Annotated in this window: 836 protein-coding genes, 1 tRNA gene, 4 pseudogenes, 3 riboswitches and 3 other annotated features (2 of these 847 only partly in view); of the genes and pseudogenes, 165 read left to right on the forward strand and 676 right to left on the reverse strand. The window is 43.4% G+C overall.

Annotation, left to right across the window (positions count from 1 at the left end; genetic code table 11):
* The 5 genes from MHH89_RS08725 to MHH89_RS08745 all read left to right on the forward strand — a co-directional run.
* Window positions 1–386, forward strand: the 3' portion of a protein-coding gene (locus MHH89_RS08725) for a MogA/MoaB family molybdenum cofactor biosynthesis protein (protein ID WP_076128304.1). Its footprint begins 133 nt before the window's first position; the window shows 386 of its 519 coding nt (coding positions 134–519); the start codon falls outside the window, past its left edge; it ends in the stop codon at window positions 384–386.
* A gap of 503 nt (window positions 387–889) precedes the next feature.
* The gene (locus MHH89_RS08730; RefSeq protein WP_341086855.1) at window positions 890–1,927 is read left to right on the forward strand and encodes an ArsR/SmtB family transcription factor; all 1,038 of its coding nucleotides are present in this window, start codon (window positions 890–892) and stop codon (window positions 1,925–1,927) included.
* 24 nt (window positions 1,928–1,951) lie between these two features.
* Window positions 1,952–2,749 (forward strand): ABC transporter permease, encoded by a 798-nt coding sequence (locus MHH89_RS08735; RefSeq protein ID WP_076219893.1) that lies wholly within the window; start codon window positions 1,952–1,954, stop codon window positions 2,747–2,749.
* Between the two features lie 31 nt (window positions 2,750–2,780).
* Window positions 2,781–3,791: an ABC transporter ATP-binding protein gene (locus MHH89_RS08740; protein ID WP_076219896.1), complete on the forward strand. Its 1,011-nt coding sequence runs from the start codon at window positions 2,781–2,783 to the stop codon at window positions 3,789–3,791.
* The gene (locus MHH89_RS08745) at window positions 3,788–4,606 is read left to right on the forward strand and encodes an ABC transporter permease (protein WP_076304069.1); all 819 of its coding nucleotides are present in this window, start codon (window positions 3,788–3,790) and stop codon (window positions 4,604–4,606) included. Before MHH89_RS08740 ends, MHH89_RS08745 begins: the two co-directional genes overlap by 4 nt.
* Before the next feature lie 249 nt (window positions 4,607–4,855).
* Here MHH89_RS08745 and MHH89_RS08750 read toward each other — a convergent pair whose 3' ends face one another.
* Both MHH89_RS08750 and MHH89_RS08755 read right to left on the reverse strand, forming a co-directional pair.
* Window positions 4,856–7,162, reverse strand: a complete 2,307-nt coding sequence (locus tag MHH89_RS08750; RefSeq protein ID WP_076128294.1) for a thiamine pyrophosphate-dependent enzyme — start codon at window positions 7,160–7,162, stop codon at window positions 4,856–4,858.
* 25 nt (window positions 7,163–7,187) lie between these two features.
* Window positions 7,188–8,198, reverse strand: coding sequence for a 2-oxoacid:acceptor oxidoreductase family protein (locus MHH89_RS08755; RefSeq protein WP_076309777.1), 1,011 nt, complete (start codon window positions 8,196–8,198; stop codon window positions 7,188–7,190).
* 322 nt (window positions 8,199–8,520) lie between these two features.
* On the opposite strand from MHH89_RS08755, the gene MHH89_RS08760 reads away from it, so the two are divergent.
* The 3 genes from MHH89_RS08760 to MHH89_RS08770 are packed head-to-tail and all read left to right on the forward strand — an operon-like array spanning window position 8,521 to window position 10,829.
* Window positions 8,521–9,864 carry an amino acid permease gene (locus MHH89_RS08760; RefSeq protein WP_036688050.1) on the forward strand — a complete coding sequence of 448 codons (1,344 nt, stop codon included), beginning with the start codon at window positions 8,521–8,523 and terminating at the stop codon, window positions 9,862–9,864.
* 20 nt (window positions 9,865–9,884) lie between these two features.
* Window positions 9,885–10,502, forward strand: coding sequence for a hypothetical protein (locus MHH89_RS08765; RefSeq protein ID WP_341086858.1), 618 nt, complete (start codon window positions 9,885–9,887; stop codon window positions 10,500–10,502).
* A gap of 18 nt (window positions 10,503–10,520) precedes the next feature.
* Window positions 10,521–10,829: a hypothetical protein gene (locus MHH89_RS08770; RefSeq protein ID WP_341086859.1), complete on the forward strand. Its 309-nt coding sequence runs from the start codon at window positions 10,521–10,523 to the stop codon at window positions 10,827–10,829.
* 228 nt (window positions 10,830–11,057) lie between these two features.
* Here MHH89_RS08770 and MHH89_RS08775 read toward each other — a convergent pair whose 3' ends face one another.
* The 10 genes from MHH89_RS08775 to MHH89_RS08820 all read right to left on the reverse strand — a co-directional run bounded on the left by MHH89_RS08775 (window position 11,058) and on the right by MHH89_RS08820 (window position 22,550).
* On the reverse strand, window positions 11,058–12,509 hold the full coding sequence (locus tag MHH89_RS08775) for a nicotinate phosphoribosyltransferase (RefSeq protein WP_076194691.1): 1,452 nt from the start codon (window positions 12,507–12,509) through the stop codon (window positions 11,058–11,060).
* 51 nt (window positions 12,510–12,560) lie between these two features.
* Entirely contained in the window at window positions 12,561–13,100 is a 540-nt protein-coding gene (locus tag MHH89_RS08780) for a cysteine hydrolase family protein (RefSeq protein WP_076194688.1), read from the reverse strand.
* 29 nt (window positions 13,101–13,129) lie between these two features.
* On the reverse strand, window positions 13,130–13,900 hold the full coding sequence (locus MHH89_RS08785) for an NUDIX domain-containing protein (protein ID WP_036688055.1): 771 nt from the start codon (window positions 13,898–13,900) through the stop codon (window positions 13,130–13,132).
* 242 nt (window positions 13,901–14,142) lie between these two features.
* Window positions 14,143–14,592 carry a RicAFT regulatory complex protein RicA family protein gene (locus MHH89_RS08790; protein ID WP_076128288.1) on the reverse strand — a complete coding sequence of 150 codons (450 nt, stop codon included), beginning with the start codon at window positions 14,590–14,592 and terminating at the stop codon, window positions 14,143–14,145.
* Between the two features lie 25 nt (window positions 14,593–14,617).
* Window positions 14,618–16,204: a tRNA (N6-isopentenyl adenosine(37)-C2)-methylthiotransferase MiaB gene (gene miaB, locus MHH89_RS08795; RefSeq protein WP_038571650.1), complete on the reverse strand. Its 1,587-nt coding sequence runs from the start codon at window positions 16,202–16,204 to the stop codon at window positions 14,618–14,620.
* Between the two features lie 273 nt (window positions 16,205–16,477).
* Complete coding sequence (locus MHH89_RS08800; protein ID WP_280753103.1) at window positions 16,478–17,572, reverse strand: NADH:flavin oxidoreductase; 1,095 nt, start codon at window positions 17,570–17,572, stop codon at window positions 16,478–16,480.
* Between the two features lie 148 nt (window positions 17,573–17,720).
* A complete protein-coding gene (gene rhaD, locus MHH89_RS08805; RefSeq protein WP_036688060.1) occupies window positions 17,721–18,566 on the reverse strand; it encodes a rhamnulose-1-phosphate aldolase in 846 nt (281 codons plus the stop codon).
* Window positions 18,567–18,609: 43 nt separating this feature from the next.
* Entirely contained in the window at window positions 18,610–19,866 is a 1,257-nt protein-coding gene (gene rhaA, locus MHH89_RS08810) for an L-rhamnose isomerase (RefSeq protein ID WP_076128282.1), read from the reverse strand.
* Window positions 19,867–19,904: 38 nt separating this feature from the next.
* The gene (gene rhaB / locus MHH89_RS08815; RefSeq protein WP_076304065.1) at window positions 19,905–21,371 is read right to left on the reverse strand and encodes a rhamnulokinase; all 1,467 of its coding nucleotides are present in this window, start codon (window positions 21,369–21,371) and stop codon (window positions 19,905–19,907) included.
* 27 nt (window positions 21,372–21,398) lie between these two features.
* Window positions 21,399–22,550: an iron-containing alcohol dehydrogenase gene (locus MHH89_RS08820; protein ID WP_076194676.1), complete on the reverse strand. Its 1,152-nt coding sequence runs from the start codon at window positions 22,548–22,550 to the stop codon at window positions 21,399–21,401.
* A 357-nt stretch (window positions 22,551–22,907) separates the two neighbouring features.
* On the opposite strand from MHH89_RS08820, the gene MHH89_RS08825 reads away from it, so the two are divergent.
* The gene (locus MHH89_RS08825) at window positions 22,908–23,663 is read left to right on the forward strand and encodes a DeoR/GlpR family DNA-binding transcription regulator (protein WP_076100077.1); all 756 of its coding nucleotides are present in this window, start codon (window positions 22,908–22,910) and stop codon (window positions 23,661–23,663) included.
* An 84-nt stretch (window positions 23,664–23,747) separates the two neighbouring features.
* On the opposite strand, the gene MHH89_RS08830 is transcribed toward MHH89_RS08825, so the two are convergent.
* From MHH89_RS08830 to zwf, 3 genes are all read right to left on the reverse strand, one after another.
* Window positions 23,748–24,389, reverse strand: coding sequence for a class I SAM-dependent methyltransferase (locus MHH89_RS08830; RefSeq protein WP_076194673.1), 642 nt, complete (start codon window positions 24,387–24,389; stop codon window positions 23,748–23,750).
* Window positions 24,390–24,572: 183 nt separating this feature from the next.
* Window positions 24,573–25,466: a phosphogluconate dehydrogenase (NAD(+)-dependent, decarboxylating) gene (gene gnd / locus MHH89_RS08835; RefSeq protein ID WP_036688068.1), complete on the reverse strand. Its 894-nt coding sequence runs from the start codon at window positions 25,464–25,466 to the stop codon at window positions 24,573–24,575.
* A gap of 71 nt (window positions 25,467–25,537) precedes the next feature.
* Window positions 25,538–27,073: a glucose-6-phosphate dehydrogenase gene (zwf, locus tag MHH89_RS08840; protein WP_076278115.1), complete on the reverse strand. Its 1,536-nt coding sequence runs from the start codon at window positions 27,071–27,073 to the stop codon at window positions 25,538–25,540.
* A 2,670-nt stretch (window positions 27,074–29,743) separates the two neighbouring features.
* Between zwf and MHH89_RS08845 the strand changes: the two are divergent.
* Window positions 29,744–30,630, forward strand: a pseudogene (locus MHH89_RS08845) (fructose bisphosphate aldolase).
* Between the two features lie 380 nt (window positions 30,631–31,010).
* On the opposite strand, the gene MHH89_RS08850 reads toward MHH89_RS08845, so the two are convergent.
* From MHH89_RS08850 to MHH89_RS08860, 3 genes are all read right to left on the reverse strand, one after another.
* On the reverse strand, window positions 31,011–31,373 hold the full coding sequence (locus MHH89_RS08850; RefSeq protein WP_076128270.1) for a DUF1304 domain-containing protein: 363 nt from the start codon (window positions 31,371–31,373) through the stop codon (window positions 31,011–31,013).
* 162 nt (window positions 31,374–31,535) lie between these two features.
* On the reverse strand, window positions 31,536–32,369 hold the full coding sequence (locus MHH89_RS08855) for a hypothetical protein (RefSeq protein ID WP_248548765.1): 834 nt from the start codon (window positions 32,367–32,369) through the stop codon (window positions 31,536–31,538).
* Between the two features lie 92 nt (window positions 32,370–32,461).
* The gene (locus MHH89_RS08860; protein ID WP_076281682.1) at window positions 32,462–34,045 is read right to left on the reverse strand and encodes a glycoside hydrolase family 43 protein; all 1,584 of its coding nucleotides are present in this window, start codon (window positions 34,043–34,045) and stop codon (window positions 32,462–32,464) included.
* A 121-nt stretch (window positions 34,046–34,166) separates the two neighbouring features.
* Here MHH89_RS08860 and MHH89_RS08865 point away from each other — a divergent pair, with 121 nt between their 5' ends.
* On the forward strand, window positions 34,167–35,024 hold the full coding sequence (locus MHH89_RS08865; protein WP_076128265.1) for an AraC family transcriptional regulator: 858 nt from the start codon (window positions 34,167–34,169) through the stop codon (window positions 35,022–35,024).
* Window positions 35,025–35,031: 7 nt separating this feature from the next.
* Here the strand turns inward: MHH89_RS08865 and MHH89_RS08870 are convergent, their stop codons facing one another.
* On the reverse strand, window positions 35,032–36,486 hold the full coding sequence (locus MHH89_RS08870) for a glycosyl hydrolase family 28 protein (RefSeq protein ID WP_076194660.1): 1,455 nt from the start codon (window positions 36,484–36,486) through the stop codon (window positions 35,032–35,034).
* Window positions 36,487–36,698: 212 nt separating this feature from the next.
* Between MHH89_RS08870 and MHH89_RS08875 the strand changes: the two genes are divergently transcribed.
* Window positions 36,699–37,805, forward strand: a complete 1,107-nt coding sequence (locus MHH89_RS08875) for a glycoside hydrolase family 88 protein (protein ID WP_341086863.1) — start codon at window positions 36,699–36,701, stop codon at window positions 37,803–37,805.
* A gap of 64 nt (window positions 37,806–37,869) precedes the next feature.
* Here MHH89_RS08875 and MHH89_RS08880 read toward each other — a convergent pair whose 3' ends face one another.
* The 7 genes from MHH89_RS08880 to MHH89_RS08910 form a co-directional block, all read right to left on the reverse strand.
* On the reverse strand, window positions 37,870–38,931 hold the full coding sequence (locus MHH89_RS08880; protein ID WP_076128258.1) for a glycoside hydrolase family 76 protein: 1,062 nt from the start codon (window positions 38,929–38,931) through the stop codon (window positions 37,870–37,872).
* A gap of 12 nt (window positions 38,932–38,943) precedes the next feature.
* The gene (locus MHH89_RS08885) at window positions 38,944–39,999 is read right to left on the reverse strand and encodes a glycoside hydrolase family 76 protein (RefSeq protein ID WP_341086864.1); all 1,056 of its coding nucleotides are present in this window, start codon (window positions 39,997–39,999) and stop codon (window positions 38,944–38,946) included.
* Between the two features lie 33 nt (window positions 40,000–40,032).
* Window positions 40,033–40,920 carry a carbohydrate ABC transporter permease gene (locus tag MHH89_RS08890; RefSeq protein ID WP_076142466.1) on the reverse strand — a complete coding sequence of 296 codons (888 nt, stop codon included), beginning with the start codon at window positions 40,918–40,920 and terminating at the stop codon, window positions 40,033–40,035.
* A 33-nt stretch (window positions 40,921–40,953) separates the two neighbouring features.
* Entirely contained in the window at window positions 40,954–41,841 is an 888-nt protein-coding gene (locus tag MHH89_RS08895; protein ID WP_036688088.1) for a carbohydrate ABC transporter permease, read from the reverse strand.
* A gap of 64 nt (window positions 41,842–41,905) precedes the next feature.
* A complete protein-coding gene (locus MHH89_RS08900) occupies window positions 41,906–43,210 on the reverse strand; it encodes an ABC transporter substrate-binding protein (protein WP_076280054.1) in 1,305 nt (434 codons plus the stop codon).
* Window positions 43,211–43,254: 44 nt separating this feature from the next.
* Window positions 43,255–44,520 (reverse strand): glycoside hydrolase family 125 protein, encoded by a 1,266-nt coding sequence (locus MHH89_RS08905; RefSeq protein WP_076280055.1) that lies wholly within the window; start codon window positions 44,518–44,520, stop codon window positions 43,255–43,257.
* Window positions 44,521–44,766: 246 nt separating this feature from the next.
* Window positions 44,767–45,951 carry a GntR family transcriptional regulator gene (locus MHH89_RS08910; protein WP_076280056.1) on the reverse strand — a complete coding sequence of 395 codons (1,185 nt, stop codon included), beginning with the start codon at window positions 45,949–45,951 and terminating at the stop codon, window positions 44,767–44,769.
* 383 nt (window positions 45,952–46,334) lie between these two features.
* Here MHH89_RS08910 and MHH89_RS08915 point away from each other — a divergent pair, with 383 nt between their 5' ends.
* Window positions 46,335–48,029 carry a M3 family oligoendopeptidase gene (locus MHH89_RS08915; protein ID WP_341086866.1) on the forward strand — a complete coding sequence of 565 codons (1,695 nt, stop codon included), beginning with the start codon at window positions 46,335–46,337 and terminating at the stop codon, window positions 48,027–48,029.
* 76 nt (window positions 48,030–48,105) lie between these two features.
* Here the strand turns inward: MHH89_RS08915 and MHH89_RS08920 are convergent, their stop codons facing one another.
* Window positions 48,106–50,859 (reverse strand): glycoside hydrolase family 2 protein, encoded by a 2,754-nt coding sequence (locus MHH89_RS08920; RefSeq protein ID WP_076306118.1) that lies wholly within the window; start codon window positions 50,857–50,859, stop codon window positions 48,106–48,108.
* Window positions 50,860–51,002: 143 nt separating this feature from the next.
* On the opposite strand from MHH89_RS08920, the gene MHH89_RS08925 reads away from it, so the two are divergent.
* Entirely contained in the window at window positions 51,003–51,935 is a 933-nt protein-coding gene (locus tag MHH89_RS08925) for an ArsR/SmtB family transcription factor (protein ID WP_254857042.1), read from the forward strand.
* 127 nt (window positions 51,936–52,062) lie between these two features.
* On the opposite strand, the gene MHH89_RS08930 is transcribed toward MHH89_RS08925, so the two are convergent.
* From MHH89_RS08930 to MHH89_RS08955, 6 genes are all read right to left on the reverse strand, one after another.
* On the reverse strand, window positions 52,063–52,437 hold the full coding sequence (locus MHH89_RS08930; protein WP_076304056.1) for an iron chaperone: 375 nt from the start codon (window positions 52,435–52,437) through the stop codon (window positions 52,063–52,065).
* 19 nt (window positions 52,438–52,456) lie between these two features.
* Window positions 52,457–52,831 carry a DUF4180 domain-containing protein gene (locus MHH89_RS08935; RefSeq protein WP_076128242.1) on the reverse strand — a complete coding sequence of 125 codons (375 nt, stop codon included), beginning with the start codon at window positions 52,829–52,831 and terminating at the stop codon, window positions 52,457–52,459.
* A gap of 399 nt (window positions 52,832–53,230) precedes the next feature.
* Window positions 53,231–57,625, reverse strand: a complete 4,395-nt coding sequence (locus MHH89_RS08940) for an Ig-like domain-containing protein (RefSeq protein ID WP_341086870.1) — start codon at window positions 57,623–57,625, stop codon at window positions 53,231–53,233.
* A gap of 133 nt (window positions 57,626–57,758) precedes the next feature.
* Window positions 57,759–58,850, reverse strand: coding sequence for a response regulator (locus tag MHH89_RS08945; RefSeq protein ID WP_076309250.1), 1,092 nt, complete (start codon window positions 58,848–58,850; stop codon window positions 57,759–57,761).
* A 3-nt stretch (window positions 58,851–58,853) separates the two neighbouring features.
* Window positions 58,854–61,964: an ATP-binding protein gene (locus MHH89_RS08950; protein ID WP_139330226.1), complete on the reverse strand. Its 3,111-nt coding sequence runs from the start codon at window positions 61,962–61,964 to the stop codon at window positions 58,854–58,856.
* 449 nt (window positions 61,965–62,413) lie between these two features.
* A complete protein-coding gene (locus MHH89_RS08955; protein ID WP_248548775.1) occupies window positions 62,414–62,644 on the reverse strand; it encodes a hypothetical protein in 231 nt (76 codons plus the stop codon).
* Between the two features lie 184 nt (window positions 62,645–62,828).
* On the opposite strand from MHH89_RS08955, the gene MHH89_RS08960 reads away from it, so the two are divergent.
* From MHH89_RS08960 to MHH89_RS08980, 5 genes are all read left to right on the forward strand, one after another.
* Entirely contained in the window at window positions 62,829–63,476 is a 648-nt protein-coding gene (locus MHH89_RS08960; RefSeq protein ID WP_341088801.1) for a transcriptional regulator, read from the forward strand.
* A gap of 502 nt (window positions 63,477–63,978) precedes the next feature.
* Window positions 63,979–64,767, forward strand: a complete 789-nt coding sequence (locus MHH89_RS08965; RefSeq protein WP_076305730.1) for a MerR family transcriptional regulator — start codon at window positions 63,979–63,981, stop codon at window positions 64,765–64,767.
* Window positions 64,764–65,441, forward strand: a complete 678-nt coding sequence (locus MHH89_RS08970; protein WP_341086874.1) for a GNAT family N-acetyltransferase — start codon at window positions 64,764–64,766, stop codon at window positions 65,439–65,441. Before MHH89_RS08965 ends, MHH89_RS08970 begins: the two co-directional genes overlap by 4 nt.
* Window positions 65,425–66,432 carry an alpha/beta hydrolase family protein gene (locus MHH89_RS08975; protein WP_076305728.1) on the forward strand — a complete coding sequence of 336 codons (1,008 nt, stop codon included), beginning with the start codon at window positions 65,425–65,427 and terminating at the stop codon, window positions 66,430–66,432. The genes MHH89_RS08970 and MHH89_RS08975 overlap by 17 nt, the downstream gene beginning before the upstream one ends.
* A gap of 1,576 nt (window positions 66,433–68,008) precedes the next feature.
* Window positions 68,009–73,870 (forward strand): bacterial Ig-like domain-containing protein, encoded by a 5,862-nt coding sequence (locus tag MHH89_RS08980; RefSeq protein ID WP_341086876.1) that lies wholly within the window; start codon window positions 68,009–68,011, stop codon window positions 73,868–73,870.
* 74 nt (window positions 73,871–73,944) lie between these two features.
* Here the strand turns inward: MHH89_RS08980 and MHH89_RS08985 are convergent, their stop codons facing one another.
* A complete protein-coding gene (locus tag MHH89_RS08985) occupies window positions 73,945–74,724 on the reverse strand; it encodes a helix-turn-helix transcriptional regulator (protein WP_076129714.1) in 780 nt (259 codons plus the stop codon).
* Window positions 74,725–74,844: 120 nt separating this feature from the next.
* Here MHH89_RS08985 and MHH89_RS08990 point away from each other — a divergent pair, with 120 nt between their 5' ends.
* Window positions 74,845–76,761, forward strand: a complete 1,917-nt coding sequence (locus tag MHH89_RS08990; protein WP_076280210.1) for a right-handed parallel beta-helix repeat-containing protein — start codon at window positions 74,845–74,847, stop codon at window positions 76,759–76,761.
* Window positions 76,762–77,008: 247 nt separating this feature from the next.
* Here MHH89_RS08990 and MHH89_RS08995 read toward each other — a convergent pair whose 3' ends face one another.
* The gene (locus MHH89_RS08995) at window positions 77,009–78,175 is read right to left on the reverse strand and encodes a hypothetical protein (RefSeq protein ID WP_076280211.1); all 1,167 of its coding nucleotides are present in this window, start codon (window positions 78,173–78,175) and stop codon (window positions 77,009–77,011) included.
* The gene (locus MHH89_RS09000; RefSeq protein ID WP_081386240.1) at window positions 78,172–78,696 is read right to left on the reverse strand and encodes an RNA polymerase sigma factor; all 525 of its coding nucleotides are present in this window, start codon (window positions 78,694–78,696) and stop codon (window positions 78,172–78,174) included. Before MHH89_RS09000 ends, MHH89_RS08995 begins: the two co-directional genes overlap by 4 nt.
* A 173-nt stretch (window positions 78,697–78,869) precedes the next feature.
* On the opposite strand from MHH89_RS09000, the gene MHH89_RS09005 reads away from it, so the two are divergent.
* A complete protein-coding gene (locus MHH89_RS09005; protein WP_341086882.1) occupies window positions 78,870–79,700 on the forward strand; it encodes a MerR family transcriptional regulator in 831 nt (276 codons plus the stop codon).
* A 13-nt stretch (window positions 79,701–79,713) separates the two neighbouring features.
* Window positions 79,714–80,739 (forward strand): serine hydrolase domain-containing protein, encoded by a 1,026-nt coding sequence (locus MHH89_RS09010; protein ID WP_341086883.1) that lies wholly within the window; start codon window positions 79,714–79,716, stop codon window positions 80,737–80,739.
* A gap of 84 nt (window positions 80,740–80,823) precedes the next feature.
* Here MHH89_RS09010 and MHH89_RS09015 read toward each other — a convergent pair whose 3' ends face one another.
* Window positions 80,824–81,213, reverse strand: coding sequence for a hypothetical protein (locus tag MHH89_RS09015; protein WP_076141900.1), 390 nt, complete (start codon window positions 81,211–81,213; stop codon window positions 80,824–80,826).
* Window positions 81,214–81,344: 131 nt separating this feature from the next.
* Window positions 81,345–83,090: a glycoside hydrolase family 35 protein gene (locus tag MHH89_RS09020; protein ID WP_076306128.1), complete on the reverse strand. Its 1,746-nt coding sequence runs from the start codon at window positions 83,088–83,090 to the stop codon at window positions 81,345–81,347.
* A 154-nt stretch (window positions 83,091–83,244) separates the two neighbouring features.
* Between MHH89_RS09020 and MHH89_RS09025 the strand changes: the two genes are divergently transcribed.
* Window positions 83,245–84,699: a sulfatase family protein gene (locus tag MHH89_RS09025; RefSeq protein WP_341086885.1), complete on the forward strand. Its 1,455-nt coding sequence runs from the start codon at window positions 83,245–83,247 to the stop codon at window positions 84,697–84,699.
* A gap of 72 nt (window positions 84,700–84,771) precedes the next feature.
* Here the strand turns inward: MHH89_RS09025 and MHH89_RS09030 are convergent, their stop codons facing one another.
* The 5 genes from MHH89_RS09030 to MHH89_RS09050 all read right to left on the reverse strand — a co-directional run bounded on the left by MHH89_RS09030 (window position 84,772) and on the right by MHH89_RS09050 (window position 91,885).
* Window positions 84,772–86,271, reverse strand: a complete 1,500-nt coding sequence (locus tag MHH89_RS09030) for an arylsulfatase (protein ID WP_341086886.1) — start codon at window positions 86,269–86,271, stop codon at window positions 84,772–84,774.
* A 15-nt stretch (window positions 86,272–86,286) separates the two neighbouring features.
* Window positions 86,287–88,182 carry a family 20 glycosylhydrolase gene (locus tag MHH89_RS09035; protein WP_076182352.1) on the reverse strand — a complete coding sequence of 632 codons (1,896 nt, stop codon included), beginning with the start codon at window positions 88,180–88,182 and terminating at the stop codon, window positions 86,287–86,289.
* A 121-nt stretch (window positions 88,183–88,303) separates the two neighbouring features.
* Window positions 88,304–89,935 carry an extracellular solute-binding protein gene (locus MHH89_RS09040; RefSeq protein WP_341086888.1) on the reverse strand — a complete coding sequence of 544 codons (1,632 nt, stop codon included), beginning with the start codon at window positions 89,933–89,935 and terminating at the stop codon, window positions 88,304–88,306.
* Window positions 89,936–89,992: 57 nt separating this feature from the next.
* On the reverse strand, window positions 89,993–90,892 hold the full coding sequence (locus MHH89_RS09045) for a carbohydrate ABC transporter permease (RefSeq protein ID WP_076129726.1): 900 nt from the start codon (window positions 90,890–90,892) through the stop codon (window positions 89,993–89,995).
* 24 nt (window positions 90,893–90,916) lie between these two features.
* On the reverse strand, window positions 90,917–91,885 hold the full coding sequence (locus tag MHH89_RS09050; RefSeq protein WP_076129727.1) for an ABC transporter permease: 969 nt from the start codon (window positions 91,883–91,885) through the stop codon (window positions 90,917–90,919).
* A gap of 249 nt (window positions 91,886–92,134) precedes the next feature.
* Between MHH89_RS09050 and MHH89_RS09055 the strand changes: the two genes are divergently transcribed.
* Both MHH89_RS09055 and MHH89_RS09060 read left to right on the forward strand, forming a co-directional pair.
* Complete coding sequence (locus tag MHH89_RS09055; protein WP_076182358.1) at window positions 92,135–93,574, forward strand: response regulator; 1,440 nt, start codon at window positions 92,135–92,137, stop codon at window positions 93,572–93,574.
* A complete protein-coding gene (locus MHH89_RS09060) occupies window positions 93,561–95,339 on the forward strand; it encodes a cache domain-containing sensor histidine kinase (protein ID WP_341086889.1) in 1,779 nt (592 codons plus the stop codon). Before MHH89_RS09055 ends, MHH89_RS09060 begins: the two co-directional genes overlap by 14 nt.
* Before the next feature lie 81 nt (window positions 95,340–95,420).
* On the opposite strand, the gene MHH89_RS09065 is transcribed toward MHH89_RS09060, so the two are convergent.
* The 5 genes from MHH89_RS09065 to MHH89_RS09085 all read right to left on the reverse strand — a co-directional run bounded on the left by MHH89_RS09065 (window position 95,421) and on the right by MHH89_RS09085 (window position 100,009).
* Window positions 95,421–96,809, reverse strand: coding sequence for a sulfatase (locus tag MHH89_RS09065; RefSeq protein ID WP_341086891.1), 1,389 nt, complete (start codon window positions 96,807–96,809; stop codon window positions 95,421–95,423).
* A 106-nt stretch (window positions 96,810–96,915) separates the two neighbouring features.
* Entirely contained in the window at window positions 96,916–97,749 is an 834-nt protein-coding gene (locus MHH89_RS09070) for a helix-turn-helix domain-containing protein (RefSeq protein ID WP_076305392.1), read from the reverse strand.
* Between the two features lie 39 nt (window positions 97,750–97,788).
* Window positions 97,789–98,766: a formylglycine-generating enzyme family protein gene (locus MHH89_RS09075; protein ID WP_341086892.1), complete on the reverse strand. Its 978-nt coding sequence runs from the start codon at window positions 98,764–98,766 to the stop codon at window positions 97,789–97,791.
* Between the two features lie 35 nt (window positions 98,767–98,801).
* On the reverse strand, window positions 98,802–99,335 hold the full coding sequence (locus MHH89_RS09080) for a chromate transporter (RefSeq protein ID WP_076280220.1): 534 nt from the start codon (window positions 99,333–99,335) through the stop codon (window positions 98,802–98,804).
* A gap of 11 nt (window positions 99,336–99,346) precedes the next feature.
* Window positions 99,347–100,009, reverse strand: a complete 663-nt coding sequence (locus MHH89_RS09085) for a chromate transporter (RefSeq protein ID WP_254848924.1) — start codon at window positions 100,007–100,009, stop codon at window positions 99,347–99,349.
* A 186-nt stretch (window positions 100,010–100,195) separates the two neighbouring features.
* On the opposite strand from MHH89_RS09085, the gene MHH89_RS09090 reads away from it, so the two are divergent.
* The gene (locus MHH89_RS09090; RefSeq protein WP_076129734.1) at window positions 100,196–101,395 is read left to right on the forward strand and encodes an ROK family protein; all 1,200 of its coding nucleotides are present in this window, start codon (window positions 100,196–100,198) and stop codon (window positions 101,393–101,395) included.
* Window positions 101,396–101,468: 73 nt separating this feature from the next.
* Here MHH89_RS09090 and MHH89_RS09095 read toward each other — a convergent pair whose 3' ends face one another.
* The 3 genes from MHH89_RS09095 to tyrS all read right to left on the reverse strand — a co-directional run bounded on the left by MHH89_RS09095 (window position 101,469) and on the right by tyrS (window position 104,676).
* A complete protein-coding gene (locus MHH89_RS09095) occupies window positions 101,469–102,704 on the reverse strand; it encodes an anaerobic sulfatase maturase (RefSeq protein ID WP_076309751.1) in 1,236 nt (411 codons plus the stop codon).
* A 219-nt stretch (window positions 102,705–102,923) separates the two neighbouring features.
* On the reverse strand, window positions 102,924–103,211 hold the full coding sequence (locus tag MHH89_RS09100) for a hypothetical protein (RefSeq protein ID WP_042189061.1): 288 nt from the start codon (window positions 103,209–103,211) through the stop codon (window positions 102,924–102,926).
* Window positions 103,212–103,416: 205 nt separating this feature from the next.
* The gene (gene tyrS / locus MHH89_RS09105; RefSeq protein ID WP_076129736.1) at window positions 103,417–104,676 is read right to left on the reverse strand and encodes a tyrosine--tRNA ligase; all 1,260 of its coding nucleotides are present in this window, start codon (window positions 104,674–104,676) and stop codon (window positions 103,417–103,419) included.
* Between the two features lie 187 nt (window positions 104,677–104,863).
* Window positions 104,864–105,094 (reverse strand) — a binding site (T-box leader).
* Window positions 105,095–105,246: 152 nt separating this feature from the next.
* On the opposite strand from tyrS, the gene MHH89_RS09110 reads away from it, so the two are divergent.
* Window positions 105,247–105,693, forward strand: coding sequence for an Lrp/AsnC family transcriptional regulator (locus MHH89_RS09110; RefSeq protein WP_038571749.1), 447 nt, complete (start codon window positions 105,247–105,249; stop codon window positions 105,691–105,693).
* Between the two features lie 77 nt (window positions 105,694–105,770).
* On the opposite strand, the gene MHH89_RS09115 is transcribed toward MHH89_RS09110, so the two are convergent.
* The 6 genes from MHH89_RS09115 to MHH89_RS09140 all read right to left on the reverse strand — a co-directional run bounded on the left by MHH89_RS09115 (window position 105,771) and on the right by MHH89_RS09140 (window position 112,966).
* On the reverse strand, window positions 105,771–107,321 hold the full coding sequence (locus MHH89_RS09115) for an acetamidase/formamidase family protein (protein ID WP_256717477.1): 1,551 nt from the start codon (window positions 107,319–107,321) through the stop codon (window positions 105,771–105,773).
* A gap of 240 nt (window positions 107,322–107,561) precedes the next feature.
* Window positions 107,562–108,374 (reverse strand): DNA alkylation repair protein, encoded by an 813-nt coding sequence (locus MHH89_RS09120; protein ID WP_076309750.1) that lies wholly within the window; start codon window positions 108,372–108,374, stop codon window positions 107,562–107,564.
* A 138-nt stretch (window positions 108,375–108,512) separates the two neighbouring features.
* The gene (locus tag MHH89_RS09125; RefSeq protein ID WP_341086894.1) at window positions 108,513–109,166 is read right to left on the reverse strand and encodes a Crp/Fnr family transcriptional regulator; all 654 of its coding nucleotides are present in this window, start codon (window positions 109,164–109,166) and stop codon (window positions 108,513–108,515) included.
* Window positions 109,167–109,248: 82 nt separating this feature from the next.
* The gene (locus MHH89_RS09130) at window positions 109,249–110,304 is read right to left on the reverse strand and encodes an LLM class flavin-dependent oxidoreductase (protein WP_076129739.1); all 1,056 of its coding nucleotides are present in this window, start codon (window positions 110,302–110,304) and stop codon (window positions 109,249–109,251) included.
* Window positions 110,305–110,875: 571 nt separating this feature from the next.
* Window positions 110,876–111,994 (reverse strand): acyltransferase family protein, encoded by a 1,119-nt coding sequence (locus MHH89_RS09135; protein WP_341086895.1) that lies wholly within the window; start codon window positions 111,992–111,994, stop codon window positions 110,876–110,878.
* Between the two features lie 27 nt (window positions 111,995–112,021).
* Window positions 112,022–112,966 (reverse strand): NAD-dependent epimerase/dehydratase family protein, encoded by a 945-nt coding sequence (locus MHH89_RS09140; protein WP_340393872.1) that lies wholly within the window; start codon window positions 112,964–112,966, stop codon window positions 112,022–112,024.
* A gap of 101 nt (window positions 112,967–113,067) precedes the next feature.
* Here MHH89_RS09140 and MHH89_RS09145 point away from each other — a divergent pair, with 101 nt between their 5' ends.
* A complete protein-coding gene (locus MHH89_RS09145; protein WP_341086896.1) occupies window positions 113,068–114,714 on the forward strand; it encodes a glycosyl hydrolase family 28-related protein in 1,647 nt (548 codons plus the stop codon).
* 6 nt (window positions 114,715–114,720) lie between these two features.
* Here MHH89_RS09145 and MHH89_RS09150 read toward each other — a convergent pair whose 3' ends face one another.
* From MHH89_RS09150 to MHH89_RS09210, 13 genes are all read right to left on the reverse strand, one after another.
* A complete protein-coding gene (locus tag MHH89_RS09150; protein WP_076306137.1) occupies window positions 114,721–115,887 on the reverse strand; it encodes a DegT/DnrJ/EryC1/StrS family aminotransferase in 1,167 nt (388 codons plus the stop codon).
* Window positions 115,884–117,017: a GNAT family N-acetyltransferase gene (locus MHH89_RS09155; protein WP_341086897.1), complete on the reverse strand. Its 1,134-nt coding sequence runs from the start codon at window positions 117,015–117,017 to the stop codon at window positions 115,884–115,886. The genes MHH89_RS09150 and MHH89_RS09155 overlap by 4 nt, the downstream gene beginning before the upstream one ends.
* On the reverse strand, window positions 117,010–117,807 hold the full coding sequence (locus MHH89_RS09160) for a GNAT family N-acetyltransferase (protein ID WP_076129745.1): 798 nt from the start codon (window positions 117,805–117,807) through the stop codon (window positions 117,010–117,012). Before MHH89_RS09160 ends, MHH89_RS09155 begins: the two co-directional genes overlap by 8 nt.
* Entirely contained in the window at window positions 117,804–118,430 is a 627-nt protein-coding gene (locus MHH89_RS09165) for a sugar transferase (RefSeq protein ID WP_076129746.1), read from the reverse strand. Before MHH89_RS09165 ends, MHH89_RS09160 begins: the two co-directional genes overlap by 4 nt.
* Window positions 118,431–118,454: 24 nt before the next feature.
* Window positions 118,455–119,573, reverse strand: coding sequence for an LCP family protein (locus MHH89_RS09170; protein WP_312150732.1), 1,119 nt, complete (start codon window positions 119,571–119,573; stop codon window positions 118,455–118,457).
* 3 nt (window positions 119,574–119,576) lie between these two features.
* Window positions 119,577–121,487, reverse strand: a complete 1,911-nt coding sequence (locus tag MHH89_RS09175; RefSeq protein ID WP_076280229.1) for a polysaccharide biosynthesis protein — start codon at window positions 121,485–121,487, stop codon at window positions 119,577–119,579.
* An 82-nt stretch (window positions 121,488–121,569) separates the two neighbouring features.
* Window positions 121,570–122,880, reverse strand: coding sequence for a glycosyltransferase family 4 protein (locus MHH89_RS09180; RefSeq protein WP_341086900.1), 1,311 nt, complete (start codon window positions 122,878–122,880; stop codon window positions 121,570–121,572).
* Window positions 122,828–124,054 (reverse strand): O-antigen ligase family protein, encoded by a 1,227-nt coding sequence (locus tag MHH89_RS09185; RefSeq protein ID WP_076280230.1) that lies wholly within the window; start codon window positions 124,052–124,054, stop codon window positions 122,828–122,830. Before MHH89_RS09185 ends, MHH89_RS09180 begins: the two co-directional genes overlap by 53 nt.
* An 84-nt stretch (window positions 124,055–124,138) precedes the next feature.
* Window positions 124,139–125,374: an oligosaccharide flippase family protein gene (locus tag MHH89_RS09190; RefSeq protein WP_076281651.1), complete on the reverse strand. Its 1,236-nt coding sequence runs from the start codon at window positions 125,372–125,374 to the stop codon at window positions 124,139–124,141.
* Window positions 125,375–125,379: 5 nt separating this feature from the next.
* Window positions 125,380–126,087 (reverse strand): CpsD/CapB family tyrosine-protein kinase, encoded by a 708-nt coding sequence (locus tag MHH89_RS09195; RefSeq protein ID WP_076280232.1) that lies wholly within the window; start codon window positions 126,085–126,087, stop codon window positions 125,380–125,382.
* Window positions 126,035–126,793: a YveK family protein gene (locus MHH89_RS09200; protein WP_341086902.1), complete on the reverse strand. Its 759-nt coding sequence runs from the start codon at window positions 126,791–126,793 to the stop codon at window positions 126,035–126,037. Before MHH89_RS09200 ends, MHH89_RS09195 begins: the two co-directional genes overlap by 53 nt.
* 251 nt (window positions 126,794–127,044) lie before the next feature.
* The gene (locus tag MHH89_RS09205; protein ID WP_076129752.1) at window positions 127,045–128,007 is read right to left on the reverse strand and encodes a permease prefix domain 1-containing protein; all 963 of its coding nucleotides are present in this window, start codon (window positions 128,005–128,007) and stop codon (window positions 127,045–127,047) included.
* A gap of 6 nt (window positions 128,008–128,013) precedes the next feature.
* Window positions 128,014–128,340 carry a PadR family transcriptional regulator gene (locus MHH89_RS09210; RefSeq protein WP_076129753.1) on the reverse strand — a complete coding sequence of 109 codons (327 nt, stop codon included), beginning with the start codon at window positions 128,338–128,340 and terminating at the stop codon, window positions 128,014–128,016.
* Between the two features lie 625 nt (window positions 128,341–128,965).
* On the opposite strand from MHH89_RS09210, the gene MHH89_RS09215 reads away from it, so the two are divergent.
* Complete coding sequence (locus tag MHH89_RS09215; RefSeq protein ID WP_341086903.1) at window positions 128,966–129,172, forward strand: hypothetical protein; 207 nt, start codon at window positions 128,966–128,968, stop codon at window positions 129,170–129,172.
* A gap of 55 nt (window positions 129,173–129,227) precedes the next feature.
* Here MHH89_RS09215 and MHH89_RS09220 read toward each other — a convergent pair whose 3' ends face one another.
* The gene (locus MHH89_RS09220) at window positions 129,228–130,013 is read right to left on the reverse strand and encodes an SDR family NAD(P)-dependent oxidoreductase (RefSeq protein WP_076280118.1); all 786 of its coding nucleotides are present in this window, start codon (window positions 130,011–130,013) and stop codon (window positions 129,228–129,230) included.
* A gap of 199 nt (window positions 130,014–130,212) precedes the next feature.
* On the opposite strand from MHH89_RS09220, the gene MHH89_RS09225 reads away from it, so the two are divergent.
* Window positions 130,213–130,866 carry a TetR/AcrR family transcriptional regulator gene (locus MHH89_RS09225; RefSeq protein WP_076220107.1) on the forward strand — a complete coding sequence of 218 codons (654 nt, stop codon included), beginning with the start codon at window positions 130,213–130,215 and terminating at the stop codon, window positions 130,864–130,866.
* 138 nt (window positions 130,867–131,004) lie between these two features.
* Here MHH89_RS09225 and MHH89_RS09230 read toward each other — a convergent pair whose 3' ends face one another.
* The 23 genes from MHH89_RS09230 to MHH89_RS09340 all read right to left on the reverse strand — a co-directional run bounded on the left by MHH89_RS09230 (window position 131,005) and on the right by MHH89_RS09340 (window position 161,524).
* Complete coding sequence (locus MHH89_RS09230; RefSeq protein WP_076129863.1) at window positions 131,005–131,820, reverse strand: ABC transporter permease; 816 nt, start codon at window positions 131,818–131,820, stop codon at window positions 131,005–131,007.
* A gap of 20 nt (window positions 131,821–131,840) precedes the next feature.
* Window positions 131,841–132,854 (reverse strand): ATP-binding cassette domain-containing protein, encoded by a 1,014-nt coding sequence (locus tag MHH89_RS09235; protein WP_341086906.1) that lies wholly within the window; start codon window positions 132,852–132,854, stop codon window positions 131,841–131,843.
* Between the two features lie 109 nt (window positions 132,855–132,963).
* Window positions 132,964–133,296, reverse strand: coding sequence for an ArsR/SmtB family transcription factor (locus tag MHH89_RS09240; RefSeq protein ID WP_038571799.1), 333 nt, complete (start codon window positions 133,294–133,296; stop codon window positions 132,964–132,966).
* Between the two features lies 1 nt (window position 133,297).
* Window positions 133,298–133,720: an SRPBCC family protein gene (locus MHH89_RS09245; protein WP_076129854.1), complete on the reverse strand. Its 423-nt coding sequence runs from the start codon at window positions 133,718–133,720 to the stop codon at window positions 133,298–133,300.
* Window positions 133,721–133,933: 213 nt separating this feature from the next.
* The gene (locus tag MHH89_RS09250; protein ID WP_341086908.1) at window positions 133,934–139,453 is read right to left on the reverse strand and encodes a discoidin domain-containing protein; all 5,520 of its coding nucleotides are present in this window, start codon (window positions 139,451–139,453) and stop codon (window positions 133,934–133,936) included.
* A 31-nt stretch (window positions 139,454–139,484) separates the two neighbouring features.
* On the reverse strand, window positions 139,485–140,921 hold the full coding sequence (locus MHH89_RS09255; protein ID WP_341086910.1) for a glycosyl hydrolase family 28 protein: 1,437 nt from the start codon (window positions 140,919–140,921) through the stop codon (window positions 139,485–139,487).
* 104 nt (window positions 140,922–141,025) lie between these two features.
* Window positions 141,026–142,612 (reverse strand): extracellular solute-binding protein, encoded by a 1,587-nt coding sequence (locus tag MHH89_RS09260; RefSeq protein WP_076277781.1) that lies wholly within the window; start codon window positions 142,610–142,612, stop codon window positions 141,026–141,028.
* An 87-nt stretch (window positions 142,613–142,699) separates the two neighbouring features.
* Complete coding sequence (locus tag MHH89_RS09265) at window positions 142,700–143,563, reverse strand: carbohydrate ABC transporter permease (protein WP_076129850.1); 864 nt, start codon at window positions 143,561–143,563, stop codon at window positions 142,700–142,702.
* A 30-nt stretch (window positions 143,564–143,593) separates the two neighbouring features.
* Entirely contained in the window at window positions 143,594–144,568 is a 975-nt protein-coding gene (locus MHH89_RS09270; protein WP_076217808.1) for an ABC transporter permease, read from the reverse strand.
* A 195-nt stretch (window positions 144,569–144,763) separates the two neighbouring features.
* Window positions 144,764–146,995 carry an AraC family transcriptional regulator gene (locus MHH89_RS09275; protein ID WP_341086912.1) on the reverse strand — a complete coding sequence of 744 codons (2,232 nt, stop codon included), beginning with the start codon at window positions 146,993–146,995 and terminating at the stop codon, window positions 144,764–144,766.
* A gap of 224 nt (window positions 146,996–147,219) precedes the next feature.
* Complete coding sequence (locus MHH89_RS09280) at window positions 147,220–147,837, reverse strand: glycerol-3-phosphate acyltransferase (protein ID WP_076280112.1); 618 nt, start codon at window positions 147,835–147,837, stop codon at window positions 147,220–147,222.
* Window positions 147,837–148,928: a glycosyltransferase gene (locus MHH89_RS09285; RefSeq protein WP_341086914.1), complete on the reverse strand. Its 1,092-nt coding sequence runs from the start codon at window positions 148,926–148,928 to the stop codon at window positions 147,837–147,839. The genes MHH89_RS09280 and MHH89_RS09285 overlap by 1 nt, the downstream gene beginning before the upstream one ends.
* Before the next feature lie 65 nt (window positions 148,929–148,993).
* The gene (locus MHH89_RS09290; protein ID WP_341086915.1) at window positions 148,994–150,196 is read right to left on the reverse strand and encodes an MFS transporter; all 1,203 of its coding nucleotides are present in this window, start codon (window positions 150,194–150,196) and stop codon (window positions 148,994–148,996) included.
* A gap of 10 nt (window positions 150,197–150,206) precedes the next feature.
* Window positions 150,207–151,244 carry an ROK family transcriptional regulator gene (locus tag MHH89_RS09295; RefSeq protein ID WP_076309735.1) on the reverse strand — a complete coding sequence of 346 codons (1,038 nt, stop codon included), beginning with the start codon at window positions 151,242–151,244 and terminating at the stop codon, window positions 150,207–150,209.
* Window positions 151,245–151,431: 187 nt separating this feature from the next.
* On the reverse strand, window positions 151,432–151,947 hold the full coding sequence (locus tag MHH89_RS09300) for a GNAT family N-acetyltransferase (protein WP_341088802.1): 516 nt from the start codon (window positions 151,945–151,947) through the stop codon (window positions 151,432–151,434).
* Window positions 151,948–151,949: 2 nt separating this feature from the next.
* A complete protein-coding gene (locus MHH89_RS09305) occupies window positions 151,950–153,152 on the reverse strand; it encodes a Gfo/Idh/MocA family protein (RefSeq protein ID WP_341086917.1) in 1,203 nt (400 codons plus the stop codon).
* Window positions 153,149–154,009: a metallophosphoesterase family protein gene (locus MHH89_RS09310; protein WP_076217815.1), complete on the reverse strand. Its 861-nt coding sequence runs from the start codon at window positions 154,007–154,009 to the stop codon at window positions 153,149–153,151. Before MHH89_RS09310 ends, MHH89_RS09305 begins: the two co-directional genes overlap by 4 nt.
* 12 nt (window positions 154,010–154,021) lie before the next feature.
* Entirely contained in the window at window positions 154,022–154,858 is an 837-nt protein-coding gene (locus MHH89_RS09315; RefSeq protein WP_081390506.1) for a carbohydrate ABC transporter permease, read from the reverse strand.
* 84 nt (window positions 154,859–154,942) lie between these two features.
* Complete coding sequence (locus MHH89_RS09320; protein WP_076309732.1) at window positions 154,943–155,833, reverse strand: carbohydrate ABC transporter permease; 891 nt, start codon at window positions 155,831–155,833, stop codon at window positions 154,943–154,945.
* A 104-nt stretch (window positions 155,834–155,937) separates the two neighbouring features.
* A complete protein-coding gene (locus MHH89_RS09325; protein WP_076280106.1) occupies window positions 155,938–157,314 on the reverse strand; it encodes an ABC transporter substrate-binding protein in 1,377 nt (458 codons plus the stop codon).
* Window positions 157,315–157,347: 33 nt separating this feature from the next.
* Complete coding sequence (locus MHH89_RS09330; protein WP_341086922.1) at window positions 157,348–158,235, reverse strand: DUF6923 family protein; 888 nt, start codon at window positions 158,233–158,235, stop codon at window positions 157,348–157,350.
* Window positions 158,236–158,373: 138 nt separating this feature from the next.
* Window positions 158,374–159,228 carry an AraC family transcriptional regulator gene (locus tag MHH89_RS09335; RefSeq protein ID WP_081387288.1) on the reverse strand — a complete coding sequence of 285 codons (855 nt, stop codon included), beginning with the start codon at window positions 159,226–159,228 and terminating at the stop codon, window positions 158,374–158,376.
* 184 nt (window positions 159,229–159,412) lie between these two features.
* Entirely contained in the window at window positions 159,413–161,524 is a 2,112-nt protein-coding gene (locus MHH89_RS09340; RefSeq protein WP_076129861.1) for a glycoside hydrolase family 52 protein, read from the reverse strand.
* 173 nt (window positions 161,525–161,697) lie between these two features.
* On the opposite strand from MHH89_RS09340, the gene MHH89_RS09345 reads away from it, so the two are divergent.
* Entirely contained in the window at window positions 161,698–162,612 is a 915-nt protein-coding gene (locus MHH89_RS09345; protein ID WP_076129835.1) for a helix-turn-helix domain-containing protein, read from the forward strand.
* Between the two features lie 78 nt (window positions 162,613–162,690).
* Here the strand turns inward: MHH89_RS09345 and MHH89_RS09350 are convergent, their stop codons facing one another.
* From MHH89_RS09350 to MHH89_RS09370, 5 genes are all read right to left on the reverse strand, one after another.
* On the reverse strand, window positions 162,691–163,527 hold the full coding sequence (locus MHH89_RS09350; RefSeq protein WP_175619013.1) for a carbohydrate ABC transporter permease: 837 nt from the start codon (window positions 163,525–163,527) through the stop codon (window positions 162,691–162,693).
* 1 nt (window position 163,528) lies between these two features.
* Window positions 163,529–164,467 carry a carbohydrate ABC transporter permease gene (locus MHH89_RS09355; protein ID WP_076129834.1) on the reverse strand — a complete coding sequence of 313 codons (939 nt, stop codon included), beginning with the start codon at window positions 164,465–164,467 and terminating at the stop codon, window positions 163,529–163,531.
* A gap of 83 nt (window positions 164,468–164,550) precedes the next feature.
* Complete coding sequence (locus tag MHH89_RS09360) at window positions 164,551–165,900, reverse strand: ABC transporter substrate-binding protein (protein ID WP_341086924.1); 1,350 nt, start codon at window positions 165,898–165,900, stop codon at window positions 164,551–164,553.
* A 202-nt stretch (window positions 165,901–166,102) separates the two neighbouring features.
* Entirely contained in the window at window positions 166,103–167,884 is a 1,782-nt protein-coding gene (locus tag MHH89_RS09365) for a cache domain-containing sensor histidine kinase (RefSeq protein WP_341086927.1), read from the reverse strand.
* Between the two features lie 32 nt (window positions 167,885–167,916).
* Window positions 167,917–169,518 carry a response regulator gene (locus tag MHH89_RS09370; protein ID WP_341086930.1) on the reverse strand — a complete coding sequence of 534 codons (1,602 nt, stop codon included), beginning with the start codon at window positions 169,516–169,518 and terminating at the stop codon, window positions 167,917–167,919.
* A 279-nt stretch (window positions 169,519–169,797) separates the two neighbouring features.
* Between MHH89_RS09370 and MHH89_RS09375 the strand changes: the two genes are divergently transcribed.
* The 3 genes from MHH89_RS09375 (at window position 169,798) to MHH89_RS09385 (ending at window position 172,486) form a co-directional block, all read left to right on the forward strand.
* The gene (locus MHH89_RS09375) at window positions 169,798–170,280 is read left to right on the forward strand and encodes a MarR family transcriptional regulator (RefSeq protein ID WP_076182515.1); all 483 of its coding nucleotides are present in this window, start codon (window positions 169,798–169,800) and stop codon (window positions 170,278–170,280) included.
* 156 nt (window positions 170,281–170,436) lie between these two features.
* On the forward strand, window positions 170,437–171,672 hold the full coding sequence (locus MHH89_RS09380) for an MFS transporter (RefSeq protein ID WP_341003059.1): 1,236 nt from the start codon (window positions 170,437–170,439) through the stop codon (window positions 171,670–171,672).
* Window positions 171,673–171,733: 61 nt separating this feature from the next.
* Window positions 171,734–172,486 carry a YdcF family protein gene (locus tag MHH89_RS09385; protein ID WP_076309727.1) on the forward strand — a complete coding sequence of 251 codons (753 nt, stop codon included), beginning with the start codon at window positions 171,734–171,736 and terminating at the stop codon, window positions 172,484–172,486.
* Here the strand turns inward: MHH89_RS09385 and ybaK are convergent.
* The 5 genes from ybaK to MHH89_RS09410 all read right to left on the reverse strand — a co-directional run bounded on the left by ybaK (window position 172,475) and on the right by MHH89_RS09410 (window position 175,344).
* Complete coding sequence (ybaK, locus tag MHH89_RS09390) at window positions 172,475–172,948, reverse strand: Cys-tRNA(Pro) deacylase (RefSeq protein WP_076129827.1); 474 nt, start codon at window positions 172,946–172,948, stop codon at window positions 172,475–172,477. The two genes, MHH89_RS09385 and ybaK, sit on opposite strands and share 12 nt — an antisense overlap.
* Window positions 172,949–173,048: 100 nt before the next feature.
* On the reverse strand, window positions 173,049–173,300 hold the full coding sequence (locus MHH89_RS09395) for a YolD-like family protein (RefSeq protein WP_036688306.1): 252 nt from the start codon (window positions 173,298–173,300) through the stop codon (window positions 173,049–173,051).
* 85 nt (window positions 173,301–173,385) lie between these two features.
* Window positions 173,386–174,204: an SPL family radical SAM protein gene (locus MHH89_RS09400; protein ID WP_076304455.1), complete on the reverse strand. Its 819-nt coding sequence runs from the start codon at window positions 174,202–174,204 to the stop codon at window positions 173,386–173,388.
* A complete protein-coding gene (locus tag MHH89_RS09405; RefSeq protein WP_312149806.1) occupies window positions 174,201–174,734 on the reverse strand; it encodes a methylated-DNA--[protein]-cysteine S-methyltransferase in 534 nt (177 codons plus the stop codon). The genes MHH89_RS09400 and MHH89_RS09405 overlap by 4 nt, the downstream gene beginning before the upstream one ends.
* Entirely contained in the window at window positions 174,724–175,344 is a 621-nt protein-coding gene (locus tag MHH89_RS09410) for a bifunctional transcriptional activator/DNA repair enzyme AdaA (RefSeq protein ID WP_076281633.1), read from the reverse strand. Before MHH89_RS09410 ends, MHH89_RS09405 begins: the two co-directional genes overlap by 11 nt.
* A 213-nt stretch (window positions 175,345–175,557) precedes the next feature.
* On the opposite strand from MHH89_RS09410, the gene MHH89_RS09415 reads away from it, so the two are divergent.
* Window positions 175,558–176,100 carry a MerR family transcriptional regulator gene (locus MHH89_RS09415; protein WP_076182537.1) on the forward strand — a complete coding sequence of 181 codons (543 nt, stop codon included), beginning with the start codon at window positions 175,558–175,560 and terminating at the stop codon, window positions 176,098–176,100.
* A gap of 148 nt (window positions 176,101–176,248) precedes the next feature.
* Here MHH89_RS09415 and aspA read toward each other — a convergent pair whose 3' ends face one another.
* Entirely contained in the window at window positions 176,249–177,673 is a 1,425-nt protein-coding gene (aspA, locus tag MHH89_RS09420; RefSeq protein WP_036689072.1) for an aspartate ammonia-lyase, read from the reverse strand.
* A gap of 398 nt (window positions 177,674–178,071) precedes the next feature.
* On the reverse strand, window positions 178,072–179,748 hold the full coding sequence (locus MHH89_RS09425) for a hypothetical protein (protein WP_076190952.1): 1,677 nt from the start codon (window positions 179,746–179,748) through the stop codon (window positions 178,072–178,074).
* A gap of 229 nt (window positions 179,749–179,977) precedes the next feature.
* Between MHH89_RS09425 and kduI the strand changes: the two genes are divergently transcribed.
* The 3 genes from kduI to kduD are packed head-to-tail and all read left to right on the forward strand — an operon-like array spanning window position 179,978 to window position 182,400.
* Window positions 179,978–180,811 carry a 5-dehydro-4-deoxy-D-glucuronate isomerase gene (kduI, locus tag MHH89_RS09430; RefSeq protein ID WP_036688322.1) on the forward strand — a complete coding sequence of 278 codons (834 nt, stop codon included), beginning with the start codon at window positions 179,978–179,980 and terminating at the stop codon, window positions 180,809–180,811.
* Between the two features lie 34 nt (window positions 180,812–180,845).
* A complete protein-coding gene (locus tag MHH89_RS09435) occupies window positions 180,846–181,601 on the forward strand; it encodes a DeoR/GlpR family DNA-binding transcription regulator (RefSeq protein ID WP_076129821.1) in 756 nt (251 codons plus the stop codon).
* A gap of 43 nt (window positions 181,602–181,644) precedes the next feature.
* Window positions 181,645–182,400, forward strand: coding sequence for a 2-dehydro-3-deoxy-D-gluconate 5-dehydrogenase KduD (gene kduD / locus MHH89_RS09440; RefSeq protein WP_036688326.1), 756 nt, complete (start codon window positions 181,645–181,647; stop codon window positions 182,398–182,400).
* Between the two features lie 422 nt (window positions 182,401–182,822).
* Here kduD and MHH89_RS09445 read toward each other — a convergent pair whose 3' ends face one another.
* Window positions 182,823–183,263: a hypothetical protein gene (locus MHH89_RS09445; RefSeq protein ID WP_036688330.1), complete on the reverse strand. Its 441-nt coding sequence runs from the start codon at window positions 183,261–183,263 to the stop codon at window positions 182,823–182,825.
* Window positions 183,264–183,265: 2 nt separating this feature from the next.
* Window positions 183,266–183,790: a hypothetical protein gene (locus tag MHH89_RS09450; protein ID WP_341086933.1), complete on the reverse strand. Its 525-nt coding sequence runs from the start codon at window positions 183,788–183,790 to the stop codon at window positions 183,266–183,268.
* Window positions 183,791–183,932: 142 nt separating this feature from the next.
* Here MHH89_RS09450 and MHH89_RS09455 point away from each other — a divergent pair, with 142 nt between their 5' ends.
* Together MHH89_RS09455 and MHH89_RS09460 are read left to right on the forward strand one after the other, a co-directional pair.
* Window positions 183,933–184,583 carry an NUDIX hydrolase gene (locus MHH89_RS09455; protein WP_076190947.1) on the forward strand — a complete coding sequence of 217 codons (651 nt, stop codon included), beginning with the start codon at window positions 183,933–183,935 and terminating at the stop codon, window positions 184,581–184,583.
* Window positions 184,580–185,125, forward strand: coding sequence for a GNAT family N-acetyltransferase (locus tag MHH89_RS09460; RefSeq protein ID WP_076129818.1), 546 nt, complete (start codon window positions 184,580–184,582; stop codon window positions 185,123–185,125). Before MHH89_RS09455 ends, MHH89_RS09460 begins: the two co-directional genes overlap by 4 nt.
* Window positions 185,126–185,179: 54 nt before the next feature.
* Here the strand turns inward: MHH89_RS09460 and MHH89_RS09465 are convergent, their stop codons facing one another.
* Window positions 185,180–187,249, reverse strand: coding sequence for a beta-galactosidase (locus MHH89_RS09465; protein WP_341086935.1), 2,070 nt, complete (start codon window positions 187,247–187,249; stop codon window positions 185,180–185,182).
* Window positions 187,250–187,404: 155 nt separating this feature from the next.
* Here MHH89_RS09465 and MHH89_RS09470 point away from each other — a divergent pair, with 155 nt between their 5' ends.
* The 5 genes from MHH89_RS09470 to MHH89_RS09490 all read left to right on the forward strand — a co-directional run bounded on the left by MHH89_RS09470 (window position 187,405) and on the right by MHH89_RS09490 (window position 191,896).
* On the forward strand, window positions 187,405–188,310 hold the full coding sequence (locus MHH89_RS09470) for a helix-turn-helix transcriptional regulator (RefSeq protein WP_341086936.1): 906 nt from the start codon (window positions 187,405–187,407) through the stop codon (window positions 188,308–188,310).
* 68 nt (window positions 188,311–188,378) lie between these two features.
* Complete coding sequence (locus MHH89_RS09475) at window positions 188,379–189,251, forward strand: glycoside hydrolase family 43 protein (RefSeq protein ID WP_341086938.1); 873 nt, start codon at window positions 188,379–188,381, stop codon at window positions 189,249–189,251.
* Window positions 189,252–189,271: 20 nt separating this feature from the next.
* Window positions 189,272–190,258 carry a phosphotransferase enzyme family protein gene (locus tag MHH89_RS09480; protein WP_341086939.1) on the forward strand — a complete coding sequence of 329 codons (987 nt, stop codon included), beginning with the start codon at window positions 189,272–189,274 and terminating at the stop codon, window positions 190,256–190,258.
* A 187-nt stretch (window positions 190,259–190,445) separates the two neighbouring features.
* Window positions 190,446–191,183: a glycosyltransferase gene (locus MHH89_RS09485; protein WP_076280093.1), complete on the forward strand. Its 738-nt coding sequence runs from the start codon at window positions 190,446–190,448 to the stop codon at window positions 191,181–191,183.
* Complete coding sequence (locus MHH89_RS09490; protein ID WP_076190933.1) at window positions 191,180–191,896, forward strand: glycosyltransferase family 2 protein; 717 nt, start codon at window positions 191,180–191,182, stop codon at window positions 191,894–191,896. The genes MHH89_RS09485 and MHH89_RS09490 overlap by 4 nt, the downstream gene beginning before the upstream one ends.
* A 100-nt stretch (window positions 191,897–191,996) precedes the next feature.
* Here the strand turns inward: MHH89_RS09490 and MHH89_RS09495 are convergent, their stop codons facing one another.
* On the reverse strand, window positions 191,997–193,607 hold the full coding sequence (locus MHH89_RS09495) for an S-layer homology domain-containing protein (RefSeq protein ID WP_341086940.1): 1,611 nt from the start codon (window positions 193,605–193,607) through the stop codon (window positions 191,997–191,999).
* 94 nt (window positions 193,608–193,701) lie between these two features.
* The gene (locus MHH89_RS09500) at window positions 193,702–195,135 is read right to left on the reverse strand and encodes an MDR family MFS transporter (protein ID WP_341086941.1); all 1,434 of its coding nucleotides are present in this window, start codon (window positions 195,133–195,135) and stop codon (window positions 193,702–193,704) included.
* A 230-nt stretch (window positions 195,136–195,365) separates the two neighbouring features.
* Between MHH89_RS09500 and MHH89_RS09505 the strand changes: the two genes are divergently transcribed.
* Window positions 195,366–196,070 carry a TetR/AcrR family transcriptional regulator gene (locus MHH89_RS09505; RefSeq protein ID WP_076129811.1) on the forward strand — a complete coding sequence of 235 codons (705 nt, stop codon included), beginning with the start codon at window positions 195,366–195,368 and terminating at the stop codon, window positions 196,068–196,070.
* 85 nt (window positions 196,071–196,155) lie between these two features.
* Here MHH89_RS09505 and MHH89_RS09510 read toward each other — a convergent pair whose 3' ends face one another.
* The 4 genes from MHH89_RS09510 to MHH89_RS09525 all read right to left on the reverse strand — a co-directional run bounded on the left by MHH89_RS09510 (window position 196,156) and on the right by MHH89_RS09525 (window position 203,799).
* Window positions 196,156–197,757 (reverse strand): hypothetical protein, encoded by a 1,602-nt coding sequence (locus tag MHH89_RS09510; RefSeq protein WP_340033255.1) that lies wholly within the window; start codon window positions 197,755–197,757, stop codon window positions 196,156–196,158.
* Complete coding sequence (locus MHH89_RS09515; protein ID WP_036688363.1) at window positions 197,750–198,463, reverse strand: ABC transporter ATP-binding protein; 714 nt, start codon at window positions 198,461–198,463, stop codon at window positions 197,750–197,752. Before MHH89_RS09515 ends, MHH89_RS09510 begins: the two co-directional genes overlap by 8 nt.
* Window positions 198,464–200,326: 1,863 nt before the next feature.
* The gene (locus MHH89_RS09520) at window positions 200,327–202,066 is read right to left on the reverse strand and encodes an ABC transporter ATP-binding protein (RefSeq protein WP_312148480.1); all 1,740 of its coding nucleotides are present in this window, start codon (window positions 202,064–202,066) and stop codon (window positions 200,327–200,329) included.
* Window positions 202,063–203,799, reverse strand: coding sequence for an ABC transporter ATP-binding protein (locus MHH89_RS09525; protein WP_341086942.1), 1,737 nt, complete (start codon window positions 203,797–203,799; stop codon window positions 202,063–202,065). The genes MHH89_RS09520 and MHH89_RS09525 overlap by 4 nt, the downstream gene beginning before the upstream one ends.
* 150 nt (window positions 203,800–203,949) lie before the next feature.
* Here MHH89_RS09525 and MHH89_RS09530 point away from each other — a divergent pair, with 150 nt between their 5' ends.
* Window positions 203,950–204,819, forward strand: coding sequence for a LysR family transcriptional regulator (locus MHH89_RS09530; protein WP_076179895.1), 870 nt, complete (start codon window positions 203,950–203,952; stop codon window positions 204,817–204,819).
* Between the two features lie 9 nt (window positions 204,820–204,828).
* Here MHH89_RS09530 and metG read toward each other — a convergent pair whose 3' ends face one another.
* Complete coding sequence (gene metG, locus MHH89_RS09535; RefSeq protein ID WP_076304466.1) at window positions 204,829–206,475, reverse strand: methionine--tRNA ligase; 1,647 nt, start codon at window positions 206,473–206,475, stop codon at window positions 204,829–204,831.
* Between the two features lie 43 nt (window positions 206,476–206,518).
* Window positions 206,519–206,780: a binding site (T-box leader), on the reverse strand.
* Between the two features lie 125 nt (window positions 206,781–206,905).
* On the opposite strand from metG, the gene MHH89_RS09540 reads away from it, so the two are divergent.
* Window positions 206,906–207,370, forward strand: coding sequence for a DUF4362 domain-containing protein (locus MHH89_RS09540; protein ID WP_076301612.1), 465 nt, complete (start codon window positions 206,906–206,908; stop codon window positions 207,368–207,370).
* A gap of 61 nt (window positions 207,371–207,431) precedes the next feature.
* On the opposite strand, the gene htpG is transcribed toward MHH89_RS09540, so the two are convergent.
* Window positions 207,432–209,312: a molecular chaperone HtpG gene (htpG, locus tag MHH89_RS09545; RefSeq protein WP_076127889.1), complete on the reverse strand. Its 1,881-nt coding sequence runs from the start codon at window positions 209,310–209,312 to the stop codon at window positions 207,432–207,434.
* 280 nt (window positions 209,313–209,592) lie between these two features.
* Here htpG and MHH89_RS09550 point away from each other — a divergent pair, with 280 nt between their 5' ends.
* The gene (locus MHH89_RS09550; protein WP_076279622.1) at window positions 209,593–210,015 is read left to right on the forward strand and encodes a VOC family protein; all 423 of its coding nucleotides are present in this window, start codon (window positions 209,593–209,595) and stop codon (window positions 210,013–210,015) included.
* On the opposite strand, the gene MHH89_RS09555 is transcribed toward MHH89_RS09550, so the two are convergent.
* Window positions 209,986–210,861: a LysR family transcriptional regulator gene (locus MHH89_RS09555; protein ID WP_076127886.1), complete on the reverse strand. Its 876-nt coding sequence runs from the start codon at window positions 210,859–210,861 to the stop codon at window positions 209,986–209,988. The genes MHH89_RS09550 and MHH89_RS09555 overlap by 30 nt on opposite strands.
* Window positions 210,862–210,982: 121 nt before the next feature.
* On the opposite strand from MHH89_RS09555, the gene dapA (MHH89_RS09560) reads away from it, so the two are divergent.
* Window positions 210,983–211,879 (forward strand): 4-hydroxy-tetrahydrodipicolinate synthase, encoded by an 897-nt coding sequence (dapA, locus tag MHH89_RS09560; protein ID WP_076179900.1) that lies wholly within the window; start codon window positions 210,983–210,985, stop codon window positions 211,877–211,879.
* Between the two features lie 149 nt (window positions 211,880–212,028).
* Here dapA (MHH89_RS09560) and MHH89_RS09565 read toward each other — a convergent pair whose 3' ends face one another.
* From MHH89_RS09565 to sleB, 19 genes are all read right to left on the reverse strand, one after another.
* A complete protein-coding gene (locus tag MHH89_RS09565; RefSeq protein ID WP_081386340.1) occupies window positions 212,029–213,432 on the reverse strand; it encodes a DEAD/DEAH box helicase in 1,404 nt (467 codons plus the stop codon).
* A gap of 909 nt (window positions 213,433–214,341) precedes the next feature.
* On the reverse strand, window positions 214,342–214,914 hold the full coding sequence (pduL, locus tag MHH89_RS09570; RefSeq protein ID WP_036688383.1) for a phosphate propanoyltransferase: 573 nt from the start codon (window positions 214,912–214,914) through the stop codon (window positions 214,342–214,344).
* Window positions 214,915–215,052: 138 nt separating this feature from the next.
* Window positions 215,053–216,018, reverse strand: a complete 966-nt coding sequence (locus MHH89_RS09575) for a dipeptidase (RefSeq protein ID WP_341086944.1) — start codon at window positions 216,016–216,018, stop codon at window positions 215,053–215,055.
* 121 nt (window positions 216,019–216,139) lie between these two features.
* A complete protein-coding gene (locus MHH89_RS09580) occupies window positions 216,140–216,400 on the reverse strand; it encodes a stage V sporulation protein S (RefSeq protein ID WP_019910496.1) in 261 nt (86 codons plus the stop codon).
* 199 nt (window positions 216,401–216,599) lie between these two features.
* Complete coding sequence (locus MHH89_RS09585; RefSeq protein ID WP_076218617.1) at window positions 216,600–217,394, reverse strand: TIGR00282 family metallophosphoesterase; 795 nt, start codon at window positions 217,392–217,394, stop codon at window positions 216,600–216,602.
* A 211-nt stretch (window positions 217,395–217,605) separates the two neighbouring features.
* On the reverse strand, window positions 217,606–219,150 hold the full coding sequence (gene rny, locus MHH89_RS09590) for a ribonuclease Y (protein WP_370510565.1): 1,545 nt from the start codon (window positions 219,148–219,150) through the stop codon (window positions 217,606–217,608).
* A gap of 316 nt (window positions 219,151–219,466) precedes the next feature.
* Window positions 219,467–220,192, reverse strand: a complete 726-nt coding sequence (locus tag MHH89_RS09595) for a regulatory protein RecX (RefSeq protein ID WP_341086946.1) — start codon at window positions 220,190–220,192, stop codon at window positions 219,467–219,469.
* Between the two features lie 110 nt (window positions 220,193–220,302).
* Window positions 220,303–221,367, reverse strand: a complete 1,065-nt coding sequence (gene recA / locus MHH89_RS09600) for a recombinase RecA (protein ID WP_076127879.1) — start codon at window positions 221,365–221,367, stop codon at window positions 220,303–220,305.
* Window positions 221,368–221,667: 300 nt separating this feature from the next.
* Complete coding sequence (locus MHH89_RS09605) at window positions 221,668–222,954, reverse strand: competence/damage-inducible protein A (RefSeq protein WP_341086948.1); 1,287 nt, start codon at window positions 222,952–222,954, stop codon at window positions 221,668–221,670.
* Window positions 222,955–223,062: 108 nt separating this feature from the next.
* Window positions 223,063–223,650, reverse strand: coding sequence for a CDP-diacylglycerol--glycerol-3-phosphate 3-phosphatidyltransferase (gene pgsA / locus MHH89_RS09610; protein ID WP_036688397.1), 588 nt, complete (start codon window positions 223,648–223,650; stop codon window positions 223,063–223,065).
* Between the two features lie 155 nt (window positions 223,651–223,805).
* A complete protein-coding gene (locus MHH89_RS09615) occupies window positions 223,806–224,297 on the reverse strand; it encodes a YajQ family cyclic di-GMP-binding protein (protein WP_076127877.1) in 492 nt (163 codons plus the stop codon).
* Between the two features lie 210 nt (window positions 224,298–224,507).
* Window positions 224,508–224,669, reverse strand: coding sequence for a hypothetical protein (locus MHH89_RS09620; protein WP_169744781.1), 162 nt, complete (start codon window positions 224,667–224,669; stop codon window positions 224,508–224,510).
* 79 nt (window positions 224,670–224,748) lie between these two features.
* Window positions 224,749–225,681: a helix-turn-helix domain-containing protein gene (locus MHH89_RS09625; protein ID WP_076281616.1), complete on the reverse strand. Its 933-nt coding sequence runs from the start codon at window positions 225,679–225,681 to the stop codon at window positions 224,749–224,751.
* Window positions 225,682–225,774: 93 nt separating this feature from the next.
* The gene (locus tag MHH89_RS09630; RefSeq protein WP_036688406.1) at window positions 225,775–226,542 is read right to left on the reverse strand and encodes a DUF3388 domain-containing protein; all 768 of its coding nucleotides are present in this window, start codon (window positions 226,540–226,542) and stop codon (window positions 225,775–225,777) included.
* 177 nt (window positions 226,543–226,719) lie between these two features.
* On the reverse strand, window positions 226,720–226,983 hold the full coding sequence (locus MHH89_RS09635; RefSeq protein ID WP_036688409.1) for a DUF3243 domain-containing protein: 264 nt from the start codon (window positions 226,981–226,983) through the stop codon (window positions 226,720–226,722).
* Between the two features lie 137 nt (window positions 226,984–227,120).
* Window positions 227,121–227,888: an elongation factor P 5-aminopentanone reductase gene (ymfI, locus tag MHH89_RS09640; RefSeq protein ID WP_036688412.1), complete on the reverse strand. Its 768-nt coding sequence runs from the start codon at window positions 227,886–227,888 to the stop codon at window positions 227,121–227,123.
* Window positions 227,889–229,169 (reverse strand): EF-P 5-aminopentanol modification-associated protein YfmH, encoded by a 1,281-nt coding sequence (gene yfmH / locus MHH89_RS09645; RefSeq protein ID WP_076281615.1) that lies wholly within the window; start codon window positions 229,167–229,169, stop codon window positions 227,889–227,891.
* Between the two features lie 2 nt (window positions 229,170–229,171).
* Window positions 229,172–230,410, reverse strand: coding sequence for an EF-P 5-aminopentanol modification-associated protein YfmF (yfmF, locus tag MHH89_RS09650; protein WP_254847695.1), 1,239 nt, complete (start codon window positions 230,408–230,410; stop codon window positions 229,172–229,174).
* A gap of 176 nt (window positions 230,411–230,586) precedes the next feature.
* Window positions 230,587–231,453 (reverse strand): spore cortex-lytic enzyme, encoded by an 867-nt coding sequence (gene sleB, locus MHH89_RS09655; protein WP_036688421.1) that lies wholly within the window; start codon window positions 231,451–231,453, stop codon window positions 230,587–230,589.
* A gap of 172 nt (window positions 231,454–231,625) precedes the next feature.
* Here sleB and MHH89_RS09660 point away from each other — a divergent pair, with 172 nt between their 5' ends.
* The gene (locus MHH89_RS09660) at window positions 231,626–233,590 is read left to right on the forward strand and encodes an ABC transporter substrate-binding protein (RefSeq protein WP_076281613.1); all 1,965 of its coding nucleotides are present in this window, start codon (window positions 231,626–231,628) and stop codon (window positions 233,588–233,590) included.
* A gap of 89 nt (window positions 233,591–233,679) precedes the next feature.
* On the opposite strand, the gene MHH89_RS09665 is transcribed toward MHH89_RS09660, so the two are convergent.
* The 77 genes from MHH89_RS09665 to MHH89_RS10045 form a co-directional block, all read right to left on the reverse strand.
* Window positions 233,680–236,340: an FtsK/SpoIIIE family DNA translocase gene (locus tag MHH89_RS09665; protein WP_076179908.1), complete on the reverse strand. Its 2,661-nt coding sequence runs from the start codon at window positions 236,338–236,340 to the stop codon at window positions 233,680–233,682.
* A 78-nt stretch (window positions 236,341–236,418) separates the two neighbouring features.
* The gene (locus MHH89_RS09670; protein ID WP_076127863.1) at window positions 236,419–236,631 is read right to left on the reverse strand and encodes a YlzJ-like family protein; all 213 of its coding nucleotides are present in this window, start codon (window positions 236,629–236,631) and stop codon (window positions 236,419–236,421) included.
* Entirely contained in the window at window positions 236,628–237,395 is a 768-nt protein-coding gene (locus MHH89_RS09675; RefSeq protein ID WP_076136428.1) for a ClpP family protease, read from the reverse strand. Before MHH89_RS09675 ends, MHH89_RS09670 begins: the two co-directional genes overlap by 4 nt.
* Before the next feature lie 203 nt (window positions 237,396–237,598).
* On the reverse strand, window positions 237,599–239,278 hold the full coding sequence (locus MHH89_RS09680) for a ribonuclease J (RefSeq protein WP_076127859.1): 1,680 nt from the start codon (window positions 239,276–239,278) through the stop codon (window positions 237,599–237,601).
* Window positions 239,279–239,788: 510 nt separating this feature from the next.
* Window positions 239,789–240,664: a 4-hydroxy-tetrahydrodipicolinate synthase gene (gene dapA / locus MHH89_RS09685; protein WP_076201735.1), complete on the reverse strand. Its 876-nt coding sequence runs from the start codon at window positions 240,662–240,664 to the stop codon at window positions 239,789–239,791.
* Window positions 240,665–240,680: 16 nt separating this feature from the next.
* Window positions 240,681–241,904: an aspartate kinase gene (dapG, locus tag MHH89_RS09690; protein ID WP_036688442.1), complete on the reverse strand. Its 1,224-nt coding sequence runs from the start codon at window positions 241,902–241,904 to the stop codon at window positions 240,681–240,683.
* Window positions 241,905–242,164: 260 nt separating this feature from the next.
* Window positions 242,165–242,761, reverse strand: coding sequence for a dipicolinate synthase subunit B (locus tag MHH89_RS09695; protein ID WP_036688443.1), 597 nt, complete (start codon window positions 242,759–242,761; stop codon window positions 242,165–242,167).
* Window position 242,762: 1 nt separating this feature from the next.
* The gene (gene dpsA / locus MHH89_RS09700) at window positions 242,763–243,659 is read right to left on the reverse strand and encodes a dipicolinate synthase subunit DpsA (RefSeq protein ID WP_076127855.1); all 897 of its coding nucleotides are present in this window, start codon (window positions 243,657–243,659) and stop codon (window positions 242,763–242,765) included.
* Window positions 243,660–244,195: 536 nt separating this feature from the next.
* Window positions 244,196–244,642 (reverse strand): dUTP diphosphatase, encoded by a 447-nt coding sequence (gene dut, locus MHH89_RS09705; protein WP_172628834.1) that lies wholly within the window; start codon window positions 244,640–244,642, stop codon window positions 244,196–244,198.
* Window positions 244,617–245,885 carry a M16 family metallopeptidase gene (locus tag MHH89_RS09710; RefSeq protein WP_341086952.1) on the reverse strand — a complete coding sequence of 423 codons (1,269 nt, stop codon included), beginning with the start codon at window positions 245,883–245,885 and terminating at the stop codon, window positions 244,617–244,619. Before MHH89_RS09710 ends, dut begins: the two co-directional genes overlap by 26 nt.
* 78 nt (window positions 245,886–245,963) lie before the next feature.
* Entirely contained in the window at window positions 245,964–246,947 is a 984-nt protein-coding gene (locus MHH89_RS09715; RefSeq protein WP_076182607.1) for a polysaccharide deacetylase family protein, read from the reverse strand.
* Between the two features lie 235 nt (window positions 246,948–247,182).
* Entirely contained in the window at window positions 247,183–249,285 is a 2,103-nt protein-coding gene (pnp, locus tag MHH89_RS09720; RefSeq protein ID WP_076127850.1) for a polyribonucleotide nucleotidyltransferase, read from the reverse strand.
* A gap of 292 nt (window positions 249,286–249,577) precedes the next feature.
* Window positions 249,578–249,847 carry a 30S ribosomal protein S15 gene (gene rpsO, locus MHH89_RS09725; RefSeq protein ID WP_036656390.1) on the reverse strand — a complete coding sequence of 90 codons (270 nt, stop codon included), beginning with the start codon at window positions 249,845–249,847 and terminating at the stop codon, window positions 249,578–249,580.
* A gap of 148 nt (window positions 249,848–249,995) precedes the next feature.
* The gene (locus tag MHH89_RS09730; protein WP_076127848.1) at window positions 249,996–250,943 is read right to left on the reverse strand and encodes a bifunctional riboflavin kinase/FAD synthetase; all 948 of its coding nucleotides are present in this window, start codon (window positions 250,941–250,943) and stop codon (window positions 249,996–249,998) included.
* A gap of 37 nt (window positions 250,944–250,980) precedes the next feature.
* A complete protein-coding gene (gene truB / locus MHH89_RS09735; protein ID WP_076127847.1) occupies window positions 250,981–251,895 on the reverse strand; it encodes a tRNA pseudouridine(55) synthase TruB in 915 nt (304 codons plus the stop codon).
* A complete protein-coding gene (locus tag MHH89_RS09740) occupies window positions 251,892–252,869 on the reverse strand; it encodes a DHH family phosphoesterase (protein WP_076106341.1) in 978 nt (325 codons plus the stop codon). The genes truB and MHH89_RS09740 overlap by 4 nt, the downstream gene beginning before the upstream one ends.
* 72 nt (window positions 252,870–252,941) lie before the next feature.
* Window positions 252,942–253,289, reverse strand: coding sequence for a 30S ribosome-binding factor RbfA (rbfA, locus tag MHH89_RS09745; protein WP_076127845.1), 348 nt, complete (start codon window positions 253,287–253,289; stop codon window positions 252,942–252,944).
* Between the two features lie 18 nt (window positions 253,290–253,307).
* Window positions 253,308–255,968: a translation initiation factor IF-2 gene (gene infB, locus MHH89_RS09750; RefSeq protein ID WP_341086955.1), complete on the reverse strand. Its 2,661-nt coding sequence runs from the start codon at window positions 255,966–255,968 to the stop codon at window positions 253,308–253,310.
* Window positions 255,961–256,284 carry a YlxQ family RNA-binding protein gene (locus tag MHH89_RS09755; protein WP_036688466.1) on the reverse strand — a complete coding sequence of 108 codons (324 nt, stop codon included), beginning with the start codon at window positions 256,282–256,284 and terminating at the stop codon, window positions 255,961–255,963. Before MHH89_RS09755 ends, infB begins: the two co-directional genes overlap by 8 nt.
* Window positions 256,277–256,585 (reverse strand): RNase P modulator RnpM, encoded by a 309-nt coding sequence (rnpM, locus tag MHH89_RS09760; protein WP_036688467.1) that lies wholly within the window; start codon window positions 256,583–256,585, stop codon window positions 256,277–256,279. The genes MHH89_RS09755 and rnpM overlap by 8 nt, the downstream gene beginning before the upstream one ends.
* A 28-nt stretch (window positions 256,586–256,613) precedes the next feature.
* Entirely contained in the window at window positions 256,614–257,711 is a 1,098-nt protein-coding gene (nusA, locus tag MHH89_RS09765) for a transcription termination factor NusA (protein WP_036688470.1), read from the reverse strand.
* 26 nt (window positions 257,712–257,737) lie between these two features.
* Complete coding sequence (gene rimP / locus MHH89_RS09770) at window positions 257,738–258,205, reverse strand: ribosome maturation factor RimP (RefSeq protein ID WP_076127842.1); 468 nt, start codon at window positions 258,203–258,205, stop codon at window positions 257,738–257,740.
* 199 nt (window positions 258,206–258,404) lie between these two features.
* Complete coding sequence (locus MHH89_RS09775; protein WP_076127841.1) at window positions 258,405–262,733, reverse strand: PolC-type DNA polymerase III; 4,329 nt, start codon at window positions 262,731–262,733, stop codon at window positions 258,405–258,407.
* A gap of 266 nt (window positions 262,734–262,999) precedes the next feature.
* Window positions 263,000–264,448: a proline--tRNA ligase gene (gene proS, locus MHH89_RS09780; protein WP_036688477.1), complete on the reverse strand. Its 1,449-nt coding sequence runs from the start codon at window positions 264,446–264,448 to the stop codon at window positions 263,000–263,002.
* Between the two features lie 25 nt (window positions 264,449–264,473).
* A complete protein-coding gene (gene rseP, locus MHH89_RS09785) occupies window positions 264,474–265,748 on the reverse strand; it encodes an RIP metalloprotease RseP (RefSeq protein ID WP_076127839.1) in 1,275 nt (424 codons plus the stop codon).
* A gap of 247 nt (window positions 265,749–265,995) precedes the next feature.
* Window positions 265,996–267,135 carry a 1-deoxy-D-xylulose-5-phosphate reductoisomerase gene (locus MHH89_RS09790; protein ID WP_076127837.1) on the reverse strand — a complete coding sequence of 380 codons (1,140 nt, stop codon included), beginning with the start codon at window positions 267,133–267,135 and terminating at the stop codon, window positions 265,996–265,998.
* Between the two features lie 23 nt (window positions 267,136–267,158).
* On the reverse strand, window positions 267,159–267,962 hold the full coding sequence (locus MHH89_RS09795) for a phosphatidate cytidylyltransferase (protein WP_076127836.1): 804 nt from the start codon (window positions 267,960–267,962) through the stop codon (window positions 267,159–267,161).
* A gap of 20 nt (window positions 267,963–267,982) precedes the next feature.
* Window positions 267,983–268,750, reverse strand: coding sequence for an isoprenyl transferase (locus MHH89_RS09800; RefSeq protein ID WP_076127834.1), 768 nt, complete (start codon window positions 268,748–268,750; stop codon window positions 267,983–267,985).
* A gap of 78 nt (window positions 268,751–268,828) precedes the next feature.
* Window positions 268,829–269,383, reverse strand: coding sequence for a ribosome recycling factor (gene frr, locus MHH89_RS09805; RefSeq protein ID WP_076127832.1), 555 nt, complete (start codon window positions 269,381–269,383; stop codon window positions 268,829–268,831).
* Window positions 269,383–270,111, reverse strand: a complete 729-nt coding sequence (pyrH, locus tag MHH89_RS09810) for a UMP kinase (protein ID WP_036688491.1) — start codon at window positions 270,109–270,111, stop codon at window positions 269,383–269,385. Before pyrH ends, frr begins: the two co-directional genes overlap by 1 nt.
* Before the next feature lie 102 nt (window positions 270,112–270,213).
* Window positions 270,214–270,864, reverse strand: coding sequence for a translation elongation factor Ts (gene tsf, locus MHH89_RS09815; RefSeq protein ID WP_036688492.1), 651 nt, complete (start codon window positions 270,862–270,864; stop codon window positions 270,214–270,216).
* Window positions 270,865–270,996: 132 nt separating this feature from the next.
* Window positions 270,997–271,698, reverse strand: coding sequence for a 30S ribosomal protein S2 (rpsB, locus tag MHH89_RS09820; RefSeq protein ID WP_036688493.1), 702 nt, complete (start codon window positions 271,696–271,698; stop codon window positions 270,997–270,999).
* 161 nt (window positions 271,699–271,859) lie between these two features.
* Window positions 271,860–272,516 carry an endolytic transglycosylase MltG gene (locus tag MHH89_RS09825; protein ID WP_076127830.1) on the reverse strand — a complete coding sequence of 219 codons (657 nt, stop codon included), beginning with the start codon at window positions 272,514–272,516 and terminating at the stop codon, window positions 271,860–271,862.
* Complete coding sequence (locus tag MHH89_RS09830) at window positions 272,513–273,091, reverse strand: hypothetical protein (RefSeq protein ID WP_076127828.1); 579 nt, start codon at window positions 273,089–273,091, stop codon at window positions 272,513–272,515. The genes MHH89_RS09825 and MHH89_RS09830 overlap by 4 nt, the downstream gene beginning before the upstream one ends.
* Window positions 273,092–273,140: 49 nt before the next feature.
* Window positions 273,141–273,455, reverse strand: a complete 315-nt coding sequence (locus tag MHH89_RS09835) for a hypothetical protein (protein ID WP_076127826.1) — start codon at window positions 273,453–273,455, stop codon at window positions 273,141–273,143.
* 51 nt (window positions 273,456–273,506) lie between these two features.
* Entirely contained in the window at window positions 273,507–274,910 is a 1,404-nt protein-coding gene (locus tag MHH89_RS09840) for a DUF342 domain-containing protein (RefSeq protein ID WP_036688497.1), read from the reverse strand.
* Window positions 274,911–274,939: 29 nt separating this feature from the next.
* Window positions 274,940–275,728 (reverse strand): FliA/WhiG family RNA polymerase sigma factor, encoded by a 789-nt coding sequence (locus MHH89_RS09845; protein ID WP_076127824.1) that lies wholly within the window; start codon window positions 275,726–275,728, stop codon window positions 274,940–274,942.
* Window positions 275,729–275,818: 90 nt separating this feature from the next.
* Window positions 275,819–276,229: a hypothetical protein gene (locus MHH89_RS09850; RefSeq protein ID WP_370510671.1), complete on the reverse strand. Its 411-nt coding sequence runs from the start codon at window positions 276,227–276,229 to the stop codon at window positions 275,819–275,821.
* Between the two features lie 2 nt (window positions 276,230–276,231).
* A complete protein-coding gene (locus MHH89_RS09855) occupies window positions 276,232–276,729 on the reverse strand; it encodes a chemotaxis protein CheD (protein WP_036688499.1) in 498 nt (165 codons plus the stop codon).
* Window positions 276,722–277,315 (reverse strand): chemotaxis protein CheC, encoded by a 594-nt coding sequence (locus tag MHH89_RS09860; RefSeq protein WP_282579874.1) that lies wholly within the window; start codon window positions 277,313–277,315, stop codon window positions 276,722–276,724. Before MHH89_RS09860 ends, MHH89_RS09855 begins: the two co-directional genes overlap by 8 nt.
* 36 nt (window positions 277,316–277,351) lie before the next feature.
* Entirely contained in the window at window positions 277,352–277,813 is a 462-nt protein-coding gene (locus MHH89_RS09865) for a chemotaxis protein CheW (RefSeq protein ID WP_036688501.1), read from the reverse strand.
* Between the two features lie 27 nt (window positions 277,814–277,840).
* Window positions 277,841–279,916, reverse strand: a complete 2,076-nt coding sequence (locus MHH89_RS09870) for a chemotaxis protein CheA (RefSeq protein ID WP_076281609.1) — start codon at window positions 279,914–279,916, stop codon at window positions 277,841–277,843.
* Between the two features lie 34 nt (window positions 279,917–279,950).
* The gene (locus tag MHH89_RS09875) at window positions 279,951–281,282 is read right to left on the reverse strand and encodes a protein-glutamate methylesterase/protein-glutamine glutaminase (protein ID WP_076127819.1); all 1,332 of its coding nucleotides are present in this window, start codon (window positions 281,280–281,282) and stop codon (window positions 279,951–279,953) included.
* 33 nt (window positions 281,283–281,315) lie between these two features.
* Entirely contained in the window at window positions 281,316–282,197 is an 882-nt protein-coding gene (locus MHH89_RS09880) for a MinD/ParA family protein (RefSeq protein WP_341086966.1), read from the reverse strand.
* Window positions 282,194–283,579, reverse strand: a complete 1,386-nt coding sequence (gene flhF / locus MHH89_RS09885) for a flagellar biosynthesis protein FlhF (protein ID WP_341086968.1) — start codon at window positions 283,577–283,579, stop codon at window positions 282,194–282,196. The genes MHH89_RS09880 and flhF overlap by 4 nt, the downstream gene beginning before the upstream one ends.
* Complete coding sequence (gene flhA, locus MHH89_RS09890) at window positions 283,576–285,609, reverse strand: flagellar biosynthesis protein FlhA (protein WP_036688509.1); 2,034 nt, start codon at window positions 285,607–285,609, stop codon at window positions 283,576–283,578. Before flhA ends, flhF begins: the two co-directional genes overlap by 4 nt.
* An 18-nt stretch (window positions 285,610–285,627) precedes the next feature.
* Complete coding sequence (gene flhB, locus MHH89_RS09895; protein ID WP_076281607.1) at window positions 285,628–286,722, reverse strand: flagellar biosynthesis protein FlhB; 1,095 nt, start codon at window positions 286,720–286,722, stop codon at window positions 285,628–285,630.
* A gap of 22 nt (window positions 286,723–286,744) precedes the next feature.
* Window positions 286,745–287,530: a flagellar biosynthetic protein FliR gene (fliR, locus tag MHH89_RS09900; RefSeq protein WP_076220245.1), complete on the reverse strand. Its 786-nt coding sequence runs from the start codon at window positions 287,528–287,530 to the stop codon at window positions 286,745–286,747.
* A 9-nt stretch (window positions 287,531–287,539) separates the two neighbouring features.
* Entirely contained in the window at window positions 287,540–287,809 is a 270-nt protein-coding gene (gene fliQ / locus MHH89_RS09905) for a flagellar biosynthesis protein FliQ (protein ID WP_076220246.1), read from the reverse strand.
* Window positions 287,810–287,830: 21 nt separating this feature from the next.
* Window positions 287,831–288,592 (reverse strand): flagellar type III secretion system pore protein FliP, encoded by a 762-nt coding sequence (gene fliP / locus MHH89_RS09910; protein ID WP_076220247.1) that lies wholly within the window; start codon window positions 288,590–288,592, stop codon window positions 287,831–287,833.
* A complete protein-coding gene (locus MHH89_RS09915; RefSeq protein WP_076127813.1) occupies window positions 288,589–289,113 on the reverse strand; it encodes a flagellar biosynthetic protein FliO in 525 nt (174 codons plus the stop codon). The genes fliP and MHH89_RS09915 overlap by 4 nt, the downstream gene beginning before the upstream one ends.
* A gap of 9 nt (window positions 289,114–289,122) precedes the next feature.
* The gene (locus MHH89_RS09920) at window positions 289,123–289,488 is read right to left on the reverse strand and encodes a response regulator (RefSeq protein ID WP_076127811.1); all 366 of its coding nucleotides are present in this window, start codon (window positions 289,486–289,488) and stop codon (window positions 289,123–289,125) included.
* A 26-nt stretch (window positions 289,489–289,514) separates the two neighbouring features.
* A complete protein-coding gene (gene fliY / locus MHH89_RS09925) occupies window positions 289,515–290,819 on the reverse strand; it encodes a flagellar motor switch phosphatase FliY (RefSeq protein ID WP_076281606.1) in 1,305 nt (434 codons plus the stop codon).
* Window positions 290,809–291,807, reverse strand: coding sequence for a flagellar motor switch protein FliM (gene fliM, locus MHH89_RS09930; RefSeq protein WP_036688529.1), 999 nt, complete (start codon window positions 291,805–291,807; stop codon window positions 290,809–290,811). The genes fliY and fliM overlap by 11 nt, the downstream gene beginning before the upstream one ends.
* Window positions 291,808–291,846: 39 nt before the next feature.
* Window positions 291,847–292,314 (reverse strand): flagellar basal body-associated FliL family protein, encoded by a 468-nt coding sequence (locus MHH89_RS09935; RefSeq protein WP_076100380.1) that lies wholly within the window; start codon window positions 292,312–292,314, stop codon window positions 291,847–291,849.
* Window positions 292,311–292,535: a flagellar FlbD family protein gene (locus tag MHH89_RS09940; protein ID WP_036688535.1), complete on the reverse strand. Its 225-nt coding sequence runs from the start codon at window positions 292,533–292,535 to the stop codon at window positions 292,311–292,313. Before MHH89_RS09940 ends, MHH89_RS09935 begins: the two co-directional genes overlap by 4 nt.
* A gap of 89 nt (window positions 292,536–292,624) precedes the next feature.
* A complete protein-coding gene (gene flgG / locus MHH89_RS09945; RefSeq protein ID WP_076127808.1) occupies window positions 292,625–293,443 on the reverse strand; it encodes a flagellar basal body rod protein FlgG in 819 nt (272 codons plus the stop codon).
* Between the two features lie 104 nt (window positions 293,444–293,547).
* Window positions 293,548–293,931 carry a TIGR02530 family flagellar biosynthesis protein gene (locus MHH89_RS09950; protein ID WP_036688541.1) on the reverse strand — a complete coding sequence of 128 codons (384 nt, stop codon included), beginning with the start codon at window positions 293,929–293,931 and terminating at the stop codon, window positions 293,548–293,550.
* Entirely contained in the window at window positions 293,928–294,425 is a 498-nt protein-coding gene (locus MHH89_RS09955) for a flagellar hook capping FlgD N-terminal domain-containing protein (protein WP_341086972.1), read from the reverse strand. Before MHH89_RS09955 ends, MHH89_RS09950 begins: the two co-directional genes overlap by 4 nt.
* 33 nt (window positions 294,426–294,458) lie before the next feature.
* Window positions 294,459–295,940 (reverse strand): flagellar hook-length control protein FliK, encoded by a 1,482-nt coding sequence (locus MHH89_RS09960; protein WP_076281605.1) that lies wholly within the window; start codon window positions 295,938–295,940, stop codon window positions 294,459–294,461.
* Window positions 295,941–295,964: 24 nt separating this feature from the next.
* The gene (locus tag MHH89_RS09965; protein WP_076127908.1) at window positions 295,965–296,882 is read right to left on the reverse strand and encodes a MotE family protein; all 918 of its coding nucleotides are present in this window, start codon (window positions 296,880–296,882) and stop codon (window positions 295,965–295,967) included.
* Between the two features lie 39 nt (window positions 296,883–296,921).
* Window positions 296,922–297,365, reverse strand: a complete 444-nt coding sequence (fliJ, locus tag MHH89_RS09970; RefSeq protein WP_036688544.1) for a flagellar export protein FliJ — start codon at window positions 297,363–297,365, stop codon at window positions 296,922–296,924.
* Between the two features lie 9 nt (window positions 297,366–297,374).
* Window positions 297,375–298,688 carry a flagellar protein export ATPase FliI gene (gene fliI / locus MHH89_RS09975; RefSeq protein ID WP_036688546.1) on the reverse strand — a complete coding sequence of 438 codons (1,314 nt, stop codon included), beginning with the start codon at window positions 298,686–298,688 and terminating at the stop codon, window positions 297,375–297,377.
* A complete protein-coding gene (locus MHH89_RS09980; protein WP_036688548.1) occupies window positions 298,681–299,529 on the reverse strand; it encodes a FliH/SctL family protein in 849 nt (282 codons plus the stop codon). The genes fliI and MHH89_RS09980 overlap by 8 nt, the downstream gene beginning before the upstream one ends.
* The gene (gene fliG / locus MHH89_RS09985; protein ID WP_036688550.1) at window positions 299,522–300,538 is read right to left on the reverse strand and encodes a flagellar motor switch protein FliG; all 1,017 of its coding nucleotides are present in this window, start codon (window positions 300,536–300,538) and stop codon (window positions 299,522–299,524) included. Before fliG ends, MHH89_RS09980 begins: the two co-directional genes overlap by 8 nt.
* Window positions 300,539–300,542: 4 nt before the next feature.
* Window positions 300,543–302,129 (reverse strand): flagellar basal-body MS-ring/collar protein FliF, encoded by a 1,587-nt coding sequence (fliF, locus tag MHH89_RS09990; RefSeq protein ID WP_076127802.1) that lies wholly within the window; start codon window positions 302,127–302,129, stop codon window positions 300,543–300,545.
* A 34-nt stretch (window positions 302,130–302,163) separates the two neighbouring features.
* Window positions 302,164–302,475, reverse strand: a complete 312-nt coding sequence (gene fliE / locus MHH89_RS09995; protein ID WP_036688553.1) for a flagellar hook-basal body complex protein FliE — start codon at window positions 302,473–302,475, stop codon at window positions 302,164–302,166.
* A 33-nt stretch (window positions 302,476–302,508) separates the two neighbouring features.
* Window positions 302,509–302,955 carry a flagellar basal body rod protein FlgC gene (gene flgC, locus MHH89_RS10000; protein WP_076127801.1) on the reverse strand — a complete coding sequence of 149 codons (447 nt, stop codon included), beginning with the start codon at window positions 302,953–302,955 and terminating at the stop codon, window positions 302,509–302,511.
* Window positions 302,956–302,961: 6 nt separating this feature from the next.
* Entirely contained in the window at window positions 302,962–303,369 is a 408-nt protein-coding gene (flgB, locus tag MHH89_RS10005; protein WP_036688558.1) for a flagellar basal body rod protein FlgB, read from the reverse strand.
* Between the two features lie 388 nt (window positions 303,370–303,757).
* Window positions 303,758–305,158: an ATP-dependent protease ATPase subunit HslU gene (gene hslU / locus MHH89_RS10010; protein WP_036688559.1), complete on the reverse strand. Its 1,401-nt coding sequence runs from the start codon at window positions 305,156–305,158 to the stop codon at window positions 303,758–303,760.
* A 33-nt stretch (window positions 305,159–305,191) separates the two neighbouring features.
* Window positions 305,192–305,734, reverse strand: coding sequence for an ATP-dependent protease subunit HslV (gene hslV / locus MHH89_RS10015; RefSeq protein WP_036688562.1), 543 nt, complete (start codon window positions 305,732–305,734; stop codon window positions 305,192–305,194).
* A 17-nt stretch (window positions 305,735–305,751) separates the two neighbouring features.
* Window positions 305,752–307,134 (reverse strand): FADH(2)-oxidizing methylenetetrahydrofolate--tRNA-(uracil(54)-C(5))-methyltransferase TrmFO, encoded by a 1,383-nt coding sequence (trmFO, locus tag MHH89_RS10020; RefSeq protein ID WP_076100371.1) that lies wholly within the window; start codon window positions 307,132–307,134, stop codon window positions 305,752–305,754.
* An 8-nt stretch (window positions 307,135–307,142) separates the two neighbouring features.
* Window positions 307,143–309,242 carry a type I DNA topoisomerase gene (topA, locus tag MHH89_RS10025; RefSeq protein WP_341086974.1) on the reverse strand — a complete coding sequence of 700 codons (2,100 nt, stop codon included), beginning with the start codon at window positions 309,240–309,242 and terminating at the stop codon, window positions 307,143–307,145.
* A gap of 36 nt (window positions 309,243–309,278) precedes the next feature.
* Complete coding sequence (gene dprA / locus MHH89_RS10030; RefSeq protein ID WP_076309713.1) at window positions 309,279–310,397, reverse strand: DNA-processing protein DprA; 1,119 nt, start codon at window positions 310,395–310,397, stop codon at window positions 309,279–309,281.
* A gap of 224 nt (window positions 310,398–310,621) precedes the next feature.
* Window positions 310,622–311,551, reverse strand: coding sequence for a succinate--CoA ligase subunit alpha (gene sucD / locus MHH89_RS10035; protein ID WP_036688571.1), 930 nt, complete (start codon window positions 311,549–311,551; stop codon window positions 310,622–310,624).
* Window positions 311,552–311,613: 62 nt separating this feature from the next.
* A complete protein-coding gene (gene sucC / locus MHH89_RS10040) occupies window positions 311,614–312,774 on the reverse strand; it encodes an ADP-forming succinate--CoA ligase subunit beta (RefSeq protein ID WP_038571984.1) in 1,161 nt (386 codons plus the stop codon).
* A 352-nt stretch (window positions 312,775–313,126) separates the two neighbouring features.
* A complete protein-coding gene (locus MHH89_RS10045; RefSeq protein ID WP_235219564.1) occupies window positions 313,127–313,615 on the reverse strand; it encodes a MarR family winged helix-turn-helix transcriptional regulator in 489 nt (162 codons plus the stop codon).
* Between the two features lie 142 nt (window positions 313,616–313,757).
* Here MHH89_RS10045 and MHH89_RS10050 point away from each other — a divergent pair, with 142 nt between their 5' ends.
* A complete protein-coding gene (locus MHH89_RS10050) occupies window positions 313,758–314,186 on the forward strand; it encodes an organic hydroperoxide resistance protein (RefSeq protein ID WP_036688575.1) in 429 nt (142 codons plus the stop codon).
* Window positions 314,187–314,542: 356 nt separating this feature from the next.
* Here the strand turns inward: MHH89_RS10050 and MHH89_RS10055 are convergent, their stop codons facing one another.
* The 12 genes from MHH89_RS10055 to MHH89_RS10110 all read right to left on the reverse strand — a co-directional run bounded on the left by MHH89_RS10055 (window position 314,543) and on the right by MHH89_RS10110 (window position 324,033).
* Window positions 314,543–316,222 carry a YifB family Mg chelatase-like AAA ATPase gene (locus MHH89_RS10055; protein WP_341086975.1) on the reverse strand — a complete coding sequence of 560 codons (1,680 nt, stop codon included), beginning with the start codon at window positions 316,220–316,222 and terminating at the stop codon, window positions 314,543–314,545.
* A gap of 207 nt (window positions 316,223–316,429) precedes the next feature.
* Window positions 316,430–316,939 (reverse strand): phosphoesterase, encoded by a 510-nt coding sequence (locus tag MHH89_RS10060; RefSeq protein WP_341086976.1) that lies wholly within the window; start codon window positions 316,937–316,939, stop codon window positions 316,430–316,432.
* A gap of 174 nt (window positions 316,940–317,113) precedes the next feature.
* The gene (locus MHH89_RS10065) at window positions 317,114–317,530 is read right to left on the reverse strand and encodes a hypothetical protein (protein WP_081383206.1); all 417 of its coding nucleotides are present in this window, start codon (window positions 317,528–317,530) and stop codon (window positions 317,114–317,116) included.
* 154 nt (window positions 317,531–317,684) lie between these two features.
* On the reverse strand, window positions 317,685–318,071 hold the full coding sequence (locus tag MHH89_RS10070; protein WP_341086977.1) for a YraN family protein: 387 nt from the start codon (window positions 318,069–318,071) through the stop codon (window positions 317,685–317,687).
* Window positions 318,068–318,370: an EscU/YscU/HrcU family type III secretion system export apparatus switch protein gene (locus tag MHH89_RS10075; RefSeq protein WP_038571992.1), complete on the reverse strand. Its 303-nt coding sequence runs from the start codon at window positions 318,368–318,370 to the stop codon at window positions 318,068–318,070. The genes MHH89_RS10070 and MHH89_RS10075 overlap by 4 nt, the downstream gene beginning before the upstream one ends.
* On the reverse strand, window positions 318,367–318,681 hold the full coding sequence (locus MHH89_RS10080) for a hypothetical protein (protein ID WP_341086979.1): 315 nt from the start codon (window positions 318,679–318,681) through the stop codon (window positions 318,367–318,369). The genes MHH89_RS10075 and MHH89_RS10080 overlap by 4 nt, the downstream gene beginning before the upstream one ends.
* The gene (locus tag MHH89_RS10085) at window positions 318,668–320,536 is read right to left on the reverse strand and encodes a hypothetical protein (protein ID WP_341086980.1); all 1,869 of its coding nucleotides are present in this window, start codon (window positions 320,534–320,536) and stop codon (window positions 318,668–318,670) included. The genes MHH89_RS10080 and MHH89_RS10085 overlap by 14 nt, the downstream gene beginning before the upstream one ends.
* A 118-nt stretch (window positions 320,537–320,654) precedes the next feature.
* Window positions 320,655–321,266: a ribonuclease HII gene (locus MHH89_RS10090; RefSeq protein WP_341088804.1), complete on the reverse strand. Its 612-nt coding sequence runs from the start codon at window positions 321,264–321,266 to the stop codon at window positions 320,655–320,657.
* Window positions 321,267–321,453: 187 nt separating this feature from the next.
* Complete coding sequence (ylqF, locus tag MHH89_RS10095; RefSeq protein WP_036688587.1) at window positions 321,454–322,314, reverse strand: ribosome biogenesis GTPase YlqF; 861 nt, start codon at window positions 322,312–322,314, stop codon at window positions 321,454–321,456.
* Window positions 322,315–322,343: 29 nt separating this feature from the next.
* A complete protein-coding gene (gene lepB / locus MHH89_RS10100) occupies window positions 322,344–322,952 on the reverse strand; it encodes a signal peptidase I (RefSeq protein ID WP_341086982.1) in 609 nt (202 codons plus the stop codon).
* A 298-nt stretch (window positions 322,953–323,250) separates the two neighbouring features.
* The gene (rplS, locus tag MHH89_RS10105; protein WP_036688590.1) at window positions 323,251–323,595 is read right to left on the reverse strand and encodes a 50S ribosomal protein L19; all 345 of its coding nucleotides are present in this window, start codon (window positions 323,593–323,595) and stop codon (window positions 323,251–323,253) included.
* Between the two features lie 147 nt (window positions 323,596–323,742).
* Window positions 323,743–324,033, reverse strand: a complete 291-nt coding sequence (locus MHH89_RS10110) for a hypothetical protein (protein ID WP_051491579.1) — start codon at window positions 324,031–324,033, stop codon at window positions 323,743–323,745.
* A 412-nt stretch (window positions 324,034–324,445) separates the two neighbouring features.
* Here MHH89_RS10110 and MHH89_RS10115 point away from each other — a divergent pair, with 412 nt between their 5' ends.
* Window positions 324,446–325,396: a hypothetical protein gene (locus tag MHH89_RS10115; protein ID WP_076143833.1), complete on the forward strand. Its 951-nt coding sequence runs from the start codon at window positions 324,446–324,448 to the stop codon at window positions 325,394–325,396.
* A gap of 59 nt (window positions 325,397–325,455) precedes the next feature.
* Here the strand turns inward: MHH89_RS10115 and MHH89_RS10120 are convergent, their stop codons facing one another.
* A complete protein-coding gene (locus MHH89_RS10120; RefSeq protein ID WP_036688596.1) occupies window positions 325,456–325,686 on the reverse strand; it encodes a hypothetical protein in 231 nt (76 codons plus the stop codon).
* A gap of 205 nt (window positions 325,687–325,891) precedes the next feature.
* Here MHH89_RS10120 and MHH89_RS10125 point away from each other — a divergent pair, with 205 nt between their 5' ends.
* Window positions 325,892–326,068, forward strand: coding sequence for a hypothetical protein (locus MHH89_RS10125; protein ID WP_155288145.1), 177 nt, complete (start codon window positions 325,892–325,894; stop codon window positions 326,066–326,068).
* A 602-nt stretch (window positions 326,069–326,670) separates the two neighbouring features.
* Here the strand turns inward: MHH89_RS10125 and trmD are convergent.
* The 8 genes from trmD to MHH89_RS10165 all read right to left on the reverse strand — a co-directional run bounded on the left by trmD (window position 326,671) and on the right by MHH89_RS10165 (window position 332,793).
* Entirely contained in the window at window positions 326,671–327,462 is a 792-nt protein-coding gene (trmD, locus tag MHH89_RS10130; RefSeq protein ID WP_341088805.1) for a tRNA (guanosine(37)-N1)-methyltransferase TrmD, read from the reverse strand.
* Window positions 327,462–327,986 (reverse strand): ribosome maturation factor RimM, encoded by a 525-nt coding sequence (rimM, locus tag MHH89_RS10135; RefSeq protein WP_036688599.1) that lies wholly within the window; start codon window positions 327,984–327,986, stop codon window positions 327,462–327,464. The genes trmD and rimM overlap by 1 nt, the downstream gene beginning before the upstream one ends.
* Window positions 327,987–328,075: 89 nt before the next feature.
* Entirely contained in the window at window positions 328,076–328,306 is a 231-nt protein-coding gene (locus MHH89_RS10140) for a KH domain-containing protein (protein WP_036688600.1), read from the reverse strand.
* A gap of 22 nt (window positions 328,307–328,328) precedes the next feature.
* Window positions 328,329–328,601, reverse strand: a complete 273-nt coding sequence (gene rpsP / locus MHH89_RS10145) for a 30S ribosomal protein S16 (protein WP_036688604.1) — start codon at window positions 328,599–328,601, stop codon at window positions 328,329–328,331.
* A 54-nt stretch (window positions 328,602–328,655) separates the two neighbouring features.
* Window positions 328,656–330,044 carry a signal recognition particle protein gene (gene ffh, locus MHH89_RS10150; protein ID WP_036688607.1) on the reverse strand — a complete coding sequence of 463 codons (1,389 nt, stop codon included), beginning with the start codon at window positions 330,042–330,044 and terminating at the stop codon, window positions 328,656–328,658.
* Window positions 330,045–330,065: 21 nt separating this feature from the next.
* Entirely contained in the window at window positions 330,066–330,422 is a 357-nt protein-coding gene (ylxM, locus tag MHH89_RS10155) for a YlxM family DNA-binding protein (protein ID WP_036688609.1), read from the reverse strand.
* Window positions 330,423–330,571: 149 nt separating this feature from the next.
* Complete coding sequence (trhA, locus tag MHH89_RS10160) at window positions 330,572–331,219, reverse strand: PAQR family membrane homeostasis protein TrhA (protein ID WP_036688612.1); 648 nt, start codon at window positions 331,217–331,219, stop codon at window positions 330,572–330,574.
* 56 nt (window positions 331,220–331,275) lie between these two features.
* Complete coding sequence (locus MHH89_RS10165) at window positions 331,276–332,793, reverse strand: carboxypeptidase M32 (RefSeq protein ID WP_341086985.1); 1,518 nt, start codon at window positions 332,791–332,793, stop codon at window positions 331,276–331,278.
* 163 nt (window positions 332,794–332,956) lie between these two features.
* On the opposite strand from MHH89_RS10165, the gene MHH89_RS10170 reads away from it, so the two are divergent.
* The 4 genes from MHH89_RS10170 (at window position 332,957) to MHH89_RS10185 (ending at window position 334,772) form a co-directional block, all read left to right on the forward strand.
* Window positions 332,957–333,298 (forward strand): iron-sulfur cluster biosynthesis family protein, encoded by a 342-nt coding sequence (locus tag MHH89_RS10170; RefSeq protein WP_076127099.1) that lies wholly within the window; start codon window positions 332,957–332,959, stop codon window positions 333,296–333,298.
* A 14-nt stretch (window positions 333,299–333,312) separates the two neighbouring features.
* Window positions 333,313–333,873 (forward strand): beta-class carbonic anhydrase, encoded by a 561-nt coding sequence (locus MHH89_RS10175; RefSeq protein ID WP_036688619.1) that lies wholly within the window; start codon window positions 333,313–333,315, stop codon window positions 333,871–333,873.
* A gap of 174 nt (window positions 333,874–334,047) precedes the next feature.
* Window positions 334,048–334,479 carry a hypothetical protein gene (locus MHH89_RS10180; protein WP_081383222.1) on the forward strand — a complete coding sequence of 144 codons (432 nt, stop codon included), beginning with the start codon at window positions 334,048–334,050 and terminating at the stop codon, window positions 334,477–334,479.
* Between the two features lie 8 nt (window positions 334,480–334,487).
* Window positions 334,488–334,772, forward strand: coding sequence for a YxcD family protein (locus MHH89_RS10185; protein WP_036689115.1), 285 nt, complete (start codon window positions 334,488–334,490; stop codon window positions 334,770–334,772).
* Window positions 334,773–334,820: 48 nt separating this feature from the next.
* Here the strand turns inward: MHH89_RS10185 and MHH89_RS10190 are convergent, their stop codons facing one another.
* From MHH89_RS10190 to MHH89_RS10220, 7 genes are all read right to left on the reverse strand, one after another.
* Entirely contained in the window at window positions 334,821–335,837 is a 1,017-nt protein-coding gene (locus MHH89_RS10190; protein WP_341086986.1) for a S66 family peptidase, read from the reverse strand.
* Between the two features lie 160 nt (window positions 335,838–335,997).
* Entirely contained in the window at window positions 335,998–336,375 is a 378-nt protein-coding gene (locus tag MHH89_RS10195; RefSeq protein ID WP_036688624.1) for a hypothetical protein, read from the reverse strand.
* 80 nt (window positions 336,376–336,455) lie between these two features.
* Window positions 336,456–336,806 (reverse strand): Asp23/Gls24 family envelope stress response protein, encoded by a 351-nt coding sequence (locus tag MHH89_RS10200; RefSeq protein WP_076127105.1) that lies wholly within the window; start codon window positions 336,804–336,806, stop codon window positions 336,456–336,458.
* Window positions 336,807–336,834: 28 nt separating this feature from the next.
* On the reverse strand, window positions 336,835–337,941 hold the full coding sequence (locus tag MHH89_RS10205; protein ID WP_036688627.1) for an AI-2E family transporter: 1,107 nt from the start codon (window positions 337,939–337,941) through the stop codon (window positions 336,835–336,837).
* Window positions 337,942–337,982: 41 nt separating this feature from the next.
* Complete coding sequence (locus MHH89_RS10210) at window positions 337,983–339,401, reverse strand: sensor histidine kinase (protein WP_076182735.1); 1,419 nt, start codon at window positions 339,399–339,401, stop codon at window positions 337,983–337,985.
* Entirely contained in the window at window positions 339,379–340,086 is a 708-nt protein-coding gene (locus MHH89_RS10215) for a response regulator transcription factor (protein ID WP_170914177.1), read from the reverse strand. The genes MHH89_RS10210 and MHH89_RS10215 overlap by 23 nt, the downstream gene beginning before the upstream one ends.
* Before the next feature lie 155 nt (window positions 340,087–340,241).
* The gene (locus MHH89_RS10220; RefSeq protein WP_036688632.1) at window positions 340,242–341,081 is read right to left on the reverse strand and encodes a DegV family protein; all 840 of its coding nucleotides are present in this window, start codon (window positions 341,079–341,081) and stop codon (window positions 340,242–340,244) included.
* A gap of 170 nt (window positions 341,082–341,251) precedes the next feature.
* Here MHH89_RS10220 and MHH89_RS10225 point away from each other — a divergent pair, with 170 nt between their 5' ends.
* Window positions 341,252–341,476, forward strand: coding sequence for a hypothetical protein (locus tag MHH89_RS10225; protein WP_076190853.1), 225 nt, complete (start codon window positions 341,252–341,254; stop codon window positions 341,474–341,476).
* Between the two features lie 308 nt (window positions 341,477–341,784).
* On the opposite strand, the gene MHH89_RS10230 is transcribed toward MHH89_RS10225, so the two are convergent.
* From MHH89_RS10230 to MHH89_RS10245, 4 genes are read right to left on the reverse strand one after another with little or no spacing between them, the layout of a single operon-like run.
* Window positions 341,785–342,582 (reverse strand): PHP domain-containing protein, encoded by a 798-nt coding sequence (locus tag MHH89_RS10230; protein WP_305953529.1) that lies wholly within the window; start codon window positions 342,580–342,582, stop codon window positions 341,785–341,787.
* A 34-nt stretch (window positions 342,583–342,616) separates the two neighbouring features.
* The gene (locus MHH89_RS10235) at window positions 342,617–343,450 is read right to left on the reverse strand and encodes an energy-coupling factor transporter transmembrane component T family protein (RefSeq protein WP_341086988.1); all 834 of its coding nucleotides are present in this window, start codon (window positions 343,448–343,450) and stop codon (window positions 342,617–342,619) included.
* Window positions 343,437–345,179: an ABC transporter ATP-binding protein gene (locus tag MHH89_RS10240; protein ID WP_341086989.1), complete on the reverse strand. Its 1,743-nt coding sequence runs from the start codon at window positions 345,177–345,179 to the stop codon at window positions 343,437–343,439. Before MHH89_RS10240 ends, MHH89_RS10235 begins: the two co-directional genes overlap by 14 nt.
* A complete protein-coding gene (locus tag MHH89_RS10245) occupies window positions 345,172–346,050 on the reverse strand; it encodes a cell division protein FtsQ (RefSeq protein WP_076127114.1) in 879 nt (292 codons plus the stop codon). The genes MHH89_RS10240 and MHH89_RS10245 overlap by 8 nt, the downstream gene beginning before the upstream one ends.
* Before the next feature lie 181 nt (window positions 346,051–346,231).
* Between MHH89_RS10245 and MHH89_RS10250 the strand changes: the two genes are divergently transcribed.
* A complete protein-coding gene (locus tag MHH89_RS10250; protein WP_076127116.1) occupies window positions 346,232–347,065 on the forward strand; it encodes a MurR/RpiR family transcriptional regulator in 834 nt (277 codons plus the stop codon).
* Window positions 347,066–347,096: 31 nt separating this feature from the next.
* Here MHH89_RS10250 and MHH89_RS10255 read toward each other — a convergent pair whose 3' ends face one another.
* The 3 genes from MHH89_RS10255 to MHH89_RS31305 form a co-directional block, all read right to left on the reverse strand.
* Entirely contained in the window at window positions 347,097–347,357 is a 261-nt protein-coding gene (locus MHH89_RS10255) for a helix-turn-helix domain-containing protein (RefSeq protein WP_036688642.1), read from the reverse strand.
* Window positions 347,350–348,366 (reverse strand): hypothetical protein, encoded by a 1,017-nt coding sequence (locus MHH89_RS10260; RefSeq protein WP_341086990.1) that lies wholly within the window; start codon window positions 348,364–348,366, stop codon window positions 347,350–347,352. The genes MHH89_RS10255 and MHH89_RS10260 overlap by 8 nt, the downstream gene beginning before the upstream one ends.
* 1,163 nt (window positions 348,367–349,529) lie before the next feature.
* Window positions 349,530–349,679 carry a DUF6809 family protein gene (locus tag MHH89_RS31305; RefSeq protein WP_445739125.1) on the reverse strand — a complete coding sequence of 50 codons (150 nt, stop codon included), beginning with the start codon at window positions 349,677–349,679 and terminating at the stop codon, window positions 349,530–349,532.
* A 105-nt stretch (window positions 349,680–349,784) separates the two neighbouring features.
* Between MHH89_RS31305 and MHH89_RS10265 the strand changes: the two genes are divergently transcribed.
* Together MHH89_RS10265 and MHH89_RS10270 are read left to right on the forward strand one after the other, a co-directional pair.
* Window positions 349,785–350,003 (forward strand): helix-turn-helix domain-containing protein, encoded by a 219-nt coding sequence (locus tag MHH89_RS10265; protein WP_076304586.1) that lies wholly within the window; start codon window positions 349,785–349,787, stop codon window positions 350,001–350,003.
* Window positions 350,004–350,063: 60 nt separating this feature from the next.
* Window positions 350,064–350,285, forward strand: a complete 222-nt coding sequence (locus MHH89_RS10270; protein WP_076182746.1) for a helix-turn-helix domain-containing protein — start codon at window positions 350,064–350,066, stop codon at window positions 350,283–350,285.
* A 93-nt stretch (window positions 350,286–350,378) separates the two neighbouring features.
* Here MHH89_RS10270 and MHH89_RS10275 read toward each other — a convergent pair whose 3' ends face one another.
* From MHH89_RS10275 to MHH89_RS10315, 9 genes and pseudogenes are all read right to left on the reverse strand, one after another.
* Complete coding sequence (locus MHH89_RS10275; RefSeq protein ID WP_076304585.1) at window positions 350,379–352,100, reverse strand: helix-turn-helix domain-containing protein; 1,722 nt, start codon at window positions 352,098–352,100, stop codon at window positions 350,379–350,381.
* 108 nt (window positions 352,101–352,208) lie between these two features.
* Window positions 352,209–352,985: an IucA/IucC family C-terminal-domain containing protein gene (locus MHH89_RS10280; protein ID WP_076304584.1), complete on the reverse strand. Its 777-nt coding sequence runs from the start codon at window positions 352,983–352,985 to the stop codon at window positions 352,209–352,211.
* Window position 352,986: 1 nt separating this feature from the next.
* Window positions 352,987–354,036 (reverse strand): ABC transporter substrate-binding protein, encoded by a 1,050-nt coding sequence (locus MHH89_RS10285; RefSeq protein WP_341086993.1) that lies wholly within the window; start codon window positions 354,034–354,036, stop codon window positions 352,987–352,989.
* A 404-nt stretch (window positions 354,037–354,440) separates the two neighbouring features.
* Entirely contained in the window at window positions 354,441–357,017 is a 2,577-nt protein-coding gene (locus tag MHH89_RS10290; RefSeq protein ID WP_341086995.1) for a glycosyl hydrolase, read from the reverse strand.
* Window positions 357,018–357,245: 228 nt separating this feature from the next.
* Window positions 357,246–357,404 (reverse strand): annotated as a pseudogene (locus MHH89_RS10295) (DUF255 domain-containing protein); the annotation flags it as partial.
* A gap of 127 nt (window positions 357,405–357,531) precedes the next feature.
* The gene (locus tag MHH89_RS10300; RefSeq protein WP_341086997.1) at window positions 357,532–359,085 is read right to left on the reverse strand and encodes a hypothetical protein; all 1,554 of its coding nucleotides are present in this window, start codon (window positions 359,083–359,085) and stop codon (window positions 357,532–357,534) included.
* Between the two features lie 422 nt (window positions 359,086–359,507).
* Window positions 359,508–360,611, reverse strand: a complete 1,104-nt coding sequence (locus MHH89_RS10305) for a hypothetical protein (RefSeq protein ID WP_341086999.1) — start codon at window positions 360,609–360,611, stop codon at window positions 359,508–359,510.
* The gene (locus MHH89_RS10310) at window positions 360,604–362,070 is read right to left on the reverse strand and encodes a DUF5677 domain-containing protein (protein ID WP_341087000.1); all 1,467 of its coding nucleotides are present in this window, start codon (window positions 362,068–362,070) and stop codon (window positions 360,604–360,606) included. The genes MHH89_RS10305 and MHH89_RS10310 overlap by 8 nt, the downstream gene beginning before the upstream one ends.
* Window positions 362,071–362,389: 319 nt before the next feature.
* Window positions 362,390–363,898, reverse strand: coding sequence for a recombinase family protein (locus tag MHH89_RS10315; RefSeq protein ID WP_341087003.1), 1,509 nt, complete (start codon window positions 363,896–363,898; stop codon window positions 362,390–362,392).
* Between the two features lie 114 nt (window positions 363,899–364,012).
* Here MHH89_RS10315 and MHH89_RS10320 point away from each other — a divergent pair, with 114 nt between their 5' ends.
* Window positions 364,013–364,186, forward strand: coding sequence for a hypothetical protein (locus MHH89_RS10320; RefSeq protein WP_341087004.1), 174 nt, complete (start codon window positions 364,013–364,015; stop codon window positions 364,184–364,186).
* Between the two features lie 50 nt (window positions 364,187–364,236).
* On the opposite strand, the gene MHH89_RS10325 is transcribed toward MHH89_RS10320, so the two are convergent.
* The 12 genes from MHH89_RS10325 to MHH89_RS10380 all read right to left on the reverse strand — a co-directional run bounded on the left by MHH89_RS10325 (window position 364,237) and on the right by MHH89_RS10380 (window position 373,440).
* Window positions 364,237–364,827, reverse strand: a complete 591-nt coding sequence (locus MHH89_RS10325; RefSeq protein WP_341087007.1) for a hypothetical protein — start codon at window positions 364,825–364,827, stop codon at window positions 364,237–364,239.
* 196 nt (window positions 364,828–365,023) lie between these two features.
* The gene (locus tag MHH89_RS10330) at window positions 365,024–365,350 is read right to left on the reverse strand and encodes a hypothetical protein (protein ID WP_341087008.1); all 327 of its coding nucleotides are present in this window, start codon (window positions 365,348–365,350) and stop codon (window positions 365,024–365,026) included.
* A gap of 212 nt (window positions 365,351–365,562) precedes the next feature.
* Complete coding sequence (locus tag MHH89_RS10335) at window positions 365,563–365,871, reverse strand: DUF960 family protein (protein ID WP_241933478.1); 309 nt, start codon at window positions 365,869–365,871, stop codon at window positions 365,563–365,565.
* Window positions 365,872–365,905: 34 nt separating this feature from the next.
* Window positions 365,906–366,166 carry a hypothetical protein gene (locus MHH89_RS10340; RefSeq protein ID WP_341087013.1) on the reverse strand — a complete coding sequence of 87 codons (261 nt, stop codon included), beginning with the start codon at window positions 366,164–366,166 and terminating at the stop codon, window positions 365,906–365,908.
* Window positions 366,167–366,241: 75 nt separating this feature from the next.
* Window positions 366,242–366,790, reverse strand: coding sequence for a site-specific integrase (locus MHH89_RS10345; protein ID WP_341087014.1), 549 nt, complete (start codon window positions 366,788–366,790; stop codon window positions 366,242–366,244).
* 425 nt (window positions 366,791–367,215) lie between these two features.
* Window positions 367,216–367,761 carry a hypothetical protein gene (locus MHH89_RS10350; protein ID WP_341087015.1) on the reverse strand — a complete coding sequence of 182 codons (546 nt, stop codon included), beginning with the start codon at window positions 367,759–367,761 and terminating at the stop codon, window positions 367,216–367,218.
* A gap of 172 nt (window positions 367,762–367,933) precedes the next feature.
* Window positions 367,934–368,383: a hypothetical protein gene (locus tag MHH89_RS10355; protein WP_341087017.1), complete on the reverse strand. Its 450-nt coding sequence runs from the start codon at window positions 368,381–368,383 to the stop codon at window positions 367,934–367,936.
* A 105-nt stretch (window positions 368,384–368,488) separates the two neighbouring features.
* Window positions 368,489–368,848, reverse strand: coding sequence for a hypothetical protein (locus MHH89_RS10360; protein ID WP_341087019.1), 360 nt, complete (start codon window positions 368,846–368,848; stop codon window positions 368,489–368,491).
* A 49-nt stretch (window positions 368,849–368,897) separates the two neighbouring features.
* On the reverse strand, window positions 368,898–369,632 hold the full coding sequence (locus MHH89_RS10365) for a DNA cytosine methyltransferase (RefSeq protein WP_341087021.1): 735 nt from the start codon (window positions 369,630–369,632) through the stop codon (window positions 368,898–368,900).
* Entirely contained in the window at window positions 369,629–370,726 is a 1,098-nt protein-coding gene (locus MHH89_RS10370) for a hypothetical protein (RefSeq protein ID WP_341087023.1), read from the reverse strand. Before MHH89_RS10370 ends, MHH89_RS10365 begins: the two co-directional genes overlap by 4 nt.
* 265 nt (window positions 370,727–370,991) lie before the next feature.
* Window positions 370,992–372,746, reverse strand: a complete 1,755-nt coding sequence (locus MHH89_RS10375) for a copper amine oxidase N-terminal domain-containing protein (protein ID WP_341087025.1) — start codon at window positions 372,744–372,746, stop codon at window positions 370,992–370,994.
* Window positions 372,747–372,792: 46 nt separating this feature from the next.
* Complete coding sequence (locus tag MHH89_RS10380) at window positions 372,793–373,440, reverse strand: hypothetical protein (protein ID WP_341087026.1); 648 nt, start codon at window positions 373,438–373,440, stop codon at window positions 372,793–372,795.
* 333 nt (window positions 373,441–373,773) lie between these two features.
* On the opposite strand from MHH89_RS10380, the gene MHH89_RS10385 reads away from it, so the two are divergent.
* From MHH89_RS10385 to MHH89_RS10395, 3 genes are all read left to right on the forward strand, one after another.
* Complete coding sequence (locus tag MHH89_RS10385; RefSeq protein WP_341087027.1) at window positions 373,774–374,016, forward strand: helix-turn-helix domain-containing protein; 243 nt, start codon at window positions 373,774–373,776, stop codon at window positions 374,014–374,016.
* Window positions 374,017–374,226: 210 nt separating this feature from the next.
* The gene (locus tag MHH89_RS10390) at window positions 374,227–375,129 is read left to right on the forward strand and encodes an alpha/beta fold hydrolase (protein ID WP_341087029.1); all 903 of its coding nucleotides are present in this window, start codon (window positions 374,227–374,229) and stop codon (window positions 375,127–375,129) included.
* Between the two features lie 11 nt (window positions 375,130–375,140).
* A complete protein-coding gene (locus MHH89_RS10395; protein WP_341087031.1) occupies window positions 375,141–375,761 on the forward strand; it encodes an AfsR/SARP family transcriptional regulator in 621 nt (206 codons plus the stop codon).
* 206 nt (window positions 375,762–375,967) lie between these two features.
* Here the strand turns inward: MHH89_RS10395 and MHH89_RS10400 are convergent, their stop codons facing one another.
* From MHH89_RS10400 to MHH89_RS10430, 7 genes are all read right to left on the reverse strand, one after another.
* Window positions 375,968–376,855: a hypothetical protein gene (locus MHH89_RS10400; protein ID WP_341087032.1), complete on the reverse strand. Its 888-nt coding sequence runs from the start codon at window positions 376,853–376,855 to the stop codon at window positions 375,968–375,970.
* 152 nt (window positions 376,856–377,007) lie between these two features.
* Entirely contained in the window at window positions 377,008–378,015 is a 1,008-nt protein-coding gene (locus tag MHH89_RS10405; RefSeq protein WP_341087034.1) for a hypothetical protein, read from the reverse strand.
* A gap of 176 nt (window positions 378,016–378,191) precedes the next feature.
* A complete protein-coding gene (locus MHH89_RS10410) occupies window positions 378,192–378,869 on the reverse strand; it encodes a hypothetical protein (RefSeq protein ID WP_341087037.1) in 678 nt (225 codons plus the stop codon).
* 453 nt (window positions 378,870–379,322) lie between these two features.
* Window positions 379,323–379,943: a hypothetical protein gene (locus tag MHH89_RS10415; protein ID WP_341087040.1), complete on the reverse strand. Its 621-nt coding sequence runs from the start codon at window positions 379,941–379,943 to the stop codon at window positions 379,323–379,325.
* 591 nt (window positions 379,944–380,534) lie between these two features.
* On the reverse strand, window positions 380,535–381,557 hold the full coding sequence (locus MHH89_RS10420; protein ID WP_341087042.1) for a retron St85 family RNA-directed DNA polymerase: 1,023 nt from the start codon (window positions 381,555–381,557) through the stop codon (window positions 380,535–380,537).
* 213 nt (window positions 381,558–381,770) lie between these two features.
* Window positions 381,771–382,109: a hypothetical protein gene (locus MHH89_RS10425; protein WP_340010549.1), complete on the reverse strand. Its 339-nt coding sequence runs from the start codon at window positions 382,107–382,109 to the stop codon at window positions 381,771–381,773.
* A gap of 15 nt (window positions 382,110–382,124) precedes the next feature.
* Window positions 382,125–383,081 carry a phosphoribosyltransferase-like protein gene (locus MHH89_RS10430; protein ID WP_143766405.1) on the reverse strand — a complete coding sequence of 319 codons (957 nt, stop codon included), beginning with the start codon at window positions 383,079–383,081 and terminating at the stop codon, window positions 382,125–382,127.
* A gap of 304 nt (window positions 383,082–383,385) precedes the next feature.
* On the opposite strand from MHH89_RS10430, the gene MHH89_RS10435 reads away from it, so the two are divergent.
* The gene (locus tag MHH89_RS10435) at window positions 383,386–383,634 is read left to right on the forward strand and encodes a helix-turn-helix domain-containing protein (RefSeq protein ID WP_076301647.1); all 249 of its coding nucleotides are present in this window, start codon (window positions 383,386–383,388) and stop codon (window positions 383,632–383,634) included.
* A 112-nt stretch (window positions 383,635–383,746) separates the two neighbouring features.
* On the opposite strand, the gene MHH89_RS10440 is transcribed toward MHH89_RS10435, so the two are convergent.
* The 10 genes from MHH89_RS10440 to MHH89_RS10480 all read right to left on the reverse strand — a co-directional run bounded on the left by MHH89_RS10440 (window position 383,747) and on the right by MHH89_RS10480 (window position 393,599).
* Entirely contained in the window at window positions 383,747–384,715 is a 969-nt protein-coding gene (locus MHH89_RS10440) for a hypothetical protein (RefSeq protein ID WP_076301648.1), read from the reverse strand.
* A 256-nt stretch (window positions 384,716–384,971) separates the two neighbouring features.
* Window positions 384,972–385,139 carry a DUF255 domain-containing protein gene (locus MHH89_RS31310; protein WP_445254878.1) on the reverse strand — a complete coding sequence of 56 codons (168 nt, stop codon included), beginning with the start codon at window positions 385,137–385,139 and terminating at the stop codon, window positions 384,972–384,974.
* Between the two features lie 160 nt (window positions 385,140–385,299).
* Window positions 385,300–387,174 (reverse strand): serine/threonine-protein kinase, encoded by a 1,875-nt coding sequence (locus tag MHH89_RS10445; RefSeq protein WP_341087046.1) that lies wholly within the window; start codon window positions 387,172–387,174, stop codon window positions 385,300–385,302.
* Window positions 387,175–387,176: 2 nt separating this feature from the next.
* Window positions 387,177–387,611, reverse strand: a complete 435-nt coding sequence (locus tag MHH89_RS10450) for an ATP-binding cassette domain-containing protein (RefSeq protein WP_341087049.1) — start codon at window positions 387,609–387,611, stop codon at window positions 387,177–387,179.
* Window positions 387,611–390,055 (reverse strand): ATP-binding protein, encoded by a 2,445-nt coding sequence (locus MHH89_RS10455; protein WP_341087052.1) that lies wholly within the window; start codon window positions 390,053–390,055, stop codon window positions 387,611–387,613. Before MHH89_RS10455 ends, MHH89_RS10450 begins: the two co-directional genes overlap by 1 nt.
* Before the next feature lie 18 nt (window positions 390,056–390,073).
* On the reverse strand, window positions 390,074–390,670 hold the full coding sequence (locus MHH89_RS10460; RefSeq protein WP_280753075.1) for a hypothetical protein: 597 nt from the start codon (window positions 390,668–390,670) through the stop codon (window positions 390,074–390,076).
* 21 nt (window positions 390,671–390,691) lie between these two features.
* Window positions 390,692–391,921 (reverse strand): hypothetical protein, encoded by a 1,230-nt coding sequence (locus tag MHH89_RS10465; RefSeq protein WP_076301652.1) that lies wholly within the window; start codon window positions 391,919–391,921, stop codon window positions 390,692–390,694.
* A 174-nt stretch (window positions 391,922–392,095) separates the two neighbouring features.
* Window positions 392,096–392,974 carry a recombinase family protein gene (locus MHH89_RS10470; RefSeq protein ID WP_340010553.1) on the reverse strand — a complete coding sequence of 293 codons (879 nt, stop codon included), beginning with the start codon at window positions 392,972–392,974 and terminating at the stop codon, window positions 392,096–392,098.
* Between the two features lie 21 nt (window positions 392,975–392,995).
* Window positions 392,996–393,178: a hypothetical protein gene (locus MHH89_RS10475; protein WP_340033279.1), complete on the reverse strand. Its 183-nt coding sequence runs from the start codon at window positions 393,176–393,178 to the stop codon at window positions 392,996–392,998.
* A gap of 136 nt (window positions 393,179–393,314) precedes the next feature.
* A complete protein-coding gene (locus MHH89_RS10480) occupies window positions 393,315–393,599 on the reverse strand; it encodes a recombinase family protein (RefSeq protein WP_341087058.1) in 285 nt (94 codons plus the stop codon).
* Between the two features lie 114 nt (window positions 393,600–393,713).
* On the opposite strand from MHH89_RS10480, the gene MHH89_RS10485 reads away from it, so the two are divergent.
* Window positions 393,714–393,914: a hypothetical protein gene (locus tag MHH89_RS10485; RefSeq protein WP_341087061.1), complete on the forward strand. Its 201-nt coding sequence runs from the start codon at window positions 393,714–393,716 to the stop codon at window positions 393,912–393,914.
* 446 nt (window positions 393,915–394,360) lie between these two features.
* On the opposite strand, the gene MHH89_RS10490 is transcribed toward MHH89_RS10485, so the two are convergent.
* The 14 genes from MHH89_RS10490 to MHH89_RS10555 all read right to left on the reverse strand — a co-directional run bounded on the left by MHH89_RS10490 (window position 394,361) and on the right by MHH89_RS10555 (window position 408,555).
* On the reverse strand, window positions 394,361–395,509 hold the full coding sequence (locus MHH89_RS10490) for a DUF3626 domain-containing protein (protein WP_076304581.1): 1,149 nt from the start codon (window positions 395,507–395,509) through the stop codon (window positions 394,361–394,363).
* Between the two features lie 310 nt (window positions 395,510–395,819).
* On the reverse strand, window positions 395,820–396,464 hold the full coding sequence (locus MHH89_RS10495) for a Type 1 glutamine amidotransferase-like domain-containing protein (RefSeq protein WP_340394008.1): 645 nt from the start codon (window positions 396,462–396,464) through the stop codon (window positions 395,820–395,822).
* Window positions 396,465–396,841: 377 nt separating this feature from the next.
* Window positions 396,842–397,606 (reverse strand): VOC family protein, encoded by a 765-nt coding sequence (locus tag MHH89_RS10500; protein WP_341087065.1) that lies wholly within the window; start codon window positions 397,604–397,606, stop codon window positions 396,842–396,844.
* 2 nt (window positions 397,607–397,608) lie between these two features.
* Window positions 397,609–398,415, reverse strand: a complete 807-nt coding sequence (gene proC / locus MHH89_RS10505; RefSeq protein WP_076281585.1) for a pyrroline-5-carboxylate reductase — start codon at window positions 398,413–398,415, stop codon at window positions 397,609–397,611.
* A 17-nt stretch (window positions 398,416–398,432) separates the two neighbouring features.
* A complete protein-coding gene (locus tag MHH89_RS10510) occupies window positions 398,433–399,260 on the reverse strand; it encodes a MetQ/NlpA family ABC transporter substrate-binding protein (RefSeq protein WP_076141012.1) in 828 nt (275 codons plus the stop codon).
* 11 nt (window positions 399,261–399,271) lie between these two features.
* Window positions 399,272–400,291, reverse strand: coding sequence for a uroporphyrinogen decarboxylase family protein (locus MHH89_RS10515; protein ID WP_076281584.1), 1,020 nt, complete (start codon window positions 400,289–400,291; stop codon window positions 399,272–399,274).
* 30 nt (window positions 400,292–400,321) lie between these two features.
* The gene (locus MHH89_RS10520; RefSeq protein WP_036688669.1) at window positions 400,322–400,981 is read right to left on the reverse strand and encodes a methionine ABC transporter permease; all 660 of its coding nucleotides are present in this window, start codon (window positions 400,979–400,981) and stop codon (window positions 400,322–400,324) included.
* The gene (locus MHH89_RS10525) at window positions 400,956–401,999 is read right to left on the reverse strand and encodes a methionine ABC transporter ATP-binding protein (protein ID WP_076281583.1); all 1,044 of its coding nucleotides are present in this window, start codon (window positions 401,997–401,999) and stop codon (window positions 400,956–400,958) included. The genes MHH89_RS10520 and MHH89_RS10525 overlap by 26 nt, the downstream gene beginning before the upstream one ends.
* A 27-nt stretch (window positions 402,000–402,026) precedes the next feature.
* Window positions 402,027–403,187, reverse strand: a complete 1,161-nt coding sequence (locus MHH89_RS10530; protein ID WP_341087068.1) for an amidohydrolase — start codon at window positions 403,185–403,187, stop codon at window positions 402,027–402,029.
* 21 nt (window positions 403,188–403,208) lie between these two features.
* Window positions 403,209–403,880, reverse strand: a complete 672-nt coding sequence (locus MHH89_RS10535) for a GntR family transcriptional regulator (RefSeq protein WP_052097124.1) — start codon at window positions 403,878–403,880, stop codon at window positions 403,209–403,211.
* A 261-nt stretch (window positions 403,881–404,141) separates the two neighbouring features.
* Window positions 404,142–405,494: a sodium-dependent transporter gene (locus MHH89_RS10540; protein ID WP_076127152.1), complete on the reverse strand. Its 1,353-nt coding sequence runs from the start codon at window positions 405,492–405,494 to the stop codon at window positions 404,142–404,144.
* 250 nt (window positions 405,495–405,744) lie between these two features.
* Window positions 405,745–406,392, reverse strand: coding sequence for a FusB/FusC family EF-G-binding protein (locus tag MHH89_RS10545; RefSeq protein WP_076278668.1), 648 nt, complete (start codon window positions 406,390–406,392; stop codon window positions 405,745–405,747).
* Window positions 406,393–406,710: 318 nt separating this feature from the next.
* Complete coding sequence (locus MHH89_RS10550) at window positions 406,711–407,583, reverse strand: carbohydrate ABC transporter permease (protein ID WP_036688680.1); 873 nt, start codon at window positions 407,581–407,583, stop codon at window positions 406,711–406,713.
* 15 nt (window positions 407,584–407,598) lie between these two features.
* The gene (locus MHH89_RS10555) at window positions 407,599–408,555 is read right to left on the reverse strand and encodes an ABC transporter permease (RefSeq protein ID WP_036688682.1); all 957 of its coding nucleotides are present in this window, start codon (window positions 408,553–408,555) and stop codon (window positions 407,599–407,601) included.
* Between the two features lie 144 nt (window positions 408,556–408,699).
* On the opposite strand from MHH89_RS10555, the gene MHH89_RS10560 reads away from it, so the two are divergent.
* From MHH89_RS10560 to MHH89_RS10570, 3 genes are all read left to right on the forward strand, one after another.
* Complete coding sequence (locus tag MHH89_RS10560; RefSeq protein ID WP_076278669.1) at window positions 408,700–410,511, forward strand: sensor histidine kinase; 1,812 nt, start codon at window positions 408,700–408,702, stop codon at window positions 410,509–410,511.
* 4 nt (window positions 410,512–410,515) lie between these two features.
* Window positions 410,516–412,126 (forward strand): response regulator transcription factor, encoded by a 1,611-nt coding sequence (locus tag MHH89_RS10565; RefSeq protein WP_076278670.1) that lies wholly within the window; start codon window positions 410,516–410,518, stop codon window positions 412,124–412,126.
* Between the two features lie 105 nt (window positions 412,127–412,231).
* A complete protein-coding gene (locus MHH89_RS10570; RefSeq protein WP_076190804.1) occupies window positions 412,232–413,917 on the forward strand; it encodes an ABC transporter substrate-binding protein in 1,686 nt (561 codons plus the stop codon).
* A 69-nt stretch (window positions 413,918–413,986) separates the two neighbouring features.
* Here the strand turns inward: MHH89_RS10570 and MHH89_RS10575 are convergent, their stop codons facing one another.
* Entirely contained in the window at window positions 413,987–415,120 is a 1,134-nt protein-coding gene (locus MHH89_RS10575) for an SGNH/GDSL hydrolase family protein (RefSeq protein ID WP_076281580.1), read from the reverse strand.
* A 152-nt stretch (window positions 415,121–415,272) separates the two neighbouring features.
* Here MHH89_RS10575 and MHH89_RS10580 point away from each other — a divergent pair, with 152 nt between their 5' ends.
* Window positions 415,273–415,821, forward strand: coding sequence for a CDP-alcohol phosphatidyltransferase family protein (locus MHH89_RS10580; protein WP_076218725.1), 549 nt, complete (start codon window positions 415,273–415,275; stop codon window positions 415,819–415,821).
* Here MHH89_RS10580 and MHH89_RS10585 read toward each other — a convergent pair.
* The 4 genes from MHH89_RS10585 to MHH89_RS10600 all read right to left on the reverse strand — a co-directional run bounded on the left by MHH89_RS10585 (window position 415,805) and on the right by MHH89_RS10600 (window position 421,071).
* Entirely contained in the window at window positions 415,805–418,921 is a 3,117-nt protein-coding gene (locus MHH89_RS10585) for an ATP-binding response regulator (protein ID WP_341087076.1), read from the reverse strand. The genes MHH89_RS10580 and MHH89_RS10585 overlap by 17 nt on opposite strands.
* 292 nt (window positions 418,922–419,213) lie before the next feature.
* On the reverse strand, window positions 419,214–420,047 hold the full coding sequence (locus MHH89_RS10590) for a sugar phosphate isomerase/epimerase family protein (protein ID WP_076127166.1): 834 nt from the start codon (window positions 420,045–420,047) through the stop codon (window positions 419,214–419,216).
* A gap of 15 nt (window positions 420,048–420,062) precedes the next feature.
* Window positions 420,063–420,239 (reverse strand): hypothetical protein, encoded by a 177-nt coding sequence (locus tag MHH89_RS10595; protein ID WP_254847676.1) that lies wholly within the window; start codon window positions 420,237–420,239, stop codon window positions 420,063–420,065.
* A gap of 43 nt (window positions 420,240–420,282) precedes the next feature.
* Window positions 420,283–421,071 carry a zinc-dependent alcohol dehydrogenase gene (locus MHH89_RS10600; protein ID WP_254847675.1) on the reverse strand — a complete coding sequence of 263 codons (789 nt, stop codon included), beginning with the start codon at window positions 421,069–421,071 and terminating at the stop codon, window positions 420,283–420,285.
* Window positions 421,072–421,276: 205 nt separating this feature from the next.
* Between MHH89_RS10600 and MHH89_RS10605 the strand changes: the two genes are divergently transcribed.
* A complete protein-coding gene (locus MHH89_RS10605; protein ID WP_076127169.1) occupies window positions 421,277–422,176 on the forward strand; it encodes a LysR family transcriptional regulator in 900 nt (299 codons plus the stop codon).
* A gap of 8 nt (window positions 422,177–422,184) precedes the next feature.
* On the opposite strand, the gene MHH89_RS10610 is transcribed toward MHH89_RS10605, so the two are convergent.
* From MHH89_RS10610 to MHH89_RS31315, 3 genes and pseudogenes are all read right to left on the reverse strand, one after another.
* Complete coding sequence (locus tag MHH89_RS10610) at window positions 422,185–423,174, reverse strand: aldo/keto reductase family protein (RefSeq protein ID WP_076281577.1); 990 nt, start codon at window positions 423,172–423,174, stop codon at window positions 422,185–422,187.
* 210 nt (window positions 423,175–423,384) lie between these two features.
* Window positions 423,385–424,473, reverse strand: coding sequence for a DUF1648 domain-containing protein (locus MHH89_RS10615; protein WP_341087083.1), 1,089 nt, complete (start codon window positions 424,471–424,473; stop codon window positions 423,385–423,387).
* A gap of 358 nt (window positions 424,474–424,831) precedes the next feature.
* A pseudogene (locus MHH89_RS31315) lies at window positions 424,832–424,984 on the reverse strand (PTS transporter subunit EIIC); the annotation flags it as partial.
* Between the two features lie 193 nt (window positions 424,985–425,177).
* Here MHH89_RS31315 and MHH89_RS10620 point away from each other — a divergent pair.
* On the forward strand, window positions 425,178–426,386 hold the full coding sequence (locus tag MHH89_RS10620) for a GNAT family N-acetyltransferase (protein ID WP_076278678.1): 1,209 nt from the start codon (window positions 425,178–425,180) through the stop codon (window positions 426,384–426,386).
* Between the two features lie 96 nt (window positions 426,387–426,482).
* Here the strand turns inward: MHH89_RS10620 and MHH89_RS10625 are convergent, their stop codons facing one another.
* The 13 genes and pseudogenes from MHH89_RS10625 to MHH89_RS10685 form a co-directional block, all read right to left on the reverse strand.
* Window positions 426,483–427,400 (reverse strand): N-acetylglucosamine kinase, encoded by a 918-nt coding sequence (locus MHH89_RS10625; protein WP_248548596.1) that lies wholly within the window; start codon window positions 427,398–427,400, stop codon window positions 426,483–426,485.
* Window positions 427,401–427,428: 28 nt separating this feature from the next.
* Window positions 427,429–428,991, reverse strand: coding sequence for a glycoside hydrolase family 3 protein (locus tag MHH89_RS10630; protein ID WP_341087087.1), 1,563 nt, complete (start codon window positions 428,989–428,991; stop codon window positions 427,429–427,431).
* 17 nt (window positions 428,992–429,008) lie between these two features.
* On the reverse strand, window positions 429,009–430,151 hold the full coding sequence (locus MHH89_RS10635) for an exo-beta-N-acetylmuramidase NamZ family protein (protein WP_340396847.1): 1,143 nt from the start codon (window positions 430,149–430,151) through the stop codon (window positions 429,009–429,011).
* A gap of 98 nt (window positions 430,152–430,249) precedes the next feature.
* Entirely contained in the window at window positions 430,250–430,957 is a 708-nt protein-coding gene (locus tag MHH89_RS10640) for a PIG-L deacetylase family protein (protein ID WP_076307689.1), read from the reverse strand.
* 2 nt (window positions 430,958–430,959) lie between these two features.
* Window positions 430,960–431,931: a GNAT family N-acetyltransferase gene (locus MHH89_RS10645; protein WP_340010570.1), complete on the reverse strand. Its 972-nt coding sequence runs from the start codon at window positions 431,929–431,931 to the stop codon at window positions 430,960–430,962.
* Window positions 431,932–433,152 carry an anhydro-N-acetylmuramic acid kinase gene (locus MHH89_RS10650; RefSeq protein ID WP_341087088.1) on the reverse strand — a complete coding sequence of 407 codons (1,221 nt, stop codon included), beginning with the start codon at window positions 433,150–433,152 and terminating at the stop codon, window positions 431,932–431,934. It abuts the gene before it with no gap.
* Window positions 433,152–434,012: a carbohydrate ABC transporter permease gene (locus MHH89_RS10655; RefSeq protein WP_076281571.1), complete on the reverse strand. Its 861-nt coding sequence runs from the start codon at window positions 434,010–434,012 to the stop codon at window positions 433,152–433,154. Before MHH89_RS10655 ends, MHH89_RS10650 begins: the two co-directional genes overlap by 1 nt.
* Before the next feature lie 18 nt (window positions 434,013–434,030).
* Entirely contained in the window at window positions 434,031–434,933 is a 903-nt protein-coding gene (locus MHH89_RS10660; RefSeq protein WP_060622964.1) for a carbohydrate ABC transporter permease, read from the reverse strand.
* Between the two features lie 104 nt (window positions 434,934–435,037).
* Window positions 435,038–436,492 carry an ABC transporter substrate-binding protein gene (locus MHH89_RS10665; RefSeq protein ID WP_076190768.1) on the reverse strand — a complete coding sequence of 485 codons (1,455 nt, stop codon included), beginning with the start codon at window positions 436,490–436,492 and terminating at the stop codon, window positions 435,038–435,040.
* 57 nt (window positions 436,493–436,549) lie between these two features.
* On the reverse strand, window positions 436,550–437,455 hold the full coding sequence (gene murQ / locus MHH89_RS10670; protein ID WP_076182833.1) for an N-acetylmuramic acid 6-phosphate etherase: 906 nt from the start codon (window positions 437,453–437,455) through the stop codon (window positions 436,550–436,552).
* Window positions 437,456–438,028: 573 nt separating this feature from the next.
* Window positions 438,029–438,892, reverse strand: coding sequence for a MurR/RpiR family transcriptional regulator (locus MHH89_RS10675; protein ID WP_042129113.1), 864 nt, complete (start codon window positions 438,890–438,892; stop codon window positions 438,029–438,031).
* 327 nt (window positions 438,893–439,219) lie between these two features.
* Window positions 439,220–439,468 (reverse strand): annotated as a pseudogene (locus MHH89_RS10680) (hypothetical protein); the annotation flags it as partial.
* A complete protein-coding gene (locus MHH89_RS10685; protein WP_341087092.1) occupies window positions 439,446–439,838 on the reverse strand; it encodes a hypothetical protein in 393 nt (130 codons plus the stop codon). The pseudogene MHH89_RS10680 and the gene MHH89_RS10685, both read right to left, overlap by 23 nt.
* Here MHH89_RS10685 and MHH89_RS10690 point away from each other — a divergent pair.
* The gene (locus MHH89_RS10690; RefSeq protein WP_076127196.1) at window positions 439,810–440,511 is read left to right on the forward strand and encodes a response regulator transcription factor; all 702 of its coding nucleotides are present in this window, start codon (window positions 439,810–439,812) and stop codon (window positions 440,509–440,511) included. The two genes, MHH89_RS10685 and MHH89_RS10690, sit on opposite strands and share 29 nt — an antisense overlap.
* A gap of 6 nt (window positions 440,512–440,517) precedes the next feature.
* On the forward strand, window positions 440,518–441,909 hold the full coding sequence (locus MHH89_RS10695; RefSeq protein WP_341087094.1) for a sensor histidine kinase: 1,392 nt from the start codon (window positions 440,518–440,520) through the stop codon (window positions 441,907–441,909).
* A gap of 82 nt (window positions 441,910–441,991) precedes the next feature.
* Here the strand turns inward: MHH89_RS10695 and MHH89_RS10700 are convergent, their stop codons facing one another.
* From MHH89_RS10700 to MHH89_RS10715, 4 genes are all read right to left on the reverse strand, one after another.
* A complete protein-coding gene (locus tag MHH89_RS10700) occupies window positions 441,992–442,345 on the reverse strand; it encodes a YxeA family protein (RefSeq protein WP_076278684.1) in 354 nt (117 codons plus the stop codon).
* A gap of 5 nt (window positions 442,346–442,350) precedes the next feature.
* The gene (locus MHH89_RS10705) at window positions 442,351–444,270 is read right to left on the reverse strand and encodes an ABC transporter permease (RefSeq protein ID WP_341087095.1); all 1,920 of its coding nucleotides are present in this window, start codon (window positions 444,268–444,270) and stop codon (window positions 442,351–442,353) included.
* Window positions 444,257–445,024, reverse strand: a complete 768-nt coding sequence (locus MHH89_RS10710) for an ABC transporter ATP-binding protein (RefSeq protein ID WP_038572078.1) — start codon at window positions 445,022–445,024, stop codon at window positions 444,257–444,259. The genes MHH89_RS10705 and MHH89_RS10710 overlap by 14 nt, the downstream gene beginning before the upstream one ends.
* A 153-nt stretch (window positions 445,025–445,177) precedes the next feature.
* Window positions 445,178–446,326: a VanZ family protein gene (locus tag MHH89_RS10715; protein WP_076190757.1), complete on the reverse strand. Its 1,149-nt coding sequence runs from the start codon at window positions 446,324–446,326 to the stop codon at window positions 445,178–445,180.
* Between the two features lie 184 nt (window positions 446,327–446,510).
* Here MHH89_RS10715 and MHH89_RS10720 point away from each other — a divergent pair, with 184 nt between their 5' ends.
* The gene (locus MHH89_RS10720) at window positions 446,511–447,557 is read left to right on the forward strand and encodes a DUF418 domain-containing protein (protein WP_312148234.1); all 1,047 of its coding nucleotides are present in this window, start codon (window positions 446,511–446,513) and stop codon (window positions 447,555–447,557) included.
* A 131-nt stretch (window positions 447,558–447,688) separates the two neighbouring features.
* Here MHH89_RS10720 and MHH89_RS10725 read toward each other — a convergent pair whose 3' ends face one another.
* The 3 genes from MHH89_RS10725 to MHH89_RS10735 form a co-directional block, all read right to left on the reverse strand.
* Entirely contained in the window at window positions 447,689–449,320 is a 1,632-nt protein-coding gene (locus tag MHH89_RS10725; RefSeq protein ID WP_341087097.1) for an alkaline phosphatase, read from the reverse strand.
* A 1,076-nt stretch (window positions 449,321–450,396) separates the two neighbouring features.
* Window positions 450,397–452,985: a metallophosphoesterase gene (locus MHH89_RS10730; RefSeq protein WP_341087100.1), complete on the reverse strand. Its 2,589-nt coding sequence runs from the start codon at window positions 452,983–452,985 to the stop codon at window positions 450,397–450,399.
* An 85-nt stretch (window positions 452,986–453,070) separates the two neighbouring features.
* The gene (locus MHH89_RS10735; protein WP_076127377.1) at window positions 453,071–453,943 is read right to left on the reverse strand and encodes a chitosanase; all 873 of its coding nucleotides are present in this window, start codon (window positions 453,941–453,943) and stop codon (window positions 453,071–453,073) included.
* Between the two features lie 271 nt (window positions 453,944–454,214).
* Here MHH89_RS10735 and MHH89_RS10740 point away from each other — a divergent pair, with 271 nt between their 5' ends.
* Window positions 454,215–455,054: an AraC family transcriptional regulator gene (locus MHH89_RS10740; RefSeq protein WP_076190747.1), complete on the forward strand. Its 840-nt coding sequence runs from the start codon at window positions 454,215–454,217 to the stop codon at window positions 455,052–455,054.
* A gap of 20 nt (window positions 455,055–455,074) precedes the next feature.
* Here MHH89_RS10740 and MHH89_RS10745 read toward each other — a convergent pair whose 3' ends face one another.
* The 3 genes from MHH89_RS10745 to MHH89_RS10755 form a co-directional block, all read right to left on the reverse strand.
* A complete protein-coding gene (locus MHH89_RS10745) occupies window positions 455,075–455,725 on the reverse strand; it encodes a polysaccharide deacetylase family protein (RefSeq protein ID WP_175618995.1) in 651 nt (216 codons plus the stop codon).
* Between the two features lie 78 nt (window positions 455,726–455,803).
* Window positions 455,804–456,409 (reverse strand): YkoP family protein, encoded by a 606-nt coding sequence (locus MHH89_RS10750; protein ID WP_256716011.1) that lies wholly within the window; start codon window positions 456,407–456,409, stop codon window positions 455,804–455,806.
* Between the two features lie 289 nt (window positions 456,410–456,698).
* A complete protein-coding gene (locus MHH89_RS10755; RefSeq protein ID WP_076281564.1) occupies window positions 456,699–457,967 on the reverse strand; it encodes a hypothetical protein in 1,269 nt (422 codons plus the stop codon).
* A 267-nt stretch (window positions 457,968–458,234) separates the two neighbouring features.
* On the opposite strand from MHH89_RS10755, the gene MHH89_RS10760 reads away from it, so the two are divergent.
* Complete coding sequence (locus MHH89_RS10760) at window positions 458,235–458,708, forward strand: hypothetical protein (protein ID WP_076281563.1); 474 nt, start codon at window positions 458,235–458,237, stop codon at window positions 458,706–458,708.
* 102 nt (window positions 458,709–458,810) lie between these two features.
* On the opposite strand, the gene MHH89_RS10765 is transcribed toward MHH89_RS10760, so the two are convergent.
* The 9 genes from MHH89_RS10765 to MHH89_RS10805 all read right to left on the reverse strand — a co-directional run bounded on the left by MHH89_RS10765 (window position 458,811) and on the right by MHH89_RS10805 (window position 467,917).
* The gene (locus tag MHH89_RS10765) at window positions 458,811–460,019 is read right to left on the reverse strand and encodes a hypothetical protein (RefSeq protein ID WP_076281562.1); all 1,209 of its coding nucleotides are present in this window, start codon (window positions 460,017–460,019) and stop codon (window positions 458,811–458,813) included.
* A gap of 34 nt (window positions 460,020–460,053) precedes the next feature.
* Entirely contained in the window at window positions 460,054–461,448 is a 1,395-nt protein-coding gene (locus MHH89_RS10770; RefSeq protein ID WP_076281561.1) for a hypothetical protein, read from the reverse strand.
* Window positions 461,449–461,509: 61 nt separating this feature from the next.
* Window positions 461,510–462,061, reverse strand: a complete 552-nt coding sequence (locus tag MHH89_RS10775; RefSeq protein WP_076301694.1) for a DUF4303 domain-containing protein — start codon at window positions 462,059–462,061, stop codon at window positions 461,510–461,512.
* Window positions 462,062–462,124: 63 nt separating this feature from the next.
* Window positions 462,125–462,691: a hypothetical protein gene (locus tag MHH89_RS10780; RefSeq protein WP_076281559.1), complete on the reverse strand. Its 567-nt coding sequence runs from the start codon at window positions 462,689–462,691 to the stop codon at window positions 462,125–462,127.
* A gap of 37 nt (window positions 462,692–462,728) precedes the next feature.
* Window positions 462,729–463,478: a hypothetical protein gene (locus MHH89_RS10785; protein WP_076190734.1), complete on the reverse strand. Its 750-nt coding sequence runs from the start codon at window positions 463,476–463,478 to the stop codon at window positions 462,729–462,731.
* 180 nt (window positions 463,479–463,658) lie between these two features.
* Window positions 463,659–464,276 carry a hypothetical protein gene (locus MHH89_RS10790; RefSeq protein ID WP_341087101.1) on the reverse strand — a complete coding sequence of 206 codons (618 nt, stop codon included), beginning with the start codon at window positions 464,274–464,276 and terminating at the stop codon, window positions 463,659–463,661.
* A gap of 68 nt (window positions 464,277–464,344) precedes the next feature.
* On the reverse strand, window positions 464,345–464,917 hold the full coding sequence (locus MHH89_RS10795) for a hypothetical protein (protein WP_339168545.1): 573 nt from the start codon (window positions 464,915–464,917) through the stop codon (window positions 464,345–464,347).
* Window positions 464,918–465,326: 409 nt separating this feature from the next.
* Window positions 465,327–467,258, reverse strand: a complete 1,932-nt coding sequence (locus MHH89_RS10800) for an AraC family transcriptional regulator (RefSeq protein ID WP_341087103.1) — start codon at window positions 467,256–467,258, stop codon at window positions 465,327–465,329.
* Window positions 467,259–467,545: 287 nt separating this feature from the next.
* Window positions 467,546–467,917 carry a MerR family transcriptional regulator gene (locus MHH89_RS10805; protein ID WP_076182898.1) on the reverse strand — a complete coding sequence of 124 codons (372 nt, stop codon included), beginning with the start codon at window positions 467,915–467,917 and terminating at the stop codon, window positions 467,546–467,548.
* Between the two features lie 135 nt (window positions 467,918–468,052).
* On the opposite strand from MHH89_RS10805, the gene MHH89_RS10810 reads away from it, so the two are divergent.
* A complete protein-coding gene (locus tag MHH89_RS10810; RefSeq protein WP_341087104.1) occupies window positions 468,053–468,811 on the forward strand; it encodes an SDR family NAD(P)-dependent oxidoreductase in 759 nt (252 codons plus the stop codon).
* A 137-nt stretch (window positions 468,812–468,948) separates the two neighbouring features.
* Here the strand turns inward: MHH89_RS10810 and hcp are convergent, their stop codons facing one another.
* The 7 genes from hcp to MHH89_RS10845 all read right to left on the reverse strand — a co-directional run bounded on the left by hcp (window position 468,949) and on the right by MHH89_RS10845 (window position 476,791).
* On the reverse strand, window positions 468,949–470,241 hold the full coding sequence (hcp, locus tag MHH89_RS10815; RefSeq protein WP_036688774.1) for a hydroxylamine reductase: 1,293 nt from the start codon (window positions 470,239–470,241) through the stop codon (window positions 468,949–468,951).
* Window positions 470,242–470,333: 92 nt separating this feature from the next.
* Window positions 470,334–471,734, reverse strand: a complete 1,401-nt coding sequence (locus MHH89_RS10820) for an MFS transporter (RefSeq protein WP_341087106.1) — start codon at window positions 471,732–471,734, stop codon at window positions 470,334–470,336.
* A 188-nt stretch (window positions 471,735–471,922) separates the two neighbouring features.
* Window positions 471,923–472,480 carry a cysteine hydrolase family protein gene (locus tag MHH89_RS10825; RefSeq protein WP_076127240.1) on the reverse strand — a complete coding sequence of 186 codons (558 nt, stop codon included), beginning with the start codon at window positions 472,478–472,480 and terminating at the stop codon, window positions 471,923–471,925.
* Window positions 472,481–472,679: 199 nt separating this feature from the next.
* Window positions 472,680–473,288: a CPBP family intramembrane glutamic endopeptidase gene (locus MHH89_RS10830; RefSeq protein ID WP_339281169.1), complete on the reverse strand. Its 609-nt coding sequence runs from the start codon at window positions 473,286–473,288 to the stop codon at window positions 472,680–472,682.
* A 110-nt stretch (window positions 473,289–473,398) separates the two neighbouring features.
* Window positions 473,399–474,721, reverse strand: coding sequence for an ATP-binding protein (locus MHH89_RS10835; protein ID WP_076309690.1), 1,323 nt, complete (start codon window positions 474,719–474,721; stop codon window positions 473,399–473,401).
* A complete protein-coding gene (locus MHH89_RS10840; RefSeq protein WP_341087111.1) occupies window positions 474,722–475,447 on the reverse strand; it encodes a LytR/AlgR family response regulator transcription factor in 726 nt (241 codons plus the stop codon).
* A gap of 129 nt (window positions 475,448–475,576) precedes the next feature.
* On the reverse strand, window positions 475,577–476,791 hold the full coding sequence (locus MHH89_RS10845) for an MFS transporter (RefSeq protein WP_341087113.1): 1,215 nt from the start codon (window positions 476,789–476,791) through the stop codon (window positions 475,577–475,579).
* 335 nt (window positions 476,792–477,126) lie between these two features.
* Between MHH89_RS10845 and MHH89_RS10850 the strand changes: the two genes are divergently transcribed.
* From MHH89_RS10850 to MHH89_RS10865, 4 genes are read left to right on the forward strand one after another with little or no spacing between them, the layout of a single operon-like run.
* Window positions 477,127–478,707, forward strand: coding sequence for a spore germination protein (locus tag MHH89_RS10850; protein ID WP_341087114.1), 1,581 nt, complete (start codon window positions 477,127–477,129; stop codon window positions 478,705–478,707).
* 5 nt (window positions 478,708–478,712) lie between these two features.
* Window positions 478,713–479,882 (forward strand): Ger(x)C family spore germination protein, encoded by a 1,170-nt coding sequence (locus tag MHH89_RS10855; protein ID WP_175623572.1) that lies wholly within the window; start codon window positions 478,713–478,715, stop codon window positions 479,880–479,882.
* A 2-nt stretch (window positions 479,883–479,884) separates the two neighbouring features.
* Window positions 479,885–480,127 carry a hypothetical protein gene (locus MHH89_RS10860; protein WP_076217873.1) on the forward strand — a complete coding sequence of 81 codons (243 nt, stop codon included), beginning with the start codon at window positions 479,885–479,887 and terminating at the stop codon, window positions 480,125–480,127.
* A gap of 23 nt (window positions 480,128–480,150) precedes the next feature.
* Window positions 480,151–481,257, forward strand: coding sequence for a GerAB/ArcD/ProY family transporter (locus tag MHH89_RS10865; protein WP_341087115.1), 1,107 nt, complete (start codon window positions 480,151–480,153; stop codon window positions 481,255–481,257).
* 425 nt (window positions 481,258–481,682) lie between these two features.
* Here MHH89_RS10865 and MHH89_RS10870 read toward each other — a convergent pair whose 3' ends face one another.
* A complete protein-coding gene (locus MHH89_RS10870; RefSeq protein ID WP_081387123.1) occupies window positions 481,683–482,348 on the reverse strand; it encodes a CAP domain-containing protein in 666 nt (221 codons plus the stop codon).
* A gap of 435 nt (window positions 482,349–482,783) precedes the next feature.
* Here MHH89_RS10870 and MHH89_RS10875 point away from each other — a divergent pair, with 435 nt between their 5' ends.
* Window positions 482,784–483,773: a ketoacyl-ACP synthase III gene (locus MHH89_RS10875; RefSeq protein ID WP_076127253.1), complete on the forward strand. Its 990-nt coding sequence runs from the start codon at window positions 482,784–482,786 to the stop codon at window positions 483,771–483,773.
* A 17-nt stretch (window positions 483,774–483,790) separates the two neighbouring features.
* Here the strand turns inward: MHH89_RS10875 and MHH89_RS10880 are convergent, their stop codons facing one another.
* Complete coding sequence (locus tag MHH89_RS10880) at window positions 483,791–484,372, reverse strand: LysE family transporter (RefSeq protein ID WP_341087117.1); 582 nt, start codon at window positions 484,370–484,372, stop codon at window positions 483,791–483,793.
* Window positions 484,373–484,486: 114 nt separating this feature from the next.
* On the opposite strand from MHH89_RS10880, the gene MHH89_RS10885 reads away from it, so the two are divergent.
* Complete coding sequence (locus tag MHH89_RS10885) at window positions 484,487–485,041, forward strand: helix-turn-helix domain-containing protein (protein WP_341087118.1); 555 nt, start codon at window positions 484,487–484,489, stop codon at window positions 485,039–485,041.
* Window positions 485,042–485,118: 77 nt separating this feature from the next.
* Here MHH89_RS10885 and MHH89_RS10890 read toward each other — a convergent pair whose 3' ends face one another.
* Complete coding sequence (locus MHH89_RS10890; RefSeq protein WP_341087119.1) at window positions 485,119–485,949, reverse strand: stalk domain-containing protein; 831 nt, start codon at window positions 485,947–485,949, stop codon at window positions 485,119–485,121.
* A 22-nt stretch (window positions 485,950–485,971) separates the two neighbouring features.
* On the reverse strand, window positions 485,972–486,238 hold the full coding sequence (locus tag MHH89_RS10895) for a hypothetical protein (RefSeq protein WP_341087120.1): 267 nt from the start codon (window positions 486,236–486,238) through the stop codon (window positions 485,972–485,974).
* A 255-nt stretch (window positions 486,239–486,493) separates the two neighbouring features.
* Here MHH89_RS10895 and MHH89_RS10900 point away from each other — a divergent pair, with 255 nt between their 5' ends.
* Complete coding sequence (locus MHH89_RS10900; protein WP_076190697.1) at window positions 486,494–487,120, forward strand: glycoside hydrolase domain-containing protein; 627 nt, start codon at window positions 486,494–486,496, stop codon at window positions 487,118–487,120.
* 645 nt (window positions 487,121–487,765) lie between these two features.
* Here MHH89_RS10900 and MHH89_RS10905 read toward each other — a convergent pair.
* A complete protein-coding gene (locus MHH89_RS10905; RefSeq protein ID WP_341087122.1) occupies window positions 487,766–489,592 on the reverse strand; it encodes a M56 family metallopeptidase in 1,827 nt (608 codons plus the stop codon).
* On the reverse strand, window positions 489,592–489,981 hold the full coding sequence (locus MHH89_RS10910) for a BlaI/MecI/CopY family transcriptional regulator (RefSeq protein ID WP_076143756.1): 390 nt from the start codon (window positions 489,979–489,981) through the stop codon (window positions 489,592–489,594). Before MHH89_RS10910 ends, MHH89_RS10905 begins: the two co-directional genes overlap by 1 nt.
* A 275-nt stretch (window positions 489,982–490,256) precedes the next feature.
* On the opposite strand from MHH89_RS10910, the gene MHH89_RS10915 reads away from it, so the two are divergent.
* Window positions 490,257–490,646 carry a hypothetical protein gene (locus MHH89_RS10915; protein ID WP_076278702.1) on the forward strand — a complete coding sequence of 130 codons (390 nt, stop codon included), beginning with the start codon at window positions 490,257–490,259 and terminating at the stop codon, window positions 490,644–490,646.
* A 137-nt stretch (window positions 490,647–490,783) separates the two neighbouring features.
* Here the strand turns inward: MHH89_RS10915 and MHH89_RS10920 are convergent, their stop codons facing one another.
* The 14 genes from MHH89_RS10920 to MHH89_RS10985 form a co-directional block, all read right to left on the reverse strand.
* Entirely contained in the window at window positions 490,784–491,659 is an 876-nt protein-coding gene (locus tag MHH89_RS10920) for an amidohydrolase family protein (RefSeq protein WP_076104960.1), read from the reverse strand.
* Window positions 491,646–494,816, reverse strand: a complete 3,171-nt coding sequence (locus tag MHH89_RS10925) for a GNAT family N-acetyltransferase (RefSeq protein ID WP_341087123.1) — start codon at window positions 494,814–494,816, stop codon at window positions 491,646–491,648. The genes MHH89_RS10920 and MHH89_RS10925 overlap by 14 nt, the downstream gene beginning before the upstream one ends.
* Window positions 494,817–495,068: 252 nt before the next feature.
* Complete coding sequence (locus MHH89_RS10930; protein ID WP_076201547.1) at window positions 495,069–496,244, reverse strand: MFS transporter; 1,176 nt, start codon at window positions 496,242–496,244, stop codon at window positions 495,069–495,071.
* Window positions 496,245–496,423: 179 nt separating this feature from the next.
* On the reverse strand, window positions 496,424–497,443 hold the full coding sequence (locus MHH89_RS10935; RefSeq protein ID WP_076127268.1) for an LCP family protein: 1,020 nt from the start codon (window positions 497,441–497,443) through the stop codon (window positions 496,424–496,426).
* Window positions 497,444–497,473: 30 nt separating this feature from the next.
* Window positions 497,474–498,595 (reverse strand): FtsW/RodA/SpoVE family cell cycle protein, encoded by a 1,122-nt coding sequence (locus MHH89_RS10940; protein WP_076127270.1) that lies wholly within the window; start codon window positions 498,593–498,595, stop codon window positions 497,474–497,476.
* Between the two features lie 138 nt (window positions 498,596–498,733).
* Window positions 498,734–499,267 carry a hypothetical protein gene (locus MHH89_RS10945; protein WP_340010596.1) on the reverse strand — a complete coding sequence of 178 codons (534 nt, stop codon included), beginning with the start codon at window positions 499,265–499,267 and terminating at the stop codon, window positions 498,734–498,736.
* A 90-nt stretch (window positions 499,268–499,357) separates the two neighbouring features.
* Window positions 499,358–500,743 (reverse strand): sensor histidine kinase, encoded by a 1,386-nt coding sequence (locus MHH89_RS10950; RefSeq protein WP_076301712.1) that lies wholly within the window; start codon window positions 500,741–500,743, stop codon window positions 499,358–499,360.
* Window positions 500,744–500,746: 3 nt separating this feature from the next.
* Window positions 500,747–501,451: a response regulator transcription factor gene (locus MHH89_RS10955; RefSeq protein ID WP_076278708.1), complete on the reverse strand. Its 705-nt coding sequence runs from the start codon at window positions 501,449–501,451 to the stop codon at window positions 500,747–500,749.
* Window positions 501,452–501,588: 137 nt separating this feature from the next.
* Window positions 501,589–502,671 carry a Gfo/Idh/MocA family protein gene (locus MHH89_RS10960; protein WP_076190679.1) on the reverse strand — a complete coding sequence of 361 codons (1,083 nt, stop codon included), beginning with the start codon at window positions 502,669–502,671 and terminating at the stop codon, window positions 501,589–501,591.
* 17 nt (window positions 502,672–502,688) lie between these two features.
* Window positions 502,689–503,606 (reverse strand): AraC family transcriptional regulator, encoded by a 918-nt coding sequence (locus MHH89_RS10965; RefSeq protein ID WP_248548564.1) that lies wholly within the window; start codon window positions 503,604–503,606, stop codon window positions 502,689–502,691.
* A gap of 2 nt (window positions 503,607–503,608) precedes the next feature.
* A complete protein-coding gene (locus MHH89_RS10970; RefSeq protein WP_076190676.1) occupies window positions 503,609–504,607 on the reverse strand; it encodes a Gfo/Idh/MocA family protein in 999 nt (332 codons plus the stop codon).
* Window positions 504,608–504,796: 189 nt separating this feature from the next.
* The gene (locus tag MHH89_RS10975) at window positions 504,797–505,156 is read right to left on the reverse strand and encodes a GIY-YIG nuclease family protein (protein WP_076218420.1); all 360 of its coding nucleotides are present in this window, start codon (window positions 505,154–505,156) and stop codon (window positions 504,797–504,799) included.
* Window positions 505,157–505,198: 42 nt separating this feature from the next.
* Window positions 505,199–505,678 carry a DUF6530 family protein gene (locus tag MHH89_RS10980; RefSeq protein ID WP_038572158.1) on the reverse strand — a complete coding sequence of 160 codons (480 nt, stop codon included), beginning with the start codon at window positions 505,676–505,678 and terminating at the stop codon, window positions 505,199–505,201.
* Window positions 505,679–505,876: 198 nt separating this feature from the next.
* Complete coding sequence (locus MHH89_RS10985; RefSeq protein WP_076276130.1) at window positions 505,877–506,431, reverse strand: GNAT family N-acetyltransferase; 555 nt, start codon at window positions 506,429–506,431, stop codon at window positions 505,877–505,879.
* Between the two features lie 116 nt (window positions 506,432–506,547).
* Between MHH89_RS10985 and MHH89_RS10990 the strand changes: the two genes are divergently transcribed.
* On the forward strand, window positions 506,548–507,129 hold the full coding sequence (locus tag MHH89_RS10990; protein WP_076278710.1) for a LysE family translocator: 582 nt from the start codon (window positions 506,548–506,550) through the stop codon (window positions 507,127–507,129).
* Window positions 507,130–507,148: 19 nt separating this feature from the next.
* On the forward strand, window positions 507,149–507,919 hold the full coding sequence (locus tag MHH89_RS10995) for an AraC family transcriptional regulator (protein ID WP_076127284.1): 771 nt from the start codon (window positions 507,149–507,151) through the stop codon (window positions 507,917–507,919).
* Here MHH89_RS10995 and nagA read toward each other — a convergent pair.
* The 5 genes from nagA to MHH89_RS11020 form a co-directional block, all read right to left on the reverse strand.
* Window positions 507,908–509,056 (reverse strand): N-acetylglucosamine-6-phosphate deacetylase, encoded by a 1,149-nt coding sequence (gene nagA, locus MHH89_RS11000; protein WP_076127285.1) that lies wholly within the window; start codon window positions 509,054–509,056, stop codon window positions 507,908–507,910. The two genes, MHH89_RS10995 and nagA, sit on opposite strands and share 12 nt — an antisense overlap.
* A 22-nt stretch (window positions 509,057–509,078) precedes the next feature.
* Window positions 509,079–509,864 carry a DeoR/GlpR family DNA-binding transcription regulator gene (locus MHH89_RS11005; protein WP_076218423.1) on the reverse strand — a complete coding sequence of 262 codons (786 nt, stop codon included), beginning with the start codon at window positions 509,862–509,864 and terminating at the stop codon, window positions 509,079–509,081.
* Window positions 509,865–510,039: 175 nt separating this feature from the next.
* Window positions 510,040–510,522: a DinB family protein gene (locus tag MHH89_RS11010; protein WP_076190662.1), complete on the reverse strand. Its 483-nt coding sequence runs from the start codon at window positions 510,520–510,522 to the stop codon at window positions 510,040–510,042.
* Between the two features lie 38 nt (window positions 510,523–510,560).
* The gene (locus tag MHH89_RS11015; RefSeq protein ID WP_341087125.1) at window positions 510,561–512,027 is read right to left on the reverse strand and encodes a protein adenylyltransferase SelO; all 1,467 of its coding nucleotides are present in this window, start codon (window positions 512,025–512,027) and stop codon (window positions 510,561–510,563) included.
* Between the two features lie 199 nt (window positions 512,028–512,226).
* Window positions 512,227–513,516 carry an L-cysteine desulfidase family protein gene (locus MHH89_RS11020; RefSeq protein WP_076218429.1) on the reverse strand — a complete coding sequence of 430 codons (1,290 nt, stop codon included), beginning with the start codon at window positions 513,514–513,516 and terminating at the stop codon, window positions 512,227–512,229.
* A gap of 133 nt (window positions 513,517–513,649) precedes the next feature.
* Between MHH89_RS11020 and MHH89_RS11025 the strand changes: the two genes are divergently transcribed.
* The gene (locus MHH89_RS11025; RefSeq protein WP_076127292.1) at window positions 513,650–514,459 is read left to right on the forward strand and encodes a lipase family protein; all 810 of its coding nucleotides are present in this window, start codon (window positions 513,650–513,652) and stop codon (window positions 514,457–514,459) included.
* A gap of 301 nt (window positions 514,460–514,760) precedes the next feature.
* Here the strand turns inward: MHH89_RS11025 and MHH89_RS11030 are convergent, their stop codons facing one another.
* Window positions 514,761–515,102 carry a DUF4181 domain-containing protein gene (locus MHH89_RS11030; RefSeq protein ID WP_076127294.1) on the reverse strand — a complete coding sequence of 114 codons (342 nt, stop codon included), beginning with the start codon at window positions 515,100–515,102 and terminating at the stop codon, window positions 514,761–514,763.
* 426 nt (window positions 515,103–515,528) lie between these two features.
* Here MHH89_RS11030 and MHH89_RS11035 point away from each other — a divergent pair, with 426 nt between their 5' ends.
* The gene (locus MHH89_RS11035; protein WP_076310445.1) at window positions 515,529–515,960 is read left to right on the forward strand and encodes a flavodoxin domain-containing protein; all 432 of its coding nucleotides are present in this window, start codon (window positions 515,529–515,531) and stop codon (window positions 515,958–515,960) included.
* A 56-nt stretch (window positions 515,961–516,016) separates the two neighbouring features.
* On the opposite strand, the gene MHH89_RS11040 is transcribed toward MHH89_RS11035, so the two are convergent.
* Both MHH89_RS11040 and MHH89_RS11045 read right to left on the reverse strand, forming a co-directional pair.
* On the reverse strand, window positions 516,017–518,089 hold the full coding sequence (locus MHH89_RS11040) for a serine hydrolase domain-containing protein (RefSeq protein ID WP_340396912.1): 2,073 nt from the start codon (window positions 518,087–518,089) through the stop codon (window positions 516,017–516,019).
* A 92-nt stretch (window positions 518,090–518,181) separates the two neighbouring features.
* Window positions 518,182–518,904, reverse strand: coding sequence for an MOSC domain-containing protein (locus MHH89_RS11045; RefSeq protein ID WP_076276121.1), 723 nt, complete (start codon window positions 518,902–518,904; stop codon window positions 518,182–518,184).
* Window positions 518,905–519,101: 197 nt separating this feature from the next.
* Between MHH89_RS11045 and MHH89_RS11050 the strand changes: the two genes are divergently transcribed.
* From MHH89_RS11050 to MHH89_RS11060, 3 genes are all read left to right on the forward strand, one after another.
* Complete coding sequence (locus MHH89_RS11050) at window positions 519,102–520,565, forward strand: ATP-binding protein (protein ID WP_256716561.1); 1,464 nt, start codon at window positions 519,102–519,104, stop codon at window positions 520,563–520,565.
* An 86-nt stretch (window positions 520,566–520,651) separates the two neighbouring features.
* Window positions 520,652–521,503, forward strand: a complete 852-nt coding sequence (locus tag MHH89_RS11055; RefSeq protein ID WP_341087127.1) for an AraC family transcriptional regulator — start codon at window positions 520,652–520,654, stop codon at window positions 521,501–521,503.
* Entirely contained in the window at window positions 521,503–522,387 is an 885-nt protein-coding gene (locus MHH89_RS11060; protein ID WP_341088806.1) for a DMT family transporter, read from the forward strand. Before MHH89_RS11055 ends, MHH89_RS11060 begins: the two co-directional genes overlap by 1 nt.
* An 81-nt stretch (window positions 522,388–522,468) precedes the next feature.
* Here MHH89_RS11060 and MHH89_RS11065 read toward each other — a convergent pair whose 3' ends face one another.
* The 5 genes from MHH89_RS11065 to MHH89_RS11085 all read right to left on the reverse strand — a co-directional run bounded on the left by MHH89_RS11065 (window position 522,469) and on the right by MHH89_RS11085 (window position 531,177).
* Window positions 522,469–526,950 (reverse strand): hypothetical protein, encoded by a 4,482-nt coding sequence (locus tag MHH89_RS11065; protein ID WP_341087128.1) that lies wholly within the window; start codon window positions 526,948–526,950, stop codon window positions 522,469–522,471.
* Window positions 526,937–527,695 (reverse strand): DUF6063 family protein, encoded by a 759-nt coding sequence (locus tag MHH89_RS11070; RefSeq protein ID WP_076190642.1) that lies wholly within the window; start codon window positions 527,693–527,695, stop codon window positions 526,937–526,939. The genes MHH89_RS11065 and MHH89_RS11070 overlap by 14 nt, the downstream gene beginning before the upstream one ends.
* Window positions 527,696–527,707: 12 nt before the next feature.
* Window positions 527,708–529,216 carry a hypothetical protein gene (locus MHH89_RS11075; protein ID WP_312148359.1) on the reverse strand — a complete coding sequence of 503 codons (1,509 nt, stop codon included), beginning with the start codon at window positions 529,214–529,216 and terminating at the stop codon, window positions 527,708–527,710.
* Window positions 529,213–530,286, reverse strand: coding sequence for a Wadjet anti-phage system protein JetD domain-containing protein (locus MHH89_RS11080; RefSeq protein WP_076304886.1), 1,074 nt, complete (start codon window positions 530,284–530,286; stop codon window positions 529,213–529,215). Before MHH89_RS11080 ends, MHH89_RS11075 begins: the two co-directional genes overlap by 4 nt.
* Before the next feature lie 510 nt (window positions 530,287–530,796).
* Complete coding sequence (locus MHH89_RS11085; protein ID WP_341087129.1) at window positions 530,797–531,177, reverse strand: GNAT family N-acetyltransferase; 381 nt, start codon at window positions 531,175–531,177, stop codon at window positions 530,797–530,799.
* Window positions 531,178–531,581: 404 nt separating this feature from the next.
* Here MHH89_RS11085 and MHH89_RS11090 point away from each other — a divergent pair, with 404 nt between their 5' ends.
* Window positions 531,582–532,394: an undecaprenyl-diphosphate phosphatase gene (locus tag MHH89_RS11090; protein ID WP_036688882.1), complete on the forward strand. Its 813-nt coding sequence runs from the start codon at window positions 531,582–531,584 to the stop codon at window positions 532,392–532,394.
* Window positions 532,395–532,464: 70 nt separating this feature from the next.
* On the opposite strand, the gene MHH89_RS11095 is transcribed toward MHH89_RS11090, so the two are convergent.
* Genes MHH89_RS11095 through MHH89_RS11105 form a run of 3 tightly spaced genes read right to left on the reverse strand, consistent with a single transcriptional unit; the run spans window position 532,465 to window position 534,390 of the window.
* Window positions 532,465–533,058 (reverse strand): hydrolase, encoded by a 594-nt coding sequence (locus MHH89_RS11095; protein ID WP_076127313.1) that lies wholly within the window; start codon window positions 533,056–533,058, stop codon window positions 532,465–532,467.
* A gap of 50 nt (window positions 533,059–533,108) precedes the next feature.
* Entirely contained in the window at window positions 533,109–533,441 is a 333-nt protein-coding gene (gene csaA / locus MHH89_RS11100) for a chaperone CsaA (protein ID WP_076127315.1), read from the reverse strand.
* A gap of 43 nt (window positions 533,442–533,484) precedes the next feature.
* Window positions 533,485–534,390, reverse strand: a complete 906-nt coding sequence (locus MHH89_RS11105) for a DMT family transporter (protein WP_076276115.1) — start codon at window positions 534,388–534,390, stop codon at window positions 533,485–533,487.
* Between the two features lie 148 nt (window positions 534,391–534,538).
* Here MHH89_RS11105 and MHH89_RS11110 point away from each other — a divergent pair, with 148 nt between their 5' ends.
* Window positions 534,539–535,429, forward strand: a complete 891-nt coding sequence (locus MHH89_RS11110; protein ID WP_076276114.1) for an AraC family transcriptional regulator — start codon at window positions 534,539–534,541, stop codon at window positions 535,427–535,429.
* Between the two features lie 294 nt (window positions 535,430–535,723).
* Window positions 535,724–536,779, forward strand: a complete 1,056-nt coding sequence (locus MHH89_RS11115) for an ankyrin repeat domain-containing protein (RefSeq protein ID WP_340033297.1) — start codon at window positions 535,724–535,726, stop codon at window positions 536,777–536,779.
* 96 nt (window positions 536,780–536,875) lie between these two features.
* Here MHH89_RS11115 and MHH89_RS11120 read toward each other — a convergent pair whose 3' ends face one another.
* The gene (locus tag MHH89_RS11120) at window positions 536,876–536,956 is read right to left on the reverse strand and encodes a YjcZ family sporulation protein (RefSeq protein ID WP_232061537.1); all 81 of its coding nucleotides are present in this window, start codon (window positions 536,954–536,956) and stop codon (window positions 536,876–536,878) included.
* 271 nt (window positions 536,957–537,227) lie between these two features.
* Here MHH89_RS11120 and MHH89_RS11125 point away from each other — a divergent pair, with 271 nt between their 5' ends.
* Window positions 537,228–537,653: a MarR family winged helix-turn-helix transcriptional regulator gene (locus MHH89_RS11125; RefSeq protein WP_076127321.1), complete on the forward strand. Its 426-nt coding sequence runs from the start codon at window positions 537,228–537,230 to the stop codon at window positions 537,651–537,653.
* 79 nt (window positions 537,654–537,732) lie between these two features.
* Complete coding sequence (locus MHH89_RS11130; RefSeq protein WP_445739140.1) at window positions 537,733–539,151, forward strand: MDR family MFS transporter; 1,419 nt, start codon at window positions 537,733–537,735, stop codon at window positions 539,149–539,151.
* Window positions 539,152–539,219: 68 nt separating this feature from the next.
* Here MHH89_RS11130 and MHH89_RS11135 read toward each other — a convergent pair whose 3' ends face one another.
* From MHH89_RS11135 to MHH89_RS11150, 4 genes are all read right to left on the reverse strand, one after another.
* The gene (locus MHH89_RS11135; RefSeq protein WP_076127325.1) at window positions 539,220–539,693 is read right to left on the reverse strand and encodes a GNAT family N-acetyltransferase; all 474 of its coding nucleotides are present in this window, start codon (window positions 539,691–539,693) and stop codon (window positions 539,220–539,222) included.
* A gap of 40 nt (window positions 539,694–539,733) precedes the next feature.
* Complete coding sequence (locus MHH89_RS11140; protein ID WP_076127327.1) at window positions 539,734–540,003, reverse strand: hypothetical protein; 270 nt, start codon at window positions 540,001–540,003, stop codon at window positions 539,734–539,736.
* Between the two features lie 94 nt (window positions 540,004–540,097).
* Complete coding sequence (locus tag MHH89_RS11145; RefSeq protein ID WP_076190621.1) at window positions 540,098–540,751, reverse strand: DUF421 domain-containing protein; 654 nt, start codon at window positions 540,749–540,751, stop codon at window positions 540,098–540,100.
* Window positions 540,752–540,873: 122 nt separating this feature from the next.
* A complete protein-coding gene (locus MHH89_RS11150; protein ID WP_076127331.1) occupies window positions 540,874–542,112 on the reverse strand; it encodes an ATP-binding protein in 1,239 nt (412 codons plus the stop codon).
* A 325-nt stretch (window positions 542,113–542,437) separates the two neighbouring features.
* Between MHH89_RS11150 and MHH89_RS11155 the strand changes: the two genes are divergently transcribed.
* Window positions 542,438–542,857 (forward strand): hypothetical protein, encoded by a 420-nt coding sequence (locus MHH89_RS11155; protein ID WP_076127333.1) that lies wholly within the window; start codon window positions 542,438–542,440, stop codon window positions 542,855–542,857.
* A gap of 171 nt (window positions 542,858–543,028) precedes the next feature.
* Here MHH89_RS11155 and MHH89_RS11160 read toward each other — a convergent pair whose 3' ends face one another.
* The 4 genes from MHH89_RS11160 to MHH89_RS11175 all read right to left on the reverse strand — a co-directional run bounded on the left by MHH89_RS11160 (window position 543,029) and on the right by MHH89_RS11175 (window position 545,210).
* The gene (locus tag MHH89_RS11160) at window positions 543,029–543,628 is read right to left on the reverse strand and encodes a chorismate mutase (RefSeq protein WP_076127335.1); all 600 of its coding nucleotides are present in this window, start codon (window positions 543,626–543,628) and stop codon (window positions 543,029–543,031) included.
* The gene (gene fabZ / locus MHH89_RS11165) at window positions 543,625–544,065 is read right to left on the reverse strand and encodes a 3-hydroxyacyl-ACP dehydratase FabZ (protein WP_076127337.1); all 441 of its coding nucleotides are present in this window, start codon (window positions 544,063–544,065) and stop codon (window positions 543,625–543,627) included. The genes MHH89_RS11160 and fabZ overlap by 4 nt, the downstream gene beginning before the upstream one ends.
* Before the next feature lie 191 nt (window positions 544,066–544,256).
* Window positions 544,257–544,742, reverse strand: coding sequence for a GNAT family N-acetyltransferase (locus tag MHH89_RS11170; RefSeq protein WP_076127339.1), 486 nt, complete (start codon window positions 544,740–544,742; stop codon window positions 544,257–544,259).
* Window positions 544,743–544,898: 156 nt separating this feature from the next.
* On the reverse strand, window positions 544,899–545,210 hold the full coding sequence (locus MHH89_RS11175; protein WP_340010623.1) for an antibiotic biosynthesis monooxygenase family protein: 312 nt from the start codon (window positions 545,208–545,210) through the stop codon (window positions 544,899–544,901).
* 136 nt (window positions 545,211–545,346) lie between these two features.
* Here MHH89_RS11175 and MHH89_RS11180 point away from each other — a divergent pair, with 136 nt between their 5' ends.
* On the forward strand, window positions 545,347–546,246 hold the full coding sequence (locus MHH89_RS11180; RefSeq protein ID WP_076218169.1) for a LysR family transcriptional regulator: 900 nt from the start codon (window positions 545,347–545,349) through the stop codon (window positions 546,244–546,246).
* Window positions 546,247–546,449: 203 nt separating this feature from the next.
* Here MHH89_RS11180 and MHH89_RS11185 read toward each other — a convergent pair whose 3' ends face one another.
* From MHH89_RS11185 to MHH89_RS11195, 3 genes are all read right to left on the reverse strand, one after another.
* Window positions 546,450–546,839, reverse strand: coding sequence for a collagen-like protein (locus MHH89_RS11185; protein WP_341087134.1), 390 nt, complete (start codon window positions 546,837–546,839; stop codon window positions 546,450–546,452).
* A 259-nt stretch (window positions 546,840–547,098) separates the two neighbouring features.
* Window positions 547,099–547,587 (reverse strand): LURP-one-related/scramblase family protein, encoded by a 489-nt coding sequence (locus tag MHH89_RS11190; RefSeq protein WP_341087135.1) that lies wholly within the window; start codon window positions 547,585–547,587, stop codon window positions 547,099–547,101.
* A gap of 48 nt (window positions 547,588–547,635) precedes the next feature.
* A complete protein-coding gene (locus MHH89_RS11195; protein WP_076183033.1) occupies window positions 547,636–548,151 on the reverse strand; it encodes a GNAT family N-acetyltransferase in 516 nt (171 codons plus the stop codon).
* A 490-nt stretch (window positions 548,152–548,641) separates the two neighbouring features.
* Here MHH89_RS11195 and MHH89_RS11200 point away from each other — a divergent pair, with 490 nt between their 5' ends.
* Window positions 548,642–548,881 (forward strand): hypothetical protein, encoded by a 240-nt coding sequence (locus MHH89_RS11200; RefSeq protein WP_076218173.1) that lies wholly within the window; start codon window positions 548,642–548,644, stop codon window positions 548,879–548,881.
* Between the two features lie 640 nt (window positions 548,882–549,521).
* Here MHH89_RS11200 and MHH89_RS11205 read toward each other — a convergent pair.
* The 3 genes from MHH89_RS11205 to MHH89_RS11215 form a co-directional block, all read right to left on the reverse strand.
* Window positions 549,522–549,983: a hypothetical protein gene (locus MHH89_RS11205; protein WP_339244127.1), complete on the reverse strand. Its 462-nt coding sequence runs from the start codon at window positions 549,981–549,983 to the stop codon at window positions 549,522–549,524.
* A 68-nt stretch (window positions 549,984–550,051) separates the two neighbouring features.
* A complete protein-coding gene (locus MHH89_RS11210; RefSeq protein ID WP_341087136.1) occupies window positions 550,052–551,344 on the reverse strand; it encodes a DUF4179 domain-containing protein in 1,293 nt (430 codons plus the stop codon).
* The gene (locus MHH89_RS11215; protein ID WP_341087138.1) at window positions 551,334–551,882 is read right to left on the reverse strand and encodes an RNA polymerase sigma factor; all 549 of its coding nucleotides are present in this window, start codon (window positions 551,880–551,882) and stop codon (window positions 551,334–551,336) included. Before MHH89_RS11215 ends, MHH89_RS11210 begins: the two co-directional genes overlap by 11 nt.
* Before the next feature lie 206 nt (window positions 551,883–552,088).
* On the opposite strand from MHH89_RS11215, the gene MHH89_RS11220 reads away from it, so the two are divergent.
* On the forward strand, window positions 552,089–553,954 hold the full coding sequence (locus tag MHH89_RS11220) for an LTA synthase family protein (RefSeq protein WP_076310458.1): 1,866 nt from the start codon (window positions 552,089–552,091) through the stop codon (window positions 553,952–553,954).
* Window positions 553,955–554,023: 69 nt separating this feature from the next.
* Here the strand turns inward: MHH89_RS11220 and rbsB are convergent, their stop codons facing one another.
* From rbsB to MHH89_RS11260, 8 genes are all read right to left on the reverse strand, one after another.
* Complete coding sequence (rbsB, locus tag MHH89_RS11225; RefSeq protein WP_076218178.1) at window positions 554,024–554,947, reverse strand: ribose ABC transporter substrate-binding protein RbsB; 924 nt, start codon at window positions 554,945–554,947, stop codon at window positions 554,024–554,026.
* A 13-nt stretch (window positions 554,948–554,960) separates the two neighbouring features.
* Window positions 554,961–555,929 carry an ABC transporter permease subunit gene (locus tag MHH89_RS11230; RefSeq protein ID WP_076127362.1) on the reverse strand — a complete coding sequence of 323 codons (969 nt, stop codon included), beginning with the start codon at window positions 555,927–555,929 and terminating at the stop codon, window positions 554,961–554,963.
* Window positions 555,930–555,931: 2 nt separating this feature from the next.
* Complete coding sequence (locus MHH89_RS11235) at window positions 555,932–557,413, reverse strand: sugar ABC transporter ATP-binding protein (RefSeq protein ID WP_076218180.1); 1,482 nt, start codon at window positions 557,411–557,413, stop codon at window positions 555,932–555,934.
* Window positions 557,414–557,434: 21 nt separating this feature from the next.
* Window positions 557,435–557,830: a D-ribose pyranase gene (rbsD, locus tag MHH89_RS11240; RefSeq protein ID WP_341087139.1), complete on the reverse strand. Its 396-nt coding sequence runs from the start codon at window positions 557,828–557,830 to the stop codon at window positions 557,435–557,437.
* Between the two features lie 2 nt (window positions 557,831–557,832).
* Window positions 557,833–558,711, reverse strand: a complete 879-nt coding sequence (gene rbsK / locus MHH89_RS11245) for a ribokinase (protein ID WP_340976461.1) — start codon at window positions 558,709–558,711, stop codon at window positions 557,833–557,835.
* A gap of 27 nt (window positions 558,712–558,738) precedes the next feature.
* Complete coding sequence (locus MHH89_RS11250) at window positions 558,739–559,719, reverse strand: LacI family DNA-binding transcriptional regulator (RefSeq protein WP_341087141.1); 981 nt, start codon at window positions 559,717–559,719, stop codon at window positions 558,739–558,741.
* A 147-nt stretch (window positions 559,720–559,866) separates the two neighbouring features.
* Complete coding sequence (locus tag MHH89_RS11255) at window positions 559,867–560,334, reverse strand: DinB family protein (protein WP_076127369.1); 468 nt, start codon at window positions 560,332–560,334, stop codon at window positions 559,867–559,869.
* 62 nt (window positions 560,335–560,396) lie between these two features.
* A complete protein-coding gene (locus tag MHH89_RS11260; protein WP_312148331.1) occupies window positions 560,397–561,299 on the reverse strand; it encodes a LysR family transcriptional regulator in 903 nt (300 codons plus the stop codon).
* 158 nt (window positions 561,300–561,457) lie between these two features.
* Between MHH89_RS11260 and MHH89_RS11265 the strand changes: the two genes are divergently transcribed.
* Complete coding sequence (locus tag MHH89_RS11265; RefSeq protein WP_340394094.1) at window positions 561,458–562,075, forward strand: histidine phosphatase family protein; 618 nt, start codon at window positions 561,458–561,460, stop codon at window positions 562,073–562,075.
* A gap of 62 nt (window positions 562,076–562,137) precedes the next feature.
* Here the strand turns inward: MHH89_RS11265 and MHH89_RS11270 are convergent, their stop codons facing one another.
* A complete protein-coding gene (locus tag MHH89_RS11270) occupies window positions 562,138–562,383 on the reverse strand; it encodes a hypothetical protein (protein ID WP_036688955.1) in 246 nt (81 codons plus the stop codon).
* A gap of 620 nt (window positions 562,384–563,003) precedes the next feature.
* Window positions 563,004–563,555 (reverse strand): polymer-forming cytoskeletal protein, encoded by a 552-nt coding sequence (locus MHH89_RS11275; protein ID WP_076183054.1) that lies wholly within the window; start codon window positions 563,553–563,555, stop codon window positions 563,004–563,006.
* Window positions 563,556–564,196: 641 nt separating this feature from the next.
* Here MHH89_RS11275 and MHH89_RS11280 point away from each other — a divergent pair.
* Window positions 564,197–565,108, forward strand: coding sequence for a LacI family DNA-binding transcriptional regulator (locus MHH89_RS11280; protein ID WP_340033308.1), 912 nt, complete (start codon window positions 564,197–564,199; stop codon window positions 565,106–565,108).
* Between the two features lie 48 nt (window positions 565,109–565,156).
* Entirely contained in the window at window positions 565,157–566,422 is a 1,266-nt protein-coding gene (locus tag MHH89_RS11285) for an MFS transporter (protein ID WP_340033309.1), read from the forward strand.
* 23 nt (window positions 566,423–566,445) lie between these two features.
* Here MHH89_RS11285 and MHH89_RS11290 read toward each other — a convergent pair whose 3' ends face one another.
* Complete coding sequence (locus MHH89_RS11290) at window positions 566,446–567,198, reverse strand: hypothetical protein (protein ID WP_280753048.1); 753 nt, start codon at window positions 567,196–567,198, stop codon at window positions 566,446–566,448.
* Window positions 567,199–567,334: 136 nt separating this feature from the next.
* A complete protein-coding gene (locus MHH89_RS11295; RefSeq protein WP_076278733.1) occupies window positions 567,335–568,378 on the reverse strand; it encodes a phosphotransferase in 1,044 nt (347 codons plus the stop codon).
* Between the two features lie 156 nt (window positions 568,379–568,534).
* On the opposite strand from MHH89_RS11295, the gene MHH89_RS11300 reads away from it, so the two are divergent.
* Complete coding sequence (locus MHH89_RS11300) at window positions 568,535–570,397, forward strand: rhamnogalacturonan lyase (protein WP_179086269.1); 1,863 nt, start codon at window positions 568,535–568,537, stop codon at window positions 570,395–570,397.
* A 243-nt stretch (window positions 570,398–570,640) separates the two neighbouring features.
* On the opposite strand, the gene MHH89_RS11305 is transcribed toward MHH89_RS11300, so the two are convergent.
* From MHH89_RS11305 to MHH89_RS11345, 9 genes are all read right to left on the reverse strand, one after another.
* Window positions 570,641–571,405, reverse strand: coding sequence for an ABC transporter ATP-binding protein (locus MHH89_RS11305; RefSeq protein WP_076218186.1), 765 nt, complete (start codon window positions 571,403–571,405; stop codon window positions 570,641–570,643).
* A 14-nt stretch (window positions 571,406–571,419) separates the two neighbouring features.
* The gene (locus MHH89_RS11310; protein WP_341087146.1) at window positions 571,420–573,759 is read right to left on the reverse strand and encodes an ABC transporter permease; all 2,340 of its coding nucleotides are present in this window, start codon (window positions 573,757–573,759) and stop codon (window positions 571,420–571,422) included.
* Between the two features lie 34 nt (window positions 573,760–573,793).
* Window positions 573,794–575,071 carry an MFS transporter gene (locus MHH89_RS11315; protein ID WP_175619928.1) on the reverse strand — a complete coding sequence of 426 codons (1,278 nt, stop codon included), beginning with the start codon at window positions 575,069–575,071 and terminating at the stop codon, window positions 573,794–573,796.
* A gap of 12 nt (window positions 575,072–575,083) precedes the next feature.
* Window positions 575,084–575,707, reverse strand: a complete 624-nt coding sequence (locus MHH89_RS11320) for a TetR/AcrR family transcriptional regulator (protein WP_076278735.1) — start codon at window positions 575,705–575,707, stop codon at window positions 575,084–575,086.
* 609 nt (window positions 575,708–576,316) lie between these two features.
* Window positions 576,317–576,994, reverse strand: coding sequence for a DUF1266 domain-containing protein (locus tag MHH89_RS11325; RefSeq protein WP_051491590.1), 678 nt, complete (start codon window positions 576,992–576,994; stop codon window positions 576,317–576,319).
* 16 nt (window positions 576,995–577,010) lie between these two features.
* A complete protein-coding gene (locus tag MHH89_RS11330) occupies window positions 577,011–578,495 on the reverse strand; it encodes a J domain-containing protein (protein WP_076278736.1) in 1,485 nt (494 codons plus the stop codon).
* Window positions 578,492–580,192 (reverse strand): molecular chaperone HscC, encoded by a 1,701-nt coding sequence (locus MHH89_RS11335; RefSeq protein WP_076278737.1) that lies wholly within the window; start codon window positions 580,190–580,192, stop codon window positions 578,492–578,494. The genes MHH89_RS11330 and MHH89_RS11335 overlap by 4 nt, the downstream gene beginning before the upstream one ends.
* Before the next feature lie 219 nt (window positions 580,193–580,411).
* Window positions 580,412–580,981, reverse strand: a complete 570-nt coding sequence (locus MHH89_RS11340; RefSeq protein WP_076129874.1) for a 5' nucleotidase, NT5C type — start codon at window positions 580,979–580,981, stop codon at window positions 580,412–580,414.
* An 85-nt stretch (window positions 580,982–581,066) separates the two neighbouring features.
* Window positions 581,067–581,258: a cysteine-rich CWC family protein gene (locus MHH89_RS11345; protein WP_076129911.1), complete on the reverse strand. Its 192-nt coding sequence runs from the start codon at window positions 581,256–581,258 to the stop codon at window positions 581,067–581,069.
* 164 nt (window positions 581,259–581,422) lie between these two features.
* On the opposite strand from MHH89_RS11345, the gene MHH89_RS11350 reads away from it, so the two are divergent.
* Window positions 581,423–581,971, forward strand: coding sequence for a MepB family protein (locus tag MHH89_RS11350; protein ID WP_076129875.1), 549 nt, complete (start codon window positions 581,423–581,425; stop codon window positions 581,969–581,971).
* Here the strand turns inward: MHH89_RS11350 and MHH89_RS11355 are convergent.
* Window positions 581,941–582,471, reverse strand: coding sequence for a hypothetical protein (locus MHH89_RS11355; protein WP_076129876.1), 531 nt, complete (start codon window positions 582,469–582,471; stop codon window positions 581,941–581,943). The genes MHH89_RS11350 and MHH89_RS11355 overlap by 31 nt on opposite strands.
* 107 nt (window positions 582,472–582,578) lie before the next feature.
* On the opposite strand from MHH89_RS11355, the gene MHH89_RS11360 reads away from it, so the two are divergent.
* On the forward strand, window positions 582,579–583,187 hold the full coding sequence (locus MHH89_RS11360) for a methyltransferase family protein (protein ID WP_076278738.1): 609 nt from the start codon (window positions 582,579–582,581) through the stop codon (window positions 583,185–583,187).
* 128 nt (window positions 583,188–583,315) lie between these two features.
* Window positions 583,316–584,584 (forward strand): alkaline phosphatase, encoded by a 1,269-nt coding sequence (locus tag MHH89_RS11365; protein ID WP_076219598.1) that lies wholly within the window; start codon window positions 583,316–583,318, stop codon window positions 584,582–584,584.
* Window positions 584,585–584,650: 66 nt separating this feature from the next.
* Here MHH89_RS11365 and MHH89_RS11370 read toward each other — a convergent pair whose 3' ends face one another.
* Together MHH89_RS11370 and MHH89_RS11375 are read right to left on the reverse strand one after the other, a co-directional pair.
* Window positions 584,651–584,929, reverse strand: a complete 279-nt coding sequence (locus tag MHH89_RS11370; protein ID WP_341087151.1) for a hypothetical protein — start codon at window positions 584,927–584,929, stop codon at window positions 584,651–584,653.
* A gap of 212 nt (window positions 584,930–585,141) precedes the next feature.
* Window positions 585,142–585,663, reverse strand: a complete 522-nt coding sequence (locus MHH89_RS11375) for a PadR family transcriptional regulator (RefSeq protein WP_036688994.1) — start codon at window positions 585,661–585,663, stop codon at window positions 585,142–585,144.
* A gap of 181 nt (window positions 585,664–585,844) precedes the next feature.
* On the opposite strand from MHH89_RS11375, the gene baiCD reads away from it, so the two are divergent.
* The gene (baiCD, locus tag MHH89_RS11380) at window positions 585,845–587,770 is read left to right on the forward strand and encodes a bile acid Fe-S flavoenzyme BaiCD (RefSeq protein ID WP_341087152.1); all 1,926 of its coding nucleotides are present in this window, start codon (window positions 585,845–585,847) and stop codon (window positions 587,768–587,770) included.
* Window positions 587,771–588,219: 449 nt separating this feature from the next.
* Here baiCD and MHH89_RS11385 read toward each other — a convergent pair whose 3' ends face one another.
* From MHH89_RS11385 to MHH89_RS11420, 8 genes are all read right to left on the reverse strand, one after another.
* The gene (locus tag MHH89_RS11385; RefSeq protein WP_341087153.1) at window positions 588,220–589,308 is read right to left on the reverse strand and encodes a winged helix DNA-binding domain-containing protein; all 1,089 of its coding nucleotides are present in this window, start codon (window positions 589,306–589,308) and stop codon (window positions 588,220–588,222) included.
* A 90-nt stretch (window positions 589,309–589,398) separates the two neighbouring features.
* Window positions 589,399–590,460 carry an LLM class flavin-dependent oxidoreductase gene (locus MHH89_RS11390; protein ID WP_341087154.1) on the reverse strand — a complete coding sequence of 354 codons (1,062 nt, stop codon included), beginning with the start codon at window positions 590,458–590,460 and terminating at the stop codon, window positions 589,399–589,401.
* A 26-nt stretch (window positions 590,461–590,486) separates the two neighbouring features.
* Window positions 590,487–591,458, reverse strand: coding sequence for a ring-cleaving dioxygenase (locus tag MHH89_RS11395; protein ID WP_076281476.1), 972 nt, complete (start codon window positions 591,456–591,458; stop codon window positions 590,487–590,489).
* A gap of 87 nt (window positions 591,459–591,545) precedes the next feature.
* The gene (locus MHH89_RS11400) at window positions 591,546–592,013 is read right to left on the reverse strand and encodes a MarR family winged helix-turn-helix transcriptional regulator (RefSeq protein ID WP_076219998.1); all 468 of its coding nucleotides are present in this window, start codon (window positions 592,011–592,013) and stop codon (window positions 591,546–591,548) included.
* An 80-nt stretch (window positions 592,014–592,093) separates the two neighbouring features.
* Window positions 592,094–592,807, reverse strand: coding sequence for a CPBP family intramembrane glutamic endopeptidase (locus tag MHH89_RS11405; protein WP_339187737.1), 714 nt, complete (start codon window positions 592,805–592,807; stop codon window positions 592,094–592,096).
* A gap of 98 nt (window positions 592,808–592,905) precedes the next feature.
* Window positions 592,906–594,246: a sensor histidine kinase gene (locus MHH89_RS11410; protein WP_339187739.1), complete on the reverse strand. Its 1,341-nt coding sequence runs from the start codon at window positions 594,244–594,246 to the stop codon at window positions 592,906–592,908.
* Between the two features lies 1 nt (window position 594,247).
* Window positions 594,248–594,943 (reverse strand): response regulator transcription factor, encoded by a 696-nt coding sequence (locus tag MHH89_RS11415; RefSeq protein ID WP_076281473.1) that lies wholly within the window; start codon window positions 594,941–594,943, stop codon window positions 594,248–594,250.
* Between the two features lie 109 nt (window positions 594,944–595,052).
* Window positions 595,053–595,256, reverse strand: coding sequence for a hypothetical protein (locus tag MHH89_RS11420; RefSeq protein ID WP_339187741.1), 204 nt, complete (start codon window positions 595,254–595,256; stop codon window positions 595,053–595,055).
* A gap of 258 nt (window positions 595,257–595,514) precedes the next feature.
* On the opposite strand from MHH89_RS11420, the gene MHH89_RS11425 reads away from it, so the two are divergent.
* Window positions 595,515–595,862 carry a PadR family transcriptional regulator gene (locus tag MHH89_RS11425; RefSeq protein WP_076129886.1) on the forward strand — a complete coding sequence of 116 codons (348 nt, stop codon included), beginning with the start codon at window positions 595,515–595,517 and terminating at the stop codon, window positions 595,860–595,862.
* Complete coding sequence (locus MHH89_RS11430; RefSeq protein WP_340396929.1) at window positions 595,849–596,844, forward strand: HAAS signaling domain-containing protein; 996 nt, start codon at window positions 595,849–595,851, stop codon at window positions 596,842–596,844. The genes MHH89_RS11425 and MHH89_RS11430 overlap by 14 nt, the downstream gene beginning before the upstream one ends.
* Window positions 596,845–597,236: 392 nt before the next feature.
* Here the strand turns inward: MHH89_RS11430 and MHH89_RS11435 are convergent, their stop codons facing one another.
* From MHH89_RS11435 to MHH89_RS11495, 13 genes are all read right to left on the reverse strand, one after another.
* The gene (locus MHH89_RS11435) at window positions 597,237–598,514 is read right to left on the reverse strand and encodes an alpha-L-fucosidase (RefSeq protein ID WP_341087156.1); all 1,278 of its coding nucleotides are present in this window, start codon (window positions 598,512–598,514) and stop codon (window positions 597,237–597,239) included.
* Between the two features lie 50 nt (window positions 598,515–598,564).
* Complete coding sequence (locus MHH89_RS11440; protein ID WP_076129889.1) at window positions 598,565–599,515, reverse strand: ROK family protein; 951 nt, start codon at window positions 599,513–599,515, stop codon at window positions 598,565–598,567.
* Window positions 599,516–599,543: 28 nt separating this feature from the next.
* Complete coding sequence (locus MHH89_RS11445; RefSeq protein WP_076129890.1) at window positions 599,544–600,236, reverse strand: copper homeostasis protein CutC; 693 nt, start codon at window positions 600,234–600,236, stop codon at window positions 599,544–599,546.
* 24 nt (window positions 600,237–600,260) lie between these two features.
* A complete protein-coding gene (locus tag MHH89_RS11450) occupies window positions 600,261–601,700 on the reverse strand; it encodes a leucyl aminopeptidase family protein (protein ID WP_076129891.1) in 1,440 nt (479 codons plus the stop codon).
* Window positions 601,701–601,741: 41 nt separating this feature from the next.
* Window positions 601,742–602,734 carry an ABC transporter ATP-binding protein gene (locus MHH89_RS11455; RefSeq protein ID WP_139332068.1) on the reverse strand — a complete coding sequence of 331 codons (993 nt, stop codon included), beginning with the start codon at window positions 602,732–602,734 and terminating at the stop codon, window positions 601,742–601,744.
* The gene (locus MHH89_RS11460) at window positions 602,731–603,732 is read right to left on the reverse strand and encodes an ABC transporter ATP-binding protein (RefSeq protein ID WP_076129893.1); all 1,002 of its coding nucleotides are present in this window, start codon (window positions 603,730–603,732) and stop codon (window positions 602,731–602,733) included. The genes MHH89_RS11455 and MHH89_RS11460 overlap by 4 nt, the downstream gene beginning before the upstream one ends.
* A gap of 13 nt (window positions 603,733–603,745) precedes the next feature.
* Window positions 603,746–604,576, reverse strand: coding sequence for an ABC transporter permease (locus MHH89_RS11465; RefSeq protein WP_370510612.1), 831 nt, complete (start codon window positions 604,574–604,576; stop codon window positions 603,746–603,748).
* Window positions 604,577–604,723: 147 nt separating this feature from the next.
* Entirely contained in the window at window positions 604,724–605,647 is a 924-nt protein-coding gene (locus MHH89_RS11470) for an ABC transporter permease subunit (protein WP_340392369.1), read from the reverse strand.
* Between the two features lie 112 nt (window positions 605,648–605,759).
* Window positions 605,760–607,364, reverse strand: a complete 1,605-nt coding sequence (locus tag MHH89_RS11475) for a glutathione ABC transporter substrate-binding protein (RefSeq protein ID WP_076141089.1) — start codon at window positions 607,362–607,364, stop codon at window positions 605,760–605,762.
* Window positions 607,365–607,453: 89 nt separating this feature from the next.
* On the reverse strand, window positions 607,454–608,458 hold the full coding sequence (locus MHH89_RS11480) for an asparaginase (protein ID WP_076281469.1): 1,005 nt from the start codon (window positions 608,456–608,458) through the stop codon (window positions 607,454–607,456).
* A 28-nt stretch (window positions 608,459–608,486) separates the two neighbouring features.
* A complete protein-coding gene (locus tag MHH89_RS11485) occupies window positions 608,487–609,644 on the reverse strand; it encodes an ROK family transcriptional regulator (RefSeq protein ID WP_076218480.1) in 1,158 nt (385 codons plus the stop codon).
* 465 nt (window positions 609,645–610,109) lie between these two features.
* The gene (locus tag MHH89_RS11490) at window positions 610,110–610,772 is read right to left on the reverse strand and encodes an MgtC/SapB family protein (protein WP_094903188.1); all 663 of its coding nucleotides are present in this window, start codon (window positions 610,770–610,772) and stop codon (window positions 610,110–610,112) included.
* Between the two features lie 146 nt (window positions 610,773–610,918).
* Window positions 610,919–611,473, reverse strand: coding sequence for a GNAT family N-acetyltransferase (locus tag MHH89_RS11495; RefSeq protein ID WP_341087159.1), 555 nt, complete (start codon window positions 611,471–611,473; stop codon window positions 610,919–610,921).
* 128 nt (window positions 611,474–611,601) lie between these two features.
* Here MHH89_RS11495 and MHH89_RS11500 point away from each other — a divergent pair, with 128 nt between their 5' ends.
* Window positions 611,602–611,997: a DUF2871 domain-containing protein gene (locus tag MHH89_RS11500; protein ID WP_076278752.1), complete on the forward strand. Its 396-nt coding sequence runs from the start codon at window positions 611,602–611,604 to the stop codon at window positions 611,995–611,997.
* Between the two features lie 58 nt (window positions 611,998–612,055).
* On the opposite strand, the gene MHH89_RS11505 is transcribed toward MHH89_RS11500, so the two are convergent.
* Complete coding sequence (locus MHH89_RS11505) at window positions 612,056–614,749, reverse strand: glycoside hydrolase family 6 protein (RefSeq protein WP_445739126.1); 2,694 nt, start codon at window positions 614,747–614,749, stop codon at window positions 612,056–612,058.
* Window positions 614,750–615,157: 408 nt separating this feature from the next.
* Between MHH89_RS11505 and MHH89_RS11510 the strand changes: the two genes are divergently transcribed.
* Window positions 615,158–615,586: a VOC family protein gene (locus tag MHH89_RS11510; protein ID WP_076183122.1), complete on the forward strand. Its 429-nt coding sequence runs from the start codon at window positions 615,158–615,160 to the stop codon at window positions 615,584–615,586.
* Between the two features lie 64 nt (window positions 615,587–615,650).
* Here MHH89_RS11510 and MHH89_RS11515 read toward each other — a convergent pair whose 3' ends face one another.
* The 4 genes from MHH89_RS11515 to MHH89_RS11530 all read right to left on the reverse strand — a co-directional run bounded on the left by MHH89_RS11515 (window position 615,651) and on the right by MHH89_RS11530 (window position 620,889).
* The gene (locus MHH89_RS11515) at window positions 615,651–617,993 is read right to left on the reverse strand and encodes an ABC transporter permease (RefSeq protein ID WP_341087160.1); all 2,343 of its coding nucleotides are present in this window, start codon (window positions 617,991–617,993) and stop codon (window positions 615,651–615,653) included.
* 2 nt (window positions 617,994–617,995) lie between these two features.
* Entirely contained in the window at window positions 617,996–618,769 is a 774-nt protein-coding gene (locus MHH89_RS11520) for an ABC transporter ATP-binding protein (RefSeq protein ID WP_076129901.1), read from the reverse strand.
* Between the two features lie 159 nt (window positions 618,770–618,928).
* Window positions 618,929–620,203, reverse strand: coding sequence for a HAMP domain-containing sensor histidine kinase (locus MHH89_RS11525; protein WP_341087162.1), 1,275 nt, complete (start codon window positions 620,201–620,203; stop codon window positions 618,929–618,931).
* A gap of 2 nt (window positions 620,204–620,205) precedes the next feature.
* The gene (locus MHH89_RS11530) at window positions 620,206–620,889 is read right to left on the reverse strand and encodes a response regulator transcription factor (protein WP_076129903.1); all 684 of its coding nucleotides are present in this window, start codon (window positions 620,887–620,889) and stop codon (window positions 620,206–620,208) included.
* 66 nt (window positions 620,890–620,955) lie between these two features.
* Between MHH89_RS11530 and MHH89_RS11535 the strand changes: the two genes are divergently transcribed.
* The gene (locus tag MHH89_RS11535; protein WP_076306965.1) at window positions 620,956–622,221 is read left to right on the forward strand and encodes a serine hydrolase domain-containing protein; all 1,266 of its coding nucleotides are present in this window, start codon (window positions 620,956–620,958) and stop codon (window positions 622,219–622,221) included.
* A 43-nt stretch (window positions 622,222–622,264) separates the two neighbouring features.
* Here the strand turns inward: MHH89_RS11535 and MHH89_RS11540 are convergent, their stop codons facing one another.
* On the reverse strand, window positions 622,265–622,624 hold the full coding sequence (locus MHH89_RS11540; RefSeq protein WP_036685802.1) for a hypothetical protein: 360 nt from the start codon (window positions 622,622–622,624) through the stop codon (window positions 622,265–622,267).
* Window positions 622,625–622,903: 279 nt separating this feature from the next.
* On the opposite strand from MHH89_RS11540, the gene MHH89_RS11545 reads away from it, so the two are divergent.
* The gene (locus MHH89_RS11545; RefSeq protein WP_076100132.1) at window positions 622,904–623,113 is read left to right on the forward strand and encodes a hypothetical protein; all 210 of its coding nucleotides are present in this window, start codon (window positions 622,904–622,906) and stop codon (window positions 623,111–623,113) included.
* Here MHH89_RS11545 and MHH89_RS11550 read toward each other — a convergent pair.
* The 6 genes from MHH89_RS11550 to MHH89_RS11575 form a co-directional block, all read right to left on the reverse strand.
* Complete coding sequence (locus MHH89_RS11550; RefSeq protein WP_179086268.1) at window positions 623,110–623,592, reverse strand: DinB family protein; 483 nt, start codon at window positions 623,590–623,592, stop codon at window positions 623,110–623,112. The two genes, MHH89_RS11545 and MHH89_RS11550, sit on opposite strands and share 4 nt — an antisense overlap.
* A gap of 37 nt (window positions 623,593–623,629) precedes the next feature.
* A complete protein-coding gene (locus tag MHH89_RS11555; RefSeq protein WP_341087165.1) occupies window positions 623,630–624,733 on the reverse strand; it encodes an LCP family protein in 1,104 nt (367 codons plus the stop codon).
* 8 nt (window positions 624,734–624,741) lie between these two features.
* Window positions 624,742–625,551 (reverse strand): GNAT family N-acetyltransferase, encoded by an 810-nt coding sequence (locus tag MHH89_RS11560; RefSeq protein WP_341087166.1) that lies wholly within the window; start codon window positions 625,549–625,551, stop codon window positions 624,742–624,744.
* Between the two features lie 207 nt (window positions 625,552–625,758).
* Window positions 625,759–625,986, reverse strand: coding sequence for a hypothetical protein (locus MHH89_RS11565; RefSeq protein ID WP_038572358.1), 228 nt, complete (start codon window positions 625,984–625,986; stop codon window positions 625,759–625,761).
* A gap of 64 nt (window positions 625,987–626,050) precedes the next feature.
* Window positions 626,051–626,251, reverse strand: a complete 201-nt coding sequence (locus tag MHH89_RS11570) for a cold-shock protein (RefSeq protein ID WP_036685790.1) — start codon at window positions 626,249–626,251, stop codon at window positions 626,051–626,053.
* A gap of 684 nt (window positions 626,252–626,935) precedes the next feature.
* On the reverse strand, window positions 626,936–629,044 hold the full coding sequence (locus MHH89_RS11575; protein ID WP_076218469.1) for a methyl-accepting chemotaxis protein: 2,109 nt from the start codon (window positions 629,042–629,044) through the stop codon (window positions 626,936–626,938).
* A gap of 178 nt (window positions 629,045–629,222) precedes the next feature.
* Here MHH89_RS11575 and MHH89_RS11580 point away from each other — a divergent pair, with 178 nt between their 5' ends.
* The gene (locus MHH89_RS11580) at window positions 629,223–629,627 is read left to right on the forward strand and encodes a CBS domain-containing protein (RefSeq protein ID WP_038572361.1); all 405 of its coding nucleotides are present in this window, start codon (window positions 629,223–629,225) and stop codon (window positions 629,625–629,627) included.
* Between the two features lie 54 nt (window positions 629,628–629,681).
* On the opposite strand, the gene map is transcribed toward MHH89_RS11580, so the two are convergent.
* Complete coding sequence (gene map / locus MHH89_RS11585; protein WP_036685786.1) at window positions 629,682–630,428, reverse strand: type I methionyl aminopeptidase; 747 nt, start codon at window positions 630,426–630,428, stop codon at window positions 629,682–629,684.
* Window positions 630,429–630,827: 399 nt separating this feature from the next.
* Here map and MHH89_RS11590 point away from each other — a divergent pair, with 399 nt between their 5' ends.
* The 3 genes from MHH89_RS11590 to MHH89_RS31325 all read left to right on the forward strand — a co-directional run bounded on the left by MHH89_RS11590 (window position 630,828) and on the right by MHH89_RS31325 (window position 632,555).
* The gene (locus MHH89_RS11590; RefSeq protein ID WP_445739127.1) at window positions 630,828–632,111 is read left to right on the forward strand and encodes a glycoside hydrolase family 5 protein; all 1,284 of its coding nucleotides are present in this window, start codon (window positions 630,828–630,830) and stop codon (window positions 632,109–632,111) included.
* 67 nt (window positions 632,112–632,178) lie between these two features.
* A complete protein-coding gene (locus tag MHH89_RS31320; RefSeq protein ID WP_445739141.1) occupies window positions 632,179–632,391 on the forward strand; it encodes a cellulose binding domain-containing protein in 213 nt (70 codons plus the stop codon).
* 29 nt (window positions 632,392–632,420) lie between these two features.
* Window positions 632,421–632,555, forward strand: a complete 135-nt coding sequence (locus MHH89_RS31325; RefSeq protein WP_256721836.1) for a hypothetical protein — start codon at window positions 632,421–632,423, stop codon at window positions 632,553–632,555.
* A gap of 543 nt (window positions 632,556–633,098) precedes the next feature.
* On the opposite strand, the gene MHH89_RS11595 is transcribed toward MHH89_RS31325, so the two are convergent.
* From MHH89_RS11595 to MHH89_RS11635, 9 genes are all read right to left on the reverse strand, one after another.
* Complete coding sequence (locus MHH89_RS11595; protein WP_341087167.1) at window positions 633,099–633,719, reverse strand: IS3 family transposase; 621 nt, start codon at window positions 633,717–633,719, stop codon at window positions 633,099–633,101.
* Between the two features lie 8 nt (window positions 633,720–633,727).
* Window positions 633,728–633,919, reverse strand: coding sequence for a hypothetical protein (locus MHH89_RS11600; RefSeq protein WP_341087169.1), 192 nt, complete (start codon window positions 633,917–633,919; stop codon window positions 633,728–633,730).
* Between the two features lie 53 nt (window positions 633,920–633,972).
* The gene (locus tag MHH89_RS11605; protein ID WP_341087170.1) at window positions 633,973–634,134 is read right to left on the reverse strand and encodes a hypothetical protein; all 162 of its coding nucleotides are present in this window, start codon (window positions 634,132–634,134) and stop codon (window positions 633,973–633,975) included.
* Entirely contained in the window at window positions 634,118–634,291 is a 174-nt protein-coding gene (locus tag MHH89_RS11610; protein WP_341087172.1) for a transposase, read from the reverse strand. Before MHH89_RS11610 ends, MHH89_RS11605 begins: the two co-directional genes overlap by 17 nt.
* Before the next feature lie 843 nt (window positions 634,292–635,134).
* Entirely contained in the window at window positions 635,135–636,859 is a 1,725-nt protein-coding gene (gene cysI, locus MHH89_RS11615) for an assimilatory sulfite reductase (NADPH) hemoprotein subunit (protein ID WP_076281461.1), read from the reverse strand.
* Between the two features lie 46 nt (window positions 636,860–636,905).
* Window positions 636,906–638,762 carry an assimilatory sulfite reductase (NADPH) flavoprotein subunit gene (locus MHH89_RS11620; protein WP_076281536.1) on the reverse strand — a complete coding sequence of 619 codons (1,857 nt, stop codon included), beginning with the start codon at window positions 638,760–638,762 and terminating at the stop codon, window positions 636,906–636,908.
* Window positions 638,763–638,996: 234 nt separating this feature from the next.
* Complete coding sequence (locus tag MHH89_RS11625; RefSeq protein ID WP_341087173.1) at window positions 638,997–642,257, reverse strand: ATP-binding protein; 3,261 nt, start codon at window positions 642,255–642,257, stop codon at window positions 638,997–638,999.
* The gene (locus tag MHH89_RS11630) at window positions 642,244–642,615 is read right to left on the reverse strand and encodes a response regulator (RefSeq protein ID WP_076130763.1); all 372 of its coding nucleotides are present in this window, start codon (window positions 642,613–642,615) and stop codon (window positions 642,244–642,246) included. Before MHH89_RS11630 ends, MHH89_RS11625 begins: the two co-directional genes overlap by 14 nt.
* A 61-nt stretch (window positions 642,616–642,676) precedes the next feature.
* Entirely contained in the window at window positions 642,677–644,308 is a 1,632-nt protein-coding gene (locus MHH89_RS11635) for a diguanylate cyclase (RefSeq protein WP_076130764.1), read from the reverse strand.
* Between the two features lie 217 nt (window positions 644,309–644,525).
* Between MHH89_RS11635 and MHH89_RS11640 the strand changes: the two genes are divergently transcribed.
* Window positions 644,526–644,795 (forward strand): ACT domain-containing protein, encoded by a 270-nt coding sequence (locus tag MHH89_RS11640; protein ID WP_036685776.1) that lies wholly within the window; start codon window positions 644,526–644,528, stop codon window positions 644,793–644,795.
* A 17-nt stretch (window positions 644,796–644,812) separates the two neighbouring features.
* Window positions 644,813–646,168, forward strand: a complete 1,356-nt coding sequence (locus tag MHH89_RS11645; protein ID WP_248548616.1) for a PFL family protein — start codon at window positions 644,813–644,815, stop codon at window positions 646,166–646,168.
* A gap of 89 nt (window positions 646,169–646,257) precedes the next feature.
* Here MHH89_RS11645 and MHH89_RS11650 read toward each other — a convergent pair whose 3' ends face one another.
* Window positions 646,258–646,668: a hypothetical protein gene (locus tag MHH89_RS11650; protein ID WP_248548519.1), complete on the reverse strand. Its 411-nt coding sequence runs from the start codon at window positions 646,666–646,668 to the stop codon at window positions 646,258–646,260.
* Window positions 646,669–646,875: 207 nt separating this feature from the next.
* Between MHH89_RS11650 and MHH89_RS11655 the strand changes: the two genes are divergently transcribed.
* Together MHH89_RS11655 and MHH89_RS11660 are read left to right on the forward strand one after the other, a co-directional pair.
* Window positions 646,876–647,913: a glycosyltransferase family protein gene (locus MHH89_RS11655; RefSeq protein ID WP_341087174.1), complete on the forward strand. Its 1,038-nt coding sequence runs from the start codon at window positions 646,876–646,878 to the stop codon at window positions 647,911–647,913.
* Window positions 647,914–647,926: 13 nt separating this feature from the next.
* Window positions 647,927–648,994 carry a glycosyltransferase WbsX family protein gene (locus tag MHH89_RS11660; RefSeq protein WP_076278764.1) on the forward strand — a complete coding sequence of 356 codons (1,068 nt, stop codon included), beginning with the start codon at window positions 647,927–647,929 and terminating at the stop codon, window positions 648,992–648,994.
* Window positions 648,995–649,027: 33 nt separating this feature from the next.
* On the opposite strand, the gene MHH89_RS11665 is transcribed toward MHH89_RS11660, so the two are convergent.
* Window positions 649,028–650,488 carry an MFS transporter gene (locus tag MHH89_RS11665; RefSeq protein WP_076278765.1) on the reverse strand — a complete coding sequence of 487 codons (1,461 nt, stop codon included), beginning with the start codon at window positions 650,486–650,488 and terminating at the stop codon, window positions 649,028–649,030.
* A 164-nt stretch (window positions 650,489–650,652) separates the two neighbouring features.
* On the opposite strand from MHH89_RS11665, the gene MHH89_RS11670 reads away from it, so the two are divergent.
* A complete protein-coding gene (locus tag MHH89_RS11670; protein WP_076309285.1) occupies window positions 650,653–651,072 on the forward strand; it encodes a MarR family winged helix-turn-helix transcriptional regulator in 420 nt (139 codons plus the stop codon).
* Between the two features lie 53 nt (window positions 651,073–651,125).
* Here MHH89_RS11670 and MHH89_RS11675 read toward each other — a convergent pair whose 3' ends face one another.
* The 18 genes from MHH89_RS11675 to MHH89_RS11760 form a co-directional block, all read right to left on the reverse strand.
* Window positions 651,126–652,793, reverse strand: a complete 1,668-nt coding sequence (locus MHH89_RS11675; protein ID WP_340010676.1) for an extracellular solute-binding protein — start codon at window positions 652,791–652,793, stop codon at window positions 651,126–651,128.
* Entirely contained in the window at window positions 652,790–654,196 is a 1,407-nt protein-coding gene (locus MHH89_RS11680; protein ID WP_340033317.1) for a response regulator transcription factor, read from the reverse strand. Before MHH89_RS11680 ends, MHH89_RS11675 begins: the two co-directional genes overlap by 4 nt.
* Window positions 654,189–655,934 carry a sensor histidine kinase gene (locus MHH89_RS11685; RefSeq protein WP_076130772.1) on the reverse strand — a complete coding sequence of 582 codons (1,746 nt, stop codon included), beginning with the start codon at window positions 655,932–655,934 and terminating at the stop codon, window positions 654,189–654,191. The genes MHH89_RS11680 and MHH89_RS11685 overlap by 8 nt, the downstream gene beginning before the upstream one ends.
* Before the next feature lie 134 nt (window positions 655,935–656,068).
* Window positions 656,069–657,904: an extracellular solute-binding protein gene (locus MHH89_RS11690; RefSeq protein WP_076187499.1), complete on the reverse strand. Its 1,836-nt coding sequence runs from the start codon at window positions 657,902–657,904 to the stop codon at window positions 656,069–656,071.
* 91 nt (window positions 657,905–657,995) lie between these two features.
* The gene (locus tag MHH89_RS11695; protein ID WP_036685756.1) at window positions 657,996–658,892 is read right to left on the reverse strand and encodes a carbohydrate ABC transporter permease; all 897 of its coding nucleotides are present in this window, start codon (window positions 658,890–658,892) and stop codon (window positions 657,996–657,998) included.
* Between the two features lie 17 nt (window positions 658,893–658,909).
* Window positions 658,910–659,869, reverse strand: a complete 960-nt coding sequence (locus tag MHH89_RS11700; protein ID WP_076130774.1) for an ABC transporter permease — start codon at window positions 659,867–659,869, stop codon at window positions 658,910–658,912.
* Window positions 659,870–662,941: 3,072 nt separating this feature from the next.
* Window positions 662,942–664,489 (reverse strand): MDR family MFS transporter, encoded by a 1,548-nt coding sequence (locus MHH89_RS11705; RefSeq protein WP_076278179.1) that lies wholly within the window; start codon window positions 664,487–664,489, stop codon window positions 662,942–662,944.
* 40 nt (window positions 664,490–664,529) lie between these two features.
* Window positions 664,530–665,201: a hypothetical protein gene (locus MHH89_RS11710; protein WP_076187581.1), complete on the reverse strand. Its 672-nt coding sequence runs from the start codon at window positions 665,199–665,201 to the stop codon at window positions 664,530–664,532.
* On the reverse strand, window positions 665,194–665,880 hold the full coding sequence (locus tag MHH89_RS11715) for a hypothetical protein (protein WP_341087178.1): 687 nt from the start codon (window positions 665,878–665,880) through the stop codon (window positions 665,194–665,196). Before MHH89_RS11715 ends, MHH89_RS11710 begins: the two co-directional genes overlap by 8 nt.
* 13 nt (window positions 665,881–665,893) lie before the next feature.
* A complete protein-coding gene (locus MHH89_RS11720) occupies window positions 665,894–666,538 on the reverse strand; it encodes a YhbD family protein (RefSeq protein ID WP_076187585.1) in 645 nt (214 codons plus the stop codon).
* A 269-nt stretch (window positions 666,539–666,807) separates the two neighbouring features.
* Window positions 666,808–668,655, reverse strand: coding sequence for a fibronectin type III domain-containing protein (locus tag MHH89_RS11725; RefSeq protein WP_341087179.1), 1,848 nt, complete (start codon window positions 668,653–668,655; stop codon window positions 666,808–666,810).
* Window positions 668,656–668,979: 324 nt separating this feature from the next.
* The gene (locus MHH89_RS11730) at window positions 668,980–669,588 is read right to left on the reverse strand and encodes a 50S ribosomal protein L25 (RefSeq protein ID WP_076130800.1); all 609 of its coding nucleotides are present in this window, start codon (window positions 669,586–669,588) and stop codon (window positions 668,980–668,982) included.
* A gap of 210 nt (window positions 669,589–669,798) precedes the next feature.
* The gene (locus tag MHH89_RS11735) at window positions 669,799–670,764 is read right to left on the reverse strand and encodes an ABC transporter ATP-binding protein (RefSeq protein WP_341087180.1); all 966 of its coding nucleotides are present in this window, start codon (window positions 670,762–670,764) and stop codon (window positions 669,799–669,801) included.
* A complete protein-coding gene (locus tag MHH89_RS11740; RefSeq protein WP_076130798.1) occupies window positions 670,757–671,740 on the reverse strand; it encodes an ABC transporter ATP-binding protein in 984 nt (327 codons plus the stop codon). Before MHH89_RS11740 ends, MHH89_RS11735 begins: the two co-directional genes overlap by 8 nt.
* Before the next feature lie 11 nt (window positions 671,741–671,751).
* The gene (gene opp4C / locus MHH89_RS11745) at window positions 671,752–672,675 is read right to left on the reverse strand and encodes an oligopeptide ABC transporter permease (RefSeq protein ID WP_036685740.1); all 924 of its coding nucleotides are present in this window, start codon (window positions 672,673–672,675) and stop codon (window positions 671,752–671,754) included.
* Between the two features lie 16 nt (window positions 672,676–672,691).
* Window positions 672,692–673,645 carry an ABC transporter permease gene (locus MHH89_RS11750; protein WP_076130810.1) on the reverse strand — a complete coding sequence of 318 codons (954 nt, stop codon included), beginning with the start codon at window positions 673,643–673,645 and terminating at the stop codon, window positions 672,692–672,694.
* 64 nt (window positions 673,646–673,709) lie between these two features.
* Window positions 673,710–675,458, reverse strand: a complete 1,749-nt coding sequence (locus MHH89_RS11755; protein ID WP_312151065.1) for an ABC transporter substrate-binding protein — start codon at window positions 675,456–675,458, stop codon at window positions 673,710–673,712.
* 234 nt (window positions 675,459–675,692) lie between these two features.
* Window positions 675,693–676,595 (reverse strand): ArsR/SmtB family transcription factor, encoded by a 903-nt coding sequence (locus MHH89_RS11760; protein ID WP_340394149.1) that lies wholly within the window; start codon window positions 676,593–676,595, stop codon window positions 675,693–675,695.
* A gap of 1,290 nt (window positions 676,596–677,885) precedes the next feature.
* On the opposite strand from MHH89_RS11760, the gene MHH89_RS11765 reads away from it, so the two are divergent.
* Window positions 677,886–678,179 (forward strand): GNAT family N-acetyltransferase, encoded by a 294-nt coding sequence (locus tag MHH89_RS11765; protein WP_036685732.1) that lies wholly within the window; start codon window positions 677,886–677,888, stop codon window positions 678,177–678,179.
* Between the two features lie 81 nt (window positions 678,180–678,260).
* On the forward strand, window positions 678,261–679,106 hold the full coding sequence (locus MHH89_RS11770) for a GNAT family N-acetyltransferase (RefSeq protein WP_076127613.1): 846 nt from the start codon (window positions 678,261–678,263) through the stop codon (window positions 679,104–679,106).
* A 94-nt stretch (window positions 679,107–679,200) separates the two neighbouring features.
* Here MHH89_RS11770 and MHH89_RS11775 read toward each other — a convergent pair whose 3' ends face one another.
* From MHH89_RS11775 to MHH89_RS11790, 4 genes are all read right to left on the reverse strand, one after another.
* Window positions 679,201–679,968, reverse strand: a complete 768-nt coding sequence (locus tag MHH89_RS11775; RefSeq protein ID WP_076281448.1) for a hypothetical protein — start codon at window positions 679,966–679,968, stop codon at window positions 679,201–679,203.
* Between the two features lies 1 nt (window position 679,969).
* The gene (locus MHH89_RS11780) at window positions 679,970–680,422 is read right to left on the reverse strand and encodes a flavodoxin (protein WP_341087183.1); all 453 of its coding nucleotides are present in this window, start codon (window positions 680,420–680,422) and stop codon (window positions 679,970–679,972) included.
* 170 nt (window positions 680,423–680,592) lie between these two features.
* Window positions 680,593–680,958, reverse strand: a complete 366-nt coding sequence (locus MHH89_RS11785) for a VOC family protein (RefSeq protein WP_076306207.1) — start codon at window positions 680,956–680,958, stop codon at window positions 680,593–680,595.
* 85 nt (window positions 680,959–681,043) lie between these two features.
* Window positions 681,044–681,874, reverse strand: coding sequence for an AraC family transcriptional regulator (locus tag MHH89_RS11790; protein WP_076278319.1), 831 nt, complete (start codon window positions 681,872–681,874; stop codon window positions 681,044–681,046).
* Between the two features lie 231 nt (window positions 681,875–682,105).
* Here MHH89_RS11790 and MHH89_RS11795 point away from each other — a divergent pair, with 231 nt between their 5' ends.
* Window positions 682,106–682,969 carry a class I SAM-dependent methyltransferase gene (locus MHH89_RS11795; protein ID WP_036685718.1) on the forward strand — a complete coding sequence of 288 codons (864 nt, stop codon included), beginning with the start codon at window positions 682,106–682,108 and terminating at the stop codon, window positions 682,967–682,969.
* Window positions 682,970–682,972: 3 nt separating this feature from the next.
* Window positions 682,973–683,719, forward strand: a complete 747-nt coding sequence (locus tag MHH89_RS11800; protein ID WP_076219226.1) for an RluA family pseudouridine synthase — start codon at window positions 682,973–682,975, stop codon at window positions 683,717–683,719.
* Between the two features lie 737 nt (window positions 683,720–684,456).
* Here the strand turns inward: MHH89_RS11800 and MHH89_RS11805 are convergent.
* The 6 genes from MHH89_RS11805 to MHH89_RS11830 all read right to left on the reverse strand — a co-directional run bounded on the left by MHH89_RS11805 (window position 684,457) and on the right by MHH89_RS11830 (window position 692,756).
* Entirely contained in the window at window positions 684,457–684,888 is a 432-nt protein-coding gene (locus tag MHH89_RS11805) for a MarR family winged helix-turn-helix transcriptional regulator (RefSeq protein WP_076127601.1), read from the reverse strand.
* Between the two features lie 192 nt (window positions 684,889–685,080).
* On the reverse strand, window positions 685,081–687,522 hold the full coding sequence (gene gyrA, locus MHH89_RS11810) for a DNA gyrase subunit A (RefSeq protein ID WP_076127599.1): 2,442 nt from the start codon (window positions 687,520–687,522) through the stop codon (window positions 685,081–685,083).
* A 177-nt stretch (window positions 687,523–687,699) separates the two neighbouring features.
* On the reverse strand, window positions 687,700–689,682 hold the full coding sequence (gene parE, locus MHH89_RS11815) for a DNA topoisomerase IV subunit B (protein WP_076127597.1): 1,983 nt from the start codon (window positions 689,680–689,682) through the stop codon (window positions 687,700–687,702).
* 169 nt (window positions 689,683–689,851) lie between these two features.
* Complete coding sequence (locus tag MHH89_RS11820) at window positions 689,852–690,841, reverse strand: ABC transporter permease (protein WP_036685819.1); 990 nt, start codon at window positions 690,839–690,841, stop codon at window positions 689,852–689,854.
* The gene (locus MHH89_RS11825) at window positions 690,834–691,814 is read right to left on the reverse strand and encodes an ABC transporter ATP-binding protein (protein WP_341087185.1); all 981 of its coding nucleotides are present in this window, start codon (window positions 691,812–691,814) and stop codon (window positions 690,834–690,836) included. Before MHH89_RS11825 ends, MHH89_RS11820 begins: the two co-directional genes overlap by 8 nt.
* A gap of 102 nt (window positions 691,815–691,916) precedes the next feature.
* Entirely contained in the window at window positions 691,917–692,756 is an 840-nt protein-coding gene (locus tag MHH89_RS11830; RefSeq protein WP_076281445.1) for a GDSL-type esterase/lipase family protein, read from the reverse strand.
* Window positions 692,757–692,995: 239 nt separating this feature from the next.
* On the opposite strand from MHH89_RS11830, the gene MHH89_RS11835 reads away from it, so the two are divergent.
* A tRNA-Lys gene (locus tag MHH89_RS11835) sits at window positions 692,996–693,068 on the forward strand.
* A 133-nt stretch (window positions 693,069–693,201) separates the two neighbouring features.
* Here MHH89_RS11835 and MHH89_RS11840 read toward each other — a convergent pair.
* The 3 genes from MHH89_RS11840 to MHH89_RS11850 all read right to left on the reverse strand — a co-directional run bounded on the left by MHH89_RS11840 (window position 693,202) and on the right by MHH89_RS11850 (window position 696,722).
* Window positions 693,202–693,918 carry a CAP domain-containing protein gene (locus MHH89_RS11840; RefSeq protein ID WP_341087186.1) on the reverse strand — a complete coding sequence of 239 codons (717 nt, stop codon included), beginning with the start codon at window positions 693,916–693,918 and terminating at the stop codon, window positions 693,202–693,204.
* Between the two features lie 312 nt (window positions 693,919–694,230).
* On the reverse strand, window positions 694,231–696,195 hold the full coding sequence (locus tag MHH89_RS11845) for a WG repeat-containing protein (protein ID WP_341087188.1): 1,965 nt from the start codon (window positions 696,193–696,195) through the stop codon (window positions 694,231–694,233).
* Between the two features lie 80 nt (window positions 696,196–696,275).
* Window positions 696,276–696,722, reverse strand: a complete 447-nt coding sequence (locus MHH89_RS11850; RefSeq protein ID WP_341087190.1) for a hypothetical protein — start codon at window positions 696,720–696,722, stop codon at window positions 696,276–696,278.
* A 176-nt stretch (window positions 696,723–696,898) separates the two neighbouring features.
* Here MHH89_RS11850 and MHH89_RS11855 point away from each other — a divergent pair, with 176 nt between their 5' ends.
* The gene (locus tag MHH89_RS11855) at window positions 696,899–697,141 is read left to right on the forward strand and encodes a hypothetical protein (RefSeq protein WP_341087192.1); all 243 of its coding nucleotides are present in this window, start codon (window positions 696,899–696,901) and stop codon (window positions 697,139–697,141) included.
* 182 nt (window positions 697,142–697,323) lie between these two features.
* Window positions 697,324–697,539: a hypothetical protein gene (locus MHH89_RS11860; protein ID WP_341087194.1), complete on the forward strand. Its 216-nt coding sequence runs from the start codon at window positions 697,324–697,326 to the stop codon at window positions 697,537–697,539.
* A gap of 335 nt (window positions 697,540–697,874) precedes the next feature.
* On the opposite strand, the gene mglC is transcribed toward MHH89_RS11860, so the two are convergent.
* The 18 genes from mglC to leuC form a co-directional block, all read right to left on the reverse strand.
* On the reverse strand, window positions 697,875–698,882 hold the full coding sequence (mglC, locus tag MHH89_RS11865; protein WP_076127586.1) for a galactose/methyl galactoside ABC transporter permease MglC: 1,008 nt from the start codon (window positions 698,880–698,882) through the stop codon (window positions 697,875–697,877).
* A gap of 93 nt (window positions 698,883–698,975) precedes the next feature.
* Window positions 698,976–700,487, reverse strand: coding sequence for a sugar ABC transporter ATP-binding protein (locus MHH89_RS11870; RefSeq protein ID WP_076101437.1), 1,512 nt, complete (start codon window positions 700,485–700,487; stop codon window positions 698,976–698,978).
* A 146-nt stretch (window positions 700,488–700,633) separates the two neighbouring features.
* Window positions 700,634–701,704: a galactose ABC transporter substrate-binding protein gene (locus MHH89_RS11875; RefSeq protein WP_094903385.1), complete on the reverse strand. Its 1,071-nt coding sequence runs from the start codon at window positions 701,702–701,704 to the stop codon at window positions 700,634–700,636.
* 198 nt (window positions 701,705–701,902) lie between these two features.
* On the reverse strand, window positions 701,903–702,925 hold the full coding sequence (locus tag MHH89_RS11880; RefSeq protein ID WP_076127584.1) for a substrate-binding domain-containing protein: 1,023 nt from the start codon (window positions 702,923–702,925) through the stop codon (window positions 701,903–701,905).
* Window positions 702,922–704,751: a sensor histidine kinase gene (locus MHH89_RS11885; protein WP_081386264.1), complete on the reverse strand. Its 1,830-nt coding sequence runs from the start codon at window positions 704,749–704,751 to the stop codon at window positions 702,922–702,924. The genes MHH89_RS11880 and MHH89_RS11885 overlap by 4 nt, the downstream gene beginning before the upstream one ends.
* A 2-nt stretch (window positions 704,752–704,753) precedes the next feature.
* Window positions 704,754–706,406, reverse strand: coding sequence for a response regulator (locus MHH89_RS11890; protein WP_341087196.1), 1,653 nt, complete (start codon window positions 706,404–706,406; stop codon window positions 704,754–704,756).
* Window positions 706,407–706,600: 194 nt separating this feature from the next.
* A complete protein-coding gene (locus tag MHH89_RS11895) occupies window positions 706,601–707,065 on the reverse strand; it encodes a GNAT family N-acetyltransferase (protein ID WP_232061416.1) in 465 nt (154 codons plus the stop codon).
* Window positions 707,055–708,245, reverse strand: a complete 1,191-nt coding sequence (gene purT / locus MHH89_RS11900) for a formate-dependent phosphoribosylglycinamide formyltransferase (RefSeq protein WP_076192169.1) — start codon at window positions 708,243–708,245, stop codon at window positions 707,055–707,057. Before purT ends, MHH89_RS11895 begins: the two co-directional genes overlap by 11 nt.
* Window positions 708,246–708,394: 149 nt before the next feature.
* Window positions 708,395–710,119, reverse strand: a complete 1,725-nt coding sequence (locus MHH89_RS11905; RefSeq protein ID WP_341087197.1) for a dynamin family protein — start codon at window positions 710,117–710,119, stop codon at window positions 708,395–708,397.
* 158 nt (window positions 710,120–710,277) lie between these two features.
* On the reverse strand, window positions 710,278–712,083 hold the full coding sequence (locus MHH89_RS11910) for a dynamin family protein (protein WP_341087199.1): 1,806 nt from the start codon (window positions 712,081–712,083) through the stop codon (window positions 710,278–710,280).
* A 344-nt stretch (window positions 712,084–712,427) separates the two neighbouring features.
* Window positions 712,428–712,694: a hypothetical protein gene (locus MHH89_RS11915; protein ID WP_036676334.1), complete on the reverse strand. Its 267-nt coding sequence runs from the start codon at window positions 712,692–712,694 to the stop codon at window positions 712,428–712,430.
* A gap of 32 nt (window positions 712,695–712,726) precedes the next feature.
* A complete protein-coding gene (nth, locus tag MHH89_RS11920) occupies window positions 712,727–713,407 on the reverse strand; it encodes an endonuclease III (protein WP_036676333.1) in 681 nt (226 codons plus the stop codon).
* Between the two features lie 313 nt (window positions 713,408–713,720).
* Entirely contained in the window at window positions 713,721–716,453 is a 2,733-nt protein-coding gene (locus MHH89_RS11925; RefSeq protein WP_341087200.1) for an S-layer homology domain-containing protein, read from the reverse strand.
* Window positions 716,454–716,540: 87 nt separating this feature from the next.
* On the reverse strand, window positions 716,541–717,200 hold the full coding sequence (locus MHH89_RS11930) for a GerMN domain-containing protein (protein ID WP_076281440.1): 660 nt from the start codon (window positions 717,198–717,200) through the stop codon (window positions 716,541–716,543).
* A gap of 116 nt (window positions 717,201–717,316) precedes the next feature.
* Entirely contained in the window at window positions 717,317–718,759 is a 1,443-nt protein-coding gene (locus tag MHH89_RS11935) for an N-acetylmuramoyl-L-alanine amidase family protein (RefSeq protein WP_076127574.1), read from the reverse strand.
* A 150-nt stretch (window positions 718,760–718,909) separates the two neighbouring features.
* Window positions 718,910–720,502, reverse strand: a complete 1,593-nt coding sequence (locus tag MHH89_RS11940; RefSeq protein ID WP_341087201.1) for an N-acetylmuramoyl-L-alanine amidase family protein — start codon at window positions 720,500–720,502, stop codon at window positions 718,910–718,912.
* A 186-nt stretch (window positions 720,503–720,688) separates the two neighbouring features.
* Complete coding sequence (gene leuD, locus MHH89_RS11945) at window positions 720,689–721,291, reverse strand: 3-isopropylmalate dehydratase small subunit (protein WP_076127570.1); 603 nt, start codon at window positions 721,289–721,291, stop codon at window positions 720,689–720,691.
* A 29-nt stretch (window positions 721,292–721,320) separates the two neighbouring features.
* Entirely contained in the window at window positions 721,321–722,745 is a 1,425-nt protein-coding gene (gene leuC / locus MHH89_RS11950) for a 3-isopropylmalate dehydratase large subunit (protein ID WP_341087202.1), read from the reverse strand.
* A gap of 617 nt (window positions 722,746–723,362) precedes the next feature.
* Between leuC and MHH89_RS11955 the strand changes: the two genes are divergently transcribed.
* Complete coding sequence (locus tag MHH89_RS11955) at window positions 723,363–724,274, forward strand: LysR family transcriptional regulator (protein WP_076101451.1); 912 nt, start codon at window positions 723,363–723,365, stop codon at window positions 724,272–724,274.
* An 85-nt stretch (window positions 724,275–724,359) separates the two neighbouring features.
* Here the strand turns inward: MHH89_RS11955 and MHH89_RS11960 are convergent, their stop codons facing one another.
* Complete coding sequence (locus tag MHH89_RS11960) at window positions 724,360–724,557, reverse strand: hypothetical protein (protein ID WP_076192175.1); 198 nt, start codon at window positions 724,555–724,557, stop codon at window positions 724,360–724,362.
* 432 nt (window positions 724,558–724,989) lie between these two features.
* Here MHH89_RS11960 and proB point away from each other — a divergent pair, with 432 nt between their 5' ends.
* The 3 genes from proB to proC (MHH89_RS11975) are packed head-to-tail and all read left to right on the forward strand — an operon-like array spanning window position 724,990 to window position 728,296.
* On the forward strand, window positions 724,990–726,093 hold the full coding sequence (proB, locus tag MHH89_RS11965; protein WP_312150969.1) for a glutamate 5-kinase: 1,104 nt from the start codon (window positions 724,990–724,992) through the stop codon (window positions 726,091–726,093).
* Between the two features lie 36 nt (window positions 726,094–726,129).
* Complete coding sequence (locus tag MHH89_RS11970) at window positions 726,130–727,377, forward strand: glutamate-5-semialdehyde dehydrogenase (protein WP_076127561.1); 1,248 nt, start codon at window positions 726,130–726,132, stop codon at window positions 727,375–727,377.
* 49 nt (window positions 727,378–727,426) lie between these two features.
* Complete coding sequence (proC, locus tag MHH89_RS11975) at window positions 727,427–728,296, forward strand: pyrroline-5-carboxylate reductase (protein ID WP_076134661.1); 870 nt, start codon at window positions 727,427–727,429, stop codon at window positions 728,294–728,296.
* A 51-nt stretch (window positions 728,297–728,347) separates the two neighbouring features.
* Here the strand turns inward: proC (MHH89_RS11975) and MHH89_RS11980 are convergent, their stop codons facing one another.
* The 26 genes from MHH89_RS11980 to MHH89_RS12105 all read right to left on the reverse strand — a co-directional run bounded on the left by MHH89_RS11980 (window position 728,348) and on the right by MHH89_RS12105 (window position 753,513).
* A complete protein-coding gene (locus MHH89_RS11980) occupies window positions 728,348–729,073 on the reverse strand; it encodes a hypothetical protein (protein ID WP_081387077.1) in 726 nt (241 codons plus the stop codon).
* Window positions 729,070–730,176 (reverse strand): hypothetical protein, encoded by a 1,107-nt coding sequence (locus tag MHH89_RS11985; protein WP_076127557.1) that lies wholly within the window; start codon window positions 730,174–730,176, stop codon window positions 729,070–729,072. The genes MHH89_RS11980 and MHH89_RS11985 overlap by 4 nt, the downstream gene beginning before the upstream one ends.
* Before the next feature lie 15 nt (window positions 730,177–730,191).
* The gene (locus MHH89_RS11990) at window positions 730,192–730,689 is read right to left on the reverse strand and encodes a hypothetical protein (protein WP_139330026.1); all 498 of its coding nucleotides are present in this window, start codon (window positions 730,687–730,689) and stop codon (window positions 730,192–730,194) included.
* Entirely contained in the window at window positions 730,680–731,288 is a 609-nt protein-coding gene (locus MHH89_RS11995) for an RNA polymerase sigma factor (RefSeq protein WP_341088808.1), read from the reverse strand. Before MHH89_RS11995 ends, MHH89_RS11990 begins: the two co-directional genes overlap by 10 nt.
* A 71-nt stretch (window positions 731,289–731,359) precedes the next feature.
* A complete protein-coding gene (locus MHH89_RS12000) occupies window positions 731,360–732,112 on the reverse strand; it encodes a DnaD domain-containing protein (protein WP_076278331.1) in 753 nt (250 codons plus the stop codon).
* A 31-nt stretch (window positions 732,113–732,143) separates the two neighbouring features.
* Entirely contained in the window at window positions 732,144–733,442 is a 1,299-nt protein-coding gene (gene asnS, locus MHH89_RS12005; protein WP_036676308.1) for an asparagine--tRNA ligase, read from the reverse strand.
* 21 nt (window positions 733,443–733,463) lie between these two features.
* The gene (locus tag MHH89_RS12010) at window positions 733,464–734,672 is read right to left on the reverse strand and encodes an acetate/propionate family kinase (protein WP_036676305.1); all 1,209 of its coding nucleotides are present in this window, start codon (window positions 734,670–734,672) and stop codon (window positions 733,464–733,466) included.
* The gene (locus MHH89_RS12015; protein WP_036676304.1) at window positions 734,669–735,541 is read right to left on the reverse strand and encodes a 3-hydroxyacyl-CoA dehydrogenase family protein; all 873 of its coding nucleotides are present in this window, start codon (window positions 735,539–735,541) and stop codon (window positions 734,669–734,671) included. Before MHH89_RS12015 ends, MHH89_RS12010 begins: the two co-directional genes overlap by 4 nt.
* Before the next feature lie 133 nt (window positions 735,542–735,674).
* A complete protein-coding gene (locus MHH89_RS12020; RefSeq protein ID WP_076127550.1) occupies window positions 735,675–737,177 on the reverse strand; it encodes an AAA family ATPase in 1,503 nt (500 codons plus the stop codon).
* A complete protein-coding gene (locus MHH89_RS12025; RefSeq protein WP_076127549.1) occupies window positions 737,170–737,712 on the reverse strand; it encodes a hypothetical protein in 543 nt (180 codons plus the stop codon). Before MHH89_RS12025 ends, MHH89_RS12020 begins: the two co-directional genes overlap by 8 nt.
* Window positions 737,713–738,122: 410 nt before the next feature.
* Window positions 738,123–738,641 (reverse strand): cell wall elongation regulator TseB-like domain-containing protein, encoded by a 519-nt coding sequence (locus MHH89_RS12030; RefSeq protein WP_340033336.1) that lies wholly within the window; start codon window positions 738,639–738,641, stop codon window positions 738,123–738,125.
* Between the two features lie 172 nt (window positions 738,642–738,813).
* Complete coding sequence (locus MHH89_RS12035) at window positions 738,814–740,115, reverse strand: amidohydrolase (protein WP_341087207.1); 1,302 nt, start codon at window positions 740,113–740,115, stop codon at window positions 738,814–738,816.
* The gene (locus MHH89_RS12040) at window positions 740,102–740,755 is read right to left on the reverse strand and encodes a redox-sensing transcriptional repressor Rex (protein ID WP_036676294.1); all 654 of its coding nucleotides are present in this window, start codon (window positions 740,753–740,755) and stop codon (window positions 740,102–740,104) included. The genes MHH89_RS12035 and MHH89_RS12040 overlap by 14 nt, the downstream gene beginning before the upstream one ends.
* A 130-nt stretch (window positions 740,756–740,885) precedes the next feature.
* Window positions 740,886–743,747 carry an ATP-dependent DNA helicase DinG gene (gene dinG, locus MHH89_RS12045; RefSeq protein ID WP_076127545.1) on the reverse strand — a complete coding sequence of 954 codons (2,862 nt, stop codon included), beginning with the start codon at window positions 743,745–743,747 and terminating at the stop codon, window positions 740,886–740,888.
* 126 nt (window positions 743,748–743,873) lie between these two features.
* Complete coding sequence (locus MHH89_RS12050) at window positions 743,874–744,515, reverse strand: tetratricopeptide repeat protein (RefSeq protein WP_076127543.1); 642 nt, start codon at window positions 744,513–744,515, stop codon at window positions 743,874–743,876.
* A 110-nt stretch (window positions 744,516–744,625) separates the two neighbouring features.
* On the reverse strand, window positions 744,626–745,009 hold the full coding sequence (panD, locus tag MHH89_RS12055) for an aspartate 1-decarboxylase (RefSeq protein ID WP_341087208.1): 384 nt from the start codon (window positions 745,007–745,009) through the stop codon (window positions 744,626–744,628).
* Window positions 745,002–745,892, reverse strand: a complete 891-nt coding sequence (gene panC / locus MHH89_RS12060) for a pantoate--beta-alanine ligase (RefSeq protein WP_076192191.1) — start codon at window positions 745,890–745,892, stop codon at window positions 745,002–745,004. Before panC ends, panD begins: the two co-directional genes overlap by 8 nt.
* Window positions 745,893–746,759, reverse strand: coding sequence for a 3-methyl-2-oxobutanoate hydroxymethyltransferase (gene panB, locus MHH89_RS12065; RefSeq protein ID WP_076127540.1), 867 nt, complete (start codon window positions 746,757–746,759; stop codon window positions 745,893–745,895).
* A gap of 336 nt (window positions 746,760–747,095) precedes the next feature.
* Entirely contained in the window at window positions 747,096–747,896 is an 801-nt protein-coding gene (locus tag MHH89_RS12070) for a biotin--[acetyl-CoA-carboxylase] ligase (protein WP_341087209.1), read from the reverse strand.
* Window positions 747,886–749,235, reverse strand: a complete 1,350-nt coding sequence (locus MHH89_RS12075; RefSeq protein WP_341087210.1) for a CCA tRNA nucleotidyltransferase — start codon at window positions 749,233–749,235, stop codon at window positions 747,886–747,888. Before MHH89_RS12075 ends, MHH89_RS12070 begins: the two co-directional genes overlap by 11 nt.
* 10 nt (window positions 749,236–749,245) lie before the next feature.
* The gene (bshA, locus tag MHH89_RS12080; protein WP_036676278.1) at window positions 749,246–750,406 is read right to left on the reverse strand and encodes an N-acetyl-alpha-D-glucosaminyl L-malate synthase BshA; all 1,161 of its coding nucleotides are present in this window, start codon (window positions 750,404–750,406) and stop codon (window positions 749,246–749,248) included.
* Window positions 750,407–750,637: 231 nt separating this feature from the next.
* Complete coding sequence (bshB1, locus tag MHH89_RS12085) at window positions 750,638–751,330, reverse strand: bacillithiol biosynthesis deacetylase BshB1 (protein ID WP_076127533.1); 693 nt, start codon at window positions 751,328–751,330, stop codon at window positions 750,638–750,640.
* A complete protein-coding gene (mgsA, locus tag MHH89_RS12090) occupies window positions 751,327–751,749 on the reverse strand; it encodes a methylglyoxal synthase (protein ID WP_036676275.1) in 423 nt (140 codons plus the stop codon). Before mgsA ends, bshB1 begins: the two co-directional genes overlap by 4 nt.
* A gap of 15 nt (window positions 751,750–751,764) precedes the next feature.
* The gene (gene dapB, locus MHH89_RS12095; RefSeq protein WP_036676273.1) at window positions 751,765–752,568 is read right to left on the reverse strand and encodes a 4-hydroxy-tetrahydrodipicolinate reductase; all 804 of its coding nucleotides are present in this window, start codon (window positions 752,566–752,568) and stop codon (window positions 751,765–751,767) included.
* Between the two features lie 34 nt (window positions 752,569–752,602).
* On the reverse strand, window positions 752,603–753,124 hold the full coding sequence (locus tag MHH89_RS12100) for a tetratricopeptide repeat protein (protein WP_036676272.1): 522 nt from the start codon (window positions 753,122–753,124) through the stop codon (window positions 752,603–752,605).
* A gap of 59 nt (window positions 753,125–753,183) precedes the next feature.
* A complete protein-coding gene (locus MHH89_RS12105) occupies window positions 753,184–753,513 on the reverse strand; it encodes a nucleotide pyrophosphohydrolase (protein ID WP_036676271.1) in 330 nt (109 codons plus the stop codon).
* A gap of 167 nt (window positions 753,514–753,680) precedes the next feature.
* Between MHH89_RS12105 and MHH89_RS12110 the strand changes: the two genes are divergently transcribed.
* Window positions 753,681–754,550, forward strand: a complete 870-nt coding sequence (locus MHH89_RS12110; protein WP_076127532.1) for a YitT family protein — start codon at window positions 753,681–753,683, stop codon at window positions 754,548–754,550.
* Window positions 754,551–754,610: 60 nt separating this feature from the next.
* Here the strand turns inward: MHH89_RS12110 and MHH89_RS12115 are convergent, their stop codons facing one another.
* The 12 genes from MHH89_RS12115 to MHH89_RS12170 form a co-directional block, all read right to left on the reverse strand.
* The gene (locus MHH89_RS12115; protein ID WP_341087211.1) at window positions 754,611–755,513 is read right to left on the reverse strand and encodes a sporulation protein YpjB; all 903 of its coding nucleotides are present in this window, start codon (window positions 755,511–755,513) and stop codon (window positions 754,611–754,613) included.
* A 155-nt stretch (window positions 755,514–755,668) separates the two neighbouring features.
* Window positions 755,669–756,316, reverse strand: coding sequence for a DUF1405 domain-containing protein (locus MHH89_RS12120; RefSeq protein WP_076141308.1), 648 nt, complete (start codon window positions 756,314–756,316; stop codon window positions 755,669–755,671).
* 91 nt (window positions 756,317–756,407) lie between these two features.
* Window positions 756,408–757,280, reverse strand: coding sequence for a menaquinol-cytochrome c reductase cytochrome b/c subunit (locus MHH89_RS12125; RefSeq protein ID WP_076134674.1), 873 nt, complete (start codon window positions 757,278–757,280; stop codon window positions 756,408–756,410).
* A gap of 26 nt (window positions 757,281–757,306) precedes the next feature.
* A complete protein-coding gene (gene qcrB / locus MHH89_RS12130) occupies window positions 757,307–757,978 on the reverse strand; it encodes a menaquinol-cytochrome c reductase cytochrome b subunit (RefSeq protein WP_036676266.1) in 672 nt (223 codons plus the stop codon).
* A 5-nt stretch (window positions 757,979–757,983) separates the two neighbouring features.
* Window positions 757,984–758,538: a QcrA and Rieske domain-containing protein gene (locus MHH89_RS12135; RefSeq protein WP_076127525.1), complete on the reverse strand. Its 555-nt coding sequence runs from the start codon at window positions 758,536–758,538 to the stop codon at window positions 757,984–757,986.
* Window positions 758,539–758,777: 239 nt separating this feature from the next.
* Window positions 758,778–759,197, reverse strand: a complete 420-nt coding sequence (locus MHH89_RS12140; protein ID WP_076192197.1) for a DUF2487 family protein — start codon at window positions 759,195–759,197, stop codon at window positions 758,778–758,780.
* Between the two features lie 184 nt (window positions 759,198–759,381).
* On the reverse strand, window positions 759,382–759,561 hold the full coding sequence (locus tag MHH89_RS12145; protein ID WP_036676261.1) for an IDEAL domain-containing protein: 180 nt from the start codon (window positions 759,559–759,561) through the stop codon (window positions 759,382–759,384).
* Window positions 759,562–759,806: 245 nt separating this feature from the next.
* A complete protein-coding gene (locus tag MHH89_RS12150) occupies window positions 759,807–760,892 on the reverse strand; it encodes a hypothetical protein (protein ID WP_076101463.1) in 1,086 nt (361 codons plus the stop codon).
* A gap of 89 nt (window positions 760,893–760,981) precedes the next feature.
* On the reverse strand, window positions 760,982–761,569 hold the full coding sequence (locus MHH89_RS12155; protein ID WP_076127520.1) for a histidine phosphatase family protein: 588 nt from the start codon (window positions 761,567–761,569) through the stop codon (window positions 760,982–760,984).
* Window positions 761,570–761,747: 178 nt separating this feature from the next.
* On the reverse strand, window positions 761,748–762,194 hold the full coding sequence (locus tag MHH89_RS12160) for a hypothetical protein (RefSeq protein ID WP_051490909.1): 447 nt from the start codon (window positions 762,192–762,194) through the stop codon (window positions 761,748–761,750).
* A 152-nt stretch (window positions 762,195–762,346) separates the two neighbouring features.
* Window positions 762,347–762,934 carry an RNA polymerase sigma factor gene (locus MHH89_RS12165; protein ID WP_036676255.1) on the reverse strand — a complete coding sequence of 196 codons (588 nt, stop codon included), beginning with the start codon at window positions 762,932–762,934 and terminating at the stop codon, window positions 762,347–762,349.
* Between the two features lie 554 nt (window positions 762,935–763,488).
* On the reverse strand, window positions 763,489–763,665 hold the full coding sequence (locus tag MHH89_RS12170; protein WP_175618937.1) for a hypothetical protein: 177 nt from the start codon (window positions 763,663–763,665) through the stop codon (window positions 763,489–763,491).
* A 193-nt stretch (window positions 763,666–763,858) separates the two neighbouring features.
* Between MHH89_RS12170 and MHH89_RS12175 the strand changes: the two genes are divergently transcribed.
* Together MHH89_RS12175 and MHH89_RS12180 are read left to right on the forward strand one after the other, a co-directional pair.
* Window positions 763,859–764,425: a helix-turn-helix domain-containing protein gene (locus MHH89_RS12175; RefSeq protein ID WP_038572428.1), complete on the forward strand. Its 567-nt coding sequence runs from the start codon at window positions 763,859–763,861 to the stop codon at window positions 764,423–764,425.
* A gap of 217 nt (window positions 764,426–764,642) precedes the next feature.
* Window positions 764,643–765,947 carry a CynX/NimT family MFS transporter gene (locus tag MHH89_RS12180; RefSeq protein ID WP_341087214.1) on the forward strand — a complete coding sequence of 435 codons (1,305 nt, stop codon included), beginning with the start codon at window positions 764,643–764,645 and terminating at the stop codon, window positions 765,945–765,947.
* 479 nt (window positions 765,948–766,426) lie between these two features.
* Here MHH89_RS12180 and MHH89_RS12185 read toward each other — a convergent pair whose 3' ends face one another.
* From MHH89_RS12185 to MHH89_RS12375, 39 genes are all read right to left on the reverse strand, one after another.
* Window positions 766,427–767,521 carry a prephenate dehydrogenase gene (locus MHH89_RS12185; RefSeq protein WP_036676253.1) on the reverse strand — a complete coding sequence of 365 codons (1,095 nt, stop codon included), beginning with the start codon at window positions 767,519–767,521 and terminating at the stop codon, window positions 766,427–766,429.
* A 46-nt stretch (window positions 767,522–767,567) separates the two neighbouring features.
* On the reverse strand, window positions 767,568–768,665 hold the full coding sequence (gene hisC, locus MHH89_RS12190; protein WP_076127634.1) for a histidinol-phosphate transaminase: 1,098 nt from the start codon (window positions 768,663–768,665) through the stop codon (window positions 767,568–767,570).
* A gap of 60 nt (window positions 768,666–768,725) precedes the next feature.
* On the reverse strand, window positions 768,726–769,550 hold the full coding sequence (gene trpA / locus MHH89_RS12195) for a tryptophan synthase subunit alpha (protein WP_076127517.1): 825 nt from the start codon (window positions 769,548–769,550) through the stop codon (window positions 768,726–768,728).
* Window positions 769,547–770,746, reverse strand: coding sequence for a tryptophan synthase subunit beta (gene trpB / locus MHH89_RS12200; protein WP_076127515.1), 1,200 nt, complete (start codon window positions 770,744–770,746; stop codon window positions 769,547–769,549). Before trpB ends, trpA begins: the two co-directional genes overlap by 4 nt.
* A complete protein-coding gene (locus MHH89_RS12205; RefSeq protein WP_076281431.1) occupies window positions 770,743–771,420 on the reverse strand; it encodes a phosphoribosylanthranilate isomerase in 678 nt (225 codons plus the stop codon). Before MHH89_RS12205 ends, trpB begins: the two co-directional genes overlap by 4 nt.
* Complete coding sequence (trpC, locus tag MHH89_RS12210; RefSeq protein WP_036676246.1) at window positions 771,413–772,243, reverse strand: indole-3-glycerol phosphate synthase TrpC; 831 nt, start codon at window positions 772,241–772,243, stop codon at window positions 771,413–771,415. Before trpC ends, MHH89_RS12205 begins: the two co-directional genes overlap by 8 nt.
* Complete coding sequence (gene trpD / locus MHH89_RS12215) at window positions 772,233–773,273, reverse strand: anthranilate phosphoribosyltransferase (RefSeq protein WP_175618936.1); 1,041 nt, start codon at window positions 773,271–773,273, stop codon at window positions 772,233–772,235. Before trpD ends, trpC begins: the two co-directional genes overlap by 11 nt.
* Before the next feature lie 41 nt (window positions 773,274–773,314).
* Window positions 773,315–774,880, reverse strand: a complete 1,566-nt coding sequence (gene trpE, locus MHH89_RS12220; protein ID WP_076127509.1) for an anthranilate synthase component I — start codon at window positions 774,878–774,880, stop codon at window positions 773,315–773,317.
* Window positions 774,881–775,312: 432 nt separating this feature from the next.
* Complete coding sequence (aroH, locus tag MHH89_RS12225; protein WP_076127508.1) at window positions 775,313–775,687, reverse strand: chorismate mutase; 375 nt, start codon at window positions 775,685–775,687, stop codon at window positions 775,313–775,315.
* Complete coding sequence (aroB, locus tag MHH89_RS12230) at window positions 775,681–776,784, reverse strand: 3-dehydroquinate synthase (protein ID WP_076184012.1); 1,104 nt, start codon at window positions 776,782–776,784, stop codon at window positions 775,681–775,683. The genes aroH and aroB overlap by 7 nt, the downstream gene beginning before the upstream one ends.
* A gap of 2 nt (window positions 776,785–776,786) precedes the next feature.
* Window positions 776,787–777,956: a chorismate synthase gene (gene aroC, locus MHH89_RS12235; protein WP_076302762.1), complete on the reverse strand. Its 1,170-nt coding sequence runs from the start codon at window positions 777,954–777,956 to the stop codon at window positions 776,787–776,789.
* 192 nt (window positions 777,957–778,148) lie between these two features.
* The gene (locus tag MHH89_RS12240; RefSeq protein ID WP_312148616.1) at window positions 778,149–778,337 is read right to left on the reverse strand and encodes a hypothetical protein; all 189 of its coding nucleotides are present in this window, start codon (window positions 778,335–778,337) and stop codon (window positions 778,149–778,151) included.
* A gap of 78 nt (window positions 778,338–778,415) precedes the next feature.
* Window positions 778,416–779,219, reverse strand: a complete 804-nt coding sequence (locus MHH89_RS12245) for a CheR family methyltransferase (RefSeq protein ID WP_036676236.1) — start codon at window positions 779,217–779,219, stop codon at window positions 778,416–778,418.
* Between the two features lie 27 nt (window positions 779,220–779,246).
* Window positions 779,247–779,690, reverse strand: coding sequence for a nucleoside-diphosphate kinase (gene ndk, locus MHH89_RS12250; protein ID WP_076127503.1), 444 nt, complete (start codon window positions 779,688–779,690; stop codon window positions 779,247–779,249).
* Window positions 779,691–779,789: 99 nt separating this feature from the next.
* Window positions 779,790–780,758: a polyprenyl synthetase family protein gene (locus tag MHH89_RS12255; RefSeq protein ID WP_076127501.1), complete on the reverse strand. Its 969-nt coding sequence runs from the start codon at window positions 780,756–780,758 to the stop codon at window positions 779,790–779,792.
* Window positions 780,755–781,615 carry a menaquinone biosynthetic enzyme MqnA/MqnD family protein gene (locus MHH89_RS12260; RefSeq protein WP_076101474.1) on the reverse strand — a complete coding sequence of 287 codons (861 nt, stop codon included), beginning with the start codon at window positions 781,613–781,615 and terminating at the stop codon, window positions 780,755–780,757. Before MHH89_RS12260 ends, MHH89_RS12255 begins: the two co-directional genes overlap by 4 nt.
* A gap of 4 nt (window positions 781,616–781,619) precedes the next feature.
* A complete protein-coding gene (locus MHH89_RS12265; protein ID WP_076278344.1) occupies window positions 781,620–782,222 on the reverse strand; it encodes a UbiX family flavin prenyltransferase in 603 nt (200 codons plus the stop codon).
* On the reverse strand, window positions 782,222–783,094 hold the full coding sequence (locus MHH89_RS12270) for a UbiA-like polyprenyltransferase (protein ID WP_076127498.1): 873 nt from the start codon (window positions 783,092–783,094) through the stop codon (window positions 782,222–782,224). Before MHH89_RS12270 ends, MHH89_RS12265 begins: the two co-directional genes overlap by 1 nt.
* The gene (locus MHH89_RS12275; RefSeq protein WP_076127632.1) at window positions 783,087–783,833 is read right to left on the reverse strand and encodes a demethylmenaquinone methyltransferase; all 747 of its coding nucleotides are present in this window, start codon (window positions 783,831–783,833) and stop codon (window positions 783,087–783,089) included. Before MHH89_RS12275 ends, MHH89_RS12270 begins: the two co-directional genes overlap by 8 nt.
* Before the next feature lie 9 nt (window positions 783,834–783,842).
* Window positions 783,843–784,736 (reverse strand): heptaprenyl diphosphate synthase component 1, encoded by an 894-nt coding sequence (locus tag MHH89_RS12280; RefSeq protein WP_232061419.1) that lies wholly within the window; start codon window positions 784,734–784,736, stop codon window positions 783,843–783,845.
* Between the two features lie 91 nt (window positions 784,737–784,827).
* A complete protein-coding gene (locus tag MHH89_RS12285; protein WP_076184017.1) occupies window positions 784,828–785,370 on the reverse strand; it encodes a hypothetical protein in 543 nt (180 codons plus the stop codon).
* 93 nt (window positions 785,371–785,463) lie between these two features.
* On the reverse strand, window positions 785,464–785,712 hold the full coding sequence (gene mtrB / locus MHH89_RS12290; protein WP_051490908.1) for a trp RNA-binding attenuation protein MtrB: 249 nt from the start codon (window positions 785,710–785,712) through the stop codon (window positions 785,464–785,466).
* A 116-nt stretch (window positions 785,713–785,828) separates the two neighbouring features.
* Window positions 785,829–786,101 carry an HU family DNA-binding protein gene (locus MHH89_RS12295; RefSeq protein WP_036676223.1) on the reverse strand — a complete coding sequence of 91 codons (273 nt, stop codon included), beginning with the start codon at window positions 786,099–786,101 and terminating at the stop codon, window positions 785,829–785,831.
* 378 nt (window positions 786,102–786,479) lie between these two features.
* The gene (gene spoIVA, locus MHH89_RS12300) at window positions 786,480–787,958 is read right to left on the reverse strand and encodes a stage IV sporulation protein A (protein ID WP_036676222.1); all 1,479 of its coding nucleotides are present in this window, start codon (window positions 787,956–787,958) and stop codon (window positions 786,480–786,482) included.
* Window positions 787,959–788,395: 437 nt separating this feature from the next.
* Window positions 788,396–789,142: a DUF3939 domain-containing protein gene (locus tag MHH89_RS12305; protein WP_254847661.1), complete on the reverse strand. Its 747-nt coding sequence runs from the start codon at window positions 789,140–789,142 to the stop codon at window positions 788,396–788,398.
* Window positions 789,143–789,172: 30 nt separating this feature from the next.
* Window positions 789,173–789,541 (reverse strand): 2Fe-2S iron-sulfur cluster-binding protein, encoded by a 369-nt coding sequence (locus MHH89_RS12310; RefSeq protein ID WP_076218703.1) that lies wholly within the window; start codon window positions 789,539–789,541, stop codon window positions 789,173–789,175.
* Between the two features lie 34 nt (window positions 789,542–789,575).
* A complete protein-coding gene (locus MHH89_RS12315; protein ID WP_036676218.1) occupies window positions 789,576–789,755 on the reverse strand; it encodes a DUF2768 family protein in 180 nt (59 codons plus the stop codon).
* A gap of 197 nt (window positions 789,756–789,952) precedes the next feature.
* Window positions 789,953–790,228: a stage VI sporulation protein F gene (locus MHH89_RS12320; RefSeq protein WP_038572437.1), complete on the reverse strand. Its 276-nt coding sequence runs from the start codon at window positions 790,226–790,228 to the stop codon at window positions 789,953–789,955.
* Between the two features lie 66 nt (window positions 790,229–790,294).
* A complete protein-coding gene (locus MHH89_RS12325) occupies window positions 790,295–791,335 on the reverse strand; it encodes an NAD(P)H-dependent glycerol-3-phosphate dehydrogenase (protein WP_076218702.1) in 1,041 nt (346 codons plus the stop codon).
* Window positions 791,328–791,945 (reverse strand): glycerol-3-phosphate 1-O-acyltransferase PlsY, encoded by a 618-nt coding sequence (plsY, locus tag MHH89_RS12330; protein WP_036676213.1) that lies wholly within the window; start codon window positions 791,943–791,945, stop codon window positions 791,328–791,330. The genes MHH89_RS12325 and plsY overlap by 8 nt, the downstream gene beginning before the upstream one ends.
* 12 nt (window positions 791,946–791,957) lie before the next feature.
* Entirely contained in the window at window positions 791,958–793,283 is a 1,326-nt protein-coding gene (gene der, locus MHH89_RS12335; protein WP_036676212.1) for a ribosome biogenesis GTPase Der, read from the reverse strand.
* A 176-nt stretch (window positions 793,284–793,459) separates the two neighbouring features.
* Entirely contained in the window at window positions 793,460–794,782 is a 1,323-nt protein-coding gene (gene rpsA / locus MHH89_RS12340; protein WP_170914203.1) for a 30S ribosomal protein S1, read from the reverse strand.
* 174 nt (window positions 794,783–794,956) lie between these two features.
* Window positions 794,957–795,544: a lysophospholipid acyltransferase family protein gene (locus MHH89_RS12345; RefSeq protein WP_036676211.1), complete on the reverse strand. Its 588-nt coding sequence runs from the start codon at window positions 795,542–795,544 to the stop codon at window positions 794,957–794,959.
* Window positions 795,541–796,251 (reverse strand): (d)CMP kinase, encoded by a 711-nt coding sequence (gene cmk / locus MHH89_RS12350; RefSeq protein ID WP_254848699.1) that lies wholly within the window; start codon window positions 796,249–796,251, stop codon window positions 795,541–795,543. The genes MHH89_RS12345 and cmk overlap by 4 nt, the downstream gene beginning before the upstream one ends.
* A 207-nt stretch (window positions 796,252–796,458) precedes the next feature.
* The gene (locus MHH89_RS12355; RefSeq protein WP_036676209.1) at window positions 796,459–797,112 is read right to left on the reverse strand and encodes a flagellar brake protein; all 654 of its coding nucleotides are present in this window, start codon (window positions 797,110–797,112) and stop codon (window positions 796,459–796,461) included.
* A gap of 133 nt (window positions 797,113–797,245) precedes the next feature.
* Complete coding sequence (gene ypeB / locus MHH89_RS12360; RefSeq protein ID WP_076127490.1) at window positions 797,246–798,604, reverse strand: germination protein YpeB; 1,359 nt, start codon at window positions 798,602–798,604, stop codon at window positions 797,246–797,248.
* Window positions 798,605–798,926: 322 nt separating this feature from the next.
* The gene (prsW, locus tag MHH89_RS12365) at window positions 798,927–799,622 is read right to left on the reverse strand and encodes a glutamic-type intramembrane protease PrsW (protein WP_076134692.1); all 696 of its coding nucleotides are present in this window, start codon (window positions 799,620–799,622) and stop codon (window positions 798,927–798,929) included.
* A gap of 152 nt (window positions 799,623–799,774) precedes the next feature.
* Window positions 799,775–800,389 (reverse strand): genetic competence negative regulator, encoded by a 615-nt coding sequence (locus MHH89_RS12370; protein WP_036676203.1) that lies wholly within the window; start codon window positions 800,387–800,389, stop codon window positions 799,775–799,777.
* A 234-nt stretch (window positions 800,390–800,623) separates the two neighbouring features.
* Window positions 800,624–800,995 (reverse strand): hypothetical protein, encoded by a 372-nt coding sequence (locus MHH89_RS12375; RefSeq protein ID WP_076127486.1) that lies wholly within the window; start codon window positions 800,993–800,995, stop codon window positions 800,624–800,626.
* 103 nt (window positions 800,996–801,098) lie between these two features.
* Here MHH89_RS12375 and MHH89_RS12380 point away from each other — a divergent pair, with 103 nt between their 5' ends.
* Complete coding sequence (locus MHH89_RS12380) at window positions 801,099–801,986, forward strand: polysaccharide deacetylase family protein (protein ID WP_282579788.1); 888 nt, start codon at window positions 801,099–801,101, stop codon at window positions 801,984–801,986.
* A 149-nt stretch (window positions 801,987–802,135) separates the two neighbouring features.
* Here MHH89_RS12380 and MHH89_RS12385 read toward each other — a convergent pair whose 3' ends face one another.
* From MHH89_RS12385 to MHH89_RS12395, 3 genes are read right to left on the reverse strand one after another with little or no spacing between them, the layout of a single operon-like run.
* Window positions 802,136–802,954 (reverse strand): metallophosphoesterase, encoded by an 819-nt coding sequence (locus tag MHH89_RS12385; RefSeq protein WP_175623561.1) that lies wholly within the window; start codon window positions 802,952–802,954, stop codon window positions 802,136–802,138.
* A 17-nt stretch (window positions 802,955–802,971) separates the two neighbouring features.
* The gene (locus MHH89_RS12390) at window positions 802,972–803,376 is read right to left on the reverse strand and encodes a hypothetical protein (protein ID WP_076184021.1); all 405 of its coding nucleotides are present in this window, start codon (window positions 803,374–803,376) and stop codon (window positions 802,972–802,974) included.
* Window positions 803,373–803,966 (reverse strand): CPBP family intramembrane glutamic endopeptidase, encoded by a 594-nt coding sequence (locus MHH89_RS12395; RefSeq protein ID WP_036676197.1) that lies wholly within the window; start codon window positions 803,964–803,966, stop codon window positions 803,373–803,375. The genes MHH89_RS12390 and MHH89_RS12395 overlap by 4 nt, the downstream gene beginning before the upstream one ends.
* Before the next feature lie 115 nt (window positions 803,967–804,081).
* Between MHH89_RS12395 and MHH89_RS12400 the strand changes: the two genes are divergently transcribed.
* Complete coding sequence (locus tag MHH89_RS12400; protein WP_076127483.1) at window positions 804,082–804,987, forward strand: hypothetical protein; 906 nt, start codon at window positions 804,082–804,084, stop codon at window positions 804,985–804,987.
* Between the two features lie 110 nt (window positions 804,988–805,097).
* Window positions 805,098–805,328 (forward strand) — a binding site (T-box leader).
* Window positions 805,329–805,571: 243 nt separating this feature from the next.
* Window positions 805,572–807,164 (forward strand): phosphoglycerate dehydrogenase, encoded by a 1,593-nt coding sequence (gene serA / locus MHH89_RS12405; protein ID WP_076281428.1) that lies wholly within the window; start codon window positions 805,572–805,574, stop codon window positions 807,162–807,164.
* Between the two features lie 374 nt (window positions 807,165–807,538).
* Here the strand turns inward: serA and MHH89_RS12410 are convergent, their stop codons facing one another.
* Complete coding sequence (locus MHH89_RS12410) at window positions 807,539–808,372, reverse strand: SDR family NAD(P)-dependent oxidoreductase (RefSeq protein ID WP_076127482.1); 834 nt, start codon at window positions 808,370–808,372, stop codon at window positions 807,539–807,541.
* 157 nt (window positions 808,373–808,529) lie between these two features.
* On the opposite strand from MHH89_RS12410, the gene MHH89_RS12415 reads away from it, so the two are divergent.
* From MHH89_RS12415 to MHH89_RS12440, 6 genes are all read left to right on the forward strand, one after another.
* Window positions 808,530–809,486 carry a helix-turn-helix transcriptional regulator gene (locus tag MHH89_RS12415; RefSeq protein WP_076281427.1) on the forward strand — a complete coding sequence of 319 codons (957 nt, stop codon included), beginning with the start codon at window positions 808,530–808,532 and terminating at the stop codon, window positions 809,484–809,486.
* A gap of 121 nt (window positions 809,487–809,607) precedes the next feature.
* Window positions 809,608–810,858: a methyl-accepting chemotaxis protein gene (locus MHH89_RS12420; RefSeq protein ID WP_036676188.1), complete on the forward strand. Its 1,251-nt coding sequence runs from the start codon at window positions 809,608–809,610 to the stop codon at window positions 810,856–810,858.
* Between the two features lie 174 nt (window positions 810,859–811,032).
* Window positions 811,033–811,129, forward strand: a riboswitch (cyclic di-GMP riboswitch).
* Between the two features lie 155 nt (window positions 811,130–811,284).
* Window positions 811,285–812,925: a thiamine pyrophosphate-binding protein gene (locus MHH89_RS12425; protein WP_139329858.1), complete on the forward strand. Its 1,641-nt coding sequence runs from the start codon at window positions 811,285–811,287 to the stop codon at window positions 812,923–812,925.
* A gap of 10 nt (window positions 812,926–812,935) precedes the next feature.
* On the forward strand, window positions 812,936–813,304 hold the full coding sequence (locus MHH89_RS12430; RefSeq protein WP_036676184.1) for a carboxymuconolactone decarboxylase family protein: 369 nt from the start codon (window positions 812,936–812,938) through the stop codon (window positions 813,302–813,304).
* 205 nt (window positions 813,305–813,509) lie between these two features.
* On the forward strand, window positions 813,510–813,860 hold the full coding sequence (locus tag MHH89_RS12435; protein ID WP_076127478.1) for a hypothetical protein: 351 nt from the start codon (window positions 813,510–813,512) through the stop codon (window positions 813,858–813,860).
* A 54-nt stretch (window positions 813,861–813,914) separates the two neighbouring features.
* Window positions 813,915–814,907 (forward strand): ketoacyl-ACP synthase III, encoded by a 993-nt coding sequence (locus MHH89_RS12440; RefSeq protein ID WP_076278351.1) that lies wholly within the window; start codon window positions 813,915–813,917, stop codon window positions 814,905–814,907.
* A gap of 76 nt (window positions 814,908–814,983) precedes the next feature.
* Here the strand turns inward: MHH89_RS12440 and MHH89_RS12445 are convergent, their stop codons facing one another.
* From MHH89_RS12445 to mscL, 21 genes are all read right to left on the reverse strand, one after another.
* Window positions 814,984–815,193 carry a DNA-binding protein gene (locus tag MHH89_RS12445; protein WP_076127474.1) on the reverse strand — a complete coding sequence of 70 codons (210 nt, stop codon included), beginning with the start codon at window positions 815,191–815,193 and terminating at the stop codon, window positions 814,984–814,986.
* Window positions 815,194–815,213: 20 nt separating this feature from the next.
* A complete protein-coding gene (gene glpK / locus MHH89_RS12450) occupies window positions 815,214–816,707 on the reverse strand; it encodes a glycerol kinase GlpK (protein WP_076127473.1) in 1,494 nt (497 codons plus the stop codon).
* Between the two features lie 118 nt (window positions 816,708–816,825).
* Window positions 816,826–818,262, reverse strand: coding sequence for an ATP-binding protein (locus tag MHH89_RS12455; protein ID WP_076127471.1), 1,437 nt, complete (start codon window positions 818,260–818,262; stop codon window positions 816,826–816,828).
* A complete protein-coding gene (locus MHH89_RS12460) occupies window positions 818,263–818,979 on the reverse strand; it encodes a response regulator transcription factor (protein WP_036676174.1) in 717 nt (238 codons plus the stop codon).
* 76 nt (window positions 818,980–819,055) lie between these two features.
* Complete coding sequence (ccsA, locus tag MHH89_RS12465) at window positions 819,056–820,318, reverse strand: cytochrome c biogenesis protein CcsA (protein ID WP_076127469.1); 1,263 nt, start codon at window positions 820,316–820,318, stop codon at window positions 819,056–819,058.
* Complete coding sequence (gene resB, locus MHH89_RS12470) at window positions 820,315–822,000, reverse strand: cytochrome c biogenesis protein ResB (protein ID WP_076127467.1); 1,686 nt, start codon at window positions 821,998–822,000, stop codon at window positions 820,315–820,317. The genes ccsA and resB overlap by 4 nt, the downstream gene beginning before the upstream one ends.
* The gene (locus MHH89_RS12475) at window positions 822,000–822,521 is read right to left on the reverse strand and encodes a redoxin domain-containing protein (protein ID WP_038572444.1); all 522 of its coding nucleotides are present in this window, start codon (window positions 822,519–822,521) and stop codon (window positions 822,000–822,002) included. The genes resB and MHH89_RS12475 overlap by 1 nt, the downstream gene beginning before the upstream one ends.
* A gap of 120 nt (window positions 822,522–822,641) precedes the next feature.
* Complete coding sequence (locus tag MHH89_RS12480; protein WP_036676166.1) at window positions 822,642–823,400, reverse strand: pseudouridine synthase; 759 nt, start codon at window positions 823,398–823,400, stop codon at window positions 822,642–822,644.
* A gap of 20 nt (window positions 823,401–823,420) precedes the next feature.
* Complete coding sequence (locus MHH89_RS12485; RefSeq protein ID WP_038572446.1) at window positions 823,421–823,765, reverse strand: N-acetylmuramoyl-L-alanine amidase; 345 nt, start codon at window positions 823,763–823,765, stop codon at window positions 823,421–823,423.
* Window positions 823,766–823,825: 60 nt separating this feature from the next.
* Window positions 823,826–824,359, reverse strand: coding sequence for a spore maturation protein (locus MHH89_RS12490; RefSeq protein ID WP_036676158.1), 534 nt, complete (start codon window positions 824,357–824,359; stop codon window positions 823,826–823,828).
* 7 nt (window positions 824,360–824,366) lie between these two features.
* The gene (locus tag MHH89_RS12495; protein WP_076127464.1) at window positions 824,367–825,032 is read right to left on the reverse strand and encodes a nucleoside recognition domain-containing protein; all 666 of its coding nucleotides are present in this window, start codon (window positions 825,030–825,032) and stop codon (window positions 824,367–824,369) included.
* Window positions 825,033–825,068: 36 nt separating this feature from the next.
* Window positions 825,069–826,274 carry a D-alanyl-D-alanine carboxypeptidase family protein gene (locus MHH89_RS12500; protein ID WP_076192224.1) on the reverse strand — a complete coding sequence of 402 codons (1,206 nt, stop codon included), beginning with the start codon at window positions 826,272–826,274 and terminating at the stop codon, window positions 825,069–825,071.
* 241 nt (window positions 826,275–826,515) lie between these two features.
* Window positions 826,516–827,004: a GerW family sporulation protein gene (ytfJ, locus tag MHH89_RS12505; RefSeq protein ID WP_076127461.1), complete on the reverse strand. Its 489-nt coding sequence runs from the start codon at window positions 827,002–827,004 to the stop codon at window positions 826,516–826,518.
* A gap of 89 nt (window positions 827,005–827,093) precedes the next feature.
* Window positions 827,094–827,801 carry a DUF2953 domain-containing protein gene (locus tag MHH89_RS12510; protein ID WP_076127459.1) on the reverse strand — a complete coding sequence of 236 codons (708 nt, stop codon included), beginning with the start codon at window positions 827,799–827,801 and terminating at the stop codon, window positions 827,094–827,096.
* 180 nt (window positions 827,802–827,981) lie between these two features.
* The gene (scpB, locus tag MHH89_RS12515) at window positions 827,982–828,584 is read right to left on the reverse strand and encodes an SMC-Scp complex subunit ScpB (protein WP_036676149.1); all 603 of its coding nucleotides are present in this window, start codon (window positions 828,582–828,584) and stop codon (window positions 827,982–827,984) included.
* Window positions 828,553–829,344, reverse strand: coding sequence for a segregation and condensation protein A (locus MHH89_RS12520; protein WP_036676147.1), 792 nt, complete (start codon window positions 829,342–829,344; stop codon window positions 828,553–828,555). The genes scpB and MHH89_RS12520 overlap by 32 nt, the downstream gene beginning before the upstream one ends.
* A gap of 136 nt (window positions 829,345–829,480) precedes the next feature.
* On the reverse strand, window positions 829,481–829,948 hold the full coding sequence (gene ribH / locus MHH89_RS12525; protein WP_036676377.1) for a 6,7-dimethyl-8-ribityllumazine synthase: 468 nt from the start codon (window positions 829,946–829,948) through the stop codon (window positions 829,481–829,483).
* Window positions 829,949–829,984: 36 nt separating this feature from the next.
* A complete protein-coding gene (locus tag MHH89_RS12530) occupies window positions 829,985–831,238 on the reverse strand; it encodes a bifunctional 3,4-dihydroxy-2-butanone-4-phosphate synthase/GTP cyclohydrolase II (protein WP_076127453.1) in 1,254 nt (417 codons plus the stop codon).
* Window positions 831,239–831,300: 62 nt separating this feature from the next.
* Complete coding sequence (gene ribE / locus MHH89_RS12535; RefSeq protein WP_076127451.1) at window positions 831,301–831,969, reverse strand: riboflavin synthase; 669 nt, start codon at window positions 831,967–831,969, stop codon at window positions 831,301–831,303.
* A 55-nt stretch (window positions 831,970–832,024) separates the two neighbouring features.
* On the reverse strand, window positions 832,025–833,125 hold the full coding sequence (gene ribD / locus MHH89_RS12540) for a bifunctional diaminohydroxyphosphoribosylaminopyrimidine deaminase/5-amino-6-(5-phosphoribosylamino)uracil reductase RibD (protein ID WP_076127449.1): 1,101 nt from the start codon (window positions 833,123–833,125) through the stop codon (window positions 832,025–832,027).
* Between the two features lie 219 nt (window positions 833,126–833,344).
* Window positions 833,345–833,518, reverse strand: a riboswitch (FMN riboswitch).
* A 192-nt stretch (window positions 833,519–833,710) separates the two neighbouring features.
* Window positions 833,711–834,106, reverse strand: coding sequence for a large-conductance mechanosensitive channel protein MscL (gene mscL, locus MHH89_RS12545; RefSeq protein ID WP_076127447.1), 396 nt, complete (start codon window positions 834,104–834,106; stop codon window positions 833,711–833,713).
* Between the two features lie 416 nt (window positions 834,107–834,522).
* Here mscL and MHH89_RS12550 point away from each other — a divergent pair, with 416 nt between their 5' ends.
* The 4 genes from MHH89_RS12550 to MHH89_RS12565 all read left to right on the forward strand — a co-directional run bounded on the left by MHH89_RS12550 (window position 834,523) and on the right by MHH89_RS12565 (window position 839,366).
* Window positions 834,523–835,236 (forward strand): response regulator transcription factor, encoded by a 714-nt coding sequence (locus tag MHH89_RS12550; protein ID WP_076304025.1) that lies wholly within the window; start codon window positions 834,523–834,525, stop codon window positions 835,234–835,236.
* Window positions 835,233–836,336 carry a sensor histidine kinase gene (locus MHH89_RS12555; protein WP_076192231.1) on the forward strand — a complete coding sequence of 368 codons (1,104 nt, stop codon included), beginning with the start codon at window positions 835,233–835,235 and terminating at the stop codon, window positions 836,334–836,336. The genes MHH89_RS12550 and MHH89_RS12555 overlap by 4 nt, the downstream gene beginning before the upstream one ends.
* Window positions 836,337–836,463: 127 nt before the next feature.
* Complete coding sequence (locus MHH89_RS12560) at window positions 836,464–837,843, forward strand: MBOAT family O-acyltransferase (RefSeq protein ID WP_341087224.1); 1,380 nt, start codon at window positions 836,464–836,466, stop codon at window positions 837,841–837,843.
* Window positions 837,844–837,863: 20 nt separating this feature from the next.
* Window positions 837,864–839,366, forward strand: coding sequence for a stalk domain-containing protein (locus MHH89_RS12565; RefSeq protein ID WP_341087226.1), 1,503 nt, complete (start codon window positions 837,864–837,866; stop codon window positions 839,364–839,366).
* Between the two features lie 86 nt (window positions 839,367–839,452).
* On the opposite strand, the gene MHH89_RS12570 is transcribed toward MHH89_RS12565, so the two are convergent.
* Entirely contained in the window at window positions 839,453–842,920 is a 3,468-nt protein-coding gene (locus MHH89_RS12570) for a collagen binding domain-containing protein (protein WP_341087229.1), read from the reverse strand.
* Window positions 842,921–843,163: 243 nt separating this feature from the next.
* Here MHH89_RS12570 and MHH89_RS12575 point away from each other — a divergent pair, with 243 nt between their 5' ends.
* The gene (locus MHH89_RS12575) at window positions 843,164–843,919 is read left to right on the forward strand and encodes a YwaF family protein (protein WP_076127434.1); all 756 of its coding nucleotides are present in this window, start codon (window positions 843,164–843,166) and stop codon (window positions 843,917–843,919) included.
* Window positions 843,920–843,973: 54 nt separating this feature from the next.
* Here the strand turns inward: MHH89_RS12575 and MHH89_RS12580 are convergent, their stop codons facing one another.
* The 13 genes from MHH89_RS12580 to MHH89_RS12640 all read right to left on the reverse strand — a co-directional run bounded on the left by MHH89_RS12580 (window position 843,974) and on the right by MHH89_RS12640 (window position 862,879).
* A complete protein-coding gene (locus MHH89_RS12580) occupies window positions 843,974–844,405 on the reverse strand; it encodes a peptidylprolyl isomerase (protein WP_036676135.1) in 432 nt (143 codons plus the stop codon).
* A gap of 145 nt (window positions 844,406–844,550) precedes the next feature.
* Window positions 844,551–845,885 (reverse strand): diaminopimelate decarboxylase, encoded by a 1,335-nt coding sequence (lysA, locus tag MHH89_RS12585; protein WP_036676133.1) that lies wholly within the window; start codon window positions 845,883–845,885, stop codon window positions 844,551–844,553.
* Between the two features lie 126 nt (window positions 845,886–846,011).
* Window positions 846,012–847,712, reverse strand: a complete 1,701-nt coding sequence (locus MHH89_RS12590) for a spore germination protein (protein WP_076184240.1) — start codon at window positions 847,710–847,712, stop codon at window positions 846,012–846,014.
* A gap of 684 nt (window positions 847,713–848,396) precedes the next feature.
* Entirely contained in the window at window positions 848,397–848,822 is a 426-nt protein-coding gene (locus tag MHH89_RS12595; RefSeq protein ID WP_036676132.1) for a stage V sporulation protein AB, read from the reverse strand.
* Window positions 848,823–848,824: 2 nt separating this feature from the next.
* A complete protein-coding gene (locus tag MHH89_RS12600; RefSeq protein ID WP_036676129.1) occupies window positions 848,825–849,481 on the reverse strand; it encodes a stage V sporulation protein AA in 657 nt (218 codons plus the stop codon).
* A 225-nt stretch (window positions 849,482–849,706) separates the two neighbouring features.
* Window positions 849,707–850,753, reverse strand: a complete 1,047-nt coding sequence (locus MHH89_RS12605) for a glycoside hydrolase family 53 protein (protein ID WP_305954090.1) — start codon at window positions 850,751–850,753, stop codon at window positions 849,707–849,709.
* Between the two features lie 2 nt (window positions 850,754–850,755).
* Window positions 850,756–851,634, reverse strand: a complete 879-nt coding sequence (locus MHH89_RS12610) for a carbohydrate ABC transporter permease (RefSeq protein WP_036676128.1) — start codon at window positions 851,632–851,634, stop codon at window positions 850,756–850,758.
* Window positions 851,635–851,661: 27 nt separating this feature from the next.
* Window positions 851,662–852,552 (reverse strand): ABC transporter permease, encoded by an 891-nt coding sequence (locus MHH89_RS12615; protein ID WP_036676126.1) that lies wholly within the window; start codon window positions 852,550–852,552, stop codon window positions 851,662–851,664.
* Between the two features lie 234 nt (window positions 852,553–852,786).
* Window positions 852,787–854,505 (reverse strand): extracellular solute-binding protein, encoded by a 1,719-nt coding sequence (locus tag MHH89_RS12620; protein WP_038572454.1) that lies wholly within the window; start codon window positions 854,503–854,505, stop codon window positions 852,787–852,789.
* 107 nt (window positions 854,506–854,612) lie between these two features.
* Window positions 854,613–856,253: a response regulator gene (locus MHH89_RS12625; protein ID WP_076127424.1), complete on the reverse strand. Its 1,641-nt coding sequence runs from the start codon at window positions 856,251–856,253 to the stop codon at window positions 854,613–854,615.
* An 18-nt stretch (window positions 856,254–856,271) separates the two neighbouring features.
* Window positions 856,272–858,017 carry a sensor histidine kinase gene (locus MHH89_RS12630; protein ID WP_076127421.1) on the reverse strand — a complete coding sequence of 582 codons (1,746 nt, stop codon included), beginning with the start codon at window positions 858,015–858,017 and terminating at the stop codon, window positions 856,272–856,274.
* 139 nt (window positions 858,018–858,156) lie between these two features.
* Window positions 858,157–861,678 (reverse strand): glycosyl hydrolase 53 family protein, encoded by a 3,522-nt coding sequence (locus tag MHH89_RS12635; protein WP_076310287.1) that lies wholly within the window; start codon window positions 861,676–861,678, stop codon window positions 858,157–858,159.
* A 244-nt stretch (window positions 861,679–861,922) separates the two neighbouring features.
* Complete coding sequence (locus MHH89_RS12640) at window positions 861,923–862,879, reverse strand: DMT family transporter (RefSeq protein ID WP_076104422.1); 957 nt, start codon at window positions 862,877–862,879, stop codon at window positions 861,923–861,925.
* Between the two features lie 126 nt (window positions 862,880–863,005).
* A riboswitch (FMN riboswitch) is annotated at window positions 863,006–863,154 on the reverse strand.
* Between the two features lie 209 nt (window positions 863,155–863,363).
* Between MHH89_RS12640 and MHH89_RS12645 the strand changes: the two genes are divergently transcribed.
* On the forward strand, window positions 863,364–864,536 hold the full coding sequence (locus MHH89_RS12645) for a substrate-binding domain-containing protein (protein ID WP_076310286.1): 1,173 nt from the start codon (window positions 863,364–863,366) through the stop codon (window positions 864,534–864,536).
* 207 nt (window positions 864,537–864,743) lie between these two features.
* The gene (locus MHH89_RS12650) at window positions 864,744–866,246 is read left to right on the forward strand and encodes an N-acetylmuramoyl-L-alanine amidase family protein (RefSeq protein ID WP_076310302.1); all 1,503 of its coding nucleotides are present in this window, start codon (window positions 864,744–864,746) and stop codon (window positions 866,244–866,246) included.
* Window positions 866,247–866,293: 47 nt separating this feature from the next.
* Here the strand turns inward: MHH89_RS12650 and MHH89_RS12655 are convergent, their stop codons facing one another.
* The 4 genes from MHH89_RS12655 to MHH89_RS12670 form a co-directional block, all read right to left on the reverse strand.
* Complete coding sequence (locus MHH89_RS12655; RefSeq protein WP_076184069.1) at window positions 866,294–866,698, reverse strand: VOC family protein; 405 nt, start codon at window positions 866,696–866,698, stop codon at window positions 866,294–866,296.
* A gap of 23 nt (window positions 866,699–866,721) precedes the next feature.
* Window positions 866,722–868,194 (reverse strand): carboxylesterase/lipase family protein, encoded by a 1,473-nt coding sequence (locus tag MHH89_RS12660; RefSeq protein ID WP_076310285.1) that lies wholly within the window; start codon window positions 868,192–868,194, stop codon window positions 866,722–866,724.
* A gap of 19 nt (window positions 868,195–868,213) precedes the next feature.
* Window positions 868,214–869,368 carry an AI-2E family transporter gene (locus MHH89_RS12665; protein ID WP_076127413.1) on the reverse strand — a complete coding sequence of 385 codons (1,155 nt, stop codon included), beginning with the start codon at window positions 869,366–869,368 and terminating at the stop codon, window positions 868,214–868,216.
* Between the two features lie 243 nt (window positions 869,369–869,611).
* Window positions 869,612–869,971, reverse strand: a complete 360-nt coding sequence (locus MHH89_RS12670; protein ID WP_076184074.1) for a (2Fe-2S) ferredoxin domain-containing protein — start codon at window positions 869,969–869,971, stop codon at window positions 869,612–869,614.
* Between the two features lie 149 nt (window positions 869,972–870,120).
* Between MHH89_RS12670 and MHH89_RS12675 the strand changes: the two genes are divergently transcribed.
* The 3 genes from MHH89_RS12675 (at window position 870,121) to MHH89_RS12685 (ending at window position 873,200) form a co-directional block, all read left to right on the forward strand.
* Window positions 870,121–871,707 (forward strand): AraC family transcriptional regulator, encoded by a 1,587-nt coding sequence (locus MHH89_RS12675; RefSeq protein ID WP_076281416.1) that lies wholly within the window; start codon window positions 870,121–870,123, stop codon window positions 871,705–871,707.
* 160 nt (window positions 871,708–871,867) lie between these two features.
* On the forward strand, window positions 871,868–872,827 hold the full coding sequence (locus MHH89_RS12680) for an ABC transporter substrate-binding protein (protein ID WP_076281533.1): 960 nt from the start codon (window positions 871,868–871,870) through the stop codon (window positions 872,825–872,827).
* A 142-nt stretch (window positions 872,828–872,969) separates the two neighbouring features.
* Window positions 872,970–873,200: a hypothetical protein gene (locus MHH89_RS12685; RefSeq protein ID WP_076127617.1), complete on the forward strand. Its 231-nt coding sequence runs from the start codon at window positions 872,970–872,972 to the stop codon at window positions 873,198–873,200.
* 6 nt (window positions 873,201–873,206) lie between these two features.
* Here the strand turns inward: MHH89_RS12685 and MHH89_RS12690 are convergent, their stop codons facing one another.
* The 9 genes from MHH89_RS12690 to MHH89_RS12730 form a co-directional block, all read right to left on the reverse strand.
* A complete protein-coding gene (locus tag MHH89_RS12690) occupies window positions 873,207–874,304 on the reverse strand; it encodes a GerAB/ArcD/ProY family transporter (protein ID WP_076281415.1) in 1,098 nt (365 codons plus the stop codon).
* Window positions 874,305–874,341: 37 nt separating this feature from the next.
* A complete protein-coding gene (locus MHH89_RS12695) occupies window positions 874,342–875,547 on the reverse strand; it encodes a Ger(x)C family spore germination protein (protein ID WP_076281414.1) in 1,206 nt (401 codons plus the stop codon).
* The gene (locus MHH89_RS12700) at window positions 875,544–877,055 is read right to left on the reverse strand and encodes a spore germination protein (protein ID WP_076310284.1); all 1,512 of its coding nucleotides are present in this window, start codon (window positions 877,053–877,055) and stop codon (window positions 875,544–875,546) included. The genes MHH89_RS12695 and MHH89_RS12700 overlap by 4 nt, the downstream gene beginning before the upstream one ends.
* A gap of 159 nt (window positions 877,056–877,214) precedes the next feature.
* Complete coding sequence (locus MHH89_RS12705) at window positions 877,215–878,240, reverse strand: iron-hydroxamate ABC transporter substrate-binding protein (RefSeq protein ID WP_254847660.1); 1,026 nt, start codon at window positions 878,238–878,240, stop codon at window positions 877,215–877,217.
* Between the two features lie 132 nt (window positions 878,241–878,372).
* Entirely contained in the window at window positions 878,373–879,998 is a 1,626-nt protein-coding gene (locus tag MHH89_RS12710) for a helix-turn-helix domain-containing protein (protein WP_076220103.1), read from the reverse strand.
* A gap of 144 nt (window positions 879,999–880,142) precedes the next feature.
* Window positions 880,143–881,183, reverse strand: coding sequence for an NAD(P)/FAD-dependent oxidoreductase (locus tag MHH89_RS12715; protein WP_076129508.1), 1,041 nt, complete (start codon window positions 881,181–881,183; stop codon window positions 880,143–880,145).
* A 42-nt stretch (window positions 881,184–881,225) separates the two neighbouring features.
* On the reverse strand, window positions 881,226–882,941 hold the full coding sequence (locus tag MHH89_RS12720; protein WP_076179717.1) for an ABC transporter ATP-binding protein: 1,716 nt from the start codon (window positions 882,939–882,941) through the stop codon (window positions 881,226–881,228).
* Window positions 882,942–882,983: 42 nt separating this feature from the next.
* Window positions 882,984–883,958 carry a FecCD family ABC transporter permease gene (locus tag MHH89_RS12725; RefSeq protein ID WP_370510750.1) on the reverse strand — a complete coding sequence of 325 codons (975 nt, stop codon included), beginning with the start codon at window positions 883,956–883,958 and terminating at the stop codon, window positions 882,984–882,986.
* 62 nt (window positions 883,959–884,020) lie between these two features.
* Window positions 884,021–885,079, reverse strand: a complete 1,059-nt coding sequence (locus MHH89_RS12730) for a FecCD family ABC transporter permease (RefSeq protein WP_076129506.1) — start codon at window positions 885,077–885,079, stop codon at window positions 884,021–884,023.
* Window positions 885,080–885,292: 213 nt separating this feature from the next.
* Between MHH89_RS12730 and MHH89_RS12735 the strand changes: the two genes are divergently transcribed.
* Window positions 885,293–886,291, forward strand: coding sequence for an ABC transporter substrate-binding protein (locus tag MHH89_RS12735; protein WP_076281412.1), 999 nt, complete (start codon window positions 885,293–885,295; stop codon window positions 886,289–886,291).
* 88 nt (window positions 886,292–886,379) lie between these two features.
* On the opposite strand, the gene MHH89_RS12740 is transcribed toward MHH89_RS12735, so the two are convergent.
* From MHH89_RS12740 to MHH89_RS12800, 13 genes are all read right to left on the reverse strand, one after another.
* On the reverse strand, window positions 886,380–886,601 hold the full coding sequence (locus MHH89_RS12740; RefSeq protein WP_076129504.1) for a hypothetical protein: 222 nt from the start codon (window positions 886,599–886,601) through the stop codon (window positions 886,380–886,382).
* Between the two features lie 46 nt (window positions 886,602–886,647).
* Entirely contained in the window at window positions 886,648–888,624 is a 1,977-nt protein-coding gene (locus tag MHH89_RS12745; protein ID WP_076281411.1) for an FtsX-like permease family protein, read from the reverse strand.
* Entirely contained in the window at window positions 888,614–889,375 is a 762-nt protein-coding gene (locus MHH89_RS12750) for an ABC transporter ATP-binding protein (protein WP_076220073.1), read from the reverse strand. The genes MHH89_RS12745 and MHH89_RS12750 overlap by 11 nt, the downstream gene beginning before the upstream one ends.
* Window positions 889,376–889,509: 134 nt before the next feature.
* Window positions 889,510–890,925 carry an MFS transporter gene (locus tag MHH89_RS12755; RefSeq protein ID WP_076281410.1) on the reverse strand — a complete coding sequence of 472 codons (1,416 nt, stop codon included), beginning with the start codon at window positions 890,923–890,925 and terminating at the stop codon, window positions 889,510–889,512.
* A gap of 199 nt (window positions 890,926–891,124) precedes the next feature.
* The gene (locus tag MHH89_RS12760) at window positions 891,125–892,129 is read right to left on the reverse strand and encodes an AraC family transcriptional regulator (protein WP_076129500.1); all 1,005 of its coding nucleotides are present in this window, start codon (window positions 892,127–892,129) and stop codon (window positions 891,125–891,127) included.
* Between the two features lie 165 nt (window positions 892,130–892,294).
* Window positions 892,295–893,398, reverse strand: coding sequence for a chemotaxis-specific protein-glutamate methyltransferase CheB (cheB, locus tag MHH89_RS12765; RefSeq protein WP_076220075.1), 1,104 nt, complete (start codon window positions 893,396–893,398; stop codon window positions 892,295–892,297).
* 40 nt (window positions 893,399–893,438) lie between these two features.
* On the reverse strand, window positions 893,439–895,037 hold the full coding sequence (locus MHH89_RS12770) for a methyl-accepting chemotaxis protein (protein ID WP_076129498.1): 1,599 nt from the start codon (window positions 895,035–895,037) through the stop codon (window positions 893,439–893,441).
* Window positions 895,038–895,245: 208 nt separating this feature from the next.
* Window positions 895,246–895,908 (reverse strand): response regulator transcription factor, encoded by a 663-nt coding sequence (locus MHH89_RS12775; RefSeq protein WP_341087243.1) that lies wholly within the window; start codon window positions 895,906–895,908, stop codon window positions 895,246–895,248.
* A 37-nt stretch (window positions 895,909–895,945) separates the two neighbouring features.
* On the reverse strand, window positions 895,946–898,876 hold the full coding sequence (locus MHH89_RS12780) for a sensor histidine kinase (protein WP_076281408.1): 2,931 nt from the start codon (window positions 898,874–898,876) through the stop codon (window positions 895,946–895,948).
* A 96-nt stretch (window positions 898,877–898,972) separates the two neighbouring features.
* Complete coding sequence (sigF, locus tag MHH89_RS12785) at window positions 898,973–899,728, reverse strand: RNA polymerase sporulation sigma factor SigF (protein ID WP_036676059.1); 756 nt, start codon at window positions 899,726–899,728, stop codon at window positions 898,973–898,975.
* 11 nt (window positions 899,729–899,739) lie between these two features.
* Entirely contained in the window at window positions 899,740–900,195 is a 456-nt protein-coding gene (gene spoIIAB, locus MHH89_RS12790) for an anti-sigma F factor (protein ID WP_036676058.1), read from the reverse strand.
* Window positions 900,192–900,545 (reverse strand): anti-sigma F factor antagonist, encoded by a 354-nt coding sequence (spoIIAA, locus tag MHH89_RS12795; RefSeq protein ID WP_036676057.1) that lies wholly within the window; start codon window positions 900,543–900,545, stop codon window positions 900,192–900,194. The genes spoIIAB and spoIIAA overlap by 4 nt, the downstream gene beginning before the upstream one ends.
* Before the next feature lie 175 nt (window positions 900,546–900,720).
* Window positions 900,721–901,857, reverse strand: a complete 1,137-nt coding sequence (locus MHH89_RS12800) for a D-alanyl-D-alanine carboxypeptidase family protein (RefSeq protein ID WP_235219379.1) — start codon at window positions 901,855–901,857, stop codon at window positions 900,721–900,723.
* 373 nt (window positions 901,858–902,230) lie between these two features.
* Between MHH89_RS12800 and MHH89_RS12805 the strand changes: the two genes are divergently transcribed.
* Window positions 902,231–903,244, forward strand: a complete 1,014-nt coding sequence (locus tag MHH89_RS12805; RefSeq protein ID WP_076281407.1) for a serine hydrolase domain-containing protein — start codon at window positions 902,231–902,233, stop codon at window positions 903,242–903,244.
* Window positions 903,245–903,354: 110 nt separating this feature from the next.
* On the opposite strand, the gene MHH89_RS12810 is transcribed toward MHH89_RS12805, so the two are convergent.
* From MHH89_RS12810 to MHH89_RS12850, 9 genes are all read right to left on the reverse strand, one after another.
* Window positions 903,355–904,686 carry a pyrimidine-nucleoside phosphorylase gene (locus MHH89_RS12810; RefSeq protein WP_036676056.1) on the reverse strand — a complete coding sequence of 444 codons (1,332 nt, stop codon included), beginning with the start codon at window positions 904,684–904,686 and terminating at the stop codon, window positions 903,355–903,357.
* Between the two features lie 161 nt (window positions 904,687–904,847).
* Complete coding sequence (locus MHH89_RS12815; protein WP_036676055.1) at window positions 904,848–905,666, reverse strand: purine-nucleoside phosphorylase; 819 nt, start codon at window positions 905,664–905,666, stop codon at window positions 904,848–904,850.
* 49 nt (window positions 905,667–905,715) lie between these two features.
* Entirely contained in the window at window positions 905,716–906,894 is a 1,179-nt protein-coding gene (gene deoB / locus MHH89_RS12820; protein ID WP_076129494.1) for a phosphopentomutase, read from the reverse strand.
* 242 nt (window positions 906,895–907,136) lie between these two features.
* Complete coding sequence (gene xerD, locus MHH89_RS12825) at window positions 907,137–908,030, reverse strand: site-specific tyrosine recombinase XerD (RefSeq protein WP_076281406.1); 894 nt, start codon at window positions 908,028–908,030, stop codon at window positions 907,137–907,139.
* Window positions 908,031–908,189: 159 nt separating this feature from the next.
* Entirely contained in the window at window positions 908,190–908,423 is a 234-nt protein-coding gene (locus tag MHH89_RS12830) for a DUF4227 family protein (protein ID WP_036676052.1), read from the reverse strand.
* A gap of 163 nt (window positions 908,424–908,586) precedes the next feature.
* Window positions 908,587–909,051 carry a ferric iron uptake transcriptional regulator gene (gene fur / locus MHH89_RS12835; protein ID WP_036676051.1) on the reverse strand — a complete coding sequence of 155 codons (465 nt, stop codon included), beginning with the start codon at window positions 909,049–909,051 and terminating at the stop codon, window positions 908,587–908,589.
* Window positions 909,052–909,141: 90 nt separating this feature from the next.
* Entirely contained in the window at window positions 909,142–909,792 is a 651-nt protein-coding gene (spoIIM, locus tag MHH89_RS12840; protein ID WP_036676050.1) for a stage II sporulation protein M, read from the reverse strand.
* An 82-nt stretch (window positions 909,793–909,874) separates the two neighbouring features.
* Window positions 909,875–911,074, reverse strand: coding sequence for an endonuclease Q family protein (locus MHH89_RS12845; protein ID WP_076281405.1), 1,200 nt, complete (start codon window positions 911,072–911,074; stop codon window positions 909,875–909,877).
* On the reverse strand, window positions 911,065–911,637 hold the full coding sequence (locus MHH89_RS12850; protein ID WP_036676048.1) for an NUDIX hydrolase: 573 nt from the start codon (window positions 911,635–911,637) through the stop codon (window positions 911,065–911,067). Before MHH89_RS12850 ends, MHH89_RS12845 begins: the two co-directional genes overlap by 10 nt.
* A 77-nt stretch (window positions 911,638–911,714) precedes the next feature.
* Between MHH89_RS12850 and MHH89_RS12855 the strand changes: the two genes are divergently transcribed.
* Window positions 911,715–911,888 carry a hypothetical protein gene (locus MHH89_RS12855; protein WP_162636775.1) on the forward strand — a complete coding sequence of 58 codons (174 nt, stop codon included), beginning with the start codon at window positions 911,715–911,717 and terminating at the stop codon, window positions 911,886–911,888.
* Window positions 911,889–913,403: 1,515 nt separating this feature from the next.
* Here the strand turns inward: MHH89_RS12855 and MHH89_RS12860 are convergent.
* On the reverse strand, window positions 913,404–914,531 hold the full coding sequence (locus MHH89_RS12860) for a tripeptidase T (protein WP_076304002.1): 1,128 nt from the start codon (window positions 914,529–914,531) through the stop codon (window positions 913,404–913,406).
* Window positions 914,532–914,625: 94 nt separating this feature from the next.
* Here MHH89_RS12860 and prli42 point away from each other — a divergent pair, with 94 nt between their 5' ends.
* Window positions 914,626–914,727 (forward strand): stressosome-associated protein Prli42, encoded by a 102-nt coding sequence (gene prli42, locus MHH89_RS12865; RefSeq protein WP_094872112.1) that lies wholly within the window; start codon window positions 914,626–914,628, stop codon window positions 914,725–914,727.
* 70 nt (window positions 914,728–914,797) lie between these two features.
* Here the strand turns inward: prli42 and lipB are convergent, their stop codons facing one another.
* The 5 genes from lipB to lpdA form a co-directional block, all read right to left on the reverse strand.
* Entirely contained in the window at window positions 914,798–915,517 is a 720-nt protein-coding gene (gene lipB / locus MHH89_RS12870) for a lipoyl(octanoyl) transferase LipB (RefSeq protein ID WP_076304001.1), read from the reverse strand.
* A 55-nt stretch (window positions 915,518–915,572) separates the two neighbouring features.
* Window positions 915,573–916,943, reverse strand: coding sequence for a dihydrolipoamide acetyltransferase family protein (locus MHH89_RS12875; RefSeq protein ID WP_076184130.1), 1,371 nt, complete (start codon window positions 916,941–916,943; stop codon window positions 915,573–915,575).
* A gap of 145 nt (window positions 916,944–917,088) precedes the next feature.
* On the reverse strand, window positions 917,089–918,075 hold the full coding sequence (locus MHH89_RS12880) for an alpha-ketoacid dehydrogenase subunit beta (protein WP_036676034.1): 987 nt from the start codon (window positions 918,073–918,075) through the stop codon (window positions 917,089–917,091).
* Window positions 918,076–918,078: 3 nt separating this feature from the next.
* Window positions 918,079–919,110 (reverse strand): thiamine pyrophosphate-dependent dehydrogenase E1 component subunit alpha, encoded by a 1,032-nt coding sequence (locus MHH89_RS12885; RefSeq protein WP_036676031.1) that lies wholly within the window; start codon window positions 919,108–919,110, stop codon window positions 918,079–918,081.
* Window positions 919,111–919,251: 141 nt separating this feature from the next.
* Window positions 919,252–920,673, reverse strand: coding sequence for a dihydrolipoyl dehydrogenase (gene lpdA, locus MHH89_RS12890; RefSeq protein ID WP_340033364.1), 1,422 nt, complete (start codon window positions 920,671–920,673; stop codon window positions 919,252–919,254).
* A gap of 167 nt (window positions 920,674–920,840) precedes the next feature.
* Between lpdA and MHH89_RS12895 the strand changes: the two genes are divergently transcribed.
* Window positions 920,841–921,146, forward strand: coding sequence for a DUF2627 domain-containing protein (locus MHH89_RS12895; protein WP_076129486.1), 306 nt, complete (start codon window positions 920,841–920,843; stop codon window positions 921,144–921,146).
* A 243-nt stretch (window positions 921,147–921,389) separates the two neighbouring features.
* Here MHH89_RS12895 and MHH89_RS12900 read toward each other — a convergent pair whose 3' ends face one another.
* Window positions 921,390–922,746 carry the 3' portion of an ABC transporter ATP-binding protein gene (locus MHH89_RS12900; RefSeq protein WP_341087250.1) on the reverse strand. Its footprint extends 503 nt past the window's final position, so only the last 1,357 of its 1,860 coding nucleotides appear in the window; its start codon lies off the right edge, out of view; it ends in the stop codon at window positions 921,390–921,392.

Consider the following 922,746-nt stretch of genomic DNA (forward strand, 5'->3'; position numbering starts at 1 on the left):
CTGCCGGTTATGAAGTTATAGGCCGTACCATTATCAAAGACAACTATCAAGACATTCGTGAACTACTCTATAAAAACGCTGATCACACTGGAGTTGAAGCCGTACTGCTCACGGGTGGAACAGGAATTTCTCCCCGTGATACCACCTACGAAGCAGTTTCATCCTTGCTGGATAAAACGCTGCCGGGCTTCGGTGAGATTTTTCGAATGTTAAGCTACACAGAAGATATAGGTTCGGCGGCAATCCTTAGTCGAGCAATTGCAGGTACGATTGGCAACACAGCTATTTTTTCTATGCCCGGCTCCACTGGAGCCGTTAAATTGGCTATGGAACGGCTAATTATCCCGGAGCTTCGTCATGTAATGCGAGAGATATACAAACAATAATCCCACCCATTTTTTTATAAACTAGACAAATAACCAAGCATACCTTTGTTCTGTGCGTATAATACGGTAAGTTCACACACAAAGGAGCTGAAGGAAATGTCAGAAGAATGTCCAAAATGTCCGGCCCAAACTGTCACTGACCCACCTAAGGTGGTTTATCAAGATTATTACCACCCTCAAGTTGTGAATGTTATTCACCCGGTAGAAATCGTTAGACGCCATCACTGTGTCCCAGTTCCTCGCCATTGCTACACCTATTCTGTTAAAGATATCATGTGCGATAACTCCATGATGCCTAGAGGCAGAAGATAAAACTCTACTTCATAACTCTATTAAAAGTATCCTATAAGTGAGAGAAACATCCATGTCCAACACATGGAGATGTGCTCTCGCTTTTTTCTGCATAAAAGATTTGACAATCCTGACCATTCCCCCTATAATTTTGAACACTTTACGCGAAAGTGGTTTTTGATTAACCAAACAGTTAATCGGAAAGGAAAGAGATGAGCTCACTCCAAACTTTAAATCGAAAGATCAAAACGGTCGTCAGTCCTTTTCATGAGTTATTATGCAGTCTGCATGTCTTCCATCAACCAGAACACCATCCAACAAGATTACAATGGGCTTTGGAGCTCAAGAAAAGAATGCCTCTTGCTCTACAGGAGAACATCCACACACTTGGGCAGTTGTCAGAACGTTGGATCGCTCTGCTAGATTTACCGGACCGTATGGGTGTCCCTATTTCTTGCAATCAAGGAATCACCCTACTCAAAAAACTTCCGGATGCAGAGCTAGTGTATCTATTTATGAATCAAGAAATTGCACTAAGTACCATAGTCGAATGGCTGAATGAATCGGAAAGCAAACGTTCGCTGATGAAGTTGAGTGGAAACGTGAAGTACCTGATAAACAATCTGGCTAGTGTTCGCAAGCTCTTAATCTCAACATTAATTACATACGAACATGATTATTTCGGGCAGGAATGGGACTATATTGAACCATTTATGAACATCTCAGCCGCTCAGTTTCAAGACTTAGCCAGTCGTTCCCCGGAAAAGGCATTAAATACGCTCCACCCACGCCTCCTCTCAGAGAACGGGACTCTGACAGTACAAAAGGCTGTAACGTATTACTTTCCTTATGACCAGCTTGGACAAGTGTACGTTTTTCCTTCTACATTCATATTTCCGCATCTGCTTGTTGGCTGGTTCGAGGACACTTTATTTTTGCCTCTCACGGTGGATGTTCCCGGTCTTGCCTTTAGTGAGGGACCGCCGAGTGACCTGTTGCGCCAACTCAAAGCTTTAAGTGATGATACGCGGATGCGAATTCTGAAACTGCTGTGGAAAGGGGCGCATTGTACCAAGCAGCTTGCGCCAATATTGGGTATTTCTGAAGCTGCGGTCTCTAAACAGCTAAAACAACTAAATGAAGCAGGATTTACCCAATCACAGCGAAAAGGGAACTATTTATTTTATTCAGTGAACAAAGAAGTCTTTGATAATCTGCTCATCCTGCAAAGGCAGTACCTTGAACAATGAGGTTAATGAAAGGTGTGAGTACATATGTGGCATATCGCTATCGCAACCCTAAAAAGAAACCAAAAATCTAATCTTAGAGCCTTTCCCTGGACCTTTACATTCGGGCACATTATTGATGGAGTTTATCTAGTCATCATCTCTTATTTTTCTTATGTGTATCTAATCAAAGGGGATATAGATTCAAAATTTGCTATCTATAGTGGCAGTGAGGACTATCTGACCTATGTAATTATTGGAGGTATGCTCAGTATATTTTCCGTCAGTATGATGATGAATGTATCCAGGGCACTTATTACCGAATGGAGGGAAGGTACACTTGAGGCACTGTTGCTCTCTCCTTCAAGCCGGAGCGGTTATTTTCTAGGAAACGCTGTCCAGCAGTTGTATCGAAGTGGGGCGGAATTGCTGGTGGTTCTCTTCTTTGGCCTTTTGGCAGGACTTCGACTCCCCTCTGTTCACTTCATATCTGTCCTCGTGGGAATTTTGCTATTTTTACTATCGTGTTATGCGATGGCGCTGGTGCTAGGAAGCATTATGCTATATACAAGGGACACCTTCATTGTGCAAAATACTCTATTTACGCTAACTGCTCTACTGTGTGGATTTCAGTTTCCAAGGCAATACTTGCCTGACTACTTGCAGGCTATAGGTGAGATTTTCCCATTGACCTATGCGCTACAACTCCTTCGAGGCTCGCTGCAAACTGGAGAAGCAATACGATTACCTGACATATGGCCAATCATACTGCTTAGTGTTGTATACATAACGGTTGGTCAATGGACAAACCGGCGCATAGAGCGCGGGTTGTTCGAACGATTCTAAAACCTTGGAGGGGTGAAAACCATTGATTAATATGCATGAAGTTACTAAGATTTACGAGAGCAAACATAAACTGAGCTGGTTCCGTTCGGAAAAAAGATCAGTGACAGCAGTGAAATCACTATCTTTAGATATCGCTGCGGGGGAAATCGTAGGTCTTCTCGGTCTAAATGGCGCTGGAAAAACCACTACAATACGTATGCTTTCTACTCTCCTAGAGCCAACCTCCGGCAGTATTGAAGTCGATGGAATGTCACTACACAAGAATCGACAGGCCATTCAGCAAAAAGTAAATATGATCGCCGGAGGAGAACGAATGTTGTACTGGCGGCTCACTGGTAGAGAGAATCTTGAATACTTCGGTAAACTCTATGGAATGAACAGCCCTCACATCGCTAGAGAAGCAGGACGTCTTCTGGAGGAAGTAGGTTTGACCCAAGCTGCTGACCAACCCGTTGAACAATATTCTAAAGGGATGAAGCAACGGCTGCAAATCGCCCGCGGACTTATCAACGACCCACAATACTTATTTCTAGATGAGCCCACACTTGGCCTTGATGCCCCTATTGCCAGGCAGCTTCGCAGTACGATAAGAAAGCTTGCACTGGACAGTGGAAAGGGTATCCTTCTGACCAGCCATTATTTACAGGAGGTCGAAGAACTATGTGACCGAGTTTATGTACTGAATCGAGGCGAGCTTCTGCTCTGTGACAAACCTGAACGGATTGTCCATCAGGTTGCAGGCTCGCAAACTGCTCATTTAGAGGTTACAGGCTGGCATGAATCACTTCGTCCCAAGCTACTAGAGCATCTACGAACATTTACTCAGCCTGCGGAATTAATGGGTGTCTGCGCAACAGAAAAACTAGAACTTCAAAATGATGGACTGCAGCGCATTTCTGTAAAGACACCTTCGGCTGATAGAATCATTACAGAGCTCCTGCCATGGACTACTGAGCAGGGGCTTAGCATTAAAAGCTTCGCATCCGAAAAACCTACTTTGGAGGATGCGATTATCCTCCTTTCGGAAGGAAGGGTATCATGAACTTACATAGCTTATGGTTTACCCTTAGCGCGGAGATCACTAAGCAGCATCGAAATAGAGTTAAGGGACGCGCAGTGTTTTTTTCACTTCTACTCTGGCCGGCGCTCACCTTTTTAACCACCTACTTTACTATGCAGCCCTTTAGAACCGGAGCAGGATCAGCACTCTCAACAGTAATACCAGATGGACGGATTCCCCTTTTTCTGCTGAGCGGATATCTCGTCTTTCAGTTATACTGGACGGTTGTGCAAGCCGCATGGTTATTCGAACAAGAACGCAAAGGGGGCACACTTGAGGTAGTGTTCCTAACGCCAGCGTCAAAAATGGCCTTCCTGTATGGACGTTCCGTATATTCACTATTTCACGGAATATGGATGTTCGCTTGCTTCTCCATTCTGACTTTCATTTTTCTTGCGGACGTAACGACTGTTAACTGGGGCGCCTTATTACCTGTATTAATACTTATCATGATATCAGCGGTTATATGGGGAGCTTTGCTGTGTGCGATATCTCTATTCTCAAGGGATTCAGGGCTACTCTATTACATCTTTCAAGCACCAATGGAGCTGTTTGGCGGGGTTCGTATTCCACCAGCAGTATTCCCAGCATGGGCAACGGGTTTATCCCTTCTGTTTCCACTCACATATAGTCTGGTTCTTGTGCGCGGGGCGTTATACGATAATATCGGTACTAGCTGGTGGTGGGCTCTCGGCGCTTTAATCGTAGGTAGTGCTTGTCTTGTCATTTGTACCCGCTATCTTCTGGTTAGAGCAGAACAACATGCAAGAGTAAAAGGAAACTGGACTTTATTCTAACTGTAAATGACCAAGTCTTTAACACATAGGACCTAAGAGACGTTATTTGCTGGTTTTTAGCTTTTACAGAAGTTTCGCGGACTCCAGTGACACTATTCCTTCAAAAAGGGTTCATTTTGGGAGTTTTAGGGCCGATAACTGCTATGGAGTCCGTTAGAATTACGCGCAAATGCTCCCTAACCACAAAATAACCCGGCAGACAAATCTGCCGGGTTATTTCATATTTTATATACTGGAGATAGACACAGCTTATAAGTCAGGATGTTCGTGTTTTGCCTTGAGACGATTCCAACGGCGCTCAACTTCTTCTTCGAAGCTGTGTAAAGCTGGCTCATTCTCAGGTTTCAACAAATGACGAGTTTTACCCATTGTCTTCAGCCATGCTGAGAGCTCAACACGTTTGCCCTTATCTTCAGGATTATATGTGATATTCGTAGAACCATGCTCTACTTCATATAACGGGAAGAAGCAAGACTCAACAGCTAATGATACGATGTTCGTGCCTTCCTTATCATCAGACATCCAGTTTAGCGGACATGCGATCAGGATTTTACCATACACCAAACCTTCGTTTTGTGCGTACCACTGTGCTTTTGCCGCTTTTTTCACCAGATCCTGCGGATAAGCCTCCGAACCCGTGAAGACATAAGGAATGTTAGTAGCCGCCATAATTTGTGCTGTATCTTTATGCTGAGTAACTTTACCTTGCTGCTGCTTGCCGATACTGGAGGTTGAAGTACGGTGACCCAGTGGTGTCGAATAGGACTGCTGTGCTCCAGTATTCATGTAACCCTCGTTATCGTACTCTACAATAATCATTTTGTGACCACGCAGTGCAGCTCCAATTGCCGGTCCCATCCCGATGTCCATACCGCCATCTCCGGTTACCATAACAAACGTAAAGTCCTCTTTAAGCCCTAGTCCATCCAGCTCACCGCGACGTTTGCGTTCCCAGAACATCTCTACGACACCGGACAAGGTAGCCGCTCCATTTTGGAAAAGATTATGGATAAACGTTGATTTATGGGAGGAATACGGATACCCCGTAGTCGTTACCATGGCACAGCCTGTATGATAAAGTGCGACGATATCCCCTTCAATCCCTTTGAAGAAAGTCTCCAGTCCTGAGAAAATCCCGCAACCTGGACACGCACCATGCCCTGGGGAGAGCCGTTTAGGTTTCTTCGTCAAGCTGCGCAGTGGCGGAATCCGTACGCTTAATTTGCCTGTTGCTTCATCCTGTTTCACAGTGATTAACCCTGTCTTCAGTGAGTCAAAGTCCATTGGCTTCAGAAGACGTTGCGGAGCTTTATCTGGTGTACCCGGATTGTGGCCATAATAATCAAATGGTATGTCTACTCGATCTGCAGCAACAGCATCTATTGCTAATTGGAAAAAGGCATGACCATCTTCTGCGTAGAAGTCCTTACCACCCAAACCGTAGATACGGCTAATTACTTTAGTCGTAGTGTTGCCATATGTGAACAGGGCTGCCTTGATTTCATTGACCATGTTACCACCATGTCCGCCAACAGAATCTGCACGGTCACCAACGGTGATTGCTTTAACATTTTTCAGCGCTTCAGCAATTTGCTTCTGCGGGAAAGGACGGATCATATTCGGCGAGATTGCACCGGCTTTGATCCCTTGCAACCGAAGCTGATCCACAACATCCTTAATAATCTCAGAGGCAGAATTCATCAAGAATACGGCTACTTCAGCATCTTCCATCCGATATTCCTCGATCATTGGATAATGACGTCCGGTTAACTCAGCAAATTCCTTCGCAATTTCTTCAAAAACTTCACCCGCATTGTACATAGCTACGGACTGCTGATAGCGGTTGTTAATATAGTCAGGTTCGTTCATATAAGGACCAACCGTTACCGGATTATTGCGGTCTAAAGTATCGGTAAAGCCTGTTGGAGGTTGTGGTCCAACAAATTTATGAACATCCTCCCTATGAGTAAAAGCTTGAACGCGGCGTTTCTGGTGGGAGGTGAAATATCCATCTGAAGCCACCATTACCGGAAGACGAACTTTAGCATGTTCCGCAAGCTTCAATGCCATTAGGTTCATATCATAAACAGATTGTGGATCCCGGCACATTAAAATAGGCCAACCTGTATTCAAAGCAAAATACAAATCTGAATGGTCCCCATGAATATTCAGCGGTCCAGAGATCGAACGGCAGATTAGATTCATAACCATAGGCATACGCGTACCAGCTTGTACAGGCAATTGCTCAAGCATGAACATATAACCTTGGGCACTGGTAGCATTAAATACACGTCCGCCAGCCGTTGAAGCGCCATAACAGATACCAGCAGAGCTATGCTCGCCATCTGACGGAATCAGCATAATATCATGCTGGCCATTCGCTTTCATCGTATCAAGAAATTGTGCTACTTCTGTCGATGGAGAAATCGGAAAATACCCCATTACATGATAATTAATCTGATGAGCAGCATAAGCCGCCATTTCATTGCCGGATTCATATAGGAATTTCTGCTCTACTTTAGCAGAGCCTACTTCTTTTTCATAATCTATAGCCACGTGTATTCCACCTTTCCTCCGTTAATTAGGCCTCAGTAACGAGATCAAAAATATGCCGGACCGTATGACTCTCTGCGTAGCCCTCTTCCTCACGTTCGCCAGACAAGGCACTTGTAGGACAAGCTTCTACACATTTTAAACAGCCTTTGCAGTATTGATAATCAATACCTTGCAGGAACATTTGTGGACGCCCCTTCTTATCAGGCTGCTCATCCCAAACAAAACACAGATCAGGACACACCGTATCGCACTGCGCACAATGAATACAATCCTCCTGCTTAAAATGAGGCAGCAAACCGGAGCGAGAAATGCTCAAGTTCTTTAAAAAGCTGCTGCCAGGATTCGTAATGGTACCGCCGATAGGCTGTGTTTCATAACCCAATGCGGAAATATCAGACCGCACGAACTCAGGCATTGTCACGCCCGCAGGCAGTGGAAAATGCATAAACTTAACTTCATTAAATCCACGGTCGAAAGTAGTCAGTGCTGACTGTACTGCCTGTGGATATTTTTTGCCTAGTGATTTCTCTATAACGCCTTTCATAATTTCAGGGTCCAAGAAATCACACATCCGGAACAACGCGCCTAGCATCGCCATATTAACGCGGTTTTTCTCATCTAAGGCGATCGTTGTAGCATCAACGACTGCAATAGTTCCTGCCATCATATTCAGGGAGGATTTCAATTCCTCCGGCGATTTTGCTGAGTTCACCAATACTGTGCTATGTTCATAAATTCCGCTAATTACGTTAACTGTCTTTGCTAATGCTTCGTGAAATACCCCAACAACATGCGGACGCTCAACCGGAGACGTGTCACGAATAGGCGTATTCAAATCACAAAACCGGATATGCGCTTTTACCGCTGATCCCTTCTTCTCCGAACCATATGACGAAAAGCTGACCCCATTCATTCCAGCACCGACAACACCTGCTTCTGCAAGCATTTTACCAGCCAGGTTCGCACCCAACCCTCCAATTGACTCCAGACGAATCTCAAAAAATCCGAGCTCGTTCACTTTTGGTAACTGTACCACCGACATAGCCCCTTTCAGAATGTTATCTAGTATAATATCCTTTTGACTTTTTCAACGATTGTAACTTGATTTTGCAAGACGCGAAGTGACAAATCTTGCATTTTCCAAGTGTTGCCTAAGCTTATTTATCTACTTTCATTTAGCAATAAAATTAAAAATTAAGATGTTAAATTCATCACATTCTTCATGATAAATATCACACACCGATGAAAAATCACCTCTATTTCTACAAATGTGTATCATTTATACTTTTCAACTAGTCCATTTCAGGATAAACTGATTCTTGGTGTAATTTTTTGAACCTACTTAGGAGGCATTAAATGTGAAGTCAAACGAAGCATCATTACAGAAAAAATTGCTTCCACGGCATATCAGCTTTATGGCGATGGGCGGCGTAATCGGTACGGGGATTTTTAAAGGAAGCTCTGAGACGATAAGCATTGCTGGACCAGGGGTTGTTCTCTCCTATGTATTGGCAGGCTTGCTGCTACTAGTCGTTATGGGTGCAATTGCCGAAATGGCCACGGTATACCCGAACAAAAATATGAAGGAATTCATTCGCGAGGCTTTTGGAGAACGGCTCTCCTTTATCGTGGGTTGGCTATATTGCTTCATGTGGTTGACTGTCTGCGTGATCGAAGTGCTGGCGGCAGGAAGCTTCTTGCAATACTGGTTACCGGATGTTCCATTATGGCTACTGAGTCTAGCAAGTGGTGCTTTAATTATTGGCATCAATATGATGAGTGTAAGCGGTTATGGAGAGACGGAGTTTTGGTTAGCAGGAATCAAAATAGCTATGATTATCATCTTTATTATTCTGGGAGCTGCATTATTGTTTGGGCTATTGCCTATGTCTGAAGGGACTCCCTATTTAAGTAATTTTACGGATTATGGCGGATTATTCCCACAAGGCTGGACACCTATCTTCTCTGCCCTTCTGGTCGTCATGTTCTCCTACGGCGGATCTGAGCTGATTGGACTGACTTTAACAGAAACTCAAGATGCAGAAAAAGTGTTGCCTAGAGTTGTCAAAAGCTTCATTTTACGTGTTATTTTGTTCTACACCATTCCAATTCTGATCATCTGTGGGTTAATTCCTTGGAATCAGCTTAACGAGCATACCAGCCCCTTTGTGCAGGTATTAGCAGCTACAGGACTTAAGGGTGCTGACCATGTTATGAACTTCATACTGATTACGGCTGTGCTCTCTGCTGCTAACTCTGGTATCTACGGCGCCACACGGATGTTGCACTCTTTGGCTTCACAGGGTGAAGCTCCACGTAGCTTAGCAAAGACCTCAGCAAAAGGTGTGCCGATCAACAGTCTTAAACTTTGCGCTATAGTTCTTTTTGTTGGTTCTATGTTAGCGTACTTCGCACAGGATGGACTTTTCCGGCTGCTGATGGCTGTTCCCGGCTTCGTAGTAAGCTTGGTATGGATCAGCATCTGCCTATCACAGCTTAAGCTGCGGAAAACCTATCCTAAAGAGCCAAGCTTTAAAGTGTGGGGTTTCCCTTATATTACGATTTTGACGCTTATCTGTTTGTCGGTTATCACGATTTCCTTCCTTTTCGACACTCAGAACCGGATCAGCATAGGCACATGTCTGGGCTTCCTGCTGATGCTTACCATCTGGTCATTCGCTAAATTCCGAAAGAAGAACTAAACTATATATCTCGCACTTACATGAGAAAAGGTGTATCCATTATTCTTCGCGATCGCGTAGAACGGGGATACACCTTTTCTTATGGGACCGTTGATTCGCTCACTCACACCGGATGCGCCTCATTCTGCGGGTTTTATACCGCTGATTTGCCTACTCGCACCGGATTCGCCTCATTCTGCGGGATTTATACCGTTGATTTGCTCACTCACACCAGATGCGCCTCATTCTACGGGATTTATACCGTTGATTTGCCTACTCGCACCGGATGCGCCTCATTCTGCGGGTTTTATACCGCTGATTTGCCTACTCGCACCGGATGCGCCTCATTCTGCGGGATTTATACCGTTGATTTACCCACTAGCACTGGATTCGCCTCATTCTGCGGGATTTATACCGTTGATTTGCCTACTCGAACCGGATTCGCCTCATTCTGCGGTATATATACCGTTGATTTACCTACTCACACCGGATTCGCCTCATTCTGCGGGATTTATACCGTTGATTTACCTACTCGTACCGGATGCGCCTCATTCTGCGGGATTTATACCGTTGATTTGCCTACTCACACCGGATGCGCCTCATTCTGCGGGATTTATACCGTTGATTTACCTACTCACACCGGATTCGCCTCATTCTAAGGGATTTATACCGTTGATTTGCCTCCTCGTACTGGATTCGCCTCATTCTGCGGGATTTATACCGTTGATTTACCTACTCGCACCGGATGCGCCTCATTCTACGGGATTTATACCGCTGATTTTCCTACTCGTACCGGATGCACCTCATTCTACGGGATTTATACCGTTGATTTGCTCACTCGCACCGGATGTGCCTCATTCTACGGGATTTATACCGTTGATTTGCCTCCTCGTACTGGATTCGCCTCATTCTGCGGGATTTATACCGTTGATTTACCTACTCGCATCGAATTCGCCCTATTCTACCGGATGTACTTATTCTTTTAGGTGTATGGTAATTTGTCGATATACTTTAACTAGTGTTCTGTTGCACAAAATGCAACAAAAGCCAAATCAGATATACGCGGACAAACTAGCTTAATATACTTTCAGAAAATAAACTCACGGCTTTCGAAGTTAACAAACGCAAGCTTCACCCAACGCAAGCTTCACCCAAACGCAAAAAAGCACGGGAATCTAATCTTCCCGTGCTTCTTTCCATCGAAACTACAAAACCTACTCAATCTCCGGCTGAATATGCTCCGCGATCAATTGCTGCTTGCTGGTCCAGACCTTCTCACTCAGATTCACCCGGTACACCTCTGGATTGAGCTTACGCAGATATTCCGGCCAGAACAGATCCTTCTGCTCCCGATGGTAACGGCGAACTTCATTCAGATCCGGCAAAGTATAGACCTGAAAGCCGTTCACGTAAATCGGCTCAAGCATAGGCAGCGCTTCATAACGCTCCACATACTTGTGCATGTATGGATGCAGCGGATTAAACAGCTTCACCCGACCGCCGTTACGTGGAGATTCCTCTTCCGGGAAGCAGATATAATCTGCTAGCGCTTTGCCATTTTTCCCGATAATCCGGAATACGTCCTTGCTGCCTGGTGTGGATACTTTTTCAGGGTTAGAAGAAATCTTGATTGTCGGTACCATTTCTCCAGTTGCGGACTCAATTTCTACCAGCTTATAAACTCCACCCAAAGAGGGTTGATCCGAAGCCGTAATCAATTGTGTGCCTACACCCCATGTGTCGATGGCTGCACCTTGCAGCTTCAGATCCATGATTGTATTCTCATCCAGATCGTTGGACGCCACAATCTTCACATAATCGAGCCCCGCTTCATCCAGCATATTCCGTGCCTGCCGGGATAGATAGGCCAAGTCACCGCTGTCTAAACGGATACCGATCATCTTTTTACCTTGAGCTTCAAGCTTTTTGGCGGTTCTAATCGCATTCGGCACACCACTGCGCAACGTATCGAAGGTATCAACTAATAGTGTAACTTCATCCGGCATCACCTTGGCATAAGCATCAAAAGCTTCCTGCTCACTGCTGAAGCTCTGAACCCAAGAATGAGCATGTGTACCTTTGGTAGGGATGCCAAACATTTTACCTGCCAGCATGTTGGAGGTTGCATCAAAGCCGCCGATATAGGCCGCTCTAGCGCCCCAGACCGCCGCATCCGCTTCTTGTGCCCGACGGGTACCAAACTCCAGGAGTATATCATTCGGAGCTACCTGCTTGATTCGGGAAGCCTTCGTAGCGATCAGCGTCTGGTAGTTCATGAAGTTCAGAATAGCGGTCTCCACCAGCTGCGCTTCCATGATCGTCCCTTCCACACGGATTAGCGGTTCATCCGGGAAAATCAACGCCCCTTCTTTCATCGAATAAACGTTGCCCTGAAAATGAAATTGCAGCAATTCTTCCAAAAAAGCAGGAGCGTAATTTTCTTCTTGCTCCGACAAGTAACGGATATCATCTTCGGTGAAACGCAAGCCGCCGATGTACCCCACGATACGCTCTAATCCTGCGAACACGGCATAGCCGTTTCCGAAAGGCAATTTGCGGAAATAAGCTTCAAATACAGCTTTTCGCTTATGGCTTCCATTCACCCAGTGAGCATACATCATATTGATCTGATATTTATCTGTATGTAGCGCAAGTTCTCTCTTCAAGTCCTCATCTCCTAATATCCACGTTGCTGTATGTGTATGTTTTTTATAGTATTATGCCTTAACAACGTCTGCTCCTAAACTTCCCCGGAAATGATTTAGTGCCCATTTATGTCCATCCGCGTTGAAGCTGGCGACCGCATCTTCGTGCACAGTAATAGTAAAACCTTTGTTATATGCATCCACCGCAGTGTGCAAAACACATATATCTGTACATACGCCAATCAAATGAAGGTCAGTAATGCCACGTTCCCGCAGCTTAATCTCCAGATCAGTTCCACTAAAAGCGCTATATCGAGTTTTGTCCATCCAATAGATGGAATCCTGGTCAGCTTCATAAACAGTTTTCAAACTTCCATAAAGCTCCCGCCCTCTAGTCCCTCGTACATTGTGAGGTGGAAACAGTTTACTCTCGGGATGATAAGGATCATTGTCTTCATGTAAATCCACAGCCATTACAACATAATCGCCATTTTGGACAAACTCAGACGTTAATTGGCTGATTCTTGGCTCGATATCGATTGCAGGCTGCCCAACCGGTAAATTCCCATCGACAAAATCATTGGTAAAGTCAATTACTATTAGTGCTCTCATGAGAATCGTCCCTCCCCTGATTTAAGACACTACGTATAAATGGACAACAATGGCTCGTGATCTGTAAACATATACAACTGAGCCGGGCGTTGTGAGTATTGATTGGAGCTGAGTGCATTGCCCTCTTCATCTCTCACTTCTTTTAATATACCCTGACGGCTGCGTGTTGACGTGATTTTACGAATAAAATTTGGTTCTTTAAATTCTGGCACTACTGTCTGAATTACCTGATAAAGCTCACTTAGCGTAAAATGCCTAGGCAAAAACTGTCTTGCTATCGTTGTCTGCAGCATTTGCTGTTGGATACGTACGTATGCATCCTTGATGATTTCATGGTGGTCAAAAGCGAGCTCCAGTTCTTCTAACGCTTCCTGCAACGTAAATAAACCCACTTCACCCGCATCGTCGGAAGCTTGTCTTTGCTCCAGCATCCACTCTTCTACTAAAGCGAAAAAGGCATGACTGATAATCCATCCCCGAGGGTCGCGGCCAGGTGTACTATAAACCCCAAGATATTCTAAGTGACCTCCATCGACACCGGTCTCTTCTTTCAGCTCACGAGTTGCAGCATCATATATAGACTCATCTTCCTGACAGAATCCGCCTGGTAGAGCCCACATGCCTGCACATGGCCATTTTTTCCGTCTAATTAACATTACCTTCAACTCACGTAAAGGCAGCGTCTTGGTGACCGTCTTCCGCTCGCGTTTGGTCAGTGTAAACATTACAATGTCGGCCGGAACACCATCCGGTGTACGATATTTTTTGGCGTTATAGGTTAATTCCCCATTGTCGCTCATAATTGCCCCATCCTTTTCCGAAGCTGTAGTTTTACTTATTCGTATCTTTAAATGTACCAAACATGTTCTTCATAAATCAACAGATGAATTCCATTATTTTACATTATCCTACAAAAAAGACTATATGAGAAACGACGTTGTCGTTGAATTATAAGGATTATGTATATTCATGTACTTTACTTCTACCTCTTATATTGAAATAAAGGGACGGATCTGCATCCGCCCCCTGAACTGAGTGTGGGTTATCCGCATGTGGTCGGAGGCGCTTCAGTGCCGGCTTCCACATTTATTTTTTCCGAAACGGTATCTCTAATCACGGAAATTACCAGCTGAAGCAAATAATTAATGTCGCTCTGGCTTTGCTGAAATTCGTTCACGACTGGAATACCGTCGATCTCATCTTGCAGCACTTCAATTTCACGTTCAATTTTGGCGACCATATCTTTATTATTGAAGCTTTCGAAGGCCACGATTTCTTTTTGTTTTTTCTTAATGGTCGCAATCAGTCCTTGCACACGCTCGTGATTAAGAATTTTTTGCTCAGCCTGCTGAAAATGGCGTACCTCTTCACTGGTTGAGATTAATGATGCTAGTTCTTTAGCTTTGCCCATAATATCCTCGCGAACGATCAGATCACGGGTATTATAAGTTTTCATTCCATATTTATTCAACTGTTGTTCTTCTGTACTCATTAGTCATCTCCCCATTCGTATGTGATTAATGAACAGCTGCGGCCTCGACCACAATATCCCCTTTAATGTACCATGTTTTGGTATCTGTAATTCTCACGTTTACAAATGTGCCGATAAGCTCCTTAGGACCTTCAAAATGGACCAGCTTGTTAGCGCGGGAACGGCCGGAAAGGACTTCGGAGTTATTCTTACTCTCCCCTTCAACCAGCACCTCTACAACTTCACCCAGCATCCGGTCATTAATGATCCGGCTGTTCTCTTTGATGAGATCATTTAATCTTTGCAGACGTTCACTCTTCACCGACATCGGTACATTATCTTCCATCGCCGCTGCTGGTGTGCCCTCACGTGGAGAATAAATGAACGTATATGCCATATCATACCCAACCTCACGCACAAGCGATAGGGTATCTTCAAATTGCTCATCAGTCTCCCCAGGGAAACCAACGATAATATCGGTACTTAATACAGCATTCGGCACACTTATCTTAATCTTGCGTACTAATTCCAGATAAGCTTCCCGGGTATATTTACGGCTCATTTTCTTAAGAACGGCAGTACTTCCCGATTGAACCGGCAGATGGATATGCTCCACCAAGTTGCCGCCTTTGCCCAAAACCTCAATCAATTTATCGTCAAAATCTCGTGGATGCGATGTCATGAAGCGAATGCGCGGAATATCAATCAGACGCATATCATCCATCAGGTTCCCGAAGGTGTAATCAATATCCGTAAAATCTTTACCGTAAGCATTTACATTCTGCCCCAATAGCGTTACTTCCTTGAAGCCTTGGCGCGCAAGCTCTCTCACCTCAGCGATAACGTCCTCTGGACGACGACTGCGTTCTTTACCGCGTGTAAACGGTACGATGCAATACGTGCAGAACTTATCACAACCATACATAATGTTCACCCAAGCGCGCATGCCTTCCCGCTTCTTCGGCAAGTTCTCAATAATGTCGCCTTCTTTGGACCATACCTCAACCACAAGCTCTTTACTAAATACCGCTTCTTTAATGAGGTGTGGCAACCTGTGAATATTATGCGTACCGAAGATCATATCCACGAAGCCATGCTTTGACATAATCCGGTTGACTACGCCTTCCTCTTGGGACATGCAACCGCATACCCCTAACAACAGACCCGGCTTCTCGATCTTCAGGTTCTTAAGATGTCCTAGCTCTCCAAATACCTTATCCTCGGCGTTCTCCCGAATCGCACAAGTATTCAGCAAAATGAGATCCGCGTCATTCCGGTCAGCGACACTGCGGTAGCCCATCTGTTCCAATAGGCCCTTCATCGTTTCCGTGTCATGCTCATTCATTTGGCAGCCATAAGTCGTTATATGATAATATTTGCCCACTCCGAAATTCTGCATCTCTTCAGGAATCTCGAAATCATAATGCACTTCTATTTCTTCCTTGCCGCGCCGTTTTCCTTCTTTATAGTCAGGCTGGCTATTAATTTGCACATTTCTTCCTTTAATCCGGTAAGTAACCTTACCTTCCTCTTCACTAATTACCTTTGCATCACTAAAATCAAAATATTTCGAATAATCCTTAGAACCCTTGCCGGATTTTAAGTCCGGTGAGTTATGGTTCCCCTTTGTCATGCTGTTTTCACGTCCTCTATTGTTCAACAATTATTTTTATACTTTGCTAATTTAAAATTATAACATAATGCTGGCCTAACATAGAAGTGCCCGGTCTATTAATGATGTAATGAAGCGTTGCATATCGACAAAAAAATACCCCGCCAACGTTTGGCAGGGTCAAGTTCTATCATATTAAGGGGGGTATGCTACTATTATAAGCAGATACACTCCTCTTGAAACAGTTACACAACCTCTTACCTAAAAAAATAGTCATTGTATATTCTGCTAGTTTTAGTAAAGCGTATTCGTCGCTTCAGGAGTAAATGGGATGATTTCGTCTATCGCTCCACTTTGTACTTTGGCAGGCCAAGCCGGATCGCTAATAAGCGCTCTGCCCACTGCAACCAAATCAAACTCCTCCCGATCGAACCTTTCAGTTAACTCATCAATATTATCCTCAGGCTTCTGAGCTTTATCTTCCTCGAAGAAATCGCTTTGCAGGCCAATAGAGCCTACTGTAATACACGGCTTCCCGGTAAGCTTCTTAGTCCACCCAGCTAAATTAAGATCAGAGCCAGCAAATTCAGGTTGACTGAAGCGTCGGGTCGAGCAATGAAAGATATCTACACCCGCTTCGCTAAGCGGTGCCAGGAAACTCGCAAGTTCTTCTGAAGTCTTCGCCAGCTTCTCATCATACGCCCCCAGCTTCCACTGGGAAAAGCGCAGCACAATTGGGAAGTCTGGTCCAACCGCTTGACGGCATGCTTTAATGATCTCGACAGCGAATGTTGTTCTTCCTACCAAATCGCCACCGTAACGATCGGTACGTTTATTCGTTCTATTCCAGAAGAACTGGTCTATCAGATACCCGTGAGCGCCATGCAGCTCGATGCCATCAAAGCCAACGCTTTTGGCATTTGCCGCCGCTTGAGCGAAGGCTGTTACTAAACTTTCAACCTCTTCTGTGGTCAGCGGCTCTGTCACCGGCTCACCTGCTAAATTAAGACCCGAAGGGCCTACAGGAAGGGCTTCAACGTTAGGATACTCGCCGATTGTACGCGCCATCCCCACATGCCAAAGCTGCGGGATGATCTTGCCGCCAGCTGCGTGAACCTCTTCCACAACCTTCTTCCAGCCTTCTAAAGATGCTTCTTCATGTATATTAGGAATATCTTGGTGACTGACAGCCGCTGGATGATTTATCGCAGTACCCTCAGTAACAATTAATCCCACTCCACCCTCTGCACGTCTACGATAATAAGCGGCAACATTGCTTCCCGGCACACCCTTCGGAGACTGCGCGCGTGTCATCGGCGCCATTACAAATCGGTTCGACAGCGAAAGATTCCCCACTTGAAAAGGTAAAAATAGTTGCTCTGTATTCATATGTTACCTCCAATTTATTAATTGATTACTTTAAGTAAGCTTATTATCTACCCAAAAGATGGGAAATGCAAATTTTAAGAAAAAGACAACAAAAACCGGACCTCGCAGAATCTACGATTGCCCGGTTTCACCAAATTATAATGACTCTCTAGACTTCAAGAATCCCCGCTTTAGGTGTAACTCCAAATGCTTTAGCTAAATCCCATAGCTGTTGGTCTGTGATCTTTTGTTTGATTTCTCTACCGCCAATCAGGTTGTAGATCGTCGCAGCCTTTTCAACCGTTTCTACTAGACCAAAGGTAGCATCCATGGTGGAGCCAGTGCCAAAAATCCCATGCTGCGGCCAGATGACTAAACGGTGATCCTTCATTTTTTTGGCAGTCTCACGGCCGATTTCACTGCTGCCCGGAACAATCCACGGAATAACACTGACCCCATCAGGGAAAACAACAAGGCACTCTGTGCACATTTCCCATAACGTTTTGGTAAACTTCAGTTCGTCCAGATCATGCGTGAAGGTCATCGCGATAACATTTGTAGCATGTGTATGCAGCACGATACGGTGTGTGGGATCTACTTTCAAACGTTCAATATGACTCATAAAATGCGAAGCGAGCTCACTCGTAGGAACTGCACCATTCCGCAATCCCCACAATACTTCCACACTTTCGCCATTGCCGCTAACCCTTAACACACCCAAATTCGCTTCAGGGTCTTTAATCACATTTCTGAAATATTTGCCCGAACCTGTTACGATAAAATACTTGCCTGCTAATTCTTTTACCGGAAAGGTGAGTTTGATCGTACGCAAAGGCTCCAGTACATTAATATACTTAGCCACCTCGTTCTCATCCAGCAAATAGCTGACATTCCCACCATTCAGTTCATCCCAGCCAAGCTCCCACATATGACGGGTGATCTCTGACATTTCCTGAATAAATGGAGCTTCACTGCTGGCAATATAACCTTTTGATTCTAACAAGGATGTACTCATAGTCTATTCTCTCCTTTGTATTTGCTGCTCTCCGTATCCACTTCTATCTTAAAGACAAAACGTCTTGTTCATAATTTTTCACTTCAGTAAGCCATTGCTCACGCACCGGTGTACCTTGTGATGCACAGTAGTAATCCCAGACCGCTCCAAACGGATACGATTTGAACTCTTCTACCAGAGCAAGACGTGAAGTATAATCCCCGGACCGCTCGATTTGCTTAAGTTCTTCCACTGGTTCCAGCATCGCACGCAGCAACGCCTTAATAGTGTTGCGGGTGCCAATGACCCATGCCGCGAGATGATTGATACTGCCATCAAAGAAATCCAATCCAATATTCGTACGAGGAAGTAAATCCCCGCGAACCAATTCACGGGCGATTTCCAGCAGCTCATCATCCATTGTTACCACATGGTCACTGTCCCAGCGGACAGGTCTGCTGACATGCAGCAGCAGCTGCTCACTGAACATCAGAATCGAAGATAATTTATTCGAAATCACTTCTGTAGGATGAAAATGTCCCGCATCCAAACAGATCGCTTTTCCATTTGTTAAACCATAACCCATATAGAATTCATGAGAGCCAACCACATAGCTTTCAGAACCAATTCCAAACAGTTTACTTTCCAAGGCATCCATATTATAAAGCGGATCTATTTCCTGACTAAAAATCTCATCCAGCGACTCTTTTAAACGTACTCTCGGAGCTAGCCGATCTACTGGCGTATCCTTATATCCGTCTGGAATCCAAAAGTTCGTCACACAAGGCTGACCCAGCTCCCGCCCAAAATGCTCAGCGATCGTACGTGAAGCTTTACAGTGTCTGATCCAGAAATTCCGAATCTCCGCGTCCGAATGACTGAGAGTGAATCCATCGGCTGCTTTCGGATGTGAGAAACAAGTAGGGTTAAAATCAAGCCCTAAGCCCTGCTCCTTCGCCCAATCCACCCAGGATTGAAAATGTCGTGGCTCTAGTTCATCCAAATCTACAGGTTCATCTGTATCTGCGTAAATAGCATGCAGGTTAACCTTATGTTTACCAGGAATAAGAGACAACGCCTTTTCTAAATCTTGACGTAGTTCATCTGGTGTACCCGCCCGGCCCGGATAACTTCCCGTTACCGCAATGCCCCCGCTTAGTTCTTTTTCCTTAAAAAGAAAACCTTTTACATCATCACCCTGCCAGCAATGTATGGAAATTTTAATTTGCGCGAGTCGCTCCAGCACTTTATCCACATCAATACCGTGGGCTGCGTATAGTTTTTTGGCTTCGTTATAACTAGTGATAATGCTCTGATCCATGCTGTTTATCCTCCTAAATTAGTGCAAGTCTGTTTCGCTTAGATAAGCTCATTCACCTTGGACAGATGAAGGCTTCTCCAGCGATTTAGAATGTTATTAAAATGCTTGATCGGCTGCGGAATGTATGATGTTATTTCAAAAGATTGTTCGATAATAGCTCTTGCCTCAGTTATGTCTGCAATGGAATCTGTGCTAATCATCTGCACTACTATATTTCCTAGAGCAGTCGCTTCCGTTGGTCCAGCCTTTACTTCCCTGCCGATAACGTCAGCGGTTAGTTGGCATAAAAGCCGATTGTTCGCCCCGCCGCCGACAATTTGCAATCCCTCGATCCGACGTTCTGTCAGCTCCTCCAACTCTTCCAAATAAGTTAGATAGGATAACGCCAAGCTGTCAAAAACACAACGTGCTAACTGTCCAGGTGTCTCCGGAACGGGCTGCCCACTCTCCATACAGGCACTGCGGATTTCTTCTATCATGTTCGATGGATTAAGAAACCTTGGTGCATTACAAGGGATCAGGCTGCGAAACCCCTCTTCTCCCTGTGCAAGCTCTGCAAGCTCCGCAAAACTATAACAATTGTTCAGTAATCTGCGAACCTCTTGAATAAGCCATAAGCCCATTACATTTTTGAGGAATCTATAAGTTCCGTAGGCTCCCCACTCATTGGTGTAGTTAGCCTGCATGGCTTTTAGAGAATTTAGAGGCTCCGTTCTTTCTACACCGAGTAAAGACCAAGTTCCACTGCTGATATAAGCTGAGCCTTCTTGAAGTGGAGCACCTAGCACTGCTGAGGCTGTATCATGGGATGCCACACAGATCAGCTGGCATTCAGGCAGGTCATATTGTTGGATTAAAGCTTCGTCAAGAGGACCAACCACTACACCAGGCTCAGTTAATTTTGCAAATTGATCTTTCCTGATATTCAAAAATTCTAATAGGTCATCGTCAAAATCCCGGCTTTCCAGATTCAACAGCTGTGTTGTAGATGCAATCGTAACCTCGTTGATTTTGCGGCCAGTCAGTCGGTAATATAGATAATCTGGTACAAGTAAAATCTGATCCGCTTGCGCTAGCTCTTCTTCTTTATGAACATATAACTGATTCAAGGTATTGATGGATAACTGCTGGATTCCTGTCTTTTCATAGACGGTTTGTGGTGAAAGCTGCTGTGCCACCTGATCCACAGCCAGATCCGTTCTGCGGTCCCGGTAGGCGTATACTTCCTGAACACGATTCCCGTCCGCATCTACCAGCACATAATCTACACCCCATGTATCAATACCGAGCGTACAGGTAGTAATTCCATCGGTTTTAGCCTTCCGAAGCCCGATCATAATCTGCTCTACTAAATAATCAATGTCCCAGAAACAGGAACCCTCTTGTTCGGTAAAGCTATTGCTAAAGCGATGAAGCTCTTCTAAGGAAAGAATACCTTCTTGCAATATTCCGCGCACCAGCCGCCCACTTGAGGCACCGATGTCAACGGCGATGTGATTATTCATAAACAATCTCCTATGATAAGGGGTGATTTATAATATTTTTTTGAACAGTGTAATAACTTCTTCTTTAGTAGGAATAAAAGGGTTCCCTGGTGCACAAGCATCCTTCATCGAATTTTCAGCCAAAAGATCAAGATCTACTTCTTCTACACCAAGCTCGGATAATTTGGCTGGAATCCCTACTTCTTTAGACAACGCCTTGATCGACTCAATTACGAAATCTGCGCATTGTTTATCCGTTTGGTTCTCTACATTAAGTCCAATCGCTTTAGCAATGGATCTGAATTTCTCAGGCACATATTTGGCATTTTCTTCTTCCACAAAAGGCAGCAGCATCGCGTTACATACGCCGTGCGGCAGATCGTATACGCCGCCCAGCTGATGCGCCATCGCATGCACATAACCAAGCCCCGCATTATTGAAAGCCAATCCGCCAAGGAATATCGCGTATACCATCTGTTCACGCGCTTCGATATCATGGCCATTCTTCACAGTACGAGCCAGATTAGCAAAAATAAGCTCCACTGCGGCTAGTGCCGTAGCATCGGTTACCGGATATGCTCCCGGCGTCACCAGCGCTTCAATCGCATGAGTCAATGCATCCATACCCGTGGCCGCGGTAAGTGCAGCGGGTTTATCAACCATAAGCTCAGGATCGTTGACTGAAATCGTCGCAAGGCTGTTCTTATCTACCATAACCATCTTCACTTTGCGTTCTTCGTCTGTGATTACATAGTTAATGGTCACTTCAGCCGAAGTACCAGCAGTGGTATTCACGGCGACAATCGGCAGTGATTTATGCTTAGACTTGTGTACACCTTCATATTCTTTGATATGACCGCCATTTGTGGCAATGATACCAATGGCTTTGGCAGTATCCTGTGGTGATCCACCGCCAATGGAAATCAGATAATCACAATTCTGCGCTTTGAGATAATCAACGCCATCGTGGACATTTTTACAGGTCGGATTGGGTTTCACTTCATCATAGATGGCATATTCAATCTCCGCTTCGTCCAATACCGTCAGCAATTTACCAGCAATGCCACTTTTCATAAGGAATTTGTCCGTAACAACAAGCGCCTTTTTTAATTTAAGCTCTTGGATGTATGGACCAATCTCCTGCAAGCATCCCTTGCCCATAATATTGATCGATGGAACATAATACACATGCGTGCTCATGCTTGACCAGCCTCCTAAAGTTAATTTATCAACACCAAAGTTTTACACACAACTCTGCAAGCTAGAGCGTAGTATTCCGGCTGCAGCGCCTCAGGCTGGCCTCTAAATCGCAACTGGGCCGGCTCTGGTATCTTTCAAATCTAATTACCACTACAGGACTTATTTTCTCCTTCATCGTATGCCCGCAAATCTTTGTTGTCAACATTTTAAATATTATTTATGTTGTTTTTATTTGTTTTATATCCGTTTTGTGAATATTATTGGAAAACAAACATGATTTTACGTTGATTTTATTGCAAAACACAGATATTTGGAGCTATGATTAAGGAATATACAGATTTCGGAAAGGTGATCCCTATGCTTGCAGCTGAAAGACGCAAAAAAATAATAGATCTTGTTCATCAGGATAAACGAGTATTAGTCTCTGATCTAAGCCGGATGTTTGAAGTTACAGAAGAGACGATACGCAGAGACTTGGAGAAGCTGGAGAAGGATGGAATTCTAAGCCGAACCTATGGCGGGGCCATGCTGAATCGTCACACGAACGAGGATTTGCCTTTTGTTACACGCAATGCGCTGAATACAGATATCAAACGGGGAATCGCCCTTAAGGCGCTAGATTTAATCAATGATGGAGATACGTTAATGGTGGATCCTAGCTCCACAGCCTTTGAGTTTCTAAAACTGCTTGGCAATAAAAACAATCTGACCATTATTACGAACTCGATTAATATTTTGCATGAGTTCTCGAATTCTGGGATGGATATCATCTCTACCGGAGGTTCTTTACGTTACCGATCCATGTCACTCGTGGGTCCTGTAGCACATGACACCATTCAAAGATACAATGTGGACACTGCGGTTATCAGTTGTAAAGGAATAGATATGGAGCGAGGCATCACAGATTCTAATGAACCGGAGTGTGAGCTCAAGAAATATATGCTACGTCAAGCTAACAAGGTCATACTCCTGGCCGATCACACCAAATTCGATAAGACCGCCTTTACGAAGCTGATCGAGCTTGGCCAAATCGACTTTTTGATCACAGACCGCCAGCCTTCTGAGGTTTGGTTGAAGCGCCTGAACAAAGAGAATATTGAGCTTCTCTATTAATCGGGCTCAAACGCCTTCGCAGCCCATTTAAAAATGCCGTTCCCCAATGAGTAATGGGTGACGGCATTTGTTGTATGGAGATGATTATCTTTTTGTATAAACCTGAGAGATTGGGACTACGTTGACTGTTGATTTGGGATTTTCGCGTTGCACTTGCGTTGTAGTTTTTTTCCTGCAAATATATATAAGCGCTGGTGGAAAATTCAGCAGCACCCACTTCGTGTGTAGGATCTCAAAATGCTGGCTCAACTCTGTTTTCATCCGCGGAAAATATTCATAGGTTATAAACCACCCTCCTTCTTTTAAAGAAGAAATGATCTGTTCCATAAACCTAGTGCGGTCTGGCTTCGAGAAATTCATCAAAGACAAACTACTCACGATACAATCCAGCTTCTCCAGACTGCTGTTATGAAGCGCAAGACGCAGCCGGAGACAATCGTTGTTGCAGAAACATCCGGGGAATTCCTCTCTTAACTGACTGCGAAAATCAGGATCTATTTCAAATAGAAGAACATTCATACCGGTCTTTTCTCCACGCGGAATAAACCTTGTGATTGCACCAGTCCCCGCACCCAACTCAGCCATAGAATGCACTTGGTTCCAAGGCACTGGATCAAGCAACGTCTGGGCCAGCCAATGTGAACTGGGAGTTACACTACCATATTGTCGGGGCGCATGCAGAAATTTATTTAGAAAATGAAGTCGCTCACGAATTCCACTTTGCATGAAATCTCCCCCTTGCTTCCTAACTTACCCTTCTACCCCTAAAATATGTAAACTGCATTAAATTCGTACTCCATCTATACTTCCCATTATCTATTCCCCTTAAAATAAAAAGCCCAAATTTCTCCGCAATATAAATTGCGGGAAATTCGAGCTTGTAAACACTCAATTCAGAGTCGGCCAATCTTATTTAGTTTCCACAGCGTGTCCGCCGAACTCGTTCCGCAGTGCAGCAACTACTTTTCCAGTGAATGTGTCGGTCTCAAGGGAACGGTAACGCATCAATAACGCCATTGCGATGACCGGAGTCGCCGCTTGTAAATCAAAGGCGGTTTCAAGCGTCCATCTGCCTTCACCAGACGAATGCATAATGCCCTTAATCTCATCTAGTTTAGCGTCCTTCGAGAAGGCGCGTTCCACAAGTTCCATCAGCCACGAACGGATTACAGAGCCGTGATTCCACACCCGAGCTACTTCCTCAAAGTTGTAGTCAAATTCACTCTTTTCCAGAACCTCAAAACCTTCACCGATAGCAGCCATCATGCCGTATTCGATACCGTTATGCACCATTTTTAGAAAATGGCCGCTACCTGCTTTACCAGCATATAAAAAGCCGCTTTCTACAGCTGTATCACGGAAAATAGGCTCCACAACTTCCCAAGCTTCGGGATCTCCGCCAACCATGTAACAAGCGCCATTACGCGCCCCTTCCATACCGCCAGAGGTACCTGCATCCATAAAGTGAATTCCGTGCTCCTTCAATTCCTCATACCGACGAATCGATTCCTTATAATGCGAGTTTCCTGCTTCAATAACGATATCACCTTTAGACAACTGTGGAGTAAGTTCAGCGATTACAGAATCAACGACCTGATGCGGAACCATGATCCAAATGATTCTTGGTGTTTCCAATTGCTGTACCAATTCTGGAAGCGTTACTGCTCCACTAGCGCCTTTAGCTTTCATTTCTTCTACAGCAGGTGCATTCAGATCAAAAGCAACAACCTCATGTCCATGATCCAGCAAATTTTGACCCAAATTAAAACCCATTTTTCCTAACCCAACTAATCCTACTTTCATGTAAATTCCCTCCGATTTATAGATTCTTGTGATGTATTTTAGCTAAATTGGCAAAAAAAACAGGCAGGGGCTTAAGCCCCTGGCCGTATAGATTCCTGCGCTGCTGCAACTTCTGCTTGAGCGTCGAGAAGATCTGACTCCTGATCTGTATCATCAAACCACCAGCGGTCTTCACCCAAAAGCTCCATAGCCGCATCTGGACCATAAGAACCTGAAGCATAGGTATGAAGTGGCATTAGCCCCTCTTCCATAGCTTCCTGGATTGGTGTAACCCATTGCCATGACAGCTCGACTTCTTTCCAATGAGCGAAGAAAGTGGCGTCACCACGAAGTGCATCAAAGATTAGATTTTCGTAAGCTTCTGGTACGTCTGAAGTTCCGGCTTCATAAGTAGCGAGGACAGGTTCAAGTTTCCCTTTTTGCAGCTGATCCTTCGTATTCAACTGAAGCGTAATGGCTTCATTCGGACCGATCTCGATGATGAGTAGATTTGGAACGTCATTTCCTTTATTTTTGTTATTGTTATCATTAAACGGTTCTTTAAATTCTATAACAATTCTTGTTGATTTCTCTTTCATTCTCTTGCCGGTACGGATATAGAACGGAACTTCATTCCACAATGGATCATCTATAAACAAACGCGCTGCAATAAACGTCTCATTTTGTGAGGATTGGCTAATTCCTGGTTCATCTAAGTAGCCTGCAACAGATTTACCTTTAATTTCACCTTCAGCATATTGTCCGCGGACAACATATTGATTAACTTCGTCTTTACTTAGCGGAATGAGACGCTCCATGACATATCTTTTCTTCCCACGGATCTCTTCAGGTGTACTGCCTTTTGGAAGCTGCATCGCCATCATCATGAGCAATTGCAGCATATGGTTCTGGAACATATCACGAAGTGCCCCAGCTTTATCATAATAGCCTGCCCGTTCTTCAACGCCAACAATCTCACTCGCCGTAATTTGCACATTTGCGATATACCGATTTTTCCACAGTGCTCTAAGCACAGGATTTGAATATTTTAGAACTTCCAGATTCTGAACCATCGGTTTACCCAAGAAGTGGTCAATTCGGAAAATCTCCTCTTCAGTAAATACGGCATTCAAGCTGTCATTTAACTCTCTTGCTGTTTGCAAGTCTGTACCAAAAGGCTTTTCAATTATCAGACGCTTCCAGCCCTTCGTAGATCCCAGACCACTGGAGTGAATATTGGCGGCAATTTCCTTGAAAAACTCAGGACCCACCGATAAATAGAACATCCGATTCTCCGGAATGTTAAAAAATTGCTCACGACGTTTAACATGCTCCAGGAGCTTCAAATAATCCTCTGTATTACCTACATCTAGAACGCTATATTCAAAAGCTTCCAAGAAAACCTGCAACTGTGGAGATTCTACTGCCGGCTGTCTAGAAAATGTCTGCAAAGATTGCAGGACTTGCTTACGGAAAGCTTCAGTTGAAACTTCTCTTCTTCCTAATCCAATCACTGAGAGAGGACCTGAAATTTGACCATCTAAAAAGAGGTTATATAGTGCAGGATAGATTTTACGTTTTGCTAAATCTCCTGTAGCGCCAAAAAGCACAAATGTTGATGATTCCACTTTCATTCCTCCCGCTATTATATATTATTTATTAACTTACTTTTAATTACTAGCATACTCAGTAGAATCAATCATACGACTGATATTTTTATTCGTCAACCTCATTTCGACATTTACGAAAAGTTATTATTTTCACAAAGCTTCGAATTGGTAATTATGATTAATGTCACACCAATTATCTTATTGGATTATTCGTATTAATTTACTAGGAAATAATCCGCAAATAAGATAACAACCCGCTCCCAGCATGGCTTTTGGCGTTCTGACTTTACACACTCTGATTTAAAATTCTTCATCCAAAGCTGTTTACAACATAAACAAAATTCCCAGTCGCTTAAATAAGCTCATCCTTCCCCTGTGTTTCAAACTAACTTTAAGTAATAGAGTGGTTTGGTCTCGCGCGCCTTGATGAAGACTATGCGATTTGATTCCAAGTTTGGGAATTAAGCATAAAAAGTGACTGCTTCGAGGAATATTACTTGAGAATACTTCGAAGGAATTTTCGCTGAGCACATTGGAGTGATTTGGAGTCTGTGAAGAGAACGATTGGGGATGAGATGACGTTTGCAGAGAGTACCATTGGGGATAGGTTAAGGTTTGCTAGGTGAACCATTGGGATTGTCCTGAAGTTTGCTAGGTGTACCCTGTGAATGTCTTGAAGTTTGCTAGGTGTCCCCTGTGAATGTCTTGAAGTTTGCTAAGTGAACCATTGGGATTGTCCTTAAGTTTGCTAGGTGTGCGCTTTGGGGGATCACTTTAAAGTTCGCATAGAGCGTCTTTAGTTTCTGCTTGGAGTAACATTATGTTTACCCGCATCTCCGATGCGGCGATATCGGACCTTGGAGACCTTATACGTCGATTCGTACTCGTCTGCGGAGGCTGTATGACCACACCGTGGAGAAAACGGACTCAGGTGCCCTCAAACGTCGATTCGTTCTCGTCTGCCGATGCTTTATGTCCACACTAACTATGGGTTCGGACTCAGGTGACATTCTACTTCGATACTTACTCGTCTGCCGAGGCTTTATGTCCACACCATGTATGGTCCGGACTCAGGAGATGCTATTTCGCAGATTTAGCCCATTTCGCCATGCTATCGGACCCAGATGCAGCTATTAAACCTAATTCGCTCTTCTCTGGAGCAAAAACTTGGCAATAAGAGCTATGCAGTCCGATACTTCTGAAAAATGCTCCAAAAACACCAAATAGCTGCAATACAGTCCGAACGATGATGTAGATCTTCAATCTTGGTTAGTCCGGACTCAGGAGATCTTACACGTAACTTCACACTCGTCTGACGAGATTGGATGTCCACACTAACTATGGGTCCGGACTCAGGAGATGCTATTTCGCAGATTTAGCCCATTTCGCCATGCTATCGGACTCAGATGCAGCTATTGAACCAAATCCACCCCTCTTTGGAGCAAATACTTGGCAATAAGAGCTATGCGGTCCGATACTTCTAAATAATGCTCCAAAAACTGTAAATAGCTGTAATACAGTCCGAACGGTAATGTAGTATCTTCAATCTTGCTAGTCCGGACTCAGATGACCTCAGACGTCAATTCGTTCTCGTCAGTTGAGGCTACATGTTTTCACTAACTATGGGTTTGGACTCAGGTGACGCTATACGTCGATTCTTACTCGTCTGCGGTGGCTACACGTCCTCGCCATCGACGGTCCGGACTCAGGAGACGCTATTTCACAGATTTTGGTCATTTCGCCATGCTATCGGATTCAGATGCAGCTATTGAACCAAATCCACCCCTCTTTGGAGCAAATACTTGGTAATAAGAGCTATGCGGTCCGATACTTCTGAATAATGCTCCAAAAACACCAAATAGCTGCAATACAGTCCGAACGATGCTGTAGTATCTTCAATCTTGCTAGTCCGGACTCAGCTGACATTATACGACGATGCTTACTCGTCAACCTAGGCTATATGTCCACACTAACTATGGGTTCGGACTCAGGAGACGCTATTTCACAGATTTTGATCATTTCGCCATGCTATCGGACTCAGATGCAGCTATTGAACCAAATCCACCCCTCTTTGGAGCAAATACTTGGCAATAAGAGCTATGCAGTCCGATACTTCTGAATAATACTCCAAAAAATCTAAATAGCTGCAATACAGTCCGAACGATGCTGTAGTTTCATCAATCTTGGCTAGTCCGGACTCAGGTGACCTCAAACGTCGATTCGTACTCGTCAGTTGAGGCTGCATGTCTTCACTAACTATGGGTTTGGACTCAGATGACGCTATTCGTCGATTCGTTCTCGTCTGCGGACGCTGCAAGTACTCGCCATCGATAGTCCGGACTCAGGAGACGCTATTTCGCAGATTTAGCCCATTTCGCCATGCTATTGGACTCAGATGCAGCTACTCGACCAAAAAGTGACCTCAAACGTCGATTCGTTCTCGTATGCTTAGATTGCAAGTCTGCACCATCTTGAGATCGGACTCAGGAGACCTTACACGTAGATACCTCGTCATCCCCATGGATCAATTAGATCCGGAAGTCCTTATAACGCAGATTCAAACCACCTCACAATAGACTAGTTACCAGCCAAGTTTACAATGCCATTTGTTTAGAGCCGGTACATTAAGTGTTATAGTTAATGAACATAAGATTTTTCATTCAGTTCACGAAAGGAAGGAGTATTTTCATGAATATGGAGCAATGGGAAAGAATTCGGACGGGACAGGGATTTATAGCTGCCTTGGATCAAGTGGTGGCAGTACACCAAAAGCGCTGCTGCAATATGGTGTTGCAGAGGACAGTTACTCTAATGAAGATCAAATGTATGGGTTGGTTCACGAGATGAGAACGCGCATTATCAAGAGCCCTGCATTTGATTCAAAGCATATACTGGGTGCAATCTTATTTGAGAACACAATGGATCGTTCCATAGACGGGCAATATACTGCCGATTTTCTATGGGAGAAAAAAGGGATTGTGCCTTTCCTGAAAATCGATAAAGGTCTTGCCGACCCTGAAGACGGAGTACAACTAATGAAGCCTATTCCCGGCTTGAGTGATCTTCTGAAGCGGGCCAACGAACGTAACATCTTTGGTACAAAAATGCGCTCGGTGATTAAAGAGGCTAATCCTTCCGGTATCAAAAAGGTGGTTGAACAGCAGTTTGAAATCGGTAAGCAGATTTTAGCAGCGGGACTCGTACCTATTATAGAACCGGAAGTTGATATCCACAGTGCTGATAAAACGGCTTCAGAGAAGCTGCTAAAAGAAGAACTATCGGCCCAATTGTCTACGCTGGGCAAAGACGTGAAGGTCATGCTTAAGCTCTCCATCCCAACGGAGAATAATTTCTACCGCGAATTAGTGGATGATCCTCATGTTTTGCGAATTGTCGCTTTGTCCGGCGGTTACACACAAGCGGAGGCCAACGATAAGCTCGCCCATAATCAAGGACTGATCGCCAGCTTCTCACGTGCGTTATCACAGGGACTAAGTGCTGGGCAGTCAGAAGAAGAGTTTAACGCGCTCCTCTCCAAATCTGTAGAAGCAATTTATGCAGCCTCTATTAAATAAGATCCTCATTTAAACCAGACACATAAAAAGAGCTGTTTCCCTGACAGGTGTTCCCTGCTGGGTAGCAGCTCTTTTTTTATGATGAGAATTTACTTTAAAAGTCTAGAACTTTCAGATTAAACGCCATTTCATCTACTCATTCAGCCCACACAAGCATGCAATGGGTTTGTTAAAGTCCCTTACATCTTATCTAAGGACCACACCTGTACCTAAAACACATTAATCAACCAATTCTCTGTTGTTTCTTGGTACACCATCCATAATTCCTGTTTTTAATCCAGCGCATTTCATTACCCAATAATTTCTTGATCTTACGCAAAAAAGGCTTCCACCACGCAAGTACGCGAGGTAGAAACCTAATCGATTACTTCTATGTTATCTTAAATCGAAACCACGAGGATTAATGCAATTAAAGCTGGCAGTCCTTGCATAAATAAAATAGACTTTTTCACCGTCAGTCCGCCATATAACGCTGCCACTATAACAGTTGATAAGAAGAAGATTTCAATTTGATGACCGAAATTTACATTCGGATGAACCAATCCCCAAATTAAACCTGCCGCCAAAAATCCATTGTATAACCCTTGGTTCGCTGCCAGTGTTTTAGAAGCATCCGCAACTTCCTGTGTCATTCCAAAGACTCGAAGCCCTTTTGGCTTTGACCAAGCGAACATTTCTAAATAAACAATATAGATATGTATTAACGCAACAACACCGACCATAATATTAGCTACCCATACCATCAAAATAACCACCTTATTTTAATTTGTGTACAATTTAATTGTATCACATTAAAACTCAAAAGTGTATACAACATCTCATAAACAATTCGACACTAAAAAAGAATAGCCATAATCTTCAAAAAAAAGACTATCGCTATTCCATACGTAATGTTTTATGAAATTCTAAAATACTTTTGCAGCAATATAAACGGTTACGCTATTGTAAAAACCATAAAGAGAGCCATTGCTCCAGACGAAATTGCTAGGATCTGAAATTCCCGTATTTTGAGACGCTTGATGTCCATGTTTCTCTGACCATAGACCTGAGCTATTTTGAAGCATGAAGTGGTAATCAACGTTATCCTCAGGAATATCGACTTTACCATTACCATTTGAGTCGATCCATCCCACTCTTAGTGCAATTCGATGTTCATCGGAATTAATCGCTGCAGTTCGGCCCGGAAGTATCCGCCAACCCGGCTTAAAGTATAAAGGATTCGTATTGCCATCTTGAACCACAAGACCAGCAGTATAATACACGTTAGTAAAATAGGCAGGATCTCTGACATTTGAGACCCCGTCTCCATCACCAGGGTTGATTGCCCCTGGAAATCTTAAGGCATAACCATAACAGTTAATCCCATAACTATTTTCGGCTGTATAGGGCCACGCATGACCATAAGCGGAAGCTAGAGTTGCTTGCGGAGAATCAGGTTCAAAAGTAGGTGTTATTAGCTCCGGTGCTAACAATTCATTATTAATAAGATTGTCATCTGCCGGGGGTACAAAGCTTGATGACTCTTTGAGTTCTCCAACTGTAGTAACATTTCCTTGTGTGTCCACAATAATCGTATCGTCGCCCTTCCATTCTCCAACCCAAACCTTTTCCGGTCCAGAAGTTTGGACTTCTTTCAAATTACTCACGTCGACGTCGATGGGTGCGGCCATTGCAGCAGAGGACAGGGCCAGATTCAGCAAGAGCGTGCAGGTTAGTGCAACTTTAAAAGTCTTTTTCAAAATCACAAACATCCCTTTCTATGTAAGATAAGTAAAAATTAACATTTTATCCTAAAATAGACTATGAAGAATGTTATGGTTTTTCCGAACACCTATAAAGCTTTATATTCAAAATAGTCAAAATAAGCCGGCTTCGCTTGCTGATCCAAATCCTGAGCACATACCCCGACATAGGAACCGGTAAAGCCAAGCTTGCCGCCATATTCATCCGAAAGCGTACCAAAATCTAAGGGAGTACAGACAGCTGTCCAATTCACCCCGTCTGATGAAGCATAAAACAACAGATCACGTCCATGAATTTCCGCCTTTAGATAATAACGATCCCAATCTTTCACAGATAGCTGCATAGAGGAAATCTCATCGTATTTGCCACCTCTACACAGCACAACGCCCAAACTAGTTCCACGAATCTCATCTGCGGTAACACGCAAATAATAGTAATCACTGTCATCATAATAGAGGACTAACCCAGCCATTTGCAGGAAGCTATCCGGCTCGAATTCCAGACAGGTTGTAGCTAAGCATTCAAAATGTTGAATCGGCCGGGCAATTAAACTCTGATCATGCAGTGAAGCTAATGACTCTCTGCCGCGCAGACGAAGAAAACCCGGACGTTCCTTCAAGCTAACCCAAGATTCATCAAAAGGTACACGCAAGCTTTGGTATGGAAATCCAAGAACCTCTCCATCAAATTCATCTCTGTTTGGCAGCTCCTCAAAAGTGAATATCGGCAGGTCAGGAGCCACGGTCTCCAATGCAGGCAGCTTCCCTCCGTGGGCCAATCGCAACCAGCCATCCTCTGTCCATTCACAACGTTGAATCGCAGTTTCCCGGCCTAACGGATTCATCGTTGACGTTCCCGGAATCGGACGTGTGCATAAATGCGCCATGTACCAGTCCCCATTCTGAGTCTCAACGAGCGATCCGTGCCCTGCTTGCTGAAACGGGTAGGTCAGATCATGTGCCGTGGTCATAATCGGGAAATCCGGATCCGTCTCATAAGGACCTGTGAGGCTTCGGCTTCTAGCTAAGGTGACCATATGGTTGATGCCGGTGCCCCCTTCTGCTGTCAGCAAATAATAGTACCCATCCTTCTGGTACAATTGCGGACCTTCGGTCACTCCGATAGGTGTCCCTTTATAAATTTCATGGATAGGTCCCGTTAATTTGCCAGTCTCCGGGTCATATTGCTGCATAACGATGCCAGAGAAGTTATTGTGATTTTTACGGAAATCCCAACGCATATTAAGCAGCCATTTGGTCCCTTCCAGATCATGGAACAAAAATGGATCAAATCCGCTGCCATTAAGTCTAACCGGCTCACTCCACGGGCCCATGATTTCCGTCGCTGTAATTAAATAATTATGCAGATCTTTATATACACTTTTGCGAGATTTCACATCTGTAAATAGCAGATAAAATACGCCTTGATCATAAGAAAGCGCGGGTGCCCAAATGGAACCAGAGCTTACGTTACCACGCAGATCTACTTGTGAGGCTTCTGTCAGCACACGTGAAATGGAATGCCAATGAACTAGATCCTTGGAATGATGAATTTCTACACCTGGAAACCATTCAAAAGTAGAGGTTGCGATATAATAATCATCCCCTACTCTAATAAAAGACGGATCTGGATGAAAACCTGCCAACACCGGATTAACAATTTTTTGCGTCATAATGTTACCCTCCACTACCGGATTTTTCATAGTTTAACGTATTTATTGTATCGCTTTCATAACGATTAAAGTTATAATGAGATATAAGAAAATGTTTGTATTTTGTCATCTTGGAGGGCCTATGAAGCAGCTGTTCGAACCTGTTGTTTTTGAAGAACATAAGACCTTGATTTGGGATTATAAAATATATACCGACGACTATTACAAAGGTTATTATCACTGGCATCAATGCTGTGAAGTCATGTTCGTGTATGGCGGACAGGGAAACGTTGTTGTGAATCAGCAGATGTACGATATCCGCAGGGGAATGTTATTCTTTTTCCAGCCCTATCAGCTGCACCGGATCTATTCTGAGGTTTCTCCCGAGTGTCCTTTTGAACGAACCATCTTCTACATTGATCCACATGTTGCTGAACACCTGCTGGAGGGTTTTGCGAAAAGGAAGGCTTTATTCACAGCGCTTTGGCAAGGGAAAAATACACATTGTGCCTTTGATCTTAAGGATCACGTTGAGTCTGTGGAGTGGATTCTGGAGCAATATAATCACAATAAAAAAGTCAGTCTGACTGAGGATACCGAAGACATTTCACTGTTAATTCTTCAATTATTGAGCAATATAGGAACTGAAGATCAGCATGTATTCCAATCAGGAGAACGGCGAACCTTGCGCTATTCTGAGAAAATCATGAGTTTTATCGAAGAGCATTATCATGAGGAGGTTAATCTGGATCAGTTAGCTGAGGAGATTCACTTGTCCAAATCCTATATCTCCAGAATCTTTCATCAGGAAACCGGAGGAAGGCTTGTTGATTATCTGACTGCCCGCCGGATCAAACAGGCCTGCCGCTTGTTAGGAACGACAGACCTGCCTGTGGAGCAAATCGGAATCACTGTTGGTTTTCCAAATGCCTCATATTTCAATCAACTGTTCAAAAGAGTCCTAGGGACGACGCCATTAAAATATAGAAAAAGTAATTAGATCCAATCTACACAACCGTATTTTTTTCAGTAACGAAGAGTATATTTTTAGCAAAATGATTAATATCTATCAGCTCTGGGCGGGGGGCGTCCACCAGTTCACCATTGATCCTTAAATTGACAAAGGTCACATTTTCAACAGCTCTCTCTTCGTCATATCCATAAATTCGTGAAGGGTTGGCCGTCCCGCTATAGCTGATGTCGCGAAATGTAATGTCCCGGATGCTTGTCCCCGGCTCTGGATTGTAATCCTTGTTATAGACCACCCGCACATCAATTAGCTGCCCCCGCTCAATACGCTCTACACGTATATTTTCATATAGAACATTACATACCCTATTTCGATCCCCGGCATTAATCGCCAGTGCCCCCCAATAGTTCTCTTGCGGTTCGTGATGATTCAAGATATCAATATTTGCAAAAACAATAGACTCAATGGTGTCCCCGTTCCGTTCATGGTCCCCATGTGTACCAATCATTAATGGATGAGCGACATCCGCCCACAGAATGGAATCACGAACGCTAATATTACGGGTATCCCCATAAAAATCCCATCTCGAGCCGTAAATAGCAATACAATCATCCGAATTACGCATAAAAACATCCCGGATTCTAACCTCGGAACTAGACATAATATCAATGCCATCAGACCACCCCCGAGTGCTAAACGATTTGAAATTATCAATCACAATCTGCTCAGACTGCCCGATGAAAATGCTGTAATGTGGCGGATCAATCACGGTAATACCTTCCACATTTATGGATCGCGAAAAAATAATTCGTATCCCTCGAAAGGCCGAGAATCGATGAAAATCCGCAAGATAAATTATACCGCGACCACGAATGGATACATCATGAACTCCCTCGCATACCAAGGAACCTACAAGCACTGAACCTCCGGCAAGATACACCGTGGTTTCCGAAGGGACCGGCAATACTGTTTCTTCTATATAATGTGTGCCTGGAGCGAAATAAAGCACCTTCCTTTTTTCACGAGGATCAGCAGCGGCATTATCCAGCAGCCGTAAAAGATCAGGTTTCCGGTGTATACCCGGTTGGACTACTAGAACATTAGCATCCTCTGGTTGAGGGGCATCCTTCTCCTTAGGGTTAGCAAATAAATGCAGATTTCGAAAAATATCACCGTTGATCTCAATCGATAACTTTTGCGGACCTGTTAGCTTAAACAAAATGGTATTTCCATGATATTCGTAAGAGATCCCTCGCGAAGCCGGAGCAATGTTCACACAATCAATCTCCGTATAAAGACAGGTGACTTCAACTTCTACTGTACCTTCCAGATCAAAATAAGCCATGGATGCAGGACGCACCTCATGCATATCTACCTTAACCTCGTAAATAAACAAGCTATGCCATTCTCCTTCAGGCTGCCGTACTCTAACCTTATAATCCTCACGTCCCGGGATATCTTTAGGTGCTTTATATACTTGTAAATCATCCACTTTACCATCCTCCTGTTCATTTCGATTGTATCGCTTCCAACACCGATAAAGTTTTAATGTGTTATGCAGAAATGTTTGTATTTTGTCAGTTTTAAATTATAAGCCAACTTCAACATGACAATAATCAAACATTTCCTTATATCAAAACACAACTTTCCTGAGCTTTAGAAAGCTATACTCATAACATCCTAATTACACTGGAGGCAATAATAATGACACACCCTTATTGGCAGGAAATCATGGGTAGACTTGATACAAAAGTGGAACGTATGGTAGAGCAGATCGGTGACAAGTGCCCGCATTTCGCCGGGAAAGATGGCAAATTTGATGATATCGGTTCAGACTGGTGGACTACAGGGTTCTGGCCTGGACTCCTCTGGATCATGCATGATATGACCGGAAAAGATCTTTACAAGGAGGCTGCTTGGCATTGGGACGGTACCTTGGAGGAATGGTTTGTTAAACCAACGGTTGAGATGCATCACGATGTGGGATTCCAATTCCTTCCGACCGCTGTAATCAAACATACAATTACAGGTGACGAAGATGCCCTGCGCAGAGGAACTGAAGCTGCGAATTTCCTCGCTGCCCGCTATAATCCTGTAGGCAAATTCATCCGCGCATGGAATGAAGATAAATACGGCTGGGTAATTATCGACTGTATGTTAAATATCTCCCTGCTGTTCTGGGCCAGCAAAGTGACAGGTGATCCCCGCTATAAGCATATTGCAATTAGCCACGCCGAAACGACAATGCAATTTGGCATACGTGAGGATGGATCCACCAAACATATTATTTCTTTTGACGCAGAGACAGGTGCTTATCTTGAGAATTTTGGCGGTCAAGGCTACTCGGCTGAATCCTCTTGGAGCCGAGGAACAGCTTGGGGATTGTACGGCTTTATCAATACTTATCGCCACACTGGTGATGAACGTTTCCTGAACACGGCTAAGCGGATCGCACATTATTTCATCTCTGCTTTGCCTGAGGATCAAGTCCCTTATTGGGATTTCCGCCTAGAGGATGATACCCGGATGTTCCGAGATAGCTCCGCAGCCTCTATAGCCGCTTCAGGATTATTAGAGCTTGCAGATATCGTACCCTTAGGCGAAAAAAGTCTATATGCAAATGCAGCGGAGCGAATTCTGCGCTCACTGACGGAAAATTACGCAACCTGGGAGCTGCCGGAGCATGAAGCGATTTTATTGCACGGAACTGGCAGTGGCAATTCCTTCATTGATGTATCCCTGATCTATGGAGACTACTATTATATTGAGGCTATCGCTAAATTAAATGGCTGGAAACATCGGATTTTCTAATTGCAGATAGTTAATTTAAACAACAAAAAGACACCTCTCTTGAGGTGTCTTTATATATTTCAGGCTATTCGTTCACCAGTGCCGCAGCACCCTCCAGAAGCATCAAGCCGCTGAGTTGAATACTCAGCTGAACCGGAAGCTCCGGTTTCACTTCCCACGATGAACTGCACAGACCCAGTTGTTTATCCAGACCTTTTTCCCACAACTGCATTGCATTGGCCAATATAACCTCGCGAATACGGATATTTACAGGAGATATTTTACAGAGCTGAACCAAATAACGAATCAGAATGCCCTTGAACAATCCAGTATCATCAATGCCTTCATCAGGCAACATCAGATTAATTGGATCGCATAACCGATCAATACATGTATTAGCCGTTCGAATCGCATCTTCTAAGTAATGAACATCACCCGTATTCTTGTAAAGCTCTAGGCCAGCGCCTAGAAACACTCCCTGACAGTAAGTAAACTCCCAGTCGTAATCGATCTGGCCATCCCCAAGTCTATTCATCCCATCCCACACAAAACCAGTCGTAGAATCCATCAAATATGTCTTGTTCCATTCATAGATACGGAGCGCCCACTCCAGATCCTCTTGCTTATGAAAAAGTTCATATAACCGGGCTGCAAGAATGACGGCAGGTGCATTGGCAGGTGTGTTTTTATAATCTAGCTGATCCTTCTTCCACGCCAGACCTCCACCCAACTGTTCATTCCAAGCCGTCTTAATATCCTCCCATAGATCAAGCACAGCATTTAAATAGGCTTCATGTCCTGTTACCCGATAAGCACGCAGCAACGCCAATGCTGTCCATTCCATATCATCATAGTAATTATGCCTGAAAGTCCCCCCGTTATAAGCTTGCAGACTCTGACTTAGCTCCTTAATTTTCAAGGAATACACAGGATCTCCACTACGCTCATAACCATCTACTAAAATATCAATGACATGAGCCTGCCACCAATAATAAAAGTTTTCCCCCGCAACGTTGTACGCTCTGGGATACCATTGGTTCATGATCCCCGTCTCAGCATTATAATAATTACGTAGTAGACATTGTTGGAACCACTCGGACTTTTCCTGCCAACTGACTGCTTCTATGGCTTCCTTTGCTTGTGTCATTAAGAACTCACCTCAACCCTGTTCCTTAGTTAATTCAGCCATCTTCTCCAGCAGCTTAATCGCACTAAGCTGGGAGCTGAGCTGAATTACACCAGCAGAGGACGAAGTCCAATCTGTGCCAAACAACACTTTATCCTCTGACTTTCCTTGTTCCCAGAGACATTCTGCATTCGCTCGCAGGAAATCTACAGCTTTAACTGCTGCGGAATCAGCTTTGACCCATTCAGCTGTATAGCGAATCAGGATTCCTTTAAACAGTCCCGCATCACCATTTCCTTCATCTGGCAGCACACCTCCCTCAGAGTCAGCAATTTCATGGGCTGCGGCAGCAAAGGTTAGACGAGCATCCTCTAAATATTCCTGCTCTTTAGTGATACGATACAGTTCAACTGCTGCGCCAATGAAAACACCTTGGTTGTAGGAGTATTTCCAATCTTTATCGATCTTTCCATCGCCAGTGCGATTCATGCCATCCCATACAAAACCCGTTGCCGGATCTACTAGATGCTCTTTTTGCCATCTGTATATTTTTAACGCCCATTCAAGATTGCCAGCTTCACCAAAAGCTTGATACAAGCGTGCCGCAAGTATAGCTGCCGGTGCGTTGGCTGGTGTATTTTTATAATCCAACTGTGATTTCTGCCAAGCAATTCCACCGCCCATATGCTCGTTCCAACCTGTCTGAATGTCGTTCCATAAAAGAAGGGCTGTATCTTTATAACCTTCCACTCCTGTTGCTTGATAAGCACGAAGCCACGCGAGAGCCATCCATTCCATATCATCATACAACTCATTTGGCCACATACCACCATTTCGTTGTAGCAGACCTTCATGAAGTGCGGAAAGCCTTTTGGCATACCAGTTCTCTCCAGTCCGCTGTAGTCCATCTACCAATACATCCACAGCATGGGCCATCCACCAATAATGAAAAATCGTGTTGCATTCTCCATTTGGACAAGGTGTTTCTATATTGTACATTTTGATCGCTTCATTCCAGAAGAATGAATCCAATGCAGCTTGTGCTTGATTCGCCCGTTCCTCCCAAATCCCTATCTCCAATTGATTCATATAGACTCTCTCCCTGGTTCGATTTTTATTGCATTAACCCTTAATACCACTGAAGGCTATCCCCTGTACAAAATAACGCTGAAGAGCTAAAAACAACACCAATATCGGCAAGATTGCTACTAGCGCTCCAGCCATCATTGGACCGTAGTCTGTTTGAAAATTATAAGAAAAAGCTTGAAGTCCCATCTGAATCGTTGCTTTGTCGGGATCATTCAGCACAATCATTGGCCACAAGAAACTGTTCCAGCCCGCTTGGAAGGTAAAGATACTTAAAGTAGCCAGCGCTGGTTTAGTCAACGGCAAATATATCCGCCAAAATATTTTAAACTCTCCACAGCCTTCGATCCGGGCCATTTCCATCATGTCACTAGGCAAGGTGAGAAAGAATTGCCGCATAAAGAACACAGCAAAGGTTCCAGAAGCGCCCGGAAGAATAATCCCCCAGAAGGAGTTCATCAGCCCGTTACCCCCGCTACCAAAAATATCATTTCCTCCAAAAAGAGGAATATGGCGCATGACATAAACCGTGGGGATCATCGTCACAATGCCTGGTATCATCATCGCCGCAAGCAGCACGCGGAATATCGGCTTATTGAGCTTAAAATTCAATTTTGCGAACGCATAACCACTGATAGAACCAAAGAACAGATTCGCCAATACACCCGCCACTGCAAGTACAAGCGAATTCCAGAAATAGAGCGCAAACGGAACCGTAGTAAATGCCTTACGATAGTGTTCTAAGGTCAAATGTGAAGGAAACCACCGGATGGGCATGGCGAAGATCTCTTCGTCAGGCTTCAAGGATGTAAGAACACTCCAATAAAAAGGTAGAAACATTACGATAGCAATAACTATGCACACTATATAATAGATAGATTTGCTTAAGCTTCTTTTTAATAACGAACTTCCGCTAGTATCCATACCTCTATCCCCCTTCTGCATGGCAAGCCCGGCTTATACAATGGACTCCTCCGCCTTTGTGATCCGCATGTTTATTAGTGAGAAAATGAGAATCGCCACAGCAAGCACAAATGCTTGTGCAGACGCATAGCCCATTTGCAATTGATTAAAGCCCTGCTGATAGATCAGATAAACTGGAGTCTTTGTCATATTCGCCGGACCACCCTGCGTCAGCACAAAAGCTTGGTCGAACAACTGCAACGCACCAATGATTGACATCGTACTGACAAGAAAGGTTGTTGGTCGCAGCTGCGGCCAAGTAATAAACCGGAAACAAGCCAGCTTATTAGCACCGTCCAGCCGTGCAGATTCATACAAATAGTCGGGCACGCCCTGCAGACCTGCCAAGTAGATAATCATATTAGAACCTACCGATTGCCAGAGGGTAAGCATAATAATGGATAACATCGCCGTTCGGGTCTCGGATAACCAAGCTGGACCCGTAATCCCAACATAAGACAACAATCCGTTAACCAAACCAAATTCAGGATGCAAAAGCCAGATCCAAACGGTAGCAGCAGCAACGGCGGATGTAAGGGTAGGCAGATAATTCAATGTGCGGAACAACTTTACCCCACGCCAGGATCGACTAAGCAGAATCCCGAGGAGAAGCGAAATCAGAATATTAAATGGAACGAAAATGATGGAATACAGAAATACATTTCGGAATGTTTTCCATAACAAACTGTCCTCTATCAAACGGCGATAGTTATCAAAACCGATCCAATCGTTTCTACTAAGTACATCGTAGTTGGTAAAGCTTAAATATAGCGCCATTACCACAGGGATGACTGTGAATACTGTAAACAGCAATACCGTGGGTGTAATAAACAGATAAGCCGTCCGCGCCTGATGTTTCTCTAGTTTTCTGATGGAAGCCATTTCAGCTACCCCCTCCTAAGCAAAAGGGAGGCGAAACCTCCCTTCACTTCAAATGTCTTACTTATTATTTCACTACTTCATTATCCTTCAGCATTTTGTCGCCCTCTTCTTGCGATTTCCTCAAGGTCTCATCAATGCTCATCTTGTTTTGCTGGTTAAGCTGCAAATTAGGGGCCAAAGCATCAGTCTCCATCACGGAATATCCAGGATGGTTCGGACGAACCTTGGCGAACTCCAACGTTTCCAGAAACGGCTGCCACTTTGGATCATCCTTGAAAAATGGATCTTCCATCGATGGCTTATAACCCGGCAGGTTTAGACTCGTCTTTGCCCAGAGCAACGCGTTATCCTTGTTCGCTGTCCACCATTTGATGAACTCCCATGCTTCTTCCTTATGTTTGGAGCCTTCTGGAATCACTAGCCCAAATCCACCCATGACACTACCTTTATCACCATTTGGTCCGGCCGGAGGAGGAACGATTCCATAATCCAGGTCTTTACCATATTTGTTATAGGTGCTGAGCATCCACGGACCGGAATACAGCATAGCCACTTTACCTGTGACAAAAGCATCTTGCCCTTCACCAAGTCCAAGTTCGAACCCTACTTTATACACTTTGTCCTTGTTCATTAGGCGATCCCAGAACTCAAGCACCTGCTTGCCCTGCTCATTATTAAAATTGGTCTTTCCATCCTCTGTAAGCATGGTGCCGCCAGCCTGTTGGAGATACATATTAAAAAGTCCCAAATCTCCCATAGAAAAACCTGCAGTCTCCAATTTATTTCCATTCCATTTCGTTAGCTTCGTAGCCGCTGCCTCTAACTCATCCCAAGTTGTTGGAGGCTGAAGTCCTGCTTCTGCGAGCAGCTTCTTATTATAGAAAAGAGCACGGGCATCTACTGTAAGCGGCAGCCCATATAATTTGTCATCGTATGAAAGCTCCCGTAGGGATTCACTGTAGAAATCATCTTCGGAAATACCGTCACGCGTTAAGTATTCATCCACCGGATGCAGTACATTTTTCGGGGCATACAGCGAAGTTCTCCAACGGTCCCAAAACAGTACATCAGGAGTGCCGCCATTGGTCGCAGAAGTTAGGAATTTCGTGATCATATCCTGTTGCAGCACATATTTTACGTGAATTTTATCCTGCGATTTATTAAAAGCATCCACCATGGTCTCGAATTGCTTCTGCCCCTCACCGCCCCAATCTCCCCAGAAGGTAAGCTCTGTCTTTTTCCCGGTACTGCTCCCAGCTTTGCTTGTGTTTCCGGTCTCTTTGTCCGCAGATCCGTTATTGCCACCGCAGCCCGCAGCAAGTGCAGTAGTCATTACCAAAACAATTGAGGTAACCAGCCATTTTTTCATGTTCTCTATCCCCTTTAGAGTCGATTATTCAAACCTTGTTGGTCTCAACCGCGCTTAATCTGCTTACCACAGCGCATGAGTACAAGCTCACAGAACATCATGTTTGCCCAAGAGAACCATGGACGTGTAAATTCATCAGGATTATCCACATGAAACCCTTCATGCATAAATCCAGTTCCTGCATCCGTCTTCTCCAGCAGATGAAGTAAGGCTTCCTGTTCCTCAAAGCGGGTAGATGTCATTCCCTGCATCGCTAAAGCTATGGGCCAGATATACCGATTTGGCGTATGCGGACTTCCAATGCCAGCAGCCGCTTTTCCTGCGAAAAAATAAGGATTAGTGCTACTTAAAATAAGTTCACGGGTATTTTTATAAATAGGATCATCAGCAGTCACATAACCCAAATAAGGGATAGAGAGTAGACTAGGTACATTTGCATCATCCATAAAATTCACCTGTCCCAGACCATCTACTTCATAAGCATAGACCGCTCCAAACTCTGGATGTTCTACAATTCCATACTCACTTATTCCCTTATTAAGCTGGTCAGATAGTTTTCTAGCTTTCTTTTCCAGCTCCTGATCACCTAAAATCTTACGGGCAATTTCACACACATATCGTAAAACAACCACCGCGAACATATTGGCCGGAACCAAATACCCATATTCACAGGCATCGTCACTAGGACGAAATCCAGACCAAGTCATTCCGGTATAAGCCGTCAACGTCCCTTTGCCTTCTCGAGCTAACGTATCCGTGGGCGGACAGTTCATCCGTTGAAAAAGATATTTTGAATCGCGCTCATGGTTCTGTTCGGTAGTCCATAATGTTATGATTCTTTCTACGCCTGTTACAAACGACTCATTAAACTGACTAGTACGGCCCGAATTCTTCCAGAGCAGATAACTCAGTTGGATTGGATAACATAACGAATCAATTTCATATTTTCTTTCCCAGACTCCCGGGCTCATCTCCGTCAGATCCTCTTGGTGGCCATGCCCACTTTCTTCTTCATTGAATGCGTTAGCATACGGATCAAGCTGGATGTAAGTAAATTGTCTACGTACAAGTCCCTCAATCATGTCTGCAATTTCTTCATCTTCGGAGGCAAGGATTAGGAAAGGTCTGACCTGTGCGGCGGAATCCCGTAGCCACATCGCTGGAATATCTCCGGTAATAACAAAAGTGCTTCCGTTTGGCATTCGTTTTAAGGTTGTGTTCCAGGTGTTGGCCATACATTTCTCGAACATTTCGGCTAATTTCGGGCGATCACTCAGCTGTGCTTTTACGCTAGATGCCAGTTTATGCATTGACTCGGGTATTTCTCTAGTTGCTTTCAGTTATAATACCCCCTTTTTCTTTTTAAATTTGAAGCGCTTTCATTGATTAGTATATTGTCATGTAATTAGTATGTCAATATGTTTATTTTATTATAATGATATATCAATACATCTATAATGATAAATATATATCTAAAACAAATAAAAAAACCCATCCAAAAGGATAGGTTTTTATAACAACTAATATATGTTTAATTTGGAGAATAAGCCAAAATTCTATTTAGAGATAGATTGTTTAGCGGAGCTTGTGGATTCACCAGAAATCAACTGAGCTTCCAGCATTATCTTATTGGACACACTCTGCCCGTTCATAATTCGCAATACATTTTCTACTGCAAGCCGCCCCATCTCTTCTTCATTTTGCCGTAAATGGGTAAATGCATAACCCGAACCAAGTGGAGTTGGCGGACTATCAAAGCAAATGATCGAAATATCTTCTGGAATTCGTAGCCCAAGTCGTTGGACCGCAGTTCTAGCCAGCAGCGCAATATTATATTCCACAGCAAAAAGCGCCGTTATTGTTGGATTCTTTTGCATATGAGAAATTAGCCGCGAAATGTCATGTTCAATATTCTCATCGTTGAAGGAATCCGGTAGTGTTGAGGTCAAATCGCTGACCCACAATCCCTTGTCTACAGCTATTCCCCGTTCCGCATGCGCTTGAATAAATCCCTCTACCCGCTCTTCAAGAGCTGTGGTATCCGCTGGAGGTGGAGAGAGAAAGGAGATATGAGTATGCCCGAGATCAAATAAATACTCCGTACCTTTGAGTGCAGCCTGCATATTATCAGTACTGATCGATGCTGCTGCCACTCCTTTTAAATGGCGATCTACCAGAACTAGCGGGAACCGCCCTATCACCAATTTTAGAATCTCCGCATTAAAAAATTCGCCTTGAGCCGGAAAAATGATCAGACCATCTACACCTAAGCTGAGCAACTTCTGAATAGATTTCTCTTCGTTCTCCGGCACCCCAAACGTTCTTCTTAAAACCAGAAAACAATCATTATCACGTGAAGCCTGCTCCATGCCATAAATTAAGCCTGTGCCATAGCTGTTGCCAAAGTCGGTAATAACCAGACCGATCGTCTTTTCCTCATGGTTAAAGGAATTGAAAACAGTTCCGTCGGAGACCGTCCCCGGAGATATCGCTGATTCCATGTAATCGACTGCTGGATCTGCCACAAATGAACCTCTCCCCGGTTTTCTCACAATTAATTGTTCCGCGGCGAGCATTTCCAGAGCTTTTTTACTCGTAATCCGACTAACATTATAGGCTTCAGCCAGTTCTTTCTCAGAGGGAACCCGTTCCCCTTGTCCATAGGATTTATTAACGATAAGCTGCTTCACTTCATCAAATATTTTTTCATACATCGGTTTGGATGATGTTGTCTCACTCATGACTTTCGTTATCTCCTGACTCTAATTTTTTCATCTTATACATAATAATATATCATGATATATTAAGTTTGTCGACAGTTGTGCGGCTACAGCAAAAAAAGAGGGAGGAAGGATGTAAAGTGGAAAAATACAAAACTTCGTATATAAACAGAGATAACCCGTATGCAGTGAATGCTGGTTAAATAAAGGCTAAGTAATCGCTATAAATATCATTTCTACTATATTCTTAGATAATATCAAACCGTATTTCATCTAACAAGTTTTTACACTTTTGTCCATTTGTTCTTTTTTTATTCAAAAACAGCTAACACAGGTCTATCGTAAATTGCTGTTCAGAATATATAATAGAGACTATCTGGTATAGAAAGGAAGTTGAATAGTTAATGAAATTTAATGATTATCGCTATGAGCGCCCGGATGTAGAGAAGTTCAAACAGGATTTTAACAACCTGCTTAAAGATCTCAATGACACCGAGCCATTAGAAGTGCAAAAGGCTTCCGTTACCGCTATTAACAAGCTTCGCAATGAGTTTGACACCCTGCAGACATTGGTTAGCGTTCGCCATTCGATCAATACAACAGATGAATTCTACAAGGCTGAACAGGAATTCATGGACGAGATTGGCCCTATCGTTCAGGAATACATAACGGACTACTACAAAGCACTCGTCAATTCCAAATACAGAGCCGAATTCGAACAAGAATGGGGCACGCAGCTGCTTCAGCTTGCAGAAGTAGCTCTGCGTACTTTTAGTCCAGAAATCATCGAAGATTTACAATTGGAGAACAAACTCTCTACAGAATACGCTCAGCTTATCGCGTCCGCCAAGATTCCATTCGAAGGCGAAGAACGGACACTGACTCAGCTTACTCCTTTTGAATTGTCCACGGACCGCGATATGCGCAAACGTGCTTCACAAGCCAGATATGATTTTATGTCTGAACATGAGAGTGACTTTGATCGAATCTATGACGAGCTAGTTAAAGTCCGTGACCGCATTGCTAAAAAGCTTGGTTACAGCAACTTTGTTGAGCTAGGTTATGACCGGATGATGCGTACCGATTATAACGCCGACATGGTAGCCAACTTCCGGAAACAAGTTCTGGAGCATATCGTACCCGTCTCCCAACAGCTTAAGAAACGGCAGACTGAACGCCTAGGTCTGGATGCCTTGAAGTTTTATGACGAGAACTTCAGCTTCAAGACTGGCAATGCCACTCCTAAAGGAGATCCTGACTGGATTGTAGCTAACGGATCCAAGATGTACAAAGAGCTCTCTCCGGAAACTGATGAATTTTTTACTTTTATGTTGGATAACAATCTAGTGGATTTAGTAAGTAAAAAAGGTAAGCAAGGCGGTGGCTATTGTACTTACTTCAGCCAATACCAAGCACCTTTTATCTTCTCAAATTTCAATGGAACCTCAGGGGATATTGATGTCTTGACCCATGAAGTGGGGCATGCCTTCCAGGTGTATGAAAGCCGAAATATTAATGTACCTGAATATGCTTTTCCTACTTATGAAGCCTGTGAGATCCATTCCATGAGCATGGAGTTTTTTGCTTGGCCATGGATGGAATTGTTCTTTGAAGAGGATGCAGACAAATACCGTTTCAATCATTTGGCAGATAGCCTTCAGTTTATTCCTTACGGAGTTACTGTAGATGAATTCCAGCATTTTGTTTACAGCAATCCTGAAGCAACCCCTGCTGAACGTAAGCAAGCATGGCGAGAAATCGAGAAAAAATATTTGCCGCACCGCAATTATGAAGGTAATGCTTATCTGGAACAAGGTGGATTTTGGCATAAGCAAGGCCATATCATCGCCTCCCCGTTCTATTACATTGACTATACACTAGCACAGCTATGTGCCTTCCAGTTCTGGAAACGTTCAAATGAAGATTTTAAATCCGCTTGGAGTGATTATTTAGAGTTATGTCAAGCTGGAGGAAGCAAATCCTTTATCAAGCTGGTTGAACTTGCGGGCCTGACTTCACCTTTTGAAGATGGCTGCATTAGTTCGGTCATTGGAGAGATTGAAAGCTGGTTAAACAGCATTAATGATAAAGAACTTTAATAATACCTTGCAGTACCGATAAAAAAGCAATCCCTGCTTCTTAGCTGGGATTGCTTTATTTTCATATTAAGGTTATTTAGCGATAACGAATCAACAAGTCCAGTGGATAACGACCTGCATTACGGCCATACAAAGCTAGCCCGCCGTCCTCTGCTTGCAGTTCCAAACGGAAAACACGATTGCGATCCAGCTTCGCTGCTAACTGCCCCGGTACACTTGCCTTGCATAGGTAGCCATAAGATCCAGCCTCATCCAGCTTATTCGCTATTGGCTGATAATGCCAAGACAAAATCCCTCTGCTATCAGCTGGATCATCCGGTAAATAGAAAGAACCAATCCGCTGCCCATCCACCAGAACGTTCACTCGGGAAGGATGCCGCTCTTCATCCGTCATATAATACGTATTCGGATTATATTCCACCCTCGCATCTGCCCCATGCATAAGATCAAGGCCCATATCATTAAGCTTCGTACCTTCAACATGCCGCGCCAGCAATCGTTTAGCACTTGCTTCGAACATGATTTCGATCTCACCAATCATTGATTTATCTGCTGCATCTGGCAGTGTAACCTCGTATACATACTGACCTTGCCCAGCACCATTGATCTTAGATCCTTGGATAGCATCCCATTGATGCTTAAAGTTATGATCGGTATAAGCTCCCACTGGAATTTGAATAAATTCTCCTTCACCTTTAAACAATACAGTGTTATTACCGCCTCTTACATCAAAAGTAATGAAATTCCGCGTGATCGCTTCACCCTTCTCATTAATCAGAGAAACAGCAAGTATTGCAGCCGCCTCCTGACCAGGCATTGTAATGTTCAAAGAAGGAAGTATAGTGTTTCCAAAGTTATCCCATTTCACAGACATATGTCCACTTTGCGCAGTGACCCGAGTCCCCAAATTGTCGTACCACAGTTCCCATTTCAGCTTCAAATTATGACCGTGATAGCTGTCCGCGAAGCTGGAACCTAGCAAAGGTACTTTAACACTCTGCCCTGCTTCTACTGTCTGGCATGGAGGAGCATCTAACACGATAAAATCTGGGGAATGCAGATCCGCAATCGTCATCCCGGGAACAAAATCCCCATATCCAAAATCTTTATCGCTCCCGTCTAGCCGGTAATAACCATTAAACTCATTCGTAACATCACGGAATTCAGTAAATACGAATCCACATAGCTTATCATGCCGCCGGAATTCATTCATCATATAGCGGTAATGCCATGCCAAATCACTGTCCCCTGCACCACCTTCTATCCCCCACACGTTACCGCATTCGCTGTTCATTAGAGGGGCATCAGACTGTACGTTGCCGCCAATACAGTTAAACTCCGATCCCGGGAATGTTTTATCTACAACCTCATTTAAGTGGGCTTGCAGCTGCTCGTAACCATTAATGTAAAAGTGCCATGTATTAATATCCGATTCCACATGATCATAATTACACGGCGAGTTATCCTCAACAATTCTAGTCGGATCAAGCTGCTTCGCCCAGCGATATTTCTCCCGCACCCATTCCTGTGTCTCTTTAAGATAACTACTCTGCTGCTGTACATCACTTGTGAGGCTAGCCTCCTGAGCATCTGTCTTCAAACCCCAGGTCTCGTTGAACATAACCCACGAAAAAATAGATGGATGATTATAATCTCGTTCAATCACCTCAAGGGCTTCTCTCTCATAGGAGGCTCTGGCCTTGTCATCCGGATTACCCCAGAAACAAGGCATATCTTCCATAACAAGAATGCCAAGCTTATCCGCCCAATACAGCTTACGGGGTTCTTCGGGCTTGATATGAATTCGCACCATGTTTAGCCCTAAACGTTTCATTAGATATATTTCATCCCGCATGTCTTCATCCGTTGGATAGGTGAAAAACCCTGTCTTGTGATAGGACTGATCAAGAGTACCGTTCAAATATATCGGTTTACCATTTAAGGTGATCCACCGATAATCACGATCTTCAAAGCGGGCAGTCTGAATTTCGCGAATTCCGAAATAAGTGCTGACTGTATCTGTACCAAACGATCCACTAAGCTGCAATTCACCTTCATATAAATAAGGATTTTCTGGACTCCACAAATGCGGATTGGGAACATCGATAGACAGCTTACATTCGTTCACCCCTGCTATAAGCTGCAGCTTCTCTGTATGAACAACAGAATGATCAGCGAATTGCAGCGTAAACTCTGCCGAACCCGTTTCATGCGCAATTATTCTTGTAGTTACCTTCACCTGTCCATCTATACGGGTCACAAACTTTGCATCTTTCATATAAGTTTCGGGACGTGCTTCAAGCCATACAGGCTGCCAAATTCCACGGATTTCTCCATATCCTTGTTTGCCCCGCGCTTGATAAGCATGATCGAAATCCTCAGCTCTTACGACAATATTATTCTCACAATTAGCTGCCCAGTAAGGTGTAATATCAAATTCAAATGAACCATATCCACCTTGATGTGAACCTACATGTTCTCCATTTATCCACACATCACATGAATAATCTACTGCCCCAAAACGTAAAAACAATCGTGTTTGTTGGTCAACAGCCTGCCCATTCACGGTGCGGCGATACCAGCCTATTCCTTGTTGATCGCAGCCAATTCCGGATAAGGGACTTACCCAAGAAAAAGGTACAGTGATCATTGAGTCGTAAGCGATTTCAGGATTGGAGTACCATAACGCCTTCATACCTTCATTGTTCGGATCAAACTTAAATGACCATTGCCCATTCAAATTCATCCATTCATGACGTTGCCAATGTGGATGAGGGTGTTCAGAACGAGGAATCGCAAGTGTCTCAGAAGCTAATATAGAAGTTGTCATATGGCGAGCACAGCCTTTCAAAATAAGAAGTTGAGCCCATTTTAGCACCAGTATATGTTTTTCGCAATGTTTATTATGATTTTACAATACTCGTTCTTCATTGTACAATAACCTCAACCCATCCTATACGAAAAGGAACAAATATGATGAATGATATTTCACAAGAAACGATACGTTATCCCGCGTCACGCATTTTAGATGTAGCTAAAGCACTGTCTGGTGACGTTCGCGTCCGCATTCTTGAAGCCCTTGGAGAGAAGCCTATGAGTGTCAGTCAATTAGCTGAGACGTTAGGTGTAGCTCAGCCAACGATATCTATCAATGTGCAGACGTTAGAACAGGTTAATCTTATCTCATCTACACAAGGAGCAAATCGCGAAAAAATCTGTGCGGTCACCTGTCGCTCTATTCAACTCGATCTCCCTTCAAAGCTAGGGGATGGGCTGCATCAAACTGAGGAAATACATATGCCCATCGGAATGTTCTCCCACTGCTCCATACAACCGTCCTGCGGGATGGCCGGAAAAGATGGTGGTGTCATTGGCTCCCAAGATGATCCAAGAGCATTCTACATGCCTGAACGAGTCGATGCCTCTCTCTTATGGTTCGCAGAAGCCGGTTATGTCGAATACTATTTTGCCAACCCCCTGCCTCCAGGCGTCGAGTTGGACGAAATCCGCATTTCGGCAGAAGTATGCTCAGAAGCCCCTTCATTTCGAGAGGATTGGGCCAGTGATATCAGCTTATCCATCAATGACCAGTTAGTCGGGACTTGGACCTGTCCCTCCGATTTCGGGAACCGCAAAGGGAAACTGACCCCTGAACGTTGGAGAAGTGGAACTGAATATGGAGCTCTTACTACATGGAGTGTCTCGGAATCGGGCAGCAGCTGTAATGGTTCTTTCTCATCTTCCACTACAATCAGCTCTTTAAAGCTGGCGTTTAATGAACCTATTCGTGTACGTTTTGAAATTCGGGAGGATGCACTCAATAAACGAGGACTAAATCTGTTCGGAAGTGGGTTCGGGGACTATGCCCAGGATATCATACTGGCGTTTGTACGACGTCCGAAATGAGGAAAAAGAGGCAGGAGTGCCTCGGAAGTGGATCCAATGTTCACCAGCATCAAGAAGAACATCCACAATGGATGCACACTTCCAGCCCTGACCAGATGGACCTCTCTATTTCATACCAGTAGAGACCTTATTTTGCTTCAACTTTTTTTAGATTCTCAGCGACTCTGAAGGTTACAATCTTGCTAATTAATTCATAAGGCATAGGCTTATCAATAGGGAATTGAACGGAACCTTTAGCACCTTTATAGCCTGATAATTCATCTTTAAAAGCATTAATTCCACTTGGAGTTGGATAGAATCCAATATGCTTGGGATAAGCAGCGAAATGCACCAAATTTCCGTGTAATGCAAAAGTAGGCATCTGATAGCTTATTTTTTCCTCTGCTTCCGGTGCCGCCTCTTTTATCACCTTTCTTAACGTATTAAGGATTTCCTGAACCTCAAGCGAAAACCCGGAAATATAGGCATCGATCGATTCATATGTGATTTTACTTTCATCCATGATATAACTCCTCTCTGGATCATCTCCACGATTTGCATAAATGTAGGGCCGCTAAAGCCTCAGCTTCAGTACTTTTGAACAACATTTTATCGCCTTGATTGCATTCGTAAATAAAATCATTCAGACTTTTGCTGTTATAGCTTGTAAATTCTCCTACGATAGCAACTCTCATCTGATAGTTTGTATATTTTTGTGCAATCTCACCAGCAACTCCAGACTTTAGCTCGAAAAAATCATCCGTAATCTGTTCCTTCCTCAGAAGCATTTTATCGCATCCTTGGTATTTCACATTCATCATTAAGTCTAAGGCATCCCTTACATTATTGATTATGATCTCCTCACCAGAGATTATAGCTACCGTTGAATCATTCTTATCATCCACTGTGATTTTCATTCAAGACTACTCCTTTTCCGCGAAGAATTTCTGCAACATTATGATTACTCTGCTTAATCGCAACCGACCATGCAGATTCACCACTTTTTATTTTAGCAGAAATGTCGGCGCCATGTTCGATTTACAACTCTATTAGTTCTACATTATCCGTATGAAAAGCAGCAGAATGTAAGGAAGTATAACCATCACTATCGAATATATTATTCTCCATATTCGCAAGGTGCGGATGAGCTTTCAGGATTTCTTTCAGCCGTTCTGCATGGCCTGATTGTGCTGTCTGAAATACATCATTAATGATTAATTATCGTATAAACGAGCTAAGCCATAAAAAGAAAAGAGGATTCGTTCAATGTTCTTTGAACGAATCCTCTAATGATCACAATTCTGGAGCTCAGTAGATTAGATTAAATCCGACTTTTCAAGTAGCCGCTTCACGATCTCTGCAACCTCAGCTCTGGTCATATCATCTTTCGGAGCAAGCCCTTTACTGCTTCTTCCCATGATAATGCCTGCCTGCAAAGTGTCAGTAACTCCACTGATTGCCCAGTTAGAAACCTCACTACTATCTGTAAATGGAGCTAACAAAACGTCAGCCGATTGAACAGAAAGCTTAGTCTGTAGCGCTGTAATTTTCATCGCTTTAGCAATAATTAACATCGCTTGTTCACGGGTAATATGTTCATCAGGGCGGAACATGCCATCTTCAAAACCATTGATTAATTGATAAGTAAATGCCGTGTTGATCGCACTGTTATACCAATCCGTGGTCTTTACATCTGAGAATGGTGTTGCAGCTTGTTTCATCTCAAGTCCCAGACCGCGTACAACAATCGCCGCAAACTCTGCACGGGTAATGGCTTGATCCGGAGTAAATTGACCACTACCTGTTCCCTCAATGACTAATCGGGAGCCCATATCGTTCACTGCCTCTTTTGCCCAGTGATTAGCTACATCACTAAATTCAAGCGGATGCCAGATTACGGAGTAAGTACCTCCGCTTAGGCTGTTGATAGTAGCAAAATATTTGCCATCAATTACAACCACTTTAGTAGGAACATGCTGTACCGAACCTTCGGAATCAACGTACACTCCCGTTGTAATCTTGTTCGGGTCCATCCCTTCAGGAATGGCTATGGTACGTTTAACATACGTATTGAATTGGGAAAGTTCAATACTCTTATCTCCGTAGATACCTCTAGCCGTAAAATTAACTGGCGCGGAAACTAATGAGAAGGATCCTTTTTGCGCAGCTGCTTCTAAAGCTTTAACTTTATCGGCTGTAGGAGCACTAATTTCAATCTGTATCTTAATATCTTGCAAAGCTACCGACTTGCCGATTTGCTCGTTCAAAGCGTCAATATTAATTTGTTGAGCAGGCAGTGTAAATGTCGCATTTCCCGCTTTAATCTCAAGAATCGCTTGATTACCCTGCATATTTTTAACCATTTGTCCATTTAATTCGCTAACTATAACATCAGATTTACTATTTGCACCGATAGAAACTACTGTACCTTTACCTTCAGTGGCGAGCTTGTCCTCTAGCTTCTTCTGATCTAACACAATAGTGGTTAACGTTTGCTCATTCCGTTTACCATTCGTTGCGGTTCCCACTGTTTCAGCTTTACCATTGATTAGAATGGAAGCAGCATTTACCACAGGTGCCGGAGTTGGTGATGGGGTTGGTTGCGACGGAACAACAACATCACCACCAGATGGAGTGCTAGGAACAACTGCATTGGACTCAGCAGAGAATTCGCTGATGCCAGCTTTATTGATTGCCTGTACCGTGAAGGTATAGCTTGTTCCATTCGTCAAACCACTGATTGTCAGAGGACTTCCAGTTCCTGTAACCGTCAAACCTCCCGGATTAGCAGTTACAATATATCCTGTGATTTCGCTGCCTCCATCGTTCACCGGCGGGATAAAGGTGATGATTGCTTGACCATTCTCTGCAGTTGCAGTTACGGATGTTGGAATTCCAGGTGCTGTAACTGGTTTAACAGGTGCCTTCACAGTAACGGTTGTAGAAGCCGTATAACTACCATCTTTCGTCGTTACCGTTATGATGGCTGTTCCTTCACCAATCGGCGTTACTACTCCATAAACAACCTTAGCTACTGTCTCATCGCTCGAGCTCCAGATCATACCTTTATTTGTTGCATTAGCAGGTGCTACTGTCGCTTGTAGAGTTCCCTCGCCTTCACCCACCGTTAAGTTAAGTTCTGTCTGGTCTAAAGTCACCCCAGTTACGATAACGTCAGGTGGCTTAGGAGCGGCTACATTAACTGTGGTTGTAGCTGTAAAACTTCCATCTTTGGTCGTTACCTTGATAACTGCTGTCCCCTCTCCAACCGGAGTTACTACTCCGTTCACTACGGTCGCGACTGTTTCATCGCTCGAGCTCCAGATCACGTCTTTATCCGTTGCATTGGCAGGCTCTATTGTTGCTTTGAGGAGTCCATCAGCTTCACCAGCTGTTAAATTCAGTGTCTCCTGATCTAGCTTCACTCCAGTTACGTCCACAACGGGCGGGATTGGGGCACTCACATTTACTACAGACGAAGCTGTAAAACTTCCATCAGTAGTCGTTACCGTGATAACTGCTGTCCCCTCTCCAACCGGAGTTACTACTCCGTTCACAACGGTCGCGACTGTTTCATCGCTCGAGCTCCAGATCACGTCTTTATCCGTTGCATTGGCAGGCTCTATTGTTGCTTTTAGGAGTCCATCAGCTTCACCAGCTGTTAAATTCAGTGTCTCCTGATCTAGCTTCACTCCAGTTACGTCCACAACGGGCGGGATTGGGGCACTCACATTTACTACAGACGAAGCTGTAAAACTTCCATCTTTGGTCGTTACCGTAATAACTGCTGTCCCCTCTCCAACCGGAGTTACTATTCCGTTCACAACGGTCGCGACTGTTTCATCGCTCGAGCTCCAGATCACGTCTTTATCCGTTGCATTGGCAGGCTCTATTGTTGCTTTGAGGAGTCCATCAGCTTCACCAGCTGTTAAATTCAGTGTCTCCTGATCTAGCTTCACTCCAGTTACATCCACAACCGGCGGGATTGGAGCACTCACATTTACTACAGACGAAGCTGTAAAACTTCCATCAGTAGTCGTTACCGTGATGATCGCTGTTCCAACGCCAACTGGAGTTACCACCCCGTTTACAACGGTTGCAACAGTCTCATCACTTGAGCTCCAATTTACTGTTTTGTTCGTGGCATTAATAGGTGCTATTACGGCACTAAGCGTGTCTCCTGCTTCTCCTTCCGTTAAACTGAGTGTTGGTTTATCCAGGGTCACTCCGGTTACGATTACATCCCCCGTATTGTTCACGGTCACATTAAAAGTGTAGGTGTTGCTTAATGCTCCATCACTTACCTTAACAGAAATCACACTGGTGCCAAAAGCATTCGCTGCGGGTGTTATTTCTAAAGTTCGTTGCTCACCACTTCCACTTATTTTCAGTCCATTATTCGGAATTAAGAGCGTATTCGAGGAAGTAGCTGATACTTGTAGGTCATCTCCATCCACATCGAGGACCTTAAAGGATCGTGAGACCGACTTGTTTTTATCGGTTGTAGTATTCCCCATAAAACCTGTGTCCTGCTTCCAGGTTGCCCCAGTAATTGTACCGTTCTTAAGGGGAAGACCAGAGGTATTAATAGCTACATTCCCATCATTGCTATTCGCTAATTTATAGTTTAAAGCCAGATTAGGCTCCGAGCCTGTCAAGTCGACATTCATTTCTCGAACAATATCACTTTGGGTCTTGGCTTTACTCCAGAACCTAACGTCTCTCATTCCGCCGTTATAATCTCCGTCCTGTCTCCACGTGCTTTTTCCAAGCCAGTTATTCGGACGTGCAACGTTTCCTACTGTACTTAAATCCATGGCCCCTTCTGCCTTAAGTACACCATCCCAATAAATCCGTCCCTTTTTCTGACTGTGATCATAAACAATTGCGACATGAACCCATTTAGAAATCGGGAAATCCTCAGTGACATTAATATCTCCCTTATTAGTGTAGGCAGTGAAATTCATCCGTTTACCGTTAAAACCTACAAAAATATTGTGGTTCTGCTCTGCGATCGATGATTCAAAAAATCTCATCCATGTCTGAAAAGCATCTACCTTCAAAAATCCTTCAACTGTAAAAGAATTCCCATAAATCCGTTGATCCGGGAACGTCACATAATCCCCGTTACCGTCAAAACTAAGATAGTCCCCACCATTTAGTTCTGTCAGATAAGGTGCATCATTCACTGGATTTACAGTAATTACGGCTATACCCGGATCTGAGCTGAACGCGGCAGATACTGTGGTATTCGCATTTTTTTGATAATTTTGATAACCGGATGCTGTTGTATCCCATAGCTTAAAGCTAATGGATGCCGTTCCGTTCCAGTCTTTCGCCGGGACAAAACGGATTTTCTCCGATTTCAGCAGCAGAAAAGCATTACTGTTTGACACCGGCTCGATATTATACCAAATTCGTCCCACCGTGTTGTAATACTGCCAGGCCCCTTTGGTATTATCTAAAGCTACTACAGCAATCCCTGTTGACGCTGGATCCGATACTTTTCCTGTCAAAAAGCTGGCTACCTCAACTCCTGCGTTGGAATAGTCATCTTCATTAATCGACGTTATTATAGCTGGGCTATTCTCGAGCCAACCGAAACTAGCTTTTGCACTTATGATTGGAGTTTGCATAGGACCCACCCCCTGCACCACAAGTCCAGTACATAACGAAATACTAATGCCTATTTTCATAAATGATGGCTTCAAACTCTATTTCCCCCTCTAGCATAAATCATGTCCTTAATTCGACAATAATCGAGAGTATTATACAAAATTAAGATAAACAAAAAATAAACAAAAAAAGAACCCTCGATAGCCATCCTTTCGAAGGTTCCTTCCATTACAATAACTTCTGTTTCATTAACGCTTTGAGTTTAGGATCGGGTGTTGTTCCGAGCTCTTGCTGCAGCATCTCTTCCAATTGACCAAATTTCCGCTGTGCTTCATTCATTCGCCCTAATTCAATTAATAAGTTAATGATTTCATGATAGATGTCCTCTCGCAAGGAATCTAATTTTATTATTTCTCCAAAATAATGCAGTGCTTGCTGCTGCTGATTCTGCTCCAAATGAAATCTTGCAGCCAGCTCTAGCAATCCTATATATTCATGCTCGAGTCTGCGCGTCCTGCCACTGGCCCATTCATAGGCTTTTCCTTTGAGTAATGCTCCTGTGTATAAAACTTCTGCTTGAATCATCCATTCAACATGTCTTTCAGAGGTTTGCCTGATTTGCTTTAACAATCGCTCAAATTCATACAGATCACAATAAATGCTGCTTTCTACTACATGAATTTCATTCCTGCTAGCTTTTATATAATTGGCGCCGATTGCTTTTCGAATATAATACAGCGTCGAGTTCAGATTCTTCCATGCTTTTTCAGGCTCCAATCCGCTCCACAACGTGTCGATAATTTCCTCCCGGCTAACCGTCCCTTTACTAACCAGAAAAGCAAATAATTCTTCTGTTTTTGGACTTCTCAGCTTGATTAGCTCTCTGTTCTGCGTTCTGCGGTACACTTTTAAACCATTAAATAAAAAAACTTCTAACGTAGGCTCAGCCGTTGTATTTCGATTTATTTTTTTGAGTTTCTCTAACGTCTTAGACAACCGCTCCGCAGTTACAGGCTTCAAAAGATAATCCACTGCACTTAGGTCAAAAGCCTGCAGCGCATACTCATCAAATCCGGTTACAAAAACCACATCTATCGATTCATCCAATTCATGCAAAAGGCTAGAAAGCTTCATCCCATTCGTCTCAGGCATAGAAATATCCAAAAAAGCTACATCTATCGGATTGGCCTTCGCAAAAGCATAGGCTTCCGCAGGATTCAAAAACGTCTCATAGACATCAATCTCTCCGCTCTGCGATAAGATCCGCTTCAGGCGTTTTACCGATAACTCCTCATCATCTACAATAATCGCTCGCAGCATGCCTCAACCTCCCATCCGCTTAAGCTGCTGTATTGGAATTTCAAAAGATACCGTTGTGCCTAATCCTTCAGCACTTTGAATATGAATATTTTTTCCATATAATAGCTTGATGCGCTGACTGATATTCCACAGCCCCACCCCTCTTTTATCTACATCTGACTGCATTACTTCTTTCAATTTATGCTCACTCATTCCAGATCCATTATCCTCCACAATAAAGCTAATCACAGAATTCTCTAATTCTTTTACAGATATAATTACCGTGCCACCCCGCAAATTGGACATTAGGCCATGCCTTATTGCATTTTCGACCAAAGGCTGTAGAATCAGCGGAGGAATCCGGTAATCCGTATTCACTCTCACATCATATTCCACATTTAATCTGGCACCGAAGCGTGCTTTTTCAATATTGATATAAGCCTCTACCAGCTCAAGCTCATTCTCCAGACTCGTTAGTGAATCCAGTTGTTTGAAATCAAAGCTGCTTCGCAAATACTGGGACAGCTGCAGTGTCAACTCTTCGGCCTTCTCAGGTTCCTCCACACATAGTTCAGCAATTGAATTCAGAGCATTGTATAAGAAATGAGGTTTGATCTGGGATCGTAAAAAAGCAATTTCGGCGTCTTTGGCAGTCTTCACGGAAGCTCTCAATCGGGTCAGACTTTTAACACGTGCCATTAGCTCTTCAGCTTCAAAAGGTTTTCCCACATAGTCATTTGCACCGTTATCCATGGACATCTTCATATCGCTCACCCTGTTCTTGGCCGTCAACATTAACACAGGCAGTTCAAAAGGAGTAAATCTCTCTCTAATCTTTTGCAGAACCTCGTAACCCGAAATGTCCGGCATGGTAATATCCAGTACCACCAGAAAAAAGTCTGTGTTTTTCGCTAGCTCCTCAAGTGCCATCTGCCCGCGATTGACAACCACAATAGAATATTTCTCTAGCTTAAACAGATTGATCATAGATTGCAGATTGGCAAAATCATCGTCCACTACTAAAATGGGCTCATCGATCTCGCCTTTGATATAAAGGGGATAACTACCATGGGAGAAACTTAATTCTTTATAAGAATGTGCCGCCTTAAGGGTTGGCCTCGAGATTGGCTTAACCGCTTTATCCCACCGTGGAAGTGTAAAAATAAACACCGAACCTTTTTCCACTGTAGATTCCACAGCTATGTTCCCACCATGCAGTTCTACTAGCTTCTTAGTAATACTTAATCCGAGCCCTGTTCCACCATGACTATGAATCTCCGCCTCATCCACCTGCTCAAAAGCTTTGAAAATACGCTCCTGCATATCCGGTGAGATACCCAAACCTGTGTCTGCCACACGTACTTCCACCCACTCCTGAATAACTCTGGCACTAATCTCTATTTCACCCTGTTCCGTAAATTTAATCGCATTATCAACCAAGTTGTGGAAAATTTGAATCAGACGATTGCCATCTGCATTCACCATAGGGAAATTCGAAGCGACTCTGTTAACGAGCAGGATCGACTTTTCTCCGAGCAAAAAAGAATGAATACCCATGACGGAATCAACAACGGCTTTCAAATCCAGGTTGCTTTTGTATAATGTGATGTCTCCATACTTCATTTTGGAATAATCAAGTAGTTCATTTACCATATGTGTTAATCTTCTGCCGCTCCCTATTACGATCGCTAGATTCTGCGCTTGTTTTTCATTAACTGGACCCTCAACCCCATCCAGCAGCGTAGCTGTAATGTTCACTATGGCATTTAGAGGTGTTTTTAGTTCATGTGAGGTGTTGGAAAGGAATTCATCTTTAATTTTATCCAGCCCGATCAGCTGGTTTTTCATCTCGTCTATGGTATGGTAGGCTTCAAAAAAACGTAGAACAATCAGCACGATCATGATGATATTAAAAGCCACAATGTAAAACTGCCCGAGCCAAAGGTTCTCTTTTATAGAAAGAGCAAACAAAATAATGTCTATGGAATATAAATTAATAGCTAGAATCGCCATAAACATCAGCAGCAATTTGATTCTATTTACTTCTGCGCTTCTGATATATAGGGTAGCCACTCTGCATAACATCCAAATTAACATCAGCTCATATAAAATAATCACATACGGATAAATGACCGTGTAAGAACGAATCGGCAGGATGGCGACCAGAATTATAAAGCTGCCTAAAACAATCGTTATGGCTTGAGTAAATTTTAAAGATATTATGCTTTTGTGCATTTGGTAAAAAAATATTGCGAGCACAATAAAGCAGGAGATGGAGCTTATATCCTTTACTTTGTAGAGCACTATGAACGAAAGTTTAGGGAAAAAGAGTAAGAGTGAACGCTCGCCGATCAACCCATGATATATCGCAAACAGCAAACAAATAGTAGCAAATACAAGTAAAGAGTAATCCTGCTTACGGTATAAGGACGCTGCCCCAAAGCAGATAAAAAAGATAAGGGCAAGTGTGCCTAAAATAGCAACGGTGCTAAATTCACGGGCCGTACTCTTCTGCTGAACCTCCATCATTGCTGCTTCCTCACCAAAGGATAAAGAAACCGGAATGCCCCCATTTACATAATCGAAGTTAGAGACTTGAATTATGATTTCTACATCTCCCTTATCAGACGAAAAAAGCCCAATCAGCGGGATATTCCCTGACCGATAATCAGCTTCATTAGCAGCAGGATTACCATCCTCAATAACTGACTGTCCATTAACAAAAATCCTGCTTGAAAAGCGGATATTTGTTTTTTTCAAGGCGAATACCCCACTTACAGGCAGGTTTTTTAGAACCATCCGATAGGTGGCGGAACCGAAGGCGGGTAAAGGGCTTCCATTAACGATGTTGCCGTTCCACCGGGAGGGCACCTCCATCCAAGCTGTAGAATCAGGTATATCTGCGCTACCCGCCCTAAAATGCTCAGAAGTTAATAGCTGGTTCCAATAAAACTCCCATTCACCGTCTAACTTGATAATCTTATCCTGTTCATAATCCCAAGCCGCGAGATCCATGACTCCATGCTGCACTTGCAGGTGACTTCCTTGTTTATCGTGACCCATAAGAATGGATAGAGGAATCGCAGATAATAAAATTAAACCAATCAAATAGATAAGTAATGTCCTTTTGAGCATCGTATCGGCCCCTTTTATGGAAGAGTAAAGCTGCAGCAATCACCAGGGCCATCCTGCAACACGTGATGTAGAGTAAAAAGTTTAGATGAACATAGATAATTCTATAAAATTTTCTAATTTCCTTCACAATTCGACAAAGTAATAGGCCTTTATTAGGATTTTTTTCGGAAAAAGCGGGACTTGTATGAAAAGAGGGTCTGATATGACCATGATGAGTAGGATGACGGTATGAGCACGATGAGTAGGACGACGAAATGAGCATGATGAGTTTAATGATGAAATGAATGGACCAGTTGGGCGACTTGTGCTACTTTGGCGACTCGAACGCATCTGCCCGGCACTTGCGGACTCAGGAGACCTTATTTGCTGAAAAACGAAGGTTTTGACACGCTATCGGACTCAGTTGCAACTATTCGCACATAACTGCCCCATTTTGAGTCGATTTGCGGCTAATAAGAGCTATGCAGTCCGTAACTTTTGGAATACGAGCGAAAATGTACGAATAGCTGCAATACGGTCCGCAACGTTCGAAAATGAATAATGATATTGCGCAGAGCACGTAATCCATTTTTGCGGATCAGTAAGCATATGATGATCGTCCTAGAAAAGCCATGCGGCCGCGCGGGGGAAGAATCCGCTTTTAGAGTAACTATTAACTTCAGCAAATTCAGCTCGTTCACCCTGCTAGCTTCCTTCCTTTAAAACCTACTAGAATTCGTCATCTTTATACACAGTAACTCATTGAAGAAATCCCCAGCACTCGTTATAATAGCAACTATAGGTCGTGAAGAACACGCCGCTTTTATACAATCTCTATCCTGGGTTAAGCTCAGGAGGAATTGTATGGGAGCGGCTTTTTACAAAATGTCCAGATTCGAACAGCAACTAGAGGAATGGTTACAGATCAACTTGGATAAGGAGAACAATCCCCGCAGACAGGAGCTTCTTGCAAAAGGGTTGGGCTATGGAACAGTCGAATTTCTGCGTGCGGTATGGTTTCCTGCTGTAGGAAACTTCAACTACTTGTTCCCCGAATGGGAAGTGCGCGATTTCAACAATGGTTATCGTTATCTTGATCTGGCCTATATGCCAGGTGGAGCAAAGGGTGGAATTGAGATTCAAGGCTACGGTCCGCATGCTAGAGATCTTGATGTACGACGATTCAAAGATTTATGTAGACGCCATTCCTTATTATCGCTAGACGGTTGGACCTTCCTATCCATCGCCTATCCCTCAATCACGGACGAGCCTCAGCTATGTCAACAACTAGTACTCGCATTCATCGGCAAATTCATGGCTTCAGACGCGCCCTCTTCATTAACTTGGTTAGAAGCTGAAACACTTCGTTTCGCAAGACGTCTTCTGCGTCCGTTCACACCTGTAGAGCTCACCCACCATCTTAGAGTCACTAATCGCCATGCCCGACGTGTTTTATATGAGTTAGTTGAACAGCAGCTACTAGAGATCGTCGGTGGAAAAGTACGCAATCGAACCTATCAGCTTAGAATGTGATGATTTGATTAGTTTGTTTTGATTAGTTTGGTTTGATTAGTATGGTTTGATTAACAAAGTTACGTTCGGACCGTATAGCTCTTATTTCCCAATTATCTTCGTTTTCGCCACGCTATCGGACTCAGTTGCAGCTATTTACTCAAAAACACTGCTCTGACCCAATTCTTCAGCTCATTAAGAGCTATGCAGTCCGAAACTCACGGAAAATGAGCGAATTAGCTAAAATAGCTGCATTACGGTCCGTAATGGCAACTCTAGGGTCATACCAGCAAGGCTCATACAAAAAAATGATCCTGAATCTAATCCGTTGCACCCCCGCATTGTCCTTCCAAAATCTAAGTCTTTTTCATTACCATCTATTACTATTACTATTACTATTACTAATCATTATTCAGAAAAAAAGTGCTCTGCTTAGTCCGTATTTTAATCAACACTTGACCTTAGGTCTGACCTAAGGTTTATAGTTATTTTATCAAATAACTTACAGTTAGGAGCACCGCCCTTGAATCCGTACCTTACAATTGGCGAACTATCAAAACTTATGAATGTATCTATCCACCAGATTCGATATTTTGAAGAAAAAGAAATCCTGTTTCCATCCTATATAGACAATAATCAGTACCGGATGTACGGCATCGATGAGATCTATCAATTGGCACATATCCTGTTGCTCCGCAAATTAAACATCCCTGTCAGCACCATTAACCAAAGTATGAATAAATCCGCAACGAATGACTACCAACTGCTGTTAGAGAAATCGTTAAACAAAATCAACTCAGAAATAAACCAATTAATAATGCTGCAACAATTTATACAAAAGGTACTAAAAGAGCATGCAGATTATGGCAACATGAAGGGGGATTATCAAATTAAACATGTGGACAATCGTTATCTGAAAAAGTGGTTGGTGCTAGAGGATAACGAAACAATAACTGCACGAAGTTTATATGAAAAAAGACCGCAGTACCATCATTTATTTGAAACAGATTTGCATTATGTATACGATTCTGAACAAGTAACCTTATGCTTTGAAACCATTGAAACCACTCCCGCCCCTGACATTGTTTTAGAAAAAGGGTGTTATCTCTATAAAGCATTTTTTGTAACAGACGATCAGGATGTAGATCATGAGATTGCCAAGCTGGAACACTTTTTAAATGGGCATCACTACATGGTATTGGGACCAATCATCATTTTGGAGAAATCGTACCTATCCATGTTTAACAACGACAAGCTTCATTATGAGCTTCAAATTCAAATCGAGCATGCCTTAGATGATACCACTAAATGAGTACAAACGAGGTTATCATCGCCCATTACCAGGAACAAGATCGTGAGGCTGTAAGCAGGCTTTTGGTAGATGCATTTCACGGGAAATTCCACTCTCTTCTCTCTCTCGAGGACAATGAAATTGCTGATCTACTTATAAGACTTTGGGAACAAGATTCTACTTCTTTATCATCCAAACAAATAATCGCTTATGAAAACGGAGAAGTGGTTGGCACTATCTACTTAAAATGGCAGGATACGCTCTCCCTTAAAAAAGGATCAATGAAACCACTGAATCTGACTCCCTTTTTGCAGCTATTCAAGAAATTTGGTTGCTTAAATGTTTGTAAGTTAATCCTTGGGTTATATTTTTTGGATTATCAACCTAGAGCAAAAGAGTGTTATGTGGCTCATTTGGCTGTTCGGTCCAGTCACCGTAATAAGGGAATTGGCAAAGAGTTGCTGGATTGGGCGGCGGATTTTGTCAACAGTCATTCTGAGGTTGAAAGATTAACGCTACATGTTGCTAACAATAATAAACGAGCCATTAATATGTACCAGCAGTTGAACTTTGAGATCCATAAATCTGACTATAGCGCGGTAAGACATTTACTTTTTAAAGAGCCTGTTTGGCATTACATGATAAGAAAAACATCGCTACAATCTGGGGGATCAATGAATGAAAAAGAAAAATAAGCTAACTGTCTGGATGATTACCATTTCGTTGTTGATTGCAGCGGTCCTGTTCGTACTACAGCAACATTCTTTTTCAATGACTGAGCAAAAAATTGAAATAGATACACCTCAAGGTCAACTAACAGGAACCTTAGTTCTGCCCGAAAGTTACTCTGGAACCGTCGGACTGGTAGTTTTTGTTCATGGGGATGGCCCAGTTAATGATACTTACGATGATGGATATAAACCTTTGTGGGAAAAGCTCGCCTCTGCCGGATATGCTTCCTTATCTCTTAACAAACCGGGTATTGGGGGTTCCTCAGGGAACTGGCTAGAACAAAGCATGGAGGATAGAGCGCAAGAAACTATTTATGCGATTAACTGGGCTAAAGCCTTACCTATGATTGATGCTCAAGCTATTGGTTTGTGGGGAGCAAGTCAGGCGGGCTGGGTGATTCCTAAGATTGTTAAAAAAGTGCCTGATCTCGCCTTCAGTATTCTTGTATCCCCCGCCATTCAATGGATTTCTCAAGGACAATACAATACCCGACAAGAGATGATTTTAGAAGGTTTTTCAGAACAGGAGATAAAAAAGAGAGAAGATTATAACGCGCAAATCCTACTGCTACTTAAAGAACAGGCGTCGTATGAAAAGTACTTGCGAATTGCACAATCGGACGAATTAATTTCCAAAGAAAAATGGGGTTTTTTCGCTAAAAATTATCAGTCAGATGCGAGCGGGGATTTAAAAAACTTCACTACACCTGTCCACTTAGTTCTTGGCGGGCAAGATATAAATGTAGATGTTGAGGAAACCGAACGTGTTTACCGTGAAAAAATTCCTGAAAACCTACTCTCCGTCTTCTATATTCCTGATGCTGATCACTCTATGCTCTCAAAAAAGAATGCCTTATCACCATTAAGAACATATTTGACCGCTGTCTTTTTTCCACGACATATTGTTGTTGAGCCATATTTAGATGATTTGGTTCACTTTGTAAGCCAGTTTTAATCTGTTTGCCATTCATTATGCACTCTCGCCAGCTGAACTCCCTACGTTCGGACTGTATAGCTCTTATTTGCCAATTATCTTCGTTTTCGCCACGTTATCGGACTCAGTTGCAGTTATTTACTCAAAAACACTCCTCAGTTCCACTTTTTCAGCTCATTAAGAGCTATGCAGTCCGAAACTCAGGGAAAATGAGCGAATTAGCTGAAATAGCTGCACTACGGTCCGCAACCACCACGCGGAAGTACTTAACAACAGCACAAGCCCATGTAAAGGCTTTGATTTTTTCAGAAACTACGCATTTTATAGAATGCCTACGTCTATCACCAATGATCTCCCTACGTTCGGACCGTACAGCCCTTATTTGCTGAATTTCCTCGTTTTCGCCACCTTATCGGACTCAGTTGCAGCTATTTACTCAAAAACACTGCTCTGATCCACTTTTTCTGCTCATTAAGAGCTATGCAGTCCGAAACTCAGGGAAAATGAGCGAATTAGCTGAAATAGCTGCGTTACGGTCCGCAACAACAACCGCGGAAGTAATGACTGCCCAAGCCCGTGTATTGGCTATGATTTCCCCAGAATCTACGTATCTTATAGAATACCTACGACTATCACCAATGCACTCCATACGTTCGGATCGTACAGCCCTTATTTGCTGAATTTCCTCGTTTTCGCCACGTTATCGGACTCAGTTGCAGCTATTTACTCAAAAACACTGCTCTGATCCACTTTTTCTGCTCATTAAGAGCTATGCAGTCCGAAACTCAGGGAAAATGAGCGAATTAGCTGAAATAGCTGCGTTACGGTCCGTAACCACCATGCGGAAAGTACTTAACAACAGCTCAAACCCATATGTTGGCTTTAATCTCCCCAGAATCTACGCATTTTACAGAACATCTACGACTATCACCAATGCACTCCCTACGTTCGGACTATATAGTCCTTATTTGCTGAATTTCCTCGTTTTCGCCACCTTATCGGACTCAGTTGCAGCTATTTACTCAAAAGCACCCCTCAGATCCACTTTTTCGGCTCATTAAGAGCTATGCAGTCCGAAACTCAGGGTAAATGAGCGAAATAGCTGCACTACGGTCCGTAACGACAACCGCGGGCGTAATTTTGGCTCAAACGGTCGCGGACTTCCACTGCAAGCGTTCTTACCGGCAGCTTAGGTTCACTAACGACAACCGAGTATGTAATTATTGCTCAAACGGTCGCGGACTTCCACTGCGAACGTACTTATCGGCAGCTTAGGTTCACTAACGACAACCGAGTATGTAATTTTGACTCAAACGGTCGCGGACTTCCACTGCGAGCATACTTATCGACAACTTCGGCACCCGTAACCACCACGCAGCGTACTAACCACCAGCAACAGACTCCGAAAACTCCACGTAAATAGCAGAAGCAAAGGCATAAACCGGGTGTCATTAACTCAGATTCTCCCTCTCCTGCTGCATAAACAGCGTTATATGGCGTATTGATTATAGCTGTACGCTTTAGTGATAACGTATAATTTCGGATGATCAAGCTTAGCTTTGGTCAAAATCGATCATATAAGGAGAGGTTTTAATCATTGAGAAAACAACAACGTTTGTTAGCCATGCTCGTAACCTTCCTGCTTTTGTGTTCCTCTTTTCCGTTATCGATGTTTGCAGAGGAAGCACCTGATCCTTATGAAGGAATGATTAACATTCAAAGTGAATGGCAAGGCAGCGTATTTGGTGATGTTGGGGGGCAAGACAAGATTACTGCGGCCAACTTTGGCATTACGGAGAACACGGATGGATCAGCAACACTGCGAAGCTCGAACGATAGAGGTAAAGTATCGGGCAGCACGGAAGGTATCGCTTATTACTTTAAAGAAATTGATCCAAGCGTTAATTTTGAATTGAAGGCAACGGCTCACGTGGATGCTTGGACAGCCAATAACCAAGTTTCCTTCGGAATAATGCTGCGCGGCAATGTGTGGGATAACCAATTCGGAGCCTACTCTGGAGATTATGTCGCCGTGGGTGCTTTGGATCAAGAAATGAAAGCGTTTCATAAATTGCAAAATACAAGCCTACAGAAACTTGGGTACGTGTTTGATAACGCTAATCGCCCTGCCCAAGGAGAGAATTACGAATTAAGCATCAAAAAGACCGGAAATCTGTATATTGTCCGCATCGGCAATGAAACCAAAACGATCGAAAGCTTTGACGGCTCCATTCAATATGCGGGCCTTTATACTGCTAGAAATACTACGGTTACGTTCCGAAACATTCAATTCAGTCAAGAAGGCCAAATCGAGCTAGGACCTTGGGGCTTCAGCGCCTTCGGAGGCAATACTAGTCCAGCTAAGAACCCCGAACCTATAATTGAAAGTCCAACCTCTGTAACGATGACGACTTACGGCGGCAAAATCTCTAGCAGCGATGAGGGATTATCTTTTTATTCGAAAGAGATTCCTGTGGATGCGAACTTTGAACTGAAAGCGACCGCTTCAGTGATTGCTTTTAATAACAATAGTACTGTCAGCACACCTAACCAGAAATCCTTCGGTCTTATGCTCCGCGACAGTGTTGGAACAAACGGAGATGCAAGCACAAGCACTTCTAACTACGCGGCGGTCGGTGCTTTGGATCAAGTAATGAAAGGTTTTTATAAAAAAGATACCCAAGTGAAGTTAAATCCTTTTAGCGATATCCAGGCCCCGTCCGCAGGAGCTGTATATTCGCTAAGTATTAAAAAATCAGGAGATACTTATCGATTAAGTGTGGGTGATCAGACCGAAATCATAACACTGGACGATACGTTCACAGATACTCTTTTTGCCGGAATTTATGTAGCTAGAGATGCAACTGTTACTTTCAGTGACATAGACATCCAGCTTGAATCCAAAATCGTAACCAGCTTAACCGCTGATACGAGCGCAATGATGAAAACCACTTATCTGGTTGGTGAGCCCCTTGATTTGACTGGATTAGTCGTTAAGGCTATTTTTTCTGATGAGAGCGAGGCAGTTTTATCTTCTACGGATTATATTGTTACAGGCTTTGATAGCAGCAAGGTTGGAGAAAATATCATAACCATTAACTACAACGGTGCTTTCGTGAGCATTCCTTTGCAAATCGTTCCATTATCTATGACCTCATTATCAGTGAAGTATTATCCAGCTAAAACCGTATATTACCCAGGGGATACCTTCGATCCAGAAGGTCTTGTTCTTGTTGCCAATTATAACGACGGCTTCCTGACCAAAGAACTGACCAGTGATCTTTATTCCCTCTCCATTAACGGACAACCGATCAGCGATTTATTACCGTATCTATTTACGCAATCAGGCTCCACAGCGGTATCCGTTACTTCAACAGAGGCGCCGGCAATCACATCGACCTTTAATGTGGAAGTAAAAGCAGCGACGTTATCCGCTTTAGAAATTCGAAATGAACCTAAACAAACACTCTACTATATCGGGGACTCCCTCAAACTAGAAGGACTTGTGGTTTATGCTCATTACAGTGATGGTACACAGATTCGGCTGTTGAACAATGAATACAAAGTCTCTCCTCTCGACACCACGACATCTGGGGATAAAAAAATCACAATTACGCATAAAGGCTTAACAACCTCTTTTCAAGTTAAGGTCAACGTTAAAAAACTAGTAGGCATCGAAGTCACCAGCTATCCTAAAACTACCTTTTTTATTAACGAAAACTTTGACAGCAAAGATCTCTTCGTATCCAAAGTGTATGATAATTCAGATAGAGAGAAGCTAAACAGCTATACGCTCGACACTTCCAAGTTCAACAATCAGGCAGCTGGAGTGTATGAAATTGGCATACTCCCTACCGATTCTTCTATTATGCCCATTACGTATTCCGTTACAGTAAAAGAAAAGATGGATCCCGTTTGGAAAAGCATTCAATTCGGTCAGTCCACTTCAGCTACTAACAATCAGACGATTGTCAACGAGGATGGATCCGCCCAACTGATCGCTTTGGAAGGCGGCGGTAAAGTCACCGAAGATCATGACGGCATTACCTTCTATTACACCGAGCTAGATGCTGCGGAAGATAATTTCGTGCTGTCTGCGGATATCCAAGTGTTGGCTTTTGCAAAAAATCCATATGACGGGCAAGAATCTTTTGGCATTATGGCACGTGACGTCATCGGCACACAAGGAAATTCTAGCGTCTTTGCATCCAATATAGCTGCCCTCGGTGGTTATAGCGGCGGGACGAAAAGCGATCTGGGCACACAGCTTTTTGTCCGTACGGGAGTTGAAAAAACGGATGGGACTGGCAGTAAAGGGATTCAAACCATCATGCTTCAAAAAGAACGTCCTGCACCTGCCAATACTGTTCCAGCAGCACCTTACCATTTAACCTTAGCAAAGACGAATAGTGGTTTTACAGGACAGCTCAATAATGGCCAGCAAGCTATTCATTTCACACCAGACATTCTAAGCGTACAGGATTCAAAAATGTATGTCGGATTCTATGCTGCTCGTTTAGCCACAATTAATGTAAGCAATATTCAATTAACAGTCACTTCAGCAGCTACAGATTCTCCTAAAATAGAACCACCTGCGACTCCCGTCACACCTAGCTTAAATATACTTTCACTAAGTAAAACCTCAGATCCAGCTTACCAAATGATTGTGCGCTCTAATGTCAACGGAACGGTGACGTTGAAGCAAGGTTCTACGATCATCGCTCAGGATATCGAGGCAATAGCTGGTAAACGTCTTTCTATTCCCACGAGACTTCTTGATCAAGGAGATACGAACTTCAGCATTACTTTTTTATCAGATGATACTCAGTATTTGACCTCTTATGAGAAGATCATCAGCAACTTTACCGTCACCCTAAAAAGTTATAACGAAGATGATGATATCTACGTATCCCCCACCGGATCAAGCTCCGGAGATGGAACAATCAATCTCCCACTTGATATCGATACTGCGATTGATTTCGTTAAACCAGGTCAGCATATTATTGTGCTTGAGGGTCGTTATGTGCGGAAATCACCACTTGAGATTAAAAAGTACAATGATGGCAAAGCCTCCGCCAAAAAGTATATAGAAGCAGCACCAGGAGCAAGACCTATCTTTGATTTTGACAAAAAAACAGAAGGCGTTCTCTTGAGCGGAAACTATTGGCATGTGAAAGGACTTGATTTCACTCGCTCAGCAGGGAATACCAAGGGCTTTACGGTGGGAGGCAATTATAACATCGTTGAAAATAGCCGTTTCTATGCGAATGGTGACACTGGTCTACAAATCAGCCGAACAGATGGTACCGCGATAGAACTCAGTGAATGGCCTTCCTACAACTTAATTCTCAACAGTACCTCCTTCGACAACCGTGATCCATCTGACAATAATGCCGATGGCTTTGCGGCAAAATTGACTGCGGGTGTTGGTAATATTTTTAGAGGTTGTCTGGCGCATAACAATATCGACGATGGCTGGGACTTATATACGAAAGCAGGCTCAGGTGCAATAGGTTCAGTGCTGATTGAGCACAGCGCCGCCTTCAACAATGGGTTCTTAACAGACGGAACCGTAGGTGCCGGTGATAAAAATGGCTTCAAGCTTGGTGGCGAAGGCATTCATGTCACACATACCATCCGCGATTCCATCGCTTTTGGTAATGGCGCTTATGGTTTTACAAGCAATAGTAATCCAGGTGTGATCGCCATCAACAACATCGGATTTAACAATACGCGTGGTAATATAAGCTTCACCACTTATGATCACATTACTGCAGACTTTACGATTGACGGTTTCTTATCTTACCGAACTGCCAACATTGCAAAAGACCAATATCCAGCTTCTTTAGCTGCGGACAATAATTTCATGTTTGACGGTACGCGATCGGCGAATAAATCAGGTTTAGAACTGAGTGATTCTAACTTTGTCAGCTTAAATCCTGTAGTCAATTACTCTCGGGATACTGACGGGAATATAATCTGGGGCGATTTCTTGAAGTTCATTCCTTTGGATGGGCCGGAACCAAGTCCGACGGCTTCTCCGAGTCCAACGGCTTCTCCAAGTCCGACGGCTTCTCCGAGTCCGACGGCTTCTCCGAGCCCAACGGTTTCTCCGAGCCCAACGGCTTCTCCAAGTCCGACCGCTTCTCCAAGTCCGACGGCCTCACCGAGTCCGACTGTTTCTCCGAGTCCGACCGCTTCTCCAAGTCCGACGGCTGCCGCGAGCTCAGGCAGTTCCGGATCATCGGTTGGAGATTCGACCACTACTATACTCCATTTGGACGGTAGCGTAAGGATTGAGATACCTACTACTATGAATGGAGAAAAAGCTAGCGTAATATTGACTGAATCTTCCTTACAAAAGATTATGGCTTTAGCCAAACCTAATTCCGCAGGCCACAAAATCCTAAGAATTCAGCTCGCAGAGGAACAATCGTCAAATGTTGGCTCATTTGAAGTCACTCTCCCTGCCGCAGCATTTCTTGTTGGAGCATCCACATTGCAGCTGGAGATCAATACATCACTAGCTACCTTTGTACTTCCGGATAATCTATTCCCGGCGAAGACACTGGACAATGTGAAGACGGTTACCTTGCTCCTCAAGCCTGTCGATACAACAGGAAGTTTAAAGAAGCAATTGGGTGAAAGTTTGCTTATTGATTACGAGTTACTTTTGGATGGTACAACAGTTCAATTAGAGAGTTTAAATTCGGCCATACAAATTGGGCTTCCTTATCCAGCAGCTGTACCTCCATTGAACAACGCCTTTATTGTAGTTTGGAACGTCAATGAGCACGGAGTCATCCAACCGGTAGTAGGCGGGAATTATGATTCAGATAAGAAGCAAGCTATTTTCTCAACAACAAATTCATCTGGACAATACGCCGCCGTTTACAATCACAAAACGTTCAGGGACATAACTGATTCTCATTGGGCGAAGTTTATTGTAGAAGTACTAACATCAAAAGGTGTCATTAATGGTGTAACAGAAACAGAGTTTAGGCCCGACCAGACTGTTACACGTGCAGATTTCGCACTTTTATTGGTTAGAGCTTTAGGTCTATCCGCAGCAGAAGGAAATAGCTTTGCTGATGTGTCACCTAACGATTACTTTTATGAGGGACTTATGACAGCTCAGAAATTAGGGGTCGTTACGGGCCAAACCGACGGCCTTTACCACCCTCATGACTCCATCTCCAGACAAGAAATGTTTGTTATGGCAGCTAGGGCATTGAAGGCTGCTGAGGTATGGGAATCGAATACGACCGCTTCCTCCCCCTCTGCATTAGACAGCTACACCGACCATAATCAAATTTCTAATTATGCGGCAAATGATATTGCAACGCTGGTATCAGCAGGTCTTATTAAAGGAGACTCTCAGCAGCAGCTTACACCAACTGCCCATTCCACACGTGCCGAAGCCGCCATGCTGATTTACAGAATTATGATGCAAAAATAAAAAAAGAACTCCAAGACCACTATACTCGTGGTTTTGGAGTTCTTTTTATCCTCTTCCCTCCCCCCTTAAGTCTTCTAGTTCATTTCCTTATCAGGCGGATTGGAAACCCGATACCCTTTCGGTGATTGATGGGTGATTTTCTGGAAATTCCGATGAAATGACCGTAAGTTACTATAGCCGCAAAGGTTGGCAACTTCACCAATAGTCAGATTCGAGTTTTTTAATATATAACATGCTTGTGAGATCCGATAGTGATTCAAGTAATCTGTGAAGGGCATTTTCATCAGCTGGACAAATAGCTTTGATAAATACGGGTAATCATATTGCAGATGTTTTGCTACAGCTTTTAATGTGCAATCGGCAGAATAATTTTGTTCTACAAAAAGCAGGATTTTATAGAGCACCTTTGTTTGCGGGGACTGTTTGACCGGAGCAAATGATGTCTGACAGATCAACTGCGCACATACACCATACAGGAAACTTTTCTGGCTATAAATCGAATCCAGCTTTGTACAATCAGGTTCATTCACAGCATGGAGAACATTGTCAGTTGGAATAAAGCTTTTATAATTCATGTGAAAATCACCTATCAATTCTGTGGAGAAGAGGATTACCATAATCTCCGAAAAATCAATCGTCTCAAATTCATGCATCTGATTAGGAAAAATAAAAACCAGATCATTTTTCTGTACCTGATAGCTTTTCCCATCAATGGTGATAGATAACTGCCCTTCTTTGACATAAATAATCTCAAATGCCCGATGAAAATGAAGTGGAAAATGATAGTTTTTCAATGGAATGAGTTTAAAGTAATCTTTTTCGCTGACACCATGTTTTTCAAAAAAGGGCCACAAGTAGATTCTCCTTCACGAAAACACTAATTTTGTCTTAAAGTGTACTATATAAAGTATAGAACTAACAACGTTATTTCCTATAATATTGGATAAAGTCAACCAAGCGGAGGTTATAGGACAATGGAATATCACATATCAAAAACCGGTTCAGATCAAGGTCAAGGCACTCAGGTGGATCCCTTTTTAACCATCAATAAAGCGGCTTCAGTAGCTGTGGCTGGGGATAAGGTTATCGTTCATGAAGGGATATATCGCGAGTGGGTAAAACCGAGATACAAAGGATTAAGCGAACAAAGAAGAATTATTTATCAAGCCGCTGAAGACGAGCAGGTTGTCATAAAAGGCTCTGAGCATATACAAGATTGGCAGCAGGTTGAGAACCAAATATGGAAAGTGATCTTGCCGAACACGTTTTTTGGCAGCTTTAATCCGTATGTTGAGGAAGTGTCTGGCGATTGGCTCGTCACTATAGAGGAGACAAGACACTTAGGGGATGTATATCTAAATGGCATGTCTTTTTACGAGGTCAGTCAGTATGATCAACTGGCAGCTCCTGTCGAAAAGCTGGAGTTCAAGGATCTCTGGACACAAGAGATGGTTCCGGTCCAAAATCCAAAACAGACGACCTACGTTTGGTTTGCCGAAGTAAGCCCTGACCACACCACGATTTACGCTAATTTCCAAGGTGCCAACCCGAACAAAGAACTGGTAGAAATCAATGTACGCAGATCTTGTTTCTACCCTGAAGAAACCGGAATTGATTATATTACTGTAAAAGGTTTTGAAATGGCGCATGCGGCAACACCTTGGGCACCTCCAACGGCAGACCAGCCCGGACTGCTAGGCACTAACTGGAGCAAAGGCTGGATTATTGAAAATAATATCATTCACGATGCCAAATGCAGCGCTATCAGTATCGGCAAAGAAGCTTCCACAGGCCATAATTACCGCACCCTTCGAAAAGACAAACCCGGATATCAATATCAGCTTGAATCCGTCTTTACTGCTGAGCGTCAGGGCTGGAGCAAAGAATCGATCGGTTCACATCTTATCCGCCATAATACCATTTATGATTGCGGCCAAAATGCCATCGTCGGCCACTTAGGTTGTATTTTCAGCGAAATTCATCATAACCATATTTACAACATTGCGACAAAACGGGAATTCTGGGGCCACGAAATTGCCGGGATCAAGCTTCACGCACCGATCGATACTCACATCCACCATAACCGGATTCACGATTGTACTTTAGGTTTATGGCTGGATTGGCAGACCCAAGGGACAAGAATCAGCAAAAATCTGTTCTATCAAAATCATCGGGATTTGTTTATAGAAGTAAGCCATGGCCCTTACATTGTTGACCATAATATCTTGACAGCTAAACATGCTTTAGAGAATGTAGCCCAAGGTGGAGCCTATATCAACAATCTGATCGGCGGCAGGATGGTTCATCGAAAGGTACTAAACCGGTCCACGCAATATCATCTTCCGCATAGTACAAAAATTGCCGGTTTCTCACTTATTTATGGTGGGGACGATCGGTTCTATAACAATATCATTGTTGGAAAAGACGGATGGACAGGCGTGGGAACATCACATTTCAATCACTACACCACCTCTTTGGCGGAGTATATCGAGAATGTCCATAAGTTACACGGTGATCTTGAGGAGTTTGAACTCGTTGAACAGCCTATGTTCATTAATAACAACGCTTACTTAAACAGTGCAGAGCCTTTCGAAAAAGAGAATGTAAAGCTGGTTGAGGAAAGCTTTGATCCAGACTTCTTTATTGTAGATCAAGGAGATGAGGGATTCCTTTCCATTGATCTGCCTGATAGCTTCGTTAACTTCTTAGGTGAAGTACATTCAACTGAAACTTTGCCGCGGGTGCGCATCGTGGATGCCGAGTTTGAGAATCCGGATGGCAGCAATATAATCCTGGATACAGATTTTCTGGATAACAAGAAAGAGAATAAAAGCACTTTAGGACCTCTTACACTTTTGAATAAGGGCAAAAATTATATTAAAGTGTGGTGATCGGTAAAGCAGGTGGCTAGTCCACCTGCTTTTTTCATTGCAATCATTGAGTCTGCTACTTATTGGCCTTAATCTTTTGAATAGATACTTCGTTTTGTTCTATTATGATTTGATATTCAACAATCTCTCCTGCTTTAAATTCTTCGTTAAATTCTTTACTGACCGATCAAAGAATTGATCTGAAGGTCATGGACGATAAATAAAACGAATATAGATAAGTCTTGTGAAAAGTTATCTGAATGATACTCTAATTCAAAATAATAATCCTGCCCGTGATTACACCCTTTTCATCTCTGGAAAATTGAAGTGCCCTAGTTTCTTTATCGTCCGCACTGAAGCTTACGGAATCCGAGTAACCGATTTGCCCTTCCTCAAACATATTTTGGACAAAAAGCTTGACACTCCAGTTATCGTATTCATAATTGAAAGCCCCTTGTTCATCAACACGCACTTCCTTTACAGATTCAGGGATAATCGTGCCGGTGGAGATTTTTTTCTTCATATCCTCTATTTTTTTAATTAGTTCCTTCTCATCATCATCAATAGAGGCAGCTGCATCTGTTGAAACCGCTGAATCAACTTTGCTGTCGGCAGAGGGTTCTTTCAACAGCTCCTGTAAATAGCTCTCAGCTTTGACAGGGTCAGCTTTGGTTGGATCCAGCGGAAGTTCAAATAGAATAGCGGTCCCCTTGTAATCGTTATTAGCGCTAATTTCCCCTGTACTTTCATTATAAGCAAACGCATCTTTGCTGAAAAAAGAACTACCATTACTGACAGCTAGATATACCCCTCGGTCAGCGAACATCTCCACTCCATCACATTCAATCAGCCGGTACATAATTCCATCTATAACAGCCTCGCTATAGCCACCATTCATTGTTGTGATATTAACCTGCCATGGTTTTAGTCCCTTTATAAGCGGTGACACAAAGAATGGATCCTGGCCATACTCCGGTTCACTTGTAGCAGGCATGGGGCCACCGTCTATTCTGGCGATGGATACAACGGCATAGGATCTGTTTGGGTTAATATTCTGATCAGACTTACTCAGTTCTGAAAGACCTTCCCCCGAGACTATTCCATTCAACGTCACGTTATAATCACCAGATATAACCGATTGGTTGATTTCAACAGCATCCCTGCTTTCGAATGCTTTTGCCAGCAGTTGCTGGCCCAGATGCTCAGCAACCTGCTTGGGGCTAAATAGCTGTGTAGCTGCATAAGCCGTTAAAGACATTACAAGCGTGAATATAGTAACCATTAGTCCAATCGAAACTCTTTTTTTATAGGCTGGTTTCATTGGTTTAGTCTCCTTAAACTGTTGGATGATTCTTTCGTTTAATTCCTCTGTCGGCTCTGCTGTAGAAGCTAGCGCTTGCTTTAGCAGTTGATCCAACTTTTCGGAGTCATTCATTGGGATTCAACCTCCAAAATCTTTTTCATCGCCTTGCGGGCTTGGAAAAGTCTGCTTTTAACTGTGCCCGGTGGAATCCTTAGCGCTGAAGCAATCTCATCAACGGTCATTTCTGCGGTATAGTACAGATAGAGCGGTATTTTCAGTTTCTCATTCAGCCGGTCTGCGGCAGCATGAATCATGTGCCGAAGCTCCTGGGACAGCAATGCATCCTCTGGCATAACCTCTCCATCGGAAGTACACGCCAGATCGACCGCTTCATTATAATCTGCTGTAGGTGCAATTCTTTGCCGCCATGCCCATTTTCTGCGTTTGTTTTTGCGTAATGAGATAGCAATCGAGATAAGGAACGCTTTCGGATTTTGGTTCAGGTCCATTTTATGCCGCATTTCCATAGCTTTTAAAAAAGTCTCCTGATAGAGATCGTCCGTATCCACCCTATTCCCCGCAAGCGTAAAACAAAATGCGTAAATTGCTTTGCCATGTAATTTTATTAGGTCACTCAACTCTTCAATTTCCAAGTAGGCTACTCCTTTCTGAATGGCCATTCACCTATATATTGTCGTAACCTTGGAATCGGTTCACTATTTTGCTGTTGACTTTGACCTTAGGGTAAGGTGTTAAGTAGAGCTAGAACCAAACATCGATGTTTTGGCTTGGAAGCTTAATTAAAACGAAAAAAGGAGATGACTTTTTGCTGTCGATTGGAGAATTCTCGAAGATATGCGAAGTTTCTACGAAGACGCTTCGATATTATGATGAGATCGGATTAATTCATCCCGATGAGATTAACCCTGAGAACGGTTATAGGTATTACTCCATTAAACAACTTAAAAAAATGCTTTTTATCAATCGTCTGAAAGGTTATTGTTTCTCGCTGGAAGAAATCAAAGACATTTTACAATGGGAACAGAATCATTCAGAAGAGAAGCTCTACTCAGCCCTTAATCTCAAGAAAAAAGAAATACAGGAGAAAATAAGCGCTTATGAATACACCTTACAACAAATCAATAGTGATGTTTTAAATTTGGAGAAAGGTATTCCCATGATGTCTTACCTGAATGAGATAAAAGTAGAGCTTGTTGAAACTCAGCCTATGAATATTCTTTTTATGCGTCAGATGTTGAGCAGTGATGACTATGCGTTAGGTTATGGACATTATTTTAGCAGGCTATATGAAAAAATCGCCACGGAAAAACTCACTTTGCTCGGTACGCCAATAACGATATATCACAGCCATGAATATAATCCAGCCGGAAATGATACAGAGTTTGCCCTCCCTATAAAAGAGAGTGTAAAAGGTACAAGAGATTTGCCTGATGCTCTTTGTGCGAGATCTGTTCTTAAAGGCGCCTATTCAGAATTGACCTCGGTCTATGCTCAGCTGAGAGAATGGATAGAAAATGAAGGTTATCAATGGGTGAACTCACCTTATGAAATCTACTTAACGGACCCGACACAGGTTGCTGTGCCTGAGGATCTGGTTACCGAGGTCTATTTTCCAGTAAAGAAAAAAAATTCATAAAGGAGTAACTTTCATGCTCAAAAACAATTATCCAACTTCAGATTGGCAAATCTCAGCCCCCGCAAACTTAGGAATGGATGCTGATATGCTTTCAGAACTAGAATCGAAGATCAAATCCGAGTATAGCAATATCAATGGGATTGTTGTGGTAAGAAGTGGAACTATCGCTTATGAAAAATATTATAATGGCGCTAGCCCGAATGACACACATCATGTGGCCTCTGTAACAAAAAGTATCATATCCGCGCTCATAGGCATTGCCTTAGAGGCTGGCTTTATTAACAATGCAGATCAAAAGGTACTGGAGTTTTTCCCGGACTATGTTCCAAACGCTGCTCAAGATCCGCAAAAACAAGAAATCACCTTACGCCATCTCCTGACGATGACCGCACCTTATGCTTTTGCAGATTGGCACGAACCGCTGGAGCAAATGTGTATGCAGCCTGACTGGGTAAAATATACGCTGGATATGCTAGGCCAACAAGGAACAATTGGGGATTTCAAATATTCTACCGCTGGAGCACATCTGCTTTCTGCCATCATCACGCGCAGCACTGGACAAAGTGCCCGTGAGTTCGCCAACGAACGTTTATTTAAACCTATCGGAATGAATGAAATCCCGGATTATGAGATGAGCTCATTTGGGTTCGATGATTTGTTTGGGGTTAAGGTGAAGGGGTGGGTGGAAGACCCCAATCGTATCACCACAGGAGGATGGGGACTTATGTTGTCTCCACGCGATATGGCGCGTTTTGGTTTATTATATTTGAACCGTGGACAATGGGGGCATAATCAGATCATTTCGGAGACATGGATTGAGGAATCAACAGCGATGAACCCTAATCATTACGGTTACTTGTGGTGGCTACGCGAAGAAGGCGGGGTTTACACCTACTCTGCGTTAGGTGATGGTGGTAATGTCATTTGCTGCATTCCAGAAAAAAAACTTGTCGTAGCCATCGCCTCAGAATTTACACTTCAGCCTCGTGACCGGTGGCCTCTGATTAAGGATTGTATTATTCCGTCTGTTGTAGAGTAAAGAAGATAGAAAACATGCTGGTTGCCACTACTTTATTAACAACTAGTAGAGCAACCAGCTGTCTACACTCTAAATCATTTTGCTTCATGGAAAAATAATATCGCCTTCGTTGCTGCTTACATCAAAAAATCCTACTTTGTATTTTATAGCCAACTCCCGCATCGCCATATAAGCTTCCTCAGCTACAGAATAAGCGAAAGCTGCATAGATGACGGATGAGCCAAGTGAGTAGTCAGTCAACCGGTTATCCGTTCCGGCTTCCTCCATCGCCTCAAAAATCTCGTCCTCTACATTCATATTAGGAAATTGCTCAGACAACTCACTATAAAAGCGTTGCAACGCCTCCGATAAAACTGATGGATCATTATAGGCATGGTCTTCCGACCACTGCACTTGCTGCTCATACCACTCCATAAACGCTGCTCTCTCTTGCGGCGCTTTAGACGTCTCGAATGCCATCAAATCATAGCTCATTTAAAATCCTCCTCTAACCCACCCTAATCGTGCATTTTCAGTTCCTATAAATTGTTGGGCTGTTTTGATTATATATTAAAAATCATCAGACCCATACTATAGAATCATGATACTTCCTCACCCGTTAAATATCATGTGAGCTCCGGTGTATCCACAAAAGTAACCACTGGCTCCATTACGCCATGTAGTTCGAATAAGATTAGCTCGTTATCACCTTGACGCAGAAGCGGCGCTGGTAAGTACAGTGTTTTAGTGGGACCTTGCTCCCAGTAGCGCCCTAAATTAAAGCCGTTTATAAAAACCTGACCTTTACTCCATCCATCCAGCTGCAAAAAAGTATCCTCAGGCTTACTGACTTGAAAGCTCCCCCGGTAAAAAGTGGGCTGCTGACGTTGCTCGCAATCTATCGGTGTGAATGATAATCCCTTAAGATGGGTTAAAGGCAAAGAACGAATCGTCCAATCATGCAGGAATTGATAGCCGAGTCTAACGCCACAGGTTATGCCTTTTGGATCACGAAGCAGCGGGCCATAATTTACACGCCCCATATTCTCCACAAGGATGTCGATCTGCAGTCCCTCCGTTGGAACCTCTAATGGAATTCCTCGCGGATCCCAGCGTTCAACTGTACCGACAAAGGCCCCATTCGCGAATACAAGCGCACGATCACGTACTTCTTGAAGGAAGAGCTCCGTACTGCTGCGGGGTCCACTGATCTTCGTCGAATACAAAATGAACCCATAATTCTGATTCAGTTTCTCCATTGGCTCGGGACATGCTCTATGTACTGGGTGAGACAAAACGTCTAACTGAGTGAACAGTGGTGCTGCTTCTGTCATCAACACTTTACCATAAGCTTGTGACTTTATTAACGGCGGTAATTCCAGGGGCGGCAACGTTACGTATTTCTCAATTATTGTCCGAGCTGCATAGAATTTTGCAGTTGGCTTACCGGATTCGTCCAGCAGCGTATCATAATCGTAGCTGGTTACGATGGGCTCATATTTGTCAAAAAGATTTGCCCCATTCATAAATCCAAAATTCGTCCCCCCATGGAACATATAGAAGTTAACAGAGGCTCCTAAAGCCAGCATTTCATCCAAAGTCTCCGCTACTTCAGATTCGGGGCGTGTATTATGCGGTTTCATCCAGTGGTCAAACCATCCATTCCAGAATTCCATACACATCAACGGTCCCGTAGGCTGATATTCACGTAGTTTAGCAAAGGCATCCTTTGCCCGTGAACCGAAATTCACCGTGGCGAACACTCCGTCAATCATGCCCCCTTGGAGCATATGATCTTCAGCTCCATCTGAAGTAAACAGCAGAACGTCCATGCCGCGGGCGATCATTCCTGCTTTTAGATCATTCAGGTAAGTCTTATCACTACCAAAGCTTCCATATTCGTTCTCTACCTGAAGAGCAAGCACAGGCCCACCGTTAGTGCTTAACAAAGGCCGCAGACGTGGAAGCAACTCATCGAAATAGGCACCCAACTTAGATAAATAGACGTTATCATTACAACGCAGCTGTATGTTATTGTCCGCAAGTAACCAAGCTGGCAATCCACCGAATTCCCATTCCGCACAAATATAAGGACTTGGCCGCAAAATCACGTGCAAACCAAGCTCTCCTGCAAGTCTGACGAAAGCCTCGATGTCAGCAAATCCAGCAAAATTGAAGCTCCCCTCCTCTGGTTCGTGTAAATTCCAAGGAATATAGGTTTCAACAGTATTCAATCCACAAGCCTTCAGCTTCAGCAAACGATCCTGCCAATATTCCGGAACGATCCGGAAATAATGAAGCGCACCAGAAAGCAACCGGATGGGTTGTTCGTCTAATATAAAATGATCCCCTGATATGGATAACTTCCGCATATAATTTCTCCTCCAACATTGAGATAGACTATTTAATTATAGGTAATAAAAATATCAACCCATATGGACGATTCTAATGAAATATATGGAGAATTCATTGGTTGCTAGAGGCTTTTGTGATGCTATACACTATATTCATAGGGGGTTGTTACGGATGTCAAAAAGAACTCATATTTGGTTAATTACCACAGATCAAATGCGTGCGGACGCACTAGGTATCGAAAACGCTTCCGTACTGACACCTGAGCTTGACAAGCTTGCTTCGGAAGGCACACTCTTCACTGGTGCTTACTGCGCTAGTCCTGTTTGCACGCCTTCACGTTCTTCCATTTTTACAGGCAGGTATCCGCATGTTCACGGTGCCTGGAACATCGGTACCACACTCAGAGAAGACGAACTTACCTTATGCGATCATTTAAAGAAAGCGGATTATAAAACCATCGGTATAGGAAAGATGCATTTCCGCCCTCAGATGAAGGGGGACTTTTCACAAGAATATGAAGAGCCTGCTTATCGTGACCGCGGAAGAGCTTCCGATGGAACGTACTACGGATTTGATGAACATCATATTACGGAAGATAATTGTATCGGGGAATATATGGAGTGGCTTAGAGAGCGCAACCCTGAAACGGCAGAACGTTTCAGCAAGGACCGTTACAGAGCTTCTAATGCTCAAAACGATGTGTGGGAGAGCGAAATCCCTCCAGAGCTACACCAGTCATACTGGATTGCTGAACGGAGCATCGATGTGATCCTCTCTCACAAAACCGAGCAACCGCTATTTTTATGGACCAGTTTCGTCGATCCACATCACCCTTTTGACCCTCCAAAAGCTTACGCGGATATGTACGCTGACACTGACATTCCATCCCCAGCCAGCGAAGCAGACGACGTGCATCTTCGTCCTCCACATCTGCTGCGTCAAAGTCAGGGAGGATATTGGCCTGGTGGCGGTGAGGAGCATTCTCTTAATGAAGCGCATATGAAACGGCTCACCCGAAATTATTATGCGATGATTACTTTCATTGATGAGCAGATCGGACGTATTATAAAAGCTTGGCGTCAAAAAGAAATGTACGATGATGTAGTCATCCTCTTCACCAGCGACCACGGAGAACTGCTCGGTGACCATGGGCTGATTTACAAAGGGCCGTGGTTTTATGAAGGGTTAACACGAATCCCGATGATCGTACGCGGTCCTGGGATTGCTTCCGGGCAACGGGTCCCTGCTTTAATGGAACATGTTGATATTGTCCCCACACTGCTTGCAGCCGCAGGTCTCAAAACTCCCTACGGAATTCAAGGTGTGTCACAGATGGAGGTGCTGGCTGGAAGAGAGTCCCATGTGCGTAATTCTGCCCTAACCGCTTATATTGCTCATGATCGCGGCATTAACGCTAAGTGTTTGCGTACAACACGCTATAAGCTGGTAATCTTCGCAGGTGAGACCTACGGTGAATTGTATGATTTGAAAGAGGATCCTCATGAGAACTCCAATCGTTTTAAAGATCCCGATTATAGAGATATTCGCCATTCGATGGTTGAATTGCTCGTCCATCGAATGATTCAAGATCAGGACCCTTTGCCTGAACGCCGGAGTAGCTGGTAAATTCACTAACCTTTCTTTCTATCCTTAACAGACTTAGGGCAACCTGAAAGTTCAGGTTGCCCTAAGTTATGATTATTTCCCCAATTGGGATGCCTTTAGAATATGAGAAATTGGGCGTCCGGCAATCCATTCGCCGTTGTTTACAAACCCTTCCTCTCGTCCCTCCAGCTCGTGAATAAGACGCTCTCTCCATTCTTTTATGCGCTCGAATTTATCAATACAGCCTATCGCATTAATCTTCTCTGAGGGGTCTGCCGCTAAATCAAAATACTGCTCTTCCCCTGTCTGAGAATACCAAATAAATTTCTCTCTTCCATCCGTTAAGAAGTGGTGGGACTTTTCTCCATAGGCTTGTTCCCCATGAATATAAGATCGCCACAATGTCTGATCTCCCCTGCACAGCGGCAACACACTTTGCCCTTCTACTGTAAATGGTATTTGGACGCCAGCAGCTTCAAGAAATGTGGGCATAATATCGCGAAGCTCTACAATGGAATCAAGCCGGGAGCCGGCAAGAAGTCCAAGCGTTTCTCCCGGATCAAACACTATGAAAGGAATCTTAGCACTTCCTTCATAAGGAAGAGATTTCCGGAAATAATGGTGATCCCCCATCATTTCACCATGATCAGAAGTAAATAGAATCAAAGTTTCATTTAAAACTCCATACTCCTGCAGCCCATTGATCAACCTCCCAATTTGGTCGTCAAGATGCGTAATTAGCGCGTAATACGCGGCACGGGCACGATCCAATCTGCGCTTTGGCAAATTAGTGAACGAAGAAGTTGGATCCTTAGCTCCGTTTAAGGCAGCACTCTCGTCCACCCAGTCTCCGATTGGAGGATCAGGAAATTCCAAGTCCTTGTACATATCTAGATAACATTGTGGCGGATCCAAGGGGGAATGGGGGCGAACGAAGGAAGACCATAGGAAAAATGGTTTCCCAGGATCTCTTCTTCGCAAAAAGTCTAGCGACTCGGTTACGCACCAATTCGTTGGATGCATCGCTTCCGGCAAGTGCCAGGGGCGGGCAACCGTTGAGGCGTTGCAATCGAGGCCTAAGTCAGTGATATCCGAATTGGTATCAGTTTGTCTTCGCAGCCACTGCAAATAATCGTCCACTTGATCATAGTGTTCATCATGGAACGTTTGGTTCTTATCCCGATTGTAGTGAAGATATCCATCATGAAGCACCACATTATGGAATCCACATAGATTACGTGCAGGATACACATGCATCTTGCCAACACACTGCGTATGATAACCAGCTTGAGCAAGCTCTCCGGCAATCGTATGGGCGTAATTCCATTCAACCTTATCCCGATAACCAACCCGGCCATGTGATCTTTGCCCCATTCCTGTCATGATAGCAGCCCTGGCGGGAATACAACTGGGGGTAGCCGAATACGCGTGCTCAAATAAGATCCCCCTTGATGCCAGAGCGTCCAGGTTGGGTGTCTCAACGACGGGATGTCCCATAATGCTCAGGCAATCAAAACGCATCTGATCTACGGTGATAAGCAGAAGGTTAGGCTGCTTTGTGCCCTTTTGATTGTCCAGATTAGTATCAATCATAACCTCACCCCCTTCTTAAACCCCAGCGATCACAGATGGTGTTGCAATCGTGTGCCATAAATTCGCACTTATCGCCCTGGGGTTGCCCTCGTCAACAAGGCCGTCGAACGTCAGAAGCTCCTCTTCTAATTCAGCAATCTGTTCCACGTTCCCTTCGACATAACGATTGATTCGATGAATCGCCGTTCTGATTCTCTGAAGCAATCCTCCCATACGAAGATCAAAGACATCAAGACCAAACACCTTATTTTCCTGCTCCCATTGCACTCGATAGTCGTCCATGAATTGTCTGGCCAAATCAGATAATTGTGGCAAAGTCACCTTGGCAAAGTGAGCCAATTCCTCTAAATCTCCACGATGATAAGCTTCGCGTATAGAAATCCCGATTTCGCTCTTTATTTCGAGCAAGCGACACAAGCTGGCTTGTACAGAGAATAAGGATTGCCAAGGCGAATTGCGAGTGATCGCCTGTTCGAGCTTTTCTGCACTTTGCTGATAATGCTTCGAATACGCGCTAGGAATAACATGTCGATCGAACAAACCACATAAAATATCTTGATAAAGCAAGTATTTAGCCGGATTGATAGAACATCCCCCCGGTGCCGAATTACCCGGAACCAAGTTGGCCGCATCGAGTGCCATAAAGTCATCATAATTGCCTTGCACGCAGCTACTGAATCTTTCTTTGACATGGTTCTCTACGAAACATCTCGTGTAGCAGAGCTCCGCCCAAAGTTGAAGGGTAGGAAGAACCGAGAAAACGGAAGCTTCAGCGCCATTATCTCCCCATGCGGTAATCAACACTTCTTGAATTCCATACTTAACACAGCTATCATGAGCCAGCAGACTGACATGGCGACTGAATTCATTGTTTGGAGCGAAGCCCATCCATTTCCAAGCACCACCTGCAAATCCAATATGATCATTCAACTGCTTATGTTTGCTTAACATCCCGTCGTATTTCTCCTGCGTTTCCGAATAATAATCCCAGTAGATCAAGGTAACATCTTCAGGAATCAGCTTTACAATATCAGGGCTAATTGGACTTTCAGCATCGTAATATTCTCCGGAACTGGCCAGACGGAAAAACATGTCGCTCCACATCATCGTCTGGAAACCATATTTTCTGGCGATCTCTATAACAGTGCTAAAGTGTTTTAACATTAATGAGGTTCGATCCTGATACCCATGCTTATCCAGGTATTTACCAAGTCCCATCATATGAGCTTCGTCCATCCCGATATTTATGCGGCGACTGCTTACATTAGCCGACATAAAAGCAAACATTCGATCAATTAACTCATAAGTTCTGGGATCATCAATAAGGAGAATATCCTGGAAATCCACAAGCGGTGCATGTGCCTGCCATTTCAACGCTTGGCCGAGATGGGCCAGGGTCTGAATACAAGGAACCAGTTCTATGCCAAATAACGCAGCATACTGATCCAGCTCCCGAATTTGATCTCCTGTATATCGGCCTCGCAAATAGCCGAAATAAGGGTATCCCTCCAGTTCGTAGGTGTCTTCTGTATACAACTGAACCGTTGAATATCCCATAAGCGCTAAACGCCGGATCAATTCCTTGTATCCTTCATAGTTAAGAACCGCATTTCGCGAACAGTCTACCATGAAGCCTAACTGTTCATAAACCGGCCGTTCATTAATTTCAACTCGTTCTCCACGGCGTACGTTCTCAAGAAATCGGCTGAGTGCCCGGAACAATTGATGTTCCTGTTCATACGCAATGGTGACCTGAGCCTCATCGTAAGATATTTGAATGCCCTTCCCTTGCTTCTTACAAATCACTGGTATCCCTGAGCGTTCCATTCGAATACTCAATATTCCCGCTACTTCTGAAACAGCTGCTAACTGTTTCTCGGTTAACCCTGTCAAATGAATGCTAAGGTTCATAGACTTTACCCTCCCAATCTTATAAGTATGCGGTCTGTAGCGCCGCACAGTCTAAGCCATACTTCAAATAATTAAACGGAAGATCCGGGCTACTTCCGCCCGGATCTTCTCTATTCATCCATTATTCAATACCTTGTTCCTTGGCCTTCTCATTTACTTCCTCTATCATTTTATCAAGACCTTTAGCCTTATAATCGTTCACAATGCTATTCCAGTAACTCTCAACGGGTTCTTTGGAAAGCATGATCTTAAGCAAATCATCATGGTCAAGCACAGTAAATTTATCCTTTGTTGGGGTGGACATATAAGTTAACCGAATGTCGTATTCTGGCACCTTTGTATTGTTCTGAATCCAGTCGATGTAATCGACAGCTTCTTTGCGGATTCCTTCATTAGCAATCGTCGGGTTATCCATGTTATAGCTATCTGAAGTTTCATAAGCCACCAAATTCTTCAGAAATCTGCTAGCTGGATACTTCTCATTTAATGAACCCTTTTCAATGACAACCTTCTGCCCATTTTCGAGCTTATAATCTACACCTTCGATGCCATAAGTCAACAGATCCTTGCCTTCAGGAGACAACACATAATCATAGAGTGCCATGATGCGATCCATCTTTTTATCGTCAATCTTATTGCTGAAATAGCTTTCTGACCAGTATGTTTTAAAGATGGCATGTGAGCGTTCACCATCAGGACCGATAAGCGGCTTGAGCGCCTTCACGCTCTCCGTCATATCCTTATCCGGATAAGCTGTTTTCCAGCGTTTTTCATACATATCGCTATTTAAATTTATGAAACCTCCACCGCTTAGAAGAGCAGCTGCTTTGCCTGCTACGAAATTGTCATAGGACTCTGCTGGTTTGACGAGCGCGATGTCTGGATCGATCAATCCTTTTTCGTACATATTCTTCATGTTTTGCAGCGCTGGCAGCGCATTTTTAGAGAATACAGCAGGGATAAACTTTCCATCCTCTTTGATCCATTTAAAATCACTGCCGCTTCCATCACTAGTAGCAACCGGGTTGCCATACAACCAGAAGAATCCGCCCAGCATCTTGGTAGTTGTCGTCGTAAGACCAGTAACATGCTTGCCTTCCGGATCCGACTTTACGATTGCATCAAGCATGGCTTCAAACTCTTCCCATGTCTCTGGCTCTTTGGTGATCCCAGCCTTTTGAGCAAGATCCCAACGATAGAAGACCATACGATCCAGTGCGCTCCAATCAACACTCGGGAACATCCGGCGAGGCACAGTATAATACTTTCCATCTACTCCTAATCCTTTAATATCTGGCGATTCGAAGTATTTTGCAAGGTTTGGATACTTTGAAAGATCCGGGAGCGCTTTGACAACGCCTTGATTCACCCATTTGCGCTGATATTGCGTGCCGACGGCGTCGATCGCGAAAATGTCTGGCAATTGGCCGGAAGCGGCCCACATTTGAATCTTCTGGGTATAGTCATCCCAAGACAAATTGACAGGTTTTAGTGTGATGTTGAATTTCTCCAATACTTGTTTAGCGATCGGGTCCTTTTCGATGTTTGCAATCTCGGCATCCGCATCCCAAAACCCAAGAGAAATAGTCATTGGATCCTTGTAAGGATTATCTGTGGAGTTAGAAGAATTCGGAGCTGTTTCACCGTTTGAACCAGCCTGCCCTTTGCCGTTATTGCCTCCACCGCAAGCCGTGAGTACTGAAGCCAACAAAGTTATACATAATGCCAATGTCATTATTTTCTTTCTATGCATGCTTGAAACCTCCCTTTATACTATTTTAGGATAGAATCAATCTATTTAAAATCTTTCTTATCCTTTTATTGAACCCACCATAATCCCTTTATTAAAATGCTTCTGCAGGAACGGATAAACAACAATAATCGGAATACTCGAAACTACAATCGCTGCCATTTGAAGTGCAGGTGTGTAGACCTTCCCCGTCTGCTCCTGCTCGGCCATCGTTTGTGCCATTTGGCTTAGCAAGGAATTCGAAGTAATGAGTGTCTCCCGCAGATAAATCTGAAGTGGTGCTTTTGCAGCGTCACTGATAAAAATCAGCGCATACCACCATTCATTCCATCTTTCCACAGCATAGAACAAAGCAAAAGTCGCCATGAATGGAGCAGAGATCGGAATAATGATTTTGAAAAGAATGTACAGATCATTCGCCCCGTCCAGCTTAGCCGATTCTTCCAAGCTTTCTGGAATGGTATTGAAATAGTTTTTCATAATGATTAGATAAAACGTATTGAGACCCGCGGGGATGATCATGACGAGTATATTGTTTACGAATCCTAGATCCTTAACGACTAAGTAAAAAGGAATTAAACCGCCATTGAAAAACATAGTGAACAAGATCAAGCTGAGCATTATGTTTCTGCCGGGCATACCCCGCTTGGATAATGCGTAAGCTCCCGCCACAGAGATTGTCATACTGAACAACACGCCAACCACAGTTACGATGACAGAATTAAAGATGGAAGTCCAAAACTTCATATCCTGAAGCAAAAGCTTGTAAGCGGACAGGTCAAACGAAAGCGGAAAAATATAAAAGTCACTTTTACTAATCGCTTCGAACTTTGCCACAGAGATAATAAGAACATTATAGAAAGGAAAAAATGTTACTATTGCTAGGAGCCCCAGAACCACGAATGCGACGATATCGAAGACACTCCACTTTTTTCTCTTTTTAACCGTTGTGTCGGTCACTTGCTTCTCCCCTTTTCCTGCAGATTAATACAGCCCTTCCTCGCCCATCTTCTTAGCGAACGTATTGGCCGCCCATAAAAGGATTAGGCTGATAATGGACTTGACGACACCCACGGCGGTCATATATCCAAAGTCTCCTCCAATCGTGAAGGAAGTCCGATAAATGTAAGTATCGATCGTGTCGGCAACCGAATATACCGGCGAACTATACAGGTTGAAAATTTGCTCGAAGCTCGAACCTTGGGTTAGTAGTTGTCCAACTTGAAGGATTAACAGAACTGCGACTGTACTCTTCAAACCCGGCCATGCGATGTTTAGCAAACGGCGAAACCGGTTCGCTCCGTCCACTTCAGCCGCTTCAAACAGCTCAGGATTGATCCCTGCCAGAGCCGCCAGGTAAATGATTGAATCCCAACCGATCTCTCGCCACACATGCGTGATATACAGAACGGGTCTGAATGCACTTTCATCGACAAGAGGAGAATTCGGATCTCCACCAAACAGCATGATGATCTGGTTATAAATCCCGTCCTTGCTTAAAATATTGATAATAATCCCCGACAGTACAACCCACGATATAAAATGCGGGAACGTCAGGATCGTCTGAAAAAACCGCTTCATTTTTGTCCTGGAAAACTCATATAAAACAATCGCCAGGATAATGGGCATCGGGAAATGAGTGACCAGCTTCATCAAGCTGATAATGACCGTATTCCAAAACGCCTTGCGAAAATCGGGGTCGGTCAGCAGCGTTTGAAAATTCTCCAACCCAACCCAAGGACTTCCCAGAATCCCCTCACTGTAATTAAATGTTTTGAACGCTAGCGTTACACCGTACATGGGAGCATAGCTGAAGAGGGCATACCAGATTAACACCGGTAGAACCATGAGGTAAAAATACTTGTACTGTAAAATCGTTTTTCCTAAACTTTGCTTTGGAGCACGAGTTTTTAAGCTTCGTTTAGGCGTACGAGCGGTTACAGAATCAGCCAATCTTCTCCCCACCTTTCTGTATGAGTTTGTTATGCTTGTAAGCGATTTATATGGTAAATTATATCGGGAGTGTAAATTCTCTTGTATAGAGAATACAACTCCGATCATGTGGATTTTTCACACCTTTGCGGGAGACCTTCCTGTGGCACGTAATATCGGACATAGTGAGCGTAAGATCGTCCATACCCCCCTTGGTCCACAATCGCTAGGATAAATCTAAGAGCTCTATAAAGAGAGGGGGATTCACTTATGCGTTCAGTAATTATTGCAGATGATGAGAAGTGGATTGTAGAAGGAATTAAAGCAGGAGTGAATTGGAAGAAATACGGCTTTGAAGTGATCGACGATGCCGAAAACGGGCAAGAAGCCCTTCAATTAATTCAATCGCTTCGCCCCACCCTTGTTCTAACAGATATCAAGATGCCTGTTATGAATGGACTAGAGCTCATTCAACGTGGCAAGGCCATCGCGCCGGATACGATCTTTATCGTACTCAGCGGACATGCCGAGTTCGCTTATGCACAAAAAGCAATGAATTATGGTACTTTCGGATATTGTCTCAAACCCTTTGAAATCGAAGAAATTGAAGGAATGCTCAACCGAATAGCCCAGCAACACGATTCCAAGACAGTTAAAGAACAACCTATCCACGACTTCGAACTTTATGAAGCGGTTTGTTCCGGAGATCTTGAACGAATTAACTTATGGTTGGATGAGAAGAAAATACCCTTGTCGAAAGATACCCCTCATATCCCCATTGTTATCCAAGGGTTAAGTTCACCTGTAGATGTCAGGCAGTTCTCTTCCCTGGTCTTCCCAATGAGCCGCCGTCGGTATGGTTACTTATTGGAAGAGTGCCAATACGAAGTCTTCCTCCAGGGGTTTAAACAAACAGAAGTTGTACAAGAGTGCGGAGTCGGGATCGGTCCTCCTATTTCGGATATACACCAATTGGATGCGTCTTTAGAGTCCGCCTCTCATGCTGCTTTCAGTATGTTCACAACGGGGATGCCCGGATGTTACCGGGTGAATCCACAACAGGAAATACCGATCGACGAGAAGCTCAAAGAGATTTCCCGGATTCTTCATAATAAAGACCGGCTCGGTTTCATAGCAGCCATGGAATCGATAAAGAAATTATTCAAAGAGGGAACGTTCACCATTAAAGAAGCCTATTTGCTCTATACATCGATCCTCTACTTATTTCCTCGGGAAGGGACTCGGGTTAGCGGCCGTTTTTTTGAAGGATATGAACAGCTCTATTATCGGTACGGCACGGCTGAAGCTATGATTGATGATCTGATTCTTATGACACTTGATATTTTTATGAACAGAAACGAATCTGATATTTCACGAATCTCAAACCACAAAGTCAAAGAAATCATGTTATACATCCGCAACCATTTCAATCAAGAAATTTCGATCCAGCAATTAGCCAATCAGTTTTTTTTAAGCCCAAATTACTTATGCCAATTATTCAAAAAAGAGGTCGGCGAGACCATCATCGAACATATCAGTCGTTTACGAATTGAATACGCCTGTAAAATGCTAATCGAAACCAACCTTTCCATTTACCAAATCGGTGAGAAATGCGGTTTTCAGGATTATTTCTATTTCACACGAATTTTTAAGCGGCATCTCAAAATGACACCTACACAATATAGGGAACAAAACAATGAAGACATTTAAGAGACTATCCATCCGTACTCAGGTTTTGCTATTCGGGTTATTTATTGTTGCCATTATCCCAATCATCGTTTCACGAGTCTACCAACTATCAAGCGAGACTATCATTAATCAAAATACGCAATACAATACGGAGCTAGTCTCCCTCCTCAAACAACGGATTTCTGACAACTATGCCAACGTCTCTTCCATGATGATGAATGTGGGTTACGATTCGACCGTCCAAAAGTTCCTAGTCGAGAATGATAAGCTTCGAGTCTACGATCTATCCCAAAAAGTTGAAGGATTGTTGAGCATCGCCCGAAATATGAACACGGATATCTTAGATATTATTGTTATCGGTAGCTCAAACACACGTATTTCCTTAGCAGGAAGAACAAAATATGCTATCGATCTTATGAAAACAGCTGAGGAGGATGGAATCGTTCATTATCGCGGATACAGTCCTCCAGACAAAGTCATCGACAAGAGAAAACTGCTTTTCGGGATGAACATCTTCGCTTCAGGTGACACGTCCCTATATGGTGAAAAAATTGGCTATCTCGCAGTTATTGTAGATATGAAAGCCATTCAAACTGAAATTTCTGAGTATCCCCGATTGGTCGGAACCAGCTTTTTTATGATGGATGATAAAGGCATGATCTACTCTAATAGCAATGAGCCGGAGGATATGCTCCAGCAGTTTCAAACTCGGGCAACTGGAAGGGATGGAGAGTCCATCGTCGAGACGGTTCATGGAAAGAAATATGCAATTCAGTCCTTTAGCTTACCGGAGATCTCTGGAAAAATCATAACTGCTGTTCCTGTCCATAATTTAATGAAAGAACTGGAGAAATTGAAGAAGGTCAGCTATGCTCTTCTAGCCTTAATCTTGCTGGTCGTCTCTATTCCCTATTCTGTACTTATGATGAATCTCTTAAGACCGTTGTCTAGGCTTATGCGCTATATGAATCAATTAAAGGGTGGAAGTCTGGGGATATTGAACAACAAGGTCGATTTAAAGGGCTATGCTGAGATTGAAATCATCTCTCGACAGTTCAACGATATGACCACACGAATCCACGATTTGACGGACCAATTAATCGATGCTTCAACTCAACTTTATCTGACCGATCTGGAAAAGCAGCGGGCGGAATATTCGTATTTACAAAGTCAAATTAATCCGCATTTCTTAAGCAATACTTTAGATACAATCAAGGGCGTTGCGATCGTAAAAGGAAATCGGGATATCTTCGAGATGACTACCGCCTTAAGCACAATGCTCAAGTACAGCATCAAAGGCAAAGAGGAGGTAACTCTTGGGGAAGAGCTGAAAATCGCGGAATCTTGTGTGAGGATTTACCAAGGCCGTTTCCCGGACAAATTTACTTACAAGCTGTTCTGTCCACAGGAATGGCTACACATTCCCGTGCCTAAAATGATCCTTCAACCTATTGTTGAAAATGCGCTTGGTCATGGGCTTGAGGCACAAGGACAAGGAATTCTGCTGATCTCCGTAGAGAAAAACGAAGCGGGGCTGCTTGAAATCGTGGTTGAAGATAATGGTGTAGGTATCGATACGACAAGACTGGAACAACTTACGGAGTTGCTGGCTGGTAAGAATATAGAATCAGGAGATCATATCGGTCTCCTAAATGTCAATAATCGTCTAAATCTTAAGTATGGCGATCCTTGCGGCGTTCTGCTGTACAGTAAGGAGGGTAGCGGGACGAAGACCGTTTTGAGGCTTCCCGGATCTTTAATAGATCCACAAAAAGCGAGAACATAAATAGGGAGGTTGCCCATTCAGGGCAACCTCCCTTTCATATGTCTTTCATTCGCCGCATTTATTAGGATATTATTAAGCATCCTATAAGGATGCGCTCAGATACTCTTTGGCATGGTAGGGTCCACCTTCCATAAGTACCGTCCATAATGGATCGATATCACAATCCATGGAGCCCATCATATGATCATGCCATTCATTCAACAGATAGACAGCCTCCATACAAACGTCTTTACGTACTTCGGCAAGATTATGTTGTTCATAAGGATCATGCTTCAAATCAAACAGCATTTCTTGCGGGAATCCATGGTGTCCGTCATGATAGGTACGTATATATAACCAATCCGCAAACCGGACGCTGCGTTGACACACATGCGCGCATTGTGAGATTACGAGATACTCACGCCCTCCCAAATTCCCCTCCAAAATAGCACCTGCATAACTTTCACCATCCCAAGAAGCAGCCGCTTTCAAATTCAAAAGGCTCGCTAATGTAGGTCCTAGATCAAGGTGATAATGTAGCCCCTCCTCCACGATTCCCTTCTTGCCCCCTGGCCAGCGAACAATCATCGGAATACGGCAAGTCGCCTCGTCTGCTGTGCCATGTTCGGAGTAAATTCCTAGTTCACCCAGACTCTCTCCATGATCCGCAGAGATCAAGATAGCCGTATCTTCCATCACGCCAAGTTCTCTCAGCTTAGAAAAAACTTTCCCGAGATGCTCGTCCAGATACTTAACTCCAGCATCATAGTTGTCAAAGATAACACGCAGGTCATCACGGTTCTCTATCTCCTGCTGATGCCTGAAATGCTGCTGATAATGCGATTTCGCGAGCGCATTCATATCTTCAATACTATGCTGCCCCTTCTTATTTCGGTGAAGCTCAAACACTTCTTCCGTGATCCAATCGGGTAAAGGCTCCTTCTCGAACGGATTACCGTAGCTCTCGGGTGTACGATAAGGTGTATGCGGATCCCAGAAATTCAGGTGCAGAAACCAATTTTCGGACTCCCCGTTATCCTCAATCCATTTAAGTGCCACTGGAAGCACCTGCTCTGCCGTCTCATGCCCTCTGCCACCAACATTAAACACTTCTTGGAACCCGGCGTTAAAGGTCCACGCCGAGTGTCGTTCGGAGAAGGTGCTGATCGATGCGGTTTTCATCGCCGCTTGCCTTAATATAGCCGGAAGGCTCTCCATCCCCAGACGGTCATTGAATTCACGTTTGGCTCCTTCTCTACGCATATCAGCAGCGGTTCCGCCATGCCCTACAATCCCATTATGAATGCCAAATCGCCCCGACATTAAGGCGGAACGAGACGGCAGGCAAGGAGCATCTGAACAATAGTAGTTGGTAAAGGTGACACCTTCTTTAGCGATTGAATCGATATTCGGGGAGGTATTCCGATGATAGCCATAACATCCCAGATGGTCCGGGCGAAGCGAATCCAAATCCAAATACAAGATTCTCATGAGTTATTCCCTGCCTTTCCTTTTCATCGAAATGGTTACGCTCGATTCGGGCAGCTTAGAATGATCTGCTCATGCTTATAAGAGTAAATGAATATGGAAAACTCCGCTATGGAGCAGCGATGTTTGTTTTTGTAAATTCGATACTTTTCCGGTACTCTGCCGGCCCCTTGCCGTATTCGCCACGAAATACCTTGCTGAAGTGTGAAGCATCATAATAACCACATCTCTGGGAGATATGCTCGATTGTATAATCCGTATATTCCAGCATTTGTTTAGCTTGCTGCAGCCGCAATTTTCGCAGCATTTGCATGGGTGTCAGTTTATATATTTTCTGAAATGCCCGGCTAAAATAAACAGGATTCATATGATAGAGCTTGGAAAGCTCCTCTCTACTAATCTCCTGATCAAGCCTCTCCTCCATATATTGCAACGCTTCGTTAAAGCGGTCCGTGATAAAGGGATCTCGTGAAGAGCGGCGCCCGCCAAGCTTGGTACTCTCCATAATTTCATAAAGAAGAAAAAATGCCAATGAACCGACCTGAACATTCCTGAAATCATCTTCCTCCTGCAACCACAGGCTCCGCAATTCGTCAAATCTTCGCTCATATTCGCTTCGATCCCGGACCCGAATCACCTTGCCTAGAGGGAATAACTTAAAGAAGTCATCTCCGTCTTTAACTTTAGCGTTAATATTAAACAGATAATGTATGCCATCCGTTTTGGAGATCACATTAAAAGGCTCGTTAGGACGGTGGATCATCACATCTCCGGCAGAAGCAACATATTCTCCTTCGGAGGATGTCGTCAATACCTCACCTTTTTGGATATAAGAGACGGTATAACAAGACTGGACGTAATCGAACAGGATCCGCTTCTGATATTGAATCTTTAGGACGTCCAGCACGCTGATGTCAAACTGACTATGGATGATAGAGGACAAGGAAGTTCCTCCTTCTTATGTAGTAGTCGTAAAAGTGCTCTAACCTGTATAATCAGCCGCACATCGAAAGCCAATATTTCCGGCAGAGCTGTCTGGAGTATTTTTGCTTCTAGCCGCCACCCGATAACGGTTGCAGTAAGATTTATGGCACAAATACGATCCTCCGCGCATTGATCTTGCGACACCACTTATTGGACCTTTCGGATTCACGGCTTCGGAAGATAAATGATAATCCTTAGTAAACCAATCCGCGCACCATTCCCACACGTTTCCTGACATATTATAAAGACCATAGCCGTTAGGCAGATAGGAATTTACAGGTGCGGTACCTGCAAATCCATCGCTGGCATGATTTTTATCGGGAAACTTTCCCTGCCATACATTACAGCGATGCTCTCCGCCTGGTTTTAATTCGTCCCCCCAAGGATACCGTTTCTGAACCAGTCCTCCTCGTGCGGCATACTCCCACTCCGCTTCCGTAGGCAGACGTTTACCAGCCCAGCGACAATATGCATCCGCATCATGCCATGATAGGTGAATAGCCGGATGATCAAGTCGTTCATCTACATGGGAATCCGGACCTTCAGGATGACACCAATCCGCTCCCTCCACCACCCACCACCAGGGGGTTTGAGTGGCTACTTGGGTCACCTTTTTCCCAGTCTCCATGGAAACAAAAGAATGAAACACGTAAGACCATCCAAATCGTTCCGCATCTGTAACATAGTTTGTTTCCTTGATAAAAGCAGCAAACTGCTTGTTCGTAACCGCCGTTGCATCCATCAAAAAGGAAGATAAGGTAACCTTCCTAGTCGGCCCTTCTCCATCTGCAGGGAACCCTTCCTTATCATCCGTCCCCATAAGAAAAGTGCCTCCAGGGATAAGGATCATGTCCGAGAAATCTTTATCCCCTGTTACTCCTTGAACCGTTGTGTTCTCCTTACAAACATCAATAGATTCTTGTTTCGCGACTTGATTTCGACTAGCTGAACAACAAGCCCGTATGTTCTCTGACATGATTTACCTCCAATCTGGGATTGTCCCGGCTCTGTCTAAAAAAAAGCTACCCCAAGAATGCCAGAAGCAACGATAATGGTGAGCGGATGCAGCTTATATTTCATTAAACCATAAAGTGCAGCGAATACAATGATCAACATGCCAAGGGTCTGCCAAGTAATAAAAGCATGTTCCACGCTATTTAAGCCAAAACGAATCGCAGCATAGGCAATCAAGCCTGTAATCACTGGCCGCAAACCATAAAATAACGTTTTAATCCATTGACTGTCCCTCACCCGATAAAAGAAGACGGAAATAACGATGATGATTAAAAATGAGGGCAGAACCATGCCTAATGTTGACACAATCGCTCCTTCGATTCCGGCTATACGATATCCGATCAAGGTTGCACTGTTCGTTGCAACAGGCCCGGGTGACATCCCTGCGATGGAAACTACCTCTTGGAACTCCCCTTCGGATAACCACCCCCCAGCCATGGCTTCATGCTGAATCATCGGAATGATGGCGTACCCTCCTCCAAAAGAAAGAAAGCCAATTTTTATAAAAGTGAAAAACAAACTCCAAATCACATCGCTTCCCCCTAGATGTAATACTCCGGATAATTCGATTCTTCATCAGAAGCTTTCAAGGACTCCTTCTCCGTTCGAACTTGGAGCCCTAAGAGCTGTTTAATTTGCAGATATACAAACCCAATACATAAACCAATTGCAATCACGTAAATGGGATTAATTCCGAAAACCAGTAAAACAACCGGTATAACTAACGCCGTAACAGCGGTAGTCTTGTCAATTATAGCGTTCTTGGCCATTCGATATGCAGCTACTAGGATCAAGGCAATAACAGCACCATTTATCCCTTTCATAGCGGCAATGACTTTTGGCTGGTCTGCCAGTTGGGAGTATACGGCGCTAAGCAAACAAACAATGATAAAGGTCGGAATCGTTATCCCTGCGATTGCAGCAATCGCACCCTTCACACCAGCAAGACGATAACCAATGAATGCTGCTGCATTTACACCTACACCCCCAGGTGCAGCACCAGCTAAAGATAGAATTTCATCCATCTCCTCTTCAGCCAGCCATTTTCGTTTAGCGGAAATTTCCCGTTCGATCATAGGGATCATCGCATAACCTCCCCCGAAGGTTACAGGACCAATTCGAACAAATACCCAAAACAACTGAAACAATAGACTTATCCTCAGGTCTGTATTCGGTATCATATTTGTTTTCATAGTTGTTCTCATGGAATCCACCCTTATATAATCTGTCGTAATTTCATTATATCACTTTTTCCCAAAATGGAATTAAGTTTTTTGAACGGTAAAATACAACCAAGGGTTTATGAGTTATACTATATTCATGTTAATAAATACAAACTATATAAAAAACGATCTTACAAGTTCATCCTATATATAGCTTGGAGGTATATCGTGGAAAAGCGCTCGACACATATTCCATCACCAAAAAAACTCCTATACGACCGAATCGCCGAACAAGGCACTGTTTCCAAGTTGGATCTTTTACAGACATTTTCGCTTACCAAAAGCACAATGACCCGGATATTAGATGAGATGACGGAAGAAGGCTTGCTGATAGAAAGCGGATTTGGAGAATCTAGCGGAGGCAGAAGACCTATTTTATACCAGATCAATCCTTCCTACGGTTATATAATCGGTTTAGAGATTTCCAGGGTGTATTCTTCCCTTGGTTTATTTGATATGCAAATGAACCCAAAATCAATAGTTCACTGGCGAATGGATCAGGCATTCACACCTGAAAGATTTATAGATCATATCAGTATTCAAATACGCGCTTTCCTTAGGGACCATCAGTTAGTGGACAGTCAAATCATCGGGATAGGAATAGGGGCTGTGGGGCCACTTGATCGGGAACAAGGCTTGATCCTAAAACCGCTGCACTTCCCTTCTTCAGGCTGGAACAATCTGCCGATTTGCAAACTGGTAGAGGAACGGACGGGGTTCAAGGCATGGTTGGACAACGGTGCCAATTCTGCACTGCTTGGGGAACGATGGTCTATCCGTCACGCAAACATTCAGCATATGCTTTATGTACATGCTGGAGCAGGACTCCGCTATGCGATGATGTCTCATGGAAGTATTGTTCATGGCACAATGGATATGGAAGATGCAATTGGTCAAATGATCATCCAGACAGATGGACCCCGATTAAATCATGACGGGAACTACGGGGCTCTGGAAGCATTCGTATCTGTGCAGGCACTAGAACAAAGTGCGCGCTCAGAGGCGAAAATGGACAACGATCTGATCCTCCAAAGATATAAAGTGGCGCCTGAGAAGCTGACTTATGATGTATTGGTACAAGCCTTTAGAGACGGTAATCCACACGCGCGTGAATTATTTACCCAAGCTGCCAGCCTCTTCGGGATCGGGCTCGCCAACGTTATCAACCTGTTTCATCCAGAGACCATCATTCTAGGTGGTGCACTCATTCACTCTCACGAGTTGTTTTTCCAAACAGCGGTGGAGGTGGCACAGAGAAACACTTACCGTTATCCTGAATACCAACCTCACTTCTCCCTAGGTATATTAAAAGAAGAAGCTGTGGTGACGGGTGCGGCAATAATGGTGAGAAATCATATGGTTCTATAGCATAACAAAAAGGTTGTTCCCAATCCTTTGCATGACTGTTGGGACAACCTTCTGTAGTCAAAGCTTATAATGCCTAACAGCAATTTTTGAATTTCTTCCCGCTTCCGCAGAAACATGGATCATTTCGACCCGGAAGTGGTTTTGCACTTTTCCTGTACTCCAGCATCCGCTCCGATCTAAGTCGGTTCGCCAGTAATAACATGCGTTCATAGGCGTATGAGTAGAACATTTTGTAGCTGTGGCAGAAATAATCAACCTCAGTCCGATCATTAACATCAAGCCAATTCCGGTTGCGCGGACATCCCCCATTGCAAAAGCTAAGGTACTCACACTTATAGCATGATTCATTCATATTGGGCTTCATTAACAAAAAATCATCATATACTGGGCTGGTTAGCAGCGCTTCCAGGTCAGTTTGGCCGATATTTCCTAGCCTATGCTCTTCATCGATAAAGAAATCGCAAGGGTAGGCATCCCCGTTCGTTTCAAGCACCATCATCTTCGGGCAACATGAGTTGTGAACGCATAACTCTGCCTCACGATGCATGAATACAAGAAGCATATTCTCAAAAATACGAATAGGAAGCTCTGGGTACCCCTCATTGTACCAAAGGTCAAATGTACGGCATAAAAAGACTCCGTATTGTTCGGGTGTAATTCGGAAACGTCCCGCTACATCACTTTTCTGAGAAACAAAATCCATGCAGGGGATAAACTGAATATTAGGAAATTTATGTTCTTGGTAAAATGCCATCAACTCATCTGGTTTCGTCACGTTATCTTCTTGAATCACTGTCAGAATACTATACTCCACACCCTCATTCTGTAAATGACGAATCCCACGCATAACTAGATCGTAACTGCCTTTCCCCGAACCCGTTACACGATGAGCATCATGAATAGGCTCTGGGCCATCCAGACTAATCCCGACCAAAAAGTTATACCGTTTAAAAAATTTCGCCCATTTCTCATGGATAAGCGTTCCATTGGTCTGCAGTGCATTACTGATCATCGTATGAGGCGGAGCGTACTTAGCTTGAAATGAAATCACTTGTTCAAAATACGGAAGTCCGGCCAATAATGGCTCCCCACCCTGCCAAGAGAAAGTCGCTATCCCTGATGATCTTTTCATGTACTGAGCGATAAATCGCTCCAGAAGCTCCGTATCCATCACTCGGATCGGTTGCTGAGGATGTCCCCCGGCAGTACTGTAATAGCAATAATCACAGGCTAGATTACAATCCTCTGAGACGGTTTTCCACATGACATGAAGGGTCTTCTGCTTAGAGGTTTGTATACATGCAGTCATACGATTCTGCCCCTCCTATGTAATACTATCTTTGTAAAACCTAATTCCTATTTGTTCAATTAAATCATAGATCTGCAAGTCAACGATGAGTAAAACATCATAGCTGGTCAAATAACTGGGCACAAAAAAACTGCACTCCCCATTGTCCGTTGGGACAAAGCAATAAGGGTGTGCAGTTTCTTTGTGGATGAGTCTAACGGTAGTTAGAGACTAGTCTTATTAATTACGGACGTATTCTTTATTTGCTGTTTCTAACATGGATTTCCAATCCGCAAACTTCGTCTCCCTAACAACATGACGATCAAACAGTTCATCAGGTATGTCAGCAACATCTTCTTCTGTCTTTACTTGAAAGTTCCCTTTGGTTACAAACTCATCGAAACTTTTGTAATTGGAATACTTACTCATAAACGCTTCATTAAACAATTTCTCGAAAGAGATGTGATTGGGATCTTCTTGATACGTTTTCTGTCCTTGTAACTCATTCATTAATTCTTCCATGGTCATTGGTTTTTGTCTTCTCAAATTACCACTCCTAATTTTCTGTTATAGTTGTAGAATATCATGTTAATCCATAAATCACACGAATCCTAAGCTTACCATAATTTTGACGATTTCACCTTTCAAATTTCACTTAATATGCAAATAGTCGGCCTCTATACTTAAAATACAACAAAAAACCTTCCTTATTCATAAGGAAGGCTTCTTATTATTAGGACAATTTCACCAGGCTGTAGTTTTTCTTACCCTTACGGATAATGATAAAACGTCCGCCGATGGCTTCGCTGGCTGTAACTTCAAATGCTACATCGCTAACTTTTTCACCGTTCATGGAAATTGCGCCTTTGGTGATGTCTTCACGCGCTTGACGTTTGGATGGCTCAATTCCTAGATCTACCAGCCACTCCACAATATTTTTGGACTCCAATGTCGTTTCGTAGGTCGGCATTTCCTTGAAGCCTTGCTCGATCTCGTCAGCGGTCAGAGATTTAATATCTCCACTGAACAGAGCGGCAGTAATACGTTTAGCCTGCTCCAGCAATTCCTCACCATGCACGAATCTGGTCATTTCTTCAGCCAGTGTTATTTGCGCTTCACGTTTATGCGGTTCGGTCTGCACCTTTTCTGCAAGTGCATCAATTTGTTCTTTAGAGAGGAATGTAAAGTACTTGAGGTATTTCACAACATCACGGTCATCTGTATTCGCCCAGAACTGGTAGAATTCAAAAGCTGTCGTTTTGTTCGGATCCAGCCAAATGGCTCCGCCAGCTGTTTTACCGAATTTTGTACCATCGGCTTTCAGCATAAGCGGGATGGTAAGTCCGAATGCTACCGCCTCAGAACCTTCTTTTTTACGGATCAGATCTAAGCCACTTGTGATGTTCCCCCATTGGTCAGAACCACCGATTTGCAGCTGCACATCTTCATGCTGGAACAGGTGCAGATAGTCCAGGGATTGCAGGATTTGGTAGGAGAATTCCGTAAAGGAAATTCCACTGTCCAATCTGCTCGCTACAACATCCTTGGCAAGCATCGAATTGATGCTGAAGTTTTTACCATAGTCACGCAAAAATTCGATAACATTGATTTTATGCGTCCAATCGTAGTTGTTCACCATGCGGATTTGATTGTCGCCATCAGTCACGAACAGTTTTTTCATCTGTGCTGTAAGTGCGTCAACGTTGGCTTGGATTTGCTCCAGCGTTTGCAAAGAGCGTTCGGATTGACGTCCACTTGGATCACCAATCGTTCCCGTAGCCCCACCAATAAGAATCACCGGACGATGTCCTGCCAGTTGAAATCTTTTGAGCACCATGAATGGAATCAAGTGGCCAATATGCATACTGTCACCTGTTGGATCTACACCGCAGTACAGGGATACCGATTTTTGATTGGTCAGTTCTCTAAGCCCTTCGGCATCTGTTTGTTGATTGATGGCATCGCGCCATTCTAGTTCGTCGATAATATTCATTGCCTTACACCCCTCAAAATTAGTAGTTATCCTATAAATGAAACATCAGTCCGCCAAGCGGAAACGGTTCGCCCTCCTGATTAGGACGGGACCGTTTCAGCGAGAAATATAAGGAGTATTGATGAAGTGAACCCTATAAATCCTTATATTTAAAAACAAAAAAAATCGTCCCCTTGTCTATTGTAGACATAGGGACGATTGAATAACCGTGTTACCACCCAGATTGCACCCATGAAACGCTTATGCTCAAGCATACCATTGATACCACTCTTGACGAGATATCGTTCGCCATTCCGCTCGGTATTACCCGAGATACTCCAAAGTGTAATTCGCAAGCTTAGTGTGTACCGGGTTTCATCAACCCCCGGCTTTCTGAAACAGGGACTAAGTTACTACTGGGCTCCTTCAACGTATATCGTATATAAGATTACAGCCAGTATAGTGAAATAATTCTTTTATGTCAACTATCTTCAGGAGAGAATGCCGTCACACACTTCTACTGTAAAGCGCTACTAGGCATTTCCACTTTTTTTCTGATACAATTACGAAAAAAGAGGTGAACGAATCCGCATGTTAGATCCTATCGATAACCATATTTTGATGCGGCTGGCCCAAAACAGCAGAATTTCCTATACTGATCTAGCTAAAGAAGTCAGTTTATCAAGTGTCGCGGTGAAAGATCGTATTGATCGGCTAGTCAATCAAGGGATTATTGAACAGTTCTCGATTGTCATCAGTGCTGAAAAGCTAGGAAAGAAAATCTCCGCCTACCTGGAACTTGAAGTAGAACCTGCTCATTTAAATCATATCGTCGATGTATTAAAGGAAAACGAACGCGTAGCTGTATTATACGAAATGACGGGACCATGTATTCTGCATATTCACATCTTGGTAGAGAATCTTGAAGAGATGGAACGGTTTATGCATGAATCAATCTACTGTCTGGATGGACTGGTACGTGTAGAAAACCAAATCTTATTAAAACGCCACAAAAATCAGGACGGATTGAATATATAAGAAAAAGAACCGCCTATAAAAACGGTTCTTTTCTCATATGGATTTTTTTAGGATTATCGAATAATTGCTATTTCGTCCTACTCTGTCTTAGCCAGCTTAGCTTTATAAAAGTTCACGAAATATTCGCTGACCACGATCTTCCCGTTCACAACACTTATTGGGGCTGCAAGCTTCACTGTCTCTCCGTTGTAAATCCCCGTTGTCGCTCCAACCTTCATCTCCAGAACATTGCCATTGTAGCTTAGCGTAACTGTCTTAGTGGCTGGCTGCCAGCCAACCTTTGCTCCAAAGTTCTCAAAGCTGCTCCGTAAAACCACGGGCTTGCGCTCGGAATCGCCGAATTGACCTTTATCAATTAAGGCGTGTACGCCCCAGTTTCCATCCACCACTTGTGTAATTCCAAAATCAGCTGACACAGACATCAGAGAGTATGCTTCATCTTCGCTCAATTCCATTCCAGCCATTAAAAAATCTTTTGTTTTATGAGCGGCATCCTTCATCGCTTTGTCGATGGACGAGTTTTTGAAGATATCCGTCTGAGCACTAGCCCCCAGCTCCTCCAAATAATTGGCGTAGCTGAATCCATGCACAACCCACTCGTTCTCATTTTCAAGTAATGGGAAGTTTAAACCTTTCAGCTTGTTGTTAAGCGATGCTTTTTTATGAAGAATGACTTGTATATCCCCAGTGACCGATGTCTCGATCGCAGTTCCGTTAATCTCCGAATCGCCTTGACCGGCATGCGGGTCACCGATCGACAGTAGTGCACCAGCTACGGATACAGGATAATACATTGTTGCACCTTCGGTAATCCGCCAATCATCTACATTACCGCCGTTGTAAGAAGGTGGAACGGAGTCAACAACATCCGCTTCTTTCGGCGCCACACCCATTGTACCAAAGTGGAGACGAACCGGAATTTTCACACCTTTTAGCACATCGAAGTTTTTATCAATCGTATTATGGTCAACGATAACACCCGGGTAGTCAATTGTCGGGTGCACTTGACCATCTGGATCGGTTTGCACAGACCATTTGTAGTTATATACAGCTGTTGCATAATCTGTTCCACCCTCCGTATCCATCTCGTAGATGGTTACTACCTCACGCTTTTTCGGCTCCTCCACCATATCTCCATATAGATAACCCCAGTTCGCTGCGGCATTCACGCCATATGTTTTGCCAGCGTATTGGTCATTCCCATTTGGTCTCAGCTTCATGTCCAGAATCTTAACTTCCAGCACATCTCCTGGTTCAGCACCTTCAACAGCGATGGGACCAGTCATAATATGTACGCCTGGCCCGCGGAGCGCTTCGTTCTTCTCCCCCTCAATCCAGTGGAAAATATCCTCTACTCCCGCATCTCCTTTAATCATCCGCTCGTAATCATCACCAGAGTGATGTGTAATGGCCTCAACCGTTACGATGTCTCCCGAATGCACAGTTAGAGCTGGATCTCCCTTACCTATATTCCCCCATCGAACAGTCTCCGAATTCGCCTTCAGAACATGGGTTTTTGGTTTATACGCATCGTTTGTTGTGTTAGCATACATAACACAAGATAACGAATTCGCCCCTAAAAATAGGGATAACGTGACACCTACATTACGAATTATTTGTTTTTTCATACGAAAATCCTCCATTCCTTTAATAAGTGTTAGTTTTTATAACATTTGGTGTTTCTGAGTATAACAGATGACTTAAGGATTAACAATATAAATATTTTCATGAATTTCGGTTTAAATAATAAACACGAAGGAGTCTTTCTCTTGAATTATCCAAGTTAACTCCACAATAAAAAAACGCCAACACTTATTAGCTCATAGTGTTTGGCGTTGGATTATCCAGTCTAAAGTAATGCACTAATTTTATTTTTGATCAGTAATACTTCTTGTTGCCCGGGTTACAATCCGCTTTGTTTCCTTGGTACCTGATAGGTTCAACCATTCATCACAAATTTGCTGTACCCATGCCGGATGGCTTTTGCTAGCATCATTTAACCAATTGCTTACAGAATCCTGAACGTATTTTGCCGGATCAGAGTTAAGCGGTTCTAATAGCGGAAGGGCAATCGCTGGATTTTCTTTGAGTGCTGTAATATGCTTTGCCCATATCCCATGTGGACGCGTCAATTCGATCGCAAATCTCCTAATATTTGCGTCCTGATCATGAACCCAAGCCTTTAATAATTCAATGGAAGCATCCAGCTCGGCAATGACTGATTCCCTTAAAGCCATCCATGAAATCTCACGCACCCCAAAATGACCATCCGCTGCAAAAGGACGGATTGCTGTTAGTTTTTGAACTAGACTCCATTGATGATTCTGGCCCACGATATAAGCAGCCCAGCAGCGAACACTATCGGATTTATGATGAGCTAACACAGCAAATAGCCGGGAACGTTCCAGCTCTGATTTACAGTCAAATAGAAGCTGCCACTCACGTGAAATCACCGGGATGAGCTTCATGATTTTCTTTTCCGATAACGCATTCAGCCTTTGTAAAATTGGTTTAGCTTCCTGTTCAAAACCTAGCTCATTCAGTACATTTTCCAACAAGACAAGATGATCCACAGCAAGCCATTCCGTTAAATTCACGCTCTGTAAATATCCTTTATTCAGCAGTTCTACAATCTCAACGGGGATTTCAGTAACCCTCCGAGCGCCCTTCCTGTGTTCCATGGAAATCGTCCCTTCACTATGATTTGAAAGCTTAAATCACCTTCATGTCATAGCTAGGATACCGTTGTTTCTAAAAATGAAGCTGTAATCTCGTTTACAACTCGATATCTATGTTATATTTCTTTCCAAAATCTTGTCTCACTGGATATAGATAGTTCTGAACCCTGTCTGAATAACCTCCGCTTTCACCAATTCTTGCAATGCCACTGTTACAGCTTCTCTGCTGGCTCCAATTAAATTAGCGATTTCTTGATGCGATAGAGGAACATTAATTTTGTAACAATTATCCTTATGCTCAACCCCATGCTGATCCGCTAGCTTTAAAAGAACGCACAATATTTTATCATGCAGATTTCCGATGGCTAGATTTTGAGTTAACTGACTCATACTTTTTATGCGGTCGCTCAATACTTGCAATAATGACATCATAAACCTAGGCCGGTGAGAGATGAATTCTTCAAACCTTGCAGGATCAATTGTGCAGATATGGCTTTCCTCAATCGTTTCAATATAATGTTCCTTCGTTCCAAAAGAAATCATACCCATTTCACCAAAAACATTACCCTCACTGAGGATATCCGATGTAAATTGCTTACCGTTTGCGTTTAATTGGTATAAGCGAACCTTTCCTTTTTTCACAAAAAACAGTCCTTCAGAAAAGGTTGACGGTGTTTGGATATATGTATTTTTGGGGACTACTGTTATTCGCGTTAATTCTTCCATTTCAATAAGATCTTCCAGTCCTAACGATTGAAGCAAATTGAATTGAGATAAATAATGATTTTTTTCCATTGCCCCTCCTGTATAAAACGCTATTCATTTCTTCAGTATACCTTACAAAAAAAGCCACGTCCTAAGGACGCAGCTTACTAAATTACCGGTTACTTGCTTCCCAGCGCGCTACTTCTTCCCGCACACGTGGGGCCACTTCGGTGCCCAGCAGTCTAATCGCCTGCATAACATCCTCATGAGGCATCGTGCCGTGCGGCACATGTAAAAAGAATCGCGTAATTCCCACATGCTTGCGCAGATGAATGATTTTATTAGCGACAGTTTCTGGATCACCTACGTAAAGGGCGCCCTCTAAGCTGCACGCTGCATCATAATCTGCACGATGGTACGGAGGTGTTCCTTTTTCTTTCGCCCGCACATTGGTCCGGGCATGCGTTGAAGGAAAAAATTTCTCCAGCGCTAACTGATTAGTCTCCGCTATGAACCCGTGTGAATGCGAAGCGATTGGAAATTTTGAAATATCATGCCCGGCTTCAGCTGCTGCTTTTTTGTAAAGCTGTACATGTGACGCATAATCCAGTGGTAGAACATTCCCTATAATCGCTAAAACAAAAGGCAAACCTAGTGATCCTGTGCGGATCGCAGACTCTGGACTTCCTGCACTCCCGATCCAAATCGGTAAAGGATCTTGAACCGGACGCGGGTAAATCCCCAAATTTTCTATAGCTGCTCGGTGTTTGCCTTTCCAGGTCACTTTTTCTGACTTTTGGATGGCTAATAACAATTCCAGCTTCTCATTAAACAGTTCTTCATAATCCTTCAGATCATATCCGAATAGAGGAAAAGACTCTGTAAACGAACCCCGGCCGATCATAATCTCCGCACGTCCGTTCGAAATTCCGTCCAGCGTTGCAAAGTCCTGAAACACACGCACCGGATCAGCTGAAGACAGGATCATTACAGCACTGCTCAGCCGGATCTTAGTAGTCAACGAAGCAGCCGCAGCCAGTACAACCGCAGGTGAAGACGCCGCATAATCATGCCGATGATGCTCACCTACTCCGTATACATCTAATCCCACCTCTTCGGCAAGTACAATTTCCTCCACTACTTCACGTAGTCGTTCTGCATGACTTATTGTCTCACCCGTTTGGACATCAGGTGTGGTCTCGACAAATGTGCTTACTCCAAGTTCCACTATTCATTTCCTCCTAATATTCTGCACGATGCATTATTCTCTGGATGTAAAAAACCATAAAGGGACTACCTAATTATACTAACTAATTTAGGTCCCTTCGACTATAATCGAAGTTCATCTAATTAGATCCCCCTCACTATAGATCGGACTGAGGAGCCGTTAATTTAATAATTTCATTCATTTTGCTAAATTATCGGACTTAGATGCAGCTATTCGTGCAAAGTAGCTTCCATAATGTTAGTTTAATTGCATTTTGTGCAACTATATACGCTTTGAAGGTAGCCTTTGTGGATTTAGTTGCACTCTGTACACTTAAATACGAGCACTTGCGTCAATATGGCGGGATTCTAGAATAATAGTTGTAAAATATGCAATTAAACTGCCCCAAAGCTGCGAGCATAAGAGCTTAAATGTACTTTTTACAACTATTTTGCTTTTTTAATGAGAATTGTGAGGGTGCTGCTAGTGAGATGTAATCGCGATGTAATAGCGAAGTAATCGCAATAATACAAAAACAAAAAAGACCACTAATCACCTAAACACAGACGATTAGCGGCCGGTCAAATCCAAGCTAGTTTGCATTCCCAATATTCGGAGTTATCGGCTTATCCAGCGATTTCGGTGGTTTGCTTGGGTTTATCCCAACGCCGATCCGACCGAATACATACGCTCCGCCAGGAATTCGATTCGCTAAATTCATTATAAGTGCCGAGCCTACCACACAACCGACAAATTGCAGCAGAACACTAAATAGTCCAAGGTTTTGCAACCCAAATGAAGCTGGAAGCTTAACGAATATAGCCAATAGCAAAGGATGAAGCAAGTATATGCCAAAAGAATATCTGCTGCTCCATTCCAGCACACGTGGCACTTTCTTCATTTTCGATGCCACGGAGAAGAGCAGCAAAATCATGCTTAAGGCGAATAGAAGCATATCAATTCTTTTGGAGCTATGCGCCGTTATCCAGCCTTGACTATTCACGAACAGCACTAGCGCACCTGTCAGAACCGGGAGCGTGTATACGGCTATGCGGAACTTTTTTAATTTTTCCCGGAACCACAGCTCATTTCGTCCCAGGTAATAGGCTACTGTAAAGTAAAAAATCCAACCAGGTGCGAAAATCCAGTACATTTTATCCCAGAAATAATGGGCGGCTGCCGTATCTGCGGGCGTAGTAAAGTTGAAGAAACCCAAATAGATAACGTTAATAAGGAACGATACGATTAGAATATTGCGGGGGTTAAGCCGCTTCGCATACGTCTGAAACCAGAGGAATAAAGCATAAAACTGAAAGATAATCAGTATAAAATAGCCATGGAAATCTCCAATCAGCAAATGACGCCAGAGGTAATACCAAAAAGCCTGCAGCAAAGGAATGCCGTCACTACTCGACAGCTCCAATCCTTTTAGTCCTGCATACAAGGTCCCGAAAAAAAAGTAAGGCAATAAAATATACTTGATTCTTTTCTCCCAAAATCTCGCTGGAATTTCATTGGGATAGGCAAATGACAACACGAATTGGGAGATAAATACGAATACAGGTGTGCCAAACGTTAGCAGTAAACCCACCGACTCTACCCAAGATGTATTTCCATCGTCATAAACCCGATAAAGAGCATGCAGCAGGGCTATACTTAAGCAGGCTACACTACGAAGAACGAACATTTCCGAGTTCATTTTGCGTTCCATGCGGAGTGCCCCTTTCAATGGGTGCTTTTAATGATCTACTGCGCTTCCTACACTTAAGCGGTCAGTAATTGTTTTTTCCAGCCCGGTATGAAAGTTATGGTTAGGGAACCAAGACAATAATTCCTGGGCTTTTTGATTGTTTAAATAGCTATGGAGAATATCCCCCGGACGGGGCTCCGCATAGGTTGTCAGGAAATCACCACCCGTGATGTCGCTTAACATCCGAACCATCGTATTTATCGAGGTTGGTATTCCGCAGCTAATATTCATCGTCTCATTATTCACCCTGCCTTCGGTCTGAACCGCGTCAACGAACGCTTGCGCCACATCCTCCACATAGACGAAATCTCTAGTCTGCTCACCGTCCCCATAGATTACGAGATCCTTCCCTTGCTTTATACGATCCAGAAAAACGGAAACAACGCCAGCTTCTCCATGCGAACTTTGCCTTGGCCCATATACATTAGCGAGACGCAGAATCGTATATTTCAGCCCATGTAAGCTGGCAAACATCCGAATATATGACTCTGGTACACTTTTGGATACACCATAGCAGGACTCGGGATTTAAGGGATGCTGCTCATCAATGCTCAAATATTCCGGGTTCCCATAAACCGCTGCCGACGAGGCATAAACTAGCTTTTGAACCTGATGGATCTCGCACATGCGCAGTACATTCAGCGTGCCAACAATATTCACATTCGCATCAAATAACGGGTTCCGCTGTGATTCTCTGACGTCGATCTGTGCAGCCAGATGAATGACTGCATTTGGCTTTTCAAGGTTAAACACCTCATGCAAAGTCTCATCCCGAATATCGTACTTATACAGAACCGCAGCAGGATTCATATAAGTCAGACCGGAGGCTCCGGATACATTATCTACAATCACAGTTTCTATGCCCTTTTTTATTAGCCGATCAACCACATGGGATCCAATAAAGCCTAACCCCCCAGTTACCAATACCTTCAAAATAAAAAACTCCTTTCGCCCGCTAAGAGTGATCTTTGTACCGTGCATTCCCCGAAAAATTCACATAAAATACAAAATCAAAGGATAAAGGAGTGAAGTATATGGCTACTGCCCCTATTCCAGACAGCTCGGTGACTACGTCCATCCTTTCTGATGGTGCGGTCACATCTATTAAATTAGACCCTGAGACTAACGGTTATGTGAACGTCCGATCGTACGGCGCTGTAGGAAACGGTATCAAGGACGATACAGTAGCGATTCAAAATGCTATCAATGCGGGAAACGCCAAAAACAAAGTAGTAATCTTTCCTCCAGGTGTATATAAGGTATCTTCGGGACGCATGCGTAACCCCTCCGTCCTCGACTGGTGGTGTCTTCGAATTCCGTCCAAAACGAATTTAAGCTTTGAAGCCGGCTCCAAACTTGTGCTTGCCCCGAACCCACCCTCAGACACTAGGGTTCTAGTAATCTTAAATGCCTCAAATATCACAATCGCGGGCACCCTTGAAATTGATGGAAGTGCATCGACTGTTAAAACAGCCGTCAACGATCAGCTTCACGGCTTGTTCATTTCTTCTTCGCAAAATATAACGATAGAGTCAGTGTACTCTCACGATTGCTATGGGGATAATATCTTCATTGGGGGGACAGAAGAAATCCCCTCCGTTAATGTGCACATCGGATATGCACGCTGTGAGACTGCTGGACGAAAGAACTTTGTGGTCCATTTTGTAGACCAGCTTCATGTCAACAGAGCGGTTCTGAATAATAGCCGCGGTGGCGCGCCTAGTTTTACTGGTGCTAACTCTCTCGATCTTGAACCCGATGTCTTTAAAGGAACGCGCAGCTTTTATCAGCGATTCGACTCCTTGACAACCATAGGTTTCGGTAACGACCTATCAGCAGGGCTTACAGATGCTATCGCTAGACTCTGGACACTCGACATCGGTTCACTAGATATGCGTGTAAGCGGATCGGTAAGTCCAGCCTTACTGTCCTATGGACTGACGCTGAAAATCAATCATTTGGCTATCCGTTCCACCGATCATAAAGCTAACTTCGGTCTACAGACGATCTATTCACAATTTATTGATATCGCTAGCGCCAAGTTCGATGGCATCGGGGGCCCTGCGATCTATGCAGCGTTTAATGCTGCCGGAGGTAAACCAAGGTTGCACATCGGTTCTTTAGGAATGTACGGTTCGGGTTCCACCTTAGCAAGTGGTGTCCGAATCGACGGAGGAGATCTTTATGTGGGGACGATAGATGCACAGGATTTAACGGGCAATACCTTGCATTTATTCACAACGGAGTCTGACGCGATGGCTACTGTCGACAATATGATCGTCCGCAATAGCGGAACCAATCAGGTAGTGCTAGTCTCTTCTTACGGTGCAGCTAAACCGTCTCTGCGCCTCAATAATGTAGCGGTGTTTGATACCCGAGCAGTGAAGGTAAAGCGAATTCTAGAATTCGAAACACTAATCGGCATGCAAGGCACATCACTAGGAACCTTGTATAATCCATATTCGCTCCCTGAATGGTTCTCGACCTACGGTAACTTCAAACGGGCCATTCGCCTCACTGGCGGGGCAGTATTGCCCGCGGTGTTCATAGTAGAGGGTTCGCCCGAGGGAGTCGTAACCGCCCCAGTTGGCAGTCTGGCCATGCGAACGGATGGCACGGCACAAGCCACTTTGTATGTGAAGGAAAGCGGATCAGCTGCCAGCGGATGGAAGGCTAAATAAGATGAATCAACGGTATTGGTTACATGTCTCTATCGCATAAACGACACGTTCCAAATCCTCATCCGATAAAGAGCTTCCAGAAGGCAGGCAGACACCTGTTGAAAATAATTTATCCGATACACTGTATTCCTCACTGTAAGGATAGTAGTAATTGCTCTCGAACAAGGGTTGTAAATGCAGCGGTTTCCATACAGGTCTAGCTTCGATATTGTGCTGTTCCAGACATGACAGGAGTTGTTGTGAAGAGAACCCCGCCACTTCTTCATCGATGGTCAGCGCACTCAACCAGTGCGTGCTGCGACAATTGCGCGCTTCCGGCATAAAATGAAGACCCGGTATGGAACCTAACCGTTCCCTATATCGCCGGCCAATAGATCTGCGACGCTCTACTCGCTCTTCAAGCAGTTCTAATTGACCGCGTCCTATGGCTGCCAACAGGTTGCTTAACCGATAGTTGTATCCCATTTCGGAATGTTGATAATGAGGGGCAGTGTCTCGGGCTTGCGTAGACCAGAAGCGCGCTTGATCTAAGGCTTCGGTATCGTCGGATACGAGCATGCCCCCACCTGACGTCGTAATAATCTTATTTCCGTTGAAAGAATAGATTCCGAATTGGCCCCACGTTCCGCTGGCCTTGCCTTGGTAGAAAGCGCCCAGTGATTCGGCAGCATCCTCAATCAAGGTAATTCCATATCGGTTAGCTATTTCTACAATGGGCGCCATGTCTGCACTTTGTCCGTATAAATTGACGACAACAGCCGCTTTTGGCAGCAGCCCTTTGTCATTCAAAGCTTGGCAGGCCCGCTGAAAAGCTAGCGGACACATGTTCCAGGTCTCAGGCTCTGAATCGACAAATACGGGGGTGGCCCCCAAATATAAAATAGGATTGGCGCTAGCAACGAACGTGAGCGTAGAACAGATCACGTAATCTCCTTGTGTGACACCGGCTAGACGAAGTGCGAGATGAATCGCCGCCGTGCCAGAGCTTAACGCTAGTGCACCCTTTGATCCTGTGTAGGCGGCCATCTCCCGCTCGAACGCATCAACTTGCGGACCAATAGGAGCAATCCAACCAGAGTGTATCGCCTCCTCCATGTAGACCTGCTCACGTCCACTAATATGCGGCGGGGATAACAAGATTCGTGGCAGAATGCTCGTTTGACTAATGCTCATGCGAAGCTCCTTTCTCCATTTGGACCGATTTCTTCAGATGGAATACATATCATATCGAGATCTGGATGCCGATAGAGCGGAAAGTAATTTCCTGATATTCTGGTGTCACAAAAGGATATGATCCGCTCATACAACTCTGGGAAAAAAATTCGTTTACCTAAGTAATAGTCAAGGGGTTCCAGTTGTGTCGCGAATCTATGCTTGAATTGAAATAAGTCGTCATTCCCCTTATATCCCCCGCCAAGATGAAAACATTCAAAGCCATTTTCCATCCCCCACTTGGCTGCTGCGTGTATTAGCAATTTGGTAGGTGACCACTGCAGATAGGCGCGATCCCAACCACATAGGTGATAATGCATCCACGGTCGTTCATGTAACACGATGCTGGTCGCCACCGTTTTCTCCCCATCCATAGCTTCGAATAGCTCTACTCTCCCCTCAAGTAGATGACTAGTATCTTCTATAAATTTTTTGGGAAAATAATAAAAAGAATCCGCCTGTAAATCGTTTAGTGTTCCGTAATACAATTCACTGAAGGACTCAATACGATCCTTCAGATTCGAATTTCGAATCGTAAAGGGTGCGGACTTTAATTTATGAATATTCCGTTTATGATTGCTGCCATAATGCCGGATAAGCTCTGACTCCGAACCCACAGTCAAATCAATATAAATTGTATTCCTATTCCATTCGGTGGTCAGACCGCTTTGATATTCCGTAGCGTTGCCAATCAAGGGATGAAATCTTACAAACTCGGTCATGATCTTTTTCTCTCTACAGTAATCCGTGAACGTTTCACTGAATTGCTGGTACAGCTCACTTCGTTCGGCTCCCGGAGGGAGATTCGATATCGGTCCCCCGTATCCATAGGGTGTACTAATGTCGTACCAATCGCCTTCAAGCCCCAGTTGGATTACGGCAGGAAGATGGCTTATGGAGCGAAGTAAGTAAGGATAAACTATGAGCTGGTCTCCCTGCTTAAAAACAAACAGCTCTGCCTGCTGATGCTCTCCATCCTCAAACAGCCGAAAAAACGCTGAGGAGAAATAGATATCCTTCGTCTCTAGCTGGTTCAAATAGACATCCCATTCCGCTGAACTAGAGCTGTCTAACACGATGAAGTTACTCATACAACACCTCTTGATTCTCCAATAGTTTGATCATACGTATACTTTCAGTGCTTAAGATTAGCCCGGGGTCTCGCTCACGCAAATAAGCATCTGAAGAAAGCAACAGCAGCCTTTTCTCCCGGTCTAAATCCATTAATACGTCTGTCAAAAGATTGCAGCCACTCCACCCTCCACTTTGCAGTTGGATACGATAATACTGTTCACCTAACCGGCCCACTACTGAAGTCTCTTCCTTCGTTCTAATCTTAAGAGAAGAGAATCCATACTTTTGATGATGTGCCTCTGCCATCGGATAATCATCTATGATGTAAGCCAATGCTTCTCTATCCCTATCAATCGATGGAGCCAAATCTCTTACATACCAGTAAGTCCGGCCTTCCTCTGCAAAACCAAGCCGCAAATACCAAGCATGAGCTTGCTCATTCCACGAAAATACATCAAGTGCCAGCTTCGAAATGCCATCCTTTTGGGCTAACGTCTCCCCGTACGCCATAAGCTTGCCGCCGATGCCGTCTTTTCGATAAGCTGCGTCCACATTCAAGTTATTCAGAACCAGCATCTGCTCCATTCTTCGCCATTCAGCGAATCCAATAAGATGATCTTCAGTATAGGCACCAATCAGCAGTGTTGCTGAATGGCTTCCGCATTTACATGCTGCTTTCAAATATTCGGGATAACCGCCACAGGCGAATATGGTTTGATTGTAGACCGACTCTGGCAAGTTGCTCTGTAAGAGCCGGCATGCAAGGTGAATATCATCTTCCTGAAGCGGACTAAACCGCAAATTCATGCCGACCCCTCCTTTTGGTTCATTCTGTACTCATCGAGCGGCAAACTATGCTCACCCGGATTGGCCACAACGTCATCTTGGCGGATCACCTTCAGCACAGTTTTGCATAAGATCAACGCATCTAATCTAAAGCTCAGCTTCTCAACATAGGTAACGTCATAGGAGAGCCGCTGTTTCCACTCCGAAGTATTACGTCCAGATACCTGCGCCAATCCCGTTATTCCGGGTCTTACAGTAAATCGCAGCCGCTCCCGTTCAGAGTAATGCGGGCTGTAACGGATGAGCAAAGGTCTTGGTCCGATCAGACTCATTTCTCCCTTCACAACATTTACTAATTGCGGGAGCTCATCCAGACTCAGCTTTCGAATCAATCCGCCGAATTTGATATAACGCCGAGCATCCGATAACGGCTGGCCCTGCGCATCATACATTTCAGCCATGGTTCGGAACTTGTAGATGTAGAAGGGTCTTTCTCCCATTCCCGGCCGTTGCTGCTTGAACAAAATAGGACTTCCCAGCTTTATCCGAAGCAGCAACGCCACCACAGCCATGACCGGACTAAACACACCTAACATAACGATCGCTCCCACCAAATCGAAGCCCCGCTTCATATGGCGATACATGGTAGTCTTTCCCCCGCCTTTCTCTTATTCCGTAAAAAGACGTTCTGTAAGTGACTTTACCTCTTCCGGATTTGCACTCCAATAATACACTTTGGTTCGGACGAGCGGATCTAGAGCAGAGCTGTTATGGCCAGGAATCTGTTCGTAAGCAAAATCTGCGGAATCCATTCCTTTGAATAGCCAAGCTAAGCTCATCAAATCACTGTCACTAAAACTCGTATCAATAATGTCTTTCTTTTCACGCAGTAGCAGTCCCGCTAGATCAGGAATATGCTCCGGACTTAATAGCTTTTTGGCTACAGCCCGAACGATATTGAATTGCTCCCGTTGGCGGCTAAAGTCACCCTCCGGAGTCGAGTAGCGCTCCCTTGCTAAATAAAGCGTGTGGGCACCATCCAGATGCTGCTCACCTTTCTTGATGGTGATCTCCGGAGTGATGGTCACATCCTGATCAATCAGCATATCGATCCCGCCGATCGAATCGATGAAATCACGAACACCGGAGAAGTTCGTCTTGATGTAGTAATGAATAGGAATATTCATAAAATCACTAACGGCTTGAATCAGTGTCAGCGTACCCTGCTGATTCCCACCCTTTGTTTCACCAACGATATGTGCATGATTGATCTTGGTATAACCGATGTTCTGCACATAAACCCGCGTGTCCCGCGGCACAGATACGATATTCACCTTCCGTTGATCCGGCATCACATGGGCAACCATGATCGTATCTGCCCGCGAGCTTTCTCCGCCCCAAGTGTCTGTTCCAATTAGCACTACATTAAAGGATGAGCTTTTCTTGTCTGTTGGAGATGTCACCGCAGTTGGAGTCTGTGTAGACGTTGTAAGGGTAAGCTCATCCGTTTGCGCTTGTGGGGCTGGTGTGCTGAGCGATTGCACCATCGTTTCATTGTCCGTAACCACATTAGAGCTAGGGATCGTCATGGGGTTAAGAATCGCCTTATTAAAACGATGCTCTGGATTCAATATCCCTCCAATCCAGATCCCCCCAACTACAACCACAACAAGAATAACAATCAGGCTGTATCGTCCCACCCGCCGCATGCGTGAACGTTTACCAGTAATTGCCTTGTCGCGCTTGCCCCATAATCTTGTCATCCATGAATGCTTAGTCGACTTCATAGGTCAGATTCCCGCATGAACTTCGGATTTAATGCGTTCAAGATCATGTGTGCCCACCTGCGGTTCTTCCTGAAAACCCGAATAGCTTGGAATTAGCTGCTTTAGCAGTTTTTTGATCTGATGACTGCTTGGCATCAGTTCATACCGTTTGCACAGGTTCTCCAGAACCCCCAACACCAAATTCAGTTCAGATCTGGAGACACTTTGCGGGCGGCTAATCATAATACGGTAGTTGTTAGTGACCAATAACCCTTCTTCTTCAGTCAAAAGCTCCTCAAACAATTTTTCTCCAGGACGAATGCCAGTGACCACAATGGGAATATCTTTGTCAGGCTCGAGACCCGACAAGCGGATTAAATCCCTCGCTAGATCGTATATACGAACTGGCTTACCCATATCCAGCACAAACACTTCTCCCCCTTGTGCCAGCACACTTGCTTGAATAACCAACTGTACCGCTTCGGGTATCGTCATGAAGTAACGCACCATATCCATATGTGTAACCGTCACCGGGCCGCCGTTTTCGATTTGTCTTTTGAATAACGGAATGACACTGCCCCGACTGCCCAGCACATTACCAAAACGTACAGCGGCAAAAACCGTCTTACTTAAGGAATTCTGATCATTAATGATCATTTCCGCGGCTCGTTTCGTGGCCCCCATAACACTGGTAGGATTAACCGCCTTATCCGATGAGATGAGGATGAACCGTTTAGCGCCATATTTAGCACTCGCTTCCGCTACATTCCTTGTGCCGATCACATTATTTTTAACTGCCTCTACTGGATTCATCTCCATAAGAGGAACATGCTTGTGAGCAGCGGCATGATACACAATGGAGGGGCGGAACTTTTGAAAAACGTTATCGATCCGCGATACATCCTGAATGTCCGCTATAATGGGATGAATGATCTGATCGGGATATAACTGCCGCAACTCTTGTTCAATAAGATAAATGCTATTTTCTCCATGCCCCAAAAGCAGCATTTCCTTCGGACGATACGCAGCCAATTGCCGGCATAATTCCGAACCAATTGAACCGCCTGCACCCGTGATGAGAATACACTCGCTTCCCAGATTCTCACGAATCTCTTCCGTATTAATTTCTACGGGACTTCTCCCCAGCAAATCATTTACGGATACTTCACGGATCATGTTAATGGCCATTTTCCCGTCCAAAATATCGGTCATACTAGGCATTAACTTGATCTGAGCTTTGGTAGATTTGCAGATTTCGATGATCTCCAGTAATTCCTTTTGAGGAGCCGTAGGCAAAGCGATGATAATGAACGAAATGTCCAGCTCCTCGACTGCCTGGGGAATGAAGTTACGGTTACCGACTATCGGCAACCCCATAAGCTCCAGCTTGCGCTTTGAGATATCATCATCTATGAAGGCAACTGGGTTCATGAATTTAAATCTTGAATGCTTGATATCTTTGGTAACGAGGATGCCTGCTTTTCCCGCCCCAACAATTAGCAGATTGCCTTCGGATGAACCCTTTGTTCCCAGTGTTTCGAATCTATCGTTGATGAGGCGGTTAACTAAACGTAAGCCGGCAATGCCGAGAAATACGTAACCCGCTGCAAAATAAATCGAAATCGGCAATCGATAGGAAGGGACGAATACATGCGCAGATACATTGACAGCGACCACTCCGCAGAGTGTTAAAGCACTCACTTTTAGCAGCTGCAATAACTCACCTATACCGGTGTATCGCCAAATATTGTTATACACCTTGAATCCAAACGAGAACGCTGCGTACACCATTATGTGAATGAGTATCGCCCACGGAAGCATCCACATGTACTGCTCAGGGATTTGAAAATCAAACCGAAGTAAAAACACAAGCCACACTGAAGCCGCTATAATTCCTGCATCCAACATGACTAAACGTACGATCCGCATTTTCATCACTTCTTTCTCCCTAATTAACTAATTATTCGTTTATTCGTTTATTCGTTTATTCGTTTGTTGTCGTATATGCGAGAATGAATTATCTATCTGCTGTCAGACCCGGTTGTAATTCAGACGGAAAAGGCTTTATCCCTGGTTCTTTCAGCGCTTCTATATAAATCGAGTCCATTTCACGAAGCACCGCTGGCAATCCATAGCGAATAATCCTGTCCTTGTTCGCCTTACCCATTGCTGCGGTCAAAGCTGCGTCCGCTCGCAGTTGAACCAGTGCTTTTGCCGTAGCGGCAATATCATCCACTGGAACCAACATGCCCGTTGACTCATGCTCAATCAAATCGCGAATGCCCCGAATATGTGTGCCGATCACGGGTTTGCCTGCTGCCATCGCCTCCATAATCGCCCGGGGTAACCCCTCACGATAGGACACAAGTGCCGCAACATCACACGCTTGTAGCAAATCCGGTATATCTCTTCGGAACCCCAGAAAATGCACCTGATCCCTAACCTCTAACCGAATAGCAAGTTCTATAAGGGTTTGCTCGAAAGGACCTGTACCTGCGAATGCTAGATGAATATCGCTTGCTTGATCACCCAAATGATGTAGTGCTTCGATCAACTGTTTTTGGTTCTTGTTAGCATTTAACTCAGCGACGCAGAGAACAACGAATGAAGGATTATCATTGTCACTCTTAGGTAAATCAAATAGCTGGTGACGACTTACCCCCTTCATTTTTGCAATTTCATCATCCCCCTCACCGCTACCGTATACCTGAAGATCAAGCCCGACTCCGCTCACATAAGTTACTCTTTTTCGCACAGGGAATTTCAGAGCACGCTCATAATCTTCACTATTAATGGTGATCAGTACATCCGTCCAACGTGCCATCAAATACTCCAACGGATAATAAAGCATCCAATTCAGAAAAGGAGCACCTTTAAAAAAATGAAAACCATGAGCTGTATACAATACGCTAGGGACACCTGCTCTATGGGCTGCAATCCGTCCGAGAATCGAAGCCACTGGTGTATGTACATGGACGAACTGAAATTTTTCCGCTTGGAAGCTTTTCGTTAAGATCCGCAGAGCCGTCCAATTCTTCAACTGTAAAGGACTTCGTTGTATAGGTACGTCGTGACATACAATTCCCCGCTGTTCCAAGCGCTGTCTGGCTTCGCCCGGCTGAGCGTAAGCATGGACTTCACACCCTTTTTGCAGCAATAACACCATGTAAGGTAAATGAAAACTCTCGAAATGCCCATAAATGGAGGCTACAAAAGCAACCTTTGCTTGTAAGCTACCCTCAGCTGGAATACTCCCGATGTCCTTACTTGAGCTTTTATTGAGGTTGCTCTGCTCGTTGTCGAAGCTTGCGCCCAGTTGACCGTTCAACGTGTTGGGTTCGATAGGGCATCTCTCCTTTCAGGTTTTTGTCTGTTAACCGGATGCAAGCTCCGTTCATCGCCATCATGAACCACCAATACCGCTGGAATAACGCCTCAATACCCATCGATAAACCAATCATCGCCGCATGGGACAACAGCAATGCCATAATAATTGGCCTATGAATGGGATCTGCTGCACGATAAGAACGGATACCCACAATGAAGAACCAAATCATAAATCCGCCATATACAATCAAGCCCAATAAGCCGAATTCAGTCAAAAACCATATTGGCGTGTTGTGGATAATAATGCGCAGTTCGTAATTATAGGAACCAAGCCCAATGCCTAATAATGGACTTTGTGCGATCCAATCCACCGCTTTGTCAATGATGTCAAGACGCGACTGGATCTGGGAAGGTCTGCTGGACATAGACTCCAGCACATTTAGATAAGCGGTGCCTTTATACAGCAGCAGAGCTATAAAAGCCACACCAAACCCCATTCCGATCTTGATCAGTCTGGAAGGTTTGGTAATCAAAAGTGTAAGTAATACAAGGAAGAGACCAATCCATGACGAGCGCGAGAAGGTCATCATAATGCCCCCGGCTAAGCTTATCGTCGCTAGTATGCTGACCCATCCCCGCAGCAGCTTTATCTTCTCCCCACTCGTCATGATATGAATGGCAAAAGCCGTCACCAGCAATCCCCCGTATGCATTGGGATCAATTAACATGCCGGACAACCGCCCGTCTTGCACCATAAACGGAACCTTTACTCCGCTGAAAAAAGCGAATAGGGCAACACCATTTAAGAGCAGCACACTGATCAGGAAAAATCGGAGCATCTTATATAACCGTTCCCAGCTATCTACGGCTTGCACAAGCATGATGTAGGTCAACAATAGGAGTATGAATCCAATATCTTTTTGCAGTAAGGCGTATTGGGTTATGAAGCCGTTGCGCCAAATGGATACAAAGGAAGCTAGAACAAAAATGAACAACATGCCCCAATGCCATGAACTGAATATCCTCCGGTCCAATTTGAGATGGAATCCAGCGGCAAACAAACCTAACATTAAGAAGAGATCCGACGGGGCGATACGGAAGGCTCCACCAAAATCAAACTGTGCCGGAAGGCATATGATATACCCCATGACCGCAAACAGAAATAAATTATGCATGGTGTAGGGCTTCCCTACAACAGATACAGATGTCATACAAGTTCCTACTTTCCTACTTTCCTACTTTCCTATAAAACAAAGAACTTATGCTGCCGCTTCCGACTGTTCCCGATTTCTTACCTTTCCGATGACACGATACAGCACAACTACACTGCCAATCATCTGTACAAATAACGACGAACTAGCTCCCATCGCAGCACCTACTACCCCGTAATGAGGTACGAAGATCAGACAACATAAGCCATTAGTGAATGCTGTGCACAGAAACAATGGAATCTGGGCTTTGTACCTTCCGGTAGCCGTTATGGCGTACCACAGGTAGGATGAAATAAATACCAGCATGGTGGACGCCAGCAGCCAATGAAACAACCCTAACTCTCCTGCCACGTCTGAACTGAATAATAAGGTTAACAGCTTGTGTCCAAACAACCACCCTATCAAACAAGCGACCGCACTAAAACCCAAACCCATCGCTATCATTCGGCTGAGTAAAGTGACAAACTCCTTGTGTCTCCCGGCTGAATGCCACCTGGCAAGACGCGGTGTTATGGCTTCACCAAGTGCGGTGACGACAACATTACAGGCAACAATCATATATGAGAGTGAAGCATAAATACCTAAGTCATGCTCCCCTTTAAAATAGGAAATCGCGTATAATGGGATATTCGTATTTAACGACATCAACGCCAACACCACGCCTAGCGGTGAACTGACGATCAGTAAACTCCATAGGCTTCTTTTGTTGAAGAGTGGCCTGAGAGAAGTGTATATTCTCGCTTTACGAGCATCATATCCAATCGTTATCGCTAACCATCCGATAATCATGACTAACAAGGCAAGAATAAGGCTCTGTGTAGGGATAAATACGAGGATGAAGATTAGAATGGAGAATAACCCTTTTGCCATTCTGGAGATTGAGATTTGATCTAATCTCTCCTCCTTTTGAACGATGCCTAATAAAATATCACTGATTGATTCAACGATTCTATACAGACCGATGAAGAAAATAACCAATGCTGTATTCCAATCCAAACCACTCATTATGCAAAAGCCTGCGGTAATCGTAAACGCAAGGGCGGTTGTTATCAGCCGTAAGCCCAGAAAGTCTCCAAAACTGTATTTCCCCGATGAATCAACGATTAATACGGAACGAAGATGTAGATGCGACAGCATAAAGATCGGAGCAGTAACTGCAAGCCCTAGCGAATATTGCCCCACGATTGCCGATGACCCGAATTTATTCAGCAGGATCACAATCACAAACTGAGCACCAGCGTAAGTGATATTCCCGAGCAAATAACGAAGAGAAGCAAATGACATAGACGTCAGACCATTCCTGAAGAAGAGGCCCACTCGGCAAAATCTTCACCGCGAATCTTGGAACGCCTGCTCTTTTTCCGATAATTCAATACGGCTCCCAGCAAATGTGCTCCCTGCTGCTCTAGCAAGTGCTTGGCAGAACTCGTGTGCTTTAAGAGTACTTTTCCGGATTTCACAACTAGCAATACCCCCTCAGTCATCGTTGCCAAAATAAGGGCATCCGAAAATGGCATTAATACAGAGGATGAGTCGATGACAATCGTATCAAAACGCACGCTCAGCTCTGTAAATAATCGCTTCATTCCTTCAGAGCCTAGTAATTCAGCGGGATTTGGTGAAATCGGACCAGAGGTCAATACAGACAAACCTTCTGCTTCCTCAATAGAAATAATGCAATCCTCTAAGCGGGTATGATCCACTAAGATACTGCTAAGCCCGATCCAATTAGGCAGATCAAATGCCTTATGCACCGTTGGCGTACGTAGATCCCCATCAATGAGTAGAACTGTCTTACCAGCTTCTGCCATGGCAATCGCCAGGTTTATCGCTACCGTTGATTTCCCTTCATCCGGAAGCGAGCTTGTGACTAATAAAGAGCGGATCTCTCCACCAACGCGGGTATAACGAATATTGGAGCGTATGGTTCGGAATTGATCTCCGTTAGATGACTTCGGTTGTTCCAGGCAATATAATTTTGGCGTTTTCTTCTTCATAACTTGTGGCTCCTTCTGCTGATTTGGTTTTCGCTTTATTCCGCCGTTTATGTGGCTTCAATTTGCCCACGGTTCCCAGAAGCGGAAGCTGCAAATCAAGCTGAATATCTTTGGCACTTCTCACGGGTTTCTCCATCATTTCCCGGAGGATAGAGATTGCGATCCCGGTAATCAGCGCCAATCCGAAGGCAACAGCCATATTGAAGACCGGCTTAGGTGAGACAGGATCAGAAGGAACCTTGGCACGGTCGAGAAATACAACATTCTCCACTCCCATAATCGATTGAATATTCGCATTAAAGGCTTCTCCGAAGCCATTCGCGATATCTGTTGCCCGTTGAGCTTTTGAATTGGTCACAATTACCGTTGTTACGAGTGATTCACTATTGGTTCTTGTCTTCACATTTTTGAGTAACTCTTCCGCTGTCATTTTTAGCTGCAGCTTTCTGACAACCTCTTCCGCTATCCTGCTGCTTCGAATGATCTCCCCGTAAGTGGTTACCAGTTTTTGTCCGGCCATAATGTCATTAATTGCTTTCTGCTGCCTGTCTCCTTGAATAAGTATAGAAGCTGTCGCCTCGTATTTCGGCTGTAAAACATAATAGCTAACACTACCAGCGAGCCCGACTGCAGCGATACATAATACAATAATGAACAGCAGCCTACGTTTTACTAGTTTCAAAATGCTGCCCAGTTCGAATTCCATCGATCATTTCTCCTAACTAGTTAATGTATTGTCGCCTCTTTAACAAGATTATTGTTGTATATTCATATTCTCTTTCTCTCAACATATGTCCAAGTCCGTACTTAAAATTTAAATGTCAAAATATTAAAGGGCTCATTTAGCTCACCTGTTAAAATCCAACAAAAAAAGGCATTCTTCCAGCAAAATCAACTGGTAGAATACCTTACATATAATCTATCTAGTTCAGGAATGTACAAGTGCAGTTAACACCATCAGGAGATATCTTTACGTTTCAGAACATGATGAACATTGCTTAACATGCCGGATAGAACTCCAGCAATTGGGAATACTGCCCAATTGACGTCCCAGCGCCCATAGACAAAACCCGTGAACAGAAAAATCGCCGTCGCCAAAGGCCATAATACAGCCCCAACAACTCCAACAAATCGGTTCTCTTCCTGCTTCTCTGCAGTGATATTCGGCTCCTCCAGCAACTTCGTATAAGTACCCTGGATATTCCCGTAATAGATGAACAAAAACACCGCCACAGCTGCAATAAACAGAAAAGCAGCGACTCCATAGGGAGCATAGTCATCGTTGACATAGCTAGTGGTAAAGATAAAAGCCGGCGACAGCACGCATAGGCAGACTCCTGTAATCAGAGAAAGACGGTAAGTCGGAGCATAAAGACTTTGGCTGCGTTGAAGCGCCATTTTTAGAGCATAAGGCAGCTGAAAGCCTTGCTCCAGACTCTTAAAGCGATCCAGCTTCATTCCGCTGTGTATAAACATCCCGACCGCGATAGCGACCAGCACGAACATTCCGACCAGCCCCAGCATCGAACCTTTATCACTCATAACAGCCTTATTTTCAAATATTGTATCCAGGGTGATCAAAAACGCCACTCCGCATGCGCAGAGAAAAACGCCGATCCCCGTCCATAATCCAGCGCTTCGTCTGGCCGCCGCATAAGCGTAAACCTCTTCTTCCGTCAGCACCGGAATAGCCTGTTCTGGCGCAACTGGATCGATGCCAAGCTCCGCTGTCAGCTCTTCAATATTGCCGAATTCCGATATGACGATACCAATCGCCTCATTCTCCGACTTGCCAGCAAGCTTCAGCTCCAGGTACTTCTCCTCCATCCCTGATAGCAGCTCTTGCTTCAGATGTTCCAGTTCCGGAGTCTTTGGCAGACCCGCAAACATATTATCCAGATATACTATGATCGTCTCCATGCTCTATCACCACTCCTTGATAAATTGGTTTACAACTTGCTGTGTAACCTTCCATTCCTCACATTTTTCTCGGTAATAGGCGAGACCCAAAGGGGTAATCCGGTAATACGTACGCCGCTTGCCAAGACTCTCATCCAGATAAAAGGATTCTATGTACCCGTTTTTCTCCAGTCGGGTGAAGGCAGAATATAATGTTGTCTCTTTCATAACATATTTCTCCTGTGTTAACTGCCTGATATTTTTGGAAATCTCGTACCCGTAAGATTCCCCGTCCAGCAGCATGTAGAGGATCATCGTATCATTGTAGCCACGTATAACATCACTGCTGATCAAAAATATCCCCCCATGATTACTTCATCTGTCGTAGTAGTTGCAGTATAACATAATTACTACGACAGATGAAGTAGTTAATGGAAAAATAGGCCAACATAATTTGAGGACCGAACCTTCCTTGATTAAATCACAATTGCTGTCTGCGCATGACGTAGCTTCCAATATGAGGTTAGGTATACGAAGGTGCAGGCCAGTAGTGTTTGCGGGGACGATGGTGTTTACTAGTAGGCTGTTTGCGAGGGCGGGGGTGTTTACCAATTGGTTGTTTGCAGGACGATTTACTAGTAGGCTGTGTGCGAAGTCGATGGTGTTCTCCAATTGGCTGTTTGCAGGACGATGGTGTTTACTAGTAGGCTGTGTGCATAGACGGTGACGTTTACCTACTCTTAGTTTGGCGGATGAGGTACTATCGGACTCAGTTGGCGTTATTCGAGGCATTTTACTACTTTTCAGGTTCTATCGGACCCCAATGCACCTATTGGCGCACAAAACATCATATTTAGGGCCCTTTCTAGGGAATAGCTGCACTGGAGTCCGAAACTACGCTAGAACTGCGAAAAACATGCTAATAACATCATCTGGGTCCGTACCACGGTGGATGATTATGAGTCGGCGATGTGATTAGATGTATATTGTTGATGTTGGTGATGATGATGTTGGTGATGGTGGTGATGGTGGTGATGGTGGTGATGGTGGTGATGGTGACGTTGATGTTGATGTTGATGTTGTTGATGTAAATCCAAGCGAAACTGAGTCAAAGTCAGCAAGTCAAAACACAAAACAGCGGTTCTCCCATATTGGGGAGAACCGCTGTTTTGTTGTTTTTTTATAATTAATAAATAGTTAATCATTGCTAAGGAATACACCAACTTGAATACGTTGACCTATTAATGTCGTGTACGGAGCATACGTCCAACAAAATAAAGCATTTGTTTACGTGTAAAAAAACGTGACATTTGAGCAGAAATATAGTTTGTAAATCCTGGGACAGCAAATACTTTTTTAGCCTGAAGCGACCGAAGAGCCACTTGAACGACATTTTCTGGCGTGTCTCGTTTGCCTACCGAAGCCTCATCGGCTCCCACGACATTAAAAAATTCTGTTTCCGTAGACCCCGGACATAACGCAAGAAATTGTACGCCCCGTTTCCGATTTTCCTCCCATAGCGCTTGAGTAAATGATAATACAAAAGCTTTTGTCGCTCCATATACAGCCATATTAGGGAGAGGTTGAAATGCAGCTGTTGATGCAACGTTTATGATCACTCCACTTTTTCTATTTAACATCTCTGGCAAAAACAAATGGGTCAGATCTACAACCGCCAAAACATTTAGCATCACTTCTTCATGTTGTCTCGAACCAGATAGTTGTTCAAAAAGCCCATGCGTAGCAAAACCTGCATTATTAATAAGAATATCAACGTTCAAGCCACGTTCTACACATTGTTGATAGAGCCTGTCAGGGGAACCTTCTTGAGATAAATCAGCAACTAGAACCTCCGCTTGAATTTGAAATTCTCGTTTTAATTTTTCCGCTAAAGCAATCAGTTTATCTTCAGAACGGGCGACTAAAATTAAGTGACTTCCTTTGGCTGCAAGTTCTCGAGCAAACGCTTCACCTATACCCGAAGAAGCTCCGGTAATCAACGTCCATTTATTTTGAATTGTAATCATTGTTATCCTCTCTCCCTTTAACGACCATTTAGAAACAGTGTTTCAATAAGAATCATTGTATCCAAGTGAGGTTGTGTTGTCAAATAAAGTTCTACACATTTAATTATTGGCTATTTCTCTTCTACATCAGTAAAATAAGGGTTAGAAATAACGGCTATCTAAAAAAAGCTAAAGTAAAGTTCTAAGGAAGTGAAACTACATGCAAAAATCGTCCAAAATATCTTCTATAGATGCTGAATCCGTTACAACCTACCCAAAAGCAAAGCAACGGCATGCGGAAATATTAAGACTGAACATTATCGAAGCCGCTGCGGCCATTATGCATGAATCCGGACCCGAAGGTGTAACCATCCGTAAGGTTGCTGAAAAAATGGAATGTCCCACAAAAATCATTTATAACTTGTTTGGAAACAAGGAAGGTTTAGCGAAGGAGCTTTTTCTGCAAGGGTGTAAATTGTTGGCTGCTGCCTTTCAAGCGGTTCCAAAACAAGACAATCTAAATTTATATCTTCGCGAGCTTGGACAAGCTTATTGGGATTTCTCACGGAATCATACTAGCTATTATATGGTTATGTTCGGAGGAGCCTTTAGCGAATTCAAACCGGAGGAGGAAAGCTTACATGCTATCTTTACGGCACTACAACAAGTGATAGCCCTTATTACAGAAGCCATCGAACAAGGATTTATTAACGAAAAAGACCCTCTGCTTGTTGTGAACCTGGTGTGGGCGTCATTGCATGGCGTCATTCATCTGCATTTAGGGGGACATATTCAAAATGAGGAAACGGCTAAAATATTGTATGATAGATCGGTCTCCAATTTAATTCATACCTTCTTTAAAAAAGATAATTAATTCTAAAAAGGCCTCTTTGCAAGTCCCTACTCAATAAATTCAAGCCGTAATCTTGGGATATCCTTAGATCACGGCTTTTTTAACATGCTAAAAAAACACAAAAAAAACGGCATTTCTGCCGCTTCTTCATCTCTCTAATTATGTCCGGCGCATATATGCACGCACAGTGATAGGTGCAAAAACCGCAACAATCACAGCAGCTCCGATAAGTGAGATAGCGAAATCCCAGCCTACGGTTCCAGAGTTAGCAAGCTCACGGACAGCTGACACAAGATGCGAGATTGGATTGACTTTGACAAACCATTGCAGCCAGTTAGGCATCGTATCTACAGGCACGAAGGCGTTGGATAGAAACGTGAGTGGGAACAACACAATCATTGATATCCCTTGTACGCTGGAAGCGGTTCGCGCAATCACACCAAAGAAAGCGAAAATCCAGCTAATCGACCAGGAGCAGACAATAACCAAAAGCGCAGCAATTGCGACATGCTCCAGACCGCCATCAGGTCGGTAACCCATAATATAGCCCATGACAAAAGTAAGCACAGTAGCGATCGTATATCGAATCGTATCTGCCAACAAAGCTCCGGCTAATGGGGCTATACGGGCAATCGGCAATGACTTAAAGCGGTCAAACACCCCTTTATCCATGTCTTCCCGCAGTTGGACACCAGTGACGATGGAGGTCGTGATTACAGTCTGCACTAGAATACCAGGAATAATAACGGGCAAATAGCTCACTACATCTCCTGATATGGCTCCACCAAAAATATAAGTAAACATTAGTGTGAAAATAATTGGCTGCAGCGTTACGTCGAACAATTGCTCGGGTGTGCGACGGATTTTCAATATCCCGCGATAAGCCATCGTTAACGAGTTACGAACAGATTGTTTGAAGCTCGTATGGTTTTTCAATTGTCGGGTCGCACCTGGACTAATAGTAGAAGTTCTCATACTCATGCTCTTGCTGCCTCCTAATTCATTGATTCTTGTGACGCTTGGGACGCCTCATCCGTAACTCCATGGCCAGTGATCGTTAAAAACACTTCATCAAGCGTCGGTTTCTGCACACTCATCTCTGCGAGTGGAATCCCCGCTTCGCGGAGTGCAATAAGCAAATCAGTGACTAAATCAGCGTTCGCCATCGGTGCAGTAATTTTTCCAGCCTCATTCGGCACAATAGACTGGATATGCAGCACATGTTCCACAATCCGGCGCGCTTGAGCGATATCTTTAAGATTTTGGACTTTTAAGTGCAGCGAGGTAGTGCCCACTGAAGCTTTTAGCTCATCCACGGTGCCTTCTGCAACGACATGGCCATGATCAATAACTGCAATACGATCTGCCAGCTGATCGGCCTCTTCAAGATACTGTGTAGTTAACAGCACTGTTGATCCTGTGTTCACCAACCGACGAATGGTATCCCACATTTGCGAACGTGTCCGTGGGTCCAGACCTGTTGTTGGTTCATCCAAAAAGATAAGCGGGGGCTGGGCAATCAGACTCGCTGCAAGATCCAGACGTCGGCGCATACCGCCAGAGAAATTTCGAAGCGGCCGTTTCGCCGCCTCCGTCAGACCAAACTCTTCTAACAACTCCGCTGCCTTTTGCCGCGCCTCTGCCCGCCCTAACCCTAAAAGACGTGAAAAGATAATTAGATTCTCTGTAGCACTAAGTGACTCATCCACAGAAGCATATTGTCCCGTAACCCCTATCAATTGCCGGACAATCTGCGACTCCTTTACCACATCATGCCCGAAGATTCGCGCCGCCCCCGCATCCGGACGAAGTAACGTAGCCAGCATCCGAATTACCGTCGTCTTTCCTGCCCCATTGGGACCAAGAACGCCGTAAATCGTGCCTGCCTTAACGTTCAGATTTACTCCATCAACTGCGCGATTGTCACCAAACGTTTTGACGAGCCCACGCGCTTCGACGGCCCAATCTCCAGGGTTGGGCTCAATTATTTTTTTGCGTTCATTTACCATTACAATTCCTCCAACGTTTTAGTTTGTATTGTGATGGTAACTCCCTTTTATAAACTGAATTTAAACAACACAAAAAACCGGGGAGCGCGATCTCACGCCACCCGGTTTATCACTTCTCATCTGAGTCAGCCTCAACATATTCTTTAAGCGCAAACAATTTATTAGCCCAGTAACCTTCAAAAAAGGCAAGCCAATCTTGCAGCTCCAGCAAAGGTTCTGGCTGAAGCTTATACCGGGTCTCCCGTCCGACTTTCTGACTGCTAACAAGCTGCGCATCGGACAATACCTGTAAATGCTTATTAACAGCGGTTCGGCTGATCGGGTAGCAATCCGTAATAGATGCTATAGACATTTCCTTATTAGCGAGCAGCTTTAGCAGACTGCGTCGGGTAGGATCTGCTATCGCTTGAAATACATCATGTCCTGCTTCAGCAACCGGCATATTAAGCCTCGATATAAGCAGGAAGTTTTTCTTGGACGATTTTTTCCCAGCCGCTATTCATAAAGCCGCGTACGATTGGATGTGGTTGGCCAAATTCAGTAACTTTTTCAGGGTCCCATCCAGAATGAATCAAGGTAAATTCCGTTTTCCCTTCGATTTCTTTCAGTTCAAAAGCAAGATGCCAATCCTTCCCCCAATTAAAACCAACACGATTCGGAGGATCAACTTCAGTTACTTTACAAGGAGAATCTCCGAATTGTCCAGCATGCAGGATGAATTCATGCCCAACAACAGGCTCAAATGTACTAGGCATCCACCAGGCTGCCATTCCTTCTGCCGTGGCAACAGCTTTCCAAACCTTTTCTATTGGCGCATTTAGTAAAATCGTTTGACGAATTTCTTGTAAGGGTTCTTGAGTTTGCATAATAAATAGCCTCCAGCATTCATTTAATATAACACCTTTTGGGTTCGCTTTTCATTATAACACCTATAGGTGTTATGTCAATTTACAGATTTCCCTAATTCTCCGTTCGTTATTCAACGTCTCAATCCCTCAATAGTATCCTTTAACTGCTATAAAAAAAACCCTCCCTCGTTCATCCCGAAGAAGGGGCCTTCTATTACATCAGCTCTATGGTCAGTTTCTTGGCTTGACAGTTACTGTGATTTTCTCGCTAGATGTCTCGCCTGATGCATTGACTAATACCGCGTAGTATTCATATACACCTGGTGTCTTATCTTTAAGTTTCGTAACTGTCATCTGAGCCGCAGGGGTAGCCGTGCTTAGTGTCTGTGTGTCGACTACTTCTCCATTCTCATACAAACGGTACTCAGTACCATTGGTTCCCCACCACATATTCATCACAACGTCGTAAGTTCCATCCCCACTCCAGTTGTCGTGGGATACTATAGGCTTGCCCGGCGCTGCATCTGTAACAGTAAGGATTAGCGGATCGCAGGCAGTCGAACCGAAGCTGTTGACTAGCTCGCACGTGTACGTGTAGGTTCCATTTGATTTGCCCACAATATCCGTACTCATGGCTTGTGCATTCGGTGAGCTGTCCGTCAGCATCTGGGTACTGATCAGTACATCGTTTTCATAGAGCTTAAACTCGGTACCGTTGTTCCCCCACCAAAGATTCATCGTGACGGCATAGCTGCCATCTCGAAGCCCGGTGTCGTGCCCATTATTGTCAGATAACACTGGCTTTCCAGGGGCTCCACCAGCAAGCGGAGTTGTACTCTGGAGCCATTGTGACCAACGGACTAGAACCTCTGCCTGCTCAGAAGTGAACACCTGATTGCTCTGGAGATTCACTTCACTATTAAAAGCTTCCAGCAAGCTGTGAACTTCTGCGCCAGCATGCTGCTGAGCTTTTTCTTTGGCGTTAGCCAGCTGCTGCTTAAGTGAATTGGTTACGTTTTCTAAATCTGGAGCACCCGTCTCAGCTGCAAAATTTTCGGTTAATGCCGACAAGCTGTCAAATGTCGCATATACACTATACGAATGCTCTGCCAGCCCGACATTGCCCGCCGCATCCTCGGCTTTCGCAGTTACACTATGATTTCCCGCTTCCAGCGTATACGCTTTAACATCTGCGAGCGTTGAATCACATGGCGAATAAGTGATGCCTGATACAGTATCAGCTGCACTACAGGTGATGTTTAATGTCTGCTCTATGGTATAGGAACTCTCTCCTTTAATTACCACCTGTGGTGCGGTCCGATCAATCTTCATCACAGCAGTCTTCTGCGGCTGTTCCACATTACCCTCTCTATCAACGCTCCAATAAACTAACTTATGTGTTCCTTCATTGGACAAAATAACTGAATTCCCGGTTTGCTGCTCGCCATCGTTTACTGTGAAATAGGTTGCCGCAACACCAGAGCCCGCATCTGTAGCTGTGAAGGTTACCAACGTATCCTTGTTGGTCCAACCTTGTGGCGCATCATCCGTTGTCACCGGAGCTGTTGAGTCCGCCCCTTTCACTACGCCATAAAAGCGTAATTCCGCCATGTTTCCAAACCAATTACTACTATTATAGATCCGGATATAACGATAGGCTTCTGCGTTACTAATACTTAAGGTCTGCCAATCCATCGTTTTTCCTGCAGGAGAGGAGATTGTCGTCCAGCTTGTATGATCATTCGAACCCTGAACCACAGTCCCATTGATTCGTGTAAAATAATTATCTTGCCTGGAAAGCACCTCTGCCTTGGACAGTTGGACCCTATTCCCTTCTTTAAAATCAAACGTTATAAATCCTCCATATCCACTACCATTTACCCGAAAATCCGTAATTGTGCCTGCATTTCCATCGAATAATGATCCCGCAACATTCCTGAGATCGGTGGGTGTTCTCCCACTGGAATCACTTAAATTAGTAATCGCAAGCAAATTACTAATCAACTCGGTCTCATCGGGAATGTACAGAGAGGAACCATCTGTAGTTGATGTTTTTTCCGGCCCCTCGATTCCCTCCTTTGACTTGTATTTAATACTAAAGTTCACAGGTCCAGGTTGTGCGTTATTGCCCATGACCGCTTCAGCCGTCCAATTGATCTTATCGACAGTAGCAACGGTTGCGGCTTGATCCTGAATATTGACATTCACTTGGTTAATTGCATCGCTTGCTTTAAAAGACAATTTCACCGTGTCCCCAGGCACAATTCGTTTCTGGATACTTTGGTCAGAGCTAATGGACACCGCATCAAGCTTTGAATTGATTGTAACATCACCATACAAACGTAGTTCAGCCATGTTTCCATACCAGTTGTTTCCATTGGTGATGCGGATATAACGATAGGGTTCTGTGCTGTTAATCGTCAACGTCTGCCATTCCGGCGTATTTCCTGCTACATTAGAGATCGTGATCCACGTCACATTGTCGTTGGAGCCTTGCACCACTGTTCCATTAATTCTGCCCGCATAATTATCTTGCCTTCCGATTACTTCTACCCTAGACAGCAATGCCTGGCCGCCTTCTTTAAAGTCAAAGGTTAGATATGCACCATAACCACTGCCATTTAAACGAAAATCAGTGATGGAACCTAAATGATTATCAAATAAAACTTTTGCTGTTGCCAAAAGATCAGCCGGATTTCTTCCACTGGAATCGATTAGGTTTGCTATCTCAAGCACATTAGCGACAAGTCCCGTCTGATCTGCAATGAATAAAGTAGAACCATCTGTTGTAAAAATAGTCTCTACTGCATCCGCTCCAGCTGCCGTTTTATAATTGATCTTAAATTTCACAATACCTGATGGAACATTTTCATTCACCACAAGCTTAGCTGTCCAGTTGATATTGTCCACAGAACTGACTGCAACAGGTTGACCCTGTATATGGGCCGTGGCATTATGGATCATTTCTGTAGACTTAAAGGATAATTGAATCGTATCCCCTGGTATAATTCGATTTCTTAAGCTTTGATCCGAGTGAATGGACACGGACTCTAATTGATTTACTGTCTCATACCGCTGGCCAAAGATTCTAAATTCAGCAATTTCCAGCATAGTACTCGAAGGCTTTATCATTTCCATTTTCAAAAATCGGAATTTTTCATGCTCCAGGCCTGCTTGAACCTCAAGTCTCTGCATCTCTTCAGTAACTGTTGTCAAGCCGGGGGTTAAGCGGGTCCAATTTTCTTTGTCATTCGATCCGAACATTGCAACGCCGCCAATTCTCTCCGGAAAACTAGCTCTTACCTGAAGCTCAAAGCTTTCTGCTGATATTTGAAAATCCGGTCCTAAATCCATGTAATGCGCCCGATCCTGCGCTGTATAATACCCCACAAAACTATCATTTGTGTTGTCCAGCAGGTTCGGGACAGCGTTACCAAAGGTTGAGCTAACAAACATATTCGTAAAATTAACACTTCCATCTTTCATTAATGGCGTCAATTCTTTAAGACTTTGCACTGCGAGATTCAGGTCAAATAACTTCTGATAGAAGACCTCGTCAGTGGCAGTAGTGATTACATCCATTACCTCAGCGTGCACTTGCTTATAGTGAGCTAACGTTGCCGAAATGTAAGGCACATCAACATGATAAGGAGAAATGACGGCGTTGACGGCAGATTGCCGATCATTCGCTACTACAACACTAACATCCTTGGCTGTAACCGAAGTTCCATCTGCGGCACTCACTACAAAGGAGTAGGTTCCCGCATGTGCTCCAGACCAAGAGAAAACACCTGAAGTCTCATTGAACACTGCACCCTCAGGTAACTGATCCGCTTGATAGATAACAACATCCGTTGCACCTGCGTCTGTCGCAGAGAAATCAAATTGAATTGCAGCTGTAGATCCCTCATAGGTAAATAAAGATACTGGTTCCTTTCCTGATGTAAATACTGGAGGGGTAAGCTGTGCCCCAGCTTTTAAATTAATATGGTCAATATCGACTGTTGTTCCATTTCCTTTTACATTAAAATAGACAAGATCGCTGAAGCCTTGGAACTCATTGAACTCATACTGAATATACCTCCATTGCCCCTTTGTATCAGGCAGCGTAACGGTATCGCCAAACACCTCCATGGTTGCTATGCCATTAGTCCGAATCTTAAAAGCAATGATTCGTTCGCCACTGCTTGCACCCACAAAAGCAATTTTACTGCCCTCATCTGTTGCGGTAATTTCAACGTAAGTAGTGTCTCCTTCTTGTTTTGTGGTGGAGTGACCATCAAGCTTCGTGTACCGGTCTTCTAGTTCTCTCAAATCTGGATTCGTTATCACCTTCGGCAAATTGAGCGTACCCTCGCCCTCTGCTTCTTTAGGAATGTACAGCCAATAATCCCCGCCTCCATCCGGAGACTCCCAATAGAAAGGCAATCGCTTAGCAAACATCTCGCTAAAATAAGGAGCTTCAACCTCCATATTTATTCCAGCTGTATATTTATAATAATAATAAAGGTCATAGACATTACCGCCAATTCTCCCCCTGTAACCGCCAGCCAAGTGTTTATAGATAATCGTTGGATTTAAATTTACATCTGTATGTGCCGCCACTGGAATCCAGGGTGTATCATGGCCAATCATATACTGAGCAAAGTAGTCGGCAGCTTTTAAAATCCGTTGATCTAGAAATTCATACGGACCCACCGCATTTGGCGCACTAGAAACAGTCCCCTCTACCGGATCTACCTTTGTTTCCTGAGCCAATAATAAACGTGATAAAATCTCTACATTCGTTATATCCCCAGCGCCATGCGCCTGATCTCTGCCCATTTCAACATGCTGAACTACGGGTGGATTAACTTTTTCCCCTGTTACAATATTTGTATCAACCCATCTGAATAAAGCTTTTATCGCGCCATTTTGCCCCTGATCGACAGCGGTTTTATTGACGGTAAACCATTCAACTCCCTCATTGTACCTCTCTGTATTTCCTGTAAAAATATAACCTGACATAGCTCCAAGCAGCGGATAAAGATGCTGGTTCATAAAACGATCATTTGTGTGTTGGAACGTTTCAATAACCGGATTAATAAGATTATTCGTAAAATCAGCGACATCTTTTTCCGTCCATTTCAGCTCTTCAGTTTGAGCACTTGTGTACCTTAAGATTTCCGCCGCAGTAACCATTCGATTAAGTGGAATTCCTGTATGAATATGTGCATCATTAAAATACACGTATTTCTCAGGGTCCATCTGTGACCAAATCCGGATAATATGCATGGCATTGGCTCTGTAAACCTCATCACCCGATATTACATACAATAGAGCTTGTGTATAAGCCTTCAAACCATCCGCTATAAATCTTGAATTAAAGCCCTGGCTATTAAAAGCATCGCTCGCTGGTTTCAACGGATCCGCACCACTTTGATTGTTGGAAGTGACCGTCCTTGAAGCTGCCGGAGAGAGAAGCATCTGATTATAGTAAGTGATCCAGGGTTCTTTTTGCGCCCGTACCTGTGTCCTAATATTCTCAAGAATATCCTTGGTCAGGCCAACACCCGGATGTTTGAATCCGCTTTCATCTATAACCTCATTAATGGTAGGTTGGTAATCCGTAATTATCGACAGCTCTGTCGATTCTACTGCGGCTCCTTCTGCCGATAAAGGCACTAGCGTTATCAACAAACTTAAGGAAACTGTGATCCTAACAATACGTTTAAGCGATTTTCCAAAGAGTAGCTCTTTAAATGAATTCATTGTTCTCCTCCATTCATTTACAGACTCTGATTTAATGCAAATAAATACCGCTGGCAAATTCATTCACTACAAAATGTTTGTTATTCAGGTCGACAATAACCTCTCCATTAATCTGAAGATTATAAAAATAAATATCCTTCACACCTCTTTCCTCGTCATAGCCGAATATACGGGAAGGATTGATATTCTTCCCATTGTAAGTGATATCGCTAAACTCTATATTTTCGATACATCGTCCTGGCACCGGATTATAGGTTTTATTCCACACCACGCGGACATCAAACAGCTGCCCCAGTTCAAAATCCTCCACCCGGATATTTTTGAAAGTAACCTTACGAACGGTATTGTTGTCCCCTGCACAGATTGCCATAACCCCCCAATAATTTTCCTGCGGCTCGTGATGCTCAAGCACATCGATATTTTCAAACCAAATATTTTCTATAATATCGCCATTATGTTGGTGATCACCATGAATACCGACATGCATGGCATGAGCAACGTCCGCCCAGAGTATGGAATCTTTAACCGTGATATGGCGTGAGTCTCCATAATACTCTCCACGGCTGCCGTAAATGGCAATGCAATCATCAGAAGTTCTCAAGAACACATCTTTAATATCCACATTTGAGCTAGCCATCATATCAATTCCATCACACCAGCCGCGTGTACTGAAAGCTTTGAAGTTATGAATGCGGATATGCTTAGACGCTCCGATATATATACTGTAATGCGGAGGATCAAGCGTGATGATCCCTTCGATCTCAATCTGTTCAGAATGCTGGATTTGAACGCCTCTTAAATAAGTGGTTTTCTCCATATCCGCTAAATACAGAACACCTCTGCCGCGAACAACAACATTCTCAGCATGGTCAATCATTATGGATCCGCAAAGGATCGCGCCTCCGGCAATATAAACTGTGGTCCCAGAAGGGATATGCAGCATTGGATTCTCGAATTGATGAAGCCCGGGCATAAAATATATCGTCTGACGCTCCCCATTAGCCCTTTCTGACAAATGCTGAACTTGTTCTGCGATAGCCGCAAATTGATGTATTCCTGGTTGGACAAGCACTACATTATCATCGTCAAGTTTAGGTGGGGCTGTCTCCAAGGGGTTGGCAAAAAGATGCAAGTTACTAAAACGTTCTCCATTGATTTCAATGGAAAGCTTACACGGGTGCTCCAATGTGAACAAAAGGGTATTCTCTTCGATTTGAATGGGGATATGGGTTGCCAAAGGGCGAATAACCGCTTGTTCAATCTGCCGGTTATTACAACGAACAGAGACCTCCACCGTGCCTTCCATATCAAAATAAACCATCGATGTCGATCGAACCTGATGCATATCCACCTTTGCTTCAAAAACAAACAGTGCTTGCCATACCCCACCAGGCTCTCGTACACTCACTGTAAAATCGTCTTTCCCAAGGGCTTCATTCGGCTGCTCATAAATAATTAATTCGCTCATTTCTACCTCCGTTATCTTAGAATCAACTCACTTAAGGGTTTAATAAATAGGCTGGAGCAAGCTTTTGCTCCAGCCTATCATCCAGTACTAATCAGCGAACCCTGCTATTTACGATCTGCCAGCACTTTATTTACCTCATCCGTTACTTCCTGACCTCCGGCCTTTAGCCAGCTATCCTTGAAATTATCAAAATCTTTACCCGTGTTCGCTTCTCCTGTAACTGCTTTGATAACAAACGTATCTTGCAACGTCTTCAGATTGCCCCAATACTTGGGTTTGCTTGTTAATACCGCTGGTCCCAGTACATCTAGCAATGGTGTAACACCTGGAGTGATCTTGTCTCTCAAATCTAGCAATTCTTGTTTTACCGTATGTTTTTCCATTGAAGTGTCTGTGGAGCTAAGTGGATTATAGAAATTACCTGCTCCCATCTTCGGAGCACTAACCTCTTCATCCGCTTTTGGAATGGCAAGGTCCCCTTCCATATCATAGCTCACACCCAATTGACCGAAACCTGTCAGCAGAAAACCTTCGGAATCCGTAGACACATATTCGAGAATTTCCATAATCTTATGACGTTTCTTCTCATCCTTTTCGAGTTGAACACCGAACAATACCGGTGCTTGTCTTGCACCATACGCGAAAGAATAAGCAACGCCATCTGGGGCTGTAAACGGCTTGCCAGGCACGAATATTTGACCTTTCTCTAGACCAGGTTTTGCGACAAACCCAGATTCTTTATAAAAATTTCCCCACTTCCCGTTATCAACCATACCCACTTTTTGATCAGCAAATTTAATATTGATTTCGTTATTATCACTAGTTATGAATTCAGGATCAATCAGACCTGCTTTGTACCATTTGCTCAATAACGCCAATGCTGATCGCGTCTCTTCTGTAATGCCTCCATAAACTACGTTCCCGGAAGCATCCTTCTTGAACTGATAAGGGGAAACAGCAAATGCTGAGAATACACTTGTGAACAATTGCTCTGGAAGCTTGCCGCGGCCGATTAAGCCGTAAGTATCCTTCTTCCCATTTTTGTCCGGATCTTCATTAACAAATTTGGTGAGTACATCCTCAAGCTCTTCCAGGGTCTTTGGAGGTTCTGAGTAGCCAATATTTTTCAGCCAGGCTTCATTATAGCCCGGAATAAATCCATCAAGACCACCTGGCCAAATTTTCGGGATCCCCCAGTTTTTTTCGTTGTATAAGCCTACGCCCCATGCCCCGGAATCAACCGAATCCAATGCTGCTGCATATTTCGGCATCAGGGATTCAATTTCAGCCTTATCAATCGTCGCAATAATCCCTTGATCTGCCCATTGCACCATATCCGTTTCGTTTGCATCGACCGGGAAGATATCAGGAATATCTCCAGAAGCTAGAAGCACTGAAAATTGTTCTTTCCAAGTTCCACGTTCCAATTTAATATTTTTGATTTTTACATTAAATTTCTTCTCGAGCTCGGTTTGCACATAGTTACCGTCTTCTTCTGGCGTATTAAAGTTGTTCGCCCAAATAATTTCAATCGGAGCTTCAGCTGCTGATGCCCCCCCTTGACCTTGATTCGTCGCCTTCGCTTCGTTAGTGCTATTATTCGCCGCATTCCCGCCGCAACCACTCATGACAAGTGAAGCCGATAGGGCTATCGCAGCAATTTCCAACCATTTCTTGGATGTATGCCTCATATTCTTTTATTTCCTCCCTTTTTTTGTTCATCTATATATTTAGACAGCCCGCGGATATAGCGGACTGTTTAAACCGTTCTAAGCCTTCTAACCCTTAAGTGATCCAACCATAATTCCTTTGACGAAGAAACGTTGCAGGAATGGATAGATCATTAATATAGGCAGCGCTGTAAACATAATAATAGCCGCTTTGACCATTTCAGGAGCCTGCTCATTGGTAGGAAGTGGTAACATCGGATCTCCTTCGGCTGAAATAACAAGCCGTCTTAAGAAAAGCTGCAGTACAATCTTTGATTGATCCTGCATATACAACATTGCATCAAACCAAGCGTTCCAGTGCCCTACTGCAGTCCATAGGGCTAATGTTGCTAGAACAGGCTTCGACAGCGGAATAACAATCGTAAATAAGATCCGCATATCATTAGCCCCATCTATTTTAGCTGAATCCTCCAGTTCCTCCGGTATACCCATAAAGAAATTTCGCAGGAGCAGAAGATTAAACGTGCTGAGCAGGCCGGGGACAATATAAACCCATAACGAATTTATAAGTCCCAGACTTTTGATTAGCAGATAGGTAGGGATAAGCCCGCCGCCAAAAAACATCGTTACGACAATGAACATTGTATAAAATCCCCGGTGCGGCAAATATTTACGAGATAGCGGATATGCTCCCAGTGACAGAAACACGAGTGTCAGAACTGTTCCTACAACTGTGCGGAAAACCGTATTCCCCATCGTTTGCCAGACCGTATCTGTTGTCAGTACACGCTTCCAAGCAAAGAAGGAAACTTCTTTGGGATAGAAATGAATTCCCGGCCGTAGTGCTTCCGCAGGGGTGCTAAACGATATAGAGAGCACATGCAAGAAGGGATAAATCATCGTAATACAAAGAATGATTACAAATAGGATTAGAAAGACTTGGAATACTTTTTCACCAGTGGATAGCTTCAATTGTAGTTACTCCTTCCTTACATTCATTCATTAATAAAGACCTTCCTGCCCCATTTTTTTCGTTATGAAGTTAGCAAATAACACCAGGATAAGACCCACCACATTTTTAAATAATCCAACAGCCGTCGTTAGACTGAACTGAAAGTTTTGCAGACCTATCCGGTACACATAAGTATCTAACGTATCCGCCACCCCATATACAGCTGGTGAATAAAGTGTTAAGACTTGATCGAAGCCAGCATCCAGCACACTCCCTACCCGAAGAATAAGCAGAATAGCAATCACCGGCAGGATCGAAGGAATGGTGATAAATAACGTTTGTTTCCAGCGATTGGCTCCGTCCAGAACTGCAGCTTCGTACATTTGGGAATCGATGCTTGCTAATGCTGCTAAGTATATAATCGTTCCCCAGCCGATTTCCTTCCATATTCCTGACATAACGAGCGTAAAGCGGAAATATTTCTCGCTGCCTAAAAAGTAAATGGGATCAAAGCCGAGCCACTGAATAATATAATTGACCACACCGGAATTCGGAGATAACAAAGCGATCAATATCCCCCCAATAACGATCCAGGATAAGAAATGGGGTAAATAGGATATCGTCTGTGCAACCTTCTTGAAGAAGGAAAACCTAAGTTCGTTAAATAACAGAGCCAATATGATCGGTGCAGGAAAACCAAAAATGATATGGTAAAAACTGATAATAAGTGTGTTCTTAATGATTTTCAAAAAGTCGGGTGAAGCTGTGAACAAATATTCGAAATGCTTTAAGCCGACCCAAGGACTTCCCCAAATTCCATCACGAATAAAATAATCTTTAAAAGCCAGTTGAATGCCATACATCGGGCCATAAGCAAATACGGTATACCAGATGATCACGGGAGCTAGTAATAAGAATAAATATTTGTTTTTTTTGTATTGGCGCCAAGTATGTGTCCACCTCGAGACTTTCGGCTTAAGATTCTCTCCCTGTTTTTGAATGCCAGCAGTGCTTGCCGGGTTCATAGTTGTTTTCTCCTTCCGAATACGATTTTGCGTTAAGACTGTGTCTGAACACCCCTTACGTTAGGGCATTGTAAGCGCTTTTTCTATTGTAAATTCATTAAAATCAGTAAATTATCTTCGTATTGGGGCTATAATTTTTCGAACAAAAGAAAAGACAATCGCGAGACGATTGCCTTTTCCACATGGATTGGAGAATTATGCACTTGAATGGTTCGAATGGTTTGCATTGCCTGCGTTCCTATACTGGACCGGTGTAACTCCGTAACGTGTTTTGAATTTGTTGTGAAAATATTGCGGGTTACGATAACCCACCTGAGCAGAAATCTCAGCCACCGACAGCTGCTTTTTTTCTCTTAATAAATCAGCCGCCTTCTCCAACCGCACTCGGGTTACATATTCAGTGAACGATTCATTCATAACGGTTCCGAACAAGGTAGAAATATACGATGGCGCCAACGAAGCAACCTCAGATAATTTATTTAGCGATAAATCCTCTTGAATATTATCATCGATAAAGATTTTTAATTTATGAATGATCTCTGTATGTGCGTGATTTCCTGACTCTTGAATATAAGCTGTAATTTGTGCCGATAAATCACGAATGGAATCAAGGGTTTCGGCCAATGTCTCCTTTTTGAACTCATCGAACAGACTGGAAGGCGAAACGATTTGTTGCAGATCAAGCTCAATAATGGTCTGATACAGGACCGTAACCAACTGAAGCAGGCCTAACTCAACCGTCTCCAATTGGACATCACCTTTCTCCATGACCCTTTGGAAATCGTCCATAAACCTGTTCATCGTAACGTCATTGCCCGCCTTTAAGGCATTTTTATAAAGATCAAAAGAGAATAAGTGTGGCGTAACATCGTTAAGCGGGATATGTGAATACCGCGCAATAGCTTCCGAACCATAGATAAACCGATATCGATAGGCATGTAAGGCATTTTGATACGAAAAGGGGATTTCTTCAGGTGCCTGAACCTTCGATCCAAGCGCTGCTCCAAAGTGTAGTTGCTCAGGCAACACATTTTTTATAAGCTCCAGTTCCTTCAATAATAAAAGCTCCAGCTCTTCGTGATCCTTATTCAACTCACTGAAATAGATAAGCGCCGCTTCCTGGGTATTTAAGCTGATAAATTTATAAAAGCTATAGGCAGCATGCTGTTCATAAAAAGCCCTGAATTCCTCGCAATCTCCCTTAGTTATACGAATATAGCTAGTCATGTAATGACATTGCAAAGGTAAATAATCGTAGTAATCCGAGCCAACGCCTGCACCTAATACCAGATTTTTTAGATCATTCACTTTAGCTTTAGATTCTAAGGTTTCGATTTTTTGACCTAGCTTTGAGATTGTACTACCAATAATAGCGAATTCATTTTGCGAATAGTTTACGGTGCCTGGATGATAAAAGCTGCGAACATTGTTAACAAGCTTCTTCATCGGAACATATACACGTTTGGAAATCAAATAAGCGAATAGAAGCCCAATTAACAATACCAGGATACAGCTGACAAATATTTGGCTCTTCAGCTGCTTTGATGAGGATACAAATGAATTCATAGGCCGTATTAATACGTATTTCCATTGATTATTCGAGGTTTGGTCATTTTTAAAAGACAACACATATTTGTCGCGTTTATTATAATGAATTTCCTTATTATTCCTTGCTGACTCCATCCATTGCTTAGCAGTCTTAAGCCCCTCTTCGACGTTCGAGCCCGTATGGATAATAGGGCTGCCCTTTTCATCAAAAGCATATAGCTTTTCCATCGGCGAGCTCATCGTGCTGGAAATCATTTTATTGATGTATTCTAAGCTAACGTCAATGTACATGGTGCCTGTTGATGTTTTTGATAAAGCACCATAGGGAAGGGCGATTGCGTAAGTCAACACCTCTTCTTCATCCGATAACGTTCTATATGTCCAGCGGTTTAAGGCTGGTGTCACTGAAGTTTTCAAGAAGGAAGCATCTGGAGAATTGTCCAGCTTCGAATAAAATTGGCTGTTATCGATGATATAATTTCCTTTCTCGAAGTATGTAGATATTTTGTAAACGCCTTCATTAGTAAGCTTGAAAATTTCGAGATCCTTGCGAAAAGCTAATATTCTGCTCGTATTCCCTTCCCATTCACTATCCAGTAAATAATTCAGCATAGATTGATTTTCTAACGACAAGGTAGACACTGCTCGGTTGCGGATACTGTTTTCGTATTTTTGCAGCAGCGTATTCTCCACAAAATCACTTGAAGTCATCAGTCGTTGCTTACTGTCTCTGGCAATCTCATCCACCATTAAGCGATTAGCCTGAACATACAGATAACTGCCCACAAGTCCGATTAAAACAACGGCTAATAATGTGAATGAAAAAATCAGATGGGTAAACCATGTGCCTCCATTTCTTACTCTGCCGCCGATCTTCATCACAAGCCCCCCTTTAGTTCATAACCCTATCTCTGTAACTTTCTAAATTGAAAGCATTTATAATTAAAGATACTAAAATACACCAACTTTAGCTATTATAAAATCTTCTGTTTAAAGATAACGCATCTTATAAAACCGAAAAAAAACAGGCTTCCCCGAAATTATTCGCTGGAAACCTGTTTATTAACCTATACAAAACATCTATCGCGACAAAGAAAGTAACTTCAATGCCCCCGCTCCCTTTTTGAATATGCCTTCACCCATGCAATCCATTCTAACCTGTGCGTATACATAAGGATCACAAAGCTCCCAAACCATACCCACAGGATAAGAGCAGACCACTTACTGATGCACAAATAAACACAAAGGAGCAGCATTCCGCTAACCACTTGCACACCATCCGAGACAGGTGAATTTCCTCTGCTTTTGTATCCGCTGCCGAGCACTTTCAACACTGCCAGGATAACTGCTAACGCTAAAGAGGCCTTGAATCCTGTCAACGCGCTCCATACCCCAAAGGTTACGGCAATCGCCTTCCCTCCTTTTCCTTTAAGAAATGGAGAGAAGGCATGACCGGCAATAGGAGCTAAGGCTAGCGGAATAATGAAATAACCCTGACTATAATGACTTTCCATTACCCATAAAAGAGGCAGATATCCTTTTAAAAAATCCAACAACACCCCAAAAATTCCGAATTTATAGCCAGATGACTTCCATAGATTCAAAGCCCCCGGATTACCGTCGCCAATGTCTTTCAAGTTCTTTTTACGCGCAAGACCAAGCCAATAGGAAAACATAAGAGATCCCGACAAAAATAAACCCGCGACCCACAATATGATCATTAGTCCCTAGGGCCTCCCACCTGGATCTGCCTTCCTTTCCAGCTTACATGCCTCAGAAAAACGACCTGATATATCGAATAAAGCATAATCAAGATAAAGAATAGAGTTGCCACCACGTGAAATACAGGAATAACGATGCCAAATACACCTACATATTTTATAAAATAAAAGAGTTGGAACATATAAAGGAGATAACCGATCAATAAAGGCATAAACCAGGTAGTATTCGCAAAAATAAACACAGTTTCTGAGATGATGAGTCCGATCACCCAAAGCGCGATTGGAATAATTGTCCGCGGACTTAACGTTGAGGTGCTTAAGACAGCCCCTTTACTGAAGCCTTCAATCTCACTTTTTATCCCCTTCGGATACATACGAAAAGATACTAAGCCATAACCGATAAAATTTCTAATGGGAACACCTGCAGCGATAAACTTCTCTCCTAAAGACAAATCATCCAGCACTTCAGATCTAATACTTTGATGGCCATTAACTTTTTCATAATCCTGCCTTAAAGCTAAAATACACGAACCGTATAATCCTTTTTTAGCGTTATTCTTTTCAAAAACAGAGGTGAATGTGAAGATCCCCAGCATATTCATGATTAAGGCAAGTTTCTCAAACAGCTTTTCTGTATGATGAAAAGGAACTACCGAAATGACACCTTTCGATAGCTCCCTTGCTTTTAATAATGAGGCCAGAGCGTTAGGCTTTAACCGGATATCTGCATCCAAGAAAGCAAAAATATCGCCCGAGGCTTGTAAATATCCATTCCAGACTGCCCAGCTCTTGCCCGTCCATCCCTCAGGGAGACTGCTGTTGGCAATAACCTTAACTCCATAGCTTTCGGCAATTCCCTTGGTCCGATCCTCCGAGAAATCATCCACAACAATAATTTCATAGGGGGTAATGGTTTGGAGCTGGAGTGAGTCGAGCAGAAAACGCAAATTGTATTCTTCATTTCTTGCTGGGATGATGATGGACAATTTCTCCGGTCCTTGAAAATGTTCGGGATCGGCGGCCAATATATTCTTTCTAAACAATATAAAACCGGAGAGACATCCAACACCTATAATAATTAACAACCACATTTACAGCTCCCCCCTCCTATAGCTATATATATGAAGGGTTAGTCCGTAATATATTCAATTCAAATTTAACCGACATTTACTTTTGCTGAGTATTGATTTAGCTTTTCTGTACACAAGAGCATAACGATGGCGAAAAAAACGATCATCGCAGGAAAAATACCCAGCGTGAATTTCGAAGCTAATAAGCCGATAAAAGGCGGCATCAGCGTGGTGCCGGTATAAGCTGTTGCCATCTGAAAGCCCATAATCGACTGAGCATGTTTCTTCCCGAATCGTACAGGGGTTTCATGAAGCATACACGGAAAAATGGGGGCTAACCCTAAACCTATAATCATAAATCCTACAAGTGAAACTATAGTTGGAAGCGGCAATACTAACAGCACCGTACCGATTAAAGCAATGAGCTGGCCATATCGAATTAGCTGTTTATTACTCATTTTAAAAGTAATGAAACCCGTCACCATTCTACCAAAGGTAATCCCTAGATAAAAAAATGATACCCATGTTGCTGCAGTTGATGCAGGAATGTCTTTAATGTTTACAAGAAAGCTGCTCCCCCATAAGCCCATTCTCGTTTCGATGGCAGAATAAAATAAAAAGGTTAACATTGCTAGCTTTACCCCTCTTAATTTCCATGGTTTTGTGTTCTCTGCGGCATGCTCTAGCTCCGGATGGTTGAACTCAGGATCACTTTCAGCATTCGGGTGGTTATTGCTCCCAGCCACTCTATCCCATAAGGGCAGTGTAACGAATAGAATAATGACTAAGCTCAATTGTATGTAAGCAACCGTAAGATAACCTTGCCGCCATAGACCTTCTCCAGAGATAAAAGAGCCCATAATAATAGGACCCAGCGTGGCGCCCACTCCCCAGAAACAGTGTAACCAACTCATATGATGGGCTTTATAATGCGTAGCCACATAACTATTTAATCCGGCATCTACAGATCCCGCACCTAAACCAAGTGGAATTGCAGCAATAATTAACCAGACTAACGAAGGTGACCCTGCAAAACCAAGCAACGCTACAGCAGTCATGATACAGCTAATAAGAGTCACTTTCCCTGTACCAAAACGTTTAAGGATAACACCACTCATTAAACTGGACACAATTGTCCCTACTGCAATAACCATCGAAAGAATTCCAGCAGTACCTAATGAAGCATTTAAGTCCATTCTCATCACTGGCCATGCGGAGCCAAGCAATGAATCCGGCAAGCCTAAACTAATAAATGCTAAATAAATAATAATAAGAAAAAAAGTTGCCATAGTTATCTCCTTAATTGTTCTCATCTATTTGTTGTGAAACTAATAAGCCTAATCCAAGACTTTGTAATCCATTCAGATAATCACTTTTCAAGTTACTTACCGCTAACGCTGGAAGATGCTCCTTCGGAACGTATGTTGCACTCCGTTCATAGATTTGATTAAGCATGGCTGGAGCTAATTCATCCTCACAAAAAATAATATAATGCGGATTCAAAATAGAAGTCATAGTAGCCACTAATCGACTAATGGCATCCACACTATGAATCGATTGCATACTTTGTCCAACAGGATCACCAGTTAATGCCTCTATGAAATTTTTATGATCATACTGTGGCAAAAATTGAACTTCTCCTGAAAAAAACGTCTTTCCTCGCACGATTTCACCATTAACCGCGATCCCAGCCCCCGGACCATTTTTCCCTAAATACAGATACATTAGAGATATATTCTCTTTCAAATTTCGTTGCGTCATATAGCCGATTACAGCGGCATTCATATCATTTTCCACGATTGTCGGAATAGATAGTTGATCTTCTATGTGTCTTTTCAAATCTAAATTCTGATATTTCTCATAACCCGGAATCAGAAAAATCTGCCCATGATTCACCGCACCTGGAACTCCAATAGCCACAGAATGGATTTTAGGATTGGCCTTTTTTTCATCTTCAATAAGCATGACCAGTTTACTAACATCTTCCTCAAGAATACTGGGCAAACTCCCTTCTTTGATTACCTCGCCAATGCAATTATAGATGGTATAATTGGTTTCATTTTTTTCCAAAAAAACAGCCATCCCTAACCGATAATTCGGATTATAGGTGTATCTTATTGCCCTTCTTCCCCCACTTGACTCATCCAGACCGCTGACCGTTATTTCCCCTGCCTCTTCCATCTGCATTAGAAATTTACTTATCGTTGGGAAACTGTATTGCAATTTATGGCTTAACTCTGCCTTCGTTGCTTTTCCTAGTTCTAATAATGCTGTTCGAATACTTCGGATAATTTCAGATTTCATTTGCTGTGAAGGAAGTCGTTTCTCACTCGCCATGGCTCTCCCACCCTCTCACCTATAGTCATACTTACTTATTAAACGCGTTTAATAAGTAAGTATGACTATAGCAGCAATTAAACCTAACGACAAGTTAATTCTTGAATCAAGCTCCTTCAGTAGGTGCAAGAATGAAATAAGGAGGCGTATAGCCCCCCTTATTTCGTAGCATTTATCATCGTCAAAATCAAAGGCTTTGCAGGATTCGTTCCCACCTTCCAGGATGACTATCGTCTAAGTACACCGGCTGAAATCCTAATTTCAAATAAATACGGATGGCGGGCAATCTGAAATCATCGGTTTCTAAAGAGGCTGCCGCTCCACCTGATTCTCTTATTTTGTGCAAAACAGCAAGACTTACAGCATAACCGAGGCCTTTACCAGAATATTCCGGAAGCACTCCAACCATATGCAAGTACCAGCTCTTAGGGTCTCCACTGCCTAATTCCCAGGCCGTAGCTGTCGCTACAGGCTGATCCCCGCGGCAAATGAACAACAAGCGATCCGAATACAAGGGTACATGAGCACTGATTTTATCTACGAATTTAACTTCCCTTGTAAAAGAATGGCGGATAAGATCCTCCCAATTTCGCTCGTCCTCCGGCTGGAAGGACGTAAGCCGATACCCAGCGGGGCAATGAAAAGCAGGCAAGTCGGACAGTATATCTTTTTTCATTACAAGTTTGGAAAGCGCCTGTTCCACCGTCAAATTCTCACCTTCGATCTAAAATCAGGAAAAGCTATAACTTTCCCACCCATCTCTACAGATTCCATAGACAATGTAAACACAGAGCTCCAAGTAACGGCATCATATACGTCCACCGAAGGGGTTCGATCCTCCTGAATGGCAGAAATAAATTCTTCAAGCACCATAAAATCGCCTCCGCCATGTTTCGTCCCAGCGGCATATTCGCCCCATTTCATCCATGTCGGGTGATCATAGAGTGGTTGATAGCTGCTTAAAGGTTCCCACAATTCCTCTCCATCCTCTATATTTTTGGGCGAAAGATTCCTGAACCAGATCAAATCTTCTTCTTGCTGATGGCGGCCCGTAATATACGCCCCTTCAGTTCCTTGCAGCAAATAATGAGTTTTATTATGAGGTCGTACAGAGCTCCAATCTACACGCAGCTCAATCAGTACACCCTTTTCCGTTTGGATGACCGCAACCGCACTGTCGCCTTGCCGCCAGAAACCTTCACGCGCTGCCGGATGATCTTTTCCATAATGCTCTCCAAAATAATATTGTAAGGATCTTGATTTAGAAACAAAAGTCGAGATGCTTTTTAATCGATCTCCATCAGGCTTATTGAGATTAATCCATTGGGCAACTGGACCTATAGAATGCGTCGGATAATTGATCCCGTTATACTGCTGATGTAATTGCCCCCGCCAAGTCAGAGATCCATCCGGATGATGAGTCAAGTGACGTAAATCATGGATGTATCCGCCTTCCAGATAAGTAATTTCACCGAACATGCCTTGATCCGCCATATGTTTAATCGTCAGATTGGAGCGCGAGAAGCAGTAATTTTCAGACATCATATATTTAAGTCCAGTTTGTTCAACAGTTTCGATAAGCTCCCAAGCTTCCTCTAAAGATTGGATCGAAATCACTTCGCTTAGGACATGCTTACCCGCTTTTAAAGCATCAATAGATTGTCTGGCATGCAAATGCATGGGGCTTAAGATAAACACCGCATCAATTGCCGAATCTTTTAACATTTCATGATAATCCCGATACGTTCGGATGTCCGGAAATTTCTCTTTCCATTGATTAAGAACCCACTCATTCAAGTCACAAGTGGCGGTCAGATGTATCCGATCCGATAGAGAGTATAGTGCATTCATAAAACTGGCCCCGCGATTCCCGCCTACGATGGCTAATCTTACTGGCTGGCGATTCATTGCTGGTCCACCTGCTTTCTGTCCCTTTGAAGTCGATTGATGATTAGTTCCTGATCTCCCGCCTCCCCTTCAGCCTGCGGATATTTTTCATAATCAAAAATGCTGAGGGTAAATAATGAAGACCATTTACTTAATTGCTCGCTCGCCAGACTCACCATCTCTAACCGGATCTCATCTTCAAGCACAGTGAGAATTCGAGCAGCAGGAATATCCAGAATGGAGGCCGTTTGAATGAAATGCCAGTTTTCTTGTCTAACGATGGAATGTACATGATTATGGCCGTTAAAATAAAAACCCACACCTTGCCACTGCTTCAATATCGGCCAAATATCCAAGCTGGGATCCAGTGACATCATCGGTTCGGTTGATCTAGCCGTCGTATTATACAAGGGATGATGGCCAAAAACGAATAGTGGCTTATCTGTAGTCCGCTTCATTTGTGCTTCGAGCCAGGCTAACTGTTCATCATCAAGCGTTCCGCTCCAATCGTCACGATTTTCCCGTGCGGTATCCAGCAATATAATGATCGCATGGGTCTCTTCAATCACACTGTATCGCTGCTGCCGGGTGACGGAAAGGATTTCTTGCTTAGGATAAGTGTACGTATCATGATTGCCAAGAACATGTAGAAAACGCCTGGAATGCTTGCTGTCCTTAATCTTACCCATGATATAATTAAATTCGCTAAATTCTCCTGCATGCACCATATCTCCCACAGAAATATGATAATCGGCTGGGATGGACAAAAATAGATTCATAAATTGCTCGTAAAAAGCATCTCGTGCCTCTTTAATCAAAACCTTGTTGTTTAACAATTCGTCCGGATAATGTAAGTCTCCGATAATCGCCAGCCTCATAAATGCCTCCTCCTAACCTTTAATGCCAGAGCTCATAAAACTACCTATCACTTGCCGTTGGAACAATAAAAATCCAATCATTAAGGGTGCCGAGACAATCAGCGTAGCCGCGCAGACATCAGACCACTGTGCGCCTGATTCCGTGGCTTTTGCGAACATGGCCAATCCTACAGTTAACAAGCGATTTTCCTCTGAATTGGTTACAATTAACGGCCACAAGAAATCATTCCAATGAAAGCTGACCGACACGATGGCAAAGGACACATAAATCGGGCGTGACAGTGGGACATAGATTCTGGAAAGAATATGCAGCCGTGAGGCGCCTTCCACCCGGGCAGCTTCATCGAGCTCATAGGGTAATTGCTTAAAGGATTGTCTTAAGAGAAACACTCCAAAAGAGGAGGCAAAGTAAGGCAGCATAATCCCCAGCTTGGTATCCAGCAGACCCATTTCGTTCAACACCTGATAGTTGGAAAAGATAAGAACATCCGGAGGCACCATAATTTGCACCAAAAATAACAGGAATAGCAGCTCTTTTCCAAAGAAACGTACCCGTGCGAACGCATAAGCAGCCATTGTCATCGTAACGAGTTGCACAGCTAGCACAACACCGCACACCAGCAATGTATTCATTAAAAATCGTCCAAAAGGCGCTCCATTCCAGACATGAATCAAATTCTCGAACGTAAAGCCCCAAGACCAGCCCGAATCGATAGCGACGTCTTTGGGTAAAAAAGCCGTTCTGACCACCCATAGGAAGGGAATGATCCAGACCGCGGCAAAAGTAAATCCAACCACATGCCACAGTATCTGCTGGATTCGGCGCTTCGTTTTTTCTGAGTTCAACATGCGCTCCTCTTCTAAAGCTTTACGTGTATTCTGCCTTAATACTAAGGGCAGCTTTAATGGATTATCCTCCACGGATTCCACCTCCTATTCATAATGAATTTTCCGATCCCAGCCAAAAAACTGCAAAGAGGAAATCAGGAGCAGCAACACGATCATGACCACCGTCATCGATGCGGCCATTCCTTGATCGTAGAAATTAAAAGTGGACTCGTAGATATAATAAAGCAGCAGGTTGCTTGCATTGTTCGGGCCGCCTTTGGTCATAATCCAGAGATGGTCAACCAGCTTAAAGGAATTCGTTATCGCCACAACAGCCACGAACAATGTTGTTGGCATCGTGAGTGGAATTGTGATTCTACGAATGGAAGTGAACGTACTGACTCCGCTTACTGCAGCCGCTTCATATAAATCCTTAGGAATCTGCTGCATTCCTGCTAAATAAAAAATCATAAAATATCCGGCTTCTTTCCAAATCATCATGATGACTAATGCGCCCATCACCGTATTAGGTGTTCCCAACAAATTCACAGGCTGATCTGCGATCCAAGAAGCCAGTCTGGCGAAAAGCCCAAAATGAGGGGTATACAGAAACAACCAAATGTTCGCCACCGCGATCATTGGGATCATATTCGGATAGAAAAAAGAAAGACGTGCCAGTCCCCGCCCTTTTATCGCCTTGTCGGCAAACAGTGCCATCAAGAAAGCCAAAACTATTGAGGTTGGTACTGTACCAAGGGCGAACCATATATTGTTACTGAACACCTTCAAAAAAACAGGGTCATGCAATAGATTAGCGTAATTCTCAAATCCTACGAACAAAGGCTCAGGAGTTGCTAAGTTTTTCTCATAAAAGCTGAGCCAAAGCGATTTAAACATAGGGTAATAAGTAAACAAGCAAAGAAAAAGCAGCGAAGGTAACACAAGTCCCCAGCCGAATCCGTTTCGTCTAAGCCTCTCACTCCATCCGGCATTCATACCATTCAATCCTTCCCTGTTAAAGGTTTCTACGATTATTGAATAATGGAATGACGCCAGAACATGCTACCAAGGCTGTCCTGGCGTAACCCATACCTTAATAATTACTTATTGAAGGGAGCTAGTGCCTGATCTGCTTCTGCTTGCGCTTTTTTGAGCGCACCTGCGGCATCAATCTCTCCTGCCAATGCCGCTTGAATCTGATTCGTTATTGCCGTCGATACTTTACCATGATTATGAGTGGATAATTCCCGGAACGCATATTCCAGCTGGTCTCTTGCAACCAATGCTTGCGGGAAATCCGCCGTATATTTCTTCATTGCATCTGTATCATAAGCGGACTTTCTTACGCCAACATAACCGGATGAGCTGCTGAAGAGGGCCGCCTGTTCCGAAGCCGTCATGTATTTGGCGAATTCCCAAGCTGCAGCTTGTTTTTCAGGAGATGTGTCCTTGAAAATATACAGATTGCCGCCACCAGTGGGTGATCCAAATTGCTTTTGTGCAGGTGGGAACGCTACACCGAATTCGAATTTCGCATTATTTTTTACATTGGTCAAGTTGCCGCTTGTATGCATCATCATGGCTGTTTTACCTTGAATGAAATCCGTTGGAACCGTAGCCCAATCAATAACACCTTCCGGCATCGCCTTATATTTATGGGATAAATCCAACCAGAATTGCAATGCCTCCACATTCTCCGGTGTATCAAACATCGCTTTTTTGCCATCGGAAGACATTATGTTTTGCTTCGGATCAGAAGCATTTTGCCGAGCAAGCATTTGAAACATCCAATACGAATCATCATTGCCCGGAATTTCCAGCCCAACGTGACCGTCTTTGTTCAGCTTCTTAGCATAGGTTACAAGCTCATCCCATGTAGTGGGTGGCTTCTCTGGATCAAGTCCTGCGGCTTTGAACATTTCTTTGTTGTAATACATAACAATCGTACTTCGCTGAAAGGGCAGGCTATACGTTTTACCTTCAGACTGAGTATCCTCCACAAAGGCGGGATAAAAGTCTTCCATTTGAATGTCCTTGTCCTTCGCAATATAATCATCCAGCGGAACAATCGCATTCATATCGAGCATGCTGTATAGCTCTGTTGACATCATGACCGCGACATCCGGTGGCTGCTTGGCTTGTACACCCGCTTGGATTTTTACGGTATTATCTCCGTAATTGCCTGTATACACGGGATTAACTTTAATCTCTGGGTGCTGTTCCATGAATGTATTAGCCATCCCATCGATTACTTTAGTAAGAGGACCCCCCACATTAACCGGATAATAAAAGGTAATCTCCACCGGCTTAGTAGCTGGAGTCTCTGTGGATTCAGGAGTTGCTGCGATTGCTGTAGGCTGAGCGTTAATAGCTTTCGCTTTGGCTTCAACTGTACTGTTATTGGCTTGACCGCAGCCCGCTACTGCCAACATCGAAATGGATAATAACGTTAGAATGGTTTTGGATTGCTTTAGCATTTCTGTTAGCCCCTTTTTTCGCTTGGATTAGAATTAGAATGCATAATGGCGAAAGTTCACACTAATACGATTTGAGCCTACATCAAGAATATGAAGCTGGGCACCATCAGCGGTGGGCAATACAGCAATTCCTTGAGCTTCTGTACCACTAGGCAGATTGCGATCAAAGGCCACAGATACGTTTCCAGTCTCCGGATCAATCTGGTAAACCGTTTGGGTCGCGTTATCCGTAGAGGCATATAGAATACCGTTGTACACTTCGGCACCTTGAATTCGATCAATGCTTTGGGAAAGTGGAACGGTTGTAATTACATGCATATCGTCGAGGCTAAGGACATTCAAGACGCTTGCATTACTCCACTGAGCAGTATAAACCTGACCGCGAGCGGCATCCACCGCTACCCATGGTACACCGCCAATATGCAAATTCAGCGGCAAAGCATAGGATGTGCCTGTATATTTCAAAGTGTTCACATCATAAAGGGCGATGTAAGGATGCTGATAGTTTTTGCCGTCTTCAATAGGAGCGTATATTTTACCGTTATAGTAGGAAATATCACCAATATGGTCTCCACCTTGGGAGGCAATCTCCAGTGGAATAGCCAATTCATTCCGTGCTTTTACGGATTTTCCATCAAATCCAGTCCGTAAGAGCCCATACGAGGAATTAAAGATCCATGAATTCCCGTCTGTAGCCACCCCTTGTCCTCTTTCAAGAGCATCTAGTACCCAAAAGGTTTGCTTGGATACTTCATGCCATCCAGCAGTGATCATTGAAGCTGAAGTTGACTCTGCGCTGGACTCTACCTCGGTGTTTACTAGGTTATCCGGTCCGACAGGTGTGGCAGATGCTACTAAAGATAAAGAACTGGTCGTAAGTACCCCCGCGCAAATCAGACTGAATAATCTTTTTAATCTCATGTTTTCTCTCCTCCTAATAAGGTTGTAGTTCGGCATTTGTACGCCTTACTTCAACCTTATTATAGGAGCTGGCTGCAGCTCTCTAATTGAACAAAACACTTCATTTCTTGAATAAAACTCTCATTTACAAGAATAAAATTAATAAACCATATGATTAGGCTTGGAGGCGCTTTGATTCGCATACAGCTTTGGGGTTAGGCCGGTTTCTCGTTTGAACAATCTAGTAAAATGTCCTTGATCGGCGAAACCCACCTGAGACGCAATTTCCTTCAACCCAATTTTCCCGGAACGAATAAGAAATTTAGAACGTTCGATTCGCAGCCGGATTAAATAGTTATGGGGGGTATACCCTGTCTGTTGTTTAAAAATCCGAATAAAATGTGATTGGCTCATATTAGCCATGGTTGCGAGATCAGTCAGTTGAATCTCATCTTCCAGCCGCTCACGCATAAATTGAATGACCTGAAATATCTCTTGGTTGGCGGGCGTTTTACTGTTTGAGTGCTGGGGGATCACAGAAGAATAGTGTTGTAACAAATGAATAATTAACATATTCGATAAAGAGTCGCTGTATATTTTCCCTTTGGCACCGCCATTCTGCAATTCCTCCAGCATCCAAAGCCCTAATTGCAGCAGCTTGGAATCCTTGACATGAAATTTGCGGTCCAATTGGATATGGCCTTCCTTCAGATAACCTGATTCACGAGCAATCTCTTCGATGACCGCTGGTGTAATTTCAATTTTCAAAAAATAGAGCGAGGTTCTGCCCCAAGGACAAAGAAGGCTCTCATTACAAGGGGTAATATGAATGGTGTAATAGTTTTCGTAGTAGGCTGTGCAGTGAATCCCAATTAAATATTTTGACTCCGAGGATGGGGTGAAAGCTTGCTGCGGGCTATACCATTGTGAAACCTGAAGCTTATCCCAACCATAAGTATCGCTTGCAAGAACAGGCTGGGTAGTGATAAAGGACGATTCTTCCATTTCTCTCATATTCCATCCCCCTTTTCCCCTCAATATAACAAGCCTATATACGCTCCGCGTCAATGAGCTGTAAAAGCTATATTAATTTCCTCTCAGCTTCGAAAGGTGTATACTTCGAAACAGCAAAAAAGAGGGGTAGCCCCCTCTTAGTATTTTTGCATATTCCGTTTCTACTTATTGAAACTATCTATTCTTATTTCTCATCCAACCACAAAATCGCTGTAACGCCACGCGGATAATATTTACTGCCCGTGATCTCACCGGAAATAATCTGATCGCTCCAGCTCCAGATGGAAAGCTCCGGATGGGTAAGCCAAGCTACGTGAGCACGATCCGCTGCCGCTCCCCGTTCCTCCCATTCCAGTCCCAGAATGCTGCGGGCGATGAATTGGGAGAGATAGATTTTACTGAGCCAGCTATTATTGCTGGTTGAAGAGATTTTCCAGCCTCCGTCTTCGAATAAGCATACTCCCGGCTGTAACACCGCATGCAGATGCTTGTCGAGTGCGCCAATATAGGCGGCGAACCGTCCATTACGATCAAGAGCTTCTTTGCAGCCTGTAAAGTAAGGGAAGACAAGGCCTTCGATAGCCGGAATGATCTTGGAGTCATTGCCTTCTCCAATGACAGCCGGAATATACCCGTCTGCTGTAACACTTGCCACCATTGTTGCGGCGCATTTTTCAGCCTGATCCCCTGCTGTTTTGGACTGTTCCGCACGCCCATGCTCTGCAAATATTTTCTCCATAGCCAAGTAAGCAGCCCAGCATTTTCCTGCCAGATAAATATTGTTACGAGCCTGACCTAAAGACACATCCAGACTGTCATACGTAGTAATTTCGGCTCCGCCCATCGTACGTGAGCTATCAAGCCCCATGACACCATTTCTTTGTTCAGGATCTGGATGATCGCGATTTACCATGCTATCCAGGCATTTCTCCATAATACTCAGATTACGTTCCATCCAGCCGCGGTCGCCTGTATGCTCTGCATAAGTTGCTGCACTCAGCACCCAGTTAACCAATTGTTCATGTGTCATATGTGAGAAACAACCATCAATGCCATAGACCTCATAAGCAGAATATCCCGGACGTGAAACTACGTTGGCTACACCCATATCATGTGTGAAGCTAATTCCACCTGGATACTCTGTATCCTCACCCGGGAAACGCACCGTATCTTCGTAACTGAATCTTTCCACGAACATATCTAGTTCATTACGTACAGTCCAAGGATTCAAACGCAGCTCATAAAATAACTGATCGACGGTAAGATCAAAGGTATTCATCATCCGGTATTCGCCTTCGTTGACGATCCAAAATGGCTTATTCTTGTAGTCCAGCAATTGCGTGGAGCCATAATAACTACGAATCGCATGCGCTAACATAAAGGTTTGATCTGCGGATAGGTCATCATGAGTAAATCTATCGTTAGCTTGCTCCGCTTCTTGCTTAAGGATATCAAATCTAGCTAATGCATATTCAGCCACTGCCTCTATATTGTTGAAATAATGATTGTAGTAATAAGAAGCATCAATTCCTGAGGTGATATAACCTGAACGGTGAAAACAAATAGCAAAGCGGTAAATTTCTTTTACTCCGGCTGGAACATCCATGATCAAAGCGCCGACTCGTCCCAGTCCAAAGGTCCAATTCTCCTGCAGCTCCTCCGTTAGAATATCCTCCATCGTGAAATGCAGTGCGGACTTTGCAGTTCCTTTTTCCGCAGCAATCGCAATAAATCTTCCTTGGCCAACGCCTGTAATCTCCGATGATACATCATCCAGTCTTCTCATTCCGCTATACACATCTGTTCCCTGAAAACCAAAGAATGCACGGCGCGAGGTGGCGGATGAGGAGTTGTCCACTTCGAGTTCAACCAGCACTGCAGGCAGCAGCACATCCTTCATTTCTTCTATAGAGGCAGTTTCTGGATCCGGTACAGAACGAACGGGGGACAGAATCCGGAAGGTCAAATCACCCGCACTCCAGCTGTCTGTGGCTACATGAAAATCTCTGGAAATCTCATTCTCTTGAAAAGGGAACAGAATATTCTCCTTATCAGGATTAGGATCCGGATTCTCAATATCATAACGTTTGCTTTCGTCCTCACCCCCGATTTCATGAAATGGCAGTGTATCATATCCCTTCCCGTCAGCACGTTCTAATCCTATGAATATATTTTGTCTAGGTGGTTTTCCAATCTCCAGATCGAAACCTCCACTAGCTCCTTTGAATCCTAAAGTGAAACTCGCAAATGCACCAATCGGTGAATGATGGGCATTAAAAAATTGATTATGCGCCATAAATAATAACACTCCTTCCAGCATGGTCCCGGATACCTCCGGGCTATATCTCCATGTTATCGATCTTTCCGGAAGTACAACAGGGTTAAAGCCTTCTTTTATTTGGGCAAATCAAACATCGATAAAAACCTATGTTATAATGAAGCCAAACTTTACAGTAAAAGAGGATTGAAATGATCTCGAATGATCCCGCTTTTCATAATTCTATTGATGGCCAGATGTCTCCAGACATCCAAGCGGCTTTCCATATCTTCGCCGCGCATTGGAGAAAAGTAAATCCGGATTGGCAATATCCCGTACACACTCATCCTATGTTTGAGATTAACGTTGTACTGCAGGGTGAGCAACATATGACGGTCGGCAATAAATCTTTTATCCAGCAAAGCGGTGATATTTTGTTCATTCGTCCCGGTGTAGAACATAGCAGCCTCGGTTCGAATGCTAGTCGTGACATGACTTATTACTGCCTACATTTTGATATTGATGATCTGATTTTACGGCGAGCTTTATTAACAGCAGACGCTGTTAGTCTAAGTGGGAATACCCCGGAGCTGCGAGCCATTCGTTCCGCTCTAGATGTCATCATAAATTCTTCCATCCTGTCAGAGTCAAAGGACACACACAGAAATCGCCTGATTACATTGCATGCTTCGCTGCAACTTCTAACCGCGCTCAGCGGCTGGGTACTTTCGGAGATGCCCCTCCTGGCAGATACAGAAGCTACGGAAAATACCGTCGCCTTAGCTAACGCCATCGAAGGATTGCTGCAAGGATCTGTCTCCTCTGCTGCAAGCACAGGCGAAAGAGGCGGCGGTATTGAGCACATTGCGGCAAAACTCGGATACAGTACAACTCACTGCAATCGTGTTTTCCACCAAATTTATGGCATGTCGCCAAGACAATATTTATCCCGCTTGATCATTCGTCACGCCAAACTGCTGCTAATGGATAATAGTCTATCTGTCGAATCGGTTGCCCACCGGCTAGGATACCGGGATGTGTCCCATTTCAGCAAGCAATTCAAACGCTGGACAGGTCTCCCGCCAATGGGCTACCGCCGTTTAACCGCGAATCCAAATACACTTTAGTGATTGTTTTCCATACAAAAAAAAGGGATGTACCCCGCAGCCCACAAAGTGGTTACAGGATATATCCCTTTTTATGAATTAACCCTTCGTTGCACCAGACGCAATCCCCTTAACAAAATACTTCTGCAAGGCGATAAACACAATCAGCACAGGCACAACCGACATTGCTGTTCCTGCAAAAATCATATCCCAACGTGAGGAGAATTCTCCGATATAACGGTAAATTTCCACGACCATAGTTTTAGCCTGTCCTGAAGGCAATACCAGCATCGGCATCAGGAAATCATTCCAGATTCCAAGTCCGTTTAAGACCACCATACTGGCTGTGACGGGTCCTAGCAGCGGGAAAACAATTTTCCAAAATATCGCATAACGAGAACATCCGTCGATCTCTGCCGCTTCTTCAATTTCTCTAGGAATGCCTTTGACAAAGCTTGTATACAGCAGGCACCCAAAGCCCACCGCACCGGCTACATAAATTAGAATTGGACCGGCAAGGCTGCCGTATAACCCCAGCATTCTAAGCTCTTTAAACAGAGGAATCATATACGCCTGAAAAGGGATCATCATTCCTGCTAAAAAGTAAACGAACATGAACCGGGTCCATCTGGCATTTCTGCGTTCAATTGCGTAGCCCGCCATCGGAATAATCAAGACCTGTGCCGCAATAGAAAATGCTGTCAAAATCAGACTATTCAGAATAGCCCGTGGAAACTCTGTTTCGGTTAACAGATATTTAAAGCTGTCCAGATAAAGGGTTTTCGGAAAAGCAATGGCATCCTTCATAATCTCTGCATTACTCTTGAAGGCTGACATCAAATTAAAGAAAATAGGAAAGAAAAAGATAATAGCCACTAATAATGTAACAATGAAAAGTGCGATTTGCCCAACTCTTTTGCGTGTCTGCATCGTCATCTTAGAGCTGCACCTCCCGCTTCTGGAGAACCTTCACTTGGAAGACTGTAATGATAAGTATGATTAAGAACAAGACCATCGCCAGCGCAGTACCAAAACCTTGTCTTAATTCACCAAACCCAACCTTATAAATAATATAAGTTAATGTCTCCGTCTCAAAGCCCGGACCACCATCCGTCATGACGGCAATCTGATCAAAAATCTTCAAGGCGCTGATCATCGATAATACCATACATACAGTCATTGACCCCGCAAGCAGCGGAAAGGTAATATGCCGGAACTGTTGCCAGCCCCCTGCTCCATCAATACTGGCCGCCTCATTCAATTCCTGCGGAATACCTTGCAATCCAGCGAGATAAATGATCATATAATACCCCGCGCCTTTCCAAACGGTAGACAAAATAATCGACAGCATCGCATATTTAGGATTGCCCAACCAATCCACAATCCAGGTTCCAAGCCCAACAGACTCCAGAATCTGATTAAATACACCAAAGTTGTAATTCAGGATCATCGCCCAGACGAAACCCATTACGATCCCACTAAGCAACGTAGGGAAATAAAATACACTTCTGAATAAATTCCGGAACCAGCGTACCTTATCGACCATCATAGCCATTGCAATTGCTGCAATATTCTCTAGAACAACAAGTGAAATAGTCATGATCATCGTATTTTTCAGTGCGTTATGCACCCTTGGACTATTCCAAATTTCCACAAAGTTAGCGAAGCCGATATACCTTACGTTGTCGCTAATGCCATCCCATGAGGTGAAGCTTAAATAGACACTGCCTACCGTAGGGACGATAACGAACAAGGTGTACAAAATAAATGATGGTAATATGAACAGCAGAGCGTAGGACTGCCATTTTTTCTTTTTCTTTTTGTGCTGCACAGTGCCTATCAATGACTTGTCAGCATTTACTGCGGATGTAGCCATGGCTACTCTCCCTCCCTTAAAGACCGCGCTTGTTAAAAAGAGAACCTCTGCAGCAGCAGAGGTTGCTCGATCAGGCGCTGCTCTTACATCTGATTAGCTTTCACTTGGTTGTCATACTCTGTATCCGCATCTTTCATGTACTTCGCTACATCTCCATCTTTTACCACGAGATCCTGCAACAGCTTGTAGTACCAGTTACGGAATTGTGGAGGGATTAGATTGTCTCCCCACCAGTTATTGATCGCCAACGATTTCACTACATTCGGGTCAGCAATAAGATCCAAAGCCACCTGCATTTGTTCACTTGTGTCATAGGTTACTTTCTCTTTTGTTGAAGGAATCGCATTTATCGTTGCTAAATAGTTCGAATACTGTTCTGGGGCGAAGAAGAAACGGATAAAGTCTTTGATGGCTTCTGTTTTGTCTGCATCCTTAGCGGCTTCAGCCGATAAAGACCAGCCTGCAGGTGACGGAAGACCTATGACATTGATTTTCCCTTCACGGTCAGGAAGAGCATAGAAGCCAAATTCAAAGTTCGGGTCTGCTTCAGCGATTTGTGTAAACATCCACGTACCGGAGTACAATTGTGCTGCTTTGCCAGAAACAAGAATCGAAGCGGTCTGATTGTCGCCCGTGCTGAGCCAACCTTTATCGACATAATTCTCGAACAATTCTTTGAAGTCCGTTATGCCTTGAACTACATTAGCATCAGTGAAGCTGACCGTTTTAGCGGTACGTTTGGAGTTCCAATCTGCATCTTTCGAGTAGACCTCATCAATCAGGAATTTGTTAACCCAAAAGCCCATATGGAAAATATCTTTTCCGCCTACTACAATCGGAGTAATGCCCGATGTTTTCAATTTTTCTTGGATGGCGATGAATTCGTCATAGGTTTTTGGAAGCTCGGTGATCCCTGCATCCGCATAGGCTTTTTTGCTGTAGATAATCCCTTGGGGAGCGTTCACTTGCAGCGGTGCGTTCCACACCTTACCATCCACTTGTGGAGGGGCTTCGAACAAATCTAGCAGATCGGAAGGCAGCTCTACAATCTTACCCGCATCGGCAAAAACTTCTGTATCCCGCATTTCCACCAGGTCCGGGAATTCACCCACAGCATCCTTGGTTTTCAGCCAGTCAAGATAGGCAGCGGATGAAGTTTCGCTCAAATCTTTAATAGTGACATTCGGATTAGCTGCAGTAAACTTTTTGACCGTATCTGAGATAGCTTTTTTGGTGGCCGGATCTCCGGAGGCGTAACCTATCGTAAAGCTAACCTCTTTTTTGGTCTCTTGCGGTGTATTTGAAGGCGTCTCGGATGCTGGCGTATTAGTTGCCTTACTTCCTGCATTATTATTATTTCCACCGCAAGCAGTCAAAACTGTTGTTGTGGCAAGTAACAATACGGATAGTTTCATCATTGTTTTTTTGTACATATCATAATAGCCTCCCCTTTTAGTGAACCGTGGAAACTGAAGCAAGATGTGCGCATCATCTCTCGAAAGCGTTTCCGTTGCTAATAGAATAGCATTCCTTATAAATAGTTAGAATGAACTTTTTTAAGCGGGATATGCGGTGAATTTAAGAATAAGTAAAAAAAGAACGAAAGACCGCAGTCTTCCGTTCATCGTCTATCCTTTACGCATTCTCCGAATCCGAGATTTTATACGGATCCACTACAATCGGAAGCAACAATAGAATTGATGTCCCAATATGCTCCCGGCTGCTGATAGATACCCCGTATTCTGCACCGTACACTGTACGAATTCGTTCATGTACATTTTTTAGTCCAACATTTTTGCTAGGCGAACTAGGCTCTTCCAAGGTTTCAGCCAACTGCTGTACCTTTTCCTTGCTCATACCGATTCCATCATCATAGATCGTAACCAACAGCATTTCATCTTTCTTTTCGATCGTCAATCCAACTGTCCCTCTGCCTTGACTGCGCAAGCCATGCTGGATAGCATTTTCAACTATCGGCTGAAGTGACAATTTCAGAATGTACCAGTTCAGATCCACTTCGGGTGAGAGATCGACTACAAGCTCAAACTTATTCTCATACCGCACAGAGATAATATAGAAATAATCCCGTAGATGCTCCAGCTCCTGTCGTATGCTTACCCTATCCTCTCCATAGTCGATTACATATTTCAACTGGTTAGAGAGTGATAAAATCATATCTGCGACCTCATCATTATCTTTATCCACCGCATTCATTCGAATGACTTCCAGGGTGTTGTATAAATAATGCGGACGAATCTGACTCTTCAGAGCATTTAACTCCGTTTGCTTCTGCTTGATCTGGGCAACGTAAGCTTCATCGATATAGGCTTGTAAACGCTCGACCATTCGGTTAAAACCATGGCTAAGTCTACCCATTTCATCATTGCTGTTCACGACCATCTGGGTATCCAAATTACCGGATTCTACGATAGCCATTTGCTTAATTAAGTTCCGAATCGGAGCAGCCAGCCGCCTAGAGAACCAGACACCCATGATGATCATTGCAATCGCACAAATAAACATCGCTATAAACACCGTCGTACGGGCTGAAAAAAGCTGATCGAATAAATTCGCTCGATGAATTCTGGCAGTCACCGTGCCTTTAAGAAAAGGAATCTCTTCACTGAGAACGATCATCTCCTCGTCCTTTTTAGCCCGAAAAGCCTCTCCATTCGCCGACCTTGTCTCATTCGTGAAATATACATTTCCGTCGCCATCCAGCAGAAATAATTCATCCTGTCCCCCCAGATTTAATTCTCTGAAGAACTGATTAAATAACGAAACATCCACATCCATAAACAAGGTCCCTACTATCTTGGGATCTTTGGTGACACGCCCGGAAATATCAATTAAAGTACGGCCGATGGTGAACACACTGCGCTTTGAACCTGTATAATATTCTTCGGAATGGGTAGGGAAAATTGCCACTTGTGAAGGATTTGGAGCCATTTTAGTTAACCACTCTTGATAAGGCAGCAAATCAAAATTGACCCCTCTGTTTTCTTTTTCCTGATAGTAGAGCTTATCGTCTGACTCCCTATGAAAATAAACACTGGTGATGTAGGAATCACTGTAGAGAACTGTTTTTAGAAAGGTTTCAATAGGAATCGTATTGATCTGCTCCAGCTCATTTACATTATAGGTTTGATTCTGCGAATAACTCTCGATAAAACCTTCATATCGTCCCGTATACATCAGCTTAGAGACCTCATTGTACTGATTAAAGGCTGAATTCAGGTTATAGCTCATATATAGCACCATTTGCTGCAAATTGCTTGTTGTGTAACGCTCGACATATCCGGAAAACGTCTGCACAGAAATGTAGCTAAGTGCAAAAAGCGGAATTAGGCCGACTAATAAAAAGGAAGCGGAGAATTTAACAAATATACTTTTGGATCTTCGGCCCCAGATAAACATGAATGAAGGCATCCCCTTTGCTATCCATCTGACTATTGGCTTTTGAAGGATTGCTTATATTCTTGTGGCAGCTTGCCATATTTCTTCTTAAACATATCGCTAAAATGCCGGGCATTGTTGTAGCCTACACTATCAGCAATCTCATAAACCATCATATCGCTTTGCAGCAATAAACGAAGGGCATGATTCATCCTCACCTCAGTGACATAATTCTTAAAGTTCTGTCCGGTATGTTTTTTGAAAAAGCTGCTGAAATAATAGGAATTCATAAACATCATCCCTGCCATAGATTCCAGTGTAATATTTTCTGGATAATGCTCCTCAATATAAGTCTTCACCTGGGAAAGCTGCTTCAGTTCCTTACTGCCCATGCGACTGCCAATTTGCCCGGACATTTTGTTCAAAAGCACACGGAAATCTTCCTCCACCTCTTGGAAGGTAGAATAATTAGCCAATCGTTCAAGAATCGGATTTGTATCCTGAAGTGATGGACCTGCCTCCACACCGAATTGAATAAGCTCCTGTTCAAGCTGCAAGAATGTATTGTATACGGTAGAAACGGCTTGGTTTCTATTCCCGCCTGCCGTCTGCCGGATCGTCTGAAATAATCGCAGGCACTCTTGCTCAATTTGTTCTTTGTGTTGTGATTTCATGGCAATCCCAAGGGCGGACTGGATTTCATGCAGCGGAGCTTGAATCAATGATTCACTCTCATACCTGCTCTCTTTAACAGGAATCACACGATTAGGCCCTGTAAAATATTTATAATTTAGCGCTTTCAAAGCTTGGCGATAAGATTCATCAGCATCATCCATACCGTCAACAGGATTGCCTACCCCAAGGGTCACCTTTAATTTCAGAAAACTTGTAATTTTGTCATGGAGGTCTAAGGCAATTCTCGCTGGTTCCTCAGCATATTCATGCTGGAGCAGGATACAAAAACGTTCCCCTTTACGGAACATATAGCTATTATCGCTTTGCTCCACGGTTTCTTTAATAATGTTAGACAGTGCAAAATCAATTAGCTTACGTTCGCGTTCTTCCCATCTGGAAGGCTGCCCCGACGACTCGTCCGTCTCTACCAAACAAATACTGACGTAGCGACTTAACGCTATAATTCCCATATCAAGCAAGGTGTCTGCTGTTCCCTTATTGCCGTCCGTCAGCTTGTCGAGCAATTCTTCGATCGTTAATCTGCGGTTTCTCTGTTCATAATGGTTCAGCTTCTCTTTGTTGCGCTCGCCTTCTGTTTCTTGACGAATAAGGGAAACGGCTTTGCTCACAACCTGTTCCAGCTGATTTTTGTTCACGGGCTTCACCAAATAATCCAGCGCACCATATTGCAGTGCTTGACGGGCATACGTAAACTCCTGATAAGCGCTTATAAAAATAACCTTCACCGCTCTGCCAGCTTCATGAATTTCGCGGATGATATCAATCCCTGTATATCCTGGCATGCTTATATCACTAATAATCAGATCAGGATCACAATCCTCGATCTGTTGTTTCAGCTCAATTCCATCACTGGCCTCTCCAACAATGGTGAGTCCAAGCTTCTCCCATGAAATCAGTTTTTTTAGGCCTCGCAAAATCACCGGTTCATCATCTGCGAGCAGTACCCGAATACTCTTCATTATGCAGTCCTCCTACCTTAGAGAAATCATCCCACAGCTGTCCAATCATCTTAATCTTATGATAACAGACAAACAATCTTTGGTGCAGCTTCAAGCGGATGAACTTTCTTAAGAAGAAACCGCAGTTTCTTAAGAATATTATATCTACGCTTGTTACTACTCACCTGTTATTTTTATCTAAAGTTCAATGAAACAAACTATCCTCAACTTTAATATTGTTGAAATAGAATCAAAAAATCAATATAATTTGTTAATGTAAGAGCGCTGGGAGGACAGGCCATGAACAAAGAAGATCAGGTCATGATGGGTTTCAGGGACGTATATAACAAGATGGTTTGGCTTAATAAGGATAAGATGGAAGACAGTCTTAAGGGTTATAAACCTTCTGAAGTACATTGCATCGAATACATTGAAAAAAATGCAGATTCCAACGTCACAAAACTTGCAGAGTCCTTTTATATGACTCGCGGTGCCATAAGTAAATTAACTAAGAAGCTCATCCAAAAGGGCCTCATCGAAAGCTACCAAAAATCGGATAACAAAAAAGAAATCTATTTTAGGCTTACTGAGCAAGGGAAAGTAATTTATAAAATCCATGAGGACCTGCACAAAGAGTTCCAAGAGCGGGATAAAGCCGTATTTGAGCAGGTAACTGAGGAGCAATTTGACAGTATGCTTAGCTTCGTAGAAAAGTATAGTAGGCATTTGGATGCAGAAATAAAGAAACAGGGTATAGATTTTAATCCGAATAAATTCGAATAATGAAAATGAAACTCCATGCAGCCGGGCTCTTATGAGAAAGGCTGCATTTTTATGGTCATGATTTTGTTGACACGGAAACAAAATAGTGATAAAAATGGTGATGTACCAGATTTGTTTCCAAGGAATCAAAACATCAACTTTTGAGGAGAGAATTTAATGCTCAAATTCAGATCACATAATGAACAGAACACAGAGCAAACCGTAGATAAACACGCTCTAATCTTCGGTTTGATCTCTGTGTTTCTGTGCGGAATAGGCTTCAGTATCATCATGCCCGTTGTCCCATTTTTAGTGCAGCCTTATATAAGCAATCCGGGAGAACAGGCTATAGTTGTCACGCTGCTGACGTCTGTTTATGCAGTCTGCGTATTTTTTGCAGCCCCTGCACTTGGAGCTTTGAGTGACAAATACGGGCGTCGTCCATTACTTTTGGTATGCCTTTTGGGTTCCGCGATTGGATACTTAGTTTTTGGGATAGGAGGAGCGTTATGGGTACTTTTTGTTGGACGTATAATAGAAGGTATAACTGGCGGAAGCATAGGTACTATCTTCGCCTATTTTGCTGACATCATTCCTCCAGAACAGAGAACCAAATACTTTGGCTGGGTGAGTGCGGTTGTAGGAGTAGGCACCGTCATTGGTCCAACGCTAGGCGGTTTACTTGCCAAGTTTGGTTATTCTGTACCTATGTATTTCGGAGCAATAATAACCTTATTAAATGTTGTTTACGGATTCTTTTTTATGCCTGAGAGCCTTGACAAGAACAATAGACTAAAAGAAATTACCTTGGTAAGACTGAATCCATTTACACAGCTTGCAAGCATATTGTCCATAAAAAACTTAAAAAGGCTACTGGTCTCAGCATTCTTACTTTGGATACCCAACGGATCTTTACAGGCTGTTTTTTCACAATTCACAATGGATACTTTCAGCTGGAAGCCTGCACTAATCGGACTGATGTTTTCAATTATGGGCTTCCAAGACATCATTTCACAGGGTTTCATCATGCCTAAGCTTTTGCTGAAATTTAGGGATAAACAGATCGCAATTCTTGGAATGGTTTCAGAGATTATAGGCTACAGTCTTATTGCACTATCTGCTTTGTTCTCATACTATCCGCTTTTTATCGCTGGAATGTTTATATTTGGTTTTGGGGATTCGATCTTTGGGCCTTCATTCAATGGGATGCTTTCCAAGTCTGTCGATTCTAGTGAACAAGGGAGGATTCAAGGCGGTAGCCAATCTATTCAGGCTTTAGCAAGAATGATCGGGCCTGTCATTGGAGGTCAAATATATGTATCACTTGGCCATGCTGCACCCGCTTTTATGGGGATGATCCTGATAGCTGCGGCAATATCCGTTTTGTATAAGGATACGCATGTAAATATGTAATCTTGCAATCTCATGTTACAATACAACCTGAACTTATATTTTTAGAAGGCGGTTGATACTGTTGATTTACATCATCAAATTTGTATACAGCTTTGTGCTTCCTCCCGGCCTGTTTATCGTGCTTCTGCTAGGTTTAGTCATTTGGTTATGGAAAAAAAACCGCCGGCCAGCACTAGTTCTACTCGGGGTTACACTATTAATGTATTTCTCCATGACACCCTTAGTCAGCGATGCGCTGATCGGCAGTCTAGAACGGAAATATCCGCAGCCGGAAACTTTGCAAGGAGATGTCATCGTCGTACTCGGCGGGGGCGCCAGCTCTGGCACACCGGATATAGACGGCGAGGGCAATTTATACGGATCAGCGGCAAATCGCCTGCTTACTGCTGTTCGCCTCCATCGGCAGACAGGTCTGCCAATCTTATTTTCTGGCGGACAAGTATTCTCCGACAGTGGTAATGAAGCGGATATCGCGCAAAGACAACTACTGGGTCTCGGCATACCCGAAGAGGACATCCTGATCGAAAATCAATCCCTCAACACGGAGCAAAACGCTGTAAATACCGCAGCCATCCTGCAACAAACCGGACTTATAAAACCTATACTAGTTACTTCAGGTTTTCATATGTCCCGAGCGATGTTGCACTTTAAGAATGCAAGGCTAACAGCGCAAGCCTATCCTACGGATTATATCGCCAGCGCTGATATTGCACTGCAGCCCGCCAAGTTCAGTCCATCCCCGGGAGCGATCTCCACAACAGGGTTAGCATTGAAGGAATATTTAGGCCAGCTTGCTGCTCGGCTATTTGATTAGTTCTGTAAATTTCGCATGTACAACCTCAGCGAGTAACTGTGGGGCTACATCCATTTGCTGGCCAATCTTCCCAGCGCTGACAGCCATTGTTTCCAGCCCTTCTGCGCTGCTCTCAATGAACGTGGGGTACAGCTTTTTCATTCCAACAGGTGAACAACCACCGCGGATATACCCTGTCCATTTCTGCAGATCCTTCACTGGCAGCATCTCAATTTTTTTCTCTCCGGCGGCTTTGGCCGCCTTTTTGAGATCCAGCTCTTCGGCAACAGGGATAACAAATACATAAAGATTTGCACCGCTATGAGCGACCAACGTTTTAAAAACCGTCTCTGCCGCCTTTCCAATCTTCTCAGCCACAGCCGTGCCATGGATTAGTCCATCTTCATTGTCATAGGCGAACACTTCATAGCCGATTTTTTTGGCATCCAGCATTCGCATCGCGTTGGTTTTGGTTACTTGCATTGTTGACCTCCCTTTCTATATCCTCTATTCCTTACCTTTATGATCAAAGAGGCCCCAAAGCTATGATAGCTTTCAGGACCTCCTGTTGCTGCCGTGCCCATTAATCTCTGGGATAATTAACCTGCATGATATCCATAAAAGGAACTTTTATGATTTCTTCATGGTTACTGAGGTGTACTTTCCCGGTTCGCGAATCCATTTCCACGATCATACCGCGTACCTCTTCTTCTTTTCCCCATACGGTCAATAAAATCTCAGAACCTTCTTGCTTAGCTTCAACTAACTGATTACCTAACTCCTCAAGCACAAATTCATCTCTTGTGGGCCGCTTGGCCACCTTTGCTTTTGCCACACTAATCCTCCAATAAGCTATTACGGATATTAAGTATATTAAATACTAAGTATGAATGCTCTCATTTATTATACCATGTTTCAGATTAAGGCTCGAACCCCTTCTGGCTCAAGAATAGCTCCTCTTCGGAAAAAACTTGCTGAAGTCCTTCATACACTCTGCGATATGCTGCAGGATCATACCAATCTTCCAGTTGCAGCTCTTCATATAGGGAATAAATCCCTAATCTCCGTGTGCGTTTGCCGCCGCTGCCGTCGCCCATAAAATAGTCATCCACACAGACTCTATCCACCAAAGCCCTTAAGGTTGCTGGAAAAGTTGGACTGCTTGGCAGTACTGGCGCTATAGTAGCTTGAATGGGGATGCCAGCTTCACGTAAAAGCTGTAACGTCTTCAGTCTTGCAGCAATGGGAGGAGCGCTTGGTGTGAATTTTTGGCGAATATCTTCTCGGTCTGTTTCTACAGTTATACTTACACGAACCTTATCCTGTAAACGTAATAATAAATCTATATCTCTGCGAACCAGCGGACTACGCGTCTGCACGAATAGGAAATCGGGCGGATCTTGAACCATAACCTCCAGTAAAGATCTCGTCACCTCTTCCTTGTGCTCTACCGGTTGATAGGGATCTGTGCTTGACGACATAAAAATAGAGACGGGACCTTTCGCCTTCGCTTTGTGTAGTTCTTTTTGTAATATTGCAGCCGCTTCTTGTTTAACATCTACCCACGTCCCCCACTCTTCTTTGCGGAACAGCGAGACAGGCATCTGACGTACATAACAATAGGAACAGCCATAAGTGCAGCCCGTATATGGATTTAAGGAATGACTGTAGCCTGACAGATAACCTGTTCCTTTATTCAGCAAGGTTTTTGGGGAGGTGTAATTGGACTCTATTTTCATATATCTGCTGTATACTCTCCTCTCTCCAACTGAAGTAGCTTGGTCTTCATATCCAAACCACCCCGGTATCCTGTTAATGTCCCATTCTTACCAATAACCCGGTGGCAGGGCACCGTAATCAGAATCGGATTCGCGCCAATGGCAGTCCCTACCGCGCGTACCGCAGCTGGTTTTTGAATATGTGTAGCAATATCTGAATAGGACCAGGTTTGCCCATATGGAATTTCACATAACGCCTTCCACACCGCAAGCTGAAATGGAGTTCCCTGATAATCAAAAGGAATGCCGAAGCTCTGCCGGTTCCCTTGCAAATATTCACTAAGCTCCCTCACATAAGGCGCCATCTTCTCATCGTTCTGCACCAGTTCACTCCCCGGAAAACGACGTCTAACCCATTCGCTTAATTCCTCAAAGGGTTGCTGCTGCGAACCCACATAACTTAAACCCTTCTCTGTGGCTGCAATATAAAAACTCCAGTCCTTATCGGTTAATAATGTCCAGTATAGAATAGCATTTTTTTTATTCTCCATGATTCGGTCCCTCCAAAATAAAATCAGAAGCCAACGTTACTTTCTGTTTGTTAAGCTGACGAAACTGTGTGGGTGTATACCCCGTTTTTTTCTTATATAAAGTAATAAAATATGATGTATTGGGCAGACCCACACGTAATGCAATCTCAGCAACTGCCTGCTCTGTAGTAAGCAAATACTCAGATGCCTTAGCGATTCTCTTTTGCTGTATATAATCCACGGGAGTGATTCCTGTTACTTTCTTAAAGGTTCGATGTAAATGATAAGGACTGCCATGACATACCTCAGCTAATGTTTCAAGGGTGAGGGGGGCCATATAATTATGATCAATGTACTCCGTCATCACAGCTACCCATTCCTTATCAGGAAGACGCTCACCTGTCGGTTTACATCTTTTGCAAGGACGAAATCCGGCTGCCAGCGCTTGTTCAGCATTCTGAAAAACACACGCATTCTCCCGATTGGGTGCTTTGGATTTGCAGGAGGGTCGACAAAAAATTCCTGTAGTCTTCACCGCATAAAAAAATATGTCGTTATAAGCAACATTGTTTTGCAAAATAGCCTGCCATTGCTCCTCAGTCATTTGTTCCTCATCTTCAATCCTGTTCATCGCCTTCACCTCTAATGCAATTATACCCCTGAGCAGGCTCATCTGTACTCAATTTGGAATGAAAAAGCAAGATAGTGAAATCCAAAAGGGTGAGATTGCTCGTAATTACACTTTGTTTAGCGAATACGCACTACCTTTGTCAACCGTGCAGGGAGCCGCTGCTGGACAACGAATATTACTCATAACATGACTACGTGAACTGGAGGAATCGAAATGGATATTCTAAAAACAAAAGATGCCGCAGAGCTGCTGTCAGTTAGTCTAACCACAATTAAACGTTGGGCTGCCATGTTCCCTGATTTTTTTCCAAAAGACCGATTTGGCCATTATGTTTTCTCGGAGCAGCAAATCGACCTGCTCAATCATATTAAAGACCGTATTAATCACGGAGAGGCCTTGGAATGTATACAACTCACACTCACGAATGAGCAGCAAATTTCCACATCACAACAGGAAAATCCACTACAGCACACAGATGCTGAGCCTATGAAGGATATCTTGTCTCGCATCAACAATGTTGAACGTGCACTCGATCAAAAAGCCGATGAAGTAGTATTGATCCAACTGCTCCAGCAGCGTGAGGAGCTTGAGGACCTACGAATAATGATCAAGCAAATCGCGGCATCCATAGAACCGTTGCAAGTGTCTAACGGCAAACCGCTCACCTCTTATGAAAATTCCCAGTCCACTGCCACTACCAGACTAACGGCTCCGCCAAGAAAACGCGGCCTGTTACGTTCTTTATTTTTCTTTTAAGCCTGAAATGTAAAAAAAGAACCTACTTCAGACAATCGCGAAGTAGATTCATATAAATTAAAAACATATTTAAGCTCTCCCCCTGTCACCCTAAACGGTGGCGGGGGTTTGCTTTTTCCAAACAAAAAGCTCGATCCTCCGGAACATTCTACTCTTTATGCAATAAAGCTGCTCCTGCAATTCCCGGGTGTGTCATTTCGTATGGGTCCAGAATCAGATTAAGCTCTTCTTCGGTCAGCACATTATATTTAATGCACAATTCCCGTACAGATTCCCCAGTCAAAATCGCCTCTCTAGCGATCCGCGATACCACTTCATACCCCAGATGCGGGTTCACAGCCGTAATGATTCCGACACTCCGCTCCACATCCCGCTCAAGCTTTTCCTTATTGGCTTCAATCCCAGCCAGACAGAAGTCTGTGAAGACTTGGAAGGAATTGTTCATGATGCTGATGGACTGAATGAGATTGAACACAAGCACTGGCTCCATAACATTCAGCTCCAGTTGACCCGCTTGGGAAGCCAGACAGATCGTATGATCGTTCCCTATGACTTGAAAAGCCACCTGATTAATGACCTCTGCCATAACCGGATTAACTTTGCCCGGCATAATTGAAGATCCAGGCTGGCGTGCAGGCAATGAAATCTCATTAAACCCAGTCCGCGGACCGGAGGCCATCAACCGCAGATCATTAGCGATCTTGGACATGTTCATCATGCACACTTTTAGGGCAGCAGACACTTCTGTATAGGCATCCGTATTTTGGGTGGCATCGACGAGATGATCTGCCGTTACGAGCGGCAATTCACTGATCTCAGCTAAGTGCTCTACCACCAATTCAATATAACGAGGATCAGCATTTAATCCTGTACCCACTGCTGTTGCTCCCATATTGACTTCATACAAATGATGGCGTGTATGCTCAATACGTTTGATATCTCTTTCAAGCACTCTGCGATAAGCCTCGAATTCTTGACCCAGACGAATCGGCACTGCATCTTGAAGATGTGTCCGACCCATTTTTATCACAGGATCGAATTCATCCGCTTTTACCGCAAACACATCATGCATTCTGTGCATCGTTACAAGTAGCTGCTCCAGCAGTGAAAGTGTGGCAATATGAATTGCTGTCGGAAACGCATCATTTGTAGACTGCGCCATATTTACATGTGAATTGGGACTTAAGTGACGATAGTCTCCCTTTTCATGGCCAAGCAGTTCTAAGGCACGGTTAGCAATAACCTCATTCGCATTCATATTTAACGAGGTACCCGCACCACCCTGAATAGGATCTACAATAAATTGCTCATGCCACTGACCCTCGATGATTTCTTCTGCTGCTTTCACTACAACTTCTCCAAGCCCTCGATAGAGACGGCCAACTTCCATATTTGCAAGCGCAGCGGCTTTTTTTACAATCCCCATCGCTTTGATTAACTCTTTGTGAACCCGATAGCCCGTAATAGGAAAGTTCTCGACTGCGCGTAGTGTCTGAATCCCATAATAAGCGTTCTTATCTACCTGTTTACTGCCTAGAAAGTCATTTTCTACACGAAATTCAGTTTCAATCACTGTTATATCCCTCGCATTCATTATGATTAGGTTTATTAGAAAATAAGTAAGCGCAATCATTTCTATCTCACTTAGATATTAACCTTTATTGTGACAAATGTCTCTCAGAAAAATAGGGTTTAATGTAATTAATTACTATTTAGTAACCTAACACCGCTATTCTAAAGGGAAATGTGCTTAGGAAGGATTGAATTACCAAATCGTTAGGTCTAGTTTATCCAGATAAATCGTCGCTCACCCCAATTATAAGTATTTTGGACAAAATCACGTTTACGGATACTTAGGTATCTATTGCGGGCTGTGCAATGGGGCATCACATCCTTTCATGTAGCTCCTTATTAAAGAAGCCGGCCAAAAAGGCCGACTCGGATTACTATTTATCACAGTAATTGTGTTTTTTATACTGAATAATGATCTAATGAGATCTGAATTCCATTAAGCTGAGCTTGCGGTAATTCTAACTCCCTACTAATACTCAAAACTAAGCTTTCACCATCCATGTTGGTATAATTCGCTGCTAATACCTCTCCCACTTCGAAATTCCTTTCTTTATGAGCCATAGCTGCGGCAAAAGCCTCTAAACCAATAATACCACATTCGGCAGCTTTCTTAATGCCCAATGCTTCAACGATCACACCGCCCGGCATCCCTGCGACGGATACCTCTATGAATCTGGACCGTTCCTGCAGCTGATAAGGGTGAGATAAATAAATAACAAAATACGTCTCACCAACTTGCCCGTACAATGTATACGGCTCTTGTTTCCATTCCCCTTGGGGAAGTACACCGATGATCGTATTCTTCTCACCCTGGGGGATTGGGAATAAAGAAATGATGACATTCTTGTGATAGAGAACCTCCATATAACGGCTTTGATGGCGGGGATCTCCCTCATTGTAGCCTTGTCCCGGATGGAAGAAATACAGCTGATTTGCGCTTCCCTCTCCACTCACAGGTAACGAAAAAGCCCAGCGAAGCTGCTCATTATCGAATTCCTCAACCCGCTCCCACATCCCGCCTGCTGCAAACTCCTCTGTAATATAAGCATAGGAATGAAGCAAAGGCTGCGGCTGTGGATCCGTTGGGACAACCTTCTGAGTAATCTTCCCTACTTCCATTGGTATCTGGCGATTCATAGCTGCGGCTAATATTTCATCGGATGCTTGATAGAATAATAAACCGGCATACTCAGTGCGCGGCATCCTCTCAGGCAGCTGGAAATCTCCAAACTGAACATAATCATGAAGTACATTAGCATCGCCGGGAACATCATGCGGCCAGCCTCTAGAATGCGCACCAACCCAAGCGCCACGCAGATAGAATTCAGCTCGTACATTCCATAAATGGTCAAGCATTTCTTTAAGGCTCGTAGTAAGCTCCGTATCCTCAGGCGGGACAAGTTCCAACGCGCAGGTGAATGCCTGCACCCAATGCCAAAACCACGGTAGACTGCCGTATTCCGGCATCCCTTTAGTACGAATATAAGCCAGCGTATCCTTCAGACTCTGCCGGCCATCCTCAAGCAATATTTCATCCGCAAACAGGGTGCCAAAAATCAGCTTAGCAGCTGTATATTTAGCTTCATGATGCCCAAAAGTAACCACCGGCTTACGGTAGAAATCACTGCGATAAATATGTCCAAACGCTGTATTCAGAACTATGCGAAGTTGAGCATTTAATGCTCCTCCGTATCTTTTGCAAAAATACGCCAGCAGGTTGCCCATAAGCTCCACTGGTAACTCATGCGGTGACGCATCTCGCGGAACCGGATTCAAACCGAGCGGCCAATGACCATATAACTCCGTGCCGGGCTGCCGGTTCTGAAGCATTAAGATCTCCAGCAGCACATCCTGTGCTTTCTGTTTCGCTTGCTCACGATCAAAAGGCAGCTCAAAAGAATCATCAACAGCCGCTGCAAAAAGATACGAAGCATAATAAAAGTTATTTCGCACATCATCATGGAACCAGAGTCCACTTTCCAATAAAGGGCGTTGCTCTGCTTCCAGTGCTATATTAAAAATAATTTCTTGCTGACGTTCCTTAAAAGTACTCTGGATATTTTTCAACCCCGGCATTACTTTTCAACCTCCATCATTTCAGTTTTATATCATCTTCCGTCATTCATGAAAATCGAGCATAATAGCTCTATTGTGCACACTTTCCGTTCATTTTGCAATTGGAAAAACCAATAAATAAACATAAATAAACGAAATAAAAAAGATTAGTACTTGTAAAATGAACATAAATGGACTAAAGTGTACCTATACGAACGATAATATGTACACAAAGGAGATTGAACATTCAATGGAAAGACGTTTCGCATCCCATCCTAATGAAGTAAAACAATTTGACACTGAGCGCCTCCGTAAGGAATTCCACATTCCCGTTATTTTTGCTCCTGATGAGCTAAAGCTTGTCCTAACCCATGAAGATCGTATGATCGTTGGTGGAGCTAATCCTGTAAAAGAAGAGGTTGCGCTAACTACTGACCTTAAAGAACTTGGGGTTACTTATTTCTTGGAACGCCGTGAACTGGGCATCATCAATGTCGGTGGTAAAGGCTCCGTGGTTGTAGATGGCACAGAATATGAAGTGGATTTCAAAGAATGTCTTTATGTAGGTCAAGGCTCTAAAGATGTAGTCTTCAAAAGTGCAGACGCTTCCAAGCCTGCTAAATTCTATTTGAATTCTGCTCCTGCCCATCAGTCCTACCCTACTACCAAAACCACACTGGCCGATTCTGAATCCGGTGCGATGGGTGGTCTGGAGAACTCTAACGAGCGGACAATCCACCGCTTCATTCACACAAATGGTGTGCAAAGTGCCCAACTGGTTATGGGTATGACCCAACTGAAACCAGGCAGCATGTGGAACACAATGCCAGCACATACCCATCCACGCCGGATGGAAGCCTATTTCTATTTTGATCTTCCGGACGATTCCGTTGTGTTCCACCTGATGGGAGAACCAGACGAAACCCGCCATATCGTAATGCATAACGAACAAGCCGTTATTTCTCCAAGCTGGTCCATCCACAGTGGTGTCGGCACTCATAACTATACTTTTATCTGGAGTATGGCTGGCGATAATAAAAGATATGATGATATGGACCCCGTATCCATGAAAGAATTACAATAGAGATAAATCAACTACGGAAAGATGAGGCAGGCGGATGAACCCGATACGACGACACGAGATGATTATGGAAGTTATGCTGAACCAAAAAGATGTAACGGTGAATGAACTGAGCGATAAGCTTCAGGTTACTGGAAAAACAATACGCGAGGATTTAAGCAGGCTGGAGGAACAAGGGCTGATCGTACGTGTACATGGCGGAGCTGTGCTGGCACAAAGCGACCAGTTTGGTATTTTGCCCTCCAAGGACCCGCTGGATAAATACTCTGACGAGAAGACGGAGATTGCCTTGCGTGCGCTTGCTCATATTGAACCGGACGATATTATCGCTCTTGACGGCGGTAGCACTACGCTTGAAATTGCTCGGCGTCTGGACAATATGCCACTAACGGTAGTCACCAATGATGTATACATCATCAGCGAACTGGTTCCCAAAGATAACATCCGTCTGGTCGTTCCCGGTGGTTATCGTGTCCGTAATATGTTGGCTGGTCCTGAAGCCGTCTCCTATGTACAAAAGCTTAATATTCAAAAAGCATTCCTTTCATCGACTGCTATTCATATAGAGCATGGGCTCTCCATTTATACCGGAGATTTAATTGAGTTCAAGCAAGCCCTTGTATCTACAGCCCGTAAGGTATTCGCGGTTGTAGATCATCATAAATTCGGCCATACTGCACTGCGTACCTTTGCTTCCCTACAAGAAGTTGACGTGATTCTGACGGACAAAGGGCTCTCCCCCGAAACGGCAGATCAGTTCCGCAGTGCAGGCGTTACCATTGAATGCGGGTAAACCCGGAATAACAATCCATTTACAATAAAGGGGCGTAATTTATATGTCATCATTATTCAGCTTGGCAGGTAAAACAGCTATTGTAACAGGCGCAGCTCAAGGTCTTGGACAAGGAATCGCGCTTGCATTTGCAGAAGCCGGTGCAGACGTTGCATCTGTCTCCCTTAATTCGAGTGAAGAAACTGTAAATGCAGCAAAAGCTTTTGGAGTAAAAGCAGTTAGTATCGAATCTGACTTAAGTGATCACAGCAAGCTGCAAAGCACTTTTGACCAAGCGCTAGAGCTGACCGGACATGTTGACATTCTCGTAAACTGCGCAGGAATGATCCGCCGTGCACCGGCAAAAGATCATAGTGAAAAAGACTGGTTTGATGTCATCAATTTGAACCTGAACACAGTTTTCCTTCTGTCGCAAATCGCAGGCCGCCACTTCCTGGAAAGAGGATCCGGCAAAATCATTAACATCGCCTCCATGCTCTCCTATCAAGGCGGAATCAATGTCCCTGGTTACACTGCGAGTAAACACGGGGTTGCGGGTCTTACTAAAGCTTTTGCCAATGAATGGGCAGGCTCCGGTCTGAACATCAATGCAATTGCACCAGGCTATATGGCTACTGAAAATACCGCTCCAATCCGTGCCGACCAAAGTCGTTCGGACTCTATCTTAGACCGTATCCCTGCAGCACGTTGGGGAACGCCTGATGACGTTAAAGGCCCTGCTGTATTCTTGGCTTCCGCAGCATCTGACTACTTGAACGGTCACGTTCTTAATGTGGATGGCGGATGGATGGCTAGATAATCCATACAAAAATGGGTGTCCCATAGGGGCACCCATTTTTTGTGTGGATATGAAGCACTATCAGACTCAACTGAACAATCTGCACACGCAGCAGCTAAAGAACTCAACTGAACAATCTGCACATGCAGCACCTAAAGGACTCAGCTGACCGATCTGCACACGCAGCAGCTATCAGACTCAGCTGACCGATCTGCACACGCAGCAGCTAAAGGACTCAGCTGACCTTATACACCGTTTTATCCGCTATTTGGATAGCTATCGGACCTCATAGCCGCTATTGGTGCAAAAAACACCAATTATAAGCTCTTTCATGAGCAATAGCGACGCTGGAGTCCGAAAACCTGCTCAAAAGACGATAAATTCGCAAATAGGGGCATCTGGGTCCGAAAATCTCAGTATCAGTGGTTGTGGATCGTTCTACATCATTTAAATAAGCTTGCAATGGAATTCACATCAAAATCACTAGTCATTCTAAAGTTTCCCGAACTGTATTTGTCCTTCTTATCAAGATCTGTCACATACAGGAAGTTAGTATCCGTAAGATTCATGCCAAACCTCAAGCTGTTATTTACAATAATACTTATCCAGTAGGTCTCCGTAGATTTGTCCAAAGCACTACTTCTTCTCAATTTTACATCTGAAAAAGCATAAATGATCTTTTCAATTTCCTTCGGATCTTCAATCACTACCTTTTCATCCACTAAAGATTTCTCAATCTCGATTGAGGTGATTTCAGTTTCATCGATTTGATCCAACACTAAATTCTCAAATGAATTATAACTATGGTAGAGATTAATGATTACAGGGATTTCGATTAATAAAAAAATGAGTACGAGAAATACATAACGTTTCTTCATATTCATAATTATGAACACCCTATTTCTACAAACTCCTCTGGATGAGTGCGAATATAATTGCCGATAATTCTATGCGTATTTGGTGTCAGGTTCTTATATCGTTCGAATAACTCACTAATTACTTCTAACAGCTGAGGGTCTCGATCCAAATCCGTGATGGCCGCATCCGCCCACTCTTTACCCAGTCGATGATTTCTTTCCTCGAGAAATGTCTTTGTTTCCTGAAGCAAAAGAATCATGGGTGAATCGTCAAAAAATCGTATGCCTCCTATCACCCCTGTCCAATACCCTGGCAGGTCTTGCATGTAGGAAATCCAAGCATAATATTCCCCTTCGGAATTACAGCTGTGACCATATAGCACTCTGAACATACATAAGGCTTGTTGCCCCTCTGTGAGCTTCGAGATCACTTCTGATTTGGTCGATGGAGATTTTCCGCGAATCAGCTGAAAGGTAGGCTCCATACAGGCCCATCCTAACCTTTCATCACTTAAAGTGTCCAAGTCATCCTGCTTCATGGCTACTAAATTCATTTAACTCCTCCTTTGATTAACATCCAAAAATATACATATATTTCTTAACGATGTCAATAAAAATCACTTGGGGACATTAAGCAATTCGATCGTTTTTATGATAGGCTTTAAGCAGTAGATATTTTCACAAAGGAGCTTTTCTATGCATAATGAGATACTTACTATATTTGATGAAGCGGGTCACCGAATCGGTACAGCTCCACGGGCAGAAGTACATCGGTTAGGACATTGGCACGAGACCTTCCACTGCTGGTTTATAAGCAAAACCCAAGAAATCCCCTATATTTATTTACAGCTTCGTAGTGAACAGAAACAAGATTATGCAGGATTGCTGGACATCACGGCCGCTGGACATTTGCTGACACACGAAACGGTAGAGGACGGGATTCGCGAGGTTCAAGAAGAACTCGGTTTGGAGCTAGCTTTTGATGAACTGATTCCCTTAGGTACGATTCCTTACAGTATGATCAAAGAAAATCTTATCGATAAAGAACGAGCGCATGTTTTTGTTTATAACAATCCTTATCCTCTGGACGATTTTAAGCTGCAAGAAGAAGAGGTCGCAGGAATAGTTATCACAAAGTTTGCCGACTTCCGAAGCTTTTGGCAAGGAGAAATACATAGTCTACAAATCAATGGTTTCAAAGTGGATTCAAACGGACAAAAAATCAACATTCAACAAAGTGTGGATCGGACTCATTTTGTGCCTCATGAAGCAGCCTATTTCACTCGGATCATTGAGGGCATCGAAGCAATAATTCTAACATCACCCATCGTCACGGAGGACATATGATCATTAATCCTCAAACATTTACAGTGAATGGAATCCAATACAGCATTAGATCTGCGGCCTCTCATGATGCTAAAGTGTTATCTGAATTAAGGGTGCGGATCGATGGAGAAACCGAGAATTTAGATCGGGAACCAGGTGAAGCCTTTATTGACGAAAAAGGGTTTGAACAGCTTATTCAAGCCGATTCTGAGAAAAATAATAACCTTTTTCTAGTCGCAGTAGTTGATAATCAAATCGTTGCGTTCTCCAGATGCGAAGGTTATCCCTTAAAAAGATTTGCTCATAAAGTAGAATTTGGAGTATGTGTGCTGCAGGATTATTGGGGATATGGTATTGGAAAAAATCTTCTCGCCGAATCGATTGCCTGGGCTGACACTAATGGTATTCAAAAGATCACCCTAAATGTGCTGGAAACGAACACCAACGCTATTAAGCTATATCAAAAGCTTGGCTTTGAAATTGAAGGGATTTTAAAGAAAGATAAACTTCTATCGGACGGCAAATTGTATAACACCATTATGATGGGAAGAGTTAAGAACTGATTCTATTCAAAAAAAAGGCAGAACCTGAAACTCAGGTCCTGCCTTTTTATTATACTATGCTTTACGCTTCAACATCGCAAGTCCATTCACCGCTAGATTCAATAGGGCCGGAGCTGAAAGACCTGTTTCCAAGTCTGTGTATTCCGCTCCATCCAGCTCTACCGTTTGCGGACTGCCGCTGAAATTTTGCACAAAAACATAATCACTTTCGCCATCTGTGCGAAGTTGTGCAGTCACACCTGCTGGAAGCTCACTATCCATCGCACGGGTAATTCCTGCCTTAGATGTGATCGCTGCGTATAGCTCAACATAGAACGAAGTGTCTTTCACACGGGTAGCAAGATGGTACGCATTTCCTTCACCAAAACGATTGACTGTAAGCGCTGGACGGCCCGCATAGAAATCGTTGCGATAATGCCCCAAAGCCTCTGCACCTTCCAAATGAATCAGCTCGGCTATCTCATGCGCATCGTAGTCACCGCTTAGCTTAAGTTTATTACCTACCTCCATTACTAACCCGTTCAGATCACGGCTGTGCAGCCCTTCTGTCTCCTCTGCCCAAATCCCCAGTGTTCTGCGCAGTGGACCAGGGAATCCTCCCAGATGACATAAATCCGTTTCGTTAACTACTCCTGACCAATAGGTTGCGAGGAAAGTGCCGCCTTGCTCCACATATTTCTCAATGCGCTTTCCATTCTCTTCACTAATCAGATATAACATAGGGGCAACAACCAGCTTGTAGGCAGTCAGATCATCTCCAGAGCCTATAATATCAACTGGAATGCCCAGCTCCCAAAGTGCACGATAATGCTGTAGCACCGTCTCCTCATAACGTAATCCGGAATTACGGATGCCTTGCGCATCCTTTATCGCCCAGCGGTTGTCCCAATCGAAAATAATCGCCGTCTGCGCCGGAGTGGACGTACCCACTACTTCCGTCATTCCCGCCAGCGTCTTTCCTACTTCCGCTACATCTTGGAATACTCGAGTCTCGGAGTGGCCACTGTGGTCTACAACTGCGCCGTGGAACTTCTCACTTGATCCGCGGCTTTTGCGCCATTGGAAATACTGCACAGAATCCGAACCATGCGCTACCGCTTGCAAGGAAGACAGCTTGTGCATTCCGGGACGTTTCAGCTTACTGACCGATTGCCAGTTCGTAAGGGATGGCGTGCTTTCCATCAGCAGAAACGGTTTCTTTTTAAAAGAACGCATTAAGTCGTAGTGCATCGCCGTCCATGCTGCCAATCTAGTATCGTCACCGTCTTCGGTATAATGCCAGTCTGGATAAGCGTCCCATGAGACCACATCCAGGATTTTGGCCAACTCGCGGTAATCAATGCCATCGATCATATGCATATTCGTCGTGATTGGCAGCTCTGGATTATAAGGACGAACGGTATTGATCTCGTGCTGGCAGAAATCAATCGTCCGTTCACTAACAAAACGCCGCCAGTCAAGATTCAAGCCGTGTACTTGTGTCTCACCATGTGGAGCTGGGGATTCAATCTGTGACCATGAAGTGTAGGTATGACTCCAAAAAGTAGCCCACCAAGCATGATTCACCTCATCCAAACTGTTATTATATTTCACCTTCAACCATTCTCTAAAAGCATCCTGGCAGAGCTCGCAGTGACACTCCCCACCGAACTCATTCGAAATATGCCAACCGATAATGGCTGGATGCTGGCTGTACCGTTCCGCTAGCTTTGCATTCAGAATTGCAGTTTTCTCCCGGTACACTGGTGAGGTAAAGCAATGGTTATGACGGAAGCCATGCAAATTGTGAACACGGTTACGCTCCACTCTTAAGACTTCTGGATATTTTTGCGACATCCATGCTGGGCGGGCACCACTTGGCGTTGCCAAGATAGCGTAAATCCCATTCTCTGCAAAAGAATCAAGTACACCATCCAACCATTCGAAAGTGAACACACCCTCTTCAGGTTCAAGAGATACCCACGAAAAAATGCCTACGGACATGACATTGCAGCCCGCCAGCTTCATTAATCGGATATCCTCACGCAATACTTCCGGATATTTCAGCCATTGTTCAGGATTATAATCAGCACCGTGCAGCATGACACCAGCTTTACTGCTTATCGGGGAATGTTTTTTATTCATTGTGTACGATCATCCTCTCAATTCTGCCCATTTATAGAATGGGACTATTCTCTGATGATAGGCTAGAAGCGTAAGCTATCTTATTCAGGAATCATCATTTATACTATTTATAATATAAGAAAAGTCATTTCAATCAGTAGGAATATAGTCTCGAAGTGATAGCACAAAATGAAGATGAGGTGATAAACCTGCTACCTTTTTCTCTGATTGAATTACCGCGCGACTCTGGAACGTTGCCCCTATCCCCCTACTCTGTAGGTCGCCATATCCAATTCCATCATGTGCGCCCAGCAGGATTTCCTGTGTATCAAATCTTTTTAATCCGGACCGGAACCGGGTTATTTCGTGATCTGGAAAGTGGCACAGAAATCATACTGGAACCGGGGATGGCATTTGCCTTCCCGCCCGATCGTGGTCATGAATATTATCCTACCTCTCATGAACCGTGGCATGTTGGCTTTATCGGCTTTCAAGGCAGTCAAGCTCATGGATTGTTGGAAGCGCTTGAACTGCTCCCTTCTGTTCCTTATCGAACGGATCGTTTTGAACAATGCTGGGAAGAAATCGGCCAAATCTGGCATACGGTAAATTCTCCTGCCCCCAATCGGCAGGACGAGATGTGGATGCAAGAGTTGTCTATCACACTCTATAGACTGCTCTTAATGCTGCGCCCTGCCAAGAGTTCAGAAGGCTCCGGTAATCGTATAGCCTTCGAGTCGGTCCGAAATGAAGCCCTAACTACAGCCGTCGGGCTGATCAACGAACATTACACAGAACCGCTTCTGATCTCCAATCTTGCAGCAGCAGTCGGCTACTCTGTGCAGCATTTCCAGCGTTTATTCGTGCAGGAATATGGGGTCACTCCGCATAAATATTTGCAGAATCTGCGGCTGGAGCGGGCGCTGCAATTAATGACGGAGGATATGGAGATTCCCGTTCAAGATATAGCGCTTCAGCTGGGCATGGAGACTAATTATTTTATACGTGTCTTCCGAAAAAACTACGGCTGTACACCCGGAGTAATGAAAATACGTTTGCTACAAGACGAGCAAATGAAGTAACGCTTCCAAGCCTAAAGAAGATATTGTAAAATTAAGCAGATGATAGCTTGTAAATTGGGGGCACCTTAATGAAAACATTATCTGATATTAACTTTAGAGATCCCTATATCCTATCTGTGCCTGAACTTGAACAATACTATTTATTTGGCACAGATGGCCTAACAGCTTGGAGTGGCGCACCTCACGGCTTCGATGTATATATCAGCTCAGATCTTCAGGAATGGTCCGGGCCCATTGCTGCTTTTCGTCCAGATGCTGATTTTTGGGCTGATCATCATTTCTGGGCACCAGAGGTTCACCGCTACAACGGAAAATATTATATGTTCGCTTCTTTTAAAGGACATAGCGTTCCACGGGGGACACAAATATTAAGCGCGGAAACACCTGAGGGTCCTTATCTCCCTATCAGTAATCATCCGATTACCCCGGCTTCTTGGGAGTGCCTTGACGGAACGTTATATGTAGATAAAGAAGACAAACCTTGGATGATCTTTTGCCGTGAATGGATTGAAGTGACGGATGGAGAAATGTATGCCGTTCGGCTGAAGGAGGATTTAAGTGCTACTATTGGCGAACCTATGCTGCTTTTCCAGGCTTCACAAGCTCCTTGGACGGTAGGCGGCAAAGAAGGGCAATACGTAACTGACGGTCCTTTTATGCATCAGACTAGCAGTGGTGAGCTGCTTATGTTGTGGTCTAGCAGTGGAGCTAGTGGTTATGCCATGGGTATAACCCGATCCGTCAGCGGTGACATTAGTGGACCTTGGCAACATGATCCTGAGCCTCTTTATGCCAAAGATGGCGGACATGGAATGTTGTTTCGTGATTTGACGGGCAGACTTATGCTAGCCATTCATGCCCCAAATCTCAACCCACAAGAACGGCCGCTGCTTATTGAGGTCCAGGAAAGCTCCAGAACGATTTCGATAAAATCATTGTAGTGTAGAACGGAGTAGAACCCTTGGAACAAAAGATTAAGTCTTTATTTAATGACCAGATTGTAAGTGCTGCCTGCACGAAATACGGTATCCCCATAGATGAGCTAAGCTTCATTGGCGGATTTCAAAATTTTGTTTATGAATATCAACTTAGCAATCATCAATATATTCTAAGATTTACTCATAGCTCGCTGCGCAGTATGGAATTGTTAACGGCTGAACTTGAATGGATTCTATACCTAGCAGATCATGGCGTTTCCGTATCAAGACCCGTAGGTTCTCTTCTGGGTAATCTAGTTGAGCAAATAGAGATTGGTGATTCATACTTTATGGCATCTTTCTTTGAAAAAGCACAAGGGAAACGAATAGGTTACCCAGACTGCCTGAAGGATCTAGACCTCTATGAGCAGTGTGGCATGATCACTGGACAAATGCACAGATTAGCAAAATCTTATAAACCACAGTCCAAAAGACATGCGTGGCATCAGAACTACTACCTGCAGAATGTAACCAGGTTTATTCCTCCATCCCAAAGTGGCGTTTTGGAAAGCTGTAAGGCGCTTATGGATCAGCTAAAGCATCTCGACGCTGATATAAATACCTATGGTCTCATCCATGGGAATATCAATGTAGGCAACTTTTTGGTCGACAATGGCAAGCTGACCTTGTTTGATTTTGATGAAGCTCAGTACAGCTGGTTTGTAGAAGATATCGCCATTCAACTGTATTATCTAGTCTACGTTTACGGGGATGATAGTATGGAGGACAGGCAGCTTCAATGTCAGCGTTTTATGGAGCATTTTCTAAAAGGCTACGTTAAAGAGAACAGTATTTCAGAAAATGAGCTGAAGCTAATTCCTCTTTTTCTTCGATTAAGAGAGATTATTGTTTATACAGGGATGTACCGGAGTTTTGATATGTCTAACCTAGATGATTGGACCAAAGATTATTTAACGCAGAGTAAGGCGAGAATCGAGAATAGCGTATCCATCATTGAATCTTATTTCTGAACAAACATCCAAAGCGTTTCATATGAATTGTCTCTCTTACAAAACCCACAGCTATCACTGTGGGTTTTGTGTTCTTTAAACAAGTCCATTTTTGCTTTTAAGAGGTTGATATGCCGTTACTCTATCCTAACTTGGACATATCGTATTATGAGACTTTTCCCAAAAATGCATATGAGGGGTTGGTTAAATGAGTGCTGTACCTCACAACAAAGCGAAGCAACAAGGTGTTTCCATTATTACCTGTACCAATCGCCATAATTATTTAAACAACCTACTCCAAAATTTCAGCAGACAAAGATATGCAAATAAAGAACTTATCATTATTATCAATAATAATAAAATTCCACTATCCCCCTACCAAACCTTAGCTAAAAAATACAAAAATATTAAGATATATCGTAAACCTGAACAGCAATCTCTCGGTTCATGCTTAAACTATGCCGTAACAAAATGCAAATATCATACCATCGCCAAATTTGATGACGACGATTACTATGCCCCTCATTATTTGACGGAAAGTATTCTGACCTTAAAAAGAACTAAAGCTGATATCCTTGGAAAACGGGCTCACTATATGTATTTACTAGGTTCAAAGACTTTGATTCTTCGTTTCGCAAATGATGAACACCGAATGGTTACCCATCTCCCTGGCGCTACGCTCGTCTTCAACCGAAAAGTATTCGATCATGTAAAATTTCCTAATAAAAACGTAGGTGAGGATGATCTCTTTTGCAGCAGAAGCAAAAAGAAAGGTTATAAGGTTTATTCTGCTAGTAAAAATAACTTCGTTGCCATACGTAGAAAAAACTCTTCAAAACATACATGGATCATCAGTGATAGTACACTAATAGCTAACCATAAGATCATCCGGAATATTAAAAACTACAGGAATTTTGTTGGACGCCGTCCAAAGATTTCGTTATGAAATTAACTGCTGAATCTACTTCATCTGCCGTGTCTATTCTAACTTGTACAAAACGAATGGATTGTATTAAAACAATATTTGATAACTATCAACGACAGAATTTCAAATCTAAAGAGCTTATCGTGATCATTAATAATGATAGCTTGAAAATAGAAGACTATATACATGCTGCAAAAAAACATAAAAATGTACGGATCTATAAACTACCTGAATATCGTTCACTGGGGTTTTGTCTGAATTTTGGTGTGCACTTAGCGAATTATAGTTGTATCGCTAAATTTGATGACGACGATTATTATTCTGCCAACTATTTAACGGATAGTATGAACATCCTCCATAAAACTAAAGCTGATATCGTTGGAAAACGAGCTCACTATATGTATTTAACTGATAAGAAGCTACTTTTGCTTCGTTATCTTCATATGGAAAATAAACAGGTAACCAATGTTCAGGGTGCGACCCTACTCGTAAAACGAAATGTCTTCCAGCAGATTTCCTTTCCAGATTGGAATAAAGGTGAATGCGTTAAGTTTTGTGCTGATTGTGCTGCACAGGGCTTTAAGATCTATGCAGGAAATAAGTATAACTTCGCTGCGATTCGTAGAAAAAACTCCAAAGATCACACTTGGGTCGTTAGCGACAAGAAACTTCTAGCTCAAAATGTTAAAGTTCTAAACGTGAAAAACTTCAAAAAATACGTAACGCGAGGCTGATTTAATCAATCTAATCCTACCAGCTATGCCTTAGTAACCCAATAAAAAGACTGGACAGCAATATAGCTAAGCGGCTATTCGCATCCAGTCTTTCATATTTTTAAAAAGTATAATCGTAAAATTTCTCTGCATTCCTTAAGCTGGACCATACATCAGAGCTTTCTCCGCCTATATACCAATAAGCTACTCCAGCTAGTTTTTTAGTAACCGCTAAGTTGTATTTTGTTATTAATGAACGCCCATCCTCAATCCAGATCGTATGTTTTATAGCTTGTTTCGAGTAGCCCGCGACATATTGTCCCAGCGAAGGATTCCACACGGGTCTCGATGCATAGCTGCTGATAATCTGATTTTGCTCCGGAAGCGTAATATATTGAGAGGATAAAACCGTCCCCTTCTGGTTCAATGTCCAATCCCGATTATATAAGGGCAATGCCAATATAACTTTTTGACTAGGTACAACTTTTAGGATTGTATTCACAGCCTTTTGATCATAAGAAAGCGAGGCATTGGACCCCGGAACTTGACTCCCGTCATAATGCTCATCATAACCCATCATCACCATATAATTCACTTGCTTGCCTAGGGCAGCATAGTCAAAAGCTTCTGTCCAATCCGTTCCAAGATCAGGAGATACATCCATCGACAGGATAACATCGAGCGAATGCATTTTCTCGGCTAATAAAGTAATAAACGAAGTCAAATACACACGATCTTCGGCCGCTACATTTTCAAAATCTATATTTAGTCCATCTAATCCATATTTACTCACTAAAGCAGCTAACTGATTAACTGCCGTATTCCTTGTGGTTGTACTCAACAGCATCTGATGCGTCGCTTCTTGATCCGATCGATTGCCAACCATCGCCCAGACTTGCTTCTTATTCTTTTTTGCCCAAGTCACCAGCGAGGCGTCTGTCGAATCCGTTACTGCCCCTGTTTTCCCAACATAATACCAACGTGGTGATAATGTGTTGACGTTCGATTGCAGAACATGATTCTCAAATTGTGCCGTCGTGAGACCATACTGCCAGCCTATAACAATACGTTTGTCCGGATTACTTTCCAGCTCTGCCGCCCAGCTTGTATGTTGCAGCACCCGATCCATCAGCACTGCCGTCTCTTGCCTTGTTATCGGGTCCGTGGGCCGAAAATTTCCGCTATTATCGCCTTTCATTAATCCGCGATCATTAACCTTAGCTACAGCAGCACTTGCCCAGCTAGCAATTTGTTGCCGATCCTTAAAATTAGTTTGTGCGGCAGTTGCAGTGTTTGTTTGCTTTAGAGCTTTGGCTATCCACACAGCCGCTTCCTGCCGAGTGACTGCTTTTGCGGGTGCAAAAGTAGTTGCCGAAGTGCCGTTCGCCAGTTCAAGCTGAACCGCAGCCTGAATCCAGCCGTAATACCAAGCGCTTTTGGCTACGTCGGTATAAGGAGATACCGGACTCAACGCTGGATCAAGCTTCAACAGTCGATCAAGTACTGTTATAAATTCAGCTCTAGTAATCGATTGAGTAGGTGAAAATTTAGTATTCGAGGTGCCAGTTAATATATTCCGGTTATATAAATCTATGATTTCTTTTTTTGCATAACTAGTGTTTATATCCTCAAAAGGAACCCCGTTATCGGCCGATATATGCTGAATAAATACTCCGGCGGCTAGCACGACAGCGAGGGTTATTATAGTAAATCTAGCAAATATATTTTTCACGGGTTAAGAGATTCCCCCTTGGTTATCAATCTTTGAATTATACCAAGGATACAATCAATAAACATCGCTAAAATATTGGTAGAGTACGATAGGATCAGCTCTTCGGATTACGCAAAAAGAGACTAAGAACCACACCACACAGCGCCAAGACCAATGAAACTAGGAACGTGTCGTGGAATCCTGCAACCATAGCCGCTGAGGGTAGTTTCTGATTCCCTTGACCCATATGTGTAGCTATATTGGAAGTCAATAAGCCCGACATTATAGCGACAGCAAAGGAACCCACAATTTGTTGCGCAGAGGCAGTAAGTGGGGTAACACGGCTGATCAGATCCTTCGGAGCGGCCTTAAGCACATGTGTACCGAGCTGCATAGTAGTTAATCCTTGGCCAAGTCCCATAATGGCAAAATAACTGATCATAACGTATACACTTGTATCATTTTGTAAACGTGACAAGAGAAAGAGTCCGGTGGACAGCAGCACAAGTCCAGAGAACACAACGGGCCGAGCTCCAAACTTATCAAATAACTTTCCTCCAATAATCATGCCAGCAAAGGATATTAATGCTTGGGGAATAACTAAAAGCCCCGATTCAAAGGAAGAAAAACCTCTGACCTGCTGCAAAAAAATTGGAATTAACAGAATCGAACCAAATAAGGCGAACTGATTAATCCAGGTCAAAATCATACCTTTACTAAATTCTAGAGATCGAAAAGAGCGAAGTTCCAATAACGGTTCTTTTTGGCGCAATTCCACGAAAATAAACAAGGCTAAAGCAATGAAGCTGAACGCAAGAGATATAATCGTTATACGATCCCCCCAGCCATCTACTCCCCCTCTATGCACCCCAAATACCAAGCTGGAGAAGGCGAGCGGTGATAAAATCACACCCCAAATATCCAATTTAGCTTTATTCCCCTTCTCTATTACCGGAAGAAATTTCACTCCAACAATCATTGCAATAATGCCAATGGGAACATTAATCAGAAAAATCCAATGCCAGCTGGCATATTCCAACAGCCATCCTGACAGTACAGGGCCAAGAACAGGCGCAATTAACATCGGTAGTCCAAGCAATCCCATGATTGAACCTCTTTTATCGGGAGGTGCGATTTTGAATGACATAGCCATACCAATTGGAGCAATCATCCCTCCGCCTAATCCCTGCAAAATACGAAAGATTATCAGCTCTGTTGTGGATTGTGCCATAGAGCATAATAAAGAACCTATGGTAAACAATACGATCGAAGCTAAAAAAACACGTTTGGCAGTAAACTTATCCGAGAACCAACCGGCCAATGGGATAATTACGGATAAAGCCAGCGTATAACCCGTAATGGCCCACTGTATTGTTTTTAGGCTGGCATCAAAGGTTTTTTCAAGCTGCGGGATCGCTACATTCATAATTGTACTGTCGAGCATAACCAGCAGCATTCCTGTTATAAGTGCCAGTATTACGGGAAGTATTGCTTTTATAGAAAATTCTTTGGTGACTGATTGGGATTGTTCCACTTGAAGATTACTCATGGGTCTATACACATCCTTTTTAATTTTTACTAATAAAATTGCTAACTGCTGCCTCCTTTTTTTAAAAATCGCACCTTTAAACTAACAGTGTAAGATTAATATAGCACCCGTTTATTTGCTTGTAAATAAAAATATCTAACAGTGTAAGATAAAGCAGTAATCTAACGATGGTAGACCAGCCATTCATCTTCGCTTATGATAAAGAAAGACAGTAACAGGAGGTCGTTTCGATGAGAATCAAAAATCTGCAAATCACTGAACAAGATATAATAAAAGCTTCTTGGGTGCTGTTGGATGATATCGGCATAGAGGCATTTAGTATGCGTAAATTAGCAGAACTACTAAAAATACAAGCCGCCTCTCTGTATTGGCATTTTAAGAGTAAACAGAGCATTTTCCAGACGCTTGCTAATGAGGTCGCCAAAGAAGCCCTCGAAACTGCGAATCTCGAAGGTGCTTGGCAAGAACAGTTATTTAATTTTGTAGACCGAATTCGTGGGGTTTTACATAAGTATCCTTGCTCGGCTCAGCTGATGATGAGAACCTTGCCTTCTGAACCTAATTATCTATCTTTACTGAATACTTTGCTTCAGATCGTGGATCATCTTCCTTTAAGCGATAGTGATAAATTCTCCTTGATTGCATGCGTGTTAAACTATGTAATCTCATTCGAATTGGACAAATATGAGCAGGATCGAATAGACTTAGCCATGAAAAATGAACCTAATGGAGATGCTAGAGTGGTTTTTAAACAATCGCTTGAGCACTTATCCGGGGATGGACCTAATGTTATAAAACGAATGTACGAAAACAATATTTTTAATGAAATTGGCTCCGATAAGATGTTCTATACAGGTCTAAAAATAATGGTGGGCGGAATTGAACAGTTAGCTAATGAGCGACAAGAACAACAAGAACAACAAGAGCGACGGTAGAACTTAGGGATTTTTCACGAAAATAAATCTTGCACAAAAAAAGGGCATCCCAGCAGCCAATTTCGGCTTTTGGAATGCCCTTTTTTTAAAGAGCCCGAAATAAAAATTCTCCTGTGGACTGGATGTATCTATACATCACTCCACACGCCACTAATATCACCACACCAATCCCTAACATAACGAGATTACCATTTAGATCAGATAAAAGAAAACTCAAACCAAATGGAATCAGCAAGCTGATAAATCCTATAATCATCGCTACAAGGACTGAAGCACTTTGTTTAATTACAGAGACTTCATTGGTCCACTCTAGTTTAGGAAGCTTCAAGTTTACGATCACACCTACCATTGCGGTAAGACAAGCGTATAGGACGGGGATTATTAGCAATAACAAGCTCTCCATCCAGCCAGTGCCCAGAGAAATCATAAGAAGCACACTACTAACAATCACAATCGGCACAGTAATGGTGAGATTCACTGCGATTTTACTTAATAATATAGTTTTTGTCGGAACGGGAGCGCTTTTTAAAATCCAAATATGGTTACCTTCAAGCGAAATCGAACTCGAGGTCGTACAGCTTAATGCTACAAAGAAGGAAACAAATAGTGGCGCCAATCTGCTTAGATAATTAGAGAGTTCTGGTATCTCAATAATCTTTCCTAATTGCTCTGAGCTAACAAACAGTAAGGTGATCGCCATGACAAGTAGCATTACCATACCAATACTTGTATTTAGCACATATATAGAAGAACTGAAATAGCGGCGCAGCTCTTTTTTATACAATGTGTAAAGCGGTGAAGAGACTGCAAGTGACCTCATTTGATACTTATTCTTTGAGTAAGAAGTCGTAAGGCCTGTGTGTATTGCTTTATATTTGCTGCCAAGAATAAGGGTAAACAGCATAAAAGAAAGTAATGAAATTCCTATAAATAATAGTAATGGAGCTACCTGATACGAGCAGACAGCATCTACATACATGACCGTCAAAGGATATAAGTTAAAGATTTGATCGGCAATTTGTGTGCTCATATCCGCAATTAACTGCGGGTCATTCCCATTCATTTGGCCTGAACCTAAAATAATAACAATGATTACGGCAAAAGTCAGAATGAGACTTATTAAACGACTTCCTTTAAACCGTGAGGAGATCCAACTAATCAATGCCCCAATAATCGTTGCAGCAATGATCGGCACTAATGGGATAAATAGCAGCGTTATCATGAAAAATAAATAATACACTACTGCCGGATTTACCTTTATAGCATAAACTACACCTGCTGGCACCATCACCATCAATGAGAACAGTATATTCAGCACGTAGAGCTGAACTACACGGCTTGCTACGATATGGCTCGTTTTGATAGGCAGCGACATTACGAGATCGTAATCTTTGGAGCCAAATAATACCCCACTCGCCTTATAGATCGTTGTAAAAAATCCAATCAAGCATGTAACAGCCATCATAATCGCAAGCAGCAGCTCTGGACGGCCTATCTGTTCAAGGGTCTCTGCTATCATGAAGCTATATCCAAACGAAACCACTGCCATCATGACTATCCCTATTAAGATACCGATGCTCAGCAAAAGCATTTTTCGTCTTTCTTTCATATCTCGTGTATGCAAAGCTTTATTTAACCCAAAGGATGAGATCAGCTGAATTTTCGTCAATCTCCAGATATTAATCATGTTTTATCAACTCCAAAAACACATCTTCAAGGCTGCTGTCACCCTTCACCTCTTCTGTTTTCCCATGAGTGATCAATTCACCCGCTTTGATAATGGCGATCTTATTGCAGAGCTTCTCGGCCACGTCCAGTACATGCGTCGAAAAAAAGATCGCACTGCCCTGGCTGCAAATCTCCGCCATAATTCTCTTGAGCGTGTGTGCCGCTTTTGGATCAAGTCCCACAAAGGGTTCATCCAGAACTAGCAGCTTCGGTTTATGAATAAGCGCAGAGATAATCGCGAGTTTCTGTTTCATACCATGAGAATACGCGGAGATCAAATCCCCCAGATTAGAGGTAATCTCAAATTCATCGCTATATTTCTTTATCAGTAACTCCCGATCCGCTTTCGATACGCTAAAAAGATCACCAATAAAATTCAAGTACTGAATGCCCGTCAGATGATCGTATAAATCCGGATTATCTGGAATATACGCAGTAATCGCTTTGCAGGCTAAGGGATCTTTTTTAATGGAGTACCCACCAATCTCGATATCCCCCTCCTCAAAATCTAAAACTCCGACCACTGCTCGGATAGTCGTTGTTTTCCCTGCACCGTTATGACCGATAAAGCCGTAGATGTCACCTTTTTCGACCACCAAATTCAGATCATTTACTGCCTTCTTGCCACCCTTATAGCTTTTGGTAAAATGTTTGATTGTCAACATCTTGCCACTCCCCTTCCAATCTCATAACACTCTCAATATGCCATATTTACTGTAGCTTCGTCGTGTTCAATATACGTTTCTTATAATACGTTTAGCCCGTCCAGATAGTTCATTCGTTTGCAAATATTTTATTTTGAGATTTTCACCTCTAACGGGTGGGATAAAATTACGATTAAGTGCAACACGGTCCGTAAGGACAAACAAACTACTTTGGGGACGGTGAGATAGCTACTTGGGTGACGATGAGATAGTTAACTTTGGAACGCTAAGCGAACTACTTTCTAATCATTCTACTCCGGATCAGAAGCAATCTACCTTTGGTGGTGGCTGACATTGCTACGTATCGGACCGAGGCGCCCTTATTTCGCAAAATCACGCACTTTTCCACTCCGTTCGGACTCAGATGCAGCTATTGTGCCATATCCGCTCCTTTTTGCTGCAAATTCAGCCGAATAAGTGCTATGCAGTCCGTTACTTTGAAAAAAGGCGTCAAAAACACCATTTAGCTGCAATACGGTCCGTAAGGGGAAACAAACTATTTTGGAACGGTAAGCAAATTACTTTGGGGACGATGAGATAACTACTTTTGAACGCTAAGCTAACTCCATTCTACTCTGGAACAGTAGCAATCTACCTTTGATGGTGGCAGCCATTGCTACGTATCGGACCGAGGCGCCCTTATTTCGCAAATTCACGCTCTTTTCCACCCATTTCGGACTCAGATGCAGCTATTGTGCCATATCCGCTCCTTTTTGCTGCAAAATCAGGCGAATAAGTGCTATGCAGTCCGTTACTTTGAAAAAAGGCACCAAAAACACCATTTAGCTGCAATACGGTCCGAAAAGGTAAACAAATTACTTTTGAACGCTAAGCAAACGACTTTGGGGACGATGAGACAACTACTTTGGAACGCTAAGCAGACTGACGATGATTTAACTACATTGGAACACTGAGCAAACTACTTTCTAAGCATTCTACTCCGGATCAGAAGCAATCTACCTTTGGTGGTGGCTGCCATTGCTACGTATCGGACCGAGGCGCCCTTATTTCGCAAAATCACGCACTTTTCCACTCCGTTCGGACTCAGATGCAGCTATTGTGCCATATCCACTCCTTTTTCCTGCAAATTCAGCCGAATAAGTGCTATGCAGTCCGTTACTTTGGGAAAAGTCGCCAAAAACACCATTTAGCTGCAATACGGTCCGTAACGGTAAACAAAATACTTGGGTGACGATGAGATAGTTAACTTTGGAACGCTAAGCGAACTACTTTGGGGACGGTTGGCTGACAGCTTTGGAACGCTAAGCAGACTGACGATGAGCCAACTACATTGGAACACTGAGCAGACTGACGATGAGCCAACTAAATTGGAACACTGAGCAAACGACTTTCTAAGCAATCTACTCCGGATCAGAAGCAATCTACCTTTGGTGGTGGCTGCCATTACTATGTATCGGACCGAGGCGCCCTTATTTCAAAATTCATGCCCTTTTCCACATCGTTCGGACTCAGATGCAGCTATTGTGCCATATCCGCTCCTTTTTGCTGCAAAATCAGACGAATAAGTGCTATGCAGTCCGTTACTTTGAAAAAAGGCACCAAAAACACCATTTAGCTGCAATACGGTCCGTAACGGTAAACAAATACTTTGGAATGATAAGCAAATTACTTTGGTGACGATGTGATAGCTATTTTGGAACGGTAAGCAAATTACTTTGGTGACGATGTGATAGCTACTTTGGAACGTTAAGCAAACTACTTTGGTGACGGCGGGCTACACCCAAACCAAACAAAACTAACTCAACCAAAAAAAGCATTCACCCCCAATTTAGGGATTGAATGCTCTTTTTCTTAATGCAAAGTCTAAGCTGATGCGAACTGACTGTTATATAATCTGGCGTAATATCCACCGCTGGCTAGGAGTTGGTCATGCGTGCCACTTTCGACAATGTCTCCGTCCTTCATGAAAAGAATGAGATCCGATTCTCGAATCGTTGACAAACGGTGAGCAATTACAAAGCTGGTCCGACCAGCGATCATTTTTAGAAAAGCCTTCTGAATCCGTACCTCAGTCAGCGTATCAATACTGCTGGTGGCTTCATCCAAAATGAGCATAGGCGGATCTACGAGCATCACTCGTGCTATGGTAAGCAGCTGCTTTTGTCCTTGCGACAAATTATCTCCTGAGCCACTGATCTTTGTATCATATCCCTCAGGCAGGCGTTTAATGAAGCTATGAGCATTTGCAGCCTTAGCAGCAGCGATGACCTCTTCTTCGGTAGCCTCAGGTTTGCCGTAGGCAATGTTTTCTCTAATTGTGCCGCCAAAAAGCCAGGTGTCCTGCAACACCATCCCGAAATTACGCCGCAGACTGTCACGGGTAATCGTCTTGATATCCACGCCGTCAATCTTGATGGAACCCTTATCCACATCATAAAAACGCATAAGCAGATTAACCAGTGTGGTCTTCCCCGCTCCCGTCTGCCCTACAATTGCAACCCGGGTACCTGGTTTCACTTCCAGACTGAAATCATTAATCAGAGGACGTTCAGGATTATAAGCAAAGGATACTTTTTCAAAGGTAATCGTCCCTTGGCTTGTATTCATAATTTTGGCGTCTGTTGCATCCGCTGGTTCAGGCGAGAGGTCTAGAATGGCGAAGATCCGCTGCGCTGATGCCGTTGCCGATTGAAGCTGCGTAATCACACCTGTAATTTCATTAAACGGCTTAGCGAACAAGTTGGAGAAGATCAAAAAGCTGGACAAATCCCCTACCGTCACAAGCCCGCGAATCACCATAACACTACCGATCATCGCGATAACAGAGAAGGTAATATTATTTACTAACCGTGTTGTCGGATTGGACAAGGAACCGTAAAATTGTGATTTCACGCCAGTCTGGTACAAAGTCTCGTTTCGTTCTTCAAACTGGGTCAGTGCACGGTCTTCATAATGATAAGCTGTGACCACTTTTTGTCCGCCAATCATTTCCTCCACGTATCCGTTGAGACCGCCCAGAATTTTAGCCTGCTCCTTAAACATCTTCTGAGAGCGCATCGTAATGAATCTTGCCACAAAAAATGTAACGGGTGCTGACAGAAGAACAACTAGGGTCATTAAAGGACTAATGTACAACATAAGTACAATTGCCCCCACGATAGTGATGATCCCCGTGAGCAGTGTTGAGAAGCCTTGCAGCAGTCCATCAGAGACCGCATCCATGTCATTAACAAACCGGCTGATGCTGTCCCCTTGCGGGTGGTTATCGTGAAATTTTAACGGCAAAACATTTAATTTATCAAAAAGCTCCCGCCGTAAGTCATATACAGTCCGATAGGCAATTCGATTAGTCAGGTAGGTAAGAAGCCATCCGAAAAAGCTGCCGACAATATACACCCCTGCCAGAATCAAAAGCAGTCTAAGTACGGCGTCAAAATCAACCTCTCCCGGCCCGATCATAAAATCGATGGCGCTGCCGATGAACAGCGGGCCAATTAGACTGGCAATCACACTGAGTATTGCGCAGATTACTGCACCTATAGCTATTTTTTTATAATGCCCTGTGTATACAATAAGTCTTTTCCAAATGTTATTTTTGTTCATTGGCCCGACTCCTCACTTGATAGCTGGGACAGGCAGATTTCTTTATACTCTTCACAACCACGCATCAGCTCCTCATGGGTTCCGACACCGGCGATCCGCCCTTCCTCAAATACCATTATTTTATCCGCTTGCCTTACAGTGCTTACCCTCTGCGAGACAAGGAGTACGGTCATTTCCTGGCTGCTCTCTTTGAGAGCCTTTCGAAGTGCCGCATCTGTGGAGAAATCCAGCGCACTGGAGGAGTCATCCAAAATAAGAATCGATGGCTTTCCTACTACTGCACGAGCTATGGTTAAGCGCTGCTTTTGTCCACCGGATAAATTTAATCCCCCACGAGATACTTGCGTATTCAACCCTTCGGGTAATTTACGTATAAACTCCTCCGCTTGAGCAATAGAGGCTGCCTGCATGATTTCTTCCTCAGTTGCATCTTCCTTGCCCCAACGTATATTCTCAGCAATCGTTCCTGTAAACAGCACAGCTTTCTGCGGTACAATCCCGATCTTCTCACGAAGCTGCTGCAGCTTATAATCTCGGACATTCACACCATCCACTTTTACTTCACCTTGCACCGCATCATAAAAACGAGGGATCAAATTCACAAAAGTAGACTTACCTGAACCCGTACTGCCAATCAGGCCCACGGTCTCTCCGCGATTAATTACTAGAGATATATCCTCTAATGCCGATTCACCTGTCGTATTATACCCAAAGGATACGTGATCGAATTGTATAGCAGGGGCAGCATGGTCAGGTTCAGCAATCACAGCATTTCCTTCCTCAGACACGGAGACCTTAACACCCAGCACTTCATTTACACGATTAGCTGAGGATGAGGCTTTGGTAAAAATAATGACCAAGTTGGAGACCACTATCAGCGCCAGCAAGATTTGAGTGATGTAATTGATGAAGGCAATGATCTCCCCTTGAGACAATCGGCCCCCATCGATATGAATTCCGCCTACCCACAAAATAGCAATGATCGCCGCATTTACTACAAGTGTAGTCATCGGCCCAAGCAAAGCAGATATCCGCGAAACCCGGATCGCTGTAGTAGTCAAATCATCGGATGAAGCATCAAAACGTTCTTTTTCTGTACGTCTTTTGGCAAAAGCACGAATCACTCGAATCCCCGATAAATTCTCACTCAGTACGAGCGCAAGGGCATCCAGCTTCTGCTGGTATTTTCGGTACAAAGGAGCACTACGGGTGATAATAAAATATAAAATAATGCCAAAAATCGGTGTTGCCGCAATTAGAATCAGCGATAATCTAAAATCCAAAATCATGGACATTAGGATAGCCCCGATACAGATAAACGGTGCACGAATAACTAGACGAATTAGCATAGCCACAGCAATTTGCAGCTGGTTTACGTCATTGGTAATCCGATTAATCAGTGTAGGTGTACCTAAGGTATCCAGCTCAGCATACGACAAAGAGGTGATATGTCTAAACATCTTATTGCGTAGTGTCGTACCGAATCCCTGTGAAGCCCGGGCTGCATAGTATTGGCATACCATGGAGCAGCCGAAGCCAAGCAGTGACATCAGCACCATTAGACCACCCATGCGGTAAACATAGGCGCTGTCATGATTGCCAACCCCGTTGTTGATGATCAATGCGACAATGGTAGGCAAAATCAGCTCCAGAATCGCTTCCATCAGTTTGAAGATCGGTCCAATGATCGCTTCTTTTTTGTACGGCTTTAAATATAATGCAATTTTGAACAAATTCATCCACACCCAACATAAGAAGTATTTAACCACTTGAAATATGTATAAGAACAGTTATGATTATGGCATATCTACTCACATATTAATAATATTGGATTCGTATCGCTCCCATACGATTAGCATATCTCAAGTTCGGAGGATTTTTATATGGATATTAGACAACTTAAATATTTTATGGCGATAGCTGAGGAAGGACAGATTACATCTGCAGCCAAAAAACTGCAAATGGCCCAGCCTCCGCTGAGCCAGCAGCTAAAGCTCCTAGAGGAAGAACTCGGTGTAAAGCTAGTGGAACGGGGTCCACGCAGCGTGCAGCTCACTGAAGCTGGAGCCATATTGCGGGACCGTGCCCAACAAATCCTGGAGCTGGCAGATTCCACTGCCCGTGAGCTCACTGATTTTGTCAAAGGTTTAAAAGGAACCCTAGCCATTGGTACAGTTTCCTCCTCTGGAGCTACGTTGCTTCAAGATCGGCTATGTGAGTTCCACAAAACGTATAAAGGTGTGAAGTTTGAGATTCATGAAGGAAATACCTTTAGAATCATTGACCTCCTGAATAAAGGTATTGTCGAAGTCGGGATTGTTAGGACACCCTTTAATGGTACAAATTTAGAATGTCTTTACACACAAGCTGAACCTATGATTGCCGTAATGACACCTGAGTATGACTGGAAAACGGATGAAACCTTTATTGAGATCGGTGAGCTAAAGGATAAGCCGCTTATTATCTACCGCCGTTTTGAGCAGCTTATCCGGGAAACATGTCTTGAGAACGGCTTTGATCCGCTGATTTTCTGTATGAATGATGATGCTAGAACAACACTGCTCTGGGCAAACGCTGGTCTTGGCATTGGAATCATCCCCAAATCCGCTTTCGAATTAACGAGTAACCGTAATTTGGTCTATAAAGAAATCAGTAGTGAATCACTACGCACGCGGGTCGCCGCCGTCTGGATTAAGGATAAATACTTATCATCATTGGCTTCCAAGTTTATTGAAAGCTTCAGGAATGGATAAATACCAGCTCTATTTATTCACTTGCTGTTGATCTAGCCTATCCTCTTCTTCTTTAATACGGCTAATATCAATTCGTTCAAACAATAATTGTAAATCAGTAACCTGTTGGTAAGGGGGCACCGAGCAAGGCTGCCAATTCGGTAGTTCTAACGACAGGAACCCCCTGATCTTGTCACAAGAGAACGGTAGAAACGGATGCAACAAATTCGCTAAGTTCGCAATAATCTGCACACATGTGTATATTGCAGAATCACAAGAAACCTGATCCTCTTTTATCTGTATCCATGGTTTTTGCAGATCGAAATACTGGTTTGCCTTGCGCACATAAGAAAAAATAAACTCCAGCGCATCTTTTAGATTCCCAGCCTCAATAAGCCGTCCTGATTCCAGATACAAGAGGTCAATATTGTCCTTCCACCCCTTATCTAATTGCCCATTTGGCACTTTCCCTTCATAAAACTTATCTATAAAAGCCAATGAACGGTTCACAAAGTTACCAAATGCTCCAAGCAGCTCTCCATTATGGCTATAAATAAACTCTCTCCAGGAAAAATCCGTGTCCCGCTTCTCAGGTCCATTGGCAATTAAGAAATAACGAATAGAATCTGGCTGATACCGCTCTAAAATATCAGGTACCCAGACCGCCCAATTTCGGCTAGTGGAGAATTTCTGCCCTTCAAGGGTTAAATATTCGCTAGATATAATCCTGTCCGGTAAATGCAGACCTCCTGCTCCTAATAACACAGCCGGCCATATTAAAGTGTGAAATGGAATATTGTCTTTACCATGCACATAATAAGCGGTAATCGCCCCTTTTTCCTCTAACCAAAAATCCTCCCAGTTTCCTCCGGACTGTGCAGCCCACTGCTTACTGGCTGATAAATAACCACTTACCGCCTCAATCCAAACATAAATTTTTTTATCTTCAAATCCAGCCACAGGAACATCTACACCCCAAGACAAGTCTCTTGTTACCGCGCGGTCCTGCAGCTCTTCTTGTAAATAACGTTTGGTCAGTTTTATAGCGTTTTCTCTCCAAAATTGTGCTTCCTCTACATATTCCGTTAATTCAGACTGAAAATTAGATAAGCTAAGATAATAATGTTCTGTCGGCCTTTCTGTTGGTGTATTCCCACATAATTTGCAGACTCTGTCTAACAAATCGGCAGGATCTAGAATCGTAGAACAATAATCACATTGATCCCCTCGCGCCCGCTCACCACATACCGGACAAGTCCCTTCCACATATCTGTCTGGCAAAAAGCGCTGATCCACCTCGCAGTAACATTGAGCAATGGTTTTTTTATATAAATGACCATTCTCTAGCAGCTTTGTAAACAACGCTTGCACAACCTTATGATGCTGCTGTTGATCCGTTCGAGTATATAGATCATAACTAAATCCCAGCTGTTCAAAACACTTCAGAAACTCTTCATGATATCTGCTTGCAAAAGCTCCCGGCGTAATCCCTTCATTCGCAGCCTGAACTGCTACGGGTGTGCCATGGCAATCACTGCCTGATACATATAATACGTTATCCCCTTTGGAGCGAAAATATCGTGCCAGCACATCCCCAGGCAACACACTTGATAATCTCCCCAGATGTAAAGATCCATTCGCATACGGCCAAGCGCCACCTATAAACACATTACTCATTAACCTTCTCCTCCTTTTTTTAGACAACAAAAAACTCCCATCCACAAAGGACGAGAGTTCTACTCACGTGTTACCACCTAATTTTATAAATGCCTCATGACATTTACCTCTTCAGGTACGACGTTAATTAACGTTTATACCCTAGCACTGTAACGGATGCAGGTTCCGGCGCAGCCTACAACCCATAAGGTTTCGATGCGCAGCTCTGAGACCATATTCCCAAGGGTTTTCTTTACTCCTTTTCAGCGACCGGAGCTCTCTGTTGAAAGAATTGCCGTGGTACTCTTTCTCTTCTTTGCTTTTACATATTCAAGTTAGAGAAAATAATACTCAATTTGTTGTTTATTGTCAATGTGAAACATCAAGCTCTCTGTAACTTTTCCAGTTAATCTCCGTCTTTTATATAAATACGATACAAGGAGGTCCCTCAGTGAAAAAAGTAAATTTGCTTACACTCTCTGTTCTTTTACTAGCAGGAGTATGGGGTTGTTCCGATAATAAAGTTAATTCTGTTCCCAAAAGTGAACCCTATACTTCCAAAGAAGCCATCAGTAGAGGGGATATTGTTTCTTTTGAAAAAGTGTACAACCTCGATAAATTCGAGAAATTTATAACTAATCTCTCCAGCAAAAAAGCAGACAATATACGCGTTACAAGTTACACAGATGAAGGCGATCCCATATTTAAGGATTTAAAATTTGACGGTAACGTGATTAATTACAGCTATGATACTTCTAATGATGCATTTGGTGGAAGCAACACAGGAGTCAGAACCGATACCTGCTCCGAAGTGACGAGTAAAAAAAGCACACAAGGTGAAATTATCTATTCGATCAGCGGTTGCACAAATAATGACTCTGAAATTGATTACTACCTTTTTCGCACAACAAAATGAAATACTGAAATAAAAAAGACCACCCAATCATAATACAATTGGATGGTCTCTGTACTTCATATTATTTCATGATTTTGCAAATATCATTGGTGAACTGAACAGGATCACTAACCTGTAGACCTTCGATCAACAGGGCTTGGTTGTACAGCAGGTTCGTGTATAAACCGAGCTTTTCTTTGTCGTTCTCTGCTGCCGCCTTCAAGGACTGGAACACTTCGTGATGGATGTTGATTTCGAGTACCTTATCCGCTTGCACCTCTTGGCCATTCGGCATCGATTTCAGGATTTTTTCCATCTCGATTGTCAGTTCACCTTCAGCAGAGAGACATACCGGATGAGTCTTTAAACGTTTGGAAGCTTTGACATTTTTCACTTTGCCGGACAGGATGTCCTTCATCGCTTCAAAAAGCTCCTTGTTTTCGTTCTCTTCCGCTTCCGTTGGCTTGTCCGCTTCGTCGGCTTCGATCCCCAGATCTCCGCTGGATACGGATTTAAATTCTTTTTCCTTATAAGACTGAATCATCTTGATCGCAAATTCATCAATATCATCAGTGAAGTAGAGAATTTCATACCCTTTATCCGATACAAGCTCGGTTTGCGGGAGCTTCTCGATTCTGTCGATCGACTCTCCGGAAGCATAGTAGATATATTTCTGATCTTCTGGCATTCTTGAGACGTATTCGTCCAGCGTAACCAGCTTCTTCTCCTTAGAGGAGTAGAACATCAACAAATCTTGAAGGGTGTCTTTGTGCATCCCATAATCGTTATAGACACCAAACTTAAGCTGTCTGCCAAAAGCATTATAGAACTGCTCATATTTCTCTCTTTCATCCTTCAGCAGGCTTTGCAGTTGGCTTTTCACTTTATTCTTAATGTTCTTAGCGATCAGAGTCAGCTGACGGTCATGCTGGAGCATCTCTCTGGAAATGTTCAAGGAAAGATCCTCTGAGTCCACCATACCTTTTACAAAGCTGAAGTAATCAGGCAGCAGATCCGCACATTTGTTCATAATCAGCACACCATTGGAATAGAGCTCAAGACCTTTTTCATATTCCTTTGTGTAATAGTCAAACGGCGTATTTTCTGGAATGAACAGGATTGCATTGTACACTACAGCACCATCAGCACTGATATGAATATGTTTAAGCGGCTTATCGAAGCCGTAACGTTTCTCTGCATAGAAGTTATCATAGTCTTCTGTAGTCAGCTCGCTTTTGTTCTTGCGCCAGATAGGCACCATGCTGTTTACGGTTTGTTCTTGAATAACTTCTTCGAACTCGTTCTCCGTGCCTTCTTTTGGCTTTTGCTCCTTCACGTCCATTTTAATTGGGAAACGAATGAAGTCGGAGTATTTTTTAATGATGGATTTCAGGCGGTATTCTTCCAAATATTCATCATATTGATCTTCTTCCGTATTCTCTTTAATCTTCAAAATCACATCAGTGCCGACAGAATCCTTCTCGACAGTCTCGATGGTATAGCCGTCAGCGCCCTTAGACTCCCATTTAAAGGCCTCGTCACTGCCTAATGCCTTACTGATCACTATAACGTCATCAGCCACCATAAACGCAGCGTAGAAGCCCACCCCGAACTGCCCGATGATGTTGTGGCCATCTTTAGCTTCGTTCTCTTTCTTAAAAGCAAGAGATCCACTCTTCGCGATTGTACCTAAGTTATTCTCCAGCTCCTCTTGTGTCATCCCGATACCTGTATCGGAAATCGTCAAGGTTCTGTTCGCCTTATCGGCGGTCACTTTAATATAATAATCCTCTTTATTGAAGACCAGGCCTTCATCAGCTAATGCTTTGTAATAGATCTTATCAATCGCATCACTTGCATTGGAAATCAGCTCACGCAGGAATATTTCCCGTTGTGTATAAATGGAGTTAATCATCATTTCCAGCAATCTTTTCGATTCGGCTTTAAACTCTTTTTTGGCCATGAATAAATAAATCTCCTTTCAAAATAACCTTCTTATCCAGCACATCGTGATTAGCACTCTTCTTAGATGAGTGCTAATTCTTCTTTTTATATAACATAAACTCATTTTCAATGTCAATATTTACAGCGACTTTCATTAAATAAAGCTGTATTTTGCATACAAATTTAGGATTTGATCGATAAATAACATTCAACTTGCACATAGGATGATTCTATGTTTTAAATAGATTAGATACATAAATTACAAATAAAGGTCTAGCATCTTCTCTGGAGGGATTCAAATGCATGAACAAGTACAGTCCATTGTAAATTCTTCAGCAACAAGTCCCATTAAGAATTTGATTGGCAGTGTATTTATCCCCGTACACGATATTGAAAAAGCCCGTAACTGGTATTGCCAAGTCCTAGGACTCCAAGAAGCAGATCATTCGATTATAAACGGTCATTTATGTCCGTTAACTATGCAAGGAAGCACTGGGATCATTCTGGACACCATGCCCATGTGGGGAGGTTTAGAGCCTGAAGGGGCTCCTCCAATTACAACACCTGCTCTTATGCTTATAACCGATGATCTGCAAGCCTCTTTCAACTATATAAAGGAGCTCGGTGTAGATATAGTAACCGAAATTCAAGATCAAAAATGGTTTGTAGTAAAAGACCCTGATGGGAATAAACTAATGATTTGCAAACAGCATTTGGATTAAAAATTGCAGTGGTTGTGATTTCCACTTCTTAGGGTGCATCAGAAGCTGCAGATCAAAATGAATTTCGGGATGAACAAAGGACAGCTCAGCCAAGCTTCCCCGTTCAATTTCTTCCTCTGCCACGATTTTGGGTAACAAAGCAATTCCAAGACCATTCATTACACAACGTTTAATGGCCTCCAGATTCGAAAGCTCAAAACCTATGCGGAATATGATCCCGTGCTCTTTTAACAAATTCTCGAACAAACTCCGGTAAATACAGCTTTCCTCCGAGACTATTAGCTCACAGTTATTCAGATCCTGTAGGGTTACCGTATCCATCTGGGCAAGCGGATGATGAATGGGAGCTATCAAAACAAGTGGCTCATCTCTGACGATCGTACGCTCAAGGATGGAATCCGCAGTGGTGCGATCCAACATTAAGCCTAGATCTACTTCGCCATCTTTTATTTTGGCAAGAAGATTAGCTTCCTGCATCGTTTGCAGATGAATATCCAGCTTCGGAAATTTAGTCCTTAGCTGCTGCAGGTAAGGAGGTAAATAAAAGGCCGCTAAAGAATCTATCGTCCCAATAGTTAGCGTACCTCCGATTTGCTGGGCGATGGTTTCTTTTGAACGATCATATAAATCCAAAATCTCCACGAACAGCTTCAATAACTCTTCTCCTGGCGGGGTAAGCCGCAGCTGACGGCCATGCCTCTCTATTAGAGGTACTCCATATTCCTTTTCTATCTTCTGTATCTGCATCGTCACACTTGATTGTGCATATCCCAATTCTTCAGCAGCTCGCGTAAAGCTCTGACGTTTAGCCACCTCGCGGAAGGTTCGTAAATAGGTTAAATCCATTACCTCACCCTAACATCAATATTTTTGATGATCCATATCATTTATTATAGCTAACGACGATGCTACTTTCCATGGTAAAGTGTATGTAGAGGAATTAAAATATTTTGGAGGCCGATAATTTATGCTTACAGAACAACAGATTTATGGAGTTTATGTCCCCGTGGTCACCCCGTTCAATGCTGCTGGTGAAGTTGATTTGGATTCGTATCAGCGTTATGTAAAGAACATTATTAACAACAGCATACAAGGTCTGGTCGTTAATGGAACCACCGGAGAATCGCCCACTGTAACCGTAAATGAAATGCAGCTTCTAGTAAACACTTCCCGTGAGCTTCTACAATCCACATCAATCCCCTTAGTAGTTGGTACAGGTACCAATGATACAGCCTCTACGGTTGCACGCACGGAAATTGCTGCAAACCTTGGTGCTGATTGTGCACTAGTAGTCGTACCTTATTATAGTCGTCCTTCACAAGAGGGTATCATTGCCCATTTCCGCAAAGCAGCAGAAGTAGGCATACCAATCATGGCTTATGATATTCCAAGTCGTACAGGTACGGCCATGACGGTAGATACTGCACGTACAATCCTAGAAATGAATAATGTTGTCGGTTTAAAAGACTGCTCAGGCAGTACAAAAATGGTTACAGAGTTAGTCCGTACAGGTGCTAAACCTGTGCTTGGCGGTGATGATTCCCTCTTTTATGAAATGCTTAGCTGCGGAGCAGCTGGGGGGATGCTCGCTACTGCCAACGTTTTCCCGGCAGAATGCCTTCGTATCTTTGAAGCCTTTACATCTGGTCAAGTGGACTTCGCTAAAGAAAGCTTTGAACAACTACTGCCGATCATCCGCCTATTGTTCAAGGAATCGAATCCCGCTCCAATTAAATGGATGCTTAGCCAAAACGGCCTACTGTCCTCGGATACGCTTCGCCTCCCTATGACTTCCATCAGCGCAGGACTTCAGCAAGAACTGAGCCCCTATGTTCAGGACAATACAATTGAAGCAACCGCATAAATGATATAACAACAGCCGTTGTACAGTGAGGAACTGTTTAGCGGCTGTTTTTTGTTGTAAATTATCAGGAAATAAAACATAAAAAACCATCAGATTTACTCTGACGGTTTTTTTATTTTGCTATAGAAACGATACGCATTCAAACTAACTTATCTGCTGCTCGTTTTTTGTCTTCCTTTTGTGAACCACTCGGACTTTGGCTTCAATGGAGGGTTAGACTTAGGTTTTGCTTTAGCTGGTTTAGATGCCGCTGATTTTGTTGCTGCCGGTTTTGTTGCTGCCGGTTTTGTTGCCGCAGGTTTAGCAGTTGCTGGTTTGGAATTCGACGGTCTGGAAGACGATGGTCTGGAAGCTGCTGCTTTCGAACCTGACGGTTTCGCCGAACGATCTGTCTTCATTTGCGTTTTACGAGACATCGGATAAGGATGGTCCTTAACTTCCGGAATCGATTTTCCAATCAATTTTTCAATATCTTTAAGGAAAGGAAGCTCTTCAGCTTCGCAAAAAGAAATTGCCGTTCCGCTCAATCCCGCTCTGCCTGTACGACCGATCCGGTGCACATAGGTTTCCGGAATGTTCGGTAAGTTGAAGTTGATTACGTGAGACAGCTCATCAATATCAATTCCCCGGGCAGCTATATCCGTAGCTACGAGAACACGAGTCGCACCGCTTTTAAAATTCCGCAAGGCGTTCTGGCGATCATTTTGAGATTTATTGCCGTGTATGGCTTGAGCAGCAATGTTCACTTTAGCCAGATCGCGGGTAACACGGTCTGCACCACGTTTGGTACGAGTAAACACCAAAGCTGAGACGATGGATTTATCCTGTAACAGCAGGTTCAATTGGTTTTGCTTATTTCCGTTCTCTAATAAATAGATCGATTGATTGATTCTATCCGCAGTAGATGACACGGGTGTGATTTCTACCTTCACTGGATTCACAAGCAATGTTTTGATCAATTTAGAAATCTCAGTTGGCATCGTTGCCGAGAAAAACAGAGTCTGCTTCTTCGTAGGCATTTTGGCGATGATTCGTTTCACATCATGAATAAAGCCCATATCCAGCATCCGGTCAGCTTCATCCAGAACTAAAATTTGTACATATTGCAGATCTACACGTTTCTGATTGATCAGGTCGATAAGTCTACCAGGTGTAGCAATAAGAATATCGGCACCTTGATTCAGTGCGCGCTCTTGCACTTTCTGTGACACACCGCCAACAATGGCAGCTGAGCGGATATCTGTATATTGGCTATACGCTTTTATGTTATCAGCAATTTGAATCGCTAGTTCTCTTGTCGGTGTTAAAATCAACGAGCGAATGCGTCGCACATTATTGGATTTGTTTGGGCTCGATTGTTCGCTTAGCAATTGAATAATAGGCACGGAAAATGCAGCTGTTTTTCCTGTTCCCGTTTGCGCGCATCCAAGTAAATCTCTACCCGCTAATACAGCTGGAATCGACTGCTCCTGTATTGGTGTAGGTGATGTATAGTTTTCTTTGCTTAAAGCCTTCAAAATTGCAGGCACAATATTCAGTTCATTAAATGTCATTGGGTCTCCTTAATTTCTAATACATATATTCTTAACAATAAATCCTTTTGTCACGTCATAAACCATAATCATAACACAATAAGTTACATAATAATAGATTTTCTTTATCATCACACCAATTTTCATTAAAAATCCATTTCAGGATACTATCCGTTCTGCTCTTACAGAAATATTTTTACTAACCGTAAAATACTCCTCCTCAATTTATCCTGCGGCGTATCTTTTGTTGAGCCTGCTGAGACTATTGAGACTGCTGAGACTATTGAGACTGCTGAGTCTGCTGAGTCTGCTGAGTCTGCTGAGACTGCTGAGTCTGCTGAGCCTGTTGAGCCTGTTGAGCCTGGAGACTGCTGAGCCATCGGACTCAGACGCCCTTATTTTGAAAATTCGTGGATTTTGGACATGCTATCGGACTCAGATGCAGTTATTCACACCTTCGAAGCCCAATTCAGTACAAATATAAGGCAATAAGAGCTATGCAGTCCGAAACCTTGGCAAAATAGATCAAAATGCTGAAATAGCTGCAATACAGTCCGATAAGTACAAGCCGTCGGGTAAGCCACACAATCCTTACAGCACGCCGATCAACCACACAATCCTTACAGCACGCCGATCAGACACACAATCCTTACAGCACGCCGAGCAGCCACACAATCCTTACAGCACGCCGAGCAGACACGTAATCCTTATAGCACGCCGATCAGACACGCATTCCTTAAAGCACACAGATCAGCCACACAATCCTTACAGCACGCCGATCAACCACACAATCCTTACAGCACGCCGATCAGACACACAATCCCTACAGCACGCCGATCAGCCACGCAATCTTTACAGCACGCAGATCAGACACGCAAAAAAAGCGGAGGATTTCTCCCCCGCTTCTTATCTTTGCTATAACTATGATGACTATTCTACGATTTCAGCAGTATCGCCGTTGTTGGCACCTGCAGCGTTAGCTTCGTCAGTGTCAATATGCATATCCAGTTTAAAGCTGTCTGATACGCGTGCAATTACGTTCTCCAATACGAGACCACGGTCGCCTCCGAGGCGAACTTTAAGCAATTGCTTATCAGCAATGCCCCAAGCTTCAGCTTCAGAAGTATGGAAGTGAATGTGACGAGCGGCGATGATAACGCCTTGTTCCAATTCTACTTCGCCAGCAGGTCCTTTAAGCGTAATGCCAGGTGTTCCATCAATATTTCCAGATTCGCGAACTGGAGCTTTCACGCCAAGTGCGAAGGAGTCAGTACGGGAAATTTCTAATTGGGAAGCCGGACGAGCAGGTCCCAAAATTCTTACTTTGTCAAATTTACCTTTGCTGCCGATAACTGCTACTTGCTCATTTGCTGCAAACTGTCCTGGTTGAGAGAGGGGTTTGAACTCCGTTAGTTGATATCCTGGGCCAAACAAAGCCTCCACATGCTCTTGCGTAAGGTGAATATGTCTAGCCGACACACCTACGGGTACAGTCTTACTCATAGTAAAGTCACTCCTTGTATTTTCTCTAGTATCTGTACAAGCCATTAACCATTATACATCTTCTTAACCAAAAATAAAAAGCCCCACATCATAACGAGGGCCTTTTTTTCGACAATTCATACTTTTAGAGCAGGATTGTCATGATTTAGACACCTGAGAAGGTAAGTTTGTGCGCAGGTAGGAGACCGCATTCTCATATAACCAACCTTTTACGGAAGCTTCTGGATAGTAACGAAGCAGGTGCTCCGCGAGCTCAGGGTATTTTCCCGGATGCTCCATGTTCTCTACCCAATTGTCAATGCCGTCAAAATCCGAACCAAACATCATATGTTTCTCGCCACCTAGACTACATACATGATCAATATGCTTTAATAAATCATCCATACGAGCTTTTCCATCATCACATACAAACCACGGATAAAAGGTCAGGCCCATTCTTCCGTCCATTGCAATCAAAGCTTTAATCTGTTCATCATTTAAATTTCTAACATGCCCACAGATTGCTGCGGCGTTCGAATGGGAAGCTATAAACGGACGTGTGCTTAAGTCGGCTAGCTCCCAAAAACCTGCCTGAGACAAATGCGACACATCAAGCAGCATTCCACTGTCGTTGCACCATTCGATCAGCATTCGCCCTTTTTCCGTAAATCCGCCGTTGCGCTGCTCCAGAACACCGTCCGCTGCCCAATTGGCATAATTCCAAGTGATTCCCAAAAACCGCACGCCAAGCTCAAAGCAGAGCTGTGCATAAAACAAGTTCCCTTCTAGACCGTCTACACCCTCCAGAGAGAGCATTCCCCATGGGGATGCTCCAGCTGTTCGTTTTCCTACCTCCTCCTTCCAACGCAGCCACTGAAGGCTCTCTGCGCCTATTATTTTTTGCCGGAACAAATCAATTTGTCCTAAAACATTCTCAAAGCTAGGTCTTCCTCTACTTGCCGAAAGGTATATTGCAAAAATCTGCAATTCCACACCGCCCGCTACCAGCCGCTCTCCGGTAACATCCAGCCGAGGATCATTCTTAAAATCCATATCTGGTGATGCTTGCATTTTACTCAGCACATCACAATGAAAATCCGCAACCTGTAGCTTATCGGTTCTCATCCCAAGCCCTCGCTTTCATGCAGCCCTATTCCAGATTCTATGCTTAAAAACGCCAGACTATATACGAAAAGCAAAAAACCTGTTTACATAAGTAAACAGGTTCATCCGTTCTATGCTTCTATTATCTGGGTTCTACAATCAATTTAATCGCGGTTCGATCCTCTCCATCAATCACAATGTCTGTAAATGCCGGAATGCAGATCAAATCTACTCCGCTTGGTGCAACAAATCCCCGGGCAATGGCAACTGCTTTGACTGCTTGATTCAGTGCTCCAGCTCCAATAGCTTGTAATTCGGCCGATCCACGTTCACGAAGAACACCTGCTAAAGCGCCGGCGACGGAATTTGGATTGGATTTAGCTGATACTTTTAATACATCCATAGTAAGTACCTCCCCTGGGAAAATAATGGTGTTCTTCCACTACTTTAGATGTTATTCGCGAGAGAAGAAATAATTCCTTCTTTTTGCGGACTACTCTGGAGAAAATGGTACAATAGATACTCTTTTTCGATATAATAAATATCACACTTTACCCTTATTCGGCGAAATTACCCGGAAAATCACTTATCTTATCCTACTACTAGCTCATTACCCATTCATCTTCACGTAGCCGTATTTTCTCCAGACGGATAGCCGCGCCAGTATTCTCATCTAACTCTGCAAATAAACCGTGAAGCTGCCATTTGCCTTCATCAACAACAAATCGTGCTGGAAGCTGTGTAGTGAACTTATAAAGTACTGCATCTCTTTCCATACCCAGAATCCCTTCGCTTGAACCAACCATGCCCGCATCGGTCAAGTAAGCCGTTCCACCCGGCAAAATCACATCATCATTCGTCTGAACGTGAGTATGGGTCCCTACTACAATTGATGCGCGACCATCCATGAAATAGCCCATGGCGATTTTCTCAGAGGTAACCTCTGCATGGAAATCAACGAGAATGCATTTATGATCTCTACGTAGCTCTTCCACAATTTCTTCACCCACACGGAAAGGACAATCAATCGCAGGCAAAAATGTACGGCCTTGCAAGTTAACTATTGCCAGCTCTTTGCCGTTACCTTTAACAACTGTATATCCTCTTCCCGGTGTTCCTGGAGGAAAATTAGCAGGACGGATAATCCGGGCCTCGTCGTCGATAAACTCGAAGATATCCTTGTTGTCCCATGTGTGATTGCCCATGGTGATTCCGTGAACACCCCAGTTAAAAAATTCATTTGCGATCGCTTTAGTAATACCTCTACCGGCAGCAGAATTTTCACCGTTAACTATGATTATATGTGGTTGATATTTGCTTTTTAATGAGGGCAACATCTCCCGAAGTGCCTTCCTGCCTACACTACCTACGATATCTCCAATGAATAGTACTTTAATGTTTCTCTCCTCCTAATCTTAACCTCTTCATCTAGCGGAAAAGTCTTCATATTTAAAAGAAAAAAGGCCCCGCTTAGGGGCCAATTTTCATCAAATATAAGAAAGTATAAGTTATATCTTATCCTTTAACCTTATATTCCTAGCAGAAACATATACCAGGAAACGATCATAAATATCGTTATTTCCAAAGCGTATGTTATCTACTTATTGCCTATTTAGCGTATTCAACAGCCCGTGTCTCACGAATAACGGTAACCTTGATATGTCCTGGATAATCCAGTTCACTTTCAATCATCTTCGTAATATCGCGAGCAAGACGGAATGCCTCTGCATCGTCAATCTTCTCTGGCTGTACCATCACGCGCACCTCACGGCCCGCTTGAATAGCAAATGATTTCTCAACGCCTTCGAATGACTCTGAGATTTCTTCCAGTTTCTCTAGACGTTTAATATACGTTTCCAGTGTTTCACGGCGAGCACCAGGTCTAGCAGCCGACAATGCGTCAGCGGCACCAACCAACATAGCAATAACCGAGGTAGCTTCGCAGTCTCCATGATGAGATGCGATACTGTTGATAACAACCGGATGTTCTTTATATTTCTTCGCTAGTTCAACGCCGATCTCAACATGCGAACCTTCCACTTCATGATCCAGCGCTTTGCCGATATCATGGAGTAATCCTGCACGTTTTGCAAGCACGATGTCTTCCCCAAGCTCACCGGCCATCAGTCCTGTTAAATAAGCAACCTCCATGGAGTGCTTCAATACATTTTGACCATAGCTTGTACGGAATTTCAGACGCCCCAGAATCTTGATCAAATCTGGATGCAAACCGTGAACGCCCACTTCGAAAGTAGCTTGTTCACCATATTCCCGAATCCGTTCGTCCACTTCTTTGCGGGATTTCTCCACCATCTCTTCAATACGAGCGGGGTGAATACGTCCATCAGCCACCAATTTCTCAAGTGCCGTACGGGCCACTTCACGGCGGATTGGATCAAATCCTGACAAAATAACTGCTTCCGGCGTATCATCAATAATGAGGTCGATACCTGTAAGAGTTTCCAAAGCACGAATATTACGGCCTTCACGACCGATAATCCGACCTTTCATCTCTTCATTCGGCAACGTAACAACTGAAACCGTTGTTTCCGCTACGTGATCAGCTGCACAGCGTTGGATAGCGAGTGTGATGATTTCACGGGATTTCTTATCCGCTTCTTCTTTCGCCTGCTGTTCAATTTCTTTGATCATTTGTGCCGTTTCATGGCGAACTTCTTGCTCAACATTGCTAAGAATGATACTTCTTGCATCTTCGATGCTTAAATTGGAGATACGTTCCAATTCAGTGACTTGGTTTTTGTAAATAACATCAATTTGCTGTTGGGTTTCATCAATTCGTTTCTCTTTGTTAGCTACTTGTTCTTCTTTTCTTTCAAGCGATTCCATTTTTTTATCCAGAGATTCTTCCTTTTGCAGCAAACGTCTCTCTTGCCGTTGGATTTCATTCCGACGTTCACGAGTTTCTTTCTCAGCTTCAGTACGGATTCTATGGACTTCGTCCTTAGCTTCCAATACTGTTTCTTTCTTCAGCGCCTCAGCGTCCTTCTTCGCATTCTCAACGATGACAACGGCTTCTCTTTCTGCGCTTTGGATTTTAGCTTCTGCAAGGGATTTACGAATAAAATAACCGAACCCAAAGAATATTGCAGCTACAACGAGAACGATAATGACCCAGATCCATGATTCCAGCATCTGTTCACCTCCTCGTTGGTTCCTCTCCAAGGTATATCCCTGGGAATTGTGCAGTTGTTTAACTATCCGTTCATCACCATACAAAAAACCGGTAAACAACCGATTGCCATACTGCACATGCTGCACATGCACACTGCCCGCCTTATCCGGCGATTACATTTCATATGAGTTGTACGTGAACCGTTTAAAACAGTCTCCTTTTTGGGAAGGAAAAAGGATTCTAATTTTATGCCGATTCATGTTATATTTTATTATTTATAAAAAGACATTGTCAAGAGAGTCGATATACGCATTAATGTCAAGAGAATCAGTGATTCTAGTAAAACTCCTCATCTTCACCTTCATAATTGTCTTCCGCAAGTAAAGTATTGATCACTTGGCGAACCATATCGCCCGAAAATCCACGGCGCATAAGGAAGGCTCCAGTCTTTCTTCGCTTATCTGAAGCTTCTCCACGGATGAGATTCCATTTCTTGCGCCCAGTTTCGAGTGCGCTCTCCAGCTCTTGTTCAGGAGTAATATTCTCCAAAGCTTCCGATATAAGGGTTTTGTCAATCCCTTTCTCACGTAGCTCTTGTCGAATCCACATCTTCCCTTTCCGCTGGTTCGCTATTCGTTGCTCTGCCCATTGCTTAGCATATAAAGGGTCATCAAGAAGTCTTTCCTCCTGCAGCCGCTGCACCACTTCCGCAATAATAGTCTCTCCTATTTCCTTCTGGCGTAAACGGCGAGTCATTTCTATAGCGGTGCGTGGTTTACGTTCTAGATAACGGAGGCCTTCTACATAAGCTCGTTGACGCTCATCAGCTACAACAATTTCAACCAAATCAGCCTTCATAAAAGAATTACCAGTAATCATTCGATATTTAATCATGACGTCCTCGTGCACAGTCATGTTATATGCTCCGAAATGTATGATATAACGGTGGTCAGATTTCTTTTGACGTTCTACTTTAGTGATCTCTAAGAGTTCTCCTTCAGGAAAATCAGATAACACCTGCTCATCTTGTTCTTCTGCTTCAAAATCCAGTTGTATTACCATAGTTGTTTGTCACCTCGTAGCAATAGATCGGTTATCGTCTTACTTTCGTTACTTGTTAAGAAAAGACACCCTGCAACAATCAATCACAGGGCGTCCTATTGCTTAATATACTATTCGATTTCGAGAAGCAATTTCTCTTCTTCTTCTTGCTCTGCAATAATATCTTCATTCTTCGGCGCAGCAACAATAGTGGATAAATTACTTGCTTCACGGATCTTATTCTCAATAATAAGGGCAATATCCTGATGTTCCTTCAAAAACTGTTTAGCATTCTCACGGCCTTGACCGAGACGCTCGCCTTCGTAGGAATACCATGCACCACTCTTATTCACGATATCCATTTCAGTACCGATATCTACAAGACTTCCCTCTTTGGAAATCCCTTCACCATACATAATATCAACATCAGCCTGTTTAAATGGAGGAGCTACTTTATTCTTCACAATCTTGATCTTAGTACGGTTACCAACCACATCGTTCCCCATCTTGATGCTCTCTACGCGACGTACATCTAAACGTACAGAAGAGTAGAATTTCAATGCACGACCACCCGGAGTTGTCTCAGGGTTACCGAACATAACACCGATCTTCTCACGAAGCTGGTTGATAAAGATAGCGATCGTATTGGATTTGCTAATGGCACCAGAAAGCTTACGAAGTGCTTGAGACATCAAGCGAGCCTGCAATCCGACGTGGGAATCACCCATATCGCCTTCAATTTCAGCCTTAGGTACCAAAGCAGCAACGGAGTCAACGACAATAATATCAACGGCTCCACTACGAACAAGTGCTTCGGCGATTTCCAGCGCTTGTTCACCCGTGTCTGGCTGAGAAAGCAGCAATTCATCGATATTTACGCCCAAGTTACGTGCATATTTCGGATCAAGCGCATGCTCGGCATCGATAAATGCAGCTTGTCCGCCTTGTCTTTGCACTTCTGCAATAGCATGAAGAGCAACTGTTGTTTTACCTGAAGATTCCGGTCCATATACTTCAATAATACGTCCCTTTGGAAGTCCGCCTATACCTAACGCAATATCAAGTGCCAAAGATCCGCTAGGTACAACTTCCACTTGCATATGCGTGGATTCTCCCAGTTTCATTACCGAACCTTTACCAAATTGTTTTTCTATTTGACGAAGCGCCATATCAAGCGCTGCACGACGATCTGACAATCAGACCACTTCCTTCACTGTTTATAGTAATATAATAACGTGTTTTTAAGGTCTTGCCAAGCTTTTTTTCGAACATACATTCGTTTTTTTTGTCTTGGGCGTTATTTATCCCTTTTATTGTAAGCCTCCCTCCGGAGATAGAAGTTAATTAAATTCCCCACTTCACCGGACATCAACGACTTATGATCATGAGTAGTCATCGTGATCAAAATCTCTGCAAATATACAAAAAACCGCAGCAAAGAAATCTCAGTGCCACGGTTCTTCCGTATGTGTTTATTATAACTGGGCTAATCTCCCATTACAAGTCTGAACCCTCAAGAGGTGTCTCCACCTTGCGTTCCTCAAGTCTCCGCCACAGACGATACAGCAGAGCCTTTACAGTACGCAACCGGATATTTTCCCGTGTACCTTTAAGATTAAGCTCATAGACCTCTGTCTTACGTCCCCGTTCAGCCAAGCCGATAAATACAAGTCCAACAGGCTTGCGCTCAGAATAACCCGGTCCAGCCACACCCGTAACAGATAAGCCGAAATCGCTGTCTGCAATCATTCTCACTTGGTCAGCCAACACCTCGGCAACTTCTCGACTTACGGCTCCAGGAGCATTGGGTCCCTCCAAATAAGCACTTGGCGCATTCAGTAGCTTTTTCTTTAGGTCATTCGAATAGCAGACGATTCCGCCGGCAAACATCGATGCACTGCCTGGAATATTTGTTATGCTCTCCATCAGCAAACCTCCGGTGCAGCTCTCTGCCGCACTTAAGGTCAGACCGGCATCCGCCATCCAATCCACAATCAATTGCTCCAGCGGCACATCAATGTTCGCATACAAATGTTCCGGCAAAATCTCCTTGATTTGTTGTTCCAGTATCTCCAGCTTTTTTGTAGCTTCATGCTCAGAAGGGGCCTTTGTCGAAATACGAACAGTTACCTCTCCCTCTTTGGCATACGGAGCAATCGTTGGATCAGTCTGACTGCGAATCAGTTCGATGAGCTTGTCCTCCAGCAGTGATTCTCCGATGCCGGCAAATTTGAGCATTTTTGAATAAAGCGGTGTTTCGTTCGTCAAGGCGTGCTGCTGTAGCCACGGTACTGCTTTATCTACGAACATCGGTTTCATCTCACGAGGTGGACCTGGAAGCACAATATAATATTTCTTCTCATGCTCAAAAGCAATCCCAACCGCAAGACCGATTTCATTCGGCAACGGTGTAGTTCCTTCAATTATAAGTGCCTGTTTGCGGTTATTTTCGGTCATAACGATCTTACGATCATCAAAGAAACGTTGTACATGATCCATCGCCAAACGATCAATATGGAGCGTTCTACCTAGCGATGCAGCCAGTGCATCTTTAGTCAGATCATCCTCAGTGGGGCCAATTCCGCCCGTAAAGATAATAACGTCGGCCCGACTCTGAGCGATCTCGATGGCTTGCTGCAGACGGCTGCTGTTATCACCGACAACGGTTTGAAAGTATACATCGATTCCGATGGCAGCTAGCTCGATAGACAAAAACTGGGCATTACTATTCACGATTTGACCGAGCAAAAGCTCTGTCCCTACTGCAATAATCTCCGCTCTCATACCTGGCTTTCGCCTCCTCGTTATAATGTAGGTACACTGCTTTTGGATTTCAAAAAAGGTAATAGGTGCTTCACCTATTACCTTTCCTTGTATATCCAGCTTACATGCTTACGCATTATGCAGCTGTAGCAGATCCTTATTCTTCACAAAATAATCAATTCCAGAATAAATAGTGATCAGCGCTGCGGCCCAAATAGCAATATCGTCTACAGGAATACTGACAAATTGAAATGGGAAATTATTCAACAACAGCAGTGAGATCGCAACAATTTGTACAACCGTCTTTATCTTGCCCCATTTGCTGGCGGCAACCACTTTTCCCTCTAGCAATGCAATCTGGCGAAGTCCGGTGACTGCAAACTCACGACTGATGATTACAATAGCAATCCATGAATCGCATCTGCCCAGCTCCACAAGTGAAATCAGAACTGCAGATACCAGCAGTTTGTCCGCAAGTGGATCAAGGAGTTTACCGAGATTGGTGACCATATTATATTTCCTAGCAATGTAGCCGTCTATTCCATCCGTGCTGGCCGCAAGCAAAAAGATTACAGCTGCTACCAAATGATTAACAGATAGCTGAAACGAGCCCCAATGTATCGGTTCTGGATAAAAACTGAAATCCACCAGTAAAAAAAACATCATAATCGGGATCAGGCAAATACGAGCTAGCGTGATGCGGTTGGGCAAATTCACTGAAGTTTTCCTCCCCTAAATCGTTCATACAAATTGCCTAAATCAGGCTAATCCATTTCTACTTAAGCAAGTATATTATAGCAATAAATAGGTGTCAAAAAAACAGAAAGCACCCCGCGTTGTTAGTACTAATAAGCACTGCGGGGCACAAAATTCTATTTCATGTTCATGAATTGTAGATCCAGCGGCAAATCAGCTTTACGCAAGATCTGAATAATCTGCTGCAAATCGTCGCGGCTCTTACCGGTCACACGAATTTGATCCCCTTGGATCTGGCTCTTCACCTTTAATTTTGAATCACGGATCAGAATATTAATCTTTTTCGCATTCTCCTGATCAATGCCTTGCTTAAGCCCTAAACGTTGACGTACAGATCCCAGGGAAGCCGGTTCTACTTTACCGAAATCCAGATTTTTTAGGGTAATGCCTCTTTTCACCATCTTTGATTGTAAAATATCAATAACAGCGTTGAGCTTATATTCGTCTTCAGAGGCGATTATAAGTGCGTCTTTCTCCAGCTTCAGACTGCTTTTGCTGTTCTTAAAATCAAAGCGGTTATCGATCTCTTTCTCTGTTTGGTGAATAGCATTCGTTAACTCCTGCATATCCATTTTGGATACAATATCAAATGAACATTCTGAACTCATTAAACTCCACGTCCTTTATACAATTAGTCTGCTACTATTATAAGAGAATGGTACTATTAAGTCTAATTTTGGATAAATCATTATGTAGCTCACCCGACATAGAAAACAGCCCCACTAAGTGGAGCTTTTCCTTCGAGTGAGTTTGGTTCAAAGGGTAGAAACACGTCTCCACCGGAAGTACGCCGTTGGAGACGTTCATTTCTACAGCTTCTATCTGCTTCGGACCGGATTACGAAACATATCCAGAATTCCTAGCACAATATGTGCAATACCGAATCCGAGAATTCCGTATCCCCAAGCACCTGGTGTCAAATAGTATCCGATGAGACTGACAACAACCCCAAGGCCAGCTACAATCCAGCTAACTGTCATAAGATGTACACCTCACTTTGGCTAAAACTGAAAACAGTCTTATGTTCTCCCTAAAGCCAAAGTCTATACATCCTATTTGTTATTCGCCTGTCCCGTCACTTTGGGTACCTTCACTTCCAGAACCGTCGTCAAGATTAAGCAGGAGACGTGAGGACGTCTTCTCATCCGTGATTACTTGACCATTTACGGTAATTTCAGTTGCTGGGGAATACCCAGACTTAATATACATGCCCTCACTACCAAGAACGAAGCTCATAGTTTCTCCTGCTGCAGTATTTCCGAAGGAGAGTTTTTCACCTTTAGAGTTTTCGCCTTTGTAAACTTCAAGCCAGCTTACTCCGGATGCAACAATCTCAACCTTAACTTCGCTTCCGGCAGGAGCTGTAACCTTAAATTTCGTTGTTTTGCCTGACTTCCCATCTGGTGTAACTGTGATCGATTGAGGAGACGGCGTTGGTGTCGGTGTTGGCGTAGGCGCCGTAGTTGGCTCAGTAGTTGCTTCTGCACCTGCCGAGGAAGTAGGCGCTACTACACCGCCTCCTGATGCGGGTGGAGATGTTTGTGCTGTATTAGGATCCTGCACATTATTGGTGATATTTGTTTGATCAACTTGATCAGGGTCTGCTTTGTTTAAACTAGAAGCATAAATGTAAATCACCACAATAATCAATATAGGGAATGTCCACATCAGCACCGTTGGCAGCCATTTTGCATTCCGTTCGGTTTCGGGTCTACGGCTGCGCTTTTGAATCACCGTCTCCATGGTCGTGTCTGCGGGTGGTGCAGGTACGTTCCCATGCTCCTCGAGCAGTTCGTCAGGACTCATGCCTACTGCTTCTGCATACGTTTTGATAAACGCCCTCACATAAAAACTTCCTGGAAGCACCTTGTAGTCTCCAGACTCGATGGCTTCCAAATACTTTTTGCGAATTTTTGTTACTTCCTGGACATCGTCAAGACTCATCCCTTTTTGCAGACGTGCCTCTTTCAATTGCCGGCCCAGTTCCGACATACCATCACCTCCTGTAAGTTCTATGAATGTAAACTTCCTTAACCAGCTTTATAAAAAAACATGCTCGGAAGTGTATTCTTCATCGTTTGTGTTCTATAAATCATCACTGTAGCTCGTCGTAAATGACTCGTACAAGATTTCTTCCGTTGGATTATTCCGCAGCTCAATAATAATATCAAAGTCATCGTAACTATACTCAGATTCGCGTACGAAAATATCTGGATGCTCAATAACCTTTGTGCTTGGCATGCTCATAACATTTTGCAATAAATTATAATGTTTCTCATTAGAGCGGATCGTACTAACTATACCATCAATTATAAATACATTATGTGGGTTCATCTCATCTTCAGCCAATTGACTGCGCACCGTCTGCCGCAATAATGTGGAGGAGACAAATGTCCAGCGTTTCATAGCACAGACACTGCCAGCTATAATGGATTCCGTCTTTCCTACACGGGGCATACCACGAAGTCCTATAACCTGATTCCCATCTTTTTTAAACAGTTCACCGAGAAAATCAACCAATAGACCTAGCTCATCGCGGGTGAAACGAAACGTCTTCCGATCATCTGAATCCCGTTCAATATATCGCCCATGGCGTACAGCCAGCTTGTCCACGAGCCTTGGAGACCGCAGAGCTGAAACTGTAATATTATCAACTTTTTTGAGCATTTCGCCCATCAGCATAATTTTCTCATCATCATTGGTCTCCAGCAACATTCCGCGAGTTTTTCCTTCAACTCCATTAATCGTCAGAATGTTAACTTCCAGCATCCCTAACATTGAAGCGATATCACCAAGCAGACCGGGTCTGTTCTTGTGAATCTTGTATTCCATATACCACTGTTTATATTCCACTTGTACACCTCATAGATTCCTTTTCCCTACCCTTTGCCAATACAGCAAAAAAAGCTGCCCCGGCAAAGCGGTCTTTTACACGGGTCATGTTAATGATATATAAAATAAAAATGAAAGGCAAGGTCAGTCCTGTAATAATTGCAGAAAAGCTCCCACAGGGGGAGCTTTTCCGCAAACTTAGGCGTTGTCTTTCGCCAACTTGACCATGAGTTTAGCAATCGTTTGCTTTTCTTCATCGTTGCCGACATCCCATAGCTCTTTGATCGCACGGTTTTGAGTGTTTGCTGGATCCACTTTTTCATCAAGGAATTCCCCGATTTCAAAAGCCAGCTTTGAGATTGTGTCTTGACTCATCCCAAGTTTCTCCGCCTGTACAACCCGTTTACCTAGGAATTTCTTCCAGGTGTCAAAATTTTTGATTACGCTATCGTCTTGTGTCATCTTAAATCCTCCTTCATGTTTACGGTCAAACACCTGCATACAGGCTGTAAGCCGCCTTACGAGAGATTAAAAAACAACACTTATAATATGTCTCAGACGATAGATTCTTATGCTGGAGCTTTTCTCCAAGTTAAGCATTACGTAATCCAGCCACCGTTAGGGCTAATGATCTGCCCAGTAATATACCCGGATTCAGGCAGTGCTAAAAAGTAAATCAGTGAGGAGATCTCGTTCGGTGTAGCCAAACGTCCCGCCGGAATCTCATCCTCCAGCATCCGGACCTCATCCTCCTGTAGGTTAGACAACATATTCGTATTAACCGCTCCTGGAGCTACCGCGTTCACAGTTACGCCAGAAGGTGCTAATTCCTTGGCTAACGCCTTAGTAAAAGCATTTACTCCGCCTTTACTGGCTGAATAAGCGACCTCGCAAGAGGCTCCCGATATTCCCCACACGGAAGAAACGTTGATGATTCGACCATAACGCTGGGATACCATGTACGGCATAAAAATCTGGCTGCACATAAAGGTACCTTTCAAGTTAATGGCCATAATATCGTCCCATTCCTCTTCACTCACATCAGCCAGCATCCCATAATGAGATTTACCGGCATTGTTGACAAGAATATCCGGCTGCATTCCATTACTTTCAAGCTTCTCCGCCATTCGTACAATCTGACTGCGATCCTTCATATCCGCATTTACAGTCATTACCTTTGCTCCAAGGGCCATACAACGCCGAGCGACATCATTAGCAGCTTCATGTGAGTGCTTGTAGTGAATAACAATATTCATGCCTACAGAGGCAAACCGTTCTGCAATGGCGCCACCGATTCCCCCGCTGCCCCCTGTCACCAGAACTGTCATTTCTCCTAATGGTTTGTTGCTCTCTCCCAAAAGCGCCATTTAAGGACTCACCACTAGTGAAACAGCGAGCTGCTCCCAATTTACATGGACATGTAAACGCTCATTCACTTCAGCTAAAGTAATCGATTCGTAAATAGGCAGAACTTCAAACAGGTCACCACCGCGGAATTGGTAACGTGTAAATTCATGTGCGATACTTTCAGGGGAGTTCAGCATGCGCAAATATCCGCCTATTTTCTTTTTCCGTGCCCGCTCGAAATCCTTCTCAGCAAAGCCAGACTTTAAGATCTGATCCACTTCTTCTTTAATTCGTTTTAGCAGCAAATCCGGGTCTTTGGTATCTCCACCCATAGCTGAAAAAGCATATTGTTCTGAACTATTAAATTCATGGCCAAAGCTGTCTGAGATCAGTTCTTCATCATAGAGTTTTTGGTACAACGCTGTGCTGCTGCCAACCAGCAAATCAAGCATAAGCTTAGTGGCGAGATCACGCTTAAGCGCAGCTTCACCTGTAAGACCATCAACTTTTTCCTTAAATCCAAACATAATCTTAGGCATCGAAACAGCGAGTTTGCTTTCTAAGCGCTTCGTAGCGACTTGTTCCGGCTCCTCTTCAAAAATACGCTTAATCTCACCTTGTTTACCATAAGATTTCCCCTGCTGATTGCTGCGAATCAAGGAGAATACCTTCTCCGGATCCACACCACCCACTACGAACAACAGCATATTGCTGGGATGATAAAAAGAGTTGTAACAAGTGTACAGTGTTTCTTTCGTAATCGTACTAATCGACTCTATAGTTCCGGCAATATCAATCCGAACCGGATGTTTCGAATACATCGCCTCAATAAGGCCAAAGTACACGCGCCAGTCTGGATTATCTGCATACATATTGATTTCTTGACCAATGATCCCTTTTTCCTTTTCTACATTTTCATCCGTAAAATAAGGTCGTTGTACAAAATCAACGAGTGTACTAAGGTTGGTCTCTATGTTCTCTGTTGCCGAGAAAAGATAAACCGTCTGATCAAAACTTGTAAAGGCGTTAGCTGAAGCTCCATTTGAGGCAAAAGTGGCAAAAATATCGCCTTCTGGCTCTTCAAACATTTTGTGCTCCAAAAAGTGAGCTATACCATCAGGAACAGTGGTCTCTTCTCCACCTGCGACATGAAAATGGTTATCTACAGAACCATATTTAGTTGCAAATGTGGCGTAAGTTTTTTTGAATGTTGGTTTTGGCAATACATAAACCTGAAGCCCATTCTCCATCACCTCATGATAAAGGGTCTCTTGAAGTCTGTCGTATTGAATCTGTTCCATCTCTATTCCTCCTTCCCTGTCAAGAAATAAATCGTATCCAGCTGAAAGGTCTCCGCTGCAGCTTTTACTTCCCCTGCACCGATTTGTTCCACCTCTTCTAGCAGCTGATCCGCTGTCCGTTCTTTTCCTGACAACTGGCGGTTGAAGTCGTAAGAGATCATCTCAAAAGCAGAATCCGGAATCTCGGAAAGCTGATTGCGGATCATGGCTTTGGTCTGGTTTAACTCCAGATCACTGATATTGCCAGCTTTCATCTCTTCCAGTTGTTTCTCTATAATTTCAACAGCTTTGTTGTAATTTTGAGTTTCAATACCTGATTGTATCGTTCCAATCCCCTTGTGACCGTCATAGCGTGAAGAAGCATAGTATGCAAGACTGGCCTTTTCCCGTACATTGACAAAGAGTTTGGAGTGTGGATACCCTCCTAATATTCCGTTGTACATAAGTGCGGACGCATATGTATCGTCCTTATACGTAATTGATGTGCGCAGACCCATGTTCAACTTGCCCTGACTGACATCCAGCTTCTCCTCTACCGTCCGTACCTCGCTGACGGATACTGGGACAAACTTGGAGCTATATAAGCCCACCTCCGACTGAATGCGTCCGAAGTGATGCTGCACAAGCTTTTCAACTTCCTCAGTAGTCGTATCTCCCACAACATAGAGATCCAAAATAGCTCCATCCAGCCATGAGTTATAAGATTCGTACAAACTTTTTGGGGTAATCCGATCCAAATCTGCTCTTTGACCCAGTGGATGAAGACGATAGGGCTCGTTACGGCACATTTCTTCGATACAGCGTTCCGCAGCATAACGAATCTTATCATTTACGATAGATTCCAGCTTCTTGCGCACTGTTTCACGCTCTGTTGCAACATAGGAAGGACGGAAGCTTCCCTCCTCCACCAACGGACGGGTCAGGACTTCTCCTAGGAAAGCAAAGGATTGTTCAAGTAAGCTCTCCTGACTCTGCACGAAGGAGTCATTAATGGTGTCCATGCGAAACTGAACAATCTGATAATCGCCTCTTTTATAAATATCAAAACCAAATCCAGCGCCATACAGCTCCTCCAAACGCTCACGGAATTGAGTAGTCTCTGGATAAGAAGCGGTACCTCTGCGGAGCACAAATGGAGCAAGTGCTGTAGGTGTGACCGTATCCTCATTAAGTGGGACGCCGGCATAAAGTGAGATGGCGTAGGTCTTGAACGCCTTGGTAGGCATCACGTGAATACGCATACCTGCAACGTTGCCATGCTGAAATACATTATTAGTCAAGTCCAAAACTCCTTTACCGCGTGGATAGTTGCTCATTAACATGTTTATGAATTAATAACCATTCTAAACCATTCCAAAGTAAGGAAGCAACCGGATGCCTCTTCCCGGTTGCTCTCTGGATTTACTTCTTTACTTATCTACATACAGAAAATATGCTGGCCTATAGTCTTGACCTGTGGACGAGTCCAAATCCATTTGGAGGTCGCCGTTTTAGGGTTGAAATAATACAAACATCCACCCGAAGGATCCCAGCCATTCAGCGCTTGCTGCACTGCTTTTCGTGCCTGCTCATTTGGCTCCAAATAAATCTGCCCGTCAGCTACAGCTGTAAAAGCTCCCGGCTGAAAAATAACGCCAGACGGCGTATTTGGAAAACTCGGAGATTTTACCCGGTTCAAGATTACTGCAGCAACAGCAACTTGTCCTTCGAAAGGTTCACCTCTTGACTCACCATAGACGGCATTAGCCATAATTTTGAGATCATTTTCTGATAATCCCATCGTATTCCCTGAAGACAGAGACGCTGAATCCGAATTATTGGTTGTATTTGTTTTGTTACCGGTGTTGTTGTTTGCTGTATTATTTCCGGTTGCTGAAGCCGACTCTGTTGGCTTCCAGTTCTTAGTTGCGTTATACAATTTCAGCTTAGTCTTAGCGCCTACGATGCCATCAGACTTCATTCCAAACTTCCATTGAAACCACGTTACTGAATTTTTCGTTTTCGGACCAAACTGACTGTCTATTTTCCCTTCATAAAAGCCCAGATGTTTTAAACGTCCTTGCAACTCATAAACATCCTGACCAGAAGAACCGAGTTTAATCGGAGTCGTGCTGAAGGCAGGCAAGGCCTCTTCTTCAGGATGATTTAGTTCATGGACAAATGACGCAGCAGCACTTTGCTTGGTCTGTACTATGCCATTACCCTGGAGCAGCATTCCTGCAAACGGCGCGGCAGCAAGTGCAAGGGTTAAAGAAGCAAAGATCCACAACTTATGTTTCTTCATAGGGGTTCGCTCTACCTTTCTTTTGTGAGTTCTGCATGGATGGCTAAAGTTATTATGACGACTGTCAGGACATCCTATGCATTACTAAAAAAGAAGTAATAGCATTTCATTGTAATTGAGAATAATTATCAACTATAATCGAAATAAGAAAACGTTGGAGTTGATATTAATCATGAATTTAAAGGACCACATTTTATTGTGGAACCACGCATTAATAGAAATTATTGATATACGCCATACTTTTCAACGATCTAGTGATCTGAATTCACAATATCAGCTGCCCTCAAGCGCATTCTTGTTGATCATAAACGGCAAAGCCGAAATACTGATTGACGAGATCCCGCATGAGATCGGCAACTTTCATATCCTTCATGGTGGAAAAGGAATGAACATTCAATTTTTACGCACGGAGGAACTACTGGAGTATTACTTAATTTTATATAAAGCAAACCTCTCACTCGCCTCACGCAACAATCTAAAAGCAATTATGGAACACAATAATCCCTTCAATCTCCAATATGGATTTACGCCTACTAGTCCACTGCCCTTATTTGATAAGATGGAGAACATGTTTACTGATTGGGGCAAAACAGGTCTTTTGGATCGGCTGCATGTTAAAACACTGTTTTATCAATGGATTTATGAGATGCTTAGGCAGCTGCATACGCTGGAAACACAGTTAATCCAACCTGATCCGCTAGATCAAGCAATTCGCTATATGCAGACTTATTATAAGGAAACCTTCTCTCTTGAAAAATTAGCTAAAGCGGTAAACAGCAGCCCTAGAACATTATCCAGATTATTCAGAACACGGCTGCAGACTAGCCCTGCTCAGTACTTAATCAGCTTCCGCATGGAAAAATCGAAAATACTGCTCCTGAACACTGAGGCGAGCTTGCATGACATCGCAATTGCAGTAGGTTATCCTGATGGCTATTATCTAGGAAAAATGTTCAAAAAATATTACGGAACCTCCCCTGTCCGATACAAAAATAAATTGATCACCCAACCCAGTTGGCGTGATATGCCATCCCAAGGTGCACAAATTGACATTGCCCGAACACAACCTCTCCGTTATATTGATTATGATAATCATTATCAATATAACGGAGAAGGGGAATTACCAATGTTTAGAAATGCCAAACCATCATTACTGCTCACCCTGTTATTATGCTTTACCATAGTGTTAAGCGCTTGTTCCACGGGAACCACAAATTCAAATGCGTCAAGCAATGGGACACCAACCCCCTCAGCAGAAACAAGTACAGGAGCAAATACAGACAAAGCTGCTGTCGAAGCACAAACCCGGATAATTTCCACAGTTAAAGGAGACATTGCCGTTCCCACTAGTCCACAAAGAGTCGTAGTTCTTTATTTGCTCGGTGATGTACTGGCTCTAGGCATTAAACCTATAGGTGTATCCGATGTATCCGAGGGTGCTGCATTTGAAGATGAGCTAAAAGATGTGCAAAAGCTTGGCACCTGGTTTGAGGTTAGCCCTGAAGCAATCCTTGCTCTAAATCCTGATCTTATCATCGTGCCGTCAGAGGAAACTTATGAAGCCCTCCACCAAATTGCACCAACAGTGTTAGTTCCGTATGAAAAAATGTCAACAGAAGAACGGGTGTCCTTTATTGGACAAGTCGTAGGCAAAGAAGATCAAGCAAAAGAATTATTTACTGATTTCCATAAAAAAGTTGAAGACAGCAAACAAAAGCTGCAAGAAGCTGGTATTCTGGATCACACAATATCCATCATGGAAGGTGGAAAAGACAACAGTATGGCTGTTGTGGCAAGCAAACAATTCGGACGTGGTTCGCAAATCATTTATGAATATTTAGGCATGAAGGCGCCGGAAATCATTCAACAGAAAATAGATACGGCGACTGGTGCGGATGGCGAATCCGTATCCTTTGAAGTCCTTGGCAAATACAGCGGTGATTATATCTTCCGCTCCTCTTATGATGGTATGGCTGATCTGACCCAAAACCCAATTTGGAACAATATCCCTGCCGTGAAAGAAGGCCGTTTGATGGAAATTGATTTTGGATTAGGTTATTACAGTGATATCTATTCTCTAAATGTGCAACTGGATTATATTGTTGAAGCTTTGCTTGCTGCACCAAGAGTCAAATAAGTACTCAGGATACAAAAAAGAGATGGTCCGCTTCATAAAGTGGCCATCTCTTTTACTGTCTGTTGAAGGTTTCGAAGGGCTTGTCCAGCTTAGGAGCTGATCTTGTTATGCTGATATTGCTCAAGTGACACCAGCACCTCACGCGGCTTGCTGCCCTCGTAAGGACCGATGACTCCACGAGCCTCCATAGAGTCAATCAACCGGGCTGCACGGGTATATCCGACACGCATACGACGCTGTAGCAGAGACACTGAAGCCTGCTTAGCCTCCAGCACAATTTGTACGGCCTGCTCGTATAATTCATCCTGTGGCTCCTGATCCTCAGTGATTGTATCATCCACTTCAGGAACGATGGACTCATCGTATTCGGCTTCACCTTGACTGCTGACATATTGAACAATAGTCTCTACTTCTTGGTCGCTCATAAAAGCTCCCTGTACACGAATAGGTTTAGATGCGCCCATTGGCAAGAACAACATATCACCTCGGCCTAACAGCTTCTCTGCACCGGGCATATCCAAAATGGTACGTGAATCCACATTGGACGATACGCCAAAAGCGATCCGGGATGGAATATTAGCTTTAATTAAACCTGTGATTACATCTACTGAAGGGCGTTGTGTAGCGATAATTAAATGAATTCCAGCCGCCCGCGCCATTTGTGCAAGTCGGCAAATTGCATCCTCGACATCATTGGCTGCAACCATCATCAAATCCGCAAGCTCGTCCACAATAACAACGATATACGGGAGAATTGCCGCTGGATTCTCAGCCATTAGCTTATTATAACCTTCCATATTCCGTGTTCCCGATTTGGAGAATAGCTCGTAACGCTTCTCCATTTCCACAACAATCTTCTTCAAAGCAAGACTTGCCCGCTTGGGATCTGTGACAACCGGAGCCAGAAGATGGGGAATTCCGTTATACACATTCAGCTCTACCATCTTAGGATCGACCATGAGGAATTTAACTTCATCAGGTTTAGCTTTGTATAAGATGCTTGTTATAATCCCGTTGATGCAGACAGATTTACCGGAGCCTGTTGCACCGGCCACCAATAAATGGGGCATCTTAGCCAGATTGCCAATAATGGTCTGGCCGGAAATATCACGGCCAAAAGCAATCGATAATCTGGATTCAGCCTCCTGAAAAATCTGTGTTTCCATAACTTCGCGCATGGTAACAATAGACACCTCAGAGTTCGGAACTTCTATCCCAATTGCAGATTTACCCGGAATCGGCGCTTCCATCCGAATGTCTTTGGCTGCAAGTGCAAGGGCAATGTCATCCGTCAGATTTACAATACGGCTAACCTTAACCCCAATATCCGGTTGTATCTCATACCTCGTAACCGCTGGGCCTCTTACTACCTCCAGCACCTTAGCCCGTACCCCAAAGCTTTCAAGTGTTGCTTCTAACTTACGGGCTGTCTGCATATAATCATTCTGATCTCCAGCTTTGCCACCATTGTTAGGTTTGGCTAGAAGACGGAACGATGGCAGCTTATATGGCTTCGGTGGAGGTGGTGCTGGAGGAGCAGGAATAATCTCTCCATCTGGAGAAGCACCTAGCAGGCCTTCCAAGTCTATGCTTACATTCTCCTCAGACTCATCCGTAGGCTGCTGCTTAACGGCATTAGGTCCGGCTACAGCAGGTTTAGCTGCTTCACCACGAGCTGCGGGTGAGAATTCACTCCACTCTTCCCGGTCTTCTTCGTTTAACCCTTCTGAACGGATATGTTCAAAGAAGTCACGAATAATAGGCGTCACAGGTTCAATATCCAGATCCGCATCATCAAAATCATGATCGATATCGTCTAATGGAATTACATGACTATCTGGAGTTAATCCCGAAATAATCGGACCGGTTGAAGCACTTGCCACAATTGGACCCTGATCGTCATCCTCAGAATCTGCTTCCACCTGTGAACGCGTGGAGCCTGAGAACCAGCCAGATATTTTTTTCAAAAGGACAGGTTGTTTGCGATTAGGCAAATACCGATCGTCTTCGTCTTCTTCCTCCTCGTCATCATAGACAGGCTGCTTCACCTGCCGAGCCTTAGCTGGAGCAGCGGCTCTAGAAGGTCTGGCCGCTACGGGAACCGCCTTCGGACGGTTTGCAGCATGGAGACGAATCCCCTCCACAAACTTAACCAAGCGCACTCGCAAAAGCGTAAAAATCTCCACATAGGACAAGTTGGTAATTAGCATAAAGCTGATCGCCAGCATGACGATCATAAGCAGCTTAGCGCCCAGACTACCAAAAAGCCATAACAGCGCTGCATACTCCAACCCGCCGATGTACCCTCCGCTTATATCCTTACCCAGCATATAGACATTGCTTTCGTTCGAGCCAGGTGAAAGTGATCCCGAAAGATCATTATGTATTTGTGTCATTACATTGCCAGGATGTAACAAAGACAACGGGCCAAGCTTCTGCTCCATTGCAGATATTGTGCTCATAAGGCACATAGACAATAGAAGCAGAAGCACGCCAGTATGCCTGCTGTTCCACGAGGAAGGCCATCTTCGATGGATCATCACCATAAGTCCATAAAAAATGCCGATAAGCGGCAACACAAAATAAAATCTCCCTAATAAGTAACCCGCCATACTTGAAAGTGAGCGCCCTACGGCTGCTTCACCAGACAGTGCAATGACGGAAATAGTTATTAATAAAATTCCATATATTTCATATTTTAAAACGCTGCCGAGCAGCGCTTTTTTCTTCTTCTTTTTTCGTTTAGCCACGCCAGCCACCCCCGGAACAACATTATACCATATAATGGCGTGGCGTACCTATGTTCTCTTTTGTCAGAAAATGAATCTTTATGTTAATGTAATTATCGAACCTGGAGAGAACGCCGGATCTAGATAACGGTTCAGCGGACAATCCAATAATCTCACAATCCGCGCACGTCCTTCCTCCATCGGTTCAACCTGCATCAGCATGCCCTGCACACTAACTTCTCGGGTTGCGGCATAATTGTTAAATGCCCCCTCCCACACCTGTTCCATTGCAACTACTGTGTACAGTGTCATTGCGTAATCCCTCCTGGAGTCGATGCTGAGAAATCCCCGCCGATCATTCGGTTAAGATGCGCAAGTGCCGCTCCGATCCCGCCGACCTCATCCATCAGACCATATTTAACGGCATCCAAGCCCCCCACAGCCGTCCCGATATCACGATTGAGCTCACCTGTCTTAAACATGAGATCACGGAACTGTTCTTCAGAAATGCGCGAATGGGAAGTCACAAATTTAACGACACGTTCCTGCATTTTCTCCATATACTCGAAAGTTTGCGGCACTCCGATCACTAAACCATTCATTCGAATCGGATGAATCGTCATCGTTGCACTTTCAGCAATAATCGAATAAGTGGAGGAAACTGCAATCGGCACCCCGATGCTGTGCCCGCCTCCAATGACTACGGTTACCGTTGGCTTGGAGAGGGATGCAATCATTTCCGCAATTGCTAATCCCGCTTCTACATCTCCACCTACCGTATTTAAAATGATAAGCAGGCCTTTGATGTTTTTATTCTGCTCAGCTGCCACCAGCTGCGGAATGATATGCTCATACTTTGTTGTTTTGTTCTGTGGAGGCATAACAATATGTCCTTCAATCTGACCAATAATCGTTAAGCAAAAAATATCAGGCTCTCCACTTGGGACTACTGTTTGTCCTAGCTCCTTAATCGCTCCCATTGTAGTGGGCGGCATATTTTCATTAGGATTCGGATTAGTTTCTCCTGGGACAACTTCCTCATTTTTTGCTCCATTTGATCCTTCGATGTAGTTCATCTTCGCAGCTCTCCCTTGTTATATGCAGCTCTAGTCTGCTGTTGCCTTACTAACAATCCTTAGTATGACGTTTCAGGGTGCTGCATTATGCAATTTTCAGCTTATCAACATACAAAAACCCCTTCTCCCGTGGAAACCGTCCAATATTTCCGGGGAAAAGGGGCTCAGCCCTAGCTATATATTCATTGAAGGAGAAACTCTCCTTACACTTCCATGATAATTGGCAAAATCATCGGTCTGCGGCGCGTTTGTTCATATAAGAAACGGCCCAGCGAATCTTTTACGCTTGTTTTAAGGGAAGCCCACTCATTTACTTTTTCACTCATCAGGCGTTGCAATGTACTGGATACAATTCGGTTAGCTTCGTCGAGCAGCCCTTCGGACTCCCGAACATAAACAAAACCACGTGAAATGATGTCAGGTCCAGAAACAATTGCACCATTCTGCTTGCTAAGTGTAACCACGACAACCAAGATACCATCTTGAGACAGCAACTTACGGTCACGCAATACAATGTTACCAACATCGCCTACACCTAGTCCGTCAATCAATACGTTACCAGCTGTTACTTTACCAGCCTTACGAGCGGCACCGCCCTGGATTTCAACAATTTCACCGATTTCAGTGATAAAAATGTTCTGTGGCTCTACGCCAACCGATTCTGCCAGTAAAGCATGTTTGCGCTGCATGCGGTATTCACCGTGGATCGGAATGAAGAATTTCGGTTTCATCAGGTTAAGCATAAGCTTAAGTTCTTCTTGACTACCGTGACCGGATACGTGAACGCCGGAGTTGGAACCGCTGTAAATCACATTAGCACCAAGACGGAACAATTCATCGATAGTACGGCCTACATACTTCTCATTACCTGGCACAGGTGTTGCCGCAATAATAACGGTATCGCCTGGCAGGATATCTACTTTACGATGACTAGAACGTGCCATACGTGTCAATGCAGACATTGGCTCGCCTTGGCTGCCTGTGCAAAGAACAACTACACGATTTGCTGCCATTCTATTCATTTCTTCCGGTTCGATCAGCATTCCGTCAGGTACGTTCAAATATCCAAGCTCTGAAGCGATGGATACAACGTTGACCATACTGCGGCCAATTACTGTAATCTTACGACCCGTAGATTCTGCTGCATTAACCACTTGTTGAATACGGTGCACATTGGAAGCAAAAGTTGCTACAACGACACGTTGCTCAGCCTTGCGGAAAATATCTTCCAGCACAATACCGACATTCTTCTCAGATGGGGTAAAGCCTGGTTTCTCAGCATTCGTACTATCCGACAAAAGAGCAAGTACGCCCTTTTGGCCAATCTCTGCCATCCGATGCAGATTTGCAAATTGACCGTTGACTGGGGTGTGGTCAAATTTGAAATCGCCCGTATGAACAACATTTCCTTCCGGAGTCTCAATGCATACACCCACGGAATCAGGAATACTGTGGTTGGTTCTAAAGAAAGTTACCTTAAGTGAGTTCCCCAATTGAATTTCTGAATCTTCGTTGATCAGAATCCGTTTGGTGTCCCCCAGCAGGTTCGCTTCCTTCAATTTGTTCTCTACAAGACCTAAAGTCAATCTTGTTCCATAGACTGGAACATTCAAATTCTTCAGGACATAAGGTAGACCACCGATGTGATCCTCGTGTCCGTGAGTAAGCACAATACCTCTTACCTTGTCACGGTTCTCTGTCAAATACGAGATATCAGGAATTACGATGTCAATACCGAGCATATCCTCTTCCGGAAACTTGAGTCCCGAATCCACGACTACAATGTCAGCTCCGTATTGAATAACATACATGTTTTTCCCGATTTCTCCGACTCCGCCCAATGCGAAAATCGTCAATTTATCGTTGTTGTTTTTTTTGGACAAATGAATCTAACCCTCCTATGATGTTGGACGTCATACTTTTATTGGTAAATATCGAACTTCGATTATTTCAGCGGCGCTGAACACATTTCTTTCAAACAGCCAATAACTTCCAATCGACGAGGAAATTCCTGAAATCTGTAAAATGCGCAATGCGAAAGCTCCCGATTCCGGGCAGTAAAGTTCATATTGAAGCGGACAAACGCCGTCAAAATTCACCGTCGCGCCCCTCGCGCGAAGACATGTCATTTATTTAAACAGACTCATCTTGGGACCTATCCTGTCTCACAATGTATTACATTGACGGAAGATTACCGCATATTTAATTTTAACCGCACCCAGTCACTTAAGATCATTATACATGATTTTTTTGGCAAAAGACAAGTCATCCGCCTCGTATCCAAATTCTTTCCTTAAATTCGCCTCAATATTTCAGAAAAAAAATATAAATGCAAAAACCGGCTCCCTCAATAGAGTAGCCGGTTTAGAACGTACATCAGCAATGATTAATTCTTAGTGAAAAAGTGCTTCAATAAAAGCCGCTTCCGCTTCCGTTGGCGAAATAAGCGGCAATCTGACTCCGCCCACAGGGATCCCCTTGAGTCCTAAAGCATATTTTACAGCTGAAGGATTGGGCAGCGGTTGTGGGCATTCAAACATTCCTTTAAAAATCGGGAACAGCTGGCGATGAATCTCTCCAGCAAGCTGAACATTGCCGGAGGTATAAGCGTAAATCATTTCTGACATCTGCGCACCAACCACATGGCTAGATACACTTATAATTCCGTATCCACCGACAGCCAGACTGGCAAGACCTGAGGCATCATCACCCGTATATACACGGAAATCATCTGAACAAGCAGAGGCAATAAGTGTTACCTGATCTACAGACGCGCATTCTTTCGTAGCAACGATGTTCGGAATCTCAGCAAGCCGCAGGGTAGTGGCCACGCTCATACTTACACCTGTTCTACCTGGAACATTATATAGAATCACTGGTAATGAAGTCTCTGAAGCAATCGTGGAAAAATGCTGATAAAGACCTTCCTGATTCGGTTTATTATAATAAGGAACGACCAAAAGCACTCCATCTACGCCTATTTTCTCCGCTTCCTTCGTCAGATGAATGGAATGTTTCGTGTTATTGCTGCCAGTTCCAGCAATAACTTTACAACGTCCATTCGCCTTTTCCAGCACAAAAGAAAACAGCTGCAGCTTTTCCTCATCGCTTAACGTAGGCGATTCCCCTGTCGTTCCGCAGACAACCAAAGCCTCTGATTTCTGTACCTCAATTAAATAATCGACAAGCTGTGAAGTTACATCCCAGTTGATTTCTCCATCCCCATCAAAAGGGGTTACCATGGCTGTTATTAATCTTCCGAAATCCACTTTGAATTCCTCCTTGTCAGCGGTGCAATTCAAACATAGCATGCAGCGAACGCAGGGACTGCACCATATCTTCTTTTTTCACAAGCACCCATATCGTTGTATTCGAATCCGCGGATTGTAGAATTTGAATGTTTTGCGAGCTAAGCGCCTCAACAATGCGCGCCATAATACCAGGCACACCATTAATTCCGCCCCCGATAACAGAAACTTTGGCACAACCCGACAAACTCTTAGGTCGCAAACCCAGCTGCTGTAGAGCAGAAATAGCCTTCTCTGATTTGTCATCAAAAACCGTATAAAGAGCTTCCGTAGGTGTTACATTAATAAAATCAACGCTTATCCCGTTATCTGCCATACTCTTAAAGATTTGCAGCTGCACTCCGGTTCCGTTACCGTCCGGGCATTCCACAGAAATCTGTGTAACATTGCTGACATAAGCAATCCCTGTAACGAATCGATCCACAATTCCCCCTGCTTGGATATCGTTAAATCCTTCTGGATTCGTAACCAACGTACCTTCAGCTTCTGAAAAGGTTGAACGAACACGAACTGGGATCTGTGCCTGCATAGCAATCTCAACCGCACGTGGATGAATGACTTTTGCTCCCTGATGAGCCATATTGCAAATTTCAGTATAACTAACGTAAGTTAATGGCTTAGCATCTTCAACGATCCGTGGATCTGCTGTAAGAATTCCGTTCACATCCGTATAAATATCCACCATATCAGCATGAAGAGCAGCACCCAGTGCTGTAGCAGAGGTATCACTGCCGCCACGGCCTAAAGTTGTCAAATCACCCGCTTCAGTCTGGCCCTGGAACCCGGTAACAATAACTACCTTATCCTCACGCAGCTCACGGAGAATGCGTTCCGGACGTACATCCAGAATTCTGGCATTACCGTAGTTGCTGTCTGTCAGAAATCCTGCCTGAGCTCCCGTTAATACTGTAGAAGCGATGCCTTCATTCTCCAGCAGCCCACATAGAGTAGTAGCTGAAATAATTTCACCACAGCACATCAAGAGATCTTTTTCCCGGTCTGGAAGTGCATCTCCGTTCTGCACGGCCCAATCCAGCAAAGTGTCAGTTGCGTAAGGTTCTCCGCGACGGCCCATAGCCGATACAACAATTACAAGACTATAGCCACTTGCCAGCTCCCTTTTGACATTGCGGATTACGTGTTCTCTAGCTTGCGGTGTGGATAGCGATGTTCCTCCGAATTTTTGTACCAGAATACCCATGTATAATTCCCCCATTATTATCAAAGCAAACACACTAATCATTCGTGAAAAGATTACGGTACGTGAGCTTATTCGTTAAGTAAGTTGTTAAATGGCTGTACCGCCCTCGAACCTGAGGACGGTAGCAATACTGCTTATATTTTTTTGATAGCAATGAACTTAGCTGGTTCCACTACGTTATCTTGGCACTTCTCATTGCTCATTTGGTGCATCTCCCCTTTTATTGTCCACAACAAAATCAGCCGAGCTCTGTCAATTTTCTATGCTGAATGAAACCGTTCGATGATCATCGGCTGTAGTTGTTTACCTTGCAAAGCGGCATAGCAAGCTTCCGGGATAAGATCCATGCGTGCCACGAGCGAGTTAGGTTTACCCTCAGGGTTATCTTGACCGAATGGTACAAAATAAATATGTTTAGCCACCAGAAGCTTAGCAATATTCGCGGCATTTAGGCCCAATCCATCATTTGTAGATATCGCTAGAACTAGTGGACGTCCGTTGCGCATCTGCGATTTAGCTGCCATTAGCACGGGACTATCCGTCATGGCATTAGCCAGTTTACTCGTTGTATTTCCTGTGCAAGGTGCTATTGTCAGCACATCCAGCAGCTTGGAAGGACCCAGCGGCTCCGCTTCAACAATTGTAGAAATGATATCATTCCCTGTTATATCTTTCAACTGTTTTAACCAATTTTGCGATGTCCCAAAGCGGGTGTCTGTTCCTAGTACAGAGGCAGAAACTATAGGTACTACGTTTGCTCCCCCGTCTACGAAGCGCTGAATTTGTGGCATTACCTCAGCAAAAGTGCAATGAGATCCAGTGATCGCATACCCTACTGTTTTTCCGTGCCAATCCATTTTATTCGTCCCCCTTGATTAAAGCCTCGTCCGAAATCGACTGTACCAGCGCATTTGCCATAATAATCCCAGCGCTTTTTGGAGCTACAATGCCAGGGAGTCCTGGAGCCAGCATCGCCTTAATCCCACGTTTCTCAGCATAACGAAAGTCACAGCCGCCTGGTGCAGATGCCAGATCAATAATTACGCAATGCGGCGCAAGCCGCGAGAGCACCTGCGCGGTGATGATCATACTTGGTATCGTGTTAAATATAAGATCCACATCCGGTACGTGAAGCAGCAGCTCATTGGTCATAAAAGGCTTCCAGCCCATTTCCTCAGCACGTGCATAATGTTCTTGTTTTCTGACACCAACCTTTACACTGGCCCCCAGTCCCTGTAGACTTCGAGCCATTGTAAATCCAGTTCTACCTAAACCAAGCACCATTGATTTCGAGCTGTGAATCGTAAAATCCGTGTTCTGAATGGCCATTACCAGCGCTCCCTCCGCTGTCGGGATAGAGTTGTAAATAGCCACATCATCACGATTAAGCAGTTCGATTAACTTCAGTGAGTGCTTGGTACACATCCCGCGCAAGTAACTTTTAGCCATACCGGTATACACTAAACAATCGGATGGCAGCGCAGTGAAATGCTCCTCCAGAATCGTTAAACGCTCAGAAGAAAATAGAGCACTAATATTTCCTTCATCATCACAGCCTACCGTAGGCAACACTAATACATCTGCATTACTCAGCAGCTCTACCGTCAATTGTTCCAGGCTCACCCCTGGGCTAGGGGTCTCCCACTTATCGAACCCGGCAGCGCTTACCGTCGCATCCAATTCCACACATTTCCGAATCACTTCAAGCTGTCTCGCGTCCCCGCCCAGGAACACGATCCTGACGCCAGTAAGCATAGGGATGACGCTCCTTTCAACATACACTATCGACTATAAAGCATCTTATGCTGGGCATAGTTAATGGGTGAAGAGCGGAAATGAAATCCCCGGCACGCATGGCTGATGATGAACTAATGGGTTACGGGTTACGGCTGATGAGTTAAGGACCGAGATGCAACTATTTGTGTATTTTTTGCCTTTTAGGAGGAGTTTCGGACTGGAGAGCTCTAATTCGATGTAAATAGGTTCGATAACAGGTGTTATTGATCAAATAGTGACACTGGGGTCCGAAAACAGCCGAATTAAGCAGAATTGTTGTAAATAAGAGCACTGGGGTCCGATAGGGGCTTCGTCTTTACTTTGACGGTAGGGTTAGAGTAGTGGCAGAGCGCCAATGAAAATGCTGAGTTTATTCGATGGGGAAGTCGGGGTTAGTTGTATAACAATCGAAGAATTAAAACTTTGGATAATTAACTCTGCATATCAAAAAAAGCTCACGAATCATACCTTGGGCATGAATTCGTAAGCTTTTTAAATGAATTGTAACAACAATCTTACTTGCCAGTATGGCCAAAGCCTCCGGCTCCGCGTTGGGTTTCGGATAACTCTTCCACTTCCACCAAATTAACCACTGGAACGGCTTGAAATACCATTTGGGCAATCCGCTCATTGCGAGCGATAGCAAAAGGCTCCTGCCCCAGATTGATCAAGAGCACTTTGATCTCTCCGCGGTAATCGGCGTCTATAGTTCCAGGTGTATTCAAGCAGGTAATCCCGTGCTTCAAGGCCAGTCCACTACGCGGACGGATCTGCGCTTCAAGCCCCTCTGGCATAGCCAGTGAAATCCCTGTTGGAATTAATGCCCGCTCTCCTGGTGCAAGTACAATTTCACCCGCAACGGCAGCATAAAGATCATAACCGGAAGCTTGCTCCGACATTTTACAAGGAAGATTTACATCCTCGTTTCCAGCAAGTTTATTGATTTGTACGTAATAAGACAAGATCATCTCTCCTAACATTTGCAATAGCTTTATCTGATGAGCCTACCATCGCTAAAGAAAGCGGCTCCGCGAACATATGGTCCAGCACACTGTTGATATTGTCCATCGTCACTAGCTGAATTTTGGCGATCATATCGTCCAATGTATTATGTCTTCCGAGCATAAGTTCATTTTTTCCGATACGGTTCATTCGGCTGCTAGTGCTTTCGAGACTAAGGATGAGGCTGCCTTTAAGCTGCTCCTTACCTTTTCTCAGCTCATCTTCACTGAGGCCGTTGGTAGCAAGTTCGTACATCATTTCCTTGATTAACTCCATGACATCCTTTGTTTGCTTGGGCGCTGTTCCAGCATAGACCGTAAACAGACCAGAATCTGCCTGGGAGCTGTGATAGGAATACACCGAATAAGCTAATCCGCGCTTTTCACGAATTTCCTGGAACATGCGGGAGCTCATCCCTCCGCCTACGGCATTATTAATCAGCACCATAGCATACTGCAGGGGATCGCCAGAACGGACACCTGGTAAGGAAAGACAGATGTGATTCTGCTCTGTTTTCTTGCGGTGAAATAAGAGCTCTCCATAGTAATCTGGTGGAGTCAGCGGCGCACTTGTACCATGATTATCAAAAGAACCAAAATGCTGTTCCAGCAGTTCAATCAATCCATCACTGATGTTGCCGGCAACGCTTATAACCGTATTCTCAATCGTGTATTGTTCCTTCATATACGCCCGAAGATCATCCGGCTTCATCTCCATTAGCCGTTCCTTCAAGCCGAGGATGGAATACGCAAGCGGATGGTCCTTGTAGGCAGCAGCACACATCAAATCATGCACAAGATCATCCGGCGTGTCCTCGCACATGGAAATTTCCTCAAGGATGACATTCTTTTCTTTCTCCAGCTCTTCAGCGTCCACCCGTGAACGGAAGAACATATCCGCTAACACATCTACAGCGATAGGCAGATGCTCATCCAATACTTTAGCATAATAACATGTATATTCCTTTGAGGTAAACGCATTTACATTGCCGCCGATGGCGTCAAACTGCTCAGCAATATCCTTGGCGCTGTACCGATCCGTACCTTTAAAAAGCATATGTTCTACAAAATGGGATATCCCGTTGTTTCCAGGATGTTCATTCCGAGAGCCTGTCTTTACCCAGATTCCGAAAGAAACGGACCGGCCGGTCGGGATTTTCTCCATTACCACTCGTAAACCATTGGATAACACTATTTTTTCCACTTCAAGTCCTCCTGGCTAATAGCCATGTTCTATCTAATTTAATTACACGTGCCTATAATCCTACCAGAAATACATCTCTCACTCAACATTAGAGGGGATTAGCCGCTCTGCTGAGAGCGTTTGACTTACTGTGCCTAGCTGTAACCCTTTTGCTTTGATTCCACGTATCATGGCCTTCAGAGCTTTGGAGGATGCGGCTGTGGGATGCATTAGGACTAGAGTGCCGGGTTCCGCTTTGCTTGTGATTTTGGCAACCACAGATTCAGGAGACGGATTTCGCCAATCTACGGTATCTACGGTCCATAGTACGGTTTTGAGCCCTAAGCTGCCTGCAATTTCTACCGTCTCCTGATCGAAATCACCAGAAGGGGGGGCGAACCATTTATTAGTGACTCCAAGCGATTCCTTTAACAGCTTTTGTGTCTTCTCAATTTCTACAGTAGCTCGTGCACGACTTAAAGTACTCATATTAGGGTGGGTATAAGCGTGATTCTCCATCTCATGACCGCGTTTTAGCATTTCTTTAGCCAGTTCCGGGTTTTTACTCAGCCAGCTCCCATCCAGAAAAAACGTAACTTTAACGTTCTCTTCATCCAAAACATCCAACATTGGCACAATGTACTCATTTCCCCACGCCACATTAATCATCAGCGATACCATCGGCTTAGCCGGATTCCCACGATATATGGGTTCAGCCCCCAGTTGATTCAGGGATATCTGTGGTTCGATCTGCCGATACACAAATTTTATAGGTTCTTTTGGTGCCAAAAGAGCATTCCGATATGTACTCTCTACATCAATTTCAAGCCCGTTATAACCCGGAATCGCCTTCCATACCCGATCAACCACAGCATTCACTGGAGGGGCATTAAGCTTGGCTGCGGCGGTCTCAATCCGTGCCCGAAGATCATTGTTCTCCGCCTTAGAAATATCCTTCCACACAGCTAGGTCATCCTGCGGCTTCAATTGCGCAAGCATGTCCTTTACCGGTCCCTGAGTGCTGCCAATTCCTATCACGATCGCAATACAAGCAACCACTAAAGCCACTTTTTCCGTCTTCATGACGACTTCCTCCCCGGTAGAAACGACTTGTAGTCCGTTCCACACGAATACAAAGACACTTTGTCCCAATCTATGAGACAAGAGAGGAATTTATGTCATAAGAACAGAGGCCAGAGGCGTGATAGTGATGCACATTACTTTATTTCATATAAAAAAAGAGCCAGAACGCAATCGCTTCTGTCTCCTTTTATTATGCTATTAGGTACTTTAGAAAAGGTACCTCTACAATCGAAACTTAAGCTTTAGCTCCAGTTTCCGAAGTCAATACCGCTTTACGCGACAGGTTAACCCGGCCTTGTTGGTCGATTTCGGTAACTTTAACGGTAATTGTATCCCCGACAGCTACAACATCTTCAACCTTAGCTACGCGCTCAGTAGACAATTGGGAAATGTGTACCAATCCGTCTTTACCCGGAATTAGTTCAACAAATGCTCCAAATTTCTCAATACGTCTAACTGTACCCACATAGATTTCTCCAACTTGTACTTCACGCACAAGTCCTTCGATAATCGAACGCGCCTTTTGGATCATTTCTTCATCTGAAGAACCGATAAAGACACGGCCATCTTGTTCGATGTCGATTTTTACGCCGGTTTCTTCAATAATTTTATTGATAATCTTACCACCAGCACCGATAACATCACGGATTTTGTCCGGATTGATGTTGATAATAATGATTTTTGGAGCATATTTGGACAGATTAGGTCTTGGCGCAGAGATCGCTTCATTCATTTTGTCCAAGATGAACAGACGGCCTTCTTTAGCCTGCTGAAGTGCATCCTGAAGAATTTTGCGATCGATACCGGCAATCTTAATGTCCATTTGAATAGCTGTAACACCTTCTGCTGTACCAGCTACCTTGAAGTCCATATCTCCGAGATGATCTTCCATACCTTGAATATCCGTCAGGATGGAGACATGCTCTCCGTCTTTGATCAGACCCATTGCTACGCCGGCTACAGGTGCTTTGATTGGCACACCAGCGTCCATCATAGCCAGAATGCTGGCACAGATACTTGCCTGGGAAGTAGAACCGTTAGATTCAATCGCTTCTGATACTAGACGAATCGTGTACGGGAATTCAGTTTCACTAGGAATAACCTTGGATAATGCACGTTCTCCAAGTGCTCCATGACCGATTTCACGGCGTCCTGGTGCTCTAAGCGGACGAGCTTCCCCTACGCTGAACGGCGGGAAGTTGTAATGGTGCATGAAACGTTTCGTTTCAGTAGGATCGATTCCGTCAAGAATTTGCACATCACCTAGTGCTCCAAGAGTACAAACGCTAAGGATTTGTGTTTGTCCACGTGTAAACAGACCGGAACCGTGTGTACGCGGTAACAGACTTGTATCACATTCAATCGGACGGATTTCATCAAGTTTACGTCCATCTGGACGAACCTTATCATGTGTGATTAGACGTCTTACTTCATCCTTCACGATATCATGTAGGACTTCTTTAACATCTTTCAGAAGCTCCGGTGCTTCTATGTACTTCTCTACGAAATACGCAACCGCTTCATCATTAACGACATCAATCGCTTCCTGACGCGCATGTTTTTCAGCTATTTTAACGGCTTCCACCAGACGAGCCTCAGCAAATGCACGGACCTCAGTATTCACGTCAGCATTCACTGTATGCAGCTTCACAGCCATTTTTTCTTTACCAGCCACTTTAACCAGTTCTTCAATGGTTGCAACGATCTTGCGGATTTCATCATGACCGAACATAATCGCTTCGAGCATCACATCTTCCGTCACTTCGTTCGCTTCTGCTTCAACCATCATGATTGCATCCTTCGTTCCAGCAACCACCACATAAACATCACTGATTGCTTGCTGAGACATATCCGGATTGATCACAAACTCTCCATTAATCCGACCTACAGCAACGCCGCCGATGGGTCCATCAAAAGGCACATCGGAAATACTAAGTGCAGCTGAAGTACCGATCATAGCAGCAATATCTGGTGCGCAGTCCTGATCCACACTCATTACCATATTCAATACCTGAACATCGTTACGGAATCCTTCAGGGAATAGTGGTCTGATTGGACGGTCTGTCAAACGGCTTGACAGAATCGCTTTCTCACTCGGTCTACCTTCCCGTTTAATAAATCCGCCAGGAATTTTACCTACCGCATATAATCTTTCCTCATAGTTAACTGTAAGCGGGAAAAAATCCAGATCCTTAGGCTCTTTTGAAGCCGTAACGGTACATAATACCGAAGTATCCCCGTAACGCACCATAACGGCTGCGTTTGCTTGTTTAGCCAGGCGGCCCGTTTCCAGCACAAGGCGTCTTCCACCCAGCTGCATTTCTACACGTTTTTCCATAAATACCTCCTTGAATAGTAGTAGACCCGCAGTCTAAAATAGCAGGTTCACATATCGATCTAAATGAATTGGAAAGGCTTGTCCCAAAGGAGGCTGCCTATTCTGTATGCATATAAGAAGAAACGGCTGGGCCTTACTGAAAAGTAAAGTCGCCGTTTTTGCGAATAATCTCATCGATCCTAATATTAAGTTTTCCCTAAATTTTCAAAAAGCAACCCAGCTGTCCCGCTGTCGCTCCGAGAAGGACATACGGTATACAACCAGGCTGCTTTAAGAGTAATCTTATGGAAAATTAACGACGCAATCCCAGTCTTTCGATCAGGGCGCTGTAACGTCTGATGTCTTTGTTTTTCAAATACGCCAGAAGTTTACGACGTTGTCCAACCATTTTCAACAATCCACGACGGGAGTGATGATCTTTCTTGTGCGTACGCAAGTGGTCAGTCAAATTAACGATGTTCTCCGTTAGGATAGCAACTTGCACCTCAGGGGATCCAGTATCGGATTCGTGAGTTTTGTGCTCGTCGATCAATTGATGTTTACGTTCTTGAGTTAATGCCATCCTGTTCACCTCCTTCAATATAATCGCCACTAGCCTCGTCACCGTCGGTGAGAACGTGCAACCAAGCTAAGGTTATGATGCTGTAAGCCAGCAACGTTACTTAGTATAGCATCTCCATTAACAAAAGTAAACGGCTTGTCCGGGATGACTATAAATTATACTCCAGAATCTTCTTCGCGGTTTCTGCATCCTCGCCAATCTGAGTAATCAATGCTCCAATGGAGTCAAACTTCCGTTCTGGACGAATGTAAGCTACCAATTCTACCTTAAGCTCTTGATCATACAGGTCACCCTCGAAGTCAAAAAGATGAACCTCAAAGCTCGGAGTTAACACACCCTCATGAAAGGTTGGTTTAACACCCACATTCATAACCCCGTACAGAACTTTATCCTTATAAAAGACTCGGACCGCATATACACCTTTGGTCGGAATGACAAAATGATCACTGAGCTTCAAATTGGCAGTTGGAAAACCAATTGTGCGGCCTCTCTTCTCACCATGCCCCACTTCACCACGCAGATGATAGCAACGTCCGAACCAGGAGTTTGCCAGCCCCAGATCTCCATTTTGGAGACTTTTACGAATGCCGGAGCTGCTAACCTTTTCACCTTCAAGCAGAAAAGGAGGAGCAACTTCCACATTCATAACACCTTCACCCAGTTTGCGAAGCATCTCAACATCGCCTTCACCTTGGTAGCCAAAGCGAAAGTCAAAGCCAACAACTGCTGTTACAATATGTAGCGGTAAAAGCATAACAGAGACAAAATTCTGTGGACTAACCCGGGAAAGCTGCTCATTAAATTCAACAACATACAGGATATCGACACCCATGCTGGCAAGAATCTCTTGCTTTTCAAAGGGTGGCGTCAAGTACCCTTCATAATCTCCCTTACCCATAACATCTTTGGGATGAGGATGAAATGTAAGGACTGCAGCCGGCACACCTTGTTTACGGGCTAAGGCTACAGCGGATGTAATGACGCTGGCATGTCCACGATGCAGGCCGTCAAACTGCCCTAGAGCAGCCACTTGAGGTTGTGCCCATTCGGCAGCAGTCTCCGGCGACATCGGATAGGTTAACGTTACGGTTCTCACGCTGTTTCTCACCTACAATTCACTTGGTAAAATTGATTTAAGCTTGTGCAAACACCTTTACTGGGGCAATAGCACCTGTCTCTTCCAGCTCATAAATGCCAAGAAACAATCCCTGAAGATCGTATAGCCGAATTTGACCTGTTGTCTTCACTTCTGGAGCAATGAACCGCGAAGACAAACGTTGCCCTTGCAGTGCTGCCTTCTTCTTCTCATCCATAACGGTATGCTTAGGCAAATGCGAAATTGCCTCATCAGCAGCGATTAAATGATCTTCCAATGTTCCGGCTTCCTTGTGCGCGGCAATATCCTCAAGGGATAAACAATGGCTGGCAGAAATTCCTGCCGACATTGTTCTCTCCAGCTTCACCATTACACCCGGCAGTCCAAGCGCACGACCGATATCTACACAAAGTGTACGAATATACGTGCCTTTGGAGCATAATACCCGGAAAGTGATGTCGGGATGATTACCTTCCCAAGTCATATCCGTCATTTCGATTTCATAAATCTCTACTTCGCGACTTTTCCGTTCAACGGTTTTGCCTTCTCTAGCCAATTCATAAAGACGTTTGCCGTCGACTTTCACCGCAGAGTACATGGGAGGAACCTGAGAAATTACGCCTTTGAAAGAGGCAAGTACTGCAAGAATCTCTTCCTCAGTTACATGAACCTCATCAACAGTTTCCGTAATGGTTCCAGTTAAGTCTTCAGTATCACTGGACATCCCCAGTCTCAGTGTTGCCACATATTCTTTGGGCAGCTCCTGAATATACTCCACAACGCGAGTCGCACGTCCCAGACAAAGCGGCAATACACCAGTCACTTGGGGATCTAGTGTCCCCGTATGACCAATTCGTTTCATGCCGAGAATCCGACGTGCCTTGGCTACAACATCATGTGAAGTGAAGCCTGCCGGTTTATAAACCGCCAGAACACCTTCTAATTCACTCATAAATGACGTCTTACCTCCTCAAGCACCTGAGCTATTGCCTCTTCAAGCGTAGCTTCTATACGCGCACCTGCAGCACGGGTATGACCGCCGCCTCCAAACGTTTGCGCCAATGCAGCCACGTCAACTTTACCGGCAGAACGCAGGCTAACCTTGACCGCATGTTCGTGAATAACTTTAAAAAGAATGCCTACTTCCACGCCCCGAATATTACGAGGGTAGTTTACGATTCCTTCCAAATCTTCATTAGCAGCAGCACATTCGATCATATGCTCGGGTGTAACATATAGCCAGGCAATATCTCCTTCAGGAGATAATTCCAGCGTATTTAAGGCTTTATTTAATATTTTAACCTGTGGCAGCGTCATTTCTTCAAGCAATGTCTCAGCGAGTTCAGGACCGTTAACCCCAAGGGATAATAGCTCAGATACAGCTGCCATTACTTTTGGTGATGTGTTGGTATAACGAAAACCACCGGTATCTGTTAACAGACCCGTATATATAGCTGTGGCGATATCAATATCCCATTCGATCTCGAATGTCTTCAGCAGGTCGAACAAAATTTCCGCTGTCGCAGCTGCATCCGGTTTGATTAAATTAACGAATCCATAACCGTTATTTGTTGGATGGTGATCAATGTTCAGGATAAGAGCCTCATTCGCAAAATAGCGATTTGTCAGCCCTACTCGCTGAAAATCCGCACAATCCACACAGATGACGTTGCTGTATTGACGGGGCGGTTCACTAGAGGCCATATTGATGATTTCATCCGAATGCCATAGGTATTCCATTCGCTTCGGGATCGGTCCTTCATTCAGCATAGTATATTTTTTGCCCAGACATGAGAGAAGCCAGCCCACCGCAAGGGTGGAGCTGACTGCATCTCCGTCCGGCTGAACATGCGACACTACAAGGTAATCGTCGTGTTCCAGCAGAAACTCACGGGTCTGCTGGAGACTTTGTTCATAGCTCTGCATTCGCCGTCTCCTTTTTAAAGGTTGTTCAAAATAGCATAACGCTATTTTGAACCCCACTTTAATCACTTATTTCTAATCGTTCTTATGAAGCTCTCCAAGAAGCTTCTCAATATGACTGCCATAAGCGACAGATTCGTCGAACTTGAAGATCAGCTCCGGTGTATGCCGAAGGCGAATGGCCTTGCCAAGCTCTGAGCGAAGAAAACCATTGGCTTTCTCAATCGCTTTAAGCGAGTCTGACTTCTGCTCTTCATCCCCGAACACGCTTAGGTATACCTTGGCTTGCGATAGATCGTTAGTCACGTCTACGCCAGTTACAGTTACAAAACCGATTCGAGGGTCTTTCAGACCGCTTTGGATAAGTTGACTAAGCTCTTTCTTGATCTGCTCGCCCACTCGTCCTGCTCTAATTTTAGACATCTATATTCACCTCTTCGCTTAGCGCTCTACAGTTTCCATAAGAAACGCTTCGATAATGTCGCCCTCTTGGACGTCATTATAGCGTTCCAAAGTTATGCCACATTCATAACCTTGCGCCACTTCTTTGGCATCATCTTTGAAACGTTTCAAAGTATCAACCTTACCTGTGAACACTACGATTCCGCTACGGATCAAGCGCATTTCAGCATTACGGGTAATTTTACCGGAAGTAACCATACATCCTGCAATGGTACCCACTTTGCTGATTTTGAACACGCTGCGAACTTCCGCGTGACCGATAACATTCTCTTTATAGATAGGATCGAGCATACCTTTCATGGCACTTTCGATTTCTTCAATTACGTTGTAGATAATGTTGTGCAGACGAACATCTACTTTTTCTTGCTCAGCAGCTGCTTTGGTCTGTGCGTCTGGACGAACGTTAAAGCCGATAACGATAGCATTCGATGCTGCTGCAAGCGTAATATCAGATTCAGTAATCGCACCAGCACCGCTGTGAATGATCTTCACGCGCACGCCTTCCACTTCGATCTTAGCCAAGGATCCTTTAAGGGCCTCGACTGAACCTTGTACGTCAGCTTTGATAATCACGTTAAGGTCTTTGATCTCGCCATCTTTAATGTGCTGGAACAGATCATCCAAAGTTACACGGGTGTTCGTATTCAGCTCAGATTGACGTTGGGAAGTAGAACGTCTATCAGCAATCGCACGCGCTTTACGCTCGTCTTCAAAAGCCATAAACGGATCGCCAGCTTGTGGCACCTCAGTCAAACCAGTAATTTCTACTGGAGTAGATGGTCCAGCTTCTTTGATCTTACGACCTTTATCATTGACCATCGCACGTACACGTCCGAAGCAGTTACCTGCTACAAAGGCATCGCCGACTTTCAACGTACCGTTCTGAACGAGTATACGAGCAACTGGTCCACGGGATTTATCAAGCTCAGCTTCTATAACAGTACCGCGTGCCCGTTTGTCAGGGTTCGCTTTGTACTCATTAACTTCAGCTACGAGCAGGATCATTTCCAGCAGTTCTTCCAAGTTAATACGTTGTTTCGCAGAGAGGTTAACGAAGATGGTATCTCCACCCCACTCTTCAGGAACAAGTTCATAACTTGTAAGCTCTTGCTTCACCTTATCAGGATCTGCACCCGGTTTGTCGATTTTATTAACAGCGACAATAATCGGAAGTCCAGCAGCCTTAGCGTGTGCAATAGCTTCAACGGTCTGAGGCATAACACCGTCATCAGCAGCTACTACGATAATTGTCATATCCGTAACCTGTGCACCACGAGCACGCATAGCAGTAAATGCTTCGTGACCAGGTGTATCAAGGAACGTGATTTTCTTTTGGTTGATTTCGACTTGATAAGCACCGATGTGCTGAGTGATTCCGCCGGCTTCGCCTAGCGTCACATTGGTCGAACGAATAGCATCAAGTAGTGTAGTTTTACCATGGTCAACGTGACCCATAATAGTAACTACTGGAGGACGAGTCTGAAGATCCTCTTCATTGTCATTCTCTTCCACTGTTTCGAAGCTGTCCTCGTCAACAGGAATCTTCACTTCTACTTCTACGCCAAATTCAGCAGCGAGTAGCAAAATGGTGTCGATATCAAGTTCTTGGTTGATGGTAGCCATAACACCCATCGAAATCAGCTTTTTGATTACTTCAGAAGCATCCTTGTGAAGCAATTTCGCTGTTTCACCAACGGTCATGCTGCCACGAACGATGATTTTCTTAGGTGTGTTATCGATCTTCTCGCGGTGTACCATTGGCTGGTTCTTGCCACGGCCGTTCTTACCACCACGACCGCGGTAGTTACCACCTTTACCATCATCGAAACGTCTTTGATTATTATTCGGTCTGCCACCAGTTGTGTTCTTTTTAGGACCTCTGTCATCACCGCGTGTGAAACCTCCGCCTGTGCCAGATTGACCTTGTGGACGGCTGTCAGTGCGTGGTGCACTGCTTTGTCCTTGCGGACGGCTGCCACTTGTGTTGCTGCCTTGTGGACGGCTTCCACCAGTGTTGCTGCCTTGTGGGCGGCTACCACCAGTAGTGCTGCCTTGCGGACGGCTGCCACCGGTATTGCTACCTTGTGGACGGTTGCTGCTAGTATTACTGCTTTGCGGACGGCTGCCACCGGTATTGCTACCTTGTGGGCGATTGCCGCCAGTAGTGCTGCCTTGCGGGCGGCTGCTGCTAGTACTGCTAGTACTGTTAGTACGTGGAGCACCGCTTTGTTGCGGACGTGCATTCTGCGTTGAACCTGTTTGTGTTCTGCGGGAATCTTGTCCGCTTTGGGGCCTTGGGGACGTCGTCGATTGGTTGTTGTTTTGGTTACTGTTCATACCTACCTGCTTTTCCTGTTGATTTTTGTTGGCATTCTGAGCACTTTGAGGTTCGGCTGTTACCGCACCGGTTGTTACCGGCCGGCTGCTGGTGCCGGTATCCCGCTTGGCTGCAGCGTTTGATTTGATATCCTTAAAGAACTGTTCAACTTTGTTCACGGATCCATTCTCCATGACACTCATATGATTATTCACAGGGACATTCAAACGCTTCAGAATAGTAATAATTTCTTTACTGCTCATGTTTAGTGACTTGGCGTATTCGTACACGCGCAATTTATCTTTGTTCTCTTCTTTAGTCAATAAATCCACCTCCGACAGTATCTCCGAGTTGCTTGGAGATCATTTCCGCGAATCCTTTATCCGTAATGGCCAGTACTACACGCTGGTCTTTACCAATACTTGCACCGAGTTCATCCCGGTGAAATGCGATTACTAGTGGAATATCGTAAGTTCCGCATTTATCACGGAACTTTTTTTGGGTATTATCTGAAGCGTCACCTGCCAGAACGACCAGCTTCGCCTCTGAAGACCGTACAGCTTTGAGTACAGCCTCGTCACCGGTGACTATCTTGCCTGCTCTCATGGCAAGCCCTAAATAAGAAAGCGCCTTACTCATTATCCTCACTATCCTTTGCTGCTAGAAACTGCTCTTCCACGGAAGTAAACTCCCGGGCTAGCTGGGCGTAGATTTCAGGACTCACTTGACATTTCAATGCACGGTCAAGTGCTTTGTTCTTTTGTGCCAGCTGAAAGCATTCAAGCTTGCCGCATATGTAAGCACCACGGCCTGACTTCTTGCCCGTCAGATCAATCAGCACTTCACCTTCAGGCGTTCTTACCACACGAATCAGCTCTTTTTTAGGCATCATCTCTTGGGTAGCAACGCATTTACGCAGCGGCACCTTTTTTTGTTTCATAACAAACGCCTCCCGTCAAGCAGGTTAATTAATCTATGGAGACGGAATCCTGATGCATTTCATCAATAGAAGATTTCGGTCTGCCGTATTCCTGCTCCGCTTGAGTTTCACTCTTGATATCAATCTTCCAGCCGGTAAGTTTAGCGGCAAGACGTGCATTTTGCCCTTTAATACCGATAGCCAGTGACAATTGATAATCAGGAACGATAACTCTCGCCATCTTCTCCGCTTCAAAGACTTGAACTTCAAGAACCTTTGAAGGGCTAAGTGCATTCGCAACATATTCCTGCACCAGATCAGAATAACGGACGATATCGATCTTCTCACCGCGAAGCTCAGTAACGATGGTCTGAACGCGTGTGCCTCTTGGACCTACGCAAGAACCAACGGGATCTACTTCTGGATTGCGGGAATACACAGCAATCTTCGAGCGGAAGCCAGCTTCACGGGCTACAGAACGAATCTCAACTACACCATCAAATATTTCAGGAACTTCAAGCTCGAACAGACGCTTCAGTAATCCAGGATGACTGCGGGAGAGCATAATCTGCGGACCTTTTGTTGTATTCTCAACTTTTGTGATATAAGCCTTGATGCGTTCGCTTTGTTTGAACTTTTCACCTGGCATCAATTCGCTAAGCGGAAGAACCGCTTCGATTTTACCAAGATCAATGTAAATGTTCCGCATATCTTGACGTTGAACTAGTCCAGTAACGATATCATCTTCTTTGTCGATAAAAGCATTATAGATAAGTCCACGCTCTGCCTCGCGAATTCGTTGAGTTACAACCTGCTTAGCAGTCTGTGCGGCAATACGTCCAAAATCACGCGGTGTCACTTCAAGCTCAGCGATATCTTCCAGCTGGAAATGCGGGTTAATTTCTCTGGCTGCCGGCAATGAGATTTCAGTCCTTGTATCCAGGACCTCCTCAACAATTAACTTGCGGGCAAACACTTTAATGACACCTGTATTGCGATTCATGTCAACACGCACGTTCTGTGCTGCATTGAAATTACGTTTATAACTAGAGATCAGCGCCGCTTCAATCGCTTCAAACAGCACATCTTTACTGATGCCTCTCTCCCTCTCCAGCTCATTCATTGCTTCAATAAACTCCATACTCATGAATTTCCGGCCCCCCTTTCAAGACGTTAAAAAATAATGGCCAATCTCGCACTTGCGACCTTGGCGTACGGTACTACATGTTCTTTTTTGCCCGCGGAGATGAGCAGTTCCTCGTTCTCGAACGAGAGCAAACGACCTTCAAATTCTTTGAGTCCTTGAATCGGCTCATAAACAGTCACATACACGTCCTTACCTACCGCTTTAGCTACATCCGCAGCTTTTTTGAGAGGACGCTCTGCTCCCGGCGAGGAAACCTCAAGGAAATATGCCTCAGGAATAGGATCATTCTCATCTAACTTCTGACTGAAATATTCGCTAATGATCCCGCAGTCATCAATATCAATGCCGCCTTCTTTATCTACGAATATACGCAGAAACCAATTGGAGCCTTCCTTCACGTATTCAACGTCCACCAGTTCGAAACCATTGTCGTCGAGATAGGGCCCGAGCATCTGCTCTACCGTTTGTTTAATTTTAGATTTGGGTGTGCTCAAAAGAAAATTACCTCCACGAACTTGTCTTTTGCTATATACCAAAGATAAAGAGTGGGTTTCCCCACTCTTTACACAACGGACTTATCTCATTATTACCAAAGAAATTATACCATAGGGAAACTGGACTGACAAGTGCTAGCCCTTGACTCCCCCTTTGGAGCACTCTTTTCTAGCCATGAAATAAGTGTTGATAAAGCCTTTAAAATAGGGAAAGTTGATTACTTTCCGGTAAGCCGCGGAAGCAGCCCATGCCGGTCAGCAGCTCTATAACCGTCTTACTTGCCTTTGATTTCTGCTGGAAATCTTCAATTGACAGGAACTCGCCAGCATCTTTCGCAGCAGCTATGTTGATAGCAGCATTCTCACCAATTCCCGCTAAAGCAGAAAACGGAGGAATCAAACTCTTGTCATCAACAATAAACTTATTCGCTTCTGAGCGGTAAAGATCAATGTTTTTGAATGTAAACCCACGTGCCGTCATCTCCAAAGCCATCTCAAGGACAGGCAACATAGCCTTTTCCTTAGGCAAAGCTTGAAATCCTTTTTGCTCAATCTCTACGATCTGACGGCTGATGGCTTCATACCCCTTACAGCACAATTCAATATCAAAATCTGCTGCACGTACAGAGAAATAAGTCGCATAATATTCAATAGGATGATACAGCTTGAAGTAGGCGGTACGTACTGCAGAAATTACGTATGCAGCAGCATGCGCCTTCGGGAACATGTATTGAATCTTTAGACAAGAATCAATATACCATTGTGGGACCTTGCACTTTTTCATTTCCTCGATCCATTCGTCAGACAAACCTTTACCTTTACGAACACTCTCGGTAATTTTAAAGGCCAAGCTCGCATCCATTCCCGCTTTATAAATTAAGAAGAGCATGATGTCATCACGACAACCGATAACGGTCTTAATGTTACAAGTGTTATTCTTTATAAGCTCTTGAGCGTTACCAAGCCAAACACCAGTACCATGAGACAAACCTGATATTTGCAGTAAGTCAGCAAAGCTGGACGGCTTCGACTCAATAAGCATTTGACGTACGAACTTGGTACCCATTTCGGGCACACCATAGGTCGCAACCGGTGATCTGATTTCGTCAGGTCTTACTCCAAGTGCATCTGTAGAGTTAAACATGCTCATTACTTTCGGATCATTCATCGGGATAGAAGTTGGATCAACACCTGTCAAATCCTGAAGCATCCGCATCATCGTCGGATCATCATGACCCAGAATATCAAGCTTCAGCAAATTCGCGTCAAAAGCGTGATAATCAAAGTGTGTGGTCTTCCATTCAGCATTGACATCATCCGCCGGGAATTGTACTGGCGTAATATCTTCTACCTCCATATAGTCTGGAACAACGACTATACCACCCGGATGCTGTCCCGTACTACGTTTAACGCCTGTACAGCCAGCCGCCAGACGGCCAACTTCAGCTCCACGCCAACGTTTCTGGTGAAGTTCTTCGTATTTTTTTGCAAATCCGAAGGCTGTCTTCTCAGCTACGGTACCAATCGTTCCGGCACGGAATACATTTTTCTCACCAAACATTTCTTTGGTAAAGTTATGTGCATTCGGCTGATATTCCCCTGAGAAGTTCAAGTCGATATCGGGGACTTTATCCCCTTTAAATCCAAGGAAGGTCTCGAACGGAATATCCTGGCCTTCACCTTTGAGCTTCTGACCGCAATCCGGGCAGACTTTATCTGGTAAATCGAATCCGCTCCGCACACTACCGTCCAGGAACCATTCATTATGGCGACACTCGGGGTTTAGGCAAATATAATGCGCAGGCAAAGGATTAACTTCTGAAATTCCTAGAAATGTAGCTACTACAGAAGAACCTACGGAACCCCGTGAGCCTACGAGATACCCATCCTGATTTGACTTTTTAACGAGACGTTCAGAAATCAAATAGTTGGCAGAGAACCCGTATTTAATAATCGGTGCAAGCTCTTTCTCCAAACGGGCAATAACTACCTCAGGCAGCTCTTCACCGTAAATGGATTTGGCAGTATTGTAGCAGGTCTCGCGAATTTCTTCGTCCGCCCCGTCAATAATTGGTGTAAATAGCTTATCTGGAAATAGCTCCAGTTCTTCAAAACGCTCCGCCAGCTCAACTGTATTTGTGACAACGACTTCCATCGCTTTTTCAGCACCGAGAAATTCGAATTCAGACAGCATTTCATCTGTTGTGCGGAAGTGTGCATCCGGTTTGCGTTGGTCTTTAAGCGGACTAAAGCCCGTGATCCCATTAATCGTAATATCACGATACAGCTTGTCCCGGGGTTCAAGATAATGTACATTCCCCGTTGCGATAACAGGTTTATTCAACTGTTCCCCTATTTCGCAAACCTTCCGGACTACATCGCGAAGCTCATCAGGCCCTGCTACAAAACCCTTGTCCACCAAGTGCATGTACATGGTCAATGGCTGAATCTCCAGCACATCATAAAAATGAGCAACCTCCATGGCTTCCTCAGTCGTTTTGTTGAGTACTGCTTCAAAAAACTCTCCACGTTCACAACCGGAAATCACTAGCAGTCCATCTCTATGCTCTTCCAGCTTGGATTTTGGAATACAAGGTACACGTTTGAAATATTCCGTATGTGACATGGAAATGAGCTTATAGAGATTTTTTTTGCCTATTTGATTAAGTGCATAAATATTACAGTGGAACGGTCTTGTGTTCGAAAGATCATTACCCACATAATCGTTTAGTCGATCAAGGCGGGTCATGCCCTTCATCTTTTCAGCATCTGCGAGCAATCCTGTTAATATACCGCCAAGTGCTATGGTATCATCAATCGCACGGTGATGGCTTTCCAGAAGAACTTTATATTTATCGGCTAATGTGTTCAGCCTGTGATTCTTCATGCTTGGATATAGTAACCGCGCGAGCTCAAGCGTATCAAGAGATGGATTCGGAAGCACAGGTTCACCTATTTTACGTAACGAGGCCTGAATAAAACCCATATCAAATCTGGCGTTATGAGCTACAAGGATACTGTCACCCACAAATTCAACAAACTTACGCAGTACTGGCTCAAGATCAGGAGCATCCTTAACCATTTCATCCGTAATATTGGTCAATTGCTGAATATGATAAGGGATTTTCTCATGCGGATTAACAAAAGTAGAATAACGGTCTACTTCTTTGCCTTCGCACATTTTAATGGCCGCCAGCTCCGTAATATTATTGCGGGTAATCGATAAACCCGTGGTTTCTATATCAAACACTACATAGGTAGCTGTCTTCAAGTCCAAAGGCTGAGCGTTCTCGACAATATTCACAGAGTCATTTACAACATTAGCTTCCACGCCATAAATCATTTTTATCTTATGCTTATGAGCTGCATGGTTTGCATCAGGAAAAGCCTGAACGCCGCCATGATCAGAAATCGCAATCGCAGGATGCCCCCACTGGGCAGCTGTTTTGACATAGGTAGTGATCGGAGTGACCGCATCCATCGTACTCATCGTAGTGTGAAGGTGGAATTCCACCCGTTTCTTAGGAGCTGTATCTTTACGCGCAGGCGGTGCCTTAACTTCCGTTAAATCCGAAGGGATCATCACGAGCTCAGGAATCTGCATAAAACGGTCATATTCTACTTTCCCGCGTGCTCTTACCCATTTGCCATTAGCTAGCTGACTCATAACCTTCAGATCATCTTTAGTCTTCGCGAACATCTTCATTTGTAGAGAATCCGTAAAATCGGTCAGACTGAAAGTGAACAAGGTACTGCCATTGCGAAGCTCCTTACGATCCAGACCAAAAATGGTACCCTGAATTGTAATTTTCTTCTCTTCATCTTGAATTTCAAGAATCGGCACGGCCTGTTCCTTAATTTCATACCCCACTTGAAGCTTAATTACTTCATTAGGATCGCTATCATCAGCAGGAGCTTCTGTTTCCACAGCAGTCATCATCTGCTCAACGATCTCGCGTTGTTCTTGCTGAAGCTTTTGCTGAAATTCTTCGAATGCTTCAACATTATTATTTTCGTTCTCCGCCATTAGTAATTTAACCTTTAAGGAGAGACCGAAATACTTATCATAAAATTTAATAATTGCTCCATCGATGCTTTTTTTGCGAGCTAACTCCATCGAAGTGGAATCACTCATCGTTAACATTAAAGTATCCTCTTTAAGCTCCTGTGAGGAGCGGGTCAGCCAGCCGTTTACCGATGGAATCTCCCGATGTACCCACTCCAGAAACAGTCCCCAATATTCCTGGACAAGCTCCGCTCTGCTAACCTTCTCATCATATAGGAACAAAAAGCTTACTTTAGCTATATGCTGTAGCTTCTCCCGCATTCTAAGGCAAAATGTCCGATATACCTGTGCTGGAACCAGACTATCTTTCGCTATAACGATTTGCCAGTCCCGGTTGCCACGACTGATCTCAACACGTTCTATATACCCATCCAAAAAGTAGGGGTCCATGATTGCAGGTGGAATTTCACCCTGCTTCATCAAGAGCTCGAACCTTTTTCTTCTCTCCTGGTTTTGTTCCATGCTTTCCTCCCACCTTTAATAACCCAGTTAAAACTATCCATGATATACAGTGAAAGTACAATATGATAAGAAGAAACGATGTAGTCGACTTTTAAAGACGACAACTGTTTCTCGTAAAAATATAAGAATTTATAGTGAAAACCTATAAATTCTTATATTTTAAAAAGCTTCTGGGTTCAAAAAGCATTGGGTTCTTACGGCCCGCCGACTCCTCTCGCCAGAAGCTAAATTAAAATACTACAAGACTGTTGATCGGTGCCTAAAGATTAATATGCCTTTGCAAAAACCACAGTATGCTTGGCTGGTTGGCCACAGCATATGCAGACTTGCTTAGTCTCCGCTGGATCAAAAGGAATATTGCGGCTACCCGCACCTGTCTCTTCCTTAACTTTGGACTCGCATTCTTCGGAACCACACCATCCCGCTAGAGCAAATCCACGTTTTTCGTCCATCGAAGCTTTCATTTCCTCCAAGGAATCTACAGAATAGAAATGGTCCTCACGGAATTTCAGCGCACGTTCGAACATTTCATTGTGAACCTGTTCAAGCATTGTTTGAACCTCTTCTACGAGGTTTTCCTGTTGAATAACCTTCTTCTCACCAGTGACACGTGAGACGAGAACGCAGACGCCATTCTCCATATCGCGTGGTCCAAGCTCCAAACGTACTGGCACTCCACGCATTTCATATTCATTAAACTTCCAGCCTGGGGTAACATCTGAACGATCATCTACACGTACACGAACGCCAGCATTCTTCAATTCCTTAAACAGCTCGTCCGTCCGCCCAATCACAGCTTCGCGGGTCTTAGGAGGTCCGATAGGAATCATAATAACTTGCGTTGGAGCTACCTTAGGCGGCAGAACAAGACCGCGGTCATCTCCATGTACCATAATCAAGGAGCCAATCAAGCGAGTGGTTGAGCCCCATGAAGTAGTGTGTACATACTCCAAATTATTGTCACGGCTTAAATATTGAATCTCAAAAGCTGTGGCAAACTTGGTGCCAAGGTAATGTGAAGTAGCAGCCTGAACAGCGCGTCCATCCTTCATCATCGCTTCAATAGAATACGTATCTACCGCACCGGCAAAACGCTCGGAAGGTGTCTTTTGTCCGGTAATAACCGGAATGGCAAGATAGGTCTCGACAAAATCACGGTAGTTATCCAGCATCCGCATAGTTTCTTCACGAGCTTCCGCTTCATTCTCATGCGCGGTATGCCCTTCTTGCCAAAGAAACTCAGTAGTGCGGATAAATGGCAATGTACGTTTCTCCCAACGAACCACGTTCGCCCATTGATTGATAAGTACAGGAAGGTCACGATAAGATTGAATCCATTTGGAGTACATGTGGCCGAACATGGTCTCTGAAGTAGGACGAACTGCGAGACGTTCCTCAAGTACGTCACCACCCGCTTCTGTTACCCATGGCAGCTCTGGATTAAAGCCTTCAATGTGATCCTTTTCCTTCTGAAAGAAACTCTCTGGAATGAACACTGGAAAATAAGCGTTTCGATGCCCAGTTTCCTTGAGTCGACGGTTCATTTCCTCCTGAATATGCTCCCATATTTCATAGCCTTCTGGCTTAAATACAATACAGCCACGAACAGGAGAGTAATCCATCAAGTCTCCTTTTTTAATAACATCAATATACCAGCGTGAGAAATCCTCGCTTTGCGGCGTGATTTCCGTAACGAATTGTTTATCTTTTGCCATGTAATGGAATGCCTCCCGAAGAAAATTAGCCGCTGATCAAACGTAAAATATCATTATACGTAACAGCAATCATTAATAAAAATAGCAGTGCAAAACCTACAAAGTGAACCATGCCTTCATGACCCGGATCCACAGGTTTGCCACGCAGTGCCTCTACACCTAGGAATGCCAGACGGCTTCCATCGAGTGCCGGAATCGGCAAGAGGTTAAATATCCCCAGATATAGACTCAAAATAGCGGCCCAGTATGTAAGATACTGAATACCTTGTTGAGCAATTTGACCGGTTACTTCAAACGTACGAACCGGACCTCCAATATCATCCATATTGAATTTATTGATCAATTGTTTAAAGCCCAAAAAGATAGCTTCTGTCGTATCGACCATAGCTTTTCCTGAACCTGTTATCGTCTCGCCAAAACCAGCTTTACGAGTAGGCAGCTCAGGAGTGATGCCTATTTTACCGCCTTCTTGCCCTTCCATACTACGAGGAACTAGCGTAACGTTAAGGGTTTCCTCTCCCCGCTGCAGCGTCCAGTTCATTTCTTTCCCTTTGGACTCCGAGGTCAAGCTAATCATTTTTTGGTAATCAGCACCGATCTTCTCACCATTGATGGAGACAATGATGTCGCCCTTTTGGAGTCCTGCTTCTTGCGCAGGCATTCCTTCGGAGACGTCGCCAATCTTAACAAAAGTAGGATTTTCAACTTGAATACCGACCATTTGCAAATGGATGGCGAAGAGTACAAAGGCTAACAGAAAGTTCATCACAGGACCCGCAACAATAGCCAACGCACGCTGACCCACGGTCTTGCTGCCGAATTGACGATCTTTAGGTGCAATTTGTGTCTGTTGCGTTCCTTTAATCATCATCGCTTGCGGATGAACATCATAAGTAGTAACTTCTCCGTCCACATCTAAGGTAATCTGCAATTTATCCTCGAGATCGGTATTCAACGCCTCACCACGGATAACATTTCTACGGGTGTCTAGTGCATCCAGATAAATGTTTTTAACTTTATTGTCTTGTCCGAGCCTTACCGCAATGGTCTGTCCAGAACCAATCTCGACAATCTCAGGATCTTCACCAGCCATACGGGCATAACCGCCAAAAGGCAGTAAGCGAAGAGTGAACTGAGTCTCATTCCGTTTATAAGAAAACAGTTTCGGACCGAAACCGATAGCAAATTCCCTCACGAGAATACCGGCGCGTTTGGCAAAATAATAGTGACCCCATTCGTGTACAGTCACAAGTACAAAAAACATGAGCACCGTTAAAAAAACGACCTGAACCATTTCCAAACGTATCATCCCCCTTTAGGTGTAAGACCGAAGTATGTCCTCTTAATTTATCATTATTCTCCGATCAGGCACAAGAGAATCAACTGTCCCAACCTATTTTTAGGGCAAAGTAAGTATTTCCAGTCAAGCAATAACACCATCGGTGTCCCTTAAGGAGTCGGTACGCGTTTACGCGAGAAATATAAGGATACTGTATAAAGTGAAACTTATACTTTCTTATATTTCTAAAAGGAGATCTTTCAACGTTCTACAGCGTAGCTGCCAGTTCTCGAACACGTCTATCACAGGATTCAATTTGTTCCAGATTCGGATTATGCTCGTTATTATGACGATCTAGCACTTCTCCGATAATCTCCTCAATACGCAGGAACGAGATCTCATGACTCAAGAATCGAGCAACAGCTATTTCGTTCGCAGCATTAAAAGCCGTAGTCGCTGTTCCACCAGCTTTTCCACAATCTATCGCTAGCTTCAGTGCAGGGTAACGTTCAAAGTCCATTTCACGGAAGGTCAAACGTCCTATCTCTGCTAACGACAAACGCTGTGCCGGAGATTCCCAACGAGCTGGATAAGTAAGTGCATATTGAATCGGGACACGCATATCGGGATTGCCAAGCTGGGCAATAATACTGCTATCACGGAATTCAACATAAGAGTGAATGATGCTCTCCGGGTGCAGCAGCACATTCACTTGTTCATACGGAAGACCGAATAACCAATGCGCTTCAATAACCTCTAGGCCCTTGTTCACCATTGTAGCAGAATCTATCGTTATTTTCGCGCCCATGCTCCAATTCGGATGACGAAGCGCATCTTCTACCGTCACATCCTTAAGCTGATCACGCGTAAAGTCACGGAATGAGCCGCCGGATGCTGTTAAAGTAATATAGGCAATATCTGAGATGTTCTCGCCATTGAGACATTGATAAATAGCTGAATGCTCACTATCAATCGGCAACAGCTTAACTCCCTTACGATTAGCAAGATCAGTGACCAAATGTCCGGCCGTTACTAATGTCTCCTTATTGGCGAGTCCAATATGTTTGCCAGCTTCAATTGCCGCTAGTGTTGATTGAAGCCCTACGCTTCCCATAACAGCCGTTACGACCATTTCGGCATCGCCGCCAGCCGCCACTTCAACAAGCCCTTCATTCCCGCTGTAAAGCTCTATACCAGAAGGTAGGCTGGATCTAATCTCATCTGCCAGCTCTTTCGTTGCCACAGAGACTCTACGCGGGTTAAAACGACGAACTTGCTCCAGTAATAATGCTGTATTTGTTCCGGCCGCCAAGCCATCTACTTCAAAAGAGTCTGGGTGCATTGCGATGACATCTAGAGTCTGAGTGCCGATCGAACCCGTCGAACCTAGAACACTTATTTTTTTCATAGTTATACTCTCTCTCCCTTCGTTTAATAGTAAGGCATAAGCATTACAATATGTACGAATGGAAATACGATAATCCAGCTGTCACATCGATCAAGAATACCGCCATGCCCTGGCAAAAGTGTACCTGAGTCTTTAATGCCATACGCACGTTTATAAGCTGACTGCACAAGATCTCCAAGCTGTCCTAATATCGCACAAGAAAGCCCAATAAGCAATGCTCGTCCTATCGTCAAGTGTTCAGGAGCAAGCAGCGCAAACACGATAGAAATAAGCATCGAGATCAGTACCCCGCCAACAGCACCTTCCACCGTTTTGTTAGGACTGATGGCCGGCCAGAGCTTATTCTTGCCAAAGCTTCTGCCTACAAAATATGCCCCCGCATCACTGCCCCAAATGCAGAACAGGAGCAAAAAAGTCCAGAACAAACCATGTCCGTCATCCGATGCACGAGCCACGGCCATATAAGAGAAGCCCATTCCAATGTATACAATGCCAGTAAACAGCAAGGCTGTTACTCGAATATCTAATTTATTTTTAGTAAAAACGGTGACCAGAAGGAACAATAACAGCAGAATCCAAATCCCTTGCTCCCAGGACAACGGCTCATTAACACCAAGCAAATTCCATGGGATCATGAAGCTTAGAATAGCTGCGTAACCCAGAACAGTAGTACCGGAAAGCGTAGGAATACCTATCATTTTGACAAATTCATAAAAACCTATAAGAGCCATAGCAATAAGCAGAACCTGATACGGCCAGTTTCCCAGTACACATAACCCTAAAAATAATACTCCGGCAACAATTCCGGTAATCAATCGCTGCTTCAAAGGTTCCATCTCCTAACAAGCTACTTCAGTCCACCATAACGGCGTGTTCGTCGTTGATATTCAGCAACGGCCTGATGCAAATGCTCTTTGTCGAACTCAGGCCAGTACACATCAGTAAACCACAGTTCACTATAGGCAACCTGCCATAACATAAAATTGCTAAGCCGAATTTCTCCGCTTGTACGTATCAGCAAATCAGGATCGGGTAAACCAGCAGTTAATAGTCTGTTGTTAATCAACTCTGATGTAATTTCTTCTGGCGACAATATACCAGCTTGGATATCTTTCCCTAAACTGCGCATACAGCCTTCTATTTCATTGCGTCCACCATAGTTAAGAGCAAAATTTAAGATCAATCCAGTATTCTCTTTTGTTCGAGCTACCGCCTCTTCCATAGCCTTACGGGTATATGAAGGTAAAGCGTCAGCGTCACCCATCATGCGTACTTGAACATTCTTCTCGATTAGCTCATCAAGCTCAATCGCCAGAAACTCCCCAGGCAAACGCATCAAGTAATCGACTTCTTCTTTCGGGCGTATCCAGTTTTCTGTCGAGAACGCATACATCGTTAAGTATTTAATACCTAATTCGTCTGCAGCGATCGTAGCACGTTTGACAGCCTTCATGCCGTTCTGATGACCCATAACGCGCGGTAAGCCGCGCCGTTTAGCCCAGCGTCCATTACCATCCATTATCACAGCCACATGCCGGGGAATGTTATCCGGTGAAATCTCGACTGACTGTTGCCTGTCTTTACGGCTCAGCCACGCTTGAATCCGTTTGATCATTTCCGTTTCCTCCAAGCTCTTATCAGAAAGAGACAAACCCCACCATTAACGGAGGGGCCTTAAGTCTCTTGAATATCATTAAACTTCCATAATCTCTTTTTCTTTGGAAACAAGCACTTTGTCAACTTCGGCTATGAACTTATCCGTTGTTTTTTGAATGTCTTCCTGATGGCCACGGGACTCATCTTCAGAGATACCGTTTTTCTCCATCTTTTTAATATCATCGTTGGCATCACGGCGAATGTTGCGGATCGCAACTTTCGCTTCTTCACCAAACTTTTTAGTCAGCTTAACCAAGTCCGTCCGACGCTCTTCAGTCAGCGGAGGGATAGAAAGACGAATAATGGTGCCGTCATTGGCAGGTGTCAATCCGATATCGGATTTCATGATCGCCCGTTCAATATCAGACATCGATGTTTTGTCCCACGGCTGAATCAACAGTGTCCGGGAATCCGGAGTACTAATGTTGGCCAGCTGATTAATTGGAGTAGGTGCCCCGTAATATTCAACTTGAATACGATCGAGAAGCGATGTTGTTGCACGTCCTGCACGTAATGTCGCCAAGTCACGTTTCAGCGATGAAATCGCTTTTTCCATACGCTCTTCAGCATTTTTTTTGACCGATTGTGGCATTAATCTACACTCCCTTTAACAATCGTTCCGATCTTCTCACCGAGAACGACACGTTTGATATTGCCTTGTTCTGTAATGGCAAATACAATGAGCGGTATATTGTTATCCATGCATAAAGATGAAGCTGTTGAATCCATAACACCGAGGTTTTTGTTCAGAACATCCATATAAGTAAGCTGTTCGAATTTCTCAGCGGTACTATCTTTGAACGGATCAGCAGAATATACTCCATCAACCTTATTTTTCGCCATCAGAATAACTTCTGCTTCGATCTCTGCCGCTCTAAGTGCTGCAGTAGTATCTGTTGAGAAGAATGGGTTACCTGTGCCTGCTGCAAAAATAACAACACGGCCCTTCTCCAAGTGGCGAATCGCACGACGACGAATGTATGGTTCAGCAATTTGCTGCATCGAGATTGAAGTCTGTACTCTTGTTGGCACATCGATTTGCTCCAATGCATCCTGCAGTGCAAGTGAGTTCATTACTGTTGCCAGCATGCCCATATAATCTGCAGTAGCGCGATCTATGCCGCTTGCGCTGCCCGCGATCCCGCGCCAAATGTTCCCCCCGCCACAAACAATCGCAACCTGAACGCCAAGTTCTACAACTTCCTTGATCTGTTCAGCGATGGAAATAATCATGTCGGCATCAATACCATATCCGTTTTGTCCTGCCAAAGACTCTCCACTTACCTTAAGGACTACTCTCTTAAATACCGGCTGTTCCAAATGTATACCCTCACTTTCTGCAAAAGACGGAACACTACGTGTACGTGTTCCGCTCTTCTGATACTTGCCTTTATTCAATTCTTCACATTTATGATGAAACTATTATTGATTAACTTGTGCCATAACTTCTTCAACAAAGTTATCCACTTTCTTTTCCAAACCTTCGCCTAGTTCAAAACGAGCAAAACGACGGATCGAGATGTTTTCTCCGATGGTGCTGATTTTTTCATTCAACAATTGGGAGATTGTTTTGTCAGGGTCTTTAACGAAAGTTTGCTCAAGCAAGCAATATTCTTCGTAATATTTACCAATACGTCCTTCAACCATTTTTTCAATGATTTTCTCAGGCTTACCTTCGTTCAAAGCTTGAGCTTTCAGGATTTCTTTTTCTTTTTCAACATCTTCTTGTGGAACTTCTTCACGACGAACATAACGCGGGTTTGCTGCAGCGATTTGCATAGCGATATCGCGAGCAAATTCCTTGAAGGAATCTGTTTTACCAACAAAGTCAGTTTCGCAGTTGATTTCTACAAGTACACCAATACGGCCGCCAGCGTGGATGTAAGATTCTACAACGCCTTCAGTAGCAATACGTCCTGCTTTGTTCGCTGCTGCGGACAGACCTTTTTCACGAAGCAATTCTGCTGCTTTAGTGATATCGTTATTAGCTTCTTCAAGCGCTTTTTTACAATCAAGCATACCAGCGCCTGTTCTTTCACGAAGTTCTTTTACTGCTTTTGCATCAACTGCCATTGTTTATTCCCTCCAGGTAATTGTCGTTTTCTTACATTATTCAAGGCCTTTATCCTAAAAAAAGGGCAGTGAGAGGTTATCCACCTGCCAACCACCCTTTTCATTTAAGTTCTTGTATGTGTTAGTCGCTACTTAAGCAGTAGTTGTGTCTTCGCCTTGGTGAGCTTCAACAACAGCGTCTGCCATTTTACCAGTCAACAATTTAACAGCGCGGATAGCGTCGTCGTTACCTGGAATTACGTAGTCGATTTCGTCTGGATCACAGTTAGTATCAACGATAGCTACGATTGGAATACCCAATTTGCGAGCTTCTGCAACTGCAATACGCTCTTTACGCGGGTCAATGATGAACAGCGCGCTTGGAAGACCTTTCATGTTCTTGATACCGCCCAAGAATTTTTCAAGACGATCTTTCTCTTTGCGAAGAAGGATAACTTCTTTCTTAGGTAGTACTTCAAAAGTACCGTCTTCTTCCCAAGATTCCAATTTCTTCAAGCGATCAATACGCTTTTGGATAGTTTGGAAGTTGGTAAGAGTTCCGCCCAACCAACGTTGGTTAATGAAGAACATACCGGAACGTTCTGCTTCTTCTTTTACGGAATCTTGAGCTTGTTTCTTTGTTCCTACGAATAGGATTGTGCCGTTGTCACCAGCGACGCTTTTTACAAAGTTGTAAGCTTCCTCTACCTTTTTGACTGTTTTTTGCAAGTCAATAATGTAAATTCCGTTTCTTTCAGTGAAGATATAACGATCCATCTTTGGGTTCCAACGACGAGTCTGGTGACCGAAGTGTACCCCAGCTTCTAGAAGCTGTTTCATGGAGATTACTGCCATCTTCACACACCTCCTAAGTTTGGTTTATTGTGTGTCTCCTCCGCCATGCGTCATCTTTCAGCAAGACTTTCTTCAGAAGAAAGCACCCCTTGTCGAAATCAACCGGCGTGTGTTTTAACACCGTCAATTACTATACCATATTATCTCAGTGTATGCAACGATCACTTTAAAGTTATTAATTTCTCTATTATCGAGTCAATACTTTCTCCCTTATTAAAGCTATAAGAACCGGATTGAATTTTGGTATTAATCTTACGTTTGTTTGCAGCCTCTAGAAAAGTAGACTTATCTTTAATGACGCCAGCCTTCGCTAAAATATCTGTTGTTGCGGTCAATGTGCTGCCAGATGGAATTCGAACAGAAACACTAGCATTTGCTGTGACTTTAGGCGTTACAGGAGCTACAGCGGTTGGAGCGGCACTGGCCTTTGGAGTGACCTTTGGCTGCTCAACCTTGCCGTTAGTAGGCGTAGATGGCTTGTTCGGCGCAATGGCTTTATCAGAGCTCTCAGGCGTTGTAGGTGACACTGCCGGCGTGGGGGAGGCTGCAGCAGCCGGCGCAGAGGGGCTGACGTTCTCCTTGCTTTCTGCTGTCGCCCCCCCGGTCTCTGTGACTTCCTCTTTATTATCATTCTCAGTTTCCCCTGAGGAAGGTACTGCAGCTTCATCGATGACTTTCATATTCAGTTTCTCCGCACCCTGTAGAACTTGTTCTTTGGTAAGTGGAGCCGCTCCACCGGAGATCATTAATTGAAGTAATAAAGCGCCAGTAATTAGTCCTGTGCCTAGCCCGAACAAGAATGAACGGTTCTTAATCATACCGATTCCTCCTGTTTGGCAAGTTGCAGAATCAGTTGCACTTCCCCTCGCTGAAGTCCAGCTGTCTTGGCAATGGAGTCTATCGATTTGCCCTGCTCATGCAGTTCAAACAATCTTGGGTAACGTAATTTTATCGAACTAATAGGTTTCGCTTTCACATCTGGCGACACTGAACTCATCTCTGCTGGGAGAGACGGATCTTCGTTTACACCAACTTTAACCTTCGAACCTTGTTCAACCGACACTGCAAGTTCTTTCAAACTCTTTTCTTCCTCGGCCACTCGTGCTTCTAGCTTTAAAGAGCTGTTCTGCAACTCTACCACTTGACTCTGTAATTCATTAACCTGTCCCTGCAGTACATTATGATTAGTTTGCGATTGTTGTTTAATACTACTAACTAATTGTACCAGTTCCTCATTCTCGCGCTCTATGTCTGCCATATATAGCTCAAGCGCAGCCTCTGTATCTTTGAGGCTTTGCTGATTAGCTTTTCCTTCCTTTACACGTGCGGGAAGTAAAAGGGCATAAAGAATAGCGGCGACACCTACTAGCACAATATAAACCCATGGTTGCAAGTGCCTTATCTCCTTTTACATATCAGATGTAGATTCGTGTAGATTCTTATTAAAGACTTAGATCAATGCGTTGGCCTTTGTAAGGATGCTCAGCATCACGGGTTGCAGGCGGGTTCGAATGTTTATCTGACGAAGAATTGCCACCTGAATGCTGATTGCCTTTTCCACCGCCATCCCGTAAAGCTGATTCAGAAGACTCATCCACTTCAGTGCTCCGCATGGCCAATTCCTGACTTTGTTTTACATTTTGCCCAGCCAATTGATGTTGGTCGATAGCAGGACGTTGCTGAGATTCATTCTGAAGCTTACCCGCCTCCGTGGTGCGAGGCAAAGCAATTTGCAGTTCCACCGGTTTTAGGCTCATCTTAACCCTTCTCTCACAAGTAATGGCCGGCCGCAAATGCTGCCCGCCCGATTAATTGTACGGCGTTAAAGATATATCCCCATCACTGTAAATAAACACAACCCGCTCCGTAGCATCCTTAACAAATCGGGTATATCTGCCGATCATGATCTTTGAACCGCCATAAATGGTTTTGATAACCTCAACTCTCGCTCTACCTGTATCTTCTAACATTCTTTCTATCTCTAGCACTCGTTCTTTAATTCTTTTTTCTTCACGTTGATGGGATTGTTTAGTAGCATTTAATTTGACGCGAAGCGCCACTTTATCCGCAGGGAGCTGACCGTTAGTAGCCAATTGATTTAATAGATACAAAGCTTTAGAGGTTTTATCCTCGTTCTCCAGCAGCTGCCGCAGCTCTTGACGAAGTTCGTTAATCTCATTTCTAAGCTCTGGAACCACGCCTACCTCAATCACAGTCGCAGTGGACATGGTGTTACCTATAGTTCTTGCTACAACTCTTTCTCCAGACTGAACGATTCCACCCACTATCAAACCTTTAGAGCCGTTACAGATAACATCTCTACCAGCACGTATATTGGAGTGCATAATACTCTGAGAAACAATTACATCTTCACCAGCGGTTACGTTTCCATCTTGAATGAAAGAAACCTTCACACTTTTTCCAGCGGTAACTTGGCCTTTGTTATATCCGATAATTCCACCAGTAATTTCAATGGAGCCCCCAGAGATTAACTCTGCACCTTCAACGCCGCCTACAACCCGAATATCACCGGCAGACTTTACAGTGAAGCCTGAAAGGACATTCCCACGTATGACGACTGTACCTACAAAATCAATATTTCCAGTGCCGTAATCGACATCACCATTCACTTCATATACAGGAAACACATTGATTTTCCCGTTATCAGTTAACGTGACCAGTCCATCAATCGCTGCGTACATCGAAGTGCCATCGTTATCAATGAGTACATTTTTCCCGATTTTAAAATGAGCTTCCTTTCCAGCCTTGAAAGCAAGCTCATCACCAGTTACAGTCATCCCTAACTTTCCAGGCTGGGCAGGGATAATTTTAGCTATTAACTTTCCTTTAAGCACATTACGAAGCCGGACCAAGTCCTTGTAGTCGACCTTACCATCCGCTTTCTCAAGCGGTTTGCGGTCCTCTTCCAGATCAACTGTAAGCATAACTCGTCCATCCGTGCCATGCACAGCAGGATAACCTGCAGCAATCGGAACTTTACTCCAAAAAAACTCCTCAGGATGACTACTAATACGTTCGACAACATCACTCTTGATACCGTAGCGAATATTGTGACTGTGCAGGAAGGCTTCCAGTTCTGTAGATGAGCAGGAAAAATTCTCATCCTTTTTGGAGAACTGCAAATACGCGATTCCTTTGTCCTCCGAAAAAGTTATACTCAAGTACTGATTCAAAGCATATTGACCGATCAAATTTTGCTCCCCCTTGTCACCGCTAACGGTTAATCGTTCTGCATAAGGAGATCACGGTTCTTCTCGAGCGTTCCCCTCAGCCGCAAAATAGCTTTGGAATGCAACTGCGAAATTCTTGAAGGAGATAACGACATGACCTCAGCAATCTCACTTAAAGATAAATCTTCATAATATAAAAGGGACACAACGGTCCTTTCTTTCACCGTTAATTTCTCAATACCTTTGGTGAGCGCTTCGCGCAAGTAGAATTCATTTACCTTGCTATCCGGATTCTTAGCTTTATCGTCCACCAGTATGGACATTCGGGTCTCTGATTCCTCTTCACGAATCGGGTCTTCCAGTGAACAAAGTGACATCACAGCCACATCCTGCAACATATTTTGAAATTCCAGTTCACTAATATTAAGGTATTGGCTCATTTCCTCGTCACTAACTGACCTTAAGTGCTTCTGCTCCAGCTGCTGATAAGCGTCCTCAATTTTTTTAGCTTTTTCCCTAACGGATCTAGGTACCCAATCACTTTGGCGTAATGAATCTAATATCGCACCACGCACACGCCAGGACGCATAGGTCTGAAATTGCAATCCTCGTTTGTAGTCGAATTTCTCAATCGCATCAATTAGTCCCATAACCCCATTACTGGCTAAATCATCTTTGGATACATTTTTGGGTAATCCCACAGCCAAACGACTGGATACATAATCAACAATATGGAGATAACTCTCTATCAGCTTCTTTTTGGCATCAGGGTCTCTGTGTTCTTTCCACTGTTCCCATAGCTCGTCAGTTTCCAATTGAGAAGCTTTACGCTCGTTCAATAGCTTTCACCCTTCCCAAAGTTTAGTCAGCGAGCATTCGCGGCGAAATGTACCTTCCAATAAGATCACCGATTCCGCCTCAGCCCTCACTTATTCTTCTTTCAGGTGACGAACGGCCTTGGCCAATTCTTCAGGATCCTTCATCGAAACTAGCTTAGGAGGTGTAAGAGGCTTAAATCCCTCGCTATTTTCGTTTCCTTGTCCTGGCTTCGGTTTTAGTAGATTGATTAATTCTTCATCCTCATTAGGCGTGCTGATATCCAGCTTCGCCCCAAGTTCTTCACCACCAGTATCCACTTCATCCGGAGGCGATGTTTGAATCATAATAAAACCCAATACCCATCTTACGAGGAAAGCAAGCAGAAACCAGATGATAAATGCAATTAGGCTTCTTAATAAACTAGTACCCAATACATTGTTACTGTAGGTTACAAAAAAGGTAAATATGAAACCTACCAAACCCGACACCAAGTTTATCAAAATGTTTCCAATCATATTCATAATTATAGTTCCTTAGCGCCTTTTTGCACACTGCGAATAAACAATATACCAGTGTTGCAGGCTATTTCTATCGTACGGCCATAATTGCCGCCTGTGTCTTCTGCGATTAACGGAATTTTTAAATTTTCAAGTGCTAGTTTACAAGATTCAACATTACGAGGCCCGATCCTCATGGTGTCGCTCCCCCCGGCAAAGGCAAACATTTGTGAACCTCCGGCCATCTTGGCTACGATCCGGCTCCGAACCGCCCCAAGCTCTAGCAGACGGGATAAGAGCTCCGGCACTGCAGTATCTGCAAACTTAGCGATGTTTAACTGCCCTTCCCTAGCAATCTCAGATGATGGGAGCATTACATGCGCCATCCCTGCAAGCTTTTTTCCAGGGTCAAACAATGTTAATCCCACGCAGGAGCCAAGACCTGTGGTACGAATTAAACTGTCTTGGCTACCCACGTTAAGATCCGCCATCCCTACTTTAATAATGCTTTGTTCTTCAATCATTTTCAAAAGGAACTCCTAGCGATTTGAAGATTTTCGGGAATGATTCCGGATCGGGAATAAGGAAAAATTGCCCTTCAATTTCGTTTTTCCCTTCGAAGAAGGTAGTGTCGATCAACAATGCATCGTCCCCCATCTGCCCGAATTGCAGCAGACCGTAGCTAAGGATAGCGCCAGCCATGTCCATAGCAAGGGCCGGCACCGTTGGATACATAGAAAGTGCGGTGAAATCTGCTAGAGAAGAAAGATACGATCCTGCCAAAATATTGCCAATTTCGCTTAGTGCAGAGAGCTCCATTTCTCCAAGCTCTTCATTACTCGATAGCTCAATGCCCGCAATACGACTAAGTAAGTTCATAGCCGCTTCTGGTGACAGAATGAAAAACAGGTTACCTGGAGCTTCACCCTCCACACGTAGAAACACCGCATATACAAGTTCTTCGGCTCCGCCAACTTTATCTGTTATTTCTTCAAAGTTAAGGAGCTGTACCTTAGGAACAGCCATATCTATCGGCTTATTCAAGAGCTGTGATAATGCGGTGGCTGCATTTCCAGCTCCAATGTTCCCAACTTCCTTAAGCACATCCATTTTGAAATCTTTATAGTGCTTAAATAGTTCCACAGGTTAGCCCTCTAGGCTTTCTAATTGAACGATTTCGCTTTTGTTAAGCACTTCTGACAAGTTAAGCATAATCAGTAAGCGCTCGTCTCCAATCTTGGCCACCCCATCCAAATACTTTGCCTTGATGCCGCCAACAACATCAGGAGGTGTATCAATAGAATCTCTGTTCAAATCTATAACATCATTTGCAGAGTCTACAATGAAGCCTACTTCCATTTCATTAACAGACACGATGATGATTCTTGTCTGATCGGTGTGTTCAGCCTCTTCGATGCCGAAACGGCCCCGTAGATCAATTACAGGAATAACAACCCCACGTAAATTAATTACACCTTTGATAAATGAATAGGTCTTAGGTACACGAGTAATGGGCATCATGCGCTCAATAGTTTGTACCTTTTCAACTTCAATTCCATATTCCTCTACGCCTAATTTAAACACTATCACTTTAATATCTTCAGCCATGGAATGAACCTCCCTGTTCTATCCTAGTTATTTAATAAAAGCGTTCGGATCAATAATAAGTGCTACTTGACCATCACCAAGAATGGTTGCGCCAGATATTCCTTGTACATCAGGCAAATATTTACCCAGATTCTTAATCACAACCTCGTTCTGGCCAATAAAATCCTGTACTGCTAAGGCAACTAATCTTTCTCCCTTGCGCACCACTACGATTTCTGTTTCTTCTTCGGTACTCTCATCATAATCTGGTACTGAAAAGAGACGACTTAGCGAAACCAGAGGAATATGCGAATCACGGAATTCTACCATTTTATTGCCATGGATTGTACGGATCTGAGATTGCTTCACGATTCCGGTTTCCACTATAGAGGTCAAAGGAATGGCATACTTCTCGGAACCTAATCGGATAAGCATTGCAGCAATGATTGATAGAGTTAAAGGCAGCTGCACTGAGAAATTTGTTCCTTTACCTGGAGCAGAATAAATCGTTACATTGCCGCCTAAAGAAGAAATCTTAGATTTCACTACATCCAGCCCTACCCCGCGGCCTGAAACATCAGAAATGACCTCTGCTGTACTGAAGCCTGGGGCAAATAACAACTGAAAAGCTTCATCGTCCGACATACTGGCTGCCTGCTCTTGTGTTATAACACCCTTCTTCACAGCAGATTTCAGAACCTTCTCCGGATAAATCCCTGTTCCATCTTCTTCGATCTCAATGAAGACGTGATTACCACTGTGGAAAGCCCGCAAATAGACCGTTCCGGTCTCAGGCTTACCAGCAGCAACACGATCCGCAATGGATTCGATACCATGGTCAACTGCATTACGCAATAAATGCACCAGCGGATCCCCGATTTCGTCAATGACCGTTCGGTCCAGCTCAGTTTCTGCTCCTGTGATGATAAGATCTACTTTTTTGTCTAGTGACTTGGCTAGATCACGAATCATACGTGGGAATCGGTTAAATACTGTATCTACTGGAACCATCCGCAGCTTCATTACAATATTCTGGAGATCTCCGCTTACCCGGCCCATATGCTCAACCGTTTCTGTAAGATCACCATTTTGAACCTCAGAAGCCAGCTGTTCCAATCGGACACGGTCGATAAGAAGTTCACTGAATAAATTCATCAACACGTCCAAACGTTCAATATCTACACGAATGGTACGTGATGGTGCCCCACCTGTTTTGTGAGCTGCCGGTTTGTTCCCTTCTTCTTTGGTTGGCAGGGGTTTAGCGGCAGAAGCCGCAGGTGTAGCTGCTGCTGGAGCCTCAGTAGTCGTGGCAGCCACTTCAGAGGCTGCTGCTGCTGTTTCTTGACCCAGCTGTTGCAGAGAGTCTTGATCCAATGCTACTGCCGATACCTTATCAATCTCAGACAGATTTAGTATCATAGCCTGAATTTGATCAGCACTTTTTTGAGTTATGTAATAGAGAGAGAAGCTTTGATCAAATTTCTCTTGTTCAATATCCTGAACGGATGGGAAGGATTTAACCACTTCACCTGAACGCTCCAAAAGATCAAACACCATATATGCACGTACTGCCTTAAGCTGACAATCCTTGCGAATGGTTACGTCCACATATAATACTTGATGTCCTTCTTGAATCGACTGTTCTAGAACAGAAAATTGAAACTCATCTAAATGAATCGGGGTTTCAACCGCTTGTGCAGCAGGTCCTGAGACAGAAGCTGCCTCACCACCCGCAACAGGAATCTCTCCCCGGACTATAGCCTGTAAGGAGGAGACGATAGACGAAACATCCGCTTTACCCTCGCCTCCTCCCGTAATATCCTCAACCATAGACTCCAAGGCATCCAAACTTTTGAACAACGTATCAAAAATGAAATCCTGCATGCGCAGTTTGTTGTTGCGTACCAAATCAAGAACATTTTCCATTTGGTGTGTGAGTGAAGCCAAATCTTCAAAGCCCATAGTTGCTGCCATACCTTTTAAGGTATGCGCAGAGCGGAATATTACCTGTACAATACTAATGTCCTCAGGATTCGCTTCCAGCCCCATCATGCTCTCGTTCAATGACTGCAGATGATCGTTCGACTCATCAATAAACATGGATAAATATTGGTTCATGTCCATCAGTGAGCACCTCCCCTTTGAGTTCGCTTTTCTGTTATTTAACAGCTTGCACCAGCCTTGGAGCAATTTCTTGCAAAGGCAGTACGTGCTGGACGCACTGTAATTCCACCGCAGATCGCGGCATTCCATATACGACACAAGTTTCTTCGCTTTCAGCAAAGGTTGAGGTTACCCCAGAGTCGTATAAGGATTTCATCATTCTTGCCCCATCACTACCCATCCCTGTCATTAGTAACAAATGACGTTCTAACGATGTGAGCGGCAGCAATGATTCAAATAAAACATCCACAGAAGGTCGATGGCCATTACGTGCCTCCTCCTTTGTGAGTACAACCGCATATTGCCCTCTAGAGGATGGGACAACTTGTAAATGATAGCCTCCAGGTGCTATATAAGCAGTTCCTTTTTGCAATATCATCCCCTGCTCAGCTTCAATCACTTCTAGCGGGCTGAAGGTATTCAGTCGCTGGGCTAGTGATTTGGTAAAGTTAGGCGGCATATGCTGCACAATAACAATAGGCGCTGGAAAATCTGCAGGAATCTTCTCCAGAAATACCTTTAGAGCACGTGGTCCACCTGTAGAGCACCCCACGGCAACCAACTTTTGCAGATCATTACTCCCATACTTCCGGACCTGAGGATTTGCAGGAGCGTCAGAAGACACTTCCACTTTAGGTTTAGGCAACGGTTTTGGTGGGGTAGCGTTATTCTCTACTCTTGACCTTGCATTACTCTTTTCTGATAAAGGTGGTGGAGTAGAGATTAATGGTTTTGCTGCTCTTTTAGGAACAGTATGATCTAACGGCTGCTTCACCCGCGGTTTTTTGGTCACTTCATTTTTGAGTGAAGCTTTAGGTTCTACCTTGGGTTTGCCGGGCATCACTCTCGGTACAGTTGGCGGTGCGACTTCTACTGGCGGTATGTCTGGCAACTTAAATGCAGAAGCACGTGCTTCGCGCTGCTCCCGGGCCATCATAGCCTCTTTCATTTGTTCCCTTAAGGATTCTCCCACTCCCATGATATCCTGAGAGTTGGTAATCGAAGGTTTACGAATAAAGTCAAAAGCGCCCCATTCCAGTGCAAGAATGGTTTCCTTCATGCCCTCTTCATTGATCCCTGACAGCATAATCACTGGCAGAGGGTCTGAGGCCATTATTATTTTCAGCGCTTCCAGGCCGTTCATTTCTGGCATTTCTACATCCATAGTAACCAGATCTGGACGAAGCTCATTGATTTTTTCGATAGCCTCACGACCGTTTTTTGCTGTTGCCGTCACCTGAAAGTCAGCGTCATTTTCAATTAAATCGGAAATGATCTTGCGCATAAATGCCGAATCATCAACAACCAATACTTTATATGGCTTCATATCATTTCCACCTCTGTCCCAAATTCAGAACAACTATTTACTTCGCTTTAACCATTTATGGATAAAGCCTTTAATCCCTTGGACTTTTGTGGTCTTTTTAGAATCAATGGTCAAATAACTTAGGGCAAGCCGATGTATATCCTTTGCAGCAATACAGTTTGGAAAAGCCAATGTGAATGGCGTTTGCCTTTTGACAGCCTGCACTACATGGGCATCTGAGCTTATATGACCAAGATAAGAAATATCTAATTGCAAAAAACGACTGGCGGCCATTCGGATCTTGTCGCTTGTCGCTATGGCTTCCCTTTCATCACCTGCCTGGTTCACAATCAATTTAAAGGAAGTCTCAGGATAGGTACGATTCACAACCTTCATTAATGCGTATGCATCTGTGATAGCTGTTGGTTCTGGTGTAGTAACGACTAAGCAATCGTCGGCAGAAGTTATAAACTTCATCGTTTCCTTAGATAATCCAGCACCTGTATCGAATAAAATATAATCCATGCTGTCCGCGATAAGTGCTATCTGATTTGTGAAATAATCAAGATCAGACTCTGAAAGAGTAAATAGCTCATCCATTCCAGAGCCACCAGCTATAAAAGGGAGCGAATTCGGACCGTATTGAATAGTCTGCTCGATATCCGCTTCTCTTTTTAACAAATGATAAAGATTATATCTCGCCGATACGCCCATCAACACATCTATATTAGCCATGCCGATATCTGCATCGAACAGCAAAACCCGTTTGCCCATAGCCTTTAAAGTTAGAGCGAAGTTAAGTGTAAAATTCGACTTACCAACGCCCCCTTTACCACTACACACCGTAATGATCCTGGCGGATGATCCCCCTCTTACAGCTACTTTAGAATCCTGACTGGATACAAGCTGTCTTAAGGATTGTGCCTGATCCATCATGTTTCACCTGTTCCAAGAAGCAACTCACTAAGCTGTCCTTTGGTAGCCATAAGCAGATCATCAGGTACATTTTGACCATCAGTCATATAAGACAAGGTAAGTGGGAAGTCATTCAGGACATTAAAGAGCGGGCCGTAACTCCCCGTCTCATCCAGCTTTGTGAAAATAACCTTATCCAGTCTATATCTGCCGAAATGCTCTGCAATAAGTTTCATATCACGGCTTTTGGAGGTCAGGCTAAGCACAAGATAGGTTTCACTTCTCAATTCCTTCGCAAGCAAGCTTTGCAGTTCTGCTACTAGTATATCATTGCGATAATTTCGGCCAGCTGTATCCATTAATACTAGATCACAACTCTCCAAGCGAAAGAGTGCTCTTTGCAAATCTCCTGGCGATTGGACAACCTCCAGTGGAACATTGAGGATAGCAGCATAGGTTCGCAACTGTTCAACAGCTGAGATTCTATACGTATCGGAGGTGATAAAACCTACCTTGCGTCCGTGCTTAAATAGCTGTTCTGCCGCAAGCTTAGCTATGGTTGTGGTCTTTCCAACTCCAGTGGGTCCGGCAATATATACAATTTGAGTATCCCGGGCAATTCCATCAGCAATTCGTCCCGTCAGGAAACCATCAATCTGTTCTTTAAGAGATCCCATAAATTTCTCTGGTCCCCAAGTACGCCCTTCATCTACCCAACGTTCCGAGATGTTACTGATCCATTCCTCAACAAGCACAGCATCCATTTCTTGCTCTAATAAAAGATCCCGTAGCTCCTGCAGACTGTCTGGAAGTTCTCTTCCACCTGAGGATTGTCTGGCAATTCGCTCCATCCAGAGCTTCATATCTCTAATCTCACGAAGAACATCATTTTCGAGAGCAGTGGCAACCTCTGGCGATTGTTCTAATCCTAATGATTCATACAACGCTGATACAGAAGGTGCATCTTCCAGATTTAATTCAGGAAGTTTTTGCTCAGGTACTGGCTCCGGATGCTTGGCTATCGATTCTTGTACATTGATAGCTTCCGATAAGGCTGCGGCAATCTCAGCAAACGTCCGTGACTCTTCTGGCTTTTCTAATGAAACAGAAGGTACGGAAGGGATAGAAGGTGTAGTGGAAGCAGATGACGCTTTTTGATAAGCCTGTGGTACTGCACTCCGTGGAATGTTCATCGCTGGCGCAGCCGGCTTTTTTAGAACATTATTCTTCTCTGCCTTTTCTACTGCAGCTACAACTTCTATTTTTTTCTTCTTAAATAACCCTAAAAATCCGCCGATTTTGATTTCCTTTGTACTTAAAATGACGGCCTCGCTCCCAAGCTCGTTGCGAATGGAGAGCATGGCGTCAGGCATCGAATCGACCACGTAACGCTTCACTCTCATAAATTCACCACTCCGACGCTTTGTATTTCAATGTTAGGCTCTAGCTCGCTATAAGACAGTACAGGAATGTCCTGCATCGTTCGTTCAATCACCTGCCGCAAATACATACGAATGGTTGGTGATGTGAGCACTATTGGCTGTTGCCCTGTCTGCAGCAATCGATTGATCTGTTCACTTAACCGCTGATAGATCGTTTGTGTCGAAGTTGGATCTAGGGCCAAATAACTTCCCTGTTCAGATTGCTGCACACTCTCAGAAATTTTCTTTTCAAGATTAGGTCCAACCGTGATGACTTTCAGTGTCTCTCCTACTTGTGAGAATTGCTGAGTAATCTGTCTGGACAAGGACTGACGAACATATTCAGTGAGTATATCCGGATCCTTGGTGTATGTCCCATAATCCGCCAATGTCTCAAAAATCGTAACCAAATCTCTGATCGATATCTTTTCACGAAGCAGCTTAGCAAGAACTTTCTGCACATCCCCAATCGCCAATACGGAAGGAATAAGATCGTCGACGAGCACTGGATAATTATCCCTAAGGTTGTCCACCAGCATCTTAGTTTCCTGTCTTCCTATCAGCTCATGTCCATGACGTTTGATTAACTCCGTCAGATGTGTTGCGACAACAGATGGAGGGTCGACTACAGTATAGCCGGACAATTCAGCCCGCTCTTTAACCGATTCATCAATCCATAATGCTGGAAGCCCAAAGGATGGTTCGATGGTCTCAATACCGTTTATAGATTCATCATCATATCCTGGACTCATTGCAAGGTAATGATTAAGTAATAATTCACCACCACCGACTGTATTTCCTTTAATTTTTATGACATATTCATTCGGTTTTAGTTGAATATTGTCGCGAATGCGAATAACAGGTACTACAAGACCCATTTCTAGGGCACATTGCCGTCGAATCATGATGATACGATCTAACAGATCGCCTCCCTGACCTGTATCCGCCAAAGGAATAAGACCATAACCAAACTCGAATTCAATGGGATCAACCGACAGCAAATTAATGACACTTTCCGGACTTCGTACCTCTTCAATCTGCTTCTCTTCAACAAGTTGCTCTTCGGCAATCTGTTTCTTATTTAAATTTTGTCCCATACGGTAGGCTGCAAAAGCCAGCAAACCGGCCAATGGGAGCGTTGTAATCATATGTATGGGTGTAAAGAGTCCAAGAAAAGCTACCGTAACTGCGACAATATACAACAATTTCGGATAGGACAATAACTGTCCTGTCAGCTCTTCTGCAAGATTACCTTCCGAAGAAGCTCTAGTAACAATCAAGCCGGCTGCTGTCGAAATCAGCAAAGCTGGAATTTGACTGACGAGACCGTCCCCGATGGTCAATACAGAATAAGTGGATAACGCAGTAGCAAAGTCCATCCCGTGAACCATCATACCGATGATAAATCCACCGATGAGATTGATCAGCAAGATGATAATACTCGCAATCGCGTCTCCTTTAACGAATTTACTCGCACCGTCCATGGCTCCGAAAAAATCCGCTTCGCGTTCTACGTTACGACGACGCTCACGTGCCTGGGTTTCGTTAATCATGCCTGCGTTAAGATCGGCATCAATACTCATTTGCTTACCGGGCATCGCATCCAAGGTAAATCTAGCGCCTACCTCAGCTACGCGCTCTGAACCTTTGGTGATAACAATAAACTGAACTACTACCAAGATCAGAAACACGATAAATCCAACAGCAATTTGTCCGCCAGCGATCCAGCTACCGAAAGTAGATACCACTGAACCGGCATCTCCATAAGTCAGGATCAGTTTTGTAGTCGAGATGTTAAGTGACAGACGAAACAGTGTGGTTACTAGGAGCAATGAAGGGAAAATTGAAAATTCGAGTGCATTTTTCGTATTCATAGCAACCAGAATGATAATTAATGCGATTGAGATGTTAATAACAAGCAAAACGTCCAATAGCCAGGACGGGATAGGCAGAATCATCATAAGCACGATCCCGATGATGCCTAGCAAAACTGTTAAATCTTTAGCTTTCAATGTCCTAACCCCCCCGCCTTATCTCCTCTTACCTTTAAGCTTATATACATATGCCAGCACTTCAGCCACAGCCTGGAACAGATCATTTGGAACGACATCTCCAATCTCTGCCCTTTGGAATAATGCCCGTGCCAGCGGTTTGTTTTCCATAGTCACGACGCCGTGCTCTTTAGCCAGCTCCCGGATGCGAAGTGCTACATAATCCTGCCCTTTTGCTATAATCTGCGGCGCTTCCATCTTGGTACCGTCATATTTAAGCGCAACAGCAAAGTGCGTAGGATTCGTAATGATTACATCCGCATTTGGAACTTCCTGCATCATACGCTGCATGGCCATTCTACGTTGGCGTTCCCTGATCTTACCTTTGATTAGAGGGTCACCCTCCATTTTTTTGTATTCATCCTTGATATCCTGCTTGGACATTTTCAGGCTTTTTTCATGCTCGTATTTCTGATACATGTAGTCCAGAAAAGCCATAACCAATAGGGCAGCCCCGATTTTCAAACCAAGACTCATCGTCAGCTTGGCCGCAAATTTAAAAATCCCCTCCGCACTGATATGCGACAGGGATGCAAAGTTCTTCTTTTCTCCCCATAAAGTGCTATATACCAGATAAGCGATAATTAGAAGCTTAAATATGGATTTCAGGAACTCGACAAACGAACGCATGGAGAAAATATTTTTGAACCCTTTTATCGGATTAATCTTGCTGAATTTAGGGGTGATCCCCTCTCCTGTGGTCATAAATCCCACCTGCGCCAAATTGCTTACCAGCGCCATAACAAAAACTATTCCAAGTAATGGAGCTAGCAAAATCAGTATTTGTAGTCCATATTGATTAAATAGCAGCGTTATATTCTCAGGAGTAACCTCCAGTGTCATTTGATTCTGAAATACGTCCATATATAGCTTCATGAAACGCTCTTTCATAAAACCACCAAACATCATCAAGCTAACTATTGCTGATAACAATACAACTGCACCGGATAGCTCAGCACTTTTGGCTACTTGACCCTTCTTACGAGCATCTTGCCGTTTCTTCGGGGTTGCTTTTTCCGTCTTTTCACCGGCGAATTGTTGAAGATCCAGTCTATACCGCTTCGTCTTAGGCATAATACGCTCCCCTTACGGTCACCTACGGACTCTTCCCCATGAGACTCAATAAATTCTCCATGGATTCGAACATGATATCGAAGAGATTCTGAAACAGCACAGCCAGACCAGGCATGAGCACTAAAAGCAGTGCAAGACCTATAATGATTTTGAGCGGAACCCCAATAACAAATACATTATATTGCGGAGCCGTTCTCGCCAAGAAAGCAAGGCCAACATCAGTCAGAAACAGCGCAGTTACTAAAGGAGCCGACATTTGAAAAGCGAGTACAAAGGACTGCACAAATGTTCGAACCAGAAACTCTGATAAACTACCGTCAATCATGCCTAGAAATAAATCATTATTCATAGGAACCCATTTATAACTGTACACAATAGCATCTAGCAGATGGTGATGACCATTCATGCTCAGAAACATTAGCAGGGCAATCATATATTTGAAATTACCGATAACAGGTGCAGATGTTCCAGTCATAGGATCAATGACATTAGCAATACCGAAGCCAATCTGAATATCTATAAACGAACCTGCTGTCTGAATCGCCATAAACATCAAATATCCAATGAAACCTAGCAATAAACCTATTAATACCTCTCTGGCAATCAGCAAAATATAACTGAAATCCTGCGGGATTGTAAGTCCTGTTCCGTTAGCACTAAAGACAACCAATGCTACAAAAAAAGAAATGCCAATCTTAAAGGTTGTCGGGACCCCTTGTGAAGAAAATACAGGAACGACAACAAAAAAAGCGGTTATTCGACAAAAAATAAGCAAAAAGACGGGTAAACTTTGCAGTATGGTCTCCATGTTCATTGTTTAACCAATATACATGTAGAGATTACCTAAAATTTGGCTTGTAAAGTCAATCAGCTTCGTGACGATCCACGGACCAAATAGCAATAAAGCCAGTAGCACTGCGACGATTTTGGGAACAAACGCTAGCGTCTGTTCCTGAATCTGTGTCGTAGCCTGAAAAATACTGATTATTAGCCCTACCACCAGACCAAGAATCAGCATGGGTGCGCTGACTTCCAGCACTAAATATACGGCTTGGCTTGCTAGCCCGATTATAAACTCCGTACTCATCCCTCATGCCTCCTCTTTAGGTCAGGTGTTAAAACTAAGAAGTAGTGATTTAATGACTAAGTACCAGCCGTCTACCAGTACAAAGAGCATTATTTTAAAAGGTAATGAAATCATAACCGGGGGAAGCATCATCATCCCCATGGCCATCAGTGTGCTCGCCACAACAATATCAATAATCAGGAATGGTATGAAAATTAAGAAGCCCATTGTAAAAGCTTTTTTCAATTCACCAATTGCGAAAGCTGGCACCATCACCGTCAGTGGAATATCACTGTATGTAGCCGGCTTAGTAGATCCGGTATAACCGGTGTATTTCATAAATAACAGAAGATCTTTGGTGTTCGTCTGTTTAAACATAAATTCTTTCATCGGATCAGCAGCTTTATCGAAAGCCTCGGTCTGGGTAATTGTCCCCTTCATATACGGCTGCAACGCGTTTTCATTCACTGTGGCCAGCGTTGGTGACATAATGAACAGGGTCAGAAACAGAGCAAGTCCTACCAGCACCTGGTTCGGAGGCATATTCTGAGTACCCAGCGAGGTTCTCACAAAACCTAATACGATTACAATTCTAGTAAAGCTAGTCATAAGAACCAGAAACGCCGGAGCAATACTCAGAACCGTAACAAGAAGAAGAATTGATATGGAACTGGTACCACTGCTTGAACCTTCATTACCGACCTGAATATTAACATTAGGTATAGGATCAGCATGTATCGGCGTCATCATAACCACACTGATAATACCGAACAGCAGAATAGCAAGAATTAGCTTCTTTTTCATATATTCCTCGACTCATCCTTAGTAACATCATCCCGAAGCAGCTCTTCCATTTTCTCTTTACGCTCTGGTGCAGAACGAAGCTTGGATTGCAAAGTCTCGTAAAAAGATGATGTTTCACTAAGTTCAATTTCCTGAGATGGAACCTCCCCACGCAGCTTTACCTTTACCTTGGCAATAAGCGGTGCGAGGAAATTATTCTGGTTAGAGGACTGATCCTCAAATGCCGCAATGATCAATGCTACCTCATCCGGATCGGTGACTTTATCCAAAATGGATATATTCTCACCAATCCCGATTAAGTAAAGACTGCTTCCCAGTTCGATAACCTGCATCGACTTATTAGGTCCAAGCCCTATTGCACCAAGCGTTCTTATGGAACGGTTGCTCATAAAGGTCTGATTACGTCGTCCAAGAAAACGAATTAGTACCACTATAAGTACAATGATTATCGCCAGGACAATAATAACTTTAAACAAATTCAGCAGGGTGTTACTGCTTCCGAACGCTTCGGAATATAACATGACTTTATCCTAAGCGCCCAACGTTTTGTTAATAGCTTCGATAACCCGGTCAGCTTGGAAAGGCTTCACAATAAAGTCTTTAGCTCCTGCTTGGATTGCATCGATAACCATAGCCTGCTGGCCCATGGCTGAACACATAATAACCTTTGCAGCCGGATCTACTTTTTTGATTTCTTTCAGGGCGGCGATTCCGTCCATCTCAGGCATAGTAATATCCATCGTGATGAGGTCCGGACGCAGTTCCTTGAATTTTTCTATCGCTTGAGAACCGTCCTGAGCTTCGCCCACTACTTCAAATCCGTTTTTCGACAAAATGTCACGGATCATCATTCTCATAAATGCTGCATCGTCCACGATTAGAATTCGGTTAGCCATTTTTACAAAATCCTCCCTAAGTATGCTTATTGTAATTTCTGAATTCGGTCCCACTGGCTGACGATATCCGTAACGCGTACGCCAAAGTTTTCGTCGATAACAACGACTTCACCTTTGGCAATAAGCTTGTTGTTAACCAAAATATCTACAGGCTCACCTGCGAGCTTGTCCAGCTCAATAATCGAGCCTTGTGACATTTCTAAAATATCTTTGATCTGCTTCTGGGTCCTTCCTAATTCTACGGTTACTCTAAGCGGTATGTCCATCAATAAATTTAAATTATTTTCATCAATATGACCAAAGGCCCCACCATTCAGATTTGCAAATTGCACAGGCTGTACATTTACATTGCGATTTGCCTCAGAATTAAGCGGTGGTGTCTGTCCATATGGCATCCCTTGCGGTGGCATACCGTATGGTGGCATCCCAGGCATTCCGTATGCTGGCATACCCGCTGGAGGATAATAATACCCGCCTTCTGGCATCCCTGGATACGGTGGCATACCCTGCGGTGGATATGGTGGTTGCGTTCCTCCTGCGGGCTGTGAGGGCGCCTGTTGCACCGGAGGTGCTGGAGGTGGTGTCTCAGCAGAATTCGTTATGGCAGGTGTTTCAGCCATTGTGACCGCTGCCTCCTCCTCTGCAGGACTAACATCACCAAGAAGCATGGACACCATATCTTTTGCGAACTGAACAGGCAAGAGCTGCATAATAGTAGAATCTATCAAATCACCAATTTTAAGCCGGAACGAAATACGAATTAGGGTCTCATCGTCTGGCAGACTGCCTACTCCTTCTCCGCTGGACATATTCAAAATGTCGATACCCGGAGGCGAGATATTAACAAAACGATTAAAAATCGTAGACATCGATGTAGCAGAAGAACCCATCATTTGATTCATAGCTTCTTGCACAGCGCTAATATGAATTTCATTCAACTCTTCATCCTTAGGTTCGCCAGCACCGCCAAGCATCAGATCGGCAATGACCTGCGCATCCCTAATCTTAATAACAAGTGAGTTAATGCCTTGAAACCCATCCACATATTGAACGTGAACAGCTACATGCGGTTTAGGAAAAGCGATTTCAAACTCCCCGCGTGTAATGATCGAAACTTGAGGGGTTGTAATATCTACTTTTTTCCCTAATAAAGTGGAAAGTGCTGTTGCTGCACTGCCAAACGTTATATTACCAATTTCGCCCAAAGCATCCTGTTCAAACGGTGTTAGATAGTCATCTACCGTTTTCTCCGTAGGAGCTAATGAGCCCTCCGCAGATTGTCTCAGAAGGGCGTCGATTTCTTCTTGGGATAAATAATCTTTACTCGTCAAATTCTTCAACTCCTTCATTGACAATTTCGTCTATTTGCACGGCTACCCGATCTTTAACCATTCCGGGACTTCCGATGAACTTAAGCTTCTCCCCTACCTTAATCGACAGTCCAGAATCTACGTTTCTGTTGAGAGAAATCACGTCACCGACGCTAAGCCCTAGGAATTCAGATATGGATAAGCTCGATTCTCCAAGTTCAGCAACAATCGGCAGCTTCGCTTTATGAACTCTAGCTCTAATGGCCAGAAGCTCATCTTCATCCCGCGTCTTCTTCTCTGTCACAAACCATTGGTGAACAGAAAGTCTGGACATGATAGGCTCTAGAACGACATGCGGTATACAAAGATTGATCATGCCTGTTGTGTCTCCAATTTTGGTACTTAGAGAGATTAATGCAATGGTCTCATTGGGCGATACAATCTGCATGAACTGCGGATTCGTCTCAAGAGCTTCCATCCGCGGATGAATATCCAGCACCGTTTTCCAAGCCTCCTGCAGACTCTCAAAACATCTACTAAAGATGCGCTCCATAATTGTTGTTTCGATCTCAGTAAGAGCATTAATCTTAGAAGGTGCAGTTCCAAAGCCTCCAAGCAACCTGTCCAGCATAGCAAAAGCAATGTTAGGATGAACTTCCATTACCATGCGGCCCTCTAAAGGTTCTGCTTCAAAAATGTTCAATATCGTCATTTTCGGTATGGAGCGAATAAATTCATCATAAGGGAGCTGCTCTACTTGAACGACATTAATCTGAACGAAGGTGCGCAATTGGGCTGAAAAATACGTTGTAAGATAACGGGCGAAATTGTCATGTATCCGTGTAAGACTGCGGATATGATCTTTGGAAAAGCGGACAGCCCGTTTAAAGTCATAAGAGCGGATTTTCTTCTGAGTTTCTTCCTTTTTAAGTTCATCGGCGTCCATCTCACCTGAAGAAAGTGCAGCAAGTAGAGCATCAATTTCGTTTTGTGATAGTACATCAACCAATTCAATCACCCCCCCATCAAAGAATTATCAGGAATAAAGCTACACAGAAGCCAAAAGGAATTTGGTGATTTCGATCTGAGTAATTTGGCCCTCAGTCAATGTCTTATTGATCAGATTAATAAGCTTACTGCTAAGCTGATCTTTTCCATTCGCTCCATTAAGGTCCTCAGGTTTGGTATCTGCAAGCGTCTTGATAATTATTGGTTTGATTTTGATCTCTTTTATTTTTTCGAATTCTTCCTTTGATTTCGCAGAACTCAGTTGGAAGGCGAAATCTACTTGAAGGATAAAATCGGGATCAGCAAGATTTGTTTTGATATCAATGATTTCTGCCGTCAATTCGACGATTTCATCTGCAGTTAAATGTTTTGTTTCCACATTTTGAACAGCAGCACTTACCTCGTTCGTATCTTTCGGAAAGATCCTGTCCATTAGTAAAAATGCGGCGACCACGATCAGAGTAATCGCTAGTAATATCGTGATGAGCCACGGCATCATCTTTTTCATGTTAGCTCCTCCATTGACTGGATTTTAATGGTGGCAGCATATGTGCCTATGTCCCTGTTATAATCCCGGATCTTCGTAATAACCTCATCGGCTTTTTCGAGAACGATCAGTCTTTTTCCGGTTACGAGCGTAATATATGTATCCGGGCTTTCTTCTACCATTTCGACCAGTAGGGCATTGATCCACATCGGTGTTCCATTTAATCTTGTTACCGATATCATAACAGGCCTCCTAACAAAATAGGGGGAGGAGTAACTCCCCCACGACTCCGCATGAACCATTTAAGAAAATATAGAATTTATTGATTAAATTAACGCTTCAGGTTTACTACTTCCTGCAGCACTTCATCAGAAGTTGTGATGATACGGGAATTCGCCTGGAATCCACGCTGTGATACGATCATTTCTGTAAATTCATTGGTAAGATCCACATTGGACATTTCCAGCTGTCCAGAGATGATTGCCCCGGTGCCATCTTCTGTATTGTTCGCTGTAGTCGGAACTAGTTCGCCTTCTGCATTCGCATTAAGTGTCATACGATACAGATTGCCTCCGATTTTCTCCAGACCAGATGGGTTAGTAACCTTGGCTACACCAATCTTTACCCCAGCTTCAGTCGTTCCATCCGCCATGGTCTGTACAATTGTTCCATCATTAGAGATAGAAAACGCCGTTACATCGTCACCTAATTGAATGAGCCCGCCGTCGGAATCTAAAACATGAAGTCCGTCAGCAGTAACCAGATTACGTGCAGCGTCAATGTGGAAATCTCCGGCGCGGGTCAAAAACGCAGTTTCTTGATCCTCAGTAAGCTTAACCAGGAAAAAACCATCTCCATCGATACGTAAATCTGTTGGGTTGTTGGTGGTTTGAGCACTGCCAGCCAAATGTAGGGTATCTATAGAAGCAATACTAACACCTAGTCCAACTTGTTTCGCATTTACCCCACCTTGACCATCCTCACCCGGTGCAGTAACACCAGAAACGGTTTGGCTCATAATATCCTTGAACATAACACGTCCGGATTTAAATCCGATAGTGTTTACGTTAGCAATATTATTACCGATTACATCAAGCTTAGTTTGAAAGCCTCTCATTCCTGAAACCCCTGAATACATTGATCTTAACATGTTTAATGTCCTCCCAGATTATAGAGTCCTAATAACTTTCCAAGTGAATTGGGACCGCGTCAGTCGGTCAGCGGCCGCCTCGGCTTTCCGTTAGGACCAGCCTATTATGAAATCACTATTGCACTATCGATTTGTGTAAATACATTATCTTTGATCGAGTTACCATCCATAGCAGTAACTACTGTGCGATTAGGAACGCTAACGATAAACGCCAAATCCTTCATTAATATCAAGGATTCTTTACTTCCCTTAGCAGCAGCTTTGTCCACAGCAGATGAAATTTGATCCAACTGACCGCTTCCAAGCTCTATCCCTCTTTGTTCTAGGCGCTTAGCAGCATGATTGCTGAATTTTAATAGTTTCTGTTGCAGTAAACTCTCAAAAGAAGCTTCCCCCGCCACAGACTGCTTAGGCAGCGAAGATCGTTGTAACGTTGTAGAATGCAGGGACGCAGGATACAGTTGGCCTATAGTAAGCCTGTCACTCATATGCTCGCCCCGCTTCCTCCGCTATTCTCCGGAGTATTACTATCTGTACCAGAACCGCTTTCTGGTGTTGCTGCGGCATTCTGAATTTGTGTAATATCGGTTAAAGCAATTCTGTCTTTTCCCACAACCGCATATTGAATACCATTGCTAACAACGATAGATTCAACATTACCTGTCTTAGGCAGCTTTGTGGCGTTGTCTGTCCAAGTAATATCTTTACCAATCAACCCGGATACAGATCCAAGGGACTGATTCATAGCATTAAGCTGAGTAGAGATATTCATCAATTGCTCCACGGATGTAAACTGGGCCATTTGCGCAATAAATTCTTTATCTTCCATCGGTTGCATCGGATCTTGATTTTGCAGCTGAGTAATCAAAATCTTCAAAAACTGATCCTTACCTAAAGTAGAATTACCCGTTGTCCGTGCACTAGAGTCGGGAGTTGTATAATTCCACTGATCTTTAGTAGAGACCGGAACTGTTGTCGCCATAACCACTCACCTCTCTTTCCTTTGTTATTAAAGTTAAGCCTTAGCAGAAAAAGATCCACCTTGGGACTGATCTTCTTGTCCCGCATTTGAAACCCAGTCCTTCCATTCACCATTCAGCTCTGCGGCTAGAACAGCATCACTGGCTTCCTCTCTGCTTTCTTTGGAACGTCTACCCTGCTGTCCACTTCCGGAATTAGGTTGGCGTCCTTCCTGCCCCCATTGCGAATTGAGTGGGGTATTATTTTGCGTAACTTCCAGCTTCTCCACTTGAAGACCTTGAGATTGCAATGCAGCGCGAAGCTGGTTCATTTGTTGTTCCAGCATATCTTTAGCGCCGGTATGTTCAGTCATGAACTGGGCAACTAAATGACCATTTTGCATGGTGATCTTAACATCAACTTGTCCGAGATTTTCTGGAAAAAGGGATATAGTCGCTTCAGCGATCCCACCTTTTTGCACAATCTCTAATTTGCCTGTAATGAAACCTGTCATTTCTTGAGCAAATTGCTGAACCGGAACAGGCGCTGCTGGCACTTCAGCCTTCAGCGGTGCTGTAATTCCTCCGCGCAGAGATAACTGCCCCGCAGTAACAACCTCATGATCCCCTTCGTTAGCTGTAATTCCTAGCGGGGAATCTTGAGCAGATTCTGTTGTCTTCGTTTCCCCGGTTACGCCTGTCTTGATTAACGGTGTGTTCGCAGTCTCTGCTTCAGCTTCTTGCACAGTTCCTGATGTCACAGGCGAGCTTACAACCGTATCATTTTTCACTACAACAGCTTCTCCGGAACGACTGCTCACATTCTGAATTGTTTTATCCGTTGGGTTATTTTTGCTTTCAGTAATAACGGGCTGTTGTAAGGAAGAATCAGAATTAATACTCACATTGCTGGTCTTTCCCTTCCCCTTATTAGTGTTAGAGGAGGACTCTTCTAAAAGCGCTGTGAAATTATTCAATAAACTGATTCCCTTAGTTGCAACTTCCTCATTGCCACTTACTGCAGCTTCTTGAATCATAGAAACTAAACTTTGCAAGTCATCTTGAACTGCAAATCTTAATGTATCAGCATTCTGTGCCAATGGTGACAAGCTTCCAGCCACTTCTGCTTCCGTTGTAGTAGTACCATTCTCTGGAGCATGGCTTCCAGATAGAAGTGCAGATACCTGAAGAATCCAAGCTTGCAAGGCTACCAACAGAGCTGGATCACTACTGATACTTTCATCCAGCTTCTCAACATCAGCAGCAAGTTTTTCAAGGAGCTCACCCTTCTGAGTGTCTTGCCCTGCTTGCTCTTCTCCAGTCGGCTGCACTTCCTTTAACAGGCCTTGCAGCAAAGAAGCTAGATTTCCCAATAGGGGTTCAGCTGGAGTCGACGAGGTGTTGGTATTGCCTCCCATGGTTTGTACCAGGGTTTGAGCAAATGGTGCAGCCGTCGTTGTTGTGCCAGTTGTAGTCGATGAACTCCCGTTTACTGCAGTTGTGTTTGCACTGACAAGCGATTGAACGACTAAACTCATTTATTTTTCACCTCCTTTCCCTATCTATTTAGCACCCATCAGACGATTAACAATTTTCGCAGTTTGCGCGCTATCATTTTTAGTCATTTCTCCCAAAATAGATGAACGAACACTATCACTTACGGTATTCATAATCGTCACGACCTTATCAGGGCTAATCTTGTACATTTCTCCTAGTAACGATGCTGCATTAGCAGGAGTCATTGAGCTGAAGGTCTGATTCAACTTTTCCTTATCCAAATTCTTACTGGTTGTTGCTGTTGCTGTTGTGCCGGCATCTTTCTTCAATCTAGATTGAAGGGCTGCGATCGCCATGTCACTCGAAGATGTGGTTTCTTTTAACTTAATCGTTACATCTGCAGCCTTTTGCGGATCCATTTTTTCCAAAATCGCAGTTTTACTCGCTTTATTCATGACACTGAAGATCTGTACCATTTCTTCTGTAGTTAAATTCTCCATGATCGGTGCAGCCTTCGAAGCTTTCATGCCCGCATACAGCTTAGCCAAATCAGAAACCTGTTTCTGATAAGGATCTTCAGTTTCTTCTGTGCTTGCCTCTGCGGTTTCAGCTTCCTTCTTCATACCCTCAATCTGTGACTCTAGCGCCTGAACCTTGGTATCCTGGGCTGTTTTTTCATCTGTAACCTTCTTCAGGTTTTCTTCCTGCTGGGCGAGCTGAGCTTTAAGCTCCTTAATCGTTGTCGCTGAGCTCACTTCCTGCTTTTTGCTTTCTTCCTTCGGTTTAGAAGGATCTGCAGGCGGATCAGGAACCCATTTTTCCAGGATAGGAATTTTATTCGCAACTTCAAGCACATTATTACGAATGTCCATATTAAAAAGCGTCAACAGTACTCCAAGCAGTACTAGCGTGAAGATAATCGGTATCATTAAGAATAAGAACCGCTCAAATTTCCCCGCTGACCCTTCATTTTCAAGTTCCATATCATTATCAATATTAGCCACTAGCGGAAACCTCCCGGGTTAGAGGGATTTCATCGCGAAGCGGACGGTTGCCATCTCATCCAGTTCGTTTTGTTCCCGTAAAATCATACTTTGCTGAAACAGTGTCTCAGCCTTGTCTTTTGCCTTCAACCATACTTTTTCATCTAAAACCTTAGTGCTTAACTGATCTTGTTTCTTCTGGACTTCTTGATGTGCACGGCTAATGTCCGTATGCTTACGGGCAATGCATTTATCCAGATATTCCACATACTCCTGCATTTCACGAATCTTAATCATAGGTGTCTTTTGTTCTGCGGCATTTTGTAAGGATAGCATGATAGCACTCCGCTGAAAGATGAGTTCATCCAGGCTTCTTTCCTGTGCCTGCAATTCTCCAAGCGCGCTTGAGAGCATCCATTCTGCCTGTGTCTTCTCATTGCCCTTCAAGTCAACGACTTTTTGAAAAGTATAATGAAACCTCATAATACCGAATCAACTCCTTGAGAACTGTGAAATTAAAGACTGTTGAACTTCAGCCAGCGTAACTTTTTCATTCACCTTTTGTTTGGTGAAATCCCATATACTGTCGATAAATTCCATCGACTCGTCAATTTGAGCATTAGAGCCTCTTTGATAAGCTCCAATATTAATCAAATCCTCTGAATCCTTATAAACGGCCATAAGGCGCTTCACATTCTCCGCTGCTGCAATCTGTTCTTCTGGAGCAATATCCTTCATTACTCGACTTATGCTGGAAAGAACATCTATTGCTGGAAAGTGTCCTTTGTTAGCAATATTTCGATTGAGTACAATATGTCCGTCAAGTATTCCTCTTACTGCATCTGCGATCGGCTCGTTCATGTCATCACCATCAACCAGTACCGTGTAAAAGGCTGTTATAGAGCCTGTAGGACCTGTACCGGCACGTTCCAGCAGTTTGGGTAAGCTGGCAAACACCGAAGGTGTATATCCCCGCATGGCTGGCGGTTCTCCAACTGCAAGTCCAACTTCACGTTGGGCCATGGCATAACGGGTGACCGAATCCATCATCAGCATTACATTAAGGCCACGATCGCGGAAATACTCGGCAATCGTTGTAGCGATAAGCGCACCTTTTATGCGAATCAATGCAGGTTGGTCTGAGGTAGCAACAATTACTACGGATCGCTGCAAGCCCTCTGGTCCCAAATCCCGTTCAATGAAATCCAATACTTCTCTGCCACGCTCACCAATCAGAGCAATAACATTTACGTCAGCCGATGTATTCCGGGCAATCATCCCCATCAAAGTACTCTTGCCGACCCCCGAGCCAGCAAAAATACCGACCCGCTGTCCCTTGCCAATCGTTAGCAAACCGTCAATCGCTCTCACACCAATACTGATGGGTTCCTGCACCCGCGGTCTATTAAGTGGATTGGAAGGAATATTAAAGGTAGAGCTATGTGGCATTCGTGCTGGAATGAGAGAGCCATCAAGCGGCTGCCCCAGACCATCCAGTACTTTTCCTAACAATTCAGAACCTACTTGCACGCTAAGCGGCTTACCAGTGCCCACTACATCACAACCAGGTCCAATCGCCTGCAGTTCACCAAGTGGCATCAATAGTACCTTGTTATCACGGAAACCAACGACCTCAGCTTGCAGCGGTTTGTTTCCTTTAGAAGGGTAGATGTAGCATACATCACCTATACTTGCGTCAGGACCTTCCGATTCAACCATTAGACCGATTACCTGCGTCACTTTCCCATTGATCCTCACCGGATCGAGATTACGAAGTTGCTCCTTATAACGGTTGCTATTAAGCATCGTCTTCCCCATTTCTCTGCTCATCGGTGTCCAGCGCAATTCTTACCAGCTCTTTCTTGATCTCTGCGAGCTGTGTGTCGATTCGAGCATCAATGCTGCCAAAGGAAGAGCGGATAACACATCCTTGGTCTTTTACCGTTGAGTCGGGTAAGATTTGCAGTTCGGCCTGTGAATCAACAGCTAGTGATAATTCTTCCCGAGCAGCATTCACAAAAGCGAACTGCGCTGGGGATACACAAAGTGAGATCAAACCCTGTTCTCGCTTACGAGCCAGATTTTTGCGAATTAAGTCCATTGCGAATTGTGGTTCTACCGTTAACTGCTTGTCCACAATTTTCTCTGCAATATCACAGCTTAACTCTACTAAAAAAGGCTCTGCTTCCTGAATAATCACTTCTCTTGCTTTATACGCCTCAGTCAAAACAGCACGCGCTTCTTCCATCATCTCTGCGATCTTATGCTTCATCTCTTCCTCAGCCTGAGAAACACCTTCCTCATAACCTTGCTGATGAGCTTCAGCTTTGATAGCTTCGATCAGATGTTCATCCTGCTCACGCCGTTGTTTCCACCACTCTTCAGCCTCCGCTTTCGAGGACTCTACAATCTGTTCCGCTTCAAGAGATGCATTCCGAACCTGCTCTTCAGCAAAATCCTGAGCGTCCTTAAGCATTTGCTTACGCGTCTCTTCTGCCTCTTCACGTGCGGGATCATGATAGTCAGTCTCGCTTAAAGTCTCCTCGGGAACGGGCTCCTCAGTTAGGCCCGCATATTGCCGGGCCTGTTCCAGTCTCTTAAAGACATCAACCGGAACATACTGGGAGTGTTTGATCAGCTTAGACAATGATGTCATCTCCTCCGCCACGAGCGATGATAATTTCACCAGACTCTTCGAGTCTGCGGATCGTGCCTACAATACGAGTCTGTGCTTCTTCAACATCACGCAGCCGCACAGGACCCATGTATTCCATTTCTTCTCGGAACGTTTCTGCCATACGCTTGGACATATTTCTGAAAATAACATCCCGTACTTCTTCGCTGGCAACCTTGAGTGCAAGCTGTAAATCCGCATTATCGATATCACGAACAATGCGCTGTATTGAACGATTGTCAACATTAACAATATCTTCGAATACGAACATCCGTTTTTTGATCTCTTCGGCAAGCTCTGGATCTTGAATTTCGAGAGAATCCAGAATCGTACGTTCTGTCCCCCGGTCAACCCCATTCAAGATTTGTACAATTGATTCGATACCACCGGCATTTGTATAATCCTGGGTTACTGTAGCGGAAAGCTTCTGCTCCAGCACACGTTCAATTTGCGTAATTACCTCTGGAGAGGTACTGTCCATCACAGCAATTCTTCTAGCCACCTCTGCCTGCTTCTCTTGAGGAAGCGAGGAAAGGATTGCAGCAGCTTGTTCAAATTGCAGATAAGACAATACAAGTGCAATAGTCTGTACATTTTCATTCTGGATAAAGTTGAGAATCTGATTAGGATCCGCTTTTCGTGCAAAATCGAAAGGTCTTACTTGCAATGTTGCAGTCAGACGATTAATGACCTCCATTGCTTTTGTTGACCCAAGCGCTTTCTCCAGAATTTCTTTAGCGTAGTTAATACCGCCTTGTGATATATATTCCTGGGCGAGGCATATCTGATGGAATTCAGACATGATCGACTCTTTTTCACCGCTGTCCACTTTGCGAACATTAGCAATTTCAAGAGTCAGCTGTTCAATCTCCTCGTCTCTTAAATGTTTGAAAATTTGCGCCGATACCTCGGGCCCTAGTGTGATAAGCAGGATCGCAGCTTTTTGACGGCCACTAAGTCCCTGCTGGCTAGCCTTTGCCATTAGTTCACCTCTGTTCGTCTGCAAGCCATGTACGCAGCAGATTTACGAATTCGTCTGGCTTCTTCTTGGCCAAACTTTCCAATTGCTTACGAACTTGACTTTCATTCGTCACGCTCTCCAAGTTAATAGAAGGAAATTCAGTAGGAACCTGCAATGGAATGTCTTCATCTTCCTCTTCCACAGTCTGTTTACGACTCCGGTAGATTAGATATCCTCCACCTGCTCCAACCAGCAATGCTGCTGCTCCGATAGCCCATATCATCCAAGAAGCGAGACCACCTTTAACGGTGTTGGCATCGGTGCCACCAAATTGTTGCGAGTAGACCGAAACCTTTTTGGTCAAATCAGCGTCTGTATATGTAGTACCTGAATCTGCAAGAGAAGCGCGAACAATATTCACCAAAATATTTTGGATTGCAGCTGATGTTGCATCATCTAAACTTTTTTCTCCTGAAGGTGGTTCAACTGCAACATTTATGGTTAAGTCTTTAACAGTATACGGACTAGCAATAACATCTTTAGTAATTCGGTTAACTTCGAAGTTCCTCGTTTCCGAAGATTCCTCCGAGGTAGAAGTATCCGCACCCGCATTAGAAGGATAGCCCGTAACATCTTGAGAACCAGTGCCAGCCACTCCGCCAGTCGTGTTACCTTGACCCGAATACGAATTACTAATTATTTGTGAACTGATCTCAATCCCCTTCATGTTCTCTGTATCCACAGGGGTAACAAGATCTTCCTTCCGGTTTTCCTTGTCAAAGTTCAACTTTGAGAACACAAGAACATCCACTTTATCAGGACCGGTAAGAGTGCTAAGGAATTGTTTCACATTTTTCTTTACTTCTTCTTCGAATTTCTTCTGAAGAGCGAAGTTTTCTTCAACTTGGTTTGTGACACCAGCCTGTCCACCTTTAGCTGTTGGCATTAATTCAATTTCATTATTTGCAATAGTAATGTTGTCAATTGGTAAATTAGGCACAGCAGTTTTCACAAGATTGAAATACCCGTCAATATTGTCTTGGGTAGGTCTAAATCCTGGATCAAATGAAAGCACAACGGATGCAGACGCCTGCTCCTGATCAGCCTGTGAGGCAAAAACTGTCTCTTTAGGCAAATTAATCAGCACTTTTGCATCTTTAATCCCTTGCATACGTCTCATTAACTGTTCAACTTCACCGTTTAATGCATTATTGTACTTCACGTTAAACTCGCTATCTGTTGTACCTATCATTGACGAATTTTCGTCAAAGACTTTATATCCGATAGAGCCACCTTGAACAATCCCCTGAGAACCGATATCCACCTTGACCCGAGCTGCTTCTGTACTTGGTACAGAAATACTCTTTCCATCTTGACTTAATCGGTATGAAACACCTGCTGAATCTAAGGCTTTCATTACTCCAGCCGAATCCGTACTGTCCAAATCTTGAAATGCTACTTCATATTCTGTTTTTGAAAGCTGCATGGTCATAACTACGATTATTATTAGAATGATAAACAATGTTGAAAAGAATAAAATCTTCTGTTTACCACTAAATCTGTTCCAATACAAGAGAACCTTCTCCCGATATTGGGCAAATCTTTCATTCACAGTGTCACCCCATCCGAAACTAAGCTAGGATTTATTATATTTGAGTTCTCATAATTTCTTGATAGGCTTCAATCACTTTGTTCCGGACTTGTGTAGTCAACTGTAAACTCAGTAGAGCCTGTTGGGAAGAAATCATCACTTCGTCAATGTTCACTTCTCCCAATACAAATTTATTACTCATATCCTTAGCTTGTTGTTCCTGATCAGCCACTTTATTGAGCGCATCCTCAAGATAAGAGCCAAAGCTCTCCATCGAATTAGCAGGAGTGGATGAAACTTCGGAAGATGTCGGTTTCATTGCAAGCTGCTGTACAGCCTGAACCCCATTAGATATATTCTGTATCAACTGTTTCCCCCCCTTAAGTTAATTAACATTCATTTATCTACCAATTTCGAGTGCCTTGCTTACCATAGCTTTGGATGCATTAAGCATCGTAACATTGGCATCATAAGAGCGAGATGCAGATAACATATCAACCATTTCTTTGGTAATGTCTACGTTTGGCATATAGACATATCCTTCAGCATCCGCATCGGGATGGCTTGGATTGTACACCGGCTTCAATGGTGAAGAGTCTTCTATGATCGACTGCACCTTAACCCCTTCATTGCTATTATTCATTTTCGAATTTAGTATATTCGAGAATTTATTACTTTCGTTCGTTTCCAAAACAACCAACTTACGTCGGTAAGGAACAGCCTTGCCATCCACCACGGATGCTCTTGTAGTTTCAGCATTGGCTACGTTGGAAGAAATTACATCCATCCGCAACCGTTGAGCCGTTAATGCAGATGCGCTGATCCCAAAACTACTACCAAAGTTCATACTCTCTTATCCTCCTTGAATTACGGCTCGCATCATCGAAATCTGACTGTTAATCTGTTCAACATAAGAACTATACCTAAGCTGGTTCTCTGCGCTTAACGCCATTTCGCGATCTACATCCACATTGTTGTCGTTATTGTTCATAGAGGTAGTTTCATCAGTATTTTCAACAGCAGCGGGAACAATTGTGTTGCTGCCAAATTGATAATGCCGGGTATCCGAAACTTTCGCTCTAAGTGTAGATTGGATTCCACTTTCCTGTTGTTGCAGGATACTTTCGAATGAAACATCAGAACGTTTGAAATTGGGCGTATCTTGATTAGCCACATTATTTGCTAGAGCATTTTGTCGTTTATAGGCAGCATCAATGCCTCCCTGCAATCGTTGAAAACTGACACTATTCAGCAATCCCAAGACAATTCCTCCTTTCAAAGCTATCATAATGAAAAGAATTCCACAACTTCCATCAAAAAACCTGCTTGCTTTCGACAAATAAAGAAAAAAATACTCTAAATTTACGGTATTCCGTCGAACGCTGTCGCAATGAATAACACTTAGCATTTTCACATACATTGATTTTCATTTAATTTGTATATTATTACAATAAGAAATAAGCCCTATCTTTTTAGAAAAGACAGGGCTTTTAGCACTTTATTACTATTTATTTACATTTTCAACTCATTTTTTTCTTTTTAATTGCATGTTTTGACATAATTTTACGTTTTCACGACACCAATTTGTAATTTATCTAATCCGTTATGCCCAAATTCAAAATACATAGATTTTTTGTTTTTTTGTCGCTTTAAAGAATATACTGACTTAAATCACGATCCTGAGCTATACTTGCCAATTTCTCGCGCACATACTCCGGGGTAATAACCATTTTTTCTAAAGTCAGCTCAGGTGCTTCAAAAGAAAGATCCTCTAACAGCTTCTCCAAAATAGTATGAAGACGCCGTGCACCTATATTCTCCATATTTTGATTCACTGAAGCCGCTATTTTGGCGATCTCATGTATAGCATCCTTCTGGAATTCCACTTCTAAATTTTCTGTTTTAAGCAGATTCACATATTGTTTAGTTAAAGCATTCTCTGGTTCCGTCAAAATAGAAACGAAATCCTCTAACGTTAGACTACTCAGCTCTACGCGAATCGGAAAACGACCTTGAAGTTCTGGAATCAAATCTGAAGGCTTAGCAATATGGAAAGCTCCGGCAGCCATAAAGAGTACATAGTCAGTCTTCACAGGACCGTATTTCGTCATAATGGTCGAGCCCTCTACAATCGGCAAAATATCCCGTTGCACGCCTTCACGCGACACATCCGGTCCAGACCCTTTTCCCTGACTTGCTACTTTATCGATTTCATCAATAAAAATAATGCCTGATTGTTCAGCCCGAGTCACGGATTCCTGGATCACATCATCCATATCTATCAGCTTGGCCGCCTCATCCTGAATGAGTACCTTGCGCGCTTCGCGAATAGGAAGCTTACGTTTCTTCGTCCGCTTAGGCAGCAAACTGCCGAACATCTCTTGCATATTCATACCCATCTGGTCATTTCCTTGACCTGCAAACATATCCATCATAGTTGGAGCTGTATCCTCAACATCAATTTCAATGATGTCATCTTCCAGCTGACCAGCTAACAGCTTAAATCTAACCCCACGGCGGCGTTCACTTAGGCTTCCATCCTGCTCAGCGTCTTCTTTAGAGTCCTCTTGGGCAGAATTCCCTCCAAAAATCATCTCGAAAGGATTCTTTTGTGATTTATTTTTGGAAGAGGAAGGGACCAATATAGAAACAATCCGCTCATTAGCCAGTTCTTCCGCACGATCCTTAACCTTCTCCGTACGCTCAAGCTTCACCATACGAATAGAAGTCTCTACCAGATCACGAACCATAGATTCCACATCTCGACCTACATAACCGACTTCAGTAAATTTAGTGGCCTCCACTTTGATGAACGGTGCATTAACAAGCTTTGCTAGACGCCGGGCGATTTCTGTCTTTCCCACACCTGTAGGTCCGATCATCAAGATGTTCTTAGGAACGACTTCATCACGCAGTTCCTCTGCTAGCAGACTGCGCCGATACCGGTTACGAAGCGCAACGGCTACCGATTTCTTGGCTTGCTTCTGACCTACGATATATTTATCCAATTCGGCTACAATTTGACGGGGTGTAAGCGATTGATTCACCATCGTGAATTCCTCCTTGTCTCTATGGCACTGAGTCTATAATTGTTCAACAATAATGTTGGAATTAGTGTACACACAAATTTCAGATGCTACCTGAAGCGATTCTCTAGCAATATCCGCAGCGGAGAGATTGGGTGCATGACGTTTGAGTGCTCGACCTGAAGCCAGCGCAAAATTACCACCGGAACCAATCGCAAGAACGTCATCATCCGGTTCGATAATTTCACCATTTCCGGAGATCAGGAGCATTCCTTCCTTATCCATAACAATCATCAAAGCTTCAAGCTTCCGAAGAATACGATCTTGACGCCAATCCTTCGCTAATTCAACTGCAGCCCGCTGCAGGTTCCCATGATGCTCCTCCAGCTTGCCCTCGAATTTTTCGAATAGGGTAATAGCATCCGCAACGGACCCCGCAAAGCCTGCTATTACTTGTCCTCTGTACAGGCGACGGACTTTTCTGGCCGTCGTCTTCATAATAACACTCTCTCCGAATGTAACCTGTCCATCACCTGCTATAGCTGCCTGTCCGTTATGTCTTACAGCACAAATTGTAGTCGCATGAAAGCTGGGTACCATGATTGTAAGTTACCTCCTTAAGATGGGCTTTGTTCGCTATCGACAACCTCCGGCTCCGAATAAGCGAGTCCTGTACGGTTGGCATACTCGGCAAGACTGTCCAGAGCGCGATGAGCTAACATTTCATTCTTTTCCTTCTTATTGCGGATCTTCTTCTCTACCTTCGGCAACAAACCGAAATTGGCATTCATAGGCTGAAAATGCTCTGGATCGGCAGAAGTAATATAAGCTGGCATGCTGCCTAGAACAGTATCCTGCGGGAAGATCAGTCCTTCCTGTCCGAGTGCTGCCCGTGCAGCATTAATGCCAGCAATGAGCCCGGAAGCAGCTGATTCCACATAACCTTCTACACCTGTCATCTGTCCAGCAAAAAAGAGTCTTTCCTTGCCTTTCATCTGATAGGTTGGGTGCAGAAGCTTAGGAGAATTAATAAATGTATTTCTGTGCATCACACCATAACGAACATATTCAGCATTCTCAAGACCAGGGATCAGCGAGAATACACGCTTCTGCTCGCCCCATTTCAAATGGGTCTGAAAACCAACAAGATTGTAAAGTGTGCCAGCAGCGTTATCCTGACGGAGTTGCACAACCGCGTAAGGAAGTTTACCTGTATGCGGATTGATAAGTCCTACTGGCTTCATTGGGCCAAATAACGCTGTTTGCTTGCCGCGTTTCATCATGATTTCAATAGGCATACAGCCCTCAAAGTATATCTCTTTCTCAAAATCCTTGAGTGCTGCTGTCTCAGCAGAAATCAACGCATCATAAAACACGTCGAACTCCTCTTCTGTCATCGGACAATTCAGATAAGCCGCTTCTCCCTTATCATAACGGGAAGCCAAATACACCTTGTTCATATCAATGGTGTCTTTCTCAACAATCGGTGCTGCTGCATCATAGAAGTAGAAATACTCTTCACCCAGGAGCCCTTTTATTTCAGCAGATAATGCCGGTGAAGTTAGTGGGCCCGTTGCAATAACAACAATCCCTTCCTCCGGTATATGCGTAAGTTCTTCATTTATGACTTCAACGAGCGGATGATTATGCAAAGTATGGGTGATCTCACCTGAGAATCCGTCACGATCTACGGCGAGTGCTCCTCCTGCGGGTACCGCGTGTCGGTCAGCAGCACCTAATACAAGAGAGTTCAAACGCCGCATTTCTTCCTTCAATACACCTACAGCATTTCCTAATCCATTCGCACGCAAGGAGTTGCTGCATACCAGTTCAGCAAATTGATTCGTGTGATGGGCTGGTGTCTTTACTACGGGTCTCATCTCATATAATCTTACCGGTACTCCTAGTGATGCTATTTGCCAAGCGGCTTCGCTTCCTGCGAGACCCGCTCCAATTACTGTTACTTTTGCTGTATCTGACACTGTCTTTTTTCCTCCCATAGAGACTATTAATCTGCTAATTCTTCTTCGTTGTCTAGAACCGCCTCTGTATGATCACAAGACGTACATTGTAGCTTGGTTCCTTGCTTATTACGTTTCTCAATCATCCAAGATCCACATGATGGACATGGTTTTATAGAAGGTCTATCCCATGAAACAAAATCACAACCAGGGTACTGGTCGCAGCCATAGAAAACTCGCCCTTTTTTGCTGCGTCGCTCCACAACCTTACCTTCATGACATTTAGGGCAAGTTACGCCAATATCCTTGATAATCGGTTTCGTGTTTCGGCAATCCGGAAAGCCAGAGCATGCTAGGAATTTCCCAAAGCGACCCAGCTTATACACGAGAGGTTTGCCGCATTTCTCACAGATCTCATCAGAGACTTCATCTTCAATCTCAATTTCTTTCATCTCTTCTTCCGCGAATACCAAACGCTTCTCAAACGATTCGTAAAACTCTGCAAGAACCTTTACCCAGTCTTCTGAGCCCTCTTCCACATGGTCAAGATCCCCTTCCATGTTCGCGGTGAATTCAACGTTTAGGATTTCCGGGAAAAATTGCTCCATCTGCTCTATAACAAGCTCGCCAAGTTCGGTTGGCATGAATTTTTTCTCTTCAATAGCCACATAACCACGCTTCTGGATGGTTTCCAGCGTTGGGGCATATGTACTTGGACGGCCTATACCCAGCTCCTCAAGCGTCTTTACAAGTCTTGCTTCCGTATATCGTGGAGGCGGTTGTGTAAAGTGTTGCTTAGGCTCGATCTCCTGCTTATTTAAAGCATCTCCCGCTTGAAGCGGCGGCAAATACTTGTCTTCATCTGTAGTTCCGTCATCGTTGCCTTCTACGTAAACCTTCATGAACCCGGGGAATGAAACCTTCGAACCAACAGCTCTGAATGTAGCAGTACCTGCAGCAATATCGACCGAAAGCGTATCCAGCAGGGCAGAAGACATCTGACTTGATACGAATCGCTCCCACACTAGCTTGTAGAGACGGAATTGATCACGACTCAAGAACTCTTTGACCATTTCAGGTTCGCGTAATGCCGAAGTAGGACGAATCGCTTCATGCGCTTCCTGTGCTCCAGCTGCCTTTTTAGAATACTGCCGTGGGGATTCTGGCAAGAACTTCTCACCATACTTAGCTGTTATAAGCTCTTTAGCTTCTTCCTGAGCGGTGACAGAGAGACGCGTGGAGTCAGTACGCATATAAGTGATCAAACCTACAGTACCTTCTTTACCGAGTTCCACACCTTCGTATAGCTGCTGTGCAACAGACATTGTCTTAGCGGCACGGAATCCAAGCTTACGGGCTGCTTCCTGTTGTAGGGAGCTGGTGGTAAAAGGAGCCGAAGGATGACGTTGTCTTTCCTTCTCCTTCACATCACTCACCTTAAAAGATGCGTTCTTAATGGCTTCAAGAACTTCCTGAACATCACTTTCCTGGTTCAGTTCTTTTTTCACACCATTCAGCTTATGAAACTTAGCTTCAAAGACGGAATCCCGGATTCCAAGCTTCGCTGTTATGCTCCAATATTCGGTGGGTACAAAAGCGGAGATTTCATTCTCACGATCCATAATGATCTTCACGGCAACGGATTGTACACGTCCAGCAGATAAACCTTTTTTGACTTTCTTCCATAATAGAGGGCTAATCTTGTACCCTACCAGTCGATCCAGAATACGTCTAGCCTGCTGTGCATTCACGAGATCCATATTAATCTTACGCGGTGTCTTAAAAGCATCTTTTACCGCTTGTTTGGTGATCTCATTAAAAACAACTCTGCATTCTTGTGTATTATCTAAATCCAGCGCATGCGCCAAATGCCAAGCAATTGCTTCCCCTTCGCGGTCGGGGTCAGCTGCGAGATAAACTTTTTTAACTTTTTTACTAGCGTCTTTCAATTCCTTCAATATAGATCCCTTACCGCGGATAGTAATATATTTGGGACTAAAATCATTCTCCACCTCAACACCAATTTGACTCTTCGGTAGATCTCTAATATGTCCCATTGATGCCTTTACAATATATTTACTACCTAGATATTTGCCAATTGTCTTCGCTTTTGCAGGCGACTCGACAATAACTAATGCATCTGCCATAGACTCTTCCTCCTCGTTAACACTCGCACCTCTATATTAAATTACCTTATAAATAGCTCCTGGTAATTGTGTTACCGCTTTTTTTATGATTAAAGATAACAGAACTGAATGCAAATGTCCAAAATCCCATCCTGTTCTTACAAGCAGATCGTCCAATATAAAAGGGCCTTGATGCAGTATATGGTATAGGTGAGACTCCTCATTTGTCAATTTCTTTTCAATCATAAAGTCGTCTGCTGTCTGTTCGGTAGTGCTATTATTCCCTGTTTTTATTACGTTTGTCGGCAAATAAGAAGTGTATTCTTCTATAATATCTAATCCACTGGTTACCAGCTTTGCACCCTGTTTGATAAGCTCTAACGCCCCTCTGCTCTTAGGTGATGTAATAGGTCCGGGAACTGCGAAGACATCCCTTCCAGCTTCCAAGGCAGCATCGGCTGTAATAAGTGATCCACTGCGACTGTCAGCCTCCACTACCACTGTCCCCCGTGATAAACCTGCTATGATCCGATTACGCTGTGGAAATAATCCAGGATGACTTTTAGTTCCAAGAGGATACTCTGTAATGACAAGCCCATCCTGAGAGATACGCCGCTCCAGTTCAATATTCTCAGTTGGATAGACTTTGTCCAACCCTGTTGCCACTACCGCTATGGTCCCTCCACCGCTTCTTAGCGCCGCTTCATGACAAATGCTATCGATCCCCCTCGCAAGTCCGCTAACCACCGTTAGACCTGCTGCACTAAGCTCCTCCGCGAGAATCTCCCCTACCTTTCGTCCATAAGCTGTTGGCACACGAGTGCCAACCATCGCCACACTAGGAGTTGATAACAGTTCCAAACGCCCTCGATAATAAAGGATCCACGGTGGCTGTGCCGTCTCCTTCAACAAAACAGGATAAGCCGCATCAAACACAGTGACCATCTTCACTGCACATTCTTCCATTAATAAGCGCCTTTTGGCGATCCATTCTAATGTATATATGGAAGCAAGATAATTCGACAGCTTTCCGTTCAATCCGATCGTTTCCCAATCTTTTGCACTACAGGAAAATGCTCGTTCTGACATTAAGCCGGCTCTGCGAATCTTGTCGATACTCTTCCAGCCAATCCCCTCCACTTCATTAAAACCAAACAGCAGATCTTTTTCTTCCATATAAGCTTACTCTCCTTTAATGGAAGGGTTAGCCTTCCCTATTTTGTAACATGAATTAGAGGAATGCAATATTTTCTTGTAATTCAATATTTTTCTATGTTAAAAAACAAAAAAAGCAACCTTTTATCCCTTGGATAGGAACAAAAGGTTGCTTACCTCTGAAATAATTATACACGAAAGAAGCCCACTCGCGTAGAGTGAATTCCTTCAAGTAAATAAAATAATTAATGCGTTGTAAAAGCGCTAAGAATACCGCGTTCTTCAAGCACACTTACTAGCGTTGAGCCCATTTCGGCAGGTGTAGGAGCAACCTTGATTCCGCACGATTCAAGTACGGCAATTTTCTCACTCGCTGTGCCTTTGCCTCCGGAAATAATAGCACCCGCATGCCCCATACGTTTGCCAGGAGGTGCAGTAGCGCCGCCAATAAACCCTACTACCGGCTTAGTCATATGCTCACGAATCCACTCTGCTGCTTCTTCCTCTGCGGTTCCGCCAATTTCACCAATCATGATGACTGCCTTTGTACCCGGATCCTCATTAAAAAGCTTCAGAATATCAATAAACTCTGAGCCTTTAACAGGGTCTCCGCCAATACCTACAGCTGAAGATTGCCCGATTCCACGCGTGGTCAGCTGATGAACAGCCTCATAGGTTAGAGTTCCGCTGCGCGAGACAACACCTACGTACCCTGGCATATGAATATAACCCGGCATAATTCCTATTTTGCACTCACCAGGAGTGATAACTCCCGGACAGTTGGGTCCGATCAATACAGTAGAGCGCCCCTCCATATAACGGGACACTTTTACCATATCAAGTACTGGAATCCCTTCGGTAATACAAATCACCAGGTCGAGTTCTGCGTCCACGGCTTCCATTATGGAGTCTGCTGCAAATGCTGGCGGTACATAGATTACACTAGCGGTTGCGCCTGTAGCCGCCTTAGCAGCTACAACAGTATCGAATACCGGAAGGCTAACCTCACTGCCATTTTCAAGCGTGATGTTGACAGATGTTCCACCTTTACCCGGTGTTACCCCTCCAACCATCTGTGTTCCATAATCCAGCGCACCTTTAGTATGGAACAAACCCGTTGATCCTGTAATTCCCTGCGTGATAACTTTCGTATTTTTATCTACAAGAATGCTCATGCCTTAAGTCACATCCCTACTTATATTGTCAAATACGATAACTGGCTTCCTAAATCAGGCCATTATTGCACAAGAGACACAATCTTACGGGCACCGTCCGCCATAGAATCAGCAGCAACAATATTCAGTCCCGATCCAGCCAAAATCTGCTTGCCCAATCCAACATTTGTTCCCTCAAGACGCACAACCAGCGGTTTGGTCAAACCCAGTTGACTAGCCGCTTCTACAACACCGTTAGCGATAACATCACAGCGCATAATACCACCGAAAATGTTAACAAAAATTCCGTTCACCTTTTCATCGGATAAAATGATTTTAAAGGCTTCTGTTACCTTCTCGGTCGTTGCACCGCCCCCTACATCCAGGAAGTTGGCGGGTTCGCCCCCATAATACTTAATAATATCCATAGTCGCCATCGCGAGACCTGCACCGTTTACCATGCACCCAATATTGCCATCAAGTGCAATGTAACTAAGGTCATACTTCGAGGCTTCGATTTCCTTTAAATCCTCTTCATCCAAATCCCGCAGCTCTAGAATATCCTTATGACGGAACAAGGCGTTGGAATCAAAATTCAGTTTGGCATCCAGTGCCATCACATTCCCATCCGCAGTCACTACCAATGGGTTAATTTCGGCAATAGAGCAATCTTTATCCACGAAAGCTAAATATAGCGCTTGCATGAATTTCACAGTTTTGCCTACCAGCTCATTAGGAATAGAGATACTGTAAGCCAGCTTACGCGCCTGGAAAGTCTGCAAACCCACTGCCGGATCAATGATCTCTTTAAAAATTTTCTCCGGATGTGTTGCAGCTACTTCTTCAATCTCAGTACCGCCTTCTTCAGAAGCCATCATGACCACTCGGCCAGTACCTCTGTCAACTACGATACCAATGTAATACTCCTTAACAATTTGACAACCCTCTTCAATGAGCAGTCTTTTTACTACCTTACCCTCCGGTCCAGTCTGGTGAGTTACTAGAGTCTTGCCCAGAATCTCAGTTGCGTAACTACGCACCTCATCGATATTCTTAGCAACCTTTACTCCTCCAGCTTTACCGCGTCCACCTGCGTGAATCTGAGCTTTAACTACAACAACCGGTGTGCTCAGTGACTCTGCGGCTTCTACCGCTTCCTCCACTGTATAAGCTACTTTTCCATTCGGTACGGCTACACCGTACTTCTTAAGCACTTCTTTTCCCTGATACTCGTGGATATTCATAGCGGTAGCCTCCTAAAGTAGCGTGGTGACTAAACAGGCAGCCTGTTGTCATCTCGCTTTCCGTTTTGATTGCCGCGGGGTTAGGGATAGGCTGATGTTATACATGCAGCACTATTCCGGAACCAGCAGAAAATGATCTACCACTCGTAAAAAGAATGGCATTATTTCTGCAAGAGACATTGTGTAAATCTATAAGACTAAGCTTATATTTACCTATATGCCATACAAAGGAACCCAGAATAGTGTAACATGTTTTTAAAACGCTTACCTTAAATATATTCATGATTTGTACACATTTTTTCGCTTGATTTCATGCCGGAATGCGAACGATCGCATTGACTCCTTACTACGCTTACTTTTTACTATCTTGGATATTAGCTTCGTGAACACGATTCAGTAAGTCTTTAAACTGATCAAGTAGCTCTATGGATTCATTATTTGTCAGTGTCGTTTCTTCCATCATTTTGCCGGGAATACACACGGCATCACTTTGAAGTGCCCAGCCTTGTTTCGTTAGTGAGATTAATACCTTTCGCTCATCCTGCATCGAGCGTTCACGTATAATTAGGCCTGCAGCTTGCAAGCGTTTCAATAGCGGAGTCAGCGTGCCTGAATCCAAAAATAACGCCTCACCAATCTCTTTCACTGTACATTGCTGCCGTTCCCATAACACAAGCATTACTAAGTATTGGGAGTAAGTTAAACCAATCTTATCCAAATACGGTTGGTACAGCTTTGTAATCTCACGCGAGCAAGCATAAATGGTAAAACAGAGCTGATTCTCGATCAGCAGCTCTGGGGTTGTAGTCATTTTCTGCATATCTTCTTCACTCATTTTCATATTTATTCACCCGCCTTATCTCTTTATTTTATCATAATTCCCTCATATATCATAATAATAGCAAAAAATTAATTTGACTTTTATATTAATTGTGATAAATTAGATTGTACACAAACTAATTAATGAATAGGAGAGATTTATTATGATGACAATTCAACAAAAGATGTATGAAACCACAGTTAAAGCCGTTGGGGGAAGAAACGGTTATATAGAATCAGAAAGCCCTAAACTCAACCTTACGATCAGTACACCACGTGAAATGGGGGGTGCCGGTGGTGAAGGCACTAATCCTGAACAATTATTCGCAGCTGGCTACTCCGCTTGTTTTGACAGTGCTCTAAACATGGTTGCTCGTCTTGGAAAAGTGAAGATTGAAGGCAGTGAAGTTACGGCTACTGTAAGCTTTGGTAAAGTTGAAGATGGCGGATTCGGCATTGCGGTTAAGCTTGACGTGCTGGTTAAAGGCGTTGACAGAGAAACCGCAGCATCTTTGGTAGAAGCTGCCCATGGCGCATGTCCTTACTCCCGTGCCACTCGTGGCAATATCGAAGTAGAACTGAATGTACTGTAAGAAATTATAGAGAAAAATGTATGTGAAATTTGCTAAACGATCTAACCTTCGTTTGAATACGTGGCATTTCACATTCGAAGTCGCTAACGGACACAGTTGATCTTAAACGCAACTTAATCCCATATTTGGGATGCTATCGGACCTCATAGCAGCTATAGGAATGAAAACCACTCAATCGAAGGAATAGCGTCTCCAGAGTCCGAATCTACGCTCCAAGGGCTAAAAACTTGCAAACAACGTCCTCTAGGTCCGTTCCATAAGCATCAGAGCATAATAATGGTTCGGCGGTGCTCGTCACTACCGGTCCATAGTAAGAGCAGCGATTCTCATTAACGGGAATCGCTGCTCTTTTATCTTTATTCCTCCGCTAATACCTGTCGATCCAGATTACGGTATTGCACAGCTTCCGCGAGATGTGCAGAAGAAATATCCTGTGCACCCTCCAGATCAGCTATGGTACGGGATAGCTTAATAATCCGATCATGCGCTCGCATGCTTAGACCTAAATTCTCCAAAATATCATACAGCATTTGAGCACTCTCTCGGTTTAGGCTTGCATATTTCCGAAGGGAAGCACCGGAAAGTTCACTGTTCCATGAAATCGCCAGTCGTTTGTAACGTTTAGCTTGGATGGCCTGAGCAGCCAACACCTCCGCACGCATATCTGCTGACGATAAAACATGCCCCTGCCGATTCCATTCCTTCGGGCGGGGAACATCAACCTGTAAGTCGATCCGATCCAATAATGGACCGGATATTTTGGCTCGATATTGGGCAATCCTTGATGGACTACAGGTACAATTTTGCTGGGAGATACCGCTTCCAAAAAAGCCGCAGCTGCACGGATTCATCGATGCAGCGAGCATGAATTTGGCAGGAAAAGTAAAGGAAGCCCGGGCACGACTTATAGTAACCACCCCATCTTCGAGTGGCTGTCGCAGCACTTCAAGCACATTCCGGGAGAATTCAGGCAATTCATCCAGAAACAGAATACCTCGATGCGCAAGACTTACCTCACCTGGCTTGGGAATACCGCCCCCTCCAATTAATCCGGCAGAAGATATCGTGTGGTGTGGAGAACGAAATGGACGACTTCGCAGCAAACCGTTGTGTGCATCCTTCAAATTTCCAGCCGCACTAAAAATTTTGGTTACCTCAAGTGCCTCACTGTCCGACAATTGCGGAAGGATACTGGGAAGGCGTTTGATCAGCATCGTTTTGCCTGTGCCAGGTGGGCCGATGAGCATAATATTATGCATCCCTGCAGCCGCGATAGTTAGTGCTCTTTTCACATGTTGCTGTCCAAGCACATCACTGTAATCATCCATTATTTCATTCGCTTCGGAAGAAGCAGCCTCAGAATCAGAATATTTAGGGTTATATTTGAGATGCTCTACAGAAAGAACAAGCACCGGAGGTTGTTCTTTTGCCCCCGTCCCCATACTCACGGATACAGGAAAAGGAAGTAGTGATCCTTCAGATTCTTCTAGAGGAACTAGCTTATCTATAATCGGACCAAAGCTAGCCACAGCTTCAGCAGCATTCGCTAACGTTTGCAAATGGTCGATGGTATAAACATTTATGCCACTGATTAAAGCGGCTTCTGCCGCATTGCCCTGCGGGAGCAGAACGGCTTTAAACCCGCTTTTACGCGCTGCTTCAACCATCGGCAGCACACCCGAAACCGGACGCAGACTGCCGTCGAGCGCAAGCTCTCCAATCAAAAGCATCTCTTGAGCTGAAGGCATAATCAACTGGCCACTAGTTATCAGTATCCCTAAAGCAATCGCTAGATCAAAAGCGGAACCTTCTTTACGGAGGTCAGCTGGAGCAAGATTGATCGTAATACGCTGCTGTGGATAGCGGTAACCGCAATTTTTAACGGCAGCCCTAACTCGTTCAACAGCCTCGCGAATCGCTGAATCTGGTAAGCCAATGATATTCGTCTGCGGCAGTCCATTTGCAAGATCGATTTCCACACCAATCATTACCCCTTCAATCCCATACAGACACGCGCTAAACATTTTCCCATACATAATAAAAACACCTCATCTCCTGAATTACACCCTAATTTGGGGTGTCATAGCTTCAAGAAAAAAGGTGCTTCCTTATTTTCCAAATATATATTAGCTGTTAAGTACATTATAGAAGTTGTGTCCTAACGCAATCTGTGAGCAATTTATCTTTAGAATAAGAAATTCAAGTTTTACATAAAAGCGAAAGCACATCTCTAAAGACCTACATCAATCTCCTTCTTTAACTACGACCGAGTCCCTAATCTGCTCAAAAGTCAACGGTTTATAGTTCCAATGCTCTACACAAATGTTAAAATGATTGTTTCCCTCATATTTTTGCCCATGAATATGGCCGTGCACATTTACGTAAGGCATATGTTTATTCATGTACATAGGCTCATGTGAGAGGAAAAAGAAATCCTTATAAATCAAAGGATATTCACTAACCTCATCAAAACCTACCTCAAGCCACCAACTTCGGCTGCGGCCGCGATCATGATTGCCAAGGATCAGGATTTTGTATCCATGCAGCCTGGCCACAATCGCACGAGTTGCCTCCTTATTCAGAAAAGAAAAGTCTCCCAAATGAAATACTTTGTCGTCCGGATTCACTACCGAATTCCAACTTTCAATCATAACTTCATTCATTTGCTCTACATCGTTGAAGGGTCTGGATTCAAAATCAATGATCAACTTATGCCCAAAATGATGATCAGATGTGAAAAAAACCTTAGCCATGTGCACCCTCCTTTTGTTTCTATTCTAATGACAGTATGTATGAAAAAAGCTCCGACTACCCATAAACCCTAGGAAGTTCGGAGCCCCGAGGACTTTTCCGCCTAATTTCTCACGAAATTATACGTATCATTCTATGTCATGAGGCGATGACGGAATACCTCTTTATTGTTAATGTTACTTTTCCCAGTCGCGCCGCTTACTCGAACGTTTATTAACATCACTCTGAATCAGTTCAGCTAAAGGAGGCGCCTCCTCATTGTCAATGAGCCAGCCACGCATCTCCTTGATCGCTTCCACCTGTCCATTGCCTTTGTCACGCCATGTAAGCAGTTCAATAACTCTAATTACAAGCGCTAAGAGACTGCTATTGCTGTTTTGCGACTTTTCAGCCCGGATTTTTTGAAATAACGCTTCATTTTCCCAATCTATTAATATTTCCTCCGCTATAGTGGGCCGCATTACCGTGAAGGTCTTATTGCAATTATCGCAACAGACGACAGATATTGGCTCTGCTTTAAATTCCACTTCAATCTTCTGCTGGCAATATTGGCATGTAAAACTAACCTGCATTTCAGAAGGTTTATTCTTCACTAGACAGCCCTCCTCATGATGACATTAAAAAGTTACTCCTAATGTTTACCCATTTCTTTTGAGAAATGACCCACAGTGCGGAAGGTATGTAAAGACTTTTTTATCAGAACAGCAGCAAATTCATAAAGAATCGCATGAGAAAATAGAGTTACTCTTAAAACGCCTCGCGAATATGACTAAGTGAAGCTAGGCTAAGATCGTCATTTAACAAGACGCTAATTACATCAAAAGAAACCCGCCGTTCCTCATAACCCTTCATATGCAAATAAACCTGTGTTGTACTCCGAACCTGGTTTATTTTGCGAGCATTTACCGATTCTTCTGGAGTTCCCTGAAGCAGCTCTCCACTGCGGCTACGAACTTCGACAACAACAATACAGTCTTCACGCTCCGCAATGATATCAAGCTCTCCAGTACGACAACGCCAATTCCGTTCCAATATCATATACCCGCTAGAAGATAGGTACTGCACAGCTCCGTTCTCTGCAGCAGCTCCTTTCTCTTTGCGGTTATAGTACTTTCTTACATAGGGCTCTTTCATTCTTGTCCCCGTTCACCAGCGGAACGATCGCTCTGATACACAAAGCTGAGGATTTCCGCCACCAGCTGATAGAGCTCAGACGGAATCTGTTGGTCCAGATCAAGCTTTGAAAGCACCTCCACGAGGGCTGCATCTTCCTGAACAGCAACCCCGCTCTCCTTAGCCTTTTGCAGAATAAGGTCTGCTATCGCGCCTTGTCCCTTGGCTACTACGACAGGAGCCTCGTTTTGTCCGGGACTATATTTGAGAGCGACCGCTTTTTTGAGCCCTTGTGAAATTGGCTGTACAGGCTCATTCATATACGGTAATCCACTCCTTTGTAAGCCTCAGGAACATAATCAACAAACTTATTAGTATTGGAGCCAGCAAGCTCTTTAGGCAAATTCAATTCTGGCAAGGGTTCGGTTCTTAAACCTGATAATTGATAACCGATGGATTCTACTGCAGTTTTTATATCTTCACGCCGCGTCTCCAGCAGCTCAAGCACCCACGGATGATCATTATGAAGCTTAAGACTAACGATTCGATCGACAACCTGCACATCTACCAATGTCTGCCCTAGCTGCTTCATGTCCAAATCGAACCATAATCGACAGTTAGCTGCATCCAACTCCCCTTTGCGGCCCCGCCTGGACTGGATATGAACCGATGCGGTTTCCTGCCCATCTGGACCTTGCAGCGGCAAGAACAATGTAACCTGCGCGAAGGGAGCAGTCCGATCTGTATTCAGCAGCAGCTGTTGGCCTGTCAGCTGCTGCACTAGCCCGCTCGCGGCATCTTTTACCGCGGGCGGCACCTCGCTGCTGCTCATAAGCTGCAGCAGCACGCCCTTCAACGTGTCGGCAGCTTGCTCCCCGCCGACACTGCCTAGCGCGGCTGCAGCTGTCCCCGCTGCCGCTCGCGCCGTCTCCGCGGTAAGCAAAGCGCCGCCGCGCACGGCCTGCTGCTCGTGCTCCGCACCGAGCAGCTTCAACACCCGCCCTACCCACGACTCCGCATCCGCGGGTGGGGCGGTGTCTGGCTGCCGGCGAAGCCGCAGCAGCCGTGGTCTCCCCGCGCGCGGCGCTTGGCGCGGGGGCAGGATCTTGTCCCGCCGCCTCAGCGGGCGGGACGTTCGCGAGCTGCGGCATGCTGCCGCGCAGCTCGGTGAGCACGCCCTGCAGCTTCGCGAGCAGGGCAGCCCCGCTAGGCGCAGCAGCTTGGCTTGCTGCAGCAGCTTGGCTATCTGCACCAGCTGATCCAGTGGCGCTTGTAATCGCGCCACTGACACTACCCTGCGCTCTATCTTTATTTAGACTCATTTCATTGCCATGAGTTTCGCTCTGATTAGAACTATTTTGATTGCTTACAATTCCGTCCCCTTGCGTGTTAGCAGCACTACTCTGAGTTCCTGAAGCAAGCGTAGAAGTTATTTTCCCAGTCAAAGGTTCACCAGTATTTCCACTCTTCAAGAGCTGAACTACCTCACCAGCCTCTTCGGGGACCACTGGCTTGGCAGTTACAATACCGGTTTCATTCTCAGGAGTTTCAGCTGTACTTGCAGCTGCACTTCCTGATATTTCTGATTTCACTGAATTCAAAGGAATTATTGGTTCATCAGAAATAACTCCGGCTCCCGTTGCCCCTCCTGTTGCAGCAGCACTTCCGCTTGTAGTAGTAGCACCACCACTACCCTCAGCAGGTTTACTTACAGGTTGTCCAGTTCCTTTAACCGCCACCTGGTCCATTTCCGCATCAGCATCACCTGCTGATACCGCTTCCGCGTTAATCACAGCGCCCGTACCTGTCGTTACAGGAGCATTCAGCTTTCCGGTTGGGGTACCCATTCCAGTTTTAGCTTCGGCTGTTGTTGTTTCTTCACCGGCGACTTGACCTGCCCAAATCGTAATCTGTTCTTCGAGCGCTGACAAAAGCTGATGAAGCTGCGGACCAAAAACCGCCTGCTGCAATCCTTTCACACTTTCAGGGGTAACCGGCAAGCCCCGCTTTACAGAAATGACAGCTGCATCAAGCCACTCTGAGGTCGGCACGCCCGCAGGTTTCGCACTCATTACAGCATCCAGAATCGCCGCTGTCTCTTTGGTAAGCGGAATACCACCCGACTGCATCGCCAACACAATTTCCCGACCCGCTTTGGAGTCAGTAAGCCCAAGCGATTCCAATGCCTCGCCCATGTTTTGCGGGGTGGCTAACACCGTTTCGCCGAGGGAGACCGGCTTCAATACGGGCAATCCGCCTTCTCCGGGTGCTCCAACCTGTAAGTTCAGGGTCTCTCCTGGCAGTAGTGGTGTTTCCAACTCCGCACGAACAGGTGTACCTTGAATCTGCACAACGGCTTCTTTTCCCGAATCCGAGACAGACAATACAACACCACGTACAACCTGCCCTTCCTTCAATTCCAAAGACTTGGCTGCTCCCGGTTTATTATCCCCGAGCAATCCACGGATCAATGTTCCGATATTCATACCGTTTCTCCTCCCTCCATTTTCTCTCTTCTTACTATATCGGTATTAATCCGACTTTTTTGAGCGGTGAATTCATCCAAGCTTAAACGCCTTTGGCGTCTTTTATATTCTGATATTTCTAAAAAAGGGTTTGCTGTTCAGCAAGAATCTTCCCAATAAAGCTGCGCCGATGCATAGGTGTCGGACCTAACGCCGTAATTTGTTCCCTGTGAAGCTTGGTCGCATAACCTTTATGTATCGCAATCCCATAATCAGGGTATAATTCCTCCCACACCCCTTCACACAGTCTATCTCTTGTTACTTTAGCTATAATCGAAGCTGCCGCAATAGACTGGCTGTTAGCATCCCCTTTTATGATCGCCTGCTGCGGCAACGGAAGATCAACTTTTTCAGCATCGATTAACATATAGTCCGGAGTATGACTAAGACCTTCTACCGCTTTTTTCATCGCCAGACGAGAAGCCTCTTTAATATTAATTTCATCAATCATGCGGGAATCCACATAACCTACACCAATAGCTATCGCCTGCTCCATAATAATCTCGAATAAGGCATCTCTTTTTTTCGCTGTAAGCTTCTTAGAGTCGTTGACGCCATCAATAATAAGCCCTTCCGGCAAAATCACCGCTGCTGCAACAACATCCCCAAACAAACAACCTCTGCCTACTTCATCTACGCCGGCTATACGGCGATAAGACTGTTCCCAGCCCTCTTTTTCATAACTCAACATATCTATCGTACTCACGATCTGTCACCGCCAATTATAAATTATTCTATAAACTACATAAGTCAGCTTACCATAGTAAAGCTCACATGGTCATGTACAAATAACCACTCCAATTTGATCCAAATCGGCAAAAAAAAGAGCCCCCGAAAATTTCCGGATGGCTCTTCCATACCCATTCATTTAAACGCCTTTAAGGTGTTTCCAGCGTAAAACGACCAAGCTTACCTGCCCGCAGCTCATGCAGCAAAGCACGTGAAGCTTTTTCCAGATCAACACGTCCACCGCTAATCAGACAACCGCGTTTGCGGCCCACGGCTTCCATAACTGCAACGATCTCATCAGGGTTCTCAAGATCCTCAGGAAGCTTCTCAATACCAAAGCGTTCTTGAAATCTGGAACCATAATCCTTGACCAAATACTTCACTGCATAAAAAGCAATGTCCTCAATGTTCAGGATTTCTTCTTTGATCGCACCCGTCACGGCCAAGCGGTAACCCACGTCTTGATCCTCAAACTTCGGCCATAAGATACCAGGAGTATCCAGAAGCTCCAGATTACCTCCTGTTTTAATCCACTGCTGGCCCTTAGTAACCCCTGGGCGATCACCCGTAGCAGCGATACTCTTACCAGCCATTCGATTAATCAGCGTTGATTTACCGACGTTAGGAATACCGACGATCAATGCGCGCATAGCCCGTGGGTTCATTCCCCTTGCGATCTGCCGATCAATTTTTTCCTTCAACAGCAGCTTGACCTGCTCCGGAATCTCCTTAACGCCTGTTCCAGTAGATGCGTCCACAGGATGGGCAACATGCCCTTGTTCCTTAAAGTACGCCAGCCACTTCCGAGTAATTTCCGGATCCGCCAGATCCGCTTTGTTCAAAATAATTAATCTCGGCTTGTCCCGCAAAATATCGTCAATCATCGGATTGCGGCTGGAAAGCGGCAGACGGGAATCGAGCAACTCTATAACAACATCAATCAGCTTCAGCTTATCCTCGATTTGCCGCCTAGCCTTCGTCATATGACCAGGAAACCAATGAATGGCCATTGCCGTCACCTCCTTTGACTTCTGTCAACTTAATGGTTAATCAGTGTAATATCTTTTATCGGCCAGAAGATTAAATCTGCACGACCCACAATATCACCCAGCGGCACATAGCCAATCATCCGGCTGTCTGTACTATCCGAGCGATTATCCCCCATAACGAAAATATGTCCTTCTGGTACAGTACCATCCGTGAATTTTTCATTTGGGAAATCTTTATTATTATACAGAGCGTTGTTACTATGCGCAGCATCAATAGCGCCTTGGATGTAAGTCTCGTTAACAACCTCACCGTTAACTGTAACTACATCTCCTTCTACTTTCACAGTATCTCCAGCCACACCAATTACACGTTTAATAAAATCTCTGCCTTCAGATGGCACGTGGAATACAATAACCTCACCCCGCTGCGGAGATCTTATATCGTATAAAATTTCATTAACGATAACACGTTCTCCCGTATGGAAATTAGGCTGCATGGAAGGTCCATCTACAATAAAAGGCTTGAATAAAAGCCAGCGAATCAGTATAACCAGAACTAAAGCAATCGCAATGGCCTTGACCCATTCCAGCACTTCATTTTTCAGTTTACGTGGGTTCTGCTCGCTTGATTCCAAAGTTTCGCTTTGTTCCTGCTGCATAGTTCACCGTCCTCTCTTAATACTACTCTTACTATACAACACAAAAAAACTCCTGCCAAAAACCCCTCCACAGATACTCCTTCAGGAGGCCTTTTCGGAGAAGCTTATCCCCAAGCGTATATGTCACACGCATTGTATACCAAGCTAAAACGCCCTCAGCGTCCTTTTAAGGACGGTATGCGTTTATGCGAGAAATATAAGAATAATGTATAACGTAAAACTTATGCTTTTCTTATATTTCCAAAAAAAAATAAAGCGAAAGGGGCTTGAACTCAAGCCCCTCTCCTCTGTCACTATTCTAGCGACGAATTTCTTTAATTCTCGCTGCTTTACCACGTAGTTCACGAAGGTAATAAAGCTTAGCACGACGCACTTTACCACGACGAGCCACTTCGATTTTTTCGAGTTTAGGCGAGTTGATTGGGAATGTTCTTTCCACACCAACACCGTAAGAAATTTTACGAACCGTAAAAGTCTCACTGATTCCACCGCCACGACGTTTGATTACAACGCCTTCGAACAACTGGATACGCTCACGAGTTCCCTCGATAACTTTTACATGCACCTTCAAAGTGTCACCCGGACGAAAACTAGGGATATCTTTACGAAGTTGCTCTTGCGTAATAGCTTGTAGGATATTCATTAAGGACTTCCTCCTTCCGTACAGGTGTTCTTGCCTCTTCCGGAGAGATCTGAGCTCTCCCTCATTATCCGCAGCGGACCACCGTATTCCACACAACAGAGTTAATAATATCATAAAGGACGGGCTAATACAACTTATTTTTCTATTTTATAACGGTAACATATCTCTTTTTTTTGCCTTAGACTGGCAGTCTTTACACAAGCCGACCACGGTTCCATTGTCTTGAGCGTAGAAGATCAACTTCCCATTCTTCTTCTTGCAAGAAGAGCAAGGTTGCTCCCCTGGACTCTGTTTGGCTTTGCGATGACTATCCATTGAGATCACATTACTGCTAGTCGTGCGCAAAGGATCGCTTGAGCTACTTGTTTTCTTTTTCTGAACGATATAATACCCAACACCCAGCGCTAGCAAGACAAGCAAAATAACTACATATTTCATCTGGCTCCCTCCGCTCTTCATGATTTACTTGAGGTAAGAAAATAAAAAGACCGCCCTGTGATGCAAGTAAGGCAACGGTCTATATCGTATTCGCAAACTAGCCTTAGCACATCTCACTATAAAAAGCGCTTTTCAGTAGCTGCTGAAGATTATATATGAGAGCATCTTCGCTCTTTTTATATGTACCCTTACCCATTTTAATGTGAGCGTAAGATCTATATTTCATTTTAGCACAATTGAAATTTGAAGTGTAGTGAACACTTTTTAAATACCTAGTCTTTGGTCCAGTATATTAACCCGCCTACAGCCGTTTTTACAATAAATCCCCATAGGCTATACTTACAGAAGTACGTACATAACGTAGCGCTTAGGGAAGAACACATATACCCAAAAATAAGGAGGATTTTATTCAATGAAAAAGAGTAATACAACTAGCGTAATGGCAGCTGTAGCCGTCTTGTCCATCGTACTTCTGGCAGGATGCACAGAGTTACCGGGTAGGCAATCCGCTAATAATGAACTAGGAAAGAATATTACTGAAGATGTGCAGCAAAATATTGGTGAGGCTGTGAAGCAAGAGCTGGGTAAAGCCGCTGCAAGCGTGGAACAGGCCGTTCAGGATACAGCTACCAAGGTGGTCGACGAAGTTAAAGCAAACAGCATTAGCAAAGAACTATCCTTATCTAAAGAGATCGGCTCTGCTTCAGTGCTTAGCATGAACAATGCAGTGGGAGAAATAGAAGTTACATCAACTACGGGTGATCAAATTAATGTGAGTGCGACAATCTTAGCCCATAACGGCTCCGCTCATAAAGCTGACCGCCAGAAAATTTTGGATGACGCTGAGATTTCAATAGACGTTAGTGGCGATACTCTGAAGGTATCTACAAATTCCAAATCAAATCCGAAGAAGGATTTATGGACTTGGGCTCAAGACAAATACGGTTATTCAGATTTTAGCATTAACTATACCATTGAGATCCCCACCCGTATGGATGAATATCAAATCACCAATAATGTCGGGCAAATTCGTCTCCGCAATCTGGACGGAAATTACCGCATCGTCAGCAACGTTGGAGCTATTGATATCGAAGGAGCTAACATCACCGGTAAGTCCACTCTAGAGTCTAATACAGGAAGCATACGTATGGATATAGCCGGAATGAAGAGTGATAGCCGTCTTAAAGCGACAACAAATGTAGGTAGCCTCAATGCTGTTCTAGCCGATGGCGTGAAATGTAGCTTGGTGGCTAAAAGTGATCTAGGCCAGATCACCGGGGTTGAGGGTGGCAAACGTGATGTTAACGGAGGAGGTCCTTTGTTGTCCTTAAGCTCTGATATAGGTGCAATTACAGTAGAGTAACCAACCACTAAAAAACAGACCGTCCGGATTAGCGGACGGTCTGTTTTTGCATCATCATATCAGATTAATGCAATAGCCAACAGCGTGAACAAGCTGAGAGTTAAAATATTGTCAGCAGCATAAGGGTAACCAAAAAATGCAGAAGTCTGCACAGGTCCATTGGACCCTGTTCTTAAGTAAACATTATATCTGTCCACATCTGTAATCACACCTTCATGCTGTCTGCCATCAGTAGTCAGGATACGTACCCTTCTATTCTTACAACGTAAGCAATTATAATAAGCCTCCACTAGTGTACTCCTCCTCATTCGTAATGATATACTCTATGGTGAGGAGTACAGGTCGGTAACGGCTAAGTTACATAGGTCATTTGTTTGGATCGATATTTACTTTCCGTTCTCTGCATTTTTTGTATTCCCAAAGGTTATATATAAGGAAAGACATATTCTCGGCTTGTTAGCCGTACCATCCTATCCATTCAAGGAGGCCAATCGAATGAATGTAGCACGTAAACAGTTTATTAAGGAAGGCGTACTGCGTATTACCATCTTTATTATTTTATCATCGCTTACCTATACCGTTCGCAACTATGCATGGGCAGTTACTGTTCTCGTATGTTTTGCGCTTTACGCTCTACTTACAGGAGTATATCGCCTCTTTCGCAAAGAGTAGAATGCGCCTCCACGAATTTTTATAGTTAACCAAACGCCCCCTTTCCAAAGAGTTTTTAATTCTCCTTGAAGAGTGGGCGTTTACATTCTGATCAGAATCACAGGGTTTGACCTCTTAGTAGAGCACAATAAAACCATTAGATGTAGTGAACTTTCGTTCGCTATACTCTAATGGTTTTATTGGACTTGCTTATTCATACTTAATTATTAATCTTATATGTTCAAGCTTTAAAGGGCGAATGGGAATTACGATTTGCGATTTGTATAATAATCGATAATATCATTCACGGTGCGGAGCGGCTCCGCATCTTTGTGGATCGTGTCCACGCTAGGCTTGAATTCTTCACGCGTCTTCGTAGTCACTTCAGTTCATTCCTTTCAATAGTTAAGCTTGCTGCATCGTAAGCTGCATATAGTATTACGCCACCTCTATCTATTACCCCAAATAGAAGAGTTCAACGCACCTATGCTCATTTGTTTTGGAAATTACGCAAAAAAATACGAGATTATAGCCCTTCTTATACTTAAGTAAACATAACAAAAACGCCTCCTTAACGTAAGATACGTTAAAAAGACGTAAAATATGCCTGTTTTATTAAAATTTTACTCCGGCTTGATTTCATTTTTCAGACGTTCCAGTGTTTTCTTGTCTTTCAATGTTAGTTCTGCACTTTCGAGCAAATCAGGTCTACGTTCAAGTGTACGCTGTAACGCTTTCTCTCTCCGCCATACTTCGATGTTGGCGTGATGGCCACTCAGCAACATATCTGGTACCTTCCAGCCGCGAAATTCAGCGGGTCGAGTGTAGTGAGGATATTCCAACAGCCCTGTACTGAACGAATCCGTGATCGCAGAGGTTTCATTTCCAAGCGCCCCTGGCTGTAGCCGAACTACTGAATCAATAACCGTCAGTGCTGGTAGTTCTCCACCCGTTAGCACATAATCGCCAATCGACAGTTCATCTGTAACCAGATGCTCCCGTATCCGCTCATCGTAGCCCTCATAATGACCACATATAAAGATTAGATGCTGCTCTTGTGCCAGTTCCTCAGCAATCTTCTGATTATAGGTCTTTCCTTGTGGGCACATAAGAATGATGCGTGGCTTCACAGAGGAAGGCGACGGGACTGCAGATTCAGAACCATTCTCCAAAGGACTAGCCTCGATCCCCAATACATGTTCTACCGCTGCAAAGATCGGGTCAGGCTTTAGTACCATCCCCCCGCCCCCGCCATACGGTGTATCATCCACACTGTTGTGCTTATTTCCTGAGAAATCACGAAAGTTCACAGCATTCAAAGATACAATCCCTTTTTCGCGTGCCTTACCAAGAATACTTGTGCTAAATACGCCTTCGCACATCTCCGGAAAGAGCGTTAGCACATCAATTCTGATCATGGCAATAGTCCTTCCATTAAGTGAACCGTAATTCGTTTGGCCTCAATGTCCACGTTCAGCACTACATCGTTAATTACAGGGATAAGGATGTCTTGACCTTTAGCAGGCTTAACAACCCACACGTCATTTGCACCTGGCTGTAAAATTTCCGTAATTGTGCCAAGCGGTTCACTTCCAGCATCATCCGTATAAACTTCACAGCCAACGATTTGGTGGAAGTAATATTCGTTCTCTGGCAGATCAACCAGATCATTACTTGGCACCTTAAGCAAACTTCCCTTATACTTTTCCACTTCGTTAATATTGGTATATCCCTTAAGCTTAACGATAAACATACCCTTATGCTCTCGAGCGGATTCTACAGTCACTTCGAATTTTGCACTGCCATCCGCAGGGATGACGAACAGCTTCTTATCTTTAGCGAAACGAACCTCAGGAAAATCGGTATGGGATAATACTTTAATCTCCCCGCGAATTCCATGTGTATTCACAAGCCGGCCTACGGTTAATTCTTCCGTCATATAACCCTCTCCTCTACAAGCTTCATCTATATATTTGAACAAAAAGGAGCCGGGATATACTATCCCTAGCCCCTCATTGTACGCATTATTTAAGATAAAATATCTACAGTTACGCGTTTATCGCTCTTGACTGCTGCAGATGTGACTACTGTACGGAGCGCCTTGGCGATCCTGCCTTGCTTGCCGATGACCTTTCCTACATCATCTGGATGTACGGACAGCTCATAGACAATCAAATGCTCTTTCTCCACAGCCCGTACCGTCACATCTTCTGGATGATCCACTAAAGCCTTAGCAATTACTCCAACTAATTCTTCCATAGAGGACCCTCGCAATCAGTCATTATTTCTGTTGCTTAAGCTCATGAAACTTCTTCATCACGCCTGCTTTGGAAAGCAAGTTGCGGACGGTATCAGATGCTTGCGCACCTGTTTGAAGCCATTTAAGAGCTTTTTCCTCATCGATCTTAACTACTGCCGGTTGTTCAATCGGATTATAATAACCGATTTCCTCGATAAAACGACCGTCACGAGGGGACCGGGAATCGGAAACCACTACACGATAGAAAGGCGCTTTATGCGCTCCCATTCTTTTCAGACGAATACGTACTGCCACGAAAAATCACCTCCTTATAATAGTTTCCAACATTAGTTGGTCAGACATTCAAGATCATTTAAAAGGGAATTTCAGCCCTTTTCCACCACCAAGACCTTTAAGCTGCTTCATGGCATTTTTCTTGGAGGCTTTGCCGCCTCCGCCCATCATGCCGGAGAATTGCTTCATCATCTTACGCATCTCATCAAATTGTTTGATGAGGCGGTTGACCTCAGCGACTGAGGTTCCGCTGCCGGTTGCAATACGCTTGCGGCGGTTATGGTTAATGATCTCAGGCTGTTGCTTCTCCGCCTTAGTCATAGAATGAACTATGGCTTCAACGCGTCCCATTTGCTTATCGTCGACCTTTAAATCTTTAATGCCCTTGGCTTTGTTCATACCCGGAAGCATATCAAGAATTTGATCTATAGGGCCTAGCTTCTTCACCTGATCCATTTGCTCTAGGAAATCGTCGAACGTAAACTCTGCATTACGCATCTTACGTTCCATTTCTTTAGCCTTGTCAGTATCAATGTTCGCCTGGGCTTTCTCAATCAGCGACAGCATGTCGCCCATACCCAGAATCCGCGAAGCCATACGTTCCGGATGGAACGGCTCCAGCGCGTCGATCTTCTCCCCTAAAGCGGCGAATTTAATCGGGCAACCGGTAACAGCTTTTACTGACAGTGCAGCACCACCACGGCTATCGCCGTCGAGTTTCGTCAATACGACCCCTGTAAGCTCAAGCTGCTTATTAAAGCTCTCGGCTACATTCACGGCGTCTTGACCCGTCATAGCATCTACTACAAGAAGTACTTCATCAGGATTTACAACATTGTGAATCTGCTTGAGTTCTTCCATTAGTTCTTCATCAATATGCAGGCGGCCTGCAGTATCGATAATAACATAATCAAGTCCGTTATCCTTCGCATGTTGTACAGCTTGTCTGGCAATTTCTACCGGACTAGTCTGATCACCAAGTGAGAATACAGGAACCTTAATCTGTTCTCCCAGCACTTGCAGCTGCTTGATAGCAGCAGGCCGGTAAATATCTCCCGCAACCAGGAGCGGACGATGATTGCCCTTCTGTAACAGCTTAGCTAGCTTACCCGAAGTGGTTGTCTTACCAGCCCCTTGTAGACCCGCCATCATAATGACGGTCGGCGGCTTGTTCGACTTGGCCAGCTTCGCTTGGCTTCCGCCCATCAGCTCGGTTAGTTCCTTGTTGACGATGTCGATAATTACCATGCCAGGCGTAAAGCTGTCCATGACTTCCTTGCCGATGGACTTTTCTTTCACCTTAGCCACGAATTCTTTAACTACCTTGAAGTTAACATCGGCTTCCAGAAGGGCTAACCGCACTTCACGCATAGCTTCGTTTACGTCTTCTTCGGATACTTTACCTTTACCGCGTAGCTTGCTGAACACATTCTGCAATCTTCCGGTTAAACCTTCAAACGCCATATGCAGATTTCTCCCTTCATGCTACTCTAACCTCTGCAAGCGATCCACGATCTCCGCGAACCGAAGTTTATATTGCTCAGGCAGCATCCCATTCTCCGGCAGTCTGCGCAGCTCTTCTAAATATTTAGTACGACTCTCATGTTTCACTAATAGTCCAAGTTTTTCTTCATAATTCTCAAGGACTTGCTCAGCCCGCTTAATATGCTCATAAACAGCTTGGCGGCTGATTTCAAATTCAGCGGCAATCTCTCCCAAGGAAAAATCATCGTGAAAATAATATTTAAGAAACGTTTGCTGCTTATCTGTAAGCAGTCGTTCATAGAAGGCAAAAAGCAAATTGATACGATTCGTTTTCTCGAGCCTATTCTCCTGACTCATTAAGGACAACCCCTTCGTCAAGGAAAAACACTTTACACCTTCACAACGTCCCTTATGATACCTAAAAGAAAGAGAGATGTCAAGCACTTTTGCTTGTCATCTCTTTCTTTATTAAAAATCCATATTTTCCGCTATAAATCCGCTTGAAATTATTGGATTGGCAGTACATAAATCAATATGGCGAAGAAATGTGTGACACTGCCTGCAAGAACAAATACATGCCAGATCGCATGATGGAACGGAAACCCTCTCCATACATAAAAAACTGTGCCTAGAGTATAAAGCACTCCGCCAGCCATCAGCAGAATCATACCACCGTCCGCTACCACTGCCGAAAGAGGATTCCAGGCGATAACAATCAGCCAACCCATAGCAATGTAGAATACCGTAGACATGAACAAAAACTTTTTAACAAAAAACGCTTTGAAGAAAACGCCAAATACTGCGATTCCCCATATAACACCAAATAAACTCCAGCCAAGTGTTCCCCGAATAGCTACTAGCAAAAAGGGTGTATACGTGCCTGCGATAAACAGATAAATAGAGGAGTGATCGAAAAATTCGAACAAATCCTTCGCCTTGCCCTCTTTGAGACTATGCACAAGTGTTGAATTGAGATACAGAAGCAGCATTGTCGTTCCATAAATGGAGAAGCTGACTACATGCCATGCCGTTCCTTTCAGACTTGCAAAAACAACAAGCAGGACAAGTGCAGCGACGCTTAATACAGCTCCGATCCCGTGCGTAATCGCATTCGCGACTTCTTCTCTCCGGGTGTAGGTGTGAGTATTTGCCATATCCATATCCTTCCGTCTAAGCTTTCTTTCTATTATACCACGCGGACCTCACTGGATTACAGTTTGTAAATCTCCGTGTATTTCTCCTCCAAATAATCAGCCAGATAATCTGGACTGAGCGGCTCACCTGTTACTTGTTCGATAATTTGCGAAGGGGTCAGGCTTTTTCCGAAACGGTAGATTTTTTCTGTTAACCATTCTTTAATTGGCAAAAGATTTCCCGCAGCAATCCATTCATCGTAGTTCGGCAGCTCCTTGCGGAGTGTATTCAAGATTTGGGCAGCATACATATTTCCCAGAGAGTAGGATGCAAAATATCCGAAGTCTCCACCGGACCAGTGCACGTCCTGCAATACACCAAGCGCATCATTAGGCGGTGTAATACCTAAATATTCTTGATATTTAGCATTCCATACCCGAGGCAGATCTTTGACAGATAGTCCTTCATTAAAAATAAGCTTTTCGATCTCGTAACGCACAATAATGTGCAGATTGTATGTAAGCTCATCTGCTTCAATTCGGATGAATGAATTTTCCACACTGTTAATAGCCCGGTAGAAATCCTCTACATCTACATTAGCAAGCTGCTCTGGGAAATGCTGCTGCAGATCACCGTAATAACGTTGCCAGAACGCACGGCTGCGGCCGATCATATTCTCCCATAGTCTCGACTGAGATTCATGAATCCCCATCGATGCGCCTTGAGCCAGTGGTGTTCCCACTAAATCTTGGCTGATATTTTGTTCGTAAAGCGCATGTCCACCTTCATGCAGTGAGCTGAAGACGGCGCTAGTCACGTTATCAAGTAAATAAGCGGTCGTAATACGAACGTCACCTGGATTCAGGCCTGTAGCAAAAGGATGCACACTCTCATCCAAGCGGCCTGCGTCGAAGTCATAGCCCATTTGCTTCAGAATAAAGTTACCAAACTTTTGTTGCTGCTCTTTAGGGAAAATCTGCTGCAAGAAGCTGGTATCTGGTTTATTAGGTGAAGCAGCGATAGCTTCCACTAACGGAACCAAGCGGCTGCGGAGGCGACTGAACACTTCATCCACCTTTTCTACTGTGAGATCAGGCTCATACATATCTAGTAGCGTATCGTAACGTGTGCCATTTACACCCCAATAATCGATGAACTCTTGTTTCAGAGCTACGATTTTACTCAAATAAGGTTCAAATGTAGCAAAGTCATTGTTCTCCTTAGCTTCTTCCCAGATTGTTTGGGAATGAGCAGACAGGACAGCGTACTCTTCAAATCTTTTGGAAGGAATACTCTTACTGCGCTCATACTCTTTGCGGCAATCGTTGACGATCTTTTGTTGATTAGCTGTAAGCTGGCTCAACACTTCTGGACGGCTGAAAAATGCTGTGAAGTCACCCATCTCCTGTGAAATCTCAAGTCTGAACAATTCTCCACTCAGCATCCCAATCGTACCGGAACGTACTTCTACTCCCTTACGTGGTGCACCTGTGCGCAAATCCCAGTGCATTAATTCTATGGCCTCTGAATATCCACTAATTTTTGCTAATAACTCGCTGAATTGTTCCCATCGTTCCTTTACTTGTTGTTCCATTCTACTCCACCTGCTTTCTCTGTTTTACAGACTCCTCTTGATGATACTTTTTTGAATGAGTATAATCAACTTCAGAGATTACATCTCTAATTTTAAATATTTAATGAGTTACATAAGAAGCAGAGCATGCTTCGAACAAAAATCAAGGAGCGTGAACAGGGCTATGATGATTCAAGTTACACCTCTCGCAGAAAGGAAGTTGAAGGAAAGGCTTGGAGATCAGCCAGGATTTTTCAAGCTCTTTTATGATACGGTAGGCTGCGGGTGTGACGGAATTAATGTGTTACTGATTGTTTCAGAAGTGGAGCAAGGCGATTCTAGGATAGAGACGAATTCTCTTCCCTTTATCGTAAGCCGGCAACAGGAAATCTTTTATGAAGACAAGATGCGACTCGATGCAGAGGAACGTTTCTCTTCCTATAAGCTGGTCAGTGATTCTCAGATTTATGGCAACAATATCATGGTAAGAGATATGCGCAACGTAAGTACAATTCAAGGAATTTAAGGGAGGAAGCTAATATGAGCCACGTATCAGAAATTATTAACTTTAATAAAAGTTTTGTAGAGAATAAGGACTATGAAGCTTATTTAACCAGTCGTTATCCTGACAAAAAAATGCTGATCATCACCTGTATGGACACTAGACTCGTTGAATTATTGCCGAAAGCCATGAATTTCAAAAATGGTGATGTCAAAATCATCAAAAATGCTGGTGCGGTTATTTCTCAGCCTTTTGGTAGTGTTATGCGTAGTGTAATGGTAGCTCTATACGAACTAGATGCTGAAGAAGTAATCGTGGTTGGACACTATGAATGCGGTATGGCCTCCCTCAATGCGGACCATATGATCAATTCCATTAAAGAACGTGGAGTATCTGAAGAAGTGCTGTCTACACTGGAGAATTCCGGAATCAAACTTACAAAATGGCTGCGTGGGTTTGACAATGTCGAAGAAGGGGTAATTCAGACTGTGGACCTGATTAAACGTCATCCACTGCTTCCCCCTAATGTACCTATCCATGGCATGATCATCGATCCGGCAACCGGAGCGCTTGAGCTTGTCGCTGATGGGTATAAGTAACGAATGACGACTCTCTAACTGCTGTTTGCGTGGATCCTGGATCTACGCTTTTTTTGTGTATAAAAGTATAAATTATGATAAATAAAATTGAAACCTTGTGGGGCATGTCTGCGTATTACCGACCATACACAAAAATTCATGCTCACAGGAGGGTTTTCGTACTAAATGAAACCAATGAAACGCGTAATGATGATTCTAATGGCCTTCACTCTGTTTTTTGCAGTGGTTGCTCCAGACTTTGCCGATGCACGTCGAGGTGGCGGCGGATTCAAATCCGGCACTCGCAGCTATTCAACAACTCCAAAAAAATCAACAACAACAAATAACATCAAAAAAAGTGACAGCACTAAAAGTTCCACAGCAGGATCTGCTGCAAATACAAAACGTGGCTTCTTCAGCGGCGGCAGCTTAATGAAAGGCATGATGATCGGTGGTTTGGCCGGATTATTATTCGGTGGAATGTTTGGTGGAATGGGAGCTTTTGGTGACTTCCTAGGCTTTGCCGTTAATATGCTAGCTATCTATGTATTGGTTATGCTCGTGATGTCCTTCTTCCGTCGTAGAAAAGAACGTCGCCGCTTAGAAGAACAGGATGGTCGTTACTAATGTCTACAATTGTTCTAAGCATGGATGAGATCATCAATGCCCTCTGTCTGCACATGGCGGAACGAAAGGCTGTTCGTCCAGAGGATGTTCAGGTAGAACTGAGCTGGGAAGAAGATACCGGTTACTCTGCAGAGGTTTGGGTACAGGGCCGCAGTCAATTTCTAGTGGAGTCCAATATGATTGAAGCGATCCTGCGTTACATGCTCAGCGAATATGGTGTTCGCGCCTATCGTGAAGATGTAAGACTGGACCTGGATGAGGAAATCACAGCGATTGTAAATACAGGGAACTAATGATAGTAAAAGGGACAACCCGAGGGGTTGTCCTTTTTTGATATAACGCTATTCATAAAAATATTGCTTTACCGTCCCTACTCCGTCTGCCACTTCAATTTCTGCATAAGCTCCATTAATAAAAGTAACCTGCGGCGGGACATGACCACAATCGATATCATAAACGATCGGTACCTTAAGCTCTTCAAATAGTTCAGCATAGATATCCTCGGCAGTATAGTTATCCACAGGCCGATTAGCTGGACTTCTGCCAAACATAATCCCCGAACAATTCTCAAACCACCCTGCCAGCTTCATCTGCACTAAAGATCTGCGTAAATCCGCTGTGTTCAATTCACAATTTTCCAAATACCAAACTATAGGTTCGTCATGAATCATTTCTTGCTGAAAATGCTGGAGCTTTCCATAAGGTGTGCCGATCAAATGCCTAATTACATCTATACAACCACCCAACAGACGTCCTTTCATCGTTACAGCATCTGTAGTTAGAGACTTCCAATAAGTCTCCTCTGTCAAATGAAAAACGCATGGCGAAGGCACATCATGTTGCCATTCCCGCTGATATTTAAGAGATGAATGCTGCACAATGGACTCACCCACTGGTGTCTCTAGAACCGCATGCCAGAGGGCTGTAGTATCATCCGAATACTCTCCCCGTAAATCAATGAGATTCGCTCCGTGGGCAGTAGCCAACCCGGTTGTCAGCGTGACCGCAAGCAGTAAGACGCTTATATCTGAATATCCCACGATCCATTTGTCCTGCAAAGCATCAAAATCAATAAATTCCAGAGCTTCAATTAACAATTCCCCGCCCCAAGGCGGAATAAGGACATCGATTCCATCATCTTTGATCATCTCATTAAACTCATGACCACGAACATTGGCTGGTGCAGATTTAGCCTTATCTTGCTTCCATGCCGTTTCGCCGATAATGACATTAAATCCTTGCGACTCCAACCGGCTGGAGGCCAGTGTTAGTAGTTCTGCATTTTGAATTCCTACTCCAGATGAAGGTGCTGTAACGCCTATAGTCGCATTTTTTTTCAAAAAAGGGTATCTAATCATATGCCACCTCCCAGAGTTTGTACCCATTATATCCCTAAAGTGATAATGAGAACACCTTCTTCTAACACATACTTTACGCCTACAAAAAAAGGACCTGGCGGGATGCGTCAACGTATGACCGCAAATCCTGCACATGTCCTTCTTCAATTAAACCCAAACACTAGATTAAAGAGATAGCAAGCAGTTCAAACAACACAAGCGGTAAAATCACATTATTATTGTATGGGGGACCTGGATAAGGTCCTGGATATGGGCCAGGTCCCGGGCCCGGATGAGGATGATACGGCTGATGAGGGTTGTAAAACCCGCGGGGCATTTGCCCATTAGCTGCAACGTTCAGATACAAGTGTTTATTATCTACTCCGGCTATAACGCCTTCATGTACAAAGCCATCTATTGTCTGTACGTTCACCTTATGGTTAAGGTATGGCTTGCATGATTGATGTAGGGAATCACGGACACCGTGCAGGTGCCGGATCACAGCAGGATCGGCCTGATAAATCACATTCTGTTGCTGCCCAGTGTTAAATGTCGACATGGATGTTCTGACCTCCGTAAATGGATTTGCTCCATTCTATGCAGAAGCCTAGATTACGGTGCCTATTAAATGGGCTATTCTTAGAATGGCAGAGCGACCTTCTCAACCTTAACATTTACAGAAACTAGAGACAGTCCCATCATATTTTCAACAGCATTTCTTACATTTTGCTGCAGTATATAGCAGACCTCTTGAATCACGCATCCGTAATTAACTATGACCTGAAGATCGATGGCAACATCCACTTCTTTTACTTCAACGGACATTCCTTTTTTTACATTTTTACCGCTTAGACGTTTAGCCCAGTTGTCCGAGATACTGCTTCCTGACATGCCGGCAATACCCGGTGTGTCCAGAACCACTTGCCCGACGATCGAAGTCACCACATCATCTGAAATATGAATTAGTCCTTGCTCCGTTCCTTCATTCATAGAAATCCCTCCATAATGTTTTATTAACTTAAGAGATATCAGGACTCTCCTCTACCTCTATCTCTACCCGGCGTTGCTTGACAAACAAATAATAGGCCTTGGTCAAGACGATTTTAACAATCATATACAGCGGAATGATCAGCAATATCGCAATGATCCCGCCTAAATCACCGCCAACTAATACCAGGATAATCGTTGTCAGTGGATGAATATCGAGCTTTTTCCCAAAGATGTAGGGAGCGATTAAATTATCCTGTATCTGCTGCGCTACCAGAACAATGATGATGGACCAGACGGCTATAGACGGCGATTGAATGAATCCGATGATGAAAATAGGGATACTAGACAGTATCGCACCAATAAAAGGCACGAAGTTCATCACAACTGCGATTACAGTCAACAGCAATGCATATTGCAGGCCGATAATAAGGAAACCAATATACATCAGAACGCCTAAGGCTAAATTAACAAGCACCCGGCCCACGATAAAGCCACTAAGCGCACTGTCGATTTCAGTCATCATTGTAGTTCCTTCTTCACGATACTTCTTTGGAAAGAAACTTACAATCTTACGTCCGAATTTCCCACCTTCCTTAAGCATGTAGAATAACATAATCGGAAAGGTGAATAAAATGATCGCGAAATTCGAAACAAAAGAGAACAATCCTGATACGTAATTCGTTAACAGCGTAAACCCTTTATTCAAATAATCCGTCAATGTGGAGGCTGGATTCGCATCAGCAGGGATCAACGCAGACAGAAATTCATTATCTTCTAGTTTCAATAGCTGTTGATTCAAGGAGGCAATGAGATTCGGCATATTATCGACGAAATTAACTAATTGTGTGCGAAGTGAAGGCCAAACGCCGATAATAAAAGCAAACAGAAGCACTAAAATAACTACATATACGATGATAATCGCCAAAGAACGATTCAGCTTATATTTCTCCAAGGTATCGATCAGTGGCCGCAGCAGGTAATAAAAGAAACCCGCCAGCATTAAAGGCACTATAATGACACTGAACAAAGACAGGATCGGTGTGAATAAAAAATCTACGCGTGAGCCTAAAAATACAATGCCTAACACTAAAAGGATCGCTAGACAAACTCTGATGAAATTGTTCAGTTTAGCCATAGTTTCTCTCCCGTCTTCTGATTTGGATGTCTTCCAGCTCGTTATTTTGGAATCCGGATGGTGAATACCGTAGGTTCCTTCTTTCGGCGACTGAGATGAAGCGTCCCCCCCATTTTCTCTGTATTTTTCATAGCTATCGAGAGACCTAGCCCTGTTCCTCCCGAAGCTGTCCGCGCTTTATCTCCCCGAACAAACGGATCAAACATTGTGGACCACAGCTCTTCTGGAATACCCACACCAGTATCAGCGATTTCAATCGTGACTTCTTTCTCCAAAGGGATCACCTCCACACGCAAATGTGTACCTGGAGGATTATAGATCAGTGCATTGGAGATCAAATTATGAACCACACTCGAGAGCAGCTCCGCATCAAAGTTCAAGAACACATCCTCTTCGGGAACATTTAGATGCAAAACAAAGTTCTTTTGTTCAATCTCTCCGTACGTATCTGCAATGATTTCACGAATAAATTCGCCCAGTTCTTGATGCTCCATTCGTAGCAAGAAATCCGGTGAATCTATTTTTAACAGCTCCAGCATGTTCTGAATCAGCTTAGTAACTTGTGAGGATTTATTATAAATATAGCTTAAATATCTTTTTTGGCGTTCTTCATCCTCGCCTCTACCCTCTACAAGCGCCTGGGCAAAGCCCTGTATACTCGTTATCGGCGTCTTCAGATCGTGGGATAGATCAACCATCATCCGTTTCTTACTTTCCTCTGCCTGGCGTTTTTCTTTGGTCGTCTTTTCAATTACGTCTGCCATATAATTAAAAGTCTCTCCAATTTGCGAAAATTCCTTCTCTGCATATAAAGCGATTCGAGTATCATAATTCCCCTGAATCATCTGCTTCAATCCAAGCGTGATGATACGCAGTGGTTTCCTGATTCGCCGCGCCACCCAATAGCTGTACACGATAATTAGCAAAAGAATCATTCCCACACCCAAAAAGACGTAGTATGAGAGCGAATGATTAAAGTAGGCCACGAAGGGATCACTATTAATGGTGATGGTGATAGCTTCCCGCGGCAGCTTCAAGAGCAGCCACTCCGATTCGCTCTGAGCATTTAGCGTGGTCAACGAATAAAAGTAAGCTTGATCTTCTCCATTTTCCAAACTTTTTAAAAGCTGGTTACTGGTATATTGGGTTACACCGTCTTTTTTTTCTCCAACAACCTTGGTGACCTTCATGTCTTGATCCAAGACCTCGATCCATCCCCCGCTACGCAGAAGACGTTTGGTTTCTATCCCATGCTCCAGATTATCTCGATAAGCACTAGCTTCCACCTTCAAATCAGGATCAGCGATTTTATTTTTTTCAAAAATATGGGTCACATCAAGATTAATAAACAAATAATATACAATCACGAGAAAAAACAAAATACAGATAAACAACAAAAAATCCAGCGTCAGCGATGATTGTAAAGGTCGTTGATCTCTATTGCTCCATAGGCGCTTCAATTTTGTATCCCAGCCCTCTAATAGTCTTTAAATATACTGGCTTTTTGGAATCTTCCTCAATTTTTTCCCGGATATTGCTGATATGTACCATGATACTATTATCTTCGTACACATAGAAATCTTCCCACACGGCCTCATAGATTTTTTTGCGTGTAAAGACTCGTCCAGGCTGCTTCATCATTAGTTCCAAAATTTTGTACTCGGTAGAAGTAAGCACCACAGGTTCACCTGAACGATATAGCAGACACTGGCTTTGATCCAGCATTAATTCACCTAATACAATCTGTTCAGCTTCTTTTTCCTCAACGACTTGCGCATCGAAATGATGTACACGACGCAGCAGTGCTCCAACACGGGCTACTATTTCTAATGGATTAAACGGTTTGGAAATATAATCGTCGGCTCCTAGTTCAAGACCCAGAATTTTGTCATGATGTTCGCTTTTGGCGGATAAAAATAACACTGGAAAATGATGCACCTCGCGGATCTTTTTCAATAATTGCAGTCCATCCAGACCCGGCATCATAATATCCAGAATTGCCAAATCAACTTTATGGTTCTGTACCTGCGTTAAGGCTTCAGTACCACTGTTTGCTTCCAAAATGTTGTACTCTTTCTCTAAATATAATCTTAGCAATTCCACAATTTCTGCTTCATCATCAGCGATCAATATTGTATACATGATAATCCCCCCATCTAACTATATTCTGTGATTATTAACAGAGCCTAAACACAATCTAAAGAATAGCTAAATTATCACATAGTAATAAAATAAAAATCGCACACGGGAAACCGTCCCATGTACGATCGTAATTTGTCTGGATTGTGAGGATCACTACTTTAAAAAGCTACGCCAATTCCGCCTTCCCCAGCATAGGTTCCCATAACCGGACCCATACTTGAGAGTAAGACTTCTTTGAAGGGATGCTTTAGTAAAATGCGTTCTTTAATCTCGAGTGCCAGCTTCTCACAATTACTGTGCACAATAGCGATAACCGCTTTCTCGTAATCATGCTGCTTCTCATCCAAATGCGCTAGCAGACGATTCAGTGCTTTTGGAAGACCCCGGGTCTTCTCCACTACTTCGACAGTGCCTTCTTCGCTGATTTTGAGCAGCAACTTTATATTGAGTACAGACGCTACGGCTCCCGAGAGCCGACTTAGACGTCCGCCTTTCATTACATTCTCCAGAGTGTCCAGCGTAAAATAAGCGTTAACTTCCTCTATCTGCTGAAGTACCTTTTCCTTGAGCTCTTGCAAGCTTGAACAAGTTAAAGACCACTGCGCCGCCAGTCCGACAATCAATGACAGCCCGCCTGAGAAGTTTTTGGAATCTATAACCTCTATTGCATTGGTATGTCCTTCATCCTTATACATTTCCATAGCAATCATAGCCGTCTGATAAGTGCTACTAATATTAGAGGACATACAAATGACCATAATGTCAGTTCCCTCCTCCACTTGCTTGAACTTCTCAAGGAATTCGTTGGGACTTGGACTAGCTGTGGTAGGCAGCTCCTTGGATTCGCGCATTTGAGCATAAAAGCTTTTCGTGTCCGTATCTGCCGGCATTAACTCATGCCCAAAATGAACCGGTAGGTGGATCACGGAAACATTATACTTCTCCATGTAGTCAAGGGGTAGGTCTGAACCGCTGTCTGTTATGATCTTGATTGCCATAATATAAGTACTCTCCTTTCAATATCAGTACTATTATAGCCACCATAAAATGAAATCTCCAGTAACCTTTATAACTTGAAAAATTCTTCGATCTGTGCTATGTCTTTCTTCCTTAACTTGTCCTTATATGATATGGTTTATGAATAAGCGTATAGAAATGGAGTGTATGTATGAGTAAGGGTAGAGTATGGAACAGAGGCAAACATGATGGTACAGGACTATCGAGGAAAAAAACCGTAGATCAAGAGGGTGCAGCTTCTACTGAAACTGAATCCACAGAACCTTCGAATGAACCTTCCAATTCAAGAATTGATACCGTAAAACCGATGAATCGCACGAATTGGGTGACCAGACCCACCCGTGTCAGCAATAAAGATTCGAAAGACAAACGATAATTCATACATTCTAAGATTTGAGGACCTAGATGACGTTATTGGCAAATTTCCAGCCTTTTGAGCAGAGTTTCGGACTCCAGAGCCGTTATTCCGTAGAATGAGGTTCATATATGGTGTTTTCCGTGCCAATAGTGGCTATGGAGTCCGTTAGCATCCCAAATGCGGAGTAAAACTGCGTTTAAGGTCATCTGTGTCCGATAGTTATCTTTGTACATGCAAAAGTAATAAAATCCAGCGAACAACAAAAAGGGTTGTCCCAGTAGCCATTTCATCATTTCATGGCTTATGGAACAACCCTCTTCTATTTTCTACGCCATATATCCTAACTCCGCTTCATCTCTGGAGGGGGCTTCGCCAATTAACTGCTTCAATAGTTTCTTCATCATTACCGAAGCCTTTACTTTGGTATGAAGACACGGAGAAACCTCTATTTCATAGTTCCCTTGTTTGATAGCTTCCTTCAATTCTTCCACAGTTGAGCAGGAGTCTTGCAGACGATTCACAACACTGCCATATTGCAAACACTGATGACTGTCACTGCCAGCAATCACAGGCACACCCAACTTCTCAGCAAAGGGCGTGATCAGGTTCTTATAAGTCTCCACTCCCTGCATGTAAATATCCTTAGCGTTGAAATCAAAAGCGTCTAATCGCTGAAGCAATGCCGGATCCAGTTGATGTAAAGGCGTAGAAGTTCGGAAGGGGTGGGCTCCGATTTTCCAAAGATTATGTTCATCGGCCATATCAAGCAACTGCTTAAACGGTATGAAATTCCCCTCCTGCGTATGCTCATCTAGTAAAGCGCGGACAGCTAGAACATTCTCCTTCAGTCCGATCAACAGGATATGACCTGTCTCCGCGATATCCACTTCCATGCCTGGAAACAGTTTAAGTCCGTTCACATCGTAATAATGCCCGTTATAGGGATAAGTCTGATCCAGCGCATCATACATCGCAAAGAAATTAGAAGTATTAAAATGCTCGGTCAATGCTACAGCCTGTAATCCATTTGCCTTGGCTTCGAACATCATCTCCGCAAAATATTCGGGGGAAAACGTAGATTTTTTAGATAATTTACCATGGGTATGCAGATCAATATTCATCATGTCTAATTCGTCTCCTTTGAGCTTGTAAGTTATGTTAATACACCAGTTCAGGGTAGAGATAACCAATACAGAATATCAAGATGACATAAGCTGTGGATCCGGATAAAAAGTACCAGTCGGACCGCTTCATTTTCAAATAAGATAACTTGATCTTCTTCACTTTCTTATTATTAAGGCCGTAGCTAAATCCCCGAGTCTCAAGTGCTTCAATCGTTGTTCGAGAACGTTTAGCTGTGTTCAACATGAGCGGGTAAAATGCCAGAATGACGATTCGCAAATAATACGTTATTGTTCGCCAGTAGAAAATTCCATGTTGAAGCGGTCGTTGCCCTCTCAATCTAAAGGAAAGTAGGATCTGATGGAATTCCTCTAGTAAAGTAGGCAAAATACGATAGCCATAAGATAAGCTGAATGCAAAAGTATCAGGGATTCCTAAGGACAGTAAGCCGTCACTAAGTCGTTCCGGATCAAGACTAGAGAAAACCGTAATACTCGCCAGCGAAATCACCGAAAGCTTAAGCGTCAGTGTCAGCATAGGCAGCAAGGATTCAATCCCCCCGCCGAAAAAGAGCGACAATATAAACATCCAGCCAATCTGGCTGATTAAGCCGAGACATAATATAAAAATAATATAGGGGCTGACCCGGGAGAGGACGGTTGTTAAAACCATAAGCGCGAACATCCCTAACAGGATTGTCCGGTTATGTACAAACCAAGGCACGATGGCAAAAAAGAGATACCAGAGCAGCAGGGTTCGCGGGTCCAGCCTGCCCAGAAAAGTGCTGCTGCTGTTATATGCGGTCCCGAGCAACTCCAATTTGATTTGTTCTACAGATATACGGTCAAGTGCCCGTTTAACGGCTTCCATGGATTGCAGCTACCTCCTTCTTTTCCACTAAACTCACAAACTCTTCTAAGCTACTGCAAATTCTAGGGAGACCGAGCATACGACTTAGCTCCATCAATTGGGTCTGAGCCAGACCCGCACGCCGTAAAAGAAGGCCGTCAGCGAAAATTTCATCCTTCGTCCCATCCGCAATTACCCGCCCTTGATGCATTACAATTATTCTGCTGGCCCATTCAGAGACAAGCTGCATATCATGAGTTGCGATGACGACCGTCTTCACATGATTACGAAGCGTCTCCAGCACATGTACCATTTCTTGTTTGGTCGAAATGTCCAGATTAGCTGTCGGTTCATCAAGCAACATGATAGCAGGCCTAACCGCGGCACCAATCGCCAAGGATACCCGGCGCTGCTGCCCTCCACTTAGCAGTCGGGCATCCCGTTCAGCCAGCTCGCTTAAGCGAAATGCCTTTAGCATCTCATCCACTCTTCCATCCGTATCTGGTAGTTTCCGCGCCTTCAGATAATAAGCAATTTCCTTACGCACAGAATCCTCGATAAACATTTCCTCCGGATTCTGGAATACGTAAGCTACCGTACCGGAGAGACGTTCAGGCGGTAGCCCGTTCACCGTCATTTCTTTAACCTTTACGGTTCCAGCTGTAGGTCTGACAATACCAGCAATCAGCTTCATTAATGAAGATTTACCTGCTCCGTTGTTGCCAATAAGAGCAATGGACTCTTCCTGCCCCAGTTCTAGCTGAATTCCATTCAGTACAGGATGCAGCACCTTATGAATCGTACGGTAAGAGAGGTGAACATTCTCCAGCTGAACGATAGAATTTTCTTCTTTTGCAGCTATGGGGAGCTGCTCTTGCATACGTCCGATTGGAAGTGTCTCCTTGGCATCCTGACGAAGCGTCATGCGGGTACTGCCTTCCTCAGCATTTAAGGGAAGCAGCTTTGGCTTCTGATCATCAGGCTGTAGCAGCCAAGCCGCCCGGGTCACATCCGGTGGGTATATGCCCAGCTCTAGCAATTCTTGTACAGATGACAAAGCTTCACGCACAGGCTTCTGCCAGCACATTTTACCCTGATCCATCAGGACAACATTTTTGCAATAATCCGCAATAAATTCCGCATGATGCTCAATCACTACAATGGTCTTTCCATGCTCCTCATTCAAACGCTGCAAAATATCATAGATATGACGGGCATGCTGCGGATCCAGCTGGGCTACGGGTTCGTCGATCACCAGAATTTCCGGATCCATAGCTAGGGCTCCGGCCAGAGCGAGCAGATGTTTTTGCCCACCACTTAACTGCCAAATAAATTCATGCCTCAAGTCACTAAGTCCGGTTAACGCCAGCGCACGCTCTCCCCGTTCCTTGTAATCCGTAAACCCATAATTTAGAGGTGTAAAAGACACATCATCAAGCACAGTCGGTCGTACCAATTGATTCTCGAAATCCTGATAAACATAACCGATACGTTTGGACAGCTCTGCTACACTTTTTCCATCCGCAGATTGGCCGCAAACTGTCACCTCTCCACTGAAATCACCAGTGTAATAATGAGGAATTAAGCCGTTAAAGCATTTGCAGAGAGTAGATTTCCCGGAGCCATTACTGCCGATGATCGCAATAAAATCTCCTTCTCCCAGTCGTAAGTCTACGTCTTGCAGTACTGGTTGTTCAGCTCCCGGATACGTAAAGTTAATTTTGTTCAATTCAAGAATTGTATTACGCATCTGCTTGACCCGCTTCCTGTCTTTTTCGTGCCGAACGCCGAAGCAGTGCAATAATCGCCGTTGCCGCTACTACAGCCGCCACCAACATACTGAGCCAAATCAAGGTCTTTTCATTCGATTCCGCCCCTGCAAGCTCAAAATCACCGAAGTTCCAGCCCGATTCCGATAACAATTCCGAACCCACTGCTACCATCACTAGAAAGGTTCCGGCAATGACCAGCTTAGGAGATAGCCACGCTCCTGTTGCATATTTCATATTCCGCTCACGTGGCTTCATGCCGAGCAAAGGTTCAATTTTTCCATATAAACGCGGAACCAGATACATGGTAGGAATCAGCGCGAACAAAATGCCGGAGAAAAGGACATCATTCAGGAACCCTACTCCCTCAATTACAACGATACTTTCTGCCAGCCCTTTAACAGCCTCTAGCTCTTCTACCCCTACCCATACCTTCACAATATCTATAACGGAGCTAAAAAACTGGTGAATCGCCACGCCGGTAATCGCAGCCACTCCAACTTGTCTTCGATTTTTCGGATCAGACACCATGCGGCCTGCGGTATACATCGCCAGTGAGAAGGTAATGAATTTCTCTAGCTCCCCTAAACCTCCAAATTGGCCTAACATCAATTCCCCGAAGATTACCTCACCAACAGCTGCTCCGACCGCCGCATATAAGGGGTGAAACAACATACATAATGTCAAAGGAATGAAGGCGAAATATTCAATGGATAATTCAATCGGGCCCAGTTTGATCCCAGGCACTAGCTCGGTAAACATATTGGACAACCCGTAAAGCGACATCGACAGTACAAAAATCATCATTTTTTGTGACTGAGTCAGTGTGTAACGCGTTTTTATCGTGCTCATGAAATATTTGGCCTCCCAATAAGAATTTATCTTCATTATAAGAAGGCCATGTCATCACAGCTTTTTTCATTTGTTAAATGAGAGTAATATTTTTTTCAATATTTTTAACGTTGTAAAAATATTTACAACATATTCACACGTTATATTCTATCTATCGCATCATCATAGGAGGATTGAGAGATTGTATAAAGATTGGAACCACCGCGCTTTTTCGCCTAATCAACGGATAATTGCCGACTTTATTCAAAAAAATGAGCAACGTGTGGTCTACATGACCGAACAAGAAATGGCAGACGAGCTGCATTTGAGCATCGCCTCCGTTTCACGGTTCTGGAAAGCTGCGGGATACAAACATGCCAAAGATTTTAAAAACCGGCTCCGTTTCCGCTTTGAATCCACACCTTCTGTAAAAATGCGTGATGCCATGCAGCGATCAGACGATACCTCACTCCCTCAACTGCTGCTGGACAATTGCTCACATCATTTGCAAGAAACACGCCGCTATTTAAGCGACGATGTACTAAAGCGTGCAGTAGATGCAATATCTACAGCTCGGATTATTTATGTATACAGCCCTGGACCTTGCGCCGGATTAGCAGAGCTAATGATCTATCGAATGGCGCGTTTTGGTCTTCAAATGAAAAAAATGGCCCCCAGCGGCCATGAGCTGCTAGAGACCTTAATGCATGCTGACAAACAAGATGTCTTGCTTGTCTTTGGATTTGTGCAAATACTGCCTGAGATTGAAGTCATACTGAACCATGCACGTGAAGCAAATTACCAGGTCATCCTGATCACAGATAGACTTGTCTACCCGCGATCCCAAGATGCAGATATCGTGCTTTATGCGGGGAGAGGTGAGGTTTGGGAGTTCCATTCCATGGTTGGCCCCACCTATATTATTGAGAATCTGATCCTTGGAGTGGGATTAGCGAATAGGGACAGTAGTCTAAGCAAGCTGGATAAATTGCAGCAATTGCGCGCGCAGTATGGGGGGAAGCTCCCACGGAGTTAGGTTTAGATTTGACTGCAAGGATAAGGGGAATTTAATTCATTCCTAAAGCTTCTTTAATTTGTGGGATAGATAAACCGTTTGCTTTCATTTCTTTGATCCAAAGAATGCGCGCGACGGTTTCTTCTCTTTTATATCTGCGTGTTAAATTCTCCTCTGCCTGTTCAAAGGGCAGCATGCCTTCTTCTGTATAATGTTTGAGTGTACTATAACGAGCATTTGTGATTCTTACTAATTCCCCTATCGATACATATTCTGACGCCATAATATTCTCCATGGATCGTTGTCTAGACATTGATAACCAACTCCTTTACAGCGGGCGCTTCGGAATAAGACGCACACCTTGAATTGGCACTTTCATCATTACAAAATGTGGGATCGCATCGTAGTAGCAAATTATCAATTTTAAGAGTCGCAATCGATCCTCTCTCCAGCACCTTAACTTCATGTCCATAGGACATTAATCTTGTAATAACTGCGTCTAACCTTTGATTAGAATTATCAAACCAGGACTCTGTTTCTATAAAGACAGCTCGTGATCGCTCTAGGGCAGGGAAGATAAGATTGAGACTACTGCCGATAAAGGTCTTCGCAAACTTTGTCTTCAATGCTAAAAAACGTTTGATACCTAACTCAACTCCCTGGCGAATTTGTATAGGAAACAGCGCCTTTGCCCATAAGTTACTTTGGTATAGATCATGTAATTTGATATTCACCTCTTCTAATTCGTTCAGCGAGAAGAAATCATGCATACATCCACATTCACGAAGTAGCCATAGCATACAAATGACCTGATCTGTTACTGGGCCCTCTTCCAAAATCTCTGCCCGCATATTCTCTGTAATGCTCGTGTACGCCTCCATATTACTGCGATAGGCTCTAATTTCAACTTCAGCAGAATCAAAATACATGTCGCTCCCTATCAGGCTTGGTATATCTTCAAGCAAATTCATTGCTTGAAGATAATCTGAAATCGCGGTTTCGAACTTTTTTAATTGATGGTTAGACTTCCTCGAAGCCTTCTTTAACCACCAATTTAGATCACCCTTCACCTCAGCACTATTATGAAGTAAGGATTGTAGAACAGTTTCTCTATAGAGTGTTGAATGAGATTGATCAAGTGCTTCCATGTGCAAAGTTAACTTGTTCTCAGATTGTGTGAAACATCCCTCTAAGTAAAGCTCCAATATAACCGCTGCTGCCATGCAGCGCAAAGACACTTTCTTGACAGTAGTCATCTGAAGACTTCTCTGTGCATTAAGCGCGATCAATGAAAAACTTGGTGCTAATTTAAGATCCATCATAACCATCCACCCCTATCCATTAATTCCTATTAACAGGATGATATTTATTCCGTATGGTGAGCGTTTGACTAACTTACTACTTACTACTTACTACTTATCACTTACAATACACCATCTTTACAATAATTGTCAATGGTCTGGAATAACGTAAAGAAGGCCCTGCCCTTAATGGTCAAGCCCCGATTTTACAGACACCAAAAAAAGACTCTAGGCTATAAGCTGCTTCCGGTAATCAACCAGGGTATCTTAGAAACAGGAGGATCAGTTCTAACGGGAATTTATGCAGCCAATGAAGCAATTGGAGCATCCGGCTGGTCACAAAAAAGAAGTCGCCTTGTAAAGCTAAATAAAGAAGGCTGGCCATGTGAGCCTGCCTTCTTTATTCACTCAGATCAATAAGTAATTTGGTTAACTCTAGATTTTCAACCTTGTCTTCTTTGACGACAAAGGCAAGGGAAGGATGATAGAATCCTTCGTCAAGCTTGATAACGTTCACCCAATAGTTAACAACACCATCTACTTTCTTTTCGCTGCGGGATGCCTCAGGGATAGCTGCAATGATATCCTTTTCACTGCTTCTGATACCGATATTTTTATCCGTCCTAAGCGAAGAAAGAGAGTTAATCGGTATATCAACTACGTCTCCGACTGGCTTAGTTTCTCACTACGGTAAAACTGATCGTCAAATTATCTTTTTCATATAACCAGCGCATGTTAAGAGGTTCCCCCACTTCCGTCATCCGTTTCGAATGAATTCCCGCTCCGCTTTTTTCAAATGCTTTAATGAATTTTCGAAAGAATATGGAAACTTAGTCCTAAGTTTAGAGAGTTTTTCAACCTCTCCCATAGCGATAGCTTCCTTAATAGCAGGAACCAACTTCGCTTGAATAATGCCCCAACTTTCTGCCTGAAGAAGTTCGTCTATCAACATATGCGGTTTGGAATGATATTGTTCAATTTTTGTTCTCCTCTTCTCGATTTCTACCCTCTAATAGCTCTATCTTTATTTTTTCAAGACATAGCTTCTCCCTTAGAGTGTATAAGTTCATCCTTATGTTCTAATACTTCTATTATCATAGCAGCCCCCGTTCTGAATCCGAGAGTATAGGCGGAAGCGGATGAGATAGAGTTCTGCATGCCACTCAGATCCAAGGCTTGTTCAATCATAGTAAAGTTTCTATAGATAACTTTGCTTTTAGGATGTCCATAAACTCTGAGATTAGCTTGGAGTTCTGTATATACTCGGGATCGCGTAAACACAAAAGTTCACTTGGACAGATTTTCCCGTAATATAAATCCTCCAAAAGACTCACCAGTCATCCCTCCCAAATCATCTCTTCAATCATCTTAGCGAATTTATCGCTAAAAATCAATAGCGAATAATTCGCTAAGATATGCTTGCCTTGGAGGTGTTTAGTATGTATCAACGTATCCGAGATTTGCGTGAAGATAAAGATTTAACTCAAACCCAAATGGCAGAGTTTTTGCAATGCAGCCAGAGGATTTATAGTAATTATGAACGCGGTGATGTTGATATTCCCACGGCCATTCTGATTAAGCTAGCAGATTATCATAAGACGAGTACTGACTATTTACTAAACAGAACGAACCAAAAAACTCCTTACTCTAAAAGTTAAATTAAAAGAATGAGTAGATATCGCAGTTTTCAAAGAATTTCATTCTTATGCTGATGAGCATTGTACACAGGAATCCGTGATTTACGCGAAGACAAAGATCTGACACAGCAACAAATAGAGGAGCTTTTACATATTACACAAGCCACCTACTCCCGCTATGAAAATGGAAATTTGGATGTTCCGAGCGCCGTTTTAATTACGCTAGCTAATTTCTATAAAGTAAGCATCGACTATATTTTAGGTCAGACAGATAATTCTAAATGCTTTCCCAACAAAAAATAATCCACAGCACAAACAAGCTCCTGTGATAATCACAGGAGCTGTTCACGTTTAGGCTAAAAATAGCCTGAAATTAGGGGATTCTCTTAGATACGCTCAGGCCAGCAAGGTACGGGCTACCTGATCCACAATGTAATTGATACCTGTCGGTCCGTAGCAGCCGATCCATGTAGCGGCATCTACCGGGTATATATACGGCCGCTCATCGGAATCCAACATCCCTCGGACGCTTTGCTCTGTCGCAGATATCCCCTCCTGCATCATCTCGTTACTAAGTAAAAAATAATGGCTGGCATGCACAGCCGGCAGTCTATCAACTGTAATATGATAAGCCGTGTCGGAAGTGTCTGCGACAAATAGAGGAGCTGGCAGACCAAGATCCCGGTACAGCACGGCACCTGTGCGATGGGAGGCAGTATGCACCCGTACCAGCGACTCACGCGGACGGATCAAGGCCACGCTCTGACCCGCCAGCGCCGTTGCAAGCTGCTCAGACAGCAATGCTGTTCGGCGCAGGTAATCCGCAATAATACGCTCCACCTCTGTCCGCTTGTCCGTCAATTCACCGAACAGGCCCAGAATCGTCTGCCAGCTCTCATTCCGTTGAAACATTAGGGTTGGCGCAATCCGGCTTAACCGTTCATAATGCTGAGCATGCACCTCAGTACAGACAATCAAATCCGGCCGCAGCCGTTCAACAGCTTGCAGGTCCGGGTACTCATAAGTTCCGAGCATTTCCGTTGTCTTAAGCCTTTCCCTGATATATTGGGGGAATCTTAACGCTGCACTGCCCGTTCCTACACTCCCTGCCGGGGATATCCCAAGCGCAAGCAAATGGTCTGCATATTGAACGTCGAGTACGGCGATACGCCTCGGAGAAGCGGTGACGCAATATTCGCCTCGCATATGACAAATTACCGGGCCTTGCAGCGACTCGTACGATGAGGCCAGGCGATCCGGCAGCCCAGAATATGCTGAGAGAGCACGGATCCCTGAAGCGGCAGTGCGCCTGTAGATCTGCGGGGGAACTCCATGATATTTCTTAAATGCCCTGCTAAAGTAATACATGTCGCGATAGCCCGTTTTTTCTGCAATTTCGCCGATGGGAGCATCCGTATGACGCAACATCCGCTCGGCACTCTCCATCCGCAGCTGGATTACATATTCCATCGGTCCTAGTAACTTCTCCTGTTTGAATCGCCGCTGTAACTGTCTTGTACTGCATCCGGCAAGCGCTGCCAGCTCCTTAAGCTCCAGCTCCTGACGATAATGCCCCGCTATATAGGCAGCGACAACATCCACCATATCCGCCTCTGTGCCTTTCTGACCACATTCATACTCCATAATAAGCTCGTAAAGCATTCCTTGCAGTAGCGCATTCGCATGGAAACGCTCCAGCCCTTCGCCCCGGCTCCATTTGGCTTCGATTTGTTCCGCAGTCTGATGCAGTTCAGCCAGGAGCACAGGACGGTGAACAAATGAAGTTCGTAATGGGTGATTGCGCTGCGGAAACAGAACATGGGCAGCCCCCAACATTGGAAAAGCCTTGTACATAATAACGGTATAATGAATGGTTTCTGATCCAGCAGTCAAAGTAAATGCTGATCCCTTGACTGCGTGACAAGCGAAATAGGCCTGGATATGGCAAATTTCGCCATTCATCACAAGCCTACCTTCCCCGCCGCCTGCCAGCAGCAACACATTGGCTGTTAATCCGGTTTCGCTCATAACGCCGCCGGGTGGCAAAGTACCGCTACGCACATCAAGCATCTTGATCGTTGTATCACTCCATAAACTTGCCTGTTCTTTCAGCGGCATTTCTCTCATCTCCTGACAATAGCATCCTCTGTTAAACGGGCGCACTCGAATAGGATTACATACTTTAGTGAAAGCGCGTCCGCAACATAAGTGAGTGCGTTGCTGTTGTCATTTTAATTGAGATTCATTCTCATTGTCAATTTTCGGACATTTCCCGCAATATTCCGCCGACATCCTGTAATAAAAACAGCAGGTGATACGTTTCTTTTTTGCATCCGGAGCTAGGTCATTGTTCTCTGTGAACCGGGTAAACGGATTGCGTCTTGCGCCGAACAATTGTCCGGGAGCTATCCGGGTCAGGAAGGCAAAATCTGCTTGTATTTGTTGCCTTTCTTGCCCTAATTCACCTGTTCCAGGAGAATACAGCGGAGCAATACGTACCATAATATTCTCCCAAAGTACTGCCATGGAGACGGGACCAATTGCAGCAAGCGTATGCAGCAGCGGCGCAAGACGTACCGCGAAAATTTCCTCTACGATCTCTTCTCGCCACGCTTCCCTGTCTTCCGGTGCCGCCGTCGCTCGAAGCCCGTTCAGCGCAAGGAAAGGAAAACGCGTATCCCCTTTAAAAGCTGGGGAAGCCGGATGATAGAGGAAGCAGTTCTCCAGCGGGATGGAGACTTCCCGGTTATGAAGGGTCATAGCGGTCAGCATCGGCGCGATCCACAGATAACCGATCCGCTTGGCCAGCATGGAAGCGGCAACCTGCATATCAGGCGCACCGATATAACCCTTAAGCCAGCTTACATACTCGCGGCATGCAGCTTCTTCGTGCAACTGGCTAAGGGCAATTGTCCGAACGTTGCCTTCAGGCGGTTCACCTACCCACAGACGGTATTCCTCCGCCATTTGCTTCCAGGTGGCAGACGACAGATAGTTATCCATTTTAATGCGATCCCAACAGCGCTTCCGCGGTTTGATCTACAATAATGTTGAGGGCAATTGGCCCATAATAAGCGATCCATAACGTTGAATTCACATTGTATACACGGTTATTTTTAACGGCATCATGAGATTTCCAGACCGGACTGTTCGCCATTGCCTCTGCCTCTTTGGCAAACAATTCATCCGATAACAGGAAATAGTGATCTGCTCCGATATCAGCGATGGTCTCCATCGAAATTTCAACGGAGGTATCATCTTTGATCTCCTGAACGAATGCAGGGATATTCAATCCCAAATCCTCATAAAGAATGCTTCCGGTCCGATGTTCGGGACTGTGTACGCGAATACCTTCCGGTCTTGGGCGAATCAGAGCTACCGTTTCGTCGCCCAGCTTCGCCGATAGCTGCTCCCGCAGTCCAACGATTTTGTCCTCGTAGGCTTGACGCACTACCTTCGCCTCCGCCTGCTTGCCCGTTATCATACCGATGGTAGCCGATGTATCCCGCCAATCTTCATAGAAGTCGAGTACTATTGTGGGCGCTATTTTACTGACGCTGTCATACACCTGCTCCTGAAAGTCGGTCATCAATATAAGATCCGGATTCATCGCTACAATAGCTTCAAGATTGGGCTCATCGCGTGTGCCCAGGACCTTCACATCACCCAATTGTTCACTTAAATATTCTGGAAACTTTGCATCTTTCGCTCCAGCCACAACGCTGCCTGCCGGATGCTCGCCTATCGCTAACAATTGATCGACGAATTTCACATCAAGCGCGGCGATGACCTTCGGCTTCTCAGTCAGCGTATATTCACCCTTCATATGCGAGATGGTAACCGGGAAGGCTGTAGTCTGAGCCTGTGTCTCAGATGTAGGTGACGGCTCGGCTGAAGCAGATGGCAGTGCGGCAGTGCCCGCATTTGCTCCACCTCCAGTACCGCAAGCCGTTAACACAAGTACCAGTGCCATCATCCATATCATTAATAGTCCTGCTTTTTGGGCAGCATCTACCTTTCTACTGGTTGCTTGCCTCTTCTTTGTTCTTTTCATGCTGACTCCCCCTTATGTATGATAATGATTTTCATTATCAGATCAATAAAGCGAGTATAATCTATCTTCATACTCTATTTCCATGTACTTTTGCGACATTGCAGCCGGATTAATGCGACATTGCACACCATAGGAACGGCTCAGGAGAATCGCGACTGACTACAAAAATTCCACAGAAGCACCTAAATCCCTAATTTTAACAAAAATTTCTTTGCTCCTGTTCTGAAAATAGCCAACACAGTCGATGGTAATCTCGCTCAATTCAAGCTTTTCCTTCTCCAGAAACTGATCATCGAGCAATCTGGCTACTTCAGAAATGGTTCTTCCATTGCACTCCCTGCTTCTTCCCAAAATGAAAAAAGGTATCTTTGTATTACACAAAGATACCTTTTTTCATTAAAAGCTTACGGCTCAATCCCCCACACAAGCTGACCATTCATATACCCGGTGACCTGTTCATTGTTGATGAACTGACTGCTGGATGCCTTGAACGAATAATCATTAGCCTGGTTGTAATTGGACCAGTCGGTTTTGGAGAAACGGGTTTGAATTTCTGCGCTCTGACCTGGATTAAGTGTTCCAGCCGAACTCGTGAAACCAATTTCCAAAACATAATCGGCACTGGCAACAGGAGTCGCCAGCTTAACGAAATTGCCGGTTACATTCGCATTTCCGATGCTGGCCCAGTCGATCCAGAAACTCTGATCTTTCTCGCTATCAATCGTATAGTAATACCGGACCTTCACATCACTTAGTTGAATCGCTGAATCACCGGTATTGACTACTTTGATTTTGGGTGAAATCCCGTTGGTGGAGGCACTTGTGTTGCCATTAAAAGCTTGGACCGTCAAATCTCCAGTGGGTACTGGAACACTGCTATCCGCTACGTTCACTGTAAGAACAGCATTATTTCCTCCATTAAAATGAAAGGTTAGGGTATTCTGTCCCAGCGGCAGCGTGGAAAGATAGGATTTTTTCAGAACAACAGCAGCGCTTGATGCCGTATAATCCTGACTCGCTAAAAGTGTGGAATTTCCATTTGTGATACTTGCAAGCTGGTGTCCATTTAAGGTAAGGGCTACGGAAATATCCTGGGCTAGATTCGCCGCTTTATCAAATGCAGCGCTCACGGGCGCAATGGATGCGCTTGGCGTGGAATCGACAATTTTCACTTTTAATACGGGATCTTGTCCTTTATTGAAATCAAAGATGATCGAATGCTCACCAACCGGCAGTGTCGCCAGAAATGCTTTTTTGAGCAGCAGCGTATTTCCACTCAAGGTATAATCCTGAGTCTCTATTAATGTATTTGCGCCTGCTCGGAGAGCGGTTAACGTATTGCCGTTTGAATTCACGGTGATGGCTTTGTCATTCTGATTGGAGGCATTTTTATCAAATTCGACGTTTGCAGGTGTGATAGACGCACTTGGAATTGGATTGTTAACCTTCAAATCAGGCAGCTCATCGAGCGTGATTACATAATTGCTTTGGTACAGCGTTGTTAAGGTGGCCGGATAATTAAAGGCGGAACTCATGAGATGCTCACCATACCACGGTAAGAAATAGAGCCAGCCCGATTTTTCCTCTGTCAGATTCTGAACACTTGGAACGGTGTCGTTCTCCGTCATGGCTACCATTTTCGTACCGCCGGTTAAATCAACAAGCTGATAGAAAATCGAGGTAATTGCGTCCTCATTGGGGACACCAGACAAACCGTCATAGCGGTTATAGATCGTATTGTATTTATCATAGCCTACAATATCCACCTGATCATCGCCGGGATACCATGCGGGAGAAGTGCTGTACACGTAGCTGTTGTAGGTCCAGATCAAATTGTGCAGGCCATACGTTTCTGTAAGTTCGGTATAGAGCAGATCCCATAATTGCTTGTACACCTCCGAGCCAGCGGAAGCCCACCAGAACCATGCACCTTCCCCATTCAATCCGCCGTTGCCCTCCGCCTCATGGAAGGGTCTGAAGATAACCGGCACATTGTTATTTTGCAGAATCTGCAGTTGCTCCGCCAAATCCTCAATAGCCAGTTGTACATATTGGTATTCTTTCGTACCTGGAACTACCGCATTAGCAGTATTAAAATTGGTTTCTGTCGGCTTATAGGTGGCTTTCTTCCAATCCACAAATTCCCCGAGCTGATAGGCGGTGAAATCTTTGGGTACAGTGATATGCCAGCTATTTGTCGCAATCCCGCCCCGGTTATTCACCCAATCGATCATCCGGGCGGTTGTACCATCCTCCCAGCCGTAAAGCGGATTGTAATTCATCAAATCAAATCCGCGGATGGCCGGATACTTTCCGGTCAAATTGTGAATCCAATCAAACTCCAGCTCGGAATTGCCGTCATTTCCGCCTCCGTAAATCTCCTGCTGGCCGGAGATCATATGATTGCCGTAAACCTCCGTTAAATAATTCATCAGAAGCTGAGTTTCCGGAGTCGCTTGAGTATCGCTAAGGACAGGTTGCACATCCAGGGGATCAAGATCGGCATAATCCACAGTGAAGGTATCAAAATAAGCGAAACCCCAGCCAGCCTTCAGTTGAATAGTGTTGCTGCCTTGATTCAGCTTGTGATAGCCAAAATCGAAATTCGACCATGTGGTCGTATAGGGCAACATATACGACCCCTTCGTAACGCCGTTAACGGCTAAAGATTGAAGCCTGCCGTCAGCACTGAGCTCCTGCATATAACGTGTGGAGATCGTATACATGCCAGTTTCCGGAACAGTCACTGTGAAGGAAATTGTACCGGAATTCTGCATCCAGACAAATCCGCTTCCAGAGTATCCGGGTTTGGGCTGTCCGTAAATTTGGGTCGTCACTTGAAGATCGGAGGTGAGCTGAGCGTTTTCGCTTTCAATTGTGAAAAGTGCGTTGTCTGCATGAACGGGCGGCGCTGTCATCAATCCAAGTAGCAGAGTAAATGCCAGCATCATTGTGATTGCCTTCTTGAGCAAATTTTTCATTTCCACCTTTCCTCCCTATGTTAAATATGGTAAATAAAAGTTCAATATACCATCTCTTGGATGCGCTTTCATAGATAAAATAGCATATATTCCATATTTTGTAAATCTATCAAATCGAGAAAATTTCCACATGCAAAAAAACTCCCACCAATTCCTTTGGCAGAAGCTTCTTACTATTGATTCACCCAAACATCCCATCAATGACAGGTACGTGTGAATCAACAACTAGCTATATCCAATAGATAAGAAGACAGGCTTGTTGTCGCGCTTGGCGATTTCAAAAGCATCTTCCGACCAAGGAAACCAGTTCACTGGGTTATGAACGTGTTGCAGCAGATATGGTGACTTTTCTTTGGCTAATCTATTGGGTCCTTTTTGAGGTGTTATAGGGCATTACTTCTTTTTGTGTTGGATTTGGGTAAAGTATTGTTTAGGGTTAGTTTGTCCAAAAAGGTGGGAGTAAGCTCAAAAAAGAAAAATACTCTAAGAAGAATAGACTAAAATAAAGGGCTTACTAACTTATGTTAAAAAATAGAAAAATTATGTTTATTTGTTGGGCCAGTCTTTTAGCCAATTCAGGGTATAATATAAAAATAAATGTCGCTCCAGAAATCACTAGCATAACTAAGTTTAGCCTATAATTCTTGTATGAATTAATATAGTCATTAATATGCCCTGTAATAGTTAGCTTTTGTTCTAATATATTTTCAATATCTAAACGAACTTTTTCAACTCTCTCTTGGACCACTAAAGGGAACTCGGTTAATACTTTATATTTTTTATGAACTAAGGATTCATCGGCATCATCAGGAAATATCTCTACTGCATTAGCTTTTTCCTTTTCCCAGTCAATTTCCCCATTTATTCGCCTAAACAATATAAAATCAGATTCAAATTCGAATCTTAACTTTAGTAATTTTTTCAAAAATCTTCTCTTCATTCTTATTTTATTCACTTTATTCCTGTATTCAGCTCCTAATGAAATGTAAAAATCATTTAATGTATTTATTATAATCAATTTAAATAATCCGGATGTTTTTTCAGAAATATCTAAAGTTACTTGATAATCAAAACTATAATACCCCTCTTGCATTGGATAATTTTCTTCATTAATAACCAATAAAATGTCATTTTTTTGGAGGTCACTGGCTCTTGAACTGACATTTGGCTCAAAAAATATAGTTTCTGTAGGAGAAAGTAACTGCCCTTTATGCCAACTTCCCCCTATAGAATCCCAGAACTCTTGATCTTCTTTTGGTTTGTTCACTAAATTAGTCTTATATAAGTTCAGGCTTGGCGGTATAATGCCATGTTTATGTAAAATAAATGGAAAAAATTTCGAAAGTTCATTATATAAGTACCATTTTGATTCAACAATTAAATCACTTAACAGTTCGCTTTTCAAAAAACTATTGTTATATCGCTTAATACTAACAGATTTTTTCGCACCGCTTACTTTTGCATTTCGAGAATAATGTTCGTAAACAACCCCTCTATCTTCTCGATAGTTTTGATTGACTATATCTACAATTTGTTTTTTTCTATTATCTGCTAAATAAATATGAATCTCAACTGCAACGTATGATGTGCTAAAGTTTATTAGTTTTAGGTCAAAGTAGTCAATATGATTACTGAGTTTTTTATTTTGAGCAAAGTCAAATCGCCCGCATTCTAACCACGCATTATTAGAAAAGAGGTTTTCATCAAATAAATTATCTATGGAGTCATTAATGTCTTTCCAAGATTGCACACCCCCCATGAATTTATGGGATGTGTTTTTTAGAATCAACCGTTTGATCCCACTTTTTAATTGCTTTATATCTTCTTTAGCTATTAGTTCGATTGTAATAATAGAAACAGGAACAAAGTAACCTTCTGGAGGAATCGAATTACTTATATCCATTCTAAATCTATTTTGTATTTGAAATATCCGATTATACCATTCCTTCTTAAGATCTCTTTTATCTTTATTGACTTCGAAGTAAGGCATTAGAAATGAATAAAATTTTGCTTTTTCATAATATATTCTCTCGATTAACTTTTCTCGCTTAATCCCATAGAACTTCATAGACAATCCCTCCCTATACTTTCAATTTAAATGTTTCAGTCATTGGATTTTCGACTCGCTTGGTAATAACCAGTTGAACATTAAATGCTATAAAGAGACTCATTCAGTATCACAATTATACTGCTAAAACATATAATTAACGATATGTGGAAGAAATTCACCCTAATAAAAAACTCCCGCCAAAATAGCAAGAGTTACAAAAATTGTGGTGAAATATCAACTGATTAATGCAAATCCTAATTGTTAATTTTGTTATAGAACTAAATTTGTTGAGGTTCATTAAAAGCAGATAAATATGGCTCCCAGAACTTTTTAACCAACAACACACTGCTCTTCACATGTGTTAAGTAGACAGTGTTAAACAAATGTATATGTTGTGCCTATCACCTAGCCACTATTAGTGGCTCTTTTTGTTTTCTTTATTATGCAGGTAAAAGTGATGAACACTCCTGTTGTATTAGTGAAGCAATTTCACTGACTTGCAAATCAAAAACGCTGTTCCCCTTACTCCGAGACTTTTCAATCACAGAATCGATAATACGATTCTCAGAAACATAGGGATGATAATCAGAAAATGTGATGGAGGAAAAATCATAATTTCCATACATCTTTTGAAATATATAAGCTATGGTAGTCTGTTCTAAGAGAGTAACAGCTACTTTATCTTCCGATATCATAGGATACGTAAGTAATAAATAATTAAATACTACATCTGATCTAACAAATGGTATTAATTTGTATGAAATGGCTATTAGAATAATATCCATTATTTGCATGAAAAATTGCCCTATTGCCATTAAAAAAATCTCTGCATCCCCCATCCTTTGTCTTAAAACATCAATAGACAGAGTATCATTTAAATTCATTTCAATTCGCTCTTGCAGAGAAATTGAGACATCACTCTTATCATTGAGGATTAATTTATCAAGTAAATCTGCTCTGATATCTTGTTCTATCTCCATAAGGGAATGATATTTATCTAAAAATTCTTCCTCTGTTACACAGGGGTTAACAAAAAGGCTAGAGATAAACGAGTATGAGCTCTTCTTCAAAAAAGCCATACGATCTTCTTGATCTTCCGAAAAGATATCATCCAAGGGTAGAACTATGAAATAGTTCGAGTACTCTGATAGGACATTTATGCAATCATTTACAACCTTGACTAAGTAATCCCTTACTCTCTTTTGTTTAATTGCAGTACTTTCGGTTAAAAAGAAAGTTCTCATTTTCGAGACAGGATCTGTAAATATACGATATTTCCCACAAGGTGCGAATTCATAGTGCCCATCATTTCTCAGATCAATATACATTGCTCCAGCAAGAAAACTACACTTATCATCTGTACATATCTTCTTTAGAAAAAAGTCAATTATCTCATATTTTCTACGCCAAAAAAGTGATACTTCCTCAAAGAAATATGCCAGTTCATTGTTTGTGGTTTCTTCATCCATTAAGCAATCGACATATTTACTTATTAGGTCTAAATATTCCTTTTGAATCTTAACGATCGGCTTCAATTCAATCATCTAGACCACCATACTTATCTATGAAGAAGTCTGGAAATTCATAAAATGAAGATAACTGATTAAATAGTTTCTTTAGAACATACTCACAGTCATGTTCCACGTTTCTAAGTTTCTGCTCAAAAGTAATGTCGGGGACAGTATGATATTTATGAGAAGGATTATCACAAAAAATCATCGCGCTTTCTCTAATAGCACCCCAAAATCCATGAGTGAAGTTAGTATCATATTCATAATAAAGATCGTAAAGATCATTTTCACCAATGGCTTCAAATTTCTTTCTTACATTTTGATTATCAAATAGCCTTGTGTCCATATTAGTGAATTCTTCACCTTTATCTTCGTTAAGCAATGCTTCTAGTACAGGAAGTGCAAAGTGGTGTTTTTCGAGGTCTGGTTCAACTTCTCTAGCTTTGAGAATTACATATTTATACTTACCTATTCCGTATTCCTTAAAAGCTTTCCAAATGTCTGGTTGGTCTTGTTCTTTCAACGACATGTATTTTAAAGTCACATACACTTCCGTAATAGTCCTTAAGGCATTTCTACCTAAGATTCCATCTCCAATTTGACTTTCAATCACTTCTTTATAAATTTTCAGTCCATAAGTTGCTATACCCAAGCAGACAGAAAATTTCTCGTCCGTAAGTAGCGATTCTTTATTATTAGCCATTAAGTAATCGATAGTATTAACGGCATCCTCTAAAAAAGACATACTTCCACCTGCCTGTTCACCATAATCAATAATAAAAGTTCTACACTTTGTTAATAACCCCAGACTATGCCAAAATCGTTTTACAAAATCTCCGTTATCTTCTCTAAATCTTAAAGCCATTTCAGATGATCTAATTAGCGGGCGATACAATCTCATTTCTGGATGGTCATGAGATAGTTTAGGATACTCAACTAATGCCTTTGTTATTTCCATTCCTCTAGCAAAATGAATACGATCAGCGAAAACGTTAAACCATAAAATTAGAAACCTAATATCTGTAGCTTCATTTGTTTGATGAAATAAATTTTTTTTAATTACATTTTGTAGGGTAATAGTTTTTTCATCTATTGATGTTTCGCAGTCTGAAAAATACTCATAAAAAAGAGCATATTTATCTGTACGGTATATTATTGTTAGAGGGGATAATACATCTCTAGTAGCCCATTTACATATTACTTCGTAGTAAGTCCTCTGCTTTTTAGGTTCTAGCTCAAAAATCTTCGATAGAACAGGATTGCTCAATTCCTTATCAATCTTCGATAATTCCCCTGCAATCCTGCCAACTAAATTTAGTCCATCTTCCCTGCCGTAATGCTCTAGAATCAATGCCAACCATAAATATTCTGGTAACCACTCAACAGCCCATGGAGATAATGAAAGTTGATCTCCTAAATTGCTATTAAATGGTGTATATAACACACCTTTTTTGAATGAATGATCAGAGAGTTTGCTGAATTGCTTCCCCATACCTATCACATCACAATCGTATTAATTTAAGTAACTTTCAACTAAATCTCTCGAATGCCATTTCAACATCCCACGACATAATATTTCGACATATAATTCTAATATCCTCCACGATAATAGGATATCTAAACCAAATCCAGATTGAAATGTTATGTTTGCTAATAAATCTTATTATAAAACGAAAAGCCCTCTCACAAAGGATTGGGCTTTTGATATAGGTAAATGTGGCTCTAAGTCTAAAGTACTGTGTTCTTACGAGCGACACACAGCACTCCACATGTGTAGAGTCAGTGAAAATGACCTTCAAAAGTACTTGATCTTATTTATAACAAACCGTCAACTCCACCCGATTCCCTTCCCGATCATACACAATCCGCTCCACTAACTTCTTCAACGCCCGATTCTTCTCTTCACTCGTCACCGAAGCGCTCCACAACTCCCTAAACTCACCTATCCGATCATATATCTGCTCTACAGTCGGATAATTCCCTTCATCTACTACAACCTTCCGTAAATCCTTCAACTCTTCCTCCAACTTCTGTATCTGCCTTGATCGAACAGCTTTACGCTCCAAAAATACCTGCTTCGTTATCATGTCCTCTTCATACGATTCATGCAGCTTGTCCAGCGCCCGCTTCTGCTTCTTCAATTCCTGCTCTTTGACCTCGATTATCACCTGAGTATCATTATATCGGTTGCCATGCATTTCAATCTCTCGCAAAATGTTTGGGTCTACATGAATAATTCGGTCATACAGAGCATTGAAAAAATCAACATCCATTACCTTGCCGCGCTGCTCACATTTGCTGCCATCTTTATACTGGTGATAGCACAATGCACTCCAGTGCTGCCCTTGCTTCTTATTCTCACCTACTCTAAATCTCATCCGTGAACCGCATTTTTCACAATAAAGCAAGCCTGATAAAGGAAAAATATTACGTCTTGAATTGGGATTCAACATGCGATTCTTAAGCAGCCGCTCCATAATCGCTTCATGTTCTTCCGGCGTTTTCAGCTTTTCATGTGTTCCCATGACTTTAATCCGCTCTTCTTCGGGTACAAGCTCTACCTGTCCACGTTTGGAACGGGTTTTTCCATAAGTAATGTAACCCAAATGAATTTCGCTTGCCAGCAACCGTTGAACCGTAATGTTCGACCAGCCCTTGTTCTTTCCATCCGGCTTAATGTTGTATGGCGTGGGTATCTTGTTATCCGTCAACCAAATGGCAATATGACCAAGGTTTGTTCCATTAAGATATTTCTCTACAATCGCTCGATAAATCGGACGCTTCGTTTCATCGACCAGTACCGACCTTGTGTTTTTATCATAATAGTATGGAAACGGTGGCTTTCCGTTTGTCCACATTCCTTTCTTCGCTCCAGCCTCTTTGCCCTGCTTCATTCTTCGCTTAATCGTTTTGTACTCTATTCGGGCAAAAATTGACATGAAGTCAAAGGATACATCGTCATTATCTATTTCCAGATCGTATATCTTGTTCGGTGTAATGATTACCGTCTCTGAGTTCAAAAACGTATCTTTTATGAGTGCCCAATCCTTATTTTCTCCACGCCCTAAACGGTCAATATCCATGACCACTACCCCATCATAAAGCTGGTCTTCAACATATCGAAGTAACTTCTGCATTTCCTTACGGGACTCGATCTTTTCACCAGAGGCCACTTCTTCATATAGCCTATAGGTCCAATTTCGATTCTCGACCAAGGCAAGAAGGGTATCCCTATGCTTCGAGAGAACGTCTTCGAATTCGCCATCATCCCGTGATTTTCTTAAATAGACGGCTACGTGCTTAATTGTTTTGCTTTCCATAAGTTCCTCTACTCCAAACGTGTTAATATTTTGCCGCCTTCCAAATAGAATGTTGAGCATTTTTGATGACACATCATCGAATATGACAACTGTAAAATTTTGGAGGTGAAATTTATGAAGAAATGTGAATATGTAATCAAAGAAGTAAATCAGCCATCCGGCAAAGCGTTGCGGCAATTTCATGAGCATGTGGTTGAGATATTGAGCCAAACTGTCCAAGCGGAGGCCGAGATAGACATACCTCTCCCCAAAGTGCATCATTCTACGCAAGACAATCAGAAAACTTAACAAAATAAAAACAAGCCGGAGCGCATGACCCATTCACGCTCCGGCTTGTTCTATTTCAGATTATTTTGAATGAATTCTCGCTCCGACTTCTTCAGATACCTTAGTGAATTTTCGAAGGAATACAGGTACATGGAACGAAGCATCCTCAGCTTTTCGACTGAGCCATCCATAATCGTTTGCTTAATGGCTGGAATCATTTGGCTGTTCGTTACTCCGAATTTTCCCGGCTTTACAATATCTTCAATGGCAAGTGGCCGCTCTTCATTGCCATCATTTAGTTCTTGCTGCAACTCTTGTGTGTTTTCTTCATTTAATATTGCTTCCTGCTGTGACGTATCTTCTTGCTGATGTTTGCCATCCCCTTGTTCAGGGACGATCTCCTGTTCTTCTTGAATAATCGACTTTTCCTCTAAATTCTCATTAGCTACCTCAGTTGGAGTTGATTCTTCCTGGGCCGAGACTGGCTCTTCTTGTTGGGCTTGTTCTTGCCCTGTCTCTTCATGAACTTGAATTTTTTCTGCCTCAATACTTGTCTGCTCATTTTCACTTTGAAGCTGTTCTGACATCGTTTGTTCACCTTCCAGTCTAACCTGATTACTTCCACGGTTGTTTCTGCTTGAAACCCTATTCTTATTTGCCATTGCTCAAACTCCTATAAAATGGTATTTTCCTTGAGTCGATCTTATCAACATGCTTGACCCTAGTACACCGTTTCTTTCGCTTAAATAGTAACTATTTTGCTATGTATCTTCATTTAAAAGGCAAAACAAAGCCCGTAGTGAATTTCTACACTACAGGCTCATAAAGCTTGATTAAAATATAGTTTTCCTGAATATTTTATGACAGGTTGCCCCAATCTCTAACGATCGTCCAAGAATTCTTCCTTGTCCAGGTTACAATCTGCTCGGGTATAAATGGCTGTATGGTTATTTCAATCTGGATGATTTGCTCTGGACTCAAACTGAGTAAATGTGGTTTAGGCTGGCTATCCAAGTCCCACATATGATATTTGTAGAATTTAATCTTCGCTCGTTCACTGGGTGCTAAATCCAGCGGTGCACAACGTCTAATACGTTCCTGTCCACTTTTCGTTAAAAAGGTAACGCTTATCAGCATTCTTCGCTGAATGGCATCTGCAAATAGCAATAACATCTGATTATCCATATTGACACTTCCTAAACACTTTATTTCCACTTTCGCGGTTTCATATGAACATACATCTTGTAGGTCAGAACATAACCCAATAGATTTGTTCAATATTGAAGTGTAAATCATCACCAGATGAAGAATTTACAGTTTATCCACTATGCCTCCATTCTCGCTCAAAAAAAGCCCTTGTCCATTGGCAAAGGCATGTTCATCTGAAAAATATTAAATTAGTACTCTTCTGCCAGCATCATCGTCACGTATTGCTCTTCGTCGATAACAAAAATCTTTTTCTGGATAAGAGACTGGATAGGCATATCAACCAAATAGTGTGCTTGACGATAGAAAGGCTGTTCCATGGAATGTGTTACTACCTGTATACCGCTTGGCAAAATTTTTAAATCAAATATCTGAAGATAGTCCATAGTCATTTGTTCTTTTAATCGATCAATGCATTCCCATAAATACATCTGCACAAGCTGTCCAATTTCATATTGAACTCGTTCTGTTATCATTTTCTGACCTATGAATTCAGCCAATTGTTCTTCCTCCTACGCTCCTGTATCCTGTACCTTAATCTTCATCAAAGTCTGTTGCCGCCCACACCTGTTCCCGACTAATCATCTGATCTCCTTTAAAATAATGCTGTCCTTTTTTCTGTAAGCGTTTTCCACATTGTTTGCAGGAAAAACGTTCTTTACCAACATACATCTTCAAACCAGATTCCTTCATTGCTCGTACAAGCTTATTCCCACAAGAGCAAGTTGCAACCCATACGAGCTTTACTTGTCCCGGATAAATGTTCGTTCCTTTAGTATTGATAACCTGCTTCACTAATAATGCACCTCCTTCATGTACTGCTGAAAATGAAAAAGACGTTAACCAGATATATAACATCCGTTAACGTCTTCATAGGTTAAGATTGAAATAAACATTATCCAACTCTTGTCGAGTGATTCCTATGTACGCCAGAGTGACACTCGGAGCTGAATGGTTGAGCAGCTTTTGAATACGGGTAATATCTACACCACTTTGGTAAGCATGAAAAGCGAATGACTTTCTCAAGGTATGCGTTCCAACGGCTTCTTTAATGCCAACACGGCTTGCCCCTTCATTCAGTATCCGGTAAGCATGTACTCGGCTAATCGGGTTCCCACCTTTGCGGCTGGCGAAGAGCGCCCCTGACTTATGTCCTGTTGCTTTTACATATTCCAGAATTGCCTTTTTACAGGTATCCGACAAGGGAAAATCTTTTCTCTTGCCCGTCTTCTGCTCTCGAATGCTGATCCGATCTTGATTGTATACCTCTTCCACCTGAAGTTTAAGCAAATCAGATATTCGCAACCCTGAATTGATGCCAAGCACGAACAATAGATAGTCTCGAATATTCTGCCCGCGCAGATACTTCTTCAAAGCATCAATCTGTTTCTTACTTCTGATAGGTTCAACAAATTCCATTCCAATCACCTCAATAACTTAATGTAATTAACTATATAATAATTATATACTGTGTTACTTTTGACGTAAACGGCAAAGCTCCAGAGAGCCGAAAAGAACCCAGATGTCTTACCCCGCCTACCCTCGTGGACATTTGGCCTATGTAACACTATTTAGTTGTGTTACATTGGGTTTACATCACATTTTCAAGTGACTTATAATCACCTTTTCACATCGTAATAATTCCTAATTGCACTTTAAATAATCCCATATTGCACACAATTCTATATATCTTATTCTATATATCTACTATTTCTCGCAGTGCTCAAAATAGTAGCAGCGAGCTGAAGCTCGCTGCATCCATTGTGACTCTTCTTCCCTTATTCTATCCATACTGGTTAACCAATCAATTCTTTAGGATTCCCCCGCTTTATTCGGCTCTGCCGTTATTCAGCGTTTAAATCCCGTTCAAATATTAAGACTATTTCCTTGCTGTTATGGGTATAGTTGATGAATCCAGCCTTCCGCAAGCGTGCTTTAATTTTATCCACCTGATTAGGTGAACATTTTAACATCACCGATAATTGCTTTTTACTCAAATAGCTGGTGTAGTTACCCTTGTTTAAATCGGTGTATCTCTTTATCACACAGTAAGCGATCTTATCATAGGCGGTTAATTGCTCATGCCATGCAATGGGGTATGGAAGTTGTGCAAACTTACTTTCATCACACACAATTCGATAGATATTGCACCCATAATGACCTTCATAATTAATTTGTTTCTTGGAAATGACATTATGGCGGCATAACGTAGCAATATGTGTACTTGTCTGTCGGTTTTGTAGCCCGGCATTTTTGGCGATAGTATCCATTTTAACTTTGATCTGCTTCCTTCTGCCGCTACGTACTTTCATAAGAGCCATATAAACCATCTTACATTGAATGGATACATCCAAGTCCAACAAAGCATAAGGTACTTTAATGTGCTGCATTTAATAACTTCATCTCTTCTTTCGTTGGTATTTAAGAAAACAGCTTGAAAAACTCCCGCGATGTGAGAGACATCTATCGGGCTGCCGGGGCATTTCCGTGTTTTTTAAAATGATTTTTAAGCCATTTCAGTACCGTTACCTTCAGGGTTAATATTATAGATAACTATTTCATTTATTGATTGAATTCATCTGGGATTGATTTGGGATCATCTTTCCACGGATTTATCATATCCTCAAACTCTTGCTTAGTTTTTTCAGGAATCAAACCAGTCTCAAGACAAAGTTCAACAATTACTTTAATATCAGGAGTCGTCATCTTATCCAGAAAACAAGCATTTCTAAACCAAACGAGCAGACCGGAGAAATGCTTGGAATCCCTAACCCATGGATTGGTTTTTCTAGACCGAACATTGCGATAAAACAATTCCCCTTCCACATAACAAAGTCTGGAGTTAAACATCTCTTTACAGACTGTTATCATTCCTATACCCAGAGTAACTATTTCACCCAAATATTCTTCTAACTGAGGAACATTGGATATATATTGATTTACAAGATCCAGAACATCATTATTTGGCGCTGTTAACAGTGATGCATTTTTAAATGGAGTTAGCAGTTTCATTATTTCAACCTCACTTTAGTTATGGGATGCCCCTACTTGAGGCATCCTTTGATTATATTTTTAAAAACAGATTGATATTTACAGCCAGATCGCAAGTAGCTCCCCTTATTCCTTACCTGCCAACTCTATAAACTTTAAGATGGATTTAACTGAATTGGGCATAGAATAAAAGCGAATATGCTGGACACCAGCAAAATCAAACATCACTTCTACTCTCTTAAAGTCTATTTCAAACTCCTGGCCCCGACTTTCTTCACATAGGAAAGAAGCTGATAGTTCCATATCATGGGATAGTGAAGACATATGAATTTGAACCTCACGAATACTTGGCGAGTTTTGAAGAATGGTAAAACTATAAGGCATTTTTAATAGTTCGGCATAAGACAATAAAGCGTTTATTTGCGCTTCATCCGCTTTGAAGTCTCCTTGAGTTGGATGGATGTTATGATTTGCATTTTTTTTCATTCTGTTTTGATCTCCTCTATTTCGTGCAGAACATGTTCCACATCGATGGTTATTTTTTCAAAATTGCATCAATAGCTTTTATCAAATGAAAGATGGGTTCTATTTGCTGAGGAACAACGGCGTTTCCAAGCGCTTTAAGACGGGACTTGGTAAGACTGTCCAGTCTGGTGGGAACCCCATTAACCACTCTTGGTAATCCGGGTTTAACCAGCAATCTCCCGTTCCAAGTTCCGGGATACGATGTAGGCCACCAAATTTCCCGACATACATCATGGTTCCATTCGAAGCCAGAGGCGTTGGTTCCAAGGATAAATATTCGATATCTTCTGTGCGGGGCCGAGACGCCACAAGCTGGGATAATGAACGCCCTTGCGGAGTAACCGATGTTCTCCATTTCAGCGAGCAATGCATCGAGTCCCAAATCTTTGAATCCCATAACATTTTCTCCAACAACCCAAGTGGGCTGGAATTCGCTAACAATTCGTAGCATGGCAGGGAACAGTGAACGTTCATCACTAAGTCCGCGTCTGTGAGGATTTGCGGTTGAAAATGGTTGACAGGGAAATCCTCCAGATATGATATTGAGTTTGGGTATATTGGCACGTTGTAAAAGCTCCTTATTTATATGATGGACATCAGAAATAATCGGTACATTAGGCCAGTGCATACTAAGTACTTTCTGACAAAATGGCTCTTGCTCGCAAAAAGCTACGGTTTTGATTCCAGCATTCTTGGCGGCAAGATCAATGCCGCCGATGCCAGAGAAAAGGGATAGCATGTTCATTCATATGTTCCTTCCACAATTAGCTCATCGATTGGTTTTGGGGCTGAAAATGGACTCACTTCATAAGTAATTACATTTGAAGGATCGTATAATGTCTCCATCGTTTCTTGGATCTCCTTAGTTTTACTGGTTACCCATATGGTATAAGGTGTGTCTGCATATTGATTGTGATCTAATATTTCAACAATCTTGTTTAGCAACTCTTCATTCACAGGCCGTGGAAAAATGATTCCTACATTGGGCTGACTGGAAGAAAGATCGTCTCTTGAAAAACTAAGATGTTCAAGACGAACAACACGTGATGAATGTTGTGATGTTTTTTTTGAGTTCTTCGGCTTGAACTTTCCATTATCAAACGAGCCTTTACCATTTTTACCATCAGTTAAAGAAGCGTCTTCATTGACCTTTAAGCCGCAAGCGTCTGAATGCAGTTTATAAAATTCCTCGTCTGCTCTTTTGAAACTCTTACCTTCGCTTAAAAATTCAACGTAAAATTTCTGCTGTTCCAGATTCATTGCAATCAATTTGAGTCCTTCCTGTAGCTTCATTTTTGATTGTAGGACATATTCCAAATAGGCTGGATTATAATCATTGATCTGGCAAGCATGTTGAACATACTTTTCATTCGTTCCCACTTGCCGGGCTGCGAGATAATTGGCATTGCCTTTTTGAGCCTCTGGAATATTTTCCAGAGCTATCTTTTTGTGCATTCTGTCCGTGGCTTCCTTTTTAAGCGTTGGAAGCAGATGAATAACAGCGTAGGCAGCAAGCTGGTGCTTGGTGTAATGATTTCGATGTATGTTCAAGCTTTGAACAACTCTATCGAAATCTGAGATAGCATTTGTCCATACCTTGATCATCTCCGGTTCGAAATGTAACTCATTGCTTTGTGCCATCATACGAAGAGCTGCATATCGAGCCCGACCATCCAGTATCTGGTTATTTATAGTCCAGATAGGATTATGCATTCCATTAAGCAAAATATCTGCCTTAAGCACTTCAAGTTTCTCTGCTTCCATCATAGGAAGTTTTTTTGCAGCCGGGTGAATCTCCAACTCAGGTAGTTCTGTAATGATTTGATTGATTGTGTACATGTCGTACCTCCATGAGTATTATTAGTGCGGGGATAAATTTGTAAAATTATGGAAATTGGTATATCTATCCTCCAAACAACACCCATATGGTATATACTTCTTCGAAATTCTTTAACGAAAAATTTTTCTTTTGATAATTTTTATGAATGGCAGAGCCTGTGGAAAAACTTCCACAGGCTCTGCCCCAAAGCAAAGAAGCCGACTCTTTTACTGAGTCGGCTTCTTTCAACAACAATGAATATGAGGGTTTTCAACATTAAAATAATTAAGGGTACTCGATAACCCCAAGATTATGAAGTGAAGCAATATTTGTAATCCCAAACTCAAAATTGGGGTCCCACTTCAAATCTTGATGATTCAATAGTTCAGTTACAAATGCTTTTGAAGCATTGAAATAACTATCCGTTCTATTTAAACCTTCACTTTGATTTTTGTAAAAATTGTATGTGAAGTAATATAAAGTTGGTTTCATATCTTCCAAGGGAGCAATATTATTTAATCCACCTGGTAAAACCTTATTACTTCCTGCAAATACGCTAATAGCTTTACCATTTGCCATCATTTCATGGACTAAACTCTTGTTGCTGAGATTTTTAGCGTCTTCTGCTTGCATCATAATCATAGTGTAATAGTTCTTTGATAGCACTTTGTTTACAGTATCAGGTGTCATAATCTTTTCTGATGAATCTGAACCAATAGAAGGCGCTTCGTCCCCTCTTTCTACTACCTTGAATTTTGTCTTAGTGAAATTACCTGCTCCGTTAAAGAAAAAGTCAACAATTCCAGTTCCATTTTCTTTAGCAACGTTATCCTTTGTGTAGTCTCCAGATACATTTGTTTTGACTTTAATGTCGCCTTGTTGGTTGCCATACAAACGATAATTCTTTAAAATGTTAAATTCTTTATCCAGACGTTGAAGGACATAGCTGTAATCATCTTTTTGGTAAAGAAGTCTACGTTCATCATTTGGATCTCGGAAATCTTCTCCATCCTCAGGCGTTCCAGGGATATTCCCATAAGTTGGACTTGAGAAGTTTACAACTGGAATAGATTTTTGAGCGTTACGTTTTGTAGTGTATTCATCAAATCGTTTGAAGTAACCTTCAATTTCACCCTTAGAAAGGGGAAGCCTAACTACTTTCCACTGAGGTTCAAAATCAATTTTAACTGTCTTTTCATCAAATACCGCATAAGGGCTTATTTCTTTTTTTAGCTGAGCAGAATCATTGTTGAAATTTGAATAGAAATAATCTGTAAGGAACGGCTCTCCATTTAAAACTAAATCAAATCTGCTCATACTCCGATCTGGAAAAATGGTGGCTGTTTTACTCAAATAATTGAATGCCGGAACATCTTCAGAAGCTCCAAAGATTTGAATGCCCAGTAGCTTACCAGATTGTTTGACAGAATCGGACTGGAGCCTTTTGTAGATTTCAACTGCATCCTTTGCCTCTGTCACATCCAGTAATATGTTGTTTGTGCTGCGAAACTTTCCAATGTAGCTTTTAATCGCCGTCAAGTCAGCAGCAGAAACACTTTTACTATTATATAGGAAGTAATAGTAATCGCTTGCCGTAACTTCCCCTTCCAAAATAATCACCGTGCTAGTCGAAGCATCCCATTGCACATCAGCTCCAAGACTTTCTGCAATAAAACGTACAGGAACCAAAGTACTGCCTTTGACGATTGTAGCCGGAGCATCCAAATTAACCATTTTGCCGTTTATGTATGCTTGCTTTTGATTTATCGTTAACTTAACCGTCGTTGCCCCTTTAGAGCCTGTAACAGTCTGTGTCTTCCCATCCCATTTAATGTCTGCGCCAAGAGCTTCAAAGATACCTCTCATAGGAACGAATATCCTACCATCAATAAATTGCGGGTTTACATCGAAATATAGCTGTTTGCCGTTGATTGTAACTTTGATTTCATTGCTGGCTGCAAATGCTCCTAGCGGTATAGCAGTTACCGCTAATATTAGGACCAATACTAGCATTATCATTTTATTTATTCTTTTCCACATTTTTTGTTGTCTCCTTCATTTAAACATCACATCGTAAGATACCTATTTAATAGTGTTTCACTGCAAATAGCATATCTGAAATCGATATAGATACAAGTTTTCCATTTTCCCTTTGAAATGAAATTTGATAAACCGTTAAATCCTGATTTTCTGCATATGCATTTTCATTTAATTTTTTGAAGCTGTTATTTATTTTTTCAAACAAGTATGTATCCCAATCTTCACTTGATACAGTCGGTTTAAGTCCATATACCACCAGATGATCATTGGGGCCATTGCTGAGTCCAATGTTCCTCATAGTTACATATCTATTCAATCCATCAGCAGACACGATTATTTCCACGACTCGGTCAAGCCTGTAGACGATCTGTAATCCATCTGGATATACCAGTGATTCGAGCGGATGCGATGCTGGAAATTCCATACCTTTGTCTATAGGTTTTCCAATAATTCTCTCTACCTCGGGCTTTTCCATTCCATAGCCGATTTGCTTTTTCTTTTTAGTATCAAAGATAGATAAGTCCATTGCTGTAAATTGATCTGGTGTGTAGTCATAATTAGGTGTTGTAGAAACACTACTTATCCAATTGTATTTGTCATTTAAAAAATAACCTACGACACCAGCAAGCAAGATAAGGCCAACCAATGACATTATGAACCATTTACCTCGCATTTTCTTCTTTGTCTGTTCCATATCAGTTCTTCTCCACTCTAATTGAATTAGTCTGTAACAATTTCTAAGGTAACTCCACCGCTACCACATTGTGGGCAGCTATTGTTGCCACAACGAGAACAATATACCTTAAAACAATTCGTACATTTGTACAAAGAATCCAGATGTTGCTTTTGATCTCCACAATTAGGACAACTTTTCATTTCATTCATGCTCCTCTTCGATTGGTATATGTTACTACTTCCAGTCAGATCATATCACAAAAAAATAGATGTTTACATCATTTTGTAGAGTATACTCCGTGGAAATGTAGTTATAAACACAAGGATAATGAGTTCAAAAAGAGGTATCCCTTTGAACTCAGAAGCTATTTTTGGACAGATATTAAAAAGTATTCGCAAGAAGCAGAAGGTGAGCCAAGAAGAATTGGCATTCCGTAGTAATCTTGATAGAACATACATATCCATGCTGGAAAGAGGAATCCACCAGCCTACATTAAACTCATTACTTGCTATTGCTACGGCGCTGGGTATGAAGGCTGCTGAGTTAGTAGGATTGGTTGAAGATGAACTCAACAATTTAAAACCTAATAACTAAGTTCAAAAAAACGATCATGCATACTTAGCATGGTCGCTTTTATTTTTTGACAATAACTATTCTTATTCTACAAAATGCAGCGTTACGCTAGCGCCACACTAAAAGATAGTCCTATAGTCATGAATCTGTATGTATTTTCCTTTAAACCTGTTATAAGATGTAATAGCGATTAATCTTATGATTTGATGCTGAGAGGAAACTAAACAGCATATGCCTTACATTGATCGAAATGGTATGAACATTTATTATGAATATCTTCACTCTAATTCTCTTAACCAACAAATAGACACTATCCTGATTATCCATGGAGCGGGTATGAATTTACGTTCATGGGATTTGATTGTTCCTTATTTGCAGCAACACTATCATATTCTTCGTTATGATTTGCGTGGACATGGGTTAAGCGATAAAGGACCAGATAAATTGACTTGGAGACTTCTATTCGAGGACACACTTTTTCTTGTAGAACATCTCAATATTTCTTCTTTTTTCGCTGTTGGTCATGGAGCAGGAAGCATATGTGCCGTACTCCTTGGAATTTTTAAACCGGAAATGGTTTTAGGTTGCAGCCTGCACTCTATTCCATTATTTTCCCCAAAAAGCACAGCAGCTAAATTCACAGAGCATCGAAGATCGTTAGTCCAAAATAACTCAATAGAGCTACTAGCCGATCATGTCATTCCAAACATCACTCTTTATACATCAGACAGTCCTGAGATTTCACAATTATATGAAGGATTCTATAAGGTTTCACTTGAAACCTATTTTGAGCTTTGGGAAGCTTTTGTAGACATTCATGATGAAATTTTTGTTGATCTTAAACGAAATACCAAGCCTGTAGTTATCATTTCAGGTGATCTTGACCCCATTTATCCGACCTATTTATCCGGTTTACAAACCGCTTATATTCCGAATTCGCAATGTATGACGATTCTCAATTCATCGAATATGACGTTTTATGACCAACCTGAAGAAACTTACAAGCAGATTCATCACTTTTTTCAGAATGGCAATGCATCTCCCAAAAGTGAGGATGCATTTTTCAAGCACTACATAGTGAACTATTTGAAAGGCTGGAAGAACAAAACCAAGTTGCATCTGAGACCATATTAAGAGTCGATTTATTGAATCATTTTCAAGTATATGCCAATGGAGAGCTGATTGTTGAAGGCTGGAATCAACGCTACGCCAAGCAAATTCTCATCTATTTGGTCATGAATCCCTCTGTTACAAGAGAACAACTATGTGATGATCTATGGGGTGATGTTGCAGCAGGAAAAGCACGGCATAATTTACGGATGTACTTAACTCATCTGCGTAAGCTCATTAAGAATGATGAATATAACTTTCTAAGGTTGGATAAGGATCATATTTACTTAAGCGGAAATATTGAATGTGACTTAACCGCATTTATCAAGCTGCTAGATGAAACTTGGATTAAACAGGATTCCATACATAAACAGCAACTTTGTACGCAACTGTTTGAGCAGCTTCATAAGAACTCATTAAGAACTTTGTCCGATGATTGGATATTGAGTTTGTGTAATAAATGGGAAGAAAAACTTTTTACGCTTAGTCAGTTCATGTCTGAGGTCTGCTTGGAGTCAGAGGAATTAACTAAAGCGATTGAATATATGGAATGGACGGTTCACTTTCAACCAGATAATGAAGAGATGTTGAAGCGAATTGGGGATTTGTATTTGAGCTATAGTAAATTAGAACGTTGTAATGAATTAAGTAATTGAGGTAACAAAGTATCATTAGAAGGATTGTAAAACTCCCACTCATATAGCTGTGGGAGTTAATTTATGTAAAAGATCTAATTCACTTTCCTCAAATCGAGACGTTAGTTCGCAGCGTGAATATTGTGTTATCGGAAGTGGTAATATCCTTTAAATTCAGTTAAACATTTTCCTTGATAAAAGGAATAATGCTATCTTAAAACAGTATATTACAAAAACTCGTTAATAATGAGTGGCATGAAAATTTCATCACGGTTCTCCTCTAAGCTTGTTCCTAGCTCGCACCTTATATTCACATAATATCTCATATCAACAAATCTAACTTGAGTTATTGAATCTGTTACTGGTTCAATAAGTTTAAAGAGGGCTTCATCTGGAATTTTACCCTTCATATTCAAAAACGTATTATGATTAAAATCAAAAGAAACACAGTATTCATCTTCTTGTTTGATGGTCGTTGCAAATGTATACAAATCATTATTTAATTTTGTTAGAGATATAACAGGAACTTGTAAAAAATGAAGTCCTTTAAAAGATTCAAATCCTAATCTTTTTAAATGCAAGCCAAAGTCTTTATTTAATTTATTATACTTATCACAATTACTTAACAGTTGATCAGGAGATAAAAGTCGCTTTAAATCTGCCCAATAAAACGGTAAATGTTCCATTTTAAAATGTAGTAGAGGTTTATATTCACTTACATGATATAAAACAAATTCTTTCCCGTTGCATAAAGCATAATACAAAGCTTTAACTTCGCTATGCATAGCATATGAATATGCTTGCTCTAAATATTTAGGATCTAATATGTTTTTTTTCGGTCCCTTTGCTTCCAGTATCCAACTTGGTCGACTGTCAATCTCCATTATATAGTCGGGAATAATATTAATTTTTTTTTGTTTGCTTCCAATCGAAACAAATGGATGAGTTAAACTGCGACTTCTAATTATCTTATTACCTCCATACGAATTATAGCCAAGTGACTTAATAATAGGAAAAATAATTTCTTCACGAACTGAATCTTCACCAAATTCAGCATCATTGAGTACTTCATAGTTAAAGTATTTAAGTGGGTTGAAGACTTCTTCCTTATCCATAATTTTTCCACCTTTAATTCATTTTATTTGAAGCATCAGTTTTAATATGCACTATAATTTCCGATAACGTTCCCGTATTCACGACCCGGCGCATGCCCGATGCGTGAATATTATGTTATGCGATGTCATTTGCTCTTCTTGAATAACACTCATTATTTATCCTGATGATCGTCAACCGGTCTTCTTTCTTTATCAAAGTTCAAAGAGAATTGTTCATGTACATCATCTGGTAATACACTGTACTCTGTAATGCGATCTAAACTTACTAGCTCACTGACAGATATGTATCTAAAAGAAACCATTGTTATTCCCTTCCCACAGTTATATTCTAATTGAAAATTCACCTCAACTATATCTTCAGGCAATGAGAATCTTTCAATTTCGTACCAATACAAGGGACTCCCTAACCACCATGTAGCTTTGCTTGAATCAATAACAATCCAATTATCAGGATCAGTACCATTAATAAATTTTGAATTCCAATAATCTTTACTCTCATCTACACCAGTTATAATTGGCTTCACTAAAAAGTTGGTGAATGGAACCGGGAAACCTACTGAGATAGAATACAAATTTTTCTTTTCTCTAGTTATCTTTAAGTGAGACGATATGCCTGCAAGAGTAGGTGTAGGTATATCACATGAAGTATTACCAGCATTGAATATTTCTTCAACTGAAAATAAACCTGCAACTTTTTGTACATTTTTTAATGTGCTTAAATATCTAATGAAATATAAGATCAATCCTATGACCAAAATAGTTGAAATAAATATAAGTGTATACTCCATAATATGTAATCTTGATGCTAGAATAAACACAAACGTTATCCAAATAATGGATACAGTGAATAATGAGTATCTAATCCAATCAATTGTTTTAGTTGTACTATTATCAATAGGCGTAATAATGTTGTTGTACAAATTAACTTTTTGAAATATAAGTTTACTTATATTCTCATCTTTAAAATTAGAGTAAGAATACGGCAATGAAGCTAGTTCCCAATAGGTTTCTCTTGCTTTTTGTGCTTTATGTTGGCTATTAATAGACACGAAAATCGCAGCAAAGCCAACTAATGTTAATATACCTGAAGTTATTCCAAACAAATAAGCAATTACATCACTTTGATGCGCCAAAGTAAAAAAATCTTGTATTTCTTTCATGTTTTCCTCCTTGTATAGCAAATGATTTCGCATAACGTTGTTATATTTCATGACGTCCGATGAAGTCGGTTGTGTCTGCTGAAATACTTCTTGGAATTTCATCCAGCAGACCAAGGCTCAAAAGGAGCCGAAGCTTGAATATTATGTTATAGGAAGTGATCATCTCCCTGAAACTACTAATTGTTATTTACTCTCTTCAACAGAAAACGATATTTTTCTACAAATTCATTAATAGTATTTATAAGTGGCTTCAAATCGTCATTAACTGTCACTACTAAGTAGTGTCCAGGATTCCTTTCACCATTTTTATGAACTATTAGATTCCTGATTTTTTGGAAGCGTTTAATTTTTTTGTACCAATTGTTCACATTTACATTGTTATACTTAAAAGCATCTTTTACACTTTTAAGTAAATTATTGAAGGTTTCCTCTTTGTTTAAAATTTTTTTTAGGTAATCTTCAAAAACTACAATAATATAAGTAAACAACGAGTAAATGTGTATCCTTGTCTCAGCATAAGCATTTTCGCTAGATAACTTAAATAATTCAGTAGCTTTATTCAACTCCTTTCGTAGATCTTTAATAAATAAAGTGGGGGAGTTCATTTCTATAGTAATCTCAATTTCTTTCTGATCTAAATAACCCTCATTACTTTGCTCCTCCGGTTTAATTTGGTTTAATGCTCCTGAAAACAAATTCTCAAATGGCAGAGCATTATTAATGCTTTCAAAAGTAGTATCATATGCTCTATCTAAATCTCCCTTAATGCTATCTATGAACCTTCTCATATATCTCTCAATGGATTCTAAATTTCTGTTTAAATTTTCTGTATGAGTTTCAAACGAGTTATTCATATACTCTCCTAAATACTTGTAATTTTCTGATCATTTCCTATAACGTAATATTCACGAAGTTCGTCAATCTACAGAATACAATTAAATAAACGAACTACCGAGACTCAAATTATACCTATAGACTATGCTCTTATTATACAATGAAATGGAAAAATATGACGAACTGTATTCTTTCATTTCCAAGCAAAAAGCCTCCGCCAAACATCAGCAGAAGCTTCACACAATAATTGATTCACGCGAACCTCTCATCAATGACAGGTACGTGTGGGTCAATAAGTAGTTATACCCAAAAAAGAAGACAGTTTTGTTGTCGCTCTTCACGATAACAAAACTGTCTTCAGATCAAGATCGATTCACCAGATTATGTGTGTTTTGCAGCCAAGCATGACTTTTCTTGAGCTACTCTGTGGTTACGGCTCCTTCTCCTAGGATATTTTCCCATTGAAGAATAAACTATCCACAATCAACAGAGTTATAAACTTCTAAAAAGGCATTTATAATATGTGCAACAAAAATATCATCTAAATCTTGACTCTTAAAATCTTCAATTTCATCAATAATATCAAATATATGATTAAAGTAAGAATTATGCTCCAACTCAGCCTTATTAGCGAATATTGTATACAATGAAATTTTCTCATCAGTAGTGTCTACTTCTTCAATACTCATCGCCATTTTACGAACACTTATTCTTGTAACCGAATTAAACCTTGCACCTCCTGTTTGACGAAAAAACTCAAATACCTCTGGACCTGCCCCTATCTCTTCACAATCTTCCGGTAGGTTTTTCCCGAAATACTCATCCAACAAGTGTTGATTTCTCATTACGTAAATGTACTCAATAGTTTGTTCACACATATTTCGAATTAACGCGTCTACATATCTTTTGGGATAATCCAGCTTCTTAAATTTTATCACATATTTTATATCTTCAACTAGACATTCAGATACTAGTATAGACAATGTTTCTATGGACACCATTACAGGGTTACTAGCATTGAACATCACGTTCGAAGTACGAATATTTTCAGCAAAAATTTCATACAATTCAGTTAGATATTTGTAGTAACTCATCGGAATTCTCCTTAATAATTTTAAAAACACTATTGAAAAAACGAAATATAATTTACAACTCAAAAGATGGCTCAAAGCCATAATCAGTGCTTAACGAAGTAAACAAAGGTTAAACACAGAAAAATATCTGCTAATCCTATAGTGTTGTAAGTCCTACCAAACAACCCACAAAGAATAGAGCAGATGCAAAACCGTTAAACGTCATCGTAAAAGGAATATCAGCATTCTGAGATTAAGAAATTTGCCAATGTTTGAGAAAAAAACCTTTCTGCATGTGCCTTCTATTCGATTGTTTTGCAAAACGTGTGAAGTCGGATTTAGATGGGCCTACTAATTTGTTAAGCCCAGGCAACACTACAGCTGGCTTTTCGTTTTCATACCGTTGAACTAGCACTGGGGCTGATAAATATGTAGATATACTTACTTACCATGACCTAGAAAATCATCTAGCAAATAACTTCCAGTATTATACTGATGGAATATAGATTCTATTCTTCTTAAAAGATTCATCAAATAAATTCATTGTTTTTCTTCATATCGATATCTTAGAGTAGCATTTAACAAAGATGCATTGATCCACTGTACTTCAACTTAATAATCCCATTCAATTTCATTTAATTGTTCCAAAAATTTTTCTCCTAATTCTAGCTCAACCATTTTAATAAAAAATGCTATGCCGTATAAATGTTCTTTATAATTGGATTTTTGTATATTTATCTTTCTCAAATGACTATTAACGCCATATTTCTTACAATAAAATATTTGTTGTCGAAGATATTTTTTCGTTTCTTTTGGAACTGATATCTTTTCATTCACTATTAGGCCAGTGACCTCTTGACGATTATTCGGATATTGTATGCGGGTTTTACTTTCATTTATCTGAAATCCTTCTTCAACGATGATGTCACTAAAAAGATTCAAGTAACCAACAATATATCGTGGGCCTGAGATAGTTAAGTCATCAGCGTACCTACTATAGTCAGCTCCAATTTTATTGCAAAGTTTAATAAAACGAATATCTAGCTTATAGCACACAATGTTAGAGATAAAAGGACTTGTTGGAGCACCTTGTGGTAATACATCACGGAAAGTGCATAACTTTGACAAGATGAATGCTATTTCATTAGTATAACCATAATATTTAAGAAGGCGAAATACAGAATCATATGTAATAGTTGGAAAAAAATCTTTTAAATCCATATTTATTACACATTCTTTTCTCACATGTTTTTTTGCATTATCAACGATAGATTTACCTTTTACAAAGCCAGTTGTAGCTTCTGACACCCTTATATTATATAGAACATTATCGAGTATCCATCTTTGAACGTATTTTAATACCTCAGTTGGAACTGAAATGTTTCTAAATTGACCTAATTTCTTTTTGGGTATTTGAACTTCCTTATAAAAGCCATCAGCCATCATAAACAATTGAAAAAAATATCTCTCTTCTAAACCAAGTAACCGAGAAAGATGTTCTTTATCGAAAATAACAGGTAAAGAGTTTTCAAGTAGTCTATAGCTATAATCATTACACAATTTGATATAATCATCATCATAATTCTCTTGAATTAGCGCTGCTTTTAAACGACTGATATACTCATATTCCTTCATATCATTACCTCATATTTTGGGGATAATAACTCGTTACTTTATTATCTTTAATTGAAAATATCATCGTGATTTCCGATGATGCCTTTTTGTCTTTTTAAAAAGGCATCCATAAATAGCGCACTTTGCTATTTATGGATATCTATTTAGTAACTTTGCTAAATGAACCACGACTCGCAGTTCCGTTTCTAACGAGTTATATCCTCCAATTTTATATTAATAGCCCTTAAACTTTTCGTCAAAGTTTTTAGGAATATAAATATCATTTATCTCTAATTGTTTAGATATTTTTCCATTAACTAACTCTTTTCCATCGTATAAATCAAATATATTGATATCCAAAAATCTTTTTTCAGAAAGTATTTCTATACCTTTCCGCCCTACTTCAATAATCTTTCTTTCATTGACAATCAAGTACTCCTGTTCAATGAGATAATCAATTTTGTCAATAACATAAGTGTAAGTAAGTCCTAGCAACTCAACTAAATCAGCATAAATGTAATCTTCCTTTACTGAGTTCATGTAAAATATGATCAATATATCTCTATAGTCCATTTAACTCACTCTTCTTTACAAGGATCTTGCAATATAATTTGATTTTTTTTGAAGATCTTGTTTTTCAGACAACTTTTTCCTTTTTGAAAAGGGATTATCGTGTCTTGATCTTGGAAATAGCGGTTGCCACCCTATCGATTCATTTTCTTGCCAGAAAGAACTAAGCGTGTTGTTTGGTATATTGTGATAGAAAGACATCAATGCCTCAGACTCTTCATAACCTAAAACATTCCGAGGATTATTATTATTTATTTTCATTTCTAATTCATAAACAATTTTTCTTGAGGTCTCAAGTTCTTCGGCCACAAATAGGTGATTTTCTGAGAAGGCTTTTTTATGTAATTTTGAGTAAACTAAAGACAAATTAATGCCTGTCTCATTCTTGTAATTCTCTATTGTATCAACACCATGGGAGCATGCCTCAAGTACAATCAGAAAAAACTTTTTAGAGAGAAGATCAAACTTGTCTCCATATAGACGTAAGATACTCTTTAGGAATTTCACCATAGAGTTTCCAGTTCCAACCATGTCATCAATAAAAACTATATTATCTATCTGATCAAAAGGAAAGTCTTTATCTTCTAATATCAATGATAATTCCGTTTTAAAGCAATGTTTAGAAAGATTGTTTGAATGTCGGTAACTTCCATGCATATCGAATGAACTTGTTCTGGTACCATCTCTTTTATATACGGGAAAAAAGAGAGTATTGGAGTACCCATTGGTTTGATATCGATGGAGAACATCTTCATACTGTTCGGATAGGGAAGTATGAAGTTCAACAAAAACCGCATTGACTCTTTTTAAGGTATAGTACTCAAAATTCTTCAATAGATTTAGAAGAATTATCTGTTCTCTTTCCTCCGCTTGATTTATCCAATTGAGAACTTTACCTTCCAAGTCTTTTAAACTGTCATCAATTCCCCACTTTAATTCACAATGTTTAATAACTTCTTTCAGATCAAACTCCATAATTCCCACATCCATTAATAGCAATACTTTCTTCTCAGATTATATCATATACTGTAATAATATATAACTTCTCTTAATAGAGGTTTCTCATATATGCTATCACTCCTACTCACATTACCAACTACAACTTATCTCACATAATTTAAGCAGAATAAATCCCATTCACATATAACGTAGATGGGTTATGACACCGAATACCTTTTACCTTATCTTTCTCACAAGGAGAAACACTCTTAATACTTAGTACATCTATATACGATTCTTAAGCTCTACTGTCACATCTCAATTATTACGAACCATCGCTTTGAACTCAGAAGAAATTTTTGGACAAGTATTAAAATCCATTCGTAAAGAAAAAAAGCTGAATCAGGAAGAACTGGCCTTTCGAAGCAACCTTGATTGGACATACATATCCATGCTAGAACGTGGTATTCATCAGCCTACATTGAATTCATTGCTTGCTATTGCCGCGGCGCTGGATATGAAGGCTGCTAAGTTAGTTCAATTTGTTGAAGAACAACTAAATAAACAAAATCTATACAACATTTTCTGATTCAAACACGGGTTAGTCTACAAATGTAACTCCCTCATTAGTAGACCAATGGGTGTTAGGCTCGCCACCGTAATCACTGCATATGTAAAGGTGCATACATTTATGAGTAATCTTACAATTTATTATTATTAAAAATATTTAAATTCCCAAAATATCCTATTCTCGGTTTTTCTCCCCCCATAGTGCTTTCTAAAATATCAATATACATCTTTTGAATGTTAGAAGGAATTTTCGCCCACTTTTCGGGAGAAATAAAAAAATTTTCAACATTCATAGCAAGTAAATTAGATATTAACATTTGTTGTTCAAATGTTTCAGTATTGACTATTTGTTGCTTTAAAAATTTATATCGATTCTTATCTTTTGTTAAATAACTCATTAAAACAAAAGTCTTATTCTCTTGCGGGATAATTGTAAAGAAAAAAGGAGAGATATAATATTGGGGGTCATTTATTATCCTTCCAAATTTATCTTTATTTACAAAAAACATCGAAGTTGCCGCTATCCCATAATTATGAGGCCAAACTATAATTTCTGTACTAATTCTATCGAATCTCTTGTTATCCAGATTATTATTCATACTATTTTTTAACTGCTCAATAAATGTTAAATGCTTTTTATAGAAATTAACTTTTTGCTCATATTCTTTAGTGTTTTCTCCTTTTTTTTTCTTAATTTCAAGATGCTCCTTCATAAATCCAAATGAACTGTGCCTTTCATAATAGGCTAAAGCAAATGCTCTATAAGCAAATAAATAATTTTGTTCAGTGTCATTTAATTTATAATCGTATTTTTCAATTGGCAAGAATATCTCTTTATCATGATGATTACAGAATCCAGTAAAAATAGAAGCTTTACCTCTTCCAACAGATTCTAAACTAAGTTTTTTCCTCAAACCCAACTTACCGAAATCAATACATAAGACTTCGCCATTGTCTGAAAGTTTATTCAAGTATCTATTATTTTGTATTGAATGTGCTTTTGACGTTATTCCGTTACAGTAATTATCTTTATGTATACAACCCTTAAACATTGTGGAATTTCTTATCCTATTAGCTTCATTGTTAAGCGAAATATTCATTATTTATCAACCACTTTTTTAAAAGAATTCATCCTTACTTTCACATAACGTAATATTTAAAAAGCACATTAAATAACAGAACACAAATAAACACTATGAATTAATTTTATTGTGATATTCAAAATATTTTGACCCTAATCATACCATAAAATGGGGCCCAATTATGAAAACAAACGCTATGATTTCAACAAAAAAACTCCCACCAACATCGGTGAAAGCTTACTAATAATTGATTCACTTGACAGGTACGTGTGGGTCAATAAATAACTATATTCAATAGAAACGGAGATATGTTTGTTGTCACCCTTGGCGATTTCATAAACCTCGTCCGACCAAGGAACCAGTTCACTGGGTTGTGTGCGTGTTGCAGCAGGTACGTCGACTTTTCCTTGGCTAATCTATTGGGTACTTTTGGAGTTGTCATGGGACATCGCCGCTTTTCAGTGGATTTGGGTAAAGTATTGCTTAGGGTTAGTTTACCCAAATTAGTGAGGGAAGGCGTACATAGAGCTACAAAAAAGTAATTTAGCAAGTCTTAATTATAATTTTACTATTTATGAGCCAAAATGAATTTATTATGATAGTTATATAAATTCGGCATAGAATTCAGATAAATCCTCTTCAAACTCTGATACCGTTTGATAACGACTCTTCCTTATATCCATAGCCTTTGTTATTACTTTTTGGCATTTTACTCTGACGTACTTTCTCTTTTTAGGAGGCTTATTACTTAGCAAGTTATATAGTAATGCCCCAAGTGAATAAATATCTGATAAATTTGAAGAATCAGCCAGGCTATTTAATTGTTCAGGATCAGTATAATCTTCATGTCCATAATCACGCTTTGATTTACCAGTGAAAAGTGAAAGAGATTCGGGATCTTTTGCTAATCCGAAATCAGCGATCCTCACATTTAAATTGTTCTCTGTCTGATAAAGCAAAATATTTTTCGGAGCTAAATCTCGATGGAATTTCCCTTTTCCATGTAGATATTTTACTCCTGACATTATTTGTTTGAATATTTCAATCCTTTCTTCCTCTGATGCATCACGGTTGTTTTTCAACCAATCATGCAATGAACATGTAGCTAATGGCATAGTGAACCAGAAAGGTGAACTCTCCATATGAATTGTATCTACATTAACGATATTGTTGTGCTTCAATTCTTTAGTTAGCAATCGAACTTCTCTTTTAAACCGTTGTATGTATTCGTCTCCATCGTTACCATACACCTGTATAAAATAGCTTCTTGGAAAAAGCACTTTACAAGCTAGAAATTCATTTACTTGGGGATCAAATACTTTAAAAACTCGTGAAAATGCTCCTCCACCTATTATTTCCAAAACAATCAACTCAAATTTAAATTTTATACTATCTATCCTTAGTAAGTAATTTTTTATGGTGCTAAGTGTTTGTTTAATTTCCTTTATGGTTATTAGCTTTAAATTTAAAAATTCTCCTCCTTCAAGTTCTTTTTTCAGAGAGTTATATAATACTAAAAATTCTTGAAGCAATGTAGAATCATCAAATAAACTTCCTATTTGTTCCATGAGAGAGTCTTTACATCTTTCTATCTCTTCTAAGCTACTTAATACTAAACTCTCTTTTTTTTCAAAATCTATAAACTTTGATAATTGAATAAATTCTTGGTTTAATTCTTCTATCGATGAAATAGCTATTAAAGAATAATTCAAACTATAGTTGATGTCTGGAAGAAGAATCAAATCCAACTCTTCCAATGTAATAGATGATAAAAGTGCGATTTCATTTTTATATTTAGCTAATACTTTAGGCTGATGCCAAATTTGAATTGATATATAGCGTAATGGAACTGTTTCTCCTTTCTCTTTAAAACTAAAATAATATGAAACACCCAGAATAATTGATTTGAATTTTTCTAATGATGTATGATCAGCAATAAGTGTGCCTAAATCATCTGTAATAGCTCCATTATCAAGAAAACCAATAATGGTTGATCTTATAGGAGCAGATGAATTAGATAATAACTGGTTCACTAAACTCCTTATCAAATCAAGCTCAAATGTAATATCAGGCTTGTTCTTTGAAAGGAAATCAATTGCTCTGGGGTCAAGATGAACATAAGATGGCAACCACTCGTTACCTTTTCTCGGACGTTGGTTTCTAAAAGTAACTTGTATGATTCCATCCACTAAAAGAATTTCTAAAGCATCGCTTATTTCAGGCCACGTGAATTTTTTCAAAATATTATTACTAAAAGATTTATATTGTTTCTGGCCTTTAGAAAGAATATTCACTATATTTTCCATCAATTTTTTTTTACCATGCGGCTTGTTGAGAGTCTCCTCTATTCCATAAAAAAAACGACCAAATGCCATCATTTTCACAGGAAAAGGATATTCCTTAAAAGTTTTTTCTATTTGTATGCCCGGATGACTTTCATCAATTTTGAAAAAAAGATTCAATTCACTTTTGTCCATCCTTAATTCTCCCTTCTTGATTCGAAAATAGGATTATCAGCAAATTTCTGTCCAGACCTCAGTTTTGAAGTAACAAATGCATGGTTAATCCAGTCAATTGACTTTAAGCTCTCAGATACTTGATGTGTAATAAAATATTGAATATTTGATTTTTGTAGTATAGTGCCGATTTCATTTGCTCGGGCATCATCTACGCGTGAAGTAGGCTCATCCAGAAACATAAGACTATTTTGGGTTCCTTCTTTTTGATTACTAACTGCGGCAAGAAGTAACATAATACTAATTGCTGCTCGTTGACCTGAAGAAAACTCAGGGTCATCATAATCTACTAACTCTTTCCCATCAAACCCTATCTTCATTTGGATTTTCCAGTTCAAATAACTTGGCCCTTCTTGTTGGAACTTCCCTTCGCCTTTTGCACCTAATAATTCAGCCATTACTTAAACTCATCTATATACTGAGACATTGTTTCTTGAACGTGATTTTTCAAAGCTATCTCTGCTAATGCTAATTGTGTCTCCCACTTTTCGCGATCTTCTTTAGCTAAATCATAAGTTTTAATTAAAGAATCCACTCTCCTTTTTTGTGGTTCAACCATCGCAATAATTCCCGGATCGATTTTATTATTTTTTTCAAAATGTTCTATATCTTCAGTAATAATCTTTACCGTTTTCTCTAATTCTTCAAAATTCCATTCAGTCCCATCATCTCTTAAAAAAATATTTTCTTGAATTATCTCGACATCAATGAAAGATATTGCATGATCATCTAAACCTAAATCTTGCAAATCAATAATCGACTTAATTAAAATATTTTTACAAACTCCAATACTTCCTCTATATCCATTGATTGATCCACTTGCATCAATAATCTCTTTTTTAAGAGCTACATTTTCCGACTCTTTTTGAACGAGTTCTTTTTCTAATTCAGTAATCAAATTTAATATTTTGTCTCTAAGTTCATTTGCATCTTGAAAATTTTTACTGGCTGCTTCTAATTCTATTTTAATTTTAGCAAGATTTTCTTCTATAACTTCATATTCATTTTTCAATTGAGGCAACTTACGTAAAAGCACTTGATCTTCTATCCGCTTGGAATATTCTTTTTTCTGTTGCTCTAGTCTTATTTTTTCATTATGTATAGAAGTTAACTGAGTAGATAAACTCTCGATTTCTTCTTCAATCAACTTTCTATATTTTTCCCTAGCAAAATGTCCACAAACCATTTCTCTAGCTTTTAAAAACAACCCACCATCTTGGTCTTGAAGCAACCCTTTTTGAGTCAGGCTTTTATATCCGTCTTGTGAGAGTTGATGTCCTTCTTCCACACTTTCAACTAAGTAAATATCATTTAAATAATCTAAATATCCGCCAATCTCATCCTCATTTGTTATTTCAATTGCATTTCTTAGAGCAATAAAATTCCCGTGCGGTTTTCGGTTTTTTATTGACTGCTTGCTAGACCGGTGTTTAGAGACACGAGCCCCATATTCACTTTTCTCTTGAATTTTTTTAGCTTGAAGATGGAATTCCTCTGAAGTCACTATTCTGTATCTTTCACGCCCTAAATATGCCTCAATTGCAGAAATCCATTTTTTAAACTCAGGTTTTATTGAAATATTATCTGCTAAAATTAAATAGGGTACTTTTTTATCTTCTAATGCATGTTTAAATTGTGTGACCCATGTAGGAAATGCACTATCACCTTTTTTTAGTGGTTCAAGCTCGTTTACTAATTCCTTTATATTTTTCTCAAGCGTCCTACAATTGAAATTCACACTCTGCAAACTAACTTCAACCACATCAAGCTTGGATTTTAATAACCCCATATCCTCCCATGCTATACATTCTGTGTGCTTAATTTCAGTAGAAAGTTTTTTGAGAGAATGCTCTAAACTTCCATTCTCGCTTTCTTTAATCCTAACATTTTCATATGCGAAATTTATTATATCTTTTATTTTCAGTTCCTCTTGTTTCTCTTGTAATAGTTTGTTTTGCAGAGATACTATTCTTTCATTTAAATCAACTTTACTAGTCTCTAAATTTTTTAGTTTCAACTCTTCTTCAATCATTAGTTTTTGTTGTCGCTCAAGCTCATTTTTATTATTCCAATACTTTTTTTTCGAAAATAACAATTTCATTTTTTCAAAATTAAGTTTACGAGTTTCATTTTCTTCAAATTTATTCTTTTGACTTTCATATTCATCAAGCGTTTTTTTTGCATTAGATAAGTCCTCAAAACTTTGAAGTTCTAAGTTTTTTACTTCTTTTAATTTTTCTGAAGTAAGATCATGATCTGCCTGTATACTCTTTTGTCCTTTAATATCAAATATAAGTTGAAATAAACGATTAGAATCCATCCCAACAACATTTTGTACATCTTCAGGCTTCATTAACATTAATTTTCTAAACGAATATGTTAATCCTATAGTATCTAATTTTTGTAAATATTCTCCATACTTAACTTTATTCAATAGATACGCTTTAGGATTTTGTCCTAAGTTAGTAATATCATAAAAGGAACCATCGAACATATAATACTCACGTTTACAGTCCCCTGAAGAACGATCTAGTCTAACACAAACAGTAACTACAGGTTCAGTAAATCCTAAAGCTAGAAATGGTCTTCCTTGAACCTCACTATTCCAAAATGAAACTTGAACAACAGACCAATTTGAATTTTTATTTATATAATGGTCCATTGCACGATTATATTCAAATTTGGCATCTCCTAGCGCAATTCGAAGCGCATCCATCAAAGTAGTTTTTCCGCTTCCAGAAGCACCAACAAAAGCATTTACTTTATTATGAAATTGATAAGGAGTAGCAACTGTTCCAATGCGCCCCCAATAAGCTGTATTAAATTCTTTTATCGTTATCAAGGCAGTGCCCCCAATAATTTATTTTATAGTTTTATCTTTATTTTCATTAAATCCGAATAATGTTTCTAAACTAGCCTTGGCTAAATCCGATAATAAATCATCATGTAACATAAACATTGATGGCCCAGCCAAGTAAACATTTTCAGCCCGCTTTTTAATCAAATACCCTTGATTAACTAGTACACTAAGAATATTTTCCATTCTTTGTTTAGAAGTTGGTATTTTGAGCGAACGAGCAAATTTATACCCAAACTTTTCATATATTTCTTCAAATGAGATATCAAGCGTTTGACTTAGATTCACCTGCCCTACTCTTTTTGGGAGAAGCAATTTAGCATACAATATAAGAATTAAAGCTAAATGAGAGCCCTTTAATGATTGGTTTCGTTTCCTGAATTGTGTAAAACTATCATATTCCTGTTTAACTCTTATTACATACCATGGACATTCTGGTCGATCGATAAGATCAAAACCTATCCAAGCAAGTTTATCCTGAACTGTTCTATACAATAAAGAATCGTTTGCCAAACTCGGTAGTTCTTGCTTATCCACCCAACCGTAATATAAACGCGTACAGATTGCTTTAGCTTCATCTTCTATATCAATAATAGTCATTCAAATTTCTCCTCTCTGAACTTAAAGTTTATTTTTAAGTCTAATATCCCCTTCCGTTATATTTCTTATAAATCCTTCATTAATTTCAAGTATGTAATCTTTCAAATTTATATCAAATAAGTCCTCACTGGTGCCACTTAAATCATTTTTCAAAGTAGTTAATAAACCAGTGCGAAATACAGTTTCACCGTAGTTATTTTTTATTACGACATCATGTAATGGAATTACGGAATCCGACATTAATTTAGACATTATTTCTTTATGAAACAAATTACTAGCACCTTCAAAGTTTGTTTCTTCATAACGTCTTTCTACAATCTCAGTTATAGGAGGTGGTGGAGATAGTTCCTGTTTCTCAGATTTGTTCTCTAAGTAGTTCACAGCTTTTCTGTTTAATTCTTCACGGCTTAAGAAACTTGGTTTACGCGGGGAAGAATAGTTCTTTTGAATTAATCCTGCTAACAAATCTAAAGGAGCTTCATGAAGAAATTCTTCTACCTGTTCTGGAGTTAAATATTGTCCAAAAGAACGAGCATTAGCCTGTATATCTTGCTGGATGAATTCGTGTAACTCTTGGCTTAATCTCATTATCTCTGCCAAAAGTCCTCTTACTTCTGTGGTTTGAGTATAATGATACGAGTTCTTATTTATTTTTTTTAATCTATCCTCTATCTTCCCTATAGTTTCATGAAAGTCTTTTCCTTTGATAAGTAAATTTCTCCCTTCCACTGGTGAGCGTTGCTCCAGACAATTAATAAATTCAGTTTTAATTCTTCTCAATGTACCAAAAGCTATTTGTAAGCTTTCTGCGGATGTTTCTTCGTCAACTCCTACAATCTCATCCAAGTCGTTTACTGCTAAAGAAAGAGCAATTTCACGATTAAAGCTGTCTACTTCTCCAACAAATACCGTAAATAAAAACATTAACATATAACGTGTTCTTTCAGGAAATTGATATCTTACTCCATTGCTAATGATCCAACCATATTTAACAATTGTTTTTATGACTTGGTTGCGAGTATCAGTATTCAGATAACCTAATACTTGATCCATTTCTTCTTTAGAGAATATTCCATCTGTTTCTCTAGCTAAAGTCCGCACTGCTGCTAAGCACAATGTTATTTTTTCTTTATCACGAGTTATAAATAGTCGAAATAATTCATGATATTTTTCTATTTCTTTTGCTTTAATAATATCTGTATGAGGTAGATTGTAGTCCTTCTCTGAATTTGAAGTAATTAATTCGTTCATACTAATTCTCCCTACTTAATGGTCTATATGAGTTATATTTGAGAATAATCTTTAAAAGTAATAATTCGACAAGATTTTCCACTCCCCTGCGAAAAGAACTAAATTTCTCCATATAAAAACCCTCTGATTTTTTCAGAGGGTTAATTGCTTTCTTATATTTGCTTCAATAGATTTCTACCTATAACAAACCGTCAACTCCACCCGATTCCCTTCCCGATCATACACAATCCGCTCCACCAGCTTCTTCAAAGCTCGATTCTTCTCTTCACTCGTCACTGAAGTGCTCCACAACTCCCTAAACTCACCTATCCGCTCATATATCTGCTCCACAGTCGGATAATTACCTTCATCTACTACTACCTTCCGCAAATCCTTCAACTCTTCCTCCAGCTTCTGTATCTGCCTTGACCGGATAGCTTTACGCTCCAAAAAAACTTGCTTCGTTATCATGTCCTCTTCATACGATTCATGCAGCTTGTCCAACGCTCGTTTCTGCTTCTTCAATTCCTGCGCTTTGACCTCGATGATCACTTGAGTATCATTATACCGACTGCCATGCATTTCAATTTCCCGCAAAATGTTTGGATCAACATGGATAATCCGATCATACAGAGCATTGAAAAAATCAGCATCCATTACCTTGCCACGCTGTTCACATTTGCTGCCATCTTTGTACTGGTGATAGCACAATGCACTCCAATGTTGCCCCTGCTTCTTGTTCTCTCCCACCCGGAACCTCATCCGCGAACCGCATTTCTCACAATAAAGCAAGCCTGACAAAGGAAAAATATTACGTCTTGAATTGGGATTCAACATACGATTTTTAAGCAGCCGCTCCATAATCGCTTCATGTTCTTCCGGCGTTTTCATCTTTTCATGTGTTCCCATGACTTTAATCCGCTCTTCTACGGGTACAAGTTCCACCTGACCACGCTTGGAACGGGTTTTGCCATAAGTGATATAACCCAAATGGATCTCGCTTGCCAGCAATCTTTGAACCGTAATATTTGACCATCCCTTGTTCTTTCCATCGGGCTTAATGTTGTATGGCATAGGTATCTTGTTATCCGTCAATCAAATGGCGATATGACCAAGGTTTGTTCCATTCAAATACTTTTCAACAATCGCTCGATAAATCGGACGCTTGGTTTCATCCACCAATACCGACCTTATGTTCTTATCGTAGTAGTAAGGAAACGGTGGCTTTCCGTTTGTCCACATGCCTTTCTTCGCTCCGGCCTCCTTGCCCTGCTTCATTCTTCACTTAATCGTTTTGTATTCTATTCGGGCAAAAATAGACATGAAATCAAAGGATACATCGTCATTGTCTATTTCTAGATCGTATATCTTGTTTGGTGTGATAATGACCGTTTCTGAGTTTAAGAATGTATCTTTAATGCCAATCCTTGTTTTCTCCACGCCCTAAACGGTCAATATCCATGACTACTACCCCATCATAGAGCTGGTCTTCAACATGTCGAAGAAACTTCTGCATTTCCTTACGGGACTCGATCTTTTCACCTGAGGCCACTTTTTCATATAGCCTATAAGTCCAATTTCGATTATCGACCAAGGTCAGAAGGGTATCCCTATGCTTCGAGAGAACGTCTTCAAACTCACCATCATCCCGTGATTTTCTTAAATAAACGGCTACGTGTTTAATTGTTTTACTTTCCATAATAGTTTCTACTCCAAACCTGTTAAATTTTTGCTGCCTTTCAAGTAGAATGTTGAGCATTTTTGATGACAAATCATCGAATATGACAACTGTAAAATTTCGGAGGCGTAGTTCATGAAGAAATGTGAATATGTAATCAAGGAAAGTAATCAGCCATCCGACAAAGCGTTGCGGCAATTTCATGAACATGTGGCCCGGATATTGAGCCAAACTGTCCAAGCCGAGGCCGAGTTAGACATACCTCTCCCCAAGTGCATCATTCTACGCAAGACAGTCAGAAAAATTAACAAAATAAAAACAAGCCAGAGCACATGACAAATCCATGCTCCGACTTGTTCTATTTCAGGCTATTTTGAATGAATTCCCGTTTCGACTTTTTCAGATACCTTAGCGAATTCTCGAAGGAATACAGGTACATAGAGCAAAGCATCTTCAGCTTTTCGACTGAGCCATCCGCAATCACTTGCATAATGGCTGGGTGCAGAATCTTACTAAACATAATGTTTTATTTTTATAATCTAGGTCTTATAAACCACAGTCCCATTGTACTGTAACATGGTAGAAGATGTAGCGCGATATTTCCATGATTCAACGCAAAAAACTTCTAATCAACACTGAGCCGCAAAAGCTTCTTTGAAAAATTGATTCACCCAAACATCCCATCAATGACAAGTCAAATATCCCATACGGAGGGAAATTCGCTTATTTATTTATTTGTTTGTTTACTTAAATGCCCATAACTTCAAGCGTACCAAGGCTTCTTACAACTTAAAGTTTCGGAGCGGCTTTCCGTACCGTACCAAAACATGCCATAAGAGTTTTAATTCTTGAAGTACTTCTTTTTCGGTTCCTCGGTCCCGCCATGCTGAAGGATCATGCTTTAAGTGCATAGCAGCAGATCCAATCATGCTCGCATCAATATAACCGTGATGAGCAATACGCTTAGCCAAGGAGGGCATCGAAGGCCCTCTAAAATCTGAAGGCACTTCGTCTACCCACATCGCGAATCCCATGTGCCAATAGAGTTGGATGGCATACTGTAAACATATTTGCTCCAGGACTCGCCCTGTTGGAGTACCCTTGAATGAAGGATCGGCAACTAAAATTTCCACATCTTCCTTTAGACGAATGTTTCCATGAACTTGCGCCTCAATATAGTGGTTAAGATTACGTTTAGCTTCACCCTTTGAAGGGTCTGTAAACGGCATTGTGAGGTTGACCCGAAGATGGTCAACTAATTTTTGTGATCGAAGATTTTTTTCCCCTAGAGCGGAATCTCTTAAGAAAATCTCCTCTAGTAATGCCGCCATCATATCATCAAATTCTGCATATGTCCCTTTCTGTACAGGGTTTTGATGCGAATCCATATAGGTGTATGTACTGCGATAAGAAACCTCAGGGGATAGGAGGAAATAGCAGGAGCCAAAGCGCGGAGCTGGCCCATCCGAATGACGCATCAAATCAAGAGCGCCATATTTAGGGCGTTCGCTATTCGAAGCACCCTCTTGTTGGTATGCCCCTCCAAATAGTCTTTCCTCCCACAAATCACGTGGACCGCCAGAATAGGCTGATACACTACCACTGGATAACAAGGTCTCAAATTGGCTCTTGTACACGCCTTGCTCCAATAGCGCCTCTGCAACACTTTTCTTTACCGGATCTAGTCGATCTGGATGGAAATGTAGAGCAATCTTCGCATGTGACTTTATTTTGACCACAGCATCTTCAAACTCTTCCCGATCCACATTAGACATTTGAAGAATTTCATGGATGGTCTGAACTGCTTCACTTTTTCGAGTTCGCGCGTAATTCGTAACATATTCTAAAGCCGATAATTGTGACTCCGATAGTTCCTCAGTGAACTGAGACTCTCTTTTTTTATTGGCATTTGCATCGCCTTTCCACTCCATTGCTTATTCACTCCTTTCTAGACCCAGTACATAAGAAAAGAGACTTGATTTCTCCTCTCACTGTATCAAACGCTTCTTCACTTAAAACTTCATATCCTTACCATCGCAGATTCCGATAACTTTACATGGATCTCGAATGATATAAATTCAAGATCGAATGTTGCTGGCTTGAACATCGTATGCGCGTTATGCGTAATCTTCCTTTTTCGCAGGAGTAATCAACTCGATTTGCTCGTAAGGTGCTGTCAAATAGGGACTCAAAACAAATACCATTTAGTTAACCGTCAGTGTCACAACCACTCAACCATAATTAGAGCGTCTCAGCCAATTTCTGAATCTTTGAGTGGGAAATTAAATATACATTGCCTATAATGTCGATTTTGCTGCCCTTCACACGTACAGCACCATCTTTGTCTGCCGCCACATAAATATCCATTTTATTCGATAAAGGAAAACGCCCCTCAATTAGCGCGGTGTTATCATGATCAAAATGAGCTTCAAAAGAAAAGTGATTAAGAGCCATACCTTCACAAACAGTGCATTCATCCACATATTCATCAGACATGTTCATCCCACCAGCACTTGTTCCCATTACAACAGCATTGCTTTTTTTAATCAAATCCGATAATTCATATTCCGTCAAAAGGTGCTTTTGGTCCCGAGCGGTTCCACCACATAAAAAAACGACAGAGGCGTTTTGAATTAATCGCTGGGCATCTTCCTTCTGCGTGCGGTCATCAATGAAATGATATTCATCAAAAAAAATGTTAGCCTGATTAAACCATGTCCTTTCAAAAACACTATCAATATTAACTTGTTCATCACTAAAATCAGACGATTCAGCGCTAATCATAACCAGCGATTTTCTGTCTGTTATATCCTCATGCAACACATTGACTAGCTTCTCAGAAAAGCCCTTATCATAAAACCAATCTAAGTAATAGTGAGTTTTCATCCGTAATTACCTCCATATGTAATATCTAAATTTATCCATTATGTTTATCAAAATTCATAGCGCCAGGCAAGAGAAAAATGTCTATAGTAATATAAATTTAGAGGCATAATCAAGGTTTTTTATCTGCGCTAGATCCACATTAAGCCTATCCGGCGAGGAAATGGGCCACGTATTTTTGTTCTGCACCGATTATCTTCACCTCCTTTTATATCATGGACATCGTACCATATAATGAAATTCAATAAATCTTACAAATTGATTAAAACAAAAAAATGCCAGCATCATTAGTACCTTCGGTGAATAGCAAAAAGACTTACTCGAGGTATCGATCCCTTCAAGTAAGTCTTTATTTCTAAAGTTATAAAGATACTAGTCCCTTAAACGAAAACATACTCCCCATCACCAATCGAAATCGTCTTCCCTTTCAGCTCTAACGAATCCGTTTCAAAAACCACCTGCTTGAATTGGTTCTCGTCTCCTTGCACGAAAGCAAATGATCTATCGCCAATCTTAAGGCTGAAGGTATCATCCTCTGACTTCGTAACAGGCAGTCCGAATATGGTTCCCCAATGGTTGGCTGCAGCTTCAGGATCGGAGACATGGAATACAGCACGCACGATTTCGACTTCTCCCGCAGGATGAGGCTTAATGACTCCAGATGATGTTAATCTTTCCACTCGCTCTGTATCCGTTCCGCTCCATTGAATGATGAACGGATAGACCAGTCCCCCAAAGTCACCAGCAATGGTCATCATCCGCCACTCTATTAATCTGCCCTCGTTATCTAGACGTTTACCATCGATAATTGAAGATAATGATAAGCCTGCTGCTTTCAGGGAAGCCGCTACTTCTTCAATATCATCCGTCCGGATGACTACTCTACTTAGAACTTCATGTTCTGGTAGAAGTTTTACTGCATCTTTCACCACTAAATTATGTTCAGTTGCCTTTGCCAGCTCAAGATTCTCAATGCCCAGAAACTCGAGATAGGTTAGCCCAAAGTAACTTAAGGCATTATAGGTTCCCCAATCTTTATGAGAGCCTCCCTTAAAAGCAACCAATCCATGAGCTCCAAAGATCTCAACCGGTTTGGCCAAATCATTGACATAGTGAACTAAATGATCCCATTTCATCGTTGCCATGATTACTTCACTCCCAGCTCAGTAGTACGTTTTACGGCTGCCAGAACACTTCTTTGCAGACCCGCTGCGAAATCACTGTTGTTTAATTCGTACAAGCCATGCATTCCGACACCGCCAGGTGAATTATTAATATCCAGCAGCTGTCGTGGATGCAGCCCTGTCTGTTGCAGCATTGCTACCGAGCCCATCATATTCTCCAGTGCAACCTTCCAGGCTTGCTCACGCGGCAGTCCGGCAAGTACACCTGCATCCACGAGAGATTCAATGAAATAATAGATATAGTTAGGACCCGCCACACCAAATCCAGTGAAAACATCCATTAACGCCTCATCCAGATATTGTACTTTTCCAAAGCCGAGTAGGAAATGCTCCACTTGATCACGAGTAGCATAAGCATTTAACGCTACACCACTATAGCCATATCCTGTATCGGTTAAAGTATTGGGGATAACCCGGATAATGGACCGTTCAACTCCAAAATACCCAGCTAACTGATCATTTGTCACACCCGCCACAATCGATACGATTGCGGCAGAAGCTGTAGCGAATTGTTGTACGTTTTGACCAAGGGTAGTTAAATCATCCTGTGGGCGAACTGCCACTACAATCACATCTGCTGTAGACAGGTTATGCTCTTGCGAACTCTCCGTATCTACACCGTATTTGGTATTCAAAAACTGCAGACGCGTTTCATTAATATCCGATACACTAATTTGATTTACAGACAAGGTGTTATTCGCTATACATGCGCGGATGATCGCTTCCGCCATCTGTCCGCCACCAATAAAATGAATCTTTTCTTTGGTCACTCCGTTCACTTCCTTAATTAATTGTTGTCCCAAGCTTCAGGTAAAATGAAACCATCATATTTTTCTAATCCAAGAATATATTCTTCAAACTCTTTGGATTCATAAGCAGCTTTCAAATCTTTAGCCCACTGAGAATTTTCATCCTTTTTATTAACCGATACGATAATTCTGTGTTCCATAGGTGTGTTTTCTATTTTCAAAGCATCCGTAATCTTTCTGTCCGAATTAGCAATATAATTACCATTTACAACGCCATAATCAACATCTTGAAGGGAGACAAGGATTTGAGCGGGGTCCAATATTTTAATATCAATATTATATTTATCCGGTTCCATACTATTAATATTAAAATCCGCTACGCCTGCCCCTTCTTTAATTTTGACCCAACCCAATTCTTCCAGAATACGCAGTGCACGCTCTTGGTTTACCGGATCGTTCGGAACAGCTACGGTTGTACCGTCTTTAACATCGTCTAGCGTGGTATGATTTACAGAATAAAGACCTTGTGGAGCACCTGGAACATAAGCAATTCCGACCATATCTGCATTGATTTCTTCGTTAATGGCCTCCATATAAGCTGTACTTTGGAATATGCTTGCGTCAATGGAGCCTTCCTTCATTGCTGGATTGACCTGCATGTTTTGCGAGAAGGTTTTAATGTCAACGGAATACCCTTGTTTCTCTAGAATCGGTAGAATCGATTGGCGGAATTGTTCCTCATAGGTTCCGACACCAAATCCAACGGTAAGTTTTTTCTTATCTCCAGAATCCCCCGCCTCTTTATTGCCACAAGCCGTCAACACTGCAAGAACACCTATCATCATCACTAACATTAACTTTTTCATACTTACTTCCCCTATTCCAATATAGATTTTTTAAATTGTGCCAACGCCTCATCCGTCACATTGAGTGGGATTGCGCAATTTGGAGATAGAATAAACGGCTGGTCTTTCATTAACTTTAATGCATCTTCAGCCTGCTGCTTGATTTGGGCAATATCGTTTACCGCAAACAACCCATGATCGACTCCACCCACTTTAGTAGCTTTGAGATTTGCCTCTAACCCTGGATTCCCCTCGGCTACCGTATCCCAACTGATCCCGTCAATCCGATAATCGTTAAACTTCTCAGGCTGGGCGTAGGCTCCACAAGTATGAAGAATGTTTTTACCATAGCTTGCTGCTTCTAACACAATAGAATCATAAGGTCTGGACAGTTCGTCAAACATAGCTTCATCAAATAATCCTGGGTGAGCTGTGCCCGTCACTGCGTAGAACAAACCGTCAGAACCCGCTTGCTGTAACTCTTGTACATAATCGGCTAAGGTTAAGGAAATCGCATGTAGCGCATGATGTGCTGCCGCTCGATGTTCTTTAAACAAGGATTCCAAAGTTACCGGGTGCTCAATACCAAACACCGTTTTAGTAACGTAAGCAGAACGCCCTACAATAAATAGCAATACTGTTAATGGTGAAAATACCGTTTGGATTAGCGGGGTGTCTGGTAACCCTTGACGAATTCTTCTAACCGCATCTAAATGCTCTGCCAAAGGGGCTGACTGGACTGCCTTTTTGACGTCGATATCCCACAGACTAGCCGCTGTTGGAATAGCCGTCGTTTGCTGTCTCGGAAATACGGTCTGATAATCCGTAAAATCGTATTGATTCCCCCAAGCTTCCGCCAGATAAGTCGCTCTTGGATTAATCTTGACCCAATCCCAATCATATTTTTTCGTAAAAGAAATCGTAGTTTCTGCTAAATCATCTGCAGTTTGTTCTTTGTCGATAAAATGGCGCCAACCACTTCCGATTGGACGATCCGCCCGTTCTCCAGATAATAATGCTTTAAAACGATCTTGCTTACTCCATTCACTCATCTGTCGAGTCCCTCCCAGAATATGTAGTAACTAGTAACGGCGAATTTTTCTTGCTAGCGTGTTGCCTAAAGACTGAATACCTTGCACTAAAATAATGAGGATAATCACGGTGGCTACTACGACAACAGTGTCAAAGCGTTGGTATCCATATACAATCGCCAAGTCTCCCACGCCGCCTCCCCCTACCGTTCCAGCCATTGCAGTTGCACCTATCAAACCAATCGTCGCTGTAGTAAGAGACAGGATTAAGGATCCAACCGCCTCTGGCAATAAAAAGTACCAAATGACTTGAAAAGGAGTGGCTCCCATCGCCTCAGCGGCTTCAAGGATTCCCGGATTCACTTCAAGCAGTGAGTTCTCTACCAACCGCCCGATATAAGGTGCGATATAGATAATCAAGGGTACGATCGCTGCGCTTGTCCCAATTGAAGTATGAACAATCAATCGTGTGAAAGGCACAATCGCAACCAGTAAAATAATAAAAGGCAATGAGCGAATGATGTTGATAATTGGATTTAGTACGGCGTAAAGCGCTTTGTTCTCCAAAACCCCACCCGGACGAGTGATGACAAGCAATATCCCAAATGGGATCCCAATCAGGGAACCAACAAACAAGGAGAACCCTACCATTTGAATTGTTTCTATAATCGCCTGCAGAAATTGATCACCTGTTACTGTGGTCGAAAACATTAGATTCTACCTCCTCTACACCGACTCCATTTCTTGTTAAGAAAGATAATGCATTGTTAATCTCTGCTGCCTCACCATCGAATTGAATGATCACTGTTCCCAGTGTTGTTTCTTGAATCTCCGTCGTATTCGCAAATAAAATATTGACCTTTATATCGCAGGAGCGAATCATTTCAAACAGGATAGGCTCAGAGGCACTTGCTCCCACATAATTAAGCTTGTACAGCTGACTTCCGGGTTCTGTTTTGATAGATTTCCGCACGCTTGAGGTCATGCTATTTTGAATAACCGTCTTCACGAAATTTTGCGTGGTCAGATGTTTTGGACTTCCGAATACATCCAGAACACTTCCTTGCTCAATAATCCGGCCTTCTTCCATGACCGCTACCTTGTTACAAATTTCTTGAATCACGGACATTTCATGTGTAATGATCATCACGGTAATGTTGTATTCAGCATTGATTTTTTTTAATAGCTGTAAGATAGAATGTGTGGTCTGTGGATCTAAGGCAGAGGTCGCTTCGTCACATAAAAGGATAGACGGATTCGAGGCAAGCGCTCTGGCAATCCCGACACGTTGCTTCTGACCACCTGATAGCTCACTCGGGTAACTCCCCGCTTTGTCACTTAATCCAACAAACTCTAGCAGCTCCGTTACCCGCTGGCGGATTTCATTTTTATTCTTTTTTAGGAGAACTAGAGGGATCGCCACATTATCAAATACTTTTTTAGACTCTAATAGATTAAAATGTTGAAAAATCATTCCGATATTTTTCTTAGCGGTACGCAACTCTTTATCGTTGTATGTTCCCAAATCACGTCCAGCGACCATAACTTGTCCTTTGGTGGGTCTTTCCAAATAATTGACTAAACGAATTAATGTACTTTTCCCAGCACCGCTATAGCCGATAACCCCGAATATATCGCCTTTTTCGACCTTTAAATCGATTCCTTTAAGAGCATCAATAGTGGTCCCTTTCCGAGTGAACGATTTGTAAACATTCTTTAATTCAATCATTTCCATTCCCCTCAATCATCTTTAGGATTAAGCTTCCTCTTGCAGCTTCACCAGCGCTTGTTCTGCCAATAAAGCGAAGTACTTAGCAGCTGGCAATATCGCAGCTTCATCAACATCGAAACGAGGGTGATGTAAGGGATAGGCTGGACCCGATCCTATATTCACAAAAGCACCCGGTATCTGTTGTAAATAAAAAGAGAAATCTTCTCCACCCATCTGTGGAGGAATATCATGTACTTCATAGCCGAAATCTGAGGCGATCTCTTTGGTAAAGTCCGCCCATTCCCCATGATTTATCGTTGCGGGTGGACCTGGATACCAGTGTAACTGGGCCTCTGCCCCAGCTCCCGCAGCAATCCCTTCGATAAGACGAGTCATTTGTATTGGAATATTGCGGCGAATCTCTTCATTGTAAGTTCTTACTGTACCTTCTAATTCGACTTTTTCCGGCAATACATTCCATGTGAAGCCTCCATTAATTCGGGTAATACTTAACACTACTGGTTCCGTGGTGCTGTTTTGGCGACTTACGATGGTTTGTAGTGCGGTAATGATCTGAGCCGCAGTTACAATCGTATCCACACCTTTTTCAGGATAAGCAGCATGAGCGCCGACACCTTTTATTGTAATTTCAAACCGGTCAACACCGGCTGTTAAAGCTCCTGTTCTTGTTCCAAAAGCTCCCGTAGGCAAGTCAGGTGAATTATGGAGACCAAATATAGCCGCCACATCCTGGAGTCCTCCCGAGGCTAAGACGCTTTCCGCCCCATGCCCTGTTTCTTCCGCGGGTTGAAACAATACTCTAACCTTTCCAGGTAGTTCATTTTCACGAGCCTTTAATAATAATGCAGCACCTAAAATAGTAGCCGTGTGAAAATCGTGACCACAGGCATGCATCTTTCCTGGGATCTCTGAGGCAAAGGACAATTCAGTTTGTTCCTCTATGGGAAGTGCATCAATATCACAACGAATGGCCACTATGGGTCCCTGACCCTGCCCGATCTCTGCGATGAGTCCGGTTTGTAAAGGTAAGTCAAGGATGTGAATATTGGCTTGGGTCAGCCATTCCCGTAATTTTGTTGTGGTTTTAAACTCTTCATACGCTAATTCAGGCTCACGATGCAGGTTTCTGCGAACCTCTATTAATTGATTAGCTAAAGCTTGCTCAACCTCATTTAGTGGTTTCATAGGTGACGTACTCCCCTTTCGTTATGCTTCCAGCTTTTCTTCAATCCCTTTGATGCGATCAAGCGCAGTCGATAGACTGCTTAAAATATGATCTTGCATGGCTTTTTCAGCACCATCTTCATTTTTAGCAGCGATCATTTGTAAAATAAGATCATGTTCTTCATCCGCTTGTGTGTTCCAATCCCCATGCATAGAGACGAATCGACAATAACGAAGCGAATGATCTCTTAATTGATTCAGAACCTTCTCGAAGGTTTTTAGTTCGCTGATTTCTGATAAATAATCATGGAACTCAAATCCATATGTAACAAAATTCTGATTATCACCAAGCTGGAACGAGTGTTTCATTTTTGTAATCATCGTCGTTAAATTCACAATATCTTTCTCTGTGGCATGCTTAGCTGCACTTCTTGCAATATAGCCTTCAAGCATGCTGCGAATAAGAAATATTTCTTCAACCTCTTTAAGGGTTACTGAAGCTACCCGCAGTCTTCCATTTGGCTGTCGAACCAGAAAATCCTCGTTCTCCAGTCTCTGTATCGCCTCTCTAAGAGGTGTGCGGCTGACCCCGAGCAAGGCCGCCAAATTTTCTTCATTTACAGGTTGATTCGGTTCAAACTCGCTATCAATAATTTTTTGTTTTAATTCGTAGTAGGTATTATCCTTTGATAACCTTCGTGATCGTATCGCCATTTCTATACTGCTCCTCATCGATAATCTGTGGGGTCCGAATCCCAATAATATATTTGTATAATTGTATACAATTATTAGTTAAGAATGGATTGGTTAGTTACATTCCCTTCCATACCGTTCAAGCTTTTTTATACTATATTCCAATTATTCCACCTAGTCAAGTAGGAATTAAAAATCAATTTAATCCCCTCTTTTCAACACAAAAAAACCCTACAACCCTCAGGGGTTGTAGAGCTATTTTTGGATAAATAAATTTCAGAATTAGAAGGAAATAATCCCCGAGGTATGGAGCAGCACTAGGAACACTAGGATCGGCGCCACATAACGGAGCATAAACAGCCAAACACGGAACCAGCGCGCCTGTAGTCCAGCGGCTTCCGCTGCACCTTTCCAGAAATAACCGGCGAAGATGGTAATCAGCAGACCTCCAAGCGGCAGCATAATGTTAGAGGTGATAAAATCCAGCCCATCAAATAGAGATTTGCCACCAATCGTTAGCTCCGGGAACATCCCCAGTGACATCGCTAAAGGAATACTAAGAAGGAAACAGATCAGCGTCAAAATCCAAACCGAACGTTTCCGGCTCCAATTCCAGCGCTCCATTGTGAAGGATACAGGCACTTCAAGCAGCGATACAGCTGAGGTTAGAGCAGCAATCGCCAGCAAGATAAAGAACAAACCGCCGAAAAGCGCACCAAAAGGCATAGCCGAGAAAGCGGCTGGCAAAGCGATAAAAATCAGCGAAGGCCCCTGATCAGGAGCAATACCAAATGAGAACGTCGTCGGAAAAATAATCAAGCCTGCGATAAACGCGTATAACAAATCTCCTGCACCGATTGCGATTGCAGCGGTACCCAGCGATTGTTTTTTATCAACATAAGATCCGTAAGTCAGGAGAATCCCCATCCCGAGCGATAATGAAAAGAAGGCATGTCCCAATGCAACTAGCGCAGATTCCGCTGTCAACACTGAAAAGTCCGGTTTTAGGAAAAAAGATACCCCTGCGGATGCACCCGGTAAGGTTACTGCGCGAATCATTAACACTACAAGGAGTACGACCATACCAGGAATTAATACTTTGTTAAATTTCTCAATCCCGCCTGATACGCCAAGGATGACTACACCCGCCGTAATCAGAATGGCTATCCCCTGCCAAACGATTGGCATATATCCGGAGACAAACGAATTGAATTCGCCTGCATAATCAGTAGTGCTGAATAGTTGTCCATTAAAAGCAATCATCGAATAGTTCAGCGTCCAGCCAGCAACAATAATATAAAAAGAGAGAATTAGAAACGGCGCAAGTACCTGCAACATTCCAGCTGCAAACCAACTTTTCCCGCCTCCAGCCCGCATAAAAGAGGTCGCCGCGCTACCACGCCCGCTGCGTCCGATAGCCAGTTCTGCCAACAGCACCGGTAACCCTATCAGCACTAAACAGACGATGAAAAGCAGGAAAAAAGCTGCCCCCCCATTTTCTCCTGTAATATAAGGAAACTTCCACATATTCCCTAGCCCAACCGAGCTGCCGATGGCGGCAAAAATAAAGCCCGCGGAAGAGAAGCGTTCCTCCTTCTCCGAGAGAAGATTTTTGTTACCCTTCATTTGATTCATTATAACGCCCCGTTTTCTTTTTTAGACCTCATTATAGCTTAAGTAACAAAGCACGTCATATGGAAATTTTCTGACTATTTTTATAACCACTCGAATTCTCTGTTTGTAAACGCTTATATTATTCATTCGGCCCTTGAATCTCATTATATCCACTAATGTCGTGCCCCATTGCTTCAATGAAACGAATTGTCTATATCCTGACAATATTTTTAACGAAAAAGACTCCCACTAAGGGAGCCTTTTCTAAACATTATTTGCGGACAGAGAGAATGAACCTCTCAAGCTTAGCTGTATCGGTTATGCTCCGATTACATTCCAGATTATCCAGACATACGTATTGACCCACAGCAGAAATATTATCCGGCGAAACGTTCACATTCTTGGTCTTAACATAAAAGAATGCAAGCTCTTGATGCCGATTGCAGAACATGCAGTACCCTTTTTTGTGCGTTGGTGTGATTCTACCCTCAATACCAATGAACTGTCCTTCGTACGGATAGATAATGAATAATTTATTACTGGCAATATCTATCCAACTCAAATACGTTATGTTGCGATAGTCGATGAGTTGTAGATCAGGTACTTTCAGTTTCTTATTCTTAGGGAATAGCTTCTGAATCTGCTTCAGCGTAATCGTCGGATATGACTCTAGGTATGGTTCTAATTCACTAAGATATCTCTGGAAATCTTCTGCAGTTTCGAAGGTCGATATTTGTTGCAGCATCTGCTTGTGATTCTCCGTAAGAGAAGGAAATGCCTCAATAATGTTCGTAGCAGCACTATATCTTACAGTCTCCAAGACTCTACGATCCGCAACGGTTCGCAGGGTATGCAGAACAAATTTCGTTTGTTTCTTAATTAAGTTATATTGATGGTTTCTAATAAATGGTGTACACATCGCTTTTCAGCCCCTTATTTATATTAAAAGTTCATAAGGTGCAAAGCCCATTTATAGAAACGATAAAATTAAGTTGGGCGATATATCCATCCATCGCACCTCACGCAAAGTATCGCCCTATATTAGGCTTTGCGTGAGGAACTTCTAGCTAATGGGCATTTCAACATTAGCACTGTACCACCTCCGAGCATATTTCATGCCAAAAGTATAGCACCGTATTTTAGAAGGCGCAATTCATCTGGGAATGCTTATTTGCATGCCATACCTACAAAAAAAAGGGAGCTACATGGACTAGTCCAGTAACTCCCTCTTTTTTGACTATTCTTTTACAGCGCCGACTACGATCCCTGTCACAAAATAACGTTGCAGGAATGGATAAACTAACAATATCGGTAGCGCACTTATGAAAATCTGTGAAGCCCGTATAGTCCGTTGAGACAAGTTAGCTACAGCTGACGGATCAAGCTTGGACATATCTGCCTGAACGATAATGGTCTGCATAAACGTCGCCAGCGGCAGCTTATCCGAATCTCTGATATAGATTATACCGTCAAAGTAAGAGTTCCAATGGCCCACCATCATGAATAGGGAAACTGTTGCAATGACTGGTAAGGAGACTGGTAAATATATTTTCAAAAAGGTCTTAAAATGTCCTGCTCCATCAATAAAGGCTGCTTCCTCAAGGTCCTTAGGTACACCACGGAAGAAGTTCAGCAGCAAAATGATGTTAAATACGGCTACCAATCCAGGTAAGATAAGTGCCATCAAAGAATTCATCAGCCCGAGCTTTAGAATCAGGATATATCCCGGAATCAGACCCCCACTGAACAACATGGTTACGACAAAATACCAAAGATAGATATTACGCGCCCGGAAAACTCTAGTTTCCTTAGAAAGAGCATAGGCTGCAACCGTATTTACTACCAGTGCAAGTGCTGTTCCTAGTATTGTCCGCTCTACCGACACCCACAGGGATGTAAGAAAATTAGTATTGTTAAAAGTTTTTGCATAGGCCTCCAAAGTGAAGCCAATTGGCCAAAAGGTGACCAACCCAGCATTGGCTGGGGCGGACGCACTAAGAGATACCATGAGTAAGTGATACAATGGCAGCAAGCAGAGCACCGAAAGGATAGTTAGGAGCACATTATTGAATATGCTAAATATTCGATATGGAAGGGTTTTATGGTACATTTGTTGTCATCCTTTCTAGAAAATTCTGTACCCTGCAAATCTATAGGCAAGTCGGTATGAAATAACGATTAGAATTAAACTAATTGCTGATTTAAAAAGATTAACTGCGGTCGCAAAGCTGAATTGTCCGCTGAGAAGACCTTCTCTATACACAAAGGTATCAATGATATCCCCTTGTTGATAGATCAAAGGACTATATAGGTTAAATACCTGGTCAAAGTTGGCGTTCAATACATTGCCCAGTGCCAAGGTCGCAATTACAATAGCAATTGGAATAAGTGCTGGTATGGTAATATACATCGTTTGCTTCCAGCGACCTGCCCCATCCACTTCAGCAGCTTCATAAAGTGATGGATTAATGCCGGATAGCGCAGCTAGGAAAATGATCGTGTTGAAACCAAATTCTTTCCAAACATCACTGGCTATGATGGTAAATCGGAACCAGTTGCCGTCCCCTAGAAAAAAGATCGGTTTTATGCCGAAAACGGACGAAATAAACTGATTCACAATCCCTGTTTGAGCTAGGATATCGATCAGAATTCCTGAAAGGGTAACCCATGACAAGAAATGCGGTAGATAGACGAGTGTTTGAATCGATCTTTTAAGGCCCATATTCCTTACCTCATTAAGCAACAAGGCGAATATAAAAGGAATAATCAGGTTCAAAACAATTTTGGAGCAAGCAAAAAACAGTGTGTTCCAGGTAATTTGCAGGAAATAATCGTTCTCCCACATGTACCTAAAATGCTTAAGTCCGACCCATTCGGAATCAAAAAATCCTAATGCAGGCTTATAATCCTGAAATGCCATGAGTATTCCTGACATGGGGATATAAGAAAAAATAAAAACCATAATTGCCGCCGGTAATACCATGAAGTGGAGCACCCATGGTTGTTTATAGCCTTTTTTTCTTTTTCTTTTTATACTTGGTTTATTTTCCAGGCCTACCTGCTGTATTGAATTAGCCTCCATAGCTCTCTCCTGTTCCCAAAAAAAATATTTTGTGTGTGATGGGGATCTCTGCTATAAATAGTATCAGGCGTTTCTCAGGTTTGACTATATAACATTGTTAGGCTTGATATGGTTTTATTAGGACATCATCTGGAGGGTACATTTATGAATATTTGGAAGCGCTTTACATCCCTGAGAGAATTAACACAATCCCGGTTTAGTTTGTTTGCCAAAATAAACTGCCTGATCATACTCTTGTTCATCCCCATCATTATCATGTATACCTTTTCAAATAACGTCACATACGATGTTGTAAGCAAAGAGCTGCAGGTGTCCAATACGAAGCAGCTCACTTTTCTGTCCAGTCAAATTGATTCGCGTATTAATCAGATGATGGACTTCACCCTTATCCTTTCTAGAGATCCCAATGTCAGAGCCTTCAACGGATTAAACATTTGGGCTGATCGATATGATCAGATGCAGACCCGGTATGTCATTCAGGAAAAGATGGTGCTTCAATCTGGGGTTGCAGATATTTGGCCTGCCAGATATGCCGTACATTCACAGCAAAATAAAGATGTCATCTCCAACTACAATCGAGCATTTGGGTATGATGAGGATTACTTAAAAAGAAATATGAGTGGAAAATGGACGTATGGCGATCACAGCTTGGAATCTAAAGACGAGTTAAAATCCTTCTACTGGTTCTATACAGATTCCTTAGCTCAGCCGGGGATGTTGACGGGAAGCAACTTGGTGATTGAGGCCAGCTTCAGTTATGAGAATATTCAGAACATGCTGGATACGTACAAGGAAGGTGGACAAGGTGATCCTTTTCTCTATCATAAAGGGAACTCGCCAATTCTGAATCGCAGTGCGGACAAGCAGCTATCTGAAGAACTCATTCGTTACCTGGATAAACACTCACCTGAGAATACTACCCAGGATGTAGTCAAACTCAATGGCAAGAACTACCTGGTCAGCTCTGTGAAGTCCTCCTATTTGGATTGGAATTTAATAGATGTTGTCCCTCTATATCAAATCCTAAAACCCATTTCGCTCAGTCAGGATTTGTTCTATATCTCGATGATTTTGCTGTTTGTTATGGGAATTTCCGCTTCCATATTACTATATAGAAATGTTCAATATCCTATCAAAAAGCTAATTAAAGGCTTACGGCGCGTGCAGCGTGGAGATTATTCTGTACGTCTTCATAATGAAGGCCGGAACGAGTTTTCGTTTCTATTCCATCGCTTTAATGATATGTCACATCAAATTCAAGACCTGATAGAGAATGTGTTCAATGAGAAAATCCGTGCCCGCGAAGCTACACTTAAGCAACTGCAGGCGCAAATCAATCCGCATTTTCTCTATAACTGCCTTGGTTATATTATCAATATGGCCCAAATGAAGGATGAGGACGCTGTCGTCTCCATGGCTTATAATTTAAGTGCTTACTACCGTTATACTACCCGAATGGAACGGGAAACTGCGTCACTGGATGATGAAATCAAGCTGCTCGTCAACTATTTGGATATTCAAAAGCTGCGCAATGCCAGAATTGATTATCATATCGAAATCCCTGAGAACATGTTAAGCCAGTCTGTGCCACGTCTAATGCTACAACCTATTGTGGAAAATTCAGTCATTCACGGAGTGGCAAAATCGTATTCTTCGGGTGAGATCAGCATTAGTGGTGAGATTTCGAACGGCTTCTGCAAGATCTACATTGATGACGACGGACCTGGCTTGAATCCGGAGCAGCTGGAAGCTTTGAATCGTAAAATGCAGGAGCCATTGCAGGAAGAAATGGGCTGCGGGCTCTGGAATACGAATCAGCGGATCATGCACCTGTTCGGTAATCAATCCTGCCTAACCTTTAAACCATCCCCTCTTGGAGGTTTCCGAACAGAGATTATCTGGGAAATCCCTACGGAGGATGAATATTCTAAATTTAAGAATCATCAAGGAGAATAACAACATGCAAATGATTATAGTAGACGATGAAGCACACTGGGTAGATAATCTTGCCATGACTAAACCCTGGCATACGCTAGGCATTGAACAGGTGCATAAAGCGTATTCAGCACGTGAAGCGCTACAAATTATCGATACAAACCCTATTGATATTGTGATCTCGGATATCCAAATGCCCGAAATGACGGGAATTGAATTAATAGAGCGGATAAGAAAACGTGATAAAAAGATCAAATGTATTATTTTATCAGGCCATTCGGAGTTCGATTTCGCCAAAAAAGCACTTCAGCATAATGCCGTCGATTACTTGCTTAAGCCACCTACCGATGATGAAATTATCGGTGCAGTCAAAACTGCCATCGAGCAATTGAACACAGAATGGGAACTTATCAGTTCGCTTAAACGAACCCAGTTTACCCTTCGTGAGAATCTGCCGCTTTTACGTGGTCAACTGCTGCTTGATGCCTTGCAAGGTCATCAATTTCAAGCTGGCGAATGGGAACGGAAGCTCGTAACTTATGATTTGCCCTTCCATTCTGGCGATTGCGCTTTGATGCTTGTACGCATGGAAGAAGAATTTAGCCATTATAACAATAATGATCAAACCTTAATTGAATATGCCATCATCAATATGGCTGAAGAGATTATGGGTGAGTTTATGCAGGTCTGGGGCGTTAAAGAGGAACATGGATATCTTGTGTTTCTGCTTCAGCTTAAAGAGAAAGGATCCGACATCGGCAAAGAAACCATCCTAGAAAAGCTTTCTTTACAGCTTCAGTATAAGGTTAAGCAATTTCTGAAAGGTTCCCTGTCCATAGTAATCACCGAGTGGTTCCAGTTTCCCGAGAAGGTGTCGAGCCGTTTCCGTCAGGCCACAGCTTATTTCCGGCAGATCGTGGGAGACGAGCGCGAATTCGTAATGCGGGTCAGCGAATTTGAACCTTCCACTACCCAAGGACCTTTGGATGCCCTTTACACCCCGCCGACACTAATTCACCTGCTTGAAAGTGGGCATTGGGATGCTGCGGAAGAGAAACTACTCGCTGTCTGCGCGGAGCTGGATGAGAAATGGTCTGAATCGTGGGAGCATTGCATGGAGGCCGGTTTTTTAATCACTGCATCCTTCACGAATCTCGCACACCGAAATGGGCATACTCTAGCTAACTTAGCGGGAGACGATCTCGGTTGGTTGCAAAGCGGTGAAGCGTTCTCGACCATCGGTAAACTTAGAAAATGGTCCCTCAGCATTCTGAGCAAATTGAAAGAAGGAACGTCTAACGAAATTAAAGACATCAGGTCTGAATATGTGAAAAAGATTCAAGATTTCACAGACAAAAACCTGCATTTAGATGTTTCATTACGGGTTCTGGCTGACCATGTAAATCTCCATCCGACTCATTTATCAAAAATTTATAAGATTGAAACGGGTGAAGGAATAAGCGATTATATCTCGCGCCTGCGCATGGATCGCGCCTGCCATAAGCTGAAGACTACCTCTAAAAAAGTCTATGAAATCAGCATGGAGATTGGCTATATGGACCCTGCTTATTTTATAAAAGTGTTCAAACGACAGTTCGGAGTAACGCCGCAGGAATATCGAGACAATAATAAATAGCATGATAGAGTCCTATCGAAACTAAAAATCTCATATAGATGCCATCCCCGACTAGTTGTTAAAGTTACACTTGTAAAGATCATACACAGTAGGGGGAATTAAAGAATGATCAAGTTCAAAAAAATGTGGTCGTTGTTAACGGTCACAGCACTTATCACACTCACAGCCTGTGGCAGTGGCGGCGGAAATAATGAAAACGCCAAACAAAACAATACCACATCGTCTGAGACTAGTTTATCTGAAGCAGATGCTGCTTTTGAAAAAGGTAAATACGATCCACCCATCGAGTTCAGTTCGGTATTGATGCCGAAGAAATATGTTCAAGGTGATACCAAAGAAAACAATGTTCACGATCGCTGGATGCTGGAAACACTGGGCATGAAGCATAAAGATACTTGGTATCCTGCCAATGACGATCAATACAGACAAAAGCTTCAGCTTGCCATTGCTTCTGGCGAAAAGCTGCCTGACTTCGTTTCTGTACCAACCAATGCAGTATTGACCAATCAACTGATTGATTCCGGTCAGTTCATTGCTATCGATGAGTTGTTCGACAAATATGCTAATAAAATTCTAAAAGATCATGCTGCAGCACACCCAGAACTTTGGTATCCATTCACAAAAGACGGTAAGAAATACAATATGCCGATCCTTGAATATACTGATAATGACGATACTCTTCTCTGGTTACGTGAAGATTGGATGGAAAAGCTGAACCTTCAGGCTCCAAAAACAATCGCCGATCTTGAGAATATCATGGACAAATTTAAGAACGAAAACCCTGACGGTCTAGCACCTAAAGATGTTTTCCCACTTGCGATTTCTTTGAAAAATAATACAAACACCTGGATGGGTCAACTCGACTGGTTATTCGGTGCTTACGGTACGATTGAGGAACAATGGAATAAAGATGCCGAAGGCAATCTGGAATACGGTTCCATTAACCCTGGTGCTAAACAAGCCCTTGCTAAGCTTAGTGAGTGGATGGACAAAGGTTATATTCACACAGACTCTGCACTTTGGGATGAAGGTAAATCTGCTGAAAGCTGGACAAAAGGCGCCGCAGGTATTCTACCAGGGGCAAACTGGGTTCCAGACTGGCCGGCTCCCGATCTTATGAAAAATGTACCTGGAGCGAAGATCAAAGCTTATCCGGTTCCAGCAGGTCCAGACGGACTCATCGGTACCAAATGGCAGAACTCTGGGGTAAACGCTAGTATCATGATTAACAAAGATGCTAAGCACCCTGAAGCAATTTTCTTATACTACAACTACTTGCTTGATAACCTAGCTAATCCAGCAGCTGGTAGTGAATTTGAATACGGCTTTGCTAAAGGCTACGATTGGGACATGATTGATGGAAAGCCTACTAGTGATAAAGAGAAGATTAAAGACTTCTCCAATGAGTTTCCTTTCTTAACTGGACCGGCTCGTATTCCTGATCTGTTCATGAAGACATTGGTTAAACTTGCTGATGGTGAAACCCCTGTAACTCCTTATGAAAAACAAATGGCTGAGTTCCGTAAACCGGAAAACTGGGCCGCTGCAAAAGTTGTTATGTCACAAATAGACATTCGTAGACAGAACTATTTCACTGGCGCTGCGACACCAACGATGGTATCCAAATGGAATCTGCTTCGTCAATCCGAAATGGAAACCTTCAACAAAATCATTTACGGTAAGCTTCCTGTAGATGCCTTTGACTCCTTTGTTTCCAACTGGAAAGCAAATGGTGGTGATCAAATCACCAAAGAAGTTAACGAATGGTTCAAATCTGTATCCACCAAATAGACTAAAGTAAATAAAAACAAGTCAGAGCGTGATCCTTTCGCTCCGGCTTGTTTTTTTATGAATTCCTCATTAACTTTCGCTCGCTAGAATCCCTTTCAAATACCCCGTCAACTCTTTTGCCGCTTGTTCATGAGCTAATGATCCCGGATGACTTCTTGCCCCTATGGTCTCATCCGTCATATTTGGAAGCTGCAATACAGAAACCTGCTTGTCCCCTGTTTTCTTGCTATAAACATCGACCGCCCGGTAGATCGCTGGCATCATCGGGATACCAAGCATCCCATATGCCCATACGAGATGTGCATGTTGATTATTTTTTCTAAGCTTCAGCAGAAATTTCTCGGCGGCATCGACAAAAGCTTGTATATCATCCTCATGATAGGTCCCGTCTTCATTTAAACGTTGTTTATGGCTCTCCCCTGTTACCTCATCTTTCCATTCTGGCGATTGAAAAGCGCCCCCATCATTTGTTCCTAGATTAACTACCACAACATCTGGCTGCCAGGTTTCAAAAGAATGTTCTTGAAAAGCTCCTAAAGCTTCGTTTTTTGCTCCAGTTAGAAGACCACAAACCTGCTCATAACAATCAGGGATATTACCGTGCGGATTATTATCCCAGCTAGTAAGGACGCCCCAGCCACTTTGAGAAATAACTCTATATTCTGCATTTAAAGCATCTGCTGTCATTCTGGTATAGTTGTTGATGGCGCTAAACCACATTGGAATCCAATCTTCTTCAGCCTTGGCACCTATACTTCCTTCTCCGGATGTGATGCTGTCACCTATGAACTCTATCTTGTGGGGTTTGTCCGCAACCGGCAGGAATTTTCCATCCATCTTCACCGCATGTATCTGCAAAGAGCAGCCAGGGTCTCCACTCATTGCCTGCACATCTTTTACAATACGAATATTGTTGACAACACGATCATTCATGCCTCTAAATACACAAATCCAATACCTGCCTGCTACTAACATTTGTCTGCTAACAGGAACGGAATTGATCAGGATGCTAATCCAGGGTTCATAAACATCATAATCTGCTTCTACTTCAAGCCATAGCTCAGAACTTTTAACATTTAATTCGAGCGCACTGCCTGTCCAAAATAATGTTAGTGGAGAAAGTGACCCTGTTGTTCTGCCGTGAATTTTCAGATGTTCGATATCAGCTAATGTATGTACCTTTAAGTTTGTATTCTGCTTCATAAAATCCCTCCTTATTTACCGCTAGAATCCTAATCTATACTTCTACTTCACTACTTCTTCAATACTATCTTATAATCCTTTTCCAAATAGCATATACTCTTCCTCTGGTACAATAGAATTAAATGAGGTCATGAACAAAGGTGGGATTGAAGTTGAAAGTTATACCTAACTGTATTACACTTGGCAGAATTATTTTGGCAATAATGCTGTTATTCTTCGAGCCGCTAAGTTCGGCCTTTCTTGCAATTTATATCCTTTGCGGAGTCACCGATCTGATAGATGGTCCAATTGCCCGAAAATCAGGCACAACAAGTAATCTCGGAGCAAAGCTAGATTCTGCTGCCGACACGATACTAATCGGGATCTGCTTATTTACTTTGTATCCGTATTTGGGTCTTACCCTCAAATTCATCCTATGGATCTTCTTGATCGCGGCCATCCGCATAACATCGACAGGGATTGCCCTCCGCAGATTCAAAACTTACGCAAGTATCCATACCTACGGCAATAAACTCACCGGGCTTCTCTTATTTGTAACTCCTATATGGCTTTCCCATAGTAACCCCACCATTTGGACAACCATTGTCTGTATAGTTGCAACCTTATCCGCCGTGGAAGAATTGATGATTCAAATCACATCCACTCAATTACAGCTGGACAGAAAAGGATGGTTTTACAACCCTCCTAATCAGGAATTATGAAAGACACCGTAGTTCCCACCCCAGGAATACTTTGAATCTTCAAGCCTTGTCCATATAATTGTGTTAATCTCCGATCTGTATTAAGGAGCCCAATTCCTTGATCCTTAAGACTTTTTGGTTGCAATAACTTACTGACTTGAGCTTCATCCATTCCAATCCCCGTATCAGCAATGATAAAATGAACAGCCTCCGCATGTGTCTCGATGTGAATACGCAAGGTTCCACCTTTTGCCCGACTTAAGATCCCATGCCGGACGGCGTTCTCGACCAGTGGCTGAATGGTCAGCGGAGGAATTAGAAGCTGTAGATTCGCGTCTACCTCCCATTCAACCTGCAGCCTCTCCTCAAAACGCTGCTGCTGGATATATACATAATTCTCGACCAGCTCCAGCTCTTGCGACAGCGAAACAAGTTTGCCTGCATTTAAGAAGTCAAAGCTGATCCGCAAATAAGTAGTGAATGCATCTGAAAGATCTTTCATTTTGACAGTGTCAAAATCACTCAAGGACATAATCGAATTTAATGTATTAAAGAGAAAATGTGGATGGATCTGCGCTTGTAAATAAGCAGCCTCCATTCTCAAACGATCATTGACTGCTTGCTTCATAGAAGTGAGCGACGAAGCACGATACTTCAATTCCATGGCATCTACTGGCTTGGTTACATAGTCATTAGCGCCAGCCAAGAAACCTGCATAGACATCCTCCTGCTCACTGCGAGCGGTCAATAGAATAATAGGAAGTTCATACATCGTGAACCGCTCGCGTATCAATCTTGTCAATTCATATCCAGACATGCCCGGCATCATCACATCAGCGATAACCAAATCGAACAGCTCATGATGCAACATATCCAGCGCCTCACGGGCTGAAGTCGTTGTATCAATCCGATAGGCTCCATCTGATAAAATATTTTGCAGAACTTTTAAATTGACCGAATCATCATCAACCGCCAGCACATGTATGATGTCAGAGTCTGTATCGAGCTTCGAGAGTGCCTCTACTTCCTTTGTGTTATAGGTGGCAGCCACCATAGCTGATTTCTCCGCAGTTATCCACGTACTGAACGGTGACAATGGATCCGAATCTTTTTCTGTATGAACATCTGGAATAGATGACTTCAGGCTCCCTTTAGCTACAGGTAATTTGAAGCTGAACTTACTTCCCTGACCCGGCTGCGATTGCAGCAATAATTCACTGCCATGCAGTTCGACCAGCTCCTTACAGATACTAAGCCCCAACCCAATGCCGCCTTGACCGTAAGCCCCTTGTTCATAGCGCATAAAAACACGCTTTTTCAAAGCTTCATCCATACCTACTCCTGTATCCGTAACATGTATCCATACATCCCCACCCACTTGTTCTGCGGCCAGTTCAACACTTCCCTGTTCGGTGTACTTTAGTGCGTTATGAACCAAATTAATCAGAATCTGCACCAATCGCTCCTCATCAGCATAAACACGCGGCAGATTCTCATCTATAGACATTCGAAGCTCCACCTTCGTCCCACCGGTTAAGAAACGTAACATATCCAGTACACCTTCAGCCAATGACCTCACTTGCAGCGCCTTTATATTCATCACAATCCGCTTATCCTGCAATCGCACAACATCAAGCAAGTCATTCAGCATAAGCGACATCCGGCGACTGACCATAATTAGCAATTCCATGTCACGTTGGCTCTCTTCATCCAGCACATGTTTTTTTCTTGTTAACACACTTTGGGCAATATTCATAATCCCATGCAGTGGAGTGCGCAGCTCATGTGACGTATTGGCTAGAAAACGGTCCTTTAATTTATTGGATTCCGCCAATTGAGCGTTCAGTAACACATTTTGATGGGATTGATGAAAATATCTCCTAAACCAATAGGCAGAAAATGCGGCAAGGGCAGCAATTAAATCTACGGGATAAAACATAAATTGTGAGCTACCGGCATAGTAGACAGCCCCCCACAACATATTATTTAGTACTGCTAACACTGAAAACAATAAAAATAGAGCACCTTCAGCTCGTAAGGCTACCATCTTCCAAAAATAATATACCGTCCAACACACTGGAACGTAATACAGGATCATGTAATACCCTTTTCCGATGATATATAACACTGCCTCTTCAGGACCTACAATAATAAATAAAGTAAAAATGAGAACTGACAGGATGTAACTATAAAACGCCTTGCCTTTCCGTCGATTCCCCAATAGTTCTCTTCCCATCAATAAAAGGAATAAACAAAACCCTATATACGAAAGAACCTTTAACCTCAGCATCCAGGCAAAATCAACATGAAGAAACCTGAACAACAGTCCATTATGTTCAACCCCAATGGATACAGCCGCAGCGACCATCATTAGGAAAAAAATAATCAGCTCTGTTTTTCGTACATCCATCAGATAGATAATCAATAAATACAACCCATGTAGAAGAAGCATGACCCCTACGACTAGCTGCAAGCCAATGGAATTCCAGTATATAGTGTCTACCTCATGTTGAATGCCAAACTCCACGGACCGAATTATGCCTCCTTTTAGTGGAGACTCATAATTTGACGTCCGAACAAACAGATCCAGATGCTTCTGATCTGTAGGTGTATAACTGATTAAGAATGCTTTCGTCACATAAACATGCTCTTCCTTCTCGTCAGATAACACTCCAAACCGTGAGAGGACTGTTCCATTAATCTCCACTTCAGAAGAAGTATAGATGGATTGGAACCAAAAGCTAAGTGGCTCAGACAAGGGACGATCTAGCAGAATCCGCAAATGATAAGTTCCGTATCCATACGCCTTCTTTTGCTCAGCAGAATTGAATACAGAATTCCAGTTACCCGGCACCTGAAGCATCTGGCCTTTTAAAACACTATCCATATTGGCAGCGTTCACCCATTGTTGAGGATAAAACTCCCATTCTCCATCCAATGGAAAAGAGCTTAGTGATTCAAGGTCTACTCCCCGCAAATCGAGCACACCTTGCTCCACTACAGGAGGATTAGACAGATTAAAATGATTGTACCAGCTCCAGCGTATTGCAATCAGCAGGCAGATAAATACTACTATGTACAACATATGACTTAACTTAATTTTATTCTCCGAAGTTCTCATAGACTCCTCATTCGTCAATAGTATTTAATAGTGCTATATCCCTATCTCCAACTTTGAGCAATACAGTATGATTATACTATATTAAGAGGCCTATAGACGTATGTATTCCTATGTTCAGAGGAAAAAAATCAACCATCCCATAGAGCAGATGGTCGATTCTTTTATTGCGATTTATTGATTAAAGCAGATCGCATCGCGGCGAACTTACTAGGCATTACTCCCACATTTGTTTTGAACGTCCGACTGAACAGACTCATCCTTAACGCTCCTTCCAATGTTGGATTCGATGGGGTTAGATTTCCAGTGATGAGAATACTTTATCGAAGCCTGCTTTGGAACGAGAAAATAGTTCAGATGAACTTTGTGATGAAGCTGGCGCTAGCACTTCTTGAGCGATAACGCCCTTGTATCCGATCTTTTTCAAGCTTCCCAAGAATCCGGTAAGATCAATGGATCCTTCCCCTGGATACAATCGATCGGAATCAAGCAATTCCTCTATCAGCAGAGGTTTAGCATCATTAATATGGACATACGCAATTTGATGCGGTTGTAATTTCAGCAGGTCCTCACTCGTTAATCCATTCGTATGCCAATGATAGGAATCCAGTAACAAACCGATATTTCTCACTTGAATTGTATCCATCCAGTCCAACGTATCTTGCATCGTCCAGATTAGCGGATTTGCCCATTGTGTACGTAAGTGATGAGGACCAACGAACTCTAAGGCTAGCGAAATACCATAGGCGCCTAATATTTCTGCACATAGTCTTAAACGTCTAGTGGCTGCAATCATGAACGGTGCGACCGGAAGATCTGTCGAAGGCAAAATATAGGTACAGCATGTGGTGCAATTTAATGCAGCAGCGGCCTCAGCCATCAGCGTAAGCGATTTCAGACTTTCCCTAAAGCTTTCCTCTGTCGTGCGCCAATCTACCTCTAAACCAAATGATCCTAGCATGATGCCATGACTTTCCAGTAATTGGACAGCCCCATCCTTGCCATACTGCTGTACCAACTCTAATGGATTGACGTCTATGGCCTGAAACCCGAATTGGCTCGCAAGTCTGATATATTCTTCATTAGAAGCAATTTCTCCCAATCCCGCTGTTGTTAATCCTCTTATCATCGTCGTTCTCCCCCTTTATAACCAATCAAACAGTACGCCATTGTACTGATCTTTGTTGGTTCTTAATCCCTCATAGGCTTCGCTAGCTTGCTCCGGCTTGATGACATGGCTAATCAAAGGTTCGATGTGCAGCTTCTGTTGTTGCATAAGCTCGAAGACAATGCCAGAATTACGCACCAAGGAATGTTTCACAAACGAATTAGGCTCTGTTGGATAACGCCATTCGTGAGCGCCTTTAAATGTAATGCATCCCCCGGTTATACAGATGGCAGTAATTAAGCACATCCGTAATATCTGTATTGTATTCTCCACGCGGGCTGCCCAAAAAGATGATTTCTCCCTGTGAGCCGATGTATTGAAGACTATCAACTTCAACTTTGGAAACACCGGTTGCCTCAATATGACTGGAAACACCCTTGCCCTTAGTTAACGTCATAATCTGCTCTTTCACCAATCCTTCGCCACTGTCCAGGGTGTAATCCACACCGCATTGACGCGCGGTCCGCAGCCGTTCTTTGGACAAATCCATACCAATTACCGTAGCCCCCTGCAAACGCGCCAATTGAGCTGCAAGATTGCCTACCAATCCAAGACCTGTCACACTCACTTTGTCTCCAAGTTCGATATCTGACACACGTATCGATGTAAAAGCTACCGTAGCCATCCGGGTAAACGGTACCCATTTCAAGTCTAGCGTATCCGGCACCCGAATGAAAACATCCTGAGCCCCGACAACTTGATATTCGCTATGATTCCCGTAATGAAAAACCACATCGCCTGCTTGAAATTCCTGAACACCTTTACCACATTCTACGATACGACTGACGCTTGCATAACCTGGACAAAGCGGGAGTTTTGCCCAATCCTCTTTGCCAGATAACATTGCCATCTCCGTTCCCGGACTAATCAGCGAATAAATCAATTTTACAAGCACCTCATGGTCACCTAATGCCTTAAGTACAAGCTCCTCTTCGACCGTTTCCACATGGTATGGGCTCATAAACATTATCTTTCTATTTTTCATCCTCAATACCTCCCATGATCCTCAAACTTTCTATTTAAATGTATGCGTTTTTACACATCATGTCTTTGACTGCAAAAATGTTTTTTTGTCTAAAAGTAAGATGGGAGGTAGAGTTTAAGTGAGGAGACGACATGTCATTCCTTTCATTTTTCTTCAAAGATCCTTATACTTGCTTGGAGAAGCATTTCAAGGGAGAATGAAAAGTATGGACATAAAAAAATTACAATACTTTATCGCAGTAGCAGAGGAACTGCATTTTAACCGTGCAGCTGAGAAGCTAAATATGACGCAGCCTCCCTTAAGCCAGCAAATTCAAGCTCTGGAGAATGAGATTGGCGTGAAACTATTAGAACGGAATAAAAGACAAGTTCGTCTCACGTCAGCGGGGGCGGTATTTCTAGAGGAGGCTAAATCCATTTTATCTCAACTGGAACGCTCTATTAAAACAACACAATTAGTCGATCAAGGAATTATCGGACATTTGAACATTGGATTTATAGATTCTGCAGCTGGTGGAGTACTGGTTGATATGTTAAAAATGTTTCGGGAACGTTATCCACAAGTCCAACTCACATTACATGAGATGACGTCTGCTCAGCAGTGGCAGGCTTTACATGAAGGAACGATTCACATTGGATTTGTACGTTATACAGAGTCGGGCAAACATATCGAGCATCGTCCCTTAGTCAATGAATCGCTTATTGCCGTTTTGCCAGAGCAGCATCACCTAGCTCATTTACCGGTGTTATCCATTCGCTCTTTAGCTTTAGAGCCATTTATATCGTTCCCACGTCATTTAGGAGCTCCTTTTCATGACCTCATTATGAGCTTCTGCGCCCAACACGACATGTATCCGAATGTTGTACAGGAAGCCATTCAGATGTACACCATTGTAAACTTGGTAGCTGCTAATCTTGGAGTTTCCATTGTGCCCTCATCAGTTGCTATTTTTCAGCGTGAAGGTGTCGCATTTCGTCCCTTTGAAGAAAGCACACCATCGATTCCCCTTTATGCCGCTTGGAGAACCGATTGCGATCGTGCCTCCTTATCCGCGTTACTAGAGATCATAGGACAAATGAGTTCAGAAGCTATTAATGGTGAATAATATAATATTCAGCCCGTTTTTCTAGGATCACGTTCAACGAGTCCTTCTAGCACCCTATCGATTTCCAACATCACTTCCCTATCCAGACGAACTCCCGCAGCTTTGGCATTTTCTATAACCTGCTCAGGTTTGGATGCCCCAATAATTGCAGATGAGACTTGTGGATTTTGCAACACCCATGCTATAGCCAACTGCGGAAGCGTCAACCCAACTTCGCTGGCGATGGAAGAGAGATTCGAGACCGCCTCAAGCACCTCAGTCCGAAGCCACTGACCCGCCAATTTATTCATAAATGGTGAGCCCGCAGCTGTTGAAGCACGAGAACCCTCTGGCAATGGTTGACCTGGCATATATTTGCCTGAAAGAATCCCTTGAGCAAGCGGCGACCAGACCACCTGTCCAATCCCTTCCCGCTCACAAGCTTGAACTACCTCCGTCTCCATCACGCGCCATAACATCGAATATTGAGGTTGACTAGCCACTAATGGCACCTTTAATTCTCTCGCCAAAGCAGCACCTTCTGCTATCTGATCCGCCGTCCACTCACTTATCCCGACATAGAGAACCTTACCTTGACGTACCAGATCCGAAAAAGCCAAAAAGGTCTCTTCAAGGGATACTGTTGCGTCAAAGCGATGCGCATAATAGATATCAATATAATCGGTCTGTAATCTGTTCAGTGAAGCATGGCACGCCTCCATAATATGCTTGCGGGACAGACCTCTTGCGTTACGTCCCGTCCCTGTGGGATGGCACACCTTGGTACACAATTCGATATCAGCTCTGTGCACTCCTTTTAATGCTTGGCCCAGCACCATCTCAGCTTTCGTATCGGAATATACATCTGCAGTATCAAATGTTGTGATCCCTACTTCCAATGCAGCGCGAACACAAGCATGGGCAGTATCATTGTCCACTTGAGCACCATGTGTAATCCAATTACCATAAGCAATCTCACTTAGATGTAAGCCGCTCGTTCCTAATTTACGATAGTTCATTTTATACCCTCCTTTAGATAACAATCTGATTGTAACAAAGAGCTATTAATACGAGAAATACTCTTTAATATGCGGTTTAATTCAAAAAAAATATTACTGAGATCCTTAAAGATAATAAAAAACGCCCTTTAGGCGTTTTTTTCGGTACATATTCTGTTTCGAAACTCTAACTTCGCCTATACTCCGGTGAGTATTAACCTCCAAGCCTTGTTACCGCACCACAACTAACAGTACAATAATTCCGAGCCAAAACAGCCAGCTTACTGGGTGACCGAAATTTAATCCCCAGCCGACTCCGAGCCTTTTCTTGACGATTAGGTTTGGATCTTTGCGATTGAAATAAATCATACCTAATCGCCATTTATCATCGTCATGGACAGGTCTGACATTGGAGCTATCGGCAGATCGCTCCAAGCGGCTTTCGCCCTGACCAGCCCAGAACGTTAAGGCCAAGGCGTATAGGATGACAAGGGCTATTATGATTAGGATAATAGGGATAGCGAAACTCATGTTAAGCAGAGATATCATGTTTAGTTGCACGACGGAAAACAGGATAACTATTAAGAAGCTTGCTGTAAGCATAAAATATGACCAAGTACGGCGGTAAGCTGCGTCTTGTCTGATGGAACGGTTAGGATCATTGGGTTGAACCTGCTGCTTTACTCTGCGAATACTCCAATTCTCAAATATGAACAAAAGTGTTATGAACACTTGCATGATCGTAGGCATAAACACAGAACTAAAAGATTTAGCTGCATAGCGGTCTACGTTCCAACTGCTGTTGTAATGGATCGGAATCTGATCAGGAATCAGATCGTAGTTGCGCAGCACAGTTACAATACTAACAACAGTAATTAAAACATGAATGAGGAACCAATTATTAGACAAGCCAATGTTTCTTTTCCGAAATCCAGTGTCCACTGCCATGATCGATGGTTCCAGAGCAATAGGCAGCATAGGTAGTAAACTTTTCATTTTGAAATGATAGCTAATGTTTATGACTAGGGAGATTACGACCATGGCGAGTGAATAAGTGACAATGATCCAACTTTGTTGCTTGGAATGTTCATCACCGTATATTAGACAGAGGATACAAACCATGAATAGGATGGTATGCACGGTAGCACTAATCCTAGCATATGACTTCCGCATCTGGCGCAGAGGCTCACTATGGAATTGTACAGGGCTGACGGTGACCCCAAAACTAATCGTCTCTCTTGTTAAATAAGGCATGCTTACCATGAGTACAATGGTAGGTACAAATACAAAGATCATTACTATAACAGGCATTATCGTCATATCATTCGCCTCCTCTTATACATAAGTGTGTATTTAAAAACTCTATAACCCTTATAGCATAGGCGATTCAGCGCTATGCCTTTTTGCGTATGATGATCCTATTAACTTAGGATAGGTGATCGACTTGAACATAAATTTTATTATAATCGATTTTAGTGACTGAAGGGGTGAAATTAACAATTTATCCAGTTTTTTTGCTACGCAGAGCTACTCATCTGAAAACTGAATTATGGCAAGTACATCTGTTTGAAATTCTGTGTAGGTAAAGGACTCGCCTCGTATCTGCAATCGTGCGGATCACTGCGTCAGAGTATAAATAAGTCCATCCATGCTTAGCTCAATTTGCGAAATCATACTTCCCCGCAATTAAACCCGCTCCAACAAATGCAGGAATCATTGGTATGAAAATATTTCCGATTTTTCGCAAAAAGTTCTTGAACGGTTTATCATTCTTCTTTTTAAGCTGCGCCTTCATTTGTGCACTTTGTGCTTGTAATTGCTCAGCCGAAGTCGCTATTTTCCTAATACTCATTTGACTATATTGAGCAATCTAAATTTTGTATCACTTCTATGATTCCACACGTTCCTTTTATTGACGAATTTTTCTTTCAATATTAAACTATAAATAAGAAATTAAATTCCAAAAAATCGTTTTTTTCATTTATTAAATTTATCCCAACATTACGGCGCAGGAGGAAATGAAGATGACGACGACACCAAACATCATCGTAATGAACCATCCAACTAGAGAGCAGCTTGAAAATATTTACGATATTTTAGATGAATGCTTTTCCGTAGGCCGAGCTTATTTCCAAGAAAGATTAGACCTAGACACCACATATGATCCAGATACAACATGGTTTGCGATGGTTGACGATAAGATTGCATCTAATGTACAAATTTTTCCGTTTCATATTAGAGTCGGTCAAGCGATCTTGAAAACGGGTGCAATGGGGAGTGTCGGTACAGATCTAAATTACCGCGGGCTGGGGCTTGCACACAAAATTCTTCATGCGCAGACCAACTATATGAAAGAAACCGATTATGATATAAGCTTGCTTTTGGCTAGTAAGCATGCGTTTTATGAAAAAGCTGGCTGGAGACTTATTCCCGAGACTGCTTTCGCAATTGAAAAACCAGCAAGTTTGGAGCAGCAGCAAAGCAGTGATGAAATCATTCCTTTTGAAGCCTGTTATCTCGATGATATCCGTTTCATCTATGAACAATTTAATAAGAATCGTACCTACACCGTGATCCGAAGTAAAACGTATTGGAATGATTTATTGACCTGGCCGGAATGGAAGAAAGTTGACTGCTTGCTCCTTCGCAGAAATGGGAAAATCGTCGCTTATGGCATCATTGAAAAGAAAGATACTGAACAAGTATTTATTAATGAATTATTGTATTTGAACGAAGCCGAAAACGGCGTTGAAGCTTTGTTTCATGCCTTATGTCAGCTGCGCCAAAATGCAAAGCAAATATTAGCGATGCTCCCAGAGGACCATAAGCTATATTCCTATTACCAACAGCATCAAGCAAATTCAATTCAAATCAATATGGCGATGTGGAAAATGATCAATCTCAGTTCAACTTTCCATAAGCTTCAGCCTGAATTAGAAGATCGCCTAAACCGTAGCAACATAATTGCAGGCCAGGAGCTGCATATTGCACTTCGCAGCAATGAGGACTGTATCTACTTGGATTATAAGCAAAAGCAGCTTTCTGTTTCCGATGCTAGTAATCATACCAATCCCTATACTTCAATAGAAGTAGATGAACGCGAGCTAATGACTTATATCATGTTCGGCTATAATGAAGCAGGCGCAGCAAAGGACAGTACGGAGGACGCTAACATCCTTCAAGCTCTATTTCCGAAACAACAAGCCGTGTTTTATTTGACCGATAAATTTTAAGCCATTTTTGATTCCTACCATTTTAAAATAAGGGTGTGTCGCAAGTCCAACTGCTCGGACTTATGACACACCCTTATTTTTCCATAGCGATAAAAACTAGTCGTTGTTCATTTTTGATCTTCCTAACAGGACAGCACCGTAGGCTGCATCCTTAATCGGCAAAATCAGCTTTGTTTGCGGGTAGCTCTGTGCGAGCTTTCGCTCCAAGGCTTCTTTCACAAAGCGAGACTTTTGCAGCACACTTCCTGCAATCGCAATCGGACTTTCATATAGCTTAAGCCGTTCAATAACAGGCACAACAAGCTCATATAGATTGGCTGCACATTTCTCCGCTAACGCTATTGCATGTGCATCGCCCTTCTCGCATGCGGTCGTCATAATCGGTGCGAGCTGCGCAATATCTTTTTTCGTCGTATTTTTATCATAAACAAAACCAATAATCTCTTTCACAGTGCTTAAGCCAAGCTGCTCATATACCATCGCTGGGATGACCGTATCGGTTATTCTTCCGTCCTCCACTTGAACTAATCCGGATAATAGATCGCGCCCAATGCTATAACCGCTTCCCTCGTCATCAATCAAATGACCAAAGCCTCCTGTGCGATGCTGCTCTCCTTTTTCATTGACCCCGAAGCAAATCGATCCTGTACCGGCAATGAGAATGATGCCTTGCATCGCATTTTGTGCCCCGTATAATGCGGTTTCTTGATCGCCTGTAATCGTTAATGGCCCGATATAACCGTTATTTCTCACATGCTGCTCCAAAAAATTGATGACCAGCGGATTACTTATTCCTGCCGCACCTATACATATATGAGCAACTTCTTGTAAATTACCGCAGTAGAGCTTCGTTTGACTAAAAATTTCCTCAAAGGAGGCGGCAATAGCATCAGCATCACCACCGTTATAATTAATAGGCCCTACAGTAAAGGTGAATAAAGAGTCTTCCTGGTCATGCGTAATGGTGACAGCTGTTTTCGTGCCACCCCCATCAATTCCAACGATAAATGCCATACCTATGTCCCCTTGTTGTACTTTTTATCTACATCTGTATCGTAATCTTGGCGGTGGGTACAACCTCACCATTTAGGATTGGAAGGAGTGATTTGAATGCATCAAGTGTATACTCAAATGCCGCAATTCCGCAGAACTCGCCTTCGATTAACGGTAAGTCATACGGGCGACCTAATGTAATGGCCGTTACTTTGCAGCCTGCTGCCAGCAGCTTCTGAACAAGCGCAAGCTGACCTTTGTTTTCACGCGCATTGAACAAGCCGATAACAATATGCTTGTAGCCTTGTACCTTTGGCAGCGCAGCGTTGATTTGCTCCTCGCTCGGGTTAATGTCGATAATCTCATAAGCTGTATTAAAATGCTCCCCCATATATTGCGGAAAGCTAAGAGCTTGATTCAAGCTGCTGGAGGCAAGATCGGTGCGGTATGAATAGGAACCCATAAATAACACTTGCTCGTCACTGGTATGAATGGGCTGGAGCTCACCTTTCATGAGGCAGATCGTTTCCGTACGCATTAGCTCATTTGCTCGGCGATGTACATCGCAGCCAACTAGTTCATAATCCAGCTCCTCAATCGTCGCATATTGTGCTTTATAAGCTAAAATTTTTGTAACAGCTGCATCAATCAGCGCTTCATCCAAATCACCGGTGGCTACAGCTTCTTCGATCAAATGAATCGCTTCCTTCACTGTCTCAGGAGTATGACTAATGAATACCAAATCAATACCTGCTTTAACAGCTCCTAACGCTCCTTTTGCCGTACCATAGTATCGTTTGATCGCGTCCATTTCTAAACAATCTGATACAACTAACCCTTTATATCCTAATTTTCCTTTTAATATCTCTGTAATAATGGTATGAGACATAGTTCCGGGCACACCGGATTTTTCAATTTTCGGAAATAAAATATGTGCACTCATAATCGCTTGAGCGCCTTGCTCAATTGCGGCCTTAAACGGCAGCAGCTCAAGCTGCTCTAATTCCTCAAGTGTTTTTTCAATGGTAGGCAAGCCAATATGTGAATCGACATTTGTATCACCATGACCTGGAAAATGCTTAAGTGAGGACATGACGCCTCCATCGAGCAATCCCTTCATCATTTGAATTCCATACTGGGATACTGTTGCAACAGAATCACCATAGGAACGAACATTTATGACTGGATTCAATGCATTATTGTTAACGTCCATAACTGGAGCTAGATTAAAATTAATACCTAATGCTTTCAATTCTCTGGCAGTCATTCTGCCTGCTGCATACGCATTTTCAGGTCGTCCTGAAGAAGCAATTGCCATGGCTCCAGCAACATTGGTCGCGTCTTTAGGCATACGAGTGACTCGACCGCCTTCTTGGTCGATCGTAATAAAGCCCGGGATACCAGTATGTGTCGTGTACCATTGCTGCAGCTCAGTAACAAGCTCGCCTAATTGATATTTATTGTCGATATTATGTGAGAATAAAATAATATTGCCGACTTTATAATGCTCAATAACTTCCTTCAGCTCAGGAGTGATCTCGGTTGAAGGGAAGCCTGTTACGAACATTTGTCCAATCTTTTCGCGCAGGCTCATATGTTCTATTGTTCTCATCAATTATTCACCTTCCTCTAGCGATATAAATGATACTGCTGTGTTATTTCTGCAAATTGCTTGCTTTCCGCTGCAAACTGTTCAAGCAGCTGCTTGGCTTGCATATTGTCCGTACGATACATGTTGTCTCCCCCCAGCAAATCGATAAATGGACGAGAGCCCTCCTTCACAGGAGGCAGGAATGAAAATTGCTCGTACAAATCTCTTATCGTAAATAATAAGGTTACCCCAACTTCTAAAGGCCTCAGCACTTGGAGATCTGTAATGTAAATTTGTACCCCGCCGCATAGCTCGCCACAATGTTTAGATGACGTTGGCTTGAAATGAACTGGACGAAAAAGCACACCCGGGATACCTTTTGCATTCATCTCATCTGCCAATTGCTGCGCTTGAATGAACGGAGCACCAATCATTTCAAAAGGGAACGTTGTTCCACGTCCTTCGGAGCAGTTTGTGCCTTCAAATAAACATGTTCCTGTATATAATAACGCCGTTTCATATCGTGGTATTCCAAGTGAAGGATGAACCCAAGTTAATCCTGTATCCGGGAAGGACATGCTCCGTTCCCAGCCTTCCAAACGAACGACATGCAGCGATGCACTCCAATTCATTTGATCATTTGCCATCGTTGCTACCTCACCTGCTGTTAAGCCGTATCGTACGGCTAGCTCGTAATTTCCAACAAATGATTTGAAGCCGGGCTTCAAGACATTCCCTTCTACCGTTACCCCGTTAAGCGGATTAACACGATCAAGAACAACAAATTCTACACCTGCATTTGCACAATCTTCAAGTGCATACAGCATCGTATAAATAAATGTGTAATAGCGAACACCAACATCTTGAATATCGTATACAATGATGTCTACTTCATTCAGCATTTCTTTTGTTAAACGCTTGGAGTCTTTACGGTACAAGCTATAGACTGGAACATTCGTAAAAGGATCCATGTAAGTGTCTACTACTGCCCCTGCATCCAAATCTCCGCGAACGCCATGCTCAGGTGAAAACATCGCAGCAAGATTAAAATTTTCATGTAAAATAGTAATCGTTGATGCAAAATCCTTCGTAAGACCTGTCGGCGCTGTAATCAATCCTACGCGCTTACCTTCGAACAAATAACGATAATTCGTTATAGAATCAATCCCATTTAACACCATATGAAGCTGCCTCCTAGCTGCTTTTTCGCATAAATGGATAGAACAAGGGAATGTTTCCTGCAATACATAGAAACACTCCCTCTTAGCTAGTTGAATAGTTACCAAAGACTAGACTGCCTAACCTTCACCGTTTCAGCTGGCACCATAAATGCTTCTGCATATGTCTTTCTTGCTTCACAGCCGCGAACAACTGCTAGTGCTTTATAGTAATCCATGTATTTGAAAGATTTGCTATTCGTCACAAACCAATGCTTGCTTAAAGCATCTATCCATAGATCAAATGCCGCTTGATCGAAATCCACATATACGTAAGGGACATAATCAACCGCATCCTCCCAGTTTTCGGAGTAATATAATCTTGCTGCAAAGTGCGCGGGGAGCGCTCGTTCAAAGGATGATAGACTTGCGAAGAAACGGGCATCATTTACGATATGATGCGTTAGCGCATGGTCCTTATGCATACTGTTTTTCCAGTGTGTAATAATAATGTTAGGCTTCACGCGACGAATTACATCACAAACCTCCATACGAACTTCCTGATTGTCAGGCAACTCTCCGTCACAATAACCATCGAATACAATGGCTTCACCGCCTAGCATATCCGCAAAAACCTGTGCCTCTTTCACTTTTTGCTGACGATATTCCTTCATATCCTGTCCTGCCGGGACCCCTCGTTCACCCGCAGTTAACGCTAGTGTCACAATGCGATCTCCCTTTAAACTATGACTAGCGAGCACACCACCAGAAGCTAGCTCCACATCACCAACATGCGCTCCAATTGCTAATACTGTGAATTTTTCGCTCATCTTTAAAGTTCCCTCCGCAATATAGAAAATTGTTTTTCAATAGTAAAGCCCGCTTTTTGATAGATTCGAAGAGCCGGATTATTATTTCCAGTGAATAGAGAGATATATTGACAGCCCACATTTTGAAAAGCTTCAACCATTCGGAAAAATAATACACTGCCAAGACCATGACCCTCATGCTCTGGGTGCACTCCGATACCGCAAAAAAATGCTCTTCCATCAGGCTGCGAAATAATTGGACCTGCAAAGCCCACAACCTCGTTGCCGTACACAGCTACTACAAGTGGTGCGCCAACCTTCACATAAGTAACAATATCCTTCTTCCACTGCGGATTTTGCAGGGCAGCAAGCGTTGCTTCAAGCCCTGTATGTAAATCAGGGACATAGGACGTAATGTAATAGTCCTTGCTATTTGCATTGGTTTCCTTATCTAAAATATCTTCGGGAACTATAAAGCTTCCGAGTTTTAAATACATGCCGCATTGCGTCGCTCGATCTTCGTAGCCTCTAGCCATTAAAGCTTCATATAATGGCTGATCCTTACTGATGCCCGGGGCATTATTATGCTCATGCTGAGGTGCACTTGGTATACTCCACTTCAGCTTAACAGGGTTAAAAAACAATACATCCGCTTGTCTTTTCCCAAGTTCTTGGAATCTTTTTTCTAAACGCAATAGAAAAGCATCGTAAAGCTCCAGAGAAGCCACATGGGAATCTATAATAACACTCGTAATATAACCGGCCACATCTCCAAGAGGGAGATCAGAGCCGCAGCAGCCAGCTGCAAAACCAACAATCCCTTTTTCGTCACAGCCTACCCATATACAGTCAGCGTCAAAATAAGGATGGTCGATGAATGTATCTTGAAACTCTCGCTCTGTAAATGGCTTATAATCATATTTTGTAGCCTCACGATTCCAAAGCTCTACAACTGCAGAGTGATCTTCAATTGAAAAGGGTCTGATTTGCAACATTTAAGCCTCCTGTGAACGTCCAATATAGGGCCAGGAAATTTTGCCCATTACTACTGGCTGTGATGCTCCAGTTACTAGCGGGATATTGTTTGGTAAGCGCTCCATCGTGTAATACGCTAGCAGAGCAAAAGCAATTGCTTCCTTAGCATCACTATTACCACCGATATCCTCCTGCGTCAGCACCTGCACGTTATGCGGTGCAAATAAGTGCTGCAAATCACGCAAAAGCGTCTTGTTATAGCTTCCACCGCCGCCAATTAACAATTGCTCAGCCTGGTGCTGCGGTGCAATATACCGTTCATAGCTATCGACGATGCTCCAGGCAGTTAAGTACGTAGCTGTTGCAACAACATCTTCTGCTTTCCAGTGCTTAACCTTCATCAATTCAATGATTTGTGCCACGTATTGTTGACCAAACCGTTCTCTGCCTGTCGATTTTGGTAACGGCATCGTATAATATTTATCCTGCTGCATCCATTTCAATAGCTCATCAATCACTTGACCGCCCGCACCAATTTCGCCATTAACATCCATTGTCATTGGTATAAATAATTGCGATACAAGGCCATCGATAATCATATTTCCAGGACCCGTATCAAAAGCAAATACCTCATCTGGTGAGGCATTTACAGGCAAAACAGTCACATTGCCTATTCCGCCAATATTTTGCATCAGAAGTGTTTTCTTTGGATTGTTAAACAATAAGTATTCGGTAAATGGTACTAACGGAGCTCCTTGTCCACCCATTGCCATGTCAGCAACTCGAAAGTCTGATACGCAAGGAATTCCTGTGCGATTGGCGATAACTGCACCATCCCCAATCTGAACGGTACAATGCAGATTATAGCCGCCCATAACATTCTCTTCCGGAGCATGATAGATTGTTTGACCATGCGATCCTACTGCGAATATTTGCGAAGGCGAAAGGCCGCATTTCCCTATAACGGATAATGTGGCTTGGGCGTATAATTCGCCAAGCCACATATTCATTGCGCCAACCTTATCAATCGTAGCGCTAGCGGGATCAAAAAGCTCAAATATGGAGTTTCTAACTTGCACCTCAAAAGGTGTGTTTTCAAAAGCCAGTAATTCAATCTCTACTCCATGCTCTTTTTCGGCTGAAGGGAAAAGCTTAACTACTGCTGCATCAATACCATCTACTGATGTACCTGACATCAAGCCAACTAAGTATGTTGCATCCACTTTTGATTGTTTGTCCATTAACCTTTCACCGCTCCAACTGTTACCCCTTCAAGGAAGTATTTTTGTAAACTGAAGAATAAAATAAACATTGGAACTGCTGAAATGGTTGCCCCCGCCATCATCGGTGCAAAGTAAGTTGTATTCGCAAAGCGAAAGTTTTTCAAGCCGACCTGAATGGTTTGCATATCCATCGTATTCGTTACTAGGAACGGCCAGAAAAAGTCATTCCATGCCGCCATGAACGTTAGGATTGCTAGTACTGCCATAATTGTTTTAGATAGAGGCATAATGATATACCAGAAGATTTTAGGCTGGGAACAACCTTCGATTTTAGCAGATTCAATAATTTCACCTGGAATGGAGGACATGAACTGCTTAACCAAGAAGATATTGTATACCGTTACTATGCTCGGCATAATCAACGCAGTGTACGTATTTTGTAATTCAAAAATATTTACGATCAAAATATATAGTGGAACCTGAGTAACTTGAACAGGAATCATCATAGATCCCAGCAAAATAGCGAACAAAATGTTTTTCCCTTTAAATTTCATTTTTGCAAAAGCATATCCAGCAAGAGTAGCAAAAAATACGTTAGATACCGTGATACACGCTGCCACTATAAAAGAGTTCAATAACCAGTCCCATGTATGTGAGCTAAAGTTAAAAAAGAATTTATAAGATTCAAATGAAATCTTCTTTGGTAGGATAGAATAGCTCATTGCACCAGCTTCTACCGGATCACCGAACGAGGAAATGACCATAAAGTATATCGGGAATATGGTAGCTGCGGCGAATAGGATAAGGAACGTAATGTTTGCACCATTACGTATAAACAGATACCCTTTGCTTCTTAAGCTGTTGTTGTACAAACCCATAGTATTCTGCTCCTTTTCCTAGTATTCTACATCTTTACCTATAAACTTGAATTGAAGGAATGAGATAAATCCGATAATCGCTGCTAGAACTAATGATTGTGCCGCTGCCTCACCAAACTCAAAATATGTGAACGCATTGTTAAAGATTAACAAACCTACCATTGTTGTTGCATGGTCTGGTCCACCGCCTGTCATAAGATAAGCGTTTTGGAATACTTGGAAGGAACCGATAACACCCGTAACAAGTAGGAATAGCGTTGTTGGCTTAAGGAAAGGGACAACGATAAACCAAAGCTTTTGCAGGAAAGACGCGCCATCAATTTCAGCTGCTTCATAATAGCTGTTATCAATAGCGAGTAATGCGGCTATATAAATAATAATTGCTGTACCATGACTTGATAACCATGACATTAACACAAGTGAGAACATTGCAGTTGCACTGGAACCAAGCCAGTTTTGATTTTCAATACCTAAAAAACTCACGAGCTTATTGGCAATACCTGATTTTAAAGGATCGAAGATCCACAGCCACACAACAGAAAGCGCTACACCAGATGCTACGGCTGGCAAGTAATATAGTGCTTTAAAGATCGTTTGTGTTTTTTTCTTGAAAGGAATAATCAAAATTGAAATTAAAAATGACAGAAGAATATTAAACGGAACAGTTAATAGCGTATATACTAACGTGTTTTTCAGCGCTTTCCAGAAAAGTTCATCTGAAAACGAGTTAACGAAGTTATCCATGCCGACAAAAGTGGATCCTAATGGACCATATTTTTGTAAGCTGATAATAAAAGCATTGATGACTGGATATGCGGTAAATAAAGAAAACGCAATAAGTGCTACTGCGATAAACGCGTATCCCCAACCTGAGTCACTTTCGAGCTTCAATTTTTTTCTTTTAGTCAACGTTTGATTCATTGGGTCGCACCTCTCTTCTAAAAACAGTACAAGCTCTAGCTAATTTAGAAGGAAAGCTGTACGTTCTAGCTACGCACAGCTTTCACATGTCAGCCTACGACAGACTAGTCAACTACAATACCATCTTTACCGAAAGATTTAATTGCAGCTGCTTTAACTGCATCATACATTTCTTGTGGAGCAATCTCATTTGCAAGTAAGGCTTGTAGTTTAGGAATAATAACTTCTGTTTCAATTTTTAATGCTTCAGCAGCCAGATCAGTAGGAATATCTGTACGAGCCGGAAGCGCTTTGGCCATCATAGCTTTACCTGCAGCAACGTTATCTTCGTTACGAGGGAATTTTTCAAGTACTTCTGCATTACGTGCAGATTCAGTAATTGGTGATAAGAACAGCTCATTACTGTAGTTAGCAGCAATTGAACCAGAAGACAAGAAATTCGTTGCTAGGGCAATATTTTTGATGTGCTCTTCAGATGGAGCTTTTTTACCACGAAGTGCGATATAACCATCAACGATTGAAGTAGGGACATAATCGGCACCGTTGAATGTTGGGACTGGAAGTGAAATATAATCAACTTCAATAGAATCTGCAACAGCTGAACCATCGTTCGCTTTAATCTTCTCATTGTTTAGACGAGCAGAGTTTTCAAATGCAGATAAACCTTTACCTGTGATCATCGTTTGGCCCGTTAGGAACATGTTCCACCGTTTGCCAGCATCGATAGAGCTTAGCTCTTTAGGCATAGAACCATCGTTGATCATTTCGCGAATAGATGTAAGTAGCCCCAAGAAGTTTTTGCTTGTATACGTATATTTAAGATCTTTATCGAAGTAATCTGGTAAACCTGCAGTTTTAGCAAGAATAGCTAGATAGTCTTTAGATGCTACACCAGATGTTGCGAACACGAAACCATAACGAGTAGTTTCACCTTTATCATTTTTCACTACGCCTTTAGAAATTGCATTACGGAACTCTTCATAAGTCCAACCGTTTTGTTGAATGCTTTTCCAATCAATTCCGGCTTCTTCAAGGAATTGTTTGTTACCACCGATAGTGTGGATTTCCATATATGCTGGTAGGCCGTATTGAGCGTCACCTAGTTGGAAATATTTCAATGGAACTTCGTCATAATCGGCCTTGGCTTCATCAGAAAGGGCACCGTTAAGGTCGATTAGTACATTAAGTGCTGCATATTTCGAAATTCCTGAAGCACCGATAAAAGCAATATCTGGAGGAGAACCTGCATTTACTTGAGTATCAAGTTTTTGCGTCATATCTTCCCAGCTCGCTGGTTCGATTTTCAAAGTCAAGTTAGGATGTAGTGTATTAAATTCTTTTTCCATATCAGCAAAACGTGTTTGATAGTTCGCTGATATCGGAGGTAAAAGTGCTGTAATCGTATCCTTTTTAGGCTCAGAACCACCGTTACTAGTTCCTGTATTACCGGAATCTGTAGAAGTTGTAGCGTTATTTCCGTTTCCTCCGCAAGCCGATAAGAGTGATACCATCATGATTCCTGACAAAAACAGAGTTAATCCACGTGATCTTTTTTTCATCGAAAACAGCCCCCTCAATTATTAATAGCATCCATCCTGTTATTCCACTTTTCACACCTAAACCAATGATGCGATTGCCTGTTTCAAGCGTCCTCCGTTTGCGTTAAGTACTTGCTCTGCTTCTTTTGCATCTAACCCCGATTTAATCATCATAATTGCCAACTTACAGTTCATAGATGCTTTTTCAAGTGTTTCTGCGGCGGTTGATGTATCTACACCAGTCGTGTTCATGATGATACGAATCGAGCGATCTACGAGCTTAAAATTACTAGCCTTCAGATCAACCATCAAGTTGTTGTACGTTTTTCCTAACTTGACCATTGTGCATGTTGTCAGCATATTAAGCACCAACTTCTGAGCAGTTCCTGCCTTTAATCGAGTCGAACCGCTAATGACCTCAGGTCCTACAACAGGTGTTATACAAACATCTACAATGGGTTCGAACTTTGAGCCTCTGTTGTTACAAACACCGATAGTGGCTGCTCCAAGTTCCTTTGCTTTCGCTAAAGCTGCAATAACGTAGTTTGCACTACCGCTTGCCGAAATCCCAATTAGTACATCTTTGTTTGTTACACCAATGCTTTCGATTAATGCGATCCCTTCATCCATATCGTCTTCACAGCCTTCAACCGCAGTACGCAAAGCAATATCACCACCAGCGATATAGCCCTGCACCAAGGAAGGATCTGTACCAAAGGTAGGAGGACATTCGGAAGCATCCAGAACACCTAATCTTCCTGATGAGCCAGCTCCTATGTAAAACATTCTTCCACCATTAGACAACCTATGATGTAGAATATCTACCGCCTTTGCAATCTGCGGAATCTCCTCAGTTATAGCTCTGGGGACCAGTGCATCTTGTTGATTCATTAACTGGATCATTTCTTCCGTAGTACATTCATCAATCATTAATGTGTCTGGATTCACAGCCTCTGTTGTCAATCCCGCAAGGTAGTCATTCATAGCCATCCTCCTTCTTCCCAGTCTCAATCTGTCACCTAGTTAACAAAACGTGTTATATTAACTTACAATTATTATGCTCTTATACTAATACAACACCATCGCTTCGTCAATAGATTTTGAAATATAATTTCATAAAGAAATTAAATTCTGATGTTTTATTTCATTTCTTACATACTATGTTATACCACATTTATAAAGCGCTTACAAGATACAATTTAAATTTTTACCAATTGCTTTGATCGCTATGGCTCTAAGGTTAAAGCGATTTAAAAAAATGTATTATTTGCTGATTATCGCTCCAAACGAAACATAAAGTTACATCATCCGCGTTCAACCGGATGATGTTTCGTCTTCGATTCCATTCATTTTCTTCCTCATTATTGTGTGCCAAGCTATTAATTATTGAATTAAACTACTTATTATATTCATTAGATCAACGTATTCATCATGTAGATAATCTAACATGGATTGATATGTAGTACATTTTAGTACACGAATAAGCGAATGAAATACAAAAAAAGGAAAGCATTGATCCATGATCAATGCTTTCCTTCACATTCATTCTATCAGAACCTAATTTCTAAGTTTTTTCTTTAATATATTATGCGTTTTTGTTAAGTAGGTTTTTACTTCTTCATATTCTGCACTTGCGACACCAGCAAATAATATGTCGATGATCGTAAGCATCGCAATACGTGAGCCCATAGCCCCACTGCGGATTGTTATTTCAGGTGTGGATATGCTCAGTACAATATCCGCCCGCTCCGCAAGCTCACTTTTATTGTACTTCGTAATCGCAATACATTTCGCTCTATTCTTTTGGGCAATTTCCAGTGCATCAATAATATCACTAGTTGCTCCAGAGTTAGAAATGAAAATGGCAACATCATCTTTCTCAAGTAAAGTTGCTGCCGTGAGCTGACTATGACCATCTGTATAGGCATGACACATCTTATTAATTCGCGAGAACTTCTGTTCCCCGTCCATACAAACGAGTCCCGAAGCACCTATTCCAAAGAAAACAATTCGCTTACTATGACATAGTAATTCTACAGCTCTTGTAATTTCTTTTCGATCAATAACACTAAGCGTATCCTCAATGGACTTGCAATTATTCAATGAAATATTTGATATAATTGTCGAGAGATCATCACCTGGCTGAATATCTGTATATTGAGCCTTTGAATCCTCATCACGAGAACCCAAAGATGCCGATATACTCACAATAAAATTGCGGTATCCGCTGTAACCCATCGTCTTACAGAAACGAAGGACAGATGCATCGCTTGTCTTACTCGATTGAGCCAATTCCTTAATCGACAAATGAGGGATCTCTTCCGTATTTTCTAAAATGTAATCTCCAACCAATCGTTCAACTGGTGTAAAACTCTCTCGCATATCACGAATTTTAATTAATACGTTGTCATTTAGACTCATAATCTACCTACTCTAGATTTAATTAACACCTTTATTAATATCATAAACAATATAAACAACCTATTTCAATAACAAAATACGTTTCGGCATATCAAAGCTAATATTAATTAATCTATTAAAATCATCCTACTCTTAGGACATCTGGTGACTTTACGTTGATTATAGCGTAATAAAGTTGTAAGGTATAGTCGATAATTATATACTTTCTGATATGGTGAAACAAGGGACCACAAAGGTCCCCGAAGATTCTTTCTATTGTTCTCAGCATACGTAATACGCATGTATTTTTAAATTTCACTGCCGTCTAAATATGACTCAATTTGTCAACTACATCCTGTGATGTAGCACCGTACTTGAACCATTTAATTTGCTAGCAAGCTGCTTTAATGTAGTCAAGAACACCGGCATGGCCGCTACACTTAGTAATAATAGTGCAATGATTAATACGAATGCTACCTGTATAAGTGTCGTTACCCGAAGGAATCAACGCGGCGCAGGTGATCCAACATCCCCTTCAAGCTCGTTATACCGCATCATCAGGAATATGCTGTAATCAACGCCCAGGGCTGCAATCAAGCCATCTAATGGCATTCCAAAAGCTGTCTGCAAGTTCTTCTTCGAGCTCAAGCGAATACAGTAACTCACCTTCTTCCATCATTTTAGCGAACATCTTCAAAGGGCCATATACAGTGCAGATCAATGCCATGGAAGGCAGGGGGCGTAACAATTTCTCCTCCTTACCTGATTTGTCTATATCTAGAATGAATTTTAATAAATGACCGAATATTGCTTTGCTATGTTCGTCTAAGTAATATCCATCTTCATGCAAGCCTTTCTTTTGCGATTTTTTTGCGCAAGAAATAAAGAGTTCTTTATAATGTAATAATGTACATAAAGACGGATTTGGAGGGAAATAAATGGCAAGTCGTAAATGGGTATTAATCATAGACGATGAAGATGATTTAGCGCGTCTGATGAAGGCTGTTTTACATAAAGAAGGTGTTCCAGACGTTGTAACTGCCGGGACCGTTGCAGAGGGTTGGGACAAGTTCCAGGAGTATAATCCTGAGCTTATATTGCTAGATATTATGCTCCCAGATGGAGAAGGATACGACTTATGCAGAAAAATTCGGGAAACATCAAATGCACCCATCTTATTTATGTCTGCAAAAGACGAGGAAATTAATAAGCTGTTAGGACTGGCGATAGGTGGCGATGATTATATTACTAAACCGTTCAGTCCGAAAGAAGTCGCTTATCGGGTAAAGGCACAACTGAGAAGAGCTGGCTTTACAGAAGAAAAAAAAGCTCCGAAAAGCTTACAAGCTGGCCCCTTTGAGCTTAGTGCCAATGAGACAGAATTAAAAAAGAATGGCGAGGTCCTCGTGCTAACCGCCAAAGAAGTCGGTTTAATGAGCTGTTTTATGCATCATCCCAATCAGATTCTAAGCAAAGAAACCTTGTTTGGACAGGCGTGGGGTGAGGACTTTTTTGGTTCCGATAATACAGTGATGGTACATATTCGGCGCTTACGCGAAAAAATTGAGGCAGACCCTTCAAATCCTTCCTTTATTTTGACGGTTAAAGGGTTAGGTTATAAATTAAATACCAAGGAGTGAGACTAGTTGAAATGGAAATTGACACTCCGCTTTTTAAGATCGGTTATGACTATTGTTGTGATCGTTGGTATTGTAAACGCGATTTTGTTCCTTTCCTTATTCGTTATAAAGGTAAATAATAATAACTTTGGCACTGAAGAGGCATCTGCAGAAACCTTTAGCCGAACCTTTTCACAATACGTAGAATTACAGGCTGGCAAACCTGTTGTGAACGAAGAAGGTCTCAAAAAACTACAAGAAATGAGCGCCTGGGTACAATTCTTGAATGACCAAGGGGAGCAAGCAGCAGCATTTTATACCCCTGAAGAATTGAAAACAGAGTATTCTCCTATTGAAATTGTACAAATGTATAAATATAAAGAATTAGATGCACGCACGACGGTTTTTGTCAGCGAAGCCCAACATTTCAGTTACTTTTTAGGGATTAATAATCCTAAAATAGGCCGCTACGTAATGACCTATGACTACGCTAAAATTTTCAAAGATGTTAATGTTTTTCTTTTCATTTTTTTAATCGTTGATGTGCTTATTGTAATCCTCATTGGATTTCTATTTGGGAAAAAGTTAACTGCACCCCTTCATACATTAATAGAGGGTATTCAACAGCTCAGGGAACGACGTTTTAAGAAGATGCCTACTCCCAAAGGTGTTTATGAAGATGTTTTTCGTAATATGAATGAACTATCTGAAAAGCTCGATCGACATGAAGAGGAACGTAAACGTCTAGATCAAATGCGTGAGGAATGGATTAGCAATGTTTCACATGACATGAAGACACCACTTGCTTCTATTCAAGGTTATGCAGAATTTATTAACGACAGTGCCACAGATCTAACAGCCCAAGAATTACAGGAATACACGTCAATTATCAAGAGTAAATCGATGTATATGAAAGATCTGTTAGATGACCTCAATTTAACGACACGTTTGCGTAATCACCAGCTATCCCTGCAATTTGAAGAGGTGAATCTCGTTCAGTTTCTACGAGAAATGACGATTGAACTTTTAAATGACCCGACCTTTGGTGAACGGCAGATAGAGTTTGAGGCAAATATGGTTAAAGCCGTACATAAAGTAGATAAAAAATTACTAAAACGAGCGATCCTTAACTTTATCTACAACGCGCTGGTGCATAACGATGAAAATGTTGTGGTGAAGATTCGAGTGGAAACCATTAGTCCGCATACCCAAATTACAATTTCTGATAATGGCCAGGGTATTCCAGCTAAAGATCTGGAACAGATTTTCGAACGCTACTATCGGGGTACAAACACAACGAGTAAGCATGGTACTGGTTTAGGAATGGCCATCGCAAGAGACATTATTTGGGCTCATGAGGGGAAACTCGATATGACGAGCATTGAGAATACCGGAACCACCATTACTATACTTTTATAATACAAATGCCTTACTTACTCATTAGGCAGAGAAAAGGGCTGTGCTCCATTACCTTTATTGGAGACAGCCCTTCTTCAATTTATTAGTTTTTTATTGCTTTTAGCGGAATATCCTCTACCTTCACTTCATCATATGAGGAGACTTGATCACCTTTTTTTACATACATTTTTAAGTAGGCGCCTTTACGAAGATTTTTTTGTGCATTAAATTCCAGTGGAATTGTATTCCCTTTGGCATTTGTAGCTTCTAGTGTATAGGAATAGGAAGTCATCACTGTACCATCACTCAGTTTATATTCATGGGGTTTCCCATCCTCTGTAATTTGTAAATAGTAATTTTCGGCATTCATGCGATTGAAATCAATCTTTGCTAGAGCAAAGACACCTACAACCCCAATAACAAACAAAATACCCATAGTAATTAGAAATTTTCTCATCTCAATCATCCTTCTGTTCTATTATTTAGTGTGATAATACGATTGTATGAAGCTACGGTTAAGAAATAATACAACCCATAAATTATGGTATAAGCAATCATCCAGAGCAACACTGGCTTTGCTAAATCTATCATCAGTAGACTAGAGAATGCTTTTAAAGCCACTACACTATGCAATAACCCTACTATAAGCGGTACAACAAAGATAACGAATACCTGTGACGCAATGGATTTCCGCATTTCTTTTGCACTGACACCCATTTTATGCAGCATATTGTACTGTGCTTTATCTTCTTCTGCCTCAGTTAAAACTTTAAAGTAAATGATACTGCCTGTTGCAGCCAGAAATACGAGTCCAAGGAAACTTCCTATAAAAAGTAGAGAACCCACACTTTCCAAGCTTGTTTGGTAGTCTTGAGGCCTGCTTGAAAATAGCGCTTCTTCAGGCAATTGGTTTGCAATTTTTGCAGATAAATCCACAGAGGCATCCTCTACCCCAAGAACACGATAGCGTAGCACTTCTCCATCATTCCGTAATACTTTATACTGTTCATCCGAGACTACAACTGTTATACCTGCTGTACCTGCATTTAATACGGTTTGTGTTTTAAAGCTTTGGAATGTGAGTGGATAGCCGTTGCCTGTTGTTATAGTTTTTCCTGTATACATAGGTGAGAACCTTTTGTTATATCCGATATCTAAAATAACCGCGTAGCCATCCTTTACATTTAATTTTTCTTTATGCTGTACATTTGCTAAGTTGTTGTATGTTTTTTCATTGATAACTGTATACCCTCTTTTATCAGAGCTATCGAACGAGGATCGCGAGTTTAATTCTTTCGTATGAAACGTAATGGATAGCGCTTCGATATTTTCATCGTATTTTGTAGCTGGCAGTACAGCACTTACTTGTTTATCCATTTCTGCATCTGTTAATTGATACATAAAGGTATTCGGATTAATCGTTTTTGCCGAGTCATTCGTATTGTAATACAGGCTATAGACCGCTCCACCGGCAGTTACTGTTGTAGCACTCAACACAGCAATCACAGTTAATGTACGTGCATTCCCACGGATACGATAGAGCAGCTGCGAAATGGTTATTACATGAAGGCCCTTCCACAGCCACTTTTCATTTTTCTTAATCATTGCTAACACAAAGCCAGTCACACAGTGGAACAATAAAAATGTACCCACAATTACCGTTGTTAAAATAATTAATACGGTCATGAGAAATCCGATTTTTGCCCATACCTTAGAAGTGAAAAGGTCCTGCATTGCAAGCCAATAGCCCAAGACAATAAGTAACACTCCAAGAACAGCTACTATCATAGATGGTTTAGGCGCCACTTCTCCCTTTTTGGAAGCATGAAATAAATCAATCAGCTTAAATTGATAGATCAAACGGTAGCCTTGAAACGATGTCACTAAGAAAATAACCAGAAATACGATAGCCGTGTTCATCGCTGCCGCCATTGAAAAAGTAAAGGGTGCTACAACGTCATAACCCATTAAATGAATCAAAATCGTCATAAATCCTTTTGAACAAAGGAAGCCAAATACAATCCCTACTATTAAAGAGAATAATCCTAATAATAAATTTTCAAAAAAGAGCATAAAACCGATTTGACGATTACGTACCCCCAGCAACGCATACAGTGCGACTTCTTTTTTACGTTTTTTCATAAAAAATGAATTGGAATAAGCTATAAATATGAACACGAAAAAGATAAGAATGACTGCCGCTCCACTCATTAGGGAACCCAGTTTTTGGGATGAAGCCGTCTGTTCTGCTATCGTATCACTATATTTTAAGGTCACAAATGTAAAGTAAATGATGATACTAAACACCATCGATGCGATGTATAAAAAATATTGCGAGAAGTTTCTGGCTATATTTTTTCTTGCTAGACTAAATAACGTCATCTACCTCACCCCCAATGGCCGCATGAACATCTAAGATCTCTTGGAAGAAGGCTTTGCGTGTCTGATCACGACGATAGATTTCTGTTGAAAATGAACCATCCTTAATGAAAATAATCCGGCGGCAGAAGCTTGCGGCAAAGGCATCATGGGTCACCATCATAATGGTCGAATTGTTATTTTCATTTAAAGTACTTAAGCTTTCCAATAAATCTGTTGCTGATTTGGAGTCAAGTGCACCTGTTGGTTCATCAGCCAAAATCAGTGCTGGCTCTGTCACGAGCGCTCTAGCCGCAGCGGTTCTTTGCTTTTGACCCCCAGAGATTTGGTAAGGATATTTCCCCAGTAAATCTTCAATCCCAAATACTTTAGAGATCTGAGTCACGAGGTGATTAATTTTCTTCGCTGGAATTTTGGCAATCGCCAGGGGAAGCAATATGTTCTCCTTTACTGTCAAGGAATCGAGTAAATTGTAATCTTGAAAGATGAACCCGAGATGTTCACGCCGGAAGTCTGACAAAGCTGCTTCCTTCAGATCATGAATACTCTTGTTCTTCATATATATCTTTCCTTCTGTTGGAGAATCTATGGTTGCTAACAAATTTAGCAAGGTTGATTTTCCCGCTCCGGAAGGTCCCATAATCCCTACAAACTCACCTTCATGAATGTCAAAAGACACGTTTTCCAACGCTGTGTAAGCAGCACTTAACTTCCCGTACACTTTTTTTACGTTTTCTACTTTTAATAATGGTTCCATTCATTTCACCTCATAATTTGCTGATACTTATACTATAGGCACCGAACCTTACAGCAAATTCATGCCAACCTTACAACAAGCTTAAATCTACAAAAAAAAGATACTCTGTAGCCATTTAAGACTACGGAGTATCCCTTTGCTATTGAATAGCATTCATTTTTTTCTGGTTGTATATAAATCAGAAGCTTCATCAAAGTAAAAGCGGCGTTTTTGTTTGCCAAACACGACTAATATAACATGAACGAACAATACGATCGTTAAAATGAGAGAGGTCAATCCAGCACCTAGCGTTAAGAATATAGATGCCTTATAAAATGGAGAATCCATTGATATTTCCACATTATTCAACGTTTTCGCAATGACTGTTATGAAGTACATCGCGTAAATGGCACCAAAGCGTTTAAATAATCGCTTGTTCGTTTCCACTCGACTTATTTTACTGTCATAGCGATAACGCATTATTTTCGTACCGATTGTCGATCCATTCCAAATCATCGGAATAATAAAAAAGGTTACAGAAAGTGTAATGGTGCTCGCAATAAATTCACTAACCATATTAACGTTGGTCATACTCAACACAACTTTAACTACTAGGTTGCTGATAAATAGATCAATAATAACAGCCAGTAACACAGACATCCCTCTTACTTCATCAAGTGCTAATAATCTTTCCGCTTTCTCCTTAATTTTCTTTTTTGACGGGAATAACGCCAACACAGCTGGAGCAATAAAGAACCCCAGTACACCGCCAGTAGTATTTAACAATAAATCATCCACATCAAAAATACGATAAGGGCAATTATAAATCCCGTAAATGCCGGTTACCTGTGTTATCTCATAAAATAAAGTTAATAAGAACGTGAAGCCTAGAGCTTTCTTCCAATATTTCTTATCATGAAAAAAGTATCGCAGATAAACACCAAAAGGTAATAATAGCAAGAAATTAAAAAACGCTTGATAGAATGAGGGTTGGCTAAATAATAGCCTATAAGTTGCAGGCTGTGATAACACGATGCCACTATTCCCAAAGGTGCCCACTATAAATTGAAATGGCATAAGTGAATAATGTTGTGTACCCGGTTTTTGAAGAGAACAAGTGTTACGTATTTCCGGCAACGGCAACAATACTAAAAATAACGCTGCTAGAAAGTAAAAGATAAACGAAAACGAAATTAACGTGGTAGAAAAGGGAAGGTAATTATATTTTCTATAGGTATAAATGAGCCATGGGATAAAAAAGGCAAATGCTAAAACGACAAAAAAGATCGCTGCCACAAAGATCGGTTGAGTATATGCTGACATTTCTAGTTCACACCCCAAAATGATTTAGTATTCATATTAACCATAAAACTGATTCTAATTCAACTGGAGTTGGAACATTTTATCAAATTTAAGGATCCTGTAATGTTGGCATCAATTTAATGTAAGGTTCGCAACTTATACTGACTCCTAGGCAAATAAAAATATTTTCAAAGGAGCACTATTAATGAATCCCTCCATTTCGCAAAAAGAAAGAATCATTTCACTCGACATCATTCGCGGACTTGCTCTTTTTGGCATTCTGCTTATAAATGTTGGAGCCTTTAAAGTTATTATGGAAGGAGATCCCTTACCAGACTATAGTGGCATTAATGGAATCATCCATAGCTTGATAATCATCTTCGTACAAAAAAAGTTCTTTTCTATTTTTTCATTCCTATTTGGTGTAGGTCTATACATTTTCGCCTCAAGAGCCGAAAGCCGGGGAGATAAACCCAGATGGCGTATGGCTAGACGTTTACTAATCCTTTTGCTGCTGGGAATCATTCATGTATTTATCTTTTGGGGAACCATTCTGCCCGCATATGCCATTATCGGATTGTTTCTGATCCCTTTTTATCACACAACGGTTTCTACACTTAAAAAGTGGCTTATGGGTATGACATCCATTTACATCATTTCCTTAGTGGTAAAAATATTCCTGCCTTCTCAAGGGGCAGTCTCATCTATTCTTGATATTTTTTCTAATGACGCTATACAAATCTTTATTATGTTTTTAGCTGGTTTTTTAACCGCAAAGTCAGGTTGGCTGACACATATACAAGAATTAACAAGACCCATTAGATGGATTCAAATGGTATCATTTCTGTTGTTCATTGGTTTTTCACTATGGATTTGGAACGCTTCTCAAAATGGGAACAGCAATGTAGATTCAGTTACGGGCTTAGGATCTCTCCCAACCACTTTGTTCTACTTAACAACATTATTTCTACTATTAGAAAATAAACAAATGGTGAAATTCCTGAAACCCATATCACGGGTGGGTCAAATGGCGTTTACAAATTATGTAGCACAAAGCATTATAGGGACGGCAATCATTTCAATGATAGGTCTCGAAGTCGTTTCACCAAAAGATATTCTCTACATCGCAGTTCTGATTTATATGATTCAAATCATTTTTAGCACCATTTGGTTCAAGTTTTTTTCCATGGGCCCTTTAGAAAAGGTTTGGCGCTTGATGACCTATGGAACAAAGCCTGCAATAAAACGATAAAAGCTTCGCTTTCCTCGCCTCAATTCAAGTCGGAATTTCTTATCTAAACCCAAAAACCCCTTTTAAAAAGGGGTTCTCAAGTTTAAGCGCTTTAACTTTTAGGCGACAGATCACAACATGAACTTTAAGAATTAGAGAATTAAGTCCAAAGCATCCTGCGAAATCCACACTTTATCTTTAATCATTACTGTCAGCAAATTTAGTTTCGTTGTTTTGCCATCCTGAATGGCGATATTTTTATCTATAGGCAGCTTGAGAACTTGGCCTGCTTTTTTCACTACAACAACCGGATTAGTCTTATCGGTCTTATCTAGGGTAATCGTAGCTCCTTTGGCCTTGAATTTATCACTGGATACGTACAGTGTATCCTGAAGCTGCGCCAGATTGAGTCCGGTTACTTCTTGAATATACTTATTCACATCCGTATTCTGGATTACACCGCTGTTCATGAAATCGGTCGGTTTAAAATTAGCCGGATGGTAGGCGAACAATCCAACTTCTTCCGATGTGTGATCATCCGTAGAGAAGGTTACTCCTATTTTATCCCCCAAAATTTTACCGATGACTGGCGAAAGGTTATCCTGCATTCCCAATCTGACTTGATCCGCTTCTTCTTTGGTTAGATCACTAAGTCCATAATTATCCGCAAGGACCTTTTTGAAATTGCTCTCATTAATACTGCCTTCAATGTAATAACTGGTGTGCTTCGCTTTCTTCAGCACGGAGATTAGGTCTTTGGTAGAATCATAGTTCGTCATATTGAGCCCGCCGGTAGCATGATCCGAAACCGATAAGACTGCTGTATTCCCGTCTTTTTCTGCAAAATCAACAGCGGCTTTGAAGGCTTTATCAAACGCTAAGGTTTCACTCATAATCCCCACTGGATCGTTATCATGACCATACCAGTCAATCTGGCTTGCTTCGACCATCAGAATAAAACCATTCTCGTTCTGTGACAACTTCTCTATCGCTACATTGGTCATTTCGGCAAGGCTCGGTTGCTTTTGCGGGTTCAGGTCAAAATCAGCATCCAGTGCTTCGGGGTTGAATAGTCCCCAGATTTTATTCGTTTTAGAATTCATTAAACCTGCTTTATCCGTTACGTATTCATACCCATTTGATTTCAGGATTTTGGTTAAATCTTCTCCGTCCTTGCGGTTAATGTCTTCTTTGCCGGGTACCAAATAACCGGAACCGCCCCCAAGTAGTACATCTACACCACTATAGACCATCTGTTCTGCAATAGACTGCGCATTGTCACGCGTGTATGCATGACTTAAAAATGTAGCTGGTGTCGCATCCGTTAATTCACAAGTGAATACTGTTCCTGTACTTTTCCCTGACATTCTCGCTGCATCCATAAGGGTAGGCAGAGGTTTGTTCATGTCCTCTGGTTTAACTGCGCTTACGAAAGGCATCGTTATTCGGTCTGGAAGTATGGATACCGTCTCACTCTTAACCTTATGGCCTGTGGCATAAGCCGTAGCTCCCGCAGCGGAATCTGTGGTCAGTGAATCCGTAGAATAGGTTCTCACCAGCCCGCTGAAATACTTATCCATCGCAAGCGCCTGACCTCCCTGATACCATCTGGCCAAGTTCACATCGGATAAGCTCATCCCATCCGTAATAAACAGGATTACGTTTTTGACCGATTTGTTGGTAGGAGCATCAGAGTTATTGGCGTAGGATGTTCCGTTGCCTGCTGCAAGCAGACTGCAAACCATAACTGTACTGCAAATTGTCCCGATAACCTTTTTGCGCATTTGAATCCTCCTCTAGCAGATTTTGTTAAGTACGTTACTAGTTTAAAGGAGGATTGTATGCGGGAGCAGCACCTATTCTCTTATTTTATATTAAATTCTATGCATATTTTGTCTTGACCTGTGCTACTGATATTTGTAAAAAAGGGGCGCCCTAGGGGCACCCTTTGCATTATTATTGTCTTATTACGAGGACATCTCGAGGCGCTCTACCCGTGCTTTGAATTTGGGAAATTTCGGAGCTTGTAAGGATACGGTCTACCAATATCAACGAAGATGTGACATTGTTAAAGTTAAAATTATTCAAGTTCGCTACGTTTTGGCTGCCACGGAATACACGGAACGATCCCTGAAAGTTAATTCGCGAAAATAGTACAAGCGTTACTTGAGAGCTCTGCACAACATTTCTGAGACGGAAACTCGAGAGAACGTTGTTAAACCGAAACGCTCCAAGATCACGAACCGCAACTCCTCCACGTCTGAATCGAATCCGGCGATTGGTAAAATTAGTACCCGACCAAAGAGTAAGACGTATATCACTGTTAGCCAACTAAATCAACTCCTTCTCTGAGATTGATATAGTCTATTACTAACTTCAAAGAACGGTACAAGACAAATACAGTTGTACAAATGATTGTTTTTCAGATTTCCCTACGGTGGTATTATCCAAATCACCGGGTCGAGCCTCGGATAGGTTAGCAGCTGAAGTGATTTTCCAGTTATATTCATCTAACTATTAGACACTTTCTTATACGTTAGGAGCGAATATGAAAAAAATAACTCAAACATTCGGGTATTTAGGTAGTACAATGTTGGCTGCAGCTTTACTGTCATGGATCTGCGTATTTTTGATTCACGGCTTACCTGGGGTCTATGTATGGATGGCACTTAAATTTATCATCCCAATTCTAGGTTTCGTAGGACCCACCCCAAACCCTCTTGCCGATTCTGCTCATGATCTGGTAAAAAGTGAAGCTATCTTTCCGAGGAGTTACCCTAGGAGGAATGGACAGCTTCAACAACTATGAAAAAAAGGCGTTAACGGATGCCTAAGCCCCGTCAACGCCTCCTCTATCCATTCATTGCATTCCTGCCTCTGCTGGAAGCGAATTATTACTTTTCCCCACTGCTTTAATCACGAAATTGTAGGCTTTAGCAGAATCTATGCCGTTTAATGTATAACTGTAACTCGTCTGACCGCTTACCGTCGGCACATACACGCTCCAATTTGTGCTGACTTTATCATTTTTCTCATAAATCCGGTAACCTCGCACAGGCTCAGAGCTATTTGTTGGCGCTTTCCACGAAAGAACTGCACGGTTCCCTGACTGTCTTACTGCGCTTGGATTTTCGACAATGCCGGGTTTGACATCAGTCCGTTTAATACTGTAAGCATCATAGACGGCAAGAGGTTTATCTTTAACTGCTGTATAGGATGTGAATTTCAGCACTTCGCTTGTAATGGAAACATCCACGAACATTTTCTTGTTGGGCTGGTCGTTTTTTGCTGCAAAAAAAGTGTCTGCATCTGGATTAATGGCATAAAATTTCGAAGCGGCCGAGTTGCCCATCAGATACACGGTCCCTTTGGGATTCAGCACATTTCCTTGCTCATCGGTAATAACATTCTTAATCGGAACATTGTTCAGCATTTGAAAAGACCTCATATACATATGGTCATGTCCCTCAAACACCATATCCACACCCAGCTCATCAAATACAGGAATTAGATATTTCCGGTAAAATTCTACCCGGTCACTTTCTGCCGAAGCATTATCCCCTGAAGAATACGCTCCCTTATGCATCGAGACGAATTTCCACTTCTTGTCGGTCTTTGCCACTTGATTCCGCATCCATTCCAATTGCTTCGTGAATTGAATATCCGCTTTATACGGCTTAACCTCCCCTTCGTACTGGGAATTGATCTGCATAAACAGGGCATCGCCGTATTCGAAAGCATATACCGACCCGTCATGAGCGCCCGTCCCGACATCTTTTGGAAGATTAAAATGGTTATAGAAGTTGTTATTCGGATAATCCTCTATCTCATGGTTGCCGATAATCGGTGCAAATGGCACATTGGCAAATTCTTTTTTCGGCACACCTAAGAACCACTGCCACAACTGCTCCAGATCACCGTCATCCGTTAGATCCCCTGTAAGAAGAACAAACTTGGGATCTACCGTTTTCTCAATAGCTCTCTTAAAAGTATCCTGCCACAGATCGAAATTCGATTTACTTGAGCCTTGGGTGTCGGTTACATAGAGGAAATGGAAATCCTGATTATCCGCCTTGTCCGTGGTAAAAGAACCCGCCTCGCTCCAGCCGTCCGCATCACCGTTACCGGCCCGGTAGATATACTTAGTTCCAGGCTTAAGACCGCTTGCAATAACCTTGTGGCTAGCGAACTTTTTATACTTTTTGGAGCTTCTGTCTCCTGATGTCATTAAGGTTTCAATAACTGTTACGCTGCCCTCATAAGAAGCTGCCAGTTGTTCCGGGAACTCGCTTCCTCCCGCATTGGCGGCCTCCACTACTTGCACTACTGTACCTCTGACGGTTTCGGCTGTATACCAGTCAAAGGCAATACTTGTCTTCGGGTCTCCATTAAAAGTCATGTTCAGAAGCGTTGGTGTTTTGATGCCGGTATCCGGAGACTTCATCTTAAAGCTCCAGGTAATATCGTTCTCAGGTGTCCGGCCATCCGTAGTCCCCTTAACAAGCTCTTTAGGGACGGTCACGTTGTAAGTTTTGCCGGCAGTGAAAGTAGGGTGGCTGACTTTGACTGTGTCTTGACCGAGGAGTGAAGCAGAAATGTTGGTAAGAGGAAGATTGTTTTCTGTGATTACAACTTGATAACTACTGTCGAGACTGATGGCTTTGTTAAACTTCACGGTGATCTCTGCGTTAAGGGGAACATCTGCAGCCCCTGAAGCGGGAGTTTTGCTTACCTCAAGTGTGGGAGTGTTCCCAGGTTCGCCGCTGCTGCGTGTTCCTTTAATTATCACATCTTTGATTCTGCTTGAGCCTGAGCTGGACACCGTTCCCCCGCTTACGCTTTTCGCAGAGTTTACCACCCAGCGGATATAGAGTACATCTTGATTGTTTGTTCCGGCAGGTAAAGCGAGGTTAGTTAATTTGCAGGAATTATTGGAACAATTAAAATTGTTCTGGGCTAGAACAAGGTTGCCGCCCGTAACATCTATCCATTCCTGTTGATCTATACTGTATTGCACCTTAAAATCCCTGGGTCCTGTACTTGAAGAGGTTTGCTGTGAAGAGAGGAAGATACCTTCGAAGCCTTGGGTAGAAAGCGTGGCAAGCCAGTATTTTAGGCCCGTTCCTTCATGCCAGCCCTGGTTGCGTACGCTGTTCTCACTTGACTCATAGGTGTACGCATCCGTATTAGTTCCTACATCACGAATGGATGAAGACGTCTGATATACCCCGCCGGTAGCCGGAAATACACCGTTTTCGCCTTTGTCTTTAAAAATCCACTGGGCAATCGTTTCCTGAACTGCAGTTGCTTCACTTACAAGGTCTTCCTCAATTTCTTCCCTTCCTGCTGAGACAAAACCGGTCAATTCCACGGCAAGCAGCAAACCTATAACCATTAGACTGATTACCTTGTAAAATCTATTTTTGAGATAAGATTGGTTGTTATCCATTCAGCCCATCTCCCTCTTCCTTAATCTCACTTATCATCGAACCGCCGTCTCCGAGAAGAACGGCGGTTCTGCCCTTACCTTCCGGTTATTGGAGTTCCCAGTCAGTGACTTGAAGGATTGCCGAATCTGCACCCTTCAGGTCTGTCTCTCCCATGTTCAGCAAATTGCTCCACTGCTTCACACGGTTCTTGCCGTTAGGCGGAGAGTTGTACTCATTAGTATCCACAATCTTGGTCCGTTCTTTATAAAATTTGGTCATAAAAGTCTTCTCATCCGTGCTGCTTCCGGATTTACCCAAAAGCCCTTGAAGGGTCTCGGAGCCGCCGGTAGCTCCATGGTTCAGCGCTGCATCCACGAAGGAACCAATAGTTAATGCCGAGTTAAAGCCGCGTTTGCGGGCCTGCTCCACACTGTATTTAATATAGATATTGTAGAACGTTTTCCACATAGCCTCTCTCCACTCGGGATCATTTTGCAAATTGCCGATTTTTCTGCAGAAGCTCTCTTCGCTTTCATTGATTTCGAGGATCTTCCCTTTCATCGAACCCTTAACACCGATCCGGGCCAATGCGCCTTTAACCGAAGGATTACTCGCGCCTTTGGCAGCGTCATATGCCTTGAACAGATCCGGACCGTCGGGACCGGTATCATTTGAGCCGCCTGTAGTCGCACCGAATATTCCAATCGTATACCCGCGGTCATCATCAATATCTTCACAATATCCGTAAAAATTGATCCAGTTCAGATCGTCCTGCTCCGGTTTGTTGACAAGCATCATAATATTGTTCCACTGCTCACCATCCAGACCTGTGTTGTCACGCAAGAATTGAAGTGTTGCCGGTGAGAAATTAGAATCAGGGTTCCCTGCCGCATAACTTTTCTGTTGAGATGTTTTGGACAGACAGCCATAAGAAAAAATCATTGAAAAACTGAGCAGAATCATCAATGAAAATTTCATCTTCTTGGAAACCTTACTCTTCGTTGAATTTAGCACAGCAATCTCTCCTTTAATTGAATAGTTTAAGCGCTTTAACTTTTAGTGGCAGTGAACCTTATCCCTAACCTATCTGAGCATGACAGCCCTCCTTTTTCCAACACTTGGTAATTCAATTTAAGCTTATCTCAAAAACTTTGTCCAAACAGCACGTATTTTCTTGTAAATATTAATTTTTATACATATGTTGCTACAAACCATAGATTAAGTCTACAATCCTCTTAGGAGGTGCTGAATGAAACCGGTATTTTATGAGTCTACTCTTTTTGACATCAGCCGCAAGAAACAGGTATACACCAGCATGCCTTCAAGACACTATCATGATGCATATGAGATTCTGTATTTAATATCCGGGGATTTTTATTATTTTATAGGGGACAGAACTTACCAGGTTGCGGGCGGAACACTGCTATTTATGGATATTCACGAAATGCACAAACTGGTCAATTCCGGCTGCAATATGTATGAACGGGTTACACTCCTGTTTAAAAAAGAATTCCTGCAGCATTTCTGCACCGGCAGTCAATGTGAGGAACTGCTCGAATTGTTCAAAAGTGATTACCGCGCTTTGAAGATGACCGGGATGGATCAATATTTCATCGAACAGCTTTTTCAGAAAATGATCCAGGAGGGGAAGAAGCAAGCCCGCGGATATGAACAGTACCAACAAATATTATTGGTGGAGCTGCTTCTCTATCTTAATCGTAAACTATTTGACAGCCGCGTAGCTTCATTTGTAGAATCCAATCGTACACATAAGAAAGTCCTGGACATCGTTAATTATGTAAATCAACATTATATGGAACCGCTTAAGCTCTGTGAGATTTCACGGCAATTCGAAATAAGCTCTTCCTACCTTTGCCGTACTTTTAAAGAATCCACCGGGTTCAGCTTCATTGAATATATCAATAACATCCGCATTAAAAAAGCGCGTGATTTGCTGGTTGGCTCTTCTTTTAATGTTACTGAAATTGCGGGAATGGTTGGGTTCGATAACACTTCCCACTTTGGACGAACCTTCAAATTAATAATGGGCATCTCGCCGCTCTGCTTCCGCAAACAATTTAAGTCTTAATAACAAATCACTGGAATACGTCAAGACATTTCATCAAGCCTAACAAATTGCAAGTTTCTTGCCTGTAGTTGGTTTAGCACTTCTTCTAAAGCTTGCAGCATAAAATAAGGAGCATGCCGGTCCGCGCCCGCAGTCTCTCCGCTGTCGTGAAGTAAAACAACGGAGCCATCGGTGATTCCACCTAATAAAATGGCCTGCATCCGGGTTTGACAGGCCCGGATGTTCCAGTCACTCGCCTTCAGCGACCATAGAACAATTCGATACTGCTTGTGCCGAAAGAAATCAAATAGATTGATTAATCCCCAGGGTGGACGGTAATGATTGGGTCTGATTCCGACAATAGACTCTATAATATCAGCGGAGCGTTCCAGATGTTCTCGCCTAATTGTACTGGGCAGCATCAGCCAATTAGAGGTATGGCAGTAATTATGGATGCCAATCTGATGGCCTTCCCGATCCATCCTTCTGATCAGATCTGGATACTGCTCCGCTCGCGATCCAAGCACGAAAAAAGTAGCCTTCACTTGATGTAACTTCAATAAATCCAGCAATTCCGGCGTATATTTCGGATGTGGCCCATCATCAAAAGTGAATGCCACCTGTTTTTCTACCGTTCCTTTGCGAAAAACACCAAAGCCGCTCACTCGCGTAATCAAACTTGGAATAAACATGTAAAGAGTAGCGGCACATAGTATTCCTCCTATCAGATATGTAAGTATGATTACACCTCCTTATAACAAGCATAAGACCTATCCAGAGTAGTTCTGTCCGGGTGAAAATCGATTTTTCAGTGAGGCGCGTGAATGGATCAGTAACATCGGGACCAGTTGCTCTGTTCGCCGATTGATTCTTTGTCTCCCTTCAGGATGCATGGCAGACAGCAGCAATCGAAGATAGATGGTGGTGATGCGTTCGAAAACGCCGGACTTTATATTTTGTTGTTCAAAACCAAGACCGTGCGTTAATCCCCGATGGAGCAGTGTAATCCCCAATAAAGCCTTGACCTGCCTGAACTCCGACTGCGATTCGAACGCTTCATTGATTTGCTGCATTGATTTGCGCAGCATGCGAGCCGTTTGCAGTGCGGCACGATCCGATCCTTCGGACCGGATCAACTTCAGGATTCTTTCATTGTCGAGGTGGAGTTCTCCCACCCACTCTCCCTGATTGATGACCGTGGCGTCTTGGCATACAATAGGCTGTCCCCGGTGCTTTTTTAGCATCACGGTACATATACCAAAGCGTGACTTATGTGATCCGCGAAAATGTGAAAGCAACGCAAAAGTTTTTTCCCACATCATCCAGACGGACTGCACCGTGTTTTTACGTATTTTGAAACCCAACTTTTTCACCATCCTTAAAACGGTTATTGTCTCTCATTTCATCCATTGTACCTAACGAAACTTTCTTTTTTCCTAACGTCTACTTCTATTTGACGCTATTCACCGGAATTTCTCTGCGTGTAAATCTAAATTTTTGGCATCTAGTTAAAAAAACTTTCTGACCTAAAAAAAGGACAAAATTTAGTAGGTCTTAAATTAGACAACTTCTGCAAGAAAATCCAACTACATAAAGAAAAACCCATGTCTCTTGGACATGAGTTTCGGATGTTATCTTTTTGACTAAATCAATCTGGTTTCACTATCATTCCAAACTACCCAACTCTACCACATCTCCGCTGGTGGCCTTCACGGCATAATCACAATCCAGCTTTCCGCACAGCACATACCTCTTCTGCCCAGGATCATACACATATACGGGTGTTAATTCGAACCATCCCTTGAGCTTGTCATAAGCTTCGTCATGGCTCACAGCAATTTTCCCTTCACTCTTGAATTCATCAAACGTATCGAGCATTAGCTTGTTATCCATATAATTTATAACCTTATAATTGTTCGTATCGATGAACAGAAGGAGCTTACGCTGAAAAATACGATTACTTGATACATTCTTCCTCAATGTCGCTTGAATATGTCCTCTTTCCCGATGTAAAGTCTTCAATATCCATTGTCCGGATTCTTCCGGATAGAGCTGGCTTAAACCAATTTCGACTGCGGTTATACATTGGGCTTGTTCTATGTCTGTGATTGAAAATGAATCTGGATGCGGCTCACGTGCTATTGCCTGTTCGATTGTAACCACTTCTTGCAGACGGATCTCCGTCCTTGCGAACTGTTTCGTGTCCGCTTGCTCCCACTGCATTACTTGATCAATATTCAGTCGTGCTCTCGTTCCTGATATCATCTCAAATGGAATTGTGGTTGTTCCATCATTTGTAATGTAGATTTCTTCTATCCCATAGATCGGCAGGAGATGCTTCATCTCGTACACTGGATATTCTATAAGCTGTAGTTGGTTTTTAGCCAGTAGCTCTACCGCTTGAAGCGTGAGAGAATAATCCTCTTTTTGCACAAGGGAGCTGGAAGGAAACTGGCCATAGACACTATAAAAAATAATCCTACCTTCCCCATCGAAGCGTAACTCCATTCGCCCGCCGGGAGAGATAGGTATACCGTCTATACATTCGGCAAAATAATATTCTCCTCTTTCTTCCTTCAATAGGTAGAATTGTTTACCATATTCAAGCCCTACTTCAGCTTCCATCCACTGAATAACGCCGTTTAATTCAATGTTTTGGAACGGTGTTCGATTTGCATAAGATTTCCCTCCAACAAAAATAACACTTTTATAGTTATTGGATAGCAAGTCAAGCGTAATGACTGCAGTTCCTTCCGGATTATAATCTTCCTTCCATTCCTTAATGTGAGAAGGAAACCATTCCATACTAAGCAAATAGCCGGTTTCTCCCAGCATCGTAACTTCACGATAAATTTCATTTGTATGTAAATAGTAGTTGTCCAGTCCATAGGTTTGCTGTGTAGCATTAACTAGTTCTTTGATTCGGAAATCCATATCAGTGCACCCCACAAAATTGATACCTATATCATATCATTACTTAGCAATGATTATGAAGCGCAGCGAATCATATCTCCTACATATTCTACGATCTTATGTAACGGGTTTTGCTGGTGTTCAGAAAATGATCAGTAGCTTGGGGTTTAATAATGCAGAGTGTATCAATCGATTGGACAAGTCAGGAAAATTCACCCTGCTGACTCAGACCTTGCCAGAATACTAAACGTGTATAGTGAACACATATTTTAATGGAGGTATATCATCATGATTGACATCATCGACGGAAATGCGGCATTAATACATTTTTTTCCACTTCCGGCGCATCTTTATTCTAAGAATATTGCTTGTATTGTTGCTGTGGCGCATGCAGAAGAACGGGGTCCAAATTTAACAGGCCTCATAAATGCTCTATACTCGAAGGGATATACAGATCTTGAACATCTATTAGATTCCACATGGAAAAAACTATACCAAGTTCCGAGGTTGGGCCAGCAAAGACTGGTGCTTCTACTTAGTTTACTAGAACGAATTTCTGCAGATCCCAAGACTATAGAAACCTATACAGCTGTCCCTCATGTTACCATCCACAGTAAAAAGGAAATGAAAGAATTAACTTTAAAGAGGATCATTAAGAAGTATAACGAAACATCTGTAGAGGTATTAACTGAAGACACCGAAAAAGAAGCTCGTTTAAAGAAAATTAAAGATAGACTCCGAGAAATGGGGATGATCGTATAACAAAACCCCGTCAGTATAGTGAAGTGCACCCCTTAGAATAGACATTGGACAAACCTCTGGGTCATTCCGATTTCTATTCTAGGGGTGTGACTTTCAATTCATTTAGTAATCGCGCGCTGCATCGAACCAGCGTTGAGCCATCTCCTCTGTGATAGGCTGGCCAATCAGGTGGTCAGACTGGCTAAGTTGCCATACCGCTTCACCAAGGTCTTCTCGTTCGGTGGTTTCGATGCCCTTAAGATTGTTGAAGCGCACGGTGAAAGCGGTAATGGCGGCCTCGGCTTCAGCAAAGCTACGGGCTTCGGACAAGGTTACCTGTGCAACGTTGTAAGCTTCATTAGCCAGCTTGGCTAGACGTTTAGCCCAGGAGGAGAATGGGCGGCCAAACTCGGTCGTCCACCACTCTGGCTTTCGTAATTGGCTCACTGAAGCATGGTCGGTCCAAGGACGGGTTTCAGCGCGAGTTTTCATTTGCTTTTTTATACGCTTGCCAGCGCTTTCTTCGACATTGTAGGCGATGAATCTGTCAAGCAACGGCCACGCGTTCAAGGTCGGCAAGTCCCCCAGATCAGGCATGAAGCGCAGCTCCAGATTCGTTAACTGGGTATGATGAGCTAATAAATTCAGGTCGCAGAAGTTTCCCCACAAACTCAGTGATTTAAGGTTTGGGTACCGGTTTAGACACTCTAGCGAGATGGGCTGTCCCAGCGGTGCGTTATGTAGCGTCAAACTCGTTACCTGGTGCAGCTCCCCCATATCGGGCAGCAAAAAAGGGGGATCATTCTTACGTCGGCCGGTGCGCGGTGCTAGTGTAAGAGAAGATGGCATATCACCTGTGGCCGAGAAGCGTGATAGATCGCCGGACACACTCAGGCGGAAAGGCTGCTTCGGAAGTATTAGGCTAAGGGACCTCCCGGATGCTTCCAACTCGACATGCAAGCCATGCAAATTGGACTGACTGGCGTCCGCCACCGTGTCTGCAGACAGGATCGGAGTCCATGTCATCTCTTCAATGGGACGTTTCTGTGCCCAGTCAAAGAAGCTTGAATCACTGCCTGTATAATGCAGAAATCGCGGCCAGGGAGAGCCAGCCGGTGTGGCAAAGACATCGAATACGGTCCAATCGATAGGCGCATCAGACGCGACATGAAGGTCAACCTTTTTCCCCAATTGCGACGGACCCATGGATAGACTGCCCACACCGGGCTTAAGGACAAGAGTATGACTACGTGGACCTGTCAGGTTGATAGGATAACTACCAACTTCTCTAACAGAACCAGCTGAAGGACCAGCTTGGCTATCATTTGGCATTTCTATCATCCTTTCCTCTAATGCATATCAAGATCTAACCATTCACACCTGACTCTATCTTCTCAGTAATAAATTGTTTGAATCTTGTAAAATACCGCTCTGATGCTTCCCAGCGCCTAAGATCCAAATAGGACATGTCCTGCTTGCCATATTGATCGGGCGGCTGATAATGCCGGGAAACATAAGTTCCATTGTCCACTGTATAAAAATAATACGCTTCATCTGGAGTCCTGATTTCAATCCGACCATGTAGAAGGTCTCCGTCCTCGTCCGTATGCGTTTGACGGAAGCTGTAACATTTAGAGCCGTCCCAGAACCCGCCATTCTCCTCCACTTCCGAATATAATTCCCGAATTACAGTGTGTTGCAAAATGTCTTGCACATACTGTACCTCAATGTTTCGTAAATAAAGCTCAGCCATATTAACGCAGGTCAGCAACATCGTCCAGCAATCGCTAATCTCTGCTAGTTGTTCCTGAGACTCTTCTGTAATGTCCTCCCACTCAGAACCTTCTTCTATGGTTCTCTTCAACAAACCGACAGAATGATCTTGCTCCAGCCAAATATAATAGTGATGCCGGTTATCATTCATATAAACGCTAAGATCCCGCTCATCCCCGTCAGCATCAATATGCTCCAGTTGAACTTTGAAAAAAACGTCTTGCTCCCGAAAATTAAAAGAAGGCTTGTCACTTGGCATTAAAATACACTGCGTCAACTTCAATATATTTTCTTCATTGATTGTGTTATGGGTGAAATATAAATGAATAGCTTTCTTGCTAGTGGGGGATTCCTTTATTTTTTTTAGAGCAGAACGGCCTTCTTTAATTACGTTCACCAGTGTACCAAAGGAAAAGTCCTCCTCATCCTCTTCCATATCCAAAAAAACTTCATCAATCAACACTTCATGAATGTCTACCGGAAGCTCCTGAAATACGCCGTCCCCCTCCCACACATTTACTAAGCAGGCGATCGATTTATATCCGTCCACTTTGAAACTGTACTCGTCATCCTGAACCAAAACCGCAGCGCTGAGATCACCTTTAACAATCGTTTCCCCATGATTGTAGGAGCCGCATAATATTTCCTCAATCATCAGGTTGCCCGAAACATAAATTTCCTGACCGCCTACAGCTATATTTTTCGCACTCATATTACCGGTCACCAAAAGCCCTATGGCACCATCCGTTTCCTTATTATAAAGATTGTCTACAGTAAAATTTCCTTCTATAAAAATGATGATTACCTCTTTTTGTTGCGGGAAAGGTTGCTCCCAATCTAGATTAAGAGAAGGCAGCGTCAAATCCCCTTCATAGTAAGCGGCAAGTTGCTCGTCACTAAAATCTTGGTAAAACTTCGCCCACCAAGATCCTTCGGGAAATTTATCTGCTAGTTGGCTAATAGGAATGAATCTGAAAAGATTGCTCATAAATTATTTTCCTCTCATTTTAAATCCGAATATAGTAGACGATTTCCGAAAGCGGAGGCTTCTACTCCGCCGCTTCCGCCAACCATACTTGCATAGCTGGAGATTCTGCCCGATTCAAACGGAGGGCGATTTCAGTATTGATCTCATCCGGCGGCATGACTTCGACAAGGACGCATACTGACTCTCGCAGTTGATTCAAGGCAAACACACCTTCATCATCGAGTATTTTCATCGCCAGCTCCATGGCCTTCAGCCTCAAATCAAACTCGCGATTCCCTTCGTCATCCTCAAGAACCGCAATGAAAGAACGATCGGTAAATCGTTGTTTAACATTATCAAAGTTCTCATCGCCGAAACAACAATAGGGCGAATCCGCATAAGACCATTTGATAAGTTCCGCAATCGTCGATGCCGGTGTGTCACTTTCGACGCCTTGCCTGGCTGCTTCTACCTCCAAAGCTTCCCACGACCAGGCGGAGATACTTGGCGCATGTCCCTCGCCAGTAGTGTAAAGGGTACAGTAATAGTAACGTTCGCCATTTTCAAAAAGAGCGCGAAAAGACGTTCTAGCAGCATCGGCGATCTCTATCGCCAGCCTCTCTATTTCTTGCATCGGCTTCCTCCTTTCCGTTAGTGGATCCGTTCAGGCAGGATGTCTTCTATTTGCTCCAGCCTTCTAGAAATGATATGGCGGTGCTTTTTCTACTACAAGGTTATCAGGATGAACATCAGTTGGCTCATAGTCATTCATACGGAGAAGGATATACTCAATCTCTTCTAATGGCATCTGCAATTTCTGGCTGACTTCATAAAGATCCATGTCTTGCGAAAGTAGGTCCCGTGCTTGATTTAACTTTCCATTTAGCCAATTGTTTTCGAGCATCCATTTTTTCACTAGGTCCTGTAGTTGATTTTGGTTTTCCTTAACTGCATGCTTATTATATTTAGCAACTGACTCTGACAAATAGTTAAAAAGGTGAATACCTAATCCCTCACGTTGCTCATGCTTGGACATCCGTTGGTACTGTTCATAACTTATGCTGATATCTAATTCGAGGGTATGATCCCTGCTATCAAACCGTCTGGATGTTTTTCGACCATAACCTTCAGGTAAAACACGCAACACAAAAAAGATATCATAGGGAAACTCCCATGTATTTGCTAATTCCTCTAAGGGCAGCAGTTCATCTCTCAATTGACCCACACACGTTCCATGTGTATCCAAAGTAAAAACTAGTTTCATGCATACCTCCCTCTCCCAGACTTACGGAGCACCCAGATCAGCTGTTATTTTCTGAAATCGCTTCGCAGCCTTTCGACAAGAGCCACTGCTCCATTACGGCAAACGCCTGCCCCATATCCTGTTCATAGAAAATGGCCACCTCTTGCTGGTAGGCATAATTCAACCGTACATAGCCTCCCAGCTGCCGGTAGAACAGGAAACAAACATAGGCATTCTCAATAAACAAATCCGGCGGAAATTCATGTTGGCACAATCCAGCCAGTTCAGGTAGCGTAAGCTGGTCCTGCCCTTGTGGCAAACGCAAAAAGCGATGGCTGCGAGTGCCCGTCCACGGTTCATAATAGACGCTCTCCCCTTGACTGATTCCATACACCTGACGATAAATTTCGTCCAGCACCAAGGCGTACAACCCTTCGTCTTCCTGCTCCCCTGCTTGCAGGGAAATCGCCTTTACGTGCTCCGCATGCCGAGGTAGCCAAAGCAGCCCAGCTGTCTGGGGATGTATTGCCAGAAAATCTCCGTCCACCGTTGTACCTATAACGATACACTCACCGATCTGTTGCTCAGTAATGGGGCTATTCTCGTCATGCTCCCATAATCCGTACTCTGCAAAAGGTTTAAGCACCTCCGCATCCGGAAACTGAACATTCAGCCACCCTCTGTAAGTCCCTTCGCCGAATCGCCGCAAAAAACGGAGGTAGCCCGGTGGATAAACAGTGGCGTCTTCCTTTGCAAGTGCTTGGTTTTGACCATCAGACAGCGGTTTTGGCCGAGATACGATGTACATAAATACTCCTCCTGCTGCCCCCAACATGCAACTCTTCCAGATAGAGAATTCTTTAAAATATTGCAGGTTGAGCAGCTTTTTTATCCAAGATAATACTGAAATTTTAGAGAGTGCAACATATCAATCCCCAATTTTTGAATTCTCCAGCTTGGCCAATGCCTCGGTGTAATTTGCCCTGGACTATTTGCCACCCATCACAAGCCCATATTTATTGAAAATCCACGATTTGCTCAAATCGTGAATCGCACCATGGCTTATACGCACAGAAGGCTTTTGCTCCTTCATAGCATCTGCATCATGCGCCGAGAAGCGAAGCGGCTTTGTCATTTTTTTAATAGCACCCGTTATTTCATCGAAAAACGTATATGTTAACGGCTTATGATCCCGAATATCCTCATAGATATAATACTTCCCTTTTTCATCTTCCAAATCTATTTGAAAGCCTTTAGGAAATGATAGCAAGATACACGGCAGTTCATCCTCTGCCCATTGTCCGTAATATGGAAAATAGACACTCTCATTTCTCGCGAAAAATCCGGAGCTTTCATTATCAGACGTAACAGAAATGGAATAAACAAAGAAAGGGGGACCCTCTTTCCTTTTTTTCTCTGCCGTAAAATAATGATAAAAGGTCTGATATGCTTCATACACCTGTTTCAGATCATGCTCTGTCTGGGCATAATTGGTTAGATGAAATTGCGCTTGCTTTTGTTCAAAACGCTTCAAAACGCTTTCAAACTCTTCCGGCCTGATGAAGAATCTAAGTTTATAAAATCCGCTGTTCTTTAATTTATCCATTTCTTTTCGCTCACCGCCATGTATTAAAATGTCATCTCAGATGTCCTTAGCCATTTACTCGTGTATTTTCAAAATTCATATTTCACAAATCGATTTTTGAGAGCTTCTTCGTACGGGATCCACTCCCAGTCACTCCATAAAGACATGCTTACGATTTCTGACAGCTTATCTACGGCTAGTCCCGGACTCGTAATTCCAATGAAGCCGTCAAAATCCTCATTACGGATATCCAACGCTTTTCGCAAGTAATCATCATTGAGACGCTCTTCCCGGAGTTGTTCATATTCATCCCTCGTCCACTGTTCACAAAAGATCTTTTCGGCTTGAATGTCTCCATTCTCGAACAACGACAACTCGAATATCTCCTCATTCATATATCCGGCGGTCATCACTGGCTCCCCGGTAAGCTGGGACAACGTTTTACCGGCCTTCTTCACCGTACCCCATACAAAATAATCGTGGAGCACGCTGATCCAGTTCTCGTTGCTTTTGCTTACGTACATGACAACCTTGCTCTCTGGAGCCTCATGATTTGTCTTGCCTAATACTTTGGCATGCCCTTCGCTTAGCTCTCTTAATGCTTCGACAGTCTTCTCAAGGTTGTTCGACTTGATATGCAAATTTGCGAATGATCTTCCCACGAAATGGCCTCCTCTAATCGCTTTTTTAATCAGCCGGATTCTTATTTATATCCTATTGATCGGGTCTATGAATGTCTCATATTTCCATTATAGTGATCGCTTGTCCTGAGTCTACCACTTTTCACCTGGATTTTAGAAATAACCTTTGCACAGAAAGAGTTATAACCTTGACCAGTCAGCACAATCTCTAGTCCCTTCCCCACTCCGCTCTTAAAAAAAGGAGGGTATCCCTCTGCCATTTTATGACGTTTAGGACACCCTCTGTCGAACTATTCCGTACCCCCACAACACTCTTCATCTTTCCAAAACAAAATTTTTTCGTCGTCACTTTACGTAAGGTTCAGCGCGCTGGCTGTAACGGCAAGTTCTGATTTTATATTACCGTTCGATCAATCCTTACTCTAGGCAGTTACCGACTCGCTGCCTCGATGATCCAGTCGGTCAAATCGTTGATTTGTCTTTTCACGGCGATTGGGTCGCGGTACCAGGATTGGTTCTCCGTCCATAAAAATACCCGATTGTTGCGAATCGGCTCTAGCGACCCCCAGATTGGATCAGCCTGCAGCGATTCCAAGCTGGCTTCCGTCGTCAGAATCAAATAATCACCCATGTACTCCGAAAGTTTCTCCAGCGAAAATTCATAGTAGGATTCCTTCAGCATAAATTCTGGAACCGTCGTCGGCGGCTTCAGCCCCATTATTTCATACATCAGCCGGCCGCCTCGTCCCGACTTCGGACCAAAAAGGCTCACGTTTCCATCGTACTCTTGCATAATCGAAAGCGTCTCTCCTTCGGGAACGGCTTGTTGGACTTTCTCCCGAATGTCTGCAATGTCCTTCTCGAATTGTTCGTTCCATTTCTCCGCTTCCTCACGTCTATCCAGCAACTCGCCAAAATACAGCATTTCTTCCTGAATGGATACAAACTGATTGTAAGGAACCGATACCGTAGGTGCGATCATCTGATATTTCTCGACTACCTCAGGCTGTGGATTATGCGTTATGATTAAATCCGGATTGAGTTCCAGCAGCTTCTCTAACGAGTCGCCTACATCCGTCACGACGTCCAGCATTCCCTCGAGATAAGGACTCGACATCAAGAACGATTCGGCTGCGATCGGCTGGACTTCCAGAGCAAGTACGGTGCCGAGATAAGAAATTGCCGCTACGCGCTGAGGGTGTGCAGGAACTTCGACATCGCCGAAAGCGGTCTTGACTACCTTGATCTCAGAAGATGCCAAAACCTCTGACTCTTGAGTGATCATGGTTGGAGAAGCGCTGACGGCAACCTGGCTGTTCGTTGCACCTCCGTTGTTCACCGACCCACCACAAGCTGTTAACATCACGGTCAAACATAACAGCATCACTGCATAAAAACTTCGGGTTGCTCTAGTCATTTTATTCGCCCCATCCTGTTGAAATTGATAATCAATATCACTCACATAAAAAGGATAGCTTAATGACCGGCTTAGAACAACGGACGATTGTGACCTATTCCTTGCATAATCTGAAACGAACTGGCCGTATCGTTTACGATATTGACCTGGCGTCATGCCGGCATGCTTTTTGAACATGCGGCTGAAATAAATGAGGTCCGGATAACCGACATGTGATGCTATTTCCTGTTGTGTTGCTATCGTACCGGCCAGCAGAGCCTTCGCATCTTCCATTCGGAAACGAATGACGTAGTCCAGCGGACTGAGCCCTGTCTGTTCTTTAAATTTTCGCGATATATATTGTTGGCTGTAATTCAATTGCCGAGCAAGCTCCTCAAACGAGATCGGCTGGCGATAATTCCTGGACAAATGTCGAATAACTTGCTCCGATAAAGATGGCTCGCCGGCTCCGAACAGACGCTCCCTCAGGACAGCGTGAACGAAGCGGATAAAGTCTCCCTTGGCCGACAGCCGGGTCAATCCGTCGTCAGATTTAAGCCAACCGTCGCGTATCGTTTGAAGCAGCTCAAGCATGGCCAGCGGTTCGCCAGGCGGGAACCCCCAGCTTTCCAGAAACGGGTCGGATTCCTCCATCATCATATGAAATTCGCGCGAGGCCGAAGCGGGGAGAAACGCTTTGTAGAGTACGACATATACATTCAGCGCTTCTCCGCTCCGAACCGTCACCAGAGAGCCTTTGCCGGCGTGCAGTACATGGAAACGATCGCACAGCCATACCTCATCGTCAACCCACAACTCGCCTTGTCCTTGAAAAGCGAATAAAAATGCGCTTGCCGGCAAACGGTATTGATTCAAATCGTTGTCGATTCCGGCCTGCTTTAGCCGTACGTCCAGTACACTCATAATCACCTGGTTCCATATTTGTATAAGTTTCAGAACATCCATAACTGATTCGCAAACTCCCTTTAAATTCTCAAGAGATAATCATTCTCAATTGAATCATGTTTCTAAACACAATAACGAATACGTCTAGCGCTGTCAATAAGGTGTTGCCGAATGAGACGAGGATGCGAATAGCGAGGCATACGGCTATTTTGCCGGAGCCTAGCCACAAGCAAAAGACGCTGATCCGCAAACATACGTGCGGAACTAGCGTCTATCAATGAATCGTGAGGGCCCTTTTTTTGATCTCACAATTATCTTAATCATTGGCATACTTTTATGTCGCCTGCTTAGTAAATGCCTGTCTCTTTCGCAAGGGAATTTTTGTAGGCTGCAATTTTGTCTTTCAACATCTTCTCTGTGGCTGTTAAGTTTCTGATTTGGCTCTGTATAGAGTTACTATGATTCTCAAGAAGGTTCAAGCGGGCTTGGGCCGTATGCTCTCCTTCTAAATATAACTGCGCATATTCTCTAATTTGTGAGATCGGCATTTGGGTTTGTTTCAACCTCATCACAAATCGCAGCCAAGCAAGATTGGAGTCATCATATATTCTTTCTCCATTCGCATTCCGCATCGGAGCAATAATCTTTTCCTTTTCATAATATCTCAGTGTATATGCGGTAATCCCTAGTAATTTGGCTACATCGCTGATCGTATACATACAAGCCCCCGAATCTATGTTGATTTTAAGAGTCCCCATAATTATAAAAAATATTTGACTTAGAGTAAACTCTAAGCTTTATGATTACATCGTTGTTGAAATACTAAATATTCTTGTAAAAACGGAGGAATTCACATGAAATATACTGTAATTACAGGCGCCAGTTCAGGTATAGGTTATGAAACCGCTCTAGCCTTTGCGGCTCGCGGTAAAAACTTAATTGTTACAGCCCGCAGAAGGGAGCAACTGGAGGAGCTAAAATCTGAAATCAATCATAACTCCCCCGATGTAGATGTCGTTATTCGAGTAACTGACTTATCCGTTTCTAGTAATGCTTATAAGCTTTATGAGGATCTACAAGGGTTCGAAATCGAAACTTGGATCAACAATGCGGGGTTTGGAAATTTCGCTTCAGTGGCCAAGCAAGATTTAGATAAAATTTCTGCAATGCTGCATCTGAACATTGAATCGTTGACGATCCTTTCCTCTCTATTCGTTCGTGATTATTCCAATGTTGAAGGAACACAATTAATCAACGTTTCATCCGGTGGCGGCTATACGATTGTTGGAAATGCCATTACGTACTGTGCGACTAAGTTCTATGTGAGTGCCTTTACTGAAGGACTCTCTCATGAGTTGAAGAGTCAAGGTGCACTTATGCAGGCTAAAGTGCTAGCACCTGCCGCAACAGAAACAGAATTCGCGAAGCTTTCTTTCGATGTCCCCGAATTCGAATATCATGGGACTGTGCCGAAATATCATACCGCGAAGGAAATGGCTGGATTCATGCTTGACCTGTATGATAACGATCATGTTGTGGGGATTGTTAATAGTTTGACGTACGAGTTCGAGTTGAGAGATACCCTCTATAATTATGTGGCGAGCACGCGATAAGCTCATCTTGTAATGGCAAGTTAAGAAGCATGACCATCCATTACGGATCGCTATGCTTCAACAATGATGTATCACCTAAATCCCCTATCAAAAAAAGGCTGCCAATCCCTTATGGGCGGCAACCTTTGATTTTTACTCTACGACAACGCCAACATCGCGTTCATATCTTCTTCAGCAGTAGTAATTAGCTTCAATCCAAAAAGCTCTACCAGAACATCCAGTACACCTGGTGAAATGAACTCGGGTGGCTTTGGTCCGATGCGAATGTCCTGAATGCCGAGACTGAACAAGCCTAGCAGAATGGCTACTGCTTTTTGCTCAAACCAAGACAGCACGATGCTGACAGGCAGCTCGTTCACCGTACACTCAAATGCCTCAGCCAGAGCCATAGCAATCTTCACTGTAGAACCGGAATTATTACATTGCCCAAGGTCAATGTAACGTGGAATACCGGTGTCTCCAACGGTGCCATAATCTACGTCATTAAAGCGGAACTTTCCGCAAGAAGTCGTTAAAATGACAGTATCGTTCGGTAAGGAAGTCGCCAACTCACGGTAGTAATTCCCGCCAGTACCTGGCGCATCACAGCCAGCAATGACGAAAAACCGGCGGATATGCCCGTCTTTGACAGCTTGAATGATCTCTGGTGCTAACCCGATTACAGTTTCATGATGATATCCGGTCGTAAGTACCAGATCTGACTCTACATCAGCCGCAGGTAGGGACAACGCACGATTAATTAATGGGGAGAAATCGTCGCCCGTTATTTTCTCTACACCTTCCAGCCCCGCTACTTCATATGAGAAAAAGCGGTCTGCATACGTGCCTTTAATCGGCATTACACAGTTTGTGGTAGCAAGAATTGCACCGGGAAACTGCTCGAACAATCTACGCTGATCATACCATGCTTTGCCGATGTTGCCTTTCAGATGTTTATACTTTTTGAGTGCAGGATATCCATGCGCAGGCAGCATTTCTGAGTGGGTATAAATGTTGATACCTTTCCCCTCTGTCTGCCGCAGTAATTCCTCCAGCGCATATAAATTATGTCCTGTTACAACAATACATTGACCTTCAATTTTGTTCTGACTGACTGTGATCGGTTGCGGAATGCCAAAGCGGTCCGTATGCGCACGATCCAGTACATCCATGATGCGAACCGCCGCATCCCCGACCTTCATCGCCATCTCCAAATGTTCCTGTGTATTAAAGTTGGAATTGGTCAACGTCATATACAAAGCTTCGTGGGTGATACGATCCACCTCGGGATCGCTATATCCTAGCTGCCGGGCATGTGTCGCATACGCTGCAATTCCTTTTAATGCAAAAATCATCGTATCCTGCAAACTCGCAATGGTTTCATTTTTGCCACATACCCCTACAACGGTGCATCCGCCATTCGGTGTCTGTTCACATTGGTAACAAAACATATCGTTATCCTCCATATCTAGATAATCATTCGTTACTTCCAACGTAACAGAACACCAAAGCTTGAGTTGTGATTACACACACATTTTTTAGATCAAGCAGATTTAAATGTCCTTCTATTTATAACAACCATTAATACAATAACGCTTAAACAAATGAAAATATTAATCTCAAAAACCAATTTGAACGCCTGCAACTGACTCCCTTGTCCTGTCTCTCCACTCATCACACCAAGTCCAAGTGCTGAGCCAAAGACCATACCCGCATTTCTTGTTAAAGCAATTAATCCGCCAATCGAACCCACGTGTTCCCGAGGTGTCTGCTGCATAATGAAGCTATTATTAGGAGAGGCAATGAGCCCCATACCAAGGCCAATAAGAGATAGAATCGCCGCGATTCCATAAATCGGTATATGATCTAAATACACCAGTAACAAGATAAACCCGCTTCCCATGCAGTTCAGTCCCATAAGCATCAGACGATGAGAGCCATAACGGTCGGAGCAGTAGCCTGCGAGAGGGCCTGCAAACGTCAAGGCAATGGGATAAGCCGCCATAATATATCCTGTCGTAGATGACGAGAACGGAGCCGACACCCCCATCAAATAAAATGGAATGAGGACAAGCAATGTATTAGATAAAATAAAAGAGGCACAGCTAACGATCAAGCCTCCCGCTACAGTTGGAATTTTCAATGCTTGTAAGGGTAGAAAAGGAGTCTTTTGCTTCCGCTCCCAGAATAGAAAAGTAATCAACAACAAGGAAACCCCCACCAAACTTGTCATTGTCCACACGGACACCCAGCCCCATTTGCTCCCATTTGTTATTACGAGAAGGACCAAGGTGATGAATGCCATAAACAAGCTGGCCCCCACGAAGCTGATAGCACCCGGCTTGCGCTCTTGCACACGGTTCGGGATGTACCGATATGCCATAATTGTAGCCACAATCGCCACAGGAACATGGATTAAAAATAACCATTTCCAGCTCAGCCACTCTGCAATCAAACCTCCCGCTATAGGTCCCGTCATCCCGCCCAGCGCGACAGCTGTACTTAAAATTCCGAGTGCACGACCTCTTTGCTCTTTCGGCATATGAATGGTGATGAGTGCAATATTAGTTGCTTGGAACATCGCAGCTCCTACTCCCTGTACAACTCTGAGCGTTAGCAATATTGGCAGATTAGGTGAAAAAGCGACCAGGATAGAACCAACAGTAAAAATAATAAATCCAAGATTGTGAATCCGGCGAAAACCATAACGGTCGCCTAGTTTCCCCATAACAGGAAGAAGAGCCGTAATCACTAGCAGATAACCTGTTGTGATCCATAATCCCTTCCCAAGCTCTGTCTGAAAATAATTCACAATAAAAGGAAGCGACACATTCACAATTCCAGCTGTAAAATGGGAAATAAACGCCCCCATACAAATAGCCGCCATCATTCCCAGCCGCTGCCCGTGTGTGCTTTTAAACTCTATATCTTTTGCTGCCATCATGTTGATCCCGTCCCTACTCATATTGTTTAAGAATTACTAACAATTATAAGTAGATCCCTTGCAAGAACAATCCCATAAAGATGGGATGGGAATGGTTTAGGCGAATATGTCTATCAGTATAGGTGACGAAAATCAGAGGTAATACAAAACAGCAAAAAGCGGCACATTTAAGTGCCGCCTCTGAATTATTATCTATAAGAGTCATGCGTTGGGCGAAACAAATCTTCTTCGGAACTTCTGACCATAGAAAAATGTTCGACATTGTAGTGCCCATGTAATGTTTTATTGTGATGCTTGATGATTTGTTCTGCACTTAAAACATCATTGTCCGTTGTAGAATGACCATCTCCGACCAATGTAACATCCATGCCGCTAACCGTAGCCGTCCGAACCGCAGTATCGATGCAGTGTTGAGTTTTACATCCCATAATCACCACATGCTCAATCTGCTGATCTTTCAGATATTGTAGCAGCTCAGTTCCGTGAAAAGAATTCGTTGCCAGCTTATCAAAGATTTTGGCATTTGCAGACCTGTTGATTTCATTGTGAACTTGAAAGCCTGTACCTGTTCCTTCAGCGACATCTAGATCCCTAACGAACACAACTTCGACATCGGCTTCTTTTGCTTGTTCAATCACTTTATTAATATTCCGGATAAGCTGCTCTTTATTGAATACTGCACTTTCCTTTTCGTTTCCATCCATTAATTCTTGTTGTGCATCGATGATTAATAATACCTGATTCAAATGATTTTCCCCTTTCGAATGGTGGGGAAACGTCAACGCTTGATCAGTTAAACGTTATCCCCATATCATTTTGCAAGCTGACATTGTTTTTCATAATATCTACCTCCCAATAAAAATGGTATATAAACTTTAATCTTATAATTTAAGACTTTTTTAGTTTACCATATTTTTAAAATGTACTCTCTAAAAACTTTGATTGCTACATCCATTGATACATCATAAAAATGGTGGAAATCAGATTAGTCAGCCCGTGCAGAACCCAACCTGGAATGATCGAACCGCCGGATAATTTCTCATCCAACATTCCGATGCTCCAACCCACAAAACCTGTAAGAATCATTACAACAGCAGAATTCAATAATCCGGAACTGCTGTATAACAGCACAGCATGTACGACACCAAATAATAAAGCTTGAGCACAGTTTCCAATTCCGAATCCGAATTTCGAACTTAACCGTTTACCAATGAAGCCGCGGAACAGAATCTCTTCGGACAAGCTAGTCTGCAACCAAGAATAAATCAATGCCGGAATCAAACCTTTAAGACCTGTACCATAAAACTGTGAGCTGGCCAAAGTATTCTTATCCAGCATATAGATTGCTGTAAGCATTCCCAGGCTGGTGAATATAGTCATGGTAAGTATAAACCATAGTATGAACTGCTTCCTAGAAACCAATTGGGGTTTCTTCCAGCCAATCCACATGGCAAAGGATGAAGTTGTTCTGCTTGTAAAAAACCAGTATGTATAGGGAATGATGCTGAATAAGATGAGCTGAAGGACTGCACTGATGAGCAATGACAATGTCAATGGAATACCCTCCCTTTAATAAGAACAGCCTCAATATATCATGGACCGCTGCTTACCAGCGGGAAGAGACCGTAACTTGCAGGTTAGGTGGAGTAGTTGGTTGCGGATTGCTACTCAGGCAGTGGTAATACCGCCAACATCATGAACTGCCCATTCTCATATCTGAAACTGACGCTTCCTTGAAGCTGTTGAACCGCATACTCAATGCTTTCGATTCCGAACCCTCTACGCCCAAAGTTCCGCTTGCTGGACAAAAAAGAGCCCTGCCCGTCCTCTGTAAGCAGAGATGCAGGATTCTTTAAAGAAATCACCAATAACCCGTCGCAATAAATCACTTCCAGCCCAATAACATTCTGCTCTGACTCTGGTAATCTCTGAACCCCTTCGATTGCATTATCTAATGCATTGCCTAAAATAATTGCAATTTCAACCTCTTTGCCTGCAAGTGACAGGTCCTGCGGGATGCGAAAATGAGATTTCATTGTAACTTGATGTAGCTCGGCTTTGGCGAACTTCTCATTATAGATGGCATCAATAGCTATATTTCCAGAAGAAATATACTTTTCTCCTGCCTCCTGTGTCGAAGCAAGCTCCGCAATATATCGCTTGGCTTCTTGTACAGCTCCTTCATCCAGCAGAGAATGAATAAGGATCAACACATGGTTCAGATCATGCCGCAAACGCTGTGCTTCCTGATTATCTTTCAGTTTACTCGTGTAATCCTTCACTTGCTGCTGTAGCACATGATTATGCAATTCTATTTGCATCCGTTTCATTAACTTTTGATATATAAACATTACAGCCACATTAACTACAAGAATCCCAAGCAGGATGAATACAAAGTCAAACGGAATATTAAAAGGTTTATCACTGGAATTTCTCAGATTCACAATAATAATAAGCAAAGAACCCGCAGAAACAAGATTCAGCACAGCCCAATCCTGATTCGACAGTAACGTTGTGGTATCCACTTTGAACAACCGCAGCAATAGCAGACATAACATGATGCTTAGCAAAACAACAAATAGGAAAGCAAAAGATAACCACCAGAAATTAACTGTATCTATTCCCTCGGCATTGAGTGGGATATGCTGAATCCCATACCATACCAGCATCTCAATAACCACCGTAAACACTGTATAGAAACTGCTAAAGAACAGCTTTTGTAGCACACTGCCGCGGAAATAAAAAATAGTAATCAGACTATACACAAGCAGGTGAAGGATGACCGAATCAACTAGAGGTAAGCTAGCAGCGGTAAGCGATTTAATTATATAAAAGATAATAAGACAACCTATAAATGACTGTTTGCTCCTGCTCAGGATCAGGAATTTCTTGAGAAAAATATAAAATGTGACCCCTTGCGGGACATATATAAGGACGAGCATAAATACACCAAAAAAGTAAGGACTAATCTCCCGGATGAAAGACATTTATCTTAAGAGCCTCTTTTCTATAAAGGCATGGTAGGACCGTAAAGAATCAGAGCTTCTACTGCGGCTGACGGGAAGCTCCAACCCGTTCTTCAGCTGAATAAGTTCTTTGCTTAAAGAACGAACATACAGCCAATTTACTAGGAATCCCGTATGTACGCGACAAAAATCATGTGATCCCAGCTGTCCTTCCAACTCTCTCAGTTTGCCATAATACGAGTAAGTCCCTTGTTCAGTACAAAGGACCAATTTTTTGCCTCGTTCTACCGTGATATACATAATATCATCTACCCTTAAATTATAGCTCATATGATGGATTGAGAATGACAGCACGTTGTTTCTTTGCATGCATTGCTGAATGGCTTTGACTGTGGCGGTCTGCAGTTCATGTTCATCAATGGGTTTCAGTAAATAGCGAAAGGGATGAACCGCAAAGCTTCTTCTCATATAACTTGTATGGCTGGTGACATAGATAATTAATACCCTGGCATCTTTGAGCCGTATCTTCTCTGCGACTTCTATACCGTTATACTCGGGCATCTCCATATCCAGATAAACTATATCGTATGCGGTAGTCGTCATTGCCTGAAGCAGGGTTTGGCCTGATTCAAAAATCTCAATAGAGGCAGTCATCCCTTGCAGGCTAGTTATCTGCTTCATGAGTAATTCTTCCAATCGCGAGGCATCTTGCCTCTGATCGTCACAGATAGCAATGTGAAGATTCATATTATGTATCCCTCCAAGTGAACGTAATTCTATCATATTATAATTTGAAAAAATATGAAGAACCGCCAAAAAGCCGATCCTCTCGGACCGGCCTATAAACTCTTTTTTACAGGGAAGTTTTTACCCTAGTCAATTCATCGGAATCGCGGACGCCAGCCGCCGAAACTGGATGAAAATAAACAGAGCGGTCAGCATCACCACAATTCCTGAACCGAGGAACCATAGCTGCACACCGTATCGATCCACCACAGGTCCTGCCAACAGCAGCCCAATTGGCGAAGACAACATCATAATGCTGGTCACGAGTGAAATGACACGCCCAAGCATCTCGGGTTCAAAAGAACGTTGGATCATCGCCATGAAGGGACCATTGAAGAAGGGTGCCGCACTACCCATCAAGAACGAGAGAATGGCAAAGATCACAAATGCATTCGGACCAATCAAACCACTGATCACACAGGTAAGACCGATGACTAGCAGACCTACGCTCATATAGCTAATGTCGCTCCATTTAGATGAGAACATCGACAATAGCAGACCGCCTAAAATCATCCCGATGCTGAACACCGCTTCCACCAGGCTGGCACTGTATCCTCCACGGCCAAAATGAGACAATGTCATATAAGGAAACAGTGTCGCCAATGGCATAAATGCGATACTAAACACCGCAGTAGCCCCCGTAATCAACACAATGGGTTTCGCTTGAATGAGTGCGTTCCAACCCAAACGGAATTCTTGAACGAAAGACGGCGCAGCTGTAGACTGCACTTTAGGCTGATGGATCTTCACCATGAACAGCATCAGATTCGCAATCAAAGCCCCGGCCACATCGAGTAGCAATACTGCTCCAAGCGAAGTTGCCGAGTAAACCGCTATCCCAAGTGCAGGACCCATTACATTCGAGAAAGAGAACACCATCTGCTGCCAGCCCGCGACTCTTGTCAATTCTTCTTCAGGCGCAATCAACGGAACAGCCGCCTGAAAAGCCGGAGCATGAAAGGCTGATGCCGCCGAACGCAGGCTCAGAATGACATACACAAAGCCAAGTCCCGGTTCCCCCCACATGAAATAAATACCTAATATCAGACTGAAGAGCGCAATTGCGCTATCAGCAATAATCATCGTTATTTTACGATTCCAACGGTCCAGCCAGACCCCTACAAAAGGACCCAAGACCGCTTGCGGCAAAAACGCTGCCAACCCAGCAATCATCAAAACTGCCGCTGACCCTGTCGATTCCGTTAAGTGCCAGATCACCGCGAATTGAACCATCGAACTCGTAAGAATCGAGAAAATCTGTCCGCTAAAAATAAGGGCGAAGGCTTTTTTCCATTGTATTCGCATAAGGTCATCTCCTTTGATTAAAAACTTAAATAAACTCATTCCATGAGCATAGGCACACTGAAACAGGCACATCACAAATAAACTCATTTCCTTATCTCAAAAAATGAATGAGTCCACTTGTCTTGCACCACTGATTACCATAAACGAATGGAATGGGTCACAAGGAGCACCTCCTGAAAAAAATTATGTTCATTATAACATCGCATCTCTTCCATGAGCCAGTTCCAATTGTTCTTTTTGCGAAAAATTTGATCTATCCCCACCTTCCGAATAAATTCCTAAATAAGGGAGAAGATAAAAATCACTTAACATCTCATTTATTTAAGGAGAATTGCATGCGGAAATTTTTTAACGCCAAGACACCTCCGTCTAATCCTAAGGTGCACCCTCAATTCGAAGCCGAAAATGAGCTTTCAATGAAGGATCTTTTTTCCCATGCTATCTCTGCGTCTCTCGAAGACAACTTACAGATTATTAATAATTGTTTTGCCAATTGTTCGGACCTAAAGGTTACTCCATGGCATTATGGCCCGGATCTTAAGTATGAAGCCTCATCCGTCTATTTCAATACACTTACTAAGTCTGACCCTACAAATTATTTTAAAGATGTCTTGCAGAATTTAGTTCCGCATGAGCTGGGTCCCACCTTGGACGTGACCGTTGAAGATGTCATCTCCTATTTTGAAAAAAATGGTGTTTCATCACCGCTGCTTGAATTAATGGACAATATCGGTCAAGCCATTAAGGGGATTCTTGATGGGAAAGTTGTCCTTTTCTTTACAGGTTGGCAAAAAGCCGTTGCCTATTATGCCTTTGAAGTAGAACAGCGCCAAACCTCTGAGCCCATTTCAGAGCCTACTGTTCAAGGTCCCCACGTCAGCTTTATAGAAAGCTTAGAGCGTAATGTAGGTGTTATTCGTAGTTTGCTGAAATCTACTAATCTTAAGTTCGAGTTTTTTACCTCTGGTAAGCAGGTTCAAAGAACGTTGTCCTATGGTTATCTGGATGGAGTAGTCAAACCAGAAACATTAAATCAATTCAAACAACGGATAGCAAGTATTGATCAGGAAGAAATTCTTGACGTCTCCTATCTCGAAGAGTGGATCGGTGATTCGCTCTACTCACCATTTCCACAAGTCCGCTATACAGAACGACCGGATACAGCTATAACAGCACTGCTAGACGGAAAGATTATTGCTATGGTTAACGGAAGTCCTTCCATTCTGATCTGTCCCGGGAATTTCATGGAGTTTTTTACGAATAGCGAAGATTATTACTACCGGACCATTTTTTCATCATTGATAAGAATGATTAGGGTCGCTGCCTTCATCATCGCCCTGCTGTTACCCAGTACCTATATTGCCTTATCCAACTTCCATTCCGAACTAATTCCCACGGTTCTGCTGCTTGCCATTCTAAACACACGCGAAGGAATCCCCTTTCCGGCTATGGTTGAAGCTTTGATCATGGAGTTTTTCTTTGAGCTATTGAGAGAGGCGGGCATACGCTTACCCAGACCGATTGGGTCGGCCGTCAGTATCGTTGGGGCATTGGTCATTGGACAAGCTGCTATTCAATCGCAGATTGCCTCTCCGGTCATGGTCATTGTCGTCGCTTTGACAGGCATTGCCTCATTTGCGCTACCTCAATACAATATGGCAATTGCGCTGCGGATTTTACGGTTTCCCTTAATGATTCTCGCGGCAACATTCGGAGGACTTGGCATCATGGTCGGTTTTATTCTAATTTATCTCCATCTGGCTACCTTGCGCTCTTTAGGAGAACCGTATTTAGACTCGTTAGCTCCGCTAGATCTTAAAAGAGTACGTGATTCTATTTTTCTGCTTCCGAGAAGACTGCTGCTTCATTCACCACGAAATCGACACTTATATAAAAAGACTTCAGGAAGGAAGTAGATAAAGTGAAGCGGCTTACTACCATACTAATTTCCCTTCTTGTACTCACTCTAACTAGCGGATGCTGGGATAATAAAGAATTGGACGAGTATGGGTATGTGCAGGCGGTCGCCATTGACCAAAGCGAAGACAATCGGATTGTGATTACGACACATTTCTATAATCCTTCCACCAAAATAGAAATGGGACAAGCAGGGGATCCAGCGTCCAAGGGAATTAATATTGTTACGAGTGGAGAAACCTTTTTTGAAGCAATAAGGGAGATCCCGGCAAAATTTGGTCGAAAAGCCAAATGGGATCATATGCGTGTCATATTAATCGGGGAGCAACTAGCCAGAACCTCGAACATCCGGGAGGTACTTGATTTTTTCTCCAGGGATCAAGAACCGCGTGGTACCGTTCTTCCTCTCATCGCTGAGCAATCTGCGGCACCATTTTTAGATATCAACCCGTTTATCGAGCAGACCATTGGTCAACAGTATAAGAGAATGGAGACGAGCGGTGCTCTATATGCCGCAAAAACTTCCAAGATTCCTCTCTATGAGCTGGCTATACAAATGTGTAGCCCCTCCAATACTTCCATCATCCCTTACCTGCATAAGACCAGTTTGGATCATAAACCCTTGATATCTGGGCTGGCTGTAATTCATGACGGTAAAATGATTGACATTCTAAAGGAGAAGGATACAGAAGCATTCATGATGCTGACGGATAGATATATCTATGGAGTACTAGAATTTCCTTGCCCGGATGAGACCGAAGTACCGCTGCGGAAAAAAGAAACGCTTGAAGTGCTTACCTTCAACAGTACGCTTACTCCAATCGTAAAAAACGGTTCTGTGTCCGTCGGTGTAAACATTGCTATTGAAGGGATGATCGGAGAATTACGTTGCTCACATTTAAAAAACAATAAGGACATGAAGCTTTTTGAGCAGCGTATCATAACTCAGGTTGAACAACAGGTTGAGCACGCAACCAAGTTTTTGAAAACAAAAAAGATCGACGCACTCGGAATTGGCAATCAGATTTACCGGAAAAATCCGCAGCTGTGGAAACAACTAGAGCCTCAATGGAAGGATACATTCGCCCAGACTCAGTTCGATATCAACGTTGATGTCAAAGTGTTAAGCACTGGAATGAACTCAGGCACAATATTTGGAACAAAGGAGAAGTAGCTATGGTGGGAAAAATAATCTGCATTCTCTTATTAGCTTCCGCTATGCTAGCCCATGACATCCCAAGGTTTAGACAAGCCTCCATCCGCGATCGAGTAGTTTATGGAGTATTATTACTACCCGTACTTTATCTCGGATTTATCTTTATTGCAGCTAAGCCATGGCCCAATTTAGATTCCATCTTCAATTTATTCACGGCTCCAGCTGAGCACATCGTCCATTGGATCAACCCTGCCATTTCATAAGCTTAAAGAATGAGGAGGAACGTATGAATAAGCAAGAACGTGTTAGTTCGATCCAAATGTCCATGCTGTTTCTCTTCTTTATGACCGGTTCCTCAATCGTTATCGTCCCTGCGTCACTAACTAACTTTGCCGGCAACGGAGCCTGGATATCCCTCTTAATCGCCTCGGCCATAGGAATGGCTCTGCTTTCCGGTATTCTATATTTGAACCGACGAGCGCCAGATCTTTCGCTTGTGGAACAAAGCCGCTCCGTACTTGGAAACGGACTGACCCTCGTCCTCCTGATTCCTTTCACTTGTGTACTGTTTTGGAATGTCGCTGGAATTGTAATTGAGATCGGAACCTTTTTCAAAAGCACGATGTTAAAAGAAACGCCCACTTACGCAGTAAATACCATGTTTTTTATTACGATTGCGATGACAGCTCTAGCTGGAATTGAAGTGATTGCCCGCATGGCAGCCGTCCTAATGTCACTAATGTTCGGATTTATCATCTTAGTCTGGATACTCGTAGCAGGGTTGTATCATCCCGAGTACCTACTGCCCATCATGCCTGATGGATTTAGGCCTATCCTAAGCGCTGCATATGTAGTCTATGGCTTCCCCTATTCCGAGCTTATCGTTTTTTCGATGATTTTACCGTTCGTGCGTAAAGAAGACAATTCTAAACTGGGAAAACAGATGTATCTTGCACTCATCATCAATGCCCTGACGTTAATTGCTTCTGTCATTAGCAGTATTATGGTATTGGGACCACTGTCCGGCAGCTTGAAATATTCATTATATCAGTTGGCCAGACTCATTTATTTTCAGGAAACCATTGAAAGAATCGAATCCGTGATTGGTTTTTCACTCATTATCGGCTTCTATTTCAAGGCTTCTATCCTGCTGCTTATTCTTATTAAAGTACTAAAGGAGCTTCTGAGATTGAAGGATGAACGTTTAATTGTTTTCCCACTTGCTTTTGTCTGCCTGCTGTTATCTGTAACGACTTACACACAGGAGTCTGAGCTTGAGGAAATCGTGAATACTACATGGCCCTTGCTCACTAACCTAGCTTACATCCTGCCGTTTCTTCTGATTCTATTGGTCACTTTTATTCGTTATCATATAAATCAACACAAAAAATAACCCGTTCTAAACGGATTCAATATTCCCTATCTCATTTCGCAGACTTCAGCTTCTTCTTTTCTTGGATCCAGCCCGCCAGCAAAAGTATTGCTCTACATAATTGCTTGCCATCGCGATTGAAGATGCTGAGATTTCCGGACCCAGAGGACGTTATTTGCAATTTTTTGGCCTGTGGAGCAGAGTTTCGGTCTCCACTGACGCTATCTCATATAAAAAGACTCATATTGAGTGTTTTTTTGTGGGAATAGCTGCCATACAGTCCGCTAGGATGCAAAATATGGACCAACGACGCGTTTAAGGTCAGCTGTGTCCGATGGGCTTGGTCTGTGCAATTGTTATTGGATCAAACGAAGCAAAGTAGGGATGCCCAACAGCCACTTTTAGCTTATTAGGACACCCCTGTTAAGTTTATTACGTTACTCGCTCTAACCAATAAATTCTTGAACCCACTCGCTGTTATAGTAACCTATTCCAATTTCTGTGAAGCTGCTATTCAGGATGTTGGCACGATGACCAGGACTGTTCATCCATTGGTTCATTACTTCTTCTGCGCTCGACTGACCTTTGGCGATATTTTCCCCTGCTGAATTGTATGAGATCCCGAATGCTTTCATCATATCAAACGGAGATCCATACGTAGGAGACTGATGGTCAAAATAGTTATTGTCATACATATCCTGCGCTTTAGCCAAAGCCATTTTCGAAAGTTCGCTATTTAAGCTAAGAGGCTTCAAGCCTGCATTCGTTCTTTCTTTATTCACCAGATCCAATACTTGCTGTACCGATTGGGATGTATTGGTGGATGGTTGTGGATTTGCAGACTTCTGTGGGACAGCAGAATGTTGCGGATTTGCAGAATATTGTGGTTTCGCCGACTGCTGCGGATACGTTGTTTGATCTGTTGTGCTTCCTGTAGGTGGATTGGTACGGATGAACCCATCCAGCCATTTCGTTACATCGCCAGGAACTTGTTTAGTCTTAATTGTTGAATTCCCTGCATTCTCCGTGGAAATGGAAGATGCTTGCGTTAAAGTTGAACTTGAGGCAGTTTTACGAGCATGATTGTCAACCTTCGTTTGTTGAGTTGTCATTTGGTTGTTGGCCGAGTTATTACCCGAACAAGCAGTAACGAGTAATAGCGCTACTATTACGATAAATGGTTTAATAAGAACCCCTCCTGATTTGGCAAAGTAGTGACTTAATCGAATAAAGTTTTTGTAAAGTACCCCTGATTTATTCATCCCTAATTCAAAAATATAAAAAGCAAAAAAGTCCACTCGCAACATGGTTGCTGTGGACTTAATCTTAGTGGATATTTTAGATGCGTCGATATAGTTACATTTATAGTAATTTATAGAATTTTTTACTAATTAATGTTATGCTTTGTTAAGATCATAAAGTATAACATCAAATAAGATTTGGACAAACAAGCTTATAGAAATAAGCAGGCGTTGTTAGGTAAATAGATACTTTTAGATTACTTAATGTAATGTGATTGCAAAATTATTACAAGGAGTGATCATGCTATGTTAGAAGGTATCTCGATAAAACAAGTCTCCATTTATTGTCCTGAAAGAGTGATTAACAACCAATATTTTATTGACCATTTTCAAAAGCAAGGTATAGATATTAAGCGGATTCTTAAAAAGACAGGCAGAAAAAACCGCCATGTTATTGAAGGAACGAAGGAGAACTCGTTGACGATGGCGATTAATGCCGCTCAACAGGCAATTGATGCTGCATCATTGAAATCTGCAGATATAGACCTGATTCTTTTTTCCAGCTCAACTCCGGAATATTTATCACCTACGAATTCATTGCTTATTCACAAAGCTATCAAAGGTAAAGATGATACGCTTTGCTATGACTTGAATGGTAATTGTATAGGAATGTTTATTGCGGTTGAACAGGCTGCTCGTACTTTATACGATGATCCTGATAGAGATAGAGCGTTGGTTATCGGTTCGGATTTTTTAAATTTATGGGCTGATCCTTCACATCCAATAACATATTCAATTTTTGGCGATGCCGCCGTAGCCCTCATTTTAGAAAAAGATCATTCAGAGAGTGGATTAATTGACGTAAGGTATCTTTCGGACAGCCGTTTTACAGAAGAAATTGTGTACCCCGCTCAAGGATTGGCTAAGTCTTTGCGTGATGGGGCTGAACACCGCTACTTACACTGGGGGAGATTCAGCGGAATAGACAGTGTACGATTTGCAGAAGCATCTATTGTTGAATTATTGAACAAACATCACCTAACATTCGAGGATATACAAGTTTTTTGTTTTTCACAATTTACATTGGCTAATATTAAATTACTTCAAGCTAAGCTGAACCTGGATCAACATAAAATTATTTATGTAGCCGACGAATATGGCTATACAGGCACAAGCAGTCCCTTTCTGGCCTTATATTGTGCTATTGAACATGGTTTGATCAAACGTGGCGACAACTTATTATTTTGGACATTGGGGTCAGGTTATCAAGCCGGTTCAATGTTATGGCGTTATTGACATGGGGCTCCATTCATTCATCCTATCACTATCGAAACTCCACAATACACTAACAACAATCCCATCAGTATATTAAATTGACTTCTATATTTAGATATCATTTTTTTGAAAAGAGAACCACATAAACACCAACTAAAAGTGCCCATAAACCCGATGAATGCTAAGACTATAGAGTAACTCAATAAGCTAAAATAGGAAGAATGAGAGGTAAGAATAAATGTAGATGTAACTGTGATTCCATATAATATCCCTTTAGGATTAATAAATTGTAAAAGCATACCCGCAATAAAACTGTTGTGTTTATCGCCACTTCCATCACTTTCTTGATGTTTACTTGTAATAATTTTAAATGCTAAATAAAACATGTAGACTCCGCCTATCACAGCCATACTAGATTCAATCTTAGGGATAAAATTGATCAGAAGTATATTAAAATAGCAACATAACAATATGATCACGAAAAAACCTGTGCCCACTCCTAAACAAAATCTCATTGTTTTTGGTAAACCAAACTGGTTTGCAAAAGTCATTGCCATAATGTTATTAGGTCCCGGAGTAAAGCTAGCCACAAATGCATATAAAAACAAAGAAACAATCACTGAATTACACCTCGTTGTATGTTATAATGTATTTATCAGACGCTATAACGTCCTTATGTGCGTTTTATTGTATATCCTGGTCGTTATAAAGTAAATAGGGATAGGAGAATTACCGTGGAAGAGATAAATCAAATCATTGCGGAGAATATAAAAAAGATTAGAAGAAGTAAAGATTTAAGCCTGGAAAAGGTGGCTGAATTAACAGGAGTAAGCAAAACAATGATTGGTCAAATCGAAAGAGGCGAATCGGCACCTACCATTACAACCATTTGGAAGATCGCCAATGGATTAAAAACTTCATTTTCTGCGCTGATAGATTATCCAAAGCCTGACACAAGAGTCGTATTAAGAAATGAAATTCAACCACTGCTTGAAGACAACGGAAAATATCGGGTATATCCCTCTTTCCCATTTGATGAAAGCAAACGATTTGAGGGTTATACAGTGGAGTTAGACGAAGGTGGATACCTTGATGCCAATCCACATATGGAAGGAACTGAAGAATTAATCACTGTATTTGATGGTGAATTGTCTTTGCGTGTCAATGATAATGAATATCTATTAAAATCTGGTGATTCTATCACGTTTAACGCAGACAAACCCCATGTATATTATAATCCAGGACAATCATTGACCCGTTTAAGCATGATCTTATATTATTCTAGTTAGCAAAAAAAGGAAGGTTCTTAAACCTTGGGATCAAATCTTACTATGATAACCTGCGGAGATAACGCTTAGCCTCCCCATTATGAACCGTCCAGCATTAACTTATAAACCTTACCGTCTTTTGCATATTCATTATTAAAAAGCAGGGCATCCCCTTCTCTTTTCAGGAATTTCAGATTGTCTCCAAAAAAAGGAAGGTCGTTTGTTTCGGCATATTTTTGCTGCTCTACGTCAAGAAGTGCCTTGTACAACAATGTTTTGGCACCTGTTTTACGATCTATCATCATGAGGAAACCTTGCTGATTGGACCGAATCAGCAGAAAATCCTCGTCCATTCCCTCCACTAAATAATTATCCGAATTACCACCTAGGGTGTTCAGATTAATCGTCTCCGTTACGTTCCCTGTTCCATCTTCAATTAATCGTAATATTTTCCCATCGGTAAGCAGGAGCTGATCGCCAGCTATTTTCACATTGTCACCATAACGAAGATGGTATCCTACACTTGCGTGGCGAATGACCATTCCATCCTTAATAATCATCGTATACCATTTATTATTGATATGTGGTTCTCCGTAAACATCTGTTACGGTTAGATAGATTAGACCTTTCGGCGTCTTCTGAAAATCGAATTGAACAGCATCGAATAACTGCGAACCAAGGTTCGTTAGCAAGCGAGTTTGTCCTGCGGAATCTGTTAGATATAAACCCCCTGTTTTTTTATCCACTGTATAAGTAGATCCAGCAAATTGTGCGCTGGCACTAGCATAGTTCAATAGCCCAGTTGCTGTATATATCCTCTTCGTCGCATCCCAGCTGACCGTTGTTCCTCCTAATGAATTTACAAGAAAACGGGCAGGTACATAGAGTTGACCATTAATTTCAAAAGGAACACCTTCTACACTTACCAATTTACCATCAAGGACCCCCTGTTTACTTCCAATACGAACGGCTATCTTTTTTTCCCCATCCAGTAAACTCCGCTCTTTGATGCGATTTATCCCATACAACCTTAAGTCCTGCCGCTTCCCAGTGACTGGCTGAAACATAAGTAATCCCATCCTTTACTAGTGCAGCGCTCGTACCTTTCCCGCCTCCATCCATAATGAAAGTGAAGTAAGCGGGCAATGCCGCATTCGCAACTGGAGCAGCAAGCAATGATGCAACAAGTATTGGCGCTAGCAACCATCTTTTATCCATATCTTGATCAACCTCCATGTTAGAAAATCATAAATTCTTCATAGGGTATAGACGCAGTTTAATTCCAAAGGTTCCTATAAGTTAACAATAATAGTAAATTCTAAGTTCAAAGTCTCTCCTTCTATTATTCCTCTCAATCTGCCTCTTTTTCTCTCATTTCGTTGTTCTCCCAAGAATCTGTGAAAATTTTCTCATATATTGATAGGGAGGTTGGCGCCAATCCTTAAACAAAATAATTGAAAGAAGGCAATTACAATGGCTTTAGGTTGTGATACAGCTACAAATGTAACAGCAGCAAGATTAACTACACTTAAAAATAATAAATTCACATTCGTTTGCCGATATTTGAATCGCGTCGAAGGATACCAGGATGGTCTCACCTCAGCTGAGATTACACGGATTTCAGATGGGGGATTATATATCATATCCCTTTATCAAATCAGCAAATCGCTCGATCATTTTACGAAAGCCAATGGGGTTAAAGATGCTGAAACGGCTGTAGGATTAGCAAGTGATTTGGGACAAACCAGCAGCACTCCGATTTATTTTGCGATAGACCGCGATATGACCTCTACCGAAATCACAAACAATATAGTACCTTATTTTCAAGGCATAAAATCAGTGCTAGACAGCAGTACTAAAAATTCCAAAGGCTATAAAATGGGTATCTACGGATCACGAGCAGTCTGCTCTCATATTCGAGGCACTAATTCCGCCACAACACGTTACACCTTCATCGTAGATAATGACTGGCAGGGAACCTTCGAGGATTGGAACCTGCGACAATATAATTTCAACACTGAGGTAGGAACAAGCACTGGCAAAATCAACGTAGACTATGTAGAGTCCTCCTCACATAGCGGTGGAGGCTGGAAAAAGTAATTTATTCCTCTTTTATCGGTGACGAGGCGTCGTACGAAAGCAGATTATGATAGATTCAAATAAAGTCTCGTTATTATAAAAATAGTAAAAAGACAACCAGGCATGGATTATCCGATTAATGGAGAAGCTCTGCCTGGTGTTTTTGGTTTGTAGCGGTTTGTTTAAGCAGATAATCATAAATCGTAGCTATCCGATTTTAATGTCTTCTTTGGGCAACCCTCGGAGAAAAATACGCAGAATTTTCCAATTCCCAGCCGAATTACGATCGAGCATCCATTTCGCACTGATAGCAGCTTGCTTTCCTCACTGACAGCAGCTTGCTTCCGCTATCCTCTCCCCGTATATTTTATCGCTGTAACTTTATGCAACCTATGAGATAACTGCACTTTATACACTTATTTCGTCTGTAAAAGGCTAACTTCTCACTTTAACTGTATTCTATACAATTAAAAATCACAGTTATCAGCTTTAGCGGCAAAAAACTAAAAAATAGCTGTACAAAATACAACTATCTTCATGAGCGAGTTTTTCGAGCGAAAATAGCTGTACAAAATACAATTAAAAGCCGCTACATATTAAATTCGTCCGCTCTCCATATAAAAAAGAGGCGAGATCTTTGTAGATCCCCCCCTGCTCCACTTGCTCCTATTTAGAATCGCTCATTTGATCATATGCTGGATCATACGTCCACTTCAGGCCGTTGTCCATACTCGACAGATAGATGGTACCTACAGTGTTGCCCTCTTTGCTGAGCAGAATAGGATACAATCCTTCTTTTCCATTAAAAATAGGTGAAAGCGGCGTTTTTTGATATTCATTAAAGGTTTCCGGAAGGGATATCACGAGCTTTTCCCATGACTGTCCCTTATCTTTGGTCCAATAAATAACAGGCCCATTATCTTCATAATATCTGAACCCTAAGAATCCGATATCCTTGTTAGAAAACCCTGCCCCGGCTAAACTTTCCGCGTATAAATCGTTAGGATTTCCAAGCTCCGTCCATGTCTTCCCGCCGTCAGAGGTCTGGTATACATAATTTAATGAGCGTCCCACACCTGCAGAACCTCCGGAGACGATCCATCCATTTTGTTTGTCAGTAAACCCGATGAACTTGGCGTCATAACCCTTGGCACCTGCAATGTTGTAGTTATTCCACGATTTCCCCATGTCATCACTGATTAATACATGTAGAGGGGATTCTTTACCATCCGCAAATCCATATACAATTGCAGTTTTGTCCTCGGAGATATAAAATCCGGTATCCGCTCTCCCCATCCCCATTTCTGTTCCAGTCGTATCAAGTTTTAAAGGCGTTGGCGCTTGGATCTCCCCTTTCCGATAGGAGACAGAGACCTTACCATCCTCGTCCATGGAATACGCATTCCCAGCGTCATGCACAACCACTTGTTCTCCACTAGAGCTGTAGGAATAAATAGTACCTGGTTTGAGCTCGGTATCTGAAGATTGGCCGTTTAGGTTCGTACAGGCTGCTAGCACTGCTGTTACACCAACCACCATTAAGACCGCAAGAAATGCGCCTACTCCATTTCGTTTTTCTTTCATATTTAAAATACTGCCAAATCGCTGCTTCATCGAGTGTTTTCCTCCTGCAAAATTCGTTGATAAAGCTACATGCCGTGTAGCATTACTTTGCATAACCGATAAAATGGCTTCGCAGTATTTCTTTCGATATGCCGCATTTTGCTTACGTACAACGGTGTCATCACAATAAATTTCAATTTCGCGGACAGCTTCGCGTGCCATGAACCAGACCAATGGATTAAACCAATGTAGTGCCTGCACAATCAGTAGCAGTAGCTTATATATGATGTCATGCCTTTTGTAATGGACCAGCTCATGTTTTAAGATAAACTCCAGCTCTTCGTCACTATATTGATCATGCGGCAAGAATAGTGTTGGCTTGTAAAAACCCATTAGCATCGGATTCGGAACTTTACTGCTTATCAGAACCGCAATGGTGGTTGTTACATGCATTTCTTTAGCTACTTGTTTGAGCTTGGCGAACATATCCTCTCTCTGAAGAGGGCTGCTCCAACGTAACACCTGTTTCCTGAAAAAGAAATAACTCAGCAAATGATACCCTATAAAAAGCACAGCGCCAGTAACCCAGATGTAAGCTAAAATATTAATTATAGAAGGGATATGGCTTACATCCCCTGTCTGGACCGGCTGAGAGATTACTGGCGTATCCGCCTGCAAATTCTGGGACACTGAGCTTTGAAAGACAGTTGCTATGGCCTGACCTTCGGGTAGCTGAATCGCCACAGGAGGATTGGTAAAGGAAAAGTTGAACGGCAACAATAATCGCAAGGTTAGGATCAACCATATCCAATAGCTCAACTTAGCCGAATAATGTTTTCTTAACAAGGGAGTTAATGTGATTAAGCCGATAATAACTAAACTAAGGGTCACAGAAATAACCAGAAAATCTGTAAAAAGACCTGTTATCATCAGGATTCCTCCTTATCTACTCTATCGAGCAGTTCCCGCAACTCAGCAAGATCGCTTTTATCAATCGCCTTCCCGTTGTATAAGGACATCACCATATCCTGCACAGAGTTGCCAAACAGCTTTTCAAGCGTAGACTTCCCTTCGCTCTCTTTATAATCTGTCTCAGAAATTGCAGCGAGATAACGGTTGCTCCGCCCTTCTTTTTCGCAAGATAGAAAGCCCTTTTCAACCAGCCGTGACAGCACTGTCATCAAAGTAGCAAGCGCCCACTTACGTTTATCCCCCAGTTGATTCAAAATATAAGAGGAGCTAACCCAACTCTCGGCTCTCCAAATCACCAGCATAATTTCCAGTTCAGCATCTGGCAAGCGTTTGATTTTGTTATTCATCCATATTTCTCCTTGTTATACATTTGTGTAATACATTCATTATACAAACGTGTAATTAAAAAGCAAGCACATTATTTCTAAAATATGTATACATTCTTAGACGTTTATTATTTTAATAAAGGTTTCACAAGTCCAGTAGCAAATAATAAATAGAACCCTAGGAATTTTTATAAGATTCCAACAATGAGATAACCAACGCACACTCAGCTGAAATTTATAACTATTTTGGAAACTAAGTGATTGGTCTGCATTATTCTTAAGTAAGGAGGTAGGTTATGAAAAAATTTAGTATTCTATCATTTTCACTGATAATTTTACTAATTTTATTATTTGTATTAGTCAGACCCACGCAAAAGATCGTAAGTGTCAATCTTGCATCCGAAACAACAAAAATTACTTATACTGACCGTGAAAGCCTTCAAATCTTCGAAGATGCTATAAGAACTGTAAAAAAAGTACGCGGTTCTGTTGATGTGGGTGAACCGACTTATCGAATGACTGTTACTTACGCTAATTCAAAGGTGGCCGGATTCAGCCTTTATATGGATTTTAAAACGAAAGATGGTTTCCTGATTAAAGCTAGCAATAGCGAAAAGATGCTGGATTTAAGAAATAAGAATTCGATTGAGCTAGCTGATCTGTTAAGTAAAGAAAAGGAAGATTAAAATTTGGAAACTCAATCTAAAAATAGGCATGGTCATCATACAAATGTAAAAACAAGCCATCCTTTAGTACTAACTAAGGATGGCTTGTTCGTAATTATATTATTTTCCTGCGTTTCAGATATACTGTCCCGCTCCGCTCAGAGCGCTGCAATTCTCTGCTGGATGCGTGGGAATAATGCAAAGGCATTCTCATAAAATACTTTCTCGTGGTGCTGCTCAGGCACAAGCCGGCGGACGAACTCCGCATACAGGTCAATAGGCGCGAGTGGCCAATCGGTACCGAACAACATTTTTTCATAGTGATCAGAGTACACCAACGCCCGGCGAAAATGATCCATAAACAGGGGTTCATTCATGAACCGCTCAAAATGAGGCCGGTCACCAACAACGAGACCGGACAAATCGGCATAGACGTTTGGATTCTTGGCGACCACTTCGGCAGCATCCATCACCCAGGGATCGCCTAGATGGCAGATCATAAAGTTCACGTCGCGCCGTTGGAACGCCAGTTCGTCCACGGTAAGCGGATGCGCATACTTAAGCAATCCATTCATCGAATACGTATCACCGGTATGAATAACCACAGGCGTGCCGTACTTGGCTGCCAGCTCATAGATCGGCGAGTAGATTTTGTCATAAACGTAATGATGATAGTATCCGGCATAGAGCTTAATACCAGCTACCTCAGGAGCTTGCAGCCGTGCCTCAATTCGGTCCAGCTCATCCAAAGCATCCTTTCCTCCGAGCATATTCGGATTAATGCCCACGCATTCCATTAAGAACGGCGGTACACTGGCTTCCAAGTCGAGACCCATCGGATTGGGAGAGGCAGAGTCAGGAAAGGCTCCCTTCGTCTGCTCCGTGACCCCCATTCCAATGCCGAGAACAACGTCGTTCTTGTCAAACTCCGCTTTGAGCCCAGCAGCTGTGTAATCAACTTTGGAGAGGTCCAGTGCTGTCTGATGAAAGCTATCGATGTCCGACAGATGAATGTGAATATCAATGATTGGCATTTATAGTCTCCTTTTTGTCAGAAGCACTAGCAAAGGTCACCTTCATAAGATTACGAACTGCCTCTGGATCCAGAATGAGCTCTCCCATGATCATGAAGGTCGGCTGTGTCCAAGCGGTTTCTCCGTTCAGTAGTAGTAGATGGTGATTCACACCATATGTGAATACCTTATTGTTCACGTAAGACATAGCTCTCTGATTAGGATAACTATGCACCACATGCAGCATGTCTTTACGTGAACTTGCACCGATTCGGATAAGCCCCTTGGATTCCAGATGGGCTTCGACCTTCCCTATAGGGAAGTTGCCTTCCTCTGGGAGCTCCATCCAGCCTTCCGAATAGATTGGTGAAGGCTTAAAGTAACTATCCTCGGATAGCGAATAATGCGGTAGCGTCATTCCACTTTCATTGGTTACTGAAATCAACACACAGAGCACAGGAACTCCGGGCAGCATAAGGTAATGCTGATTGATCGTGATCCCCCGGTTTGCTTCCTGCTTCTCCATCGAAGTGGTCAGTCTCAATCCCTTCCAGACGTTGCCGTGATCATCCATCTGCTCCGTCCAAGCTGCACTTCTTGGCTCCTGCAACCGGCTAAATCCGCCTATGCCAGAAATACCCACACCGAGTCCACCATGCCAAGGATTCCACCAGGAACGTGGTTCAGCTTTCGGAAAGGTGCTGTCCAGCCACTCTTCTCCTTGGTGCTTCAAGGAATGCACAACGCTGCCGAAATCAGGAGCAGCTGCAATAGATAGAACTCCGTTGCTCACTGTGTAAATGGGACCCGCAGCTCCTTCTTCTATCCCACAAACAACGCTTGTTTCCGTTTGTGGAAACCAGAGGCCTGTTCGCTCTTGAATGCGATCCTCACCACGATAGACGACCCGGACCTTACGGCCAGATTCGTTGTGTTCTGGTGATTCTGTATCCTCAGTAGAGAGTTCAAAACCAGCGGAGTGCAAATTTTGTCCTCTTTGCAACTCCATCTCAGCGACACTTCGCTCCTCTTCTCCATCAGCCTGTACATACAATTCAAGGCTTCCATCAAGCGGTGTCATCTTTCGTTCGATTAGCTCGGCATGAAGTGCCCCTGCCGCAAAAGGATTTCCACCGCCGAGCGTTAGCTCAAGATGGTCATCCAACACCGGTATGACCGAATTCTGCTGTTTTAGGGCAAAGGCGCGGAATTCCGACCACTTAAGGAAGGTGTTAAGAGCAAACACCATAGTTTTTGTCCGTACGACATCTCCAGCGGAGATTCGGCCAAGATTATGCTCCAGCCCAAGCGGGTATTCCGGACGAAGCAATTTTAGCGAAGGATCCCAGCAGATTCCGCATGTGACGTTCTCTTCCTTGCAGAACAACCAGTTCTCCGTAATTTGTGCACTGTCCCAAAGACTTGGATCGCCTGAGTAAGCATCGCCCATGTCCACGTATTGGCCCTGATATGGCAAGATGAGCTGTTTACCGAAAAAGCCGAAATTCGTCAACAGATACATGTCTTCTTCCAGGATATCACTATTGGTATTGCAGACCTCACTATAAAACTCAGCGATTCCGTTGGCAAATAGCTTAGCCACTCTTTTTATCTCAAGACCCGGGAATTCTTCCGACTCGTAAAGAGATTCGAGAACTTGGCTCTCCCCTTCAGAATAGATCTTTACTTCTTTGACCTGTTTCTTAGAGAATTCTTCTGCGAATGGCTTGCCTAACTTCGGATGGGTCAACCAGAAATTATGGCTCGAGCCGGGATATTCAATCCACATTCCATTATCGGTATTATTAAGATGAATAGAGTAAGCGCCATTCACAGCCACCCACTGATCCCCGTTTTCCCCGCCAAAGCGGCCATGCGTTCCCTTCATTAGAACGGATAGTTTGCTTATGAAGGTGACTGCCTTCTCTCCAACCGGAACGGCCGTTACCTCAATAGCCTGTGAATAAAGACCGTATGAATTTAGGGTATAGGGTACTTGAATAGAAGCCTTACTCTTAGCTGGAACAGTAAAGCTTACTGTACGGTCCGCCCATACGAGGAATTCGTCTTCGGGCAAATCAAAAGAAAATTCTGCTTCTGCAGCAAAATTATTCTCCACATTAAGGTACAGTTCCGAAGGAAGACCCAGATACAGTTCCCGGTGTGGCAGCGCTATCTTCATTTTGAGTGGAAATTTAGGAGCAACGCCAATGCGGAATTCCGCACGCTTGCCACCGATGATCCACTTGCTCATAACAACGGGGTGTGTCTTCTTATCGTTCTGCTCTTCCCGAACTGAATCAAGCTCAAAATCACCTTCCACGATAACCGTTTCACCTGGAGCGAGTATTCGCGCAGCAGATAGAGCAAAACGGATATTTTTATCGTTCTGGCCTTCGATCTCAATGGCCAGCTCAGACGTCGAACGATTCTTGATGCGATAGCGAATCTTGTAGGTCGAACCAAACACAAGATCATGATCATCAATTTCCGTAGAGATTTGATAGTCTGGTGTATCAAGAGCGGTCAGACCGCGGCCAGTCTTCTCGAATTCCGCCCGCAAGGAGAGTTTTCCCTTTTGCCAAGTGTAATCAAAGAAATCAAAGCCACGTTCCTGGCGGCCATCTGGCTGGATGGGAAGTTCACGGGTACTGTCTGCATACCAATCCAGTTCTTCAAAATAAGGAGCAAGTGCTTCCGTTTGCAGTACTGTTGGAATGAAGTTCATCAGATGGACGTAATCTTCATTTTTCTCCCAAAAAAATCCGCATTTCTTATACATCGGTACGGCTTTCGTATTACCTGCCCAAGTGAACAGATCAAGACGTGGCCAGCCCGCTTCTATTGTTTGGCGAACAGCGTTCAGAATCAGATTGCGGCCAACCTTGTATCCGTGATAATCGGGGCTGACATTCAATAGCGGGACATACAAAGCCCCTTCATCTTGACGGTAGTGGGCGAAGCTGCAGAAGCCGACTACCTCTTTGCCATCAACGGCAAGAAAGGCATTAAGATTGGACGAGATCTCCATCTCACGGCGCACACTGTCCTCAGTTCTTTGATTGGTGCCTCCGCCCCAGCTTTCGTTGCTGCGGTTCCACATTTCTGCGACCGCCCCAGCATAAGAAGAATCGTATTCGATAATGCGGATTTGTTCCGCTGTAGTTTTTACAGTCATGTCTTCATCTCCTTATTCCTCAAAAAAATATGAGTATGTATTCGTATACAGTTATTCTGGATAACCTCTCTACAACATATTGAAATAACTCCTACGAGTTCTTATTATACTATTAACTGGAAGCTCAATACGAGGTAAAAAACTCTTTCTCCTTATTTTCTACATAAACTCACTGCCAGCAGAAAGCTACAAAAAAAGCTGTCGAGTCACCCTCGACAGCCTGAAGCTGCTATTAGGAGCAGCCTTTCTTCTTTAACAACTCTCCACACGATCCGCCGCTCTTTTCTTCATATTAGCGAGACCTACAATACATATCAGCAGTACGCAGATAGAATAAGGAAGCGCCATATTAACGGTGTATAAGGCCGTTCCTATAACTGGCCCTATGAATGACCCGCCACCTTGCAGGGCCGCAATAAAGGAAGCAACGCTTCTTTGCTCATGGTCTTGAACCGCCATTGAAGCACCCGCACTGTAGCCGAGCAGTGTAAAGCCGATGCCAATACCCAAAAATGTAAAGTCTACATACGCAAATCTGATGAACAATAACAATCCCAGCAAGCCTAAGGCAACAAATAAGAGTCCCACGAGCAGCACTTTTTTAGGATGCCATTTGAGATACTTACTGATTACAATTTGCGAGAGCACTACCATTATTCCCGAGATCGCCAGCCCCATTCCAATTAACTGTGTGGCTTGCTGAGTACTGTAACCCAAGCTATCCTGCACAAAAAATCCGATAGTAACCTGCACGATATTCAGAGCAAACGAAAGCAAAAGTCCAATCCATAAATAGAGGCGTATCCGTCGATCATTGGGGGAAAGTGAAATCGCCTGCCGCTCAATCTCAATATTCTTTTCTTTAGGAATAAACACCAGAAACAATATAGCCAAGGTGAACAATAAAATAGCGGCCGCGTACATTGGTGAGGTCAGGCCCAGTGAAGCCATTCCTCCACTCATTGCGGGTCCTACTACGAAACCAAGACCGTTGGCCGCACCAAATAATGCCATTCCTTGTGTACGGGTTTCTTTTGTACTCCAGCCCATAACATAAGCTTGTGCTAATGCCGGAATTCCTCCAAAGAAAAAGCCAGCGATTGCGCGAAGTAAAAAGAAACTCCAAAACAGACTCTCTTTACTCTGTGCATTTACTGCATAATCAGCCAATAGTGCAAAAATGATGAGTGTGGCCATATAGACGAACATAATCGAAGCAAGCAGCCACTTTCGGCTCATAAACGTTTGTTTTTCCCAGAAATATCCTCCGAGCAGCCAACATAACCCCGCCACCGATACTAAACATCCTGATTGAAAATCACTCAGCCCCAAATTTCGCGCAAGCGGACCAATAATCGGATTAAAAGCAGCTATTGAGATCATTCCTGTAAGTACGATTAGAAACATAATACCCCGTCTGTATTTCATAAAATTCCCTTCTCCTCTCAAGTAAACCAGAAACAATATACGATTCGTTATAATCGCTGTGTTTATGGTACTATGCATGGAAGTCAGGCCTCTACCTCTTGGCGGATTACTTTACTGGTTAGCGGGATTTATAGTAGAACAAACAAAAAAACCTGCTCTTAAGAGCAGGGTTATAGATGTTAATCCACCGTTCCAACATTCTCCAAGTGTAATGAGCTTTCGGAGCTGACGCCTGCTTCCGTACTCAGAGTAGTAAGTGCTTGTTTTAGATCCTCTTTATTCACATAGACATACGGACTCTTCCAAAGAGATTCCACATGTAAGGAATTAATATGCTCTGGTTTAAGTTTAGGGAAGTTGAATAACCACTGCTGCAGATCTGCTTGAGGAATATCCGTCTTCACATTTTCACCAATGATATCCAATACATTTCCCCATTGGGACACGCCTTGGAAATTCCCTAGCTTATCCAGGATCTGCTTGATTACTTGCTGCTGTCGATCATTACGCTGGAAATCGGAGGATTCAGCCGTTCCTTGATTCGATTTACGGTACCGCACAAAATCAAGAACTTGTTGGCCATCCAGCTTCTGCAAGCCTTTCTTTAAATCGATGTGTGTACCATCTGCCGTATCGGTATATTTCATATCCATATCGACATCTATAGTCAGTCCGCCAAGCAAATCCACGGTCTCCTGCAACACATCAAAATTCACCACAACCATGTGATCAATCGGCAGACCAAGCAAATTGCTGAAAAACTCTTTTGTATTCGGAATAGCCTCTGTTTTGTCTTTTATGTAATGATAAGCATAATAATAATTGGCTTTACGGGAAGGTAACGATTTAGGTTTTAGCAACAAATCCCTGGGTAAAGATAAGAAACTCGTCGATTTCGTGTCCGGATTGAAGCTGACAAGCATCAGAACATCAGTATTCATTACCCCACCGCCACCGTCCCGGCTATCTACCCCGGCAAGCAGAAAAATCATAGGTTCAACCGATACCGCCTCCTTTTTTTCCTCTGGAGCAGCAGTGGGTTGTACGGTGACTGGAGCTGCCATACGCTGTATCGCATCATCCGTCTTTTTGTATAAATACCCTGCATATACTCCAATCCCTATAATAGTTGCGCCTAAGACAAGACCAATGCTCGTCAGAATTTTACGGGTTGTTGTCCACTTGCGTTTGTTAGACATAATTTCCTCCACTCAGTTCCAATAGCTTATTCAATCAGCGCTTTCATCCTTATGAACTTTAACACTTAGCACTATGCCAATCGCTATCATATTAGTTAGCAACGAGCTGCCTCCATAACTAATAAAAGGCAATGAAATCCCCGTTAAGGGCAGTAACCCAATATGCATCCCAAGATTAACGGAAACTTGAAAGATGAACATAGCGATAAACCCGGTGACAATATAGGTACCCGCACGGTCCCTACTATCCAGCGCAATAAAGATCATTCGGTACACGAGCAGCAAATAAAGCATCAGCAGCACGGATGAACCTATAAAACCGTATTTTCCCCCGATGACTACATAGATCGAATCGGAATACGCATATGGAATATATCCTTTTCGCAAAAAAATACCTTCACTGCCCGATAATCCTCCGGAGCCAATGGCTATCATTGCGTTTTTCACATGCCAAGACTTATCCGGATCGCTCTGCGGGTCCAAAAAAGCTTGGATTCGTGACAGTTGATGGGGCTCGACAATCTTGGATAACAGGTCGAAGTTAGCATAATACAGCCATAGTATCGTGCCGATCGAAATAATCACAACACCAAGGATCAGAATCATATATAGAGCACGGATGTTACCAATCCACAGCATACTAAGTAATATGCCAGCAAATACGAGTGCTGTACCCAAATCGGGCTGATCCATTATTAAAATGAAAGGAATTAAAAAAACAAAACCGACCGGCACTAAATCTTGAAAAAACCGCAGCCGCTGGCCCTCTCGTGTACCTAATAGATGAGCAATGAGCAGCACCGTACATATTTTAGCCAGCTCGGAGGGCTGAAGCTGAAAGCTCCCAATACTTAACCAACGCACGGCACCATTGAGGTTTTCTCCAACCAGCTTGACTAGTACTAGCAAACCTATGCCCACGCCATAAAAGAGATAGGCTAACCTGCCTAATAGAATCTTATAATCTACCAAAGCAATGAATAACATGGGTAGGCAAAATAAAGCAAATAAATACAAATAACTTATGTAAAGACCGTCTAACCGCGTATCCGTAGTCGCTTCATAAATAGCAACAGTACCCATGCCAACTAAGCAGGTGGTGAGAAAAAGTACGGATCTGTCCAGCTTTGCAATTTTGGTAGAGATAAGCATTTACAACCTCTATTTAATTTCTGTAGTTTTCTTGTTGTGTAGGGGATATATACATGAAAATGGGCATTATAAATAATCCGCTGAGCACTTTTACTTCTTTTTTCTCAATGAAGCGCTGCGGATGATTAGGTTAAATGATTACCTCAAATCAAATTTGCCCTGATACGCCTTCTTCGATAACAGCTTAAGTTTATCTTCACTTAGCGTATAAATATCCATACCATTACCTGCCTCACCCAATGACCAGCCCAGTGCAAGCTCGTTATGGCCATCTTCATCAACATCAAAGAATCCGGCATAATCTAGACCATACCCAAACCCCTCAACCTCGGAAATCTTCTGCCAAGCTTCATTTTCCTGCCTCAACAACATTGCTTTTATAGTGTATCCTTTGTTTTTACTGTACTCATACACAACTACAGCTTCGTCGATTCCGTCTCCATCCATATCGCCAAAGGAGATGGCATTATCTTCTTGTCCCTTCATCGGAGTTATCAATTGAGCTTTGTCTGGAAGCCACTTAATAAATTCCTGGCTCGTTTTGTCTCGCTGCAGATTTGCTTCTGATGATGGAGGTTTAATCAGCTCTCCGGGTGTCGCCGGGACTCCGCATCCTCCGAGCAAAAATAAAGTTGTCAACAGGGTACCTATTTTTATGAATTTGCTCGGCATTTGGATCATCGACTCCTCGCTTGTCCGCATATATAGTATTTTATCTGTGAAAGAGATGAAAGTGGTTATGAAATAGTTAAATTTGAATTCTTATTCTATCGGTAAGTCAAATTGGACAATCGTTCCTTTGCCTAAAGTGCTGCTTATTCGCAGCTCTCCATGATGCAATTTAATGATCTGTTCCGAGATGGATAATCCCAAGCCGCTGCCCGAAGCCTGTTGATCCCCTTTGTAGAATTTTTGCCGCACATTCTCTAAATCCGTCTCAGCGATGCCTGAGCCTGTATCCTCTACAGAAATCACGACTTTCCCTGGAACCGTATGAGCGGTGATAAAGATTCGACCTGATGAACCAGTAAATTTGAGTGAATTATCAATGAGATTAATCATGACTTGCTTCACACGATTCTCGTCAGCTTGAATCACTGGCAGATGTTCTTCTATTTTTACATCTAGTGAGATGCCTTGTCGGGTCGCTCTAGGGGTAAGTTGTCTGCCGATATGCTGCAGTAGTTCTGTTAGATCCACAGATGTGAAGTGAACGGCGATTCTTCCGTTATCCAACTTGGAGAAATCCAACAATTCATCCACCATATGAGTTAACCTGTCACTTTCGGATTCAATAATATCAAGCCCATCATAAAACAGAGGTTGATTACTCACCTCACTCGCCTTTAAGGTAATTGCCCAACCTTTGATCGAGGTCAAGGGTGTTCGCAGTTCATGGGATACGGAAGCGATAAAATCATTCTTAAGCTGTTCACTCTTGGAGATTCGGCTTGCCATCATATTTAACGTATCCGCCAATGAACCCAGCTCATCTTGATAGCGCTTATGCACTCTGATGCTAAAATCACCTTCGGTCATCTGGTCTGCTGCCTGCTTCAAATCTTTAATGGATCTGGTTATGGTCCAAGACAGTAATAATCCAAGTAAGGTGACAATGCCAATGACGATGATCCCCACCCCGATCAGTAAAACCGTAATCTGTTTAACTGTATGTATAGTTTCCGTTAAGGACGTGATAAATCTGACTCCCCCCACGATGTTTCCATTCGCTTGTAAAGGATAGGATACCGCGTAAATCGCTTCCTCTGTGTTAGGGTCCGCACCTTTCCAACTGCCGGGCTGCCCTTTTATTGCTGCTTGCACATCTATGTACTCAGTCATAGTAAGATCGCCTTGAAGTCCATTTGAATCCTGCAACAGCCGGCCTTCAACATTAATAATCTGTACCTGTGCATCGGAATGACTCGCAAAACCCTTCAGTAACCTATCCGATTGTTCCTCCAGATCCTGGTCCCCAAAGTATTGCTGAAAAAAAGAAGCCGATAGCTCTGCTTGATTCATCAGGGTTTCCTCTATGTTATGAAAATAATAATATCGCACAGATACATTAAGAATGATTTCAAGAATGAGCACAGTAAGACAGATGACTACAAAATAGCTTCCTACTAATCTTTTCTGAATCCCCATTCTTCAACCATCCTTTCTAAAGCGGTATCCGAGCCCCCATACCGTCTCAATCCAAAGCGGACTAGAAGGATCAACCTCAATTTTCTCTCTTAACTTACGCACATGAACATCTACCGTCTTAGGATCTCCAATATAATCTTCTCCCCAGACAAGATTCATTAATTCATTCCTAGAGAGTGCTGTATCCGGATGCTCCAGAAAGGTCTTCATCATCTGAAATTCCTTCGGAGTTAATTCAATGCTGTCATCCTGCTTAAACATCTTGTTTGCATTCAGATCCAGCCGAATCGGTCCAGCTTGAAGTATCGTTTTTTGCGGCTTGAGAGCTGATTCTGTACGGCGCAAAATCGCTTTAATACGTGCTACCAATTCTAATGGATTAAAAGGTTTAACAATGTAATCGTCAGCACCCATTTCAAGGCCATTGATTTTGTCCATATCCTGTCCACGAGCGGTTAAGAAAATGATGATGACCCCAGCGTCTTTCTCTCTTAGCTTTCGGCATATTTCGAACCCATTAGAATCAGGCAACATGATATCCAGAACCAGAACATCTGGACGGCTCACCTCAAAGCTCTGCAAGGCTTCTTCTCCACAAGCAGCTTCACTAACCACAAACCCGTTATTCGTTAAATTTATAGATATAAAACGTCTAATATTATCGTCATCTTCCACAATAAGCACATGATTGCGATCAATAGTATCCACGATTTCCACCCCTATTACCCAGAGTCTAAACAAGTAAAAAACAAAAAAACTCTCCCGGTAAAGAGAGAGTCTTGTCTCAGATCCCTATAATTAAATCACAAGTGGATATTACTCTAAATCGCTATAGTTGTCAAAATCTAATCCAGATACACAGCCTTGCCGGTCTGCGCCGATTCATAAATAGCTTCCAATATTTGCGAAACAACAAAAGCCTGTTCAGGAGTTACAACCGGGTCCTTATCCTGTTCAATCGCTTCAATCCACTTTCTTAATTCTATATCCGGAGCACTTTCAGCTTTTCCTTCATAATAGGCAACGCCGCCTGCCCCAAGCTCAATTTTATTAGTGTACAGCTTGCTGAATTTCTCACCGTTAATTCTAAGTCCGTCCTTCATATCTGCGCCTGCTTCCGTCCCACTTAAGCTGCATTTCGCTTCATGTACGTCTAGTGAATTCAGAGCCCAGCTCGCTTCCAGCATGATTGTTGCGCCATTCTCCATTACGACCATTCCAAAGGCTGAGTCCTCCACGGTGAACTTTTTAGGGTCCCACGGTCCCCATGCGTTGGCGGCTTCTTCTTTTTGTGAAAGTTCATGATATTTAGTGCCAAGCACGACTTTAGGTTTATAGTTATCCATCATCCAAAGGGTTAGGTCCAGCGCATGAGTTCCGATATCGATAAGCGGACCGCCGCCTTGTTTCTCTTCATCAAGAAATACTCCCCAGGTCGGTACGGCTCTCCGTCTGATGGCATGTGCTTTTGCAAAATAGATATGACCAAGCTCTCCGGACTCACAGGCTTTTTTCAAATATAAGCTGTCTTCTCTATATCGGTTGTCATATCCAATGGTCAGCTTCTTGCCTGTACGTTTCGCTGCTTCAACCATTCGTTTGGCATCTGCCGCTGTCTTAGCCATTGGTTTTTCGCACATCACATGTTTTCCGGCTTCTAGTGCAGCGATTGATATTTCCGCATGAACATCATTAGGCGTAAGCACATGAATAATATCAATGGATTGATCTTTTAATAGTTCAGTGTAATCCGTATAGACAGTAGCTTTGTTATTTCCGTATTTCTCCGCTGCTTCTTCAGCACGTTCTTTAATAATGTCACAAAAAGCCACGATCTCAACCTTACTTTGTCTGCTCAAGCTTGGAAGATGTTTGCCATTCGCAATACCACCACATCCAATAATCCCTACACGAAAAACCTTACTCATATCCTTCACCCTCACCTCTAATGGATTTGTTTGCTGTTTCGATAAGTTGCCGGTGTCATGCCTAACCGCTTGCGGAAGACAATATGCAAATAGGTAGCATTGGTAAACCCTTCCGACTGTGCGATTTGTTCTATCGGATAATTGCTTTCTTCAAGCTTGCGGCAGACCGCTTGCAATCGGATGTCCTCAAGCGCCCTACTGAATGATTGTTCTGCATTTACTTGCTTAAACACCCGCTGCAGCTGCCTTGAACTAATATTCAGCTTTTCCGCAACATTTTCTAAGGTAACCGTTCCTGAATAATTCGCTTCCATATATTGCATTGCGTATTGATACCGGTAAGTCAGCATATCTCTAACCGGCGCCTCCGTGCGGATCCCGCCTGAATCATACGCTCTAACGGCCTTTAATAAAATACTAATCACGAGATGCTTAATTGAAGTATAATATCCGGTCAACTTCCCATCGCATGCTTCGTACGCTTCTCGAAAACACTTCATAGCCCCGTGATAATCTTGTGCTGGGACTAAGGGTAAACACTTCAGCTTCTCCACACAGGTCTCAGCTTCCGCAACCTCCCAAAGATCAGCATCATCCCGGATCCTCTTCTTGATGTCAACATGCAGGCATAGCTCTTCCATGGATTCATCTGCGGCTGCCTCTTGACGATGCATGACACCTGGTCCGGTTAGATAGAACATTCCCTCTGACAGAGGATACTTTTGATCCCCAAGAATGACTTCTCCCTTCCCGCGCGGAATGAAATGAAACTCAAATTCAGAATGATTATGGAACTCGACTACTCTGCCCGGTGGAAAAGATGTCAAATGAAATCTAAACACTGTAATCTCGTAATGTCCCCATAGAATCGTGATATCCAATCTTTCAAGCATGTCCTGCTTCTCAAACATCATCTCATAGGGAAAGCTGCTCAACGTTAAGTCCTCCCAATCGGAATTACACAGCCTTCTTTAGCCGAGCGGTTCGCCGCCTCCATTAATCTGGTAAGCTCAACTGCCATTTCAACATTTTGAGTGGCGAGTGTATTATTTTGAATATGATCAACCCATTGATGGAAGGCGCTTTCACGATTGCTTTGCAGGGCTACTTCTTTCCAGCCTTCTTCTTTATCCGTGGATTTGTTCGTTCTAAGAAGAAGCTTATTCTCTGGTGTTCCGTAAAGCAGCGTTCCTTCAGTTCCATGCACCTCGATAGTAAACGGCGAATGACTATTCACGAAACCAGCCTCCACCACACCAATTGCTCCTGAATCCGTAAATAATGTCACTACAGCATTATCTTCCACTTCTTTACCGGTTACATACCCAAAATTAGCACTAACCCCAGTCACATCTTGATCTAAGAAAAGCTTCGCCAAATACATGGGATGACAGCCAAGATCAATCAAAGCTCCGCCTCCACATTGCTCCAAGCTAAAGAAATGATTAGGAAGCCAGCTTTCCGTTGCTCCGTTATGGGATAAGCGAACTCTAACGTAAGTAATCTTGCCGAGCAGCTCCTGACTTAGAATCTCTTGAATAGTTAATGTATAGCCGTCATTTAAACGAGGCAAGGAGACCGTTAGCTTCACTTTGTTCTCGTTAACTTCTGCGATAATTGCGTTAACTTCTTTTAACGTTGGGGCAATAACTTTTTCTGTGAAAATATGTTTGCCCGCCTTGGCCGCAGCCACGATTACGTCTCTATGCATATTCGTTGGTGCATCCACGATAACGGCATCTATATCCTCTTGCGCAAGCAGATCATCCAGTGATTCAAAAAAAGGAATATTCAAGCTTTCCGCAGCTTTGTTCCCACGCTCTACGTTTTCGTCCCAAACTGCAGCTAATACGGTATCTTCATGCTCCTGAGCTTGCTTGGTATAATCCCATGCATGCACATGCCAATAGCTGAGCTTACCAATTCTAATGGTCATTTACTTGTGCCTCCCGTATATATGTTATTCTGACATCTGCTATAAAAATAACACATAATAAACAGCTTTTTTAGTAGGAAAATGCGACAAAACATATATAATATTACGACACATAAAATCCGGAGTGAAATACGATCCCTAAAAAAAGAAACCCTTGCTATAAAAGCTAAAGGTTTCTTTATACTTGGCTTAATGGGTTAGTGGCTTATTATATCCTTTGTCATCAAAGGGCTGCAGTTTCTCGAACCACTTCTTTTTCAATAGTTTAAGCTCCCAGCGCACGTCGGTTACGTCTTCTGACTCCTTCTGCTCTAACACCTCATAGCTGAAGGCTTCTGCTCCAAGTTCCTTCCAGTCCTTTTGCAGCTCTGCATTTGCAAATCTGCCCATTTCTAATTGCATCTGTATAGTCATCCATTTATTCTTCAGGTTGGGATAGCTGTCAACGAATATTTTCCCGCTTCTTTTGTTTGTAATTTGAATAGCACCCATGTACGTCTTGAGCTGCTTATATTGCTCCTGAAGTTCTTTACGTTTACTTTTGTCCATTATAATTTATGATTCTCCTTTCACAGGCCATTCTGCTAAATTTCAGTACCCCATTTCTTTCAATAAACGGGACAATACCGAAAGTCGTTCTCCGATCATTTCACCATCATCACTAAGCGCCTGAGCGAACAGCTTAATATCATTATCAATCATGGGATTGTCTGCACATACAGATACACTCATTGCATCTCCCTGCAGTCCAATACGATCAATCATAGGGCTCTCGGGATCATACATTTTTGGAAAACGATAGGCCTCTTGAAAATACAAACTACTTCTGCAAATCAAAATTGCCAGGTCAAGCACTCTGTGCATTGGCAGCTCTTCGGACTGTCTCGACCATTTGTCCCCTGTATGTCTCCATACCTTTGCTGAGATGTCGACCTTTCCTCTATCGTTCCATTGTGCTAATCCTAGGGATAGACCTTTTGCGTCTGTGTCCCCGGCGTAGCGGCCATCAACCTGCTCGTAATTTTCTGACACGACTACAGGTTTATGTTTTAGAGTTGTTGGGATTTTCATGATTAGTCACTCTCCATTTTATGATTTACTAATTTACTCATTTACTAAATTACTAATTTACTAATTTACTAAATCTAAGATTCATATTACCCGGCAAAAGATCATCTGTCAAACGACATTACACCCGTTTTATCCAACAAAACAAAAAATCCCTCTGCGCGTAGCAAAGGGACTGTTATTTTCATGTAAAATATATCTCTAGCTTAAATGATCATTCACATTACAAAACCAAACCATATGGACAGAATCAGGTCCCCAATAGTCTTCTACTACTTTATAAGGCTGCCCAAATTTACGTTGCCACCTGACCTGTGCACGTTTATAACCGCTGTCCAGACAAAACTGCTCTACCCCTTGCTTTTTTAGAAATATCATCATTTCCTTAATTAAGGCTGAACCCACACCTTGGCCCTGATAACTTGGCATAATGTATAAACTGCCCAATTCCCCTATTTCATCTAACTGATGATCCGTGCAGGTTTGAATATCTTCGCCACAAGGTCCAAAGGAAATCGTACCGACAACCTGCTCTTCTATTTTTGCAAGAAGGAAGTAAGGCTCTCCGGTCGTAGTATCCAGTGAAGTCATCACCATTTGCTTTTTATGATCTATTTCACTTTGGATATCGTCTTGTAAATGATCAAGCCCTTCTTTTTCAAAGGCATCTTGGATTGAAGTTTCAAAAACAGAGCATGTGGATTCAAAATCAGCTGGAGAAAGCGTGCTTATGGTCATTGGATTACTCTTATTCATTGATTCGGACACCTCTTCTATTCCCGGCCGGAATTCTTAAAAACCCTGCAATAATATACTATCAGCATTCAGACTGAAAGGTTTATATTCATAGAACTACTTTACTGGAGGTCATCATGAATATATTGTCCTTTCTGATCTATTGCGTTGTCGCTACATTTACACCCGGTCCTACCAATATTGTTATTCTTTCTTCCGTGCAGCATTCCGGGGCTAAAAAATCAATGGGGTATGTATACGGATCCACGCTGGCTTTTGGCTTATTACTTATCCTTTCTACTCTGCTGAACCGTATTCTAGTAGAAATCATCCCAAATATCCTGATCATTATGCAAATCATTGGGAGTTTATATATGCTCTACCTTGCTTATAAAATCTTTAAAATGGGTTCAATGGAAGACCAGCCTGACCCCAATGCCAATTTCCGCTCAGGCGTGCTTATGCAGCTTGTGAATCCTAAAGTGCTAGTATTTACACTAACGGTTATTCCCAACTACGTAATGCCATTCTATACCTCTTCGCTTGCCTTGTTTATATTTGTTATAATTATAACTGTGATCGGATTTTTTGCATTTACGACATGGGTTGTATTTGGGACAATCTTCAGAACATTTATGAAAAATCATCAAAAAGTTCTAAATACCGTGATGGCACTGTTTTTAGTATACTCGGCCATTATGATATCGGGAATCCTATAAAGTCGCGGAGGTTAAGAACGTGGAGAAATTTAACTATAAAAAGTCAGCAGAGATCCTGTCCTTATCCGCCAGCCTTACTGATTTCACCTATAAAAAACATTGCCATGAGGAATATGCACTCGGTGTGACCCTTCGTGGCATTCAGCAATATAATCTTGACGGTAGTTTGCAATCCTCTCATAAAAATGGCGTAATGTTGTTTAATCCAGAACAAACGCATGATGGCAATGCGTATGATAAAGGTGGCATTGATTATGTCATGCTTTATATTAAGCCAACCCTAATGTTAGAGATATTAAGAAAAAAAGAACTCCGCTTCGCCACTCCTATCTTATACGATGACAAATTGGCGCAGTGCATATTAGCCCTAAACCATGCCATTCAGAATGGCAAAGAGGAGTCTTTGTGCAGTGAACTGCTATTCACTCTGGTTCATTTAGTCTCTAATACTGAAATAGTTACCGATCGTAGAACGAATAATAAATTTCTCAAAAAAGCAAAGGAAATGATGTACTGCAGTTTAGACCATGTGCTGAAGCTGGACGATCTCTGCACAGAGTTTGGTCTATCCAAATATCAGTTTATTCGCGAGTTTAAGACACATACAGGAATATCGCCCTATCAATTTTTCTTAAATTGCAAGGTAGAGCGTGCCAAGCAGTCCATAGAGAGAACCAAGGATATCTATGCAGCTGTTGTAGATTGCGGATTTGTGGATCTAACTCATCTGAACAGGCATTTTAAAAGCGTATTCGGAATAACCGCACATGAATACCGGTCACAGTTGTAAGATCTGCCCTCCTACCATTGTCCAGAGCACTTTGAATTCATCATCCAAGAGAACCAGGTCAGCATCCAAGCCAGAGGTGATCGTCCCCTTTTGTTGAAGTTCAAGAATATTGGCCGGTGTAGTTGAAGCCATTTGCACCGCATCTGTGAGCGAAATTCCAGTTTCGACAGTATAACGTAAGGCTTCATTCATGGTAACTGTACTGGAGGCCAGCGTGCCATCTTCCAATCGCGCTATGCCACCAGATACCGTAACCTGATGTCCTCCAAATATATAATTTCCATCCCCTAACCCCATTGCCTGTAAGGCATCTGTGATCAAGACCATTCCTTCCGGTCCTTTCATGGTATGCATCAAGCGGATAATTGCAGGATGCAGATGGACATTATCCACAATAGCTTGCAGGCTCACATGCTTCTCTTCGAAAGCGGCAACCACAATCCCCGGATCTCGATGATGGATCGGCCGCATGCCATTAAAACAATGCGTAACATGACTTGCCCCAGCGGCAAAAGCTTGTTTGGCTTCCTCATATGTGGCATCCGAATGAGCAATCGCTATCACTACTCCCTGTTCTTTCAAAAAGGAAAGAAGCTCCATGCCTCCCGGCAGCTCAGGAGCAATCGTAACCATTTTTATGAGTGATCCAGCTTCTTGGAAAATGAGCTTCATTTCCTCTAAGTTAGGATGCCGCAGATACTTTTCATTTTGCATTCCTTTTCTCTTGGGGTTTAGATAAGGTCCCTCTAAGTGAATGCCTGCGATCTTTGCTCCCACTTCATACCCAATGACACGTTTGACACTACGAATCATCTCTAAAAGATCCTCCATCGTAGAACTCACAGAGGTAGCCAGAAATGAGGTGCAACCAGAAGCTGCACAAGCCTTCGATACTTCTTGAATACTCTCTTCAGTACCGTCCATCATATCAAACCCGTTAGCGCCATGAATATGCACATCTATCATTCCGGGCACTAACAAATGCCCTCCGCCATCAATCCGTTCATACTCACCCTCTGGGATAGAAATATCTCCTGAGTCTATCCTCATCACCTTTCCTTCAGAAATCCATACATTGGCCGCTGAAACTATACTATTCTGAAGCACTACTTGTACATTTTGCAAAATATAAGTCATAAACATTCTCCTCCAGTCGTTATCACTCTTGATTTCGAACCTCTTCAACTTCATCTAAGCACTCAATAACTGTGATGTTCTTCTGATCTAGAACTTCTCTGATCTCGATTGGAAGCTCTCGATTTGTAACTAAAATATCAACGAAATCAAAGTCTAGCCGATAAAAGGATTTAGCATTAAATTTGGTGTGATCCGCTACTAAAATCACTTGATCAGATCTTCGAGCCATTTCTCTTTTTACCCGCGCATCTTCTTCATAAGGATAATAGAGTCCATCAGCACAGATCGCCGATGCTCCAATAAAGGCTTTATCCGCACGAATTTCACTAAGTTTATCGATAATGGAAGAACCATATAACAAGCGGTTTTTCACATTCAAGTAACCACCAAGTACATAAATTAGCAGATCCTCGCGATGGGATAAAATCCCTACATTATCTATCGAGTGCGTGACAACCGTAATATCCTGCGCACTAATTTGTTCTGCAACAAACTGTACAGTGGTCGATACATCTAAAATCACAGTCTCACGATCTTGGATAAGCCCGGCCGCGATCTTCCCTATTCTCTGCTTACTCTCGGATTCATCGATCAAACGATCTTGATAAGATAATAATTCTTTTTGCAATTCAGGTAACGCTAGACCGCCATGCGTCCGAACAACGACGCCCTCTTGTACTAACCTAACAATATCCCGTCGGGCAGTATCTCTTGAGACTTCAAATTGCGTACAGATATCTTGAACACTCATCGATTGGTGTTGTTTCAAATATTCGAGTATTTTTAATAATCGTTCCTCTTGATACATAATGAAATTCACCTCCTAAAGTCATCATAAGTCATTTTATAAGTATTTACAAGCATTTATAAGTTAATATTTAAGTATATATAAGTATTAATGCGTAAAAAAAGACGAAAGCCAGATGCATGTGCATCCGCTAACGCCTTTAAAATGTCTATTCTTTAGGATTCACTTCACAATGTCACTTCACATCGCGGTTCCAGCTCTTCTGTATCTTTCGAATATAAACAATTTGGCCCACATGATAAGCATTATGTGTTGTTACATTTCCGAGAACTTCCCACCATTTACTGTCTGGAAATCCTTGAACATCAGCTTCCAATTGTTCTTTCTTAATCAATTCCTGCCAGTGTAAAAGAACCTCTAAAAGTTGTTTTTGCAGCGCTTCGAACGTTTTCCCTTCTGCAACGACAAAGGTATTATTATTACTATCCACTGGAGGAACCGCCTGAACACTGGCTTCTTTATACCTTGTTTGCCAAGTTTCATTCCAGTAAAGCAGATGCTGCACAATCTCAGCAATACTATTGCTTTCTTCCGTTACCTTCCAAAAAGCTTCTTCTTCACTTAAGTCTTTAACCGCCACTTCAAAGGGCACATACCAACTCGGATCATTCGCATTGGCCAGCAACTGGTTGGCTAGAACATCATAAGCATGAAACATTCTTCCTTCCCCCATTTTCTAGATAAATTATATGCAAATCAAGTACCGCAGAATGTACGATATGGACATGCGGATTCCTCAGGAAGTGCCGAGTATTCCTCTTGTTCAGAGGAGTAGGCGTATGGGTTAGTCAAAGCTTGAAGTAACCTCTCCATCACATCGTAATCTTCCCGCTCTACCGCAGCCTCAAGCGCTTCTTCTACACGATGGTTCCGCGGAATAATCGCAGGATTGCTGCTATGCATCAGCTTCTGTGAAGAGGATTGTGCTTCCTGCTGCCTGCTAAGCCGCGCCTGCCATAGCTCATTCCATTGCTTAAATTCAGGGGTGCCAAACAGATCAGCATCTTCCGTTACGCCTAAAGTTAAGGACCGAAATGTATTAGTGTAGTCAGCCCGATATTTTTGCATCAGTTCAAGGAGGGTATCAATCAGAGCAACATCCTCTAACTCTTCGTTAAAGATTCCCAGCTTCGCTCTCATTCCCGTTAGCCAATATTGATAGGACCGCTCCGAAAAATCTGAAATTGCCTCCTCAGCCAGCTTAATCGCCTGTGCCTGATCGTCAGCCAGCAATGGCAAGAGAGTCTCGGCAAATCTGGCGAGATTCCATGCGCCAATCCCGGGCTGATTGTGGTAAGCATAACGACCCCGCTGGTCTATGGAACTAAATACTGTCTCAGGATTATACACATCCATGAAGGCACATGGACCATAATCAATCGTTTCTCCGCTAAGGGCCATATTATCAGTATTCATCACTCCGTGGATAAAACCTACAAGCTGCCATTTAGCAATTAGCGCTGCTTGACGTTCCATTACTTCCCGAAGCAAAACAAGATATGGATTATCTTCCACAGGAGCTTCTGGATAATGTCTTTGCAACGTGTAATCAGCCAGAATACGCAGATCCTCCACAGTCCCCCATGCAGCAACATATTGGAAGGTTCCAACACGCAAATGACTGGCAGCAATCCGGGTCAGAACCGCCCCCGGCTGTTCCGTTTCCCGAATTAGCGGCTCCCCTGTAGCTACCACCGCCAAGCTGCGAGTCGTAGGAATCCCGAGTCCATACATCGCTTCACTGATGATATATTCGCGTAACATCGGTCCAAGCGCTGCCCGGCCATCGCCACCACGAGAGTATGGGGTTCTTCCCGCACCCTTCAATTGAATATCCACACGATCACCTTGAGGGGTGATCTGTTCGCCCAGCAGCACTGCTCGACCGTCTCCCAACATGGTAAAATGTCCGAATTGATGTCCAGCATAAGCTTGCGCAAGCGACAGGGTACCTTCAGGAACTTCGTTGCCGGCAAGAATCCCAAGACCCTCCTTACTCTGTAGTGCAGTGCTATTCAGCCCAAGAGTAGCAGCCAATGGTTCATTAAAAATAATCAGTTCCGGTTTACGCACAGGCGTTGGCTTAATCCTTGTAAACATTGATTCCGGCAGATGAGTATAACTGTTCGCAAAATTCCAGCCTATATCTATTTTCTCTGTCATATTATCTCCTTTTTATACCCTCAGTCTCTATGCCTTTATTAACTCAGAATAAGTTATGTTAAAATTTAATGCAAATCTTCTCGCAGACCTATGTTTTTGCCGAAGTGTTACAAAGACCGCCCGGCTTCCTGCCATTTTATGCAGGGAACCGGGCGGTCTTAATTATGATGTTCTATCTTGTTTTCAACTTATTTGGAAGCTAATTCGCTCCGCCTTTGGAGAGCATAATATTGAGAATGGTCTTGTCAGTATCCGCCAGCCCTTCCTGAACCAAACGCTCCATGTTGCGGATGGTATCTTCCACCTCTTCGAAAATCACACCATCCTTGGTTGTAGGAGCAATGTTGTTCATAGCCAGAGTGGCTGCCTGGATCGCCGTATTGGTGGAGGTGGAAATCTTCAGCGCACAGGTAGAATTCGCACCGTCACAGATCATGCCTGACAAAGAAGCTATCGTATTCTGTATCCCATGCTTGATCTGCTCAAGACTGCCGCCCATGAGATAAATGATCCCGCTATTTGCTCCTACTCCCCCTGCAATCCCTGAACCACATAATGGGGACAAACGCCCGATATAATGTTTGATGTGCACAGTGACCAGATTGCTCAGTGCAAGCGCCCGAGCTAGCATTTCTTCATCTTTGTCCAGCAATTCCGCCAGAGCTATAACGGGAAGCGTACAGGCGATGCCTTGATTGCCACTGCCCGCAGTTGTCATCACAGGCATTGCACTGCCATCCATTCGAGCATCTGAAGCCGCTGCGGTAGCCGCGATAATTCTGTTCGCTACATCATTGCCGAACAGATTCACCGCAGATTGCTGATTCATTTTCTTACCTACTTGCAAGCCATAATCGCCTCGCAATCCCTCATCAGAGATCGCTTTGTTCATCCGCGCCCCTTCCAAGAGAAAGCTAAGGTCTGAAAAAGGAGCGGTACAGATAAACTCGAATATCTGGTCAACTGAGCCCGCATACTCTTCCGTGTCGGAAAGACCAGGCTTGCCACAGTCGGCTTTTGAATTCCGGGGTGTTATTTTCTCCCCGTCCAGAGCCAAATATTCTATATGGGTGTGCTCTCTGGCAATAATGGCAGTCGCCGTATGGTTCTGCGTAAACAACTGGGCTTCAATATATAATTTCTCAGGAGTGTCCTTTATCTCCACTTTTAGCAGCTTTCTATCCAGCAGGTCATTTGCCATCTTCAACTCAGCCTGCGTCAGACCTGACAGAATTTCCAGCTCCTTGTGAGAACGGCCGACCACCGCTCCAAGGGCTGCTGCGATGGGCAGGCCTGTCTGGCCTGTCCCGGGAATGCCCACTCCCATTGCATTTTTGATAATATTACCGCTGAGATGCAGCTGAATCCCCGTAATTTCTTCCTCGAGAAGCTCTGCCGCCAAGGAGACGGCATACGCAACTGCAATCGGCTCCGTACAGCCTTCTGCCGGCACGACTTCCTTGTGTAAAATTTCCAATAAGTTGCTCATGTATGCATTTCCCCCTTTTCTCTCACTGTTGGACTTATTTATATATAGTAACTCAGAGAGAAGTTTCAGGGAATCCTTTTTCTTAGGAATCACTCCTGCATCCCCCTAATATAGTGTAGGAAAGAAAGGCGGGATGTACGTGAGTAAGAGGGATGAGCAAGAGCAAAGGGCGATCTTTCTAGCTGCAGTCTGCGGGCAAACCTATACACAATTTTCAAATATAGATGGAGTTTTCGTCATTCCATTAGATTATCAGCTATGTCATCCCATTGAAGCACAATCCTTCAATAATGTATGGGAACGTTTCGGCTTTATTTTGGAGTCTCCACAAGAGATTATTATCGCTTTTCGGGGAACCAGTACGACGACCAATTGGATATCCAACGTCCTCGCTTCACAGGAACGGTTCAAATATCTTAAAGAAGACTCTCTCACCCATCGTGGCTTCACCAACATTTATTCTTCAGCTCGGGACGGCATCTTCTCTGCGCTCTCCAAGCTATCTCCTGACAAGACCTTATACATTACGGGCCACAGCCTCGGTGGAGCGCTCGCCACCTTATGTACCTTAGATATTGCGGCAAATACCTCTTACACCTCACCTAACCTATATACTTATGGTTCCCCACGGGTAGGTGATCCGGACTTCGTTAATATTTTCAAACAATATGTGCGGAAGAGTTACCGGTATGCCAATCTTTTTGATGTTGTAACCTACGCACCTCCACATGTCTATAAGCTCCCCAAACGGGAAAAAAAGTATTATTACAATCATGTCCATACTTTTAACTCACTGTCTTTCCAGAATGGATCTACAAGTGGTAATCACGTAATCAGCAGCTATTTCGCCGAGCTCTCCAAGCTCCAACCGGAATTCGCTCAAGAATTATGTATAACGAACCCTGGATTCTGTCCACTCGTGGCTACGAAAGCAGAAGTATAATGTCAACACAAAAAGAAGGTGCCCAACAAGCCATATGCTGGCTGCCGGAACACCTCTTTTCTTCGTATGATTCGAAACCATCAGCAGTCACAAAGTCACTAACGGACCCCATCGACTCTAACAGCAGTATATTTCCACTTTAAGAATTCCATCGGACCCCATGGCCACTATTGGCATAAAAACCCGTAATATAAGTCACTTTCTAACGAATAGCTGCACTGGAGTCCGAAACGCTGCCCAAAAGGCGATTATTTAGCAATTAACATCATCTAGGTCCGATACCGGTACGAATGAAACTAGATCAGAATATAAAATAAACTAATACCACACCTAGGACTAACAGAATAAGTGAAACTATGTGCTGTTTCGTATGTTTTAGAAATTTCCAGTCGATAAACGACTGAAATCCTATTGCTACTATTATAACTACAATCCAAAACCACTTCATAACCGTACCCTCTGGGCCATCGGCAATTATTATCACAATCCCCGTAATTAATCCCACAAGTGCAAGTATAAGCTTCCCTTTTATATTAAGCTCATAACCGTCTTCAGGAAGTTTTTCTTTATCCGGGCCAACAATCCATATCCTTAGAAATAGGTTAGAAAAAGCAAGGATTATAAGTATAAGTCCAATTTTCACTTTCGTTCACCTCCACTCTTATATAGAATTCATTCGTATTTATTTCTGATCATTAGTTCTTTGATTTCTCTTAACTCATTTAATATTTCTTTTGATAGTTGTGTACTTCTAGAGTTATCGATGCCTACTTTAATCACGAATATTCCAAGCAACAAATAGATGATTAGCATTACGATGATCCCCAATTCACGTTCACTCCTCTTATTTTTGTATATTTCATTAAAGATATAGTTAGCATTAGATTAATATTATTCCCATGATACCATAATAAGGATATCTAATTAACACTCAGGAGCTTGCCGTTTGCTTGACAAATGATCAGTATATTCGATAAAATATACTATATCTTGATAATCAAGATAATTGATCTGCGAGATTTTTTCTATGCGGGAACGCGATTAATCTTAACTGAAAAGAGGGAACACAATGGCAGTACTTATTCTATACGCTACAAAATCTGGAGCAACAGAACAATGTGCAAAAGTATTATCAGAAGAGCTACCTCAGAGCAAAATTTGCAATATAGAATTAGAGAAGCCGAATATCGAGGCATTTGATAGCATTATTTTAGGAGCAGGAGTAAGAGATGAAAAAATATATAAAGCCATTCGTGACTTTATCAAAAAAAATAAAGATGAGTTACTGACTAAGAAGATGGGCTACTACATTTGCAACGAGAAACCTAAGAAAACCGAAGAATTAATAAAGAAAAATTTCCCTGATGATCTGAAAGAAGCTGCGATTTGTATTGAATCTTTTGGAGGTTATAAGGCCTATAAGGCTCCAAAGGAAGGTACTGATCAGCTAAAAGGGATTTTGGTAGATAAAATAAGAGAATTCTCACAAAATTTCAAATAAAAAATCCTGTTACCAAGACGAAAATCTTGATAACAGGATTCTTTTTTTATATACGTTTATTGCGCCTTGAGGGTCACTTCAAACTTCGCACCGACATCACCAACAAATACAATTTTGCCGTTGTTAGGAAGTTTGACTTGTTTAAGACCGCTAATGGTGAAGTAATTCACACATACACCATTCTCATCATAGACGGCAAAGGAACTTTTGGTTGGCAGCTCTACTGTCATTATCTTACCTGTTGCCGTTTCAGGAACTCCATACCATCTAGCATATCCATCTGATTGGATAGTTACCATAGATTGCGGGCCTGCATAAATAGGTTTAACCGCATCTTGATGTATAAACAATTGATTGCCAATCTTTAAATACTCCACACCATTTTTCTCTTCAAAAATAAGATCCGCAAGATCGCGTCCAGCGATGGTTGGGATTTGCACGGTCATTTCTGCTTTATTAGGCCCAGTTATTTTATTCGAGCCCATATAACCAGGTGCGTCAGGGAACATAGCGATTCCAGCTACCGGCATACTCATGTAATATTGGGAGCTGTACTTCTCGCTGACATCAAAATACAATTTCCCTTGGCGCTGCTGCCATGCAGTAGTGACCTCTTGAGATAGGGCATTAGGTTCAAGCTTCTCAGCTGCATATTGGGTAACGGCAGTTTCACCAAGTCCTGGAATCACCCCATACCCTTGACTCCAAAGATAGATACGGCCATTGCTCTCCTTCACAAAGCTAACTTTACTTGTACCCTCTGCATCTAAGAATTCACCGTTCGAATTATAGGAAAATTTCTGCGCCGGCATTGTAGGAGCTATAATTGAAGATATACTCAATTCCCCAGCTTTACTAACCTCTATCTTCATTAGTTGCGTAGAATCACCATAGACACCCGCATAGTTTAACAATTCTTGCGGCATATCTTCTTTGTTCGAAGTTTTAAATGTTGGTGTAGCTTTCAGTTCCTTAATAGCTCCCTTTTCCTGTAAAGCGCTGAGTAAAATTTCGTTGGCAAGCATCTGGTCCGTTGTACTTGATCCGCCAGAAGATATTACTGCTGCTGCCATCCGCTGCTCGGGCAGTACAACTAATGAGGTATGATACAGACCTGTATCTCCACCCTTTGTCAAAGCCTTGATTTCGTACTGATTAAATGGATATAAGTTCACACTGTCCCAGCCTAATCCATAAGCTAACGAATTATCGGCTCCTTTAGGCCATATTCCACGCTTATATTCCTCTTGTTCCATCGCTTTTACAGACTTTTCTGACAAAATGCCAGTCGATTGGCCTGTAAAAATAGTTGCAAAACGCACCAAATCCTCAGCAGTGGAATAGATACCACCTGTTCCAATCACGTTAATGGTTTCTTTGGGTAAAGCTGCTGAGTAGGTAGCATTATAGACACTAGCCAGCTGAGAAGAAGCTACAGAATCTACAGGCGTTTTCGTATGTTCAAGCCCTAGAGGTTCTGTGAAATTTTGATGAATGAATGTGGTAAAGTCCGTGCCACTGACCTTTTCAACAATCAACTCAGCCAACGTAAATCCATCATTACAATATACTGAGTAGGCGCCTGGATCGGCCTTCAGACGTTGTGTTGACAAAGTCTCTAGCAAACTATCTTTTGCAATAGGATCGGAATCATTAAATAAGAAAGAATTGGATAAGTTCGAGCCAGCAAGACCTGATGAATGATTCAACAGCATCCGTACAGTGATTTGCTTATAACGAGAATCTTCCATCGTAAAATTATTCAAATAAGATACGACTGAACCGTCCAAATCTACTTTTCCTTGCTCAACAAGCTTCATAATAGAAGCTGTTGTATACATTTTACTCGTCGAGCCAATACCATACATCGTTGTGACGCTTGGTGCTGTCTTACTCTCCACATGGCTAAATCCAGATTGACCGCTCACAACGATATTATCGCCATCAATAAGAGCATATTGGAGACTAGTCGTCCCCAGCTTCTCCGTTAAGAACGCCGCCTTCTCTGCTGCCACTTTCTGAGTGTTCACATACGTTTGCCCTTTGCTGCTATCCGCTGCTAAAACACTAGTAGGGACATACACCAATAGAAGCAATGCAACTAATAAGGATGCCAAATTTTTCTTCATACATAACCTCCCGATATGAAATCGTCATCCTTTAAAGGATAATTTATCCATGGAGTAATGTAAAGGAAGTTTATACTATTGGGATTATATAACTAATCTACTATTTCTACTTTATCTCCGATTCGAATTTCCCCTGTTTTGATTACAGAGGCATAGACTCCGAAATGCAAATCAAACTCTTTATGTAATTTTTTCAAAAGCACTGGGTCCTTCTGGAGACTATCCGGGTCCATCGTAATCACAACACATCTCTCACAAAAACTATCTACCTGTAGCTGTACATCCCCAATGTTGAGCCGGCGTCCAATCCAATCTCCTTCAAAAAGAGAATCATCATTCAGCGCGATAACAAAATTCCCGCGAAAACGACGTTGATCCAAGGAATGCCCCCAGGTTGCCTCCAGTTTTTTTAAGCTGGCATCCGTAATGAGTAGAATACTAGCGCCATCCACGGATAGGAGCTGCGGATGTTCTGGCTGTGGATGTGCAGCTTTTAGACCAGACATAGTGATTGGAGTTTTGGTTTGGCTTTGGATTTCTTCCAATAGATTATCATCCCATCCAAAGGTTCGCCCGTCTGATGCCGTTACATGGATTTGTCCATCTATAAATTGCGCTTGATAGGTAAGCATATTCGGTATATTTCTAGCGGTGATATATCTTCGCCAGCCCTCTTTTGACTCATCGTAAAAGGAGCAAAAACGGTCACCAAGCATTCCATACGGTTCAATCATACAGCTTTCTAATTTTTCACCCGCAAATGACTTGACCGGGTAACGATTAATTCCTTGAATTTCACCAACAACTGATAACATAATACAACGCCTCCACTTGTCTTAAAATGCAACGTATCTTCCTATTCTACCTGATTTTATTTATCTGTTGTATGAATATCTAATAACCCAGAAATTTTATATGTTTTATTGAGTTATATGTTTTATACTATGACTGTTAGACATATTGCATTTTGAAATAACACTCACTCCCCCATAAAGAAGAGAGGTAACCTGCTGTGCGGACAAATGATTTTCAAGGTTTTGACTTTGTTTTTACTCAAGCCGTGATGGGTATGGCCCTTATTTCGCTTGATGGAACGTTCCTAAAACTGAATTCAGCATTATGCGACCTCTTGGGGTATGATGAAACCGAATTAACGACACCCTCTCCAACCGTCCGTACCCTACTAGATCAGATTCATAAATTCAATTCATTAGGAAGTTCTCTTCCACCTACGAGCACTGATCCGCAGAGACTCGAAGTAGATTATTTCCATCCCACCGGACGCCGGTTATCTTTAAAGGTCTCCATATCTATCCTTCTGGGTGACAATGGTCAACCCATATATTATTTTACTCAATTCGAGAATAAGACCCTGATCAGGGAAATGGAGACTCAGCTTCAGGTTGTGAAGACCCATCTACTTGAAAAAGAGAGCTCTTTTCTACAGCTGCTGGAGGAACTGCCTCAGCCCGTGCTTATCACTAGGGGAGGGATTGTTCTGTACGCAAATTCGGCAGGTTTACAATTAATCCATGCGGAAAGCCTAGATCAAGTGCTTGGTCTATCGACTATGGATATTGTAGACTACTCTAATTATGAAATTCTCTCAGAACGAAGAAAGAAATTCAACACTGATAGAACAACAGGTTCTGTCTGCTACCTGATTAATTGTTTAAACAACCAGCAGAAATATGTAGATGGGATTACATTGCCGATCATTTATGAGGGAAACGAAGCCTACATTGGCATATTCAAAGATATATCCGAGCAAGTATTGGAAGATGAACGACTGATACAGTCCGAGAAATTATCCACAGCAGGACAGTTAGCAGCTGGAATCGCTCATGAAATACGGAATCCTCTTACAGCCATTAATGGCTTTATGAAGCTACTGCGCTCTTCCGAGCGGATGAATGATAAATATATTTCCATTATTGAGTCAGAGTTGAAACGCATCGAGTTCATCGTCAACGAACTGCTTGTCTTATCTAAACCCCAAACCACTCATATTAGTAAACCAGTGGATTTATTGTCTTTGCTGGAACAAGTCACCACACTAATGAATGGACAAGCTGCCCTAAAAAATCTCAAGATCCTCCCTGTCTGTACTGATCAATCCATTTGGATCAATGGTGAGGCTTATCAGATGAAGCAGGTATTTATTAACTTACTTAAAAATGCGATGGAAGCAATGAATCATGGGGGAAACATCTATATTCATGTGCAAACCTATGACAGAGAAGCCCGAATCAGTGTGCAGGATGAAGGCTGTGGGATGACAGAGGAACAGATCAATGCCCTCGGCAAACCATTTTATACGACCAAAGAAACAGGAACAGGCTTAGGTTATATGATCACACAAAATATTATACATAATCATGGCGGAGCGATCTCTATAGAAAGTATTCTGGAGCAAGGAACAACTTTTACTGTGAGTATTCCAACGATCATTACACCTGAGGAACCTATCATGTAGAAGATGAGGTATCGCAACATCATGCAAGAATGCCCCTAATTTTCACATTATAATGGTTATACATAATTGGAAAAGAAGGTGCAGCAATGACTCGTGAAGTTCGAACAGTTGTTTTCGATCGTGACTTAAAATTTGAGGCCTATCGATTCGAAGGTATTATGCAGAAGTTTCCCAACCATTTTCATGACTATTATGTCATAGGTTTTATTGAACAAGGAAAAAGACATCTGCTATGTAACCAAGAAGAGCATATTCTTAACAGCCGAGATGTGGTCATCTTTAATCCGGCGGATCCCCATGCCTGTGAACAGATAGACGGGAGAACGCTTGACTATCGCTGCATCAATATTCAGCCGGAAGTCATGCGTGAGTATGTGCTAGAAATTACCGGCATAGACTACTTACCGCGGTTCACACACAATGTTCTCTACCAAAGTGAACTGTCGAGCCCTTTACACGATCTGCACCAAATGATATTAGAGGATCAATCCGATTTTCAAAAAGAAGAGTTATTTCTATTTCTCCTTGAGCAGCTTTTGAGAGAATACACGGAGACAGAAACCCTCTGTCCCGCTCAAGAGCCTACTTCTGAAATTAAAATCATTTGCGAATACATAGAGTTACATTATGCGCAGAACATTACGCTGAACCAGCTAAGTGAATTGAGCGGCTTAAGTAAATATCACTTGCTGCGTTTATTTACCAGACAGAAAGGAATATCACCTTACCGTTACTTGGAAACTATTCGCATCAACCACGCCAAAAGGCTTTTAGAACAAGGAATATTGCCAATAGAAGTAGCCTCTCTAACCGGATTCAGTGATCAGAGCCATTTCACAAATTTTTTTAAAAGACTCATAGGCTTAACCCCTAAGCAATATATGCGTATATTTGTTCAGCAAACGGGAGTAAAGTCATCAATGGAACTTACGAAATGATAGATCAACGCAAGATTAACACAGGACATCTGCTGGCATTGCTTACGATTTTAATCTGGGGAACCACCTTTATCTCCACAAAAATACTGTTAAAAGACTTTACGCCTGTGGAAATTTTGTTCTTCCGTTTTCTTATTGGGTACTTTGTACTGTTACTGATCTATTCACGTCCAATCCGAACTACATCCTTTAAAGAGGAATTACTCTTTATCTCAGCAGGTCTTTGTGGAGTCACGTTATATTTTCTTATAGAAAATATTGCCCTAGTCTATACCCTTGCATCCAATGTAGGTGTGATTGTCTCCATCGCTCCATTTTTCACGGCGGTTATCGCTCACTTCTTTTTAGAAGAAGAGAAATTTCATAGGCAGTTTTTTATAGGATTTTTGATAGCCTTGACAGGAATTATATTAATTGGGCTGAACGGGAGTTATCTTCTGCCACTGAACCCCATCGGCGACTTGCTGGCATTGCTGGCACCTGTGGTTTGGGCAATATATTCAGTGTTGATGCGAAAAATAAGCCTACTAAAGGTTCATACTATAGGGGCTACCCGCAGAGTATTTTTCTATGGTCTGCTGTTTATGCTGCCTACTCTGTTTCTGTTTGATTTCCAGCTGGGTCTGAGTAGATTCAAAGAGATTTCAAATGTAGCTCACCTGCTTTTCTTAGGTCTGGGTGCCTCGGCACTGTGTTTTTTGACTTGGAATAAAGCTGTAGGGATTCTAGGGGCTGTAAAAACAAGTGTATACATCTATATTGTGCCTGTAATTACAGTGGCAGCTTCCGCCCTTGTTCTGAATGAAAAGATCACCTGGGCAATCCTGACGGGAACTTTTTTAACGCTCACCGGTTCATATATTTCCGAACGCAAACCTAAATAACCACACCATCTTTAACATTTAATAAAAAGAAGCCCCAGCAGCGTGATGCATACTGGAGCTTCTTTAAGTTTCATTCCATACTCAGAACAGCGAGACAGGAATAAGCTTTCTTCCTCCCTTGATCAGGGTCGATTCCAGCATGTCCCCTTTGACGCCTCCAAAATAAAGCTGCCAATACACGCCAAAACGCACGCTGACATCATTCTTCACCAGCTCCGGCGGCGTAACAATCAGCCATTGGAATTTGAGCGCCTTGGAAATTTCGAAGACGGGGTCAAGCACGTTATTGGAGACCATTTCTCCGAAAGGATTGTCATATAAAAAGACCGTCCAGCCTTTATTCTCACGATTCACCCGTTTATGCGTCATGATCATCATTGCGACCAGCAGCTGTACAGATTGACGTTGCCCACCACTGCCGACTGCTTCATCCAGTGCGCCGCGATTAATAATCTCCCAGTCCGAATAATGATAATCTTCCGGTGCGGCGTAGAGGAAATAATTCTCCGTTACCGGTTTATACACTTGAAGTATCGGAAAGCGGTTCTGCAGCGCCGCATAGACAATTCGTCCGTCATTAATAACCTCTTTGATTACCAGCGCCGGCACTTGTTCTATCTTGGGATACTTTTTGAGCAATTCATTGATGCATTGATTGAAGTAGTCACTCACCATCGGCTCTACCTCATCGCTTGTTCTTGGCACATTGATATTCTTGTAGTTCAGACGTACCAGCGGGAAGGCATAATTATTCTCGTTATGAATAATCATCCGGCGTTCCATTCGCTTCATAATATCAATGATTTGTACCACTCGTAGAGATGCCCGGCCAACCCACATCTTGCGGGAGAGATCCATGCCTTCCTTATCGCTTTGAATGCTCTCGATCTGATCGCGCGAACTGCGTAGCATGGAATCTAGGACTTGCAGTGCAATGGCGAAATTATCCCAATGGACCGTATTCAATCGATCTAGAATCTTGGTCTCCAGTTCGGAATTCCGTTCATTTTTCGCAAGTTTTTCGGTTAAGGAATTTTTCTCTTCCTTCACCTTTTTGGAGATCTCATCCTGTCTAATCCGGCTATCCTTAATGCGGAGAAGCCAGTCGGCTACTAGAGGCTCGCAGCTTTCTCTAACCCTCAGCGTTATTTCTTCTGGCACACTCCGTAGGTTGACGCGATCCTCAATATGCGCGTTCATTATTTTGATTTGATTGGATAAAGTCTGAAGGAGGACATCGATTCGGTCCAAGGATCTTTTACACTGATTAAGCATAAGCTCATTCGCTTGGCAGCGCTCCTGAATTTCTGTCTCCTTATCCCCTAGCGCCTCATTCCAAAGCTCCACGGCACGTTCATGTTTCTCTTTGATCCCCTTCTCTACTTTGCGCAACTCTTTCTGCAAGTTCTCCAATTCAGTCTGGCAGCGGATGTAACCGTCGTGAACAATCTGATAGTCTTCCTCCAACGAAGTAGTATCCGTCTTTTGGCGATTTCTTGCAGCCATAATGGTCTCGGACGTTTCCGTAGGTTCGGTCGCCTTCCGCCAATTCACATCCACTTGATTCAGGCTGGATTCAAGCTCAGCCAGATTCTCGCTTGCTGCTTTAATCTGTGCAGCTCTTGTCCGAACTTCCAGTTCATTTTCAGTTAATGATTGCTGTAGACTTTCCACGGTACTAAGCTGCTGCAAGAGAAGATTCTGCTCTACAGGATCTACAGGTATGACTTCTCCTTCATCAGAAAGCTGGGGATCTGTTGGGAAAACAATCTCAGGAAACCATCGTTGCAGTCTAGGGAACATCGCATATTCGGTTTCTCTCGTCCATTTATTGCGTTGTCCACTCAAGCTTTCCATTTGCACCTTTAGGTGTTCAAGCTGCTGATCTTTACCTGCTAACTCTTTGCTCACCAGATTCTTTCGTTCGATTATTTTTTGTTTTTCCTTATAATCTTGTTCCTGTTTCTTCGTCCGTTCAATCCAAGCTTGCAGAACCCCCGCTCTCTGCTCATGCTCCACACTTAGAACTTTGTTCTCAGCGAGCTCCCGTCCGATCCGGGTAAGCGTCCCTTCGTTCTCATCCATCTCATGGCTCAGATTGTTAATGCTCTGCTGAAGTTCAGCCTGCAGTTTAATAAGGGCATCATGCTTGGCTGTAAGCGTCATGGTATTCTCAGTTTGGAATAAACGTTCATATTCTTGACGCACCGATTTTAACTTAGATAAATAAGCTTCAGAATCCTGAAGGATCTGCTCCTGTTCTTTGAGCTTCCCCTGAATACTGCTCTTCCAATCCTGGAAACGATCCGGCTGCAAGACCATTTGCGGCCCTTGATTCGCAAAAAGCATGAAGGATGCTTGATGCGGAGCTGCCATCTCTTCACGGATGAAGATCGGCACCGCTGATTTAAGCAAGGTGTCCTTCATCAGTTCCGGCTGAATTTTATCAGCTTCGCGCCGGGTCATAATCAAACTATATGGAAGTAACGGATATTGCTCCAGTTCTTCCTCACGTTCAAGATACGGACGGTCATTTAAGTAGGAACTACCTAGTGTTGATTGAATCTTTAACGAATCGAGTGTATCTTTGACCGTCAGAATATCTGAATTGGGTAGCCAGTAGGATTGGTTCTGAAGTTCCACATCCATGAGCTGATTATAGTAATCCCTTCTGGAACGTTTAGTCTGTTGCTCTACTTCATCTATTTTTCGGATAAAACGTGCCGGGATAACATCTTGTTCTTCAAAAAGGCCAGTAGCTCCTAAACGATTATGCTCTTCATACATTTCCAGCAGTACAACGAGCTGTGACCATAATTGGGATTCTTTCTGAGTCTGTGACTCAAGCAGAACCCCAAGCTCGTCCGCTTCACGCTCATAAGAACGCCGTTTCTCACTCAGCTCAGCATGACTCTTATGCAGTGCCAGCTTCCGAATCTCTTCCTGCTTGTGCTGTTCTTCCAAGTCTCCAATGTCTTGAAGAATCGTTTTGGCCGCTGAGATCGTACGCTGCAGGGCAGCTGCCGGAGAATGGGCGGCATCCTGCCCATATTGGGCTGCGAATGCTCCGAGTTCTTCCGTGTATTGGCGAATAGATAAGGTCAAATCATTGATCTGATTATCCAGCCCAGCCAGCTCTACCAAGAAACTTTCCCTTTCCTTGCGCAATCTTCTCTCTTCCGCCGTTAGGTCTTGCTGTGCTGTCCCAAACTCTCTGATCGTTTGCTGCCAGAGATTAAATACCACATTCCACTGTTTCCGCAGCTGTTCCTTGGCTGCCTGAATGACCTCTTGCCGTTCTTTCATCTCCAGAGAACCTTCGATAGCTTTAATTTCTTTTTGCCACTGCTCAATTTGCCGGGTATGGAGCAACCGTTTAGCCAGAAAATAAGCTACTTCAAGCTTCTTCTCTTGCGCTTTGGAATCCTCCAGCCGACCACGCGCACGGCTCTGATCATCACTGAGCTTCTTAAACTCTTCTTGCTTCAGTTCCGTTTCTTCCTTGCTGCGTAAGTATTTAAGATTGTCTGTCTCAAAGCGCAATTGCTTCGCATCCTGATAACGTCCAGCCAGTTCATCAGCAATCTTACTTCGCTCAGCTTCTGCATTTCTCTGCTCTTCATAGATAACCGTATAGATTTGGCGTCCACGTAATTCCGTTTCTTGAACTACGTTTTCTGCTTCCACGCCTAGTTTTACCAGCTCATAAAGTGGTGCAGCCATACTAAGAAACTCTGTATAGACCTGCTCCCGCTGTTCAAGCATCGGCAAGCGCTGAGCCACTGTTGCTGTATCGATAAACATCCGCTGCAGCGTATTGTCGTCTTCCTTTAATCCTTCATTCAGACTAGATCCGATTTCAGGAATAATCAGCTTTTCGAACAAGTTATGATTGGTGAAGGCATCATTCTTTTTAAAATAACCTTTGATACCGCCCTCTTCACCATTGATCCGCCGCATATTACGCCACTCGGCGATATGGATATCCCGGGTAGCCAAGAAGTCATAATATCTTTTCAAATCCGAGCTATGGCTGCCAAAAGGTACAATCTCTCCCCGCCGATCGCGCACAAATTGCTGGATCGTTTCAAAACTCGTAGGTTCAGCAGTCACCTCGTCAAATAACGGCAACGTTGATAGCGTAAGTTCAGCCGCTTCACCGTAATCTGTAAGTGCGTACAGCAAGTAATCCACTTTGATATCCTGCTGATCAAGCGAATTATGTGCCGTCATAGCGATTCCCGTGGTCATATACTCATTGCGCTCATTGTTGTCGAGATGCCATTCGATAGCTACGTGAAAAGTGTACGGTTTAAGTTGTTTTTTATGATTATGAAAGAATGCCTCAACCTGGTTCTCACCGTCTTTGCCCCATGGTGTTTTGGGCATCAATAGCTGGAAAATAGATTGCAGCAGTACGCCCTTTCCACCGCCATTCATGAGCGTAATAAGCGTATTAGCGGGTCCCTCTTCGTTGCAGAGGTCCAGAATCATGTCGTCGTATTTCTTGAGCATCTTCTCGTATTTAAGTCCTGTAATTCGTATGCGTTCAATCCGCGGCATAGGTAGCACCGTCTTTCTCAGCTAAAGTTCTTCCAATGAGGCTCTTTAATTCCTGGTATCGATCGACATCATGATATAAATAACGCATTCTCTCATAAAGCTCTTCCCGAGGAAAGATACGCTTCTCTGTTTCAGAGATGAATACGAGCTTCTCCTCCTCCAGAAGTTTCATGCCTTCATGAATCAGCCCAATTCGTGAGCCTGCGCCTCTGGTCAGAAGATCACTCTCTTCCTGACTCTTAGTCTGCATGTAAAGACTGGTCCATACCTTAAACATCGCTTGGATATCAAGCTGCCACTGCTGGCTGAATCGTCCTTCCTCATCCATCTGAATCCACGTCTGAAAGAGAGAGGACACCTGATCAGCAATTTGAATATAGGACATACTGTCCTGCCCAGACTTAAAATGAGTCTCATCCTGATCCATTTCGGCCAGAAAAACCAGGATAATAATATTGATAATATGTAAGTGAGTTTTACGCTCAACACGTGAATATTTGTTCTTCAACTGGGTGAAATTGGTTGCAAACACTGACCCCAGCGGATTAACTAGCAGATGGAGACGGTGCCCGGAATTCATCACCCGACAGCCCCCTTCTTTAGCAACATACTGAAGTGCATCATAAGTTCCTGCATCCTGAAGGCATTCTGCCGCTGCAGGGTCATCGAGAGGAATTACTTTTTTACGGAGCAATTCAAAAAATAGCCGCGAAGCTTGCTGTACCTGTTCTAATGTATAACTCATGTTAGTAACTTCTCACCTCTCCACGATCATAATCATATATGGACTCATATCCAGACCAGAACACCGTACCCCTGAGGCTGGTTCTGGAGCAATGCTCGTCCGCAGCGTTTTGCCGCGTAAACTCTCCAACAGAAGATCTTCTGCAAGTACATATTGGATTAGCTGTTGGCATTCATCAGAAACGCCGCTACCACCTTCTGGTGCCTGTTCCTGCACTAAAAAATCTGTATGAAAAAACTGCACCCACAGATCGACAGCATCCGGTGTGTTTGCCCACCCTGTCAGTTCTTCGGCGGAAAAAGCGTCTGCAGTAAAGGTAAAGCTTCCCTGCTCAGCCAAGGCAGCAAAAACCGGCTTCCACAGCTCCACTACTCTTGCCCACGGAATACCTTTAGGAATATATTGAACGGGCTCTGTGTCCACCTCATCTTCGAAATCATCCATCACTAAGTCGGGGATAAATCCTACCTCTTGTTCCTCCCAAGCCCAAGGAAGCGGATAAACGAAGTCCTGATTCGGAGCGAATAATCCGCTGAGCAGCAGTTCAAGACTGTCACCGCTTGGCAGACCCTCTTCTTTCACCCATTCCTCCCATACGTGAGTACGAAAGTTAAACCCGGCTGCTCCCCAGAATAATTCAGGGAAGTTCAACCTTAAATTGGTCTCCATCTCAAAAATATTCAACACTACCTCAGCCAGCTCATCGTGTACACGCCTAGAAAGCTCGACTCGTTCAGAGAGAATACGGATCTCATTGAAGTCGATCACGTCTTTCTCATCATTGGCCAGCCGGGCCAGAGAACGGTGAATACTGTCAAAATGTTTGCGTTCCTCCTCGAACTGATGATGAATCTCTTCGAGTCGCTGATGCCGAGCCACTCCGAATTCACTAAAAATATGCTTCGGATTGCGGCGTAACGCATTGCGGTATTCTTGCTGTTGCTGAGTCATCTTACGGACACGGGAGATCAGTTCATTAACATCCTGAAGAGCCCGAGTTACGCGCCCATGCTTAATATGCATTTGAATCTCGAGCAGTTTAATGCTGATCTGAAATTCATCAATAATCTCATGGCTCATAAAAATGAGCTCCATTGCATATTCAGAGAGACGATAGATGGTTCTGCCGTTCTCTTCCCAACTGCTGCGAGTCGCATCCTCGTCCACCGTGAAATACTTATATTTCTGCACGGACATTTGCCGGGTCACATCATCATAGAAAAAGGATTCGAAATCCCCACCATTCCCGCTCCACAATAAACCGTCCACGAGACGCTCTACGGATTCGGTAGTCCCAAGATTGGCGATATTAAAACGTTCCAGCGCAGTCCAAGTAAGCTCAATAATATCCTCTTTGGATCTTCTCTCATTCGATTCTAGCTCCAGATAATAGACTTGCAGCAGAACGCTTAAAGATACCATTTCTTTGTAAGGTTGGATTTCGCCAAGGTTCATGCCAGCCCCCAAATTCCACAGGGGATTCAATCGTTTGTTTCGTTCGCCAAAATCCGACCAATTCATCTTTCTGCTAACCTCGCCATCACTTCATAATTTAAAATTTCCTGCGGAACTCTCCGGTCCTCTTCCAGCAATCGTTCCATATATGACTTTAGTTCGGGATAATTAGAGAATTCTTGAAGTACATTGTGTAAATGATCTGGGTTACAACTCTGGGGAACATTATACATATACGGTTCCTCAGTCAGTTTCATCATCTGCTCATAAATAGGGAGCGCCAGTCCAAGGTTTAAATCCGGATAACTAACCTTTAGTTTACCGTATATGTCCAAACCTGCTTTATCCATATCCCCGACATATAACAAGGTGGTTTGAAGGGGGTCAATATCCAATTCTTCAAGAAAGAGTAGGCTACTATCAATCTTCCAACCTTCACCGTAAATTAGCATGTCTGGAAACAGACCACAGATCTTCTTTTCACTAAGCATTAATCGTTTGGCTGAATGGAAAAATGACTTATTCTCCACAATAAGAATATTCCGAACGGGAACTAATGAACTGAAGTAAATAAATGGCTCCCTTGCGTTTACACTTTTTAAACTTTCCAGCGTAAGTTTAAGTCTAGTAAGAAATTGTTTACCTTCAGTTTCGGAGAGCCACTTCTCCTTACCAAACAATTCCAGTGACCTTTCTTCTGTTGTAATGATTTCGCGATCCTTCGCCGTACGCAAAAAATTAGATACCTGCACAATCTGATCCCAAACCTCTTGTGTCTGAGTTTCAGGACGAATCAAGTAATAATGAAGATCCAGTAGATTCTGTACGCTTAACACGGCTGAAGGATCCCACCCCACTTGAGTTGAAACACTCTTATTTAACCAAAAATATGTATACATATAAGGCTGTTTAGAGCTCATCGGACTGGACTTCACCGGTTCTAAGAAACCTTCAGCAACAAGCTCGTTTATACTATCCGCCAAAACACGAAATCCTCCGGCCCATAGATATTCTTCCTGTGTTTTATAAGCAGAACTAATGACTTCTTGTTCAATGCTGTCAAGATTTATTTTTCTTCTCCCTGTACGCACAGTTCCGTACTTATTCTCCAACAAATTAATTATAATTACTCTCAATTCATCACCCTCACTAAAAGAAATAAAACCCCTATACATCCTGTATAGGGTTCTGAAGCACGGGAATATATGTTTCTATTATAACAATCCTTCAAAGGTTATGCTATTTTTGTTAAACAAAATAATAGATTCTATTGTTTACACTTTCCTATCAAAAAAGAGGTTATACTACGGATTTTCACTTTAACACATAGACTATTTACAGTGTTAGGTATCGCTAGAACATAATTAGGGAAAAACTCCCTGAAAACAGTCGATATTCGCTCTAAATGATCTGAATTAGGGAATTGCTCCCTAAAAATCAGGGAAATCTCTTCATTTTCCACCAAATCAGCTAAATAATAGGGAGGTTTTCCCTAATTATTAGCCGGATGACAAAAGATCGCAGAATTACAGGGAGAAATTCCCTGATTTTTCTGTTGAAGCTTCATTAGCCCTTATAGACTCCGCAAAAAAAAGATAGCCCCAAAAACCATGAAATGGCTGAATGGGACCGCCCTTTTTTATTAACTACTCGGCAACTCCTGGCATAAACGCCATACAATACTGCTCAAGTCTGCTATTAGGTAGAGGAATGACCTTAACCGTCCGGAACTGATAATGCTCATAAATGGGCAAATTGCTCGGTGTCTGTGTCTCTAATGTACATAACGTATTGCTCATACGACATTCCGCGAGTAGCGGTGTCATGATTTTTGATACATATCCTTGACCTTGATATTGATCCTGCACTGCAAGCATATCCAAATGTTTATACTTCTGATCCCCAAACATTGATAACCACAAGGAACTCATACTACGCAAAATAGATAAACCACGTATAAATCCTCGCACCCCAATGATTCGGCAAATCGGCAATGACTTAATTATCGCAAGGACTATCTGTTTCATATACCTGACATTCGAAATCACTGTCCCTGTCTGACGCTCCGAATGGAACACTAAAGCCACTGCTTCAAAGTTAGTAGAAGTCGTTAGTAAATCCGAATATGGATACAACATCTCAATGTAACGATGAAAAAAAATATTCAACACGCGTAATCGGGTTGATTCATCAGGCAAGATATGCTGATATAACGGATCATTTTTGGCAAATGCTTCGGCCAGAACACTGGCTGCTCTTGGAATATCATGCTGCTGAATTTTTAGTAATGTACTACAAATAGTTCCACCTCATTTAATAGTCTTATGAATTAGTATAACTCGTCCAATTGAATATGGCACGATGGTTCTATTGTCATTTCTTTATTGAATACGATATGATTGAAAAGATTACAAAAATACTGGGAGGTAAAATGGAAGATATTATACTGTGGCTTAAATACTTGTTTCTAGGGTTTGTTCAAGGGGCAACTGAGCCAATCCCCGTCTCTTCGAGCGGCCATTTGATCATCGCACAGAAATTGCTAGGCTTAAAACAAAATGGGCTATCATTTGAAATCTTAACAAATACGGCTTCACTAATTGCGATTTGTTTTATTTTCCGCAAAGATATCGGAAGATTGATCACTGGATTCGTTCAATTTATTCTGACCCGCAAAGAGGAATATAAGTCGGATTTCCTCTTCTCTTTGTACATCATCATCGGTACCTTGCCTGCGGTAATTGTTGCCTTACTCTTCAAGGATCAGATTGAGGATATCTTCTCGTCGGTTCATACCGTATCCATCGCCTTGCTGGTTACAGGGGTAGCTTTATGGTTGATCCGTAACCTTCGCGGACGTAAACAAGATGGTGACTTAAAAGCGAAGGATGCAGTTATAGTCGGACTTGCCCAAGCAGTCGCCCTTATTCCTGGGATAAGCCGCTCTGGTGCAACTGTCATCTCTTCCATCGCTGTGGGAATGAAGCAAGAAACTGCTTTACGCTTTTCTTTTATGCTTTATATTCCTGTCAGTTTGGGCGGACTCGTTATGGGCGCATCTGATATTGCCCACGATCCTAACCGCTCGCAGCTAGCCATTCCATACTTGATTGCATTTATTACTACACTTATCGTTACTTATTTCTCCATGCGTTGGTTTATGGGGATTATGGCTAAAGGTAATTTGAAGTATTTCTCTTATTACTGCTTCTTAGCTGGGATACTTCTCCTCATCTTTATGTAAGACATAATTTCAATTAAAAAACCTCATGACAATCTCTGAGATCACAGAGAGAGCATGAGGTTTTTTTATATTATTTCAACATGGATATTACTTCATCGCTCGACCGGATCTTACCTATGCGAGGGAAGATAGTTTTGCATACATAATCATGCTCTTCTTTAGCCATCGCGGTCATAGCATCTTCTACAAAAACTTGATGATAACCAAGCTGATAAGCTTCTCTAGCAGTAGTATCCACACCAATCGAGGTAGAAATACCACATAATACGATCGTGTCTATACCGCGGCGTCGTAACTGCAAATCAAGATCTGTACCGAAAAATGCCCCCCACTGCCGTTTGGTAATCAGATGTGCATTTTTGATATTCGCTAATTCTGGTACGATGTCGTCCCAACCTTCTGGATAGGTCACGGAATTCATTTTCAAATCAGTTTTAGGTTTAAGCATATCTTGCCCATCTAGCCATGATACCCTCACCAGAACAACAAATCCTCCTTTCTCGGTAAAGGATTGGGCTAATTTGCTGGCATTCTCAACCACCTGAGCACTTGTATGCGGCCCCTGCTTTGGACTGTGGACAATTCCCTGCTGCAAGTCGATCACGACTAGCGCCGTTTTACTTGCCTCAATACTTTCAGATGCTAAGCTTGTTAATTCTTCCATTGTCTTCTCTCCGATTACTATCAATTTTTGTATACTACAATTACCCTATATTACCCAATAGGTGTCCCATTAGGTAATTTAATATCTGGCTTCAAGAGAACCACATCCCCTTTATCCGGTATTCCTCCAAGAACTAATACTTCTGATTGGAAACCCGCAATATTTCGAGCAGGAAAGTTAACTACCCCAATGATTTGTTGCCCTACAATCTCTTCGGCCTTATATCGTTTAGTAATCTGTGCACTTGATGTTTTACTTCCGATATCTGGTCCAAAATCAATTAGGAGTTTAATCGCAGGTATTTTTGCTTTTGCAAAAAACTCCGCATTAATAATTGTTCCAACACGAACATCAAGTTTCAAAAAATCATCAATAGTTACCATTTGCCATCCCCCTATTTAGCTAAAACATTTTCCGACTGCTTATTTACTTATTTTGAATGTTGTACTTTAAAGATTTCGCCCAAAAATACATTCCCATACCGAATAAGGTTATTATGCCACCTAAAAACTGGAATAACGATATAGTTTCCCCTAATAATAGATATGCAAGGACAATGGCAAGAACAGGCTCACCAATAATCCCAACCGAGACAGTAGTTGCTCCGATCGACTTTAACAAAAGGTTAAAGATGTATTGACCAAAAATAGTTGGAATTATTGCAAGAAGCAAAAAATAAATCCAATCTGATGAAGCATAATTAATTAATGAGACATTATTTATCAAATTGTACACGAGCATAACAGTACCACCAATAAAAAAGACGAAAATGCTGTATAGACTTGCATTGATTTTGCCGCTTACTTTTTGCCCGGCCAACAGATAGACTGAAGCAAAGAATGTGCCAATTAACGATAAACCATCGCCAATTAGTGCATCTTTCGAAACCCATATGTCTCCCCATGCAATAACAATCGAACCTAAAAGAGCAACAATCAGGCAAAAAACGGTTAGCAGGTTAACATGTTCTTTGAATAAAAAGTAAGACCCCATCATAACAAATAGCGGCTGTAACGATAAGATCACCATGGAGCTTGCAACTGAAGTATAGACCAATGATTCCATCCAGAATAAAAAGTGTAACCCTAGAAATAGGCCGGATAAAATAACGATGACCCAATCTTTTTTATTCATCTCAGTAGAACGAGCCATTTTCCCAGATGTAAAACAGAGCATGATGATTACAGAAATAAACAATCTATACATCCCGGCCACTGAAGTAGGTGTATCTGAAAGTTTAATCATGATTGAAGAGATAGAAACGGACAAGATACTGATAAATAACAGAATAAACGGATGAAATAGTATAGACGGTTTATTTGAACTAACCATAGTTCCTCCAAAATGTGTGACAATCCCTGTGCACAGAATTGTATGATAAGTCTAGGCTGGATATAATAATATCACCGTCAGGGTCTATATTGTGCAACTATATCTTTAATTTATATAGAAATATCGTCAAATAAGGAGAATAAGCACTTTGAAAAAGCAATTGCACGAATCCATTCAATTTCCTGATGATGCATTTCCATACATCATGTACACTCATACCAATTATGAATCTATTCCTAATGGCAGAGGGGTTAACGATCTACATTGGCACCAAGAACTACAAATTACTTTAGTGACCAAAGGGAAACTAACCATACAAGTCAACGGAATCAATTATGATTTAGAAGCAGGTCAGGCCATCTTTATTAATAAGAGCGTACTTCATATTGTTACGTACCTTAACCAAGAGGGTGAATATGTTAGTTTTAACTTCCCAGAGAAGTTACTTGCCTTTTATTCTGATAGTGCAATGGAAAAAAAGTATGTACTTCCGTATACCAATTCATTCTTGTTAAGTTTAGAAATCAAAGGAGATAAGGACTGGCATAATCAAATCCTACAAATTCTTTGGGATATGAAAAAAGAATTTGAATCGAAAAAAAAATGGGGATGGGAGTACGAAGTTTCTATCAAAACAGTCCAGTTATGGTTAATCCTTATATCAAATTTTTCTCTATCCTCTGAGGAATCGTCTAAATATAACAGACTCCAGCAAGAGAGACTACAATTAATGCTTAGTTTTATTCACAAAAACTATTCTAATAATTTGACATTGAAGGAAATAGCAGATACAGCACATCTAAGTGTATCGGAGTGCACTCGAGGTTTTAAGAAAAGTATCCATATGACTCCGTATTTCTACTTAATTAAATATCGCATTAATAAAAGCTGTGATTTGTTAATAGCAACTGACTACACGATAACTGAAATCGCACAGCGAGTTGGTTTCAATAACGCAAATCACTTTATCCAGTCTTTTAAAAAACACTTAAATATAACTCCTAAGGAGTTCAGAAAAATTAGAAATGAACGAACTTAAAAAATCAAAAAAGCAGAGTCGATCACTTTGTCTGATTGCCTTGTGTTAGCGTAATTTCGATGTCCTTCGTAAATCTCGAATATATTTCCAAGACACAAGCTTAATGTTTTCATTTTCTAATAGTCTATGATTTCGGGATCGCCATATAAACGATACCCCACTCTTTTCCAATAAAGTTACGTTTATATCTTCAACCTTTTCGTCCTGCATAAATTAGTGTTCAATTCTCCTATATGATAAACTTGCAAGAAGTTATCTGCTATTTATCTATTAATAAAGGAGCGGAAAAATGAGATGGGCAAAAAGAAAAAAACATTACCCGCCAATTTTGCCGAGCTGGTTAAAACGAATGATATATCTGCCTTAAAAGAGGTATTTGAGCTATGCGAATGGGATGCCCGTGGGGGTTACAGCAAAGGTACCGCCCTCAGCTTCCGGCAAATACCGGATGAAATGGTTTCCTGGCTTGTGGAGCAGGGTGCTGACATCAACGCTGCCGACAACTATAAGCGTACCCCTCTTCATGCTCAGGCTGCAACCTGGTCCGGAAATGTCCCCTTACTCCTTGAACTAGGTGCAGATATGGAAGCCCTGGATTACCAGAATGAGACACCGCTGCACTCAGCAGCAGCTTCTTACAAAACAAAAGTAGTGCGTGATCTGGTGGTACGCGGCGCAAATGTCCATGCAGAAAATAACCGAAAAAACACACCTCTCGCCAAAGGATTATTACAATGCCGGAATATCGATATAGTTCACATGGCAGAAATCTCGCGAATTATGCTGGATGCAGGAGCAGTAATCACGCCGGAGATGAAGGAATCCGTGCGGCGTATCGGCAAGGATTTTGAATTCGTCAGAACAAATTACAATAAAGATCGACTGGAGGAAACTGCAAATGCTCTCCTGGAGCTGTACCGGCAATTTGATGTCGAGCCTATAGCGAAACTGCAGAGACATGATGGAATCTCTCCTATCGAGGTAACGGAAGCCGCATGGCCCGCACAGCACCAAGAGCTGTGGGATTTTCTCGTCCCTGCTTCAGGACACGCGACAACGGTGCAGGGTGAGGTTATCCGCATCACAGGGCGGGTGTCTCATGAAATCCTTAATAATGGCGGAGGAAACTGGGATGCCGATTACCGTAAAATGCTGGATGCACTGATACGGCATTTTAGCACGGGAACGCCTTTAGAGCCCGTCCTTCTTCAAGAGGCAACATCACTCGCCAAACGGTTCCGCAACATCGCTGGCAATGAGCAACCGGCCAGATTATGCGAGCTGGCGGTGCGATGGGTACTTGCCAATCCTCAGCCTATTTCTATGACACAACCCGATTATTCCCGTTAAGTCTATCCAGAATCCTTAACGTTGTCTATTAGTTAACTAAAGAAAACAAAGAAACGCCCCGAAGAAAAAACTTTGGGGCGTCAATTTGCATATATTCTAGATCCAACAAGTTTTAAGGATAATAACGAGAAGAATGTAAAGCACAAGAATTGTACCCGTTGATGTCCAAGGATTAATACAAACTGGAGCCTTTTTTTGTTCTTGAACGCCCCCAACACAATTATATCCCATTTTAATCCCTCCCTAATTACTTTTTTAAATTTCAATTTCACAACAGCATATGACTATGTATCATCAAGTGATTGGGCATTAAATAACTTTGTCGCTTGTATCTAAGCCTATGACTCTATTCATTTTCTTTACCTTGACAAGCATCTGTTACTTTATGCTAATATAGACAAACCAATAACGTTGATATATCATCTATTCTTCTATTAGGAGAGATCATATGGATTCCAAAGACCCGCTAGGTTTAGTTATTCGCGATTTACATTTGGAAATAGCAAATTATTTAACAAAATTGCTTGCCCCTGTTCGACTTGCGCCTGAACAACATTTACTTATGGCTTTGTTGCTTGAGAAAGAAGGTTTATCTCAGAATGAGATTGCTAATAAACTCGGGAAGGACAAAGCCAGTGTTGCCCGAATGATCGCCAGCTTAGAGAGCAAAGGTTATATACGCAAAATAACAAGTACGCAGGATCGTCGTTCAGTAAATGTTTTTGTCACAGACGAAGGCAGAAAATTAGAGTCTACAATAAATGAGGTGACTATTAAATTAAACGAAGTTATCGCAACAGGACTATCTCCTGTGGATTATTCAACACTTAAGACTTTGTTAACTCGTGTGCAGGATAATGTAAGAGATGCTTAAAGCATTTCTCTCCCCCTTATAGTTGATATATCATCTATCATGCAAAAATAATACGAATCAAAATTCTGAAAAGAGGTTCATCATTATTATGGAATCATCATCAACTGTTCAAGTTAAACGTCCAGCCCTCATGGCCTTCTCGCTTATGTTAGGTGCATTCGTCGGGCTATTTAGTGAAACCGCCTTAAACATGGCTTTTACAAATTTAATGGATGAATTTTCAATCAACGCCTCAACGGTTCAGTGGCTAACCACAGGATATTTACTTGTATTAGGTATCCTCGTTCCAATATCCGCCCTATTAATGCAATGGTTTACCACTAGACAATTATTCACAGCTTCCTTGCTATTATCTATCGTCGGTACATTAATTGCTGCCCTCTCGCCTAATTTCACCTCATTATTAATTGCACGATTAGTGCAAGCCTTAGGGACAGGCTTATTGCTTCCATTAATGACCAATATTATTCTTATTATTTTTCCTGCACATAAACGCGGAACTGTCATGGGAATGATGGGACTCGTTATTATGTGTGCACCGGCCCTTGGACCTACTCTATCTGGTTTAATTGTAGATCATTTGGGCTGGGAGTATATCTTTTGGATAAGCTTACCTTTATTGTTATTTACATTAGGTTTCGGATTAACATTCATCAAAAATGTAGCCAACATCACAAAACCTAAAATTGATATTTTATCCATCTTGCTTTCTACTCTTGGATTTGGTGGAATCGTCTTTGGTTTTAGTAACTTTGCTGATCATTCTTTGAGTGAAATCATTGTTTTGCTGCCTCTTATTATTGGTTTCATCAGCTTGATTTTGTTTGTATTACGGCAATTTAAATTGGAAACCCCAATGCTGAATTTACGGGTATTTAAATATCCTATGTTTACGATAGGTCTTATAATGCTCTTTTTAGGGATGATGATCATTTTATCTTCTGCAATTTTATTACCTTTATATTTAAAAGGAGGTTTATTGTTATCGGCCACAATGGCTGGTACTCTACTTCTTCCAGGCAGTGTTATTAACGGGGCTATGGCTCCAGTTACGGGTAGAGTATTCGATAAATACGGTCCGAAATTATTGCTGCCGCTTGGATTTTTTATCGCAACCATTGCTGGTTTTCTATTTACAAGAAACTCTACTGAAACCAGTAGCCTAACCTTTATTTTAATACACTGCGCAATGTTTATCGGATTAGCTATGGTCATTATGCCCGCTCAAACCAATGGGTTAAATCAATTACCCGTGAAATACTATCCGGATGGAGCTGCTGTTATGAGTACACTTCAGCAAATTGCAGGTGCTCTTGGTACAACGTTCGCTGTTACGCTAATGTCTAGCGGACAAACACGATTTGCAAACACACATCCAACCGCTGCACAGCCTGAAATATTAACCGCTGGAATTACACATGCTTACTTATTTATCGCAGCAATTGCAGGTATTGGATTGATTATATCGTTATTTGTGAAGCGTATTCGAGTGTATTGATTTGTATGTGAAAAAGACAGTGGACATGAACTGCCCGCTGTCTTTTTTTAAAGTATAACCCTAAGGCTTTAACTCATATGTTTTTCATAAAAAACTAATGTTAAGTTGTCATTTATTTTTTTGGTTTCCCCCGTGCTTCTATACCCTAACTTTTCATATAAATAGCAATTTCTTTGCTCCTGTATAATACTATCCAGCTCCCATTTCTTTGCATCTTTATATCTCTGTTCAATGATTGCAAAAACCTGCTGGGCAATCCCCTTTCCATGGTGTTCTGGCAATATAAAGATGATGCTGACCCGATAAGCTTTATTATCCTTTTTAACGATACGGACACCGCCCACAGCAATATCAAAATACTTAATCATATAATAATCTGCAAAAGACTGATTAATTCGATCCCTGATTTGTTCCACAGATTCATTGGCTGGGCTGGTTTCATAATCTTTATATTTCTCCAGCAATGGCATAAAGGCTTTGACTTGCATTTCATGAATAAACTCTGCGTCGCTCGCGTCTGCTTTACATAAAGAAATCTCCATAAAGTTATACCCCTCCGAAAGTTAGTAAATATATAAGCTGTCAGATATTCTTTTTATCCTTCGGTTTAGAGGAATCTCTAAAAGAGCCCAAGATCCCCGTAAACAGTCCAATTAATCCAATAAAAACGCCTATCCCGTGACCACCCTCATAGGCTAATATCACAACTACTCCAAACAATGTAATGTGAAGACCAAAAAGTTGAGTTTGTAGCACACTAGGCCGGATAAAATCTAATAATGCTCCTGCGTGAAACATTACAACAACTAGCACAATTAGAGCGGTTAAGATCCATAATCCTAAACTAATCATCCATACCTCCATTAAAATTTATTATCCACTGGGCACTCCTGATTTCAAATAAAGACACTTGAGCCTCCCGGCTCCAGCGTCTCATCATGTTGATTTATGGTTTGTTTTTGGGAAGGATATAGAGCGTTCCGTCTTCTTTATATTCAGCATAGGCAATATCCTCAATGCAATTATAACCAGACTCTCTGACGCGTTCCTGAATCTGCTCCTTGTTCATCGATCTGCCCCGCATGGACTCTTCCAGTACCCTGCCTTTATCAATAACTGTTATGGAAAAAGCAGAAGACTGCTCAGCTTCAGACTTGCGCATAACCGATAGAGAGCCGTTCGTTTCAAGCAGAGCATACCGTACTTCACTTAGGGAGAAGATATTTTGTTGCCTCAGCATGAACAGCAGTTGGGTATACTCAATATCGTATTTCTCCAACAAATCCTGATTCACTTTGCCATCGTCAATTAGCAGCACTGTCCGGCCTTCCGCCATGTTCCCGAATTTCACAAAATGGGTGGTCACCTTTTCGAACAGATAAGATAATGCGGTCCAAATAAAAAGAGCAAACAGCAGATGCCAGATCTTCACCTCATCATCATATATCGTATTGCCGACAATTTCACTTAAAATCAATGAAGACAGAAAATCGAGTGGTGTCAATTGACTAAGCGTCTTGCGGCCGGTAATAAAGGTAATGATCCACAAACCAAAAAAGCTGATGACCAATTTGACGCCTATAGATACAAATATCTCCATTGCTGCACCTCCAGATGGGACTCGTACAGGCTCATTGCCCTTTTTACACGAAATCCATTCATGAGAGGTATTACACACTCCTAGTGGGGTATAAACAGCAAAAGATACTCTCTGCAACTTGCCTATGTTGGGATAGTTATAAGGAACGTTGTCCCTTTGCCTTTTTCACTATCGACTTCAATAGTTCCTTTCACTTTATCGACGGTACTGTAGACCATAAGCATACCCAGCCCCGTTCCTTCTGCTTTAGTCGAATAATACGGCTTACCGAGTCGCGATATTTCATCTTTAGTCATGCCGACTCCGTTATCTTTAATACTGATCATAATATTTTGTTTTTTTTCAAATATATCGATAAATAGCGTACCGCCATCGGTTTCCTTCATCGCTTCTATACCATTTTTATATAAATTAATTAGACACTGCTGAATCTGGTTTCGGTCATAGTTTTTATTTAACGAATTATTAAAACTAAATTGGACATCTACTTTGTGCATAGTGGCATAAGGCATTATGATATTTTTAGTATATTCTGATTCTGCCTTCATATTGGAGTAAACCATGTTTTCAGATTGTGGCTTGGCAAAGGAGAGATAATCACTTACAATTTTTTCTGCTCGCTGTAGCTCTTGTAGAGATAACTCTACAAAGCCCTTTTCCTCTGGCGTCATCGTTTTAGATTTATTTAATAGCTGCAAAAAACCACTAGTCACTGTAAGTGGATTTCTGATCTCATGGGATACACTTGCCGCTAGCTCGCTGACGACATTTAATCTTTCCGATTGGACAATCCGTTCCCGATTTTTAATATTGGAGATAATTTTCTCAATCAAAATCATAATGACACTCATCACCCCAACATGAGTTGTCAACGCATTTAATGAAAGAATCCAAAATTGCCTGTCTAAGGAATCCTGAACAAAACCTAAAATTAACAGATAAACCCCCATAATTAGCAAAGCAATCAGACTTGCCGCAATCACACGGCCCTTCGATGGTAATTTTAAAAATCTATTTTTATATAACGGCACCAAAATCAGAATCGCTGTCGCAAATAGAAACGAATAAAATACTCCACCTCCACCCACATAGAATCTGTAAGCATTCAAAATAATATATAGAGGAAGAACGTTCCTATATCCTCCAAACAGTGCCACAATAATAAACGGAATGTACCTTAAATCAAAAATATAGCCAATTTCAAGTCTGATAGGTTTTGCAATACAGAGACTCATGGTCACTGCAGACATAAAAACGAGAATCAATCTATTGTAGGAATAGGCCCGATTCTCAAAGAATATTAGAAATGTTAATACTGGAAAAAGCAAAAACAAAAAATTTAAAAGTAGGGTTTCAAACAAGAGATGACTTCCTTTCAGCCTTTTGCTGCGTAAATGAATATATTCAAGGTTATATTAAGAGTTTTAGATCATTACCTAAGCTAACATTATAAGTCACAGTATTGACTATACACTATGTATTTCTCAACCATTTTTCAAATAATCCCAAAAAATCATACTATAGAACCACAATTAGCAAAAAAATACAGACATCTGAAATCTGTTTGGGGTCATCAATTTTCGTATTCCTGAATATCTAAATTGTAAACTGTACCTTCGTAGTTTTTAAGGGCTCATAATTCTAGAGCTGCCACCTTTCTGTATCTGAGAGAAGGAGAGGATTTCATTGCATCCCATAACCGTAATCGAAATTGTAACGTCGGTTGGGTTTGTCCTTGTCATTTTTGTTATAGTATTAGTTTCACCTACGAGGATTAGAAAACTCGGTTTAATCGTAGCCTCTATATTAACATTACTTTTGCTTTTATCCTTTGCGATTCGTCCCGTTTGGATTGAGTTTCAAGTTTCTAAAAAAACAGAACAACTTAATCAATATCTGGAGAAAAAATACCCTTATCAAGAGTGGGAGATTAGCCGGCCAGAAGGTAGACAATATAATCCTTATCATTTAACGGTTAGATTTAAAAATGAAGCGGGCTGGGCTTATACCTATTTAGTAGCAGACAATAATATTCATCAAATCGTTTGGATCCCACCAGAAGGCAAATCTCCTGAGGAAGGAACGCATTCGGAAATGAATCATTAAGTTGTCTTACACAGAAAACAGCCATCCCCTCAGGATGGCCGGTTTTTATTTCACTAAAAATCCGTTAACTGTGATATGGAGCGGAGTCAAACTAACTTCGCTCGGATCTCCACTTTTGATAATAGCAATGGAGATAGCTATAAGCAATATTTTCCGGAGAAGAAATAAGTACTACAGCCTAAAAACAATTTGATTTCCTGTCTCATTGTTCTTGAAGGGTTTACCATGTTCCCTGAACTCTAATATAACACCTGAAGGATCGTCAGAGAGCGGTGGAGAAATTACGTAATTATAAGAAGCTTTTCCGGTTGAACTTCCGCCATTCATCATTCGACTATCATATTCTTCGCCTATAAACAGCTCGAAAAAGCTATGGTTATGAGAATTTGTTGGAAGCTCAGTTGTCATGTCCCAATCTATATTAAGGGTGACCACACTAGCATTACTATATTGGCGTATAGAGGTCAGTGTATAAAAAAATCCATCTTTCTCAATTGATTTAAGAACTGCAATATGTTTTCTAAAATCAATTGGCTCAACCATCGGTTTAAAATGATCTTCACTTAGCAACGTCCCAAATACCGCTTTCAAAAAATCCTCATAGAGCTCATAATTTTCTGCCCATTTAGAGATAGATTCAAACGGTGGGAATCCTGGATTATTATTCGAGATTTCCTTTCGTTGCTTAATCAATGCACATATTTGCTCGTCAATATCCTTAATTTGCAGATCGTAATGTTCGGTTGGTCGTACAAACGGCATCCTTTTCATTTTGAACCTCCTTTTTGCACAAATGCAAAAGAAATCTCAGCTTCACATACAAGCTCACTATTTACTGTTGCGGTGCCTTTGCCTTTTACAATTTCACCTTTCATCCGATTGACTTCGAATTCGAGAAGAAGCTGATCCCCAGGCGTTACTTGGCGCTTAAAACGGGCATTATCAATGCCAACTAATAACCCTATCTTGCCCATCAGCTTCTCGTTTTTGCACATTGTGATTCCGCCTACCTGGGCTAATGCCTCCACAATTAAAACACCCGGCATAACAGGATGCTCAGGAAAATGGCCGCTAAAAAACGGTTCATTAATGGATACATTTTTAATACCTACTGCTCTTTTGTTCTCCTCCAGCTCTATAATTCTGTCCACTAAAATAAACGGATACCGATGAGGAATAAGTTCTACAATCTGCTGTATATTTAGCATAATTCCCGTCTTAGCCTCCTAAAATACTTTTTGGGTAATTTTAACATCAGAAGTGATTTTGTACTACTCAAAAATACCCGGACAACTGGCCTATAACATCACTTCTGGAGATCCTAAAAAAACAACGGCAACCCTGGACTAGAAAATAAAGTCCACGACTGCCGCTTTTTATTGATCTATTGTACCCTAGCTTAAGATTCAACTCGATTAACAAACACCTGTGTCTTTCTCCCTGCTTCAATTCGTTCAGTGAATTTTCCGCCAGTGTATTCCTCTATCACCTTTTTCCAAAAGCGTTGTGCGGGCTCGTTATTATCTATTTGGTAAACTTCCCATTGCCCCTTATGTATATTAAAAATATCTTTTGCAACTAGTCTACCTAATCCTACTCTCCGATACTTTTTTATAATAAAAAACTCTGCAATGGAAAAGTATAAATCATCATCTCTATTTTTTATTTTGACTAAAACGAATCCAGCATTTTTCCCATTCAGAGTTAACAGATATGGGAAATTCGATTCTTCTGTCCAGTAATCGTTGAGAGGATAATCATTAAATTTTCCGTTTTCTTCAAGGTGCAAATCCATATACTCGGAGAAATCATACATATAAAATTGCATTAGGTTGTTGAGGATTTCTTTTTCCTCAAGGGTCGCCCTTTTAATTTGATAGTTCATCTAAAAATCATCCCATATCTATATTTTATCTAATTATTAACGGACTCTTCTATTTTCTCGAATAAGTTTCTTTGCATCCTTTTGAGAAATAAAATGATTGTTGTTGTACGCTTCGATGGATTGATTCCCAATGACTTTGCAGTAATATGTTACCACTCAAGAATACTCTCTTTCAACTTTACAAATTTTTACTTTGTAATTTTGGTACCATTCTTTCTTACCTTTCTCCTGAGCAACTTTGTGAGATTGATGCTGTTTCCAGTTCCTAATCGCGTCCAAGCTCTCCCAATAAGAAATCGTAATACCCGCTCCTGAAGAATCCCTGACACTCTCCACTCCTAAAAACCCAGGTTGCCCGGAGGCAAGCTGCTCCATTTTTTCAGCCATAATGTTATACCCGTTATCCCCCTCCGTACGTTGACTTGAAAATATGACTGCATAATAAGATCCGTTTGATTCATGAACCATTCCGCTCAAACTCCCCTTTAATCGTAGATGTTTTTATATAAAACAGATTATACTATTATAATTAAGATAAAAATAATGAATATTAATCGTTAGTTTAATGAATTTTTTTCATACATTATTGAGGAGAGAAATCATTATGAATCTTTTAAAATATCAAATTTTCAGTAAGGTAGTTGAGATCGGCAGCATTACCAAAACAGGAGAGATATTAAATTTAACACAATCAGCCATCAGTCATGCGCTTTCAAGCTTAGAAGCTGAATTCGGACTGTGTCTTCTCATAAGAAACAGATCGGGTATCCGGTTAACCAACGATGGCGAACGTTTAATCCCACATATCAGAGAAATCCTGCAACTTAATGAAAAACTCAATCAAGAAGTAGCTGCATTAAAGGGTGTCGAAATCGGAACTGTGAAAATAGGTACTTTCTCTAGTGTATCGATCCAATGGATGCCTCAAATCATTAAACAATTTCAAAATCAGTTTCCACATATTGAAATAAAACTACTTGATGGTAACTACTCTGAAATAGAAGAATGGATTGCCGATGGAACCGCTGACTTGGGATTTGTTAATCTGCCTACTCGAGATGCTTTTCATGTGGTCCCTCTTCAAAAAGATAGGATGGTCTGCATTATGTGGCAAAATCACCCTCTCGAACGCCAATCAACCATCCGCCTTGAGCAATTGATTGATGAACCTTTTATCATGCCCATTGCGGGTTGTGACACCGATGTAAAGCGAATTTTCTCGCAAAATAAACTCACACCCACGATCAAATATGAATTAGAAGATGATCATGCCATAATCGCCATGGTACAAAATGGTTTAGGGTTAAGTATTCTCCCAGAAATGATTTTGTCACATCTCCCCGACAATGTATGTTATCGCCCATTGGAAGGCGAGTATTATCGTTCTATTGGTATTGCAGCCGCCTCCATTAAAAATGCCTCTCCAGCGGCAAAAAAACTAATTGAATTCATAACACAATGGATCACCAACGTGCCCATTCCTCCGCATTACCGTGATTTATGAGATGGCTCAACGCGCTGTCTGTAACGGCAAGCTTTAAGGCTATCCTTCGCAGAGTAGTCCCTTTTTTTGATCCAGCATTAACGTTAGCGTCAGGGGAAACGATTCTTCACTATGTATCTTTTGCGAAATTCACAACTCCCGGGACACGATAATTTGCACAACATAGAGAACAGCCTGCTGGCTGTTCTCTATCGCTGTCTGCCTTAGAAGCACGTGAACGAGCTAATCCGATTCAAATCAATGCCGAAGTACGACCAGAAAAAACCATTCCATCTGAACCCTGCAATAGAATTACGTCCGACGAAAACCGGAAAGAACCAGAATTGCTCGCCGTTGTTCAGCCAAATGTATGTGTTGCGGAACAGGCAGCGTCTGATCCCGCCGGGATCAATGGCAAATGTGGTAGACGACATTTGTGGCACGAATTGCGGTGGAGGAGCCGTCGGCGCTTGAACGCCTCCCGGTGCACCCCCCGGAAATTGTCCGGGGGTTCCACCCGGAAACCCTGGTCCTCCTGGCACGCCAGGTCCGCCTGGTCCGCCTGGGAATCCTGGAAATCCCCCTCCGGCTCCCGGTGTTGGAAAAAATCCCATATGTGATCGCTCCTTTCAATGAGTAGGCATAATCATCATATGCATTCGCGGAGAGAGCGTTTGGGCGCAATAGGCGTTTTTTCAAAAAATGAAAATCAACAATAAGATCTAACATAGGCACTATCAGAAACCTAATTTGCCTCTACTTATGGTACGTTCAGCGCATCATAGATAAACTGACCAATTACACTCAGCTTTACCTGCTGAATTTTTTCCGTCCACATCACCTTACTAAGTTTTTAACTTTAATATTGAATCTTCACTGATGTGATGTAGATGCCTGGTCAGCCTTCACACAATCAATAGCGACAACGAACGCAATCATGAGCGTCTCCATCTCATCCTTCAATATTTGAACCTTATAGCTATCACCCCAAGTGAACCACTCTTTGTTCACTTTACCGATGACTACACCATGCTGTAAAACCTGAAAATCCATGTCCCACCAATTACCATGTACCTCAATGTCAGCCGCATCAATCGTATAACGTGCTTTAAAGAAAGAAAACTCCTTCTTAATCGTCAATACCTCTCGACCATCTACTTCTACAAAAAACTTTGGTAAAAAACTGAACACTTTTTTCGTAATAAGTGCGACTTCATCTCTTGTTGTATTCATGATGGAGAATGTCTTGGGAATTTGCATAAAACTGCCCTCTACGTAATAGACATCTTGCTCCTGCAGATTCTTTACCGTGAATTTACCACTTAGACTGAATACCTTTTGTTTTATATAAAGTTGCTTCATTCTAAGCCTCCTATCGTTCCTCTTAGTTAACATCATTTTAGACAAATGTTATAGTTGTTTTGTCATAATAAAATCTATTTGTTCTTCTTCACCCATATAAAAAGAATGAGTTCCTGTATGAACAAACTTCATTTTTTCATAAAAGCTAATAGCGTTTTTATTTTTTTCCCAAACCCCTAACCAAATCTTCTCTTTATTACATTGTACCGCTATTTCTATAGCTTTATTTATTAGATATTTCCCAAGCCCCTGTTTATGAAATTTTTTTCTAATATAGATCCTCTCGACTTCAAGTGAATCATTACCCATTACTTCAGATTGAGCATCCTCGGTGTTTACCTTTAAATACCCAGCGATTTCTTCATTAAAATAAATAAAATAGAATTCTGATGAGCTATCCGACAATTCTTTTTCTAATTGTTTTAAGTTAAATGCTCTATCCAGGTAGGCCTTCATATTTTCAGGTGAATTTTGATTACTAAATGTCTCATTAAATGTTTCAACACTAATTCCTTGAAGTGAACCTAGATCTTCGAACGTGCACTTTTTTATATTGATAGCCATATCGTTTTCTCCTTTTAAAATATCAATTTACAAATAAACTCTTATTTCGAGCTCTAATTATATGGTGTTATGCAGATGTGACAGGAAAATAGTATACCATAATTGTTGTATTTGCAACAAAAAAACTAAGGATTTACCATTCATTCTACCTATTCGCGTATTGGCGTAATCAGTCTCTATGCGGCAGTCAGAACTCCAAAAGGGGAAGCGAACGAGGTTTTGGGGATTCGATGATGGATGGCGGTTACTTTCGGACCCAGATGACGTTATTTGCGAATATTTCGGCTTTGGAGCAAGGTTTCGGACCCCAGTGCAGTTATTCCCCCGAAAAGGCTGCTTTCGGGGTGTTTTTCAGGCTAATAACGGCTATGCGGTCCGTTAGGATTCCAAAAGTGAGATATGACGCGTCTAAGGGGCATCTGAGTCCGTTAGATGCTACCGGGCGCGCAAACGTGGTCGAAGAAAGTGTGGCTTGGGAGTTTGATGATGGATGACGGTTACTTTTCGGACCCAGATGACGTTATTTGCGAAGATTTCGGCTTTGGAGCAAGGTTTCGGACCCCAGTGCAGCTATTCCCTCGAAAAGGCTTCTTTTGGGGTGTTTTTCAGGCCAATAACGGCTATGCGGTCCGTTAGGGTTCCAAAAGTGGGATATGGCGCGTCTAAGGGTCATCTGAGTCCGTTAGATGCTTCCGGGCGCGCAAATTTGATCCAAGAAAGCGTGGCTTAAAGGTGATGATAGTGGAAGTGAGCCAACTTTGAGAAATCGGTGATGGAGAATAGATCGGCGAGATTTGCGGGTCTACGATGGAGAAAGTCAGCGGGGTTTGGAAAACCGGTGATAGCAGTAGCAAACGAAGTATGAGGATTCGTGGATAGAGGAAGCGAACGAGGTTTGGGAATTCGATGATGGAAGATGGTTACTTTCGGACCCAGATGACGTTATTTGCGAATATTTCGGCTTTGGAGCAAGGTTTCGGACTCTAGTGCAGTTATTCCTTCAAAAAGGCTGCTTTTGGGGTGTTTTTCAGGCCAATAACGGCTATGCGGTCCGTTAGAATTCCAAAAGTGGGATATGACGCGTCTAAGGGTCATCTGAGTCCGATAGATGCTTACGGGTGTGCAAATATGATCGAAGAAAGTGTAGTTTTTTTTTGGGGATAGCGGAGGTGACAAAAGTAGAGGGTTCTTGATGATGGAGGAAGCAAACGAAGTTTCAGGATTCGCGGATGGAGGAAACGAGCGACGTTTGGGGGACGATGATGGAGCAAAAAAAATGAGGTGCCCCAGCAGCCATTTTCGGCTTTTGGGACACCCATCCTTTCCGCAATGCGCATATAGCGCAGTATGGTGGACTGGTCAGAGCCCGGTTAAAGCCATCTCATAAATCTTTTTTTAGATAGTTTAATCTGATTACTTTCGGCCCATGCGGTTAGTTCTTTCATTCCTTTGTATTCGTCGTCAAGAAAACTAAAACATAATTTATAGGGAGGAAATTTGTGATCTACAGGTTTAATGCCTATTACGGGTATGAAATAGCCCTTTACATAAATATTATCAATTTGATTCGCTTGAATTTCTTTGTTTTCTACTATTATAGCGTCCGGATGAATCCGAACCTCAATGAACTTTCTAATCGTAATGATCCTATAGAGCAATATGATTACAACAATCAGACAGAAAGCCGACCATATATAACCAAAATAAAGTAATACTTTATACTCCATATTATTTCTGGTATTTAACAATAGTATGCCACTTGAAAAAATCATAGAAAACAGAAGCGACATTAACGACGGACGACTCACCTTATAAGCACCTATATTTTCCATAACCCCCTCACTTTCTCAGACTATTATAACTTACTATATTTCATAAATTATGGATATGGCACTTCTTTTTAATCCACAGGAATCTCAATCACCTTGTTATATTCCTTCATATAATGTATTCCTTCTATCAGAATACTTTCAGGTTTCGTTTGTGTATCAAATAATAAGGTGCGTTCCTTCATGAGTTTACCGTTCGTTTGTTCTGACTCTTTTTGATTAATTGTTGTTTTTAAAGCCGTGTTTTCGTTAGCATTTTCTATAGACACACCATCCAGCATTACATCCTCATCTGTAGCAATAGTTACTTCAATCCCTTGAGCGGTCTTGGTCACATCTTTAATCCATAATTCTTTATCCCCTAGTAGAATCGGCTCATTACTATCAGCATTTAGAGGATACTTCTCTTCCAGCTTCTGATATCCAACAAACTCTTTAACAACCAGCTGCAATGAATGTAATTCTTTTGGCAAGGTGTCATAACGAATATCAAATGATCTCCCACCCAGCGAGGTTTTATTGCTACTACCTAATATTTCTACAGGCTTTCCATTGGCAATTAATTGAATGCCTTCTAACCCTAATCTTATTCGATCGAAATTCTCGACATTCATACTCCCTTTAATCACAGTCATGGTGGGTGTGGCCGTGATCGACTTGAAGGTAATTGATCCTTTGTCGGCTTTGACCTTTTTATTAATCGACTGTTTGATCTGAGTCACCATCGCTTGATTTGGATTATAAGAAAACGTTATGCTCCCTTCACTCATCTGCCCTTTCTGTGGAGGTCCCCAGTAATGAAGTGTCAGTTTTTTCGAGAATGGGCTTACGCTATCAAATGTCATCGTGCCTTTTATTTCTGTATGTTCGTCGTTGATTAAAGATACGCCACTTCTTATGTTGGAATTCGTGAGAAACCCTTCTATTTTTGAAGGACTAAAATGATCTTCCGTCTCCTCTAGTCCCTTAGGATTGTTTAACGTGTAATACACAATAAATTGATTGGCATCTGCCATAATTCCGTTAATCGTAAGTTCTGTTCCATCTGCTAACGTCGTCTTTTTGTCTATGCTTTGTCCCATTCCTTGTTCATTGAGTTGTTGTAAAGTTCCCTCTAACACCTCATCAAAACCAAATAACTTTTTTCCATAATAAGCGAAGGCATTATAGCTGTTTCCAGAAACTACTATCACTAATATAATGACGGCTGCAATCTTCCAGAGGGGCGAGCTTTTTCTTTTTATTCTTTTTGGAGGTGCCGAGTCTAAAGCATTTCTTAATCTCATTTCTAAACCCTCAGGTGCAGTTATGGACTCTAAATTCCTCTTCTCATCCACTAATCGTTGTTCGACGTTATTGTTCATCAACATCACCTCTGTAATGATTTTTCAGCGTTTGTAATCCATTGTAGATCCTTGATTTAACAGTTCCGATCGAGACCTGTGTGATCTCAGCTATCGTTTGATAATCGAGATCATGAAAATACTTCAATTGAATTGCTTCTCTTTGCTGCTCGTTCACATGTAACAATAACGCCTGCATATCCATTTGCTGTTCACTTTTATGATAAGGATCGCCTGATGCAACATCGGCTTTTTCCTTCTCGTCAGTGATGCTCCAGTCCTCTAATAACACCAGCTTGCTTCGCTTATGAAGTTGCCTTTTACAGCCGTTTACCAAAATCGTCTTACTCCAGCTGTAAAAAGACTCCTCTTTCTTAAGTTGGTCAATCTTCTCGTATAACGTAACTATCATTTCCTCCATGGCATCCATAGCATCATGCGCATTTCCCATATAGCTGTACGCAAGCCTATAAAAAATATCTTTTTCATACATGATTAATTGCAGCAAAACTTCTTTATTTCCCTTTTTAGCTTTATTCACCAATCGAACAACATCCATGCCTTCACCTCTCTCCCCTATATGAGTCAGGAGCACTGTAAAAAGTTCATCTTCATAAAAAATTTTTATATATCGTGAACTATTCAATCCACCTAAACTGTAATATTCAGGAAAATTTCACTCAGACATACCCAAATCTAGTTGATTTTAAACGCTTCAATGTAATAGAATGAACTAATCTAAAAAGAAAAGGATGGGCATAAGCAATGCCGTTTAAAGAACCTCGTACACTTAGTAAAAGATCCCTGCTATTCTTCTCTCTCATTATGCTTGTAAAAAGCTATTTTGCCTGGTATTTTCTATTTGAAGATGGCCCTACTTGGACCACTTGGCTTAAAGAAATCCCTTTTGTACTTCTAGTCTTTTGCTTGATTGAATGGTTCGCTACGAAACGAAAAATTGCAATTTACATGCTTGTCAATGTATTGATTACTACTCTATTTTTCTCATTAATTGTATATCATAATCATTTTGGCATCATTGCTACTTCGCAAGTATTAGATCAGGTCAAACAAGTGGGAGCCGTAAAGAAAAGTATATTTTCGGTCCTTCGTCCTCAATATATGCTTATCTTTGTGGATATCATTGTCATCAGCTTGGTTATGTTTAGAAAACAGAAAGCGCTGGATTGGAAAAAAGCCATGTCGCGCAAAAGTAACCGTAAAGCGGTGGCAGTCCTGTTCTGTATTTCCATCATCATTTGTGCAATGAATATTTTTCCAAACCGTGCCAGTATGAACGAAACGATTAAAGCGGAACAAATGGGCATTCTTAATTATGAAGCCTACTCTCTGCTAGCTGATCAAGAGGAAGAACAAATTGACGTTTCTGAGATTACGCAATCCACTATTGATAAAACTAAAGGAATTCAAGCTAGCTCTAATCCGGTTTTATTTGGAGCCGCCAAAGGAAAAAATCTAATCATTCTGCAAATGGAGTCTTTCCAGAACTTCTTAATCAATCTAAAGATTGATGGACAAGAAATCACACCAAATATGAACAAGCTTGCCGCCAGCAGCTTCTACTTCCCGCGTTTCTACCAGCAGGTTGGACAAGGCAACACTTCAGATGCAGAGTTTATTGTGAACACTTCTTTTTATGTACCCCCTGATGGTCCAGCTACCCAAATGTACGCTCCTAAAGAGCTACCAAGCTTACCCAAGCTGCTGCAAGCAAAAGGTTACGATACGGCAACATTCCATACGAACGAAGTCGACTTTTGGAACCGTGGTGAGCTTTATAGTGCTTTGGGATTCAATCGTTATTATGATAAAACTTACTTCGGGGAAGAAGACACAGTATTCTATGGCGCTTCTGATGAAGTTTTGTATGAAAAAACAGCTGCAGAGCTGGCAAGAATGGATCAGAATGAGCAACCCTTTTACTCCCATGTAATTTCGATGTCATCTCATAATCCGTTCTCCATCCCAGAGGATAAATACAAAATGACACTTCCAGAGCGATTCGAAGGAACGCTTGTTGGCGATTATATTCGGGCTCAGAATTATGCTGATTATGCGCTGGGACTTTTTATCGATGAGCTCAAACAAAACGGTGTGTGGGATAACAGCTTGATCGTATTGTACGGGGATCATCGTGGACTGCCTATCTTCTCTTTAAAAGAGGATGATCATCTCCTACTGGAAGAGATTCTCGGCCATGAATATTCGGAACGTGAATTGATTAATATTCCGTTGATCATGTCAGCGACAGGGATTACAACTCCTAGTGTAAAAGAACAGCTAGGCGGGCAAGTGGATATTTTACCTACCGTATCTAATTTGTTGGGTGTCTCTCTTGCAGATCATATTCATTTCGGACAAGATCTCTTGAATCAATCAACTTATAACTTACTACCACAACGGTATTACTTGCCTACAGGATCTTTCGTAAATAACGAAGAGCTCTTCTTATCCGGCAGTGGCTTCGAGGATGGCCAGCATTATACTTTATCTGGTAACGGCAACCAACCTCTGCAATCCACAGAAGACGAATTCGAGCGTGCCTTACAGCTACTCCATTTGTCAGACAGTTATGTTACACAGCTACCGGATAGAGTTATTGAAGAATAAGCTGCAATGTATAGCAAAAAAGACTGTGCACACCAAATCGGTGAGCGCAGTCTTTTTCTATAATGGTTATTATTTTGACTCTTTAACAACTAGTTTAAGCGGTGCCGCAATCAGCTTCTCTACGGTTTTGCCTTCTAATACATCCTTAGCGGCTTGAATGGCTAGTTGGCCAATTAATTCAGGCTGCTGCGCAACGGTTCCTGTTAATTTACCAGCTTCGATGGATTTAAGTGCATCTTCATTTCCATCAAAACCAATCACAGGGATATTCTTGCCTGAACTTTGAATCGCTTCAATAGCACCTAGCGCCATTTCATCATTATGAGCGAAAACTGCTTGTACGCCAGGATTTCCTTGTAGAAGGTTCTCCATAACGGTCAGGCCTTTCGTGCGGTCGAAATCAGCTGTTTGCTTAGCAATGACCTCTAGCTGGCTGTCCGCAATCTCATGGAATCCCTTACCGCGTTCCCGAGTCGCTGAAGCTCCTGGGGATCCTTCTAGCTCGATGACCTTTGCACCTTTCCCAAGCTGCTCTACAATATATTGTGCCGCCATAGAGCCACCCTTTACATTATCAGAGGCAACAAGAGCTTTGATATCCCCTTGATCTGCGGAACGGTCCAACGTAACGACGGGAATATTTAAACTGTTAGCTGTTTGCACTACTGTCGAGATCGCTGATGAATCCACTGGATTGATCAATAACGCATTCACACCTTTTTGCATCAAATCTTCGACGTCATTACTTTGTTTAGCAGAATCATTTTGGGCATCAATGACAAGGACTTCCAAGCCTTGCTTCTTAGCCTCGGCCAAAACACCATCTTTAACGGATACAAAGAAGGGGTTATTCAATGTAGATATGGATAATCCAATCTTCATGTTCTCCAGGCTTCCACCACTGCTAGGCTTAGCCCACTCTGGAGGCTCCAAGGAACAACCTGTCATGAGAATTAATAGTAAGGAAGTAAGAATCAAAGTTAACTTTTTCATGTTGGAATCCCCCTTATACGGCTTTCTTACGGTCTATGAGTACGGCAATGGCAATAACGATCCCTTTGACCACCATTTGGTAAAAAGAGGATACGCCGAGCAAGTTCAATCCATTGTTCAAAATCCCGATAATCAGTGCACCAATCAATGTGCCCACGATACGTCCACGACCACCAGTTAAGCTCGTACCGCCTAATACTACAGCTGCGATAGCATCCAACTCATAAGATGTGCCTGCTGTGGGTTGCGCTGAGTTCAATCTGGAAGTCAGGATCGCTCCTGCCAATGCGGACAACATACCGGTCAATGAATAGATCATTATTTTAATGCGGTCGACTTTAATCCCTGAAATAATAGATGCTTTTTCATTACCACCAATGGCATAGGTTTTACGACCAAATGGAGTTTTGTGCAATACAACCCATAAGACTGCGAAGACGATGATCATTGTTATAGCAGGTACAGGTATTCCTAGTAAATATCCACGGCCAAACAATTGGAAGGTCATGCTGTCTCCGAGACCTGTGATCGGATTTCCGTCTGTGTATACAAGTGTTAATCCCCGGAAAATCGTCATGGTCGCCAACGTAGCGATAAATGGCGCCATTTTACCTTTTGTAATCATCAGTCCGTTGACCATCCCCATCACGCCACCCGCTAAACAACCTACAATAATGGCTAAGACAGGATCCCAACCAGACAACATCAGGTTAGCTGTGAAGGCACTGGATAGGGCTAGAATAGAACCCACCGATAAATCGATACCACCCGTTAGAATAACAAAGGTCATCCCAAAAGCGATAAGCGCATTTATGGCAACTTGTCTAAGCAAGTTCAGGATATTAAGGGGCTCCATAAAGCTTGGGTTCAACACCGTAACGATAACAATTAGAATAATCAGCCCTAGTAATGGACCTAGCTTCTGTGTAATTTGCCCGATTTGAAAACCTTTATTTTCTCTCTCACCTTTGATAGTTGTCATTACTATTGCCCCCCTGTAGCTAACGTCATGATTTTTTCTTGCGTAGCTTCTTGTTGTGATAGCTCTCCACTAATTTCCCCTTCATGAACCACTACGATCCGGTCGCTCATTCCTAAGACTTCAGGAAGCTCTGACGATACCATGATTATGGCGACTCCACGTTCCGTTAATTCGTTCATGAGCTGATAGATCTCCCGTTTAGCTCCTACGTCCACTCCACGGGTAGGTTCATCGAGGATAAGCACACTTAAGCCGATCCCAATCCATTTGGCGATGACCACCTTTTGTTGATTCCCCCCGGATAAATTCCGGACTAAAGTGGAGGAAGACTGTGTCTTGATGTGTAGCCGTTTGATAAGTATGTCTACAAATTCTTGTTCTTTTTTATCAATGATTACACCCTTAGGAGCGAAGCTATATAAATTTGTAAGCACCATATTGTCTCGAATAGAGAAATCAAGCACTAACCCTTCATCTTTACGGTCCTCCGTAACGAATCCTATCCCCGCCTTCATCGCATCATTGGGATTTCGAATCGTGACCTTTTCTCCCCGCACCATAATTTCTCCACGGTCTAACGATTCCAAACCGAATAAGGTTCTCATCATTTCTGTTCGTCCAGATCCCATTAATCCCGAGAAACCTAAGATCTCACCCGAACGAACGGAGAAATTGACATCTTTAAATTGCCCTTTTTTCGTGGCATTTTTAACTTCAAGAACAACCTCTCCGGGTTTGGAGGTACGCTCAGGAAACCGGTCGGTTAATTCACGCCCTACCATCTTCCGAACTACATCATCGAAGTTAGTCTCTGGAATGGGCTTCGTGTCTACTGTTTTCCCATCTCGCATGACCGTTATTCGGTCACATATCGTAAAAATCTCTTCCATCCGGTGCGAAATATACACGATGGAGACGCCTTCCTTTTTAAGGGAAGTTATGACTTCGAACAATTTCTGGATTTCCCGTTCGGTTAATGCCGCTGTCGGTTCGTCCATGACGATAACTTTTGCATGAGTCATAAGCGCTTTTGCAATCTCAATCATCTGTTTCTCCCCTACCGAACATTCCCCCGCCTCTTGATTTAAGGGAATCGTTACGGAGAGCTTACGAAACTGTTCATTTGCTAACGCTTTCATTTCTTTCATATTTAAGATCCCTAGTTTGGAGGTTCGTTCCTTACCAATAAACAGATTATCTAGAACTGTCATATCCGGCCACACATTCAACTCCTGATGGATAAAAGCGATCCCATAACGTTCAGCCTCTTTGGGATTGTTAAAGTATGTTTCCTGACCATCTATACTAATGGTTCCTTGATCACGCTGATGCAGTCCAATCAAAATGTTCATCAGAGTAGACTTTCCTGCACCATTCTCTCCCATTAGGGCATGAACTTCACCATCCTTCAGCTCAAAATCCACACCCGTCAACACACGGTTAGCCCCAAAAGATTTATAAATATCCTTCATCGTAATGTGCATATGCTTTGAACCCCCTTTTTATCAAAAATAGACCCCGGCTTGTAAAATACAATTTGCATACGGCTTAGCTTCCCCCGTACGAATGATGACCTTCGCTTGCTGAGTTAACAATTTAAATTGTTCATGTGAAATCGCCTCTATAGGTATTTCCTTAAATTTGTCATTCAAGTATTCAGAAGTGCCTTTATTTTTTGCTGCTAATTCCTCTGCCACGATAACTTTCTCTATGACCATATCCTCTGATATGATTTCGACAATCTCTTGAAAGCTGGGAACTCCCAATTTAAGCGCTAAATCAATCTTTGGAACACCAGATGGAACGGGTAATCCAATATCAGCAATGACAATCGTATCGGTGTGGCCTAAGTCAGTAAGCACTTTGGAAATATGACTGTTTAAGATTCCTTGTTTTTTCATAATTAAAGACTCACCTCCACCTCTACTCTTGTTGGCATGCCACCTTGGGCACCAAATTTTGTGACGGATAAAGAAGCGGCGCGATTGGCAAACTTTACACTAGTTCGAATAGACTTGCCTTCAGCTAGAGCAACAGCAAATGCCGCATTAAAAGTATCTCCTGCTCCAGTGGTATCTATAGCATTCACTTTATAGGTGGGAACTAAAACTTCCTGCTTACCATCGTAATAACGCACACCATTGCTGCCTTCGGTTATAAATAACTTATTGGGGTATTTGCGTAAAGCTTCGGCAGTACTCATCTCAGGAAATAATATTGCACATTCATGTTCATTGGGTGTTAAATAGGTGGCATTGTTTATAATCGTTTCACTGATAGGCCGAGCAGGTGCTGGGTTAAGCAACATAGGCACATTGAATTTATGGCAAATCTCACTTACATAAGACACCGTCTCTTCCGGAATTTCTTGTTGGATTAATACCATGTCAGAGCCTTTAATATTCTCAAGTGCCCGTTCAACCAATGCAGGAGTAACTAAATCATTGGCTCCTTTTACAACGATAATGCTGTTATCGCCTTCCGCTAAAATGATGTGAGCTGTTCCACTTTCGACATGTGTAACCGGTTCCACATTGGCGGTAAAAACGCGATTCTTTTTCAGATTATCCATGATAGCGGTACCATAGAAATCATCACCTACACAACCAACCATCGTAACTTCTGCTCCTAGACGGGCAGCAGCGACGGCTTGGTTCGCACCCTTACCGCCCGGAACGGTGGAGAATTGTTCTCCAAGCACAGTCTCACCCGCGTGAGGCCGCTTATTCGAAGTCACTACTAAATCCATTGAACAGCTGCCAATTACACATATCTTAGCCATATTCATCAACCTTTCTCATGTTGTCATCTATTCTTTACTTCTTGTAGTTTCCCGCTCCACAAAGCTAACGGGTAGTTGAATAATCTTCTCTTCCACCTTATCTTGCTCAATTAGCTTAATAAGTAAACCCGCTGCTTCTCTACCCATATCATGTGCCGGCTGGCGAATGGTGGATAAAGCAGGTGACAACAAGCTGCTGAGCGGGATATCATCAAATCCGATGATTTGCAGATCCTGCGGCACTCTTTTACCTAAACGATGTGCTTCATGAATGACTGCTGTCGCCACAATATCATTACTGGCAATTACGCCATCCGTATCTATATAATTATCAAATAACTCCACAGCCCATTGTTCTGCTACTGTATGGGAGAAGGATGAAGTTTCGATCACATTATAGCTGATTCCCATTTCATTAAGTACTTCAATCGCCCCAAGAAATCGATCTTGTGCAGGTTTGATATGCGCCGGTCCTTGTATCACTGTAATTTTTTTGCTTCCCCGTGCGATAATCTCCTGTGCTGCAAGACGTCCGCCCTTTTTGCCATCTGCGTATACGGAAGGGCTATCATTAGAAGTACGGTCCAGAAATACAACCGGAATCTTCAAGTTAGAATAAACGTCACTCTCAGGGAAATTGGTTGACGATATCATGCCAATGACATTGTTTTGGATAAAGGTTTGAATATAATCCATCTCTTTGTCCTCGTTCTCATCACTATTGCCAAAGATGATCCGATAACCTTGCTCCTGCATCCGATCCTCTATCCCCCGCGCTAACTGCGGGAAGAACGGGTTAGTAATATCAGGCAAGAGCAGCCCGATTAATTTAGATTTCCGCTTGTATAATGATCTTGCAACCTCATTAGGGGTATAATTCATTTCTTTGATCGCTGCCTCAACCTTTTTGCGAGTATCGATATTCACATATCCAGATTCATTTATAACCCGTGAGACTGTTGCTACCGAAACTCCAGCTATTTTTGCGACATCTTTGATCGTCATCATTCTTTCATTCATCCCCCAATGTGTAACCGGTTACATGTATTACATAAATTAGATTATCACATAACCTTTTCATTTACAAATCTTTTTTTCGATCATAAAGCTAACAAAAGATACCAACTATATATCGATATCTTTTGTTATTTGAATTTATTTATCTGCAAAGCGATTTAATAATTTTATTGTATTGAAATGCATACCTTCATGGTAAAGTGTGAAATTTATGAATTCACCGATTGAATTTAAGGTTAATCCACTTCCTGTTGTAAGAGGGGTTACTTGCTCACTTAAGCGATTGTGAAAAGCTTCCTGGATCCGTTTGGGTTGCTCCGTAAGCATCTCAAGTAAAACTTCAAGCGTTGGCGGTTCCTCATTCCACTCGGCTGGTTTAGTCCCTTTCGCAAATAAGCGTTCAAAGCTTGCCGGCAATTGCATAAGCTCCCGAGCAGAATGAAAGGCAAACTTCTCTTGCACCAAATAAATATGTCCCAAATTCCATCGGATATTGTTATTAAACCCTTCTGGAATGCTATTCAAAGTTCCCTCAGATAGTCCCTCGACAGCACGCACAGTAACACTTCGCACAAACTTGATTTGTTTGAATACAATTTGATCCATTATGACCCCTCCTAATATTTTCATCCATAGTTTACCATGAGATTATCTTTAATTTCCTAAAATTATTTTATACTTAATTGTTTCATAACGAGCGTAATAAACGACTGCATATAACTTTCTTGAAGTTCCTTCTTTCTGTAGCCCATCCATATCGAATGCTTGGAGACTACATTTTCTACTGCTATTTTAGCTAATGTTCCCTGATCAAGATAAGGTTTCGCCAACAAAGCGGATACATAACTAATTCCATAACCGGCAATGACAGCTTGAATAACTTCATTCACTCCATTAAATTGAAGCCCAATCGTTGGCTGCTGTACACTTCTTTCTTCACACAACCGGACAAGCCGCTCTCTGGCTGCACTGCCCTCTTCCCTCATAATAAATGCTTCAGACATTACTTCTTCAAAGCTAGCCTGCTGATTGGCAATAGGGTGATGGGAAGAAACCACGAATACATACTCGTCCCTATATAACTCCCGATGTTCGAACACTCCTGTATTATGCGAAGGAAACTCCATATCACTGTAAATCGCCACGTCTGCTTCAAAATTATTTAATTTTTCCATGACACCATGAGAATTAGTAGTAGTGATCTGAATGTTAACTTCCGGAAAAGATTGTTTGAATAATGACGCCCACCGGGGAATGAGGATGCTTGTCGCTAAATAATTACCTGCAATCCGCAGATTCCCCTCAGGAAATTTGTGATAGTCTTCAATGATTTGCTGGACTTGATCACCCATGGCAAAAAACTTTTCAAGAGGTTCGATTAACCTTTTTCCTAAAGGGGTGAGCACCATCCTCTTTCCTTTAATTTCAAATAATAAAATATGATTCTCCCGTTCAAACTTACGGATTTGCGCTGATATAGCGGGTTGACTGATATGCAAACGTTCAGAGGCTTTGGTCACACTACCTGTGATCGCAACGTAATAAAACAATTTTAATACATGATAGTTCATCGTCAACTCTTCCTCACTTCATAAAATAATATCTGTATTCGCCGCTTATCCTCAGCCATTTTACTATAACTATACATTATGGATGTTAACTATTATATATTGTTTATTTATATTTATTTATCTTATACTTACAACTATTCATAAGGGAGGTCTCGTTAATGACAAAAACAGTATTATACTTAACCCGCCACGGGCAAACAGAATGGAATTTACAAAAACGAATGCAAGGGCATCAAAATTCTGCGCTTACAGCCTTGGGCGAACAGCAGGCGGAATGGTTAAGAGATCGTTTGGAAGTAGAAAACTTAGGCGCAATTTATTCTAGTACTAGTCCAAGAGCATTGCATACTGCGCAGATTTTACGGGGAAAGCGGAGTTTACCTATTTATCAGCAAGTTTCTTTAATGGAAATTAACATGGGGAGCTGGGAAGGAATGAATACGGATCAGATACAACTAGAATCCCCTTTACAATATTCCCATTTTTTCACCAGACCGGATCTATATATTCCTCTAACCTCAGGTGAAACTTACAAGCAGCTTGAACAAAGAGTAGTGCCGACAATGGAGCGTATCATAAACGATAACGTAGGGCTAGAAGTGCTCATCGTCACACATCGGATGACTTTAAAAGTCATTATGGCTTATTTTCTCAATAAATCATTGCAGGAAATTGGAGAGTTACCGGATATTCTCTCTACAGCATTATGTAAAGTAACCCTAACTGATAACAATACAACCATCGATCTGTATGGAGATACTTCACATTATCAATGACTATGGGTCAAAAAATAAAAAGGTAACTCCGATTAACGGGGCTACCTTTATAGGGTTCAACATTAAATATCCACACTTTTGATTATAAAACTGCGGACCTTCATCCATTTGCCTGAAATGAATTCATCAATCGTTTTCGTCTTTGGTCTAACGCAAAAGCGATGTTTTGCCCCTTTATCAAAGCCCACAGCTTCAAAAATTAAGCTATCCCCTATTTGCTCCTTGAAGAACACCTGCTTTAATCCCAACCTATTTAACATTTCAAGCTTTACGCTCTCAATATATGTGCGCGAATACTCCTTAGACATATGTGTTCCTCCTAGTAGTGGTAGTAATATTATAAGTCAATATGAAGAAAATCAACAATAGTTCATATATTCATCCACAAAAAACAACCAGGCAGCGATTCTCCGTTGGAGGTTCACTGCCTGGTGTTTTGGGTCTGCGGTGGTTTGCTTGAGTAGGTTACGAGCTAAGCTTAATCATTTGTAGCTTTCGGATACCCACTCCGTTGTAACGCACTATCTTGTTGAAATTTGTAAGATAACTGCATTCTATACACTTATTCCATATCCACAAGGGCTAATTCTAACTTTAAGTGTATTCTATACAATTAAAAACTAGAGAAATAGCCTGTAGAGTATTAAATCAAGAAAATAGATGTACTAAATACAGCTATTTTCATTGGCCGAGCATTTTGAGCATACTAGTTGTACAAAATACAGTTAAAACCATCTACTGTACACTTCAATACTCCATTACTTGTTACTTCAAAGCTTCCGTCGGCTCTCATATGGTAACTAGATGGGGAGTAGTCCATTATGAGTTTGCCCATTCATACTGATTCCTTTTTCCTGAACCTATCCGAATAATTCTATCTATTTAGTCCTTCAACTTCTACATCTAACTAATCGAAAACATCACTAACTTATTTAACTTCAGTTGCCCCAGTTACTTTACCTTCAATCCCTGCAGTTGCTTTCACATCTTCGTTTGCGAAGTAAAGATTGCCATCAATAGTCGAGGTTTCATGCAGATTAAATCCGTTCGCTTCTACATAAACATCACCTTTAATGGTTCCGCCTTGAACTCGTAAATTTTCACTTTGTACAGTTAACTTAGGTACAGTGAGTGTGTAATTGGCAGTAACTTTGTGATCAGCGTCTTGGGCATAAAGAGCAATCTTACGGTAGATGTCGCCGTCTGCGGCCCCTTTATCATGGAATTCGCCTTCAACAACAACATCTTGGGCAATCGTCACATCATTTAGGATGGCAATAATCCAATTTCCATCTTTACTTACAGCCTTGGTAAACGCATCTGCTTGATTTACGATTGAAGCTGTAGTAACTGCATCCGTTTGCTCTGTAGTTGGAGCCGTAGTAGCCGCCGAATTAGTCGCATTATTATTATTCGCACCACAACCAGACAAGACTGCAACCGAGACGCCTGCTACTAACATCATTTTAAATAACTTCATTTGAAATCCCCCTTGTTTTTGATTATAAATTAATTATATATTAAAAATTTTAATAAACAGGTGAAAATTTTCACAATATTGTGTCGTTATCTGAAGCGGTTTCACAAAGATCACTAATCTCCATACGGAATCGTATCCATAAGTAACACCTCAGCTCGCTGCCCGTTTTAAGTTCATAGATCTTAATACTTATTTACCCAAATTTTAAGAAAGGTCACAAAGGTGATTAATTCCACACAAAAAGGACACTCCCAACAACTGCGGAAGTATCCTCATAGTCTTTATTACTATAAATCTTTAGATTAGATATTCTCTTGAAAAAGATATGGAACCATCATACTCTACACTTACTTTTTTAATGTTAGGATTATGCAAAACTCCAGCATAAAAATAATACAGCGGAAGGATGACCATTGGGTTAATAAGCATTTTTTCAGCTTTTGCATAAAGCTTGTTTCGTATAATTTAGCTTAAGACGATTATCAAGCAGATCTTCCCAGAGTTGAATCTCAAGGGCTACATTCTTCCATTTCTAGCTACTTAACAGGGTCATCTGACTGCTCTCTCACCCCCCATTGACGCTTTAGAATCAGAATGTTAATCTTTAGAAAATATCACAAGGATAAGGGAGCTATTTACTGGTGAAAAAGACAACCATGAAGGACATCGCACTTCGTGCCAATGTCTCCGTCGCAACAGTGAGCTATGTTCTGAATCGTGTCGGCAACCAAACCATTCCTGAGAAAACGCGCCAGCAGATTCTTCAGCTTGCCGAGGAACTGCATTACATACCAAATCTGGCAGCACGTTCACTTGCGAATCAGAAAACAGGATTGGTCGGTGTGCTTGTTAACACAGCAGCCCATACCCCACACTGGAAGCTCCATGCCCAGTTCTCATTTATACATGCCTTGGAACAACGGTTAACAAATGCTGGTTACCATACGCTGCTATATTCACTTGATGTTGACCAGCCTTCTTTGGATATTATCGTAGAAAGAAAGCTGGAGGCTGTATTTCTGATCGATGTGCGCGAGGAAGCCTTTTATTCGATCTCCAAGCATTTTGTAGAAGGAATTCCTTTGATTCTGATCGACAGCATGATTGAAGATAAACTCTTTAAGCAGGTCCTTTTCAACTATCGAGCAGCTCTGCAAAAGGTAAAACCACAGGACCTTTCACAGGTATGTTTAATTATGGAGAGCTTCAATAACTCTTTCCTCACCCGCTTTATTCAGGACAGTCTTCCATTACCTCAAGAAGCGATATTCACCGTTGTCAATTTGGAGGAATTAAATACATTCTTACAGGAGGGGGGCTATAAAGAGGCCATTGTCATTAATGAGTTTATTGGAAGTTACGTTGAAAAAAACGGGAGGTTCGAACAACTCTCTGTTCTTTGCACCTGCAATTGTCCGGAAATATTAGGAGATGACGTTCATAAATTCATTTTCACAGGGGATAAAGCGGCTACTGCATTTGAACTCATGAACAAATTATTGCATCATTCTGACTACTCCGCACAAGAAAATAATTGTTATTTTGTAGAATAATTTTTTTGGCCATTCGCTTAAGCGTTTAAGTTGAAAGGAGCATAACTTATGCCTGGTCCTGTATTAGTGAAACAAGTTCCCTCTGCTGTTCAAGCTCATCCCTCTCTTTGGGGAAATTGGAGATTCCTGCTTCTACTCAGTTCGTACTCCATTTCCTTGTTCGGTAACACTTTTCATAGTATTGCTTTAAGTTTATGGGTACTGCAAACGACCGGCAGCGCCAAAATGATTGCCATCATCACGATAATCAATTTATTGCTTAGTTCTTTGCTCGGATCGATAGGGGGAACTTTTGCGGATAGGGTCAATCGTCGAACCCTCATGCTGATCACAGATCTGATAAGTTGCGGACTCGTAGTGACACTAGCTTTAGCCATTTCCCTGCCCTCTACTTCGTTCATTATCGTCGCCATACTGACGGGTCTTACGACCATTTCAGCTTTATTCCAGTCCCCGGCATACCAAGCTTCTATCACTACTGTTGTTGGTAAAGAACATCTACAAAAAGCGGTAGGACTGTTGAACTTGTCTGAAAACATCTGCCGGACTATTGGTTATTCCGCCGGTGGGATTTTCGTAGCGAGTTTTGGAGCAGCCGACGCTATTTTATTTGATGGAGCTACATTCTTCCTCTCCTTTCTGCTCGTGTTAGCGGTCCGTTCCCTTCCTTTGCCAACTCAATTAAACAACGTGCCCAAGAAGGAACGGAAATTCACACAGGATTTGATCGATGGAATTCGCTATATTTGGAGATACCCTTTTGCAAGAGCCGTTATGATTATGCTTCCTACCTTAACCTTATTTTTTGTCCCCTCCCTGATGTTGACCCAGGTTATGGCCGTCAACGTGTGGGATTCCACTCCCTTTCAGTTTGGACTTATTGAAGCCTGTATTCCACTTGGTTATATGATCGGATCCGGTCTGATCTTACTGCTCGGCTCCAAATTGAAGAATAGAGGATTTCTTATTATGACTGGACTGCTATGTCTCGGTCCCCTGTACCTCCTGTTATCATTCGTCACTTCCGCTGCGATTGCCATTCCTATCATTCTTGTAATTGGCTTCATGTTCTCATTCTGCACGTTGCTGATTAATACAATCCTTAGGCTGGAAGTTTCAGAAGACCTCCAAGGTAGGGTGTTCGGTGTATTAGGTTCTATCATGAGTGTAGCCCCATCCATTGGTCTTACTGCTGTCTCATCCTTGTCTGATCTCTTCAGCCCTGGTCCTGTCATGGGTTCAATCGGAGTCTTACTGCTGCTGTTTGCCTTATCAACTATCACTAAATTAAAGGTAATTCGAAACTACAAGTAATTTCAGAACGTATCCTGTGTTCTTTATCGCCCTCTTTTTCTAATAACGCGTCTAAGATGAAGCTCAAACAGTAATAAAACAACCAGAAAAATCAATAACAGGAGACCCGCTATTCCAGTTAGAAACGGAAATAGGAGTGGGAAGAAAATACTAGGATAGGCCTTAGTAACATCTGAATAATAGCCCATACCCATAAGGGAGGTACCGGAGAACTCGATTAGCTTGACGCCTAAATGATTGTTGCTTCTTTGCGCATAGCTGAGAACCTCTTCGTCTACTTCTCCGTCTTGTGCAATCGTGATGATTTTCCATTTTCTTGTTTCCATGGGTTGACTATCGTCGGTCAGTCTTTGGACTATATTTATTTGATTCTCACCAGTCTTTCGGTCCTTTACTGTGAGAATATCTATCCACGAAAAATACCTGCTGCCTCTGTCCCGATTGGATAGCCATATTTCATCAGGGGTGGAGATTTTTTGATCATTTAATAAGAACTGAACTTTGACAATATCACCAGGCGGGACCTTCTCCTCTTCATCCCATGGGGTCAACTCTGCTTTCCTGCCTGTTTTTTCTTCCCTGATTTTAATATTCTTATCATCAACCGTTATCTCTTGTACGTTTATTGGGTTATATTCTTTTTCAGCATGCTTTATCTCATAACGCTGATTAATTTGATCAGAGATTATGTACTCACGTATATAGTTGAACAATGGGTTAAAAGAAATCGCCAGCAAAAATAGCGAGACGCCAGATATAACTATAAACTTCTTCATAAGTCCTCCTTTTTAACGTACAGTCAGTTTAAACTTTTGGCGTGAACCCCCTTCCGGTCCATCGGAACACACTCATCCATTTATATCTTCCATCGTAGCGTTAATAACATTCATAAATAAGTTCTCCTTTAATAGATTAGGCACTACCTTCCTCTAAATCTCCCAACCATAATAAACATTGTGGAATAAAATCAGCGTAGTCGTGTAATGCATTAATCGTACGGATTACCTCACGAGTACCCAGCTCCCGTTCTGCATCATCTGAGCTCTCCAGTCCTAGCGAACGTCTGATATTGTAAGCTAACCATTCTAATTTTCCCAAAAAGCCATAGTTGAGCACAACCTGCCAATCCGCATAAATCTCTCCGCCATGCTCCAGATAGCTGTTAATCAAATTTGAGAATGCCTTTTTGCTTAAATCTCCCGATTCAGAACCTGACCAATATAAAGCTACATCTATCAGCTCTAACGTAGGATGAATAGGTCCTGCTGCTTCCCAATCGATTATTATCGGAACTTTCTGCTCATCCCACAAGACATTTTTGGGGTCTAAATCCCGATGGCTGATAACATAATGATTCGTCAATAGACTCGCTGAAGAATGAATCAATGACTCCCAATTCTCTATCTTATGCAGGTGATCTGCCAGCAAGCTTGACCATTCTGCACCCTGCTGCTCTCCTTTGAGAGCAAGCTCCTTCCAATTTTCAACTGCAGCCTTAGACGCTATAAGCGTTTCAAAGTGATGATCATCCGTTCCCTGTGAGAAATCGATGATGTGGAGCTGCGCAAGAATTGCCCCAATCTTTTTACAACAATCTAAATCTATTTCATCTAAAGGTAATGCCTTCCCCTGAACCCATGGAAACAATAAATAAAATTGCCCTTCAACCTCGTGCATACTACTGCCATTAGATACGATTGCCGGAACAGCATGGATTCCCTTTTGATAAGCCAGATTCGCAACCATTTCAGAAAAAATATAATTGGACATTGCTGTATCTCGTTGCATAATTTGAGGATTTAAGGCCTTTACTGCGTATTGCGCTTTATCCGTTTGCAGGCGATACATTCTGTGCAAGAGTCCGCCTGTTATCGGTTCAGGTTCATTCATCAACAGACCCAGATTATATTTGGCACAAAGTGTAGCGAATTTTAAATTATAGCTTATATTTTCCATGTTATGTATTCCTTTCTGTGTGAGTAAAGTCGTACTCATTTAAAATGGTTCAAGTAAATTTAAAACATATTTTTATCTTTATGAAATATTATGTACTGTTCACTATGACATCCTGTGTAACCCTCGTGAACCAAAAATGAAAAGGAGGCTTCGTTAATGAGTAAGCGGTTACATCAATCAGGGTATCTTGTAATCATTTGGTTTTTAGTCTTTACCTTAGGGACGGCAGCTTTTGGCTCTCTTTCCTCTGTGTCGGCAGCATCTGCCCGGCAAGCGGAAAAGCTAAATCGGGGACTAGTAGCAGTGAAGGTATCCAGCGGTGTATTTGTGAGCTGGCGGCTACTCGGAACAGAAGAACTGTCGGTTTCTTTTAATTTATACCGCAATGGTACAAAAGTAAACGTTACCCCAATCACGGACAGCACGAATTATCAGGATAACGCTGGCATAACTTCGTCTAGCTATACAGTTCGAGCAATCGTCGGCGGTATTGAGCAATCAGATTCCCCAGCAGCAAATGTATGGGCCAACAATTATTTGGACGTTCCGATTCAGATTCCGGCTGGCGGCACTACGCCAGATGGCGTAAGTTATACCTATAGTGCCAATGATGCCAGCGTGGGCGACTTAGACGGTGACGGGGAATATGAAATCGTGTTGAAGTGGGATCCTTCCAATTCTAAAGACAACTCGCAAAGTGGATATACAGGCAATGTCTATCTGGATGCCTATAAGCTGAATGGAACTCGGCTATGGCGAATTGATCTGGGTAAAAATATTCGGGCTGGCGCACATTATACTCAATTTCTAGTCTATGATTTCAATGGTGATGGTAAAGCCGAAGTAGTCTGCAAAACAGCAGACGGTACAGTTGACGGAGTTGGCGTAACCCTTGGAAACACAAGTGCAGATTATCGCAACTCCAGTGGATATATCCTGACCGGGCCTGAATATCTGAGTGTATTTTCCGGACAAACGGGGAAAGCCTTAACCACGATTGATTATGTTCCTGCCAGAGGAACCGTATCCAGTTGGGGTGACAATTACGGCAATCGAGTAGACCGCTTTTTAGCAGGTGTAGCCTATCTGGATGGAGTACATCCAAGCATCATTATGGCACGTGGTTATTATACACGCACAGTCGTTGTAGCTTTTGACTGGAATGGCAGTGCTTTGACCCGTAAATGGACCTTTGATAGCAATAGCTCCACCAATGCTGGAACCGCCGGTCAAGGTAATCATAGTTTAAGTGTTGCCGATGTGGATAACGATGGTAAGGATGAGATCATTTATGGTGCCTTAACTATTGATAATAACGGTGCGACCTTATACAATACAGGGCTGGGTCATGGAGACGCGCTGCATGTAGGTGATTTAAATCCGAACCGCCCCGGTCTCGAAGTTTTTAAAGTCATGGAAAATACTAGTTCTCCCTATGGCGCTGCGGTATGGGATGCTGCAAACGGGACGGTCTTATGGGGTGTATACACGGGAAAAGATACCGGCCGGGGGATGGCTGCCGATATTGATCCCAATTATCCCGGGGAAGAGGTATGGGCTCACGGCGTTGGCCTATACTCCATTACAGGCACCAAAATAAGCAGCTCAATGCCTTCTGTGAATTTTGGGATCTGGTGGGATGGCGACTTGTCCCGCGAACTGCTGGATGGTGTCAAGATTGATAAATGGAACCCTGCAAGCAACTCCGTTACCAATTTATTAACCGGAGCGAGCGTAGCATCCAACAATAGTACCAAAGCAACGCCAAGCCTACAGGCCGACCTGCTTGGAGACTGGCGCGAAGAGGCTATCTGGAGAAAGTCCGATAACTCGGCTCTACGAATCTATACAACTACGAACATCACCACTAATAAAATATATACCTTAATGCATGATCCAGTATATCGGTTAAGCATTGCCTGGCAGAATACAGCTTACAATCAACCTCCGCACACAGGATTTTTCCTAGGCAACGGTATGGCCACTGTGTCTAAACCCAATATCTACGTAGTGCCGTAAGCTTTCTAAAGAATCAGTAAGTGAACAAAAAAGCAATTGCTGTTATCCGGATGTGCCGGGGCAACTGCTTTTTTGTTCGGTTTATACCAGCATCAGCAATGATCGAGGTGCGTTAATAGTTTTTTTAATTGTTTAATGCCTTCGCATTGAGTGGTTATTATTGCATATAGGATAGGTTTTAGTGCTGGGCAGATATTAATCTGCAAAACGTTGTTTGACATTCGTACAGCGCTAGATCCCCAATCAGAATCCCAGCTTTAATAGCCAGGCCGCAAGCTTCTCCTCCCGCCTTTTCAATTCCCCATCTACGCGATAATATTTTCCAAGCCGTTGCTCAGCTGCAATGCTGCCATCTAGCATATACAAGACACGCTCAGCTTGAGCAGCGACTTTAGCATCATGTGTGGCGATTATAAGCGTTGTTCCTGATTGATTAATATCTGCTAATATGTCCATGATTTCACTAGCTGCTTTTGAGTTAAGCGCCCCGGTTGGCTCATCGCCAAATAATATATCTGGCTGATTAATGAGTGCTCTGCAGATTGCTGCTCTTTGTAATTGTCCTCCTGACACCTGTGTAATATCACGTTCAGCCAGCGCAGATATTCCTGTTTTGTTCATTAACTCAGCTGCTCTTTTATTGATAGTTCTACGGCTGCTGGTTCTCGCCCGATAAGCAGACAGGATGATATTGTCGCGGATATTCAAGTTTTTTAACAGATGCATTTGCTGAAAAATAAAGCCCATATGCTTTAAGCGCAGACCGGCTAATTCGTTCTCTGAAACTCCGCTGATCTCCTGCCCTTTAAAAATAACACTTCCCTCTGTCAACTTATCCATCCCGCTGATCGTATACAGCAATGTTGATTTTCCTGAACCAGAAGGTCCCATGACAGCTATGAATTCCCCCTGAGACACCTGAAGCTGAACATCCTTTAATATCGACTGCGGAGTTCCTTGCCCTGTTGAATAACTTTTTTTTAACCCTTTCGTCTCTAATATGAACATTCTGCCACCTCCTATCATTCGGCAATTAGTTTGGCTATACTGGATTTTCTGATTGAGATCGTGCTTGTTACGGTGGTGAGCGCTACAATAAGCATGAAAAGTAGAGGAAGAATAAGATAGGCTACCGCCGGATTGACTACAAACTGTATCTTAGAAGCCCCCATGAAAGAGCCTAGCATTTGAGCAATTTTTTGCCCGAGAGTGTTAGCCGCAAAAGTACCAAGAATGACGCCCAGCCCTGATATTATCAGCATCCTTACCAGGTATTGCCTACGAATATCTCCTAACGTAAAGCCAACACTTCTCAAAATAGCGGTTTGCGAAGAATCCTTGGCAAGCAGCATTTTCAGAAATAAAGAGGTAATCAATATCGAAATCGAAAATGCGATAACGATGGATAAGCCTGTAACCAGCTTCAATTGGCGAATTGTATTTCCTAATGTCTGAGCTAAATAGCTTTGCAGATGAGTGATTTTTGCTGGATAAAATAATTTGGTGTACTGATCCATTTTTGCCTGGACGGAAATTCCCGGGTTCACATCCAAAGCTACTACATACCAGAGAACCGTCTTCGAATCATATGGCAATTGCGCTTTTGCGGTTCGGCCACCATTAGTTATATCCTGATAGATCCCGCTAACGGTCAATTTTTTTGCCACCCCAGCAACCTCTAAATGAACGATATCCCCCACCTTTTTATTCAGTTCCTTGGCGTTCAGGTCAGAAAGAGCGATCTCACTTGCACTTCTAGGAGTTCCTCCATGAACATACGAGAGCGGAAAAATAGTAAAGTCACCGGTTTCAACATTTAGCGAATCCCATACACCATCACTACCTAATACCTTAAATCTAGAAGTAATCAGTGGAGAAAATTTAGAGATGTCCGGGTCATTTTCAAGCTTGGTTATCATCTCATTAAAACGCTTCTCTATTTGGTTCGATTGCTGCAAATCAATGCGAATATCGCTCTGACCGACGCCCATATAAGAAACAAACCGGGGAGACTGAAGGGTATTCAATATATTCACTGGCACTAGAACGATAAACAAACTGATCACAAATACGTAGAACAATAATCCGTACATGGTGAAGCGCCCGTAAACATCTTTTACCCCGAGAAAAGCATTCACGTTAACAAATTTACGCTTGCTAAGTGAAAATCCGCTTGTGTTCATCCTTGCTTCACCCCTCGTACCTGACCGTAAAGCTTCTACAACCGTGATGCGATTAAAGCGTCTAAGAATCATCCGGCAAAAGAATACAACAACTCCAAAGATCAAACCTACCGCCAGGACAGGAACAAAATAATGAAGGATACTGGCAGGAGCAACGCCCAAATACAAAGTAATATTAGCTGTAAACAAACGAACCACACCTAAAGACAGTAAATATCCACATACAGAGGCGACGGCTGCCATCACGATATATTTTGCTAAATAAATGCTGCGAATATCTTGCTGCGTGATCCCAATCGCTTTCATGACACCTATCTCTCTGTAATCCTCTTCCAAGGTAGCGATCATCGTAAATCTGAGACATAAAATAGCAATCAGCATCAGCAGAACACTTACCAAAATAATAACAACTGCGATAATCCCGTCCGTCAGTGCATTCAGCGTTTTAAATAAAGGATAGTCAATGGAGGGGCCTTTATTGGGCAGATTTGAGGATTGATACTCATTGCGGAAATCATTGAGCTTAGATAGATCTGTAAGCTGAAATTCAATCAGGTATTCAGGTTCGCCGAGCTGTTGTTTAAGCGCTGTAAAGTCAGCAGCATTTACGACAAAACGTTTGGAGCTGACCATGGCTGGATTCATTTGGACATCCCTTACAAAATCAGTAATCACAAACTTTTTATCGAACTGTTCACCTAGAACACTAACTACGTTGCCGATTTTCAGATTCTTTTGCTTCATATAATAAATGGGGACAGCGATTTCTCCTGCCGATACCTCAATCACCTTGTTCTCTAAATTCAACAGCAAATCAAATGAAGGGTTCTGCTCTACAAAGCCGATATCCATCACGCTGTTTGCTTCCGAGCCTTGGTTACTGCCTAGATAAACGTTAGATCCATCCAAGTTAAGCATCTCTACGGTTTGTTGATCTTTCACCAGTGGATTAGCGGCTGTAAAGCTCTCGATTGCTGAGCTGTCGATTTGTCCTGCGTGCATCTGCACGAAATGAGGGGCTCTGGATTTAATCAATAGCTGATTCAAGGACCCCGACAATTCTATAATCACTTGCGACGCTGAAGCAACAAGCAAAGCCGATAACATGATAAACACAAATAATCCGAAGGTAATGATTTTATTGCGTTGAAGGTCTCTTTTTACAATTCGTAGCAGCATTGACGGGCCTTCTCCTCTCTAATACGGAATTCAATTATTCACGTTCAAGGCAGCGAATTGATTTCATTCTGGGGATCACAAATGCCATAATAATGATGAGCAAACCAGAGATGATAAATAATAAACCGATTCCCCGTCCTTCCCCAGTGCCTATCACCTTACCTACTGATGAAGCAAGTAGACCTCCCTCTCGTAAAAGAGGATTAAACACTTGATCAGCCAATATGCCAGCAAAAGCATACGCAGCCACATAACCGAGTTGTGATAAAATGCCAATGATCCCCCATGCCCGCCCCTGTGTGTCATTTGGGATATGGTTGCGAATCATAACGTCAGCACTGGTATTAACAAAAGGCAACGTTGCAAAAAATAAAAAGCCAGCAGCTGTAATAAAAGCAACATTCGTGGTCAGACCCACCAAAGAAAAAAACAGTCCGGCGAATCCTAGGCCGAGCGCTAATACTTTGATATATTTACGATCGATGCTAAAAACTCCAATAATCAGACTGCCGAGCAACATCCCTATAGCACTTACAGATAATACCGTGCCTAGAGTTTTCGTATCCGTAAAGGGTAGAAGCATAGGCGTATATAAGGTTTGGAGAAAACCCACATAAAAAGTAACGACAGACAAAATGATCGTAAGCTGCAGTACACCTTTCGTGTAAATAAGAGCATCCCAGCCCTCCTTCAAATCTTTTACAAACGACTGATTCGTTGGAACTCTGTGTTCAGTCTGTAGATTCCTGCGAACAGCCATCACTGCAAGAACTGTAACTAGAAAGGTTGAGATATCTATAAGCAGGATAGTTTTTATATCCATAAAGCTAAGCAAAATCCCGGCAAGGATAGGGGAAAGAAGATATTTTGAGGACGCAGCAAGCTGAACTAAACCACTAGCCTTGGCAAATTGCTCCTCTGTTAATAAATCTGTAATGGTAGCTTTGTAGGCAGGTTCAAGCAAGGATACAAAAATCGAACTAAACGTCACGCCCAGACAAATCTGCCATAAATGAGGTTCACCCAGCAGCATGATAATGAGAACATATATAAGTCCAAAAGCAGATAACAAATCCCCTGCTATCATCATCAATCGCCGATCAAACCGATCCGCTAACACGCCGCCAAAAGGACTGAGCACAATGGAAGGGAGAAAAGCACATAAGGTTAAAAGTGCCACACTAGAGGCGGTCTGCGTCATCTGGAACACATAGACCCCTAAGGTGAAAGCCGTCAACCCGCTGCCAATACTGGATATCCACTCCCCCATCCAAATGATCATAAAATTTCCGAAGGATTTGTTGTTCAGCATATTCCCTCTCCCCTATTCAAACATTTGAAACACATAGTCGAAGCTGCCCTTCTCCGCCCCCAGCGTAATTTCCATCGTATAGATAAAAGCTCTTATCTTCTGGATGATTTCCTCAGGCTGCCACTTGAATATCCCTTCATCAAAAAGAAATTGAGAGGTAATCAATAGAAATTCCATCGTCTCCGGGGGATACGGATTGTGAAACAGTCCCTCCTCTATGCCCTGCTCAATGACCTCCGTCAAAACAGGAGTTAGCCGCAAAATGGTTTCCACCAAGCTTTTCTGGTGCAGCTGTGCATTATCAGCCTGATGGAACTGCTCAATCATTTGGCTTTTTCTGTCCGTATCCGGCTTTTGCGCCATAATGATTTGCAGCAGCTTTTCATGAACGGTCAGCTTAGGATCTGCAGCAATTTGCTTAGCAGCTGCTACACCAGCATCAATAAATCGCAGCACAACAGCATCCATGACCTCTTCCTTCGATTTAAAATAATAGTAGAAGGTTCCCTTCGCGATACCTATAGCCTGCAAGACATCATTCACTGTCGTTTTGGTATACCCTTTCGTAAAAAACAGCATTTCTGCTGTATCCAATATTTCATTTCTACGTTCTTCCGCTTCTTTGGAAATTCTCATCTGCAACGTCCTCCATTCTATCGACCGACCGTCGGTCTATTCCAATTATATACAAATATTAGATCGTGTCAAGATTAACCCGGCATCACAAAAAAGAGAGAATTCCAAAAGCTACGTTATAGCATCTGGAACTCCCTCGTTTTGGGATATACTGTTGGGTTTAACTGTTGAGTTTTAGTCTTACTGTTTACTGTTTGGTCTTATTGTTTACTGTCTGGTTTTACTGTTTGGTCTTACTGCTGCATCTTATTTTTAGCTTGCTCTTTGATCTGATCCATGGAGATACCTTTGCTCGCGTTGTAACACTAAACTACTAAACTTCGTTTGCTTGGATCACATTTGCACTTACGACGCAGCTTATCGGACACAGCTGACTTATACGCTGCATTATCCCCCATTTGGATTCCTAACGGACCGCATAGCAACTATTGGCATCAAAAACACCACAAAAGACCGCTTCCTCAAGGAATAGCTGCACTGGAGTCCGAAAACCGGCTCAAAGGGCTATAAATTTGCAAATAGCGTCCTCTGGGTCCTTAAGCAACACGGGATAGGGATTCAATAGGTAATCAATAGGTATTCAATAGGTATTAATTACCTAAGTTCGGACTAAGTGGCTTCCGGCTGCAGATTTTGCCCCCAAACGGCTTCCCTGTATAGAATGCTGCTATTTCGCATGAGCTTCTGCAATCCCGTCTCAAATAGATTATCTAATCCGCCGGATTGTACTAATGAAAATTTGCTGCCCAAGGAATAGGCTATATAATAATCCGCCCAACTGCTATAGCGTTCTTGTAGCTGCCTTGCGGCTTCTATTTTGTATTCCCAGGCTTCTTCCTTCTTCAAATAATCCTCAACATAACCAATCCGGCTCAGATAAATTACCCAAGCTAATCCAAAAGCAGATATGTCACCAGAAGGCAACTGATGTATACCTTGTGCAACAACCTTCAGATTAACAAAATCCTCATGATCCTTATGTGCCTCAAGATATTTACTGCGTGAGGTTTCGGAAAGTGTGGCTAAACGAGCATGTAAAGATCTATATTCTGCACGGTTGCCATCTTCTAGAAGCCAGCGAATCTGGCGATGAAAGGAGTTAGCATCCTCGATATTCCATCTTTCACAAGCATTTTTGATTAAACCTCTTTTGAAGAAGACATTACTGAAATCAAACTCATAAACCACATAGTATCTCCCTAAGAGACCACGTATGCAGGTAGAGGAAAGACAGCGGAAATACATTTCCAATCGTTTTCTTTGCTTAACATTGTATTCCTTCAGCATATAGAGCCTCCTGATATTAGTTCGTGAATAGGTATGCTGTTTTGCAAATCTTCCTGATTTTCCATAGAAAAATAAGAATGAACACCGCATTGACAAGCGGGGGAAGCTCAGATACTGAAAAATAATATATGGTATATACCAAAATATAGAACCAGCTTAATTTCAGGAAAACCAATAGATAGAATAATATAGACCCTATAATGCTCTTTCCAATGCTTACGAGCGAAGAGATACGAAGACGTTGTGGATACAGTTTTTTGTTCTTCAACATGAACTTATTCGCAAGGTAACGAAAATGAATGAACTCGTCCTTTTTAGGCTCATTAGTCTCCGTTTGTGTAAGAGCTTCCTCAATTTGAGAACATGCAATCTTACATTCCAGAATTAAACATTGCACATCTCTATTTCCAGCATCCTCTTGCAGCAAATATTCACAATCCTTCATCGCTTCCTCATAACGCTGCAAATAGTAGAGAAGCCGGCCTCTTAATAAGTAACCGTCTCTTTCGTTAGGCCACATAGCGGTTACTTGGTCCAAACACACCAGCGCTTCCATATAATCAGCAGTATCCAGACAATACTTAGCTCGCAATAATTGCAGATCAGGATCATACTGAAACAGCTTATTTGCTTCGTCGAGCAGTTGACCCGCTTCAGTATGTTTATCCTCCATCAGCATGAATTGAGCGGATTGCCTCAGATTTAGATAGTGTTCTATGTCAAACTCAAGAGACTCCTGCAAAAGGAAACACTCATAACGCATCTCCATGCTTCCGTCGACCTGCCCTAGTATGTACTCGACTAACTTATTATCATAACGTTGAAGAAATATTTCCTTGTCCTCACGAAAATGAAAAAATGAATCCAACGCTTCCCATACGGCATGAGGCAAATTCCGATGCTGATCAAGGAACAACATAAGCTTATCCCTTAGCCGATCACGATGCTCTATACTCCACATGAAATCTTCATTCAAAAGTGAATGCCACGAAGCTTGTTGAATTCGGCGCGAGAAGTCCGCATACAGTTCCCTAATTTGTCTGTCAAAAATATCTGCTGGCTGTTCTTGAAGATCAGCATCAAGTTGAATGGGAAGTGGGCGAAACAGCGCCCACTCGTTTTCATGCGGTATAGTAGTAGCCCCTTCTACTTCTTCCTCGGTGTCTTCCTCCGCAACTTCTTGTTCTTCCTCCTCGCTTTCTTCCTCCTCAACTTCATCTACTCGTATTACTTTTTCTGCTTGTATCACCATTTTTTCTATTTCTTTTGATATTGCTTCTGCTATTTCTTTCTTATCCTCACCTACCAATGAAGGGACAGTGCTTGCTATACGCTGCCCGGAGCGGGCCCATTTCACGGCTGTATCATAAGCTTCTCTAAGCTGCTGGTATCCTTCAGGGTCATCTTCGGGGTGATGCGATTTCAGTTTTTTGGCATAGGCCTTTTTGATGATAGCTAGTTCATCTGTGGGTTCAATCTCCAAAATACTCCAGATCGTCATGTGAAGTATGACCACCCTTCAATTTCCGCCAATTGCTCATTGAAAGCTTGTGCCGCTTTTTCAATCACTTTCTCGTTCTGAGTATATAAAGCATCTTCGAATACTTTCAGACACTGTGCGATAAATTTCCGTTGGTCCCCAAGCACCTCTTCATATAAACGCTCACCTCTAGCAAGCAGAAGCCTGTTCTCGGTACGCTCACGCGGATGAATTTTGATACTCCGCAGTTCCAGTAAACGAGCTTCAATTTGCTTTTTCGTCATTGCACCAGCATTTTGCTCAATGATCATCTGATGCTTCTGACCTGTTGAAACGGTTGTAACCTCCACCTCAAGAATCCCATTCACATCATATGTATATCTGACATCTATACTTTCTTCTCCCCGAGGTGCTTGCGGAATCTGAAACTCCATTTCTCCCAGGAAAAGATTATTTTCAACGCGAGGACTCTCCCCCTGATACACATCCACACTTATGATCTTTTGATTATCTGCGGCTGTATATAGACGTTCTACCCGGCTAACAGGAATCGGAGTGTTACGTTCAATGATCGGAAAGTAATGTCCAGATGACGTTTGTCCGCTTGAACCTCTTCGCAGAACACTGGTTCCTAATGTATAGGGGCAAACGTCCGTCAAAATCATTTCATCCAGCGCTTGATCACGCTGCTTCAGCGCCACCTGAACCGCAGCTCCCAGTGCGACGGTCTCATCTGGGCTGATATTCGCATAAGGCATTTTCCCGAACATACGGCTGATAATTTGCTTAATTAGAGGCATTTTAGTCGCACCCCCAATCATCACAATCCCATCCAGATCGGAAGGCTGCAGAGAAGCATCCCGCAATGCTCTTTCTATCGGCTGTCTTAGACGTATTAGTAATGGTTGTACCAATTGCTCAAGCTCTGAGCGTTCTATAGTCAGCACGTATTCTTCCTCTTTAATAACTATCCGCATAGTCGCAGCAGACTCTGTACCAAGAATTCGTTTACTCTGCTCAGCCTGCTTATACAACATCGACCTCGTTATTGGTGTTAACGATTCAGCGTCCAGCTTATTCTTTTGGATAAAATAGGCCACTAGTATCTCTGTGAAATCTTCCCCGCCAAGATAGTTATCTCCGGCAATCGACTTAACATCCATTACCCCTTCGAAAAGCTCCAGGATAGACACATCAAAGGTTCCTCCACCCAAATCAAAAACAAGAAATGAAGTCTCCTGATTCTGATGCAGGCCATAAGCGAGTGCTGCCGCCGTAGGTTCACTAATAAGCCGCTCTACTTGTAAACCAGCCAGCTCAGCTGCTTTCTTAGTTGCTTTCCGCTGAACATCATTGAAATAAGCCGGAACACTGATTATAGCTTTCGTTACGGACTCACCTAGATGATTTTCCGCATCCTCTTTCAGTGACCGCAGAACAAAAGAAGATAACTCTTCAGGAGTAAAAGTCATCGTACCTAGTTTGTATTTCTTTGCTGATCCCATAAAGCGCTTAAAAGTCGAGGCGGTTAACTGTGGATGTGTAATCAGTCTTTCCTGTGCGATTCTTCCAACTAATACTTCTCCCCCTGCATCTACACTAACAATCGAGGGTGTTACATGCTCCCCGAGTACATTGGGAATAATTACAGCCTGACTGCCGTCCCAATAAGCAGCAAGACTATAGGTCGTTCCTAAATCAATTCCGATTGTTCTCACTACTATCTCCACTCCTTTTATATACAATAATATACAAAGAAAAAAGTCCAAGAATCGAAATGTCACTAATTCAACATATTTACATCCAGAGCATAATAATGAAATTGTGCTTTTGCAATAGACATAAAAAAGGTATCTCAAAAGCCACAATGGCTAATGGGATACCTTCATTTTTTGGCGGAGGATATTTTTCTGTACATCATCTATAAAAAAACAGTCTCATTCGTTCTCTGGACGTCCTAACATCTGATCTATCTTCTCTTTTGCACCTTCCCATGAGGTCAATAATGGAAAAGCATATTGTTCACGGGCCCGCAAATTCCATGGATGCGGAATACAAAGCACTTTTCTTCCCTCCTGCAATGCCGGAACCAGGTTATGCACCCCGTCATCGATCAATAGATCGTAGTTAATAAGATTTTTTCGCTTACAGGTAAAGAAATTTTCAATCGGAATAAACGGCATATGCTTCTGCAGCCAGTTCCATTTTTCCACCACCGACTGGGGTTGGGCTGCCGTAACAATAATTACATCATAAGCGTTATGCAGTTTCTCCATTTCTCCTACGACATGTTCGTCAAACAGTTCAAGCTCTTCATACAGACCGGGCCGCCCATAGAAAATCTCTTGTGTACAATCCGGATGACGTAAATGATCCGTATTCCAATCAAGCATTTCCTCATACCGCAGCAGATGCGTGGGAAAATCATTATTATTATGGTATATGGCTCGCTTCACTAGATGGCAAATTGTATCATCCATATCTACTGCAATTATTGGCTTCCTCATCTGCGCCTCCATTATTTTTTTAGATTACACTTTAATTATATACAATGAAATTACGGTTTTCGTCGAGAGTTAATTAAAATCCCGGTTAATGTTTATTAAATGCTTCTACGCATTTTTGGCAGATACAAGCTTTCCCTCTCAGTTCTTCCGGGATCTGTTCTTGCAATTCGAGTGGAATTTCTGTATGGAAACACCAACAGTCACCGCCTTCAGCGCCACAACGATTCAATTCTTTACATAAAGGACAATGGCGTTCTTCAACCAGTATGTTCATCATATCCAAAATTTCTACTCCCCCAAAAATCACAAACTATTTTTCTTTGGAAAACCATATCAATAAAATAAATCCAACTTCAATTTCTCTATTATTCCTACACTTGTGAACTCGGTTCACTTGCATTAAGATAGTGAACATTACGAACTCAAATGGGAGAATAACAGATGAATGATAAGAAGCTGAGCTTTTTAGATACCCTACATAGTGACTTACTTGCTACCATGGAAGAAGTATATAATCCTTGCAGGTTTGATTGCTCCGACCCAATTCTTGAACCGCAAAATGCAGAATACGGAGCATATATCTTTACCTTAAATGCACTGGCCATTAGATTCCGGGTGGCTAAAATCACACCCACTAAAGTCGGGCAATTTGTGACACTATGGGAGCGAATTGGAGATCATCCCATCCAACCCTATGACATCTCAGATCCTGCTGATCTCTTCGTTATAAGTACACGAAATGGGAATCACTTTGGCCAATTTATTTTTCCAAAAGCTGTCCTAAGAGAACAAGATATTCTATCTGATAAAGGTGAAGGTGGAAAAAGAGCTTTTCGAGTCTACCCGCCTTGGGACATTCCCACGAGTCGCCAAGCTCAAAAAACGCAAACATGGCAGTCGGAATATTTCTTGGATATCCCTGCAAATAAACCCGTAGACTACCTTCGTGCGCAAGCACTTTACGGTTTACCCGTAAATCTTACGGTCTGACCTATCTCCTCCACATGTTCCTTATCGCCCTGCAAAATAAAATAATAGTATACATCATCTCCTATTTTCACCGCTTCGGGATATTTAATTATAAGCGCCGCTTGATGATTCCATTCCTCCCCTTGGTCAGCAGAAGGCATAATCAACTTTGCCTTCTCTTCCTCTTTCAACCTCTCTAATGTCAGTTCAGTAATTTGCGGATTGGAGCCATAAGGCTTCAGCTGATGGGAGGCAACGATTTCAGCAACTTCATCTATTGATTGTCCCTCTCCAGACATAGCGGATAATTGAAAAAAACCATCCTCCCCCTGACCCTTCTTATCATCTGCTGAATCTACGACCCATTCCGTTGGATACTTCAAAGAGACTCCATAAGCATTGGAAGTAAAGGTTGCAAGCCCAGTTTGCGTAACCAGCATACCGATTACAGTACCTGCAAGTACAATAACCGCGATAACCAACACCCATAGCCACCGTTTTTTGTATACTCTTATTTTCACGATATCCCCCTAAATCAATAATTAGTTGACATGTACAATATTAGGAAATAAGATATAAACAAACATATGAGCAATCATTCATATGTATTAGTGAGGAGGAAATTAAAATGAGCGATCTTAAAAATATCCTATCTCTACTTCTTTTCTGCATCTTCCTAATTTCTTATCTATTAAAGCTCCTTATACTTTACAAGAAAAACCACATTAAAGGAAACGTTCTGGCTAAAGGCGCTAAACTATCTAAGATCCATTATACCGAGCTATTGGTAAAAACCTCTACTTTTTTATGGGGCGCAGCATGGTTTGTTTTTTCCGTAGCAGAGTCCTTTATGGTTACACTTGTAGACAAAACGTTTGATATTCCTGTAATTCACTTTAGCGGTGTTGGTGTAGCTGCCCTCGGATGTTCCATTTTCATTCAAGCTATGATTGCTATGCGCACTTCATGGAGAGTTGGGATTGATAAGACTACTGTAACCAAACTCATCACACACGGTATTTATAAATATAGTAGAAACGCTGCATTTGTCGGGTTTGATCTCATGTTTTTGGGATTGTATCTGATGTACCCCAATCTATTAACACTCCTAATATTCATTCTTAACATTGCCGCGATTCATTTACTAATTCTTCAAGAAGAGCAACATTTAATGTCCGTATTCGGAGATGAATATATCCAATATGCCAATAATACACCCAGATATTTTTTATTTTAAAATCTTTTATCACAGCTCCGATAATTAATATCCGCTATATCATTTTACATTTTTTACAAGTCAAGAAAACATTCTCTTAATGTAACTACTATAATATGAGACTGTAAACATACATTAGGAGGGAAATTATGAAATCACCGAAAAAGTATGGCGTCAGAACAGCAATTGTAGCGACAGCGGCAACTGCTCTTTTTGTATCCAGCATAGTCACTACAAATGCACCTAATCAAGCAGACGCAGCATCTTCGAACACAAGAAATGTAATTCTGTTTATTGGAGACGGAATGGGTGCTGCTCAGCGTGATGCCATCCGGCTTGCCACCGTAGGTGAAAAAGGAAATCTAGCAATGGATTCCATGCCATACGTTGGATTAATTCATACAAGCTCCACTGTCCCTGTTACAGATTCGGCTGCTTCTGCTTCTGCTTATGCCAGCGGTGTGAAGACTTATAATGGTGCTATCGGAATGGATGCCGATAAAAAAAGTGTTAAGACCATTATGGAATATGCTAAAGATGCCGGGAAATCAACTGGTGTCGTTACTACTAGTCAGATTACAGACGCGACTGGCGCCGCATTTGGTGCTCACGTTGAAGACCGCTCAAAGCAAAGTGATATCGCTCTTCAGCTTCTGACAAAGAGCAAGGTTGATGTTCTGCTCGGTGGGGGTGAGGATTTCTGGTACCCGGCAGGCAATCCCGGCAAATTCCCAGATGAACCCGCTGAAGATCCTTCAGAAAAAAGCAAAGGAACGCAAGGTAACCTTGTGGATAAAGCTAAACAGTTGGGCTACACCTATGTAACGAACAAAGCGGATATGCAAAAAGCAAAAGACGGCAAGCTGCTTGGAATATTCGCAAACGAGGAAATGTTCCAGCAAAAGCCTGAGGGTGAAGGAGATATTTATAATCCGGTGGTATCGCTGCCCGAGATGACTAAGAAAGCTATAGATACGCTAGCAACAAATAAAAAAGGATTTTTCCTTATGGTGGAAGAAGAAGGCACTGACGAATTTGCACATCAAAACAACGCTAAAATGACGATTAAATCAGGTCAAGAACTGGACAAATCCGTGCAAGTAGCCAAAGACTTCGCCAAAAAGAATCCAGATACACTGGTTCTAGTGCTTGCCGACCATGAGACCGGCGGATTTTCTATTGAAGCAGTTGACGCAGATGATGAGTCCGGTGACGGCATATCCAAAGAAGACGGTCCATTCGCCATCGCCAATTCCAAACACAATTTTGTAGTGGACTGGACGACCTCAGGCCATACTGCGGTTGATATTCCAATTACAGCTATGGGCAAAAATGCACAATTATTTACTGGAATCTACGAAAACACCGAAGTATTCACCAAGCTTATGCAAGCATCAGGTTTTAAAGCCAATAAATAAAAGCGAGTAAAAAAAGACTAGCCAGATTTTTTTCTGGGTAGTCTTTTTCATTTTAAAATACAGTATTTACTTAGCATCTGTTCGCAAAACAAAAATGATATCCTTAGTCTGATCCGCCCATTTACCTGTCAGATGAAATCCTCTGATCGTTGCTCCAGGCTCAAGCGCACTCTCATCATCCAGTTCTATGCCCACCTCTCTGGAGAGGGTTTGAGATTGAATCACTTTTCCATCCATATGAATGGTTCTCTCTGGCATCGCCGTGCTTCTGACTTCCTCACGATCACAAATGGTTAATACAAGCAGAAGTACAAAACTTAGGACTGCGATGTATATTCTTTTCAAGAAGACACCCCTTCTTCCCATTGTTCAACTAATCTGATGTGAAATATTCGATTCCCAATATGATCAAACCCAAAATAAAGATGATGATATCAATCACAAGCGGAAAACCTAAAGCTAAACTATGAATCGATTTTACAAATATACCGTTAATTAACGATTACAGCGAGGTGTGTTTATAAAATTCTATTTTTATAGCTAATCCAACGGTTTCCTTATGCTTCTAATTTACGTGACAGCTCCTTAATTAACTCGATCTCTCGTAAAACCATACTTCGGGTGTAAAAATAGAGCTCCTCAGAGTAATCCATATCCTCACTATTGCCAACTACTTTGGATAACTGCTGTAAATGGTCCAGCTTTTCGTTCATATAAGTCTCTCTGTAATCAAGCAATCTTCTACGTGTCTCCTGATCCAAAAGCTCATAATAAGCAAGACGAATAGACCATTCATTATCAATTCGAATAGTCTCCAGCGTAAATTCTGTTAAGCAGGTGTTAAACCGCTCCTCACCCTCAGTAGTTATAGAATATACATAACGTTTAGGCCGGCGTTCCTGAATTTCCGTTTTTTTGATTACCCATTTTCGCTTTTCAAATAATTTCAGCTTTGGATAAAGCGAGTTATTGTTTACGATTTTATCATTGCCCATTACAAAAATAATGTTTTTTTTAATTTCATAACCATGTTTGGCCCCTTTCATTAATTGGGCCAGAATCAAAACTTCAATATCCATAATCATCCTCCGGGCTTCCGGAATACGTATCCGGTTCATCATTTTCTTATATTACCTCAATTACTACATTCCTGCCAAATCACTCGTGATTTTTTGCACATACTTTCACCCTATCCTTTCGCTAATATAGGTTAAAATAACCTATTTATTTTTAACCTATATGTAGAGAGGAAGTTATCATATGGAATTCACACATTTATTTAGCAAGGGCACAATCGGAAATATGGAGCTTAAGAACCGGGTCATTTTACCAGCGATGGGCACGAAAATGAATGCGCCGGGTGGATACGTCAGTGATCGTCTGATTGATTACCATGTAGCACGAGCTATAGGCGGCAACGGCTTAAATACTGTAGAAGTAACAACTATTCACCCAACGGCGGCCTCCGATGATGCTCCTGCCCTTTATGATGATAAATTCATTCCAGGTATGGCTCAATTAGCATTAGCTATTCGAGAGGCAGGAGGCAAAAGCTGTCTACAGTTATGGCATGGAGGTAAAGTAACTCCCAACCTAATTCAGGTCTCCTCTTCACCTGTTCCGTTTGAAGGCGTGACTCATATACCACGTGAACTTGCGCATCATGAAGTCGGCGAGATGGTTCAAGCTTACGCAGATACAGCATTACGTGCGAAGAAAGCCGGATTTGACAGTGTGGAATTCCATGCCGGCCATGGTTATTTGCCCCAACAATTTCTAAGTCCTGCAATGAATTTTCGTCAGGATGAGTACGGCGGTTCTTGGGAGAATCGCTGCCGCTTCCCGCTGGCTTGTATCCGGGCTATCCGGAAAGCGGTTGGACCTGGGTTCCCTATCTTGATGAGAATCTCTGCGATTGAGGATCTACCGGGCGGACTTACGCTGGAAGATATGAAGCTCTTCTCAAAGCTCGCTGAAGAAGCTGGAATTGATGCTATTAATGTATCTCGTGGGGTCCCTGCTGGCGCTGCGATTAAATATGAAGTTCCGCCGATCGATTTACCTGTAGGCTTCAATGTAGATAACGCAGCACAAATTAAATCTGTGGTTAACATCCCTGTTATTGCCGTAGGCCGTATTAATGATCCAGCAATTGCAGACCGGATTATTGCGGAGGGTTTGGCTGATTTTGTAGCCATTGGGCGTGCGCAGCTGGCAGATCCGGAATTCTGCAATAAAGCTTTAGCCGGACGTGCAGACACGATCGTTAAATGTGTGGGTTGCGACCAAGGCTGCTTCGATGGATTCGTGAATCCTAATGTTCCATTTATCAGCTGTGTGTTTAATCCTGCAACCGGTCGTGAAAGTGAATATGAATTGCAGCAAACGGGTATCCCCAAAAAAGTACTTATTGCTGGTGGTGGCCCTGGCGGATTAGAAGCAGCTGTCACCCTGAAACGACGTGGGCATCATCCAATATTATGCGAAAAAAATGACATTCTGGGCGGACAGCTTTATATTGCCGGTGCCGCACCACGTAAAGAGGAAATGGCTGCAGCCGCTCTGAATATGGGAGAAACCGCTAAACGTGAAGGTGTAGACATTCGAATGAATACAGAGGTTACACCTGAATTAATCCAGGAAATTGCTCCAGATGAGGTCATTCTTGCAATCGGATCTTCTCCTATTATTCCGCCTGTGGAAGGCATCGACAGTTCACATGTGGTCAATTCACATGATGTGTTATGGGGAACGGTTCATCCAGAAGGAAGAGTCGTTATTATCGGCGGTGGTTTAGTGGGGCTTGAGGTCGCAGAACTGCTTGTAGAGCGCGGACATCAAATCACTGTAGTTGAAATGCAAGCTGATGTTGCTAATGATCTAGGGCTTCTGCGGAAAATCTGTGTCATGGAAAGTCTATATGGACATGGCGTTGAATTAATGACCAACAGCAAATGTATGGCGATTCAAGGGGATAGCGTAATTGTTGAAAAAGACGGCGAACGTCACAGCCTACCTGCTGATTATGTAGTAATTGCTGTAGGTTCACGCGCCCTCAACAAACAAATCCTTCAGGATTTCTTGGAGGAAAGCTCCATCCCTTATCATGTAATTGGCGATGCGGTGCAAGCGCGTAGAGCGCTGAATGCGATTTGGGAAGGCGCTGAATTAGCTAGACGAATCTAATTAAGCTAACTATATGCTTCATGAAAATAACCCGGCAGATCCGCCCTGCCGGGTTATTTTTTACTCAGAGTGCATTCGTGAGCGGCTATTCGGTAATCGGTATCCATTTAATCCTTCACCCTTCACCCTTCACCCTTCACCCTTCACCCTTCACCCTTCACCCTTCACCCTTCACCCTTCACCCTTCACCCATTATGCCGTTCGGACTCAGGAGACGCTATTGAGCTAAAAATAGCCTTTTTACGAATCTATCGGACCCAGATGCCGCTATTCCGCAAAAATAGGGGTCAAAAGAGGTGCTGCGACGGGAATAACTGCATTGGAGTCCGAAAAGCTCAGTAAATCAGCATTTAGGTGCTAATAAGTGCAACGGTGTCCGTTAGCGAGAGAGATGCGCACAAAAGTATGGTAAGAAAGATGAAAATGGTGAGAATAGTGAAATACTCATCTCAATGACCACTCACATTCATTTTGAGTATCGGCAGCCCAATAAATGCGGCATATCGCTCAGCTTCTTTAAGTACCAACTTTTCCGTATCGCCCAGCTCGGCAAAAGGATGGATCATAATCTCAATCCCCTTGGTCTTTAAGGTTCTTTTCCATGTACCCACAACCTGACCCTCCACAACAATCGTCGGAAGAAAAACACCATTATTCCCCGGAACTATCAAAGGAGCAACGTTGGGCTCTAGAACGGCACTTCGGTCTTTATAACCCAGAATGTACTCATCAAAACCCGGAAGCAGGTGAACGCACGAGTCCTCAGCAGTTGGCTCTAGCCGATCAGCAGACACCCAATACTCACTGCCATCAATAACCTCTGATTGCAGTAGACTTTTGACCGCTTCCAGACCTCTTCTAGCATCGGTAAGGGTTATGCCTGCCCACCAAGCAAAATCTTGAACAGTTGCTAAACCATGTCCAGTGAAATATCTCCAAGCGAGTTCATACAATGATTCATCGTAAGAAAGTTCTCGAAACTGTGGCACCCATTCCTCTAACAAAACAATCGTTTGCTGCTTACCATTCATCGGTCCGAAACAAATCAACCCTTGGTACGCAACATTCCACAACATATGATAACCACGCTGGTTCCCTGTGTGAATACCTTCTTCTTCTATAAGCTGAAGTAGAAGTGCACGATCTAGCTGCTTTCCACCTTGTAAAGCATTAACTATAATATGTCTACAACGTTCTAGTGTCTGATCATCTAGCCCAAGCTCTGCATTCCGCCGCTTTGTTTGTCCTGCTAAACGCGGCACAGATAGCTGATGCATCCACTTTACATCTTCCGGTGGGACAAAATGAAGCGTACCTCGCAGCGTCCAATTCAGAATCATCTTACGATCAGCGATAGCACGCTCTATATCAGCTAAACTCGAAGATGGAGTACGTAACCCGATCGCCCACATCGCCTGCATGTAATCCTGCGCCTGTACTGCCCCTAATTCTTTAACGACCTGTTCGGGCTTGATTAGCTTGGAATCAACGATCTTCTGGTTATATAAACGTTGCGCAGCTATCATTTTATTCGTCACACTTTGCCTCCTTAAGTGATCCTTCTCAAACCATCGTTTAACCTTATTGGAATAATTTTAATATAATTTTTTCCAATCTCATAGTTTTTCTTATTTCTTAGCTGTGGCCCGTCTTACGGCTGGTGCGACTACCGATCCCAACAAATCAATGATTTGCTCAACCTGAGCATAAGGTAAACCACCAATATCAATCTGAGCCAGAAAACGATTGTGTCCGTACAGCTCATGTTGATAAAGGATTTTTTCAATAACCTGTTGTGGGCTGCCTACGAGCAGCGCATTTCTCACACTCATGGCTTCAGCAAATTGGTCTTTAGGGTACGCTGATCCACGAAGCTCTTTCATCATGTGATTTAAATATGGGTAATAGTTACGGAATGCTTGCTGTGAATCTTTATCGATATATAAAAGGGTGGTTGTACCCACCGGCAGCTCTGCCGGATTAAAACCTGATTGTGCGGCAACCTGACGATACATATTCACAGAGGTCTTGAACGCTGAAGCAGGTCCACCTAGAACAGCCAGCATCATCGGGATGCCCATTCTTCCTGCCTTAACTGCACTTGCCGGAGGTCCACCAACCGCTCGCCAGATAGGCAGTTTACCATTCAGAGGCTTCGGAAAAATCTCCATATCATTCAGAGCAGGACGGAATTGCCCTTCCCAGGTAATTCTTTTATCGTTATTTATTTTCATAAGCAATTCAATCTTCTCTTCGAACAATTCTTCATAATCCCTCACGTCATATCCGAACAGTTCATAAGCTCCTAATCGTGATCCACGTCCAGCAACAATCTCTGCTCTGCCTCCGGATAACAAATCCAATGTCGAAAATTCTTCATGTACACGTACAGGATCCGCTGTGCTCAATACAGTCGCTGAACTGATAAGCTTGATTCGTTCCGTTGCGTTTGCTATAGCTCCAAGTACGACCGATGCTGCTGAAGTAATAAATTTCGCCTGATGACTCTCCCCCACTCCAAATACATCTAATCCAGCATCCTCTGCTAATTTGGCGGCAGCAATGATCTCTTGAATCCGTTGTCGTTCACTGATTGGTTTACCTGTTAAGGCATCTGCAACATGATCACCTAAAGTATATAAACCTATTTCTAAACCCTTATTCTCGTCGATTCTATATTGTTCCATCATGATGATGTCCTACTTTCTTAGCTGTATTATTGGATAGGATGAAGCTTCGATGCAATCTCTTCCCGGCGTTCTTCCAGAAAAGAAGGCAAGGTCAAATTCTCGCCCAATGTGTCAAAAGATTCATCAATCTCAAACCCTGGACCATCTGTAGCAAGCTCGAAAAGAATATGGTTCGGATCACGGAAATACAAGGAATGGAAGTAATAACGATCAATGACCCCTGTGTTCTTGAACCCTGCAGCTGTGATTTTAGCAGCCCATGCGGTTAATTCTTCCAGATCCTTCACTCTTATAGCCACATGATGGACACTCCCTCTTCCCGGTCTTTCCCGGTCTTGATCATTAACTTCTTTGAGCTGAAGTTCAGTGTACAAGCCGCCTTTAGCTGTTTCATAAATATCCACCATAACCTTCGGATCACCCATAGATGGCACTCTACGAACTTGTGTATAGCCTAAAATATCCTCCAAAACAGCCTTTGTACGGCTAGCCTCACGGACAGTCAATTCAACGGGACCCAATCCAACAATGGCATATTGTGGTGGAATATCATCAGTAATCCAAGGTTCTACCAGCTGAGTCACATTATCTTTTTCTGCGGAAACCAGATGAACCGTTAATTCATCACTATCCTGAAAAGTAAGCGAATTGCGCTCCTCTATACTTACGATAGCTTCATGAGCAACTTCAAATGTATCTAATCTGCTAGCCCAATATACTAAAGCCTCATCGCTAGGAACGAGAAGAGAGATTGCAGAAATACTGTTCGTTCCTTTCCGGGTCTGGCCTGCATTCGGCATTTCAAAAAAGGATACCTCGGTGCCTGGAGCGCCATTAGAGTTGCCATAGAATAAATGGTACATGGTTGGATCGTCCTGATTTACGGTTTTTTTGACAAGTCTTAGTCCCAGTACTTCTGTATAAAACCATAGGTTTTGTTTAGCGTCTTTAGTAATCATTGATACATGATGTTGTCCGGTTATTTGTGGTTGGCTCATTTTAATTTCCTCCTAATATGATTATGGTTTACTAGTAAACTGATGCTGAAAAAAGGAAGCTTTATTCAGAATAAAGCTTTTACAATACTACTGAACTCCTTGTGGAATTCGATTCTCATTCAGGCTATGGCGGTGAATCTTCTTAAGCATGCTGTAAAATACTTTCTTCTCGTCGTCCGTCAGTGGATCGAATAACGAAGCTTGGAAATCCGATTGCAAAGGAAGAACCTTCTCGATAAGCGCCTGGCCCTTTTCAGTTAAAGAAATATACTTCACCTTCCAATCCTGCTTGCGTTCAATCCATCCTTCTTTTTCTAATCTGCCAAGCATATGTGATACTCCACCTTTAGTAATGGTTAAATGCTCGGCCATTTCCATCTGTGTCACAGGCTGATGTAATAGTATTTGTACTAACGCATCAAACTGGCTAACCGTTAAATCAAACTGCTTCAAGAACTCATTGGAAAGATCGTTACTATTGTCATAAACTCTTACCAGCCGCAGCCAGATCAATAAGCTTAGTTTGTTGTCTTCAGTGAATCCATTGTCTCGCATTATGCCACATCCATTACTTTGGAATTGGATCTACTTGATTATCAGTTTACTAGTAATCTGATATGAAGTCAAGTTTCGTATTAACTTAAGAAATAGAGAAGCACAGATAAACCATTACTAAACATGTGCGCGCCTATAGGCACTAATATATTTTTTCTTTTCTCATATAGGTAGGCAAAGATTAATCCAGCAGCCATATAGGAGAAGATATTCCACATTTCGTTATAGTTGCTCTGGAACACCACGGCTCTATAGACATGTTGAAAGCCAAATAAAAAGGAGGATATCAGATAAGCCAGAAGACGACTTTTCCTGCGGATCGTTCTAAAAATGGTAACCCGATACACTAATTCTTCAATCACGGGGCCAATCCATACCACGTTCACTGTAAAAATAAATGGATACGAGGACAACATTGCCCGTAAATCCACCTCATTAACAGACTTTGTAATAGGATGAAAAATGGAAATTAGTGTGGGGATCAACATACTTCCGATGATAATAATCAAACAAAGTCCCCAAACCATCCATAACATATTACGGACCCAGTATTGTCTGAAATCTTGAATAGCTTGTTTATAGAATCTCCTAAAACCTATAATCACTCCTATGTAGATCAGACTATTCAACAGTAAGGCCATTCGATTTTGTTGTTCTGGCTGCCAAATAAAAACATGGTTAAGAATTCCCATAACCGGCCTGATCAAGAGAATGGAGAACAATCCTAAAAAGTACATTACTGCTAATATAATGCCCAAGATCAATTGCCTTTTACTTAATTTTTCATCAATCATTATAATCTAATCCCCCAAGTAAAATTGTTAATAGACTGAATATCAACCATTTTAGCATTGGGAAATTTCATACGACTTAATGTAATCTTACATAGACCTTAAATTTGCCGGTTCAGCTCAATTATAATTTCAAACTGGTTATCTTGCGTATTCAGCTGAACAGTCCCTCCATGAGCAGCTATTATTTTTCGAACAATGAGTAGCCCTAATCCAGAACCTGCCGGGTTCAAGGCTGATGGTTGGCCGTAATTAATAAAAGTAAGCTTGGCTCCATCATTCACCTTTTCCAGCACAACTTGAAACGTAGAACCTTGCTCCTGATAAGCGATGGCATTATAAAGCAGGTTTGAGAATACTCGATTCATTCTTTTTTTATCAAACTGTAGAATTATTTCTTCTGGCTCGATTACAAAATCAGGGATCAGACCCGCAGCCTCAAGCTCGGGCAACATATGTATCATTTCTTCTCTCAAATATTCTGAGAAATCATCTGTTGTAACATCCAAGCGGAATTCGGGACTTTCCATTCTCGATAATTCAAACAAACCCTGAATCAATACATTGGCACGGATACTATTTTCGTATATTATTTTGGCAAATTCCAAATGTTCTATCCGACCGCTCCCCTGTTCTTTTAGTTCAAGCTCTGCGTAACCCATAATACTTGTTAATGGATTTTTTAAATCATGGGATATATCCAATATTAGATTTTTTCGATTGTTTTCACTCTGTTCTTTTAACGAGGTCTGGATCTGAATCACTTCTGCCATATGATTAAAAGCCTGCTCCAGTTGACTAAACTCCCTATTCCCGCCTACCTGCACTCTTGCTGAATAATCCCCATTCTTAACTTTTTCAACAGCAGCGGACAACTGGTCTAAGGGTTTAATGAAACTAACCGCCGTAATTCTCGCATAAATCATCGTGCTTAGAATCAGAATCAACAAATAACCTAACCCAATAAACCCAAGCATTTGAAGGGTATGATCCTGCATAGGTGAATCTGAATTCCAATGGAAACTACCTGTCATTTTCACTTGTATAGGTAAAGAGACGATCAGCCAAAATTGTTCCTGCTCATTATATTCAACAGTGATCATATCTTTGTTAGCGCCAGTATTCATTAGAAAATCCGTAAATTCTTTGACACTAATCTGCTTGGACGTAAATGGATTGTTGCCAATGGAATGTATGACTTCGTAATTGTAATTCACAACCTGTAAACTGCCCCCGACATCATTAACAACACTAGTGTCAATTCTTTGATAGTCATTTTGCATAAGCTTAGCAGCCGTTAACTGATTATAAATAATGTCCTTAGATCCCAGCCTGTTCATGCAAAACAAAGCAATAATCACCAATATCGTTATAACCGTTGTTATAAGAAAGATCGCGATATAGTTTTTTAACAATTGATAGGATATATTTTGTTTTCTCATCTTATTTACCTGGGTTGTAGAATTTGTAACCTAGTCCACGCACTGTAACGATATATTCGGGATGGTGTGGGTCCCGTTCGATCTTATTCCTTAGACGGCTGATGGTAACCATAATCGTATTATTATCACTATAGAAATCTTCTTCCCACGCCGCTGCATATAACTTTTTGGGCGTAAAAATTTGATTAGGACTCTGCATCAGACATTGTAACACCTTATATTCCTTGGCATTTAGAAGAACTGGACTTTCATTTATGTACAACATACATTCCTTTAAATTCAGCTTCAATTCTCTATGTTGGATTGTTTCTTCAGTTATCGATTGGCTAAGATCGTATACATTTCTTCGTCTCAGCTGCGCCTCAACCCTAGCCACAAGCTCTGAAGCACTAAATGGCTTCACCATATAATCGTCTGCTCCAAGGCCTAAGCCCACTATCTTATCAATTTCTTCACCGCGGGCAGTTAACAAGATAACCGGAATATGGCTTTTCTCTCTTATCCGTCGCAGCAGATTAAGCCCATCAAGCCTGGGCATTACAATATCCAGAATGGCAAGATTTATTTCATGTTGATTAACAACCTCTAAAGCCTCAATGCCATCCTTGGCTTCGAATACTCGATAGGATCGATCTTCTAAATGTATTTTCACTAGTTTTCTTATATCAGTTTCATCTTCAGCAATCAGTATATTCATCGCTTAATTCCCCTAACTATTCTCAAATAGCTGAGTCTTTTCACTCAGTATAACTTGCCAATACCACTTCGGTATATAAAGCCTAAAGAATACATCTGGAACATCATGATTAAAATACCCATGGATCACCATAATCAAATCTATTAAAATCAATAATTCCAAGTTCCTCGACTTCGTAATGATCATACTCCCGTTTTTTCAGATCATAATAGGAAATCTCCGCCGTTCTCAACAATAACTCTCTGCCCTTATGAACCGGTTCAACTACCTCCCATGTAGAAGCATTCGGGATGTCACTAAAAAATGGAATCATTTCACGACCTCCTTTTAATCAAACTGCTTCACAAAATAGAAAAATCTTCTTATTTATTTCTCAGAAGATTATTTTATTCAATTGATGTTGGAACAACAATAGTGTATGATGCATAGTATAGATCGAATACTGTATGACACATAGTAAGTATAAACGACTTCGACGTCCTCTTAAGGACAGTAAGCGTCTAAACCAAAAATATAAGAACAATTTATAAGAGATTATAAATTCTTATATTTTAAATAATGAGGTGGGTGAATGAGTACTTTATTAAATTCTTTAATCACAGAGCTTAGAAGAGGTACGTTAACGCTAGCCGTTTTAAGTCAATTACGAACACCCCAGTATGGATATTCGCTCGTTCAATTGTTGGAGGAATCCAGCATCATCATCGATCAAAGCACCCTATATCCATTACTTCGCCGATTAGAGAAACAGGAATTAGTGACGAGCAGCTGGGACACATCCGAGAGCAGACCCCGTAAGTATTATGTTCTAAGTGACTATGGCGTAGAGATTTTTTTACAGCTAAAGGAAGAATGGCTTAAGAATTCGAAAGAACTCTACGGCCTATTACAAGGGGAGGATGACCATGAAGCTGATTGAGATTTACATTCATGAAGTTACTCGGAGGTTACCAGAACAAAATCGGGAAGACATCGCATTAGAATTACGATCAACCATCGAGGATATGTTACCGGATGATTATGACGAAAAAGAGGTAAAAGCCGTCCTTGCAAAATTGGGCAATCCAGCTATTTTAGCTAGTGAGTACCGCGATCAGCCCATGTATCTCATCGGCCCACGCTATTTTGATTTATATGTTACGTTATTAAAAATGATTATACCCATCGCTGTAGTTGTTTCTTTAATCGCTCTGGTTGCTGATTACTTGATTGGCTACAGCGGCGATAAAACAGTTGCGGATATTGTTACTGCAGTTATAAGTACAGGAATTGGAACCTTTCTTGAAGTAGGCATCCAAGTCTTTTTCTGGATAACTGTTGTGTTCGCTATTATCGAACGGGCGGATAAAGGAAAGGAAGGTCATCCTCTTACTACAAAATTAAGGAAATGGACTCCTGATGATTTGAAGGATATCGCGCTTGTCCATAAGAAAAAAGCAATTACAAGCTTCGAAGTGTTCGGAAGTTTACTGTGGACTGCCATTTGGGCTACTGTTTATTTTAATGCTGAACACCTGATCAGAGTCTATAGAGGCGGTGAAGGCGCACTTAACTTCGTAGCCCCAGCTTTTAATCAGCATGTATTACTTGATTATTGGCCAATTATTCTTATTGTGATCGGATTGGAAGTCGCGTTAACTATATATAAATTAATCAAGAGACAATGGACTAGAGAATTAGCATTATGTAATACGGTCCTTGAGCTCATTGTACTTATTGCATTCGCTGTTATCCTTATAAATCCGAGTGTATTTAACCAAGAATTTATTAATTACATGTCTAATTTATTAAACACTACAGCTAACCAATTTGAAACGGGACTAGTAGGTGGAGGAATAGCAATCTTGATTTTAGTCGCGGTCCTCAATATATATGAGGGCTTCCGCAAGGCTCGCCTTTAGTATTCACAGAACGGCGATTCTCCTGTTATTTGGAGAATCGCCGCTTTGTATTCTGATTCGTTGAATGCCTGCTTCAAATGCTTCAACAACTTCAACATTGTCACCCCCCTCTGAGAGTTGCGGACCCAGATGACGTTATTTGCACATTTTCTGCCTTTGGAACAGGGCTTCGGACTCCAATGACGCTATTCCCTAGAATCAGCTCCAAATCGGGGGTGTTTCAAGGCAATAGCGGCTATGCGGTCCGTTGGCATCCCAAAAGTGCGATATTTCTGGGTTTAGAGTCATCTGTGTCCGATAGGTGTTTCGTATGTGCAAATGTTGGCGAAGAATACGAAAAAAAGGAGTTGTCTCAGCAGCCATTCAGGGCATATGGGACAACTCCTTCTGATTTAATTAAATAGTTCAAGCTCGATAACCGTATCCATCTCATCAGGTAACATCGCGCCTTTTAATGTAATAAAAGCTCCACCGTCAACATCCGAATATTCCTCAGCCATCCACGGCACCTCCACCTTTAGCTCGGTACCATCACGTAGTAATCTTGCCTTTTTAATCTTCCCTTTCAAGCCTTGGAAATAGATCGGGCCAATTCCACGGTCGTAGACATGCGCATACAATTTATTGCCCTTTTGCGTATAACGTCCCCACTCTGGCTTAGGTAGCAAAGACTTCCCGCATCCATAAATACTATCTCCATTAAGGCGCATCCACTCCCCAACTTCGTCAAGGATAACCAGTGATTCCCGCGTCATTTCACCTTTGGCATCTGGTCCAACATTGAGAAGCAGGTTACCATTCTTACTGATACATTCGACCATCGTACGGATGACTTGCTTGGTCGATTTATAATTCTTATCCTCGGAATGATAACCCCAGTTGTCATTCAGGGTAATGCAGGCTTCCCAAGGGATGGATTGCCCGTTTACGTCAACAATGCCGCCAGGCGGAATGATCTGCTCGGGGGAGAAGAAATCTCCAGCATACTCCTCAGGTTCTGCCGCACGAATATTGCCACCTAATCGATTGTCGATAATAAGATCAGGTTGTATGGAACGAATCATCCGGATAAGCTCCGTCGCCTTCCACTTCTCCCCTGTCATATTATCGTAGGAGAAGTCAAACCACATAATGTCGATTTTACCGTAATTGGTGAGCAGTTCCTTTACTTGCCCATGCATATACTCCAAGTATCTATCGAAATCAATCGGCTTATCTTTGACCGCTTCGTTATCCCGATCAGGATGTGCCTTATCTCCATAACCGGGATAATCCTCATGGTGCCAGTCTATGATAGAGTAATATAGACCAACTGCAATCCCTTCAGCACGGAAAGCGTCTACATATTCCCGCACTAGATCACGCCCAGCGGGCGTATTAGTCGCTTTGAAATCAGTCAGCTTACTATCGAACAGACAGAACCCGTCATGATGTTTGGTCGTAAGCACAGCATATTTCTGACCCGCAGCTTTGGCTGCACTTGCCCATTTCTTCGGGTCATATCGTGAGGCGTCAAATTCATCGAAATACGTCATGTAATGCTCTCTACTCATCCGCTCGTTGCCGCGTATCCATTCCCCTCTAGCAGGAATTGAATATAAACCCCAATGGATAAACATCCCGAACCTATCCTGTAAGAACCATTTCGTTCTTTCTTCTCTTGTACCCATCTCTCCAACTCCTCCGTTAATGAAAGCTGTGAATCAATCTTTCACTCCACCTAAGCGGTATGGAATAATGCTGCTGCTCCAATTAGGCCTACATCATCTTTGAGAGCGGCAGGTTCAATTGTAAAAGTACCCTTATAAGGATCCATGACAAATAGATCCGTCTTCTCCACCAGTGCAGGGAATAACAAATCTCCAGCCTTACTCACGCCTCCACCGATCACGATCCGATCAGGATTGAACGTATGTACTGCATTGGCTAGACCTAGTGCCATATAATGAATACTCCGGTCAATAACCTCAACGGCCACGGGATCGTTAAGTGCCATGGCTTCAAATACATGCCGCGAAGTAATTTTTTCTCCATTTATATTAGCCAGTTCCGTAATCATCGACGGTCTGCTCTCCATACTTCGCAGCGCCATATCCCGAATCGCTGTGCCCGAAGCGAAAACTTCCCAGCAGCCGAATCTTCCACAGCTACATTCCGTTCCGTTCGGGTCAATAATATTATGACCTAGTTCACCAGCAAATGAATTTTTGCCAAGAAGCAGCTTGCCGTCAATGACGATACCTGCTCCAATTCCAGTGCTAAAGGTAACATAAACCATGTTGTCCGCACCTTTGCCAGCACCTCGGACATACTCGCCCCAAGCCGCAGCGTTCGCATCATTCACTACCTTTACTTCAACGCCTAGCTCCAACTCCATCCAGTGCTTCAGTGGGACATTATCCCACTCCGGAAGATTGGTGCCGTGAATAACGATCCCGTCCTGGCTATTTACAGCTCCGGGAGAAGCCAGACCCACTCCTGTGAGTGGTCGCCCTTCGGATACGGAGCGGATCATATCGATCATTCGCTGCACCACTTCTTTAGCGGTACGTGCCCCAGCCGTTTCCATCAATTCCCGTTTCAACACGGTCCCCTTTGAATCGAACAATGCTGCGGCAATTTTTGTGCCTCCTAAATCGATTCCAACTACGTAGCTCTCAACCTTCTGCATAACCCATTCACCTTTTCACTATCTATTATTAGCCGTTAGAATGAATACTCTCCGCTAACGCCCGTAAGGCTGCTGGATCGATTGGCGACAAAGCGTCTTTATCATAACGAACAGCCGACCCAAAATGCACTTCTGTTACTCCAGTCTGATGTATAAATGAAGTAATACCTTCCGGCTTCAGACCGCTTCCAGCCAGTATACTTACCGATTTACCCCTTGATTCCTCGACTAGCTTCCGCATAGCAGGAATAGCTTCAGGTGCCGGACCTGGCCCGGCAGAAGTGAGCACACGCGTAATTTGCGGATACTTACAAAGCGTTCGATAACCTTCTATTTGATCCTTCAACTCATCAAAAGCACGGTGGAAGGTTACTTGCAATCCCTCGGTCAACGGCAATAATGTTTCAAGCGCTCGCTCGTCGATAGTCCCTTCCGGAGTTAACGCACCAAGCACAATCCCCGCCGCACCGCTGGCTGCAATTTGCTTTATCTCTGCTGCCAACGTCAAAATGTCATACTTTGAATAGCAAAAAGAACGGCTGTGCGGGCGAACCATAACAAACGCAGGAATGTTAACCGATTTGGCAACTTGTTGCACCAATCCTATCCCTGGTGTTAATCCGCCTTCCGTAATCGCAGTAATGAGCTCCAGGCGGTCAGCCCCATTCGCTTCGGCTGTAAGAGCATCGTCCATACAAGTAGCGATGACTTCCAATCTCATAACTTTCCTCCACTCTTCCGGTTGTTATTGTTGTGCCTGTTTCATAACATAATCAGCGAGCAGTCGAGCACCATAGCCCGTTGCTCCAGCTTCTGAATACCCCACATCCTGTTTGTACTGAACCGTCCCAGCCATATCAATATGGACCCAGCTCAGCGATTCCGCTACAAAGCGCCGTATAAAAAGCGCTGCTGTAATCGCACCTGCAAAAGGTGAAGTACTAACGTTGCGCAGATCAGCGTAATTGCTTCGAAGATCGACTTCGTATTCATCCATAAGCGGCATGGGCCACAGTCGTTCTCCATTGCGCTCACCGATTTCGACGAGGCTCTGCGTCATCTCTCCATCACCCCATATGCCGGCGATACCTAATCCTAACGCTGCGCCAACATTTCCAGTAAGTGTTGCAATATCAATGACCTTAGTTGCCCCGATATTTGCTGCATGAATAAGAGCATCCGCGATAATAAGCCGCCCCTCGCCATCCGTATTTGCAACCTGAACCGTCAGCCCATTAGGATAGCGTATAACAGACGATGGCAGCATTGCTTCAGCATCTGGTACGTTATCAACAACTGGGATCAACGCGGTCAAATTTACATGAGCTTGATTCCGTACTAAAATATCCAGCGCCCCAAGAACAGCTGCTGCGCCACCCATGTCCATACGTGCATCGCTAATATCACTTGCGGTCTTAACATTCATCCCACCCAAATCGAAGGTAACACCTTTACCCACCAATGCCAGCATTGGCAATTCAGGGTTACTCTCATAGCGAATTTCAACGAGGGCTGGGGAGTGTTTACTGCCAGCTCCAACCGCCAGCAACCCATTCATCTGTAGGTCAACCAGCTCCTGCCCCCGGTAGACATGAACTTTCACTGCTGCGTTATCACGCTCGAAATATTCGACCATCCATTCTGCGAACCGATCCGGATTTAGAGTCCCGGGCACCTCATTCACCAGATCGCGAGCAACCACTGCTCCTTCAGCGCGCATGCGGCCAGTACTTAGTACAACTTCCAGTTCAAGCTTAGTCAGTTCAGGCCAATCAGCTGTCTGGAGCAGCAAATCAACTGAAATGTCTATTTTAGTAACACCACGATAGGTTTGAAAACGATATAATCCGAGAAGCCAGCCTTCAATCCATGCTTGCAGCTCATCCGCAGCGGAAATATTACTTTCTGCTGTCCTACGAACAAATGAAGCTGAATTTCTTCCTTCTCTTAGGGCTGTACGGGCGGCAGATCCCGCTGCTCGGCGAACTTTCTCAAGCGTAAGAGCCCGGCGTTTTCCCATTCCAATAGCTATCACATCGGACTCTTCCTCAGAGCGAGCATATAACCATGTCACACTGCCACTCTGTTTGTGAGCTTCTCCCAGCCGAAGAGGAAAAGCCTCCTCTTCATAGGCTAAGTAGATAAGCGTATCCGCCCCATTAGCGGAATCGAACAAGATATTCATAGCTGTCCCTTCTTTTCCGTAAAGTGTACTCACATTTTAAATTATCGTTCTAGTTTCAACATTTCTTCATCAAAGAGATGACAAGCGAGCTCATGACCTGGTTCAACTTCCCGGAATACAGGCACATGTTGCTTACAGATTTCCATACAGGAAGGGCATCTTGTATGAAAACGACAGCCCGTCGGCGGATCAACTGGACTTGGAAGATCCCCTTTTAGAATAATGCGTTCCTTCTTCAAGCTTGGATCGGGCACGGGAACTGAAGATAGCAGCGCTTGGGTGTAAGGATGCAAGGGACGGTCATACAATGTATCCTTATCAGCCGTCTCCACAAGAGAACCCAGATACATAACCCCAATTCGATCACTAATATGCTCGACCACACTGAGATCATGAGAGATGAATAAGTACGTCAGGCCATATTCCTCCTGCAAGTCCTGTAACAGATTCAACACTTGGGACTGAATCGATACATCCAGCGCTGACACGGGTTCATCCGCCACAATTAGACTTGGGCGAACGGACAGAGCCCGGGCAATCCCAATCCGTTGCCGCTGTCCACCGCTGAACTCAAACGCGAATCGCTCGGCGTGGAAACTGTTCAATCCAACGGTCTCTAGCAGTTCGCAAGCTAGTTTATCCCGTTCTTTAGAGGACAGCTTTGTATGAATAAGCAGGGGTTCGGCGACAAGATCCTTCACCTTCATGCGGGGATTAAGTGAAGCATAAGGGTCTTGAAACACCATCTGCATATCTTTGCGCAGAGGCCGCATTTGGTTGTCTGAGATATGGCTAATATTTTGTCCCTTAAACCATACTTCTCCATGATTGGGTTCCAGTAAGCGAGTCACCAGCCTGCCCGTAGTCGATTTCCCACAGCCACTTTCACCTACAAGGCTGAACGTTTCTCCCTTACGAATGGCGAATGAAATCCCATCAACGGCGTGTAAATATTTAGTCGTTCCGAAGAAGCCCTTCTTCACAGAAAACAACTTCTTCAAACCCTTAACCTCAATTAATGGAGTCTCTTTCATAAACATCCCGCTCCTTCCGTGTCCTCCTGCTGTGTAAGCCAACAACGGCTTTTGCGCTCTAGCCCCTCAATCGGAAGTAGCTCAGGTTCTTGCGACAGACAACGCTCCATGGCAAATTCGCAGCGTGGCGCAAACTTACAGCCGGCAGGCATTTGTGAAAGGTCTGGCACATTCCCTTTTATAGACTCCAAGCGATGTACATTCTGGCGCAGCTTAGGTACCGATTGAATCAATCCCTTGGTATACGGATGTTGCGGTCTGGCGAACAGCTCCTGAACAGAGGCTTCTTCCACCACACGACCTGCATACATAACAACTACCCGGTCACATAATTCGGCAACTACTCCAAGATCATGGGTAATGAGCAGCATTCCCATATCCTGTTCATCTTTCAACTGCTTCATCAGATCAAGAATTTGCGCTTGAATCGTTACATCGAGTGCGGTCGTGGGTTCATCGGCAATCAACAGCTTTGGATGACAAGACATGGCCATTGCAATCATAACCCGCTGTCTCATCCCGCCGGATAGTTGATGCGGATATTCATCGATTAATTCCTCTGCGCGAGGGATACCTACAAGCCGCAACATATGAATGGCATGCTCACGAGCCTTCTTGCGTCCATAACCCAAATGCAGTCTAATCGGCTCTGTTAATTGCAGCCCAATCCGCAGCACTGGATTAAGAGAGGTCATCGGCTCCTGAAAAATCATTGCCAGATCATTTCCCCGGATTTGGCGCATCTCCTTCTCAGAAATCTTCGTCAAATCCTTTCCTTCAAAACGCACAGAACCTTCAGAAATTCTGCCCGGCGTATCTTTAAGCAACCGCATGATCGATAATGAGGTTACACTTTTGCCACAACCAGATTCACCAACCAGGCCTAGCACTTCACCTTTTTTAATAGCAAAGTCTACCCCCGCAACCGCAGTTATACTTCCATCGCCGCGTTTGAACTCCGTTTTCAGCCCTTGTACATCCAACAAATGTTGAGTCATGTCTTGTCCCTCCTTAGTTTTTCATTTTGGGATCAAGAGCATCACGCAGTCCGTCCCCGACCAGGTTAAATGCAAGTACTGTTAAAAAGATGGCTATCCCCGGAAAATAAACGATATGTGGAGCAATACTTAAATAATCACGTCCCATACTTAACATTGCGCCCCAATCGGGCTCTGTTGTTTTTGCACCCATTCCGAGAAAGCTCAATGATGCAGCGGCCAAAATCGCTCCGCCAATCTTCATGGATAGATTAACGATAATGCTGGGCACGGTCTCAGGAAAAATATGACGCCAAATAATCCGGCGATGCTTCGCTCCCATGGAACGAGCCGCTTCCACAAACAATGTTTCTTTCGCAGACAGCGTTACGCTCCGAATAATTCGGGCGAACGATGGAGTACCAAAGACTGCAACTGCGATAACAACGTTGGATAGACCCGGACCGAGAATGGCGACGATCCCAATGGCAAGCAGCAAGTCAGGAAAAGAAAATAGTACATCACTGCCACGCATAATTATCCGATCTAGCCAACCGCCATAATATCCGCTTAACAGACCTAGGATAGTTCCAAGTACACCTGCGATTAAGACGGAACTGAGACTGACCGCTAAGGTTAAGCGAGTACCATCAATCAAACGGCTTAGAATATCACGGCCATATTCGTCTGTCCCGGCCCAATGTGCAGCAGAAGGACCTGCCATAAGAGCATCGTAGTTTGGTTCATCAGGATTATACGGGGTCAAAAATGGCCCGAAAATTGCAATTAGGAATAGCAATATAATAAAAAATGCGGCCACAAGGGGCATCTTTTGTTTACTGAACTTACGTAAAAAAACACCCATACGGCCTTTTGTTTTCTCCGGGGCCAGTACCTCTCCGGGTAATGGAGATTTTGCTCCCATCACCGCCGAATTGTCACTCATGATATCCCTCCTGATCCTAAATTCACCCTATAAATCTATTGAAATTCTGCTTCTTAGTCGCATTAGCTACTGAGAAAACCTTATTTTCGGATTAAGTACGCCATACAATAAATCTACTAATAGATTGATAAGAATAAATTGTGTAGCAAACAGAAGCAGTAAGGCTTGAATGACTGTATAATCCCGGAACAAAATGGAGTCTACTAGCAGCCTGCCAAGACCCGGAATACTGAATACCGTCTCAACCATTACAGAGCCGCCGAGCAGGAACCCAAACTGAAGTCCAGCTACGGTAACCACCTGAATCAAAGAGTTGCGCAGCGCATGCCTGCCGATAACAACATACTCGCGTAAGCCTTTTGCACGTCCTGTACGGATATAATCCTCCCGAAGGGTCTCCAGCATAGATGACCTAGAATAACGGGCCAACATAGACATAATTCCCATCCCGAGTGTAATGGAAGGAAGAATATAGGACTTCCAGGAATCAACACCACCCGTTGGAAACCAACCAAGCTCTACCGAGAAAATTTGAATGAGTACCAAGCCTAACCAAAATCCAGGAATAGACATCCCTGAAATGGCTGTCAACGTCCCTAAATGATCCGGCCACCGATTGCGATAAACGGCTGAAACCACGCCAATTAGAAGACCAATAATTAGAGCCCAGACCATACTAAGAAAAGTCAGCCACAACGTAGGCATTACTCTGCTTTCCAGCATGTCAGTAACCGGGATCCCTGACCGGATCGAATTGCCCAGATTCCCACTTAGCAGATCACCCATGTAGTTTATGTATTGCTTCCACAAAGGCAGATTGAGACCCAGCTGCTCCTGAATTCCACGAATCTCTTCAAGCGTGGCATCTTTACCGGCAATAAGTCGGGCTGGATCGCCTGGGATTAAGTGAATAAACAAAAAGACAAGCACCGATACAATGAACAACAGCGGAATAACCCCGAGGAGTCTTTGTAAAGCATATCTACCCAACTCATAAGCCCCCTTCAGTATCGACAAATGATTTAGTGAGGCCGCTTCCCACCATACTACAGAAGCGGCCTCGTTCATTTCTTGGGATATTAAACCTAACGTTTGTTTAGCATTATTTCACTTCTGCATTCAGGACATTAATGGAACCATCCGGGAAGACCTTAACTCCTTCCAGATACGATCTTTTGCCTGAGATGATTTGGTCGACGCCCATGAATGCCCATGGAGCATCTTCCCAAATTGTTTTTTGAATATTGCCATAGATGGATTTAGCCGCTTCTGGATCAACAGATTTATTCGCCTCAGCGATCCATTTGTCTACATTTTCATTTTTGTAATAGGCTGTATTTGAGCCAGCAGGCGGGAACATTTCACTACTGAATAACCCTCTGGTTGCACCATCTGCATCTCCTGAAGACGGAGACCAGCTGACATACCACATTTGAATTTTCGCTTCTTCTGGTGTCTTAGCAGAGTTAATTTGGTCGGACAATGTGCCGCCTTCCATGGATTTCACGTCTACCTTAATCCCTACAAGTGCTAGCTGTTGCTGAATAAATTGCATACCCTTCATAGTTTCGGATTCATTTTCACCCCAAATTTCGGTTTCGAATCCATCAGGATATCCTGCTTCAGCAAGCAATTGTTTAGCTTTTTCAATGTCATAGTCATAACCTGTTTGCGGGGAATAGTATTGTGTTTTGGAAGACATCGTGGAATCAAGCTTAGCACCAAGACCCGATTTCACAACTTTGATATAAGCTTCTTTATTGATAGCATAGTTAATGGCTTGACGTACCTTCACATCATCAAAAGGTTTTTTCATCGTATTCAACGTTACATAACGGACGATTGTCGAATCGATGGTATCTACAGTAATTCCTTCAAGACCTTCAACCTCAGATACTTGCTCCGTTGGCATTGGATAAATAAAATCTGCCTCGCCGGTTTTTAGCATGGCTATCCGTGATCCATTCTCTGGTACAGGTCTAAAGGTCACACTATCCACTTTTGGTAAGCCCGCTTGCCAGTAATCAGGGTTCTTAACGACAACCAAGCGGTCGCCTTGCACCCATTCTTTGAACTTAAATGGTCCCGTCCCTACAGGATTTTTCGAAATATCGGTGCCATTTTCTTCTAAAGCTTTCGGACTAATAATAGGTGCCATAGCTACTTTATTTAAAAATGCGTTGTACGGCTCACTGAGTGTAATAACCACGGTTTTAGCATCAGGAGTCTCCACTTTCGCTACCTTTGCGAAGCTTTTGCGCAGTCTCAGATTGTTCTTCTCATCTTGAATACGGGCGATGTTTACTTTAACCGCTTCAGCATTAAAGTCAGTACCGTCTTGGAATTTAACATTCTCTTGCAGCGTGAACGTGTAGACCAACCCGTCTTCACTTATGGAATGGCTTGCGGCAAGAACAGGAACCACGTTCATATTCTCGTCAAAACCCATCAGACCTTCGTACATCGTTCTGGCAGCGCTGATTGAATGCGTATCGCTTGCGTTATGAGGGTCCAGCGTAATAAAGTTAGAATTGATGGCAATTACAATGTCTTTATCATTCTTTGTAGTTGGGGTGCTAGTTTCAGTTCCACCAGCAGTATTGCCGTTTTGTCCCTCGTTGCTCGCTTTGTTGCCGCACCCTGCAGTCACTACTACTGTAATAAGCAGCAGCATGAACATTGACCATACTTTTCCTTTTGCTTTCATTTTTTACACTCCCCTATTCAAACGATGTATTAGAAAAGCTTCTAGTCCGATTAATCACCAAACTTGAAGATTATTCTTGACCTTATGCTCTAGATCTCCCATTGAAATACAGCACGGCGTTCGCCGACTACAGTACCGCCATCATTAACAATCGTGTTAGGCACGAGTGCATATAGGCGATCAATTGTGTCTTGATTGCTGTAACCAATACGTTCTAGAATCGATGCGATAATACATGGCCAGACTTGTTCTGATCCGTCGGATACTTTCAGTGATATACCCATTCGTTCCTTACGGAGTCCGATACCGTATACCCCTTTTGCTCCACCCTTAGCCGTCAGATTGTCATCCTTCAGGAGCTCTGAGCATACAAATTTCGTGTCAGCAATCATAACCGGGTTATCGTTCATAAGTTTTGCAATGGCAGCGGCTGCGTTACGTATATCCGTATCCTCAATTAAATCGGGACACGCTAGCTTTAGATAGGAATAAGCGATTTTATGAAGCGGAAGTGCGAAGATAGGAAGTCCACAGCCATCAATACCTTGCGGGATGGACGCTTTGGGAACTTCAGCGATATAAGCCATCATCTCAAGAATCTCCTGTTGTACAGGATGGTTAGGATCGTAATAAGTGTTTATATCCCAACCCATATATTTGCTAAGGCCCATTAACCCTGCATGTTTGCCTGAGCAGTTATGAAAGATTTTACGAGTGGGTTCATTTGCCCGGTGACGTTCTGCTTTGGCTTCTTCATTCAGCGGGTATGTAGAGCAGCAATGAAGTGACTCTTCTTTTAATCCCATTTTCTGAAAAAGAGCTTCAAGCGCTTCAATATGGAAGGCTTCTCCCCGGTGTGAAGCGGTAAACAGCGAAGCTTCTTTACTTGTCAAACCATATACTTCATCGATCCGGCGTTTCATTACCGGCAAAGCTTGGAATGGCTTAGCAGCAGAGCGAAGATAAGTCATATGCTCCGGATCGCCTGCTTTGTACAAAATGTTGCCCTTCTCATCAACTACACTAACTGCACCATAATGCACATTCTCCAGCAGGCCACCACGATATTCTTCTACCAATGTTGTAAATCCCATCTGTACAACCTCCCCAGCAGTAGTTAATTTAATCTAAGGCAAAAAATCGATTCTGCGATAAAAGTCCCGATCCGATAATCACACCCTTCTCATTCAGCAACGAGCGATGAATCGTAAAGGAACCACGAAGCGGCTCCCATGTAAAGCGAGAGAGGTACAGCTGCTCAACTTCTTCGTATATATCCGGGAATTTGTCCACGAGTTCTCCACTTAAAATCACGCTGTCGGGGTTATACATGCATACGACATTATTAATGGTGATGGCCATATACATGAGTGCACGGTCGATCAAGTGAATCGCCCATTGTTCTCCTGCATGTTTTGCTGCGAATAACTCCTCAATCGTACGGATCGGGCGAATCCGATTAGCTTCAGATAATAAAGAACTGATATTTATATAGGTCTGTAAACAGCCCGCTTTGCCGCACTCACACATCATTCCGTTAGGATCCACTGTCGTATGCCCAATTTCACCCGCACTGTTCATCACCCCTCGATAAATCTCTCCCTCGAGAATCATCGCAGAGCCCACGCCTTGACCGAAACCCAATAATGCCGTACGGCTTGAGCCGACTGCGGCTCCTTTAAGATGTTCAGCAAGAGCCCTTACTTTCAGCTCATTGTCCACAGCGATTTCAAAACCTGTCAGCTCTTTCAAGCGTTTGGCTAACGGCACATTTTTCCATCCTAGCTGAACAGAGAAGACAACAATTCCTTCTTCGTTATTCACAATGCCAGGAAGTCCAACGCCAATACCCACGATGCGTGTTCTGTCAATCACATGCTGCTGGAACAATTGCTCAATGGCTTCATGAATCCGTTCCAGCGTTCGATCCGGGCTTTCGTCTGGTGTACGGGGAAATTGACTACTGCAGATAAGCTGTCCTTGTAAGTCCACAATTCCAATAGACATAAGACTGCGATCCAGTTCAACGCCAACCGATAATACAGAAGCGTCCATCATACCTATTAACGTTGATTTCCGACCTAATCCTGATGATACCTGCTCTGAATCGAGTAAATATCCTTCCTCCGTCAACTCTCCGACAATTCGACTTACAGTCGTAGGACTCATACCAGTCTGTTTAGCAATAGAAGCGCGAGAAATCGGTTGTTGATTTTTTATAATTTCGAAAACCGTTAAACGATTTTGTCGCTTCATAAAATCCTGATCGTGCTTTTTCACGGGCATTCTCCTAATTATTTTCTCCAGTGAATTAATTGGATTAATAAACCACAAAAACAAGAAATTATTTGCAAATAAAGCGCTGATAATGTATTCTTTGATTTAAATTTTAATTTAGTTTCTCCAGTGATGGGATTAATAATAAAGGGTCATGGTTTATGTGTCAATATAAATGACATATTTTTTATTTAAAAATAAATGTAAGCGGTTAACGAAAGATAACCAACACAAAAACCACTCAATATATAACACAGACATAACATATAAGCCCGTGAATTAGCATTTAATTTGAATCTTGAACCTATTAATTGGAATAGAAAGACTGAAAGTGGTATTTTGCTTGGATTAATGTGAGGGTGTGTGAATCGATGGTAAATTGAAGGTAACACTCGCATCAAAAGGAAACTCTCAAAAAGGAGGTAGCTTTTGATGCGAAGTGAGTTAGTTACATCGAAGGTGCTAAAATCATTGAAACTCAACGGTCTTAACCGCTGCGTCCTCTTGGATCATCGATAACAATTGTACTGGATTAAATGATTCAGGCAATCTTACAACGATTTCTACGTTTAATTCGGATTCTACACTGTTATTTTCAGCATGAAAACTTAGAACAGCGATTTTGTGTTCTTTAAGCAACTCTTGAATTCGGCCCATAGCGCCTTCTGTGTTAGCTAGACTTATAACGAGCTGTTGGGTTTTTGGTGCGGCCAGCCAGCTGTTACGACTGTGTAAGATCTTTTGCCCAAGTAAAATGATTATCGTTGCTCCTACGCCAAGAATATAAAGACCAGACCCTATAGCCATGCCCACTCCGGCTGTTGCCCAAATCCCTGCAGCAGTAGTGAGCCCTTTGACTGTGTGTCTTTGCATAAAAATCATTCCTGCGCCCAAAAAGCCTACTCCGCTTACTACCTGAGCAGCTATCCGAGCGGGATCAAGAGAAAGATTAGGCCAATCCGCTTGATCCTGAAACCCATATTTGGAGATGACCATCATGAGTGCAGCACCTAAGGCCACAACAAAATGTGTTCTAACTCCAGCTTCTTTCATCCGGCTTTTGCGTTCATATCCAACTAATACGCCACAAATTCCCGCGCCAATTACACGAAGCAAATACTCAAACTCCATACCTTCACCTTCTTTCATCATGATATGTATGTTGGATTAGTACCACGTAGGATAAAGTCGATAATCTATTTATTGTATCACAAACAAAAAACCATAATACGTCCTCTCGCATTATGGTTAACTCGCATTTTTTAATTTTATACTTCTTAGTTCGTATCGGAAGCTAACAAAGAGCAAATCTCCGCATCTACAAATCTACCTTTTTCAAAAAAAGATTCGTGCAACAATCCCTCATACTTAAAGCCCGCTTTCAAAAGAGACTTCTTGGAGGCAATATTAGCCGGATCATAAAACGCCTCAATTCGATGGAGCTTCATATGCTCAAAGCCATACGCAATAATAGCTGTCAGGACTTCCGTCATCACACCCTGCCGCCAATAAAGTGGAGATAATTCATACCCAATCTCTGCTTTGAAATTTCTGTGCGCCCAGTTATGATATCCGCATGAACCCATCATTATATTATCCTCACGCCTGGCTATTCCCCAGCGAATACTTTGTTTGCCTTTGAAACGTTCATCCCATCTTTCGATAAGGTTGATCGCTTGCTGTATATCGGTAAAGCTATCCAGATCATAATACTGGGTCACTTCATCTTTTGAAAAATAATTATATATTTCTTTAGCATCATCCAGTGTAATTCTTCTCAAAATAAAGCGGTCTGTTTCGAGCACAGGAAATCGTTCAACGTTATCGATCATATTTTCCTTAAGTCTCCTCTCATTTATAAACTAGTGATTTTTTTCACCTTGTAATCATTTGTTCATATTGCGTTCTTAATTGCTTGATACACTTCAATCATAACGATAACTACAAAGGAGATATTCTTATGAAAAAATTGTATTACACGTCTTTTTTCTATGCAATTCTTGGTTTGATAGCCGGAGTGGCCTATCGCGAAATTACTAAAATGAATGATTTCACAGGAGATACTATATTAGTTGCGCTTCACACTCACATTCTAGTCTTAGGATTCTTTTTCTTTATTATTGCTATAATCTTAGACAAGTTATTTAATATCCATGAGGCTAAATCTTTTGGTGCATGGTACATTGTCTATAACATTGGTCTTCTAATCACGATTGGTGCAATGGCTACACGTGGAATGCTGCAAATTAACGGCAGTGATATTAGCTTCCTGCCCCATATTGCGGGGCTTGGTCACGCCATTGTTGGGGCTGGAATCATCTGGCTGCTTGTGCTACTCGGTAAACGAATTAAATAATACAGAAAGAGCCGCCAGGATCACTCCAGCGGCTCTTTTAATTATCCCCTGCTTTCCGTTACGGAGCAATCCCCCATACGAGAGCATCACTTTGATAAAGCGTCACTTTATCCCAGTTAGTATAAGCAGTTTTAGTAGCATCAAAGGAGTAGTCATTGGCTTCGTTAAAATTAGTCCAATCTGATTTATATATTCTGAGTTGAATATCTCCGGACTGGCCTCCAGCTGGAATGGAACCAGCCGAAGAAGCAAACGAAAGTTCAACGTAAGTGTCTGCATTCGTGCCTGTGTTGTCTGCAAAGGCGACTTGAACATTATTATTGCCGATCTGTGCCCAATCAATTGTGCCATTTAACGTCTGATTACTATCTTTAGTGAAATAATAACGGATTTTAAGTTCGCTTAAGTTCACTGCGGTTGTGCCGTTATTTTTAATATTAAAATAAGGTTTGATCTGATTGTCTGTCGCATTAGTATCTCCCGCCCGATACTGCAACGTCAGACTAATTGCTGCCGGAACTTGTGGAACAGCACTCGCTTGTGCCGAATTCACACTCTCTCCTGCACTATTGGTTGCGCTTACAACATAGTAATAGGTTGTTCCGTTCGTTAAGCCCGTGTTGATGTAGCTCGTTGCCGTTAGCCCTGTTGCTACAGTGGTGTACGGCCCTCCGCTTGTGGTTGCACTTTTCACAGTGTAACTAGTCGCACCACTGGATGCACTCCAGCTCAGGTTTACTTTTGCATCTCCTGCTGTCGCTACCAAATTGGTTGGCGCCGCGGGAACAGTCGCCACTGCTGCTGGAGCCGCACTCGCTTGTGTAGAATCCGCACTCTCTCCCACACTATTAGTTGCGCTTACAACATAGTAATAAGTTGCTCCGTTCGTTAGGGCGGTGTTAGTGTAGCTCGTGGTCGTTAGCCCTGCTGCTACAGTTGTGTACGGGCCTCCGCTTGTGGTTGCACTTTTCACAGTGTAGCTAGTCGCACCATTGGATGCGCTCCAGCTCAGGTTTACTTTTGCATCTCCCGCTGTCGCTACCAAGTTAGTGGGTGCCGTCGGAACAGTCGCCACTGCTGCTGGGGTCGCATTCGCTTGTCCCGAATTCACACTCTCTCCTACACTATTGGTTGCGCTTACAACATAGTAATAGGTTGTTCCGTTCGTTAAGCCTGTGTTGGTGTAGCTCGTTGCCGTTAGCCCGGTTGCTACAGTGGTGTACGGCCCTCCGCTTGTGGTCGCTCGTTTTACGGTGTAACTAGTCGCACTACTGGATGCCGTCCAGCTCAGGCTTACTTTTGCATCTCCCGCTGTCGCTACCAAGTTAGTGGGTGCCGCAGGAACTACAGTGCCCCCTCCGTTACTCAGAGGAATTACAGGGTAAGCATTCTGTACCAGCTGAACAAATTGATCATGGAACCAGTGGCCTGATACAGGCGCATTAGGTAATGCGCCGGTCAGTGTGCCGCTTGAGCTGGTATAAGTCGGATCACACATTCTGTCAAAGCCCTTGCCCTCATTATTTGGAATGGCACTGCTGGAGCCATCAGATTCTCCCGGAGGTTTCACCCAAACGAATGCATCCAAATGTGAGGCTGCATAACCTGCGGGTGCTGCTTGTGGAACTTCTCCAATTCCGGCACCGCTGGCATTACACCAATTGCCGCGATGGAGACGTTTATCAATCCGACCGGAATCCGCATAAGCGTTAACGGTTGTTCCGCTTGCACTAGTCGGACGATTTGCTCCTCCCCACCCATTACGGGAAGTATCAATAAGGAAGCCGATCGTGGAAGGCCAACCTTTTGCTACAAAACCTGAATACAAAGCTGCTGTGAAATCAGCTTCATCAAAATACGGATTCCATTCATAATAACTTGCAGAACGAAGCTGCTGGCTGCCTATCGTAAGATTCGGATCTGGAAGATTAGGTTCTACTAGTGGAGTGGTATTGGCTGTATTCGTAATGAATCCATCGACACTAGCAAGTCCAGCTGTAGTGCCTGACACAACCGAAGTAAAGAGGTCGATAGCGGGGCCACGGTTAGTATCCCATCCGAGCCAGCCAGAGTGACCAATATCCATGTAAGTATACACATTTGGAATGGCATGGAGAGCATTTAAAGTGTAACGTGTAGCATCACGGTAAATATTCGTGGAGTTAGCTTGAGCACACTGTGGTGTGCTGAGATTGGTAACTAGATTCGGAAGCGAATCCGGCTCTACGATAGTCACTATCCGAATGTCACTATATTTGGGCTTTGCAAAAATACTGGCGATTACGTCAACATAATCTGATTTGTAGGTTGTCAAACCCGCTGCTGTCAGTGGCAGCTCGCCATTGGAGGCCAAAGCGTGGCAATCCCGCCCAGGCATATCATAAATTACGAATGTGGCTGTAATCGGCGTGTTTGGTTGCTTTTGCGCGAGTACGGAATCTAATGTTTCCTCAAGACTTTTTCTGCCTCCGTTTTCTGTCCCGCCATAAATTGCAGCAATTCGATCCAGCCATACGGCTGTCGGATATTTTTTAATGGTCTCCATCTTGGAAACTAAAGTACTATCGGTAACCTGAGCAATAGAGGTATCAATCAGTGCGGCATAATCAGGATTAACATATGCTGTAGCTCCTACAAACGGATTGTCAACATGCGCCTCACTGGCATACGTGGTAGAAGGAGCATATCCGGTGATAACTAAAGCCATGATCGTAAGCAATAACAACATTTGCTTCCTTAGTGCTTTTGTCATTTATTATTCTCCTTTCGACAATTAAATAAATTCGTAAATAATTTATTAATAGCCACGCGATGCTACAATTGCAGTATTCACTCCTTTAAAGAATGGTCACCTCCTCTATGCCTTACCCGCACTCATCATCACCTCCTCTCCGTTTTAAAGATCTAACAAGAGCCTAAATACCCTAACTATTTAACATAAATATAATTTTATTTAATTTATAGAAAATTATCCCTTTTCTTGAATACTACCATATCCTATTTTTAATTAGAAGATAGTAGATGAAATAAAAGTTTAATAATGAGACTATAAGAATATTTGTTTATAAACTGGTAAATGATACAATGTGGAAGTGACAAGGTATTTTGAATTTTAAGTATTTTCGAAGTAACGCTAACAAACCTTTAAGGAGTGAAAAAAATGTCCATCGATGTTTATCTTAATTTCAATGGGAATTGTCGTGACGCAGCAGAGTTTTACGCAGAGGTGTTTGGCACTGAACGTCCACAAATCATGACCTTTGGTGAAACACCACCCGATCCCAATTTCACTCTTCCTGAGGAAGCTAAAGATTTGGTTATGCACACCCGCTTGAATATCGAAGGCAGTAATGTAATGTTTTCTGATGTTTTTCCAGGTATGCCTTTTATCGAAGGAAACAATATTAGTCTTTCCGTAGTTAGTAAGGATTTAGATAACATAAAGAAATATTTCGATAAGCTTCAAGAGGGCGGTAAAGTAGTTATGGAACTGCAAGAAACCTTCTGGAGCTCTTGTTATGGTAGTCTAAAAGATAAATTCGGCATCGACTGGCAATTCAATTATGATGACGGACGAATAAATATGTAATAAAAAAACAACGGGCATGGAGTAACTAACCTCCTGCTCGTTGTTTTTTTGTTTTTCGCTTAAATTAGTCCATAATCAAATCGTACACACTAACCTTCCGAATTCGCCGGGCAACAAGCATAGACACCGCATAAGCGACTACTAGAATGGCTGCACACAATAGCAATACTTGAGGCAAACTAACCGCCAGTTGGACATTATAAATCCCTAAACTCGAGAGCAATAGTACAAACGCTGAGTCTGAGAAAAAATACCCCCCTATGCTCCCCAAAGCTACTCCCACCACAATCACCGGAAACAGACTAAAGGTAATCTGCGTCATCAGATTAAAAGTGGTGTAACCCATTCCTTTAAGAATGCCGAACTCACGTTTCCGCTTCAGAATCAAAGTCTTAATCACTAAATACAAAATCAGACTGACTACTATAATCGTCACCACAGTGATGACTGCTGTCATAGAAGATACTGCGGCAGTGAATGTACTGAGCGTACTATCAACCGTTTCTCGAATGTTAGTAATGTTCCATTGCTTAGGGAAGCGTGCTTCCAGATCCTTCACAAAAGCTTGCGCATCTCCCCCCTCTTTCAGATACACATTGATGGACAGAGGGGTGTACTCCGGTTGAAGTCTTCTCATTCCATCACCGGTCATACTCGCCACCATTCCAAGTTGGCTAATCTGCTGGCTTAAGCCAGTAACCAAATAATTCTCCGTCACACCATTAAAAGTGATCGGGACCTCGTCCCCTATTTCTGAATTTTCCAACTTAGCAATAACACCGGAAATCACAATTTCATTATCATAAATTGGCTCTCGCCCTTTGTATATGGTTTGTGTCTCCAGCTTGCTATAATCGTCAGATACCCGGAGCATAAAGCTGGTGTTCTTAATCGAAGCGACCATGCTATCCAATACAGTCAACTTTTCAACCCCTGGCATGGCTTCTAATTCTGTAAACTTCCCCTGCTGTAGGTCACCGTTTTTCGGCAATAACAAAAAGTCGCTGCGTTCTATACCTACCAGTTCTATAACTGCTGAGGTGTCTCCCTTAAAGTTGAAATTCAATATAGAGCAAAAAATACTAGAAAAGGTTAATCCGGCAACGATCAATACGATCATCATATTCTGTTTTGCCTGCCTTACTAAAGCTTTAAGGCTTAAGCTGAATTGCAGATTCATCCGGGATGTTTCGAGTGGAATTGGGTTCCGCTTGAAATTGTGAGTGAGGATTCCGCTCTGCAGAGCTGTAATCGGAGTAATGTTCCGAATTCGCCGGCTCGACAGATAGGTAACAAGTAGCACTAGTCCAGAGACAATAACCAAACTAAGCACTGCACTGACCCCTTCAAAGGATATTGGCCACAGAAGTCCGATTGAAGACGAAATCATATTCCCTACCAACGGCATAACCAGCCCAGATAACCCGCCTCCCGGTATAGCTGCAATGATGGAAACTGAGGTGAACTGTAGCAGAAGCGCATTTTTAATCTGCCATGAAATATAACCGTTAGCTTTTAAAATACCGATGTTCGTTAAATTGTCTTCAATATGCCCCAATATTTGAAACCTGATGACAATAAGCGAGATTAGAACCATAATCAGTGCAAATACGATTAAAATGGCTGCTAAAAGATTAACAAAAACACGGTTCCCTTCGAGCCCAACCTCTGCCCGCATGACTTGAAATTGATCCGTACTTCCTGAGGCAAAAATCCGCTCACTAAGCATTTGCTCCAGCTTTACATCCTTTGAAGGATCGGTTAAATCTGCTGATAGAAAGCTGTACTGAGCTTCAGTTCCAAGACGTTCCTCCAACTGTTTATAACCTTCATCATTCAAAAATACTTTTAAAGCTCCATTAGTTAACGTCCCTAGCAACGGCTCCTCAATAAAGCCACCTATGGTATAAGAAAATGAGTTATTATCGTATACAAAAGTAAAAGTATCCCCAAGGTTATACCCCGATCCAACATGGAACAAATAAGGCAGATAGATCATATTCGCATCCTTAGATCCTAGTGGAGTCGTTGTCTTGAACAGTCCCTTGGTCCGCGGTGTATCCATGTTAAGAATTATAAAAGCTACCGTAGTGTCCGTTTGTCCGTACTTCATTTTAGCATCTGCTAACAGAATTGCTGCTTCATTCTCCCAGGATTCTGTATATGAATAACTATCCACAAGCTCCTCATACTCTTCTAGATAATCATCTTTTGGAAAATATGCACTTATTTCTGGAGTCCTTAATTCAGTCATTTTTTCTTGCTGGAAGGAATTGAGCTTCAAAATGACCGTAAGACCAATGTTCAGCAGCAGCACAGCTATCATGATAAGAATGAAGAGCGTAACCGTAGCACTTTTTCTTTTACGAATATTGGACCAAGCTAATTTTCCTATTAGGCTGCTCATCCCTACCACCCCAATTCGGTTAGAAAGGACTGTAATTGCTGCTGCCGTTCAGGTCCGTTATCTTCGCTATAAAGGGTAAGACGCAAATCTCCCACGATGACTCCATCCCGCAAATACAATATCCGATTTCCACGCAACGCGGTTTTAAGATCATGAGTAACCATAATTATACTTTGCCCTTGTCTATTCACCTCAGTAAGGACGCGCAGTACACCTATTCCTGCTGAACTATTTAACGCACCCGTCGGCTCATCGGCGAAAACCGCTTTTGGACTGTTAATCAATGCCCGGATAATCCCCGCCCGCTGAGCTTCGCCACCTGAGATTTGCGCCGGAAACTTGCCCCAGACAGAGTCATCCAGACCTACATCAGAGAGTAGCTTTTTGGCTTTTTTTACAGCGCCTGCTCTATCCTTTTGTACAAGAAAAGCACTTGATAATACATTGTCGAGGACACTCATCGTATCCAGCAGATGAATCTGCTGAAACACGAACCCACAATTCTTCCGCCGGAATATCGCAAGCTGATCATTACTCATGGCTGTAATATCCTGACCTTCAAATAGAACCTCTCCAAGTGTTGGCTTATCCATACCCGAAATGGCATACAGCAGTGTTGATTTACCAGAACCAGAGCTGCCCATGATAATCGTAAAATCACCATGATATAAGGTCAGATCCAGATTTTTCAAAACATGCTGCTGAGTTCCTCCATGGGAGAAGGTTTTTCCAAGCTTATTAGTCTGCATCAGCACTTTATTATTCACTTCGCTCATGTTGAACACTCCATTTACATTCATGCTCATTAATTGCGCTAAGAAAAATCATAGTTCTACGCGAAATATAATGGCTGCAATCACAAGCTCATTCGTAATTGCAACCTTATCGTACGTTAAATGTTCTTAACATGTCTTTGTGCAATCCTTAGCTAATTCTTAATTCTGTCCTGCTAAAGGAATTAGCAGTTTGACTGTAAATCCGTCCTCCCGATTGGAGCACAGAATATCGCCTTGCATTTTTTGCATCATATAACGGGAAATGTACAGGCCTAGACCTGCACCATTCTGGCTCACGGCCAGACTGCCCCGAAAAAATTTATTGAATACTAAAGGCAGCTCCTCTTCAGGAACCCCGGGACCATAGTCCAGAATATCTACCTCCAGATAATGATCCGTGATCTCGAACTTAATATCTATGGGTGTGTCTGTGTAGGCATATTTGTAGGAATTATTCACAACATTATCGATCACCTGCTGCAACCGCAAGGGGTCCACCGTAATGAGACAGTCAGGCACAGATGCTGCTGAAATCCGTTCATAGAAATTTACATTATTTATAATTTGGATCAGCAGGTGGCTTTGCTCTTCCGTTAAGCTGACTTTAAGTTCATTTAGTTCCTCCAAGGTCGAATGGAACATATCAGTCACCAGACGATCAATCTGATCTGCTTTGGAGTACAAAGTGTTAAGCTGTCTGCCGGTCTTCTCATCCCTTGCGCTTAATAACATCAGTTCCGTGATCGCCTTTAACGAAGCAACGGGTGTTTTAATGTCATGACTGAGACTAGCAACCAGTTCCTTTTTACTTTTATTCGCCAAATATTCGCTGTGTCTAGCCGCTGCAAGCTCTTCCCGCATCATATCAAAGCTTTCGGTAAAAGCACCAAACAGATGATTACGATCCATCTCCAGCGGCACTTCCAGATCACCTCTCGCGATATGCTTCGCGAATTGCTGCATTTTGCGGAACGGACGGAGAACCGATCGATTCAGGAACCAAATATAGAGAACGCCTAGAACCGTAAGCAGAAGCAGCATCACAATAGAAACTTGTATAAATTGTTTTTTCATATGTATAAAGATCGCACGGTAATCATTATTAATAATCACCTTCCCCACCATCTTATCCTGAACAAAAACGTCCACTAGAGTATCCCGATTATTGATGGCTTTGTTAACAGTAACGGAAATCGCATTTCCCGTCTGATATTTAAGTACTCCCGTGGTATCTATAATGGCAAATTCATAAGGACTTTCCTTGTACAGCTTCGGATCAAGCTTGTCCCAGTTCTGTTCCGTGAGCTTCACAATGGTATTGATCGCCACTCTATCTGTTCCTGTCTCCACCTGCAAATTAAGAATTAGGAAGGTGAGCGCTAAACTTGCGGCAAATATAGTAAGCAGAAGGGCCAACAGCAGTTTTTTTGTCATAACTATTTGTCCTCAAAAGCATAACCGATGCCCCATACTGTACGGATGTACTGAGGATCATTAGGATTCTGCTCAATCTTCTCACGTAGATGACGGATATGTACATTTAAGGTGCCATCCCCCGCAAAAACATCTCCCCATACCTCAGTAAATAACTCCTCTTTGGGGATTACCCTATTTTTCTGCTGAATCAAATAGCTGAGCAATTTATATTCCATCGTTTTCAGCTTGAGAGCTACGCCATTAAGGCTTGCCCTCCTAAGTTCGGGGTCTATCTGGATAGGGCCGGCTTGGAGGATAGCTGCCTCAGCTATAACTTCGTTATTGTGGCGTTTAAGCACCGCCTTCACCTTTGCGAGCAGCACTCGCAGGGTATACGGCTTATGAATATAGTCATCTCCTCCGATATCAAGAGCAATCAATACATCATCTTCACTCGAGCGGGCACTAATAAACAAGATAGGAATCCCCATCGTCTGACGCAGCTCTTTGCATAACTGGAAGCCGGATTCACCGCCTAAATTAATATCTAGCAGTAACATTGAGACCTGATGCTCACGTAAAAAGCTTCGACAGGCATCAGCGCTTGTAACAAACGCGGTTTGAACATCGAACAAATTAAAATATTCGCAGGTGGTCTCCGCAAGTTCAGTTTCATCATCAATAATTAAACAATCATATCTCATGGATTTCTCTCCGCTTCAACAGAATTTAGTATTATGTTAGAATATGCCTTTAAGGAGGGGTTACCTGTGGATAAACAATCCCAGCGTCTGGAGCAATTTTTAGATAAATACGAACAAAGCTGGCCATTGAGCGGCACAGTCTTGATAGCTCAGCATGGAGAAATCAAGCTACAAAAAGCATATGGGTATGCGAATCTTGAACATCAGGTCCCGAACGCTATAGATACCAAATTCCGGATCTGGTCGCTAACCAAGTCATTCACTGGCATGGCGATTCTGATGCTAAAAGAACAAAAACGTCTGCGACTGGAAGATCCGATCTTAAAATATCTTCCTGAACAGCATGCATTCGAGGGGATGACCATCCTTCATCTGCTGGGACATACCTCGGGTATAGCCAACTACACTTCTCTACCCGAATATAATCAAAAATTAAATAAACTGAAGCTGACTCCCTTGGAGATGTTACAGCTATTTGTGAGTCAACCGCCTGCATTTATGCCCGGCACATCGTTTTCCTATAATAATTCGGGTTATTATTTATTAGGAATGATCATTGAAAAGATTACTGGCATGACATTTGAAGATTATATCACTACTTTTATATTACAGCCTCTTGGCATGGTAAATACAGGAGTTTATAACAATCAGCAAATCATTTCAAAATTAGCCTCACCTTATCATTCCTCATGGGAAGAGTATACTCAGGGTGAATACATACATATGAGCTCTATCCTGTCAGCGGGTGCCATGTATTCGACGGCTGCTGATCTTTTCCTGTGGGATCAAGCGTTATACTCCGATCAATTAGTGTCTCACGATACTCTGGAGATGGCTTTTCATTCAAGTAATCTCAAATATCGATTTGGTTGGTTTTTGGACGAACGTTATGATCGCAAAAGAATGTATCATGGTGGTGCTTATCGCGGCTTCCGAAGTGAAATGCACAGATATCCAGAAGAGCAGACAACCGTCATCATGTTGACCAATTATGATTGTGTCCCCATTACCAAGTTAACGGAATCTCTATCTGGATTAGTATTCGGTGAGCCTGCCGAAATGCCGATATTCCCGCGAGCCTTTCCACTTGATGATAGCATGTATGCTGAATATATGGGGACCTATGAGGGATTTGGCTGCAAAGCGAGCGTGGAGCGTAGGGGCCAGGACTATTATTTTGTCTGGAATGATGAAGAGGTTACACCGTTCTATCCTATCTCAGAAACAAGATTCCATCATACCAAGCATGACAGTGAATTTGAATTTAAACGAAATGAACAGGGTGAGCTTTCATTTCTGGGGATGAAAAAAAACAAACGAGTGCCGCAATAGCCATAAAATAGCTACTGGGCACCCGCCTTTTTTCAGCTAAGGCCTAAGCCTTGGCCAAAATTATAAATTGCGTGAGCATCACGATTACCGCTGAAGACACCCCCAGCGAATTAATGATTGTTAAAGCATTTGGATAACTTTCTTTCCGAAATTGTGAGAACAAAGACACCGTCCATAACACGCTGAAAAATAACGACGACAACCCGGATACAGCTTCACTATCAATTCGTCTGCTCCGGAGAAACAATCCGGCAAGGGTGGCGACAGTATAAACAATATATATTACTAGCTCTATCGATGTGATAACGATCGCCTCGCCGGCAGAGAACAAACGCATTAACAAGTATTGAAAACCTAAACAGATAAACACAAGCTGGTTAAAAGATAGTCTCTTCACTCTCATAGCTTAGCTCCTTTAGGATATATTTTCACAAAAGACAACGCTTACATTGTACTAGTGATTGAATATATCTTCTGTGACTTTCCATACCCTGCCAAATATTAGTCGGATAATATCCTCACATACAAAAAAGGAAGTACACTTTGCGAAAAAGATCCGCAAGGCATACTTCCTTTTTTTACGATTCGATTGTAGATTTAGACGGAATGGGACATCTTAGTTCCAAAATAGAATGAACAGTGGATTTATAAGATGTTTTCTTAAAATTAGGAGGTCATTGCTGTGAGAAACAAACAATCCATTGTCTTCGTGACCATACCATTATCCGAGATCAAGAAGTTCATCCTTATTGATATTGTTGCTGGATGGGTCTTTTATTTTGCTATAAAATTCCCCTTCCATTCCTTAATTGCCGCCTCTGCCGGAAGCATGTTTGGTCCTATCCTCATACGCCAATCCATGAAGTTAGTTCAAAATCGCGCCAAGTTTTAAGGTTTTAAGAACTGCTCAATCTGTTTTTTATGATGCTTATCATGTGGGATAAAACTTCTCAAGTACTTGCGAACGCTGAATTTTTTGCGATCTCCATCCTTATATTCCTGATTGAATTCCTCTTCCGTTAAGCCTACAGCTGCATCTATGATTTTAGTTCTATAACGTACAAATTGTTCAATTAATGTTTGTTCAGATAATAATTTAGCATATTCTACAGCGTTAGCATTAAACTCGTTAAAATCCAACTGCTTGGTTGTGATCGGTTCCCGGAGAATTATTTTCTTAATCGCACCTTCATAAAAATATTTATCCCATAACATGAGATGACAGATGATATCCTTTAAAGTCCATTTACCAGCTGCAATAGGCTGATTCCAATGTTTGGCTGATACTTCACCTAAAGATTCTACGAACGGGATGAGGGACTTAAATTCGAGTAACATTTGCTCATTTGTTTTTGCAGCCAGAGAGATCAACCTCCACATGAAAAATAAAATAATTCAGTCACAACATCTATGCTGCGTCATCCGCAGAAGCTGCGGCCAGATCCGTATCGGTAGAGTCAGGATTCAGCCAAATCTCAATCAACTCATGAGTACGCTTCACATCATTTTCGTCAAGCATGTAATACCATTGATCCTTCCGTCTGCCCTCACCCTGCAACATATGGCTTGTGATCTCAGGAGTACCTCCTTCAAGAATTACTCTTTTCGCCAAATCAAGAATAAAGTCTGACTTCATATTGGTTTGGAAATTACTGCCTGCTATTTCGATGATTTTCTGTATATTAAGGATATTATCTACTCTCTTCATCCGTTCAAGCGCAGATTTCAAAAAGATCCGCTGCCGCTCCGTTCGTTTAAAATCAGAATCCTCCCGGTATCTTACATACATTAATGCTTCAGCGCCAGAATAAATCGGTTTGTTCGGTTCAATTCTTAATTTCTCATGATCCGGGCTCTTGTTCTCAATCACCTTGGTAATCGGAAGTTCAACACCCCCTAGAGCATCTGTAACGCCCACAAGACCGTTAAAATTAATAGTAGCGTAATATTCGATAGGCGCGTTTAATAAATTTTTAACGGTATCTACACTCATCTGAGGACCGCCATAGGAATGAGCTGCATTAATCTTGGTTTCTTTCCTAGCTCCTTTAACCTTTTCCGCTCCGATAATTTCTGCATAGGAATCACGAGGGATCGACACGAACAATACTTTATGATCAAGTGGCCGGATCACAGTATATATAATCGAATCAGAAAGCCCGTTCTCTTTTCCCCGCTGATCAGTACCCAATAGGAGGATAGAAAATGGACGATCCTTGTTATCCGCCGTTGGCTGTAATCCGGGAGCTTCAGCGTTTTCATTATTCTCCAAAGGAACGTATGATCCATCAAGCGTGTGTTCAATAGTCGGAGCCACAATATTATTAAATCCGAAAATCAGCAGTTCTTTACGAAAAACATAAGATCCTAGCCCAGCAATAAGTACGATAGCAAGCGTAAATAACCAGATCTTTTTTTTCTTGCTGGTCTTAGTTTTCTTCTTCACCTTTTTTTTCTCAATTCTACTTAAAGAAAATGAAGAAGCTGAATGGGTAGTCTGTTTATTTTTCATTCGGATCCTTAACCCTTCCTGATGACGGATTCTACCAGCCGATAATAGGGAATCATGTAGGTTGTCTCAAAGCCTAATCTATGCGCTAAGTTGAAAGAACCCTCGTTATCCAGACGACACGCCCACACCGGCTCAAGCTGATGTTCTAGACAGTATTCTATTAAGGCTGAACAGACCGCGTAGGCATAGCCCTTCCCCCGATGTGCTTCTGAAGTTTCTATGCCAATTTCCAGTTGATGCTCATTAACAAAACCCGAAAATGCCGTAGAGGCAATTTCCCCAGCGTCAAGAATATTGAAGCCCAGCCCCTCAGCAAGAAATTGCTCTTCATTCCTCCAAAACGCCTTAGGATTGACACCTCCTGTTGCCGCCAAAAACCGTTCTTTGTTCATTCGCACCACTTCAAGGTCTTGGTTAAGATAAGAAGCTTTCTGTTTCAGATATTTCTCGCAATTAAAGCTGAAGTTGACCCTTGTATTTCTATGGAGCATTTCCTGTTCACTCCAATGAGCGATAACTTCCGGCCAGCCTCCCGCTGGATCAGCCTGCAGCAACTCTTGATGATGCCGAATCATATTTTTATTGGTTATGTAATCAAAAAGATCGCGCTTAAACTCTTCATTATCCGACTCTCCAATTAATAAAGACATTCCACAAGGGTGAGCAATGTAAAAAGCACGCGGGTTAACGATATCGTCAACATATACGCTGCCAGGTATGACTTGTTTAACCACGGACTCAGCAAACATCGTATTTATTTTCACTTTTCCTAAAGGCTCAATAGCTTTGTAATAATCTTTACGCTCTAGTCGTTTCATAATTTTCTCCTTAGATCTCACGTAATGTTTTGATAGATAACCACCAGTATGTGAGGATATTTTTTGCTGGATGACACTGTTACCTAAAATATCCCATTATTATAGACGATCTTAGGGTCGATAAGTTTCTATTTATAAGAAATTTGTGAGACAAAAAAAGACCATATCCTATCAAGGATTGGTCTACCCTATTTATTAATGATGATCTTAGGTTTTTTTCACAATCATATCGATCTCACTCTTGAGTAAAAGATATCTGACGACACTTCTCATGATCGGAACTTTAGTCAACTTATGCTGATCTACATAACTTTTCATTTGATCTTTAGACAGCCCGAGCAAGCTTCCCGCTTCAGACACCGTCAATACTTCTTTGTTACTTGTAGCGTTAAAGGTTTTCTTAACTTTTAAATTCCAGTCTTCAAACACCTGCATTTACATCCGCCACCTTTCTATAAAAAAATCCCCAAACGATACGTTTGGGGATTCATTTCACTACTTACAGTTTTACAACATTCTCAGCTTGTTGACCACGATTACCTTGAACTACGTTAAATTCTACACGTTGTCCTTCATCCAGGGACTTGAATCCGTCACCAGTAATAGCGCTGAAATGTACGAATACATCTTCTCCACCTTCAACCTCGATAAAACCAAAACCTTTGTCTGCGTTAAACCATTTCACTGTTCCTGTTTGCATAATATAATTACCACCTTATTTTTATTTACATGTTATTCTTATCCTCAAAAAATCTCTTGCAAAATCTCTAAAAAAATAAAAATTCACATATGGTACAAGGTTATTAACGTCTAAAGAATAACCCTCTACGCTATGTGAATTCGCCAGGTAAATACTTTCGATAGATTGATTATAACACAGCTAACACCAAATAGATACTCTACTGCATTATGAAGAAAATGGGAGGTAAGAAGGAGCTGTGCCATAATTGATTCTACGAGCGGAGACTGACCTCCTCACTTTCAAAATCCTAAAATCAACAAAACAGCGATTCTTCTGTTATCGAAGAATCGCTGTTCGGCGTTTTTTGGTCATTCGCGGCCTGCTACGACTACACATTCATTATCCTACGGGGCTTTCGGACTCGGTAGACGTTATTTACATGTTTTTATTCTTTACCGCTAGATTTCGGACTCCAGTGACGCTATTCCTTGGAAAGAGGCTCATAATAAGCATTTTTTAGGCCAATAGCTGCACTGGAGTCCGATAACATTCCAAATATCGGATAATCGTACGTTTAAGGACCACTGTGTCCGTTAGCAGGTTACTAAGCGTATTTTCCAGTGACTAAGCATGTGCTTTCGACACAGCAGTCATTTCATAGTTTTAGGTGCCAGCCCTTCTCTATATATCTGAAAAGGTAATCTAAATTTTAAAGTAAGATAATTTATCCAACAGGTCTTGCACCATTGAGCTGAGTGACTCCGACGAGGCTGAGATCTCTTCCATAGAAGCAAGCTGCTCCTCAGAGGCTGCTGCCACACTTTGGGAGTCCGAGGAAGCTTCCGAAGCAAGATCGGCTAATTGTTTAACGGTAACTGAAATTTGCTCCGTCCCCGCGGTCATCTGCTGTGCAGCTGCTGAGACCTCTTGGATCTGATCGGTTACCTGTGTCATCTCTGTCAGAATCGACGTAAATAAAAGATCACTATCAGATACACTCTGCACACCAAGAATTACTTTTTCATTGCCGACAGCCATCGCTTGTGAAGCTTGATTAGTATCTTGCACCACATCTTCAACCAAAGCAGTAACTTGTTCGGCAGCTTTTTTAGTCTGATCTGCCAGCATGCGAATTTCTGAGGCCACCACCGCAAAACCTCGGCCATGTTCACCCACTCTGGACGCCTCAATAGCCGCATTTAGTGCCAACAGATTGGTCTGTTTACTTATGTTCGAAATCAAGCCGATAATCCCGCTGATCTGAGCAGATCGTTCGCCTAAACGTTCAATCGCCAGACTCGTCTCATCTACAGACAGCTTTAACTCCGACATTTGATTCACTGCCATTTGCAGCTGGGCACTGCCCTTTTTCGTCTGATCGGTAACTTCATCTGCAGATGCAGACACCGATGACGAAGAGTCAGCGATCCGTTGCACTCCAACATTCAGCTCGCTCATCGCCATTGAAGAATCACCCGCATAATCACTCTGCAGCTGCGCTCCTTCGGCTACTCGTCCAATTGCCACAGCAATTTGTTCAGCAGCTTTCCCAGTCTGCTCAGCGTTAGCTGTCAGCTCTTCAGAGGTAGCTCCCACGGACATTGATAGATCAGCGACAAGTCCAAACATTTCTCGAAGCTTATGGGTCATATGATTAAAATGTGTAGCCATTTTGCCGAATTCATCATCATTTCGAACCTGCAGGGTTTGAGTCAAATCCCCCTGAGACATCAGCTGCAATTTCTCAGATAACAAACGAAGCGGTTTAACTACCATTAACCATAGTTGAAGACCAACAATAACAGCTAAAATCAAAATCCCAATAATCATAATGATAAAAAATTCTGTTTTAGCTTGTTCATAATCAGCCATGATAACATCCTTAGAGATCGCTGTCTGTGTGTACCAGACCTGGTCACTTCCAGGCATTGGTATCGGAACAAAAGTCCGCAGCACGTCTTCTCCCTTGGAATTTATCGTGTATCCCAGTTTGGCCTCCCCATTCTTCACACGCTTCCACAGTACTGTTTTATCTTCTGTATCACCGAATTCTTTGAGTACACTTTGAGGATCATTTGGGTTGGCTGCATATTTGCCATTACCAGTGATTAAAGAAACATAACCTCCCAGAGGTTTATAGTTAACGGCTTCTTCCTGCAATTGGGTTAACGAAACATCGAACCCTACAGTCCCCAGAAATGCACCCGTTTTATCCAAAATTGGCAGCATGACCGAAATCATCTCTATAGCTCCACCAGTCGTCTCATAGGAGTAGGGTTCAATATATACCGGTTTTTTCTCTTTTTTTGGTAAAAGGTAATAATCACCCGCACCTTCTACATCATAATTCTTTAAGGGTTCAACCTTTATTGCACCTTGATTTCTAAAGACATAAGGAATAAAACGCCCCGTACCATCATCATATGGCATCTTATTTATATTAGCCTGATCGTTCTGATCAAAAGCATTGGGTTCCCATAATATGCTCATCCCAAAAATTTCTGGTCTGTGCTCAAGCATAGTTTTCATTGTAGAAACAACATCTTCACGGTCCAAGGTTTGACGTTCTCTTGATTCAAGGAGTACTTCAGCGAGCGCTTCACCCGTCGACTGAATGTCTATCATTCTATTCTGAATGGTCTCCGCATAACTTTTTCCTGCGACCTCTGCCTGAAGTTCACCGTTGGATATGCTCACACTACGCAGATTAGCCAGGTTTGCGACTAAACTAAAGAAAAAGATCACAATAATTACTAAACTTACCACCATAACAAATTTAAACGTTAATGAAAGCCTTCGATACAATGCCATCTGAACAACTCCACTCTAGGATAATATATCTTTAATCGACAAAATACGACCTCTATTCAATAGGACTTATTACCTATAATTCAAGGGGTGAAAATTTAAAATTCTATCCATTCCAAAAGTATGTTTAAATAAAAGTAGCCTAATCAAAAAATAACATAATACAAAGGAGTTCATGCCGATGGAAATATCCTCTTTTTTGTTGCCAAAAGATCAAGTCGCCTATATCACTAACTCACTATCCATGCTGGAAGCCTTAGAACAATTAGAACAGCACCATTACACGGCTATCCCTATTATTGATAATGAAGGAAAATATGTAGGAACACTTTCGGAGGGTGATCTATTGTGGAAGCTGAAAAACACAGCAGATTTAACCTTTGACAATATAGGGGAAGTTCCAGTAAGCGACATCCAAAAGCATGTTCATAACGAAAGTGTTCTCATTAATGCAGAAATGGAGGATATGCTGACGCTTGCTGCGGATCAGAATTTCGTTCCTGTGATTGATAATGAGGGTGTATTTGTTGGAATTATTAGGAGAAAAGATATCATTGAATATTACACTCGCAACATTACAGATTAATAAAAAATGACCAATCTCCATTACGGAGACTGGTCATTTTATTTTTCATCAAAATTACAGTTCAGTCAGGATAATCGTTCCTTGTGGGGTAATCGCTAAAGTATGCTCATATTGTGCTGACAATCCGCCGTCAATGGTACGCGCAGTCCAACCATCCGCATCAATTTTTGTTCTGTAACTGCCTGTGTTCAGCATGGGCTCAATGGTAAATACCATCCCCTCTTTAAGACGAGGCCCTCTCCCTGCTGGACCATAGTGAGGTACTTCCGGAGCTTCATGCATTTCTGAACCGATCCCGTGGCCAATAAAATCACGCACTACAGAAAACCCGTTAGACTCTGCATAAACTTGGATGGCATGCGCAACATCGCCAATACGGTTGCCTGCAACCGCCTGCTCGATTCCACGGAATAAAGATTCCTTAGTAGTGTCTAGAAGTTTGGTCGCCTGTTCACTAATATTGCCAATCCCGTAAGACCAGGCCGAATCTGCCAACCAGCCGTTTAAGTTAACAACCATGTCAATGGTTACGATATCCCCGTCTTTTAGCGGCTCTTTTTTCGGGAATCCGTGGCATATTACATCATTTACAGATGCACAGGTTGCGTACGGGTACCCATTATATCCTTTTTGCTCAGGAGTAGCTCCTTGAGACAATATAAATTTTTCTGCAAATTCATCAATTTCCCAGGTCGTAATACCAGGCTGCAAAATTTGCGCAATTTGACGATGACATTCAGCGAGAATTTTTCCCGCCGCACGCATTTTTTCGATCTCTTCCATCGTTTTCATGATAATCATAATATCGCCTCTTCTGTACAGAACACATCGCTCACGGGCAACGGTTCTTCTTTTGTATTTAGTTTACCCTTTATATTATGAAAGAAAATCGCGAGAAATCCAAATCATTAGGCAAAAAAAATTATATTTTCCTTCCTGAATCTAAAAATAACATCATTTTTTTTGAGAATGTTAGATGAAAGACGAGTGCCTTATCAGCAATTTCTCTTATCTTTCTAATAAAACATAAAGTTATTGTTATCGTTAAATTATTTATTATTCCTAAAAATTCCTTTATATGTTATATTCAAAATAACTGAGGAGGTGATACATGCCTGTAATTGAGTGCATTTACTGCAACCACCTGGAGGATACGCATAATCAAAGAAGCAACCCTATTTGATTAAGGAGGAAATGTTGATGAAATTCAGAAAGCATTTTTCGTTCCGGAAAATCAGTTTGTTAGTATTAATTAGTATCCTTACTCTTTCTATTTCTTTACCTCAACAGCAGGCAGCGGCAGCAAACACTTCTGTTAAAGGTTTTTATGTAAGCGGTACCACTTTATACGATGCCACCGGCAGTCCTTTTGTAATGCGTGGGGTGAATCATGCACACACTTGGTACAAAAACGATCTGGCTACTGCAATACCGGCCATCGCAGCGACTGGCTCCAATACCGTCAGAATTGTACTTTCTAATGGCAGCAAGTGGTCTCTCGATACTTTAGCTGATGTCCAAAATATTCTAAAGCTTTGTGATCAGTATAAAATGATTGCCATGCTGGAAGTGCATGATGCTACGGGCTCAGACAACACCTCTGACCTTAACGCTGCAGTAAACTATTGGATCAGCATCAAGGATGCTTTGATCGGTAAAGAAGATCGTGTCATTGTGAATATTGCTAATGAATGGTACGGTTCTTGGAACACTGCAACATGGGCCAGTGGATACCAAGCGGCAATTCCTGCGTTAAGAAATGCGGGCATTAAGAACACTTTAGTTGTAGATGCAGCGGGATGGGGTCAATACCCACAATCTATTTTCACTAGTGGTCAGGCTGTATTTAATTCAGATACCTTAAAAAACACTATTTTCTCAATTCATATGTACGAATATGCTGGAGGTAATGCTGCTACAGTCAAGAGTAATATCGATAGTGCCTTGGCTATTGGAGCCCCTGTGATTATCGGCGAATTCGGTGACAAGCACACGGGTGGAGATGTCGATGAAGCCACCATTATGAGCTATACGAAGGAAAAAAAGGTGGGCTGGCTCGCCTGGTCCTGGTATGGTAATGGCGGAGGCGTTGAATATCTGGATCTAGCCAGCGGTCCAGCAGGAACACTCAGCAACTGGGGAAATACAGTCGTTAATGGAGCAAACGGAACCTTAGCAACCTCCGTGCTTAATAAAATTTACACAACACCTGGTTACCAACCTGTGCCGGATGGTGGCACTACACCAACACCAACACCAACACCTACACCAACACCAACAGCTACACCTACGCCAACACCTACACCTACACCAACAGCTACACCTACGCCAACAGCTACACCTACACCTACACCTACACCTACACCTACACCTACACCTACACCTACACCTACACCTACACCTACACCTACACCTACACCTACACCTACACCAACAGCTACAGTAACACCTACAGCCACTCCTACTCTACTCGCCATCCAGTAATCTGGCACTTTACTACCGTGCAGCAGATACCAATGCTACTGATAACTCAATCAAGCCCTACTTCAACATCTATAACAACGGAACAACGGCAGTCAATTTAAATGGACTGAAAATTCGTTATTACTTTACTAAAGATGGAAGCGCCTCTCTCAATGGAGTAATCGATTGGGCGCAGGTCGGTGCTTCTAATATATCGGTTGCCCTCGGGTCCACAAGTGGGACGAACGCCGACTCTTACGTTGAGCTTACTTTCAATACTAGCGCGGGCTCCATACCTTAGGTGGACAATCAGGAGAAATCCAATTACGCGTGCACAAAAGCGACTGGTCTAACTTCAATGAAGCAAATGACTATTCGTTCGATCCAACCAAAGTTTCCTTCAGCACTTGGAACAAAGTAACCCTGTATCAAAACGATGTACTGATCTCCGGCATCGCTCCTTAAACACATAAACCAGCGAGCCTCCCGGAATTGGAGACTTGCTGGTTTTTAAATTGAATCTGTTGTAGCGCAGATGTTGGGATCTTACTAGATTATTGTAGATCAAATGAAGGCTGTTGCTAGATTTGTCAGTCAACGGTGATCTACTGCTGTTAGCCTGCTCCCGGAATGTTACTACTCTGATGTTAGTCTACCGCTGGACTGTTACTACTTTGATGTTAGTCTACTGTCGCTCGTCTATTGTTCCGCTAGTCGGTTGCTTCTCTTTTATTTGGCTGTTCTGCGTTACTTCACTATTGCTCCTGCTGTTCTGCGTATTACTCTACAATTGCTCCTACTGCGCTAATATCACTCTGTCCCACTATCTAATATGACCCTTTCACTACTCTAATGTTAGTCTACTACCGCTCGTCTGCGCTCATCTGCCGTTCTTTACCTTTTGAGCGCTTTGTTGTGATTTTCGGACTCAGATGACGCTATTTTTGCGATTTAAGCCGTTCTGAGCAACTTTCGGACTGGATGGACCTCTGTCAAGAAAGTGGACAGTCACGCAACAGACGTTCTAGTCAATTGCTCAGCAAAACGAACTGGAGAAAGATAACCCAGCGCGCCATGCATTCGCTTGCGGTTATAGTAAAACTCAATATATTGAAAAAGTGTCTGGTAGGCTTGCTCCTTAGTTTTGAATCGCGGATTACAATAAATGAGCTCCTTTTTCAAAATGCTGTGCCACGACTCGATACAGGCGTTATCATAACAGTTACCTCTGCGGCTCATGCTGGACTCCATGCCATACGCTTTCAACTGCTTCGTGTATTCATGAGAAGTATATTGAGAACCTCTATCGGAGTGATGTAATAGACCCTTTTCCGGTTGTTTAGCTTCGTAGGCATCTTGTAAAGCGCCCGAAATCAAGCTAGTTTCCATATGGTTGTCCAAACGCCACCCCACGATTTCGCGCGTGCAAAGGTCCATCACACTAGCCAGGTACAAGCGCCCTCCCCGGCAAGGAATGTACGTAATGTCGGTAACCCATACTGAATTGGGTTTGAGTATTTTAAATTGCTGGTTCAGCGTATTCGGGGCAATCGGATGGTCATGATTGGAGTCAGTGGTCTGTACCCGATACGTTTTGGAGACAATGGAGCGAAGCTTCATATGTCGCATGTACACACTCACCGTGCGTTCGGTAACGGTATAACCTTCTGATGTAACAGGCGGGTGATCTTCGGACTCCCATACCGCTTTTGATGGTCTGCAAAATGATACTGAATTCGCTTCATTATCGCAGCCTTACGAAGCATATGCGTACTGGTTTTTTCTGTCCGCCACTTGTAGTACCCGCTCCGTGACACATGTAGGGTCATGCACATCTTCTCCAAGAGAAACTCGGAGCGATGTTTTTCAATAAACTGGAATCTCAGTTCCTTGGTTTGCTGAAGATGTGCACTGCTTTTTTTACGATCGCTAATTCCTCTTCCACATCGGCAATCTTGTTATCTTTTTCTTGAAGTTGACGGCTCATTTCTTTCAACTGTGCCTCGAGTTCCCGTACTCGATCCACGCTAGCTCTTAAGTTCATTCTTTAGTTCTCGATACTGGCTCATCCATTGATGCAGGGTACTTTTTGGGATGTTGAGCTCTTCCGCCAAGTCGCCCACTGTCTTTGTTTGCTCTTGAATGAACTGCACTGTCTGTTTTTTAAATTCTTCGTTATACCGTTGTCGATGTTCTCCCATGTGAACACACCTCCGTGGACTCATTATCGCCAGTCTGTTAACTACTGTCCACTTTTTATTCTAGCTTCAGGAGAGCCGCTATTCCTCTGAAAAAGGCCTATTTCGGCCTCTTTTCATCCCCATAACGGCGCTGGTGTCCGAATACTCGGCAAATTGGCAAGATTTCAGGAAATAAGGGCTCCTGAGTCCGTCACCTTGTTAGTCTACTGCCGCTCGTTGCGCTCATCTGCTGCTCATCTACTACTCATCTCGCTCATCTGCTGCTCATCTGCCGTTCTTTACCTTTTGAGCGCTTTGTTGTGATTTTCGGACTCAGATGACGCTATTTGTGCGATTTAAGCCGTTTTGAATAACTTTCGGACTGGAGAGACCTTATTCCTCTGAAAAAGGCCTATTTCAGCCTCTTTTCATACCCTTAACGGCGCTGGTGTCCGAACACTCGGCAAATTGGCAAGATTTCAGGAAATAAGGGCTCCTGAGTCCGTCACCTTGTTAGTCTACTGCCGCTCGTCAGCGCTCATCTACTACTCATCTGCTGCTCATCTACTACTCATCTGCCCCTCATCTGCTGCTCATCTACTACTCATCTACTACTCATCTACTACTCATCTACTACTCATCTACTACTCATCTGCCCCTCATCTACTACTCATCTACTACTCATCTGCCCCTCATCTACTACTCATCTTCTATTCGTCTGCGCTCGTCTGCGCTCACCTACCGTTCTTTACCTCTGGAGCATTATGTGTACGACACGACACCCCGCGCATCTAACTACGACCAAACCACAAAAATCCCGGCAGCCATCAACTGGCCCCGGGACATTTTTAAATCTACTTTCATTTAGTCATGGAAATTAAGTCCAGAGGTAACGGCTTTAACATAATCTGCACGGATCACGAAATCTCCAAAATGCTCGCCTTGTTGACGTTCTTTGGCATATCGGTGAAGAATAGGTTCAAGCGTCTCTAGGATCTCCTTCTCATCTATGTTTTCTTTATACATTTTATTGAGGCGATCACCCGTAAAGCCTGCTCCTAAATACATATTGTATCTGCCAGGAGCCTTGCCGATAAACGAGATTTCACCCAGCGCCGGTCTAGCACAGCCATTAGGGCAGCCGGTCATTCGGATCACAATTTCCTCGTCCCGCAAACCAGCTTTATCTATAACAAGCTCCAGCTTATCTATCAGCGAAGGTAGATAGCGTTCCGCTTCAGCCATCGCAAGTCCGCAGGTTGGCAGTGCTACACAGGACATGGAGCTGCGCCGCAATGCAGAAAGATGTGCTCCATCTGTTAGTCCATGCTGTTTAGCCAGCTCAGCTACTTTGCGTTTTTTGGCAGTAGTGACGTTGGCAATCGTTAGATTCTGATTCGGCGTTAGCCGGAAATCTCCAGTATGAATCTTAGCAATCTCCCGCAAGCCACTCATCAAGGTGTATCCTTCTTGGTCATGAATCCGTCCGCTTTGGATATAAAGTGTCAGATTCCATTTTCCGTTGGTCCCCTTCACCCAGCCGTAACGGTCTCCGTTGTGATCAAAATGATAATCACGTGCTGCTTCAAGCTGCCATCCGAGTCTTTCATGCAGTTCGTCTACGAACCAATCCAGACCATGGCGGTCAATTGTATATTTGAACCGTGCATTTTTGCGGACAGAACGATTACCATAATCCCGCTGGATCGTTACGGTCTTTTCTGCCACATCAATCAACTGTTCCGGACGGCAAAAACCAATTATACGTCCCAACTGAGGATAAGTACTGGTATCGCCATGAGTCATCCCCATACCGCCGCCTACAGAAACGTTGAAGCCGACTAGTTTCTCATTTTCCAGAATAGCGATAAAACCCAGATCTTGCGAGAATACATCCACATCATTAGAAGGAGGCACCGCTAGACCAATCTTGAATTTGCGCGGTAAATATACCGGTCCATAGATCGGTTCTACTTCCGCACGTTCGCCTAAGCTATCTACTACCTTCTCACCGTCCAACCAGATTTCATGGTAAGCAGGCGTACGTGGTGATAAGTGATCACTTACTTTGCGCGCCCATTCGTAGACCTCTGCATGCACCTCTGACTGGTAAGGATTCGGATTACTCATTACGTTACGGTTAACATCGCCGCAAGCTGCCAGCGTCGTCATCAGCGTATCATTAATGCTGCGGATGGTTTTCTTAAGATTCCATTTGAGTACCCCATGCATTTGAAACGCCTGTCTGGTAGTCAGACGTAAGGTTCCATTGCCGTATTTTTGTGCCAGATCATCCATCACTAGCCACTGCTCTGGTGTCGCTACCCCGCCTGGGGCAACTACACGAAGCATGAACTGGAATGCAGGCTCCAGCTTTTGCCGTTCACGCTCGTTGCGTAAATCCCGATCGTCCTGCATATAGCTTCCGTGAAATTTCAGCAGCCGATTATCATCTTCCGGCAAGCCTCCGGTAATCGGATTGCTTAATGTCTCAACAAGCGCGCCCCGCAGATAGTTACTCTCTTGCTTAATGTGCTCAACATCGCTTGGAGGCCCGCCGATCGGCTTAACCTTTTCATTGTTTGCCATTGTTGTTATCTCCCCCCGAAGTCATTCGATAACTTTCCTCTATCCATTAGTAAACATCACGTTGGTAGCGCTGCGCCTGCTGCATATTATCCAAATAAGCTGCCGCTTCTTCAGGACTCAGACCACCCTCATGCTGGATGACAGTAATCAGAGCAGAATGAACATCATGTGCCATATGCTTCTCGTCTCCGCAAATGTAAATATGAGCTCCCGCTTGCAGCCATTCGTAGACCTCGCGGCTCTTTTCCAAAATGCGATGCTGAACATATACTTTCTCTTCGGTATCACGGGAGAAAGCAACATCCAGCTTAGTTAACAAGCCGTCTTTAAGCATTCTCTGCCAGTCCGTCTGATAGAGGAAGTCCGTCACAAAATGCCGATCTCCGTAGAACAGCCATGATTTACCTTCCGCCCCAAGCTCGCCACGTTCCTCCAGGAAAGAGCGGAAGGGTGCAACACCTGTGCCCGGTCCAATCATAATGATCGGTGCATCAGGATTCGTCGGAAGCTTAAAGTTCGGATTATGTTGAATGTAGATGGGCAACGTATCTCCCGGCTGGACTCTTTCAGCACAATGTACCGAGCAGACCCCATAACGCTCACGGCCATGTGCCTCATAACGTACAGCTCTAACCGTTAAATGAACCTCATCTGGATTAGCTTTATAGCTGCTGGCAATTGAATAGAGTCGTGCCGGAAGCTTGCGCAAAATAGTCACAAAGCTACTGGCCGAACCCTCCCATGGAGAGAAGTCCTGAACTAAATCGAGCAGATCGCGGCCTTGAATATATTCCTTAAGCTGTTGCGCACGTTCTGGCGACAATAGATCACTTAATCGGTTAGAAGAAGATAACTTCGCCGCTTGTTCAAGTAACGGTTTGGTCAATACAGTGATTTCATAGTGGTGAAGAAGGGCCTCACGTAAGGTGCCGTCTTCCCCTTTTTTATTAAATGGAACAATATCATTAGGATTCCAGCCCATAGTATGAATAATAGCGTCTACCAATTCAGGATGATTCTCCGGATAGACACCCAGCGCATCCCCTGGTTCAAATTGTATGTTCGAGCCTTCTAGGGATAGTTCCAAATGGCGGGTCTCACGGTCAGAACCACGTCCGTTCAGATTTAGATTCTCCAATACTTCCGCTTTAAAAGGATTGTTGCGGGTATACAAAGGCTCCCGAGAATCTGCGTCTTCCGCAGCTTGAACCGCTTTTGCCGCAATGGCCGGAGCATTTAAATGTGCATTTAAGGCACTAATGACGCCTTCAAACCACTCGGTAACCGAATCATCATAATCAAGATCACAATCCACACGTGGACTTAACCGCTTGCCGCCAAGTTCCTCAAGCCGCTGATCGAAGTCCTTGCCGGTCTGACAAAAGAATTCATAGGAGGTATCCCCCAGTGCCAGCACTGAGAACTTCAGATTCTCTAATTGAGGAGCTCTTTTGCTATAGAGAAATTCATGGAACATCCGTGCATTATCTGGCGGCTCGCCTTCACCATGTGTACTGACCAGCAATAGGAGGTTCTCAACCTTCTTAAGCGCATTGGGCTTAAAGCTGTTCATCGCAGTGAGTGTGACCTGAAATCCTTGCTCCTCCAGCTTGCGGGACAAGCTCCCAGCCAGCCGTTGGCAGTTCCCTGTCTGGGACCCAAACAACACGGTCACTTCACGTGAAGCTGCAGGTTGACTAACGGTACTACCTTCCACATTTCCTATCGTATTTGATTGTACTGCTTGAACCCCGGCACTTGCCGATGGTGCAGTAGTAAAGCCCATGGCTGACAAATAACCGCTAAGCCATATTTGCTGTGTCTCCGTTAAGGATGGTAGAAGACGATTGAGTAGCTCGACTTGGCTCTCGTTAAAAGGACTGTTCGTTACCTGTAGTTGCAACAATATCCACCTCTCCTAAACATGAAATCTTCTGATGATCCGTACCTCATGAAATCAGGCTATCACAATAATTGTAAACGATCAATGATGTCGATTTAACCTAATAATTGTATTTTATTGAAAAATCATCTATAAAGTACGTAAAAACCGATCAAAACAGTATGATTTAACCTGTTTTGATCGGTTTCATTATAAAAAGTGATACTATTTATAAAATATTGTGATAAATAAAAGCTATAATTTTTGCTTACTTTCGGGAAATAACACCTCGCCGCTCCCCGTCTTAATCTTCACTATCTCCTCAAGCGTATTCGACAGCTCGCCGGGTGGATAAGGTTTAGTTAAATATTTTTGAATTACATCGTTTAATTGATTCTTATCCGATTGATCCAGAGCAGAAGAAATAACGATAGGTATATTTTCAGTTCTTGGATCTTCTTTAAGCATTCGGATTAAATCCCAGCCATCCAGTTCTTCACCCAACATCAAATCTACCACAATCGCCACAAATGGTGTTTTCAAGGCCTGATCAAAAGCTTGCTGTGGATGGTAATGATGGGTAACACGGAAGCCCTTCCCTTTAAGCTCTTCTGATAAAAGCAACGATAGACTGTAATCATCTTCAACGATCATCACATTAGGCTTGAGCTCTTTATCGGTGCTCCATTTATTAAGCTCATCCTGTTGCCGGCTCGCTTCCGCATGGAGGATAGGGAGGCTAAACCAGACGGTAGTGCCCTCTCCTTCAACGGAATCTATACCGATATTTCCCTTTTGCTTCTCAATAATCTCCTTACAGATGGCAAGCCCGAGTCCTGTTCCTCCAATTCTTTTAGAGGCGCTATTATCCACTCTTCTGAATTTTTGGAATAGCTGTCCTATTTGATCCTTAGGAATGCCAAGACCATTATCCTGGATACGTACAATAATTCTATCCGACTCGTTATGCAGCAGTACTTTAACTTCATTGTTATCAGGCGAGAATTTAATCGCATTACTTAACAGATTCGTCAGAACTTGGACAATCTTATCCTTGTCCACGTCAACATCCGCATTCAAAGCCTCATCCACTAGGAGTACATGATGGGTACTGCTCAGTTTATATTGATCAATTACGCCTAATACAATTTCACTGAGATTCAAATGCTCCGTGATATATTGCTGCTTACCTGACTCCATTCTCTGCAAATCAAGAAAATCATTAATGAGCTCCGTCAGTCGTTTAGCTTCTTTATGAATCGTCTCCAGATATTTAAGCTGCTTCTCAGGCTTCATGGTCTTAGATAATAACAGTTCTGTGAAACCAAGTACACTCGATAGCGGTGTTCTTAGCTCATGACTTACCGTACTGACAAGATCAGATTTCATAAGGTCCAGCTCATATTCTCTAGTGATATCTCTGTAAACAAACAATGTACCAATACGCAGCTCGCGACGGAATACAGGGATCGCATACACATCAATATGCTTCATCGATTCAGTTCCAATGGAGTATTGCATGCTGCTGGATTCCAGAGCATCCTCAGCAATCGCTTTTTCAAAAAACATCCGAAGTTCATGATTCTCATTCGAGTGCTCAATGAAATAATCCATCCATTTCTGACGGGGAATCAAAGCTCCTTCTGTCCACTCATAATTAAAAATGTTGCTCAACGCTTTATTCATCTGCAGGAGCATACCTTCTGTATTCACAAATTGTATGCCCTCGTTCACATTATTTACGATGTCCCGATTCAGCTTTCGTCCATGTTCAATCTCTTCATACATGAATAAACGTTCAATCGCCAGCGCTACGCGGTTCATCATCCCCTGAACCTCATTAATCTCTTCTTTGCTGAAGGAATGACCAATCCGGCTGCCACAGAACACTGCAAGAATCTCATCCTCTGCGTTCACAACAGTAGTGTAGAAGTCGTAAACATAGACCTCACTCGCAGAAATCCCTTGCTCTGATTGTGTGGCCAGGCGCTTGATTAGGTACGTTTTTTCCGCTTGCAAGCGATATAACATCTCATTATTCTCATGATCAAGATAACGCTCCACATTCTCCTGGGGAATGCCTTTCACAGCCGCGATATTATCTTTCACAAGCAGGAAGAAACTCGAATCAAAGGCATACAGGCGATGCATAAACTCAATAAACTTATCGGCAAATTCATGTTTATCCAAAGTATAAGTAATATCATGATTCAGCTGATTATTTAGCTCTAGCATCATCTTGGTCTGTTCTGTGTTTTTTAACGTTTCGGCTAGCTCCTGCTGCACGCTTTTCATTGAGGTGATATCGTTCGCAATAAGGATGTATTGATAAATCACACCCTCTTCATTCAGGTAAGGCACAATCGTCAGATGCAGCCAGATGGGCAATCCGTCTTTGGCTAGAATCTGCAGCTCATTGTTCCACACTCCGCCTGTATTTAATTTGTTAAAGATTTTCTGATAACCCTCATCAGAGAGATTATAAAGTTCAAATAACTTATAGGTGTAACCGATAATCTCAGACTTTTTATAGCGGGTATATCCACTTAAATTATCATTCGCGTAGGTAAAGACACCTTTAGCAGTAAGGATCCCCACCGCAGACGATTGATCCAAGGCTTTCATCATACTCTCAATTTCACTAAGCGAGCGCTGCAGCCTATATTGCTGATCCTGAAGTTCATCCTGCTGCGCATGCAGCTCTTCATTCTGCATCATCAATTCTTCTTCTTTATCTTGAATACTTCTAGCCATATTTAGAAAAGCATCATAAAGTCGGCCAATTTCATCTTGATTCTTAAGCTTGCCCAGAAGAATTTCTTCTCCTGCAGCCAGGGAATGGGTTGCCCCTTCCAGCTTCAGAATAGGATCTATTAGGTTCTTCAGAATCCGCCAGATCATAAAGGTGAAGATTAGCAGAATAATCGTGCTGAAAAAGAATGCGATAAAGGTAAATTCATTGGCACGTTTGATGTAATCCATAGCCATAGTATTTAAAGCGGCATCGGATCGTTGCTTGTACTCTTTTGTATACATTAAAAAATCATTTACTGATTTCGTGTTGCCATCTGCGGATAGAGCTCTCAAAGACACATAATCGTCTGCCTCGACAAACCGAATCGCTTCCGGCAAAACTTTAGTTTTGTACTGAACATAAAATGCTTTCAAACCATCTCTAAACAAAGCTTCTTCCGGAGATAAACTGAGATTAGAATAGGTATCCAGAATCTTATCAAAGTTAACAAGTCCTAAGTTTAGGAGATCTAATTCATTGTCACTCTTAAGTGCGCTGAATCCCCTCGCTCGGAAAAAAACCTCATTTAACGCAGTCGCCAATTCGTTAATCGTGTCCGCCTTATTTTGCAGAACTTCACGGTCTCTACTTAATTTGTTCTGCTCATTGTTTATGAAAAACAAAAATACAGATCCCATAAGAATGATTAACGAAAAAACCAAGGCAATGATACGAAAATATCTATTTTTAATACTGTGATTAGAGCTGCTACCCTTTGTCACTTAGGATCCCCTCCACAATCTGCAAGAGTTCCATCGGACTAAAAGGTTTTGGCATAAAATAACGTGCGCCTGCATCTACCGCTCGAAGACGATCTACATCTTGGGCTTTGGCTGTTAACATTAAAATAGCTGTAGCCTTCTTTTTCTCATCATCCAGTTGACCTAGGACTTCAATCCCTGTCATTTCAGGCATCATATAATCCAATATCACCAAATCATAATGATCCTGTGACAATTTTGAAAGCGCCTCTAATCCGTTCTCGGCAGTGTGGATCTCCACGTCTTCCAAATCTTCTAAGGTGTCTACGATTAACATTCGTAATACTTCTTCATCATCCACTACCATTACCTTTTGCATAGCTGCCTAGTTCCCTCCGCTTTAGATCTCTCCTGGTGCTCACAACATATTCAGAACCCAATTAGAACAAAAATCTATGAGCCAACCGCTCTATCCTCGACAATAACTCAGGCATATGGACCGGTTTGACTACATAATCATCGGCACCCATCTGCAGGGCATGTACAATATCCGCCTGATTATTCCTTCCCGTCAACATGATCACTAATATATTTACTTCCGGATACGTTTTGCGGATTCTTTCCAGAACTTCTACTCCATCCAGATCAGGCATCACACCATCCAGCAAAATAATATACTTCTCATCCACGGCATACCAATCCGATTGCAGGAAATCAAGCCCATTCGCATAGCTGCTAACCTTCACCTCAGCAATATTCTCCGGCTCCCAAATGGCGAACTGACTGGTCACAATTCTCCGAATTAGCGTATCGTCATCCACAACAATCACATTCAGAACCGAATGCTTTTTAGTAGTGGATAAATGGTCCGAATAAAGCGTTGTCTGATTCCTTCCAGCATGCTTACTGGCATAAAGAGCCTGATCTGCTTCCTCAATCAATTTATCGGCTATATTCTCGGCATCTGTTACCTCAGAAATCCCGCTAGAGATAGTCACATGAAAGATTTCATTTTTCGCAAAAAAGTCAGTCGCCGCAAACCGCTCTTGAATACGTTGTATAACCAACATTGCAGATTCCGCATCCGTGTGAGGTAAAAATACTGCAAACTCTTCTCCCCCATAACGGCAAAAGGTATCCTCCAGACGGATGGAATTCTTCACAAGCTCGGAAAAGCCCTGCAGCACTTCGTCTCCGATTAGGTGACCATATGTATCATTAACGTTTTTAAAATAATCCAAATCAATCAGCGCTAACGAAAATACGCGGTTGGTCCGCTTAAAATCACCAATCAGCTGCTTCATGACTTGATTGAAGTGTTTGCGATTGAATGCGCCGGTCAAATCATCCACGATGATGGACTCCTGCCATTCTCTTTTGAGCTGAAAGCGATTTTTGATCAATACCAGAAATAAATCAATATCTACAGGCTTCGGCAAAAAATCCATCACCCCCAGCGAATACGCCTGCATTTGCGTCGCTTTGGAGTACTCCCCACTTATAATAATAATGGGAATTCGTTCTTTTTTAGCCTTGCCGATAATTTGGTTCAACACCTCAATCCCGCTTTTATCCGGTAAAAGAATATCCAGCAGAATGAGATCTGGTTTCGTTTCATAAAAGATTTTGAGTCCCCGTTCAGCAGATAAGGCAATGCTTACATAGTAATTCTGCCTCTCCAACGACTCTTTCAGATAAGCAACTAACTCTACATCATCGTCGATAAGAAGAATATCATTCTGCGTGAGTGTCTCAGCAGGTCCCTTTTTATCCAATGCTTTGACAGAGCTTGAAGCTGCCAATGAATGGACATTAAACAATGGAATCAGTGGATATAAATAATCCCCCCATTCCTCGACTGACCAACTCTTAAGACTGCTTTCCATGAAATAGGGCAGCGTATCCTCGGCAAATTGTTCGACATCCGGTAATCCGACAGTTCCAGCAGTGCCTTTTAAATTATGCAAGAAACGATAAATGTCCTTTTCCTTCACTTCCGCCTGTTCCGTCCATTCCTGGAGGGTCATCTTCGTTCTTTGCTCAACCATGTCTTTATATTTTTGTGTAGTCATATTTACTCCTTCAGACTATCATATCAAACTCTCAGTTCATCACATTTTTTATAGGCTGTCAAATGAATTTTCTATAATTTCAGCTGCCAAAACAAATATTTAATCAAACTGACAAAAAACCTTTGGTTGAAGCTTGTTTCATCATTTGCAATAATAGTTGGAATGGTTCATTCCGTATACACGGTGAAATCAACAAATACAAAGGGAGGCTGTATTCATGAAGGGGATTATTACTGTATTAGGAAAAGATAAAGTAGGGATTATCGCTAAAGTATGTACATATCTAGCCGAACACAATTTGAACATTCTGGATATTTCGCAGACGATTGTTCAAGATTATTTTAACATGATGATGATTGTAGACATTTCTAGCTCAACTAAAGCTTTTGAGAATATTGTAGAGGAATTACATTTGCTTGGCGAATCGATTGGCGTGGAAATCAAGCTTCAGCATGAGGATATTTTTAATATTATGCACCGAATCTAGGAGGATGGCTGACCATGATATCACTAGTGGAAGTACAAGAAACGAATAAGATGATTCGTGAAATGAATCTGGATGTGCGTACCATAACGATGGGGATCAGCCTCATGGATTGTGCCCACACGGATATGCGCACCTTTAATCAAAATGTATATGACAAAATCACCAGATCCGCTGAAAAGCTCGTAAAGACGGGTGAAGATCTGGAAAGACAATTTGGGGTTCCTATCGTTAACAAACGGATTTCTGTCACACCCATCGCTATTGCCGCTGGTGCGGTGAAGACAGATACCTATGTACCTGTTGCTGAAATCCTGGACAAGGCTGCAAAAGAGGTAGGCGTTAACTTTATCGGCGGCTTCTCTGCACTTGTACAAAAAGGCTGCACCAAAGGCGATCGTATTCTGATCGACAGTATTCCAGAAGCATTGGCAGTCACTGAAAGAGTCTGCTCCTCGGTCAATGTCGGTTCCTCCAGAAGTGGAATCAACATGGATGCTGTGAAATTAATGGGTGATATCATTATCCAAACTGCGGAACGCACCAAGGATCGGGATTCCATCGGCTGCGCCAAGCTGGTAGTCTTCTGTAATGCCGTTGAGGACAACCCTTTTATGGCCGGAGCATTTCACGGGGTTGGAGAGCGGGAATGTGTCATCAACGTTGGCGTCAGCGGTCCTGGTGTCATCAAACGTGCGCTTGAAGAGGTTCGAGGACAGGATTTTGAAACCTTATGTGAAACCATTAAACGGACAGCCTTCAAAGTCACACGTGTCGGTCAGCTAGTTGCTCAAGAGGCTTCCAAACGGATGAATGTTCCTTTTGGGATTATCGATCTATCCTTAGCTCCTACTCCAGAAATCGGAGATTCCATTGCCGAAATCTTTCAAGTCATGGGTCTGGAGGAAGCTGGGGCTCCGGGAACAACTGCTGCTCTGGCAATCCTAAATGACAATGTTAAAAAAGGTGGCGTGATGGCCTCCTCCTATGTAGGTGGACTTAGTGGAGCCTTTATTCCAGTCAGTGAAGATCACGGCATGATTCAAGCGGTTCAGCGGGGTGCCCTTACACTAGAGAAGCTGGAAGCTATGACCTGTGTGTGTTCCGTGGGACTGGATATGATCGCTATCCCCGGAAGCACCACCAAGGAGACCATTTCCGGCATCATCGCTGATGAAGCTGCAATCGGCATGGTGAATAACAAAACCACTGCGGTTCGCGTGATTCCAGTAATCGGCAAGGACGTTGGTGAAATGGTCGAATTTGGCGGCCTGCTCGGATATGCACCAGTTATGGCAGTGAATGGCTTCAACTGCGCGAATTTCGTTAATCGTGGCGGACGAATCCCTGCACCAATTCATAGCTTTAAGAATTAATAGAAACCTCTAACAGCAAGTCCCTATTTGTACTTAGGAGACTTGCTGTTTTTTTATATTCTAAAGCTGAGAATATTAGTTTATCTTGATTAAGCCCGTTGAATGCCGATATTAGGCGTTCCGCCAGTCAAATCGATAAATAATACATAATCATTTCCATCTGTGCCCTTCAGCACGAGACCCGTCTGACCTACAGCACCTACAGAAAAGTATCGAACCTGTTGCAGGCTGGTAGGAGCGCCTGGTGGCAATGTTGCTTGGTTCGTAGCGATCAACCGGGTTGCAGCTCTGATGGTGCCTGCCCCGCTAATTTCACCGGTAACCCCCAGATGACCGAGTATGGATTCACTGCCGTTCACATTTAGGCTTCCCATTATAGTCTGACTACCATTCAAATGCAGATTCGAATCGATAGTCTCATTTCCATTAACGTGCAGATCATTTTGAATGGTCTGACTTCCTGTAACTAGAACGCTATCGAAGGTTGGCAAGGCGATCATCCCTTTCAGGTTTTATAGTATATCTTATGTTAAACAAGCCAGCCCTGTCATAGATAGATATACAGCTTTCACTAAATCCGCTTTTTATCTTCGAGACTCTGATTAATGGTCTTATACCTAAAGTCAAAATAACCCCCTACACATATAATGATTAGCAAGACTCGGTGCTAGAGCGGACGACTGGCTCCACAGAACACAGGAGGAATTATGAAGAAGACAGCTAATAGGCTCACTCCTGAAAGGCCTTCAAGTCACGAAGTCACCATCAGCCAAGTTAATCCATCGCAACACCATAACCTCATCCTAGAGATGAACTCTTATAGAGCAGAGCCTTTGCAACGGGAACTCAAACAATTAAGAATATTGCTGCTGGTTCCTACAGAGGCAAGCGGTAAAATGCCTAATGTACGACTTTTTAAAGATCAACTAAGGCATCTGGTCAAAGAAGTACTTGCTATTAAATTCCAGCATAATCTGGAGGAATATTTAGCCCATTTTCAACCTGATCTAATATTAGCTCTAGGATCGGAGACCGTATTTCCGGAGGAGAACCTCCCTGCTCTGAAAGCTTCCAATGTTCCCAAAGCGGTATGGATGGCAGATGCCGCTTGTCTTACTCCAACAGAACGTAATCTGGCATTGTTATTCGATTATATTTTCACACAGAACATAGCTAATCTGATCTATTACCAGGGTTTATGGGGCAAACACTCCAGCTATCTCCCATATGCTGCGGATACGGATCTCTATTATCCAAGACGTGTGGAGGACTGTTATCAGAGTGACGTACTCATTCTTGGCGATTTTCAAATCGATAGTGTGCTTTACACGTTGGCGTATTCAGACCTACTTCAAGGCCTTAAGGTAATGATCGCCGGGCGTGGTTGGGAACCCCCCAGAAATTTCATTGATATCACCCATAGTAAAGATATGTCCAGCTATTATAATGGAGCAAAAATCGTCATCAATTGCACTGGTTCTGTGCAGCAGATTATGGAGGTCACCGCTTGCGGTGTATTTCAGTTAGTGGAGGATCATCCCCATCTTCATAATTACCGAATTGCAGAAGAAGATCTCATTCGTTTCCAGAACTTCAAAGAGCTCTCCGATAGCTTTAAGCACTATTTTTCACATAGTGAAGAAAGAAGAATTTCTGCCTCTCGTGCCCTAAAGGAACTTAAATATAACTATTCTTATATCCAGCAAGGAAAGTTACTGCTGAGAAAAATATTCAAGGAACCATAGGGGGTGACCTGACTTGAAATGCATTGCTTTTGTATTGCCTCAGTTTCATCAGATCTCAGAGAACGATTCCTGGTGGGGTGAGGGTTTTACAGAATGGACGAATGTCAGGAAGGCTGCAGCCCTTTATCCTGAACATGATCAGCCCAAGAAGCCATTAAATAATAACTACTATGATTTAACGGATCCTAAAGTGAAACAATGGCAGGCAGAGACCGCAAGGGCTCATGGCATTTACGGTTTTTGTTATTATCACTATTGGTTTAATGGCAGGCGACTGCTGGAACAACCGGTTCAGCAGATTCTTGCGAGCAAAGAGCCTGACTTCCCCTTTTGCCTTTCTTGGGCTAACGAACCCTGGACACGTAGCTGGGATGGCACCGAAGAGGATGTCTTGATGCCACAGGAATACGGAGAAGAACGGGATTGGCGAATGCACTTTTATGCTTTACTGGAAGCCTTCAAAGATGATCGTTATATCCGGGTGGAGGATAAGCCTGTCTTTATCATTTATCGGTCTGCTAGTATCCCGCACTGTGAAGAAATGCTTCAATATTGGCGCGAATTGGCTCTGCAGAACGGACTTAAAGGACTTCATCTGGTCCGGACACTGGGCGGTTTCCCTCTAAAGAAAGAGCAAGGATTCGATGCCAGTCTGGAATTTGAGCCGCATTACACATTCGCACATGGCGGGGTTAAGCATTTATGGAGCTCAAAGCAGGTGGAGGATCAGAGGCATATCGTAATTGATTATGATGAGTTATGGGAATCCATGTTGGAGCGGACACCCCATAGAGACGGAGAAATCATATATCCGGGAGCCTTTGTCAACTGGGATAACACACCACGTAAAGGCCCTGCCGGACAAAGCACCTTAGGCGCTAATCCTCAAAAATTCGGCCAATACCTTTCACGACAAATTGAGCGCGCCAAAAAAATGTTCAAAAGTGAATATATTTATATCAACGCCTGGAATGAATGGGCTGAAGGGGCCTACCTAGAACCGGATGTACGTTATCAATATCAATACTTGCAAGCCGTTAAGGAAGCCTTACAGTTTCATCACAAAGAAGATCCTTCTTAGCCGTAGCGCCAGAAGGATCTTTTTCATGGTATGTTATCTTTCCGATGACTGCACTCTGGCGCTTCTTGCACTCACCAATCTCCAGCCAGTTAATAAAGCAGCCACTAGACATATCGATGCCGAGGTTACAAACACTACATGCATGCCCTCGATAAATAACTCTGGCCGACCAGGAACTAGCCCTGTCACCCTATAGCCGGCTTTACTGCTCATCACTTGAAAAAGAATTGTAGTAGCAATTGTTATGCCGACAACCATACCCACATTACGAACTAACGAATTGACACTACCCGCAGAACCAAGCTGTGTTCTTGGTACCTTAGACATGACAAGCGAATTGTTCGGCGATTGAAATAAACCACTTCCTATCCCCAGCATAGCGATCCACACACCTACCAGCACAACAGAGCTTCCTACATGAAGCTGTGCTAATCCGAACTGCGCAATAACCATGACCACCAGCCCTGCAAAAGTCAAAAATTCCGAGCCTATTTTATCCGATAGCGCTCCACTCATTGGAGCCACGACTACCATACATATCGGCAACAGCATTAACAAAAAGCCTGCATAGAATGGCGATAAATTAAGCATGTTCTGTGCATAAAACGGCGCGATAATATTGAAGCAGAAATTCGCTGTAAATACGAGAAAACCACATAAGATACTTAAAGAAAACAACGGATTCTTAAATAATGACAGCTGCAACAGCGGTTCTTTTCTGCGAAGCTCCATCCATATGAAAGCAACGAAGCTGACTACTGCAACAATTATTGATGTAACAATTAAGCTGTTACCATATCCAAGCTGTTGACCTAGTAATAATCCTGCGAACAAAGTAATGATAAAGACAGCGAACAGTAAACTGCCCGGCACATCAATCGAAGATTTCACTCTCGTTAAATCCTTAGGCAATACCTTCCAGCCAAAAAATATAGCGATCAGGCCAATAGGGACGTTTACCCAAAAGATATACTCCCAGCCTAAGGTGGAAACCATAATCCCGCCTAGACTTGGACCGGCTATACTTCCCAGAGACACGAATGTACCAATGAAACCAAGGGCTTTACCACGCTCCGTGGCAGGAAAGATATCCGTAACAATTCCCTGACTGTTCGCCATGGTCATCGAAGCACCTAAGGCTTGAATTACGCGCGAAGCAATTAAGGCTGGTAAGCTTACACTAAGCCCACACAGCATAGATCCAATAACAAATACAATCGTGCCAATCTTAAAAATTCGAATCTTTCCTACGATATCTCCAAGCTTGCCGAAGAAAAGGATCGCCGCACAGATCGCCATTAAATATCCTGTTGTTACCCATTCGATTTGCGCCATGGGCAGCTTCAGTTGTTTGGATAGCTCAGGCAGAGCAATATTGACAATACTACCATCAAGGGTGGACATAAACGTAAAAATATTCAGAACAATTAAGATCATCCAGCGCTTCTTCTGAATTTCTTTATCCTCCTGATAGGTTGCACTTACAGAACTCATAACTAACACCTCATTAAATATTAATAATCACTGTTTAGTTGCGCACGCAACCAAACTCGCCATACCCAGTGTACAACAATTTAGTTGCGTGCGCAACGACTTTATTGTACACTTTATTTCAAGGCAACAAATGAACGAACATATAACCCAAAGAGGTGTCTATATTGGCAAGAGAGCCTATCGGGAAGCTAATTTCCCATCTTCACCGTCAAAATCAAAAGAAACTGGTTAAGCAATTTGTCCCCTATGGAATCGGTAGTGGTGGACAGCATAGCTTTCTTAAATTGATTCTCTCTCGGCCAGGCATTACTCAGGATCAGTTAACTGCCGAATTGAAGTTCGATAAAGCAACTACAGCACGTTCTGTGAAGCAATTAGAGAATTCGGGGTATATCGAGCGCAAAGACGATCCTAATGATCGACGCTCTCACCTTCTATATCCTACCCCAAAAGCCATCAATTTCTTCCCAGTTTTACAGTCCATCTTAGATGAATTTAATAAAAGCCTTGTGGGCCATTTAACCGATGAAGAAGTAGAGCAACTACATTTCCTGCTGCAAAAAATCAGCAAAAACGAAGAATAGAACACAAGAAAAAGGATGTCCCACAGCCATTAGGCTGTTGAGGCATCCCACGTTTACTTTTGCTTTACAAGCTCAGTAACTTCTTCCGTAATCTCTTCTCCGCCCATACTCTTCCATTTAGCTACAAACGCATCAAAATCACTAAGCGGTGAATCACCCACAATGATATTTAAGAACGTCTCATTCTCCAGATTCTGCAGTTCCGGCCATTTAGTCTTCATAAGTCGGGTGTTCCCATAAAAGACCCCACGCACTCCCTCTATAGCAGTTGAGGTTAACACAGCTACTCCATATTTATACGCATTCGCTGCTTTCCAGCCTTCTAGATCTTTTTTGGGCTGCTCTGTTTCCGCTACCCATTGATCATAAATGAGCCGGGTATCAGAATTTAATGTATCCGGGTCTATCTTTCCGTGCAAAGCCTGCTGGATATCAGCATAATGTTTCTCAATCGCATCCCTATAATCTATCAGAAGATCGAACGGATAATAAGCACGCAGCTGAATGCCTGTCTGCGCAGAGAAATCACCCAGCTTTTTTACCTCCTCTTGATTAGGATCCTGTCTTCTTTCGAGTCTTGTAAACACGTTTAATTGCTTGATTACAGCCTCAGGATGTTCAAACCCTTTACGCACAACAAGATATCGATCTGTTACCGGCGCTAAATGAGCGACAAACTTACCGGAATCGTCAACTGGAGCTGCATATGCTCTCCATTCTGCCTTCGTATCCAAAGCCACTGCCTCTGATAAAGGATAATAAGGCATCCACCAAGGACCAAAAAACATCCCGGATTTACCTGTAATAATAGGCTCCTGAGTTTCCTTATATAGTGCAAAGTCCGGATCCAGCAACCCGCGTTTATACCAATCAGCAAGTTTAGCAAGCGCTTGTTTGGTCTCTGGTGTAATGGAGCCATACACGATATTGCCGTTGTTATCCTTAATCCAATTCGTGGGGAAAGCGTGAAATGCACTAAACACAGCATCCAGACCATTAACTAATGGTTTAGTTCCATATACGATATTTTTGTAGCCGCTTAGACCGACGGTATCTCTTTTTCCATTTCCATCAGGGTCTTTTTCAATAAAAGCTTTGGCAATTTTCTCGATGTCTTCAAAAGTTTGAGGAGGCCGCAGCTCCAGCTTCTCCAGCCAATCCTGACGTACCCAGAGCAGCACGGGAGAGTCAGCATCAATAGCTACATTCGGTAATCCATATAGTTTACCATCGCGGGAAGCGTCCTCTAATGCCTCACCCTTTGTAGAATTGTACATATCCTTGATAAGTTCAGATCCATATATTTTATAAGTCTCTGTCAAATCTTCAATCATATCATTATCAATTAATTTCTTCAGTTGATCACGATCCACAACCATGGCATCAGGCAAATCGTTGCTATCAATGGCAAGCTGTACCTTTTGCGTAAAAGCATCCTCACCCTTCGCTTCCCAGGAGTGAACCACTTTTATATTCGTAATGCTCTCTAAATAACGGGTGATTGGATTGTTATCGTTGCTGTCACCTGTATTAAGCCGCGAGTCGGGAACCTTAAACCCTACTCGGATCACAATCGGATCCTCATATTTGCTATAAGCAATAGAAGTATCTTCATCCCCTGCCTGAGGGCTTGCAACCGAATCTACAGTACCGATATTGTCACGACATGATGTCATTCCAATAACCATAAACACTAGGAGGATAGATTTCCAAAATTTCATATTTGGTTTTTCCCCTCCACACGGAATTCACTTGGTAATTTACCAATACGTTCTCTGAACAATCTGCTGAAATAACGATCATCCTCAAAACCTGACCGCGAAGCAATCTCACAGACGGGAAGTGTAGTCTCCAGAAGCAGTGATTTGGCAAGCTCCAGCCGCATTCCCCGTAAACATTCACCAAATGTCTCTCCGGCAAAACGAGCGAAACATTGGCTGAAATAACCACGGCTCATATTAATGACGGCTGCTACGTCGCTCTGATTGATTTTGTCACCTGCATGGCTCTGCATATAACGAACTGCGCGAATAAGACAAGACATAACCTCTTTAGTTAATCCAAGCTCCAGCATTCTTCGTCCCACATGATCAGAAAATCGCCGCAGCCAGTTCTTCCAATGGCACCAGTTCAGATTATGGGAAATGTCCCTTTCCAGTTGAGCAGCATCTTCAGGCTTTAATAGTAAAGAACTCCAGCTTTGTATTAGAGAGTGTGCAAACGCCAGAAACTGATCAGAACGGGGTTTCTGCTGAAGTATGTTTGCTACAAATTTCTCCCACTCATTTCCATCAATTGTCCACTTCAAATTCTGTGCTTGCTCCAGCAGATTATCCGCCTCTTGTTTTGAGTAGGGAGCCGCTGGTTCCTTCTTTATGTCTTCATATTTCAATGAGGTCAAATCCTCAGGTTCAGGATGATAAAATAGAATACGGCGTAATTTCGCAGTGAGCTGTTCCTCCAGTTCCTGCAAGGGTTGATCTCTCAATCCACTGATCAGCGCGGTCTGCCATCGTCCGGATAGCTGGATCTTAAGCTCACGTTTGCTCTCATCTATTGAGAAACGATGTAATAAGGGCGACATCCACATCTCATGAAAAGTAATGAGCGGATTATTTTTCACGCTGGACAGCTGAAATAATTCTTCTTCATTGCATTGATGATTTAGTGGCAAATACAGCAGAGCCTTATCAGCAGCCATACGTTTACTTTCCCCACGAACCAGAGCATCCCGTGTATTGTCCTCCCATTTAATACGATCAACAAGACGTCTGATGGTTTCATCCGCATTTTCCATCTCAAGCAGTGTTTTTACAATATAGTCAACGGCTCCTAAACGCATAGCCTCCTGAACATAGTCAAATTCATGATGACAAGTAAGAACAACACAGCGAATGCCTGCGAACCGTTGTCTAACCATTTTAATGAGCTCGAAGCCTGAAATGCCTGGCATGGTCAAATCCACAAATAATAAATCTACTTCCTGCTGTTGAAGCAGCTCCAAAGCAGATTTACCATCACCTGCCTCCCCAACTATAACAATCCCTAAGGATGACCAGTCGATCAGGGATATGAAGCCTTTTCGCACGAGTCTCTCGTCATCGACAACTACAGCCTTAATCATCGAAGTCCTCCTTACCTTTCCTCGGAATCACAATGGATACAACCGTACCTTCTCCTGGCTTACTGAACATCTCTAGCTTCATTTGTTCTCCATAATAGGTTCTAAGCATCCGGTTCACATATGAAAAACCAATTCCAAGTCCCCGTTTTTTCGCTCCATCATCAGACAACAGCTGATCTAATGTATCTGCATCCATCCCAGCGCCATTGTCTCTCACACATAGCTGAACCTCTCCTTCACCATGTTTCGTTATCTCAACATCTACCTTGCCATTATCGCTTAATCCATGATAAATCGAGTTCTCCACCAGAGGCTGAAGCAAAAATCTCGGGACAGCCACAGACAATACATCCTCATCAGCTTCAACGTTAAATTCAAATTCATAATCATAACGAATACGCTGCAGCTCCATATAATTTCGAATCGCTTCAATTTCCTCGCCAATGGTAACAATGATGCTTTGCTTTCCCAGATTATAATGCAGCACCTTTACAAGAAGAGTGACCAGCTTGTCGATCTCCTTCTGGCCGTTTAGCCGGGCCATCCACTGTACCGTATTTAAGGTATTATGCAAAAAATGAGGATTGATCTGGCTGAGCAACTTCTCAATCTCAAATTGGCTTTTCTGTTTCTCATTATGGGCAACCGCAACAATCAGCTCATTCACCTGTTTTTTCATCTGCTGAAAGTTGGTAAGCACGAAATCAAATTCTTCCACATTCGTATAGGCTACCGGAGCGGTAACATTTTCCGCCATTCGGTTGATTTCAAGGTTGACCTTACGCAACGGACCATAAATTTTCCTCCAGATGATCCAAGCCAGAAATCCGGCAAAAAGAAGGGTGGAGAAGGCAAGTAAGATCATTTTATAAAACCAAGAGTAAATTTCACTGTTGAATTCTGATTTTTTCACAACAGCAATAAGTTTCCAGCCCTGAGGACTCGCGTAACGAAACAGATGATATCCGCTTAGCGTTTCATGGGTGAGATTGGAGTTGCTTCCCGCAGCTTTAATAATACTTAGCGGAAGTTTGCCATCGATCACTTTTGTACTATTACCTTGCTGATTGACCAGCAGATGATTTACTTTCATCCCGTAGGACTCCTGATTGAAGATTTTGCGAAACAAACTATAATTCGTCTCCAAATAAATATAAAGCTTATGCTGGCCCGGCACACGGACAATCCGCTGCTCCGAGAATACGAGATTATCACCAACAGCGTACATAGTGGGATGTGGTCCATAATAGTCAGCCCCGTTATATCGCATAAAAGACGGCAAAGTACTGATATCAAAATTTCTGCGTGCGCTCATGTTGGTGAACAGAACGGGATCATCGCTGTCCGGCATAATGTAGGCTGTAAGTCCAATATAAGGGTTCGTAAAATTGACTAGATTGATCTTCTGGTTGATGGAATTCATCATTTGCGATTTGCGAAAAATTTGTTTTTCCTGAATAAATGAGGACATCTCCTGCACAATCTGACCGTCCAGAGCAAACTGTTTGGAGGCAAAATCCATATTGTCGATGGCATTCTCCAGGCTTGAGGCTTCCTGTCTCAGACTAGCGCTGATCCCGTTGCCAATTTTACCTGAAAGGATGGAGTAAATAGAGGTGTAGGTTACGAATCCTACTAAGAGAAGCGGAAGTAGTGTTCCGATTACTAGATAGATAAATAAGGTATTGCGTAAGGATTTGACAGCTGGAGTATGACTCCGCAGGGGTACTCTTACCATCTGGATTATCCTCTTCTTTCTATCTGAAAGCGTTTTATATTAATGTGAGAATACCACATTTATCCCTAATTGAATAGAATAAGGCAGAACAGCCTCCACGCCGCCCCGCCTTATTTTATAGTTACTAGCCGTGTTTATTTAACGCTTTTACGGGCCTCGAACAATTCCTCAGCCTTTTTAATCGAGAAATCCATAACTTCAGAATACCCAAGACCATTTACCTTATCATGCATTTCTTTATTCAATTTATCGTATTCCGCTTGATCTTTAGCAAAGACCATTTTCCAGGAAATCTGTTGAATAACCGTACCGATTTGTTTATTCTTTTGTTCCACTGTTTTATCCATGGTTAATGGCTCTTTGCCAGTGAAGCCTTGTGGTGCTACAGCCAATAGATTGTTTTTCTCAAAATACTCCTTAGGAGTCAGGACGCCCATTTTCGCTCTCCAGTCACTATCAAGCTTGGATGGGTTACGCTCTAGGGTTGTTGTCCACAGATTATGATCGAATGGCTCACTATTCTCTGGATTCACCATCGCCGGAACCACAAACGAGAAGTTCATTTGATTGGAGCCATAGTAGTAGTCACCCCCGCCGTATTCAGCAGGAACTTGAGTATTCTGTTGATCAGTATAAGCTTTCCAACCAAAATCAGTCACTGCAGGTTTGCCGTTTGCATCAATGTCCCAAGTCAGACCTTGAGGTCCGTTAGGTACTGCTGTACCACTTCCTGCAGAGATCATTGCACCTTCCGGTGTGTACATCCAGTTAATGAATTCCATAATTCTAGCAGGCTCCTTAGCTTTTGCGCCGATTGCAATAATACCGTTACCACCGTAAACATTGAACCCTGTGGAATACATCAATTCATCTTTGAACGGAACCAGCGCAAAACCTTTACCTTCGGCTGTTCTTTCTGGTGTATTGTAGTTAGCAGCTCCAAGCCATGGGAACCAAGAGAACAATAGACGACCATCTTTGTATTTCGCAACAACATCGTCAAATTTTTGCGTCATAGAGTCCGGATCAACCAGCCCCATCTGGTTAGCTTCAAAATACAGTTTGAGCGATTTCATGTACCAGCTATCTTCGGATAAGAAGTCATAATACTTTTCTTCATCTGCCTTAACATACACAGCAGTATCAGGAATTTCGTCATAGCCCATCATGTTTGCGAACTGTTTAGCCAATGTCATTTTATAGTTGCCATCCCAATCAGACCACATCGAGAAAGCATAGGTTTTTTTGCCTTGTTCATTCTTAGGCTCGAGCTCTTGCATTTTTTTCAGCACAGGCAGATAATCTTCAATCTTTGTAATTTCTGGCGCTCCAATTTGTTGGTAAAGATCAAAGCGCAGGTCTGGACCCCAAGTCATATCTTTTCCTTCGGAGGGTCCGGATGGGTTAGAAGCTACGCTGTTCCCCATACCAAAGACTGATGATCCACCGCCAAAAGCTACCTTAGCTTTTTCAATAGCTTTTGGAAAAGTGCTAGAAATGTCTTTTCCGTATTTGTCCAAAAGACCGTCCTGTGTCCAGTCCAAGAGCAGCTTTCCTTTGATGGCATTTGGATAGTGGTTCTTGTCGTCACCGAAAATGATGATATCTCCAAGATCTCCGGAAGCCATCATTGCAGAGATTTTGGTATCTCCACCAGTCAGGTTTGAAGCTACAATCTCCATTTCGATGTTGAACTTATCCTTGATGATTTTTGCAAACCATCCGGTCTGTGGACCGGCATAGTTAGCGGTTGTTGAAAATACAGTCAGCTTCAGCGGCTTGGAATGATCAAGCGCTCCGTCATCCGGTGCTGCTGTCTCTTCCGCCGGGGCATTCGTGGCAGCCGACGTAGGTTTCTCTGTGCTCGTGTTTTTGCCCGAGTTAGCCGTATTATTCCCCCCGCCACATGCTGCAAGAACGAAGACCAGAATTACGGATAGCATGACAAGCGATGCTCTTCTTAATCTCATTGCTTTATACCCTCCCTTTCATCTCTTCACTTATAGTTCAACTCTGCTTATAGCAGAGGAAAACCCAGTTCTGGTCCAGAGCGGCCACCCATCAGCCTTTAACCGCACCGATCATAATTCCTTTGACGAAAAAGCGTTGGAAGAACGGATACACGATCAAAATCGGCAATACAACGATCATAGTTACAGTCATCCGCACTGAGGTTGGAGTCTGCATATTCGCTGCACTAGCGGCCATATCTGGCGAATTACGAATTAAGGCTGCGAGCGAGCTGGATTCGTTCAAATAACGCCATAATAAGAACTGGAGCGTAAAGTATTTCGTATCTGTCATCAGAAACGCCGTATCAATAAAGGCATTCCACTGATTCACCGCTGAGAAAATCGTAATCGTAGCCAAGATAGGTGTCGTAAGAGGAACAATGATACTCCAGAACACCCGGAAGTAACCTGCTCCATCCATTGACGCTGACTCCTCAAGTGAGGGCGGAATTGCCTCGACGAAGGTTTTGACCAAAATGATATTAAAAGGAGTAATAATGGTTGGCAAAATATAAGCCAGGTAATTATTAGTCAGATGCAAGTTATGCATGGTGATATACCATGGGATCAGCCCTGCGCTGAAATACATCGTAACTACAACACTGCGGTACCAAATACTCCGGCCCCACATTTCCTTTTTGGTGAACAAGTACCCAAGAAATGCCGAAGATCCAACGGTGAGCAAAGTACCAACAACTGTTCTATAAATAGAGACTGTCGCCGCATGGCCTAAACCACTGATTCTTAGAACCTTACTATAGTTATCAAAATGGATCTGCCTTGGATAAAATTTGATATACCCTGCTGCGCTAAGATCATTCGAACTGATCGTATTAATGAACAAATAGTAGAATGGATAAATGCATGACAGGGTGAACAATCCAAAGAGTGTGTAGATAATAATTTGAAAGATTAATTCTCCAGAAGTTAGTTTTTTCTTTCTCAAATGGGATCACCCCTGCCTTAAATGATAGATTCGTCACGCACCATCTTGGATAATGTGTTTGCCGCGAACAGTAGAATTACACTGACAACCGACTTCAGCATACTGACAGCTGTGGCAAACGGAAAGTTGTTAGCGAACGCAATATTGTATACATAAAGATCCAGCACTTCTATGGAATCTTTATTCATCGCATTTTGAAAGGCAAAGTACTGCTCCATCCCGTTATTGACCAGGTTACCTATGGAGAGCAGCAGTAGGACAAAGAAGGTTGGGATAAGACCCGGAATGGTAATATGCCAGATTTTACGGAACCGGCTTGCGCCATCCACCTCTACGGCTTCATACAACTCCTGATCAATGCCTGCGATTGCAGCAAGATAGAGAATGGCACCCCAGCCTAACGATTTCCACCAATACCAAATGATCATCGTGACCCAAATATTCGAGCTGGAGGCTAAAAAGTTATAACCCTCATCAACGATTCCAAGCTGCACTAAAATGTGTGTGATGACCCCGTTATCAACGGAAAACAACGAGAAGGCCAATGCATATACCAGAATCCAGCTGATAAAGTTCGGAATCGTGGTTAGCGTCTGCACCATCTTGCGATACCAGCCTGACTTAATCTCGGTCAGAAAAATCGCAAAGATCACTGGAAATATTGAGGTAATTAGTCCAAGTGAACTCATGGCAAGAGTGTTCTTCAGCACGCGCACAACCTCTGCGGTCTGTGTTGGATTGGATACAATCGTCTTGAACCATTTCAACCCGACATATGGCGTGTCAGACAACGGTATTCCGGGAATGAAATCATAAAATGCATAAATCCATCCGCTGATCGGCAGATAATAGAAAATAAAGGTGACAACAAGAAACGGAAAAGCCATGAAGAACAACTTATGTTTGTTCTTCATCTTCCAGCGGGATCGATGAACCGGATCGACGCTGGGAAGTAATTCACCAGAAGGTACCCCCATGTCGGAATCTCCTATACCCAGATTTTGATTACGTTTTCATAGTATCAGAACCTTTACGTATGACGAGATAGATCACAGAACGGCCTCACTGGAGAACCGTCTGATGCTTGTGAACCAAATTCGCATCTATTTCGACCATTTTCTACCTAATCGCTGTAGGTCTAGTGATGGAGAGCCTACATGCCTTTTGGCTTATAAAAAGCGGCAGGATGACGGAAATTCCCGTCATCCTGCCGCTGAAAGAGATGGTTTACTAAGGAGCGCTTGGGAGCTATGGGCAACTAGACTCTCCTCGTTCACTACATCAACTATGGTGCGCTTTGTCCTCTTCGTCCGTTATATCAACTATGGTGTTTGTCCTCTTCGTCTGCTACATCAACTATGGTGCGTTTTGTCCTCTTCGTCCGCTACATCAACTATGGTGCGCTTTGTCCTCTTCGTCCGTTACATCAACTATGGTGCGCTATGTCCTCTTCGTCCGTTACATCAACTATAGTGCGCTATGTCCTCTTCGTCCGTTACATCAACTATGGTGCGCTATGTCCTCTTCGTCCGTTATGGTTTTTCACACTTCATAGTTTTGGCATAGGACCCAGGTGCACTTATTTCCGGGTTTCAACACATTCCCTCATGCTATCGGACTCAGGTGCAGCTATCCACACAAATATAGCCCAAATACGAGCATATGCATGCCGATAAGAGCTATACAGTCCGAAACTACGGCAAAGTAACTCAAAAATCACCAATAGCGACTCTACGGTCCGCAACACACTTCATGCAGCGAAATCAGGCACTCTTCTCTCGAGAATTCATCGCATTCCCTCATACTGTCTGACTCATTCTTGGATTCATCGCATTTGCTCAGGCTGTCGGACCCATTCTTGGATCCATCACATTTGCTCACGCTATCGGACCCAGATGCACTTATTTCCGGGTTTCAACACATTCCCTCATGCTATCGGACTCAGGTGCAGCTATCCACACAAATATAGCCCAAATACGAGCATATGCATGCCGATAAGAGCTATACAGTCCGAAAATACGGCAAAGTTGCTTAAAAATCAGCAATAGCGACTATACGGTCCGCTACACTCCATCCATCATTCTTAGGCACACTTCTCTCGGAAATTCATCGCTTTCCCTCATGCTGTCGGACTCATTCTTGGATCCATCAAATTTGCTCAAGCTATCGGACTCAGGTGCACTTATTTCCGGAATTCAACACATTTTCTCGTGCTATCGGACTCAGGCGCAGCTATTCACTCAAATATAGCCCAAATACGAGCATATGCATGCCGATAAGAGCTATACAGTCCGAAACTACGGCAAAGTAGCTCAAAAATCAGCAATAGCGACTATACGGTCCGCAACACTCCACCCATCATTCTTGGGCGCACTTCTATCTAGAATCCATCACATTTGCACATGCTGTCGGACTCAGGTGCACTTATTTCGGGTTTCAACACATTTTCTCGTGCTATCGGACTCAGGTGCAGCTATTCACTCAAATATAGTCCAAATAAGAGCAAATGCATGCCGATAAGAGCTATACAGTCCGAAACTACGGCTAAGTAGCTCAAAAATCAGCAATAGCGACTATACGGTCCGCAACACTCCATCCATCATTCTTGGGCACCCTACTATCACGTATCCATCACATTTGCTCACGCTGTCGGACCCAGATACACTTATTTCGGACACAATCCATTCGCTTTTCTTTCCCTCACGCAAATATGTCCAAATACGAGCATATGAATGCCGATAAGACTCATTCTTGGATCCATACGGTCCCCAACACATTTGCTCACGCTATCGGACACAGGTGCACTTCATTTCCTTATTTCCAGGATTCAGCGCTTTTCATCTTACTATCGGACTCAGGTGCAGCTATTCACTCAAATATAGTCCAAATACGAGCATATGACATGCCGATAAGAGCTATACAGTCCGAAACTACGGCAAAGTAGCTCAAAAATCAGCAATAGCGACTATACGGTCCGCAACACACTTCATGCAGCGAAATCAGGCACGCTTCTATCGAGAATACATCGCATTCCCTCATACTGTCTGACTCATTCTTGGATTCATCACATTCCCTCATGCTGTCGGACCCAAGTGCACTTATTTCCGGGTTTCAACACATTTTCTCGTGCTATCGGACTCAGATGCACCTATTCACACAAATATAGTCCAAATACGAGCATATGAATGCCGATAAGAGCTATACAGTCCGAAACTACGGCTAAGTAGCTCAAAAATCAGCAATAGCGACTATACGGTCCGCAACACTCCACCCATCATTCTTAGGCACACTTCTATCGAGAATTCATCGCATTTGCTCAAGCTATCGGACTCAGGTGCACTTATTTTCGGAATTCAACACATTTTCTCGTGCTATCGGACTCAGGCGCAGCTATTCACACAAATATAGCCCAAATACGAGCATATGCATGCCGATAAGAGCTATACAGTCCGAAACTACGGCAAAGTAGCTCAAAAATCAGCAATAGCGACTATACGGTCCGCAACACTCCATCCATCATTCTTGGGCGCACTTCTATCTAGAATCCATCACATTTGCTCATGCTGTCGGACTCAGGTGCACTTATTTCCGGGTTTCAACACATTTTCTCGTGCTATCGGACTCAGGCGCAGCTATTCACTCAAATATAGTCCAAATACGAGCATATGCATGCCGATAAGAGCTATACAGTCCGAAACTACGGCTAAGTAGCTCAAAAATCAGCAATAGTGACTATACGGTCCGCAACACTCCACCCATCATTCTTAGGCACACTTTTCTCGAGAATTCATCGCATTCCCTCATGCTATCGGACTCAGATGCTCTTATTTCCAGAATTCAGCGCATTTATTCACCTTCGTACTCAGCTCCCTTACTTCGAGGGTTCATGCTCATTTGTACTCCCAACCACACATAAAAAGCAGCCTCTCAAATGAGAAGCTGCTCCATCACTTTACAACCCTAGTTTGTTTACAACCAATTCAATGCATTCCGCATAATGCGCACTACATTCCGCTCGTCATTCGAATGCCCGCGCCTTTCGCCACAGCCTAATGCCCAGGCGTCTGAACTTTCCCCTCCGCGGAGGCATCCATTTTCTGTCGCCCCATAAAAAAGGAGGCCAGCAAAGCTAACGCAGCAGGAATAACCGCCCAAGCGAAGGTGTTCGCAATGGAAGAGGAAAGTCCCTCTGTAATTTTGCTCAAAATTTCCGGTGGAATCAGTGCTCTAGTCTCAGGCGACAGCAGGGAATGCGGATCTTTAAAATCCATAACCCCAGCAGCCCCCGCAGAAGCAGCTCCTCCTCCATTTGCTGTGAGCAACTTAGTTAGACTGCCCGAGAAATAATGGCTTTGAATAATGCCAAATGTGGTTATTCCGATGGTCATGCCAAGCGAACGAATGAAATTCAGTGTTGCGCTGGCGGAGCCGCGTTGCTGCGCAGTCAGACCATGAATGGCTGCCGTGCTTAACACAGAGAAGGAAGCGCCAATGCCTAATCCGATTAAAATCATATACAAGGTAACCAAGAGACGTGAAGCTTCCGGAGTAAGCGTTGCTACCAGTCCTGTGCCGATCACCAAAAGTACAAACGTAGGAATCAGCAGATTGCGGTAACTGGTTTTTGCCATCAGGAATCCTCCCGTTGTGGCGGTAATTACTGAGCCGACCATCATCGGCAGCAGGACAAGTCCTGAATTGGTAGCCGAACCCCCTAATACACCTTGGATAAAGATCGGGATATATACGGAAGCCACGATAAATGCAGCACCACTAAATAGCGCGCACAGAATGCTGACGGCGTACAGTCTTTTTTTGAATAACGCAAAGGAAATGATCGGCTCTTTCGCTCTCGTCTCTACAAAAAGGAACACTGCCGCCAATATAGCAAAAGCTGCAAATAAGCCGAGGATCATCGATGAGCCCCAAGCGTATTCTTTTCCACCCAGCTCCAACGCAAACATTAAGCAGATGACAGAGCCCAGCAGTGTGCCCGCACCCAGCCAATCAATAGGTTGTTTGGAATGCTCATGTGACTCTTTATAAAAGAAAACGACCATCACAAAAGCCAACAGTCCAAGTGGTAAGTTAATATAAAATATCCACTGCCAAGCAATATGATCGGTGATATACGCGCCTAGCAATGGACCAAAAATACTCGATAATCCAAATACCGCACCAAATGCACCGCCCAGCTTGCCCCGGGTCTCCAGCGGTACGGCGTCGAACATTATGGCAAAAGCAATCGGCACTAGCGCGCCGCCTCCAATTCCCTGAATCGCCCGATAAGCAGCCAGCTGAGTAATCGTATCTGCCGTCCCGCAAAGCGCTGAACCCGCCATAAATACAATAATCCCAAAAACAAAAAACTTTTTACGCCCATACATATCAGACAGCTTGCCAAAGATAGGCATCCCCGCCATCTCAGCTACGAGATAAGCTGATGTTACCCAGACAAATTTGTCCATACCGCCTAGTTCCCCAACAATATTGCCCATTGCTGTAGCAACGATGGTGCTGTCCATGGAGGCCATCAGTATTCCCAACAGCAGACCTGCGATTACAATGCCCAGATTGGGCGCTTTGGCAGCACTCATTTATTCCACTCCCCATTGTCAAAAGATCTATAACTATGTGTTACAGCTTTACTTGATGCCTCACTATTGCATTCTTGTGAATCTCCAAAGCACTACGGTATTCCACAGTATCAATCTCACAGTCCACACCGATGATTACCCGATCTCCTCTGACAATATTTGCTTTTGTATTATTCAGCTCTATCGTATCGCCTTCAATGAGCCCAGCCTCAAAAAGCACTTTAGGATTCTGCTTCATCAAATGCAGGAATTTTCCGGTCTTGCTTTTTTTGATCGTTAAAGCACTGCCTCCAACCTCTTTCGCTCTACTTAGACCATATAAATTGATCTCCAGTTGCTCCGCACTTAGCAGTCCTGCCACATTGAGAGCGCCCGAAATACGCAGATGTTCACCTTCACAATCACCATTAACCTCCAAATTACCGTTAAGATGAATATCGTCGATTTTTACGGAGGCTGCTTTAATTTCCCCCTGACCCCGCAAGGCATCCCCTTCAAGATTACCCATAAGTGTCATTTCGCCAGTTATTTTCATTTTGGTCATTAGCAGGTTTCCATCTACCCTGGCATTTCCAGTCAGGCTCAGCTTCTCACAATCTACATCCCCTGCAAAATGACCTTCCCCAGTAACCTTAATATCCCGAAAAAAGCCACCCGCTGAGGTCGTTGTGCCCATTATTTTCAAATTACTCCGAATTGTTTCTTCAGTCACCGATCTTCTCCACCTTTCCAACCTTTGCTTCAGGATGTACTGTAATCTGATCACGATACTCTATCCGTTCGACAGTACAGCCTGGACCTACAATCACAATATTGCCCCTGATAACATCAGCCGTTGTATATTCCAAATCAATAAAATCTCCTTCAATAGTCCGAGCCCGCAGCTCCGATCTTAATTTAGGGATGATTCCACTTAACATTTTGCTCCAGACTCCACTATTCGTTTGCCGGATCACTAGACTCTCCACACCAATTTCATGCGCCTTTCCCTGCCCTTGCAGTTTGAAGTCTACATGTCCTGCACTAAGTAAACCTCCAACACTAAAGCTTCCTTCCCCCGCAAAATCCTCAAGCTCACAATCACCCTTGATATTCAGCATTCCATGAAGTGTGCAGCTTTCTCCCCGAATGCTCTCCCCGACAGTAATCATTCCGTCCACTTTTAGGGAGTTAAAACGCAAATGGCCCAGCACTTTCATCGTTCCATTGCATTCCGCTTCTTTCGCCGAGAGATCATTCTTCAAATTCATATGCCCGTTTCCTTTAAAAATTCGCGTCACGATGGGTCCCGTTACTTTGCCTACACCATCGATTTGCACGCTGTTATAAGTACCTCCTGCCCCCCCGCTGACTCCGTTTATAATCAGATCCGGCAACTCTCGTTTGTCCATTACACTAACCCCCCTATTCAACAAGCTTAAAAGCAAGCTTACCTTTCAATTGTTCTATTACATCTGCACTGAGTATTTTACTGACCAGCTTTACCCCTTCATCGAACCATAACTCCGCTGGTGCCTGAGCCAGAATAAAGGATGACACCCCCATTTTGCGGATAAAAAATAACTCCCAGCTGCCACTCTCAAGATTGGAGGCTTTATCCATTAAGGTTCGAAACAGCAGCTCTGCTTCCTCCATACTCATCTCCCCTGCACTAAGCAGGCGATCTACAGCCAATAAATAAGTGAGTTGATCGAAGCTATATCCATTCTTGACACCGAGCCTCTCTCCAAATTTCCCCAGCGTCATCGACGAAACAATGTTACGTTCTATAATATCCGCAGCAGATACACTTACTCTGTCAAAAGAAGCCTTATCTGATAGCTTATCAGCCATTTCATCCAAAGAAAGTCCATCTTTCATATTCACAATATTATCGATACGGGACAAAATCATGTCTTTTGGAAAAAAAGTCTCCTGTCCAGTAAACGTAGATTTACGGATAAACCATTCCTCTGGAATCAACTGCTTCCGCTTCCAGCGGTACAATTGCCCATAGGATATACCGGTTAAATCCAATAGCTGCTTCTTTGAGATCAAATCCTCTTCCATGCTTATCACTCCTTGAAGCCATCGTAACATAACACTGTTACGTTGTAAAACCAATAAATTAAACTCCCCTCATACCTACCTACGCTAGTAACCATCGTGTCCTAACGTCTCCCCCAAAGATTTTAAAGCATACCTTAAGAGCAGACCTCCGTCTTGAGAAGGATTTAACGGTCATTCACTATTTTTTCCACAAAAAAGACTGCCCCCGCCGCTATAAATAGCAGCATGGAACAGCCTTCTCTTAGAATGATTTTTACGATCTGCTAATCTTACTGAACAAAAGTATAATGTGCTGAATCATATTGCGGGCCGGATTTTTCGTAAGTGAACCAGTACTCAATACTGCTGCCAGCGCTTAATCCACTCACCGTCTGCTTCCATGTTCCTGAGTTATTAGTCATCCTGTAATTAAGCTGGGAACCCCCGTTAATCTTGTAATGCACATCTACATAAAGGGCACTGGTTACAGGTGTAATATAGATACTCGCCTCTGTAGCAGAAAGTCTCGTTACCCCTGCTGTAAAGTCAGCCATCACATGATCACCGCCTCCGCTGCCTCCAGTGGGATTAGTAGTAACTGTTGCGGTATTACTAGCGGAGGATAAATTACCTGCTGCATCCGTGGCTTTTACTGTAAACGTATAGGCTGTGCTTGGAGTAAGTCCACTAACAGTAGCTGTAGTTCCCCCCACAGTGGACACCTGCTGTGTTCCGCGATAAACAATATAACCTGTAACGCCAACATTATCGGTAGAAGCGGACCAGCTTAAGCTAACTCCTGTATCCGTCTTACTGGTTACCGTTAGATTAACGGGAGCGGTTGGCGCGGTTGTATCCCCAGTATTACCACCACCCGTCAAATATTGACCTGTGAATGGATTAAACCGGTGCAGGGACATTATTAACCAACCTGTGCTGGAAACACAGTTTTGCTGCGCCATCACCCAATAACTGTTGCTGGACCCTTTCAGCGAGTAGGGAATACCCCCAAGCGAAGCACCGCTTGTGCCTTGTTTTTTAATAATCTCTGTATTAATAGCGTCTGCCTTTGAGGCATTGCCTTGCAGATAATAAGCGAGCGACATGAATGCGCTTCCTTCAAACCATACGTCAGCACCCGTATTGCCAATTTGATTTCCGTTATCGTCATACGCTGGCAATACTTCATCTGTCCAGTCAAAATCATATCCGGTGAGCGTATTCCCAGCATCATTGTAAGTAAGCGTCTGCTTGTAACGCGGATTCGCAAGTGTTCCCGGGGTGCCGGAGGCATTTTCCACATAGGTTAAGCTTGCGCCGTAGTTATGTGTTCCGGATACGCCTAAAGCTAATACTCCCCAAGGATTCACGTCTAAAGGTATTTTGGGGTCGATCAGATTTGTATCGTTTTTCCAGCCCCCCTTGAAACGTTTGACTGTGTCATCCCACACATAATTATCCAGGAAGGTTTTGACTCCAGAAGCCGCACTGTTATAAGTGGCTGCCTTTGAGGAATCCACCGAAGCATAATACTGCAATACCCGGTAAATATCGATATTGTGCTCGGTTGAGCTCCAAGGCTCATCGGAATTACTCCAACCACTCCATCCCCCTGCGATACTGCCATTAGCCTTTTTATACTGTAAACTCCAATCTAGTGCTTTGAGCGCCATTGGACGATACCGTGAATCATTATATTGCTTCTCATAAGCCATAGCAGCCATTGCCATCCATACAACGGGTCCCACATGTTTACGGATTTCTTCTCCGAAGCCGTTGTTATACCAATAAGAATTCAGCCAGAAGCCTGATGGATCTTGAATGTCCCGCATTTTGTTCAAAACCTGCTCTGCCCGCGTCCGTTCACCCTTTACAATAAAGGCGATAGCTGCAACCGCTTGATCATATGTGTATACAATCTGTTTGGGGTTGTTTGGTCCCCAGAAATCTTCAAAGCTATCTACCAGTCCCTCAAAAGCATACCCCGCTGTTGCATCCTGCTGGGCCTTCAGCCAGATTAAAGCACGATTTGAAGCGTCACTTGCAGCATCTGCATTCGCTTTTCCACCAAAGGGTAGAGCTACCCCAAGCACCAGCAAACTTGTCATTAAGATCGAAAACAGCTTCCTCATCTTCATAACTTTCCTCCTCTTAATCATGATGAACTAGGCAATAAGAGTTCTTTGAAGCATAAAAACTAAAGCGTTTTCAAACAGCAACAACAGGGACTTTTGAATATTTTACCATGGTAATTGTCCTCATTTTCAGGCTTAGAAACCCGTTCGTCAACGATTTTATGTAAATTTTTAACTAAATGAGGCGAAACAACCAAAATTGCCATTTGAGAAATCATACGAAAGACCAGCATCATTTTTATGAATTCATATTTATGAAGACAAAACAAAAAGAGCAGACAGCTCCTTTATAAGGATTCTATCTGCTCTTTACTATTTATCTCTATACTATTCTGCTTTATCTTCGCCAGCAGTTTCAGCTACAGCGGGTTCAGCAGTATCTTCTTCTGTTGGCTCTTGCGCTGCTGGAGGTGAAATACGGACAATCAATGTGTCCTCAGGCGTCAATACTTCCCAGCCTTCATGCTTCGGCAAATCAGATACCAGCAATTGATCACCAATATCTAGTCCACTGATATCCACTTCAAAGGATGCAGCTATTTTATCTGGAAGTGTGCGAATATCCAGCTCATGCAATTCAATTTGTTGCACGCCGCCGCTCTTCACACCTACTGGTTCACCTGTAAAGTGGAACGCTACTTTTGTATCCAATTTGGCCTTCATATCAATCTGCTGAAAATCAATGTGCAGCAGTTGTTTGGAAATGGGCTGACGTTGGATTTCTTGAATAACCACGTTCTTTTTGCCCGAGTCTGGCAATTCCAAAGTAAGAACAGCCCGTGGGTTGCTGGCTAAAATACCTGAAATTGTCTTAGCATCCGCTGTAAAGGACTGGCTATCTGAACCTGCACCGTACACGACTACCGGTACAAAGCCTTTTCTGCGCTGTGAAGAAGTGGAGCCGGATCTTTCTGTCAAACGTACTGTTGTATTCACGATGATTCCTCCTAAGTAGGGATTTTATACTAGACCGATTAGATATGTACGCCTAACCTAACCACTCTCTAATTACCCCATTGACCTGGCTTTGAAACCTCTCACGACTTTTGAGCCCAGGCAAAAATAAGGTCAAATTGTATTATTATACAATTCAACATTAATTATTCATGTCTTAGGAGTAAATCATTGCTATATTTGTGACAACTATTAAACTAAATGACAAGCTACAAAATGGTTACTGCCAACATCACGAAATACCGGGATTTCAGATCTGCAAACCTCTTGCGCAAAGGGACAACGGGTATGGAATTTACAGCCAGAAGGCGGGTTTACCGGACTCGGAATATCTCCCTTAAGTACAATTCTTTCCCTTTTCAGCTTTGGAATAGGAATCGGAACAGCCGACAGCAGCGCTTTGGTATACGGGTGGAGCGGATTCTTAAACAGTTCATCTCTTGAAGCCGTCTCCATCATAGAGCCCAGGTACATGACACCGATTCTTGAACACAAATGCTCCACAACACTCAAGTCATGGGAGATAAACAAATACGTTAACCCTCGACTCTGCTGGAGCTTACTGAATAAATTAATAATCTGTGCTTGGATGGAAACATCCAGTGCTGAAACTGGTTCGTCTGCAATGATCAGCTCAGGATTCAAAATAAGCGCACGGGCGATCCCAATCCGCTGCCGCTGCCCCCCGGAGAATTCATGCGGAAAGCGATCAATATGATAAGAAGATAACCCGCAAGCCGCTAGCGCTTCAAGCACCAGATCTCGCACCTCGGACCTTGAGCATAGACCATGATCCAGTAAAGCTTCACCAATGGCATCACCTATACGAACCCGTGGGTTAAGTGAGCTATAAGGATCTTGGAAGATCAACTGCATTTGGGGTCTAATATTGCGCAATTCAGCGGGCGACAGGGAGTGAATGTCTATCCCTTTGAACTTGATCTCACCTGCCGTTTTATCCGTTAGCCGTAAAATCGTCCGTCCGACTGTACTTTTGCCGCTCCCAGATTCCCCTACAAGCCCAAACGTTTCCCCAGGTTGAAGTGTGATGCTAATATCGTCAACAGCCTTTACATGCCCAACGGTTCGGTTAAGCAGCCCCTTAGTAACAGGAAAATATTTCTTTAAATGATTGACCTCAAGCAGTGCTTCAGGCATGAACAACCGCCTCCTCATACAACCAGCAAGCTACCTTTTGTCTGCTGGCCACCTCTTTAAGCTGGGGCTGCTGGCTGACACATACAGGCATGCAATGCTCACAGCGGTCATGAAAATAACAAGAGGGCACCAGCTCAAGCGGATTTGGCACTTGACCTGGTATGGAATACAGCTCATCCTGTCGCTGATTGATTACCGGCTTCGATTTGAGCAGCCCTTTTGTATAGGGATGTTTGGGGTTGTTGAACAATTCAACAACTTCCCCCTCCTCCACAATCTTTCCGGAATACATAACAATCACATAATCAGCCATCTCTGCCACTACGCCAAGATCATGGGTGATTAGTAGAATGGACATGCCCGAGCTATCTTTAATTTCACGCAGCATATCCAGAATTTGCGCTTGAATCGTTACATCCAGCGCCGTAGTCGGTTCATCAGCAATCAATAGCTTTGGACTGCAGGCAATGGCAATAGCAATCATAATCCGCTGCAGCATACCTCCACTTAATTCATGCGGGTAACTATCAGCAATTTGCTCTGGTCGTGATATGCCTACCTGCTTAATCAGTTCAATCGCCCGGATGCGCGCCTGTTTCTTGTTCATCTTCAAATGTACAATCAGCGGCTCCATGATTTGCTCACCGATCTTGATTACAGGATTAAGGGAGGACATGGGCTCCTGAAAGATCATCGCGATCTCATTCCCGCGGATGGTCCGCAGTGTGTTTTTGTCCATTTTCAACAAATCTTCACCCTGAAAATCAATTTTCCCTTGGGCTACCTTGCCCCCGGGTTCCTCAACAAGCCCCATGATGGACATCGCGGTCACGCTTTTGCCGCAGCCTGATTCTCCAACGATACATACCGTCTCTCCCTCGCGAACACGGAAGCTTACATCATCAACGGCTTTCACTTTTCCTTCTTCCGTGAAGAAGTATGTACTTAGACCGTCTATATTCATTAAATCACTCATCTGAGGGTCACCTACCTCTTCTGTTTAGGATCAAGCACGTCCCGGAGTCCGTCCCCAAAGATATTGATCGCGATCACTGTCGCAAAAATCGATAACCCTGGTGGAATCCACAGCCACGGCCGATCCTGAAAGTCGATCATATTATTCGCAGCATCAATCATATTGCCCCAGGTTGGAGTTGGCGGCATAACACCTAGCCCAAAAAAGCTAAGAACCGATTCACTCAATATAGCACCACCGATGTTAAGGGTAGCCATAACAATCAGCAACGGAACGATATTCGGCAGCAAATGATTAAACAATTTACGCCGGTCACGGAGGCCTAATACTACCGCCGCCTGCATAAACTCACGTTCACGCAGACTAAGCATTTGCCCCCGTACCATACGTGCCATACCCGGCCAGCTAACAATACTAAGCATCAGCATAACGATATACATCCGATAATCCGTTGGGATCTTCCACTCCGATAATAACGCACCAAAAATAAAGAGCAGTGGCAGACTCGGAACCGTCAACAGAAGATCCGCAATCCGCATTATGATTTGATCGGCAATACCGCGGTAATACCCAGCAATAGCCCCCAAAAGAGCACCGATAAACACCGAAAGAACCATTGACGCTAGTCCCACGGTCAGTGAAATGCGCCCCGCCTGCATTACCCGGGTCAGAATATCTCTGCCCAATGCATCAGTGCCCAGCCAATGCTTCATATTGGGCGCCTTGTTCATCATAGCCATATTAATTTTGTTATCCGTATAGGGTGAGAACAGCGGACCAATAAAACAAAGCGCAAACATAAAGATCACCACCACAAATCCGGATACCGCCAGCTTGTTCTTCAGCAACCTCCGCATGGATTGCCGGAATAAAGAGGATTTTCCTTTGGTGGTCTGCGGCTTCGCAATCCCAGCTACATTACTTTGAACTGCCACGTCAGCTTCCTCCTCTCTATAGCCGAACTCTAGGATCGGCAATCCGGTACAAAACATCCGAAAGCAACGTTCCTATGACGGTAAGTATGGCAATAAACATCGTAAAGCCCATCAGCAAAGGATAGTCCCTTAGTCCGAAGGACTGCATATACAGTTGGCCAATCCCAGGCCAATTGAATATTTTCTCAATAATAAGTGATCCGCCAAATAGTGCCGGAAGCTCAAAACCAACCAGTGTAATTGCGGGCAGCAAGGCATTACGTAAGGCGTGTGTAAAGAGCACCTTGCGTTCTTTCAGGCCTTTGGCGCGTGCCGTACGGATATAATCCTGTTTTAAGACATCGATCATATTGCTGCGGAAATAACGAGTGAGCGAACCTAATCCCAGAAGGGTCATAACCACAACCGGAAGGGTCATGTGCGTTACGATCTCCTTAAAGTAAGCCAAACCCGTAGCATTACTACCCGTGGTGATTATTCCACCTGGAGGCAGCCACTTGAGATCGACGGCCAGGATTTTGATCAGGAATAAGCCTATAAAAAATGACGGTAGCGACATTGCTGCGAATATAGCGATCATCACGAGTGTATCGAACCAGGAATATTGCTTATAGGCCGAGATGACGCCAATAATGACCGCAATCACCCACGTCAGAAACGTAGATACGGCAGCCAGCAGAAAGGAATTCCAAATATAATCATTAAAAAGCTGCAGCACAGGCTTTTGTTGGGCTAAGGAATACCCGAAATCACCATGCAGCGCATTCTTCATCCAGATCCCATACCGTTCAAGCACAGGCTTATTTAAGCCGTAGATTTCACGCAGCTCAGCTTTGCGTTCAGCGGTCAATTTAATATTTCCGGTTATGAAGTCACCGGGAGTTGAAGCATACAAACAGAAGATCAATAATGATGCCGCAAATAAGATGATGACCATGTACAACAGTCTTTTCGATAAATAAGCGCTCATGACAGACTCCTTATGATTCGTCCCCTGCCCTTGAATCCAGTCAGGGCAGGGGACACTGGTTTATTTATTTCAGGCTCCAAGTTGGCAGACTGCCAGCAAGACCGATGAACGGGCTGACCGATAGATTCTCAATACGTCCGTTATAGGCGTATACTGTCTTTTTATAACTTGTAAAAATAATAGGCAGTTCATCATTGAAAAGCTGATACAGCTCTTTATATACCGCTTTGCGCGCCTCAATATCAGTAGTGGCCAAGGCTTTGTTGTACAGCTCCAGGAATTTCGGATTTTCATAATCCGTGATTTCTCCATCGAAGAATTGCATGAACCCGTCAGACGGATCAGTCAACATGCTTGTGGAGAAGGATACGAGATCATAGTCCCCACCTTCTACTTTCGATACCAGTGAGTTAAAGTCTGCGAAAACCTCAGGCTGGAATTCGATACCCAGCGCTTCAAAATTCTCTTTAGCTACAGCGATGAAAATATCTGTGTTTTTACTCTTCGAACCGAGGTAATGGATGGACAGCGGTTTGCCATCTTTTTCACGGATCCCCCCCGCGCCTACCGTCCACCCAGCTTCATCGAGTAATTGTTTTGCTTTTTCCGGATCATATTTGTAAGGATTAATACCTTCCTCAGTGTAAGACCAGGAAATCGGCGATGCCGGGATGTTGGCAATAGACCCTGCACCTTGTGCTGCATCCACATAAATACTCTGACGATCCAAACCGTACACAATAGCTTGACGTACAAGCTTATCCTTGAGCTGCTCATGCTTCAGGTTAACTTGCAAGTAACCATAGGTGCTTGGAGTGTAAGGAATAATATTCACAAAACCGAGTGCTTTCAGCTTCTCGATATTCTCGTCTGTCGCACTAAAGGAAGCGTAGTCCACTTCACCAGTTTCTACGAACTGCCATACGTCGCCTTCCGTAGTTTTGTAGATGAAATGCTCCGTCTTTGGTTTACCTTTGAAATAATTCTCATTCGCTACAAAACGCACTTCTTGACCTGGAATAAATTTCTCCAGCTTGTAAGGTCCATCGCCAAGTGGCTTCTCATGCAGCTTTTTAATGTATTCAAGATTTCCAATTTTATAGTCCTTGCCATAGTAAGCTTTCGACAGTACATTCGAGCCGAGCTGTACCAGCGCCGTTGCGTTTGGTTGCTCAAGGGTTGCTGAGATCGTCTGTGGATCAATTACTTTAATGCCCTCAACTGTAGGGGATGTACCTTCCTTATAGGCTTTGCCGCCTTTAACATTTAGCGATGGAAGCTGGGAGCTACCGTCATACGATTTGTCGTATTGGATCGTCCATGTAAATGCCACATCATCCGCTGTTAACGGTGAACCGTCGCTGAATTTCAAATCTTTTCTCAAGTGGAACGTGTATGTAAGCTGATCATCCGAAACATCCCAGCTCTCCGCAAGTTCCGGCGTTGGAACGCCTTTGTCATCAACAGTTACGAGAGAAGCGTATAGCAGTGAAGAGACATTGCCATCATAACCACTTTGTTGAAAATAAGGAGTGAACGCTCCGCTTGGGTCCGTAAGCCCGACGATAATGGTATCTGTACGTTTCTGGGCCACCGCTGGAAGTTTGGATAAATCCGTGGCAGTAAAAGGTTCGCTTAGAGCACCCGCAGGAACGATCTCTGGTGCAGTGGTTGCTTCCACATTGGTTGAATTGGAGCCTGCAGCCGCATTGTTTGCGGATGAGGATTCGTTATTACTGTTGTTAGCGCAAGCAGAAAGTAACAGTGACCCCGTAAGCAGTAATGAAGTGATTACAATCGCATTTTTTCTCATGTACCTATCTCCCTTTTCTCTCTGAATAGAATAATAACTATAATTCCTACCCGTTAAGTATGAATAACATCTGATGTTCATTATAGAAAGGTTTTTTAGTTCTGTAAAGAGAGAACTTCAAAAAAATTCTCCATAAACAGAATTAGGCGATAATTAAAACAAATAAAAAAAGCCAAAACCCTCTCTGCATAAGAGAAGTCCTGGCTTTCAGGCGGTTATATTTTTAAAAAATCATTATTTCAAATACTCGAATAGCTGCTCATTCATCCGATGAATGCCTTCAAGACGCAGACTGTATCCGGTGACATTCTCCCCTTCAATATAGGCATGAAGTAAACCTGCACAACGAAGATTAAAAATATGATCATGCACAATCCCCTTCGAGATCCCCGCATGCTTAACAATTTCGGTAAACGTCTTACGGCCACCACTAAGGGCTTGGAGGATTTTTAGCCGACTTTTTTCACTCAGACTACGGATCGCTCTGTACATAAAAGGGGAGATTTCCTCATTCTCCATCGATATCCACGCCGCATAATGGCAGATCGTTAATTCACCGTAGCAATAAATGATATTAGCAGGCTGAAAATGATACTGTGGAATCAGTACGAGCTTCTTAAGCCCATCCGTAGGCATGAAGTAAAATCCGTTGGTCGTCTTGTTCACGAAATCCGCAGTGTCCAGTCCATTAAGCTCCATGTTCTTCGAGTCAGCATGCTGCTGCAGTTTGCTCAAAATTGCAGGATTGCATTGGCTAAAGTACTGGCGGTTCCACTCGGAGAGCAAAAATACTACGCGGTTACGGTAATCCTCCATATGGCTTGGAAATACCTTTACATACTTTGATAAGGTCTCATATAACTCACCAATCGATAACCCTTCAATCCATTTCAACACACTGTCTACATCATCTTTAAATGGACAACAGTAAATGAGCAAATTCAACATTTTCCACTCATTGTTTAGTTCGGTTTCTTTCAAACGGGATAACAGCTCTTCACTGAGCGTGCTTTCAATTTCATTAGCCCACGCTACCCCTAAATCAATCTTCTTATAGGATTTTTTGCAGAGATAAGTATGTAAGCTGTTCAACAATTCATAAATCGATCCAAATTCAACCTCAACCTTGTATTCCACAATGATTCCTCCTGCTAGCGGTTCTTTTCAGTAGTGAGATATTCTCTTAATCTTATTGTATTATCCTGAGAATACGCAAGCTACTCTATAAACGGGAGTGCATAAAAATTCATTAGCTGCTGTTTCAGCACCGAATTTTCTGTATTGCACACTGGTTTAGCTGTCATTTCCGCGAGCGTGGACGCTATCGGACTCTGTAGAGCTTGTGCGAATAGCGTCTGCCGTAGGCTTCAGCGCGAGATCAAGACTCTGCGCTATCGGACTCAGTGGACCTTGTGCTAATAGCGTCTGCTCGATCCTTAAGCTCCAGCGCGAGATCAAGACTCTGCACTATCGGACTCAGTTGACCTTGTGCTAATAGCGTCTGCTGGGTCCGTAATCTCCAACGGGAGATCAAGACTCTGCTCTATCGGACTCAGTGGACCTTGTGCTAATAGCGTCTGCTGGGTCCGTAATCTCCAGCGGGAGATCAAAACTCTGCACTATCGGACACAGTTGACCTTATTCGCAGTATTATCCCCTTTTTTGTGTGCTATCGGACTCCATAGGCGCTATTGACACTATAAATGCCTATTTCGTGCCTATTCCAAAGGAATAGCTGCACTGGGGTCCGAAACTTTACTCAAAAGGCTAAATATGTGCGAATAGCGTCTGCTGGGTCCGTAAACATCAGTGGGGAAATCAGGACTCTGGTCCATAAGCATCAGCGGGGGATTAGGACTCTGGACCGTAAGCTTCTGCGACGGATTGGGATCCTACGATATTGGACACCTATCGGACACAGTTGACCTTATTCGCAGTATTATCCTCTTTTTTACGTGCGATCGGACTCCATGGGCGCTATTGACACTATAAATGCCTATTTCGCGCCTATTCCAAAGGAATAGCTGCACTGGGGTCCGAAACTTTGCTCAAATGACTAAAAATGTGCAAATAGCGTCAATTGGGTCCGTTAGATTCCGCAGAGGATTAGGACAAGCGAGAGTTCGGAGTTCGGGGTTCCGGGGGTTCCAACGTTCCCAGCGTTCCCATCATTCCAGACTTCCAGACTTCCAGCATTCCACCGTTCCCAGCTTACCAAAACAAATACTTGAGGTTAGTTAACTCTCACTTGCTCATATTCTGCTATAGCCAAGTTGCCCACATGAACAAAAATGCAGTGCAGCGATCCTCGGGTAACAAGGAAAACAACAATCAGCCCGAAGAACAATCAATCTGGTTCGCTCCTCGCTTTTTGCAATTCATGGTAGTAAAATATAGGCAATAACTAATTAGGAGTGAAGCCATAAGATGCAAATTCAAAATGAAAACGGACGTTTTTTTGTTGCTAATGACGGTAAGGACCTTGCCGAAATCACATACAGTTTGGATAAAGAAACCGGGGAATTGGTCATTGACCACACCCGTGTCTCCGAAGAACTGCGCGGGCAAGGTACTGGACAAGAGCTTGTACGTGCTGTTGTGGACAAGGCTCGGAATGAGAATTTAAAAATTGTACCCGTGTGCTCCTATGCTGCGCATCAATTCGAGAAGCACCCGGAGTACAAAGACGTGCTGAGCGGGAATACTGGCGGGAGAGCTTAAACCTGCTCCCGTTTCCGCGAAGCTTTTTTAGTAACTATGCGAACTTATAATAGTTCAAATACACTTTAGGGGGAAACGGGTTTGACGACTGCCGACACTTTTAAGAATATTGAGGAATTACAACAACGCTGTGAGCAATATGAAGGAATCTCATTAAAACTGAATTGGGATATGCTCCGCCAGCCATCAAGCGCAGGTGATACGGAATGGCTCGTGACTTATGAGGACGAATTACTGGTCGGTTTCTTGGGACTCTATGGTTTTGGAAGCGATATGGAGGTCTGTGGCATGGTTCGGCCAGGCTACCGTCGACGCGGAATCTTCACCTCTCTGTGGAACCGAGCACAAACCATAATCAAGCGCAATAAAGTCTCTACTCTTCTTCTAAATGCACCCGCCGCTTCTTCATCTGGAACTGCTTTCCTGCAAACCTTGCCTCTGCAGTTCAATCACGCTGAATATCAAATGAAATGGGATGGCAATTCCATGGTGTCATCTGATGTCAGCTCAGCAACAGGGACTGTCGTCTTACGGCCAGCTCGTGAAGAAGAGGCACACATTCTGGTCGAACTGGATTGTGGAGGTTTTGATATGAAGACAGAAGATGCTGCAGAGCAGTATGAGTTGCACAAACAGGAAGGTATGCAAGAGAATATTATGATCGAGATGGACGGCAGGCCTGTTGGGAAGATGCGAGTGTGGACTGAAGATAATGAATCCTGGATCTATGGATTTACAGTCGACAAAAAGCTACGTGGGCTTGGCATTGGCCGCAGCGCCCTTCTTCAGACCATCGAACGAGAGCGCAAAAATTATAATGGTGTAAATCTGGAGGTCGCACTGGATAATCCCAATGCACTTAAGCTGTATGAGAGCTGCGGCTTTGTCATTCAGAATAAACAGGATTATTACCGATATATCGGCTAATCCCCAGACCTACTCTTGAGATTTTAATAAAGCAGTCACAATAAGACCTCCTTACTTGCTGGTGTTCTAACCTGCAGATAAGGAGGTCTATTTATTATAGTAAATAATTCGCTTCGCCTCTCTCATTTCTACGATCGCTGCAGCTTAAGGAACCGTCAGCTAACACTTCCCGCTCAAGAAATACGGATAACAGACGCACATAATCCAGTGACTCCATAATCGAGATTGCCTCTCCATCAAAGCAGTATTTACGTCCATCCAGCAGCGAGAAAACTTCCACGGTCTCCGCTGGCTCACCATAAGCATGATGGCAAAAAACATTGGCCATATGCATAAATCCAGTGATGATATCCTCATTGCCATTAACCATAAATTTCTGAATGTTCACGCTTCGGCCACTTTTTGAAGAGTTCCAAGCCAGCTGCGTAATCATCGATAACTCCAAATTCAGCGCTGGAACTGGAACATGCCACTGTTCATATAACATCACTGGAATCTCCTGTAGATGATTGCTTGAAACGATACGCATAAGCTCATCAGCTACACTCGTTTTGATATCCCAATATTGCAAAAGGGAGGGAAAAGCATCTCCCCTAGGAGGCCACCGGCGTTCTAACAGAAATTGTATAGGTGTCTCTCTTCGCACTTCCGGCAACAGACTATAGAAGTCATTAAGTGTATGCCCCACAGCATATTGAACCTGCTGACGCCAGCGTGGGAGCCCCGTCGCTGGAGCTCCGCTAGCTAAATTCTCAGTCCCGCCCAGCATAATATGCTCCATGCGATAATCGTGCAGCCGTTTATACGGAGGGCTATGTACATCCCTTGGTTTGTTAAACCAACTTCCCACTGGCCCACCCATCTTAGGTTACCGCCAAACAGGCTTCGATGAATTGACGTCCGAATTGACGGCAGGCTTCTTTTTCGGCAGCATTCGGGCCATACTCAATCTTTAGGCTATCTTGCAAAATGACTGCTCCACGCTCCTTTAGCTTCTCCTCGATAACATCCACTGCCCCACAATAAATGGCGTAGCCTGTATCTCCACTACCAAAAACTGCTGACTTCATAGCAGTCAAATCAAGTTCATCCATCTCCTCATAGAAATCAAGAGATTCATCCGGCAACTCTCCGTCTCCCCAAGTGTATGCCCCTAGCAGAACGCCTTCATATGATTTTATCTCAATCGCATTACATTCAGTGACTGACTTCAAAACAGCCTCACCGCCTGCTTGGCGTATTCCTTCTACAATCAATTCAGCCATTTCCTCAGTGTTGCCAGTTAAACTAGCATATGCCACAAGCACTCTAGCCATAAACTCCTGTTCCTCCCCTACTAACACCTTAAATTTAAATCATATACGCTTCACCTCATTCTATTTGATAATGATTATCATTGTCAATAAATAAAGTTAAAAAAACGCAAACTCCCCGTTATTACACACGGTTGAGGTTTGCGCTCCGTCTCATTTTTCTTAAAAGACGCTTAATAAGCACCTTCCAGCAAAGTTATGTGATTCCCATCAGGATCACGAAAATTCATTTCTTTACCGCCATATTCCATCGTAACAGGTGGCTGACAATCCAGTCCCATAGCTTTCAACTGCTCGTATGTCTCATCCAGATTATCACAGCCGAATACTAAATTAACAAAACCTGTCGTAAGATTTTCCCATTTTGCAGCATCCCAAATAATAATTCCCGGCTGTTTCTTGCCAAAGCCAAGCTTTGCCCCGTCGAAATTACCGTAACCTTCGAAAGGCATAGGAATTCCTAGTACCTCCGTATAAAATTTAGCTGACACCGCAGTATCTTTAGTGTAAATGTTAGTCCCTTCAAAAGACGAAATCATAACTTGTCCCCTCTCATTCTCATAATATGTCTCATTTCTTACTTAGGTTTAGTCTAACAAGGTTGACACGCTTTGTATTGCAAAATTACGACATTCTTCGGCCTGCATAGACCAAGGCTTCAAGTGGGGTTCTTCCTGCATATTTTTTGAAATTATTGATAAAATGGGACTGGTGACTGTAACCATACGCGAAAATAAGATCCTGCATATTCTTCGTCTGCCCAGGTAAATGACACATCTCCCGCCATACATTCTGAAACCGCACGAGATCTGCTGTTTTTTTGGGCGATACACCTATATATTCTTGAAAAAGCCGTTCAAGTTGTCGTCTGCTTAAATTAGAACTGGTCTCCAAATCCTCAGCGGTCACAATCCCTTTTTGTTTAACCATAGTATAGACTGCGTTCATCATCCGATCGTTAGTCCGCCCTCTACGCTCTAAACGACGAAGCAGATAGGCTTCAGCGGCTGCAATCCTTTCGTCCATCGAGTTTACTTTCTCCAATAGATGACCAAGCTCTTTTTTAAAAGTGCCAAAATATTGTTCTACATCGACATGTGCATTCAAGACATTCCGCAGATGATCATCTGCAAAAAAATGAACCGCCCAGAAATGAAACCGGATACCAAAGGTTGAACTCCCCCCTGGCTTTCTGTCTGAAGAGACTTCAAATGGAGTGTCATTAATGCCGGAGAAAAAAGTGTTTGTATTGCCTGATTCTCTATCCAAATCCCAAATAATATCCATACAGGTGTCCGGAATTATTGTCTCCGTCTCAGGTTGTTGTATAGACTCCACATCTACAGAACCCCAAAAACAGCGAATAAACGGCTGCAAGGCATGGCTGGGCAGAAACTCACTAGTGTGGTTGGGTTTTGCAGTTATAGGGAAATACAGCGGTGAGAGATTGAACATAGCTTTAGTTCTCCGATCGTAAATAGGGTAAGAACTCTACTATCTGATCATACACAATCAAGTCATGAAGCACCAGTTGAATAGCCGCATAAGTATGGGAATATTATACACTTCATTAGCATTGGACAAAATAATTGGTGAAGCTGGCTGAGGCGTAATTTGTTTGTAGCAATCAGGTGAAATGTTGTACAATAAAGGCTAAATGAATTTTTTTGAAGGATGGATTAAATCATGTATATAGCGAGCGATTGGAAAGACTATGAAGTAATTGATACAGGCGGTGGAGAGAAGCTCGAACGCTGGGGCGATATTATCTTGCGTCGTCCTGATCCACAGATTATTTGGCCTCTAAATAATGAGACCGCTAAATGGCGTGATGTGCACGGACATTATCACCGTTCCTCCGCTGGTGGCGGACAATGGGAAATGAAAAAAACCATTCCGGACGATTGGAAGATTAGCTATGGTAAATTAAAATTCCACTTACGTCCTACAAACTTCAAGCATACAGGACTATTCCCGGAACAAGCAGCCAACTGGAGCTGGATGATGGACAAGATTGCAGCGGCTAACCGTCCAATCTCAGTGCTGAATCTTTTTGCTTACACAGGTGGAGCTACTGTGGCAGCGGCGAGTGCCGGTGCGTCTGTCGTTCACGTGGATGCAGCCAAAGGTATGGTGCAGTGGGCGAAAGAAAACGTTCAGCTGTCTGGTCTTGGAGAACGTCCAGTCCGCTTTATCACGGATGATGTATTCAAGTTCGTACAACGTGAACAACGCCGCGGCAGCAAATATGACGCGATTATTATGGACCCTCCTTCTTACGGAAGAGGACCTGGTGGAGAAATGTGGAAGCTTGAATCAAGTTTGTACCCTTTCCTTGAGAGCTGTATGGAGATTATGAGCGACAACCCATTGTTCATGCTCATTAATTCCTACACCACTGGAATTTCTCCAACTGTACTGCGCAACATGTTGTCCATGACCATGGGCAAACGTTATGGCGGAAAACTTACCTCCGGCGAAATTGGTCTTCCGATCACCTCCTCCGGCATGAACCTGCCATGTGGTATCCTGGGTCGCTGGGAGGCGTAAGCCATGACACAGCATAGTTCCGGCAACAATGAGGCTGTAAGCGGCGGATCACAACGCTTTGAAGTGTTATACGAAGACAACCATCTTCTGGGGATTGTAAAACCCGTGAATATTCCTGTTCAGGAGGATGCAACAGGCGATCCTGACCTGCTGAATCTGCTGAAAGAAGATGTGAAGGAACGTTTCAACAAACCCGGCAACGTCTATATAGGTCTGGTCCACCGTTTGGATCGACCGGTTGGGGGCGCAATGATTTTTGCCAAGACTTCCAAAGCGGCTTCAAGACTATCCGAGAGTGTCCGTACTCACGGCTTTCATAAGGTGTATTTAACAGTCGTGCATGGTAAACCGCCAGCCACTCGTGGCCGTCTTACAGATACGCTGCTTAAAGACGCAAAGAGTAACACCGTCACCGTGGTTCGAAAAGGAACTCCCGGCGGCAAGGAAGCAATTCTGGATTACACAGTGCTTGACAGTGCAGAAGGATACAGCCTGCTTAAGATTGATTTACTTACAGGGCGTTCCCACCAAATTCGGGTGCAGCTGAGTTCGATCGGCTGTCCATTATACGGTGATCAGAAGTACGGCGCTTCAGTGAACAGACCGGGGCAACAAATTGCGTTATGGTCAGCACTTGTAGGATTCCCTCATCCTGTTACTAAAGAGGAAGTGGAACTCATCTCTCTGCCCCCACAAACCCATCCTTGGGATCTGTGGCCGCGTGAAACACTACAAGAAGGGCTGTCCTGAAGCAGCCCTTTTTAGGCAATGAAACGATAAAAACGAGGCAGTGACTCTCCGGTTAGTGGAGAATCGCTGCCTTGTTTTTGTTTCTGCGTCTGCTACTTGAACAGAATATGGGAAGAGGGTCCACGTTGGAGTGCTCTTCTAGCTCCGCAGGATATGCTTAATCCGATTTTTCCAGCCGGGCATTGAATATCCCTTTGAGATTAAACATCCCTTCGAGATTAAACATCATTTTGAGAGATTAAACATCCTTTCCACCTTCCAGCCTGAACTTAGCTAACGGTCAACCGCTCTGTTTAGCGGTGGATCAGCAGTGGTTCAGCAGTGGATCAGCAGTGGATCCTAGATGGAATCTGAAATGAAAAGTAAGATAACTGCATTCTATACACTTATTCCGAATAAAAAAGCAATAGATCGGATTTTAAGTGTACTCTTTACAATTAAAAATCAGGGAAACTGCAAAAAGAGAAGTAAATCAAGAAAATAGTTGTATAAAATACAGTTATATTTCATCACTCGAGTAAATAGCAAACAATAGCTGTACAAAATACAACTAAATACATCTAGATGCCTCTAATTGCTCTAAAACACTCTAAACGCTTCTACATACTCTAAACGCTTCTACATACTCTAAATGCTTCTACATACTCTAATGCTTCTACATACTCTAAATGCTTCTACATACTCTAAATGCTTCTACATACTCTAAATGCACTAGTGATACAGCCAAGCTATTTGCTTCAAGGTGTAGAACCCTCCGGTGTAGTTGTAACAACCATTTTGCCCATTAAGTAGAGCAGTAACTGTTGGTTATGAGAGGAGATCGGATCAAGCGCTTCCGCAAAAAAATCACTGCGGATCTTTAGACCCCGTGCAGTTTCTTCCATTCCAGTCTCCGTTATACTCACCCATACAATCCGCCGGTCCGAAGCATCTCTTTCCCGCACAATAAGCTCATGTTTCTCCATCCGATCAAGTAACATCGTAACCGCTGCAGGACTGGTCGCCAAATGTGGAGCCAGATCAGAAGGCTTCATGGCGTCGCGTTCCTGAAGCAGTTCAAGTACAGTAAGTTGGGCATCCGTCAGCGTTGGAGCAAGATTACTGTCCATATGTAATTTATAATCTTTTAAAATCTTATGCCAAATTTTACTGAATTCAGAAGCATGCACACTTATTCCTTCCTTTCCTCGCGGTTCTATCCGGTATATCTACATTTTCGCGAAACAACTTCCATTTCCTGCAAACGAAGAAAAAATAAATCTGCCAGACCTTCAGCATAAAAAAATAAAAAACGACGCTTAGTCAACCCTCCAAAAGAGCGGACTAAACGCCGTTATAAAATCACTTGTTAATCGCTAGTTTTAATGAACTGATGGGAAAAGATTTATGATCTCATCCTTTTTCTCCACAGCTACAATCTGTTTGCCTGTAGAACGACGCTCGCCCAGCGGCGCTGATTCAGAGGAGAACGTATGGTGGGCATTCTCACGGGTAACGGCATTCAGTTCCAACGGCTCCTTGCAATAGAAAGCCCCTGCTAACCTGCTGCCATTTGGACGTATTCGTTTGCCTTCCTTGAATTCGAAGGTTGGCATTCCTTTGCCACCACGGCTTTGTGATGGATAATCCACAAGTAATGAACGTTTCGCATAACCAATATCAGAAATAGCAAGGATTTCGCCTTCATCTTCGCTGACCCAGAAGCAGGAAATCACCTCGTCGCCCTCGCGCAGCTGAATTCCTCTTACACCGGATGCAACGCGACCCATAGGGTTAACCTCATTCTCATGGAATCGGATACTCATTCCCTCACGGGTGACCAGCACAATGTCCTTGTCATTCGTACTAGAAGCCACTGTAATGATCTCATCACCCTCGGCTACCTTACAGGCCGCTACAGCTCCAGAACGGCTTGTAGAGTATTCCTTGAGCTCTGTACGCTTCACCTGACCCCGACGGGTGACAAACACAAGGCTCTGCTGCGGATCATCTAGATTATTCACCGGAATCACACTAACGATTCCATCTCCTTTAGACAATCCAATAACATTCACAATCGCTGTACCAGGCTCTTTCCATTTAAACTCCGGAATCTGGTGCACAGGAAGCAAGAAGTATTGCCCCTTGCGGGTAAATACCAGCAGACTGTCACGGGTATTTACATCCAGCAGCCTGACGATATGATCGCCTTCTTTGACGCCTGAGGTATGACGCTCCCCACCAGAACGGGTGAAGGAAAGCATACTAGTCCGCTTAATATAACCATCTGCTGAAAGAGCAACGAGCACATCCTCCGCATTGACCAGCGCTTCAAGGCTAACCTTGAGCTCCTCGACTTCGCCTTGGATCAGAGAACGGCGATCAATGCCGTATTTATCGCGAATCTCCAGCAGTTCCTTACGAATTACAGCAACTAGCTTTTTGTCGCTATCCAAAATGCCGCGCAGATGTGTAATCTTTGCCATCATTTCATCTAACTCTTTCTGGAGTGAAGTGATCTCCAGATTGGTCAGACGATACAATTGCAAAGTAAGGATCGAATCGGCTTGGCGTTCACTGAAGCCGAACATCCATACGAGATTGTTCTGAGCATCCTGACGATTTTTCGAAGCTTTGATCGCAGCGATAACCTCATCCAGGATGTTCAGTGCTTTAACTAAGCCTTCTAAGACATGCGCACGGTCTTCAGCGCGTTCCAGATCGAACTGGGTGCGATGAGTCACAACTTCACGCTGATGTGCGATATAAGCTTCCAGGATGGCTTTTAGACCAAGCTGCTGAGGTGCTTTGTTAACAATAGCAACCATATTGAAGTTATAGGTGATTTGAAGATCGGTTTTTTTGAGCAGATACGCCAACACGCCTTGAGCATCAGCCTCTTTTTTGAGTTCGACTACAATCCGCAGTCCCTCACGGCCGCTCTCATCACGAACCTCGGCAATGCCATCGATCTTTTTCTCCAGCCGAATATTCTCCATGGAAGTAACCAACCGTGATTTTACAATCTGGAATGGAACTTCCGTGATCACGATTTGCTGCTTGCCGCCCCGCATATTCTCAATCTCTGTTTTGGAGCGCAGGTAAATACGGCCTTTACCTGTGCGGTAAGCATCCATGATGCCGTCTCCGCCCATAATTGTGCCGCCTGTAGGGAAATCCGGACCTTTCATGAAGGTCATAATTTCTTCCAGCTCAATATTTGGTTTCTGCATCACTGCGATACAAGCGTCAATTACTTCACGCAGATTATGTGGCGGAATTTCAGTGGCAAAACCAGCAGAAATCCCACTCGTGCCATTTACGAGCAGATTCGGATACCGGGAAGGAACCACAACAGGCTCTTTGGCCGTATTGTCAAAGTTATCTTTAAACAAGACCGTCCGCTTCTCGATATCACGCATCATCTCCATTGCAATGGGAGACAGCCGTGCTTCTGTATAACGCATTGCCGCAGCTGGGTCATCGTCCATGGAGCCCCAGTTGCCGTGACCGTCAACTAGCACATGCCCCATCTTCCAAGGCTGTGCCATACGTACCATACCATCGTAAATAGAGGAGTCACCATGTGGATGGTAATTACCCATTACATCTCCGACAGTTTTGGCTGACTTGCGGTATGGCTTGTCAGGGGTGTTGCCGGAGTCGTACATCGCATAAAGAATCCGGCGCTGCACGGGTTTAAGTCCATCACGGACATCGGGGATTGCCCGGTCCTGAATAATATATTTGGAATACCGACCAAAGCGGTCACCGACGACCTCTTCCAGAAATGCCGGCAAAAATTGTTCTGATAAACTACTCACTTTGCTCACCTTCTGTTCCTCAAACTGCCCATTTTAAAATAGTGTGGTGATTCTCAGGTACTTCAGAGCTTTTTGGAATTCTGGGCACTATCGCTCCTACAGTTCCAAAATCCCCTAGGTCCCATAAATCACCAAGCTCTTAGAAAATCGGGATTATCGTCACTTGCAGCACTGACATTACTCTACAATTTCGGTGAAATCGACATTTTCAACAATCCAGCGTTTACGTGGATCGACTTTGTCACCCATAAGTGTTGAAACACGGCGCTCCGCCTTAGCAGCATCCTCAATCTGTACCTGAAGCAGCGTACGCGACTCTGGATTCATCGTTGTCTCCCACAGCTGATCGGGGTTCATCTCGCCCAATCCTTTATAACGCTGAAGCTCGAAGTTTTTGCCGAATTCCTTTAAGTAATTTTGCAGCTCTTCATCACTCCAGGCATACCTTACGGTCTCCAGCTTACCCGTTTTGCGAGTCAACTTATAAAGCGGAGGCTGAGCGATAAAGACCTTACCTGCATCTAATAAAGGCTTCATATAACGATAGAAAAATGTCAGCAGCAGCACCTGAATATGCGCTCCATCGGTATCGGCATCGGTCATAATGATAATTTTAGAATAATTGCTGTCTTCGACGGTGAAATCCGGACCAATTCCAGCACCTATTGTAGAAATAATTGCTTTATACTCGTCGTTCTTCAGGATGTCCAGCAGCTTAGCTTTCTCCGGATTCATCGGTTTACCTTTTAGCGGCAATATCGCTTGAATCTTAGAGTCACGGCCTTGCTTAGCTGAACCACCGGCGGAATCACCTTCCACGATAAACAGCTCCGTACGTGTAACGTCCTTTGATTGTGCAGGAGACAGCTTACCGCCAAGATTCGAGCTTTCGCTGCGTTTCTTGCCTGTGCGGATCTCATCGCGGGCTTTACGTGCCGCTTCCCGCGCTTTCGACGCTTGAATCGATTTCTTCAGAAGGCTCTGCGCAACTTGTGGATTTTCTTCCAAGAAACGCGCCATATTTTCAGAAACGATATAATCTACTGCACTACGGGCGGAAGCACTGCCAAGCTGATCCTTCGTCTGTCCAACAAATTCAACCTCGGACATTTTTACACTGATGACAGCCATCATGCCTTCCCGCAGATCATTACCTTCCAGGTTTTTATCTTTTTCTTTAAGCAATTGCGTGCGGCGGGCATATTCATTTAATACACGAGTGTACGCAGTTTTAAAGCCGGTCTCATGTGTGCCTCCGCTGCGAGTTGGAATGGAGTTTACGAAGGAAGCCAAGGTTTCTGTGTAGCCTCCGTTGTATTGCAGAGCTACTTCTACCTCGATATCATCCTTTTCTGCACTGAAATGAATAACATCATGGAGAACATCCTTACCTTCGTTGAGGAACTGCACAAATTGACTGGCTCCACCTTCATAAAAGAACTCATCCTGACGGTTGCTCCGCTCATCTTGCAGTGTAATACGCAGACCGGAATTCAGAAAAGCAATCTCCTGAACCCGCTCTGCCAGCGTGTCATAATTCAGAGCAATTCCATTTGGGAAGACACGAATATCTGGCTTGAAAGTAATTTTCGAACCCGTTTTATTGGTGTTACCCAGAACTTCAAGACCAGTTACAGGTTCGCCAACATGCTCCTTGCCCTTCTTGTCCACCCAGTACTCAAACCGCTGCCGATGGATTTTGCCCTCACGATAAATCTCTACTTCGAGCCATTCAGACAAAGCGTTTGTGACAGAAGCCCCTACGCCATGCAAACCGCCTGATTTTTTATAACCCGATCCACCGAACTTACCGCCCGCATGCAAAATTGTAAATACAACTTGCGGGGTAGGTACCCCTGTCTTATGCATTCCAGTTGGGATCCCCCGTCCATTATCGCTAACGGTTACCGAGCCATCCTTGCGAAGCAGTATGTCAATCTTTGTACAATACTTGGCTAAATGCTCATCTACGGCATTATCTACGATTTCCCATACTAAATGATGTAGTCCTGAAGAACTCGTACTGCCGATATACATGCCAGGTCGTTTGCGTACTGCAACCAGACCTTCGAGCACTTGAATGTCGTCAGCATCGTATCCAGTACGGCCATTCTCGCCGTTATTAGAAACTTCAGCAAACATATCGATCTGTTCGAGCATTCATGCTCCTCCTTCTTTTCTCTATACTAAGAAGAAACGGCTTGGCCGTCCTTTATGTTAAGAACGGTATCCGTTACTGCCAAAAACCTAAGGATAGAATATATCGTGAAATTATACTCTCCTATATTTCTAAGAAATGCAAACAAACGTTTTGGTCACTTTGTTCATTCTAATTCAAAATATCCCTTTTCGTAAAGACGGCGAATGAAATGATCACCGAAGCGGCCCCCCATACAGCCAGCACAGCCATGGAAAATGACAAGGACATCCCTTCAATGGGGGCGGGAGTACCAGACAAATAGCTGGTCAGTCCAAGATTTACCATAAATAAATATTTCGCTGTTGTCCAGGCAGAGGCCATATTGGTCAGTATACTACCTGCAATCAGCGCTGCCATCATAACTACTATACTCGCCGCAGTACTACGAACAAGCACCGAGATCATGAACGCGAGCAGTGCAACCACTACGCTGACGAACCAAATCAAACCACCTTGCATAAGCATATATTTCCACTGGGGCACTGCATGTACAGTAGACATATCTAGCGAATCACCACTGATTTTAAAGCCTGTAAAAACAGGAATGTTAAAACCCTTAAAACCAAAGGCGAGACCAGAGATAAAGTAACTGATTGCAAATGTGGAAAGTACGATAAGCGAAACAAACATTAGCAGTGCTGTCATTTTGCTAAAAAGCACCTTCCAACGCTTGACCGGCCTAGTCAACAGCATTTTGATAGTTCCGGTTGTCCTTTCGGCCGAGACCAAATCTGAGGCCACCGCCATAATGAGCAACGGAATAAATAATGTAACCGAATTATCCATAAATTCACGGGTAAAGGTAACCCCGCTAGGTTCATTCGGATTAACGTCATGGTGAAGATAATACTGAAGCTGTTGTACAAATATTCGCCGATAAGTCTTCCATTCCTCTGGAATCCGGTCACTGCCCAGTGAATTTTGATTATCGATAATCTGCTGCTGGATCTCAAGCCGCCAATCGGAATTAAATTTCTCCCGACTCCGTTCGGCTGAACGCATCTGTGCATAGGTGAACATAGGCACCAGTACAATCAGAATCAGCAGTATAACATAAAACCGTTTCTTTTTTATAATCTTCAAGCACTCATTACGGATTAGCGGAAGCAAGTTACTCAACATTCTCACCCTCCGTTAGTTTCAAGAATAGCTGTTCCAGTGTCGGATTAATTTTATGCACAGCCCTCACCTCGATTTCAGCAGTAACCATTACGGCCACAATCTCGGGGATCAGATCCTGATCCATGATCGTTATTAAAGAATTGGGGCCCATCCCGGCAATAACTGAGTCATCTAATGTGACGTCTTCCAGTTTCTGAATTTGAATATCTGAACGATCAGCCAGCATTTCCCGGGCCTCAGCAAAAGGCTCCAGCTCCCAAAGTACATACGGCGAATTACGAGCGATCAGCTCATCTACCGCACCTACTGCCAATACACGCCCTTTACTAATAATCGCTACACGGTCGCAAAGAAGCTGAATTTCACTAAGCAGATGGCTCGATACGAACACCGCCAGCCCTTCATCCGCCAGCTTGCGAATGAATTCTCGCAGCTCTTTAATGCCTTTAGGGTCAAGTCCATTCGTCGGCTCGTCCAAAATAAGCAGCCGTGGACGTCCCAACAGCGCCTGCGCAATGCCTAATCGTTGTCTCATCCCAAGCGAGTATGTACTTACCTTATCATGTATCCGCTGATCTAATCGAACAATATCTACCACTTCGCTAATACGTTCATTGTCTACGCCAGGCTGCATCCGGGCAAAATGCTGCAAATTCTCCCACCCGGTCAAATAGGTATATACCTCAGGATTCTCAACGATAGAGCCTACATATTGCAATGCTTTTTCCGGATTTCGGTTCATATTGTACCCACATACTGTAATCTTGCCCTCAGTAGGTCGAATCAAATCCACAAGCATGCGGATCGTGGTCGTCTTCCCAGCCCCATTAGGCCCGAGAAAGCCGAAAATCTCCCCTTTTCTCACATCGAAAGTGACATCATCTATAATCCATTTTCGTCCTATTTTTTTACGTACCCCGTCCACAGACAAGACGACTGTGCCGGAGTCTTCACTATTCGCTTTTGTCATATTTAATTTAGCTCCTTGTGACTGTCATTTTCTCGGTTTGTACTTGCTCAAAGGGCATTTACCTACATGATCTTACTGCAAAATTTAACACTCACCTATATACTACTGCACAGCCTGTATGAACCGTTCTCCGATTCGCTGATAGCCATCACCATTAGGATGAAAATGATCGGTGGATAGATACTTGTCCAAATGTCTGTTAAACAAGTCAAACGTAGGAACCAAGGTCATGTTGCTATGCTCATTAATAATATCCATTGCCGTATGATTCCACTTCGTTACCGCTTGATTGCCTGGTGCCAGTAATTCTGGAATATCGCCAAAGGGATTATACAGCCCCATATAGTAAACTTGCGCATTCGGATTGATCTGTGAGATTTTATCGAGAATCTTCTCCAGTCTAGCTGCTGCTTCTGGCAGAGCGGCTAATAAAGACTCTGGAGTCAGCTCCTGCCCAGAGGTTGATGAAGTTGTGTTGCCCTGTTGCGCCCCATTATTCTCAAGAATATCCGAATCCTTAAACAGATCATTTCCTCCGACGGATAGCAGAACAACATTCGACATGCGCAAGGCATACTCCACACCATCTTCGTTCAGTTTGCTTAACAGCCCCGCAGTAGTCAACCCGTTAATCCCCATATTGCCTAAAAAGTCTACTGTGACACCTTTTGCGGATAAACCAGTAACCGTACGCTTAACAAACCCTTCTCCGGTGTTATCACCGGTCCCCTTGGTAAGCGAATCCCCGAGCGCAACAATTTTGAGGAGCTTGACGGTCTCCGTCACCGGTGCGGCTGTTTGCTGAGGCAAGCTGCTCTCGGTAACCTCTCCGACCGGATAGATAATATCTTTAACCGCATAAACTAAACCAACCATCAAAACTATAGTTGTTACTATGGAAATCAAGCTGACGCTGCGCCATGTCCATTTCGAATCCTTCAAAGCTATCCCTCCGTATGCCGTTCTATTATGTATTGTTCCACAATTTACAAAGATCTTAACTATGTTACATAAACATAATTCTTCCATACAAGTTTTGCAAATGTCTAGCAAAGAAAAAAATCCCGCTGCTACAGTGTTTTTGCCGAGGAACGAGTGTGGGCTTTTTTGAAAATAAAAAAATACTGGCTTTTTAATTAATGCCATTATATAATATTCACCGTTGACTCTTTAGACATTACGGGTTATTAGCTTAGCTGGTAGAGCAGCCGACTCTTAATCGGCAGGTCGCAGGTTCGACCCCTGCATAACCCATAGAGCTAGACAGAAGAAGTAAGGACAAGTTCCTTGCTTCTTTTTTTGTTGCATTTTTAATCTTCACCACACAAAAAAAACCGCTCCCCGACTTACATCGGAGAACGATTTCTTCCTGAAGCATCTACTCGTATTATTTACCAATAAACTCTTGAACCCAGTAATTATTATCATAGCCTACACCGATATAATTGAAGTTAGCATTCAAAATATTAGCGCGGTGACCTGGACTATTCATCCATGCCTTCATTACTTCCTCTGGTGTTTTTTGTCCCATTGCGATATTCTCACCTGCGGCTTTATAAGTGATGCCAAAGGATTTCATCATATCAAAAGGTGAACCATACGTAGGTGAAGTATGTGAGAAATAGTTATTCGAACGCATATCTGTAGCTTTTGTAGCGGCAACTTTGTGCAGGCTGTCCAATCCAGCTACAGGTGACAAACCAGCTGCTGCACGTTCTTTGTTTACCAGCGTTACGATTTGCTGAACATAGGTTCCTTTATTACTCACAGCACCTGTTGTAGTTATATTATCTGTTGGCTTAGTTACAGTAGTTGTGTCTGCTGGCTTTGTAACCGGTTTTGTAGTTGTAGTTGTGGTCGTGTTGTCTTTGTTTGGTACTGTTCCAGTTTGCGGCTTAGTCACCACGATTGTGCTATTCGAAAAAGGGAATCCCTCAAGATTAGCTTGTTTAAAATATTGTAATATTTGCTCATAACTTGTGCCTTTTATTGTTACTGTCGATTCATTCGATGCCGCATTTGCTTCCAATGGAAGAGAAATACTAAGTGCCATAACAGCTGCCACGCTACCACCGATGATTGCTTTTAATGTCTTGTTCTTCAATCTGCCATCTCCTTTTTTCTTGCGTGTAATATATGCTTCTGCCTAGAGTGACCATCTACAAATGTTACAAAGTTGTAATTTGTTCCTCAGTCATTGTAGCATAAATCTCTCAAATGTGCGCTTCTAATTTTTTACATATAATAGTCTTGACTGTAAGATTTCCGATTCCTAGATACATTCGCTTTCTTCCGCTGTTTTCCTGCCTAAAAATACCATTTTACCTGTTATTCGCGAAAAAAAGCGAGAAAAAGCAAAAAAAGTCGCCCTCCCCGAAAGGACGGCAACTTCAGCAAACCTATGGATACCTGACGATTAATGGAACGATTGCCAGAACTCGCCCTCCGTAGAGATCAATCCCATGATTTCCGCATAAGGAATCCGGAAGGTTGGAAAACCTGCAGAATACGGAGCGATCTCATAAGGTGCGAAATATAGATACAACGCTTCATTATCTACAAAGAAGGGCTGATCCGAGGTAATTCCTTTATACGTATCCGGAAAAACATATGAATATTGTGGATCGTTCTCGATCTGTTTGCCCACAATTTTACTGAGCTTCTCCACATATCTGCTGCCTGGCTTGAACAAGTCCCCCAGCTTATAGAACCTGCCGCTGCGCAAATTAATATGCGGATAGATTTTGGTAGGCATTCCATGTGCTGCTCCAAAAGGAAAACGATACCCGGTCAGCTCCAGCACCAGCAGGTTTTTACGGAAGAAAGAGACTGAAAAATCACCATTATAACTAAAGTCCTGGGAAACCCCTCCACTCCCAACGTCTTCAGCAAGGGATAGCTTGCGCAGCTTATCGTTAACCTCTCGCGAAACTTCCGCACTTGCAATCCCCTCAACGACCGGATAATACACCAGATAATCCCTGTTCGGTTTGTATTTCTTCTCCATTACGGAATAGGGAGGTCTCAGCGGAATGACTCCATTTTGGCGCCAAACCTGCTTTCCCTGCCGATCATAATAAGATGTGCGTTGATCTACATCTGCTCTTATCAAACGTCCGCTAAGGGTGAGTGTTCCTGCCCCTGGAATAACTGGGGGCTGGGCTGCCTTTTTTCCACTTCTATCGATAAAATAGGTATCTTTAGCATCAAATACAGACGCCAATCCCTCCTGGTAATTGTTCACGCCAAGCAGGGTGTGATTGCTCAGGACCGCTCCCGTTTTCGCATCTGCAATTACGTAACGTGATCCGCGATAAGGCTGGCTGGGGAATACAGGCGTTCCTATGGCTACTCTGCCTTCACCTAGCTGCAATACTTCATAATATTTTGCCGGGATGATCATTTTTCCTTGTTTATCAATCAGCCCGTAGGCGTTGCCATAATTTTCAGCGGTATTCACCACCGCACGTCCCTCTGAAAAAGGTAAAGCAGAGGTGAATTGCGGCTGAATAGCTACAGAACCATCCGTATTTAAATAGCCATATTTACCGTTTTCAGTCGCTTGATAGGCTAGCAAACCTTCTCCCGGACTTCCAACGAAAGGATGGTTATACGTATGCAGAATGTTCCCATCCGGATCGATGAGCGCATACTCTCCTTCTTTGATTTTAACCAAAGCCACGCCGTTCATAAAATCATTGGCATCTACATAAATCGCGGGTAGCACCTCTTTGCCTTGCGCGTCCACATATCCATATAGCGATTGGCCGCCGGTCGTATTTTGTTTTGAAAATAGTGCTCGCCCCTCATGTAATGAGTTCAAATAATCATACCGGGCGGACGTCACTTCTTTGCCTTTTTCATCAATAAAAGTGTACCCCTTAGCATCCGACACGACCGCGCGCTCTTCCGAAAAAGGCGCAATAAATGAATAGATCGGCTTCACTCGTTCTCTTCCAGTGCTGTCAATGAGCCCGCTGCTATTTTTTCGCTGAACTACGGCAAGACCGTTCTTCTGAAAATCCTCAGCATATTCGTACCGGGGTTCAATCTGAACACGGCCTTCGTCATTAATATATCCCCAAAGTGTGCCCTCTTTGAGATTAAACGGCGCCGGATGCAGACCCGTGGTCCGCAGATCGTCCCCCACCCACTCCGGCAATAAGTATGGCGCCTCAAAAGGCTTATTAGAGTAATCTACACGATATAATCCCGCTTCTGCCGGAATCGTGACGAATAACTCCTCTTCCGTGCGTATGAAATCCTCATCCTGCTGAGTAATATATTCGTTCCAGCCAATGCCATCCCATTTCCAAACATCCGCCTGTATCAGACCATTGTCATTCCCTTTCCCCAGCTCATTCAACCTAATCCTTAACATCCAGTCGCTCCCCTTTAACAAAGGCATTTGCCTATAGAATATGGGAGAACGTTGGTTTATGTGCTTTTTGATCTTTGGGGTTAGGGGGAGGCGTATTCTAGGATACTTTTGCCTCTCTTTCCACTTCCGTTGCTCGTTTCGGCGTATTCTAGGGCATTAATGACTCTCTTTCCTCCACTGTAGCTCGTTTTGGCGTACTTTAGAGCATTAATGCCTCTCTTTCCTCCTCCGTAGCTCGTTTCATCTAATTCTGCGGGATTTATACCGTTCTTTCGCCTCACGTAGCTCGTTTCAGCCAATTCTGCGGGATTTATACCGTTCTTTCGGCCCACGTGGCTCATTTCAGCCAATTCTACGGGATTTATACCGTTCTTTCGCCTCACGTAGCTCGTTTCAGCCAATTCTGCGGGATTTATACCGTTCTTTCGCCACACATAGCTCGTTTCAGCCAATTCTACGGGATTTATACCGTTCTTTCGCCTCACGTAGCTCGTTTCAGCCAATTCTGCGGGATTTATACCGTTCATTCGGCCCACGTAGCTTGTTACAGCTAATTGTGCGGGATTTATACCGTTCTTTCGCCTCACGTAACTCGTTTCAGCCAATTCTACGGGATTTATACCGTTCTCTCACCTCATGGTGCTTCTGTTCTGTTACTAATATTAGTTTGTTGATATTGTTGGTGAGCTATGATGAATATGATGTGTTTTCGGTGCTCCTGATGACGATGGTCGTGTTATTGCTGCTGATATTGATTAGTGGCGGTGATTGCCGTGTTCATGCTGACAATGTTGAGTGGATTGTGCTAGCCGTGTTTGTGTTGAAGATATTAATTGGTGATGGTAATGATGCTGTAGATATTCCGTGGGTGATGGTGCAACTATCGGGTGGAGTAAATCCTATTGGTGCAATATTAGATTTGATGGAGCAGGGGTGGCAATGTTGATAGAAGTTGGTGGTGGTAAGTAATGTTTATGTTAGAGTTGCTGGAGCTGTTTAGTCATGGTGGCATTTTGGCGGGTATTTTTAGTGGTGTGTTTGTTTCATGTTGGTAATAGCCATTGGTGATCTATGTGTTAGTGTTGTTGGCGCTATTTGGTCGTGGTGGCATTTTAGTGGATACTTTTGGTGTTGTGTTTAGTTGTTAGTACTGTAGTTAGTCGTGTTTTGGTTGACAGTGTTGTGGTTGGCAGTACCGTAGTTAGTGGTGCTTTAGTTAGCAGTGCTGACAGTGGCATTATTGGTGTAGTTGATATTATTGCTGTACTTGATATTATTGCTGTACTTGATGCTGGTCCCAATGGTACTAGTGGGAGCGAAATTGGTTTATCCCTAACTAATTAAACTAGTTTTTGTGGGTAGTTTTTCATACATAGTTTTTGTGGTTAGTTTTTGTGGGTAGTTTTCGTGCTCGTGCGTAGTTTTCCTATGCGAGGAGCAAGGGGGCGACGTTCAGTACTTGTGAATTGGTACTTATGAATTGCTTCTTATAAATCGGTACTTTTAATTTGCATCTTATGAATTTGCACTTATGAATTTGTACTTTAAATTGGTTCATATGAATTGTATCTTATGAACTGATTCTTACGAGTTGCTTATATCCGCAAGCGAAATGGACAAACCAAAAAGCGTTTGCCATAAATAGCAAACGCTATAATCACCATACATTCCCCACACAACTACTTCTTCGAAGAATACTTCCGCATATCAAACGCGACCGCGGCGATGATGATCAGACCTTTGATAATCAACTGATAGTAAGGGCTGATGCCGATAAAGGTCAGGCCATAGTTGATTAAGGTAAAGATAATAACACCGACCAGAACACCTGGCACTGTTCCGATACCACCGGTTGTGGACACCCCGCCCACGACGCAAGCAGCAATCGCATCGAGCTCATACATGTTACCATAGTTATTGGTTGCGCCACCTGTTCTGGCAGCCTCCAGCACACCCGCCAAACCATAAAGGGCTCCAGCAATCGCATAGATGTAGATCAAGTTCTTGGAAACATCGATGCCAGATACTTTAGCTGCCTGCATGTTACCGCCGATAGCGTACATGTTCTTGCCCAGCTTAGTTTTATTGAACACCACCCATACGATGGCGGCGACACCCAAGGCTATCAGCACGATATACGGGATTGAATATTGCCCCTTGCCAATAAACCCAGAACCGATTGTAGTGAAATCTGGACGCAGACCGCCAATCGGCTGTGATTGGTTGGGGTCCATGTCAAAGTACAAGGAATTCAAGCCGTAGACGATAACCATCGTACCCAGTGTTGCGATAAACGGCGGGACGTTCAGCTTGGAGACGACAATACCATTGACTAGTCCGCAGAGAAGGCCAGCGATAATAGCTATAAGGATCGGAAGCCACACTTGCACCTGCGGCAGATCAGGAAAAAAGCGCCGGGAATAATCCGGAATTTGCAGCATCGAAGCAGAGATTACCGCTGTAAAACCAACCACACGTCCAGCAGACAAGTCCGTCCCAGCTGTGATAAGGATGAAGGCAACACCAAGCGCGATGATAATCCGTGTTGACGACTGAATTAGAATGTCCCGTAAAGTATTTACAGAGATAAAGGCCGGCTCATATAAGGCAATACCCATAATTAGAATTACCAAGACAATATAAATAGCATTTTGAGTAATAAAAGATTGGGCTCGTTTAGCGTTCATTAGTAGTGTTCCTCCTTAAAGTTACGCGAAGAGTACTTCTCTTCGTAAACCAAATCTAGTTTCGCCCAGCAAAACTATCATTGAAATCCTATCCTAATGCTGTGCAGCGAGCCGCATAACTTCGGTTTCCGTAGCTTGCTCGCCTTCTAGTATTCCGGTAAGCCTACCCTCCGACATGACCATTACACGGTCAGACATTCCGAGCAGCTCCGGCATTTCTGAGGAGATCATAATGATGCTTTTCCCTTGCTGCGCCAAGTCGGCAATAATCGAATAAATCTCAAATTTAGCCCCTACGTCGATACCGCGAGTCGGCTCGTCCAGAAGCAGGATTTCGGGCTCGGTTAGAAGCCATCTGGCGAGCAGCACTTTTTGCTGATTCCCACCAGAAAGATTCATGATCAGCGTTTTGGTTGTTGGAGTTTTGGTCCGTAATTTTTCAATCATTTTATCGACTTCTTCTTTTTTCTTTTTTCCATCTAGTAGAAGTAGTAGTTTCTGGTATCGATGCAGATTAGCGATTGCGCCATTTTCATGAACAGACAAGACTGGAAAAATACCGGTGACACGCCGTTCCTCCGTAAGCAAAGCCATTCCGTGTTTCTTAGCATCCTTGGGAGATTGGATATGAATGCGCTTACCATCGATAGAAATCGTCCCCGATTTGATAGCCCTCAGGCCGAATAATGCCTCAATAACCTCTGTTCTCTGAGCGCCTACCAGACCACCAATCCCTAAAACCTCACCTCGTCTTAATTCAAAAGAAACATCTTTAAACGATCTTTCTTCAGGGGAGGTTAATCCTTCAACCTTCATATATACTTCGCCAGGCACGTTAAAACGTTCTGGGAATCGATTGGTCAAGTCGCGGCCGACCATTTTGGAAATGATAAGATCTGTAGTCAATTCCGCCGCTGGCCAGGTTCCGATTTTTTTACCGTCCCGCATAATGGTAACCTCGTCAGAAATTTCGAGAATCTCTTCCATTTTGTGAGATATATAAATAATAGCTACGCCTCTACTCCTAAGGTCCCGTATGATCCGAAATAAATGCTCCACCTCCACACTGGTCAGGGAGGAAGTAGGTTCATCCATTACAATAACGCGGGAGTGAAAAGAGACAGCCTTCGCAATTTCAATGGATTGGATTTTGGATACAGACAGCTTACCCACTAATGTCTCGGGATTCAGATCGATATCCAGATCTTTAAACAAATTCTCCGTGTCAGTGTACATTTTCTTATGGTCAATAAACTGAAAAGGTCCAATCCCTTTGGTTGGGAAACGTCCTAACCAGATATTCTCCATCACACTTCGGAACGGCACGGGATGCAGCTCTTGGTGAATCATGGAGATCCCATTTTTCAAAGCGTCATTTGAGCTTCCGATAGAGGTCTTCTCACCCTCCAAAAAAATCTCACCGGCATCCGGTGAATAAATACCAAAGAGACATTTCATTAAAGTGGACTTACCCGCACCATTCTCGCCCATAAGGGCATGCACCGAACCTGGTCTGACCTTTAAACTAACTGCATCCAGCGCTTTGACGCCGGGGAATTCTTTAGTAATATCATTCATTTCTAGCAAAAACTCAGCTTTTTCCATGTTGTTACGCCCCCTACGCTTTTTTCTTTTTTCATGAGAGGCACAGCGGTTTCATCCTGTTCCCTGCCTGAAAGAAATCCGAGGAGCGAATATCCGCTCCCCGTTGCTGCCATATGATCATGAATTCCATCTAGATTAGAGCGTTATTATTTGGCGTCATCGATATTGTCTTTGGTGATCTTTTTATAGGAAATCCACACGTATTGGTTGTCTGTGATATCAAAGCCTACGTTATCTTTTGTAGGTGTTTCTCCTTTAGCAAGCAGAGCAGCAACTGTGATCGCAGCTTTACCTTGGTTGTTCGCATCATTCAGCACGGTACCAAGCATCGTTCCATCTTGCAGCGCTTGAATCGCAGGAGCAGTAGCATCTACACCTACTACCGGCATGAATTTATCACCCGTGAAGTAACCTGAAGCTTTCAGAGCTTCGATGGCACCGAGAGCCATATCGTCATTGTTCGCAAGCACAGCTTCAATTTTGTCGCCATGGGAGCCAAGGAACGCTGCCATTTTTTCTTGCCCTTTTACGCGGTCCCACATCGCAGTATCTTCAGCCAGCTTTTCTACCTTGATGCCGGCATCTTCAATTGCTTGGATGGAGTAAGTAGTACGAAGCTCAGCGTCTTGGTGCCCCGGTTCGCCTTTTAGCATTACGTATTGGAGGACACCGTCGCCGTTTTTATCTGCTTCAGGATGTGCCTTCCAGTAGTCCACGATCAGTTGACCGGACATAGTTCCGGATTCTTCCGCTTTAGCGCCTACATAATAAACCTTATCCCATTTCTTCATATCTTCTGGCAGCGGCTCGCGGTTCAGGAAAACCACCGGAATATTTGCCGCTTTTGCTTTTTCGATAATAACGCCAGCCGCAGTACGGTCAACCGGATTGATCAGCATGCCTTTATATTTTTTGGTGATGAACAAGTCAACTTTGTCATTTTGTGTGGGTTGAGAATTTTGGCTATCTACGATATCTACAGTAGCAATGCCTTTGGCAGCAGTGTCGATTGCGTTACGAACACCTGTCATGAAGGTATCGTCAAATTTGTAAATGGCTACCCCTACTTTTGGCGTTTCAGTGGAAGAGCCCGCATTTTCAGTTTTTGGAGCGTTGGTAGCTTTACCACTGTCTGCATTATTGTTGCTATTGCCACAGCCTGCCAGGGCGGCACCCAGTATTGCGCTTGCTAAAAGAACGGAAGTGATTTTTTTCATTATTCATTGACCTCCTGTTTATACTTCTTTTTTTTGGTTTAACCCTGAATTCTCTCGGGCACATCCATATTATGCCTTAGGTGAAAACGGTTTCGAATATAAAATCCTACTCACTTTTATAAAAATTCTACTGAACCCAAAAAACGAATACCTCCCATTTTAAGGATGGCATTCGTCTTTTCAAAAATAAACCGTCCACTATCTGACGAAGGGAAATAACAATTTCTGATTCTCAGGCCACAGCATATTGTCCAAATCAATGAGTTTAGTGCCCGTATCGACACGTTCAGGAACATCCATTCCTTCGATTACCTCAACGGCATGTTTTACGGCTAAATACCCGTTACTAAAAGGATTTTGGATTACGGTCGCTTGAACCGTACCCTCCTGCAGCAACTCCATCATTGACGGGGAGCTGTCGAACGCAACCATTTTAATATTATGCAGCCCTCGGCTCTGGATAGCTTTTGCCGCCCCCTGTGAAGCTGTCTCATTCAAGCTGGCGATCCCGCGAAGATTTGGATGTTTCAGCAGCATTAACCGTGTCAGCTCTTCAGCATCACTAATACTCGAAGTGGTATAAGAAATCTCTACTACCTGTATGTTCGGATATCGGGCAGCGTAATTTAAAAATCCCTTTTCCCGCTCCTCCGCGTCCCTAGCACCATATTCAATGCCGTTTGAAGACTCCTGCTCCGCCCCCAAAGATGAATTTGTGAAGTTAATGATGCCAACCTCCCCGTATCCATTTAGCAGCTGAATGAGTCTTTCTGCAGACTTTTGTCCCGCTTCATAGCCGTTTGAACCCACATAGGCTCTTACTCTGGCCGAACCGACTTCTGCATCCACAGACAATACGGGAATCTTGGAATATGCCGCCCGATCAACCACTTGTGCAAGTCCCATATAGCTACTGGCAGCTAAAATAATAACGTCCGCTTTTTCTTTAATGGAGTCCTCAACCATTCTGACCTGTTCCGCAATATCACTCTCAGCATTCGGAGCTTTGAACGTTAGTTTCACATTAAATTCCTGTGCCGCAGCTTCTGCCCCCAATCTAACTGTATTCCAATAGTCGCCTTTGTTCATTTTTACAATAAGATGAATATTGCGGGTTTTGTTCGTGTTGATATAATTAGGTGCCGAATTAAAACAAGAGGTGATGGTTGTCCATAACATCACACATACCAGCAGGGTTAGCCAAAAACGAACGATTCTCATACCGATGTCTCATCCTCCTCATGTCCAGGATTGCCCTCGCCTGCTGCGAGTGCCGGGAAGATAAGAGTAACCGTAGTGCCTTCTTCAATTTCACTTTCAAAAGAAAGACCATAATCACGCCCATAATACAGCTCAATACGCTCGTTTACATTTCTTACACCTACCCCGGAGCCATGCATACTCTTACTGCCGCCAGTCAAAAGAACCTTCATAATCTCCTCGGACATTCCCAGTCCATTATCACGAATGCGGATGATGACAAGATCATCCTTCAGCTCCGCTTGGATCGAAATAAAACCTTCATCAGGCATCATTTCAATCCCGTGATACAGGGCATTCTCCACAATAGGTTGTAAAATTAGCTTAATCGTCTGACACTGCAGCACTTCATCCTGAGCCTCGATCTCGTAGCGGAACTTATTTTTGAACCGAAAGCTCTGAATCACAAGGTAATGACGAACATGATCAAGCTCTTCCTGCACGGTAATCATATTATTCCCTTTACTAAGGCTAATCCGGAAAAACTTCGATAAGGACTGAATCATCGTGACTACCTCCTCAGTCTTGCCGCGTTCAGCGAGCCGGATCACAGAATTCAAGGTATTGTACAGAAAGTGCGGATTGATCTGGGATTGCAGTACTTCAAGCTCACCTTTACGTTTGGTTTCCTGTTCATAAATAATCTGATCCATCAGTTGACGGATACGTTGCAGCATAAGGTTAAACCGTTTGGACAGCTGTTCCACCTCATACGCCCCACTGACATCTATTCGGGTGTTGAGATCCCCTTCGCCCACCTGCTGAAGCGTCCGTTCCAGCTTGCGGATAGGGCGGGCAATACGTGCAGACAAAAAGACGGATACAATAATTACGCATAAAATGACTACCGCTAAAAACCAGGATAAAAAAGTGTTTAGATCGCGTTTGGTGGTTACAATCTCATCGTAATAAGCCACGCCCACGATCTTCCAGCCTGTCTGTTCCAGTGTTCTTACGGTGATAAAACGTTTTTCACCCGTAGACTCATCCAAATAACTACGAAAAGCATATTCCAGTACTGGCTCCACATTCTCATATTTTAAGCCAGCGTAAATCAGCTGCTGCTGGGGATGGTACACAATATTTCCTAGCTGATCGAGGATGTAAGCGTATCCTCTTTTGCCAAGCTTAACCTGCTTGCTCAGCTCATCAATGGTTCGAAAGTTAAAATCCATCAGGAGGATGCCAGTTTTTAAGACTCCGTTCTCCTTATATTGAATTAATTTGCTGATAGACACGACCCAGATATATTGACCTTTGAACAAATTCTGAATATGAGGTGCGGAATAGGAGAGCTCTGATGTTCTTTGCGCCGTCGTAAACCAGCTCTGAGTCTCCAGCTGTGTGTTGCTGCGCAGCTTCTGACCGGGTGTTCCCACGACATATTTCCCCTGTGGGGTAAAAACAGCCGCCGAGACCAGATCCTCTCTGCTCCCCATTAGCATAGCCATTCTTTCCGTCAATAAAGCGGAATCCACGGAAGGGCTATTCGTAATCTGCTCCTCCGCTGTCTCAAAAATATTGCGCATTCCCTTAACATAAAGACCCAGATTGTAATTCACTTGCTCAATGATCTGCTGCATATTCATATTGGCATTCTCTTCTGCGGTCTTGGCAAACTTGTTGTACAGCATAAGACTTACAACTACAGCTACTAGCACGGCAACAGATGTAAAAGTGAGTGTAATCGTAACTTGAATGCTTCGGAGCTTGGAGGACAACCGACGTTTTCCACCTTTGGGATGCTGCGGTCTTAGAGGAAAGGAATATGGTTTATCCTTCAGCATCTTTACCCTCCTCTGGAGCTGTTTTTATACTCTTTAGGAGATTGGCCATATTTTTTGCGGAAACAAAAGCTGAAATAGTTAGGATCGGCAAAACCTATTTTTTCTGCAATTTCAAAGGCCTTCAGCTCCGTGGACCGCAAAAGTTCCTTGGCTGCTTCTAACCTAATTTGCAAAAGATAACTAACGAACGTCATTTTCATTTCCTTCTTAAAAATACTGCTAAAATAGCCGGTACTTATATGTAAATGCTGACAAACCTTGCCGATGGAAATATCAGATTCAACATAGTGGCTGCGTATATATTCTTTAGCTTCATCAATAAGCAGCTTATAGGAGGATTGACGTTCTAATGCAATCGTATCCATTAAACCGCTACAGACTGCAATAATCCATTGCTTGGCTTCGGCCATACTATTAAATTTATTGATGGCAGTTAGCGACGAAATGCCAGAACCAATATACTTTGCAGCCTCACTGCCGGATTCTTTAGCCACTCGCAGGATAGATGTAAAAATCTCCAGCAAAAAAATCTGATAATCCTGTGTAGACACCTGCTCTGCGTCAAGACCGGCAAATAACTCCTCAACAACCTCTTTGAGTTCTTGCACCGTACCTAGTTTAATCGTCCGGATTAAGGATTGCTGGGTTAGTTCATCATAGGTTAGCAGTGTGCTGGAGCGTGACTCAACGTCCTCAATCCAGATCACCCGGTTATTGCCGAGAATAAGCCGATAATCTAATGCCTGCAAGGCATCCCCAAAAGAATTAAATAACAAAGCAGGCGATGAACAGACCGTTCCGGAGCCTGCCGTGACCGTCAGCTTCAGAAAACGCTGTACGTTCTGGCGGATTTCTTCAAGAAGCTCAAATGTCTTTCCAGTAATATCAGTTTCTTCCCCTTCTTCATGGATTGTGAGCAATACGACCTCATCACGATGAATAAACACCCTTCCAAAACCATGCTTCGAGCATATTTCTTCAGCAATATTCAGCACAGCGAATAGCTGTAAATTCTTTTCACCAGTGTCTCGTAAAGAAATTTGTCCGCCTGTTGCACCCCCAGCAGATTCCCGCTCAGGACGAATATAATCCACACTAATTACCGAAGCCTGAAACCACCGTGCCGTTAATTTTATGCCATATTCAGTGCTTTTCTCAGCAATTTCATCCGTACGCAATCTACGCGAAATAAGGGACGATAAAAATTGCTCCCTTAACACAGGCAGACTTTTCCGGTAATGCTCACTGAGTACAAATACATTTTCTTTTTCTGCAATTTCAGCCTCGATAGTGGCTCTAACCTTAAGCAATACTTCAATTAATTCCTGTGAAGAGAACGGTTTCAAAATATACTCATCAATTTGCAATTTTATCGCCTTCTGAGCATATTCAAATTCATCATACCCAGTCAAAATGATAATCTTAGTGTTAGGATGATGACTACGAATCCATTCAGCCAGCTGAAGTCCATTCATAAAAGGCATTTGGATATCGGTAACTACCACATCCGGCAGCAAACGGTCTATGGCATCCGCAGCTTCCCGTCCATTCTCCGCCTGCTCGACAATCTCAAATCCGTAACGCTCCCAGTCAATCTGCCCGATAACGCCTTCCCTAACGTCTTCTTCATCTTCAGCAAGAACTAGCTTATACATGTCTCATCCCTCTTTGGAAACGTTTTAGATGTCATAAATTTTATTGTATATGATTCAAACCAATCCATCTATGGTTAAGTTATTTAAATAGTTTTAGGTATTAATATATTAAATACATATAAAAAAAGAGTTCCAGAGCAAAAAAAAACCATCCCGCCGTAGCTGGGATGGGGATGATCGGTAACCTATAAGTATTATAGCAACGCTTTGTTAAAGCGATAGCCTGCTGTCTTTTCGAAACCGATATGACGATAAAAAGCATGTGCCGGTGCGCGTTCTACGCGGTTGCCACTTCTAAGGAAAAGCTGACAGCAACCTTGCTCACGTGCCCATTCTTCTGCTGCGGCCACAAGTCTTTTACCGAGTCCGTTTCCTCTGAGTTCTTCTGATACGATAAGTGCAGTAATCTCAGTGATACAATCTGTCTGTTTGTAATACGAGCTTACCTGTCTAAGGCCGATCATACCCACAACTTCATTGTTCAGCTCTGCTACAAGTGTGCATTGGAGATTGCTGTTCTCCATGCTTTCCAGTCTCTCTTTCATCACGCTTAGCGTTGTTGGATAGCCGAATTCCCGCAGAAGCGCTGTAACTCTCTCCAGATCATTCAAGCCGCATTTGCGAATTTCCAGTACAGGTGCCATGGTACTACTGTTCATCCTCATATACCTCCACTTTTAGCATAGACGCCGCCTGCTTGGCTATCGTCCGCGCGATTTCCACATCTTCCGCCGCACTTAACGCTACTGCCATCCGCCGACCAGGACGAACTTCCGGTTTACCAAATACGCGAACCTGAGTCCTAGGCAGTTCCAAAGCTTCACCAATTCCGGTCACAGCAAAGGCTCGTCCTTCTCCATCAGCCTTCAGCGTAGCTGAGGCACCAGGTGTCAGCAATTGTACTGACTGGACAGGAAAACCAAGAATAGCTCTGACATGCACTGCAAATTGAGATAAATCCTGCGTCGCCATCGTGACCATCCCCGTATCATGGGGTCTAGGTGACACTTCACTGAACAATACGCCTCGATCTGTCAAAAAAAGTTCCACTCCAAAAATACCGAAACCTCCGAGCTGATCCGTTACTGCTTTTGCAATAGATTGCGCTTCTTCAAGCAGCTCTGGCTTCATAAAGTGAGGCTGCCAGGATTCCACGTAATCTCCATCCTTCTGAATATGTCCAATAGGTGGACAAAATACCGTACCAGACACAGATCGCACCGTCAAAAGAGTAATCTCGCTCTCAAAAGTAACAAAAGCCTCCACGATAACCCGTGTTCCTTTAGCTCTCGCTCCATCCAAAGCAGTGTTCCAGCAGTTTTCTGCATCTTCAGGTCTTTTGCATACGCTCTGACCCTTGCCAGAAGAACTCATAATCGGCTTAATGACACAAGGAGTGCCTAACTCGGCTATAGCTTGTTGCAGCTCTTCCAGACTATCCGCAAAACGGTAATCAGCAGTTGGCAGTCCAAGGTCTTCAGCCGCAAGACGACGAATCCCTTCTCTGTCCATGGTCAGCCGAGCCGCCCGCGCCGTCGGAACAACGAAAAAGCCTTCTTCTTCAAGCTCTTGAAGAGCATGAGTGGCAATTGCCTCAATCTCCGGAACAATGACATCCGGTTTCTCAGAGCGAATCAGCGCTTTCAGCGCCTCTGCATCCAGCATATCAATTACATGTGAACGATGAGCTACACCCATCGCCGGTGCATCGGTATAACGGTCTACAGCTACGGTCTCTACGCCAAGGCGTTGAGCTTCAATTATGACTTCCTTACCCAGTTCCCCGCTGCCCAGCAGCAACAGCTTGCGGCTTTGAGCTGAAAAAGGAGCTCCCCACATTGTCGATTCCAACCTCTTTCGGCAAATTGACTGTCTCGTTTTTATGAATTTCAGAAAACGTAACAGTTTCATTGTATATTTTCAGGCTTCTTTATTTTCATCCATCATACGCCAGATTGCAAGTGTTCTTCGACATTTTCCTACAAACTTCACAGAACTTTGTCGACTTTATCAACGAAAGTTTGTTCTAGACGTGATAATTGGTGGCTTATTTGGCCCCAATGATCTGCAGTCTCACCCCCTTTAAGGAGATCTAACATCGCTTTCTCTTGCTCCGCAAGCCCTTCTTGCAGGCTTTCGGCAGCAGATTTTAATTCTCTGCTGATATTCTCGACGTAATGAGCAATTAATTTTTCCTTCTGCACTGCCGCTGCAAGATTAACCGCTTCTTTCAAAAGCGGCTCTGCCGCACCTTTGACTAATTCCCGCCCAGTTCCCTCAAAGAAATAACGCGGGGATTTGAAATGGCCCCATAAAGCGGACCACTGCACAGGCTGAAGCTGGCATTCCAGATCCTTAGGAGATGGCCAAGCCTGCTCCTCATTCTCCATAAGATGAAATTCCTCCGTGGAAAAGAGTAGCTCTGTAGCTGCCGCTTCAGCAGCTTCATGTACAAGCCTGCGTCCCGTGCTCTCTAGCCGCAGCGTTGTTGCCCATAGCTCTTGCTCAAGCTCGCGCTGAGTAGTACGCATTAGTTCGGCACCACAGGCAGAGAAAATGGCTTTTAAATTCCCTGCATCCTCACGCAGTAAGGAGGGATGAAAAGATTCCTGAAAATTTCTGTTGAAGGAGAAGCTAATCCGCTGGCACACATGATAGATCAGTTCTTCACTTTCATGAATAAGATCTCTGCTAGGACGTTCCTCAGTCTCCAAAAGAGATAACCGCTTCATGGCGAACTGCCGCCGTTCCTGCAGTTCTTTTAACCCGGCTTCACGCTCGCTCGCCGCCTTGGAAGCCAGATTCTGCCATTCCTCAGCCCGGCGCCGAACCGATGCGATGCTCTCAGCAGCTGCGTTAAGTGAAAGCTGTGGAAGCTCATCACCAGCAAAGCTGGATAATGCTTGCTCAAATTCATTGAAGCGGGAGGTTTCATAAAGATCGTGATTATGTTGAGTTTTAGCTTCTAGAGCAAGCAAGCTGGACAAAGCATAGATTCTCGGAGACCGCAAACCTCCGGCACGCAGATTTTGAACGACATGTGCTTTAACCTCATCTAGTTCTTCTTCGCTTGAAGCGAGATCGGAGGCATTAATAATAAAGAACATTTTATCGAGAGCAAAGCTATCTTTAATGCGGCCCAGCTGGGCCAAGAGGCCGCGATCCGCCTTCGAAAAGGCGTGGTTATAATAGGTCACAAAACAGATCGCATCCGCATTTTTCATGTAACTAAAGGTTACGCCAGTGTGGCGTGCATGCAGTGAATCTGCTCCTGGTGTATCTACGAGCACAATCCCGCTCTCCGTCAAAGGACAGGCATAATATAGGTCAATCCCTTGCACGAAGCAAGCCCGGGTCTCTTCCGCAACTAGGTTTCGATATTCATCCAAATCAACCGTCCGCACCGTTCCTAATAGCGGCTCAGCTTCAGCCCAACCGGATGCTGCGGCTCTTAGAAATCCTGCATGCGGCAGCGCAGAGGGGTGAATTCCCCGTGTTGGCAGGCTCGCAAGTACTGCTGTCCACGTCTCCTGTTGCGGCTCTCCAAGCTGCAGCACGCTGAAGGAATGGCAGATGTCATCCCAGAAATCCGCCATGCTCTTCATCGTTACAACCGCGCTGGCATGGCGGAAGTCTCCTTCCGGCGCCAATATGCGGTTAACTGCGGCCGTGGCAGGGTGTGGCGACACGGGCAGTACTTCTTCGCCGAGCAAAGCGTTGGCGAAGGAAGATTTGCCTGCGCTGAACGCACCGAACAGTGCAAGGGTAAAGCGGCCGCCGCATGAGATCCTCCGCCCGTGCGGCCAGACTGCGCGCCGCCGATGCCATCGCTGGCTCGCGGCGCAGCAGCTCTGCCGCAGCCGCCAGCGCGTCAGCGGCTGCCGAGAGCCGCATGGCGTCCGCCCGCCGGCGAAGCCGTTCCCGCCGCCCAGCTTGCGGCGGCGGCACTTCCAGCCGCGGCGCGTTCGCGCGGCTGGGTCGCCCGCGGTGCGGCGCTCTGCGCAGCCGCACGCGGGGTGACCCTCACCTCCGGCAGGATGCCGGGGGTGAGGGTCCGGCGCGGCAGCAGCAGCGCCGCTAGCTCGTGCGCGCGGGCGTCAGCCGCGCGGTCCAGGGCGGCTAGCGCGCGGGCAGCGCTCGCCTGCCGCGTAAGGGCCTGTTCGCGGCGCTGGAGTTCCGCGCGCTGCTCCTCGATAAGCGATGGCAGCTTCGCCAGCAGCTCATCGCCAACTAACAGCGCAGCGCGGCGGAATTGGCTCTTCAGCTCTGCCGCAAGTGTGCGGCAGAAATTGAGCAGTGCCTCGCCGCTATTCCCCGTTCCCGGCTTAACTGCAGCCGCCAGCCATTCTTGGCTCACCGCCGGGAACCCTTGCTTCAGAGTCGTCTCTGCCTCCTCTGCCCACAGTCCGAGATTCTCCGCCCATTGACGTACCAGCTGAATCAGATGCCATTCCAGCTGAGCGGAAACCTCTCGGACCAGTAATCCTTGCCAGGCATCCAGTCGTTTGCCTTGCTCCTTCTCCCGTCGTCCGGCTGTAGAGAACAAACCAAAGCGGAAGCCTGGGCTGACACTCTCCACATAGCTCCCTGCCGCCTCTCTAACATCCGCAGGCATTAAGTTAGCATTATTGAGTAAGGCATCAAGATCACTTCGCAGGCTAGCTCGTGATTGCTGAGGCAGCTCCTCAAGCAGTGCCTTCTCTTCCTCCAACGATTTCAGCTCATCCATCACAACTGTAACCTCTGCACCCTCTAGCTCAGCTAAAAGAGTTTCCCGTTCCTCCTGCTGATCTTCACGGAACGCGGTTAGCGAAGAATCTGCTGTATGATGAATGGAACGTGACAAGCTATATTGAAGCAATTGTTCCCTGTGCTCCAACAGCTCTGTTATAAGGTTCAGCAGATTATCCCAATGATTCAGTGGATGCTCTTTCATTTTGAGTGAGGTAAACAGAATCCCCGCACAATGAATCCCCCACTGCTCAAAAGCATTTTCAAGCTGGCGTTTATATTCTTCAATGGAAATTTCTTGTTCTCTGTGCTTGTCTATCTGATTAACAATAAGATAGAGCGGTTTGCCCCAGTCACTGAGATTTTTGGCAAAAGCCAAATTATTCTCTGACTGAACATGGTTATAATCCATAACATAAAAGACGACATCAGCTAAATGCAGCGCGGAACGAGTGGCCGCCTGGTGGCCATCATCCGTCGAATCCACGCCAGGCGTATCCAATAGAACACCATGCTTCCCTAGAAGAGGAATCTCATTCCAGACTTCAATCGCGGAATATTCTCCGCCATTTCGACAATATTCCTGTAATCTTTCTGGTGTTGTCTCTACAGGGGTAGATTCATTTTCACTTCCCTCAACCCTTGGATAGATAAGCACTCGTGGAGCCCCGCTACGAATAGAAACAATATTGGCACTAGTCGGCACAGGTCCGGAAGGCAACACTGAGCTGCCGCATAAAAGATTAATCATGCTGGATTTCCCTGCCGAGAAATGCCCACAAAAAGCAAGGGTCAGTTCATTCCCACCCTCTTTATTTTGTAAATCTTCATATATTCGTTCAGCACTCTCATCGCCCCAGTGGCGCATTAAATCTTTCAGCCGGGAAAGCTGCGATGCTGTTTCACTTAATGTTTCTCTCTGAATTCTAACCTGTTCCGCTCCCACAGACATTCCACCTCCACAGTTACCTTCTAATCATGCACTGATCTTAATCCATTCATGAATACTGATTTAAGCTCTTTTTTATGCAAAACTTATATAGGTGCAATTTCTGAACTTTAGCGCGGAACATTTTTATAAATAATAATTACAGTTTATCACCAGTTTGACACAAATTAAATACACACTACTTACAAAATAACCTATCATCTCCTACGAAATGATACCAAAAAAGGAAGCGTGGTTGTCGTCCTGTAAAGCCAACAGTCGTTTCTCGTAGAAATATAAGGATATTCAATAAAAAAAGGAGCCAGCCCCAAGGGCCGACTCCATTTCAGGTCACTTCTCAATTATGCAGTTTCCAAAACAGGCAACAGAATTTCAAAAACTTTTCCGTGCTGCAGAATAGTCAATCCACGAGATTTGTCTCTCATTACGACAACCTCTGGTTTTACAGACATACGCTCCAGATAGTGCTCAGGCACATCACCGGAATGACTGATCGTAATGCCCTCTACTTCTTGCTCTTCATTTTCTTCCAGCGGGCTTTCCACTACGCGGTCAAAAATATCCGAGAATACCTCAAAATTATCTGTGTATACAGAAATGCATTTCATCTCTATCCCATCCTCTTCTTCAACTCTAACTTTTAACTTTTTGGCGTATGATCTTTAGCTTTCCTGACGACAGCCGTTTTCATACGTTTTTTGCCCTCTCGACATACATCAAGGAGCGGACAAACCTGACATTTTGGATTCTGAGCCTTACAGTGATATCGTCCGAAAAAGATTAGCCGGTGATGCGTGAGCGTCCATTCATCACGTGGCACAGCCTTCATCAGCTTTTTCTCCACTTCCAGCACAGAATCTTTCCAGCCTGCCAATGCAAGTCGTTTAGCAACCCGCTCCACATGAGTGTCCACAGCAATGGCAGGAACTCCAAATGCGTTGGATACTACTACGTTAGCGGTTTTACGACCTACTCCTGGCAACGTTACAAGTAAGTCATGTGCCTCAGGCACTTCTCCGCCATACTGTTCTATGAGTATAGAGCACAGGCTTTGGATATGCTTAGCTTTGTTACGATATAAGCCGATGCGCCGGATATCCCCCTCCAATTCCTCCAGCGGCACAGAAATATAATCGATGGGGGCTTTGTACTTTTGGAACAGGTCCTCGGTCACTTTGTTCACCGTTGCATCCGTACATTGGGCTGACAGCAGCACCGCTATTGTCAATTCAAAAGCGTTACTGTGATTCAGCTCGCAATGTGCATCCGGAAACAAATCTCCAATCGTATCCAAAATGTGGCGGACGTCTGCAGCTTTCATAGTGTCCCCTCCACGGAGCAAAAACGCTCAGAAAATTCTATCGAGCGTCTCACCTCAAATGTTAGAAATATAAGCAAAGTATGTATTATAACGTATGGATTCATACATTTCAACACATACGATACTGGCATTATATTTCAAGTATTAACGCCTGGATTGTCCTAATAAGAACAGTAAGCGTTTAAGCGAGAAATATAAGACATACAGTATAGGAGCAATACTTATACTTTCTTATATTTCAAAAAAAACGTCTTGACACAGGTAAAGCCCCCTGTGTCAAGACGGTGATTCACTCAGAAATCCACCATTGCAACTATTGTTTCACAATTTCAACCAAAATATCATTATTGAAATACATTATAATATTATCATTTTCTTTCAAAGATTGCACGGATAAAGTCGAATCTCCCTGATGAATATAAACATTAACAGGAACAAAGAATTGATATTTATCATTTAGATTAGCTCTCTTAGTCGACAATAAGTTAGTTGCACTTTCATAGCGTGAGAATGTTCTACTAAGTTGAGACATTACACGAACGATTGTAGATCCATCCGTATCCTTACGAATCTCTACTCGGTCACCTGTGGTCAAGTTGCTAAGAGCAGTCGTTGTCGAGCCATCACGAATGATTTTGACTCCTCCGCTCACCGCTAAAGTCTGTGTTGCTCCAGCAAAATCTTTCACAACCAAGCTATTCGCAGCGGTATCTACAGAACTAACCTGACCTGTTGTAAGCTTAATCGCTTGGATAGCCAGCGGTGTGCTTCCATCGAAGGTCACGTTAAGATAATCACCCGCTTTTAAAGCTGTTAGCTTAATGCTTTCACCAGCTTCATTGGTCATCGGGATAGCATAAGTATTGATCTCGCTGGTTCCCCCATTCCATTTGATGCTCAAACGGTTGGTTCCAGAATTAACCGTTGCTGCTTCAACCTGAAGAACTGACTTTACTTTCAGGACAGCGATTAGGTCCTGATTTGCAGTTAACGAGGCTGTCACATAACTGCCAACAGGAACATCTGTTACGGTTGGATTTGTTTTACCAAAAATATCAATAAACTGTGGAGTTGGCAGTGTCAGACTCTGTCCGTCATTTAGCTTCATAACTATAGTTCTTGCGGCAACATTGATTGAAGTAACGGTTCCTTCGTACTTCGTAACTACTTCCAATGATAACGCACGTTGTCCGATTGCCTTTATATTCACCTTGCGATTCTCTGTCAGTCTTGCCCCGATGCTAGTTAAGTTAGGAAGTACACCTTCATAGGACAGCTTTGTTTTTTCATCCAACTGAACCACATGTGCCTTATTGCTAGTATCCATAACCGTCAACAGCTGCGTTTTAGAATTATAGTCTATAACCGCTGCTCCACTATACTGTTCAATTTGACGGCTTAACACTTCAATTTTGGTGACTTGATCGCTGCTGTTTAAGGTAACCTGAATCTTGTCCCCACCTACTGCATCAGCAATAAGATCATCAGCTACTGCTCCACTCATGTTCGGAATAACAATCGTCGGTTTAGTGCCAAGCAGTTTAACCTCACGATTTCCGTCTGCTTTTTTGTAAACAACTGTGGAACTAGTCAGCTCGGTGAGTACCCCATCAACTGTCCGTTCAACACCTTCTGTCACTTCTACAGTGCGGATCACATTATCTTGAATCGTATATTTGACCGCATTACCTGTCTTCAAATCTGCAGGTTTCAGCACTGATGCTTGGGAGCTGAATAATGAAGTCCCATCTTCCCATTTAAAAGTTTCTACAGTACCCGCAGTATTTTTGAAAGTAATGCTTTTACCAGTAAGATCTACACTTTGAATAGTGCCTGTGGTTGTTTTGTTAACAACCCCTGAAGTCACTTGAACCTTTACTACTTTATGCGAACCACTATACGTTTCACGTTGCAGTGAAACTACACTGTCTGTTATCAGCGAAGCAGGTTCAATTCCAGCTCCATTTACATCCACAAAGGAAGTAGTCTCATCGTAGTAGTATTCAGTGAACCCTGTTGGTGACTTTAACCAAAGCTTATTACCTGGAGCTACCATGGCGAAGTTTCCTGACAGAGTCTCTACTTGTTGTGTAGGGTCAGTCACTTCAACATAAGCCGCGTTATATGTCGCGCCAATTACAGTAACCTTAGTGTAGGGTTGGACATCACTTAGATTGATTCTGCTTTCAGAAGCACTTGTGTAATAAGCAGTGCTTGCTCCCAGAGTATATGTAGAAGTCTTTCCGTTGTTATAGACGGAAAGTTTCCCATCTGCTAATTGACTGATCGTTCCTGATACTGTGTTGTCGTATTCAACCGTATTGTGAGCTTCAGCGCGACTGAAAAAAGTCGCCAATTGCGCACGTGTTACAGCGCCTTGCGGATCAAAACGATTTCCGTCAAGTCCATTGGCTAGGCCTAAATTAACGGCAACGTTGATGTAACCACGTTTGTTGGCAGACACTTTGGTATCATCCGAAAAGCCAGTTGGCTCACTAGCGGCCCCTGCTGCATCTGCGCTTTTTCCAAGGGAGCGGATTAGCAGCTCCGCAATCCATTCCCGGGATGCTTTACGCTCTCCCCAAGAAGTCTTCAGATTATCTGGAGCCATTTCGGTTGCTTTATCGAGTAATCCTTGTTGAAAAGCTAACACAACATAATCCTTGTAATAATTCGTAACTTTAAAATCGGTAGGCAACGCTACCGCAGAAGAAGCATCCACTTTATCCTGCAGCTTCATAAACCGCAGGGCCATAAGCACTGCTTCCTGCTGAGTTACAGAATCACCCGGACGGAACAATCCATTATTTCCAACCACAATTCCTTGTGAAGCGAGTTTATAAATATGTTTTTCAGCCCAGAAGCCTGTCTTTACATCGCTAAAAATCCCTACAGATTGTGTAGTGGTTGATGTCGGTGTAGTGGCAGCTGTGTCTGCAAACACTGCACTTGCACCACCAAAAACCATAACGCCAGCCATAACAGCCGACACTGCTTTATTAGAATAAGCCTTCAATGGACGTTTTGACCTTTTTTGCGCGGACAATAGATTATTCCCCTCTCTATGACTCAAATAAATAGTATGTTTAAAAATTCGTCAGCTAGATACCTAATTCCTTTGTTGCATAACCATTTAAGAATTATCTCTAGTCATAGGATGCAATAGATCCACATGGCCCATTAGACTTTCTACCTTTTCACCATCAACTAAAACTTCGATACTCTTTACTTCCGCAAATTGAAAATAAGTTTTGGCAAGTGAAGTAATGGCAAAGGATTCTCCACCCGCACCAAGCTGAGCTTCATCTGGTTTATGAATATCCATTACGATTTGACCCTCTACGAATTTTAATGATTTCAGTTCAATTTTCCCCCACAAAGGTACAAGATCTGTATTCTCACTACTTTGCAGTGCTTTGAACGTCTCTGTATATTTCTCAACATCGTCAGAGTAGTTAATCGTAGTCTTAGCAGGCACTAAATCCATAATTTGCGAATCAGTGTAATAAACTTCAATACTCTGGCTTTGCTTTTGTGTCTCATTTTCTACCGGCTTCGAAGACGGCTGAGTTTCTGCATTAGTATTATCTGCTGTCGGTTGCGGAGTGCTAGCCACTTCGGTTTCCTGATCATCAGACGGAGCTGGGGTACTTTCTCCCGCACCACTTACAACGTTTGTAGTATCTTGCTCCACTCCATTAGCAGGAGCTGCAGTAGGCTTATCTCCACAGCCAGCTATCACTAGTAGAAGCAGCGCAGCAACCCCAACCATAGTCCATTTTTGTTTAAACATTAATAAACGCCTCCTCTAGATGAATACGGGCAGACAGGTACCGCAAAACCACTTCTTGCCTTTTTATTGATAAAAGCAGAAAGCTGACTTTGCGGCGCTCGTCTGCCACTGGTCTGTTATTTTATACCCAAATATTCCTTGATCCCACTCACTATTGAAGCAGCAACTTTATTTTGTAATGCTTCCGTAAAGAGCAATGTCTCATCCTTCTTATTGCTAAGGTATCCTACTTCAAGTAGAACAGCAGGCATTTTCGTTTCACGAATGACATGGAAATTTCCGTATCGTACACCGCGATCACTAAGCCCTGTAGCCTCAACAAGATACTTATGCATTACTTTCGCTAAGGCCTTACTGGCTTCCCGCTGATAATACGTTTCTGTCCCGCTTGCCGCAGAAGATGCGGAACTGTTAGCATGTACAGAAATGAATAGATCTGCTTTTAAATTATTAGCCATAGCCGCTCTATCCTTGAGCTCCAAGAATGTATCGTCACTGCGTGTCAGTACGACATCGATATTACTTTCTTTTTTCAGCAATGCTGCTGTCTTAAGTACTATAGCTAAATTAAAATTCTTTTCGTATTTTCCTGTTACTCCTACTGCACCAGAATCTTTGGCTCCGTGCCCCGCATCCAGTACTACGAGCTTCTTGCCATCATTACCTGGCTGTGTTGAAGTATCATCCGTACTTTCTGCATTCAGGTCAATGATAACCAACTTAGAATCCGTCCCAGATACGCTGATGTTATAATTCTTAGGATAATTCAAATCAATTACAAAACGTACAGTATAAGGATTGGAGCTATAAAGCGAATACCGGACACCTGATACATCAGGATAATCCTTCACTTCCAGTTTACCATTCAGATCAGGATCAAGAACTTGTCCCGTACCAAACAGATCTGAGAAAGTGGCATTAGGAAAATCAATAACTAACCGATCCGGCCCTGTCATTACACTTACTTTTGGCTCGGAATTACCTTCCATCGCAATGCTTAAACGATTCTCACTAAAGCTCAAACCATTTATCATGGTTAAATTTTTAGTAGGATCTACCGGCGGAACAACAACTTCAGATCCACCATTTCCAGAGTTCCCATCAGAACTGCCGTTTTCATTTGAGGATCCTGGGGTAATAAGATACACGATCTTCTTCGCATTATCCCAAGTGACGGTGAGACCAAACTGCTCACTTATGAACCGTATAGGTACAAGTGTCGTATCACTCCGCAGGACAGGCGCAGTGGTAAGCTGTACTGTTTTGTCATCAACCGAAGCTGTCTTTTGATTAACAATAAGTTTGATGACCTTCCCTTGCTGTTCAATCGTCACCGTTTTGCTTTTTTGATCCCAGCCCACGGTATAACCAAGACTCTCGGAGATCAATCTCAACGGTACCATGATAGTATCATTCACATTTTCAACCGGTACTTTTTGCCCTGCAGTAATCTCTTTGCCGTCTAGATAAATCTTGCTATTCGCGGCAGCAGCATGTCCATGCTCAGGCAAAACCAACACAAAGAGCAACAATAACAACATCAAACTGAATTTCTTCATTCTTCACCTCTAAGAATCTAGTATTCGCCTGTGAATGGCGATCGTGGTGCCCCTGTCTCCGTCAACCTCAGACCTCTATTAGACGCTGGTAATCTATAAAGGTTGCGAATATATTCCATAAAAATTGAGAAATCTCACCAACCGCAAGTGTTAAAGCCCCAGATATTCCTTAATTCCGGCAACAATTTCTCTCGCTAATTTCTCTTGAAGCTGCTCACTATACATCGCCGATTCATTTCCTGAATTTGTAAGATATCCTACCTCTAGCAAGACTGCTGGCATTGTGGTTTCCCGTGTAACATGAAGGCTTTTCGTACGAATCCCGTTGTCTTTAAAACCAGTAGCGGCTAATAAATGCTTATGCATAATCTGAGCAAGAGGCAGACTATCACTGCGAGAATAATAGGTTTCACTGCCATTTATTTTATCTCTATTTGGATATCCAACCTCTAGCGAATTCGCGTGCACTGAAATAAAGAGATTCGCTTTAGCAGCCTCCGCAATTTTCACGCGATCCTGAAGCCCCAATGTAGCATCGTCAGTTCGAGTAAACACCACGTCAACTAATGCTTCCTGCGTTAACAGCGTTTGTACTTTGCGGATGACGGCCAGATTGAAGTCTTTTTCCAGCTTACCTGTGAGACTGACAGCTCCTGATTGAGTTCCGCCATGACCCGCATCTAGAACTACAATTGGCTTACCTAACGTTCCATTAGCCCCTGTGGTGTTGCCTCCGCTGTTAGTTACATTCAAATCAATCGTAACCAGCCCGGTGCTTTCATCCGTACTAAGCTGGTACGGTTGATTTCCAACCGTTTGAATTACGAATCTGACAGTGGACGGACTCACACTGAACAGTGCATAACGGATCTCAGAAACGAGCGGGTAGCCGGCAACGTCCAGCTTACCTTGTGGACCGCCAGTGGTGGTAATACCCGTAAGACTTCCAATGAAATTCGGATCGAACGCAGCACCCGGAAAATCTACGACGATTCGATCAGGGTTGCTCATTTTTGTAACGTTTGGCTTAGTAGCCCCCGACACAGCGATAATAAGTCGGTTCTCAGTGAATACTGCCCCGTTTACTAGAAGGCCTGTTGGAATTCCTGCTGTGCTTCCCGGTGCCGTAGTTGTTTGTGGAACTGGTGTCGGGCTGGGTGAAGTTACTACACTGCCAGCAGTTGTCCCGTTGTCATTTCCCGGCGTAGCACTTGGAGTTGGAGCAGGTGTATTAGTTGCTGTTGGATTGGTAGTATTCCCCTCAGGTGTCATTGCAGGATTGCTAACTTGTCCACCTGTCAAATAGACGGTTTTATCAACATTATCCCAGCCCACCTTTAAGCCGAACTGCTCGCTTACGAAACGAATTGGAACAAGTACTGTGCCGCCACTCTGCTTAGGAGCTGCATTTAAATCAAATGTCACCCCATCTGCATCAGCTGTTTTCCGTCCTACCGCCAGCTCAATGCTTTTACCATCCTGGTGAACGGTTACTTTCCGGGTCTGCTGCTCCCATAACACCTCGAATCCAAGATTCTCTACTACCACTCTGACCGGAATCATAACGCTACCATTTACATTTTCGAGTTTAATTCCTTTTGGCAAAGCAAGTTCCTGATTGTCCATAATAATTCTGCCTGTGCTGCTACCAGCTGCGGCAGCTTCTTGTCCGGTGGATGTTAAAAATAATAAAGGCAGTAACAAAAGCAGCAATACACGAAGCCCAGCTCTTCTCATTCTCATTTTCCGCTCCTTCTGCAAGTAATAGATCCTAGATAAGTATTTAGACGACAGAAATCACCAAATGTTTCCTTAATGACCAATGAATATATCGATTATAGCAAAAAAACTTCTATTTCCGACACCTGGAAATAGAAGTTTTGCGTATTTTTTGTAAAGTTTAAGAATCAGACCAGTTATATCCTCTTTTTAAGAGAATAGCTTTGCAGCATGACGCTCTTCATAAGCAGCAATTTCATCTGCATGTTGAAGGGTCAAACCGATATCATCCAAGCCTTGCAGCAGGAATTGACGACGGTGCTCATCCAGATCAAAGCTGATGCTCAGTCCGAATTCATCTTGTAAAGCATTGTTCTCAAGATCAACTGTCAGCTTATAGTCCTCATGCTCAGCTGTCCGTTTGAACAATTCATCCACTTGCTCTTCCGAAAGCTTAATCGGCAGAATGCCGTTCTTAAAGCAGTTATTGTAGAAGATATCCGCATAAGAAGGTGCAATTACAACTCTGAACCCGTAATCCATAATCGCCCATGGTGCATGCTCCCGAGAGGATCCACAGCCAAAGTTAGCGCGTGAGATCAGAACAGAAGCCCCTTGATAACGTGGTTTATTCATTTCGAAGGCTGGATTATCGTTACCTTCTTCATCAAAACGCCATTCATAGAACAAAAACTGTCCAAATCCCGTCCGTTCAATCCGTTTCAAAAACTGTTTTGGAATAATCGCATCCGTATCTACATTTACCCGGTCAACTGGTGCAACAATTCCTGTTAATTTTTTAAAAGCATCCATAGTTTTATCCTCCCGTGTTCTCTCTAGTTCTATGAGCTGACGGCTTCCGTCTTATAATTCCAATCACGTACATCAGTGAAACGACCTTTGATCGCAGCTGCGGCTGCCATAGCTGGAGATACAAGATGTGTACGTCCTCCGCGTCCTTGGCGTCCTTCAAAGTTACGGTTCGAGGTAGATGCACAGCGTTGTCCAGGCTGCAGAACATCCGGGTTCATGGCCAAGCACATGCTGCATCCCGCTTCACGCCATTCAAAGCCAGCGTCAGTAAAGACTTTATCAAGTCCTTCTTTCTCAGCCTGCATCTTAACACGGCCCGAGCCTGGAACAACAATGGCAGTAACCTTTTCAGACACCTTATGACCTTTAGCTACCACTGCTGCAGCTCTCAAATCTTCGATCCGTCCGTTAGTGCAGGAACCGATAAATACATAATCGATCGGAATTTCAGAAATAGGTGTTCCAGGAGTCAAATCCATATATTCAAGCGCCTTTTCAGCAGCTTTACGTTCATTTTCAGTGGTGAAGTCCGCCGGATTCGGTACACTGGAGTTGATGTCAGTTCCCATGCCCGGGCTAGTCCCCCAGGTCACTTGTGGAATCAATGTTTCCACATCAAATTCAACAACCGTATCGTACTGGGCGCCCTCGTCACTTACAAGACTCTTCCATGCTTCTACAGCATCATCATAAGCCTCGCCTTGCGGTACGTATTGACGTCCACGCAGATAATTAAAAGTAGTTTCATCAGGGGCAATCAAGCCAGCTCTTGCTCCGCCTTCGATCGACATATTGCAGACAGTCATACGTTCTTCCATCGACAATTCACGAATAGCTTCGCCTGTATACTCAATTACATAACCTGTGGCAAAATCAGTACCGTATTTAGCAATAACACCCAGGATCATATCTTTTGCTGTTACGCCAGGGTTGCGTTTGCCTGTAAAGCGTACTTCCATAGTCTTAGCTTTGGATTGCTGCAAACATTGGGTAGCCATTACATGTTCAACTTCACTAGTTCCGATACCGAATGCCAGCGCGCCGAATGCACCATGCGTGGAGGTATGGCTGTCGCCGCAAACGATAGTTTTTCCAGGATGTGTCAAGCCGATTTCAGGACCCATTACGTGTACAACGCCTTGATCAATATCGTTCAGATCGAACAGTCTTACACCAAAATCAGCACAGTTCTTAGAAAGGGTATCAATTTGTTGCTTAGAGATTGGATCTTTAATGTTAAAACGATCTTTAGTTGGTACGTTATGATCCATCGTTGCGAAGGTCAGCTCAGGACGGCGAACCTTCCGGTTGCTGAGGCGAAGCCCTTCAAAAGCCTGCGGAGAAGTAACTTCATGAACCAAATGCAGATCAATATAAATAATGCTAGGTTTGCCTTCCTCTTGATGAATAACGTGATTCTCCCAAATCTTCTCAAACATTGTCTTGTTGCTCATAATTTCACCTCATTAATAGAATCGTTCATTGGAAGAGAGCGTGGAGTCTCTCTTGAATGAACTAATAATAACACCCCTGTCTTTATAATTCCAAGATATGATATCTATAAAAGTGATAGTCTGAACCTATAAGCTGAGTTAGGGTGTGTTGAGGCGCAATATGTAGGTGCGATGCACAACCGGAATGTATAGGAGCGAGGCGCAAGCTGGATGTGTAGGAGCGTTTAGTTGTATTTTGTACAGCTATATTCCTGTGAATCATTCGTTAATGAATATAACTGTATTTTGTGCAGCTATTTTCTTGAATTATCGCTCTATAGCTGGGAACTCTGGTTTTTAGTTGTATAGAATACACTTAAAACCAAAATGATCCCTTTTGCATACGAAATAGCTGCACAGAATGCAGTTATCTCATAGATACTCTCAAGATCCGGCGCAATAAATATATTGTGAGAGGATATCGGATACTTCGATCAGTGCAGTAGGGATAATTCTTGAAAACAGGCCCGGCAAATTCTGGGGAGCGAAGAAGTGAATGCTCCTTCGGGTTGCCTATACAAAACTATAATCCAATAGGATATACTTATAAGTAAATCATTTCCCTAAGGAGTCCATATATGGAACTGAGACAACTGCAGTATGTGCTGCAAATCGCAGCCGAAAAAAACTTCTCACGTGCAGCGGACAAGCTGCATATTGCCCAGCCCTCGCTCAGCCAGCAGCTTTCCAAACTGGAAAAAGAGCTCGGCGTAATGCTTTTTCAGCGTAATACCAGCTCAGTTGAGCTGACCTACGCAGGTTCTAAATTCGTTGAACAAGCCCAGATTATCATTGACGCAGTGGAGCTGCTGCGACAAGAGATGTCCGACATATCAGAACTGCGCACTGGACGTGTAGTTGTGGGCAGTATGCCGATTACAGGTGCACATCTTCTGCCGCATGTGCTTCCAGTTTTCAAACAAAATTATCCTGAGGTAGAAATTACGCTGCTAGAAGACTCGTCGATGAACCTAGAGAAGCTCACGGCAAGTGGCCAGACCGATTTAAGCCTGCTCTCCTTACCCCTCGAAATTCCAGCTTTAGCTTATGAAGAGCTTGGAGAGGAAAGAATTGATCTTGCAGTCCCTCCTGAACATCCGCTCGCTAAACGAATCTTAGATGGAACACGGACCTCACTTGAAGAGCTTAAGGACGAACCTTTTATCGTACTTAAGGAAGGTCAGGGCTTCCGCAAAATGACTGTGGAGCTGTGCCGGAAAGCCGGATTCGAGCCACGAATCGTTTTCGAGAGCAATAATATGGAAACCGTTCAATCCCTAGTGGCAACAGGCATGGGCGTGACTCTTGTTCCTCGTTTTATCGCTCGTGCACCGCGAAGTGAATTTGTTCCAGTCTACTTACCGCTCGCTGATCCAGTGCCTAGTCGTACGCTAGTTGTAGCATATCGACGCGGACGATATTTATCCAAGGCCGCAAAGGCTTTTGTAGAAACATTCAAATCAACCGTGTCTGAATTAACGGAAGAATAGAATATATACAAATAAAGTGCCCCAGTAACCATTCGCGTGGTTGCCGGGGCACTTTTTCAGGTAAACCTCTTTTAACAGTACTAGATTATTTACGCAAATTACGCTGTGTAATCAGGCGGTTCTGATCATCCGACACACGTGCTTTACTTGAATCAGTCAATCCCTTATCAACTGGAGCCCCGGTGTGCTCTTCCACAAATTCACGAGTCACACTATTCTGAAGCTCTGCTACTTCGTTTGAATCTTGATTCTGTCCCTGCTCGGCATTGTTGTCTTTAGTCAATTTAATCCACCTCCTGATAACAGATTATAAGTTCTTTACCCCTTCTCTTTGAGGTTAAACATAATATATGGAGCTTTCTGCATGAAGAAATATATCCTACGTTTTCCCTTTGCAATGCAACCAGCTCCATGGTATTCTATTGAAAATAAGTGAAACGTGCAGACGGGACCAGTAAGAATGAGTCTAACCGCGCCTAGAGAGTAGATTCCGACAGGCTGAAAGAATTTACCGCGGTTTTCGTTCCGAATCCTACCCCCGAGCGGCCTGTGTCTAACAGGACGGATCCTCCCGTTATGAGAATGAAGTCGGATGATCCCTCATCAATGAAGGTGGTACCGCGGAAGTTTATAAGCTTTCGTCCTTTGCTAAGTCTAAGGATGGGGGCTTTTTGTTGTTTTCAGGACTTAATAAACGAAGAGGATGTGGACAGAAATGACGACGCGAATCGTGGTCAAAATAGGCAGCAGCTCGCTGACCGGACCCGAGGGCGGTTTGAATCGTGAAGCAGTCTCCTTTTTTGCCTCAGAGATTGCCGAGTTGAAGAAAAACGGCTGTGAGGTGTTGTTAGTAACCTCTGGTGCGGTAGCCGCCGGCTTCCGCAGTATCGGTTATCCAGCACGTCCGAAGCTGCTGCATGAGAAGCAGGCCGCTGCGGCTGTGGGTCAGGTACTGCTGATGCAGGCTTATCAGGAAGCTTTTGCCCGGCATGGAATTACTACCGCGCAAATATTGCTGACTCGCACCGATTTCTGCAGCCGCAGAGCCATGAATAACGCTATGATGACTGTAGAAGAGCTACTTCGCCAAGGAGCGGTGCCCGTATTTAACGAGAATGACACTGTCTCCGTAGATGAACTGAAATTTGGCGATAATGATACCCTCTCTGCGCTCGTAGCCAACCTGTTAAAAGCCTCTAGACTGCTTGTCTTAACCGACATGGATGGTTTATACAGTGGAGATCCCCGCAACCATCCGGATGCTGTCCGTTATCAGTTCGTAGATGACATTACACCAGAGATATATGCTATTGCTGGTGGAGCTGGCTCTAGTGTTGGAACAGGCGGTATGCGATCCAAAATCGATGCGGCCAAAATTGCTACTCGGGGTGGTGTTCCTGTCTTTGTCGGAAGAGCCACCGAACCTGGTGATTTACAGCTTGCTGCAATGGGAGAAGGCAGGGGCACTTATTTTGCAACGAAGCTATCCTCTCTTACCGTCAAAAAACAATGGCTAGGCTTTATGTCTACCCCTCTCGGCTCCCTATACGTGGACGAAGGGGCTGTAGAAGCTTTGCTACATGGCGGACACAGCCTGTTGCCTGTAGGCGTCAAACAGACAGAAGGTAGTTTTCACGCAGGAGATGTTGTAGAAGTCCTTGGACCCGACTCCAAATTGCTTGGACGTGGGATTGTAAATTACGATGATGCTCAGCTGCGCAGCATTCAAGGTCTGCCAAGCCGTGAAATTGTACCGAAGCTGGGAGAAGTACACCGGCTTGAGGTCATTCACCGTGACGAATGGATTACACTGAGATAAACATTTTTTTCAATTCAAATATAGGGAGGAAACGTCATGAGTGAAGTTATTAATAAGAGTAAATTAGCCAAGGAGACAACAGGAGTTCTAGCAAGCTTAACAACTGGCCAGAAGAATGAAGCACTGCTGGTCATGGCCGATGCACTTCGCCGCGAAGCTCCCGCCATTATCACCGCCAATGCGGAGGATTTGGAACGAGGAAGACTTAATGGAACTCCGGAATCCATGCTCGACCGGCTGGCATTAGATGTTGACCGGATTAACAGCATTGCCGAAGGCCTGCAACAAATCGCTGTATTACCGGACCCTATCGGTGACACGCTAGAAAGCATTGAACGTCCTAACGGCCTCAACATCCAGAAGCTGCGTGTTCCGATTGGTGTGATCGGCATCATCTACGAAGCACGTCCCAATGTTACTGTTGATGCTGCGGGTCTATGTCTCAAAACCGGCAACGCTGTTGTGCTGCGCGGGGGCTCCTCTGCCCTGTCCTCCAACCGTAAAATTGTCGAGGTTCTGCACAATGCTCTTGCTGAAACCTCAATGCCGCCTAACGCGCTTCAGCTGATTGAAGACCCAAATCGTTCTTCAGTAGATGAAATGCTAAAGCTGAACGGACTTTTAGATGTGATTATCCCGCGCGGAGGCAGCTCTCTTATTCAAAATGTAGTCCTTAACGCAACCGTTCCCGTAATTGAAACTGGAGCAGGCATCTGCCATACTTATCTCGACGCAACTGCCTTGCCAGAAATGGCACAGAACATTAGTTTAAATGCCAAAGCTCAGCGCCCTTCGGTATGTAACTCTATGGAAACACTACTCGTTCATCAGGATTACGCGAGCAAATATCTGTTATCCTTAGCCGAAGCATTCCGTGAGGTTCATGTAGAACTTCGTGGCTGTCAACAAACCATCTCTCTTGTCCCATGGGTATTACCTGCAACCGTAGAAGACTACGCTACAGAATACAATGATTATATCCTTAATATTAGAATCGTCAGTGATTTGGAAGAAGCTATGCAGCATATCGCCCAGTATGGCACGAAACATTCGGAATGTATCGTAACAGAAGATCAGGAGAACTCCACACGCTTTTTACAAGAAGTGGATGCTGCCGCTGTTTATCACAATGCCTCAACCCGCTTCACGGATGGCTTTGAATTTGGATTCGGTGCAGAGATTGGTATTAGTACCCAGAAACTCCACGCTCGTGGCCCGATGGGTCTGCCTGCACTAACTTCAACCAAATATAAGATCTACGGAACGGGACAAATTCGGGGTTAGTATACACGTTTAAGTATTCTATCACACAACTTTTAGGAGGATTTTAGCCATGTGTCAGCAACCTTCAGTTCCACTCATGAATCATAATATTGTTTTTTATGGCGCAGGCTCCATGGCAGAAGCCATCGTTCGCGGGATGATTAGCCGCAATATCGTGAAGTCCGATAATGTCATCATGCTCAATCGCAGCAGCAGTGAACGTCTGGCAGAATTAAAAAGCCGTTATGGTGTAATAGGCACAAATGATCCCGAACAAAAAATAGAATACCTACGTAACGCACCAGTAATAGTACTGGCAATGAAACCTAAAGATGCTGCAGAATCCTTACGCGGACTAGGCCCGCTTCTTTCTCCGGATCAGATTGTAGTTTCTGTCATTGCAGGTCTATCTATTCGAACCATGCAAGGTCTACTTGGCAAAGCACAGCCTATTGTTCGCACAATGCCTAACACCTCCAGTTCCATCGGTCTGGGTGCCACTGGTCTAGCCTTCTCCAAAGAAGTAGACGAAAGAGGCCGTCGCCTTGCTCTTAATATCTTTGAGGCTGTCGGGCTTACAACAGTCATTGATGAGGAACGTATGGAAACCTTGACCGGAATTTCAGGCAGCGGGCCTGCGTATATCTATTACATGATGGAAGCCATGATCGCCGCTGGTATCCGTGGTGGGCTGCCACTTGATCAAAGCACCGAATTAACTGTTCAAACTGTGCTGGGAGCTGCCCGAATGGTACAACAGACGGGAGAAGAACCCGCAGCACTTCGTAAGAAGGTTACTTCCCCTAATGGATCAACACAAGCAGCTATAGAAGTGCTTGAACGAGGGGAATTCTTTGAAACTGTGATTGCAGCCGTTAACCGATGTGCCGAGCGCTCACGTGAAATGGGTGCTGCCCTAGAGAAAGAGCTTCGTTCTTAACCAAAAAAAGATCGCAACCCATCCCCTCATCGGGTGGGAAGCGATCTTTTTTTACCTTGTTACAACATTTCCATAATTATCTCTTACGATTACCTTTAGATTTACAGGAGCCGCAACGGTCACGTTCAACGCATTCCTGGAGTTATCGAATACTAGATGTCTAGGTATGTCTCCTAAAATGACGTAAAATGTGTCTCCGACTTGTTTAGTTTGCAACAGCCGCTTCTCTTGCTCTTGCTTGAGTTGCCCTTCTGCCGTGGAATAACTCCCAAATACATTCAACTCATTCCCAGCCGTTCGATCAACCATAATTCCATAAGGTTCGGCAGCCTGGATTATAAGTGTACCTACACCCTGTGGAACATTCCCCTTCCATTCCGGCAAGGAATAATTCTCCTCTGTAGATGAGATCACATGTCTAAGTTCCTGTGTTAATCCTAAAGAGCTGACTCCTGCGAATACTAAACAGCACACTGCCAGAAATCCGACGAACAGAACACTTAGCACATCATAGTACATTTTCCCTTTACCACGGAACCATAAGGTGTAAATTACAATTTCTAAACCAAGTAAGATAAAAATGAGCGGCCACCAAGCAAGCGTTGTCTCGAACACATCCGCTCCTTTCCACTGCGAGACCATTATTAATGCCCCGAGAAATAAAAGGCTCAGTCCCATCGACAACGTACCTACACGCCAACTTCTAGACTTCCCTACGTTCACTGGAAACTCGCTAGTTACCATGACTCCCGGCTCTACTTCTATTGGATTATTCAAGATTGACCCCCCGCCCCTTTTCTACCTTTATTATTTTTACTTCCAGTCATCAGCTTCACCCCACCACCAATCAATAACACGGAGACGACAATGGTCTTAAAATATTCATTTACGCGATATTCCAGCCGCCATTCTGGAAATCTGATATCAATGGCAGGAACTGCGACATTCACAACAATAAAGTATAATCCGAGACACATCAGGACTGCTCCGAGCCAGCCTTGATGATTTAAGAAACCTTCGATAACCGGCTTATCCTGCAAAGGTTCACGTCCATATCGGCTAACTAACTGTAAGCCATCGAATAAGCTATAGAACCAAATGACCGGGATAAGGAAAAAGAGCAATGTTAACCGCAATAGATCCATGACATAAATACTTCCTAAGAAAAGAAGCATGAGCTGGAGCCCTCTTTTTTGCAGTCCCAGATACATCTGTCCAGCGCCAGGAAATGCGGATAGTAATGTCGCTAATACTTTGCTGCGTCGTCCTTCCTCACGTCCAGCCTCCATCTCTTCGAATAATGTGCGGTCAACAAGCATTTCACCTGCTTGTTTACGATGGATCAACTGAACTGCATCAAACATGCAATACAGCCAAATTACTGGCAATACTCCAAACAGCAGCAAAAATGCATCACTCGAAGTAATTCCAGCCAAGAATAACATAACGGTCATGAATCCGAAAAAAGAAATCAGAAAGGATAGTCCACGCTGCATCAGCCCCATATGAAAATGACCCAATCCAGGAATGAAAGACAATAAGATGACATGCACACGTTCATTATCCTCCGTCTTTACGGGCATAGTAGAACTAAAATCCAGCATTGATCCATCAGGCGCTACAATTGGAGTGGGCATTTGCAGTAATTTAATCACCAGATGAATCATCGAAAGAATCCATAGAAGTAAGAATCCGATCACGCCCAATGCCAGAATCCCCTCATCCCCTTCAGCCATAGCGATTAAGAATGACATAAATAACACACCAAAGCTTAGCAAAAAATAAACAATCCCTTGTGGTCGTCTTCCCATATAATAATGACCTGCTCCAGGAATCATATTAAGAAAAAGACCCTTAATTTTATTACGCTGCTGTTGCATTGTTCATTTCTCCTCTCATTTCTGTCTTCCGTCCATAATCCGGCTCAACCATCCGCTGGTGGCTTGCATGAATTGTTCGCTATAAGATGGCGAATTATCTTTCTTAGGGACAATAAGCTCCATTTCACCCGTGAGTAACTTATCAAACATCCCGGAAGACATAATCAACAGCGTTAACGAAGCAGCAACGGCATAATGAAAGATTGTTTTATCATACCAGCGATAACGCCGTGATCCTTCTTCTTGCCCCGCTACTTCTTCTATGACTACTGAAGATCTCACCGTAGCCACCCAATCTCCCATAACTCTCTCTGTAAAAGCAGACGAATTCTCCAATGAAGGCAGATCCTCCTTTAGCTCATCCAGCATCTCCATGTATGAAACAAATGTGTCTTCATCCTTGAGCAGCATTAGTTCCCATTCTTCTCGCTCTAAACTATTTTCTTGCCCTTCAAGATAAGCTTTTGCCTGCTCGCGGCGAATTAGGTTTTCTCCACTCTTCATCATAGCCATTCGTCCTCCTTCCAATGTTTTCGCATCCATTGTCTCGCCCTATATAGTCTGGACTCCACCGTCTTCAGAGTAATTTCATTTTCAGCAGCAATTTGCTCATATTTTTTATTTTCCAGATAATAAGCCACCATAATTTCCCGATGACCCTCCGGTAAATTGTTGATCTCACCCGACAGACGATTCATCCGGTCACGACGGACAACAGTGGCTAGTACATCCTCCTCATTAGAAGGTCTCTGGCTCAGCACAAGCTCATAGTCACCAGGTAACTCTCGTAGCCGATCACGTTTACGTTTGGCATCAATAGCCTTATTTAAGGCGATCCGCGTAATCCATGATTTTAAGCCTTGATAACGGTAGTCAGGGAGAGATTTATACATCTGAAGAAAAGCTTCCTGAGCAGCGTCTTCAGCCCCTTTGACTTCACGTAATACAGAATAGGTGATTTTGTATATGTGCTGACTGTATGTATTTACAAACTGGCGAAACGCATCTTCGTCTCCTTGGCAAATTCGCTTGATTAATAGCTCTTCCTCAATGACTCTCCCCTCCTTCCCACAGCAATAGACGCTGAGATCTTCGCCTACCCCTGCACTTATCTAAAAAAATAAAAAAAGAACCGTACAGACTCTAGCAATAGCTAAAGCAATACGGTTCTCTCCTAAACGATCTATCTTCCACCATTGCGGAATTTTTGTGTATACGTCTTAACATCCTGAGCGTTCTTGACCCGGTTACGGGCCCATTCCAGCAATATCCGGTCGATATAACGAAAATGAACCTTCCCCGCAAATACGGATTCCTTGAGTGCTAACAGAATCAGCTCCTCAGGATATCGGTCTTGATCCACCCAGCTGGAAATCGTCTCACATTCCATTGGAGACAGCGGGCGCCCGAATTCCTTCTCGAAAATACTGAATAGATTCCGGCTCTCCTCTTTATCTCCAAGTGAAGAAGGAGATATGGGGGGAGTTCCGAATCCTCCACCTGACGCAGCAACCCGGGGAGCTGATGTTGCATATGCCCCTTTGTCCTTATCTTGCTCATTTTCTTGTACAGCTGTCGCAAGATAAGCACCTAGCTTTCCATATAGCCCTGAGAAATTGTAGCGTTCATAATGGATATCTCTTAGCTCATCGTTGTCTCCATCGATGCTAATGAAACCTTCCTTCATGAGCTTCTGCAATTCTCCGGCGAGAACGGAAATGCTACGACCAGTTACGACCTGAAGCTCCTCTAGAGAAGGGAACTCAATCCCTTCCACTTGCCTGAAGGAGAGCAGATGAATCAGCAGCATCGCTTCACTTCCGCTTAAATTCAGCTTCCGGTAATACTTCAGTAAAGCGTAAGGTATGACGGCCATTCCGTTCTCCAGACCGAAGGAGACGCCTTCGCTCCAGGTACTCCATGTCTTGCCGTCCATGTGCTTCCCCCTTTGTTCAAATCCTAAGAACTTATGGGTAGAGGCGGTACAGTGTACGTGGGAATGGAATAGTCTCACGTACATGGTCAAGACCACAGATCCAAGCTACAGTACGCTCAAGCCCAAGTCCAAAACCGGAGTGAGGTACAGATCCGTAAGTACGCAGATCCATGTACCATTTATAAGAATCCATCGAAAGATTGTGCTCTTTATAACGCTCTTCAAGCAGCGCAGGATCATCGATCCGCTGTGAACCCCCAATAATCTCTCCATAACCTTCAGGAGCGATCATATCAGCACACAGTACGACTTCAGGACGATTTGGATCCGGCTTCATGTAGAACGCTTTGAATGAAGCAGGATAATGAGTAATAAATACAGGTTTATCGTATGCTTCAGCGATTGCTGTTTCATGAGGTGCACCGAAATCATCACCCCAAGCAATATCTTCAAAGCCTTTATCATTCAAGAACTTGATCGCATCGTCATAAGTAATGCGTGGGAATGGTGCTTTGATATTCTCCAGCTTGGAAATATCGCGGCCTACCGCTTCCAACTCCGCACGGCAATTCTTCAATACGGATTGCACTACGAAGCTAATAAATTCTTCCTGAACCTTCAAGCTTTCCTCATGATCTGTGAAGGCCATTTCCGGCTCGATCATCCAGAACTCGATCAAGTGGCGACGAGTTTTTGATTTCTCCGCACGGAAGGTTGGTCCAAAGGAATATACACGGCCCAGTGCCATAGCTGCAGCTTCCATGTATAACTGTCCGCTTTGGGTCAGGTAAGCATCCTCATCGAAGTATTTCGTGTGGAACAAGTTAGTAGTTCCCTCTGCTGACGTTGGCGTCAGAATCGGAGGATCCACCTTTGTAAATCCGCTCTCGTTGAAGAACTGTTGGATTGCCCGGATAATCTCCGCACGAATAACCAGAACAGCCCGCTGCTTCGAGGCACGGAGCCAGAGGTGACGGTGATCCATCAAGAAATCAACGCCATGCTCTTTCGGAGTAATTGGATAATTCTCTGTAAGGTGCAGAACTTCAATTCCGGTAACAGTCATTTCAAAACCGGATTGACTGCGAGGCTCCTCACGAATAATACCGGTCACATACAATGAGCTTTCCTGTGTGAGGCTCTTAGCTGCATCCCATACCTCTTCAGGCACTTCTGATTTCACTACAACTCCCTGAATATAACCTGTACCATCGCGAAGCTGCAGGAACTGAATTTTACCACTGGAGCGCTTGTTGTTTACCCAACAACCGATAACAACACTTTCTCCAACATGTTCATTCACGTTCTTGATTACACTCTTGTTAGCCATGCCTTCAATCTCTCCTCTAATTTAGCCGTTAATTCCTTGCACAATACGGTTTGTATCACGTGCGATGACAAGCTCTTCGTTAGTCGGAACTACAAGCACCTGCACTTTGGAATCTACCGTAGAGATACGACGCGGGTCGCCGGAGCGAACTTTATTAGCTTCAACATCCAACTCAATACCCAGGAACGTAAGGTTATTTAGCAGTTTCTCACGTAGCAATGAAGCATTTTCACCAACACCAGCAGTGAATACGATAGCATCTACACCGTTCATAGCAGCCGCATAAGAACCGATATACTTGCGCAAGCGGTACTCATACATTTCAAAAGCTAGCGTGGAATTAGGCTCACCTTTTTCCATACCCTCAATAATATCACGCATATCACTGCTTACGCCCGAAATAGCTAGGAGTCCACTATGTTTGTTCAACATGGAGTTAACTTCGCCTACGGACAATTCTTCCTTGTTCATCACGTAAGGAACAATTGCTGGATCAAGATCACCACTGCGAGTCCCCATCATCAAACCTTCCAGAGGAGTCATACCCATCGAAGTATCCACAGACACTCCATCTTGAACTGCAGTTACACTACCTCCGTTACCGATATGACAAGTAATGATCTTCAGATCTTCCAACGGACGCTCCAAGTACTCCGCAGCAGCTTTGCTTACGAAGTCGTGTGATGTACCGTGTGCGCCATAACGACGAACTTTATATTTATTGTACAGTACTCTAGGAATCGCGTACATATAAGCTTTTTCAGGCATTGTTTGGTGGAATGCAGTATCGAATACAACAACCTGCGGTACACCCGGCATATTTACTTCAGAAGCCGTAATCCCCATCATTGCTGCTGGGTTATGCAGGGGTGCAAGGTCAAACAATTGACGAATTTTAGTCTTGGCATCAGCGTCCACAAGTGCGGAAGCTTTGAAGAATTCACCACCATGTACTACACGGTGACCCACAGCATTGATTTCTTTAATGGATTCAATAACGCCATGCTCTTTATCCGTTAGGCAAGCTAGAACTTTACGAATCGCTGTGTTATGCTCCAAAATTTCACTTACTTCTGTTACTTCAGCTTTACCAGTAGGTTTATGGTTCAGAATGGAGGAATCCATCCCGATACGTTCCACCAAACCTTTAGCCAAAACGGATTCATCAGCCATATTGTACAATTGATATTTTAAAGAAGAACTACCGGAGTTAATTACTAGAATATTCATATACGGTCACCATCCTTGTCGTACTGGAAGAAGCCTTCGCCTGATTTCATACCCAATTGTCCTGCACGCACCATCTTCTTAAGGATCGTGGAAGGACGATATTTCAGCTCACCATATTCACGGAACATATTTTCGAGTGCAGCAAGAACCGAATCCAGACCAAATCTGTCAGCCATTTCAAGCGGTCCATATTGGAATTGATAACCAATACGCATAGCATCGTCAATATCCTGTGCGGAGGCAACGCCCTCTTGCAGTACATGCATAGCTTCGTTGATAAACAAGCAAATGAGGCGTGATGTTACAAATCCTGGGGATTCATAAATCATTACACCTTTTTTCTCAACAATTTCATCAACAAAGGATTTTGTATCTTCAAAAGTAGCATCTGAAGTTTTCAGACCGCGTACAATTTCAACAAGATCCACTTTAGCTACAGGGTATATGAAATGCATTCCGATCACGCGTTCCGGATACATTGTAGAACTTGCAAGTTCAGTCAAGCTAAGTGTTGACGTATTGCTGGCAAGAATAATGTGGTTTGGACATACTTGATCCAGTTGATTCAATATTTTTTTCTTTTCTTCTAAATCCTCAACGATTGTTTCGATAACCATGTCACAAGAGCTCAGCTCTGCGAAATGTGTCACTTTTTGAATGCGGCTAAGAATCAGCTTCTTCTCAGCTTGAGTGATCGCCCATTTCTCCAGTTGCTTATCTAGACTTGTCTCGATCATTTCGTAGGAGTAGTCCAGTTTCTCAGGGGTTTTCTCCACCAGCAATACATCCAGGCCCTTGGCTGCCAGCATTTCGGCAATCCCTTGTCCCATTGTGCCACCGCCGATGACACCAATTTTCTTGAAATTCATAAAAAAGTCTCCATCCTTTCAGGTATCTATACTTTTGTATTGTACCTTGTCTGTCGCAAAAATTTATAAAGCCCGACATATAATGATATCTTAGCATGCCTGAAAAGTAAAAAAAAATAACCAGCATAAATATTTATGCTGGTAAACGCACGCTGTCACGAAATTGACATCGAAATTGCTCTCCAGAGAGCACTTCTTCCTTCATTAAAATGTCAAGGGAGTAATCAAATACATTTCGTTGCTTTTCAAGGTGGTCGTGAGTACGTACCATCAACTCGTCCAATATTTTACTGTTTTCCTTCATAAGCTCTTCAGTGGTAACCATTTCCAGCTTGGCAATACCCAACGAAGTCAATCCGGATTTCATCATGGTTTCGACAATATTCAGGGCCTGATCAAAATCGCCACGTGAACCTGTGCTTCGTCCGCCATAATACATTTCTTCTGCAGCCGCTCCACCAAGTGCGATCATAATCTGATCTTCGAGATAATCTTTGGTGTACAGATACTGCTCTTGCTGAGGATTGTGACGTACATAACCAAGGGCTTGCCCCCGCGGAGTCAGTGTAACCTGACTGACACTTCCCGGACGAAGCAGTTCTGCCATAATGGCATGTCCCAATTCGTGGATCGCCACACGTTTTTTCTCTTCGTGGTTAGTTTCTCTGTCCGTTTTTTCCCCCATCATAACCTTGTCAATCGCCATCGACAGATGCCGCTGCTCAACCTCTGTCAATTCCTCACGCATCATATAAATTGCTGCCTCATTCATAACACTTTCGAGCTGAGCACCGGAAAAACCATAGGCTTCTTCGGAAATTTTGTCGAGGTTCACATTGGCATGAAGCGGCTTATTTTTGGCATGCAATTCGAGAATCGATCTGCGGCCTTTTTTATCAGGCATGTCCACTTGAATATGACGGTCAAACCGGCCAGGACGCAGCAATGCTGAATCAAGCATTTCTTTACGGTTAGTGGCTGCTACCAGTAGAATGCGTGGTGTTTCGTTGTTATAGATCCCGTCCATCTCAGTCAACAGCTGATTCAAGGTCTGATCATATTCTCGCTGCTGTCCGCCCTCACGCTTACCGCCAATTACGTCAATTTCATCTATGAAAATAATAGCGCTTTGCTTGTTTTCCTTAAGGGCGCGGGTACGGGCATCCTTAAACAAATCGCGGATACGGCCGGCACCGACACCTACGTACATTTCTACAAACTCACTGCCTGATGCTGCCACAAATACAGAGTTTGTATAATGTGCTGCTGCTCTAGCCATAAGGGTCTTACCTGTTCCTGGAGGGCCTGTAAGCAGAATCCCTTTCAAAGGCCGAATCCCGAATTTGCTGATTTCCTCATGCCGGATCAAAAAATCCAACGCTTCACGAAGCTCCTGTTTTGCATTGTCTTGCCCGCCAATTTCTTCAAAAGTAAGCTTTGAAGGTCCATCCTTCTTGCGTTTCTTCCCGGCACCTGCATTTACCGCAAGTCCGCCTCTTAAATGAGCAATGATAAGTAAGGCCGTGAGCATCCCAGCAGCAATTACAATCGGGAATATATTAATGCCTAGAAAAGCCATAAAAATAAACAAGACAGGAATAAATCCGATTAGAATTTCTTTAAGGTATTTAGGCATTATTCCATACCCCCAATGTCGCAGGTTTACGCGGCAAAATAATAAATTTGCTTTCTTTTCCATTACTCAAGCTTACATAGACATTATTGTCATCAATTTCTGTTGAGGCTATCACATTTTTATATTGCGGATATTGCGCTTTGAGTCCATCAAGTTCTGTGGGTATAAGTGTATATTTACGGCTCTCCATGGCTTCGGCTACAGAGAACATCGCTTTATCCCAGTATTCATCCAGCAGTTCACTGGAGTTCTGTTCTACATCAAGTTTTAGTGTACGTCCATCAATCATCGATTTTCCTTCTTGGGAGACGTACTGAACCAGTTCACGTAATTTCGTGCCTGGCTGGAGATCAAGTTTCAAAGTGACCTCATTGCGGTTAATACTGATATGAGAATTATTGACGCCCTCATATTGAGATACAATCTTCTGAAGTGGTTCCTGCATTGCAAACTGACGATACAAAAAGAAGCCACCAAACAATAGAGTAGCCGACAGTAGAGACGTTATCAGCACAGGTACAAGACGTAATTTCAAGAAACGTCCTCCTCTCAAAGATGACAAAATATAAAGCTCATTATAATAATTTATAGCTACTTGAGAGCTCATCAGAGAGACTGAAGTCTCTTATTGCTGTTCTAATTACAAGTAGTAGTATATCACAGGTGTATATACTAATTTCAAAATAAATGTGAATATATTTAAAATTTAATTTTTTAAATATTTCCATCAATACCAAATAAATTCCTCACTTTCGACAAAATCGGCCTTGATTTTTAATCAATCGGCCTATTTTCGTATGTGAATTTAAGGGAATATTCGGTGATAACCACCCATTCAGTATATCACTTAGTATATCACTTTTGTACATCAAATAAATGTAAACAAGCGAACTTATAATAAGTTCGCTTGTTTACTATGCCACCCTTAATTTCCTTATGTTCAGCTTAACTTTTAGGTAAACTGTAACCTTCGCCCATTCGGGACCCATCCGAAAAGCGATAAAATTGATAATAATACCGACCGCTCTGTTTATAAAAAAGCTGCCAAGCATACTCTCCGTTATATACTCCCGGCAGCAAGCGTTCAATCGTTATGTCCGGAAGATCAGCTTTGATAATGCCGCGTATTTGGGCTTCCGAGGTTCCTTTACTTAGTTCCTCAGCAAACACTGCGTCGTCGCCTTCAGCAAATTTTCCATCTACCGTAAAGCGGACCCAGACCATAAGAGCAGTCCCGGCTTCATTTTTCCCAGTTAATACCCAGTACACTGCATTTTCATCCCAAACCGATTTTTGTGCTTTGGTTACCTGTGTTAGACCCGCTCTGGTTTTGGCAACATCCTTAGCGATATCACGCTCGTTCCATTGATCTTTCATAATATAGGCATAGAACTGGATAAGTCCAAACCCCAGGAGCAGAATCAGAACTGACCCCAGGAGGATCCATTTTTTCCTTTTCTTCAAGGTACAGCTCCCTTTCTAGTAATATATCTTTTTTGATTATATAACACACCCGCGCGTTTATCCAAAATTTCATAATTTTCTAGCTTTCCCAGCCTTAAAAATACACAAAAGGCCGCAACTTTTGCTAAAAGCAAAAAGTCGCAGCCTATTATTTATTCGTTATTCTCCAGACTTAACGCTTCAATAAACCTTCGAAGGCTTCTTGCGCTTTACGCCGGATAGCTTCCTCATCCAGGGTTAAGCATTGTCCATGCTTGATGACCTGTTTACCATTCACCCACACATGCTCAACATCCTTAGCGCTAGCAGAGTAAACTGCATGAGACAACAGATCTGTGTGTGGCAGCAAATGCGGCTGATCGATATCAACAGCAATGAAATCTGCTTTCATCCCTACAGCAAGTCTGCCTACATTATTTAAAAAGATGGACTGCGCGCCATATTCTGTAGCCATACGCAGAGCCTCTGGAGCTGGAACAGCCGTTGGATCACCGCTGACACCCTTATGAATGAGAGCTGCAAGCCGCATCTCTTCAAACATATCCAAGTTATTGTTGCTTGCCGCGCCATCCGTGCCAAGAGACACCTTCACACCAGCTTTTAGAAGATCAGTAACCCGAGCCACTCCGCTAGCCAGCTTCAAATTACTGCCCGGATTATGAGATACACCCACATTATGGCGAGCCAAGATCTCAATCTCTTCATCATTTAAATGAACACCATGTGCAACTATCGAGGGACGTGTAAACATGCCAAGCTTCTCTAAGTGAGCTACAGGACGCAACCCGTAATCCGCCACATTTTGTTCCACTTCACGTTTCGTTTCGGACATATGCGTATGCATCGGTAAATCCAGATCATGCGCTGCCTGCACAAACTTAACCAGGAAGTCCGGAGGGCAAGTATAAGGGGCGTGTGGCGAGATCATAGTAGTAATTCTACCGTCAGCCTTTCCATGCCAGTTACGGGCAAAAGAAATCGCTTCCGCAAGCTTGTGATTCTGTACATCCTCTGGACATAACCCGATCACACCACGCATCAATACGGAACGGATACCTGATAACTCAGCTACCTCGGCTACTCGGTCCATATGATCATACATATCGAGGAAGGTCGTAGTTCCACCCTTCAGCATTTCCAATACAGATAAGGAGGTTCCCCAGTATACATCATCACCGGAGAACTTTTCCTCCATTGGCCACATCTTCTCCTGAAGCCACACTTGTAGCGCTAAATCATCTCCATATCCACGCAGCAAAGACATCGCCGCATGACCATGTGTGTTTACAAGTCCAGGCATGAACAGCAGACGGCTGCCATCAACCACTTGCACTCCAGCTTCCATCTGAGGCTCTTCTTTTCCTATGTAAGTGATTAAATCATCTTCAATAGTCATATATCCACTCAGAACCGGCTCATCCGTTCCCGGAGTCAGAAAATACCCGCCCTTAATTATCGTTTTATTGTTGTTCATGTTCACTTTCTTCCTTTCCATCCCGCAAGTAATAAGCAAGACTTTGCAGATCAGTTGTAAAATCAGCTGCATGCACCCGGATATTCGGTGGTGTCTTCAGAATCACAGGGGCAAAGTTCAAAATTGCTTCAATCCCAGAAGAAATGAGGATATCTGCTACATTTTGAGCTTCTGAATCAGGTACGGTAATAATGGCAATGCGAATACCTTGCTCACGAATTGTGCTGCCTAGTTCATCCATCGGTTGCACAGTAAGGGAGTTGATCTTACGTCCAACCTTAGGAGCGTACGAATCAAATATAGCCGTAATTTTCATAGTATCTTTGAGATATGCATTGTAATTAGACAAGGCATGTCCGAGATTACCTGCTCCAACTAAAGCTACATTAAGCTGTTGATCCAGCTTCAGGATATGACGGATTTTCTCAATAAGATACGTTACATCATAGCCGATACCTTTTCTGCCGAAGTCACCAAAATATGCTAAATCCTTACGAATCTGTGCGGGATTAAGATCAAGCTTTTGTCCAAGTTCCTGAGAGGAAACTGTTAATATTTCGCGATTCTGGAGATCATTCAAAAAACGCAAGTACACAGGTAGTCTGCGAACAACGGCTTCTGATATTTTATCCGATTTCATATTTTTCCTCCTAAAAATAGTAATGTTCTTGTGAAAATCCATATTCAAACGTCTACCTCTCCTTATTAAGGACGGTACTGTAACACACCGCCCTTAAGGATAAGGAGGAGCTAAACTGAAGACGAGCGTTTTAAGAAGCGCCGCCATCCTCTAGCCATTCCGCTATGCGAGGGACCATTTGATCAGTAAGCATATGCTCCATTTTGGGACCAGGCAATGAATAAAGGAAATACTTCCCGTAATGAGATTCAATAACCCTTGTATCATAAACAATAACTATTCCGCGATCCTGCGCCGTGCGAACCAGTCTTCCGAATCCCTGCTTAAAACGAATAACCGCTTGAGGAACAGATAATTTCATGAACGGATTCTTCTTCTGGGCCTGCAATAACTCCGACTTCGCTTCCGCCAACGGGTGATTCGGTGGTTGAAACGGAAGTCTCACGATGGCCAGGCAAGTCAGTGCTTCACCTGGAATATCTACACCTTCCCAGAAGCTGCTCGTCCCCAGCAATACGGATGCTGCACTGTCCTGAAAGCGGCGGATCAGCTTGCTCCGGCTGCCACCTTCCACGCCTTGACCAAGCACCGTAATCTCTTGTGAGGCCAAAGCCTCTTTAAGCGGATCATATACCTGACGCAGCATTTTATAAGAAGTAAACAGAACCAGCATCCGCCCACGTGTTGTTTTAGCAGCTTCCGATAATGACTGTACGAGTGTATCGACAAATCGAGCATCGCCCACACTGCCCTTCACACTAGGAAAATCACGCGGTATAACTAACAGTGCCTGCTCGCGATACTTAAAGGGAGAAGGAAGAAGTGAGGTCATTAGACGTCCTTCTTCCGCAGCTTCGTTAAGTCCGAGATTATCAATCATAAATTGAAAAGACTTATCTACAGACAGCGTCGCCGAGGTAAGCACGATGCTTTTTTTCTTATCGAAGAACAACTCTTTAAGCTGGCTGCTAACATCCACAGGGACGGCATACATCTGCAGTGATTTGCTGCGGTAATTTCCATTTGCCTCCAGCCAATATACTACATTATCGTCATTCAGCCCCATAAAGAATCTTACTTGCTCACGGATGGAAGCCAAATCCTTAAATAAACCGCTAATATCAGTAACAAGACTGTCTGCTGAGGATTGGCTTTCCTGGTCGCGCATCTCGTTAAGCATTTTATCACCCTTACGGATGATGTCGCTTAACGTCAGATTCATAGTGTTCTCTAGTGCAACCAATTCATCCCAATCCTTCGGCTTACGGGCGGGAATCAACCGCATAACCAGTTGTCCCGCTTCCCCTGCCCCTGCATCACTGCGTTCCGGCAAAAGGCTGAACAGCTTGTCGCTGAGTGCATCCCAGGTTTCTTTGACGGTAAGCAGATCCGGGTAGATCCGATCGATGACTCCGCTCCATTCTGAAGCCTCTTCACTGCCTGACGACTGTAATATCTGACGCAGAGCAGGAAGCTGTCCGTTTCGGCTATCTTTATACAGTCGCGATAATGTGTGTGCCACAGTGAAATGCTTCATATGCATGCCAAGATGTTTACCAGCCACATCTTCTAAATGATGTGCTTCATCAATGACAAGATGCTCGTAAGCCGGAAGCAGCTGGTGCCCAGCCTTAACATCTGCGAATAGCTTGGAGTGGTTCGTAATAACCACGTCAGCAATCCCAGCTTCATGCTTGGCCCTATGATAATAACATTTGCGGAACCAAGGACAAGAACGGCCCAGACAGGAATCGGTATCGCTTGCCACCGTCTCCCAGAAGTCACCGCCCCGGCCGCTTAAATTCAGCTCTTCATCATCCCCTGATTCACTTTGAGTGAGCCATACAATCATCTGAGCGGCAGTAAGCGCATCTTCCCTTGGGCTTATAAAGTCCTTTTTATTAATTTTATGCTCAAACTTACGCAGACACAAATAATGCCCTCTTCCCTTAAAAATAGCAGCTTTAAACGGAAAAGGAACTACCTGCGTTAACAAAGGGATATCCCGCTCGCGCAATTGGTCCTGCAGATTAATGGTATGAGTGCTGACCATGACTTTTTCATTGGTGCGAACGCTTTGATAAATGGCAGGCAACAAATAACCGAGCGATTTACCGGTTCCTGTGCCCGCTTCGATCAGTAGGTGTTTGTCTTCGGCAAGTGCCGTCATCACCTCATTGATCATAATATCCTGAGCTTCCCGGCTTTCATACTGCGGTAATGTGTCTTTAAGTCGTTTGGTTACTTCGTCCATATAATCAGTAAAAGATAAATTCGCTAGCGGATTCTCAGCATGCTCATCTCTAGGTGGCGCTAACTCCGTCCAATCTCCTACTGCAAGCGCTAATTGACGATAGAAAGTCAGATCACCTTCGGGCTGTAGCGTTTCCGCTTCCCGCTCTCGCAGCAGACCATCAAAGTACCAGCCCAGATCACTATCCTCTTCGGTAAACAGCTCACAGAGTCTCTGGATCGTAAGCAGCGGCAGCTCGTAGAGCTCCTCCAGACATTTCAGCAGCACTAAAGCAGTCGCAAGTGCATCACTATCTGCCTGATGCGGACGATCATGTGTCACTCCAAAATGAGCACTGACAGAGCCTAGTTGATAAGATGTGAGCGAAGGAAAGCAAATTTTCAGAAAATCAATCGTATCCAAAATCCGCCCTTGAAATGGCAAATAACCACAACGATCTAAAGCATTTTGTAAAAAATGGAAGTCGAAAGCGACATTATGCCCTACAAGCACAACATCATCCAAGAGCGGAACAAGCTCCATCATCATCTCATCCAGCTCAGGCGCATCCTTAACATCATCATCGGTAATCCCCGTCAGACCTGTTATAAAAGGAGGAATCGGCGTTCCGGGCTTGACATAGGAACCATATACCCGGGAGATGGACCGGTCTTCTTCTATAATTGCAAGGCCAACCTGGATAATTTCACCCACGGATTGGGTTCCTGTTGTTTCAAAATCAAGCACGGCAAATTTCATTATAATTCTATTCCCTTTCAATTGAGACTCTTAATCAGCATAACAGAAGTTGCGAAAAAAGGCGATGCACACCACTGGTTCAGGGGATGCATCGCTTGAATGGAAATTTCCAAAACCGTTATTCTTTTACAAAAGGGAAACCAGCTGATTTCCAAAATGCAGCTTCCCTCCACGACGGCGGCATACCTCTAAGTTAACGTTTGGTTCCGGAAGCGCAGGGTCATGCTGCAAAGCAAGATCAAACAATTCCTGCGCTTCATTGAAACGTTCCTGTGAGGCTCGTATGCAGCCTAAAGCATTATAAACCATGGCTTTCAGCTTGGTTTCCCGTATCAAGCCCAGCATATGGTTCAGATGACTCCAAGCGGCCTCACCGTCACCTTCCTGCAGATAAGAGATGGCTAAATATAATCGAGCAGCCAAGCTATCCGGGTATTGCGCAATAACTTCTTTAAACTGATCAATACACTTTCCATACATCAGCAGCTTATAATACCCCTGACCTCTTACAAAGGAATCCATACATAGCTCTGGTGCTTCCTGTTCCGGCACTTCCTCTTCGACCACTGCTGTAAAATCCGCACTTTCGCGAAAGGAACTAAGCTTCTCAGCAAAAGCGAGCCATTCATCCATCACTTTGTCGCTCAGTCTATGCAGCATATTATAATTGCATAAAAGCTCGTTCCGGCGGGCACCCTCCGCTGTAGGGTAATCTGTTACGATCTCCTGAAGCACCTTGTTCATTTCAGCAAACAAATGTTGAAACATGGGCGATCCCCCTTACTGAAGATGAAATCAGTTCAGCTTGCCTGACTTCATTTTCTGCGAGATCGGGGTCTTTCATCCCTGCCATTCATTACATGGCGTAAGTCCATACATTAAGCGATTGTAGCATGCAATTCATGATCAGCCAGCTTCACTGGTTTGTTATTCTCATCCACGAATACCACCGTTGGCTTATGTGACTCCAGTTCTTCTGAGAACAACATCGCATACGAAATGATAATTACTGTATCGCCCGGCTGAACAAGACGAGCTGCGGCACCATTAAGACAGATCACTCCGCTTCCACGCGGTCCAGGGATTACATAGGTTTCCAGTCGTGAACCATTGTTGTTATCCACAATTTGAACTTTTTCATTCTCAAGAATGTCCGCGGCTTCCATCAAGCTCTCATCAATGGTAATACTGCCCACATAGTTCAAATTCGCTTCCGTTACTGTTGCGCGGTGAATTTTGGATTTCATCATATGTCTAAACAAGTGCAGCAACCTCCTTTGGAATAAATACATTATTATCAATCAAGCGTGTTCTGCCAAACTTCACGGCGAGCGCTATTATAATTTCCCCATCCACTTCTGATAAAAGAGCTTCATCCTCTAATCCTTCAAGATCCGGGAATGTTAAGATCTCCGCGTAATCAATCACCGCTAAAGGAGAGCTGGAAATAACCGATGTCAACAATTCCCGCACTTCAGCAACGGTTGTTACTTTTCCTTCTTCAATGGACTGACGTGCTTCACGTAAGGAACGAGATAACACCAATGCCTGACTACGCTCCTCTGGAGACAAGAATACGTTACGTGAGCTGAGTGCAAGTCCATCCCCTTCACGAACGATCGGACAAGGAATAATTTCGACATTCATATTAAGATCGGACACCATTCGACGAAGCACAGCAACTTGTTGAGCATCCTTCAGCCCAAAGAAAGCATAATCCGGCTGTACGACATTGAAGAATTTATTAACTACTGTGGTTACACCATCAAAATGCCCAGGGCGGGAAGCCCCACAAAGCCGGGTAGTAAGCTCCGATACCGAGACCGTAGTCCGAGTAGGCTGCGGATACATTTCTTCCACACTGGGGATAAATACAATATCTACTCCCTCACGTTCAGCGAGCTCCAAATCACGACGCTCGTCACGCGGATAGGAATCATAATCCTCGTTTGGCCCGAATTGCAAAGGATTCACAAAAATGCTCATTACCACTGTGTTGCTCATTTCTCCAGCCCGGCGAAGCAGACTGGCATGTCCGTCATGCAAGTATCCCATCGTAGGAACGAACCCAATCGGGGCGTGCCCACCTTGTCTCATATACTCCAAAGCTTCGCGCAGCTGCTCCATGCTTCTGACGACTCTCATTTATTTCCCTTCCTTTCTTGCAGCGCCATATAAAGATTCCAAAACCGTTTCATCTGCATTAAAAACGTGACTTTCATCTGGGAAGGAACGTTCCTTCACTTCCTTCACATATTGGCTGATGCCCTCACGGATTACATTACCCACATCCGCATAGGTTTTGACAAAACGTTTCTCACGGTAAGGTGAGGCATACCGCAGCAAATCATGGAAAACCAATACCTGTCCATCACAGTAACGGCCTGCACCGATCCCAATGGTTGGGATGCTAAGCGCTTCAGAGATCGCTTGGGCTACTTCTTCCGTTACCAGCTCCAGAACGATTGCAAAAGCACCTGCGGCCTCAAGCGCCTTAGCTTCATCCATCAGGCGTTGCGCATCTTTGGCATCTTTGCCTTGAATCCGGTAGCCACCAATCATATTCACGGATTGCGGAGTAAGCCCGATATGTCCCAGTACAGGGACTCCCGCAGCTACCACCGTAGCTACAGTCTCACAAATCTCGAGTCCACCTTCCATTTTGACGGCATGAGCCCGCCCTTCCTGCATTAATCTGCGCACTCCCCGCAGAGTTTCATCTACACTTCCGTGATAAGTCATAAATGGCATATCCGCCACGATAAAGGTGCTTTGTGCTCCTCGAGTTACCGAGCGGGTATGGTACACCATATCTTCAATCGTTACCGGTAAAGTTGTATCGTATCCAAGGACTACATTCCCAAGAGAGTCACCAACCAAAATAAGGTCGATACCTGCTTCTTCTGCAAGAACTGCAGACGGATAATCATAAGCGGTCAGCATGCTCAGAGGCACACCTTCTGCTTTCATTTTTTTCATTTTTACAATATTTAGCGCTTGTTTGTTTGCCATTTCTCTTTTCGTCCTCCTTTTTTAAGTAACCTGCCCGTAAAAATCGCAACAAAAAAACCTTTTAGCAATCATTTGCTAAAAAGGTCCGAAGGGCAAAAAAGAGTCACTTGCGATCGTCCCTTCTGTCTCGGTCCTTACGGCTCAGAGCAGAATCCAACGTAACCGTCAAACGCAGTTATGAAGGTATTTCCAATAATAAAAATATAAAAAAGTTCTTCAGTTCAAGAGTACAGTTCGTTAAACGATACCGCCTCCGACCCATAGTATAACAAAAAAAGCTCGGAATTACACGAAAAAAATATGACAAGGGATGATACCCTTGTCATATAAAAAATATTATAAAAGTTCAATCTCACCTGAGCATACGTTAGAGATCTCTCCCAAGCTGTTTTTAAGCAGCAGACCACCTATTTCATCCAAACCTACTACCACACCTTCAGAACGCCCCTGAGGGCTATTCAGTGCGATCTGGCGGCCCAAAGTCACTGACATGGACTCCCAGAGCTCTTTGATGGGTTTAAAACCTTGCTTCATGTACAAATTGTAATGCATCTCCAGCTCGTCCAAAACCGCTTTTACCAGCTCAGAACGGTCAACTGGAGCACCGCCCCGCTCAATCCGAAGTGAAGTCGCGACCTCCTGCAGATGATCAGGATAATCTTCCTCTGTCATGTTCGCGGAAATGCCAATTCCAGCAATGCAATAATGAAGCTCCCCTTCTCTTAGAGAAGATTCGAGTAAAATCCCACAAATCTTACGACCGCCTGCGAGCAGATCATTCGGCCATTTGATGCCGGCATCTACACCTGTTACCCGTCGAATTGCCTTACAGACGGCAACCCCAGCCAGCAATGTCAGCTGCGGAGTCTCCGACAAGGGTAATTGGGGCCGTAACACAATACTCATCCAAATGCCCTTGCCACGGGGAGAAAACCACTTTCTTCCCATTCGGCCTCGGGCGCCCGTCTGTTCTTCCGCGATGACAGTTGTCCCTTCCGGCGCGCCGTTTTCCGCTAAAAACTTAGCTTCTTCTTGAGTGGACACCACAGATTCCAGCAACTGAATGTCGCCTACCCAATTCGAAGCGGAGGTCTCTCGCTTCAGCTCAGTTAGCGACAGCGCTTTATCATCGCACATGTCTATCCATCCTTTTTGCTTCAAGCAGTAATAATTGTTTATCGTTAGGTAAATCACCTGAAGCGACCGCTTGCAGGAGTCCATTTAACATTTTGCCTAGCCATGGTCCCGGACGTTTGTCCAAAGCCCCCACCAGCTCATTGCCTGTAATCTCAAGCTCTGAAAGGCTGGTTAGCGGCATTTGAGCGATCCATTCTCTTGCCGCTTGTACATTTACAGCGGCAGGTGTTGTTGAGGCCTCTGTCGATTCCACGACGGAAAAGGCAGAAGAGGCAGCAGCGGGAAGAGTAGGTGCAACTGCTGGCAGGATCGCCAGCAGCGAGAGCCACCCTTCGGCAGCTTCCACGCCAAAGGCCAGCACGGCGGCGATCCATTGCCGCCGCAGACCTTCCCTGCCGCCCGTACCCGGCGGCAGGGCCTCTATCGCAGCGGTCCAAGCTTCGCGGACCCGCAGCACCTGGACGACGCCGCTCCGCGTCGTCCCCGAGAACGTCCATGCCCGCAGCAGCACATCGGCCTCTTGGGCCGACTGCTTCAGGGCATGGAGGAGAAGCGCCCACCGCAGGCGGGCGCTCTCCAGTTCCCCGATCCCGGCCGTTAAGGCGGCAGCAGCCGCCATATCGGTTCCGGTCCAGGGGAACGGGGCTTTGCCGCGCGCCAGCAGCTCGCAGCGCGCTAGCATGCCGAGGCCGCGCAGAGGATGCGGCCCCTCGACGATGCGGTCCAGCTCCGCGCGGACACGCTCCACAGCAATATGCGCCAGCTTATCCCGCTGGCGCATCAGGCCCCTCCACGTGTTCTTCGCGATGGAGAAATCCAGCACCGCTGCAAAACGAATGCAGCGAAGCATGCGAAGCGCATCTTCGTCAAACCGCTCCTCCGCATCGCCTACACAGCGAATCACCTGCAGCTGTAGATCCTTCTCACCCTCAAAAGGATCAATAAGTTCCCCATTTAATCCACAGCAAATCGCGTTGATCGTGAAATCACGACGACGAAGATCCTCCTTCACATCGTTGACGAAAAAAACATGCTCAGGACGACGATGGTCAACATAACCACTTTCTGTGCGGTATGTCGTCACTTCAAACGCACAACCATCCTGTATCACGGTGACCGTACCATGAGCTAATCCTGTTGGCACACTGCGCGCAAAGATAGCTATCACTTCCTCCGGCAGTGCTGAGGTTGTAATATCCATATCATGCACTGGCCTACCCAATAGCTCATCGCGAATACATCCTCCAACCCAATAAGCCTCGTGGCCATTTTGGGTTAACTCGGAAATTACAATCTCCGCTGCAACTGCCATCGCAGAAGGTGCCATTGTCCATTCCATATATGACTCCTTACCCCCGAACCGGGTCCAGTCCAAGTACCTTGCGCCCCAGCACCCGGTAATAAATATCTTCATATTGTTTCGTTATCGAATCCTTACAGAAATCTTTGCAGGCTGTTTGTAAACAAGCTTCTCTGAACTGTTGCACCATACGTTCATCCGACAGGAGCTTAACTGCATATTTAGCCATAGCCGTTGTATCGCCAATCGGGGCAAGGAATCCAGTCTTTCCATGCTCTATAAGCTCAGGGATGCCTCCGGTTTGCGAGCCAATCGTCGGTACGCCGCAAGCCATTGCTTCCAGAGCAACCAGACCAAAGCTTTCCTTCTCGGAAGGTAGCAGAAGCAGATCAGCTAAAGAGATCACCTGAGCGATTTCATCCTGCCTTCCCAGAAAACGAACTTTATCTTCCAGACCCATTTCGCTAATTTTGGCTTGAATTTTGGGAAGATCCGGACCTTCACCTACAAGCAGCAGGCGTGAAGGCAGTTCACGATTCACTTTGGCAAAAACGTCAACAACATCGCTGACTCTTTTTACAGGACGGAAATTACTGATATGCATCAGAATCTTCTCATCAGGCGCTGCGAAATCTCCCCGCAGATCCGTTACATCACGCGGATAATAGACCCGATGATCCACGAAGTTATAAGTGAGATCAATGTCGCGGGTAATATCGAGTACGTCCCGTGTTTCTCTAATAAGATCCTGAGAGACCGCCGTAACGGCATCACTTTCATTAATCCCCAGACGAATCAAATCTTTAAGCGATTCATCCTGACCAAGCACCGTTATATCCGTACCATGCAAAGTCGTTACAACCTTCATATCGTTCCCAAGCATTTGCTTTGCAAGGAAAGCACACACTGCGTGTGGCACTGCATAGTGAACATGGAGAAGGTCCAGATTTTGCATTTTGGCAACCTGAGCCATCTTCGTAGCAAGCGCTAGATCGTACGGGGGATAGCGGAATACATAATAATCGTTTACTTCTACCTCATGGTAAAAAATATTTTTCTGAAACGTTCCCAACCGGAACGGGATACTATGTGTAATAAAATGAACTTCATGACCCTTCTCGGCCAAGAGTTTACCTAATTCAGTCGCAACTACGCCTGAACCGCCAAGAGACGGATAACAGGTAATTCCTATTTTTAGCATACGATCCATCTTCCTGTCTCCTTCTTCTCCAGTATTGATTCGTGTAATGAATCATCTATTGTTTGTCGGCCGCTTTCAAAAAAGCGAACACCGTTTCTTTCAAAATCACACAGGACTTCATTTCTCTAAGCTGTTCAATAAAAGCTCTCAGGAGCGCAATGGCGTATTAATTCCAAGCGCTCCTGGATCAATCTTAATCAGCTTATTATATTATCATACAAACTTCGTTATATCCGTTCCTTAAGTAAACAATTCCACCGTATGAGGTACCTTGGTTGCAAACCCTTCTGCATAAGGAATCAGTCTGCGCTGGCCAAGCAGCATATCTCTCGAACGGACTCGTTCAATGTAGCCTTCCGTTAACGGTGTGGATACAGTATCCGCACCCGGAGGTTTGGTGAACTGGGAGCGATAGCAGGACAATGCCTGCTCCTTCAAGCCATATTGTTCAGTAACATCAACAATAAGATCGGTACGTCCTAAATCATTGATAAAATAGAAGTACAGCTGTGGAGCAGGAATTGCCGGCTTGTCCGGCATATATTTACGTAGCTTGGCATTAAAAACAGCCTCTTCCACCAGCTTGCTACAGGCGATATGATCGGGATGACGATCCTCCCAATAAGGAGCAAAAACTATCGTAGGAGAAAAGCGGCGAATTTCAGCAGTCACAGCCGCCACATGCTCTGCTGTAATAAAAAGCCCTCTATCTGGCAGACCCAGGTTTGTCCGCACGGATGCTCCGAGAAGGTCTGCAGCTTGCTGCGCTTCTTGCTTGCGAAGTTCTACTGTACCGTTCGATGACATTTCCGCGGCTGTTAAATCGCAAAGTCCCACCTTAAGTCCCGCAGCGGTATGTTTTGCAATGGTTCCTGCCATACCAATCTCCGCATCATCTGCATGCGCACCAAATACAAGAATGTCCAGCTTCATTCATCAACACCCGGTTTGTATTTGTGAACCAGTGCACGCCAAGCAAAATCACCACGATCAATCGCCTTCACAAGAACTTCCGCTGTGGCAATATTCGTAGCTACCGGTATCCCGTATACGTCACACAAACGAAGCAGAGCTGAAATATCAGGTTCATGTGGCTGCGCCATTAATGGATCCCGCATGAAAATAATAAGATCCAGTTCATCCTGTGCTACCATTGCACCGATTTGCTGATCTCCACCTAATGGACCAGACATGTAACGATGAATTTTTAAGTTAGTTACATCCATAATCCGTTGGCCAGTAGTCCCTGTAGAAAATAGTTCATGACCTTCAAATACATGTTCATAAGCTAATACAAAATTTACGATTTCATCTTTTTTACGATCGTGGGCAATAAATGCGATCTTTAACATGGTGTTCTCTCCTGTCTATTCTATAAAGTGCTCGAATCCATAGATCAAGCCTGTATATCCCATTACCTTTTCAATACCCATCTTAACGCCTGGCATATATCCTGCACGCTCATAAGAATCATGGCGAATCTTTAAGGATTGTCCGAATCCACCAAAAATCACTTCTTCTTGAGCAAACACACCAGGAAGACGGACACTATGTATCCGGAATCCGTTATAGTAACCACCACGGGCACCTTCAATGGTTTCTTCCTCTTTAGGATTACCTTGACGAAGTTCCTCACGAACTTCCGAAATCATCTCTGCGGTTTTGACCGCAGTTCCGGATGGAGCATCCAGTTTCTGGTCACCATGATACTCTATAATTTCCAGATGCGGGAAGTACTTTGAAGCTTGTGCCGCAAATTTCATCAATAGAATAGCTCCAATGGAGAAATTCGGAGCAATAAGTCCGCCAATCCCCTGTTCTTGACACTGCTTGTCCAGTTCCACCATCTGCTCCGGTGTGAATCCGGTTGTACCGATAACCGGACGCACTCCGTACTTAATAGCTAGCGCTGTATTCGTATACGCTGACTGCGGTGTAGTGAAATCGACAAGGACATCTCCGTTGCTTCCCGCGAGGGCGGCCTCAAGATCAGAAGTTACAATAACGCCTGAGTCTTCCAGACCTACCAGACGCCCTGCATCAATATCGCCCGAAGAACGATCTACTGCTGCTGCTAACTCCAGCTCTTCGTCCTGCAATACAAGTTTAACAACCTCTTTACCCATTCTTCCGCCTGCGCCGGATACAACGACCCTGATCTTGTTATTCATATTTTTTCCATCCTCGCTCTCACTAGTTATATAGTTATTGCATATACGATTGTATGGATTTCTGAAGGTCTCTCATCAATTCCCGCAAGCCAGAATCATCCGGATGTAACGAAATCACTTCTTTTAAGGCAGTCATAGCTTGTAAATGTTCATTCACTCGGCTATGCGCGATAGCAAGCCATACATAAGCATCCCCATATAATGGATCAAGGGTAATAGCCTCTTTGAGCAGTGTAATCGGATGATAAGGGTTGCGAGTTTTGTTGTCTTCATCTTCTATCAACCGTTTGGCTTCTTGTACATGCATCATAGCCTGCAAATGCTGCAGATGCAGACTATACTCAGGTTTGCTGGTGTCCAGCTTTACAGCAGCCTGAGCATGAACTAAAGCTTTATCTAGCATACCACTGCGGGCATACGTTATGGAACAACGATATCTAACCTCGGCATCAGCAGGGCTTGCTGCAATTGCAGACTCGAAGCAAACAATAGCTTCGGCAAAGTCACTGCGCAATATCGAGCGGTAGGCCTCTCTTACATAATCCTTATGATCCATATACACACCATCCTCACGGCTAAATCCCGTTCGTTTGGTACAGCATATGTTATAGAGGCCTAATCGGTGTCTTTCGGTGTCCAACGTCCCGCATCACGGGTATTAAATTTATGCATTACCTTATTATGCGCTTCCGTCAGGTCTATCCCGAGAGAATTTGCAAAACAAACGGTAATAAACAGAATATCTCCCAGTTCAAGTTCAATGGAATTCTCAGCTTCATCAGACTTCTTAGGCTTCTCGCCGAACTCGTGATTGACCTCTCTAGCCAGTTCTCCGACTTCCTCGGACATGCGGGCCAGCATAGAGAGTGGACTGAAGTACCCTTCCTTAAACTGCGATATATAAGCGTCTACTTCACGCTGTATGTCACCAAGACTTTTGTCCATAAAATGTAACTTCTCCCCCTCTGTATATCTTGCCTTCTGTTTGCCCCTATGTTATCGTAAAGACGTTTTGAAGACAATCTTTTTTGAATATTTTAACACACGCAAGAAAAGGTATACTTATTATAGGAAAAGAAAAACTGCCTACAAAAGGCCTAACGAGGGATTTCATGAATTCAAAAAAGGTAATTACAATCAGCAAGACAGTCGCTCCCATCTTGCTCGGAGCCGCAGTATATGCCTTCGGGCTACTGTATTTCATCATTCCTAATCAGTTGATGGAAGGCGGCGTAACCGGGATCACACTTCTCCTTAATTATGCCTTTAGTATTCCCATCTTTTTATCCACACTGCTGATCAACCTTCCTTTGTTTCTGCTGGGCTGGAAAGTCCTAGGCGGGCGGCAAATTGTGTATACAGGTGTAGGGATCGGGGCGTTGACCTTTTTCCTGTGGGTTTTCGAACGAATGATTACTGCGGGATGGATTATCCCCTTCAGTACCGAACACGACTTTATTCTTGCGGCACTGTACGCAGGAGTAACGCTTGGAACGGGGCTTGGGCTTGTATTCCGATTTGGGGGTACAACAGGTGGTGTTGATATTGTCGCAAGAATTCTGGGACGGAATTTTGGCTGGAGCATGGGGCAGATTATTTTGGCCATCGACATTATTATTATTGGCTCTTCCATCCTCTACATTCCTAAAGAAAAAATACTTTACACACTCGTCGCAGTTTTTATCTCATCACGAGTGATAGATTTTATCCAAGAAGGCGCCTATGCTGCCAAGGCATTTACAATTATCAGTGATGAAGCACCACAAATTGCCGATCTGATTACAGCCGAAATGGACCGTGGTGTAACCCTCATCCCTGCCATCGGTGCTTATTCCAAGCAAGCCAAATATATGGTGTACTGTGTAGTCTCAAGGCAAGAAATCCGCCGGCTAAGTCTGCTGGTCAAATCCGTTGATCCACGCGCCTTCGTAATTATTAGCGATGTACACGACGTACATGGAGAAGGCTTTCGAGAAACCTAAATAAAAAGGAGTGTAGGCCATTTCAAGCCCACACTCCTTTTTGCTGTTTATAATTTCATCCTACGGAATCGGCTTCCAATTCTGATTCTGACCTCGGTACTTGCGATAGGCTACATAGGCTAACGCAGCTATAATGAAGCTTGCGGCTAACCCTCCCCAAATCCCAAATTCTTGCGATGCCAGCGGCAAGGACAAAGCAGGTTCATCCTTCTCTTTTCCGAACATTACTCTTACCGCATCCTGACCATAAGATACAATTTCAAGCAGGCGGGCACGTTCAACCTTTTGTGAGGACGAAGGAATGCCGGCCGCATATGAGAGCCAGGAATCAAAAGCATTCACAACTTCAGGCTGGTGGGAGACAATCACTGCTGGCCGAATGTTATCATACCTGCCCTGCAGTCTTTCCAGAGCTGTTTTCCAGCCCGCCAAATCATTTGCAACCGCACTTTGCTCCATCGCATTTAGATCCTCGCGAATCAGCTTGTAGTACTGAAGCCAAATAGGCTGGCGCGGATGATTAAGACTGTTGGCAGCTAGACGTAGCTTGGCGGCTGCCGCTTCCCATTGCTGTGGATTTATTTTCGCGCCTGCCACGGTAGCCTTCAGGTCCATAATGACCCCTGACAATGCATTAATACCCTCCACAGAGGTCATTCCTTCAAAGGATGAGGACACAAAGATCTTGGAGATCGCTTCGGTCTCCTGTCGGACCTTCATTACATCCCCTTCCAAAACATACCCATACAATGCCTCAGCAGCTTGTTCCAGCTGCTGCGCCCCAGTCTTTCCGCTCATTACTGCCAAACCGTTGCCCGAACTAACGTCGGCGCTTTGCTTCGAAGCTTTGCCAGACCCTTCACCAGCATCCCCTAGCGCTGCTGAAGCCTTTACAACATCCATACTGGACAGCAGCCAGCAGAATACTAGAACAACCACTACATAATATCTCCCGCGGAGCATGAGACATCCCCCTCCTACTTAAGAAGAAACGACGTTGTCGTCTTTTAAAGACGATATTCGTTTCTCGTAAAATTATAAGGATAAAGCATAGTATAAAACTTATACTTCTTATAATTCTAAATGTATGGCAGGGGGACAAGGGATAGAACTGCTTACTAACGTCTATTCTTGAACTGATAGATTGAATCTACCGGTCTTTGTCTTCTACTAAACAACCAAGCAGCTGCAACACTAAGCAGCGTAAGCGCCATTGTAAAGTACTGTACCTGTATAACATAATCGTTCAAAACAGAAGGTAACCACGGATAGATTCCGTAAGAATAATCCAGCATATCGTTGGCGAGTGTCCAAAGCAGGGCTAATGGAATCATTTTGCGGAAAGAAAAAAACCTCGCATAAATCAATGCTTCAACTGCCATCCCCGTATGGGAGATTACCAGCATCCAATCTTTCCAAACCAAAACATCACCGTGATAACCCCCGGCAAAAATAATACTCACTGCCCATATCCCGTACTTCACTGACGTAACGACCGCCAAAGCCTCAATAAGTTCCCTTACATTGTTTCCTGTGTAGCTTTTTGGAGGGAAAAGCATCAGCAACAGAGCCAAGGTAAAAAACAAACTTGCGGTTGGACTATCCGGAACAAATGGAAGCAGCCAGTGTGGATAATTAGCCGCAGTGAACTCCAGTTGATTGCCATACCATATGTAACCATAAATTGTACCCAGGAAATTTACGATAAATAACAACCAGATAATTCCCCGGTTCTTAAACAGTTTGTTAAACCAATGAACTGGCATACAGATTATTAACCTCCCCAAGTAATGGCACTTCGCATTTAGACATACAAAAACCTGACCGCATGCACGATCAGGTTGCGTTATCATTATTTTACTGTTCGCTTTTTTGTTTGGCAAGCCAGCCGGCCAAGGTATCAATATCCGCTTCTGATAGACCTGCTCCCAAAGCGGTATCGTACATTTTTGGCATCTGCCCTTGACCCTCTTTTATAATAGTAAGGATTGCTTCTTTGTCGTGGGTGTCTCCAACTCCACGAAGTGAAGGACCGCCCGCCCCTTTCAAATCTGCTGCGTGACAGGAGATACAAGTGGCTTGCTTGAAGAGTCCCATAGCAGGATCATCCTTGTCCACAATCGCTACTTCTTTTGGCTTAACGGCACTGGAGGTTGGAAGACCCTTAGCCCTGTTCTCCGCCGCCTTTTCTTCCCGTTGAACATCTTCAGGAATCTGACCCGTTTCAGCCATTTCATGTTTGTATTCAGTCCAGGCTGTATTGGTCAAATAAACAATCGCTGCAAGTGACAAGAACATTAAAGATGAAGCAATCGGTCTACGGTAAAAGCGACGCTCTCTACCCGTATCCAGAAAAGGAGCCAACAGAAGTGAACCAAAAGCCACACCAGTAACTCCTAGTGTACCCAGAACGATATAATCGCCTGAAGCATATGGGAGCTTCAAATACTGATAGAGGAACAAGAAATACCAGTCAGGAATCGGGATAACCGTAGCACTAGCATTTGCTGGAAAACCTAGCGGAGCTGGCTCTGAAATAGTAAGGACTAATATTCCTACAAGTACAACGACTCCGACCATCCATTCCTTCAGTAGAAAGTTAGGGATAAAGGCTTCCGATTTGCCGGGGTAAGCCGTGTAGTCCGGAGGTGTGATAAATCCGTTCCCTCTGCGAACTCTGGAATCACCGACATATACAACCTTTTCCTTAGAATTGTTTCCATGCGCCATCCGTATTCCTCCTCTCTCAGATTAACTTACAACGGTCCGGAAATCCCTTGTCTGCGGATCATAATAAAGTGTCCTACGAGCAGACTAAGAAGCACCGCTGGGAGGAAGAATACATGTAGTGCGAAAAAACGAGTTAAGGTTTCGGCACCAACAATCGTTCCACCTTGCATCAGTTCCTTCAGCACCGGCCCCATCACTGGAACAGAATTGGCTATTTCAAGAGTTACCTTTGTTGCAAAATAAGCTTTATTATCCCATGGCAACAAGTAACCTGTTAAACCAAGTCCCAACATTACGAAGAAAATCAGCATTCCAACTACCCAGTTCATCTCGCGCGGCGCTTTGTAAGAGCCTGTAAAGAAGACGCGCATTGTATGAAGGAACATCATAACAATTACTAGACTTGCGCCCCAGTGATGCATCCCGCGGACAATCTGTCCAAATGCAACACTTGTCTGCAAATACTCAACACTAGCATAAGCATTAATAATGTCCGGAACATAATACATCGTTAAGAACATACCTGATAAAATCTGAATGACAGTGATAAAAAAGGTCAGTCCGCCAAAGCAATACACGAACGCAGAGAAATGATGGGCCGGATTAACATGCTCAGGAACCTCGTGATCGGCCACGTCTCTCCAAATCGGCGTAACATCCAGACGTTCGTCAATCCAGTTATAGACATTTTTAAACATCAGAACTACGCCTCCTCACGAGCTACTGTATTTGGCACAATGTCTCCCAAAAGCACCCACCCGTTATCGAATTTCGTTTTATACTGGTCAAGCGGCTTAGGAGCAACTTCGAGATTTTTGCCAAGCTTTGTATAACGTGCACCATGGCATGGGCAGTGATATTCGTCCGGATGAGCTTTATCGTTGTTCCACCCGACCGTACATCCCAAATGTTTACAGATCGGTGAAAGCGCATAAATATCACCCTTCGCGTCTTTCCGGATCCACGCAGTGAGTGTCGCTGTACTGTCGTACCATCCGTCCTTCTGTTTCAATTCAAAAGTAAATTCCTGGGGCTCTTCGGTGATTTTGCTTATCTCAGCAACCTTGATAAAATCTCCAGCACCCTTCTTATGTAATATCGGATCCACGACAAAACGGACCATGGGGAGAATTGTACCCGCCCCCATAAAAGCAGTGGCGCCACCAAGCGTGTAGGTCAAAAATTGCCTGCGCGACATCTCTTTACGGCTGGGTGGTTGTTCAGGCCATGTCTCCTGTTGTTCATTATGGCTGCTCATACTGTTATATAACCCCCTTCTCAAGATATAAGAAAGTATCTGTGGTGTCCGATCAGAGATGTCTCAATATAAATAATCCGTTTTCAAATCTTTTCAATGAAATACATCACATACCATTTGGATTCAACCTAATAATAGCTTAGGCTCCAAAACCCGTCAAGAATATTGTCTAATTTGTGACAGGCTAAAAAGCGATTTTAACCTATAATTGTTGATTTTCTGTCACATTTATAAGAAGTTCATCTCCGCCACATGTCTTGAATTTTCATCCTAATTTCACTGTCATTCTTCCCTTCATGAGAAGCCTCAATGATAGGCAGAGAGAGAACTAAATCGCTTTCATAGATTTGGCCTTCTTGGAGAGGTACATCCGCTGTCAACACCACTACATGCTGGAAACCACTGGATTTGACTTTTTGGCAAATCTCATTAATTAAATTCACATAGCCCTCTCCAGCGTACTGAATGGCTGGGTAAGTCACGATCCGCCCCTTGAACGGTATTTCCACCATATCCATGAAATTACGTAATCTTTCGAGTGCCTGAACGGTCTCAGGAGGACTCTCCAGTCCACTTAATCCTGTAAAAGGTATGAGACATGTATCATAGAATTTTCGATTCTCTTCCCAAGTGTCCACTTCAAAATCGCTGAATTTCATTCCCATTCATCTCCCTATGTATAATTGTTAATTTTTCCGGTCTTTCGCAGATCTTCCTGAAGTTATAGAACCCATTATATTGAAGGAGGAGGAGGAACGTCCAGATTTAGATTTTTTATTTTCGTCCGATTAAGCAAATTGAGTAGATTATAAGCAAAAAAAGAAATGCGCTAAGCGCATTTCTTTATGCCAAACTTTTAAGTTCCTCAGTAAGATTTCGGAAAGCCATCTCATCTCCGGTAGCCAGCGCCGTGTCAATCTCACGGTGCAAGATGTCGGAGCGACGCTTTCGCAGCGCTTCATCCCACACCATTTCTGCCGCAAGTCCTAGCATCACTTCATACGTAGCCTTCATTTTGTCCATTCGATACACCTCCGCTGTTTAAGAGATCCTTTTTTTCTTGTTATTTGATATTTTGATATTCATCAAGATGATTATGTTTTCGGTTTCAAGAGAATCGGCACCTACTAAAGCATATTCATCAATCCTGTCTTCGTTCTACATATTCGCCCATTCCGCTCAACACTTCCTCTATTGTACCCATCAGCAACAATAACGGATTCCTACTTCTGCATATGTAATCCCCATAAGCATTCGCACGCGCACCTCTACCGAAGATACTTAGGCACGGCTGTCTCTATCCCCCATGGTGTCATCATCACAGCGAGTCCACCAGAAGTCTCGCCCAGTTTAAGCATGCCTAGGTGCACCATCATCCGTATTATACGTTGCTCTAGAATAGAAGCAGCACTGTCATAATAAAACGGTTTAATTAGCCACCCCACACCATCCACTAAAGAAGGTACTGTCACCCAATTGCCGGCGCTGATGCTTATCCAATACACAAGTGAAGGTAGATTTGGCACAGCCCCTTTATATAGTCTTAACCAAAAAGAGAATATCTGCATCAACGAATCACATTTTCCATCGTTTAACACAGCCTCACCGGTCGCAGTAAGCCTTAGCCGGAAGCCTTCCTCAGAGATCCAACGGCGGTGACGAATATAGTCATACAAAAGCGCAAATCTTGGAGGATAATGCTCACAAGCTCTCCCATAACCAAACCTCCAACCGCCTTTGCTAAGAAGCTCCTCCGGAATATGAAGCGCGTTCATCACACCTTGCTGATAACGCCTATACATTGCCCCTTCCTGATTCAGTTCTGGCTCATTGTCCTTAATATATCTCAGCAGCATTACCAGATCACTGATCATTAATTCTCCTTCACTGCGATACATCACAGGTTCAGGGCTAGTTGCGATGCTCTCTTTGATATGTGCACTCATCGTCTCCCGAAAACGCTCTTTTAAATCTTTGGGTACCTGGTACAAATATCTGGTCTGCTGCGAGGAACCACTAAAGAGCCAGCCTCCACTTTTGAAGCGTGAGACCATCTCCCGGAAACCTCCAGTTTTTCCTTCAGGTGCATCAAAAGATGCTTGCCTTGCCACAGCCAATAAATCCTCAAGACTAAAGTAGGTGCGTTCATCAAAAAGCAATGTATTCAAAAACCGTAAATCCTCCGGAGCGCATTCCCGGATATGAGACTCCATAAAACTTCTGCTTCCAAGCATAATCAAAATACTTTGGATCAAGTCGTGTTTGGAATTCTGTTTGCATTCACACCGGTAGCGGCCCGCTATGGCGGTCAGCTGTCCAATATCTGCATAAGTAAGCATATCCGCCAGATTCATGTTTTATCGCCTCACCGTTTTACTACCATTATGGGGAATACTGCCTATTTTATTCCCTTTATTGCAAAAAAAATAACCCGAAGCCCGGGTTAATGCTGATTTTGCAGGATATGGCGAGTACAATTATATAAAATAGGGTTCCATTCCCGCTCTTTCTTCTCCAGAATCGTCAAGGATAGATTGCCAATTCGTTCAGAATACTTATCCTTGTAAAGAGCAGTATACAGCTGAGCAAGAAATCCTCCATGCGATATGACGAGTATATTCCGATTGGGATGCAGTGCAGAAATATCTTCCATAAAAGCAAGAGCCCGAGCCTGAAGCTGTTCGTCGGTTTCTTGACCGAGGGAGAGCTGGCTCCATTCCTTCCCCCACTTCTCTTCACGTTCTGCGGCAGTAAGCCCTTCTACCTGCCCATAAGCACGTTCCCGGATACGCTGATCAGGTTCTAATAGCGGAATCCCTAACTTGTCAGCAATAATCTTACCGGTCTCAGCAGCGCGGGAAAGATTACTAGTAACGCAGCAGTCCCAGCTGTACGGTTCCTGTAATAAGCGGTCAGCAAGCATTGCAGCTTGCATCCGTCCTTCATCATTAAGTGGAATATCACTTTGTCCCTGTATTTTCCCTATCGCGTTCCAGTCCGTCAATCCATGGCGTATCAAGCCGATTAGCATGTTGCCTCCCCCTTTTCAGCAAAGTATTTGTCTCTTAATGTAACATGGATGAAATAAAAAGTCTTCTTTTTATGAGTTTTACAATGCAAAAAGCCCCTCATTACATTAAGTAAAGGGACTCATTCAATGTTCTGAATATTATAAATAACGGAAGCAAAGACATACGTCTAATACCCCTCTATGATCGGCGATAACGATTCAGCCTAGTTAATGAAAATACTGCAAAGCCTACACCTAACATTGATAACATCATCCAGTATTGAGGATGAGTGGGTCCCATACTTACTACAAGGGGTTCAATGATCCCACCTTCAGAGCCCAAAATTGGATACGTTGATTGCCATTCCATCGAGGATCCAGCGACACCTGTCTCCACAATTCCACTCTGAGCAACAACTGCATCACCTGGAGTTCTGAACATCGTAAAATAAAGAACGCTGGACAGAAATATTGCCAGAAAGCATGCGATCCATAAGCTAAGCCGATGGCGAACAATAGCAGAGGTTCCAGCAGATTTCCCGTCACCGGGCATCAACCATGGACTCTCTAAATAAATCCGCTCCATGACCTTAACATTTATGGCTTCAGCACGCTCTTCACTGATCTCTTCCCTCAAATCTTGCATAAGCAGGCTGCTCTCTTGCCATAGAGCCCATTCTGCAGCGCAGTAAGGACAAGTTTCAATATGTCTTTCAAGTAAAATCCGCCTAGGATGTGTGGGGGGAGCGTCCCACAAGAGCGGAATACATTCTTGCGCTTCCCTGCAATTCATTCGCCTTACACCCTCTCAACCTGCTCTTCAACTTCAGGCTCATTGAAATAGGATTCGAGTTGAAGCTTCACACTACTCCTGGCACGAAACAATAATGATTTCACTGAGCTTACACTCTGATCTAAAATTTCTGCGATTTCTTGATAGTCCATTTGATCATATTCACGTAGGATAAGTGCAGAGCGTTGTTTTTCGGGAAGATTATTTATCGCCTCACGGACCAAATTCATCCGTTCATTGCGCAATGCAGCCTGCTCGGGTGCAACTTCAAACGGTGCTACTGGTGTATATCCACTCTCTTCCAGAGATACATTACCGGCACGGTTCTTGCGAAGCTCACTTAGAACAGTGTTGCGGGCGATAGTGTACAGCCATGTTGAGAATGAAGCATCTACCTCTCGAAAGGAATGCAAGCTACGAAATGCCTTGTAGAAGGTCTCCGAACAAAGGTCCTCTGCGATAAGCTCCATATGTGAATTTCTAAGCATATGATATACAAATGCTAGTATTTTACGTTGATAACGACGCATTAATTCTGAATATAATTCCGTGTTTCCTTGTTTGATTTGCTGGATCAACTGGGAATCCGTCATGGTGAGATTGGCCCTCCTCGCCCTTGCACGTCTTTTCCCATCCGGTCCGTACTTATTATACCGGTTTGGGCTTTAAAAGTTGCGGTGTTACTGCAAATTTTTAGTTTTTTTATGAAATACACCTATGTATATTCAACTACCCGATAATTAAGGCATGATGTATATGAAGAAGACAAAAAGAAATAAGGCATACTTCTAATTTTACATAAATATAGAAACGAATCTAGAAACATACCTGCTCTATTGTACCACATATTCTCATAGGATGACATTAATAGACTTTAGATAGGTCGACTCGCCAGCAAGACCCGACATTGGATTTCTGACTTAGAATCCGGCTTTAAAAATAACACATTTATCAATTTTTAAAAACTGTTGACAAAATGTAAACGTATACATATAATAAAAGTACAGTATGGTTTCTCTCCACTCCTATCCAATACTTAACGGTTCCAATTTATTGTGAACTGTAGCCGCTTACTTTGTAAGCGGTCTTTTTTTGTCCTGAAAGCGCTCTACCTTTTTTTTAGATGATCTATATTAGATTATTTTTACTATAGCGAGCGAATCAGCTTCCACAAATCCCCACAATCATCTATTACCCCGTCTACGTCCATTTGAAGAGATATCTGCTCATTACGTTTCCCAATGGCTTGCAGCCCTGCGTTACGGCTCGCTTGTACGTCATTCATTGGATGATCACCTACAAATATAGACTCCTCTGCGCTCACCCCATTGGGATCCCTCCTTTTGCAAAAATAAAGGATTAAACCGGGAAAGGTGATAAGCCTACGGGCAGGTTCGTTACATAGACGTCATTTGCATAGCTGCGTGTGTAATCCACCCTCTAATCCTAATCGTATGGAAAAGAGTCAGGATAAACAATATACTAGCTATAAAGTTATTTGTTGAGGTGAATTTGAAATGGATGAAATCGATGAATCAAAACAACTGGTACTACAAATCGGCGGTGCCTTGAAAAAGTACAGAAAAGAAAAAAACATGAGCTTAGACGACTTAGCGGAATTAACGGGCGTAAGTAAACTTACTCTGGGGAATATCGAACGTGGCGAGACAAATCCAACTTTGGCGATAATATGGAAAATTTCAAAAGGCATATCTTTGCCCCTATTAGCTTTGTTCAAATCTGAAGACCCTGTTAGTTTGTATCGAGCAGGCGAAGGTCTTCGGTTTTCTAATGATCAAAAGAATTGGATCATAGAACCCGTCTTTAAAAATGTAAGCAACGATATTGAAATGTGTCGGGCTTACTTACAGCCAAATAGTTCGTATCACCCTGAAGGTCATCATGTGAATACAACTGAAATTGCGACAGTAATGACTGGTTCCATTGAAATACGAGTCGATGGAGAAATGTACACATTGAATCAATATGATACGATCAGTTTTCGTGCAGATCGCCCTCACTCTTATACCAATCATACGAATAGCGAAACAGTGCTCCATATCTCCTTAAAATATGGTTTCTAAAAGTCGTAAATTTCACCTATTACATGCAACTCAGTATTCCATTCTAAATGGAAACTCTGAGTTGTATTTTTTTATCTAATATAAGCATTTCAAGTTATAGAACTATCTCAATAAAGTAAACTTTAAAATACTTATTGTTAAATTTAATATATTATACTATACTTTCATTGTCCGCGCGGATATTAGTACGCATTAATTCTGGGAGGGAAAATGAAGAATGCCGAATAAAAAAATCGTACCATCATCTTTAGGGCTGCTACTACTCGGCATCATTATTATTGCCGCAAATTTACGTGCTCCCTTAACCTCGGTCGGTCCATTAGTGGGTCTCATTAGGGGTGACGTTCATATTTCCAATACTTTAGCAGGCTTGATCACAACGGTACCTTTACTTACCTTTGCTTTATTATCGCCTCTAGTACCAAAATTAGGACGTAGGTATGGAGTAGAACTTTTAATTTTGTTTGCTCTGATCTTTTTGACTGTTGGTATTGTAATACGTTCTTTATCTGGGGCTGCAAATCTGTATATTGGAACTGCAATTCTTGGATTTGCAATTGCCGTTTGTAATGTATTAATGCCAAGTTTAATCAAACGTGATTTCCCTAATAAAATCGGTGCCATGACTGGTGTATTTGCAATTTCAATGAGTTTATCTGGAGCGATCGCCTCGGGAATCAGTGTACCGCTAGCTGCAAACGCAGGTTTAAAATGGCAGGGTGCATTGGGAATTTGGGGGATCCTAAGCTTTGTATCGATCCTCTGCTGGTTGCCTCAATTAAGGAAGCATACGAAGCAAACAGCCTCGACGAGTCAACAGATGGCCGACAATGATGTGAAGGTTTGGCGTTCCCCTCTTGCCTGGCAAGTAACCTTGTTTATGGGGATGCAGTCCATGATTTTCTATGTGCTAATCGCATGGTTGCCTGAAATTTTAAAACAGCAAGGCATTGACTCAGGCCAATCAGGATGGTACCTCTCAATAATGCAGTTAGCGCTGCTTCCATTTACCTTTATTGTCCCCGTTATTGCAGGGCAAATGTCAAATCAACGTTCGTTAGTGTTCATCACAACCATTTTACTTTTGACGGGAACGCTCGGACTGCTTTACGGAAGCTCCAATATCATTCTGTTGTGGATCATCATACTCGGAATTGGTGGAGGCTGCGCCTTTAGCTTGTCCATGATGTTTTTCGGTTTACGTACTAAAAATGCGCATCAAGCAGCGGAACTGTCTGGTATGGCGCAATCGATCGGATATCTGCTTGCCGCAATTGGTCCTGCCCTTATAGGATATTTGCATGACACGACAAATAGTTGGAACGTGCCACTTTTCATACTGCTTGGCGCTTCGGTCTTACTCTTTATTGTCGGTCTAGGAGCAGCAAGAAATCGTTTTGTAGGTAGCCAAGCTAGTTACGACGAAACAAACTCAAGTACCAGAGAATTTCTTGGAAGAAATACTGATCGAAATGAAGAAAGCGAGTTGGGGAACAGTTGCAACAAACCAAACCTAAATTAGAGTCTTCGGGTATTAATCCGGAAGCATTTTGCGGCACTCCTTTCTTTGCTTCGTTGATCAAAAAACATTTAGCTTGTACGAAGATGCTATCGGACACAGTTGACCTTAAACGCAACATTAATCCACATTTGGGATGCTAACGGACCGCATAGTAGCTATTGGCACGAAAAACATACAATATAAGCCTCTTTATGTGAAATAGCGTCTGTGGAGTCCGAAAGACTGCTTCAAAGGCAAAAAACGAGCAAATAACGTCATTAGGGTCCGTAAGTACTAGGTGGTACTTATGGTGGTACTTATGGTGGTACTTATGGTGGTACTTATGGTGGTACCGATGCCGATGACGATACTAACGAAGGCACGTTGAAGTAAGCAACCAATAACCCAAAAAACAAAAAAATAGCGATTCTCTATTCACATGAGAATCGCTATTTTACTGTTTTTTATGATTTGAAAATGAACCCGAGCGAACCTTAATACTACACGTATACCGTATAATCATGATGCTGCAACAGGATCTTCGCCCGCTCCATATCGTTCTCCTGACGGAAAGAGAGACGCATAATCCCCGGAACATCTTCACGGCTTTCGATAATTTGTACGTTGCTAAGGTTAATTCCTTGATCCCCCAGCTCTGTAGCAATACGACCGATAATCCCCGGATGATCCGGTACATCAATATGTAGGTCAAATAAAGGTGCTATCATACCTTTACGCCGTTCAGGCAACTGACTACGGAAGCCATTGGCTTCATGAAATGCCTCTTCAATCCCTACACCATCTTCACTTTCCAGCAAACGAACAAAAGAAGAAACTTCCTCGTTCCAATCCTTCAACAAACGAAGCATCACTGAACGATTGTTTAACAAGATATCACGCCAAATAATTGGATCACTGGACGCAATCCGTGTAATATCCCGAAAGCCCCCTGCAGCTAACGTACTATACAAGGAGTCAGTATCATCATAAGCTTTAATCTGATTTACCAGCGCAACGGCAATAATATGTGGCAAATGACTAATGGCGCCTACAATCTCATCATGACGTTCTGGATTAAGGCGTACAATCTGCGCTCTAGTAAGGTGGAGTAAGGACTCCAACGCATGATAAGCCTCGTCTGGCACTCCCGGTGGAGGTGTTAATACGTAATAGGCATTCTCAAACAACAGCGATGAAGCTGCCTCAACACCTGAACGCTCTGATCCAGCCATAGGGTGACCGCCGATAAAATGTACTCCAGGAATATCCAAAGAGACCGCGCATGCGGCAATACTAGCTTTCGTACTTCCAACATCTGTAATGATGCAGCCGGGCTTGAGCGGCAATTTGCTTAACTGCTGCAAATAATCCTCTAGCATACCCACCGGCACACATAAAAAAATGAAATCGGCATCGATTGCCGCTTCCTCCACAGACAATGTGGCACTATCGACCACACCTCTGCTAATATACTTACTCGCGGATTCAGGACGGTGGGCATGGCCAACGACGGTCAGGCCCTCCTTGCCTTTAAAGCAAAGGGCCAGTGAGCCTCCGATCAGACCGACACCGAATATTGCTATTTTTGTCGTCATGTTCTTTGAACTACCTGCCTTCTTTAGTCTTGACTTGCTGTTATTACTAGGCGCGTACTCCACTCTCTATAAGAGTTTGTTCCAGCGCGGTGATAAAAGCCGTGTTCTGCTCAGCCGAGCCCACAGTAACCCGAATATAAGTCGGATAAACCTGGTGACCCGCTCTTACGATGATTCCTTTACGCATCAAAGCATCAAAGACCTCTGTAGCAGGCTTTCGAACATCTACCATGATGAAGTTCCCGTGTGCCGGGAAGGATTCTAGGCCCAGACGTTTGAATTCACCTTGCAATTGGACAATACCCGCGCTATTAAGACGACGACATTCCTGTACGTAATCTTGATCATTCAAAGCAGCAAGAGCTGCAGCTTGAGCAAGCCGTGAGGTATTAAAAGGCTCACGTACCTTGTTGATCAACGAAATGATCTCAGGACTCGCAACACCGTATCCAATACGCAATGCAGCTAAGCCATAAATTTTGGAGAATGTGCGGAGCACAACCAGATTCTTGTAACGAGTCAGTAACTGGATGCCATTGGAGTATGAAAGATCTGTTACATACTCACAATATGCCTCATCAAGGACAACCATTACATTGGAAGGCACAGCATCCAGGAAAGAAACCAAAGCTTCCTCTGGAACAATCGTACCTGTTGGGTTATTCGGATTACAGATCCAGATAACCTTAGTGCGGTCCGTTATACGGGCCAGCATCCCATCCAGATCATGTGTACCTTTTACAAGTGGCACCTCAATAGATACCGCACTTTCGATGTCTGCGTTACTCTTATACACGGAGAAGGTTTGGTCCGCCATGATTGTCTCATCACCCGGTAAGAAAAAGGCACGAGCAATAAGTGCAATAATCTCATCTGAGCCACAGCCAAAAATAATATTGTCGTTATTCACGCCAAGACGGCTGGAAAGTGCTGAAGTCAATTCAACGGCTGAGCCGTCCGGATAAAGATAAAGATTCTCAAGTTCTGCTAGAATTGCTTCTTTTGCACTCGGTGAAGCTCCATACGGGTTTTCATTGGATGCAAGCTTAATAACCTCACTTAAGCCAAGCTCCTTCTTGACTTCGTCTATAGGTTTCCCTGGTTTGTAGACAGGGAGATTAACTATATTCGGTTTTGGATTCATACAATAGTCCTCGCTCTCCATAGTTGATTACTCCACTATACACAGGTCAGAATGACACTGTTATGGTCTTTTTAATTGTGCCACAAATTCTCGAATTTGCAACAGTCCCTCATTCCGCGTAGCAGGATGATCGAGCAACGGAATTACCTCTTCTATTTTGCGGACAATGGCACTCCCTACTACAACACCATCGCAAATCTGAGCAAAACGGGCAACCTGTTCGCCAGTAGAGATCCCAAATCCTACAGCCACTGGCAGATCCGTAGCTTGACGAACGGAATCAATAAAGGCTTCTACATCCGCATGGAAAGAGGATCTTTCTCCAGTCACCCCTAATGAAGATACACAATAGATAAACCCGCTCGCACCGGATACAATCTTTGCAATACGTTCGCTTGAGGTTGGTGCAACTAAAGGAATGAGGTTGACTCCAACTTCATCACTACGGCGCCGCATCTCCGCTGATTCCTCAACGGGAAGATCCGGGATAATAAGTCCGCTAATTTCATGTTTGTTCAGATCAGCAAAAAACGTATCTAGACCCATTTGCAGAATAGGATTGTAATAAGAAAACAAGATAAATGGCAAACTGCTGCCGGCTTCACGAGCCTTTAACGCGGTCTCCATGCAAGTGCGCAGGTGAACTTCACCCCGCAGTGCCCGGGCAGATGCTCGCTGAATTACAGGGCCGTCTGCAAGCGGATCAGAGTATGGTACTCCTAGCTCCAGAATATCTGCCCCTGCTGTCTCCAGTTCAGTGATGATGGCAAGAGTAGTCTCCAAATCCGGATCTCCAACAGTCAGAAAAGGAATCAATGCGGTCCGGTTCTCAGCTTTTAGCTTTCGGAATACCAAATCCATCCGGTTTGTAGTTTGGGTTGTCATTCAGTTCCCTTCCCTTCTGTATACGCCATAATGGATTCTACGTCTTTGTCTCCCCGGCCTGACAGGCAGATGACAACAATGTCATCCTTAGTAAGGGTTGGACCCATTTTTACAACATGTGCTATCGCATGCGCCGATTCTAACGCTGGAATAATGCCTTCCGTTACACATAGCAGCTTCAGTGCATCTAGCGCCTCTGCATCTGTAATCGGGACATATTTTGCGCGTTCGATATCTTTTAGATAGGAGTGTTCAGGACCTACACCAGGATAATCCAGGCCTGCGGAGATGGAATGTGCTTCTGTTACTTGTCCATGCTCATCCTGCAGGAGATAACTCATCGATCCCTGGAATACGCCATGAGTTCCTTTACTCATTGTTGCCGCATGAAAAGGGGTATCAATGCCTTTACCAGCCGCCTCTACACCAATCATACCGACATTTTCATCCTCAACAAATGGATAGAACATACCGATGGCATTACTGCCACCGCCTACAGCAGCTACGAGCACATCCGGCAGCCTTCCTTCAGCCTCCAGAATCTGGCGCCGTGTTTCATCCCCAATAACCCGCTGAAAGTTACGAACCATCATCGGATAAGGATGCGGTCCTACAGCTGAACCCAATATATAGAAGGTATCATCTACATTGCTAACCCAGTAGCGAAGCGCTTCGTTGCCGGCATCTTTTAAAGTACGCGATCCGGAAGTAACGGGAATCACTTCTGCACCAAGCAGCTTCATCCGGAATACGTTAAGGGCCTGGCGACGTGTATCCTCTTCCCCCATAAACACCTTACATTCCATACCTAGCAAAGCTGCAACTGTAGCTGTGGCTACACCATGTTGACCCGCACCCGTCTCAGCGATTACCTTCGTTTTTCCCATCATTTTGGCCAAAATCCCTTGACCAATCGCATTGTTAATCTTATGGGCACCTGTATGATTCAAATCTTCACGCTTCAGATATATTTTAGCTTCTCCCAGATGTTTGCTCAGCCGTTCCGCATAATACAGCGGGGTCTCCCGTCCGGAATACTGCTTTAATAGATAATCTATTTCTTCCTGAAAAGCTGGATCTGCCGAAAACTTACGGTAGGCCTCCTCCAACTCAATCAATGCATTCATCAAAGTCTCGGGCACGAAGCGGCCTCCGAATGAACCGAAACGTCCATGCTGGTCCGGTACTTGTATCATGATTGCTTCACCCTTTCCACAAAAGCTGTCATTTTTTGAATATCCTTAATGCCGTCAGTCTCTACTCCACTCGACACGTCTACCCCATACGGGGCATAGGTATCAAGCAATTCACCAACATTATCTGTATGAAGCCCTCCAGCCACAAACAAGGGCAAGTCATGTTGTACTGCAATTTCTTGGTAAGTAGGTAATTTATTCCAAGCGAACGTTCGGCCGGAGCCGCCACTCTGCAATGGATCATAAGTATCTAATAAAACCGCATCTACTGCAGCTGCGTAATCTTCCAAGCTATATTCATTTTCAGCTTTATCCCGCTCTTGATCCGCAACGGACAGTGCCTTCCATACCTGAACCTGTGGATAAGCTCGGCGAACCTGCTGGCAAAAAGCTGGACTCTCCTGTCCATGAAGCTGAATTACATCTAAATGCACCACAGACAGCAATTCGTTCAACTCATCCAGCTCCGGATTAACAAAAACCCCGGCAGCCTTAGGAATTTCACCAGTCTTCCAATTTGGAAGCTCTGCAATCAGTTCGGCAGCACGCTCTATGGATACCTTCCGGCGGCTAGGTGCAAAAACAAATCCGATATAATCTAGTGGTAAGTGTAACATAGATTTTAGCACTTCAACGTCCTGAAGTCCACAGATTTTTACTAATGTCTCAGCCATGCCGGACACGGTCCTTTCCATTAGGAAGCTCACCGAGCAAACCGTTAACCGCATCCTCTACGTTAGCTTGACGCATTAGATACTCCCCAACGAGCACTCCGTGAGCACCAGTAGTTCTTAAGTAGCCGATGTCTTTTGACCCGGAAATTCCACTTTCGCTGATCACTGGAACACCTTGCGGCACAAGAGCTGCCAGCTCGGCTGTTGTCTCCAAAGAGGTCTCAAAGGTACGTAGATTACGGTTATTAATTCCTAGCAGGACGTTAGGTTGGGTTATCTTTTCTGTGCTCAGTACAACCGCCAGTTCATTTCGGTCATGCACCTCAATCAAGATATCCAATCCAAGCCCTGAAGCTATATCTATAAAATGAGATAGTTGTGCCGGTGTCAAAATAGCGACGATTAACAACACGGCATCCGCTCCGAGAAGACGTGCTTCGTAGATCTGCTTCTCATCGATAATAAAATCTTTGCGAAGCAGCGGCAGATTTACAGCTTCTTTCACTTGCTGCAGATAAGCTGCGCTGCCCTGGAAATATTCTGTGTCCGTCAGAACAGATAAGCAATCTGCACCTCCAGCTTCATACCCTTTTGCAATGGAAACAGGATCAAAATCCTCACGGATCAACCCTTTGGAAGGAGAAGCCTTCTTCACCTCAGCGATCAAGCCCATATCTCTGTTCTTCCCTTGGGTCAGAGCCTTACGAAAGCCTCTTGTTGCCGGAAGAAGCGCAATATCACGCTCTGCTTGTGCCAGCGAAAAGTTTTTACTGAGCAGTTCAACCTCTTTAATCTTAGTCGCGACAATTTTATCAAGATACATAATTAAGTTCCTCCGTCATAGCTACAAGCTGATTAAGCTTGGATAGTGCCTTGCCTGAATCCACTACTTCTTTTGCTCTCTCTACGCCTCCGGCCATGGTATCTGCCAGACCAGCAACATATATACAGGCTCCGGCGTTAGCAAGAACGATATCGCGATAAGGATTCATCTGCCCTTGAAGGACCGAGGTAATAATCGCCGCATTTTCAGCTGCATCTCCACCCAGCACAGCTTCCAATGGATGTCTGTTAAGACCTAATGCCTCTGGCGTTACCTCATACGTGGTTACGATGCCCTCTTTTAGCTCAGACACTAATGTAGGGGCCGAGATGCTGATTTCATCCAGACCATCCAAGCTGCTAACAACCATCGCACGCTTGGACCCCAGCTCCTTCAGTACATTAGCCACCGTCTCTGTCTTATTCCGATCATAAATCCCCAGCAGCTGACGGTCAGCACCAGCGGGATTCGTAAGCGGACCAAGCATATTAAAAATCGTCCGCACTCCAAGCTCTTTACGCGGTGCTGCCGCATGCCGCATCGAAGGATGATAGATTTGTGCGAATAAAAAACAAATGCCGATTCGATCCAAGCATTCCCGAGCCTGATCCGCATTCAGATGAATGTTGACGCCCAAAGCTTCAAGTACATCTGCACTTCCTGCTCTACCGGAAGCTGAGCGGTTGCCATGTTTGGCAACTCGTACCGAAGCCGCTGATGAAATAATCGCTGAGGCGGTAGAAATATTAAACTTATGGATGCCGGAACCGCCCGTACCACATGTATCTAGCAGACGCGCTTTTTCAGTAAGGACAGGTGTGCCGAAACCTCTCATGGCTTCCGCAAACCCCGTAATCTCCTCCACGGTCTCTCCCTTAATCCGTAAAGCGGTTAGCAGTGATCCGATTTGCGCCTGTGAAGCCTCTCCCAGCATGATTGCACCCATTATATCCCGTGCTTCTACACGTGTCAGACTTTTGCCTTCGATTAGTCCAGCAATTCCTGATTGTATCAATTTTGTTGCATCCATAATGTTCATCCTCCCAGCCTTAATGTAATCTTTTTTATTAATCAAACCACCTGTTCAGGGGTATATGCGTACATGTAATCTTGATTGATGACTTGTTTCTCTTTTATCTCGGGTGGGAACATAGCCTCTGCCATACGAATAGCTTTTAGCATGCCCTTCGCTTTATTCACCGTCTCTTCATACTCTTTCTCCGGAACCGAGTCCCAAACGATACCCGCTCCAGCCTGCACATATGCTCTGCCCTTACGGAAGATGATTGTACGGATGGTGATACATGAATCCATATTTCCCGAGAATCCCAAATATCCAATCGCCCCCGCATAAGCACCACGGGCTTCTCGCTCCAATTCAGCAATAATCTCCATTGCCCGTAGCTTAGGTGCTCCTGAGACAGTACCGGCTGGCAGACAGGAGAGAAAGGCATCAAAGAAATCTTTATCCTCGCTAAGCGTGCCTGACACATTCGATACCATATGCATGACATGAGAGTATCTTTCAATTTCCATAAAGGAATCACATTTTACAGAACCGAATTTGGACACTCTTCCTAAATCATTACGACCTAGATCAACTAGCATCAAATGCTCTGCACGTTCTTTTTCATCCTCCAGCAGCTCCGCGGCGTAAGCACGATCCGAAGCTTCACTTTCACCTCTTGGTCTTGTTCCGGCAATCGGCCGTGTCTCCACGCGATTTCCATCTACCTTTACGAGCGCTTCCGGTGAGGTTCCAACAATAATCTCTTCATCCATTTTCAAATAATACATATATGGAGATGGGTTAAGCGTCCTGAGCATCCGGTATACATGCAGTGGAGAAACTTCCGTTTCAATATGCAGGCGCTGCGACAACACCACTTGAAAAATATCGCCAGCCCGAATGTATTCCTTCGCTTGTTCTACGTTGTTGATATATTGTTCTTTAGTCAGGTTGGAATGAATCTCACCCAGCTCAATATCCTGCGGAATGCTGCGGCGGTTCACATTTTCCTTAGGCCCTTCCTTCTGCAGCTCTTCGGCCATATCCTCAAGCTTACGACTTAAGCTTTCGTAATTGGATTTGATATCTGAGTCCGTATCACCGTCTTTAACATGCAGGTTGCCAACTAGGAGAATTTGTTGTTTCACATGATCAAAAACAATGATGCGATCACAGAACATAAACCGGATATCATCCATTTGGAGATCATCTACTGGATGCTCAGGCAGCTTCTCATAATATTGCAGCAGATCATATCCAAAAAATCCGATCGCTCCTCCAGTAAAAGGCGGCATCTCATCCAGCTTAGGGCTACGGTATGAACGAAGCAGCGCCTTAAGCTCCTCAATCGGCTTTCCATGCAGCTGTTTTTTCTTCCCGTCGATCTCTACGTTAATTGCACCCTTTTTTCCCGATATCATTAAAAAGGGATCGCTGCCGATGAACGAATACCGGGCCCATTGTTTGCCACCCTCTACACTTTCTAGTAAGAACGCGCGGTCACGTTCAGCAAAACGTTGGAATAACCGGATAGGTGTTTCCATATCAGCCAGCAGCCGCTTCACAACAGGAATCAGATTATAATCCTGCGACAGCTTTACCACCTCTTGAACACTCGGATTCGTCATTTTTAGATGCCCCCTCAGTTATATAAATCTTTCCGAAACACAGAAAAACCCTCTACCAAAGTAGAGGGTTTGTGTAAGTAAGTATATGTTTTTGAGCAATGATCAGCATCGTTATGTTGTGCCTACAGACTTATCTCTAAATAAGATACATCACGGATGTGAAATAACACTCCAGTACATATCAAAATAAAGACTCTGCGTACACAAAAACTGCTAATCAGGCATAAACGTCTTCAGCATCCTTATAAGGACGGTAAGCGTATATGCGTGAAATATAAGAATGTATAGAACAAAGCTTATACTTTCTTATATTCGCAAAAATTTCTTGCACTCTGCTCAACTATACTCATCTCAACTCAACTAAACTCTTCTATACTCGGCTAATTACACTATACATGATGACAAGGGTCATTGACAACCCACAACTCAAATTTAAGACTTACTCTGCGACAAATCCGGACGAAGCTTCTGAGCTTCATTCAGATACACATGGCGGATCTCACGCTGTGATTTATCCGTATTAAACTGCACCATTAACCGGATACACATCGGCAGGCTGCCTTTGACCGGGATCTCGGTTGAACACATAAGCGGCACCATTTCCCAGCCCTCAATCTCACGAATGGCTCTTGCCGGAAAAGTAGCATCCAGATCATTGGTCATCGTAATCCATACATTGCTAATATCCTCAGCTATAACATTATTGCGTTCAACGATCTCCCGCAGCAGCACAACGGTTTCACGCAAAATCTCTGTTTCTTCGTTATTAATCACGGTAGTTGCTCCGCGAATCCCTCGATTTACCACGGTTTCCCCTCCTTTTTAAGCTCTGCCAGAACCTCTCGCACAAGCGATTCCTGTACATCGTTTACAATACTAACAGCTCCTATGGCATCAGGCACAATAAAAGTCATTCTGCCTTCTTTGAATTTCTTATCATGCATCATCGCTTCCATTAGCTCCTCTTCATCATATTCAGAAGGAAGCTGTATAGGCAGTGAAAGTGCAGATAACATAGATACTGTATCCTCATAGATGGATCGGTCACGTCCAAGCTTTACAGCCAGCAGCGCCGAACCCGCCATACCAATCGCAATCGCTTCACCGTGCAAAAACACACCGTATCCGCCAACCGCTTCAATAGCATGGCCGATCGTATGGCCTAAATTCAGGATCGCCCGAAGTCCATGCTCACGTTCATCGTTCGCCACGACATGAGCTTTGATCGCACAACCGCGCTCAAGGGCATAGCCGAGAGCTTCAGCATTCAAAGCAAGCAGCTCATCAGCATGTTCACGGCACCAATATGCAAATTCTTTGTCCATAATCAGACCATGCTTCACTACTTCAGCTAAGCCAGAAGAGACTTGGCGCGGCGGAAGCGTGCGAAGGGTATCCAAATCGTAAAGCACCAGCGAAGGTTGATAGAACGCACCAACCATATTTTTGGCTAGTGGATGATTGACAGCCACTTTGCCGCCTACGCTGCTGTCATGGGCCAGAATCGTCGTTGGAATTTGTAGAAATCCTATTCCGCGCATGTAGGTAGCTGCTACAAAACCAGCTAAATCACCAACAACTCCGCCACCTAAAGCCAACACCGCTGAGTTGCGATCCAGTCCCGCTTGAATCGCGGTCGTCATAACCTCTTCATACACGGTTAATGATTTGGATGCTTCCCCTGCCGGCATAATATGGCTTACTACGGTATAACCTTGCTGACGTAGAGCTTCTTCAAGCGCCGGTAAATACCGTGGAGCTACTTCACTATCACTCACAACCAGTAGCGGGCTACGAGTGGACAGTCCAGCCTCAGCACAGTACTGGGCAATGTTCTGCAGCAGACCACTACCGATGTGGATTGGATAAGAACGATCTCCCAAATCTACATTGATTGTACGCATGATTAATAACTCTCCAATTGTGCAAGATAGTTTTCATAATTCGCTTTAATTTCTTCGAGAGAATCCCCGCCGAATTTATCAAGAAATGCTTTGGCAACTTCCCATGCCACTACGCTTTCCAAAACCACACATGCCGCTGGAACCGCACATGCATCCGAACGTTCTACTTGAGCTGTAAAAGGTTCTTTCGTATCGATATCTACACTTTGAAGTGGCTTATACAAGGTAGGAATAGGCTTCATAACACCACGAACCACTACCGGCATGCCATTCGTCATCCCGCCTTCAAAACCGCCTAAACGATTGCTTGCGCGATAGTATCCTTTAGAAGCTTCATACATAATTTCATCATGGACTTGCGATCCACGCAATTTTCCCGCTTCAAATCCAATGCCGATTTCAACGCCTTTGAAGGCATTAATCGACATCACTGCCCCAGCGATCGCCCCGTCCAGCTTCCGGTCTGACTGTACATAGCTGCCAAGTCCAATGGGCAGTCCTTCGACGATACATTCAACGATTCCACCGATGGAGTCGCCCTCTTCCTTGATCTGATCTATGTAAGCCTCCATTTTCTGTTCTGTTTCTTTGTCGACAACTCTGACAGAAGACTGTTCTGTCCGTTCAATCAGTTCATCGATAGGCAGATCATTTACAGGTGCCTCAATTTCACCAATGCGAATGACTTGACCTGCTACTTTCACACCAAAAGCTGCCAGCAGCTGTCTGGCTACAGCGCCACATGCGACTCTGGCTGCGGTTTCGCGGGCACTGGAGCGCTCCAGAACGTTGCGAAGATCCGTATGATTGTACTTCAATCCACCATTCAAATCTGCATGTCCAGGACGCGGCCGATTTACCCGGCGTTTTTCTTCATCACTGCCTGGAATAGGTTCAATATTCATAATGTTCTTCCAGTGAGTCCAATCCTTGTTCTCTACTACCAAGGCTACCGGAGCACCCGTAGTATAGCCGTGACGTACTCCACCTACAATTTGTGCCGTATCTTTTTCAATCTGCATGCGGCGTCCACGTCCGTATCCCTTTTGTCGACGATGCAATTGAAAGTTAAGCTCTTCAAAATCCAAAGTTAAATTACTTGGCAATCCCTCAATAATAGCCGTTAGCTGGGGGCCGTGCGTTTCCCCCGCTGTTAAATAGCGTAAACTCATGATGTCTTCCCCCTTTTATACTTTTAAACTGTAAACCGCTAAAATCCTATGATCTTTGCTCATTATAGTATAGGGAATCCGCTTTGACAAGAAAGGGATCTCCCTAGAAACACTGTATGTATACCGAAATAAAAAGCGCCATCCATACCCTTAAGAGTATGAATGGCGCTCCTCGGCTCGGTCCTCAGCTTGTTAGCTGCCGAGCCGCTGGCTTGGTGAAGGGAATGTAGACTTACGCTCTTCCAGCTGCAGAAGGCGCTCCAATTGCATTTCTTCCACACCGAGAATTTGCCCGCACTCACGAACGGTGATAAAGCCTCGTTTGTACGCGGCAATGACCTTGCTTTTGTCCATCGGTTTAACTTTCCTTTCACTTAGCATACAGATTCTACTATCCAGTATCACTGAACTTTTGCGAAAGTATACCTTTGAAGTTAATGGCGAAGGAGCAAAAAGTATTTATTTTTTACGATAGAAAAAAGTTTCCGTCGATTCAAAGCCATATTGAGCCGGTGTAAAGATTTGCTCTGTGCTGCCCACAAACAAATAACCACCCGGACGTAAGCTAGCCGAAAACTTATGATAGAGCTTGTTCTTCGCTTCTTCAGTAAAATAGATCATTACATTGCGACAAATAATAAGATCGAAACCTTCGTCGAACTTGTCCAAGAGCAAATTTTGTTTGCGGAAATCTATGTTTTTCTTAAGTGAATCGCTGACCTTGAAGACAGGGCCTTCCGGCGTAAAATAACGTGCTGCCACGTCTTTCGGCACATCCTTTAAAGAACGTTCCAAATAAAGACCCTGCTTTGCTTTGGATAAAGCGCCATCATCAATGTCAGTGGCAAGAATACCTGTCTGCGCCAATATATTCTTGTCCGACAAAATCATAGCCAGCGTGTAAGGCTCTTCGCCTGTGGAACATGCCGCGCTCCACAGCTTTAATTTGCGGCCCGACTGCTGGAGGTCAGGGAGGATAATATCCCGCAAAACTTCCCAGCGATTCGGATTCCGCCAGAACTCAGAGACATTGATCGTCATTCGATCTAAAAATTCATAAAATAAGTCCTTATTTTTCATCATCGCTGCAAAAAAATCACTGAAGGTATGATAACCATTCTTCATCCGAAGAGTCGTCAAACGCCGCTTCATCTGTGCTTCTTTATATTGAGCCAGATCAATTCCGGTGCTTTGTTTAACGTTGTGAATAAATCCGCTATAATCTGGATCTGTTGTTAATGCTGCAACATTACGATCAGACATGTTAATCCCCTGCCTCCCACCTGGACCTTACATCCAGACTGCGATGTCTTTGTTATACTGATTCAGTTCATCTGGAGCAAAGAAATTAGCAATTTCCCGTTCTGCACTTTCAGGCGAGTCTGATCCATGAATTAAATTAAGTGGTGTATGGCTGGCAAAGTCGCCACGAATCGTGCCTGGCAGAGCTTCTCCAACTTTTGTTTTGCCTATGAGTGTCCGGGATAAAGTTACGACATCATCGCCTTCCCATACCATTGCAAACACTGGACCTGAAGTGATGAAAGAGACCAGCTCTGAAAAAAAGTCTTTGCCTGCATGCTCAGCATAATGTCTTTTCGCTTGATCCTCACTCACTGTAATCAGTTTAGCAGCGACCAATTTAAACCCCTTATCCTCAAAGCGGGCAACAATACGCCCTATTAATCCACGTTGAACTCCATCAGGCTTGACCATCAGATACGTCTTTTCCATAGAAGCACTCTCCATTTTCCCATTTGAAGGGTTGTTTTGACGCTATCTTAACAGAAACATTGCTTTCTGGAAACGTTTAATTTCAATCTCACCAGAAGATCAATAACTTCTACCTGTTATAAAATACGCAATATCGCGCAGATTGCGCTTAGTCTTATTGTTAGGCAATTGTTCCAGCGCCGCCAGCGCCTTGTCGATATAACGTGAAGCGAGCTCCTCAGAACGGGCGATTCCGTCTCCGGAAAGAATGAGATCAATCGCATGTCCTACCGTGCTATGTCCCTCACGTATAGACTTCAGTTCCTCAAGCAATGACTCGCGCAGTCGCTCATCCTCAAGACTATAAATCACTGGAAGTGTAATGTTTCCTTGCCGCATATCACTGCCCGGAGGTTTACCGATCTGTTTCTCTGTGCCTGAGAGATCCAGTAAATCATCACGAATCTGGAACGCCATACCCACGTTATATCCATAATTATAAAGCAGACGAGCTACTTCTGGATCTGCCTCAGCAGCAAGAGCGCCGAGTTGGCAGCTAACTGCAATCAGCAGGGCTGTTTTGCGGCGGATACGCCGTAAATAATGACGTACACTTTGCTCACTGTTGAAAAAGTCACGAATCTGCTCCATCTCTCCGATCGACATTTCGATCATCGCCTTAGACAGAATTTGATGAATTCGTGGATTCTTCAGCTCCGTAGTCATAACCAGCGCTTTTGCATATATGTAGTCACCAGTGTACATGGCAATTTTATCGCCCCATTTTGCTTTCACGGTGAGTTCACCACGGCGCAATTCTGCATCGTCGATCACATCATCATGGACCAGTGAAGCGCTATGGATCAACTCTAACGGTATCGCCACCCGTTTCAGTTTTTCCAGATCATACTTACCGAATTTCCCGCCCATTAGGACAAATACGGGACGTAATCTTTTGCCGCCTGCCTTTAATAAATGCAGGGAGGTTTCTGTAAGCAGATCGTCATCCCCCTGTACACTGCGGTACAGCTCTTTTTCAATCTGATCCATATCTCTGTTCAGTAATCCGAATATTTGCAGTCGTTTCATTCTTTCACCCGTGTCAACAGTTTATGGCTCCAAATCTCCATCTTCACTTCCTGCGGCAGCAGGCCCATCTCATAGGCATAGCGGAAATAGAGGTTCAAACCTTGCTGCTGCCTTTCTCCAAAATCATAACATAAATTGCGGAAGTACCCTTCCCAATAAGACTTTGTTCCTCCAATGTTAGAACAAGCTGCTTGTACAATAGGATCTAAATCTCTCAATCCCCGCATTTTACTCTCGGCAAAAGCCTCTGCAATCTCAGAAATAGCTTCCGGTTTGTCCTCCGCAGCCTTTCGATTCACTGCCCAGACCGCAAAGGTCATCCCTAAGCCCGTCCATTCCTTCCAAACCTCAGCTAGATCAGTAACGATATAACCTTGATCCTGCCATGAGGCCTTAATAGCATTATCACCAATTAATAAACAGGCATCCGCTTCATGCATCATGGCATCCAAATCAGGATTAGCGCTAATATACTCCGGTTTATTGCCAAAAGCTTTTTCCATTAAAATTTTCAGCAAATTTACCGAGGTTGCAGAAGTATTCGTAACAGCGATCTTACCGCTGCCAATCTGAGCAAATGGCACCCTGGAAAAAAGGAATATTGATCTCACAGGACCATCCGCGCTAACCGATAAATCAGGTAGAAGTAATAATTTGTCACTGGCCTCAGCATAAGCAAAAGAGGATAAAGCACCTACATGAATAGTTCCACGGCTCATCCCCTGATTAAGAATGGCAGGTACCTCACTCACCATCTCTGCAGGATATTTCAATGCAGAGGGATGAAAATTGTGAAATACCGGCCATGAGTTGGTATAGCTGATTTTGCCGATGATGGTGTGGCTGTTATTGTCCATCCTTTCAATCCCCCCATCTTCGAAATAAATTGTGTTCAATATTAAAGCTGTCAAGCACTTTGCCCACCATGAAATTAATCAGATCATCCATACTTTGCGGCCCAAAATAAAAAGCCGGCATTGCGGGAATCATCCGAACTCCCAGACGGGACAGCTTCAACATATTCTCTAGATGAATAGCATGCAGTGGAGTCTCACGAGGTACAAGCACCAGTGGGCGGCCTTCCTTGAGCATAACGTCAGCAGCACGTGTCATCAGATTATCAGAGGTCCCATTCGCTACCGCGGATAATGTTCCCATAGAGCAAGGCATAATAATCATCCCTTCCACACGAAACGAACCACTTGCAATGGATGCGCCGATATCCGCAACAGGATGATAAAGCAGAGAACCGGGATAGCCATTGAACCTTTCGTTCAAAAAGCCCTCCCGGTCTGATGCGATATAGCCAAGTTCTTCTTTAAATACACGCCAGCCCGCATTACTAACTACCAAATGCACGGAGTAGCCTAGTGACAACAAGGTTTCAGTTAGACGAACACCATATATCGCACCGCTTGCTCCTGTAATTCCAACCACGATGTTTTTCGGTTTAGTAAGCGTCATTAGTAGAACTGCACCACCAAGTCAATCAAAGTGAAAGAGAACACCACGATGCTCAATACGCCGTTCATAGTGAAAAAAGCAGTCTGCAGACGGCTCAGGTCACTCGGAGATACAATGTAGTGCTCATAAAAGAGAATGATATATGCGATGATCATGCCTGCTACATACCACCAGCTTAAATCCGTCATAAACAGCAACGATACGAATCCAATCGCCGTGAGAATGTGAAATACGCGGGCAATAAAGAGTGCACCTTGAACCCCGAACCGAACCGGAATGGACTTCAAGCCCTCTTTTAGATCAAACTCAACATCCTGACAAGAATAAATTACATCAAAACCTGCAGTCCAAAACACAATAGTGAAATAAAATACCATTGAAGTCCAATTCACACTACCAGTTACAGCTACCCAACCGCCTAAAGGTGCAAGCGCAATGGTCAGACCGAGGATAAGATGGCAGGCCCATGTAAAGCGCTTAGTAAATGAATAAATGACAAGAAGGAAAACTGCGATTGGCAAGAGCTTGGCCGACAAAGGATTCAGCTTAAAGGCTGCCCAAAAGAGTAAGAAAAACGAAATGCCGATAAAAATGACGACTTCACCGATCTTCAATAATCCTGCAGGAATAGCTCTTCCCGCTGTGCGTGGATTCTTAGCATCACTTATCCGGTCAATCAGTCGATTCAGCCCCATAGCAGCGCTCCGTGCCCCAAACATAGCCACTACGATCCAACCAATCTGGCTCCAGGTAGGTAGCGTGCCAAACATGACAACGGAACCAAGTAAAGCGCCCATAAAAGCAAAAGGTAAAGCAAATACCGTATGTTCAAACTTGATCATTTGTAAAAAGATACCGATTTTCTTAAACATTCCCGTTCTCCTTGAGCCCAATATGTAATGCCGCGATGCCTCCGGTCAAGGGGAAGGATTCCACTTTTTGCAGTCCGGTTTCACGGAAAATAGCAGCTAATTGCTCCCGGTCAGGGAACAGCGCCAGCGATTCTGGCAACCATTTGTATTGCTCATACCTTTTAGCGAATAACTTGCCCAGCAATGGGAGTACACGCTGAAAATAAAAGAAATAGATACCTTTAAACGGTTGTTTCATCGGCTTGGAAAGCTCCAGGCAGACCACCATTCCTCCGGGCTTCACCACCCGTTTCATCTCGTTCAGCACTTGAACAAGATCCGGTACGTTGCGGAGTCCAAAACCAATCGTTGCATAATCAAATGCGTTGTCTTCAAAAGGCAACTCCATAGCGTTGCCCTGTACGAGAGAGATCCGGTCCTGAAGCTTGCGCTCCTCCACCTTACGGCGCCCCACTTCAAGCATGCCTGCACTGAAGTCGAGCCCTATCACATTCCCTGTCTGTGAGGCTTCGGCCAAGGCAATGCTCCAATCGCAAGTGCCGCAGCATAAGTCTACAGCTGAATCCCCGCGCTTCATACCCATCTTCTTCATCGTGAACTTACGCCAAGCCTTATGCCGACGAAAGCTTAAGATGTCATTCATCAAATCATATTTACCTGCAATACTCTCAAACACCGAGTGCACAAACTGTTCCTTCGGTTTGCTGTTATCACCCACAGCAGTTGTAGTTTTGTCCATAGTCATCCACTAACCCTCCACGGCTGCTTGTCCTGAGACTTTCATCTGCAGGAGAATACGATCCAGCGCTATCTCAAGCTCTCTAAGCAGGCTTTCGTCTTTAACGCTTTGTAATAGTCCCTGAATCGACTGAATCGACTGATGGAGCTTGTCCGTCAGCAGAGAATCACATTTATATTTCATCTTCAGCATCTTCCAGTCCTTCTGATCAAGGTTCTGGTCTTGAAGCTGTTTGCGTTCTTCCTCTGTCGCTGACTCCAGCATCTTCCAGTAGCAATAACCATTGCTAGCATTCTCAAGGTTATCACAACGCTGAAGCTCTATGGCAACAGTTTCGCACTGACTGAACTCTGTCAATAACTTCTCCCACAATTCCACTAAGGAATTCTCGATCATGGGCGTAAAAGAAAGGAACAGCCGCATATTGAGCTGTACCATGTGCCGCAAGTATTGTTCAGCCGAAAGACGGATTCCTCTCATCTTCACATAGAGGTTCGCTTTCAAGACATTGAAATCAGCAATCGCCTTACTCAAGATTCCAACCATCTCAATCTGATCACTCTTTGCAAGCAGATGGTAAAACCAGCTACTAAAATAATCGCCAGCCAATACCTTTAATTGACGGGAACGCATAGGATCTCCACCGCGTCTATCATTCGAGCGGTCAATTACCTCATGTGTATCTAGTCCAAGTTGAATAAGTGCGGTTACGAGCGTATACAACTCACCAGTACTTCCTTTTACAGAAGATCCATGGTTTAGAAAAATATATAACAAATGACCCCGGCCATCAGAAAACGGCGGCAAATCCGTATGCTTCTGAATCATGTCGTAGTCGGTGTAGGGTTTTGCCAGTTGCGGTATGCAGTACGGTTTCATTTCAGCCTCCGAAGCCATTGACATTTATATTAATTCCTTTGTTCACAATCTTGTCTATTATATCACATGTTTTTTTGTCACGCACTGTGATACAACTGAGTTTCTTTTATTCTTCTCAAGGATAAATGAACTGCTTCTTCCAGAGCTCAGTCTCACTAATACGGAAGCCCGTCTTGAGACGCTCGGAAATGGGGAAATTACCCGCAGACTGAAGTTCATTCTGGAGTTCAACGGACCACTCCGCGCGTCTGATATCCCCTGCTAGCAGCAGCCGGCGGCTATCCAGCCATTTATCCATGACCACGATGCGCAGCAGGAGCTGATCCACATTCGAGGTTTCTTGAAAAGCAAAAGAAATAGTCTGTGCCATATTTCGATAAAGCTCCTGGGGTTCATGATCATTTCCGCTCACTTTTAAATCCAGAGACAGAACGTGATCCTCCCAGTCTACGCTATCAATGGATAAGGTCAATGGAAGTGCGCCAAGAACATCAACAAGATTATCGTTGTCTAGCACCGTGTTATGGCCGCCAGTAAAAGTCTCCACTGCACCATTTCGCTGCTGTAAGGTTGAATCCATATCTGCCACTTTGGGCAATATTACAGCAGAGGTTGCAGTCAAGAGTAATACGGCTCCAACCCACCAGGCCTTGTTCATGAACACGCCCCCTTATCCATAATTCCCACTCTTAGCGGAATACGATCATTTATCTTTACTATATTTTGAAAAAAAGCAGGCTATGCCTGCTTTTCAGCTTTCACTTTCCAATTGTCCGTGCTTTGTCCATATTTCAGCCTTACCGCGGATCTTCATCGCTGAGGTATGATCAGTAAACTGGGCAATCAATACCTCGCCCTTATCCAGCTTCTCTGTATGATGAAAACGTGTATCTGTACCTCTGGTTAACCCAATGACCTGAACGCCATTATCTTTAGCCTTAACCACAATATAGTCGCTGCCCGTTGGAAGCGGAGTAGTACCCGTATTTTTATCCATCATCACTCATCCTCCTCTAAACCTATTATACAGTTCATAGTATTTCAAAAAACAAATGCCGCCTTGGAGGGCGGCATAGTTGTTCTTAAAAAGACTATGGGATAGGTATGTAGAAATCTTTATTTGATTCCGTCTTTCAGCGCCTTACCGGGTTTGAATGCCGGTACCTTGCTTGCAGGAATTTCGATTTCTTCACCAGTTTGCGGGTTACGGCCTTTACGTGCAGAACGCTCACGCACTTCAAAGTTTCCGAATCCAACCAGTTGTACTTTATCACCGCTTTGCAGTGCTTCTGTAATTGCTTCGAAAACCGCATCTACAGCTTTAGTAGCATCCTTCTTGGGAAGTTCAGTTGCTTCTGTAACTACATTGATCAAATCTGATTTATTCATGTTTTCTCACCTCCCTGAGTAAATTCTCCGGTATCATACACTGTTTCCGTTTCAACGTAAAATATACGTGATAATCCCGTTTAAAACTTAACTTTGGCGCCCTTAGACCTTGAAGCGCAACAAACTTATAGTAATACAGCCCATCCATAAATTCAAGCTGTTACTCAAAAAAGGAGCAGAAATTATCATCTATACTTGCATATTTATCTAAATTCGATCTAATTTGTTAGACCTATAGGAGCAGTTAAGGTCTTTATTTCATCAGAATAATTGAGTCAGATTCACCGTTATTATAGGAACTAGGTATCAAGTTTTAGGATAGCTACAAATAAAAAAGAGCAGGATTTCTCCCACTCTTTGAATTTATTTATATTCAGCTTAGAGAATAATTGCAATAAGTCCGCCGGAACCCTCATTTATAATGCGGCCAAGCGTTTCTTGCAGTTTGTAGCGCGCATTATCCGGCATCATAGCTATCTTGCCTTGAATTCCTTCTCTTACAATGGAGTGCAGGGAGCGGCCAAAAATATCGGATTCCCAAATCTTAATAGGATCATTCTCAAAGTCCTGCATCAGATAACGAACCAGCTCTTCGCTTTGCTTTTCCGTTCCGATGATTGGCGAGAATTCAGACTCCACATCCACCCGAATCATATGAATGGATGGTGCCGTAGCCTTTAAGCGAACCCCGAAGCGAGAGCCCTGACGAATCAGTTCTGGCTCGTCGAGTGCCATTTCGGCTAAAGATGGAGCCGCGATACCATAGCCAGTAGTCTTGACCATTTCCAAAGCTTCTGAGAATCGGTCGTATTCTCGTTTCGCATGTGAGAACTCCTGCATAAGCTGGAGCAGATGATCCTTACCGCGGATCTCAACCCCCACCACTTCCATCAGAACTTGATCGTACAGCTCTTCTGGAGCATACAGGTCGATCTCTGCTACACCCTGACCCATGTTCATACCACTTAGGCCAGCTTTATCAATAAAGTCATATTCGGTGAACTGAGATACGAGGCGGTCAACATCCCGCAGGCGGCGAATGTCTTTTACAGTATCGCGAACGGAGTTCTCATAACTACTACGCAGCCAGTGGTTTTCTCCAAGCACCATAACCCAGCTTGGCAGATTTACATTTACTTCATGCACTGGGAATTCATAAAGCACTTCCCGCAGCACACCCGTTACGTCATCTTCGCTCATGTTTGCGGCGCTTAGCGTCATAACTGGGATATCGTATTTGATGGCTAGCTCGTTACGGAGCTGCTGCGCTTCCTCACTGCGTGGCCGGGTGGAGTTAATGACAAGCACAAACGGCTTACCCACTTCCTTCAGCTCTGCAATGACGCGCTCTTCAGAGTCCACGTACGAGTTCCGCGGAATTTCTGCAATCGTACCATCTGTTGTTACCACTACACCTAGCGTTGAATGCTCCTGAATAACCTTACGTGTCCCGATTTCTGCCGCTTCCTGAAAAGGAATAGGCTCTTCAAACCAAGGTGTAGAGATCATTCGTGGTCCATTTTCATCCTCGTAACCTTTTGCACCCTCTACAGCGTAACCCACACAGTCTACCAGACGAACATTAACCTCAAGCCCTTCCGCAACCTTGATTTGGACTGCGTTGTTTGGCACAAACTTCGGTTCTGTCGTCATAATCGTTTTGCCTGCTGCGCTTTGCGGAAGCTCATCCACAGCTCTTACTCGATCAGCCTCATTCGTGATGTTTGGCAGGACAATGGTTTCCATGAAGCGCTTGATAAATGTCGATTTCCCCGTGCGAACCGCGCCGACGACGCCAAGATAAATGTCTCCGCCGGTACGCTCGGCAATGTCCTTGAAAATATCCACTTTTTCCAAAAGAGATCCCCTCCTCATATTACTCCGAAGAAAAAATGCCTGAAGAGCATCGACTTCGCGTTCCGCCGGTAATCTGACCCTTGCAGGACATCAACCGGACTTATCGTATGCCCGCCCGAAGCCTAGCTGCTTTCGACCGGGACGTACTTGCCCCGCGCTAAACTCCGAATGCTCGGACATGCATTTGGACTAGTATCATCATATGTATCCGGAACGAATTTATGACCCGTATTCGCGCATTTCCCAATGTAATTTCAAAAAAAGTTAAGTCTGCGCGCCGCAAGGCGTCTGACGCCCGGAAGCTTACTCATCCATCTTATGAGGTAGGATTCGTTGATAGAACTATTTTTAGTGGATGCTGAGATTAAAAGGTTATTAACAAAAAACGCCTAATGCCCCGGATAAAACCGAAGCTTAGACGCTTTTAAACTATAACTCTAACTTGGAGGCTGTGGGATCGGCTGATTATTAATCCATAGATACGGCAAAGACTTTACGGGAACGTAATATGAAGCTTCCTCCAGATCCAGTCGCAAGTCCTGATTCTTGTCGTGCTCTCCACCCTTCTTATCGACGGCAGCCATGATATCAAAAACATAATCTACGTAGACAGTTCCATCCTTATCCATGATAAAGTCAAGAACTTGACCGGAATAGACGCTAGTTAAGGTTATAGAGCTTGTACCCGCCTGCTTATGATCAATGGTATACAATCCGGGGTATAGCTCATCAAGCACAGGCAGGTTGCCGCCATGAGCTGATTTATAGCGGTTAACCTGTCGTTGCACGTCATTCACCTTTTGAACCGTAACAAGGTCCATCACCTTCACCACAGGATCAATTTCCTCATTCAAAATAAGAAAATAAGCACTTCCACCCTGCTCAAAAGCGGTAGCCGGTATATCATCCAAATATCCCTTATTATTCAACTTCCCCAGGTCAATACGAAACTTCTCATACCTTGGAGTAGTTTCATCCGCATTAAGAATGGGCAGTACCCCTTCCTCCTGTTGATAATCATCAACGGCTGCTTGTATCCGTTTAACACTTTCCCGATAATTAACACTAGCCCGCTTCTCTTCACCTGGGTATAGACAGCCCGAAAGCGTAAGCGCGAGCGATACCATCCCTAGCAAAAGCTTGGCCCCTGCCTTCAGTTTCATTTTATATCCTATAAACTCCAACCGAGTCCCTCCCACGGTGACATTCTTACGCTACCACAGTTCATCTTCTTCCCCACGCCGCGCTGCTTCAAGCTTACGGCGCACCGCAGCCTTCAGTGGATCTTCCGGCACCTGAACGGTTACGTCGCTCCATACGGCAGCCTGACAGGCCAGACGCGTTCCTTCTTCTAAGGCCGATCCAAGCTTACGCCGCTCAATATCTCCGGGAGGCCTTACTGCAGAAGCCTCTTCCTTCGCGACTGTAACCTTGCACATCAGGCAGCCTGCTTTGCCTCCGCATCTAGTTGTAATTGGCACTCCTGCTTTACGAGCGGCCTCTAATAACGAAATGCCACGGTTCACAACAGCTTTACGACCTTCTGGTTGAAATACAACGGTAACTCCTTTTTGTGATTTCATGATGTTACTTCCTTCCTCAACACTATGTAACTGCTTACATAATTGAAACAACTCCGCCCAATAGGCCCACTAACATGATGACAAAAGCAAGTATAGACAGTACAGCCTTAAGCAATCCCTTGGTTTTGCTCCGAGCAAAAGTTATAAGAAATACTGATAATCCCATAATCAGCATCGCAATCAGGGATAACCACATTTTCGTCATCGGATCCATGGTCAAAGCCCCCATTCGCCTGTAATTTATTAGGGACTATTATATCATGACCTTATCCTTTTCTGTAAAAAAACATCATTTTTTATGTATTATTTTAAATAAATTACACTTCGTGAAAATTATCAGGAATATAAAAAAAAGCAAAAGACGACGGAATCGTTCATTGATCCGTTTTCTTTTGCTCACCCAACTTAAAGCTATTTTTTAAGCATCATTTTCATTAAAGACTCCATTGTGCTGGAACCTGCGCCGCCTTTTTTAACGGCATTGATAATCTCCTGCACAGTAGCTTCACTGACCGGCACTTTCGCCATTGATGACACCTGCTTAATTAACTGGCGGAGCTGGGCTTCATTCTGCGTAGTTCCTGGCTTTACCGTACTGGCTAGCTTTTTGACGGCACTTTCCGTAATGTTCTTGCCCGCCTTTTTGTTAATGGCGTTCAATGCATCCTTGGAAAAATCTCTGCTCACTTTTCATCCCTCCTCCGTCAATCCCCATTACAACATATGAGAATTTGCGGAAAAAGGTGAACAGGATCAGGAATGCCACTGCTCCCAAGTTTCCTGGGAGATCGACTCAAGCTCAGGCTTACGATCACGACCCATCAAGGCTTCAACCGCACTGCGTGGGCTTCTTCCTTGAAAGAGCACATGATAAATCTGATCCGTAATCGGCATCTGCACACCCAGCTTGAGCGAAATTGCATAAGCTGCTTCGGTAGTACGTATACCTTCGACTACCATCCCCATGGATTCCAGCACCTCGGCCAGCGGCTTGCCTTGACCAAGCATGGACCCAGCGCGCCAGTTACGGCTGTGCTGACTAGTAGCCGTCACAACAAGGTCGCCAATTCCGGCAAGGCCCGCAAAGGTCAAAGGATTGGCTCCAAGCTCAACTCCCACCCGAGATATCTCGGCGAGTCCACGGGTCAAAAGCGCTGCTTTAGCATTGTCCCCATATCCAAGGCCATCGGATAGACCTGCACCAAGGGCAATAATATTCTTAAGAGCTCCGGCAAGCTCTACCCCTACCTGATCACGATTCGTATATACACGGAAATCGTTGTTGATGAACAATTCCTGCGCTTCGGCGCTACGTTTGTCATCAGGTGAAGCAACTACAACGGTTGTAGGACACCGGCGTACAACTTCCTCTGCATGACTTGGACCGGAGAGGACGACGATCTGCCCTTCGTCACAGCCTAGTTCCTCTGCAATTACGATGGACATCCGCTTATTGCTTTCCGACTCAAAGCCCTTCGTAGCATGAACACATAACATGTCATCCTTCCAGAATGGCTTCAGACTGCGAGCAACCTGCCGCATTCCTGAAGACGGAGCTACAATTACAACCGCCTTAGAACCGGACACTGCCGTTTCCATATCCGTAGTTGCAATAATGTTAGCTGGCAGTGCGATGTCAGGCAGATACTTATTATTCGTATGAGAGCCATTGATCTCGGCAGCTTGATCAGAGTTGCGTGTCCACAGATAAACTTCCGAGTGGTTTGCAGCCAGCACGCTAGCCAGCGCAGTTCCCCAGCTCCCCGCTACAAGTACGGTAACTTTATCAGACAACACGATTCCCTCCTTTAACTTTTGAGCCTATCTTGTTCTCACGGCCTTCTACGATCTTTACAATATTCGTCCGGTGCCGCCAGAAGGCGAAGACCGCAATAATAATACTGGTCCAGAGCACAGGTTGTGTAAATCCTGTCAACAATAAAGCCACTGGTGTCAGTGCTACAAAAATTAATGAGCCAAGGGACACGTAACGTGTGATAAAGATAGACAGGATGGCGATGATACCGGCGAGCAGCGCTGGCCATAAACAAAGCGTAGCCATAACACCGATCGTAGTAGCAATGCCTTTCCCCCCACGAAAACGAAAATAGAGCGGCCAATTATGTCCGATGATGGCAGCGATTCCGCAAAGAGCCGGAACCCAGGTTCCCCAACCGCCGACCCAGGTTCCTAACCATACAGCGGCCACCCCTTTCAGCACATCCAGCAACAGCACTAGTATTGCAGGACCTTTACCTAATACACGCAGTGTATTGGTAGCTCCCGCATTTCCGCTTCCGTATTGACGGATATCAATTCCCTTTAGCAACTTTGCAAGCAGTACACTAAAGCTGACAGAACCAAGCAAATAGCTTACAACGATAACCAGAAGTTCAAGCGCCACACTTCTTCTCCCCTAACCTTCGTTTTCGGATTTGCGCCGTGTAAAGAGACGGATTGGTGTTCCTTCGAAATTAAATGCTGCGCGAATTTTATTCTCCAGATAACGTTCATAGGAGAAATGCATCAGCGACGGATCATTCACGAACACCACAATCGTAGGCGGCTTAACCGCAACCTGCGTTACATAGTTAATACGCAAGCGACGGCCTTTGTCAGTTGGTGGAGGGTTAATCGCGATTGCATCAGATACAACGTCGTTCACCAAATGTGTAGTAATGCGCAGTGCGTGCTGTTGAGATACATGCTGTACAACAGGCAGCAGTTTTTGCAAACGCTGTTTGGTTAAAGCCGACAAAAAGACAACCGGTGCGTAACTCATAAACAAGAAATGGTCACGAATCTTCGTCTCGAAGTTCTGCATAGTCTTATCGTCTTTCACAATGGCATCCCATTTGTTGACAACAAAAATAGATGCTTTACCAGCTTCATGTGCATAACCAGCAATATGCTTGTCCTGATCGATGATGCCCTCTTCGCCGTTAATTACAACGAGGACCACATCAGCCCGTTCAATCGCACGCATAGCACGCATAACACTGTATTTTTCAATGTTCTCGTATACCTTGCCTTTTTTACGCATACCTGCCGTATCGATAAGCACATAACGTTGCCCATCACGTTCAAAAGGAGTATCGATAGCATCTCTTGTTGTCCCTGCAATATCGCTGACGATAACACGTTCTTCGCCCAAAATCGCGTTAACCAGAGAGGATTTACCTACATTCGGACGGCCAATCAAAGCTACACGAATGACATCCTCATCGTATTCATCATCTATTTTCTCAGGTAGGCGCTCAACTACAGCATCAAGCAAATCTCCGAGTCCGGTTCCGTGACTACCAGAAATTCCGATTGGATCGCCAAAACCAAGGCTATAGAACTCATAAATATCATCCGCACGCTTCATATTATCCACTTTGTTGATGGCAAGAACGACTGGTTTACCTGAACGGAACAGAATCTGAGCTACCTCTTCATCTGAATTCGTCACACCACTCTTCGCCTCACACATAAATACAATAACATCCGCTTCTTCAATCGCCAGCTCCGCTTGAACACGGATTGATTTCAGAATTGTATCTTCTCCATCAATTTCAATACCTCCGGTATCAATCACACTGAACGACTTACCGTTCCAATCTGAAATACCATAAATCCGGTCACGTGTAATCCCCGGCTTATCTTCTACAATGGCTAATCTATCGCCAATCAGCCGATTAAATATCGTCGATTTTCCGACGTTAGGCCTCCCAACGATTGCCACAACGGGTCTTGCCATATTCATTCCTCCTGTCATCCTTACGTTACTCATCATAGCAAAAAACATTTAAATTGGCTAACAATCATGTTAACTCTCATCAATCCGACCAGTTCCGAAAAAAAGACAATCGGCGAACCCCCGTATCGAGGGCTCGCCGATTACTTTACCCGTATATTCAAAAGCTCGTTTAGGGATTAGTTATTACCCTTAAATTTGTCCAGCTTGTCACCAAAACGTTCAGCAAGCGTAAAGCTAAGGCCTTCGTTGCTAAGGGAAACGTTAGGGTTGTTCAGAACTTCTTTAGGAGCTCTGTCTCTGCTATTGCTGCGTTCAGGTCTAGCAGATGGAGCTGGAGCTTCTTCAGTTTCTTTGATGCTCAGGCTAACACGTTTCTCGGATGGATTGAAGTCCAGAACTTTCACTTGAACTTCTTGTCCTTCTTTCAATACTTCGTGTGGAGTAGCGATGTGTTTGTGGGAGATTTGTGAGATATGCACAAGACCTTCCACACCCGGAAGCAATTCTACGAATGCTCCGAAGTTCACAAGACGTTTTACAACGCCTGTTACAACATCACCGATGTTGATTTCGCCAGCAGCAGAGTCCCAAGGACCTGGAGCAGCAGCTTTGATGCTCAGGCTGATTTTTCCTTTTTCAGGATCAACCTTCAATACTTTAACACGTACTTTATCACCTTCAGATACTACATCAGAAGGTTTCTCTACGTGACTCCAAGCGATTTCAGATACGTGTACAAGACCGTCAACTCCGCCCACATCAACAAATGCGCCGAATTGAGTCAGGCGTTGTACTGTACCTTCGATGATTTGGCCTTCAGATAGTTCAGCCATAATTTTCAGCTTGTTAGCTTCGAATTCTTCTTCAAGAACTTCTTTAGCAGACAAGATTACTTTGCTGTTCTCACGGTCAAGTTCTTTCACTTTAACGCGCAAGGTACGGCCTTTGTAATCGCTGAAATCTTCAACGAAGTGACGCTCTACCATGGAAGCTGGGATAAATCCGCGAGCTCCAACATCAGCTACGAGGCCGCCTTTAACAACGTCAGCCACAGTAACTTCGAAAGCTTCTTGGGAAGCGAAGTATTTCTCAAGATCTTCCCATGATTTTTCACTATCAACAGCACGTTTGGAAAGAACAAGGCTTTCCTTGTTGTCGTTGATGCTGACAACTTTACATTCTACTTCCTGTCCAACTTCTACTGCTGCAGCAGCGTTGTCCAGTTGTACTGCGGACAATTCGCGAATTGGAATCACACCGTCGTATTTATATCCAATGCTTACATAAGCTTGGTTATCTTCGATTTTGACGATTGTTCCTTTCACGGTATCGCCTTTTTTCAGAGAAATGATTTCCAAGTCAGCTTGGTTAGTCACTTCTTCTTCGTTAACGGCAGCAACTTCTTCTACAGCTCCGTTATTTTCTGTCACAGCGGAATCCACCGCTTCTACGGATTCATTCTTTTCCGCAGCTTCCTGATTTTTAATTTCTTCAGACATGTGATTAGCCTCCTCGATTCAAAACCCCATTTATTTAAACCTGCGTATAGCAGAGTTCAAAACAAGCAATGCATAATATTTCACTTACACTTGATGATAGTATGTTCCAAAAAATAGCGGATATGCCGTTATTTAATCAAAACATTGAGCAAAATTTGTTATTCTGCTCATCCCTTAACTAGCACTTGGTTTACCTGTCTCTTTCATCTCACGGATGCGATCCATAATGACATCGGTAACAGCCTCGAGAGATTCGCTCCCCGCACCGGCAAATTGACTAAGGTCTACAGGAGCACCATAGACAACGACCATGCGTCGAAAGGGTTTATACTGGCCGATAATAGCCGCTGGAATAACTGCTGCGCCACTTCGAAGTGCAAAGCTAGCAGCACCCTTCTTGGCCACTCCGGCATCAGAGTTACGCGTACCCTCCGGGAAGATACCCATGACATTACCATTACGAAGTGTGTTAAGGGCCGTTTTTATGGATTCTTTGCTTACGCCGCCACGTTTCACCGGAAAAGCACCCAATTTATTAATGAGCCAGCCAAGCACCGGAACCTCAAACAGTTCAGCCTTAGCCATATACTTTACCTGACGGTCCAGCTTAATTCCAATAGTCATTGGATCAAGCAGACTAATGTGGTTAGCGCAGAGCAGTACCCCGCCCTCCTTTGGCACATTTTCTTTCCCCACAATCTTAAGTGGGAAAAGGATTGCGTAAATCAAGCGAAGCAATCCAACACAAATTGCATAAATCATAAATGATTTCTCTCCCCGTCAACATGAGATCTACAGTGGGATACAATGGCCTCCACAACTTGATCGATATTCATTAAGGTCGTATCCAGAAGAATAGCATCCTCTGCACGGCGCAGCGGTGAAATCTCCCGTCCTTCATCCAGACGGTCCCGCTTTGCAATATCGTGTTCAAGCTGCTGAAGCGTCACCGATTCCGCGTCTCTCAGTTCCTTATAACGACGGAGAGCTCGTTCTTCCACACTTGCCGTCATAAAAATCTTTACCTCGGCATCCGGCAGCACGGTTGTACCGATATCGCGGCCATCCATTACCACGCCTTTGCGAAGCGCCATCTGACGCTGCAATTGACTCAGTCTGGATCTTACATCCTCGATCTTCGCATACTGCGACACAAGGCCGCTAACCTGAAGGCTCCGAATATGTGGGGTCACGTCTTCCCCATTAATCAGCACCTTCTGAATGTCTCGTTCCGGAATAAGTTCAATCACCATGTCGCGAACCTTCTCGTTCACTCGATGCTGATCTTCCGGTTCAATGCCTTCTTGGATCATATACCAGGTGATTGCCCGGTACATTGCACCAGTATCGACATAGATATAAGACAACTTCTGGGCTACCAATCGGGCTACAGTGCTCTTGCCTGCCCCGGCAGGTCCGTCGATGGCGACGTTTATTCTGTCATAAGTATGTGTACCCTGCCTATCCAACGGGGCATTCCTCCTCAAACACTCTTTCATAAAAAAAGCATCTAGCGTTACGAAAACTATTCCTGCAATATCAAGGAGCACACATAAATTGTTATGCTTGATGATATTATCAAGAAAAAAGCAGGCATTGCCTGCGACTTATAAAATTATACCACAGTTTATACTTCAGTGCAAAATCAGACAGCTTAATAGAGCTGTAAAAAATGCTTATCTGTTGCGGAAATCAAACTGACGTTCGAAGCAATAACGGATAATTTTCTGGCGTTCCAAATCTGAAATAGCGACAAATTTCAACATCGCTAAAAGCCGTCCATTCTCTAGCTTTTTAATGCGCACTACTTCACCTTCAAAATTGACATGCTCCGTGCTTCCGTTTCGATAAGGCACCAATACCCAGCAGGACAATTTATTACCAACCTCCAGCTTAACCTGGTTATCCACCAAAAAGGAGATTCCTCCACCACCAATATCATCTGTACGAACCAGGAACCGTTTGCCAAGGCTATCCTTCACAGCAAGCTCTAGATCTGCATTCACTCGGAAAAAGCTTCTTCTCTGGATCTTAAAAATCGAATCTGTCTCCGGCTTTTGAATCCGGACCATACGAATTACATCTTCTTTAAAGCCCAGTACATAAGTATTAAAGTAATTTTTGATGCCACCCTCAGTTAAAAAATAAACCGAAAGCTCGTCCCCCATAAAGAGCCTTTTTAGACGACCATTGCTCTCCTGCATAGGAATTTCAATCAGGAATGCGTCTTCTTCCGTCTCTGCAATTCTTGATCTATATTCAACTTCTGCTTCAGCAGCGTCACTGGAAGCAACCTGTATGTATAGATATTCGTTAATTTTAGGATACAAAGATGTCACCGCCACATCAGTTTAGTAATTATCACTACCCCTGATTATAGCATGGGAATATCAGCCAGTCAGATATATTTTATAGATATTGCAAAAAAAAGGGACGCACCCAACTGCTGGATGCGCCCTCCCTTTATTTTGCCTCAGACCCCGAAGAAGGTCTGATTTCTTCCACAGACTCTTCAATGCCATCCTCGGCGTTAATGTAAATACGATACTTTGAGCCATTGACCCCTCCACCGAACTCGTAAGTCAAGACCTCGACGGAATCATCATTTTTAATCCAGGACAGGCGATTGTATTGCTCCTTGAAATCAGAATTCAGAAATTTTCTCGCCTCTGCAAGGGTAAGCTTTGGTTTTGGAAGCTTCCGGTTGTCCTTGTGCTCATTGACGTATTCGCTGGCCTCAAAACCGATGGTATCACCTGTATCCAGCCCCATACGAATGGTCATCTTTTCAGGATAAATCAATACATCATTCTGTTTGGTTACAAAGGTCAAATTTCCGATATTATCGTAACGATCAGCGCTGACTGCAGTCATATGGGGATATCCTTTTTTCTCAAGAAACTGCTCTGCTTTGGTAACGGCTTCTTTAATAGAAACTTTGGCAGGGCCAACCTCACGGTTGTCATAATAAGAGATCAGCAACCCGCCATTTTTGGTGAAATCCATACTAATGGTGTGCTTCTTATTCGAAGCGCTAACAGTTGCTGTATAGGATGGCCATTCGGTGTTCTTCCCATTTTCTTTAACATCCACTTTAGCATTGGAACCCGCATCCGCGAACTTCAACGCCTTACGTTTGATGTCTTCGGCAGTCACGGGGGTACCTCCAAGCATTTTGACGGAACGTTTATCGTAGATGCTTGCTACTGAAGGACCCCAGTCTAGCTCAGGGTATGCCCCTACACGTTTATCTACCGTTTTGAAGCCGTCAATAATCGTGTTGTCCTCCGCTTTATTTTCTGTCGCCAACGCCGTTTCAACATCCATCCAGCGCAGCCGATTGCCAATGACTTTATTTTGTACCTCTTGCAAATCCTTAGAGATTTCTCCTGAGTTCTTGTACAATGCTTTTAGATTGCTCAGCTCTCCATCTGTCAGAGGTTTTTTAGTGAAGTCACGAATCCCGGCTTTATAAGAAAAGTTGGAGATTTTGGACAGAAACTCCTCTGTTTTGCTAAATGGCAGCAAGGTCAGCGGCAGCTGGTTAATCTCATTTTGGGCCTCACTAGTCATCCGCCACACATTCACAAGTCCTTTGCGGTGCATCCCATTAGAAGCAGAGTTAACCGCAAGCGTATTTCCAAGCTCACCATGAAGACGGTCCACATGATAGGACAAATCATGAAAGGCGCGTTGATATTGGTTCTCCGCCTTAATTAGTATTGAATTCTTCTCCTGATTCTCCTGATAACCCCACACAAGCGCACCAATCAGCAGCAGCGCGGTCAGCGGGAACATTACAGCACTTAATCTTTTGTACATAGGGCTACAAGACTCCTTTCGATAGCTTATTGGCGTTAGTTTGACAATAAACTAGGAGTCTTATGCACTGAAGTTGCTACACAATGTGACTATAACGTCCGCTCATGCTCTCTCTTCAATCTCAAAGCCACTGCTATTACTGCAAAGGCATTGTTTAAAGCCGGTTTGAATGACACCATGCTCTTTAATCCCTCTTAATATGTAGGTCTCACCGCACTGTTTGCAAACGATACGTACTTTTATACGCAAAAAAAGACACCTCTCTCCTCTCTGGAATTCCTTACTAGGAACTGCCCTTCGAATATAAGTGTGTCCATCTCGATTATAGGTTAACCTCTTCTTCACGTTTCAGAAAGCGGAAAGGAGAACGGCTGTTGGCCCTAGCAACCTTTCCCATACCGCCATACCATAGGATAGCCATCAGAGGCACAATAAACCATATCCAATAGTTGGCTGTCGTACTCAAAATAAAGTCATATATCCCATGCCACATCCATGGCAACAGGAGAGAAAACACCAGAATTCTGCGGGTATGAACTCCTTTTGAGAACTTCGCCCTTCCCATATGGTAGCCCATGATCACACCAAACATAGCGTGTCCAGAAACCGGAAGAAGTGCTCTTAGAAACATTGATCCGATTGAAGCGTTGCTATACCAAGCGTACATTACATTTTCTATTGTTGCGAAGCCGAGCGAAATCGCCACAGCGTATAGTATCCCATCATATGGCTCGTCAAATTCGGTATGATTGTAAATCATATGGTACAGCACAAACCACTTTAGACATTCTTCCACGCCAGCGGATATGAGAAACGACTCCACATAGGGACCACCATTTAGTCCCAGCATCAGCCCTCTCTGAATGATCATTACTGGAAACACAATCAGAAGGCCGAGCAAGAATACTTTAATGACTACATGAAGCGGTTCTTGATCATACTTGTCTTTCAGATAAAAAAAGGTCAACAGAGCAAGTCCCGGCGCTACTGCCGACGTAATGACCGATAACACGAGCACCGAATAACCTCCCTACACCCCTAAACCCTATTACTGCCGTTACACAGCAAGGTAGATGATAACTTTGATACAAGAATGACCGACATATCACCAACAACAAGACTAGGGCTGATCGGCCTAAACAATGGTCATCAGCCCCTAGTCTTGCCTAATTACTCCTGACGCTTAAAATGAGTGCACAATAACTGGACCGCATTCTCCGGCATCACTGTTTTCCCGTATTCATCGAGAACAGCTTCTGTGACCGGTGAGGAATCTCCAAACTCAGCAAGTACGCCAACAAGACCTGACAACGCCGTTTCTTCAAATTCCTTTGGATCGAAATACAGATACCATTTATTGTTATAAGAATACAGTTTCCCCTGGGAAGTAATATTACCGATGAGCACATGAGCCGCTTCAACCAGAACCTCGAAATCGCGGAATGCATATACAATGGAGTCGCTTTGTTCAAGAGTAACTTCCATTTCATAAATCTCTTCTGGCAATTCTTCTTCCCCGGACGCACCGTACTGATGGTGATCATATTTTCCTCGGGTCACTATAACGACCATGCCTTGCGCGGGCAATGCGAAAACTTCTACGGCAAGCGGACCCGTGGCATCAAAACCTAGTTCACTATATGCTTGATCCATCATCTCCGTAAACAGGTCATGAACCTTAGGAACTTCCTGCCACATGTCTTCCTTCTGGATGCCCCGCTCGCTCAGGTCGTCAAAAGTGAGGAAAATCCGTATCTTATCTTGACTTAATCGCTCTATTCTCATGACAGGATCCTCCTTTTGCAAGCTCATTTATTATAATGTATGATGAGTCCCGAGTAATGAGCCAAAAATGGTTACTATGTAAGTATGTTATCATTTTGCCGAGATAAATGCACGTAAATAAATATATAAAATCCTCTCTATTGAATAAACCATTTTCAAGGCCCTGAATAATAAAAAAGAATCATTCTGCGGAATATTTCATCCCCAAAATGATTCTGATGGAGTCCTTTACGGTTACAATCCCGGTATGGTTGTATGCGTTTCTTTAAGAATCTGCTCTACTTCGCTCTTTACTTCAGGATTGCTGCGAATGAATTCCTTTAACAATTTAAGATTGGATTCCTTCGACTTCACTGGTGATTCAGTCTTATGATCAGAGGTTGCGCTGCTTGAACCGTTACTTTGAGCATTACTGCTTGAAACAGCAGTGTTACCAAAACCAGTCGTGGCCATACCGATTATTTTTTCTTTTGCTTTATCTGCAGCCCCACTCATGGAACCACCCGATTGCCCTAGCGAAGACATTAAAGAATTCCGCTTTTTGGACATAATCATACTGGCTGCGGCGCCCATCAGCACCCCGCATAAAAATGACGAAGTATTCATATTTCCAGCCTCCTTGTATGGTAAAATCATGTTTAGTGTTCGCGGAAAGATTCCGGCTCATACAACATAATAACAAGAAAGCGAGTTGAAAAAAGTGGGTAAAATGACATCAGTGCTCCTATTGGCTACCTTGCTGCTTACAGCCTGTGGCAACAGCGGTGCAAATGGAAATACAGCCAAGGAAACAAACACCACAAACAATCCGCCCACGGCGGCAGCTACACAAAGCGCAGAAACTACGGCGCCAGCACCTGAAGCAACAGCCAGTCCTACCCCTGAAGCAACAGCAGATGGAGGTACTACAGGAAATAGTACAGCCAGTAAGGGTGAAGCATCCGCTGAAATTCCACTGCTGTACCATATGAACAAAAATTACGACATCGTCCCTAACGAGGAAGCTACAAATAAAAAAGTGGTTCTGCTCACTTTTGACGACGGTCCTAAAGATGCTGCAATGATTAACCCTTTGATGGATGTTCTGGACAAACATCAAGCTAAAGCCATCTTTTTCGTAAATGGTTATCGTGTTAAGGAGCATCCTGAGCTTCTGGAGTTAATACATAACCGCGGTGGAATTATCGGCAACCACAGCTGGGATCATATTGTATTGAAAGACAAGTCCTATACTGAGGTTAAAAAGCAAATCGAAGATGTTCAAAATATTGTCAAAGAAACATTGGGAGAAGCTCCTCACTTTTTCCGTCCGCCACATGGTGCCGGCGGGGATGTTGGCAAGAAGGTCGCGGCTGAGAATGGAATGTTATACATGACCTGGTCTGTAGGCTCACTTGACTGGGAAATGAAAGAAAAGGAAACGGGTAAGACAGAAAAATTGATCAGTAATGTTACCGATCAGTTGCATTCCGGCAGTAATATCCTGATGCATGAACTACCATGGACCGTTGAGGGACTGGATACCTTGCTCACTACACTTGAGGGCAAAGGCTACAGCTTTGTTGATCCGCGCAGCATTGAGCTAAAAATGCGTTGATCTTCTCATCTGTACATGTCCGATAGTTGCTTCGTCAGCGCAATTGTTTTCGAATCAAACAAAAATAGAAGGGGGTTCCAAAAGCCATTTGCATGGCTTTGGAACCCCCTTTTTACGCTACCAATTTTTCTTACTGGAAAGAGTAAGCACTATTGGGTTGATTTACGCAGTGTCAGCACATGCATTTCAGCAGGACTTCCCCAGCGAAGTGGCAGATGTGCTGTTCCAAACCCTCTGCTGATCAGCAGCAGGGCATTTTTTGCGGAACCGTCCCCTCTTGGCCAACTAAACTTTCCAGCGTCATATTTATGATAGAAATGCTCTACATGTCTTTGACCCACAAACGGAAGGATCACCTGCCCCCCATGCGTATGACCTGCGAGAATCAGGTCCGCTGGCACACTCTGGCGCTTGGATAACCAAAGCGGATCATGTACAAGAATAATACGACAGGTATCTTCAGCAGAAGTGTTTGTGGTTAATTGCGGAAAAGGACCGTATGGAGTTTTGCCCCCATTATTCGGAAAATCAATTCCGGTTAACCAAAGTTTAGCTCCCTCACGTTCAAAAGCCACATTTTCATCCATTAACAGTTTTGCACCACTGTCCTGAATAATCTCATCTACCCTTGAAATATTAGCCCGATAATCATGATTTCCATGCACAACATAGGTAGATGCAATAGAAGTAACTAGAGTCATATTATCGACAAGACGATTTAAAGGACTATCTTTTTCCGTTAGATCTCCTCCCAGAAAAACAACATCTACCCCACCCCTTAATGGTGTCAGAAGCGCGGAAGGAAGGCGGCGGCGATGGATATCTGTTATAAACAAGATACGAAATCCATCGAACTCTTCAGGTAGCGAATCTAGCATTATTTCCTCGGTAATAATTCTGTTTCTAAAAGCATTAATCACCATGATTATGACAACGACCGCAGCTATCAATAAAATGACCAAAGCCATTCCCCATGCCCATATGCTCACCATAATGTACTCAGCGGAGGCGCTCCTTCAATTCCCCACCAAAGCAGCCCGATTAGCAAAATAACAAAGGTAAAAATCAAAGAATTTACAAACATCTTGCTTAAACGAACTTTTTCTGAAGAATAAGTATCTGAACGAGAAGGAACAGATTCTTCGTCCTTCTCTTTACTTCCTGTGGAAGAGCGCTTTGCAGAACCTGCTGGGCGGCGAGCTTTTCTTGATAAAGTTGCCGTAGAAACCCGAGCGGTAGCATTTTTCTTTATAGGAGTAGACTTCTTTTCAGGAGTAGCCTTTTTTACAGCCTCCGAAGTCCGCTTCTCTTTTTTACTTTTGCCAGGATGTTTGCTTTCACTTTTATGTTGTTTTTGTCGAGACTTTACCCGGCTTAATTCCTCACTCATGATTCCCTCCTATAGCGGATCACCAGACCTGAGATCAGGTCGATGAAGAAGTGACATAGTATAGGGGCCCAGAGGCTGCCCGATTGAATGTAAATATATCCAAGACCATAACTGCTTAAGAATACCCAGCCGGTAGGTACAAAGTGACGTAAATAACGGACATGAATTAGAGCAAATACTATACTCGTCCAATAAGGGCCAATGGAATATTGGATGGCTCCGCGGAATAAGAGCTCCTCACATACCGATACAATTGCTGCTATGACGATAATATGCCACACAGGGCGATTTCGAAATAAAAGGTCGTTTATTCCACCATCATCCATGCTTTCCTCAGGGACAATATGTGTCAATAAATAGTCAACAATTAGCATTGCAGCAGCAAGACCGAGGCCCCATGCCACAAAATGTACTTTTTCTGGAATAATTAATAGCTGAAAAGGATTTCTTTTCTGAAATAATATCCATATCAAACCGATAATTAATGTGAGCCCCTGAGTGATATAGAGATTGAGCAGCAGAAGACGGTCTGTCAACTGACCTGGTTCTACCTTTTTAACCTTAATCTCGCCAAATTTGAATTTTTTCATCGTGACCTGCCTGTTCTTTATTTTTTTCGGGCCGCTCCGAGAGAGAAACCGTCCATAGTGTTGCTATCAATACATAATACATAGGATAATCCCCCCAGAAAAAGGAGCATTTATTATGAGCAAACGTAAGTCCCGCAATCAAATGTTATACACGCTAGTTTTTTTGTTTTTCCTAGTTTGCGCCTTCGCCGCATTTTTTACTGGCGTCAAGGTTGGCGCAGACAAAACTGAAGCCAAATATGACAATCAATCAAGCATGAATGGATTAGTAGAATTCACGGGCTCGTATCAACAGCAGGATCTTGTTACTTTCTATCATAACGTATTTTTGCCCTATCGGGAATTCAAGCGGAATTGGAACATTCAAGTAGATAAGTTAGCGCGCAGCACAGATGCTCGTATGAATGCGGCAGTAATGAAGAATCTAAGTATTCTAGCAGACCAGCAATATGAAAGAGTTAATCAAGATTCAATTTTCACTAACTCTCCTCTATTACATCAGTCACAGGTCAATGTACTCAAAAGCTTAACTTTATTTTCTAAGGCCTCCGGCAAAGTCTCTACCAGTGCCTCTGGTGCAGAGACAGCCAAGTTATTGAAAAATGATGAATTTACAACCGGCGCCGTGAAGTACGGTCTGTTAGCACAAAAGAACTTCTATGATTCTATGCTAAAATGGGGCTCTAAGACAAACCAGAAAATACCTTCTGCACCTGGCGAACTAAAAACGATGTCTTTCATCCAGTGGAAAAAAATGCCGCTTCTTTTGAAGAATGCTTCTATCGCTGACATGATGCTGAATCGCGGAATTTTTGCAGGTTATGATCCTCAGGACATCACTGCTAAAATAGACGATATGATTTACTCAGGCACTGCAAGCTCATTAAATCTTTCGGATATCCAGTCCTCAGTAACCTTGTTGATTTCTACAGGTGCTGTGCAGGAACAGGATTTTGTAAAATGGCGGGAACAGTATTATAACAGGGAGACACTTCCACAGCTTCCGTTCTTTTTTGAATAGAACCAGTTATTGAATCATAACGAAAAATGAAGTTCACTTCAAGAAACGCTGCTTGCAAAGCCTATTGACACAACTTGCATACCGTGTTACATTATGAAAAAATTAATCATTCAAAACCGATGATGGAACAAAGATCCTGGAAGTCTTCAGAGAGCCGGTGGTTGGTGCAAACCGGTGACGAACAGCTATCTTTAGCGCTCCTGAGATATTGTATCGAACCTTAAAGTAGGTACAATCGGATCAACTCCGTTAACAGTGTGGCCTATGCAGGCCAATGAGGCTGCTTCTTCCAAGTTGCAGTGAATTAGGGTGGTACCACGAAGATAACTCTCGTCCCTTACTACGGCAGTAGTATGGGGTTGGGAGTTTTTTTAATTCCCTAATCCCCCATAAATACTACCTTATGCCCAAAGTTACCGATTTCGCGGTACTCTTGCACGCTGTTTCTTTTGTGCGACACCGCGTTGATCTACTATTATTACATGTTTTTCTCTACTAGTTCGTGAACCTTCTGGTATTGTGGACTGCCCATCAGGGCGTCCTCGACATATAAAGCTTTTCAACTTTAAGGGGGATAAGAAACCATGTTTAAAGTATTAGTATCGGATCCAATCAGTGATTTGGGCATTCAGCAATTGATGGACGCAACAGATGTAGTTGTAGACAAAAAAACAGGTCTCAGTGAAGATGAGCTCGTTGCAATCATCGGTGAATATGATGGTCTACTCGTCCGCAGTCAAACTACAGTAACTGAAAAAATTATCGAAGCTGGAAAAAACTTAAAGGTCATTGGTCGTGCAGGTGTGGGTGTAGATAATATCAAGCTGGAAGCTGCTACTCAACGTGGGGTTGTTGTTATCAACGCTCCTGATGGAAATACCATTACAACTTGTGAGCATGCTTTTGCAATGATGATGGCTTTGGCCCGTCACATTCCACAAGCTTACGCAAAAACAATTGGTGGAACCTGGGATAGAAAAACCTTCGTGGGTGTAGAACTTCGCGGCAAAACTTTAGGTGTACTGGGAATGGGCAGAATCGGTAGCGAAGTGGCAAAACGTGCCAAAGCTTTCGGCATGGAAATCCTTGCTTTTGATCCTTTCTTAACTGCTGAGCGTGCGGAGAAACTGGAAGTAAAATTAGCTTCCGTAGACGATGTAGTCCGCGGAGCAGACTTCATTACTGTGCACACTCCACTTACTCCGGAAACACGCCATATGATTTCCCGCCCGCAATTTGAAGTGATGAAAAAGGGAATGCGCATCATCAACTGTGCCCGTGGTGGTGTAATTGATGAAATGGCGTTAGTAGAAGCTATTGATAGCGGTATTGTTGCTGGCGCTGCATTTGACGTATTCGAAAAAGAACCGCCACAAGCAGATCACCCATTCTTGTCGCATCCAAAAATTATCGTGACTCCTCACTTGGGCGCTTCTACAATTGAAGCTCAGGAGAATGTAGCGATCGATGTATCGGAACAAGTACTGCATATTCTGCGTAATGAACCGTTCATCAATGCTGTAAATATTCCTCCAGTTGCTCCAAGCGTAATGAACAAACTCCAGCCTTACTTCACACTTGGTGAGAAGCTGGGCAGCTTTGTTACCCAGATTACAGATAGTGCTATTCGTGAAATCCATGTTGAGTATGCGGGTGATCTGTCAGATGTCGATACCCAACCACTTACCCGCTATATTGTGAAAGGCGTGCTCTCCCGCCACTTCGCTGAGGATGTTAACATCGTTAACTCCATGCACTTGGCAAAAACACGCGACGTTAATGTAGTAATAACTAAAGCTTCCAAAACTAAAGGCTTCACTAATCTGATTACCGTGACCCTTAAAACAGATCACGACCAAGAACGTCTCGTAGCCGGAACATTGCTGCAAGGTTATGGAGAAAGAATTGTTCAAGTGAACAAGTTCCCGGTTGATATCGCTCCTGAAGGACATCAAATTGTAGTATCCCATAACGACAAACCAGGCATTATCGGACTTGTGGGCACATTGCTGGGCGAAAATGATGTCAATATCGCTTCCATGCAAGTGGGACGTAAAATCGTTGGTGGCGAAGCAATCATGCTGCTGACCGTTGATAAAGCTGTACCTACTCATGTGCTTGTGAAGCTTGCTGGTCTACCAGAAATCAACGCTGCCGAAGAAATCATTCTTCTGTAAGCAATACGATAGAAATCAAACAACAGAGCAGCGATCCTCCTCTTATAGGAGTTTCGCTGCTTTTGTTGTTGATCGTTAACCCGTTTCGGCTTCATTTACAACACCGAATCGAGTTCCCTCGTGCAGGCTTACGGACACCCTTGAGGTTACGGACCCAGATGACCCTATATGCAATAATTTCGCCTTTGAAGCAGGGTTTCGGACTCTAGTGCCACTATTCCTCAAAAAGAGAGCTAAATCAGGTGTTTTGCCTATCAATAACGTCTATGGGGACCGATAGCGTTCTAAATATACGAAAATACTGCATTATAGATCAGCTGTGTCCTATACTGCTTCGTACGCACATATGGGATCAAACAGATCAAGTTTGCTGTTTAGACTAAGAATGCGGGAACAGTCCGACCATCGATGTCTGTAAATCCATACTTTTCAGCCAGCTTAGCAACCTGCTGCGGTTGTCCGGTCATAGACATGACCTTAGGATCGGCTGCTAGAGCAGCGGCTGCTCTACCGATATAGGTTGTGGATTCAGTCATCTGCAATTCTTCAACCTCATGCCAATGCTCCTCATCCGTGTTCATGCTCTCCAACACCGCCTCTGTCCTCATCCAGCCCGGAGTAAGCGGAATAACTGCAATGTTGTCCTCTTTAAGCTCATTCGATAACCCGTAGGCCATGCGGACAAGTGAGTTTTTAGAAAGATCATAATAGAAGTTTCCAAGATATTTGTAATGATCCCAAAAGGTTGTGTGGATGATTAGACCGCCAGCTTTTGCCTCACGCATTAATGGTATTGCATAATAATTTGTTATCAACTGTGCCCTCACACCCGCATTAAACATATTGTCCCAATGCGCTGTAGGAAGCTCCCAGAAAGACTTCTGCTCAATAGGTAAATCGTTGCCGCCCCATACATTATTGACTAAAATATCAAGCTTTCCTTGCTCTGAAGCAATCTGGCGAATGACCGCCTCTGTCTCCTGATCTTTTGTATGATCACATCGTATGGCGCTGCCGGACCCTCCCTCCGCTTTTATTTCCCTAAGTACGTTATCAATGCTCCGCTTGCTATGCTCTATGCCAGAAGCCTCTGTCGTTCTGCCCGTAATATAAACGAATGCACCTTTCCTTGCCAGCTCCAATGCAATTCCTCTACCAGCACCTCTGCTGCCTCCGGTGACCAATGCTACTTTTCCTTTTAAAGTCATGTTCTCAATCCTTTCTACACTTGTTTTTCTCTAAATGTTCTGCATTTAATCCTTACCTTATATAGTATAATTCTTTAATATGACATCAACTGACATATATAATATAATAATTAATTAAGAACTAGCCAACATTTATTAGGAGGAGGAGTGTCCCTTAATGAGAGCCGATCGTTTGTTATCCATCTTACTTTTGCTGCAAAATCGTGGAAAGATGACATCCCGTGAGCTAGCCCAGACCTTAGAAGTGTCTGAACGAACTGTGTTTAGAGATATGGAAGCCTTATGTACAGCGGGAATACCGATTCTTGCCGAACGGGGACGCGAAGGAGGTTGGATGCTCACAGAAGGATACCGGACCTCCTTAACGGGTATGAAGCCCTCAGAAATTGCTACTCTGCTGCTGTCCGCAGACTCCTCAATCTTAAAAGATCTGGGTATACAAAACGACTTCTCTTCTGCCGTGCTTAAGCTGGAGGCTGCTTCCCCATCCAGGCCGAATAATCCAGCCAGTTACCTGAGCCAGCGCATTCATATTGATGGTGCCAGCTGGCACCCTTCCGACGAGACGTACCCGTTTCTTTCTGTCCTGCAGGAAGCTGTTTGGGAAGACCGTAAAGTAAAGATCACTTACCCACGGAATGACGAGATGAGGGAGCGTTTCATTGAACCTCTCGGGTTAGTCGCAAAACGTGGAGTTTGGTATGTAGTGGCACGAACCGAGGGTGAAATGCGGACTTTTCGCGTGTCGAGATTAATACAAGCTGACGCAACTTATGAATCATTTGTCAGACCTGAGGCTTTTGATTTAAAAAGCTACTGGGAACAATCGACTTTAGCTTTCAAAGCAGCACTGCCAAAATATGTAGTGAACTTAAAGGTGAATGAGTCTATTCTTAAAGAATTACAACGTGAAAGATATGTAACTATAACTTTAGTAGAACCCTCTGCTAATACTGGGTGGATGAACGTGGAAGCCGAGTTTAATGCTATAGAATCTGCCTGTCGTATCGTACTCTCTTTCTCTCCTTCAGTTATTGTTTTAGCTCCTAACGAACTAGTAGGGATGGTAAAGTCTGCTATTAAAACAATTTCCACAATATATGAGGAATTTTGACATGAATTCTAAATATCTACTACTTAAAGAAGATTTATGACACTTCTCTATAGACCAATGACCTATAAATCCCCTATAATAACACCATTACATAAAATTTAATAAGGGGGACATTTTACCAATGAGCTGGATGCACAAACTTCCGTTAAAACAAAGAATTGTTGCCGGATGTTACCTCGTTGCCGCACTGTTTGCTATTCCTGTCTTAGTTACGTTAATGATTCTAGGTCAATTTCTCGTAGGAATTATACTAGTAGTTGTTCTTGCAGGTCTGACTTTACCTGTTGCTCGCTTCGTGGAGAGAACGCTTACATCATCTTTTGATGATATTGCTAATGTATCTCACAGTATTTCAAAGGGTGATTTCACTAGCAGAGCGGACGAAAATGGTTCAATGGGTGACGTAAGCCGCTCCTTTAACACAATGATTGATAAGCTCAAGAAGATTCTGACCGATGCATCGCAGATCACCCGTCAAGTTATGGATGCAAGCCGCGGAATCGAAGATAAGAACCAGAACCTGAAGATTGTCATGGCACAAGTAGCCTCTTCTTCTACTGAGCTCGCTCTTGGTGCAAATGAAATATCTACGGATATCGCTGATATGACAGAATCCATTAAAGACATTGAGACCAAAGTATCCAATTATACGAACTCCACCAAAGAAATGAACAGACGTTCAATACATACCTTAGAACTTGTTGAGCAAGGGCGCCAATCCGTAGATACACAGGCTGAAGGCATGCGTAAAAACATAGAGGCTACACAAAAAGTGGCTGATACTATTGAAGCTCTCTCACAAAATGCCCGCGGGATTACGATGATCACCAAGACCATCACAGAGATCGCTGAGCAGACCAACCTGCTGTCACTGAATGCCTCCATCGAAGCTGCTCGTGCCGGAGAGCATGGTCGGGGTTTTGCCGTTGTAGCTCAAGAGGTTCGCAAGCTTGCTGAAGAATCTACGGCATCCACAAAAGAAGTATTCGGCTTGGTCCGCAGCATTGAGTCAGATATTAAACAAGCCATCGATAATATTGCCATCAATGAAGAGGTTGTGCAGGTTCAGAATGAAATGATCACTCAATCTGCCCATATTTTCGCACAAATTGTACAAAGCGTGCAGTACATTACCGAGCAAATCTCTTCATTCTCTGCGGAGAGTGATCTTATGCTAGAAAGTGCCTTGAAAATTTCCAGTGCAATTGAGAATATCTCAGCAATCACCGAAGAAACTGCTGCTGGCACGGAAGAGGTATCGGCGGCTATGAATGAACAGATTAATGCCCTGCAGTCTGTTGCAGAAGAAACGGAAAAAATGACCCAGGCCGTATTTAATCTGCAAAAAACCATTCATATCTTTAAATTCTAGTTCAAAACTATCAACTGCCACCTAAGCTGAGTCTTAGGTGGCAGTTTTTTTCGCGAGGCAAAACTTCATCTCTTGGACAAGACTTTCGTCAAATTTCGAGTTTTTTTAGCGGATTATGTTGACAAAAATTAATGAGGAATATATTGTAAAGGAAAATTATTCTTATCAACTATAAATTAATATTGGCAAAATCCTCGAAAGAGGATGACGCAAAACCATGGATCTACAGCCTCATTTTTTCGTTTGAGGCCATGATTGCCAGGTTGCAGAGGAACCAGGACGGCTGAACTATTGTTCAGTCTTAGCGGTGCCTTATGCCACCAACCTGTGCTTACTATAGAGCACAGGTTTTTACTTTTTGAGTATATTGATCTATCGTATCTATTCGGTAGATTAATAACTAATATATATCAAAAAACTTGTGAGGTGTTTCTTTTGAAGACAGTCGCAGATTACATGGCGGAAGCACTACGTAACCTTGGAGTCACCCATTCTTTTGGGATCATTGGCAAATCCATTTGTCCAATAGTTCTAAAGATGGTGGATTACGGTATTGAATTTATTCCCGGCAGACATGAAGCAAGCTCCGGATTCGAAGCAGCAGGGTATGCGCTGAAAACGGGTAACCTAGGCGTAGCATTTGGTACTTCGGGTCCTGGGGGAACTAACCTGCTTACAGCAGCAGCACATGCGAAAGCTAACAACCTACCTGTCCTATTTATTACCGGCCACCAATCCATTACAGAGCTTGGAATTCCTCAATGTCAGGACTCCACCTCTTTTCTGGCTGATTTAGCTGATATGTTCAGACCTGCCACCTTGTTCAGTAAATTGGTTGAACGTGGGGATCACTTTGGTACTATTTTTAATCATGCGATTTCTGTGGCCCTGACCAAACGGGGTCCTGTTCATCTTTGTATTCCTTTTGATGTACAAACTGAAGTATTGGAAGAATGCAATATAGTAATCCCAGAAAGAGAATCTCTAATTAGTCAAGCTAATATCGATAGAGTCATCGATGCTATTCAAGCTGCTAAGAATCCTTTGATTATTGCGGGTAAAGGAATTAACCGCTCCGGAGCACATAAAGAGCTTGTTCAACTCGCAGAAACTTTTAATATTCCTGTAGTAACATCTCCAGGTGGAAAAGGGGCTATAGTCTGGGATCACCCACTCTATCATGGTCCTATTGGCGTTGGCGGTTCGACCCACGGGGACGATTTATTGAATAAAAGCGATTTATTTATAGTGCTTGGATCACGTTTAAGTGATATGACCATCTGTAATCTTAAACGGGAGAATCATCCAGCAACTTTAATTCAATTTGATATTGATCCAACCTTTGTCGGAAAAATACTATTGTCCAAAACGATACCGGTCACTGGGGACCTGCGCGATAATTTGGTGCACTGCCTAAATCATATTGACCCAAGCACAATCACCAAACGTGAGGCTTTGGCCGATGCGGATTATTCAGAAGAGCTTCCAACCCTCAAGAATCTTTCCCTTGCTTCGGTAATGAGCACTTTAAGTGATTTGATCCCTTATAATAATTCAATTTTCGTTGATGATGGAAGTCATGGATTCCACGCTGCAAAATGGTACAAGGTTAAGAAACCGGGCAGCTTTGTTTTTGATGCGTATTTTGCTTGCATGGGTAATTCGATCGGCATGGCTATTGGTGCAAAAGTTGCAGCTCCTGAAGAAACTGTCCTCTGCATTACAGGTGATGGTTGTTTCATGATGCTCGGCGCTGAGATTAACACCGCTGTCTGCAAAGATATCCCTGTCATCTTTATCGTGGTCAATAATAAGCAACTAGATATGGCTCTTAAGGGTATGGAGAAAACCACAGGTCGTATCGATGGAACTCTATATGAAGTACCAATGGACGCCGTGAAATTCGCTGAATCTCTAGGTGCTAAAGGCTACAAATGTGAGACTGCGGATGAATTCACAGCTGCAATTAAAGATGCGGTAGCTCTAAACCATGTTGCCGTTATTGAACTACTAACAGACCGTGATGAAGTCCCTCCGACTGCACACCGTACTTTGAACCTAAACTAGGAGGCTAACCATGAAGGAAAATATCAACAGTGGTCTCAACCACTTCACGAATCTATCAGGAGACTATGGCGCAAAAGCACTAGCTCCAATTAAAGACCACTTCCCTGACTTGGCTGAATTTATTATGGGGAATGCCTATGGCGATATTTTTCAACGTAATACTATAGCCCCTGACTGGAAGGAAATCGCAGTCATTTCATCTTTAATTTCAATGGGTCAATTCGAACAGTTGGGCGTTCATTATGTCATGGCCCTTCGTGTTGGAGTTACCGTAGAACAGCTTAAAGGTATTCTATTACACTTAGTACCCGTTATAGGGGCACCTAGAATCATCACAGCTTTTAATATCCTGCTTGCAACCATAGAAGAAATCCAATAACCCAACAGTTCGACAACAATATACAAAATTCGACTTTATTATTGCATACACTTGAAAAATATGCCTATAATAGAGTCGGAATATCCCATTACTTGCTGTATAGTGTCGAATTTTGACTTTTATAAAACAGCTAAATGGATATACATGGCTGGATATTGCAGTCGAACTGTTTTGGACAAATTCAATCTATGGGAGAGATTTAGGCATGGGAAGTTTCGTTTTGAAGACAGACACTACAAACAAGGTTATTAACATTGAGTTAGATGGAACATTTTCTGAAGAAGATGGTCTAAAATCTATTCAAGCTTATCAACAAACTATCAATCCAATTACTCCAGCTGACTATGAACTAAAAATCGACTGCAGAAAGCTAAATGTAACTGCACCAGATGTTGTACCTCTTTTAGAAAGCTGCTTTGTAATGTTTAAGAATGATGGATTTGTAAAAGTAAATCTAACGCTTGAAAATAACCCGATCCTCAAAATGCAGCTTTCCCGTCTTGGCCGTAAAGCTGGACTCGATAACATCGAGATCATTTCTGCGGTTACAGTCTAGATCTTTTAATCTTAATATGTAGGCCACATTTTACTGCTTTCCTGGAGGCGTATTATGACCGGAATTCGTATTAAAGGCATTGATATCTATCATCCCAGCAATATAGTTGGTAACGACTTTTTCATTAAGCATTTTGACGAAAAAGGCATTGATATTCGAGGTCTATTATCCGCATTAGGTCGTATTACACGGTATAGTATTAAGGATGCGGATGAGAATTCCCTTACGATGGCTTTTGAGGCTGCCAGGAATGTTCTGGAGAAAAGTGGTCTCACAGGTGCCGATATCGACCTTATTGCCTATGCAAGTCAAACTCCTGAGTATATCTTTCCTACCAACTCATTAATGATTCACCGTTTGATCAAAGGCGCATCCCATACGATCTGCATTGACAGTAATGCTAATTGTGCGGGTATGACGGCTTCTGTGGAACAGGTTAGCCGTCAGATGCAAGCGAATCCTAGGATTAAACGAGCGTTGGTCATCGGCTCCGATTATGTAACCCCTCATACCGATAAGAATGATCCAGTCTATTACGCTAACTTCGGTGATGCAGCGGCGGCAGTCATTCTTGAACAAGCTGAGGATGTGGTCGGTTTCATTGACTCTATCTACCAAACGGATCCTTGTGTTTGCGATAATTCCAAGTTCCCGTGCGCAGGCCTGGCTAAACTGGGTAAACAAGGTGTAGCGGCTGGAGAGTTTAATGTGAAGTTTATTCCTTTTGATAATTCCATTTGCATAGATGCTGCTTCTGAGTCTATTCGTACTCTACTGTCTAACAACAATATCGCGCCTGAAGCCATTAAAGCAGCCTGCTTCTCACAGTTTTCATTGCCTAATATCTTAGAGATGTGTAAGAAAGTCGGCATTGATCGCAATGTAGCGGTATACATAGGGGATGAATTCGGATATACCTCTACCAGCAGCCCATTTATTGCTCTACATAAAGCTGTAACTACTGGAAAGATCGAACGTGGTGATAAAGTCCTGTTCTGGACAGTGGGCGCCGGTTGGCAAAATGTAGCATTTGTTATTGAATATTAGGAGCTGTATAACAAAAAGCGGCAAGCTAGGGATTCACCTAAGCTTGCCGTTTTTTAATATAAATATGAACGCAACATCAGGACTTACTTGCAAAGGTGAGCCCCTTTTCCGCGAGAGCACTCCGTAATAGGACGATCGCCTTTGGCCCCAATCCATGTAGCTGCAGAAGCTCTGCTTCAGTAAGCTTGCTGAATTGTTGAAGCTGAACATATCCAGCCCCATGCAGGGCTCGAAGCGCCGGCTTAGATAGTCCACCCGGCAGATCAGATTCGGTGCCGTTAACCATAGATATATACAGCCCCTTTATCACTGATATCCTTCATGCTTCTCCCAACCCATGGTACGCGCTACAGCGTCCTTCCAGGCGTTGTAACGACCTTCCCGCTCAGTTATACCCATCTCAGGCGAGAAGACCCTCTCAGCCTTGTTGAAGCTCTCTAGCTGAGCACGTGTCCAGACTCCGGACGTTAACCCGGCCAGAAGCGCCGCACCCAAAGCTGTTGTCTCCGCATAGGTTGTTCTAGTAACCTCACTGCCCAGGATATCAGACTGGAATTGCATCAGCAAATCGTTACGCACAGCTCCGCCATCCACACGAAGGCCGGTCAATGGCATGCCTGCGTCTTTTTCCATAGCTCCTATTACATCTCTAGATTGAAAGGCTAAGGACTCCAATGTAGCTCGTACCAGATGTCCTGAGGTAGTGCCTCTAGTAAGGCCAAATATGGCTCCACGGGCATACATATCCCAATAGGGTGCCCCGAGTCCGGTAAACGCAGGCACAACGATAACCCCTTCACTGTCCTCTACTTCCCGTGCTTTATCTTCTGAGCCTGCTGGCTCCTCTATAAGACCAAGACCCTCCTGCAGCCACTGAACAGCCGCTCCGGCCACGAACACACTGCCCTCTAGGGCATAATAGAGTTCATCTCCCATACCCCAAGCTACAGTGGTCAACAAGCCATGACTGGAGGCTACAGCTTCTGTGCCTGTGTTCATTAGAATAAAACAGCCTGTACCATAGGTGTTTTTGGCACTGCCGGGTTCTAGACAAGTATGTCCAAACAATGCGGCCTGTTGATCTCCAAGTACAGAGCGAATTGGAATGTCCGCCCCGAACCACTGTTTGTCTGCTACTCCAAATTCGCCGCCAGACATTCTTACTTCTGGCAGGATGACACGCGGAATACGAAGCTCTTCCATTAGCTCTTCATCCCAGCACCGTTCATGAAGATTAAACAGCATCGTACGTGAGGCATTGGTAACATCCGTGACATGTACGGCTCCGCAAGTAAGTCTCCAAATTAACCAGCTGTCGATCGTCCCCGCTAGAAGTTCCCCTCGATTCGCCCGCTCTCGGGCGCCATCCACATGATCCAGTATCCAGGAGATTTTGGTAGCTGAGAAATAAGCATCTACAACAAGGCCCGTCTTGCTCGCAATAACTTGCTCCAGCCCTTTACTTTTAAGTTCTTCACATTGCTCTGCAGTACGCCTGTCCTGCCACACAATCGCAGGGTATATCGGTTTGCCCGTTATTTTATCCCAGATTAAAGCTGTTTCTCTCTGATTGGTTATTCCGATGGCAGAGATCTCCTCAACTGCTATGCCACCCCGCGCAATCGCATCTCTTGCCGCTGCGAGCTGTGACGCCCAGATTTGCTCAGGGTCATGCTCTACCCAGCCTGGATGGGGGAAGGATTGTTTAACTTCATATTGACCTTGTGAGACCCATTTAGCCTCCGTATCGAACAATATGGCTCGTGAGCTGGTAGTACCTTGGTCTAAAGATAAAATCATTCTATGCCCTCCCAAGCAAAACCTACAAGATATGTTCCACGATGAACAAGATTAATGTGTTTGTTTCAACAAAAAGCACCTCTGCTGTCAGAGGCGCTATCACACATTGTGTTTGGAATTACTGTTTTTCGACAGGAAGTCTTAGCGTAAAGGTTGTACTTTCGCCTAGTTTGCTTGAAGCTGAGATGGTCCCGTGATGCGACTCTACAATATTTTTAACAATCGCAAGCCCAAGTCCCGTTCCACCTGATTCTCCCCGTACACGCGCCTTATCAGCTTTGTAGAAGCGGTCAAATATATACGGCAGATCCTCTGGTGGAATTCCAACCCCTTCATCCTGAATTTTAATCTCAAGATAACGACGGCCTTCTAATACACAAGTTCCTGTATGAACCGTGATTTTTTTGCCACCCTGTGTGTGGCGAAAAGCATTATCGAGTAAATTGGTTAAGACTTGTTCCAGTTTATCCTCATCCGCCGCCTTCAGAACAGCAATATCACTCTCTTGTTGTAAGTGAAGATGGATATCGCGCTCTTTCGCACGTACAGAAAATTTACGGTAGACTCGTTCCAGCAGTTCGTTCATGTCCACCTGAGCTTTCATCATATCCGTATGTCCGGCTTCCATTCGGGCAAGATCAAGCAAATCCTTAACCAGACGCCCCATACGCAGCGATTCGTCATGAATGACCTGGATCAGCTCACTGCTTTCTTCGGGGGATGAAGCCATCCCGTCCAATAAAGCCTCACTGTACCCTTGCATCATCGACAATGGCGTGCGGATTTCATGGGAGACATTAGCTACGAAGTCTCTGCGCATCTTTTCCAGACGCACCTCTTCCGTCACATCCCGCAGTACAGCAACTACTCCCCGGATGCTGCCTTCAGAATATAACGGTGCCATATGAACAGACCAGACGCCCTGCCGTACATGTACATTGGAGCGGTCATCGCCACCTTGCTTCAAGGTGCTTAAAAATAAAGGACGCAGGGGAGGAGGAACACTGCTCTCAGCCGTTTCGGGATGGAGCTCAGCATCACTCGCATGTTCCCACTGCAAATCGCTCCAGCTCTCTAGCAGAGCTTGGCCATGCGGATTGGTCAAAATAATCTGCCCTTCAATGTCAAAGGTGATCACAGCATCGCTCATACTGCGCAGTACGCTAGACAGATGCCCCTTCTCATGATGCAGACTGCGAATGTTCTCTTCAAGCTCCTCAGCCATGTGGTTAAAGGAAGTAGCCAACTGGCCAATTTCATCACTTGTGACAAGCGTAAGCCTTGTTCCGTATTCACCCCGGCGAATGTTATTCGCAGCTTCAATGACACGCTGCATCGGCTGAGTAATTTTGGTAAACAAAAACAATGCAAAAAATGTCGTCAAAGAAAATCCGATCATACAAGTATACATAAATAAACGTTTGATATCTCCGGAATTGGCAAAGTTACTGTCTATGTAGGGAAGCAAAAATAACCCCAAGGTAATAAGCACGACAGCGACCAGGCAGATGATCGTAACCCACAGTTTGCCGACAAGACTTCTCCAGAAGTTCACTTATTTAGGTACCTCTAGTTTGTAGCCTACGCCCCATACGGTCGTAATCATCGCTGCAGATTCCGGTGATACTTTATTCAGTTTTTCACGAAGACGTTTTACGTGAGTATCTACAGTACGCAAATCTCCGAAAAATTCATAATTCCAGACATCCTTAAGCAGTTCTTCACGAGAAAATACTTTATCAGGCGAAATAGCCAAATAATGCAGAAGTTCATATTCTTTAGGTGTCAAACTTACTTCTTCACCACCAGCAGTCACACGGTGAGCATCATGTTCAATAATAAGATGAGTAAATACAATGTTATTGCTGGAATTGCTCTCCTTGGACAAGAAAGCAGTTGCCGAAGAACGGCGCATAATAGCCTTCACCCGGTAAATGACTTCACGTGGACTGAAGGGCTTCACAACATAATCGTCTGCGCCCATCTCAAAGCCTTGGACACGGTTGATCTCTTCGCCTTTAGCTGTAAGCATTAAGACCGGTGTTGACTTCACTCCTCTGAGTCTTGTCAGCACTTCCATCCCATCGATGCCAGGCAGCATAACATCCAGCAAAATTAGACCGTAGTCATTTGCTGTTGCTTTACGAAGAGCGATTTCTCCGTCTTCCGCTTCATCGATTTCATAACCTTCTTTTTCAAGATACATCTTTAGCAGGCGGCGAATGCGTTCCTCATCATCCACTACCAGAATTCTGTTTAAATGATCTGCCATTTCACTACAACCCCTTCATCAATACAGTAGAACGTAACCTTTAAACCATTGTGCAACGTTAACAGGTAAACTATGCTCAGTCCGTCCCCGCGTAAGAATGAAGTCCGGCGATGACTAAATTAACGCCAACCAGAGTAAACATTACGACCAGGAAGCCAAGCACAGCCAGCCAGGCAGATTTTCTTCCTTGCCATCCACGAGCCAAACGTAAATGAAGATAAGCGCTATAGAAGAGCCAAGTGACAAGCGCCCAGACTTCCTTAGGATCCCATCCCCAGAATCTTCCCCAAGCGATTTGCGCCCATATCATTGCAAAGATCAAAGCGCCTAATGTGAAAATAGGAAAGCCAATGGCTATCGCCCTATACGTAATCTCATCTAGATCGCCCTCATCAATTCCGTCCATCACTGGGTGTAAAGCAGTACCCAGCGGTTTACGTACGATCAAGCGAAGAACTCCGTAGAGGATTAATCCCGAAAGGAGTGACCAAATTACAGTATTAAACTTCCGTCCAGCATTTACACCATTCATCCAAGATGGTGCCTCAAAGAGTGGTTCTTTTATGCCAAGAAACGACTGGAAGCTCTCAATTTCGCTATTGTGAGGTGCCACAATCGGCGGCATTCGATAACTCACTTTCTCTATTGTACTATTTTCCTGCCCGGGGCTGTCAATCGTAACGTTCGTACGGACAAAAACAGTTTCATAGCCTGCTCCGCGGAATGCAAAAACAGAACCCAGAAACCCAATTATAACAATGATTGAAAAGAGAGTAAATTCGACCAGCCTCTGTTGCTTGCGATCCGCCTTCTCTTTACTGGAAAAATTGACTGTTCGCAGCAGATACATCAGTCCCGCCGCAAACCCTACTGCGAAGAAGGATTCACCTAGTGCAGCCAGTGTTACGTGAATCTTTAAGTAGTTCGATTGAAGAGATGGAATCAGCGGCTGTACTTCCTGTGGAAATACTGCGGCATAAGCCATCACAATAATACTGATTGGAACTGCAAAAAGACCCAAGATTACCTTACGATAAATAGCGTACATCACAGTAAAGGCAACCATCACCATCATCGATAAAAAAGTCATGAACTCATACATGTTGCTGACCGGAATATGCCCTGAGCCCGCCCAGCGTGTAAAGAAATAAATAAGATGAAAGATAAGACCTATTGAAGAGAAAATAAAAGCAATTTTGCCCCAACGTGCGGTATGTTCCTCCGGCTTGCGGCCTGACCACTTGCGACCCATGATGGCGATAGTGAATAACATAAACGAACCGCTGTATAATAAAAATGCGGCAATAAAGACAGCGCTGCTGATGTCGAGCAAGCTCATGAAAGGCCTCCTCCATTATCTAATGATTTTTCATCGACTACCAGATCTACTTTTTCTAAAATAGAAACGATCTCACGGCGGAACCCGAACCAGTTCTTGTTCGTATGTCCTCCGAGGATAAGCTCCCCGTTAGCAACGGTAAGCCAGATACGTCTATGCTGCCAGTAGAAGCCAAGCACTAAACCCAGCATCACGATTGCTGCACCTAGCCATACAAACGGCATTGCACGATCAATACGTATATTCAAGTAAGTAGTCGATTCCGAAAAATCAACGTCGCTCATGTTGTCCACTTCAAGCTCAAGAAATCTATTGCTCCCGCCAAGCTTATCGTTAATGGCAGCCTGTTGAAACTGCGCCTTATCCACCTGTTTAGGAAAATAGAAATACTGCTGCCCTTCCGCCGGGAGATCCGGACCTTGTATCAGGAACAAAAAAGCAGGTGCATTCGGATAAGGTGATTTGGAAATCGGCTGGCCCTCCTCATTTAGACCAAAATCCATATACTTTTCTTTCAAAGTTAAAGTATAAGGACCCGCCTGAATTGCCCGCTGAGGGTTCTTCATGTCCAGCTTAAATTTGCCGTACGCCTCGCCAGTGGTGGAATTCTTAAGCTCAGGCTGTACCGAACGCAGCACAGGGGTCAGATCATAATCAAACTGATACGCTTTCAATCCTTTATAATCCAAAGGTGAATTTACTTGGATATCATGTTTCGTCACCTCGGATAGCTGCGGTTCCTTCGAAGGGTCTCCACAATCCGCGGTGCATTCATAAAGCACAGCTTGGGTCTGGAATAGCTTTGGAAGTATTTTTTTGCCGCGAAATTCCTCAGGCATCTCTTCCTCCGTATAAAACTCCACGGTAAATTTCTCATTTTTCAAATAATAGGTGGTGTCCGGAATCTGTGTGATCTCCCCTTGCGGGAAAGCAAGATGCTGATCCATGTTCAGTCCCGGCAATCCTCTTGCTAATACAGCAAGTAAAAAAATAATTAAGCCAATATGTATTACATAAGGTCCCCAGCGGCTGAAGCGATGTTTCTCTGCCAGCAGAGCCCCTCCATCCGTCTTCACGCGATAGCCCTTTTTACGCATAGGCTGAATTACCCGGGCTACCCAAGCTTCTGGTTCCTCTTGTACTTCAGTCACTAACACAGCTTTTTGCCGAGTTAAGAACTGACGATGTTTCCGAATCTTCTGTCTGGTTAAGGCCTTATAGAGCGGAAGTACTCGATCCAAGCTACAGATCACAAGTGAAGCGCCGATCATTACGAGTAGAGTTACAAACCACCAGGATTCGTATGTATGTGAAAGTCCAAGTTTGTGATAAATATATCCGGCTGTTCCGTACTCTTGCTTGTAATAAACTGAGGCATCAATATTAAGAAAAGTACTCTCCTGCGGGAAAATCGTCCCCAGCATAGAGCCTATAAGTGTCAACACGATCAGGTAGATCGCTATTTTGACGGAAGAGAAAAAGTTCCACACCCGATCAATAATCCCCGGGTTAACGCGCTGAGATCGGCGAGCTACGCCATCGTAACGCATTTCCAAATTCTCGCCCCAGTCTGATTCCTTCCCCAACGGCTTCCCGCATGCTTCGCATAAAACAGTACCTACAGGGTTCTGGTGACCACATTCACATTTGGTGTTGGTTATAAATGCCTCGCGTTCACTCATCAATCCACCAGCTTCCCAATTTGATCATCAAGTGAATTCAAATCAAGCTGGCCGATATGAATGTTGTCAATTTTACCCTTGGAATTAATGAATAAGGTAGTTGGCAGCGGAGAAATACCATAACTTCGTACAGCATCACGTCCAGTGTCCATCAAAATCGGAAAATCGATGTTTACCTGCTTCACAAAATTCTCGACAGTCATCCGGTCTTCGCCCACATTAATGCCTAAGACCACTACGTCTTTGTCCTTCCATTTCTCCCATTGCGCTTGGAGAGCCGGCATTTCTTTGACACAAGGTGCACACCAAGAGCCCCAGAAATTAAGCACAATAGTCTTGCCCTTATATTCGTCTAGGGTATGAGCCAGACCGTCAAGCCCAAGCAAATCAAAGGAAGGTGCTTTGCTCCCTTCCTCTGGTTTGCCGCTTCCCCCAAATACAGAGGAACCGATGGCATAACCGCCCACTATAACAATTAGAAACAGAATCACGATTTGAATTGGTTTTCTTGCTTTACCCACACGTAAAGCCCCCTTCTGTGACGCAACTCATACTTATGTTGTAAGGTGTGAACATCCTATGAACATTATAGCGAATTTCGTCACAGCTTTAGGGGGTTTAATTGTGAATATTCTGTGTCTTTATGACTCTTTACGTGGAGTTCTTTCTTTAAGCAATCCTGCTTTGGCAATTTGCTGCAGATGGTTAATTTCATCCTTGGTCAAATGACGGTAAGAGCCACGTTTGAGATTTTGCAGCATAATATCCCCGAATGAAATCCGTTTCAGACGGAGTACGGGGTGTGAAATCGCATCAAACATGCGTCGTACCTGACGGTTACGTCCCTCGTGAATCGTGATGCTGATAACCGCTTCCTTGTTTGCCTCATCAATATCCTTGTACTCTACTTCCGCAGGCGCTGTCATGCCATCTTCCAGCTTGATGCCAGCTTTCAACTTGTCCAATGCAGTGCCATGCGGTATACCCTTGACCGTAGCATGATACGTCTTAGGTACATGATGCTTCGGATGAGTCAGCAAGTTAGCAAAGTCCCCATCATTCGTCAGCAGCAGCAAACCTTCCGTATCGTAATCGAGCCGGCCTACAGGGTAAACCCGTTCAGTAATTCCTTTTAGGTAGTCCGTTACAACCTTACGACCCTTTGGATCGGAAGCGCTTGTGATTACTCCCTTAGGTTTGTTGAACATAATATAGATTTTGTTCTCGCCCCGGATCAGTCTACCGGAAACTTTAATAATATCTGTTGCGGGGTCCACCTTCGTGCCAAGCGTAGTTACGAGTTCCCCGTTGACTTCCACTTTACCGGCCAAAATCATTTCTTCACACTTGCGTCTGGACGCCACACCGGCCTGCGCCAAAATTTTCTGTAATCTTTCCATATTCGACTAGTCACCTCAGATCAATGATAACCATCAGAGGGATAAATCACAAGTTCATTCCAAGGAAAAAATGCTCCTGGGCAGGAATTATTGTGGGGTTCGATGATTAAAGGGGAGATTTGGTAGCGTTCTACTAATTCTAAAACAAGTTTAGCCGTTGCAAAAAGCTGCTCCTGCCTTCCGGATATTGGAGGATCGCCCACTTCCTTACCAAAATCACCTTCCAAACAAATATGAATATACTCCGGATCTGTCAGTAGCGGTGCTGCATAAATCGCGCCATCCACTCCTACCCAGAAGTCAAAACCTTTACCGTTAATGGATGTGCAGCTAGAATGATGCAGAATAAAGCCTTTATAGTTCATTGCGGAATGCCCCCCTCCACATTGCTGCAATAGCATATGTTCAGGGGGGCAATGGGGTGACTATCCAAATAATAGCAAACACACAGCGATCGCGGCGACAAAGCCGACAACATCGGAGAACAGGCCAACCTTAAGCGCATAACGGCCATTCCGTACGCCTACAGCCCCAAAGTAAACGGTCAAAACATAAAGCGTAGTATCTGTGCTCCCCTGTATGGTGGAAGCAATCATACCAATTAAAGAATCCGGACCATGCACACGGATTAGATCCGTAGTGTAAGCAAGCGACCCAGTCCCCGTAAGCGGCCGCAAAAGACCAAGCGGCAATACTTCTGCCGGAACACCAAGCCCCCGCAGGGCTGGGGATATGAAGCCCATAAAAAAGTCCAGCGCACCGGAAGCGCGAAAAACGCTGATCGCAACCAGCATCCCCACAAGATGGGGAATAATCGCAATGGCCGTGCCAAACCCATCTTTCGCACCTTCAACAAAGGATTCGTAGACTGGCACTTTGCGCGTAAAAGCATAGAGCGGGATGAACGTGATCATGACCGGAATCGCCCATGCCGATATGAGACTGATAAACTGGTACAAATCACGTTCACCCTTTCAATGAGGAATTAGGGAGTGTTGTCTTCGCCAAAGGAGGAACCCCGGACTTTGCTGAAGGGGGCTTCGGCGGTTTGCGCAATAAAGTCAACCTTCGGAAAAACCGGTCTGCCGCAATCGCTGCAAGTGTAGCCACGGCCGTTGCTGCAAGTGTTGTACCTACTATGCCTGCGGGATCGGCTGAACCATAGTTTAACCGGATGGCAATCAGTGTGGCCGGGATAAGCGTAATGCTTGCTGTGTTAAGCGCTAGAAGAGTACACATGGCTGGTGTCGCGGTCTCTTTATCAGGGTTGAGCTTTTGCAGCTCCTGCATCGCCTTGATGCCCATTGGCGTTGCGGCATTGCCTAGTCCGAGCAGATTAGCACTCATATTGGAGAGAATATATCCTATGGCAGGATGCCCTTTCGGCACATCAGGGAATAAAAAAGCTACGACAGGGCCAAGCACCTTGGCAATCTTTTTAAGCAAACCTGCATCTTCTGCTATCTTCATAATCCCAAGCCAGAACACAAGCACACTGATTAAGCCAAAACTTACCGTTACCCCACTCTTGGCTCCGTCGAATACGGCGGCTGTAAACTCATCCATTCTGCCGTTAACGGCGGCGAACAGAAAACCGATGATGATCATTCCTAGCCAAATCCCGTTAATCATGGATACGCCTCCTTCTTCATTCATCAGCCCATTTTCTTATTTCGAACTCGCTCCCATTTCAAATAGAGCCTTCAGTGCACTGCCCAGCGCCTGGAACCAATTATTTGCCGGGTAAGCCTGTGCTAGTGTTGGACTGTACTTTTTCATATAAGCAGATTGCTCAGGAGGCAGGTTCTCAGGAGTATACACCGGCACGCGACCTATTTCTTTTCCGCCCAGCTCCAGCACAAGCGCTCCTTGCAATCCAAAATTCGCTCGTGTAGCTTCGGCTGAAGCACTTTCCTTCTGATTTAAAACAAGTTTCGTGATCACTCTATTTTGTTCACCTTGTCCAAGTGGATAAGCAAAGGTTTTGGAGGTTACAAAGTTATAGCCCGTCACGGCATCACCACGTTCGATCAGTGTTTTGAGCGGATAGTGATTAAACCCGAAGTTTAGCAGGGAAGCATGATCATTCCAGTCATCGCCGTCATTTATAGTAACTGCGACAAGCTGCTGGCCGTTTCTGGTGGCAGAGCTGACAAGGCAGCGCAGTGCTTTTTTTGTATAACCTGTCTTTACACCGTCCGCTCCCTCGTATAAATACAGCATCTTATTTTTGTTTCTCCATTTGTAATCCCATTTCTCATTTGGATTGTCTGCAGTTTTCTCCTGCGTCTTCACAATTTCTTTAAATACAGGATTATGAAGAGCATAAGCGGTCAGAACAGCCAAGTCGTTAGCACTAGAATAATGCCCTTCAGCGTCAAGACCATGGGGATTAGCAAAATGAGTATGGGTTAGCCCTAGCTCCTCAGCCTTAGCGTTCATAAGGTATACAAAACCTTCCTCAGAACCACCGATATGCTCAGCGATCGCCGTTGCTGCATCATTCCCTGAGCGCAGCATCAGGCCATACAGCATATTTTCCAGCGTCATCTCTTCTCCCTGCTGCAAGTAAATAGAAGAGCCTTCTTTCGCATAGGCATTTTTTCCTACTTTGACTTTAGAGGCTAAATCACCATTCTCAATGGCGACGAGGGCGGTCATAATTTTGGTCAAGCTGGCAATAAGCATAGGCTCATCCCCACGGCTGCTGTACAAAATACGCCCAGATTCCACATCAATCAGTGCCGCTGCTCTTGCATGTGTAGAGATAGAGCTGTTCTCGGCCTGAATTGAAGATAGCGGCGCCAGAAGCAGCAGCGAAAGGCACAATATTAAGGCGAATGGCCATTTACGGGTTATTGTCTTCATGTTCATCCTCCGGCTTCTTATCGGATCTTAAGTAAAAGTGTTTATGTTGTACAAGTGTATGCGGACCAGCCTTAGGGTATGTCCACTCCTTAGGATGTTCCACACAAAATATCCCCACAACGTGAGGCTTTGCTTCGATACATTCTCAGGTAATTTGGGGATCAAAATATACTTTCTGGCACGTCAAAAAAGGGACACCGCCTGTGTATGGCGATATCCCCGAGGCTATTTGTAGAATTATGTGTACCTAATGAGTTGAAGATTGAGATGTACTTGGATCGGTTTTAACAGGTGCTGCTGCCGGTGTGGCAGGTGTTGGCGGCGTTTGAGCTGCAGCATTGCCGGTTTGGAACATCGTTTGAATTTTGTCGATGAGCCCTGGTGTTGCATCGATGATTTTTTCGAATAGGTGCGTTTGATTGTCCAGAGGGACAATATTCACTCCATCCTTACCTACCACTAAAAAAGCGATCGGTCGAATGGAGACGCCTCCCCCGCTACCTCCACCAAATGGAAGCATTTTGACTCCACCTTGGGAGCTTGAACCACTTATAGAATCTTCTACTCGATAATCACTACCACCAGCAGCAAATCCAAAGGCAACTTTACTGATAGGCAGGATAATGCTGCCGTCAGGGGTTTGTACTGGATCACCGACAATGGTATTCACATCTACCATACCCTTGATATTTTCCATCGCTGTTTGCATTAGGCCTTGAATAGGATGGTCGCTCATATTGTTTCCTCCTTTAATTGAGTACGATTTCTCTTTCTTCTACAGCGTATATCATCCCCACATCCGCCCATTTGTATGTAACTTTCATTTTAAACTTTCCCGTGTGGCTCCTGACGCATCTGTTTCAGCAGATTTCTCCAATGGCCGATCCCGCCTTTTTCACGCAAGACACGCCGAGATAGTCGCATTAAGGCATACAAAGTATAGCCGACTGACATTTTCCCCTTACAGACAAACTCCATTGCAAAACAAAGCTCATCTTCAAAAACAGGCTTAACAAAAATTCGAGGATGCTGCTGCAATTTTACCCACTGCGAAATAAAACCAACAATACTCCACTTCAGGCCCCAAACCGCTCCCGATGCGGTCGCAGTGTCTGCTGCATCACCAAGAGAGAAATCGGTGGACCAATCGAGCTTTGATATTTTGACATGAGCTACAGTCTCTTTTAACCATTCCTTCAAGCCGCGTGTAGATTTCACAGCTTGGTTAACATTGGCGCGCCAGTGCATTACTCTTTCTTTATCAAATATCTCTTCTTTTACGGTATCTACACCTGTCGTCGCAGTCCCTGTCTCTTTAAACTTTCCCCACACACCCTGCTCCAATCCCTTAAAGACCAATTGGGGAAGTTCATAGTGAAGCTTTATCAAACCAAAAAGAGAGGTAACATCTAATTCGAGCAGGTCATTTTTTCCATGTTTATAACACCGTATGCGGAAATCGATAGATGAAGACAGGACCAGGATCAGTGCCAGTACAAGCAAAACAAGGGGAATTGCAAGCCATAACGTCACGTATTTACCTCCAAGAAACCTTAATAATGGGAACCTTTGGTTTAGTATGGCAATTTAAGCTGGAAAAAATTCGGGGTTTGCATAAAAAATATGAGCTTAAATAAAATAGGGACTGTCCCAAACCACATAAATGGTTTAAGGGCAGTCCCTTCAATACAATTATTAGCGTTCTCGTACGAACTAAGGCAGCTCGACATCCTCAAAAGTCATTTGAGTATCCAGCTTATTGAACAATAGCTGTGTCTCTTCTTCCAAATTATCCGTGGACTCAAAATTTGTCGGTTCCGGCAGATCCTTTAGACTGGCAAGACCAAAGCTCTCCAAGAAGGATTTAGTCGTCCCGTACAAAATTGGCCGGCCTACCGCTTCCGCACGACCAACCTCATGAATCAAATCCTTGTTATTCAGCGTATGAATTGCGCGTTCCGACTTCACACCCCGGATCTCTTCAATCTCCACCCGCGTAATCGGTTGGCGATAAGCCACGATTGCGAGAGTCTCTAAGGCAGCCTGAGACAAGGTTGATCTGGATGGTGAATAGGCCAGACGCTCAAAATAGTGGGCATGATCAGGCAATGTAGCCAGCCGATAATTCCCGGCAATTTGCACTACCTGTAAGCCCCGCTCCTGTGCTACATAATCTTCTTTTAGTTCCTCTAAGGCTCCGGCCGCAAGCTCTGGGCGCTGTTCCGTAATTTCAGCCACTTGGCGTACGGAGATTCCTTCATCCCCTGATAGAAACAGCAGGCCTTCAATAATCGATTTCAGCGTTTTGTAATCCATTGAAGTGTTCTCCTCCTCTCCACTCCATTACGATGTCATCAAACAATTTCTCTTGGTAGCAAAAAATCGCCTTCATTTTCATCAGTTCCAGAATCGCAAGAAAAGTAACTACGATTTCGTGCCGTGCCATTTCATCGTGAAGCAGTGCCGAGAAATGCAGCTTACCGCCTGTTCCTCTGCGCTGCAGCGCATCTGATACATCACGTATACGATCTTTTACCGATATTTCATCCCGGGTGATCCGCTGGTAAGAAGACCTTCTGGCAGCCTTACTTAGCGCTTTACGAAAAGCGGCTATTAAGTCTGAGGTATGTAGTCCTTTTAGCGTTTGATCAATCTCTTCTGGCACGAATGGACCCAAATCCTCAGGCTCCTTCGTAAAAATCAAGCTCCGCTCGCTCTCCATATCCATTAAATGTACAGCAATACTCTTGAACTTACGATACTCAATCAGTCGCTGAACAAGTTCAGCTCGTGGATCAAATTCATCCTCTTCGTAATATTCAAAATCATCGATCTCAATGACCGGTGGTTTGGGCAGCAATAGCTTGCTCTTTATAGATAAAAGGGTAGCGGCCATCACGAGAAATTCACTCGTAATATCCAATTCAAGCTCCTGCATGCTACGCAGGTATTCCATATACTGTTCGGTGATCTCGGCGACCGGAATGTCCTGGATGTCGATTTCCGCCTTATCAATTAAATGCAAGAGCAGATCCAGCGGACCTTCAAACGTCTCCAGCTTGTACAATACAGTCACGAAGCATCCTCCCGCCAAAAAAAGTAAAGTGCAGCGCCCGTCTGGACGCTACACAAGTAGAAAGGGCTCTTATAATCCATGCTTTCTTCTTATACTATAAATAAGCACGAATTCGACTGATTCGTCAATAGCTGACTTACTTAAACAGCTTGTTAAGATTCGCCATTTCAATCGCAGCAGTCGCAGCATCCCAGCCTTTATTGCCTGCTTTGGTTCCTGAACGCTCGATGGCCTGTTCAATATTTTCAGTAGTAACTACACCAAAAATGGTCGGCACGCCGGTCTTAAGATTGATAGCGGCTACTCCTTTGGCAACTTCATTACATACATAATCATAGTGTGTAGTGGAACCACGGATAACCGTTCCTAAGGTGATTACAGCGTCGTATTTGCCGCTTTCAGCCATTTTTTGCGCGATCAACGGAATTTCAAATACCCCTGGAACCCAAGCAACATCCACTTCATCATCACCAACACCATGGCGTTTAAAGGCATCAAGTGCACCTGACAGAAGCTTGCTGGTAATAAATTCATTAAAACGTCCTACAACAACTCCGTATTTTAACCCCTCAGAAACTAAGTGACCTTCTAAATATTTTGGCATATCCATCATCTACCCTTCGTTTTTTATAATGTATGGTTAAGCTTTCGAATCCTCATTTTGTTCAATATCGTCAAAAGACAGCATATGACCAAGCTTCGCTTGCTTCGTGTGGAGATAATTGGTGTTGTCCTTGTTCTCCGGCATTTGTATCGGCACGCGCTCAACGACTTCCAACCCATAACCCTCCAGCCCTTTGATCTTACGCGGGTTGTTCGTGAGCAGACGGATTTGGCGCACACCCAGATCCTTCAGAATCTGTGCTCCAATTCCATAGTCACGTAAATCTGCTGGAAAACCAAGCTTTAGATTCGCATCTACAGTGTCAAGACCTTCCTCTTGCAGCTTGTAAGCCCGAAGCTTATTGATAAGGCCAATGCCTCTGCCTTCTTGGCGCATATAGAGTAACACGCCCCTACCGGCAGTTTCGATCTGCCGCAGTGCAGCTTCAAATTGCGGGCCGCAATCACAGCGATGGGAGTGGAATACATCACCAGTCAAGCATTCGGAATGTACACGTACAAGCACTGGCTCATCGCCGGAAATATCGCCTTTTACCAAAGCTACATGCTCTTTATCATCCACTTCATTTGTATAAGCAATGGTCTGGAAATCTCCAAAATCGGTAGGAAGTCGTACAGACACTTCGCGTGTGACGAGTTGTTCTTTTTCGTTGCGATAATGAATAAGATCCTTGATACTGATCAGCTTAAGATCATGCTTGCGGGCTATTTCGATTAGATCAGGTAAGCGGGCCATTGAGCCATCTTCCTTGATAATCTCGCAAATGACACTGGCTGGATAAGCGCCACACATCCGCGCTAGATCAACAGCAGCCTCCGTATGTCCGGAGCGGCGCAGAACGCCACCTTTTTTCGCAATCAGCGGGAACATATGCCCCGGTCTGCGGAAATCAGCAGGTTTCGCTTTTGGATCGATCATGGCTTTAACGGTCAAAGATCTTTCCCCCGCAGAGATTCCAGTGGTTGTATCTTTATGGTCAACAGATACGGTAAAAGCCGTACCGTGATTATCGGTATTGTGGGTTACCATAGCTTGCAGTTCAAGTTCTGCCGCACGCTCTTGGGTAATAGGCATACAAACCAATCCACGTCCCTCAGTAATCATAAAATTGATGACCTCTGGTGTCGCACGTTCAGCAAGGGCTATAAAATCCCCTTCATTCTCACGATCTTCATCATCCACTACAATGATGACTTTACCGCGCATTAAGTCATATATTGCTTCTTCAATCGGATCCAAGACACTTTCCTTTTTCGATTGCTCGCTCATGATCCTATCCTCCTAAAAGCTTTACGAAAGATTATTCCCTTCTTCGTAAGCAAACTCTTTATTTAAACAAACCCGTTCGCCGCCAAAAAATCATGACTAATCCCGGAGCGGCTCTCGCCTTCTTCATCTTGAGCGGCTGAGCCATAATGCAATAAATGATCTACATATTTGCCAAGTACGTCACACTCGATATTTACACTATCCCCGGCCCGTTTGTGCGTCAGAACTGTTTCCCCTAACGTATGCGGAATAATGGACACTGCAAGCGATGTGGCTGTAGTCTTCACTACAGTTAAACTAATGCCGTCGATCGTGATCGATCCCTTGGGGATAATATATTTAAATAGTGATTTACGATCCGGTGCAATCTCGAATACAACAGCATTCTGATCACGTTTTACACTTTTAATAATGGCAGTGCCATCAACATGTCCTTGAACAATATGCCCTCCAAAACGCCCGCCGGCTGCCATCGCTCGTTCCAGATTCATCCGGCTGCCGGGCTTCAGTTCCTTCAGGTTGCTATTCCGGTAGGTCTGCGGCATTACATCCACTGTAAAGGAATGATCGCCCAAAGTTGTCGCCGTGAGGCAAACCCCATTGACGGACACACTGTCACCGATTTTTAGATCATCCATGATGACCGAAGCGGCAATATTCAGCACCATCATTTCCCCACCGGCGGAGACACTGCGCAAAACACCAACCTCTTCAATTAATCCGGTGAACATGATATCCCTCCTAAAAAGCATTACTTCCTCAAATTCACTTCTTGCATAGCTTTTGTTAGCGTACCGGAGTACCGCTGATACATACATTATCTCCTAGCACTTTTACTTCCAATCCTTCAAGTGAGATCGCATCCTTCATCAGCTCTACACCCGGAAATACGAAAGTCCCTTTCGCTTCTGTGCCACCGCCAACAATTTTTGGAGCGAAGAAGAGAATCACACGATCCACTAGCCCGCTCTCCAGCATCGCACCATTCAGCGTCCCCCCGCCTTCCAGTAAAATAGAGCCTATCTCCATTTCGCCAAGGGATATCATGGCCGCCTTCAAATCCACTCTTGGACCTGCTCCGCACACAACGATTTGAACGCCTGCTTCCAGCAGTGCAGCCTTTTTAGCAGGATCTGCAGCATCGGTTGTTACAATAAGTGTAGGCGCTTGACCATCACATACAACTGCCGAATCCAGAGGAATACGTAGCCCGGAATCAATGATGATCCGCGTCGGGTTAATGCCAGGCACTTCTGTTCTTGTTGTCAGAGAGGGATTATCAGCAATCACTGTATTCACACCGACCATGATGCCCTGATGCCGATGCCGCAGCGTATGTACGATCTCCCGCGCTTCCCCATTCGAAATCCATTTACTGTCACCAGATTTGGTAGCTAGATTGCCATCAAGTGTACTTGCACTCTTCAGCGTAACAAAAGGTTGTTTTGTCAAAATATATTTGATAAAACGCTCATTCAATCGAAGCGCGCGATCACGCAACAAACCGACTTCGACCTCAATCCCTTGGTCACGCAGCATTTGGATTCCTCTTCCTGCCACCTGGGGGTTGGGGTCTTCACAAGCAACTACAACCCTAGCTACCCCTTCATCGATCAGCCTTTGGCTGCAAGGTGGAGTTTTTCCATAATGGCTGCACGGTTCTAGTGTGACATATGCCGTACTACCCTGTGCCTGCCCAGCTGCCATATTCAAGGCGTGCACCTCGGCATGCCCCGTACCTCGCTGTAAATGAGTTCCGAGTCCAATCATTGCTCCATTCTTCACCACAACGCAGCCAACAACAGGGTTAATTCCCGTCTGTCCTTGGGCACGTTCGGCCATGTCCAGTGCTAGCGACATATAAAACTCATCATTCATGTTGTCCATCTCTTCCTCCTATCCACTGCTGTCAATTCTTAAGCTAAAAAAAACAGAAAAACCCATCTCATTCTCCAGGAGGAGTTCAAGATGGGTTATGCGAGAGTTCATCGGCAGTCCAAATAAAAGTGTGCTTAAATAGCCGTCAATTGACGGGTATTGTGAAATATCGCACATGATTATATGAAAACACTGCGGTCCGCCAGTCCATTGCAGACAAGCGGTTAACCTCTCCTTCTTCCATCCAGACTATACTGTCGGTCCCGGAATTTCACCAGGTCCACCGTTCGCGTCAACAACGCGAGCCGGGTAGCGGACTGAGCACTGTAGATAAACTGAATAAGTTATTTCTACAACAGCATCACCGCCGGTAGGGAATTACACCCTGCCCTGAAGGATTGATTGATCCTTTATTTAATTGAGATCCAAGTTTTCCTTACTAACAAAATTATCACTTACACCAGCGAAATGCAAGTGCGTTTATTATATTTACTTAAAATTTGTAACTAGATTATAGATTGTACTGAGTTTATAAAAGGAAACCAAGAAGCGCCAGGACAAGGACTCCTGGCGCTTCTTGGTTATATTTCAGGATTACAAACCACGTTCTTGTTGTTTCAAAAGATCACGAATTTCCGTAAGCAGCACGATATCCTCTGCAGGTGCTGGAGTCTCTACCACTTCAACTTTAACGGCTTCTTTGCGCTGAAATTTATTGGCGAGCTTGATCACCAGAAAGATAGAGAACGAAATAATAAAGAAATCCACAACCGATTGTAAAAATAGTCCGTAAGGTATTTTCAGGTCCGTAGTGACTTCAAGCACCCGATCCTTTAAATCTATACCACCCGTAAGCAAACCTGCAATTGGCATAATAATGTCATTTACTAATGAAGTTACAATCTTTCCGAATGCAGCTCCAATAATGACCGCAACCGCTAAATCAAGAACATTTCCTTTTAAGGCAAAAGCTTTAAATTCTTTCCACATATACCAAATAACCCCCAACATATATAATTTGAAATTATTATAGCATAGTAGCTTCCTATTTCTTAAGACTTGTTAAGAAACTATTAAGTTTCCCTTTACTTTTATCTGCCACCGCTGTTAAGAAGTTTCCTGTTAAATAAAGTTTAAGAATTATTTCTTACATGATAGAGCCATGGCTGAGAATGTATTATCTACAGATCAACACATGGATTGAGGCACAGCGATCAGAGCAAACTAAAAGAAAAAACAAACTGGCATAATGCTGTGGGGGATTGGTCTTTTATTCCACTAATTTATTAGCTGCTATACAGTTTCTTTGCCTTCACTGGTCTTCAAATGAGGCTTCCAAACAAGAAAATGTTGTATACTTCTTATAGCAAGAATTGCGCTTTACAAGCAAGAAAGGACGCTGAGAAATGCACAACGCAACGCTGCTATTGGTGGACGACGAAGCCGAGATTATTAAACTAATGCAGATCTATCTGGAGAACGAGGGTTACCGGCTGTTAACTGCCAAAGACGGGCTGGAAGCACTCGAAATTATCAATAGAGAGATTATAGACCTCATGGTTCTTGATATCATGATGCCTAATATGGACGGCATTGAGGCTTGTATTAAAATTCGAGAAACGCAAAAATTTCCGATCATCATGTTATCTGCTAAAGGGCAGGAACTTGATAAAATCACCGGACTTAGCGTAGGTGCAGATGATTATGTTACGAAACCTTTTAGTCCGCTGGAGTTAGTTGCCCGTGTTAAATCCCAGCTGCGCAGAACTCGAAATTACATGGCAGATCTAAACGCCGCCAAACAGGATGAAATCATCATTGATGGTCTGGTTATTAATTCGGTTACGCATGAAGTAAGTGTGGATGATCAGCCCGTTAAGCTTACCCCGCGAGAATTTGCGATTCTAGAGCTGCTCGCCCGTAATAAGGGACAAGTCCTAAGCATGGAGCAGATCTACGCCAAAGTATGGAAAGAACAATTCCTGGAAAGCAACAATACACTTATGGTGCATATTCGTAAAATCAGAGAAAAAATAGAAGAAAATCCGCGTAAACCACAATACTTAAAAACGGTATGGGGCGTTGGCTACAAACTGGAAAAAGGAGGTCCTTCTAGTTGAACTTTAAACGATTCGATACCCTATCCTGGAAAATAGTTGGCTTCAGCTTAACGAGCCTAGCACTCACCGCTTTAATCTTAATGGGCGGCTATTACGGCACTTCACTATTGCTGTGGTTAAATCCTTCACGCTCCTTTTGGGGAGTCAGACTCATTCTCTGGGTGATCAATACCATTGGATCAACGCCAGTTGTGATTCTTATAGGGATTCCTTTATTTATTTTTTTCATCCTAAAGCTGTCCAGAAATACAACTAAGAATCTTCATAACATTACGAGCGGAGTTCAGGCCATTGCGGATGGCAATTTATCTTTCACGGTGCCGGTAACAGGTACGGATGAACTCGGAAAGCTCGCTGAAAATATGAACACTATGGCTGGCAAGCTAAAATCTGCTATAGAGGAAGAACGAGCCGCTGCAAAAGCCAAAAACGACCTAATCACAGGTGTGTCCCATGACCTCCGAACCCCACTAACCTCTGTTCTCGGATTCCTTGAATATGTGGAGAAGGATCGTTATAAAAACGAGGTTGAGCTGCGTTATTATGTGAATATTGCCTATGAGAAATCTTTGACTCTTAAAAAGCTAATCGACGATTTATTTGAATACACTCGCGTCAGCAGCAGCGGATTACCGCTAAATATTGAGCCTGTAGATCTCGGCAAGCTGCTCGAACAGCTGATTGAAGAATTTGCACCCGTACTGGAACAAGCAGATATGACCTACCGCATTCATACGGATACAGCTCCTCTGATTATCAACGGAGATGCGGACGAGCTGGTGCGATTGTATGAGAACCTATTTACCAATGCCGTAAGATACGGAAAGGAAGGAAAAATTCTAGACATTTCTGTTGTTAGAAAAGACGATAGAATAGTTGCTCTATGTACGAATTACGGTACTCCTATCCCTGCATCCGACCTCCCCCACTTATTTAAACGCTTTTATCGTGTCGATAAATCCCGCTCCCGAGAGACAGGCGGAAGTGGCTTAGGGCTCGCCATAGCCAAGAGTATTGCAGAGCTTCACGGCGGAACCATTACAGCCAAAAGCACACGCAAACAAACTGAATTTGAAACCTCTTTCCCTGTGAGCGAATGATGCTTGCGGGGATTTTTTGTACAATCTCAACCATTAAGAAAATGATAAGAATTCATAACATAAAGCCTTAAGATCTCTGACTTATAGTGATTTCATACTAAATCTGCTATAAGTGAGGATTGTTGTTATGCTATTTAATTCGTATCCCTTTATGTTTGGTTTTCTGCCTATCGTGCTGGCCGGATATTTTATTCTGAATCGTCTTCGTCTCACACTCTGTGCTAAGGTATGGCTTACCCTCGCCTCTTTAGTTTTTTACGGGTATTGGAACATAAAATATGTTCCTCTAATCTTGATATCCATCTTATTTAACTATGTTATGAGCCATTTCATTCATACCACAACAGCTAAGCGTCGCCGGCCGCTGCTAATCTTTAGCTTAAGCACAAATATTCTATTACTGGGCTATTACAAATACACGGATTTTTTTATAGAAAATTGGAATGAGGTGACCGCAAGCAACCTTTCTTTGCACCATCTTATATTGCCTTTAGGCATAAGTTTCTTTACCTTTACACAAATCGCCTACCTCGTTGATGTTTACCGGAACCAAGCGCGTGAGTACAATCTTTTGAATTACACGCTATTTGTGACTTTTTTCCCGCATCTGATCTCCGGTCCTATCCTTCATCACAAGGATATGATGCCCCAATTCGATAAACTGCGAAATAAGGTTTGGAATTGGAACAACATACAGAAGGGGACCCTCTTCTTCAGCATCGGATTAGGAAAAAAAGTCATCCTAGCGGATACCCTAGCTGGTTATGCTGATAACGGTTTTGCAGCGGCAACATATTTTGTAGATTCATGGGTGGCTATCCTTTCCTATACCTTACAAATCTACTATGATTTCAGCGGCTATACCGATATGGCGATTGGAATAGCACTGCTGTTCAACATCCATCTGCCGCAAAATTTCAATGAACCCTACCGAGCCATAAGCATCCGCGATTTCTGGAGACGCTGGCATATTACGCTCAGCCATTTTCTTAGAGATTATATCTACATTCCACTAGGCGGCAACCGGAAAAGCTTCTGGATTTCGATCCGAAATGTCATTATTACTTTTCTGCTCGGTGGTTTCTGGCACGGTGCGGGTTGGCTGTTCATCCTGTGGGGGCTCTTGCATGGAGTAGGACAAGCTGTAGAGAAATGTTGGGGACGCTGGGGCTTTTCCCTTCCCAAGTGGTTATCATGGTTGCTGACTTTCATATTTGTGAACATCACATGGGTATTTTTCCGTGCAGAACATATATCGCAGGCATTTCGTTTGTTGAAAGGGATGAGTGGACTTAACGGGGTATCTTTGCAATCTATTGGATCGCTTAAATGGGCAATCATCCTGATTCTCATCTTAATGACGATCATTCTCTGGAATCCCCTTCATCTATTGAACAAACGTAATTTTCAGTATAGCTGGAAAACAGCATTTGTGATGGCATTTATCATTATGTTCTCGCTGTTATTCTTCAACCGAATTACAACCTTTTTATACTTTAACTTCTAGAACTGTAAGGAGGAATGATGATGCTTGCATCACGGCTTCAGAATAATAACAACCCACGTAAATCCCCCGGGATTCATACTAAATCGAAACGTTTCATAGGTTATTTCCTGCTTTGTTTTAGCTTGTTAGCGCTTCTAACGGCGCTGATTACTGCTTTTATCGACCCATTACAATTCTATCATCGTCCATTGTGGTATACTCCACTCTTGTCAGAAGAAGAACGTTATCAGAATCCGGGTTTAGCTAAAAATTACGACTACGACAATATTATCATCGGCACGTCTATGACGGAGAACTTTCTTCCCTCTCAAGTAGATGCCAGCTTAGTTGGGACAACCTTAAAGTTATCTATGGAAGGATCCACAGTCGATGAGCATTATAAAATTGCCAAACTTGCCTTGGAGACAGGCAAAGTAAAACAAGTGCTCTGGGGTTTGGATTATTTCTCTTTGAAACTCGCCACAGCCGAAGATGAGGAAGATTTCCCTGACTATCTGTATGACGGCAAACTATGGACCGACTACAAATACTGGTTCAATTCATCTGTATTTAAACAATTAATAAGCAGCATCAAAAACAACCTGAGTGGTGAAGCTAAACAGAATTTGGAATATTTATACAACTGGGATAACAAAGTAGTGTTTGGCAAGCAATACGTTGCAGAATCTTACCTAATGGCTTGTGACAAGGAGCTGGATTACGGTACTAACGAGGAAAGCATTGAGCAAGTAAAGGGCTATTTTAATACGTATATCCGTCCTCTGCTGGAGGAATATCCCGATGTCCAGTTTTATTTCTACTACCCACCCTACAGCGTTATGCGTCAGGTCGCTTGGTTCGCCAGTAATCCCGTTCGCTTTAACAATCAGCTTGTCATGCGGCAATGGATATTCGAGCAATTTGAACAGTTTCCAAATGTGAAGCTATACGATTTCCAAGCCGAAGCGGATTGGACATTCAATCTAGACCTCTATAAGGATTTAAGTCATCATAATGGTGAGGTTAACACGTGGATAGCAGAAGCTATCGGACAGGACAATTCCAAATATCGGGTAACTTCCAGCAACATAAAGGCGCTTAATAGCTCGCTGGAATCACAGGCGGAAAGCGCCGTTATGAATAATAACGGAAAAGTTTATCGCAGCAGTGTACAAGTAAATGGATTACCACTAGCACTTAACATCCGTTTAGTGCAAGGAAATAAAGAATTATGGCTGCCCGCCAAAGATATCGGGACAGCCCTGGGTGCATCCATAACGTGGGATGCGGCCACTAAAACTGTATCGCTTACTTCCGCCGAGAACACCGTTACTATGACTGTGGGCAGTGTCAAAGCACTCGTGAACGGGAAAGCTCTCACCATTGATGCTGCGCCGCTTCTGGCAGGAGGAAAAGTTTTAGTCCCGCTAGCCTTTGTTGCGGAACAGCTCGGCTGGAATGTCTCAAGTGAAAAAGAAGGCGAATGGCTGCGGTATAACCTAAACACCTCAGATAACGCAGGTACACTTAAGAATCAGCCATAAAATTTTCAAAAAAAAGCATAAAAGCACCCGGCGTTTATCATGCTGGGTGCTTTTGCATAAAAATCTTAAATCACACTAATCTCCGATCACTCTGTCTTACCTCTACGTCTAAATACTCGGTTCATAACAAATCCTATGGTTATCAACCCTATTCCCGACAGATACAGAGGCAAAGGACTGTTCTCACCTGTCTTCGGCAGCTGAGGAGCACCCGAAGTGCTATTGTTCACCGTACCTTTTGGTACTTCTTCATCGTCGATATCAACTTCTCCTAATGGAATTTCTTCTTCGGTAATCACTTGCTCAGGAGTTCCCTCATCGGTTGATGTCGCGGATCCTAGATCGGCCGCATTTCCAGGACCAGCAGGAACAGCTGGATCATTAATAATTACTTCGGGTACGGGCGAGCTTGTAGACGTGGGTACCACCGAACCTCCAGATGTGCTGCTTGTAGGGATTGGTGTATGTGCAGCAGTCGCTTCTGGTGATGGAGAAACCGTCGGTGCTGGCGTTGTTGATGGTGCAGGTGTTACGGTTGGTTCTGGTGTTGTTGTTGGAGCACCAGTTGGTTCTGGCGTTACCGTAGGCGTGGGCTCCACTGCTTTTTGATTCGTAATCACCAGTTGAATCGCTGACGAGGAACGAATCTCCACTGGATGCTCGGATGTATCGAGCACGTAACCATTTGGAGCTGCTGTCTCCACCAATACATAGCTACCCAGCCATATTTTATTAAATGTAGCTGTACCCTCTGCATCTGTAGTTAGACTGTTAATCAGTACACGTTCCGTGCCATTTAGTCGATACAATGCAAAAGTCGCATCACCAAGCGCCTTTATGTTATCTTCAGCATCTAGCTTCTTAATATTGAGAGTGCCTCTTCCCCCGCTGCCTGTGCCAGAACCGCTGGAGACCCCGACAATAATTTCTTTAGAGGTTTCTTTACTTATTTTACTGCCGTTAAAACCACTGAAATGTACAGTATTTATTACTTTGTCTCCAGTGTTAGCCACAATCAGGGATTGATATTCGAGAATGTAAGCCCTGCTGATTTCATAGGCAAAGCTTAACTCAAAGGATTGTTTTCCATCGGCATCCGTTGTGATAACAACGCTATAATCAATACCCTGAATCAGTTCAGGACCGCTTTTCGTGATATCTCCGTTCACAGCTACAGCCGTAGGATACAGATGGAATGAATTCTGCAGCAAAATTTGATTAGCACTAGGAGTATCTTTGATTAATGCATCCTTTATTGTGGACTGCCCCCGGTTAATTTGCAGGCTCCAGTCAATTTTATCCCCGTTTTGTGTACCGTCCTTCAGCACATAATCCTCTCCAAAAGGAATTTTTACGGAGGCGGTCAAATCTTTGGAAACCACTTTTGCTCCATCATAGAGATTAGCTTTATTATCAACAGTAGTGCCTATTATTTGCCCTTCAAGACTTGTATTAAATTCAATGTAGAAAGCGGAGTTAATCTTATCTGTAAAAATAACGTTTAATTCATTATCGCTATTTACGCTATAGCTATATTTATTAGGATTCACTTCTGTACCCTTGGTAGGGTCACCATTCTTTGCAATATTCATAGTGTAAACTTTTAGTGAACCAGGAACCAAGGTCTGGCCTGATTTTAAAATATCAACAAGCGCCGGAGCTTCGAGGGTTTTGCCGTTATAATTGGCGCCTATCGACCAAGTAATTTTTTTAGTTGAAGCATCGTAGGCTCCCCCTTTAAATCCATTGTTTTTCGCCTCAGGTCTAGGAATGAATAACCCTTCTGCTTCTATCGTGCGTAAGGCTTCAGTAGTGTCCATCCAGTCTAACCGAACTTTGTTATTGAAATTTTCAGTTTTAGCCCAAATCCAGTCCTTGTTAAATTCTGTAGAATAGCTAATCGTATAAAGACCAGATATCGGTGAATTAAACACTACCTTGAAGCCTTTATTAGGCTCGACAGGTGAGTTGTACACTAGATCATAGTTATTTGGATTTAAAACATTCCCATTCAGATTTCTAATCACCAGTGATTCTGGAATAAACTTTAGGCCGCCAAATGGGAAGGATTCGGTAACTGTAACATGGCTCATCGGGTAATTATCACTATTCAATGTGACCTTCCAACCCAATGTTTTATTCTGATAATCTACGGTTGATAAAGTCTTATAAAGAATGGAAGACCGGATTAATCGGGTAGCCTGATCACTATACGTACTATCAGATACTGTATTAGTTATGGTGGCATCCTCAAACACGCGTTTTATCGCTTTTGTCTTATATTCGATTCGATATGGTGAAGTAACATCGTGTGCAAATTGCAATACAAATCCAGACTTATGAACGTCTGACGTGGAAACAACCGTGTAGTCAACATCCTTTGTCAAAACCTTGCCTAACGTTGCACCACCGGAAGAATCCAGCTGCACAGCATATACTTTTAGCGAATCGGTTACCAGCTCTTGAGAATCATCGAACAAATCTGTTAACACAGCGTTTCCTTGCGGGATATTCTTTTCATTGTAGTTATATTCAATTGCCCAGGAAATGATCTGTTTGCCCCCATCATAGCTCGTAGAATACTTTTTCAAGCTTCCTCCACGTTCTACATTCACTGTGGCAGTCGAGCTGGCGGGCTCTTGCCCATCTCCTGAAAAAGTTGCAGTATTGGTGAAGCTTAGCTGATGGTCATTAGTAATCCCTGTGGAATATACAATACGGTAAGCCTCTTTAATCACAGGTTCCGTAAAACGGACAATCAATGACCCTCCGGAGAGCTCTGCAGAGTATTTGCTTGTGTCGAGCAATGCTCCTTCCGTTACTGAACCATCCAATTGAATGCTCAGTTGATACACGCTCACTGTGACTGGAGTATTTAATGATAAGCCTGAAGGGATGGGGTCCGTCACAATGGCATTCCCCACGGCTTCCAAAGACTTATTGACATCAACAGTCCATAATATTTGGTTCGCATTGAAACCTTCGGCAATACCTCTCTTCTCTATAGTCGATCCAACACTTGGTTTAAAATTTACTGTCACTGTCTGAATACCGCCGCTCACGGGAAATAAAATATTCTGTATAGTACTGCCCGAGATTTGCTGTTTATCGAATTTAGTATTTAACCGCAGCGTTCCCTGCACGTCATCATGCGTTTCTATGTAGTCATTAAAAGTCATTATCACTTCATGTGAAATTTGCCTGACTTCAAAGCTCCCTACATCTCCATCCTCAGAGACCAACGGTCCGTTAAAATCATTAAATAACTGGAACTGTTCTGGAAGCTGAAAAGTAAAAGTGTCACCTTGCTTGTAATTATGATTTTTAGGAAGAGACCAATTATAATCCAAGGTAACATTAGCATCTCGTTCGTATACGCTGTTCGTGACCGTGATTCCATCTGGCCCGTACACAGCCATTGAAACACTGGTGATGATATTTCTTTCGTCATCAATCGCAGCCGCTTTTACTTGCGGAGCAAATCCCATGCCATAGGCATATTGGGCCACAAGCATCAAAATAATGACCATTACACTTATTTTTTTCTTAAACATGTTCCTGTTGCCTCCATTTTCTTGTTCTAATTGTTTTCCACCCCTGCATGTTCAAAAGCTTCATATGTAATTCCGCGCCCTACGCCCCATCTTATGTTAATATAATGAAAAGTCTTCCTTATGTGGTGGAGTTGACAGAACATATACATATATACCCATTTTATGGATATCTAGAATCAAGATTATTAAAATTCTCAAACTTTATTTTTGATGGATGTTTTCACGTTCAAAGGAGGTTCGTCTATGCAGCTTTCATCTTTTTTTGATCGCCAGCACGCGGAGGATTTCATCATGTTCTCATCTTCGCATTGGGTTGCGCTGTCTATCATTACGTTAAGTTGTCTACTGCTCTATGGCTTACGGTTTGAAATTCGTACAGATTCAAGACTTCGGCAAAGCGTGCGTTTGCTGCTAATCATACTACTTGTAGTCTCAGAAGCCGGGCTGCAAATGTGGTACATCTCTCAGAACATCTGGCGCTCCAGCTCCTCATTACCGTTCGAGCTCTGTGGAATCACTCTACTGCTGTCTATTATCATGTTAATTTCACGCAGTCGAACCCTTTATTCCTTTCTCTACTTTGCCGGGATCGGCGGAGCATTTATTGCGTTGCTCACCCCTAACCTAGTTTATCCGTTCCCTCATTTCCGCTTTCTCCTGTTTTTTATAGCTCATGGTTCTATTATTCTGGCGTCTCTTTACATGACCTGGATTGAGGGCTACAAGCCGACTTGGAGATCTTTACTCATCACCATGCTCGGCCTCAATATTGTGGCTGCCTGCATCTGGACTGCTAATTACTTCCTAGGCTCAAACTACATGTTCCTATCCCAGAAACCTAGTACCTATTCCGTATTGGATTATTTTGGACCTTATCCTTATTACCTGCTTGTTGAAGAGCTGTTTGCCTTCACTGTGTTTCTAGCTATGTATTTGATATTCTTCTGGCTGCCAGAGCGGCGCAATTCACGGCGTAGACAGGTTAGGCGGATTCTTTAACAACACAAAAAAGCCAGCCCCGATATTCGGAGACTGGCTTTTAACTATTAAATCTTAAGCTTCGATGATTTCTACCGAAGTCATTTTGTCGCGTCCTTTGAAAGCATCAACAAGATCCATACCTTCTACTACTTTACCAAACACAGTGTGTACTCCATCCAAGTGTGGTTGTGGAGCGTAGCAGATGTAGAACTGACTTCCGCCTGTGTTCTTACCTGCATGTGCCATAGCAAGTGTTCCGCGTTCATGTTTGTTTGGGTTAATTTCGCAGTTGATTGTGTAACCTGGGCCGCCAGAGCCAGTTCCGTTAGGACATCCGCCTTGAGCAACGAAACCAGGGATAACACGGTGGAATGTCAATCCGTTGTAGAAACCTTCTTTTGCCAGCTTTTCAAAGTTGGCTACAGTGTTAGGTGCATCTTGATCGAACAAGTCCAGCAGCACTACGCCGCCATTTTCTAGAGTGATTTTCGCTTGCTTTGCCATATGTAAATGACCCCTTTCAAAATTAACAAATTTAGAATACCTCAATTATATTACTATGAAACCACGCACAAAGCAAAGCAAGCAGGAGACTTTCCTGCTTGCTCTATATGCTGCTCAACTTTACCCACCTTACAGCAGCAGGCTATTACTTAGCAACAACTGTCTGTTTGGCGATACGCTCTGGTACAATATCGTTGGCAATAAGATCCGTATAGCTTTCACGACGCACTACAAGATCGCTTTGTCCGTTCTGTACGAATACTAAAGCCGGACGGCGAAGACGGTTATAGTTGCTGGCCATGGAGTAATTGTACGCGCCTGTGCAGGCTACAGCCAACAAATCGCCGCTTTCAGCCTTCGGCAGCTCTACATCCCAGATCAACATATCTCCGCTCTCGCAGCATTTACCAGCGATGGAGACAGTCTCAGTTGCGTCTTCGTTAGCACGGTTAGCAAGCAATGCCTCGTATTTAGACTGATACAAAGCAGGGCGTGGATTGTCGGTCATTCCACCATCAACAGCAACGTACTTACGCACGCCAGGAATGTCCTTGTTAGATCCTACAGTGTACAATGTAGTACCTGCATCTCCAACAATACTACGGCCCGGCTCCACCCAAATTTCCGGCAAAGCACTATAAATTCCAGCAAAATGAGTCTTCACTGCATCCGTAATCGCTGCAACATATTCAGAAACATGTAATGGGGTATCTCCCTCGACATAACGAATCCCGAAACCTCCACCAAGATTGACTACACGGAAGTCCACTTCCAAGCCTTCTTTAACACTGCGGGCAAAAGTTGCCACACGCTCAACAGCTAGCTGGAAACCATCGGTTTCAAAGATCTGCGAACCAATATGGGAATGCACACCAAGCAGCGTGATATTCTTTTTGCTGACTGCTGCTTTCACTGCTTCATAGGCCGATCCATTACCGATATCAAAGCCGAATTTGGAATCTGTCTGGCCCGTTGCGGTATATTCATGAGTATGCGCTTCTACACCTGGTGTCACCCGCAATAAGATGTTTACATTAACTTCTTTACGTGCAGCAATGGACTGCAAAAGGTTAAGCTCTACCAGATTATCGACTACAAAGCAGCCGATTTTGGCATCAATCGCCATTTCGATCTCTTCAGATGTCTTATTGTTGCCATGAAAATGGATGCGTTCTGCCGGGAAGCCAGCTTGCAAAGCTGTATATAGTTCGCCGTCGGATACAACATCCAGTGACAAACCTTCTTCATCAGCCAAACGAACCATTGCCATTACTGAAAACGCCTTGCTTGCGTAAGCTACTTGGAAACCAAGGCCGGAGGCTTTAAAAGCATCCATATATTCCCGGCAACGTTGTCTAACCAATTGCTCGTCCAATATATATAGCGGGGTTCCATATTCCGCTTTCAATTCAGTTACATCACATCCGCCGATCTCCAAATGCCCAGCATCGTTAATGCGGCTAGTACCGTGTAGAAACATTCTTTAGTCCTCCAATTTCTGTGGAATATCAAGGTTCCACCCTGTCTTAGTGTATTCAGTATAACAGACAGTGGGAACTCCATTGAATGGACTAATTTGCAGTAGTTTTGTATTTTCCTACGATTGTTACTCATTCTCTTGAGATGGCGGCATTCTGGTATTGTCTCTGGTTTTGTTAAAAGACGGCCTTTCCTTCGAACTTAAGACCGGTTTACGCAATAGAATTTCACTCATTGCCTTTGCATTAAAGGGTATAAACGGCCACATATATGAGGAGTTATAGGACCGATGAGTGGTTAAGAAGATAGTCAGTAACGTCGTGCCAATCATAAAGCCTGGTACCTGGAACGCCGCTACGGCAATTAATAACACAAGCCTGACTATACGGTTCGCCAGACCCAGCTCATAACTCGGAGTCGCGAACATACCGATTGAGGCTACCGCCATATACAGTACTACTTCGTTTACAAACAGACCACTCTGCACCGCTATATCACCAATCAATATGGCTGCAATCAGACCCATCGCTGAGCCTAAAGGTGTTGGGGTATGCACGGCGGCCATCCGCAGTAAATCAACCCCAAGCTCTACAATCAGAAACTGAGCGAGAATAGGAATTCTCGCTGTCTTTTGCGGCCCGATAAAATCCAGCATAGCAGGCTTTAACTCAGGATGGATAACAAGCAACATCCATAACGGGAGCAGGAACATGGAAGCGAAGATGCCGATGAAACGGACCCACCGCAGATATGTCCCCATAAAAGGAGTCTGGCGATTCTCCTCCGCATGCTGGCAAAGATCAAAAAAGGTAGTCGGAAGAACAATTACAATGGGCGAGGTATCCACGAATAATATGACCCGTCCCTCTAATAAATTGGAGGCTACAACGTCAGGGCGTTCAGAATAACGCACCATAGGATAAGGGTTCCACCCTCCGCCGATAATCGCTTCCTCCAATTGCTTATCCGCCAGTGGAATACCATCGATATCGATGCTGTTGATTTTATCGATGACTGACGTTACTTGCGTTTTATCAACGATATCATCGATGTAAGCCACGCAGACATCTGTCCGTGTCCGCCGTCCCACTTGAAACATTTCAAGCTTCAGCCCCGGATCACGTATCCGTCTTCTTACAAGTGAAATATTACTAAGCAGGGTTTCTGTAAAACCATCGCGCGCACCACGCACCACCCGATCAATCGAGGGTTCATCAGGACTTCGCATGGGGTAAGATCGAGTATCCATTAGGATAACTTTGTTCTCACCCTCAATAAATAGTGCGCTCATTCCTTTTAATACTTTATCGAAACATTCGCTTAATACACTACCCTCTTCAACTTGAATATGAGGGATGTATTCGTTCATAAAGCTACCTAATACACCTGCGGACAAATTTTCTGAAGAAAGGTAGGTTAGTCGTTTCAGAATTTCATCCGTCACATCTTCGTTGGTGAATCCGCTTAAGCAGAGTAAAGCTGTCTTATGTCCCCCAAAGGACATTTCTCTAAACGTCACATCAAAACTTGTTCCCAGCCCCATCACTTCGGTCAGCGTGTTTTTTGTTTCTTGTAGAGAACCTGGGATATGATCATTGCCTTGCCAATAAATAACGGATTCCTTTAATGAGTTAGAATGCTCACTATCGCGTTTGTTTTGTAGCTTATCTTTACTTTTGTTCTGAGACTGCTGCTGCACCTGCTTCTTTGAAGGCTTCGGTTGAGCTTGAGACTCCTCCCCAGTACCAGCATCGTTACCTGTTCCTCCTGCTGCCTGAGCATTCTGATCCTGTGCCTCATCATCTGATTCTGAATCCTCTGAATCCATACCAAATAACCTGGCAAAAAAACCTTTACTCGGCTCATTTGGCTCCTGATTGCCGAGCTCATCCGATGCTTCTGCATCCTGCTGCTCTGTTCCCTGCTTCGCAGTGGCTTCTGCATCCTGCTGCTCTGTTCCCTGCTTCGCAGTCGCATCCCCATCCTGCTGCCCTGTTCCCTGCTCTGCAGTCGCTTCTGCATCCTGTTGCTCTGTTCCCTGCTCCGCAGTCACTTCTGCATCCTGTTGCTCTGTTCCCTGCTCCGCAGTCACTTCTGCATCCTGCTGCTCTGTTCCCTGCTCCGCAGTCACTTCTGCATCCTGCTGCTCTGTTCCCTGCTCCGCAGTCGCTTGTGCATCCTGCTGCTCTGTTCCCTGCTCCGCAGTCACTTCTGCATCTTGCTGTTCTGTTCCCTGCTCCGCAGTCACTTCTGCATCCTGCTGCTCAGTGCCTAATTCGGCTGATGCCTCTGCATCCTGCTGGTCCTGGCTAGTTTCAGATGTTGTAGAATTTTCCGCTGAATCTTCACTTTCACCGATAGCTGAAGCGCCCTCAGGTTCTGTGTGATCTGCAACTAGATCCTCTGCAGTTGTCTTCATTGCTGCAGCAGCTGCAGCATTATCTTCCAGATGGTCATCTTCCGGTGCAGAATCACCGCTGTGAATAAACTTGCTCATTTCCTAACCCCCTGTTTACTGTCGGTATACAAACCAGTCGAACAAAGAACCCGCGACCTTCCCACTCACCATCGCCATTAACAGACCGAATAGATAATGTGTCATATTTAAGCGTTTAGCGAGTATCGGCAGCACATTTAATACCTCGGTCAATGCTGCAGCGAGCATCCCGACAAAAATCCCATCAAATAGTCCTACACCAAGTTCAACTAGAGGACCTGAGGTAATTTTCCAATTCCAAAAATCACTAACAGTACCTACTAAAGATCCACCTACCATCGCGCCTTCATACCAATGAACTTTATCGTAAGAAGAGGTTAATTGCGCCAGACGCGGCACCATATCCAGCACAACAAATAGAGCGATCACTCCACCGCCTACAGCAATACCACCCGCAATGCCCAGCAGCAAATTTAGTCCCAGTGCTATGGGTGCCGTCATCTTCAGTCCTCCGTATTCTCAGATTGGTTTTCACTGCGGCGCCTCATCTTGCTGTATTCCTCATTGATGACATATTGGTCGATGTTCTTCTGATACAGATACATTTCCACTTCCAGCGGAGTAGGCTCCTCATTCCACTTCTTTTTAAATAAATGGTTGAAAAAAATGACCATCCCAAACCCGATGCCCAGAGAATAAGCAATCTGAAATATATAGGGATGCTCATCCCGATGACCCGTTAGCATCTCCACAATTCGAATTTGTACCTCCAGCATATTTACATCAGCATGAAAGTTCATAATTGTCAGAGCAGACCCAAAGAAAAGCAGCAGCCAAACTAAAACAAACATCGCCACCGAAGGTTTCCGTCTCTCCACCTGACTCTCAATCTGCACAATCGTCCTCCCTTCACCGATCGGTTCAATGTCCGCATTCGGTATAAGTTCATATATCCGGGGGATAACCATCAACAGATCAATCAAAATCAGATTGCCGTCACTTTGCTCCGGCTTCATTAAGAGAATTGTCTCCAACGACTCTTTCAGTTCAGGCTCCGCTATCAAAAAAGCAATATCACCCAACGTGACACCTTTACCCTTGGGAACCATCACCCGATTTTTAAGCTGTATATAGATGGTGGGAGCAGAATGTTGTTTCATCCGCATTCCTCCTAAAGGTTATGGTGAAGCTCAGGTCCAAGATAACGGTAGTATGGGAGTAAAGCCTTATTTTTACTCTTGCTGCTCTGAATCAATTTCTTGAAATACTGAAATGTTGCTTGTTTATAGGTATCAGGAAAGGCTAACCCTTCTTCTGGAAATTAAAAAGAAGACAGCTCAAGGTAATTAACCTTAAGCTGTCTTCTTGTTTCAATCCTAAATACGTCAGAATTCGAGCGAATCCAATTTCCCTCCCGCAAAATCAAACAGGGTCAGATTGGACCAACCATTCTCATGTCCCACGGACCATTCCTTTTGCGAAGGAACCCAGGCTGGCTCCCAATAATAAAACCCGATACCTTTACCGTTAGGTATATTCTCAATAACACTAATAAAATCTTTCATATACTTAGTCTGTCCCTCTACTGTAGCCGGATAACCTTCATGCAGCTGCTTTTCCTCACTTACTATTAAGGGGAAACCTTCAGGTGCATTCAGCGTCCAAGGATAAGCTGTTTCAACAACAATAATATCCTTATTGTACCGCACCGCCAATTCATTCAGGTTAGATCGCAAGTCATCCAGCGTGCCGTGCCACCAAGAATAAAAAGATAATCCGATCACATCAAAATTTACGCCATGCTCGAAAAACCGATCATAAAAGTTACGGCTGGCTGGATAATCAGCACCACGGTCAATATGGATCATGATGGACAAATCAGAAGCAACAGCTTTTGCGCCCGCTATTCCTGCTTGAACCAGTGTAATGAACTGTTCCCATTGCTCCGTAGTATCCCACTCTCCATCCACCTTGCCTTCATTCCATAACATGCCTGGAGTAATCTCATTACCGATCTGCACCATGTCGGGCATAGTGCCTTGAGATTGCAAAAGCTCAAGAACCTCACGAGTATACTCATACACGGCTGATGTTAAACCCGTAAAATCAAGATTCTCCCAAACTTTTGGCTTCGATTGATTAGCAGGATCTGCCCATTTATCCGAATAATGAAAATCCAGCAGAAAGTTAAGTCCTGCTTCTTTAATTCGCTTAGCCATAATCAGCGTACGTTCTAGATTGCAGAAGCCGCCCGGAGGATCATTCCAAATCCGCAGCCGGATGGCATTCACGCCATTGTCCTTCAGAATGTAGAGCAAATCCTCAGCGTTCTCAACGGACTCTACAGCACCGCTGTAATACGCTCCTCCACCCTGCTCAATTTCATCCAGAAAAGAGATATCCATTCCATTGATAAATGTGGTTGTCATCATTGCTACTCCTTTACAGAACCAAGTGTCATCCCTTTAACAAAATATTTTTGCAGGAAAGGATATACGATCAAAATTGGAGCGGCTCCGATAAATATTTGCGCGGCTCTCACCGTCGTCTGCGAGATCAGCTCCATTTCCTTTGGATTGATGCTCATGGAGCTCATATCCCGTTGAATGATAACCGTCTGCAGGAATGTCGCCAGTGGAAATTGCTTGGAATTATTCAAATACAATAGTCCATCGAACCAAGAGTTCCAATGGAATACCATGCTGAACAAGGCAATCGTAGCGATCGATGGCAGAGAAATCGGCAAGTAAATACTGAACAACGTACGGAAATGTCCGGCTCCGTCTATTAGCGAAGCCTCCTCCAGATCTTTTGGAATACCACGGAAGAAGTTCAGCATCAGAATCACCAAGAACGTATTTACCGCACCTGGCAGAACAAGTACCCAGAAGGAATCCATCAAACCAATCTTTTGAATCACAATGTAAAATGGAATCAAGCCGCCGTTGAACACCATACTGAAAACGAACAACCAAGAGTAGACATTACGGCCCTTGAAGGCTGAGTTTTCTTTGGATAACGGATAGGCTGCCAAAAAAGTAATTAAAAGTGTAAGTCCAGTCCCGAGTATGGTTCTTTGAACAGATACCCAGATGGAGTGTAGAAAGATCGGATTGTTTATTGTCTTTTTATAAGCTTCCAGAGAGAACTGCTTTGGCCATAACCCTACCAAATTGGCATCCGCTGCCGACTTCGCGCTAAAGGATACAGCCAGCACGTGAATCAAAGGTACAATACACATCAGTGCGAGCAGGATTAGAAAGCAAGTATTAAACACGTTGAATATACGATAACCTCTTGTTTTGTAATACATAAGTTGTCTCCCTCTTCCTTTGGTAGATTAGAAAATGCGATATCCTGCCCACTTCTTAGCCAAACTGTACGAGACGAGAATTAGGATCATACTAATGGCCGACTTAAACAGTCCGATTGCCGTACCAAAGCCCATCTCACCATTCAGAATAGCCGTGCGGTACACGAAGGTATCAATAATATCGCCTTTCTGATAGACCAGTGGATTGTAGAGGTTAAAAATCTGGTCAAACCCTGCGTTCAATACATTTCCGAGAGCCAAGGTACCTACCACCACAACCATTGGCAATAGAGATGGCATTGTGATAAAACGTGTCTGCTTCCAGCGGTTAGCGCCGTCTATTTCAGCAGCTTCATATAATGATGGATTGATTCCTGCTAGAGCAGCTAAGAAAACGATCGTATTATAACCAAATTCCTTCCACACATCTGTGAGAATAACTGTGAACCGGAACCAGTTGTTATCGCCTAAGAAAAAGATTGGTTTGAAGCCCATGCTGCCTAAGATCTGATTGACAAAACCATCTGTAGCAAGCAAATCCAGCAATATCCCGCCGAGAATAACCCAAGATAAAAAGTGAGGCAAGTACACCAGTGTCTGAATAGTACGCTGTATGTATACCTTGCGAATCTCATTTAACAAAATGGCGAATACAAACGGTACAGCCAGATTGAAAATCATTTTTAGAACAGCAATAATCAATGTATTCCAAATGACCTGCATACTGTCATTACGTTCAAATAGATAACGGAAATTGTCCAATCCAACCCATGCCGAGCCTGAAATTTTCAGCCATGGCTTATAATCCTGAAATGCCATCACAATTCCGCCCATTGGAATAAAGCTGAAGATGATCAGGAATATCATCGCTGGCAATAACATCAAGTGAAAAGGCCATGTTTTTTTTAGTGTTCTCATCCTTGGTCCCCCATATCGTGTCAAGTTCTTCTGTAACCATACTCAAATTATAGCAACGCCCGAATTCCTCAAATAGCGGGCAAAACCAATATATATGGTACAAAAGCAATCTCTTTATCACATTGAAAAAAGAGGACTTCAAACGCAAACAGGGACCCTCCCTAAAGCCTAATGCTACGGCTGAAGAGACGGTCCCGTTTACTTCTTTTTACCTAGTCAAACTAAATCCAAACCTTATTTTACGCTGTCATACCATTCGTTAACTTCTTTAGTGATTTGATCGCCACCACCTGATTTCCAGGTTGCTACAAAGGAATCAAATGCATCCAGCGGTTTGTTGCCATAGATAATTTCATTAAACGTTTGGTTCTCAATTTTGTTCAGATAGTCCATCTTCGATTTCATAGTTTCGGTCGTAGGACCTGTGAACATATTCTTAAAGGATTTATCCTCTTGCGCCAGCAGAACTTTGGCAGCCGCAGGGGTATCTTTACCATAATTCACAGCTACGTCCTTCTCCAGACGGGTTGTTGGCTCTGCGCCATCTGCCAGGTTAAGGAGTGCTTTCATTTGGGCATCCGGGATCCGGGCACCGTCACGAACCAGCATATAACGAACACTATTCACATAACCGCCAGCAATTTTATCATTTTCGATCATCTTGCCGTTCGCGTCCAGCTCATAGTCATATCCTGCAAAAAGACCGTTATCCAGTTCACTGCCTGGCGTTGGATTAGCAAAGTTATCGAACAGATAGTTTTGATAAGTAAAGAAGGCTTCTGGATTTTTCATTTTCGTGCTGATCAAAGTTACACCGTTAGTGAATTGTGTGCCATGACGCATAACCTTTCCATCTGGACCCGCTGGAATTTCAATTGGAGCCCATACTGCATCTGGAGAGTTCTTCACGGTATCCTGAAGCGGCCAGCCGCTCATCCAGTAAGGACCCGGGAGAATCCCTGCTGTACCTGCAACTGCTGGTTCGGCAGTTTTGTTCTCATCCCAAAGAGCTGCTTCCTGAGGAATATAACCTTTCGCCAACCATTCCTTCAGTTTTTCAAGCCCTTGCTTCATGCCAGCATTTACTGAGCCGTATTCTAGTTTACCATCAGCATCTAGATTCCATTGCTGTGGCAAGGTTCCGTAAGCACCAAAGATCCAAGATGGATCGCCCATCCAAGTGTTCATTGTTGTTTTGAAGCCGATACTAAGTGGAGTTACCTTGTCTGGTGCCAAGCCATCAGGGTTCTGATTCTTGAACGCATCCATCACTTTTTCCAGCTCATCGATCGTCTTAGGGGCTTGCATATTCAGCTTATCCAGCCAATCTTGGCGGATCCACAGAATGTAATCATGGTTATATGCATAATCGAGAACAGGCAGGCCCATTCTTTTGCCATCACGGCTGTATTGGTTCCAAACGTTAGGATCCTGTGCCATCGCTTCTTTCCAAGTATCTGAAGCATATTTATCAAACAAAGTTCCTACATCTGCATACATGCCGGAATCGATCAAATCCTGTGCAATTGTGTTGTCGGCTGTACCGATGGTTACCACATCAGGCATGTCCTGACCTGAAGACATGGATAAACGCAGCTTCGTACCAAATGCGCCGTTCGTATCTGTGATGGACCAAAGGGACTTAATGTTGATGCCGAATTTTTCTTTAGCCCATTTTGTAGCCACGTTATTCTCAATGCTTTCACCGTTTTTGAATTTAAGCTCAGGGTCCACGCCCCATGCGGTTGTAAATGTCACCTCAGGATCGTATTTATCCTTGTAGGCGTTTTCAGAATTGGAAGCTGTATTTGCAGTCGCTTCACCAGCTGTTTTATCTCCAGCAGTGTCTTTACTATTAGCAGCGTTATTGCCAGAACAGCCCGCAAGGCTACCCGCCAAAAGCATGCTCATGCACAGGAGCGGCAGCCATCTTTTTCTCTTCATCGCGCTCATTTTGTTCCCCCTTGGATTCCATAAGTGTTGGTTACATTTTAATTATAGGGAACGACGCTGAGCCCGAATACGTCATTTAAACAAGGTTTCTGCACCTTTCTCAACCTCTATCCATCCCGGAATTCATTTGGTGTCATATTGTAGTGTTTTTTGAACATCTTACTGAAATATTGCGGATTCTGATATCCAAGCTCAGAGGTAATTTCATAGATTTTTTTATTCGTATTTTTAAGCAGATAAAGTGCCCGTTCCATCCGCATCCGAATAATATAGTCCCCAAGTCCTTCCCCAGTCTCAGCTTTATAAATCTTGGACAAGTAAACTGGATGCAAATATACATGATCGGCAATGGTTTTGACGGACAGCTCATGCCCCGAATGGTTTCCTACCAGCTCATGCACCTGCTTGATAATATAACTTTTCGTATTCTGATCGCTTTCGGATAGCTCCTTCTGAAGCTTATCGAGCATATCAAACGCCCAATCTTTAAGCTTATCAAAAGAAACAATAATACTCTGCGTCAACAACGGATCTAAAGCGTATTGGTCGATCTTGGAGATGAACTGACCACTCTTATGCGCTATATACATAAATGCATTCGTTATCGATAGAAAGACCTCGTACAGATGTTCACTGGAAAACCGTGCATTCTCCATATCCCGGAACACGTCAGCAATTTTTTGCCTTGCTGTATCCCATTGTTTAGATTCCAGCAGATGAATGAGTGTAGGTGGACGATAAAGACATTCGAGCGATTTGATGCTGATCGTCTCCTGATGCTGGCGGTCATCCAAAAACAGCACGGAGCTGGATTCATCATGTGCTGCCAAATACATCGAGCTAAGACCGCTTCTATAGGCAGCCGTCATCCCCTCCGGAAAGGTGAACCACTCCGTTACAATCAGTGAAATCTCACCCTTGAGGTAATTGCTTACACTAATTCGGAAATTCGCGATCACCGCTTTTAGGATTTGCTGCCTTGCAGCTTCATAGTTAGCCATTTGCTCCAATTCCTGCTGTACTGCCGGCTTTAATTCAACAAGCAGAATCAAGCAATCATGCGGCGCTTTGCAGAACCAGACATGGAACTGTTCCTTAAAAAGCTCCTCGGCAATGTTGCCGATCGCATATTCCATAAGAGAGACCGAATGATGATCCATTGCGGCATAATGTTTACCCAGCTGAATCAGCAGCATCGCCGCTTCAGCATCCGGCTGGAAGGAGATTTCATATTCCTTCAGCTTAATGGCTAGTGTCCGCTCAGACAGCACCCTGCCGAGAAGCAATTCGTGCATCAGATTAGCCCGCAAAACACTGTAATCGGCTTTGCGATTATACAGCAGCAAATGATATCTATCATGAGCTTCCCATTCGTCTTTCAAAGATTCAATCGCACTGGATACGCTTTTGATAAACTCATCATCACTTACCGGCTTCAAAATATAATCAAATGCCTGCAGTTGAATAGCTTTTTTCGCATATTGAAAATCGGAATAACCTGTCAATAAAATGGACCGAATATTTGGCCATTTCTCGCTCACGGCTTCAATTAATTGCAGGCCAGTCATTCCTGGCATTGAAATATCCGTAACCATAATATCTATAGCCTGCTGTTCCATAATTTGCAGAGCTTCAGCACCCGATGCCGCTTGATGCACCTGCTTTACCCCGATTTCAGCCCATGGAATAGTACGAGCTAAACTTTCCGTAACATAGGGCTCATCATCAACTAACAACAGCTCTATCATTCTTTCCCCTCCTAGATGTCATTCCATTTCATTGTCTGTGTAGGGCAGCAACCACTGCAGTGTCACCTGTAATCCTCCAAGCGGAGAAGGCGAGATGCGCAAGCCAGACGTCTCCCCAAAACGCAGCCGCATTCTCTGATGCACATTCCATAAACCGCAGCCCATTTCTTCATCCATCGCCCTGCTTAGTTTATTTTCCAGTTCTATAATTCTCTCTGGCGTCATGCCCTGACCATCATCCTCAACCGTAAGCGTCATTTCTCTGCCTGCACAGGAACCCGTAATCCGCACCAGTCCCTCTTTGGCGACGGGCTCAATTCCATGTATAACCGCATTCTCCACCAAAGGCTGCAGTACGAGCGGCGGAAGCTCTCTTTTGCGCATTTGCGGTGGGATATTGATCTCATAACGAAGTCTGCTCATCCTCATCTTCTGGATCTCCAGATAATGATTCACAAATTCCACCTCTTCAGACAGCGCAACCAAATCACGTTCCTGACGAGTGGTGTATCTGTAATATCGGGACAAATTATGCGACATCCCAACGACTGCCCCCATATTATCGAGCTTCGCCATACTTGTAATAAAGGAGAAGCAATTATAGAAAAAATGTGGATTTATCTGTGATTGAAGCTGCTTTAAGCGGGCTTCGCGAACATGGATTTTCTCCATCAGCACATTCTCGATCAGCATCTGAATCTGTTCTACCATACTGTTAAACCGGCCGGACAGGAAGCTGAATTCATTCTTCCCTTTAATCTCCACTCGCGCAGAATAATCCCCTTGCTTCAACCGTTGAAAGCCTCCAACCAATAACCTTATAGGCACCTGCACTTGAACATATAATAGATAGGCTACGAGACAGCTCATTAACAACAAAGCACTGATCGCAAAATAAAATAAACGATTAGAGGTCAGGATCGGATGTAGGATTTCAGTCAGCGGCATATAGTCGATCAAATACCAGCCCATTTTGTCCGAATAGACGATATTTACACTGTAGGATTCACCTTCTATTTTGACCGTGCGATTCTCACTAGGCTTCAGCTGGGTCTCTTCTAGCCTGTCTACCAATTCTTTAGCTAACACCTTGTCGGCACTGCGGTTAAAAATAAGTCCTGTTCCCTGCTTATAATAAAAAGGATCTCTTCTGCCATCACTTTTGAATTTATCCAGCATATCCTCTATGTTCCGGCTGTCGAACTCTACCTTCATAACCGTTTTGACTTTTTCCGGAGCGAATTCTGACATAAAAGGTGTAAAAGAAAACCATGAGAATACGAAGCGGTCACCCTCCTGCCCTTCAATCTTCTCCACATGCCAGCCCGACTTCACTTCCCGCTTCAGATCCTCATCTTCGTATAACTTCGCATCATTTTCAGACACCATACGATGAATGGACGGGGAGTATAAATATAGCTTACTCTTCCAATTGGAGGAGCTTTCTTGAATGCTGATTTTGGTCTGAATCCGTTTGATCAGGTTTATCGTATCCAGATTCAAACGCCCTTTTTCCAGATAAGTATCCTTAAGGCTGAGGATATCAGGATCATGGATCAGCAGAATCGGCCACGAGGACAATAACTCCATATTACTTTCTACCTGATTCTGAAAAAAACTAAGCTGATTATTATTCGAAGTATTTAACTCCGTACGCAGCACATCCGTGGTCGTTTTATTGGAATAGAAGTAAAGGATGGTTATCGGGATCAGCATAATGACCATGATACTCACGATTTTGGTAAATAAATTATATCTATACACGTTCCTTCACTCTCCGGCTCAAATGTCATAGCCCCTATTGTACAAACAATCCCTACTTGCGAAAAGATAAATATCTAAAAAATGTGGTAAAGACAGGCCCTAACTGCCTTTTCGAGCACAGTTATTGCCTGTCTGCCTATTATTGCTGCAAAAGATTGAGTATGATGTAAGCCGCTTCAGCGCGTGTTGTATGGGCTTGCGGGCGGAAATTGCCATCTTCGAATCCATTGATAATCCCAGCCTGCGCAAGCGCTGTTATCCCTTCACTGGCATACAACGAGATCAGGTCTTTATCTTTAAAAGAAATAACGTTCACATCTTTCTGACCGTTCACTTTCTCCGCCAACTTAAGTGCACGGTATGAAATAGCTGCCATTTCTTCACGGGACAATTTATCATTCGGGCCAAAAGTGCCATCCGCATGTCCTTGTACAACACCCAATCTCCCAGCAGTATTCACAGCAGAGCTATACCACGCATCAAGGTTCACATCTTTAAAACTGCCTGTCCCTCTTTCTGCATTAAGCTCCAGCGCGGGCAGCAGCATGCTGACAAATTCAGCACGTGTAACCTCCCCTTGCGGATTAAAGATCCCGTTTCCTATTCCTTGCACGATCCCTTTAGCCGTCAAGGATTCAATCGCTAACGTGGCCCAATCTGCTGCTTTTAAATCTGTGTACCCCACCTCTGCGTACCCCGCAGCATAAATGCTGAAATGACTTGGATTAAACACAATCTGTTCCGCGGTTGGGTTGTACCGCACAGCTTTGATAACTTCGAGTTTTCCATCAGCAAGTATCGAATAAACAGCAATCCGCTGGCTCTGCTCCCCGAGCTTCAGCTTGTAGTGGAAGGCTACCGATATTGCTCCTTTTTTGAAAACATCGATAGAAGTCCCGTCTACTGACACATGGATGTTATAGGCCGGGTAGTCTTTTGCTCCAGTTGCCAATGGTGAAGGCAAGGTTGGCGTAGCTACCTGAACCAGTGAGAGCGTTAGTTCCTTAGCTCCCGTCTTTATAATTCCTGCACTTGCTTCCGTAGAAACCGTAACAGAGGCCGTCCCATATACAATTACTATTTGAGGATGTTTGCCCTGCTCTAGTATAGAACTCAACGGAAGATGAACGACTGCTCCCTTAAGCTCTCCCGTCGATGGCAGAACAGAAATAACCAGTTTTCCATCCGCCGGAAGCGTCGACAACGCCTTATTGATATCCTCTATACTTAGCGTGATATCAGCTATGCCGGAAATTCCTGCTTGTGCCTTCACCTGAAGTTGTCCTGCCGTTGTATGTTCGACCACTGCTTTATTTGCTGAATTTACAACGCTTGAATCTCTGACGGTGATGATAGGATCAGGATTAACCCCTGTTCCGGGTTCCTCACCAGTGCCGGGATTCCCTCCCGTTCCGGGTTCCTCACCAGTGCCGGGATTTCCTCCCGTTCCGGGTTCTTCACCAGTGCCGGGATTTCCTCCCGTTCCGGGTTCCCCGCCAGTGCCAGGATTTCCTCCCGTTCCGGGTTCCTCGCCAGTGCCAGGATTTCCTCCCGTTCCGGGTTCCCCGCCAGTGCCAGGATTTCCTCCCGTTCCGGGTTCCTCTTCGCCCCCCTCACCGGCCACCGGGGTTTTGAAGACATTTAATGAAGAGAGTGCATTCCCTGCAAAATCGAACATTGCCTGATTCTCCCAAGCATTTCCTTCGCCTACCTTCCAGCCTACACCTTGCACTGGAATCCAAGCTGGTTCCCAATAGAACAAGCCTGTTCCTTTACCATCGGGTACTTTGGACAATACATTCATTACTGTTTTGACCTCAGCCATTTGACCTGCAACCGTAGCTGGGAAGCCACTGCCGTCTAGCTGATCTTGGCGGGCGATGTTATTCTCAAAATTGTCGCCGTCCTCCAGCGTGTAAGGATACGCGGTTTCCGTCACAATCACTTCTTTACCATATCGTTTAGAGATATCGTCCAAGTTAAACTGCAGGCTATCCATCGTTCCGCTCCAATACGGATAAAAGGACGCGCCGATCACATCATAATCAAGATTCCGCTGCGTTAATTCGTCAAAGAACCAACGAAACATATCATTTTTGCCACCTTCAGCAAGATGGATCATAATTTTGATATCCTGACCTGCACCCTCGCTGTCTCTAACTCCCTTCACTCCGCTCTCCAGAAGCGGAACAACCTTCTCAAAAGCATTCTCTTGATCATAGGATTTGCCATCAGGCCATAACAAGCCCCCATTAATCTCATTTCCGATTTGGACCATATCGGGTGAAGCTCCTTTTTCTTTTAGCTCATCCATAACATCTTTGGTATAGTCATATACCGCTTGCTTCAATTCATCATAGGAGTAATCCGCCCATGCTCCCGGCTTGTTTTGCTTTCCGGGATCAGCCCAGAAATCAGAGTAGTGGAAATCAAGCAACAGCTTAAAGCCTTTGGCTTTGACACGCTGCGCCATTTCCACAACATGCTCACGGTCATTATAGCCGCCAGCTTCCTGAGGATCATTCCATAAACGTAGCCGAATGTAATTTACACCCCGGCTTTTAAGAATATCCAGCAAATCCTTTTCTACTCCATTGTCGTAATACTTTCCACCGGCATCCTCAATCGCTTCCAGTGTGGAAATGTCCGCACCTTTTATGAACCCGGATTGCAGCACAAGCGGAGTAACCTGAATATCAACTGTGGGTTGTAGGTCTGTCCCTGCAACTTTCCCCATTACGCTGTAAGTTCCTTCAACCGCGTACTCCGCTTCAGTAAGGTCATCCCAGGTTACAGGCAGCTGTTTGCTTGACCCATCTTCGTATATAGCCGTTACCGCTGATGGCAATAAAGCAGGCACATCCGTAATTGTGCTGACATTTATACTCTCAAATCCAACAATAGGCGTGCTGCTGTCACCTACTACTGTTACCTTCGCCACTGCCTTCTGCACAGTACCTGAGATAGAACCGCTTACTGTAAAGGTTCCGGGACGGGAATACTCTGCTGGTGGGATCACATCCCAAGCAACCTGGGCATCCTCCGTGTCAGAATTGCTATATACCACAGTTACAACACTTGGAAGCTCAGGGGCTTGCCCAATTTCCGTGTCCAACCGTACTGGCAGAACAGTTTGTATTTCACCCTGTGCCGGCTCATGCGGCGCGCTGGCTGCGGGAACACCCCAGACCTTCAGATCATTAATGGCTGCCCATTTTCCGCCGTTGATGCCGGTCAGGTAGACCCTTACATAAGAAACATTCCGCAGCTTAAAAGCATTGTACTGAGTTTGCTCTACACTGCTGCTCTGACTTTTGTCCACAACTGTTGTCCATACCTTATGATCACGTGATACTTCAATCGTATATTGATTAATGTAACTCCATGCATTCCAGATGACAGTTGCACCTGACAAATCATATGCACCTTGCAAATCTACTTCCAGCCTATGAGGAAAGCTCCCGTCATTCGCCGTCCAATGTGTGTTCCATTCATCGGAATCTACTGCGTTACCCGCTTCATATCCTGCAAGCTCACTATCGGATATAGCAGGCTTTCCTAGGGCAATATTCTCATCTCCTGCCGCTTGAGCAGACTGCCCAAACGTAAAAGGGGAAATAAGAAAGGTCAGAATCATAAATAATACAAATGATTTCTTCAATGTCTGCTTCCTCCTAAATAATTTAATCATGGATTATGTACTCAGCAGCACAGTCATTTTGTGCACTCCCTAATTGTAAACGCTTTATTAACTCTGCTATATGTTACGTTAGAAACATTTCAGCAGTTTTTGCAGTCGATTTGATCTAAGCAAGGAGTAAAATCACATACAAAAAAAGATGATCCGAAAGCCATACGGCTTCGAATCATCTTTATATAGGTAGAACCATTCCACTTCAATCTGCTCAGAGCGTTTGTGGTTTGGACTGTTGATTAGATAAAAAGAATAAAGCGACCCAGATCAAGGCAAATCCGAGAATCTGCGGGATAGTGACCAGCTGTTGGAACACAATCCAGTTGATGATTACTCCCGTCATAGGAAAGCTGAGTTCAGCCAATGTGGCGAAGGAAGCTTTGGTCGTGCTAAGTCCTTTGTAATACAACAACATACTAAGAAGTCCTGGCAGCAAAGCTTGCAGCAATAAATTAACCGCAATAGCTGCCGATGCACCAAACCCGCCATGAATCTGCCACGGAGCACCTTCTAGCGTAGTGATAACGAAAAGTAAAGGAAGCGCAAGGATAAACCGCAGCGAAGTCACTGTCTCATATTTCATAGAACCGAGCAGATAACGTCCCATGACTGTCGATCCCCCCCACAGTGCAGCTGCTCCCAAGGCCATCAGACTGCTAACCCCAATAAAGTTATTCACATGTCCGAAAGGGATACTCCAGCCAAAGGTCAGCAGATAGGTTCCTACCAGCGCCAACACAATGAGTGGTCCGAAATTTTTCGGCAAACGTTCTTTAAGAATTAAAGCAGCGAGACCGATAGCGAATATTGGCTGAAGCTTTTGCAGTAACAGCACTGCATTCAAATCCCCACTGGAAAGTGCCATCGTAAATAGGATCGTCGCCCCGGCAGAGCCTCCCCATGAAACAATCAATAAAGCACCAATCTGGCGAAATCCAATTCCTTTAAGCTCCGCCCGGTGACGCCAAAGAACAGGTGAAGCAGCCAAGAAAAGCACCACATGCTCCAGAAGAACAATTTGCGATGAGGTTAAGGATTTTAACAGGATGATACGAAAGAGCGGATCAACGCCCCATAATGCTGCACCAATCACAACGAGCCAAAATCCACTGCGTAGCGCTGATGTACTGCCAACCTTAGTTGATGATGAAGCTGTAACATTACTCATAATTTCCTTCTCCTTGTCGATACAAACCCTCGATAAGAGACCAAAAACCCCCGAATTACCAAATAGGTAAACTCGGGGGCATTATCAATAAAGACGTACAAGGATAGACTCCTAGCGTCTTTATCTTATGATCCTCTCCCATCCGGACTTTACCGTCGGCTCTGGATTTACACCAGATCAGTCACTTCTCTGCAAGCAGAACAAGTGAGTCGCGGGCTCAGTTCGCTTTGAACATTACCGCCGGTCGGGAATTTCACCCTACCCCGAGAATCTTGTATTCCGTTGTTTTTTTCACAATCTCAGAATAAACCTCTTCAAGCCATTCGTCCAGTACTTTATGAAAATGTACACATTACTTTCATGTTTCGCAGCATTTTATTACATGTTTGTTCGTAATTGTTCTACTGCTTCATCCAAAAAACTTCTGTATAATGAAATTATGTTGATTTTTCCATAGTTTAGTAATCATGTCGAGGAGGTTGTTATGAAAGAAGCATTCTGGACGAAATTATTGTTCTCCATTTTTGCCGTTGGAGGAATAGCTTTTTTAGGATTCATAGGTGCTATAATTACTGCGCTTTACGGAGGACTGCTGTTTTATACCCCACTTGTGGCGATCTTAGCGATCGTATTAGCCATCTATGTTGTACTCATCATATTTAATGTGTTGTCCCGAAGAACAAGCAATATTGTATTGTTATCTATCCTCGGACTTAGTCTGCTCGCGACCGCAGGATATGAGATCAAGCAAGCGTACGTCAACAGAATTGCCACTGTCGATGATCGGGAGGTTAATCTGCTACAGTATGAACCCTTTGCTGAGAAGACCAAAGCAGTGAATCTGGACGAGCCTTCTTCCTATCATATCGATAGCGATCTTCCAAGATTGGACGGCGCAACCGCACTTTATCCACTGTATTCAGCTTTCGTTCAATCTACTTATCCTGAGGGTTATTATAATCCGTATGATTTTCAAACAAGTCAAGTAATTTGCAGCAGCACGCCTGAAGCTTACAAGAGATTAATTGAAGGAGAAACCGATATTATATTTGTAGCGGCTCCGTCAATTGCACAACAAAAAGAAGCTAAAAGAAAAGGTGTCGAACTGAAGCTTACGCCGATCGGCCGCGAGGCCTTCGTATTTTTTGTAAACAAACGAAACGACGTAACCGGACTTTCCACCGCTCAACTTAAAGATATTTACGCAGGCAAGGTCACAAATTGGAAAGATGTAGGCGGAGCTAATAACCGAATCCGTGCTTTTCAACGACCTGAAGATAGCGGAAGCCAAACGATGTTGCAAAAGTTTATGAAGGACACTCCACTCATGAAGCCGCCTCAAGAAGACGTAGCGGATATTATGAGCGGTATCATTCAACAAACCTCCAGCTATCGCAACTATAAAAATGCACTGGGCTACAGCTTCTTATTTTACGCCTCAGAAATGAATCGAAACGGGGAAATAGCCCTGCTGGCCATCGATGGTATTCAACCAGACAAGGAAAGTATTCGTAGTGGACAGTACCCTTTGGCAACAGAATTTTATGCAGTGACCGCGGGAAGCGACAACCCTAATATTCAGCCCTTTCTGGATTGGATTCAATCTGCTCAAGGTCAGAAATTGGTAGAGAAAACAGGTTATACATCGTTAAAATAAAATCTCTCTAGCAAATGAGAGCTATCCCAAATGTTTGGGAAGGCTCTTTTTCTATTTTTATACCGAAAATTTTCCTTTTTATCTGTTGTAGAGCGCAACTTTTGGAAACTATTGTCGTTTATACTTTATACGAGCCTTAAACGGCATCAAAGGAAGAAAAAGTAAGAATTGCTAGAGACCAATAAACGGGGATGGTAGGGATTGCAGATGAAAAAGTTTGGTTTTTTGGCGTTACTGCTGCTTTTGTTGGTGCTGGTTCATCCAGGAACTGGTTATGCCGGCTCTGCGGAAACACACATCAACCTAGACGGCAACGATCTTAAGATTTCAAAAGAAGCACAGGTACAAATTGTAAATGGCAGTGTAATGGTTCCTCTTCGTGTTGTTGCGGAACAGCTTGGTTATACCGTGAAATGGGATAATGTGACCAAGACGGCGATCATTGAGCAAAAGGGAACTACTTTAAAGCTGATCGTGGATAATACGATGGCAGAAGCTTCAGGGAAACAAGTCAAACTGGACAATCCTCCGTTTCTCAGTGGCAGCACAACCCTTGTTCCTTTAAGATTTGTTGGGGAACAGACAGGAACTACTGTCGGTTGGGACAATGTAACCAAAACCGTATATTTAACCTCTCCAGTACCTGAGATTGGGGGAAGCGATCCGGAAATTACGGTTCCACAACCCACTCCAACAGCACCTTCAGACAACGGATCAAACGGGAATACAGCAAATGAAGGGAATAGCTCAGTAGCTACAGTCACCAATCTAAGCTTCATCGATAACCAGCTGGTTATTGCAGTGAACGGCAGTATAAAACCTACCGTGTTCACTATGACAGACAAAGACCGAATTGTCGTGGATTTACCGAATACTGGCTTTGGAACCGACTTCCATCAGAATCTGTCCGTAGGAAAGAACCAAAGCGGACAGTTAACGGTTACTGACTATCCTAATGTCTCTGCCGTTCGCTATTCATTGTTCAGCAGTTCCCCATCTACCATTCGGATCGTCATTGATCTAAACAGCGCTAATAGCTACAGTCTGATAAATGCTAATGATGGACTTATTATTGTGGATCTTAATGGGACTAGCGTTACGCTTCCTGAAACCACCTTACCAGAAGTACCGGTTACAACTCCTACACCTTCTACCGGCAACACAGACAAGAAGATAATCGTCATCGATGCAGGACATGGTGGGAAAGATCCAGGGAGTTCAAGTGTTAATAAGCTTAAAGAGAAAGATTTCACCTTGCCGACAGCACTGAAAATTGCAGAATTACTAAAGAAAGAACCAAATATCGAGGTTATACTCACGCGCAGTGGCGATACATACCCAACTCTACAGGACAGATCTAACCTCGCCAACAATGTAAAAGCCGATCTATTTATCTCTGTTCATGCCAATAGTATTCCGGCGGGCAGTAAAAGTAACCCTAGTGGCACAGAGACCTATTACACACGTAATGATAGCTTATTATTCGCTCAAACCGTTCACAAATATCTCGCAGTTGCTACAGGACTACAGGACCGAGGGGTTCGTCAAGCTAACTATCATGTAACAAGAGAAACCAAAATGCCTGCAATATTATTAGAATGTGGTTACTTAAGCAATACCAAGGATGAAGCATTACTCTTTACCCCGGACATCCAAAATAAAATAGCCGAAGCAGTAGTTTTAGGAATCAAAGAATATTTAGGTCGTTAAAAAAATGGGTGTCCCATTAGCCGTTTAGGCTGATAGGACACCCATCTTTATTCGGTAGCAGTGTTCCAAACACTCATTCGTTCCCGCAGATTCGAGGTATGCAGCTCCAGCTGTATACCATCCGGATCTAGAAAATTGACCGTCCAGCCTATTCCCCGTTTGATCGGCCCTCTAATTATGGGCACATTCTGGGTTTGCAATCCTTGGACGGCTTCTTCAAAATGTTCCTCTGCAATACTAAAAGCGATATGGTCTACCCCAACCACATTATTTGCAATCGCCATATAATCAGGCTTTTCAAGAAGACATATCCAGGCACTTCCCCATTCCAGATAAGCATCAGTTTTACCTCTATGAACTAGCTGAAGGCCCAGAATTCCTGTGTAGAAATTCAGGGAATTTGCTAAATTACTGACATTTACGGTCACATGGTTAAAACCTTCTACCTGCATCTTTATTCAGCCTCTCAATCTTCTTAAGCCAGCATAGTGACAATTCTTTTGCGTTTCTCTGACTCAGGATCATAAGCTACATGCGTATCTTCATCAAAGATCAAGGTAGCCCGTTCCTCCAGATTGTATTTCGGCCATACCCTCTCTGCTGTAGCCGGATTTCCTTGATGAGCGAAAGCAATCCAAGCGTCATGCATAACTTCAGCCAACTTCTGCATCGTTGGATTAATTTCTGCCCTAAGATGGGTTAGATGAGATAGATTATTAAAGGCATAAACGATTTCTGCACTATGCACAGCTTTATTTAACAAAGGATGACCTGGGATCGTGCCGTCAAAACGGTACATCCAGACTGGTGCATAATTCAATTGGTTTTCCGCCAGAGACACCGAGGTTGCCCAGAAGTAAAGATCCGTTAGAATTTCGGCTTGTCCTTCCCAGGTGGAAGAATAATGGTTAGCAATCTCTTTCAGACTCCCAGTACCCATCATCTGCTCCAGCGCCTTGAGTGATTCGTCAAAGTCTGCCTCAGGTGATTCTTCTCTGAAGAACAAGTTGCCCTCATCACGATTGGTTCCGATCAATAGCGGAATACCATGTGCCGATCCTTCTGACACAGCCTGTGCAGGTTCTACAGGAAGTGTATCCCCATCAATGACAGGCTGAAATAACATGCCAATTGAGCCACCCGTTAACTTTTTAGTCATTCTTGCGGCTGCATCGATAATTTGTTCAGAAGAAAATGTTTGCAGAAGACTGGCATCTCCATCTGGAGCAATCCCTAATTCAGCTAGCAGTGCCGCTGCAATGTACTTTCCTTGCTCGGAAGGCAGTGTCTGAGCAGCTCCACTTTGCATAATCGCACCAGCGAACAACCCCTTCGCTGCTGGCATGGCCAAAAGGGCTGCGATACTCATACTCCCTGCTGACTCTCCGAATACAGTTACCCGCTGCGGGTCCCCGCCAAAAGCAGCAATATTCAGTTTTACCCATTCCAGCGCGGCAATTTGATCCAATAATCCTTGATTAGAAGCAAGCCCATGGCCAAATGGAGACAAATTCATGAATCCAAATGGACCCAGCCGATAGTTAATGGTCACTAAAATTACTTTGCCGCGCTCAGCGAAGCTTGTGCCGTCAAACTGCGGCTGACTTCCAGCCCCGGTCACAAACGTCCCCCCGTGAATCCAGAACATAACAGGCAGGGGCTCATCATGAACTGCTGGCGCCCAAATATTTAAATACAGACAATCCTCGGAATGAAGCGGCGTCTTGCCACCGAACCGAGTACCTCTCGTATCCGCTGGCTGATGACTAACTGGACCAAATTCAGAAGCATCTCTAATCCCATCCCAGGCTTCTGGTGGCTGTGGTGCACGAAACCGAAGTTCTCCAACAGGTGGAGCTGCAAAAGGGATCCCGCGCCAAATGTTCACTTCCCCCTCCTGTATTCCCTGAAGCTTACCATAAGAGGTTACTGCTATTGGTGCTCCCATTACATTTCACCCTTCCACATTATTCCTTATTCTCTTCAATCTGTTTATATAAGCCGGATCGAAACCGGAACCATTCAAAAAGATGTGTAAATACCACCTTAAGTACCGCATAACCCGGAACTGCAAGGATAATCCCCAGAATTCCAAACATTTTACCTGCGAATATAATCACAAAAATAATGGTTATCGGATGAATCTTCAACGTTTTGCCCATGATCTGTGGTGAGATGAATTTTCCTTCAATCAGCTGAACAGCTGTCCACACGATAATCATCTTCAGCAGCATAAATGGAGAAGTGACCATCGCCACAATTAGGGCAGGTGTAATCGCGATTGCCGGGCCCAGATAAGGAACAACTGCTGTACAAGCAGCAGCAATAGCCAGAACGAGAGAGTACTCCAAACCAATGATTAAATAGCCAATATAGAGCAGCAGACCAATACAGCAGCTGACTATAATTTGCCCGCGTATGTAAGAGGATACCTGACTGTTCATCTCCGACATGACCATACGAGTCTGCGGCTGCAGAGAAGTAGGTACAAACTTCAGAATATAATCCGGCAATTTTTTTCCATCGCGAAGCAAGTAGAACAAAATAAATGGCGTCGTTACAACCGCCAAGACAATCTCTGTAAGGGCTCCTACAAAGCTGCCAACACCCGTCAAGGCATTATTCAGAAAAGAACTGCCCCACGCTGTTATCTTAGATGTTATCTCACTAAGGTTCGTTCCGATACTATCTTGAACTTGCCCAAAGAACTCCGTTCCGGTCAGATCCATAAACCGTTCTTGAATTAATTCACTATACCTTGGAAAATTGTCGATCAATCCTGATAGCTGAGTCCGTATAATTGGAATGACCATAAACAAAACCAGCGTGATGATACCAGCAATCAACAAATATAGGATGATTATTGCATATACACGTTTTATTCGGGATCTTTTCTCCATCCGATCTACCAACGGATTCAGCAAATAATAAGCTATACCTGCCAGTAATAATGGTGCGGCCACGGTGTGCAGCAATACTGATATCGGCTTAAAAATAAACGGTATTTTGGAGAATACCAGAATATTAATTCCAACCAGCAGCATAATGAGCAGCACTACTACAAATTTATTATTCAGAAAAAATTTTTTGAACTTCTCTGGCCACACCTGCAGCCTCTCCATCGTACCCTCTCCCCTATAAACCATCATATATACTGTGTTATTTCATTCACTTTTTAATAGCATAGTCAACGTTAGCCCTGCAAGTCAAATTTGATGTCCTTAATTAAGCACACAGTCCTATTACGAGTCTGGTCATGATCCGATTCAATCATAATCCTCCCCTGTTTATAAATAAATAACCCTGCACGAGATATTCCTCTGTACAGGGTTAGAACCGCAACTAAAAGGTACTCCCAAGCCTTGCTATTTTTTCTTTTTCCCTTTAGCGTCCTTTTCATTTGAAGCAATCAATTGTCCATCATAGGTGTATAACACGTGATCTTCAAGCTTCTCCCCCTGCAAATGTTTCCGCACTAATGATTTCGCCAGCTTAGGTGTAATCTCTTTGTACCACACACCTTCGGGATAAGCGATCACCACACAAGCATCTGAACATCTTCCATTACAACGGGTCACAGTCGTATGTATAAGACTTTGTGCGCCCTGCTTCTCAATCTCATCTTCTATCGCTTCAGCTACCTCTTCACCTTTGTGTTTCTTGCAGCTGCTACCGTTACATATTAATAAGTGACTTACAGTTCCTTGTAAATTCCAGGTCGTCATGGATGACTTCAACCCCTTCTTATCAGCTAACCCTATTCCGTTCGTGGATTATTTTAAACACTATCATAAGCATCATTATAGTCAATAGTAAGAAAGACTGTTATACTATAAATGAGAATGATTATCAATGAAAAGAAGGGGATTACTACATGCAGATCCAATCCGACGGGATGCCTTATTCATCCCATCCTTTTTATATGCCCCTTCGGGTCATCAGCTTATCGGGAATAACCAACTACACAGCCTCAAACATTTCTTCTACTAATTCCAGCCTTATGATGATCTGGGATGGGAAAGGTTTTCTTGAAATAGACGGTAAGCTACACAAGGTCATGGCCGGAAGCTTAATAGCCCTTAGTAGTTCTTCTTTATTGAAGATGGAACCTGAATTACAGTTAAAGGGGATATGGATGGAGTATTCCTGTATACCCCAGAGTAAAGATGAGGACATTTTTATAAATGACAACTCCCCTGTCCACCATGCCTCTACACGTTTGACAGCCTTGGCAGGTGAGCTTTACAGTGCTTGGATAGACGCTGATAAGCAAAAGCCGTTTAGGGTCCAGCAGCTATTCACCCAGTTCCTAGTGGAGCTTCATAGTGAACTGACATCCCGTAAAGAAAGATCAAGCAGTTGGATGGAGCAAGTGACGGAGTATATAGAAGCTCATTACAATGAAGATATCACACGGGATCAAATGGCTGCTTTAGCTGAAGTGAGCCCTGAGCACTTTTCGCGAGCCTTTCGCAAATCAATAGGTCTATCCTTCAGTGCTTATATTACACTATTAAGAATCCGAAAAGCCCAGCAACGAATTCTCACCAGTTCCCCCAATCTGACTACTTTGGCACATGAGGTTGGTTACGAAGAGGGAACTTATTTGAGCCGAAAATTCAAGCAGCTGGTTGGCGTTTCACCTACAGCCTACCAGAATAAGAATAAACGGGTCGTTGCCCTGAACTATAATCACACCGCTAGCCTGCGAGTACTGGAAATCATGCCTCAACTCGGGGTTTATTCCGAATGGCAGCATAGCTTGGAACAAGTTCCCGCTTCCAAGCAGCTTCAAATGAGCGAAGGTAAATTTTCATTAGTCTATGACTCAGTAGCTGCGGTAAAACCAGACGTCATTATCGGCTACAGTCTACCCGACAATAAGATTCTGACTCCTGTTGCTCCGGTTATTGAGCTGCCCTTTATGCAAATGAGTTGGCGAGAGCAATTTGCTCTGATTGCCGAGGTTGTGAATCGACGACAGCGTGCTGAACAATGGCTAAGTCATTATGACAGACTTTGTCTTACCGCCAACGGGTTATTAAACCATGCAATAGGAATGGAGAGAGGTACGGCTATCGTGTGGGAGGTTAGCTCCCGATCCGCCTACTGTTTCAGTAGCAGCTTCGGCAGAGGTTGCCAAATTCTATACGGTGATCTTGGCTTCAAGCCCCCCTCCGTAATTATTGAAAAAGGGATCACAGATTCCGGGTACTTAGAGGCATCCATTGAGGATATCGTATCGTTTCCTGCTGACCATATTATTATCACCAGCATCCCTTCATCATCTGAGGGAAGACAACGTTTTACTCGCCTACTACATTCTAAAGCTTGGAAGCAATTAGATGCAGTACGTAACGGACGGGTATATATTCTGAACCAAGGTGATATGTTCTACGGATTTGACCCACTGTCCTCACAGGCACAGCTTCAAGAATTGCTACGGGTAATGACATCATAAATTTGCATAAGCTGAGATCATATCCGTCCATAGTAAATACCCGGTGAAGCTTGTAAAGTTCTTATTGAGAATGATAATCAATATACATAGGAGGAACAACAAATTGCATAATCCAGGAAAAAATAGCACCAAACAATCCCATTGGCTTCTTTTTCCCCTCATGCTGACATTAATTCTAGTCATATCAGCTTGCGGGAATTCCAATAATTCTGTGGGGAATACAGGCAGTAACACCAGCAACACATCATCGGCTACTACAGCACCTACCGAAACTAGTCAACCGACAGAAACTACGGAAACAGCTGCTCTAAAAAAGGTCACTACTATAAATGGTGATATTGAAATTCCTGTTCAACCTAAAAGGATTGTCGCTGAGGAATATTTGGGCAGTCTGATTGCGCTAGATACCATCCCTGTTGGTGCTCCCGGATTAACACTGGAGAATATGTATTTTAAGGAGGCACTTACTGGAGTTGCAGACACTGGAACTTACGGCAAAATGTCACCTGAAAAAATCATCGCACTTAATCCTGATTTGATTATTTCTGGACAAGCTGAAAGCTATGAAGCACTAAGCAAAATTGCTCCAACCATCGTTGTACCATATGGTGATCTGAAAGATGCTCATGCCGAATTAACCTATTTCGGAGAACTCCTTGGTAAAGAAGAGGAAGCCAAAAGCTGGCTTGCAGATTACGACAAACGGATAGCTGAAGCTAAAGCCAAAGTAGACAAAGCACTCCCTGCAGATGCAACGTTTTCCATCATGGAAGACGGCGGAAAATCCATTTGGGCCTATGGCGATAACTTTGGCCGAGGCGGACAGCCTGTCTATCAGGCGCTGGGTCGCAAGCCCCCTACAGCTGTGGCCGCAGAAATTATGGAGAAGCAATGGGCGGAAATCTCTACAGAGGCACTCGCTAAATACGCAGGAGATTATATTATCTTAACTTCCAATAACCGTACAGAAGCTGATTACAAAGCTGATCCAATCTGGAGTAGCCTACCCGCTGTAAAAAATGGCCATCTCTATGTATGGAAAGAAGAACGGTCCTGGTACTATGATCCAATTGCCGTGTTATCCCAGACCGAAGAGCTGGCTGCTTGGCTTACACAATAAAATGCGCTTAAATTAGAATCCCCTACTGCTTCCAACAACATTGGAGCAGTAGGGGATTTGTTATGTCTTTTGACTACAAAAACACTCAAGAGGTAATAATACATTTAGCCTAAGGTTAATCTAGCAAATGGAGTTGATCATTATGAAATTACTATCACTATATTTCATGCTTGCTTTTATGGGGTTGCTGATGGCAGTAATCATCGACCTTTTATCAGGAGAAACCCTCACCGCTTCAATGCGGACGATCTATGACTCCTTTGCAGCTACAAGCATACAGGAATCAATAACTATGCTCGTTTTTATCTCCTTACCTTTTGTTAATACAATTACATCCTCTATCCGAAATAGAAGCAATAAATCCATTAAATAAAATAAACTAACCTATACTCCCTAATTTTCTGCGGATGTAATGAACGATACACAAGAGAATAGGTACAGCGGCACAGAAATATGGCAAAATATATTTCAGAAATATCCTTCCTTCGTCCATATGTATCGGATAATTTGCTGAACTAATAAAAGCCCCGAACAAAACAACAATACCCACGGGAACGGCGAGCTTCCTGCTGTCTTGTACCTTGAATAGATCCGCGGTGACTACCATTGCAGCGTAGCAATATACTGACATTTTAAAAAATACTCCAATGATTAAGGTTAAGAGCACAAGCGCGTCCAAACGTTGAATGAAATTGGCCAGGTTTACTAACGTTATCGTAGTGAACATCGGAAAATTGGCTCTACTGTAGATTTCTGTTCCTAGAACGGATATTTCGATGGCATGGGTAAAACTGAGTAATAATCCGCATAAAGTCATTGCGATGATTCCGGTTCTTTTTGCTACCTTGGTTTTTTTGATATGAGGTAAAATCGTAGTGAAACATACCATCTCCCCGAACGGAAATAGCCATATATTCAGATAGGCTGATTTTAATGCATTCTTCCAATCCGAGGCCTGTAACGGAAACAAGTTATCTAGTTTTACAAGTCCGGCGGCAATAACCAAAAAGCAACTGGTCAAGCCCAATAATATTATAATCAGCATATAAATCTCAGCTGTCCGCGCAAACACCTCAATCCCCTTGTTTAAGATGTAAATTACCGCAACAACCATCATTGCATAAATGATGAACACGGGTGTTCTGTCGTAAGAAGCAGCTATTAACAACTCACCTGATTCATGCAGATTTCGGGAGCCATTGAAGAGAAGGATTGGAATGTATGTTAAGCTTAACGGCCAGCCTATAACATTGCCCAGTATCTTTCTTGTATACCCGCTAATAATCATGCCCGGATATTGCCGGTATAAATAAACATAAATCAAATACAAAAGAAGTCCACCGGGCAAAGCTAACAGAATAGCAATCCAGACAGCATGGCCACTTTCAAGTCCAATCGGTACCACAAGGGCCGTTCCCAATTCAAACAAAAAAATCAAAGCAAATAATTGACTCGCGCTGATGGTTTCTTTTTTCATAAAGTGGCCTTCTCCCACCTTTCTCAACTAAACCCTGTCATTTTTCCTTTAACAATTGCGGCTCTAATCTCATTCCTACACTGCGAATATATGCCTCCACAGAAACGTCGACTTCCGCTTCCGCGAACACTGACTCCCAATCGTCCTTAACAGTCTCCCATGCTTTTGGATTTGTGCGCTTCAGTTCATTCCCAAAATTGAAAATATCGCATTTCATAGTTTGAGCAGCCTGTAAGGCTTGGGTTATTTCCTGTTTAGTTTTAAGAGCCACTTGTTGTTCCAATTGAACGATTACCTCTCTATCACTTAGCTCAATATAACTCTGAGTCTCATTAAGTGTCCCCTCTTCCACAACATTCACATGAATGACGGGTATTTTATTGCGGAGTTCAATCTTAATTTTTGTTTTTGAATAATTAATGTTCACAGCTATCGAATCTTTAGCCTCATCTGAATCTACATTAATACTGGTTTCATTAATCTCGTTCTGTACCCACAGTGCCCCCCGGGCAAGAGGTCCATCCAGCCATCCCTGAAGAACCCCTTTTTTCAATACGCTTAGCCCGCTCATTGTGACAAGTGCTTTTACTTGAGTTTGCTCCATCCCGGATTTTTTAGTTCCTTCTTCAGCGTCTCCAAGAATTCTGGCTCCGGATATCACCACTGACCCTTCCCCACTGATACCATTAATTAGCTCAAAAATATTGATATCCCGGCTTTCTCCATATATTCTAGCGGTATTTTTACTCTTTTTAATAATCCCAATTGCAGGCAGGCTTTCTACGGGAAGCAATAGTTTCAGAATAGAGGATGCTTCCGTATCTCTGGCTACAATAACATTCGTGTTGAGCCGCAGCTCATGGGACCTTTCAAAGATGTCAAAAATCCCATCAATACCGCTCTTCACTGTAGATTCGCCTAAAACTAATAGCTGCGTGTGTGCAAAAAACATCTGTCTTGCCGCCTTTTTTGAAGTCTTGCGAAAAGCACCAAAGATCGTACGGTCCGTGGAAGAATAAATAGTGACCGTGGGTTGTCCGGTGCTAGCTCCTGCACTTGTGGCTGTTGAGGATGGATTCACAATCTGAAAAGTAACATGATATTCCTCTTTATTCGGCACTTTATCCACACCTATACCGGTCACAATGCCTAAATTGTTTAACTCCCGACTGTTCCAGCAGCTTGTCAGCAACATTAAGCAGCATATACAAATAAATGAACGCATCATCCATCCGGCCTTCATTTGCCACTCCCCGGCTTTCCATCATTCACCTTAAGTCGAGTATTATTTTTTTGGCTAATAAGACGCGGCCGAGTTTTCATATATTTCAAGGGCACACGCAAGATCGCGTCCTTCTGATTCTCAGCGATAAAAGGACCAAACGGAGACATATATGGAAAACCCAACGATTTCAAGCTGCACATATGAGCAACCAAAATAAAAGTAAAGATCGTTATTCCATAAAGCCCCATAAAGGCTGCGATAAACATAATGATGAAACGCAAGATGCGTATGGAAAGAGCCATATTAAAAGCAGGAGTAGCAAAGCTGGATATTCCTGTAAGTGAAACTACAATAACCATTGCAGGAGAGACAATACCGGCTTGTACGGCTGCCTGTCCTAACACTAAGCCCCCAATGATCGATACAGTTTGACCTATAGGGGATGGCATACGAATTCCTGCTTCACGTATAATCTCAAAAGTAAATTCCATCAGCATAGCCTCAATAAAAGCCGGAAATGGAACCCCCTCCCTTTGCGAAGCAAAATTAATAAGTAGGGCTGTTGGGATCATTTCTTGATGAAAATTTAGAATCGCAATAAAGAGTGCTGGGCCAAATAACGAAATAACAAGGCAAATAAATCTCAATACTCGGATCAAAGTCGTAATATCATAACGCTGGTAATAATCTTCTACGGCATGTAAAAACATAAAAAAGGTTGTAGGTGCAATCAGCACAAACGGGGTCCCGTCCACAAAAATAGCAACTCGTCCTTCTAAAAGATTTCCTGCAACACTGTCAGGACGTTCCGTATTATATAATGTTGGGAATGGGGAAAAGGGAGTGTCTTCTAAAAATTGCTCAATGTATCCAGATTCCAGAATCCCGTCTATATCAATGCTTTGCAGCTTAGTTCTGAGCTCCTGTAAGGTATTATCATTGACGATTCCATGAATATACATAATAGATACATTCGTTTGCGTGACGTCACCTATCTTCATCGACTCTACCCAGAGATTAGGGCTTTTTATTTTCCTGCGCACCAGAGAGATATTCGTCCCAATAGATTCTGTGAAACCTTCCTTGGAGCCACGAATGGCTACTTGAGTTGTAGCGTCCGATACCGTTCTAACCTCACCGCCGCTTGTATTCCCTCTGATAGCTTCCCTTATCCCGTTGACCCAAAGAATGGTATCTCCAGAGAATAAAGCCTCAAAAAGCACATCCCAATCTTCAAGCGTCTGTTCTTCTCCGATTCCTCTCGCCACTTCTTTCATATACAAAAAGATATCTTCAGCGGATGTTACCACCGGGTGTTCTTCACTTAGTTTATCAAACGACATCGCATGCTCCACAAACTCGTTGACCCTCAATTTTTCTATTAATCCCTCAATATATACGGCAGCTACCTCAACCTGTGTGGTTATGGATTTAATTCTACGAATAACAATATCAGGGCTATGGCCAAGCCTTTCTTGAAGCTCTTTAAGATTATCGTCCAAAATAGTAGAGTTCAAGGGATCCATAATCAACACCTCCTGCCCATACTATTTGTTCTTGATTGCTTTTTTATGCAACTAATGGAATTTGTAATCTGCCTTAGCTTGGAAAATGAATACGCAAAAGGGATGTCCTTGAGCTACTATAGCTCCGCGAACATCCCCTTATACTCTTTTGAAATTAACTTATTGAAGAGACTTCAGCAACGTAACTATCTCATCCAGCTGCTTATCCAGCGCATAAGCATCGGAGAGATAATACGTTTTAAGATCGTAGGTGAATACATGACCCGCCTTAACAGCAGGTAGGCTTTGCCAGAAGACACTGTCCAGAATGTCCAGCTTATCCTGCTCCACGCCACGGCTGAAGCCTTGGAAGATATAATCAGCTTCACCTAAGTACTCGGGCAACGCTTCGAGTGAGAGGGAAGCCCAGCCTTCTTTAAAGGCTGCCTCTTGGACAAGATCAGGTGCATGCAGCCCCAATCCGTTGTATATAATCTCTCCACCACGCCCATATGACGAACCGTATAAATACAGCTCTTTACCGGCAATTTCAAAGATCGCCACTTTTTTATCAGCTGCGATCAGATCAGACAATTCCGCTTTCTTCGCTTCCAGCTTCTGATTGAAATCCGCCACCCACTTTACAGCCTGCTGCTCCTTGTTCAAGATTTTCCCGATCTCGATCAATCGTTCCTTATAGTCGTATTTGCCCCAAGGAATAAAGACCGTTGGAGCAATCTTGGAGATTTGCTCATAGGTATCTTCCTGATAAGTGATAATCAAGTCCGGTTCGAGGCTCGTTATTTTCTCCAGGGACACCGTCATGTCATCGCCTACTACTTCAACACCGGTCAGTGCCTCTTTGAAATATGGATGGTTCAAGATGTCATTCCCGGCAACGGCAATGGGCGTCACGCCAAGCGTCAGAAGATCGCCAATAAAGTCTTGTACCGGGATCACAACTCTTTGTGGATTGCGTGGAATCTGCACCGGGCCTTTATCGCTTTCGTATGTCCAGTACTCTGCATCAGCAGCCGGCTCCGAGCTGGCAACTACAGAATCATTAGTGCTTTTAGCCACTTCGGCCGACGTGCTAGCTGGAGCATTCCCCTGATTAGCTGCTTGTCCGCATGCGCTCAACAGCAGCACCAGCGTAAGCATAACGGCTATCATGCTTGTTTTTCCTAACGATATTATTTTGTACAATGTAAATCCCCCTTGAGACTTTATATTATTATGATATTGATAATCAATATCATTTAGATCTTTGTTTAATATACCGTCTCCGCAGGAAAACATATATACACGCTAATACATCAATTTTGCTATGGACGATTGTCAGCTTAAATTATGGCCGGTTAACAAATCTGTCTGTATCTCCAATTGGCGTTCGAGCGCAAGCCCTTCGCTGCCCCAAAATTCCTCAAGCTTCAGGTAATATATGCGTTCATTCCTGAATGCTGGAAGATTGCGCCAAACCGCACTTTTACTAATCCGTTTACGTGTCCTCGACATCCAGTCCTCTTGTCCTGATACAACCACAAACATATGGTCAGCCGCGTATATTGGCAATTCCGACAGTGAGATGCATAAATGATCATTCCGCTCCAGAACATCTGACCTTACCTTGTCCGGTGGAGTTAACCCCAGCATTGGATACAGATTGTACACCCCGCGGGCAGTATGATTCCAGATATAAATACTGTTATCTTGCCTGATCTCATACACCGCTACCGTTTCACCAGATTCAATTAGTGAGGACAAGCGCTGCTTGGCCAAATCTATTTTCAAATGATAGTGCCTTATCCATGCCTCTGCCCGCTCCTCTTCTCCCAGCAGTCTGCCGAATAAACGAATCTGTTCCAGGCGGTCCATTTTATCACACTCTACCGTAACTAGTGGACCCAACTTCTCCATGCATTTAAGCTGACGGGGGCTCAGATAGGTTGGTGCAATAACTAAATCGGCTTCCAGCCCAGGCCATTCTGCTTCCTCCGGACATCCCTGCAACTCAAATGATCGCACACCCGCCAGTTCCGGCAGCAAAAGCAAGGAGTAATTCATCACATCTTCTTCAACCGCGACAGGCTTCACACCCAGCGCAAGTAAATCCCCTAAAAATTGCAACGCTACTATCCGCTTTGGTTTGGGACGCAAACGGAACTCTGTTGGGGTCATCCCGGTGACTTGCTTGAATTTGCGGCTCAGATATAGTCCATCTGTATAGCCTACTTTTTGCGAAATTTCCTGTATGGTTGCTTTGCTGGACATCAAGTGTTTTTTCGCTTTATTTACTCTTAAATGCGCTACATATTCGGTGAAGCTCCAACCCGTCTGCTTGCGGAACCATACTGAGAAATAACGAGGATTGAAGCCCATCATTCGAGACATCATCTCCCGCGTAATCTCCCTTTGCAAATTCTGGTGGATAAAAGAGAGCATTCTGAAATATGAACTATCCGTAATGTCTGCTTCAGCATCAGCCTCTACGACCAATTGATGTAGCTGATGCAGCAAGGATTGAATTCTATCTGCCTGTGTTTCTAAATTATTGGCAGCAACGTCTTCCAATTCGCTGAATAAGCGGGTTATTTTATTCGTCGTACGTATAGGTAAAATCCCATTGACCGGAAAAATTTCACGGCAAAGTCCATAGACCAATTCTTGCTCCGTGCTATTACTTAGCCCATATACCTCATAGGAGATTGCTAGAACAGAGATAACGGTCTCTAATGGAGCATTAATTTGATAAGTCGCACCTGCGCTTAGAAAAAGAATTTCACCATTTTTAAGAGCTACTGTCTCTCCTTCTATGGTTATTTGAACGATAGCTTCTATTGGTGTCAGGAAGAGTGGGGACTGAACAATCTGGGGTTTACTAATGTGACCGCCACCGCATTGGCGTTTCCCTACCTCTTTTAACAGATAAATTCTATGAACCGGGTTATTATTTGATAGCTTCATTCCTGCTCCCTTCCAGACTGCTAGACTTAATAACCCATAAAATATAAAGCAAGCGTATAAGGTTTCTCTCCGCTCGAAATGGATAAGATCCCCTATACGCCTTATATAAAACTTCAGATTTTATGGTTTGAGAAGCCTCTATCCTTAGTGGTCGTCAACGACTCCAAGCGCTTTATTCTTCTCTTTGAACCGTTCATTGTGAGAAGATACGTAAGCGACTTTGGCCGCGGTTGGGTCTATGTACAGCTTAGCGCTATTAAGCGCCAGAGCCGCATCTGTGAAAGTACCTGCGATCAAACGAACCTTGCTTGCATAATCCACAAAGTCACCTGCTGCGAATATACCCGGAAGATTAGTCTCTAGCTTATCAGTTACATTCGCACACCATTCGCCCATATCAAGGCCCCATTCTTTTAACGGACCAAAATCGCTTTTCAGACCATGATTCACAATGACAGCATCCACTTCAAACTGCTCTGTTTCACCTGTCTCTATATGACTGATCGTAACCTGATCTATCGTTTCACCATTACTGCTGTGTAATTGGCTTACTGCATATGGCGCACGGACATTGACTGAGGATTCCTTCATCCGTACAATGTTTTTCTCATGCCCGCCAAACTGTTCACGGCGATGTGCAATCGTCACACTTGCAGCGATAGGCTCCAATTCATTCGCCCAATCTACTGCGGAGTTGCCTCCACCGGAGATTAGCACTCTTTTACCGCGGAACGGCTCCAGCTCTTGAACGGTATAATGAAGATTTGTCACCTCATAACGATCTGCACCTTCAATTTCAAGCTTTGCCATCTGCAGAATTCCGTAACCAATGGCCAAAATGACTGTGCGGGTCCAATGTTGTTCCCCAGTAGAAGAGGTCAGGATGTACGTTCCATCCTCTTGTCTCTCTTGATTCATAATTTGCTGACCCAGCACAATAGTCGGATCGAAGGTTTGAGCCTGCTCCTTGAGCTGACCGATTAGTTGATGACAAAGAGTTGGGGTTACGCCTCCTACATCCCAGATCATTTTTTCGGGATAGATAAGCATTCTTCCTCCGAGCTCATCCTTCGCTTCAATTAGCTTTGTCTTCAAGTCTCTCATTCCGCTATAAAAAGCTGTATACATCCCAGCAGGTCCGCCACCAATAATGGTTACATCGTATAATTCCAGTTGTTTATTCATTGTGTCCCTCCAAAATTATATTCTAGTGATCCCTTCAGCTACTTAAGCTCCAAACTGCGCTTCATGCAATCGGCTGTAAATTCCGGCAGTCTGCAGCAGTTCCTCATGCTTACCTTGTTCTGCGATGCCACCTTCCGCAACGACAACAATCCGGTCCGCATTTCTGATCGTTGCAAGGCGATGAGCAATAACAAGTGTTGTGCGTCCCTCAGACAACTCTGCGAGCGCCTCTTGTATAGCGGACTCCGTTTCAGTATCCAGTGCAGATGTAGCTTCGTCCAGAATGAGAATCGTCGGATTCTTCAAGAACATCCGGGCGATGGACAACCTCTGCTTCTGGCCGCCAGAAAGCTTGACGCCTCTCTCTCCGATCATTGTATCCAGCCCGGCGGGCTGAGATTTAATCAGTTCTTCCAGCTGAGCGCGCCCAGCAGCCTCCCAGATTTCTTCATCGGAAGCTCCCAATCTGCCGTAAGCAATGTTCTCACGGATAGTTCCGTCAAACAGGAATACATCTTGTTGTACAATCCCGATATGGGAACGAAGTGATTCTAACGTCATGGAGCGAATATCTATTCCATCAATAGAGATGTTGCCTTCGCTTACATCGTAAAAGCGTGGCAGCAAGCTGCAAAGTGTTGTCTTACCAGCACCGGATGGACCCACAAGCGCAACGGTCTCTCCTGCTGAAATCGATAAGTTCACATTGGTTAGCACCTTTTCCTTATCACTATAAGCAAAAGCTACATCCTGGAAGGTTATATTCCCTGACAGATGAGACACTGGCTTAGCGTCTTTTGCGTCATCAACATCTGGCTCCGTCTCCAGCAGTTCAAGATAACGTTTGAAACCAGCGATCCCTTTAGGATAGGTCTCAATGACCGAATTAATCTGTTGCAAAGGTCCTAAGAAGACATTAGACAACATCACAAAGGCAATAAATTCACCGTAGGTCATCTGCTTCTGGATTACAAAATAGGTTCCGCACACAAGAACGAATAACGAGACCAGCTTCATGAGCACAAAGCTAAAGGATGAATTCCAAGCCATAATTCGGTAGGTCATTAGCTTCGTAATACGGAAGCGTTCGTTATTAACCGCAAAGCGGGAAATTTCATGATTCTCATTAGCAAAAGCTTGCACAACACGGATCCCGCTTACATTGTTCTCTACGCGTGCGTTATAGTCAGCAATGTCCGCGAACATAATGTGGAACGCTTTGGACATTTTGCGACTGAAGTACATGGATAAATAAATCATCAGCGGGACAATTACAAAGGTCAGAATCGCTAATTTCCAATTAATGCTAAGCATGATACCGAATACACCCAGCAGCGTCATCACTGCTATGAATAAATCTTCAGGACCATGGTGGGCAATCTCACCGATGTCCATCAGATCATTTGTCATCCGTGAGACCAAATGGCCTGTTTTATTATTATCGAAGAAGTTGAAAGAGAGCTTCTGTACACGATCAAACAGCTTTTTTCTCATATCCGACTCGATATTAATCCCCAGCTTATGCCCCCAATAAGTGACGACAAAATGCATAAAGGCGCTGACGATATAGATCCCCAGCAAACCGAGGCAAGAATAGAGAATCCATTTCCAATTCCCACTTGGCAGCATATCATCCACTACCCGGTTAACGGCCAACGGGAAGACTAGTTCCAGCAGTGCAGCAGCAATAGCACAGGAGAAGTCAAGAATAAACAATCCCTTATAGGGTCTATAGTAAGCAAAAAAACGACGCAACATTGTAAAAATTCGCTCCTTCCGGTGAGTGACCATCTTCTTTCATCAAGATTTAGTACGGGCTAGCAAATACAAAAAGTATGGCGCTCCAATTACAGCAACAACGATTCCAGTGGGGATCTCAGATGGCTGTAAGATCCAGCGTCCAATGGTATCCGCTATAATGACTAGCAGTGAGCCGAGCAGCGCTGAGGTTGGCAGCATGAGCTGATGTTTGGGTCCAACTAGCCGTCGCGCCAAATGGGGGCCGACAAGGCCGACAAAGCCAATCCCGCCACTCACAGCAACACTTGCCGCAGCTAGACCAACCGCAGCAGCAAGAAGCCGGAATTGTTCTTTGGTTACAGCAGCCCCAAGTCCTACGGCTGTCTGTTCACCCAAATTAAGGACGTTCATTACCCTTGCTTTATAGATGACATACGGCACGAGAATTACGATCCACGGAAGTAAAGAAAGTACAAACTTCCAGCTTGTGCCCCAAATACTCCCGGCAAGCCAAGTAGCCACAAACTGATACTTCTCCGGATCCAGCCGAAGAGTCAGCACGATCATCGCTGCACTCATTCCAGCTGCAACCGCTACACCAGTCAGCAACAGGCGCATGGGTTTTATTCCTTCATGCCGTTTATAAGCTAAGACATAAATCAAGGCAGCAGTAATTGCCGCACCAACAAACGCTACCATAGGCAGCAGATACACCGGAGCCGCGGTTGCCGTTGGGTAAAAAGAAATTAACAGCATAACCATAATTCCTGCGCCAGCGTTAATCCCTAAGATGCCGGGGTCGGCCAAAGCATTACGAAAGACGCCCTGCATCACAGCTCCGGATACAGCCAAACCTGCGCCTATCAGAACGGAGATCACAATACGCGGTAACCGAAATTGAAACAAGATTAACTCTTGCTTATCCGTCCCTTTACCGAATAACGTATTAAGCAGCTCCATAGGTGTCAAACGTATGTATCCTGTATTCATACTAATAATAAAAGCAATAACAATCAGTACAGCTAAAATAATCATTATAACTAAGCCACGTTTATTTTTGGCGGCTTGGAAGGAATCGAATGAAGTTTTCTCTATCATTACAGTTCCCTCCTTTCTTTACGTGCAAGATAAAGGAAGAACGGTACACCGATCAGTGCAATAATGGCTCCCAGCGGCGTTTCATTAGGGGGATTAATCATCCGCGCTGTTAAATCTGCAAATACTGCAAGCAGACTGCCTAGAATAGCTGAACATGGAATGATCCATCTGTAATCCACACCTACAAAAAAACGGGTCAAATGGGGAATAATTAGTCCAATGAACCCAACGGCTCCTACTACGGCAACTGATGATCCAGCCAGAATCAATACAATTAAAGTCCCTGCCAGCTTAACAAGCCCTGTGCGCTGGCCAAGCCCTTTAGCAACATCGTCACCTAGGCTGAGCATTGTGATCGACCGGGATAATACCATAGCCCCAATTAACGCCGCTCCTATCCAAGGGAACATGACTTTAAGCTGAATCCATTTCGTCCCAGCCACGCCTCCCGCATACCAGAAAGCCAAATCTTGCCCAATATGAAAATATAAAGCTACCCCTTCACTCAGCGCTGACAGCAGTGCACTAAAAGCAGCACCCGCCAGCACCAGACGAGCAGGAGTCAGCCCTCCCTTGGCCAATGATCCGACCCCATACACAACCCCAGCCCCTACTCCGGCACCAACGAAGGAATATAGGATCAAATACATAAACGATAAATTCGGGAAAAATGCAAAACAAAGCGCCAGCGCAAATCCTGCGCCTGAGTTAATGCCCATCAAACCTGAATCTGCGAGTGGATTTCGGGTCATCCCCTGCATAATGGCACCCGCAACTGCAAAGCTTGCCCCTATCATGGCCCCGCCAAGTACACGGGGTAATCGTAATTCTCTAATAATCTGATGATCCATGATCTCCGGATTAAAGTGAAACACGGCTGCCCACACCACAGAAAGCTTAATATCAGCCGCTCCGAAGGAGACTGAAACAGCGATACCTAGTGCTAATAGTACCAGACCGCCAACCAAGATTAACGTGGCAGCCCAAGGACGTGAACGGAACTCTTGTATGGCTGACCCTTTATTAGGTCTAATCTTGGAAGATATCTGTTGATTCATGAATGCCACCCTATTTCTATGAAATTGATTCTCATTATCACTATGCTATTGTAAATGAGCCTTCCTAGGTTTGGCAATAGATAGATTTAATAGGAGGCATTTATTTTATTGCATTGACAGGAATTCTAGGATTTGATAAAGTTCAAATTGAAAATAATAGTGATAATGATTCTCATTATTATTTGTTGGTACATATATATAGGGAGGTTTATCATGCTAAAAAGAAAGACCCTCTTCCCCATCCTGGCACTCATAATGTTATTGTCTGTATTTGTGACAGCTTGCGGGGGAACGAACAACGCTTCATCTAATAAGACAACAGAAGCAACTAAAGCACCAAGCACTGAGCCAACGGCTGCTCCTGAGGCTTCAGCAGCTGAAATGCGTAGCTATGAAACCACTAAAGGTACTGTACAGATACCTGTAAAACCACAGCGGATTATTACAGATTATTATGGTGGGGAGTTGCTCTCCGTAGGAGCAAATGTTGTAGGTGTCGAACCTAGTACCTTTGATAATCCCTTCTTGAAAGACCTGCTCACAAACACACAAGATGTCGGTGCTCCGGTTAACGCCGAGAAAGCTCTGGAACTTACACCTGACCTGATCGTCGTTATGTACGATGATAACTACGATGCTTTATCCAAAATTGCTCCAACCATTCATATTCCATACGGAACCGCTACAAATATCTATGAAACTGTTAAACTGTTCGGTGACATTGTAGGTGTGCCTGACAAAGCTGAACAATTTATTGCTGACTTTGAGAAAAAGGCTGCTGAAGGCCGCGAGAAGCTTAAAGGTGTCGTAAATGAAAATGATACTTTTGGAATCTATGAGCTGACTGATAAAGGGGAGCTATGGACCTTCGGAAATAATGCTGGCCGTGGCGGACAAGCCCTTTATAACGCACTTAAGCTAAAAATGCCTACTAAGAACAGCAACGACAACCAAACGTTGCAGCTGTCCATGGAGCTATTGCCCGAATATGCAGCTGACTACATGTTCCTCACCACTTATGATCCTGACAAAAAAGGGGATAAGCTGAAAGAACTGAAGGAATCTCCAGTTTGGAACGGACTTGATGCTGCGAAGAACGATCATCTATTTTACAATGATTTTGATACCTACTACCGCTATGATCCGATTGCGATTACCGCACAGATTGATCTGTTCGTAGATATGATTCTTGAACGCAACGGTAAGAAATAAACATAGGCACATACAAAAACCCCCCACTTTAGGCACTGTCTAAAGTGGGGGGTTTGGCTATACATAAGAAGTTTCTGTTGAATTTATATCATCTAGTATATTCATTATACTCATCGGTGTTATTTAGTTTTTTGTACATATACTCATCATTTTTAAGCTTATAGAGCTGCCCCATCCCCGCAAATACGAAAAACAGCACCAAAATTAATCCATACGCATAGGTGAATTCACCAATATAAAAGCAAGTGACTATCGCAACAAGGGTCAAGATCATTAATGCGACTGCAATTCTGGATAAAATCTTTTTCAAATGTAATCCCCCTACGTTTTGTGCACCAATATTATCATATTTGGGATTAAATTGAAATCCCCTTTTGTTCTATTAAAGGAATATCGAGTAGCTGAATATGTGCCAGCATATTGCGAGTGTATATTTTGGTGTATATACGATAAAAAAGGACTTGAAATAAAAGATATGCTCCGCCTACCAACAAACAAAACCACATCGGCTCCAGAGCTGTAGACATTTCAACCCTGGAAGAACTAACAACATAAAAAGAAGACAATGCAATACCTAATGCATACGGGAGAAAAAACAGCACTTTTAAAGGGCCGCCTATAATGCGGGCCACGTCCTTAGAAGTAATTCCAATCTTGTTCAGCTTCCTGAATTTGATCCGCTCACGCTCTAAATCGGTCTGAATACTGAAATGCAGCACTATCCCAGAAGCGCCGAAAAATATTAAACCAACAAATGAAATTACGAAGATTCCAAATCGGCCAGACTCCTGTAACTGTAGATAGTCACTTATTCTAGACTTCGTAGAGAATACGAGGGCCTCTTGCCGCTCATTGCCATACCAGGACTCTGTATTGTCTTTATTATATTTGGCTAAAGCGGCATTTAACTTAGCATCTATATCCGCAGTTTTTTTCCAATCCTTAAAATTCAGGAGCTGAAGATTACCGATCGCTTTTTTATTTTCCGCTTTCAGCGCCATATAATCCTCTTCGTTTACAATGATATGAAGACCATTCATTAGATTCGGCACAGGGTTAAATACCATGTCAAATAGGATACCTTGTGAATACAGCGTATGCTTCCCCGCAGCAAGCTTCATATCAAAAGTGGGCATTTCCGGTCTTTGATTCTTCCACTCTTCTCCTTGTGCAACTATGGCCAGATTTAGAAAGTGATCTTTCTCCACATGATAATCAGTGCCGATTAATGCGTTTATATTCTGGTCCAGAAATATTTTGAAATTAAACAAGTCGATATACTCCAGCTTTTGGTGTGAAAGCAGCGGCGTGGCGCCATGATCCGTGATCTCGCTTAGTATTTTTGGTGAGATGCTATTTTTTCCGAATACTTCTGAATAGGCAATATCATATGGATTGTTTGCAATCGGAATATCCTCAGCATTCCAGGTCAAATAAAAAATAATCCCGCTTAGAGAAATCGTGATGAAAACGAGGAAGGTGATAAGAGAAAGCACTATTTTGGAGCGACCAAGGGTATAGATCAAATTAGAACTAAACAGCAGGTGCTTGTGATATGCTTTGCTTGATCGCGATATAAAAAGTTTCAACCAGTCCCCAAGTCCTGACAGTAGCAAATAAACGCCTAGCATACTAATTCCCAGATTTATTAACATCATGCGAGCATCGGAAGGGTTGTAATGAGTGAGCATATTATAAACGGAGATTCCCAAGAGTAAAACTCCGATGACCCCGGTGATTTTCCCATGAATCAGGTTGCGTTCTGCGGTTCTGGACTCTTTTAAAAGACGTAAAATACTGTATCGCAAAGTTAGTAGCAAATTGACTGCAATCACCACTATGTAAATCACCGCGAAGAATTTAATGGTATACAGATAACTATCCGGCGTCAGTATAAAAGCACTGTCCCCAATATTTACAAACAGCGAAACAATAAAGAAAAAAATACCGGAGAAAACTGTCCCTGCACCTAAACCAGTGAGAATCGAGGCTAAAGCGATCATGCTATTCTCGAACAAAATGATTTTGCGGATATTGTGGCTTGTCATTCCAAGTACCATTAATAGCCCAAAGTCGCTTTTTCTGAATTTTAAAAAGGCCATTTGAGCATATACAATAAACAGAACAGCAAACACCCTTATCACCAAAAAAGGAGCATATAAATTACCTGACACCATCCCATTCACTTGATAAGGGTCATTAAAATCAGGATTACTGTACAGCGAATAAAATGTAAAAAAGATCATGACCGTAAAGCTGCTGCATAGGAAAAATAACAAATATCTTCTAAGATTCGCCTTAAATATCTGAAATGCCATTCTCCTAAAGGTCATCTTCTCCCCCTCCAATAAAGGCCAGGTTCTCCAGAATCAGATCCAAAAATGCTCTGCGCTCTTTATTCTCTCTAGCAATCTCTAGTAGAGCCTTCCCATCTTTGATAAAAAGCACCCGATTACAATAGCTGGCCGCAAAAGGATCATGTGTGACCATCACTATCGTTGCTCCTTTTAGAGTGTTGAGCTTGGCGAAGGTCTTCATCACCGTATTCGAGGATTTGGAATCCAAATTCCCCGTCGGCTCGTCCGCAAAAATCACATCTGGATGATTTATAATCGCCCTGCTGATCGCCGCCCGCTGCTGTTGCCCCCCTGAAACCATATAAGGATATTTGTCCTTCACCTCATCCATATCGAATAGCGATAACATCTCATCTGTCTTGGCATTGATATCTTCTACCTCTTGATCATCCAGCACCATGGGCACCATGATATTTTCCCGTAGGGTCAGACTATCCAGCAGATTGTAATCCTGAAAAACGAATCCCATACGCTGCCGGCGAAAAATCGCAAGCTCGTTCTTGGACATCTCACTTATACTAGTATCTGCAATTCTTACAACCCCACTATACTCCGTGTCGATTCCGCTTAGTATATTTAAAAGTGTTGTTTTCCCGCTCCCCGAGGGTCCCATAATCGCCACAAACTCGCCGCTATCCACACTAAGACTAATCCCGTTCAGCGCTCGAAACCGATTCGTTTTGCCTTTATATTCTTTCGAGAGATTCTCTACTTGCAGTATGGACATCCTGGCACCTTCTCATTGATAGGTTTGGAGTGAGTTACATTAAATGGAATTCAATCACTCGGTATTACTATAAAGCTAAGAAGGGCGTTCGTTTGTTAGATTGCTCACAGCGCAAAAAAAGCAGGATACCTCCTCTACAATTTCCGCTCCCGCAAAAAACAAAGGCAAAGAAAACCAGTAAAAGCAAGTCCTCCGATTGCTGCTAATGAGAAGGAAAACGCCCTTACATAATCCGCTAGATCTGCTTCCAAAAGAGAATGCTTTAGCGAAGCGGAGAATAAAATACCGATTAACGCCACTCCTAACGAATTCGCAAAATACATAAAGGTAGTGATCAAGCCTGAACCCGTGCCCGTGATCTTTGTGGGTACTGAACTAAGCGTGACGTTAACTAGGGGCGTAGTAGCCATTCCGAGACCGAAACCATATATCAATAATAGTAGGATATTACGAGGGTCTAGCAGCTGCGTAACGTCCACATTTAGCTCTAACATAAGCAGCAGGCTACAGCTCCCCATCATCAGCGCTCCTATCTTAAGTACACTCATCCCCCATCTTTTGACCATTCGAGAAGAGATTAGGGAAGTCAGAAAAAAGCCTATCCCTATAGGCAAGAAAACCATACTGGTATCTTGAACACTATAGTGCAAACCAAATTGCATATAATAGCTCAAAATAAAAAAGAAAGAGAACATACTTAGATAAAGGACAAGAGCGGTTGCCAGACCAGCGCTAAATGTTCGATCTCTGAAAATAGACAGATCGACTAACGGTAACGTCCCCTGCTTTCCCTTTCGATTTTCAACCCAGATAAAAGTAAACAACACGAAAAGAGCTAACATTAGACAGCCAAAAATCCACAACGGCCACCCTTGTTTTTGTCCCTCTGACAACGGATAGATCAACAGGAACAAACCGATCAGCAGAAGGAAGCTTCCAGTCCAATCAATACTGTGCGCCTGCTCAGCCCGTGTTTCAGGTACAATCGGCATTAACAGCAGGACGAGAAGTCCAAATGGCACATTGAAAAAAAATACTGTCCGCCAACCGAGATCGAACGGATTCCAATTCACAATAGTACCTCCGAGGATGAATCCGAATGCAAATCCAATGCCAATCATTGCGCCGTAAATGCCGAAAACAAGCCCTTTTTCCTTTGGCAGAAAGCTGACCTGCAGCGTAGATAGAACCTGAGGTTGAATAAGCGCCGCAGCCAATCCCTGCACAATCCGAATAACAATCAGAAGTGCCGGATCTGAGGTCAATCCGCCTAACACTGCCATGACCGTAAACCCGCTCACCCCGATCATCAACATCCGTTTTCTGCCGTATATATCCCCAAGCTTTCCGCTAATAATCAACGCCACAGCTAATCCTAGCGAGAATCCGGTAACGATAAGCTGTGCTTCCGAAAAGCTTGCGTTCAAGCTATATTGCATAGATGGAAGCGCAACTTGAATCATATAAGTATTTAATGAAATAAGTAATGTTGGCAGTAAAATAACCCCCAGCGCATACCACCTGCGTGAATCTACTTGTTGTTGTCCCATTGTATGACCACCTTTTTATCTGCAATCTATGAAATTATTATCATTTAGAGTGGTCTTTTTCTCTACCTGTTAAGGGAGGTTCACTCCTTGATAAGGGAGCAAACACAAAAAAACCTCAAGCATGCAGAAGATAACGTTCGATTCCGAACCCTATGTTCTAACACTTGAAGCTTTAAGCTTTCTGCATTTACAAATCTTCCTACAGCCTGTTTCGTTCCAAACTCTGTTGTTCGATACGTTTTAAGTATTCGCTTGGATTGCAGCCATAATGCTTACGGAAGGTCGTCGTGAAATTGCTGACATTGCTATATCCGACCGAAACAGCTGTTTTCCCTATATTCAAACCTTCAACCTCCATATACCAGAGCGCTTTCTCCATCCTTTTTATACGTACAAGCTCGAAGATCGTCATGCCAAATAATTCGCGGAAGCCTTTTTTCAGCTTGAATTCGTTGATACCTACCCGCTTAGCCAACTCACGTATAGATAACGGTTGTTCGAAATGGATTTGCACCAATTCATGTACCCGCTTCAGATTAGTAATATCATCATGCCGCAGCGTCATACTATCGCTAATAGAACCGTAACCATCAGACTCACCAAACAAAGCAATAAATTCAAGGGCTTTGCTCTCCATATATAAACGTCTCAATGTTCCATGATAGGTACAGTGGATCATTTCGGAGACACATTTTCGGATTGCCGCAGTATCTGGATAACGATCAATATTTCCACGATGATGTCTAAGCCAGGTTTCCATTTGTTGTGTCTCCGATAAATCTCCGGCGTAATTCAGCAGTTCACTAGGAGCAAACCGTATTTCCAGCAATTGATTGGGGACACCTGCTTTTTTCTCTTCATACACCTGAACATCCTCTAGAAAAAGGACATTGCCCATTTGTTTATCCGTGTAACTTTCCTTGCCGTTCCATTCGCAATAGATTTCTCCGCTTAGATTATAGCTTAGTTCAAACAACGGACAAGCTTCTTGAATGTGGAGCTTCATATCCTGTTCGTAAGTTATGTCCGTATACATAATCTCCATACCTGGACGAATCCGTGTACGGGTGACGCTTCCCTTACCAATATGTGAAGGAATAGTAAGCCGCTGTTCCCATTGGTTATGTTCAACATGCCCCTCTATCCGTTCTGTAAATTGATCAAAAAGATCATGAATTTCCATATTCAATATATTTAAAGTCATCGCAAACCTCTCCTTCTTCGCTCCTTGTATACGATGAGTTACATGATCTCTACTCTTGCTTCGTAAATGATAATTGTTATCACTTGAAAGTGTCAACATGAAACACAAAAAAGCATTGGCGTATTTTATCCTGCCAACGCTTTTTTAGTAGTAAAATAAGACCGTTCAAACCGATGGAAATGCATCCCTCCGGTATCTCAGCTCCCCCGTAACCTCCATAATCTTCGAGGCTAACAAATGCGAGGGCAGCTCGTAATCCACACAACCCAGCTTCGCGGCTGCTTCAGGCATTTCACTTTCAATAGAAGTTTCTTGCGATTCTACTAGCGTTGATTGGGCGCCAGCGTGTTTGGCAGCCAGCATCCCTTTAGCGCCATCATTTCCCATTCCGGTCATTAGGATTAAATGCTGCTGTAGACCAGTTAGTGCAGATATAGACTCAAACAAGATATCGACCGAAGGACAGTGTCCATTCACTGCAGGCTTTTTCATAAGTTTTATTCTGAGATCCTGCCCCTCCTGAATAATGGTCATATGAGAATTACCTGGAGCGATATAGACGGTTCCACCGAGCACCGATTGCTTGTCCTTGGCTTCCACCACCCGTACACTTGAGAACCGATTCAGTCGTTCCGCCAATGCTTTTGTGTACTTAGGTGGCATATGTTGAACAACCAGCAGGGGATACGGGAAGCTCGCCGGGAGCGAGGAAATTAAGATTTCTAATGCCTTCGGCCCCCCTACTCCGCATCCAATTCCCACGATCTGCTCAATAACTTCTGTACATCCACTCTTAACGTTGTTTTGTTTCTCTTGTCGAGCTTTCACTTTGGAGATGTTTATATTGTTAAGAATAAGAGTTCTTAAAGGAATTTCAGCGGCTTTCTTAATTTTGAATAATAACTCATCTTTTATGCTGTATAGACCAGGTCCATAAGATTGAGCCGGCTTGGATATGAAATCCACTGCACCATTTTGTAAAGCAGTAATGGTTGCTGTTATTCCATCCTTTGTAGCGGAGCTCAGGATAAGTATAGGTGTTGGCCGCTGAGACATTATGCTTGTGAGTGCTACCAAACCGTTCAATTCCGGCATTTCTATATCTATAGCCACGACATCGGGCCTGAGTTTTTGAACCATGCTGATCGCTTCGGATGCATTTCGAGCTACTCCAATGACCTCGAGGCTTGAATCCTCCGAAATTAGGTTCGAGATCTGTTTACGCATGGTTACTGAAGCAGCTACAACGAGCACCTTTATTTTTTGCACTACTTCTCCTCTCCTATCAATGATAATACCCTGACACTGTTTATTTAACTTTAAAAATAGATACCAGACTATTTAACTCTTCTGCTAGCTGAGCCAAAGCATTGGCGGTCGTTGCCGTTTCACTGCTGCTTGCCGCCATTTCTTCAGTTGCGGCGGATATGCTCTCAATTGAGAACATCACCTCAGACGATTGTGCGGCCTGTTCTTCACTGGCAGCTGCAATTTCTGTTACTTTATGAGCGGTATCGTTCACCATCGTAAGGATATGTTCAAAGGCTTCTCCATTTTTTTGTGAAAAAGCTACTCCTTCTACTACAGCATTTACACTGTGCTGCGTATTCTTCTGCATTTCTTTGATAATGCCCGTGATTTGTTTCGTAGCCCCACTGCTCCGCTCAGCTAACTTTCTTACTTCATTCGCAACAACGGCAAAACCTCGACCTTGTTCACCTGCGCGGGCCGCTTCTATCGCTGCGTTTAGGGCAAGCAGATTTGTTTGTTGGGCAATATCTTCAATCACCGCGATAATCTCACCAATCTTATCGGAGTCTTCCGCAAGTCTAGACATTTGTGTATCCAGTACTGCCATTCCTTGTACGGAGTTCTTAACCACGATCCCTCCATCTTGAGCGATACGCATCGTTTGATCTGAAAGCTCAGAAGCCTGTTCAGCACTCTGGGCTACTGAATTAATCGCCGCAGATAATTCTCGGAACAACTCATTCATCGTTTGTGCTGCACTAGCTTGACTCATACTTCCACTAGCTACTTCCTCTGTACTTGCTGAGATTTGCTGTGCAGCAGCTGAGACACTTTCCGCAGAAGAGGAAATGCCGCTAACAGTGCGTCTTAGGTTCAGAACCATTTCATTAACAGAATAAGCTAGCATTCCAATCTCGTCCTTAGATTCCAGATTCGACGTTTCGCTTAAATCACCATTAGCCACTTTACCTAGCAGGCGCATTACTTGATTTAGAGGCCGTGCTATGATCTGCGATATTAGAAGACCCAGACCAATACTGATGAGCAGCGCAACAATAGTAACGCTAAACGTAATCAAACGAGAGGACTGATAAAGGTCATTGGCATTAACAATCGAACCTTGAGCCTGCTTCATATTGATGTCTATTAATTTTTGCAGAAAGTTAGTCAGCTCTGTTGTGGCTGTTTGCAAATCACTTTCGCGCAAATAATTTGTATATTTCTCATTACTAATATTTGTTTTATCAATTTCAATAGTATCATCAAGACTTGTGATATAACGTTGCCAGATCTCAGGATAATCTTTCATTATCGCCAATTCTTCTTCCCTCAACGCAGTCTTGCTATATTTACCCATGATCTCTTCAATACTTTGAACGTTTTTATGTATTTTATCTTCGTATTCTTTCTTTTCTGCCGCTGTTTTAGCCATCGTGTTTATATCACGGATATTGATTCTATTTGTTAAAAATAGTTCATTCGCTTCTCCCAGATAAGCTATAGGTGTTAAGCGATTTTCGTACATGTCCACGATAGAGCGGTCCATCTTACTCAAATTCGTAATTCCATAGAATCCTACAAAGCACAATATTGCGGATACTAACAGAAATGCGGAGATTAACTTCACTGCTGTCCTTAAATTATAAAACCACTTCATTTTCCTCAGCCCCTCATTGGCGTTAGTCATTTTTTAGTAATTCTTAGGAACTATTTCATCATATACGGTAAGCAGATTAAGGTAACCGAAAAAAAATAGCGCGACCACGCAAAAATATTGCGTCGTCCCGCAAAAAAAGCGCAGACCAAAAAATCCCGCCTCACAGCACCGTGAACGGGATTTTGATCTATTTGTTTGTTACGAATTTTCATAGTGAATTTTTGAAATCGGACTCCTTCAATATGCCCAGTCGTTTAGCTTTTATTGCCGCTTCAATTCTTGATTTCACATTTAGTTTTTGGAACAGACTCGTTAAACTGTATTCCAGCGATCGTTGACTCATAAGTACAATCTCTGCTATTTCCTTGTTGCTTTTTCCTTTTGCAATCTCTGTCAGCATTTCATGCTCTTTTTTGCTTATCTTCGGGTTTGCTTGGTCAATATTAATCTCCATTCCTTTAGGTGATACTTTTCTTAACTGTTTAACTAGGGTATGAGGCAAAATGACATCTCCCCTTAAAGCACAACGCACTGCTGCAACCAACTGCTCTCTATTGGTCGTTTTTGAAATAAATCCAAACAAACCCGATTCGATCATCAAGTTGAATTTGTTTGTAATTTCGTATCCGGTATAGATTAAGATAATCGCGTCTGCGTTTATTTTTAAGACTTCCTTCGCCAAATCAATCCCATTCCCATCAGCGATATGAAGATCAAACAGCATCACGTCAAACGTATGGCTACCCACCATGTTAAGCGCCTCATGGGCTGAATTGGCTAGGGTAACCTCCATATCTCCCTCTTGTTCCAGTATCATCTTAGTCCCTTCCATGACAGAGGGATGGTCGTCCACTAACAAAATTTGAATCATGCCTAATACACCCCTATCCCCTTATTATGCCCCATGATTAATCTGCAGGTATGGATATAAAGACAGCTAATCCCTTATTCTCTGGCGAAAGAAATCGTATGGTCCCATCCATACTGCGAACCCTTTCTTTCATCCCATAAATCCCCATGCTCTTAAGAGAATCCTCTCCTAAAAGGCTCATTCCAATTCCGTTATCTTCATAATCCAAAAGCACCTGTTGCCCTTCGCTAGCTAAGGAGATACGTACTTCTGTGGCACAAGAATGTTTAGCTGCATTAGCCAAAAGTTCCTGCACAATACGGTACAGACCTATTAGAATCTCGTCTTTTAACTTATGCTTGAAAGCTGTTGACTCAAAATAAATCTGATAGTCGTTCCGCAGCTGAGCAAATTCAAACAACGTCTCAAGTGAGGAAGCAAGCCCCTCATTGATTAATGCTGGTGGCCTAAGCTCATTGCAGATCATCCGCAGTTCATAGATAACATCGAGTAAACCTTCTGTGATCTGTTCTAGCTGCTCCTTTAGTTCCCCCGTAACGGATTTATCACTTAAAAAATTATCAAGCTTACGATACCAGATGATCTGTTCTTGAAGGGCTGAATCATGTAGATCTTGAGCCAGCCGTTTGCGTTCATTCTCGGATAAATTAAACATAAAGCGCAGCAACCATGTCGGAGCTTGCTCGGAAGCCGCTAACTCAAGGTCCTTAGTTAGATCTTCTATGAGCAAAAAATTATCAAATAACACACTAACATAACGGGTAATCGTCTTCAGCCACACTCGAACAGAACTTATTTCTAATAAAATAGACTTCTCATTAATGGATAGAATATAGCTTTTTCTTCGGAACTCTCCGATCTTCAGTGAATAGCCCCGCTCGGTCTCAATAATCTCGCATATTTTATCATGGTTATCTTCAACTTCAACCATACAAATATTGGTAACCCGCAAGACCTCTCTAACTTCTTTCAGTAATCGTTGTTCCATGTGACTGATCTTCATCGCACCAAACAAATCTTGCGAGAATTGATCAAGACTCATCTGTAAGTTGAAATACCTTTCCTCGCTGTTCCGAATGATCTGCTCTGTAAGCTGTCTTTCCACCTCAATTTTTTTTCGATCACTGATATCCCTAAAGATAGAGATACATGCAACCTTACCCTTGTATAGAATTGAGCTAGCTGTTACTTCTACATCGATAATAGATCCATCTGACCGCACGACCTTTTGTTCAACAGGAGCTAATATCCGATTGGGTCCATAATAGATTTCACGCATCCGATCTCTAGCCAGCGTTATATAGTCCGGGTGGGCCCAATTAAAAATAGAGGTGCCAATCAATTGATCCTCACTACAAACTCCAAACAATCCTAAACAGGAAAAATTCACATAAAGGAATTTATATTCACTATGGAGTACTACCGCTTCAGGTGACATATCAATAAGCAGCCGATTGAGTTCCTCGCTTTCTCTAAGTTCACTCTCCATCTGGACCCTTTTTGTAATGTCTCTCGCTACGATCACAATACTAACTACTTCTCCATCCTCACCAAGAACAGGTGTACCCAAGCATTCCAGGTCTATAATGTGACCTTTGATGTGAATAAACCGATTGTAAAACATCTTACATACTTTTGTCCGAAAAATATCCAAGATCTGTTCCCGCAACACTTCTTGTTCATCAGGATGAATATACTCCAAAATTGTTGTGTTCTTTATTGAACCTACAGGAAGACCAATAATTTTCTCACAAGAGGACGAAGCAATAATGAAGTTCCCTTGCTGATCCAGAACCCCAATCATATCCTCCATATTCTCTGTAATAAGCCTGTACTCCGCCTCCCGCTGAGCCAGCCGCTTTTCTACCTCCACAGATGCAGTGGTATCTCTTGCGATAACAAAGGTACCCACAATTTGATTGTTTTCATGTACAGGGATGTTTTTCATCGACCAATGGTTAACTAATCCATTCTCGCGGACAGAAGTAACCGTATAATGCTGCAGAACTCCGCCAACCGTTTTATCAAAATAATCAGACATCATATGCGAATTCTCTGCGCCAAATAAATTCACAATGGATAAGTTCTCTCCGAATCTATTAAAAGCTTCTCCAGTAATTTGCTCTGCCGCTGGATTGATAGCCACAATGCTGCCCTGCAGATCCAATTCACACACGATATCTGGATTATGGTCAAACAGGGATTTGTAGCGCTGCTCACTTTTTAATAGAACCTCTTGCATCTGCTTTTTTTCCGTATGATCGATTAAGATCCCATTGAGCCGTACCACTGCCCCTGTCTCATCCATACTGGGAATGATCCTGACTTGGACCCATCGGAGTTCACCGCTGGCATGGATGATCCGATATTCACTGAGATTGCTTACTCCTTGCCCCACTGTAGTTATAATCTCTTGAATTAAAGGCCGCTCTTCTTTAGGAGCAATTCTTAGCCAAAAGTCATCTTCCTTCGCCTGTTCTGGTGAATATCCCGTGATATTGAAAATGGCATCCGATATGAATAACATTTTCCGTGATACGTAATCGTAAGACCAAATCGCCACATCGATCGCAGCAAACATCTGCTGATACAGAGAAAAGCTACTCTCTAACTGCGCTTGAGCATTTTTTTGTTCCGTGATATCTATGATGACGCCATCTATTCGACAAACCTTATGCTCTTGATTAAAAACGGGCGTGCCTATACTTTGAACCCACTTCAGCGCTTTTGCAGGTAACTGCATACGATACTCAAGATTACATAGGTGACCAGAGTATAATTTATCTATATACGCATCAAAGCGTTCAAGATCCTCACCGTACACATATTCACGTAAAAAATTGGGGTTATGCGTTAAAGCATGATCTGAACAGTCCACCCATTTCTCCAAAACATTCGACATTGTCAGCAAATTCGCTTCCATGTCAATAGACCATGAGGTCATATCCTTGTCGCCAAGTGAATGCATATTGAGATTCCCTCCACATAAAAAGCCCCCCCTTTTCGGGGCGGCTTTTTCTTCCTATTCGCTATTTCGCAAGCGTCTTTACATTTTAGCCATTATCTACTGAGCAATCTGCTCGCGGATATTCTGCAATATTTTCTTCTCCAGCCGGGATACCTGGACTTGAGAAATCCCAAGGCGACTGGCAACCTCTGACTGCGTTTGGTCACGGTAATACCGAAGATAAACAATCAGCCGTTCACGCTCGCTGAGACCTCCGATAGCCTCATTCAGTGCCAGCTTATCAAACCAGCGTTCCTGTGATTCATCAGCGATTTGATCAATCAGTGTGATCGGGTCGCCATCATTCTCGAACACAGTCTCATGAATCGAGGTCGGTGGCTTGTTAGCTTCCTGAGCAAATACCACTTCTTCAGGGGTAACCCCCAGTGCCTCAGCAACTTCACCGATGGTAGGCAGACGGTCCAGCGTCTTAGACATTTCATCCTTCATCTTGCGGACCTTATTAGCCATCTCCTTAAGAGAACGGCTAACTTTCAAGGTTCCATCGTCGCGAAGGAAACGCTGAATCTCGCCAATGATCATCGGCACGGCATAAGTGGAGAATTTGACCTCATAGCTGAGGTCGAACTTATCAACGGACTTCAAGAGCCCGATGCAACCGATCTGGAACAAATCGTCAGGTTCATACCCGCGGTTCATAAACCGCTGCACTACCGACCAGACCAACCGGATATTGCAGCTAACTAGTGTGTCTCGGGCAAGATTATCTCCGGCCTGACTGAGCGCGATAAGACGTTTGACCTCCGCATCGTCCAAATAGGTCGGCGGAGCTTTTTTTGACTCTGCATCCATGGCTCCAACCCCTAATTGTATAAAGCTTTTTTCGAAACGATGGTTTTCTTCATTGAGATCGAAGTGCCGTGTCCCGGTTCACTAGTGACTTCAAATTCATCCATGAAATTCTCCATAATGGTAAAGCCCATGCCCGACCGCTCCAGCTCTGGCTTTGAGGTATATAGCGGCTGTTGTGCCAGCTCCAAATCCTCAATGCCCCGTCCCTGATCCTCAATGGTTAAATGTACCGTTTCGTTGTCCAGCGAAGCTGAAATAGTCACAATACCTTCCGGATCACTATCATACCCATGAATAATACAATTGGTGACCGCCTCCGACACGACTGTCTTCAGATCATTCAGCTCGTCCATTGTAGGATCAAGCCTAGAAACGAACGCCGCTACAACTACACGCGCGAATGATTCGTTCTCCGAGAGTGCAGCGAACTGCACGTTCATGAAGTTACCAGCCTTACCATTTGTCATAACGCAACCTCCAAATCCGAGAGTGCAGTGCTCTCGTCGTCATATAGGGGCATGATCTTGAACAGGCCTGACATTTCCAGAAGTCGCTTCACAGGTGCCGTTGCATCACACACCACCATTTTGCCGCCTTTACTATGGATCAGTTTATACCTTCCCAGAATTACGCCGAGACCCGAACTGTCCATAAACTGCAGATGCTTAAGACTAAGGATCAAATGCGATACCTGACCCCGCATAATCGCTTCATCCATATCCATTCTTACAAAATCGGCGGCATGATGATCGAGTTCCCCAGATAAACGGACAATCAGCACACCCCTGTGATGCTCCATTTCCACATTAGAATTCATGCTTGCCACTCTCCTCTTCGTTGCTTTGAAAACTTGGCCTTAAGAGACAGTACCCATTCTCTTCAAGGACAAGGTTTCTACGTGGCAAATCAGGAATCCTGCCTCACGACAAAACTAGAAGAAAACCCCTATGAATCTACAAAGCACATGGGCGCAATCTACAAAAAAGCTCTTTTTAATCCATGCCGAACATCGAGCCTGTTGTACGTTTAAAGAGCTTCCACCAGCCTGCTTTTGCCACAGCTTCCCCTGCTTTAAGTTCATACTCTTTAATCACTTGGGTTCCTTGGTAGACAACCAGCTTGCCTATGGACTGGCCTTCAGCCACTGGTGCCTTCACGCTTTCTGGAAGTACTAGTTCGTGACGAATGCCTTCTTGCGTCACACCTTTTTTCAAAAGAACACTATACGTCTCTTTCGCCGTAATCGGCAGCTCGGACTTCACACCCTTCTCAATCTTAAGGGTACCGATAGCGTCCCCTTCTTTGTGAATAGTGTGGATCTTATATTGCGAAAAGAGATAGTCAAACATGCCCGACACTTCACTGTTACGTGTCTTCGTGTTCGGCTCACCCAGCACAACAGCAACAGCACGCAGACCGTCTCTTGCAGCCGTAGCGGATAAGCAGAATTTTGCTTCAGCGGTATATCCTGTTTTCAGTCCATCAGCGCCTGTATAGAAACGTACAAGCTTGTTCGTGTTTACCAACCAGAATGGTTTGGTGGAATCCTTACGCAGATAATCCTGATAGGAACCGGTATATTTGATAATTCTATCATGCTTTAAAAGCTCCCGGCTAATTACCGCAATATCGTAGGCTGAGGAATAGTGATTAGCAGCTGGAAGACCGTTGCAATTGGCAAAGTGGGTATCTTTCAGACCCAGCTCTTCCGCTCTTTTATTCATCAGATCGACAAACGCGCTCTCCGAACCCGCTATTTTCTCTGCCATTGCCACAGATGCATCATTACCGGAGGCCATAGCGATGCCTTTGAGCATCTCATCCACCGACATTTCTTCACCAGGCTCCAGGAAAATTTGCGATCCGCCCATCGATGCGGCATATTCACTCGTGCGCACCTTATCCGTCAGTTGCAGTCTTCCTTCATCCAGTGCTTCCACCGTAAGCAGCATCGTCATAATCTTCGTAATACTTGCGGGAGGCAGCTTATCATGGCTGTTCTTTTCATAAATAATAGTGCCAGTGCCTGCATCCATCAAAATCGCTGAACGCGCACCAGGCGCAAGATCTACAGCGGCAGCATTACTGCCAGAATCCTTGCTTTTTTCCTCAGCATAAGCACCTGACATCGGTCCTAGAACCGACACAACGATACAGAGCACAAGCACAGCAAAACGCATTTTTCTCACAATGGTTCCCCTCCTGAACGTTAACCTTCATATCACAGGTACTGTGTTCCAGTTTCGTCAGAAAGGGTGGAAATTATTCCATTTCTAAGTAAATAACTATAATAATTTATCCCAAGAAGTAATGATGTTGTCAATAAAAAAAGCCCAGCAGCAGTTGCAGAGCATTTTTATTATAGGGGAGATCAAAAGTTAATTCAAATTTTAAGTATTTCCAATTTTTCCGTACTCAATTAACCTCCCTTTAAAGGAAATTGGAATATTTTAACGAATGGTATTTAAGAACTTAACTGCTTATAGAGGAGTGAATATACAGATGAACCACCTTGCAGATTGTATTGAAGCAGAAGCTAAACAGAACAATTTCTCTGGTGTAGTGCGGGTACAACAACCTGATAAAGAAGTCATCAGCAGTTGTTACGGTTATGCCAATAAGTCGGATAAGCGCGAAAACAATATTCATACTCGGTTCGGCATTGCTTCCGGGTGTAAAATATTTACCGCGATCGCTGTCTGCCAGCTGGTCGATCAGGGATTGATTTCTTTTGAAAGTAGACTAATAGATTATCTTAAAAAAGTAGATTTTCCTCTCTTTAGTCCCAACATCACCATTCATCAGCTGCTAACGCATAGCTCTGGTATTCCGGATTATTTTGATGAAACAATTATGGATGATTTCGAGGATCTGTGGAAGGCACGGCCTATGTACACCTTGCGACAGCTTGAGGATTTTGTGCCGATGTTCCGAACCCTTCCCATGATGTGGACCCCTGGCGAACGTTTCCACTACAATAATGCCGGCTATATCGTGCTAGGCCTTCTGGTAGAGGAATTGAGTGGAATGACTTTTTCCGAGTATGTAGAGCAGCACATCTTTAAGCCTTGCGGAATGGAGCAATCCGGTTACTTTACGTTAGATGCCTTACCTGCTAACTGTGCACTAGGATACATAGAGGAAGAGAACGGAAACTGGAGAACCAACATCTACTCAATCCCGGTAAAAGGAGGCGCTGACGGTGGAGCTTTCGTCACTGCCCCCGACATGCAGCTATTCTGGAGCGGGTTAATCAACCATACATTATTGAGTCCAGTACTCACTTCATTATTGCTTACTCCCCATATACATGTGGATGGCGAAGGCTATTATGGTTATGGTGTATGGATTACCCTCCGCGAAGAAAAAGTGTTCAAATTTCACATTATGGGCTATGATCCCGGTGTTTCCTTCCGGTCGGCTATCTATCCAGCTAGTGGCGAGACTGTGGTCGTATTATGTAATACAAGCAGCGGGGCTTCGCAGATATTCAATAAGATTAATAATCAGTTATAAATATTGCACCATTGAGCAAAACGCAAAGCAGCGACCTTCCCGTTATGGGAGGATCGCTGCTTTGTTGTTTGTTTAAGGCCATAGCCATGACAATATTTATATTGCCTAGGCTAGTACCGTGTTACCCCATCTTTAGTAACAAGTGCAAATACCAAAGGTTGGGCAGGAACAGGTTCAGAAGTGATACGGTAGGCTTCTAACACCTTACCTTCAGCTTCCTCTACTTTCTTCTCACTGGCATCATTGATATGCAAGACTGCAAGCGTCTCGCCGATCTCTACAGCATCTCCAACCTTTTTAGAAAGTTGAATCCCCACAGCCAGATCGATTACGGATTCCTTAGTTTCACGTCCAGCTCCAAGCAGCATAGCCGCAACGCCAATTTCCTCGGCCTGAATCCCTTCTATGAATCCTTTGGTTTTTGCTTTCACTTCAATGAATCGCTTAGCCGTAGGGAGCTTCTCCGGAGAATCAATTTGCGATACATCTCCACCTTGTGCCTTCACGATTTGTTTGAACTTCTCTAGCGCACTGCCATCTTCAATATGCGTCATAAGAATCGAACGTGCCTCCGCTTCATCCTTGGCTTTGCCGCCAAGAACAAGCATCTGGCTGCCCAGAATAAGACAGACCTCCTGCAGATCCTTCGGACCGTGACCCTTCAAGGTCTCGATTCCTTCCTTAATTTCCAACGCATTTCCGATCCCGTAACCAAGCGGCTGATCCATATCACTGATAATCGCAACGGTATTGCGACCCAGATGCGTTCCAATGTCAACCATCGCCTGAGCGAGTGCTATAGAATCATCCAGCGTCTTCATAAAAGCACCGCTGCCTGTTTTGACATCCAGCACGATCGCATCCGCACCTGCTGCAATCTTCTTGCTCATCACAGAGCTTGCAATAAGGGGGATGGATTCAACTGTTGCAGTTACATCCCGAAGGGCGTACAGCTTTTTGTCTGCGGGTGTAATGTTACCCGACTGGCCGATAACGGCAGCCCCGATCTCCCCTACTTGGTCAAAGAAACGCTCACGAGCCATCTCGATAGAGAAACCACTGATGGACTCCAGCTTATCGAGCGTGCCTCCAGTGTGCCCAAGTCCGCGGCCGGACATCTTCGCTACCGGTACTCCAGCAGAAGCTACCAAGGGTGCCAGTACTACAGTTGTTTTATCGCCCACTCCGCCTGTGGAGTGTTTATCAACCTTAATGCCTGCAATTGGGCTAAGATCTACTTGATCGCCGGACATCGCCATTTCCATCGTTAGATCGCCGGTTTCCCGCGCGTTCATGCCTTGGAAATAAACAGCCATTGCCCATGCAGAGAGCTGATAATCAGGCACTTCACCTTTACTGTAGCCCTGTATTAAAAAGGAAATTTCCTCACGACTCAGCTCTCCACCATCTCTTTTTTTCTGAATAATATCGACAGCTCTCATATTACACCTGCACTTCACGGACAATTGCGCGAGCAAGTCCGATAAATTTTGGTCTAGTCAAATTAGTTACCTTCATTATCTGTTCAAACGTCAATGGCTCAAGCTCATTCACTTGTGTCATAGATTGGACCTCCCAAAAATTCATAATGCAGTACCCGAAATTACATTTTCGGAATAAAGCCCAACACCAGCTTCAGGAAACGCTCACGCACACGATCTGCAGTTTCCATAACCTCTTCATGGTTGAGCGGTTGATCCAGAATTCCCGCAGCCATGTTAGTAATACAGGAGATACCCAATACCTCGATACCTGCATGCCGGGCAACAATGGTTTCCGACACAGTAGACATGCCCACAGCGTCAGCCCCTAGATGACGAAGCATTACGATTTCAGCAGGTGTTTCGTAGCAAGGTCCCAGCAGACCTGCATATACGCCTTCTTTGAATTCGAAATTCTGCTGCGCTGCCGTTTCCTTCGCTACCTTGATCAGGCGGCGGCTATAAGCGGTTGACATATCCGGGAAGCGCACGCCCAGTGCAGGATCATTAGGTCCTATTAACGGGTTCCGTCCCGTCATATTCAGATGATCCGTAAGGAGCATAAGATCGCCCGGCGTGAAATCTGTGTTCACTCCACCAGCAGCATTAGTTACTAATAGGCTGGCTATACCAAGTTCTTTCATAACCCGAACAGGGAATGCCGTAACCTCCGGTCCATAACCCTCATACATATGAAAGCGGCCCTTCATCATCACGACACGGCGTCCTTCAATCATACCGATCAGCAGTTCTCCCTCATGCCCTTCTACAGTGGACACAGGGAAGTGAGGAATCTCATCATATGGAATGCTGATTCCATCGGTGATCAGATCTGCAAGCACACCGAGTCCTGAACCAAGGATCAATCCAATTTCCGGAGCCACCGGACATTTGTCTTTTATATAAATGGCTGCTTCTTGAATTTCTTTTTGAGTTAACATGCTATGAATGATCCTCCTTAATGAATGTTGTGGCGCAACCCACATTCTTTTATTGCAGTTTCGCTAAAAAGCTTGTCCCATACTGCGGCGCCTTCGCACCGAAATTATCAGCAATGGTTGCAGCAACATCCGAGAAGGTCTCACGAATACCCAAGCTATCTGGATGCTTAAGGCGTGGGCTGTAAATAAGCAGCGGCACATATTCACGAGTATGATCTGTTCCACTATGGATTGGATCATTCCCATGATCTGCTGAAATAATCAACAGGTCATCTTCACCAAGCGTGGATAGAATTTCAGGCAACGCCTGATCGAATACTTCCAGTGCATGACCGTATCCTTCCGGATCGCGGCGGTGTCCATATAAAGAGTCAAAATCCACCAGATTCGTGAACAGCAACCCGTTGAACGGTTGGCGAAGCTGCTCAATGGTAACTTCGATACCATGTTCATTGCTCTTCGTAGGGTAAGAAGCTGTAACCCCTTCACCTGTGAAAATATCGTTGATCTTTCCTACCGCGATAACATCTTTTCCGATATCAGCCAGCGAATTCATTACCGTTGGTTCCGGTGGTTTCACGGCATAATCATGGCGATTCGAGGTCCGTACGAACTTTCCTGGTTCGCCAACATATGGACGAGCAATAACGCGCCCTACGGAGAATTCAGGAGCCATAGTTAGCTCACGGGCGATTTTACACGCGCTGTATAGCTCTTCCAGTGGAATGATATCTTCATGTGCCGCAAGCTGGAATACACTGTCCGCAGAGGTGTACACAATCCAAGCTCCGGTCTTCATCTGCTCTTCGCCATATTCAACTAAAATTTCCGTACCGGAAGCCGGTTTATTACCGATCACTTTCCGGCCAGTTGCTGCTTCGAATTTCTCAATCAATTCTGCCGGAAATCCATCCGGATACGTATTGAATGGAACCTCAATTTTCAGCCCCATCAGCTCCCAGTGCCCGGTCATCGTATCCTTACCTACAGATACTTCCTGCATCTTGCCATAATATCCAGTTGGTGAAGCTACAGGTTCAAGCGGCGGCAGCGGAGCAATATTAGCTAATCCTAACTGCTGAAGGTTAGGCAGTTTTAATCCGGGAACACGGTTCAAAATATGGCCAAGCGTATGCGACCCTGCATCACCAAAATTCGCAGCATCTGGAGCTTCTCCGATACCTACACTATCCAAAACAATAAAACCAATTCGTTTAAATGAGGACATATTGTCTTCACTCCTTTTTTAATATAGATCGTTCGTTCATTCGTTTGCACCAACAAGAAGAAACGGCTGTACCTTCTCCCGGAAGTCAGACGCTTCCGTAGCTAGCGATACAATGTATCGCCTGTCAGGTATCCGTTTCTGCCAAAGGATAACCTGTGGAAAATTACCCATTCCCCAGTCTATCCTATAAGTATGATTCCATCATAACTATCTTACTCACAAAAAGCATCTTTGAAGCATGATCAGCGAGCTCTGGGATGATGGCTCTCATATACTTCCTTCATATTCTTACGCGCGATACCGTTATAAATCTGAGTCGTCGAAATATCAGCATGACCCAGCATTTGTTGTACGGAACGCAAATCCGCTCCACCTTCCAGTAAATGGGCGGCAAAGGAATGCCTAAGCGTATGCGGTGTAATATCCTGCTCAATGTTTGCTTCCCGAGCGTATTTTTTTATGATTTTCCAGAACCCCTGGCGGGTTAAACGCCCACCTAGGCTATTCAGGAACATGGCCGGCTCCTCCTGATGATCACGAAGCAGCTTGTCCCGCATAAGAGAAGTGTAAGCTGCTACACTCTCTGCAGCAATGGTTCCAATGGGAACCACTCGTTCCTTGCCCGAAGTCCCTGTACAACGCGCAAACTTCATGTCTATATGCACATCGTCTACGTTAAGAGAAATTAATTCAGAAACCTTTATCCCCGTTGCGTAGAGCAATTCCAGCATAGCCTTATCGCGCATCCCTTGTGCTGTACTCACATCTGGAGCAGCTAGCAGCCGCTCAACCTCCGAAACCGCAAGCACCATAGGTGGCTTCTTATCGGGCTTCATGGTTTCCATGTCCAGTGTTGGATCCTGCTCAATTAAACGTTCCTTCAGCAAATAATGAAAAAAGGCCCGCAGGGACACCGCGTTTCTGTTGAGCGTTGCAGTGGCTCTTCCCGCTCCGCGTAAGGAGCCAAGATATAACATCACATGAGATCTTCGGATTTCTTCGGGCTGCTCAACCCCCCGCTCTTCAGCAAACTCTAGAAACTGCGATACATCCCTACCGTAAGATTCCAGTGTATTCGGGGACAAGCCTTTATCTCCGGACAAATAATGTAAAAAAGGCTGCAAGTGTGACTTCATTATTTCACGCTCCTGTCCTGGCGCAGCTACTCTTAGTGTCTTCCTGCAGCACATTCAGCATGAGGCTTCAGCAGATGTGTACACAACGCTTACTCTGCATAAATCCACCCTAGCTTTCTTCGACATTCTTCTCGCTTGTTCCTGCTTCCTGCGTAGCTTTCATTCTCCGAACCAGTAATAGAAACGCAAGCGCTGCCGTGCATCCAGACCATCATCACCAACCTCGGCGTGATCAAATGCCCGAACAGCGGTGCCTTCAGGAATTCCATAGTTCTCTATCGGACTGAGCCATTCCCCTAACCAGCTCATAGCATAGTAGAGTAAATAGCTCAGAGCCACAAACATGATCATAAAATACAGCTTACGCACTGTTTTGGGCACAGAAACAATCATAAGGACGCCTCCTATTACATATAAATGAATTCTGCTCGTCCTTCATTTTATGCTCCAAAAAAGGCTGATATGTATGGCTCTAATAGACTAATCATTTAAAAAGCCCCCTCCGGTATAGGAACCGGGGAGGACTTGTGAAGTTAATTCTTAATATAAGATAACTTTAGGATGGATTTCCGTCTGTATTGTTCTTATCAGTACAGCGGTAGCAAATCCCATGGAAATCAAGTCTATGATCAAGCACTGTGAAATTAAACTCTTTCTCCAGTCGTTCTTCCAGCGGACCGAGCCAATCCTCGCGAATCTCATCCATACTGCCGCATTGCACACAAATTAAGTGATGATGATGATGCTTCGCAGTATCTGTTCGCAAATCATACCGGGCTACACCGTCGCCGAAATTGATCTTTTCTACGACATGAAGCTCACTGAGAAGTTCGAGGGTACGATACACAGTCGCAAGACCGATCTCGGGAGCTTTCTCCTTCACGAGCATAAATACGTCTTCCGCGCTAAGATGATCTTCCTCATTCTCCAGCAGCACTCTTAAGGTCGCTTCCCGTTGGGGTGTAAGCTTGTATCCTTGGGATTGTAACTGTTGCTTAATCTTGTCTATCCGTGCTTCCACCTGTCTCCCTCCCCCTTGGATAATTACCGCACCGGTCTTCAAACCACTTCTTCCATTATAGGGGGTGTCGCTTTCAGAAGTCAAACGCTTTTACTGCACAGTCAAGGTCGTCACCGCTTGTACAAGTGAAGGCGTGACCCAACGCATCATGGTTGGTGTAACCCAGGTCTCAAAACATGAAATACCCAGGATCAAAAGCGCCATCACAAATGACAATATAGTGTACATGGTAAAAGGACGAGTCACTGGCGTCCGGCGCTGTCCCATCACCCGGCTGCGGATCATCTGCAAGGAAAAAGCTATCGCAGCTGCACTGCTTACCAGCAGCACAGGGATCAGCACCAGATTATGTGGAGCCACAGAGACTAACGCGAACAACATCCCATGCCAAGAATATTGACTGACCAGACAGCCAACCGTAAAACCAATCAGTACCCCTTTTAAAAAATCAAGAATCAAAATTCCCGGCAGCCCAATGACCGACAACCCAAGAATCCAGATCAGTCCGATCCATTTCAGATTCAAGGCCGCTATACTCCAGTACGAATCAGGTGCGGCTGGCAGACCTTGCTGATCAACCGTAACAAAGAAATTCCCCAGATAATCCCCCAGCTCCTGCTGCTGATCCATCGTAAGCGCACTAACGATAAGAGCTCCAAATACAACACCTACCAGAAATAATACGCCGACAAAAATATACAGAGGCGTCTGTTCCTTCATCATCAGCCGTAAATTACGCATTTGGGACGTTCCCCTTTCCGGTTACATGTTACACCATATGAGAAAACGTCCCGCGATATGACTTGTCCTTCAGGTAATGACTCTACTTTATGGGCTGAACCACTTTACCGTACGTCCCGCCACCGCCTGCTGATAGCTCCAAAATTCCAGAGCGGGCCTGGACGATCATCGACGCCAGATCCGCACCTACAACGCTGGCAATTTCCGCTTCACCACAACCATGTAAAATGTTCATCTCAGTTCCAAACGCTTGCAGTAACGCGTTCATCTTCGCCTTCCCTAACCCCGGGATAAATTCAAGCGGAACCTGATAATGATAGGGTGGACGGTCAGCAGGCACTAACGGGGTCTTGCGGTCCGCAATATCTAGGATCCGGTCGAAGACACCTCTAACCAGCTTAAGACTGCCGCAATATTGGCAACGGTCCGAGTTGACATAAGCCTCATCAATAATACTGCCACAGCCCCCGCAATAGCTCCGGTGGTATTTGCCAAGCCGCGGATTAAGTCCGAAATTAGCTCTTACCTTCCGCCCATCTTTACGTTCCAGTGCAAGCCGCAGTTCAGCGAACGAAGGCCGTGCCAGCTCCATCACATTATACTCACGCCCTAACTTACCCAGTGAATGCGCATCTGAGTTGGTTAGAAACGTGAAATTATCCAGCTCAGAGAGATATCCAGCCATTTCGGAATCTGCACTCAGCCCAAGTTCAACCGCAGCTATGCGGTCCAGATCAAAGATGTCCGCCATACGCTCGGCAGCACAGCCGTACAAGCCCTTGTGAGGCGTGAAAATATGTGCAGGGATAAGAATGCCTCCCCGGCCGTAAATCTCATCCTGAAGCTCCCTAGCCGGAGCATACAGGCGTTGGGAACTTAGATTCACGTTCCGCATATAGCGGCTCATCCACGCACTAAAGTCGGTCATGCGTTCCACGTCCGGCATGTAAGCGAGCACATGGCACTCTTTTCGCCCTGGCTCGCGGATTTCAATCTCTGTTCCCAGAATGATCGTAGTCCCTCGGTAAGCAATGCCTCCACCTTCAGCTAATGTCATCTCTCCAGATTCCAAAGACCGCTGAATATCCCGCAGGACGCCAGGTGAATGACTATCTATAATACCGATCATTTCTAGTCCTTTGCGCTCTGCAGCTTCTTTGGCAATGCCCGCAAAGGTAAGCTCGCGGCTGCCGCTAATTTTGACAGCCTGACCTTCCGACGTTCGCCCAATATGAACATGCAAATCGCAATAGAAACTCTTCAGTTCAGTTGTTAATTCCATTGGCCTGTCAGCGTGTATAGATGCCAAGCGTACACTGCCATCATCGTTTTTGCATCCGCGATGCGCCCGTCAGCCATATATTGATACGCTTCCTCCAGGGTAAGCTCCGAAACCTCTAGAAATTCATCCTCGTCCAGTGACATGTCCCCTGGTTGAGCGTTAGTAGTCACATACAAATGAATAATCTCATCGGCGAAGCCGGGAGAAGTATAGAAAGATTTAAGCAATTTCAGATCTCCACTGTGAAATCCAGTCTCTTCCTGAAGTTCACGACCAGCCGCAACTAATGGATCTTCACCTTTATCCAGCTTCCCAGCCGGAATTTCTACCTCAGTGCGTTGCATGGGCTGACGGTATTGCTCTACAACAAGCATTTTGTTGTTGTTTAAAGCAAGCACCGCTACGGCGCCGGGATGCTTCACAACTTCACGTGTCGCAGTATTTCCATCAGGCAGTCTCACTGTGTCCACCTGCAAAGATATAATCTTCCCATCAAAAACAGGCTGTGTAGACAATGTCACTTCATCAAGCTCGGGTTTGCTGTGCAAATGTTGTTCTCCCATAAAGTTTCTGGTCTCCTTTTTCTCTATTGTGCATACGGTGTATTATAGCAAACTTAAAGGGAAAGAAGGAATTTCAGATGAATGAAATCTTCAGCCGTACAAGCTCATCCGCAGTTATGATGGTAGGTAAGCCGGAGGAAATAAAGGCCATCTTGGCTGGATGGATCCAGCAGTATGGGCGCGATATGCCCTTGGCATACATTCTTTCCCTGCACGATCAATCCGCAATCCTTCCGTCCAAGGCAGGATGAATTCATCCTCTCCTTTGGGACTTAGCCATACATGTTCACACAACTATAGGGGTGTCTCAAAAGCCATGAAATGGCTGCTGGGGCACCCCAGTCTTTTTGCGTCGCCCCGATTAGGGGGGCTATCGTGCTTACGCTGCAGGTATTGGGCACAGGTTGATTGATTAAGCGACTAATAGGCTTACGATGCTGGCATCAGACACAACTTGTTGATCGCTCACCATGCTGGCGTCAGACACAACTTGTTGATCGATCACGATGCTGATATCTAGCACAAGTTGTTTGATTAGGTTGCTATTGCGCCTACCTTTGTACGCTATCGGACTCGGTTGACCTTTAACACACCTTTTCCGCACTTTTGCTATGCTATCGGACCCCAGTGACGCTATCGGCACGAAAAACACACTTTATGCTCCTCTTCTTATGGAATAGCTGCGCTCGTGTCCGATACTCTGCTCAAATGGCGATAATTTTGCTTTTAGCGTCATCTGGGTCCTTTCGCCTCAACAGAGGGGGCGGACTTGGCGCTGTCGCTCTCTGCCCATTGGAAGTGACTCGCGCTATCGGACTCGGTTGACCTTTAACACACCTTTTCCGCACTTTTGCTATGCTATCGGACCCCAGTGACGCTATAGGCACGAAAAACACACTTTATGCTCCTCTTCTTATGGAATAGCTGCGCTCGTGTCCGATACTCTGCTCAATTGGCGATAATTTTGCTTTTAGCGTCATCTGGGTCCTTTCGCCTCAAGTGAGGGGGCGGACTTGGCGCTGTCGCTCTCTGCCCATTGGAAGTGACTCGCGCTATCGGACACAGCTGCACTTAAACACACCTTTTCCCCACTTTTGCTATGCTATCGGACCCCAGTGACGCTATCGGCACGAAAAACACACTATATGCTCCTCTTCTTAAGGAATAGCTGCGCTCGTGTCCGAAACTCTGCTCAATTGGCGATAATTTTGCTTTTAGCGTCATCTGGGTCCTTTCGCCTCAAAAGAGGGGGCGGACTTGGCGCTATCGGTTGTGTCTCTGTGCTATGTGATGTGTCTCAGTACTATCGAATGTGACTCGTTGCTGACTCTGCGCTGTGTAATGTGTCTCTGTGTTATCGAATGCGACTCTTTGCTGTGTGTGACTCGCGCTATCGGACACAGCTGCACTTAAACACACCTTTTCCCCACTTTTGCTATGCTATCGGACCCCAGTGACGCTATCGGCACGAAAAACACACTATATGCTCCTCTTATTAAGGAATAGCTGCGCTCGTGTCCGATACTCTGCTCAAATGGCGATAATTTTGCTTATAGCGTCATCTGGGTCCTTTCGCCTCAAGAGAGGGGTGGCATCCGGGCATTCCGGAAATTTCTACTTCGAGACTCGCCAAAAGCGGCATTAGAGGTCGCATGACTTTTTTGGGATTACCCTAAATATAGCTGCACTAAACTCCCCATAAAAAAAATACAGAGCAGCGATCCTCCGTTACGGTAGAATCGCTGCTCTGCTGTTTTATAAGGTGGTTAGCCCTTTACGCTCTCTTTTACAATATTCACAACGAGTTCAGCCACTTTAACGATATCTTCGGCTTTAATCCGTTCCTTGGTAGTATGGATATGTTCATAACCCACTGCAAGGTTAACAGTCGGAACATCTAGACCGTTGAACACGTTCGCGTCACTACCTCCGCCAGAGTGGAACAGACGTGGAGTAAGCCCCATAGAAGTAATGGCCCGCTGTGCAAGCTGCACTACCGGATCATGTTCATTAAAGCTAAAAGCAGGGTAGATGATTTCACTGCGGAATTCGCATTCTGCGCCGTATTCCCGCACAGTTGTCTCGAGCGCTTCGCGCATCGAAGCGATTTGATCGCCAACCTTCTCCTGCACAATACTGCGTGCTTCTGCATCCAGCTGGACGTGATCGCACACTACATTCGTTGGGCCGCCGCCAGCGAACTTTCCAATATTCGCTGTGGTTTCGTTATCAATACGACCCAGCTTCATGGCTGCAATCGCTTTGCTAGCGACTTGAATTGCGCTGATGCCGTCCTCTGGGTTCACGCCAGCATGAGCCGATTTTCCAAAGATTTGCATCGTGATTTTAGCCTGTGTCGGTGCTGCCACCGCAATCGCTCCAACTTCACCATTGGAATCTAGTGCAAAGCCGAAGTCAGCGTCCAAGTTACTTGGATCCATCGAACGTGCGCCCAGCAATCCAGATTCTTCACCCGCTGTAATCACGAATTGAATCTGACCATGCGGAAGCTTTTGCTCTTGGATCACACGAATGGCTTCGAACAATGCCGCAAGCCCTGCTTTGTCATCAGCTCCAAGAATCGTAGTGCCATCACTTGTAATCCATCCATCTGAACCAAGTGTAGGCTTGATATTTTGTCCGGGAACAACCGTATCCATATGGCAAGTGAACAGAAGCTTTGGAGCAACTCCTCCATTCTCAGCTGGCCAGGTAATAAATAGATTACCTGCTCCATGTCCGGTTCTTTCCTGGGAATCGTCTTCGAGCACTTCTAAACCCAGTTCGTTAAACTTACTCTTAAGGACATCGGCAATCTGCCGTTCATTTCTTGTTTCACTATCAACTTGGACAAGTTCCATAAACTCCTGAATCAATCGGTCTTGTGAAATCACTGGACTTCCCTCTCTTTCGTGAATACGGTACAATGGTTGTACGGCATTACCATCTTCATGTTAATAACTTAAACTAAATCTAAAGGAGTTACCCATGCAACGTAATAAATGGTTCAAGATCTTCATCTACGTCATGTTGTTTGCCATGATTGCCTCTACGCTCTTTATGGTTATCGAGCCGTTCCTTGCAGGTTAAACATTGCTCAGGAAGCATTAATAATAGCGGCTAGGAACTCCTTGCCGCTATTTGGCCTGCACGTTTGTTCTTAATCAGCCTTTGCCATATCACAGAAAGTATCCATCAGCTCTTCATATGGAAAATGTTTCAAGAAGTATGGAACCAGCTCTCTAGCCACCTCTTGAAGCTCAAATCGACGACCTGCACATTCCTCTAGAGAAGTTATCCCAAAATCGGTGATTCCGCATGGAATAATCCCTTGAAACCCGCGCGCCGCAATCCCCTCAGAAATGTTAAAAGCAAAACCATGACTGGTAATAAAACCTCTTCTAAATTTACTCTTATTAAACTTCACACCTATAGCACAGATCTTCTCATCGCCAACCCATACTCCGGTGTACTCCGGTTTACGATCTCCGGCAATACCGTAGGATGCCAAATAATCAATAATAACAGCCTCCAGACTGCGCAAGTACCCATGCAAATCCACTTTGCCATCTTCTCCGAGCTTAAGGATCGGATAACCTACAAGCTGACCGGGTCCGTGATATGTAATATCTCCTCCGCGATCGATTTCAAACAGCGCGATTCCTTTTTCTTCGAGCTGCTTTTGATCCAAGAGAAGATGTTCAGGATGATTTTGTGAACCAATAGTATAGGTAGGCGGATGCTGCAAAAGAATAAGTCTCTCCGGCTGCTCGCCAGAATCAATGGCATGCACACTTTCTTTTTGCAGCTCCCAGGCCGTCCCATACTCCATAATAGGGTCATATGAAATCTGCAGCTTACGAATATCCGAATTATTCATACCGTCAGGTCCCCTTTTTCAGTCTCATGCCTGCACAGTTTGGCTCGTTATTATTTTAGTAAAGTTTCGTATCCGGGGTATATCCTTCAATGTTATCCTTGACGCGTTGCAAGAAACGACCACAAATGACTCCGTCCAGAATCCGATGATCGAGCGACAGACAAATATTAGCCATTGATCGCACACCTATCATATCGTTAATGACCACAGGTCTTTTTACAATCGATTCAAATGTTAAAATCGCTGCCTGTGGATAGTTAATGATTGGATAAGAAAGAATGGAGCCAAACGAGCCTGTATTATTTACAGTGAAAGTCCCTCCCTGCAAATCTTCCAGGCTCAGTTTGCCTTCGCGTGTTTTTTGTGCCAATTCATCAATCTCACGAGCCAACCCAGCGACATTTTTCTGATCAGCCTTCTTAATCACAGGAGTGATAACCGAATCTTCTGTACCTACCGCTAACGAGATATTGATATCACGTTTGACAATAATTTTGTCTACAGCCCAGACAGAGTTCATAATCGGGTAATCCTTAATCGCACTCACAACAGCCTTCATCATGAAAGCCAGATAGGTTAGATTGATACCTTCTTTACGCTTGAACTCATCCTTATGTTTATTGCGCAGTGCGACCAGATTAGTCACGTCTACCTCAATCATTGTCCAAGCATGCGGAATCTCAGAGACACTTTGACGCATTCTTGTAGCAATTGTATTCCGGATTGGCGTTACATCAATCAGGTATTCAGAACTGCTGCCTCTGCCACCCTCAACTTCAATTGTTGGAATACGAGGAGATTCGCTCAAGTGTAGACCCGAATGGCGAAGTGGCTCTTCTGCCTTCTTCTCTTGGGCTTGAACGAACTGTGGAGCAGGCGGTTGTGACGCCATTGGGGCAGGCTGGCTAGCAGAAATCGAAGCAGCAGATCTAGCTCCGCCGCTTTCGAGGAAAGTCAGCACATCCTTACGGGTAATCCGACCACCCATACCAGTACCAGCAACTAAGGTCAGATCGATGTTATGTTCAGCAGCCAAAGTCTGTACCGCAGGAGAATAGCGTGCACGCATCATATCGCCAGCAGTTGAAGTCGCACTTTGTCCTGCAGCATTATTAGAGGAATTAGCTGCAACTGTGTTAGTGTTAGTCACGTTTGCAGCAGCAGATGCAGTCACAGGCACGGCTATACGACAAATGACTTCGCCGACATTGACAACCTGGCCTTCTTCCGCCAATAGTTCACCCATAACTCCATCTATCGTTGAAGGTAATTCAGCATTTACTTTATCTGTAATAAGCTCACATATTGGTTCGTATTGCTCTACCGGATCGCCCGGTTTCTTCAGCCATTTACCGATCGTCGCCGATACTAGCGATTCCGCCAGCTGCGGCATGATCACGTCAGTCAACTTTTGGTTGTCAGACATCTTTTCACTCCTTAAAAGTTTTACGAAGCATTGACTCTTAGAAAGACTACATAGTAAAACTTGCTTCGTAAGCATATTCTTAAAGTTTTACGAAGCTTCGTCAGCATCACCTGAGTTTTAGGAAGCTTCGCATCTACTCAACAAATTAATATTGTGCCAGCCGGAGCATTTCCGCCTTCACTTTTTCTTTACTTAGCATGAAAAACTTCTCCATTGGCGGGCTGATTGGCATCGCCGGAACATCGGGACCACAAAGACGGAAGATTGGTGCATCCAGCTCGAACAGACAATGCTCAGCGATAATGGCCGCCACTTCGCCGCCAATTCCGCCTGTTTTATTATCTTCATGCACAATCAATACCTTACCGGTCTGACGGGCAGCAGCTATGATCGCATCACGATCCAGCGGTTGCAAGGTACGCAGATCAAGAATATGTGCTGTAATTCCTTCCTCGCGTTCCAATTCTTCCGCAGCCTGCATAGCAAAATGCAGCGGGAGACTGTAGCCAATCACCGTAATATCCGTTCCCTCACGCAGCAGATTAGCTTCGCCAATTGGAACGGTGTAATCCCCTTCCGGCACTTCTTCCTTGATCAGCTTGTAACACTTTTTGTTCTCAAAGAAAAGCACCGGATCAGGATCACGTACGGCTGCCTTCAGCAATCCTTTAGCATCATAAGCGGAGTAAGGCGCTACAATCTTCAATCCAGGTGTTCCAAAGAAAATCGATTCTGGACACTGTGAATGATACAAACCGCCGAACACCCCGCCACCAATAGGGGCACGAATGACAACCGGGCAACTCCAATCGTTATTTGAACGATAGCGGATTTTAGCCGCTTCACTGATAATTTGATTCGTCGCCGGAAGCATAAAGTCGGAGTATTGCATTTCAGCTATTGGTTTCATTCCGTACATAGCTGCTCCGATGGCTACACCAGCAATCGCTGATTCAGCGAGGGGTGTATCCATAACCCGCTCTTCGCCAAACTGTTCCTGTAGACCTTTAGTTGTGGTAAATACGCCGCCTTTGAGACCAACGTCCTCACCAAGCACGAACACGGAATCATCGCGCTCCATTTCTTCCTTCATCGCGAGCCTGATGGCATCGATATATTCCATTATAGCCATGGTTTATGCCCCTCCTTTGAGGTCGGAATCACTGTATACATGCAGCAGTGTGTCTTCCGGTTTCGGGAACGGAGCATTATCGGCATACTCGATAGCCGCTTTAAGCTCAAGATTGCATTCAGCAGCAAGATCTTGTTCTTGCTCGTCACTCCACAATCCCAGACCGATCAAGTAATTACGGAATCCTGCTACGCCGTCCTTCTTCCAGTTCTCATCAACCTCTTCTTTGGTCCGGTAAGCCAGATCATTATCTGAGGTGGAGTGTGGAGACAAACGGTACATCATCGCTTCAATCAGCGTAGGACCTTCACCCGCGAGGGCTCTTTCCCGCGCTTCCTTAACGACACGATAAACCTCAAGCGGATCGTTTCCGTCTACACGCACACCAGGAAATCCATAACCCAGTGCACGGTCGCTAACCTTGCCGCCTAACTGTTTATGAACAGGAACAGAGATTGCGTACTGATTGTTCTGGCACATGATAATAACCGGCAGCTTATTCACTCCGGCAAAGTTACAAGCTTCATGAAAATCCCCCTGATTGCTGGAACCTTCACCGAAGGTTACAAAGGAGACGAATTTCTTCTTCTGCATTTTGGCCGCCAGAGCAAAGCCAACCGCATGAGGGACCTGCGTGGTTACAGGGCTTGACCCTGTCACAATACGCAGACGTTTACTGCCAAAGTGACCCGGCATTTGCCGCCCACCACTGTTTGGATCTTCTGCCTTAGCGAATACGGACAACATAAGTTCGCGTGTAGTCATACCCACTGAGAGCACGAAAGCATAATCGCGGTAATAAGGTAAAAAATAATCATTTTGCCGGTCCAGCGCGAACGCCGCCGCCACCTGACCCGCCTCCTGGCCTATACCGGAGACATGAAAGTTGATCTTGCCAGCGCGCTGAAGCAGCAGACTGCGCTCATCGTATTTACGAGCGAGCGACATATATCTGTACATATCGATGACCTGGCCGTCACTAAGTCCAAGCTGCTTATGTCTGTTAATCGTTTCTACAGTACCTTGGGATTCCATAAAGAGATACCTCCTTATTCATAAAGCCTGAAGTCTTACAGGAATTAAGACCAATTGTGCCCTGATCTTAAAACCTGGTACTAAGACTTGACTTGAGTATATTATAATCCCTTTCTACCCAAAAAGAAAAGCTAAGAAAAACTAAAATCCAATAGATCTTCCATCCACAGCTAACATTGCTTCTCCGATAATCTCCGAAAGGGTAGGGTGAGCATGTATAGCTTCACCAATCTCCCAAGGTGTTGCATCCAGTAGCTGTGCCAAGGCCGCTTCTCCAATCAGATCCGTCACATGAGGACCAATCATCTGCACACCAAGAATATCTCCACTGCTACGATCCGCTACAACTTTGACAAATCCGTCCTTCTGGCCATATACAATTGCCTTACCAATGGCCGAGAATGGGAACTTGCCAATCACTACATCATGTCCAAGCTGTTTAGCTTCCTTCTCGGTGTAGCCCACACTTGCTACCTCAGGCCGAGTATAGACACAACGTGGTACTAAATGTGTATGATAAGGATGTAGCTTCTCACCAGATAGATGGTTAACCGCCATTATCCCTTCATGACTGGCTGCATGAGCCAATTGAAGCCCACCGATGCAGTCGCCAATGGCATAAATATGCGGCTCTGCCGTCTGCATACTAGCATTTACAGCAATAATCCCTTTGTCAAAGCGAATGTCTGTGTTTTCCAGACCAATATTCTCGATGTTGGCCACTCTGCCTACGGATACAAGCAATTTTTCTGCCATTAGGCTTTGACTTTGCTCTCCCTTACGGGCTTCGATCGAAATTCCATCCTCCGTTACCTGGCAGGTTGCAGCATCCACTGTAGTTTCAGTCAGTACCTTAACCCCACGCTTTTTCAACAAACGTTGCAGTTCCTTAGCTATCTCTTCATCCTCTTGAGGCAGTAACTGACCTGCCGCTTCAACCACAGTCACCTGCACTCCAAAATCAGCCAGCATTGAAGCCCATTCGACCCCAATTACACCACCGCCCACAATGATGATAGAGGATGGCAGCTCTTCGAGCATGAGCGCTTCATCACTGCTAAGAATCACTTTCCCGTCTGGTTCGAGACCAGGCAATACTCGTGGACGTGAGCCCGTAGCGATAATAAGATGGCTGGAAACTACTGTTTCCATCTCCCCATCTTCCAGTTCCACAGCTACAGCACCGCTGCGCGGAGAAAAAATAGAAGGACCCGTTACGCGCCCTTTACCTTTGACAACTTGTATTTTATTTTTGCGCATCAAATATTGTACGCCTTGATGAAGTTGCTCAACTACAGCTTCTTTGCGTTTCTGTACCTTTGGGAATACCAGCTGTACACCGCTTGTCTCAATGCCATAGCTCTCGCTCTCATTGATTTCAGCATATACCTCTGCACTACGGAGCAGCGATTTACTAGGAATGCAGCCCCGATGCAGACAGGTTCCTCCCAGTTTGTCCATTTCGATGACGACAACGGACTTTCCAAGCTGTGCAGCGCGAATAGCCGCCACATACCCTCCAGTACCTCCGCCAAGTATGGCCACGTCACATGAAATTGTCATGATATGTATCCTCCAGTCATTACACGTAAGTTCATTTTACTTAGTATATTGTACTCTCTTTTTGCTCTATTACAAAACTTATAAACGTCATATGCAAATGGACTTTTTCTTGCTAAAGCGTTATCATATGGGTGAATCTAAAGGGCTAAGAGGGGTAGGAGACACTTATGAAACTGTTAATTTCACGCTTCATTGCCATCCTTATTCTTGTGTTTCCGGGCTTAATAGCAATGAAGGGCTTCCTCATGATGAAGGATGATATTTTTGATTACATATCCATGCATGGTGATGATTCTGTAGTGCCCCACTTTGCTTGGCTGCATTTCGGTGGTGGATTGCTGCTCTTCGCAGCTGGCATGACTTTCCTTGGTGGCTGGATTCTGGCTAGGGACCGTAAGAAGAATTACGTAGGTCCAAGGTTCAAGGAGAAGCAAAAGGCGAAACAAGCCGGAACGCAGGAAACGATCTCTTAAGAGGCTATGCTAAACTTAGGATCAGCTTTTTCATCTCATCATTTATTCACCTGATCATCTGAATCTCGAATCGCACACAATCAAGCCTTAATACCCTGCTGATTGTAATTTGTACAATAGATTCCCCCATATTTCAAACCCTCCCAGTTCACCCGATCTGGTGCTCGTTATCTATCACAAATAACATAAAGGCGAGAACTTCATGGACGCAATCTGCGCTCCCTGAAAATTCTCGCCTTTTTCTTAAATACCCGCCTTATCAAGCGCCTCTTTCCGCCGCCCCTGTACCAACTCGCTGTACAGTCCGCCTTGCTTCAGCAGCTCTTCATGAGAGCCATGCTGCAATAATCTGCCGCCCTGAAGCACAAGAATTCGATCAGCTGCACGTATCGTGCCAAGTCTATGAGCAATGACGAAGCTCGTTCGCCCTTTCATCAGCGCCTGCAGCCCTTCCTGAATCTTGATCTCGGTCACTGTATCAATACTGCTGGTTGCTTCATCAAGCACAAGCATAGAGGGGTTAGCAAGAATCGCTCTCGCAATGGAGAGCAGCTGCTTCTGCCCTTGGCTTATACCGCTGCCATCCGCCGAGAGCATCCGTTCATAACCTTCGGGCATTCGCATAATAAAAGAATGGGCATTGGCCAGCTTAGCCGCCTCTTCAACCTCTTCATCGGACGCATCCAGCCTCCCGTATCGGATGTTATCGCGGATACTCCCTTTGAACAAAAAGGAATCCTGCAATACAAAGGCCATATGACTTCTCAAGCTTTCCCGCCGAATCGAAGTGATATCTAAGCCATCCAGCGTGATTTTCCCCTGATTAGGATCATAGAAACGGGATAACAGCCCAATTAGCGTTGTTTTGCCTGCACCGGTAGGTCCAACTAAAGCGATCATCTCGCCAGGCTTCGCTTCAAAGCTGATATCCTGCAGCGTGTTAGAACCTCCATCATAAGAAAAAGCTACATTTTCAAACTTCACCGCACCCTGTACAGTTTCAAGTGATTTGGCTGCACCTTCATCTTTAGCCTCGGTCTCTTCGTCCAGCACTTCAAACACCCGCTCGGCCCCTGCCACCGCTGAGAGCAAGGTATTCCACTGATTCGCTAAATCATTAAGCGGACGAGTAAACTGGCGGGTATATTCAACGAATACGATGATCACACCCACTGTAATCGACCCACGGATCGCAAGCAGACCACCAATTCCTGCAACTATGGCGAAGCTGAGATTATTAAGACCATTCATAAGCTTGGGGATGAAACCAGAAATGGACTGCGCCCAGTAGCCTGACAGCATAATTCGCTTGTTGCGTTCATGAAAACCAGAGATGACGCGTTCCTCTTGTGAAAAAGCCTTGATAATCCGTTGTCCGGATAAGGTCTCCTCAATATAACCGTTAAGCTCCCCTACATTGCGCTGACGTTCTTTAAATAATGGGCCTGTACGGCGTGTAATCCAGCGCATGCCTAACAACATCAAAGGCACTACGAGGAATGTGAGCAGCGTCAACAAGGGACTAAGCCACAGCATAACCCCTACGGTTCCTAGCAAGGTTAAGACACTTGAAAATATCTGAATAGCCGAGCTATTCAAC

The organism is Paenibacillus sp. FSL H7-0323, from assembly GCF_038002725.1.
Classification (GTDB): Bacteria; Bacillota; Bacilli; order Paenibacillales; family Paenibacillaceae; genus Paenibacillus_AQ; species Paenibacillus_AQ odorifer.

Bases quoted from the DNA above. Each gene is read 5' to 3' on its own strand.
- MHH89_RS10325 (WP_341087007.1), bottom strand. From the start codon at position 364,827: ATGGCAAATAAGAATAGGGTTTCAAGCAGAAACAACCGTGGAAGTAAT.
- MHH89_RS12570 (WP_341087229.1), bottom strand. From the start codon at position 842,920: ATGTTTAAGAAAAAAATAAGTGTAATGGTCATTATTTTGATGCTTGTG.
- MHH89_RS09960 (WP_076281605.1), bottom strand. From the start codon at position 295,940: ATGAGTTTAGTCGTTCAATCGCTTGTCAGTGCAAACACAACTGCAGTA.
- MHH89_RS11480 (WP_076281469.1), bottom strand. From the start codon at position 608,458: ATGGGATTTACAACATTGGTAGAAGAATATCGTGGTGGCCTGCTGGAG.
- MHH89_RS10870 (WP_081387123.1), bottom strand. From the start codon at position 482,348: ATGACAACTCAACAAACGAAGGTTGACAATCATGCTCGTAAAACTGCC.
- MHH89_RS12255 (WP_076127501.1), bottom strand. From the start codon at position 780,758: ATGAAACGACTGCAAATATTCGGATTACTGAACAGAGATATGGATCAG.
- MHH89_RS11530 (WP_076129903.1), bottom strand. From the start codon at position 620,889: ATGAGATATGATTGTTTAATTATTGATGATGAAACTGAACTTGCGGAG.
- MHH89_RS09165 (WP_076129746.1), bottom strand. From the start codon at position 118,430: ATGTATCGCCATATGAAGCGGGGCTTCGATTTGGTGGGAGCGATCGTT.
- resB (WP_076127467.1), bottom strand. From the start codon at position 822,000: ATGAGTGAACGCGAGGCATTTATAACCAACACCAAATGTGAATGTGGT.
- MHH89_RS12810 (WP_036676056.1), bottom strand. From the start codon at position 904,686: ATGAGAGCTGTCGATATTATTCAGAAAAAAAGAGATGGTGGAGAGCTG.
- MHH89_RS11115 (WP_340033297.1), top strand. From the start codon at position 535,724: ATGGGCAAAAAGAAAAAAACATTACCCGCCAATTTTGCCGAGCTGGTT.
- MHH89_RS12345 (WP_036676211.1), bottom strand. From the start codon at position 795,544: ATGATTTATGCAATTTGTGTTGGATTGCTTCGCTTGATTTACGCAATC.
- xerD (WP_076281406.1), bottom strand. From the start codon at position 908,030: ATGAAGTCACACTTGCAGCCTTTTTTACATTATTTGTCCGGAGATAAA.
- rplS (WP_036688590.1), bottom strand. From the start codon at position 323,595: ATGAATATCCTACAAGCTATTACGCAAGAGCAACTTCGTAAAGATATC.
- MHH89_RS12680 (WP_076281533.1), top strand. From the start codon at position 871,868: ATGCTGACATTAATTCTAGTCATATCAGCTTGCGGGAATTCCAATAAT.
- MHH89_RS11415 (WP_076281473.1), bottom strand. From the start codon at position 594,943: ATGAATATACTGATTGCTGAAGATGAAACTGATATAAGAAAACTAGTG.
- MHH89_RS10230 (WP_305953529.1), bottom strand. From the start codon at position 342,582: ATGATGAATATTGATCTGCATACCCATGGTAAATTATCTAAAAAATCT.
- MHH89_RS12575 (WP_076127434.1), top strand. From the start codon at position 843,164: ATGCAGCTTTCATCTTTTTTTGATCGCCAGCACGCGGAGGATTTCATC.
- MHH89_RS09235 (WP_341086906.1), bottom strand. From the start codon at position 132,854: ATGGTAAATGAACGCAAAAAAATAATTGAGCCCAACCCTGGAGATTGG.
- MHH89_RS10840 (WP_341087111.1), bottom strand. From the start codon at position 475,447: ATGAATCTTCACATTGCTATCTGTGACGATCAGAGGCAAGATGCCTCG.
- MHH89_RS12140 (WP_076192197.1), bottom strand. From the start codon at position 759,197: ATGAAATTCAGCGATTTTGAAGTGGACACTTGGGAAGAGAATCGAAAA.
- MHH89_RS08930 (WP_076304056.1), bottom strand. From the start codon at position 52,437: ATGGATGAAAGTAAAATCACATATGAATCGATCGATGCCTATATTTCC.
- MHH89_RS09950 (WP_036688541.1), bottom strand. From the start codon at position 293,931: ATGAGTGACAGGCTTACTATAGGCCAACTGTATCCTGCGTCCCTGCAT.
- MHH89_RS10570 (WP_076190804.1), top strand. From the start codon at position 412,232: ATGATCAAGTTCAAAAAAATGTGGTCGTTGTTAACGGTCACAGCACTT.
- ylxM (WP_036688609.1), bottom strand. From the start codon at position 330,422: ATGAGTCAGGAGAATAGGCTCGAGAAAACGAATCGTATCAATTTGCTT.
- MHH89_RS09340 (WP_076129861.1), bottom strand. From the start codon at position 161,524: ATGGCGCATAATCAATTTTTTAATGCCCATCATTCACCGATTGGTGCA.
- MHH89_RS08880 (WP_076128258.1), bottom strand. From the start codon at position 38,931: ATGACACAAGCAAAGGAAGCCATAGAAGCAGTCAGTTGGCAGGAAAAG.
- MHH89_RS10775 (WP_076301694.1), bottom strand. From the start codon at position 462,061: ATGCAAGAAATAGAGAGGCTGGCGATAGAGATCGCCGATGCTGCTAGA.
- MHH89_RS12760 (WP_076129500.1), bottom strand. From the start codon at position 892,129: ATGACTTTAAATATATTGAATATGGAAATTCATGATCTTTTTGATCAA.
- MHH89_RS10445 (WP_341087046.1), bottom strand. From the start codon at position 387,174: ATGGACAAAAGTGAATTGAATCTTTTTTTCAAAATTGATGAAAGTCAT.
- rhaA (WP_076128282.1), bottom strand. From the start codon at position 19,866: ATGGATCAGAGCATTATCACTAGTTATAACGAAGCCAAAAAACTATAC.
- rpsO (WP_036656390.1), bottom strand. From the start codon at position 249,847: ATGGCATTAACTCAAGAACGTAAACATCAATTGATCGACGAGCACAAA.
- MHH89_RS12715 (WP_076129508.1), bottom strand. From the start codon at position 881,183: ATGAATAAACAACTGGAATTATACGATGTAACCATTATTGGTGGCGGA.
- MHH89_RS11255 (WP_076127369.1), bottom strand. From the start codon at position 560,334: ATGGATCAAATTGTATTCAAACAAATCAAGTTTGTGCGAAGTGTTACT.
- MHH89_RS09415 (WP_076182537.1), top strand. From the start codon at position 175,558: ATGGATATTCTAAAAACAAAAGATGCCGCAGAGCTGCTGTCAGTTAGT.
- dprA (WP_076309713.1), bottom strand. From the start codon at position 310,397: ATGGAAGAAAAAGATCTGCTGTTTGGTTTTAATGAAGTGGAGGGGATT.
- MHH89_RS11075 (WP_312148359.1), bottom strand. From the start codon at position 529,216: ATGAATTGGTCGGATTTTGGCGAACGAAACAAACGATTGAATCCCCTG.
- sucC (WP_038571984.1), bottom strand. From the start codon at position 312,774: ATGAATATCCACGAGTATCAGGGAAAAGAAGTGCTTAAGAAGTACGGT.
- MHH89_RS10330 (WP_341087008.1), bottom strand. From the start codon at position 365,350: ATGGATAATCAGATGTTATTGCTATTTGCAGATGCCATTCAGCGAAGA.
- MHH89_RS09740 (WP_076106341.1), bottom strand. From the start codon at position 252,869: ATGCAGAGCTATGAACAAAGTCTCCAGCAGACCCGTGAGTTTCTGCTG.
- MHH89_RS10275 (WP_076304585.1), bottom strand. From the start codon at position 352,100: ATGCCGCTGAAAGAACAGGCAAGTTTATGGAGTGATACAACGATCAAG.
- MHH89_RS11735 (WP_341087180.1), bottom strand. From the start codon at position 670,764: ATGCCTGAAGCACTGCTTGAGGTCAATCATTTAAAGAAATATTTTCCT.
- MHH89_RS10575 (WP_076281580.1), bottom strand. From the start codon at position 415,120: ATGAAGCAGAATACAAACTTAAAGGTACATACATTAGCTGATATCGAA.
- MHH89_RS11015 (WP_341087125.1), bottom strand. From the start codon at position 512,027: ATGACAGAGAAAATAGATATAGGCTGGAATTTTGCGAACAGTTATACT.
- MHH89_RS10170 (WP_076127099.1), top strand. From the start codon at position 332,957: ATGATGATTCAAGTTACACCTCTCGCAGAAAGGAAGTTGAAGGAAAGG.
- MHH89_RS09150 (WP_076306137.1), bottom strand. From the start codon at position 115,887: ATGAGCATTAGTCAAACGAGCATTCTGCCACGAATCTTGTTATCCCCG.
- MHH89_RS12445 (WP_076127474.1), bottom strand. From the start codon at position 815,193: ATGGTTAACGGCACCGAATCTGATCTGCCGGGTGGACTATCTAAGCCG.
- MHH89_RS09505 (WP_076129811.1), top strand. From the start codon at position 195,366: ATGAGAATCAAAAATCTGCAAATCACTGAACAAGATATAATAAAAGCT.
- ndk (WP_076127503.1), bottom strand. From the start codon at position 779,690: ATGGAAAAGACGTATCTGATGGTCAAGCCTGATGGAGTTCAACGTGGA.
- MHH89_RS11390 (WP_341087154.1), bottom strand. From the start codon at position 590,460: ATGATGGAACAATATAGAATCGACGAGAATAAGGGTTTAGAAATAGGT.
- MHH89_RS12010 (WP_036676305.1), bottom strand. From the start codon at position 734,672: ATGAATATTCTAGTAATTAACTCCGGTAGTTCTTCTTTAAAATATCAA.
- MHH89_RS10615 (WP_341087083.1), bottom strand. From the start codon at position 424,473: ATGACGATAATGCCTGTTATAGTAATGATCTTTGTATTTGTACCTACC.
- MHH89_RS09715 (WP_076182607.1), bottom strand. From the start codon at position 246,947: ATGAAGACGGAAAAAGTGGCTTTAGTGGTTGCTTGTATTGCGATCGTG.
- rnpM (WP_036688467.1), bottom strand. From the start codon at position 256,585: ATGAAACAAAAAAAGGTGCCGCTGCGTAAATGCGTTGCTACCCAAGAG.
- MHH89_RS10225 (WP_076190853.1), top strand. From the start codon at position 341,252: ATGAGTAAGGGTAGAGTATGGAACAGAGGCAAACATGATGGTACAGGA.
- MHH89_RS09285 (WP_341086914.1), bottom strand. From the start codon at position 148,928: ATGTGGTTGTTAATTATTATAGGTGTTGGATGTCTCTCCGGTTTTATA.
- MHH89_RS09670 (WP_076127863.1), bottom strand. From the start codon at position 236,631: ATGACACTGTACACAGTAGTTGCAATGGAACAGGTGTGGGAGGGGGCA.
- MHH89_RS12815 (WP_036676055.1), bottom strand. From the start codon at position 905,666: ATGTTAACTCAAAAAGAAATTCAAGAAGCAGCCATTTATATAAAAGAC.
- MHH89_RS09510 (WP_340033255.1), bottom strand. From the start codon at position 197,757: ATGATTAATATCTGGAGATTGACGAAAATTCAGCTGATCTCATCCTTT.
- MHH89_RS12370 (WP_036676203.1), bottom strand. From the start codon at position 800,389: ATGAGAATAGAGCGATTAAGTCAAGATAAGATACGGATTTTCCTCACT.
- MHH89_RS10070 (WP_341086977.1), bottom strand. From the start codon at position 318,071: ATGAAAGAGCCCTATGTAAGAAAGTACTATAACCGCAAAGAGAAAGGA.
- MHH89_RS11845 (WP_341087188.1), bottom strand. From the start codon at position 696,195: ATGTTAAGGATTAGGTTGAATGAGCTGGGGAAAGGGAATGACAATGGT.
- MHH89_RS11325 (WP_051491590.1), bottom strand. From the start codon at position 576,994: ATGCTGAAGGAATACAATGTTAAGCAAAGAAAACGATTGGAAATGTAT.
- fliQ (WP_076220246.1), bottom strand. From the start codon at position 287,809: ATGAGTACGGAGTTTATAATCGGGCTAGCAAGCCAAGCCGTATATTTA.
- MHH89_RS10255 (WP_036688642.1), bottom strand. From the start codon at position 347,357: ATGTCTAGACAACGATCCATGGAGAATATTATGGCGTCAGAATATGTA.
- fliI (WP_036688546.1), bottom strand. From the start codon at position 298,688: ATGCTTAATAGCAACCGTTATAAGGAGCAACTTCGTAATCTCGATCCG.
- parE (WP_076127597.1), bottom strand. From the start codon at position 689,682: ATGCTCGAACAGATCGATATGTTTGCTGAAGTTTCTAATAACGGCGAG.
- MHH89_RS08905 (WP_076280055.1), bottom strand. From the start codon at position 44,520: ATGCATAAACTGGCATCTAGCGTAAAAGCACAGCTGAGTGATCGCCCG.
- MHH89_RS11655 (WP_341087174.1), top strand. From the start codon at position 646,876: ATGAAGAAGACAGCTAATAGGCTCACTCCTGAAAGGCCTTCAAGTCAC.
- MHH89_RS12660 (WP_076310285.1), bottom strand. From the start codon at position 868,194: ATGGGAGCACCAATAGCAGTAACCTCTTATGGTAAGCTTCAGGGAATA.
- proC (WP_076134661.1), top strand. From the start codon at position 727,427: ATGTGTCAGCAACCTTCAGTTCCACTCATGAATCATAATATTGTTTTT.
- MHH89_RS09425 (WP_076190952.1), bottom strand. From the start codon at position 179,748: ATGCCGGGGTTGAAAAATATCCAGAGTACTTTTAAGGAACGTCAGCAA.
- MHH89_RS12155 (WP_076127520.1), bottom strand. From the start codon at position 761,569: ATGCTAATCGGCTTGATACGCCATGGATTGACGGACTGGAACGCGATA.
- MHH89_RS12265 (WP_076278344.1), bottom strand. From the start codon at position 782,222: ATGACGCTTACTAAACCGAAAAACATCGTGGTTGGAATTACAGGAGCA.
- MHH89_RS10630 (WP_341087087.1), bottom strand. From the start codon at position 428,991: ATGAGAACAATAGAACATATGAGCCTGCGCGAAAAGATTGGACAAATG.
- MHH89_RS12600 (WP_036676129.1), bottom strand. From the start codon at position 849,481: ATGAAACAACATTCTGCTCCCACCATCTATATACAGCTTAAAAATCGG.
- MHH89_RS12480 (WP_036676166.1), bottom strand. From the start codon at position 823,400: ATGGAAAGATTACAGAAAATTTTGGCGCAGGCCGGTGTGGCGTCCAGA.
- MHH89_RS09935 (WP_076100380.1), bottom strand. From the start codon at position 292,314: ATGAAAAAGATGATGCCGTGGCTCATCACGATATTACTAGCGATTACT.
- MHH89_RS10860 (WP_076217873.1), top strand. From the start codon at position 479,885: ATGGTGGGAAAAATAATCTGCATTCTCTTATTAGCTTCCGCTATGCTA.
- MHH89_RS11650 (WP_248548519.1), bottom strand. From the start codon at position 646,668: ATGATCGCCTTGCCAACCTTCGATAGCGTTCTAGTTACAGGAAGTCAG.
- MHH89_RS11875 (WP_094903385.1), bottom strand. From the start codon at position 701,704: ATGAAAAAAATCACTTCCGTTCTTTTAGCAAGCGCAATACTGGGTGCC.
- MHH89_RS12175 (WP_038572428.1), top strand. From the start codon at position 763,859: ATGGATGAAATCGATGAATCAAAACAACTGGTACTACAAATCGGCGGT.
- gnd (WP_036688068.1), bottom strand. From the start codon at position 25,466: ATGAAAGTAGGATTAGTTGGGTTAGGAAAAATGGGTTTTAATTTGGGT.
- MHH89_RS09155 (WP_341086897.1), bottom strand. From the start codon at position 117,017: ATGAGTAACTTCATCGTGTTAGACAGCTCTAGTTCAGCGGAATGGGAT.
- MHH89_RS08875 (WP_341086863.1), top strand. From the start codon at position 36,699: ATGACACACCCTTATTGGCAGGAAATCATGGGTAGACTTGATACAAAA.
- MHH89_RS09190 (WP_076281651.1), bottom strand. From the start codon at position 125,374: ATGTCATTTGCTTCTCTTCGTTATTTGCTCGGGAATATCACTTACGCT.
- MHH89_RS12400 (WP_076127483.1), top strand. From the start codon at position 804,082: ATGAGCAAACGTAAGTCCCGCAATCAAATGTTATACACGCTAGTTTTT.
- MHH89_RS10915 (WP_076278702.1), top strand. From the start codon at position 490,257: ATGAAAAAATTTAGTATTCTATCATTTTCACTGATAATTTTACTAATT.
- MHH89_RS09405 (WP_312149806.1), bottom strand. From the start codon at position 174,734: ATGGAGAATAAAAAAAATGCTATTCTATACTGGACATTATTAACCGAT.
- proS (WP_036688477.1), bottom strand. From the start codon at position 264,448: ATGGCAAAAGATAAACAATTCGTTACGGAAATCACGCCGCAAAGCGAG.
- MHH89_RS12805 (WP_076281407.1), top strand. From the start codon at position 902,231: ATGAACCACCTTGCAGATTGTATTGAAGCAGAAGCTAAACAGAACAAT.
- MHH89_RS10530 (WP_341087068.1), bottom strand. From the start codon at position 403,187: ATGAAACCACTAAATGAGGTTGAGCAAGCTTTAGCTAATCAATTAATA.
- MHH89_RS11425 (WP_076129886.1), top strand. From the start codon at position 595,515: ATGAGTACTTTATTAAATTCTTTAATCACAGAGCTTAGAAGAGGTACG.
- MHH89_RS11180 (WP_076218169.1), top strand. From the start codon at position 545,347: ATGAATCTTTTAAAATATCAAATTTTCAGTAAGGTAGTTGAGATCGGC.
- rbsK (WP_340976461.1), bottom strand. From the start codon at position 558,711: ATGGCTAAGATATGTGTAATTGGCAGCTGTTCAATGGATTTAGTAGTG.
- MHH89_RS09225 (WP_076220107.1), top strand. From the start codon at position 130,213: ATGCAAAAATCGTCCAAAATATCTTCTATAGATGCTGAATCCGTTACA.
- MHH89_RS10850 (WP_341087114.1), top strand. From the start codon at position 477,127: ATGCGGAAATTTTTTAACGCCAAGACACCTCCGTCTAATCCTAAGGTG.
- MHH89_RS11785 (WP_076306207.1), bottom strand. From the start codon at position 680,958: ATGATTTCGTCTTTTGAAGGGACTAACATTTACACTAAAGATACTGCG.
- MHH89_RS11085 (WP_341087129.1), bottom strand. From the start codon at position 531,177: ATGAAACAGATAGTCCTTGCGATAATTAAGTCATTGCCGATTTGCCGA.
- MHH89_RS10480 (WP_341087058.1), bottom strand. From the start codon at position 393,599: ATGGAAAGTAAAACAATTAAACACGTAGCCGTTTATTTAAGAAAATCA.
- MHH89_RS08950 (WP_139330226.1), bottom strand. From the start codon at position 61,964: ATGCTCAAAAGGACATTACTTATCTATTTGATTGGTTTAATTTTATTA.
- MHH89_RS11170 (WP_076127339.1), bottom strand. From the start codon at position 544,742: ATGAACTATCAAATTAAAAGGGCGACCCTTGAGGAAAAAGAAATCCTC.
- MHH89_RS09455 (WP_076190947.1), top strand. From the start codon at position 183,933: ATGCATAATGAGATACTTACTATATTTGATGAAGCGGGTCACCGAATC.
- sleB (WP_036688421.1), bottom strand. From the start codon at position 231,453: ATGAAGAAACATAAGTTGTGGATCTTTGCTTCTTTAACCCTTGCACTT.
- MHH89_RS09490 (WP_076190933.1), top strand. From the start codon at position 191,180: ATGAAATTAACTGCTGAATCTACTTCATCTGCCGTGTCTATTCTAACT.
- MHH89_RS10075 (WP_038571992.1), bottom strand. From the start codon at position 318,370: ATGAATGAGCCTGTACAGCCAATTTCACAAGGGCTCAAAAAAGCGGTC.
- MHH89_RS10925 (WP_341087123.1), bottom strand. From the start codon at position 494,816: ATGACTGTAAAAACTACAGCGGAACAAATCCGCATTATCGAATACGAT.
- MHH89_RS09695 (WP_036688443.1), bottom strand. From the start codon at position 242,761: ATGGATTGGCACGGAAAAACAGTAGGGTATGCGATCACTGGATCTCAT.
- MHH89_RS11765 (WP_036685732.1), top strand. From the start codon at position 677,886: ATGCAAATTCAAAATGAAAACGGACGTTTTTTTGTTGCTAATGACGGT.
- MHH89_RS10730 (WP_341087100.1), bottom strand. From the start codon at position 452,985: ATGGATAACAACCAATCTTATCTCAAAAATAGATTTTACAAGGTAATC.
- MHH89_RS09035 (WP_076182352.1), bottom strand. From the start codon at position 88,182: ATGAACCTTAGCATTCATTTGACAGGGTTAACCGAGAAACAGTTAGCA.
- MHH89_RS11970 (WP_076127561.1), top strand. From the start codon at position 726,130: ATGAGTGAAGTTATTAATAAGAGTAAATTAGCCAAGGAGACAACAGGA.
- MHH89_RS11230 (WP_076127362.1), bottom strand. From the start codon at position 555,929: ATGACAACTATCAAAGGTGAGAGAGAAAATAAAGGTTTTCAAATCGGG.
- MHH89_RS10540 (WP_076127152.1), bottom strand. From the start codon at position 405,494: ATGAATCAAATGAAGGGTAACAAAAATCTTCTCTCGGAGAAGGAGGAA.
- MHH89_RS08900 (WP_076280054.1), bottom strand. From the start codon at position 43,210: ATGAAAAAATGGCTGGTTACCTCAATTGTTTTGGTAATGACTACTGCA.
- MHH89_RS11140 (WP_076127327.1), bottom strand. From the start codon at position 540,003: ATGATTAGTTTAGGATTATGGATCTTAACCGCTCTAATTGTGCTAGTT.
- MHH89_RS12735 (WP_076281412.1), top strand. From the start codon at position 885,293: ATGCTAAAAAGAAAGACCCTCTTCCCCATCCTGGCACTCATAATGTTA.
- MHH89_RS10190 (WP_341086986.1), bottom strand. From the start codon at position 335,837: ATGATTAGATACCCTTTTTTGAAAAAAAATGCGACTATAGGCGTTACA.
- MHH89_RS10475 (WP_340033279.1), bottom strand. From the start codon at position 393,178: ATGAAGCAGGGCAAGGAGGCCGGAGCGAAGAAAGGCATGTGGACAAAC.
- MHH89_RS09145 (WP_341086896.1), top strand. From the start codon at position 113,068: ATGGCTACTGCCCCTATTCCAGACAGCTCGGTGACTACGTCCATCCTT.
- MHH89_RS10645 (WP_340010570.1), bottom strand. From the start codon at position 431,931: ATGTTGCAAATCAGACCCTTTTCAATTGAAGATCACTCTGCAGTTGTA.
- baiCD (WP_341087152.1), top strand. From the start codon at position 585,845: ATGGAATTCACACATTTATTTAGCAAGGGCACAATCGGAAATATGGAG.
- MHH89_RS10725 (WP_341087097.1), bottom strand. From the start codon at position 449,320: ATGCGCAAAAAGGTTATCGGGACAATTTGCAGTACAGTTATGGTTTGC.
- MHH89_RS10920 (WP_076104960.1), bottom strand. From the start codon at position 491,659: ATGCCAATCATTGATATTCACATTCATCTGTCGGACATCGATAGCTTT.
- ytfJ (WP_076127461.1), bottom strand. From the start codon at position 827,004: ATGAGCGACCATCCTATTCAAGGCCTAATGCAAACAGCGATGGAAAAT.
- serA (WP_076281428.1), top strand. From the start codon at position 805,572: ATGTTTAAAGTATTAGTATCGGATCCAATCAGTGATTTGGGCATTCAG.
- MHH89_RS09465 (WP_341086935.1), bottom strand. From the start codon at position 187,249: ATGAATAAAAAACATTCCCCGATAAGCAGTAAAGCTGGTGTCATGCTG.
- MHH89_RS12595 (WP_036676132.1), bottom strand. From the start codon at position 848,822: ATGACGGCACCCATAGCACTGGGACTAAATTTGCTGCTGGGCATTGCG.
- hslU (WP_036688559.1), bottom strand. From the start codon at position 305,158: ATGGTGAATCAATCGCTTACACCCCGTCAAATTGTAGCCGAATTGGAT.
- MHH89_RS10545 (WP_076278668.1), bottom strand. From the start codon at position 406,392: ATGTGTACACCATTTATTAGAAACCATCAATATAACTTAATTAAGAAA.
- MHH89_RS08765 (WP_341086858.1), top strand. From the start codon at position 9,885: ATGAGAAAAGGTGTATCCATTATTCTTCGCGATCGCGTAGAACGGGGA.
- MHH89_RS10875 (WP_076127253.1), top strand. From the start codon at position 482,784: ATGTTAGAAGGTATCTCGATAAAACAAGTCTCCATTTATTGTCCTGAA.
- MHH89_RS12115 (WP_341087211.1), bottom strand. From the start codon at position 755,513: ATGCTCCGCGGGAGATATTATGTAGTGGTTGTTCTAGTATTCTGCTGG.
- rpsB (WP_036688493.1), bottom strand. From the start codon at position 271,698: ATGGCAGTAATCTCCATGAAACAGCTTCTAGAAGCTGGGGTACACTTC.
- MHH89_RS09500 (WP_341086941.1), bottom strand. From the start codon at position 195,135: ATGAGTAATCTTCAAGTGGAACAATCCCAATCAGTCACCAAAGAATTT.
- MHH89_RS10930 (WP_076201547.1), bottom strand. From the start codon at position 496,244: ATGAAATACAGACGGGGTATTATGTTTCTAATCGTACTTACAGGAATG.
- ylqF (WP_036688587.1), bottom strand. From the start codon at position 322,314: ATGGCCATTCATTGGTTTCCTGGTCATATGACGAAGGCTAGGCGGCAA.
- MHH89_RS12590 (WP_076184240.1), bottom strand. From the start codon at position 847,712: ATGGATTCAGAGGATTCAGAATCAGATGATGAGGCACAGGATCAGAAT.
- MHH89_RS10235 (WP_341086988.1), bottom strand. From the start codon at position 343,450: ATGGAAGCCGTTAAACGGGCACTTGACCGTATATCTGTAGAACAAATC.
- MHH89_RS10810 (WP_341087104.1), top strand. From the start codon at position 468,053: ATGAAATATACTGTAATTACAGGCGCCAGTTCAGGTATAGGTTATGAA.
- prli42 (WP_094872112.1), top strand. From the start codon at position 914,626: ATGCAACGTAATAAATGGTTCAAGATCTTCATCTACGTCATGTTGTTT.
- MHH89_RS10280 (WP_076304584.1), bottom strand. From the start codon at position 352,985: ATGGATAACTATCTGTCGTCTGCCACCTGGAAGCAAATGGCGGAGGAA.
- MHH89_RS10240 (WP_341086989.1), bottom strand. From the start codon at position 345,179: ATGCGTAATACAATTCTTGAATTGAACAAAATTAACTTTACGTATCCG.
- MHH89_RS10780 (WP_076281559.1), bottom strand. From the start codon at position 462,691: ATGAAACTAGTTTTTACTTTGGATACACATGGAACGTGTGTGGGTCAA.
- MHH89_RS09860 (WP_282579874.1), bottom strand. From the start codon at position 277,315: ATGGATGTGCTTAAGGAAGTTGGGAACATTGGAGCTGGAAATGCAGCC.
- trpA (WP_076127517.1), bottom strand. From the start codon at position 769,550: ATGACAACCCAAACTACAAACCGGATGGATTTGGTATTCCGAAAGCTA.
- MHH89_RS11430 (WP_340396929.1), top strand. From the start codon at position 595,849: ATGAAGCTGATTGAGATTTACATTCATGAAGTTACTCGGAGGTTACCA.
- MHH89_RS10685 (WP_341087092.1), bottom strand. From the start codon at position 439,838: ATGATTAATACCCATTTACGACTTGCCATTTATTTCCCTCCAAATCCG.
- spoIIAB (WP_036676058.1), bottom strand. From the start codon at position 900,195: ATGACAAATGGTAAGGCTGGTAACTTCATGAACGTGCAGTTCGCTGCA.
- MHH89_RS12620 (WP_038572454.1), bottom strand. From the start codon at position 854,505: ATGAGCGCGATGAAGAGAAAAAGATGGCTGCCGCTCCTGTGCATGAGC.
- map (WP_036685786.1), bottom strand. From the start codon at position 630,428: ATGATTATCATGAAAACGATGGAAGAGATCGAAAAAATGCGTGCGGCG.
- MHH89_RS10180 (WP_081383222.1), top strand. From the start codon at position 334,048: ATGAAACGCGTAATGATGATTCTAATGGCCTTCACTCTGTTTTTTGCA.
- MHH89_RS09620 (WP_169744781.1), bottom strand. From the start codon at position 224,669: ATGACAGTTAGCTGGATTGTAGCTGGCCTTGGGGTTGTTGTCAGTCTC.
- MHH89_RS09485 (WP_076280093.1), top strand. From the start codon at position 190,446: ATGAGTGCTGTACCTCACAACAAAGCGAAGCAACAAGGTGTTTCCATT.
- MHH89_RS08780 (WP_076194688.1), bottom strand. From the start codon at position 13,100: ATGAGAGCACTAATAGTAATTGACTTTACCAATGATTTTGTCGATGGG.
- MHH89_RS11065 (WP_341087128.1), bottom strand. From the start codon at position 526,950: ATGCCGCGGATTGAACGCATACGAATTACAGGACTTAAATACGAGAAG.
- MHH89_RS10990 (WP_076278710.1), top strand. From the start codon at position 506,548: ATGAATATATTGTCCTTTCTGATCTATTGCGTTGTCGCTACATTTACA.
- MHH89_RS09245 (WP_076129854.1), bottom strand. From the start codon at position 133,720: ATGCAAACTCAAGAACCCTTACAAGAAATTCGTCAAACGATTTTACTA.
- MHH89_RS12645 (WP_076310286.1), top strand. From the start codon at position 863,364: ATGAAAGAAGCATTCTGGACGAAATTATTGTTCTCCATTTTTGCCGTT.
- MHH89_RS11395 (WP_076281476.1), bottom strand. From the start codon at position 591,458: ATGAGCCAACCACAAATAACCGGACAACATCATGTATCAATGATTACT.
- MHH89_RS12605 (WP_305954090.1), bottom strand. From the start codon at position 850,753: ATGATGACAACCACATTTATCAATGGAATGGATATCTCTTTTCTGGAT.
- MHH89_RS12565 (WP_341087226.1), top strand. From the start codon at position 837,864: ATGCTTGCATCACGGCTTCAGAATAATAACAACCCACGTAAATCCCCC.
- MHH89_RS10720 (WP_312148234.1), top strand. From the start codon at position 446,511: ATGAATCCCTCCATTTCGCAAAAAGAAAGAATCATTTCACTCGACATC.
- MHH89_RS11510 (WP_076183122.1), top strand. From the start codon at position 615,158: ATGTCCATCGATGTTTATCTTAATTTCAATGGGAATTGTCGTGACGCA.
- MHH89_RS12035 (WP_341087207.1), bottom strand. From the start codon at position 740,115: ATGAACAACAATAAAACGATAATTAAGGGCGGGTATTTTCTGACTCCG.
- MHH89_RS11160 (WP_076127335.1), bottom strand. From the start codon at position 543,628: ATGAAAAGGATGCCGTTTGTACGACCAACCGAACATTACGATCTGCAA.
- MHH89_RS11125 (WP_076127321.1), top strand. From the start codon at position 537,228: ATGGATTCCAAAGACCCGCTAGGTTTAGTTATTCGCGATTTACATTTG.
- MHH89_RS11690 (WP_076187499.1), bottom strand. From the start codon at position 657,904: ATGAGATTAAGAAGAGCATCGCTTGTCATGCTATCCGTAATTCTGGTC.
- MHH89_RS12145 (WP_036676261.1), bottom strand. From the start codon at position 759,561: ATGGACAAAATGAAGGCTACGTATGAAGTGATGCTAGGACTTGCGGCA.
- MHH89_RS09125 (WP_341086894.1), bottom strand. From the start codon at position 109,166: ATGGAAAAAAATCATTATTTATCTCAATTCAATTTGCTTCAATCGTTA.
- MHH89_RS09855 (WP_036688499.1), bottom strand. From the start codon at position 276,729: ATGATTGAAGAACAAAGCATTATTAAAGTAGGGATGGCGGATCTTAAC.
- MHH89_RS09450 (WP_341086933.1), bottom strand. From the start codon at position 183,790: ATGAATTTAGTAGCCATGAAGCAGGATGACTTGGACACTTTAAGTGAT.
- MHH89_RS10500 (WP_341087065.1), bottom strand. From the start codon at position 397,606: ATGGCAACGATGAAATGGGATCATTTAGTTCACTATGTCAATGATTTG.
- MHH89_RS11440 (WP_076129889.1), bottom strand. From the start codon at position 599,515: ATGCAGAAGGTTGAGAGCTACGTAGTTGGAATCGATTTAGGAGGCACA.
- lepB (WP_341086982.1), bottom strand. From the start codon at position 322,952: ATGCAGCAGGAACAAAGCGAAACTTTGGAATCAAGCGAGCAGAACCCA.
- MHH89_RS11880 (WP_076127584.1), bottom strand. From the start codon at position 702,925: ATGAGAATCGTTCGTTTTTGGCTAACCCTGCTGGTATGTGTGATGTTA.
- MHH89_RS10740 (WP_076190747.1), top strand. From the start codon at position 454,215: ATGAAACCGGTATTTTATGAGTCTACTCTTTTTGACATCAGCCGCAAG.
- MHH89_RS11350 (WP_076129875.1), top strand. From the start codon at position 581,423: ATGAATGATAAGAAGCTGAGCTTTTTAGATACCCTACATAGTGACTTA.
- MHH89_RS08895 (WP_036688088.1), bottom strand. From the start codon at position 41,841: ATGGCTTCCATCAGAAAACTAGAGAAACATCAGGCGCGGACGGCTTAT.
- aroB (WP_076184012.1), bottom strand. From the start codon at position 776,784: ATGCGTACAATCAATGTAGATTTGGGAGATCGTTCTTATCCAATCCAC.
- MHH89_RS11930 (WP_076281440.1), bottom strand. From the start codon at position 717,200: ATGTTTAAACAAAAATGGACTATGGTTGGGGTTGCTGCGCTGCTTCTA.
- MHH89_RS10460 (WP_280753075.1), bottom strand. From the start codon at position 390,670: ATGACTATTATTGATATAGAAGATGAAGCTAAAGCAATCTGTACGCGT.
- MHH89_RS11595 (WP_341087167.1), bottom strand. From the start codon at position 633,719: ATGCGACATATGAAGCTTCGCTCCATTGTCTCCAAAACGTATCGGGTA.
- MHH89_RS11460 (WP_076129893.1), bottom strand. From the start codon at position 603,732: ATGACTCAACATTTGTTGGATGTACAAGGGCTGAAAACGGAGTTCAAA.
- MHH89_RS10895 (WP_341087120.1), bottom strand. From the start codon at position 486,238: ATGGATAAAAGATGGTTGCTAGCGCCAATACTTGTTGCATCATTGCTT.
- MHH89_RS11145 (WP_076190621.1), bottom strand. From the start codon at position 540,751: ATGGAGATATTTGTATCTATAGGCGTCAAATTGGTCATCAGCTTTTTT.
- MHH89_RS09335 (WP_081387288.1), bottom strand. From the start codon at position 159,228: ATGAGAGAAATGGAAGAATCGTCCTTTATCACTACCCAGCCTGTTCTT.
- MHH89_RS11295 (WP_076278733.1), bottom strand. From the start codon at position 568,378: ATGGAAAATATAAGCTATAATTTAAAATTCGCTACACTTTGTGCCAAA.
- MHH89_RS12000 (WP_076278331.1), bottom strand. From the start codon at position 732,112: ATGGACGGCAAGACATGGAGTACCTGGAGCGAAGGCGTCTCCTTCGGT.
- MHH89_RS11850 (WP_341087190.1), bottom strand. From the start codon at position 696,722: ATGAACGGTATAAATCCCGCAGAATTGGCTGAAACGAGCTACGTGAGG.
- trpE (WP_076127509.1), bottom strand. From the start codon at position 774,880: ATGACGAATCCGAGTGTTCAAGAGGTGGTAAAGCTGTCGCAGGATTAT.
- MHH89_RS10495 (WP_340394008.1), bottom strand. From the start codon at position 396,464: ATGAAAACTCACTATTACTTAGATTGGTTTTATGATAAGGGCTTTTCT.
- MHH89_RS09175 (WP_076280229.1), bottom strand. From the start codon at position 121,487: ATGAAAATGCGGATCGTACGTTTAGTCATGTTGGATGCAGGAATTATA.
- rhaD (WP_036688060.1), bottom strand. From the start codon at position 18,566: ATGAGTACATCCTTGTTAGAATCAAAAGGTTATATTGCCAGCAGTGAA.
- MHH89_RS12020 (WP_076127550.1), bottom strand. From the start codon at position 737,177: ATGCCTAAATACCTTAAAGAAATTCTAATCGGATTTATTCCTGTCTTG.
- MHH89_RS12280 (WP_232061419.1), bottom strand. From the start codon at position 784,736: ATGTCAATGGCTTCGGAGGCTGAAATGAAACCGTACTGCATACCGCAA.
- MHH89_RS10765 (WP_076281562.1), bottom strand. From the start codon at position 460,019: ATGCCAAATGATAGCCAAGCTGGTCCTTCAGCTGGTTCTGTTAGAGAA.
- MHH89_RS11095 (WP_076127313.1), bottom strand. From the start codon at position 533,058: ATGGAAGAATTAACAAGCTTAGCATCTGAAAGTATTGAGGCAAGTAAA.
- leuD (WP_076127570.1), bottom strand. From the start codon at position 721,291: ATGGATGCTTTTAAAAAATTAACAGGAATTGTTGCACCAGTTGACCGG.
- MHH89_RS09100 (WP_042189061.1), bottom strand. From the start codon at position 103,211: ATGACCATGGAAGAATTAATGAATGAGTTACAAGGACAGAAAACGTAT.
- MHH89_RS12710 (WP_076220103.1), bottom strand. From the start codon at position 879,998: ATGAAGCTATCAAATAATAACCCGGTTCATAGAATTTATCTGTTAAAA.
- MHH89_RS12850 (WP_036676048.1), bottom strand. From the start codon at position 911,637: ATGGGAGAACAACATTTGCACAGCAAACCCGAGCTTGATGAAGTGACA.
- spoIIM (WP_036676050.1), bottom strand. From the start codon at position 909,792: ATGCGTAATTTACGGCTGATGATGAAGGAACAGACGCCTCTGTATATT.
- MHH89_RS10290 (WP_341086995.1), bottom strand. From the start codon at position 357,017: ATGAAAAATTTGCTCAAGAAGGCAATCACAATGATGCTGGCATTTACT.
- MHH89_RS09345 (WP_076129835.1), top strand. From the start codon at position 161,698: ATGATCTCGAATGATCCCGCTTTTCATAATTCTATTGATGGCCAGATG.
- MHH89_RS08735 (WP_076219893.1), top strand. From the start codon at position 1,952: ATGTGGCATATCGCTATCGCAACCCTAAAAAGAAACCAAAAATCTAAT.
- MHH89_RS12730 (WP_076129506.1), bottom strand. From the start codon at position 885,079: ATGAATCAACAGATATCTTCCAAGATTAGACCTAATAAAGGGTCAGCC.
- MHH89_RS09270 (WP_076217808.1), bottom strand. From the start codon at position 144,568: ATGAACCCGGCAAGCACTGCTGGCATTCAAAAACAGGGAGAGAATCTT.
- MHH89_RS09615 (WP_076127877.1), bottom strand. From the start codon at position 224,297: ATGAGTTCAGAATGTTCATTTGATATTGTATCCAAAATGGATATGCAG.
- MHH89_RS11135 (WP_076127325.1), bottom strand. From the start codon at position 539,693: ATGGAGATTTCTTTATGTAAAGCAGACGCGAGCGACGCAGAGTTTATT.
- MHH89_RS11715 (WP_341087178.1), bottom strand. From the start codon at position 665,880: ATGGACAAACGAGAGTTGCCGGATCTGATTATAAACGGAGTCAGCGGG.
- mgsA (WP_036676275.1), bottom strand. From the start codon at position 751,749: ATGTTAAAGATCGCATTTATTGCCCACGATCGTAAAAAAGATGAAATC.
- MHH89_RS12040 (WP_036676294.1), bottom strand. From the start codon at position 740,755: ATGAAATCGGATAAAATATCAGAAGCCGTTGTTCGCAGACTACCTGTG.
- MHH89_RS10415 (WP_341087040.1), bottom strand. From the start codon at position 379,943: ATGAGTTACTACAAATATCTAACTGAATTGTATGAAATTTTTGCTGAA.
- MHH89_RS12610 (WP_036676128.1), bottom strand. From the start codon at position 851,634: ATGTATTACAAAACAAGAGGTTATCGTATATTCAACGTGTTTAATACT.
- MHH89_RS09255 (WP_341086910.1), bottom strand. From the start codon at position 140,921: ATGAGCGAATTAATTATTTATGAGCAGCCGAATGAAGCCCTTGGGAAA.
- MHH89_RS12780 (WP_076281408.1), bottom strand. From the start codon at position 898,876: ATGCATTCACTTGGCGACAAGGATATGACCTCATGGTCTATTGACATG.
- MHH89_RS10380 (WP_341087026.1), bottom strand. From the start codon at position 373,440: ATGGAACAGACAAAGAAGAAAATGCGAGGTAAATGGTTCATAATGTCA.
- MHH89_RS10970 (WP_076190676.1), bottom strand. From the start codon at position 504,607: ATGACCATTAGAATTGGTAAGCTCAGCTATTGGCATGTGCATGCATGG.
- MHH89_RS09075 (WP_341086892.1), bottom strand. From the start codon at position 98,766: ATGTCAGAGAACATACGGGCTTGTTGTTCAGCTAGTCGAAATCAAGTC.
- MHH89_RS11915 (WP_036676334.1), bottom strand. From the start codon at position 712,694: ATGAAATGCATTTCTGTATACACAGATAATTTTGAGGTATTCTCGGAT.
- MHH89_RS10935 (WP_076127268.1), bottom strand. From the start codon at position 497,443: ATGTCTAACAAACGCAAGTGGACAACAACCCGTAAAATTCTGACGAGC.
- MHH89_RS09565 (WP_081386340.1), bottom strand. From the start codon at position 213,432: ATGACATTTAATGAACTGAATATTGTGCCTGCAATTTTGAAGGCTTTA.
- MHH89_RS09185 (WP_076280230.1), bottom strand. From the start codon at position 124,054: ATGCATAATTTATTTCTGTTTGCGGTCATGGGGTATATCATATGCCTT.
- MHH89_RS10165 (WP_341086985.1), bottom strand. From the start codon at position 332,793: ATGGAACAACAAGTAAAGGAACGATGGGAACAATTCAGCGAGTTATTA.
- MHH89_RS11190 (WP_341087135.1), bottom strand. From the start codon at position 547,587: ATGAAGCAACTTTATATAAAACAAAAGGTATTCAGTCTAAGTGGTAAA.
- miaB (WP_038571650.1), bottom strand. From the start codon at position 16,204: ATGACAAAGGGGAACCATAACTCACCGGACTTAAAATCCGGCAAGGGT.
- MHH89_RS11210 (WP_341087136.1), bottom strand. From the start codon at position 551,344: ATGAACAATAACGTCGAACAACGATTAGTGGATGAGAAGAGGAATTTA.
- MHH89_RS10315 (WP_341087003.1), bottom strand. From the start codon at position 363,898: ATGGAAAGCAAAACAATTAAGCACGTAGCCGTCTATTTAAGAAAATCA.
- MHH89_RS11525 (WP_341087162.1), bottom strand. From the start codon at position 620,203: ATGACAAAAAAACTGCTGTTGGCCCTTCTGCTTACTATATTTGCCGCA.
- MHH89_RS11090 (WP_036688882.1), top strand. From the start codon at position 531,582: ATGGAAGATATTATACTGTGGCTTAAATACTTGTTTCTAGGGTTTGTT.
- MHH89_RS08825 (WP_076100077.1), top strand. From the start codon at position 22,908: ATGCTTGCAGCTGAAAGACGCAAAAAAATAATAGATCTTGTTCATCAG.
- MHH89_RS11235 (WP_076218180.1), bottom strand. From the start codon at position 557,413: ATGCACATTACGATGAAGGATATTTATAAATCTTTTGGGGCTAACCGT.
- MHH89_RS12410 (WP_076127482.1), bottom strand. From the start codon at position 808,372: ATGACTTTAAAAGGAAAAGTAGCATTGGTCACCGGAGGCAGCAGAGGT.
- MHH89_RS10790 (WP_341087101.1), bottom strand. From the start codon at position 464,276: ATGGATAAATTAAAGAACAGCGGATTTTATAAACTTAGATTCTTCATC.
- MHH89_RS31310 (WP_445254878.1), bottom strand. From the start codon at position 385,139: ATGACAACTCCAAAAGTACCCAATAGATTAGCCAAGGAAAAGTCGACG.
- MHH89_RS11775 (WP_076281448.1), bottom strand. From the start codon at position 679,968: ATGGGTGGGCCAGTGGGAAGTTGGTTTAACAAACCAAGGGATGTACAT.
- qcrB (WP_036676266.1), bottom strand. From the start codon at position 757,978: ATGTTTAAAAATGTCTATAACTGGATTGACGAACGTCTGGATGTTACG.
- MHH89_RS08730 (WP_341086855.1), top strand. From the start codon at position 890: ATGAGCTCACTCCAAACTTTAAATCGAAAGATCAAAACGGTCGTCAGT.
- MHH89_RS11890 (WP_341087196.1), bottom strand. From the start codon at position 706,406: ATGTATAAGCTAGTTCTTGCTGAAGATGAAGAAGACGTTAGGGAAGGC.
- MHH89_RS08820 (WP_076194676.1), bottom strand. From the start codon at position 22,550: ATGAGCACGCATGTGTATTATGTTCCATCGATCAATATTATGGGCAAG.
- MHH89_RS10600 (WP_254847675.1), bottom strand. From the start codon at position 421,071: ATGAAAAATAGAAAGATAATGTTTATGAGCCCATACCATGTGGAAACG.
- MHH89_RS11600 (WP_341087169.1), bottom strand. From the start codon at position 633,919: ATGACCCTACATGTGTCACGGAGCGGGTACTACAAGTGGCGGACAGAA.
- MHH89_RS09660 (WP_076281613.1), top strand. From the start codon at position 231,626: ATGAATTTAAAGGACCACATTTTATTGTGGAACCACGCATTAATAGAA.
- MHH89_RS11200 (WP_076218173.1), top strand. From the start codon at position 548,642: ATGACGGTTACTTTTCGGACCCAGATGACGTTATTTGCGAAGATTTCG.
- lipB (WP_076304001.1), bottom strand. From the start codon at position 915,517: ATGAATAATTCGGATATTCGTAAGCTGCAGATTTCATATGACCCTATT.
- MHH89_RS10370 (WP_341087023.1), bottom strand. From the start codon at position 370,726: ATGTACACAATCAATCAAATCATTACAGAACTACCTGAGTTGGAGATT.
- MHH89_RS11580 (WP_038572361.1), top strand. From the start codon at position 629,223: ATGGAAATATCCTCTTTTTTGTTGCCAAAAGATCAAGTCGCCTATATC.
- MHH89_RS11265 (WP_340394094.1), top strand. From the start codon at position 561,458: ATGACAAAAACAGTATTATACTTAACCCGCCACGGGCAAACAGAATGG.
- MHH89_RS12070 (WP_341087209.1), bottom strand. From the start codon at position 747,896: ATGTGCGATGATAAAGCGCTGTCGCTAACTGAGCTGAAGCGAGAGACC.
- MHH89_RS11435 (WP_341087156.1), bottom strand. From the start codon at position 598,514: ATGGGTACAAGAGAAGAAAGAACGAAATGGTTCTTACAGGATAGGTTC.
- MHH89_RS09915 (WP_076127813.1), bottom strand. From the start codon at position 289,113: ATGTTATATTCCGAAGCGTTCGGAAGCAGTAACACCCTGCTGAATTTG.
- MHH89_RS10710 (WP_038572078.1), bottom strand. From the start codon at position 445,024: ATGGAACCATTATTAAAAGTAGAAAACGTAAAAAAAGTGTACGGGAAG.
- ribE (WP_076127451.1), bottom strand. From the start codon at position 831,969: ATGTTCACCGGATTAATTGAAGAGGTTGGTGTTTTGCGCAGTGTCTCC.
- MHH89_RS10865 (WP_341087115.1), top strand. From the start codon at position 480,151: ATGAATAAGCAAGAACGTGTTAGTTCGATCCAAATGTCCATGCTGTTT.
- asnS (WP_036676308.1), bottom strand. From the start codon at position 733,442: ATGGCTAACAAGAGTGTAATCAAGAACGTGAATGAACATGTTGGAGAA.
- MHH89_RS11540 (WP_036685802.1), bottom strand. From the start codon at position 622,624: ATGAGAGTGAAGAGACTATCTTTTAACCAGCTTGTGTTTATCTGTTTA.
- MHH89_RS11570 (WP_036685790.1), bottom strand. From the start codon at position 626,251: ATGCAAACAGGAACAGTGAAATGGTTTAACGCAGACAAAGGTTTTGGT.
- MHH89_RS11575 (WP_076218469.1), bottom strand. From the start codon at position 629,044: ATGGCATTGTATCGAAGGCTTTCATTAACGTTTAAATTTGTTATGGTG.
- rny (WP_370510565.1), bottom strand. From the start codon at position 219,150: ATGCTGGAATCATGGATCTGGGTCATTATCGTTCTCGTTGTAGCTGCA.
- MHH89_RS12855 (WP_162636775.1), top strand. From the start codon at position 911,715: ATGAATGAAATCTTCAGCCGTACAAGCTCATCCGCAGTTATGATGGTA.
- MHH89_RS12845 (WP_076281405.1), bottom strand. From the start codon at position 911,074: ATGGAATTAACAACTGAACTGAAGAGTTTCTATTGCGATTTGCATGTT.
- MHH89_RS11020 (WP_076218429.1), bottom strand. From the start codon at position 513,516: ATGAGCAACTTATTGGAAATTTTACACAAGGAAGTCGTGCCGGCAGAA.
- MHH89_RS09065 (WP_341086891.1), bottom strand. From the start codon at position 96,809: ATGAGAATCTTGTATTTGGATTTGGATTCGCTTCGCCCGGACCATCTG.
- MHH89_RS10640 (WP_076307689.1), bottom strand. From the start codon at position 430,957: ATGAGCGAAAAATTCACAGTATTAGCAATTGGAGCGCATGTTGGTGAT.
- MHH89_RS11740 (WP_076130798.1), bottom strand. From the start codon at position 671,740: ATGAGTGATTTAATGAATATAGACGGTCTAAGTACATACTTCTTCACG.
- MHH89_RS11040 (WP_340396912.1), bottom strand. From the start codon at position 518,089: ATGAAGAAAAATTTGGCATCCTTATTAGTTGCATTGCTTCTATTGGTG.
- MHH89_RS09870 (WP_076281609.1), bottom strand. From the start codon at position 279,916: ATGGACATGAACCAATATTTATCCATGTTTATTGATGAGTCGAACGAT.
- MHH89_RS09060 (WP_341086889.1), top strand. From the start codon at position 93,561: ATGAAGACATTTAAGAGACTATCCATCCGTACTCAGGTTTTGCTATTC.
- pnp (WP_076127850.1), bottom strand. From the start codon at position 249,285: ATGGAAAAACGTGTAGAAATGCAGCTGGGTGGAAGACGCCTTGTGCTG.
- MHH89_RS10260 (WP_341086990.1), bottom strand. From the start codon at position 348,366: ATGATGGATCTTAAATTAGCACCAAGTTTTTCATTGATCGCGCTTAAT.
- MHH89_RS10510 (WP_076141012.1), bottom strand. From the start codon at position 399,260: ATGAAAAAGTTAATGTTAGTGATGATGATAGGTGTTCTTGCAGTGTTG.
- MHH89_RS09040 (WP_341086888.1), bottom strand. From the start codon at position 89,935: ATGCATAGAAAGAAAATAATGACATTGGCATTATGTATAACTTTGTTG.
- MHH89_RS09095 (WP_076309751.1), bottom strand. From the start codon at position 102,704: ATGACTGCATGTATACAAACCTCTAAGCAGAAGACCCTTCATGTCATG.
- MHH89_RS09775 (WP_076127841.1), bottom strand. From the start codon at position 262,733: ATGGAACAAAACCAGGAGAGAAGAAAAAGGTTCGAGCTCTTGATGAAG.
- MHH89_RS10755 (WP_076281564.1), bottom strand. From the start codon at position 457,967: ATGGATTTCCGAATCAAAGAACTAGTTAATGCTACACAGCAAACCTAT.
- dpsA (WP_076127855.1), bottom strand. From the start codon at position 243,659: ATGCTTACTGGCGTCAGGATCGTGTTCCTGGGCGGGGACGCGAGACAG.
- MHH89_RS10410 (WP_341087037.1), bottom strand. From the start codon at position 378,869: ATGAATAACTCGTTTGAAACTCATACAGAAAATTTAAACAGAAATTTA.
- kduD (WP_036688326.1), top strand. From the start codon at position 181,645: ATGTCATCATTATTCAGCTTGGCAGGTAAAACAGCTATTGTAACAGGC.
- MHH89_RS10750 (WP_256716011.1), bottom strand. From the start codon at position 456,409: ATGGTGAAAAAGTTGGGTTTCAAAATACGTAAAAACACGGTGCAGTCC.
- spoIIAA (WP_036676057.1), bottom strand. From the start codon at position 900,545: ATGAATTCTAATGTGGAAATGGAGCATCACAGGGGTGTGCTGATTGTC.
- MHH89_RS12750 (WP_076220073.1), bottom strand. From the start codon at position 889,375: ATGTCCATACTGCAAGTAGAGAATCTCTCGAAAGAATATAAAGGCAAA.
- MHH89_RS09055 (WP_076182358.1), top strand. From the start codon at position 92,135: ATGCGTTCAGTAATTATTGCAGATGATGAGAAGTGGATTGTAGAAGGA.
- MHH89_RS10205 (WP_036688627.1), bottom strand. From the start codon at position 337,941: ATGGCTAAACTGAACAATTTCATCAGAGTTTGTCTAGCGATCCTTTTA.
- MHH89_RS12420 (WP_036676188.1), top strand. From the start codon at position 809,608: ATGAGCTGGATGCACAAACTTCCGTTAAAACAAAGAATTGTTGCCGGA.
- MHH89_RS10090 (WP_341088804.1), bottom strand. From the start codon at position 321,266: ATGTTGAGTTATGAAAAAGAGGGCTGGGAACAGTCTTATCGCCGTATA.
- MHH89_RS09550 (WP_076279622.1), top strand. From the start codon at position 209,593: ATGCATGAACAAGTACAGTCCATTGTAAATTCTTCAGCAACAAGTCCC.
- MHH89_RS12675 (WP_076281416.1), top strand. From the start codon at position 870,121: ATGCAGATCCAATCCGACGGGATGCCTTATTCATCCCATCCTTTTTAT.
- MHH89_RS10515 (WP_076281584.1), bottom strand. From the start codon at position 400,291: ATGAGTGAATGGAGTAAGCAAGATCGTTTTAAAGCATTATTATCTGGA.
- MHH89_RS10485 (WP_341087061.1), top strand. From the start codon at position 393,714: ATGAAGAAATGTGAATATGTAATCAAGGAAAGTAATCAGCCATCCGAC.
- MHH89_RS10700 (WP_076278684.1), bottom strand. From the start codon at position 442,345: ATGAGAAAATTTCTAATTACTATGGGTATTTTGTTTGTTATTGGGGTT.
- MHH89_RS09595 (WP_341086946.1), bottom strand. From the start codon at position 220,192: ATGGTAATACAACTGGATTTTGAAGCAGAAGAACAAGATGAGCAGGTG.
- MHH89_RS12665 (WP_076127413.1), bottom strand. From the start codon at position 869,368: ATGGAGAGGCTGCAGGTGTGGCCAGAGAAGTTCAAAAAATTTTTTCTG.
- dapG (WP_036688442.1), bottom strand. From the start codon at position 241,904: ATGGGTATTCTGGTACAAAAATTCGGAGGAACATCGCTATCCACACCG.
- MHH89_RS08865 (WP_076128265.1), top strand. From the start codon at position 34,167: ATGAAGCAGCTGTTCGAACCTGTTGTTTTTGAAGAACATAAGACCTTG.
- MHH89_RS11420 (WP_339187741.1), bottom strand. From the start codon at position 595,256: ATGATTCCATTTTTTAGTGACATCCCGAATGCTTCTACATGGGAGGTA.
- MHH89_RS12615 (WP_036676126.1), bottom strand. From the start codon at position 852,552: ATGAGAACACTAAAAAAAACATGGCCTTTTCACTTGATGTTATTGCCA.
- ribH (WP_036676377.1), bottom strand. From the start codon at position 829,948: ATGCCAAAATATTTAGAAGGTCACTTAGTTTCTGAGGGGTTAAAATAC.
- MHH89_RS09445 (WP_036688330.1), bottom strand. From the start codon at position 183,263: ATGAATATGAAGAAACGTTATGTATTTCTCGTACTCATTTTTTTATTA.
- MHH89_RS09305 (WP_341086917.1), bottom strand. From the start codon at position 153,152: ATGAATCGCCAGCCAGTAAGATTAGCCATCGTAGGCGGGAATCGCGGG.
- MHH89_RS10910 (WP_076143756.1), bottom strand. From the start codon at position 489,981: ATGAATAACAAAATCAAACGCTTGCCAGATGCTGAACTGGAAATTATG.
- MHH89_RS10900 (WP_076190697.1), top strand. From the start codon at position 486,494: ATGGCTTTAGGTTGTGATACAGCTACAAATGTAACAGCAGCAAGATTA.
- MHH89_RS08850 (WP_076128270.1), bottom strand. From the start codon at position 31,373: ATGGTATGGGTAGCTAATATTATGGTCGGTGTTGTTGCGTTAATACAT.
- MHH89_RS08920 (WP_076306118.1), bottom strand. From the start codon at position 50,859: ATGACAACTTCTATATTAGCTTCTGAGACACTTGCGATTCCTCGTTCT.
- MHH89_RS12745 (WP_076281411.1), bottom strand. From the start codon at position 888,624: ATGACCTTTAGGAGAATGGCATTTCAGATATTTAAGGCGAATCTTAGA.
- fliG (WP_036688550.1), bottom strand. From the start codon at position 300,538: ATGGCAAAGGCTAGCCAGCAGGGACTTAGTGGCCGTCAAAAAGCTGCG.
- MHH89_RS10735 (WP_076127377.1), bottom strand. From the start codon at position 453,943: ATGAAATTTTCATTGATGATTCTGCTCAGTTTTTCAATGATTTTTTCT.
- MHH89_RS11260 (WP_312148331.1), bottom strand. From the start codon at position 561,299: ATGAACTATCATGTATTAAAATTGTTTTATTACGTTGCGATCACAGGT.
- sucD (WP_036688571.1), bottom strand. From the start codon at position 311,551: ATGAGCATTCTTGTAGATAAAAATACGAAAGTTATCACGCAGGGAATT.
- MHH89_RS12625 (WP_076127424.1), bottom strand. From the start codon at position 856,253: ATGATAGAGCTGTTGTTAGTTGATGATGAGCCCTATGTTACGGAAAGT.
- MHH89_RS10300 (WP_341086997.1), bottom strand. From the start codon at position 359,085: ATGAAGTTCTATGGGATTAAGCGAGAAAAGTTAATCGAGAGAATATAT.
- MHH89_RS08890 (WP_076142466.1), bottom strand. From the start codon at position 40,920: ATGGATACTAGCGGAAGTTCGTTATTAAAAAGAAGCTTAAGCAAATCT.
- MHH89_RS12435 (WP_076127478.1), top strand. From the start codon at position 813,510: ATGGGAAGTTTCGTTTTGAAGACAGACACTACAAACAAGGTTATTAAC.
- MHH89_RS09530 (WP_076179895.1), top strand. From the start codon at position 203,950: ATGGATATTAGACAACTTAAATATTTTATGGCGATAGCTGAGGAAGGA.
- MHH89_RS12415 (WP_076281427.1), top strand. From the start codon at position 808,530: ATGAGAGCCGATCGTTTGTTATCCATCTTACTTTTGCTGCAAAATCGT.
- csaA (WP_076127315.1), bottom strand. From the start codon at position 533,441: ATGGTAACTATTGATGATTTTTTGAAACTTGATGTTCGTGTTGGAACA.
- MHH89_RS12770 (WP_076129498.1), bottom strand. From the start codon at position 895,037: ATGAAGTGGTTTTATAATTTAAGGACAGCAGTGAAGTTAATCTCCGCA.
- purT (WP_076192169.1), bottom strand. From the start codon at position 708,245: ATGTGGGGAGCTCCTTTTTCAGCTCAAAGCCGCAAGCTGTTGCTGCTG.
- dapA (WP_076179900.1), top strand. From the start codon at position 210,983: ATGCTTACAGAACAACAGATTTATGGAGTTTATGTCCCCGTGGTCACC.
- trpB (WP_076127515.1), bottom strand. From the start codon at position 770,746: ATGATACAAGTACCGGACCAGCATGGACGTTTCGGTTCATTCGGAGGC.
- mglC (WP_076127586.1), bottom strand. From the start codon at position 698,882: ATGAACGCTAAACGAGCCCAATCTTTTATTACTCAAAATGCTATTTAT.
- MHH89_RS11590 (WP_445739127.1), top strand. From the start codon at position 630,828: ATGAAATTCAGAAAGCATTTTTCGTTCCGGAAAATCAGTTTGTTAGTA.
- MHH89_RS10310 (WP_341087000.1), bottom strand. From the start codon at position 362,070: ATGGGGAAGCAATTCAGCAAACTCTCTGATCATTCATTCAAAAAAGGT.
- MHH89_RS11330 (WP_076278736.1), bottom strand. From the start codon at position 578,495: ATGACGATCTGGAGTATTTTGGAGATTGAACCCACAGATGAACTAGCT.
- MHH89_RS10745 (WP_175618995.1), bottom strand. From the start codon at position 455,725: ATGTTTATTCCAAGTTTGATTACGCGAGTGAGCGGCTTTGGTGTTTTT.
- MHH89_RS10655 (WP_076281571.1), bottom strand. From the start codon at position 434,012: ATGGGTTTGTACAACAACAGCTTAAGAAGCAAAGGGTATCTGTTTATA.
- MHH89_RS11345 (WP_076129911.1), bottom strand. From the start codon at position 581,258: ATGATGAACATACTGGTTGAAGAACGCCATTGTCCTTTATGTAAAGAA.
- MHH89_RS12440 (WP_076278351.1), top strand. From the start codon at position 813,915: ATGACCGGAATTCGTATTAAAGGCATTGATATCTATCATCCCAGCAAT.
- MHH89_RS09400 (WP_076304455.1), bottom strand. From the start codon at position 174,204: ATGAAAATAGAGTCCAATTACACCTCCCCAAAAACCTTGCTGAATAAA.
- MHH89_RS12075 (WP_341087210.1), bottom strand. From the start codon at position 749,235: ATGGAATGGACAATGGCACCTTCTGCGATGGCAGTTGCAGCGGAGATT.
- MHH89_RS09365 (WP_341086927.1), bottom strand. From the start codon at position 167,884: ATGTTTATCTGGGGCCGAAGATCCAAAAGTATATTTGTTAAATTCTCC.
- MHH89_RS08970 (WP_341086874.1), top strand. From the start codon at position 64,764: ATGAGTACAAACGAGGTTATCATCGCCCATTACCAGGAACAAGATCGT.
- MHH89_RS10055 (WP_341086975.1), bottom strand. From the start codon at position 316,222: ATGTATGGGAAAATGTTTAGCGCGTGTCTGTATGGGATTGAAGGGGTA.
- MHH89_RS09205 (WP_076129752.1), bottom strand. From the start codon at position 128,007: ATGGAGACGATCATAGTATATCTGGATAATATGTTTGCGGGTCTGCCA.
- MHH89_RS12270 (WP_076127498.1), bottom strand. From the start codon at position 783,094: ATGTTTAAGAAAATCGGTATCTTTTTACAAATGATCAAGTTTGAACAT.
- MHH89_RS11490 (WP_094903188.1), bottom strand. From the start codon at position 610,772: ATGGAGTTTGAGTATTTGCTTCGTGTAATTGGCGCGGGAATTTGTGGC.
- MHH89_RS10985 (WP_076276130.1), bottom strand. From the start codon at position 506,431: ATGAATAAGAGTAATCCAATGACCATAAGCACGCTTTCTCCAGCTGAT.
- MHH89_RS09940 (WP_036688535.1), bottom strand. From the start codon at position 292,535: ATGATATCGGTAACAAGATTAAATGGAACACCGATGTGGATCAATGCC.
- MHH89_RS12385 (WP_175623561.1), bottom strand. From the start codon at position 802,954: ATGGCTTTGGTCATTTTATTGATAGCTGCGGTCGTTGTCATAATCATG.
- MHH89_RS10050 (WP_036688575.1), top strand. From the start codon at position 313,758: ATGATGACAATTCAACAAAAGATGTATGAAACCACAGTTAAAGCCGTT.
- trpC (WP_036676246.1), bottom strand. From the start codon at position 772,243: ATGTATCTTGATAAAATTGTCGCGACTAAGATTAAAGAGGTTGAACTG.
- MHH89_RS11300 (WP_179086269.1), top strand. From the start codon at position 568,535: ATGAGTAAGCGGTTACATCAATCAGGGTATCTTGTAATCATTTGGTTT.
- MHH89_RS12275 (WP_076127632.1), bottom strand. From the start codon at position 783,833: ATGGACAAAACTACAACTGCTGTGGGTGATAACAGCAAACCGAAGGAA.
- MHH89_RS12800 (WP_235219379.1), bottom strand. From the start codon at position 901,857: ATGTCAGGTGCTTATGCTGAGGAAAAAAGCAAGGATTCTGGCAGTAAT.
- MHH89_RS09260 (WP_076277781.1), bottom strand. From the start codon at position 142,612: ATGAGGCATACATCCAAGAAATGGTTGGAAATTGCTGCGATAGCCCTA.
- MHH89_RS10760 (WP_076281563.1), top strand. From the start codon at position 458,235: ATGATTGACATCATCGACGGAAATGCGGCATTAATACATTTTTTTCCA.
- MHH89_RS11055 (WP_341087127.1), top strand. From the start codon at position 520,652: ATGACTCGTGAAGTTCGAACAGTTGTTTTCGATCGTGACTTAAAATTT.
- dinG (WP_076127545.1), bottom strand. From the start codon at position 743,747: ATGAAATTTGCCGTGCTTGATTTTGAAACAACAGGAACCCAATCCGTG.
- MHH89_RS12295 (WP_036676223.1), bottom strand. From the start codon at position 786,101: ATGAATAAATCAGATTTGATCAATGTAGTTACAGAAGCAACTGAACTT.
- MHH89_RS09195 (WP_076280232.1), bottom strand. From the start codon at position 126,087: ATGAAGAAGAAAACGCCAAAATTATATTGCCTGGAACAACCGAAGTCA.
- hslV (WP_036688562.1), bottom strand. From the start codon at position 305,734: ATGGTACCCAGCTTTCATGCGACTACAATTTGTGCTGTAAGACATAAC.
- MHH89_RS10110 (WP_051491579.1), bottom strand. From the start codon at position 324,033: ATGAAATATGTAGTTATTTTGCTTGTCTTGCTAGCGCTGGGTGTTGGG.
- MHH89_RS09310 (WP_076217815.1), bottom strand. From the start codon at position 154,009: ATGAGGCTGGCGATTATCGGAGACTTACATTATCCGGACGAATTGTTA.
- MHH89_RS11465 (WP_370510612.1), bottom strand. From the start codon at position 604,576: ATGGGTGTTTTTTTACGTAAGTTCAGTAAACAAAAGATGCCCCTTGTG.
- MHH89_RS10555 (WP_036688682.1), bottom strand. From the start codon at position 408,555: ATGGAGGCTAATTCAATACAGCAGGTAGGCCTGGAAAATAAACCAAGT.
- MHH89_RS09135 (WP_341086895.1), bottom strand. From the start codon at position 111,994: ATGGAACGCAAAATGAACTCGGAAATGTTCGTTCTTCGTAGTGTAGCC.
- MHH89_RS10420 (WP_341087042.1), bottom strand. From the start codon at position 381,557: ATGAAGGAATATGAGTATATCAGTCGTTTAAAAGCAGCGCTAATTCAA.
- MHH89_RS11640 (WP_036685776.1), top strand. From the start codon at position 644,526: ATGAAGGGGATTATTACTGTATTAGGAAAAGATAAAGTAGGGATTATC.
- MHH89_RS09380 (WP_341003059.1), top strand. From the start codon at position 170,437: ATGCTCAAATTCAGATCACATAATGAACAGAACACAGAGCAAACCGTA.
- MHH89_RS12880 (WP_036676034.1), bottom strand. From the start codon at position 918,075: ATGGCTATAATGGAATATATCGATGCCATCAGGCTCGCGATGAAGGAA.
- MHH89_RS12550 (WP_076304025.1), top strand. From the start codon at position 834,523: ATGCACAACGCAACGCTGCTATTGGTGGACGACGAAGCCGAGATTATT.
- rbsD (WP_341087139.1), bottom strand. From the start codon at position 557,830: ATGAAAAAACAAGGAATCTTAAACAGTCATATTTCCAAAGTGCTTACT.
- MHH89_RS10470 (WP_340010553.1), bottom strand. From the start codon at position 392,974: ATGCCATACAACATTAAGCCCGATGGAAAGAACAAGGGATGGTCAAAT.
- MHH89_RS10705 (WP_341087095.1), bottom strand. From the start codon at position 444,270: ATGACGTTATTTAGTCTAGCAAGAAAAAATATAGCCAGAAACTTCTCG.
- MHH89_RS11985 (WP_076127557.1), bottom strand. From the start codon at position 730,176: ATGCAACAGCAGCGTAATAAAATTAAGGGTCTTTTTCTTAATATGATT.
- MHH89_RS12640 (WP_076104422.1), bottom strand. From the start codon at position 862,879: ATGAGTAATGTTACAGCTTCATCATCAACTAAGGTTGGCAGTACATCA.
- panC (WP_076192191.1), bottom strand. From the start codon at position 745,892: ATGAGAGTCGTCAGAAGCATGGAGCAGCTGCGCGAAGCTTTGGAGTAT.
- MHH89_RS09825 (WP_076127830.1), bottom strand. From the start codon at position 272,516: ATGATTAAGAACCGTTCATTCTTGTTCGGGCTAGGCACAGGACTAATT.
- MHH89_RS12725 (WP_370510750.1), bottom strand. From the start codon at position 883,958: ATGATTATTTTAGCTGTACTGATTGTTATTGCTTTTATTATTAGTATG.
- ypeB (WP_076127490.1), bottom strand. From the start codon at position 798,604: ATGTACAAAAGATTAAGTGCTGTAATGTTCCCGCTGACCGCGCTGCTG.
- MHH89_RS10115 (WP_076143833.1), top strand. From the start codon at position 324,446: ATGAAAAAGAGTAATACAACTAGCGTAATGGCAGCTGTAGCCGTCTTG.
- nagA (WP_076127285.1), bottom strand. From the start codon at position 509,056: ATGACTTATATTTTGCAAAATGTACAAGTAGTGCTTCAGAATAGTATA.
- MHH89_RS12580 (WP_036676135.1), bottom strand. From the start codon at position 844,405: ATGGCAAAGCAAGCGAAAATCACTCTAGAAAATGGCGGCGTAGTGCTG.
- MHH89_RS10975 (WP_076218420.1), bottom strand. From the start codon at position 505,156: ATGGACAAAAGTAAACGTAAAGAACTTCAGGAGCAATATAAGCAGCTC.
- rbfA (WP_076127845.1), bottom strand. From the start codon at position 253,289: ATGTCTAAAATTAGAGCAGGACGAGTGGGCGAGCAGATCAAGAAAGAG.
- MHH89_RS12285 (WP_076184017.1), bottom strand. From the start codon at position 785,370: ATGAACAAGGCCTGGTGGGTTGGAGCCGTATTACTCTTGACTGCAACC.
- MHH89_RS12240 (WP_312148616.1), bottom strand. From the start codon at position 778,337: ATGCTAAGTGAAAGGAAAGTTAAACCGATGGACAAAAGCAAGGTCATT.
- MHH89_RS10635 (WP_340396847.1), bottom strand. From the start codon at position 430,151: ATGGTGTTAAATGGGATTGATTCTATAACGAATTATCGTTATTTGTTC.
- MHH89_RS11320 (WP_076278735.1), bottom strand. From the start codon at position 575,707: ATGAGAATTTCCAAAGAAGCGGAAGAACGTAGAAATGAAATATTGGAT.
- MHH89_RS10665 (WP_076190768.1), bottom strand. From the start codon at position 436,492: ATGAAAAAAAGATCACGTGGATTAACTCTGTTTTTGTCAGGAATCATG.
- lpdA (WP_340033364.1), bottom strand. From the start codon at position 920,673: ATGACAATTTCATGTGACGTGGCCATACTTGGCGGAGGTACTGGAGGG.
- MHH89_RS10375 (WP_341087025.1), bottom strand. From the start codon at position 372,746: ATGTGGAAAAGAATAAATAAAATGATAATGCTAGTATTGGTCCTAATA.
- MHH89_RS12720 (WP_076179717.1), bottom strand. From the start codon at position 882,941: ATGTTGCGTCGTTTTTTTGCTTACTATAGACCCTATAAGGGATTGTTT.
- der (WP_036676212.1), bottom strand. From the start codon at position 793,283: ATGGCAAGACCCGTTGTGGCAATCGTTGGGAGGCCTAACGTCGGAAAA.
- MHH89_RS12015 (WP_036676304.1), bottom strand. From the start codon at position 735,541: ATGAATTTCAAGAAAATTGGTGTCATCGGCGGTGGCACAATGGGACAA.
- MHH89_RS10690 (WP_076127196.1), top strand. From the start codon at position 439,810: ATGGCAAGTCGTAAATGGGTATTAATCATAGACGATGAAGATGATTTA.
- MHH89_RS09880 (WP_341086966.1), bottom strand. From the start codon at position 282,197: ATGATGGATCAGGCACAATCCTTAAGACAGCTTGTATCCAGTCAGGAT.
- trmFO (WP_076100371.1), bottom strand. From the start codon at position 307,134: ATGGGAGGAAAAAAGACAGTGTCAGATACAGCAAAAGTAACAGTAATT.
- MHH89_RS09350 (WP_175619013.1), bottom strand. From the start codon at position 163,527: ATGACGATGCAGACACGCAAAAGAGTTGGGCAAATCGCACTTTTCATT.
- MHH89_RS12495 (WP_076127464.1), bottom strand. From the start codon at position 825,032: ATGATTAACGGGATTTGGCTAGGAATGATCATCATCGGTTTTCTGTTC.
- MHH89_RS10610 (WP_076281577.1), bottom strand. From the start codon at position 423,174: ATGAACTATCGTAAATTAGGAACGAGCGGCTTACATCTAAGTGAGATT.
- MHH89_RS11940 (WP_341087201.1), bottom strand. From the start codon at position 720,502: ATGAGAATGAGAAGAGCTGGGCTTCGTGTATTGCTGCTTTTGTTACTG.
- MHH89_RS11450 (WP_076129891.1), bottom strand. From the start codon at position 601,700: ATGAATATCTTGTTCGATTCCGCTAATGGGGCGGATACGCTTATCTAC.
- MHH89_RS12430 (WP_036676184.1), top strand. From the start codon at position 812,936: ATGAAGGAAAATATCAACAGTGGTCTCAACCACTTCACGAATCTATCA.
- scpB (WP_036676149.1), bottom strand. From the start codon at position 828,584: ATGGATTACAAAACGCTGAAATCGATTATTGAAGGCCTGCTGTTTCTA.
- sigF (WP_036676059.1), bottom strand. From the start codon at position 899,728: ATGGATGCAGAGTCAAAAAAAGCTCCGCCGACCTATTTGGACGATGCG.
- ybaK (WP_076129827.1), bottom strand. From the start codon at position 172,948: ATGCAAGTAACCAAAACCAACGCGATGCGAATGCTGGATGCCAAAAAA.
- aroC (WP_076302762.1), bottom strand. From the start codon at position 777,956: ATGAGTTTACGCTATTTAACAGCGGGGGAAACGCACGGCCCCCAGCTA.
- MHH89_RS11455 (WP_139332068.1), bottom strand. From the start codon at position 602,734: ATGAAAGAGACTCCATTAATTGAGGTTAAGGGTTTGAAGAAGTTGTTT.
- MHH89_RS12260 (WP_076101474.1), bottom strand. From the start codon at position 781,615: ATGGACAATAACAGCCACACCATCATCGGCAAAATCAGCTATACCAAC.
- MHH89_RS09220 (WP_076280118.1), bottom strand. From the start codon at position 130,013: ATGATTACAATTCAAAATAAATGGACGTTGATTACCGGAGCTTCTTCG.
- MHH89_RS12690 (WP_076281415.1), bottom strand. From the start codon at position 874,304: ATGAAAAAAGAAACCATCAGCGCGAGTCAATTATTTGCTTTGATTTTT.
- MHH89_RS11700 (WP_076130774.1), bottom strand. From the start codon at position 659,869: ATGGGGGTACCTTCTGGTGAATTACTTCCCAGCGTCGATCCGGTTCAT.
- MHH89_RS10520 (WP_036688669.1), bottom strand. From the start codon at position 400,981: ATGTTTTCGACCACAGTAACAGGTGATCAATTTCTGCAGGCGATTATA.
- MHH89_RS09315 (WP_081390506.1), bottom strand. From the start codon at position 154,858: ATGTTGAACTCAGAAAAAACGAAGCGCCGAATCCAGCAGATACTGTGG.
- truB (WP_076127847.1), bottom strand. From the start codon at position 251,895: ATGAGTGAATTAGAAGGTGTTCTGGCGGTTTATAAACCGGCAGGCTTC.
- MHH89_RS10245 (WP_076127114.1), bottom strand. From the start codon at position 346,050: ATGAGCACGATAAAAACGCGTTACACACTGACTCAGTCACAAAAAATG.
- MHH89_RS08960 (WP_341088801.1), top strand. From the start codon at position 62,829: ATGTCCAGATTCGAACAGCAACTAGAGGAATGGTTACAGATCAACTTG.
- fliR (WP_076220245.1), bottom strand. From the start codon at position 287,530: ATGGAGACCATACTGCAAAGTTTACCCGTCTTTTTGCTTATTTTTTGT.
- MHH89_RS09835 (WP_076127826.1), bottom strand. From the start codon at position 273,455: ATGAGCCTAAAACCGGTGGAACTGCAAATTGCTTTGCCTCGCACCACG.
- MHH89_RS09555 (WP_076127886.1), bottom strand. From the start codon at position 210,861: ATGGATTTAACCTATTTACGAACCTTCCGCGAGGTGGCTAAACGTCAG.
- MHH89_RS11220 (WP_076310458.1), top strand. From the start codon at position 552,089: ATGCCGTTTAAAGAACCTCGTACACTTAGTAAAAGATCCCTGCTATTC.
- MHH89_RS11185 (WP_341087134.1), bottom strand. From the start codon at position 546,839: ATGGGATTTTTTCCAACACCGGGAGCCGGAGGGGGATTTCCAGGATTC.
- tyrS (WP_076129736.1), bottom strand. From the start codon at position 104,676: ATGAATATTATCGACGAACTAGAATGGCGCGATGCCATCAATCAACAA.
- bshB1 (WP_076127533.1), bottom strand. From the start codon at position 751,330: ATGAAGCTGGACATTCTTGTATTTGGTGCGCATGCAGATGATGCGGAG.
- mscL (WP_076127447.1), bottom strand. From the start codon at position 834,106: ATGTGGAAAGAATTTAAAGCTTTTGCCTTAAAAGGAAATGTTCTTGAT.
- MHH89_RS12685 (WP_076127617.1), top strand. From the start codon at position 872,970: ATGAAATTACTATCACTATATTTCATGCTTGCTTTTATGGGGTTGCTG.
- MHH89_RS11560 (WP_341087166.1), bottom strand. From the start codon at position 625,551: ATGAAACGACTAGAGCGTAAAGATTATTACAAAGCTATTGAGCCTTTA.
- MHH89_RS08915 (WP_341086866.1), top strand. From the start codon at position 46,335: ATGAAATTTAATGATTATCGCTATGAGCGCCCGGATGTAGAGAAGTTC.
- MHH89_RS11895 (WP_232061416.1), bottom strand. From the start codon at position 707,065: ATGAACAGTAGTACCATGGCACCTGTACTGGAAATTCGCAAATGCGGC.
- MHH89_RS08990 (WP_076280210.1), top strand. From the start codon at position 74,845: ATGGAATATCACATATCAAAAACCGGTTCAGATCAAGGTCAAGGCACT.
- MHH89_RS10175 (WP_036688619.1), top strand. From the start codon at position 333,313: ATGAGCCACGTATCAGAAATTATTAACTTTAATAAAAGTTTTGTAGAG.
- MHH89_RS10820 (WP_341087106.1), bottom strand. From the start codon at position 471,734: ATGATGGCAGCAAAAGATATAGAGTTTAAAAGCACACACGGGCAGCGG.
- MHH89_RS10285 (WP_341086993.1), bottom strand. From the start codon at position 354,036: ATGAAAAGAACAAAGAAGAGGCAAGCAACCAGTAGAAAGGTAGATGCT.
- MHH89_RS11870 (WP_076101437.1), bottom strand. From the start codon at position 700,487: ATGGAAAAAGCTGAGTTTTTGCTAGAAATGAATGATATTACTAAAGAA.
- MHH89_RS10560 (WP_076278669.1), top strand. From the start codon at position 408,700: ATGAATATTTGGAAGCGCTTTACATCCCTGAGAGAATTAACACAATCC.
- MHH89_RS10550 (WP_036688680.1), bottom strand. From the start codon at position 407,583: ATGTACCATAAAACCCTTCCATATCGAATATTTAGCATATTCAATAAT.
- fliJ (WP_036688544.1), bottom strand. From the start codon at position 297,365: ATGAGGTTTCATTATACTTTTCAAAAAGTCGTTGACTTGAAGGGCAAT.
- MHH89_RS10125 (WP_155288145.1), top strand. From the start codon at position 325,892: ATGAATGTAGCACGTAAACAGTTTATTAAGGAAGGCGTACTGCGTATT.
- MHH89_RS12775 (WP_341087243.1), bottom strand. From the start codon at position 895,908: ATGATTCAAATTTTGTTAGTGGACGACCATCCCTCTGTCATGGAAGGG.
- MHH89_RS11035 (WP_076310445.1), top strand. From the start codon at position 515,529: ATGGCAGTACTTATTCTATACGCTACAAAATCTGGAGCAACAGAACAA.
- MHH89_RS09865 (WP_036688501.1), bottom strand. From the start codon at position 277,813: ATGGCTGAAGATATTAAAGTGATAGTGTTTAAATTAGGCGTAGAGGAA.
- dapB (WP_036676273.1), bottom strand. From the start codon at position 752,568: ATGAATAACAAGATCAGGGTCGTTGTATCCGGCGCAGGCGGAAGAATG.
- MHH89_RS10660 (WP_060622964.1), bottom strand. From the start codon at position 434,933: ATGAATCAAACGTTGACTAAAAGAAAAAAATTGAAGCTCGAAAGTGAC.
- MHH89_RS09320 (WP_076309732.1), bottom strand. From the start codon at position 155,833: ATGAATGCCGGATGGAGTGAGAGGCTTAGACGAAACGGATTCGGCTGG.
- metG (WP_076304466.1), bottom strand. From the start codon at position 206,475: ATGAGTAATGTGTTTATAGGTGGCGCTTGGCCGTATGCGAATGGATCT.
- MHH89_RS10650 (WP_341087088.1), bottom strand. From the start codon at position 433,152: ATGGACAAACAATCAAAAGTGGATGCAACATACTTAGTTGGCTTGATG.
- MHH89_RS08935 (WP_076128242.1), bottom strand. From the start codon at position 52,831: ATGAAAATCACAGTGGATGATAAGAATGATTCAACGGTAGCTATAATC.
- MHH89_RS11520 (WP_076129901.1), bottom strand. From the start codon at position 618,769: ATGAGCGAAGTGAATAATAAAGTGCTGATGCAGACTAATAAGCTTGGA.
- MHH89_RS12310 (WP_076218703.1), bottom strand. From the start codon at position 789,541: ATGAAATCACAAAAAGGAGTTACCGTTGTATTTCAACCAGAAGGTCGT.
- MHH89_RS09370 (WP_341086930.1), bottom strand. From the start codon at position 169,518: ATGAAGAGTATTCGGGTACTGCTCGCAGATGATGAACCGGTGATTTTG.
- MHH89_RS08830 (WP_076194673.1), bottom strand. From the start codon at position 24,389: ATGCAAAGTGGAATTCGTGAGCGACTTCATTTTCTAAATAAATTTCTG.
- pduL (WP_036688383.1), bottom strand. From the start codon at position 214,914: ATGAGTAAGACTGTACCCGTAGGTGTGTCGGCTAGACATATTCACCTT.
- MHH89_RS11175 (WP_340010623.1), bottom strand. From the start codon at position 545,210: ATGGTTCATGAATCAAACGGATCTTATTATGCAGTCATATTTTCAAGT.
- topA (WP_341086974.1), bottom strand. From the start codon at position 309,242: ATGGCAGATGCATTAGTTATTGTCGAGTCGCCTGCAAAAGCGAAGACA.
- MHH89_RS08745 (WP_076304069.1), top strand. From the start codon at position 3,788: ATGAACTTACATAGCTTATGGTTTACCCTTAGCGCGGAGATCACTAAG.
- MHH89_RS12150 (WP_076101463.1), bottom strand. From the start codon at position 760,892: ATGAATCTGGCGGATATGCTTACTTATGCAGATATTGGACAGCTGACC.
- MHH89_RS10450 (WP_341087049.1), bottom strand. From the start codon at position 387,611: ATGGCTGAATTATTAGGTGCAAAAGGCGAAGGGAAGTTCCAACAAGAA.
- MHH89_RS08885 (WP_341086864.1), bottom strand. From the start codon at position 39,999: ATGAATCAATTGGAGATAGGGATTTGGGAGGAACGGGCGAATCAAGCA.
- MHH89_RS10465 (WP_076301652.1), bottom strand. From the start codon at position 391,921: ATGAACGAATTAATTACTTCAAATTCAGAGAAGGACTACAATCTACCT.
- MHH89_RS09280 (WP_076280112.1), bottom strand. From the start codon at position 147,837: ATGATCATATTGTGGGTCGCGGGTTTATTTTTGTCGGGATCTCTTATG.
- MHH89_RS12390 (WP_076184021.1), bottom strand. From the start codon at position 803,376: ATGAGTGAGGAATTAAGCCGGGTAAAGTCTCGACAAAAACAACATAAA.
- MHH89_RS09955 (WP_341086972.1), bottom strand. From the start codon at position 294,425: ATGGCGACAACAGTTCCGGTCTCTACTAAAGATCAGTGGAATTATACA.
- MHH89_RS11565 (WP_038572358.1), bottom strand. From the start codon at position 625,986: ATGCAGGTGTTTGAAGACTGGAATTTAAAAGTTAAGAAAACCTTTAAC.
- MHH89_RS12160 (WP_051490909.1), bottom strand. From the start codon at position 762,194: ATGCAAGATTTGAGGGAAGAGATCAGTGAAGAGCGTGCTGAAGCCATA.
- MHH89_RS09325 (WP_076280106.1), bottom strand. From the start codon at position 157,314: ATGCTAAAGCAATCCAAAACCATTCTAACGTTATTATCCATTTCGATG.
- MHH89_RS08910 (WP_076280056.1), bottom strand. From the start codon at position 45,951: ATGAGTGAGACAACATCATCCAAACCGATGTATGAAAAAATATTTGAT.
- MHH89_RS11250 (WP_341087141.1), bottom strand. From the start codon at position 559,719: ATGATGACGATCAAAGATGTCGCAAAAATAGCTGGAGTTTCGGTAGCA.
- MHH89_RS10200 (WP_076127105.1), bottom strand. From the start codon at position 336,806: ATGAATGAAGGAACGGAGCAAGGACTAATTCATATTTCAGATGATGTG.
- MHH89_RS09295 (WP_076309735.1), bottom strand. From the start codon at position 151,244: ATGGCGAGTGAGAAACGACTTCCTTCACAGCAAATGAAATCTGAAATT.
- MHH89_RS12375 (WP_076127486.1), bottom strand. From the start codon at position 800,995: ATGAATACTTCGTCATTTTTATGCGGGGTGCTGATGGGCGCCGCAGCC.
- MHH89_RS09360 (WP_341086924.1), bottom strand. From the start codon at position 165,900: ATGTACAAAAAAACAATGATGAAACTATCCGTATTGTTACTTGCCACA.
- MHH89_RS12460 (WP_036676174.1), bottom strand. From the start codon at position 818,979: ATGGCAGATCATTTAAACAGAATTCTGGTAGTGGATGATGAGGAACGC.
- MHH89_RS09965 (WP_076127908.1), bottom strand. From the start codon at position 296,882: ATGGAACTTGAAAATGAAGGGTCAGCGGGGAAATTTGAGCGGTTCTTA.
- panB (WP_076127540.1), bottom strand. From the start codon at position 746,759: ATGGCAAACAAACAAGCGCTAAATATTGTAAAAATGAAAAAAATGAAA.
- MHH89_RS10425 (WP_340010549.1), bottom strand. From the start codon at position 382,109: ATGGACTATAGAGATATATTGATCATATTTTACATGAACTCAGTAAAG.
- hcp (WP_036688774.1), bottom strand. From the start codon at position 470,241: ATGTTTTGTTACCAATGTGAACAGACACCGAATGGCGGATGCACCGTT.
- MHH89_RS11515 (WP_341087160.1), bottom strand. From the start codon at position 617,993: ATGAGCAGCCTAATAGGAAAATTAGCTTGGTCCAATATTCGTAAAAGA.
- MHH89_RS10390 (WP_341087029.1), top strand. From the start codon at position 374,227: ATGCCTTACATTGATCGAAATGGTATGAACATTTATTATGAATATCTT.
- MHH89_RS12110 (WP_076127532.1), top strand. From the start codon at position 753,681: ATGAATTCAAAAAAGGTAATTACAATCAGCAAGACAGTCGCTCCCATC.
- MHH89_RS12895 (WP_076129486.1), top strand. From the start codon at position 920,841: ATGAAACTGTTAATTTCACGCTTCATTGCCATCCTTATTCTTGTGTTT.
- MHH89_RS11205 (WP_339244127.1), bottom strand. From the start codon at position 549,983: ATGGAAAATATAGGTGCTTATAAGGTGAGTCGTCCGTCGTTAATGTCG.
- MHH89_RS09200 (WP_341086902.1), bottom strand. From the start codon at position 126,793: ATGGAATTCGAACTGGGCAGCATTTTGAAACTAGTAAAACGTAGGCTG.
- MHH89_RS09635 (WP_036688409.1), bottom strand. From the start codon at position 226,983: ATGACACAAGACGATAGCGTAATCAAAAATTTTGACACCTGGAAGAAA.
- kduI (WP_036688322.1), top strand. From the start codon at position 179,978: ATGGAAAGACGTTTCGCATCCCATCCTAATGAAGTAAAACAATTTGAC.
- MHH89_RS11400 (WP_076219998.1), bottom strand. From the start codon at position 592,013: ATGCGAGACAATGGATTCACTGAAGACAACAAACTAAGCTTATTGATC.
- MHH89_RS11375 (WP_036688994.1), bottom strand. From the start codon at position 585,663: ATGGATATTGAAGTTTTGATTCTGGCCCAATTAATGAAAGGGGCCAAA.
- MHH89_RS10350 (WP_341087015.1), bottom strand. From the start codon at position 367,761: ATGCAGCACATTAAAGTACCTTATGCTTTGTTGGACTTGGATGTATCC.
- ffh (WP_036688607.1), bottom strand. From the start codon at position 330,044: ATGGCGTTTGAAGGTTTAACCGGAAGATTGCAGAATGTGTTCAGCAAG.
- bshA (WP_036676278.1), bottom strand. From the start codon at position 750,406: ATGGATCGTATGCTAAAAATAGGAATTACCTGTTATCCGTCTCTTGGC.
- rpsA (WP_170914203.1), bottom strand. From the start codon at position 794,782: ATGTCTGAAGAAATTAAAAATCAGGAAGCTGCGGAAAAGAATGAATCC.
- MHH89_RS08860 (WP_076281682.1), bottom strand. From the start codon at position 34,045: ATGACGCAAAAAATTGTTAATCCGGTGTTGGCAGGTTTTCATCCAGAT.
- MHH89_RS11070 (WP_076190642.1), bottom strand. From the start codon at position 527,695: ATGAGTTATACATTAGAACAGGTACAGCAAGCTTCGCGGCTATTTTTT.
- MHH89_RS10770 (WP_076281561.1), bottom strand. From the start codon at position 461,448: ATGAGCAATCTTTTCAGATTCATTCCTATTAGCCAACTAGCAGATAAA.
- nth (WP_036676333.1), bottom strand. From the start codon at position 713,407: ATGAAAGCTGCAGACGTCCGCCACATTTTGGATACGATTGGAGATTTG.
- MHH89_RS11825 (WP_341087185.1), bottom strand. From the start codon at position 691,814: ATGACAAAAGCGAATAGTGAAGACTCCGGCACAGTCGTCTTGTCTGTG.
- MHH89_RS10605 (WP_076127169.1), top strand. From the start codon at position 421,277: ATGGACATAAAAAAATTACAATACTTTATCGCAGTAGCAGAGGAACTG.
- MHH89_RS12560 (WP_341087224.1), top strand. From the start codon at position 836,464: ATGCTATTTAATTCGTATCCCTTTATGTTTGGTTTTCTGCCTATCGTG.
- MHH89_RS09110 (WP_038571749.1), top strand. From the start codon at position 105,247: ATGTTAGATCCTATCGATAACCATATTTTGATGCGGCTGGCCCAAAAC.
- MHH89_RS08945 (WP_076309250.1), bottom strand. From the start codon at position 58,850: ATGCTGCGAGCGATTATTGTAGATGATGAGGAGTTATCGGTAAAACGC.
- ccsA (WP_076127469.1), bottom strand. From the start codon at position 820,318: ATGAGCTTGCTCGACATCAGCAGCGCTGTCTTTATTGCCGCATTTTTA.
- MHH89_RS11360 (WP_076278738.1), top strand. From the start codon at position 582,579: ATGAGCGATCTTAAAAATATCCTATCTCTACTTCTTTTCTGCATCTTC.
- MHH89_RS10945 (WP_340010596.1), bottom strand. From the start codon at position 499,267: ATGCCGAGCAAATTCATAAAAATAGGTACCCTGTTGACAACTTTATTT.
- flhF (WP_341086968.1), bottom strand. From the start codon at position 283,579: ATGAGAGTGAAGCGTTACGTGGTCGATTCGATGCCTGACGCCATGCTC.
- MHH89_RS12875 (WP_076184130.1), bottom strand. From the start codon at position 916,943: ATGTCTGACAACCAAAAGTTGACTGACGTGATCATGCCGCAGCTGGCG.
- MHH89_RS12695 (WP_076281414.1), bottom strand. From the start codon at position 875,547: ATGAAGGCCGGATGGATGATGCGTTCATTTATTTGTATATGCTGCTTA.
- MHH89_RS10405 (WP_341087034.1), bottom strand. From the start codon at position 378,015: ATGAAAGAAATACAAGATTTTTTTACTTTGGCGCATCAAAGTGATGTA.
- MHH89_RS12105 (WP_036676271.1), bottom strand. From the start codon at position 753,513: ATGGACAAAAGTCTTGGTGACATACAGCGTGAAGTAGACGCTTATATA.
- MHH89_RS11755 (WP_312151065.1), bottom strand. From the start codon at position 675,458: ATGAGAAAAAATGCGATTGTAATCACTTCATTACTGCTTACGGGGTCA.
- MHH89_RS12670 (WP_076184074.1), bottom strand. From the start codon at position 869,971: ATGACGACCTGGAATTTACAAGGAACTGTAAGTCACTTATTAATATGT.
- yfmH (WP_076281615.1), bottom strand. From the start codon at position 229,169: ATGGAACAGATTCAATACGACAGACTTCAAGAGACCCTTTATCATGAG.
- MHH89_RS12180 (WP_341087214.1), top strand. From the start codon at position 764,643: ATGCCGAATAAAAAAATCGTACCATCATCTTTAGGGCTGCTACTACTC.
- MHH89_RS10355 (WP_341087017.1), bottom strand. From the start codon at position 368,383: ATGAAACTGCTAACTCCATTTAAAAATGCATCACTGTTAACAGCGCCA.
- MHH89_RS11665 (WP_076278765.1), bottom strand. From the start codon at position 650,488: ATGAGTTCTGTAAGTGCAACCTATCAGGAGGATAAAGAAATTCAGAAG.
- MHH89_RS12500 (WP_076192224.1), bottom strand. From the start codon at position 826,274: ATGAACATGAAGACAATAACCCGTAAATGGCCATTCGCCTTAATATTG.
- MHH89_RS10565 (WP_076278670.1), top strand. From the start codon at position 410,516: ATGCAAATGATTATAGTAGACGATGAAGCACACTGGGTAGATAATCTT.
- MHH89_RS10625 (WP_248548596.1), bottom strand. From the start codon at position 427,400: ATGGCATTTATCGTTGGAATTGATGGGGGTGGCACGAAAACAGCTGTC.
- MHH89_RS12830 (WP_036676052.1), bottom strand. From the start codon at position 908,423: ATGATTGTTTCTGTGCCCAAAACAGTGCGTAAGCTGTATTTTATGATC.
- MHH89_RS12050 (WP_076127543.1), bottom strand. From the start codon at position 744,515: ATGTTTCAACATTTGTTTGCTGAAATGAACAAGGTGCTTCAGGAGATC.
- MHH89_RS09920 (WP_076127811.1), bottom strand. From the start codon at position 289,488: ATGGCTAACCGAATTCTAATCGTGGACGATGCAGCATTTATGAGAATG.
- MHH89_RS09410 (WP_076281633.1), bottom strand. From the start codon at position 175,344: ATGAACAGGATTGAAGATGAGGAACAAATGACTGAGGAGCAATGGCAG.
- MHH89_RS11010 (WP_076190662.1), bottom strand. From the start codon at position 510,522: ATGTTTCATGCTTATGATGTTCTAGCCAACCAGTTGCTGGCCAATGCG.
- MHH89_RS10805 (WP_076182898.1), bottom strand. From the start codon at position 467,917: ATGTATACGATCAGCGATGTAGCCAAATTACTAGGGATTACCGCATAT.
- MHH89_RS12885 (WP_036676031.1), bottom strand. From the start codon at position 919,110: ATGGAATCCCAAGGTACTGTAGAAACGATTAACAGACATAAGCAGCTT.
- MHH89_RS11215 (WP_341087138.1), bottom strand. From the start codon at position 551,882: ATGGATGTTGTTCGATTGGTGAATAAAGCTAAAAAGGGAAATAAAGAA.
- MHH89_RS08995 (WP_076280211.1), bottom strand. From the start codon at position 78,175: ATGAATGACTCCGAAAAGTTGGATCAACTGCTAAAGCAAGCGCTAGCT.
- MHH89_RS10785 (WP_076190734.1), bottom strand. From the start codon at position 463,478: ATGTACATCGTATCTCGGCCAAAACCGCTGTCTGATGGTCAAAACCAA.
- MHH89_RS10360 (WP_341087019.1), bottom strand. From the start codon at position 368,848: ATGAAAAAAAATGCAAATCATAACATCCATCCAACTCAAGGAGACTTC.
- MHH89_RS10365 (WP_341087021.1), bottom strand. From the start codon at position 369,632: ATGAACATGCTATCCCTTTTCTCTGGCATCGGCGGCATTGATCTTGCC.
- MHH89_RS10960 (WP_076190679.1), bottom strand. From the start codon at position 502,671: ATGAGTAAGGTTTTTCGTGTAGGGATTATTGGATGTGGTGGTATTGCG.
- glpK (WP_076127473.1), bottom strand. From the start codon at position 816,707: ATGATTTTATCTTTAGACCAAGGTACTACCAGCTCACGAGCCATATTG.
- MHH89_RS11885 (WP_081386264.1), bottom strand. From the start codon at position 704,751: ATGCTGAAGGATAAACCATATTCCTTTCCTCTAAGACCGCAGCATCCC.
- nusA (WP_036688470.1), bottom strand. From the start codon at position 257,711: ATGAGTATGGAGTTTATTGAAGCAATGAATGAGCTGGAGAGGGAGAGA.
- MHH89_RS11795 (WP_036685718.1), top strand. From the start codon at position 682,106: ATGTATATAGCGAGCGATTGGAAAGACTATGAAGTAATTGATACAGGC.
- MHH89_RS12530 (WP_076127453.1), bottom strand. From the start codon at position 831,238: ATGAGCGAGCAATCGAAAAAGGAAAGTGTCTTGGATCCGATTGAAGAA.
- MHH89_RS10535 (WP_052097124.1), bottom strand. From the start codon at position 403,880: ATGGCGATACGATCACGAAGGTTATCAAAGGATAATACCTACTACGAA.
- MHH89_RS11705 (WP_076278179.1), bottom strand. From the start codon at position 664,489: ATGAGTGCTGCCAAAGCGCCCAATCTGGGCATTGTAATCGCAGGTCTG.
- MHH89_RS09250 (WP_341086908.1), bottom strand. From the start codon at position 139,453: ATGAATTCATTTAAAGAGCTACTCTTTGGAAAATCGCTTAAACGTATT.
- MHH89_RS09120 (WP_076309750.1), bottom strand. From the start codon at position 108,374: ATGGAACACAGGAAGGGCGCTCGGAGGGTTACTGAAATCCCCGTTGAG.
- MHH89_RS12185 (WP_036676253.1), bottom strand. From the start codon at position 767,521: ATGACGACAAAAATAGCAATATTCGGTGTCGGTCTGATCGGAGGCTCA.
- MHH89_RS09515 (WP_036688363.1), bottom strand. From the start codon at position 198,463: ATGTTGACAATCAAACATTTTACCAAAAGCTATAAGGGTGGCAAGAAG.
- MHH89_RS11780 (WP_341087183.1), bottom strand. From the start codon at position 680,422: ATGGCTAGAGTGCTTGTGGCATATGCTAGTTTAACTGGCAACACTGAG.
- MHH89_RS12380 (WP_282579788.1), top strand. From the start codon at position 801,099: ATGACATCAGTGCTCCTATTGGCTACCTTGCTGCTTACAGCCTGTGGC.
- MHH89_RS09330 (WP_341086922.1), bottom strand. From the start codon at position 158,235: ATGAGATTAAAAAGATTATTCAGTCTGATTTGCGCGGGGGTACTTACG.
- MHH89_RS11365 (WP_076219598.1), top strand. From the start codon at position 583,316: ATGAAATCACCGAAAAAGTATGGCGTCAGAACAGCAATTGTAGCGACA.
- MHH89_RS11195 (WP_076183033.1), bottom strand. From the start codon at position 548,151: ATGGCTATCAATATAAAAAAGTGCACGTTCGAAGATCTAGGTTCACTT.
- MHH89_RS11955 (WP_076101451.1), top strand. From the start codon at position 723,363: ATGGAACTGAGACAACTGCAGTATGTGCTGCAAATCGCAGCCGAAAAA.
- MHH89_RS11800 (WP_076219226.1), top strand. From the start codon at position 682,973: ATGACACAGCATAGTTCCGGCAACAATGAGGCTGTAAGCGGCGGATCA.
- htpG (WP_076127889.1), bottom strand. From the start codon at position 209,312: ATGGCCAAAAAAGAGTTTAAAGCCGAATCGAAAAGATTGCTGGAAATG.
- MHH89_RS12245 (WP_036676236.1), bottom strand. From the start codon at position 779,219: ATGTCTGATCGTAATGTTGCAGCATTAACAACAGATCCAGATTATAGC.
- MHH89_RS11045 (WP_076276121.1), bottom strand. From the start codon at position 518,904: ATGTTATCAGTTGTTGGTGAAATTCAAGGAATTAATCGTTACCCGGTC.
- MHH89_RS10490 (WP_076304581.1), bottom strand. From the start codon at position 395,509: ATGGAGTGGAAAGGCGATGCAAATGCCAATAAAAAAAGAGAGTCTCAG.
- MHH89_RS08785 (WP_036688055.1), bottom strand. From the start codon at position 13,900: ATGAGCGACAATGGGGAATTAACCTATAACGCCAAAAAATATCGTACA.
- MHH89_RS10440 (WP_076301648.1), bottom strand. From the start codon at position 384,715: ATGAATATTTCGCTTAACAATGAAGCTAATAGGATAAGAAATTCCACA.
- MHH89_RS10345 (WP_341087014.1), bottom strand. From the start codon at position 366,790: ATGGAATTTGTTGAACCTATCAGAAGTAAGAAACAGATTGATGCTTTG.
- rbsB (WP_076218178.1), bottom strand. From the start codon at position 554,947: ATGAAAAAGTTAACTTTGATTCTTACTTCCTTACTATTAATTCTCATG.
- MHH89_RS09085 (WP_254848924.1), bottom strand. From the start codon at position 100,009: ATGAGAACAACTATGAAAACAAATATGATACCGAATACAGACCTGAGG.
- flgC (WP_076127801.1), bottom strand. From the start codon at position 302,955: ATGAACTTTGGTAGTAGTTTTGGGATCAGCGCATCTGCATTAACGGCT.
- MHH89_RS11680 (WP_340033317.1), bottom strand. From the start codon at position 654,196: ATGATTAAGGCTGTAGTTGTCGATGACGAGAGACTCGTGCGAAAAGGC.
- flhB (WP_076281607.1), bottom strand. From the start codon at position 286,722: ATGCCTAAGACGAAGCGGTATAGACTGGATCTTCAACAATTCGCCGGT.
- MHH89_RS09240 (WP_038571799.1), bottom strand. From the start codon at position 133,296: ATGCCGGTTGCTGAAGCAGGACATGATGTATTTCAAGCGATAGCAGAT.
- flgG (WP_076127808.1), bottom strand. From the start codon at position 293,443: ATGTTAAGATCAATGTATTCAGGGGTTTCAGGAATGAGAGGCTTTCAA.
- MHH89_RS11685 (WP_076130772.1), bottom strand. From the start codon at position 655,934: ATGGTAAGAGTACCCCTGCGGAGTCATACTCCAGCTGTCAAATCCTTA.
- hisC (WP_076127634.1), bottom strand. From the start codon at position 768,665: ATGAATCCAAAACCGAATATAGTTAATCTCCCTGTCTACAAACCAGGG.
- MHH89_RS09010 (WP_341086883.1), top strand. From the start codon at position 79,714: ATGCTCAAAAACAATTATCCAACTTCAGATTGGCAAATCTCAGCCCCC.
- MHH89_RS10430 (WP_143766405.1), bottom strand. From the start codon at position 383,081: ATGGAGTTTGATCTGAAAGAAGTTATTAAACATTGTGAATTAAAGTGG.
- MHH89_RS10715 (WP_076190757.1), bottom strand. From the start codon at position 446,326: ATGTCAGCATATACTCAACCGATCTTTGTGGCAGCGATCTTTTTTGTC.
- MHH89_RS08800 (WP_280753103.1), bottom strand. From the start codon at position 17,572: ATGAATACAGAGCAACTATTTTTACCTTTTCAAGTGGGGAATCTTTCG.
- MHH89_RS11410 (WP_339187739.1), bottom strand. From the start codon at position 594,246: ATGAGAAAACAAAATATATCCTATCAATTGTTAAAAAACTATATCGCG.
- MHH89_RS11720 (WP_076187585.1), bottom strand. From the start codon at position 666,538: ATGGAAGAGGATTTGATCTCAAAGAAGCAGCTATTGGATTTAACCGGT.
- proB (WP_312150969.1), top strand. From the start codon at position 724,990: ATGACGACGCGAATCGTGGTCAAAATAGGCAGCAGCTCGCTGACCGGA.
- leuC (WP_341087202.1), bottom strand. From the start codon at position 722,745: ATGAGCAACAAGACAATGTTTGAGAAGATTTGGGAGAATCACGTTATT.
- MHH89_RS11505 (WP_445739126.1), bottom strand. From the start codon at position 614,749: ATGACAAAAGCACTAAGGAAGCAAATGTTGTTATTGCTTACGATCATG.
- MHH89_RS11305 (WP_076218186.1), bottom strand. From the start codon at position 571,405: ATGTTCATATTAGAGACGAAAGGGTTAAAAAAAAGTTATTCAACAGGG.
- rimM (WP_036688599.1), bottom strand. From the start codon at position 327,986: ATGACGGAAGAATTAACCGTAGGCCGGCTTGTGAATACACATGGAATT.
- MHH89_RS12755 (WP_076281410.1), bottom strand. From the start codon at position 890,925: ATGGGACAACAACAAGTAGATTCACGCAGGTGGTATGCGCTGGGGGTT.
- MHH89_RS12135 (WP_076127525.1), bottom strand. From the start codon at position 758,538: ATGAGCAGCCATAATGAACAACAGGAGACATGGCCTGAACAACCACCC.
- MHH89_RS12125 (WP_076134674.1), bottom strand. From the start codon at position 757,280: ATGGCGCATGGAAACAATTCTAAGGAAAAGGTTGTATATGTCGGTGAT.
- MHH89_RS10265 (WP_076304586.1), top strand. From the start codon at position 349,785: ATGTATCAACGTATCCGAGATTTGCGTGAAGATAAAGATTTAACTCAA.
- frr (WP_076127832.1), bottom strand. From the start codon at position 269,383: ATGCCACAATCGGTCAAAAAAAATGCTGAAGAGCGTATGGAAAAAGCG.
- MHH89_RS10585 (WP_341087076.1), bottom strand. From the start codon at position 418,921: ATGAGAACTTCGGAGAATAAAATTAAGTTAAGTCATATGTTGTACATA.
- MHH89_RS09355 (WP_076129834.1), bottom strand. From the start codon at position 164,467: ATGGCTACATCCGCAGTAAATGCTGACAAGTCATTGATAGGCACTGTG.
- MHH89_RS08975 (WP_076305728.1), top strand. From the start codon at position 65,425: ATGAAAAAGAAAAATAAGCTAACTGTCTGGATGATTACCATTTCGTTG.
- MHH89_RS10085 (WP_341086980.1), bottom strand. From the start codon at position 320,536: ATGAATATCGGAACATTGATCCGTGGATTGCTCGGGGATAATAAACCG.
- MHH89_RS12205 (WP_076281431.1), bottom strand. From the start codon at position 771,420: ATGGCTGAGACATTAGTAAAAATCTGTGGACTTCAGGACGTTGAAGTG.
- MHH89_RS12650 (WP_076310302.1), top strand. From the start codon at position 864,744: ATGAAAAAGTTTGGTTTTTTGGCGTTACTGCTGCTTTTGTTGGTGCTG.
- MHH89_RS09460 (WP_076129818.1), top strand. From the start codon at position 184,580: ATGATCATTAATCCTCAAACATTTACAGTGAATGGAATCCAATACAGC.
- MHH89_RS10620 (WP_076278678.1), top strand. From the start codon at position 425,178: ATGACGACGACACCAAACATCATCGTAATGAACCATCCAACTAGAGAG.
- MHH89_RS09275 (WP_341086912.1), bottom strand. From the start codon at position 146,995: ATGAAGATCGGCGGCAGAGTAAGAAATGGAGGCACATGGTTTACCCAT.
- MHH89_RS08740 (WP_076219896.1), top strand. From the start codon at position 2,781: ATGCATGAAGTTACTAAGATTTACGAGAGCAAACATAAACTGAGCTGG.
- trpD (WP_175618936.1), bottom strand. From the start codon at position 773,273: ATGGATGCAACAAAATTGATACAATCAGGAATTGCTGGACTAATCGAA.
- MHH89_RS09850 (WP_370510671.1), bottom strand. From the start codon at position 276,229: ATGAATATGATTGGAAACATTTTGATAAACTTGGTGTCGGGTTTGGTA.
- MHH89_RS12165 (WP_036676255.1), bottom strand. From the start codon at position 762,934: ATGACGGATTCCCAGTTGATCCAGCAAATCAAACAAGGAAACACGGAA.
- MHH89_RS09605 (WP_341086948.1), bottom strand. From the start codon at position 222,954: ATGAGAGCGGAGATTATTGCAGTAGGGACAGAGCTTTTGCTCGGTCAA.
- MHH89_RS11270 (WP_036688955.1), bottom strand. From the start codon at position 562,383: ATGTCTAAGGAGTATTCGCGCACATATATTGAGAGCGTAAAGCTTGAA.
- MHH89_RS12395 (WP_036676197.1), bottom strand. From the start codon at position 803,966: ATGAAAAAATTCAAATTTGGCGAGATTAAGGTTAAAAAGGTAGAACCA.
- MHH89_RS09290 (WP_341086915.1), bottom strand. From the start codon at position 150,196: ATGGCAACTTTTTTTCTTATTATTATTTATTTAGCATTTATTAGTTTA.
- MHH89_RS11635 (WP_076130764.1), bottom strand. From the start codon at position 644,308: ATGACTACACAAAAATATAAAGACATGGTTGAGCAAAGAACGAAGATG.
- MHH89_RS12100 (WP_036676272.1), bottom strand. From the start codon at position 753,124: ATGGATCATAAGGATTATGTAAGAGAGGCCTACCGCTCGATATTGCGC.
- MHH89_RS09170 (WP_312150732.1), bottom strand. From the start codon at position 119,573: ATGAAGTCGACTAAGCATTCATGGATGACAAGATTATGGGGCAAGCGC.
- MHH89_RS11605 (WP_341087170.1), bottom strand. From the start codon at position 634,134: ATGAACTTAAGAGCTAGCGTGGATCGAGTACGGGAACTCGAGGCACAG.
- MHH89_RS11290 (WP_280753048.1), bottom strand. From the start codon at position 567,198: ATGAAGAAGTTTATAGTTATATCTGGCGTCTCGCTATTTTTGCTGGCG.
- MHH89_RS09675 (WP_076136428.1), bottom strand. From the start codon at position 237,395: ATGAACTACATCGAAGGATCAAATGGAGCAAAAAATGAGGAAGTTGTC.
- MHH89_RS10950 (WP_076301712.1), bottom strand. From the start codon at position 500,743: ATGGGGATTCAGAAAAGATTAGTAGGAAGCTATTTTGTAGTCATCTGT.
- MHH89_RS10220 (WP_036688632.1), bottom strand. From the start codon at position 341,081: ATGGCAATCAAGATCATAACAGACAGCGGTTCAGACCTACCCCTTGAC.
- MHH89_RS10980 (WP_038572158.1), bottom strand. From the start codon at position 505,678: ATGAAAATCCCAACAACTCTAAAACATAAACCTGTAGTCGTGTCAGAA.
- MHH89_RS09160 (WP_076129745.1), bottom strand. From the start codon at position 117,807: ATGAATTTGCGGTTTAGTCCGCTTCAGGAAGATGATATTCACCTTGCA.
- cysI (WP_076281461.1), bottom strand. From the start codon at position 636,859: ATGGCAAACAATGAAAAGGTTAAGCCGATCGGCGGGCCTCCAAGCGAT.
- MHH89_RS10835 (WP_076309690.1), bottom strand. From the start codon at position 474,721: ATGTCTTTCATCCGGGAGATTAGTCCTTACTTTTTTGGTGTATTTATG.
- mtrB (WP_051490908.1), bottom strand. From the start codon at position 785,712: ATGATGGATAAAAATACGGGTACTACTCCGCTTCCAACGGGCAGCGAC.
- MHH89_RS09580 (WP_019910496.1), bottom strand. From the start codon at position 216,400: ATGGATGTATTAAAAGTATCAGCTAAATCCAATCCAAATTCCGTCGCC.
- MHH89_RS10140 (WP_036688600.1), bottom strand. From the start codon at position 328,306: ATGGAAGAATTAGTTGGAGTAATTGCTAAGGCTTTAGTGGATCATCCA.
- MHH89_RS10400 (WP_341087032.1), bottom strand. From the start codon at position 376,855: ATGGATAAGGAAGAAGTCTTCAACCCACTTAAATACTTTAACTATGAA.
- MHH89_RS12700 (WP_076310284.1), bottom strand. From the start codon at position 877,055: ATGGATCCCTTGAACTCTACTATTTTGGACGATAATCTTAAAGAGCTT.
- MHH89_RS10320 (WP_341087004.1), top strand. From the start codon at position 364,013: ATGAAGAAATGTGAATATGTAATCAAAGAAGTAAATCAGCCATCCGGC.
- MHH89_RS11495 (WP_341087159.1), bottom strand. From the start codon at position 611,473: ATGATCGATAACGTTGAACGATTTCCTGTGCTCGAAACAGACCGCTTT.
- MHH89_RS09375 (WP_076182515.1), top strand. From the start codon at position 169,798: ATGAACAAAGAAGATCAGGTCATGATGGGTTTCAGGGACGTATATAAC.
- MHH89_RS10590 (WP_076127166.1), bottom strand. From the start codon at position 420,047: ATGATAAGAGGATTAACAACAGCGGGATTGGGAGAAATTGCTTCTAAT.
- MHH89_RS09020 (WP_076306128.1), bottom strand. From the start codon at position 83,090: ATGCGGAAGTTATCCATATCAGGGGATCATTTTATATTAGACGAACAA.
- MHH89_RS10525 (WP_076281583.1), bottom strand. From the start codon at position 401,999: ATGATTGAATTAAAGAATGTTTACAAATCGTTCACTCGGAAAGGGACC.
- MHH89_RS09030 (WP_341086886.1), bottom strand. From the start codon at position 86,271: ATGATTGATACTAATCTGGACAATCAAAAGGGCACAAAGCAGCCTAAC.
- MHH89_RS09475 (WP_341086938.1), top strand. From the start codon at position 188,379: ATGAAAACATTATCTGATATTAACTTTAGAGATCCCTATATCCTATCT.
- MHH89_RS11310 (WP_341087146.1), bottom strand. From the start codon at position 573,759: ATGCTGCTACGAATTGTAAAAAGAGACCTTCAACGCAATAAAATCATT.
- MHH89_RS11285 (WP_340033309.1), top strand. From the start codon at position 565,157: ATGCCTGGTCCTGTATTAGTGAAACAAGTTCCCTCTGCTGTTCAAGCT.
- MHH89_RS10305 (WP_341086999.1), bottom strand. From the start codon at position 360,611: ATGATTGAATTGAAGCCGATCGTTAAGATTCAAAAGGAATATTTAGAC.
- MHH89_RS12485 (WP_038572446.1), bottom strand. From the start codon at position 823,765: ATGAACTATAAAGGCTTTATTCTGCATCATTCTAGCTGCACATCCATT.
- MHH89_RS11025 (WP_076127292.1), top strand. From the start codon at position 513,650: ATGTACGTGAGTAAGAGGGATGAGCAAGAGCAAAGGGCGATCTTTCTA.
- MHH89_RS11610 (WP_341087172.1), bottom strand. From the start codon at position 634,291: ATGGGAGAACATCGACAACGGTATAACGAAGAATTTAAAAAACAGACA.
- MHH89_RS10060 (WP_341086976.1), bottom strand. From the start codon at position 316,939: ATGGCTAAGGTTTTTTTCACATCTGATCATCATTTTGGGCATAAGTTG.
- MHH89_RS11445 (WP_076129890.1), bottom strand. From the start codon at position 600,236: ATGAGATTGGAAGTCATCGCTACTTGTATGGACGATGCTCTTACAGCC.
- MHH89_RS09520 (WP_312148480.1), bottom strand. From the start codon at position 202,066: ATGAACAAAAATAACATTTGGAAAAGACTTATTGTATACACAGGGCAT.
- MHH89_RS09025 (WP_341086885.1), top strand. From the start codon at position 83,245: ATGTCAAAAAGAACTCATATTTGGTTAATTACCACAGATCAAATGCGT.
- MHH89_RS09215 (WP_341086903.1), top strand. From the start codon at position 128,966: ATGTATATTGTTGATGTTGGTGATGATGATGTTGGTGATGGTGGTGAT.
- MHH89_RS12120 (WP_076141308.1), bottom strand. From the start codon at position 756,316: ATGCCAGTTCATTGGTTTAACAAACTGTTTAAGAACCGGGGAATTATC.
- MHH89_RS11990 (WP_139330026.1), bottom strand. From the start codon at position 730,689: ATGGCTATGATGAAGAGTGGAGAAAACCTAATTCGCCGCGAGCAGGCA.
- yfmF (WP_254847695.1), bottom strand. From the start codon at position 230,410: ATGCGTATTCACGTGATGCCTACCAAGGCGTTCAAGACCTACGCCATC.
- ribD (WP_076127449.1), bottom strand. From the start codon at position 833,125: ATGGACAACATGAATGATGAGTTTTATATGTCGCTAGCACTGGACATG.
- MHH89_RS09875 (WP_076127819.1), bottom strand. From the start codon at position 281,282: ATGAAGCCATATAAAGTATTGGTTGTTGATGATTCGGCATTTATGCGC.
- MHH89_RS09800 (WP_076127834.1), bottom strand. From the start codon at position 268,750: ATGATCAAACGGATTCAAGCGTGGCTGAGCCGTAAAGACAGGCAACAG.
- MHH89_RS11500 (WP_076278752.1), top strand. From the start codon at position 611,602: ATGAAAAAATTGTATTACACGTCTTTTTTCTATGCAATTCTTGGTTTG.
- MHH89_RS09015 (WP_076141900.1), bottom strand. From the start codon at position 81,213: ATGAGCTATGATTTGATGGCATTCGAGACGTCTAAAGCGCCGCAAGAG.
- MHH89_RS11675 (WP_340010676.1), bottom strand. From the start codon at position 652,793: ATGAAATTTTGGAAATCTATCCTCCTAGTGTTTATGGTTATTGGAATG.
- rhaB (WP_076304065.1), bottom strand. From the start codon at position 21,371: ATGAATAATCACATCGCCGTTGACATCGGTGCCTCAAGTGGGCGGCTG.
- MHH89_RS11555 (WP_341087165.1), bottom strand. From the start codon at position 624,733: ATGAAAAATAAACAGACTACCCATTCAGCTTCTTCATTTTCTTTAAGT.
- ymfI (WP_036688412.1), bottom strand. From the start codon at position 227,888: ATGGCGCTTTTGGGAGAGAGCAACAAACCATTAGGAGAAATGACAGTT.
- MHH89_RS11630 (WP_076130763.1), bottom strand. From the start codon at position 642,615: ATGCAAAAGGTAATGGTAGTGGATGATGAAGAAGTATTACGAATGTTA.
- MHH89_RS10940 (WP_076127270.1), bottom strand. From the start codon at position 498,595: ATGCTTATCTCTACCAAAATTGCAAAGCTGGACAGATCCGTACTTTTT.
- MHH89_RS12315 (WP_036676218.1), bottom strand. From the start codon at position 789,755: ATGGATCCGATGACGAAAATGTGGTTATCCCTGATTGCGATGCTGATT.
- MHH89_RS11790 (WP_076278319.1), bottom strand. From the start codon at position 681,874: ATGTTCAATCTCTCACCGCTGTATTTCCCTATAACTGCAAAACCCAAC.
- MHH89_RS11475 (WP_076141089.1), bottom strand. From the start codon at position 607,364: ATGAAAGCAAAAGGAAAAGTATGGTCAATGTTCATGCTGCTGCTTATT.
- MHH89_RS11275 (WP_076183054.1), bottom strand. From the start codon at position 563,555: ATGAAGTTATTTAAAATGATGTTAGTAGCAGGCGTCTCGGTTGCAGTC.
- MHH89_RS08790 (WP_076128288.1), bottom strand. From the start codon at position 14,592: ATGAGTACAGAAGAACAACAGTTGAATAAATATGGAATGAAAACTTAT.
- trhA (WP_036688612.1), bottom strand. From the start codon at position 331,219: ATGGCAAATACTCACACCTACACCCGGAGAGAAGAAGTCGCGAATGCG.
- MHH89_RS09625 (WP_076281616.1), bottom strand. From the start codon at position 225,681: ATGTCGGAACTGGGCCGGCAATTGAAAGAGGCACGTCTGCAAAAAGGG.
- MHH89_RS11405 (WP_339187737.1), bottom strand. From the start codon at position 592,807: ATGATTGATGAAAAATTAAGTAAAAGGCAATTGATCTTGGGCATTATA.
- MHH89_RS09115 (WP_256717477.1), bottom strand. From the start codon at position 107,321: ATGAAAAAACAAATAATTCGTAATGTAGGTGTCACGTTATCCCTATTT.
- fabZ (WP_076127337.1), bottom strand. From the start codon at position 544,065: ATGCTAAATATACAGCAGATTGTAGAACTTATTCCTCATCGGTATCCG.
- MHH89_RS11105 (WP_076276115.1), bottom strand. From the start codon at position 534,390: ATGGTTAGTTCAAATAAACCGTCTATACTATTTCATCCGTTTATTCTG.
- MHH89_RS12655 (WP_076184069.1), bottom strand. From the start codon at position 866,698: ATGCAGGTAGAAGGTTTTAACCATGTGACCGTAAATGTCAGTAATTTA.
- murQ (WP_076182833.1), bottom strand. From the start codon at position 437,455: ATGAATGACTACCTTGCGGGATTGACAACAGAGGCTGTGAATCCAGAC.
- MHH89_RS10675 (WP_042129113.1), bottom strand. From the start codon at position 438,892: ATGAGTCTAAATGACAACGTATTAATTAAAATTCGTGATATGCGAGAG.
- MHH89_RS09575 (WP_341086944.1), bottom strand. From the start codon at position 216,018: ATGAGAACCGATAAGCTACAGGTTGCGGATTTTCATTGTGATGTGCTG.
- MHH89_RS10800 (WP_341087103.1), bottom strand. From the start codon at position 467,258: ATGGATGTTCTGAAACTTATACAAATATGGAACCAGGTGATTATGAGT.
- tsf (WP_036688492.1), bottom strand. From the start codon at position 270,864: ATGGCAGTTGATGCAAAAGCAGTAAAAGAACTTCGTGAAAGAACAGGC.
- MHH89_RS10905 (WP_341087122.1), bottom strand. From the start codon at position 489,592: ATGATAACAGGTCTTTTTACAGATTTTCTGGTTATTTCTGTGACCCTT.
- fliP (WP_076220247.1), bottom strand. From the start codon at position 288,592: ATGAAAAAGAAGCTAATTCTTGCTATTCTGCTGTTCGGTATTATCAGT.
- MHH89_RS10045 (WP_235219564.1), bottom strand. From the start codon at position 313,615: ATGAAAATGAGTGAAGAAGATATGCAGAAAATGACTACAACCCCAGAG.
- MHH89_RS09230 (WP_076129863.1), bottom strand. From the start codon at position 131,820: ATGAGAACTTCTACTATTAGTCCAGGTGCGACCCGACAATTGAAAAAC.
- deoB (WP_076129494.1), bottom strand. From the start codon at position 906,894: ATGTCCTCATTTAAACGAATTGGTTTTATTGTTTTGGATAGTGTAGGT.
- MHH89_RS11750 (WP_076130810.1), bottom strand. From the start codon at position 673,645: ATGAGCGCTTATTTATCGAAAAGACTGTTGTACATGGTCATCATCTTA.
- MHH89_RS09435 (WP_076129821.1), top strand. From the start codon at position 180,846: ATGAACCCGATACGACGACACGAGATGATTATGGAAGTTATGCTGAAC.
- MHH89_RS10195 (WP_036688624.1), bottom strand. From the start codon at position 336,375: ATGTCGACATTTAACACTGGGCAGCAACAGAATGTGATTTATCAGGCC.
- MHH89_RS11725 (WP_341087179.1), bottom strand. From the start codon at position 668,655: ATGAAGATGAGGAAGCTGTTTTCGATCTTAATGACAAGTTTGCTGGTG.
- MHH89_RS11005 (WP_076218423.1), bottom strand. From the start codon at position 509,864: ATGTATCAAGAGGAACGATTATTAAAAATACTCGAATATTTGAAACAA.
- MHH89_RS11315 (WP_175619928.1), bottom strand. From the start codon at position 575,071: ATGCTGAACAACAAATCCTTCGGAAATTTTATGATCATTTGGATGGGG.
- MHH89_RS11935 (WP_076127574.1), bottom strand. From the start codon at position 718,759: ATGAAGAAATTCAGTTTGATGTTGTTATTGTTGCTCTTTGTGTTGGTT.
- MHH89_RS08925 (WP_254857042.1), top strand. From the start codon at position 51,003: ATGATGAATGATATTTCACAAGAAACGATACGTTATCCCGCGTCACGC.
- MHH89_RS10845 (WP_341087113.1), bottom strand. From the start codon at position 476,791: ATGCGAATACAATGGAAAAAAGCCTTCGCCCTTATTTTTAGCGGACAG.
- MHH89_RS09790 (WP_076127837.1), bottom strand. From the start codon at position 267,135: ATGAAAAAAATAAGTGTTCTAGGTTCGACGGGTTCGATCGGCACTCAG.
- MHH89_RS11340 (WP_076129874.1), bottom strand. From the start codon at position 580,981: ATGAGGAAGCCAATAATTGCAGTAGATATGGATGATACAATTTGCCAT.
- MHH89_RS09755 (WP_036688466.1), bottom strand. From the start codon at position 256,284: ATGAGTAAGGCGCTTTCTTATTTAGGGCTTGCCATGAGAGCAGGCAAG.
- lysA (WP_036676133.1), bottom strand. From the start codon at position 845,885: ATGTTTCTACACGGTACTAGCCGCATTAACGATGCTGGGCATTTGGAG.